Origin of the sequence: Leucobacter allii (assembly GCF_022919155.1) — a bacterium.
GTDB lineage: Bacteria > Actinomycetota > Actinomycetes > Actinomycetales > Microbacteriaceae > Leucobacter > Leucobacter allii.
This window is the reverse complement of sequence record NZ_CP095045.1, coordinates 1,351,575-2,262,427: the sequence shown is the minus strand read 5'-3', so window position 1 is coordinate 2,262,427 and position 910,853 is coordinate 1,351,575. Positions and strand designations below refer to the sequence as shown.

The window sequence follows — 910,853 nt, the reverse complement described above, 5'->3', positions numbered from 1 at the left end:
GTGGTCGGCGGCGAAGACGTGCTCGGCCCCGAGCTCGTCGAACCACCGTCGCAGCAGCCGATCCGGGTCGATCGTGCGGGTGCGGGTGCCGAGCTCGAACGCCGTCAGACTGCGTTCGTGGACGCCCCAGCGGTGCAGCAGCCCGGCCGCCCGCTCGCCGCCCGCGACGAGGGTGTCGAGCAGGGCGCCGCGGCCGAGGTGCTCGGTGAGCGACGGGTCGTGACTGCGCAGCAGGAGGTCGAACAGCGCCGCGGCGAGCGAGGAGAGATCGCGCGCGTGACTCGTGCGGCTGGAGCGCGTGGCGATGACCAGGGAGCCCGCGAGGTCCTGCTCCGAGCCGACGCGGTGCAGCTGCAGGCCGTCGTGGCGCACCCGGACGGGGCGCCCGAGCGCGACGGCGACCGCATCCGAGACGTGCAGCCGGCCGGCGCCGGCGGTCGCGATGACCTGCCCGTGCGCGTCGAGCAGCACCGCCCAGCCGTCGATCCGGTGCGCGAGCTCCGCGATGACGGCGGTCACCCCGCCGCGGCGGGCCACCTGCGTGAGCACGTTCATGCCGGCGGTGACGAGACGGTCGGCGGCCGCGTGGTCGTCCGCGATCAGGGCGCGCAGCGCGGCGTGGAGGGCGACGCCGGCGAGGCGGGTGCCGAGGATCGCCGTCATGCCGGCCGCCGCGAGCGCCGACCGCAGCTCCGGCCCGTCCTCCGAGGAGACGAACACCGCCCCGACCAGGGCGTCGCGCCGCGTCGCGCCGGCGTCGAGCGCTGCGATGAGCGCCGTGCCCGAGCCGGTGACGAGCGTCGCGTACGCGGGGTTGCCGATCACGACGAAGGCCTCGAGCTCGGCCACGCTGTCGACCGGGGTGCGTTCGGGGAGGCGCCGGGCGAGACAGCGTCCACCGACGGCGCGGACCACCGCCGAGAGATCGAGGGCCATGGCGTCCAGTGTACCGAATGATGAATCCCCGAATCGAAGTTCGCCAGGTGGTGCAGTGACAGCGCGCGTTCGGCTCCGTAGCATTCCGAGGGTCGCCACTGCGGTCGCCCTCGCGATCGCCGAGGTTCCGGCGACGCGAACGAGCGAAGGAGAGCAGCATGCAGGCTGTCGTGTTCCGAGATCCCGAGACCCGCGTCGAGGTGGCCGAAGTCGCCCTCGCCGCGCCGAAGGCCGGGGAGGTCCGGGTGAAGATCGCCGCGGCGGGCGTGTGCCACTCCGATCTGCACGTGAAGCGCGGCGAGTGGGACGCCCCGGCGCCCATGGTCATGGGCCATGAGGGATCCGGCGTCGTCGTCGAGCTCGGCGAGGGCGTCACCTCCCTCGCGGTCGGCGATCACGTGGTGCTCAGCTGGGTGCCGCCGTGCGGCGAGTGCCGGTACTGCCTGCAGGGCCACGAGGCCCGTTGCCAGAAGGTCGTCGACGTCAACAACACGCACGGCTCCCTCTTCGACGGCACCTCCCGCCTCAGCGCCGCCGGCAGCGGCGAGGCGCTCCACCACTACCTCAGCGTCTCCTCCTTCGCCGAGGAGGTCGTCGTCCCCGTCTCCGGCGCCATCAAGGTGCGCGACGACGCGCCGCTCGACGTCATCGCCGTCGTCGGCTGCGCCGTCGCCACGGGGGTCGGCGCCGTCCTCAACACGGCCGCCGTCGAGCCCGGGGCGACGGTCGCCGTCATCGGCTGCGGCGGCGTCGGGCTCAACGTCGTGCAGGGCGCGAAGCTCGCCGGCGCCGAGCGCATCATCGCCGTCGACGTCGTCCCCGAGAAGACCGCGATGGCGCTCCAGTTCGGCGCCACCGACCGCATCGACGCCTCCGAGCGCGACGCCGTCGAGCAGCTGCTCGAACTCCTCCCGGACGGCGTCGACTACGCGTTCGACGCGATCGGGCGCACCTCGACCACGGAGCAGGCGATCCGCATGCTCGGTCTCGGCGGCGCCGCCGTCATCGTCGGACTGCCGCCCACGGGCGCGAAGGCCTCCTTCGAGCCCCTCGTGCTCGCCGAGGCCGACCAGCGCATCCTCGGCTCCAACTACGGCTCGGTGCGCGCCTCCATCGACATCCCCGCGCTCGTCGACCGCTACATGGACGGCCAGCTCAAGCTCGATCCGCTCATCTCCGGGCGGCGCCCGCTCGCCGAGGCCGCCGAGGCGCTCGACGACCTGGAAGCCGGCGGCGTGCTGCGCACGCTGCTGATCCCCTGACCCGCACCACCCTCGAGGAAGAGAAGTCAACCGCATGTCCACCACCACCCAGACGCCCCAGGGCGCGCCGGCCGACGCCGGCCTGCGCCGCGGCGTGATGTCCGGGCCCGAGCTCGCAGCCCAGGCCATCGCCAACATCGCCCCGAGCGCGGTCATCGCGTTCACCGCGGCGAGCATTTTCATGGGCGCGGGCAACGGCACGCTGCTGTCGTTCGCGCTCGCCATCGTCGTCATCCTCTGCGTCGGCTACTGCGTCGCCGTCTTCGCGCGCAAGCACGCATCCGCAGGATCCCTCTACACCTACGTCGCCAAGGGTCTCGGCCCGACGGGCGCGTACATCGCGGGCATCGCGCTCGTCGCGGGCTGCTGGGGCATCGCCGCCGGATCGCTCGGCGGCGCCGTCTCCTACATGAGCGACTTCCTCGGCCTCTTCGGCATTCCGGCGGGCGGGGTCCTCGCGCAGGTGCTCCTCGCGATCGTCATCGGCGGCCTCGCGACCTTCTTCACCATCCGCGGCATCCGCGTCTCGGCCCGCGTCTCCCTCGTGCTGGAGCTCGTCTCCGTCGCCATCATCCTGATCCTCCTCGTCCTCGCGCTCGTCGCGCTCGGACCGGATGCCTGGGACCCGTCGCAGTTCTCCCTCGCGGGCGTGCCCGTGCAGGGCGTCGCCACGGGCATGGTGCTCGGCATCCTCGGCTTCGTCGGATTCTCCTCGGCCGACGCGCTCGGGCGGGAGGCGAAGAACCCCTACACGGCGATCCCGCGGGCGATCATGTGGAGCGCCGCCGTGGTCGGCGTGCTCTACCTCTTCGCCGCCTACACCCAGATCGCCGTGCTCGGCGACGACCTCGCGACCGTCGCGAGCCCGCTGCAGGCCATCTCCGAGAAGATCGGCATGCCGCTCTGGTTCGCCCCCGTGCTCACCTTCGGCGTCGCGGCCTCCTTCTTCGCCGTGGTGGTCGCCCCGCTGAACGTCGTGGGCCGCATCATCTACGTGATGGGCAAGGAGGGCGTCGTGGCCGAGAGCTTCGGCCGCACCCACGAGAGCCACCTCACCCCGCACCGGGTGCTCCTCATCGCCGGCCCCGCCGCGATCCTGCTCGACATCGTCCTCCTCATCGGCGGCACCCACCCGATGGACATCGTCGTCTGGGTCGACACCTACGGCACCTACGGCTACATGGTCGCCTACGCGCTCGTCGCCATCGCCTGCGTCGTCTACGTGCGCCGGGAGCGGATGAAGTCCGGGCTCGTGACCCTCTGCGCGACGCTCGCCGTCGTCGCGATGGCGTACGTGTTCTTCGCGAACGTGTGGCCCGTGCCCGCGTTCCCGCTGAACCTCATCCCGTACCTCTTCCTCCTCACCATGATCGTCGCGCTCGCCTGGTTCGTCTTCGTCACGAAGCGCGATCCCTCGGTGAAGCAGCGCATCGGCAACACCGAGACCGACATGCTGGAGGGCGTGGGCTAGGCGGATCGCCTCGGGTCCGCCCCGCGCGGGGGCCGCGGCCGCGCCGTCCGATCGGGCGCGCGAGCGCGGCCCCCGCGCGCATGCCCGGAAGCCGCCGGGGATTCGCTAAGCTGGACGGGTCCGTTCAGAGCCCCGGCGCTCGGTTCGCACGGCTTCAGGGGCCAATCCGGGTCCGCTCGCCACCGGTCGCGCGCTGCGACCCCGCGAGCGTCGGCGCAGCAGGCGCGCACGGACCGATCCCGACCGATCTCCCCGAGGATGACCGCACCGACCATGACGCAGCCGAGCACCGCGCCCCACGCGCCCGCAGACCCGAACGCGATCGACGCACGGGTGTTCCCGCCGAGCGCCCGTCGGGGCAGCGACTGCGGGCAGCTCGAGCTCGCGGGGATCCGTGCGACGGAGCTCGTCGAGCGACACGGCTCCCCGCTGTACGTGATCGACGAGGCGGCCGCGCGCTCGCGCGCGTCCCGGATCCGCACCGCGCTGCAGGCCGAGGCCGAGCGGATCGGGACGACGGCCACGGTGTACTACGCCGGCAAGGCCTTCCTGTGCGTCGAGGTCGCGCGCTGGATGGCAGAGGAGGGCCTCGCGATCGACGTCGCGAGCGGGGGAGAGCTCGCGGTCGCGCTCGCCGCCGGAGCGGACCCCGCCCGCATCGGCTTCCACGGCAACAACAAGTCGGAACGCGAGATCGCGCGGGCCGTCGAGGCGGGCGTCGGCACCATCATCATCGACAGCGAGATCGAGACGGAGCGGGTCGCCGCCGCCGCGGCGCGGGCGGGCCGCGTGCAGCGGGTCCGCCTGCGCGTGAACAGCGGCGTGCACGCGTCGACTCACGACTATCTCGCCACCTCCCACGAGGACCAGAAGTTCGGCCAGCCGCTCGCCGATGCGCCCCGGCTCGTAGCCGCGATCCTCGCCCACGACAGCCTCGACTTCGTCGGCCTCCACTGCCACATCGGCTCGCAGATCTTCGCGACCGACGGCTTCCGCGAGTCCGCACGGCGCCTGCTCGGCGCCTACCCGGAGCTGCAGCGCCTCGCCGGGCGCCCCATCCCCGAGCTGAACCTCGGCGGCGGCTTCGGCATCGCCTACACGAGCGCCCAGGCGGACGCGGTCCCCGACATCGCCGACATCGCGCGGGAGCTCGCCGACATCGTCGCGGAGACCGCCGCCGAGGCCGGGGTCGCCGTGCCCGCGCTCGCCTTCGAGCCCGGGCGCTCGGTCATCGGCCAGGCGGGCGTCACGCTCTACACCGTCGGTACCACGAAGACCGTGCAGCTGACGGGATCCGACGCCGCGGCCGATCCGGCCGACCTCGGCTACGCCGAGCGCCGCTACGTCAGCGTGGACGGCGGGATGAGCGACAACCCGCGGCCCGCGCTCTACGGCGCCGACTACACCGCCCGGCTCGCGAACCGGCTGAGCGACGCCGATCCCGCGCTCGTGCGCGTCGTCGGCAAGCACTGCGAATCGGGGGACATCGTCGTGCCGCGCGAGGTGCTGCCCGGCGACGTCCGCCCCGGGGACACGCTCGCCGTCGCGGCCACGGGCGCCTACTGCTGGTCGCTCTCCAGCACCTACAACTACGTGCCGCGCCCGCCGGTGATCGCCGTGCGGGACGGAGCCTCGCGCCTCATCGTGCGCGGACAGACCGAGGACGAACTGCTCGCGCAGAGCGTCGTCCCTTCCCCCCACGAGGGCGACCTCGGGAACGGAGCAGGCAAGTGAACGGATACCGCGATCTCCGCGTGGCGCTGCTGGGCTGCGGCTCGGTCGGCGCGCAGACGGCGAGACTGATCCTCGAGCACGGCGACGAGCTCGCCGCGCGCATCGGCGCGAGGCTGACCCTCGCCGGCATCGCGGTGCGCGACGTCGATGCGAAGCGCGACGTGGAGCTGCCGCGCGAGCTGTTCACCACCGATGCGGAGCGCCTCGTGCAGGGGGCCGACATCGTCATCGAGCTCATGGGCGGCATCGAACCGGCGAAGAGCCTCATCCTGAAGGCGCTCGAGGGCGGCGCCGACGTCGTCACCGCGAACAAGGCGCTCATCGCCGCGCACGGTCCCGAGCTCGCCGACGCGGCCGAGCAGGTCGGCGCGCAGCTCTCCTACGAGGCCGCCGTGGCCGCCGCGATCCCGATCCTCCGTCCGCTGCGGGAGAGCCTCGCGGGCGACCAGATCACCCGCGTGCTCGGGATCGTCAACGGCTCGACGAACTACATCCTCGACCGCATGGACCGCTTCGGCGACTCCGCGGAGGACGCGGCGCGCGTCGCGAGCGAGCTCGGCTTCCTCGAAGCGGATCCGACGCTCGACGTGGAGGGCTACGACGCCGCGCAGAAGGCGACCATTCTCGCGAGCATCGCGTTCCACACCGAGGTGCCGGTCGAGACGGTGCACCGGGAGGGCATCACCGCGATCACGGCCGAGCAGATCGAGGCCGCGCGGAGCGCCGGTTTCGTCATCAAGCTCCTCGCGATCGCCGAGCGCATCACCTCGTCCGACGGCGTCGAGGGCGTGTCGGCCCGCGTCTACCCGGCGCTCATCCGCCGCGACCATCCCCTCGCCGCCGTCCACGAGGGCAAGAACGCGGTGTTCGTCGAGGCGGAGGCCGCGGGCGAGCTCATGTTCTACGGCGCGGGCGCCGGCGGCTCGGAGACGGCCTCCGCCGTGCTCGGGGACCTCGTCTCCGCGGCCCGTCGCCACATCGCGGGGGGCCCGGGCATCCCGGGATCCCTGCACGCGGAGCTCCCGGTGCTGCCCGTCGGCGAGGTGACCACGGCCTACCAGATCATGCTCGAGGTCCGCGACCAGCCCGGCGTGCTCGCCGCCATCGCCGGCATCCTCGCCGAGCACGGCGTCTCGGCCGCGAGCGTCGAGCAGACGGTTCTCGAGTCCCACGGCGGGGAGCGCGACGGCCGCGCGACGCTCGTCATCGGCACGCACCAGGCGCGCGAGGCGGACCTGGCCGCCACGGTCGACGCCCTGCGCTCGGCGGATGCGGTGCACGCCGTCACGAGCGTGCTGCGACTGGAGGGCAACGCGTGAACGGCGCGCCGCGGAGCGTGCGCGTCCGAGTGCCGGCGACGAGCGCGAACCTCGGCCCAGGCTTCGACACGCTCGGGATCGCGCTCGCGCACGGGGACGAGCTCGTCGCGACGACGCGCTCCGCGCCGGGCGCCGCGGTCGCCGTCACCGGCGTCGGGGAAGGGGAGGTGCCGACGGACGAGACGAACCTCGTCGTGCGCTCCGCCGCTCACGTCTACGAGCAGCTCGGCCGGGAGATGCCCGGCCTCGAGCTCGCCGCGCACAACCGGATCCCGCACGGACGCGGGATGGGATCCTCCGGCTCCGCGATCGTCGCGGGCGTGATGATCGCCGCCGGACTCCTCGAGAGCGATCCCGAGGCGCCCCTCGTCCTCTCCGACGAGCAGCTCCTCGCCTTCGCGACGGAGCTCGAGGGGCACCCGGACAACGTCGCCCCCGCCCTCTTCGGCGGACTCACGATCGCCTGGACGACGGGGCAGGGGCCGCGGTTCAAGAAGCTCATCGTGCACCGCGGCGTGGCGCCGCTCGTGCTCGTGCCCGGCTTCACGATGTCCACGGAGCTCGCGCGCAGCCTGCAGCCGAAGCAGGTGCCGCACGAGGACGCGGTCTTCAACGTGTCCCGCTCGGCCCTGCTCGTCGCAGCCCTCACCCAGAGCCCCGAGCTGCTGCTGGAGGCGACCGAGGACCGGCTGCACCAGGACTACCGCGGCGATGCCATGCCGGCCACACGGGATCTCATCGGCGAGCTGCGCGCAGCGGGGCACCCCGCCGTGGTCTCGGGCGCGGGTCCGTCGATCCTCGTGCTCGCGAACGGACCCGCCGAGCGCCTCGCGGCCGCCGACCTCGTCGCCGAGCGGCACCCGGAGTGGCGCGTGCTGATCCTCGCCGTCGACACGAAGGGTGCTACAGTGGAGGCGATCCCCGCGGAATCTCCGCGCGCCTCAGCGTAGCCCCATCGCGGTGCCACCGGAGGCGGCTCCGAGGCGGTCGGCGCGCGAACGCTGCTTCGCCGCCCGCATCGGGCTCGGATCGTTTCCCTCATCGCGGCGAGTCCGCCCGATGATCCCGAACGCACATCAGTGCACAACCGCGGGAGAGCGAGGCCGTATGCGCGCGCTGTTCCGACGGCGTTCCGAAAGGAAGAACGTGGAATCCAACGTCGAAGACCCCCAGAACACCCCCGCCGCGGAGAACGCGGAGCCGGCGGCGCCGACGCGCCGGCGCGCCTCGCGCCGCGTGAGCGCGGCCGCCGGCGCGGTCGCCCCGGCCGCCGAGCCGGCCGCGCCCGCCGCCGAGACGGCGGCTGCCGCGGCTCCCGCCGCCGAGCCTGCGGCGGTTGAGGCGCCCGCCGCGCCCGCGGCAGACGCTCCGGCCGCCGTCGTTTCGGCCGCTGCGGAAGCTCCGGCCGCCGCGGCGTCCGCGAGCGACGACGCGCCGGTGGAGGCCGCGCCGAAGAAGCGTGCGACCCGCAGTCGGAAGAAGGCCGAGCCCGCGGCGGATGCCGCGGATGCGGCGCCGGCTCCCGCCGCCGAGGAGTCGGCCGAGACCGCTGCAGCGCCGGCCGAGGCCGCCGCCGCGCCGGCCGAGACCGCTGCAGAGGCCGCGCCGAAGAAGCGTGCGACCCGCAGCCGGAAGAAGGCCGAGCCCGCGGCGGACGCCGCGAACGCCGCCGAGGCTCCCGCAGCGGATGCCGCCGCCGATACCGCCACCGATGCCGGAGCGGCTGCGCCGGCCGCGTCGGAGGAGAGCGCCGAGGCCGCAGCGCCCGCGAAGCGCGGCCGCGGCAGGCGCGCCCAGGCCGCCGAGTCCGCTCCCGAGACGGCGGACGCCGAGGCGCAGACCGCCGCCTCGGAGCCCGCGGCCGGCACCGCGGCTCCGGCGGCTCAGTCCGAATCGGGCGGCGACGCCTCCGAGCGCGGCGCCGAGGGCGAGAAGCCCGCGCGCGGCCGCCGCAACCGTCGCGGCCAGAAGAACGAGGCCGCCGAGAACGGCGACTCCGAGTCCTCCTCGGAGACCTCCGGGGACGAGGGCAAGGGTCGCAACAAGAACGGCGGGAACGGCGGCGGTAACGGCGGGAACGGCGGGAACGGCGGGAACGGCGGCGGGAACACCGGCCCCGGTACCGGCGGCAAGAACGCCGACGACGCCTCGGCCCGCTCGAGCCGCACCCGCCAGCGCGACCGCAAGCGCCGCGGCCAGGGCGACGATCTCGAACCGGAGATCACGGAGGACGACGTCCTGCTGCCCATCGCCGGCATCCTCGACGTGCTCGACAACTACGCCTTCGTGCGCACGAGCGGCTACCTGCCCGGCACGAGCGACGTCTACGTCTCGCTCGGCCAGGTCAAGAAGTACGGTCTGCGCCGCGGCGACGCCGTGGTCGGCGCGATCCGCCAGCCCCGCGAGGGCGAGGGCAACGCCCGTCAGAAGTACAACGCGATCGTGAAGATCGACACCGTGAACGGCCGTCCGGTCGAGGAGAACGAGAAGCGCGCCGACGTGGCGGAGCTCACCCCGGTCTTCCCGCAGGAGCGGCTGCGGTTCGAGACCGGAGCGGACCGCCTCATCGGTCGCACGATCGATCTGGTCGCGCCGATCGGGCTCGGCCAGCGCGGCATCCTCGTGCTGCCGAAGCGGGTCTCGGGCACCGAGGTGGTCGCGGAGCTCGCTGCGGCCGTGACGGCGGCGAAGCCCGACGCGCACCTCATGCTCGTGCTCGCGGACGCGCAGCCCGAGGAGGCGACCCAGCTGCAGCGCACGGTCTCCGGCGAGGTCGTCGCCGCGACCTTCGACCGCCCCGCCGAGGATCAGGCGACGATCGCCGAGCTCGCGATCGATCGCGCGAAGCGCCTCGTCGAGCTCGGGCACGACGTCGTCGTGCTCGTGGATTCGCTGAACCGCCTCGGCCGCGCCTACACCCAGGCGCAGCACGGCCAGAGCCGTCCGGCGCACGACGAGATCGACGAGTTCGCCCTCGGCCACATCAAGCGCCTGCTCGCCGCCGCCCGCAACGTCGAGAACGGCGGCTCGCTCACCGTGCTCGCCACGGTGCGCAGCGGCACGGGCCTCGACGCCGACCGCGCGCTGCTGCGCGAGGTGCGGGAGATCGCCAACTCCGAGATCCGCTTCGCGAAGACCGCCCTCGGCGCGGTCCCCGCGGTGCGCGTCTCCGGCTCCGTCACGCGCGGCGCCTCGGCGATGCTCGGCGAGGCGGAGTCCGTCGCGCTCGGCGGGCTCCGTGCGGCGCTGCAGGGCGACGATGCGGAGGAGAAGCTCGTCGAGCGGCTCCGCGCGACCGCCTCCAACGCGGCTCTGCTGGCCGAGTTCCAGCGCGCCGGCCGCCTGTCCTAGCGGTCCCGCGGCCGCCCCGGCCGGGGCGGCCGCGGGCACCCGTGGATCTCCCGGTGCATCCGGGGCGACGCCGCGAGCCGCACACGGCCGCGCAGACGTGGAGGGTAAGGAAGATGTTCGAACAGGTCGAGACGCTGCTCGCGGAGCACGCGCAGCTGCAGGAGGAGCTCGCCGATCCCGCGCTGCACGCGGATGCCTCGCGCGCGAAGCGGGTGAACCGGCGGTACGCCGAACTCAGCAAGATCAAGGCCGCGCACGAGCACTGGGCGCAGCTCGGGGACGATCTCGAGGCGGCGCGCGAGCTCGCGAAGGAGGACGAGGCCTTCGCGGAGGAGATCCCGGAGCTCGAGCAGCAGCTCGCCGAGGCGCAGGAGCGGGTGCGACGCCTGCTGATCCCGCGGGACCCCGACGATGCGCGCGACGTGATCCTCGAGATCAAGGGCGGCGAGGGCGGGGCCGAGTCGGCGCTCTTCGGCGCGGACCTGCTGCGCATGTACCTGCACTACGCGGAGTCCAAGGGCTGGAAGACCGAGATGCTCGAGAAGGACGAGAGCGACCTCGGCGGGTACAAGAACGTGCAGATCGCCATCAAGTCGAACGCCTCCGACCCCTCGCAGGGCGTGTGGGCGCACCTCAAGTACGAGGGCGGCGTGCACCGCGTGCAGCGGGTGCCCGTCACCGAGTCCCAGGGGCGCATCCACACCTCGACGACGGGCGTGCTCGTCTACCCCGAGGTCGATGAGCCCGAGGAGGTCGAGATCAATCAGAACGACCTGAAGATCGACGTCTACCGATCCTCGGGCCCCGGCGGGCAGTCGGTGAACACGACGGACTCCGCGGTCCGCATCACCCACCTGCCCACGGGCATCGTCGTCGCGATGCAGAACGAGAAGTCGCAGTTGCAGAACCGCGAAGCCGCGATGCGCGTGCTCCGCGCGCGCCTGCTCGCGAAGCAGGCCGAGGAGGTCGCGGCCGAGGCCTCGGCGCACCGCTCGAGCCAGATCCGCACGATGGATCGCTCGGAGCGGATCCGCACGTACAACTTCCCCGAGAACCGCATCGCGGACCACCGCACCGGCTACAAGGCGTACAACCTCGACGCCGTGATGAACGGCGCCCTCGACCCTGTCATCGAGTCCTGCATCCGCATGGACGAGGAGGATCGGCTCAAGGCTCTGGGACAGTAGCGGCTCCGCCGCGCGCCGGCGGCCTTGCGCCTGCCGGGCTTGCGCCTGCTGGGCTTGCGCCTGCCGCTCGCGCGTCTGCGGGCTGCGCGTCGGCGTGCACGCCTGCCGGGCTTGCGCTTCCCGGGCTTGCACCTGCCGGGCTTGCGCTTCCCGGGCTTGCGCTTCCCGGGCTTGCGCCTGCCGGACGCGCGTCCGCCTGCCCTTGCGTCCGCAAGCCGTGCGGCGGCGTGCGCGCCGCACCGTCCGCCACTGACTCGCCCGTGCTCCCTCGGTAGGGGATGCGGCTTCGGTGAGCCCGCATCGCTCTGCCCAGGCTCACCGAAGCCGCATCCCGACCGACGTAGCGCCAATGGCAGCCCCCTCCCAACCGCGGCACCCCCTCCTGAACGCGGCGCCCCGCTCCGGACATGCTCTGCCGTCGCCCGCAGACCTCGTTGCGGCCATGCCGCCCCCAATGCTGCCGAACCGCGATCCCGCGGCGTGTTCTGCACAGATTCCGCCCGCCGCCTCGCCGCCCGCGCCGCGGCGGGCGAGCCTGGAGCATGTCCATTCGACCGGTGCTGGAAGCGGAGGGCGGAATCACCCGCACGCGCGTGCTGCTGGAGCGCGGGATCCCGGCGCGCCGGATCGCCGCGGCCGTCGCCTCCGGTGTGCTCCGCCGGCCCCGGCGGGGCTGGGTCGCGCTGCCGCACGCCGACCCCGAGCTGCTGCGCGCCGTCGAGGGCGGGGTCGTGCTCAGCTGCATCACGCAGGCGAAGCGACTGGGGCTGTGGGCATTCGGGGCGGAGGACCGCACCCGGGAGCAGCCGCACGTCGTCGCGACGCGTTCCGCGCGTGCATCCGCTCCTGGGTGCGTCGTGCACTGGGCGTCCCCGCTCGTCCCGAGGCCGCCGGGGACGATCGAGGACTCGGTGCCGAACGTGCTGCAGTACGTCGCCGCCTGCCGGCCGTTCGAGCAGGCGCTCGTCGTCTGGGAATCGGCGCTCAATCGGCGCCTGGTGGAGCTGCCGGCGCTCGCGCGCCTGCCCTTCCGTGGGCAGGCGCGGCGTCTGCTGCGCGAGAGCCGGCCGTTCCACGACTCCGGGCTCGAGTCGCTCGTCGGGCACCGGCTGCGCTGGTTGCGCGTCCGGCTGGTGCCGCAGGCGCACCTCTACGGGCATCGCGTGGACCTGCTCATCGGCGAGCGCCTCGTGCTGCAGATCGACGGAGGCGACCACGTCGGGCCGCAGCGCGATGCAGACAACGACTTCGACAGCCTGCTCACCAGGCGCGGGTACTACGTGATCCGCGTCGGCTACGCGGCGGTGATGTACCGCTGGCACGAGGTGCAGACGCAGATCATGGAGGCCGTCGCCCAGGGGCTGCACCGGGCGGTGTGACCGGCGGGCTCGTTCGAGGGGTCACTGCATCGCCGCCGGGGAGCCGGAGGCCGGACGGCGCCTGCGCGCGGGGCGCAGGCGCGGAGGAATGGCGGGTGCGCGCGGGGGAGTGGCGCGTGCGCGCGGGGCGCAGGCGCGAGGGAACGGCGCGTGCGCGCGGGCCCGGCCGAATGGTCGCGAGCTCGCCGGGGCCCGGGGTCGATCGGGAAGTGCCGGCGCCGCGAAGACGGGCGGTTCCTTGGGTCGGAGATGCGGCTTCGGTGATGCCGAAAACGGCGAAGCGGGCTCACCGAGGCCGCATCTCCGACCGAGCGTGCGCCTGTCTCCGGGGGAGGGCGGGGCCGGTGAGGATCGGGGTGGCGCGAAGTCGGATGGGGAGGGAATCGTCGCTCCGCGGGCAGCTCCGCGGGACGCGGGCAGCTCGATCGGCCAGTACCGCGCCGCCGAGCTGCTGCCGGGGCGGCTCTGCGGGACGAGGGCGGCTCGGCGGGATGCGGGCGGCTCTGCGGGATGCGGGCAGCTCCGCGGGACGCGGGCAGCTCCGCGGGACGCGTGCCGCTCCGCGAGCCGATCCGCGTGCCGCGCTGCGGAACGACGACCGCCGCGCGCGTGCGCACCGCGGTTCGTTCCCCGCCGACCCGCAAGGGGGTCTGGGGACCGCCACCGTGGCTCGGGGATCGCGCTGCGGTCCGTCTCCCCGCTACGCTGGGCCCATGACCGCCCCCGCAGCGCCGCTCGTCGGCCCCCTCGTCACCCTCCGCGCGCCCCGGCCCGAGGACCGCGATCCGCTGATGGCGATCCTCGCCGAGCCCGAGGTCGCCGTGTGGTGGGTGGGATACACGCCCGAGCGCGTGCAGCGCGAGTTCATCGATGCGCCCGAGACCGCGCGCATCATCGAGGTCGAGGGGGAGTGCGCTGGCGCCATGTACGTGCTGCGCGGCGAGGATCCCGAGTACCCCACGACGGTGATGCACATCTTCCTCGGCACCCGCTTCCGCGGTCGGCGCATCGGGGAGGAGGCGCTCGCGCTCGCGATCGCCCAGGAGTTCGCCGACGGCATCACGCGCGTCACCCTCGACCCGAACGTCGGCAACGCCGGGGCGATCCGCAGCTACGAGCGGCTCGGCTTCCGCACGATCGGCGTGCTCCGGGACTACCAGGTGCGCCCGGGCGGGCACCTCGAGGACGCGCTCTTCATGGACCTCACACGGAGCGACTTCCCCGACGGTCCGCCGCTCCCGTCGCGAGGCTGATCCCGAACCGCCGCCGCGCCCGGACGCACCGCCGCCGCGCCCGGACGCTCCGCCCCCACCCGGACGCGCCACCGCCCGGACGCCCCGCCCCGCCCGGACGCGCCGCCCCGGAACGCACCGCCGCACCCGCCCCGGGACGCACCGCCGCCGCGGTCCGTCCCGGGGCGCGGCGAGGACTAGCATGGCGGTATGCGCCGTGCGAGACCGATCCTGCCCTGGGTCGTGTGGGGGGTCGCGGCCGTCTCCTACGCCGTCGCGATCGTCAACCGCTCCTCGCTCGCGGCCCTCGGCCCCGCGGCGCAGGAGCATTTCGGCATCGACGCGACGACGCTGGCCACCTTCCCGGTGATCCAGCTCGTCGTCTACGCCGCGCTGCAGATCCCGGTCGGGGTGCTGCTGGATCGGATCGGCAGTACCGGGATGATCCTCATCGGCGGCGTGCTCATGCTCGGCGGCCAGGTCATCATGGCGACCGTGAACGACGTGGGCTTCGCGATTCTCGCGCGCGTGCTCGTGGGCGCTGGGGACGCCTGCACCTTCATCAGCGTGATGCGGATCCTGCCCGAGTGGTTCGCGGTCAGGCAGCTGCCGACGCTCAGCCAGGTCACCGCGCTCATCGGCCAGGCCGGCCAGCTCGTCTCCGTCACCCCCCTCGCCTTCGTGGTCGACGCCTTCGGATGGGCGAGCGGCTTCCTGGGCATCGCCGCCGCCGGCCTGCTGCTCGTGATCCTCGGCGTCGTCGTGCTGCGGGACCGGCCGGGCGGCGGCACGATGCTCGAGCGCTGGACGGGCCGGCTCGGCCGGACCAGCCGCGAGGCGGAGTCGCTCGGCGCCGCCTCCGGCACCGGAGGCGGGGGGATGCCGCCGCCCTCCACGTCCATGCTCGCCGTCGTGCAGGCGCCGCGCGGCGGCGTCGCCGGATTCTGGCAGCGCACGCGTCGCCTGCTCGGCATGCCCGGCGTGCGGCTGGCCTACTGGGTACACTTCAGCTCGCCGTTCGCCGTGAACGTGTTCCTGCTGCTGTGGGGCACGCCCTTCCTCACCGGCGGCGTCGGGCTGAGCCCCGCCGCGGCGTCCGGGCTGCTCAGCCTCACGGTCGTATCGTCGATGGTGGCCGGCGTGTTCCTCGGGCCGCTCAGCTCGCGCTTCCTGGAGCGGCGGGTCTGGATCCACGTCGGCATCACCTGCGCGATCGCGCTGACCTGGATCGCGGTGCTGCTCTGGCCGGGGGAGCCGCCCCTGTGGCTGCTCATCCTGCTGCTCGTCGTGATGCCCCTCGGCGGCCCCGCGTCGATGATCGCCTTCGAGGTGTCCCGCTCGCACACGCCGCGGAGCTTCTCCGGCTTCGGCACGGGGCTCGTCAACACGGGCGGCTTCACGGCGTCGCTGCTCGTGATCCTGCTCGTCGGCTTCGCCCTGGACCTCCAGGGCGCGGGCTCGCCCGAGCACTACTCGCTGGGGGCGTTCAAGTGGGCGTTCGCGGTGCAGATCCCGTTCTGGCTGCTCGGGATCACGATGATCGTCATCGAGCAGCGCCGCACGAAGCGCTGGATGGACGACCACGGCCGCACCCTGCGGTAGTCCGTCGGCGCTCGGCGGTCAGATCACGTAGAAGTCGGCCATGTCCGGCTGCTCGGCGACCGGGGCGCCGCGACGCGGCCGGCCCTGCGCGGGGATGCCGGTGAGCGTGGTCCACGGTTCGGCTGAGCGCACGACGACGGCGTTCGAGCCGACCGCGCAGTCGTGGCCGAGTTCGATGCCGCCGAGGAGCTTCGCCCCCGCGCCGATGACGACGCGGTCCCCGATCGTCGGGTGGCGCTTGCCGCCCTGGTGCCCCGTGCCCCGAGGGTGACCCCGTGGTAGATGAGCACGTCGTCGCCGATGACCGCGGTCTCGCCGATGACGACGCCCATGCCGTGGTCGATGAAGAGCCGTCGCCCGATGGTGGCGCCGGGGTGGATCTCGATCCCGGTGCCGAAGCGGACGAGCTGCGACAGCGCGCGGGGGAGGAAGCGCATGCCGCGCGCCCACATCGCGTGCGACACCCGATGCCACCACACGGCGTGCAGGCCCGAATAGATGAGGAACACCGATACGCCGCCGCGCGCCGCCGGGTCGGTGGCGCGCGCGGCCGCGATGTCCTCGCGGATGCGGGAGAAGAGGCTCACGTCGTCCGTTCCTCTCGGATCGGGGGATCGGGTGCGGTGGGGTGCGGATCGGGAGCGGGGCCGCCGAGCGGCGCCGTCCGGGGCGCGGGCGGAACCGCAGCGCACGGCGCGCCCGCGCCCCGGACCCTTAGCGATCGGGGCTCAGACGTTCAGGTCCTCGAAGAGCACGGTGGAGAAGTAGCGCTCGCCGAAGTCGGGGACGATGACGACGATCTTCTTGCCCGCGTTCTCGGGGCGCTTCGCGACCTGCGTCGCGGCCCAGACCGCGGCGCCGCCCGAGATGCCGGCGAGGATCCCCTCGTCGGTGCCGAGCGCCCGCGCCTTCGCGATGGAGTCCGCGAGGGTGACGTCGACGACCTCGTCGTACACCTCGCGATCGAGGATGTCCGGCACGAAGTTGGCGCCGAGGCCCTGGATCTTGTGGGGGCCGGCCGTGCCCTCGGTGAGGAGCGGGGAGTCGACCGGCTCGACGGCGACGACCGCGATCTCCGGGTTCTGCTCCTTGAGGTAGCCGCCGGCGCCGGTGATCGTGCCGCCCGTGCCGATGCCGGCGACGAGGATGTCCACGGCGCCGTCGGTGTCGTTCCAGATCTCCGGGCCGGTGGTGGATCGGTGGATCGCGGGGTTCGCGGGGTTCGCGAACTGCTGCGCGAGGACGGCCCCCGGCGTCGCCGCCGCAATCTCCTCGGCCTTGGCGACGGCGCCCTTCATGCCGAGGGGGCCCTCGGTGAGGACGATCTCGGCGCCGTACGCGGCGAGGAGCTTGCGGCGCTCGACGCTCATGGTCTCGGGCATCGTGAGGATCACGCGGTAGCCGCGCGCCGCGCCGACGAAGGCGAGCGCGATGCCGGTGTTGCCGCTCGTGCCCTCGACGATCGTGCCGCCGGGCTGCAGCGCGCCCGACTGCTCCGCCGCGTCGATGATCGCGATGCCGATGCGATCCTTCACGCTGCCCGCGGGGTTGTAGAACTCGAGCTTCGCGTAGACCTCGGCCCCGGCGTCCTCGGTGACGCGGTTGAGTCGGACCAGCGGCGTGTTGCCGAAGGCCTGCGTGATGTTGTCGTACGTCCGTGCCATGGGTGCGTGACCTCTCTGCTGGTGCTCTGCGTGCTGGGTGATGACCACTTCAAACTATAGTGTCCGGTTATCCGAGGGGTGTCCGTGAGTTATGCAATGCAACGCCCCGTGACGCGGGGCATTCCCCGCGTCGCCGGCGCGTCGCGCGGCGTATGCCAGAGTTGGGGGCGTGGATGAACGGGACGGGAACGACGCGGTGATGCTGCTCGCGCGACTGCAGGATGCGCTGGAGCGCGGCGGGATCGAGGATCCGGCGGGAGAGGCGCAGCTCATCCTCGCCCACGCCCTGGGGGTCTCCCGGGGGCGGGTGCAGGCGCTCGCGCTGCTGGGGTCGCGCGTCGACGCGGATGCGGCGGCGCGCGCGGAGGAGATCGCCGCCGAGCGTGCGCGGCGCGTGCCGCTGCAGCACCTCACGGGGCGCGCGCCGTTCCGCACGATCGAGCTCTCCGTGGGGCCTGGCGTCTTCGTGCCCCGGCCCGAGACGGAGACCGTCGTCCAGTTCGCGATCGATGCGCTGCAGCTCGTGCCCGCGGCGGAGCCGATCGCGGTCGACCTGTGCACGGGCAGCGGCGCCATCGCGCTCGCGATCGCGCAGGAGGTGCCGCGCGCCCGCGTGTGGGCCGTCGAGCGCGACGCGCACGCGCGCGCGTGGGCCGAGCGCAACGTCGCCGAGTGGGGGGACGGGCGGGTGGGCCTCCTCGCGGGCGACGTCCGCGCCCTCGACGAGATCGCGGAGCTCGACGCGATCCGCGGACGCGTCGACGTGCTCGTCTCGAACCCGCCGTACGTGCCCGACGGGATGGTGCCGCGGGATCCCGAGGTGCGGGATCACGATCCGGAGGCCGCGCTCTACGGCGGCGCCGACGGCCTCGACCTCGTGCGCGCCATCAGCCGTTCGGCGCGCACCCTCGTGCGTGCGGGCGGGCTGATCGTCCTCGAGCACGCGGAGACCCAGGGGGAGGCGATCCGCCGGATCCTCGCGGCCGACGGCTGGCGTGCGGCCGCGACCCACCCCGACCTCACGCGGCGCGATCGGACCACCACGGCGCTCGCGCCGACCCTCCTCCCGGGCGCGACCGAGTAGAATCGGCGGTTATGGCCGAGGTCTTCGATTGCTCTGATCCGTCGCAGCTGCTCGCCGGGACGCGTACCGCGCGCCGGGCGATCGGGCAGGGGGAGCTCATCGTGCTCCCCACGGACACGGTCTACGGGGTCGCGGCCGACGCCTTCACGCCCGAGGCCGTCGAGCGCCTGCTCGCCGCGAAGGGCCGCGGGCGCCAGTCGCCGCCCCCGGTGCTGATCCCGAACACGGGCACGCTCGCCGCGCTCGCCGCGGAGGTCACCGAGCCGATCACGGCGCTAGCCGAGGCCTTCTGGCCCGGCGGGCTCACCATCATCACGCGGGCCAACCCCTCGCTGAGCTGGGATCTCGGGGAGACGGGCGGCACCGTCGCGCTGCGGATCCCGAATCATCCCCTCGCCCTCGAGATCCTGCAGGAGACGGGGCCGCTCGCGGTCTCCTCGGCGAATCTCACGGGGCAGCCGGCGGCGCGCTCCGCCGCGGAGGCCCGGGGGATGCTCGGCGACGCGATCACCGTCTACCTCGAGGCCGGCGAGGTCGCGGGCGGCGGCACCGCCTCGACGATCGTGGATGCGACGGAGACCACGGCGGAGGGCGGCGCGCTGCGCATCCTCCGCGCGGGCGGGGTCACCCGGGAGGCGATCGCGGAGCTGCTGCCGAAGGTCGCGATCGAGGGCTGAGATGCTCCCGTACCTGCTCGTCGGCGCCGTCGCGGCGCTCGTCACGGCGGCGGCGTGCTTCGTCGTCCTGCGGCTGAGCCGTCGCTTCGGGCTGGCGCCGGAGGTGCGCGCGCGGGACGTGCACAGCACTCCGACCCCGAGGCTCGGCGGCATCGCGATGTTCATCGGCGTGCTCGTCGCGTTCGCCCTGGCGGCCGGACAGGCGGAGTTCGCCGCCGTCTTCGCCCAGGCCGCGAAGATGTGGGCACTGCTCGGCGCCTGCGCGATCATCGCCGCCGTGGGCATCCTCGACGACCTGCTCGACCTGGACTGGATGATCAAGCTCGCCGCGCAGCTCGCGGCGACGGGGCTGCTGGCCTGGCAGGGCGTGCAGATCGTCTCGCTGCCCTTCGGGGACACGCTCATCGTCGGGTCTCCCGCGCTCAACTTCGTGCTTACCGTCTTCCTCATGACGCTCGTCATGAACGCGGTGAACTTCGTCGACGGGCTCGACGGTCTCGTCGCCGGCGTCGCGATCATCGCGAACTCGCTCTTCTTCATCTACACGCGCCTGCTCGCCGCGCAGGCCGGGCGCGTCGACTCGGTGACCCTCGCGAGTCTCATCGCGATCGTCGTCGTCGGCGCGTGCGCGGGGTTCCTGCCGTACAACTGGCACCGGGCCAGGATGTTCATGGGGGACACCGGCGCGCTGCTGGTGGGGCTCCTCATGGCGACCTCGACCGTCTCCGTCACCGGGCAGCTGAACCCCGCGTCGCTCGATCAGAAGCTCGTGCTCGCGAGCTACATCCCCATCATCCTGCCGGTCGCGGTGCTCGCCCTGCCGCTCGCGGACTTCTCGCTCGCCGTCTTCCGGCGGCTGCGCGCGGGGAAGAGCCCGTTCTCCGCCGACCGCCAGCACCTCCACCACCGCCTCCTCGACATGGGCCACTCGCCGGTGCAGGCCGTGCTGATCTTCTACACCGGCACGGCCGTGCTCTCCGTCGCCGTGCTGCTCGTGTTCGTGCTGCAGAGCTTCGCGCTGCCGATCGCGGTCCTCGTGGCCGGGGCCGCGCTGTGCTCGGCGCTGCTGCTGCTGCCGGCGCGGCGCGTGCGCCGGGCTCTGGTCCAGCGGGGCTTGATATCGTGGTCCGGGCGCACCGCCCGCGCCGCACCCGCCGATCAGCGATCCGTCACGGTCGCCGACGGATCCGATGAAAGGACCTCCGAGTGAGCGACCCCACCCCGCAGGCCGAGCAGCCCGCGCCTCGGCCGATGCCCGCCTCGCAGCCCGTGCTGCTGAAAGCGCTGCGCTGGGGGCTCGTGGTCACCGTCGGGCTGATGATCGTCTTCGCGGTGCTCGGCCTGCTCGTCTCCGGGCAGCCCGGGCTCTGGGGCGGCGTGATCGGCACGGCGCTCGGAGGCGTCTTCCTGCTGATGACGGTGGGCAGCATCGCCTTCGCGAACCGCTTCGTCGAGAGCGATTCGTACATCGTGGCCTTCTTCGGGATCGTGCTCGGCAGCTGGGTGCTGAAGTTCATCGCATTCATCGTCGCGGTCGTCCTGCTGCGTGATCAGCCGTGGCTGGACACGCGGATCCTCTTCTTCGGCGTCATCGCGAGCGTCATCGCCTCCCTCGCGCTCGACGTGCTCATCATCGCGAAATCCCGCATCCCCGTCGTCTCGGACAGGTGATGGAGAATCCGCCCGCGGGTTTCTCCCACGGCGGAAATCACTGCTAGACTAAAGACGTTCCCTGCCGGGTGGCCTTCGTTATGCCTGTTTCGGTGCGGGGCACGACCACCGTTCGACACCGTGTCGGCTGATGCCGCACCGACGTCAGGAGAATGGCGCTGTTCGCTAACGCTATGCACCTCGTGACCCCTGTCCTCTTCGCGGCCGAAGAGGGTGAATTCCACGCGCCGACCATGGCCGAGTTCTTCCCGGACATCGTGCTGTTCGAGGGGACGCCCTTCGCCATGAACCGGATCATGATGATCCGCGTGCTCATGACGGTCATCCTGCTGGTGCTCTTCTGGCTCGGCACGCGTCGGATGCGGGTCATCCCCACCCGAGGGCAGTCCCTCACCGAGATGGCGATCGACTTCGTGCGCGTCAACATCGCGGAGGATCTGCTCGGCAAGATCGACGGCCGGCGCTTCCTGCCGATCCTCGCTGCGATCTTCTTCTCGATCCTCGCCTTCAACATCACGGGCATCGTCCCCGGTCTGAACATCGCGGCATCGGCGGTGATCGGCTTCCCGCTCGTGCTCGCGGCCGTCTCCTACGTGACGTTCATCTACGCGGGCATCAAGAAGAGCCCGGGCAACTTCTTCAAGAACTCCCTCTTCCCCTCGGGCGTGCCCAAGGCGATCTACATCATCGTGACGCCGATCGAGTTCATCTCGACCTTCGTCATCCGCCCGGTCACGCTGACGCTCCGACTCCTCATGAACATGATGGTCGGCCACCTGCTGCTCGTGCTGCTGTTCGCCGCCACCCAGTTCTTCCTCTTCTCGGGGGACGGCTTCTTCAAGCTGTTCGGGGTCGGCACCTTCGCCTTCGGCTTCGCCTTCACGCTCTTCGAGATCCTCGTCGCAGTGCTGCAGGCCTACGTCTTCACGCTTCTCACCGCCGTCTACATCCAGCTCGCGCTGGCTGAAGAGCACTAACCCACCGGGTTCGGCAACCGCCGCACTCAAATACGGAAGGAAACACATACCGTGTCTGTTCTCGCTGAAATCTCGGGCAACATCGCAACCGTCGGTTACGGTCTCGCCGCCATCGGCCCCGCCATCGGCGTGGGTATCGTCGTCGGCAAGACGATCGAGGGTGTCGCCCGCCAGCCCGAGCTCGCCGGCCGCCTGCAGGTCCTCATGTGGATCGGCATCGCCTTCACCGAGGCGCTCGCGTTCATCGCGATCGCGACGCCGTTCATCTTCTAATCCGCTCTCACCTTTCTAGTCTCGAAAGGGGGGCTTGATGATTAACACAGTCTTCGTCGCTGCTGAGAGTGCGGATCACAACCCGCTGCTCCCGGCGACCTACGACATCGTGTGGTCGCTCGTCGTCTTCGCCGTCATCCTCGTCGCATTCTGGAAGGTCTTCCTCCCGAAGATGCAGACGATGCTCGATCAGCGCGCCGAGGCGATCGAGGGCAACATCGCCAAGGCCGATGAGGCCCAGGCGAAGGCCGAGGCCGCGCTGCAGGAGTACACCGCGCAGCTCGCCAGCGCCCGTCAGGAGGCCGGTGAGATCCGCGACGCCGCACGCGCCGACGCGACCAAGATCGTCGCCAAGGCCAAGGACGACGCCACGGCCGAGCAGGCCCGCATCGCCCAGGCGGCGCAGGCGCAGATCGAGGCTGAGCGCCAGAGCGCGGTGGTGTCGCTGCGCAAGGACGTCGGCTCGCTCGCGATCGACCTCGCCTCCGGCGTGGTCGGGGAGTCGCTCGCCGACGACCAGAAGGCCTCGGCGCTCGTCGACCGCTTCCTCGCGGATCTCGAGGCCTCCGAGAAGGCAGCCCAGTAATGGGAAGCGCGTCACGCGAAGCACTGGCCCAGGCGCAGACCGCCCTGCGGGACGGCCTCGACCCGGCCGCCGGGATCGAGCTGCTCCAGGTCGCCGCGCAGATCGACGCCGCGCCCGCGCTGGCCTCGGCGCTCGGGGACGCCTCGGCCGCGGCCGAGAGCAAGTCCCAGGTGGTGGAGCGCCTCTTCGGCGGTCTCTCCGCTGACGCGCGCGCCCTGCTCACGGCAGCCGTCTCGGGCCGCTGGTCCAACGTCTCCGAGTTCGTCGCGGGCGTCGAGGAGCTCGGCCTGCGCGCCGAAGCCCTCGGCAACGCCGAGCTGTCCGACGAGCTGCTGCTCGTCGCCGACCTCGTCGACCGCAACCACGAGCTTCAGCTCAGCCTCGGCAGCAAGCTCGGCGATCCCGCCGCGAAGGCGACGCTCATCGCTCGCCTCCTCGACGGCAGGATCGCGGCGTCCACCGTCGCGGTCGTCCGCCACCTCGTCGCGAACCCGCGCGGCCGGCGTCTCGACGTCGCCCTGCGGCAGACGGCGCGCATCGCGGCTGACCAGCGCGGCAGCGAGCTGGCGACGGTGACCGTCGCGGCCCCGCTCACGGCGGCTCAGCAGACGCGGCTCGCGGGACTCCTCGAGCAGTCGGCCGGACGCCCCGTGAAGGTGACCACGGTCATCGATCCGGAGCTCATCGGCGGCATCCGCATCCAGCTCGCCGACGACGTGATCGACGGCAGCGTCCGGGCACGCCTGGACGATCTGCGCCAGAAGCTCGCGGCCTAGCGCACTACTTTTTACCCCCGGGGCGGCGCTTCCGGACCAGACAGAGGAAACGAAATGGCAGAACTCTCAATCAGCCCGGACGAGATCCGCGACGCGCTGAAAGACTTCGCAGCGTCGTACGAGCCGGCCCAGGCGGAGAAGACCGAGGTCGGAACGGTGGTCGACGCCGCGGACGGCATCGCCCACGTCGCCGGCCTCCCCGGCGTCATGGCGAACGAGCTCGTCCGCTTCGCGGACGGCACGCTCGGCCTCGCGCAGAACCTCGAGGAGGACGAGATCGGCGTCGTCGTGCTCGGCGAGTTCACCGGTATCGAGGAGGGCCAGCAGGTCACCCGCACCGGCGAGGTGCTCTCCGTGCCGGTGGGCGAGGGCTACCTCGGCCGCGTGGTCGACCCGCTCGGCAACCCGATCGACGGCCTCGGCGAGATCGCCGGCGTCGAGGGCCGCCGCGCGCTCGAGCTCCAGGCGCCCGGCGTCATGCAGCGCAAGTCGGTGCACGAGCCCATGCAGACCGGCATCAAGGCGATCGACGCCATGATCCCCGTCGGCCGCGGCCAGCGCCAGCTCATCATCGGCGACCGCCAGACGGGCAAGACCGCGATCGCGATCGACACGATCATCAACCAGAAGGCCAACTGGGAGTCGGGCGACGTCTCGAAGCAGGTGCGCTGCATCTACGTGGCGATCGGCCAGAAGGGCTCGACCATCGCCTCGGTGAAGGGCGCGCTCGAGGACGCCGGAGCCATGGAGTACACGACGATCGTCGCGTCCCCGGCCTCCGACCCCGCCGGCTTCAAGTACCTGGCCCCCTACACCGGTTCGGCGATCGGCCAGCACTGGATGTACGGCGGCAAGCACGTCCTCATCATCTTCGACGATCTGTCGAAGCAGGCCGAGGCCTACCGCGCCGTGTCGCTGCTGCTGCGCCGTCCGCCGGGGCGCGAGGCCTACCCGGGCGACGTCTTCTACCTGCACTCCCGCCTGCTGGAGCGCTGCGCGAAGCTGTCCGACGAGCTCGGCGCCGGTTCGATGACGGGCCTGCCCATCATCGAGACGAAGGCGAACGACGTCTCGGCGTACATCCCCACGAACGTGATCTCGATCACCGACGGCCAGATCTTCCTCCAGTCGGACCTCTTCAACGCGAACCAGCGGCCCGCGGTCGACGTGGGCATCTCGGTGTCCCGCGTGGGCGGCGACGCGCAGGTGAAGTCGATCAAGAAGGTTTCCGGCACGCTCAAGCTGGAGCTCGCGCAGTACCGCGCCCTCGAGGCGTTCGCGATGTTCGCGTCCGACCTCGACGCGGCCAGCCGCAAGCAGCTCGAGCGCGGCGCCCGCCTCACCGAGCTCCTCAAGCAGCCGCAGTACACCCCGTACCCGGTCGAGGAGCAGACGGTGTCGATCTGGGCCGGCACGAAGGGGCACCTCGACGAGGTGCCGGTCGAGGACATCCTCCGCTTCGAGCGCGAGTTCCTCGACTACCTCGGCCGCAACTCCGAGGCGCTGAACACGCTCCGCGCGACCAACGTCCTCGACGACGACACGGTCGCCGAGCTCGAGGCGAAGATCGCGACCTTCAAGTCGGAGTTCCGCACGTCCGCCGGTCAGAGCCTGAGCGAGCAGTTCGATGCGCTCGACGAGGCCGAGATCAAGCAGGAGCAGCTGGTCGTCAAGAAGTAGCCGGTGCCCGGCGGGGGCGACGCCCCCGCCGGCCCGCTGCATCTGACCAGCACGCCCCGACCAGTACAGGAGAGACATGGGAGCGCAACTTCGGGTCTACCGGCAGAGGATCCGCTCTGCCCAGACGACCAAGAAGATCACCCGTGCGATGGAGCTGATCGCAGCCTCGCGCATTCAGAAGGCGAAGGCGCGCGTCGAGGCCTCGACGCCCTACGCCCAGGCGATCACCCGCGCGGTGTCCGCCGTCGCCACGCACTCGAACACCGACCACCCGCTGCTGACCGAGGCCGAGACGGTCGAGCGGGCCGCCGTCGTGATCTTCACCTCGGACCGCGGCCTCGCCGGCGCCTTCAACTCGCAGGTGCTGCGCGAAGCCGAGGAGCTCAGCGAGCTGCTGCGCGAAGAGGGCAAGGAGGTCGTCTACTTCCTGATCGGCCGCAAGGCCCAGGGGTACTTCTCGTTCCGCCGCCGCGCCGCCGAGCGCATGTGGGTGGGGGACACCGAGAACCCGGGCTTCGAGACCGCGAAGGAGGTCGCCGAGGCCCTGCTCGAGGTCTTCGCCCGGCCCGCGGCCGAGGGCGGCGCGCAGGAGATCCACCTCGTCTACAACCGCCTGATCAGCATGGTCAGCCAGGTTCCCGAGGTGCACCGCCTGCTCCCGCTCCAGGTCGTCGAGGGCGTCGCCGAGGCGACGGACGCGCCGGAGTCGCTGTACGAGTTCGAGCCGGACGCCGACACGGTGCTCGACCGGCTGCTGCCGGCCTACATCGAGTCGCGCATCTTCAACGCCCTGCTGGAGTCCGCCGCAGCCAAGCACGCCGCGACGCAGAAGGCCATGAAGTCCGCGAGCGACAACGCCGACGCGCTGATCCGCGACTTCACCCGTCTCGCGAACAACGCGCGCCAGGCCGAGATCACCCAGCAGATTTCCGAGATTGTGGGCGGCGCCGACGCGCTGTCCGGCTGATTTAGCTACGAAGAGAGAGAAACATGACCGAAACCGCCGCAGTGGCGACTGAGGCCACCCAGGTTGTCGGGCGGATCGCTCGAGTGACCGGCCCCGTCGTCGACATCGAGTTCCCGCACGACGCGATCCCCGCCGTGTACAACGCTCTCGAGACCACCATCGACTTCGGCGAGGGCTCCGAGCCGCTGAAGCTCGTGCTCGAGGTCGCCCAGCACCTGGGCGACAACCTCGTCCGCGCGATCGCGCTGAAGCCCACCGACGGCCTCGTCCGCGGCCAGGAGGTCGTCGACACCGGTGAGTCCATCACCGTCCCGGTCGGCGACGTCACCAAGGGCAAGGTCTTCAACGTGACCGGGGACGTGCTCAACCTCCCGGAGGGCGAGACCATCGAGGTCAGCGAGCGCTGGAGCATCCACCGCACGCCCCCGGCCTTCGACCAGCTCGAGTCGAAGACGCAGCTCTTCGAGACCGGCATCAAGTCGATCGACCTCCTCACCCCGTACGTGCAGGGCGGCAAGATCGGCCTGTTCGGCGGCGCGGGCGTCGGCAAGACCGTCCTCATCCAGGAGATGATCCAGCGCGTGGCGCAGGACCACGGCGGCGTCTCCGTGTTCGCCGGCGTCGGCGAGCGCACCCGTGAGGGCAACGACCTCATCCACGAGATGGACGAGGCCGGCGTCTTCGACAAGACCGCGCTCGTGTTCGGCCAGATGGACGAGCCGCCGGGGACGCGTCTGCGCGTGGCCCTGTCGGCGCTGACGATGGCGGAGTACTTCCGCGATGTCCAGAAGCAGGACGTGCTCCTCTTCATCGACAACATCTTCCGCTTCACGCAGGCCGGCTCCGAGGTCTCGACGCTGCTCGGCCGCATGCCCTCCGCCGTGGGCTACCAGCCGAACCTCGCCGACGAGATGGGCATCCTCCAGGAGCGCATCACCTCGACCCGCGGCCACTCGATCACCTCGCTGCAGGCGATCTACGTCCCCGCGGACGACTACACCGACCCGGCACCGGCGACGACGTTCGCCCACCTCGACGCCACCACGGAGCTCTCGCGCGAGATCGCGTCGAAGGGCCTCTACCCGGCCATCGATCCGCTGACCTCTTCGAGCCGCATCATGGACCCGCGCTACTTGGGCGCGGACCACTACCGCGTCGCGACGACGGTCAAGCAGATCCTCCAGAAGAACAAGGAGCTGCAGGAGATCATCGCGATCCTCGGCGTCGACGAACTCTCCGAGGAGGACAAGATCACCGTGTCGCGCGCACGGCGCATCCAGCAGTTCCTCTCGCAGAACACCTACATGGCGAAGAAGTTCACCGGCGTCGAGGGCTCCACGGTGCCGCTGAAGGACACGATCGAGTCCTTCGACGCGATCGCCAAGGGCGAGTTCGACCACGTCGCCGAGCAGGCGTTCTTCAACGTCGGCGCGATCTCCGACGTCGAGGAGAACTGGGCGAAGATGCAGAAGGACCTGGCGTAAGCCATGGCCTCGCTCAACGTCAGCGTCGTCTCGGCCGATCGCAAGGTCTGGGAGGGCGAAGCCTCCCAGGTCATCGCGAAGACGGTCGAGGGCGAGATCGGCATCCTCGGCGGTCACGAGCCCCTGCTCGCCCTGCTCGCGCAAGGCCAGGTCCGCGTGACGACCGCGGGCGGCGAGAAGATCGCGGTCGACGCGGAAGGCGGCTTCCTGTCCGTCGACCACGACTCGGTCACGATCGTCGCGGGAGCGGCCGCGCTCGTGTAGCTCCCTCTCCGCACGCGGGGCCGGGCGAGATCCTTCGGGATCGCGCCCGGCCCCTCGTCGTCTCCCACCCACCCCGGAAAGGCCCGCCATGCTCGTCCTCCTGCCGCCCTCCGAGACCAAGCGCCCGGGCGGCGCCGACGCCCTCGACGCCGACGCGCTGCGGCACGCCGCGGCGCTGGGGGAGGCGCGCCGCCGGGTGCGCGTCGCGCTCGAGGAGCTGAGCCGCGACCCGGAGGCCGCGGCGAAGCCGCTCAAGCTCGGTGCGAAGAACCGCGGCGAGCTCGCCCATAATCTCTCCCTCGGCTCGAGCGGGGTGCTCCCCGCGATCGAGCGCTACACGGGGGTGCTCTACGACGCGCTCGCGGTGTCCGAGCTCGACGCCGGGGCGCGCTCGTGGATCGACGGGCACGTACGCGTGCAATCGGCGCTCTTCGGACTCATCGGGGCCGGGGATCCGATCCCCGCCTACCGCCTGTCCGCGGGCTCCCGCCTGCCGCAGCTGCCGGTGCCGCTCAAGCGGATCTGGCGCGAAGCGCACGCCGAGCTCGACTGGTCGGCCGCCGGATTCGTGCTCGATCTGCGCTCGCAGGACTACGCGGCTCTCGCGCCGCTGCCCGCAGGGGTGGGGCATCCGCTCGCGGTCGTGCAGCGCGGGGCGGACGGGGAGGTGCGCGCGCTCAACCACTTCAACAAGGCGGCGAAGGGCGATCTCGTCGCCCGGCTCGCCCGATCCCGCGCCGACATCCCGGACGTCGCGGGAATGCTCGCCTGGGCGGCGGACGCGGGCCTCGAGCTCTCCGGCCCCGACGCGGCGGGCGCGTTGACGCTCGTGACGGAGCTCGGCGCGCCGGCGACGCGGCCGCGCTAGCCCGGCCCGCCGGTCACGGGGCGGCGTCGACGCGCAGCACGGTCTCCAGCAGCACCTCGATGCCCGTCGCGACATCGGCGAAGTCGCTCCACTCCTCGGGGCAGTGGCTCCTGCCGTCCCGCGACGGGATGAAGATCATCGCCGAGGGGGCGAGCTCCGCGATCGCGACGCCGTCGTGCGTGGCACCGGAGTAGAGCTGCACGGTCTCGTGCCCGAGCTCGAGCGAGGCCGCGAGCGCGAGGCCGGAGAGGTGCTGGTCCATCGGCGTCGGCGCGTCGAGGTGCCCCAGGCGAGCGCGCTCGAGGTGCGATGGATCCCGTCGAGCTCCGCGAGCTCGCGGGCGAAGGCCGTCTGCATCGTCTCGAGTTCGGCGCGTTCGGGGCTGCGGAACTCCCCGGTCACCGTCGCCGCCTCGGAAATGGTGTTCGTGAGCGGGCTCGGCGTCGTCAGCTGCCCGACCGTGCCGACGGTGGCGGTGCCGGAGGAGCCGACGCGGCGCACCGCGAGCACGGCGTCTGCGGCGCAGCACATGGCGTCCTGCCGCACGTCCATCGGCATGGTGCCGGCGTGGTCGCGGCGTCCACGCACCTCGAGGGAGAACGTGGTGATGCCGCAGATGCTCGTGACGATGCCGATGTCGGCGTTCTGCGCCTCGAGCTGGGGACCCTGCTCGATGTGCAGCTCGAGGTAGGCGGCGATGTCGGACGCCCGCCACCGCGCGGAGGCGAGCTCCTCGGGCCGGTGCCCCGCGCCCGCCATGAGCGCCGCGAGCGTGGTGCCCGCCGCGTCCCGGCTCGCGAGCGCGGCGGCGTCGAGGCTGCCGGCGACCGCGCGCGAGCCCACCAGTTTCACGCCCTGCGGATTGCCCTCCTCGTTCGCGAAGTCGACCACGCGGAGCCCGCGGCGCAGCCGCGTGCCCGAACGCCTGAGCATGCGGGCGACCTCGATGGCCCCGAGCACCCCGACGATGCCGTCGAAGCGGCCGCCGCCCGGCACGGTGTCCGAGTGGCTGCCGATCACGATGTCCGGGGCGCCGGGGACCTCGCCCTCGAGGTAGCCGATGACATTGCCTGCGGCGTCCTGGCGGGCGTCGAGTCCGGCGTCGCGCATGCGCTGCAGCACCCAGTCGCGCGCCGCTCGATCCTCCTCGCTGAAACCGGTCCGCGACCACCCGGGCAGCGACGACGACACGAGGGAGGCGAGGTGCTCCCACTCCGACTCGATGCGGTCGATCTCCGCGCGGCCCGCGCGGCCCGCGGTGTCCGCGCTCATCGCGCCACCGCCGCGTCACCGGGGACGAGCTGCGCGCGGGGGAGCTCCGTGCTGCGCGCCGAGGCCTCCACCGCGTCCGCGACGGCCCGTTCGAGGTCGCCGTGCGCGGCGAGCCCGCTCGCGAGCGTGCCGCAGAAGACGTCACCGGCCCCGGTGGTGTCGATCGCCCGCACCGGAGGCGGCGCGAAGGTCCGCGGCGCCTCCGGTGCGGCGCCGCCCCCGGCCGGGTAGAGGGCGGCCCCGTCCGCGCCGAGCGTCACGACGACGTCGCCGTCGAAGCCGAGCGCGGCGACGCAGGCGCTCACCTCCGCGATGGTGCGGGGCACCGGAAGCCCCGCGAGCTGCGCGAGCTCGGTGCGGTTCGGCACGAGCAGGGTGAAGCCGGCCAGCAGCGGCCGCAGACCGGGATCGGCGGAGATGGGGGCGGGGTTCAGGATCCGCCACGCGAAAGCGCGCGCCCGGCCGCACTCGGCGAGGACGGCCAGCGGCGTCTCGAGCTGCGTGAGCAGCACGGGACCCGCCCGACGGTCGAGCGCCGCTGCGACGAGGTCGGGGTCGAGGTGGTCGTTGGCGCCGGAGGTGACGATGATGAGGTTCTCGGCGTCGTCGGCCACGACCACGGTCGCTGCGCCGCTCGGTGCGTGCGCGACGGTCTGCAGCTCCGAGAGGTCGACGTCGAAGGCGCGGAGGCCGGCCACGGCGGCTTCGCCAACGGCGTCCGCGCCGATCGCCCCGATGAACCGCACCGCGGCGCCCGCGGCGGCCGCGGCGGCCGCCTGGTTCGCCCCCTTGCCGCCCGGCGAGGACGCGGTGTCCGAGGCGAGGATGGTCTCCCCGGCCGTCGGGATGTGCGGCACCCGCACGGTCGTATCGAGGTTCACGGAGCCGACGACGGCGACCGCGGGGCGGTCTCCGCCCCGCGGTCCCACGGCGTCGCCGGGGGACGCCGGCTCAGTCACCGCGGGCTCCGAGCCGGTCGAGCGCGTCGAGGACGAGATCCCAGAACCGCGGCGCGTCGAGCGTCATGGCGACGCGGGCGTTGCGCGGCTCCTCGGGGTAGCGTCCGTGCAGATCGACGACGGTCTCGCCGCGCGTCCAGCGCCCGTCGAGCTCGACCGCGAGGAACGCCTCGCGCCACACGATGACGCCGGGGTCGATGAGCGCGGCGACGGTGCAGGGGTCGTGCACGGGGGGCGCGTCGAACTCCCAGACGCGGTGGTAGGAATCGCCGAAGAACCCCATCCAGGCCGCGCAGGTCTGCCCCACGGCGTGGGGCATGGCGACCATGCGGTCGACGACCTCGCGGGTCGCGAGCGCCTGATGCGTGAGGTTGAGGCCGACCATGCGGAGGGGGAGACCGGTCCGCAGCACCTCGTCGAGCGCTTCGGGATCCGCGAAGGTGTTGAACTCGGCGGAGGGGGTGTGGTTGCCGCGCTCGGTCGAGCCGCCCATGAAGACGATCTCGGTCACGCGTCCGACGAGATCGGGGCGGTCGCGGAAGAGCTGCGCGGCGTTCGTCATCGGGCCGGTGACCACGAGGGTGACGCCCTCCTCGGCGGCGTCGAGGACGCTCGCCATGAGCGCGACGGCCCCGCGGGGGTCCGGCTCGCGGCTGGGGGCGGGGAGCTCGGGCCCGTCGAGGCCGCTCGTCCCGTGCACGTAGTTGCCGAGCGCCTGCGCGCCGGCGAGCGGCCCGGCCGCGCCCGCGGCGACGGGGATGTCGGCCGCGCCTGCGAGGTCCAGGATCTGGATCGCGTTGCGCGTCGCGTCCTCGAGCGCGCAGTTGCCGAAGCACGTGGTGACGGCCCGGAGGTCGATCTCGGGGGAGGCGACGGCGAGGAGGATCGCCACCGCGTCGTCGTGCCCGGGATCGCAGTCGATGATGACCGGGGTCGCCATCACGCCGCCTCGTCCGCGAGCCAGCGGAGCATGCCGCCCACGAGGGGGGCGAAGCCGTCCCAGTCGAGGAAGGGCTGCGGGCACCAGTGCGGGCCGATGTCGGAGGTCCAGGCGAGCGTGCGTCCGGAGCCGACCTCGCGGGTGGCCAGGAGCGGATGGTCCCCGACCGTGGCGACGACGCGCGCGTCCTCGCGGGCCGAGACCTCGTTGTAGCCGAGCAGCTCGGGCGCGCCGGAGAGGAGCGGAGCGAGGGGGTGACCGGCGTCCGCGACGGCGACCGGGGCGCCTTCCGGCGCTTCCACGCGGTCATCGCAGAGCAGCATGCCGACGGGGAGCACCTCGGCGATCGGCGAGCGGGCGAAGTTCGCGGCCGCGTTGATGCCCTGGAAGCTGAGGTAGCCCCCAGCCATCATGAGGCCGCCGCCCTGCTCGGTCCACTCCACGAGGGCGCGGAGCGAGTTGTCGCTGCGCTCGCCGCGCTTCCAGGTCTCGGGGGTGAGCAGGAAGGAGTTCGCGCCGATGTCGGAGATGATGACGACGTCGTAGGCGGAGAGCGCCTCCGCCGTGCGCGGGAACTTCGCGGGCACGTCGTGCCCGTACATCTGCTCGACCTCGATGCCCTGCGTCGCCGCAGCCGCGATGAAGGCGTCGGCGCCGGTGTCGAACGAGGTGCTCGTGAAGGTGTCGAAGCCCTTCTGATGGATCTCGTGGATCGTCCAGCTCTCTCCGGCAAGCAGTACGCGAGGCATGATGGTCTCCTTCTAGTGGTCGGACTCGGCTGCGGGGGCGTCGCGCCCCTCGAACAGCGAACGGGGGTTGTCGATGAGGAAGCGGTCGATCGCGGCGCGGTCGAGGCCGTGCCGGGCGAGGCGGGGGACGAAGTACTGCAGGATGTGCCCGTAGCCGGGGCCGCCGTGGGCGCGCAGCAGCGACTTGAGGAAGATGTCCTGCGAGACGAGCAGACGATCGCCGAAGCCCGCGTCCACGAGGCCGACGAGGTGTCTGGCGTTGTCCTCGTCCGAGGGGCACTGCACCCCCTGGTCGGCGTAGAAGACCTCCATGCCGATCATGTCGTACTGCACCCAGGCGCCGCGGCGCAGCAGCTCGAGCTGGTACGCGCGATCCTCGCCCGAGGGGCCCATGTGGCAGAGCACGACGTCGCGGGGATCCGCGCCGTGGGCCTCGGCGAGATCGAGCACCTCGTGGCCGCGGCGGAACCAGCCGGGGAGGTGCACCTCGACGGGCAGTCCGCTCTCGCGCTGCGCGATGCAGGCGCCGGCGAGGCTGATCCGCTCGCGCTCCGTGAAGCCCGCGCCCACGCCGATCTCCCCGATGATGCCCGGGCGGATCCCGTCGACGCCGTGCGCGATGTCGTGCAGGATCTGCTCGGCGACGTCCTCGGAGGCGAACGCCGAGAAGCCCTCGGGGAGGCTGGGATCGAGGTAGTAGCCGGTGCCGGCGACGATGCGCACGCCGCTGCGCTCGCTGAGGTCCTTGAGCCCGCGGAGATCGCGCCCGCTGTTCATGCTCGTGGTGTCGACGATGGTGCGGCCGCCGAGCGCCGCGTACCGCGCGATCTCCGCGAGCGCGAGCTCGGGGTCGTCGAGGCGGCAGTTGTCGAGGTTGCCGAAGGGATCGTTCCGGAGCTCCCACAGCAGATCGGCGGTCACCGGGCGCCGCAGGTAGTCCTCCGCGTCCAGGCCCGGCGTCGTCGTCGGCTGCGCCCATGAGCTGGCGTCGTTGATGAGGTGCTCGTGGGTGAGCGTGATGCCGAGCTCGGCGGCCGGGACCGGCCCCGTGACGGTCATCACGGTCATGAGCCGCTCCGGGAGAAGCGGCTGAACAGGCGCGTGTTGACGAGGATCGCGATGACGAGGATGAGGCCCTGCACGATCGGGATCCAGTAGACGTCGACCTTCAGCAGCACGAGCCCGTTGCTGAGGATGCCGAGGGTGAGCGCGCCGATGGCGGAGCCCATGATGGAGCCGCGGCCGCCCATGAGCGAGGTCCCGCCGAGCACGACGGCCGTGATGACCTCGAGCTCGAACATGGTGCCGGAGTTCGGCGAGCCGCTCGAGAGGCGCGAGGCGGTGATGACGCCGGCGAGCGCGGCCGCGAAGCCGGTCATGCCGAGCACGGCCATCTGGATCTTGCGGATGTCGACGCCCGAGCGGCGCAGCGACTCGGCGTTGGAGCCCGTCGCCGTCACGTAGCGGCCGAAGCGGGTGTGATTGAAGACGTACCACGCGAGCGCCACGATGACGATCGCGATCCAGGTCGGCGTGTAGAGGCCGAGGAACTTGCCCTGGCCGATGGGCACGAGGAACGGCGAGTCGATCGGGGTGCTGTAGCCCTCGGTGATGAAGAGCGCCACGCCGCGCAGCGCCGTGAGGGCGGCCAGCGTCACGATGAACGACTGCATGCGCCCGAACGCCGTGAGCGCGCCGTTCACGAGGCCGACCGCGAGCCCCATCGCGAGCGTCAGCACGAGCGCGACGAGCCCGTTGCCCGAGACGGCCCAGATGCCGAGCGTCGCGGCGGAGAGGCCGACGATGGAACCGACCGAGAGGTCGATCTGACCCGTCGTGATGACGAAGGTCATCGCCATGGCGACGATGACCGTCGGCGCGATCTGCCGCGCGACGTTGACGAGGTTCTCCGCGGAGAGGAAGACGTCGGTCGCGGCCGAGAAGAAGATGAAGAGGATGAGGAAGACCAGGGTGATGGAGAGCACCCCGAAGTGCCGCCCGATGAACCCCTTCGAGCGGGCGGGCTTGGTCACGATGGCCTCGGTGTGGTGTGCATTCGTCACGGCGCGCTACTTTCCCATCATCGCGGTCACGAGCTCGGACAGCGAGGTTTCCTGCGGGTCGAGGTTCTTGTGGAGGACCCCCTCGTACAGCACGACGAGGCGGTCGCAGACCTCGAAGAGGTCCTGGAGTCGGTGGGTGATGAGGATCACGCTGACGCCGCGGGCGGAGACGTCGCGGATGAGCTGCAGCACCATCTCGACCTCGCGGGCCGCGAGCGCCGCCGTCGGCTCGTCGAGCACGAGCACCTTCGGATCGAAGGCGATGGCGCGGGCGATGGCGATGGCCTGCCGCTGACCGCCCGAGAGGGTGCCGACCTCCTGCGTGGTGTCGGCGATCCGGATGTGCAGCTTCTGCAGATCCTCCGCCGCCTCGCGATGCATCCGCGCGAGGTCGAGGCGACGGGTGAGCGGGTGGTAGGGCTCCCGGCCGAGGAAGAGGTTGCCGGCCACGTCGACGTCGTTGCAGAGCGCGAGATCCTGGTAGACCATCTCGATCCCCGCCCGCCGCGCGGCACGGGGGTCCGAGGTGGTGAGCGCCTCGCCGTCGACGAGGATGCTGCCCGAGTCCGGGGTGACGGCGCCCGCGAGCATCTTCATGAGCGTCGATTTGCCGGCGCCGTTGTCGCCGACGAGACCGATGACCTCGCCCTTGCCGACCGAGAGGTTGACCCCGCGGAGTACTTTGACGGCGCCGAAGTGCTTGCGGATGTCGACCATTTCGACACGCGGTGGTGCGTTCATCGGTTCCCTTTCCTGGTCTCTGCCATGACGGAGCGGGGGCGGTCGCGCCGCCCCCGCCGTCGCTTACTTGAAGGTCTCGCGGAAGTCGTCGACGTTGTCCGACGTGACGATGGTGATCGGGACGTCGATGAATCCCTGGGGCTCCGCACCGCCGAGGATGCTGTGCACCTCGGTGACGGCCTCGACGCCCTCCTGGCGGGGGTCCTGCTGGATCACGGCCGTGACGAGTCCGTCGTCGATGCCGGCGATGACCTCCGCGGTGAGATCCCAGCCGATGATCTTGGTCGCGCTGTCCGCGGAGAGCGCGGCGACGGCGCCGACGGTGGCGGGCTCGCCCGTGGTGTAGACGAAGTCGAGGTCCGGCTGGGCGGTGACCAGATCCTGCGCGGCGGTCGCGGCCTTCTCCTGGACGTTGTCGCCGTTGACGCTCTGCGTGTACTGGGCGCCGGCGGCGTCGATCGCCGCGCGGAAGCTGTCCTCGCGCTGGTTCTGGATGAAGGAGCTCTTCGCGTCGACGACGCCGTAGCTCTTGCCGTCGACGAGCCCCGCGTCGATGGCCCACTTCGCGGCCTCCGCGCCTGCGGCCTCGTTGTCGACGCCCACGAAGGTGTCGACGCCCTCGACTTCCGCGTCGATCGCGATGACGGGAATGCCCTGGGACTGGGCGGACTCGACCGCGGGGGAGACGCCGTTCACGTCGATGGCGACGACGATGATCGCGTCGACGCCCTGCGTGACGAAGTTCTCGATGTCGGAGCTCTGGCGGGCGGAGTCGTTGTTGGCGTTCGCGATGGTGAGCTCGCAGCCGAGCTCGTCCGCCGCCTCCTGGGCGCCGGCGTTCATCTCGGTGAAGAAGATCGCGGTCTGGTTGATCTGCGTCATGCCGATGCTGCACGAGTCGCTCGACTCGCCGGAGCCGCCGGTTTCGGTCGCCGGCTCGTTGCCGGTGGTGCAGCCGGTGAGGAGCGCGAAGCCCGCACCGAGGGCGAGCGTCGCGAACGCGGCGCGCCGTGGGAACCGAGTGTGCATGGGATACCTCCGTTGGTATGGGCTTGGAAATCGATTGCCAAGTGATTCTCGACACTAGTCTGGAGGGACTGCGGCGCCCAACGGCGCACGATATCGATTCGGTAACGGAAGTGGATATGGACGGACGGACGCGGAGCGTCACGATGCGCGAGGTGGCGCAGCACGCGGGGGTGTCCTCGTCGACCGTCTCGCGCGCCCTCAGCGGGAGCCGGGCGATGTCCGCCGAGATCCGGGACCGGGTGCTGCGCAGCGCGGAGGCGCTCGGGTACGAGGTGAATCTGCTCGGACGCGCCCTGCGGCAGCAGCGGCTCGACGTGGTCGGGCTGATCCTGCCCGATTTCTCCAACCCCTTCTTCACCGCGCTCGCCGAGCAGCTGGGCGCGGTCTTTCGCGAGGCGGGCTTCGAGCTGCTCGTCTCCAGCGCGGGGAACGACCTCGGGATCGAGCGCCGCGCCGTCTCCTCGTTCCTCGGGCGGCAGATCCATGCGCTCGTCGTCATCCCGAGCGACGAGGCCGCGAGTCGCGCGGCGCTCGACGCGGCGAGCCGGCGCGTCCCCACGGTGCAGTTCGACCGCAGGGTCGCCGATTCCGATGCGCCCTACGTCGGCTGCGACAACCGCATCGGGGTCGAGCTCATCGTCCGGCACGTGCGGGAGGTCACCCCGCCGGGCGAGCCCGTCGTGTTCGTCGGCGCCGGTACGGCCTCCTCGTCGGCGCGCGAACGGCGCGAGGCCTTCGCGGCGCTGATGCCGGAGGCGCTCATCCTCGACGGCAGCTTCGACGTCGCGTGGGGGCACCGCGCGGCGCGGGAGCTGCTGGATCGCGGGATCGCGGGCGCGACGGTCGTCACCTCCGCCGACGTCATCGCGCTCGGCCTCCAGAGCGAGCTGCAGGCCGCCGGACGTCGCGTTCCCGGCGACTTCCGGGTCATCGGCTTCGACGGCGTCGGCGTGGCCGACTACGCGCTGCCCGCGCTCACGACGGTGCGTCAGCCCGTGGAGGCCATGAGCCGCGCCATCCTCGAGCTCATCACCCGGGACGATCCGGCGACCCCCGCGGGGACCGTGCTCGTCGCCCCGGATCTCGTGCTCGGCGACTCGAGCCGCACGGCGTCCGGCCGGGCCGCCCGGGGGCGGTAGGATGATCCGGTGGGCAGGAAGCGGACGCTGTGACGACTCGGGGTGAGAACGGGTCTCGGCGACGCCTGCCCTATCGCAGGGGCGGAGACCTCGAGATCGAGCTCTCGTGGTTCGCGCTCACCGACGTCGGCCGCCGTCGCGAGACCAACCAGGACAGCTACGTCACGACGCCGCCGATCTTCGCGGTCGCCGACGGCATGGGCGGCCACTCGGCCGGCGAGATCGCATCGGCCGCGGTCGTGCGGCGGCTCGCCGAGCTCGGCGGCGAATCGAGCATCAGCGAGCGCGACATCGACGGCGTGCTCAGCGACGCCGTCGACGACATCGAGCTCGACGCGGGGGAGACGGAGCTCGGCGCGGGGACGACCGTCACCGGCGTGTGCTTCGGCAGCGACGAGGACCCCACGTGGCGCGTCTTCAACATCGGGGACTCGCGCGTCTATCAGTACTTCAAGGGCGCCTTCAGCCAGATCACCGTCGATCACTCGGTCGTCCAGCACCTCATCGACACGGGCGCCATCACGGAGGAGGAGGCGGAGGTCCATCCGCACGCCAATGTGATCACCCGTGCCGTGGGCTTCAACGAGGCTCCCGTGCCCGACTACACCTCGCTCGCGCTGATCCCGGGCCAGCGGCTCCTCATCTGCTCCGACGGGCTCACGAAGGAGCTCACGGACATCGGCATTCAGCACTTCCTCGCGACGCAGCCGACGGCGGAGGACGCGGCGCGCACGCTCGTGCGCCAGGCCGTCGAGAACGCCGGCCGCGACAACGTCACCGTGATCGTCATCGACGTGCACGCCGTCGGCGACGTGGTCGACACCGGCAGCCTCGAGTCCTCCGGGATCCCGCTCGCGGATCTGCCGCCGCACGAACCCGTGGCCACGGGGCCGATCGACCTGCGCTGACACCCGCCGGGCGGCCCGTCGGTCCGGCCCGTCGGCCGGGCGGGTGCCGGCGGCGCCGGGACCCGCCCCGCCGCTACGCGCCCGCGGCCGTGAACGACTCGTCGAGCACCGCGAGCACGTCGGCGAGCAGCGCGTCCGTCATCTTGAGCGAGGGCAGGAAGCGGATCGCCTGGTTGTGCACGCCCGTGCTCAGGAGCAGTACGCCGCGCTGGGCCGCCTCCTCGACGACGCGCGAGACGAGCGCGCCGTCGGGCTCCCGGGTGCCGGGCCGCAGCACCTCGATCGCGAGCATCGCGCCCGTGCCGCGGACCTCGGCGATCGCCGGGTGCGCCGCCTGCAGCTCGCGGAGCCCGCCGCCGAAGACCCGCTCGATGCGCCGCGCCTCGGCGAGGAGGTCGCGCGCCTCGATCTGCTCGAAGACGGCGACCGCCGCGGCGCACGCCACGGGGTTGCCGCCGAAGGTGCCGCCGAGGCCGCCGGGCTGCGAGGCGTCCATGATCTCGGCGCGGCCGGTGATGCCGGCGAGCGGGAGGCCGCCGGCGATGCCCTTCGCCGAGAGCAGGATGTCGGGCTCGACGCCGAACTGGGCGATCGAGAAGACCGTGCCGGTGCGGGCCATGCCGGCCTGCACCTCGTCGGCGATGAACACGATGCCGTTCTCGCGGCACCACGCGGCGAGCGCGGGGAGATAGCCCTCGGCCGGGACGATGAAGCCGCCCTCGCCCTGGATCGGCTCGACGATCAGGCACGCGAGGTCGGAGGCGCCGGCCTGCTTCTCGAGGAACGCGATCGTGCGCCGCGCGGCGTCCTCGCCGCTCAGGCCGTCGTGCAGCGGGTAGGAGTTCGGGGCCTTGTAGATGTCCCCGACGCGCGGGCCGTAGCCGAGGGCATAGGGAGCGGCCTTGTGGTTCATGCTGCTCGTGAGGAGCGTGCGCCCGTGATAGGCGTGCTCGAGCACGGCGATGCCCGGGCGCCCCGTGTACTTGCGCGCGATCTTCACGCCGTTCTCGACGGCCTCCGCCCCCGAGTTCATGAGCAGGGTCTTGTAGGGCGCCTCCGGCGTGGAGCCCGGCACGTGCTTCGCGAGGTGCTCGGCCACCTGCACGTAGGGCTCGTACGGAGTCATGGTGAAGAGCGTGTGGGTGACCTTGGCGAGCTGCGCGGAAGCGGCGGCGACGACCGCCTCGTCCGTGTGCCCGACCGTCATCACGCCGATGCCGCCGCAGACGTCGACGATCCGGTTGCCGTCGACGTCGACGAGGATCGAATCGTGCGCGCGATCGATGTAGACGGGCAGGACGCTGTGCACCCCGGGCGGCACGACCGCCTGTCGCCTGGCGTGGAGTTCGCGGGAGCGGGGGCCGGGGATCTCGGTGACGACGCGCCGCTCCTGCGGGATGTCGGTCGCCTCGGATCCGGTGCTGACGGCTGCGGTGCTGGTCGCTGAACTCATGACACGATCCTAGCCGCGCGCAGCTCGGCCCGGGGCGTCCTAGGCTGGGGCCATGGCAGAACTGCACGAGTACCGGGTCGGGATCGAGTGGACGGGCAACCGGGGGAGCGGCACGAGCGGATACCGCGACTACGGCCGCGAGCTGCTCATCCACGGCGAGAGCAAGCCGCCGCTCGCGGGGTCGGCGGACAAGACCTTCCACGGCGACCGGGACCGCTGGAACCCCGAGGAGCTGCTCGTCACGGCGCTCGCGCAGTGCCACATGCTCTCCTACCTGCACATGGCGGTGCGCGCCGGGGTGGTGGTGACCGCCTACCGGGACGACGCCGTCGGCGTCATGCGGCAGGAGGGGCTCGGCGGGGCGTTCACGGAGGTCGTGCTCCGGCCGCGGGTCGCGGTGGCGGAGGCGGGCATGGTCGAGGCCGCGCTCGCGGCGCACCGCGAGGCCTCGGAGCACTGCTTCATCGCGAACTCCGTGAACTTCCCTGTGCGGCACGAGCCGGAGATCGCGGTGGCCGCGGCGGGGACGGCGCCCGGAGGACGCGTCCCGGGCGCCGCTTCGCCTTAGAATGGAACCCATGCCCCACCCCTCCTCGTTCTTCCTCACCACGCCGATCTTCTACGTGAACGACGCCCCGCACATCGGGCACGCGTACACGGAGGTGGCGGCGGACGTGCTCGCCCGCTGGCACCGCCAGGCCGGCGACGACACGTGGTTCCTCACCGGGACGGACGAGCACGGGCAGAAGATCCTGCGCACCGCGACCGCGAACGGCGTCGCGCCGAAGGAGTGGGCGGATCGCCTCGTCGAGTCGTCGTGGAAACCGCTCCTCGATCTCATCGACATCTCCAACGACGACTTCATCCGCACGACGGACGCCCGCCACGAGGAGGGCGTCGCGAAGTTCCTCCAGAAGCTGTACGACGACGGCCACGTCTACGCGGGCGAGTTCGAGGCGCTCTACTGCGTCGGCTGCGAGGAGTTCAAGCCGAAGAGCGAGATCGTCGACGGCACCGGGGCCTTCGCGGGGGAGAAGGTCTGCGCGATCCACTCGAAGCCGCTCGAGCTGCTGCAGGAGAAGAACTACTTCTTCAAGATGAGCGCCTTCCAGGACCGGCTGCTCGCGCTCTACGAGGAGCGTCCCGACTTCGTGCAGCCCGCGAGCGCGCGCAACGAGGTCATCGCCTTCGTGCAGCAGGGGCTCGAGGATCTGTCGATCTCGCGCACCTCCTTCGACTGGGGCATCCCGATCCCCTGGGACTCGAGCCACGTCACCTACGTGTGGTTCGACGCGCTGCTGAACTACGTCACGGCCATCGGCTACGGGCGCGACGACGCCGAGTTCGCCCGGCGCTGGCCGGCGAACCACCTCGTCGGCAAGGACATTCTCCGCTTCCACGCCGTCATCTGGCCGGCGATGCTCATGGCGGCCGGCCTCGAGGTGCCCGACCGCGTGTTCGCGCACGGCTGGCTGCTCGTCGGCGGCGAGAAGATGTCGAAGTCGAAGCTCACGGGCATCGCGCCGAGCGAGATCACCGACACCTTCGGCTCCGACGCGTTCCGCTACTACTTCATGCGGGCCATCTCCTTCGGCCACGACGGCTCCTTCAGCTGGGAGGATCTCACCGCGCGCTACCACGCCGAACTCGCCAACGGCTTCGGCAACCTCGCGAGCCGCGTGCTCGCGATGAACGCGAAGTACTTCGACGCCCGCATGCCCGAGGCGGGCGTCGAGACGCCGGCGGACGCCGCGATCCGGGAGCTCGCCTCGACGGCCGCCGAGCGCGCGGACGCGCGCATCGAGACCTTCGCGATCCACGAGGCGATCGCGGCCGTCTGGGAGCTCGTCGACGCGCTCAACGGCTACGTGCAGGAGCAGCAGCCGTGGGCCCTCGCGAAGGATCCCGCGCAGCGCGACCGGCTCGCCACCGTGCTCGCCACGGCCACGGAGGGGCTGCGCGTCCTCGCGGAACTGCTCGCCCCCGTGATCCCGCAGGCGACGCGGAAGCTGTGGGCGGCGCTCGGCGCCGAGGAGCGCCTCGGCGCGCTCGACGCGCAGCCGCTGCGCGAGGCCGGCCGCTGGGGCCGGCTGCCCGCGGGCACCGAGCAGCGCGCGCTCGCCGTGCTGTTCCCGCGGATCGAGACGGAGGCGAAGTGAGCTCCGCCGGATCCGCGGGCCCGCCCGCCGGGAGGCTCCGCACGCGCTCCTCCGACGGCACCGCGCCGAGCCGACGCGATCTCAGCCGTCCGCCCAGCCCGGAGCCGCTGCCCGTCTCCGTCTACGACAACCACGCCCACCTCGAGTTCGAGGACGGCGTCGACCAGCTCGATCCGCTCGACTCGCTCGATCGCGCGGGGGCCGTCGGCGTCCGCGGCATCGTGCAGGTGGGCACCGACCTCGAGACGAGCCGGTGGAGCGCCGAGCTCGCGGCGCACGATCCCCGGGTGCTCGCCGCGGTCGCGCTGCACCCCAACGAGGCGCCCAGGCTCGCCGCGCGCGGGCTGCTGTGCGAGCAGCTCTCCGAGATCTCCCGTCTCGCGGCGCAGCCGCGCGTGCGCGCCGTGGGGGAGACCGGCCTCGACTTCTTCCGCACCGCCGAGGACGGACGGGAGGCGCAGCTCGAGTCCTTCGAGGCGCACATCGAGATCGCGAAGGCCAACGGCATCGCCCTGCAGATCCACGACCGCGACGCGCACGACGAGGTCGTCGCGACGCTCAGACGCGTCGGCGCGCCCGAGCGCACCGTCTTCCACTGCTTCTCCGGGGACGCGGCGCTCGCACGCATCTGCAACGAGCAGGGCTGGGTGATGTCCTTCGCCGGGACGACGACGTTCAAGAACGCGCCCGCGCTGCGGGAGGCGCTCTCGGTCGCGGATCCCGCGCTCGTGCTCGCCGAGACCGACGCGCCGTTCCTCACCCCCGAGCCCTTCCGGGGGCGCCCGAACGCGCCGTACCTCCTGCCCCACACCGTACGGCGCATGGCGGAGGCGCTCGGGGAGCCGCTCGACGAGGTGTGCGCGCGCATCGCGGCGAACACCGAGCGCGTGTACGGGTCCTGGGACCCCGAGCAGCGGGTCGCCGCGTGACCGACGCCCCCGCCCTCCTCGGCCCGATCGAGATCCGGGAGCTGGCGGAGCGCCTCGGGGTCTCCCCGACGAAGAAGCTCGGGCAGAACTTCGTGATCGACCCCAACACGGTCCGCAAGATCGTGCGGCTGGCGGAGGTCGAGGCGGGAGACCGCGTCGTCGAGATCGGGCCCGGGCTGGGCTCGCTCACGCTCGGCATCCTCGAGGCGGGCGCGGACGTCACCGCCGTGGAGATCGATCACCGGCTGGCGGCGGAGCTGCCCGCCACGGCGCGGTCGATGCAGCCGGAGGTCTTCGCCGACGCCGCACTGCCCCGGCTGCGCGTGCTCCGCAGCGACGCGCTCGACATCGGCGCGGGCGACATCGCCGGACTGCCGGCGCCGCCCGAGGTGCTCGTCGCGAATCTGCCCTACAACGTGTCCGTGCCGATCCTCATGCACCTGCTCGAGCTCATCCCGCAGCTGCGCGGCGGCCTCGTCATGGTGCAGGCCGAGGTCGGGCACCGGATCGCGGCGGCGCCCGGCTCGAAGGAGTACGGCTCGCCGAGCGCCAAGGCGGCCTGGTACGGGCGGTGGCGGATCGCCGGGACGGTGAGCCGGCGCATCTTCTGGCCGGTGCCCGGCGTCGACTCGGTGCTCGTCGGGTACGAGCGGTACGCCGAGCCGATCGGGAGCGAGGCGGAGCGGGAGCTGACGTTCGCGCTCGTGAACGCCGCGTTCGCCCAGCGGCGGAAGATGCTGCGGCAGGCGCTGCAACCCGTGCTCGGCCCGCTCGAGCGGGCCGTCGCCGTGCTGGAGGCCGGGGGAGCGGCGCCCACGGCGCGCGCCGAACAGCTCGGGATCGAGGATTTCCTGCGCATCGCCCGGGCGGCCCGCGCGGTCTGAGCGCCGCCGCGACGCGCGCCCCAGGGGCGCTCCCGAGGCGTGCATCCCGGGGTCACCGGGTGCGCTACCTTGTACGTATGGGTTCGATACGGGGGCGTTCGATCACGGTGCGCGCACCGGGAAAGATCAACGTGTTCTTCCGCGTCGGCGCACTGCAGCAGGACGGGTATCACGACGTCGCCTCGCTCTATCAGGCCGTCTCCCTGTTCGAGGAGGTGACGGCCGCTCCGGCCGCCGACTTCTCCGTGCGCTTCACCGGGCCGATCGACGGCTCGGCGCTGCCGGTCGACGACCGCAACCTCGCGCTCGCGGCCGCGAAACTGCTCGCCGAGCGCACCGGATATCCGGGGGGCGCCGCGCTCACGGTGTTCAAACGGGTGCCCATCGCGGGAGGCATGGGCGGCGGGTCCGCCGATGCGGCCGCGACGCTGCTCGCGTGCGACGAGCTGTGGGGCACCGGTCTCGGCCGCCACGGCCTGCTGCCGCTCGCGGCCGAGCTCGGCGCCGACGTGCCCTTCGCGCTCGAGGGCGGCACCGCGGTCGGCACGGGCCGGGGCGACGAGCTCAGCCCGGCGCTCGCGAAGGGCTCCTTCCACTGGGTGCTCGTGCTCTCCGACGCCGGGCTGAGCACGCCGCGCGTGTACGGCACCCTCGACGCGCACCGCGAGCGGCACGCCGGAGCGCTCGGGCCGCAGCCCGAGCTCGTGAAGGTCGAGACCGCCGTGCTGCAGGCCGTGCGCGTCGGCGACGCGGACTCGCTCGCCGAGGCGATGCACAACGACCTCCAGGTGGCGGCGCTCAAGCTCGCCCCGGGGCTCGTCGACCTGCTCGAGCAGGGCGAGTCCCGCGGTGCGCTCGCCGGAATCGTCTCGGGCTCGGGGCCGACGCTCGCCTTCCTCGTGGACAGCGCCGAGGCCGCCGCGAGCCTGCGCGGCATGTTCTGCCGCGAGGGGCACCGCGCGATCACGGTCACCGGCCCGGTGCCCGGGGCACGGGTGCTCGAGGGCTGACGCGCCGTGCGGCCGCGCTCGGGGGAATACGCGCCCCGTCCGACCGGTTGCACCGACCGTGAGTGAAACGATCCGCGTCGACATCTGGTCCGATATCGCCTGCCCCTGGTGCTACCTCGGCAAGCACCGTTTCGAGGCCGGGCTCGCCGCCTTCCGCGCGGAGCACCCCGACGTGGAGGTCGAGGTGGAGAGCCACAGCTTCGAGCTCGCCCCGGACACGCCGCTCGACTGGGACGGCAGCGAGGTCGACTTCCTGGTGCGTCACAAGGGGATGCCCGCCGCCCAGGTCGAGCAGATGCTCGGCCAGATGACGGAGCTCGGCGCCGCCGAGGGCGTCACCTTCGACTTCGGCGGCGTGCAGCACGCCAACACGCAGCGCGCGCACCGGATCCTCCATCTCGCGAAGGACCGCGGCGTGCAGGCCGCCGTGCAGGAGCGGCTCTTCCGCGGCTACTTCGCGGAGGGGGAGGACATGTCGGATCCCGACGCGCTCGCACGCCTCGGGGCCGAGGCCGGCCTCGAGCCCGACGAGGTGCGCGCCGCCCTCGATGACGAGGCCTACGGCGACGCCGTGCAGCAGGACATCGCGCGCGCCCGGATGCTCGGGGTGAACGGCGTGCCGTTCTTCCTGCTCGACCAGAAGTACGGCGTCTCCGGCGCGCAGTCCGCCGACGCCTTCCAGGGCGTCTTCGCGCAGGTCCTCGAGCGCTCCCGCGCCGAGGCGAGCGCGTAGCCGGACCCGGCGTCCGATCCCGATCCGATCCAGACCCGTACCCGACCCAGGAGGACGACCATGAACGACACCACGCAGACCCGCTCCGAGACGGCGCCCACGGCTGAGGCCGCGACGGAGGCCTCGGCGCCCGCGGGCCTCGATCCGGCGGCCGGCCTCGCGGGCGCCGCGTCCTTCGCGGACGCCGAGTCCCGCGAGATCCTGAATCTCCTCGGCGACGCCGAGGCCGGGGGCGCCTGCTGCGGCGGCTCCTGCTGCAGCGTCTGAGCCGTCGGGCGATCGGGTGCGCGCGTTCCGGCGCGCCCGCTCCCGCGCGCGCTCGACCGGGCTCGAGACCCTCGGCGGCCGTCGAGACCCTGCCTCATCTCCGAGACCCTACGTTCGTGACCGCGCGGAGCGTAGGATTTCGACGCGTTCGTAGGGTCTCGACGCGCCCGCAGGGCGTCGACGGATGTCTCGGGTGACGAGGGGGTCACTGCGTGCGTCGGGGCTCGACGAGCACGTCGGGGCTCGTCGGACCGGCGCGTGTCCGGCCTAGTCCGCGGTCGCGTCGGGGAGGTCGTCGCAGTTCGATGCGGCGTCCTTCCCCTGCCAGCGATCGAGGGTCCAACGGACGATCTCGGGCGTGAGGGGCGAATCGGCCGCGACGAGGGTGTTGTGGCTGAGCCCCGGGTATGTGCGGAACTCGATCGGCTCGCCCGCGGAGCAGCGGCCCGTCACCCAGTCCCGCTGCATGGCCGGTCGTACCAGCGGGTCGGCGAGTCCCTGCGCGACGAAGACGGGGGCGGGCCACGGGCCGGTCGGGGCCTGCGCCTGCAGGCGCTCGCCGAACGCGCCGTCGAGCAGGCGGTCGGGGAAGACCTGGTTCGGCACCTGCGTGCCGTACAGGATGGCGCCGAGCGCATCGCTGCCGTTGAAGCAGAGATTGCGGATCCGCTCCACCCCGCCCTGGGACCCCGGGGTGAGCTGCTGCTCGAGTTCGAGCTCCGGGTAGAGCCGGTCCCAGGTGCTCGCGATGTAGGCCGACACGGTCTTGCCCGCCGCGGAGTCCTTGTCCGCCTCGGCGAGGCCGAAGAGATCCGCCGCAGGCGCGAATGCGGCGACGCCGCGGATCTCGAGCTCCGGCGCGTAGTCGGCGGCGATCTGCCCCGTCCACAGCGCCGCCTGCCCGCCCTGCGAATGCCCCCAGACGACCGTCTCCGTCGTCGTGGCGATCTCCGAGAACCGCTGCACGGCCCGCGAGGCGTCGAGCACGTTGCGCGCCTCCGCATCGCCGACGAGATACGGATGCGTGCCCGAGGTGCCGAGCCCGACGTAGTCCGAGGTCACCGCCACCCAGCCGTGCTCGGTCACGAGCTCCGCCATCGCGGTGCCCGCGCCGTCGACGAAGGGCGTAGCGCTGAGCGAGGGGGCGCACTTGCCGACGACGCCCGTCGTGCCGTGCGCGACGGTGAGCAGGGGCAGCGGATCGTCCCCGCGCTCCCGCGGGGCCAGCACCGTGCCGCTCGAGACCGCGGGAGAACCGTCCGGGTGCGTGGTCGTGTAGAGGATCCGCCACGCCTCCGCTCCCTCCGGGACGCCCTCGCTCAGCGCCTCGGCGCGCAGCAGGCGACCCGGCTCGTCGGGGAGCTGCGCGGGCTCCGCGTAGAACGCGCCGGGCTGCGGCAGCGGCGCGCCGCCGAGGACGGCGCCGCTGCCCCAGGCGAAGGCGGCGGCGACCGCGAGCGCCGCGACCGCGCCGACCGTGCGAGCCCAGCGCGGCAGCCGTCGACGATGCGCCGGCTCGGCTGCGCCGGAGTTCCCGGTGCCGGCCCCGAACCCGGTGCCGCGGCGATGTGCGCGCCGAGATGTACGGGCGAGGAGCGGGGCGAGGAGCCCGCGGAGGCCGTGGAACACGAGCCACACGCCGACGGCGTAGCGGAAGGTCGTGAGAGTGAGCACCGGCCAGACGAAGGTGAGCGCGCCGAACACGATGCCGGCGAGCCCCGCGATGACGGCGGTGATGCGCTGATCCGTGCCCGCCGGCTCCTCGCCCGCCGCCTCCGGCCGCATGCCGCGCGGCAGGAAGGCCTGGACGATGGCGAGCGCACCGTGCAGCACGATCGCGACGCCGATGAGGAACGCGATCCACGGCGCACCGGCGCTCGGCCAGAGCGCGACGACGAGTCCGAAGAGCGCGATCAGCGCGCCCGCCGCACGGGCGAGCGCGGCCCCGGCGGCCCGCGGCCCCGCGCGGCGATCGCGTCGCCGGACGAGCGCGATCCCGAGCAGGATCAGCCCGACGCCGGTGACCGCGGCGATGCCGCGCGCATGGAGCGGGGCGACGACGAGGGCGGCGCCCGCGGCGAGCGTCGCGAGCGCGAGGAGGATGCCGAGCGGCCCGCCCGGATCGCGCGTGCCCGTTCGACCGCCCGTCGTCGCGCCCGCGCCCGTGCTCGTCCCCGTCATCGCACCCCGTCCGTTCCCCCGCCGTCCCTGCACTGCCGACCAGCTTCCCACACGGAGCGTCCGGCCGGAAGAGCCGGGGGATCCGCGGGAGAAGAACCAGGGGATCCGCGGGGAAGTGCCGGGGGACCCGCGGGAACGGACGGACCGCGGGCGCGCACCGGCGGTGACGGGTGAACTACGCTGGAGGGGTTATGGCGCAATTTTGTGCGGAGTGACGGCGGTGAACGCTGATGCCCCTGTGTCCTTTGCCTGAGCCAAAGCCGGTGACGAGCGCTGACGCTCGATGACGGCACCGGAGATGCGTTTTGCGGACTGTCTGCGGACTGGGCGGACCGCAAGGAAGCTGCTTGGTACGCTGCACGAATGAGCTCAGAGAGTATTGACCCCGCGGCACTCGCCATCTCCTTGATCGCACTCGTCGCAACTCTCTGGATCGCCATCGGCGGATGGCGTCGGGATGCGCGACTTCGACACGAGGATCAGAAGGGAACCGTGGTCGATCGTCTCGTGTCGATGATTGAGAGCGAAGCGGCGGCCGCAACGGATCCGACTTGGACCATCGCGCGGTTACATGAAGGACGAGCGCATCACATTCGCGCTGTCGCGATCATGAGTTCGGTGGCGAAGCCGCGTCGAGATGACGCGCTGGTCTTAATGGTCGCGACCAATGCGTACAAGCTCGGGAAGGAGGCGCGACGGTACCTCTCGAGTGGGGAGGCCCAAGCTGAACTCGAGACTGGCGAGTATGGGAAGCGGCGGGCGGCCATCACGGATACGAGTGTCGCGATGTGCGAGGATCTCTTGGATTGGCAGCAGGGCAAGGCAAAGGCCGGCAGCCTTCGGAGCTTCTACGACCACTACACCGAGAAGTGCACGAAGGCCGGCATCACAGTTCCACCAGAACCAACCCTCTAGGTTGTCCCGGCGACACAGGCACGGGCCCCTCGAATGTATCTTCGATTCCTGTTACGCTTGATCCCAGCGGAGGGTATACCTGTACCCTCTTGACGCCTCCACGGTGACGTGGGGGCTTTCGTGTTTGTAGGGCTTCATCCTTCGGGGTGGGGCCCTTTCGTGTTCCAGGAGGGCATCATGGCGAAGGATCTGACCGGATCAATTAGGGCTCTGAAGCGGTACATGGGGGCTGCACGGTCTGTGGGGCATTCGGCCGCGGGGCGCACCGATGACGAACCGCCAGCGAAGTACAGAGATGACGAGGGGCGCATCTATCTTCTGGAGTTCGATGATCTTCGCGTCGTCATCGAAGCCCTGGAGAACGCCCAGACTCGCGATGCAGCTCGCAAACGCGATGCTGTTCATCCGGAGTTCGTGCCGGAGGCGGTGATGGATGCGGCGTTCGAGTCTCAGGCCGGATGGTGGACGCCGGGGGACGAGCCGATTCAGGGCGTGCTGGTGCCTCAGCTCATCGAGCAGGTCGCGGAGGCGGCGTATCGGGCGACTCTGGCGGAGGTGCAGCGATGAGCCGGGCGGAGCAGATCGTGCACGATGCGATCTACGGCACGAAGCTCATCGAGCCGGAGATGCGGACACTGCTCGCGAATGACTCGTGGGCGATCTCCGGCAAGGCTGTCGCTGCACTCAAGGCTCGCGGTCTGCTCGAGGGTGCCCCGCAGGAGCCGCCGTGTGGCAAGGGTCAATGCGTTGGTGAGTGCGGAGAGCATGGCGTCAACCTGATGCGAGACATGGGCTACTACGAATCATCACCGGAGGCAATCGCGGCGCGGCCTGCTGCCGCACGGGACGACCGCGAGAAGCTGGATGCGCTCGCCGCAGCGCAGGAGCGACTCAGGGTGGCCGAAGCGCGCGTGGATCTCATCCGGGAGATGGAAGACGCCCTCGAGGTTGGCACGCTGCTGCGACTGCGGATGTCGTTCGGTCTGCTGGTCGGTGATCCGATCCAGTTGGCGGACATGAAGCTCCGGCCGGCGGAAGTAGAGGTGCTCACGGAGGGGCTGCTGATCGTTCGCCGGAACGCGATGGAGGACGTCGAGCGGTGCAAGGCGCGGTTGGAGGGGATGCTGAAGTGAAATCGGAGTTGGTGAAGGTGCTCCGGGCGCAGCTGCTCGCCCTGCTCGGGTTCGCGTTGGTGGTAGCCGCGGTCCGGGTGGCACCGGGGCCGGAATTCTGGGCGCGCGCCCTGTGGGGGTGCTGCCTCTGGTTCGGACTCATCGCGTTCATCTCGGGTATCGACCAGTTGGGGTTGTTCGGGTGGAGGAAGCGCTGCACGTGCTGCCGGGAGCATCGGGGCCGCGGGTGACCGCCCGGAAGTGCAGGTGCCGGAGCCGTGCCGGTGTGGTCAAGCGCTGCTACCGGTCGCGAGCGCACGCGTTCACAACGGCGATCGTCGGGGGTCGTACGTTCGCCCAACCGTATCGATGCCCTATGTCGAAGGGTGTCTGGCATCTAAGGAGGATGCGATGAAGGATCAGGACGAGAAGGCGGACAGTTGGGAGGAGTTCGTGGGGCCTCGCGTCGTGACGTCCCTCGCTGATCTCGCCCAGCGTCAGGAGCGGCCCACGACCGATGCGGAGCTCGAGGCGATGCTGCGTGAATCGGATCGTGCGTTCCGCGCCCTGAAGGAGCAGTGCGCGGCGGTGGATAGCGAACTGATCGAGCTGCGGCGTGAGGTCGAGCGGCAGCGCGCGCAGAACATCCGCGCTGGGGCCGACGTGCTCGAAGCGGAAGCGAAGCTTGCCAAGGTGCGGGAGCTGCACCCACCAGTTGAGTGCGATAAGCACGAAGGTTGCCAGCCGTCGTGCGACATCTGTCTCGACAGCTGGCCGTGCCCGACCGTGCAGGCGCTGGCGGGTGAGGACGTATGAGCAGGAAGGTCGAGATGCCGCGCTGGTATCAGATCGTCAGGCAGATCGCCGCGGACGTGCTGGTGGTGCTCGGGGTCACCGCATTCGCCCTCCTGGCGCTCGGCCTACCGGTCGCGCTGATCGTGATTGCGGTGCTGCGCAATGGGTGAGGTGCTGATCCGCTGCAACGCCTGCGGAGCGGCGATCTGGGGTCGCGGGGCCCGACTCAACGACCAATGGAAACGAGAGCACTCGGCAGTGTGCGAGAACGGAGAGACCGAATGACGGCAGTATCGCGTGCGGTGGAGCAGCTCACCCGCGATCACGAGGAACTCATCGAGGGGCGCGCGGTCACGGCCGGCCCGCTGCTCGAGCAACTGCACCAAGCCCGCTACTCGTCGGTCGGTGCTGGCGGATCCCGTGGGGCGGCATCGGGCATGGTCCTGAACGTGAAGGCGTTCGACCTGTACGAGGACATCGACGGCAAGGTGCGGGCGTGGCTGGACCACTACCGGCAGCCCCACCAGGGCGAACTCACGGACGCCGTCACCCGCCTGCACCAGATCCTCCAGGCCGAGGACACCGGCGGGAGGCTCGAGCACCGGGACGAGATGCTCGGCATGTTCGACGTCATGGTGTACCAGATCGAGAACCTGCTGGACCCGCCGCACGAGAAGGAGCTGCTGTTCCCGTGCCCGGAGTGCGGGGAGCGATACGACGACACGGTGACGATGGAGCAGCGGGGCGGACGCGAGGTGGAGGTGATGACGAGGCAGGCGGCGCTCCGCATCCCCGTGCGTGTCGGCCGCGCCCTCGTCGCTGAGTGCCACGCCTGCGGGAAGCTCTGGGCGACCCGGGATGACCTGATCAGCCTCGCTGAGAGTGCGGGCGGGGTGGTCGACTTCGCCGCGCTCGCCGCATCGGGTCTCTGAGTGCACTCGAACGTGTCTTGGGCACATAGGTTCGAGATGTGGTAGCGTGGGTGACACGCAGGAGAAGTGTCGGAACCCCCTGTGGCAACTTGCCACCGGGGGTTCCGCCGTTCCTGCACCTTGGTCTGTAGCTCAGCGGCAGAGCGCTCGACTGTTAATCGAGTGGGCGCAGGTTCGATCCCTGCCAGACCAGCGGGCCGCGGGATCCCACGGAGTGACCAGAGGCGGCGGAACCCCGGTCGAACGGGTGCAGTCACTCCACCTTGTTGCTCGTCGTCCTTCGGGATTGGCGAGCACCTTTCACAACCGAATAGCTCGGGGCCACGGTCCGCGAGCATCAACTACACGACGGCGTACTTGGCCGAGGCTCCCGCAGGAGCGCCGTCGTCCGCCGTCAGATCATGGTCTGACGCCCCGGCGTGACCCTTCCCTGGCAGGGAGAGACCAGGCCGTGCCCATCGTGACACGAGTTGATTCACGCCATTCGAGTTCCCCCGACTGCGGCGCAGGGGGAGCACCAATCTTGCTGCTCGTCGTCCTCCGGGGTTGGCGGGCATTTTGTGGGCAGTCTGACGACGGTCATGCTGTCCGAGCTCCTGATGCCTGCGAAGGTGTCTGGTCGGTGGTTCCGGGATCCGGTGTCATGTGCTCCGAGGAACAGCGGAGAGCCTGCGGCATGACGATGCGCGGCAGGCGCACGTCTGCGTAGCTCAATTGGTAGAGCGCCGGTCTCCAAAACCGGAGGTTCCAGGTTCGAGCCCTGGCGCATTCGCTGAACCATTTTCGTCACCTCACGAAAATGGTCCCCTCATCCCGTGCGAGACGTTGCGCGGGCAAACGGCACCCTCGAGTTTCCCGGGCAGTCGGCTACCCAACGGTGCGCCGCTGCCCACTCGCCTTCTTGCGCATGGCGCGCACCCCGGCTGTAAACCGGGCGCTTCGGCATCCGTGGTTCGATTCCACGAGGGGGCACGACATGCCGGGCTGGCGGGTGAATACCAGCACATGGAAGATGAAGCCGGAGCGGTCCGGCAGCGGTTTCGAAAGCCGTGGCACCCTGACGGGTGAGGGGTTCGACTCCTCCTTCTTCCGCTTCCCGCGCGTGACGACGTGCGGGCAATCGACACCCTCGTGGTGCCCCGGGCAGTAAGTAATCCTGATGGTGCGCTGCAGCCCTTCCTTTCACCAGCGTTTGGCCCTTCGGGGTGAAGGAGCGTTGGCCGGCCGGATCGCCAACTCAGTGGTCCGGCCTCTGTCTTCCCTTCGCGTGAGGGGTGGCTGATCGCCAGGGGTGATCTTGCCGAGCGGTAGCGCTGCCGCATCGCGTGCATGTGAAGCTTTCGGGCTGATCATCCGCCGCGTGCGGGGTGATGGTGGCGTTGTCTCACCAGCCCCGCACAGCGTGCGCTACTGCACAGAAAAATCGCCTCCAGATCCGCATGTTTCCGCGGGTGATGACGCCTACTGGAAAACAAGAGCAAAGAAACACCCGCATCGATCGGGACCATGCCGGGCAGCGCGTGACCGCCTAGCGCCGGGGGCGCGTTCCCGGAACCTTAAACACCTAACAGAGAAGCTGTTAGGTGTGCACTACTTCCCGCGCCGCGCCGCTGCCATCCACTTCCATTACGGGCGCGAGCGCGGGGAACACCCCATTGGAGGACACCGATGCCTGACTGGGCTCTGCTTGTGCTGTGCGGCATCATCCTCGTCTCGAATCTCGGCGCGCTCTGGATTGGCCGGAAGGACCACCTGTGAGCACTGAAACCCGCGCGGACCTGGATGCAGCCATCCGCGCGCATATCGCAGACGAGCACGGCGACAGTCTCACCGCCTCATGGGTCGTCGTCGCGGAACGAGTGCCCGAGCACGACGACGGCATGACCCACGTTGTCGACATCGTCCCGGATGGGCAATCGGTAATCACCACTGTCGGTCTAACGCACTATGTGGCACAGGCCCGCACCATCGGCGCGAACAAGGAGTGAACATGCCCGCCCCCACTTCCGGCCCTTGGACGAGCCACGGTCACCCGATCGACGGACTCACCGTCGCGGACCGCCTCCCTGCGCCCGCCAAGGCTCGATGCGGCTGCCCCGGCCTGTGCGGTGTCTGCTCGCAGGACGTCGAGCGGATCCGAGCCGAACGGACTCCGGAGCCCTCTGGCGAGCTCGGTAGCATCCCCATCACGACACAGGTCATCCTCAAGAGCCGTGCGTTCCGCAAGTTGAAGGCGGCCGAGTTCGAGTTCGAGTTGCCGATCGTGGTCACGCCCACCGGTAATGGTGCGGTGACCGTCGAAGCCGGGTCGCTGAACGAGCACCTCGCCCACAAGCTCCGGGAGAAGTGACGATGAGCACCTACATCGAGGACACCCCGGAGAACAACGCCCTGATGCTCGCCATCCTCGGCCCCATCCGGCGCGATCACAAGACCACGGTCGTCAAGGACGGTGGAGCTCGCCGCATCAACGGCCGCTACATCGTCGGCAACGTCCCCGTGCTCGATGAGGACGGCGAGATCGCGGTCGATTGGGACGCCGACGAGATCGTGACCCGCCGGCAACGGTTCCGCATCCCGAAGGGGCACCCTTGGAGAGGGACGCGACCATGAGCGGCGACACGTTCAGCGACGCCTTCACCTGCGACGACTGCGGGCGCGAGTGGACCTCGCTCTCGGCCGTGATGCAGTGCCCGTGCGATCGGTACGACCGCAACGGCCGGCCGCTCGCGTAACCAACGACAACGAGGAGCAATCGTGGCCTACCCGCACTTTCAGCACATCGCGAACCTTGCCCACCGGCAGCCGGTCCTCTACATGCTGTCGAACATGCGCAGTGTGCGTTCCGCCCTGGGCGAGTTCGAGGCGCTCAGGGAGCCCGGCATGAAGGTGCGACGTACGAGCGGCGAGGAGCATATCTCGTTCGCTCAGGGTGGCAGCATCAGCTTCGCGACGCCCCTCACCGTGGACCGGGCCCGAGGCCATGCCTTCGAGCACATCGTGACCGACGATCACCGGTACCTCGATGACCCTCGCGTCCGCCAGACCCTCGCTCCATGCTTCCCCCACGGGGAGCGGTACAGCGTCATCGGCTAGGAGCCCCAGGGGTGCGCTCAGTAGCCCGGGGGCGGATCACGCTGAGGGGGGGGCGTGCTCAACCGCAGGGGGTGCCTACACGGTAGGGGTGCCCCATCTCACGCAGGGGCCCATACCGGCAGCACGGGGCGCGCACGACAGACACGACCACCACGCGCCCTGACATCCGCTCAGACCAAACGCGCAAGCCACGCACGAGGGAGCACAGCATGGCGACCTCACGCACAGGCACAGCGAAGTACAAGGCCTGGCGCAAGGCGACGCTCCATCGAGCACAACAGCAAGGCATCACGCACTGCCCTTGCAACGCGAACTGCTCACACCATCGCGGCCGACGCTGCAACATCTGGCTCGACTACCTCATAAGCCGACGCCCCAACAGCGCCGAACCTGATCACATCGTCGCGCATGCACAAGGCGGACGCGAAACCCGCGACAACGGGACCGTCCTCTGCAGGCGATGCAACCAAGCAGTCGGTGACAAGACCGCCAAGCGCCCCACACGACCGAAACAGACCGTGAAGACGATCCGCTTCGGCCAGCACCCATAGCTCGAGCCGCGGGACGACCCGCACAACGGGCCGGGGCACCACCGCGACGAAGGGGTGGGGGACGGGGCCCCTCATCCCGTCCGGACGCACCCCTGAGGCATTGCGAGATATCCCCCCGAGGTCGAAAAGTTTCGAGATGGAGGCCCTGATGGCTGCTCGCGGACCTCGGAAGCCTGCGTCTGAAGAGGGCGTCGAGCGCCGTGGGCGGAAGCTCTCGGAGGCGCTGTCGCCCGCTGGTGCGGAGCTTGCCCGGGATGCGCTCGCGGTGGAGGCCGGCCGGATCCTCGACCGCCTCGATGAGCTCGACAACATCATCGCCGGCAAGGGCGTGCTCGAGCTGATGAGGTTCCGCTGCACCGACCTCTTCGGTGAGGACGACGAACGGCACGTCCGTGTCGAGGTGCACTTCGACAACGTACTGGGCGAGGCCCGCCAGCAGGCCAACACACTGCGCCAGATCCTCGTGTCCCTCGGACTCGGGAAGGCCGCTGAGAAGCCCGCGGCCGAGAAGAGGAGTTCGGTGCTCGATGAACTCGCGAGGAAGCGCGCTGCTCGGTCTGCAGGAGCCTAGGATCCGGGTACGCCCGAAGAAGGCTATCGATTTCGAGGACGGCGAGGATGCCGTGTTCCTGTCGGGCGGGTACGGGCTGACCCCCGATGAGTGGCAGGGTGCAGTCACCTACGGTTGGTTGGCTCGAGGCAAGGACGGCAAGCTCGCCGCCGGCCGCTGCGGTCTCGCCGTGCCCCGTCAGAACGGTAAGAACGGCAACGTGGAAGTCGTCCAGTTGCACAAGATGGCGATCCAGGGCCGGAAGCTGCTGCATACCGCTCATGAGGTGAAGACGGCGCGCAAGGCCTTCCTTCGACTCATCAGCTTCTTCGAGAACCCGCGGAAGTACCCCGAGCTCGCGGAGATGGTGAAAGAGATCCGCCGCACGAACGGGCAGGAAGCGATCGTGCTGCACGCACGAGAGTGCGAGCGCGGCGACCTGTGCGACTGCACCGGCGGCGCATCATGTGAGTTCGTGGCCCGCTCTCGTGGATCCGGCCGCGGATACACCGTCGATGACCTGTTCTGCGACGAAGCGCAGGAGATGACCGACGAGCAGCTTGAAGCGCTGCTGCCGACGATCGCCGCCGCCCCGTCCGGGGATCCGCAGATCATCTTCCTCGGCACCCCGCCCGGCCCTAACAGCCCTGGTGAGGTGTTCGAGCGTATCCGCAAGGACGCCCTCCAGCCGAATGCGAAGCGGATTGCGTGGGACGAGTGGTCGATCCCTGATGACATGCGCCCCGAGGACGCGGTCAAGCAGTGGCGAGAGCTCGCCTACGAGACGAATCCCGCGCTCGGGAAGCGGCTGCGCATCACGACCGTGCAGGACGAGCTCCAGGCGATGAGCCCGGAGGGGTTCTGCCGGGAGCGGCTCGGCCAGTGGTCGACGCGCGGCGGGCGAGCGAAGGCGGTCTCTCCTTCCGCGTGGGGCGCGCTGCGGGGCACGAAGCCGGCAGACGCGATCATGTCGTATGGGGTGAAGTTCACCATCGATGGCTCCGGTGTCGCGCTCGCAGCGGCGTGGAAGCCGCGCAACGGGCCGGTGTTCATCGAGCCGATCGAGCAGCGCAACCTCGGCGAGGGTACCCAGTGGCTCATCGACCAGATCGTGGCGGATGCCCCGTCGACCGCAGTTGTCGTGGTCGACGGCAAGGGGCATGCCGGATTCTTCGTGAACGCGCTTCGTGAGGCCGGGATGCGGAACCGGAAGCAGATCATCCGTCCGACGCTGGACGAGGTGCTCGCGGCGCACTCGATGACCGAGCAGGCCATCTTGACCGGCGGCCTGCAGCACCCGAACGACCCGGATTTCAACGATCAGGTGCTCGCCGCGGTGAAGCGGAAGATCGGCAACGCCGGCGGCTTCGGATGGGAAGCCGAGGAGGGCGAAACGGTCGTCGCCTTCGACGCCGCGACGCTCGCGTACTTCGGAGCGAAGACCACGAAACGACGACCGGGACGAGGCTCCCTAGGGATGGTGATGTGATGACGGTGAACCTGTACCTCCCGTCGCCGCCTACCGTGTTCGGCTTCGACCACTCCACCCAGAATCTCTGGGATCAGGCGTGGAAGCAGTGGGCGGCGAAGCTGCCCCGGAACATCGAGCGGCTCGTGTACTTCGACGGGAAGAACAAGCTGAAGGATCTGCGGATCTCGATCCCGCCGGAGCTGCGCAACGACCTGAACGTGGTCAGCGGCTGGGCGGAGAAGGCCGTCACCGAGCCCGCGAACCGCACCATCTGGGAGGGCATGCTGGACGAGGACGGTTCCACCGACCCGTTCGGCCTGGACGAGATCCTGTACCGGAACCGCTATCAGGTGGAGTTCCCGCAGGCAGTGCGGTCCTCGATGACCTACTCGTGCGCGTTCCAGTCCGCGACGCCGGGAGATGTGCAGTCGGGTGAGCCTGAAGTGCTTATCATGCACCATTCGGCGATGTGGGCGACGGGCCTGTGGGACAAGCGCCGGCGGGAACTGTCGGCCGGGTTCATCGTGGGAGCGGTCGACAACCTCGGCGCTCCCACCGAGATCACGTTCATGCTCCCGCTCGAGACGTACATCTGCCGGAAGGGTGCCGCCGGATGGGTGCTCGTGAGTCGCATCCCGAACCCGATCCGCCGCGTCGCCCTCGAGCTCCTCCCCGTTGCTCCGGATCTGGACCGCCCGTTCGGACGGGCGAGGGTCGATCGGCGCGTCATGTCCATCGTGGATCGTGTCGTGCGCGGCGGATCCCGTCTCGACGTGCACAGCGAGGCATTCAGCGCGATGAAGCTATTCCTGCTCGGTGCGGACGAGGCGATGTTCAAGGACGACCAGGGGAACACGATCCCCATGTGGTCGTTCTACATGGCCCGCTTCAACGCGCTCGGACTCAACGAGGAAGGCGAGAAGCCGACCATCGAGCAGGTGTCCGCGGAGTCCCCCGAGCCGCACATTGCGACGCTCCGGCAGTACGCCAGCGAGTTCTCCGGGCATACCGGTGTGCCGCTCGGCTCGCTGGGCATCGCTCAGGAGAACCCCGAGTCCGCGGACGCGAAGAACGTCGCCCGCGAGGACGTTTTCTACATGGTGAAGCAGCAGCACGCCGTGTACGGGCTCGCCAAGAAGCGCACCTTCGAGAACGCCGTCATGATCCGGGATCGCACCACGGAGCCCCCGGAGGGGATGGCGCGCCTCGAGTTGCTGTGGCGTCGACCTGACCATGCGTCGGATGCGGCGCTCGCGGATGCCGGCATGAAGCAGGTCACCGCGGCCGAGCTGCAGGGCACTGAGACGGGCATGCGAATGATCGGCATGACCGAGGCCCGGATCCGGCAGGCCATTGCTGAGAAGCGCCGCGCCGCCTCGGGGACCGTGCTCGACCGCCTCGCCACAGGCGGCGAGCAGGGCGAAGGAAGCGACGAGGCAGTGCGCCAGGCACAGGTGTCCAAGGCGCAGCTCGAAGCGCTCGGCGTGGGCGTGCGTGCGGGGGCCGACCCTGCCGACGTCGCTGAGCGGGTCGGGCTTGCCGGCATCAAGATGACCGGCGCTGTGCCGGTGTCGCTGCGCATGCCGCAGGAGGACGCGACCGGCCTCGAAGAGAAGTAGCCGCGAGGGGGCGTCATGAGTCACATCGATCGGCTCAGGCGCTCCCAGCAGTCCGCCGCAAGGATGGCGAAAGACCAGCTCTCCAAGTTCTGGGGCCTGTACGGGAACCTTCCGGCCGATGAGTTGCGGGACGCCCTCCTGACGTTCATCCCGGCACTGGGGGAGCGGTACGGGGATCTCGCGGCTGCGGCTGCGGCTGACTGGTACGAGGAGACCAAGCAGGCCGCGACGGGGAAGCTCGGGGCGGCAGTGCTCGCCGACGTGGACGTTGAAGCCCTCGTTGAAGGTACGCGTTGGGCGGTTGACGACCTGTACGACGGCAACCCGGTCGAAACGTGGCGGAAGCTGGAGCGATCGCTGCTGCGGCATGTGAAGAACGCGGGCCGCGGCACGGTACGGCGGAGCGCTACCCGTGACGGGGTCGCGTTCGCTCGAGTTCCTTCCGGGGCGAAGACCTGCGCTTTCTGCACCATGCTCGCCTCCCGCGGGTTCGTGTACGGCAGTGCCGAGCTCGCCGGTTCGATTGACCGGTACCACGATGGCTGCGATTGCCAGCAGGTGCCGGACTTCGCGATGAGCCCCGCCGAGCGATCCGCACATGATGCGCGGGTCGCAGAGATGGATCAGGAATATCAGGCAGCCCGCGAAGTCGCAGGGTCCGGCGATGAGTCCGCGATCCTCGCGGAGATGCGCCGGCAGAACCCGGGACGGTACACCGACAGCGTGGCTCCGAAGCCGGGAGTGGTCACCGTCCCGCCTGGCCTCAACATCGCTCCGCATGAGATGGCGACCGCCGAACGGCTGCAGAAGCTCGGCTTCGATGTGGCGTTCAACCCGCTCGACATGACGCCTGGCGCGAAAAATCCCGATGTCACCATCGACGGGAACCTGTGGGAGTTTAAGAGCCCGCAGGGAGCTTCCGAGAAGAACACGATCAACGACCAGTTCAAGAAGGCCCGCAAGCAGTCGCAGCGCGTCGTCATCGACCTGCAGCGCATCGGCTTCGACGAGCAGGTCGCGCTCGAGCAGATCAAGCGCCGGTTCTACGGGCAGAAACGCATCATCGAGATGATCGTGTTCAGTAAGTCCGGCCAGATGACGAAGCTTGTCCGAGGTGATAATCTGTAGGAAGAAGCGGCAGGCATCCCACTAGGCGAAAGCTCGGGTAGCCCAGCCGCTTCTCTCGTTTCAAGCCCCGTCACCACCTGGTGCGGGGCTTTTTTCATGCCCGGAAACTCCCGGGCCCTCATGCTGCCCGCCGCACGGCGGGAGACCCATATCCACCCGCCCTGACCCGAACGGTGAGGGGCTACCTGAACAGGGAGCAACCATGAGCGACACCACCGAGCAGCCGAACGGCGACACGGTGACCACCCCGGCCGAGCCGAACGGCGCTGCCGAGGTCGACTACAAGGCGAAGTACGAAGAGGCCCTCGCGCACTCCCGCACCTGGGAGCAGCGAGCCAAGGGAAACAAGGCAGCGGCCGACGAGCTGGAACAGCTCAAGGAGGCGCAGAAGACCGCCGAGGAGAAGCAGGCCGAACAGCTCGCCGCCCTGCAGCGTGAGAACGCCGCGTTCAAGGCGGAGAAGCAGCAGGCCGCCTGGGCGAAGGACGTCTCGACGGCGACCGGTGTCCCAGCCGCCGTGCTTCGCGGATCCACCCTCGAGGAGCTGCAGGCGCACGCCGAACTCCTCAAGCCCGCCTACACGAAGGAGCCGGAGGCACCGCAGCCGGTCCCGACGATCGGGAACCAGCCGCAGGCCCCCGGCAACGTGTCGCTCCCCGAACAGATCGCCGCCGCAGAAGCGGCCGGCAACCCCCAGCTCGTCGCCGCTCTGAAGGCGATGCAGCTCGGGACCACCAGCTAACGAAAGGACAGTCAACATGGCTGGAATCACTGGACTGGGCACCACCTACAACCTGCCCAACTACGTCGGAGAGCTGTTCTCCGCGTCCCCGGAGGACACTCCGTTCCTCTCCGCGATCGGTGGTCTCACCGGTGGCGAGTCGGTCGGTGCGACCCTGTTCGAGTGGCAGGGGTACGACCTGCGCGACGCGGCCGACGACCGGCAGCGTCTCGAGGGTGCCGACGCCCCCGAGGCGGAGGAGCGCGTGCGCTACAACGCGTCGAACGTGCTCGAGATCCACCAGGAGGCGACCGGCGTCTCCTACACGAAGCAGGGCGCGAGCAAGCAGCGCGGTGCCGGCGCGACGGCGGTCACCATCGGGAACACGACCCTCCCGGCGGATGAGCTCGCGTGGCAGCTCGAGCAGGTCTTCAAGCAGATCGCTCGCGACGTCGAGAAGACGTTCATCACGGGCACCTACGCCCGCCCCGCCGACAACACGGCCCCCCGCAAGACGCGGGGCCTGCTCGCGGCGATCCAGACGAATGTCTCCACCATCACCGGTGGGGTGCTCACCGAGGACGCCGTCATGGACCTGTTCCAGGACGTGTGGGACAACGGCGGCATCCAGGAGGGCGAGACCCGCACGGTCGTCGTGAATGCGGCGCTCAAGCGTCAGCTCACGAAGATCTTCATCAAGGACAAGGGCTACCAGGAGTCGTCCCGCAACGTCGGTGGCGTGAACCTGCAGACCTTCGAGACCGACTTCGGGCGTGCGAACATCATGCTCGACCGGTACGCGCCGGTGGACACGCTCATCGTGACGTCGCTCGAGGACTGCAAGCCCGCGTTCCTGGAGGTGCCCGGCAAGGGGCACTTCTTCGCGGAGAAGCTCGCGAAGACCGGCGCGTCTGACAAGGTGCAGGTGTACGGCGAGATCGGCCTGAACTACGGCAACGAGCGCAAGCACGGCAAGCTGACGGTGGGTGCCTAATGCCCATCATCCGCTCCCCGAAGTACGCGCAGCTCCGCGTGCACGTCGGCACCGCAAACGTGAAGTTCCGTGACGGGTTCGCGGAGGTCGATGAGGCGGTGGCCGCGGAGCTTGTCGAGCTCCCCGGCTTCGGTCTCGAGATCTCCGAGCCCGACGAGGACGACACGGACGAGGACCTCGACGACGACGAGGACGAGGACGAGCTGGACTCGTGGGACGAGGACGCGCTGCGCGCCTTCGCCACCGAGAACGACATCAGCCTCGGCAAGCTCCAGAACGTCGAGAAGATCCGCGAGCGGATCCGCGAGGCCCTCGCCGCCGCGTAACCGCACAGACCGGAGGGGTCAGGGGTTCATCCCTGGCCCCTCTTGTCGTATCCGAGGAGGTGCAGCATGGCGGACGACGAGCTCGAGCCGTTCGCGACCCTGGAGGACCTGAAGGCTCGGTGGCCGGACTTCCCGGCCGGATCTGAGGAGCTGGCGAAGGTGCATCTTGCCGACGCGTCGCAGTTCATTCTCGACGTGGCTCCGACCGCGATGAACGCTTCGGCGTCGACGCGGCGTCGTGTGGTCTGCAAGGTCGTCCGGCGGGCGATGCAGGCAGACCTCGACGGGTCTACCGGGTACGAGTCCTTCCAGGAGGGCACCGGCCCCTTCCAGGACACCGTGAAGCCGATCAACCCGCACGGAGATTACTACCTGACGGGTCAGGAGAAGGTGTCTCTTCGGGTCGGCCGGCAGAAGGCGTTCTCGCTCAACATGATCGGAGTGGGTGATGCCCCGGCGGGTTACTGAGTACGTTGAGCGGTTGCCGTTCGACGGGTCGGTGACGGACGAGATGGGCGACCCGGTCGACTCGTGGGGCTCCCCGGTATCGGAGGGCATCTTCGAGTTCAGCCCGGGAGGCTCGGTCGAACCGGCACTGCCCGGGCATGACCGGGTCGTGACGACGCCGACGATATACGCACCCTACGACACGGGCTTCGCGGAACGCGACAAGTGCGTCATCGGTGGGGAAACGTACACCGTCGTGGGTCGGCCCGCCAGGTGGAAGCACCGCCGTACCGGACGTGAGGTCGGCGCGGTCGTGAATCTGAAGGCGGTGGACGGCTGATGGGGGAGTACATCTTCGATCCGCCCGAAGCGACGATCAAGGCGTACCTGGAGACTGTGCAGGACAAGCCCGTGCACACGACCGCACCGGCCGTGCTGCCCGAGTTCTTCGTGCAGCTTACCCGCGTGGGCGGTGTCGACGAGCTCGTGACGGACAAGCCGATGGTCACGTTCTACTGCTGGGGTCCTTCGCGGGCGCAAGCAGCCCGATTCGCGGAGACCATCCGAGCCCATCTACGCGGGTGCCGTCGCCTCGGCGGCCGACCCGTGTACCGGATCCGCACCGTGGGCGGGCCGACCTTCCAACCCGATTCGGAAACGAAGCGGGACCGCTACCAATTCACCCTCGAATTCAAGGTTCGAGGGACATCGTTCGCCCCCTGAAACAGGGGGCGTTCCTAGTTCAAGGAGGTGCCGCTGATGACGAAGGTCAAGGTGGTCAACGCGCAGTCGATCGACGGGCGCGAGTACAAGAAGGGCGAGGTGGCCGAGTTCGCCGATGGGCGGGCGCGTGACCTTGTCGCCGCGGGGAAGGCGGTGCCGGTGCCTGAGACGCCGAAGGCTGCCCCGATCAGCAAGGAGGCCAAGAATGGCTAACACCGTCACGAAGGACAACGTCCGCATCTGGTCGGGCATGGAAGGTGCCGTGTTCTGGGCCCCGAAGGGGACGCCGCTCCCGGCTACCCCGTTCGAGGATCTGGACGACGCGTTTCAGGCGATCGGTGCTCTGAACGAGGACGGCCCCGGTGAGGGGCTCTCCGTCGACGTGAACAAGGTGAAGGCGTGGCCGGCTGGTCAGACGGTCCGCACCAAGCCGACCGCGACGGAGAAGACGTTCACGTTCACCGCGCTCGAAGAGAAGCCGCTGGTCACGAAGATCTTCTACGGTCACGGCGATGTCGTGGTGTCCGGGACCGGGGCGGAGCAGTTCGCCCGGTACGACATCCCGGACGCGCTGGGCACCGTCGAGGGCGCGATGGTCACCGTGTTCGAGGACGACGGCTACCTCAAGGTGCGCTGCATGGAGCTCGTGCAGGTGTCCGAGCGGGGCGACGTGTCCAACGGCACCGAGGATCCCGCCGGCTACGAGCTGACCGTCGACAACATCGGCCTGGACTACGTCCTCACGACGCAGCCCGCGTTCCTGACGACCACGCCGTAACCAGACCGGGTGGGGCGCATGGTGACTCTGCGCCCCACCCTCAACCTCCTGAGTCACACCCGCACTTTACGAAATGGAGTCACACATGGGACACGGAAACGAGTACAACGCCGAGCTCGACGAGAAGCAGCGCGTCGCCGAGATGGAGGCCGAGCTGGCCGCACTGCGCGCCCGCGACGCGGCCCCCGAGAAGGTCGCACCCGAGCTGTCGACGCGGGACCGTTCCCCGATCACCCCGCAGGACCACAAGCCCGCCGCGGCCGAAGCGGTGCAGGTCGAGTTCGAGGGCATCACGTTCACCGCGACCCGCGGCAAGCTCGGCTCGCTGCGCGTCCTTGACCTCCTGGAGCGCAACCAGATCGCGACCGCGCTGCGCACCCTCGTCGGCGATGAGAAGTTCGAGGAGTTCCTGACCCGCTTCCCGGACGCTGACGCCGAGATGGCGGGCAAGATGCTCGAGGCGATCGCGAAGGCTGTCGGCGCGGGAAACTGATCACGCTCCTCGCACTGCTCCGTGAGGCGCGCAGCCGGCTCAACGCTGACCTGCAGCGAGAGTACGGTGTGTGCCTCACGGACATGTACGAGGGGCGCGTGACTGTCCTCGACATCTCCGACTTTGCCGCGCACCTTCCCCGTGGAGGAGCGGTCGCCCAGTGGGACGGCGGTTGGGGTGCAATCACCGCTGAGGAAGAGGCCCTGCGTCGCGTCGAGTGGGCGATTGTCGCGGTGAACTCGAAGAAGCGGCCCCCGCTGCCCAAGCCGCCGGTGTCGGTGCGTGAGACCGAGCGGCGCATTGCGAAGCAGAAGGCCCGGCAGGACCGGCTCCGCACCCAGTTCAAGGACTGGAGAAAGTAGGCGACTCATGGTGCGCAACGTGAAGGTGAAGCTGAACCTGAAAGGCCTGAACGAGCTCATGCGGTCCGCGCCGGTGCAGGCGAAAGTGAATGAAGAGGCGGGGCGCATCAAGGCGCGTGCCGGCGATAAGTTCCAGGTCCACCCTTCACCGCACCGGTACACGGCGCGCGCGTTCGTGGAAGCGAAGAAGGGCAAGAAGCTAACCGACGCAGACCGGCAACGGCTGCTGGAAGCCCTGGGGGCGGCCAAGGAATGACGCAGAACGGCCCCGGCAAGACAAGATCCTGCCGGGGCCGTTCGCGAGTGCTTACTGCAGGGCGACGAACATCTTGTCGCTCATCATTCCCGGCGTGACAGCTAGGACGCCGTCTACAGGTGCGGGGACGAGGAACGCGGTCTCTCCGGTGTGAGTGGCTCCGCCGTAAAGCGGGTCGAGCATTGTGAAGTCACTACCCGTGTCCACGAACGCCTGAGAGATGGTGTTGCCCGCCCCGGACACGTAGTCGATGGTGGAGAACGGCACCTGCCCTGCAGGGTCGTCGCCGAGGTAGGTGACGGAGGCATTCACCATTACGTAGACCTGGCCTTCGGGGGCTGCCTCGTTGAACTGGTTGATCCCGGCCAGGGTCGCGCCGGCGTCGAGATTGGCGCTGTTGATCGTGACTTCCCATTCCGAGTCGGACACCTTGCTGCCGATTGGCAGCGGGTTCTCGCGGGTCGTGCCGGGTTCCGGCGCGGGAGCCTCTTTCGGCTCCTCAACCACTTCGGTGGCCTGCTCTTGGGCCTGCTCCGCTGGGGTCTTGCTTTCTACGGGCGAACTGCACGCCGTCAGACCGAACAGAAGTGCGATAGCTGCCACACCGAGGGCTTTTGTTTCTTTGCTCATCCCATGAGTTTTTCATGCATCAAGGGCATTTATGCAATTCCTCGGATTGCTGTTGCCGATTTGTTAATCAAGGAGAACTTGAATGGCTGCGACCGGTTCTGAGATTGCAAGTGCCTACGTCACCCTGATCGTTAGGGCCCCTGGCGTCTCGCGCGAGATTGACAACGCGCTCGGCGGGAGCGCCGTGAGCGGTGTTCTCTCGAAGCGCGGCAAGGCCATCGGGGCGACCATCGCTGGCGCTGTCGGTGGTGGTGTCGCGGCCATGACGACGAAGGCCATCGACCTCGTCGTGGGGTCGATCGACAAGGCCGTTGGCCGTGTCGACACGATGAACAACTTCCCGAAGATCATGAAGAACCTCGGGTATTCGGCGGGCGACGCTCAGAAGTCCATCGACAAGATCTCGGACAGCCTCACCGGGCTGCCGACCTCCCTCGATCAGATGGCCGGCACGGTGCAGCAGCTCGCACCGCTCACCGGCGGACTCGACGAGGCCACGAACCTGTCCCTCGCACTGAACAACGCGCTGCTCGCCGGCGGCAAGTCCACCGACCTCCAGGCGAACGCGATGGAGCAGTACACGCAGATGCTCGCCCTCGGCAAGGTCGACATGGAAGCATGGCGCTCGGTCGTCACCGCCATGCCCGGGCAGATGGACCAGCTCGCCGTGTCTCTCCTCGGGGCCGGCAACAAGTCGATGGACCTCTACTCGGCGATGCAGTCCGGACAGGTGACGTTCGACGACTTCAACGGCGCGATCGTGCGCCTCAACTCGGAGGGCACCGGCAACTTCGCCTCCTTCGAGCAGCAGGCCCGCGACTCCACCGATGGCATCAGCACCGGGTGGACGAACCTGCAGACCGCGATCACGCGCGCGATGGCGAACGTGATTCAGCGGCTGAAACCCATGATCGATGGTTTCCTTTCCGGGGCGACGCAGATCGTGAACGCGCTCGGCCCCGTCGTGCTGCAGACGATCGAGATGGCTGCCGCCGTCGTCCAGTGGACTTCCGCGAACCGAGACTGGCTCATCCCGCTCGGCATCATCGTCGGGACGCTCGTCGCGTTCTCGAAGGTCGTCGCCACGATCCGGGCCGTGAAGCTCGGATACGCCGCCGCGTCGTCCGGGGCGACCGCGGCGACCTACGCCGCCAGCGTCGCATCCAAGATCGGTGCGGCAGCGTACGCACTGCAGAACTCCTCCATGGTGAAGCTGCTCGCGTCGCTGCGCGCCAACGAAGCACTCTCCCTCCGGTCGAAGATCGCCATCGTCGCGTCGACCGTCGCCACGAAGGCCGCGACCGTAGCGCAGAAGGCCCTCAACTTCGCCCTCGGGAACAACCCCATCGGCCGCATCATCATGCTCGTCTCCGCCCTCGTGGCGGGGCTCGTGTGGTTCTTCACGCAGACCGACACGGGAAAGAAGATCTGGGGCGAGTTCACCCGCTTCCTCGGCGAGGCCTGGGCCAACATCAGCTCCTTCTTCCAGACCGTTTGGGAGAACGTGCTGAAGCCCGTCTTCGAAGGCCTCGGCGAAGTGTTCTCCTTCGTCTGGAACTCCATCCTGAAGCCGATCTTTGACGGGATCGCGGCCGTCGTCACCTGGGTGTGGGTCAACGTGCTGCAGCCGATCTTCCAGGCCTTCCAGGTCGGATTCGCGATCCTCGGCGGCATCCTCCAGGGCGTCTGGGAGGCCGTCATCAAGCCCGTGTTCGACGCAATCGGCGCGATCTTCAAGTGGCTGTGGGACACGATCATCTCGGTCATCGTCGCCGCCGTGAAGCTGCAGCTCCAGATCATGGGCGCGGTCTTCACGTGGCTGTGGCAGGTCGCGATCAAGCCCGCGATCGACGCCATCGGCGCGGTCGTCCAGTGGCTGTGGACGAACGTCATCTCCCCGGTCGTGGACTGGATCTCCGAGAAGTGGCGGATCCTCGGCCTTGCGACGCAGCTCCTCTGGGAGATGTACATCAAGCCCGCGTTCGATGCGATCGGTGCCGCCCTGCAGTGGGTGTGGAACAACATCATCTCCCCGGTGGTCGATTGGATCCGGCAGCGGTGGGAGATCCTGGGGCTCGCGACGCGGCTCATGTACGAGAAGTACATCAAGCCCGCCTGGAACGCGGTGTCGTCCGTGATCCAGACCGTGTGGAACACGGTGAAGGGCGTCATCGACACCATGGTTCGGGTCGTCAAGACCGACCCGAAGAAGGCGTTCGAGGCTGCACGTGACGCGATCGGCTCCGCGTGGGCTGGCATTCAGGAGCTCGCGAAGAAACCGGTCAAGTTCGTCGTGGAGACCGTGATCAACGGGCTTATCGGCACGGTGAACAAGATCCTCCCGGAAGGCATGCAGATCCCCACGGTGAAGCTCCCGAAGGGCTTCTCCGATGGCGGGTACACCGGCAACATCGGCCGCACCACGGTCGCGGGAGTCGTGCACGGCAACGAGCACGTGATCCGCGCCCAGTCGCGGGCAATGATCGAGCGGAACCATCCGGGCCTGCTGGATCACATGAACCAGTACGGCAGCATCCCGGGCTACCGGACGGGTGGTCTGGTCACTCCACTTCCTCAGGGTTCGTACTCGGTGTCGCAGCCGTATCACGGCGGACACAACGGTATCGATCTCGCGGCCCCTGCCGGGACGAAGGTGTACGCCGCGGCGGATGGCGTGGTGGGGCTCGCCGGCCTGGTCAACATGGGCGGCAACGAGATCTACATCCAGCACACCAACGGGTTGGGTACGAGGTACTCGCATTTGTCCCGGTTCGCGACGTCGGCAGGCACTCAGGTGAAGCAGGGCAACGTGATCGGCTATGTCGGCTCCACCGGCATGTCGACGGGCCCTCACCTGCACTACATGGTGCACAGTCCTGGCGGCGGGGGCGGCAACTACGGCAACCACGTCAACCCGGCACCCTACTTGGGGCTGTTCGGAAAGGACCTCGGGGAGGCCGGTGGGGCCGCATCCATCCTGGATGGTCTCGTGGACTGGGCCGTGTCGAAGATCAAGGAGCAGTTCCCTGGCGGTGGCATGTGGGTTGATGTCGCGACCGGGCTCGCGAAGAACGCCGCTTCGGCTATGGCGAAGGCATTCAACCCGTTCGCTGGTGCAGACGGGCACACCGCGACCTTGTACGACAACGGCGGGTTCCTGCCGACCGGGTTCTCTCTCGTGGAGAACCGGTCCGGGCGTCCTGAACCGATCCTGACGGGGTCGCAGTGGGACGATCTGCTCGCGTCCCGTGGCGGTGGTTTCTCGGGGCCGGTGACGTTGGTCGTCGGTGATCGGGAGTTCGACGCCTACGTGGATGAGCGTGCGGACGACGCGATCGATCGTGCGAATGAGGAGCTCGCGGTGGCGGGCCGGAGGAGGTACTGATGACGGACCTTGCCACGGGCTCCATCACCTATGAGGGGGTGTCGTTCCAGTTCGGGGACGGCACCCCCTACCGCATCACCACGTTCAAGCGCGGCACGGCCACCTACCGGAGCCAAGACCGCGACCGGGAGCACGGTGACGGCCGGGACATGGGGCGCGATCTGAAGACCGCGCCGACGCATGAACTCGGCCTCGCGGTCCTCGGTGAGGGCACCACTCCTGCGGAGCGGGAAGCCGACGTGCGCCGCCTCCTCGAGGAGCTCGCCGTGGTGTGGTCTGCGGACACGCTACGGTCCCGCAACGGGGCTGTCGCGAAGCTGCAGATCGGCGGCCGATACGCGCTCGGCAGGCCCCGTGACTTCGTGCCCGAGGATGACGGGCTCTGGGATGGGATCTCGGAGCCGTCCTTGAAGTTCGTTGCGTCCGATGATCTTTGGTACGGGCCGTCCAGCATCCTGCAGTTCGGCCTCGTCCCGGAGTACACCGGCGGGCTCCCTGTTGCGGCCGCGGTGCCGTTCGTGCTCGGTGGTGGCACAGGCACAGGAAACCGCACAATCACCGTGGAAGGCACGAAGCCATCCTGGCCCGTGTTCACCCTGCACGGCCCCATCAAAGACCCGTACATCGAGGTGGTGGGGGTCGGGCGACTCGTGTTCTCGTGCACGCTCGCCTACGACCAGCACCTGACCGTCGATTGCCGGCCGCCGCGCGGCATCACCCGGAACGGTGCCCCGCTCCCTGGGGCGCTGTCGCCGTCCGGGGATCGCCTGTCCGATATGGAACTGCGTCCGGGCAGCTACTCGGTGCTGTTCGGCGGCTACGACCCGTCCGGCACGTCCGCGATCTCGGTGGAGGTCGCCCCCGCCTACCCCAACTTCTAGGAGGCCTCATGGCTGTGAACTTCATGACCCCGTACGCGATGGACGGGACCGTGATCCCCGGGGCGGGGCTGCGCCGGCAACTGCAGCAGTCCGCGGGCGAAGGGTCCGGGGTGATCTGGCCCGGGGATCTGCGCGTGTCCGAACTGGATGTGCCGGGCCCGGGCATCAAGATCGCCGCCGGGGACGACATCATCCAGTCCCGAAACCCTGGCTCCCTCCGAGAGTCATACGGGGTGTCGCTGCCGACTGACGGGACCGTGGACGGGATCCCCGGCACCGGTTCCGGCGGTTCTGGCGTGGTGCGCCGTGACATGGTCATTCACGAGATCCTCGACCCGAATGCGGCGAAGCACTTCACGGACCCGGCGACCTTGCCCGGGGTGTGGTCCACGATCGCGATCGTGCAGGGCGTGCCGCTCACCGCCACCGATGTGGATGATGTGCCGGCCCTGGCTGATGTGACCGCGTACTGCCTCGCCACGATCGACTACGAAGCGTCGACGGCGACGATCACGAACGAGATGATCACGAACCGGCGGGAACTGCACCGGCCGAAGTCCGATCGGGTGCTGCGCACGCGCGCCCTGTCCGGGGTGGAGTCGGACGACCTGACCGCGACCGCGCAGCCGGGGCAGACCTGGCCGGGGCTCGGTTCGAACCTGTGGGGGCCGATCCTCATTCCGTCCTGGGCGACGCACGTGCGCGGACTGGTCCGGTGGAATGGCGTCCTGTTGAACGGGGACGCGTGGGGTGATGTGTGGCTCCGCATCGGGACGGGGGCGGTCCGCTTCGAGTCGACTCGGTTCGATTCGGTCGCGTCTGGTGGGAATCAGCGCACGGTCATCGAAGCGTCCGGGAGTACCGCGATCCCCGAAGCGATGCGCGGCACCGAGCAGCGGTTCTACCCGATCGGGCTCAAGAACTCCGGCTCGGCACCATCGTCGATGGTGCGACTGGACAAGTCGTCCTCGCTGACGCTCGATGTCGAGTTCTACCAGGCGGCGGTGTAGAAGGGGGCGTCCATGCTGCGCTACATCGTGGAACGCATCTCGGACGGCGCGTTCCTGGAGCTCGAGCTGCCCATCATCGTGTCCGGTGCGGGGCGCAAGCGTGGGGGCCCTGCCGGGTTCTCCGGCGAGATCGTACCCATCGTGGACGCCTACCGGTACGCCGGCACCGACGCGCTGATCGTCCCCGGCGGCACCTACATTCACGAAGAGGCCGATGGGGTGATCCGCGGCACGTGGATCGTGACCCGGTCCTCGTTCCAGGGTGCGTCCTGGAAGATTGAGGGCGACGGGGTCAGCAGAGTGTTCTCCGGCCGCGCCTACAAGGGCGAGTTCTGGGGCGTGCAGGTCGACCCGATCGCGGTGGCCCGGCATGTGGTCGAGGAGGCGCAGGCGGTCCCTGGCGCACAGTTCGGGATCACGCTCACCGGTTCATCGTCGGTGCGGGTCGGCACCGATTCGGATCTGAAGGCGAACGCCGCGAAGCAGGTCATGGATCAGCGGAAGAAGGCGTGGGACGTGTACGCGCGCCCCCGTGTCGCCCTGCAGGCCCGGGTGAGGAAGCTGTCGAAGCCGCACGATGACGCGATCCGGGTCTTGAACCGGGACCGGCGCGTGCTCTACGACGCCTATGCTGCAGCGATCGCGGGCCGGTTGCCGGCAGCGGAGATCGCCGCCCGGAAGGCTCTCGTCACCGCGAAAGACGCGGACATCAAGGCGCGCCGTTCGGTGAAGTCGGCGGCGGTGAAAGACCTGAAAGATCAGATCGCGGATCTGGAGATCACGGAAGCCCCGCTGAAGGAATCGTACGAGGCGGCGAAAGAAGACTATGAGACGGCGAAAGACCAGGCCGAAGTCGATGAGGGGGCGTGGAAGCTGCTGTGGTGGGACACCCCCGACAGTCTCGACGCCATCAACGAAGCGGTGGAGGCGGCCGGCTACGAGTGGGTGGAGTGGTCCGGCTGGAACTCGGCCCGCACCCGCATCCTGAAGGAGATCCGGTGCGTTCCCCGGGTCGGAGCGAAGCGCGACAATATCGCGTTCACCGATGACAACATCATCGACCAGGTGACCGTGGAGGATGACGCGACCACGTACGCGAACGCGGTGATCGCGATCGGTGCGGGTGAAGGGAAAGCCGCGCTCCGTGTCGAGGTCGGGAAGCCTGACGGGCGCCCGTACTGGCCGGTCACGGTCGACGGGAAACACCTCACGAAGAAGGCGGCACTGGAGGCGTTCGCGTGGGCGGAGCTCGGGAAGCGGCAGCGCGCCCAGGTCGTGAAAGCGGTCCGGGTGGACGCGTCGCATTCGAACGCACGCCGCGGAACGTTCGACGTCGGGGACACGGTCCTGCTCGACGTCGACGCGGGCTGGGCGGGCCGCGTTCGTGTGTGGCGTCGTATCGAAGAAATCGAATGGGTCGGCCTCGATATCGCCGATCTCATGCTTGAAGGGGGATGACGTGAAGTCACTCAGGCGGAAGCTCGCTGAGCGCGAGCAGGCCAAGGCTGCGCAGGAGGCGGCGGCGAAAACCGCGCAACTTGCCCGTACCGTCCAGCTCTCCCGCTCCAGTGTGGAGACCGGGACCGGGACGGCGCTCGTGGAAGACGTGCTCGGGGACGCCCCGAGGGTCGCTGACGCGGTCGAGGATGCCACCGTGGGCCTGGATGCCCTCGACCCGGCGTACGGGCTGGTGGACGACGCGCAGGACGCCGACGATGCCCAGTACGCGACCAACATGGCCGTCGTGGAGGCCGTCGACCGGGCGCAGACGGAAGCGGCGGAAGCGGCCGAAGCCGCGGCGAATGCGCAGACCACCGCGGATGGGAAGAACGCCCGCCGCCGCGGCGTCACCGAACCCGAGCCGCCCCCGGGCGGGTGGGTTCAGGGCGATCAGTGGGTGCGCGACAACGCGGAAGGCGTCCCGGTCGAACTGCTCGTGTGGAATGGTGCGAGCTTCGTGCCAGATCAGATCCTCGCTGACGAGATCCTCGTCATCGATGAGGCAGGCGTGGTCCGCATCGGAGAAGGCAAGGTCACCGCCGAAGCGCTCCACGCCGAGGCGCTGAACTTCAAGAGCGCTACCGGCATGGAACTCACCGCCGCGACGATCGTCGGAGGGTCTGTCATCCAGACGGGTTCGTCTCTCACCGGCACCCGCACCTACCCTGTCAACGAGCAGTCGTACGCACAACGCTGGGTACGAACTGCAATGGGAGGCGCTCACACAGGCTATGGCGGCCTTTTCGCCGGCGAAGTACCGTCCGGCGCAATGTCCACGCATGCTGTCGGGATGACGCCTTGGGCCGGGGTGGACGGATACGACAATCTCGCATTCATATTTCCAACGGAGTTCGGGCGTTACGCTCAGGCATCCGTTTCGTTTTGGGTGAAGGCCACCGCGGCAGCGACGTTCGGGTTTGCGTTCGCAGGCACCACGCCCACCACTACGTCGCTTGCTGCGAACACGTGGACGAAAGTGACTCGCTCTCTCGCCTTGCGCGAGCTGGGGCAGATGATCCGTTTCCGCTCGACCACCTCATCCGTCGTCTTCTACGTCACGGAGCCCGAGGTGACAGTCACGACCGCAGGTGGACAACGCGCCCAGTTGGTCACAGACAACGGACTCTCCAAGCTTCTGCTGACAGGAGGATCTGCCGCAGCCCCGACTGTGCCTCTCGCCGAGCTCTCCGGCGCCCAGGTGATCCTCGGTCAAGACCCCGCATATGGTGGTGCGACGACCCCCAAGATGACGCTCGACAACTCATCACTACGGTTCGTGGATCAGGGCGGGCAGTCCGTCATGAAGCGCATTGTCGCCGATGGCTTCATGACTTTCTCCGCGGAGAACTTGCAGCTTCAGGCGCAAGGCACGATCTTTCTCACCGGGGCCGTGAGCATTCTCGGAGGTCTCAGGCTCTACAGAGATACGGACTGGGCGAATATCGCGATCACCGGCGGTAGTGGCACGTGCCGGTGGCGGCGCTATCTCGGGATGGTCGAGGTGGAGTTCGATATCACGATGTCGTCGGCACTTGCGGCCGGGGCGGCGGTAACCACGCTGTTCTCCGTGCCTGCGGAAGCTGCACCTGCGACCCCGGCACCGTTCAATGTGACGACGGCCGGCGCGCAACCCATCAACGGGTTCGTGTCAGCTTCGACGCTGGGCACCACGTTCCGCAACAACGGGACCAGTTCCCAGACCCGAATCTTCGGGTGGGGGCGCTGGTCACCCGCATAGGAGGCATCTTGTCGTACTACACACAATCCCTGCTCGCATCCGATCAGGGCATCCTGCAGCGCACCACCGCATGCGCCGCCTCGGAGGGTATCTCGGATCCTCAGTTCTGGGCGCAGCAGCGCATGTGGCAGCTCTCCGCACAGCCTGGCTGGGATGCGGCGTACGCGTCCGCGATCGCCGCCGGTGTCGAGGATCCTGGAACGTCTGAGGCGGTGGTCTCGGATCCGATGATCCTCTCCGCTGTGCAGGCGCTCCACGCCGCCGAAACACCACCCGCGGAGTAGGGCACAAGTTCTGAGGGGTCGCATCCGTTGGGTGCGGCCCCTCACCCATATCTAGGAGGGCTCATGGCTTTCATCACCAACGTCACCCCGAACCTCGGCTACACGGTCCTTGCGGGGAACTGCCTCAAGATGGCGCAGGGCATCTTCGGCGCGCCCGTCGCCCACCGCTCCGCAGCGGATGCCGCAGATGCGACCACGCTGCGACACTACAACCGAGACCTGCCCGATGCGCCCTGTGTGCTGTGGTTCGACCACTCGGGAGCCTACGACGACGGACTCGGGCCTTATCGAGGCGTTCCGGTCGGCGGCGTCGCCAACTGGGGCCACGTCTGCGACTACGTGCCGGGGGTGGGAATCCTCTCCTCGAGCCCGTACGCCGGCGAGGTCTCCGGACCCTACCGCTACTGGTCTATCGCAGAGATCGAGAACACCTTCAACTGCTCGTTCCGGTTCTGGAGCGAGGACATCAACGGGCTGCGCGTCTGCGAGCCCGCACCCACCCCTCCGGCGGTACTGCCGCCTCTTCTCGGAATGGAGTCCGAAATGCTTGTTTTCTACGCTCACGCCCTCGGCAAGGGTCAGCCTGGCTGGCTCGTGATGGGGTACTCCCCGAAGGCGCTCATCCTGTCCACGCAGTCCGCTGCGAATGAATGGGGCCGCCGCATCGGCCGGGAGACCATCAGCACGAACTACGAGGGCTTCCGGAAGTACCTGCGCGCCGCGGGCGGCACGGTCGCCCAGCTCGCCACGGTCAGCAAGGGCTAACCCGCGTGACGGAAGAGCAGCTCGCGGTCCTATTCGGCGACGCGACTCTCGCTCAGGCCGTCATCTGGCTCGCCGCTGCCTCGGCCCTCGTTGGCGTTGCGGTGAAGTTCCGGTGGTGGGAGCGGCTGAAGCGGTTCATCGCGACCGTGGATGCGCTTGCGGTCCTGCCGCAGAAACTCAAGTTGCTGGACGAGATCCATCATGAAGTTCGCCCGAATACGGGGACGAGCCTCAATGATGCGGTTCGCAGGATCGAGTCCAAGACCAGAGCGCTCGAGCGGCAGGTGGCTGAGCAGTCAGGCAAGATCGACGGCTTGCAGGTGCTTATGGAGTCCGCCGATGAGGAGCTTGCCGACCGCGTCGGTGACCTCGAAGACACCTTGAACCCGAAGGAGACCCCATGACTGTCCAGACCCCGGGTACGGTGCGTGACGCCCTGGTGGCGCTCGTGCGTACCGTCGTGCCCGTTATCGTCGGCTCCCTGCTGAGCCTCGCCGCGCAGGCAGGCCTGCACATCGACGCGTCGACGTCGGAACTGCTGACGCTGATCCTCGTGGCCGTATGCACGGCCGCCTACTACGCGCTCATCCGCGCCCTGTCGGCGCGCTGGGCGTGGGTGGGGTGGCTGCTCGGCTACCCGACCGACCCCACGTACGAGCCCCGCCACAGCGGCGATTGAAACACGCAAATGCCCCCTCCCAGACCTCCGGGTCCGGGTCCGGGAGGGGGCATTTCGTCTTTCAGGCGGTTTCGCGACGACCGGTCTCAGCGATCCAGTTGAGCTTGTCGGGAACGTAGGCAGCATCTTCGGGTGATCCGTCAAAAGCGTCGAGCACTTCTGGGTTACGGAAATGGCGGCGTGCTTCTTCGTAGCCCGGCGTCTGCAGGCGGCGGAAGAGGTCAACGAACTCATCCATGTCCGCGATGCGCGGCTGCCCGCGACGGGGCGGGAGAGGTCCGTAAGACAGGAACGAGAGCAACGTCGACATGCCCTGGTCGCCGATCATGTCCGAGAGTTCGAGCGACATGCCCTTGTGCTCAGGATCGCACTTCCGGCCCTTGTGGATGATCTCGAAGCCAGACTTCGCGTTGTCTCGGTCCATCTCCCATACGACCAGAGATCCCCGTGTGTCCGTAATCGAGTCACCGCACGCATCGCAATACCACTGCGCTATCTTCATCTACCTGTACTCCGTTCTCTTCTCGATGATGATGGCATACGTTCTAGTCGAGATCGACGGCGCGCGAGTACACTCCCTGCCAGTCGAGCTCCACCTCCGGCGTGTTGCCGTGCCGGTTCTTCGCGACGTCAATGATGAGACGCTCTTGTGGATCCTCACCCTCGCGGCTGAGGAGCAGAATCACGTCGGCGTCCTGCTCGATCGCTCCGGATTCCCGAAGATCGGAGATACGGGGCCGACCATCCGCGCGCTTCTCGGACTCTCGATTGAGCTGGGATAGGACGATCACGGGCACGTCGAAGTCCTTTGCCATCACCTTCATCTGACGCGAAAACTCGGTCACCTGGGCGACGCGGTCGTTCCTCGAATCGGATGCCATGAGCTGCAGGTAGTCCACGACGATTCCCGCGAGGGGTTGCTTCCGGGAGAGTGTGCGAGCGAACGCGCGAACGTCCCCTGGCTTCACGCTTGTACGCTCGTCCACTGCAATGTTCAGGCTGTCGATCAGGTTCCGGTGCTGCGCGATGCGATCGATGTCCCATTCACTCAGTTTCGCGTCGTTCAGTCGGCCGACGTTGACCTGCGAACGCTCCGAGATAAACCGGTGCGTCAACTCCCGCCCCGACATCTCGAGCGACGCGAACGCGACGACCCCGACTGAGGACAGAGCCGTCGCGATCTGTGTCGCTACGACCGACTTCCCAACCCCGGGGCGCGCCGCAACGATGTACACCGCGCCGGGGCGGAACCCTCCGATCGCGACGTTCAGCGCCCGCCAAGGGGACGGGATGAAGTTCCCGTTCCCTTCGACGGCGTTCACCAGAACCTCATCCACCATCTCCCGGATGAACTGGAACGACGGCTTCACGGCACGGTCAGCGAGTTCGGCAACGATGGCCTGAGCCCGGTCGACCATCTCGCTCGCTTCCATCGATGGGTCCAACGCAGCGATGCTCTGGCCTGCTTCGACCACACGGCGGCGCACGCTGTGCTTTTCGATGATCTCCGCGTAGGCCTCCGCGTTGTACGTCAGGTGCGTGTACTGCAGAGCCTCGTTCAGCACCGCCTCGAAGCTCTTCGGAAGCGCATCCCCGAGAGTCACCAGCCCGACCGGTCGGTTCTGGTTGCGGAGACCCTTCGCCGCTTCGAACACCCGCCCGTGCATCGGGTTCGAGAAGTCGTCAGCATTCAGCGTGGACTCGTCCAGAACCTTCCCATTCGACCCGAGCACGGCACCGAGATATGCGATGCCCGCGTCTGTGGTGTCGAACTCTCCCATACCGATGCTCATCGCAGTCTCTCCTTCTTTGGCCCCGTCTGAGGTGGTGTGTAGTCGTTCTCCCACGAGCCAGCGTTGATCCATGTCGCGGGAAGCTTCTGGAACTGGCGATCCGGATTGTTCAGGACGTACTGCTCGACGGCCTTTCGGAGATACTCGAGATCGGGGAGCAGGCCCGCCTTCCGCATCTTCTCCCACGCCTTCCAGGCTGCGATCTTGTCATCCTTCTTCAGCCCGAACTCCCAGAACTCAAGAAAGGCCTTCGAGTAGGGCTGCTTCGGTTTCGTGCTTCCTCCCGCGGAGATCGGAGGTTCTTTCTCTATAGGAGTAGGAGTAGGAGTAGGAGAGGGGGAATACCCCTCCGGCTGGGCGGCGGAAAGGATTCCCGGAGGGGTTTCGGAAGGGGTATCCCGAAGGGTATCCGTAGGGGTGATGCTCTGTGCATCGACCGCCGAATGTCGCAGCACGGCCTCGATCCCAGTGGCCTTCCAGCCCGGAAGGTCCGGGCTGTTGGCGTGTAGCTTCTGGACCTCGAAAGCGAGCATCTGGCGAAGCTCGAGCGACGCGATACTGCCGAACGCGCTCGTCATGGCTTGCGCCATCTTCGGCTGCTTCATCAGCCCGTCATGCTTCAGGAACGAGCGGATCAGGATCTCCTCGGACTCCTCGCTGATGACGACGAAGAACGCGCGTGAGAGCTCCGCCGCCGCGGTCCGGACGTCGTCTGCGGTCCAGCGTGGATCGATCAGAGGCGCGAGCTTGGCGGGTCGCCAGTCGGCCACTCCCGCATAGCTGAGGGTGTCGTGGCAGAGCAGTGTGATGTAGAGCAGCTTCCCCGCCCCTGAGAGGTTCCGCCAGTCCTCGTCGCTCCAAATGTTCATTCGGATGTTGGCGTACGATCTCGCCACTTCAGTCTCCTCCTTCACGGTAGTGCTCCACTTCTTCCGGGGTGAGTCCGGTGTGGTCTGCGATCTCCTCGACGGACAGGCCGGCGCGGAGGGACGCTTGGATGATGTGGCGGGTGCCGCGGTCGAGGCGGGCCCGCTTCTCGCGGGTGATCTCGCAGAACTCGACCGCGATCACCCGCTTCCGCTCGATGCTCGTCACGACTCGTCACCGTCCTTCGGTTTCATCACGAACCCCTCTTCGGGGGTGACGCGGTCGAGCTCGGACGTCGCGTCGTTGATCTCCAGGACGAGGTGCTCTTCCTCGGTGATGCAGCCCGGGCACACGATCGCGATGATCTGGCCGTCCCTGAGCACCAGCGCCCAATCGGGCGCGAGATCCACAGTGCTGCGCTCGCCGCAGCGGTCGCAGCAGATGGGCACCGTCTGCATGGTCTCGGCGCTCACGATGCGGCCTTCTGCCACTCGAGCGACTGCAGGTCGAGCTCGTGGAACGAGAGCGCCTTCCACGGCAGCGCACGGCGCGGCTGCGGCATCACCCACTCGTGTTCGTCCCGCCCGGTGAACATCGCGAGGGGCTGCCACCAAGGGCAGGCGGCGGTGTCGACCTGCATCACCGCGATGCCGTCGTGGGAGAGGTGCCCGACGCGCCGGTTGCGGCACGCGAACCAGTACGCCGTCTGGAGGTCCGTCGTCCACGACATGCCCGGCAGGTAGTCGGGATGCGCGGACCGGTACAGGGTCGGGGGAGCGGGCTGCTGCTGGCCGTGCCCGCTCAGCCCGGAGTCGGTGACGAATCCGGCACAATCGAACAGGGTGTCCCACTGCCACGGGTCTAGATTGAGCAGCGGGTACTCGCACATCACCCAGGCCTCTGCGATGCCTACCGCGACCTCAGCAGGGTCCACGAGCACCCCGGCGTCGAACGCCTCCCAGAGGGCTCCGGGGAGGTAGTTCCGGCCGAGATGGTAGCCGTCCGGATAGCGGATGCACTCGGCCCACGTGGGCATGATGCGCCCGGGGCGTTCTGTCGGGTTGAGGATCTGCTGCAACGCGGCCCGGTCGCCGGCGGTCGCACGTGCAGCGAGCGCCTCCAGGTCTTCGAGTGTCTGGGACATGTCAGATCTCCCGCACGAGGCCGTCGACCAGCTCGTTGACCCTCCGCGCCAGTTCCGGCGACTCGTCGGGATCATCGATCGCTTCGCGCAGCACGTAGGTATCGACGCCGAGACGGTCAGCCAGAAGGGCAAGCGCCTCCGTCTGTGCGCGGCTTGCGAACCAGACGAGTTCCGCGACGGCCCGGTTGTTGAGGATGTCTGATTCAGTTTCGAAGACAGCGTCGTGGAGCGTCGCCACAACGTTTCGGAGATCGCTGAGCGGGTGCGTGCTGCGGGCAGCGCTGATGATCTTCTGGCTGGGGTGGATGTTGGTGTTCATCGGGTGCTCCTTTCGAGCTGGTTGAGGTGTTCGCAGTGCTCGTGCACGGTGCGGTAGGCGAGCAGGAATCGCTCGGCGGCAACGAGGCCTTCGACGCCTTGGATCTCGTCAAGGTCGACGTTCGCGAACGCCTCCCACAGGCCGGACTCCTCGGTGAAGGTGCCCTGCACGAGGAACGCTTCGTTGTAGGGCGGGTTGCTGCCGATCCTGATCGCGCAGTGATCGGCGTCCATTTCGCCGTCGACGTAGGGGTGCTCGTCGTCCAAGCACACGTTGATGTCGCAAGGGCGCGAATCGCGTCGGCTGAGGCGGGCCGAGTCAGCCGCACTGATCTGCTCACCGATCGCGGCAGAGTAGACCTGTGTGAGTCGCTTCACGGTGCCCTCGTCCAAGGGGCTCATTCCCCGTTCGGCGCTGAAGAGCTCACCAGCGGTCGTCCCGGCGCGGTGCGCAGCTTCATCAATGGGCAGCCCCGCTTCTTGTCGAAGCTTGGCCAGGGTCCGTCCGATGTCGCTCACTTCACGCCCCCACTTTCTCCGAGCCGCGAGTTCAGGTGGTCGGCGTGCTGCTGCAGCCAGTCGAAATCGTTCGCCGCGTCGCGCAGCACCTTGAGCCCTGCCGGACCCTCGGGGATCTCATCCGCGAAGCAGATGTACGGTCGCCACCGGCTCTCGTCCTCGAAGTTCGACACATCGATGTCATAGAACTCGGCATCGACGCGCTCGGCGGACTCGTGCACGTCGTTGAACTCACCGTTCCGGTACGTGTGGAAGTCCTTCGCGCATCCGTACACGGTGCACGGGCGGAGCTCGTTCACGTCGTGCTTGCCATCCCACGCCCAGAACGAGTCCAGCAGCCAACCCGAGCGGCCACCTTTAAACGTGCTCGGCTCCCAGATGTCAGGGTTGAATCGTCCGCTCTTCGCGAGCTCGATGAGTTCCTCTGCGTGTTTGAGGTCGGAAGGCGATGCGCCGGCGAGCAGGTTGATGCGGAATCGGTTCCCGGGCGTCACGCCGATCGTGAAGGCCATGCGGAACTGCGTGCCTCTCGGGTCTCTTCCGACCTGAACGGGCTCCTCCCGGAAGGTGATGACCGTGGGCAGGTCCGCGAGCGTCGCAGCACACCACGCACGCTTCTCGTCGGTCACGGTATTGTCTGGAACGTAGCTCGGCTTCAGGTCGTGTGCGGCCTCGACGGGCCGTTCGATCGTGGTGCTCACTTGCCCAGCTCCTCTCCGAACCGGAGGGACACCGACAGCAGGACAGCCGCGATCCGACGCAGTGACGCCACCGATGCATCGTAGAAGTCGATCGGGTGGCCGTCCACGACCAAGGTGATGTCCATGTCGCCGTTCTCCCGAACGGTGCCGTCGGGCGCGATCTCGTTAGCCGCGACCTGGATCGTGGTCAGGCAGGACGCCCACGCGACGACGTCGCCCACCTTGAACTCGTCGGAGAAGAACTCGATGTTCACCTGGGGCCAGTCGATCGCGTCCACCTCGTGACGGGTTGCCCAGTCCGGTCCGTTGATCGGGATCGGGGGGAGCTTCACGCACTTGGCGAAGTAGCGCTCGCCGGCGAACTTGGGGTAGTTCTCCACGTCGTACGCGATTGCCGGGGTGCCGGGAGGTGTGGTCCTCGTGAACTCGTCCACGCGCGGGTCGGTCATGTCGGTGATGGGCTGGGCGTGCTCGGCGTGGAGTCGGCGCACTACGGCGCACCACTCGTCCAGGGTTGCGGGTGCAGGGGATTCTGCGATGATGGTCATGATCCTTTTCCTTCAAACAGGGGTGGGGGATGGGCCCCGGGCGCGAGTACCAGTCGCACCCGGGGCCAACTACTTGGTGGGGGAGTTGCCCCCGGCATGGCTGCTACTCCACACCGGGGGCGCTCACCGTGACGAGAGACTGACTCACCGCCAAGACGGCTGCATGAGATCACGCATCGCCTTGCGGCTCTCTCGCCGCCGGATCTCCTCGTCAAGGCGCTGGTCCTCAGCGTCCTCAACGATGCGGGCGATCGCCTCGTCCTCGGACCCGAAGGCCCGGGCGACCGCCCAGACGACGGAGGTATCGCCTACCCGATCGGGCACGTACCCTCCGCCGCGTTCTGGCCGGCCCCCATGCGCTTCAAGCGCTCGAGTGCCGATGCTCCCTCCTCGCTAGTACCCGAGCTGGTCGGCACGGCAGATGCCACGCGATCAAGCACGCGCTGCCGCCGGGAGCCGCCATCGACCCCGAGTCGACGGTTACCGCTCTCGAGCTCGGCGAGTTGGGCTTCGATCTTCTCGCGCTCCCGCAGGAGGCGTTCGCGCTTCCACTTCGCGTCCATCTCCTCGAGCGGGATCCAGTCGATCTCCGCGACGACGACCACGGCATTGCCGCCCCATCGGTTGATGAGATCGCGACGACCCTCGGCAGCCTTCCTGGTCGTGTACAGCCGCTTCGTGGACGGCCAGAAGAACGGCTTGTACCCGTTCGGCCAGTCCTCGTACTCGGGCTTCTCCGGCCACGCCTCGAGCGCGTACTCCCGCCAGCCCTCGGGCTCGTACTGCTCCTCCTCATGCAACCGGCGGAGCACTTCGGGGTCGTCGTAGTCGGGCTCTTCGGCGTCCGGGTCCACGACCCAGGCGACGGCGTACATCGTCTCGTTCGTGCGGGAGAGATTGGTGTTGGTAGCCATGTGGCTGTGTCCTTTCAATTGGGGTTGGAATGGTTGAACTTGGCGTCGATGAATGCGTGGACGTCGACTGCGCGGAACATGATGCGACCGCCGATCTTCGCGGACGGGGGAGCGTCGCCCTGCTGGCGCGCCCACCTCATCTCACGGACCGACTTCCGGAAGATCGCCGCGGTTTCCGCGAGCGTCAGGAGCTCGTAGTTCGCCGGAACGAGGGGTGCGGTGCGCTCGCCGTCGGGCATCAGTCGTGGCCTAGCGCGAGATAGTGGAGGAGACTGACGAGGTCGCTGGATCCGGTGATCTCCTCGACCTCGTCGTACACCTCCGTCAGGCGGGCCCTCTGCTCGGGAGTGAGCGGCACGAGGTCAGAGACCGTGAATCCGAGTCGATCCTGCAGGCGGTGCAGGTTGAACAGCGGTGCTCCGTCCACGATGAGGACATCCCCGATTCGCTCGAGCGCCGCCAGCTTCTCGGCCGGGGTCAGTGCCTTAGGGTTGATCGCCCAGACGTGTGCTCGCCGTCCCGAAGGGGTATTCCGGTAGGCGGTCGTCTGGATGACCTCGCAGAGCTCCACGAGCTCCGAGCGGGCCGACCGGAGACGCTGCGGCGAGAACTTCCCGAACGCCTCCTGCCCGGCACTGTCGTCCTCAGCGAACGCGACGAGCTCGTGATCCGCCATCGGGCCGAAGACCCGGAGCGTCTGCTGCACGTACTGCTGCGAGTGCGCTCGGTCCACGCTGCGCCCCGCGTCGACGGAGGTCGTGGGATCCGTCGACCGGGCGTTCGGCGTCACGCCATCGATAGCCATCGCACTCATGCTGCGGCCCCCAGTGCGATCATCGTCCCGTTCTCGCGGATCTCGAAGAGAGCCTGCGACACCTCCAGCAAGGGGAGGATGCCGTGTCGCTCGCAGAACTCCACGAGTTCGAGTTCCGCGCGGCCCGGACGAACCTTCGTCTCGTACCGTTGCTTGCCGCCGTACTCCTCTTCCGTCTTGGTGCGGATGAAGAATGAGAAGCCCTTCGTGAGTACCTTCTGATGGTCCCGAGACTTCTTCGGCTTCCCATGCTTGTCGACGCCGCCCAGCCCCAGGCCGTTCTTCAGGAGCCTCTGCGAGTAGAACAGCGCCCAGATGCGGTTCTCCTGATGGGGGCGGAAGTACTTCCCGATCCAGTCGCGGACGACCAGGCCATCCTTCCGTTCCACTTCGTCCAGGAGCTTCTGCGCCAGGTCCGCCCGCGCGCCCTCGGCGAGCGCGTGCTGCTCGGCCTCCATGCGGGCCAACTCTGACTCGCGCGCCAGCTCGATCAGTTCGAGCCGAGACAGCTCGCGCGGCGCGGAAGGTGCCGCCTGGGAAGCCGCCCACTTCTCGACGGCGATGAAGTACTCGCGAACCTGACGGCCGCGGTCGGTGCGCTGGATCATGCCGAGCTGCTTCGCCATGTCGATGGTGAGTGCGTGGTCCTTGCGTTCGACCGCGCCACGACCGTCTCGGACAACCCGGTCAAAAATGACCGCGTACTCGACACCTTCGGTGAAGCCGTATTCGAGCATCCGGGCAAACCAGTGCCGGTACTCGGTGCTGACCTCCAAGAACTCGTGGAGGTCGCGACCGTAGACGCGGTCCTCACCGTCGATCTTGTGGATGGGGATGAGCGGCGTTGGTGCCGCGGTGATAGTCTGGAGTTCAGACATGTGGACCTCCTAATTGATCCGTGTCGTGAGCCCCCAGCGGTGCAACGCTGGGGGCTCGTTCGTGTAGAGGTGATGCAAATGCCTCACCTGGTCTTCGTGGCATCCGCGCTCGCCGTCGGGGTAGTGCCGGTGCTGGTCACGCGGCCCGAGTCCAAGGACTGCTCGGGCGGGCGGGTGAGCTACCGGTCTACGGCCGACGTGGGCCGGATGCCGTGTTGCTTCGCTGTGGAGTTTTCAAACTGCTCGCGGGCGGTGCCGCGTAGGTAGAGAGGGCCAGCCGGTTAGGGCTGTGCGCGGGGCGGGTGGCGGATCATCCGCCAGGCTCGGATTGAGTACCCGGTCAGCAGGGCGAGGAGCAGCCAGTCGAGAATGCCGACCATCACGCGGCGATCCGGTCCGGACTAGATGTCGACGGGACGGGGCCGAGCCAGTTGGTGGACGGACCGCGCGGGGTGAGGTCTTCGAGGGACGCAGACGCGATCAATGTCTCCATGTCGATGCCGATCGCATTCACGATCGCCTCGAGTTCGGCGGTGTTGAATGCGGAGTCTTCCTTCAGGCGGGAGTACACCGTGTTTCGGCTCAGCCCCGTGGCGCGGATAATCAGCTTCGCGTCGTACCCGTAGCGGGCAACTTCCGCCTTCACGGCGCGAGTAATCTTCGCGGTGAAAGTGCTCTGAGAGGTCTTCATACCCAGAGACAGTACCTATGTGGAGACACCATCGCAACCCAAATAGGGACAGATTTACAAAGTTCCCCCAAATTGGTACTCTGTCCCCATGTCCCCCAGAGCTACAGCAGGCGAACCTACGGACTTCAGCAGCGCGGTTGCCGAAACGATCGATCGCCAGATCGGGCTATCGGGCATTCCCGTCGCTCACGTGATCAAGGAAGCCGGCCTATCCCGGAACTACTACTACAAGCGAATCCGTGGAGAAGGCATGTTCAACACGAACGACATCGACACGATCGCTCGAGCCCTCGGCATGGATCCGTTCGACCTAATCCGCATGGCACTGGCCGAGATGAGTCGCAAGAAGCAGGGGGCGGATATCCACGATCTCGACTCCCGTCGCGCCAGTGTCGCCGGTGTCTATGAAGATGGTGAGTCTCGCCGGCAAAGTGACTATGCGAGAGCGGCGAAGGCGCGGAGCAAGGACCGCGGCGAAGAGTATTACGACTAGAGGAGCGACGTGCAGAACCTTCACGCACTGGCAGCGCTGCTGGACGTGACGATCGATTACGACGATCTCACGCACCTGGGTCGCGACGGCGACTACGACCGGCGCACGCGGACGATCCGACTGCAGCGGGGGATGTTGTACCGCCTCGAGCGTTCGGTGCTCGCTCACGAACTTATCCACGTCATCCGCGACGACGAGAAGACCATGTTCGGCTTCTACGACGCCCGAGACGAACGCATAGCCGACGAGCTCGCCGGGTATCTCCTCTTCGAGATTTCCGAGTACCGGTTGGCCGAGGAGAAGTGCGGCAGTCACATCGAGGGCATCGCGCTCGAGCTGGGTGTCATGGGTTGGGTCATCGAGGCGTTTCAGCGCAGCCTCGACCGCCTGGGCGAGTCGGTTTACGTGCATGGCCGGATGGGTGTCGGGCAGTTCGTGGCACGGTTCGAAGCGGTGGCGTGATGGCATCGGTCAAGCGCCGGGAGAACGGGAAGTGGCGCGCTCGGTACCGGGACTCGGAGGGTAAGGAGCATGCTCGCCACTTCCCGACGCGGAAGGCTGGGCAGGCGTGGCTCGATGAGGTGACGACGGCGACCCTCACGGGGCAGTACGTCGACCCGAAGGCCGGCAAGATCACCCTGGAAGCGTTCTACCAGGATTGGGCGAAGCGGCAGATCTGGGAGCACAGCACGAAGCTCACGATGGATCGCGCCATGAAGGCGTGCACGTTCAAGACGGTGGAGCTCGGGAAGATCCGTCGCTCGCATGTCGAGTCCTGGGTGAAGTCGATGACCGCGGTGCCTCTCGCCCCGATCACCATCCGCGCCCGCGTGAACAACATCCGCACCGTGATCCGTGCCGCGATCCGCGACAAGTACATGGCGGTCGACCCGGTCGACGGCGTACCGCTCCCGCGTATACGCCGCAGCGAGCATGCGATGACGATCCCGACGCCCGAAGAGGTGGGCGCGGTGATGGGGGCGATGCCGAAGTACCTGCGCGCCTTCGTCGCAGTGTGCGCGTTCGCAGGGCTCCGCTCGGGTGAGGCCGCAGCGATCCGGTTCGAGGACTTCGACTTCCTCGGACGCAAGCTCCACGTCGTCAGGCAGGCGCAGCGCGGCGAGGGGAAGGGCCTCGAGATCCGCGCGCCGAAGTATGGCTCCGAGCGCACTGTGTACGTCCCGGACGACCTCCTGACGATCGTCAACGAGCACGTCACCCAGGTGGGCATCTCGAGCAAGCACCACTACCTGTTCTTCGTCGGGCAGGATCCGATCGGTCCGAACACCGTGCACGCCGAATGGACGGCCGCACGCGAGTCAGTCGGCCTGCCGAAGCTCCGCGTGCACGACCTCCGGCATTTCTTCGCGTCGGGTCTGATCGCGGCCGGCGTCGACGTCGTTGCCGTGCAGCGCGCCCTCGGGCACGCGAAGGCGAGCACCACGCTCAACACCTACTCCCACCTGTGGCCGTCCGCGGAGGACCGCACCCGGGCAGCCGCAGCGGGTATCATTCAGCAGGTCCGTGCGAATCCTGCGGACTCGTTGCGGACAGCATCACCCGAAACCGCCTGATTTCAAGGCAGAATCGAGCATTCACAAAGTTATGGCGCATCTTCTGGGGGCCGAGGCCCTGCATCTCGAGGTCCCGACCAAGACCGTGTTCGACGCGGTGACCCTCGGGGTCGCCGAGGGCGACCGCATCGGCATCGTCGGACGCAACGGCGACGGCAAGTCGAGCCTGCTCATGATGCTCGCCGGCCGCCGGGAGCCCGACGGCGGGAAGGTCACGATGCGCGGCGGCACGACGATCGGCGTGCTCGACCAGGCCGACGTCTTCGCACCGGGCGAGACCGTCGGACACGCGATCGTCGGGGACCGGCCCGAGTACGAGTGGGCGGGCGACCCGCGTACGCGGGAGGTCATCGCCGGGCTCGTCGCCGACCTCGACTGGGAGTCCGGGCTCGAGGCGCTCTCGGGCGGGCAGCGGCGTCGCGTGGCCCTCGCGCGCCTGCTCGTGGGCGAGCACGAGGTCCTCTTCCTCGACGAGCCGACCAACCATCTCGACGTGGAGGGCATCTCCTGGCTCGCCGGCCACCTGCGGCGGCGCTGGCCGAGCGGCCAGGGCGCGCTCCTCGTCGTCACGCACGACCGGTGGTTCCTCGACGAGGTCTGCACGACGACCTGGGAGGTGCACGACCGCATCGTCGAACCCTTCGAGGGCGGCTACGCCGCCTACATCCTGCAGCGGGTGGAGCGCGACCGGCAGGCCGCCGCCATCGAGCAGAAGCGCCAGAACCTCGCGCGCAAGGAGCTGGCGTGGCTGCGCCGCGGCGCCCCGGCGCGCACCTCGAAGCCGAAGTTCCGCATCGACGCGGCGAACGAGCTCATCGCCGACGTGCCCGAGATCCGCGACCGCGTCTCCCTGCAGTCGATGGCCGTCGCGCGGCTCGGCAAGGAGGTCGTGAACCTCGTGGAGGCCGGGGTCGCCTTCGGCGATCGCGTGATCCTCGAGGAGGTCGACTGGCTGCTCGCGCCGGGCGAGCGCACCGGCATCCTCGGGGTCAACGGCGCGGGCAAGTCGACCCTGCTCGGCCTCATCTCCGGCGCCGTCGAGCCGACGGCGGGGCGCGTGAAGCGCGGCAAGACCGTGCAGGTGGCGACGCTCACCCAGCGGCTCGACGAGCTCGAGGAGCACCTGCAGGATCCCGTGCGCACGGTCATCGGCCGGCTGCGCACGAGCTTCACCGTCGGCAGCGGCTCGAAGGCGCAGGAGCTCACCCCCGGGCAGCTGCTCGAGCGCATGGGCTTCACGAGCGCGCAGCTCTCGACCCCCGTGAAGGATCTGTCCGGCGGGCAGAAGCGACGGCTGCAACTGCTGCTCATCCTGCTGGACCAGCCGAACGTGCTGATCCTCGACGAGCCGACCAACGACCTCGACACCGACATGCTCGCCGCGATGGAGGATCTGCTCGACTCGTGGCCGGGCACCCTCATCGTCGTGTCGCACGACCGGTACTTCCTCGAGCGCGTCACCGACCAGCAGTACGCGATCCTCGACAAGCACCTGCGGCACCTGCCCGGCGGGGTCGACCAGTACCTGGAGCTGCGGGCCGCCGAGGAGCGCGCGCGGGAGGAGCCTCGCACCGGCGGCGGGGCGGCCACGGGAGGCGGCGCGACAGGCGGGGCGGCCGCGGGCGGCGGCGCAGCCGGCGCGTCGATCGAACCGGCGCTCTCCGGGGCGGAGCGGCGCGCGGCCGAGAAGGAGCTCAGCGCGGTCGAGCGCAAGATGGAGCGCTTGCAGACGGATGCGGCGCGGGCCCGAGACGGCCTCGCCGGCCTCGACCAGGCCGACTACACCCTGCTGAACGCGGAGATGGTGAAGATCACCGCGATCGAGGACGAGGTCGCCGCCCTCGAGGAGCGCTGGCTGGAGCTGTCCGGCCTCCTGGAGTGACGCCCGCCTCACATCCGGGCGGGCCGTCCGGTCCTGATGGGTGAGCGCGCGCCCGGCGCGCCCGTCCGATCGAAAGGAACACCCGCCCATGTCGCACGTGAACATCGGCAAGGTCCATCCCGAAGCCTTCCAGGCGATGTCCCAGCTCAACGAGCGCGCCTCCGAGGCCGCGGCCTCCGCCGGTCTCGAACCGAAGCTCGTGGAGCTGGTGCGCATGCGCGTCTCCCAGATCAACGGCTGCGCCTTCTGCCTGCGCATGCACGCGGCCGACGCCGAGCGCCTCGGGGAGACGAGCGAGCGCATCGCGATCCTCGCAGCCTGGTGGGAGTCGCAGTACTTCACGGGGCCTGAGCGGGCGGCGCTGCAGCTCGCCGAGCAGGTGACGCTCATGAGCGACGCGAGCCGGATCCCGGAACGCGGCGTCGACGTCTCGGCGGAGCTGGACGACGCGCAGATCGCGGCCGTCACCTGGAACGTCGTCGTCATCAACGCCTGGAACCGCATCGCGGTCTCGAGCCACTACCCCGTGGCGCCGAAGGAGTAGTCGGCGCGGGGATCCCCGCGGCGGGATCCCCGCGACGGGATCCCGCGCGGCGGATCAGTCGCGATCGGCGCCCTCGGCGCTCACGCGCAGCCAGTCGTCGAAGGTCTGCGTGCCGAGTCCGGCGTCCGGCCCCGGCAGCAGGGAGCCGTCGCGCATGCCCCGCCCCCACGCGCCGGGGAACGGCAGCTGCAGCACACGGCGCCGTTCGCCGGTCGCCCGCAGATACCGCGCGACGAGCTCCGCCATGCGCTCCTCCCGCGGGCCCGCGAGGTCCCTGACGACGCCGAGCGGGGCGCCCGACGCGATCCGGACGAGCTCGGCGGCGACCTCGTCGACGGCCACGGGCTGCGCACGCATCGTGGGCACGAGCTGGATCGGTCCCAGGCGACCGGCGGGAATCAGCTGGCGCACGAAGCCGTGGAACTGGGTGGTGCGCAGCAGGGACCAGCCGCCCGGTCGTCCCGTCACGAGCTCCTCCTGCACCCGCTTCCCCGCGTAGTACCCCGCTCCGAGGCGGGCGGCGCCGACGATCGAGACCGCCACATGATGCGGGACGCCCTCCGCCTCCTCGGCCGCGAGCAGGTGCCGGGTGACGGCGCCGAAGAACTCGATGGACTCCCGCGCGCGCATGCTTCCCGTGCTCGACGCGTCGATCACGGCGTCGACGCCGCGCAGCGCCTCCGGAAGGCCCGCGCCGGTCGTGAGATCGACTCCCGTCGCGCGGCTGATCCGGACGACGCGGTGCCCCGCGTCCTCCGCCGTCGCGGCGACCCGGCGACCGAGCTGGCCCGTCGCCCCGGCGACCGCGAGCCTCATCGTCCGACCCCCGTCAGGCGGGAGAATGCGGGACGGGACGGGCAGCGGTGCGAGATGATGGCTTCCATACCCTTCAGGACCGCGCGGGCCCCGGGAATGTGAGCCGGCATCGCCCGGCGGCGGACCGTCGGCCTGACGCACCGCGGCGCCGTCCGGTCCTGATGGGGGAGGAGGACGACGACATGAGCGGTGAAGCACCCTCGCGGCGCGCGAGCCCGATCGACGCCGAGGTGCTGGGCGAGCGACGGCACCTTATGGCGCTGGCGTTCCGGATGCTCGGCACCATCGCCGAGGCCGAGGACGCCGTCCAGGAGACCTACGTGCGGTGGTACCGGCTCAGCGAGGCCGAGCGCGAGGCGATCCGCGTGCCGCGGGCCTGGCTCACCCGTGCCGCCGGTCGCGTCTGCCTGAACGTCCTCGACTCGGCCAGGCACCGGCGGGAGCGGTACGTCGGCCCGTGGCTGCCCGAGCCGGTCCCCGCCCACGCCTTCCCCGCGGGCGCGTCCGCGACCGAGGACCCGCTCGAGCGGGCGGCACTCGACGATTCCGTCAGCACGGCGCTGCTCGTCGTGCTCGAATCGATGACGCCCGCGGAACGGGTCGCCTTCGTCCTCCACGACGTGTTCGCGATGCCCTTCGGCGAGATCGCGGACGTCGTGGGCCGCACGCCGGCCGCATGCCGGCAACTCGCGTCCTCCGCACGACGCCGGGTGCGGCAGCGCCGTGCGCGTCGCGCGAGCCGCGCCGAGCACGACACCGTCGTGCGGGCGTTCGCCGAGGCCGCGCGCGGCGGCGACCTCTCGGGGCTCCTCGCCGTCCTCGATCCCGCAGTCGAGCTGCATTCCGACGGCGGCGGGGTCGTCTCCGCCGCGCGCAAGCCGATCCGCGGCGACGATCATGTGGGACGGTTCCTGCTCGGCATCCTCCGCAAGCATCCGCGCACGGTGCTCCGCGAGCAGGAGACCCCCGACGGGCTCGGATTCGCGCTGTGGGACGAGGGGCGCATCGCGAGCGTCGCGACCGTCGAGGTCGAGGCGGGGGCGGTCACCGCGGTGCGCCTCATGCGGAACCCGCACAAGCTCACGCTGTGGAACTGAGGGGCGGCACCGCAGGGTCGTCCGGATCGTCGGGATCGCGGCGGGGCCGACGCGCGGCGTCCTTCGGCGCCTCCTCGCCGAGCTCGCTGCCGTCGGGGCGGATGGCCGGCATCGATCCGGTCGCGGCTTCGTAGGCCTCGGCGAGGCTGTCGTCGACGTCCTCCTCCTGGACCCAGGCGATGTCGTCGCTCGCGTGGTCGTACTCCACGGGCTGCAGCGCGAAGTTGTCGCCGTACTCCTCGAGTCCCGAGCGCACGCTGTGCCGCACCGCCAGGCTCGCGTACCTGTCGCGCAGGATCAGCGGGTCCCGCTGCAGATCCCTGAGAAAGGCGACCATCATGAGCGCGATGATCAGCGCGAAGGGCAGCGCGGCGATGATGGTGACGTTCTGGAGGGACCGGAGCCCCTGCCCCTCCTCCCCGGTGACCAGCAGCACGGCGCCGATGACGCCGACCATGGTGCCCCAGGTGACCGTGACCCAGCGCGCCGGATTCGGGCGGCCCTGCTGGGACAGCGTCCCCATGACGAGGGAGGAGGAATCGGCTCCGGTGATGAAGAAGATGGCGATGAGCAGGATCAGCCCCGCACTCACGACGCCGCTGAACGGGAGGTTCTCGAGGACGCCGAAGAGCACCTGCTCCGGAGGATCGATGGCGAGGCCGGCCCCGTTCCGCTGCTGGTCGATCGCCGTGGCGCCGAAGATCGCGAACCACGCGAAGGAGATGATGGAGGGCACCACGATGACCACCGACACGAACTGCTTGAGCGTGCGACCGCGGGAGATGCGGGCGATGAACATGCCGACGAACGGCGACCACGAGATCCACCAGGCCCAGTAGAAGATCGTCCAGCTCGAGAGGAACTGCTCCATCGCCTCGCCCTGGGAACCGGAGCGGCCGGCCATCATCGGCAGATCGGCGATGAACTGGGCGGCGACGGCCGGAAGCACATTGAGGATGAGGAGCGTGGGCCCGACGAAGAAGACGAAGAGCGCGAGCGCCATCGCCGCGACCGAGTTGATGTTGGAGAGCAGCCGGATGCCCTTGGAGACCCCGGAGACCGCCGAGGCGATGAACGCCGCGGTGAGCACGGCGATCACGCCGACGAGCACGCCGTTGCCGAGCGGGCCGATGCCCGAGACGATCTCGATGCCGTGCCCGATCTGCAGCGCGCCGAGGCCGAGCGAGGCGGCCGTGCCGAAGAGCGTGACGATGATGGAGAAGATGTCGATCGTCTTGCCGAGCGGACCGGTGGTGCGGTCCTCTCCGAGCAGCGGGGCGAAGATCGAGGAGATCAGAGGTGTGCGACCGCGCCGGAACATGCCGTAGGCGATGGCCCCGCCGACGAGCGCGTAGAAGGCCCAGGCCTGCGGCCCCCAGTGGTAGAGCACCTGGGCGAGCGCGGTGTGCATGGCGTCGAAGGTCTCGGCCTCCGCCGTGCCCGGCGGCGGCTCCTCGAAGAAGGTCAGCGGCTCGGCGGCGCCCCAGAACACGAGTCCGATGCCCATGCCCGCCGCGAAGAGCATCGAGATCCACGAGAACATCGAGTACTCGGGCTCCTCGTTGTCGCGCCCGAGGCGGATGCGCCCGTAGCGGCTGAAACCGATGAAGAGCATGAACACGAGCACCACCGTCGCGATGGAGGTGAAGAAGAAGCCGGTGTACTCCACCACCCAGTCGAGCGCGGCGCGCGTCGTGGCTGCGAGATGGTCGCCCGCGAACACGCCCCAGCCGACGAACGCGAGGGTGAGGGCGATCGCGACGCCGAAGACGAGGCGATCCGTGCGGTACACCCGATGCGTCTCCTCGACGCCGATGCCGGGGATGAGCGCCGGGTGCAGCGCTTCGCCGCCCGTGCCGGAATCGGGCTCCTCGGAGCGTGCGTCGTGGTCGATCGGGGTTCCCATGATCCTCCATCCTGACACGGGGCCGGCGGAAGGCGAAGCCGCGCGCGTCAGGCCGCGGGGATCGCGACGATCGGGTCGCCGCTCGGCGCGCCGCTCGGCGAGCCCCCGCGCGTCTCGACCGTGACCGCGACGGCGTCGCCCGGGGCGAATCCGGTCGCGAGGATCTCGGACCGGCCGGCGTCGTCCACGTCCATCACGCCGAGGGAGACCGGCGTCTCGCCGCGGACCACCCAGGCCTCGTAGTCGCGGCCCTCCGGGGCGGTCTCCATGCCCTCGGCGACGAAGACCGCCTGCGCGGTCTCCGCGGACCAGCGCAGGGTCGCGGATCCGCCGCCCGGCAGCGGCGCGGTCGCGCTGCGCGCGTCCGGCGCCTCGTCGATCTCCTGCAGGGCGAGCGAGACGGGGTCGGACGGCGCGAGCAGCCGCCCCCACGGGATGGCGAGCGAGACGGCGATGAGCACCGCGACCGACGCGGCCAGCGCGAACCAGGCGGCGCGGCGGCGGGGCGGGCGGGATCCGCGCTCGCCGCCGGTCCGCGCCGCAGCGGGGGCGTCCGCATCGGCGGCTGCGGACGGCGCGGCGCCCGAGGTCGCGGCCGACGGCGCGGCATCGGAGGCGTCCGCCGCCCCGCCGCTCGGGGCCGGTGCCTGGGGTGCGCCGGCGATCGCCGCGAGGAGTGCATCGCGCGCGTCGGGGGGCGGCGGGACGGGCGGCGTCATCGCGCCGAGCGCGGCCGCAGCCTCCTGATCCTCGTCGACCGTCGAGCGCCACTCCGGATGCGCCGCGAGGGCGCGGGAGAAGGCCTGCTCGTCCTCGGGGGAGAGCGCGTGCAGGGCGCGCGCGGCCGAGAGCTCCCGGAAGTGCTCCTCATTCATCGCGTCGCCTCCCATGCTTCCCTGATCCGGCTCAGGCCGTCCCTGATGCGCGTCTTGACGGTGCCGAGCGGCGCCCCGACGAGCGCGGCGATCTCGCTCTGACTGTAGCCGCCGAAATAGGCGAGCACGATGGCGCGCCGCTGGGGCTCCGGCAGCCGGCCGAGGGCTTCCCTGGCGCGCGCGCCGTCGACGAGGAGCGCGACCTCGTCGTCGACGCCGCTCCCGGGGTCCGCGATCTCCCGCGCGCCGGCGGTGAGATCGCGTCGGGTCATGGCGCGGGCGGAGCGCACGCGATCCACCGCGCGCCGATGGGCGATGGTCAGCAGCCAGCTGCGCGCGCTGCCCCGCGCACGGTCGAAGGCGCGGGCCGACTGCCATGCCTCCAGGAAGACCTCCTGGAGCACCTCCTCGCTCTGCGAGCGGTCGACCACGACGCGGAGGATGAGCCCGAAGACGCGCGGCGACATCATGTCGTACAGCTCCGCGAAGGCGTGCTGCTCGCCCGCGGCGGCGCGCTGGAGCGCCGTGTCCGCCGGGTCCGCGCCCGCGTCCTCGGGCACCTCGACCCCATCGATGACCATCTCGTCCAGCATGCCCCATGCACCTCCGTTCCGCCCGTCATGATCCGCCGCGAGTCGTGCCCGGGTCATCCGAAGGTGAAGGAGTAGAGCTCCACGCCCCGCGGCACCCGGAGCGTGAGCGCGCCGGTGCCCGCTGCGTTCTCCGCGAGCAGGCGGTAGGAGCGCGGCGTGCCGTCGACCTGCATGCTGCGGGGCGCCGATCCGGCCACCTCCACCTCCACCGAGCCGCTCCCGGCGAGCACGGCGCGCACTTCCCTGGCGCGGTACTCGAGGCGCACGGCTCCGCCGGCGTCGCCGCTCGGGGCGGCGTACTGGGTCTCGACGGTCCAGTCGCCGTCGAGGGCGAAGGTGTCGTCCGGCTGCTCCTCGGGGAAGGAGAAGGCGCCGGGGCCGGCTCGGTAGGCCCCGGGGCCGGCGAAGTTGCGATCCTTCGCGGAACCGAGGAAGGTCTCGGGCGTGGTGCTCCCCAGCTCCGGGGTCTCGTCCCTCGTGTCCGTCTCCTCGGGCAGCCGCACCCCGGGGTCGGCCTCCCGCAGCAGCTCGCGGAGGAGTCGCTCGGTGGTCGCGTAGTTGCCCTCGCCGAAGGAGATGTGGCGCACCGCGCCCTCGGCGTCGATGAGATAGTGCGCCGGCCAGTAGCGGTTGCGGTAGTGGGTCCAGGTCGCCAGGTCGTTGTCGAGCGCGACGGGGTAGGTGATGCCGAATTCGCGCGCCCCCGCCGCGACGTTCGCCGGCTCCTTCTCGAAGGCGTACTCCGGCGAGTGCACGCCGATGACCTGCAGACCCGCATCGCGATAGGCGCGATCCCACGCCACCACGTGGGGGATGGAGCGCTGGCAGTTGATGCAGGAGTAGGCCCAGAAATCGATGAGCACGACCCGCCCCCGGAGCTCCTCGAGATCGAGCGCCGCGCCGCCCGGGGTGTTGAGCCAGCCGGCGATGCCGCGGATCCGGGGGGCGGGGCCGCAGTCCGCGAGCTCGGCGGCACCGTTCTCGCACGCGTCGAGCCTGCGGTTCTCCTCGGTCACGAGTCCGCCGAGTCCGAGCGCGCGCTCCCCGGATTCGCTCTCCGCGAGACCGCGCTGCAGCCCCGCGGTGTAGTCGGGGAGGAGGCGCTGCAGGCGCTGCGGCACGTCGAGGGCGAGCCCGGCGGCGAGCGCGATGAGCGCGATGCCCGCGGCGATCCGGAGCGCGCGCTCTCGGGCGCGGAACCCTCGGATGCGCCGGGCGACGCCGCTCCCGGCGAGGGCGAAGACGAGCAGCGGGATCGCGACGCCGAGGGCGAAGGAGACGGTGAGGAGGACCGTCTCGAGTCCGATGGTCCCGGTGGCCCCGGCGACGATGATGGCTGCGAGCACCGGTCCCGCGCACGGCACGAAGACGGTGCCGAGGGCGAGCCCCATGCCGAAGCCGCTGCCGCCGTCGGCCACCCGGCGGCGCGGCAACCGCTGGAACGGCTTCTCGAGCAGCCGCTCGAAGCCGGGTACGAGCATGCCGATGCCGATCGCGAGGAGCACGACGACCCCGGCCCAGCGGATCGCGCTCTGCGGGATCGCGAGCAGTCCGAGCAGCAGCGAACCGAGCAGCGTGACGGCCGAGAAGCTGAGCACGAGCCCGGCGATGATCCAGTAGGGGCGGGAGCGCTTCGCCGGGATCACCTCGGGCGTTCTGCCCGGCGCCGCGGGGCGCGCCCCCGCGGTGAGGAAGATGACCGGCAGTACGGGGAGGATGCACGGCGAGATGCCGGTGATGAGTCCGCCGAGCAGACCGATGAGCACGATGTCCATGAGACGCCTTTCCTGTCGTTTCGGTATTCGGAGCCGACGGCGGATCGGATGGGGCGGGCCCGGCCCGTCCGGCGCGACGGGGCGGTCGGATGGGACGGGGCCGTCGGGCCGGCGCGACGCGGTGCGAGCCCGATCGAGGAATTTCCCATCCGATCCGCCGAGGGCTCCGAACACCCTCACAAGCCGCGGGATTCGCGGTGCATCATTCGAGGAGGAACCCATGTTCACGAAGAAGCAGGCACTCGGCTCCGCGTTCGCGCTGCTGCTGATCGGCGCGACGATGACCGGCTGTTCCATGGAGTCGGGAGCGGACACGGCCGCGGAGGAGCAGGCCGAGCCGAGCGAGGAGCGCTCGGGCGGCGCGACGGACGCGATGGACCCCGCGGCGAATCTCGTCGGCCCGGGCTGCGCCGCCTACGCGGAGGAGGTGCCGGACGGCGCCGGATCGATCCAGGGCATGTCGCAGGATCCGGTCGCGGTCGCGGCCTCGAACAACCCGATGCTCACGACGCTCGTCTCCGCGGTGAGCGGGCAGCTCAATCCGGACGTCGACCTCGTCGACACGCTGAACGGTGACGAGTTCACGGTCTTCGCCCCGGTCGACGACGCCTTCGCGAAGATCGACGCGGCGACGATCGAGACCCTCAAGACGGACTCGGATCTGCTCACCTCGATCCTCACGTACCACGTCGTGCCCGGCCAGATCGAGCCGGCGGACATCGTCGGCACGCACGAGACGGTGGAGGGTCAGGAGGTGACCGTCAGCGGTTCGGGCGACGAGCTGATGGTCGGCGACGCGCAGGTCATCTGCGGCGGCGTGCAGACCGCGAACGCCACCGTCTACCTGCTCGACGGCGTGCTGATGCCCCCGGCCGCGTAGTCCGATCGCCACGTCGCCTCGAGGAGGGACTGCTCGCCCAGCTCCCGGTGCGCGACCCGGAGGGCGGCCTCGGAGCCGTGCCGGATCGCCTCCGGGGGCGTCGGACCGTCCCCGACGACGATCAGCCGCGTGACGCCGGCGTCGGCGAAGAGGTTCACCACGAGTTCCGTGCCGGCCCGCGCGGCGGCCACGCAGTCGAGCACGAGCCGCCCGAGCGCCTCCGCCTCGCGGGGGTCGGCGATCCGGGCGCTCTCCGTGCGCAGCACCAGTCGCAGGCCCCGGGAACGCGCCTGGGCGAGCGCCAGCGCGAGCCACCAGTTCATGGGCCCGGCGTCCGCCAGCAGGCTCGCGAGCTGGCGGAGCTGGTGCTCCTCGGCCGCGCATCGGGCGCGGACCGCGGGATCCGCGACGGTGGCGGAGCCGTCCGCGAGCGCGGCGATCAGCTCGAGCGAGGCCCCCAGGCCGACCCGGTTCCAGCGGTCCCTGGCGGCGGCGGCGGACTCCGCCGCCGCCGCCTCGCGCTGCCCGGCGCGTGCGCGTGCGCGGGCGCGCGCGGCCCGGGCGTCGAAGCCGAGCATCGCGGCGTGGAAGAGGTACCAGGCGACGACGAGGATGGCGAGCGGCGCCACGGCGACGCCGAGCGCGGGGAGGGCGCTCGGCGCGGCGACCGCCGTGCGGACGGCCGCCGCGGCGACGGCGGCGACCAGCAGCGCGGCCGCGGCGATCGATGGGGCCCGTGAAGTCGGCACGAGGAGCAGCAGGACGAGGAGCGGGGTGACGAGGTACGCGTGGATCGCGGAGGGGCCGGATCCGGCCCCGATGCTCCCCGCGAGCGTCGCCCAGGCGACCGCGGGGATCCCGGCGAGGGCCAGGAGCGCGATGCCGCGGGGGAGCGGCCGGCCCCCGCGGCAGGCGAACCAGGCGCCGCCGCAGATCGCCGCCACGCCGAGCGCGAGGACGATCGGCGCCGCCGGGTCGCCCGAGCCCACGAGCAGCTCCCCGAGCAGGACGGCGCCGGTGATCACGAGGGCCCAGATCCAGCTCAGACGGAGCAGGAACGCGCGGAAGGCGCCCTCCTCGGAGGCGTCGGCGGCCGTGTCCGCGGGGCGCCGCGTGAGCTCGGTGCGCAGCGCGATCCGGGTCCCTGACCCGGGCGCCGTATCGAGCTCGGCATCGATCCCGTGCTCCCGCGCACGGGCGAAGACCGACTCCGCGAGGCCGCGGCCGGGAGGGATCGCGCCGTCGAAGCCGCGTCCATCATCGGAGACGAGGATCGCGAGCTCGCTGCGCGAGGCCCGGGCCTCGAGGGTGACGGCGGTCGCCCCGGAGTGATCCGCCGCGTTGCGGACGGCCTCCTCGACGCAGCCCCGGAGCGCCCGGACGACCGTGCGGGGGGCGAGCGCGCAGATGCGCCGCAGCTCCTCGTCCGTCATGCCCAGACGCCGCACGGGCATCGCGCCGCCCGCGTCGACGCCGTCGAGCGGGCCGGCCTCGCCGGCGTCGCCCGTGATCTCCTCGTGGAACCCCGCGATCCGCCGCAGGTCCCGCGCGCACCGCCCGCGGACGACGCCGGGATCGAGGAGCGCGGCGTCGTCCCTGGCGAGCGAGCCGAGCGTGTTCACCACGGTGTCGTGGAGCACCCGCCGGTACTCGACATCGGCCGCCACTGCGAGACGGGTGCGCTCGGCCTGCTGACGTTCGCGCGCCGCATCCTGTTCGCTGCGCGCGGTCGCGGCGACGAGCCGCCGGATCCCGCCGATGAGCGCCGCCGCCCCGATGCCGAAGACGAGCGCGGCGGCGGCGAAGGAGACGGCGACGGAGGCGGGCCAGTCCGGATGCGCCCGGGAGAGTGCGAGGGACAGCGCGACCGCGACGCATGCGCTGCTCAGGACGGGGACCGCGCCCGCCCAGAACATGATCGGCAGGATGACGATCAGCGGGCCGACGGCCGTGAGCAGCAGCGTCAGCGCGCCGTCGTGTTCGACCGCGGCGAGCGCGTCGAGCACGAGGATCGCGAAGCAGGGGAGGAGGAAGGCGAGCGGGTGCGCGCGGCGGAGCAGCACGACCGCCCCGAGCAGTGCGACCGCCAGGTGCGCCGTGACGAGGAAGGCTCCGGGCACCCGCAGCTGGGAGCCGAGCGCCGCGACCGCGAAGATCGGCTGCGCCAGGGAGATGCACGCGATCTGCGCGGCGGGGATGAGCTCGTCGAAGCTCCGCGTCGTCCATCCCGCCGTTCCTGGCGCGGACGGCGTCCATCGGTGAGCTCGCGCGGCGATCATGGTACGAGTATCCTCGCACGCTCCCGCGCCCCCGGCCGTCGTCGGGTGACCCTCGAGGAGGGGTCACCGCCCGCCCGGCGGCTCCGGTCGGGAGCCGTCGGGCCGCGCACGGGGTATCCTGTGGCAGGAATGTCGAGCGGCCGCCGGCCGCGGCCGCGCGGGGAGCGAGCGACCCGGCTCGGGAACCAGAGGGGATGCGGGGCAGTGCGTGCGAGGATCGCGATCGTGGAGGATCACCTGCTGCAGCGCCGGCACGCGGAGCTGCTCGTGGCCGCGGAGGGCGACCTGACCACCGTCTACAGCGGGGAGGACCTCGCGGGGTTCATGGACTGGCTGCGCGAGTCCGCCGAGGGGGAGCGCCCGCATCTGCTGCTCCTCGACCTCATGGTCGACCGGGGGAAGGACGCGGATCCCGAACTCGTCGAGCGGCTGGTCGAGGCGGGGCTCCGCATCATCGTGCTCTCCGCCATGGCCTCGCCGCCGCTCGTGCGCCGCATGGTGCGCGCGGGTGTGCACGGCGTGCTCGGCAAGCGCGATCGGGAGGAGGACATCCTCGCCGCGATCCGCAGCGTGCTCGGCGGGCAGAGCTGGATGTCCCAGGAGCTCGCGACCGTCATCGCGCACGACCCGCGGCGTCCGAAGCTCAGCGACCAGGAGGAGCGGACCCTCGTGCTCTACGCCTCGGGACTGTCGCTCGACGCGGTGGCTGCCGCCATCGGCGTGAAGCGCGACACCGCGAAGAAGTACCTGCAGCGGCTGCGAGCGAAGTACGCGGCGGCGGGGAGACCGATGCGCACCCGCTTCGATCTCAGCCGCGTCGCCTCCGAGGACGGCTACATCGCGCTGCACATGCCGGAGATGCGGCTGCCCGGGATCTGAGCGGCCCGGGATCTGAGCGGCCCGGGAGCGTACGCGGACGTCGGTCGGCGGACCGGCGCCGCGCGCTCAGTCGTCGACGACGGCGATGTCGTCGAGCGGCGTCCCCGCGACGTAGGGGCCGAAGAAGAGATCCGCTCCCGCCTCCGTGAGCGCGACGCCGCCGCCCACGGTCCGCCCCGCGCGCTCGTCGATCGGTCCGACCGTCGCGAGCGCGAGCCGCGCGCCGGGCGCGTAGGGATCGGCGATCGTCACGATCCAGCCGTCCGGGCCGTCGCCCGACTCGAGTGCCGGCTCGGCGATGACGAGGTCGAGCACGCCGCCGTGGCCGGTGAAGCGCACCCCGCCCGCGAAGCGGCGGGAGCCGGCGCCGGCGGCGCCGCCCGTGCCGATCTCGGGGAACCGCAGCGTCCGGCCGTCCAGCAGCTCCGCGGGCGCGAGCGGGGTGACCTCGCCGTCCGGCATCGCGCCGAGGTATCCGAGGAAGGACGCCTTCACGCCCCAGTGCAGACTGGTCATGGTGCTCCTCCTGCGGCCGGCGCCGCGCCGTGCCAGTCGATCGATCGGGCGAAGGCGACGAGCCGTTGGACGCGCGCGGACGGGGGTGCGCCCGCGGCCCAGATGACGTCAATGCCGACGGGCTCGACCGGCGGCTCGATCTCCTTCGCGACGATCGGATACCCCTCGTAGCTGCGGTCGTTCGCCACGCGCTGCACGAGCACGCCGTAGCCGAGCCCGCGTCCCACGAGGGTCCGCACGGCTTCGTAGCTGGCCGTGCGGTGCCGGATCCGCGGCGTCACGCCGAGACGCGCGAACAGCGAGAGCGTGTGCTCGCTCGACGGCGGGGCGTCGAGCAGGATGAGGTCGTCGGAGGCGAGGTCCGCCAGCCGCACGGACTCCGCCCCGGCGAGGCGGTGGCCGGCCGGCAGGATGACGTGCGCGGGCAGCGCGTAGAGCCGCTCGCGCCGCGGCGCACCCGGCACGAGCGTGTCGTAGACGAAGGCGACGTCGACCTCGCCCGACTCGATCCGTCCGCGCAGTTGATCGTGCGTGACCTCGAGGATGTCGAGCTGCACCCTGGGGTGCGCGCGGCCGAAGCCGTCGAGCAGCGCGGGGAGGATCACCGGCGCGAGCGTGGGGTAGCAGGCGATCGTCACCGGTCCCGCCAGCTCCCCGTCGGGCCCGCGGATCCCCGCCGCGAGCTCGGCGGCGCCGTCGAGCAGGCGGCGGGCCCGCGCGAGCACCGCCGTGCCGCTGCCGGTGAGCGTGAGCCCGTGCGCGCGACGGCGCACGGTGAGCGGCGCGCCGAGCGCGCGCTCGAGTTCGGTGAGCGCCTCCGAGAGGGCCGAGGGGGAGACGTGCAGGCGCTCCGCGGCGGCGGCGATGCTCCCCGCTTCGGCGGCCGCCACAAGGTACGCGAGCTGCCGCAGCGTGAAGTCGGGCGGTCGGACGGTACTCAAAATCGGTTTTTCCTTTGTAGTAGAGCGGTATTCCCCGCTTTTCCCCGGCTTTCTCCGCGATCATAATCGAGGCAACGCCCGCAGCTCAACGATGAGGACCCGACATGACCGCGCAGCCCGCCCCCGTCGCCGACTGGGTGACGATCCCCGACCTCGTCCGCGATCCCTTCCCCATCTACGAACGGCTGCGAGCCGAGGGCGGCGTGCACTGGGTGCCCGCCGTCGGTCGGACCCTCATCACGTCCTACGCGGCCGTGCACGAGACGGAGCTCGACCAGGAGACCTTCTCGGCGAACGAGGAGGGCTCGCTCCAGATCCGCGCGATGGGGCACTCGATGCTGCGCCGCGACGATCCCGAGCACTACATCGAGCGGAAGGCGTGGCAGCCGGCGCTGCGGCCGGGCGAGGTGAAGCGCACCTGGACGCGGGTCTTCGAACGGAACGCCGCCCGCGCCCTCGAGGCGCTCGCGGAGCGCGGCCCGGGAGCCGACCTCATCTGGGACTTCGCCGCCCCGTACGCCGCGGAGAACCTCCGCGAGCTCATCGGATTCCACAACGCCGATCAGTCGGATCTGCAGCGCTGGTCGCAGACCATGATCGACGCGACGGGCAACTACGCCGACGATCCCGAGGTGTGGGCGCTCGGCAAGGCCTCATTCGATGAGGTGGACGCCGCGCTCGACGAGATGCTCGCCTGGCACGCCGCGCATCTCGACGACAACCCGACGCTCATCGCCCAGCTGCTGCGCGCCCCCGAGCGGACGATGCCGCTCGAGCGCATCCGAGCGAACCTGAAGATGACCATCGGCGGCGGTCTGAACGAGCCCCGCGACGCCCTCGGCGTCGCCGCCTGGGCGCTCCTGCAGCACCCGGAGCAGCGCGCCGCCGTCGCGGCGGACGCGGAGCTGTGGCCGGCCGTCTTCGAGGAGGCGATCCGCTGGGTCGCCCCGATCGGCCTCTACTCCAGGCAGGTCACCCGGGACACCGAGCTCGCCGGCGTCGCGCTCCCCGCCGGGGCGAAGCTCGGCATCTGCGTGCTCTCCGCCAATCGCGACGAGACGGTCTGGGCGGCTCCCGAGCGCTTCGACATCCACCGCGAGGTGCGCCCGCACCTCGCCTTCGGCAAGGGCACGCACGTCTGCCTCGGCGCCTGGGTCGCGAAGGCCGAGGTCGCCGCGGTCGGCCTGCCCCGGCTCTTCTCCCGCTTCGAGGGGCTCGCGCTCAGCGAGACCGATCCGGCCGTCATCGCCGGCTGGGTCTTCCGCGGCATGACGCGGCTGCCCGTGACCTGGGAGCGCGCGCGACCGGCCGCGGACGGGAATCCGAGCGCGCGCGCGACGGCGACCGCCCCGCGGATCACCATCGTCGGCTCCGGCCCGTCGGGGAGCTTCACGGCTCAGGCCGTGCGCAAGGCGATCCCCGACGCGCGGATCGACGTCGTCGAGGCGCAGCCCGTGCCCTACGGTCTCGTGCGCTACGGCGTCGCCGCCGACCACCAGGGCACGAAGTCCGTCTCCCGGCAGTTCGACCGGCTCTACGCGGAGCCCGGCGTGCGATTCATCGGGAACACGCGGCTCGGCGTGGACGTCAGCCTCGACGAGCTGCGGGCGGCGAGCGACGCGGTCGTGCTCGCGACGGGCGTCCGCGGCGATGCGCCGCTCCGGATCCCCGGCGGCGACCTCGCCGGCGTGCACGGCGCGGGCGCGATCACCCGCACCCTGAACGGACATCCCGACGCGCCGGCGCCGCCCGCCCTCGGCGCGCGCGTCGCCATCGTCGGCCACGGCAACGTCGCGATGGACGTCGCGCGCCTGCTCACGCGCCGGGACTTCACCGGGAGCGACCTCGACGATGCCGTCCACGCCGACCTCGCCGGCGCCGTGCGCACGGTGCACCTCATCGGCCGCAGCGCTCCCGAGCTCGCGAAGTTCGACCCCGTGATGGTGCGCGAGCTCGCGGGTCTCCCCGGCGTGCGCCACGTCGTGCACGGCGTCGACCTCGACGCCGTGCCCGAGGGGAAGGACGCCCGCCTCGACGCCGTGCGCGAGCTCACGGCAGCGGACCCGGGGGAGCGCGGCTCGGACGGCGAGCCGGGGACTCCGGTCATCGAGTGGTGGTTCGGGGCGCGCCCCGTCGAGATCTCGGGGGAGCGCGGCGTGCGCGCGATCCGGATCGCGCAGGCCGGGGCCGACCGGGAGCTCGCCGTCACCGCGGTCGTCACCGCGGTCGGCTTCGTCGACGAGGGCGCGGAGGCGTCCGGCAGCACCGCGATGCCGACGTCCGCGGGCGCCCACCCCGACGGGCGCGTCGAGCCCGGGCTCTACACCGCCGGCTGGCTGCGCCGCGGCCCGCGCGGCACGATCCCGGAGCAGCGCGAGGACGCGCGGCAGCTCGCCCGCATGATCCGAGACGATCTCGCGGCTCGCGACGGCGACGCCCCGTCGGCCGCGGGCATCGTTCCGCCGGTGCACGCCGTCGACTTCGCCGGATGGCGCCGCATCGATCTCAGGGAGCGCCTCGGAGCGGCGCCCGGCCGCGTGCGCGCCAAGCTCGCCAGCCGCGACGCGCAGCTCGCCGCGGCCCGCGACGCGTCCCTCGTCCCGCCGCCCGCGCCGGGGCGCGCGGCCGGTGCCCGGCACGAGGGGGCGATCACGATCCTCTTCGCCACCGAATCCGGCGGCGCCGAGCTCGCGGCGGAGGAGCTGCGCCGGCACCTCGACGGGGGAGACGTGCGGCTGCTCGACGTCGCCGACGCCGCCCCCGAGGAGCTCGACCCGCAGCGGCTCCACCTCGTGCTCTGCTCGAGCTACGGCGACGGCGAGCTCCCCACCGCGGCACGCGGCTTCCACGCCGAGCTCCGCGCCGCGCGCGGCGGACTCGCCGGCCTGCGCTACGCCGTCTTCGGCCTCGGGGACCGCAGCTACGCCAAGACCTACTCGCGCGGCAGCGAGCTGCTCGACGAGGCGCTCACGGCCTGCGGCGCTCAGCGCATCGGCGAGTACGGCCGCCACGACGCGGGCGGCGGCACGGACGCCGCGGAGGCAGCCGTCGACTGGCTGGAGGGCGTGCTCGCGGAACTCGCGGACGCGGCTCCGGTCGCCGCCGGGCTTCGATAGCCTGGAGCCGTCGGGCCGGCGCCGCCGCCCGCCCCGTGCGGCCCGCCGCGGCCCAAAGATCCACAACGAAAGGAATGCGCATGGCGTATCGAGTCCAGGGCGTCATCGTCCGCGAGAAGAACGCGCAGGCCGAGATCGCGACGATCATCGTCCCCGATCCGGGTCCGGGGGAAGCCGTCGTCGACATCCTCACGAGCGGGGTCTGCCACACGGACCTGCACTACAAGCTCGGCGGCATCAGCGACGACTTCCCGTTCCTCCTCGGCCACGAGGCGACGGGGCGGGTCGCCGCCGTCGGCGAGGGCGTCACGGAGGTCGCCGTCGGCGACCGCGTGATCCTCAACTGGCGCGCGGTCTGCGGGCAGTGCCGCGCCTGCAGCAAGGGGCAGCCCCAGTACTGCTTCGCGACGCACAACGCCTCGCAGAAGATGACCCTCGAGGACGGCACCGAGCTCTCGCCCGCCCTCGGCATCGGCGCGTTCATCGAGAAGACCCTCGTCGCGGCCGGGCAGTGCACGAAGATCGACGAGGAGTCGGACGCGGCCGCGGTCGGCCTGCTCGGCTGCGGGGTGATGGCGGGCATCGGCGCCGCGATCAACACCGGCGGCGTGCAGCGGGGCGAGTCCGTGGCGGTCATCGGCTGCGGCGGCGTCGGGACGGCCGCGATCGCCGGCGCCCAGCTCGCGGGGGCCACGACGATCGTCGCCGTGGACATCGACGATGCGAAGCTCGAGCAGGCGAAGCGCTTCGGCGCCACGCACACCGTCAACTCGAAGACCGAGGATCCGGTCGCCGCCATCCAGGCCCTCACCAGCGGCTTCGGCGCCGATGTGGTGATCGACGCCGTCGGCCGGCCCGAGACGTACCGCCAGGCCTTCTACGCGCGCGATCTCGCCGGTCGTGTCGTGCTCGTCGGCGTGCCGACGCCCGAGATGGTGCTCGAGCTGCCGCTCCTCGACGTCTTCGGGCGCGGCGGAGCCCTGAAGTCCTCCTGGTACGGCGACTGCCTGCCGAGCCGCGACTTCGCGATGCTCATCGACCAGTACAAGCTCGGCCGGCTCGACCTCGACGGCTTCGTGACCGAGCGCATCGGGCTCGGCGACGTCGAGGCCGCGTTCGACCGGATGCACGACGGCACCGTGCTGCGCTCCGTGGTGGAGCTCTGATGGGGGCCGAGGTCGTCCGCAGCTCGGAGGCGACGGGCGCGCGCATCGAGCGCCTCGTCACGAGCGGCACGTTCTCGCTCGACGGCGGCACCTGGGAGGTGGACAACAACGTCTGGATCGTGGGCGACGACGCCGAGGCGATCGTCATCGATCCCGCGCACGACGCCGCCGCGATCGCCGAGGCGGTGGGCGATCGCCGGGTGCTCGCGATCCTGCTCACCCACGGGCACGACGACCACATCCGCGCGGCGCGCGAGACGGCGGCGCTCCTCGGCGCCCCGATCCTGCTGAACCCGGCCGACCGGATGCTCTGGGACGCCGTCCACGACGATGCGCCCGATCGGGAGATCGTGAACGGCGACACCTTCGCGGTGGCGGGCGAGCTCCTGCACGCCCGGTTCACGCCGGGGCACTCGCCCGGCTCCACCTGCTTCGTGGCGCCGACGCTGGGCGCCGTGTTCACGGGGGACACGCTCTTCCAGGGCGGCCCCGGCGCGACGGGCCGCTCCTACAGCGACTTCCCGACGATCATCGCGTCGATCCGGGACGAACTGCTGACGCTCCCGGGGGAGACCGTCGTGTGCACGGGGCACGGGGACGCCACGACGATCGCCGCCGAGGCGCCGCAGCTCCCCGAGTGGATCGCCCGCGGGCACTGAGCGGTCAGCGCCCGGGGCCGAGCTGCGCGGAGACCGCGTCGAGCACGGTCTCGGGGGCGCCGGCGGCGTCGTAGACGGCGACGAGGACCCGGCGGTCGCCCGGCTCATCGCCGGGCGCGAGCCACTCCCGGAAGAGTCCGCAGAGCCGTCGCGCGTCGCGCGCGAAGGCCTCGGGTGCGTCGACGAGCTCGCCGCGCAGCCAATCGCGCAGCGTGCGGTTGTGCACCGCGACGATTCCCGCCGCGAGCGCGGAGACGACCCAGCCGGGCGCGGTCACGCGCTCCCTGAGGTAGCGCACGAAGACGCGTTCGTAGCGGTGGGTGATGATGAGCTCCCGGTCCCGGAGCGCGGGCGTGCGCCGCATGAGCTCGAGGCGCAGCCGCGCGGCCTCGGGATCCCGGATCAGCAGCCGCAGCACATCCGCCGTGCCCGCCGCGAGCGCCTCGGGGACCGGCAGAGCGGTGTCCGCGAGGAAGGACTCGAGCCGGGCGAGCGCGTGATCGTGGTCCGAGAAGATGACCTCGTCCTTGCTGCCGAAGCGCCGGAAGAACGTGCTGCGGCTCATGCCGACGGCGTCGGCGAGGTCCTCCGCCGTCGTCGCCTCGTAGCCGCGCGCCGCGAGCATGCGGATCGCCGCGGCCGAGCTCTCGAGCGCGGCGCCGTTCGATGCGGAGAGGGTCGCCATAGGGTGACCGTAGCACACGACGCGGCGCATTGGAACTCGGTTTCAATCCGATGGTGCCGCTCAGTGCCAGGGTTCCCGGCGATTCCGTGAGGTATTCGTGCTTGACCTGAGACCGCGTCTCAGGGATGCTTGAGGCGTCGCCGGCGCTCGCGCGGCGCGGAGAGGAACGCATGTCGGAGTCGAAGCCGTCGAAGCAGCCGCCGGTGCCCCAGGGCACCGCCGAACCGGAGTACGCGCTGTGGGATCCGCTCGATCCCGACGTCGCCGGCGTGTTCCGCGGGCTCTCCGCCGAGGACGCGGCGTACCGGGATCGCGCCCGCGCCTTCGTGCAGGAGGAGGTGCGCCCCGTCATCGCGGGCATCTGGGATCGCGCGGAGTACCCCCTCGACCTCGCGAGGCGCCTCGGCGAGCTCGATCTGCTGCGCGACGGCATCGACGTCCCCGGCTTCCCCGAGCAGAGCCTGCTCGCCGCGAGTCTCGCCACGATGGAGCTCTCCCGGGGCGACGGCTCCATCGCGACCATCGTGGGCGTGCAGGGCGGGCTCGCCCTGCGCTCGATCGCGCTCTGCGGCTCGGAGGCGCAGCGCGAGCGCTGGCTCGAACCGCTCGCCCGAGGCACGGAGCTCGGCGCGTTCGCCCTGACCGAGCCGACCCACGGCTCCGACTCGGTGAGCCTCGAGACGCGGGCGCGGGCGGACGGCGGAGACTACGTCATCGACGGCCACAAGAAGTGGATCGGCTCGGGCGGCGTCGGCCAGGTGTCGGTCGTGTGGGCCAGGGGGGACGACGGCCGGGTGCAGGGGTTCCTGGTGCCGCAGGACGCCCCCGGGTACCGCGCCACGACGATCGAGGGGAAGGTCTCGCTGCGCGCGATCTGGCAGGCCCGCATCGAGCTCGACGGGGTCAGGGTCCCGGCGAGCGCGCGGATGCCGGGCGCGAACAGCTTCGCCGACACGTCCCGGGTGCTGCAGGCGACCCGCCTCGGCGTCGCGTGGGGCGCCCTCGGCCAGGCCACGGCCGTCTACGAGACCGCCGTGCACTACGCGGGCCAGCGGATCCAGTTCGGTCGCCCGCTCGCGGCCTCGCAGATCGTGCAGGCGAGGCTCGCCGAGATGCTGAGCCAGCTGACCTCGCTGCAGACGCTGCTCATGCAGCTCACCCGCGCGGAGGAGCGCGGCGAGCTCACCGGGCCCGGCGCCTCCCTCGGCAAGTACACGGCGACGCGGACGGCGCGAGACCTCGCGCGGAACGCGCGAGACCTGCTCGGCGGGAACGGGATCCTGCTCGAGAACCGTGTGGCGCGGCACTTCGCCGACATCGAGGCGCTGCACACCTACGAGGGCACCGAGACCGTGCAGGCGCTCATCATCGGCCGCGACATCACCGGCATGTCCGCCTTCGCCTGAGCGTGGCCGCTGGCCGGATCAGCCGACCGGCCCATCGCGGGCGTCGTCGCGAACGGGCGCGGGCCCGAGCTCCCCGGCATCGAGGGCGAGCCAGAGCAGCGCGCGCTCCGTCGGCGCATCGAGCTCGAGCCCGAGCACCCGCTCGGCCGTGCGGAGGCGCGCGTGCAGGGTCTGGCGGTGCACGCCGAGTTCGGCCGCCGCCCGCTCGATCGCGCCGTTCGCACCGAGGAACGCGCGGAGCGCCTCCCGGACGCGGGCGGCCGTCTCCGGGTCCGTCGCGGCGAGGCGCCGCCGCCACTGCGCGACGACCGGGGATTCCAGTGCGGGCGGCAGCCAGTCGCCCAGGAGCTCGCGCCGCGAGAGCTCGGCGTGCGCGAGCACGAGCGCCCCCGGCCGGTGTCGTGTGGCGCGCCGGGCGCGCTCGGCCTCCGCGCAGAGCTCGAGGAGCTCGGCGGGCGCACCGGTGCGGCTCACCCCCGCGCGCCAGGTGCGGAGGTTGCCCGTCTCCGTCTCCAGGAAGGCGGCGACGGCGTCCCGGGCCGACGCGGCGTCGGCGTCGGGGAGCGCGAGGAGGAAGCCGGAGCCCGTGCTGCACAGGAGCGGCGCGACGGATGCGCCGACTGCGGAGAGTGCGCTCGCGAGGTGCGCGCGCAGGAGGAGGCCCGCCGCCGGTTCCCTGCGGCTCGGCACCGCGGGGTCGGGCGAGGGGCCGAGGCGGACGACCGCGCAGCGCTCCGCCTGCAGCATGAGCAGCTCCCACAGCCGCGCATCGGCCGCGAGCCGCCCCGACACCGCCTCCCCGAGCACGCGCTCGCGGAAGGACGTCGCGGGATCCCGAGGCGCCTCGCCCTCGCGCACGAGGTCGATGAAGACGGCGATCGAGCCGATGATGCTCTGCTCGAGCGGGGTGTACCTGCGGCGGCGCACGACGGCGATGGGGGCGCCCGCGGTGCTCGCGAGGTGGGCGTAGAGCGTGCCGGCGGAGAAGCTGGTGCCGCGTCTGCCCGACGCGGCATGGCGGGCGAGCTCGCCCGCGAGCGTGCGCAGCTCGTCGGAGGTCAGTACGCCTCCGGCGGCGGTGCGCACCGGCGTCCCGTCGGCGCCCGTCCACAGCACCGCGGCGTCGAGCTCGGCGCCGAGGGTCTCCAGCGCCTCGACCCCGGGCTCGCGGCCCGCCTCGGCGTAGGCGAGTCGCTGCTGCACGTCGAGCATGCGCCGCACCTGGTTCATCTGGGCATCGCCGATGCGCTGCGAGACGAACGCCGAGATCGCGATGTAGGGCGTCCGGAGCGGGATACGCAGCAGGGGCATGCGGTGCCGTCCGGCCGCGAGGATCCAGCTCTCGGGGATCTCGTCGACGATGAGCCCGACGCCGAAGCCGACGGCCGCGACGCCGTGCGCGGCCAGGCCGGCGAAGAACGCCTCGAGCTCGGCCGCGTCGCGCTCCACGAGCCCCGTGGTCAACAGGAGCACGCCGCGGCTGAGCCACGGGCTCGGGTCGTTGACCTCCGCGACGTGCACCCAGGTCACGGGACGGTGCAGCTCCCCGTGGCCCGAGACGCAGTCGAGGCCGAGCTCGGGCGCGTTCACGAGGTCAGCCAGACTCGGATGAATGGCGCGGCCGGGCACCGTCATCTCGGGCTCCTCTCTCCAGCGGTGTCGATTTCCGTGAATCCTTCGTATCAGGTTCACATTATCCGTGATTGCGTCGCATCGGCAGCCGAACCAAGCTGGAAGCCGTCCCGCCACACGATCGAGGAGCGCGCATGTCCGGCACCGCACGTCAGTTCGAACTCATCGGAGCGCCCTTCGACGGCGCCTCCACGCTCGGCTATCCGGGGTCCCGCTTCGCGCCCGCCCGCATCCGGCAGCAGCTGGGGTGGATCACCCAGCGCGTCGAGCGCGGCGAGGTGTTCTCGCTCGAGACCGGCGCCCTCCACGCCGCACCGCGGCTGGGCGACGGCGGCGACGCGGAGGTCGTGGCGCACGATCTCATGGCGACCCTCGACGCGACGAGCGCGCGGGTGAGCCGGAGCGTGCGGGAGGGGAACGTGCCCATCCTGCTCGGCGGCGACGACTGCTTCCTCTATGCGGGCTCGAAGGGCCTGCACGACGCGACCGCGGGCAGCGTCGCCGTCATCCACTTCGACGCCCACCTCGACGTCATGGACCGCAATGCGCAGCAGGGCACGCACAGCCAGTCCAGCGGCATGCGCCGCGCGCTCGAACTGCCGCGCGCGAGCGCGGCGCACAGCATCCAGGTCGGTCTCCGCCACTTCAACTTCCCCTCCTCCCGCGCCTATCTCGAGGACGCCGGGCTCGCGCGGATCACCGCGGCGGAGTACTCGCGGATCGGCACGGAGGCGGCCGTCGAACGGATCCTGGCGCGCGTCGCCGGCGCCGAACACGTCCACCTGAGCTTCGACATCGACGCCATCGATCCCGCGCACGCGCCGGGTGCGGGAGCGCTCGAGCCGGGAGGGCTCACCTCGCGCGAAGCCATCGAGGCGATCATGGCGCTGGCCCCGCACTGCGACTCCTTCTCCGTGACCGAGGTCAATCCGATGACGGACCACCAGGACATGACCGCGACCCTCGCGGCCTATCTCTGCTACTACTTCGCGGTCTTCGGGCAGGATCGCGCGGAGCGGTGACGAACCGCGCCGCACCGCCGCGGCGCGCCAGCCGATTGACGAACAAGGGAGTGAGACGATGACGCAGCAGCACACGGGGGATCGGCCCCCGCTCGACACGGGTACGGTGCACGTCGTGCGCCGCCGCGAACTGGGCCGCGCCGTGCGCGGCACCTTCGTGGGCAACGTGATGGAGTGGTACGACGTCGGCGTGTTCGGCTACCTCGTCGTCACCCTCGGGCCGGTCTTCCTGCCGGATGCGGCCGCGGCGACGCAGGTGATCTTCATGCTCGGCACCTTCGCGAGCACGTACCTCTTCCGTCCGCTCGGCGGCCTGTTCTTCGGATGGCTCGGCGACAAGATCGGGCGGAAGCGGGTGCTCTTCATCACGCTCACGACCGTCGCGGTGGCGACGTTCCTCATCGGCCTGCTGCCCGGCCACGCGGCGATCGGCGCGACGGCCGCGGTGCTCCTCGTGCTCCTGAAGATCGTCCAGGGCTTCTCCGCCGGCGGCGAGTTCACCGGCGCGGTGACCTACATCAACGAGGCCGCCCCCGACCGCAAGCGCGGCTTCTACGCCGCGTTCCTCGACGCCGGCAGCTACCTCGGCTTCGTGCTGGGCGCGGCGATCGTGACCGCGCTGCAGATCGCCTTCGGCCAGCAGGCGATGGTCGACGGGCTGTGGCGGGTGCCGTTCCTCATCGCCGGACCGCTCGGCTGCGTGGCGGTGTATCTCCGCATGCGCGTCGAGGAGTCGCCGCAGTTCGACGCGCTGCTGGCGGAGCGCGCCGATGCGGACGGCGTGCGGCCCGCATCGCTGCGGGTCAATCCGCTGCGGGTCTTCGCCGAGAACTGGCGCCCCATGCTCATCGTGATCCTGCTCGTCGCCGCGGCGAACTCCGCGGGCTACGCCTTCACCTCGTACATGCCGACCTACCTCTCGACCGTGCTCGCGCACGACGCCGTGCAGGGCAACCTGTTCTCCCTGCCGCTCATGCTGCTGATGGCGTGCGCCATGCCCTTCGTCGGCATGCTCTCCGACCGGGTGGGCCGCAAGCCGGTGCTCTTCGCCGCGGCCATCTGGGTGATCCTGCTCAGCATTCCCGCCTTCCACCTCATCGGCGGCGCGGAGCCCGCGGGGATCGTCATCGGGCTCGCGCTCGTCGGGCTCCCCGTGGCGCTCTACATGGGCACCCTGGCCTCGACCTATCCGGCGATGTTCACGACGCGCTCGCGCAACACGAGCCTGGGCGTCTCCTACAACGTCTCGATCGCGCTGTTCGGCGGCACCGCGCCGCTCGTCATCGACGCGCTCATCCGCGCGACCGGCGACCAGCTCGCGGCCGCCTACTACCTCATGGGCATGTCCGTCATCGGCGTCATCGCCGTCTGCTTCGTGCGGGAGAGCGCGGGCAGGCCGCTCATCGGCTCGGAGCCCAATGTGGAGACGGAGGAGGAGGCGCACCGGATCACGACGGAGCGCCTCCGGGCGGTCGCCGAGGACTGAGCGCGCGTCCGGGCCGCGCGCGGCGCGCCCCGGCGCTCAGAGCGACGCCTCGATCCCCGGGAGCAGCTTGCCGAGCAGCGCGGCGAGCTGCTCCCGCTCTGTCGCGTCGAGGGGGCCGAGCACGAGCTCCCGGATCTGCGCCACGTGGGCTGGGGCCGCGGCGCGGAGCGCGTCCCGCCCCGCCGCGGTGAGGCGCGCGGAGCGCGCGCGGCGGTCGGCTCCGCAGGAGGAGCGCTCCACCCAGCCGCGCGCCTCCAGCGCATCGATCGCGTGGCTGAGACGCGATCGGCTGAGCCCGGCGATGCGGGCCAGCTCCGTCATCGACGGCTGCTCCGCCGCGGGGCGGGCGAGCATCACGAGAATCGCGTACCGGGCGTGGTTGAGCCCCGTCCGCTCGCGGAGCGTGCGATCGAGCGCCTGGGGCAGGAGCTGGGCCACCCGGATCAACGGCGTCCACGCCGCCATCTCGGACGGGTCGAGGCGGCGCTCGCCGCCCCGATCCTGCGCGCCCGCTCCGGTCGCGTTCACGCCGCAGTGAGGTCGATCGTGTGCGCCGTGCGATCCCGCTTGGACTCCAGGTACCTCCGATTGAAGTCCGAGAGGTGCACGGAGGTCGGCACGCGCTCCGCGACCTCGATGCCGAGGCGCTCGAGCTGCTCGGCCTTGTCGGGGTTGTTGCTCAGCAGGCGGATCCGCTCCGCGCCGAGCGCGCGGAGCATCTGCGCGGCCGCGGCGTAGTCCCGCTCGTCGTCGCCCCTGCCGAGCGCGCGGTTCGCCTCGTAGGTGTCGAGCCCGGCGTCCTGCAGCGCATAGGCGTCGAGCTTGGCGTAGAGGCCGATGCCCCGCCCCTCCTGGCGCAGGTAGAGCAGGAAGCCCCCGTTCCCGGCGATGCGCTCGACGGACTCGCGCAGCTGCGGCCCGCAGTCGCAGCGCTCCGAACCGAAGACATCCCCGGTGAGGCACTCGCTGTGCAGCCGCACGAGCGGCGCATCCGGCCCGGCGAGCGCCGACTCCCAGTCGCCGAGGGCGAGGAGCAGGTGCTCCCGGTCGTCGACGAGCCCCGTGAAGGTGTAGACGTCGGCGGGAGCGGCGTAGTCGTCGGGGAAGCGGAGCGGGATGCGCACCCGCGTCCGGACCGCGGCGTCCGCGCGTCGCGGCGTGGTGTGTGAAGATTCAACCATGCCGGGTGCAACGCGCCGCCGCGCCGAGTATTCCCCGATGCGGCGGCGGCCCTCAGGCGACGACGCGGAAGGCGTCGAGCGCCGGGTCGGCGGCGCCGCGCACGTACCCGGCCGGGCTCGCCGCGGTCGCGCGCAGGAAGGCGATCGCCTCGACGGAGAGCACCTCGCCGGGGAGCACGTTGGGGACGCCGGGCGGATACGCGGCGAGCGCGTCGGCCGAGACGCGTCCCGCGGCGTCCGCGGCGGGCACGAGCTCGACGGCGCTGAAGAACGCCTCGCCGAGGCCCATCGCCCGCGCGCCGGGGGCGGGCATCGCGATCGGGCGCTCGGGCTCGACGGCGGCCTCCGGGAGTGCCTGGAGCGCGGCGAGGAAGCGCGCGACGTCGACCTCGGCGGTCGCGCCGATGAGGGAGAGGAGCGCGGCCGGGGTGGAGAGCTCGCAGGTGATGCGGTGGTCGCGCATGAGCAGGAAGTGCGCCTCGCCGCCCGTGATGCCGGCGCCGCGGGTGTCGATGGCGACCTTCAGCGGATCGTGCGCCACGGCGTCGGCGCGCGCGAGCACATCGGGCGTCGCGTCGCGGTAGCGGCGGTCGGCGCGGATCGCGGCGCGGATGCGTTCGGCAGAGGCGATCGCTCGCCCCACGAGCTCGGGCCGCGTGACGAGGTGCTTGCGCGCTTCGTCGATCGAGGCGAGCAGCAGCGCGCTCGTCGAGGTCGACTGGAAGGACCGGACGACCCGCTCGACGAGGGAGGCGAGCGCGGCGGCGTGCGGACCGTGGCCGAGCTGCAGCATCGCGGACTGCGTGAGCGAACCGGCGCCCTTATGGGTGCTCGAGATCACGAGGTCGGCGCCGAGGCGCACCGCATTGACCGGCAGCGCGGGGTGCATGCCGAAGTGGGAGCCCCAGGCCTCGTCGACGATGAGCGGTACGCCGTGATCGTGGGCGACCCGGGCGATCGCGGCGATGTCGGCGACCGCGCCGAAATAGCTGGGGGAGACGAGATAGACCGAGGCGCTCCCGGGGTGCTCCGAGAGCGCCCGCGCGACCTGCGCGGCGGTGACACCGTGCGAGGCGCCGAGTCCGGTGTCCACCGAGCCGTGCACGAAGTGCGGTTCGAGACCGACGTGGGTGGCCCCGTCGATCACGCTCGAATGGACGCTGCGCTGCAGCACCGTCTCGGTGCCCAGAGCGCGCGCGACGGTGGTCGCGACATGGTTGCCCCCGGAGGCGCCGTTCGTGATGAACCAGGTGCGGCTCGCCCCCCAGGCCTCGGCCGCGAGCTCCTGGGCCCGCATGAGCGGGGTCGCGCGCCCGGGCGCGGTCAGCCGCCAGCTGCGCTGATCGACGCCGCTGAAGAGCACGGGGAAGTCGATGCTCATCGCCCCGGCGCCGACGAGTTCGGCGATGCCCGGCGCGTTCTCCGGGGCGCCGTGGTGCGCGGGCACGTGGAGGCGCTGCCACGGCTCGGTGGCCAGCGCGCGCACGGCGTCCACGTAGGGCGTCTCGAACTGCCGGGCGGGCACCGCGGGCGCGCCGGCCGGCGGCGTCGCGGGGACGGCGGGGGTCGCAGGGTCAGTGGTCGGCGGCGTGTGTGGGGTATCGAGCACGAGACCACGCTAGGCTGCTCGAGCGTGATGCGGAATATCAAGAATTCGAATCAGTTGACATACGCTCTATGTCATGATGAATCTGCAGCAGTTCCGCGTGCTGCTCGCCGTCCGCGAGCACGGCAGCCTGACGCGCGCGGCCGAGGCGCTCCGCTACGGCGTCCCCACCGTGACCCACCACCTCGGCGCGCTCGAGGCCCATCTCGGCACCGCGCTCGTCGCCCGTGAGCGCAGCGGCGCGCGGCTGACGGAGCTCGGGGAGTACTTCGCGACCGAGATCGCGCCGGTCTTCACGCGCATCGACCGCGCCGAGCGCGCCGTCGCCGAGCTGCGCGACGCCGGCACGGTCACGCTGCGCGTGGGGACCTTCTCCTCGACGGGGTCGCGCCTCATCCCCGCCGCGATCGCCGCGCTGCAGCGGCGCAGCGCGGTCCGGGTCGAGGTCGTCGAGGCGGAGCCGACCGAGGTGCTCAGGCAGTTGCGTGCGGGAGAGGTGCACGCGGGGCTCGTCTACCACCTCTCGACCGAACCGGGCTTCATCGGCGACGACCTCGTGCAGCGTCCCCTGATCTCCGAGCCCTACCGGGTGCTCGTCGCGGGGAACGGACCGCTCGCCGCGCGGGCCGAGCTCGATCTCGCCGAGCTCGCGGAGGCGGCCTGGGTGTGCAGCCGCAATGCGGACGAGGCCTCCGATCGGGTGCTGCGCCGCGTGCACCGGGCACTCGGCATCCCGATGCGCGAGCTCATGCGCACCGACGACCTCGCCATGATCCACGGTCTCGTCGCCGAGGGTCTCGGCTGCGCGCTCACGACCGAGGGGGCGGTGGATGCGGACTTCGACGTGGTGCTTCGGCCCGCCGTGCAGGATCTCGGCGAGCGCCGCGTCTCCTACGTGACGCTGCGGGACGCGGCGCCGCCGGCGGCGCGGAGCCTCGGCGGGATCCTGGAGCGCGTCGTCGCCGAGCGCCGCCGAGCCGTGACGGGTGTCGCCGCGCCGTGACGGGCGCCGCCGCGCCCCCTTCGGTGCCGCGGCGCCGTGTCGCCGGGCGCGCGTCAGGCCGGGGGCTCGAGACCGAGGGCCGCAAGGGCGCCGCGGACGGTCGCCTGCGCCTCGCCGACGTCGATCTGCCCCGTCAGCCACCGGCCCGAGAGCCCCTCGACGAGCGCGGTGAGCGCGAGCGCGGCGGCGTCGGCGTCCGCGGCGGATCGGCCGGCCTCGACGATGAGCCGGCGCACCGAGTCCTGCCATTCCAAGGTGGACTTCGCGAGCGCCCCCGCCTGCGCCGGCGCGAAGACGGCCGCGGCGCGCAACTCGTTCCACAGCGTCGATCCCGCGCGGATCCGCGCGTCATCGCCGAATTCCGAGCACAGCAGCGCCGCGAGCCGTGCACGGGCGTCGCTCGCCTCCGGCACTCGAGCGGCGCGTTCGGCCGCGCCGGCGTTCACGTGGTCGAGGGCGGCCTGCAGCAGCCCGTCCCGATCGCCGAAGTGGTAGGCGAGGAGCCCGATCGAGACCCCCGCCTCGCGCGCGACCCGCTGCATCCGGAAGCGGCTCAGGCCGTCCCCGGCGATGACGCGCTCGCACGCGGCGAGAATGCGCTCCCGCGTGTCCTCGGCCATGTCGTCCTCTCGTGCCGGTGCCCGCCCGGTCCCTCGGCTTGACAGCGGGGCCGGAAGAACTGAAACTAATTTCAGGATACGACGCGCGTATCGGATTCGGCAATGCCGACGGAGACGGGATCGAGGAGTGCCATGGATGATCACAGCGGATCTGAGTCCGCAGCGACGGCGGGCTTCGCGCTGCACGAGGCGAGCATCGGGGAGGTGCTCGCGGCCCTGCGCGGCGGCACGATCACGAGCACCTGGCTGACGGAGCGCTATCTCGCTCGGATCGCGCGCTACGACGCGGGCGAGGGCGGCCTCCACGCCGTCGTGGTGCCGAATCCCGACGCGCTCGCCGAGGCCGCGGAGTCCGACCGCCGCTGGGCCGCGGGCGAGGCCCGCCCGCTCGAGGGGGTGCCCTTCACCGTCAAGGACTCCTACATGGTGCGCGGGCTCACGGTCGCCTCCGGCTCCCCGGCCTTCGCGGAGCTCGTCGCGCAGTGGGACGCGTTCTCGGTGGCCCGTCTCCGGGAGGCCGGCGCGGTGCTCCTCGGCAAGACGAACATGCCCCCGATGGCCGACGGCGGGATGCAGCGCGGCGTCTACGGCAGGGCCGAGAGCCCCTACAACAGGGACTTCCTCGCCGCCGCCTACGCCTCCGGCTCCTCGAACGGCTCGGGGGTCTCGACGGCCGCGAACCTCGCGATGTTCGGCATGGGGGAGGAGACGGTCTCCTCCGGGCGCAGCCCGGCCTCGAACAACGGGCTCTGCGCGTACACGCCGAGCTGGGGGATCCTCTCGATCCGCGGCAACTGGCCGCTGTTCCCCGCGAGGGATGTCGTCGTGCCGCACACCCGCTCCATGCCCGACATGCTCCGGCTCCTGGACGTGCTCGTGCAGGACGACCCCGTGACCCGCGGAGACTTCTGGCGGAACCAGTCGGTCGTGCCGCTGCCGCGGCCGAGCGCGCACCGGCCGGATTCGTACCTCTCCCTGCAGGATCCCGGGGCGCTCCGCGGCAAGCGCTTCGCGGTGCCGCGGATGTACCTCGGCCAGGACCCCGCGTTCCCGATCGCGGTGCGGCCGAGCGTGCTCGCGCTGTTCGCCCGCGCCACCGCCAGGCTCGAGGCGCTCGGCGCCGAGCTCGTCGTCACCGATTTCCCCCTCATCGAGCGCTACGAGGGCGACCGGCCGGGCCAGGAGAACGTCGGTGCGCTCGGCGCGCTCCCCGAGGGCTGGATGGACACCGAGTTCACCGACTTCCTCGCCTTCGGCTGGGACGACTTCCTCAAGGCGAACGGCGATCCCGCGATCCCCGAGCTCGCGGTCGTCGACCCCGATCGAATCTTCCCGCAGCCCCCCGGCACCCTGCCCGACCGCTACGAGGAGGTCGAGGACTACCCGAACCGCTACCGCGCCACCGTCGCCTACGCGAAGCGCGGCATCCCCGACCCGCGCGATCGGGGCGACTTCGCCGACGGCCTGCGGGCGCTCGTGCGCCTGCGCGAGGAACTCTTCGAGGACTGGCTCGCCGCCGAGGGCTTCGACGGCGTCGTCTTCCCCGCGAACGCCGACGTGGCGCGCGAGGACGCGGAGCGCGAGCTCGAGGCCGCCGATCACGCGTGGTCGAACGGCGTGTTCTTCTCGAACGGCAACTACGCGATCCGCCATCTCGGCATCCCGACGGTGACGGTGGCGATGGGGCTCATGGAGGACATCGGCATGCCCGTCGGCCTCACCTTCGCCGGCGCCGCATACCGCGACCCGGAGCTGCTCGGCTACGCCGCGGCGTTCGAGGCCGGCGACGGCGGCAGCCTCCGCGTGCCGCCCGCCTCGACGCCCGAGCTCCCGGGCGATCGCGCGGCCTGAGGCCGCAGCGGATCGCGGGACTGAGCCGCGATCCGCTCAGGCCCCCGGAGCGCTCCCGCGATCCGGCTCAGGCCCCGGGCGCGTCCTCGCCGACCGCGCCGGGGAGCGTGATGGGCTCCGTCACGGGCTCGAAGCGGTCGATGCTCTGCGAGAGGCGCCGCAGCAGCACGGTGAGCCGATCCCGCTCCGAGCGCGGGAGCCCCCGAGCATGCGCTCCTCGGCGTCGCTGAGCCGCGTCATCGCCGCGTCGACGAGCGTCAGCCCGTTCGCCGTGAGTTCGACGAGCACCCCCCGGCCGTCGTTGGGATCGGTGAGCCGGCGGACCAGACCGCGCTCGGCCATGCGGTCGATGCGATTGGTCATGGTGCCGCTCGAGACGAGCGTCTGCTGCACGAGCACCTTGGGGCTCTGCATGAAGGGCTCGCCGCTGCGGCGGAGCACCGCGAGCACGTCGAACTCCCACGCCGTGAGCCCGGAGCGCTCGAAGGCGTGGGAACGGGCGCGATCGAGGTGCTTGCTCACCCGCCAGAGCCGCGAGAAGATCGCGAGCGGCGCCAGGTCGAGATCCGGGCGTGCACGGCTCCAATCGGCGACGATCTGGTCGACCTCGTCCTCCTGCTTCATCCCTCCATTATCGCGCGGGATCGCCTCCGCGTGGTACGGCGCTCCTCCCGGATCTGGCAAACTGGTACGCGTGCCGGTGAACGGCGCGGTCCGCCTTGGTGTAATGGCAGCACGACAGCCTTTGGAGCTGTGAAGTCTAGGTTCGAATCCTAGGGGCGGAGCTGCTGCGCGGGGGAATCGCCGCACAGCAGCTCCGCCTGCGCCCGCCGGCGCAGAGGGTCCGAGAAAGGCAGAAGACATGTCAGAACGCGCTCTCGCGGTGGTCATCCTCGCGGCGGGCCAGGGCACCCGCATGAAGTCGGCCCTGCCGAAGGTGCTGCACCCGATCGGCGGGCGCTCGCTCATCGCCCACGTGCTCGACACGGCGGCCGCGCTGTCGCCCGAGCGGGTGCTCGCGGTCGTGCGGCACGATCGCGACCGGGTCGCCGCCGCCATCCTCGACCACGCCCCCGACACGGTGATCGTCGACCAGGACGCGGTGCCGGGCACGGGTCGCGCCGTCGAGCAGGCGCTGCAGGCGCTGCCCGAGAGCTTCGCGGGCTCCGTCGTGGTGCTCTCGGGCGACGTCCCGCTCATCGACGCCCCGACCCTCGACCGCCTCGTCAAGGGCCACGTCGAGGGGCGCCGCGCGATGACCCTGCTCTCGGCCACCTTCGAGAACCCGACGGGTCTCGGCCGGATCCTGCGCGACGCCGGCGGATCCGTCACGGGCATCGTCGAGGAGAAGGACGCCGACGAGTCCCAGCGCCGGATCACCGAGATCAACGGCGGCATCTACGTCTTCGCGCGCCGCTCCCTCGAGGAGGCCCTCGCCGGGATCGGCACGGACAACGCCCAGGGCGAGAAGTACCTCACCGATGCGGCGTCGCGGATCCTCGCGGCGGGCGGCGGCGTCGAGGCCGTCGCGACCGACGACCCCTGGCTCATCGCGGGGGTGAACGACCGCGCGCAGCTGGCCCAGGCCGGCCGCGAGCTCAACGCCCGCATCGTGCGCGCCCACCAGCGCGCCGGCGTGACCATCCAGGATCCCGCGACGACGTGGATCGACGCCGACGTCTCGATCGCCGCGGATGCGGAGATCCTCCCCGGCACCTTCCTGCAGGGCGCGACCTCGATTGGGGCGGACGCCGTCGTCGGCCCGGATACGACGCTCGTGGACTGCGAGGTCGGCGAGGGTGCGCGGATCCGGCGCAGCGAGGCCACCCTCGCCGTGATCGCCGCCGGCGCGGTCGTCGGTCCCTTCGCCTACATCCGCCCGGGCACCGAACTCGGCGAGGGCGGCAAGATCGGCGCCTTCGTGGAGGCGAAGAACGCGAAGATCGGCGAGGGCAGCAAGGTGCCGCACCTCAGCTACGTCGGCGACGCGACGATCGGCCGCGACAGCAACATCGGCGCAGGCACCATCTTCGCCAACTACGACGGCGTGGCCAAGCACACGACCGTCGTCGGCGACGGCGTGCGCGTCGGCTCGAAGAACGTGCTGATCGCGCCCGTTACGATTGAGGACGGCACGTACACGGCCGCGGGCACGGTCGTGCGGAAGGATGTCCCCTCGGGATCGCTGGCGCTGAACGTGGCGCCCCAGCGGAACCTCGAGGGGTGGGTCGCGGAGCATCGCCCCGGGACCAGCACTGCGGAAGCCGCAGAGCGAGCGAAGTCGGCGCAGGACGGCGGGGAATGAACCAGATGGGAATCGAACGGTAATGAGCACGATCGAGATGGCCGGGCAGAAGAAGCTCGTCCTCATTACGGGCAGGGCGTACCCGGAGCTCGCCGAGTCGGTGGCGGCGGAGCTGGGGGCCGAACTCGTGCCCACCGATGCCCGCACCTTCGCCAACGGCGAGCTGTACGCGCGATTCGACGAGAGCGTGCGCGGCTCAGACGCGTTCGTGATCCAGTCGCACACCAACCCGATCAACGAGTGGCTCATGGAGCAGCTCATCATGGTGGACGCGCTTAAGCGCGCCTCGGCGAAGCGGATCACCGTCGTCGCCCCGTTCTACCCGTACTCCCGCCAGGACAAGAAGGGCCGCGGCCGCGAGCCGATCTCGGCCCGGCTCGTCGCGGACCTCTTCAAGACCGCGGGTGCCGACCGCATCATGTCGGTCGACCTGCACGCGCCGCAGATCCAGGGCTTCTTCGACGGCCCCCTCGACCACCTCTTCGCGATGCCCGTGCTCCTCGAGCACTTCGAGACCCACCTGAACCGCGACGATCTGACCGTCGTCTCGCCCGATATGGGCCGGGTCCGGGTCGCCGACGTGTGGAGCGACCGCCTGGGCGCCCCGCTCGCGATCATCCACAAGCGCCGCGACCCCTCGGTCGCGAACCAGGCCTCCGTGCACGGCATCGTCGGCGACGTGAAGGACCGCTGGTGCCTGATGGTGGACGACATGATCGACACGGGCGGGACGATCACGAAGGCCGCCGGCGCGCTCAAGGAGGCCGGTGCGCGCGGCGTCACGATCGCCGCGACCCACGCGATCTTCTCGGGCAAGGCGACCGAGTACCTCTCGCAGGACTTCATCGACCAGGTCGTGGTCACCGACACGCTCCCGGTGCCCGAGGAGAAGCGCTTCGAGAAGCTCACGGTGCTCTCGATCGCCCCGCTCCTCGCGAAGGCCATCCACGAGGTGTTCGAGGACGGCTCCGTGACCTCGATGTTCGAAGGCGCCGCCTAGCCGGGATCCGCGCTCCCGGCCGGATCCCCGTCCGAACCGCAGTCCGGCTCGAGCCCCGGTCGCGCTTCCTTCGCGTCCCCGCTCGCGTCTGAGTCGCGTCCCCTTGCCTCCCACGCGTCCTCTCGCCTCCCACGCGTCCTCGCGCCCCCCACGCGTCCTCTCGCCTCCCACGCGTCCTCGCGCCTCCCACGCATCCCCTCTCCGCCAACGCGTCCCCTTCGCACGTCAGGAGTTGTGACTCAACGTGGCGAAAAGTCGCAACGACTGACGTGCGAAGGGGGAGGTCGGGGCGGGGGTCGGCGAAGGAGGCGGGGCGGCGAGCGTGCGGGATCGTGCTCGGCTCAGACCACGCGCTCGCCGGAGCGCCAGACGGCCGCGGTGAGGGGCACCCCCGGGCGGTAGGCGAGATGCGTCGTCGCGGGCGCCGCGAGGAGGTGCAGATCGGCCCGCGCGCCGGGTGCGACGACGCCGACGCGCGGCTGCGGCACCCCCGCGGGATCCGTCCAGCCGTCGACGTGCGCGCCGAGCGCGATCGCGCCGCCGAGCGTGGCCGCGCGCACCGCCTCGGCGACGCTCAGGCCCATCTGCAGCACGGCGGTGGCGACGCAGAAGGCCATCGCGCTGGTGTACGAGGTGCCCGGGTTGCAGTTGGAGGCGATCGCGACGATCGCGCCCGCGTCGAGCAGCCGCCGCGCCGGGGCGAGCGGCATCCGCGTCGAGAGATCGCAGGCCGGGAGCACGGTGGCGACTGTGCCGCTGCCGGAGGCGAGCGCGCCCGCATCGGCGGCGAGCGCGCGTGAGGACAGCCCCGACCAGGAGCCCGCGAGCGCCTCGACGTCGGCATCGTCGAGGAATCCGACGTGGTCGACGCTGCGGGCGGCATGCTCGACCGCGAGGCGCACGCCCGGGCCCGGACCGAGCTGGTTGCCGTGGACGCGCGTCGCGAGGCTGCGTTCGGCGGCCGCCGCGAGAACGCGTCGCGTCGCATCGGCGTCGAACGCGCCCGTCTCGCAGAAGACGTCCACGGAGTTCACGTGCGGGGCGACGGCGGCGAGCATGTCTCCCGTGACGAGCGCGAGGTAGGCCTCGGGGTCGGCGCCCTCGGGCACGAGATGCGCGCCGAGAAAGGTCACCGCATCGACGTGACGGCCGGCGATGCGCGCGGAGCGCAGCTCGTCGGCGACCGTGAGCCCGTAGCCCGTCTTCGTCTCGAGGGTGGTCGTGCCGCCGCGCCTGGCCTCGCCCACGAGCCGGACGAGATTGTCTTCGAGTGCCGCGTCGCTCGCCGCCCGCGTCGCGGCGACGGTCGCGGCGATGCCGCCCGCCGTGTAGGCCTCGCCGGCCATGCGCGCTTCGAACTCCGCCGTGCGGTCGCCGGCGAAGACGAGATGGGTGTGCGAGTCGACCCACCCGGGGAGGAGCGCGCGGCCGTCCGCATCGCAGCGCTCGTCGGCGTCGGGCGCCTGCGCGCTCGGACCGAGCCAGGCGATCCGCCCGTCCTCGACCACGACCGCGGCATCGTGCAGCCGACCGCCGACGCCCGTGCCGAGCTCGGGGACGTTGGTCGTCAGTTCGCCGATGCGGTCGATGAGGAGCGCGGGCATCGTGCTACCCCTCCGCGCCGGCGTCGCGGATCACGGGCGCCATCGGCACGCGGACCCCGCGCTCCGCGGCGACCTCGACGGCGCGCCTGTACCCGGCGTCGACGTGGCGGATCACCCCCATGCCCGGATCGTTGGTGAGGAGGCGCGCGAGCTTCTCCGCGGCGAGCGGGGTGCCGTCGGCCACCGAGACCTGGCCCGCGTGCAGCGAGCGTCCGATGCCGACGCCGCCGCCGTGGTGCAGCGACACCCAGGTGGCGCCGGAGGAGGCGGCGGTGAGCGCGTTGAGCAGCGGCCAGTCTCCGATCGCGTCCGAGCCGTCGGCCATCGCCTCCGTCTCGCGGTACGGAGAGGCGACCGAACCCGAGTCGAGGTGGTCGCGGCCGATCACGATGGGCGCGGACAGCCGTCCCTCGGCGACGAGCTCGTTGAAGCGGAGCGCGGCCCGCGCGCGCTCGCCGTAGCCGAGCCAGCAGATGCGGGCGGGCAGGCCCTCGAACTCGACGCGCTCCTGGGCCGCGCGGATCCAGCGGCGCAGGTGGGCGTTCTCAGGGAAGAGCTCGAGGATCGCTTCGTCGGTGACGCGGATGTCCTCGGGGTCGCCGGAGAGCGCCGCCCAGCGGAACGGCCCGAGGCCCTCGCAGAAGAGGGGCCGGATGTAGGCGGGGACGAAGCCGGGGAAGTCGAATGCGCGGTCGTAGCCGCCCTGGCGGGCCTCGTCGCGGATCGAGTTGCCGTAGTCGAAGACCTCAGCCCCGGCGTCCTGGAACTCCACCATCGCCCGCACCTGCGCGGCCATCGAGGCGCGCGCGTCTCGGGTGAACCCCTCGGGATCGGCCGCGGCGCGCTCGCGCCAGTCGTCGACGGCGTATCCGGTCGGGAGGTACGCGAGCGGATCGTGCGCGCTCGTCTGATCGGTGACGACGTCGATCGCGATCTCGCCGGCGCGATGACGGCGCAGGAGCTCGGGGAACGCCTCGGCCGCGTTGCCGACAAGGCCGATCGACCACGCGCGCCGTTCGGCCTTCGCGCGTCGCGCCTTCGCGACGGCCTCGTCGAGATCCGTGACGACCTCGTCGAGGTAGCGCTTCCCGGCGCGGCGGCGCAGGCGCGTCTCGTCGACGTCGACGATGAGGCAGACGCCGCCGTTGAGCGTGACCGCGAGCGGCTGCGCGCCGCCCATGCCGCCGCAGCCGCCGGTGAGCGTGAGCGTGCCGGCCAGTGCGGCCTCGTCGTCCGCGGCCGTCTCCGTCGTTCCGGACGCCGCGGCATCGGTGGTGATGGCGTCCGCCGCATCCCCCGAGATCCCGGCCGCGCGCGTCGATTCCGCGAGCTTCCGGGCGACCGCTGCGAAGGTCTCGAAGGTGCCCTGGAGGATGCCCTGCGTCCCGATGTAGATCCACGAGCCCGCGGTCATCTGACCGTACATCGTGAGCCCCTCGGCCTCGAGACGGCGGAACTCCGGCCAGGTGGCCCAGTCCCCGACGAGGTTCGAGTTCGCGATGAGCACGCGCGGCGCCCAGACATGGGTGCGGAAGACGCCCACGGGCTTGCCCGACTGGACGAGCAGCGTCTCGTCGTCCTCCAGATCCCTGAGGGTGTCGACGATCGCGTCGAAGGCCTCCCAGCTGCGTGCGGCGCGGCCCGTGCCGCCGTAGACGACGAGGTCGTCGGGGTGCTCGGCGACCTCGGGATCGAGGTTGTTCATGAGCATGCGCAGCGGGGCCTCCGTCTGCCAGCTCTTCGCCGAGAGCGCGGTGCCGCGCGGAGCGCGGACGGGGCGGGCGCCGGGGAGGGCCATGGCGGATCCTTTCGGTCGAGCGACGCGGCGGGCGCCGCGCGTTGGATCCATCACACCGCGCCGCGGTCCGCGCGACAACGTCGCTCATTCCCGTGCTGTCCGGGATCCCGGACTGATGGGCGCGCAGTACGCGCGTCGCACCGTTCGTGTGGCGCTTCATCGTGCGATGTATCAGTCGTGCGGCGTGTGACCGTGGGGTGCGTGACCGTGCGGCGCGTGACCGTGCGACGCGTGACCGTGGGGGAGGCGGAGCAGCGAGCACGGCACCGGGGCGTCCGTGAGCGATGCGGCTTCGGTCGGGCCGGATGCGTCGATCCGGCCCGACCGAAGCCGCATCTCCGACCGAGGCGACGTGCGGCGTCAGAGGCGGCAGCAGCGCCCTCGTCGTGCGCAGCGCTCGCGTCGCCAGCGCTCGCGCCGCTCGCACCGTCCGCGCCGCCCGCACCGTCCGCGCCGCCCGCACCGTCCGCGCCGCCCGCAGCGATCGCGCCGTCCGCAGGGTCTGCGACCGAACGCCCGCCGCGGCGCGTTACGCTTCGCCCGGCACGTCGACGAGTACCGTGCCGTAGGCGCCGGGCTCGGTGCCGTGTCCGATCCGGCGGTACGTCTCCGGCCGGGAGGAGCGGAGCACGAGCGCCCACACGATCCCGATCACCGCGGCGGCGATGATCATGCCGGGGAGCACGAAGGTCGTCGCATCCGGCTGCTCCTGGCCGAGCATGAGCGGGAAGTTCTGCAGGATCATCACGAACACCCAGAGCAGCGCGAGTCCCGACACCGCGGGCGCGATCACCGTGGTCCAGACGCCGAGTCCGCGTCGGTCCCGGCGGAAGAAGCCGATCACCGCGACCGCGATCACCGCCATGAGGAGCACGAGCCCCGCCGCGCCGGTGTTCGTGAGCCAGGTGAACATCGTGAGCACGGGGTAGAGGAATGCCGAGTCGCCGAGGGCGGCCGCCCCGCCGAAGACCTCGCCGGCGAGGATGAAGCCGAGCACCACGACGAGCGCGATCACGGTCTGCGCGACGGAGCCCGCCCACGGCGCGCCTGCGCGGCTCGTGCGCGCGAACCAGGCGGGCAGCACGCCCTCACGGCCGAGCGAGTAGAAGTAGCGGGCGACGGCGTTGTGGAAGGACTGCAGCGAGGCGAAGAGGCTCGTGAGGAAGAGCAGGGTCATGATGTCGGCGAGCAGCACGCCGGCCCGGTCCGTCATGAACACGAACATGAGATCGGGGCCGAACTCCTGGGAGGCTGGCACGATCTGCGAGGGGCCGATGCCGACGGAGAAGGCCCAGGCGCTGAAGGCGTAGAACACGCCGATGATCGCGACCGCCGCGTAGGTGGCCCGGGGCACCGTGCGCTTGGGATCCTTGGCCTCCTCGCCGTAGATCGCGGCGCCCTCGAAGCCCATGAAGGCGGCGACGCCGAAGACGAGGATGAGGCCGAGCGCCGGGCCGAAGAGCGCGGACGGGGCGAGGGTCGCCGTCGAGACGCCCTCGGGCGCCACCGTGAGCGAGATGATGTCGAAGACGATCACGACGAGGAACTCGAGCCCGACGAGGACGCCGAGCACCTTCGCCGAGAGGTCGACGCGGTTGACGCCGAGAACGCCGACGATGACGATGCACAGCAGGATCCACGCCCACCACGGCGATGCGAAGCCGAACTTCGCCTCGAGGAACATGGAGAGCTGGAAGCCGAAGAGTCCGTAGATGCCCACCTGCATCGCGTTGTAGGAGACGAGCGCGACGAGGGAGGCCCCGACGCCGAGCGGCCGGCCGATGCCCTGGGCGATGTACGCGTAGAACGCGCCGGCGTTCGTGATGAAGCGGCCCATCGCCGTGTAGCCGACCGCGAAGACGGTGAGGATCACGGCAATGAGGAGGAAGCCGAGCGGCACCCCGAGGGACTCCGTCACGGCGAAGGACGTGGTGACGCCGCCCGCCACGACCGTGAGGGGCGCGGAGGCGGCGATGATCATGAGGGTGATGGCGGGCACGCCGAGCGTGCGCCTGCTGAGGCCGGGATCGTGCGGTGCCGCCTGCGCGGCGGGATCCTGCGCGGTGGGAGTGCTCATCGTCGTTCCTCTCGTGACCGGCGGCGATGCCGGATGCGCCGTCCTCGGCGAAGGCGCGGATTGCCACGAGTCTAAAATCCGCGGGGTGCGCGGGGAAGCTCCGGGCTGTGCAGCGCGCGCACGGGGCATGACCCTGCGCGCAGGGCTATCCATACGGATAGTCGCACGGTGTCGAACGCGGTGTCGAACGCGGTGTCGATCACGATGCAGTCGGCCGCGACGCCCCGATGCGACCGCCCCGCCGGTGCAACGGAAACCCTGCGACGGAAACCGCTGCAACGCCGACGGGGCGGCCGGGGGATCCCCGGCCGCCCCGTCGGGACGCGCGCGTCGGGCTACAGCGTGTTGCCGAGCTTGAAGCCCTTCTCCTCGTCGCCCTCGCGGGTGTAGGAGAAGCCGTCGGCGCCGATGGTCACGGCCATCTCGGAGTCGTCCGTGCGCGCGACGACGGGCTGGGGGTTGCCGTCGAGGTCGAGCACGAGCGAGCCGTCGGTGTACCACGAGGGCACGACCGGGTTGCCCCACCAGTCGCGGCGCTGGTTGTCGTGCACGTCCCAGGTGACGACCGGGTTGTCGGGGTCGCCCGTGTAGTAGTCCTGGGTGTAGACCTCGACGCGGTGGCCGTCCGGATCCCGCAGGTAGAGGTAGAAGGCGTTCGAGACGCCGTGGCGGCCCGGCCCCCGCTCGATCGCATCGGAGCGCCGGAGCGAGCCGAGCTTGTCGCAGATGGCGAGGATGTTGTGCTTCTCATGGGTCGCGAAGCACACGTGGTGCATGCGCGGTCCGTCGCCGCCGGTCATGGCGGTGTCGTGCACCGTCGGCTTGCGCCGCATCCACGCCGCGTAGACCGTGCCCTCGTTGTCCTGGATGTCCTCGGTGACGCGGAAGCCCAGGTTCTGCATGAAGCCGACGGCGCGCGGCACGTCGGGGGTGATCTGGTTGAAGTGGTCGAGGCGCACGAGCTCGCCGGGGATGTGCAGGTCGTAGCGCCACGACATCCGCTCGGTGTGCTCGGTCTGGTAGAAGAACTCGTAGGGGAAGCCGAGCGGATCGACGACGCGCACCGAGTCCCCGATGCCCGTGACGAATCCGTCGGGGTTGCGGCGCACCTCGCAGCCGAGCTCCTCGTAGAAGGTTACCGCCCGGTCGAGGTCCTCGGGCGTGCGCACGCGGTAGGAGAACGCCGCGACCGCCGCGACGGGGCCCTTGCGCAGCACGAGGTTGTGGTGGATGAACTCCTCGGTGGAGCGGAGGTAGATCGCCTCGTCGTCCTCCGTGGTGACGTAGAGCCCGAGCACGTCGACGTAGAACTCGCGCGAGGCGGCGAGGTCGGTGACGATGAGCTCCATGTACGCGCAGCGCAGGATGTCCGGCGCGGGCGAGGTCGCCGTCGGGATGGGATTGTCCGAGTGGATCGGGGCCTCCTGAGTGACCCAGAACCCCGCGGACTGCTTGTCTTCTTCGTTGAGTTTCGCCATGATCATGCTTCCTGGAAGGTGGATGGGGTCACTTGCCGCCCGCGCCGAAGCGGGGGGAGTGCGCCTCGTTGAGGGTGATCTGGATCGACTGCGCCGTGGTGTAGAAGTCGACCGAGCGGTACCCGCCCTCGCGGCCGAGGCCCGAGGCCTTCACGCCGCCGAAGGGGGTGCGCAGGTCGCGGACGTTGTTCGAGTTCAGCCACACCATGCCCGACTCGATGCCGTGCGCGAAGTTGTGGGCGCGCTTGAGGTTCGAGGTCCAGACGTACGCGGCGAGGCCGTACTTCGTGTCGTTCGCGAGGGCGAGCGCCTCCTCGTCCGTGTCGAAGGGAGTGATGGCGACGACCGGGCCGAAGATCTCCTCCTGGAAGATGCGCGCATCGGGCGCGACGTCGGCGAACACGGTCGGGGCGACGTAGTTGCCCTCGGGGAAGCCCTCGGGGCGGCCGCCGCCGGCGACGAGGCGCCCCTCGGACTTGCCGATCTCGACGTAGCTCATGACCTTCTCGAAGTGGCTCGGGTGCACGAGCGCGCCGACCTCGGTCGCGGGGTCGGAGGGCAGGCCGATCACGATGTTCTTCGCGCGCTCGGCGTAGCGGGCGACGAAGTCGTCGTAGATGGAGCGCTCGACGAGGACGCGGCTGCCGGCGGTGCAGCGCTCGCCGTTCAGGCTGAAGACGCTGAACACGGTGGCGTCGAGCGCCTCCTCGAGATCCGCGTCGGCGAAGACGACGGACGGGCTCTTGCCGCCGAGCTCGAGGGAGAGGCCCTTGAGGAACGGCGCGGCGTTGGTCGAGATCATCGCGCCGGTCGAGCTGTCGCCGGTGAAGGAGATGAGCGGCACATCGGGGTGCTTCACGAGCGCATCGCCCGCGACGCCGCCCGAGCCCAGAATGAGGTTGAAGACCCCGTCGGGCACGCCGGCCTCGCGGAAGATCTCGGGCCACAGCGCCGCCGAGAGCGGGGTGTAGCTGGCGGGCTTCAGCACGACCGTGTTGCCGGTCGCGAGGGCCGGGGCGAGCTTCCACGACTCCTGCATGAAGGGCACGTTCCAGGGCGTGATGAGGCCGGCGACGCCCTTCGGCTTGCGGTTCACGTAGTTGATCTGGCGGCCGGGCACCTTCGTGACGTTGTCGTGCTCGGCGACGATGAGGTCGGCGAAGAAGCGGAAGTTCTCGGCGGCGCGGCGCGCCTGGCCCTTCGCCTGCGTGATGGGGAGGCCGGAGTCCCAGCTCTCGATGAGGGCCAGCTGCTCGTCGCGCGACTCGACGATGTCGGCGACCCGGTGGAGGATCCGCGAGCGCTCGCGGGGCAGCATCTGGGGCCACGGGCCGTCGTCGAACGCGCGCTTGGCGGCGGCGACGGCGAGATCGACGTCGGCACGGCCCGCGGCGGCCGCGGTGATGTAGACCTCGTTGGACACGGGCTCGGAGACGTCGAACGTCGCGCCGTCCTGGGCGTCGACGAACGCGCCGTCGATGAAGAGCTGGATCTTGTCGGGGAGCCCGGCGGGCTTCTGGTGGGTCATGGTGTCGCCTCCGAAACGATGTGACAGGGGTGGGAGATGGGGATCGGATCAGTGCGCCGCGGACGGCTGCTTGTGCTCCTCGGCGTAGGCGAGGACGGCGTCGAGCGTCGCGGTGCGGTGGGCCCGGGCCGCGAGCTCGACGTCGAGCGGGGGAGCGCCCCGCTCGACGAGCTGCAGGATCCGCTCGTGCTCCGCGACGGATTCCTGCGCGCGGCCGGGCACGAAGCTGAAGGAGGAGTTGCGCAGCAGCTTCATGCGGTTCCAGCCGCGGTGCACGAGGTCGAGGATGTGCGGATTGGGGCAGGTCTCGAAGAGCACGCTGTGGAAGTCGAGGTTGAGCGCGGTGAAGCGCTGCGGATCGAAGTCGTCGAGGGTCCGGCGCATCGTCTCGTTCACGTCGCGCGCCCGCGCGATCTGCTCGGCGGTGACGAACGGGGCGGCGAGCGCCGTGGCGGATCCCTCCACGAGCGCGAGCGTCTGCATCGTGTGCAGGTACTCGGTCTCCTGCACGAGCGCCACCTGCGCGCCGACGTTGCGCTCGAAGGTGACGAGCTGCTCCGCCTCGAGCCGCCGGATCGCCTCCCGCACGGGGACCACCGACATCCCGAGCTCCGCGGCGATCGGCGCGAGCACGAGCCGGTAGCCGGGCACGTACTGCCCGCTGTCGATGCGCTCGCGGATGAGGCGGTAGGCCCGCTCGGACTTGGACTCGTCGGACACGGTCAGGATCCGTCCGCCTGCGCGGCCTCGTACTTCGCGCGCCACTCGGCGTTCATCGGGAACAGGCCGTCCACGGGATGTCCGGCGGCGACCTGCTCGGCGACCCAGGCGTCCGCGGCCTCCTGCGCCGCCGCCTCGCGGGCGACCTCCTCGAGGAGGAACGGCGGGATCACGATCACGCCGTCGCCGTCGCCCATGATGATGTCGCCGGGCTGCACGGCGGCGCCGCCGCAGGCGACGGTCACGTCGACCTCCCAGGGCACGTGCCGGCGGCCGAGCACGCTCGGGTGGGCGCCCTGCGAGAACACCGGGATGTCGAACTCCTGCACCGCCGCGAAGTCGCGTACGCCGCCGTCGGTGACGATGCCGGCGGCGCCGCGCACCTGGGCGCGGAGCGCGAGGACGTCGCCGACGGTGCCGGTCTCGGGGATGCCGCGGGCCTCGACGACGAGCACCTCGCCCGGGTTCACGGTGTCGAACGCGCGCTTCTGCGCGTTGAAGCCGCCGCCGTGCTGCGCGAACAGGTCCGGCCGGAACGGGATGAAGCGCAGCGTCTTGGCGGTGCCGAGGATCGTGTCGCCCTCGTGATTCGGATGCACCCCGTCGATGAAGACGTCGACGTAGCCGCGCTTGCGCAGCGCCGCCGAGACGGTCGCGACGGCGACGCCGTCGAGCAGCTCGCGGATCTCGTCGGTGAGGGGGCTCGCCTCGGGCCGCTCGACGAGCGGGGTGGCTCGGCCCGCGGCGACCGCGGCCGCGTGCTCCTGCTCGCTGCCCCACGCCTCGATGCGCTGCGTGTCGTCGACGGCGGGCTTACTGCCGAAGTCGCCGAACTCGTGGTCGCCCTGGGCGACGGTGGTGACGAGACGGCCGGTGCTCGGGGCGCCCGGGGCGTTCGGCGCGTCGACCTCGACCTCGACGACGTCGCCGGGGAGCACCACCGAGGACCCTGCGGGGGTGCCCGTGAGGATCACGTCGCCGGTCTCCAGTGTGAAGTGCTGCGACAGGTCGGCGACGAGCCGCCCGAAGGGGAAGGCGAGCGTATCGCTCGTGTCGTCCTGCACGAGTGCGCCGTTCACCCAGGTGCGCACGCGCCAGTCGCCCGGGCCGAGACCGTCCGTCGGGATCGCCGCCGGGCCGATCGGGGTGAAGCCGTCGCCGCCCTTGTTGCGCACGTTCGACCCCTTGTCGGCCGCGCGGAGGTCGTAGACGCCGAAGTCGTTGGCGGCGGTCACCTGCGCGACGTGGCTCCAGCCGTCCTCCGGGGAGACCCAGCGCGCGGGCGCGCCGATCACGAGCGCGATCTCGCCCTCGAAGGCGAGCAGCTCGGTTCCGGCCGGCCGCTCGATGATGCCGCCGCTCGCCGCGAGCGAGGACTGCGGCTTGAAGAAGTAGGAGGGGTGGGAGGGGGTGCGCCCGCGCTGCTGCATGCGCGAGGGGTAGTTCAGGTGCACGGCGATGATCTTGCCCGGGGTGTCGATTCCGTAGCTCATGACTGCCTCGTCTCGTCGTTGTATTTCAAATCATATACGATCCGTGGGGATCTGGAAAGGGGGTGCGGGGTGCGGGACCCGGGGGCGAACTCCGTGGAGCGGAGTCGCGGCTGCGGATCCCCGGATCGCGGGATCAGTAGCTCGCGCGCTCCTCGCCGGCGCCGCCCGTGAAGCGGTCGACGAGCGTCTCGGTCTGCCTGGCGAGGATCGCGACATCGGCGCCCACGGCGACGAAGGCGGCGCCGGCCGCGATGTAGCGCTCCGCGTCGGCGGGCACGAAGGCGTTCACGCCGACGGGGATCCCGGCGGCCCGGCCGGCGGCGATCGCCCGGTGCACGCCCGCGACGACCTCGGGGTGACTCTGCTGCCCGAGATGCCCCATCGAGGCGGCGAGGTCGGAGGGGCCGACGAAGAGCGCGTCGACGCCGGGCACGGCCGCGATCCGTTCGACGTCGGCGACCGCGGCGGCCGACTCGATCTGGACGGTCAGGCTGATGGTCTCCGCCGCGCGTCCGAGGTAGCCCTCGACCCGGTTCCAGCGCGCGGAGCGGGCGAGCGCCGAGCCCACGCCTCGGGCTCCGGCGCCGGGCTCGCCGGTCGGGTAGCGGGCGGCGCGCACGATCTCGGCGGCCTGCTCGGCCGAGTCGACCATCGGGATGAGCAGGTTCTGCGCACCGAGGTCGAGGAACTGCTTGATCGTGACCGTGTCGCCGAACGGCGGCCGGACGAGCGGCGCCACGGGGTAGGCCGACATCGCGTAGAGCTGCGCGAGCACCGATTCGAGGCCGTTGGGGGAGTGCTCGGCGTCCAGGAGCACCCAGTCGCAGCCGCTGCCCGCCACGATCTCGGCGGTGATCGGACTGCCGGCGCAGGCCCAGAGCCCGATGAGGGGGCGGTCGGCGTCGGCGAGCCGCTCGCGCAGCGTGGCGGGAAGGCTCAGGCGAATCGGCATGTGACCGATCCCAGCTCGTGGTAGTCGGCGTGCACGGTGTCGCCCCGCTCCACCCACATGGGCTTCGTGAACGATCCGGCGAGGATGATCTCGCCGGCGTCGAGCGCCTGCCCGTGCTGCGCGAGCTTGTTCGCGAGCCAGGCGACGCCGAGCGCCGGGTGGCCGAGCACCGCGCCGGCGACGCCGGAATCCTCGATGCCCTCGTTGCGGTAGAGCAGCGCCTTGGCCCACGTGAGATCGAGGTCGTCGACTTTCACGGGGCGGCCGCCGACCACCATCGCGCCCATCGCCGCGTTGTCGCTGATCGTGTCGACGATCGTGCGGCCCTCGAGCTCGAGGTGCGAGTTGAGCACCTCGAGCGCCGGCACCACGTACGCCGTGGCGTCGAGCACGTCGAAGAGCGAGACGCCGGGGCCGCGCAGCGGCTTCGACAGGACGAAGGCGAGCTCGACCTCGATGCGGACGTTGGAGAAGCGGTCGAACTCGAGGACGGAGCCCGACTCGTAGACCATGTCGTCGTGGATGACGCCGTAGTCCGGTTCGCTGATGCCGGTGGCGAGCTGCATCACCTTCGAGGTGAGGCCGATCTTGTGGCCGACGAGCCGCGCGCCGGCGGCGATGCGTCGATCCGACCACACCTTCTGGATGGCGTAGGAGTCCTCGATGACCATGCCGGGGTACCGGGACGTGAGCTTCGGCAGGATCGTGCGATCCCGATCCGCCTGCACCAGTTCGTCCGCGATGGATTCAATCTGCGTCTGTTCGAGCACGTGACCTCCGTTGTCTCGCCGGGTATCTCAGATCGTATACGATCAGTCGCCGTCACGCCAGGATGCGTCGCGACCTCCTGGAATCCCGCGCGAAATCACGCGTTTATCCTCCCCGGGAGCCTGTCGGAATGCGCGGTTGCGTTTTTTGTCAACATACGTAGAATGAAATCCGACGGCACACCGCAGTGGCGTCCATCGCCACTCGGGAGCCTCTTCGGTCCGATGCCGGCCGGTGGAACAGCAACGGCGCCGCACCCCTGGACATGTCCGTTGATCGAGAGAAGAAGACATGAAGAAGACACCCCTGCTCGGCGTCGCAGCGCTCGCCGCAGCGGCCCTCGCCCTTACCTCGTGCGCCGCAAGAGGGACGGATGCCGGCGGCGACGGCGCCTCCGGCGTCGTTCCGCTCAACATCGGCGATTTCCTCGACGTGACCTCCTGGGATCCCTCCCTCGCCGACATCGGCTTCGACGGCCCCTACCTCTCCGCCGTCTACGATCCGCTCGTCGTCGACGACGGATCCGGGCAGCCCGAACCCGCCCTCGCGACGGACTGGGAGGTCTCCGACGACTTCCTCACCATCACCATGAACCTGCGCACCGACGCGGTGTTCTCCGACGGCGCGGCATTCGACGCCGACGCCGCGGTGAAGAGCCTCGAGTATCTCCAGGCCGGCGTCCGCTCCCAGGAGGCCTATCAGAAGGTCGAGAGCTTCGAGGCCGTCGATGCGGACACGATCGCGATCCACCTCACGGAGCGCGACGACACGATCCTCTACTACATGGGGCTCGGCCGCAGCTACATGATGTCGCCGTCCGCGATCGATGACGGCACCCTCGCCGAGACCCCGGTCGGCTCCGGGCCCTACACGCTGTCCGCCGACTCCGTCACCGGCTCCGAGTACCGCTTCGACAAGGTGGCCGAGCACTGGGCCGCCGCCGACTTCCCCTTCGACCCCCTCGTCATCTCGCCTCTGAGCGATGCGACGGCCATGCTCAACGGCCTGCAGGGCGGTCAGCTCAACGTGATCTACGGCGACCAGGCCGCCGCCGATATGGCCGAGGGCCAAGGGTGGAACGTCAGCGAGGGCGTCGCCACCTGGGTCGGCCTGCAGTTCACCGACCGCACCGGCGCCACCGAGATGGGGAAGCCGTTCGGCGACGTCCGCGTGCGCCAGGCGCTCAACACCGCGTTCGACGGACCGGAGATGCTCGAGGCGATCGCCCAGGGCAGCGGCGCCGCGACGAACCAGGTCTTCCCGGCCGGCACGACGGGGAACCTCGCCGAGCTCGACGAGCAGTACGCCACGGATATCGACCGGGCGAAGGACCTGCTCGCCGAGGCCGGCTACGCCGACGGCTTCGCCGTCACGATGCCGATGGCGCCGCCGTTCCAGCCCTACCAGGCGACGGTCGAGCAGGTGCTCGGCGAGCTCGGGATCACCGTGACCTGGGACGAGTACCAGTTCGCCGACTACATGGGCAAGGCGCCGGGCTACCCGCTGTTCATCGCGGTCCTCTCCATGGACGGCGATCCGGTCGCCACGGTCGAACGGCAGATCGCGACGCCCCAGTGGTACAACCCGACCCCGGGCCTCGAGGCCTCCGCGGACGTGCAGGAGCAGGTCGACGCGGTCTTCGCCGCGGAGCCCGGCGACGCGCAGACCGCCGCGATCGAACAGTTGAACCGGACGGTCACCGATGAGGCGTGGTTCGATGTCTGGTACCAGGCGAACAACATGTTCGTCTCGACCTCGGACTTCACCGTGACCCCGGTGGTCGGCACCATGTTCCCCACCCTGCGCCACATCGACCTCGTCGAGTGAGCAGACGCCGGATCCGGGGCGCACCCCGGGTCCGGCGCATCCCCGTCCTCTCCCGAACCCTCGGATCCGCTCTCGAATCACCCCAGGAGATCACTCGATGCTCTCGTTCACCATCAAGAGACTGCTCTCGGGGGTGATCCTGCTCGTCGTCGTGGCGACCGGCACGTTCTTCCTCGCGCATCTCGCGATCCCCGATCCGACCCTCGGCCTGCTCGGCAGCGCGGCCACGCCCGAATCCCAGGCAGCGCTCGCGCAGAAGATCGGCACGGATCGGCCGCTGCTCGCGCAATACGGAGATTGGGTCGCCGCGATGCTCCAGGGCGACTTCGGCGAGTCCTGGAAGAACTTCCAGCCGGTCGCCGCGCAGATCGGCTCGAAGCTCCCCGTCACCCTGTCCATCGTGACGGCCGCCGTGCTCCTTTCCGCCGTCCTCGGCGGCGTCCTCGGCACGGCGGCGGGGCTGCGGCCCGGCAGCTGGATCGACCGCGTCGTCCAGGCGGCCTCCGTGATCCTCTTCGCACTCCCCGGGTTCTGGATCGCGCTCGTGCTCGTCATGCTCTTCGCCGTGCAGCTCCAGTGGTTCCCCGCGGTCGGCTACACGCCGCCGACGCAGTCCCTCGGCGGCTGGCTGCAGTCCATCGCGTTGCCGGCGATCGCGCTCGCGCTCGGCGCGATCGTGATGGTCGCGGAGCAGCTCCGGGGCGGCGTCGTCCTCGCGGATCGCCAGGACTACGTGCGCACGCTGCGCAGCCGCGGACTGCCGCGGTGGCGCATCATCGTCCATCTGCTGCGCAACGCCTCGCCCGCCGCGCTGACGGTGCTCGCGCTCATGTTCGTCAGCCTGCTCTCGGGCGCCGTGGTCGTGGAGCAGATCTTCGCGCTGCCCGGCATCGGCGCCGTGACCCTCGGCGCGTCCCAGAACGGCGACATCCCCATGCTCCTCGGCGTCACAGTGATCACCGTCGTGTTCGTCGTCATCGTCAACTTCCTCCTCGACCTGCTGCTCGGGTGGATCAATCCGAAGGCACGTGTGCAATGACCGCTCCGATCATCGACCCCGCCGACACCCGCGACGGGGGGCGCGGCTCGACCCTGCTGCGCTTTCTCCGTCGCCCCGCGGGCGCAGGCACGAGCCTCGTGCTCCTCGGCATCGTGCTCATCGCCGTGCTCGCCCCCTGGATCTCCCCGTACGATCCCCACGCCGTCGACCTCGGCATCACCCGGGCCCTGCCAGGCCCCGAGCATCTGCTCGGCGGCGACACGAACGGCCGCGACGTGCTCAGCCGACTCTTGTGGGGCGCACGCTCGACGCTGTGGGGGGCGCTCGTCGCGGTCGCGACGGCGATCGTCCTCGGCGTGCCGAGCGGGCTCGCCGCCGGCTACTCCGGGGGCGTCGTCGACCGCATCGGCGCCTGGATCAGCGACGCGCTGCAGGCGCTGCCCGGCATGATCATCCTGCTCATCGTCGCGGCGAGCACGAAGAACGACTTCACGCTGCTCATGGCGACCCTCGGCGTGATCCTCGCCCCCGGCTACTTCCGGCTCACGCGGTCCGCCGTCCTCGCCGTCCGCGGCGAGCCCTACGTGGACGCGGCCCGCGTGGCCGGCCTCACCGATCTGCGCATCATGGCCCGGCACGTGATCCGCGCCGTGATCGCCCCCATCGTGATCCAGTCGGCGCTCACCGCCGGCATCGCGATGGGCATGCAGGCCGGGCTCCAGTTCCTCGGCATCGGCGGCGGCACCACACCGGGCTGGGGCTCCGCGATGAGCGAGGGCTTCAAGGTGATGCGCACGGATCCGCTGCTGCTCGTGTGGCCGTCGCTCGCGCTCGGGCTCACGATCGCGGCGCTCGCGATCGCGGGCTCCACGCTCGCCGACGTCATCAGCGTCAAGACACCGCGGCTGAGCGGCCGCGATCGCCGCCGGATCGCCGCACAGAACGCCGCCGGCCGACCCGCCGGGGCGACGACCACGACCACGGGGTCGATCTCGGTCGCCGCCGTCGACTCCGCGGTGCGGCTGGAGAACCTGCGCGTGCAGTACGAGACCGCCGACGGCGTCGTGGAAGTGGTGCACGGCATCACCCTCGACGTCGCCCCGGGCGAGGTGCTGGGCATCGTGGGCGAGTCGGGTTCCGGGAAGTCGCAGACGGTGTTCTCGATGCTCGACCTGCTGCCGCAGTCCGGCTCATGCACCGCCGACGCGATCTGGATCGGCGGCGCGGATGTCACGACGCTGCCGCGGCGCGACCGGGCCCGGCTGCTCGGCCACGAGATCGGCTACATCCCCCAGGAGCCGATGTCGAACCTCGACCCCTCCTACACGATCGGCACTCAGCTGATCGAGCCGCTGCGCGCGGTGCACGGCATGGGGCGCGCGGAGGCGCGCGCCCACGCGCTCGCGATGCTCGAACGCGTGGGCATCGTCGATCCGCCGCGGGTGATGCGCGCCTACCCGCACGAGCTCTCGGGCGGCATGGCGCAGCGCGTCCTCATCGCGGGGGCGATCGCGGGGCGCCCCTCCGTGCTCGTCGCCGACGAACCCACCACGGCGCTCGACGTCACGGTGCAGGCGGAGGTGCTCGAGCTGCTGCGCGAGCTCCAGCGGGAGTACGGCATGGCGCTCGTGATCGTGACCCACAACTTCGGCGTCGTCGCCGACCTCTGCGACCGCGTCGTGGTGATGCGCTCCGGCTCGATCGTCGAGCTCGACGACGTCGGTCCGATCTTCGCCCACCCGGAGCACGCGTACACGCGCGAGCTCATCTCCGCCTCACTCGATGGCACGGCGAGCCGTGGCGCACTCGATCGGGGCGGCCGCGACGTCGCGGCGGATTCCGCGGCGAGCGTCGGAAACGGCGACCCCGACCCCGCGCGGACCGGCCGCGCCGACGCCGAGGAGGCCCGAGCATGACCCCGAGCACGCCGCTGCTGCGCGCGGAGAACGTCGTCGTCGAGTACGGCTCCCGGCGCCGTCCCACACGGGTCCTGCACGAGGTGTCGCTCGACGTCGGGCCCGGGGAGTGCGTCGGGCTCGTCGGGGAGTCGGGATCGGGCAAATCGACGCTCGGCAAGGCGATCCTCGGCCTCGTCCCGGTCGCCGGCGGCCGGATCGAGTTCGACGGCCGCGACATCACCCGGCTCTCCGGCCGGGAGCGGCGCGCGCTCGCCTCCGACATCCAGGTCGTGTTCCAGGACCCGTACGGCTCGCTGAACCCGATGATGACGGTCGGGGAGATCCTCTCGGAGCCGCTGTCGGTCGGCGGCGCGGGGCGCGCCGAGTCGCGGCGCATCGTGGGGGAGATGCTCGAACGCGTGAATCTCCCCGCGAGCGTCGCCGGGCGGTACCCGAGCGAGTTCTCCGGCGGTCAGCGGCAGCGCATCGCGATCGCCCGCGCGCTCGTGCGCCGGCCCCGGCTCATCATCTGCGACGAGCCGGTCAGCGCGCTCGATCTCACCACGCAGGCGTCGGTGCTCGATCTGCTCATCGAGCTGCAGCGCGACACGGGCGTCTCCTACCTCTTCGTCTCGCACGACCTCGGCGTGGTGCGCCGCATCTGCCACCGCGTCGCGGTCATGTACCGCGGGCACCTCGTGGAGGTGGGGGAGGGTGATCAGGTCACGCGGGAGCCCCGGCACCCCTACAGCCGCAGGCTGCTCGCGGCCTCGCCGGTCGCCGACCCCGTGCAGCAGCGCGCGCGCCGCGAGGAGTGGCTGGCGCTCCGCGGGGATCCGCTGCCCGATCCGGCCCGCTGACCGGTCGGGGGTCGCGGTGCCCGCAACCCTCCCGTCCCGATGCCGGGTCCGGGGGCCGGGGGTGCGGATCCGCGAGGCGGCCGTCTCGGGAGTGGGATCGGGTTCTGCGGATGCAGGGTAGGATAGTATGATGACCTCTTCCGAGAACGCCGCGCCCGACGCCGGCGACACCGCAGCCCCGACCGAAACCGAGGGCGCGCGCACGACTTTCGCAGACCTGGGCCTCGCGCCCGAGGTGCTGCGCGCAGTGACGGAGGTGGGGTACGAGACCCCCTCCGCGATCCAGGCCGCCACGATCCCCGTGCTGCTCGAGGGGACCGACGTCGTCGGCCTCGCGCAGACCGGCACCGGTAAGACCGCCGCCTTCGCCCTCCCGATCCTCTCCCGCATCGAGCCCGGCCAGGGCGTGCCCCAGGCCCTCGTGCTCGCCCCCACCCGCGAGCTCGCGCTGCAGGTCTGCGAGGCCTTCGAGAGCTACGCGCCGCATCTGCCGGACGTCCATCTGCTGCCGGTCTACGGCGGGCAGGCCTACGGGCAGCAGCTCTCGGCCCTCCGCCGCGGCGTCGATATCGTCGTGGGCACGCCCGGCCGCATCATGGACCATCTGAATCGCGGCTCCCTCGATCTGTCGCAGATCAAGTACCTCGTGCTCGACGAGGCCGACGAGATGCTGAAGATGGGCTTCGCCGAGGACGTGGAGACGATCCTCGCCGACACGCCGGCGTCCAAGCAGGTCGCGCTCTTCTCGGCCACGATGCCCGCGCAGATCCGCCGCATCTCGCAGCAGTACCTCAACGATCCCCGCGAGATCAAGATCGCGGGCAAGACGCAGACGAGCTCGAGCATCACGCAGCGCTACACCGTCGTCTCCTACACGCAGAAGCTCGACGCGCTCACCCGCATCCTCGAGGTGGAGGAGTTCGACGGCCTCATCGTCTTCACCCGCACCCGCGGGGACTCCGAGCAGGTGGCCGAGAAGCTGCGCGCCCGTGGCTACTCCGCCGCGGCCATCAACGGCGACATCCCCCAGAACGTGCGCGAGAAGACGGTGCAGGCCCTCAAGGACGGCAAGCTCGACATCCTCGTCGCCACGGACGTCGCCGCCCGCGGCCTCGACGTGGAGCGCATCAGCCACGTCATCAACTACGACCTGCCGATCGACACCGAATCGTACGTGCACCGCATCGGCCGCACCGGCCGCGCGGGCCGCACGGGCGACGCGATCAGCTTCGTCACGCCGCGCGAGCAGCGCCTGCTCAAAGCGATCGAGAAGGCCACGAAGCAGCCGCTCACGCAGATGCCGCTGCCGCGCATCGACGAGGTGAACGCCACGCGCCTGTCCCGCTTCGACGACGCGATCACCGCGGCGCTCGAGGAGACTCACCGCATCGAGGCGTTCCGCGACATCATCGATCACTACGTGCGCCATCACGACATCCCGGAGACCGACGTCGCCGCGGCGCTCGCCGTCGTGGCACAGGGCGAGACGCCGCTGCTGCTCACCGAGGACGACGACCGCAAGTTCGAGCGCGACCGCAAGCAGGCCGCGCGGTTCCTCGAGGACGGCGGCGACCGCGACCGCCCGGGTCGCGACCGCCCGGCGCGCGAGGACCGCGGCCCCCGGGAGCGCCGCGACGACCTGCGGATGTACCGGATCGAGGTGGGGCGGCGTCAGAAGATCAACCCCGGCCAGATCATCGGCGCGATCGCGAACGAGGGCGGCCTCACCCGCGACGACTTCGGCCGCATCCAGGTGCGCGATGACTTCTCGCTCGTCGAGCTGCCCGCGAAGCTCTCGGCCGACACGATCGCGAAGCTCTCGGAGACGCGGATCAGCGGCAAGCTGATAGAGCTCCGCGAGGATCGCGGCCCCGTGCGCGACGGCAAGCGCGGCGGCTACGATCGCGGGGATCGCGGCGGCTACGATCGCGGCGGGCGCGACGGGAATCGCGGCGGCTACGATCGCGGCGGCCGGGGCGACTCCCACGGGGGTCGCGGCGGCTCCTACCGCGACGATCGCGGTGGCCGGGGCGACGACCGCGGAGGCTCCGGCCGCGGCGGTTATGACCGGGGAGATCGCGGCGGGTACGGCCGCGACGATCGCGGGCACCGCGGCGGCACCGGAAACCGGGATCGGGACGACCGCGGCGGTCGCGACTTCGGCGGCGACCGCGCCGACGGCAAGCGCAAGCCGCGCTGGTAGCGCCCCGCGGCGCCGGATTCCGGTGCCGCGGCTTGCCGCCGCTCAGGCCCCCGGCACGCCCCGCAGCGGCAGGAGCCCCTGGTTGCGGCGGATATCGCGGTAGTTCCACTGGAGCTCGCGAGCCTTCCGCAGCCAGCGCGCGACGTCTTCAGCGTCGATCTGCTCGGCGGAGGTGAAGCGCGCCTCCGCGGCCTGGAAGCTCCCCTCGGGGGCGAGACGCGGTTCGTCGAAGGCCCGCCCGCTCCAGAACAGCAGGCGGACCGACGACTTCAGCCGGTCGTAGCCGACGACCGGGTTGCCGTCGAAGAACCAGACCGGGTGCCGATGCCAGACCTTCGCCTCGGCATCGGGCAGGCCGCCGACGATCAGCTCGTGCAGGCGTGCGCAGATCGGGGCGGCCTCGGCGTCGAGGGCCGCGTGGTAGGAGCGGATGTCGTCCGGCATGCTCGTCATGCGACCACGGTATCCCCTCGGGGTCCGGGACCACACCCCTCGCGGCGCCCGCCGTCGCACCGCCCGAGCCGCGCGACGACGCCGAGCCGCACGACGACGCCGAGCGGTGCGCAGGCGGGCCGGGCGAGCGGCCGGCTCAGCGCGTCGTGAACACCTTGCTGACGATTCTCCAGCGGTCGTCGCGGCGGATCAGGCCGAAGCGGTTGTGGAAGTCGAGGCCGAGGAAGCCGTGCTCCTCGAGCACGGCCGAGGCGGTGCCGCCGTGCACGTCGATGTCGCGGATCTCGGCGGTGTAGGCGGTCCCCGCGGGCTCCGCCTCGGCGACCACGGCGTCGGCGAACTCGGCGCCGGTCATCGTCATGTACCGGTCCCCGAGAAACCCCCACATCACCGCGCCCTCGTCGAAGACGTCGCGGACGAGCGCGGGGTCGGCCGCGGCGCAGCCGTCGACGTACTGCTGGATCGCGGCACGGATCTCGTCGTGCATGGGGTCCTTTCCGGGGCGGAGTCCGGCTCGGGGCGGACACCCGCCCGGGCCCCGCGCGAGCGGGACCCGGGCGGGTGGCGGGTTCAGCCGCTGATGACGTGCGGCTCGGCGACGGCCTTGAGGCCCGCGACGCCGAACTCTCGGCCGTAGCCGGACTGCTTCGCCCCGCCGAAGGGGATCATCGGGTGCAGCCCGCCGTGCGAGTTGATCCAGGTCGTGCCGGCCTGCAGACGGGCCGCCACCGCGAGCGCCTGCGCGCGATCGCTCGACCACACCGAGGAGCCGAGACCCACCTCGAGCTCGTTGGCGAGCCGCACGACCTCGTCCAGATCGCGGTACTTGACGATCGGCAGCGCCGGACCGAACTGCTCCTCGAGCACGAGCTCCTGGTGCGGGTCGATGTCGGCGACGAGCGTGGTCGGGTAGAAGTTGCCCGGCGCCTCGCGGTCCGGATTCCCGCCGAGCACGATGCGCGCGCCTGAGGCCTTCGCCGACTCCACGAGCCGGTCGACGACGTCGAACTGGGCGCGGTTCTGCAGCGGCCCGAGCACGTTCTGCTCGTCGAGGCCGACGCCCATCGGCACGTCGGCGGCGACCTTCGCGAGCTCCTCGACGACGGCGTCGTACACCGACTCGTGCACGTAGAGGCGCTTGAGGGCGGCGCAGGTCTGTCCCGTGTTGATGAAGGCGCCCCAGAAGAGGTCCTCCGCGATGGCGGCGGGATCCGCGTCGGGGAGCACGATGCCGGCGTCGTTGCCGCCGAGCTCGAGCGTGAGCCGGGTGACGTTCGGCGCGGAGGCCTCGATGATGCGCTTGCCGACCGGGGTCGAGCCGGTGAACATGATCTTCGCGATCTTCGGGCTCCGGGTGAGCGCGTCACCGACGGTCGACCCCGGGCCCGGGACGATGTTCAGCACGCCTTCGGGGAGCACCTGGTTCATGACGTGCACGAGCGCGAGCACCGACAGCGTCGTCGTCTCGGCGGGCTTGATGACGACCGTGTTGCCCATGCGCAGGGACGGTGCGATCTGCCAGATGGAGATCATCATCGGCCAGTTCCACGGCGAGATCGCGCCGACCACGCCGAGCGGCCGGTAGTGCATCTCGGCGTAGCCGGACTCGTCGTCGACGACCACCTCGACGGGCAGCGGCGTATCCGCCGCGGCGCGGGTCCAGACCTCGCAGCCGCCGACCTCGAAGCGGGCGTTGGGGCCGTTGAGCGGCTTGCCCTGTTCGCGGGAGAGCAGCTCGGCGAGCGCCTCGGAGGACTCCTTGATGGCATCGGCGGCCCGGTGGAGGTAGGCGATGCGCTCCTCGTCGGGCAGGGCCGCCCAGGCCGGCTGCGCCGCTTCGGCCGTGTCGATCGCCGCCTCGAGGGCGGCGACATCCTGCACCGGCGCGAGGCCGATGAACTCCCCGGTGGCGGGGTCGGTGACCTCACGGGTCTCGCCGTCCGATGCGACGACCGCCGCGAGCAGGCTTTCGTAGGTGTACATGGATCCTCCACTTCGAGTCCGGTCGGGTCCGGTCCGGTGCGCTCAGGATACGTCGATCGAGCCCGTCCCCGGTTGTCCCCTGCGGAACTCAGCTTGTGTATGCGGGCACAGCGCCCGGCGGCGCGAGCCGCCGGACCGCGACGACCGCGATGAGCGCGGCCGCGGCGGCACCCGCCGCGATGCTCGCGGCGAGTGCGACGGCCGAGGAGCCCGCGAGCGCGGACACGAGCGGTGCGGCGATCGCTCCCGCCGTGAAGGTCGCCATGCCCAGCAGGGCCGAGGCGGTGCCCGCCCGGCTCCCGTGTCCCTCGAGCGCGAGGGCCGTGCCGTTCGGGCCGCTGAGCCCCGCAGCGCCGAGGAAGAGCGCGAGCAGGCAGACGTAGGGCAGCGCGGCGGCGCCGAGGAGCGCCGCGACGAGCAGGACGAGCGCCGCGGCCCCGCCCGCCAGCTGCCCGAGGAGATAGACGCGCCGCGTCCCGAGGCGCCGCACGAGCACCCGGCTCAGCTGCGCTCCGGCGAGCTGGGCCAGGGCGTTCGCGGCGAACACCACGCTGAACAGTTGCGGGGTGAAGCCGAACTCGCCCTGCAGCACGAAGCTCGACATCGAGAGGTAGGAGAAGAACGCCGCACCGCCGAGGCCGGCGGCCGCGAGCAGCGCGACGAAGAGCGGGTCGCGCAGGACGACAGCCGCGTGCCCGGCCGCCGCGCCCGGCTCGGCGGCGACGGCGTCCGGGATCCGGGTCTCCCGCAGCCCGAGGACGGCGACGACCACGAGCGCGACGCCGATCCCGGACAGTACGAGGAAGATGCCGCGCCAGTCGGTGAACCGCGCCAGCTGACCGCCGATGACCGGTGCGATGATCGGCGTCAGCGAGGTGACGAGTGCGAGCAGGGAGAGCATCCGGGACAGCTCGACGCCGTGGAAGAGATCGCGCGCGACCGCCAGGCTGATGACCACGCCCGCCGATCCCGCGAGACCCTGCAGCAGCCGCGCCACCAGCAGCACCTCGATCGTGGGTGCGACGGCGCACACGGCCGACAGTGCGGCGAACAGCGCGACCCCGGTCACGAGCGGGCGCTTGCGGCCGTATCGGTCGGAGAGCGGGCCGGCGACGAGCTGTCCGAGCCCGAGCCCGATCATGCACACGGACATGGTCGCCTGCGCGAGGGCGTCGGAGGTGCCGAGCGACCGCGCGAGCTGCGGCAGCTGCGGCAGGTAGAGATCCATCGAGAGCGGTCCGAACGCCTCGAGTGCGCCGAGTACGAGGGCGACCCGGAGCATCCCCATGGGGCGGGCCGCCGCCGGCCCGTGCGCGGCGCTCATCGCGCGAGGATCCGGCGCCACCAGCTGTCGCGAGCCGCGTTCGCGGCCCTCGATACCTCGGCGTCGGGGGAGAATCCGGTGAAGCCGTGGTAGCCGCCCGACCAGACGTGCAGCTCCGCCTCGCCGCCCGCGGCCCAGATGCCCTCCGCGTACGCGATCGTCTCGTCGCGGAAGATCTCGGCACTGCCGACCTCGAGGAAGGCCGGGGCGAGCCCCGAGAGTCGGACGGCGCGGGCCGGCGCCTGATACGCCCCGACGCCGTCGCCTCCGCGATCCTCCCCGAGGGCGGCGTCCCAGCCGGTGTCGTTGTTGTTCCGGTCCCAGGCGCCGATGCCGTCGTACTGCCAGGCGGAGACGGTCCCGTTGCGATCGTCGATCATGGGGCTGCCGAGGAGCTGCCCCGCGAGCCGGACCTCGCCCCGATCCCGCGCCATGAGGGCCACGGCGGCGGCGAGCCCGGCGCCCGCCGAGGATCCCGTCACGACGATGCGCTCCGGATCGATGCCGAGCTCCTCCGCATGCCGTGCCATCCACACGAGGGTGGCGTAGCAGTCCTCCGCGGCGCCCGGCGCCCGGGTCTCCGGCGCGAGCCGGTACTCGACGGCGACGCCGATCGCGCCGGTGCGCTCGGCGAGGTCGATGAGTTCGCCCGTGCCGAAGGAGCGGGTGCCGAGGACGTAGCCGCCGCCGTGGATGCCGAGCACCGCAGGGCGGAGCGCGTCCTCGGGGCCGGCGTCGTCGCGGACGCCCGCGGGGCGGATGATCGTCACCTCGACATCGGGCGCGTCCTCGGGGCCCGGGACGATCCGCTCCTCGCAGACGACGTCCCGCCCCGCGAGCTGCTCGGCGAGCGGCGGGGTGATCGTCTGGAAGTGGGCGCGGTTCGCGTCGATCGTGTCCGCGCGCAGCGGGATCTGCTCCACGAGGTCGAGGAAGACCGCGAGCCCGGGGACGAGCTCGGGATCGTAGGGGACGGGCGTCGGGAGCGGCTCGGGCGGACGCGGGCGGAAGGCGCGGACCGGCTCAGCCATGAGCGACCCCCTCGTCCTCGGCGCCCTCGCGTTCGACCCCGCGCAGCACCCGCCGCAGCCAGGAGTCCCGGGAGGCGAGCGCCGCGCGCGCGATCTCGCTGTCGGGGGCGTACCTGTCGAAGCCGTGGCAGCCGCCTGACCAGACGTGCAGCTCCGCCTCGCCGCCCGCCTCCCAGATGCGCCTGGCGTAGTCGGCGTCCTCGTCGCGGAACATCTCGGCGGACCCGACCTCGATGAACGCGGGCGGCAGCCCCGAGAGCTCGGCGACGCGCGCCGGCGCCGCGTAGGCGGGCGCGTCGGGGGAGTACGCGAGCTCCTCGCCGAGCACGCAGCGCCAGGCGAACAGGTTCGCCTCGCGGGTCCAGGTGCCGATCCCGTCGTACTGCCGGCTCGCGACGGTCGTGTTCGTGTTGTCGAGCATCGGGCACAGCAGCAGCTGCCCGGCGATCGCGGGGCCGCCGCGGTCGCGCGCCATGAGGGCGACGGCCGCGGCGAAGGCGCCGCCCGCGCTGCCGCCCATGACCACGAGGGCGTCGGGGTCGCCGCCGAGCTCCGCCGCGTGCGCGGCGGCCCAGGCGGTCGCGGCGTAGGCGTCCTCGATGCCCGCGGGGAACGGGTCCTCGGGCGCGAGGCGGTACTCGACGTTCACGCCCACCGCGCGATGCGCCGCGACGAGCGCGGCGAGGCGGTCGTGCTCCCAGCTGCGATGCCCGACGATCATGCCGCCGCCGTGGAAGTTGACGAGGATCGGGAGCGGGCCCGCCTCCGGATCGGAACCGGCGGGCCGGAGCACGGTGAGCTCGATGTCCGGGGCTCCCGCGGGCCCGGGGATCAGCCGCTCCTCGACGCGGACCGCGGCGTCGGGGTCGGGTCCGCGGGCGGACTCAGGCCCGGGACCGGGATCCGTGCCGCCCGGCGCGCCGGGACCCCGCAGCGCGGGCAGCGTCTCGGGGGTCAGCGGAGCGGCCGGGGCGGCCGCGAGCGCTGCGAGGATCGGCGCGATCTCGGCGTCGAAGGGGACGGGGGCGAGGCTCGGGGCTCCGTGCGCGACGGGCGCGACGGCTGCGGCACGAGCGTCGGCCGGATCGGCCGGCCGACCCGCGATGCGGCAGTCGGCGGCCCGGCGCATCACGGTCCCTCCGGATCGACGAGGCCGCGATCCGCCCAGAACGGATCCACGCGCTCCCGGATCGTTCCGGCGCCCACGCGCTCGAGCAGCTCCAGGCTGCCGAGGTTCGCCTCGAACTGGGCGGCGCTCGACGTGCCGAACAGCGTCGTGGCCGTCGCGGAATGGGTGAGGGTGAAGGCGATGGCGAGCTGCGCGGGCGTGGCGCCGAGCTCCGCCGCGAGCGCGGAGAACGCGGCCACGTCGTCGATGATGCGCTGACGGATGCCGCCCGGATCGCGGCCCACTTCGCGGTCCGTGCTCGTCTTGCCGGCGAGGTAGCCGCCCTCCATCACGTCGGAGGCCTCCAAGGAGAGTCCCTGATCCCAGAGCCTCCGGAACGGCTCGCCGTCGGGGATCGAGCGTCGCGAGACGCTGTACTTGAGCTGCGCGACGGCGGGGGCGGGGGCGGCCGTGGCCGCGGCGATGTCGATGAGCCGCTGCACGGAGCCCGCCGACCAGTTGTTGACGCCCCACGCGCGGACGAGTCCCGTCCGGTGCAGCTCGGCGAGGCTCTCGACGATGTCCTCGAGGGGGAGATCGTCGCGGCGGAGGTCGCCGAGCACGACGAGGTCGGCCCGCTCCGAGCCGACGCGGACGAGGGCGCGCTCGAGCTGCGGTCGGAAGCCGCCCTCGGCGTCCCAGCCCTCGACCCAGAGCTTCTCGGAGAGCAGGTACTCCTCGCGGGCGATGCCGGCGGCGCGCATCGCGGAGGCGAAGAGCACATCGGTGAAGACGGGCGGCGCTCCGGGAGCGGCGTAGACGCCGACGTCGAAGAGCGAGGCGCCGCGGTCGACGGCGGCGCGCATGAGGGCGACGATGTCCTCGAAGTGCATGCGGTCGTACACGTGCCAGGAGCCGAGGGCGAGGAGCGGGACCTCCAGCTCGCTCGTGCCGAGGCGGCGGCGGGGGACGGGGGCGTGGGTCATGGGGAGCCTTTCGCTGAGGGGTGCGGTGCAGTGGGATCCAGGCCGGTGCGGTGCGGATCGCACCGGTGCGGGGCGGGTCGGCGCGGTTACGCGGCGCTGCGTGCCGGCAGCCTCGGATCGATGACGGCCTTCACCTCGCCGAGGGCATGCATGTTCGCGATGCGTTCGGAGGCCCCGTCGAGGGCGCAGGGCGCGGAGAAGAGCGCGTCCCAGGGGAAGCGGTCGGCGAAGGCCCGGAAGAACTCGATCGAGCGGAAGTAGTCGGAGACGTCGCCGTTGAGGGAGCCGACGACCGAGAGCTCCTTGCCCATGATCGCGGACAGGGGGAAGGGGTCGCCCGCGGGGCCCGTGGAGCCCACGACGGCGATGGTGCCGCGCTGCGCGGCCATGCCGACGGCCTCGGGCCCGATGCTCGGCGCGCCCGCGAAGTCGAGCACGAGGTCGGCGCCGCGGCCGTCGGTGAGCTCCTGAACGCGCGCGATCGCGGCTTCGGAGCCGTCGGCGATGTCGACGGTCGCGGTGGCGCCGAAGCGCTCGGCGAGGGCGAGCCGGGATGCGGGTGCGCCCGCGGTGATGACGCTGGCCGCGCCGGCGATGCTCGCGACGGCGGTCGCGAAGAGGCCGAGGGCGCCGGAGCCCTGCACGACGACCCGCGAGCCGGGATGGACCCCGCCCGCGCGGTCGAAGGCGCGCAGCACCGTCTTCGCGGCGCAGCCGGCCGCGGAGGCCCAGGTATCGGCGACCTCCTCGGGCAGGCGCAGCTTCTGGGCGCCGGGGGTGACGTAGGCGTACTCGGCGAGCCCGGCGGTCGCGTAGGGCGGCGCGTCGGAGCGCTGCAGGAATCCGTAGCCGCGCCGTTCGCAGGCGACGGGCTGACGGAGCACGGTGCAGCCGAAGCAGCTGCCGCACACCGACTCGGACCAGCCGATGCGATCGCCGACCGCGATCGTGACGCCGAGCGCGTCCGCGGCGCCCGGGCCGACGGCCACGACCTCGCCGACCATCTCGTGCCCGAGCACCATCGGCAGCATGCCAGGGAAGGTCATCTTGCCCGACCAGATCTCGATGTCGGTGCCGCAGAGCGTGGTGCAGGTGATCCGCACGAGCGCGGCTCCCGGCTCGATCCGCGCGGGCAGCGGGAGTTCCTGCAGCTCGAGGGGCGCCCCGTGCTCGACGAGCACGGCGGCGCGGGTGGATTCGGGAATCGTCATCGAGTGCTCCATTCGTCCGTTTCGGCGGGGCAGCGTTGCCGCGACGCCGACGATGTGGTTTTATTCTACATACGTTGACCAAAACTGGAAGCGCGGCCCGGCACGCGGCGCTCCGAGATCGATCCGGAGGAGCCCATGCGGTGGAGTGAACAGGACGCGCCCAGCGAGCGCGGCGAGGGGGACGAGGGGGGCGCCGCCGCCGACCTCGTGCTGCGGGGCGGCGTCGTGCGCGCCCTCGACGCCGCGGGGAGCCGCGCCGAGGCGCTCGCCGTCCGAGGCGGCCGCATCGCGGCCGTCGGCGACGACGCGACGGTCTCCGCCCTGATCGGCGCGGGGACGCGGGTCGTGGAGCTCGCCGGCCGCGCGGTGCTCCCCGGCATCAACGACTCGCATCTGCACGCGAGCTGGCTCGGCGCCCGCTGGCCCCGCACGGTGTTCGGCGAAGCCGATCCCGGGGCTGCGCCGCAGGATCCCCTCGTCTCGAACCGCGCCAAGCGCCGCGAGGCGATCCTCCGTGCGGGGCGGCTGCTCGCGCAGCTCGGCATCACGAGCTACACGGAGCCCGGGATCGGGCCGGGGGAGGACGACGGCGACACGGGCTGCTTCCACAGCGAGGCGATCGGGATCTACCGGGAGCTCGCGGATCGCGGCGAGCTGCTGCAGCGCGTCACGCTGCTCGAACTGCACGGGATCCTCGACGGGCCGAGCGACGTGGAGACCGTGCTCGCCGGGATCCGCTCGCGGGCGGCCGCCGCCCCCGAGGCGGACCCCGCCTGGTTCGCGATACCCGGCGTCAAGATCTTCGGCGATCTCATCCCGCTCACCCGGCAGGCGTGGACGGCCCGGAGCTACGACGACGGCGGCCATGGCGATCTCCTCGTGCGCGGCGACACCCTCGAGCAGCGGGCGGAGCGGCTCGCCGAGATGCTGCGCGCCGCGCACGCCGCGGGGCTGCAGGTCGGCCTGCACGCGACGGGGGACCGCACCATCGGGCTCGCGCTCGACGCCTTCGCCGCGGCCGCGGCCGAGCCGGGGGCGCCGTCCGTGCGCGAGCTCGGGCACGTCTTGATCCACGGGGATCTCGCCACGCCGGAGCAGCTGCGCCGCATGGGGGACCTCGGCGTGTGGCTCAACGCCCAGCCGGGCATCGCTGCGCGGACGGGCGAGTGGCTCGCGAGCCGGATGGGGGAGGCGGTCGCCGCCGAGGCCTGGGACTACGGCGCGGCGCTCGACGCCGGGGTGCTGGTGCTCTCCTCGGACGCGCCCGTGCTCGACTTCGACTGGCGGCGCGGCGTCGCCGACGCGGACGCGCGGGTGCTCGCGAGCGGCGGGGCGGACGCGGGAGATGCCGATGCGCGGCTGCTCGCGCTGCTGCGGGCCTACACCGCGGTGCCGGCGGAGCAGGATCGGGCGGCCGCGTGGAAGGGGACGATCGAGCCGGGGAAGGTGGCCGACCTCGTCGTCCTCGGTCGCGATCCCTTCGCGGTCGGCGCCGCCGGTCTTCCGGAGGTGCCGGTCGAGCTCACGGTGCTCGACGGGCGCGTGGTGTTCGAGCGCGCGGGCTGAGCGGCCCGTCCGGCCCGGGCGCGCGGACGCCCGGGCCGGAATCGGCTCAGGTGAGCAGCTGGCCGCCGTCGACCGGCAGGCTCACGCCCGTGATGTGCGCGGCGCCCGGGCCGGCGAGGAAGGCGACGGCGAGCGCGATGTCCTCGACGCGGGCGAGATCCCCGAGCGGGATCCGGGCGGCCCATCCGACGCGCGCCGGCGAGCCCTCGGGCATCTCGGCCGCGAGCATCGGGGTGAGCACGGGCCCCGGGGCGACCGCGTTCACCCGGATCCCGTGCGCCGCGAGCTCGATCGCCGCCCAGCGGGTGATCGAGTCGACCGCGGCCTTGCTCGACTCGTAGGCGCCCATGCCCGGGGTGGGCTGCCGGCCGCCGATGGAGGAGATGTTGACGATCGCGCCGCCGCCGCCCGCGGTGATCCGGTGCCGGGCGAACGCCTGGATCATGGTGAAGGTGCCGACGGCGTTCACCTCCAGGATCGATCGGTAGGCGTCTGGCGCGAGCTCCGTGACGGCGCCGTGCACCGAGAGGATGCCCGCGTTGTTCACGAGCACATCGACGCCCCCCTCGGGGTCGAGCGCGGCGAAGGCCCGTGCGGCGGCCGCGGCGTCGGAGATGTCGAGGACGAGGGGCCGCGCGCGGTCGTCGCCGTGCGCGGCCCCGGAGGCGGCGCGGAGCGCGGCGCCGCGTTCGGCAGTGCGCCCGGCGCTGCGCTCCGCGGCCGCCTCGGCGTTGAGTTCGGCGGCGGCCTCGGCGACGGCGGAGGCGTCGCGATCGGCGAGGATCACCCGCAGGCCGGCCGCGAGGAGGGCGCGGGCGATGCCGCGGCCGATGCCGCCGGCGCCCCCGGTGACGAGCGCCGTTCGGGTGGGGGATGCGGTCATGCGGACTCCTTCGTCGGGGCGGCGGGCGCCGCCATGGCGGACGGGGCTGGAACGCCCCGCGTTTATATTATACGATTGTAGAAAATAAATCAGCGCGGATCGCATCCGAATCCGCCGGGAACGAGGAGGCCGATGTTGGCGAGCGAGGAAGCGGGAAGCGCTGGTGCGGGACTCGGGAGTGCGGTGCCCCGACGGCGGCTCGGGCCGGGCGGGCCCGAGGTTCCGGTCTTCGCCCTCGGATCCTGGAACATCTGGGACCGGATGGGCGCCGAGGAGCGACGGGCGCTCATGCGGCGCGCCGTGGATGTCGAGGCCGCGTTCTTCGACGTGGCCTTCTACAACATGGGTCCGCACGCGGAGGCCTCGCGCACGGATCTACTCTTCGGCGAGACGATCCGCGAGCTCGGCCTGGCGCGGAGCGACTACCGGCTCTGCGGCAAGCTCTGGATGTGGGAGTACCCGGAGACGGGCTTCGCGGGGCAGATGGACGAGTCCCTCGCCCGGATCGGCGCCGCCGGGGCCGATCCCGAGCGCTTCGACACGGTCGTCGTCGGCGACTTCGCAGGGGAGCCGGACATCGCGCAGGTCGTGCGCGATGTCCAGGCCGAGATCGACCGCGGCAGCTTCGCCAGCTGGGGCGTGAACAACTGGCCGGCGAGGTCGATGCAGCGAGCGCTCGACGTCGCCGCGGCCGAGGGGCTCACCGCCCCGGCGTTCGCGCAGCTCAAGTACGGTCTCGTGCGCCGCAGCATGGCGGAGGGTGACTTCTACGGGCGCTGGTTCTCGGAAGGCGCGCTCGCCCTGCAGGCCTCAGACGTCTTCGAGGGCGGGATCCTCGTCGGGAAGACGGCGCCCGCGCGCAAGATCGGCGCCGACGTCGGCGGCATCCGCGAACGCATCGTCGAGGCCTATCCGCGAGTCGCGGAGATCGCGGCCTCCTTCGGGGCGAGCCCGGCGCAGCTCGGGATCGCGTTCTGCCTCGCCCTCCCCGCCACCGCGAACGTGCTCTTCGGCGCCTCGAGCGTGCGGCAGCTCGACGACAACCTCGGCGCCCTCGCCCTGCTCGAGCGGGAGGGCGCCGAGCGGATCCGCGAGGCGACGGCGGAGCTCTGGATCGATCGCGAGGTCCGGGCCGACGGAGTCTGGGATCCGGCCGCGTGAGCCGCCGGACGACCGCGCCCTCCCGTCCTGCGCCTCGCCGCGGTCGGCGCGGCGGATCGCCTGGATCGGCCCCGGAGTCGGCTCAGTCCGCGAGGAAGCCGATCGCCGCCGCGCGGAACTCGGGGCCGTCGAGTGCGGCGCGGTGGTCGCCCGGGACGCGCTCGAGGTGCACGGCGGGGAGCGCCGCGGCCAGCTCCTCGACGCTCGTGGTGAGCGCGTCCTCGAGGCCTGCGACGAGCAGCGTCGGGACGGCGGGCCCGCCCGCGCCGGGCGCGAAGGGTTCGGCGGCGAGACCCGCGATCACGCGGGCGAGGGACGCGGTGTCCCGGCCCGGGGCCTGGATCATCCTGGCCATCATGCCGGTGAGCGGATGCGCGGGAGCGCGGCCCGCGAGCGTCGCCGCGAGGTCCGCCGGGTCGATCGCGGCGAACGGCTCGGCCGGGCTGATGCCGCCGAGCACGAGCCGGCGCACCCTCGGCGAGGCGGCGGGCAGCTCCCAGGCGAGGCGCGCGCCGAGGGAGTATCCGATCACGTCGATGGGCGCCGCGCCGACGGCGTCGCTGTCGCCGGGCGTCGCGGGGGACACCGCCTCGACGGCGGCGAGGATCGCCGCGATCACGGCGGACGTCGTGGCCTCGCCGGCCGAGGCCACCGCGGGGCTGTCCCCGTGCCCCGGGAGATCGATCGCGATGGTCGGGCGGCCCGCGGCGGCGAGGCTCTCCACCCAGCCGGTCGTGAGGAAGTCCTCGTCCGCGCTCGAGGCGAAGCCGTGGAGCAGGAGCACCGGCGCGAGGGCGGAGTCCGCGGCCGGGAAGTGATGCGCTGCGAGTGCCATGGGGAGCCTTTCCTACGGTCGGGCGCGTCGGGCGGAGCCGCGCGCGGGTTTTTCTATGGTAGTAGAAAAAAAGATGCGGCGGCGGTCGATTTTGTGATTCTACAGTTGTAGACTTTACGTCGGGTCACCACCCAGGACATCGCCGTCCCGCTCGCCGGGCGGCCCACACGACGAAGGACGAGTACATGAACGCCACCCCCGATCGCATCCTCGACATCGCCACCGGCTTCATGGGCGCCAAGCAGCTCGACAACGCCGCCCGCATCGGCCTGTTCGCAGCGCTCGCGGGCGGCCCGCGAGACGCGGCCGGCCTCGCGGAGGCCACCCGGCACCCCGAGCGGCAGGTCCGGATCCTCGCCGATGCGATGAACGCGCTCGGGCTGCTCGAGCGCAGCGCGGGCAGCTACGCGCTCGCGCCCGACGCCGAGAAGTACCTCTCGGGCCGCGGCGACATCGATCTCACCCCCTTCCTCGCCTTCCTCGGCGACATCAGCTACCGGCAGTGGCTCGGCTACGACCGCACCGTCGACACCGATCACCCCGGCGCGCTCGAACTCGACGAGGCCGGGTGGAGCGACTTCATGGCCGGCGTGATGACCTACAACGCCCTGCACGCCGAGCAGTACGGGGAGGCCTTCGACTTCGCGGACTTCCGCAATGCGCTCGACTTCGGCGGTCTCGCCGCGGGCTTCTCCGTCGTCGCGATGGCGCAGAACCCCGAGCTCGCCACGCGCTACGTCTACGCTCCCGGCTTCACCGACGGCATCGCGGAGGCGGCCGACGCCGCCGGCTGCGCCTCGCGCGTGGTCATCGAAGAGGCGCCCACGGAGACCGCCCAGCCCGGCGGCGAGCACGACCTCGTGCTGCTGACCCACGTGCTGCACCGCTTCACCCCCGAGCAGAACGTCGCGATCCTCCGGGCCGCGCGCGCCGCCGCCGTACCCGGCGCGACACTCCACCTGCTCGACTTCTTCCTCGATCGGGATCCCGTGCAGCGCGGCATCGATGCCCTGCACGCGGGCGAGTACTTCAACATCGACGGCACCCTCGTCTACCCGATCGACGAGGTGGAGGGGTGGCTTTCCGAGGCGGGCTGGAGCGTCGACCGGCTCGTGGCGCTGCCCGGCAGCCCGCGCGTACTCGTCGCCACGGCCGCCTGATCCCGTCCGCCATGCCGACGATCACGAGCGTCACGGGAGCCGTGCCGGTCTCCGGCATCGACCTCGTGCTCGCCGCGGAGACGCTCCTGCGCACGCCCGCCGAGCGCCGGGGCAACGCGGGGCTCGCGGCGAGCAGCGCGGACTTCGCCCGCGCCCCGGTCGCGCAGCCGCTGCTCGGGAGACTGCTCATGGGCGAGGCGAACCTCGACGATCGGACGCTCGACGCGGCGGACGCGGCCGGCGCCCTGCGCGCGCTCGCAGCGGAGGCCGGGCCCGGGCGGGCCGCCGTCATCGCGCTGCCCGAACCGGGCGGCGCGGCCGACCCTGCCGTGCTCGCCCGCCTCTCGCGCGACACGGGCGCGATGATCGTGCGCGGGGCGATCGGCAGCCACGCGCCCGCGGACGCCGTCGCCGAGGGGACGGTGCTCGCCGATCGACTCCGTGCCGAACTCGAGCCGGACGCAGCGCCGGCGGGCCTCGTCGGTCCGTTCCCGCTGCGCGACCGCGACGACCGGCTCCGTGCCGCGGCCGGGGTCGCGGCCGAAGCGGGCGCGCCGCTCGTGCTCGCCGTCGACGCGGGGACGCCGGAGCCCGCGGCGCTCCCGGTCCTGCGGCGCGCCCTCGGGATCGCGGAGTCCGCGGGCCTCCCGCGCGACCGGGTGATCCTCACGGGAACGGCCGCCGCGATCGCCGCGCGGCGGTCCTGCGGCGGCCCCGGTGTCGGGGTCGACGACGGTCGCCTCGACGCGCTGCTCGACTCGGGCGCGACGCTCTGCTTCGACGATCTCGGGCGGATCCCGACGGTGCGCACCGTGGTGTCCGATCACGACGTCGCCGTCGCGGTACTCCGGGCCGCCGCTGCCGGCGCGGGGGAGCGCATCCTGCTGAGCTCCGGGATCCGCGCCAAGCACCGCCTCACCGCCTTCGGCGGCAACGGACTCGAGTTCGTGCCGCAGCAGTTCCTGCCCTACCTCGCCGTGCTCGGCGCCGATACGGCACTCCTGCGCGCGGTCGGCGGCGGGAACGCGCTGCGCATCCTCGCGCGGGAGGAGCCCGCCGCGGCCCGCGCCGCCGCCGTCCCGTCCGGAACCGGAGATCCCCGATGCTGACCCCCGACGGCGCGGAGCGCCGCACCCTCGACGACCTCGAGATCCCGAATCTCGCGGGCCTCGTGCAGACCGTGCTCGGCCCCGTGCCGCCGGCAGAACTCGGCGCCACGCTCATGCACGAGCACCTCTTCCTCGATCTGCGTCGTCCCGCGCACACTCCGAACCCGAGGCCGGGCGAGTGGGACGCCGCCGCTCAGGAACCGCTCGCGCTCGCGAACCTCGCCGCCGTCCGCCGGGGGCGGCCGAACGCCGACAACGACCTGCTGGGCGACTTCGCCACGGCGCTCGACGAGGTCGGCGATTTCGCGCGACAGGGCGGCGGCGCGATGGTCGAGGTGACCGCGTGCGGCATCGGCCGCGATCCCGGCGCCCTCGCGCGGCTCAGCCGCGCCTCGGGACTCCACATCGTGATGGGCGCGGGCTGGTACCAGCGGGAGCTGCATCCGGCCGGCTTCGCCGCGCGCTCCTTCGAGGAGCTCGTCGCCGGCATCGTCCACGACGTCGTGCGCGGAGCGCCCGCGCCCCTGGGGGCGCCGATCCGCTCCGGGATCATCGGCGAGGTCGGCGCCGAGGGCGATCCGGTCCATCCGGAGGAGATGCGCAGCGTGCGCGCGGCCGGCCGTGCCGCGGCTCTCACGGGCGCGCCGATCATGCTGCATCACGGCGGCGCGGGCGAGGCGAAGCTGCGAGTGCTCGACGCGCTCGAGGCGGAGGGGGCGGACCCCGGCGCGGTCGTCTTCGGGCACACGGGATCGATCGCGGAGGAGCCGGCGCTCGCGCGGCGGCTCCTCGAGCGCGGCGCGGTGCTCGAGGCGGATTTCCTCGGCGCCACCGGGAGCCCCTGGGGCACGCTCTTCCCGTTCACCGATCGGAGCGTGGCGCGCGGCTTCGCCGAACTCGTCGCCGAGGGCTGGGGTGCGCAGCTCGTGCTCGGCGGCGACGTCTGCCAGCGCGTGCAGCTGCGGCGCTACGGCGGGCACGGCTACGGCTACGTCGTCGAGCACTTCCTGCCGGTGCTCGCGGAGTTCGGCGTGGACGAGGCGACGATCCGGCGGATGCTGGTGGACACCCCGGCGCGGATCCTGGCCTTCCGGGAGCCCGGGTTCGGGTGAGGGGCGCTACGGGCAGTCGCGCCGCCCGAGCCGGGCGATGTAGTCGCTGACCTGGGCCTCGAGCAGCGCGGCGTCGAAGCGCGCCGGGCTCACCACGCGCGTCACGGTCGCACCGAGGTTCATCGTGATGATCTCGTTCGCGAGCTGCAGATCGGGAGCGGGGGTGACGATGTCGCCGTCCTCGCGGCCCTCGCGCAGATACTGGAGGTAACTGGTCGTCCACTCGGCGAGATGCTCGTCGTAGTCGTGGTCGAGTTCGCTGCTGAAGACGCAGCGCTCCCAGAAGGAGAGCAGGACGCGGGCCGCGGTCGCGTCCTCCTGTTCGACGGGCAGCGTGAATCGGATGGACATCTCGAGCGCCTCGAGCCCGCGCTTGCCGGCGACGTGCGCGGCGAGCCGGTCGCCCAGGCCGCGCAGCGAGTGCTCGTACGCGCCCTTGATGATCGCGTCCTTGCCGGGGAAGTAGTGCTTCAGCGCGCCGTTGGCGAAGCCGGCGCGGGCGGCGATCTCGCGCATCGTCGCCGCCTCGATGCCGCCCTCCACGATGAGCTGCCAGGTGACGTCGATGATGTCCTGGCGTCGCTGATCGTGGTCGATGATCTTCGGCATGGGTGACCTCCGGCGGCGGCGATGGTTCTCGGTCAAGTGTAGACGGAAGCAGGCGAGCGGACGCGGAGGAGCCGCGGCGGGTTGACCGGGACGGAACGCCGATTGCGTCTGCGCGCACGTCCGTGCGGGCCGTCTCGACGACGCCCGGACGGAGATGATGTGCTGGAGGGCGGAAGCGGCGACGGCGCCGCCGAGAGGAGAGACCATGGCGGATTCGCAGACCGTGCCCGGGGCGGCGACGGGGACGACGACGGTGCCGGATCCCGCGGCGGAATCCGCGCCCGGGGCGGGCGGACCGGCGCCGCGGAGCGTCGTCGTGGTCGGCGCGGGGTCGGCGGGGTCCGTCGTCGCGCGCAGACTCGCGGACGCGGGAGTGGCGGTGACCGTGCTCGAGGCGGGCGGCGAGGACACGAATCCCGCCATCCACGACCCGATGCGCATGGGGGAGCTGTGGCACAGCGCGGACGACTGGGACTACTTCACGGAGCCGCAGCCCGGGGCGAACGGACATCGCCTGCACCTGCCGCGCGGCAGGGTGCTCGGCGGCTCGCACGCGCTGAACGCTATGATCTGGGTGCGCTGCTCGCCGCTCGACTTCGACCACTGGGCCTCCCTCGGCAACGACGGCTGGTCCTGGGACGAGGTGCTGCCGGTCTACCGCGCGATCGAGCGCTTCCACGGCGCGGGCGACGGCACCCCCGGGCTGCGCGGGGAGGACGGGCTCCTCGACGTCACCGACGAGGTCGAGCTCGCACCGATCCAGCAGTCCATCATCGACGCCGCCGTGCAGGAGGGTCTCCCGCACAACCCTGACTACAACGGGGCGGAGCTCGCGGGCGTCTCGCAGCAGCAGGTGACCGTGCGGGACGGCCGCCGGCTGAACACCTACATGGCGTATCTGAAGCCGGTGCGGGATCGCGTCACCGTCGAGCTCGGCTGCCGCGTGCAGGAGCTGATCTTCGCCGAGGGCGAAGCGGCGGAGACGGCGCGGCCGCGGGTCATCGGGGTGCGCGTGCTGCAGCACGGCCGGACGCGCGAGATCCTCGCCGACGAGGTGGTGCTCGCCGCGGGCGCGATCGACTCGCCTCGCGTGCTCCTGCGCTCCGGCATCGGCCCCGCCGAGGAGCTCGCGGACGTCGGGATCGCCGGGGTCGTCGATCTCCCCGGCGTCGGCAAGAATCTGCACGACCATCTGCTCTCGCCCGTCATCTTCGAGACGGAGCGTCCCGTCGGCGAGCCCGTGCCGGGCCGCTCGGTGACGCAGACGCACCTGTTCTGGAAGAGTCGGGAGGAGCTCGACCGACCCGACACGCAGCCGATCAACTTCTCGGTGCCGATGTACGGCGACTTCCTCGAGCCGCGCTCGGCTGACGGCTTCACCTTCATGGCCGGTCTCGTCACCCCGCGGGCGCGCGGCTCGATCACCCTCTCCGGCCCGGACCCGGAGGATCCGCTGCGCATCGACCTGGACGCGCTCGGCCACGAGGACGATGTCGCCTCGCTCGTCGCCTCGGTGCGGCAGTGCCGGAGCATCGGCCGCCGTCCGGCGCTCTCGGCCGCTCCCGAGGACGGCGGCTGGGGCGCGCGCGAGGTCTACCCGGGGCCGGAGGTGGGCGACGGCGAGGACCTCGTGGACTACGTGCGGGAGACGGTGGCGACCTACCATCACCAGGTCGGCACCTGCAAGATGGGCATCGACGAGCTCGCCGTGGTCTCACCGCGCCTGGCCGTGCACGGGGTCGACGGCCTGCGCGTCGTCGACGCCTCGATCATGCCGCGCGTGACGACGGGCAATACGAACGCCCCCGCGGTGCTCATCGGGGAGCTCGGCGCCCGCTTCATCCTCGCCGGCGAGCGGTAGCATCCCGGGCCGGAGCGCCGAAGCCCGGCGCTCCGGCCCGGGTCAGTCGATCGCGCCGGCGGTCCGGAAGCCGGCGTTCCCCATGGCGGAGTCGGGGGTGTTCCGGGAGCGCGCGGAGTTGCGGTAGCGGTTGCAGTAGGACGGGTGGCAGAGGTAGCTTCCGCCGCGCAGCACGCGCTCCGAACCGGCTCCGGGACCGCCGGGGTCGCGGACGGTGCCGAGGGCGGCGTCGCGCGCATAGCCGTGCGCGTCGAAACGATCCGCGCACCATTCCCACACGTTGCCGATCGGCTGCCAGAGCCCGAAGCCGTTGGGGGCGTAGCTGCGCACGGGCGCGGTGCCGATCCAGCCGTCGCCCGCGGTGTTGTGCACGGGGAAGTCGCCCTGCCAGACGTTGGCGCGCCACACTCCGTCGCTGCCATCGATCGGCTCGTCGCCCCAGGGGTGCCGCGCGCCGACGAGGCCGCCGCGCGCGGCGTACTCCCATTCCGCCTCGGTCGGCAGGCGCCGCCCGGCCCACGCGCAGTATGCGGCGGCGTCGTGCCAGCTCACCTGCACGACCGGGTGGTCGGCGAGACCGGCGATGCGGGAGGCCCGCCCGCCCGGGTGCCGCCAGTCCGCCCCCCGCACCCCGATCCACCACGGCGTACCGGGGATCGGGCCGGTGATATCGGCGGTCGGCGCGTCGACCAGCAGGTGGAAGACGGCCGAGGCGCCCAGCCGCTCGGCCTCCGTGAGGTACCCCGTATCGTCGACGAAGCGCGCGAACTGCGCGTTGGTGACCGCGGTGGCGTCGATCGCGAAAGGCGAGAGCTCGACCCGGTGGAGCGGCGATTCGCCGTCCGCGGGGAGCCCGTCCCCGGAGGCGTCGCCCATCGTGAAGACGCCGCCGGGGATCGGGCACTGCGCGATCCGGTGCCGCTGCGCCCCGGGCAGCGACCCCGCGCTCGGCGCGCCCGCAGCGATGCCGGCGTGCGGCGCGGCCGGGCGCGCGGGGCCGCAGCAGCCGCTCATGCGCGCTCCGTGCCGAGGCCGGAGATGAGCGCCTCGATGCTCGCATCGAGGCTCCGAGCGGCCGCGGCCTCCGGCACCAGCACCGCGATCATCTGCCAGCCGGCGTTGTGCGCGGAGACGCGGTTGACCGCCTCCTCGACGTCGACCCCCGGGTGCAGCTCGCCGTCCTCGCGGGCCTCCTCGACGAAGCGGCGGATGAGGGCCCGACGCCGCGTGATGTTCTCGTGGTGGATCTCCCACAGCTCCGGATCCTGCGACGCGCGGTCCCAGAAGGTGAGCACCACGCGCGCCCGCAGGGACTCCGCGGTGTCGTAGGGGAGGAGCTGGCGCGACATCGTGCGCAGGGCGGCGAGGCCGCGCACGCCCGCCACGAGCTCGAGGGTGCGCTGGTGGGAATGCTGGAAGACCTGGAGGAACGCGGCCGTGAGCAGGCTCTGCTTGTCGGGGAAGTAGCGGGCGATCGCACCGTGCGCGTAGCCGGCCTCCGCCGCGATCTCGCGCATCGTGACGCGGTCGAATCCGTCGCGGATGATGATCTGCGTCACGGCCTCGACGATGTGCGCACGGCGCTCCTCGTGGTCCACGATCTTGGGCATGCTGCCCCCTTCCTCTCCCACGATCCTAGGGATCCGGGCGCGTCGATTCCACGGAGCGCGCCCGTTTCGTCACCAAATGGTGACGAAACGTTACCTCCCCGTGATCTTTTGCGGACAAATGGAGATTATCCTTGTGTCACCAGGTGGTGACTCAAGGGAGCGCCGCCGGCCTGCGAAACGTAGACGAAGGAGTCGCCCACCATGAAGCACACCAGACCCGTGATCGCCGCCCTCGCGCTGCTGCCTGCGGCCGCCCTCGCCCTCGCCGGATGCGCCACGGGCGCCGCTGACGGCGGCTCCGCGGAGGGGGCGGACGGGAGCACCACCCTCAAGGTCGCGACCATCGGGCTGACCTCCGACGGCAGTCTCCTGACCGGAATCGAACAGGGGTTCTTCGCGGAGGAGGGCCTCGAGATCGAGACCTCCGTCGTCGCGAACCCGCCGGCCGGCCTCGCGGCGGTCCAGGGCGGACAGGTCGACATCGCGTACTCGCCGAGCGTCCCGCTGCTCAACGCGCTCAGCCAGGGCGTCCCCGTCAGGGTCGTCGCCGCCGCCGACGGCTATCCCGCCGACGGCGTCGAGGCGGACGAGGCCGTGGAGTTCGACGACACCGGGCTCTACGCGAGCGCCGCGAGCGGCGTCGCCTCGGTCGAGGACCTCGCGGGCAAGACGATCGCGATCCCGGCGCGCAAGGCGCAGCTCGAGGTCGTCATCGCCGGAGAACTCGAGAAGGCCGGGATCGATCCCGAGACCGGTGTCAACTGGGTCGTGCTCGACTTCACCTCGGCGGTCGCGGGCCTGCAGAACGGCACCGTGGACGCCGCGGGCCTCGTGAGCCCCTTCACCTCCGAGGCGGAGGACGCCGGCAGCACGCTCATCTCCTCGCCGTCCATCGGCTTCTTCGAATCCGGCGCCGTGGGGCTCTGGACCGCCGGCGCGAGCACCGTCGAGCAGAAGGGCGAAGCGGTCGCCGCGTTCCAGCGCGCGATCGCGAAGTCGAACGCCTACGCCTCCGAGCATCCGGAGGAGGCCATCCAGGCCGGCCTCGACGCGACGGAGTCCGAACTCGCCATCGAGGACGTGAAGCTGCCGGTGTGGCCGTCCGAGGTGCGCGCCGAGGACCTCGAGCGACCGAACGAGAAGATGGTCGCGCTCGGCTTCCTCGCGGAGCCCGTCGACCTCGACGGCATCATCGTCCCCCAGCCCTGATCATGCGCCACCCCCGACTCCTGCGCGCCGGCGTCGGCGCCGGCGGCGCCGTGGCGGCGATCGGCCTCTGGCAGCTCGCCGCCACGGTCGGCCCCGTCGCCGACTCACCGCTCCCGACCGCCGTCGACGCCCTCGGCGCGTTCGCAGCGCTCCTGGGCACCCCCGAGATGTGGATCGCGACGGGGGACACCCTCACGATGGCGCTCCTCGGCCTCGCGATCTCCACCGTCGCCGGCGTGCTGCTCGGCATCGGCATCGGCACCTCGCCGCTCGCGATGCACGCGACGCGGATCCCGCTGGAGTTCCTGAAGCCCATCCCGCCCATCGTCATCCTCCCCGTCGTCGTCCTCGTGCTCGGGCCGACCGCGGGGATGGGCATCGTCCTCGTCGTCATCGGCTGCTTCGTCTCGATCGTGGTCCAGGCCGCCGCCGGCGTGTTCGACACCGATCCCGTGGCGAAGGCCACAGGTCGCTCCTACGGCCTCGGTCGGACCGAGATCCTCGGCCGGATCGTGCTGCCGAGCGCCCTGCCCTACATCGGCACCGCCGTGCGCGTCGCCGCACCGACGTCGCTCATCGTCGCGGTGGTCGCCGGACTCCTCGGCGGCGGGCCGGGTCTCGGCCAGAGCCTGTTGCTCGCCCAGCTCTCCGGCAACCAGGCGCAGCTCTTCGCCTACGTCCTCGTCCTCGGCGTGCTCGGTCTCGCCGTGCAGGGTCTCAGCCAGTGGGGCGAGCGCCGCCTCCTGCACTGGCACCCGCAGTACCGGAAGCAGGTGGTCTGATGACCGTCACCTCGACCGTTCTCGTGCGCACCCGCGAGGCGCGCAGACAGCGCCGCAGCGGCCTTCCCAGATGGTGCCTCGTCGGTGCGGAGATCCTCGTGCCGATCCTGCTGCTCGCCTGGTGGTGGCTCGCGTCGGCCGGCTCGACCAATCCGTTCTTCCCTCCGCTGCAGACGATCCTCTCGCGGTTCGTCGACTTCCTCGGCGAACCCGCGTTCTGGAGCGATGTCGCGTCGTCCGCGGGCAACCTCCTGCTCTCCTTTGTGCTCGCGTGCGCGATCGGGGTCGTGCTCGGCGTCCTGCTGGGCACGGTCCGCTGGCTGTCCTGGTTCGTGGAACCCACGATCCACTTCTTCCGCGCGATCCCGCCGGTCGCTCTCGTCCCGATCTTCGTCTCCATCATCGGTTTCGGCACCGAGACCCGCATCCTCTCGATCACGATCTCCGCCGTCTTTCCGGTCCTCATCTCGACGATCGACGGCATCCACGCCACCGATCCCGAGCGCCGCGCCGTCGGACTGAGCTACCGGCTCTCCTGGCGCGACCGGATCCTGAGCGTCGCGCTGCCCGAGGCCAGCCCCCGGATCCTCTCGGGCATGCAGGTCGCCCTCATCACGGCCTTCGTCGTCATGATCGCGAGCGAGATGCTCGGCTCCTCCCACGGACTCGGCGCGCGCACCCTGCTCGCGCAGCAGTCGTTCATGATCGCCGACATGTGGGTCGGGATCCTCGTGCTGGGCGTGCTCGGGTACCTCGCGACCGCTCTGCTCTCCCTCTTCCGGCGCCGCGTGCTGCGCTGGTACATCGCCATCCGACAGCAGGAGAAGAACCTATGACCGCCAACTCCACCGCCGCTCCCGCGCGTCTGAGCGTCACCGGGCTCGCGAAGACCTACGACACCGCGAAGGGCCGGGTGCCCGTGATCGCCGATCTCACCTTCGAGGTCGCCACGGCCGAGATCGCGTGCATTGTGGGTCCGTCGGGGATCGGGAAGACCACGCTGCTGAAGTGCCTCACGGGCCTGCAGCCGATCACGTCGGGGTCGGCACGGATCGACGGGAGGCCGATCGACGGGCCGCCGGAGGAGATGGCGCTCGTGTTCCAGGAGTACACGCGGTCGCTCATGCCGTGGCTCACGGTGGAGCGGAACGTGCGGCTCCCGTTGCGTCATCTGCGCCTGTCGCGGGCGGAGACGGCGGAGCGCGTCGGTGCGGCGCTGGCCGCAGTGGGGCTCGCGGGCGCCGAGGGGAAGTATCCGTGGCAGCTCTCCGGCGGGATGCAGCAGCGCGTCGCGATCGCCCGTGCGATCGCGTATCGTCCGGAGGTGCTCGTGATGGACGAGCCCTTCGCCTCGGTGGACGCGCAGACGCGGTTCGAGCTCGAGGATCTGTGCTTGCGGATCCGGGAGGAGTTCGGGATGACGATCGTGATCGTGACGCACGACATCGATGAGGCGGTGTATCTCTCGGATCGCGTCGTCGTGCTCGGCGAGCGCCCCGCGCGCGTGACCGAGATCATCGACATCGACTTCGGCGAGCCGCGCGACCAGCTGCGCACGCGTGCGCTGCCCGAGTTCGCGCGCCTGCGCACCGAGATCTTCGAGCTCATCAGGAAGGCCGGCTGAGATGGCGGCGGAACCGGGATGCGGCGCGGCGGGAGCGCGCCGGGGATACGAGCAGTTCGGCGGCGCCGTCGCGGAGTTCTCCTCCGAGTCGACGCCCTGGTGGCCCGCGCGCCCGGCCGCCGCCGGCGCCCCCAATGTCGTGGTGATGCTCGTGGACGACCTCGGCTTCAGCGATCTCGGGCCGTTCGGCAGCGAGATCCCGACCCCCCACATCGACGCCCTCGCCGGCGACGGCTGGGTCTTCACCAACTACCGCACCGCGCCCATGTGCTCGCCCGCGCGCGCGTCGCTCCTGACGGGGCTCAACCCGCACCGGGCCGGGTTCGGATTCGTCGCCCACATCGACCCCGGCTATCCCGGCTACAGCTGCGAGATGCCCGAGGACGCCCCGACGCTCGCCGAATCGCTGCGCGCCGGCGGCTACGCGACGTTCATGGTGGGCAAGTGGCACCTCACGGTCGAGTCGCGGCTGCACGACGGCGCCGACCGGTCCTCCTGGCCGCTGCAGCGCGGATTCGACCGCTACTTCGGCAGCATGGACGGCTTCACCTCCCTCCACCACCCGCACCGGCTCGTCCGGGACAACTCGGTCGTCGATCGGGCGGAGTTCCCCGAGGACTACTTCCTCACCGACGAGCTCGTCGACGAGGCACTGGGCATGATCGACGGCTTGCGCGCCAACGACGCCGACAAGCCCTTCTTCCTGTACTTCGCGCACACCTCCGTCCACGGTCCGATCCAGGCGAAGCCGGCCGACATCGCGCGCCACCGCGGCCGCTACGAGGCGGGCTGGAACGCGCTCCGCGAAGCCCGCTTCGCGCGGCAGCGCGAACTCGGCATCGTGCCCGCGCACGCCGAGCTCCCCGAGGACGCACTCGCCGACGGCGACCGGATTCCGCGGTGGGAGGAGCTCGACGCGGGGGAGCGGCAGCTCTTCGCGCGGCACATGGAGGTCTACGCCGCCGCCGTCGACGAGGTCGATCAGAGCGTCGGCCGTCTCACCGCGCGCCTCGCGGAACTCGGCGAGTTGGAGAACACGATCATCGTGCTCGCGAGCGACAACGGCGGCACCGCGGAGGGCGGGCCGAGCGGCACGCGGAGCTACTTCGCGCAGTTCGGCCAGTCGGTGCCGCTGCCGGACGGGTGGGTGCGCGACGTCCCCAGGGCGCCGGAGGAGATCGGAGGTCCGCGGGTCTTCGGCCAGTACCCTACCGGCTGGGCACGGGTGTCGAACACGCCGTTCCGGTCATTCAAGGCGTCCACGTACGAGGGCGGGGTGCACGCGCCGCTCGTCGTCTCCTGGCCGGCGGCGCCGGCCGCGGCGCGCGGCCTGCGCGAGCAGTTCGTCTTCGTCTCGGATCTCGCCCCCACGATCCTCGAGCTCGCGGGCGTGCCCCCGCTCGCCGAACGGCACGGTCGTCCCGCCCTGGAGCCCGACGGCCGGAGCGTCGCCGCGCTGCTCGGGGACCCCGCGGCTCCGGGGCGGACGTCGCAGTACTTCGAGTGCACGGGGCGCCGTGCGATCGTGGAGGGCGATTGGAAGGCCCTCTCGCCGCTCGCCCCGCGCCGCTCGGAGGGCGCGACGGGCGGCGCCTGGGAGCTCTACGATCTCGCCGCGGATCCCACGGAGACCCGCGACCTCGCGGCGGAGGAGCCCGAGCGCCTCGCCGGGCTCGCGGAGCGGTGGCGCACCGAGGCATGGCGCAACACCGTCTTCCCGCTCGACGACGACGGCTCCCTGTTCGAGCTGCGGCCGGCGAGCGAGGCGCCGCTGTCCGAGCCGGTCGACCTCGCCCCGTACCGGCCGCCGCTCGAGCGCTTCCGCGCCGCGCGGCTGACGGTGCTGCGGTCCTTCGCCGTGGAGATCACGATCGCCTGGGGCCCTGAGGCCGCCGGCGTGCTCGTCGCGCACGGCGATCAGGGCGGCGGCTACCTGGTGGCCGTCGAGGACGGCAGGCCGGTGCTCGTTTACAACGCCTACGGCGACATGCACCGCGCGATCGGCGCTCCGATCGGCCCCGGCACGGGCAGGCGCGAGCTCGTGCTGCGGGTCGACGAACTCCCCGAACTGCGGTGGCGACTGCGTCTCGAGATCGACGGTGCGCCCGCCGCTGAGATTCCGAGCGTGCCGATGCTCCTCGGCATGGCGCCGTTCACCGGGATCAGCGTGGGGTACGACTACGGCGGACCGGTCGACTGGGAGCTCTCGCAGCGCCGCGGCGTGTTCCGCTTCTCCGGCGGCGCGATCGAGCGCCTGCGCTATGTGCCGGGCGCTCGCTCGACGCATGACCGGACGCAGCTGCGGCGGATCGACGAGGCCATCGCGGCGCTCGCCGACTGACCGCAGCGACGGCCCGCCGCCGCTGCTCCCGAAAGGATCCCGATGGCCTCCCGCTTCCCCGCGCGACTCTTTGCCGCGGGGGAGGAGCCCGACGCGCGCTTCTCCCTCGCGAACGAGCGGACCTTCCTCGCCTGGATCCGCACCGCGCTCGCCCTGCTCGCCGGCGGGGTCGCGCTCGAGGTGCTCGGACTCGGCATGCAGCCGGGGCTGCGCCTCGCGGCCTCGATCCTGCTCATCGTCGGCGGCCTGCTCGCCGCGCTCCAGGCCTGGGTCGGCTGGATCCGCGTGGAGCGCGCGCTGCGCCTCGGCCGGGCGCTGCCGCCCGCGGCGTTCTCGCTGCCGCTCGTCGCCATCGTGGGGCTCGCCGCCGTGCTCGTGCTGCTCGGGGTGCTGCTCGCGTGACCGGCGCCGCGGGGGACGGGGAGGCGGCCATCCCGCGCGATCCCGGCCTGCAGCCCGAGCGCACCGCGCTCGCCTGGCGCCGCACGGGCCTCGCGCTCGCCGTGGGCGCCCTCGCCTCCACGCGGCTGCTGCCGGCCGTGCTCGGGCCGTGGTCGGTGCTGTTCGGCGCTGCCGGCGTCGGCGTCGGTCTCGGCATCGCCATCCTCGAACACCGCCGATTCGCCCGGCCCGCGGCGGGCCACGGTCTCCCGCGCGCCGACGGGCTGCCGGTCGCGCTGCTGTGCGCCGCCGCGGTCGCGGCCGGGCTGCTGTGCCTCGTGCTCGTCCTCGGCCTCGGCTCCGGCTCCGGCTCCGGCGCCGGCCTCGACTCCGGCGCGATGATCTTCTAGACCGGTGCGCTGCGGTGCGCGGCGCCGGGGCATCCCGGGCCGCGCACCGTGCCGGGACTCACTCCTCGGAGCGGTGGTACACCCGGCGCCCGGCGAACCAGGTCTCGGTCACCCGCGTGCGCACGAGCTCGGAGGCGGGATGCGCGAAGGGATCCCGGTCGAGCAGCACGAAATCGGCGGACTTGCCGACGGCGAGCGAACCGGTCTCGGCGGCGAGGCCCATGGCTTCCGCGCCGCCGATCGTGAACGCGGCGATCGCCTGTTCGAGCGAGATCGCCTCTTCCGGCCACAGCGCGCCGGGGTACCGGCCGCTCGGATCCTCGCGGGTGACGAGCCCGTGGATCCCCTCCCAGGCGTTCGGCGAGGGGGAGACGGGCCAGTCGGAGCCTCCGGCGACGACGGCCCCGGCGGCGAGCAGCGAGCGATTGGGCTGCATCCGGTCCGCGCGCTCGCGCGGCAGCACCTCGCGGATGGCCTCCACGATCGGGCCCGGCACCCAGATGAAGGGGGAGATGTCGGCGGCCACGCCGAGCTCGGCGAAGCGCGCGATGTCGTCGGGGTGCACGAACTGGCCGTGCGCGACCTGGTACCGGGGTTCCGTGTAGCCCTCGCCCCGGATCGTCTCCACCGCGTTCAGCACCGCGTGCACCGAGGCGTCGCCCGTGCAGTGGATCTTCGCCGAGAGCCCCGCCTGCGCGGTGCGGCGCAGCCAGTCGGTGAGCTCGGCGGGGTCCATGAGGGTCGCGCCGTGGAAATGGTCGCCGTGCGCGTCATCGGGCAGATAGGGCTCGATGAACGCGCCGGTGCGCGTCGGAGGCACCCCGTCGAGGAAGATCTTCACGAAATCGGGGCGGTGGTGCTCGGTGCGGAAGCGCTCGCCGGAGAACACCAGCTCCTCGCCGATCTCCGCGTGCCCGAAGATCTCGTCGTTGACGAGCATCGAGGTCACCGCCCAGGCGTCGAGCTCGCCGTCGGCGTCGAGGGCGCGCAGCGCCTCGAGCGTCTGCGTGGAGACGCCCGCATCCTGGAACGCGGTGATGCCGAAGGAGTTCAGGATCGCGACGCCGTGGCGGGAGGCGGCGCGCTCCTGCGCCTCCGTGAGCCCGCCGACCTCCCGCTGCGCGCGCGCGACGGGGATCCCCGCGGCCTCGAGCAGCACGCCGGTCGCTCGGCCGTCGGAGTCCTGCACGACGCCGGGATCGCCGAGGGCGACGCCCGCGAGCTCGAGCGCGCGGCTCGACACCCAGCGGTTGTGGTGGGAGTCGTCGGTGAGCATCACCGGCCGTCCGCCCGCGGCGTCGTCGAGGCGCGCGAGCGCCTCCGCCGTGTTGATCTCGCCGAGCCGGTCGCTCATCCAGGGGCCGCCGACCACCCAGGCGTCCGCGGGCAGAGCCGCCGCGTGGGCGCGGACCGCGTCGAGGATCCCGTCGAGGTGGGCGCCGATCGGCACCCGCAGCTGGAACAGCTCCTCCTGGCCGGCGATGGCGTGGTGGTTGTGCACGTCGACGAGGCCCGGCATGAGGAAGGCGCCGTCGAGCTCGCGCACCTCGGTTCCCGGGCCGGCGAGCGACCGGATCTCCGTGGTGGTGCCGACGGCGGAGATCCGGCCGCTAGAGACGGCGATGGCCTCGGCCCATGGCCGAGCCGGATCCGCGGTGTAGATGCGTCCGTCGGTGAGCACCAGATCGGGGTGCGGGGGCATGGCTGCTTCCCGTTCTCCCACGATCGTCCCGTCCGTCCCGCTCACGGCAGCGGCAGGCTCTCGTCGGTGGCGGTGAAGACCGTCGCGCCGCCGCTCGCGTAATTGGGGACGTCGGCCTCGACCGCGCGTCCCTCGGGCGAGGCGAGTGCGGACTCGAGCGACGCGCGATCGGCGAACGTCGCCTCGAAGAGGGCGAAGTAGGGCGCGTTCTCCAGGCCGATCGAGAAGGAGATGTCGAGCACGCCGGGCAGCTGCGCGCAGAGCGGGAGGTGGGTGCCGCGGTAGTAGGCCTCGAAAGCCTGCCGATCCTCGGGCTCGGGATACAGAACGATGAGCTTGTCCACGGCTTCTCCTGAAAATGACGTCCGACATTGGATGCGCTTCCAGTATCCCAACGCCCCACACGGGGCGGTTGTCCGAGCGCGCTGCGGCTTTGATCGAGCGCGACGGGATGCTTGTCGCCCCCGTCCCGACGGGGTGGGATGGCGGAAAGGGCGGCGCCGCGCCGCCCGCGCAGACGAGAGGAGTCGACATGGACGGTCGCAGCAGCGACGTGGAGGGACGCGTGGTCGCGATCACCGGAGGGGGCACCGGGATCGGCGCGGCGATCGCCGAGCGCTACGCCGCGGAGGGCGCGCACGTGGCGGTGCTCGGGCGCCGGATCGAGCCGCTGCGCGAGGTCGCCGGTCGGATCGGCGCGCTGCCGGTGCAGGCGGACGCCGCGGACGGGGCCTCGGCGCGTGCGGCGGTCTCGGAGGTGCTCGCGCGCTTCGGTCGGCTCGACGTGCTCGTGGCCAACGCCGGAGGTCACGGCTTCTCCGCCGTCGGGGACAGCTCCGATGCGGAGTGGGCGGCCGCGATGAACGTGAATCTCGGCACCGCCTTCGTGATGGCGCGCGAGGCGCTGCCCGCGCTCCTGGACGGCGGCGGGGAGATCATCATTGTGTCCTCGCTCGCCGGTCTGTTCGCGGGCCCGTCGGTGGCGGGGTACACCGTCGGCAAGCACGCGCTCATCGGTCTCACCCGCTCGCTCGCGCGGGACTACAGCCGCCGCGGCGTGCGCGTGAACGCGGTGTGCCCCGGCTGGGTGCGCACGCCGATGGCGGACGCCGAGATGGACGAATTCGCGGCGCACGCCCCGGAGATCGCGGATCGGGACGCGGGCTACGCCGCCGTCACCGCCGACGTGCCGCTCGGGCGCGCCGCCGAGCCGGCGGAGATCGCGTCGATCGTGCGCTTCCTCGGATCGCCGCAGTCCTCGTACATGACGGGCGCTGTGCTCGTGGCCGATGGCGGTGCGCACATGGTCGACCTGCCGACGCTCGCCTTCGAGCGCGCCGGCATGTAGCGCGCCGGACGGCGCCCGGGACCGCACGGTCCCGGGCGCCGTCCCAGAGCGCGCCGGGTCAGCCGCCGAGATACGCGCGCTTGAGCCGATCCGGATCCGCGGACAGCGCCTGAGCCGCGCCCTGCGGGTGGCTGACGTGACCGCTCGCGACGACCATCGCTTCGTCGGCGATCCCGAGCGCGAGATGCGTGAACTGCTCCACGAGCAGCACCCCCACCCCCGAGGTGGCGATCTGCTGGATGATCGGCAGCAGGCGCATGAACACGACGGGGGCGAGGCCGAGCGACATCTCGTCGATGAGCAGGAACCTGGGCTTCGAAGCGAAGGCGCGGGCGAGAACCACCATCTGCTGCTCGCCGCCCGACAGCAGCACCGATGGCGCGTCGATGCGCTTCTCCAGCTCGGGGAAGGAGGCGAGCACCTCCTGCAGCGCCGCCTCGGTCTTCGCGGTGAGCATGATGTTCTCGCGCACGGTGAGCGAGGGGAAGATCGCCCGTCCCTGCTCGATGTGCGCGATGCCCGCACGCGAGCGCTGCACGCGGCTGCGCTTGGCGAAGGACTCCCCGTCGATCGACAGCTCGCCGGCGGAGTGCTCGATGACGCCCGAGACCGCCTCGAGCAGGCTCGTCTTGCCGGCGCCGTTCGGGCCGACGAGCGCGAGGATCTCCCCGGCCCGCAGCTCGAGGTCGACGCCCGAGATCACGGGTCCGGCGCCGCGGCTGACAGTGACGCCGGACAGGTGCAGTGCGCTCATTGGATCGTCTCCGCATCTCCCATGTAGGCCGCGATGACGGCCGGATCCTCGAGCACGCGATCGCTCGGGCCCTGCGCGAGCACCTTGCCGAAATCGAGCACGGTGATCTCGGTGCATACCGAGCGGACGAGGTCGAGATCGTGCTCGATGATGATGATGGCCGTGTCGAAGCGCGAAGGGATGCGCGTCAGCCGGTGACCGAACTGCAGGTGCTCCTCGTGCGAGAGCCCGGCGGCGGGCTCGTCGAGGATGAGTACGCGGGGACCGGCGAGCACCGCGGCGGCGACCTCGACGAGCCGGCGCGTGCCGACGTCGACGTTCGCCAGCGGCTCCTCCGGCGGCGGGCAGCCCATGAAGCTCAGCACCTCCGCGAGTTCCGCGCGATCGAGCCGTTTCCGGGCGACGAAGCGGACGTACGCCTCGACGGTGAGCTGCGGTGGCACGCGATCCTGCTGGAAGGTGCGCCGGAGACCGCGCCGGGCACGTGCCGTGGGGGAGAGCCGGGTGATGTCCTCGCCGTCGAGCAGCACCTGGCCGGTGTGCCGGGGGAGGAAGCCGCTGACGGCGTCGACGAAGGTCGACTTGCCCGCGCCATTCGGTCCGATCAGCCCCATGATGCTGCGCGGGGCGACCCGCAGGGAGACGTCGTCGTTGGCCTTCAGACTGCCGAACTGCACGCCGAGCGCACGGACCTCGAGCACCGGCGAGGCGTCGGCCGGGAGCGGTGCGGCGGCCTCGGGCACCGCGAACACGTCGAGCGCCGTCGTCGATGCGGCCTCCGGAACCGCCGCGGTCAGCCGGCGGCGGGACCGCTTCCGGAACGCCCCGCGGATCACCTCGCCGAGGTTCGAACCGCTCGTGAGCGCCTGGATCCCGAGCAGTCCGAAGATCACGAAGCCCCAGTCCTGCGGCACGCCCCACTTCTTCAGCAGCTCCGGCACGACCACCCACAGCACGCCGCCGAACACGGCCATATCGATGAGGTAGGCGCCGCTCATCACCGCGAGGATGTACAGCGCGAGCGACTGGATCGGGGTGAAGCTCGAGGCGAACGGGAGCTGGACCTGGCCGGCGATGAGCCCGCCGGAGATCCCGCCGAGCGCGGCGCTCACGGCGAATGCCGAGAGCTTCGCGAGGCTCACGCTCTGCCCGACCGCGGCGGTGCCGCGCTCGGAGAAGGCGACGGCCTTCCAGCTCGAGCCGAGCCGGCTGCGTTGCATCCACGTCACGAGGAGCGCGCACACGACGAGCACGATCACCGCGAAGAAGAAGTACTCGCGGTCGCTCGAGAAGGCGGCCGGGCGGGTGACCGAGATGCCGTCGACGGAGCCCGGGAACTGGACCTGCACGAGCATGACGTCGAACGCCGCGGCGAAGCCGAGGGTGACGACGGCGAGGTTGACGCCGCGCAGGCGCAGGGCGGGCAGCCCGATGAGGATCCCCGCGAGCCCGCCGGCGATGCCGCCCGCGAGCAGCCACACCGCGAAGCCGCCCGGCACCTCGTTGAGGCTCATCCAGGCGACCACCCACGCGCCGATCGCGGCGAAGGTGAGCTGGGAGAGGGCGATGATGCCGGCGGAGCCGGTGACGACGCCGAGGCCGAGCACCGCGATGATCGCGGTGACGGCGCTGATGCCGAGGAAGACGTAGTAGCCGGAGAGGCCGACGCTCAGCCCCCAGCCGACGGCGACCGCGAGGATCGCGACGAGGACCGGGAGGAGCGCGGACAGGCGGCGGTCAGCGAGCTTCACCCCACACCTCCTTCCGCTGCGACCAGAGCAGCAGCAACACGATGAACAGGAACGGGATGAAGTTGCGCACGAACTGCACGCTCGGGAGCTGGGCGACGATGCCGGTGATCATGCCGAGCGCGAGCCCGCCGACGACCGCGAGGTCGAGGCGGCGGAAGCCGCCGAGCAGGGCGGCGGCGGAGGCGGGGATGATGAGCATCGACAGGCTCACCGCGTCGTTGGACTGGGACGGCGCGATGACCATGATCGTGATGGCCGAAATCGCGCCGGTCACGGCCCAGACGCCGATCGACAGCGGCTTCGCCGCGATCCCGATCAACTCGGCCGTGGTCGGCCGCTCCGACAGCGCGCGCAGCCGGGTGCCGATCGTCGTCCGCTGCAGCAGTAGCGCGCACGCGGCCGCAACGACGATCGCGAGGATCACCATCACCACGGTCACCCAGCTCACGACCACGCCAGCGGCCGTGAAGGCGGCGCCGGACAGGAGCGGGGAGAACGGTTGGGGCTTGTTGCCGAACAGGATGAACGAGAGCGAGATGAGCATGAGCAGCGGCGCGACGGTCATCGCCGAGCGCAGCGTCACCGAGGACTCGGAGAGCCAGGTCGCCGCGATCCAGCCGATGACCGCGCTCAGCAGCGCGCCGATGACGACGCCCGCGACGGTCGCCAGCCAGACCGGGAGGCCGAGCGAGCTCGCGAGCCACACCGCCGAGAACGCGGCGAACATGCCGGTCGCGGCCTGCGCGAAGTTCACGACGCGCACGAGGCGGGACATCAGCGTGAGGGTCACCGCGAGCACGGCGTACAGTCCGCCCGAGGCGAGTCCGGCGAGGGCGCCTTGCAGCAGCGCGCCGTTCACCGCCGGCCTCCGGCGGCGCGAGGGGAGTGGGGGGTCATTGCGTATCCTTCGGGATGCGGGAGGCGCGGTGCCGCGGAGCGCTCGGCTCCGCGGCACCGCGCGAGGTCGGTCGTCGTCAGGACGAGGGGATCATCAGCCAGTCGTCGGCCGACTGCTTCCAGGCGTTGCTGCCCGACTCCAGTACGACCGGCCAGCCGCCGGGCTGGAACTCCTGCGCCGCGATGTCCGTGAACTGGTAGGGGAAGGCGACCATCGGGTTCTCGATCGGCTCCATGTTTTGGAGCGCCTCGGTGACGCTCTCGCGGGTGATGTCGCCGTCCATGCCCTCGAGTACCTCCACGAAGTTCATCGCCGCGAGGTAGCCGCCCTGGCTGAAGGAGGTGAGCGCGATGTCGTTCTCCGTCATGAGCTCCCGCCAGTCGTCGTTCGCCTCGTTCTCCTCCGTGAAGGGGTAGAACTCGGCGGGCACGTGCACGCCCGCCCCCGTCCAGTCGAGGGCCTCGGCGAAGTTCTCGCTGTAGACGCTCGTGAGGAAGAGGAAGGTGACGTCGTCCCAGCCCTGGGCCTGCGCCGCCTTGACCTGGCCGATGGCGTCGGGCTCGACGGCGTTGACGGCGATCGCCTCGCAGCCGGACTGTTTGGCCTTCACGATGTAGGGGGTGTAGTCGGAGCCACCGTAGGGGACGCTCGCGTCGACGTACATCGGCTCCTTGCCGGTGATCTCGGTCCAGCGCTCGATGCCCGCGCGGTACGCCGGTTCGGTGGAGCCGGCGATCTCGAGCAGCACGCAGATGTCCTCGAGCCCGAGATTCTCCGAGCCGTTCAGCAGGGTGAGGGTCATGTCGTTGAACGGGCCGAGGTTCACCGGAGCGATGTTCGGCGTGTTGAAGCAGCCCGTATCCACGCCGATGCCCGGCATCGAGAGCACGTTCTCCTGCGCGTAGTAGTCCTGGTTGATCTCGCATTCGATGAGCGAGGCGCCGCCGACGAGCGCGACGACCTCGTCGCTGCCGACGAGCTCCCGCGCCGCAGCGGTGGCAGTCGCCGGATCGCCCTTGTCGTCGATCGTCTTGTATTCGATCTGGTGACCGTTCACTCCGCCCTCGGCGTTGACCCGGTCGAACACGGCCTGGGCGGCCTCCGAGGCCTCCGGGAAGGTGGCCGCGCCGCTGATGGAGTTCACGGAGCCGATCTTGATCGGGGCGTCGTCGCCCCCGCCTCCTCCGCCCGCGCAGCCGCTGAGGGCGAGCGCCCCGATCGCGGTGAGCGCGGCGATGCCGGTCAAGCGTTTCTTCATGAGATGTCCTCTTCTCGGATCGTCGTTGATCGAAGGGCGCGCGCCTGCACCGCGCCTCGGCATCAGCGTAGGGAGCGGCGGACGCGCGCAGGAGACCCCGGACGCGGGAGCGCCGTGAGAGTCAACGGGTGTGCGCCACGGCGCAATCCGCCCCGCTCGGCGGCGACGCCGACGCGCGGTTCAGCCGCAGCGGCAGCGGAGCCCTCGGCCCCGGCGGAGGAGGGGGCTCTCAGCCCCGGCGGCGCAGCTCGCTGGGGGAGACGCCGTAGGTGGTCTTGAACAGCCGGCTGAAGTGCGCCGCGTCGGTGAAGCTCCAACGCGAGGCGATGGAGGAGACGGTGCGGTCGGCGAGCACAGGGTCGAGCAGATCGGCGCGGCAGCGCTCCAGTCGGCGCTCCCGGATCCAGGTCGACACCGTCATGTCCGCCTCACGGAACAGCGCGTGCAGGTGCCGGGTCGAGATGTAGTGCGCCGCGGCGATGCTTCCCGGCGACAGCGTCGGGGAGGCGAGATGCTGATCGATGTGCTTCGTGATCTTCTGCAGGAGCAGCTGCCGCGGATCCCGCTGCCCGGGATCGGCATCGAGGATGCTCGAGAAGAGCGTGCCGAGCAGATCGAGGCTCGTGTGGGCGAGCTTCGTCCGTACCTCGTCGGTGAGCGGGGACAGCTGCGCGGGGAACTGCGAGAGGAACGCCGTGATCACCGGCGTGAGCGCGGAGTGCTGCTGATTCAGAGAGACCGCCGTCAGCTGCTCGGTGAGCGGGATCGGCAGCTCGAGCCGATCCTTCGGGAACATCATGATGAGATTGCGGAAGTCCTCACCGAACAGCAGCGAGTACGGACGGGAGGTGTCGTAGACCGACAGGTCCCCCGGTCGCATCACTACCTCCCGGCCGTCTTGCACGAGGATGCTGCTGCCCGAGAGCAGCAGGCTCAGCTTGTAGTACCCGGCGCCACCGTTCGCGATCGTCCCGGCGGTGCGTTCGACGAGGTGCGGTTTCGCCGCGACCTCGGTGAAGATGACGTCGTCGGCCTCGGCCGAGCTCAGCCTCGCGACGAACGGCTCGCCTCGATCCGCGGTGACCTCCAGAGGCACGAATGAGGCGCTGACCTGCGCCTGGAAGGCGCTCAGCGAATCGGCTTGCGCGATATGGGGACGAGACCTCGGGACATCCTGCGACGCTGCAATCTGCATGAACTCTCACCTCTTCCGGATCAGGATACACCGTGGTACCGCGAGGCGGACCGGCGCCGTACGGCGCCGTACAGGCCTATACTCGGCAGTGACGGCGACGGCGGCGTGAGACACGCACCCGCGCCGGCCGCGTCCGGGCAGACTCCGGGCGGACGCAAGCGTAAGGAGCGGGCGTGCACATCACGACGACCGAGCACGTGGAGGCGAAGCACCGGATCGAGTTCTGGGAGTCCTGGAACCAGTCCTCCCTCGTCGGGCTGCGCTGCTCGACGCCGAAGCCCGACGCGTTCAACGCGATCTCCATGCAGCAGTCGCTCGCCGGCAGCGTGATCACGCGCATCCAGGCCGCCCGGCACATCATCGATCGCAACGCGCAGAGCATCTCCGCGGTTCCCAAGCACTCGGTCTTCGTGAGCACGCTGCTGCGCGGTTCCGCATTCATCTACCATGCGGAGGGCATGCAGATGCTCCGTCCGGGCGACGCCTTCGTGTACTCGACGATGCACCCCTACCTCCTCGGATTCGATCGGGACGTGGATCTGCTCATCGTCGATCTCGATGCCAGTACGGTGCACGATGAGTGGGGGCGTGCTCCGCTCGCGGCCCCCGAGGTGACCGCGAGCAGCGGGCAGGCCGGCCTCATCACCGACGAAGCGCTCCGGTTGCTCGACGCGCCCGAGGGTGATCCACCCTCGACCGAGCGGCTCGCCGACTACTGCAGGGGCCTCCTCATCGGCGAACGTGGCTCCGACGTGCTGTACTCGCGCGCCGTCGCCGCGATCGACTCCGGATTGCCCCACCCGGACTTCGACGTGCCGGCGCTTGCCCGCGCCGTTCACCTTTCCGAGCGGCACCTCCGCCGCGTGTTCGCGGAGCACGGTGGCAGCCCGGGGGCCGCGATCCTCGGCGCGCGACTCGACCGGGCGCGCGCGCTCCTGGCCGAGGGCGCTCGTCGCACCGTGAGCGACGTCGCGGCCGCCTGCGGGTTCGGCTCGCCGTCGGTGTTTGCGCGGGCGTTCCGGGCGAGATACGGTGCGAGCCCGAGCGAGCTGCGGGGCGCGGCGCGACAGCCGGAGGCGTCCGCGGCGCGCTCGGGTCGGACCGGGGAGGGTGCTCAGACGGGCTGGGCGTCCGGGTAGCGCACGACGCCCAGCGGGTAGATGTGTCCGCCCGCGCGGCTGTGCTCGGACTCGCCGGCGCCGTTGATGCCGAGGAAGATTCCAGTCGTCATGAGGTTGTAGCCGAGATCATGCAGCCACACGCTCGCGACCGAGATGCGGAACTCGCGGAAGCAGAACAGGTACAGCCCGTCGTCCAGCTTCCAGACCGTCGACAGATCCATGTCGCCGTGCCCGCGCTGCACGCCCTGCAGGTTCTGCCAGGCATATCGCTCGGTCGACATGTAGACGTGCTCGTAGAGGTGCTCGGGGCTGTAGCGGTAGATGTTGCGCATGCCGATGAGGTCGCGCGACTCCGCGGGTACCTCGCCGTTCGGCTCCGCACCGTCGACCGTGGCCGCCGTGAAGTCCTGCTTCACCTGCGGTTCGCCCGCCACCTTCTCGGAGTCGATGCGCGAGCGGGTGACGATCGCGCGCCCGGTGCGCTCGCTCCACACGATGGTGAGCGCCTCGCGTTCCCGGGACTCGAGCGGCAGATTGAGGAAGTACACGCCCTCGCGGATCTGCACGGCATCGTAGGGATCCTCCGCCCCCGCCTCGTCGAGGGCGCCCGTCGCGCTCCACGCGACGGTGCCGTCCGTGAACTCGGCGGCGATGGTGCCGCCGTCGGCCAGCGTGAGGCGGAGGCTCCGCCCCGCGAGTGAGACGCCGGGCAGCCGGTAGGTGTCGATGCCCGCGGCGAACTCGTCGTAGCTCGCCCAGTCGTCGACGCCTCGACGGTCCTCGGCCAGTGCGCCGACCTGTGCTTCCTGGGGGTCGTATTCATGTGTCGTCTCCTTCGATGTGCGTGGGATGGGAAGTCATTGGACGTCGCCGGACGGGCCGACGCCGTCGGGGTCAGCCGTTCGGCAGCAGCACGGCCTTCATCACGCCGTCCCGCTTGCCGCGCACGAGATCGAGCGCCTCCGCTGCTCGCTCGAGCGGGAACCGGTGGCTGACGAGCTCCGCGAAGGGGTACTCCGCGCGCGCGAGCAGGCCGATGGCGGGCGTGAAGCCGCCGGCGGAGAGGAAGGACGCGACGATCTCGACCTCCCGCAGCAGAATGTCCTCGTCCTGGAGGAAGGCCACGGGCACCCGGCTGCCGATGGCGCCCGCGAGCACCGTGCGACCCCCGCGGCGGGTCATGCGCACCGCCTGCTGCTGCGCCTCGGCGACGCCGGCGATCTCGATCACGACGTCGGCGAGACGGCCGTCCAGCAGTCCGCGCAGCTCGGCGATCGGATCGTCACTGGAACGGGTGTTGATGACCGCGTCGACGCCGAAGCCGGCGCCCCGGGCGAGCCGCTCGTCGCGGGTGCCGACGAGGATCACACGGCGCGCGCCGGCCTCTCGGGCGGCGGCGGCCGCGAGCAAGCCCACGGGCCCGGGGCCGATGATGACGACGTCGTCGCCGAGCGAGACGCCGCCGCGCGCAACGCAGCGGCAGGCGACGGCGAGCGGCTCGACGAGCGCCGCGGCGTCCCAGGGGATCGCCGGGTCCAAGCAGTGCACGATCGCGCCGCGGGGTACGAACAGGAGCTCCGCGTAGCCGCCCCAGAAGCCGGGAGCCTGCGCCTGGGTCAGGCTGATCCCGTACTGGCGACCGGGGCCGCCGTTCACGACGTCGTCCTCGGCGCAGATATTGTACTCGCCGCGCCGGCACCAGTCGCAGGTGCCGCAGGGGAGCAGCATCTCGACCGCGACGTGGTCGCCGACCTCGAGCCCGCGCGCGGTGCGCGCCCGCTCGCCGATCCGAGCGACCTCGCCGACGAACTCGTGGCCGGGGACGACCGGGAACGGGTCGCCGATGTGCCCGTCGAGCACGTGGAGATCCGTGGCGCAGATCCCCACCCGGCGGACGCGGACGAGAAGGTCGTCGTCGCCGACGACGGGGACCGGGTTCGTCTGCACCTCGATCGTGCCGGGGGCGGTGAAGACGATCTGCTGCGCGGTGGTCATGAACGACTCCTCATCGAGCTCGGTGCGTGGGTGATTTCATCCTGACGCGCCGCGGCGACGGGCGCATGACCGATCCGGCCGAGGCGCCGTGCAATTCCGGCCGCGCCGGATCCGGCCGGTTCCGCGCCATCGGTCCGGCTCTTTACGATGACTACGCAACCACCGCACAACGGCGTACGAAGGGTCAACTTCCATGGAACAGTTCCATCACCGCGGCTATGTCTCGACCGATCCGCGGATCCTCCCTGCCGACGGCACCGGCATCGACCGCCCCGCGGAGATCCCGGAAGAGCTCGACGTCCTGATCGTGGGCACCGGGCCCGCCGGCATGATCGCCGCGGCCCAGCTGTCGCGCTTCCCCGAGCTCACGACGCGGATCATCGACTCCCTGGACGCCCGCCTCGAGATCGGCCGGGCCGACGGCATCCAGACCCGCTCGGTGGAGACCTTCGACGCCTTCGACTTCGCGGAGGAGATCACCGCGGAGGCCTTCAAGCTCACGTCGATGAACTTCTGGGGCCCCGATCCGGCCGACCCCTCCCGGATCATGCACACTGGCTGGGCGGCCGACGACGACCGCGGCATCAGCGAGTACGTGCAGCTGATTGTGAACCAGACGCGCGTCTACGACTACTTCGAGCGGTACATGGCGTGGTCGCCCACGCGCAACGCCCCCGACTACGGCATCGAGTTCGTCGGTCTCGAGGAGCGGCCGGGCGAGCGCCACCCGCTGCACGTCACCCTCCGGCGCACCGCCGGGGAGCGCGCCGGTGAGGAGTTCACCATTCGCGCGCGGGCCGTCGTCGGCGCCGACGGCGCGCGTTCCCGGGTGCGCAAGGCGATCGGCGGATCGCTCGTGGGCGAACCGCAGAACCAGGCCTGGGGCGTACTCGACCTGCTTGCGGTCACGGACTTCCCCGACATCCGCACGAAGTCGGCGATCGCGAACGCGCACGGCTCGATCCTCGTCATCCCCCGCGAGGGCGGACACCTCTTCCGCCTCTACGTCGACATGGGCGACGTACCGCCGGGCGGCGGCGAGGCGATCCGCAGTAAGACAGCCGACGACGTGATCGCGCTCGCGCGGCGGATCCTCCACCCCTACACGCTCGACGTGAAGGAGGTCGTCTGGTCGACCATCTACGAGGTGAACCACCGCGTCGCCGACCGATTCGACAACGGCTCCGAAAAGCACGATCCGAACGTGTTCATAATCGGCGACGCGTGCCACACGCACTCCGCGAAGGCGGGCCAGGGCATGAACGTCTCGATGCAGGACGGCTTCAACCTCGCCTGGAAGCTCGGCTACGCTCTCACGGGGATCGGCGATCGCCGACTGCTCGACACGTACCACGCCGAGCGCCGGGTCACCGCGGTCAACCTCATCGACTTCGACAAGGAGCTGTCGAGCCGCTACGCCCACGCGGAGGAGGGCGAGAGCGACATCGAGGACTTCTACGTGAGGAACATCGAGTTCGCCGCCGGGCACATGACCGAGTACGAACGCTCGATCATCGTCGGCGATGCCGGGTTCCAGGAGCTCGCCGACGGGTTCCCTCTCGGAAAGCGCTTCAAGTCCGCCCCCGTCATGCGCCGGGCCGATGCCGCGCCGCAGCATCTCGGCCACACCCACCAGGCCGACGGCCGCTACCGCATCTACGTCTTCTCCGATCGCGACGGCTTCGCCACCGATGCCGCGGTCGCGCGCTGGGCACGCTGGATGGACGAGGCCGAGGCGTCGCCCGTGAACCGATACCGGCTGCGGGAGGGGGATCGCGATGCGACCTTCGACATCAAGGTGATCGCCCAGCAGCCCTTCGACGCCTTCGCGTTCGCGGACGCGCCGGCACTCTTCCGACCCGCGGTCGGCCCGTATGGGCTCACCGACTACACGAAGGTGTTCGCCGCGATCCCGGAGGACGACGTTTTCGCGGCGCGCGGGATCAGTCTCGACGGCGCCGTGGTGATCGTGCGGCCGGATCAGTATGTTGCAGCCGTGCTGCCGCTGGTACGGCCGGAACTCGTCGGTGCATACTTCGACGGCTTCATGGTCGGCTGATCCTGCCCGCCGTCCCGTCGTGTCCCCGACACGCCTCCCAGATCGATCCTGAAGGAGCCGTCATGCCCGCCGTACCCGTTCCATCTTTCCTCCCCGACGCCTTCGCCGGGCGGACCGTGCTCGTCACCGGGGGTACCTCCGGCATCGGCCTCGCCGCGGCGGCGATCTTCGCCCGGCTCGGCGCGGATGTCGTCGCCGTCGGCCTCGGCGCAGACCGCGTCCCCGTGCCCGAGGACGTGACGCTCGAACTCCGCGAGACGGACGTGACCGACGACGACGCCCTCGTCGCGCTCGTCGCCGGCTTCGACCGGCTCGACGTGCTCGTGCCCGCCGCGGGCATCAGCCTCGGCGATCGGGAACTCGAATGGGAGAGCTTCAATCGAGTGCTCGCGATCCAGCTGCAGGCCGTCTACCGGATCGCCCAGCTCAGCCGGGACCTGCTCGCCGCGGGCGGCGGCTCGGTCGTCACGATCGCATCGATGTACTCGTACTTCGGCGGCGGGAAGCGCGCCGCGTACTCCGCGGCGAAGGGCGGTGTCGTGCAGCTCACGAAATCGCTCGCCGAGGCCTGGGCGACCGACGGCATCCGCGTCAACGCCGTGGCGCCGGGCTGGATCGACACGCCCCTGCTCGACTCGATCGAGGAGCAGGCCGTTCGCGATCGCCTGCTCTCGCGCACACCGCTCGCGCGCTTCGGGCGCCCGGAGGAGGTCGGCCAGGCGATCGCCTTCCTCGCCTCCGATGCGGCGTCGTTCGTGACGGGCACGGTGCTCCCGGTCGACGGGGGGTATCTCACGACCGGGATCTGAGCCGCGCGGGCGGGGCCGGGGAGCCTGCGTCGCAGCCGCGCAGGGCGTCCGTTCGCGAGCGGGCGGCGCCCGCCGCGCCCGCTGTCGCGCTACCTCCGGACCGCGTCGAGCGAGGACTCGAGCGCGTCGAGCAGGATCGGCAGTTCGGCCTCGCCGAAGGCGAGCGGGGGGCGGACCTTGAGCACGCTCTCGTCCCGGCCGATCCGCGAGATGAGCACGTGCCTGGCCTTCATCTCCTCGACCACGCGCTTCGCGAGCCCCGGCGCCGGCTCGCCGTCGACGGCGAAGTCGAGGCCGAGGAACATGCCCGTCCCCTTCGCCGCACGCACGAAGTCGTGCGCCGCCGCGAACTCGTCGAAGCGCGCGCGGGCCGTGCGACCCAGCGCGAGCGCCCGATCCTGCAGACCGTGCTCCGCCATCTCGAGCAGCACTGCCTCGCCGGCGGCCGCGGAGACCGGGTTGCCGGCGAAGGTGTTGAAGAACTCGTTGGTCGATCCGAAGGCGTCGAGCACCGTCTCGCTCGTGACGACCCCGGAGATCGGGTGGCCGTTCCCCATGGGCTTCCCCATCGTCACGAGATCCGGGTCGAGCCCCGCGTAGCGGTGGCCCCACATCTCGCTGCCGGTGCGGCCGAAGCCGCTCTGCACCTCGTCGGCGATCACGAGCCCGCCGGCGGCGCGGACGCGCTCGGCGATCCCCGCGGTGAGCCCCGCGGGGACGCGGGGCATGCCCTCGGTGGAGAAGAGCGGGTCGAAGAGGCAGGCGGCGACGCCGAAGCCGGTCTCCTGCAGCGAGGCGATGGCGGCGTCGAGCTCGGCGAGGGCGTCCGCGAGCACCGCGGCCTCGGGGCGCTGATCCCGATCGAGGTCCGGGATCCGGAGCGTGCGCACGTTCGGATCGAGCGGCACCGCGGTCTGCAGCCCGGTCGTGAGCCCCGCGAGCGTGATCGTGGTGCCGTGATAGCTGTAGTCGGAGACGATCATGCCCGTGTGGCCGGTGAGCTGGCGCGCGATCCGGATCGCGAGCTCGTTCGCCTCCGAGCCGGAGTTGCCGAAGAGCACCCGGTCCAGCCGCGGCTCGAAGGTGTCGAGCAACCGCTCGGCATAGGCGACGACGCGCTCGTTGAGGTAGCGGGTGTGGATGTTGAGGGTCGCCGCCTGCTCGGCGATCGCGTGCACCACCCGCGGGTTCGCGTGCCCGACGTGCGGCACATTGTTGTAGCCGTCGAGGTAGCGCTCGCCGCTCGCCTCGGTGAACCAGACGCCGGAGGCCGAGGTGAACTGCAGCGGCTCATCGTAGAACAGGGGGGAGTACGGGCCGATCGTCAGGTTGCGGCGGGCGAGAAGCTCGGCGGTCGAGGTCATGGGGTTCCTTTCGCGATGAGGTCGCGGGCGAGCCGGACCACGTGGGGGAGGACCGTCGTGGCGTGCCATTCGGCGGTCGGTTCGCCGCGCCGGTCGGCCGACCAGCCGAGGTAGGTCAGGCCGCGGGCGAGGAGCATCGCGGGGAAGGCGGCTCGGTCGGCGTCGTCGAGGGGCCGGACCGCCTCGTACCCGGCGAAGAGCGCGGCGCGGTACTCCGCTGCGCGGGGGTGGGGCGTGTAGAAGTAGAGCGCGGTGGCGAGGTCGAAGAGGTGCCAGCCCGCCGCGAAGTCGTCGAAATCGATGAGCACGAGCCCATCGGCGGTGCGGAGCACGTTCTCCGGCGTGAGATCGGCGTGGATCGGGCCGAAGCGGTGCTCCGGGGAGCCGTAGGCAGCGAGATCCTCCCGGACGCGCGCGATGGCGCGCACGACGGTCTCCCGATCCGCTCCGGCGAGCTCGGCGAGGCGGAGCGGATCGCCCCAGGCGGGCTGCGCGCCGATGAGTCCCTCGAGATCCCAGTCGTCGCGGGGCACCGCCATCGCGTAGCCGGAGCGCGCGGTCGCGTCGTGGATGCTCGCGATGAGGCCGCCGAGCGCGCGGAAGTCCTCGGGCGGGAGCACGGCCGTGCCGTCGACCGCGGTGCGCTCATCGCCGAAGTTGCCGTGGTTGGCGATGCGGCGCTGCAGATCCACCTGGTGCGGTCCGGCGCGGCGCGCGCCTCCGACGACCTGGAATCCGCGGCCGTCCGCCGCCGGGACGAAATCGGGTACGGCGACGCCCTCGCCGTGGAGCGCGCGGACGAAGTCGAGCTCGCAGGAGAGCTCGGCGTCGCTGTGGTAGCCCTGGCGATGCACGCGGAGGACGTAGTCGTCGCTGCCGGCGGTGAGCGCGAACACGACGTTCTCGCGCTGCTTGAGCAGGGCGAGCTCCGTGCCGGCGGGCAGGCCGTACGCGGCGAGCGCTTCGCGCGCCAGCGCCTCGGCCGTGGGGAGGTCGATCGGGGCCATCTCGTCCTTTCGGTCCCGGCTCGGATGCGCCGGTGCGAATATCTATACTCGGAGTATAGGAAATGATCTCTGAGTTCACAACCGATCCGCGCACGGCGTAGGCTGGGGGTATGGGAGTCGGAGCGGAACCGCGGGCCGTCGGGAGTGCCGCGCGCGTGCCGAGCCTGCGCGAACGGCGGCGCGTCCGCACGCGCGCCGAGATCGTGGAGGCGGTTCTCGCCGTCATCGCCGAGGTGGGCGAGGCGGAGCTGACGATCGGCCGCGTCACCGCGGCCTCCGGCGTCTCGCGGGGGACCGTGTACGCGTACTTCCCCGATGGCCGCGACGAGCTGCTGCGTGCCGCCTACGCCCGGCTCGGAGAGCGCCTCGTGGGGCGCACGCGGCAGGCCGTCGCCGAGGCGCACGACTGGCGGGAGCGGCTCGCCGCGCATGCGGCGGCCCTCTTCGAGCTGGCGGCTGACGAGCGGATCGGGCGTTTCTACAACGTCACGGGTCCCGCGCTCGTCGCCGGAGGACCCGAGCGGGGCATCGGCTCGGGGGCGAGCGTCGAGATGATGCAGGAGGCGATCTCGGTGGCGCAGGCCGAGGGTGGGATCGATCCGGCGGTCGACGCCGCGGAGACCGCGGTGCTCCTCGTCGGCGCGCTCCGCGAGTCGGCGATCAGGGTCGCGGACGGGTCGGGGGCGTCCGAGCGCGCCTACGCCGGCTTCCGCAGGCTCGTCGACGGCCTCGCCGCCCGCAGCTGAGTGCGATCCGGATCCTCGCCCCGGTCGGGGCACTGGCTCCGCCGCGCTCGTGCCTTCGCCGCGCCCGCACCCGCGCCCTCCCGCACCCGCGCCCTCCCGCGCCCGCGCCCGCCCGCGCCCGCCCGCGCCCTCCCGCCCCCCCCGCGTCACGCGATTCGCACGTCAGTCGTTGCGACCTGGTGGCGTCGGAACTGACATCTCCTGACGTGCGAAGAGCGGGATCTGGGTGCGGGAGCGCGGGAGACGAGTGCCGGCTGGCCGAGGCGGCCCGCGTGCGAGTGCGCCGGCGGCGTCGTGTACCCTGGACCGGTACGTAATTCGTTCATATAGCGAATCGCTTGTTCATTTATCGACAAAGGAGTCCTGAATCCCATGATGTCCGCCACCGCCCCGGCCGCACAGCGGCGTGAGCTCCGCCGCGTCGCCGCCGCCACGGTCATCGGTACCACCATCGAGTGGTACGACTTCTTCCTCTATGCGAGCGCCGCCGGCCTCGTCTTCGGCAAGCTCTTCTTCGAGCCGGCCGGAGCGCAGGCCGCCACGATCATCTCCTTCGCCACGGTCGGCGTGAGCTTCCTCTTCCGGCCGCTCGGGGCGTTCCTCGCCGGGCACTTCGGCGACCGGATCGGACGCAAGGCGATGCTCGTCATCACGCTGATCCTCATGGGTGCGTCGACCACCCTCATCGGCGTGATCCCGACCTACGAGACGGCCGGTCTGCTCGCGCCGATCCTGCTCATGCTGCTGCGCATCCTGCAGGGCCTGTCCACGGGCGGCGAATGGGGCGGGGCCGTCCTCATGGCGGTCGAGCACGCCCCCGACGCGCGCCGCGGGCGCATGGGCGCCTTCCCGCAGATCGGCGTACCGCTCGGCATGCTGCTGGCCTCCGGCGTCCTCGCGCTCATGACCGGCGTCGTGTCGCCCGGTGACGCGTTCCTCGAGTGGGGGTGGCGCGTGCCGTTCCTCCTCAGCATCATCCTGGTGGTCGTCGGCATCGTCGTGCGACGTACGGTCGAGGAGAGCCCCGTCTTCACGGAGATCGCCGAGCGCAAGGAGCGCAGCTCCATGCCGGTCGTGCAGCTCTTCGCGAAGCACGGCCTGCTCGTGCTGCTCGCCGCGCTCACGTTCGCCGGCAACAACGCGGCGGGGTACATGACGACCGGCGGGTTCATCCAGAACTACGCGACGACCCCGCTCGCCGAGGGCGGCTTCGTCGGCATGGAGCGCACGCCCGTGCTCCTCGCCGTCGCGGGCGCCTCGGTGGTGTGGCTGATCTGCACCTTCGTCGCGGGCGTCGTCTCCGATCGGATCGGGCGCAAGAAGACCTACATCATCGGCTGGGTCGCGTTCCTCGCGGTGCTCTTCCTGCTCTTCCCGCTCGTGAACACCGGGAACGTCTGGCTCCTCTTCCTCGGCCTCGCGCTGTTCTCCATCGGCAACGGCTTCACGTACGGGCAGCAGGCCGCCTACTTCGCGGAGCTCTTCCCTGCCTCGATCCGCTATTCGGGCGTCTCGATCACCTACGCGATCGGCGCCATCCTCGGCGGTGCATTCGCCCCGATGATCTCGGCATGGCTCGTCGCGGCTACGGGCACCTCGACCTCGGTGGCGTACTACATCGGTGCCGTCATGGTCGTCGCGTTCGCCGCGACGCTGCTCCTGCGCGACCGCACGGGGATCGACCTCGGCGCGGACAACGAGGGGGCGCAGCAGCGCGGCCATTTCGTCTGGCAGAAGTAGCGCCCAGGCGCCGCTCTCGGCGCTGTTCTTCCCCGAACGGCCGTCCCTTCTTTCGGAGGGGCGGCCGTTCCTGCGTGTGCGCGCCGTCCGTGGCGGCCCTCCGCGCGGTATCGGCCGCCCCGCGCGCGACCGGCGGCGTGCCGCCGTGTCCCGCTCCGCTCTGGCCTGCGGGCCCCTTGCCATTCTGCGCCGCCGTTTCGCCCTCTGCCGTCCGCCCTGCGCCGTCCCGCATTGGCTCTCAGTTGCCCCGCGCTGCCCCGCTATGGCTCTCAGCTGCTCCGCCCCGCTCTGCTCATCTCTCCCGCGCCGCTCGCCCCGATTCGGGTCACTCCGGCAGGGTTGCCCGGATCAGGGTCGTTCCCGCAGGGTGCTGAGATTCCGAACCCTGCCGAAGTGACCCGAACTCTCGCATGAGAGCCGCGGCAGCGAGGCGTGGCAGCGAGGCGTGGCAGCGGTCACGGCCGCTGCAGCGGCAGAAAGGCGCGGGGACTCGCGCGGGCGGGTGGGACGCCCAGGCGAGGAAGGACCCTGCGCAGGACGAGAAGCCGAGGTCTACGCGCTGTTTCGCACGTCAGTCGTTGCGACTTGAGGCGCCGTGAAGTCGCAACGACTGACGTGCGAAGAGACGGAGGTGGAAGGGCGAAGGCGGAGGTGGCGACGGAAGGATTGAGGTGGAGACGGAAGCACGGAGTCGGAGTCGGAGTTGGAGGCGAAGGGGCGAAGGCGAAGGGGCGAAGGCGCAGGTGCGGGGGGCGGGGGCGCGGGCAGGAGAGCGCCGGGCGGCGGGACGAGAGGAAGCGCAGAGGGTCGGGCGGAAACGGAACGCCTAGAGCGCGTCCAGGAAGTGCTCGACGGCGGCGCGCGTGCGGGCGGTGCGGTCGGGCGCCGGATCGAAGTCGCCGAGGAACACGTTGCCGAGCGCGGCGGTGAGCACGCCCTGGGCGGCGACCTCGTGCATCTCGGGAGCGAGGTGCGGTTTCGCCACGGCGATGAGCTCGGCGAGGCGCCTCCGCGCGGAGGAGTACGCCTGCGTGAGCACGGCGGCGATCTCGGGAGTCGTCCGTGCCAGGTCCACGAAACCGAAGACGATCGCGTTCTCCGCGCCGGTCGCGGCGAAGACCTCGCCGAAGAGGTGGTCGACGGCCCCGTCGAGATCCTGCACCTGCCCGGGGAGCACGGCGAGCGCTCCCTGGTCGTCCGCGTAGAAGGCCCGGGCGGTGTCGAGGAGCAGCTGGTCGCGGTTCCCGACGAAGTGCCGCACGTGTCCGCGGGACATGCCCGCGGCGTCGGCGATGCGGTCGAGCGTCGTGCCGCTGATGCCGTGCTCCACGATGGTGCGCAGCGTCGCGTCGATGATCTGCTCGCGACGCTCGTCGGCGACGGATGGGCGTGCCATGGGGTCCTCTCCGGTGCGGGGTGGTGCGGATGGTTCGGGGTGGTGCGGATGGTTCGGATGGTGCGGGGCTGCGGGATGGTGCGGGATCGTGCGGGATCGTGCGGGGCTGCGGGGTAGTGCGGGGTAGTGCGGGATGGTGCGGGGCTGCGGGAAAGCTCGGGATGCTGCGGGACGGTACGGGACGGAACGGGGTGTTGCGGGGTGGATCGGGACGGCGCAACCCCTCGAAGCCTCGGGGCCCCGGAACCCCGAGAGCTCCCGAGAATTCTCGGGAACTCGCGGGAATCGTGCAGCGCGGCGGCCGGGGTCGGCGACCCCGTCGCGCCGGGCCCGTCCTCGAAGACTAGCGAGAAAATCGCGGCTTGCAAAAATTGTCTAGTCAGACTTGACTAAATACTGGATCGCATCGTACGGTGGCTCCACCGGCGGCGTCCGGGAGGATCGGCGAACTGCGGATCCTGCGATCCACGCGTCACGAAGGAGCGACATGGCGGACTACCAACGACTCGGCCCGGCCCCGGTAGGGGAGCGGGCACGCGAGGAGCGCGTGCGCACCCGCGACGGCGTGCACCTCGCCACCGATGTGTACCTCCCCTTCGACGCGGCGGGCGTCCCCGACGGGTCACCGGGGGACACGGTGCTCATCCGACTGCCCTACGACAAGAACGGCGAGTACACCTTCATTCCGCTCGTCGCCGAGTACCTCGTCGCCCACGGCTATCGCGTGGTCGCGCAGGACGTGCGCGGCAAGTTCCGTTCCGAGGGCGAGGCGCTGCTCTTCGTCAACGAAGTGCGCGACGGCGCGGACACGCTCGATTGGATCGTCGCCCAGTCGTGGTCGAACGGCCGGGTCGCGATGTGGGGCGACAGCTACTACGGCTACACGCAATGGGCGGCTGCGGCGAGCGGCCATCCCGCGCTGCGGGCCATCGCGCCCCGCGTGACCGGCACGGGGCTCGGCGAACCGGTGCGACGCGCCCCGGGGGATCGGGTGCGCGCGGTGGAGATGGGGATCACCAACATGTACCCGCTCACCCACTTCGCCGGCAACGACACCTTCCACTGGGAGCCCGATTGGTCCCGTCGCGACTTCGCCGTGCAGGCGGAGGCGTTCCAGAGCTGGGCCGGAAGCCGATCGATCTCCTACGACCAGTGGGTGCCGCATCCGGTGACCCTGCCCCGCTTTCCGAACGGGAGCCCGTTCGCGGGGCGCTCCGTCCCCGTGCTGCACACGATCGGCTGGTGGGACAACTGCGCTCCGCTCTCCTGGGCGGACGTCGCCGAGATTCGCCGGCGCCCCGGGTGGGACGCGCACCACTACCTCCGCATCGAATCCATCGACCATGAGAACTACCGGCTCCACGAGGCCCCGGGAGACCGCACGCCCGAGCGCAGCGAGGCGCAGATCCGGGCGCTGCTGCCCGCGATGCTCGACCCCGCGCTCGACTTCTTCGCGGTGTTCGTGCGCGGCGAGGGCTCCCCGGCCGACATCCCCCGCGTGGCGTGGAGTCTCGCCGGCACCGACGAGGAGCGCATCGCCCCGGCGTGGCCTCCCGCGGGGACCCAGCGGGTCACGCGCTACGCCACGGCGGAGGGCGGCCTCGCGGCGGAGCGCCCCGACGGGGAGGCCGAGTGCAGCTGGGTGCACGATCCCGAGGATCTCGTGCCGTCGAGCGCGCCCGATGCGTTCTCCTACCTCCTCCATCTCCCGGACGAGGCGCCGATCGGCGCCCGCGAGGACGTGCTGGTCTTCACCGGCCCCCCGCAGCCGGCCGATGCGGACCTCGCCGGCCCCGTCGCCGCGCGCGTCCGCGTGCGATCCACCGGCCCCGTCCTGGACTGCTTCGTGCGGCTGCTCGACGTCTCCCCGGACGGAACCGCGCTCCGCATCGCGCGGGGGCAGCAGCAGCTGCACGACGCCCAGGAGCCAGGCACCCTCGAGATCGACCTCGGCCACGTCGGGTACCGGCTGCGCGCCGGGCACCGCCTCCGGGTCCACGTCTCGAGCAGCGATTACCCCGAGTTCCTGCCGCAGCCGGGCACGGGCGGGGATCCGTGGACCGAGGGGATCGACACCGTCCCGAACACCCAGACCCTCACGATCGGCGGCGCCGAGGCGCTCGCCCTCGACCTTCCCGTACTGAACGGAGTCCTCGCATGACCGCCGACGCCCCGCGCACGGACCCCGCGGTGCTCGCCGCGCTGCCTGAGCCCCGCCTCGAGTTCGTCTTCGAGATCCGAGCGACGATCGCGCCGGAGTACCGCATCGGCCGCGGCGCCGACGAGGCGTTGAGCTTCACCCCGGTCGTCGGCGGCAGCGTCGACGGTCCTGCGCTTCGCGGCGAGGTGCTCTCCGGCGGCGGCGACTGGGCGGTGACCCGCTCCGGCACCGCCCAGCTCGAGGCGCGCTACCTCATCCGTGCGGATGACGGCGCCGTCATCGACGTGCTGAACCGCGGCTACTTCCGCGCCGCGTCGGAGCTCCTCGACCGCATGGAGGCGGGGGAGGACATCCCCGAGGCGACGCCGGGGCTGTACTTCCGCACGGCTCCCGTGTTCCAGACCGATGCGCCCGCGCACCGCTGGCTGGCCGAGCACCAGTTCGTCGGCCTCGCCAGAGACGACCGCGGCCAGGTGTGCATCCGGATCTTCGTCCTGCGCTGATCCGCCCCGCGGAGCTCTGGCCCGCGACGCCCCATCCGGCTGCCCGTCCGGCGGCCGCCGCCGAAACCCCTCAGGACCCCGCACGACCGCATCCGCCCCATCGACGAGGCGCCTGCGCACCCGAAAGGACCCACGATGACCCGCATCGCACCCACCGCCGTGCTCGCGCTCGGCGCCGCCGCCGCGCTCGCCCTCACCGCATGCGCCCCCCGTGACGGCGGGGGCGGCGGAGAGGCCCTCGCCCCGCCGGAGCTCGTCACCGCGCTCCCCGCGGCGACGACCCCCGTCGACGAGGTGACCTGGTCGATCGTCGAGGGCGAGCCCGCGACGCTCGATCCGGTCTCCTCCGCCAACCTCATCATTCCGAACCTCTGCGACAACCTGCTGTCGCTGCAGCCCGACTTCTCGGTCGAACCGGGGATCGCGACGAGCGCGGAGTGGGCGGATCCGACGACCTTCGTCATCGAGCTGCGCGACGACGTGACGTTCTGGGACGGCTCGCCGGTCACCGCCGAGGACGTCGTCTACAGCCTCGAACGCAACCGTTCGCCCGAGTCGCAGTGGTTCAGCGCGTTCGCGCTCGTCACCGGGATCGCGGCGAGCGGTCCGCATGAGGTCACGGTCACCTTCTCCGCACCCGACTCGACCTTCCGCGATGCGCTCGCGGGCCAGGGCGGCGCGGTCATGAGCGCCGCGTTCGGCGCCGGCGCCGGCGACGGCCTCGGCACCTCCGAGGCCGGACTGATGTGCACCGGGCCCTACGAGCTCGCCGCCGACGGCTGGACGCCGGGCAGCGAGATCGTGACGACCGCGAACCCCGACTACTGGAACGGCGCCCCGCTCGTCGACACTCTGAGGTACGTCTTCGTCTCGGACGCCTCGACGCTCGCCACGGCGCTCACCGAGGGCGAGATCGACGGCGCGCTCAACGTCTCCCCGAGCTCCCGCGCCGCCTTCGAGGGCGAGGGCGCGGGCCGGCTCGTGGTCGGCCCGTCGACGGCGTCCTACAGCTTCGGCCCGGCGAGCGCCGAGGGCCCCGCGGCCAATCCCGACATCCGTCGCGCGCTGAGCCTGGCGATCGATCGCGAGCAGTACATCGACACGGTGCTCAACGGCCTCGGCGAGGTGCAGCGGACGATCGTGCCCGAGTTCACCTTCCAGGAGCTCTCGGCCGCCGACGTCTACCAGGAGGGCTACGATGCGCTCGCCGCGCCTGGGGTCGACCTCGACACGGCGACGCAGCTCGTCGAGGACAGCGGCGAGGACGTGAGCGAACCGCTCGTCTTGGCCGTCCCCGCCGGGGCGACCGAGTTCAAGAACACCGCGCAGATCGTGCAGAGCGCCGCGAAGCAGATCGGGCTCACGATCGAGATCGATGAGATGCAGGCCTCAGACTTCGGCGCGATGTTCTACGACGCGAGCGCGCGGGAGGGGATCGACCTCGTCGCCACCCAGGGCTACCTCGAGACGCCTGGCGTGCTCGGCTACCCGAGCCTCTTCATGCTGCCCGAGGAGCTCGGCGGCGTCTTCAACTGGAGCGGGTATGCGAACGCGGACGTGACGGCGCACATGCAGGCCGCGCGCACCGCGACCGACGAGCGCACGGCCGCGCAGGAGTTCGTCGCCGCGCAGGAGATCTTCGCCCCCGACATGCTGCAGGTGACGCTCGCCGGCGCGTACCAGCTGAGCTACGTGAACGACGGCCTCACCGGGATCACGAGCTCCGTCGCCATGTACAGCAGCCCGTGGGCGCTCCACCTCGGCGGCGAGTAGCGGACCGCGCGGGGAGAGGACGATGACGTGAACGGATGGCTCATGCGGACGCTGCTCGGCAGGATCGGCGGCCTCGCGCTGACGCTCTTCCTGGCGAGCGTGGTGATCTTCTCGGCGCTGCTGCTCACCCCGGGCGACCCCATCGCGGCGCTCGCCGGCGGGGCGAAGCCCACGCCCGAGCTCGTCGCGCAGATCCGGGCGGAGTACCACCTCGACGATCCGATCTGGGCGCGGTACCTGCAGTGGCTCGGCGGCGTCCTCACGGGCGACTTCGGGCGGTCCTTCGTGTACCAGACGGATGTGCTCGGGCTCATCGCCCCGCGCTTCGCGGTCACACTGCAGCTCGTCCTCCTCACCGTCGTGATGATCCTCATCGCCGGGGTCGGCTCGGGCATCCTCGCCGCGACCCGCGGGCCGGCCGTGGATCGCGCGGTCGGGCTCCTCACGGCGCTCGGCATGGCGCTGCCCACCTTCGTCGTCGCGATCCTGCTCATCTGGGTGTTCGCGAAGTCGCTCGGCTGGTTCCCCGTCTACGGCGAGGGGGCTCCCGGACTCGACCGCTTCTGGCATCTCGTCCTCCCTGCCGCGTCCCTCGCCGTCATGTTCATCGCCTACATCAGCCGGGTCACCCGCAGCTCGCTCGTGGCCCAGCTCCATTCGGAGCACGTCGAAACGGCTCGGGTGCGCGGGATCCCGCGGGGCCGGATCTTCCGCGTGCACGTCTTCCGCAACGCGGCCCCGCAGATCCTCGCGATCTCCGGCACCACGATCGCGGGGCTGTTCGCGGCCGCGGCGATCGCGGAGCAGGCCTTCGGCCTCGGCGGGATCGGCTCGCTGCTGACCGAGGCCGCGGCCCGCAAGGATCTGCCGGTCGTGCAGCTGGTGTCGCTGCTGCTCGTGACCATCTTCGTGGTGCTCAACGCGGTCGCCGATCTCGTGAGCGCACTCATCGATCCCGACAGCGTGAACGCAGGGAGGCCGGCATGAGCGTCGCACAACTCGCGGGCGGCCGCGTCCCGCGCACCGCCAGGCGCGCGGCCCGGAAGGACTGGCTGTTCCGTACCGCCCTCGTGGTGTTCGGGATCATCGCCGCCGCGGCCGTCGCCGGCCCCTGGATCGCCCCCTACGACCCGACGGAGCTCTACGTCGGCGACGTGAACGGCATCGGCTCGCCCGCCCATCCGCTCGGCACCGACGACGTGGGCCGCGACATCCTCTCGCGGGTGCTCGAGGGCGCCCGCACGAGCGTGATCGCGCCCATCGCGGTCGTGCTGCTGTCGACGCTCCTCGGATCGGCCCTCGCGATCGCGGCGGCCTGGTTCGGCGGGATCGTGCGGGGCACGATCGCCCGCGTGATCGACGTGATCTTCGCGATCCCCGGGCTCGTGCTCGCCGTGCTCGCCGTCGCCATGTTCGGCAAGGGCGTGCTCGCCCCCGTCATCGCCCTGTCCATCGCCTACATCCCCGTCGTCGCGCGCCTCACGCAGACCGCGGCATCCCGAGAGCTCGGCGCTCCGTACATCGCGGCGCTGCGGGTCCAGGGGGTCTCCGGGGCGGCGATCTGCTTCCGGCACCTCGTGCCGGCGCTCGTGCCCGTCGTCGCCGCCCAGGTCGCGGTCGGCTTCGGCTACGCGATGCTGGATCTCGCGGCGATCTCCTTCCTCGGGCTCGGGGAGCAGCCGCCCGCCGCGGACTGGGGGACGATGATCGCGAGCGGGCAGGCCGGCATTCTCGCGGGGGCGCCGGAGCAGTCGCTGTACCCGGCGATCCTCGTCGTCCTGACCGTGCTCTCCGTGAGCATCATCGGGGCGCGCATCACCACCTGGGCAGAGGAGAAGGAACGATGACGGCACCCGTGCTCGCGCTCGAGGCGCTCAGCATCCGGACCCCGGACCGCGCGCTCGTGCACGACTGCACGCTCGAGGTCGGGGCAGGGGAGGCCGTCGGCCTCGTCGGCGAGTCGGGTTCGGGGAAGACCCTCTCGGTGCGCGCCGTCGCGGGGCTCCTGCCGGCCGGCTTCACGACCGGCGGCGCGGTGAGGATCCTGGGACGCGACATCGCGGAACTCCCGACGGGCGAGCTGCGCGAGCTGCGCGCGCGCCGCATCGGCATGATCTTCCAGACCCCGCGCGCGCATCTCAACCCCCTGCGCACCATCGGGGACTTTCTCACCGAGGCGCAGGTGACCGTCGGCGGGGTCTCACCCGACGCCGCCGTCCGACGCGCTCGCGAACTCCTCGACGAGGTCGGCATCAACGACCCCGGCCGGCGGCTGCGGCAGTATCCCGCCGAGCTATCCGGAGGCCTCCTGCAGCGGGTCATGATCGCGGCGACGCTCGCGATGGATCCCGAGATCCTGCTCGCCGACGAGATCACGACGGCGCTCGATGTGACGACGCAGGAGGAGGTGATGGCGGTGATCGGCGAGCTGCGGCGGGACCGGCGGCTCTCGATGCTGTTCATCACGCACGATCTCGCGCTCGCGGGCGCCGTCTGCGACCGGGTCGCCGTCATGCGCGAGGGGCGCACCATCGAGACCCTCGCCGCCGCGACCATGCGGCGCGACGCCCGCGCGGCCTACACGAGGACCCTCATGTCCGCGTCCCTCGACTCGGGCGTCCCCGGCACCGCCGCAGCGGCGGCTCCGGAATCACCGGCCGCCCCGACTGCCGGATCGCGGCCGATTCTCGAGGTGGCGGGGCTGCGCAAGTCCTTCCGCGTCCGCAGCGCGAGCGGAGGCGGGCGCGAGGACTTCATCGCCGTCGACGACGTGGCCTTCGCGCTCGACGCCGGCGGCTCGCTCGGCATCGTCGGCGAGTCGGGATCGGGCAAGTCGACCACGGCCCGCATCATCTGCGGTCTCGAGCGCGCCGACGCCGGCGTCGTGACCGTCGCGGGCGCCGATTGGAGCCTCCCCGCGCGGGGCGGCGCCGAGCGGCGCGTGCGCGCGAAGACCGTCCAGATGGTCTTCCAGGATCCGTACCAGTCGCTCGACCGCCGGCAGAGCGTCCGCCAGTGCCTGCGCGAGGCGATCCGCGTGCACCGCCGAGCTGCGGCCGCGGCCGAGATCGAAGCGCGGATCGCCGAGCTCATGGCGCAGGCGCGGCTCGATCCCGCGCTGCTCGACGCCCGCCCGCGGGCGCTGTCAGGCGGGCAGCGGCAGCGCGTCGCCATCGCCCGCGCGCTCGCCGCGGATCCCGAGATCATCGTGCTCGACGAGGCGGTCTCCGCGCTCGACGTGACCACGCAGGTCGAGATCCTCACCCTGCTCGACGGCATCCGGCGGGAGACGGGCGTCGCGCTGCTCATGATCACCCACGACCTCACGGTGATCCGGCGACTGTGCGACCGGGTCGTCGTGATGCGCTCCGGCCGCGTCGAGGAGGCGGGCACGGCGGCGCAGATCCTCGACGCACCCCGCGCCGAGTACACTCGCGAACTGCTCGACTCCATTCCCCGGGAGGGATGGACACCCCGCCGCCGGCGGCTCGGCCGCACCTCGGCGATCCCGATCCGCACCGGCCCGCTCCCCGCGGGCCTCCCGAACGACGACATCCCCACGACAGGAGCGACGACATGACCCAGGCACTCCCCGCAGACCTCTGCATCGTCTCCGGCCGGGTCTTCGACGGCCGCGTCCGCACCGGCGGCACGGCCGTCGCGGTGCGGGGCGAGCGCATCGTGGCCGTCGGCGACGACGCGCGCATCCTCGCGCTGCGCGGCCCCACGACGCGCGTCATCGACGTGCGCGGCGGACTCATCGCCCCCGGGTTCGTCGACGCCCACGTGCACGCCGCCTTCGCCGGCGTCGAGCGGCTGAGCCTCGACCTGAGCGGCGCGCGCGATGTCGAGGAGACGCTCGCGCTGATCGCGCGGGCCGCCGCCGCGGCGCCGCCGGGGGAGTGGCTCACCGGAGGCGGCTGGAGCCACGAGCTGTTCCCGCACCCGACGCGCGCCGTGCTCGACGAGATCGCGCCGGACCGGCCCGTGGCGCTGTCGGACGCCGGGCACCACACGCTGTGGGTGAACTCGCGCGCACTCGCGCTCGCGGGCATCACGCGCGACACCCCGCAACCGCGCAACGGGCGCGTGCACACGGACGCGTCCGGAGAGCCGACCGGCTACCTCAACGAGACCGCGGCCGAGCTCGTGGGGCGGGCGATCCCTCCCGCCGGCGAGGACGAGATCGTCGCCGGGCTGCTGAACGCCCAGGAACATCTCTGGTCGCTCGGGATCACCGGCTGGCACGAGGCGATTCTCGGGGAGTACAACGGCAAGGCCGATTGCTCGGCCGCCTACGTCAGGAGCATCCGCGAGGGGACGCTGCCGAGCCGCGTCTCCGGGGCGCTGTGGATCGCCCCGGGCCTGCGCGGCGCTGAGGTGCCCGGCCTCGTCGAGCGATTCATCCGCCTGCGCGCAGAGCACGCCGCGGCGGGCTTCGCGACGGGCACGGCGAAGGCGATGATCGACGGGGTGCCGCACGGCGGCACGGCAGCGCTCCTCGAGCCGTACTGCGCCCACGGCGACGTCGACGCCTCGGAGGCCGGGGCTGCCGGGGATGCCGGGGGTGCCGGGGACGTCGGGGAGCTGCACTTCGAGGAGGAGGCGATCCGGGAGTTCGTGACCCGGCTCGACGCCGCGGGCTTCGCCCTGCATCTGCACGTCATGGGCGACCGCGGGGTGCGCGTCGCCCTCGATGCGATCGAGGCGGCCCGCGCCGCGAACGGCCCGGGGCCCCGCCACCACATCGCCCATCTGTCGATGATCCACCCGGAGGATGCGGCGCGCTTCGGCCCGCTGGGGGTCACGGCCAACATGCAGGCGCTCTGGGCCGCGCCCGATCCGCACGTCGTGCCCATGATCGGGGAGGAGCGGATGCGGCGCGGCTACCCGTTCCGCGCGCTCGCCGACGGCGGAGCCGATCTCGCCATGGGTTCCGACTGGCCCGTCTCGCCGCCGGACCCGTGGCTCGCGATCCACGTCGCCGTGAACCGTTCGTTGCCCGAGCCGCCCGGGCAGCCCGGGGAATCGGGCGCGGCCGAGGGAGCCGCGGCGCCGGAGAGCAGTCCTGAGGCCCCAGGCGGCAGTCGCGAGGCCCCGGGGAGCAGTCGCGAGGCGCCGGGCGACGGTTCCGAGGCGCCGAGCGACACGTTCGATGGACTTCCCGAGGCGCCGGGCGACGCGCCCGACGTGCTCGATGCCGGGCAGGCGCTCACCCTCGCCGAGGCGCTCGCGGCGTACACGAGCGGCTCGGCGGAGCTCGTGCTCGGCGATTCGGGCCGTGTGCGGGTCGGCGAGCGGGCCGATCTCGCGATCGCCGATCGCGACCCGTTCGCGGGGCCCCGCGAGGCGATCATCGCCACGCGAAACGTCTGCACCGTGGTCGCGGGACGCGTCGTCGCCGGTGATCCCGGCCCATCCGCCGCACCCGCTCCCGCCCCGCCAGCCTGCTGACCCGCCGGACCCGCCGCCCGCCCCGACTGCCGGACCCGCCGCTCCCGCGGCGCCCCGCCCCGCCCTGCCTGCCTGCTGAGCCGCCCGACCCGCCGCCCGACCCCTCTCCGCGCTTCCCTTCGCACGTCAGTCGGTGCGGCTCGGGAGGCCGCGAAGCCGCAACGACTGACGTGCGAAGAAGAGCGGGATCGGGAGGGGCGGGCGGGTTGAGCGGTAGGGCGGGCGAAGCGGCGCGCGGCGGCGCCCGGGAGCGGGCTCCGGACCGCTACGCCTCGGGCGCGTCGAGCCCGTTGACCCGCTGGATCTCCCGCTGGTAGTCGGCGACGACGCTGCGGGAGACGCGGCAGTCGAGCAGGATCGTGCCGCGCGCGCCGGCCCGCGTCCACGCCGCGAGCGCGTCGAGGTCGGCGAGCCGCTCGACCCGCACGCCGGTCGCGCCGAGCGCGCCGGCCAGGCCGGCGAAATCGGCATCGGGGATGAGCATCGGGCCCTCGTCGAGGCCCATGGCCCCGTACAGGTGGACTTCGGCGCCGTAGGCGCCGTCGTTCCAGACGACGATGACGGCGCTCGGCGCCGTGCGGATGGCGGTCTCCAGGTCGGCGAGCGCCATGAGCCCGCCGCCGTCACCGGTCGAGAGCACGACCGTGGATCCGGGGGCCGCCGCGGCGACGCCCGCGACCGTCGGGAAGCCGAGGCCGATCGTCTGGTAGGCGGTGCCCACCATGACCATCCGCTCGGGAGACGCCACCGGCCAGTACATGTTCGCCCAGCCGATGAAGTGGCCGCCGTCGCTCGTCACGTGCCGGTCGGCGGGGAGGAGCGCCCCGATGCGCGCGGCCACGGCCCGAGGATCGAGGCGGCCGTCGGCGCACACCCCGTCGGGATGCTCGGCGCCGCCGTCATCGCGCACGCGGAGCGCGCCGCCGGGTTCGAGCCCGGCGACGCGGTCGCGCCAGGCGGACCCGCCGGGGGTCTCGGGCCCGGGCGCGCCGAGCGCATCGAGCAGCGCGGCGAGCACCTCGCGGGCGTCGCCCTGGAGCAGCGCGTGGGCGACGGGACCGGCCGTCCTCGGCGGGGCGACCTGCTCGGCATCGATCCGGATCACGCGCGTGCCGGCGCCGAAGAGCTCGCCGAAGCGCATGGTGAACTGGTTGAGGCTCGCGCCGACGACGAGCACGACGTCCGCCGTCGCCACGGTCGCCATCGCCGCGCTCTGGCCGAATCCTCCGGTCACGCCGAGGTCGTACTCGGCGCGCGGGAAGACGCCGCGGGCGAGCGCCGTGGTCGACGTGAGGGCTCCGAGGCGGTCGGCGATCGCGCCGAGCTCCGCGGTCGCGGCGGCGAGGTGCGCGCCGCGACCCGCGAGGACCAGTGGACGCTCCGCCTCCAGGAGCATGCGCGCGGCCGCTTCGATCTGGTGCCTGGCCGGGGCCACGGCCGGGGTATCGGGCCCCGCGCCGACCGTGGAATCGGGGGCCGACGGCATCGGGGCCCCCGAGACCGAGGCGGTCAGCGCGGCGAGGGTCGCGGGATCGGAGAGGTCGATCGACGCCGCCGTCGGCGCGACGGTCGCGGGCCGCGTCTCGGCGTTCACGATGTCGTAGGGGATGCCGAGCACGACGGGGCGGCGGACCCGGAGGGCGTAGGCGACCGCGCGGTCGACGGTGCGTTCCGGATCGGCGACGGAGAGCGTGTAGCTGCGGATGCCGAGGGCCGCGGCGAGCATCTCCTGGTCGACGTCCCAGGGGCGCGGGCCGCCGGTCGGGGCGTCGCCGACGACCACGAGCATCGGGGTACGGGCCTGCGCGGCCTCGGCGAGCGCGGTGAGGGCGTTCGTGAAGCCGGCGCCGTAGGTCGTCGTCGCGAGCCCGAGCCGTCCCGAGACCCGCGTGTAGGCGTCGGCGGCGGCGACGGTCCCGGCTTCGTGGCGCACGGCCGTATACGCGACGCCGGCTTCGGCGAGCGCGTCGATGAGGAAGGCGTTGCCGTTCCCCATGAGCCCGAAGGCGCGGTCGGTGTGGCGGGCGAGCAGGCGTGCGAGGGCGGCGCTGAGCGCGGTCGGAGCGGACATCACAGTTCCTTTGCGAATGATGCGGGGAGTCGGGGACCGTGTATGTCTCGTCGCGCGCCCATCGCGCGACAGCAGCGCCCCTTTTTCGAGCGCCTTCTCCGGCCGGGCCGGATCGCTCCGACCGGACTGGACGATCACATCATATCGAGGCGCCTGCGCTCATCGATAGCTGCGCGCGATCTCCTCCGCCGCATCCGTGAGCTCCGCGACGACCTCCTCGAGGTTCTCGGGCAGCATGAAGTGCACGACCGCGAGCGCGGCCGGCGGCTCCCCGGGGATCCTCAGGGGCACGGCGATGGCCGCGACGCCGTCGATGACCTCGCTGCGGCTGAGCGCGTAGCCGAGGGCCCGGGCCTCGAGCGCCGCGGCGCTGAACTCCGTGTCGCCGAGCATGGCCGCCCGCTCGGTCGGGGTCAGCGACGACTCGATCGCGTGCGCGGGCGCCCCGCGGTCGACCGGGTGACGGACACCCGGATTGCGGGAGATGCTCGCGGGGACGTTCGCCGGTTCCACCGTGACGAGGGTGACGACCTCCACGGCGTCGAGCACGGTGACGAAGGCGGTCATGCCGAGGGCGTAGGCGAGTCGCGTGACGGCCGGCATCGCGGCGGTGTGGAGGGCGGGCGCGACGCCGCGGGCGAGCACGGTGAGCTTCGGCCCGAGCCGGATGAGCCCCGCCTGATCCCGCGCGACGAAGCGGTGCTCCTCGAGGGTGCGGAGGATGCGGTACGCGTTCGAACGGTGCACGCCGAGCCCCTCGGCGAGCTCCGCGATCGAGATCGGGGTCTCCGCCTCCGCGAGGAGTTCGAGTGCGCGGAGTCCGCGGGAGAGCGTCTGGGAGCCCGCGGGCGTGGTCCCGGTCTCGGGTGAGGGGGTCATAGCGTCCATTCTCCTCGAAAGCGGCGCCCGCCCGTGCCGCGGCGCGGCGGCGCAAGCGGGATGCGCCCGCGTGTTGTGCGGGCCGAGCCCTCACGATATTCTGTCTGTGCGTTATTCAAACGATGTGTTCAATTATTGAACATTTTGGGCGCGGAGGCATGAGGACGGACCGGTGCCCGGCACCGGGGCGCAGCACGGCTCCGCGGCACCAGCGAGGAGAAACAATGCAGTTCCACCATCACGGATACGTCTCCACCGATCCGCGCATCCAGCCGGCCGCCGGCGTCGGCCTCGACCGACCGCAGGAACTGCCCGCGGAGATCGATGTGCTCATCGTCGGCTCCGGTCCCGCCGGCATCGTCGCCGCGGCGCAGCTCGCCCAGTTCCCGAACGTCGTCACGCGCGTCGTCGAGCGCCGTGACGGCCGGCTCGTGCTCGGGCAGGCCGACGGGATTCAGGCGCGCAGCGTGGAGACGTTCCAGGCCTTCGGCTTCGCCCGCCGCATCATCGAGGAGGCCTACCAGATCACCGAGACCGACTTCTGGTCGCCGGATCCGGAGCGGCCCGAGAACATCGTGCGCAGCGCGATCACCCCCGACGATCCGAAGGGCATCAGCGAGTTCCCGCACCTCATCGTCAACCAGGCGCGGGTGATCGACTACTTCGCCGAGTTCGCGCGCAACGCCCCGGCGCGCGGCGACGTCGACTACGGCTACGAGTTCGTCGGCCTGGAGGTGCTCGGCGAGGGGGAGTACCCCGTCGAGGTGACCCTGCGACGGGTCGCCGGATACGCCGGCGCCGGCATCGGCACCGCCCGCGCGGCGGGCGCCGAGGACGGCGAGTCCGTCGTCGTGCGCGCGAAGTACGTGGTCGGGGCCGACGGCGCCCGCTCGGCCGTGCGCCGCGCGATCGGCGGCTCGCTCGCGGGCTCCACCTCCCTGCACGCCTGGGGCGTCATGGACGTGCTCGCCGTCACCGACTTCCCCGACTACCGCAAGAAGTGCATCATCCACTCCGAGGCGGGCAGCATCCTCCACATCCCGCGCGAGGGCAACCACCTCGCCCGCATCTACGTCGACCTCGGCGAGACCGACGAGCAGGACGGCGGCAGGGTCCGAGACACCCCCCTCGAGGAGGTCATCGCACGGGCGAACGCGATCCTGCACCCCTACACCCTCGACGTGCGCGACGTGCCCTGGCACAGCGTCTACGAGGTCGCCCACCGGCTCACCGACCGCTTCGACGACGCCGCCACGTCGCCCGACGGGAAGCCGCGCGTCTTCCTGATGGGCGACGCCTGCCACACGCACAGCGCGAAGGCCGGTCAGGGCATGAACGTCTCCATGCAGGACGGCTGGAACCTCGGCTGGAAGCTCGGCTACGTGCTCGAGGGCCGCAGCCCCGAGTCGCTGCTGCGCACCTACTCGGATGAGCGCTGGGTGACCTCGAAGAATCTCATCGACTTCGATCACGAGTGGTCGACGCTCATGGCGAAGAAGCCCGAGGAGTTCGACTCGCCCGGCGAGGTCGAGGAGTTCTACGTCCGCACGGCGGAGTTCCCCGCGGGGTTCATGACCGAGTACACGGCGTCGATGCTCACGAGCGACGGAGCGCATCAGGAGCTCGCGAGCGGGTTCCCCATCGGCAAGCGCTTCAAATCCGTGCGGACGACCCGCGTGGCCGACGCCGTCGAGGTGCACCTCGGGCACCACCATCGCGCCGACGGCCGATTCCGCATCTACGCCTTCGCCGACGCGGGCGGGGAACGGCTCGAGCGCTGGGCCGCGTGGCTGGCCGAGGGTCCCGCCTCGCCCGTCGCCCGCTTCACCCCGCACGGCGCCGACCTCGACGCGCTCTTCGATGTGAAGGCCGTCTACCCCGAGCACCATCACGAGGTCGACCTCGCGCGCGTGCCGCGGCTGTTCCTCCCGGCCTCCGGACCCTTCGGGCTCACCGACTACGAGAAGGTCTACGCGGCGCTGCCGGAGGAGGACATCTTCGAGCTCCGCGGCGTCTCGCGCGCGGGCGTCGCGATCGTGGTGCGTCCCGATCACTACGTGTCGGCGATCCTGCCCCTCGATCGCCCCGAACTGCTCGGCGAGTTCTTCGAGGGGCTCCTGCTGCCGCGCGGCTAGGCGACTCCGCGGGCGATGCGCCGCCCCGGTCGCGGGCGTAGCCTGGGGAGATGGACGAGCATCACGCCTCCGACCCGATGGAGACGCGCATGCTCGAGGAGATCATGGCCTCGGGCGCGCCGGACGGCGAGGCGCCGGACGGCGCCGCGCGAGGCGGTGCGCGATGCGGCGCGCGAGGCGGCGCGGCGCCCCGCGTCGCGATCCGGGGTGCGGGAGCGCTGCCCGCAGCGCTCCCGGTCACCGCGCTCGCGAGCGCCGCGGTCGCCGCGGCGGGTCTCGGGATCGCGGACTGGTGCGCGGCGGCGCTGGGCGAACGGCCGGACCTCGTCGTGGACCGACGCCTCGCCTCGCTCGGCTTCGGCTCCTCGCTGCGCCCCATCGGCTGGGCTCCGCCGCCGCCCTGGGACCCGATCGCGGGGGACTACCGGACCGCCGACGGCTGGATCCGCCTGCACACGAATGTGCCGGCGCACCGGGCGGCGGCGCTAGTCGTGCTCGATGCGCCGCCCGACCGCGAGCGGGTCGCGGCGGCGGTCGTCCGCTGGCGCGCCGAGGAGCTCGAGTCGGCGGTGCACCTCGCGGGCGGGTGCGCCGCGGCGATGCGCACGGCGGCGGACTGGCGGGCGAGCGCGCCGGGGCGCAGCGTCGCCGTCGATCCCGTGATCCGCTGGGCGCCCACCGCGGGCCGCGCGGACCTCGACGCTCCGCGCTCGGGCGCCGATCGCGCCAGGCCGCTCCGCGGCATCCGGGTGCTCGATCTCACCCGCGTGCTCGCCGGCCCGATCGCCACGCGGCTCCTCGCGCATCTCGGCGCCGAGGTGCTCCGGATCGATCCGCCGGATTGGGACGAACCGGGCGTCGTGCCGGAGGTGATGCCAGGCAAGCGCACCGCGCGTCTCGATCTGCGCCGCGCCGAGGGGCGCGAGCGCCTGCTCGACCTCCTCTCGGACGCCGATGTGCTCGTGCACGGCTATCGACCGGGTGCGCTCGACGGACTGGGGCTCGGGGCGACGGTGCGGGAGGATGCGCGCCCCGGCCTCGTCGAGGCGCGGCTGAGCGCCTACGGCTGGTCCGGGCCGTGGGCGGCGCGCCGGGGATTCGACAGTCTCGTGCAGATGTCCACGGGGATCGCGGAGGCCGGCATGCGCGTCTTCGGACGCGAGCGGCCGATCCCGCTGCCCGTGCAGGCGCTCGATCACGCGACCGGCTTCCTGCTCGCTCGCGCGGCCGTGCAGGGGCTCGCGCGACGCGCGCGGACCGGTCGGGGGAGTCGGGCGTCGCTCTCGCTCGCGCGAACGGCGGCGCTGCTCGCACCGCACGCCCCGATCCCGCCGGGACCCGGCATGCGCGCGGAGACCGCCGCGGATCTGGCGCCGGGCATCGAGCGCACCGCGTGGGGGCCGGCACGGCGGCTTCGTCAGCCGCTCGCGCTCACGGGCGTGTCGTTCGAGGCGGAGCTTCCGGCGCGGGAGATCGGGAGCGACGCGCCGCGCTGGAGATAGCGGGGCGGCCCGAGGGGCGGTCGCGCGTCGGAGGAGGGGGCGCCGGCGCGCAACCGCTCGCGATCGGGGACACGACGGTGCGGGAGCGGGAACGACGGCGGGGCCGGGATCCGCCCAGGATCCCGGCCCCGCCGTCGTGCGCGCTACTTCGCGGCGAAGCGGAAGAGCTTCTTGTTGGCGAACTCGAGCATGCCGACCTTGCCGAGCTCACGGCCGTAGCCCGACTTCTTCACGCCGCCGAAGGGCACGTCCGCGCCCTCGAGGCCGGAGGCGCCGATGAACACCATGCCCACGTCGAGCTGGTTGCCGACCTGCTCGGCGCGCTCGAGGTCGTCGCAGATGACGACGGAGCCGAGGCCGTAGGGCGAGGAGTTGGCGAGGTCGATCGCCTCCTGATCGCTCGACACCTTGTAGAGCTGCGCGACTGGCCCGAAGAGCTCCTGGCTGTACACGTCCATCGCCGGGGTGATGTTCGTGATGACCGACGGCGTGTAGAGGTTGCCCTCGGGGGAGTTGTCGCCCACGAGCACCTCGGCGCCCTGATCGAGCGCGCCCTGCACCTGGGCGGTGAGGGTCTTCGTCGCCGCGGCGGAGGAGAGCGGCCCGAAATCGCCGGACTCGTAGGACTGGCCGGCGATCGCGGCCTTGAACTTCTCGGAGAACTCGTCGAAGTAGGTGTCCATCACGACGATGCGCTTGGAGCCGTTGCAGGCCTGTCCGGTGTTCTCCATGCGCCCGCCGACGGCGTGCTCGACCGCGTGGTCGAGATCGTCGGTGTCGAGCACGAGGAAGACGTCGGAGCCGCCCAGCTCGAGCACGCACTTCTTCAGGGCGCGCCCGGCCTGCTCGGCGACGATGGCGCCGGCGCGCTCGGAGCCCGTGAGGGAGACGCCCTGGATGCGGTCGTCGGCGATGATGCCCGCGATCTGCTCGTGCGTGGCGAACACGTTCACGTAGGCGCCCTCGGGGAAGCCGGCGTCCTTGAAGAGCTGCTCGAGCGCGAGCGCCGACTCGGGGCACTGCGCGGCGTGCTTGAGGATGATGGTGTTGCCGAGGATGAGGTTCGGCACCGCGAAGCGGGCGACCTGGTAGTAGGGGTAGTTCCACGGCATGATGCCGAGGATCACGCCGGTGCCCTGGAAGCGGAAGAACGACTTCAGGCCGTCCTCGACCTCGAGCTCCTCGTCCGCGAGCCACTTCTCGGCGTTCTGGGCGAAGGCCGCGGTGATGGCGCCCGAGAACTCGGCCTCGCCGACCGACTGCTCGAGGGGCTTGCCCATCTCGCGGTTGATGATCGCGCCGAGCTCGTCCTTGCGCTCCTCGAAGAGCTCGGCCGCGCGAGCCGCGAGCGCCGCGCGCTCGGCGACGGTCGTCTTGCGGGCCCAGTTCCGGTAGGCCTGTTGCGCCGAGGCCAGCGACGCCTCGATCTCCTCCGCGGTCGCGTCGGGGTACTCGGCGACGGTCTCGCCCGTGGCCGGATTGATGACGGCGAACGTGCTCATAGGTGATTCACTCCTTAGTGATCAACGGGGATTGTGCACGCCCAGTCTCCCACACGGGATCGCTTCGCACTACCGGGAAGCCCTCCGGGATCATGTGAGTTCGCCGGGGGGAGACGGGCGGATCCGTAGCTCGGATCGCCCAATCGCTGCGGAATCAGTCGTCTGCGCCCGCGGGCGTGGCACGCCCCCCGCGCACCGCCGCCCGGAGCTCCGCGACGATGTCGGCACGGGCGGAGCGGCCGACGGGCGTGGGCAGCAGCGGGTAGACGTGCAGCTGCCCGCGCCGCTCGTGGAGCGAGACGCCGACTCCGACCTCCTGCGCGCGCTCGACGAGCAGCCGGGCGTCGGGATTGAGCACGTCCCGCGTGCCGCTGTACACGCTCAGCGGGCCGAGACCGGCGAGCTCCCCGGCGAGCGGGCTCACGGCGGGATCGTCGAGCGGCAGCTCGCCGCGCCACGCCTCGGCGAGCACGACGCCGCCGGGCACGCCGAGCCACGGATCGCTCGGCTGCACCTCCGGGATCCGGGGGTTGCTCCAGCTGAGGTCGAGCGCGGGGGAGACGAGCGTCGTGAGCGGCAGCGCGATGCCCCGATCGCGCAGGGCGAGCGCGGCGGAGAGCGCGATCTGGCCGCCGGCGGAGTCGCCCGCGAGGAGGACGTCGTCGTAGCGCGCCCGGGCCTCCTCGACGAGCGCCGCGACGCCGTCGCGCGCCTCGATGGCCGTGCCGAACGGCACGAGGCGGTAGATCGGAACGATGACCTCCAGGTTCGCCTCCGCGGCCAGCTGGGCGACGAGCCGCCAGTGGAGCGGCGAGATCTCGTTCACCCAGCCGCCGCCGTGCACGTAGACGAGCGCCGCCGCGGCGCGCGCGAGATTCGGGAGCACGGGGCTCGGCGTCACCCGGTACACGGGCCAGCCGTGCTCGTGCCCCGCGGAGATCGCGACGTCGCGGCGCAGCCGCTCGGGAGGCGCGTAGCCGAGCGGTCGCAGACGGCGCTCGGCGATGCGCGCGCGAGCGCCTTCGGCGGTGGCGAAGGGGCGACGGGCCCCGACGAGTGCGAGGTACAGCGGAACGGCGGCGCTCGGCAGGATCACGGGCTCTCCTTCTGCTGGGATCTCCGACCATCCTCGCAGCATCGGCGCGTCCGCGCCGCTGTGTAGGATGAGCCCGTCGCACCGGGCCGCATCGACCGGGGCCCGCATCGTCCTGAAGGAGGGCGCCCATGTCCCAGAAGCACACGCTCGGCAACGCCACGGAGACGGGGCACATCCACGTCGGCAAGGGGCTCAACCAGGGTGCGCTCGGGGTCGTCGGCTCGACGATCATCGGGCTGGCGTCGACCGCGCCCCTCTACTCGCTCGCGGCGACGCTCGGCTACGTCATCGTCGCAGTCGGGGCGCAGGCGCCGCTGGTCTTCGTGGTCGCGTGCATCCCGATGGTGTTCGCGGCCTTCGCCTATCAGGAGCTCAACCGCGAGATGCCGGACTGCGGCACCACCTTCGTGTGGGGCGCGAAGGCCTTCGGGCCCGTCGTCGGCTGGATCGGCGGCTGGGCCGTCGCCGTCTCGGCCATCATGGTGCTCGCGAACGTCGGCGAGATCACGGGCAAGTACTTCTGGCTGCTCCTCGGCAACGAGGAGTTCGCGGGCAACCGCGTCGTGGTCGTCGCAACCTCCGTGGTGTTCATGGCGATCATGACCTTCGTCAGCACCGTCGGCGTGCAGATCGGCGAGCGGCTGCAGATGATCCTCATGACCATACAGATCGTGGCGATGGTGCTCTTCGGGGCGCTGGCGCTGTGGCACGCGCTCGACGGCAGCAACCCGGGCTCCATCGCCTTCGACTGGCAGTGGTTCAACCCCGCCCAGCTCACCTCGTGGTCGGGCTTCATGGAGGCCGTGCTGCTCGCGCTGTTCATCTACTGGGGCTGGGACACCTGCCTCGCCCTGAACGAGGAGACGAAGAACCCCCGCAAGACGCCGGGCCGGGCGGCGCTCTCGACCATCGTCGTCCTCATCGTCCTGTACGTCGGCATCTCCATCGTCGTGATGATGTTCGCGGGCTTCGGCGACAGCGGCTTCGGGCTCACCAACGAGGCCAACCTCGACGACGTGTTCACGGTGCTCGGCGGCGCGCTCTTCGGGCCGTGGGGCTGGTTCCTGCTGCTCGGCGTCATGCTCTCGGCCGCGTCCTCGACGCAGACGACGATCCTCCCCACCGCGCGCGGCACGCTCTCCATGGCCGTCTACCGGGCCCTCCCCGCGAAGTTCGCCGAACTGCATCCGAAGTTCAAGACCCCGTGGTTCTCCACCACGGTGATGGGCGTCGCCGCGATCGTCTACTACGTCGGCATGTCGATCCTCTCCGAGGACATGCTCGCCGACTCGCTGACCTCGATGGGGCTCGCGGTCGCGCTCTACTACGCCATCACCTCCTTCGCCTGCGTGTGGTACTTCCGCGGCACCCTCCGCGACTCCGCCCGGAACCTCTGGATGCGGGGCATCCTGCCGCTCCTCGGCGGCCTGCTCCTCGGCTACGCCTTCGTCCAGTCCGCGATCGACATGATCAGCGTCGACTACAGCTACACCGTCATCTTCGGCATCGGCGGGGCGTTCGTGATCGGCGTCGGCGCGATCCTGCTCGGCTTCGTGCTCATGGGGCTGTGGTGGCTGCGCCCGAACGCCAAGCCCTACTTCCGGCGCGAGAGCCTCAATCGCGACACGCCGGTGCTCGTCCCCGACGAGTGAGACGCGTGCGCGAACCGTTACGCGCACGACACGCTGCGTGACCGCCGCGTCATCCCGACGACACAGCGATGCCCTGGAATGGGGGCATGGAGACGCGACTGCGATGGAAGAGGGTCTGCGCGATCTGGATCGGCATGTACCCGGTCAACGTCGCGACGTCGTGGGCGATCACGATGCTCCCGTGGTGGGGCGGGATCGCACTGCCCGCGCGCTCGGCGATCGTCGTCACGGTCGTCGCCCCGCTCATGTCGCTCATCATGATGCCCGCGATCACTCGGCTGCTCGCGCCGTGGCTGCGACGCCATCCGGAGCATGCGCGCCGCGAACGGCGGCTCCGCGCGGTGCTCGACGAGCTGGCCGTCGCCGAGGCCGAGACCGTGCCGCTCCCGGTGATCGGGATCGCGCGGGTGGCGGCGGACCGCGACCGCGCGGCGGCCTGAACCGCCGGCCGCTATCCTGATCCCGGGCCCGCGACCGCGGATCCGGTGCACCGGGAGGTCTCGATGGAGCGGTTCGACACGATCGTCGTGGGTGCGGGGGTCGCCGGACTCACCGCTGCGCGGCTGCTGGCCGGCGCCGGCGCGCAGCGCGTGCTGGTGCTCGAGGCCCGCGAGCGGGTCGGCGGACGGACCTGGAGCGAGCGCGCCGACGGCGTCACGACCGACGTCGGCGCGTCCTGGATCCACGGCATCGACGACAACCCGCTCGCCGGCGTGACGAAGCGCTTCGGCATGCGGCGCGCCGAGTTCACCGTCGGGAGCTATCAGCCCGACGGGCGCCCGATCGCCGACTTCGGCCCGGCGGGGGAGCGGCTCTCCCCGGAGGCCGCCGCGCGGTTCGCAGCGGACGTGCACGGCTTCGACGAGCGCCTCGCCGGGACCGTCGCCACGATCGCGCCGGGCTCCCCGGTCTCCTATGCCGACGCCGTCGAGCGCACGCTCGACGGACTGCGCGCGGAGGGGTGGGATGCGGATCGCGCCGAACGGGTGCGCGAGTTCCTCCGGCACCGCGCCGAGGAGCAGTACGGGGTCGCGGCCGAACGACTCGACGCCCACGGGCTCGACGACGACCAGGTCGACGGTGACGAGGTCGTGTTCCCCGACGGCTACGACGCGCTCGCGCACGGGCTCGCCGAGGGGCTCGACATCCGGCTCGGCCACGTCGCGGCGCTCGTGGAGTGGGGGCAGGACGGCGCGATCGTCACGAGCGATCGGGGCGCGTTCGCCGCCGACCGCGTGGTCGTCACCGTGCCGGTCGGCGTGCTGCGGGCCGAGGACGGGCTCCGCTTCGAGCCGCCGCTCCCCGAGCCGGTGGCCGGGGCGCTCGGCGGGCTCGAGATGAACGACTTCGAGAAGGTGTTCCTGCGCTTCCCCGAGCGGTTCTGGGAGGACGGCGTCTACGCGATCCGCCGCCAGGGACCGGCGGCGGCGTGGTGGCACTCCTGGTACGACCTCACACCGCTGCACGGAGTGCCCACCCTGCTCACCTTCGCCGCCGGGCCGTGCGCGCGGGCGACGCGGGACTGGTCGGACGAGCGCATCGCGGCGTCGGTGCTCGCCGCGCTCCGGGAGCTCTACGGGGACCGGGTGCCCGAGCCGAGCGGGGTACGGGTGTCGCGCTGGCGCGACGATCCCTTCGCCCGGGGCTCCTACGCGTTCATGACCGTGGGCTCCCGCACCGAGGACCACGACCTGCTCGCCACGCCGCTCGGCGGTGCGCCCGGATCGGGCGGGGTCCTCCACCTCGCGGGCGAGGCGACCTGGACGGAGGACCCCGCGACCGTGACGGCCGCCCTCCGATCCGGCCATCGCGCGGCGGAGCGGATCCTCGGGCGGGAGCTGCCCTTCGAACTGCTCGCACCGTAGCCGACGTGCCGGGTGCGGCTCCTGCCCGTCGTACGCCGCCCCGTTCGAATCCTCGCGGAAATGACGCGGACGGGGGTCGCCGGCGTCGGAAGCCCCGTTTCGCGTCATCCGCGAGCGTTCGGAAGCCCGAGCCCGAGCCCGAGTCTGAGCCCGAGCCCGAGCCCGGGGCACGGGCATCGTCACCTCTCGGGGGTCAGCACGGGCAGGAGCAGGCGCGCCTCGCGGCCGGGCGCGATCACGACATGCTGGGTCGCCCGGACGTAGTCGTGCGGCCGCGCGACCGGAATCGGCACCATGCGATGCGGGTTCACGTCGTATCGGGGGAAGTTCGAGCCGGTGATCTGGAGCCGCAGGCGATGACCGGAGGCGAAGACGTGACTCGTCGGAGAGAGCTCGACGCTGAACCGCTCGGGCACGCCCGGTTCGAGACCGCGCTCGTGCGCGTCGCGGAATCTGCTGCGGAGATGACCGTCGGCGATGACTCGACTCACGCCCGCGGCATCGACATCGCACAGCCGGACGCTCCAGTCGCAATCCTCCCGGTCGCACGCGCCCCAGAAGTCGAGTCGCGCGATGCCGGTGACCTGCATCGGCGCGGGGAGAGGCTGCGACGTGAAGAGGAGCACATCATCGCGCGACTCGACCTCCCGCTGATCCATCGGGCCGGAGTTGCGGCCCTGCAGCAGCCCGGGCAGGAAGGACGGGCCCCCGACGCTCGGCACGGGATTCTCGGGATCGCTCGTGAAGGCGATCCAGCGGTCGACGGCGGGATCGGGGCGCGCGTCGACGTCCTCTGCGCCGGGAGGAGCGTCAGGCGACCGCAATGCACCGTCCGCACGGAGCCGGAATTCGCGGGTGCCGATGCCTTCGAGGGGCCAGGTCTCGCTCGTCCGCCATCGGTTGATGCCGCTGGTGAAGTAGCGCACCCGCGGGAGGTCCGGACGTTCGCCGGCCACGACGGCTGCGGCGAGCCGGAGCTGATCACCCTGCACATCCGCGCCCGCACCGGAGGAGTCGTAGCCGTGCCAGGTATCGCCCTGCCAATCGCTCATGTTCCCGTGCGACCAGGGGCCGGCGATGAGGTACTGGTGCTCCGCGGCGGGCGCACCGGGAGCGATGGCGCGCTCGAACGCTCGGAGTCCTCCGTGCGCGAAGAGGTCGTTCCATCCGATGACGTGCAGCGCCGGCAGGGGGGTCGAACCGTCCGGGAGCGCCGGACCCGCGGGCAATCGATCCTGCGGCTCGCCCGGGCGGCGCAGCCACGAGCCGAAGTACGGTGCGACGGTCAGCAGGGTCTCGTCGAGCAGCGGACGCCGTGCGAAGGCGGAGGCGGGATCCCGTCGCATCTCGCGCAGGAGCGCCGCAGCGGCCCCCGCCCCCGCACCGTCCCAGTCGCGCCGCTGCGCTTCGACGGGGGCGAGCGCCTCGAACGCCCACTGCAACTGGAATGCGAGGTGGAAGGCTCCGCCGGGCAGCACCCAATCCTCCCGGAACCTCGGCGACGTGAGCACGGGCGCGATCGCCCGGAGCGCGGGGTGGCCGCTCGCGGCCGCCGCCCACTGCGTCGCGCCGACGTACGACGCCCCGAACATGACGACGTTCCCGTCGCTGAAGCTCTGCGACACGATCCATTCGAGCGTGTCGTAGCCGTCATCGCGCTCGTCGGCGAAGGGCGTGAACGACCCTTCCGACCCGCCGCGTCCGCGGGTGTCCTGGATGACGACCGCGAATCCCTCGGTGATCGCGTCGGCGAACTGCATGCTCAGGATGAACTGGCTCTGGAAGACGTCTCCCTTGCCGTAGGGGGTGCGGGCCAGAAGCACGGGCCAGGGGCCGCCTCCCTCGGGCAGGTAGACATCGGTCGCGAGGCGGGCGCCGTCGCGGAGTGGGACCGCGAGGTCGCGCAGGACGCGGTATGCCGGTTCCGGTCGTGAGACGCTCACGCGCGCGCCCCCAGGCGCTGACGGAGCCGGTCGAAGGAGACGGCGAGGATCAGGAGGCATCCGCTCGCCACGTTCTGCCAGCTCGAGGCGACGTTCATGAGGGTGAGGCCGTTGCTCATGACCCCGACGATCACGAGGCCGAGTACCGTACCGAGCACGGTTCCGGTCCCGCCCTTGAGGCTCGTGCCGCCGAGGATGACGGCGGTCACCGCCGCGAGCTCGAGCCCGAGGCCGCTCGTGCCCGAGGTGGACCCGAGCAGCGAGGTGCTCATCAACCCGCCGATGACGATGCAGCCTCCGGAGATGAGGAAGGCGGTGAAGAGGATGCCCCGGTTGCGCAGGCCCACGAGTCTCGCCGCTGACTCGTTCGATCCGATCGCGTAGACGGAGCGGCCGTAGCGCGTCTGATGCAGGAGGACGGCGATCACGGCGACGACGACGGCGAGGACGATCACGGGCATCGGGATCCCGAGCAGCGGGCGCTGGATCGCCCAGTCGAACCCCGTCACCGGGATGTTCCTGCCCTCGCCGAGCGAGACCGTCAGCCCGCGGAAGATCGCCATGGTGCCGAGCGTGGTGATGAGCGCGTTGACGCCGACGACGGTGACGAGGAAGCCGTTGACGGCGCCGATGAGCAGACCGACGACGATCGAGAGCAGCACGGCCGCGGGGAGCCCGAGTGCCGGCGCCGCCAGGGCGAGGGTCAGCCCGACGAAGGCGACGCCGGATCCCACGGAGAGGTCGAACTGCCCCGCGATGAGGAGCACGGTGGCCCCGGCGGCGAGGACGCCCGTCACGGAGATCGCGGTGAGGATGTTCAAGAAGTTGTCGACGCTCAGGAAGTACGGCGAGCCGACGGAGAAGACGACGATCTCGACCACCAGGAAGACGAGGAGGGCGGCGGCCTCGGGGAGGCGGACTCGGCGTCGGGCCGGCTTCGGCGAGCCGAGCGACGGGGGAGCGGGGAGTGCGGTGAGCGTGTCAGACATGAATGGCGCCTCCTGCGGCGTGAGTCAATGAGGCGACGGAGATGTCCGCGCCGGGGATATGGGCGACCTGGCGCCCGCGGATGAGGATGTGCGCTTCGTCGGCGATCGCGATCATGTCCTCGTAGTCGCTCGTGGCGACGATGACGACGGCGCCGTCGTCGGCGAGGCGGCGCAGCGCCTGGTAGATCTCCTGCCGGGCCCCGACGTCGACGCCGCGCGTCGGCTCGGTGAGCACGAGGACGTCGCTGCCCTGCTCCAGCCAGCGGCCCAGCAGCACTTTCTGCTGGTTGCCTCCCGAGAGCGTGGTGATCCGCTGCTCGGGCTCGCCCTGGGAACGGATCCCGAGCGGCTCGTGCCAGCGCTGGTACGCGGCCGATTCGACTCGTCTGGAGAGGAAGCCGAAGCGAGCGAGCCGTCGCCACGACGGTGCGGCGAGGTTCTCGGCGACGCCGCGGGTCGGGAGCAGGGCGTCGCCCTTCCGGTCCGCTGGCAGGAAGCCGATGCCCGCCCGGATCGCCGCCGCGGGTCCGCTCAGCCGAAGCCGGACGCCATCCTTCTCGATGCGTCCGGCCCGGACCGGACGAGCGCCGAAGAGCGCCTCCGCGAGTTCGACGACGCCCGAGCCGACCTTGCCGTAGATGCCGACCACGCGCCCGCGTTCGGCGGTGAAGCTCACATCGGAGAATCCCTCGGCGTCGAGCCCGCTGACCGTGAGGCCGCCGGGTCGCTCCCGCGCGTCCGAGCCTGGGGGGTAGCGGACCTGTTCGACCTTCCTGCCGACCATCGCGGCGATGACCTCTTCGGCGTTCGTCTCGGCCGTTCTCGCGTGGAGGGCCACGCGCCCGTCGCGGAGCACGAGCGTGCGATCGGCGATGGCGAACACCTCATCGAGTCGGTGCGTGATGTAGATCACGGCGACTCCGCGCGCGGTGAGCTGTGCGATCACCGCGAAGAGCACGCGGGCCTCGGCATCGGAGAGGGCGGCCGTCGGCTCGTCGAGGATGACGGCGCGCATGTCGCCGGCCGTCGCTCGAGCGATCTCGAGCAGCTGGCGCTCCCCGAGCCTCAGCGTTCCTGCGGCACGAGCGGGATCGAGGTCGCTGCCGAGCTCCGCGAGCACGCGTCGTGCCGTGCGGTCCATCGCGCGGCGATCGACGAACGGCCCGCGCATCGGCCAGGAGCCGAGCGAGATGTTCTCGGAGACCGAGAGCGCGGGAGCGTCGGAGAGCTCCTGCGAGATCGTCCGCACGCCGTACCGGCGCGTCGTCGCGATGCCGGCGTTCGTGGCGTCCTCGCCGCCGATGGTGATCCGGCCGGCATCGGAGCGGTACGAGCCCGTGAGGATCTTCACGAGGGTCGACTTGCCGGCTCCGTTCTCGCCGAGCAGCGCCGTGACCTCGCCCGCGGCGAGATCGAGGTCGACGTCGTGGAGCACCGTGACGCGGCCGAAGGACTTGCGCAGCCCGCGGATGCTGATGAACGGCTCCTCCCGCATCAGCAGGCGAAGTCCGGATAGTACTCGCGGACGTTCTCGGCGTTGATGAACTCGTGCGGCACGAGGATCTGCTCCGGGACGTCCTCGCCGGCGATCGCGCGGATCATGTTCGGAACGATGAGGTTCGCATACTTCTCGGGGAAGTACGCGGCGCTGCCGAGCCAGTGCTCAGCATCGGTGATCGTGCAGTTCGTGGGATCGAAGTTCTGGACGCCGAGATAGAGGTCGTCCTCCCGGTTCTGGGTGCGCGCGGCGGCGAGGGCGGAGACGATGACGTCCTCGTTGATGCCGACGACGATCACCTTGTCCGCGCCGGGCAGGGCGGTGAGCGTGTCGGTCATCTGCTGCAGCGCGACGTCGGCCTGGCCGCCGGCCCCCGTGTCGATCACTTTGAGATCGTGGATCTCTCCGCAGACCGAGGCGAAGCTCTCGCGGATCCCGCCCATGCGCTGCTCGTTGACCTCGCCGACGGCGGTCGACTCGAGTGAGATGAAGGCGTCGTAGTCGCAGCGCTCGTGTTCGCCGAACCACTGGCCGAGGTGGTAGCCGATGAGCTGGCCCGCGTACTCGTTCGCGGCGCCGACGAAGGCCGACTCGCACGGCTCCTGGGCGATATCGACGGAGAACACGGGGACCTGAGGGCCGGCGTCGCAGATCGCGGGCGCACTCGCCGCATCCGCCTGGAAGGTGACGAGACCGTCGACATTCTGCGTCTTGAACTGCCGTGCGCAGTCGAGCGCCTTCGCCGCGTCGAGCTCGGAATCGCACGTGATCAGGTCGATCCCGGCGAGTTCCGCCTGCGCCTCCATGCCGGCTTGCAGGGCCTGCGGGAACGGACTGGAGAGCGCGAGCTGGGTGAACCCGATGGTGAGGCCCGCTCCGCTCCCGGCCTCCACGTCCTCGAACTCGGCGACGAGCTCCGGGACCTCGGGCGGCGGGGCGTCGAGGTTGATCGTCGCGGAATCCTGCGCTGCGCCCGCGTTCGATGCGGAGCAGCCGGAGAGGAGCAGGGCGGCGGCGAGCGCCGCGACCGGAATGGCGCGAAGCCGGTGACTCGTATGCATGGGACCTCCTTGACCCGATGAATTGCAACGTTACAATACTTACGGTTCACGATGCTAGAGGGTCGAGATGCGGCCGTCAAGCATCATCTTGCAACGTTGCAGAAACGTGCCGGACATACGGGATCCGAGCGTCGCTCAGTTCCCGAGTGTGGACCGCCGCGCGATCAACTCAGGCACGAAGGCGATGCGTCGGGCGGATCCGGGGTCCGCGATCGCCTCCATCATGAGTTCGACGGCCGCGGCGCCGATGGCCTCGGCCGGCTGACGCATCGAGCTGATCGGGATCCGCGCGGAGGCCGCGAACGCGACGTCGTCGTACCCGATGATGGCGATCTCCTCGGGAATCGCGACACCGGCGGCGGCGAGCGTCTCCATGAGGCCCAGCGCCACGAGGTCGTTCGGTGCGAAGACCGCGTCCGGACGTTCGCCTCGGGGGAGGCCCAACAGTCGGTGGGCCGCGACGACCCCGCCCTGGATCGTGAGATCGGGGCTCGGGATGCTCAGCGTGGTCGCACCGACGGCGTCTGCGGCTTCCACGGCGCCGCGGTAGCGGTCGCGCACCTGGGTGAAGGCGACCGGGCCCTCGATGAGCCCGATGCTGCGCCGCCCGAGTTCGAGCAGATGCTCAGCGGCGATACGACCGCCGCGCATGTGGTCGACCGCCACCGCGGGGAAGCCGGGTGCTGCTGCCGCGTAGTCGATGAGGACGACGGGCGTGCCGCGCTCGCGCACGCCGGCGAGCAGGTGCAGGTCGTGTCCGAGCGGGGTGACGAAGAGCCCCTGCACGCGCTGGGATTCGAACAGTTCGATGTAGCGTCGCTCGCGATCCGGCTCCTGGCCGCTGTTCCCCAGCAGTACGGCGTAATGATTCCGGTCCGCCGCATCCTCTGCAGCGCGCTCGAGCACGGTGAAGAAGGGGCTGCCGGCGTCGATCACGACCAGGCCGAAGACGCGGCTTCGGCCGAGTCGGAGCTGGCGGGCGGCGTCGTTACGGACGAAGCCGAGTGCAGAGATCGAATCCTGCACCTTCGCGAGCGTGGTCGCGGCGAGGCGTTCGGGGTGATTGATCGCGTTGGAGACCGTCGAGAGCCCGACGCCGGCATGCTCGGCGACGTCGCGCACCGTCACGCCGTGGTCTCGTCTGCTCACGGACTCATTCTCCCGGAGGAGTGGGACGTGCGCCAAACGGAGGCGCATCTCGTGCCGCAGCCGCCGCGGGGACGGCACGGAAACCGGCCCCGTCGCGCCGGGACGCTCGTCTGGCGCCCTCGCATCGGGATCCTCGTATCGCGTTCGGGGGAGCGGGGTCTTGCATGGATGACGCATACGGGGGTCACCGGCGCGGGAGATCCCGTTTCGCGTCACATCCGCGAAGGCTCGAGCTCGCGGTCGGGGAAGCGGGCTACACCTCGGGTCTGGTTTCGGGCTTCTCGGCTCCTCGAGGTTGACTCGCGTCCGGCGAGCGCTCCGCCTTCTGTGAGTGCTCCGCGTCTTGTGGCCGCTCCGCGTCCTGTGGCCGCTCCGCGTCCGGCGAGCGCTCCACGTCCTGCGGCCGAGCCGCGTCCTGCGGACGCGACGCGGTCCGCGGATCCCCCGCTCCCGCCGCAGGCGTCGTCCGCCGGGCCCGCCGACGCCGCGCGGCGCGCACGAGAGCCACGACGGCGATCGCGACGATCCCCGCGATCGCGAGCCAGGGGAGCAGGATCCCGAGCACGACGAGCGCCCCGGCGCCCGCGGCGCCCAGGGAGCCCAGGCCCGCGAGCAGGCCCTCCCAGAAGTTCGCGGGGCCGCCGCCGGGCAGCGCTTGCGGCGAGTCGAGCGAGACCCAGACGGTCGCCTCGTCGATCTGCCCCTCGAGCGCGTCGAGCTGCGCCTGCAGCCCGTCGAGCTCCTGCTGCCGCTGCGCGAGTGCGGCCTCGGCCTCGAGCAGTTCGCTCGTGCTCGCCGCGCCGGCCATGAGCTCCGTGAGGCGCCGCACCGAGGCCTCGAGCGCGGCGACCCTCGCCTCCAGGTCCACGTGCTGCGCCGTCACGTCACTCGCGCCGCGCTGCTCGGAGATCGGCTCGCCGAGCCCGGAGAGCTCCGCGAGCACGTCGTCGAGGCGATCCGCCGGCACCCGCAGCGTCAGCTGCGCGCTCGCGGGTCGCACGCCCTCCGCGCGCGACACCGTGACCGCTTCGACGAATCCCTCCGCTTCTGCAGCGATGCGACCGGCATCCGTCGCGGCGCCGTCGGGATCGGCGACTTCGAGCGAGAGCTCGGCCGTGCGGACGACCGATCGTCCGTCGGTGGAACCTGCGGCGGCATCGTCCAGAGCACTCGCGTCGCCCGGCTCGCCCGCTGCCTCGGGCGCGGCGGGCGCCTCGCTCGCGGAGCCCGTCGCGGGGAGATCGGGGACGCCCCGGAGCCCGTCAGGGGCGCAGCCGGTGAGCGGGGCGAGCAGCAGCCCGGCGGCGAGCAGGAGCGGGAGCAGCGCGGACCTCGTCGTGCGGCGTGTCATGGTGACACCCTACCCAGCCGCGCGACGACGCGGTCGGAGAGCTCCTGGGGGTTCGCCCGGCGCGACCGGATCGTTACCGGACCGCGCCGAACCGGGGGCGTCTGGCCGCTAGTTGAGCGGCAGCGCGAGTGTGCCCGTCTCCGGCGGCGGCTCGACCGAACGGCCCTTGAGGTCGGGGATCCAGCGCAGCGACACGGCGGCGCACAGCGCGCACACGACGAGCAGCATCCCGGAGACGAAGATCGCCCCCTGGGCGTCGGCGATGTCGATCGCGATTCCCGCGAGCGCAGAGCCCGTGGCGACGCCGACGAGCTGTCCGGTGCCGACCCAGCCGTACGCCTCGGCCGTCTCGGAGAACTTCACCGTGGAGCTCACGACGTTCGAGATCGCGGCGAAGGTGGGCGCGGTGCCGAGCCCGCCGATGAAGAGCACGATCGAGAGCCACCAGATGTTCAAGCTGACGAGGCAGGCAAGGGTGCCGGCGAGCACGATCCCGATGCGCAGCAGGATCGACCAGGGGCGCATCTCGCGATGCCCGAAGAGCAGCCCGCCGACGAGCGAGCCGCCCGCGAACAGCGCGAGGACGACGCCGGACTCCATGCTGCTGCCGTGCGCGTCCCCGCCGCTGAAGGCGGCGACGATGCCCGCTTCGATCGCGGCGAAGGAGGCCACGAAGAAGAAGCCGATGATCGTCGAGATGACGACCGTCGGGTACCGCAGCACGGCGCCGAAGCCCCGCCGCGAGGGCGGCAGTACGACCTGCCCGACCGCGGGGCTGAGGATGAACCAGGCGCCGCCGAACAGCATGAAGCCCGCCGCGACGCACAGGCCGGCCGTCGTGCCGAACTGCGAGGAGACGAAGACCGCGACCACCGGCCCCAGCACCCAGATGATCTCCTGCGCCGCGGCGTCGAGTGAGAACAGCGCCGACAGCTGGTTCGAGGGCACGAGCTTGGGGTACAGGGTGCGCACCGCAGGGGTGACCGGGGGCGTGCAGAGCCCGACGCAGAGGGCGATGCCCGCAACGACGAGGAGCGGCAGGTGCACCGTGGCGATCGCCACGAGCAGGCCGGCGCACAGCAGCGAGGTCGTCGCGAGCACGGGGCGCATGCCCCAGCGCCCCATGAGACGGCTGCTCAGCGGACCGGAGATCGCCTGACCGATGCTCTGCGTCGCGAGAACGATGCCCGCCGAGGTGTAGTCGCCGTAGCTGAGCTGCATGTGCAGCAGCAGGATGATGGAGAGCATCCCGAACGGGAATCTGGCGGTGAGCTGCGAGATCAGGACGCGCACGACCCCGGGATGCCCCGCGAGTTCACGATAAATGCCCATCAGACGAGTATACGACCGATTGCGCCACCCAGAACAGCGTTCGACTGCGGAATCGCGCATGAATTCGAGTTGAACCCGCGGTTTCCGTGGTCGCGAACGCGGCCGGGCCCGCCGGGATCGACTCCCGGCGGGCCCGGCCGCGTCGGCGGGGCTACGCCCCCGGCGTGCTCGTCGAGTAGACGGTGCCGCCGCGCTGGCCGCCCTGTCCGCCGCCCTGGGCGCGGCGTCCGCTGCGGCGCTGGCCTCCGCGCTGCCCCTGCGGCTGGCCGGAGCGCTGGCCCGGGTTCGCGCCCTGCCCGCCGCCCTGGCCCTGCGGCTGCCCGGAGCGCTGGCCGCCCTGCTGGCCGCGACCGCCGCCGGACTGCGACGCGCCGCCCTGGCCGCCTGCGCCGCCGGCGCCCGATCCCGCACCGCGGCCGCGACCGCCGCGCGACCGCTTCCGCTTCGCGTTCGCCCCGGTCGAGGCGCCCTGGCCGGGCGGGTTGTGACCCGCGGCGCGCTGCTGCGCGGCCTGCGCCTCGGCGCGCTTGCGCTCGGTCTCGCGCGGATCGACTCGCGGCGCGACCTCGCCGATGAGCTCGAGTACCTCGGCGTCGACCCGCGCGGCGTTCGGGTTCACCGGGCGCGGGGTCACGCGGATCTTCGCCGCGCGCATGATCTGGCGCATCTCGCCGCGCTGCTCGGGCAGCACGAGCGTCACCACATCGCCCTCGTTGCCCGCGCGCGCCGTGCGACCCGAGCGGTGCAGGTAGGCCTTGTGCTCGACCGGCGGGTCGACGTGCACCACGAGGTCCACGCCGTCCACGTGCACGCCGCGCGCGGCGACGTCGGTTGCGACGAGCACCTTCGCCTCGCCGGAGACGAACTCGGCGAGGTTACGATCCCGCGCGTTCTGCGAGAGGTTGCCCTGCAGCTCGACCGCGGGGATCCCGCGCGCCGTGAGCTGCTTGGCGAGCTTCTTCGCCTGGTGCTTCATGCGGGTGAAGAAGATGCGGCGCGCGGTACCGGAGGCGAGGGCCTCGATGAGCGCGTCCTTGTCGTCCTTGCCGGCCACCTCGAACACGTGGTGGGTGAGCTGCGGCACGGGGGACTCCGCGGAATCGACGGAGTGCAGGATCGGGGAGTGCAGGTACTTCTTCACGAGGTTGTCGACCCCGTTGTCCAGGGTCGCGCTGAAGAGCAGGCGCTGGCCGACCTTCGGCGTGGCGTTGAGGATCCGCGTGACCACCGGGAGGAAGCCCATGTCGGCCATGTGGTCGGCCTCGTCGAGCACCGTGATCTCGACCCCGCCGAGGTCGACGAGCCGCTGCTTCATGAGATCGTCGAGGCGACCGGGGGCGGCCACGACGATGTCGACGCCCGCTTCGAGCGCCACCTCCTGACGGCGCTGGGGAACCCCGCCGAAGATGGTGGTGACCTTCACGCCGACCGGATCGGCGAGTATCTTCACGGTCTCGGCGATCTGGGTGACGAGCTCGCGGGTCGGCGCGAGGACGATGGCGCGGGGGCGGCTCGGGCGGCGCTTCGCGGCTGCCTGGTCGGCGAGATTCGCGACGAGGGGGATGCCGAAGGCGATCGTCTTGCCGGATCCGGTGCGCCCGCGGCCGAGCACGTCCTTGCCGGCGAGCGTGTCGCGCAGCGTGTCGCGCTGGATGGGGAACGGGGCGGTCTTGCCGTTGCGCGCGAGCGCATCGGCGATGGGGGCGGGGACGCCGAGCTCGAGGAACGAGGGCGTGGGGACGTTGGGCTGTTCGGTCACGGGGACCTTTCATGCTGAGGCGCGAGGCATCGTCGTGCGCGCTGCGCAGCGGAGCGCGGGACGAGGGCGTCGGCCGGTTCGGCGAGTGCGCGGGATCGCGCATCCGTTCGCCGCGGAGAATCCGGAGGTCCGGCGGTCCGGATGGAACCGCGACCCGAGGCTGTCAGCGACGCGGGGCCCGGTGTGCGGACCCGTGCCCCCAGTCTAGCGGGCTTCCCGCTGGGAAGGTGCGGTGCGGGGCGGATCGCGGCACGGAACCCCTCGCCCGGCCGCGCCCGCGTCTGGCAGGATGTGCGCATGGGACGCATCACCATTCGGGATTTCCACGACGACGACCTCGACGCCGTCGTCCGCCTCTGGTGGGAGGCGCAGTCCTCCGCGGAGCCGCCGGTCTACTCGCTCGCCGAGGTGACGGCCTCCTGCCGGGAGGATCACGCGGTCGTCGCGGTCCGGGACGAACGGGTCGTCGCGGCGGCGGTGGGCCGCGCCGCGCACGCGCAGGGCTGGATCGTGTTCTTCGGGATCCTCGAGGACGCCCGCTCCGAGAACGTCTCCGGGGCGCTCTTCGACGCGCTCGAGCGGAAGATGGCATCGATCGGGCTGTCGACGCTGTCGGTCCTCATGCCCGAGGGCAGCCGGGTCGACCTCCTCACCTCCAACGGCTTCCAGATGCGCCACAGCCTCCGCTATCTGGAGCGGCAGATGCCGGTGCAGCGCCGCGAGATCGACCTTCTCAAGGACGTCGGCGGGCGGATCCTGCCCCGCCACCTCTGGGAGCAGGTCGCCGGCATGCGCCGCGAGAAGCTGCTGCTCGAGGAGCGGCTCGTCGCGCCCCTCGCGCAGCCCGATCTCGCAGATCGCTACGGCGTGGTGCCGCCGCACGCCGTGATGCTCTTCGGGCCGCCCGGCACGGGCAAGACCACCTTCGCGAAAGCGGTCGCCTCGCGCCTCGACTGGCCGTTCGTGGAGGTCTTCCCCTCGCGTCTCGGCGACGGGAAGTCGAGCATGGCGGCCTCGCTGCGCGACGTCTTCGAGCGCATCGGGGAGCTCGAGCACGGCGTCGTGTTCATCGACGAGGTGGAGGAGATCGCCTCCCAGCGCAGCGATCCGCCGACGCCGACGCAGGGGGTGACGAACGAGCTGCTGAAGATCGTCGCGGATTTCCGCGACCGCGAGGGAATGCTGCTCGTCTGCGCCACGAACTTCATCCGCGGCCTCGACACGGCGTTCCTCCGCCACGGCCGGTTCGACTACGTCCTCCCCATCGGGCTGCCCGATGCAGAGGCGCGCGAGGCCATCTGGCGCCGCTACGTGCCGCACAGCGTCGCGGCGGGCATCGACTTCGCCGACCTCGTGGTCCGCAGCGAAGGCCTCACCCCCGCCGACATCGAGTACGCCGCGCGGCGGGCGTCCCAGGAGGCGCTCGTGCGCGCGCTCCGTGCCGACCCGGCGGAGGGCAAGCGCGCGCCCGACGCTCCGACGGAGCTCGCGACCGAGGACTACGTCGCCGCGCTGTCGGTGACCCGCGCGACGGTGTCCGAGGAGCAGCAGGCGACCTTCCTCGAGGACATCGACACCATCGCGCGGCTCTGATCCTTCGCGCTGCCCGCGCTCTGCGGCGCCTCCGCGCCGCTTTGGCGAGGTGCAGCGGTGTCGGAGGTCCGCGGTAGCCTCTGAGCACGCCCGGACGGCGGGCGGATATCTCGGAGGGAGCGCGCATGTTCGTTCAGGATCGCGCGGGCGGCGGCCGGCGCCTCGTGACGAGCGCGAGCGACCTCACCGCGGCGAGCGTCTGCGAGTTCGCATTCCTGCGCCGCGTCGACGCGAGACTCGGCCGCGATGTGGTCGTGCCGCCGGACGACGACCCGATGCTCGCCCGTGCGGCGCGACTCGGAGACGCGCACGAGGCGCGGACGCTCGACGCCTATCGTGACGGTTTCGGCGCCGGGACCGCCGGAGAGCGGGGCGGGGTCGTCGAGATCCCGCGCCCCGAGTCGATGGGCGAGGCCGATCTCGAGCGGGTCGCCGCGCAGACGCTCCGCGCGCTGCACGGCGGAGCGGAGATCGTCTTCCAGGCGACGTTCTTCGAGCCGGCGCAGCGAGCGGCCGAGACCGGGGACGCGGGCGCGGGCTCGGCGATCGAGGTCGGTTTCGTCGGCTTCGCGGACTTCCTGCGGCGAGACGCGGCGTCGGGCGGCGCGTACGAGGTGCAGGACACGAAGCTCGCGCGCAGGGCGAAGGTCACCGCGCTCATGCAGCTCGCGGCCTACGCGGAGCAGCTCGAGCGGCTCGGCGTCCCCGTGACGCCCGAGGCGGAGCTCATCCTCGGCGATGGCGCGCGCAGCCGGCACCGTCTCACGGACATCGCGCCCGTGTTCCGGGCGCGCCGGCTGCGGTTGCACCGGATCCTGCGGGAGCGCGCCGCGGAGCGCGGGCCCGACGGCGCCTTCGCCTCCGCGGATCCGGTCGGCTGGGGCGCGGAGGGGATCGCCGCGTGCGGGCGCTGCGAGGTCTGCGCTCCCGAGGTCGAGCGCACCCGTGATCCGCTGCTCATCGCCGGGCTCAGCGGCCTCCAGCGCGATCGCCTGCGCGCTGCGGGGTACCCCACGATCGATGCCGTCGCGGCGCTGGCCTCCGCCGCGCCGTCGGGCGTCGCTCCGTCGGCAGCCCCGCCGTCGGGCGTCGTTTCCTCGTCGTCCCCCGTGCCCGGCATGTCGGCGGCGGTCGTCTCCCGGATCGCGCTGCAGGCGGCGGTGCAGCTGGAGTCGTCCGCCGGAGGTCCGCCGGCCGTGCGCGTCGTCGACCCGAGCGCGCTCGCAGCGCTCCCCGAACCGGATCCCGGCGACCTGTTCTTCGATTTCGAGGGCGACCCGCTCTACCGCGAGGCCGATCCCGACGGCCGGGCGAGGTGGGGCATCGACTACCTCTTCGGCATGGTGGACGAGCGCGAGACGTTCACGCCCATCTGGGCGCACGATCTCGCAGCGGAGCGACGCGCGCTGGAGCGCTTCCTCGCGCTCGTGGAGGAGCGGCGCCGCGCGCATCCCGGCATGCACATCTACCACTACGCCGCCTACGAGCGCACGCATCTCACGAGCATCGCCGCGCGGCACGGCATCGGTGAGGAGGCCGTGGATCGCCTGCTCGCGGAGCACGTGCTCGTCGATCTGTACCCCATCGTGCGGCGCGCGCTGCGCGTCGGCTCCCGCTCGTACTCCATCAAGAAACTCGAACCGCTGTACATGGGGGAGCGCTTCCGCGACGAGGCGGGGGTGACGAGCGGCGCCCAGTCCGTCGGCGAGTACGCGGAGGCGAGCGCACTGCTGCGATCCACCGAGCCGGCGGATCGCGAGGAGGGCGCCAGGCGGATGCACGCGATCGCCGAGTACAACGCCTACGACTGCGTCTCGACGCTGCGGCTGCGGGACTGGCTCCGCGGCATCGCCGACGCCCATGGCGTCGCGCATGCACCGGAGCCGGAGCTCCCCGATGCGGTCGCCGAGGAACCGGCGGGTTCGGAGAGCCCCACGGCGGTCGCACTGCGCGAACGCGCCGAGAGCGCCGAGCGCAGTGGATCCGGCGAGTCCGCGGGGCTCCTCCGGCTCGCTGCGAGCGCCGTCGACTACCATCGCCGCGAGCAGAAGTCCTTCTGGTGGGCCCACTACGCGCGTCTCGTCGACCCGATCGAGGACTGGGCCGATACCCGGGACGTGCTCGTCGCATCGGGCGAGAGCACGGTGGAATTCGATTGGCACCGTCCGCCCCGCGCGCGCGTCGATCGCCGGGCGCTCCGCCTGCGCGGCGAGATCGCGCCGGGAAGCAGCGGCATCAAGCCGGGTGCGCAGCTCTTCGCGGTCTACGAGCGACCCGCGCCGTTCGCCAACCCCGGCGCCGCTCCGGGCGCACGCGCCACGCGGCTCGTCCGAGTAGCCGAGGTGCACGAGGACGGTGCGACGATCGAGGAGACTCTTCCCGCAGACGGGGGGCGCTACGCGGTCCTGCCCGTGGCGCTCACGCCGGGGCCGCCGCCGCGCGCGGGCAGCCAGAAAGGTGCGATCGAGGAGTGGGGGGATGCCGTGCTGGCGGCATCGGCGCTCGACGAGCTGCGCGATCCCGTTCTGGATCTGCTGCGCCGCACGGGACCGAGGCTGCGCGCGATCGCCGGTGACGGAGGGACGGGGGAGGCCGAGGCGACGCCGAGCCGTGCGGTCGACGCGGGCGCGTCGCCGATCGACACGGTCGTCGCGACGCTCCGCCGCCTCGATCGCTCCGCGCTCGCCGTGCAGGGGCCGCCGGGGACGGGCAAGACCTATCTCGCCGCCCGGGTCATCGCCCGTCTCGTCGCCGAGGACGGCTGGCACGTCGGCGTGGTCGCGCAGTCCCACCGCGTGGTTGAGCACGTTCTGGACGCCGTGGCCGACGCGGGCCTCGACGAGTCGCAGATCGGCAAGTCGCCGCAGGGCGGGCGGCTGCCCGCCGGAGCCGCCCCGCCGCGCCGCACGGTGCTGCCGACGGGCGGTCAGGCGGCCTTCGTCCGCGCGCATCGGCAAGCGGGGCGGGGAAGCCTGACGGGCGGCACCGCCTGGGATTTCAGTCACGAGGAGCGGTTCCCGAGACGGAGCCTCGACCTCATCGTGATCGACGAGGCGGGTCAGTTCTCCATCGCCCCGACGATCGCGGCCGCTTCGGCTGCCGAGCGGCTCCTCCTCCTCGGGGATCCGCAGCAGCTCCCGCAGGTCTCGCAGGGGACGCATCCCGAACCGGTCGACGCCTCGGCGCTCGGCTGGCTGCTCGGAGAGCACGACACGCTGCCGACGGAACTCGGCTGCTTCCTCGCGGAGACGCGGCGACTCCGCCCGGAACTCGCGGAGATCGTCTCCGAGCTGTCCTATGACGGGCGACTCCGCGCCCACCCGACCGCGTCGGCGCGCACCGTGCGCGGCGCGGGACCGGCCGGCCTCGTCCATCACGCGATCGCGCATCGCGGGAACGCCACGCGTTCGCCGGAGGAGGCCGCGGAGGTCGTGCGCATCGTGCGCGAACTGCTCGGCGGCGCCAGCATCTCGGAGGGTGCCGTCGCCGCGGGAGACCGCACGGACGAGGAATCGACCCGAGCTGCCGGTGGGGCACGCGTCTCGGGCGGCCTGCGGGCCAGTGGCATCGACTCCGGTAGGGAGGCCGGCGCCGTGACGCTGGCCGATGCGGGCGCTGTCGCCGTTTCGCCCCCGGGCGCGAAGACGGTCGCGGCGGATCCGCCGGCGACGAGGGACGGGGACCGGCGTCCGCTCGACGCCTCCGACCTCATCGTCGTCGCCGCCTACAACGCGCAGGTCGAGTGCGTCGCCGAGGTGCTCGCCGCCGCGGGGCTCGAACGGGTGCGCGTGGGCACCGTCGATCGTTTCCAGGGCCAGGAGGCCGTCGTCGCGATCGTGACGCTCGCCGCCTCCAGCCCCGAGGACGTGCCGCGCGGACTCGAGTTCCTGCTCATGCGCAATCGCCTCAACGTGGCGATCAGCCGCGCGCAGTGGTCCGCGCATCTCGTCTCCTCCGATCGCCTCGGCCAGGGACTCCCGACGAGCGCCGAGGGTCTCGCGGCGCTCTCGGGATATCTGCGGCTGCTGGAACGCGGCGCCCGCGCTACCGTGGAGGCATGATGCGCCCAGGAGGACCGTTGAAGACCCCGCCGTCGGGGAAGCTCCCGCCGAGGCCGGCCGGCGGGTCCGGTGCGGCGGGCGCCCGTGCGGGCGACCCTGATGCTGTCGATGCTGTCGATGCTGCTGGCGATGCTGCGGGCGATGCGGGATCGGACGCCGGCGCGGTGCGCCGAGCCGCGCCGTCCGCCTCCGCACGATCGCGGATCCCGGCCTTCGACGTCATGCGCATCACCGACGAGATCGCCCGCCGCCGCGCCGCCGGCCGCGACGTCGTCTCGCTCTGCGCCGGCGAGCCGGGCGCGCGCCCGGCCCCGGGGACGCTCCGCGCGGCCGGATACACCGGGCCGCTCGGCACCACGCCGCTCCGCGAGGCGATCGCGGGGCACTACGCCGCCTGGTACGGCGTCGACGTCGATCCGGGGCGGGTCGCCGTCACCACGGGATCCTCCGGAGCCTTCCAGCTCGTCTTCCTGGCGGCGTTCGACCCGGGGGCCCGCGTCGCGCTCGCGTGCCCGGGCTATCCGGCCTACCGGAACATCCTCACCGCTCTCGGGGTGCAGGTCGTCGAGATCCCGACCGGGCCCGCGACCCGGTACCAGCCGACGCCGGAGCTCCTCGATGCCGCGGTGGCGGCGCACGGGCCGCTCGACGGGCTCATCGTCGCTTCGCCCGCGAACCCGACGGGCACGATGCTCGGACGCGGCGAGCTCGCGGAGCTCGCCGCGTGGTGCACGCGCTCCGGAGCCCGCCTCATCAGCGACGAGATCTACCACGGCATCGTCTACGCCGGGTCCGATGCCGCCGATCCGCGCGGCGTGACGGCACTCACGGCGAGTCCGGACGCGATCGTCATCAACTCGTTCTCGAAGTACTGGGGCATGACGGGATGGCGGCTCGGCTGGGCGATTCTGCCGCCCGACCTCGTCGCGCCGATGGAGGCGCTCGCCTCGAACTTCGCACTCTCACCGCCCGCACCCGCGCAGGAGCTGGCGCTCACGGCCTTCATCGCGGAGTCCTACGCCGAGCGGGACCGCGTGGTCGAGGGCTTCGCCCGGGCTCGAGCGCTGATCCTCGACGCCGAACCGGAGCTGCACTGGGGCGCCTCCGCGCCCTCGGACGGAGCGTTCTACTTCTACGCGGAGCTTGGCGAGCAGCTGGAGCGCTTCCCCGATTCCGTCGCCTTCGCGCGGGCACTGCTCGAGCAGGCCGATGTCGCGATCGTCCCCGGCGTCGACTTCGACCCGATCGCGGGGGGCCGCTCGGTGCGGCTCTCCTATGCCGCGGGCGAGCCGGCGGTCGCCGAGGCGCTGGATCGCATCCTGCGCTTCCAGCGCGCCTGATCGGACCGACGCGCGACGAGCGTTCCCGGCGTCGCCGCCCCGCGCCTGATCCTGTCGTGCGCCGCTGATCCCGTCGCGCACCCTGTTCTCTCCGAGTACCACTCGATCCGGGTCACCGCGGCAGGGAATTGGAGCCGTCGACCCTGCCGGAGTGACCCGAACGCGGCCTGCCGTGTGTGCTCCCGGTGCTCCCGGTGCTCCCTGTCTTCTCGATCCGGGTCGCTCGGACGGGGTTCGGTCGATGCGCACCCTGCCGGAGCGACCCGAACCTCTCTCGCTGCCGAGGCGATACAGATCCTTCTCTCCACGGATGCGGCTCGAACACCGTGCCTCGTGTGTGCTCCCGGTGCTCTCGGTACTCCCGCGGCTCGGGATCCGGGTCGCCTCGATAGGGTGCGAACGGCAGGTACCCTGCCGGAGCGACCCGGATCGAGGGTGCTCGCATCGGGGGACCGCTGAAACCTCCGATGCAGGGGATCGGAGGTGCGGGGTGGATCCGAGGAGAGAAGGGGAGGGGAGAGAAGGGGCGGGGCGGGGGCAGCGGCCCTCGCGGGCTATGCTCCGATGCGGATGGGGGTGCCCTCCGAGACGCCGACTCGCCGTTGCAGCGCCGCGTCGACCATGAACAGGTCGCTGACCGGTGCCACGATGCCGAGCGCGGCGAGCGCCTCCACCTCGCCACCGCCGAGATCGAGCGCCACGGACTCGACGGACTCCGCCAGCGGGCCCTCGAGCCCCGCGATGGCGCGGGACATCGCCGAACGGGCGGCCGCGGCGAGATCGGCGGGGTCCGCGCCGCGCGCAGTCACCTCCGCACTCGCGTAGACGACGCCGTCGCCCGTGACGACCTCGCCGAGCAGGGCTCCGGGCGTCTCGGCCGAGCGGCGCACGCGGAGCTCGAGCACGCTGCTCGTGGAGATCGCGGGCGTCGTGGAGAAGGGCAGTGGAATGCCCGAAGGGGCGTCGCCGTGATCGTGATGATCAGGCGACGCCCCTCCGAACGTGAACTTCAGATCCATGGGATCCAGCGTACGCCCTGCGGGCGGACGCGATGCTCGCGGTGCTTACGCGTTCGCGGCGAGCACATCCTCGAGCGGCGAGTACGCGAGCTCCGGGAAGGCGTCGGCGACGCCCTTGAAGGCCACCACGCCGTCGTGCGCGTTCAGGCCCTTGGCGAGCGACGCGTCGTCGTTCAGCGCCTTGACCCAGCCCTTGTCGGCGAGCGCGACGACGTAGGGGAGCGTCGCGTTGGTGAGCGCCGCGGTCGAGGTCTCGGGGACCGCGCCCGGCATGTTCGCGACGCAGTAGTAGATGGAGTTGTGCACCTGGAAGGTGGGATCGTCGTGCGTGGTCGGACGCGAGTTCTCGAAGCAGCCGCCCTGGTCGATGGCGATGTCGACGAGCACGGAGCCCGGCTTCATCTGCGCCACCATCTCGTCGGTGACGAGCTTCGGCGCCTTCTCGCCGGGGATGAGCACGGAACCGATGACGAGATCGGCGTCCTTGAGCGCCTCGGTGATGTTGTGCGCATTCGAGGTGCGGGTCTGGATGCGGCCGTTGAACTCGTCCTCGAGCTGCTTGAGGCGGGGGATCGCGATGTCGATCACGGTGACCTCGGCGCCCATGCCGTAGGCGATGCGCGCGGCCTGCTCGCCGGCTGCGCCGCCGCCGATGACGACGACCTTGCCGCGGCGGGTCGCGGTGACGCCGCCGAGGAGGATGCCGCGGCCGCCGTTCGCCTTCATGAGGCTGTACGCGCCGACCTGCGCCGAGAGCCGGCCGGCGACCTCGGACATGGGGGCGAGGAGGGGGAGCGCGCGGTTGGGCAGCTGCACGGTCTCGTAGGCGATCGCCGTCGTGCCCGAGGCGAGAACGGCCTCCGTGAGCTCCTTGTCGGCGGCGAGGTGCAGGTAGGTGAAGAGGACCTGGCCCTTGCGGAGCTTCGCGTACTCGGAGGCGATGGGCTCCTTCACCTTGAGGATCATGTCGGCCTGCGCCCAGACGTCGTCGGCGCCCTCGACGATCTTCGCGCCGGCGGCGACGTACTCGTCGTCGGTGATCATCGAGCCGAGCCCCGCGCCGGCCTGCACGAGCACCTCGTGGCCGCGGCGGGTCAGCTCGAAGACCCCGGCCTGCGTGATCGCGACGCGGTTCTCGTTGTTCTTGATCTCGGTGGGGATACCGACGCGCATGAGATGCTCCTGAGGAATCTGCGGATGATGGAGTGGTGCGCCGGATCGTCTGCCGCGCGGCGACGCAGCGCGCACGGGGATGATGCCGGTACGCATTCAATTTTGCAGTATATTCGTGTTTCGAGGTTGTTTCCTGAATTCTCTTCGGGACATTCCAGTAAAGTTGTGCTCAATCGAGCGAAGGGCGGATGAAAATGGCTGATGCGTCGAAGAATCTGCGTCACGAGGCGGATCTCGACGACGTGGATCGCAGGATCATCGAGGAGCTGCAGGCGAACGGCAGGATCACGAACGCCGAGCTCGCGGAGCGCGTGGGCGTCGCGGCGTCGACCTGCATCGCGCGCGTCCGCAGCCTCGTCTCCCGCAAGATCATCACGGGCTTCACGGCGACCGTCGATCCGCGGGCCATGGGGCTCGACCTCGAGGTGCTCGTGAGCGTGACCGTGCGTTCGGGCGCCCGCCAGCGGATCACGGAGCTCAGCGAGGAGCTGCGGGCGCAGCCCGAGGTCATGCAGCTGTTCTTCCTCGGCGGCGTGGAGGACTTCATCATCCATCTCGCGGCACGCGACTCCGATCACGTCCGCGACTTCGTGGTCGAGCATCTCTCCGCGCACCCCGCGGTCTCCTCGACCCGCACGAGCATCGTCTTCAGCCATCACCAGAACCCGCTCCGCGGGGAGCGGTAGGCGGAGGCGAGGCGGCGCGCTCGGGCGTTCCCCTGGCGTCCCTCTCGACGCGGGGCGCGCCCGGACCGTAGTCTGGGGGCGACGGATGTCGGGACACGCGGGGGCGTCGGTGAGCCGGGGTCGCCGCGGCGAGGAGAGGACGCGGATCATGGCGCGAGCACTGCTCATCGTCGACGTGCAGAACGATTTCACCGAGGGCGGCGCCCTCGGCGTCGCGGGCGGCGACGCCGTCGCCGAGGGAGTGCGGGGGCTGCTGCGGGGGCCCGACCGCTACGAGCTGGTGGTGGGCTCACGGGACTGGCACGATGCCGAGGGGACGAATGGCGGGCATTTCGCACCGGCCGGCGTCGACCCGAACTTCGTGACGACGTGGCCGGTGCACTGCGTGCAGGGCACCGAGGGCGCCGAGTACCATCCGCTGCTCGACGTCTCGCGGATCGATGTGCATGTGCGCAAGGGCATGGGCGAGCCGGCGTACTCGGCATTCGAGGGGGAGACCACGGATGGCCGGCGGCTCTCCGAGGTCCTCGCGGAGCGCGGGATCGAGACGCTCGACATCGTCGGTCTCGCGACCGACTACTGCGTGCTGCGCTCCGGTCTCGACGCCGTCGGGCTCGGACTGCGCGTCCGGGTGCGCTCCGAACTCGTCGCCGGTGTGCGTCCGGAATCCTCCGCGGCGGCCCTCCGGGAACTCGCAGCGGCGGGCGTCGAGATCGTCTGAGTCAGACGCCGCGTCGCCATCGCCGTCGCTCAGTGTCCCCCCGGCGGGTTGAGCCTCGCCTCGTGGGCGTCGAGCGCGAGCTCGGCGGCGCGCAGGGCCCGCGAGCTGTAGCGGCCGATCGCGCGCTCCTCCAGGAGGGCGTCGCGCTGCGCCTCGAGCGCGATGCGCGCGAGTCTCAGGTACGCCTGCGCCGGGGTCTCCGAAGAGGGGAGCATCACCGCTCCCGTGGCCGGCAGGGCGATGGCGATGGGGGCGAGGGCGTTGCGCGCGCTCGCTCGGGCCCGCTCGGACATCTGGGCGCAGGCGTTGTCCGGTCCCTTCGCATCCTCCTCGATCTCGAGCGCGTCGTCGATGGCCTCGTTGGCGGCCTCGATGAGGTCGTGGCTGAGCGAGGCGAGTTCGCCGACGTCGCTGCCGGTCCGCGCGCCGTCCGGCCACAGCTTCCGGATGAACAGCGGCAGGCTCAGGCCGTGCAGGAGCAGCGTGATGACGGCGACGGCGAAGGCGATGAGGATGATCTGCGCGCGATACGGAACGCCGGTGGGGATGGACTGCGCGGCGGCGAGCGTGACCACGCCGCGCATGCCGCTCCAGGAGAGCAGCACGCCGTCGCGCCACCCGAGCTGCTGGTCCTGCTCGTGCGCGAGGTCCGCGCGGGAGCGCTGCTCGAGGAGCTCCAGCTTGCGGATCTTCCGGGTGTCGGTGTCCTCGGCCTTCCGCGCGCGCGACAGGATCCGGGAGAAGCCGTCGCTGCGCTGCTGGTAGCGCCCCTCGTCGCCCCGCATCGTCCAGATGAGCGGGACCATGAAGATCCCGCGCAGCAGGATGAGGAGCACGACGAGTCCGAGGCTGAGGAGCCCGACGTGGGCGAGCTGGAGGTCGGTGTCGTCGACCTCGTCGAGCAGGGTGTGCAGCTCGAGGCCCATGAGCAGGAAGACGCCGTTCTCCAGCGCGAACTGCACGGTGCGCCAGTTGAGGCGCTCGTTCATGCGGGCCGTCGCGCTGAAGCGCCGTGCGGCGTGGTGCCCGGTGTAGAGCCCGGTGACGACGACGGCGAGCACGCCCGAGGCGCCGACCTCCTCGGCCGGCATGAAGGCGATGAACGGCACGACGAAGGAGAGGATCGTGTCGTAGACCGGGTTGTTGAGCTTCGAGCGCAGCCACACCGTGATGATCCCGATGACGAAGCCGATGACGATGGCCGCGGCGACGGAGAAGGCGAAGCTGCCCGCGGCGTCCCAGAACACGAAGCTGCCCGCGACGGCCGCGAGCGCCGTCTTCAGCAGCACGAGGGAGGTCGCGTCGTTCACGAGGCTCTCGCCCTCGAGGATCGACACGAGGCGGTCGGGCATGCCGAGCCGCTTGCCGATGGAGGTCGCGGCCACGGCGTCGGTGGGGCTGATGACCGCGCCGAGCGCGATCGCGACGGGCAGCGGGATGGCCGGCACGACGAGGTGCACGAGGAGACCCGCGATGACGGCGGAGAAGATGACGAGCAGCACCGACAGCCCCGCGACGGGCCGGAGGTTGCGGCGGAAGTCGACGAGCGGCACGTTCACCGCGGCGGAGTACAGGAGCGGCGGCAGCACCCCGAGGAGGATGATCTCCGGATCCACCTCGATCGCCGGCATGAACGGCAGGTACCCCGCCCCGATGCCGACGACCACGAGCAGCAGGGGAGCGGCGACGCCGATGCGCCCGCCGAGGATCGAGACGCCCACGAGCACGACGACGGCGGCGACGGCGACGATCCCGATCTCCATGCACCGATTCTAGCGAAGGCCCCGTCGGGATCCGCATCGGGGCTCCTCCGCCCCCGCGCTCGGCTCAGTCGGCGAACGCGGCCCCGTCGAGCGCGTGGAATCTGGCCCAGAAGGCGAGCGCGGGCGCGAGCGCCCGGCGGTTCGCCCGCGCGCCGGGGAAGGGGGAGAGCGCGACCCGCACGTGCTTCCCCGGGAGGCGCTTCCAGGTGCCGACGACCCGGCCGTCCCGCACGATCGTCGCGAGGAACATGCCGTTGCGCCCCGGCACGATCCGTTCGAAGTGCGCGGGATCGAGCTGCGCCGAGCGGTCCGTATAGCCGAGCAGGTGCTCGTCGAATGCGGCGAGGAGCCGCCAGCCGGCCGCGGCACCGCCCGCCGCCGTGCGGCTCGCGCCTGCGCCGGACGGGGCGTCCCCGGGCGGATCACCCCCGAGCGGAGCACCGCCGAGCTGCGCGGGATCGGCCCAGAGCGCGCCGGCCGCACCGCTGACGGGGTCGCCCGCGGCGTCGCGGAGCCGGACCGAGGCGAGGGTGCCGGATTCCTCGGCGACCCGAAGCGCCACGCGGGCCTCGGCGAGCGTGAGCCCGGTCCACCAGGCGAGATCGCGGTCCCGGATCGGACCGCGGGCGGCCGCGTAGCGGGCGGCGAGCGCGCCCAGGGCCGCGTCGCCCGCGAGCTCGCGGGGTGCGCGGATCCAGCGCTCGGCGCGCACGAGCCGGGGCTCCCCGGAGTCGCCGACGGGGCCGAAGACCGCGAGCCCGTTCTGGCAGAGCCACCAGATGACGTGGTAGCGCCACGAGCTCTGCCACTCGATGCCCGCCGCGGTCCAGCGCTCGGCGAGGGCGTCGCGGTCGAGCCCGGCGGGCTCGCCGGGCTCGCCGGGCCCGTCGGGCTCGTCGAGCGCCCGCAGCGACACCTCCACCAGGCGGTCGAGCGCGGCGTCGCTCATGCCGAGGAACGCGCGGCGCTTCGCCGCGCCGGCGAGCACCCGGTGGTTCGTCGCCGCCTGCATCCAGCCGATGTCCTCGGCGGCGACGACGTGCACCGTGCCCCGCATCGGCCAGGAACGGACGATGAGCCCGGCGTCGAACGCTTCGGCGACGTCGCGCATCGTCGTCCCCGGGGCGCGGACGCCCAGCGCCCAGCGCGCCGACCGCCAGTCCTGCCCCTGCACCGCGAGCATGCGCCGCGCGACCGCGGCGATCCGCTCGGAGCCGGGACCCGAGTCCTCCGGCGGGGCCGTCTCCCAGCCGCCGGGCGCGAGCCCGAGCGCGCGCATGCGCAGCTCGAGGAGCTCATCGGTGCGCAGCGTCTGCGCCGTTCCGCCTCCGGGGGTCATGCCGCCAGTGTAGGGCGATCCGGCGACATCGGCGGCGCGTCATCCCTCCGGGCCCGCGAGCTCCGACTCGAGGGCGTTGCGCGCCGAGACGAGGGTGTCGATCGCGGCCGTGATCTCCATCCGTCCCTCCGGGGCGATCACGCTGAGCGCGCCGAGGCACTCCTCGCCCTGCATGACGGGCACCGCGACGACCTCGATGGCGTCGCCCATCCAGACGGCCCGGTGGACGGAGTACCCGTGCTCGCGGATCTCGGCGATGGCCTCGGCGTGCGGCGCGCGCTCGGCGTCGCTCGCGTGCGGGTCGAAGGCGAGCAGCACCTGCCCGGAGGTCGAGCCGAGGGGGAGCTGCCGCTCCGCCTCGCGCCGTACGCTCAGCGAGCGCTCCGGCTCGACGCGCTCGACGATGAGCGCCGACCCCCCGTTGCGCACCGCGAAGGAGATGGGCTCCTCGAGCCGCGCGACGAGGGCGCGCATGGTCCGGGAGACGGCCTCGGGCACGCCGGCGTGGGCCGTCGCGAAGCGCCCGAACGTCGCCGCGCGGATCGAGAGGCGGTACTGCCGCCGCTCGTCCTGCTGCAGCCAGCCGCAGTGGACGAGCGTCGTGAGGTACTGATGCGTCGCAGGGCGGCTCCAGCCGAGCGCCTCGGCGACCTCCGTGAGCGTGACCGTGGCCCGGTCGAGCTGGAGGAACACCTCGAGGACGCGGATGGTCTTCTCCACGGACTGCAGCGTGGTGGGTCCCGACATCGGGGTCTCCGTTCTGTTCAGGGCGCCCGGGCCCGGTGCCTGCGATCGCGCGGCGTCGCGGCGGGCGGTGAGCGCGCCATCCGCCGCCTCGAATCTACCGCCTGGGCGGCCTGCGGGGATCCTCGCGGATCCGGGCTTGACGAATCGGGCATCGCTTCGTAATGTTTTCAACATACCTTAATGACGATTAAAGATTGCTTAATTGTTACGCGGGTGTTGCAGCGAAGTCGACGACGAACGGAGCGGAAGCGATGCGGAACCCCTACCTCGACGAGGTCTTCTCACCCGGCAGGGTGATGGACCCCAGGAATCTCGGAGCGATGCAGCCGAACCGGCTGAGCGCCTCGCGGAGCTTCATCGCCCGCATGCTCCGCGAGGGCTGGCGGATCGAGCGCGACCATCTGCGTCTGGACGCTCGGGGCAACGGCGACGCCCGCTACACGATCACGACGCCGGCCGGGCCCCTCACCTTCGCGGCGTGGCTGCGCGAGCCCCGCGGGAAGAACCGCACGGGGCGCATCATCGGGACCTCCTGGGACATGCTCGGCACCCTCATCGACGGTCGCGCGAGCGACGCCCAGATCGCGGCCTCCGAGCGCGAGCTCCCGAAGCTCTACGAGGGGCGCGCGCCCGAGGGGACGCTCATCTGGATGCGCTCCAATCAGAGCCTCAGGCTCTTCCGGCACGTGCGCGATGCGCTCGCCGCCGGCGAGCAGCCCGACGCGGCCGAGGTGAAGCGCGTCGGGTATCTCATGCGCAACACGGGCCTCGACGGCAACGGCACCTTCGGCTCGGTGTCGTTCCCCGCGATCCCGAAGGGGCACCCACTCGCGCTCTCCTACCACGCGCAGATGCTCTCGGCGTACCTCATGCGCGAGCTCTCGGTCGACGTGGTGGAGGAGCTGGCCCGCATCGACGCCCCCGGGTCCGCCGTGCGGCTCGATCCCGCGGTCCGCGGCAACATCGGCGTCGGCAACGGCTCCGCCCTGGGGCTCGTGATGTTCGTCTACAACCGCCCGGCGCTGATCAACGCCTACGTGTCGCTCACGGTCGAAGCCGTCACGCACGTCCTCGAGCTCGAGCTGGAGCCGGGCGACGCGCGCTTCGACCGTCTCGAGCGGCTCCTCGACCGCACGATCCAGTACCGGGCGCTGGAGGACACCCAGTACCGGGTCTTCACGAACGGCACGCAGCTCGCCGCCGACCTGCGGCGGGTGCGCGCCGCCGTGCGCGCCGCACGGCGCGGCGAGATCGTCCGCGGCCCCGGGGAGACGCTGCTCGCGGCCGCGCACCGCTTCGTCGCCGCGCGCGTCACGCCCGAGGCGCTGCACACCTTCAACTCGCTGCTCATCGAATTGGATCCGGAGCACGCGGACGCGCTGCTCGCCGAGCGCCTGAGCTTCGACGAGACGCTCGAGTGGGATCCGCGGACCCCCGTGTCCGCCGTCGCCGAGGCCCTCCACGGCGTCTTCGGCTGGGCCCTCGAGCTGCCACTCAACGACCCGGCGCATCGCGACCGCGTCTGGTACCAGTCCCGCGCGGCCGAGGAGCCGCGATCCGGCCCGGCAGAGGAGGTGCCGGGCGCGCACGAGGTGATCCCGAACTATCCGTCTCGGGCGCGCGAGCTGGCGGATCTCCTCGCGGCGAGCGACCCGGCGGCGCCGATCGGCGCGCTCGTCGCCGCGCACCCCGAGCTCGAGCACATGGTCCGCTCGGTGCTCGCGCTGCGCGGGCAGCCCTACGCCGTGCCCCACGCCGATCCGCACGACATCGACTTCGTGCCCGTCTGGCTCGTGCGCCTCATGAACGCGTTCATCCACGGCGTCGACCGCACCGAGGACTACCTCAACCGCTCGGTCCTCGGACTGATCTTCGACGGCGCGCCGTATCGCGACGAGCTCGCCGGCGCGCGCGCCGACGGCTGGTGGTGGCGGTACCGCCCCGCCATGCCCGCCGCGGCGGCCGAGGCCGCGCTCGCGGCTCCGGTGTCGGCGACCGCGCCGACGCTGAGCCCCGTGGAGAGCGCGATCCGCGCGCCGCGCCACCCGGAGGCGGAGCGGATCACCATGAAGTTCCGCGAGCTGCGGCTGGCCGGCGGCCGCGCCATGCAGGCGCTGAACGTCCCCGAGGGCTCGTGGCACGGCGCCAGGGACTTCTTCGTGACCGCGCTCATCGCCGATCCCGCGGCGGTCGCGGGCTTCGGCGCCGCCCTGTCGCGCGCGATCGCCGACGACGGATCGGCGCCGGCATGGCGGGCGCCGAGCGCGACGCGCGCCGCCGGCGGCGCGCTCGAGATCGACTGCCACGGCGCGAGCCTGCACGCGGTCGGGCACGTGCTCGTGCAGGCGATCGCCGCGGCCGCCGACGAGGCCGGGATCGACGTGCGCCTCGACGGGGTCTCGGGCGACGGCGCGGAGCCCGGGCTCGCGCTCGCGCTCGCGCGGGTCGGCATCGAGGTCGAGGCCGGGGCCGATCCCGCCGGTGCGGTACCGGGGTCCGCCGGGACCGCCCTGCGACTGCGGGCGCGGGTCTCCGACGATCCGGCGGCGACGCGGGAGCGGTACCGCGGCGCGTTCCGTCGGCTCATCGCCGAGGGGCTCGAGGTTCCGGCGCAGGAGTGGTGGGACGTCTACTACCCGGGCAACGCCGGCCTCTACCCGGACACCCCCCTCTCCCGGCAGCACACCGGCACCGTGAAGGACGTCTACGTCCCCGGGCAGCGCCTCACCCGCCTCTTCGACCCCGCGGAGGTCGCCAACGCGAGCGATCCGAATCGCGACACCGACCAGCTCGCCTCCCTGTCCACCCCGCACCCCGCATCCGTCTAGAAGGAGAACGATGATCTACGTCGACAGCCTGCTCTGCTCACCGCTCGAGACCGAGCGCCCCGACGACCGCCGCTACCTCGAGGAGGTCGCCGCGGGCAAGCTCGGCGCCATCACGGTCACGGTCGGTTTCTGGGAGGACGCCACCGAGTCCATGGACCAGATCGTGAAGTGGCGCAACATGGCCGAGGACAACGCCGATCTCGTGGAGATCGCGTACCGCGCGAGCGACATCAGGCGCATCGCCGAGTCGGGCCGCACCGCCATCATCCTCGGCTTCCAGAACGTGTCGTTCCTCCAGGGGCGGCTCGGCTACGTGGAGCTCTTCGCCCGCATGGGCACCCGGGTGGGCCAGCTCACCTACAACATCCAGAACGACCTCGGCGGTAGCTGCTACGAGCCCCACGACAGCGGGCTCTCCCGCTACGGGAGGTACGTGGTGCAGGAGATGAACCGCTGCGGCATGGTCGTCGACCTCTCGCACGTCGGCGAGCGCACGACCCTCGACGCCATCGAGGCCTCGGCCGTGCCCGTCGCCATCACGCACGCCAACCCCGCGAGCCTCGCGCCGCACGCGCGGAACAAGTCGGACCGCGTGCTCGACGCGCTCAAGGACCGCGAGGGCATGCTCGGCGTCTCCGTCTACCGCAACCTCGTCGGCGACTACACGACGCCGGAGAAGTGGTCGGAGCTCGTCGCCTGGACGGTCGACCGGATCGGGATCGAGCGCGTCGGCATCGGCACCGACCTCGACCAGAACGGGGGCTTCGCGTACGTCGAGTGGATGCGCCAGGGCCGGTGGGCCCGGGAGATCCAGTACGGCGCCTCCGGTCCCGCGAAGCCCGGCCCCACGCCCCCGCTCGACTGGTTCAGCACCCCCGCGCACTTCCCCAACGCCGAGCAGTGCCTGCGCGAGCGCGGCTTCGCGGAGGAGGAGGTCGCCGCGATCATGGGCGAGAACTGGCTGCGGTTCTACGACGACGTCTTCCGAGAGCTCTAGACGAGCGAGACGAGAAAGAGCACCATTATGGCCCAGATCGATACGTCGACGACGACGTACACCGGATCCACACTCCGCCCATTCCTCAACGCGGAGGGCATCGTCAAGCGCTTCGGCGAGCATCGCGCCATCGATGACGTGTCGCTCGCCGTCGGCCGCGGCGAGGTCATCTCCGTCATCGGCCCCTCGGGGGCGGGCAAGAGCACCTTCCTGCGCTGCCTGAACCTGCTCGAGCTCCCCGAGGAGGGCTCCCTCGCCATCGGCGACGAGGAGATCGTCTTCGCCGAGGGGCGCGCGCCGGCCCGGGCGCAGGTGTCCAGGCTCCGCCGGCAGGCCGGGATGGTATTCCAGTCCTTCAACCTCTTCCCGCATCTCACGGCCGCGCAGAACATCGAGCTCGCGCAGAAGCGGGTGCTCGGGCGCAGTGCGGAGGAGGCGGCGGATCGCGCGCGGACGCTGCTCGCGCGCGTCGGGCTCGCAGCGAAGGCCGATGCGTACCCGAGCCAGTGCTCGGGCGGGCAGCAGCAGCGCATCGCGATCGCCCGGGCCCTCGCCATGGACCCGCAGCTCATGCTCTTCGACGAGCCGACCTCCGGCCTCGACCCCGAGGTCGGCGCCGAGATCCTCGCGGTCATGCGCGAGCTCGCCGACTCGGGCATGACGATGCTCATCGCGACGCACGAGATGGAGTTCGCGCGGCACGTCTCGAACCGCGTCATCGTCATGGTGGACGGGGCGATCGTCGAGCAGGGGCAGCCCGAGCAGATCATGACCGAGCCGAAGAGCGAGCGCGTCGGGCGCTTCCTCTCGGCGGTGCTGGGGCGCTGAGCATGGGCGAGGCACTGCTCGCGATCACCCTCGCGGCGGGGATGACCGTGCTCCTGACCGCCGTGGCCGGCGCCGTCGGCATCGTCCTCGGCGCCCCGGTGATGCTGCTCTCGCGCAGCCGCCACGCCTGGGTGCGCGCCCTCTACTGGGGCTTCGTGCACCTCGTGCGCGGCGTGCCGACGCTCGTGTGGCTCTTCATCGCCTTCTTCGGCATCACGCAGCTCGGCATCACCCTCACGGCGGTCGCCTCCGCGATGATCACGCTGAGCGTGATCGCGGTGGCGAGCATGGCCGAGATCTACCGCGGCGGCCTCAACGCCATCACGGCAGGCCAGTGGGAGGCGAGCGCCGCCCTCGGGCTCGGCCCGTGGAGCACCGCGCGGGACGTGCTGTTCCCGCAGCTCTTCCGCGCGGTCTCGCCCACGGTCGCCACCTATCTCGTCGGCCTCATCAAGGAATCGGCGCTCGCGTCGACCATCGGCGTCGCCGAGATCACCTTCGTCGCCGGACTGCAGGTGCAGTACTTCGGCGACGGCCTCACCTTCTTCGCCTTCGCGGGGCTGCTCTACCTCGTGCTCAGCGTGCCGCTCGGCGCGCTGTCGCGCGTGGTCCACACCCGCCTGACCCGGAGGTACGCGGTCCTGTGAACGACTACTCCTGGCTCTGGGACTGGCCCGCCCACGTCCCCAACCTGCTCCCCGGACTGGCCGTGGCCGTCCTGCTCACCGCGGTCTCCTGCCTCATCGGGTACCCGCTCGGCTTCCTGCTCGCGCTGCTCTCCGACGCGCGGTCCCGCGGGGTCCGCTGGCTCGCGATCGGGATCGTGGAGATCGGCCGCGGCGTCCCGGCGCTCGTGCTCCTCTACCTCGTCTACCGGGGCCTCCCGCAGATCGGCGTGCTGCTCGACGCGCTGCCGGCCGCGATCGTCGCCTTCACCCTCAGGGCGGCGGCCTACTCCGCCGAGATGATCCGCGCGAGCATCGCCGCCATCCCCCGGGGGCAGAGCGACGCCGCGGACGCGCTCGGCCTCGGCGGCGTCGATCGCTTCCGATTCGTCATCCTGCCGCAGGCCGCGCGGGTCTCGATCCCGCCGCTCGTCACCCTCACGATCACGATGTTCCACATCACCTCGCTCGCGAGCGTGATCACGGTCGCGGAGATCATGCACGCCGGGTACCTCAGCGGCGCGATCAGCTGGCGCTACATGTCCGTCTACATCGCGGCGGCGTTCGTCTACGCCGTCATCGCGATCCCCGGCGCCATCCTCGCCGGCCGGCTCGAGCGCCGGCTCGCCGGCGGCCGCCGCCCCCGGCGGCGCGGCGGCCGATCACGTGCGACCCCGGTGGTCCGGCCGGACCGCCCGCAGGAGCCGGCGGGCCGCATCGAGTCCGTATCCGTATGACCCCCAGCCCCGCACCATCACCCACCCGTACCAGGAGGATGCAATGAAGTATCGACTGATCCGCACCGCGGCCCTCGGCGCCGCGGCCGCCCTGCTGCTCGCCGGATGCAGCACCGCAGCCGAGGAGGCGAGCGGCGCCGTGAGCGAGGACTGCGTGCCCGTGCACGAGGGCATCGAGACCATCACGCCCGGCGTGCTCACCGTCGCGCACTACGACTACCCGCCGTTCGCGTACATGGAGGAGGGGGAGTTCGTCGGCATCGAGGGCGAGATCATCGCGAAGATCGCCGAGATGGAGTGCCTCGATCTCGAGCTCGTGCCCGGCGACTCCTCGGCGATGATCACCTCGGTGCAGACCGGGCGGGCCGACACCACGCTCGGCAGCTGGTACCGCACGGCCGAGCGCGCCGAGGTCGTGCGGCTGAGCGAGCCCGTCGTCACCTCGCCGCTCTCGATCGTCTCCACGAGCGGCATCAGCACGGTCGATGAGCTCGCGGAGCTCGACGCCGTCGGGGCGGGCCAGGCGCTCGTCGGCATCGAGGAGCTCCAGGGGCTCCTCGGCGCCAAGTTGAAGCTGTACTCGACGAACGACGCCGAGTTCGCGGACTTCCAGTCGGGGCGCATCGAGGGCGCCGTGCTCGGCCTCGGCGCCGCGGTGACGCTCATGGAGCTCTACCCGGTCGAGGGGGCGACGGTCGAGCCGATCGAGCCCGACGAGCGGCTCTCGGCCACCGTCAACGTCGGGCAGACGAACTTCCCCGTGAATCTCGAGAACGACGCCCTCGGCGAGGCGATCGACGCCGACATCGCGGCGCTGCGGGAGGACGGCACCATCGCCGAGCTCGCGGAGCAGTACGGCTTCCCGGCCTCGATCGCCGAGCCGGGGGAGGCGAACCTGCTCTGAGCGGCCGCCGTGCGGGCGCGGGACCGGAGCGGTCCCGCGCCCGCATTCGCGCGCGTCAGAAGCGGGCCCGCGCGTACTGCGGCGGCACGAGGTCGGCCGCCCCGGGGGCGCGCAGCTCGTGCGCCCAGGCGATCGGGAGGTGCGGGTTCGCGAGCACGGGCCGGCCGAGGAGGATCACGTCGGCCTGGCCGCTCGCGAGGATCCCCTCGGCCTGCGTCGCGGAGGTGATGAGCCCGACGGCGCCGACGGGCAGCGGCCCGCGCCGCACCGCCTGCGCGAGCGGCACCTGGTAGGAGGGGCCCACCGGGATCCGCGCGGGCACGTTCGCGCCGGAGGAGACGTCGACGAGGTCCGCGCCGTCCGCGGCGATGAGCGCCGCGAGCGCCGTCGACTCCTCGGCGTCGAGCCCGCCTTCGGTCCAGTCGGTCGCGGAGATGCGGACGATGACGGGAAGCTCCGGCTGCTCGGCGCGGATCGCGCGGACGACCTCCCGCAGCAGCCGCGCCCGCCCGGCCAGATCGCCGCCGTAGTCGTCGGTGCGCCGGTTCGACAGCGGCGAGAGGAACTCGTGCAGCAGGTAGCCGTGCGCGGCGTGGATCTCGACGAGATCGAAGCCCGCCGCGACGGCGCGCGCGGCGCCGTCGGCGAAGGCGCGCACGAGCCCCGGCAGCTCCTCGGCGTCCAGGGCGCGCGGCTCGGCCAGGCCGGGGAAGGCGAGCGCGGAGGGCGCGACCGTCGTCCAGCCGCCCTCCGACTCCGGCACGCTGCCGTCCGGGAACCCCGGGAGGGAGGGGTGGGTCGACCCCTTCCGCCCGGCGTGCGCGAGCTGGATCCCGATCCGCGCGCCGTGCGCGTGGGCGGCCGCGACCACGCGCTCGAGACCGGGCAGCTGCGCGTCGTCCCAGATCCCCGGGCAGCGCGGGCTGATGCGCCCCTCGGAGACGACCGCCGTCGCCTCCATGATCACGAGCCCGGCGCCGCCGCGGGCGAGTCCGCCCAGGTGCTGCAGGTGCCAGTCGCCGACGATGCCGTCCCGCGCCGAGTACTGGCACATGGGGGCCACCCAGAGCCGGTTGCGGATCTCGAGCTCGCGGAGGACGATGGGCTGGAAGAGGAGGGGGTCGGCCATGGGCCCAGAGCCTAGCGCGGCCCGCCCGCCTCCGCCGCGTCCGAGCCCCGGGGTTCGCTGCGAGGGGAATCGGGGAAGAAACCGCCGCGCCCGGCGTTATGCCGGGAGACGACCGCTCCCGGGAGGCCCTCCGCCGTGACCACGCTCCTGCGCATCCTGCGCTTCACCCGCACCCTCGCCCCGTACTACGTCGGCATCATGATCGCCGCCGCCATCGTGACGGCCGCCGGGCTCGCCGTGCCGTTCATCACGGGGCGCGCGACCGACGTCGTCGTCGACGCGGTGTCGAGCGGGATCGCGGGGGATCCGGCGGCCGAGGCCGTGGCCGGCACCGTGGGCACGGTGCTGCTGCTCGCGCTCGCCCTGCTCGCGGTGAGCCTCGTGGAGGCGGGGATCGGCAACGTGGGCGGCTACTGGGGCGACGTGATGAGCGCGAAGATGCGCACGATCCTCTCGACCCGCTACTTCGAGCAGCTGCTCGCCCTGCCGCAGCGCTACTACGACGACGAGCTCACCGGCACGATCGTCGCGCGTCTGAACCGATCGATCTCCGAGGTCACGAACTTCATGAAGTCGTTCTCGAACCTCTTCGTGACGCTCATCCTCACGACGGTCTCGGTGCTCGCGATCAGCGCCTGGTACTACTGGCCGCTGGCCGTGCTCCTCGCGATCGCGTACCCCGTCTACTTCTGGCTCACCGCGCTCACGAGCCGGCGCTGGCAGCGTCTCGAGGGCGAGAAGAACGCGCACGTCGACGTCGCCTCGGGGCGCTTCGCCGAGGTGGTCGGGCAGATGCGCGTGGTGAAGTCCTTCGTGGGCGAGCGTCGCGAGCTGAACGCCTTCGCCGACCGCTTCGCCAGGACCGAGACGCTCACCGAGTCGCAGTCGCGGCACTGGCACCGCATGGACGCGCTGCGGCAGGGCGTGCTGCACCTCATCTTCTTCGGCCTCTACGCGATCATCTTCGTGCAGACCGTGACGGGGCGCTTCACCCCGGGCGACATGGTGATGCTCGTGCAGCTCATGGCGATGGCCAGGCAGCCGGTCACGAGCCTGAGCTGGGTCGTCGACACGGCGCAGCGCGCCATCGCGGGCTCGAAGTCGTACTTCGAGGTGATGGACCTGGATCCGGCGGCCGTGGACGGCGGCGGCGAGCGGCCGGTCGAACCGCGGGGCGACGGAGTCGGCGCCGCGGGATCGGCGGAGGCGGACGCTGCCGTCGGGCCGGGATCGGCCGGCGCGGGCGCGCCGCCCGCCATCGCGTTCCGGGGCGTGCGCTTCGGCTACGGCGATGCCGACGAGGTGCTCGCCGGCGTCGACTTCGCCGTGGCGCCGGGGGAGCGGGTCGCCTTCGTCGGCGAGTCGGGCGGCGGCAAGACCACCATCATGAGCCTCCTCATGGGCCTGTACGGCGTGCGCGACGGCCGCATCGAGATCGCGGGAGCCGGGCGCGGGCTGGAGGACCTCAGGCGCAGCATCGGCGTCGTGTTCCAGGAGCCCGCGCTCTTCTCGGGCACCGTGGCCGAGAACATCGCCTACGGCAGGCCGGGCGCGAGCCGCGCCGAGATCGAGGCCGTCGCCGCGCGCGCCGCCGTCGACCGCTTCGTCGACCAGCTCCCCGACGGCTACGACACCGTCGTCGGGGAGCGCGGCATCAAGCTCTCCGGCGGGCAGAAGCAGCGGATCGCCGTTGCGCGGGCGATGCTCAAGGATGCGCCGATCTTCGTGCTCGACGAGGCGACCTCCGCGCTCGACACGAAGTCCGAGCGGCTCGTGCAGGCCGGTCTCGAGGATCTCATGGGCGGTCGGACGAGCCTCATCATCGCGCACCGGCTGTCCACGATCGCCGAGGTCGACCGCATCGTGACGCTGAAGGACGGGCGCATCGACGAGATCGGCCCGCCGGCGGAGCTCGCCGCCTCCGGCGGCATCTACGCCGAACTGCTCGCGCTGCAGGCCTCCTCCGCCCGGGCGGACCGGAAGCGGCTGCAGGACTTCGACGTCGTCGGATAGCCCACGGCGGCGTCCCGGCCGACGGTCGTCGGCGGGCGTCGGCGGTCTGTGCCAGGGTGGAAGCGTCCCGAACCCCGAAGGAGGCCCCGTGCACGAGATCCAGTGCCCGCACTGCGGCAAGGCGTTCGCCGTCGACGAGGCCGGCTACGCCGACATCCTCGCGCAGGTGCGGGATCGCGACTTCGAGGCGCAGCTGCACGAGCGGCTCGAGCTCGCGGAGCAGGACAAGCGCCGGGCGCTCGAACTCGAGCGGGCGACCGCCGCGGGGGAGCGGCAGCGGGCCGAGGCGGCGAAGGACGCGCAGATCCAGGAGCTGCGGGCGCAGCTCGACGCCGGCGAGACCGCGCAGCGCCTCGCCGTGGCCGAGGCCGTCTCCGCCGTCGAGAAGCAGCGGGAAGCGCTGGCCCACGAGCTCGAGCAGCACCGCAGCGAGCAGCGCGCCGCCGAGGAGCTCGCCGCGTCGCGACTGGCGCAGGAGGTGCAGCGCGCGGAGGCGGCGAAGGACGCCGAGATCCAGGGCCTCCGGGCCGAGCTCGGACGCATCGAGCTGTCCCAGCAGCTCGCGATCTCGGAGGCGGTCGGCGCGGTGGAGCAGCAGCGCGACGAGCTGCGCGGCGGCCTCGAGCGGGCCGTGCTCGAGAGCGAGCTGGCCGAGCGCTCCCTGAAGGAGCGCTACGAGCTGCAGCTTCGGGACCGGGACATCGAGATCGAGCGGCTCCGTGACCTCAAGGCCAGGCTGTCCACGAAGATGCTCGGCGAGACGCTCGAGCTCCACTGCGAGAACACCTTCAACCAGGCGCGGGCGATGGCCTTCCCCAACGCCTACTTCGAGAAGGACAACGACGCCCGCACGGGGAGCAAGGGCGACTACATCTTCCGCGATGCCGATGCGGAGGGGATCGAGATCGTGTCGATCATGTTCGAGATGAAGAACGAGGCCGACACGACCGCCACGAAGCACAAGAACGAGGACTTCCTGCGCGAGCTCGACAAGGACCGGCGCGAGAAGGGCTGCGAGTACGCCGTGCTCGTGTCGCTCCTCGAGCCCGAGAGCGAGCTCTACAACGGCGGCATCGTCGACGTCTCCCATCGCTACCCGAAGACCTACGTGATCCGGCCGCAGTTCTTCCTGCCGCTCATCACGCTGCTGCGCAACGCGGCCCTGGGCGCGCTGCAGTACAAGTCGGAGCTCGCGCAGGTGCGCGCGCAGAACATCGACATCACCCAGTTCGAGGAGCAGCTCGACACCTTCAAGGACGCCTTCGGGCGCAATTACGACCTCGCCTCGCGGCAGTTCCAGGAGGCGATCAAGCGCATCGACACCTCTATCGCCGAGATGCAGAAGGTCAAGGACAACCTGCTGAAGTCCGAGAACAACCTGCGCCTGGCCAACGACAAGGCGCAGGGCGTTACCATCAAGAGGCTCACGCGAGGCAACCCGACCATGCAGGCGAAGTTCGCGGAGCTCGATCGAGCGCCGGGGGATGCCGGCGCGCCCGAGCCCTCGACGGGCGCCTGAGCGGATGGACGGCACGCGCATGACCCTCGGAACGATCCTCGACGACGGCGCCGGGCGCGAACCCGACGAGATCTTCGCCGCCTTCGAGGAGTGGAGCTGGGAGGAGCGGGGGCTCCGGCTGTACCCGGCCCAGGAGGAGGCGGTGCTCGGCATCGCGCTCGGCAGCAACGTCATCCTCGCGACCCCGACGGGCACGGGCAAGTCCCTCGTCGCCCTGGGCGCCCACTTCACGGCCCTCGCGGAGGGGCGGCGCACGGTCTACACGGCGCCCATCAAGGCGCTCGTGAGCGAGAAGTTCTTCGACCTCGTCGAGGTGTTCGGCGCGGAACGGGTGGGCATGGTCACGGGGGACACGTCCATCAATCCCGGGGCCCCGATCCTGTGCTGCACGGCCGAGATCCTCGCGAACCTCGCGATCCGCGACGCGGCGGCGGACGACCCGGAGGCGGGCGGCATCACGCAGGTGGTGATGGACGAGTTCCACTACTACGCCGATCCCGATCGCGGATGGGCGTGGCAGGTCCCGCTCCTGCTCATGGGCCGCGCCCAGTTCCTGCTCATGTCCGCGACCCTCGGCGATGTGACCGCGCTCGCGGAGGATCTCGAACGCCGCACCGGGCGCGACACCGCGCTCGTGACCGGCGTCGAACGGCCCGTGCCGCTCGCCTTCTCCTACGCGGTCTCGCCCGCGCACGAGGTCGTCGAGCGGCTCGTCGAGGAGCGCGAGACCCCCGCCTACCTCGTGCACTTCAACCAGTCGCACGCGGTCGAGCAGGCGCAGGCGCTCGCGAGCATCCGCATCGTCGATCGCGCCGGGCGCGACGAGATCGCCGACGCGATCGGCGCCTTCCGCTTCTCCACGGGCTTCGGCACGACCCTCTCGCGGCTCGTGCGCTCCGGGATCGGCGTGCACCACGCCGGCATGCTCCCGCGGTACCGGCGCCTCGTCGAGCAGCTCGCGCAGCGCGGGCTGCTGCGCGTCATCTGCGGCACCGACACCCTCGGCGTCGGCATCAACGTGCCCATCCGCACGGTCGTCATCACCGCGCTCACGAAGTTCGACGGCGAGAGGATGCGTCGGCTCTCGGCGCGCGAGTTCCACCAGATCGCCGGCCGCGCGGGCCGGGCCGGCTTCGACACCGAGGGCGACGTCGTCGCGCTCGCCCCCGAGCACGAGATCGAGAACGCGAAGGCCGCGGCGAAGGCGGCCGCGAAGGCGTCCGGGGCAAGAAGGCGAAGCCGGCGAAGAAGAAGGCCCCGCCGCAGGGCTTCGTCGCCTGGTCGGAGCAGACGCTCGAGAAGCTCGTCGCCGCCGAGCCCGAGCCACTGGTGAGCCGCATGCGCGTGACGCACGCGATGGTGCTCGGCGTCATCGGGCGCGGCGAGCAGCGCGAGGGCGAAGCGCTCGCGACCATGCGCACGCTCGTCTTCGGCAGCCACGAACCCCGGCGCGCCCAGTTCGCGCACGCCCGGACCGCGCTCGCGATCTTCCGGACGCTCCGTCGCGGTGGCATCGTCGAGGTGCACGAGGACGCGAGGGGGCAGCGGCTGCTGCGCCTCACGATCGAGCTGCAGGCGAACTTCGCGCTCAACCAGCCCCTGTCCCCGTTCGCCCTCGCGGCGATCGAGCTGCTCGACCCCGACGCGCCGAGCTACGCGCTCGACGTGATCTCGATCATCGAGGCGACCCTCGAAGACCCGCGGGCGATCCTCCGGGCCCAGGAGCACCGGGCCCGCGGCGAGGCCGTGGCGGCGATGAAGGCCGAGGGGATCGAGTACGAGGAGCGCATGGAGCGGCTCGAGGAGATCACGCATCCCCAGCCGCTGAAGCCCCTCCTCGACGAGGCCTTCCAGGCCTACACGAGCGAGGTGCCGTGGGCGCGGGACTACGCCCTGCGCCCGAAGTCGGTGGTGCGCGACATGGTCGAGCGCGCCTTCGGCTTCCGCGACATCGTCTCCTTCTACCAGCTCGGCCGCGCCGAGGGCGGCGTGCTGCGCTACCTCAGCGACGCCTACCGCGCCATCGAGCGCACGGTGCCCGAGCAGGCGAAGAACGCCGAGCTCGACGAACTCGTCGAATGGCTCGGCGAGCTGGTGCGCCAGGTCGACTCGAGCCTCATCGACGAGTGGCAGGAGCTCGCGAACCCCGAGATCGATCCGGAGGCCCACCGCGCCGCGCGGGCGCTGCTCGAGCTCGACGGCGATCCCGACACGCCGCTCGCCCCGCCGGCGCGCTCCGTGTTGGCGAACGATCGCGCGTTCACCGTGATGCTGCGCAACGCGCTCTTCCGCCGCGTGCAGGCCGCCGCGTTCGAGCGCACGGCCGAGCTCGCGGCCATGGAGGCGGAGGCCGCGGCCGCGGCGGCGGCGACCGCGGGCGCGCATCCCGGCGCACTGCCCGGCGGGACCGGACTCGGCGAGACGGAGTGGCGCGACGCCCTCGACGACTACTTCGCGGACTACGATGAGATCCGTGTGGACGCCGACGCGCGAGCGGCCGGGCTCCTCGAGCTCGACCGCGACGCGGAGGTCGTCGCCGACGGGGTGTGGCGGTTCCGCCAGGTGCTGCTCGACCCGGACGGCGACCGCGACTGGGGCATCGAGGGGGTCGTCGACCTCGCCGCCTCGGAAGCCGAGGGGGAGCCCGTGGTGCGGGTGCTCCGCATCGGGCCGCACGCCGGGGTGTGAGTCCCGGACCAGGTCGACGCGAGGAGCCGCGGCGAGGCCGGGCGAACAGGGGGAAGACATGATTCCGTACGAGGAGCGGACGCGCGTGCTCGTGGTCATCGGCACGCGGCCCGAGGCGATCAAGATGATCCCGGTGATCCGGGCGCTCCAGGCGTCCGAGACCTTCCGGCCCGTGGTCATCGCCACCGGGCAGCACACCGACCTCGTCGACGAGCTGCTCAGGCGATCGGGCATGCGGGTCGACGCGAACCTCCGGGTCTCCGAGGCGAGCGACGGCGTGCGCCCGACGCTCAACGGCATGTTCGCCCGCGTGATGACGGGCATCGATCGCATCTGGGCGAGCGACACGGTCGACGAGCCGTTCCGCGCCGATGGCCGGCGCAGGGTCTCCGGCGCGGCCGCGTGCCTGGTGCACGGCGACACGAGCTCGGCGGCGGCCGCGGCGCTCGCCGCCTTCAACCTGCAGATCCCCGTCGTGCACGTCGAGGCGGGCCTGCGCACCTCGAACCTGCTCTCGCCGTTCCCCGAGGAGGGGAACCGCCAGCTCATCTCGCGCATCGCGGCGCTCCACCTCGCGCCGACCACGGCGAACAAGATGAACCTCGTCCGCGAGGGCGTGGACTACGATCGCGTGCTCGTCACCGGCAACACCTCGATCGACATGCTCAGCTGGGCCTCCTCCTGGGCTGGCGGATTCGGTCCCGGGCTCGAGGCGCTCGAGCCCGACTCGGACGGGTCGGGGCCGCGCATCGTGCTGGTCACGGCGCACCGGCGGGAGAACTGGGGCGCCGGACTCGAGCGCATCGCGGCCGCCGTGCGCACCCTCGCGGAGCGCTACCCCGAGACGCGCTTCGCCATCCCGATGCACCCGAATCCGGTGGCCCGCGCTCCGCTGCAGGCCGCGCTCGCCCACCTGCCGAACGCGCACCTCGTCGAGCCCCGCGAGTACCTCGATTTCGCGCGCCTCATGGATGCGGCGCACCTCATCATCACCGATTCCGGCGGGGTGCAGGAGGAGGCGCCCGCGCTCGGCACGCCGGTGCTCGTGGCCAGGGATACGACCGAGCGGCAGGAGGGCGTGCAGGCCGGCACGCTCACGCTCGTCGGCACCGATCCCGAGCGGATCGTCGCGGAAGCCGCCCTGCTGCTCGACGACGCCGCGGCGTACGCCGCGCGGTCGGCGAAGCGCAACCCCTACGGCGACGGGCGCGCCTCCGAGCGGATCGTCCAGGCGCTCGAGCACATCCTCCGGGAGGGCCGGGCGCCCGCCGAGCTCACAGGCGACGCGCTCCGCGAGGCGGTGCGCCGCCGACTCGGGCTCGACGCGGCGGACACCCTCGCGACGGAGGCGCCCGCCGCCGCGACGGAGTCGTCCGCCGCTCCCGAGTCTGCCGCCGCGCCCGAGGCGCCGCATGGCTGAGCTCGTCGACTTCCTGGTCCATCTGTACGACGGGATGCCGGTCTGGGCGATCCCGGTCTTCTGGATCGCGCTCGTGTGCATCCTCTCCGGCGTCGTCTCGCTCGCGGTGCTCATCGTCCGCGCGGGCATGCAGCGCCGGCGGGGCCGCCGCAGCCCGCGCTCCCGCGAGGATTCCGCGGAGGCCGAGTTCCTCTGGGTCTTCATGGTGCCGGCGCTCAACGAGGAGGTCACCATCGCGGACTCCGTCGGGCGCCTGCTCGACGTCGAGGTCACGCACAAGACGATCCTCGTCATCGACGACGGCTCCGACGACGCGACCGGGGAGATCCTCGCCGGGATCGCGTCGCCCGAACTGACGGTGCTCAGCCGCGTGCTCCCGGAGGCGAGGCAGGGGAAGTCGGAGGCGCTCAACGATGCGTGGCGCTACCTGCACCGCGAGGTGCTCGGGAGCGGTCGCTACGCGGGATGGGATCCGCGCCGGGTCATCGTGGCCATCGTCGACGCCGACGGCCGCCTCGATCCCGCCGCGTGGCGGGCGGCGGAGCACTTCGCCGCCTCCGAGCGCTGCGGCGGCGTGCAGTCGCAGGTGCGCATCTACAACCGTCGCGGGTTTCTCACCTGGTCGCAGGATCTGGAGTTCGCGGTCTTCGGCTCCGTGTTCCAGCTCGGTCGCATGGCCTGGGGCACCGCGAACATGGGGGGCAACGGCCAGTTCAACCGGCTCGCCGCGCTCGACGAGGTGACGGTGACGGACGCCGCGGGGCGAATCGGGCCGTGGCGCGCGGGCCGCCTCACGGAGGATCAGGACATTGGCCTCCGCCTGATCCACGCGGGATGGCGCGGGGCGCAGGCCGACGACGTGACCATCGAACAGCAGGGGCTCCACTCGCTGCGCGCCCTCTACCGCCAGCGCACCCGCTGGGCGCAGGGGTCGTGGCAGGTGCTCGATCTCCTCGGACCGAGCGTCGGCAATCGCCGTCTCGGCGTCGCGGCGCGCTGCGATCAGCTCTGGTACCTGCTCACCCCGCTCGTGCAGGCCTGGGTCGGTCTCTCCGTCGTGCTGAGCGTGGTCTTCCTGGCGTTCGAGTGGGTGCGGCCGGAGTGGTCGATCCTGATCCTCGTGCTCTTCTACGTGTTCTCCGCGGCGCCGGGGATCGCCGGCGTGCTGTTCGCGCGCCGCCGCCGCGGCATCGTCCCCGTGCTGGCCAACCTGCTGCTCGCGCATCTGTACCTGATCTACTCCTGGCTCATCTACCCGGTCGTCTACCGCGCGCTGCTGCGGCAGTTGTTCGGGCGGACCGGCTGGGCCAAGACGAAACGCGAGGCGCTCGACCCGGCGCCCGAGGAGGGAGCGGCATGACGCTCACGAAGACGGCGTTCCTCGCCGCGGCCGACCACACCCTGCTCGCTCCGGGGACGACCCGGGCGGAGCTCGCGGCGTTCCTCCGGGACGCGCACGGGCTCGGGGTGCCGCGGGTGTGCGTGAGCCCCTCGCTGCTGCCGATCGACCCCGAGCTGCTCGGGGAGCTCGAGGTGGTCGCGGTCGTCGGCTTCCCCTCCGGGGCGCACGCAGCCGCGGTGAAGGCGGCCGAGGCGGCGCGCGCCGTCGCGGATGGCGCCCGTGAGATCGACATGGTCGTGAACCGCGGGCTCGCCCGCGCGGGCGACCTCGCCGGGGTCGAGACGGAGATCCGCGCCGTGCGCGAGGCCGTGCCCGGCCGGGTGCTCAAGGTGATCCTCGAGTCCGCGGCGCTCTCGAACGCCGAGATCATCGGCGTCTGCCGCGCCGCGGAGGCCGCCGGCGCAGACTTCGTCAAGACGTCCACGGGCTTCGACCCGGCGGGAGGAGCGAGCCTCGACGCCGTGCGCCTCATGGCGAGCGCGGTCGACGGGCGCCTCGGGGTGAAGGCCTCGGGCGGCATCCGCACGGCCGAGGCCGTGCGGGCCTTCGCCGCGGCCGGCGCCACCCGCTTCGGCGTGTCCGGCACCGCCGCGATCCTCGCCGGCTGGGACGATCCGGCGGCCGGGGCGACCGCGGAGCGGGAACCGGCCGGGTACTGAGCGGCCGGGGTGCCGGAACGGGCCGCGCGCGTCAGTCGGTGACGGCCTCCACGAGGATCCGTCGCGCCTGCCCGGCATCGATCCCGAGCTCCCGCAGCCCGGCGGCCGCCTCGAGGGCGATCCGGCGCGCCGCCGCGATGACGGGATCCTCGCCGAGCGCGACGAAGGTGCCGGCGCGACCGCGGCCCTCCACGACCCCGGCGGCCTCGAGCGCCTTGTAGGCGGCGGCGACCGTGTTCACCGCCAGCCCGAGCTCGCCGGCGAGGGCGCGGATGGTCGGCAGACGCTGCCCCGGCCGCAGCGTTCCCGCGGCGATCGCGTGCACCGCGGCGTCGTGCAGCTGCCGGTACGGCGGCGCGTCGCTCCCCGCATCGACACGGAAGAGCCGCGGCCATTCCGGCGCCCCGAGCGCCCGCCCCTGCGGCGCCGTCTCCCCACCGGCCGTCCGTGCGTCGCCCTCGCTCATAAGCCCAGCGTAGGGGACGGTGCTCGGGCGCGCGGGGAGACCGGCCGATCCCACTAGACTCTCCCCATGCGTCTCGGAGTGATCGACGTCGGATCCAACACCGTCCACCTGCTGGTCGTGGACGCGCACCCGGGCGCGAGCCCCGTGCCGTACCACTCGCAGCGCTCGGTGCTGCGGCTCATGCGCTATCTCGACGCCGATGGCGCGATCGCCGAGGAGGGCGTGCGCCGCATCGTCGACGCGGTCCGCGAGTCGGCGGAGGCGGCGCGCGAGGTGGGCGTCGACGACCTCATCTCCACGGCCACGAGCGCGATCCGGGAGGCCGCGAACGGCGAGGAGGTCCTCGCCCGCGTGACCCGCGAGACGGGCGTCGTGCTGCGCGTGCTCTCCGGCGAGGACGAGGCGCGGATCACGATGCTCGCCGTGCGGCGCTGGCTCGGCTGGTCGGCGGGGGAGATCCTGCTGTTCGACATCGGCGGCGGCTCCTTCGAGATCGCCCAGGGCGCCGATGAGTACCCCGATGTGCAGGTGTCGCTGCCGCTCGGGGCCGGGCGTTCGACCATCAACTTCCTCGCCGAGGATCCGCCCCCGCGGGAGGCCGTCTCCCGCCTGCGCGCCCACGCCCGCGCCGAGTTCACGCGCGTGCGCGACGAGATCTTCGCGGATCGCCCGCGCCCCACGCGCGTCGTCGGCACCTCGAAGACGATCCGATCCCTCGCCCGGCTCGTCGGCGGACCGCCCGACCCGATCACGGGCGATCTCGCCCAGCTCCACTACGTCGGCCTGCGCGAGTGGGAGCCGTCGCTGCGCGAGATGCCGGGCAGCGTGCGCGAGTACCTCCCGGGCATCACCCCCGAGCGCGGCTACCAGATCATGGCCGGGGCGATCGTGCTGCGTACGGCGATGAAGGTGTTCGGCGTCGACACGCTCACGATCTCGCCGTGGGCGCTCCGCGAGGGGATCGTGCTGCGCTACATCGACGCGCTCGACGGCCGCGGCGCCGAACCGGTGCGGCGCGCGGCGCGCTGAGGGGACCGGCGGGCGCGTCCTCGCGCCGAGCCCGCCCGGTGACGATGCGACCCCGCGCGCAGCTCGTCCGGCCGGTGGTGCGCCGGCAGTACTGGATGTCGAGCCGGGTGAGCTCCGCGAGGGCGCGCAGCGCCGAGATGTCCGCGAGCCCCGAGAGATTCTTCAGTCGCAACGAGGCGAGCCCGGGGAGCGCGGCGATGCCGTCGAGGCTCGCGAGCTTCGTGCCGGAGACGAGCGCGAGCCGCTCCAGCGGTCGTCCGGCGAGTGCCTCGAAGATCTCGCCGCCCACGGGGAGCCGCAGGAGCTCGAGGCCGCGCAGCGGGAGCCGCAGCAGCTGCGGCAGATCGCGGAGCGCGCAGTCGGGGACGACGGCGAGATGCTCGAGGTTCGGGAGCATGTCGGGATCGACGCGGAGCCTGCCGAGCACCGTGAGGGAGCGCAGGCGGGGGAGCGCGAGCTCGGGCCAGACCAGGATCCGGCCGGATTCCTCGAGGAGGCGGAGCTCCTCGAGCGTCTCCGGGAACCCGCCGGGCTCGGCCCGGGTGATGAGCGACGGCTCGGCGCTGCCCGCGCCGATGCTCAGCGAGCGGAGCGCCGGCATCGCGCCGATGATCTCGGGGAGGCGGGCGAAGCGGTCGTCGCGGGGTGCCCAGAGCTGCGCGTCCTCGACGCGCTCGAGCACCTCGGGATCGGGCCGGTCGACGGAGAGCCGCTCGCGGCTCGGATCGGGGAACGCCGTGGCGTGGCGGCTGCGCAGCAGGACGGTCGGCTTCGGGCGGTCGGGCATGCTGGCGTTCTCCGTCTCGGGCTCCGGTCGGCGCCGGGCGCGGATCTCCGCGGCGCGGGAGTCGCGCGGTTGCGTCGCTCGGGAATGCTGTTCCGGCGCCGTCCCCGTGACGCGCGTCGCCGGCCCGGTATAGAGTGCGCGTCAAGGGGGCACCATGGACGAGCATAGCGGGAGAGCATCGCGGGAGACCCGAGAGACGATCGACTGGTGGGAGAGCGGGCCGGTCTTCTCGACCGTGGAGCACGGCCCCCGCGTCACCCGTCTCCGGCCGGAGTTCGCCAGCAATCTCCGCGTCTGGGACTTCGTCGTGGCGGCATGCGTCGTCGCGTGCTGCGCGGCGCTCGCCGTCGTGGGTATCGCCGCGCTCGTCTCGAGCGCCAAGCCCTGGGGCTACTGGTGGCTCGCCCTCGCGATCCCCGCGGCGCTCGCCGCGGGCTGCGTGCCGTTCGGCATGATGTTCCTCGGCGCAGCCCGCTACGGCCGGGGCGGCATCGCCGGTGCGCTGGGGCTCGCGGGCGTCCTGCTCGGACTCGGGATCGGCTGCGCCGTGAACGCGCTGCTGCCGTGGAGCGCCGGCGTGCTCGCCGGCGCGGGCCTCGGCGCGGGTGCCGGCGCGAACCCGGGATCGATGCCGGAGGAGACGATGCCCGAGGGGTCGGAGGCGATGCCGAACCCGGTGCTGCTCGGCTTCGCCGCGGCGCTCGCGCTCGCGGCCGGGATCGTCGCGGCGACCGTGCCGGGCGCGCTCCGAGCCGCACGACGCGGCGCGGCGCGGATCCTGCGCCTGCGCGCGCACGGCGCGATGTACGCGGGGGAGGTCTCGGCGCTGCCGGATCCCGGTCGCTGGCGCGGCCGCGGCGAGATCCCGATCCGCTATCGGGATGACGCGGGGGAGCAGCGCATCGCGGCGACCCTGCACGCGGCGTCCTTCCGTGTCCCGATGCCGGGGACTCGCCTGCTCGTCTTCGTGGGGTCACCGGCCGGCGCCCCGCCGGAGCCCCGCGAGGTGCATATCGAGCTCGACCCCGAGTGCGTTCCGGAGTTCGATCCGCACACCGCGCGCTACGAGGCGCAGTCCCCCGGAGGGAGCATGTAGCGGGGCGCGGGGAGGACGCGCCCGGGCCGCCGCGAGCGTCGCGTCGTTTTGAGTTCCTCCGCGATCCGCGGTAGAGTGATCTCTCGGTGCCGCGCTCTTCGGAGGCCGCGGGATCACCAGTGGGATATGGTGTAATTGGCAACACTACGGTTTCTGGTACCGTCATTCTAGGTTCGAGTCCTGGTATCCCAGCCACGTCGGAGCCCCGATGCCTCACCGGAGGGTCGGGGCTTTCGCATGTCCGGCCGTCGGCAGTCGGCACTGCCGGGCGGGCGGCCGCGATCGGGTCGCCGGGTCGTCGTCGGATCCCGCCCCCTGTCATTCTGAGCCCCGTTGCCCTGAGCCCTCGTCGCCCCTGGATCGCCTCGTCGCCCCCGGATCGCCCGGCCGCCGCGCAGCCCGGTGCCCGCGCAGCCCGGTGTCCGCGCAGGCGTTCGTGAACGCGTCGGTGCAGACGCGTGGGGAGTCCTGAGCGGCTGCCCGGTCGCTGCAGCGGGAGCCGCATCCGTGGAAGGATCGAAGCATGGGCAGCACTTCCTCCGGACCGACGCGCCGCACCCGGACGTCGGGGTCTTCGGGCCGGGCGTCATCGGCGCGGGCGTCGGGCTCGCAGGACCGGGCCTCGTCGGCACCCGCATCGTCGACGAAGTCCGGCGCGCTGCGCAGCTGGGCAGCCGTCCTCGCGGTGCTGCTCGGCGTCTGGGCGGTCTTCTTCGGGATCCCCGCGGGCATCCGCTTCCTCAAGGCGCCGCCCATCTCCGAGGGCTTCGGGATCGAGGACGCCGTCGTCGCCCTGCGGCTCGACGCCCGCGACACCTCCTACCTCGTGCTCGTGAACGAGGCCGGCGAGACCCGCTCGGTCCAGCTCGAGGAGCGCGGCTTCGAGAACTCGCGTATCGCGTGGTCGGAGGCCGGGATGAGCACCGGGGGGCCGACGAAGGAGTATCTGATCGGCGAGAGCGGACTGACGGAGCTCCCGTTGCCCGCGACCGATGGCGCCCTCTTCGAACACGCGCGCCTCACCACCGACGATGGCTTCCTCGTGCGTACGGGATCGACGATCGGTGGGGATGTGCTGGCCTTCGTCGACGCCGAACGGCGGAGCCTGGAATCGGTGTCCGCGGGGTACGGGGGCGCCGCGCTCGCGAGCTGCGACGGCGAGGCCGTGACGGTGAGCGAGGATGGCGTGCGGAGCGTCACCCGCGAGTCCCCCGAGCTCACCGGGCTCGGCGTCTTCGACGGGGTCGGCACCCTCGAGTGCGACGGCGAGCGGGTGTACGGGCTCGACGAGATCTCCGACGGCGCGCGATCCGAGGAGCGGCTCCGGGTGTGGGATCGCGCGGCCACGGGAGCGGAGGAGATCCTGATCCGCTACCCCGATGGCCTGATCGACACGTTCCCCGGGACCGCGTTCGTCCACGACGGCCGCCTCTACTGGTCCGCGGACTGGCGGCTCTGGTCGATCCCGGTGCCCGAGAACCGCGGCGCACACCGTGTCGCGACCGCCCCGGAGGGATCAACTGCGCACCGGGAGCCCGTCGTGGCCGAGGCGGTGCCGGCGGCCGAACTCGGCGGCTTCATCGACGACTACGAGCTCGTCGTCGGGAGCGACGACGGAGTGCTCGCGGCGAGCGGCGGTCGTGTCTTCGGCGTGGCCGAGGAGGACGAGTTCGTCAACCCGAGCAAGGGACCGTCCTACGACAAGCTCCTGGGCCTCGCGATCGTGAGCGCCGACGTCGGAACGGGCGAGTGGCGCGTCGAGATCGATATCGACGACATCGACTTCCCGAAGCGCGATCTGCACGTCCACGCGATCGCCGTCGACCCCGAGTGGGCCGCCGGGCGCTGAGCCTCGCGACGCCCGCACCGAGCACGCCTCGCGAGCGCCTCGGCCGGCGGCGGCGAGCTCGTCCCGTCCTCCCCGTCCTCGCCGTCCCTCTCGGCCACCCTGTCTTCCCCGCCCGCGTCGTCCCTCTCGGCCACCCCGTCTTCCCCCGTCCGCTCGCACGTCACTCGTCGCGACTTGCCGGGCTCTCAAGTCGCGATTCCTGACGTGCGAGCGGGGTCGGTGAAGCGAGGAGGGGAGGGGACGAGCACCGAACGGAGCGGAGCGCGCAGGGCCCGAGCCGCGCGATGCGGCGTCGGATCACCCGGCGACGGCCACCGCGGGGGTGTTCCGGATCGAGTCGTCGATCGTCGAGAGCGGTCCGCCGACCCGGTACCGCGCACCCCGGTGATCCTCCGGAAGCCGATCGCCGGCGCCGAAGAGCCGGTCGCGCAGCGTGCCGGGCGCGTACTCGGTCGGGTAGACGCCACGACGCTGCAGTTCGGGGACGACGTGCTCGACGACGTCCTCGAAGGTTCCGGGGGTGATCGCGTACGCGAGGTTGAAGCCGTCGACACCGGTCTCCGCCACGATCCGCTGCATCTCGTCGGCCACCGTCGCGGCGGAGCCGACGACCGTCGCCCCGAGGCCCGCGATGCCGTTGCGCTCCACCATGTCGCGGATCGTCCAGACCCGCCCCTCGTCGTTCTCCTCCTGGAACGCGGCCACGGTCGACTGGATCGCGTTGCTCTGCACGTTGCCGAGCGGCTCGTCGAGCTCGTAGCGGGACAGGTCGACACCCATCCACCCCGAGAGGAAGGTGAGCGCGCCCTCGGGGCTCACGTAGGAGAGGTAGTCCTCGTGCTTGCGCCGCGCGAGCTCGTCGGTCTCGTCGACGATCACCGTGAGCAGCAGGTAGATCTTGGCCGCGTCGGGGGAGCGGCCGGCGTCCACGAGGGCGGCGCGGATCGCGTCGACGCTGCGCTTGGCGACCGCGTTCGTGGGCGCGGCGATGAAGACGGCCTCGGCGTGGCGCGCCGCGAATGCGATGCCACGGGGCGAGGCCCCGGCCTGGAAGACGAGCGGCGTGCGTTGCGGGGAGGGCTCGGAGAGGTGGATCCCCGGCACGGTGAAGTGCGTCCCCCGGTGGCCGATGTGGTGCACCTTGTCGGGCTCGGCGAACACCCCGCGCTCGCGATCCCGGACGACCGCGTCATCCTCCCACGAGCCCTCGAGCAGCTTGTAGACGACCTCGAGGTACTCGTCGGCGTGGTCGTAGCGCTGGTCGTGCTCGAGCTGGTCCGCCTGGCCGAGGTTCCGCGCGGCCGACGGCAGGTAGCCCGTCACGACGTTCCAGCCGACGCGGCCCCTCGTGAGATGGTCGAGGGTGGAGAGCCGCCGGGCGAAGGGCACCGGATGCTCGAACGCCGTGCCCGCCGTGATCCCGAACCCCACGTGCTCGGTCACGGCGGCCATCACCGCGGCGAGCTGCACCGGGTCGTTGACGGGGACCTGCGCGCCGTTGCGGATCGCGGCGACGTCGTCGCCGCCGTAGACGTCGTAGGTGCCGAGCACGTCGGCGATGAAGATGCTGTCGAAGAGCCCCCGCTCCGCGATGCGCGCGAGCTCCGTCCAGTACCCGATGTCCTTGTAGTTCCAGGACCGGTCATCGGGGTGCCGCCACAGTCCCGAGCTCTGATGGGCGACGCAGTTCATATCGAAGGCGTTGAGCCTGATGTGCTGCGGGGGCTGCGCTGCTGCGGACACGGGGACGCTCCTTCGAACTCGACGTCGGAGTCCGCGGGGCGCGAGGACCGACGTCACCGAAGGTACTCGGAGCGCGGTCCGCCGTCACCGCCGGGGCGCCAGTGTTGCGCCGCGTGACGCGCGGGATCGGACGGTACGACGCGACGCCCGCGCGCGGGCCTGCCGTGAGCGACGGCGAACCGCGTCCGCGCACGCCGACCGCGCTCGGGAGCGCGGACGGCGTGCCTGCGCGGATCAGGAGGCGGGGGTCTCGGATCCGTCGCCCGCCTCGGACTCCGCCGGGGTGAAGTTCAGCGAGAGCGAGTTCATGCAGTAGCGGTTGCCGGTGGGCGTGCCGAAGCCGTCGGGGAATACGTGGCCGAGGTGTCCGCCGCAGCGTGCGCAGCGGACCTCCGTGCGCACCATGCCGTGCGAAGTGTCCTCGAGCAGTTCCACCGCGTCGGGCCGCACCGACTCGTAGAAGCTCGGCCAGCCGCAGTGCGAGTCGAACTTGGTGCCGCTCACGAAGAGCTCGTTGCCGCAGCCGGCGCAGGTGTAGAAGCCGGCGCGATCCTCATCGAGCAGCTCACCCGTCCACGCGCGCTCCGTGCCCGCGTTGCGCAGCACCTCGTACTGCTCCGCGCCGAGCTCCGCGCGCCATTCCTCTTCGGACTTCGAGACGTCGTATGCCATGCTGCGATTCTACGCCGTCGGGGCGCCCGGCGCCCTCGGGTTCGCCCGCAGCGTGGATCCGTGCACGCTGCGCCCTCGGAGTTCACGCGAACCGGGGGAATCGCGGAGAACACGCCCGTTTCGAGTGAATTCCGAAGGGCCGCAGCAGGGGACACGGGGGAAGTGGTGCGGGGGAGGGGGAGAACGAGCGCGCGGGTGGTGGATCGAAGGGCCCGGGAGGTGGGTCGATGGGTCCGGGAGAAGGCCAGAGGACGCGGAAGCGGGCGCGGCGCGGGCGGGGCTCCTCTATCCTGGAAGGATGACGGACATGCGCTCCCAGGCCAGCTATCAGGTGCGACTCGGCTGGGGGAGCGCGGCGCTCGAGCGGCTCGCGGAGTCCGGGATCGTGGTCGTCGTGGATGCGATCGAGGATCCGGTCGGATCGGCTGCCGCCGCGGGCGATGCGGGCCCGGCCGCCGAGACGGACGGCGCCGCGCCGACCAGCGCCGCGGACAGCCTCGCGCGCCGCGCCGCCGCGTCGCCGCACGCTCCGGCGGTCTTCCGGGCCTCACTGCGGAACGCGACGGCGACGGCCCGCGCCGTCTACGCGGAGCAGCTCGCCCGCGGCGGGCGCACCGCGATCAACCTCGTGCTCGTGGGCGAGCCGGATGAGCGCACCGGCACCGGCACCGGCACCGGCACCGGCGGCGGCGCTGCTGCGCGCGACACCGCTGCCGTCGCCGGCGGTTTCGCCGTCGAGGACTACCTCGCCGCCGGGGCGATCGGCGACGCGCTCTCGGCGCTCGGGATCGACCACACCTCGCCCGACCTCGCCGTCGCGACCGAGGGATTCCGGCCGCTCACGCGGGCGCTGAAGCACCTGGTCTCCGCGAGTGCCGCGGGGCTCGCGCTCGCCGCCGCCGACGGCCGGGACGCGGTGCATGCGGCTGCGGCGCTCGACGCGGACGACGACGCCCACCGCGTCGCCTGAGCGGTTGCCGACTCGCCCGAGCCCGAGCCCGAACCCGAACCCGAGCCCGCGCCCGGTCCCGAGGGCGACCGAGACCGAGGGCGACCGAGACCGAGGGCGACCGAGACCGAGGGCGACCGAAACCGAGTTGAGCCGAGCCCGATCCCGAGGTCGACCGGGATCGAGCCAGAGTCGAGCCGATCCCGAGCCCGAGGTTGACCGAGTCCGAGCCCGAGCAGAGCTCGGGTCTCCATGCCGACGCACCTGAGGCCGCGCTGGTCGCGCGAGCACGCGCGCGACCAGCTCACAGCCGCGTCCCCGCAGTGCCCCGCTCGGGCCGGCGCCGGCGCGGGCCTCAGCGGGCGACGACCTGCCGCTTCGAGGAGATGACGCCCGTGTCGAAGCCGGCGAGGTGCAGCCCGCCGTGGAAGCGGGCGTGCTCGATCTTCACGCAGCGATCCATCACCACATCGAGGCCGCCCTCCTCGGCGATGGCAGCGGCCTCCTCGTTCCAGGATCCGAGCTGCAGCCACAGCGCCTTCGCGCCGACCGCGACGGCCTCGCGGGCGACGTCGGGGAGATCCTCGTCCCGGCGGAACACATCGACGATGTCGGGCACCACGGGGAGATCCGCGAGGGAGGCGTACGCCCGCCGTCCGAGGATCTCGTCGGCCCGCGGGTTCACGAAGTACACCTGGTAGGGCGAGCTCGACAGCAGATAGGTGCCGACGAAATAGCTCGCGCGCGCCGGATTGCTCGACGCGCCCACGATCGCGATGGATGACGCGCGGCCGAGGATCCCGAGGCGCTCGGCGGCGCTCGGTCCCTGCCAGCGGCGGACCGCGGCGGCACCCGACCCGGCGAGGACAGGGGCTCCCGCGGCATTCGAACCCGCGGCAGGGGCCCCCGCGGCATGAGCCGCTGCGGGATCGGAGGGGGCCGCGCCGGGGAGGGCGCAGGCGGATCCGGCGGGTGCCGGATCGGGGGTCGTGGCGTCGCTCATCGCTGTGCTCCTGTCGCGAGGGTGAGGGCCTGATCCAGATCCCAGATGATGTCCTCCGGGTCCTCGATGCCCACCGAGATGCGGATGAGGTCGGCCGGCACGCCGGCCGCCTCCAGCTGCTCGGGGGTGAGCTGCTGGTGCGTGGTCGAGCCGGGATGGATGACGAGGGTGCGCGCGTCCCCGATGTTCGCCAGGTGGCTCGCGAGCTGCAGGGATTCGATGAGCTTCTCGCCCGTGCTGCGGGCGGCCTGCAGCCGCTCCGCCTCCGAGGCGAAGTCGCCGGAGGGCCTCACGCCGAAGGCGAACACCGATCCGGGGCCGAGCGGGAAGTACTTCTGCGCCCGGTCCTGGTGCGGGTGGCCGTCGAGACCGGCCCAGGTGACGAAGGACACGCGCGGATCGCTCGCGAGCCACTCGGCGACGAGGCGCGCGTTCGCGACGTGCGCGTCGATGCGCTGCGGCAGCGTCTCGACGCCCTGCAGCAGGTTGAAGGCCGCCTGGGGGCTGAGCGACGGCCCGATGTCGCGCAGCTGCTCGCTGCGGAGCTTCGTGAGGAAGCCGTACTCGCCGAAGTTGTCCCACCACCTGATGCCGCCGTAGGAGTCGACCGGCTCGGTCATCGCGGGGAACTTGCCGTTGCCCCAGTCGAACGTCCCGGCCTCGACCACGATGCCGCCGAGGGTGGTGCCGTGGCCGCCGAGGAATTTCGTGACGGAGTGGATGACGATGTCGGCGCCGTGCTCGATGGGGCGCAGGAGGTAGGGCGTCGCGAGCGTCGCGTCGACGACGAGCGGGATGCCCGCCTCGTGCGCGACGGCCGCGAGCCCCTCGAGGTCGGCGATCTCACCGCCCGGGTTGCCGATCGCCTCGACGTAGAGCACCTTCGTGTTCGCGCGGATCGCCTTCCGGAACTCCTCGGGGTCGGCGCTCGCGACGAAGCTCGTGTCGACGCCGAAGCGGCGCAGCGTGACGTCGAGCTGCGTCACCGTGCCGCCGTACAGCTGCGCTGAGGCGACGATGTGGTCGCCGTGGCCCACGAGCGCCGCGAAGGTGATGAACTCGGCGGACATGCCGCTCGCGGTCGCGACGGCCCCGATCCCGCCCTCGAGGGAGGCGATGCGCTCCTCGAGCGCCGCGACCGTCGGGTTGCCGATGCGCGAGTAGATGTTGCCGTACTTCTGCAGGGCGAAGAGGTTCGCGGCGTCCTTCGCGTCGTCGAACACGAAGGAGGTCGTCTGGTAGATGGGCACGGCGCGCGCGCCGGTGCTCGCGTCGGGGGTGCCCCCCGCGTGGAGGGCCCGGGTGCGGAACCCGAAACGGTGATCGCTCATGTGAGCTCCTTCGCTGGAACGTGCGGGGATCGGGCCAGGCGCACGGCGTCGCGCACGCCGTCGACGGCCCAGGGGTTCTGCAGGCTGGTGGTGTCTCCGAGCGTATCGCCCTGCCACAGCTGCGCGAGCAGCCGCCGGAGGATCTTGCCCGAGCGAGTCTTCGGGAGTTCGGGCACGCGGACGATGATCGCGGGCTTCGCGATCGGCCCGATATCGCGGGCCACCCGGGCGCGGAGCTCGTCGTGATCCGCGACGCCCGCGGCGCCGTCGACCACGAAGGCGGCGACGGCCTGACCGGTCACGGGGTGCGCCACCCCGGTCACCCCGGCCTCGCCGACCGCCGGATGGGCGACGAGCGATGACTCGATCTCGATGGTCGAGAGGCGGTGGCCGGAGACGTTCACCACGTCGTCGAGTCGGCCGAGGATCCAGAAGCAGCCGTCGGCGTCGATCGTCGCGCCGTCGCCCGCCACGTAGTAGCCGCCGTGCGGCCCGCGCCCCGCGTACGGGGCCCAGTAGGCATCGCGGTAGCGCTCGGGATCGCCCCACACGGTGCGGGCCATGCCCGGCCAGGGCCTGCGGGCCACGAGGGTGCCGGCGCGGCCGGGCGCGACGGGATCGCCCGTCTCGTCGACGACGGCCATGTCGATGCCGGGCAGCGCGACCGTCGCCGAGCCGGGCTTCACCGCGGTGACCCCGGGCAGCGGTGCGATCATCGCCGCACCGGTCTCCGACTGCCACCAGGTGTCGACGACCGGGGTCTCGTCGCGTCCGAAGTTGCGGCGGAACCACACCCAGGCCTCCGGGTTGATCGCCTCGCCGACCGTGCCGAGCAGGCGGATCGAGGAGAGGTCGTGGCCCTCGGGCGTTCCGGCTCCGGGCAGGGCGTCGCCGAACCAGGTCATGAAGGTGCGGATGAGGGTCGGCGCCGTGTAGTAGACGGTGACCCCGTAGCGCGCGATGATCTCGAGGTGCCGCTCGCGGTGCGGGGCGTCGGGCGTGCCCTCGTAGATGACCTGGGTGAGGCCGTTGGTGAGCGGGCCGTAGATCTCGTAGCTGTGGGCGGTGACCCAGGCGAGGTCGGCCGTGCACCAGTGGACATCCCCGGGCTTCGCGTCGAAGTGCGCCCAGTGCGCGTAGCTCGCGTGCGTGAGATAGCCGCCGGTCGTGTGCACGAGCCCCTTCGGCTTCCCCGTGGTGCCGGAGGTGTAGATGATGAAGAGCGGGTGCTCGGCGTCGAAGGCGCGCGCCTCGTGGGTGTCGGGCTGCGCGTCGACGGCGTCGTGCCACCACACGTCGCGGCCCGGCGTCCACGGCACGTCCTGGCCCGTCCGACGCACGACGAGCACGTGCTCGAGCGCGGGCAGACCCCGAGCCGCCTCGTCGGCGGTCGACTTCACCTCGACCGCGCGGCCGCGGCGGAACTGGCCGTCGCTCGTGACGAGCAGCTTCGCGCCCGTGTCCTGGAGCCGGAAGCGCACGGCCTCGGCGGAGAAGCCGCCGAAGACGAGGGAGTGCGCGGCGCCGATCCGCGCGCAGGCGAGGGCGATCACGATGGTCTCGACGAGCACGGGGAGGTAGACGACGACGCGGTCGCCCGGCTCGACGCCGAGCGCGGTCAGGCCGTGCGCGGCGCGGGACACGCGGCGCTGCAGCTCGGCGTAGCTCACGGCCTCGCGGTCGCCGGGCTCGCCCTCGAAGAACAGCGCGACCTGTTCGCCCCGGCCCGCGTCCACGTGCCGGTCGACGCAGTTGACCGCGGCGTTGAGGCGGCCGCCCGCGAACCACGTCGCCTCGGGCACGCTGAGCCCCGACGGGCCCGTCACCGGCGGGGACCAGGTGTGCGCGGTGCGCCAGGGCTCCGCCCAGTCGAGGCGGGCGGCCTGCCGCTCCCAGAAGGCGATCGGATCGGCTTCGGCCTCCGCATAGGCCGAGGCATCGACGTTCGCTCGGGCGGCGAAGGCGGCGGGCGGCGGGAAGACGCGGGTCTCGTGCAGGCGCGCCTCGCTCGCGCCGTTCACATCCACCTCTTCAGCACGGCGCGCTCGAAGAGCACGAGGATCGCGTTGGTGATGGTGCCGAGCAGAGCGAGCAGCACGATGGCGAGCAGGATCCGGTCGACGCGGCCGGTCTGCTGCGAGTCGTTGAGCATCCAGCCGAGGCCCATGGAGGCGGCGATGAGCTCGGCGGCGACGAGGAAGAGCCAGGCCTGGGCGAGCGCGAGCCTGAGGCCCGAGACGACGGAGGGGACCACGGCGGGCAGCTGCACCGTGCGGAAGAGGGACCAGCCGCGCAGCCCGAAGGTGCGCCCGGCCTCCACGAGCTGCGGGTCGACGTGGCGGAGCGCGTCGGCCACGGTCGTGTACACGGGGAAGAAGGCGCCGATCGCGATGAGGATGATCTTCGACTCCTCGCCGACCTGGAACCACAGGATGAGCAGCGGCACCCACGCGAGCGACGGCACGGCGCGGATGGCGACGAGCATCGGGGCGAGCAGCACGGCGCCCGCCCGCGACAGGCCGACGAGCGCGGCGAAGACGAGCGCGACGGCGGTGCCGGCCAGGAAGCCGATGAAGACGCGCTGCACCGAGATCGCGATGTGCAGCCACAGCTCGCCGCGCTGCGCGAGCTCGATGCCGGCCTCGACCACCGACCAGGGGCTGGGCAGGCGGTAGGGCGGCATGATCCCGGTCGCCGTGACGTACTGCCACGCCGCGAGGATGACGAGCGGGACGACGAAGCCTCCCGCGATCCTCACCCAGCCGCGCGCGAAGAACGGGGGGCGCGGCGCGCCTCCCGAACGCTCGGCCGCGCGCCCGGCCGCCGGAGCGTCCGGGCGCGCGACCGCCGTCGTGCCATCGGTCATTCGGTCGCCTTGAGCGCGAACTCGTCGTGCACGATCGTCGCGATGGCCTCGTCGAGGGCGTCCTGCCCGCCCGCGACGTCGCCCGACTCCGCGATGATCGGCGAGATGGTCTCGAGCACGGCGAGCTGCGCGTCGCCGGGGACGCCGGAGACGTCGAGGTTGGAGCGCTCGTCGATGACGGTCTGCGCGACCTCGAGGTCGATCGACGCCGCGTCGGCGAGGAGCTGCGCAGTCTCCTCCGGGTGGGCGAGCGCCCACGCGCGGGCCTCCTCGTAGGCGTCGACGACGACCTGCGCGACGTCGGCGTGCTCCGTGATGAACTCCTCGGTGGCGTTCAGGAAGCCGTAGGTGTTGAAGTCGACGTTGCGGTAGACGAGCTGGTCGTCCGACTCGACCTCGGCGGCGGCCATGATCGGGTCGAGCCCGGCCCACGCGGCGACCGAGCCGCCGTCGAGCAGCGCGCGGCCGTCCGCGTGCTGCACGTTCTGCACCTCGACGTCGTCGACGCTGAGGCCTGCCTCCTCGAGCGCCTGCAGCAGGAAGAAGTAGGGGTCGGTGCCCTTCGTCGCGGCGACGGACTGGCCCGCGAGCTCGGCCACGTCGGTGATGCCGCTGTCGGGGCCGACCACGATCGCGGACCACTCCGGCTGGGAGTAGACGTCGATCACCTGGATGGGCGAGCCGTTCGCGCGGGCGAAGAGCGCCGCGGAGCCCGCGGTCGAGCCGACGTCGATGGAGCCCGAGCGCAGCAGCTCGTTCGCCTTGTTGCTGCCGGCGGACTGCAGCCACTCGACCTCGACGGAGTCGCCGAGGACCTCCTCGATGAGGCCCTGATCCTTGACGACGAGGCTGAGCGGGTTGTAGGTCGCCCAGTCGATGGACAGCGTGGTCGTCGACCACTCCCCGGAGGCGGCCTCGGGGGCATCGCCCCCGGAGTTCTCGCCCTGCACGCAGCCGGTCAGGCTGAGCGCGATCAGGCCCGCGGCGGCGAGGGCGGGGACGGTGCGTCGGGTGAGGGTGCTCATGCGTTCTCCTGTGTCGTGAGCTTGTGCACGCCCAGCCCGTCGAGCAGGGCGCTGCGGAGGTCGGTGAAGCTGCGCGCGCCGCGGTCGCGCGGGCGGGATCCGGGGACGGGCACGAGGCGCGCGATGGAACCGGAGCGACGCGGCTCGAGATCGGCTGCCGCGGGCACCGGATCGGGGGTGCGCGCGGGTCCCAGCGCGCCCATGCCCGAGGTCGAGCCGAGAGCGACGACGCGGGCGCGCGGGCGCTCGGGCTCGGCCTGCGCGGCGTGGAGATTGCGCAGGAGGAGCACGTGGTCCGCGAGGTAGAGCGCCTCCTCGACGTCGTGCGTGACGAGCACCACGGTGGTCGGCTGGGCGCGGTGGATGTCGAGCAGCAGGTCGTGCATCTTCAGCCGCGTGAGCGCGTCGAGGGCGCCGAAGGGCTCGTCGAGGAGCAGCACACGGGGGCTGCGGGCGAGGGCTCGGGCGAGCGAAGCGCGCTGCGCCATGCCGCCGGAGACCTCGCGGGGCCGCTGCTCCGCGGCATGGCTGAGGCCGACGAGCTCGAGGAGCTCGGCCACGCGCTCCTTCGCGGCGCGGCCGCGGGTGCCGCGGGGCAGGCCGATGGCGACGTTCTGCGCGATGGTGCGCCAGGGCAGGAGCCGAGGCTCCTGGAAGGCGATCGCCGTGGTGTCGTCGTGGGCGCGCACCTCCTCGTCATCGAGCGCGATCGCGCCCGCCGTGGGGGCGTCGAGCCCACCGATGAGGCGCAGCAGCGTCGACTTGCCGCAGCCGGACGGGCCGACGACCGCGATGATCTCGCCCGCCTCGACGTCGAGGGAGACGTCGCGCAGCACGGTGCGCGCCCCGTCCGTCGTCGGGAAGGTGCGTTCGACGCCGCGCAGCCGCACCCGTCCCGCGGGGGCGGTCGCGGCGGGGGCGACGGGTTCGGGCATAGTGACCAAGCATGCCGAACGCCGGCCGGATCGCGAAGGCGGCTCGTAACACTCCGACGCAATCGGGCCGCGGCGGCTCGGGCGGGCACGGTTCGGTCGGGCACGGCTCGGGCGGGTGCCGATTCGAGCCGGTGCGCCCGGACCCGGCGCCGGTCCGATCCGATCCGGCGCCGGTGAGATCCGATTCGCGCCGGTGCCTCCGGGCCGCGCTACGCGCGCTCGGCGTCCCGAGACCGCTCAAGCCGCGCGATCTCGGCGCCCACGTTCTCCCGGGCGCGCGCCTCCCAGAGCCCCTGCGCGGCCGCGGTGCGGTAGATCGCGGGCCGCGCGAGGTAGCCGGCGAGGATCGCGGTGCGCCCGGCGGCGAAATCGGCGTCGGGAACGTGCGCGTACTCCTCCCGCACCGCGGCGGCGTACTCCGCGTAGCGCGAGGGGGACGCCCCGAAGATCGCGAGGTCGGCGTCGAGCAGCAGCGCGCGCTCCGGGGCGGCGGGGGCCGCCTCGGCGTGCCCGGGTGCCGTCGCCTCGATGTGGGCGGCGACCCGCTGCGCGAGCTCGGGATCGATGCCGAGGGACCCGAGCGACGCCGCTGCGAGACGCGCGGAGGCCCGCTCGTCGGCACCCGGAGCGGTCTCGGCGCCCGCGCCGGTGCCGTCCGCCCGCGCGTCGCCCGTACCGATGCCGTCCGCCTGAGAGCGGCTGCCCGCTCCCGCATAAACGGCGTCGTGGAACCACGCCGCGAGCAGCGTCTCCGGGGCGATGCGCTCGCCGCGGGTGCCGAGCATGTCGAGGGCGAGGAGCACGTCCTCGAGGTGGCGGGCGTCGTGGTACCTGCGGTGCGCCTCGCCCCAGCGGCCGAGGAGATCATCGCCGAGGCGCCGCCAGGCGTCCGCGGGCGTCGCCGCGGACTCGGCCGCGCCGTCCGTCACGGTGCCGGATCCGGCCGCGATCCCGAGCCGCGCTCCGAGCGACGCCCATTCGCCCGCGAGGTACTCTCGGCGTCGCAGCGGCGCGACGGCATCGCGGTCGCGCTGCCGCACGCGGAGCCCGGCCGCCCGCAGCTCGTGCACGACGTCCTTCGCGGTCACCGGCCGGGCTCCGGCGGCGACGGCGTCGGCGTAGCGCGCCGCGGGGACGTCGTAGTGGTCGAGGTCGAAGCCGCGTCGGGGGAGCCCGAGGCGTGCGGCGAAGGCGTGCAGCTCGGCGTAGTCCGCGTTCGAGACGAGATGGCTCCAGAGCGTGCCGTGCGCCGGCCACGCGGGCGGGTCGATGAGGATCGCCATCCGTTCAGCGTACTGCGCGGGGGCGGCGGGTGCGCGATGCCGGCGGCGGGGGTAGCCTCGAGGCGAGTGGAGCAGCCCTCGGGAAGGGGGAGCGCATGTGCCGATGGCTCGCGTATCTCGGATCGTCGATCCCGCTCGAGGACGTGCTCGTGCGGCCCGAGCACTCGCTCATCGACCAGAGCCTGCTCGCGCGGGAGCTGTTCCTGCCGGATGATCCGCGCGCCGCGGGGTTCCGGCGGCACGCCTTCCCGACCAACGGCGACGGCTTCGGCATCGCGTGGCACGGTCGCGGCGGCAGACTCGGGCAGTACCGGCAGATCGAGCCGGCCTGGGACAGCATGAATCTGCGGCACCTCGCGGCGCAGATCGAGTCGGACTGCTTCCTCGCGCACGTGCGCGCGGCGCCCGGAGGCTCGATCGCCGAGCAGAACTGCCATCCCTTCGTGCAGGAGGGCTGGATGTTCCAGCACAACGGCGAGATCCCGGCGTTCGGGGAGCTGAAGCGCGAGCTCACCTTCGACGTCGCGCCGGAGCGCTATCCGTCGCTCCTCGGAAGCACCGATTCCGAGCTCTGCCTGGCGCTCGCCCTCGGCTACGGGCTGCGGGACGATCCGGCCTCCGCGCTCGCCCGCATGGTCGGGCGGGTGGAACGCGCGCGGCGCGAGCACGGGATCGTCGCGCCCTTCCGCGCCACGGTGTGCGCCTCGGACGGTGCGCGGCTGTTCGTGCTGCGCTGGGTGAGCCCGGACGCGCCGGGCGCGCTCGCCCCGACCCTCTACCACGCGGCCGGCGCGACCGCGCTGCGGACCGTCGACGGCTCGGCGGATCGCCTGCCTGAGGACGCGCAGCTCGTCGTCTCGGAGCCGCTCGAATCGCACTGGAGCCATCGGAGCTGGACCGAGGTGCCCGTCGGCGCCCTCGGCGTCTGCAGCCGGGACGCCCCGCCGCGATTCGCGCCGTTCGAGCCCCTCGCGTGAGGCCGGCGCCTACCCGGCGCGTGCGTCCGGCGCCGTCGCCGGCTTCGATTCGCGCAGCTCGCGCGCCGAGATCACCGCGCCGAGGCCGTCTCGCGCGCCTCGCGCCTCACGCGTCGAGATCGCCGGGGCGCTTGTCGGGGCGCCAGCCGCGCCACACGGGCTGCCGCAGGCTGCCGCCCGCGGTGCGACCCTTCGCCACGACCTCGGCGACGAGTTCCGGTCGCACCCAGTGGGCGTCCCGGCGCGCCTCCGGCGGCACGGCTGCCACGGGCCGGGCGCACTCGAGCGGCGCGAGGCGGGCGCGGATCGCGCGCCGTTCCGCCGCGGAGAAGCCGGTGCCCACCCGCCCCGCGTAGTGCCACGCGGGCGAGGCGCCTGCCGCGCCGTCGGCCGTACGGTCGGGGCCGCCCGCGCGATCCGGTGCATGCGCGGGCATGGCGAGCTCTGCGGGCTCCGCGAGCAGCAGCGAGGCAATGCCTCGAGCATCGGACGGGCTCTCGCGCCAGCCGATGACCGCGAACTCGGCGGTGGCGATGCTCGGGAACTTCCGCCAATCCGCCGTGCGCGCGCCGGATCGGTACGGGCTCTCCCAGCGCTTGGCCACGACGCCTTCGAGCCCCAGGCTCCGGCTCGCCTCCGCGGCCTCGGCGCCGCTGCCCGCGAAGACCTCCGGCAGTGCCGCGGGCACGCCGGGATCCGCGTCGATGAGCGCGGTGAGGAGCTCGCGGCGCTGCCGATACGGCAGGCCGCGGCAGTCCCGGCCGTTGATGCGCAGCACGTCGAAGATCAGATAGGAGGCCGGGGCCGCTCGGCGAGCCCGGGCGACGTCGCGCGGCGCGGTGAGACCGAAGCGCTGCTGCAGCCGCGAGAAGCTCGGCGCCCCATCACCGCCGAGGGAGACGATCTCGCCGTCCAGCACGGCGTCCTCGGCGTTCACGATCCGCGGGAGGGCGGCGAGCTCGGGGTACGCCGCGGTGAGGTCGCCGCCGGAGCGGCTGCGGAGGGCGCAGTGCTCGACGTCGATGCGGGCGATCGCGCGGATGCCGTCCCACTTCATCTCGAAGGCCCAGGCCGCGGGGTCGAGCCGCGGCAGTGCGCCGGCCGCGCCGGCCACGGCGAGCATCGGGGGCGGCACGTCGGGACCTGCGGCGGCGGGTTCCCCGGCGGCGGAGGCGCGTCCGCGCCGAAGCCGCCGATGCGGCGTCTCCTCGGACATGAGGTGGATCATCCACGGCGCCCCGTCCTCGCGGCCCGTGCGGAAGAGTGCGTAGCGCCGGGTGCCGCCGAGGCCGCCGCCCGGGCCGCCCTCGAGCGCGACGACGACCTCGTCCTCGCGCCACTTCTCGAGCGCGTAGCGGCCGGAGTCCCAGATGCGCACCTCCCCGGCGCCGTACTCGCCCGCGGGGATGACCCCCTCGAAGTGCCGGTACGCCATCGGATGGTCCTCCGTCGGCACGGCGAGATGGTTCACCCCGGGATCGGTCGGCACCCCCTTCGGGAGGGCCCAGCTGACGAGCACGCCGTCGTGCTCGAGGCGGAAGTCGAAATGCAGCCGCCGCGCCTCGTGGCGCTGGATCACGAAGACCGGGGCGTCGCCCCGGTCGCCCTCCGTATCGTCGTCGGCGCCGCGTGCCGCACCCCCGCCGCGTGAGCCGGAGCGGGATCGGCCCCGCGCCGGCACCGGCTCCGGCGTGCGGCGCGCGTCGCGCTTGGCGCGGTAGTCGTCGAGCCGATCCGGCGCTGCGTCGCTCCCGCGCGCCACGAGCTCCGCGAGCGGGTCGCCGCGCCGCGCGACCCGCGCCAGCACCTCCCGGAACTCCAGCTGGCGCAGGTGCGGGGAGGCGAGCTCCCGCCAGCTGCGCGGGGCGGCCACCGTCGGGGCGATCCTGCCGCGCAGCGAATAGGGGGCCACGGTGGTCTTCGCCGCGTTGTTCTGGCTCCAGTCGATGAAGACGCGTCCCGGGCGCAGGGAGCGCTTCATCGAGCTGGTGATCTCGTCGGGATGGTCGGCCTCGAGCGAGCGCGCGAGCTCCCGGGCGACCGCGGAGGCCGCGTCGGAGCTCTGGGAACCGTCGAGGGCGGCGTAGAGGTGGATCCCGCTGCTGCCGCTCGTGACGGGAACGGGGTCGAGTCCCATGCCGCGGAGCACCTCGCGGACGAGGAACGCGATACGGGCGCACTGCTGCAGGGACACGCCCTCGCCGGGGTCCAGGTCGAAGACGAGGCGATCCGGCGGCTGCGGCTCGCCCGTCGCGTCGAATCGCCACTGCGGCACGTGGATCTCGAGCGCCGCGAGCTGGGCGAGCCACACCAGGGTCGCCTCGTCGTTCACGAGTGGATAGGCGTTGACATGATCCTTGTGCTGGATGCGCCCGGTGCGCACCCACTCCGGCGCGGTGTCGCCGAGATCCTTCTGGAAGAAGACGTCGCCGCGGCCGTCGGCGCCCACGCCGTCGGGCCAGCGCTTGCGGGTCGCGGGCCGGTCGCGGCAGTGCGGCAGCATCGTCTCCGCGATCGCGCTGTAGTAGCCGATGATCTCGCCCTTGGTGGTGCCCGTCGAGGGGTAGAGCACCTTGTCGGGGTGGGTGATCCGGATCCGGCGGCCGCCGATCTCCACGGTCTGCGCCGCGTCCGCGCGGCTGCCCGCGGGCGGGCTCGCGCCCCGCCGTCGGCTCGTGCGCTGCCGCCCGCCGTCGCTCCGCCGTGTGCCCGCCATCTGTACAGGATGCGCGGCGGGTCGCGCAAGCGGTAGACCTTTGACAGCGGTCGGGGGTGTACTGTACGCATGCGAGCGATATGGAGCGGAGCGATCACCTTCGGACTCGTCAACGTGCCCGTCAAGCTCTACAGCGCGACCGAGGACCACGACGTGGAGCTGCACCAGGTGCACGACGAGGACGGCGGGCGGATCCGGTATCAGCGGCGCTGCGAGGTCTGCGGGGAGGTCGTGCCCTACGAGCACATCGACCGCGCCTACGCCGACGAGGAGGAGACCGTCGTGCTCACGCGGAAGGACCTCGCGTCGATCCCGCAGGAGCGCGACCGGGAGATCTCCGTCGTGGAGTTCGTGCCGAGCGGGCAGATCGACCCGATGCTCTTCGAGCGCAGCTACTACCTGGAGCCGAGCGGGAAGTCGCCGAAGGCGTACGCGCTGCTGCGCCGCACGCTCGAACGGACCGAGCGCACCGCGATCGTGGAGTTCGCGCTGCGCCAGAAAACGCGCCTCGCGGCGCTGCGCGTCCGCGGCGACGTGCTGCTGCTGCAGACCCTGCTCTGGCCCGACGAGATCCGGGAGCCGGCCTTCCCGGCGCTCGAGCAGCGGGTGCGGATCTCGGCGAAGGAGCTGCAGCTCTCGGCCGCCCTCGTGAAGAGCTTCTCGGACGACTTCGCGCCCGAACGCTTTCGCGATGCGTACCAGGAGCAGTTGCGGAAGCTGATCGAGGCGAAGCGGCGCGCGGGCGATGCGATCGATACGGAGGCGACGTTCGGCGAGGCGGCGGAGGAGGGCGCGGAGGTGATCGACCTCATGGAGGCGCTGCGCGCCAGCGTGCAGCGCTCCCGGGACGCGAAGCGGAAGGGCTCGGGGAAGCGGGGCGAGGCCGGGAAGCGATCCGGGGCCGCGAAGCGCTCGGGTGCCGCGAAGCGATCGGGAGCCGGGAAGCGATCGGGAGCCGCAAAGCGGGGGTGAGTAGGGGTGAGCAGGGTTGAGCAGGGTTGAGCGGGGCGGCGGTATCGGTTGCGCTTTCGCGACCTCGTCGTCCACGCACGCGTCCCGATGAGGCGTCGATGCCGCCGTCCATCGCCGGAGACGCGCGACGGCCCCGACGAGGGGGTCTCGTCGGGGCCGTAGACGTACGCGGCGCGGCGCGCTGCGGCGGGGCCGCAGGGCGCCGCGGGAGCCGATCAGGCGGAGGCCTGCACCACGGCGTTCTCCGACCGGGGCGCGGAGTTCGCGGTGCCGGGCGCCTCCGCGGCCGTCTCGTGCGCCGACTCGACGTGCGCACCCGTCGCGACCTGGACCTTACGGGGCTTCGCCCGCTCGCTCATCGGGATCGTGACGCTCAGCACGCCCTGGTCGTAGCCGGCGGAGATCCGCTCGGTGTCGACGCCCTGGCCGAGGCTGAGCTGGCGCAGGAAGCTGCCGGGGGTGCGCTCGCGCGTGATCCACTGCACGTTCTCGGTGCTGGGGAGGGTGCGCTCGGCGCGGATGGTGAGCAGCTGGCCGTCGACATCGATATCGACGGAACCCGGGTCCATGCCCGGGAGATCGGCGGTGAGCACGTAGGTGTCCCCGTCGCGGTAGAGGTCCATCGGCATGCGGCGCGGGCCGCGCGGCGAGCCGTCGAACAGCGCGTCGGCGAGGCGTTCCATCTCTCGGATCGGGCTGTACTGTGCCATCTCTGCACCTTTCGACTAGTGTTCCGTAAAAGTTGAGTCAGGTCGACTCAAGCTGATTTTAGATTAGCACTCGAGTGTGATGAGTGCTAACAGGTTCGCTGCGGGCGAGCAGCGGAGCCCGCCGCCGCGGCGGGGTTACACTGCGGGTATGAACGAGCAGGAGGAGCTTCGTGCGGGCCTCGCGGAGGCGCGGAGGCGCGCCGCCGAGCGCGTCGCGAAGCGCGAAGACGGGCTGCGGGCGCTGACTCGCGCTCGGCGCAGCGCATCCGATGACGACGAGCACGATCCCGAGGGGGAGACGCTCTCCGCGCAGTGGTCCCTGCGTGCCGGACTCCTCGCCGATGCGCGCGAGACGCTGCGGCAGGCGGACGCCGCTCTGGAGCGGCTCGGCCGCGGCGAATACGGGATCTGCCGTGTCTGCGGCGGGCCGATCCCGCCCGCGCAGCTCGAGGTCCGGCCATTCCGCGAGTCCTGCGTCGCCTGCGGGTAGGCGGGTTCAGCCGGATTCGCCGTCCCGGCGCCGGTGGGCGAGCACCGCGGAGCGCGCCCGCTCCACGACCAGCACCGCGCCGAGGAGCGCGGTCACGGAGATGATCGACGGAATCCAGGCGACGAGCGCCGGGAAGCGGTCGACCACGAGGATCTCGACGCCGAGGACCGAGGCGAGGATGAGCAGCGGCGGCAGCTGCGCCCCGCGAGCGGCGCGCAGCTCCTCGGCGTGCAGGCGCCCGTCGCGGTAGAGCACGCGGAGGAATCGGAGGAAGCAGACGAGCACGACGGCCGCGCCAAGGAGCGTCGACCAAACGCCGAGGGAGCCCACGGCTCAGCCGGCCGCCGGGCCGCCGTGCCCGCTCATCGGACCTCGTCCGCCAGTCTGCCTGCGCTCCACTCGCGCAGCAGCGTCACGAGGCCGGCGGCGCGGCGCTCGTCCAGGGTCGCCGGGAGCTCGTGCACCTCGCCGGGGCCGAGGATCACCCGCTGCGGCTGCTCGGGATCGATGCGGATCGCCTCGGGGGAGATGCGCTCCCGCGGCGTGACCACGGGATCGGATCCCAGATCCTTCGAGCGCACGCCGCGGTCGGTGAGCACGAGGCCATAGACGCCCATGAGCGTCGATCCGGTGACGGCGAGGAGTACGCGCTCGCCGGCGTCGCACGGGATCTTCTTCGCGAGCTTCGCGAAGTGCTTGGCGTGCTTCGCGTCCTCCGGGTACTTGACGTCGTTGTCGAGACCGAGCTCGCGCACGCGTCCGCGCAGCGACGCCGAGGTCTCCGGCGCCGGGGCGAGCGCGATCCGCCGGCGCGCCAGCGTCTCGAGCACCGTCACCAGCAGCTCGGCGAGGAGGGCCGTCATGCTCTGCGCGGTCTCCGTGTCGACGAGGTCGCTCGCGAAGGTCCAGTCGTACGCGGCGGTGCTCGACTCCGTGATCTCGGCCGCCGCCGCGGCGGCGCCCGCCGGGCCCGTGAACAGCGGGTACTGCCGCGGCGCGGCCGTGCCGAAGATCCCGTCGACCTGATCCTTGACGACCAGCCGACGGTCGGTGATCAGGAAGCCCTGGGCCTCGCGCTTCCCCGAGAAGCGGGAGGCGACGTCGTACCCGATCCAGGCCACGGGCAGCTCGCCCTCGGCCGGATCGACGTCGAGCATGAGCTGCTGCGCGGCATGCCAGAAGACGGCCTCGCTGTCCTCGAAATGCGGGTGGGTGCGGCCCGGCACGAAGAGCAGCGCGTGCACGCGCGGGGCAGAGGCGGCGCGCTCGCCGACCGCCGCGACGAGGGCGGTGTGGAGCTCGCGGCGCTCGGCGGGGAGCGGGGCCAGATATTCGGCGAGGGAGGCGTGCGCGTCGGCGGGCATGGTCGGGCTCCTGGGTGGGGATCGTGCGTCTCGAGATGCCGGCGGTGGGGATGCGCGGCACAGGTCTTACAGTACTCCGTCGGGCGGCTGCGTCTTCGGCTGGAGCTCTTGCGGGGTGGGGAGGTGGGGGCTCGCGTTTCCGTGGGGAACGGAGAGTCAGTTGTTCTTGGTTCGAGTCCAGGTACCCCAGCAACGAATCGCTAGAGTTCCCTAGGAAGTCCGGCACCCCTCTCGCTCCTTTGAGTGGCCCGATCTGGCGTCTGGTGACCAGATTGGTGACCAGAAACCTCCAGGGGATGTGTTCTGCACGCGGATGTTTCGGTGAGTTACGCGTTAATCCGCGCTGGTACGCGTTGGGATGTGGAGTGCTCCTCCTCGTCATGGAAGATCATGCGTACATCGAGATCGAGCCCGCGTTCCTGACTCAAGCCGAGGTCGCGATCCTGCTGGGCGTACCTGTGCGTGCGTTGGAGGGGTGGCGGCTCACGAAGTCAGGTCCGCCGTGGCTGAAACTCGGCAGACACGTCAAATACGATCGTGGTGACGTACTTTTCTGGGCGAGGGAGCAGCGCCGTGGCTAGGCCCAGGATCGCCGCGGGCGAGCTCGGCCAGGTGCAAGTGACGCAGCTCGCGAACGGTAAATGGCGGGCACGCGCCAGGATGCGAAATGATTCGGGCGAACTCATGCAGCTCCGTGCCGAGGGCATCAGTGAGAATGCCGCCCGGGAGGAACTGCTGTCGCGTGCGAAGACACTGACGACACATACGAAGGCCATTGTCACCGCCGCATCGACTATTCAGGAGACGGCGGAGGCATGGTTGCCGACAGTCAAAATACGTGCCGAGAACGGAACTCTCTCGTGGTCGACGTACGAGAACTATGAGACCACCGTCCGCCTCACCCTCATCCCGACCTGCGGCGGTGTGACGTTAGAAGCGCTTACGGTTGGCCGCTGCGACCGGATTATCCAGAACCTCCTCGCGGACAAGGGAGTTTCAGCGGCGCGAGAAGCGCGATCAGTGCTGTCGCTCATCTGCGGGTTCGCCGTACGCGATAATGCGATCCCGACAAACCCGGTGCGTGACGTCACCCGGCTGCCGACGCCCGAGAAGAAGACCGCGATGCTCACTCCACAGCAGATCGAGGCGATCCGCGAGCTCATGACTCATTGGCGAGAGTCGGAGGGCATGGGACCGCGCCCGAACTGGCGGGCACTGGTCGATGGCATGGACATCATGCTCGGTACCTCCGCCCGTGTGGGGGAGTGCATTGGACTGCGCCGGTGTGACGTGGATATGACCGCGGCACCGCCGACGATCCTGATCGATGGGACGGTGATCCAGAACAAGAAACAGGGCGTGACTCGGAAGAACGCCCCGAAGCGCACCCGTCAACGTCGTCGCGTTGCCCTCCCCGCTCTCGCAGCCGACGCAGTGCGGCGCCGCCTCGCGCTTGCTGAGAGCGGACCGGAGGCGCTGCTGTCCCCAATAGAGACAGGTAAACCGATGAGCGTGTCCAACTACGAGCGGTTGCTGCGCTCGTTCATAGACGACAGTCGGGATGCGCTTGTTCGCCTTGGAATGGAAGTAGACGAGTACTCGACGCACATCTATCGACGCACCACCGCGACTCTCGTGGAGCGCGCGGCGGGGCTCACCATCGCCTCGCGTTTGCTTGGGCACGCGAACGAAATGGTCACCCGCAACAGTTACGCCATCACCGCCGAGCAAGTCGACGTCGTGACTGCCGACCTCCTCGACGCCATTCTGGGCGAGTGAGGGATCACCAATCGAGATGAGGGCCCGCATACTGGAATTCGACCGATGACAAGAGGAGGAAGACTCTGAATCGCTGCGTCTGCGACTTGCTTGGCGGTTGAAATCGCGCGCTGCTGCGACTTTCCATCGATTGCATTAGAGTCAAGATCAGTCGAGATACGTCAAGTTGTATCGAGTTGTATCGAGGTATGTCGAAGAGGTCCCAGGTTCAAGTCCTGGTAGCCCCACCACTTCCGCGGAGTATCAACGAATTCGGGGCCAGACTCGACGAATTGACGTCTCCGCTCCGGTAGCCTCTCGAGGACAGCGGGAAGAGCACTAGAATCATCAGCATCGACCCGACCACCCGCATGATTGGCGGCGTGATCGGGTCTGACGAGCGTTGAAATACAGGACGCTCTGCAACCGAGTCAAACCCTGGTCGAGCAGATAACCTCAGGCTCACCACAGTTCAGGGCGTTGGTTCACACCTGAATTAATCGGGATTTCCGGTCAGTTCAGGTGCTCATGAAGCTGTGTCAGCGGGAGCCTTATGCGCCCTTCTCGCCTGTCCCGCCGGAGCGATGCCGAGGAAGATTGTGCTCTACGCGGCGTCCGACCTTTCGGCCGCGTCCAACTCGGCGAACTTGGCTGCCATCGTTGGGTTGCCCTTGGTCAGCTTCTTGACTGTGAGCGCGGTTGCCTTGTCGTTCGCGAGGCGGAGGTTGTTCTCGGAGCCGAGCAAGCCCTCCTTGACCTTCTGGAGCCGCTCGATAGCGACGTCGATATCCTTGATGGCTGCGTCGAACTTGCGCTTGGCGAGGTCGTAATTGCGACCGAACGCCGACTTAAAATCTTCGAGTTCGAACTCGAAGTCGGTAATGTCGATGTTCTGCTTCTTGATCTGCTCGAGCTCGGCCTTGACCATGATCGTGTCCTGAGTAGCATTGCGCAGCAGCGCGATGATTGCGAGGAAGAACTGCGGGCGAACGACGAACATCTTGGGGTACAGATGTGACACGTCCGTGATGCCTGTGTAGAGCTCGGAGTCTTCCTCAAGCATCGAGATAAGTACCGCGTACTCGCAGCCTTTGTCGTTGCGATCCTTGTCGAGCTTGGCGAAGAAGTCGCTGTTCTTCTTCCGCGTAGCGGTAGCATCGGACTCGTTCTTCATCTCGAACATGATCGAGACGTACTCGACGTCGTCGTCGCTGAAGTCGCGGAAGACGTAATCGCCCTTCGTGCCGGCAGATGCGTCGTTGTCCTTGCCGAACTGTGCATTGGGGAAGGCGAGCGAGCGCATGCGGTTGAACTCGATTTCGCAGTGCTGCTCAAGAGTCTCGCCGAGGTGCTTCACGGACAGCTTCGCCTTCATGTCCTTGTAACGGGAGATGAGCTCATCCTTCAGCGCCAGATCCTTGGCGTGCGACTCTTTGATCGCAGCGTCCTTGACCTTCTGCTCAGCAGCCTGAAGGCTCAGCATGCTCTTCGCTTCGTTGAGGTTCTTCTCCGCCGCCGCGACCGCCTTTGCGACAGCCAGCTCCTGGTTAGTCGTCGCGGACTTGACCTCGGACTTGAGCTGCTGGATCTCGGCGTCTTTGGCGACGTTCACCTTCAGCGTCTGCTGTGTTGCTTTCGCCACCGCGAGCGCGATCTCGATTTCCTTGGCTTGTTCGGCCGCAGCGAGGCGTGCGTGGAGTTCGGTCTCGAACTCGGTGGTGCGCACCTGTTGAACAATGTCGGCGTACTGTGCCTCATCAATGGTGAAGAGGGTGCCGCAGTGCGGGCACTTGATCTCATTCGAAGCGATGGTCTGTGTGGTGTCAGTCGTGGGTATCTCCTAGTAGGGGCGAGAGCGAATTCCACGGGCGGGCAGCCCCAGTAACGCTCTGCCAGTGGCAGCGACCTCATGTCGCCAGAACAGATCGTGACGCAGACTTGTTATCAAAAAGTAAATACGCATGATAAGGCGGCTTATCAGCATGAGTTACAACTGGGATCTGATTTGGACTAGGTTGGGGGCATGTCCACAGCACCATCGCTCCTCATCGACTTGGCCGGCGTCGCCCGGCTGGCCGGCGTGCAGCGGCCCGTCGCGTCGATGTGGCGGTCACGATTCGCGTCAACGTCTGATCCCTTTCCTCGGGCGGTCGGCGAGAAGGGTGGCCGGGCTCAGTTTGACGCACAGCAGGTCGCCGACTGGCTCGTGCGCTCAGGACATGGCAACAACCCCGAAGCGCGTAAGGACGCCGCGGCTTCGGCAGCCCCGCTTGACTTCTCGTTTGCTGACTCAAGCGCTGTCGCCGAGTTGGAAGCCCTCATCGCGCTCTACACACAGATCGAGGATCTGGATGGACTCACGCCTTCGCGGATCGAGGAGGCCGGTGCCGAGGTGGATCCTCGCGACGACATGCTCCAGGCCGAGATTGCCGCTCACGCGCGCCGGGGTGTGCCGTGGCTCGAGTACGCAACGCATCTGATCGACGCGGCATACTCGCCGTCGGCCGCGCTCACGCTTGTGACCCAGCGGCATGCTGTTTCCCAGAGGGCGGCGGGATCTGCGGGACGGCTCGTGACAGATGCGATCACCCTGGTTGTCGATGCCGTGCTTGCGCTCGTTCGCGAGGGCGATGCTGTGATCCTGGATGCAAGCGATGCGACGCTCTCCTCGACACTTGCGGGCAAACTCGGTGACGATGTGAGCATCGTGCTACCTGCCGAAGCTGGCAGTCGGCGTGTTCGCCGCCAGCTGCTCGTCGACGGTCATTGGCTCACCGGCGCAGAGGAGCCCAAGACCCGCTCAGTTGTCGCCGCGCGCGTTCCGTCTGCTCCAGGCGACGACGTCGCAGGGATCTTGCGAGCCGTCGACGAGGTCTCCTTGTCGCTGCGTGATTCGGACGCAGCAGTGGTGATCGGCCCCGCGAGAGCGCTCGTCGATCCGGTGGCACCCACCGACGAGCGGGCGCGCGCCGACATCCTTCGTTCTGGTCGAGTGCGGGGGATCGCACGTTTGTCGGCTGGTCTGGTCGATAGCGCGGCCCGCGAGTCGCTCGCATTCTGGGTGCTTGGCGCGCCGGTAGGTGGCGTCCCGCCTACGGAGCGAGTGACCGCCGTTGCCGATCTCACTGCGATTTCGCTGACTTCCGCTGCCCGCGCCGACCTTGTATCGGATCTGATTGCGGGCATGGGCAGCAGAGGCGACCTGCGCGCACATCAGTTCCGGTTCGCGACATTTGTCAGGACGTCATCGTTGCAGGCGCGAAGCGGCTCGCTCGTGGCATCTGCGACTCGGAAGCCCGTGCCCGCGACCACGGACACGGCCGATCTTCCCGCGCTTCTCGACCTCGCGGCCGACACAGTTCGCGCCGACATCAGCCCGGTCGAGATTACGCCTGATTCCCACGATGTCCCGCGAGCCACATCAGTGCCCGAGCTAATCGAGGCCCGCCATTTGAGGAGGATCCCGGGCACCCGCCTCGACGCGGACCTGCTCGGCCCGGACGGACTCATCGTGGTGACGCCATCCGATCTCGACAACCCTGCGTCCATCGGCCGCACCCGCATCGATCAGCTCGCGTTCGCAGCCCAGAACTCCAACGCACAACTGACGCGCCCGGGCGATGTGATCTTCCGAACCAGCCCGACCGCTGCTGCGTGGGTCGATGCCGAAGGATCGAAGGTCGTCGCCTACCCCGCTCGCGTGCTACGCATCACCGCGAGTGACCCCGGCGGACTCATCCCTGAGGTCATCGCCGCCGACATCAACGGTGCGACCGCCGGTCCGGGGGCATGGAAACGATGGATGTTGCGTCGCGTCGCCCCTCGGACGCTCGCACCGCTTCGACGGGCACTAGCCGACATCTCGACCACCCGCGAAGATCTTGAGGCTCGGGCTTCGCGCCTCACCGACTACGCCGACCTGATCGTCGCTGGCGCGACCTCGGGAGCGGTAACCATGCTCGACACGAATCACGCCGCGGATGCGGCAACCACCCAGTAAGGAACACGCATGCCCCGCACACCGAAAGCCGCCCCTGCGGCACCGTCGACCATGAAGGAGCTGAAAGACACGCTCTGGAAGGCCGCCGATAAGCTACGCGGGTCGATGGACGCCTCGCAGTACAAGGACGTCATTCTCGGTCTCGTGTTCCTGAAGTACGTGTCGGACGCATTTGACGAGCGCCGCGCAGGCATCCGCACCGAGCTCACCGCCGACGGATACGACGATGAACAGATCGCCGATCTCATCGATGACACCGACGAGTACACCGGCCGCGGAGTGTTCTGGATACCCGCGAACGCACGATGGGGGTTCCTTGCCGAGAACGCGAAGGGTCTGGGGCCATCGATGGATACCGCGGAGAAGTCGATCGGCGCGCTCGTAGATGAGGCGATGGATGCCGTTATGCAGGCAAATCCACGGCTTTCGGGCACGCTACCGCGCATCTTCAATCGTGACAGCGTCGACCAACGCCGCCTGGGCGAACTGATCGATTTGTTCAACTCGGCGCGGTTTACGATCCAGGGCCAAGGCGGTGCGGACGGACGCCGCGCCCGGGATCTGCTCGGCGAGGTGTACGAGTACTTCCTCGAGAAGTTCGCTGCCGCCGAAGGTAAGCGGGGCGGCGAGTTCTATACGCCCGCCGGCGTCGTGCGGGTGATCGTCGAACTGCTACAGCCCACCCATGGGCGGGTGTACGACCCGGCATGCGGGTCCGGCGGCATGTTCGTGCAGGCCGAGAAGTTCATCGACGCCCACCACGGCGAAGGCTCCGACATCTCGGTGTATGGGCAGGAGCTCAACGAGCGCACCTGGCGCATGGCGAAAATGAACCTCGCCATCCACGGCCTCACCGGCAACCTCGGACCGCGCTGGGGCGACACCTTCGCCCGCGACCTGCACCCCGACGTGCAGGCGGACTATGTCATGGCCAATCCGCCTTTCAACATCAAGGACTGGGCCCGCAACGAAGATGACCCCCGCTGGCGGTTCGGTGTGCCCCCGGCCGGCAACGCGAACTACGCGTGGATCCAGCACATCCTCTCCAAGCTCGCCCCCGGCGGCCAGGCAGGCGTCGTCATGGCGAACGGCTCCATGTCGTCGAACTCAGGCGGTGAAGGCCGGATTCGCGCCGAGATCGTCGAAGCCGACCTCGTTTCCTGTATGGTCGCCCTGCCAACTCAGCTGTTCCGCTCCACCGGAATCCCGGTGTGTGTCTGGTTCTTCGCTAAGGACAAGGGTGCAAGGGCAGGAGAAGTGCTGTTTATCGACGCCCGCGGACTTGGGCACATGGTGGATCGCGCCGAGCGGGCGCTTTCGGACGAAGACATCGCCCGAATCGCGGGGACGTTCCACGCGTGGCGCGGAGTCGAATCGGATTCCGCGCCCGAAGAGTACACGGACGTTCCGGGCTTCTGCTATTCGGCGTCGCTCGACGAGATCAAGGCCGCCGACTATGCATTGACGCCGGGACGCTACGTCGGCGCCGCAGAGGCAGAGGATGACGGCGAGCCGATCGAGGAGAAGCTCGCCAGATTGAGGGTGGAGCTTGAGGCGCAGTTCGCGGAGTCAGCACGACTGGTCGAGGTTGTGCGCGAACAGATCGCGAGGGTGTCATGAACCGCGAGCCACTGAGGGCTGTCGCGACCGAACGTGGACTCGTCGGCGGCCCCTTCGGATCGTCGTTGGTAAACGCCGATTACACGCACGATGGCGTTCCCGTCATCCGCGGGGTCAACATGAGTGCTGGACGCTTTGTCGGCGGTGAGTTCGCATTCGTTTCGCTCGAGAAGCTTGCGCGAGACCTAGCTCACAACACGGCGGTTCCCCGCGACATCATTTACACGCAGCGAGGCACACTTGGCCAGGTTGCACTCGTGCCGAGCGGAGGAGCCGAGACATTCGTCATTTCTCAGAGTCAGATGCGCCTTCGAGTTGACCCCGAGCGAGCGGTCCCCGAGTTTGTGTACTACGCGTCGACGACCAATGATTTTCTCGGGCAGATCGACGACCGTGCGATATCGACCGGGGTCCCGCACACAAACCTCGGGATTCTGGCTGAGTTGGAGATTCCGCTCCCCTCGCTGGCAGAGCAGCAGGCGATCGCCGAGGTGCTGGGCGCGCTCGACGACAAGATCGCCGCCAACACTGCCCTCGCTGGCGCTGTAGACGACTACCTCGCGACTCTGCTTGACGATATGGCGGGCGGCGTTGGCACAACCATGCTGCGCTCGATTGCGGATGTGAATAGGCGCTCGGTTAAGCCGGATGCTGAGGGGAACCTCCGCTATGTCGATATTGCGTCAGTCACGGTGGGAAGTTTCGAGTACCCCGAAATCAGCGCTTGGAGCGACGCGCCCGGGCGGGCTCGGCGCGGGCTGTCGGCGGGGGACACGATGTGGTCCACCGTTCGGCCCAACCGTCGCTCGCACGCACTCAATCTTGAGGATGATGCCTTGCTCGTTGCATCTACCGGGCTGGCTATTCTCTCGCCGCGTGAGGTCGGGTTCGCATACCTGTATGAGGCGAGTCGGCGCCCGGAGTTTTCGGCCTACCTGGAGAACGTTGCCGAAGGAAGCGCTTATCCCGCGGTGCGCGCTGATCGATTCCTTGAGGCCCCTGTTCCTAGCCTGTCAGCCGATCACATCCACACGTTTGAAGCGCAGGCAGCTCCACTCCGCGAACTTGTCGCCTCTCTAGCACGGGAGAATCGCACCCTCGCCGCAACTCGCGACGCGCTCCTCCCGCAGCTCATGTCGGGCAAACTCCGCGTCCGCGATGCCGAGGCGGAGGTATCTGAAGCCGGCGTGTGAACGCACCAAGCATGACGAAGCAGAGAGGGACACACATGACATCGCTCACTGAGGGTGACTGGGAACTGGATGCGCTCGAGACACTCGCCGAGCCACTCGATTGGCGTCCGGCCAGGGGCGAGGAGATCGCGCCCGGCAGCGGGGAACGGGGCACCTGGGACGATCTACTGATCCGTCCGCGCTTGCTCGATACCCTTCGTCGCCTAAACCCGGGCATCCCTGGCGAGTACTTGCAGCAGGCGGTGGCCGAGATCGCGGCGCCAAAGTCGCAAGACGCGATCACCGAGAACCACCGCATCCATCAGTACCTCGTCGGTGGTTATCCGCTGAGCTACATCGATTCTGACGGCGTCGAGCAGAACCAGCGCCTACGGTTGCTTGGGGCAGACCCTGCAGAGAATGACTGGCTCGCTGTCAACCAGGTAACTCTGCGACAGGGCGATCTGCATCGCCGGATCGACATCGTGCTGTTCGTAAACGGGATGCCGCTCGTCATCGTTGAGCTGAAGCGTGCGGGTTCTGCATCCACCGGTGTTGCCCCCGCGCACGCGCAACTGCAGACGTACCTGCGCGAGTTTCCGATGGCCTTCCGATTCTGTGTGCTCACACTCGCAAGTGACGGGCTTGAGGCGAAGTACGGCACTCCGTTCACGCCCCTCAACCACTTCGCACCATGGAACGTCGATGACGATGGTGCACCGCTGAAGCAGCCACGGATCGAAGAAGGTGTGTCGGTCGAGCCGATCGACGACGCCCTCAACGGCCTCTTCAACCAAGAGCGGTTCTTGCAGCTCGTCCGAAATTTCACTGCGTTCGACGAGAACTCCGACGGACTCACTAAGCGCATCGCGAAGCCACACCAGTACTTTGCGGTGACGAAGGCGGTGGGCTCTACGGTGCAGGCGGTGGAGACGAATGGCAAGGCCGGTGTGGTGTGGCACACGCAGGGGTCGGGCAAGTCGATGGAAATGGAGCTGTACGCGAATCTCGTGTCGCGGCATCCGAAGCTGAAGAACCCGACGGTGGTCGTCGTCACCGACCGCACCGAACTCGATGGGCAGCTGTTCCAGACTTTCGACCAGAGCCTGCTGCTGGCAGAGAAGCCGGTGCAGGTTCGCGAGCGCGCGCAGCTACGCGACGAGCTGCGCAATCGGGTCACCGGTGGCATCTACTTTACGACGCTACAGAAGTTTGGACTGACTGAAGCTGAGAAGCAGTCGGGCACGCAGCATCCATTACTCACCGACCGGCGCAACGTGATCGTCGTGGTCGACGAGGCGCACCGCAGCCACTACGACGACCTTGACGGATATGCCCGGCATTTGCGCGATGCGCTGCCGAATGCGACCCTCATCGCGTTCACCGGAACACCGATCTCGTTCGCGGAGCGTGACACCCGTGCGGTGTTTGGTGACTACATCGACATCTACGACCTTTCCCGTGCGGTGGATGACGGTGCTACCGTGCCCGTGTATTTCGAACCACGGCTCATCAAGGTGTCGTTTGCCGATGACGCCAACGATGAAGACATCGACGCCACCGCCGATGAGTACACGCTCGGCCTAGATGACACGGAGCGGGCCCGACTGGAGGCATCCGTTGCCGTCGTCAACGCCGTCTACGGCACGCCCGAGCGCATCGAGACCCTCGCGACCGACCTCGTGAAACATTGGGAGGAGCGGCGCGAACGCATGAAGCCTTTCCTTGGGTCACCTGGCAAGGCGCTCATTGTGGGCGGTACGCGCGAGATCTGCGCGCGGCTGTACTCGGCGATCGTCGATCTGCGCCCCGACTGGCACTCGGATGCACTCGATAAGGGCCGCATCAAGGTTGTTTACTCGGGGGCAGCTTCGGATGTGCCGCCGGTGAGCGACCACGTGCGACGCGACTCTGAGAACAAGGCGATCAAGGCACGGCTGAAGGATGCCTCGGACGACCTCGAGATCGTGATCGTCAAAGACATGATGCTCACCGGGTTCGACGCCCCGCCGTTGCACACTCTCTACCTCGATCGGCCACTCAAGGGCGCGTTGCTCATGCAGACTCTCGCTCGCGTGAACCGCACTTTCAAAGGAAAGGAGGACGGACTGCTCGTCGCGTACGCACCGCTGGCCGACAACCTCGCCAAGGCACTGTCGGAGTACACTGTCTCGGACCAGGCAAACAAGCCGATCGGTCGGAACGTCGACGAGGCCGTCGGGATCGCGTCGGAGCTGGTGGCGCAGATCCGCGAAATGCTCGCAGGCTGCGATTGGCGTTCGATCGCAGCCATGGGCGGATCGCGTGCTTGGCGCACTGCCGCGACCACAGCGACGAACTATCTGCGGGATGCCGCGAACCCGCTGAACGCTGTGGAGCTGGGTGCCGAGCGATTGTCGGTACAGTATCGGACAGCGACAGGTCGTCTCTCGCGCGCGTGGGCACTTGCGTCGGGTCGTGCCGGCCTTGCAGAACTGCACGACGAGATCGCATTCTACGAAGAGGTCCGCGTGTGGATGGCGAAATTCGACGCCGCTGAGCGGCAGTCGCGCGACGAACCGATACCCGAAGAGATCTCGCGACTGCTCGGTACGCTCGTCGCTGATTCGATCGCACCGGGCGAAGTGCTCGACATCTATGACGCCGCAGGCCTCCCGCGCTTCGCGCTCGACGACCTGGAGGCAGAGTTCCTCGCGAAGGCGCAGGCCGCGCCCAATGCACACCTTGCAATCGAAGCGTTGCGCAAGTCACTGACCGACGCCGGGTCGGCCGCGGCCCGCGGAAATCTCGTGCGGCAGCGAGCGTTCTCGGAACGGATCGCCGAGATCATGAACCGTTACACAAACCAGCAGTTGACCTCTGCCGAAGTGATCGCCGAACTGGTCGAACTAGCTAAGGAGGTCGCGACCGAGGCGTCCCGTGGAGAGCGCTTCTCACCCGCGCTGTCGAACGACGAACTTGCGTTCTACGATGCCGTCGTTACCAACGAGTCTGCGATTGATGTGCAGGGTGAGGACGTACTTGCCCAGATCGCGCGCGAGCTCGTCGCCGTGATGCGACGCGACGTGCGCACCGACTGGACCGTGCGAGACGACGTGCGCGCCAAGCTACGATCATCAATCAAACGGCTGCTCGTTAAGTACAAGTATCCGCCCGACAGGCAGCCGGAGGCGATCAAGCTCGTGATGGAGCAGATGGAATCAATAGCACCGCGCTATGCGGACGAGCGCGTGCGTTAGGGCATTCTGAGTCCATGGATCGAGAGGGATGGTGTTCCGAGTACGGAATGGGACCGTAACCAAATGCGCCATCGGGCAGACCACTTGGGAGTCAAGGAGGTCGACGATTCGAGCGAACAGTAATCAGGCGGTGAACTGAGCCGCGTGTCTCGTGCAAAATTGCTGACGAATTGCCCGAATCCGCCCCTCCAACTGGCCAGCGCCGTCCGGTAGGCTTACCTCATGAAAGCTGCAGAAACACGCGGTTTTTCGCCCGATCGACGCTCAGGCAAGACGGAATCCGAGCCCCTCAAAGGTTCTCATTCGTGCCATAAATCTCGACTCCTTGTTCAGTTGTTGTAGTAGACAGCACCGGGTCCGCAAAGTCCGCGATCGCAGAGAGTACGTCGGCAAACGCTGCAGGGAGTTCGCCGTCACGATGTGATCGGGAGCGCCACGCGTGGTATTTCTGCTGAGCGCGTTCGTTCATCGGCGCGAGCATAGGCAGCAATGGTGCAAGTGTGACCTTGCGGTACTCAGCGACGGTCTCGATCGATGTGCGGAGTGCGTCCGCGTTGACGGAGTGGAGTCGGGTGAGAACGTAGATGTCAGCGAAGTCGCGCCAGCGAGTGTTGGCGACGCCGCGGTCGATGGCGGTGACGATCTTCTCGGCGAGCACCATCGTCAGCGGGTATCCCAACAGCGTCACGGGCGGGAGACCGAGATCCGTGACACGAGGCAACTCAATAAGCTGAGGTGCTGGCCAGATAGGGTCGCCGAAGTTCACGTCCATTCCGACGGTCAGCCGGGCAGTGCCGAGCGTTGCTATGAGCTTGACCCGAACCCCGGCGTACTCGTCCTCGTCACGAATCGTTGTCGCAGTGACGCTCGCGGGATCGAACACGAGCCCGTCGGCAAGCTCTAGCCTCGCGATCGCGCGGACGCGCTCGGCGACGTCGTCAGGGTCGTCGGTGAGCCGCGTTGCCTGCAGATCGATATCCTTCGTCGGGCGGCGTGCTGCGAAAGCGGCAAGCAGCACGCCGCCTTTCAGCACGAAGTCATCGCGGTACTCAGAGATCGCAATGCGCGCCAGCAGCCCTTCGAGCGCGTACAGGGTCATCAGCTCCTGCACGTCTCCGCCGGATTGTCGGGCGAGTTTTCGGAGCGCGATGGTCGCGTCGCCCGCCGGAGTCCCGTGCTGCGGGTTTGGACTCATAACAGAACCTCCAAGGCTTGCTGGATCGCGGGGCGCGCCTTCGGGAAGTCCTCGGCCATCGTGAGCAGCGAACCGGGGCTGTTGCCGCGCCCGCGCAACCACTGCTTGAGCGCACCGAGGGCGAGGTCGCTGCCCCATGCGTGACGCAGGCGGAACAGGTCGATGAGGGTCCGCTCGGCGGAGTAGAGACCGATGGTAGATCCATCCGGTAACGCGTGCTCGGTGCGGCCGATGCTGAACGTGTCGGCGTCGAAGCGGTGCCAGGAGATGGGTGCGTGGCGGACGGTAACCGGCTGTGTGCCGCGCGGGATGGCGATATCACTTCGGGCAGGAATCTCGTCGGTCAGCTCATGCAGCGACAGCGCCGTTAGGAGACACAGCGTGGCGTCGGGTCTCTTAGCAGCGACGGCGATCCACGCTGCCGTTGTGTCGTCCGCGAGCCCTGATCTGAGGAAGAGGCCAGGAGCGATGCGCTCGAACTCACCGGACTCGATCAATCGGTCGAGGCCATACCGAGTGAGACCCTGTGTGCTCAGATCTTCGTAGCTCAGCAGATCGGGCAGCGTCGTGATGCCCATCATCACCTCCGTCCAGCAGAATCTGTTACAGATACAGCGTACCTGTAGTGATTTCTGTTGACCAGTATTGGTTTGATCCGCGTCGCGGTGACTGCCGCTGCCGAAGAAGACCACCGCCAGGCGGTCGGGTTTGGATAAAAACCGCACGCAACCGCGGCATGTGTGATCGGATTGTATCCATGAATGATCAGCTGAGAACGCCGGGGGCCGTCGTTCGCATCGAACGATGAGTCACGCTGCCTGCGTGGGGTTCACGATGCTCTTCGAAGAAGTACCGCCGCGATGACGAGTGAGCCCGCCTGCCAGTGCCGAGTCGAGGGCTGCCACTGTGACGGCGTCGCCGATCTCGCCGAGCACGGGATCGAACGCTGCGCCTGCTGCCTCGCCGACTGCCCTAACGTTCACGACGAGCCTGCCAGCGGGGTCCGAAACGGGGTCCTAAACCCCTCCGCGGGGTCCGAACGAGGTCGTATCAACCCGCGATAACCCGTAGACTGGTGGCCTAAGAACCGCATGAATACGAGGATCGAGCAGATTTGCGCGGGGCAACCCGGAGAGCCGGAGCTCGTCAGTTGTTCTTGGTTCGAGTGAAGATCTCCACGGCTCCTCAGCTACGCCGCCCCCGCATCCCGGCAGCCGCCACAGCCGCGGCGATGACGATGCCGGCGCCGACGAGGAGGGCGCCGCGGTAGCCCGCGTCGAGGAGCGGCACGACGGCGAGCGGGCCGGCGATCTGCCCCACGCTGTAGCCGGCGGTGAGGAGGGCGACGGCGCGCGGCGAGCCGAGCGCGCGGCCCTCCGCCAGCGACAGCGTCGTGATCCCCATGAAGGTCGCGCCGAACAGCGCCGCCGCCACCATCCCCGCCCACGCCTGCTCGATCAGCGCGGGCAGCGCGATCCCGACGGCCTGCAGGAGGAGTGCCGCGGCGACCAGCGTCGCGCGCGAGAATCGCGCGGCGAGCGACGTCCAGATCGCGCCCGAGGGGATGACCGCGAGCCCCACGACGGTCCACACGCTGCTGCTGAGGGGGCCCGCGTCGAGCGCGTGCACCGCCGCGACGAGGAACGTACCCGCGATGATGTATCCGGCGCCTTCGAGCGTGTACGACGCGAAGAGCAGGCCGAAGCGGCCCCGGTTCGCGGCGAGGGGAGCGCGCAGAGCGGGGCGAGCCGCGGGCGCCGCTGCGGCGTTCGCTCCGAGCCCAGTCGCCCCGGCGGCGAGGGAGGCCCCGGTGGGGGAGGCGCTTCCGTCGCCGAGCTTCCAGCCGAGCGCCAGGAGCACGGCCGCCAGAACCGTCGACGCCCACCAGGCTCCTCGCCATCCACCAGGCCCGGACCCGTCGGCGGGGACGAGTCCGACGAGCGCGACGAGCACCCCAGAGAGCGCGATGCCGACCCCGAGGCCGCCGTAGGCCCAGCCCACGAACTGCGGTCGCGCCTGCGTGAGCCGGGTGAGGATCGCATTCCCCGCGACGATGAAGACGAGCGCGCTCGCGACCCCCGCGACCAACCGGATCGCACACCACGCGAGGGTCCCCTGCGCGATCGTCATCGCCGGCAGCGAGAGGAGCAGCACGATCCCGCTCGCCCGCAGGGAGAGCTGCGACGTCCCGAGCCGCGGAGCCGCGATGCCGAGCAGCGCTCCCACGAGATACCCCACATAGTTCGCGGTCGCCACGAGCCCCGCGTGCTGGGCCGACAGTCCGGCTTCCGCCTCCATGAGCGGCAGGATCGGCGTGAAGACGAACCGCCCCACGCCGATCGCCGCTGCGAGTACGGCACCGGCCCGAACCGCGACGAGCCAGTCGGCCGTCTGCGGTGCGGGCCGCGGAGGAATCGCTGCGGACTGCATGAGGGTATCCACGCTACTCCGTGAACGTCACCGCCTGACGCGGGCGGGTGTCCACCGTCAGCGAGAACACGTCCGGTCTCGCGTAGTGACCGACCGGATCGAAGTCGAGATGGGAGCGGGTCTTCACCGAGAGATCGAGCTCGGCGTAGAGGATGGTCTCCTCGTCGAACACCGGCCCGGCGAGCACGGTCCCGGCGGGATCGATGATCACGCTGCCGCCGCGCATGAGGACGTCGCCGTGCGGCGCCTCGACGTCGATCGGGTGATCCGCCGGTAGATCCGCCCGTGTGAGGTACTGGCAGGCCGACAGCACGAACACCCGGCCCTCGATCGCGACGTGCGTCATGGTCGCCTGCCAGCTGGGGCGGTCGTCCGCGGTGGGAGCGCAGTAGAACTGCACCCCCTTCGCGTACATCGCCTGCCGCATGAGCGGCATGTAGTTCTCCCAGCAGATCACCGAGCCGACGCGGCCGAACGGTGCATCCATGGTGTCGAGCGTCGAGCCGTCGCCGAAGCCCCACACGAGACGCTCGGTGCCCGTGGGCATGAGCTTGCGGTGCGCGCCGGCGAGGCCCGTCTCCGGCGAGATCATGAGCGCCGTGCAGTAGAGCGTGTTGCCGAGCCGCTCGATCACGCCGATCACGACGTGCACCCCGTGCTCGGCGGCGGCCTGTTCGAGGCGCGGCACCTCGGGCCCGTCGAGCGCGATGGCCCCGGCGCTGTACCGCGCGTACTCCTCGCGACCGCGCTCGGTGCGGATCCCGATCGCCGCGCCGAAGGCGGTGCCCTTCGGGTACCCGCCGATGAACGCCTCGGGGAACACCGCGAGGTCCGCTCCGGCGGCGCCGACCTCGGCGATGAGCCGCTCCGCCTTCGTCGTCGCGGCCTCGGCGTCGAACGGGATCGACGCGCTCTGAATCACTGCGGCCTTCGTCATGGCCGGCTCCTTCCGTCGTGGGAATGCGCTGTGCGGGATCGGATGCGCCTCAGCCGTGCGAGATGTCGACGTCCTTCGTCTCCTTCAGCATCGGCCACAGCACGGCGAGGGCGACCACGGCCACCGCGATGACGTAGAACGCGGGGGAGACGAGAAGACCCGTGCCCGCCACGAGCGCTGCGGCGATGAGCGGCCCGGGGCCCGCGAGCAGGGCGTAGGCGACGTTGTAGCCGAGCGCAGAGCCCGTCGATCGCACCGAGGCGGGGAAGACCTCGACGAGCAGCACGTTGTTCATCACCGCGCAGCAGGCGACGAAGAACGAGAAGACCACGAGCCCGATGAAGGCGAGAGCGGGCACCCCGGTGTTCATGAGGAAGAACGCCGGCAGCGACCAGAGGATGAGGCCGATGACGCCGGTGAGGAGCACGGGGCGCCGCCCCACACGGTCGGAGAGCATGCCCACGAGCGGATTGAAGATGACGTACAGCACCATCGCGGCGCCCGTCGCGATGAGCGCGTCGATGCGGGGCATGCCCACGGGGCCGGTGAGGTGGTTGTTCGAGTACGTCACGAAGTAGTAGAGGCTCACGCCGAAGATGCCCGAGAACGCGAGGGTCATGATGAACGCGCGCACCTTGAGCCCGCGGCTCGTGGCCTCGACGGCCCCGACGGCGCGCTTGCGCTCGAGCTCCTGATACACCGGCGTGTCCTCGAGCTTGCGGCGGATGTAGACCGCCACGATCGCCATGACGAGCGAGGCGAGGAACGGCACGCGCCAGCCCCAGCTCGCCAGGGCCTCCTCGCTGAGCGCGGCGGTGAGCAGCGCGGCGACGATGGTGCCGACGAGGAATGCGAGGCCCGCGGTCGCGGTGACGAGGCTCGCGAACAGTGCGCGCTTGCGCTTCGGGGCGCTCTCGCCGATGTAGGCGGCGGCGCTCGTCCACTCGCCGCCGACCATCATGCCCTGCAGCAGGCGGAGGATCACGACGAGGATCGGCGCGGCGATGCCGATCGCCGCGTACGAGGGGGTGAGGCCGATGAGGGCCGTGATGATGCCCATGCTCAGCACCGTGATGATGAGGACCGTGCGGCGGCCGAACTTGTCGCCGATGGGCCCGAGGAAGAGCGCGCCGACCGGGCGGGAGACGAAGCCGACGGCGAACACGGCGAGCGAGGAGAGCATCTCGGCCGTCGGGTCGCCCGAGGGGAAGAACTGCGCGCCGATGATGGCGGCGAAGTAGCCGTAGATCGCGAAGTCGAACCACTCCATGAAATTGCCGATGCCGACGGCGGCGAGACGCTTGCGCTGCTCCGACTTCGGCAGGGTGAGCAGTTCGGTGTCGCTGCGGGGCGTCGCGGCCTGCGCGTCGCCCCGGTCGGGGGTGCTGGTCTCGGTGGACTGCATGAGTGAGCTCCTTCGGTCGCTTCGCAGCGTGTACGGATGACGACACCACTGTGTAACGAAGTGGAAACTTTGTCCAATTGATAATTATCATGCCTGATATGAATGTAATCGATTTGCGCCGTGTGGATCTGAACCTCCTGGTCGTCTTCCAGGCGCTCATGCAGGAGGCGAGCGTCACGCGGGCCGCGGTGAAGCTCAAGCTCAGCCAGAGCGCCGTGAGCGCGGCGCTCGCGCGCCTGCGCGCGCTGTTCGGTGATCCGCTCTTCGAGCGCACGCGGGCCGGAATGGTTCCGACGCCGCGCGCGCTCGCGATCTCGGCGAGGATCGGTCCGACGCTGACGTCCATCGCCGGGGTCATCTACGAGGACCCCGAGTTCGAGCCGACCCGGAGCGACCGGATCATGCACCTGGCGATGTCCGACGACCTCGAGCTCGTGCTCGCGCCGCGGCTCGCGCGGCTCAAGCTCGCCGAGCGCTGGAGGGTGGAGTTCGCGATCCACCAGACGAACAGCGCGCTCTGGCGGGAGAGCGTCGAGAATCCGCGCAACGACCTGACGCTCACGGTCACGCCGCGCACCCAGGGCGCGGACGTGCTCTCGGAGCCGTTCGCCTCGGGAGGGTACCTGTGCGTGTACAACCCGCGCCTGCTCCGCCTCTCGCAGCCCGTGACCTTCGAGGAGTACGCCGCCCTCGACCACGTCAGGGTCTCCTACGACGTGCAGCGCGGCTGGGTCGACGACCTCCTGGCGGCTCGCGGACACCAGCGCAAGATCCTCTGCGCCGTGAGTCATTTCGCCGGCCTCGTCTCGATCCTCTCCACGACGCCGGTGATCGCGACGATCCCCGAGCACGCGGCGCGCGCGCTGACCGAGCTCCTCGATCTCGAGCTCAGTCCGGTCCCGCTGCACGGCCCGCGCTTCACCATCTCGGCGCTGTGGAACGCCCGTGTCGATGGGACTCCGCAGCATCTCTGGCTGCGCGAGGTCCTCCAGGGGCTCGCGGCGGAGGTGTGAGCGCGTCGGAGTTGCGCCGCGCGGGATGACGGTATTACGGTAATCCCGAATGGAGGTGCCGGATGCTGGAACGACGAGCCGCGCCAGTGCGCGAACAAGCCGTGCAGGAGCTGCGGGCGCGCATCGTCCGGGGCGACTACGCCGCCGGTGAGCGCGTGAAGGAGCGGGAGCTCGGCGAGGAGCTGCAGGTCAGCAGGACGGTCGTGCGCGAGGCGCTGCGGCAGCTCGAGTCCGAGCGGCTCATCCGCATCGAGCCCCAGGTCGGGCCGATGGTCGCCGAGCTCACGGACGACCAGGCCAGGCAGCTCTACGAGGTGCGGGCGGCGCTCGAGGCGACCGCCGCCCGCCTCGCCGCCACCCAGGCGAGCGACGCGGAGATCTCCGCGATCTACGTGGCACTCGGCCACGTCTCGGCGAACCTCGAACCCGTCGATCGCCTGCTCGAGGCGAAGCACCGCTTCTACGAGGCGCTCATCGCCGCGAGCCACAACGCCATCATCGGCGAGCAGCTCGACAACGTGCAGTCCCGCATCAGTCAGCTCCGCCGGGTGACGCTGAGCACCCCGAACCGCGGGCCCCAGATGCTCGCCGAGCTGCGCGCCGTCGTCGAGGCGATCGCGGATCGGGATCCGGTGCGGGCGTACGACGCGAGCGTCGCGCACGTCGTCGCGGCCTCCCGCATCGCGCTCGGTCACCTCACGCCGACCGCGCTCGACTACTTGACGCCCCCGGCCCTGGCCGGAGCCGCCCCGACCCCAGCAGAGGAGACACCGTGACCCGCACCCTGTTCATCGGCCTCGGGAGAATGGGCCGACCGATGTCGGCGCATATCGCCGAGCGCTTCCCGACCGCCGTGCACGACGTGTTCCGGGAGGCAGTCGACGAGGTCGCCGCCCAGACCGGGGCGGAGCCCGTGTACGATCTCGCCGAGATCGAGGGGATCGGCACCGTCATCCTCATGCTGCCCACGAGCGCGCACGTCGAGGAGATCCTGCTCGGCGCAGCAGGCGGCGACGGCGACGGCCTGCTCGCGCGGCTCGACTCGGGCGCCCTCGTGATCGACATGGGCTCGAGCGTCCCCGCCAGCACCCAGAAGCTCGCGGCCGCCGCGGACGAACGCGGTATCGACTACGTCGACGGCCCTGTCTCCGGCGGCATCTCGAAGGCGGCCACCGGCGAGCTCACCATGCTCGTCGGCGGCGGCGATGCGGCGATCGAGCGGGCGAGGCCCTATCTCGAGGCCGTGGGGTCCACGATCGTCGTCGTCGGGGGCAGCGGCGCCGGCCACGCGGCGAAGGCGATCAACAATCTCGTCAGCGCCACGAACATCGCCGTCGCGAGCGAAGCGGTGCTCCGCGCGCAGGCCGCCGGCATCGCCCCCGAGCGCATCATCGACGTGCTCAACGCCTCGACCGGCATGAGCCAGGCGAGCCGGGTCAAGTTCGTCGAGCACATCCTGCCCGGCGGCTACGCGTCGAACTTCGCCTACGACCTCATGCTCAAGGACATGGGCATCGCGATGCAGATCGAGGTCCCCGAGGCGGCCTCCGAGCTCTCCCGCACCGCCTACCGGATCCTGAGCGAGGGGCGCGAGTCCCTCGGGGATCACCCCGACCACACCGAAATCGCACGAGTATACGAGCACCTCGCCGGTACTCCCATCACCCAGGAGGACGCATGACCGACACGACGACCCAGGCTCAGGAGTACATCGACGACATGGCCCGCAAGCGCGGCTACGTCCTCGACTACCACAAGGTCATGGCGAAGCAGGACTTCGACGTGCTGCAGGCGGCGAACGGGCTGGTCTCCGCCGCCTACCTCGATCAGCGCACGCTCGATCGCAAGACCAAAGAGCTCATCTTCATCGTCTCGCTCACCGTCATGCGCGCGGCGAAGGGGCACATCCAGTCGCACATCCGCGTCGCCCTCGATCTCGGGCTGACACCGACGGAGATCCTCGAGGCGATCGAGATCGCTCTGCCGGAGGCCGGCGTCGTCGCCTTCCAGACCGGCTTCGATGCGTGGAAGGAAGTCGTGGGTGCCGAGGGCATCGAACCCACGGTGACCGCGCACGAGGGCGGCACCGGCGCCTAGGCGCCGAACGCTCAGCACCCCGGCAGCACCCGACGAAGGACAGCAGTGGCACCCAAGACCTGGGAGATCCTGATCATCAAGCACGGCACCCGCGCCGCCCGGCGCAGCGACGTGTACATGAACTACGGATTCTACGGAGAACCGGACGACGCTTTCCGGCTCGACTACTATCTGTGGGTGCTGCGCAGCGGCGACGACGTCATCCACGTCGACACGGGCTACTCCGCGGCCGGTGCCGCCAAGCGGGGCAGGGAGGTGCTGATCGATCCGCTCGACGCGCTCGCGCGGATCGGTCTGCGCGCCGACGCGGGGAACCCCGTCGTCGTGACCCATGCGCACTACGACCACATCGGCAATCTCGGCGCGTTCTCGCGCTCGCCCGTGCACATCGCGCGCAGGGAGTTCGCGTTCTGGACGGGCGAGTACGCGACGCGGCCGCTGTTCGCGCACTACGGCGACCAGGAGGAGATCCGCGATTTGGTCCGCGCCCGCGCCGAGGGGCGTCTGCGCGAGTTCGACGAGCGGGTGGAGATCGCCCCGGGCGTCGAGCTCATCGAGGTCGGCGGCCACACGCCGGGGCAGCTGGTCGTACGCGTGGCGACCGAGATCGGTCCGGTGATCCTCGCGGCGGATGCCGCGCATTTCCACGAGGAGCTCGATCGCGACATGCTCTTCCAGTCCATGGCGGACCTGCCCCGCTCGTATGCGGCGCTCGACTGGCTCCGGTCCGCGCCGGCGGCCGCGATCGTGACCGGGCACGATGCGGGGGAGCTCCAACGCTTCGCACCGCTGGGGGAACCGCTGCCCGGTCTCGCCGCCGTCATCGGGGCGCGTCGTGCCTGAGCCGACCGCGGACGCCGCGGAGCTGCGGCGCCGTCTGCTCCGAGGCGCGGCCTCGCGCGAGATCGCGGCCCTCGGAACCGGTGCCCGGACCCGTTTCGCGCTTCGCGGGAGGGACTGGGGCGTCCTCCTCGAAGCCTCCGCGGAGGGGGTGCGGGGGCGTGCGGAGGATTCCGACGTCGCGCCCGAGTTCGCCCTCACCGGCGATGACGAGACCTGGTCAGCCCTCCTCGCCGAACGGCCCGCCGCCGGAACGCACAGCGTCGTCCATCTCGTGCGCACCGGGGCGATCGCCGTGTCGGGGGCGACGATCGCCTACGAGCGGAACGTCCATCTCGTGCGCGCGCTCATCGACGCGGCGCGCGGGGCCAGGGTGCGCAGCGACGTGGGCCGGCCGCTCGCGGCAGTCGGTCGCTACCATCGCATCACGACGTCGCTCGGCACGAGCGACGTCTACGTGGAGCGAGCCGGGAGCGGTGCACCGCTCCTCGCGTTCGCCACCGCCGGAAGCGAGACGAGTCAGTGGCACGGGGTGATGACGCACACCGACCTCACGGATCGTTGCGAACTCATCACCGTCGACCTGCCATGGCATGGCAAGTCCTCACCGGCCTGGGACGCCCCGGTGGGGAGCTATCGGCTCACCCCGGAGAGCTACACGGAGTTCATCGTCGCGGTCAGCGACGTGCTCGGGCTCCGACGACCCACGCTGCTCGGGGTCTCGATGGGCGGCGCCGCGGTCGTGCACGCCATCGCCACCCACCCCGAACGCTTCGCGGGCGCCGTGTCCTGCCAGGCGGGTCCCTCGGTCACGGCGCGGGCGAACGAGCACCTGCGCGGCACCCGGGTGAACCCTGCGCTGTTCATCCCCGAGTGGACCTACGGGCTCATGAACCCGTCGTCGCCCGAGCCCTTCAAGCAGCGCGTCTGGTGGGGGTACTCGTCGGGGGGCTTCGGGCTCTACGCCGCGGACATCGATTCCTACCTCGCCTGGAACCTGGCCGACGTCGAGCTCGGCCTGTCGCAGGGGTCGCCGCACATCGCCGTGCTCAGCGGCGCCTACGACACCAGCGTCCCCACGGCGCGCTCCCGGGAGCTCGCCGCGCGCATCCCGAACGGCTCGTTCGCCGAGATGCCCGAGCTCGGGCACTTCCCGCACGCCGAGCACCCCGAGGCCTTCGTGCGTCACCTGCACGCGGCCCTCGACCGCGTCGCGGCGGGCGACCCCGCGTAGCGCACCCTCATCGCCCGCCCGCATCCCGGTCGAGGCCCATGGCGAAGGCGCGGGCGGCCGGGCGCGCGAGCGGTGCGGCCGCGGCGGCGATGGCGGCCCGGAGCGCCGCCGCGGCAACGGGGGACCTGCCGCGGCCGAGCGCCGTGTCGAGGCCGGCGAGGCGCGCCGCGGTGCGCGCCGACGCGAGCCGCCGCCGCTCCCACCGCGCGAGCCGCCGCTCCGGTTCCGGATCGCCCTCGCGGCGGCGCAGCCAGGCGGCGAGCGCCGGCGCGAGCGTCGCCGCGTCGACGAGGCCGAGGTTCATGCCCTGTCCGCCGATCGGGCTCACCTCGTGGGCGGCGTCGCCGATCGCGATGATGCGCGCGGTCCGCAGGCGGTCGAGCAGCACCCGGCGGATCCCGAAGCCGCTCGCCGACTCGACGCGGGCGGCGAGCGTCTCCGAGCCCGTGCGCTGCGCGACGGCCTCCCCGAGACGGGCCGCCGCGGCCCGGGCGATCGGCGCATCGCCCCGGAATCCGGGGGGCCGTCCGCTCGCGGCGGTTCCCGGGGTGGCCGGATCGCGCTCCACCCGCCCGTCCCAGGCGACGAGCCGCCGCCCGCCGCCGGGCAGCGGGAAGGACTCGACGACCCCGGCGGCGGCGAGCGTCAGCACGGCGGTGCCGGCGGGCTCCTCGGGCGCGCTGGCGAGATCGGTCATGAGGTAGCGGTCGCCGTAGACCCGGCCGCGCGGGCGGAACGCCCGGGGGAGGAGCGCGCGCCCCGGCCCGCCCGCCGCGACGATCACGACGCGGGCTCGCAGCACGGCGATCCGGCCCGTCGGCGGCGTCGTCCCCGGCGCGGTACCGGCGGGCGGCTCTAATCGCGCCGGCACCGCCCCCGCGCCCACGATCGTCGCCCCCGCTCGGCCGCCGAGGCGCACGCGCACCGTCACCCCGGCCTCGTCCTCGTCGAGCGCGAGCACCTCGACGCCGAACACGGGCGGGGGCGCGGCTGCGGCGAGCGCCGCCTCGGTGGCGGCCTGGGGCGCCGCGGCGATGAACGGGAAGCGGCGATCGACCTGCGCGAAGGTCACGGCCCCGAGCCGCGGGCCCGCGCGCCCCGCCGACCGCGCCTCGCCGCGCCGGATGCGCACGGCCTCCGTCAGGATGCGCTCGGTGACCCCGCCGGCCTCGAGGGCGCGGAGCGTCGGCGGGTGCACGCCGATCGCTCGGCTGCCCGCCGCCCGGGTCTCGCGGCGCTCGAGCAGCAGCACATCGACGCCCGCGCGCGCGAGCTCCGCAGCCGCGCACAGCCCCGCGGGGCCGGCGCCGACGATGATCGCATCGTGCCCCGCGTGCACCGCCCCCGCGGCGCCCGCCGCGCCGAGAGCGCCGGGGCCCCCGGGACCCGGTGCGCCGTCCGCCATCCCGCCCCGCCTCACCGCACGGGCGCCGCGTCCCGGACCGCCAGCAGCCGGAACGCCGTCGGCTGCTCCGCCCGCCAGCCGGCCGGGAGCCGCGCCCCGAGCTCCGCGCGGGTGTAGCTCCGGCGGATGCTGCGCAGCCCGTCGATCCGGAGGAAGGTGCCGGGCGCGACCGGCGCCGCGAGCACGGCGAAGGCCGCGTACGCGGTCGTGCTGCGGGCGATGTCGGCGTGCACGCTCCGCCGCGAGGCGAGTGCCGCGGAGTCGACGAGCACCGCATCGAACGACGCGCGATCGAGGTGGTGCAGCAGATGGTTCGACACGACGACGTCGAAGCGCTCCCCGGCGATCGCGAGCTCCCGGCTGCCGAGCTTCCGGAACGCGACCCCGGGGAGCCGCGGGCCCTCGCGCGCGACGGCGCACGCCACGGGATCCGGATCGATGCCGAGCCCCTCGACGTCGAAGCCGTCGCGCCTGGCGAGGCGCACGAGCCGACGCAGCACGTCGCCGCCGCCGCAGCCGATGTCGAGGATGCGGCGGCGCCCGGACCCCGCCGCCAGCGCGGGCCGCAGCTGCGTGCGGTAGATCCGGCCCCAGCGCGAGACCGCATGGTTCACGGTCCAGAATCGCCGGAGCGTCCGACGGAGCCGCACGGGATCGCAGTCCGGGTCGTCCATCAGCTCGCGCAGCCCGTCCTCGCGCTCCGCGAGCGACACGACCGAGCCGCCGCGCGCGCCGCGGAGCCGATGCACGCCGCGCTTCCCACTCACTCCGCCCACTCCGCTCACCCCGCGACGGGCGCGCCCGCTTCCACGGCGCGGTCGGGCACGGCGGCGGTGGCGGGCGCGCCGGCCGCGTCGCGTTCGATCGGGGCGCCCGGCACCGCTGCGGCGTCACCGGGATCCGCGGCACCGGAAGGTCTCGCGTCCTCGCCGTCCGCGGGACGCCGCGTCCGCCCGGCGGCCACGACCGCGCGCGCGGGCTCGCGGCTGCCGTCGTGCACGGACAGCCTCGCGGTCTCGACGGTGAGGCCGGGCCCGAAGCAGAGCCCCGCGATGGGGGCGCCGTCGGCGAGGCTCGCGTCGGCGAGGATGCGCTGCAGGATGAACAGGATCGTCGCGCTCGACATGTTCCCGAAATCCCGCAGCACCGCGCGGGAATGGGCCATCGCCGCGTCCTCGAGGCCGACGCCGTCCTGCACGCGATCCAGCACGCTGCGTCCGCCGGGGTGCACGGCCCACGCCATCTCCGTCGACTGCGGATCGGCGGCGCCGAGCATCTCGGCGACGACGCCCGCGATCTCACGGCCGATGATGCGCGGCACCTCGGCCGTCAGCCGCATCTCGAAGCCGCTGTCGCCGATCGTCCAGTCCATGTCGTGCTCGCCCTCCGAGGTGAGCGCGGTCGAGAAGCCGCCGACCTCCAGCGCGGCGCGGCCGTCCCGCGGCGGCGTCGAGGACACGACGGCAGCCCCCGCGCCGTCGCCGAAGACGGCGGAGGCGACGATCTGCTCCGGATCCCGCGAGGAGCGGATGTGCAGGGAGCAGAGCTCGGCGCAGGCGACGAGCACCACCGCGCCCGGCTCCGCCCGGCAGATGGACGCGGCCGTGCGGAGGGCGGGGAAGGCGGCGGCGCAGCCCATGAAACCCACGTGGACGCGGGGCGCGGTCCGCGGGATGCCGAGCTCCTTCACGAGAAGGAAGTCGGGTCCGGGGGCGAAGAACCCGGTGCACGAGGCGGTGACGACGTGCGTGACCTCGGCGGCGTCGACGCCGGCGCGAGCGAGCGCCTCCCGGGATGCCGCCGCGTACAGCCCCGGGGCCTCGGCGCGGTAGAGGGCGTTGCGCTCGCCGGTGCTCGGCGCCCGGAGCCGGGCGCCGTCGTCCGAGAAGCGCGTGCTGCGCGAGCCGATCTCGCCGATCACCGAGTACCGCGAGGCGATCGCGGACTGGTCGAAGGCGGCGCCGATGAGCCGGGACGTGAGGCGATCGACCCCGGGCTGCGCCGCGAAGAAGTCGCGGGTCCGTGCCTGGTCGAGGCGGGCGGGGGGCACCGCGGTGCCGACGGAGAGGAGGAAGGTGCTCATGGGTCCAGCGAAGTCGTTCCCGTCCGATCCCGGGAGGGGCTTGACAGCGGCGCCCTAGTGCATGAGGGGGATCCGCGCAAGCGCCTTTCCGCCCCGCCCCGCGCGCCGCACGCTGGGAGTGCACGGCGCGCTCCGGCTCGCCGCTGCCGGTGCGGGCGCCGACGGCGCCCGTCGACCGGACCGACCGCAGCATCGACGTGAAGGAGCAGCATCGTGAAGAACTCGGCCAATCGCATCGTGGGCGTCGTCTTCGGCGCCGTCTACCTCCTGGTGGGGATCCTCGGCTTCGCCGTGACGAGCGGCGTGGGCTTCGTGGCGACCGAGGGCGGACTGCTCCTCGGCGTCTTCGAGGTGAACCCGCTGCACAACATCGTGCACCTCCTCATCGGCGCCGCACTGCTCATCGCCGGTCTCGCGGGGGTGCGCGCCGCGAAGGGCGTCAACGGCACGGTGGGCGCCGTGTACCTCCTCGTCGGCATCGTCGGCTTCTTCATCGCCGGCACGGCCGCGAACATCCTCGCCCTCAACACCGCCGACCACATCCTGCACCTCGGCAGCGCGCTCATCCTGCTCGGGGTGAGCCTCGGCGCCGACCGCGACCACGCGGTGGCGGCCCGCCCAGCGGTGTGAGGAGCCTCGCATGCGCGCCGCGGCGACCTGGTGCGGTCTGGCGGCCCTCGGCTCCGGGCTGATCCTGTGCGCCGTGGCGGCGGGCGCGTCGCCGTTCGCGGCGGTGCCGCTGCTCGCGTTCGCCGCCGCGGAGCTCCTCTGGGGGATCGGCGCGCTGCGCATGGGCCGGGCGCCGGCGCCGCGCACGGCGCTCGTCGTCGCCGCGGGCGCCGTCGCACTGCTCGCGGCGCTGCTCTTCGCCGGCGACGCCGCCGCGCTTCCGCTGCTCGCGCTCGCCGCGATGCAGTGGAGCGCCGCGCTGCTCGTCGCGCGGGACCTGCGTCGCGCGCGCGACCGCCGGAGCGGGGCGGCGGACACGCCCGTCACGGGTGACGGGGCCGTCCCCGCGGCGGATCCGCGCGCCGGTTCGACCCGTGAGCCGGCCGGCAGTCTGCGCCGCGAGCCGGTCCGCGGCCCGGGGCGGGTCGTGCTCGTGCTGGCCGTGCAGGGCATGCTTATCGCGGCCATCACCACACCGGCGCTCGCGCACACTGAACCGGGCGCCTCGGCGCTGCCGCACGGCGTCTCCCACGCGCACTGAGCGCACCGCGGGGCCGACCGCACCGGGAGATCATCCTTCGGTACCACCCGAGAGGTACCTGCGGGGGACGCGCGAGGGACCGCGAACGAGGAGGCTGGAGCCATGAACGAATCCGACGACGTCCCGCAGTCCCTCGCGTTCATCGCGGCGGCCCTGGTGCTCGCGTGCCTGCTCGCCGTCGTCGCGGTGTTCGGCGTCTCCGTGCTGGGCGGCGGGGTGACCGGGCTCCTCCCGGAGGACGGCGGCGCGCCCGCGGGCGACCCCGGCGCCACGACGGTCGTCGTCGAGGGCTGAGCGGCGCGCGACGGGCCGCCTACCCCTCGCGGAGGGCCTTCTGGATGCGCTGCAGCGACACCGGCTCCGCAGTGCGCAGCTGCTGCGCGAAGAGGCTCACCCGCAGCTCCTCGACGAGCCATCGCGCCCGTACGAGATGCGCGGGCGCCTCGGGGGCGAGCGGGATCTCGCCGCCGGCTTCGGCGAGGAGGGCGAGCGCGCGATCCACCTCGTTCTGCCAGGCCCGGTCGCGACCGGGCTGCGCGGGCAGATGCTCCATCCGCAGCCGCACCGCCTCGAGGTAGACGGGCAGGCGCTCCAGTCGTGCGAGCCCCGTGCGAGACACGAAGCGGTCGAAGACGAGACCGTCCACCTGCCGCGCCGCGTCGGCGATCTGCCCGAGCACCTGCAGCGACTTCGCCCCGTCGATCGCCTTGCGCGCGAGCCTCGCGGCGTCGAGCGTGCGCGCCGTCAGCGCGATCGCGGCGTAGATCTCGTCGATGAGGCTGCGCGCGTAGTCGTCCGCGATCGCCTGGAAGACCGCCTCCGACCACACGAGCCCGTCGGCGGCGTGCCGCCGGATGACCCGTTCGGCGACCGCGAGCGAGACGTCGGCGATCGCGAGGTCCGGCGTCCGGTACGGGCCGGCCGAGAGCAGCAGCTTCTCCTGATTCGAGAGGTGCTCGCGCACGTAGCTCGCGGGGGAGGGCGAGCTCAGCGCGACGAGGCGCAGGATCCCGCGGCGGGATAGCCGCGCCTGCTCCGCCTCGTCGGCCACGAGCACGAGATCGACGCTCGTGCGGCGGTCGAGGAGCGCAGGGTACGCGCGCACCACGCCGGCGCCCGAGCCGCGCCCCTTCGCGTAGGCGGTGTCGACGTGCCGCGGCAGCTCCCCGAACTCCCAGGCCGTGGCGCCCTTCCGCTCGAGCTCGCTCGTCGGCATCGCCGCGGCGGCCACCTTCGCCACGCCCTCGGTCGCGCGCTCCTGGTGCGCGGCCTGCAGCGCGCCGAGGTCCTTGCCCGTGCCGACCGTGCGACCGCGGCCGTCCACGACGCGGAACGTGGGGGTGAGGTGCGCGGGCAATCGCGTCGGATCGAAGTCGTCGGCGGCCACGGGCACGCTCGTGCGCCGGCGGATCTCGTCCGCGAGCAGCTGCGTGAGCGCGGGGCCGCCGTCGCCGCCGCCCGCGGCGGGGGCCGCGTCGAGCCGCGGCGCGACCGCCTCGAGGAGCGTGCGCGCCCAGTCGGCCGCGGGGACGACGTGCTTCCGGATCGCCTTCGGCAGCGTCTTGATGAGTGCCGTGACGAGCTCATGGCGGAGCCCGGGCACGAGCTTCTCGAAGGCCGAGCCGTCGAGCCGGGGCAGCAGCGGCAGCGGCACGTTCACCGTCACCCCGTCGTCCTCCGCCGTCGGGTCGAAGCGGTAGCGCAGCCGCAGCGTCTGGTCGCCGTGCCGCCACTGCTTCGGGAACTCCGACTCGTCGACCTCCTCGGCCTCCTCCTCGAGCAGGTCCTCGCGACGGAGGTGCAGGAACTGCGGGTCGGTCTCCCGCTTGCGCTTCCACCAGCCCTCGAAGCTCCGCGTGGAGACGACGTCGGCTGGGATCCGCGCGTCGTAGAACTCGAAGACGGCCTCGTCGTCGCCGACGATGTCGCGGCGTCGCGTGCGCTCCTCGAGCTGCTCGAGCTCGCGGCGCAGCTGCCGGTTCGCGCGGTCGAAGGCCTGCGGCGAATCCCAGTCGCCCTCCACGAGGGCGTGGCGGATGAACAGTTCCCGCGCGTGCTCCGGGTCGAAGCGGGAGAGCTGCACCCGGCGGCCGTCCACGATCGCCACCCCGTAGAGCGTCACGCGCTCCGTGGCGACGGCCGCGCCCTGCCGCTTCTCCCAGCGGGGCTCGGAGAGCTGGCGCTTCGCAAGGGGGCCCGCGAGCTCCTCCGCCCACGCCGGATCGACCACGGCGTTCGAGCGGGCGAAGAGGCGCGAGGTCTCGACGAGCTCGACGCTCATCACGACCTCGGGGGGCTTCTTGGCGAGTACCGAGCCCGGGTAGAGCACGAAGCGGGTGCCGCGGGATCCGAGGTACTCCTGCGCCGGACGGCGCTTCACCGCCCCGGCGGTCGAGCGCCCGCGCGCCGGGGCGCTCCGGTCCTGCCGGTCGTCGCGCACGCCGAGCTGCGAGAGCAGCCCCGCGAGGATCGAGCGGTGGATCGCCTCGCCCGGTCCTGCGCCCGAGCCCGATTCCGAGACCGGACCCGCGCCCGAATCCGAGCCCGGTCCCGCGCCGCGGGCCTCGCCCCGCGGCGCCTTCGCGATGCGGGAGAGCTGGCGGTACAGATCCATCCACTCGCGCACCCGGAGGAAGTTCAGGTACTCGGCCTTGCACAGCCGCCGGAAGGCGCTCGAGGAGAGCTCGCGCTGCCGCTCCTGGAGATGGTTCCACAGATTCAGCAGCGTCATGAGGTCGCCCTGCGGATCGGCGAAGCGCGCGTGCAGCTCGTCCGCTCGCCCCCGCTCGGCCTGCGGCCGCTCGCGCACGTCCTGCACGGTGAGTCCCGCGACGATGGCGAGCACCTCGGGCACGACCTCGTGCCGGCGGGCCTCGACGACCATCCGCGCGAAGCGCGGTTCGATGGGCAGGCGGGAGAGCTCCCGTCCGATCCGGGTGATGCGGTGCTGCGCGCGGGATCCCCGGCCCTCCGCCCGCACCGCGCCGAGCTCCACGAGGAGCCCCATGCCGTCGGCGATGCCGCGGGGGTCGGGCGGGGTGAGGAAGGGGAACTTCGCGATCTCCCCGAGGCCGAGCGCGAGCATCTGCAGGATCACGGAGGCGAGCCCCGTGCGCCGCACCTCCGGCTCCGTGAACTCCGGCCGCGCGGCGAAGTCCTCCTCGCTGTACAGCCGGATCGCGATGCCCGGGCTCGTGCGCCCGGAGCGTCCGGAGCGCTGGTTGGCGCTCGCCTGCGACACCGCCTCGATGGGCAGCCGCTGCACCTTGCTGCGGGCCGAGTAGCGCGAGATGCGCGCGGTGCCGGCGTCGACGACGTAGCGGATGCCCGGCACCGTGAGCGAGGTCTCCGCCACGTTCGTCGCGAGCACGATGCGCCGCACACCGCCGCCCTTCGGGCGCTCGAATACGCGGTGCTGCTCGGCGGCGCTCAGCCGGCCGTACAGGGGCAGGATCTCGACGGGCCGCGCCGCGTTGCGGCCGAGACGGCCCCGCAGCGCGTCGGACGCGTCCCGGATCTCCGCCTCGCCGGAGAGGAAGACGAGCACGTCGCCCGGAGCCTCGCGCCCGAGCTCGTCGACGGCGTCCCCGATCGCGTCGAAGAGGTCGCGCTCCACCTTCCGAATCCGGTCGGGTCCGCCCTTCGGGTCGGGGGAGCGGATCTCGTCGACGAGGGGGCGGTAGCGCAGTTCCACGGGAAAGGTGCGGCCCGAGACCTCGATGACGGGCGCCGATTCGCCGGTGCGGGCGTCGGCGAAGTGCCGCGCGAAGGACTCGGGGTCGATCGTCGCGGAGGTGATGATGACCTTCAGGTCGGGCCGACGGGGGAGCAGTGTCTTGAGGTAGCCGAGCAGGAAGTCGATGTTCAGGCTGCGCTCGTGCGCCTCGTCGATGATGATGGTGTCGTAGGCGGCGAGCTCGCGGTCGCGGTGGATCGCGTTCAGCAGGATCCCGTCGGTCATGAGCCGGATCCGGGTCTCCGCCGACACCTGGTCCGTGAAGCGCACCTGGTAGCCGACGAGGCCGCCGAGCTCGCTGCCGAGCTCCTCGGCGACGCGCTCCGCGATCGTGCGCGCCGCGATGCGGCGCGGCTGCGTGTGCGCGATGCGCTCGCGTCCGAGGGCGAGGGCGATCTTCGGCAGCTGCGTGGTCTTGCCCGAACCGGTCTCGCCGGCGACGATCACCACCTGATGGTCGCGGATCGCCGCAGCGATCTCCTCGCGCATCTGCGAGACGGGGAGGTCGCCGGGAAAGTCGATGTGCGGGAGCGGATTCGTCATGACCTCCCCATTATCGCGGGTCGGACGCGCAGGGGCATCGGAGGCGGATCGGGAATACTGGGAGGACCGCGGCGTTATCGCCCGACGTCCGGTCCCTTCGACGCGTCAGGAGCTCCATGTCCGACCTGCAGATCCCGAACCTCACCCTCAACGACGGGGCCTCGATCCCGCAGCTCGGCCTGGGCGTCTACCTCGTCGAGCCCGGCGAGACGCAGCGCACCGTCGAGGAGGCGCTCGCCGTCGGCTACCGCCACATCGACACGGCCGCGCTCTACGGCAACGAGTCCGAGGTCGGCGCGGCGATCGCCGCGAGCGGCCTCGCGCGCGACGAGATCTTCGTCACCACGAAGCTCTGGAACACCGATCAGGAGCGCCCGGCCGAAGCCTTCCAGGAGAGCCTCGACCGCCTCGGTCTCGATCGCGTCGACCTCTTCCTCATCCACTGGCCCGTCCCCGAGCTCGGCACCGCCCTCGGCGCCTGGCGCGGCCTCATCGATATCGCGGCCTCCGGCCGCGCCGCGTCCATCGGGGTCTCCAATTTCGAGATCCCGCACCTGCAGCAGCTCCTCGACGAGACCGAGGTCGTCCCCGCCGTCAACCAGATCGAGCTGCACCCGCTCCACCAGCGGCGCGAGCTGCGCGCCTTCGCCCGCGAGCACGGCATCGCGATCGAGGCCTGGGGCCCGCTCTCGCAGGGCAAGAGCGATCTGCTCGAGCGCCCCGAGATCGCCCGGGCGGCGGCCGCCCACGACCGCACGCCCGCGCAGATCGTGCTCCGCTGGCACGTGCAGCAGGGCACGATCGTCTTCCCCAAGACCGTGCGCCGCGAGCGGATGCTCGAGAACGCCGCGCTCTTCGACTTCGCGCTGAGCGATGCGGAGATGGCCGCGATCGACGCGCTCGACGAGCAGCGCAACTTCGGCCCCGATCCCTTCGCGTTCAACGCGCGCTGAGCGGGAGGCCCCGATGACCGCCATCCCGACCACCGTCACGATCACCGGAGCCGGCGGCCAGATCGGCTACGCCGCCATGTTCCGCATCGCCTCCGGCGCGATGCTCGGCGCCGACCGGCCCGTGCGGCTCCGCCTGCTCGAGATCCCGCAGGGGATGCGCGGTGCCGAGGGCGCCGCCCTCGAGCTCGCGGACTGCGCGTTCCCGCTGCTCGCCGGGGTCGAGCTCAGCGACGACCCCGCCGTCGCCTTCGACGGGGCGAACGTCGCGCTGCTCGTCGGCTCGCGCCCCCGCACGGCCGGCATGGAGCGCGGCGAGCTGCTCGCCGCGAACGGGGCGATCTTCGGGCCCCAGGGCCGCGCCATCGGCGAGCACGCCGCCGCCGACGTGCGCGTCGCGGTGGTCGGCAACCCGGCCAACACCAACGCGCTCATCGCGCAGCAACACGCGCCGGACGTCCCCGCGGAGCGCTTCACGGCGCTCACCCGGCTCGATCACAATCGCGCGGTCGGGCTGCTCGCGGCCGAGGCCGGCGCGCGCGTGGAGGAGATCGCGGGCGTCGCGATCTGGGGGAACCACTCGGCCACCCAGTACCCCGACGTCAGCCATGCGACGATCGCGGGCCGGGCGGCTCTCGAGGTCGTCGACCCGGCATGGGCGCGCGGCGCCTTCGTGGAACGGGTCGCGCAGCGCGGGGCCGAGATCATCGAGGTGCGCGGCGGCTCCTCGGTCGCCTCCGCGGCAAACGCCGCCATCGAGCACGTGCGCGACTGGGTGCGCGGCGACGGCGCGGTGACGAGCGCGGCGCTCGTCTCCCGCGGCGAGTACGGCGTCCCCGAGGGGCTCGTCTCCTCCTTCCCCGTGCGCTCGGTGAACGGAGCGTGGGAGGTGGTCGAGGGGCTCGGGATCGACACGTTCTCGCGCGGGCGGATCGACGCCTCCGTGGCCGAGCTCGCGGCCGAGCGCGAGGCCGTGCGCGAGCTCGGCCTCCTCGGCTGAGGCGGCGTGCGCCCGCCCACGGAGACCCTAGGATAGAGAGCATGTCCAAGGTTCTTTCTTCTCTTCCCGTGGGCGAGCGCGTCGGCATCGCCTTCTCCGGCGGTCTCGACACCTCGTGCGCGGTCGCGTGGATGCGCGAAAAGGGCGCCGTGCCCTGCACCTACACCGCCGACATCGGTCAGTACGACGAGCCCGATATCGACGGCGTCGCCGGCCGCGCGAAGGAGTACGGAGCCGAGATCGCCCGCCACGTCGATGCGAAGCGACCGCTCGTCGAGGAGGGCTTCGCCGCGCTCCAGACCGGCGCCTTCAATGTTCGCTCCGGCGGCAAGACCTACTTCAACACGACGCCGCTCGGCCGCGCCGTGACGGGCACGCTGCTCGTGCGCGCCATGAAGGAGGACGGCGTCGACATCTGGGGCGACGGCTCCACCTACAAGGGCAACGACATCGAGCGCTTCTACCGCTACGGCCTCATGGCGAACCCGGCGCTGCGCATCTACAAGCCGTGGCTCGACGCCGACTTCGTGAGCGAACTCGGCGGTCGGCACGAGATGAGCGAGTGGCTCGTCGCGCACGGCTTCCCCTACCGCGACGCGACGGAGAAGGCCTACTCGACCGACGCGAACATCTGGGGCGCGACCCACGAGGCGAAGAAGCTCGAGTTCCTCGACGCCGGCCTCGACATCGTCGATCCGATCATGGGCGTGGCCGCCTGGCGCGACGACGTCGAGGTCGCCACCGAGGAGGTGTCGGTGCGCTTCGAGGCCGGCCGCCCCGTCGCGATCAACGGCGTCGAGTTCGACGACCCGGTCGCGCTCGTCTACGAGGCGAACGCGATCGGCGGCCGTCACGGCCTCGGCGTCTCCGACCAGATCGAGAACCGCATCATCGAGGCGAAGTCGCGCGGCATCTACGAGGCCCCCGGCATGGCGCTGCTGCACATCACCTACGAGCGGCTCGTCAACGCGATCCACAACGAGAACACCGTCGCGAGCTACCACACCGACGGGCGCAAGCTCGGCCGCCTCATGTACGAGGGCCGCTGGCTGGACCCGGAGTCGCTCATGCTGCGCGAGGCGCTGCAGCGCTGGGTCGGCTCGGCGATCACCGGCGAGGTCACGCTGCGCCTGCGCCGCGGCGACGACTACACGATCCTGAACACCGAGGGCCCGAGCCTGAGCTACCACCCGGAGAAGCTCTCGATGGAGCGCACCGTGGGGGCGGCCTTCGGCCCCGAGGACCGCATCGGCCAGCTCACGATGCGCAACCTCGACATCGCCGACTCGCGCCAGCGCCTCGAGCAGTACGCGCAGCTCGGGCTCGTGGGCGGCGCGACCGCCGAGCTCGTGGGCGAGCTCGAGACCGGGGGAGCGGCGCAGATCGCCGACGCGGTATCTGGGATCGACGAGGACGCGGACGAGCTCGGCCTCTCCGCGGCGTTCGACGCCGGCACGGACTGAGCCGCGAACGACGAAACCCCGGGCCGCTTCGGCGGCCCGGGGTTTCGTCATCCTGCGGCGCGAGCGCCGCGGGCGCTCAGGAGGCGCGGCGCGCGCGGGCGGCGCGGCGCTTGAGGGCGCGCCGCTCGTCCTCGCTCAGGCCGCCCCAGACGCCCGAGTCCTGGCCCGTGTCCATCGCGTACTGCAGGCACATCTCGGTGACGGTGCAGCGCGCGCAGACGGACTTCGCGCGCTCGATCTGCTCCACGGCCGGGCCGGTGTTGCCGACCGGGAAGAAGAGCTCGGGGTCCACGGTGAGGCATGCAGCCTGCTCGCGCCAATCCATTCTGGGTGTCCTCCTAGTTAATCTGCGCACGCACGCGAAATACTGGAGAGGCTAGAAGCCAAGATCTCGCGCCGTAACTACCTGAAACGTGGCTGAGAATGCTCACGTCGGTGTGCGCGAAACTCGACGGGTTATATAGTTTCACGGATGCAAGTGCAAATCAATAGGTAACTTGCAATTGTTTGGAAAGAGAGCCGAAATGGTTTCGTCACCCGCTGATCACCCGCGATCCCTGGCGGGGTGGGCGGCGCTGCGCGTGCTGCTCGCCCTCGAGAGCGCGTTCCTCGCCGGGGTGGTGGTGATGACCGTCATCGGCGCCGCGGGCTCCGCGGGCTCCGCGGGCTCCATGCTACAGAACGTGAGCCTCGTGGTGATGGCGGCGGTCTGCCTGCTCTGGGTCGTCATCACCCTCGTCGGCGCGCTCCGCGGCCGGGCGAGCTGGGTGCGCGGCTCGGCGGTCACGGTGCACGTGCTGCTGTTCGCGGCGGGGACGGGGTGCCTGCAGATCGGGATCGGCCCGTGGTGGCTCGGCTTCGCCCTCGCCGCCGCCGCGCTCCTCGGGTTCCTGGCGGCGATCCTCGCCCAGCCCGACACGCGCACGGTCGCCGAGCGGGCCGAGGCGGGGGAGTAGCGCCCGGGCCGGGGCGCGCGAGCGCCCGGCGCTCAGATCCCGAGGAGCTTGCGGACGCGGGCCACGTGGCCGGTGGCCTTCACGTTGTAGAGAGCGTGCGCGACGCGCCCCTCGGCATCGATCACGAAGGTCGAGCGGATGACGCCCTCGATGATGCGGCCGTAGCTGTTCTTCTCCCCGTACGCCCCGTAGGCGTGGTGCACGGACAGCTCCGGGTCGCTGAGGAGCGGGTACTCGAGGCCGTCTCGGTCGGCGAAGCGGCGCAGCTTCTCCACGGCGTCGCGGGAGATCCCGAGCACCCGGTAGCCGGCGGCCTCGAGCGGCGCGGTGGAGTCCCGGAAATCGCAGGCCTCCGTCGTGCAGCCCGGGGTCATGGCCTCGGGGTAGAAGAAGAGGATCACCCGCTCGCCTCGGTAGTCCGCGAGCGAGCGGCTCCGGCCGTCCTGGTCGGGGAGGGTGAATGCGGGGGCTTCGGTTCCGGCTTCGAGGAGTGCGCGATCGGTCATCCCTCCAGCCTATCGGCGGACCGCTACCTGAGCAGTCGACGGAGCGACTCGACGCGGGCGGCGCCGGCCGCGTCGAGCCGGCCGTCGGCGACCGCGGCGTCGAGGGCGCAGTCCGGCGCGTCGTCCTGGTGCGTGCAGCCGCGGGGGCAGCGCTCGATGAGCTCGGCGAGGTCGGTGAAGCCGCGGAGGATCCCCTCGCCCGTGACGTGGCCGAGCCCGAAGGAGCGGACGCCGGGGGTGTCGATGACCCAGCCCGCCTCGCCGTCCGCTGCGCCCGGCGTGGCCACCCGCAGCGCGACGGAGGAGGAGGAGGTGTGGCGGCCGCGCCCGGTCACCTCGTTCACGTGCCCCGTCGCGCGCTGCGCCTCGGGGACGAGCGCATTGATGAGGGTCGACTTGCCGACTCCCGAGTGGCCGACGAACACGGTCGTCCGCCCCGCGAGCGCCGCGCGGATCCCGGCGAGCGGGCCGGCGACGGCGTCCTCCGCGCCGCCCGCGTGCGCGATGCGGAACACGGGCACCTCGAGTGCGGCGAAGTGCGCGAGGAACGGTGCCGGGTCGGCGAGGTCGGTCTTCGTAACGCAGATGAGCGGGCGGATCCCGGCGTCGTAGGCCGCGACGAGGTAGCGGTCCACGAGGCGCACCCGCGGCTCGGGGTTCGCCGCGGCGACCACGATGAGCATCTGGTCGGCGTTCGCCACCATGACGCGCTCGACGCGGTCGCTGTCGTCCGCGCTGCGGCGCAGCAGCGTGGTGCGGGGCTCGAGCCCGACGATCCGGCCGAGCGAACCCTCGTCGCCGCTCGTGTCGCCGACGAGCTGCACGCGGTCGCCGATGACGATGGCGGTGCGCCGCAGCTCGCGCGCCCGCGCCGCCGTGAGCGTGCGCTCGCGGGCGTCGTCGGGATCGGCGCCCGCGCCGATCCGCACGGCGTAGCGGCCGCGGTCCACCCCCGTCACCATGCCGATGACCGCGTCGGCGTGCTCCGGCCGGCGCTTCGTGCGCGGCCGGTTCGCCTTCGGGTTCGGGCGCTCGCGCACCCGATGATCGGCGTACTCGCCGTACGGGACGTCGTCGTCCGCGTCGTCGGGCGTCAGCCAGCTCATGCGTCGTCGAATCCGCCGCCGAGGTCGAAGCCCGGCCCCGCCGTCGGTTCGACGGTCCAGGCATCGCCGCCGAGCCCGCCCGCGAGCCCCGCCGCGGCGAGGCCGCCCGCGGCGCCGGAGAGGAGCTGCTGGGATCGGACGGCGCCGGGCTCGCCCGCGGGGCCCGCGATCCCGAGCATCCGCTGCCACAGGTCCGTGAACTGCGGCAGCGTCTTCGCCGTGGAGGCCACGTCCTCCACCTCGACCCCGGGCACCCGGAGCCCGATGAGGGCGCCCGTCGTCGCCATGCGATGGTCGGCGTAGCTGTGCCACACTCCGCCGTGCAGCGCCGCGGGCCGGATCGCGATCCCGTCGGGGAGCTCGGCGGCGTCGCCGCCGAGGGCGTTGATCTCGGCGACGAGCGCGGCGATCCGATCCGTCTCGTGGTGCCGGATGTGCCCGATGCCCGTGATCTCGCTCGGCTCGCCGTCCGTGCCGTCCCGGCCGTGCGCCGCGAGCGCCGCGAGCCCCACCAGGGTCGGCGCGAGTTCTCCCGCCTGGGGGAGGTGCAGCCGGACCCCGCGGATCGCGCCGTCCGAGGCGACGGCGAGCGCGCCGTCGGTGCGCGCCACCTCGGCTCCGAACTCGGCGAGGAGACCCCGCAGCGAATCGCCGACCTGGGTCGTCGCGGCGGGCCAGCCCGGCACCGTCACGCGGCCGCCGGCGACGAGGGCCGCGGCGAGGAAGGGCGCGGCGTTGGAGAGATCCGGCTCGATGCGCACCTCGCGCGCCGCGATGGGGCCCGGTCGCACGAGCCACTCGCCCGGGCGGGGGCTCGCGGCGTCGACCCCGCGGGCCCGCAGCGTCTCGAGCGTCATCTCGATGTGCGGCAGGCTCGGCACGCGCTCACCCGTGTGCACGACGTGCACGCCCTCGGCGAAGCGGGCGCCGGCGAGCAGCAGGGCCGAGACGAACTGGCTCGAGAGCGAGGCGTCCAGCTCGACACGTCCGCCGCGCAGCGCGCCGGTGCCGTGCACCGTGAACGGGAGTGCGCCCCGTCCCTCGTCGGCGATGTCGGCGCCGAGCGCCCGCAGCGCATCCAGCACCGGGCGCATGGGCCGCTTGCGGGCGTACGGGTCGCCGTCGAAGGCGACCGGTCCGAGCGCGAGCGCCGCGACCGGCGGTACGAAGCGCATCACGGTGCCCGCGAGCCCGCAGGCGATGCTCGTCGAGCCGGTGAGCTCCGCAGCCGGCACGATGCGCAGATCGGCGCCGAAGGCGCCGTCGCCTCCCGATTCCGAGATCTCCGTGCCGAGGGCGCGCAGGGCGTCGATCATGAGCGCCGAGTCGCGGGAGTGGAGCGGCGCCCGGAGCGTGCCCGGCCCATCCGCGAGCGCCGAGAGCACGAGCTCGCGACCGGTGAGCGACTTCGAGCCCGGCAGCGCCACCCGCGCGTCGATCCGTCCCTCCGCGACCGGCGCCGGCCAGTGCTCGGCGGCGGCCTCGGCGCCCTCGCCGGTCCCGGTCTCGTCGCCGTCCTTGCCCTGGTTCATCTTCGCGATCAGCATCGTCATCGAGTCTACCCGCAGCCCGCAGGGCTAGGATCGGAAGCGTGAGTGAACCCGCCCCGCAGTCGAACCTGGAGCAGCGCTTCGCGGACGACGCCCTGCCGATGCTCGACCAGCTCTACGGCGCCGCGATGAAGATGACGCGCAATCCGCAGGACGCCCAGGACCTGGTGCAGGAGACCTTCCTCAAGGCCTACGCCGCCTTCGCCTCATTCCAGGAGGGCACGAATCTCAAGGCGTGGCTGTACCGCATCATGACGAACAGCTACATCAACACCTACCGCAAGAAGCAGCGCGAGCCGTATCTCGGCGCCGTCGACGAGCTGGAGGACTGGCAGCTCGGCGGCGCGGAGTCGACCACCGCGATGTCCTCGCGCTCGGCGGAGGCGGAGGCGATCGACCGCACGCCGGACTCCGTCGTGAGCACGGCGCTCAACGAGCTGCCCGAGGACTTCCGCATGGCGGTGTACCTCGCCGACGTCGAGGGCTTCAGCTACCAGGAGATCGCCGACATCGCCGAGGTGCCCATCGGCACCGTGATGAGCCGACTGCACCGCGGGCGGGCGCGGTTGCGGAAGTCCCTCGGGGAATACGCGCGCGAGCAGGGCGTTGGACTTGATGCGGGTCGGCGCACGGCCGGTGCGACGGCCTCGAAGGCGGCTGCGGAGAAGGGAGACGCGCGATGAGCGACTGCGGATGCGAGAAGGCCAAGGCCAACCTGTACGAGATGCTCCGCGGCGAGCTCTGCGCGGAGGAGTCCGCGCCGATCCGGGAGCACATCGAGCAGTGCCCCGACTGCAGCGACGAGCAGAGCGTCTGCATCAACCTCACGGAGGTCGTGAAGCGCGCCTGCGAGGACGAGCGGATCAGCAACTGCCCGCCGAGCGAGCTGCGCGACGCGATCCTCGCGGGGCTGCGGGAGGCCTGAGCCGCCTCAGCGCCGTCGCGGGCGCGGCAGGTAGCCGCCGTCGGCGAGCCCGGCCTCGATCTCGAAGCGGTTGCGCAGCGGATCGCGTCCGGCGAGCAGGTACAGCAGCGGCAGCGCGAGCCCGTAGCGCCGCCACTGCTCCCGGTGCACCCGCTCGTGCCGCAGCACCCGCGGCGAGACGTTCGCGTCCGTGAGGTAGCAGGATCCGACGCAGCTGCCGCCGCGCCCGAAGCTCCACCGCGGCATCCCGCGGAACACCCACAGTCCGTCGATGCGTTCCACGCGGCCCGTGCTCCAGATCGTCCCCCAGACGAAGCCCACGCAGGTGGCGTAGGCGTGCCCCAGGCCGGCGAACGGCAGGCGCTTCGGCCGCTCCGCTCCGCTCACGCGGCCCCGCCCGAGGTGAGCGCGGCGAGGATCCGGAGCACGGTCGGCAGATCCTCCTCCGCCGCGCGCTCGTCCGCCGGCGCGAACTCGCAGATGGCCGCGCCCGCGAGCGGCAGCGCGGCCACGGCTGCGCGGATCGCGTGGGTGAGCTGGGCGGTGCTGAGGCCGAAGGGCACGGGCGCGTGCACGGCCGAGAACTCCGCGGGGTCCAGCACGTCGAGGTCGACGTGCACGTAGACGCTCCGCGCGCCCGACGCCGCGAGGAGCTCGGCCACGCGGGCGCCGAGCGCCTCCGGGTCGGGGGACGGGGCCGGGACGCCGGTCTCCGGGGCCGCGGCCGCGGCGCCCCGCTCCAGGGCGCCGTCATGGGGGGCGAGCACCCGGATGCCCAGCCGCTCGAGCTCCGCGTCCTCCTCGTCGTCGATCGCGCGGGTGCCGACGAGCGTGAGGAGCGCCGGCGAGAGCGGCGGCGAGGCCGCGAGATCCGGGGCGCCGTCGCCGAGCGCGTGGCGCAGGGTCATCCCCGAGGCGGCCCCGAGGGCGAGGTGCTCGGGTGCTGGATGTCGGGATGCGCGTCGAACCACAGGACCGCGACGGCGTCGCTGCCGTGCGCGCGCAGCGCGGCTTCGAGGCCGGGCAGGGACGATGCGCAATCGCCGCCGACGATGAGCGGCGTGCTCGCGCTCGGATCGAGCGCTTCGAGCGCCTCGCGCGCCGCATCCCGCGCGCGCAACACGCTGCTCAGCCGTGCGACCGGGGTGCCGAGCGCGTCGCCCGCCTCGAGCGGCACGTCGATGTCGCGACGAGCCGCCTGCGGCAGATCCTCGCGCAGCAGCGCGGCCCCCTCGGAGATCTGCATGGCGCGGGACGACGAGGATCCCTGCCACTCGGGCATCACCAGAAATACGGGCTTCGGCACCGGAACCTCCCTGCGCGTGCGACGCTCCCAGGATACGCCCGCGGGCGGCGCCCGGCACCGCCGACCCGGCGGATCCTCAGCCCGGCGGCACCGTGACGAAATCGATGAGGTGCTCCACGCGTCCGACGAGCTCCGGCTCGAGGTCGCGGAAGTGCCGGACGCGACCGCGGATCCGCGCCCAGGCCTCCGCGATGTCCGCCGGGTCGTCCGAGGGCCAGCCGAGCGCCCGGCAGATCCCCGTCTTCCACTCGATGCTGCGCGGAATGGTCGGCCACGACGCGAGGCCGACCCGCTCCGGCTTCACCGCCTGCCAGATGTCGACGAACGGGTGGCCGACGATGAGCACGTGCGCCCCGTGCGGCCCCCGGCCGATGGCGTCTGCGATCCGGGACTCCTTGCTGCCGGGCACGAGATGGTCGAGCAGCACGCCCGCCCGCCGGTCCGGCCCCGGCCCGAACACGTCGAGCACCTGCGCGAGGTTGTCCGCGCCCTGCAGCAGCTCGACCACGACGCCCTCCGCGCGCAGATCCGCCCCCCACACCTGCTCGACCAGCTCGGCGTCGTGCTTGCCCTCGACGAAGATGCGGCTCGGCATCGCCACCCGCGCCGGCTGCGGCGCGGCCGCGAATGATCCGGAGGCGGTGCGCTGCCGGCCGGCCGGACCGCGCTTCGGCAGGACGAGCCGCACCGGCTCGCCGTCGATGAGGAAGCCGTCGGCGAGCGGGAACGCGCGCACCTTCCCGCGGAAGTCCTCGAGCTGCACGATCCCCTCGCGGACGCCCACGACGGCGCCGCACCACTCCGTCTCGGAGTGCTCGACGACGAGCCCCTTCGCGAGGGGGACCTCGCGGCGCTGCACGGCTCCGCGGCGCGGCCGCATGCGCGCGACGGGATCGAGGTCGTAGCGGTCGTCGAACATGGGGTCGAGCCTAGCGCGGGGGCCCGTCGCGGCCGATAGGCTGAGCCGGTGAGTGGAGAACCGGGCGCGCGGCGCCGACGCCTGCGCGAGCTCCTGGTCGATACGGCGCCGCTGCGGCAGAGCCCCGCCTTCGCGAAGCTCTGGACGGGCACCTCGATCGCGCAGATCGGCGCGCAGGTGACGATCGTCGCGGTGGGGCTGCACGTCTACGAGCTCACGCACTCCACTTTCGCGGTCTCCCTCGTCGCGCTCTGGGCGCTCGGGCCCATGATCCTCGCCGGTTTCGTCGGCGGCGCGCTCGCCGACGTCTTCGACCGCCGCCTCGTCGCGCTCGTCACGGCGGTGGCGGCGTGGCTGAGCATCGGCACGATGACGGTCATCGCCTTCCTCGGTGTGGAGGCGACCTGGCCGTACTACGCGCTGGCCGCGATCAACGCCGCCTCCGCGACGATCATGGGGGCCACGCGCGGCGCGATCATCCCGCGGCTCCTGCCGACCCAGCTGCTCCCGGCCGCGGCCGCGCTCAGCGGGATCACCATGGGCGCCGCGATCACGGTGGGGCCGGCGGTCGCCGGGGTGCTCGTCGCGAGCGTCGGGGTCCCGTGGACCTACCTGCTCGACGCCGTGCTGTTCACCGGGGCGTTCCTCGGCATCCTCAGCCTGCCGCGCATGCGGCCGGACGGGGAGCGCCGGAGCGCCGGGCTCGGCTCGGTGCTCGAGAGCCTGCGATTCCTCAAGCGCGCGCCGAACGTGCGCGCGACCTTCGTCTGGGATCTCATCGCGATGACGCTCGGCACGCCGCGCGTCGTGTTCCCCGCCGCGGGGGCCCTCGTGCTCGGCGGCGGGCCGGTGACGGTCGGCGCGCTCACCGCGGCCTTCGCGATCGGCTCGCTGCTCAGCGGGCTGTTCTCCGGCCCGCTCGGCGGCGTGCGCCGGCAGGGGCGCGCCGTGACGCTCGCGATCGCCGTGTTTGGCGCGTGCACGGCGCTCTTCGGCGCGGTGCTCCTCGTCACGGGACTCACGGATGCGCCGCGCGACGCCGACACGCCGCTCATCCCCGCGATCGTGCTCGCGGGTCTCGCGCTCGCCGGCACGGGCGCGGCGGACAACGTGAGCGCCGTGTTCCGCACCACGATCCTGCAGGCCGCCGCGCCGGACGACGTGCGGGGCCGGATGCAGGGGCTCTTCTACGTCGTGGTCGCGGGCGGGCCCCGTGTCGGCGACCTCATCGCGGGCGCGCTCGCGACGCTCCTCGCGCTGTGGGCGCCCGCGCTCATCGGCGGCATCCTGATCCTCGGGATCATGCTGATCCTGCTGCGCACGGCGCGCGGCTTCCAGCGCTACGACGCGCACGCGCCGACCCCGTAGCCGGCGACCGGGGCTGCTACGGTGCTGCACATGACGAGTGCCCCGCAGCCGAGCCCCGAACCGCTGGTCCGCGCCCGGAGGGACGGATCCGTGTTCGCGATCACGCTCGATCGCCCGCGCGCGATCAACGCGCTCACCTCGGAGATGTTCGCGCTGCTCGACGCCGCGCTCCGTGCGGCGCACGGCGGGCTCGTGGCCGCGGCCGCCCCGAGCGGCGGCGGCTTCAGACTCGCCCCGCCCCGGGCGATCCTCCTGGACGGGGCGGGGGAGCGGGGCTTCTGCGGCGGCGGCGACATCAAGGAGATCTCGACGGGCGACACCACGGCGATCCTCGCCGCGGAGTACCGGGTGGACCACGCCATCGCGACGTCGCGGATCCCCGTCGTGGCCGTCATGGACGGCGTCACGATGGGCGGCGGGATCGGCCTCGGCGGTCACGCGGCGCTGCGGATCGTCACCGAGCGCAGCCGGCTCGCGATGCCGGAGGTGCGCATCGGGATCGTCCCCGACGTCGGCGGGCATCTCCTGCTCGCCCGCGCCCCGGGGCGGCTCGGGGAGCTCCTCGCGCTCACCGCGCGGGAGATGGGGCCGGGGGACGCCATCGCGCTCGGCTTCGCCGACCGCTTCCTCCCCGCGGAACGGCTCGGGGAGCTGCGGCGCGCGCTCGTCGCGGGCGACGACCCGGAACGGACGGCGGCCGAGCTCGCCGAGCCGGCCCCGGAGGCCCCGATCCTCGCGGCGGCGGCCTGGTGGGCGCCGATCGCCGAGGCCGCGCTCGGCGGCCCCCGGCCGGTCACGGAGGATCCGCGCGGTGCGGCGCTCCGGCTCCTCGCAGCGCTGGAGGCGAGCCCCGAGCCGGCGGCGCGCGCCGCATCCGATGCGATCCGGGGCATGTGCCCCATGTCCGTCGTCGTCACGCTCGCCCAGATCGACCGCACCCGCAGGGAGGGACTCGCGCTCCCCGAGGTCCTGGCCGACGATCTCCGGGTGCTCGGCCGGCTCGGGGCGCGCGCCGACTTCCGCGAGGGCGTGCGCGCCCAGGTGATCGACAAGGACCGCAGCCCGCGCTGGATCCCGGACCGCATCGAGGAGCTCGATCCCGCGGAGGTCGCCCGCATTCTCGATCCCGCGCCCCTGCCCGGTGAGGCGGCGCTCCGCTTCGGGTGAGCCCGAGCTCCCGTGCGCCGGTACAGTGGGACGGTGAGCGCGTGGGATCCCCGAGGCCCCGACCTGGTGGTGCAGGGCGATAATCTGCCGTACCTGCGCGAGCTCCCGAGCGGCGCGTTCCGGCTCGTGTACTTCGATCCGCCCTTCAACACCGGACGGGCGCGCCGGGCCGAGCGCGTGCGGGGCGTCCGCGTCGACCTCGACGCCCCCGAGCCGGTCGACGCGGCCGTGCCGATCGGCGCTGGTGAACCGGTCGGCGCGACCAAATCTGTCGGCGCGGCTGCACCCGTCGGCGCGGTCGCGGCGGTCGCGGCGAAGACGGGCGATGCGGTGCGCGGTCCGGCCCGTCCCGAGGAGAGCCCGGGCACTGAAATCCCGGCCGACGCACCGCGGAGCCGGCTCGGGTTCCGCGGCCAGGCGTACCGCGTGACACGGGAGCTGACTCTCGGCTTCGACGACCGTTTCAGCGCCTACTGGGACTTCCTCGAACCGCGCCTGGAGGAGGCCTGGCGCCTGCTCGCCGACGACGGCACCCTCTACCTCCACCTGGACTACCGGGAGGTGCACTACGCGAAGGTGCTCCTCGACGCGCTCTTCGGCCCCGACTGCTTCCTCAACGAGATCATCTGGGCGTACGACTTCGGCGCGCGCACCAAGTCGCGCTGGCCCGCGAAGCACGACAACATCCTCGTCTACGTCAAGGATCCCCGGCGGTACGTCTTCAACGCCGAGGAGGTCGACCGCGAGCCCTACATGGCGCCCGGGCTCGTGACGCCCGAGAAGGCGGCCCTCGGCAAGCTGCCGACCGACACGTGGTGGCACACGATCGTCTCCCCGACGGGCAAGGAGCGCACGGGGTACCCGACCCAGAAGCCCCTCGGCGTGCTCAGGCGCATCGTGCAGGCCTCCTCGCATCCGGGCGACTGGGTGCTCGACGCCTTCGCCGGCTCGGGGACCGCGGGCGCGGCGGCGCGGGAGCTCGGGCGCCGCTTCCTGCTCATCGACGACAACGCCGACGCGATCGCGGTCATGCGCCGGCGCTTCGCCGGGCCCTGGCGCACGTCCTTCATCGAGCGGGAGGGAGCCGCAGGACGGGCCGGCGGAGCCGTCTGGCAGGACCGCGGAGGGGACGGTGCGGGAGGCACGGGCGCCGGTGCCGGTGTTGGTGCAGGCGCAGCCGGTGCCGGTGCAGGCGCCGACGCAGCCGGTGCCGGCACCGGCGGCCAGAAACGGCCGCCCGCCGGCCGCATTCCGGCGGACCGGCCGAGGACCGCGACGACGCCGGCCTGGGCGCTGCCGCGCCCGGTGCCGGAGCCGACCCGCGCGGCGCCGCTCTTCGAGCTTCCCGAGCCCCCCGAGGGGACCGGATCGGCATGACGTGGCGGGCGGCATGAAGGCGAGGAGCGCAGCTGCCCCCGGCGCCGGGGGTGATGCCGGGCGCGCTGCCGCCGCGGGCGGTTCTGCGCGCGGCGATGGAGCACCGGGGCGCCGGGAGGTGGCGCTCCCGCCGGTGGCGCTCGATCGACGTCTCGACGCGCCGCTGCCGGTGCAGCTGGCGGCGGCGCTGCGGGAGGCGATCGACGCCGGGACCCTGCGCCCAGGCGAGATCGTGCCGGCCACCCGCGCGTTCGGGGCGAGACTCGGCGTCGCCCGCGGCGTCGTGGTGGCCGCCTACGAGCAGCTCGTCGCCGAGGGCTACCTCTCCGCCGCGCGCGGGAGCGGCACCCGAGTGAATCCCGAGCTGGGCGCGGTGCAGGGCGCGGGGGCGCCGGATCTCTCCGCGCCGGGTCCCTCCGCATCCGGTCTCCCCGCGTCGGGTCCCTCCGCTTCAGGTCTCCCCGTGTCCGATCTCCCCGTGCCGGGTCCCTCCGCTGCCGGTCTCCCGGCCCCGAGCGATTTCGCGCCGGACGGCGTCGGGGAGGGTCTCGTCGCGCGGTCGAACGGTGCGCCGGCTCCGCTCGAGGGCCCGTCGGCTTCTCCTGCGGGCCCGTCGGGGCCGCGGCCGGAGCGCGTCGAGGAGCGGAGCGCGGCCGGGGGATCGACGCGGCGGATCGCGACCGGATCCTCGGCGCGGCGCGGCGCGGGAGACGGGGCCGACGCCGCGGGCGCGGCCGACGGCGGATCCGCTGAGGGCGCCGGACCCGAGCGAGGGCCGCTGGCCCCCGGCATGCCGATCACGGATGCGGTCGACAGTCCCGCCTGGCGCGCCGCCTGGCGTTCGGCCGCGACCCGGGCCCATCTCGTCGCCCCGCCCCTCGGAGATCCGGAACTGCGGGAGGAGATCGCCGAGCACCTGCGTCGGATGCGCGGCACCGCCCGCTCCGGGCGCGACGTGCTCGTCACGGCGGGCACGCGCGACGGTCTCGGGCTGCTGCTCACGGCGCTCGGCGGCCGCAGCGGGGCCGCGCCGGTGGTCGGGGTCGAGGATCCCGGCCTGCCCTCACTCCGGGCGGCGGCGCGGCGACTCGGCGCCCGGATCGTGGCGCTGCCGGCCGATGCCGAGGGCCTGGACACCGGTCGGCTGCCCGAGGGGATCCTCGACGCGGTGATCGTGACGCCGAGCCATCAGTACCCGCTCGGCGGCTCGCTCCCGCTGGCGCGCCGCCGCGAACTGCTCGCCTGGGCGGCGCGCACCGGCGTGGTGGTGGTGGAAGACGACTTCGACTCCGAACTGCGCTACACCGGGAGCCCGATGCCGACGCTCACCGCGCTCGACGATCCCGTGCGCGGCTCCGTCGTGCTGCTGGGCACCTTCTCGCGCACGGTCTCGCCGGCGCTCTCCGCGGGCTATCTCCTCGCCCCGGCCGGCCTCCGCGCACTCATCGAGCCGGTGCGGCGGGAGCTCGGCGGTCCGGTCTCGGCGATCGTGCAGACGGCCCTCGCCGCGTACCTCGCGAGCGGCGAGCTGCGGCGCCACACCGCGCGGATGCTCCGGCGCTATGCGGTGCGGCGCGACGCGGTGTCGGATCGCCTCGCCGGCGCTCCCGGCGTACGGGTGCGGCCGATGGACGGCGGCCTGCACGCGGTCCTCGAGTTCGCGGGGGGAGCGGGCGCGAGGCGGCGCGAGCGCGCGGTCGTCGCCGCGTCGGAGGCCGAGGGGCTCGGCGCCGAGGCGCTCGGACGGTACTGGCAGCGTCGAGGGGAGGCGTCGGGGATGGCGGGGCTCGTGATCGGACTCGGGGGCGCCGGGGACGCGGAGTTCATCCGGGCGCTCGGTGCGCTCCGCGCGATCCTGGAGGCGACGGTGCCGCGGGCGCGTTGACGCGCGACGGAGGCGGGCGCGACCGTCGTCACCCGGCCCGGTGCAGCCGGGCGAGCAGCGCCTCGCGGAGCACCCCGGCGTGGTTGCGCTCGGGATCCTTGGCGCCGTAGAGCAGCGTGAGACGCTGATGCGCGCGCGCCAGCTCGACGAGCTCGTCGAGCGCCTCCGACGCGGGCGCCTGCTCGAGCTCGGCCCGGTAGTCGGCGGAGAACGACGCGAAGTGCGCGTCGGATCTCCCCTCGGGGTCCGCGTGCCAGGCCCGGCGCAGCCCGGGGCTCGGGGCGGCGTCCTTCGCCCAGGCGTCGAGGCGCGCGTCCGCCTTCGCGATCCCGCGCGGCCAGAGCCGGTCGACGAGGACCCGGAACCCGTCGTCGGGCGACGCGGGTTCGTAGATGCGCTTGAGTACGACGTCCATGGCACCAGTGTGCCGCGATCCCGGCCAGCGGCCAAGCCCCCGGCGATCCCGGGAATCTCGAACCCCCGGTTCCCCACCTCGACCGTGCGGGATCGGGGTCGTTCCGGCAGGGTGTCGGCGGTGCGCACCCTGCCGGAACGACCCGGATCCAAGCGGGGAGGGGGAGGAGCGGGGAGGGGGAGGAGCGGGGAGGGGAAGTGCGGGGAGGGGGCAGGAGGGTCGCTGGACAGTCGAGACGAGCGGCTGCTACGCTTGCCGAAGCGTTTCGGCACTTCGAGGGCTTGGTTGCTATTGAGTGTCCGGAACGTTTCGACACTGGCATCGCGGCGCGAGTCGCGGACGATGAGATGAGGGAATCATGACGGAATCTGCGGGCTCGTTCGACGAGACGATGTGGAACGGGCTGCTGCACGGCGGCCTCGGGGGAACCTTCATGGGGGTGCCCAAGGTCGCGCTCGAGCGCGAGGCGATCCGAGACTCCGGTGCGAAGGCCGTGGTCTACGGCTTCCCGTTCGACGCGACCACGATCAGCCGCAGCGGTGCCAACTACGGTCCGCGGGCGATTCGCGAGACCTCCGTGCAGTTCACGAACTTCCAGGCCACCTTCGACTTCGACCTGTTCGCCCACCTGCCGCTCGTCGACGGCGGGGATTGCCAGGTCGCGCTCGGCAACACCCCCAAGACCTTCGAGCGCGTCGAGGCGGACATCACCGAGATCGTCGAGGCCGGCGCGATCCCGGTCGTCTTCGGCGGGGACCACTCGGTGAGCATCCCTGTCGGCAAGGCCGCGAAGCGCGCGGGGACCAACCCGGGCTGGGTGCAGTTCGACACCCACCTCGACGCCGCGCCCCATGTCGGCGGCGAGGAGCTCAACCACTGCTGCACGATCACTCGCGCCGTCGACAACGGCTACGACCCGTCGAAGATGGTGCTCGTGGGCATCAGCGGCTTCATGAATCCGAAGACGGAGCTCGCGTACTGCCGGGAGCACGGCATCCGCGTCATCTGGCTCGAGGACATCTGGGAGCGGGGCACGGTCTGGGCCGTCGAGCAGATCCTGGAGCGCGTCGGCGAGGAGGGCTTCTACCTCACCTTCGACGTCGACGCGCTCGACGCCGCCTATGCGCCGGGCACCTGCGCGCCGACCCCCGGCGGCATGACGATGCGCGAGGCGCTCGAGATCGTGCGCGGGATCTCGCCCGCCGGGCTCATCGGCCTCGACATCGCGGAGCCCGCGCCGTCGCTCGACCATTCGACGCGCACCCAGCTCGTCGCCGGTCGCATCGCGCTCGAGGCGCTGTCCTTCCACGCGGGGTCGCCGAGCACCCCGGTGTACGTCGGCTGATCCGGCGCCGCTGCGGCAGCGGGGGCCGGCGCGGGGATCCGTGCCGGCCCCCGCGCGTGCGCGGGGCTGCGGGAACCGCCGCGGCGTCGTCCGGGTGGCGCCGTCCACGCGCGGCCTCTGGGGGAGCGCGGATCAGCGCGCGGCCCCTGGGCGCGCGCGGATCAGCCCGTGGCTCCTGGGTGAGCGGGGATCAGCTCGCGTAGAGCTCCGGGCGCCGCTGCGCGAGCATCGCGGTGTCGCCCGCCGTGCGCGGGCCGGGGACGATGTTCGCGCGCGCGACCCCCTCCGCGGCCTCGTCGAGCTCGGCGAGCGTCGCCCCGTCGGCGTCGATGATGCGGCTCGAGCCGCAGAAGCGGTGCCCGGACTCCGTGCCCACCCGGTTCGCGTAGGCGACGGGCAGGCGATTCTCGAGCGCCCGCGCCGTCGCGGCGATGCGATGGTCGCGCGCGTAGGGATGCATGTTCGCCGACGCCGCGGCGAGCAGCTCCGCCCCCCGGAGCGCGAGGGTGCGCGCGACCTCGGGGAACTCGATCTCGAAGCAATTCAGGACCCCGATCTCGAGGTCGCACAGGCGCGTCGTGCGGAGCGCATCGCCGCGCGCGAACACCTCGTTCTCGCCGCCGAAGAGGTGCGTCTTCCGGATCGGCCGGCGCACGGTTCCGTCGCGATCGATCGCGAGCATGGAGTCGAACGGACCCTGCGCCGAGCGCTCGACGAAGCCGACGAGCAGCGCGGTGCCCGTCGAGCGGCAGCTCGTGACGAGGGCGTCGAGGCGGGGGTCGTCATGCGCCATGGCGAGCTCGTCCAGGCCGACGGTCTGATAGCCGGTGAGGAAGAGCTCCGGGAGCACGAGGAGCTGCGCCTCCGCTGTCTCGATGAGCCGCTGCGCGTGCCCGATGTTGCGCGCGACGTCTCGCGGAGCGGGGCTCGCCTGGGCGACGGCGACCCGCAACGGGTTCCTGGTCATGGGGGATCCCTCCGGCTCGGGCCCCGGGTGCGCGTCTGGGCGCGATCGGAGCGGGGCAATGCCAAATCGTTTCGAAATACAGTATGACACGTTCGGGCTGAGTTGATTTCGCGCTTGTTAAAACGTTTCGGCTCGGGTAGCGTGAGCGAGGATCGGGTCCGGGCAGCGACGCCCGCGGCGCGATCGAGCCAGCTGGCGGACCGCGCCCCGGGGCGCCCGACGCCGTCGCCGTATCGATTCGAAGGAGTTTCCATGACCACGGCACCGAGGGCGATGAAGCGCGAGTTCACGATGTTCTCCGCCTTGTCCGTCGCATTCGCATTCGTCTCCCCGATCGTCGCCGTCTACAGCGTCCTCGGGGTCGGCCTGAGCGCCTCCGGGCCGGCGTTCGTCTGGGGCGGCCTGGCGCTCTACGCCGGGCAGTTCATCCTCGTGCTGACCCTGTGCATCCTGGCCTCGAAGTGGGCCGATTCCGGCGGCATCTACCAGTGGTCGCGTCGCCTGCTCGGCCACCGCTACGGCTGGTTCGCCTCCTGGGTCTACATCTGCACCCTGCTCATCACGCTGCCCGCCGTGGCGTACGCGGGAGCCGTGCTCATCCCGCCGATCTTCGACGTTCCCGCGGCCGGCCACGGCGTCGTCACCTGGCTCGCCGTCGGGCTCCTCGCATTCTCCACGATCGTCAATCTCGCGGGGCGGACGTTCATCAAGATCATCGTGGTCGGCGTCATCGTCGCCGAGGCGATCGGCTCCGTGGGCGTCGCGGTCTGGCTGCTCTTCTTCGACCGGCACCAGGGGCTCGACTACCTCTCGCCCGCGTCGCTCGGCGAGTACAGCGGGCTGTTCTTCTCCGCCCCCTTCATCATGGCGATCGCGTTCTCGAGCTACTTCGCGATCGGCTTCGAGAGCGCGAGCTCGATCGCCGAGGAGGTGCGCCGCCCCAAGCGCGCGGTACCCAAGGCGATGGTGGTCTCCTTCTTCGCCATCATGATCATCGTCATGCTGAGCACGCTCGCCTTCACCCTCGCCGTGCCCGACGAGCAGTTCCTCCAGGATCCCGAGAACGCCGCGGATCCCGCCGTCGCGATTCTCGCCATGTCGTTCCCCGCCCCGGTCTTCCGCGGCATCCTGGCGCTCTTCGTCATCGCGTTCGCCGCGAGCCTGATGACGATCCAGATCACGGTGTCCAGGCTCGTGTGGGCCACGGCCCGCAACGGCGAGCTGCCCTTCGCCCGCACGCTGACCCGGCTCTCGGGCGAGACCGGCCTGCCGCGCACCGCCGTCCTCGTCACGGCGGTCATCGCCGCGCTCCTCTTCCTCCCCTTCCAGAACGAGGGAATCCAGATGGCGCTCATCTCCTTCTCCTCGGTCGGCTTCTTCATCTCCTTCCTCTTCCCGGTGCTCGGGCTCGCGATCGCGCGGGTGCGGGGGAGCTGGCGGGACGAGCCCGGCCTCTTCCTCGGCCGTGCGGGCGCCGCGGTGAGCTGGCTCGCGCTCTTCTGGCTGCTCTTCCAGATCGTCAACGTCGCCTGGCCCCGTGAGACCGGAGGGGGCTGGGCCGCGGACTGGTCGACGATCATCGGCGTCGGCGTGGTCGCCGTGCTCGGCGTGCTCGTCGAGGCCTGGGTGCACCGCAAGCGCCTGCACGCCGTGCGCACGGGCACGACGATCGTCGTGTTCGAGCGCGACGAGTCGGAGGACGACGCGGACGAGCTCGACGCCGCACCCTCCGTGCGGGCCTGAGTGCCGCGCCGGCGCTCGCGGATCAGTCCGCGAGCGTCGAGTCGCGGACGTTGAGCGAGATGTCCACGCGCTCGCGGCGGCGCTCCGCGCCGCCGTCGAGCACGTCCAGGAGCAGCGAGACGGCGACCTCGCCGAGGCGCACCGGGTGCAGGTCGAGTGCGGTGATGGGCGTGCGGAGCCCGTAGTCGAGGGAGCGGCTGTCCGAGAGGCTCAGCACCTGGAGGTCGTTCGGGAGCTCGAGTCCGAGCGCGAGCGCGCTCCGCTCCGTCGCGTGCGCCAGCGTGTCGAGCGTCGTGAGCACGGCGTCGAAGCGGCGGTCGGCCGCCGCCAGCGCCTCGTGGATGGCCGGTTCGGCCTCGTCGACGCGCGGCCCGGGGGAGCGGATGATGATCGGCTCGCAGCGGGTGCCGCCGCACCACTCGAGGTACGACGACAGCTCGTCCCGGACGTAGGAGGAGCTCGTCTCGCTCAGGAAGAGCGCCGTGCGCGACGGCCGCACCGCGTCGAGGTGGGCCAGCGCCGCGCTCGTGCCGGTGTAGAAGTCGTTGTCGACCCAGCTGAGGTCGGCGGAGTTGCGGCCGATGGTGACGCAGGGCACCCCCGCGCGGACCGCCTCCTCGATGAGCGGGTCGTCCTCGCGGGGATCGACCACGATGAGCCCGTCCGCGGAGGAGAGGAACGCGCGGGAGGCGTCGTGCGCCGGCAGCATCGAGAGCAGGAAGCCGCGCCGGAAGGCCTCGAGGCTCGCGCCGCCCTGCACCCTGAAGTAGTACTCCACGTCCCACTCCGGCTGCAGTTCGCCGGTGCCCGGTTCGACGGGTCTCGGCGAGACGGCCAGGAGCAGCGAGCCGGTGCGGCCGGCATTGAGGTTCTTCGCGATCCGATTGGCGGAGTAGCCGAGTCGCCCCGCGATCTCGACGACGTTCCGCCGGGTCGCCGCGGCCACCCGGCCCTTCCCGTTGATCGCCTCGGACGCCGTGGCGACCGAGACCCCGGCCTCCCGGGCGACGTCCTTGATGGTGATGCGTCGCGGTGTCATGGGACCTCGGTCTCGTCGTCGGTGCGGATGCGGCGCGCGAGGCCCGCGGGCGTCTCCTCCACCTGAGCAGAGATCGGCGGCACCGTCAAGCGCCGTGCGCGAGGCCTCGGCGGGCGCGCCAGGGATGTCCTCAGGATAGGCGCGCGCCGCGCACCGTGCCAAATCGATTCGGCACTCGGCTCGCGGCCGGGCGCCGCCGCGCAGCGCCCCGCTCGGGGCCGGGCGGCGGCTATCCTGGGCGGGTGAGCGTTGACGATATCTCCCCGGGGATGCAGAACTACCTGAAGGTGATCTGGGGCCTGCAGGAGTGGTCGGACGCCCCCGTCTCGAACTCCGCGATCGCCGAGGCGGCGGGAGTCCGCCTCTCGACGGTCTCCGACGCGCTGCGCAAGCTCACCGACCTCGAGCTCATCGGCCATGCCCGATACGGCAGCGTCACGCTCACCGAGCTCGGACGCGGGCACGCCGTCGCCATGATCCGCAGGCACCGCCTCCTCGAGACCTTCCTCGTGCAGCAGCTCGGCTACGAGTGGGACGAGGTGCACGAGGAGGCGGACCGGCTCGAGCACGCCGTCTCCGACGAACTCATCTCGCGCCTCGACCGCGTGCTCGGCTACCCGACGCGCGACCCGCACGGCGATCCGATCCCGAGTGCGGACGGCCGCGTGCACCGGCCGGACGCCGTGACCCTCGCGGCCGCGCCGGCGCCCGGGACGGTGCGCGTGGAACGGATCTCCGACTCGGACAACGAGATGCTGCAGTACTTCGCGAGCCGGGGGCTCGTCGTCGACGCGGAGCTCGAGATCCTGCCGGGCGAGCCCTACGCGGAGACCGTGACGGTGCAGGTGGGCGGGGCCGCCGCGACGGTCAGTCTCGGCCCCGCCGCCGCCGCCTCCGTCTGGGTGTCGGCCGTCGGCCGATAGCCCGGGGCGCGGTCAGCCGATCGGCCGGGGCGCCTCGGCAGATGGCCCGGGGCGCCGTCAGCCGATCGGCCGGGGTGCCGCCGGATCGCCCGGATCGCCTCCGGGATCCGCCGGACGGCCCCCATCGCCCACGAACTTCAACCCGATCACGCAGCCGATGATGCCGGCGAGGAACAGCAGCTTGAGCACGGAGGGGGCCTCGCTGCCGAGGAGCATCGCGGCGGAGACCGTGATGGCCGCGCCGAGCCCGGTCCAGACGGCGTAGGCCACGCTGATGGCGATGCCGCGCATCGCGTAGCCGAGCCCGGCCATGCTCAGCGGGAAGGCGACGAGGAAGACGAGGCTCGGCGCGAGCACGCTGAAGCCGTGGGCCTCGTGCAGGGCGAGCGCCCAGACGGCCTCGAGCGCGGCGCTCACGAGCAGCACGATCCAGTGGCTGCCGCGCGCGGCCTTCGTCTCGGGGACGGCCGCGGCGGCCGTGGAGGCGGGCCGGACGGCGCGTCGACGCAGGAACCCGGCCATACTCAGCTCACCGCCTTGAGCCCGACGACGCAGGCGATGAGCCCGAGGAGCAGCAGCACCTTCGCGACGGAGGCGCGATCCTGCTTCGTCGCGATGGCCCACGCGGCCGTCAGCACCGCTCCGATCCCGACCCAGACCGCGTAGGCCGTGCCGACCGCGATGGACATCATCGCGTAGGAGAGCCCCGCGATGCTCGCCACCATCGAGACGAGGAAGATCACGCTCGGCCATAGCCGCCGGAATCCCCGTGACGCGTCGAGCGCCGTCGCCCAGACGGCCTCCAGCATCCCGCTGATGATCAGGACGATCCATGCCAGGGACATGACTGCACCTCTCTGGCAGTCGTCAGTGGGCGGGTACTGCTCCCTCGTCCGCATCCCGTCGCTGCGGGATCGCCTCCAGTGTCGCACATCGGGGGCGGACGCGTGCCCAGGGAATGCCCAGCGGTCGGTTCCGGGAGGACGCGGAATGGACGGACGCAGGATCCCCGGGGATCGGGGATAATGGGGAGGGCGGCTCCCCGGGGACCCGGGCCGCGGAGCGGAGAGCAGTGTTCGACTGGTGGAAGAAGCGCAAGCGCGCGTCGCGCCCGCCCCGCAGGCTGCCCAGACGCGTCCTCGCCCCGGTCGAGGAGATCGTCGAGCAGGGGATGCTCGTCGCCGACGTCGCCGTGCGCATGACGGTGAAGAACGCGATCATCATGAACGCGCTGAAGAAGCACGTCGATTACCGCGAGTCCCAGATCATCGAGATGGTGCGCGCCGCCACGGAGGATCTCGCGGGCGAGCGCGAGCGCGATGCGAAGCACATCGCGCGCATGCGCGGGGAGATCCGGGACACGGGCCGGAGCTCGTGGAGCGAGTCGGACTACGGCAACGACGACAACCGCACGCTGCGGCACCGCCAGGAGGTCTACGAGGGCGTCGCGCGGGAGCTGCGCGAGCGCGCGGAGGACGAGACGTACCTGCGCGAGACCGCCGAGCGCGCGCGGAATCTCGCCTGGGGGGAGATCGGCGACTCGATCGGCGAGCGCGCGACGCACCCGTACTACAGCGGCGGGCACGACGCGGCGTACCGGGAGGCGCGCGAGGGCCGGATCCAGCAGCTCATCGAGAAGGATCTCACCGCGCTGATCGAGCAGCAGGCCGCGCCGGCCGGGAAACCCCGTCGGAGCAAGCGGAAGAAGGAGCAGTAGTCGGCGACGGGGTCCGTGCGCTCAGGCGTTCCGCAGCTCGGGATGCTTCTCGAGGTACTCGGCGATGAACCAGCAGGAGGCGCGCAGGCGTCGTCCGGCCGCCGCCTCGCCGGTGACCGCCGCGTGCGCGAGGCGCTCGGAGAGCCCCGTGCCGCGGAACCGCGGGTGCACGAGGGTGTGGTCGAAATCGATGCCCGTGTCTCCGAGGAGCCGATAGTGCGCCTCGCCGATGAGCCGCTCGGCGCGCGCCGTCTCCGGGGCCCCGGCCCCCGAGCCGTCCGCCGACTCGGCGGCGGCGTACAGGGCGTATCGGGAGCGCTCGGGCTCGTGGACGATGCGGAACCCATCCGTGCTCGCCGTGTTCTCCGCTTCGGGTGCCATGCCGCCAGCCTAGCCCGGGACCCCGCCGCGGGCCAGGTCTGCGGCGGCCGCCGCAGAGCGGGCTATCCTCGAAGGATGCGATCGACCACCCCGCGCCGCGAGACCGCCGCCGCGGTGCTCGCGACGACGGCCGCGATCGTCGCCGCGGCGTTCGGGCTCGTCGGCTGCGCGCCCGAGCCGGAACCCGAACCGGAGCCGCTCAGCGTGACCGAGGCGGGATCGGTGTACCTCGAGGCCGTCTGCCCGGTGAACGACGCGTGGGATGCGGCGGATCTGCAGATCGACCTGCTCCGGATCGAGCTCGCCCGCGGCGGTGACGACGCCTCCGGATTCGCCGATGCGATGGTCGCCGTCTCGCGGGCGAGCGGCGCCGCGGCCCGGGAGCTCGACGCCGCCGAACAGAGCTGGCCGGATGCCGCGTCCGAGGAGATCGCGGCGGTGCGGAAGACGCTCGCGCAGGACCGCCGGCAGGCGGCGCGCGTCGCGAAGCTCCCCGCGGACGAGGCGGTCGCCTACGCGTGGCAGGGCGGCGACGCGATCGGGGAGACGGCCCTCGCCGCGCGCCGCGCGCTCGGGCTGCCGGACGACGGCGAGGCCGCGTGCGCCCAGTGGCGCGCGGCGGCCTCGGAATCCGGGAAGTCGGAATCCGAGGCATCGGAATCCGAGGCATCGGGATCCGCGGCGGCCCCGTCGGCAGAGCCCGGCACGGAGGACTCGGACGCCGCGGCGTCCGAGTCCGAGGAGGACGGCTCGTGAGCGCGCCGGAGGATCGCGCCGCAGCGCTCGACGTGGAGCGCGCGATCCGCGACGCCGCCCGCGCGGGCAACCGGCTCCTCGCGGGCGCCCGCGTGCAGCTGCGCCTCGCACCCGGTCGGCGGCGGGAGCTCCTCGCCGGCGCCCTCGCACGCATGGGGGCCCGGATCCTCGACGCGCACGGAACCGGAGGCCGCGATGACGCCGCCGTCCGTGCGCGCACCGGCATCGACGTCGTCTTCGTCGATGCGGCGGCCGAGGCGGAGATGGCCGCCGAGGCGTCCGCGGCCGCTCCGGACGACGTGGCCGCTCCGGACGACGCGCTGGCCGCGTCGGCGGTGGCGACCGACGCGCCCGGAGCGCTGCCGCCGACCATCGTGCGCGTGCCCGGCGGGGCGCGTCCTCTGCGGGGGGCGGACGCCCGTGCGCGCATCGACTGGGCGTCCCGCGGCATGCCCGCGACGGCGGGGCTCCTCGCGGCGCTCCGCGAGGAGCTCGGCGGGCGCGGGATCCGTCTCGGCGTGAGCCTCGTCCTCGAACCGAAGACGGCCGCCTTCGCCGCAGCCCTCGCACGCGCCGGCTGCGAGGTCGCCGTCTTCAGCGCCGTGAGCGAGACGGACCCCGAGGTCGCCGCCGCGCTCGCCGCCGAACCCGGGGTTGTCGTCTTCGCCCCGACCGAGCCCGTGGACGCCGCCGCCGCGGGCGTCGACGCCGCCGCCGACGCGGCCGACCTCGCCGCCGACGCCTCGGCCGTCGACGCGGCGCACGCGGCGGCGATCCTCGATTGGGCGCCCGAGTACCTCATCGACGACGGGGCGCATCTGATCCGGCTCGCGCATACGGAGCGGCCGTCGGCCCTCGCGACGCTCCGCGGGGCGTCGGAGGAGACGACGAGCGGGGTGCGACCGTTGCGCGAGGCCGCCGAGACCGGCGCGCTCCGCATCCCCGTGATCGCGGCGAACGACGCCCGCACGAAGTCCGACTTCGACAACCTCATCGGCACCGGGCAGTCCTGCGTGCTCGCGATCGCGGACTGCCTCGACCCCGCGGGCGACGCTCGCGGCGATGCAGGCCCCGACGGCGACGCGCGCGGCACCGATCCGGCCGGCGACGCGCGCCCCGGCATCGCCGGGACGCGCTGGGCCGTCATCGGCTACGGCCCCGTCGGGATCGGCGTCGCCCGCTTCGCCGCGGCGCTCGGCGCCGAGGTCACCGTCGTCGAACGCGATCCCGTGCGCGCCCTCTCCGCCCTCCACGACGGGCACGAGGCGACGACGGCGGACGCCGCGCTCGCCCGGGCCGACATCGTCGTGAGCGCCACGGGGGTCTGGCACACGATCGACGCCGCCGGCTTCGCGCGGCTGCGGTCCGGGACCGCCGTCGCCGTCGCCGGGGGCATCGACGACGAGCTCGCGCTCGACGAGCTCCGCGACGCCGGCTGGCGATCGCGCCCCAGCACCGGCCGCATCGCGGAGTGGACGGCGCCGGACGGCCGATCGGTGCGGATCCTCGCGGAGGGCAGCGGGGTGAACTACACCGCGGCGGAGGGCAACCCCATCGAGGTCATGGACCTCTCCTTCGCCACCCAGGTCTCGGCGCTCCTGCGGCTCGTCCGCGCCGACGCGGCGGGCCGGCCGTTGCCGGCCGGCGTGCACGCGCTCGACCGCGCGGACGAGGAGCGGGTGGCGCGCGCCGCGCTCGCGGCGCGCGGCGGCGGTGCCGAGGCGAGCCCGGACGGTGCGCGGCCGGGCGGAGCCGCCCAGGAGTGGACGGTCCACCGCTACCGGCGCGGCAACTAGACTCGTGGGGGTGAGTGCCGTTCCCGAAACCGTCGTCTACAGCGCGGACCTCGTCTTCCCCGTCACCAGCCCGCGGATCCAGGACGGCGCGGTCGCGGTGCGGAACGGACGGATTCTGCACGTGGGCGATCGGCGCTGGGTGCGCGAGACGCTCGCCGCGCGCGGCGCGGCGTTCACGGAGGAGCACTGGGAGGGCGTGCTCGCCCCCGGGCTCGTGAACGCGCACACGCACCTCCAGTACACCCGCATGGCCGAGGTCGCGGCGGCCCGCACCTACCGGGGCTTCGACGACTGGGGCGACGCCTTCGACGCCGCGTACGAGCGGGACGGGCACGACTGGGCCGCGGCGGCCGCCGAGGGCGCGGCGCAGAGCCTCGCCGCGGGGGTCACGGCGGCCGCGGACGTGGTGACCGATCGCGAAGCGCTCGGAGCCCTGCACGCGGCGGGGATGCACGGCATCGCCTACTGGGAGGTCTACGGTGCGAGCAACGCCGACTGGGACGCCGCGGCGCGCGAGTCGGTCCGCGAGCAGATCCGGAGCATCCCGACCCCGCCCGGAGCCGGGGTGTCGCCCCACGCGCCCTACTCCCTCGAGGTGCAGCCGCTGCTCGAACTCCCCGACATCGTCCGCGAGGAGGGGCTCCGACTGCACATCCACCTCGCCGAGGCGCACATGGAGCGCGAGTTCGACGGCATCGACGGCTACGTCGGCGCCGGGCCCGGGGGGCACGGGGAGTGGCCCGAGCTCGCCGCCGACAGCTTCCGAGCGCTGCGATCGCACGGCATCGGCGTCTCCTCGACGCAGTTCGTCGACCACCTCGGGGTGCTCGGCCCCGACTGCCACATCGCGCACGGCGTCTACGTCAGCGCCGCCGATCGCGCGCTGCTGCGCGCCCGGGGGACGAGCGTCGCGCTCTGCCCGCGCTCGAACGAGGTGATCGGGCTCGACATGCCGCCGGTGGCCGCCTACCTGCGCGAGGGCAACCCGATCGCGGTCGGCACCGATTCGCTCTCGTCCTCGCCCTCGCTCGACCTGCTCGCGGACGTCGCGGCGCTGTACCGGGTCGCGCGGGCGCAGGGCTATCGCGGCGACGATCTCCACCAGCGCCTCTTCGCCGCGGCCACGCTCGGCGGCGCCGCGGCGCTCGGGCTGAACGTCGGCAAGCACCGCGTCGGCCAGCTCGGCGTCGGCGCCGTCGCCGACCTCGCCTGCTTCGCGGTGGACGCGCGGAACCCCGACGCGGCCCTCGCCGAACTCGTCGAGGACGGAGCCGGGCGCGCGCGGCGCACGATCGTGGGCGGAGCCACCCGATTCGACGCCCGCTGAGCGCGCCGGAGCCCCGGGTGCCGGCCGCCCGGAGGAGCCGGGGCCGCGATCCGTCGCCCGTCAGCGCCCGCCGTGCGGCGATGCGCGACGGTCCGTGACGGCGGGTGAGGCGTGACGGCGGGTTAGGCGTGACGGCGCGTGAGGCTGCGTGACGGCGCGTGACACCGGGCGCGCGCGCCGCGCGCGACTCTCGTAGAATGGTCGCTGATCGCCGCGGGCCCCGGCCCGTGCCCCTCCCCACGCCTAGGAGCTCCCATGTCACGCACCTCCCGTCTCGCCGCGGCCGTCGCCGCGGGCGCCGCGGCCCTGCTCGCCCTGACCGCCTGCACGAGCGGAGGCGGCGACGCCGCCGGAGGCGAGGGCACGGGCGCCGTGACCGAGGGCAAGCTCACCATCGCCACGGGCGAGCCCGCCTACGCGCCCTGGGTGCAGAACGACGACCCGGAGAGCGGGGAGGGCTTCGAGGCCGCCGTCGCCTACGCGGTGGCTGAGGAGCTCGGCTTCGCGGATGAGGACGTGGTCTGGGTGCGCACGAGCTTCGACGCGGCCATCGCCCCGGGCCCGAAGGACTTCGATCTCAACATCCAGCAGTTCTCCGTGAGCGAGGAGCGCGCCCAGGCCGTCGATTTCTCCTCGCCGTACTACGAGACGACGCAGGCCGTCGTAGCGGCGGGCGGCACCGCGGCCGCGGAGGCCACGAGCATCGCCGATCTCAAGGACGCCGTCATCGGAGTCGCCTCGGGCACGACCTCGCTCACGGTCGCGGAGGAGGTCATCGACCCCACGAACGAGCTGCAGGTCTTCAACAGCGTCGACGACACCGTCGCCGCGCTCCAGAACGGCACCATCGATGCCCTCGTCACCGATCTGCCCGGCGCCTTCTACGTGCGCGACGCCCAGCTCGACGACGGCGTCATCGTCGGCCAGCTCGAGTCGGACGAGGGGGGCGACGCCTTCGCCTTCGTGCTTCCGAAGGACTCGGCGCTCACGGCCGACGTGACCGCCGCGGTCGACGCCCTCCGCGAGGACGGGACGCTCGACGAGCTCGCGGCCGAGTGGATCGCCGACCAGGGCGCGCCGGTCCTCCAGTAGCCCCCGCGGTGTCCACGATTCCCTCCGGCACGCCCGGCGCCGTCAGCTCGCTCGAGCTCGAGCGCCGGGCGTTCCGGAGCGCCCGGAAGCAGCGCTCCATCCTCGTGAGCGTGGCCAGCACGCTGCTCTTCGCGGCCGTGCTCGTCGCGATCCTCGTGCTGAGCCCCGGCTGGGAGCGGGTGCGCGCCACCTTCTTCGACCTCGGCGTCGCCGCCGATGCGTTCCCACGGGTCATCGCCGGGCTTTGGATCAATATCCAGGTGCTCGTCGTCGCCGTCATCGGCGTGGCGATCCTCGGCACGCTGCTGGCCGTGGCCCGCACGCTCCGCGGCGCGGTGTTCACGCCGATCCGCCTGCTCGCCGCCGGGTACACGGACATCTTTCGCGGCATCCCCGTGCTGCTCGTGCTCTACCTCGTGGGCTTCGGCATCCCCGGGCTCGAGCTCACGGGTCGCATGCCGCCGCAGTTCTGGGGCACGATCGCGCTCATCCTGTGCTACTCCGCCTACGTCGCCGAGGTGCTGCGTGCCGGCATCGAGGCGGTGCACCCCTCGCAGCGCCTCGCCGCCCGCTCGCTCGGGCTGAGCCATGGCAGGACCCTCCGGCTGATCGTCATGCCGCAGGCCGTGCGCAAGGTCACCCCGGCGCTCATGAACGACTTCGTCTCCATGCAGAAGGACGTGGGCCTGATCTCGGTGCTCGGCGCCGTCGACGCCGTCCGGGCCGCGCAGATCGAGGTCGCCTCCGCCTACAACTTCACGCCGTACGTGCTCGCGGGGGTGCTGTTCGTCGTCCTGTCCTGGCCCTTCATCCGCCTCACCGACTGGATGACGGCGCGGGCACAGCGGCGCGAGCAGATCGGAGGGGTCGTATGACCGGGGATGCGAACGCCGGGGCGGGGACCGCAGCGGTCCTCGAGGTGCAGGGCGTGCACAAGCGCTTCGGGGAGCACGCGGTGCTGCGCGGGATCGACCTCGTCGTCGGCCGGCACGAGGTCGTCGTGCTCATCGGAGCCTCGGGCTCGGGCAAGTCGACCCTGCTGAAGACCATCAACCTCCTCGAGCAGGTCGACGACGGCAGGATCCTGCTCGCCGACGCCGAGGGGCGCGTCACCGACGTCACCGATCCGCGCACCGACGCCGACGGCGTCCGCGCCCGCATCGGAGTCGTCTTCCAGCACTACAACCTCTTCCCGCACATGCACGTGCTCGACAACGTCACGCTCGCCTCCCGCAAGGTCTTCGGCATGCCGCGCGCCGAGGCCGAGCAGATCGGGCTCGCCCTCCTCGACCGCATCGGCCTGGCCGACAAGGCGAGGGAGTACCCCGACCGCCTCTCCGGCGGGCAGCAGCAGCGCGTCGCCATCGCCCGCGCGGTCGCGACCGACCCGGAGCTGCTCCTCCTCGACGAGATCACGAGCGCCCTCGATCCGCAGCTCGTGGGGGAGGTGCTCGACCTCGTCCGCGAGCTCAAGGCCTCGGGCTCGACGATCGTGATGGCGACGCACGAGATGTCCTTCGCGCGGCGGGTCGCCGACCGCGTCGTGTACCTCAAGGACGGGGCGATCATCGAGTCGGGCCCGCCCGAGCAGATCTTCGACCGACCGGAGCGCGCGGAGACCCGCGAGTTCCTCCGGCGGCTGCACGACCCGCTCGGATCGTGAACGCGCCGGGAATCGGGGAATGCGCGCGGCCGGATCGCGGTTAGACTAGGACGTCTGCCCACGAGGAGTTCCCGAACGCTCCTGGCCCGGGGCCGATCCGTTCGTCCGAGGAGTCCTCCCTTGACCCCCGATACCGCTTCCGTCCGTCTGCCGCGCCACGACGCCATCGATCCCGCGGGGATGCGCGTCATCTGGCTGCTGCTCGCCGCCGCCTTCGTCGCGATCCTCAACGAGACCACGATGGCGATCGCCATCCCGTCGCTGAACGCGACCCTCGGCATCCCGCCCGAGCTCGGTCAGTGGCTCACGAGCGCCTTCATGCTCACCATGGCCGTCGTCATCCCGACGACCGGCTTCCTGCTGCAGCGCTTCACGACGCGGCAGGTCTTCCTCGCCGCCATCGGCGCCTTCGTACTCGGCACCGCGATCTGCCTCGTGTCGCCCGGATTCGTGCTGCTGCTCGTCGGCCGCATCGTCCAGGCCGCCGGCACCGGCGTGATGATGCCGCTGCTCATGACGACCATGATGAACGTCGTGCCCGCGCACTCCCGCGGTCGCATGATGGGCCGCGTCGGGCTCGTCATGAGCCTCGCCCCCGCGCTCGGGCCGACGCTCTCCGGCGTCGTGCTCGACAGCCTCGGCTGGCGCTGGCTGTTCGGCATCATCCTCCCGATCGCCGTCGTCGCGCTGGCGCTCGGCGCGAAGTGGATGACGAATCTCGGGGAGACGACGCACGCGCCGATCGACGTGCTCTCGATCGTGCTCTCCGCGCTCGCCTTCGGCGGCATCGTGTTCGGCCTCAGCCAGCTCGGCGGCGGCGGTCACGGCGGCTCCGCCGGGGGGTCGACCGCCGCGGTCGTCCCGCCGTGGGCCGTCATCGCCGGCGGCGCGGTGTTCCTCGCGCTCTTCGTCTGGCGGCAGCTCGCGCTCCAGAAGCGCGACGACGCCCTGCTCGACCTGCGCGTGTTCACCTCGCGCAACTTCGTGCTGTCCGTCGTCATCATGACCGTGGTCGCGCTGTCGATGTTCGGCACCTTCTCGCTGCTGCCGATCTACCTGCAGAACGTGGCCGGGCTCGACCCGACGGCGGCGGGCCTCGTCCTGCTGCCCGGATCGGTCATCATGGGTCTGCTCGGCCCGGTGATGGGTCGGATCTACGACGCGCGCGGGCCGCGCACCCTGCTCGTGCCCGGTACGATCCTCATCGCCGCCGCCATGTTCACCTACTCGACCGTCGGCACCCACACCCCGATGTGGTTCCTGATGCTCGTGCAGATCGCGATGTCCCTGGGCCTCGCCGGCTCGTTCACGCCGCTCTTCTCGGCCTCCCTCGGCTCGCTCGACCGTTCGCTGTACTCGCACGGCTCGGCCGCGCTGAACACGCTGCAGCAGGTCGGCGGCGCCGCGGGCACGGCGGTGCTCATCTCGATCTACTCGCTCGCGCTGCACCGCGGCGAGGCGGCGGGGCTGTCGACGGCCGATGCCGGATCGCCCGGGGCGCAGACGGCGTTCTTCACGGCGGCGTGCATCGCCCTCGTGCCCGTCGTGCTCTCCTTCTTCATCACGAAGCCGGTCGAGACGGAGGGCGGCGCCCACGGCGGGCACTGAGCCGAAGCGGGCGCCGAGTCGGCCGGCGGCGGGCCGTTCGGCGCCCGTCGTCAGCCGAGGGCGCTGATCGAGCGCCGCACCGCCTCGGCCAGCTGGCGCACCGCGGCGGACGGCCCGCCCGGTCCGGCCGGGGCGGCGAGGATCAGCTCCCGGGCGAAGCGCGGATCCTCGATCGGACGCAGCACCACGCCCTCCGGGGGCCGCGTGCCGAGCAGGCTCGGCACGATCCCGACGGCGAGTCCGGCGGCGATGAGCCCGAGCACGACGGAGTAGTCGTCCGTGCGGATCGCGACCTCGATCTGGTGGCCTTCGGCGAGGAAGACCTCGCGCACGAGGTCGTCCAGAGTGTCGCCGGGCGTCGAGCCCATCACCCAGCTGTCCCCCGAGAGCGCGAGCATCGCCTCGCGATCGAAGCTCTGGCGCTGCGCGGCGGGGTGCTCCTCCGGCAGCGCGAGCTGCATCGGATCCGTGAACAGGCGCGTCGTGTGCACCTCCGATCGGAAGGGCAGCTGGTAGCCGACGGCGGCGTAGACGAGGGCGGCGTCGAGCATGTGCTGGTTCACCCGCGTGACGAGCGGGGAGACCTCCTCGAGCGTCGCGTCGAGCTCGATCCCGAGCTCCCTGGTCCGCGTCGTGATGCCGGGGAGCAGGCGCGCGGCCGCGGTGGGGAACGTGCCGAATCGCAGGCGGATCCGCCCGAGCTGCGCGAGATCGCGCACATCGGTGAGTGCGCGCTCGGACAGGGCGAGGATCTCCGAGCCGCGTTCGAGCATCAGCGCGCCGGCCGTCGTCAGCTTGCTGCCGCGCGTGGAGCGCGTCGTGAGGTCGGCACCCACGAGGCGGTCGAGGTTGCGCAGGTGGTAGTCGACCGTCGGCTGGCTCCAGCCGAGACGGGTGGCGGCGCGCGCCACCGAGCCCTCGGCCGCCACCGCGCTGAGCGCCTGGAGCTGGCGGAGATCGATCACGGCGTACCCCGATTCTTCTGGATTGGGTCGCGAATGCGCCCCCTCGGCTCTAGACAGTATATGGCTCCAGGGAGTCGATTCACGGGTTCCGTCCGTGCCCGCGCGCGCGGCATGCTGGCCGTATGCTGCACCAGGAATCCCGCGCCCACGATCCCGCCGCGTTCGTCACGGCCCCCGGACCCGAGGCCCGCGGACGCGCGTCCGCGGCGCCGAGGCCCGCGGCCGCCGTCCTCGGCGCGGCCGATGCGCATGCGCCGGCGGCCGACGCCTTCGCGACGCGATTCCCCGAGGCGCAGCGCGAGGCCCCCTACGCGGACGCGCTGCGCCGCTTCGGCGATTCGGGCGCGCAGTCGCTCATGGTCCCCGGCCACGGCAACGATCCCGCGCAGGGGGCCGCGCACCTCGGCGCGCTCTTCGGCCCCCGGGTCGCCGAGCTCGATGTGCCGCTCATGATCGAGGGCATCGATCTCGGCGCCGACTCGCCGCTCGAACGCGCGCGGCGCCTCGCGGCGGAGGCCTGGGGCGCCAGGCGGACGTGGTTCCTCACCAACGGCGCCTCGCAGGCGAACCGCACGGCGGCGATCGCCGTCCGCGGCCTGGGGGAGCGCGTGCTCATCCAGCGCAGCATGCACTCGAGCTTCACCGACGGGGTCCTCCTCGCGGGGCTCGTGCCCGCCTTCGTGGCGCCCGCCATCGACGCGCGCCACGGCATCGCCCACGGCCTCACCCCGCAGGCGCTCGACGCCGCGCTCACCCGCGAGGGCGAGGCCGGCCGCCCCGTCTCGAGCGTGTACGCCGTGTCCCCGAGCTACTTCGGCTCGACCGCGGACGTCGCCGGTCTGGCGGAGGTCGCCCACGCGCACGGCGCGGCCCTCATCGTCGACGGCGCCTGGGGCGCCCATTTCGGCTTCCACCCCGGACTGCCGGAGTCGCCCGCCCGACTCGGCGCCGATCTCGTCGTCTCGAGCACCCACAAGCTCGCCGGCTCGCTGACCCAGTCCGCGATGCTCCATCTCGGCGAGGGCCCCTTCGCCGAGCGCCTCGAACCCCTCGTCGAGCGGGCCTTCGGGATGACGGCGTCGACGTCGATGAGCGGGGTGCTCATGGGGTCCCTCGACGCCGCCAGGCAGGCGCTCGTGGCCGGCCGCGAGCGGATCGACGGCGCGCTGCGCGCGGCGGACGAGCTCCGCGACCGGGTGCGCTCGGACGCGCGCTTCGCGATCATCAGCGATGGCTTCGACGCCTTCCCCGACATCGTCGCGACGGACCGGCTGCGCGTGCCGATCGACGTCTCCGGGCTCGGGCGCAGCGGGCACTGGGTCCGCGGCCGCATGATCGCCGACCACGGCATCTATCTCGAGATGTCGACGGCCACGAGCGTCGTCGCCGTGATCGGCGCGCTGCAGGCGCCCGACGTCGATCGCGTCGTCGCCGCGCTCACGGCGGTGGCCGACGCCGCGGGCGACGCAGCCGAAGGGGAGGCCGGCGCGGGCGAGGCTGCACCCCGGGAGTTTCCCGAGCTCCCGGCTCCCGGAGCGCTGCGGCTGCTTCCGCGCGACGCCTTCTTCGGCGCGAGCGAGGTGGTCCCGGCCGCCGAGGCCATCGGGCGCGTCTCCGCGGACACGCTCGCCGCGTACCCGCCCGGGATCCCGAATCTGCTGCCGGGGGAGGAGATCACGGCCGAGACCGTCGCGTTCCTGCAGGCCGTCGCCGACTCGCCGACGGGGTACGTGCGCGGGGCCGTCGACGCCGGGGTGACCGGGATCCGCGTGGTCGCGCACGGCTGAACCGGCTGCGCCCGAGCCGCGACGCCGGCGCCCGCCCCGGCTCAGGCGAAATGGGCGATGAGCGCGCGGACGAGGCCCACCCGCCAGGCGGCCCAGTCGTGGCCGGCGACCGGCGCCGAGAACGACACCGCGCGCCGCGACGCCGCGTCCTCGGGGCTCTCCGCGCCGACCTCCGCAGCGGTACGGAGGGCCTCGGCAAGCTCCGCGGCGTCGGCCCGCATCCCGGGTTCGTACACCCCCGCCTCGAGCGCGATCGAGTCCCAGCGCGGCTCCCGCAGCAGCGGGCCGAGCACGGGGAAGCGCCACAGGGACGGCGACTGCGCGATCGCGTGCCCGACCTCGCCGGCGCCGAGCGCGAGGGTCCAGAGCGCGGCGATCCCGCCCAGGCTCTGGCCGGAGACGATCGTGTCGCCGCGCTCCCGGGATACCGGGTAGTCCCGGCGCAGCACCGGCAGGAGCTCGTCGAGCACCTCGTCGACCTGGCCGTGCGGCACGCCGAGCCGCTCCCAGCGCCGTTCGAGGCTTCCGGAATCGAGGAGCGCGATGTGCAGGGGCGGCAGCGCGCCCGACGCCGTCAGCCGGTCGATGATGCGCGGAAGGCCGAGCCCGTCGAGCCACACCTGCCCGTCGAAGAGCACGAGCAGCGGCGTCGGGCGCGCGTCCGAGCCGATCCGCTCCCTTCCAAGCGGCCGGTGCACCCACGCGCGGCCGCCCCGGGGGAGCGCGAGCTCGTCGACCGTCGGAACCGGGACGTCGGCGTCCGCCGCGGCGCGCTTCTCCCACGGCGCGTCGGGGGCGTCAGGCCCCGCGGCGATGGAGAAGGCCTCGCCGACCGAGCCGCGTGCGGTCTCGCGGCCGCGCGGATCGGCGTCGGCCGCGCCGATGGCGGCGAGCACCGTGGCCCGCCGCCCCTCGGCCGTGTGCCAGGGCGGCGGCCCCGCGTCGCGCCAGCACGCGATCCGGTAGGACATCCGCAGCGCCCGCGGGAGCCGCAGCGCGATCGTCCAGAGCCCCGAGTCCGCGAGCCGCGCGAGCTCCGCGGTGGCCGGACGCTCGTGGTCGAAGACGGGATTCGTCCACAGCAGGACCGCCCGCGCGTCCGCGGCCTCCACCGTCCAGCTCCAGATCGCCAGCCCGGGGGCGGCCGGATCGGGATCGATCCGGGGGTTGGGGCGCGCGAGCGCCTCGGCGGCGAGACGACGCCGCTCCGGGGCGTCCGCGGTCGCCCAGGCGGATTCCAGCGGGCCGACGACGCGATCCATCGTCGCGTCGCGGCGGTGCATCTCGGGTGGGCGCTCCGCATGCGCGCCGCCGAGGCGGTCGCGGTGCCGAGGGGGTTCTGGGGCGTCAGGGGTCATCGCGGCGACGGACGGCCTCGCCGTGTCCGAGGTCGGCGGATGCGCAGCGGGGGCCGGGTGCGGAGCGGGGTGGGGACGTGCGGAGGGGTGCGGACGTGCGGAGATGACGGGTCCTTTCGCGAGGTGCGGCGCGCCCGGCGAGGCTCCTCGCGTCCCGGCGCCGGCGCCGTGATCCCAGCCGTCGCAGGGGCGCGGGCCGGTCCGGACGATTCAGCAGATGAATGCGCCCTCCGAGGCTAGCGGACGCGGGACGCGCCGGGCAATGCCGGGGATCGCGGCCGGGGTCCCGGCCGCGCCGCGGATCATGAAGGCCGGCCGGCGACGCCGAATGCGGAACGGGGCGGGGATCCTGAGATCCCCGCCCCGTCGCCGCCGCGCCGTCAGACGTTCAGCGCTTCTTCTCGAAGAGATTGCCCACCAGCGTCGAGCCGATGAGGATGACCGCGAGCAGCACGACGCCGACGATCGAGATCGCGACGACGTCCACCGGCTGGCCTGCCGAGGAGAACATCGACTCGGTGTCGTCGTGGCCGCCGTGCGCGAATGCGGGGGCGGCGACGAACACCGACGCGAGCGCGACGGTGACGGCGGTGGCGATGCGGGTGCGGATCTTCACGGTCACTCCTCGGAACGGGCATTCGGGCGCGTTCGCGCACGAGACGTCACCAGTCTAGCGGGATCCGGCGAGCGCTTCGCCACGCGCCGCGTTGCGTCGTCGAGAGCGCCGCGCGGGGTCGTAGCGTGGGGGCATGGCTGAACCACGCGCGCGCACGGCGGTCGATCGCATCGCCGAGGACTGGGTCGAGACGCTCGTCGTCCATGATCCGACCGTCGGCACCTACATCGGTCGGGAGGCGTCGGGGCTGCCGGACTTCTCGCCGGACGGCGCCGACGCGCTCGCGGGGGAGCAGCGGAGGATCCTCGCCGCGCTCCTCGGGGAGACGGCCGTCGACGCGGTCGACGAGGTCACGCGGGCCGACCTCGCGGCGGAGCTGCGGCTGTCGCTCGCGCAGCACGAGGCGGGGGAGCAGCTGCGCGATCTGAACGTCATCGAGTCGCCGCCGCAGCGCGTCCGCGATGTCTTCGACCTCATGCCGACCGCCGGTGCGGAGGACTGGGAGCGCGTCGCCGAACGGCTGCGCGGCGTGCCCGAGGCGCTGGCGGGATACCGCGCCGCGCTGGCCCTCGGCGCTGAGCGCGGGCTCGTCCCCGCACTCCGCCAGCTCGAGGAGGTCGCCGCGCAGTCCCGCCGCACGGCCGGCACCGCCGACGCCCCCGGCTTCTTCGGGCGACTCGCCGCCTCCGCGGCGGAAGCCCCGCACGCCCTGGCGCTCGAGCTGGCGTCCTCCGCGGCGGCCGCCTCGCGGGCCTACGCCGAGCTCGCCGAGTACCTCGAGCGCGAGCTCGCGCCCCACGCGAGCGCGGTCGACGCCTTCGGGCGCGAGCGCTACGCGCTGGCCTCCGAGCGCTTCCTGGGGGCGAGCGTCGACCTCGACGAGACCTACGCCTGGGGGCTCGACGAGCTCGCCCGGATGGTCGACGAGCAGGAGCGGGCGGCCGCGGCGATCGTGGGCGGCGCGCCGCGGCCCGGGATCGTCCAGGAGGCCATCGCCCGGCTCGAGCGGGATCCCGCGCGCAAGCTGCGCGGCGTCGACGCCCTGCAGCGCTGGATGCAGGAGACGAGCGACCGGGCGGTGGCGGAGCTCGGCGCGACCCAGTTCGACATCCCCGAGGAGATCCGCGCCCTCGAGTGCCGCATCGCCCCGACGCAGGAGGGCGGGATCTACTACACGGGGCCGAGCGACGACTTCTCGCGCCCCGGCCGGATGTGGTGGTCCGTGCCCGAGGGCGTCGAGGAGTTCGACACGTGGCGCGAGCTCACGACCGTGTATCACGAGGGCGTGCCCGGGCATCACCTGCAGATCGGGCAGGCGGTCGTGAACCGCGGCACGCTCAACGAGTGGCGGCGGCAGCTCGCCGGCACCTCGGGGCACGCCGAGGGCTGGGCCCTGTACGCCGAGCGGCTCATGGAGCAGCTGGGGTACCTCGAGGATCCGGCGGACCGGCTCGGCATGCTCGACGGGCAGCGGATGCGGGCGGCACGGGTGGTGCTCGATCTCGGCGTCCACCTCGGCAAGGCGCGCCCGGACGGCCTCGGCGCCTGGGACGGCGAGTACGCCTTCGGCTTCCTGCGCGACCACGTCAACATGAACGACGGCTTCGTCCGATTCGAGGTGCTCCGCTACCTCGGCTGGGCGGGGCAGGCGCCCGCCTACAAGGTCGGCCAGCGGATCTGGGAGCAGCTGCGCGACGAGGCCGAGGCCCGCGCCGCGGCCGCCGAGCGCCCCTTCTCGCTCCGCGACTTCCACCGCGAGGCGCTCGCGCTCGGAGGCGTGCGCCTCGACACCCTGCAGGCCGCGCTGCGCGACGGGCTCGTCGCGTGAGCGGGACGCGAGCGGACGGCGCCGCCGGATCGGACGGCTCCGCCGGATCGGGTTCCGACGGAGCCCTCGTCTGCCCGTGCGGCAGCGGATCCGACTACGCCGAGTGCTGCGGGCCGCTCCACGCGGGGGAGCCCGCCCCGAGCGCGGAGCGCCTGATGCGATCGCGCTTCAGCGCGTTCGCGCTCGGCCTGCCCGACTATCTGCTGGCCAGCTGGGATCCCGAGACGCGCCCGGCGACGCTCGAACTCGACGTCGACGTGATCTGGCGGCGCCTCGTGGTCAGGGACGTGTCGGGCGGCGGTGCGGAGGACGCGTCGGGGCACGTCGCCTTCACCGCGGTCGCGCGCGGGCCGGGTGGGCGCATCGAGCTGCGCGAGCGCAGCCGCTTCCGGCGCGGCGCCTCCGGACGATGGGGATACCTCGACGGCGTCGAGGACTGACCGCGTTGCGGAGCGCGGCGACCGCCGGATAGGGTGGGGGCGCGAATCATCAGATGATGTCGCGCCGGCGCCGGACGCGGGCCGCGGCAGCGATCCCGAATGCGAGTGCAGCCCGTGGCCCACCCCTGCCGTTCCCGCCCCCTCCGTCCGTCCGAGACGGCCCAGGCACCCCGCGCGGGAGCGCGCTCCGCGGGGGTGCGCTGAGATGGCGCGACGCCCCCTCGAGACGCATCCGCTGGTCCTGCGGCGGCTCGACGTGCTGCGCGTGACGGAGGTGACGCCGCGCATGCGGCGCGTGACGCTCGGCGGGCCCGAGCTCGCGCCGTTCGCCCGCGACGGCCTCCGCCAGCCCGGATTCCGCGCCCCGGGCTTCGACGACCACGTCAAAGCCATCTTCGCCGGCCCCGACGAGCTCGAGGACGTCCTGCCGATCCAGCTCGCGCACGGCATCGAGTGGGTGGAGGCCCCCGCCCGCATCGCCCGCGACTACACGCCGCGTCGGGTCGATCCCGCAGCGAGGGAGATCGACCTCGACTTCGTGCTCCATGGCGACGGTCCCGCGGCGAGCTGGGCGGCCGGAGCCGTTCCCGGCGATGCGCTCTGGATCGTCGGTCCGAAATCCTCACTGGTGCTCCCCGAGCGGCTCGACTGGATCGTGCTCATCGGTGACGAGACGGCGCTCCCGGCGATCGGCCGATACCTCGACGAGCGCCCCACCGAGGCCAGGGTGCGGGCGGTCGTGCTCATCGAGCACCCGAGCGCCAGGCAGGAGCTGCCGCTCCGCGTCGGCGACACCCTCGACTGGGTGGTCGCCCGCCCGGGGGATCGCGAGGCGCTCCTCGCAGCCGCCCGTGCGGCGCTCCCCCCGGGCGACGCGAGTGCGGGCTTCGTCTGGGCGGCCGCCGAGAGCCGCGCGCTGCTGCCGCTGCGCCGCTTCCTCGGCCGCGAGCGCGGCATCGACAAGACGCGGACGAGCCTCACGGGGTACTGGCACGCGGACGCGGCGGCGGACGCCGCCTTCCCGCCTGTGCCCTCACCCGCGGCCTGGTTCGCGGTGCGCGCCGCGCTCGTCAGCGGTCTGCTCGACGCCGTCGCCGACCAGCCGGGGGCGGATCGCGAGGCGCTCGCGCGAGGACGCGGGCTGCCGCCCGCGGCGCTTGCGGCGCTCCTGCCGACGCTGGCGCATCACGGACTGGTCCTCGAGGATCGCGGCGGCGGCTGGCGCATCGGCCCCGCAGGGGAGGCCCTGCTCGCCGACCCGCATGCGCGCGAGGGCTACGATGGGCCCGAGGGCGAGACGATGCACGCACTCGGCGAGCTGGCAGCGGGGCTGCGCGACGGTGCGCCCGCCCGTGCGATCGTCCGCGGCGCCACGCTCGCGGCCGAGCTCGGACGCGACGCCGAGCGGTTCGCCGAGCACTGCGCCGATGCCGAGGTGCTGCGCTTCGTCCTCGGCGGGCTGATCGCCGACCCCGTCTGGGAGGAGGTCGCGAGCGCCCGCTTCGCCGGGCCGGGTGCCGCGGTGCTCCTCGACCTGCTCCGGGAGGCGGGATGGCGCGGCGCGGCCGCGGCGTCCGGAACGCCGGCGCAGCGGAGCGTTCTCCTCGCGGCGCCCGAGTTCCGCGCGGAGACCGCGTCGGACGGTGCCGCCGAGTGCGTCGATGCGGATGATGCGGTCGACGCGGAGGCGATCGCGCTGGAGCTCGGCGCCTGCACCGACCGCGAGGCCGCGGAGCGCTTCGAGGCGCTCCGCGGGCGCGCCCGTCGGGCGATCGTCGTCGATCGGGCCCGGCCGGACGCGCTGGATCCCCGCGCGCACGAGGCGCAGCTGCTCGCACTCGCGGCCACGGGGGCCGGGCTCCGCGACGCGCGATCCCTCGAGCGGCTTGCGGCGCCCGTCGGGTGGCGGCTCGAGCGGGTCGTCGGACTCGGATGGGGCTTCGAGGCGGTGATCCTCGCCGACGCCCCGCTTGCCCCGATCGCCGAGAATAAGTAAGGTGATCCTTGCCAACATCGGATGAAAGGATCCCCGTGCACACCACCCTTCGCGCACTCACCGCCGCCGGAGCCGTCGCGCTCCTCGCGCTGACCGGCTGCAGCTCGAGCGGCGGCGCCGACGCCGAGACCGGAGGGGAGACGCCCGCCTCCGCCGAGGGCTGGCCCCGGACCATCGTCCACGACGCCGGGGAGACCGAGATCCCCGACGAGCCGCTCACTATCGTCTCGACGAGCGTCACGCTCACCGGATCGCTGCTCGCGATCGACGCGCCGGTCGCCGCGTCGGCGGCGACGGGCGTCGGCCCGATCACGGATGACCAGGGGTTCTTCCGGCAGTGGGCCGACGTGGCCGACGAACGCGGCGTCGAGGTGCTCTACCCCGATCTCACCCTCGACCTGGAGGCGGTCGAGCTCGCGGAGCCGGATCTCATCGTCGGCTCCTCCATCGGGGCGGACGCGACGGCCGAGGCCTATGATCAGCTGAGCGAGATCGCGCCGACCATCATGATCGACTACGGCACGCACGACTGGCGGGAGATCCTCGGCCAGCTCGGCGAGGCCACGGGGCACGAGGCCGAGGCCGGGCGGACGCTCGACGACTTCGACGCCTGGGTGGCCGAGCAGGCGGCGGACCTCGAGCCGGTCGCGGGTCCGGTCACGGCGCTCTCCTACAACGGCGCGGACCCCTCGATGATCTTCGAACCGAACAGTTCGCAGGCGGAGCTGCTCACCGCCCTGGGCTTCGAGTACGCGGGCGCGCCCGATGAGGTCGTCGCCGAGCACCGCTCCGACGCCTCGTCCGTGACCCCGGAGAACCTGCCGACCGCGCTCGGCGACAAGAGCGCCCTGTTCATGGTGAGCATCGAGCGCGACGGCGTCGACGGCGTCACCTCCGACCCGCTGCTGGCGAACGCCCGGGCCGTCGCGGACGACACCGTCGTGCCGCTCGGCGCCACCTCCTTCCGCATCGACCCGTACAGCGCACGCCTGCTCGTCGAAGCGGTCGTGGAGGCCTTCGGCTCGTCCCGGTGATCGATACGCTGCCGCGTCGCGGCGAGGCGGGTGCCGGTGCGCGCACCGGGATCCGCCTCGCCGCGGTGCTCATCGGCGGGCTCGTGGTGCTGCTCGTCGCGACCGTCCTGAGTCTCGGCATCGGATCGCACGTTGTGCCGCCGCGCACGGTGATCGACGCCCTGACGCACTTCGACCCCGCACAGGACGACCATCTCATCGTCGTGCGTTCGCGCATCCCGCGGGCACTGCTCTGCCTCGTCGTGGGCGTCGGCCTCGCCGTCGCCGGCGCCGTGATGCAGGCGCTCACGCGCAACCCCCTCGCCGAGCCCGGCCTCCTCGGCCTGAACGCGGGGGCCTCGCTCGCCGTCGTCGTGGCGATCAGCTTCTTCGGCGTGTCCGAGCTCGCCGGGTACCTCTGGTTCGCCTTCGTCGGCGCGGCCGTGGCCGCGGTCGCGGTCTACGCGCTCGGTACCGCGCACCGATCGGCGGCGACCCCGGCGCGGATGGCGCTCGCGGGCTCGGCGATCGCGATGGCGGTGGGCGCCGTGACCACGTCGATCCTCCTCAGCCGGGAATCGGCCTACGACCAGTTCCGTTTCTGGGCCGTGGGGTCGTTGCAGGGCCGGCCGCTCGAGGTCACCGGCGCCGTGCTGCCCTGCGTCGCGCTCGGCGTCGCCGGTGCGCTGGCGCTCATCCGCCCGCTCAACGCGCTCGCCCTCGGCGACGACGCGGCGCGCGCCCTCGGCGCCTCCGCCCCCGCCATCCGTCTGGGCGGCGGGCTCGTCGTCGTGCTGCTCGCCGGAGCCGCGACCGCCGCCGCGGGGCCGATCGGCTTCGTCGGGCTCGTCGCGCCGCACCTCGTGCGGCTCCTCGTCGGATCGGATCATCGGGCGCTGCTCCCCGGCACGATCGTGCTGGGGCCCGCGATCCTCATGGTCGCCGACGTGCTCGGACGCATCGTCATCGCGCCGGCCGAGCTCCCGACCGCGGTCGCGGCCGCCCTCATCGGCGGCCCCGTCTTCGTGGCGCTCATCCGCACGAACCGCAGGATCGCCGGATGACCGGGCGTCGGCGGACCCCGGTTGCGCGGAGCGGCGTGCTCCGGATCGCCTCGTTCAGCCTGCGCTTGGACCTCGGGGGGATGCGCCTGGCCGCGATCCTGCTCGTGCTCGTCCTCGTCGCGCTCGCGGTCTCGCTCATGCTCGGCGCCGTTCCGCTCGCCCCGGTCGAGGTGCTCCGCGCGCTCGCCGGCGACGGGGAGGAGCGGATCCTGCGCACCGTCGTCGGCCGGCGACTGCCGCGCGCCGTGTGCGCGCTCCTCGTCGGCGTCTGTCTCGGCGTCGCCGGGTGCGTCTTCCAGAGCCTCTCCCGCAACGCACTCGGTTCGCCGGACATCATCGGCTTCACGACCGGCGCCGCGACGGGCGCGGTCGCGCAGATCACCCTGCTGGGCGGCGGCGTGCTCGCGACCGCGGCGGCGGCCGTCGCCGGCGGACTGCTCACCGCGCTGCTCGTCTACCTTCTCTCGCGCAAGCACGGGGTCACGGGCGGGATCAGGCTCGTCCTCGTGGGCATCGGCATCGGAGCGATCATGGCGGCGGTGACCGATCTGCTGCTCGTGCGCGCCGGCATCGCCGAGGCGGCATCGGCGCAGGTCTGGCAGTCCGGCTCGCTCACCGGGCGCGGGTGGCCGCACGCCTGGAGCCTCGTCGCGGCGGCGGTCGTCCTGCTGCCGCTGATCGGGATCGCGGGCCGGGCGCTGCGCATGATCGAGATGGGCGACGACGTCGCGCATGGGCTCGGGATCCGGGTCGAACGCGTGCGGTTCGCCGTGCTCGTGCTCGGGGTGCTGCTCACGGGCGTCGCGACCGCCGTCGCGGGGCCCATCGCGTTCGTCGCCCTCGCCGCGCCGCAGATCGCCGCCCGCCTCGCGCGCGGGAGCGGACTTCATCTCGCGCTCTCCGGCCTCATCGGCGCCGTGCTGCTCGCCTGCGCGGACCTCCTCTCCCAGCACCTCGAGCTCGGGCTGCGGCTCCCGATCGGACTCGTGACGGCGCTCCTCGGCGGCGTCTACCTCATCTGGCTGCTGGCCCGCCGCGCCTGACCCGCCCGGCCGCCCGACGCCGGCCCTCCCCAAGATTGGACCCCCGCATGCAGACCCCCGCCCTCCACGCCGACGGCATCCGGATCGGGTACCACGGCCCGCCCGTCATCGACGGCCTCTCCCTCGACATCACCACTGGAGGATTCACCGCGATCGTCGGCCCGAACGCCTGCGGCAAGTCGACGCTGCTGCGCGCGCTCGGCCGGATGCTCGTCCCGAGCGCCGGGGACGTGCTGCTCGACGGCCGCGCGATCGGCGGCATGCGGGGCAAGGAGTTCGCGCGCCGCGTGGGCCTCCTGCCGCAGTCGCCGATCGCGCCCGACGCGATCACCGTGGCCGATCTCGTGGCCCGGGGCCGCTACCCGCACCAGAGCCTGCTCCGACAGTGGTCGGAGGACGACGCGCGCATCACCGCCGAGGCGATCGAGGAGGTGGGGATGGCCGCGCACGCCGATCGCCTCGTCGACGAGCTCTCCGGCGGGCAGCGGCAGCGCGCGTGGATCGCGATGGCGCTGGCGCAGGAGACGGGGGTGCTGCTCCTCGACGAACCGACCACGTTCCTCGACATCGCGCACCAGATCGACGTGCTCGAGCTGTGCGCCCGCCTCGCCGCGGCCGGGCGCACCGTCGTCGCCGTGCTGCACGACCTCAATCTCGCCGCGCGCTACGCCGACCGCATGGTCGCGATGCGCGACGGGCGGATCATCGCCGAGGGCACAGCCGAGGAGGTCGTCACGGCCCGCGTGCTCCGCGAGGCCTACGAGCTCGAGGCCGTCGTCATTGACGATCCCGAGACCGGGCGGCCGCTCGTGGTGCCCCGGGCCCGGCGCGGCGCGGCGCGATGAGCGCTTCCGCACCCGTCGTGGGGCTCGCCCTGTCACCGACCTGGCTGCGCGGCGAGGCCTGGCGGGAACCGGGGAGCCGCGTCGAGGAGCTCTTCGATCTCGCACCGTACCTGGACCTCGCGACGGCGGCGGAGGAGGCCGGGCTCGACTTCCTCTTCGCCCCGGACGCCGGTCATATCGATTCCGGAGCGCTCGAGCGGAGCCCGGGGTTCAGCACGCACGACCCGCACACGCTGACGAGCATGCTCGCGGCGCGCACGCGCCGCATCGGAGTGGTGCCGACCGTGCAGACGCTCGTCGCATCGCCCTTCGCCGTCGCGCGGGGCCTGATGTCGCTGCACCGCCTGAGCGGGGGACGGGCCGGCTGGAACGCGGTCACCGCGCTCGGCGGCTCCGAGAACTACGGCGGGTCCGTCCACCGCGGCGGATCCGTCGGAGTGGATCCGCGCGCCCGGGACCCTGAGGAGCGCCGCCGCCGCGCCGCCGCGTGCATCGCCGCGGTCCGGGCGCTCTGGGAGAGCTATCCGTACGATGCGATCCTCGCGGACCGAGCGACCGGGCGCTTCGCGGACGCCGCGCGGGTGCGCCCCATCGATCTCGACGACGGCGTCTTCCGCATCGCCGGTCCCGGGACGGTCGCAGCGCACCCGGACGGCGAACCGCCGCTCTTCATGGCCGGGGCGCGGCCCGAGGCCGTCGCGGGGTCCCGGGCGGACGCGGTCTTCGCGGCGGCGCCGGAGGCCGCGGACGTCGCGGCCCAGCAGCGGGGGCTCGCGGCCGCGTTCCGGGAGGCCGGGAGGGTCGAGGCGGCGGCGCGTCTGCTGCCCGGCCTCGTCGTCACCGTCGATCGTTCGCGCGCCGAGGCCGAGCGCCTCGCGGCGCTGCAGGACCGGGGCCGGGGCGCCGCCCACTGGCGGGCGACGGGGACCCCCGAGGATGTGGCCGCGGCGATCCTCACCCGCGCGGACGCCCTCGACCGGCTTCCCGACGCGCGCTTCGATGGAGCCATCGTGCTCGCCGGTGGGTCATGGCGGTCGCTGGAGCTGTTCTGCGCGGAGGTCGTCCCCGCACTCAGGTCCGCGGGGCTGCTCGAACCGGTGCCGGCCGAGACGCCGTTCCGCGAGCGGCTCGTTCGGGACTGACGCGGTCTCAGGCGCCCGTCTGCGCGGCCCGGATCCACGCCTCGACCGCGTCCGCCGTGCGGGGGATCGCCGCGGAGAGGTTCTCGCAGCCGTCGTCGGTGACGAGGACGTCGTCCTCGATCCGGACGCCGATGCCGCGGTACTCCTCGGGCACCGTGAGATCGTCCGGCTGGAAGTAGAGGCCCGGCTCGATGGTGAACACCATGCCGGCCTCCACGACCCCGTCGAGGTACATCTCGCGCCGCGCCTGGGCGCAATCGTGGACGTCGAGCCCGAGGTGATGGCTCGTGCCGTGCACCATGTAGCGCCGGTAGTAGGCGACGCCGTCGGGCTCCGGGAGCAGCCCCCACTCGCGGGTGCGGCGTTCGATGACGGCCATCGCCGCGTCGTGCACGTCGCCGAAGCGGATACCGGGGCGCACGATCGCGCGCGCCGCGTCCGCGGCCTCGAGCACGGCCTCGTACACCCGGCGCTGCACGTCGGTGAAGGCCCCGGAGACCGGCACGGTGCGCGTGATGTCCGCGGTGTAGAGGCTGTCGAGCTCCACGCCGGCGTCGAGCAGCAGCAGATCGCCGGCGCGCACGGGTCCGTCGTTGCGGATCCAGTGCAGGGTGCACGCGTGGGGGCCCGAGGCCGCGATCGTCTCGTAGCCGACGGTGTTGCCGTCGAGCCGGGCGCGCTGGTTGAAGACGCCCTCGACGACGCGCTCGCCTCGCGGGTGCGCGGCGGCGGCGGGGAGGGCCGCGAGCACCTCCGCGAAGCCCCGTGCGGTCGCCGCGACCGCGGCGCGCATCTCGGCGATCTCGTACGCATCCTTCACGAGCCGCAGCTCGGAGGCGGCGCGGGCCAGTTCGGGATCGTCGAGCTCCCGATCCCCGTCGCCCGCGGCGAAGTCGGCGAGCGGGGCCGTCGGGATCCCGAGTCGCGCGGCCACCTGCTCCAGCGAGGGTCGCGCGCCGATCCAGAACTCCCCGATCTCGGGGTTCGCGAAGAACTCGTCGCTGTCGCGACCCGCGCGTTCCCGGAAGTACAGCGTCGCGGTGTGGTTGGCGGCGGTCTCCTCGCCGCCGCTCTCCGCGGTGCCGGCCAGCGGATCCAGCACGAGGATCGCGCCGGGCTCGGCGTCCGAGCCCCACCCGGTGAGGTGCGCGAAGGCGCTGTGCGCGCGGAACGGGTAGAAGGTGTCGTTCGAGCGCTGCTTCATCACGCCGGCGCGGATCACGAGCCGCTCGCCGGGGAACTGCGCGCCGAGCGCAGCGCGGCGGGTCGCGGTCGCGACCGCGACCGGGTCGACCGCGGGCGGTTCCTCGGACCGATCGGCCCAGTGCGAGGAGATGTAGGAGACGAAGGCGTCGTCCGGCGGGGTGGTGCTGCGATTGCCGTGGTCGATCTCCGCCTCGTGGGTGGTCTGCGCGTGCTCGCTCATGCCCCCATCCTCTCACCCCGGGCGGCACGGCGGCTGCGAGCGTCGTAGGATGTGGGGATGACGATTCCCGGCGCGGCGCAGCACGGCTTCGATCTGCACACGCACTCGGTGCACTCGGACGGCACCACCCGGCCGGAGGAGATCGCCGCGGCCGCCGCCGCCGCGGGTCTCGCGGGCTTCGCGCTCACGGACCACGACACGGTCGACGGCTGGGACGAGGCCCGGGCGGCCGCGGCGCAGCACGGGATCGGCTTCCTCCCGGGCATCGAGATCACGACGAAGCACGCGGGGCGGTCGCGGCACCTGCTCGGCTACGGGCTCGACCCGGCCGCCGGAGAGCTCCTCGCGGCGCTCGCGCAGGTGCGCCGGCATCGCCTCGATCGCGCGCGGGAGATGGTGCGACGGGTCTCCGCCGACTACGCGATCACCTGGGACGCCGTCGTCGGGGCGGAGGACGCCCGCACCGTCGGCCGCCCGCACATCGCCGATGCGCTCGTGCTCGCGGGCTACTTCCCCGATCGCAGCACCGCCTTCGAGCAGGTGCTGCACCCCGCGTCCCCGTACTACATCGGCACCTACGCGATCGATACCACCGAGGCGATCCGGCTCGTGCGCGCGGCCGGCGGCGCCGCGGTGCTCGCGCACCCCGCCGCGTTCCGTCAGCGCGCGGCGACGGCGCCGCACGAGCTCGCCGAGCTCGCCGCCGCGGGGCTCTGGGGCGTGGAGCTCGCCCACCCGGAGAACCGGGCCGACTGGATGCCCCCCATCGAGGCGGCCGCGGCGCGCCACGGCCTCGTCGGCACGGGGGCGAGCGACTATCACGGCGCGGGCAAGCCGAACCGCCTGGGGGAGCGCAGCACCGATCCCGGAGTCGTGGAACGGCTGCGCGGGATCGTCACGACGCCCCGGTAGGGTCGGGCCAGGCGGGCGCCGCCCAGGTCGCCGCGGTGGGCCGGGCTCGACGGTCCGGTCACCGCCGCGCGGGGCCCGGGCGCTCCGCGCTACTCGTCGGTCGTCGCCTCCGCGGGGGCCGCGCCCTCCGCGCCCTCCGCGCCCGGGGCGCCGGCTCCGGCGCCCTCGCCGGCCGCGCCGCCCGAACCGCCCCGCCGACGGCGGCGCCGACGCTGAGACGCGGTGCGCTCCTCGCCCGGTGCGTCGAGCGATGCTCCGGGCTCGCTGCCGCCCTCGAGGTCGTGGCCGTGCTGCTCGTGCCCGTGCGCCTCATGACGGCCGGGGCCCTTCGGGTTGGCGCTCCGCGTGCGACGGCGGGTCCGGGTGCGGCCCTCGCCGCCCGAACCCGCGCCGTCGCGGGAGCTCTCGCCACGGCTCGACCCCGCGCCGCGGCCCGCCGCTGCGCGATCCTTCACGGGGGTCGCCTTCAGCCGTCCCTTCGTACCCTCGGGGATGTTGAGATCCGAGAACAGGTGCGGCGAGGAGGAGTACGTCTCGACGGGCTCGGGCACGCCGAACTCGAGAGCCTTGTCGATGAGCGCCCACTTGTGCAGGTCGTCCCAGTCGACGAAGGTGACGGCGATGCCGCTGCGCCCGGCGCGGCCCGTGCGGCCGACGCGGTGCAGGTAGGTCTTCTCGTCGTCGGGCACGGTGTGGTTGATGACGTGGGTGACGTCGTCGACGTCGATGCCGCGCGCCGCGACGTCGGTGGCGATGAGCACCTCCTTCTTGCCGGCCTTGAAGGCCGCCATTGCGCGCTCGCGCTGATCCTGATTGAGATCGCCGTGCACGGCGGCCGCATCGAACCCGCGGTCCTGCAGCTCCTCCAGGAGCTTCGCCGCCGCGCGCTTGGTGCGCATGAAGATGACGGTCTTGCCGCGGCCCTCGGCCTGCAGGATGCGCCCGATCACCTCGTCCTTGTCGAGCGAGTGCGCCCGGTAGATGATGTGCTCGATGTTGGCCTGCGCCGCCCCCTCGTCGGGGTCGGTCGCGCGGATGTGGATCGGCTTCGACATGAAGCGCCGGGCGAGCGTCACGATGGTTCCGGGCATCGTCGCGGAGAAGAGCATCGTGTGGCGGTTCGGCGGAGTCAGCGAGAACAGCTTCTCGATGTCGGCGAGGAAGCCGAGGTCGAGCATCTTGTCGGCCTCGTCGAGCACCATCTCGCGCACCTTCGAGAGGTCGAGGAGGCGCTGGTTCGCGAGGTCGAGGAGGCGGCCGGGGGTGCCCACGACGATCTGCGCGCCCGCCTGCAGCTGCTCGATCTGCCCCTCGTAGGCCTTGCCGCCGTAGATCGGCACGAGCGACGCCGCGCGGTGCTGCGAGGCCAGCTCGAGATCCTCGAACACCTGCACCGCGAGCTCGCGCGTCGGCACGACGATGAGGGCCTGCACGCCCGGCTCGGGATCGGCGCCGATGCGCTGGAGCAGAGGCAGGCCGAAGCCGAAGGTCTTGCCCGTGCCCGTCTTCGCCTGGCCGATGATGTCCTGCCCCGTGAGGGCGAGGGGGATCGTCTGCTCCTGGATGGGGAAGGCCTCGGTGATGCCCTTCGCGGAGAGCGTGTCGACCATGTCCTGGTCGACCCCGAGTTCGAGGAATGTCGTCACGGTGCGTCCTATCGTGTGGGGTGCTGCGCGCGATCACGAAGGCGCAGCGGCCGGCGCTCCGTCGGCGCCGGTGATGAATACGTACCGGGTCAGTCTATTCCAGGTGGTCGGGCGAGCGGCGGTAAGCTGACAGGGTGTTCGAGTGGATCCGTGGGCTGCGCAAGTCGACCGCCCCTGCCCGCAAGCTGCGCTCCCGCGGAGAGGGGGCCGATGCGGAGCGGGTCGAGCTCGCCGAGTTCGCGCCGGGCATCCTCCCGTTCCTCGGCCTGACCGCATACCTCCAGCTGGAGCTGTACGAGGCGGCGACGCGCGCCGTCTCGGGGGCGCCCACGCTCGAGGCCAAGAACGTCCTGGCCAGGGTCGCCGGGCTCACCCTCGCGAAGCATCAGCGGCTCACCGACGAGATCAAGGATCGCGGCGCGGAGCCGCATGTCGCGATGTCGCCGTACTCGACCGTGATCGACGCCTACGTCGAGCGCATCGACACGCCTGACTGGCATCAGCACGTGCTCTCGCTCTACCTCGTGGGAGGGCTCTTCGACGACTTCTTCGCGAGCCTCGCCGGCGGGCTGAAGGACGGCTTCAAGGGCGACGCGATCAAGATCCTGAGCACCGACAGCGGCCGCGCCGAGCTGAAGGTGCTCCTCGAGGGCGCGCTCGCCGCCGACGAGCCTCTCTCGAGCTGGCTCGCGCTCTGGGGGCGCCGCCTCGTCGGCGACACGCTGCTGGTCTCACGGGCCGTGCTCACGCTGAGCGAGCGGCGCGCCTTCGACGAGGAGCTCGTCGAACCCGTCTTCACCGAGCTCATCGCCGACCACATCCGCCGCATGGACGGGCTCGGCCTCACCGCCTGACGCCCGCGCCGACCGCGCCTCGAGAGCATCCCGGAGACCATGAGCCGCCCGTCCGTCGCCCCGGCGGCCCCGCCCCGCTGCGAGTACTTCGTCGCGGGCCGCTGCCGCTCGTGCACCTTCATCGAGACGCCCCTCGGCACCCAGCTGCGCGCGAAGGAGGAGCGCTGCCGCGAGCTGCTCGGGGAGCGGATCCCGGAGGCTGCGTGGCTGCCGAGCGTCGACGGCGGAGTGCGCGATTTCCGCAACAAGGCGAAACTCGTCGTCGGGGGTCGCGCCGGCGCCGTCACGCTCGGGATCCTGGGGCCGGACGGCGCCGGCGTCGATCTCAGGGACTGCCTCATCCAGGAGCCCGCGATCCGGGACGCGATCGGACGCATCGCCGCGCACCTCGACGCCACCGGCCTGCCCCCGTACGACGTGCCGCTCCGCCGCGGGGAGCTGAAGTTCGTGCACGTGACCGCCGCTCCCGGAGGCGCGCTGATGCTCCGCTTCGTGGTGCGCAGCGAGCGGGCGCTGCACGCGCTGCGCAAACGCCTTCCCGAATTGCGCGCGGCCGTCCCCGAGGCCGCGGTCGTCTCCGTGAACCTGCTGCCCGAGCACAGGGCCGTGCTCGAGGGGGAGCGGGAGGAGCTGCTGCTCGGCTCCTCGCTCGACATGCGGCTGGGGGGCTCGGGCGGACCGGTTTCGCTGCATCTGCTCCCGCGGAGCTTCTTCCAGACGAACACCGCGGTCGCCCGCGCGCTCTACGCCCAGGCCGCCGAGTGGGTGGCCGAGGCGGACCCCGCGACGCTCTGGGACCTCTACTGCGGCGTCGGGGGCTTCGCGCTGCACTGCGCGGACCACGCGGAGGCGGCGTCCGGGGGTGCGTCTGGCGGTGCGTCCGGGGGGCGCGTCGCGTCCGGCGGAGCCTCGCTCGGCCGTGCGCCGCTCGTGGGCGGCTCGGCCCGGGCGACCCCGGCGGACCGGGCGACCCCGGCGGACGGGGCTACCCCGTCGGCCGGGGTGAGGAGCGTGCTCGGCGTCGAGATCAGCGGGGCGGCCGTGCGCTCGGCGCGGCGCAGCGCCGCCGAGGCGGGGCTCGCCGCCGAATTCGTCGCCGCGGACGCGACGGCCTTCGCGACCGCGGCCGCACCCGGCGAGCTCCCCGAGGCCGTGATCGTCAACCCGCCGCGACGCGGGATCGGCCCGGAGCTCGCGGCCTGGCTCGAGGCCTCCCCGATCCGCACCGTCGTCTATTCGAGCTGCAATCCCGAGAGCCTCGCCCGCGACCTCGCCGCGATGCCCTCCCTCGCCGTGCGCCGGGCGCGGGTATTCGACATGTTCCCGCACACCGCCCACATGGAGGTCATGGTCCTGCTCCACCGCCCCTGAGCACCGCTTTCCTGCCCTTCCCCCTTCCCCCTTCCCCCTTCCCCCTTCCCCCTTCCCTTCCCCTGCCCTCATCAAGCGATCCGGGTCGCTCAGACAGGGTGGACCGCAGTGGCACCCTGCCGCAGTGACCCGGATCCCGGCCGCGCGGCTCGGCGGGGCAGAGATGTGTGGCTGCGAGCGGGAGGGAAGGAGCACGGCGAAGGCGGACTCCGGGCCCGCGGACGAGCGGATCGCGCGAGGGATGCGCGCCCGCGCCGCCCGTGATGCGAAGATGGACCCGTGAACATCGTGCTAGGAGTCACCGGCGGGATCGCCGCGTACAAGGCCGTCGCGCTCGCCCGTCTGCTCGTCGAGGAGGGGCACGAGGTGCATGTCGTTCCGACCGAGGATGCGCTGCGCTTCGTCGGCACGCCGACCTGGGAAGCGATCAGCCGGAACCCGGTGACGACCTCGGTCCACGAGGACGTGCCCGAGGTGCGCCACGTGGCGCTCGGGCAGCGCGCGGATCTCGTCGTCGTCGCGCCGGCGACCGCGAACACGCTCGCGCGCATGACGGCGGGCCTCGCGGACGACCTGCTCGGCACCACCCTGCTCGCGACGCGCGCTCCGGTGCTCGTGGCGCCCGCGATGCACACCGAGATGTGGCAGCACCCGGCGACCCAGGACAACGTCGCGATCCTGCGCTCGCGTGGCGTCGCCTTCGTCGGCCCCGAGAGCGGCCGGCTCACCGGCGCGGACACGGGGCCGGGGCGCATGAGCGAGCCCGACGCCATCGCCGAGCGCGTGCGCGAGCTGCTCGCCGATGCCGGCGGAGGGGCTGCCGATGCCGCTCGAGATGCCGCCGGCCCGAGTGCGGAGTCCGTGGGGACCGGTGGCGCCGCCGCGGATCCCGAGACCGTCCCGGCGCTCCCCGATGCGGAGACCTCCGCCGCGGACTTCGGCCAGATCGATCCCGCGGCGGCCGATCCGGCTCAGGCGCCCCGGCCCGCGGACCTCACGGGGCTGCGGGTGCTCGTCACCGCCGGCGGTACGCGCGAGCCCATCGATCCGGTGCGCTACCTCGGCAACCGCTCGAGCGGCCGGCAGGGCGTCGCCGTCGCGGCGGCCGCGGCCGATCGCGGCGCCAAGGTCGTGCTGCTCGCCGCGAACATCGACGACTCGGTGCTCGCCGAGGTGCAGGATCGGCCGGGCGTGCGGACCGTGCCGGTCGGCACGACCGCCGAGCTGGAATCGGCCGCGCGCGCCGCGGCGTCCGGCGCGGAGGCGGTGATCATGGCGGCGGCGGTCGCGGACTACCGCGTGGCGGATGTCGCCGAGCACAAGCTCCGCAAGGAGGATTCTCCGGGCGCGGCGCCGACGCTCGAATTGGTGGAGAACCCCGACATCCTCGTCGGCTTGGTCCGCGAGCGGCGACCGGGGCAGGTGATCGTCGGCTTCGCGGCCGAGACCGTCGAGAGCGACGAGGAGCTCCTCGAGCGCGGGCGTCGGAAGCTCGCGCGGAAGGGCGTCGACCTGCTCGCCGTCAACGCCGTCGGGTGGAACGAGGGCTTCGAGCGCGGCGAGAACATCGTCCAGGTGCTCGACGCCGATGGCCGCGTGGCGGTCGCGGCCGAGGGGACGAAGCGGGAGGTCGCCGACGCGCTGCTCGACGCGGTGCGCGACGAGTTCCGCGCGTTGAACCACTGAGCGGCGGAGCGCGACGATCCGGCAGCGGCGGCGCACCGCCGATGACCGCTGAAACACGGACGCGCCCGGCGCCGATGCGGGATCGGTCCGGGCGCGCTGCGGCCGGTGGGCCGACGACGTCGCGGCTCGGGGCTGCCGAGACCGCGGTTGGCGGGCGTGGCGGCCGCGGTTCGTGGGCGCTGCGGCCGCGGTTCGCGGGCGATCGGAGCAGCGAATTCGCCGCGACCGCGGACGCCGAGCCGATGCCTGGCGGCCGCCGCCGGCGGTGCTCAGCTGATGAAACCGACCTTCCGACCGCTCTCGCCGCCGAGCTCGATGTAGGCGATGGACTCCGTGTCGACGAGGTACTGGCGCCCCTTCGTATCCGACAGGGCGAGGAGCGCGGAATCCTGACCGATCGCGCTCTCGATCTGGCCGCGGACCTCCTCGGCGGTCGACTCGGTCTCGAACGAGAGCTCGCGGGGCGAGTGCTTGATGCCGATGCGTACTTCCACGGGTGCCTCCTCGGGTCGTGCGGCCCGAAACGGCCGCAGATCACAACATCTTCGAGTCTATGGGCGGGCGGGGGATCGGTCCTCTCGGACTGCCTCCCGTTCGCCAGCAGCGCACCGCCGCACGTGATGCGATCGGTCGCGGCGCGAGTAGAGAAGCTTCGAACATATGTTCGATTTTTGGCGTGATGCGTGAGAGAATAGAGCATGGAACTCAGCACCGCAGCTGCTTCACCCGGTCCCGAAGACCACGGGGATCCCAGGGGTGCGGTGGCGGATCCGCTGGCGGCGAGGCTCGATCGATTCTCCGCGGAGTTCTCGCAGGCGCTCCGGGACGCTGGGCTGCACGGCCCGGGCGGCTCGAGGGAGGATCCTGCCGGCGGAATCGTGAGTGACGAGGCGCTGCTCGACGCGAATCGCGCGATGGAGCGCCTCGCCCGGCACGTGGAGTACGCACAGGTCGTGCTGGCGGGACGGGTCAGGGCGGCCTGCGACCCCGCGCTCGGTGCGGAGTCGCTGGCGGCGCGGCGGGGCTGCCGGAATGCGACGGAACTGCTCAGGCGGGTGACGTCCGCGAGTTCGCGGACGCTCGCTCGGCGCATGCGGCTCGCAGAGCGCGTCGTGCCCAGGACCAGCCTGCTCGGCGAGGCGCTTCCCGCGCGGGATCCGCGGGTCGCCGCCGCATTCGGCGCTGGTGTGCTGTCGGCGGAGTGCTCGGCGCTCGTCTCCGAGACGCTGGCGCGTACGGAGGGCATAGCATCGCCGGCGCAGCTGGACGTCGCCGAACGCGAGATGGTCGCGGCGGCGACGGGTTCGGAGGAGGCGCTCGCCGTCGACGACGACGGCATGCGCGTCCTCTGCCGGGCGTGGGGCGACGCGCTCGATCAGGACGGGGCCGCACCGGACGACGCCCGGTTCGAGCAGCGACGCGGCTTCCGTCTCGGGCGGGAGCGCCACGGACTCGTCCCCGTCTCCGGCGCGCTGCTCCCTGAGACCGCGGCGCTGCTCTCCCGGCTCTTCGACGCGATCAACGCTCCGGGCGCTGCGCGGCGAGCCGTGAGGTTCCCGATGTCCGGTGCGGATCCGCTCGATCCGGGCCGCTCGGAGGCGGGTGATCCCGGGGCGGATCGCTCCGACATCGATGAACCCGAGCCCCACGGTTCCGGCGCCGCACGCTCCGACACCGAACGCTCCGGCACCCGGTACCTTGACGCGGACGACGGCTTCCCCGGCCGGTTCGTCCCCGAGGAGCGCGCGGGCGAGGAGCCCGTACCCGGCGCGTCGGCGGAGATGCTCGCCCGCACGCCGGATCAGCGCCGCCACGACGCGCTCGCCGCCGTCCTGGCGGCTGCGGCCCGGCAACCCGACGTTCCGCGGCTCGGCGGAGCCCCCGTGACCGTGCTGGTCCAGGTCGAAGCCGACGCCCTCGAATCGGGGGAGGGCAGTGGCTGGGTGCACGGGCACGACGGGGCGCTCTCACCGATCCCGCTCCGCTCCGTGCGGCACTCGGCCTGCGCGGGAGCGGCGCAGCGGGTCGTGCTCGACGCAGGCGGAGGGATCGTCGAGCTCGGGGGTCCGCAGCGGATCTTCTCGGCGCACCAGCGGCGAGCGATCGCGGTCCGCGACGGCGGCTGCATCATCCCCGGTTGCACGGTCCCGGCGAGCTGGTGCGAGATCCACCATGTCCAGGAGCATGCCCGGGGCGGGGCGACCCACACGGATAACGGCGTGACGCTCTGCTGGTACCACCACCGCAGCCTCGACGTCTCCGGCTGGGAGATCCGCATGGTGGATGCGACCCCGCGGTTGCGACCCCCGGCGTGGATCGATCCTGAGCGTCGCTGGTACCGGTCGAGATCCCCGGTGAGGCCGCCCGGCCTTCGAGGGGCGGCGTGAGGGCACCGCGCGGAGTCCGCGAGGGCAGGCGTTCCCCGGGAGCGGGGCCCGTCGGCTTTGGCACGCAGCTCTTCGGCTTCGGCACGGCGGAAATGCGGCCCCTCTCCGCGCTCACGGCTTCGTCGATGCCGCGGTTCGCCGCCACGGCGTTATGCGCGGCACCTTCGGAGGGCCGCACCGCGAGGACCGGATCCCGGAAGTCCAACCGCACCTCCGAAGGGGCGACCGAGGGAACATCCGGTGTCCGGGACCACCGGTTCGATGCGAGGCGAAGGAGCCGGTCGACCATCGGACCCCCTGCTGCTCGGAGCTCCGATGTCGCGGCGCGGACCGCCGGGCGCGGAGCCGCGGCGACGCCGGCGTGCGCTCCGTGGCGGTGTCGGACGTCGTCAGTAGGCTGTGCGCATGACCTCGTTCGATCCATCGCAGCTCCGCGTCCTGGAACTCGATCCGGATCGGCACGCACGCATCCTGGGCGCCCCGGGGAGCGGGAAGACCACCCTGCTGGTCGAGGCGTACGGTCGGTTCCTCGACCGCGAGGGCTGGGACGAGTCCTCGGTGCTCGCGCTCGCTCCGAGCCGCGCCGTGGCCGCCGATCTCCGCGCCGGCATCGGGCGGCGGATCGCGCGAGCGCTCGGCGGTACACCGGTGCGTACCGCGGCCTCGCTCGCCTTCTCCGTACTCTCCCACGCCGCAGCCCGCGCCGGGCGCGCGGCGCCGCGTCTGCTCACGGGCACCGCCCAGGACGAGGCGATCGCCGCCGTCATCGATGCGATGCTCGGAGCCGGTGCTGCCGTACCGGGGGTCCGAGCGGATCGGGCGCATACGGCCTCTGCCGGCCCGGCATCCGCTATCCCACGGGCATCTGCTGTCCCGCCGGCATCCTCGGTCGCCCAGGAACCCGCCATCGCGCCGGCTGCGGCCGCTGGCTCGGCCGCCGCCCCGAGCTCGGCCGCCGCCCTCGCGGAGTTCCCGGCCGAGGTGATGCGGAGCCCGACGTTCCGCGCCGAGCTCCGAGAGCTCTGGCGGGTCGCCGATGACTTCGCGTGGCGTCCCGCGGAGCTGCTGCGGGTGCTCCACGAGGCCGGAGCGGCCGCATCCCGCGAGGCTCAGAGCCGCGTCGCCGATCCGGGCGTGGTCGCGCGGTGGTGCGCGGGGCTCGAGCTCATCGCCGAGGTGTCGGCTCGGCTCGCCGTCGACCGCCCCGAGGAGGTCAGTTCGAGCGCCCTGCTGCGAGAAGCCGCGGATGCGATCCGCGCCGGCGGGGTGCCGGTTCCGAGGCTCCTGCTCGTCGATGATGCGCAGGAGCTCGGGGAGGGCGAGCTCGCCCTGCTCGCCGCGTGCGCCGACGCCGGGAGCGCCATCTGGGTGTTCGGCGACCCCGACATCGCCACGGGCGCGTTCCACGGAGAACGCACGGCGGTGCTCGCCCGCCTCACCGACGAGCTCCGCCGACGCGGAGCCGGCGCGGCGTCCGTGCGGCGCGGCGGACCGACCGAATCCTCCGGAGAGCAGACGGTCGTGCTCGAGACGGTGCACCGGCACGGCGCGGTCGTGCGCGGATTCGTCCGTGAGCTCACCACGCGGATCGGTGCGGCGGGAGCCGGAGCGCAGCGGGCTGCGGACGCGCGGACCCTCGCGGGGTCCGGCCGCGAGTCCGGCACGACCAGGGAGGGCCGTGAGGCCGGCGCGGATCGCGCGCTCGGCGCGATCACCCGCGGCCGCGCCGTACCCGGCGGCGCCATCGCCCGCGGTGACGGGGACGACACGGTCGAGTTCGCCGTCGCGGCATCCCCGGCCGAGCAGCTCGGGATCATCGCGCACCGGCTCCGCGCGCGGCACCTCGGCATCGCCGATCCGGCGAAGGCCGGCGATGATTCGGCAGGGTCCGGCGCCGATCCGGCGGAGCCCAGCGCCGATCCGGCAAAGTCCGGCGCCGATCCGACGGAGCTCGGCACCGATCCGGCGGAGCCCGGCGATGGCCCGGCGGGGCATGAGCCCGCCTCGGCGGATCCCGGCGACGCACCGGCGCGCGCGGCGTTCTCGACCGGGAACCGGCCCGTCGACTGGAGCGAGATGGCGGTCATCTGCCGGAGCCGCGGCGAAGCGGCGCGCGTGGCGCGCACCCTCGCCTCCCACCAGGTGCCGACCGGCCTCGCCGCTGGGGGCATCGTGCTGCGCGAGCATCAGATCGTGCGCGAGCTCGTCGCACTGCTGCGGCACGCCCTGGGCATCGAGGAGCTCGCACCCGAGGGTGTGCTGCGGATCGTCGGGGGAGCGATCGGCGGCCTCGATCCCGTTGCCGTCCGTCGTCTGCGCGGGGCGCTCGTGCTGCAGGAGCGCCGAATGGCCAGGGACGAGGATCGCGCCGTCCGTGACGTCGACGCGCTCGTCGCCGACGCCTTCTCGGCACCGGGGGAGCACCCCGTCGTCGATAGCTCCGGCGGGCGCGCCCTCCGCCGGCTCGGACGCGTCGCCGCGGCCGGAGCCCGGGTGCACGCGGCAGGCGGAACACCGCGCGAGACGCTGTGGGCGATCTGGGACGGCACGCGTCTGGCGGAGCGCTGGCAGCATGACGCGCTCGACGGCCGCGGCGTCCGCGCGGACGACGCGCATCGCTCGCTCGACGCCGTCCTCGGGCTGTTCTTCGCGCTGCAGCGCCATGAGGAGCAGGACAGCGAGCAGCCCATCACCGAGCTGCTCACGGAATTGCTCGCCAGCACCGTCCCGGAGGACACGCTGGCCCGGCGCAGCGAGCGCGCCGCGGTAACGGTGACGACGCCGCAGGGCACCGTCGGCCGCGAGTTCGCGATCGTGGCCGTCATCGGCGTGCAGGACGGCGCCTGGCCGAACCTCCGCGCGCGCGGTTCGCTGCTCGGTACGGCCGCACTCGAACGATGGCTGCGCGGCGGCGAGGCCCTGCCCCCCGCGCGTCGCGACACCGTGCACGATGAACTGCGGCTCTTCGCCCAAGCCTGCGCCCGCACCACGGGGGAGCTCCTGGTGGTCGCCGTCGCCGACGAGGATCAGCACCCGAGCCCCTTCTTCGGCTTCGGCGCGGCCCATCGACGGGACGGGCTGCCGAGCGTGCGTCTCACGCTGCGCGGTGCCACCGCGGAGATGCGTCGACGGCTCACACGGGATCCTGACGACGAGGCGGCCCTCGCCTCGCTCGTGGCGCTCGCCCGCGACGAGGTGCCGGGCGCCAGACCGGAGGAGTGGTACGGCATCCTGCCGCCGAGCACGGAGGCGCCGCTCCACGATCTCACGGACCCCGACGAGCGCGTGCCGGTCAGCCCCTCGCAGCTCGAGCGCGCCGAGACCTGCGCCCTCGACTGGGCGATCTCCCGCCTCGGCGGCGGTGGCGGCGGCGTGCAGGCGAGCCTCGGCACGCTCGTGCACCACGCCCTCGAGACCGCCGGGGACCCCGACCCCGAGGCGCTGCTCGACGCCGTCTTGGCGGAGTGGGGGAAGCTGCCGTTCGACGCGGACTGGGAGTCGGAACGGGCGAAGCGCCTCGCCGCCGCGATGACGAGCGGGCTGGCCGCCTATCTCCGAGATTTCGCGGGGTCGGACCGCCGGCTCATCGGCACGGAGGCCCCGTTCCGGATCCCGCTCGATCACGCGGAGCTGCGCGGCATGGCCGACCGCCTCGAACTCAGGCAACGGGCCGACGGCGGGGCCGAGGTGACGGTGCTCGACCTCAAGACCGGGCGCGCACTCCCGTCGAAGGCGCAGGCCGAGACGCACGCGCAGCTGCAGGCGTACCAGCTCGGGATCGAGTTCGGCGCGTTCGTGCTCGGAGACGACGCGGTCGACTCGGCCGGGCCCGAGGTTCCGGCGGAGCCCATCGGTCCGACCGGTCCCGCAGCTCCGGAGGGGCCCGCCGCTCCGGAGGAGACCATGGATCCGGCCGTGCCCGCGGCTCCTGCCGCGCCGGCTGTCCCAGTCGGTCGGGTCGGGCGCGCGGGGTCCGCCGCGGTCGCGCCGGCCGAGGCGGCGGCGCTGCTCGCGGCGGCGCGCAGCGGCGGCGCGCGGCTGCTCTACGTGCACCCGGACGCCGCCAAGGCCGCCGGCTACGTCGAACGTGTCCAGGAGCCCATCGATGCGGCGGCGCGCACGGAGCTCCTCGAACGCGTCGAGCGCATCGCAGAGGTTATGGCCGGCGGGGCCTTCACCGCGCGCGTCGAGCATCACTGCTCGGATCCGCACCAGCCCGGCGCCTGCCGGCTCCACATCATTCGGGCGGTGAGCCACCCGTGAACGCCGCGTCCGCCGCGACCGTCGTCTTCTCCGCCGCGCGCATCGCCGAGATCCTCGCGGAACCGCCGAAGCCGCCCCTCCTCCCGACGCCGGAGCAGACCGGCGTCATCGAGCATCCGCTCGGCGGCAGCGCACTCGTCGTCGCCGGTGCGGGCAGCGGCAAGACCGAGACCATGGCGAACCGCGTCGTCTGGCTCGTCGCCAACGGACTCGCGGCCCCCGACGCGGTGCTCGGGCTCACCTTCACCCGGAAGGCCGCGGGCGAACTGGGCGAGCGCATCTCCGGCCGGCTCGCCGTCTTCGTCGCGCGGCTCGAAGACGCCGCCTCGCGCGGCCTCCTCGCACCGCGTGAGGGAGCCCGGGCGGCGGAGCTCGCAGAACACATCGGGGACGGCCTCGACATGCCCGAGGTGAGCACCTACAACGCCTTCGCCTCGGGCGTCCTCCAGGAGTTCGGGATCGCCGCGGGAATCGCGCCGGGCGCGGCGGTCATCGACGAGGCGACGGCGTGGCGGATCGCACGCGAGGTGATCCTCGCGAGCCGAGACCCGGAACTCCCGACGAGCACGCTCTCGACCGCTCAGCTCGTCCGCCACGTGCTCGGCCTCGATCACGCGGTCTCGGACCACCTGAGCTCGCTCGACCGCGTGGATCAGGTGGTCGCCGAGTTCGGCCGTGCGCTTGCTCTGCCCTACGACGAGAAGGAGCGGGACCGCGGCAGCGCCAGCGGCAAGGTCTACGCTCCGGTGCGCGACGCGGTCGCCGCGCTCGCCGAGACGCCGCTCATCACCCGGCTCGCCCGCGCCTACGCGGAGGAGAAGCAGCGACGCGGGGTCATCGAGTTCTCGGATCAGCTCGCCTCAGCCACCCGCGCGCTCGAACGCTCGCCCGAGGGGGTCTCGGTGCTGCGCCGGCGCCACCGGGCGGTGCTGCTCGATGAGGTCCAGGACACCTCGGTCGGGCAGACCCGATTCCTCTCGATGATCTTCCGCGGCGGGTCGGTGATGGCCGTCGGCGACCCGCACCAGTCGATCTACGGCTGGCGCGGGGCCTCCGCTGCAGGCTTGCGCTCCTTTCACGCCGACTTTCGCGGCGGTGGTCGAGGCACCGGCAGCGAGCGGGGCACCGGCACCAGTCGGGACGCCGGCATCGAGCGGGACGCCGGCACCGGCCGAGGCGGTTCCGGAGGAAGCGTCGGCGGTCGGCCGGGCGACGCATCGGGCGACGGTCCCGTTCCGCCGGCCACGCTGACGCTCTCGACGAGCTGGCGGAACCCCCGTGAGGTGCTGGACGTCGCCAACGCGATCGCCGCGCCCCTCGTCGCGGAGGCCGCGATCCCGGTCCCCGAACTGCGGCCGCGGCCGGGCGCGGAGAGCGGGAGCGTCGAGTGGGTCTACCCGGAGACCGTGCACGAGGAGCGGCTCGCCGTCGCCGAGTGGATGCGGGCGGCGCGCGCGGCGCACCTCGCCGAGCACGGTGCACCGCCGAGCGCGGCCGTGGTCTTCCGCAAGCGCAGCCCGATGGCCGCCTTCTCCGCCGCGCTCTCCGATGCGGGGGTGCCCAATCGCATCGTCGGACTCGGCGGCCTGCTCACGACGCCGGAGGTCACCGACGTCGTGAGCGCGCTGCGCTGCATCTGGTACGCGGATGCCGGCGGCGACCTCATCCGTCTGCTCGCGGGCCCGCGCTTCCGGATCGGGGTGAGGGATCTCGCCGGGCTGCGCGACGCCGCCCGCTGGTTCGCCTCCCGCGACGTGTCGCTGCGACCGCTCGATGCGGCCGACCGCGAGGCGGACAGCGTGCTGCAGGATCCGGACCGCGACGTCACGCTCATCGACGCGCTCGACCGGATCGCCGAACTGCGCACGCTCGACCACGGCGCGCTCGCGGGCATCGGCGAGATCGGACGCGAGCGGCTTCGCGAGGCCGGACGCGTCCTGCAAGCGCTCAGACAGCGCGTCGGAGGACCGATCGGGGAGCTCATCACGCAGGTGGTGCACGCGCTCCGGATCGACATCGAACTCGACGCCAACGAGGCCCGGCTGCAGGCCGGCACGGCCGCCGCGCACGCCAACCTCGACGCCTTCGTCGAGCTCGTCGAGGGCTACCTCGCCGTGGACACCCGGGGCACGCTGCCCTCGCTGCTCGAATGGATCGAGCGCGCCGTCGAGGCGGACGAGACGGCGGAGCACGTCGCCGCTCCCGAGCCCGGAACGGTGCAGCTCATCACGGCGCACGGCTCCAAGGGGCTCGAATGGGATCTCGTCGCGGTGCCGAGGCTCGTCGCGGGGGAGTTCCCCGGAACCCCGCGCTCCGGAGCCGGCTGGCTGCGCACCGGCGAACTGCCGGACGAGCTGCGGGGCGACGCGGCGGCGCGGCCCGCGCTCGACTGGCGGCTCGCGGACACGCAGAAGGAACTGCGGGATCGCATCTCCGAGTACAAGGAGGGCCTGCGTCGCGCCCACGCCGAGGAGGAGCGGCGGCTCGCCTACGTCGCCGTGACGCGTGCGGCGGAGCGGCTCTTTCTCAGCGGGTCGTTCTGGGGCGGGCAGACCAGACCGCGCCCGCCGTCACCGTATCTCGTCGAGCTCCAGGAGGCCGGGCTGATCACCGGACTCCCCGAGGCGAGCGCTCACGAGACCGATCCGAGCGAGCACGCCGAGCTCACACTGCAGTGGCCGCTGGATCCGCTCGGCGACCGCGCTCCGCGGGTGCGTCGCGCGGCGGAGCGGCTGTCCGCGGTCCTGGCGCAGACGGAGGGGTCGCGCGGCGGCGCCGGCGCTGCGGACCGCGCCTCCGCAGGGATCGGCGCTGCGGACCGCGCCTCCGCAGGCATCGGCGCTGCGGACCGCGAGTCTGCAGGCATCGGCGCTGAGGATCGCGCCGCCGTCGGCATCGATCCGACCGTCCGCCTGCTGCTTGCGGAGCGTCGCGCGCAGCAGCGGGCGCACGCGGACGCCCGACGGGCGGGCGCGGCGGGTGCCGATGCCGGTGCCGTGGGCTCCTCGGGCGCCGGGGACTCCTCCGACATCGGGGGTCCCTCCCGAGACGGACGCGCGACCGGGGCGTCGCCTGCGACCGGTGCGACCGGTGCGACCGGGGCGTCGGCTGCGACCAGTGCGGCCGGTGCGGCCGGTGGCGGCGGAGCGCTGCCCGAACGGATTACGGCGTCCACGTTCCACGAGTTCGTCGAGGACCCCGTGGCCGCAGAGCGACGCCGGCTTCGTCCGATTCCGCAGCGCCCGTACCGTCGCACGCGGGTCGGCAACCGCTTCCACGAGTGGGTGGAGCGGCGCGCCACGACGGCGCGGGGGACCGCGCTGCCGCTCTGGGGGAGCGCCGACGACGCGCCGCGTCACGAGGAGTTCACGGAGGAGGCCGAGCTGCAGCCGCTCATCGACGTCTTCGAGCGATCTCGGTGGGCCGGGCTGCGGCCGATCGCCGTGGAGCAGGAGGTGACGCTGCCCTTCGCGGGACGCACGCTCGTCTGCAAGCTCGACGCCGTCTACCGCTTGCCTCCCGCGGCCGACGACTCGGGCGTGTCCGGCGCCGGCACCGTGTCCGGCGCTGGCGCCGCGTGCGGCGGTGAGACCGAGTCCGGCGCTGGCGTCGCGTCCGGCGCTGGCGTCGCGTCCACCTCAGGCTCGGCTGGCGCGACGAGCGGAGCGTCGGCCGCGCGGAGCGAGGCCGCGCGCTATGAGATCGTGGACTGGAAGTCCGGCCGATCGCCTCGCACCGATGCGGAGCGCGAGACCCGGTTCTTCCAGCTGGATCTCTACCGCCACGCCTACGCGCAGTGGTCGGGCGTGCCGGCCGAGCGCATCGACGTGTGCCTGTTCTACGTCGCCGAGGGCGTCGAGCTCCGCGGGGGCACCCCGCGAGGGCTCCCCGAGCTCGAGGCGATCTGGCTCGCGGCGGCCGACCGGCTCGGGACGTCGCCGTAGCCGACCTCCGCATGCGGTCGGGGCCTGGGCGGTGCCGGTGGGCGGATCCCCGAGGCGAGGCCGGGCCCGCGCCGGTGAGGCGGCAACGGGACGGTGCCCGGCGAGCGGGTCAGCGTCCGGTGGGGCCCGCCTCATCCTCGGGCCGCAGCCTGAGGAAGGCGGGGATCCGCTTGCGCGGCGCGGGCAGCTCGTCGTCCGAGATGGGCTCCGTGAGCTGCTCCGACTCGGGAGTGTCCGACTCGGGGACGTCCGCCGCCGTTGCGGCGCGGAACGACGCGTCCGAGGTGTACGCCGTGTCCTGCGCGTCGGGGACCTGCGCGACATCAGCAGCATCCGAGAGGCCAGCAGCACCCGAGAGGCCATCAGCGCCCGAGAGACCATCAGCGCCCGAGAGACCAGCAGCGCCCGAGAGACCAGCAGCGCCCGAGGGTTCGGCGACGCCCGTGAGGTCCGTGGAACCCGCCGCCTCCGCCGCATCCGTGTCCGCCGCCGCCGCGTCCGCCGTGCCGGCTTCGGCCGGGGTCGCGTCCTCATCGGGCAGCGGTTCGATGAAGTCCGTGTCGACGCCGAACATCCGGTCCTCGTCGAGCGCCTCGAACGCCGCGGTGTCGGAGCGGTGGTCGACGGCGTCAGGAACGTGGGGGACCTCGTCGAGGAGCGCGATGGCCTCGTGCTCGCCGAGCGGGGGCCGGGCCACCTGCGCGAGCATGGCTGCGCCGAGCGGACCGGTGACGCCCACCATGCGGTCGAGCATCGCGACGGCGTCGTCGACGACGGAGGCGTCGTGCACCTCCACGCCGTGCAGCAGCCATCTGGCGACCTCGAGCTCGTGGTAGAGCGCGGCACGCGTGCGGAGCGTCCCGCTCGACCCCGCATTCCGCGCCGCGCCGTAGCGCACGAGTACCCCCTCGAGGACCTCGGGGCCCGCGCCGAGCAGCCAGCACAGATCCGCCGCCGGGTCTCCGATCGAGAGCTCCGACCAGCCGAGGACACCGACCACGCGATCCTCGGCCACGCGCAGCTGTTCGGCGTCGAGCGAGCCGTGGACCATCGTCGGGCTGAAGTCCCACAGTTCTGCGCTCTCGACTGCCTGCTGCCACCGGCGGAGGATGGTCTCGGGGAGGAGCCGGGTGCGTTCGGCCCGGTCGATCACGCGCGTCGCGCGCAGGCGGAGGTCCTGGGCGGACCGCGTCGGCAGTCCGCCCTGCAGGGCGACCGTGTGCGGCAGCTCGTGGATCGCCGCGATGGCCTCGGCGATCGGCTGCAGCAGCAGCGCGTCGTCCGCGAGGTCCTCGACGGCGAACCGCTCGCCGTCGATCGCGGTCGACACGACCGCCCGCGTGTCTCCGGCCCGGGTCATCCCGAGCGTCCGCGGCACCGCGAAGGGGAGGCGGTCCCGCGGGCCGTCGGTGAGCGCGGCCAGTCCGAGGAGTTCGGCGGACTGCTGCACCTCGGCCGCCTGCGTGCGCGGGACGCGGACGAGCAGCTCGGCGTCCTCGCCGGCCAGAATGGCCGAGGAGAAGCCCTCCTCGCCGTCGTGGCCGCGCACGCCGGAGACGACGAGCCCCGGCACCGCGGAGGTCGCGAGCGCGGCTAGAGTGAAAGGGATGCTGGCCATGCACCCAGGGTATGCACGGCTCGCGCGCGACGCATCGCGCCACGCGCACCGAGCGTCAGTCCGTCGCGCGGAACGAGTCCGCTGTCGGAGGCCGCGACCTGGCGTGAACGAGAGGAATCCAGATGACCACGAATCGTCGCCCCCCGCTCTCGAGCGGCGCGCTCGACCGGGACGCCCGCACGCGGATGGATCCCGAGCGGCTCGCGGCGGCGTGGCGGGATCCCGCGGCCCGGGTCCTTCGCCTGCGCGGGGTCGAGGTTCCGGTCATCGCCGCCGATGGCGGTGAGGCGCTCGCCCTGCTGCCCGCGGCGGAGTTCGGCGGAGCGTTCGCGGGGTCCGGCCCGGAGGGCCGCGCGGGGCATCTGTTCCTGGGCCGGCGGGACGGTGCGCCGGTGTTCGGCGTCGCGGAGTCCGTCGACGACGGCGCCGAACGCGTCGCGGGGCTCGCCGGCGAGACCTGGCGGCACCCCTTCGTGCTCGGCACCGCGCTCGACGAGACGGAGCGCGAGCTCATCGCCGTGCTCTCCTCGCTGACCCGCTGGCACGAGAGCGCGCGCTTCTCCGCGCGCGACGGCGGGCTCACGGAGCCCATGCAGGGTGGCTGGGCCAGGCGCGACGCGCACGGCGGAGAGCACTTCCCCCGCACGGACCCCGCGGTGATCGTGCTCGTCGAGCACGAGGGGCGCGTGCTGCTCGGCTCGAACGCGCTCTGGGAGACGGGCCGCTTCTCCCTGCTCGCGGGCTTCGTCGAGGGCGGCGAGTCGCTCGAGCAGACGGTGCTCCGCGAGGTGTACGAGGAGGCCGGAGTCCGTCTCGGGGAGGTCGCGTACGTCGCCTCGCAGCCGTGGCCGTTCCCGCGCTCGCTCATGCTCGGATTCCTCGCGAAACTCGCGCCGGACCAGGATCCGGAGGCGCTGCGCCCGGATCCCGAGGAGATCTCCGAGCTGCGCTGGTTCAGCCGCGAGGAGCTGCGGGAGAACGGCGGGAGCTTCACCTTCCCGATGTCGATGTCCATCGCCCACTGGATGCTCGAGGAATGGGTCGAAGGGCGGATCGGCGAGGCCGCGGCGGCGCTGTCGGAGGGGTCCGTTGGCCGCTGACGCCGAGGCGATTCTCGCGGGGCTCGATCCCGAGCAGCGGGAGATCGCCGAGAGCCTCCGCGGGCCGGTCGCGGTGCTCGCGGGTGCCGGCACCGGCAAGACCCGCGCGATCACGCACCGCATCGCCTACGGGGTGCGGAGCGGGGTGTACGCGCCCGACCGCGTGCTCGCCGTCACCTTCACCCGGAAGGCCGCGGGCGAGCTCCAGGGGCGGCTCCGCGGCCTCGGCGCCGACGGGGTGCGCGCGCAGACGTTCCACGGGGCGGCGCTCGCGCAGCTCGGGCACTTCTGGCCGCAGGTGGTGGGGGGCGCGGCGCCGCGCGTCGTGCCGGGGAAGGTGCCGACCCTCTCGCAGGTCGCGGAGTCCCGGAAGCTCGCGCTCGGGGGCGAGTCCCTCCGCGACGTGGCCTCGGAGATCGAGTGGCGCAAGACCTCGATGCTGAGCATCGACGGCTACGCCGAACTCGTGGCGGAACGGCCCGTCCCGCAGGGGCTCGACGCGGATCAGCTCGTCGAGATGCACCGCGGCTACGCGGCGCTCCTCGAGGAGCGCCGGCAGATCGACTTCGAGGACGTCCTGGTGCTGATCACGGGCATGCTCGAGAGCGAGCCGCGGGTCGCGCTGCAGGTCCGCGAACGCTATCGCTTCTTCACCGTCGACGAGTTCCAGGACGTCTCGCCGCTGCAGCACGCGCTGCTCTCGGTGTGGCTCGGGGATCGGGACGACGTGTGCGTGGTCGGCGATGCGAGCCAGACGATCTACTCCTTCGCCGGAGCGTCCAGCTCGTACCTGCTGCGTTTCGGCGCGCGGTATCCGCACGCGCGCGAGATCCGGCTCGAACGGAACTACCGCTCCACGGAGCCCGTGGTCCGGCTCGCGAACCGGCTGATGCGGGATCGGCCGGGCGCGCTCACCCTCCGCGCCGTCCGCGCGCCCGGCGGCGCGGCGGAGCCGCGCGACGAGCCGCGCGCGCCCGCCTTCGAGTGGTTCGCGAGCGAGCAGGACGAGGCCGCAGGCGTCGCGGACTCGATCGCGTCCGCGATCCGCGGGGGGACGCCGGCCTCGGAGATCGCGGTGCTCTATCGCATGAACGCGCAGTCGGCGCGCTTCGAGGAGGCGCTCAGGCGCCGCGGGATCGGCGTGCGCGTCCACGGCGCGCAGCGCTTCTTCGAGCGCGCGGATGTGCGCCAGGCCGTCATGATGATCCGCGGCGAGGCGAAGGTGGCCGATACCCGGCCGCTGTTCCAGATCGTGAGCGACGTGCTCCGCGCGGGCGGGTGGACGGCGAAGGCGCCGGAGGGCGCGGCCGAGCGGGAACGCTGGGAGGCGCTCGGGGCGCTGCTCGCGCTCGTCGACGAGATGCCGCCGGGAACGGGGATCGCGGAGTTCAGCGAGGAGCTGCTCGCTCGGCAGCGCACTCAGCACGAGCCGGCGCTCGATGCCGTCACCCTCAGCGCGATCCACGCGGCGAAGGGGCTCGAGTGGACCATGGTGCACGTCGTCGGCCTCAGCGAGGGGATCCTGCCGATCGCCCACGCCGCCGATGAGGAGAGCATCGACGAGGAGCGGCGGCTCGCCTACGTCGCCTTCACCCGGGCGCGCGACGTCCTCTTCCTCTCCGGCGTCGCCGGCGGCGCTCGGGCGCAGCGGCAGCCCTCCCGCTTCCTCGCGGAGGCCGGGATCATCCGGTAGCGCGCCGGGGTCTTCCGCCGACGGCCCGTCATCGCCCGTCGACGGGCTCGTGTTCGGGGACCGGTGCGGGCCGCTTCCGCGGCGGAGGATCGGCGCCGAGTCCGCAGGCGCATTCGGGATGCGGCTCGACGGTGCGGGCCTCGGGTAGACCCGAGGGGAGCCCGTCGTCGACCGGCACCCGGACCCCCGTGACGTGCACCGCGGGATCTTCGGCGCGCCACCGGCGCACGAAGACGGCGGCGCTGGCCGCGGCGAGCTGGGCGACGGCCGCGGTCTCGCTCCGCGGGCGGCGGCCCGAGAGCTGCGCGGCGAGAGCGGGCGCGGCGGGATCGGCCGCCACGAGCGCGAGGGCCAGGCAGGTGTGGCACGGCGCCCCTGCCGGGGAGATCAGCGGTCCGACGTGCACGGCGCCGTCGGTGAATCGCAGGAGGAGTTGCGGCAGACCGGCCATGAGCCAGCGCTGCGCCCGTTCCAGCGGTTCGAGGTAGCGCTCGACGTAGAGCACGAGCTCCGGCGTCTCGCCGCGCGCCAGGTCGAGCCGGCACAGATCCGAGGCGAGCAGCGCGTCGCGGAGGCCGGGCACGTCGCGTCCGTCGTCGCAGAGCGCGACGCGCAGGCGCGGCGTGCCGGTGCGCGTCGCCCGGCCGGAGGCGACCGTTCCGGCGGCGGACCCACCGGAGGCGACCGTTCCGGAGGCGGAGGCGACCGTTCCGGAGGCGGAGGCGGAGGCGGAGGCGGAGGCGGCGGCGGTGGCGTCCGCCGCCGCCGAGCCGCGCATGCCGGCGCGGCCGCCCACTCGGACGCCCGTGCCGGCGCGTGCCGGCACCCGTTCCACAATCAGGGCGGGTCCGAGATCGGCGAGGAGGGCGTGCGCCTCCCGCATCGTGATCCCGGCGCGCCGCGCTGCGCCGGGCAGCCGGTCCTCCTCGATGCCCTCGGCGAGCAGGCCGATAAAGCGCTGCGCGCCCGCCGAGGGGAACCGCACCCGGGCGAGCGCTCGCTCGAATCCGATGCGGAGGGTGTCGGGGTCCTCCCAGCACACCGGGAGATCGGGATGCAATCGCGTGCGGTTCGCCGTCATGCCCCGATTCTTGACGACGCGTCGCCGGCGTGCGGGTTATCCACAGATTTGCGGCGCATCCGCACCCGGCCGCTGGGCAGTCGGGGCTGTGCGCGGAATGCCCCGGACGGGGCGGATTGCGATCGCTCGGGGCGACCTCGACGCCCGGTTCGCGGCGGCGCGGGGCGACGTCGACGCCGGGACCTGGGCCCCGCGCCGTTCAGCGGGCGGGGTCGCTCGGCTCGTCGTCGTCCGCGGCGGCGTCGTCCGCGGCGGCGTCGTCCGGGGCCGTGTCGTCCGGGGCCGTGTCGCCCGACCCGCCGCGATCCTCCGGGTCCGGCGCGGCGTGGGGCGGCAGCGCGCCATCGAGCAGCCGGGCGAGCGCCGCCTCGAACTCGTCCGCCTCGGTGTCCGGCGCCGCGCCGGCGAGTCCGAGGCGTTCGAGCAGCCGGGCCGGATGGTCCAGCTCCTCGGCGGTGGGCAGCAGATCGGGGTGGGCCCAGAGCCCGTCGCGGGTGGCGATGTCGCTGCGCTCGCCCACGAGCCGCCAGAGCGCCGCCGCGTCGCGCAGGCGCCGCGGTCGCAGCTCGAGCCCCGCGAGGGCGGCGAAGGCGTGCTCGGCCGGGCCGCCGGTGGCGCGACGGCGGCGCACCATCTCGGCGATCGCCTCGGCGCCGGGGAGCCGCGTCGCCGCGTCCGCCGTCACGACGTCGACCCAGCCCTCGATCAGCGCGAGCATCGTCTCGAGTCTGGCGTGCGCCGCCTCCTGCGCCTCGGTCTTCGGGGGGATCAGCGCACCGCCCGCGATGAGCTCCTGGATGCGCTCGGGGTGCGCGGGGTCGATGTCGCGCGCCAGCTCCTCGATGCGGTCGGTGTCGATGCGGATCCCGCGCGCGTACTCCGTGATGGCGGTGAGCAGGTGGAGCCGCAGCCACTTGCTGTGGCGGAAGAGCCGCGCGTGGGCGAGCTCGCGCACCGCGAGGTAGAGCGTCACCGCCTCGGCATCCTGCTCGAGCCCCTCGGCGAACGCCGCGACGCCGCTCGGCAGGAGGGCGCCCCCCTCCCGCGACGGCCCGGAGAGCAGGGGAATGCCGATGTCGCCCGCCGACACGACCTCGCCCGAGAGCTTGCCGACGATGCTGCCGAGCTGCACGGCGAAGAGCGCCCCGCCGACGCTGCGCAGCATCGGCGCCGCGCCCTGCAGCGCCCCGCTGAGCTCCTCGGGCATCTGCGTCTGCAGCGCCCGCATGAGCGCTGCAGTGATCGACTCGGCCACGGGCTCCGCCAGGCTCACCCACGTGTCGACCGACTGCTGGACCCACTCGATGCGCGAGAGCACGCGCGGAGCGTCCGGCGTCGGGCCGAGATCGGTCGCCTCGTCGAGCCACAGTGCGGCGACCGGGAAGGCCCGCATGGCCGGCGCGGGATCCGCGTGCGCCGTCCCGTCCGCCGCCACCTCGATCGCCGTCTTCCGCGTCGCCGACCAGTCGATCGTGTCGCTCGGATGCTGCATGGCGTGCTGCATCGTACTGAAGAGCCCCTGCATCGCCTGCCCGTCGAAGGGGATGCCCGCGGCCTTCGCGAGCTGCTCGGGATCGATCCCGCCCGACTGCGCACCGCCGCCGGAGAGCATCTCCCGCAGGATCCGCTGCAGCTCCTCGAAATCGTCGCCGCCCGGTCGCTCGGCGCCGTCCTGTCCGTTCGCGCTCATTCCCGTACCTCCGGATCATCCGTCGGAATCCACGCTACGGCACCCGCGCAGGATCCACCTGTTAGATTGACGCTCGCCCGGCGATTTCCGTTGCGCCGAGTGCGAACACGCACGGCGAGGAGAACCGGTGTACGACGAACGGCGCGAGCGGCGCAGATCCCGGATCCTGCTGGGCGTGGCGATCGCCGCGTGCCTCGTCCTGCTCGCCGCGCTGATCCCCTCGCCCTATGCGATCGAGCGGCCCGGTCCCGTCGTGGACACCCTCGGTGACGTCGAGATCGACGGCGAGCGGGTCCCGGTCATCACGGTGGAGGACCGGGAGACCTACGCGACCTCCGGCGTGCTCAACCTGCTGACGGTGTCGATCCTCGGATCTCCCGAGGATCCTCAGAGCTGGCTCTCCCTCCTCCCCGCGCTGCTGGATCCCGCGCAGCGCATCGCCCCCGTGACGGAGTTCTATCCCGAAGGGGTCACCGTCGAGCAGCGGGAGGCGGCGACGACGGTGCAGATGGACTCCTCCCAGGCGCAGGCCGCCGCGGCGGCGTTCGGCGCGCTGGGGGAGGAGGTCGGCACGGAGCTCGCGGTCGGCGCGGTCGCCGAGGGGAGCCCGGCCGACGGCGTGCTCGAGGTCGGCGATGTCATCGTCTCCGTCGACGGCGCCGCCGTGCCGGACTTCGCGGCGCTGCGCGAGCGGATCGTCGCGGCGGGCGCCGGACAGGCCGTCCGCCTCGGGATCGAGCGGCACGGGGAACCCCGCGAGCTCCCGCTCGTCCCCGAGACGCCCGAGGGCGAGGCGGAGCCGATCATCGGCGCGTCGATCGCGACGGTGTACGCGCTTCCGGCGGAGGTCGACATCAGCCTCTCGCAGATCGGGGGTCCGAGCGCCGGCATGATCTTCGCCATCGGGATCGTGGACGAGCTCACCCCGGGGGAGTTGCTGCAGGGACTCACCGTGAGCGGCACCGGCACGATCGCCGGCACGGGCGAGATCGGTGCGATCGGCGGTCTCGAGCAGAAGATGTGGGCGGCCTCCGGCGCCGGCAGCGATCTCTTCCTGATGCCGCTCGCGAACTGCGCGGACGTCCCCGATCGGACGCCCTCCGGGCTCCGGATCGCGCCCGTCGCCGACCTCGACGAGGCCCTCGCCGCGATCGGGACCGTCGCGGACGGTGCGGAGCCCGCCGGGCTCGAGCGCTGCGACACCGGATCCTGACGCCCGTCTCCGGGGCGGCGCCCCGGCCGTGCGTCCGGCGCGTCGGCCCGATGGTGCGCCCGACCGCCCGGACCGCGACGTCGCCGCACCGGGGGTTGTCAGCGGCGGGCGATAGGGTGGTCGCGGAACCCGCTCGGCACCCTCCTCGGGGTGCACTCCGAACAGGAAAGTAGTCCCAGACGTGACCGACCAGAACATCGACGCTCAGGCCGCCCGTCAGCGCCGGATGTCCCCCCTCGCCATCACCATCGTGCTCGTGGTGGTGCTGATCCTCGGATTCCTCGCCGTCGCGGCGGTGCTCGCGGAGGTGATGTGGTACCGCCAGCTCGACTTCCTCCCCGTGCTCACGACGCAGTGGATCGCCGCCGGAGTGATGTTCGTCATCGGCTTCCTCGGGATGGCCGTGCCCGTCTTCGTGTCCATCGACATCGCGTACCGCAAGCGCCCCGTCTACGCGCGGCTGACCGCGCAGCTCGACCGCTATCAGGAGCTGTTCGAGCCGCTGCGCCGGCTCGTGAAGTGGGCGCTGCCCGCGGTCATCGGGCTCTTCGGCGGATTCAGCACCGCCGGGCAGTGGCAGAGCGCGCTGCTCTGGATCAACGGCGAGGCCACCGGGCAGAGCGACGCCCAGTTCGGGCTCGACATCTCCTTCTACCTGTTCAGCCTGCCGATGCTGCAGGGCATCGTCGCCTTCGCGTCGGCCGCGGTGCTCATCGCGCTCATCGCCGGCGTCGCGACGAGCTACCTCTACGGCGGCATCTCCTTCGCGGGTCGTGACGTGCGCGTCTCGAAGTCGACCCGCATCCAGGCCGCGATCCTCGCTGCCGTCTACCTGCTCCTGCAGGCCGTCAGCCTGTGGCTCGACCAGTACGCCTCCCTCAGCGGCACCTCGGGCCTGCGCACGGGCGCCATGTTCCAGGACGTGCACGCGGTGATCCCGGGCAAGCAGATCCTCGCGGGCATCGCGGCGATCATCGCGATCCTCTTCCTCGTCACGGCGTTCACCGGCAAGTGGCGTCTGCCCGTCATCGGCACCGCGCTCTTCCTCGTCTCGAGCATCGTGCTCGGCATCGGTTACCCCTGGGCCGTGCAGCAGTTCCAGGTCACCCCGGACGAGAAGAGCCTCGAGGCGGAGTACATCGAGCGCAACATCGAGGCCACCCGGACCGCATACGGCATCGACGACGTCGAGGTGGAGCGCTACGACGCGGTCACCGACGCCGAACCGGGTGCGCTCCGCGACGACGCCGCGACGACGGCCAACATCCGCATCATCGATCCCGAGGTCGTCTCCCCGACGTTCTCGCAGCTCGAGCAGATCCGGCAGTACTACCAGTTCCCGACGTCGCTCAACGTCGACCGCTACGAGATCGACGGCGAGGTCGAGGACACCGTCTCGGCCATCCGCGACATCAACATCGACGACCAAACCGGGTGGTACAACCGGACCCTCGTCTACACGCACGGCTACGGCCTCGTGGCCGCCTTCGGAAATCAGCGTTCGCCCGGCGGCGAACCGGTGTTCCTCGAGAACGGCATCCCCACGAGCGGGCAGCTCGGCGAGTTCGAACCGCGCGTCTACTTCGGCATGGACTCGCCCGAGTACTCGATCGTCGGCGGGGAGCGCGCGAAGTCGATCGAGCTCGACTTCCCGGCGGACGCCGAGAGCAACGCCGAGGCCACGGCGGACGACGCCGTGCCCGCGGAGGGCGAGGACGCGAATGCCCTGAACGAGGAGGCCGTGACCGACGAGGCCGCGGCCGAGGAGACGGTCGACGAGACCGCCGCCGCCGAGGAGGAGCCGGCCGAGGAGGAGTCGGCCGAGGGCGGTCGGCAGAACATGACGACGTTCTCGGGCGACGGCGGACCGGTGCTCGACAACATCTTCATGAAGCTCATTTACGCGCTGAAGTTCCAGGACATGGAGGTGCTCCTCTCGGGCGCCGTGGTCGACGGCTCGCAGATCCTCTACGACCGCAACCCGGTCGAGCGCGTGCAGAAGGTGGCCCCGTATCTCACGATCGACGAGTCTCCCTACGCCTCGGTCGTCGACGGCCGTATCGTCTGGATCGTCGACGGGTACACGACCTCGGCGCAGTACCCGTACTCCGAGGTGTCTGACATGAACGGGCTCACGCAGGATGCGGACAACGAGCAGCGCGACCCGCTCGCCAACAACATCAACTACATCCGCAACTCGGTGAAAGCGACCGTCGACGCCTACGACGGCTCGGTGCGGCTGTACGCGTGGGACACCGAGGATCCGCTGCTCCAGGCCTGGGGGAAGATCTTCCCCGGGACGCTCACCGACGTCTCCGAGATGAGCGGCGACCTGCTCAGCCACGTGCGCTATCCGAGCGATCTGTTCAAGGTGCAGCGCGCCATGCTCGGCGAGTACCACGTGACCGACGCCGACGCCTTCTACTCGGCTGAGGACCGCTGGCGCACCCCGGACGATCCGGTGTCGAACGCCACGACGACGACCGCGACGGGGACGTCGAGTAAGCTCGCGCAGCCGCCGTACTACCTCACCCTCGCGGCGGGCGCGGACGCGAAGCCCAACTACTCGATCTACTCGACCTACATCCCGGACCAGAACGGGGAGAACTCCCGCGACATCCTCACGGGGTATCTCGCGGCGAACTCCAACGCCGGTTCCGCCGACGGCGAGGTGTCGGACGACTACGGCACGCTGAAGCTGCTGACGCTGCCGAAGGGCAATCCGATCCCCGGCCCCGGGCAGGTGCAGAACAGCTTCACGACCGACTCCAAGGTGTCGAACCTGCTGAACATCCTGCGCCAGGGCGAGAGCGAGGTGATCAGCGGCAACCTGCTGACGCTGCCGGTCGGCGGCGGACTGCTCTACGTGCAGCCGGTGTACGTGCAGGCGAAGTCCGGCACGAGCTTCCCGATCCTGCAGAAGGTGCTCGTCGCCTTCGGCGATCAGATCGCGTTCGAGGACACCCTCGACGCGGCGCTGGACGAGCTGTTCGGCGGCAACTCCGGAGCCAATGCGGGGGATACCGGGACCACGCCCACGACGGAGGATCCGACGGCCGAGCCCCCCGCCGAGGAAGAGGGCACGGACGGGGGAGGCTCCGGCTCGACGACGGACCTGACCCGCGAGGCCGCGCTGGAGCAGATGCAGGAGGCGATCCAGGATCGCGATACCGCGATGCAGGAGGGCGACTGGGCCGCCTACGGCGAGGCCGACGACCGCCTCCGCGAGGCGCTCGAGGCGGCGCTCTCCGCGGAGTGAGCCGCCTGGCGGCGAACGGCTGCAGCGGCGAACGGCCCCGACCGGAACTCTCCGGTCGGGGCCGTTCACGCGTCGGGGCCGCTCGGGCGTCGGCCCGGTGCGCGTTCGTGTCGGCGGTCTCCCGTATCCTGAACCGCGTGAAGATCCGCCAGACCTCATCGTTCGACGGCTCGCCGTCGCGCGCGACGCCGTCGAGCGCGGCTGAGGCGATCGCCGAGCTCGACGCGCAGTACGCGACGGGAGAGCTCGAGGCGCACGCGTATCTCACGAAGAAGCGCGGGCTCGTGCGCGCCTTCCTGAAGCAGACGACGTCGCCCCGCAGGCGCCCGCGCGCCGGCGAGAGCTGAGCCTCGGGGCGGCGCGAGGCCCGGTCGCGAGGCCGGCGCCGCGGCATCCCGCTCACAGTGGGTGCGAAAGACCTGGGCGGAATCGCTGCCCGCTCGGCCGAAGCGACCCGCACGGGGCGCCGCCGGCGCTCGGGCGAGCCCGGACGGGACCCCGGCAATGCGTAAGGCCCCTGATCGGATTCCCGATCAGGGGCCTTACGGTGACGCGATTCTCGTTGCGGGGGCAGGATTTGAACCTACGACCTCCGGGTTATGAGCCCGGCGAGCTACCGAACTGCTCCACCCCGCGGCACAAGAATTAACTTTAGCACGAGATCCGGGGCGATGCCAATCGGGCGCGGCTCGAGGCTGTGGATGGGGCGACATCGGCGTGATTCCGCGGATGAGTATCGGGGTGACGCGCCCGAGCCCGGGCGTGTCGGACCTTGGCCGAACATCCCCAGGAGGACGACATGTGGACATCCGCACCGAGAATTCGAGCGCGCGCGACGGATCCCGGAGGGCCGCCGGGCGTGTCGCGCTCGCGATCGGGTCGTGCCGCTCGGGGCTTCGCGAGACTCCTGGGACTCCTCGCGGCTGGGCTCGCCTGCGCGCTGTGCGCGCCGATGGTCGGCGTCGCGCCGCCGGGCACCGCGCGGGCCGAGACCGGACATCAGGATCCCGCGATGCTCGGCCAGGGAGCCCGGCCGTTCTCGATCTTCGTGCGGCAGGGGGAGTACCTCTGGGTCGACACCGACGCCCGGCCCGACTACATCCGCAGCAACACCGGAGCCGAGCAGCCCTGGAATCCCGACGGGCGGTTGTACGGACCCGCCGCCGCAGACGGGATCTGGCAGGTCTACCTCGACACCGGCGGAAACGAGCACCTCGAGGGCAATTGGGAGATCGAGGCGCGCGCCGAGGCCTCCGCCGGCACCGCCGTGCCCGGTCGGGTGTGGACGTACCGCTACTTCCTCAGGCAGACCTCGGGCCCGGATCCCGAGAAGTCCGATCTGCGCTACTGGATGATGAACGATTCGGGATACCTCTACCAGGTGGACCTCCGCGGGTATCGCGGCATGAACTCGTCGATCACCGCCGACCCCGTCGGCAACGTCACCGCGCCGGGCGCGTGCACCTCCGCCTACGAATCGGTCGACTACGCGAGCGGCAGGCAGTCGCTCTTCGCCGCCTGCGGCGGACGCTACCGCGTGTTCTTCGAGGAGCCCGCCGACGATCTGCCTGCGACCGCGGATCTCGCGGGAACGGAGGTGTACGTCGCCCCGGAGCCGCTCACCTCGGCGGAGCTGGACGCCTCCACGCTGAGCTTCGCGCCCGCGGAGCCCGGCTCCTTCGCGGGCACCTTCACGGCGACGATCTCGCCGCGGTTCACCGGGGACTACCGGCTGCAGATCGACGCCGACGGCGACGGGGCGTTCGCGGGGGACGCGGACGTCGAGATCCCGCTCTCGGCCGACGGACGGGGGAGCTACGTCCACGCCTGGGACGGCACCGGCCCGGATGGCGACGCACTCGCGTCCCCCGGACGCCGCATGAACGCGCGCATCGTCTTCGCCACGGTCGGCGAGATGCACATCGTCCAGCACGACGTCGAGGGGCGCGACGGCATCCGCGTCGTCCTTCGCAACGGTGACGAACGGGGCGACGCCACCCTCCACTGGGACGACCGCGGACTCTCCGCGCGCGACCGCACCTCGGTGACGCCCGTGCGCGACGCCCGCGCGGGCGTCGACTCGAGCGGCTTCGTCCACGGCTGGGACTTCTCGCACACCTGCTCCGAGCTCACGGAGGAGTGCGGCTCGTGGGGGAACAACCGGGCGATCGTCGATTGGGTCTCGAGCTCGGCGGACGGCTCCGCGGAGCTGCACGGCTTCGGCGGCGCCGCGTCGCTCGACATCACCAAGACGGCCGATCGCGCCTCGTACGCGACGGTCGGCGAGACGATCACCTATACGTTCACGGTGACCAACACCGGCACCCTCGATCTCGAGAATGTCGGTGTGCAGGAGACGGCCTTCGACGGCGCCGGCGAGCTCTCCGCCGTGGCCTGCCCCGGGAACGCCCTGCGCGTCGGGGAATCGATGGAGTGCAGCGCGGCCACCACCGTGACGCAGGAGGACATCGAACGCGGTGCGATCTCGAACGCGGCCGTCGCGACGGGGAACGCGCCGGGCGAACCGTCGATCGCCTCGCCGCCCGACGAGGTGCGGGTCCCGGCGGCGCAGGCGCCAGCGCTCGCGCTCGTCAAGGAGATCGCGAATCCCGCGGACGAGGCGTGGGGTCCCCGCGCCGAGTTCGGCGCGGGTGACGCGCTCGACTATCGCTTCTCGGTCGAAAATACGGGCAATCTCGCGCTCACGGGCGTGACGGTGTCCGAGACCGCGTTCACCGGGAGCGGTGCGGCGCCGAGCGTCGCCTGCCCCGGTGATGCGCTCGCTCCGGGGGAGTCGATGGTCTGCACGGGGCGCTACGAGGCCGCCGATCAGGCGGATGCGGATCGGGGCGTGATCGAGAACACCGCGGTCGCTTCTGGCGACGCCGCCGGACGTCCGGGGGTCACGTCGGATCCATCGACCGCGATCGCGCTCGCGCCCGGCCGGCCCGCATTGCACCTCGTGAAGGCCGCCGATCGACGGGTCTTCGCCGCGGGCGAGGAGATCGCGTACTCCTTCGCGGTGACGAACGTCGGTTCGGTGACGCTCACCGATGTCTCGGTACGGGAGGACTCGTTCACGGGATCGGGATCCGTACCGGCGCTCGACTGCCCGACGACGGAGCTCGCGCCCGGCGAGAGCGTGCTCTGCACCGCGACGTACGCGGCGACGCAGGAGGACGTCGACCGAGGCACGATCGACAACGCCGCGACCGCGAGCGGTCGGACCCCGCAGGGCGACGCGGTGGAGGCGCCTCCGAGCGCCGTGCGGGTCTCCGCGGTGCCGCAGCCGGCGCTCGAGCTCCGCAAGACGGCCGACCGCACGGGTTTCGCAGCGGGGGACGCGATCGCCTACCGCTTCGACGTCGTCAATACCGGGAACACCACGCTGAGCGGTATCACGATCGAGGAGCGCGACTTCAACGGCAGCGGGGATCTGAGCGCCATCAGCTGCCCGGAGGGCGCCGTGCTCGCGCCCGGGGAATCGACGAGCTGCACCGCCGCATACGAGGCGAGCCAGGCCGACCTCGACGCCGGGGCGCTCGTCAACACGGCCGTCGCCCACGGCGTCGATCCCGCGGGAGGCGACGTGGCCTCGCTCCCGGACTCCGTGACCGTGCCGGCTGTCCGCGAGGCGTCGTTGCGACTGGAGAAGAACGTCGACCGCGAGCGCTTCGCCGCGGGCGACGCGCTCGGCTACACCTTCACGGTGACGAATACGGGCACGGTCACCGCCGCCGAGGTGCGGATCGAGGAGCTCGCGTTCTCGGGGACGGGGCGCCTCGACGGCGTCGTGTGCCCGGAATCCGAGGCCCGCGCGCTGGCCCCGGGCTCGACGCTCGTGTGCACCGCCGGCTACGTCGCGAGCCTCGAGGATCAGGGCGCCGGCGCGCCGCTGCGCAACACGGCCGTCGCGGTCGCCGCGCCGCCCGCCGCGGGGGAGGCGCCGATCCGTTCGCACCCGGACGACGCCGTGAGCGCGCCGATGCCGCGCGCGTCGGTGCCGCCGCCGGGAGAAACGGGCGGACCCGCCGCCGCAGGGGCGAAGGGCCCGGGCGCTCCGCGGCTCGCCGCCACCGGCGGTGCTCCGGGGCTGCCGCTCGCGGTGCTCGGCGCCGTCGCGGCTCTGGCCGGGGCGACCGGCGTGCTCGGCGCCCGGGCGCGGCGCCGGGCGACGGACGCGGGCGACCGATCCGGGGACGCCTCCGCCGGAGTGTGAGGAACGCGGCGCCCCGCGGTTCCGGGCGCTCGGCCGCATCCCGGATGCGGCCGAGCGCCCGTCGCTGCGCCTGCCGGAGTCGATCTGCAGAGCACGTGCAGTGCTTACAAACCGAATTCATAGATTCGCGGGCCAAGCTGAGAGCACGAGAAAGGGAGCCCCCGATGACGACCACACCCGAGTACGACCCCACCGACGCCGCCCGCACCGAGGCCCCGAGCGCCGGACCCACCGAGACCCCCGCGGCGGAGCACTCGAGCTCCGCGGCAGCACCGGCGGCCCCCGGCTCGGCGCAGACGACGCCCGACGCGACCGGCGACCGGGCGTCCGCCGAAGCCGCGGCGCCCGTGATCCCCGCGGAGCAGCCGACCACGCAGCTGCCCGAGACGGTCACCGGGGCGCCCGTCCCCCCGGCACCCGCGCCCCCGGCCTCCCCGCAGCCGCAGTTCGCGCCGGCCCCGGTCGGCGCCCCTGCCGCGCACACCGGGGCCGCTTTCGGCGCGCCGCAGTCGGGCGACGGCGGATCGGGGATCCCCGCGGCTCCCGTCGCGTCGGCACCGGGAAGCGGATCGTCGCGGCCGAAGCACCGCAGCGGGGCGCTCCTCGCCGGCCTCGCCATCGGCGCGCTGCTCGGCGGCGTGGTCGGCGGCGGCGTCGCCGCCGTCGTGTCCTCCAACGTCTCGCAGTCGAACGTCGCCCAGAGCGGCGGGAACAGCGCGATCACGCTGAACAACACCGAGAACGCCACCGCGATCTCCGGCGTGGCCGCCGTGGCGACGCCGAGCGTGGTCACCCTCGAGGTCGCCGGGTCGAGCGCGAGCGGCTCCGGCTCCGGGGTGATCTACTCCGAGGACGGCTACATCGTGACCAACGCGCATGTCGCGACCCTCGACGGCGCGGCCATGGCGGACGCCACGATCCGCGTCAAGCTCAGCGACGGCAGCATCTACGACGGGGCTCTCGTGGGCTACGATCCCTACGCCGATCTCGCGGTCGTGAAGATCGACGCGACCGGCCTGCAGCCCATCGAGTTCGCGGACTCCGACAAGCTCGACGTGGGCGATCTCACGGTCGCGATCGGGGCGCCGCTGAACCTCGCGAACACGGTCACGAGCGGCGTCGTGAGCGCGCTGAACCGCGGCATCTCCGTGGGCAGCCCCCTCATCGAGGACCAGCCGACGCAGCAGGACGACCCCGCCGAGGGGCAGGAGGAGGACGGGGGCAGCGGACTGCCCTGGGACTTCCGCTTCGGCCTCCCGGGCGAAGAGGGGCAGCAGGGCCAGCAGCAGCAGAGCTCGAGCGGCAGCGTCACGCTTCCCGTGATCCAGACCGACGCGTCCATCAACCCGGGCAACTCCGGGGGTGCGCTGCTCAACGGCAGCGGCGAGCTCATCGGCATCAACGTCGCCATCGCCTCGACCTCCGCGTCGAGCGATACCGCCGGCAGCGTCGGCCTCGGCTTCGCGATCCCCGCCAACCTCGTCACGCGGGTCGCCGACGCGATCATCGCGGGCGAGCAGCCCTCGCACGGCCTGCTCGGCGCCTCCGTCGCCGACTCCTCGCAGGACACCGACGCCGACGCCAACCATGCGGGCGGCCTGCTCGTCGAGGTGAGCGACGGCGGCGCGGCCGACCAAGCGGGCCTCAAGGCCGGCGACGTGATCACGGCGGTCGACGGCACCTCCGCGGTCGACGGCACCTCGGTGTCCGCGCTCATCCGCCTGCACGAGGGCGGCAGCACGGTCACGATCGACTACACCCGCAACGGCAAGGCGGCGCAGACGGAAGCCACGCTCGGCACCCTGGAGTGGTGACACGCCGGGCCCGGCCGCGCCTGCGCGGTCGGACCCGCGCCCGGGCCGCCGCGCACCCGGCTCCCCGCGAGCGGCTCCGCCTCGGCGCCGCGGTCCGATCCCCCGTGATCGGACCGCGGCGTCGCCGCGCGCGGCCCGGCGCGCGGAGCACAGCGACGTGCCGTCGCGATGCCCTACAGTGGTTCCGATGAGTACCGCCGGATTCAGCTTCGCGAGCGGCAATCTCGCCAAGCTCCTCGCGCTGCCGAAGTACCTGTGCTCGCTGATCCTGTCCTGGTTCGTCCCCCGCGACGCGCGCAGCTGGGTGTTCGGCAGCGGTGCGGGGGTCGGCGAGGGCGCCCTCGCGGTCGCGCGCGAGCTGCGGGCGAGCGATCCGGACGTCCGCATCCGCTGGCTCGTCGCCGATGAGGCGGAGGCGGCGCTCGCCCGCGACGCGGGCTTCGAGCCCGTCCTGCGGCGCGGTCGCGCCGGCTACTGGACCACGCTCCGCGCCGGCACGATCGTCGTCACCCACGGCCTCGGCGATGCGAACCGCTTCGGCGTGACCGGCGCCGTCGTCGTCCAGCTGTGGCACGGGGCGCCGCTCAAGCGGCTGCATCTCGACTCGCCCGTCACGACCGCGGTTCGCGGACCGGCGCCCGTCCGTGCGCTGCTGCGCCGGATGTACCTCGCGGGGTCGCGCGAGATCGACCTGTTCGTCGCCGGATCCCCCGTGTCCGCCGAGCGGCTCCGCTCCGCCTTCCGGGTCGCCCCCGGCCGCGTCCGCGTCCTCGGGGACCCGCGGGACGACGCGCTCGCCGCGCAGGCGAGTGACGCCGACGCCGACGCCGTTGCCGGCGCCCGCGCCGAGCTCCTGGAGCTCCTGCGGGGGAGCGGGGTCCCGCTCGGCCCCGACGCGGCGCGCGATCGGCTCGTGCTGTACGCGCCGACCTGGCGCGACGGCGACGCGGATCCGGCGGTGCCGGACGCGGCGGAGATCGCGCGCATCCGCGACGCGCTCGCGAGCAGCGGGTCCCGGCTGCTCGTCCGCTCGCACCCGCTCGGCCGGGGCGCCTACGACGCCCTGCTCGGCGACCGCGTGCACGCGCTCGACGCGGGGCTCGTGCGCGACATCACCCCCCTGCTGGGCGGCGTGGACGTCGTCGTCACCGACTACTCCTCGATCGCGCTCGACTTCTCGCTGCTCGGTCGGCCGATCGTCTGGTTCGCGCCCGACCTGTCCGCGTACGAGGGCAGCCGAGGCCTCTACGAGCCGCTCGCCGTCACGAGCGGGGGACGCATCGAACGCAGCTGGGACGAGGTCGCGGCGCGCCTCGAGGAGCTCCACGCCGATCCCGTCATCCGCCGCGCCGCCGAGGCCGACGCCCGCGCCCTCGCCGCGCGCTTCCACGCCCACCCCGAGGGCGGGGCCGCCGCGCGCGTGCTCGAGGCCGTGCGTCGCCTGCGGCTCGGGCCGGAGCAGCTCGTCGCGCCGGGCGGCGTGTTCTTCGAGAGCTTCTACGGCCGGCAGGTGAGCTGCAATCCGCTCGCGATCGACCGGGAGATCGCGCGGCGCCACCCCGGGCTCCCGCGCTACTGGAGCGTCACCCACGAGCTCCAGCGGGTGCCCGAGGGGGCCATCCCGCTGCTCGTCGGGGGACCGGAGTGGCACGCCGCCAGGCGCGTCTGCGGGCTCCTCGTCGTCAACGACTGGCTGCGCTTCGGCTTCCGTCGCCGCCCCGGTCAGACCGTGCTGCAGACCTGGCACGGCACGATGCTCAAGCATCTCGCGCTCGGTCGCCCCGGGGTCGGGCTGCGCACCCGACTGGCGATCCGCAGGGAGAGCCGGCGTTGGAGCCTCCTCCTCTCGCAGAATCCGCATTCCACGGCGCAGTTCCGCACGAGCTACGCCTTCCGCGGCGAGATCCTGGAGACGGGCTACCCGCGCGACGACCGCCTCGCACGGGCCCTCGCGGGTGCCGCGCGCAATCCCATCGCGGTGCTGCGCGCCCGCGCCGCGCTCGGGATCGCGCCGGAACAGCGGGTCATCGCGTACGCGCCGACGTGGCGCGACGGTGGCCTCACGCCGGTCGACGAGCTCGGTGTGCGGCGGCTCGCCGCGGCGCTCGGACCGGCGTGGACGGTGGTCGTGCGCGGGCACACGCGAACGCACGCCTTCGGCGGCTACGGCCTCGGGGTCGGCGGCGAGAGCACGGCCGCGCAGCTCGTCGACGCCTCCAGGCACCCCGATGTGAACGACGTGATCCTCGCCGCGGATCTCCTCGTCACCGATTACTCCTCGATCATGTTCGACGCAGCGGTGGCCCGCGTGCCGATGCTCTTCTTCGTGCCCGACCTCGTCGCGTACCGCGATCGGGAGCGCGGCTTCACCTTCGACTTCGAGCGCACGGCGCCCGGCCCGCTGCTGTCGGACCCCGAGGAGGTCGTCCGGCTCGCCCGCGAGTTCGCCAGCGACGGGGACGGCGCGGTGTGGATCCGCGACCACGCCGAGGCGAGCGCCGCGTGGCGGCAGCGCTTCGCCCCGCACGACGACGGACGTGCCGCCGAGCGCGTCGTCGACGCTCTCGTGGCGCGCGGAGCCCTCGCGCCGGCCCCGGAGCACTGAGCCCCGCTCCGAGTCGCAGCGCGCCCGCCGCGGCGACCGGCTCAGATCCGGGAGCGGTCGACGACCCTGCCCCCGCCGAACACGATCCCGCGGAGGAACCCCGCGCCCCAGCTCAGATGCATGGTGACGAGCGCCGCCGCGGTGAGCAGGCGGTCGCCGACGCCGCGCTGCTCGGGGATCCGGATCACGGCGAAGCCGACGCCGAGCAGGTAGGCCGCGGCGGGCGCGAGCAGCAGCGGCCATGCCGAGGCCCACGGCAGCACCCCGGTCAGGAGCAGCGCCAGACCGACGGCGCTCGTCGCGAGGCCGAGGACGAGCGCGCCGGGCACGAAGAAGCGCCACGGGTTCGCGCCGCGGTAGCGCCGCACGAGCACCGCGCGCCAGGTGCCCGTCGCGAAGAACTGCCGCGCGAGGTCGGCGAGGCTCGCGCGCGGCCAGTAGGTGACGCCGAGGGCCGGCTCGAACCACACCTCGCGGCCCGATCGCCGGATGCGGAGGTTCAGTTCCCAGTCCTCTCCGCGGAGGATGCCGGGGTCGTACCCCCCGACCGCCGCGATCGCCTCGCGCCGGAAGATGCCGAGGTAGGCGGATTCCGCGAGGCCCGCGACGCCGTCGCCGTGGTAGGCGCCGCCGCCGAGCCCGTAGGGGCTGTTGTAGCCGCGGGCGATCGCCCGCTGCACGGCGCCGCGTCCCGCGGCGCGCATGATGCCGCCGACGTTCGCGGCGCCCGTGCGGCGGAGGGCGGCGACGCCGAGCCGCGTGTAGTCGGGCGTGAGTTCGGAGTGCGCGTCGACGCGGACGATCACGGGGTGCCGGCTCGCCGAGATCGCCGCGTTGAGCCCCGCGGGGATGTCCCGCGCCGGATTCCCGACGAGGCGGACGCGCGGATCCTCCTCCGCGAGCCGGGCGGCGATCTCGTCGCTGCGGTCGCGGGAGGGGCCGAGGGCGAGCACGATCTCCTTCTCGCCCGCGTAGTCCTGCGCGAGGATCGTGCGCACCGCCGGCTCGAGATACGCCTCCTCGTTGAGCACGGGCATCACATAGCTCACGCCGGGCAGATCGGGGAGCCCCGGCATCGCGGTCGGGAACGGCGCGGGCGGCGGGTCCTGCGGGGGGTTCGGCTGCGGGGGTTCGCTCACCCCCCGATCCTGCCACACGGCCGGCGCGGCCCGCGCCCGGGTATTCTGGAGGGATGGGACTGGTGAACGATGGGCGGCGCGCCGTCCGGCTGGCCAAACGGGTGCTCAAGGGGCGTCGCGCGTACTTCGAGCTCCGCGCGCTGCTCGAGGAGCGCGGCCCGCTCCCCGAGCGGGGCTACCGGGTCGGCGTCTACTTCGCCGACAGCGATGTGAACATCTACCAGATGCGGCAGTGGTACGCGCCGCTCCAGGAGCTCGCGCGCGTCCACCCGGTGCTCGTGCTCGCGCGCAACGCCGCGGGGGCGCGGCAGCTGCTCACCGAGAGCGGCCTCGACGTCGTCTTCGCACCGAAGGTCACCGACCTCGAACGCGAGGTCACGCGGCATCCGCTCGACGTGATCCTGTACGTCAACCAGAACACCCGCAACTTCCAGATGATGCGCTACGGCCATCGCTGGCACGTCTTCGTCAACCACGGCGAGAGCGACAAGATGTACATGACGAGCAATCAGCATCAGGCCTACGACTACGCCTTCGTCGCCGGCGATGCGGCCCGCGAACGGCTGTCACGGGCGCTCTGGAACTACGACGTCGCCACGCGCACGATCCCGATCGGGCGACCCCAGACCGATCATCTGGACGGCGCGCCGCCGTTCGCGCCCGACGGACGCACCGTCGTCTTCTACGCGCCCACCTGGGAGGGCGATCGACCGGCCGCCAGCTACGGCTCCGTCGCGACCCACGGCGAGCGTCTCGTCCGGGCGCTGCTCGCCTCCGACCGGCACCGGGTGGTGTACCGGCCGCACCCCCGCAGCGGCGTCGTCGATGCCGCCTTCGGCGCGGCGAACCGGCGGATCATCGAGGCGATCGCCGAGGCGAACCGGCGCGATCCGTCGGCGCAGCACGTCTACGACGAGGCCCCGGCGCTCGGCTGGCAGCTGAGCCTCCCCGACGTGGCCATCTGCGACATCTCCGCGATGGTCTACGACCGGCTCGCGACGGGCAAGCCGCTGATGGTGACGCGTCCGCGCTCCGCGGAGGCCGAGGTCGACGAGGGCGGCTACCTGAGCGTCTGCGAATGGCTCGATGCGGGGGAGACCGCCGACATCGTCGCCGTGCTCGACCGGGTGATCGGCGACGACGCGGCCCGGGAGCGGCTCGGGACCTGGTCGCAGCACTACTTCGGGGACACGGCGCCCGGAGCGCCCACGCGGCGCTTCCACGCCGCGATCGAGACGCTGTTCGCGCGCTCGGAGGAGTGGCGGGCCCGCGACCTCGCCGATCCCGGAGCGCGCTGAGGGGCGCAGATCCCGCGCGCGGCCGATCCCGCACCGCAACGCCGGTCCCGGGCCGCGCGGGCTGCCGCGCGGCCCGGGACCGGGCGGCTCAGACCGGATGGTCTGCGTTGTACCGCGCGAGCACGTCCTCGATGGGGCCGTCGAGCACGAGCGCGCCGCGGTCGAGGTAGAGGCCGCGGGAGCAAAAGCGGCGCAGATCGCGCTCGTTGTGCGAGACGAGGAACAGCGTCTTGCCCTCGGCGAGCAGCGCCTCGATCCGCTGGTAGCACTTCGCGCGGAACGCCTTGTCGCCCACCGCGAGGACCTCGTCCACGAGCAGCACGGGCTCGTCGAGCTGCGAGATGAGCGAGAACGCGACGCGCACCTTCATGCCGCTCGAGAGGTGCTTGAACGGCGTGTCGATCACGTCGCCGGCGCCCGCGAAGTCGATGATCGCATCGAAGCGCTCCGCGATCTCCCGCTTGCCGAGGCCGTGCAGCCCCGCGGTGAGGTGGACGTTGTCGCGCACGGTGAGGTCCCCGACGAAGCCGCCCGTGATCTCGATGATGGGCGCCACGCCGCCGTGCACGCGCACCCGCCCCTCATCGGGGAACAGGACGCCGGCGACGAGCTTCAGGAGCGTCGACTTGCCCTGGCCGTTGCGGCCGACGACGCCGATCGCCTCGCCGCGCGCGACCGAGAAGGAGACGTCGCGCAGCGCCCAGAACTCGCCCGGACGCCCGCGGCGTGATCGCCCCGAGAACAGGTCCTTGAAGCTGCGGCGCGAGCCGCGGTTGCGGCGGAATCGCACGCCGAGGCCGTCGGCGGTGATGATCGGGGCGTCCGCCCGCCCCGGGGTCGTCTCAGTCACGTCACAGCTCCTTCAGCACGCCGCCGATGGAGCGGCGGAAGACGACCACGCCGACGGCGAGGATGATGAGGGTGAACGCCGCGGACGCGCCCACGAGCGGCCAGTCGAGCTGATCGGGGAAGAACCCCGCGCGGAACAGGGCGAAGATGCCCGAGAGCGGGTTCAGCCACGCGAGCGGCTGCGCGAACGCCGGCAGGTCGGCGGCCCCGTAGATGATGGGCGAGGCGTAGAAGAGCACCCGCAGCACGAGCTTGGCCGCCCGCTCGAGATCCCGGAAGAAGACGACGAGGGGGGCGACGATGAGCCCGATCCCGAGCACGAGCGCCGCGAGCAGCAGCACCGCGAGCGGGAAGAGCGCGAGCTCCCAGCCGACGCGCGCGCCCGATACGACGGCGAACACCACGAGCACGGGCAGGCTGAGGACGAACTCGATCCCCTTCGAGCACACGATGCGCCCGACCCAGATCCAGTGGGGGAGAGAGACCGAGCGCACGAGCTTCACGTCGCGGAGGAAGGCGCGCGTCGCATCGGTGATCGCCCCGTTGATCCACACCCACGGCAGCAGCGCTGTGAGCAGGAACACGATGTAGGGCTCCTCGCCGACCGATCGGGAGAAGACCTGCGTGAACACGAACCAGTAGATCAGGCTCATGAGCAGGGGATCGAGGATCGACCAGAGATAGCCCAGCAGGGAGGTCGAATACCGGACCTTCAGGTCCCTGCGGGTGAGGAGCCATAGCGACGACCACGTGCTCGCGCGGCGTTCGCGTCGCTCGGGAGAAGAATGCACACCGCTATTCTGCCGTCTCCGCCGCGTCGGATGCGCGGCGCGCTCCCGGAGTTTGATAAATTAGGGAGCGTGCCGCCCGTAACCTCGTCAGCCGTGCCCGTTCCTGAGCCAGGAGAGCCTTCGGCGACGGGTCATCCGGCCGTCGCCGCGGCTCCGCAGGCGTCCGCCGCCGGCGCCCCGCGGGTGCGTCCGAGCCGCAGCGGCGCGGAGGACGAGGCGCCCCGCGAGGCCGCGCAGGAAGCCGCCGAGGGGAGTGCCGCGCCGACGCGCACGGGGCGCATCCAGGTTCCCGTCCCGTCGGTCGTCCGAGCCCGCGAGCGCGGGCGGATCGCCGCCCAGAACCCGGTCGTGCTGAGCACCGAGGTGCTCACGAAGACCTACGGCTCCCTCGTCGCCGCCGGCGACGTCTCGATCGAGGTGCACGCGGGTTCCTTCACGGGCATCGTGGGCCCGAACGGCGCGGGCAAGACGACCACGCTCTCGATGATCAGCGGCCTGCTGCGCCCGACCTCCGGTCGGGTCACCGTGAGCGGCGTCGATGTGTGGACCGACGGACCCGCGGCGAAGCGTCTGATCGGCACGCTGCCCGATCGCCTGCGGCTCTTCGACCGGCTGACCGGCGCCCAGCTGCTCTACTACTCCGGCGTGCTGCACGGCGTGCCCGAGGCGGCGGTCGCCGAGCGCTCGGCCGAGCTCGCCGAGGCCTTCGGCCTCGAATCGGCCCTCGGGCGCCTCGTCTCCGACTACTCCGCCGGCATGCAGAAGAAGATCGCGCTGGCGTGCTCGATGATCCATGCCCCCGAGGTGCTCGTCCTCGACGAGCCGTTCGAGGCGATCGACCCCGTCTCGGCCTCGAACGTCACGGATATCCTCGAGAAGTACGTCTCGGGCGGCGGCAGCGTCATCATGTCGAGCCACAGCCTGGACCTCATCCAGCGCGTCTGCGACCACGTCACGATCATCGTCGACGGCAGCGTGATCGCGCAGGGCACGGTCGACGCGGTTCGCGACGGCCTCAGCCTCGAGGAGCGCTTCACCCAGCTGACCGGCATGAGCGATACGAGGAAGGGGCTCGAGTGGTTGCACGGCTCTTCCGACTCCGTCTAGCGCTGCTGGGCGGTGGCTTCCGGGGGTCGTTCGGGAGGGGGCTGCGCACGGCACTGCTCTACCTCCTGCTCGCCGCGGGCGCGATCGCGCTCGCCTGGTTCCCCACGGCCCTGCTGCCCGCCGGCGCCGACCGCGCGATCCTCGACACCATCATCGGCTCCGTCGTGCTGGTCGCGGTGTTCCTCGTGCCGTTCTTCGAGAACCGGCGCAACCTCGAACCGCGGCAGTTCGCCCAGTACCCGGCGTCGCCCGGCTCGATCGGCTTCGCGCTGCTGAGCTCGGCGATCCTCACCTGGCCGTTCCTGCTGTTCGCGCTGTGGCTCGCGGCGCTCGGGGTGCTCCGCCCGGAGTGGGCGGCGCCCGGCTGGATCGCCCCGCTCGCGCTCGGGCTGGCGGCCGTTCTCGGACTGTGCAGCACGCGCGTGATGTCAGCCGTCTCGAAGCTCATCGCGGGCGTGCGCTACGCCGGAGCGGTGCGCACGGTCGGAACGGTGCTGCTCGTGGCGTTCCTGCCCGTCGCCGTCTTCGCCGGGGCGACGGCATTCGGCCCCGACGGCCGGGGTCTCGTGGACGGGCTCGTCGACATTCTCTCCTGGACGCCGTTCGGCGCGCCGTTCGCGGCGCTCGGACTCGCGGCGGCCGGAGATCTCGACGCCGCGATCCTGCGGCTCGCGATCGCGGGCGGGGCGATCCTGCTGCTCATCGCGATCTGGATCCCGATCACCTGGATCGCCAATCAGCACGTGGAGCGCCCGATCGGTGCGGGCGTGGCGCGCACCGGGCTCGGTTGGTTCGAGCGGTTCTCCGCTCGGCCCTCTCAGGTGATCGCCGCGCGCGCCATGACCTACTGGGCGCGCGATCCGCGGTATCGCGTCGCGCTGTTCGCGATCCCGATCGCGCCGATCGTGATGATCGTGGCCTTCTGGGTGGCCGGTGCGGACCCGCACCTGCTGTCGCTGCTGCCGCTGCCCGTCATCCTGCTGCTGCTGGGCTGGTCGCAGCACAACGACGTCTCGATGGACTCCACGGCGATCTGGGAGCACGTCGCGAGCGGCACCCGCGGCCGTGCGGACCGGGCGGGGCGGCTGGCCCCCGTGCTGCTCATCGGGATCCCGCTCGCACTCATCGGTTCGAGCGTCACGGTGACGCTGCTGGGGGACTGGCGGGTGCTCCCCGCCGTCGCGGGCATGAACGTCGCCGTGCTCCTCGCGGCCTGCGCCTCCTCGAGCATCTTCTCGGCGCTCATGCCGTACCCGGCGACGCGACCGGGCGACAGCCCGTTCGTGCAGCCGCAGTGGTCGGGCTCGGGATCGGGCCTCGCGCAGACGCTCTCGATGCTGCTGGCGCTCGTGCTCGCCGTGCCCCCCGTGTGGTTCTCCCTCACGGCGGTCGTGGACGTCTCGTTCGTGCAGAACCTCTGGGCGCTCGCCTTCGGCGTCGGCTACGGCGCCGCCGTGCTCGGGCTCTGCATCCTCATCGGCGGCTGGATCTTCGACCGCAGCGGCCCCGAGCTCATCGCGGTGACCCAGGTCTTCGACTGAGCATCCGCCGGGCGCGGCCGCGCCGGCGGGGGTAGAATCGGCGCATGGGTATCTTCACGCGACGCGATTCCGATCCGGCCGGCGGCGGGGCCGCCGGCGGCACCGACGTGCTCGACCGCGAGCTCGAGAAGCTGCTCGAGGACGAGCAGATCGAGGACGGCGACCACGAGCGCTTCTCCCACTACGTGCCGAAGGACAAGATCCTCGAGTCCGCGGTCACCGGGAAGCCCGTGCGCGCGCTCTGCGGAAAGAAGTGGACCCCGTCCCGCGACCCGGAGAAGTTCCCCGTCTGCCCCGACTGCAAGCGGGTCTACGAGCGCATGCGCAAGTAGGGCGTCCCGCCGTCCGCGAGGCGGTGCGCCGTGCGCGGGGACCGCGCGCGGTGATCGGTGACGGGCTCCGCCCGGGATCAGCGGTACTCGGTCGGAATGGCCGGATCGCCCCGCGTCAGGCTCATGGCGACCGGGGGGAGCTCCTGCACGCAGCGGCGGTGCCGCTCGCGCGCCGCGGCGATCCCGTCGATGCCGGTGTGCTCCCGCCGCACCTCGCCCGAGACGACGAGGGGGACGAGCACCTCCCGGCTGGATCCCGCGAGCTCGGCGCCCTCCTCCGCGCCGCCGGGGCCGTCGCCGAGCAGGATGAGCTCGGCGGTCGCGACGCCGCGGTCTGAGAGCCCGCGGCGCACGCTCTTGCGACCGCCGACGGAGACCTTGTCGGCCGACTTCTTCGCGACCGAGACCCAGCCGCCGGCGTCGTCGGTGTGCGCGACGAGCTTGTAGACCATGCCCATGGTGGGGGTGCCCGAGCCGACGACCACGGAGGTGCCGACGCCGAAGCTGTCGACGGGGGAGGCGGCGAGGGCCGCGACCGTGTGCTCGTCGAGGTCGTTCGTCACGGTGATGCGGGTGCGCGTGGCGCCCAGCTCGTCGAGGAGCCTGCGGACGCGCGCGACGACCACGGGGAGGTCCCCGGAGTCGATGCGGACGGCGCCGAGTTCGGTCCCCGCCACGTCGATGGCGGTGCGCACGCCCTGTTCGATGTCGTAGGTGTCGACGAGCAGCGTGGTGTCCGTGCCGAGAGCGGCGATCTGAGCGGCGAAGGCGGCGCGCTCGGTGTCGTGCAGCAGGGTGAAGCTGTGCGCGGCCGTGCCCATGGTGGGGATGCCGTACCGGCGGCCCGCCTCGAGATTCGAGGTCGCGCTGAAGCCCGCGATGTACGCGGCGCGCGCAGCGGCGACGGCGCTGAACTCGCCCGTGCGGCGCGAGCCCATCTCGGCGAGCGGCTTGCCGTGCGCCGCGTGCACCATGCGCGAAGCGGCGGTGGCGACGGCCGAGTCGGCGTTGAGGATGCTGAGCGCGAGCGTCTCGAGCAGCACGCCCTCGGCGAAGCTCGACTCGACCGTGACGAGGGGGGAGCCCGGGAAGAAGACCTCGCCCTCGGGGTACCCCCAGACGTTCCCGCTGAAGCGGAAGTCCGCGAGCCAGTCGAGGGTGCGCTCGCGCACCACGCCCCGGTCGCGCAGGAACTCGAGCTCCGCGTCGCCGAAGCGGAACCGCTCGATCGCCTCCAGCAGGCGCCCGGTGCCGGCGACGACGCCGTAGCGCCTGGCCCCGGTGAGGCGACGGGCGAAGAGCTCGAACACGCTCCGCCGCTCGGCGGTGCCGGCCTGCAGCGCGGCATCGACCATGGTGAGTTCGTAGTGATCGGTGAGGAGGGCCGTCGAAGCGGGCGTCGTCGCGGAGTGCACGTCGTCAGTGTAGCGGGGCGGGCCGATCCGACACCCGCACTTGCGCTGCAACGCTCGGCGCGTATACTTGTCCGGACAACCGGATGACCGGAATTCACGAGGAGCAATGTTGCGATTCGAACTCACCACCGCACGCGGGGCGCAGCCCCTCTACATGCAACTGGCGAACGCGCTCGAGGAGCACATCGCGAGCGAGCAGCTCGCGCCGGGCACTCGTCTCCCCAGCGAGCCCGCCCTCGCGGCCGAGAACAACCTCTCGCGCGCGACGATCATGAAGGCCTTCGAGCTCCTCACCGACCGCGGGCTCGTGATCCGCAAGCAGGGCAAGGGCACCTTCGTCCGTCCCCGGCCGATGGAGCGGGACCTCCCCGAACTCTCGAGCTTCAGCGAGCACATCGAGACGCTCGGCCTCGCGCCCGGGAGCACCCTGCTCGACTACGCGGAGTTCGCGGCGAGCACCACGCGGCGCCCGAACTCGCCGTTCCCCGAGGAGTCCGGGCTCGTGCTCGTCGAGCGCATCAGAAGCGTCGGCGGGGCCCCGGTCGGCCTCCAGCGGCTCGTCATCCCGGAGGGTATCGCGGCGGCGGTCGGGCTCGACGAGCAGGAGGCCGCGCGCGAGGACTACTCCTTCTACGCCGCACTGCGCGCCGCGGGCATCGCGCTCGTCCGCGGCGAGGAGACGCTGCGGGCCGTCAACGCCGAGCCGGCCGAGGCCGAGCACCTGGGCGTCGAGCCGGGCACGGCCCTCATCGAGGTCGACCGCACCTCCTACGACGCCGCCGACACCCTCGTCGAGCACGTCCGCGCGCGCTATCTCGGCACCCACTACCTCTACCGCGTCTCACTCACCAACCCATCCAACGGAGGACGACATGAAACGAACTCGAGCACTGCTCATCGCACCGGTGGCGGTTACGCTCCTCGCCGTAACGGCCTGCTCGGGGGGCGCGACTGACGGCGCCGCCTCGGGCGGCGACAAGGCCGCCCTCGTCATCGCGCAGGGCGGCCTGGGCGACCAGTCGTACAACGATCTCGCGAACGCCGGGTTCGAGAGCGCGCTCGACGCCACGGGGATCTCCGGCAACACGATCGAGTCCGACGACGTCGTGGGCCAGGGCGAGCAGCTGCTCCGCCGCGCCGGGCAGTCTGGCGTCAATCTCGTGGTCGATCTCGAGTACTCGCACAACGAGATCATCGGGAGCGTCGCGCAGGACTTCCCCGACACCGACTGGGTGATCGTCAATGCCGAGGCCGAGGGCGACAACGTCGCCTCCGTGCTCTTCCAGGAGCAGGAGGGCTCGTACCTCGCCGGGGCGCTCGCCGCGCTGCAGACCTCGAACACCGACGACCCGCGGATCAACGAGGACAAGGTGATCGGCGTCATCGGCGGCACCGCCGGCGTCGGCATCGACAAGTTCCTCGTCGGCTTCATCCAGGGGGCGAAGGACGTCGATCCCGACGTCGAGGTGCTCACCGCCTACTCGAACGACTTCGGCGACCCGGCGAAGGGCCAGCAGCTCGCGCAGTCCATGTTCGAGAAGGGCGCCGACATCGTCTACTCGGTGGCGGGCGGCACCGGAGCCGGGGTGATCCAGGCCGCCGAGGAGGCGAACCACTACGCGATCGGCGTCGACGACGACCAGGACGGCCAGGCGCCGGGCACCGTGCTCACGAGCGTGCTCAAGCGCACCGACCTCGCCGTGGAGACGCTCGTGCAGGACTTCGCCGACGGCGCGTTCCCGGGCGGCGAGACCGTGTCGTTCGGGCTGAAGGAGGACGCCGTGGGGCTCACCGACTTCGAGTACACGAAGGACGCGATCCCGCAGTCGACGCTCGACACCCTCGATGAGCTCCGCCAGGGCATCATCGATGGCGACATCACCGTCTGGAACGTCGTCACCGACGGCTACCCGGACTTCTACTCGGGCAGCTGAACCGGCCGGCCCCCAGTCACGACCACCACGGCTCCGAGCACGGCTCGCGGCATGAGGAAGACACAGGAATCATGAACAACGTCAGCACGGAGGCGCGGCCGGGCGCTGCGCCTCCGCGGATCGAGGCGCGCGGGATCGCGCGTTCCTTCGGTCCGGTGCGCGCGAACCGCGACGTCTCGCTCGTCGCGCACCGCGGGACCGTGCTCGCGGTGATCGGCGAGAACGGCGCAGGCAAGAGCACGCTCATGAAGATGCTCTACGGCCTCGACCGGCCCGACGCGGGGGAGATCCTCATCGACGGAGAGTCCGTCGTGATGACGAGTCCGCGCGACGCGATCCGACGCGGGATCGGGCTCGTGCAGCAGGAGCTCGCGATCATCCCCGATCTCACGCTGCTCGAGAATCTCGTGCTCGGCGACGAGCCCACCCGCGGCGGCCGGATCGACTGGCGCGCGGCGCGCGCCGAGGCGGACCGGCTCGCGACCTCGGTCGGCGCCGAGATCGATTGGACGCTGCCCGCCATGCACGCCCCGATCGCGATCCAGCAGCAGGTGGAGATCCTCCGGCTGATCCGGCGCGGGGCCGACCTGCTCATCCTGGACGAGCCGACCGCGGTGCTCGCGCCCGCCCAGGCGGCGCAGCTGCTCGACCTGCTCCGCCGCCTCGCGGACGACGGACGCACCGTGATCTTCATCAGCCACAAGCTCGGCGAGGTGATGCGGGCCGCCGATTGGATCACGGTGCTCCGCGCCGGGGAGACCCGGCCGGCCATCGCGCGGGAGGACGCCACGGTCGCGCTGCTCACCGAGCTCATCATGGGCGGCGAGCCGGCGCCGTCGGCCGCCCCGCGGTCCGGGGCGGCCGGCGAGACGGTGCTCGTGTGCCGCGGGCTCAGCGGCAGCGACGACCGCGGCGTCGAGCGGCTCACCGACGTCGACCTCGAGGTGCGCGAGGGCGAGATCCTCGGTGTCGCCGCCGTCGCGGGGAACGGGCAGGACGAGCTGGCCGAGGTGCTCATCGGGCTGCGGCGCCCGGATCGCGGCACGGTCGCGCTGCGCGGCACGACGCTCGGTCGGGCCTCGGTCCGCGCGCGCCGCCGCGCCGGCTTCGGCTACGTCAGCGCCGATCGCAAGCACGAGGGACTCGCGCTCGAGCTGTCGATCGCCGAGAACGCGGTCGCGACGCCCGCGCTCGGCGGGCTCGCCCGCTTCGGATGGCTCGTCGGCTCCCGGGTGCGGCGCGCCGCCCTCGACGTGCTGCGAGCGGGCGCCGTGCGCTACGGCTCGCCGAAGGACCCGATCGCGAGTCTCTCAGGCGGCAACCAGCAGCGGGTCGTGATCGCCCGCGAGCTGCGCGAACGGCCCGCGGTGCTCGTGGCGAGCCAGCCGACCCGCGGCGTCGACATCCGCGGGATCGGCTTCATCCATCAGCAGCTGCGGGAGGCCCGCGACGCGGGGAGCGCGGTCGTCCTCTTCAGCGAGGAGCTCGACGAGATCCAGGCGCTGGCCGATCGCATCATCGTGCTCCACCAGGGCCGCGTCGCCGGGGAGCTGGGGCGCAACGCCGACCGCGGCGCCCTCGGCCGGCTAATGCTCGGCAGCGACCACGATCCCGCGTCGGAGGAGCACGCATGACCTTCCAGCAGCAGGCGCCCGACACGGGCGCGAACACCAGCTACGTCCCCGTCGCCGTGCAGCGCAGGGGGATCCCCTGGGGCGGCCTCGGACGGGCGGTCTGGCGGATCGCCGTGCCCGTGGTCATCGCGCTCGTCATCGGCGCGATCGCCCTCGCCATCGGCGGCGAGCAGCCCCTCGTCATCTACGGCATGCTCGTCGAGGAGGCCTTCGGCGACGCGGCCAGGTGGAACGCGACGCTCACCGCCGCGACGCCGCTCCTATTCACCGGCCTCGCCGCGGCCATCGCGTTCCGCGGCGGCGTCTTCAACGTCGGCGTCGAGGGGAGCTTCGCCTTCGCGGGCCTCGCGGCCTCGGTCGTCGGGGCGCAGACCGCGGGGCTGCCGAGCGCTCTCGCGATCCTCGCCTGCCTCGTCGCCGGCGTCGTCGCGGGTGTGCTCGTCGCCCTCGTGCCCGCGGTGCTGCGCACCTGGTGCGGCGTCGACGAGGTCGTCTCGACGCTCATGTTCAACTTCATCGTCACCGGGGTGACGGCCTGGCTCGTGCAGTCCTTCTTCCTCGCGCCGGGGCAGGCGAACTCGGCGACGGCCTACATCGGCGCCGGCGCCGAGCTGCCGCTGCTCGCGCCGCCCGGACAGCTCGGCGTCGGCTTCCTCATCGCCATCGCCTGCGTGATCGCGTACGCGGTCTGGGCGCGCCGGAGCCAGCTCGGGTTCGAGTTCGACGCCGTCGGTCGCGCGCCGCGCTTCTCAGCCGCGCAGGGCCTGCGCGTGCGGACGGTGCTCATGACCGCGATGCTCGCCTCGGGCGCGATCGGCGGTCTCGGCGGGGCCGTGCACGCGCTCGGCGTCGTCCATCGCTACTCGGCGGGCTTCTCCGCGAGCTTCGGCTTCACGGGCATCGCCATCGCGCTGCTTGCGCGCTTCAACCCGGTCGGCATCGTGGTCGGGGCGATCGCCTTCGGCGCGCTCGCCGCCGCGGGCGCCACCGTGCAGCTCTTCATCAACATCCCCATCCAGCTGATCGACATCCTGCAGGGCACCGTCATGATGCTCGCGGTCGCTCAGTTCGCCCTGCCGCGCCTGCGGAGGCGGCGGCGGGGCGCGCAGCGGTCGGAGGTCGCATCGTGATCGACAGCATCATCAACTCCACGCTGATCCTCGCCGTGCCGCTCGTGTTCGCGGCGCTCGGCGGAGCGATCCACCGTCGCGCGGGCGTCGTCAACATCGGGCTCGAGGGGCAGATGCTCGTGGGTGCCTTCTGCGGCATCCTCGCGAGCGTGGCGACGGGCAGCTGGTTCGCCGGCGTGCTCGCGGGGGCGGCCGGGGGCGCACTCACGGGCTTCATCATGAGCCTCGTCATCACGCGTCTCTCGGCGAACGAGATCATCGTCGGTCTCGGCTTCAACATCCTCGCGCTCGGCATCGTCGGCTTCGTCCTCAGGTCCCAGTTCGGGGTTTCGGGGACCCTGAAGTTCCCCGATCAGCCGCGCATCCCACGTCTCACGATCCCCGGCGTCGAGGAGGTGCCGATCCTCGGCGCCGTCCTGAGCGGCAAGGACGTCCTGTTCTGGCTCGCCGTGCTCCTCATCCCCGTGCTCGCGTGGGCCTTCGCCCACACGCGCTGGGGCGTGCGGACGCGCGCCACGGGGGTCAACGAGGTCGCGACCGCCTCCCTCGGCGTGCGCGCGCTCGCCCTCCGCGACACGGCCGGCACGCTCGCGGGCCTGCTCGCCGGGCTCGGCGGCGTGGCCCTCGCGCTCGGCGTGAGCGGACTGTTCAACGAGAACATGATCGCGGGCCGCGGCTTCGTGGCGCTGGCGGCGTTCTACTTCGGCCGTTCCAAGCCGCTGCCGACCGCGCTGGCGTGCCTGCTGTTCTCCTTCTTCGACGCGCTCCAAATCCGCCTGCAGACCGGTGGCGGCTACTCCGCCGACCTCATCCAGACGCTGCCGTACATCGCCGTCGTCGTCGTGCTCGCGTGGACCGGGATCACCGGTCTGCGCCGCCGGACGCGAGTGGCGGTCTGACCATGAAAGACACCATGCACCACGCACCACAGACCACGGCGCTGATCCTCGTGGACGTCATCAACTCGTTCTACGAGCCGGGGCAGCCCAATTACTATCCGGAGGTCGAGGACACGCTGCCCGCCCTCGCGCGGCTGCGCGACGCCGCCCGCGCGAGCGACGCCCTCCTCGTGCACGCCGTGGAGCGGCACTACCGCGGACTCGCGGATTTCGAGTTCGCGAAGCTCCCGCGCCACCACCAGGCGGGCGAGCGCGACGCCGAGTTCTTCCCGGGATTCGAGCCGGAGGAGCGCGTGCGCGAGATCGTGGTGCCCAAGCGCCGCTATTCGGCGTTCTACGCGACCGACCTCGCGCTCGTGCTGCGCGAGCAGGGGATCTCGCGGCTCGTCATCGCCGGGGTGAAGACGAACGTCTGCATCCGCGCGACGGTGCAGGACGCCTTCGCCGGCGGCTTCGAACCCGTGGTGCCCCGCGAGGCGACGAACTCGAACCGCCCGCACCTCGCCGAGGCGAGCCTCGAGGACATCGACCGCTACTTCGGCCGCGTGGTCCCGCTCGCCGAGGCCGAGGCGCTGCTGTGACCGGACGCGTTCCCGACGTGGTGGTGAGCGGATACGCCAGCGTCGACTACGCGTTGCAGATCGCTCCGTTCGAGGGGCACGACGCCACCACCCTCGTGCGCTCCCGCGCCGACGAGTGGCCGCGCATGGGCGGCGTCGCCCACGTCACCCGGGCCGCGGCGCTGGCCGCGCAGGGCGCGGCGCGCGTGCGCGCCCTCTCCTGGGTCGGGGCGGACGCGGCCGGCGAGGCCTGGACCCGCGCCGTCGCCGATGCCGGGGCCGACACGACCGCCGTGAGCCGTCGCGGCACGCGCACCCCGAACTCGCACCTCCTCTACCCGGAGGGCCAGGGCACGATCTGCCTCTTCGACCCGGGGGACTGCCACCCCGACGAGCTCTCGGCCGAGCAGAGCGCGGTGCTCGCGGACGCCGGGCTGCTCGTGGCGACCATCGGCCCCGCCGCCGCGACGCTCGCCGGCGTCCGCGCCGTCGACGCGGCGTGCCGGGTGATGTGGGTCGTGAAGCAGGACCCCTCCTCGCTCACCGAGGAGCTCGCGGCCGTCCTCGCGCGGCGGGCGAGCGTCGTCACCCTGAGTGAGGGCGAATCGGCGGTGCTCGGCACCGTCGCGGCGCTCGCGCGTCCCGGCACGCTCGTCGTCGTGACCCACGGCGCCCGCGGTGCGGAGCTGCTGGAGATCGACGCGCACGGCACGGCGGCATCCCGCGGGCGCGTGCCGGCGACGCCCGTCTCCGGCGTCGACACCACGGGCGCCGGGGACACCTTCTCCGGCACGCTCGCGGGGCTCCTGGCCGCGCACGACGATCCCACCCCCGAGGCCGCGCTCGCGCTCATCGCGCGGGCGTCGGCCGCCACGGGCGCGCTGCTCGCCGCCCGCGCCGCGAACGCCGCGACCGCGAAGCCCTCGCCGACCGCGCCGAACTGACCACTGCAGAAGATGACACCCGTCCCGATCGATGCGGGGCGACCAGAAGAAGAAGAAGAGGAACGCATGACCACCGCACGAGAAGCCTGGTACCTGCACTGCACCCCCGAGCAGGTCGGCGAGGACGCCATCATCGTCGGCGATCGCGGCCGCGTGCTCCTGGCCACCGAACTGCTCGAGGACGCCGTGCTCCTCAACGAGGACCGCGGCCTCACGACCGCCACCGGGACCTATCGCGGGCGGCGGATCACCGTGAGCGCCTTCGGCATGGGGGCGCCCATCGCCGCCGTCGTCGTCGACGAACTGGCCTCGATCGGGGTGCGCCGCGTGCTGCGGCTCGGCACCGTGATGACGGCGGGCCCGAGCGAGCTGGGCGATCTCGTGATCGCGCACGGCGCGATCCGGGGCGAGGGCACCTCGCAGACCTACCTGCCGATCGAGTACCCCGCCGTCGCCGACTTCGCGCTCACCGCGCACGTCGAGGCCGCGGCGCGCGCGACGGGGCGCGGCGTCCGCTCCGGCATCTACGACACCGCCGACGGGTTCTACACGGACATGATGCTCCGCGACGACCCGGCGGGCCAGGAGGCGCTCGCCGAGCGCCGCCTGGCCCAGCACGTCGTCGGCATCGATATGGAGACGAGCGCCGTGTTCGTCGTGGCGCGCGCCCGGGGCATCGCCGCAGCCTCGCTGTGCCTCGCGAGCGTCAGCGGCGCGGACTTCTCGAAGCTCGAGGCCGAGGAGCGGCGCGACGCCGAGCTCGAACTGCTGCGGGCGGGGCTGGAAGCCCTCGCCGCGTCCTGAGCCCCGCACCATCACGAACCGAACGACCACTACGAAACACGAGAGGACCAGCATCATGAGTATCGCAACCGGGTACTTCGACGACGTCATCGAGAAGCTGCAGCGCGTGCGCGACACGCAGGACGAGGCCATCGCGCAGGCCGCCGAGATCTGCGCCGACACCATCGCGGGGGACGGACTCGTCTTCACCTTCGGCACCGGGCACGGCGGCTTCGCCGCGCTCGAGATGTTCCCCCGGACGGGCGGCGTCACCGGCTTCCGCCCCATCGTGGAGAGCTCCATCGCCCTCATGCACCACGTGCTCGGCGACCAGGGCACCGCGCAGTACCGCTTCCTGCACACCCGAGAGGGGTACGGCAAGGCGATCCTGCGCTCCCACCAGATCAAGGACGGGGACGCGCTCGTGCTGTTCTCGCACTCGGGGATCAACGCGGTCATCCTCGACATGGCGGTCGAGTTCAAGGAGCGGGGGCTCAAGGTCATCGCGGTGACCTCCGTGCCGCACTCGTCGCAGGTGGAGAGCCGGCACTCCTCGGGCAAGCGCCTGTACGAGATCGCCGACGTCGTCATCGACACGGGGATCCCGCTCGAGGACGCTTCGCAGTTCATCGACGGGCTCGAGTACCCGGTGGGGCCGACGTCCACCTCGATCGCCGTGGCGGCCGGGCACGCGATCAACGCGTCGACCTCCGCGGCGCTGGTCGCGCGCGGCGAGAAGCCCATGATCATGGTGAACACGAACTCGAACCGCACCGCCCTCGCGCACCGTCAGAACGACCTCAACTACGCGGAGCTGTGGCGACGGCTGCGCTCGCGCGAGTTCTCGGCGCCGGAGCACCAGTGACCGCGGAGATGGCGATGCGCACGGAGCGCGGGCTCTGCATCGGCGGCGCCTGGGTCGATGCGGCGGACGGCGCGACCGTCGAGGTGCGCGACCCGGCGACGGGCGAGCTCGTCGGCACGAGCGCCGTCGCCGGGGCCGCGGACGTCGATCGCGCGGTGATCGCGGCCCGGGCGGGCTTCTCCCGCTGGAGCGCGCTCACGGCCGATGAGCGCTGCGACGTGCTGCTGCGCGCCGCGGCGCTCGTCGACGAGCGGACCCCCGCCATGGCCGAACTGCTCACCCGCGAGCAGGGCAAGACCGTGGCCGACAGCGTGAAGGAGATCTCCTTCGGCGCGCAGGTGATCCGCTACTACGCCGAGCAGGGCCGACGCGTATCCGGGTCGATCCGCCCGACCGCGCGCCGGGACATCCGCTCCCTCGTCACCTGGGAGCCCCTCGGCGTGGTCGCGGCGATCGTGCCGTGGAACTACCCGGTCGATCTGTACGCCTGGAAGGTGGGGCCGGCGCTCGCCGCGGGCAACGCGGTCATCGTGAAGCCGCCGGTCGAGACGCCGCTCGCCGTCGCCGCCTTCGTGCAGTGCTTCCTCGACGCGGGGCTGCCTGAGGGGGTGCTGTCGGATCTTCCCGGGGCGCTCGCCGCGGGATCGCGCCTGTCGGAGCATCCCGATATCGATGCCATCACCGCGACGGCGTCGACGGCGACCGGGCAGGCGATCATGCGCTCCGCCGCAGCGTCGATGAAGCGGGTCACGCTCGAACTCGGGGGGCACTCCCCGTTCATCGTGCTCGACGACGCCGATATCGCGGAGGCCGCGGCAGCCGCCGCGCGCCGCTCGTTCTCCAACGCGGGTCAGATCTGCATCGCGGTCAACCGGATCCTCGTGGCCGACCGCATCGCCGACGACTTCGTCGAGGCGGTCGCAGCCGAGGCGCGCGCGATCCGGCTGGGTCACGGCGTCGAGCCAGGCATCACCGGCGGTCCGGTCACCACCGCCGCGGTGATCGAGAAATCCCGGCGGCACATCGACGAGGCGGTCGCGGCGGGCGCCGCGCTGCGCGCGGGGGGCCGTGCGCCCGAGCTCGCCGCGGGGCTGCGCGCGGAGATGTTCTTCGAGCCGACGGTGCTCGACCGCGTTCCCGCGGACGCGCTCGTCATGCGCGAGGAGACCTTCGGCCCCCTCGTCGCCGTGCACCGGTTCGGCGCCGACGACGACGTGGCGGCGATCGCCAACCGCGGCGACTACGGGCTCGCGGCGTACGTGTTCGGCGACGATCTGGATCGCGCCTGGGGCGTCGCCGAGCGCATCCACGCCGGCGGCGTCGGCGTGAACGTCAACGACGTGTCGGAGCTCCAGGCCCCCTTCGGCGGGTGGAAGATGTCGGGCTTCGGGCGCGAGCTCGGCACCGAGGGGCTGGAGGGGATGATGCAGCAGCGCCATATCCGGATCCGGCGGCGCACGGCCTGAGCGCGGCGGACCGCGGCCGGCCCCTCCGGTCGCGGTCCGTGCCCCGGTCGCGGGCTGTGCTCCGGTGGCGGGCTGTGCTCGGGCGGCGTCCCGCGGCCCCGCGGTCCGCGCCTCTGCGGACGCCTCGCGTCCCGCGGCCCCGCCGCCTCATCGGAAATCGCGGGAGGAGACGCCCGCCGGGGCCGCGAGCTCCGCGAAGGACTCGGCGATCACGTTCAGCACCCCTTCGGGCGAGCGCTCGAGGACGCCGCGGACGATCAGCGCGGGGGCGCCGTGCGCGATCCTGCGGTACCGCGCCCAGACCTTCGCCCAGGTGACGACGTTCACGGTGCCGGCCTCGTCCTCCAGCGTGAGGAAGGTCACGCCGCCCGCGGTGCCGGGCCGCTGCCGGTGCGTGACGAGCCCCGCGACCTCCACGAGCGCACCGGACCGGGTGCGCAACGCCCGGTCCGAGCGCACCACGCCGCGCGCGTCGAGGCCGTCGCGCAGGAGCGCGAGGGGGTGCGCGCCCGTCGCGATCCCCGTCGTCCAGAGGTCGAGCGCGGTCTGCTCGGCGTCGCTGAGCAGCGGCAGCAGCGGCGGCTGCACGTGCACGGCGATGCCGGGGAGGTAGCGCTCGCGGTTGTCGGCCGCGGGACCGGCGGCCCAGAGCGCTTCCCTGCGGTCGATCCCGAGGCCCGCGCAGGCCCCGGCGGAGGCGAGCGCCTCGAGCCGCGGTCGATCGAGGTCCGCGCGGCGGGCGAGGTCGGCGAGGTCGGCGAAGGGGCCGTCCGCGCGGGCGGCTACGATGCGCTCGGCGACGGCGCGCTCGATGCCGCGCACCTCCGTGAGGCCGAGTCGGACCGCGAGGGCGCCATCCCGGCGATGCCGGCCGCTCGTGTCCGGCGCATCGGCGTCGAAGGGGCCCACCGGGGGCTGCGGATCCGCGCGGCAGGATGCGAGGCCCGTGGCGGCCGCGATGGGGGGAGGGCCGCCCGCGGCGCCGCGCCCCGCCGGGCGGGGATCCGAAGCGCCGCCGGAATCCGCGCCGCCGGAATTCGTCGCGGTCGGTTCGGCGAGCGCTTCGAGTCCGCTCTCCGCTCCCGAGCGTTGCACGTCGACGGGGCGCACCTCCACGCCGTGCCTGCGGGCGTCCTCGACGAGGGAGCGCGAGGAGTAGAAGCCCATCGGCTGGGAGCGCAGCAGGCCCGCGAGGAACGCCGCGGGGTAGTGGAGCTTGAACCACGAGCTGACGTAGACGAGCAGTGCGAAGCTGATCGAATGGCTCTCGGCGAAGCCGAAGCTCGCGAAGGCCTCGATCTGCCCGTAGAGGTGCGCGGCCTCATCGCCGGTGATGCCGTTCGCCGCCATTCCCGCGAACATCTTGTCCTTGAGGCGGCCGATGCGCTCCTGGCCGCGCTTGGACCCCATCGCCCGGCGGAGGAGATCGGCGTCCTCGGCGCTGCAATTGCCGACCGCGACCGCCATCTGCATCAGCTGCTCCTGGAAGAGCGGCACCCCGAGCGTGCGCTCCAGCACGGGCTCGAGCTTGGGGTGCGGGTAGCTCACGGGATCCGCGCCGCTCTTGCGGCGCAGGTACGGGTGCACGGCGCCGCCCTGGATGGGGCCGGGGCGGATCAGCGCGATCTCGATGACGAGGTCGTAGAACTCGCGCGGGAGCAGCCGCGGCAGCGTGTTCAGCTGCGCGCGGCTCTCCACCTGGAAGACGCCGACCGCGTCGGCCCGGCAGAGCATGTCGTAGACGCCGGCCTCCTCCTTCGGCACGGTGTCGAGGGTCCAGCGCTCGCCCGTCGCGGCGGCGACGAGATCCATCGTCTTCTGCAGCGCGCTGAGCATGCCGAGGCCGAGCAGGTCGAACTTGACGAGCCCCATGGTCTCGCAGGAGTCCTTGTCCCACTGCAGCACGGTGCGGCGGTCCATGCGGGCGTGCTCGATGGGGCAGACCTCTCCGACGGGGCGCTCGGTGAGCACCATGCCGCCGGAGTGGATGCCGAGGTGCCTGGGGGCCTTGAGGAACTGGTGCGCGAGCCGGCGCACGGGCATCGGGATCGGGTGCTCGGCGTCCTCCGCGTCGATGCGCGAGGAGCGCTCCAGCCCGCGCGTCCACGCCCGCTGCTGCCCGGGGCTGTAGCCGAGGGCCTTCGCCGCATCCCGGATCGCGGCTTTCGGCCGGTAGCTGATGACGTTCGCCACCTGCGCGGCGTTCCTGCGGCCGTAGGCGTCGTAGACGTACTGGATGATCTCCTCGCGCCGTTCGGAGTCGAAGTCGACGTCGATGTCGGGCTCCTCGTCGCGCAGGCTCGACAGGAAGCGCTCGAAGGGGAGATCGTAGAAGACGGAGTCGACCTCGGTGATGCGCAGCGCGTAGCACACCGCGGAGTTCGCGGCGGAGCCGCGCCCCTGGCAGAGGATGCGGCGCTCGCGGGCCTCCCGGACGAGGTCGTGGACGATGAGGAAGTATCCGGGGAAGTCCTTGCGCTCGATGACCGCGAGCTCGCGGCGGAGGCGATCGCGGTGGCGATCGCTCAGAGCGGCGCCGTAGCGCGCCGCGGCGCCCTCCTCCACGAGCCGCCGCAGCCAGCTCATCTGCGTGTGCCCCGCGGGCACGTCGAGCTTCGGGAGCCGGGGGCGGGCGGCCCGCAGCGGGAAGGCGAGCTCCTCGGCGAGCGGCACGGTGCGGGCGATCGCGTCGGGGGTGCGGGCGAACCTGCGGAGCATGGCGGCGCCGCTGCGCAGGTGGGCGGCGCCGCTCGCGGGCAGGTGGGGGTCGAGCTCGTCGAGGCTGCGTCTGGCGCGCACCGCCGCCATCGACTCCGCGAGGGGGGCCTGCGCGGCGGTCGCGTAGTGGACGTTGCCGGTCGCGACGGCGGGGAGTCCGCGGGCCGCCGCGAGCGCGAGGAGGCGGTCGTTCATCGGGTCGTCGCCCGGGTGGCCGTGGTGGGTCAGCTCGACGTGGACGTTCTCCCGCCCGAAGAGCGCGATGAGGCGGTCGAGCTCCGCGAGCGCCGCGGTCTCCCCGGCCTCCCGGGTGGAGGCTCGGGCGAGAGCGCGGCGGACGGCGCCCTTGCGGCAGCCGGTGAGGATCGCCCAGGAGCCGTCGGCGGCGCCGGCGAGCGCCTCGAGGTCGTAGACGGGGCGGCCCTTCTCGCCGCCGGCGAGCTGCGCCTCCGTGATCGCTCCCGAGAGCCGGTGGTATCCGGCGGGGCCGCGGGCGAGCGCGAGCAGATGGGTGCCCGCAGGGTCGGCGACGCCGAGCTGCGGGGCGTCGAGCCCGAGGGAGAGCTCGGCGCCGTAGACGGTGAGCGGGAGTGCGGCGGCCGCGGTTCGGGAGGCGTCCGCGGCATCGGCTGCTGCGGCTTCGGCCTCTCCAGCCGAGGCAGCAGCCCTATCCGCGGCTTCGGCTGCCGCGGTTTCGGCTGCCGCGTCGGCCGCGGCGGCGAAGGCGGCGGCCCCGTAGAAGCCGTCGTGGTCGGTGAGCGCGATCCCGGCGAGTCCGAGCTCGGCGGCCTCGGTGTAGAGCGCGTCGGGGGAGGAGGCTCCGTCGAGGAAGCTGAAGTGCGAGTGCACGTGGAGCTCCGCGTACGGCACGGCCTTCCGGGCCTCCGCGATGCGGTCCCGGGGTGCGGGCGGCCGCGGTGCGGGCTCGGCGGCCGCCCGCGGCGGGCTCGGGGTCGTGCTCGGGCTCGAACCCGGGATCGCGCTCGGGGCCGGGGGCGCCGAGAGCTTCCGCTCGAACTCCCGCCAGGGCAGCGGGGGGTTGGTCCATCTCATATGCGTCCTCCGTTCCGTGGGATCGCGGGTGCGGGAGAGGGTCTCCGAGCTCCGGATGCGCCCGTCAGTCGTAGCGTCCTTCGGCGAGCCAGGCGTCCGCCGTGCGGATGAGGAGCCAGGCGTCGCCGTCGGCGAGTTGCAGCTGCAGGCGGAAGCGCTCGGGGGCGCCCTCCCACCAGCGCTCCCGGATCGTCCACGGCCGGGACCAGTGCTGCACCGGGGAGTCGATCCGGGCGCCGGCCACGCCGAGCCACGCCGGATCCGCCGTGAGCAGCTCGTCCGCGTCGATGCCGACGGGGGCGCCGTCCGCGGCGTGCAACGCGGCGGGCAGGGGGCGGGGGAAGACCGTGCTGGGCGCCGGACCGGGGATCGCGCCCGGCCAGGGGGCCGCCGGCGAGTCGCGCGCCCGACGCGCCCGCGTGCGGCCGATGCTCCAGGGGACGAAGCGCTGCCGATCGACGAGGAGGCGGCCGCCGCTGAGCTGCGCGGTGCCGACGGCGGTGTGGCCGAGGCGGCTCTGCGTGCGCGAGAGGTGGTGGTGCACGCGATCGTCCGGCTCGGTGCTCCACAGCCCGGGTTCGTGCGCGGCCGCCCGGTCGGTGTGCACGGGCACGATCCGCACCCGGGCGATGCCCGCGCCGCCGCGCTCGGGGTCGCGGGCGATCGCCGCCGCCTGCCAGCGGATGCGCCCCACGGCATCCGCGGCCGAGAATCTCCGGGGGTGCGCCCACTCCCGCTCGTGCCGCACGCCGATGTCGTCGGTGAGTTCGATGCGCAGCGCGGTGCACACGAGGCCGCTCTCGGCGAGGCCGCCGATGCAGGCCTCGGCGAGCGACATGCAGGCGAAGGAGAGCTGCTCCTCGGCGTCGATGGGCGGTTCGCAGACGAGCTCGACGGCGTAGTCCCTGGCGGGCGTCCGCGGTCGCAGTTCCGCGCCGTGCACCGGGCCGGCGGCCGAGGCGCGACGACGGGCCGCGATCCCCTCGGCGCCGAAGCGCTGCCTGACGGCGTCCTCGGGGAGCGCGGCGAGCGCGCCGAGCGTGCGGATGCCGAGGCCGTGGAGCACCTCGGCGAAGCCGGCGTCGCTCGCGCGCGACACCGGGAGCTCCGCGAGGAACGCCGCGGAGCCGTGCGGGGGCACGATCCTGACCCCCTCGGCGGGAGCGCCGACCCCCGGATCGTCCGCGGCGGCGCGAGCCGCCTGCTCCGCCGCGAAGACGCCGTCGGCGATGCCCACCCGGGCCCCGGGGAGGTCGAGCTCCGCGGCGATGGCCTGCAGGATCCGCGCCGCGGACTCCTCGCCTCCGTAGTAGCGGGCGGGGCCGCGGGCCCGGAGCGCGCAGAGCCCGGGCCGGCGCGGTTCGATGCCGGGGAAGCGCTCCTCGAGGGCGGCGAGCACCGGAGCGAAGCGGCGCGCGTCGACCTCGGGCCGGTGCGGATGGACCTCGAGCGCCGGGAGGGTCGACTGCGCGTCGCGTTCGCGCTGCCCGACGCGGACGCCCGCGGCGCGCGCGCTCGCGGAGCAGGCCGTCACGCGATGCTGCGCGACGAGCGCGAGCGGCGGCACCGGGGGCACCGGGGCCCGCGCGGGCGGCACCGGATCGGCGGCTCCGCGCTGTGCGGGCGCGGCGCTCCGGAGGGGCGCCGCCGCGCTCGCGGTCTCCTCCGCCTGGTCGCGGAGATGGGCGTGCACGGGCCAGTCCGGCACCCAGAACACCATCACCCGCTCCGGCGCGCCCGCGGACGCCCCGGATGACGTGGTTCCCCCGGACGTCGCCGCTGCCGCTGCTCCCGTCGCCGCCGCAGCGTTCATCGCGGCACCAGTCGGCTGATAGCGGCACCCGCCGAGGCCGGGCCCGATCGGAGCGCGCCCCCGGCGAAGCGCACGGTATGGGTGCGGACGCCGCGGCGGTCGCGCGACTGCACGGTCAGCTCCCGTTCCTCGAGGAGCCCGTGCCCCCGGTCGAGCCCGTGCCAGTGGGAGCCGGTGATCCGCAGCGCGCCGTCCGGGCGCGGCCACTCGCCCGCCACCACGAGCGCGGAGCCGTGCTCGCGGAGCCGGGCGGAGAGCCGTTCGACGGCGCCGTGCGCGGGCGGAGCCGACGGGCGCAGCAGCACGATCGTGAGCACCTCGCTGAGGGCGCCGGCGAGGGCGATGCCGTCCGCTCCCGGATCCGGGATGAGGACGCACCGGTCCAGGGCGATGCCGAGCGCCGCCGCCGCCTCGGCGCCGAACGTCGGGCAGCCGATGACCCCGCACCACGAGCCGGCGGCCGATGCCGCGGCGAGCGTCGCGAGAGCGAGCTGCTGAGAGCCCCGCACCGTGTAGCTCGCCCCCGCGCGCAGGGAGCCGCCCGCGAACAGCGGGCTGAGCCCTTCGGGCGTGGGGATGGCGCGGTCGTCGAGCCGCAGTGGCTGCATCTCGGAGATGCGCTGCTGCAGCGATGCGACGGTCGCGGGGAGGATCATGCAGCCATATTCGAAGATTTGTTCGAATAAGTCAATCCGGCCCGGGGTGTCGGGGCGCGGGAGGAGCACCGCGCCCGGACGGCGTAGGATGGTGGGGATGAACGAAGACGAGTTGGACGACTACGAGCGCGAGGCCGAGCTGTCGCTGTTCCGCGAATACCGCGACATCGCCAGCCAGTTCCGCTACGTCGTCGAGACCGAGCGGCGCTTCTACCTCGCGAACGAGGTGGACCTCAAGCGGCAGGACGCGGGCAGCGATTTCTACTTCGAACTCGCGATGACCGATGTCTGGGTGTGGGACGTGTACCGGGCGAACCGCTTCGTGAAGTCGGTGCGCGTGCTCACCTTCAAGGACGTGAACGTCGAGGAGCTGTCCGCTCGCGAGTTCTCCCTGCCCCAGGAGCTCGCGCTCGACGAATAGGTCGCGCGGTCGCGCGTCACTCCGTCCACAGCCGCGGTGCGGAGCGGGGCGGCGGCGTGTCCTCCACGGATCGGCGTCCGGCGCTTCCCGTGCGCGACGGAGCGGGCGAGCCTCGGAGCATGCTCCCATCGTTCCCGTCCCGGCGCCCCGCGCTCCGGCCCGCCCCGCCGTCGGCTGCGCGGCCCCGGTCGGGCGCCCCTCGGCATGATCCGTCCCGGCGGGGTCCGCCCCGATTCCTGCACGCGCTCGGCCTGCTGCCGCTGCTCGCCGTCCTCGGCGCGGGAGTCGTCGCTGCGTTGGGGGCCGTCGCCGTGCCCGGAGTCGCTGCCGTGTCCGGAGTCGCCGCCGGGTCTGAAGCCGTGGCAGCGCCCGGGATCGCCGCCGCGATGCCGGTGATGGACCCGTCTCCGGGTGCGGCGCGGACGGGCGGGGTGGCGGGGGCGGCGCCGGCGACCCCGTTCGCGAGACCGTCGAGTCCCTCCACCGCGGCGCCCGAGCGGCGGTGGACACCGCCGCTCGGCCGAGCGCTCGACGTCGTCGGCCCCTACCGGGCGCCGCCGCATCGCTACGGCGCGGGGCATCGCGGCATCGATCTGGCGGCGCACCCCGGGGAGATCGTCGTGGCGCCGGTCGCCGGAACGGTCTCCTTCTCCGGGGTGGTGGTCGACCGGCCGGTCCTCTCCCTCCGGGTGGACCGTGACACGGTGGTGTCGCTGGAGCCGGTGCGCAGCGCGCTCGCCGCGGGCGATGCGGTCTCCGCGGGCGAGACGGTCGGGATCGTCGCCGCCAGCGGGCACTGCGATGCGGACTGCGTGCATCTCGGCGTGCGCGTGGCGGGGGAGTACGCCAATCCGTTGCGCTATTTCCGCTATCGCCCGGTGCTGCTGCCCTGGGACGGCTGACGGCTGACGGCTGATGGCTGACGGATGCTGCCTGGGGGCCGACGGGCGACCACTGGCGGCTGAGGGATGCCGACCGGTGGGCGGCGGCCGGGGCTCAGGCGCGCGGGTGCGCCTGACGGTAGCTCTGCGCGAGGCGCTCCGTGGAGACGTGCGTGTACACCTGGGTGCTGGAGAGGCTCGCGTGGCCGAGCATCTCCTGCACGATGCGCAGATCGGCGCCGCCGTCGAGCAGATGCGTGGCCGCCGTGTGCCGGAAGGTGTGGGGCCCTCGGGGGCCGCCGCCCGGCTCGTCGGCCAGTTCGCGGGCGACGAGCCGGTACACCGCGTTCGTGCCGAGGGCGCCGCCGCGGTTGCCGAGGAAGAGCGGCGCATCGGGCCGCGCTGCGCCGGTGCCCTGCGTCGCGGCTCGGGCCGCGAGGATCGGGCGGCCCTCGACGAGGTACCGCTCGATCGCGCGAGCGGCGGGGCCTCCCAGCGGCACGACCCGCTCCTTGCCGCCCTTGCCGAGCACCCGGACCGTGCGCTCCCGCCGGTCGAGTCCGGCGATCGGGAGCGTGCAGAGCTCGGAGACGCGCAGCGCCGCCGCGTACAGCAGCTCCAGGACGGCGAGATCGCGGAGGGCCTCGGGGTCGCCGTCCGCCGCGCGTCTCGCGACCCGGTCGAGGAGCCGCGTCATCTGCCCATCGGCGAGCACCCGGGGGAGCTCCCGCGGCGCCTTCGGCGCGCGCAGACGGGAGGCGGGGTTGCCGGGGACCAGCTGACGGCGCTCCAGCCAGGAGCCGAAGGACTTCAGCGTGGCGACGTTCCGCGCGAGCGTGGTCGGGGCGAGGCCGCGCTGCTGGCGCTGCCACAGCCACGCCCTCATGAGCTCCAGATCGCAGGCGGACACCTCGAGCCCGGCAGGAGCGTCTCCGCCGCCCATGGCGCCCGGGCCGCTCACTGGGTCCGGGCCGCTCACTGAGCCCGGGTCGTTCGCAGCGTCCGGGCCGCCGCCGGCGCTCGGGGAATCGCCCGTGCCCGCCTCGACCTCCGCGGCCGATCCGCCGCCGGTGCCCTCCGCGAATGCGAGGAAATCCTCGAGGTCCCGGCGGTAGGCGCGGACGGTATGCGTCGAGTAACCGTACTCCAGGCGCACGGCGTCGAGGAACGCCGCGATCGCCGACACCAGGTGCATGCCCTCATTCTCGCCGGAGCAGCGCCCATCCGGTCTCCCCGTCCTCCGGCGTTTCGCGTCGGGCGACGTATCCCAGGAGCTCCAGCTCCGCGAGCGCGCCGTTCGCGGAGCGCGCATCGACTCCGGCGAGGCGCCCGACCTCCTCCGTGCGCCGGCTCCCGCGCAGGGGCAGCGCATCGATGATGCGCCGGTGGAGCGCGGGCTGCCTCGGGGGCGGCTGCGCGGCCGGCTCAGACGTCGCGGTCGGATGGCGCGCTCCGCCGTCGGGCGGCGCGGGCCCGGCCGAGCGGCGCGGGTGCGGCGCGGGGACGACGGACCGGGGTGCGTCGCGTCCCCGGGACGGAGCGCGACCGTCGAGCCCGAGCCCGAACAGGGCGTCGTCCTCCGCGAGCCCGAGGAGCTCCCGCGCCTCGGCGGCGTTCGTGACGAGCGTCGCGCCGTACTCGCGGATCAGGCGGTGGCAGCCCGCGGAGGCCGCGCTCGTGACCGGTCCGGGCACCGCCCCGAGCATCCGCCCGAGCTCGGCGGTGTGGCCGGCCGAGTTCAAGGAGCCCGAGCGGACACCGGCCTCGGTGACGAGCGTCGCGCGCGCGAGCGCGGCGATGAGCCGGTTCCGTTGGAGGAAGCGCCATCGGGTCGGCGCGGAGCCCGGCGCCATCTCCGAGCACACGAGCCCCGACGCGCCGATGCGCTGCAGCAGCTCGGCGTGCGCGGCGGGGTAGGGGCGGTCCGCCCCGCCCGCGAGCACCGCGACGGTCGGCGCCCCGCAGGCGAGCGCGGTGCGATGGGCGACCGCATCGACGCCGTACGCCGCACCCGAGACGATGGCGACCCCCGCCGAGGCGACGCCGTCCACCAGCTCGGCGGTGACGTGGGCGCCGTATCCGGTGCACGCGCGCGCCCCGACGACCGCGAGCGAGAATGCCGCGAGCAGTTCCGGCTCGCCCCGGATCCACATACCCAGCGGCGCGTGCGGACCGAGATCCTGCAGCGAATCCGGCCAGAAGAGCGAGCCGGGCGACACGAAGCGCAGCCCGGCCGCGATGCCGCGATCCATGTCCTCGAGGCTCGCCGCACGGCTCAGTCGCGGGAGCCAGCGTCCGAGCCCGGCGCGCACGCGGGCGGGCGTGAGCGGCCCCGGCGCATCGTCTTCCGGCGCGTCCGCATCCGCGGTCCCCCGCGCGCGGGATCCGCCCGGTCCGCCGAACACGTCCGCACCGGCCGCACCGGCCGCACCGGTCACGCCGGCCGCACCGGTCATGCCGGTCGCGCCGGCCGCACCGTCGCCGCCGGATGCGCCGTCCGCGGCGATCGCGCAGAGGCGCGCGGCCCCCGTCCCCGAGGCGACGAGTTCCAGGGACTCGGCGGCTCCGAGCGCGTCGATGAGCGCCCCGGCGACGCCGTCCCCGGGCTCGACGAGCCGCGACCAGACGAGATGCGCCAGCAGCGCGTCGGCGTCGGGTTGCGGGAGTTCGGCCGGGGAGGCGACTCCGGGGGAGACTGCTCCGGGGGCGCTCCCCGAGGCGGCGCCCCCGGGCAGCAGCCGGATGAGCCGCTCCCGCAGCTCCCCGTCGGCGCGGACGGCCCGGGCGGGGCGCCCTCCCGGGGTCACGAGGGGCCTCCGCCGCGGAGCACGAGCGCCTGCGCGACCTCGTCGCGTCCGGGGCGCTCGCGCCCCGCGAGATCGGCGATGCTCCACGCGATCCGGAGCGTGCGGTGGTACCCGCGAGCCGTCAGCGCACCGCGCTCGATCGCGCGGTCGAGCACCGCGGTGTCGCTGCGAGGAAGCCGGGCGCGGGGACTGCGCAGCCACGCTCCGGTGACCTCCGCGTTCACGCGCCACGGCGTGCCCCTGAGCCGTTCGAGCGCCCGGGATCGAGCGGCGGCCACGCGTTCGCCCGCGCTCGCGCTCGTGAGCGCGGGCGCGGATCCCGCCGCGAACAGCGTCCGCGCCACACGATGCAGGGTGAGCCGCAGATCGAGACGGTCGGCGAGCGGGCCGGAGATCCGCTGCTGGTAGCGCACCCGCGTGCTCGGCGAGCAGCGGCACTGGAGCGCGGTGTCCGGAGCCCCGGCGTTGCCGCAGGGACAGGGGTTCGCGGTGAGCACCAGTTGCAGCTTCGCGGGGAGCGTCGTGCGCACCCGGGCGCGGTGGATGTCGATGACGCCCGACTCGAGCGGCTGCCTGAGCGCCTCGAGCACATGGCGGGAGAACTCGGGCGCCTCGTCGAGGAGCAGCACCCCGTGACTGGCGCGCGTGATCGCGCCGGGGCGGATCTCCGCGCCGGAGCCGCCGCCGATGATGGAGACCTGCGACGCCGTGTGGTGCGGGCTCTCGAACGGCGGGATCCGGATGAGTCCGGTGAGGGGCGCGCCGCCGAGGGAGGCGATGCTGCTCGCCTCGAGCGACTCCTCATCGCCGAGCTCGGGCAGGATGGTGCGCAGGCGGCTCGCCAGGAGCGTTTTCCCGCTGCCCGGCGGCCCCGAGAGCGAGAGATGGTGCCGTCCCGCTGCCGCGATGACGATCGCCTCCACCGCCTCCTCCTGACCCACGACATCGGCCAGGTCGGGGAGCGGCGCATCCGGCGCTCCGGATTCCCCGGGCGCCCGTCCGCCCGGGGCGGAGCCGGGCGCCGTCGTTCGTCCCGGCCGTGCCGTCGCCGGAGGGGCCGCCACCGCCCCGCCCCGGTACCAGGCCACGGCGGCGGTGAGGTCGGCGACGGCGACGACCTCGATTCCCGGCACGAGCGCCGCCTCGCCGCCGCCCGAGGCGGGCACCATCACCCGGGAGAAGCCGAGCCCGCGCGCCGCGATGACGGCGGAGAGCAGTCCCGCGGGTCGGCGGAGCTCCCCGCCGAGGCCGAGCTCGCCGATGTGCGCGATGCCCGCGAGGCGTTCCGCCGGCAGCTGCCGCGAGGCGGCGAGGGCGGCGAGGGCGATCGCGAGGTCGAAGCCGGAACCGTGCTTCGGGAGCGAGGCCGGCGAGAGGTTGACCGTCAGGAAGCGGTCGGAGAGCGGCAGGCCCAGCTGCGCGGTGGCGGTGCGCACGCGCAGTTTCGCCTCGGCCAGCGCGGTGTCGGGCAGCCCGATGATGGCCATGCCGGGCAGCTGCTGCGAGACCGCGGCCTCGACCATCACGGCGGTGCCGGAGAGCCCGGAGAGCGCGACCGCGGCGGCGCGGCACACGAGCCCGCTCACGAGATGCCCGCCAGATGCTCGATGCGCGGGGCGCCGGGCCCGAGCGTGATCCCGACCGCGTCGAGGCGCAGCCGCTCCGGGTGCTCCTCGTGCGCGCGCACCCATTCGTAGAGGAGTCGCCGGAGGCGGAGCGCCTTGCGCGCGGTGATCGCGGCGAGCGGGTGCCCGTAGCCGGAACCGCTGCGGGTCTTCACCTCGACGCCGACGAGCGTGCCGGCGTCCCGGGCGACGAGGTCGAGCTCGCCGGCGCGGCAGCGCCAGTTCCGATCGACGATCTCGAAGCCGCGCGCGGCGAGGAACCGCGCGGCGAGCTCCTCGCCATGGGCCCCGAGGGCGATGCGCGCTCGCCCCGGCCGGTCGCGGGGCGGAACCGTGTGCGACATGCCGTCTCCTTCCCGTGCCGATCGGCTGCGACGCCGAGGTCATCGGCCCCATCCTGCGCGTCGGCGGGCCGCGGGGCCAGTGCGCCGGGACGGATGTGGATCGATTCGCGCGAACCGGCTCGACCCGCGCGCTGTGGACGGAATGCTGCGCGGTTCCCGGTGGTATGCTGTCAGATGCACCTCGCACGAGGTGACTTCGCGTGCCCGCTCATCGGCTCGTCGCCACCGGTCTCCCGCCGTCATGGAGGGAGCGGCGTCTCCGAGGGCACCAGGATCTGGTCGCATCCGCGACCGATACGCAACCGCAAGCGCGCGCCCCCGTGGCGCGCAGAACAGGAGAACGGCAATGGCCGTCGTCACCATGCGCCAGCTGCTCGACAGCGGCGTCCACTTCGGACACCAGACCCGCCGCTGGAACCCGAAGATGAAGCGCTTCATCTTCACCGAGCGCTCCGGCATCTACATCATCGACCTGCAGCAGTCGCTCGGGTACATCGATGCCGCGTACGAGTTCGTGAAGCAGACCGTGGCCCGCGGCGGCAACATCCTCTTCGTCGGCACGAAGAAGCAGGCCCAGGAGGCCATCGCCGAGCAGGCGCAGCGCGTCAACCAGCCCTACGTGAACCAGCGCTGGCTCGGCGGCCTGCTCACCAACTTCCAGACCGTCACCGGCCGCCTCGAGCGCATGAAGGAGCTCGAGCAGCTCGACTTCGAGGGCACCACGAGCGGCTTCACCAAGAAGGAGCTGCTGCTCAAGAAGCGCGAGCTCGAGAAGCTGCAGAAGTCGCTCGGCGGCATCCGCAACATGGGCAAGACCCCCTCGGCCCTCTGGGTGGTCGACACCAAGAAGGAGCACCTCGCGATCGACGAGGCGAAGAAGCTCGGGATCCCCGTGATCGCGATCCTCGACACCAATTGCGATCCCGACGAGGTCACCTACCCGATCCCCGGCAACGACGATGCGATCCGCTCCGTCGCGCTGCTCACCCGCGTGATCGCCGACGCCGCGGCCGAGGGACTCATGGAGCGCCACCAGAAGCCCGCCGAGGGCGCCGAGGCCGCCGCCGAGCCCCTCGCCGAATGGGAGGTCGAGCTGCTGAACGCGGAGAAGACCGAGGCCCCCGCCGCCGAGGAGACCACCGAGGCCGCGGCTCCTGCCGCCGAGGAGGCCCCGGCCGCCGAGGAGGCTCCCGCCGCCGAGGAGACCACCGAGGCCGCGGCTCCCGCCGCCGAGTAACCACCGCACCGAACACCGATCCTGCGCCGTCGCGCAGGGTGACGTCATGATCCTGCGACTGCGCGCAGGATGACATCGAAAAGGAGTCACATATGGCTGCAGTAAGCATGGCCGCTGTGAAGGAGCTGCGCGAGCGTCTCGGCGCCGGCATGCTCGATAGCAAGAACGCGCTGACCGAGGCCGATGGCGACATCGAGAAGGCCATCGAGATCCTGCGCCTCAAGGGCCTCAAGGGCGTCGCGAAGCGCGGCGACCGCGAGGCGAGCGAGGGCCTCGTCGCCGTGCGTCAGAGCGACGACGCGGCGACGATGATCGAGCTCGTCTGCGAGACGGACTTCGTCGCGAAGAACGAGAAGTTCATCGCCCTCGCCGAGCGCGTGCTCGACGCGATCGTCGCGGCGTCGGCCGCCGACGTCGAGGCCGCCCTGGCCGCCCCGGCCGACGGCAAGACGGTCGGCGAGGTCATCACGGACGAGGCCGCCATCATCGGCGAGCGCATCGTGCTGCGCAAGGTCTCGCGCATCGAGGCCCCGGCGACCGCGGTCTACCTCCACCAGACCTCCAAGGATCTGCCCCCGCAGATCGGCGTGGTCGTGGGCTACGAGGGCGATGACGCCGAGGCGGCGCTCAGCATCGCCCGGCACATCTCCTTCGCCGACCCGCTCTACCTCAGCCGCGAGGATGTCCCCGAGGCCGACGTGGAGAAGGAGCGCGCGCTCGTCACGGAGATCTCCAAGAACGAGGGCAAGCCCGAGGCCGCCCTGCCGAAGATCGTCGAGGGTCGCCTCACCGCGTTCTTCAAGCAGGTCGCCCTGAACGAGCAGGTCCACGCGCTCGACGCCGACAAGCGCGAGGTGAAGAAGGTCGCCGAGGCGGCCGGGATCACCGTCACGGGCTTCGCCCGCGGCAAGGTCGGCGCGTAAGCACCGCCATCGAGACCCGGGTCGGCCGGGGAACACCCCGGCCGACCCGGGTCTTGTGCTGCCGCCGCACTATCATGGCCACAGCCGGGGGTCGATCCCCTCGGCCCCGTACATCCCCGATCATCGACACCCCCTGAAGGAGCTCCCCATGACCGAAACCCCCGACCGCAAGCGCCGCGTGCTGCTGAAGCTCTCCGGCGAGGCCTTCGGGGGCGGCACGCTCGGGGTGAACCCGGACGTGGTGAGCCAGATCGCCCGCGAGATCGCGGCGGCGACGGCCGACTCCGAGGTCGCCGTGGTCGTCGGCGGCGGCAACTTCTTCCGCGGTGCCGAGCTCTCCCAGCGGGGCATGGACCGCGCCCGCGCCGACTACATGGGGATGCTCGGCACCGTGATGAACGCGCTCGCGCTGCAGGACTTCCTCGAGCAGGCGGGCGTCTCGAGCCGCGTGCAGTCCGCGATCACCATGACCCAGGTCGCCGAGACCTACATCCCGCTGCGCGCCATCCGCCACCTGGAGAAGGGACGGGTCGTGATCTTCGGCGCCGGCGCCGGCCTGCCGTACTTCTCGACCGACACCGTCGCCGCCCAGCGCGCGCTCGAGATCCACGCCGACGAGGTGCTCGTGGCCAAGAACGGGGTCGACGGCGTCTACACCGCCGATCCGAACCGCGACCCCGATGCGACCCTGATCGATGAGATCTCCTACGGCGACGCGCTCGTGCGCGGCCTCAAGGTCGTCGACTCGACCGCCTTCAGCCTCTGCATGGACAACGGCATGCCGATGCGCGTGTTCGGCATGGAGCCGGCGGGGAACGTCACGGCGGCGATCCGCGGCGAGGAGCTCGGCACGCTCGTCCACAGCTGACCGGCCGGCGCCGGGCGCCCCGCCCGCTAAGCTGGACACAACCGCGTTTTCACTAAGGAGCACACCGTGATCGAAGAGGTCTTCGCCGATGTCAAGGACCGCATGACCAAGGCGGTCGAGGCCGCGAAGGAGGGCTTCGCGACGGTCCGCACGGGGCGCGCGAACCCCTCCCTGCTGCAAAACGTGCAGGTGGACTACTACGGCACGCCCACGCCCCTGTCGCAGCTCGCGTCCGTGCAGAACCAGGATGCGCGCAGCCTGATCGTCACCCCGTACGACAAGGGTGCGATGAAGGACATCGAGCAGGCCATCCGCGACATGCCGAACCTGGGCGCGAACCCCTCGAACGACGGCACCGTGATCCGCGTCAACCTGCCCGAGCTCACCGAGGAGCGCCGCAAGGAGTTCGTGAAGATCGTGAAGGGGCGCGCCGAGGACGCGCGCGTCGCGATCCGCAACGTCCGCCGCTTCGGCAAGGACGAGTTCGGGGCGCTGAAGGACGAGGTCGGCGAGGACGAGATCGCCCGTGCCGAGAAGGAGCTCGAGGCCGTCACCAAGCAGTTCATCGATCAGGTCGACGACGCCTGCAAGCGCAAAGAAGCCGAGCTGCTGGAGGTCTAGTCGGCATGGCAGGGTCGGACAGACGGGACGAGCTCCGCTCGCATCTCGAATCGACGCGCGCGCAGCTCGAAGCGACGAACGCGAAGATCGAGGCGCGTGCGGGGCGCAACCTGTTCTTCGCGATCCTGTCGGGCGTCGTCTTCGGCGCGGTCTTCCTCGCGAGCCTGCTGCTCGTGAAGGATCTCTTCGTGCTCCTGGTCGCCGTCATCGTGGGCATCGCGCTCGTCGAGCTTGCGGCGGCGTTCCGGGTGGCCGGCCGACGGGTGCCGCGGATCGGCGTCGTCCTCGGCGGTCTCGTCGTCGTCGGCGGGGCCTACTTCTTCGGTGCCGAGGGGATGCTGCTCGGTCTGTTCGCGGGATCGGCCCTGCTCACCGTGTGGCGGCTCGTGGAGGGGCTCGTGCCCGCCTGGGAGACCCCGAGGCGCACGCTCGTGCGCGACGTGTTCTCCGGGCTCTTCACGCTCGTCTACGTCGCATTCCTCGCCTCCTTCACGGTGCTGCTCGTCGCGGCCGAGGGCGGCGAGTGGTGGGTCTTCGCGCTCGTGCTCGTGGTCGTCTCCGTCGACGTCGGGGCCTACGCGGCCGGGGTCACCCTCGGCAGGCACAAGATGACGCCCCGAATCAGCCCGAACAAGACCTGGGAGGGCTTCGCGGGCGCGGCGGTCGTCGCGACCGCCGCCGGGATCGCGGTCGCGGTCCTCGCGCTCGGACAGCCGTGGTGGGTCGGGGTCGTGATCGGCCTCGTCGTGCTCATCACCGCGACCGGCGGCGATCTCACCGAATCGCTCATCAAGCGCAATCTGGGAGTGAAGGACATGAGCTCATGGATCCCCGGCCACGGCGGGTTCCTGGATCGCCTGGATTCGCTGCTGCCCTCCGCCGTCGGCGTCTACGGCGTCGCGCTCGTGCTGGGGGCGGTGTAGATGACGGCGGGCGGCGGCGGGGCGGATTCCCAGGTCTCGGAAACGACGGGTCGGCAGAATAGGCGGGTGCACACTTCGTTCCCGCTGGCCGCCGGCTCCGGCTCCGGCTACCATCCGGAGCAGGTCGATGCGTTCCTGGCGAGTGCGCGGTCGGCGTACGAGGGGCCCGGATCGGGGGCGACGATGACGGCGGCCGACGTGCGCCGCGCCGCCTTCGCGGTGAAGCGGGGCGGCTACGCGGCCCGCTACGTCGACGCCGCCATGGACCGTCTCGAGGAGGTCTTCTTCGAGCGGGAGCGGCGCGCGAGTCTGCGGGCGCAGGGCGAGGACGCCTGGTGGGACGAGACCCGGGCGCTGCTGTCCGAGGTGCGCGGCCGCATCCAGCGCCCCCGGGGCAAGCGCTTCCGCCGCCGCGGGCTCTTCGCGACGGGCTATCGGCGCTCGCAGGTCGATGCGTTCCTCGATCGGATCTCCGACATGTTCGAACGTCGCGAGCTCGGCCTGAAGACCGCGGAGGTGCGCGACGTCGTCTTCCATCCGCAGTGGCGCGGCTACGACGAGGACCAGGTCGATGCGCTGCTCGATGCGGTCGTCGAGCTGATCCTCGCGACGCGCTGAACGCCCGGGCGCGGCGCGCCCGGGAGACGACGGGCGGGAACCGTCGTTGAAGCGCGCGGCGCGCTGAGATATAATCGTTATATTGTGCGTGCGTTGAACTCGAAAACCCCCTCCCGCTGGGCCCGCGTCAAGGCCCCCGTCGCGGCTCTGGCCGTGGCGGGGATGTTCGGCGTCGCGGTCGTCGCCCCGTTCGCGATGCCGAGCGCGCAGACCGACGCCGAGGCGCTCGCCTTCGAGGAGCGGATCCACCAGGAGTTCGTGCCGAACACCTCGCCGGAGGCGGATCTGGTCTTCACCGACGTCCCCGTGGACCTCTCCGAGGCCGAGCAGGAGAAGGCCGCCGCCGAGCAGGCTGCGGCGGAGAAGGCCGCAGCGGAGAAGGAAGCCGCCGAGCAGGCCGCGGCGAGTTCCGGCTCGGGCGGCGGCTCGGTGCAGGCCCCCGCGAAGTACACCGGGGGTGGCTCGATGGCCGAGTGGATGACGGCCGCCGGCATCGCCGAGGCCGACTGGAGCTACGTGGTCTACATCGCCGAGCGCGAGAGCGGGCTCAACCCCAACGCGACGAACGCGAGCTCGGGCGCGTGCGGCCTCATCCAGGCGCTGCCCTGCAGCAAGGTTCCCGGGAACGGATACGACCCCGTCGACAACCTCCGGTGGGCGAACGGCTACGCGGTCGACCGGTACGGGAGCTGGGCGCAGGCCTACGCCTTCTGGACCACCAACCACTGGTGGTGACCCGCGCGCATGGCGCGTAGCCGCCGGCCGAACAAGTATCAGCGTGCGGCGCTGACCCCGCAGAGCGATGTCACGCGACTCGCCTACGGTGGAGCCAGGCGCGTCGCGAGGCGGGGCGCGGAGTGGTTCGTCCGCGACATTCCCGCGCACCGGGCCGAGAAGGCCTATCGCTGCCCTGAGTGCGGCACGGAGATCCCGCAGGGCCAGGCGCACGTCGTCGCCTGGAGCGCGGAGCACTTCTTCGGCGACGAGGCGGCCGTGCGCGATCGCCGTCACTACCACGCCCACTGCTGGCGCCTCGCCTGAGCCGACGGGGGCGCTGCGTGAATCGGCGCCCGGCGACGGAGCGGAGGCCGCCGCCGCACGGCTCAGAAGAGCGTCGGCGGAGTGACCGGCTGCGCCAGCGAGATCTCGGGTCCGGGCTCGGACGCGGGCAGTCCCGGGCCCCGTTCGGGTGCGCGCCCCGCTTGGAACGCCGTCGCCGCCGCTCGGGCGCGGTCGTCGGCCGCCTCGTTGAGCGGGTGCCCGGCGTGGCCCTTCACCCACTCGAAGCTGACCGAGCGGCCGACGAGCGCGGCGTCGATCTGCTCGAGCAGCTCGCGGTTGAGCACGGGCTTGCCGTCGGCCTTGCGCCAGCCCCGGCGCTTCCACCCGGCCATCCACTGCGTCACCGAGTTGATGACGTACTGGCTGTCGCACAGGATCCGCAGGGGCTCGTCTGCGAGCGGCGCGGTGGCGTGCAGGAGATCGAGCACCGCCATCAGCTCGCCCTGATTGTTCGTGGCGCGCGGCCAGCCGCCGGCCCGCCAGCGCTCGTCGTCAATCACCCAGGCCCAGCCCGCGGGTCCAGGGTTGCCGAGTGCCGAACCGTCCGCCGCCGCCGTGAGTGCCATGCTTCCATCCTGCCAGAAGCGCGGGCCCCGGGCGGGCGGGGGAGCGGTGCGCTCAGGCGCCGTCGGGGCGCTGGATCGGCGCCGTGACGTCCGCCTCGGGCGCGTCGGAGCCGCTCGGCCCCTCGGCGCCCGACGCGTCGCCGGCATCTGTGCGCTCGCCGGCATCCGTGCGCGCGGCGGCGGCCGCGACCGGCTGCTCGACGAGACGGCCGGCGACGGTGCTCATCTTCTGGGCGTTCGTGATGACCTCGCCGAGGCTCTCGAAGTAGCGGGCGACGGCGCCGCGCTCCACCTTCAGCTGCGTCATCCGGTCCTCCGCGGCGGCGAGGACCTTCGTCGCCCGGTCCTCCGCGGCGGCGAAGGTCGTCTGGGCGCGCTGCTCGGCCTCGAGGAGGATCTGCGCGGCGCGTCGCTCCGCCTCGGCCCGGATCGCGCGTGCCTCCTGAGTCGATTCCGAGATCAGATGCTCGTGCTCGCTCCGGGCCGCGTCGAGCTGCGTCCGCAGCTCCGCGAGTTCCGTGCGCGTGGCCTCGATCTCGCGCTGCGAGGCCTCCGCCGCGGCGCGCTGCGCCTCGGCGAGCTCGCGCTCGAGCGTCTCGCGCTGCTCGACCGCGGCGGTGCGCGAGGCGGTCGTCTCCGCCTCGAGCTCGGCGCGCAGCGCGCGGACGGAATCCTCGGTCTCCGCGCGCAGCCGCGCGAGCTCCGTCTCCTCCGACCGCCGGTACTCCGCAAGTTCGGCGACCGTGTCGGCGCGGAGCCGGTCGGTCTCCTCGGTGACGGCGGCGCGCTGCGCGGCGACCTCCCGAGCGATCGCGGCCTCCTGCTCCTCGCGGGCGCGCCTGAGGTCCTCCTCGTGCTGGGCGCGCTCGGCGGCGATGACGCGATCGTGCTCCTCGCGCTCCCGCGCCACGTCCTCGGCGAGCTGCGCCCGTTCCCGCTCCATCCGCAGCTCGAGCGCCTCGCGTTCGATGCCGAGGGCCTCGGCGACCTCGTCCCGCTCGATGCGGAGCCGTTCGGCCTCCGCGGCGCGCGCGTCCTCGAGCTCCCGCTCCTGCGCGATCCGCTGAGCGGAGAGCCGCTGCGCGTGCATGGTCGACTCGTCGGCGACGCGCGCCTCGTGCACGGCGAGCGCCTGCGCGAGCTCGCGCTCCTGCGCGGCGCGCTCCGCGCCCAGCTCGGCCTCGTGGGCGCTCCGCTCCTCGGCGATCCGGGCGCTGTGGCCGTCCCACTCGGCGATGAGGCGATCCTGATGCTCTGCCAGTTCGCTGCCGATCCGGGACTCGTGCGCCGAGCGCTCCTGGAGCAGCTGTGCCTCCTGCGCGGCGCGCTCCTCGGCCAGCCGGTGCTCCTGCGCGACGCGCTCCTCCGCGAGCTGCTGCTCGTGCGTCTCGCGCTCCGCGCGGATCCGCTCCTCGTGCGCGTCCCGCTCGTCCGCGATGGCGGTGCGGTGCTCCTCGGCCTCCGCCGCGATGCGCTCCTCGTGCTCGCGCCGTTCCGCGCCGAGCGCCGCGTCGTGCGCCTCTCGCTCGGCGCCGAGCGCCGCGTCGTGCTCGGCGCGCTCCCGGGCGAGCGCCGTGTCGTGCTCCTCGCGCTCCGCGGCGATGGAGCGGTCGTGCTCCTCGCGCTCCGTGCGGATCGCGTGCTCGTGCGCCGCGCGCTCCTCGGCGACGCCCTGCTCGTGCGCCTCCCGTTCGCGGGCGAGGCGCGAGACGTGCGCCGAGAGCTCCGCGGCGAGCCGGGTCTCCTGGGCCTCCTCGGCGTCGCGGAGCTGGGCCTCGTGGGTGACGATGCCGGCGCGGATCGCCTCGTCGTGCGCCGCCCGTTCATGGAGGATCGCGGAGTCGTGCGAGCCGCGCTCCTCGGCGAGACGACGCTCGTGAGCCTCGCGCTCCGCGGCCAGACGCTCCTCCTGCGCGATGCGCGCGGTCTCGAGCTCCGCCTCCGTCTCGGCGCGCAGACGCTCGCGCTCCTCGGCGGCGGCCGCGGCCGCCCGTTCGCGCTCGCGCCCGCCCTGCTCGGCGAGCGTCGTCAGCTCAGCGCGCTGCGCCTCGATCTCGCGCGCGATGCCCTGCTCGTGCGCCGCGCGCTCCTGCGCGAGACGATCGACGTGCGTCTGCAGCTCGGCTGCGATCCGGCGGTCGTGCTCCTGCCGCTCCGCCGCGATCGTCGCGTCGTGCGCGCTGCGCTCCTGCGCGATGCGTCCCCGGAGGGTCTCGATCTCGATGTCGAGCGCGCGTCGTTGGGCCGCGGCCTCCGCCTCGAGGACGCGACTGCGCTCGGTGAAACGCTCCTCGAGCTCGGCCTCCTCGCGCTGACGACGGCCTTCGAACTCCGTCCGAGCCAGCTCGCCCTCGTGCACGAGCCGCGCGCGTTCGAGCTCCGCCTCGCGCTCGCTCTCCGCGCGCTGGCGGGCGAAGGACTCCGCGAGGCGCTCGGTCTCGGCGCGGAGCTCGCTCGCAGCCGTCCGGGCCTCGCTCGAGATCCGCTCCGCCTCGGCGCGCGCCGCCGCGAGCGCCGCCTCGGCCTCCCGATGCGCGGTCTCCCGCTCCGCGGCGGCCTCGCGCTCGGCCGCGCTCCGGCTGAGTTCGGCGGTGCGCCGCGCCTCCTCGAGCAGGCGCTCGCGCTCGGCATTGGCGAGCGCGGTCTGCTCGGCGAGGTCGTTGCGCGCGCCGGTGATGATGATCTCCGACTGCTCCGCAGCGGACGCGAGCAGTTCGTCGGCGCGCTGCTGCGCCTGGGTGAGCACCCGGCGGCTCTCCTCCTCCGAGGAACGGCGCAGCTTCTCCGCATCGAGGTCCGCCTGTGCCATCAGCCGCTGCGCATGATCCTCGGCGACCTTCAGGCTCTTCTCCACCCGGAGTCCGAGCCCCGAGTAACCGCTCGCGCCGAGCTCCGCCACCTGCTCCTGCAGCTCCGCGATGAGCTGCCGCTGCTCCTGGCCCGTGTGCGTCGCCTGCTGGTGCGCGAGCTGCAGCGCCTCGAGGTGCGACTGCAGCGTGCCGATGTGTCCGGTGAGCGCGCCGATGCGCTCGTCCACCTCCTCGCGGTTGTATCCGCGGAACGCAGGAGAGAACTGCTGGGCTGATTCGGACACGTGGCCTCCGGAATCGGAACGAGATTTCCGCGGCCGCGCGGGTGCTCGCGGGACGGCCACAGGGGTGGTGATCCACGATAGCGCACTTCATGCGCGCGCGTCCCTGGGACCGGTGCCGGCTCGGCTTCCTCGCGCGCATCCATGTCATATCCGGAAAGCTCCGGTAGCGTTGAACGTCGAACACCCGTCCGCCGCGCTCGCCCGATCCCGGAGCGGACGCCGCGGCGGGGACATGAACTGAAGGAGACCCCCGTGCGATATGTGCTCGCGATCGCAGCGCTCGTGCTCTCCGGCGTCCTGCTCCTGCTGGGCATCGGACAGCGGACGTTCCTCGCCGGCCCCTCGGAGATCGGCATCGCGATCGACACGCAGTCCGAGACGGGCTTCGCCGTGCTCGACGCGGGGGAGCTGGCGAAACTCCCCGGCCAGGCCAACGTGGTCGTGCGGGGCGCCGACGCCTTCGTCGCGACGGGGGCGACGCGCGACGTGGAGGCCTGGACCGAGCCGTACTCGCACGCCAAGCTGACGGTCGATGCGCTGGGACAGCGGATGCTGAGCGCGCTCGTGGCCCCTGCCACCGAGGACTCGACGCCGACGACGGCTGCCCCGGAGACCGCTGCCCCGGAGACGGCGGCCCCGGCGGACGACACGGCCGCAGAGGCCCCCATGGAGGATGCGGCGGGCCTCGATCCCCGCGGCAGCGATCTGTGGCTGAGCGAGCGCTCCATCGACGAGCGCGGCAGCGGCACCGAGGCGCAGACGCTGCGCGTGCCGGTCGCGCTGTCGGAGGGGCAGTCGGTGCTCATCGCGTCGACGGGCACGGACCCGCTGCCGGCGGACGCATCGGTGGTGTGGGCGCAGGACCGCGAGACTCCCTGGGCCGGCCCGCTCCTCGTCGGGGGCGGTCTGCTCGCGCTCGCTGGCGGCGTGCTCTACCTCCTCGCGATCGATCACGATCGCCGAGGGCTCGGCCCGCGGCGCGGTCGCAAGGGTCCGCTGCTCGGCATCCGCAACCTCTTCGGCCGGCGTGCGCATCGCAGCGCGAGCTCCACGACGCCGCCGGCGTCTCCCGAGGCCGAGGCGGCCCCGGGCCGCGCCACCCGAAGCGCGCGTGCGACGCGCCGGCTCGCCCTCCCGGCGCTCGGGCTGGCGGTCGCCGTCGGCCTCACCGGCTGCTCGGCGAGCTACTGGCCCGCCTTCGGCGACGAGCCCGCCCCGGAGCAGACCGAGGAGCCGGCGAGCGGCATCGCACCGGTGCCGGTGACCGAGGGGCAGCTCGACCGCATCGTGGCCGACGTCGCGGCGGTCTCGGGGGAGGCCGACGACTCCTTCGACGCCGCCGCGCTCGACGCCCGCTTCACGGGCGATGCCCTCGAGCAGCGCGCAGCCAACTACACCATCCGCGCGGCCATGCCCGAGTACGGCGTGATCCCGCCGCGCATCACCGACGAGGCGCTCGACTACGAGCTCGTGCAGAGTACCGAGACCTGGCCGAGAACGGTGTTCGTGACCGTCGCGTCCTCCTCGGGCGCCGTCGAGGAGCCCGCGGGCGAGGAGGTCGACGGCGAAACGCCCGAGATCGCCGGCGAGGCGAACGGCGAGGCCGCCACGACGGAGGACTCCGAGTCGTCGCCGTCGCTCGCGCTCGTGCTCACGCAGCAGAACCCGCACGAGAACTTCCACGTGTCGCGCGTCGTCGCGCTCCGCGGCGGCATCTCGATGCCGCAGGCCGCTCCGGCGGAGGAGGGCACGGCCGTGCTCGCGGGGGACACCGGAACGCTCGTGCTGCAGCCCGATCAGGTCGGCGCGGCGTACGCGGCAGTGCTGCAGAACGGTACGGACATTCCCGAGGCGGAGTCCTTCGACCTCGGCACGGACACGCTGCTCGAGAACTACGGCAAGGCCCGGGCGGAGCAGTCGCAGCAGCAATCGGACGAGAAGGAGCAGACGATGGCCTTCTCGGTCACCGCGCGGCAGGGCGACGAGCCGATCACGGCGCTCTCCACGGGGACGGGCGGTGCGCTCGTCGCCACGACGGTGATCGAGGAGCAGGTGGTCGACGCCGCGGGCGGCCGCTACAAACCGCAGGCGAAGGACGCCGTCACGGCGCTCTCAGGCCTCGAGGGCGAGCAGGAACGGCTGGTGCAGCAGGTCGCGCACCAGATGCTCTTCTACGTGCCCAGCAAAACGGACGGATCGAAGATCCAGCTGCTCGGCGTGACGAGCGAACTCGTCGGCGTGACGAACTAGGAACACCTCGAAGGGGAAACGGAACGAACATGACGCAGCAGATGCCGGAGCGGATCCCGGGCGGCGGGATCGACCTCAGCCACCTCGCCGGGCGCGGCCAGACCGGGTCGCCCGTCGGCGCGCCGGGGAGCGGCCCGGGCGCCCCGGCGGGCCAGGCGGGTCAGGTCGTCGACGTGCCGTCGCTCGTGCTCGAGGTCACGGAGGCCGGGTTCGAGCAGGCGGCGCAGCTGTCGACGGTCGTGCCGGTGGTCGTCGAGCTGTGGTCGGCCGCGAGCCCCGCCTCGCAGGAGCTCGCGCCCCTGCTCGAGGAGGCGGTGCGCGCCCTCGCCGGCCGCGCGCTCCTCGCGAGGGTCGAGGCCGAGACGAATCCCGGGCTCGCCCAGGCCTTCCAGGCGCAGGTCGTCCCCACGGTCGTCGCGCTCGTCGGGGGCCGCCCCGTCCCGCTCATCCAGGGAGCCGCATCGGCGGAGCAGCTCAGGGAGCTCCTCGCGCAGCTCGTGCAGCTGGCCGAGCAGCACGGCGTGACCGGCCGGGTGAACGCGCCCGAGGCGGACGCCGATGCGCCGAGCGAGCCCGCCGAACCGGTGATCCCGCCGGCGCATCTCGCGGCCGTCGAGGCGGCGGAGCGCGGCGACTACGCGGCGGCCGTCGCGGAGTGGGAGGCGGTGCTGCAGAAGGCGCCGGCCGACGCGGAGGCGCGTGCGGCGCTCGTGCAGATGCGACTGCTCCAGCGCCTCGACGGGACGACCGCGGAGGGGATCAGGAGCGCCGCGGCGGAGCACCCCGACGGGGTCGACGCGCAGCTCGGCGTCGCGGACCTCGATGTCTCGGGCGGGCACGTCGAGGACGCCTTCCTGCGCCTGCTCGATCTCTTCGCCGCAGCCTCGGAGGACGCCGACCGCGCGCGGATCCGGGAGCGCCTGCTCGAACTCTTCGAGGTCGTGGGCGTCGCCGATCCTCGCGTGATCGCCGCGCGCGGCCGGCTCGCCAATCTGCTCTACTGATGCCGGCGACGGCGGCGCGGGGCGGAGTGCGATGAGCGGCGCGTACCTCGATCACGCCGCGACGTCGCCGATGCCCGCTGCCGTGCGCGAGGCGTTTCTCGACGCCCTCGGGCTCGTCGGGAATCCGGCGTCGACGCACGGGCACGGGCAGCGCGCGGGGGAGGCGCTCGAGTCCGCGCGCGAGCGGATCGCGGCGGCGCTCGGCGGCGACCGCGCCGAGACGGTGCTCACGGCGGGGGGGACCGAAGCGATCAACCTCGCGATCAAGGGCGTCTACTGGGCTCGCCGTCGCGCCGGCGCCGGGCCCGTCGTCCTCATCGCCGAGGGCGAGCACCACGCGACCCTCGAAGCGGCCGAGTGGCTGCGCGACGCCCAGGGCGCCGAGCTCGCGACGCTGCCGATCGGAGCGGAGGGCGGGCTCGCCCCCGAGGCCCTCGCAGCGGCGATCGACCGGATCGGGAGGGAGCGCATCGCGCTCCTCAGCTTCCTCTGGGCGAACAACGAGGTGGGGACGGTGCAGCCCGTCGCGCGGCTGTGCGCGATCGCTGAGGCCGCGGGGATCCCGGCGCACGTCGACGCGGTCTCGGCGCTCGGACAGGTGCCGGTCGATTTCCACGCCTCGGGAGCGGCCGCGCTCAGCGTTTCCGCCCACAAGATCGGCGGGCCCGTCGGCGTCGGCGCGCTCCTGCTCGGCCGGCGCACCGCCGCCGAGCCGCTGCTGCACGGCGGCGGTCAGCAGCGCGCCAGATCCGGCACCCAGGATGTCGCCGGGGCCGTGGCGTTCGCGGCGGCGCTCGAGAACTCGCAGGATCCCGCCTCGCCCGTGCGGCCCCGGCCGGAGCGCATCGCCCGCATGCGCGCGCTGCGCGACCGGCTGATCGCCGGCATCCGCGGCATCGACCCGGGCGCCGCGCTGCGCGGTCCCGAACCCGGCGGCGACGCCGATCCGCGGCTCCCGGGCAACGTGCACTTCACCTTCCCCGGCTGCCAGGGCGACTCGCTCGTCTTCCTGCTCGACGCCGCCGGGGTGTCGGTCTCGGTCGGCTCGGCCTGCCGTGCGGGCGTCGCGGAGACCTCGCACGTCCTGCTCGCGATGGGGGTGCCGGAGGGCGCGGCGGCCGGGGCGCTGCGCTTCACCTTCGGCGCCGAGACCCGCGACTCCGAGGTCGACGCGCTGCTCGACGCCCTCCCCGATGCGCTCGCCCGCGCCAGGGCCGCCGGCCTGAGCTGAGCCGGGCCCCGGAGCCGGCCCCGGAGCCGGGGCCCAGCCGGCTCGCCTACACTGGGGGGAATGAAGGTGCTGGCGGCGATGAGCGGCGGAGTCGATTCCGCGGTGGCGGCCGCGCGCGCGGTCGACGCCGGACACGAGGTGGTCGGCGTGCACCTGGCGCTCAGCCGCATGCCGGGAACGCTGCGAACGGGCTCGCGCGGCTGCTGCACGGTCGAGGACGCGATGGACGCACGTCGCGCGGCGAATCTGCTCGGCATCCCCTTCTACGTCTGGGATCTCAGCGAGCGGTTCAAGGAGGACGTCGTCGACGACTTCATCGCCGAGTACGCCGCCGGCCGCACGCCGAACCCCTGCATGCGGTGCAACGAGAAGATCAAGTTCGCCGCGCTGCTCGACAAGGCGATCGCGCTCGGCTTCGACGCCGTCGCGACCGGCCACTACGCGACGCTCGCAGACGGGCCGAACGGTCGCGAGCTGCATCGGGCGAGCGCCTGGGCCAAGGACCAGTCCTACGTGCTCGGCGTGCTCACCGAGCCGCAGCTCGCCCACTGCTACTTCCCGCTCGGGAGCACTCCGTCGAAGGATCTCGTGCGCGCGGAGGCGGCCGAGCGCGGGCTGCAGCTCGCGCAGAAGCCCGACAGCCACGACATCTGCTTCATTCCCGACGGGGACACCCGCGGCTGGCTCTCGGAGCACGTCCGGCGCGCCCCGGGGGACATCCTCGACGAGGCAGGCGCGGTCGTCGGGCGCCACGACGGCGCGCACGGCTACACGGTGGGCCAGCGGCGCGGCCTGCAGCTCGGCCGCCCATCCGCCGACGGGCGCCCCCGATACGTGCTCTCGATCCGCCCGGTCTCGAACGAGGTCGTGGTCGGCCCGCAGGAGCGGCTGGCGATCGGCACGATCGCCGGCGGACGATTCAGCTGGGCGGGGGAACCGGGCTTCGATCCGGCCGAGGCGTTCGCGTGCGAGGTGCAGATCCGCGCCCATGCCGACCCCGTGCCCGCGCGGGCGCGCCTCGTCCCGATCGCCGAGGCGGAGCGGACCGAGCAGCATCGGGCCGGAGCGAGCCGGGAGATCGTCGTCGACGTCGATCTGGAGCGCGCCGAACCGCTCCTCGGCGTGGCGCCCGGGCAGACGGCGGTGCTCTATCTCGGCAGCCGCGTGCTCGGGCAGTTCACGATCGATCGCGCCCTGCCCGCGCAGCAGCGGGCCGATGTCGTCGGTGCTCTCTAGACTGGGAGCGTGAACGAGAACCCGCTGGATCCGCCCGCCGACTTCGACGCCGCGCGCGCGGAGGTTGAGGCGCTCACCGCAGAGATCGAGCGGCTGCGGCTGGCCTACTACTCGGAGGCGACGAGCCTCGTCTCCGATGCGGAGTACGACGCCCGTTTCCACCGGCTCGAGGCGCTCGAGCGCGCCTTCCCCGAGCTCGCCGGCCAGGACAGCCCGACGCGGGACGTGGGGGCCGCCGTGGTCTCGGCGGGGTTCCCGGAGCACACACACGCCGAGCGCATGCTGAGCCTCGACAACGTGTTCTCCCTCGACGAGTTCCGCGAGTGGGCGGCGAAGACGCTGCAGGCGGCGGGGCGGCCGGTGCGCTGGCTCACCGAGCTCAAGATCGACGGCCTCGCCATCAGCCTCGCCTATCGGCGGGGCGTGCTCGAGACGGCGACGACGCGCGGCGACGGGACGGTGGGCGAGGACATCACCGAGAACGTCGATCTCATCCCCGCGATCCCGCGCGAGCTGACGGGGGAGGGCATCCCGGAGTTCTTCGAGGCGCGGGGCGAGGTCTTCCTGCGGGGCGAGGACTTCCTCGCGCTGAACGAGCGCCAGCACGAGCTGCAGGCGGAGTTCGCCGCCGAGCAGCGCGCGAAGGGGCGGGCCGAGGAGCAGATCCCCATCCGCTTCCCGGAGTTCGCCAACGCCCGCAACACTGCCGCCGGTTCGCTGCGGCAGCGCGCCGAGAAGAAGAATGCCGCGGAGCTCGCGCTCATGCGCGAGCGCCTCGGACGCCTGGCGCTCTACGTCCACGGCATCGGGGCCTGGTCGCACCCCGGCTTCGAGAACCAGTCGGACGCGTACCGGCTGCTCGGGGACTGGGGGCTGCCCGTGTCGCCGCACTCGCGCGTCTTCGACGATGCGGAGGCGGTCGCCGACTTCATCGTCGACCGGGGCGAGCACCGGCACGACGTCGAGCACGAGATCGACGGCATCGTGGTGAAGGTCGACGAGCTGGAGCTCCACGCCGAGCTCGGGGAGACGAGCCGCGCGCCGCGGTGGGCCATCGCCTACAAGTACCCGCCGGAGGAGGTGCACACCAGGCTCCTCGACATCCGCGTGGGCGTGGGGCGCACCGGGCGGGCGACCCCCTACGCCGTGATGGCGCCGGTGAAGGTCGCCGGCTCGACGGTGCGACAGGCGACGCTGCACAACCAGCAGGTGGTGCAGGCGAAGGGCGTGCGGATCGGCGACACCGTCGTGCTGCGCAAGGCCGGCGACGTCATCCCCGAGGTGCTCGGCGCCGTCGTCGAGCTGCGCGACGGCAGCGAGTGCGAATGGCGGATGCCGGAGCGCTGCCCGGAGTGCGACGCCGCATTGCGCCCCATGAAGGACGGCGACATCGATCTGCGCTGTCCGAACGCCCGCGCCTGCCCGGCGCAGGTGCGGGGCCGCGTGGAGCACATCGGCTCGCGCGGCGGCCTCGACATCGAGGTGCTCGGCGAGATCACGGCGGCGGCGCTGACCCAGCCCGAGGTGCCCGCGGAGCCTCCGCTCGAGACCGAGGCGGGGCTCTTCGATCTCACGCTCGAGGAGCTCGTCCCCATCGTCGTCGTGGTGCGCGACAGCGAGACCGGGGAACCCGTCGTCGACGAGGAGACCGGTGCACCCCGCCGCCGGGCGCCGTTCCAGCGCCTCGGACCCGCGAGCTATCCTCCGGGCTGGGAGGACGCGAGCCCCGCGGCGCGGCGGGCCGCCGGGGTCAAGAAGGATCATCGCGAGGTCCTGCCCTCCAAGGATGCCGGCACGCTGCTCGCCGAGCTCGAACGGGCGAAGTCGAAGCCGCTCTGGCGGCTCCTCGTCGCCCTGAACATCCGCCACGTCGGGCCGGTCGCCGCACGCGCGCTCGCCGAGAGGTTCGGCTCCCTCGACGCCATCCGGGCGGCGACGGTCGACGAGCTCTCCGAGGTCGACGGGGTCGGCGGGACGATCGCCGAGTCACTGCACGCCTGGTTCGCCGTCGACTGGCATCTGGAGATCGTCGAGCGATGGGCGGCCGCCGGCGTGCAGTGGTCGACGCCGGGCCACCCGGGTCCCGGCGCCGCCGTCGCGGCCGGCGGCGTGCTCGAGGGGCTCACCGTCGTCGCCACCGGGTCGCTCGACGGCTTCACCCGGGACGGCGCGAAGGAGGCCATCATCCAGGCCGGCGGCAAGGCGGCCTCCAGCGTGTCGAAGAAGACCGACTTCGTCGCGGCGGGCCCCGGTGCGGGTTCGAAGCTCGGCAAGGCCGAGGAGCTCGGGATCCCCGTGCTCGACGCGGCGCAGTTCGCCCTGCTCGTGACCGAGGGGCCGGATGCCCTCGGGCTGGGCGCTGCGCCCTCGGCGGATGCGGCGGGCGCCGATGGCGGAGCCGCAGCGGCAGACGCGGAGAGCGAAGCCGGGGACGAGGAGGGCGCCGCGGGGGAGTGACCTCGTCCGGAGTTATCCACAGATCATTCATACCCATCTCAGGGGCAACGCCCCGAACATAGACTGGAAACCTGCGGGGATCGACAGCGGTCCCGGATGGGGCGCAGCACTCCCGAAAGGACGAGCCATGCCCGCAGTCGCCCCCGAAGCCCCCGACGTCCGTGCGACCGCCCCGCCGACACGCGCGGCCTGGGCCGAGCAGCACCCGCTCCTCACGGTCTACTACGACGTCGAGTGGGGCATGCCCGTGACCGACGAGACGGGCGTCTTCGAGCGGCTGTCCCTCGAGGCCTTCCAGTCCGGGTTGTCCTGGCTGACGATCCTGCAGCGGCGCGAGGGCTTCCGCGATGCGTTCGCGGGCTTCGATCCCGAGCGGGTCGCCGCATTCGGCGAGGCGGATGTGGAGCGGCTCCTCGCGGATGCCGGCATCATCCGCAATCGGCGCAAGATCCTCGCGACGATCGGCAACGCGCGGGCGACGCTCGCGCTGCGCGATCAGGGGACCGACCTCGCCCGCCTCGTCTGGGGGTTCCGCCCCGAACGCTCGCCCGCGCCCCGGAACGACGCCGAGGTGGGCAGCGCATCGGCGGAGTCGCTCGAGCTCGCCCGCGAGCTCAAACGCCGCGGCTTCGCCTTCGTCGGGCCGACCACCGTCTACGCGCTGATGACCGCGATCGGCATCGTCGACGAGCACCTCGTGTCGAGCCACCGTCGGGGGTGCTCGGGGCTGTGGAACGCCGATGGCAGCCGCACCGCGCGAGCAGTGCCCTTCCCGGAGCTCGCCGGTGCCGCGGCCGCGGGGAGCGCTCGGTAGGATGGTGGGGTCCGTCGCGGCGGCCCGTCCGGGCCCGCCGCGACCGCGCAATCCACTCCCCAATCACGATGGAGCAGCATGCCTGAAACCCCTGCGGCGGAACGCGCCGCGGCGAGCGGCGAGATCACGGCGGAGACCGTGCAGCATCTCGCAGGCCTCGCCCGGATCGCCCTCACCGAGTCCGAGCTCGCCTCGCTCACGACCGATCTCGACTCGATCCTCGCGAATGTCGCGAAGGTGCGCGAGGTCGCGGGGGACGACGTCCCCGCGACGAGCCACCCGATCCCGCTCGACAACGTGACGCGCCCCGACGAGGTATCGGATGTGCTCACGCGCGAGCAGGCGCTGCGGAACGCGCCCGATGCGGCCGACGGCATGTTCAGGGTCTCGTCCATCCTGGGCGAAGAGCAGTAGGGGGCGGAGCATGAGCGAACTCATCACCTGGACCGCGGCGGAGCTCGCCGCGAAGCTCGCGGCGACGGAGGTCTCCGCGGTCGAGGCGGCCGAGGCCCACCTCGACCGCATCGCCGAGGCCGACGGCGCGCTGCACGCCTTCCTCGCGACCGATCCCGAGGTCTCCCTCGCCGCAGCGCGGGACATCGACGCCCGCCGCGCCGCCGGCGAGGACCTCGGCCCGCTCGCGGGCGTTCCCCTCGCGATCAAGGACGTGCTCGTCACGACCGACATGCCCGCGACCTCGGGCTCGCGGATCCTCGAGGGCTATCGGTCGCCGTTCGACGCCACGGCGGTCGCCCGCGCGCGCGCCGCGGGGCTCGTGAACATCGGCAAGACCAACATGGACGAGTTCGCGATGGGCTCCTCCACGGAGAACTCCGCCTACGGACCGACCCGCAACCAGTGGGGCGAGGATCGCGTGCCGGGCGGCTCGGGCGGCGGCTCCGCCGTCGCGGTCGGCGCGTTCGAGGCGCCGCTCGCCCTCGGCTCCGACACGGGCGGTTCGATCCGGCAGCCCGCGGCGCTCACCGGCACCGTCGGGGTGAAGCCGACGTACGGCGGCGTCTCCCGCTACGGGGCGATCGCGCTCGCCTCCTCGCTCGACCAGATCGGGCCGTGCGCCCGCACGGTCCTCGACACGGCGCTGCTGCACGACGTCGTCGCCGGCCACGATCGGCACGACTCCACCTCGCTCGACTTCGCCTGGCCGTCGATGGCGGAGGCGGCTCGAGGCGGCGCCGATCCCGAGTCCCTGCGCGGGCTCCGCGTCGGCGTCGTCAGCCAGCTGATGCAGGGCGGGGTGCAGCCCGGCGTGCAGGCGCGCTTCGCCGAGACGCTCGCGCTGCTCGCCGCGCAGGGGGCCGAGATCGTCGAGATCGACGCGCCGCACTTCGAGTACGCCGTCGCCGCCTATTACCTCATCCTCCCGGCCGAGGCCTCCAGCAACCTCGCGAAGTACGACTCGGTGCGCTTCGGTCTGCGAGTGGTGCCCGAGGGCGGCGGCACCGTCGAGGGCGTGATGAGCGAGACGCGGGCCGCGGGCTTCGGCCCCGAGGTGAAGCGGCGCATCATCCTCGGCACCTACGCCCTCTCCGCGGGCTACTACGACGCGTACTACGGCAGCGCCCAGAAGGTGCGCACGCTGATCCAGCGGGACTTCGCCGAGGCGTTCGTGCGCGTCGACGTCATCGCGACCCCCACGGCGCCGACCACCGCCTGGAGACTCGGCGCGCACGGCGGCGACCCGATGCAGGACTACCTCAACGACGCCACGACGATCCCGGCGAACCTCGCCGGGATCCCCGGGCTCAGCCTGCCGATCGGCACGGCAGAGGAGGACGGCCTCCCCGTCGGCCTGCAGCTCATGGCCCCGGCATTCGAGGATGCCCGGCTCTATCGGGCGGGCGCGGCGATCGAGCAGCTCATCGCGGAGCGCGACGGGGCGCCGTTCTGGGCGCAGTCCCCGTCCCTTGCGCAGGCCCGAGCCGGAAAGGCGGCGAACTGATGGCGAAGACGAAGCTCATGGACTTCGAGCGCGCGCTCGAGCTCTTCGAACCCGTGATCGGCCTCGAGGTGCACGTCGAGCTGAACACGCAGACGAAGATGTTCAGCACGGCGCCCAACGTCTTCGGCTCGGAGCCGAACACGAACCTCGCACCGGTGTGCCTCGGACTCCCCGGCTCCCTGCCCGTCCTCAACCACGAGGCCGTGCGCTCCTCGATCAGCCTGGGCCTCGCGCTCGGCTGCGAGATCGCCGAGCGCTCGGGCTTCGCCCGGAAGAACTACTTCTACCCGGACATGGGCAAGAACTACCAGATCTCGCAGTACGACGACCCGATCGCCTTCGACGGATCCGTCGAGATCGAGCTCGCCGGCGGCCGCGTCGTGCACGTGCCGATCGAACGTGCGCACATGGAGGAGGACGCCGGCAAACTGACCCACGTCGGCGGCTCGACCGGCCGCATCCAGGGCGCCGAGTACTCCCTCGTCGATTACAACCGGGCCGGTGTGCCGCTCGTGGAGATCGTGACCCGTCCGATCTTCGGCGGTGAGGCCGATACGCCCGAGATCGCGGCGGCCTACGTGTCGACCATCCGAGACATCGTCGTGGCCCTCGGTATCTCGGATGCGCGGATGGAGCGCGGCAACATCCGCTGCGACGCCAACGTCTCGCTGCGTCCGCGCGGCAACGAGGGCGCCGGGATGCGCGTCCTCGGCACCCGCACGGAGACGAAGAACGTGAACTCGCTGCGGTCGGTCGAGCGCGCCGTGCGCTTCGAGATCCAGCGCCAGGCGCAGATCCTCAGCGAGGGCGGGGCGATCACGCAGGAGACGCGGCACTGGCACGAGGATACGGGGGAGACCTCGCCCGGACGGCCCAAGAGCGACGCGGACGACTACCGCTACTTCCCCGAGCCCGACCTCGCCCCGCTCACGCCGTCGCGCGAGCTGGTCGAGGAGCTGCGCGCGGCGCTCCCCGAGCATCCGACGCTCCGCCGACGCCGGCTGCGCGAGGCGTGGGGCTTCTCGGCCCTCGAGTTCCAGGACGTCGTCAACGCGGGCCTCATCGGTGACATCGAGGCCACGGTCGCCGCGGGCGTCGCGCCGCAGGCCGCGCGCAAGTGGTGGATGGGCGAGATCGCCCGCATCGCCAAGGAGCGCTCGGCCGCCCCGGCCGAGCTGATCACGCCCGAGCAGCTCGCCTCGGTCGTGGCGCTCGTCGATGCGGGCACGCTGAACGACAAGCTCGCGCGGCAGGTCATCGCCGGCCTGATCGACGGCGAGGGCACCGCCGCCGAGATCGTCGAGGCCCGCGGCCTCGCGATCGTCTCCGACGACGGCGCGCTCATCGCGGCCGTCGACGCGGCGCTCGCCGAGCAGCCCGACGTCCTCGCGAAGATCCGCGACGGCAAGGTGCAGGCCGCCGGCGCCATCATCGGCGCGGTGATGAAGGCCATGCGCGGGCAGGCGGATGCGGCGAAGGTGCGCGAGATCGTGCTGGAGCGCGCCGGGGCGTAGCGCGCCGGACCGGGGGCGCGCGGTCGGCGCGTCCCCGGGCGGCTCCGTCTCAGACGGTGTCGTCGTCGACCCAGTCCATGGACTTCGTCACGGCCTTCCGCCACGCACGCACGCGGCGCTCGCGCTCGGCCGGATCGAGGGCGGGCTCCCAGCGGCGATCCTCCCGCCATTTTCCGCGCAGTTCGTCGAGCCCCGACCAGAAGCCGACGGCGAGGCCCGCCGCATACGCGGCCCCGAGGGCCGTCGTCTCCGTCACCTCCGGCCGCACCACGGGGACGCCGAGCAGATCGGCCTGGAACTGCATGAGGGCCTCGTTGGCGACCATGCCGCCATCCACGCGGAGTTCCGTGAGCGGCACCCCCGCGTCCGCGTTCACCGCGTCGAGCACGTCGCGCGTCTGGAAGGCGACCGCCTCGAGCGCGGCGCGCGCGATGTGCCCCCGGTTCGAATAGCGCGTGAGCCCGACGATCGCTCCGCGAGCGTCGGGGCGCCAGTAGGGGGCGAAGAGGCCCGAGAACGCCGGCACGAAGTAGACCCCGCCGCTGTCCGGCACCGTCCGCGCGAGCTGCTCCACCTCCGGCGCGGAGCGGATGAGCCCGAGCTGGTCGCGCAGCCACTGGATGAGCGATCCCGTCACCGCGATCGAGCCCTCGAGCGCGTAGTGCGCCGGCCCGTCGCCGAGCTGGAAGGCGACCGTCGTGATGAGCCCGTTCGCGGAGTGGACGATCTCCTCGCCCGTCTGGAAGATGAGGAAGCATCCGGTGCCGTAGGTGTTCTTCGATTCGCCCGCGGAGAACGCCGCCTGTCCGAAGGTGGCCGACTGCTGGTCGCCGAGGATGCCCGCGATCGGGGTGCCGCGCAGCAGGGACGACGTCTCCGCGACCCCGTAGACCTCAGAGGAGGAGCGGATCTCCGGCATCATCGCCGCGGGGATGCCGAAGGCCTCGAGCAGATCCTCCCGCCATGCGAGCGTCCGGAGGTCCATGAGCAGCGTCCGCGACGCGTTCGTGACGTCGGTGACGTGCACGCCGCCCTCGGGGCCGCCGGTGAGGTTCCAGAGCACCCAGCTGTCGGTCGTCCCGAAGAGCAGCTCGCCGGCCTCCGCGCGCTCCCGGGCCCCGGGGACGTGCTCCAGGATCCACGCGATCTTGGAGGCGGAGAAGTAGCTCGCGAGCGGAAGCCCCGTGATCGGAGCGAAGCGATCCGTGCCGCCGTCCGCCGCGAGACGATCCACGATGTCCTGGGTGCGCGTGTCCTGCCACACGATGGCGCGGTGCACGGGGAGCCCGGTGCGCCGATCCCAGACCACCGCCGTCTCGCGCTGGTTCGTGATGCCGACGGCGGCGATGTCGTGACCCGTGAGGTCCGCCCTGCCGAGCGCGGTGCCGATCACCTCCTGCACGTGCTGCCAGATCTGCATCGCGTCGTGCTCGACCCAGCCGGGCTGCGGCATGAACTGCTCGTGCTCCTGCTGGCCGACCGAGACGACCCGGCCGGAGCGGTCGAAGACGATGGCACGGCTCGAGGTGGTGCCCTGATCGATGGCGAGGACGTAGTCGCTCATGCCCGACCTCCCGATGCCCCCGCGGCGATCCCGGGTTCGGGGAGCGGGCCGGTCGTGCCGAGCCCCACCCGGTGCGCCCGACGGAGCAGCGCCTCTGCGCGATCCGTCTCGGCGGTGCAGCGCGCCGAGTCCCAGCCGAGCGCGCCGGCCGCGGCGGCGGCGAGCTGCTCGAGGCTCTCCCGCCCGAGCCCGCCGCGGAAGGCGAGGGAGGTGCGCCGCAGCAGCAGGTCGTCGAGGTGCAGCACCTCCTCCTGCTCGGCGAGGTGCGCGATCTCGGCGGCGTAGTACCCGGGCACGGCGGGGAGCTCGCCGAGATCCCCGGTCGGATCGGGGAGCGCCGCGAGGATATCGGCCGCCTTCGTGCCGTAGCGGTCGAGCATCCGCTCGACGAGCTCCGGGTCGTGGCCCCGACCGTGCTTCGCGATCCAGATGCGGCGCGCCGAGCGGTCCTGGGGGTACCCCGCGGCGCCGCCGATGACGGTCGTGCGCGTCCCGGCGCGCCGTCTCGCGCCGAGCAGGGCGAGCGCCTCGTCCCCGAGATGCTCGGCGAGCGCTCGGAACGTCGTCCACTTCCCGCCGACGAGGCTCAGCGTGCGGACGTCGCCCAGCCAGCCGTGCTCGATGCGGTAGTCGCGGGAGACGAAACCCGGGTTGGTGTCGTCGTGCCGGGGGAGCGGGCGGATGCCGGAGAAGGTGTAGACGATCTGCTCGCGCGCGACGGGGATCGTGGGGAAGACGTGCCCGACGAGGTCGAGGAAGTAGTCGATCTCGGCGTCGGTGCACACGGGGTCCTCGCGCGGGTCGGCGTCGATGTCCGTGGTGCCGACCATGACCCGGTCCTTGAGCGGGTAGATGAGCACGATGCGCCCGTCCGAGTGCTCGAAGAAGATCTCGCGTCCGCCGGTCGCGGCGTGCAGCTCGGGATGCTCGAGCACGATGTGCGAGCCCTTCGTCCCTCCCATGTAGGCCGTCGGGCGGCCGAGGGCGGCGTTCGTGAGGTCCGTCCACGGACCGCTCGTGTTCACGATCACGCGCGCGGCGAAGTCGAACTCCTCGCCGGTGCCGGCATCGCGCAGTCGGGCGCGGCCGTCGGTGAAGCCGACGAGCTCGGTGTAGTTCGCGGCGCGAGCCGTCGACTCGGTCGCGGGACGCCCCGCGCGCGCGGTTCCGGCCGCGACGCCGTCGAAGAGCACGTCCAGCGCGAGCCGCTCGGGATCGTGCATCGACGCGTCGTAGTACGTCGCGGTGTACTTGAGCGCCGGATTGAGCCGCGGCAGCTGCGCGAGGGAGGCCGCGCGACCGTGGAAGCGATGGCGGGGCACCCGGCCGCCGCCGCGCGAGAAGAGGTCGTAGATGACGAGTCCGACCTTGATGAGGAGCGCGCCGCGCTCCCGGGGTCGACCGCGGCCGTGGGTGACGAGCAGCCGGAACGGTGCGGCGAGGACGCCGGAGAAGGTCGAGAAGATCGGGATCGTGGTGCGCAGCGGTCGCACGTAGTGCGGGGCGTTGCGGATCAGGCGGTTGCGCTCCTGCACCGCCTCCTGGACGAGGCGGAGCTCGCCGTTCTCCAGATACCGGATGCCGCCGTGCACCATGTGGCTGGAGGCGGCGGAGGCCCCGGAGACGAAGTCGCCGCGGTCGACGATCGCGACGTCGACGCCCTGCAGTGCGAGCTCGCGGAACGTCGCGATGCCGTTGATGCCGGCGCCGATGATGAGCACGTCGGCGGCCGGTCGGTCGATCAGCCGGGACACGGAGTCCCGGCGCTCGGAGGCGGTGCGACGGGGCATGGCGGCCTGCCTTTCCGCGCGGGTGGACGCGCTGCCTCCACGCTACAAGATGCGCGCCGGGCGAGGCACGGGCGCACGCCGCTCGCGCCGCGGATGTCGGCGGCGTGTGATGCAATAGAGGCATGCAGCACGCGGAGCGGACAGTCGCCTCGATGCTGCACGTCGACATGGACTCCTTCTTCGTCTCCGTCGAGCTCCTCGAGCGGCCGGAGCTGCGGGGGCGCCCCGTCGCCGCGGCGCACGACACGTCCCGCTCGGTCGTCTCGAGCGCGAGCTACGAGGCCAGGCGCTTCGGCGTGCGCTCGGCCATGCCCGTCGCGCAGGCGAAGCGGCTGTGCCCGCAACTCGTGCTCCTGCCGCCGAGCTTCGACAAGTACCGCACCGCCTCCCGCGCCGTGATGCGCATCTTCGAGGAGTTCACGCCCCTCGTCGAGCCGCTGAGCATCGATGAGGCCTTCCTCGACGTCGCCGGGTCGATCCGGCTGTTCGGTCCGCCGGCGGAGATCGCGCGGCAGCTGCGCGTCCGGGTGCGCGAGCGCACGGGGCTCCCGGCATCGGTCGGTCTCGCGGGCACGAAGTTCGTGGCGAAGCTCGCGTCGCAGCGCGCGAAGCCCGACGGCATCCTCGAGATCCCGCCCGAGCGCACCCTCGACTTCCTGCACCCCCTGCCGGTGCGCGCCATGTGGGGCGTCGGGCAGGCCACGGCCCGCGCGCTGGAGTCGCGCGCCATCCGCACGGTGGCGGATCTCGCGGCCGAGCCGCTGCCGGCGCTCGAGCGCATCATCGGCAAGGCGAGCGCTCGCAAGCTCCACGATCTCTCCCACGGGAGGGACGCCCGCGCCGTTGAGACCCGCAGGGTCGAGAAGAGCATCGGCCACGAGGAGACGTTCCCGAGGGACGTCGTCGACCCCGCCGTACTCCAGCGGGAACTGCTCCGCCTCGCGACGCGCACGGGGGAGCGGCTGCGGGCCGCCGGGCTCGAGGCGCGCACGGTGTCGATCAAGGTGCGCTGGGAGTCCTTCGAGACCGTGACGCGCTCGCGCACGCTCGCGGAGCCGACGAATGCGACCCGGCGGATCAGCGCGACGGCGCGCGAGCTCTTCGCCGCCCTGCCGGGCTCCCGCCCGGTGCGGCTCATCGGGGTGCGCGCCGAGCAGCTCATTCCGGAGGGCAGCGAACCGGCGTCGCTGTGGAGCGACGACGAGGGCTGGCGCGCGGTCGACACGGCAGTCGACGAGGTGCGCGGCCGTTTCGGCGCCGGCGGCGTGACCTCCGCGAGCCTCCTCACCGGGAGGGGCGACGTCGTCGATCCGCGCTCGCTCGAGCCACCGGTCTAACGGTCGCCCTCGGCGCCGTCGCCGCCCTCGGCGGAATCCGCGTCGCCCTCGGGATCCGCGTCCGTCTCGGGATCCGCGTCCCCCTCGGGATCCGCGCTCGTCTCGGGATCCGCACCCTCCTCGGGATCCGCGCTCGTCTCGAGATCCGCGTCGGCATCGAGCCCCCCGCCGAGCCGGAGCGGCTCGCCCGGTTCGGCCGCCATGATGGTCAGCACCGATTCCAGGATCGCGGCCAGCCAGTCGAAGACGAGCACGGTGCCGCGGGTCTCCTCGTCCGCGAGCAGCCGGTCGTGGTCCTCGGCCTCGTCGAGCCCGATCCGCGCCGCGATGGCGAGCCGCAGCGCCGTGACGGTCCGCACCCAGGGCGGCATCGTCTCGGCGGTGATCTCGACCTCGACGAAGCCGCCGCCGTCTGGAGTCTCGTGATCCCGGACCCCGAGCGCCGAGGTGACGTGCATCGCGTCCTGCAGCTTGCGATTGAGGAGGCCCTGCTCCGTCACGCGCCGGAACTGCCCCGCATCCTCGTCGCCCGTGTAGGCGTCGGGGAAGAGGCGCGCGAGCGCCGGGTCCTCCGGCGTGAGGTCGGAGCCGCCCACCTCGAGGCTCGCGAAGAGAGGATCGGGATCGAGCGCGGTGCCGCTGTGGCTCTCGAGGAGCTGGGTGAGCTGCGTGATGAGCTGGTCGAGCATGACGGCCTCGTCGTGTTCGAGCAGGATCCGCAGTCCCTCGCCCGGGACGGGGAGGAGCTTCACGATTCCCCCGCCTGGCGCACCGTGGCCCAGAGTCCGTAGCCGTGCATCGCCTCCACGTGCATCTCCATGGCCTCCCGTCCGCCCTCCGCCACGACCGCGTGCCCGCGGTGGTGGACGCGGAGCATGAGTTCCTCCGCGTGCTCCTTCGCGAAGCCGAAGTGCGTCTGGAAGACGTACGCGACGTACGACATGAGGTTGACCGGGTCGTCCCAGACCACGGTCTGCCACACCCGTTCGGCCGAGAGCAGCCGACCGTCCGCGTCCCGGTCCGTCCGCGTGGCGTCCATGATCGCGCTCACCCCCATCCGAGCTCGTGGATGCGCTCCTCGGTGATGCCGTAGAAGTGCGCGATCTCGTGGACGAGGGTGATGCGGATCTCGGCTGCGAGCTCCTCGGCGTCGGCGCAATGGGCGAGCAGGTTCTCGCGGAAGAGGATGATCCGATCCGGCTCCTCGCCGTAGCCGTAGACGCCCCGCTCCGCGAGGGAGAAGCCCTCGTAGACGCCCAGGATGTCGCTGCCGTCCGCGGGGCGATCCTCCACGAGGAAGATGACGTTGTCGAGCTGCTCGAGCATGTCGTCGTGCAGCGAGTCGAGGCCGTCGGCGACCAGCGATTCGAACTCCTCATGCGACAACTCGAGCATGTCTTCACCCTACACAGACGAGCCTCGGAATCCGAGGGAGCCGTCGCCCGATCGTATCGAACCGCGAAAGTCGGGCGCCCGCGCTCTCGGCGGTGCAGGCTTGTCGGTGAAAGGAGGCGCCGTGATCGCCGCACTCAACACCCTCATCGCCGCCGTCGAGGAGCGTCCGACGGCCGGACCCGACCTCGACGTGATCGCCGCTCGGGCGGGCACGACCGCGTACCACCTGAGACGCATGTTCTCGTCATTGACCGGGATGCCGCTGTCGGAGTACGTGCGCCGGCGGCGGATGACGCTCGCCGCCGCCGAGGTGCAGGGCGGGGCTCCGCTGCTGGAGGTCGCGGTGCGCTACGGCTACGGCTCCGCCGAGGCCTTCGGCCGCGCCTTCCGCGCCGTGCACGGGGCGAGTCCCGGAGAGGTGCGTCGCGCAGGCGGGCCGCTCCGCACGCAATCCAGAATCAGGCTTCGCCTGACCGTCGAAGGGAACACCGCCATGGACGCACGCATCGTCGAACGCCCGGCCTTCCGGCTCGCCGGGCACGCGGCCCGGGTGCCGCTCATCCACCGGGGCATCAACCCGCACATCCAGGCGCACATCGCCGCGCTTCCGGCGCAGGAGCACGCCCGGCTGCGCGCGCTCGGCGACGGCGAGCCCGCCGGCCTGCTCCAGGTGAGCGACGACGTCGACCCCGACTTCACGGAGGGCAGCGAGCTCACCTACCTGCACGGGGTCGCGCTCGGCGCGGCGACGCGCGCGCCCGACGACCTCGACGTCCTCGAGGTCGCGGCGGGGAGCTGGGTCGTCTTCCGCGCGAGCGGGCCGTATCCCGCTGCTCTACAGGAGTGCTACGCCGCCTCCGCGGCCGAGTGGTTCCCCTCGACGTCCTGGTGCCTCCGGCCCGGACCCTCCATCGTCGCCGTGCTCGAACGGTCCGAGGACTTCCGCACGGCCACGACGGAGCTCTGGCTGCCCGTCGAGCGCGGGGAGCGCCGGGACGCCGCGCGCGCGGGGCGCGGGGCCGAGCGCGGGGCGGCCGACGCGGAGCGCTGACCCTTCGGCGTGCGTCGCGCTAGGCTGGCACCCACGATCCGGACGGAGGGCGAACATGGCGCGCGGCATCACGGATATCGAGATCCCCGATCTGCGCGGAAGGCGCGCCGTCGTCACAGGGGCGAGCGACGGCATGGGGCTGCGCATCGCCGCGCGCCTGGCCGCGGCCGGCGCCGAGGTGGTGCTTCCCGTCAGGAACGCGCGCAAGGGGGACGCCGCGCTCGCCGCGATCCGCGAGACCGCACCCGGGGCGCTGGTCTCGACGCGCGGTCTGGACCTGTCCTCGCTCGCCTCCGTCACGGCCCTCGGCGAGGCGCTGCGCGCCGAGGGGCGCGCCGTCCACCTGCTCATCAACAACGCCGGGGTCATGACGCCGCCGGAGCGCCAGGAGACGGCGGATGGCTTCGAACTGCAGTTCGGCACGAACCACCTCGGACACTTCGCGCTCGTGGCCGAGCTGCTTCCGCTGCTCATCGCCGGTCGGGCGCGCGTCGTCTCGCAGATCAGCGTCGCGGCCGATCAGCACGGGATCAACTGGGGCGACCCGAACTGGGAGCGCTCCTACCACGGTCGACGCGCCTACAGCCAGTCGAAGATCGCACTCGGTCTCTGCGCGCTCGAACTCGATCGGCGCAGTCGCGCGGGCGGATGGGGGATCACGAGCAGCCTCTCGCACCCCGGGGTCGCCCCGACCAATCTGCTGGCCGCGCGTCCGGAGCTCGGACGCGGCCGCGAGACGCCGTTGCGCGCGGTGATCCGCACGCTGTCGGCGCGCGGTCTCGTCTTCGGCACGGTGGAGTCCGCCGGGCTGCCCGCGCTCCTGGCGGCGACCGTGCCCGATGCCGAGAGCGGGAGCCTCTTCGGCCCGAGCGGCTTCCGGCACCTGGGCGGGCCGCCGGCGAGGCAGGCGCTCTTCGGCAGACTGCGCTCGCCGGAGGACGCGGCGCGGATCTGGCGGCTCTCGGAGGATCTCACGGGTCGGCGCCTCGCGCCCGCGGGCGGGTGATCGAACGAACGCTTCGAACGCAGAAGACCCGGCCTGCGGATCGCTCGCACGATCCGCAGGCCGGGTCTCTCGGGGTGGCTAACGGGACTTGAACCCGCGACCACCGGCACCACAAGCCGGTGCTCTACCAACTGAGCTATAGCCACCATGCTGACCGCATCCTTCCGGATGAGGCAACCCCACGATCATAGCCCATGCGCTGCGCCCCGCACCAATCGCGACACACCGGGGCGGTCGCCTCCGTGCGAGAGCCGGGACCGGCGCGTCGAGCTCAGGCGGCGGGGGAGTCGTCCGCGACGAGGGGCGCCTCGCCCGCCGATGCGGACGGGCCGTCGATGAGCGGGGCGTAGCGTTCGCTCGCCGCGTGGGACAGCGCCGCCGCGGCGGCCTTGTCGGGTCCGGGACCGTCGACCATCACGGCGGAGCGGAAGTAGGCGAGCTCCTGGATCGACTCCGCGATGTCGGCGAGCGCCCGGTGGCCGCCGCGCTTCTCCGGGGCGCCGAAGTAGGCGGGGGCGTACCAGCGCCGGCTGAGCTCCTTGATCGTCGAGACGTCGATGCTGCGGTAGTGCAGACGTTCGTCGAGCTTCGGCAGGTACTTGGAGATGAAGCGGCGGTCCATGCCGATGGTGTTGCCCGCGACGAGGGGGCGGCGGCCGGCCGTCACGAAGCGCGCGAGGTAGGCGAGCACCTGCTCCTCGGCCTCCGCGAGACTCGCGCCGGTCTCGATGCGGGGGAGCAGCCCCGAGTGCTCGTGCATGCCGCGCACGAAGTCGTTCATGTGGGCGAGCGCCTCGGCGCCGGGGTGGATGACGATCTCGAAGCCCGGGTCGAGGGGCGCGAGCGCGAAGTCCGTGACGATCACCGCGATCTCGCAGAGGCCGTCCCGGTCGACGTCGAGGCCGGTCATCTCGCAGTCGATCCAGACGATCTGTTCCGCCGGTGTGTTCGACACGCTGTCTCCTCGGTACTCCCGGCCCGGGGACGATCCGCCGGGCATCGCCCCATCCTACCGAGGCGCCCGCCCGGTTCGCCGGGCCGGGGCCGCGCCCGTAAGCTGAATGCCATGGCTGTTCTTCCGATCGTGATCTCCGGTGAGCCCGTGCTGCACCGTCCCGCCGCGCCCGTCACCGAGTTCGATGCGGGGCTGCGGCGCCTCGTCGACGACATGTTCGAGACCACGATCGCGGCGCCCGGCGTGGGGCTGGCCGCGCCGCAGGTCGGGGTCGACGCGCGGGTCTTCGTCTGGATGTACGAGGATCAGGACGAGGCCGCGTCTCGCGGGGTCGCCGTCAATCCGGAGCTCTGGATCGCGCCGCTCGAGCCGGGCCTGCCGGGGGAGGAGGAGGTCGAGGGCTGCCTCTCGTTCCCGGGGGAGCGCTTCGCGCTGCGCCGTTCGCCGCGCGCGCTGCTGCGGGCGCAGGACGTCGACGGCGAACCGTTCGAGGTTCGGGCGAGCGGCTGGTTCGCCCGGATCCTGCAGCACGAGTACGACCACCTCGACGGGCTGCTCTACGTCGACCGTCTCGTCCACCCGGAGAATCGGGGCGCCCAGAAGGCGCAGCGGCGCAACGGATGGGGCAAGCCGGGCCTCAGCTGGTTGCCCGGGGTGGACCACCTCGAGGACTGAGTCCTCGGAGCGCGTCCGCGTGGTGGGGTGCTCAGCCCGAGGGCGCGTCGAGCTCCAGCATCGTGTGCTGGGACTCGAGTCCCTCGACCATCACGAGCGTGCACGCCGTGACGCGCGCCCGCCAGACCCGCTCGACGGTGAGCGAGGGGAGCGGGGCGAGGGGGTAGCGGTTGGCCCGGAAGCTGTTGCCGCCGTTGCCCGCGATGGAGGCGTGCGCGTGGTTCATGTAGCGGATCCCGGTATCGAGATCGACGATCGCGGGTGCGGCGCATGCCTCGAAACGCGGGTCGCGCGTCCGTTTCCGCTCCGGGCGGGTGTCCGCGAACTCGGTGATCTCGACGGCGTGGCCGACCGGGATGGCCGCCGGGTAGTTGAGTGCGACGATGCGTGCCATGCCTCCACTGTACGCAGCCGCACGGGAGACTCGCGAGCGGTCAGCCCGCGGCTCGGCCGGTGATCCGCCGGGAGTCGGGGAGCACGGTCCAGGCGACCAGCGCGACGGCGATGAGGCAGGCGGTGACGGCGAATGCCCAGCCGAAGCCCGCGAGGTCGACGATGGCTCCGGCGACGAGCGGACCGATGACCCCGCCGAGGTCGCTCGTCATCGAGTACGCGGCGACGACGCTGCCGCCCCGGCGCCCGTCGAGCACGTCGGCGAGCACCGCCTGCTGGCCGGGGTTCACGAGCGCGGAGCCGGCTCCGGCGACGAGCATCACCGCGAACAGCAGCGGAAGGCTCGGTGCGGCGGGCACCGCCAGGTACGTGACGACCAGGATCGCGCAGCCGATGACGAGCATGGGCTTGCGGCCGACGGTGTCGTTCCAGCGCCCCGAGGGGAAGATGAGGATCGCGTTGCCCGCCGCGTAGGCGGCGAGCACCCACGCGGCCGTCCCCGCATCTCCGTGGAAGGCGACCGCGACGAGGATCGGGATCACCGAGACCCGGACGCCGTAGGAGGACCAGCCGAACGCGAAGACGGAGAGGAGGAGGGCCCGGTACTGCGGCACGCGCCAGGCCTCGCACAGCGCCATCGCCTCGGGGGCGTCGGCCGCGGCCGCGGCCGGGCTCGCCGCGTTGCGGGAGCGCCGCAGCGCGACGGCGACGACGGCCGCGGCGGCGATGAGGGTGAAGAAGTAGAACACGAACGGCGCGCGCAGCCCGAACACGGCGAGGAGACCGCCGAACACCGGCCCGAGGAGTCCGCCGAGGAGGAAGCCGGCGGCGTTGAGGCTCGCGACGCGCCCGCGCGCGTCCGGCGGGCTCACCTTGATGAGGAGCGCCGTCGCGGCCACGGTGAACATGGCCGAACCGATCCCGCCGATGCCGCGCAGCACGACGAACTGCGCGTAGTTCGCGGCGAGGGCGGCGGCCCCCGTCGAGGCCGCGACGATGAGGATGCCGACGGTGTAGGTGCGCCGCTCGCCGAATCTGCCGACCGTCCAACCCGCGAGGGGCGCCGAGACGAGGCGCATGAGGGCGAAGGCGCTCACGATCGCCGATGCGGCGAAGCTGGAGACGCCGAACTCGAGGGCGAACTGGGGGATGGCCGGCGCGACGACGCCGTAGCCCAGGGCGACGGTGAAGCCGCCGGCGACGAGGGCCCAGACCTCGAAGGGGAGCCGGGGGCGGGAGGCGGCGCGCACGCGATGCATCCCTTCTCGCGCGGAGCGCGGTGCGGTGTTCCGGAGTGCCCCCGGCAGGATTCGAACCTGCGACCGACGGATTAGAAGGCCGTTGCTCTATCCACTGAGCTACGGAGGCGGCCAGTCAAGCGTACACCGCGGACCGCTCCCGCCTCGTGCGCGGCGGCACCGCGCCCGAGTGCGGTTCAGCGCGCCCCGGCGCCTCGGTGGGCGCGCTTGCTCGCGTACATCGCGCGATCGGCGGCGGCGATGGCGTCCTCGACGCTCGTGACCCCGGGGATCGCGGCCGCGCAGCCGATCGACGCCGCGACGCCGGCGCGGCGCAGGGCCGCGCGGAACCCCGCGAAACCGCTGTCGAGTTCGGAGGACACGACGCCGCTCGCGAGGATCGCGAATTCGTCCCCGCCGATCCGCGCGATCCGGTGCGCGGCAGCGCAGGCGCCCGAGAGCGTCGCGGCGGCGCGGGCGATGAGTGCGTCGCCGGCACGGTGCCCTTCGGTGTCGTTCACCGCCTTGAGCCCGTCGAGGTCCACGACCGCGACGGCGACGGGGTCGCCGAACGCATCCACCCGCTCCTGCGCATCGGCGACGAGGCGATCCCATCCCCGCCGGTTGAGCACGCCGGTGAGGGCGTCCGAGTGCGCGAGCGCCTCGGCGATCTCGGCCGAGCGGCGGCCCCGATCGATCCCGCGGGAGAGCCGGAGCTGCGATGAGAGCAGCTCGCTCAGCAATCGCACGAGTTCCTCGTCGACGGTCTCGTCGGCGGCGAGCGGCGCCTCTCTGACCCCGCAGAGCACTCCGAAGAACGCGCCGTCGTCGTCGGAGATCGCGTACCCCGCGTAGGAGCCGACGCGTTCGGAGACCTCGAGATCCGCGTAGTCGGGGTCGGCGCGCGAGTCGCGCACGACGTGCGCCGCGCCGGCCGACATCCGGCTGCAGAAGGACTCGTTCCAGGACACCCGGTCGCCGACGTTGAGGATCCGATCGTGATGCACGTGCACGTGGATCTGCTCGCCGTGGGCGACGCGCGAGACCGACCAGTCGGTGAGCGGCGTGTGCGCGTTGAGGTAGGCGACGACCTGCTCGGCGGAGCGCGCGAACGCCTCCGCGCCGTTCACCGCCGCGACTCCCTCGCTCACGCGGGCCGCTTCGCCGCGGCCTTCGCGGCGCGCTTCGTCTCCCGCACCTTGAGCAGCGTCTCGGGGGAGGTGATGTCGGCGACGCTGCGGAAGGAGCCCTCCTCGCCGTAGGGGGCTGCGGCCGCCCGCCAGCCCGCTCCCGCGAAGCCGCGCTGCTTGCCGAGCAGCGCGAGGAAGATCTTCGCCTTCTGCTCCCCGAAGCCGGGGAGCGCGCGCAGGCGGCGCAGGACCGTCGGTCCGTCCGGCTCGTCCGTCGTCCAGATCGCGGCCGCGTCGCCGTCCCACTCCTCGAGGAGCGTGCGGCAGAGCGCCTGCACCCGTCCCGCCATCGAGCCCGGGAAGCGGTGCACCGCAGGGGTCTGCTTGAACGCGGCGGCGAACTCTTCGGGATCGCACTCCGCGATCGTGCGGGCGTCGAGCCCGCCGATCCGCTCGCGGATCTTCAGCGGTCCGGCGAAGGCGGTCTCCATCGCCACCTGCTGGTCGAGGAGCATGCCGATGAGAAGGGCCAGCGGATTGTCGGTCAGCAGGGCGTCGGCCGCGGCGTCGTCGGTGAGGCGAATCTCGGTCATGCGACCAGTCTGCCAAAAGGTCGCGGGATTCTCACGGCATCGGATCGTGGAATCGCGTGAACGAGCATCGCGCGCGTCGCGCATACGCTGGCTGCGGATCAGTCCGTCGCGATGAGCGCCGCGGCGAGCAGGCGGTTGAGCGCGGCATGCGCGCGGGCCCGAGCGGTCTCGGGATCGTCGTGCTGCGCGATCCAGAGGGCGGCGTCGTTCATCGCCCCGGAGAGTTGCGCGGCGAGCGCGTCGCGGAGGTCATCCGCGATGCCGACGTCGGCGAGCGCATCGCGGAGTTCGACGATCGCGTGCTCCGCGTCGAGGCGCCGCCACTCCTGCCAGCCGAGGACCGCGGGCGCGTCGATGAGGAGGACGCGCACGGTGCGGTCCGAGGTGACCGCGTCGAGGAAGGCGTGCGAGCCCGCCCGCAGCCGCTCCTCGGGACCCGCGGTGCGCCCGCCCGCCCCGGGGTCCGCGGCCGCCGCGACGATCGCCGCAGCGACGTGCGCCTGCAGGTGCTCGACGACCGCGGCGAAGAGCCGGGTCTTGCTGCCGTAGTGGTGGTAGACCGCGCCCCGGGTGACCCCGGCGGCTCGCGCCACGTCGTCGAGGGCGACGTCGGCGAATCCGCGGGCGCCGAAGAGCGCCGCGGCGGCCTCGAGGAGGCGGCGGGCGGTCAGAGCGGCGTCGGCGGCGGAGGCGCGGGGCATGAGCGGGTTCCTTTACGTACAGAGCGCATGTATGCTGGATCGCGATACATGCACATTGTACGTAAAGGAGCGCGCATGACCACCATCGGCTGCTACCCCGTTCTCATGTCCGGCGATGTCGGCGCGGCAGCGGCGTTCTACCGCGAGCTGCTCGGCTTCGAGACGACGTTCGCCTCCGACTGGTACGTGAGCCTCCGGCTCGGCTCCTGCGAGCTCGCGATCCTGGCGCACGATCACCCGACGATCCCCGAGGGGTACGGCGCCCTGCCGCGCGGCGTGCTCATCAATCTCGAGGTGGATGACGTGGACGCCCTGCACGCGCGTCTCAGCGCTCGAGAGGATCTGCCGGTCCTCCAGCAGCTGCGCGACGAGGAATTCGGGCAGCGGCACTTCATCGTGGGCGCGCCGGACGGCGTGCTGCTCGACGTCATCCAGCCGATCCCGCCGGGGGAGGCCTATGCCGAGGCGTACCGCTGAGCGGCCGCACGGCCCAGGCGACGCGAGGCCGTGCGGCCGGGCTACTCGAAGCGGTTGACCATGGCGAGGGCGGCGCGCTCGACGTACTCGCGGAACGCCGCGTCGTGCATCGGCGGCAGCGCCACCTCGTCGAGGGCGCCGTGCATGTGCCGGAGCCAGCGATCCCGAGCATCGGGCGTGACCGCGAACGGCGCGTGGCGCATCCGCAACCGCGGATGGCCGCGCTCCTCGGAGTAGCTCGTCGGTCCACCCCAGTACTGCTCGAGGAAGGCCCGCAGGCGCCAGATGGCGCCCTCCCAGTCGGCATCGGGATACATGGGCGCGAGCACCGGATCCTGCCGCACCTCCCGGTAGAAGGCGCGCACGAGCCGGTCGAAGGTCTCGGTGCCGCCGACCTGCGCCCACACGGTATCGGTGACCGCCGCACCCCCCTCCCCGGAGCGCAGCGTCAGCCGCGGGGCGGGGGGAGCGGCCGGTGCGGCGCCGTTCGCGGCGGGATGGCCCGCCGCGGGGGCGCTCCCTCCGGCGTCGGACGCCCGCGGATCGTCGTGCGCGTTCATACAGGGCCTCCAGGGGGTTTCGGGAGCTCGTCGGAGAGCGTGATGCCCTCCTCGGCGAAGCGGCGGCGCAGTTCGGCGCGGATGCCGCGCTGCACCTCCCACTGGGCCTCGGGACGCGTGCGGACCGCGATCCGGAGCGTCGCGCGATCGCCGAACACGCTCTCCAGGCCGTAGAGCTCGGGCTCCCCCGTGACCTTGCGCGCGTAGCGCTCGGAGGTGAGGAGCGCCTTGGCCGCATCCACCGTGACCTCCGAGACGTGCGCGAGATCTTGCCTGGCATCGACCGTCACATCGATGACGGCGCGCCCCCAGCCCTGCGAGGCATTGCCGAGCGTGAGGATCTCGCCGTTGCGCACGAACCAGAGGGTCCCGTCGAGGGCGCGCACCTGGGTGACGCGGATGCCGACGTCCTCCACGGTGCCGCTCACGGCGCCGATGGTGACGACGTCACCGATCCCGAGCTGGTCCTCGAAGACCATGAAGATGCCGTTGAGGATGTCCTTCACGATGTTCTGCGCGCCGAAGGCGAGGCCCGCGGCGACGATGCCGGCGGAGGTGAGCACCGCGCCGAGGTTCACGCCGAGCTGCCCCAGGATGAGGATCAGCGCGATCACGACGATCGTCCAGGTGATGACGGCGCGGCCCACTGTGCCGAGGGTGCGCGTGCGCTGCACGGCGCGCGCGTTCACGTAGGGCGCCGCCTGCATCTCGGAGGTCGTGTCGACATCCTGCGCGCGCTTCACGCCCCGCACGATCTGCGTCACGGTGCGCATGAGCAGGCGCCGCAGCAGCCAGTTCAGGAGCACCGCGACGACGACGATCGCGAGGATCGTGAGCGGCACGTGATAGGCGTCGAGGAAGGCGGTAAACGCCCCGCCCATCGCCTCCTCGACGCTCTCGACCGTATCGACCTCCGCCGACATCACGCCTCCCGGTCGGCCGCCTGCACGCGCAGTGCGCGCTCGACGCCCGCGAGGAGCTCGGTCACGATGCGGCGCAGCGCGGCCGGGGCGTCGGCGTGGGCGTCGAGCCACCCGCGAGTGGCTGCGACGAGCGGCGCGCCGGCGAGCTCGGACGGGTAGAAGCCCTCGACGAGCTCCTCCACGATCTGATAGCTGCGGGCCTCCCAGATGGGGAGCAGCGAGGCGAAGAAGCGCTCGACGAACGGCTCGAGGATCGCGGGATCGCTCGCGCGGGTGAAGCCGAGACCCGTCGCGCGCACGATCGCGTTCGGCTGCTCGTCGGACTCCCAGACGAGGTCCCACGCGGCCCGCTTCGCCTCGGCCGTCGGGGCGGCGGCGCGGGCGTGCGCCGCGGACTGGTTGCCGCTCGCGGTGCGATCCTCGGCGAGCCGCGCGGCGATCTCCGGCTCACCGGCGCGACCGCCCGCGACGAGCGCGATGAGCAGCTCCCACCCGAGATCGGTGTCGATGTCGAGCCCGTCGAGGGGCACGGAGCCGTCGAAGAGGCCCGCCACCGTGTCGAGCTGCTCGGCGGTCGTGGCCAGCAGGGCGAACGACTTCACGAACTGGAACTGGTTGTCGGAGCCGGGCTCGGCGTCGACGGACAGCTGCCAGAGCGCGTCGGCGACGCGCTCGATCGTGGCGGTGCGGCGCGCGGGGGACACGTAGCTCTCCGCGGCGAGGCGCAGCTGGCCGAGCAGCGTGCGCAGCGTCGTGGAGCCGGTCTCCCGCCCGATGTGGGCGAGCACCGTGTCCACGAAGCGGCTCGCGGGGAGCTCCGCATCGCGGGTCGCGTCCCAGAGCGTGCCCCACACGAGGGCGCGGGCGAGCGAGTCGCCGAGCTCGCCGAGTCGTGCGGTCGCCGTCTCGAGCGAGCGCTCGTCGAGACGGATCTTCGCGTAGCTGAGATCGTCGTCGTTGACGAGCAGCAGCGCGGGCTGGGCGATGCCCACGAGTTCGGGCACCTCGGTGCGGGCGCCGTCGATGTCGAGCTCGATGCGATGGACGCGCTCGAGGCCCCCGTCGGTCTCGGCGTACAGGCCGACGGCGATGCGATGCGGGCGGAGCGTCGGGTGGTCGGCCGCGGCGCTCTGCTCGATCGCGAAGCTCGCGTACGCGCCGTCCGCGTCGAGTTCGAACACCGGGCGGAGGGTGTTCACGCCGGCGGTCTCGAGCCAGAGCTTCGACCAGCCTCCGAGGTCGCGGCCCGACTGGGCCTCGAGCTCGGCGAGCAGGTCGCCGAGCTCCGTGTTGCCGTGGTGGTGCTTCACGAAGTACTCGTGCACGCCGCGCATGAACGGCTCGCGCCCGACCCAGGCCACGAGCTGCTTGAGGACGGAGGCCCCCTTCGCGTAGGTGATGCCGTCGAAGTTGACGAGCACATCCTCGAGGTCGCGGATGGGGGCGACGATCGGATGGGTGGAGGGCAGCTGATCCTGCCGGTACGCCCAGGACTTCTCGGAGGCGACGAAGGTGGTCCAGCACTCGGTCCACTCGGTGGCCTCGGCGACGCCCAGCGTCGACATGTACTCGGCGAAGGACTCGTTGAGCCACAGGTCGTTCCACCACCGCATGGTGACGAGATCGCCGAACCACATGTGCGCGAGCTCGTGGAGGATGGTGACGACGCGGCGCTCGCGCATGGCGTCCGTCACCTGGCTGCGGAAGACGTAGGCCTCGGTGAACGTGACGGCGCCGATGTTCTCCATCGCGCCCATGTTGTACTCGGGGACGAAGAGCTGATCGTACTTGTCGAAGGGGTAGGGGTAGTCGAACTGCTCCTCGAAGAACGCGAAGCCCTCGCGGGTCTTCGCGAAGATGTAGTCCGCGTCGAGGTACTGGCCGAGGGACTCGCGGCAGAACACGCCGAGCGGGATCGTGCGCCCGTCGCGGCTCGTGAGCTCGGAGCGCACGACGCGGTACGGGCCGGCGATGAGCGCGGTGATGTAGCTCGACATCACCGGCGTCGGCTCGAAGGCCCAGGTGGCGATCTCCTGCTCGGCCCAGTCCGCGCCCTGCGCGCCCGCCCTGGTGCCCGCGGGGACCGGCTCGGGCGTCGGCTGGTTGCTCACGACCTGCCAGCGCGCCGGTGCCGTGATCGTGAAGGAGAACGTGGCCTTGAGATCGGGCTGCTCGAAGACGGGGAACATGCGCCGCGAATCCGGCACCTCGAACTGCGAGTAGAGGTAGACCTCGCCGTCGGCCGGGTCGACGAAACGGTGGAGGCCCTCGCCCGTGTTCGTGTAGCGCTGCGTGGAGCGGATCCGGAGGACGTTGTCGGCGGCCAGCCCGGGCAGCTCGATCCGGGAGTCGGCGAAGACGACCGCGGGGTCGAGCGCCGCGCCGTTGAGGTCGATCGCCTCGACGGAGGCGGCGATGAGGTCGATGAAGCTCGCGGCACCCGGGGTCGCGGTGAAGCGGACCGTCGTGTCGGCGGCGAAGGTCTCGCCGCCGGTCGTGAGGTCGAGCGCGACGTCGTAGTGCTCGGCGGACAGGACGCCGGCGCGCTCCTGGGCCTCGGCGCGGGTGAGATTGGTTCCGGGCACGGATGCTCCTTCGTGTGGATGTCGTGTCGTGCGCGCGATCGGCGCGGCACTTCCGGGGCGCCGGATCGGGCGCCGTATGAACACGACTAGCCTATGCCCGCAAGCTCCATTCCGGCTCGGGACCCGGCACCCCGCGGACCGCTCCCGGGCGCCGCCGCCGCCCGTTCGCGCTCGGCGCTCGGCGGTAGGCTGGGACCATGAGCACAGCAGCCCCCTCCGCCCCCGTCGTCGAGTTCTACTTCGATCCGATCTGCCCCTGGTGCTGGATGACCAGCCGCTGGGTCCGCGAGGTCTCCTCCGTCCGCGGCTTCGACGTGGTCTGGAAGCCGATCAGCCTGGCGATCATCAACGAGGGCGTCGACGCGGGCGACCACGCGGAGGCCCAGGTGCAGGGCAAGCGGATGGGGCAGATCGCCGTCCGCGCCGAGCGGGAGGGCGGCTCGGCCGCGGTCGGAGCGCTCTACACGGCGTTCGGCGAGCGGATCCACCCGGGCGGCCGGCGAGACTACGACGCGATCATCGACGAGGCGGTCGCCGCCGTGCCCGGCCTCCCGGCGGAGGTGCGCGCGGCCGCCGACGACGCCGACGACGCGCAGCTGCGCGAGAACACCCGGCACGCGCTGGAGATCGCGGGCCCCGACGTGGGGGTGCCGATCATCTCCGTCGACGGCGTCGCCTTCTTCGGTCCGGTCGTGACCCCCGCGCCGACCGGCGCCGATGCGCTCACGCTGTGGGACGGCATCACCGCGGCCGCCAGCGTGCCGGGGTTCTACGAGCTCAAGCGCGGCCGCACCGCCGGCCCGCAGTTCTGAGGCGGCGGATCGCTAGGATCGACATCATGCGCATCCACGTCGCCACCGACCATGCCGGACTCGAATTCAGCCAGCAGCTGCAGCAGCATCTGCGCGAGCAGGGGCACGAGGTGATCGATCACGGCCCTGCCGAGTACGACGCGCTCGACGACTACCCGTCGTTCTGCATCAACGCCGCCCTCGGCGTCGCGCGCGACGAGCGCGACGGGGTCCCCGCGCTCGGCGTGGTCTTCGGCGGCTCGGGCAACGGCGAGCAGATCGCGGCCAATAAGGTCTCCGGCATCCGCGCGGCCCTCGTCTGGAACGACTCCACGGCGGAGCTCGCGCGCGAGCACAACAACGCGAACGTGATCTCCATCGGGGCGCGGCAGCACCCGGTCGAGGACGCGATCCGCTTCATCGACCGCTTCATCGCGACCCCGTTCCCCGGCGACGAGCGCCACGTGCGACGCATCTCCCAGCTCGGCGAGTACGAGCGCACGGGGCGGATCGCCGGCAAGCAGGTCGACAGCCTGTAATGCCCGAAGGCCATTCCGTCCACCGCATCGCCCGCCAGTTCGCGGCGAACTTCGTGGGCGCGCGCCCCGAGGTGACGAGCCCGCAGGGGCGCTTCGCCCAGGGCGCGGCGCTCCTGAGCGGCCACGAGATGACCGACGCCCGCGCGGTCGGCAAGCAGATGTTCCTCGAGTTCTCCGAGGACCGATGGCTGCGCGTGCACCTCGGCATCTACGGCGCCTGGGACTTCGCGGGCGAGGTGCGGATCGACCCCTCGATCCAGATCCACGGTCGCACGCCCGGGCATTCGAAGCTCGGTCAGACGGGGGAGAACGCGGGTCCGGGGCGCCGCGCGGCCGGCGCCGTCGTCGATCGCGACGGCGAGGACTCCGTGACCTCGATCGGGGCGCCGCGACGGACCCGCGTGCGGATGGCGGAGACCGATCGCGCCGGCGCCGCCGGCGCCGCGTTCCCGCCCGATCCCGTCGGGCAGGTGCGGGTGCGGCTGCTCACCGACACGGTGTGCGCCGATCTGCGCGGGCCGACCGCCTGCGAGGTGCTCAGCCCCGCTGAGGTCGACGCGGTCGTGCAGAAGCTCGGACCCGATCCCGCGAACGCGAATACGCCGGCCGAGCGCGAGCGCTTCGTGCAGCGCGCGGCGAAGAAGCGGACGCCCATCGGGCTCGTGCTCATGGACCAGTCCGTGATCGCCGGCATCGGCAACGTGTACCGGGCGGAGATGCTCTTCCGCGCCGAGCTCGACCCGCACACGCCGGCCAACACGCTCGACCGGTCCGTGCTCGAGGCCCTGTGGGACGACTGGGCCGCGCTTCTGGAGACGGGCATCACGGTCGGGCAGATGATCACGATCGATGGCCTGAGCGGCGAGGACTACCGGCGTGCGCTCGTCGAGCGCGACGAACGCCACTGGGTCTACAAGCTCGAGGGGACGCCGTGCAAGCGCTGCGGCGCGAACATCAGGCTGGAGGAGTTCGGGGCGCGCAAGCTCTACTGGTGCCCCGGCTGCCAGCACTGAGGCGCGCGCGGCGCCGTGCGCGCGCCGCGCCGGCGCGGGGTGCTAGCCGACGGACGCGAGCGCGAAGGGGAGGACCGACGGCGCTCCCGCGGCGCGCAGCAGCCGCGCCGCGACCGTGAGCGTCCAGCGGCTGTCCACGAGATCGTCGACGAGCAGGATCGGGCCGGGCGCCTGCGCCGCCGCTGCCGCGAGGGCGGGCCCCACCTCGAAGCGCCGCCACACGGCGGCGAGGCGGAAGGCGCTGTTGCCGCCGGGACCGGTCACCGGGATCTCGGGATCGACCTCCAGCGCGCCGAGGAGCGGGAGCCGGCCCCGCTCCGCGATCGCCGCGGCCGTACTGCCCACGAGCTGCGGGCGGGTGAGCGACGGCATCGCGACCACCCCCACGGGGCGAGTGTCCCACGGCCAGTCGCGGAGCGTCGCGAGCACCCCGTCGAGGAGCCCGGCGTCGATCGGTCGGTCCGGGGCGCCCGGGGCGAAGCGTTCGCGCAGCCGCCCGCCCCAGCCGAGATCGGTGAGCCGCGCGATGACGCGCCCGGTCTCCGGGCGCTCGGCGACCGCGATCCGGCCGCGGACGGGGAGGCCGCGACGGTCCGCGCCCGTGGGCCACATGCCGCGCGGCTCGATCGGCACGCCGGTGCGGTCGAGGCGCCCGGCGGCGCTCCGCGCGGCGTCCTCGGGGACGTCGAGCGGATACCAGGGCCCCGCGCACACGTCGCAGCGGCCGCAGTCTTCGGCGTTCGGATCGTCGAGGCTGGCCTGGAGGAACGCCATCCGGCATCGCTCGCCGCGCTCGTAGGCGACCATCGTCCGCTGCTCGGCCTCGCGCGCGGCGGCGATCCGCGCGTACCGCTCCGCGTCGTAGCTCCAGGGCTCCCCGGTCGACACCCAGCCGCCGCGCACGCGCCGCACGGCGCCGTCCACGTCGAGCACCTTGAGCAGGAGTTCGAGCGGCGTCCGCTTCACGTCGACGATCGCCTCGAGCGCGGGGGAGGAGAGCGGGTCGGGCGCGGCGGCGTCGAGCGCCCGGATGATCGCGGCGGCGCGTTGCGGATCCGGCATCGACGCCGTCGCGAAGTAGCGCCAGATCTCGGCGTCCTCGGAGCCGGGCAGCAGCAGGACCTCGGCCTGCGAGCCGCCGCCGGCGTGCTCGAGCGCCCGCCCGGCGCGGCCGACCTGCTGGTAGTAGGCGACGGGGGAGGACGGGGCGCCGAGATTCACGACGAAGCCGAGATCCGGTTTGTCGAAGCCCATGCCGAGCGCGCTCGTGGCGACGAGCGCCTTCACGTCGTTGGCCTGGAGCGCGGTCTCGAGCCGCTCGCGCTCCTCCGGATCCGTGCGTCCCGTGTAGGCGGCGACCGGGTACCCGGCATCGCGCAGCAGCAGCGCCGTGTCCTCCGCGGCGGAGACGGTGAGCGCGTACACGATCCCGCTGCCTGGCAGGTCGCGCAGGTGCGCGACGAGCCACGCGAGGCGGTCCCGCGCGCTCGGCAGCCGGAGGCAGCCGAGCCGCAGCGAGTCGCGCGCGAGCGAACCGCGAAGCGTGAGCACGTCGCTCCCCAGTTGCGCCTCGACGTCGGCGACCACCCGCGCATTCGCCGTCGCGGTGGTGGCGAGCACGGGGACATCGCGCTGCAGCTCGGCGAGCAGGGCCGCGATGCGGCGGTAGTCGGGGCGGAAGTCGTGCCCCCAGTCCGAGATGCAGTGCGCCTCGTCGATGACGAGCAGTCCCATGCGGCGGAGCAGCTCGGGGAGGTGGCGCTCCCGGAACTCCGGATTGTTCAAACGCTCGGGGGACACCAGGAGCACGTCGATCTCGTCGGCGGCGAGCCGCTCCGAGATCGCCTCCCACTCGTCGGCGGTGGCCGAGTTGATCGCGGCGGCGCGGATCCCGGCGCGCTCCGCCGCGGCCACCTGGTCTCGCATGAGCGCGAGCAGCGGGGACACGAGGAGGGTCGGGCCGGCGCCGCGCTCGCGCAGCAGCGCCGTGGCGACGAAGTACACGGCCGACTTCCCCCAGCCCGTGCGCTGCACGACGAGCGCGCGGCGGCCCTCGTCGACGAGCGCCGACACCGCTGCGAACTGCCCCTCGTGGAACTGCGCGTCCGGCCGCGCCGTGAGCCGGGCGAGCAGCGCCGTCGCGCGGTCGAGCGTGGCGGTCGCGGCGGGAGTCGAAGCGGGGATGTCCATGCCTCGATCCTGCCAGGTGCCGCCGACGCCGGGCGGCGGGTCTGCTCGACGGATCCGCCCGGAGGGGATCCGGAGCGGATGTCGGCGGTGCGGGTTAGCATCGCCCCATGAGCCGCACCGTCTATTACACCGCCACCACGCTCGACGGCTTCCTCGCCGACCCCGACGACTCCCTCGACTGGCTGCTGCGCCAGCCGCAGGGCGAAGCCGGCGGCGGCGCGTCGGGCGAGACCAACGACTACGCCGAGTTCTTCGCGGGGGTCGGCGCGCTCGTCATGGGACGCACCACCTACGAGTGGGTGCTGCAGCACCTCGAGGCCGGCTGGCCGTACGCCCCGCCGAGCTGGGTGATGACCCACGGCGAGCTCCCGGCTCCCCGTCCCTCGGCGGAGGCGCCGCGGCCGGACGTGCGTTTCTCCTCGCGTCCGATCGCCGAGGTCCACGCCGAGATGCGCGAGGCCGCGGGCGGCAAGGACCTCTGGGTGGTCGGCGGCGGCGACCTCGCGGGGCAGTTCGCCGATGCGGGGCTCCTCGACGAGGTCCGCGCGACCATCGCGCCGGTGACGCTCGGAGCGGGGCGGCCGCTGCTCCCGCGCCGGCTCGATCTCGAGCTCCTGGGCGCGGGGCGCGACGGCGCGTTCCTCACCGCCCGCTACCGGGTCGCGGGCCCGCTGCGCGAGGACCGTGCGCCCGTGGCACCGGCGGCGCCGGAGGCTCCGGGCGCGGGCTCCGTGACGGTCCTGCGGGACTGATCCGGGCGCGCTCGGGCAGGACCGCGCAGAAACGCGCGCGGCCGGCACTGTCGCCGGCGCGCGCCGTTGCTGAGGAGCGGCGGCGGTGATCGGTGGCGCGGCGATGATCGCTGTCGCAGCGGCGATCGGTGTCGCAGCGATGTTCGGTGTCGCGGTTGCGGGCGCCCAGGCGGCGGTCGGTGCGGTCCGGCGAAAGCGGCTCAGGCCGTCAACCGATAGCCGACTCCGCGCAGCGTTTCGATGATGCCGGCCCCGAGTTTCTGCCGCAGGTAGCCGACGTAGACATCGACGACATTCGACCCCGGGTCGAAGTCGTAGCCCCATACCCGGCTGAGCAGCTGCTCGCGGCTGAGCACCTGTCCGGCGTGGCGCACGAGCTCCTCGGCGAGCGCGAACTCCCGCGCGGAGAGCTCGACGCTGCGGTCGCCGATCTGAGCGCGACGCGTGCGCACGTCGAGGCGCACGGCGCCGGCGCGCAGTTCGGGTGCCGTGGCAGCGGGATCGGCGCGAATGCGCGCGCGAATGCGCGCGAGGAGCTCGTCAAAGTGAAACGGCTTTCCGAGGTAGTCGTCCGCGCCGCCATCGAAACCGGTGATGGTGTCGTGGATTCCCGTGCGCGCCGTGAGCATGATGACCGGGAGCCTCGATCCCGAGCCCCGCAGCTGCTCGAGCACCTGGAAGCCGTCCAGCTCCGGCATGTTGACATCGAGTACGAGCAGATCGAACTCGTCGCTCAATGCGAGTGCGAGCGCGGTGGCGCCGTCGGCGGCGACCCGGGTGGCGAATCCCGCCGCCCGGAGGCCTTTCTCGACGAACCCGGAGATGCGGGGCTCGTCGTCGGCGATGAGGATCGATGGCACGGGGCTCCTTCACTCGGAACGGGGGGAGACGGGAAGCGAGACGACGAAGCGGGCTCCGCCGCCTGCCGCATCGGAGACCGCGGCGTCACCGCCATGAGCGCGGGCGATGACCTGCACGATGCTGAGCCCCAGGCCGCTGCCGGCGCGGTCCTCCGAGCCGGCGCCGCGGGCGAATCGCTCGAAGATGCGGGCCTGCTGCGCCTCGGCGACGCCCGGTCCGTGGTCGCGCACCGTGAGCTCGAGTCGCCCGTGGATGAAGGCGCTGCCGAGCTCGACCTCGCCGCCGCCGTGGGTGACGGCGTTCTGCACCAACTGGAGCATGGCCTGCGTGATCCGCGCGGGATCGAGGAGCGCAACGCCGTTGGCGAGGGCTCCCATGTGCAGGCGGACGCCGTCGATCGCCGCCGCTTTGCGGCCGATCTGGAGCAGCAGATCGGCGACGTCGACGGGTTCGGGCTGCACCGGGCTCGGGCCGTGCAGGGAGGCCGAGTCGGAGAGATCGCGAACGAGCTGCGACATGCGCTGCAGCTCATCGAGCGCCAGATCGCGCGTGCCGCGCGCGTCCTCCGGGTCCTCAGGGTCCATGAGCTCGATGTGGCCGCGCACGATGGTGAGCGGCGTGTTGAGCTCGTGTCCCACGTCGCTGAGCAGTCTCCGCTGCGACGCGAGCGCCTCGTCGAGCCGGTCCAGCATCTCGTTCATCGTCGTGGCGAGTTCGGCGACGTCGTCGGTGCCGACGATCGGCAGGCGCTCCTCGAGCGACTGCGCGGAGACGCGCTCCGCCGTACGGCGCATCACGCGGAGCGGCCTGAGCAGCCGCGTCGCCACGATCGTGCCGCTCCCGGCGATCACGCCGAGCGCGATCACCGAGACGATGAGGAACATCCGCGCCGCGGTGTTGATCTCGCCGAGCTCGGCCTCCACGTCATAGACCATCACGAAGGTCGTCACCCGCGGCGGCTCCGATCCGGCGATCGCGATCGGTGCGGCGAGATACCGCCAGACGACGCCGTCCTCCGCAAAGGTGCCGATCGTCGGGCCGTCCACGTGCCTCGTCCGCTCCACGTGCGCGGCGAAGTCCTCCGCCTCGCGCAGATCGACATCGAGTTCGACTCCCGGCACGGTCGTGATCCGCCCGTCGGTCATGCCCAGGGCGCCGGTGTTGTCGTCGGGGCTCATCCGCTCGACGACCGCGGCCAGCGCGGCGGACGAGGTGCTCCAGCTCCCCTCGGCGACGAGATAGCGCGCGGACTCGAGGTTGGCCCGCAGTCGTTGATCGATCTGATCGAGAATCCGATGACGCTCCACGACGTACACCGAGAGCCCCACCGCGAGCAGGCCGAGCGCTGAGACGAGGGTGATGACCGAGACGATACGCGTGCGAACCGACAGCGAGGACCGGCGACGGGGCGGGTTCTCTCGAGGGACTGCAGGCACGCTCCCAGTATCGACGCCCCTGGCGTCGACTGCCGGCAATCTAAGAGAGGTCTCATCCCGCGGGACGGCCGAATCTGCTCCAATGGTCCTATGGAGGCTGCTCACGTCGCGCACGATCGTCGTCTGCTCGCCGAGGCGCTCGGGGTCGACGAGGGGAGCCTCGCGCTCCGTTCCCGCGAACCGCTCGGGCGGGGAGGCGTCGCGGGCTTCGACTGCGCATCGGCGGGCGAAGCGCCGCTGCGCTACTACGTCGACACCTCCAGGCTCCCGGTTGTTCGGGAGACCGGGCTCGTCCTCGGAGACGTCGGCGCGCCCGACGCCAGGGTCTGGCTCCATCCCGCCGATCCGCATCTTCCCGCGCTCGCCCCGGTCGCGTTCGACAGCGCCGCCGGGGCGCTGCTGACGCGCTTCGGGATCGACGGCGCCTCCGCGCCCGAGATCGCCGCGTACCGTCCGGGTCGACGCGCTGTGCTGCGGGTCCCCGGTGCGCAGCGGAATGTCTGGGTGAAGGTGCTGCGACCCAGCCGTGTGCAGCGGGTCGTCGCGGCGCACACGGCATGCGCGGACGGCGGTGTGCCGGTGCCGGAACTCATCGGGTGGTCTCCGGACGGCGTGATCCTGATGGAGGAAGCGCGGGGCGTCCCCGCGACCGCGGCGGAGTGGGAGCCCGCAGCGCTCCTCGACGCGGTGGACGAACTGCGGGCGGATCTCGCCGGGATTCCGGCGCTCGGTGCGGCCCAGGGCGTGATCGAACGGCTGCCGTGGTACGCGAGCGGTCTGAGCGAAGTCTCCGCCGCGGCACCCGTCATCGCGCTCGCCGAAGCCGCGGTGGCGGAGGCGAAGCGCGTGGCGGGGATGCGGCCGGTCGGCGTCGTGCACGGAGATCTGCACTTCGGGCAGCTGTTCCTCTCGGCGGACGGAGCCGGAATCCTGGGGGTCGTCGATGTCGACGGCCTCGGAGCTGGAGACCCCGCGGAAGACGCCGGTGCGTTCCTCGCGCATGCCGCCGTGAGCGCGATGCTCACCCCACCGGCGCGACGCCCCGGGGTGTGGGAGCTCGTGCGCCTCGGCGCTGCGCGATGGGGCGACGACCCGATGGTCAGAGCCTGCTTCGCGGTGCACATGCTCGGACACGCGATCGCTGCGCACGATCGTGGCGCGAGCGGGATCGTCCGCGCCGTGCTCGCGGCGGCGCGCATCGCTCTCGCCCGTGTCGAGGGCACCGCGCGCACCGGAGCCGAGGGCGCCGCCACGGCCGGACGTCCCGCATGAGAGGGGTCTCATGCGGAGCTACTGCGTCGCTTATTCCGCGGCGGAAGCATGGAATTGTCGGCACGCCGAACCGCGTCGCCCGACATACGCGCAATCGAATCGAAGGAGCGAGGACATGAAGACGCAGAAGAAGTGGATCGTCTACGGTGCGACCGGGGCTGTCGGGCTGGCGCTGTTCGCGAGCAGCGCCGCAGTCGCCGCGCACGCGATGGACCTGCGCACGAGCTCGGGCGCGGTCGTCCCGGGGGGCGTGCTCGGCGGGTCGGAGACGGCGCCGGCGAGTGCCGATCGGACACCCGGCGCGTCGACCGGCAAGCCGACGGTCGATCGCGTCGACCCGGCTGCGCCTGCGGCGACGATTGCGACCCCGACGAGTGCCGCGACGCCTGCGACCGTGGTCTCCGCCCCGTCACCGGCCGCAGCCGACCCGGTCCCGCAGCCGGCGCCGCCTGTTGCTTCGGCGCCGTCCGTCGCATCCGTCGCCTCGGCTGTCTCGGTGACATCCGCGCCGTCGCTCTGACTCCGGGTTCCGTGCACCGGCGACCTGAGGCGCGGCGCCGGTGCGCGGAAGGTCGGGGATGTGGCATAATTGATCCTTGTGCCACGGTGCGGCACTGCCGCGAGGGTCCGCACGAACCGTGAGCCGAACACCTCAGTACTTTTCGATATCCGCGATCCCGACTTGCGGCGGGCGCAGAGAGTAGACCAAGATGCAGAAGCTCGACCACGTCGACGCCGCGTCGCTGAAGAGCGACATTCCCGAGTTCCGCGCCGGCGACACCGTCAAGGTGCACGTCAACATCGTCGAGGGCAACCGCTCGCGAGTCCAGGTGTTCCAGGGCATCGTGATCGCCCGCCACGGCGAGGGCATCCGCGAGACCTTCACCGTGCGCAAGATCAGCTTCCAGGTGGGCGTCGAGCGCAAGTTCCCGGTGCACTCGCCCGCGATCGACAAGATCGAGGTCGTCACGCGCGGCGACGTGCGCCGCGCGAAGCTCTACTACCTGCGCGGCCTCACCGGCAAGAAGGCGAAGATCAAGGAGAAGCGCGACGCGTAAGCGCCGCCCCTCCCGCGGATCCCTCCCGGATCCCGCACCCCGCTCAGGCTCCCTCCGGTCACGGACGGGGGCCTGAGTCGTCTGCGGCGCGCCGTGCGCGCCGCTCCCATGCAGTCAGCAGCGACGCTGCAGTACAGTCTGAACAGCAGCGCGGTTCCGCGCGACCCGAGGATCCATCGACAGGGGACACGAATGAGCGAAGCCGGCGCGGAGACCTCGCGAGGGCGCGGCCGCCGAGGCGGGGTGATCGGGTTCCTCAGGGATCTGGTCGTCATCCTCCTCGTCGCGTTCCTGGTCTCCTTCCTGCTCAAGACCTTCCTCGTGCGCAGCTTCTACATCCCGTCGGTGTCGATGGAGCAGACCCTCAAAGTCGACGACCGCATCCTCGTGAACCAGCTCGTCCCCGACGTCGTCGGCGTCCAGCGCGGCGACATCGTCGTCTTCAAGGACCCGGGCGGCTGGCTGTACCCGCGCGGCACGAACCCGCCGCAGGGCTTCGAGAAGGTGCTGCAGACGCTCGGCCTCGCCGCCGACACGAGCCACGAGTACGTCGTCAAGCGCGTCATCGGCATCGGCGGCGACCGCGTCGAATGCTGCGACGCCCAGGGCCGTGTGATGGTGAACGGCGTACCGCTCGACGAGCCGTACATCGTCGTCCCCGCGGGGGAGACGCGCGCCTCGAAGATCGACTTCGACGTGACGGTGCCCGAGGGATCGGTCTGGGTGATGGGGGACAACCGCTACCAGAGCAAGGACTCCCGCTACAACCAGGATCAGCCGGGCAAGGGCTTCGTGCCCGAATCGGAGATCGTCGGCCGCGCCTTCGTGCTCAACTGGCCGCTCAGCCGCTTCGCCTGGCTCGGCACGCCCGAGGGCACCTTCACCGGTGTCGACGCCGCACGCGGGGACTGAGCGATGCCGCACGACGGTGCGATGCCTGGCGACGGCACCATGCCGAGCGATGACGCCGTGCCGAACGCCGGCACGGTGTCGAGCGACGGCGCCGCCACGGTGCCGAGCAAGGATCCGAGCCTCGAGGTCGAGCACGCATGGTTCCGCAGCGGCGCCGCATGGGTGATCGGCGTCGACGAGGTCGGCCGCGGGGCCGTCGCGGGGCCCGTGGCGGTCGGCGTGCACGCCGTGGCCGCCGGGGTGGCCGAGTTCCCCGCGGGCCTGCGCGACTCGAAGCTGCTCAGCGAGAAGCGACGCGAGGCGATCGCGCCGCTCGTGCACGCGTGGGGCCCCGGCGCCGTGGGCTTCGCCTCCGCCGAGGAGATCGACGCGCACGGCATCACCGCGATGCTCGGCGCCGCCGCCCGGCGCGCCCTGCTCGAGCTGCACGCGGCCGGCGTGCCCGTCGACCGCGCGGCGATCCTGCTCGACGGCGCGCACGACTGGCTCTCCCCGGCGCTGCGCTCCCCGCTCGACGTGCGCACCCGGGTCGGCGCCGACCGCGCCTGCGCGAGCGTCGCGGCGGCCTCCGTGCGCGCCAAGGTTCGGCGGGACGCGCTCATGCGCGAGGCGCACGACGCGCACCCGGTCTACTGCTGGGACGCGAACAAGGGGTACGGCTCGCGCGCCCACTACGACGGCATCGCCGCCCACGGTCTGACGGAGCTGCATCGGCACACCTGGATCAAGGAGACGGCGCTCCGGGCGGTAAGCTGAAGGAGTGAGTTCGCAGGATGCATCCGCGCCGATCGGCGTCTTCGACTCGGGCGTCGGCGGGCTCACCGTCGCGCGCGCGATCCGGGATCAGCTCCCCGGCGAATCGATGATCTACGTCGGCGACACCGCGCGCACCCCCTACGGCCCGCGTCCCATCGCCGAGGTGCGCCGCTTCGCGCTCGAGATCCTGGACGATCTCGTCGCGCAGCACGTGAAGATGCTCGTGATCGCCTGCAACACGGCCTCCGCGGCGGTGCTGCGCGATGCGCGCGAGCGCTACGACGTCCCCGTCGTCGAGGTCATCGGGCCCACGGTCCGCAGCGCCGCCGCGATCACCCGCAACGGCCGGGTCGGGCTCATCGGCACGCAGGGCACCATCCAGTCGCGCGCCTACGACGATCTCTTCGCGATGCGCCCGGACATCGCGCTCGCCTCGGCGGCGTGCCCGCGCTTCGTGGAGCTCGTGGAGGCCGGCGAGACGAGCGGCCCGCGCGTGCGGCGGATCGCCGAGGAGTACCTCGCCCCGCTCGTGGCGCGGGACATCGACACCCTCGTGCTCGGCTGCACGCACTACCCCTTCCTGCGGGGGGCGCTGCGGCAGGTCGTGGGCCCCGACGTGGCGCTCGTCTCGAGCGACATCGAGACCGCCAACGAGGTCTACGAGGTGCTCACCGCCCGCGAGCTGCTCCGCCCCGCCGGCTCGGGCGAACCGGAGCTCCGCTACGAGGCGACGGGCGAGGACACCGCCGGCTTCGTCGAGCTCGCGCGTCGCATGCTCGGGATCGGCATCGACGCGATCGACCGCGTACCGACCGGCACGATCCGGCTGCCGGGCTGAGCGGATTCCGCGACCGTCCCACCACGTCACCAGGACCGCCGCGCCGGCCGTCCCCGAGAACCGAGGAGTACCACGAAGATGAGCGAAGCGACACGCGCCGACGGCCGCACCGCCGGGCAGATGCGCCCGGTCACCATCGAGCGGGGGTGGAGCGCGCAGGCCGAGGGCAGCGCCCTCATCTCCTTCGGCGGCACGCGGGTGCTGTGCACCGCGTCCTTCACGCCCGGCGTGCCGCGATGGTTGGCCGGCAAGGGGACGGGATGGGTGACGGCGGAGTACTCGATGCTGCCCCGCTCCACGAACGAGCGCATGCAGCGCGAGTCGGTGAAGGGGCGGATCGGCGGGCGCACGCACGAGATCTCCCGGCTCATCGGCCGCAGCCTCCGCGCAGTCATCGACACGCGCGCCCTCGGCGAGAACACGCTCGTCATCGACTGCGACGTGCTCCAGGCCGACGGCGGCACCCGCACCGCCTCGATCACGGGCGCCTACGTCGCGCTGGCGGACGCCGTCGAGTGGGCCCGCGCGCAGGGGCACATCGCGAAGAAGGCGCAGCCGCTCACCGACAGCGTCGCCGCGGTCTCCGTCGGCATCGTCGACGGCGCGGCGCTCAGCGATCTCGCCTACGTCGAGGATTCGCGCGCCGAGACCGACATGAACGTCGTCGTCACCGGCTCCGGCGACTTCGTCGAAGTGCAGGGCACCGCCGAGGGGGCGCCCTTCCGGCGCGCCGAGCTCGACGCCCTGCTCGACCTCGCGCTCGCGAGCGCGGGAGAACTCGCCGAGCTCCAGCGCGCGGTGCTGGCGGAGGGACGCTGAGATGGTCGGCACCGGCACGGCGGTGCGGCTCGTCCTCGCGTCGCACAACGCCCACAAGCTCGAGGAGCTGCAGCGGATCCTCGGCCCGCTGATCCCCGGTGTCGAGCTCGTGGGCTACGACGGCCCTGAACCCGTGGAGAACGGGACGAGCTTCGAGGAGAACGCCCTCGTCAAGGCGCGCGCGGCGGCGGCGCACACCGGGCTGCCCGCGATCGCCGACGACTCCGGGATCGCGGTCGAGATCCTCGGCGGGAGCCCCGGTATCTTCTCCGCGCGATGGGGCGGCCCCGCCCGCGACGACGACGCCAATGTCGCGCTGCTGCTCTGGCAGCTGCACGACATCGCGGACGCGCACCGGACCGCAGGCTTCGTGTGCGCCGCCGCGCTCGTCATCCCCGGCGAGGGCGGCGCGGCGACGCAGGAGGTGTGCGAACTCGGCGTGTGGCCGGGGCGCGTGCTGCGCGAGCCGGCCGGGGAGCACGGGTTCGGCTACGACCCGATCTTCCTGCCCGAGGGCGAACAGCGATCCGCGGCCGAGCTCGGCGCCGCCGAGAAGGACGCCCTGTCCCACCGCACGCGCGCCTTCACGGCGCTCGCGGCGGAGATCCGCGCGCGACTCTGACGCGCACCTGAGACCTTCGGCTTGTGCGGCCCCAGCGCCCGAGCCCGAGTGCCCCGCCACGGCGAAGCCGGCACCCAACACGCGCACGACATCACTTCGACACCGGAGACGGAGCAACACGATGACGCAGGAGCAGTCGGGCGGCCTGGTGCGCCCGGAGGTCTCGGCGGCGGACGCGGAGGCGATCGCCAGGGAGCATTACGGCATTGCGGCTACGGCACGCGAGCTGGGGAGCAATCAGGATCGGAACTATCTGCTGGAGGAGGCGGACGGGACGCGCAGCGTGCTGCGGATCGACAACCCCGTGTTCGGGGATGCGGCGCGGGACGCCCAGCACGCCGCGATCGACGCGTACCTCGCGGCGGGCGTCCGTGCCGCGTCCGTGCTCCCGGGCACCGACGGCGCCCTGACGCAGCGCTGGCGGGGCTTCGCCGCCCGCCGCAGCACCTTCGCCGACGGCGAGCCTCTGGTGGACGCCGGGTACTTCGCGCCCGTGGTGCTCGCCGAGTTCGGCGCCCTCGCCGCGGCGTCGGTGAACGCGCTCGCCGAGCTCGACCACCCCGGCCTTGACCGCGAGCACATGTGGCGGATGCAGCACGCGCATCGCGAGACCGTCGCGCTCGCCGGCGCGATCGCCGATGAGGAGCTGCGCTCGCGCGTCCTCGCGGCGGCCGAGGCGGCCGACGCCGCGCTCCAGCCGCTCGTGGACGCGCTGCCCGTGCAGGCGATCCACGGCGATCTCACGGACGACAACGTGATGGGCGTGCGCGGCGCGGATGCGCGCCTGCACCCGCGCACGGTGCTCGATCTCGGAGATCTCGCCACCGGGTGGCGCGTCGCGGAGCTCGCGGTCACGGCCTCCTCGATGCTGCACCACGACGCCGAGCGGCCGTTGCGCGTTCTCGAGACGATCGCGGCGTTCCACCGCGATGCGCGGCTCTCCGCGGCCGAGGCCCGCGCCGTCTGGCCGCTCGTGGTGCTGCGCGCCTGCGTGCTCGTCGCGAGCGGCTGGCGCCAGCTGGAGATCGACGGCGCCAACGCCTACGCTCGGGAGCGCATCGCGGGCGAGCAGGCGATCTTCGACGCCGCGACCGCGCTGCCGCTCGCGGAGGCCGTCGAGCAGGTGCTCGCGAGGCTCGGATTCCTGGGGGTCCCGGAGGGCAGCGGCCTCCGCCTCCAGTCCGCGCCCGAGGCGCCGGGGCGGGCGAGCGCCGGATCGGATACCGCGGCGGAGCGCCTCGCCCCGATCCTCCCCGGACTCGCCGCGCTCGGGGACACGACGATGCTCGATCCCGGCGTGGAGTCCGAGGAGCTCGCCGCCGGTGCCTGGCTCGCGGAGGACGCCGAGGACCGGCTCGCGTCCGACGCGTTCGCGCGGGGCGCGGCGGCCGCGGTGTTGCCCTACGGCGTCTACCGCCTCACCCGTACCGTCGTGGACTCGGCGGACGCGGCCGAGACCTGGCCGATCGGCACCGAGATCCGGGTCGCGCCCGGCGCCGCTCTCGAGGTCGTCGCTCCGGTGTCCGGCGACGTCGTCACGAGCACGGAGCGCGGGGTCCTGCTCGCGCTGGCGGACGGCTGGTACCTGGGCATCGACGGCTTCGCCTCGGAGGTCGACGGGGCGGTTGCGGACGAGGGCGGAGACCCGGCCGCCCGTGTGGCCGCGGGGGATCGCCTCGGCGTGCTGCCGGAGGCCGACGCCGCGCGCTCGCTCGCGGTGACGCTCTGCCGTTCCGACGCCCTCGAGGGCGTCGCGCCGCCGATCCTCGCCGTCGAGGTGCCCGAGCCGGGCCGTGCGCAGCTCGTCGCTCCGGAGCGCGTGGCGGCGTGGTCGCGGTTCACGCGCGATCCGGCGGCGCTCATCGGGCTCCGGACCCGCGCGCAGCGGGACACCGCGGGCGACGAGCAGACGAGGCGCGAGCGCATCTTCGCGAGCGCCCAGGAGCGCTACTACGAGCGTCCCATGCAGATCGAGCGGGGCTGGCGGCACCACCTCATCGACACGACGGGCCGCGCGTACATCGACGTCGTCAACAACGTCACGGGGCTCGGCCACGGCCACCCCGGAGTGGCGGACGCCGCGAGCCGGCAGATCCGCATCCTCAACACCAACTCGCGCTTCCTCTATCGCGAGCTCGCGGAGTACAGCGAACGCCTGCTCGCGCTGCTCCCCGAGGGTTCCGGGCTCGACACCGTGCTGCTCGTGAACTCGGGTTCCGAGGCCGTCGATCTCGCGTTGCGCCTCGCACAGGCCGCCACGGGGCGCCGCACCGTCGTCTCCCTCCGCGAGGCCTACCACGGCTGGACCATGGCCTCCGACGCCGTGACGACCTCGGCGTACGACAACCCCGACGCCCTCGGCTCGCGCCCGGATTGGGTGCACGTCGCCGACGTGCCGAACCGATTCCGCGGCAGCTACCGCGGCGACGCCGCCGACACGAGCATCGGTGCGCGCTACGCCGCCGACCTCGGCGCCGACCTCGACCGGCTCGCGGAGTCGGGGCGGGAGGTCGCCGCGTTCGTCTGCGAATCGGTGCTCGGCAACGCCGGCGGCGTGCTGCTGCCCGACGGCTACCTCGCCGATGTCTACGCCCGCGTACGGGCCGCGGGCGGCCTGTGCATCGCGGACGAGGTGCAGGTGGGCTTCGGACGCATGGGATCGAGCTTCTGGGGCTTCGAGCAGTCGGGTGTGGTGCCCGATCTCATCACCATCGCGAAGCCGATGGGCAACGGATTCCCGATCGGCGGCGTGATCACCTCGAAGCGGGTGGCCGACGCGCTCTCGGCGCAGGGGCAGTTCTTCTCCTCCGCGGGCGGCAACCCGCTCAGCTGCCGGGTGGGCATCGCCGTGCTCGACGCGATGCGCGACGAGGGGCTGCAGGAGAACGCGCGCGTCGTCGGTGCGCGCCTCGCCGACGGATTCCGCGCGCTCGCCGATCGACACCCGAGCATCGGGCCCGTGCACGGCGAGGGGCTGTATCTCGGTGTGGAGCTGGTGCGGGATCGGGAGACCCTGGAGCCGGCGAAGGCCGAGGCGGCCGCGATCTGCGAGCGGCTCAGGGAGCTCGGCGTCATCGTGCTGACCACCTCGGAGCGCTCGAACGTGCTCAAGGTGAAGCCTCCGCTGTGCCTCACCGCGGAGAGCGCCGACGTCGTGCTGGCCGCGCTGGATCGGGTGCTCACCGAGGGGTGGTGATCCGACGGCTCCTCGGCTCACGCGAGGGCGAGGAGGGTCTCCGCCAGCATCAGGAGCGCGACCAGCACGAACACCGCGCCGGCGACGATGTCGATCCAGGGTGCGGCGCGGCCGAACCATGCGCGGAACGCCGCAGCCGACGAGGCGAGCGCGACCGCGACGAACCAGACGATGCCGCTGCCCACCAGGACGAGCGTGATGCCGATCCGCGTACCCCACGGGGCGTCGTTCGGGAGGAACTGCGTGAGCAGGGCCGTGAAGAAGATGAGCGCCTTCGGGTTCGCGAGATTCGTCGTGAGCCCGAGCAGCCAGGGGCGGGTGGAGACCTGGGAGGGCTCCGCCGCGCCGCCGCTCCGCAGCTGCGCGACGCCGCCGTGGATGCTCCGGGCGCCGAGCCAGCCGAGGACGGCGGCGCCGGTGAGCTGCAGGGCGGGAAGCAGGCCGGGGACGGCCGCCAGGATCGCGGTCAGTCCCAGGACGGAGACGAGGATCCAGACGAGGTTGCCCGTCATGATGCCGAGCGCCGCGAGCACGGCTGCGCGACGGCGACGGATGCCGAGGCGCAGAAGCAGGAAGACGTCGGGGCCGGGCAGCGCGATCGCCGCGGCCCAGGCGGCGAGGAGCCCGAGCCAGGCCGCGGCGGTCACGGGCGAGCGCCCGGTCCCGGTCGCGCCGCCCGCCCGCCCGCGGTCAGCGTCCGCCACATCCACTCGGCGGCGACGGCGGCATCGGGCAGCGGGTCGATCGCGAGCCAGGCGTCGATGACGCCGTGGAGTGCGCCGGCGGTGCCGGCCGCCGCGATGCCGAGCGGCAGCGCGGGATCCTGCACCTGGGGGTCGAGGGCGATGCCCTCGCGCACCAGCTCCAGCGTCCGTGCGCGGACGCGCGCGGCGACCCTGGCCGAACCGTGCGGCCCGAGCGCCTGGCGGTAGAGCGCGGCGTGCTCCGCGAAGTGCGCGGCGAAGCGGAGGAGCTCGGGCGGCGGCCCGTCCCCGAGGACGGCGACCGGGGCGCTGATGCGCGCCGCCGCGTCCTCGAGCGATTCGAGAGCCTGGGCGAGCAGTTCTTCGCGGTCGGCGTAGTGCTGGTAGAAGCTGCTCCGGTTGACACCGGCGCGCGCCACGATGTCGGTGACGGGGATCTCGTCGAGCGGGCGCTCGGCCGCGAGAGCCAGGACGGCGTCCTCGAGAAGCCGCCGGGTGTGCGCTGCGCGAGGATCCATGCTCACGATTCTGACAGCACCTGCACCGGGGGAGGAATCGGCGCCGTTCGCCGTCCGCGTACTTCTCCAACAGATGTCGGAGTATGCTGCTGATGTGCGGCGTCGCGGTCCCGTGGCGCCATCGACGAAGGAGGACCTCATGACCGTGCTCACGGCCGGCAGCACCATCGGAGACTGGCTCGACGACCCCGCGGGAGGTGAGGCGATCCGCGCGCTGCTCGCGGCCTCCGGGACCGACGCGGCATCTCTGGACGCCCTGCGCTCGCTGCCCCTGCAGCAGCTCGTCGCGCTGAGCCAGGGGAAGATGCCGCAGTCCGTGGTCGACGACCTCGTGCGGAGCGTCAACGGGGGCGAGCTCCCCGAGGAGCAGCCCGCGAGCGGATGGCAGGAGCGGATCGCCGAGGGACGGTTCGCGGGGAGGACGGTGATCGTCACCGGGGCCGCGGGCGGGATCGGGAGGGCGACGGCCTCCCGGATCATCCGCGAGGGCGGCCGCGTCGTGGCGGTCGACGTCTCGGCGGATCGGCTCGACGAGTTCGTGCTCTCGGTGCCCGCGGGCAGCATCGTCGCGGTGGCCGCGGATGTCACGAAGCAGGAGGACATCGACCGCGTGATCGACGCGGCGGGGGAGCGCATCGACGGTCTGGCCAACGTCGCCGGCGTGAACGACGACTTCTCGCCGATCCACGAGACGAGCGACGAGATCTGGGAGCGCGTCATCGGGATCAACCTCACCGGCGTCTTCAAGCTCACGCGAGCTGTCGTGCCGACGATGCTCGCGGCCGGATCCGGCTCGATCGTGAACATCACCTCGGAGGCCGGCATTCGCGGCAACGCCTCGGGCAACGCCTATACGGTCTCGAAGCACGGCGTCGTCGGCCTGACGCGGAGCGCGGCCTTCATGTACGCGCAGCAGGGCGTCCGGGTGAACGCCGTCGCTCCCGGCGGGGTCGCGACCGGCATCCCGTTCCCGGCGCACGTCTCGGAGGCGGGAAGCGCCCGCCTCCAGCCGTTCCAGGCCGCGATCCCGTCGCTCGCCACGGCCGAGCAGCTCGCCGCCTCCATCACCTTCCTGCTGAGCGACGACGGGGTGAACATCAACGGCGCGATCCTGCCCTCCGACGGCGGCTGGTCCGTGCAGTAGGACGCCGCGGGCCCGGGGCGGGGCGCCCGCGGCGAGCCCGGGGCTTGCGCGCCGTGGGCGGCACCCGCAGGATGGGAGCACGCGTGCGCGACGCACGGGGTGCCGACGGGAGGCGCGGATGCACCGGAAGACCGGAACACCCGGCCGCGGGCCGACCGCGGCCGTCGCGGTGCTCGGCGCCGGCGCGCTGCTGCTCCTCGGCTGCGCGCAACCCGCATCCGACGGCGCCGCGACGCGGGAGGGCTCGCCGCCGCCCGCCGTCCAGCGCCCCGCGGCGCCCGAGGGGGAGCTGCCCGCGGCGCTGCAGTCGGAGCTGCGGGACGCGCTGGAGGCCGAACGCGCGGCGACCGGAGCTCCGGGTGCCGTCGCGGGCGTCTGGATCCCCGACGAGGGGAGCTGGACGGTCGCGCTCGGGCTCGCGGACGTCGAGGCCGGGGCGCCGACGAGCACGGAGATGAGCTGGCCGATCCGCAGCATCACGAAGTCGTACACCGTGACGCTCCTGCTGCAGCTCGTCGACGCCGGCGAGCTCAGCCTCGACGACACCCTCGACGAGTACGTGGACGGCGTGACGAACGGCGACGAGATCACGCTGCTCGAACTCGCGAACATGTCGAGCGGGATCGCCGACTACGTCGACGAGGCGTTCATCGCCGAGCTCGCGGAGAACCCGGCGCACGTCTTCAGTCTGCAGGAGCTCAACAGCGGAGTGCTCGGGAAGCCGGCGCGATTCGCGCCGGGAACCGCCTACGTCTACACGAACGCGAACACGAATCTGCTCGGCGCGGTGATCGAACGGGTCACCGGACAGAGCTACGCCGAAGCCCTGGACGAGCGGATCCTCGAGCCCCTCGGGCAGAAGGGGACGCGCTATCTGAGCGATGCGGCGGGGTGGAACGGCCCGCACGCGGTCGGGTACCAGCCGGATCCCGACACCGGCGGGCTCGCGCCGCAGGAGGAGAATCCCTCGATGCTGGGGCCCGCGGGCGCGCTGTTCTCGACGCTCGACGACGGTCGCGTGTGGGCGGAGACGCTGGGCTCGGGGCCCCTGCTCGATCCCCGGACGCAGGAGCTGCGGGAGATCGGTCATCGGATCGAGACGCCCCCGTACGACCTGTACGCGGTCGGGATGGGGGAGACCGACGGCTGGCTCGGGCACAACGGCGAGGGCCTCGGCTTCACGGCCGCGACCTTCCACGACCCCGAGAGCGGCGCCAGCATCGTCGTCTACATGAACGCGTCGAACCTGGCCGACGGGGTCCATCCGGCGGACCGGGCCTTCCGGGCGCTCGCCGAGGTGCTCGCCGACTCCTGAGTGGAGCGCGCGGTCAGAGCTCGACCGTGTCGTGACCGGCGATTCCGAAGCTGCGGCCCGGGTACCGCAGCCCCCGGAAGTACATGTTCGTGTGCGCGATGATCTGGCGAGCCGGGATGACGGTTCCCTCGAACTCGGCGTCGGTGGTCGTATGGGCGTCGGCGACGAGCGCGACGTCGAAGCCTCGCGCCGCCGCGGCCTGCGTCGTCGTCCGGATGCAGTAGTCGCTCTGGGCGCCCGCGACGACGAGTCGCCGGATGCCCTCGGCGGACAGGACCTCCGCGAGCTCCGTGTCGGCGAAGGAGTCCCGATAGGCCTTGCGCACGAGCGTCTCCTCGCGCCGCCGCGCCAGGGGTTCGGCGAGGCTCCAGTCATCGCTGCCCTCCGGGAATCCGCCGTGGTCCTGCACCCAGATGACCGGCGTCCGCTCGGCGCGAGCGCGTGCGACGAGTCGAGCGGTCCGGGCGACGACGGCGTCCGCGTCGAGGCAATCGCCGAGCACGCCCCGCTGGAGATCGATGACGAGGAGCGCGGAAGACGAGGTCATGCGACCATTCTCCCATTCCGCGGCGCGGCGGTGCGTGCTACGCGGAAGCGCGGAGCGGCGGCGCGGATGCGGAGTCGGTCCGCTCCGCATCGCTGAGCTCGGCCCAGAGCCCGTCGAGGGAGAGCTGCAGCGCGCCCGCGAGAGCCGCGATCGTGGGGAAGGCCGGGGTCGCGACGCGTCCGGACTCGATCTTCCGAAGCGTCTCGGGCGACACTCCGGCTTCGAGCGCGACGTCGAGCATCGATCGGGATCCCCGGGCGCGGCGGAGCAGCGCGCCGAGGCGTTCGCCGCGCACGATCTCCTGCGGCGTGAGGGGCAGTCGGACCATGCCCCCATACTAATACCGGTATTGTTATCCGGTATTGTTATCCAGTATCAGGAAGAGCGGTCCCATGATCGAGATCCAGAATCGCGCGGGCGTCGAGCGGGCGCGCGTCACGGGGCGTGTCGTGGGGAATATGCTCCAGGCGCTGCGCACCCGGTGCCGCGTCGGCACCAACCTGCTGGAGATCGACGAGTGGGCACGGCTGATGATCCTCGAGGCGGGCGCGCGCTCCTGCTACGTGGACTACGCGCCCGGCTTCGGGCGGGGACCGTTCGGCCATGTCATCTGCACCGCGGTCAACGACGCCGTGCTGCACGGCAGGCCCCGCGACCTCCGGCTCGCGGACGGCGACCTGCTCACGCTGGACCTCGCGGTCATCGTGGACGGCATCGCCGCCGACGCCGCCATCAGCTTCATCGTGGGCGCCGTGCGCGATCCCGAGGACATGCGCATGATCGAGACCACCGAGCGCGCCCTGGCCGCGGCCATCGAGATCGCGGCCCCGGGCGCGCGTCTCGGCGACCTCTCGCACGCGATCGGCGAGGTGCTCGCGGGCGCCGGCTACCCCATCAACTTGGAGTTCGGCGGTCACGGCATCGGCTCGACCATGCATCAGGGCCCCCACGTGGCCAACGACGGCCGGCCGGGTCGCGGCTATCGCCTCCGCCCGGGGCTCCTCCTCGCGCTCGAACCCTGGGTGATGGCGGACACGGACCGGCTCGTCACCGATCCCGACGACGGCTGGACGCTGCGCAGCGCGACCGGATGCCGCACGGCGCACACCGAGCACACGATCGCCATCACCGAGACGGGTGCCGAGATCCTCACGCTTCCCGGGCGGTAGTGCGCCTCGGCGATCGCCGGGCTGATGATCGGGATGCAGGAGCCGGGCGGATCATGCCTGGTGAGGCGCTGCGAGGCGCTGTGAGGCGCTGTGAGGCGCTGCTTCGAGCTGTGCGCGAGGGGGGACTTGAACCCCCACGTCCGAGGACACTGGAACCTAAATCCAGCGCGTCTGCCGATTCCGCCACTCGCGCGCGGCGCCCCTTCGGGCGCCGCTCCAGCCTAGCGGGCCGGTGCGTCTCGCCCGGCCTCCCGCTCCTCGGCGAGCACCTCGGCGCCCTCCGGCAGGGCGGAGCCGGCGGGCAGCCGCACCGTCACGTAGCCGGACTCCACGGGGGCGGGGGCGGGAGCGGCGGACGACGCGGGCGCGACCTCGGCCGGCGCGCGCAGCTCGGCCTCGATCTGTCCGGCCGTGATCCGGTCCTCCTTGACCGCGGGGTGGTGGTGGCTCATCTTGTCGATCCAGGCGAGCGCGAGGGCCGAGACGATGAACGCGAGGTGGATGCCGACCTCCCACATGACGCCCTCGGAGGAGTAGAGCACGTCGCCGCTCGCGGTGAGCACCTTCCCGTCCTCCATGCGCCCGACCTCGATGAAGGTCTTCAGCAGGTGGATGGAGGAGATCGAGATGATGGAGACCGCGAGCTTCACCTTCAGCAGGTTGGTGTTCACATGCGAGAGCCATTCGGGCTCGTCGTGATGCCCCTCGACACGGATCTTCGAGACGAAGGTCTCGTAGCCGCCGATGATCACCATGATGAGGAGGTTCGCGATCATCACGATGTCGATGAGCGCGAGCACGCTCAGCATCACGTCGGTCTCGGAGATGTGCCCCTCGACGATCGCGTTCTCGACGAGATGCCACAGCTCCACGAAGAAGAGCACGACGTAGACGGCCTGCGCGATGATCAGGCCGAGGTACAGGGGGGCCTGGAGCCAGCGGCTCGCGAAGATGAAGCCGGCCAGCGTGCGCGAGGCCGCTCCCGGCCCCTGCTGCGTACTGCGTTCGATGGCGGTGCTGGCGCGCTTGCTCACGGGGTCCCTCTCGTGCCGGAAATCGGTGGATCACATGCTATCGCAGGCGTGCGGCGCCGGGATGAACGCGCCGGACGCGATGCCGACGACGGCGTCTGGCGCCGGGAGGCGGCCCGCGCGTGTAGGCTGGAGCGCGCGAGGGGGAGTATTCCACCATTCGCCCGTGTCGTCAGTACGCGGTGCTCCGCAGCACCGCCGGTACGGGTGCGACGATCCGTCCGAGACGGACCGCCGGGGAGAGACCTTCGGAGTCCGGCGCACCCGCTGCGCCTCCGAATGCTGTGAAGGAACCCCGGTGACCTCAGTCCTGCCCCTCTGGTTCGAGATCGGATCGATGGTCGTGCTCGTCGCGATCCTCGTCATCGACCTGCTGCTCATCATCCGCCGCCCGCACGCGCCGTCCATGCGCGAGGCGAGCCTCTGGGTCGGCTTCTACGTGCTGCTCGCGCTCGTCTTCGCGGGCGCGATCTTCCTGCTGGGCGACGTGCAGCACGGCACGGAGTTCCTCGCCGGCTGGCTCACGGAGTACAGCCTGTCGATCGACAATCTCTTCGTGTTCGTGCTGATCCTCGCGAGCTTCAAGGTCCCGTCCGCGTACCAGCAGCGCGCTCTCATGATCGGGATCGTGCTCGCGCTCGTCTTCCGCGGGCTCTTCATCCTCGTCGGCGCCGCGATCATCGAGCGCTTCATCGCGATCTTCTTCGTCTTCGGCGCCTGGCTCATCTGGACCGCCTGGCAGCAGATCAAGCCCGGCGGCGAGGATCACGGCGGGGAGAGCTGGATCATCCGCCAGGTGAAGAAGGTCGTGCCGATCACCGACCGCTACGACGGCGGCAAGCTCCGCACGACGGTGGACGGCACCCGCATGTGGACCCCGTTCCTGCTCGTGCTCGTCTCGCTCGGCACGACGGATCTGCTCTTCGCCCTCGACTCCATCCCCGCCATCTTCGGCATCACGCAGAGCCCCTTCATCGTCTTCACCGCGAACGTCTTCGCCCTCATGGGCCTCCGTCAGCTCTACTTCCTCCTCGGCGGCCTCCTCGAGCGCCTCGAGTACCTGAAGTACGGGATCGCCGCGATCCTCGCGTTCATCGGCGTCAAGCTCATCCTGCACGCCCTGCACGAGAACGAACTGCCCTTCATCAACGGCGGCGAGCACGTGCCCGTGCCCGAGATCTCCACCTGGACCTCGCTGGGCTTCATCGTCGCGGCGATGGCGATCGCCACGATCGCGAGCCTCGTCAAGGCGAACCGCGAGGCGAAGGCGCACGGCGAGCGGCTGCATCTCGGGGCCGCGGAGCCCCACGACGAGGCCTGATCCGGAGGCGTCCCCGCGCCCCGTCCCGCGCCGCGCGGCCGGGGTGCGGGGAATGCCCCGCGCGCGGTGGTAGACTCGACGCCATGCGTTCGCGGTGCCTGCTTCTTCGCGGCCGCGACGGGGTCTAATCCATCGGCCGCCCGTCGCGGAGTCCTCGCATGGCCGAAACCACCGCGGCGGCTGCGTGAAATAGTTCCGCGCCGCGCGGTGTTGAGCAACACAGCGACCGCTTCCGGAGCCTTCCGTGCCGGCGGTCGCGGAACCGGGAAGAGATACGCACATGAGCGAGCAGAACACGGTCGAGGCGCAGCGGCCCCGCACCCTGGCCGAGAAGCTGTGGGACGACCACGTCGTCGTCAAGGGCGAGGCGGGCGACCCCGACCTCATCTACATCGACCTGCACCTCATCCACGAGGTGACGAGCCCCCAGGCCTTCGACGGCCTGCGGGCCGCCGACCGGCCGCTGCGCCGGGTCGATCTGATGATCGCGACCGAGGATCACAACACCCCGACGCTGAACATCACTCGGGAGATCGAGGATCCCACGAGCCGCCTGCAGATCGAGACGCTGCGCAGGAACGTCGAGGAGTTCGGCGTCCGCGCCCACCCGCTCGGCGACCGCGAGCAGGGGATCGTGCACGTCGTCGGGCCGCAGCTGGGGCTCACGATGCCCGGCATCACCGTCGTATGCGGCGACAGCCACACCTCCACCCACGGCGCCTTCGGGGCGCTGGCCTTCGGCATCGGCACGAGCGAGGTCGAGCACGTCATGGCGACCCAGACGCTGCCGCTCAAGCCGTTCAAGACGATGGCCATCACCGTGGAGGGCGAGCTGCGTCCCGGCGTGACCGCGAAGGACATCATCCTCGCCGTCATCGCGAAGATCGGCACGGGCGGCGGACAGGGCTACGTGCTCGAGTACCGCGGCTCCGCGATCCGCTCGCTGTCGATGGACGGCCGCATGACCATCTGCAACATGTCGATCGAGGCCGGCGCGCGCGCCGGCATGGTCGCCCCCGACGAGACCACCTTCGCGTACGTCAAGGACCGCCCGCACGCGCCGCAGGGCGCCGACTGGGATGCGGCGGTGGAGTACTGGAAGACCCTCCCCACCGATGCGGGCGCGGTCTTCGACGCCGAGGTCTTCATCGACGCGGGCGAGCTCGAGCCCTTCGTCACCTGGGGGACGAACCCCGGGCAGGGCGTCCTGCTGAGCGACACCGTGCCGGATCCCGCCGAGATCGCCGATCCGAACGCCCGCGCCGCCGCGGAGCGCGCGCTCGAGTACATGGATCTCACGGCGGGCACGCCGATGAAGGAGATCCCGGTCGACGCCGTGTTCATGGGTTCCTGCACGAACAGCCGCCTCGACGACCTGCGGACCTTCGCCGAGCTCATCAAGGGCAAGCAGAAGGCCGAGGGCGTGCGCCTGATGGTCGTGCCGGGCTCGGCGCGGGTGCGCGCCGAGGCCGAGGCCGAGGGCATCGACCGCATCGTCGAGGAGTTCGGCGGCGAGTGGCGCTTCGCGGGCTGCTCGATGTGCCTCGGCATGAACCCCGACCAGTTGGCGCCGGGGGAGCGCTGCGCCTCCACCTCGAACCGCAACTTCGAGGGCCGCCAGGGCAAGGGCGGGCGCACGCACCTCGTGTCCCCGCTCGTGGCGGCGGCGACCGCGATCCGCGGCACGCTCTCGAGCCCGTGGGATCTGCAGGAGGATGCGGCGCGGGGGATCACCCACGACGCTCCCGAGGGGGCGGCTCGGCCGGCCCGCCGCCGGATCCCGATCATGCCCGTGTCGGAGAAGGTGGAGGCCTGAGCCATGGAGAAGTTCATCACGATGAGCGGCGTCGCCGCCCCGCTGCGGCGCTCGAACGTCGACACCGATCAGATCATCCCCGCGGTCTTCCTGAAGCGGGTCACCAAGACCGGCTTCGACGACGCGCTCTTCTACCACTGGCGTCAGGATGACGGCTTCGTGCTCAATCAGCCGCAGTACCGCGGCGCGAGCATCCTCGTCGCAGGCGCGGACTTCGGCACCGGATCGTCCCGCGAGCACGCCGTGTGGGCGCTGCGCGATTACGGCTTCAAGGTCGTGATCTCACCGCGCTTCGCCGATATCTTCCGCGGCAACTCCGGCAAGCAGGGCCTGCTCGCCGCACAGGTCGAGGAGGCCGACGTCGAGCGGCTGTGGGCGGCCATGGACGCCGATCCCGGCGTCGAGCTCACGGTCAGCCTGGAAGCGCGCACGGTTTCCGTCGGCGACCTGACGGTACCGTTCCAGGTGGACGACTACACCCGATGGCGTCTGATGGAGGGGCTCGACGACATCTCGTTGACCCTCCGCGAGGAGGCGGCGATCTCGGCATTCGAGGCGCGTCGCCCGAACTGGATGCCGACGACAACCCCCGTGGAGGCCGCGTGAACGACAAGCAAGCACCCGAGAGCGGCGCCGCGACCGCGGTGATCGACGAGAGCGGCGCCGATCAGGAGCGCATCGCCGAGGGCCTGAAGAAGGACGCGCAGAAGGCGGGCGCGCGCGTCGGCCTGACCTCCGACGAGATCATCATCAACGGCGGCCGGCCGCTGCGCGGCCGGATCGAGGTCCGCGGCGCGAAGAACCTCGCCACCAAGGCGATGGTGGCCTCGCTGCTCGGCACGAGCCCGAGCGTGCTCCGCAACGTGCCGAACATCTCGGACGTGCGCGTCGTCGCGGGGCTCCTCGCCCTGCACGGCGTCCTCATCACGCGCGGCGAGGATCCCGGCGAATGGCGCCTCGATCCGACCAACGTCGAGACCGCGCACAAGGCGGACATCGACGCGCACGCGGGATCCTCCCGGATCCCGATCCTGTTCTGCGGGCCGCTGCTGCACCGCCTCGGCGAGGCGTTCATCCCCGACCTCGGAGGCTGCCGCATCGGCGACCGGCCGATCGACTTCCACCTCGATGCGCTCCGCAAGTTCGGCGCGGTCGTGGAGAAGCTGCCGAGCGGGATCAGCCTGACGGCGCCCGACGGGCTCAAGGGCGCGAACATCGAGCTGCCCTATCCCTCGGTGGGGGCCACCGAGCAGGTGCTGCTGACGGCGGTGCTGGCCGAGGGGCAGACCGAGCTGCGCAATGCGGCCATCGAGCCGGAGATCGTCGACCTCATCTGCATCCTGCAGAAGATGGGCGCGATCATCTCCATGGAGCCCAACCGCGTCATCTTCATCGAGGGCGTCGAGGAGCTCCGCGGTTACGACCACCGCGCGATCTTCGACCGCAACGAGGCCGCGAGCTGGGCCGCCGCCGCCCTCGCGACCAAGGGCGACGTCTTCGTGGGCGGGGTGAAGCAGGAGGAGATGATGACCTTCCTGAACATCTTCCGCAAGGTCGGCGGCGACTTCGACGTGCACGACGACGGGATCCGCTTCTGGCACCCCGGCGGCGCGCTCAAGCCCGTCACCATCGAGACCGACGTGCACCCCGGGTTCATGACCGACTGGCAGCAGCCGCTCGTAGTCGCCCTCACGCAGGCCGAGGGCGTCTCGACGATCCACGAGACGGTCTACGAGAACCGCTTCGGCTTCACCGATGCGCTGAACCAGATGGGCGCCGACATCGTCGTCTACAAGGACGGTCTCGCCGATCCCGGTCGACGCGTGAAGCGGCGCGAGTTCGAGCAGGCCGCGGTCATCACGGGCCCCATGCCGCTCACGGGCGCCGACATCGAGGTGCCGGATCTGCGCGGCGGGTTCAGCCACCTCATTGCGGCGCTGACGGCCGAGGGCCAGTCGAAGGTCACGAACCTCGGGATCATCTCCCGCGGCTACGAGAACTTCATCGAGAAGCTGCGCCTGCTCGGCGCCGACTTCGTCTACGAGAGCTGACACGCCCGGATCGTCGCCTCCCGAGCCGCATGCAGCTTCGGGAGGCTCCGATCCGGGATAATCGAAGCATGACTGACACGGTGAAGTTCCGGGGCCGTCCCTCGGCCGAGCAGCGGCGTCCCTCCGTGTTCTGGGTGCTCGCGGCGATCATCCTGCCGCTGTGGTCCCTCATGGTCCGCTACCGGTTCACGCCGGGATCCCGGCTGCCGCGGAGCGGGCCGTTCATCCTCGCGCCCAACCACTACAGCGAGATCGACCCCATTGCGATGGGGGCGGCCGTGTGGCATCTCGGCCGGCTCCCGCGCTTCATGGCGAAGGCGAGCCTCTTCCGCGTCCCCGTGCTCGGCTGGTTGCTGCGCGCCTCCGGGCAGATCCCCGTCGAACGCGAGGGCGCGGCGCGCCGAGGCGTGCCGAGCGGCAACCCGATGGGCGCGGCGAATCAGCTCATCGAGCGCGAGTCCGGCGTCATCGTCTACCCCGAGGGCACGCTCACCCGCGATCCGGGACTGTGGCCGATGCGCGGCAAGAGCGGGGCCGTGCGGCTGGCGCTCGAGTCGGGCATCCCGCTCATCCCCGTGGCGCACTGGGGCACGCAGGAGCTCATGCCGCGCTACGAGAAGAAGATCCATCCGTTCCCGCGCAAGACCATCCGCGTCGCCGTCGGGGAGCCCCTCGATCTCTCGGGCTTCGCAGGTCGTCCCCTCGACCAGAAGACCGTCGCCGCGGCGACGACGATGCTCATGGACGCGATCACGGCGCTGCTCGCGGAGCTCCGCGACGAGCAGCCCCCGGCGGAGCGATGGGATCCGAGCAAGCACCAGCAGAGCGAGACGGGCCGCTTTTGAACGCCCGGACGAGCCCGGACGGGCGGGGGCGCAATCGCGGGCGGAAGGTCGCCGTCATCGGCTCGGGGAGCTGGGGCACGACCTTCGCGAAGGTGCTCAGCGACGCGGGCTGCGACGTGACCGTGTGGGCGCGGCGCCCCGAGATCGCGAGCGAGATCCAGGTCGCCAAGCGCAACAGCCAGTACCTGCCCGGCATCAATCTCCCGAAGGGGCTGCAGGCGACGAGCGATCTCGCCGCGGCCGTACGCGGCGCGCGCCTCGTCTTCCTCGCGGTGCCCAGCCAGACGCTGCGCCAGAACCTCATCGACCTCGAGCCGTTCCTCGATCATCGGAGCGTGCTCGTCAGCCTCGTCAAGGGCGTCGAGAAGTCGACCACCATGCGCATGTCGGAGGTGATCGCCGACACGCTCGACGTCGGCCCCGAGCGCATCGCGGTCGTCTCCGGGCCGAACCTCGCCCTCGAGATCGCGAAGGAGCAGCCGACGGGCGCCGTCGCCTCCTGCGCCGAGCTCGCCGTCGCGCAGGAGGTGGCGACCGCGGCGTCCGCGCCGTACTTCCGCAGCTACGTCAACACCGACGTCGTGGGCACGGAGCTCGGCGGCGTGCTCAAGAACCTCATCGCCCTCGCGATCGGCATCGTCGACGGCGTCGGGTACGGCGAGAACACGAAGGCCGCCATCATCACCCGCGGCCTCGCGGAGATGACGGAGTTCGCCGTCGCCTCGGGCGCCGACCCCACCACCATGTCCGGCCTCGCCGGGCTCGGCGATCTCATCGCGACCTGCCAGTCGCCGCTCTCCCGCAACAACACCGCCGGCCGGCTCATCGGCCAGGGGTACACGCAGGAGGAGACCCGGGAGCAGATGCAGCAGGTCGCGGAGGGGATCACCTCCGTCCATCCGGTGCTCGAGCTCGCGCGCGAGCGGGAGATCGTGATGCCCATCGTCGAGCAGGTGCAGATGGTGCTGGCCGGCACCATGGCGCCGAAGAATCTGGGACCGCACCTCGCGACCGAGGACGCCGTCCCGCAGCCCGAGCTCACGCTCGGCGCCGCGCAGCCGGGCCGCTGGCGGCGCTTCCTGGACCTGATGAAGGGGAACCGCGCATGAATCCTGCAGACAGCACCGCCCCGGCGCCCGCGGCGGAGGCGGGTGCGACGCGCACGGTCGTCATCCTCTTCGGCGGACGATCGAGCGAGCACGGGATCAGCTGCGTCACCGCCGCCGGCGTGCTGCGCGCCATCGACCGCACGCGCTTCGACGTGATCCTCGTCGGCATCACGAAGCAGGGGGCCACGGTGCTGCTGCAGGAGGAGGATCTCGCCGGCTACGCGCTCGAGGCCGGCGCGCTGCCCGAGGTGCGCGACAACGGCACCCGCGTGCTGTGGCCCGCCTCGACCGCGACGCGCGCGCTCACCCTCATCGACCAGCACGGCGCGCTGCACTCCCTCGGCCGCGTCGACGCGGTGCTGCCGATGCTGCACGGCCCCTACGGCGAGGACGGCACCGTGCAGGGCATGCTCGATCTCGTCGACCTGCCCTACGCCGGCAGCGGCGTACTCGGCTCCGCGCTCTGCATGGACAAGCACGCCGTGAAGACGATGCTCGCCGACGCGGGCATCGCCGTCGCGCCGTGGCGCACCGTGACGCGCGCGCAGCTCGAGCACGATCCCTTCCTGGTCGAGCGGCTCGACGAGGGGCTGAACTACCCGCTCTTCGTGAAGCCCGCCCGCGCCGGCTCCTCGGTCGGCGTGAGCCGCGTCACCGATGCCGCGGAGCTGCCCGCCGCGCTCGAGACCGCATTCGCCGAGGACCGCACGGTGCTCATCGAATCGGGGGTCGCGGGCCGCGAAGTCGAGATCGCGGTGCTCGAGGGGCGCGGGGCCGAGCGTCCGCGCACGAGCGCCGTGATCGGTGAGATCGTCTTCACGGGGCGCGAGTTCTACGACTTCGAGGCGAAGTACCTCGGCGCCGCCGGCGTCGAGCTGGCGCTGCCGGCGCGCGTGACGGACGCCGAGTTCGCGGCGATCCGGGAAGCGGCGGTGCGCGCCTTCGAGGTCGCGCAGTGCGCCGGGCTCGCCCGCATCGACTTCTTCCTCACGGACACCGGCCCCGTGCTCAACGAGATCAACACGCTGCCGGGCTTCACCCCGATCTCCATGTACCCGCGGCTGTGGGAGGAGAGCGGGCTCGGCTACACCGCGCTCATCACCGAGCTCGTGGAGCTCGCGATCGCGAAGCGCCCCGCGTACTGAGGGGCGGGCTGGGGCGACGCCGGGGGTGCGGTGCACTCCGAGGTATATCTTCTGCGTATAGAGGCGATACCCATTCTTGACGTTCTCCTATAGCTATCGCTGTGGGAACATGATCGCAGCACGGCGAGCGCAGACGGGATCAAGGACGATCCCGCGGTCCCGTGCGGGGAGGTCGAGATGAGAAGGTGTACAGGAATCGCCCTGATCGCCGCCGCAGCGCTCGCGCTGAGCGGCTGCAGCGGCTCCGGCGGTGCGACGACCGCGGATGCGGCGGCGGGGGACGGGCTGACCCCCGTGAAGATCGCCGGGGTCGTCACGACGAGCACGGTGCCGATCTGGGTGGCGCAGTCCGAGGGGATCTTCGAGGAGCACGGGCTCGAGGTCGAGATGGAGCCCGTGCAGAACTTCGCTGCCGCGGCGCCGTCGCTGCTCAACGGTCAGTTCCAGTTCGCGATCGCGGCGACCAGCCCCGTGATCGTCGCCATCAGCGAGGGCATGCCGCTTCGGGCGGTCGTCGGGACGAGCGCGACGGTGGAGGACCCGGAGGCCGAGGGCAATCAGCTGGTCGTCCCCGCGGACAGTCCGCTCACGGACATCACCGACCTCGCCGGGAAGAAGGTCGGAACGAATCAGGTCGGGTCGGGTCCCTACGCCGCGGCCCTCGCCTCGTACGTGCGGGCCGGGGGAGATCCCGAGGCGATCGAATGGGTCTCCATGCCCATGAACGAGCAGCTGCTGGCCCTCGAGAACGGTCAGCTCGACGCCGCCGTGCTCGCCGAACCCTTCACGGCGAGCGCCCTCGCCGAGGGGAACCGCCCGCTCGTGTCCCTGTACCGCGATCCGGGCAACGAGGTGCTCGCGGCCGAGGCTCCGTATGTCACGATCATCTCGTCGGAGTCCTATCTCGCGGAGCACGCCGATGTCGCCGAGCGCCTCCGCGCCGCCATGATCGAGGCGAATGCGGTGGCATCCGAACGGCCGGAGCTCGTCATCGAGGGACTCGTCGAGCAGACGGACATGGACCCGGAGGCCGCCGAGCGGCTCGTGCTCCCGGCGTTCGTCGGGGAGATGACGGGCGAGGAGATGCAGGACATGGCGGACGCCATGATCGACGCGGGGATCATCCCTGGCCCGTTCGACGGCGCCGCCGCGGTGTGGCAGCCGTGAGGCCGACCGTCGGCGCCGGGAGCGGGGGCTCAGCCCGCGTCCCCGATCTCGGCGAAGGCCGTCTCCCGGAACCGCGCGATGGCCGGGAGGTGGACGCGGTCACGGCGGAAGACGAGGGAGATCTCGAAGGGCTCGGGCCCGTCGACGATGTGCCGCATCGTCACGCGGTCGGGGTGCACGAGGCCGCGGATCGCCTCGGGCATGATGCCGGCCGCGAGTCCCGCGGTGATGAGCGGGATCGCCTCCTGCATGCTCGGGACCTCCCTGACGCGCGGACGCGGGAGCTTCGCGAACTCGAAGGCGTCGAGCAGGCCGAAGCGGATACCGTGCCGCATCGAGTTCGCCGGCGAGGCGAACTCGAATCGGGCGATGTCGCGCAGCGAGACGGGGTCGGGCAGATGAGCGTACTCCGGGGGCAGGAGGGCGATCATCTCCTGGGCGGCGAGACGGTGGACCTTCAGCTCGTCCCCGTAGAGCAGCCGCAGGTCCTCGGAGGCGGAGGTCGCGACCAGCCCGACGTCGACCTCCCCCTTCTGCACGGCCTCCAGCACGACGCGCGGATACGCCTCGTGCAAGGCGATGTCGAGGGACGCCTCCGCGGCCGTGAGCGCGCGGATGAGTCTGGGCACGAGCGTCCCCGCGAGGATCGGATTGCAGCTGATCTCCAGCGAGCCGAGCCGTCCGCTCTGGATCGCGGCGATGCGTCGGCGCAGCTCGTGCTCCTGGGTCGTCAGCCGTTCGGCGTAGCGCAGGACCTCCTCGCCCGCGGGGGTCACGGTGACGCCGCGCGACGAGCGGACGAGGAGTCGAGCCTCGAGATCCGTCTCCAACTGGGCGATCGCGGCGCTCAACGGCGGCTGGGTCATGCGCAGTTCCGCCGCGGCGCGGGAGAACGAACCGGCGCGCGCGACGGCGTGGAAGTACTGGAGCCGTCGATGATCCATACGCGAATCATATAACCGGCGAGGCCCGGAGCGCCGGGCCGCGATAGTGCGGCGGCGCGGGGCGGCGCCCCTGATCCTCGAACAATGGAGTGAGAGCATGAGTCGAACGAGATCCCTGCCGCGCGCGGGGAGACCGCTGTCTCGCGGTGCGGAGGCGATCCTCGGCGCCACGGGACTGCTGGGGCTGATCGGGCTGTGGCAGCTGCTGAGCGCGACCGGGATCCTTCCGGCGCGGGCGATCCCGGCTCCGACGGACGTCGCGACGGCGCTCGTCCGGCTGGCGGTCACGGGCGAGTTCTGGTCCTACGCCGGTCAGACGGCCTGGGCGACCCTCCTGGGCACCGTGCTCATCGTGGTGATCGCGGTGCCGCTCGCGATGGCGATCCACGCGAGCCGGTTCGTGGACGAATCCAGCTGGTTCGTCATCGAGTTCCTGAAGCCGATCCCGGGCGTCGCGCTCATCCCGCTGGCTATTCTCATCGCCGGTCCGACCGACGGCGTGCGGATCTTCCTCATCATCTTCGGCGCGCTGTGGCCCATGCTCACGCAGCTGGTCTACGGATTCAACGAGGTCTCCGGCCTCGTGCTCGACACGGCGAAGTCCTACCGCTTCAGCCTCTGGCAGCGCGTCACCGCGGTCTCGGTGCCGAGCGTCATGCCGTTCGCGCTGACCGGGCTCAGGATCTCCGTCACGATCGCGCTCGTGATCGCGGTGGTGACGGAGTACATCGTCGGGATCCGCGGCCTCGGCTCGATGCTCGCCGAGGCGCAGCTCAACGGGGTCATCGATCAGGCGTTCGCACTGCTCGTCTTCTCGGGCATCCTCGGGCTCGCGTTCAGCGGCGCCGTCGCCGCGCTGTCGGCCCCGCTGCTGTTCTGGCATCCCTCCCAGCGAGAAAGGCAGACCGCATGAGCTCCAGACGGAGGCCGATCACGGGATGGCGGCTGTTCGCGCTGCGCGCCTGGCTGCCGCTCCTGCTGTTCGCAGCCTGGTGGATCGCGACGGCGAACAGCACGTCGCTCTACTTCCCGCCGCTCCAGGAGATCCTGCACGCGCTCGTCGAGGACTGGATCCTCGGGACGAAGTGGCGCACCGATCTGCTCCCGAGCCTGCAGAACTTCGCGATCGGCTTCGGCGTCTCCGCACTGCTCGGAACCCTGCTCGGGGTGATGCTCGGGATGTCATCGGTCGCCTGCGCTCTGGTCGCCCCGATCCTGGCGTTCTTCCGCTCGCTGCCCTCGCCGGCCCTCATCCCCATCGTGCTCGGGGTCTTCGGGATCGGCGCGAGCATGAACATCTCGCTGATCGTCCTCGGTGCGCTCTGGCCGACGCTGCTCAACACCATCGACGGCGTCCGCAGCGTCGATCTGCAGCTGCGCGACATGAGCCGTTCGTACCGGCTCTCGCGGTGGCAGCGCATCTCGCAGGTGATGCTGCCGCAGGCGGGACCCCAGATCTTCGCGGGCTATCGCATCAGCCTCCAGCTCTCGATCATTCTCATCGTGGTGAGCGAGATGGTCGGAGCGACGCGGGGACTCGGATACTTCGTCCTCGAATCGCAGCAGATGTTCCAGGTGACGCAGACCTGGGTCGGAACCATTCTGCTCGGGCTGCTCGGCTACCTCGTCACGCTGCTCTTCGTGCGGATCGAGCGACGCGTGCTCCGATGGCAGATCCGCATGAACGCGACGCAGAAAAACGGATAGCGCGATGCCGCGCACGACAGGAACGGAAAGGAACGCGGGAACCATGGATACGCAACAGACAGACGGGACGCCCATTCTGGACGTCCAGGAGCTCGGCAAGAGCTACGACGGCGCCGCGGGAGTCGCACGCATCCTCGACGGCGTCACCTTCGCCGTGCGCCCCGGCGAGTTCGTCTGCGTCGTCGGCCCTTCGGGTTCGGGGAAGACGACGCTCCTCAAGTGCATCGCCGGCCTGATCGCGCCGACCCGGGGGCGCACCCTGTTCGAGGGGGAGGAGGTCACCGAGCCGCCGGCGAAGCTCTCCGTCGTCTTCCAGGACTACTCGCGGAGTCTCCTGCCCTGGAAGACGATCGAGAAGAACGTCGAACTCCCGCTGCGCAAGCAGCGCTTCCCCGCGGCCGAGCGCGCGGAGCGGATCCGCTCCGCGCTCGCGAACGTCGGGCTCGACGGGAAGGGGCATCTCTATCCCTGGGAGATGTCCGGCGGAATGCAGCAGCGCGCGGCGATCGCCCGCGGTCTCGCGTACGAGCCGGACGTGCTCATCATGGACGAACCGTTCGCGGCGGTGGACGCGCAGACCCGCATCGAGCTCGAGGACCTGGTTCTCGAGATGAGCCGGCGACTCGGTATGACCGTGCTCTTCGTGACGCACGACATCGACGAGGCGGTGTACATGGGCGATCGGGTCGTGGTGCTCTCGGGAGCGCCCGCGAAGGTCGAGCGCGACATCGACGTCGATCTCCCCGGCGAGCGCGACCAGGTCTCCACGAAGCAGCTGCCGCGCTTCGGGCAGCTCCGCGCCGAGGTCTTCGACCTGATCCAGCGTGCCAAGCGTCCGGTCACGCAGAACGTCGGAGCGGTGCGCGCATGAGCGCCGGCGTACCGCGAGTGATCACCCTGGGGACGGCGGGCGGCCCGGTGTGGTGGCGGGGCGAGAAGCGGCGCACCGGAATCGCAACGGCCGTGGTCGTCGGCGACCGCAGCTACATCGTCGACGCGGGGACCGGGGTCGGTCGGCAGATCATCGAGGCGGGACTCGCGATGGCGGATGTGCGGGCGATCTTCCTCACGCATCTGCACTCGGACCACGTCGTGGATCTCGGGAGCCTCGCCCTCTTCGGGATCATGCGCATGCCGACGGATCCGACCCACACCGTCCAGATCATCGGCCCGGGCGACCGCGGGTGCCTGCCTCGACCGAGCCCGCGGGCGTCGGAGCGACTGGGGCCCGTGTTCCCCGAGGAACCGACGCCGGGAACGGCGCGGATGTTCGCGCACCTCATGCGGGCGTACGCCACGGACATCAACGATCGGCTCTACGACTCCCTCAGGCCCACGCCGCTCGACTGGTTCAGCGCTCGGGACATCCGGATCCCCGAGGACGTCGGCTTCCACCCCAACGATCGCCCCACGCCGGACATGGAGCCCTTTCCGGTCTACGAGGACGACGCGGTGCGCGTCACGGCGACGCTCGTCAAGCACGCGCCGATGGCGCCGGCCTTCGGGTACCGATTCGACACCGAGGCCGGATCCGTCGTGATCTCCGGGGATACGGGGCGCACCGACAACATCGCGCGGCTCGCCTCGGGGGCGGGGCTCCTGCTGCACGAGGCGATCGACTTCGACTGGGTGGAGTCGGAGTTCGCCGGCCGGAACGACGCGTCGGCCCGGGCGACTCGGGACCATCACTACTCGGCGCACACCTCCCCGAGGGAAGCGATCGATCTCGCGGAGCAGGCCGGGGTCCCCCGGCTCGCCCTGCACCACCTCGTGCCGATCATCACCGATCAGGTCATGGCGCGCGATGCGCCGAGCTTCAGCGGCGCGTTCAGCATCCCGAGCGATCTCGACGCGTACGAGCTCCGGTGAATCCGCTCAGCCCTCGGCGTTCTCGGGGACGTCCCAGGTGTCGGCGAGACTCGTGCACCGGCGCTCCTGCGGGAGCTCCTGGACCACCGCGCTGAGGTCGACGGCGACCTCGGTGCCGCTCACCTGCGCGGAGTCGACGAACACGACGAGCCCGGGGGAGCGGCCGTAGGCCTCGAAGCGGTAGATCGGCTTCGCGGAGTCGTCGATCACCCAGTCGACGCCGTTGACGTTCACGCACTCATCCGTCGTCGGCCCCCCCGCCTCGATGCCGCAGCTGAGCTGCACCGCCGCGTCGTCGCCCCAGGCGCCGGTCGCCTGGGCGTTCGTGAACCGCCGATCCTGGCCCGCGACCGTGTCGGGGAGCCGCACGATCACATCGGCGCACGCCGGATTGTTCGCGTCGGGCGCGGCCTCCATGGGCACGTCGGGTGCGCAGGCCGTGAGGAGGCTCGCCGCACCGAGCAGCGCGACGGTCGAGGCGAGCAGGCGGACGCCGGAGAACTTCACCCCGTCAGCCTACCGGCCCGCGCCTGGGCGTCCGATAGCGTGGAGGCCGTGGAGCGGGACGGGACGTCAGGGATCAGCGTCGGCGAGCTTGGGGAGCGCGGCGTGCTCGCCCGCGTCCTCGCGGAGCTCGGCCCCGCGGAGCGCGCGTCGCTCGGTCCCGGCGACGATTGCGCCGTGCTCGCCGTCGACGGCGAGCTCGTCGTGACGAGCGACACCATGATCGAGGGGCCGGACTTCCGGCTCGCCTGGCACGACGGTTTCGCGCTCGGGTGGAAGCTGGCGGCCACGAATCTCTCCGACGTCGCCGCGATGGGGGCGCGGCCCACGGCGCTGACGGTCGCGCTCGCGGTACCGCACGAGACGCCGGTGTCGTTCCTGGCGCAGATCGCCGAAGGGCTGGACGCGGCGTGCCGCGCGCTTGCCCCGGGGTGCGGGGTCGTCGGCGGCGATCTCGGGCGGGCGCCGGTGGTGTCGGCCGCCGTGACCGCGCTCGGGGAACTCGGCGGCCGCGACGCGGTCACGCGGTCGGGCGCGCGCGCGGGCGACGTCATCGCCTACGCGGGGGAACTGGGCCTCGCGGGGCTCGGCTTGTCCCTGCTCTTCGCCGAGAGCGCGGATCCCGACGGCACGGCCCATGCGCGCGGCGTGCCCGCGCTCTGGGAACGGCATCCCGAGGCGCTCGCGGCGCAGCTCGCGCCCGCGCCGCCGATCCCGCTCGGGACCGCCGCCGCCCGGGCCGGAGCGCGGGCGATGATGGACGTGTCAGATTCCCTCTCGATCGACGCGGAGCGCATGGCGCGGGCGAGCGGCATCGCGATCGCCCTCGAGAGCGCGCTGCTCGAGACGGCGTTCGGGAGCCAGGACGGCGCGGAGGTGCCCCTGGCGGCCATGCTCACCGGGGGCGAGGATCACGGGCTGCTCGCGGCCTTCCCGCCGGAGATCGAGCTGCCCGTCGGCTTCCACCGCATCGGCGAGGCGCTCGCGCTGCCGGTTCCGCCGCCCGCGGGCGGCGCCGCCACGCTGCTGCTCGACGGCGCCCGCCTCGAGCCGCGGGGCTGGGACCCCTTCACCGTGCGGTTGCCCGGGGCGTAGCGCCGTGGTCCGGGGTTCGCGACACGCCCGGGATACCGGCCGCGCGAACGCCGCGCGCCGTGCGATGCGATACCGGGTATGAGAGAGACATACGTGCGCAGCGACGCCGAGGTCGTCGTCGCCGCGCGTACGCGGCCCGAGGAGTTCACGGAGCTCTACCGGCGCCACGCCGCCGCGGTGTTCCGCTACGGGGCGTCGCGGCTCGGGCGCGAGCACGCCGACGACCTCATGAGCGAGACCTTTCTCGTCGCGCTCGAGAAGCTCGAGCGCTTCGACCTCGCCTTCGGCAGCGCGCTGCCGTGGCTGCTCGGGATCGCGACGCGACTGATCCGGCGCAGGCGGAGCGCTGAGGCCGCGACCTGGAGACTCATCGCCGCGGAGGGCGCGCTCGGAGGCGACGGCTCGGCGCGCGCCGTGCTCGATCCGTCCGAGTCGGCCGACGATCGGATCGACGCCGGCCGTTCGGCCGAGCTCCTCGCCGACGCGATGCTCGCGCTCGCTCGGCGCGACCGCGAGGTCATCGCTCTCGCGGCCTGGTCCGACCTCGCGCCCGTGGAGATCGCCGAGGCGCTCGGCATCCCCGAGGGCACGGTGCGGTCGCGGCTGCATCGCGCGCGCACCGTGCTGCGCACTCGACTCGAAGCGGGCGCCGCCCGCGAGAAGGAGATGGATCATGCGTGAGATTCCGGCGGCCGGCAGCGAGCCGAGCGAACTGGACCTGCTGCGCGAGCTCCGCGCGGACGCGGGGGAGCTGGAGGCGGATCGCTTCGCCCTCGGCCTCGCCCGACTCGAACGCGACATCGCGGCGGGCGTGGGCGGTCGCGCTCGCGGCGGTGCGGGCACGCGCCCCGGGGCTCGGCGGGCGCCTGCGGGTCGCGCCCGCGGGCGCCGCCGCGCTCTCGTGCTCGGTGCGGGGGTGCTCGCGGTCGGCGCGGTCGCGGGCGTCGTCCTGGTCGCGACGCCGGCTCCGCTGCTGCAGCCGGTGCTCGGCCCCGCCGCGCCGCAGGATCCGCACGCGGAGGCCGTCGCGCTGCTGCAGCGCGCAGCGGACGCGGCGCTCGCGGCGGAGCCGGAGGTGCTCCCGGGGCAGTATCTGAAGGTGAGCTGCCGGACGACCGGGCTCGCGTTCCCCAATTCGGAAGCGTTCCTGTTCGAGGGAAAGTCGCCCGAGGCATGGATGCGTCATAGCACGAACCAGGTCAACTACGTGCCGCCGCGAGCGACGGATCTGCAGGTCACCCGAGTCTCCCCGGACTACGACACCGAGGTGGTGGCCGGAGACTTCCCCGAAGCCGCAGGAGCCGCCGAAGCCGTGCCGTACGACGGCGAGCAAGCGTCGGCTCCCGGCGAGTACTTCGAGACGCGACTGCCTGCCGAAGCGTTGTCCGGCGGGTTCCTCATGCCCGATGAGCCCTCGGAGCTCGAGGAGGTCGCACTGCGGATGTGGGAGGAGCTGAAGATCGACGAGTTCGAATACACGCCGCAACAGGAGCTCCCGAACGCTCTGGTCCCCTATCTCAGGCACACGATGCCCCAGGAGATCAGGGCGGAGGCCTTCCGTCTGCTCTCGGAGCAGCCCGGTGTGCGGCTGCAGGCCTACGCCGGCGACGATCCTCGCATCGGAGCATCCGACGCCGATGCGAAGGTCGTGACGTTCTCGCCGGTGCAGGGAGTCGAGATCCAACTGATCTTCGACGTGCAGCGCGCTCGGATGCTCGGGTCCCAGGAGGTGCTGACCTCCGAGGATCCGACGAAGCCGGGGGTCGCGGTCGGAGAGGTGCTCTCCGCCGCTGCGTGCAGCACCTCCATCGTGGACGAGATTCCGGACATCGAGACCTGGAGATGACTCCGTCGGAGGTGCGGCTCCTCGCGAGCGAGCGGCGCGGCCTCTTCGGCGCGGGGGAGTTCGCCCGGCTCGGCGACCCGGGCCTGCGCACGCGGCGCTGGTGCCGGGCAGCGATCGCGTTGCTCGTCGAGGAGGAGTGCTGGGCTCCGGAGATCCACTGGGCGCCTGCGGAGAGCGTGCGCCTGCGCTTCCGCCGGCGGGGCAACGCGGAGTGGGCCGAGCGCGTCGCACGGCGGGGCGGGTTCGCGGTGACGCTCGAGGCACGCGGGCGACGCGGCGCTGTGCTCGTGGTGCGGATGGCGCCGCCGTGATCTTCCGCACCGACGCGATGCGGCGACGCGGCACCCTCGAACGACGCGCTCGCGCGGCGATGCGATCGGGCGGCATCATGCGGCTTCCGACGACCGGCGTCACGCCCGGGGCGGCGCCAGTCTGAGCGCCGCCCACAGCTCGGCGCGCGCATCGGCGGCATCGAGATCGAGCTGCAGCAGCGACTCCGCGGTCTGCACGCGCGCCCGGAGCGTATGGCGGTGGATGCCGAGCTCGGCGGCCGCTGCGCTCGTCTGCCCGTGATGCGCGAGCCAGACGGCGAGGCTCTCCTCGATCCGGTCCGCGTGCCGCGCATCGTGATGCCGGAGCGGGCCGAGCAGCGTCGCCGCCCGCCGCCCCGCCTCCGGCTGCGCGTCGAGCAGGCGCAGCAGTCCCTCGTGCTGCGACGGCGCGTAGTCGACGATCGCGGGCTCCGCCCGTGCGTGCGCGATCGCGAGCGCGCGATCCGACTGGGCGAGCAGCTCGGCGAGATCCGTCAGGGCGCCGCGCTCGGAGACCCCCGCCGCGAGGCGATGCGCCTGCAGCAGGCGACGGATGGCGGGCAGGTGCCTCGCTTCGGCGACGATGAGCGGTCCGTCGTCGAGGGTCGCGCCGATGAGTCCGGGGCGGCCGGCGTCGAGCGAGTGCAGATCCTCGTCGAGGCGCGTGTCGTCCGGGCTCGCCTCGCCGTGGCGGACCACGACGATCGGCCCTTCGGGGACGCTCAGCCGGGCGTCGCGCGCGATGAGCTCCGCGAGCTCGCGATCGCCCGCGAGGAGCAGGTGCACGACGGCCGCGCGCAGGGACGCGAGCGCGGCGTCGATGCCGCTGCGGTGCTCGAGCTGCACGGTGGCGAGCGCGGCGACGAGCCCGAGCAGGGTGCGCTCGGCGGTGTCGGGCGCTCCGCGGTCCTCGGCGACCAGGACGCCGAGGACCCCGCCGCGCCGTCCGAGGGTCTGGAGCTGGATCCCGGCGGCGAGATCGGCCACGTCATCGCCATCGACGCCGTCGGCGTCGTGCTCGCCGGGGCCGCGCGTGTCGCTGATGCGCGCGGCTCCGACGCCGCGCGAGACGAGCCGCCGCGCCTCGCGGCGCACCCAGTCGGTCCGGACCGCCGGGCCCGCGGCCTCGGGAGCGACGGCGACGATCCGCCCGGAGCGGTCGAGGACCGCCACCCAGCGCCCCAGGCGGCGCGCGGCCTCGCGGATCGCGGATCCCAAGCCGTCGCGATGCAGTGAGGCGTTGGTGACCGCCCGCTGCGACTCCAGCGCCCAGAGATCGCGCTCGCGGGTGCGCGCGTCGAGCAGGCGCGCGGCCGTCTGCACGATGGCGATGAACGACGTGTCGTAGGGCACGCGGAAGAGCGGCAGCCCCAGCCGGTCGCAGGCGGCCACGATGGCGGTCGGCACCCGGTCCCAGTGCAGCCCGACGGCGACCCCGAGGGCGGTCGTGCCCGCCGCGAGCAGCCGCCGCACATAGGCCTCCGCGTCCTCGGGCTCCTGCGCCGCCGAGAACCGGGCGCCGGTGGTGAGCAGCACGGTGCGGGGCGTGAGGAACGGGGCGGGATCCTCGAGCTCGCTGATGTGGACCCATTGCACGGGTCGCCCGGCGACGTCCCCGTCGGCGCCGGCGATGAGCACGAGACCGAGCGCGTACTGGTGCAGCAGCTCGCCGAGCGAGATGGTCGGAGCCGGCGCGGGCGCGGGGGCGTCGGCGTGCGTCCCCGCGCGGTCGGGCCCGGTGTGCCACTGTGGCGAAAGTGCATCGGACATGGCTCCAGTCTGGCACGAACCGCCTCCCGATGCAGGGCGTAGGCTGATCCCGGATCACCCCGGAGCGGCGGCGTCGCCGTCGCTCCTCCCGAGCACCAAGGAGAATCACTCATGGCCGATGTCACCGGCGGTCCCTCGCTTCCGCAGGAGCGCAAGCTCGTCACCAGCATCCCCGGCCCGAAGTCGCAGGAACTGCTCGCCCGCAAGAATGCGGCCGTCGCCTCGGGCGTCGGCGTGGCGCTCCCCGTCTTCACCGTCGCGGCCGGCGGCGGCGTCATGATCGACGCGGACGGCAACTCGCTCATCGACCTCGGCTCCGGCATCGCCGTCACCGGCGTCGGCAACTCCGCGCCCGCGGTGGTCGAGGCGGTCACCAGGCAGGTGCAGCAGTTCACCCACACCTGCTTCACCGTCACCCCCTACGACGGCTACGTCGAGGTCGCGGAGAAGCTCAACGAGGTCACCCCCGGCGACCACGACAAGCGCTCGGCGCTCTTCAACTCCGGCGCGGAGGCCGTGGAGAACGCGATCAAGATCGCCCGCCACTACACGAAGAAGAACGCCGTCGTCGTCTTCGACCACGCGTACCACGGCCGCACCAACCTCACCATGGGCATGACCGCGAAGAACATGCCCTACAAGGACGGCTTCGGGCCCTTCGCCCCCGAGCTCTACCGCGTCCCCGCCTCCTACCCGTTCCGCGACGGCCTCTCCGGCGCCGAGGCGGCCGAGCAGGCGATCCTCCAGATCGAGAAGCAGGTCGGCGCCGCCAACCTCGCCGCGATGATCATCGAGCCCATCCAGGGCGAGGGCGGCTTCATCGAGCCCGCCGAGGGCTTCCTCCCCGCCCTGCAGGCCTGGGCGAACGCGAACGGCGTCGTCTTCATCCTCGACGAGGTGCAGACCGGCTTCGCACGGACCGGCGACCTCTTCGCCGCGAACCACGAGGGCGTCGTCCCCGACCTCGTCACCACGGCGAAGGGCATCGCGGGCGGTCTGCCGCTCTCGGCCGTCACCGGCCGCGCCGAGATCATGGACTCGGCGCACTCCGGCGGGCTCGGCGGCACCTACACGGGCAACCCGATCGCCTGCGCCGCGGCGCTCGCCACGATCGAGACTTACGAGCGGGAGAACCTCACCGAACGCGCCCGCCAGATCGGCGCGATCATCGACGAGTTCTTCGAGGAGCTCGCGAAGACCGACGATCGCATCGGCGACATCCGCGGACGCGGCGCGATGAAGGCCGTCGAGTTCGTCGAGTCCGGCTCGAAGCGTCCCGCGGCCGCGCTGACCGGCGCCATCGCGAAGCACGCGGGCGAGCAGGGCGTGATCCTCCTCACCTGCGGCACGTACGGCAACGTCGTCCGCTTCCTCCCGCCGCTGTCCATCTCGGACGAGCTGCTCCGCGAGGGCCTGGAGATCGTCGCCGACGCACTCAAGGCGAACGCGTAACCCCCGTTCCACGACGTCTGAAAGGACACGAATCATGGCATTGAAGCCCAACGAGCAGGAGCTGCTCGACCGCGTGCAGTCCGGGCTGGGGATCGGCGGCGCCTGGGAGCCCTCGACCTCGGGCGCGACGCTCGACGTCCACGACCCCGCCACCGGCGAGGTCATCAAGTCGATCGCCGATGCGACCGTCGAGGACGCGGTGCGCGCGCTCGACGCGGCCGTGGCCGCGCAGGCGAGCTGGGCGGCGACGTCCAGCCGCGAGCGCTCGAACATCCTGCGGCGCGCGTTCGACCTCCTCATGGAGCGCAAGGAGGACTTCGCGCTCCTCATGAGCATGGAGATGGGCAAGCCCATCGCCGAGGCGCGCGGCGAGGTGAACTACGGCGGCGAGTTCCTCCGCTGGTTCTCCGAGGAGGCCGTGCGGGTTCCGGGCGACTACCGTCAGAATCCCGAGGGCACCGGCACGATGATCGTCTCGCAGATGCCCGTGGGCCCCTGCTACTTCATCACGCCGTGGAACTTCCCCCTCGCGATGGCGACCCGCAAGATCGCGCCCGCGCTCGCTGCGGGCTGCACGGTCGTCATCAAGCCGGCGGCGCTCACCCCGCTCACGACCGTCTTCTTCGCGCAGCTGCTCGAGGAGGCCGGCCTCCCCGCGGGCGTCGTGAACGTCGTCGCCACCTCGAAGTCGAGCGCGCAGTCCAGCGCGCTGCTGTCCGATCCGCGTCTGCGCAAGCTCTCCTTCACCGGCTCGACCCCGGTGGGCGTGAAGCTCCTCGAGGCGGCGGCGCAGAACGTGCTCCGCACCTCGATGGAGCTCGGCGGCAACGCGCCGTTCGTCGTCTTCGAGGACGCCGATCTGGACAAGGCGGTCGAGGGGGCGATGCTCGCGAAGTTCCGCAACATCGGCCAGGCCTGCACCGCGGCGAACCGGATCATCGTGCACGAGTCCGTCGCCGACGAGTTCGCGCGCCGGATCGGCGAGCGGGTCTCGGCGATGACCGTCGGCCGCGGCGCCGAGGAGGGGTACGACATCGGCGCGCTCGTCGAGGAGAAGGCCGTGACGAACACGGCGCGCCTCGTCGCGGACGCCGTCGAGACCGGCGGCACCGTGATCACCGGCGGCGAGGCCGTCGATGGCCCGGGCAACTTCTTCCAGCCGACGGTCATCGATCACATCAGCCCGCAGGCCGCGATCATGCGCGAAGAGATCTTCGGGCCGCTGCTCGGGATCATCCGCTTCTCCACCGAGGAGGAGGCGGTCGAGATCGCGAACAACACGGAGTACGGACTCATCAGCTACGTCTTCACGGAGAACATCGCGCGCGGTCACCGCATGATCGAGAAGCTCGAGACGGGCATGATGGGCCTGAACACCGGGCTCGTGTCCAACGCGGCGGCGCCGTTCGGCGGCGTGAAGCAGTCGGGCATCGGCCGCGAGGGCGGCTTCGAGGGGATCCACGAGTTCCTCTCGAGCAAGTACACGCTGCTGCCCCGGTAGTCCGGCTCGTCCTGAAGGGACCGGCGCGCTCGGCCGGCTGCACCGCGCAGCCGGCCGAGCGCGCCGGTCCCTTCGGCGTTCGGGCGCGGGCAGTCGTCCGCGCCCGCGACGTCGTTCCAGGGCGTGACCCCCGCCAGGAGGTCAGGGTCGTCGCTGCGCGCGCGACCGGGTTATGCTGACGCCCATGCGCATCGTCGTCTCGGGCACGCACGCGGGTTCCGCACGCGAGATCGCCCGCCTGCGCCGGGGAGGGCCGCTGCGATGAGGCGTCGGGGCGGGCCCGCCGACGTGGGGGCCGGAGAACCGGTCGAGGCCGGCGGCCGAGCGCCCGGCGGCGCGAGGGAGCTCGGCGACGCCGAGCTCTGCGCGCTCGTGCGCGGCGCCGCGGACACCGTCCTGGGGCGCAGCGCGTTCTCGGAGCTCTACCACCGGCACCGCGATGCCGCCATGGCCCAGGCCTACACCCTGACGCGGGATCGCCACCGTGCCGAAGACGTCGTCGCCGAGGCGTTCACGAGTATGCTGCGGGCCCTCGCCGGCGGCGCGGGCCCCACGGAGTCGCCGCTCGGCTACCTCATGGTGTCGATCCGCGGCGCCGCGGCGCGTGCGCGGACGCCGCACGACGCCGAACCGCTCGAGCCCGCGGCACTCGCGGAGCTCGTCGACGATCGGGCGTCGAGCTTCACGGAACGACTCGCAGAGCGCGATCAGGTGCGCCGCGCGTTCGAGCGGCTGCAGGAGCGGGACCAGCAGCTGCTGCAGCTGCTCGACATCGAGGAGCTGCCGACGCAGGACGCCTCGGACCGGCTCGCCATGACGGAGGGTGCGCTGCGCGTCGCGGTGCACCGGGCGCGCAAGCGCCTGGGCACCCACTACCTCCAGCAGTACGTGGAGTTCGCCGAGGCGCCGTGCCGACCGTTCGCCGCGCAGCTGGCGAGGTACACGCGGGGGAGCCTCGGCACGCACGAGGCCGCCAGGGTCGCCGGACATCTCGAGGGGTGCGTCGCGTGCGCCGAGCAGGTCGAGCGTCTCCGTCGCCTGCAGACCCGCCTCCGGGCGTGGATCGGTCCGGCGCTGCTCGGCGGAGCGGCCGGGGGCGGTGCCGCCGCGGGCGGGGCCTCGGCGGCGCCGGCGACGGCGGTCGCCCGCCTCGGCGATGCGGCTCCGGCCGCCACCGGCGGCATCCCCGCGACGGGAGCCCCACCCGCCGCCGCGTGGCTGTGCCTCGCGGCCGGAACCGCTCTGCTGGCGCTCGGGATCGCGGCGCTGCCGGGCGGTGACGGCGGCCCGCCGGGGCCTCAGCCGGCCCCGAGCGCGGCCCTGGCGAAGGTCGAGCCCGAGCCGGAGACGAGCGAGCCTCCGCCCGAAGCCGCGTCGGTTCCCGGACGGGCGGGAGCCGAGGCGATCCCGACCATCCCCGGGGCCGCCGCGGACCGCGGGTCTCCCCGGACGGAACCCGGAGACGACACCACGCCCTTCTGGGTGCTGCGCCCGCCCGACTCCTCCGGGGAATGAGCCCGCCGAGAAAAACTTCGGTCCCAGCTGTAACGTCGCGGGCCGGGTCCGCTCTTTAGTGAGTGAGCTGCGATATCGCGGGCACGGCCAGCCGTTCGCAGCCGCATCACGCGTCACCTCGACAGACAAGGGAAACGATGACTCAGAGACACTCCCGCGCCGCTGGCGCCTGGCGGTGGGCGAGCGCGGCGCTGGTCGCGCTGCTCGCGTTCGGCGCCGGCGCCCCCGCCGCGCAGGCGGCCCCGCCCTGGCAGACGGAGGCGACCGTCACCTCCATCGAGTTCACCAGTACCGAGGTCGCGAGCGGTTCCGACGCGGAGCTGCAGGGCACGTGGTCGCTGCCCGACAATCCGGCGACGCCCGCGGGATTCGCCGTCGAGCTGCCCGCGGAGCTCCAGGGGCTGAGCGACGACTTCCCCCTGCTCGATCCCCAGGGCGCGCCGATGGGGCAGTGCACGGTGACGGCCACGCAGATCGTCTGCGACTTCGATGACGCGTACCTCGCGGCGCATCCCCGGAATCTCTCGGGCACCTTCAACTTCTGGGCGAACATCCGCACCCAGGTCACCGAGGACACGATCACCACCTACGTGATCGACGGCCGCGAGGTCACCGTCGTCGTCACCCCGCCGCAGGGCACCTGCACCCCCGTCTGCGAGTTCGAGGGGCGCCCGAGCAACAAGACGGGCGATTACGATCGCGAGACGGATACGATCCTCTGGACCGTCCGCGTCGAGAGCGGCAAGGACGGCGCCGTCGGCGGCGAGTCCATGTCCGTCGACGACGAGCTCGGACCGAACCAGGAACTCCTCACCTCCTTCCAGGGCGAGACCTACCCGAAGCTCATCCACACCGATGAGCTGGTGGTGACGAGCGGCAACGTGCAACAGCCGGGCAACTGGCTGCCCGTGCCGCGGGACGCCTACACGGTCGACGGCGACACGGTCTCGTGGACGGCCGAGGCCGGGTACTACTACGCGATCCAGTACGTGTCTCGCGTCACGGATGCCGGAGCCGCCGGCACCTACACGAACGCCGCCACCGTGACCATCGACGGCAACGACGGCTTCGTCTCCAGCGAGGTCGTGCGACAGGGCGGCGGCGGCACGGGCAGCGGCGACCAGGTCGGACGCTTCTCCATCACCAAGGAGGTGGCGTGGGAGGAGGACGCGGTCGACGGGATCGATTTCGGCGGCACCTTCACCGTGACGACTCCGGAGGACGCCGAGCTCGCCGGAACGTTCTCCGTGCGCGAGGGCGAGACGTGGACGAGCGACGAGTACCCGACGGGCTCCGTCGTGCACATCGAGGAGATCCTGCCCACCGAGCCGGGCAACCTCGACTGGGCGGCCCCCGTCCTGTCGCAGAACGACTTCCCGATCGCCGGCGCGACGACGACCGCGATCACGCTGCACAACGAGGCGTCGCTCGCGCGCGGCAGCTTCAGCGCCCAGAAGGTCGTCGCGGGCGATGCCGCGGCCTCGCTGGCGGACGACGCCGAGTTCCTCCTGGACTACGCGTATCCCGCGGGCCCCGGCTTCGCCGCCGGATCAGGAACGCTCGAGCTCCCGGCGAGCGGCGAGACCGTCGATTCGCCGCTGCTTCCGGTCGGGGCCGTGCTGACGCTCAGCGAGCGCACCCCCGCCCCGGTCGACGGCGCCGCCTGGACGGGTGCGCAGCTCTCGACCGACACCGTCACGATCGGTCGCGATGAGGCCGTCACGGTCACGGTGACCAACACGCTCACGACGGTCACGGGAGGGCTCATCATCTCGAAGCGCCTGAGCGGCGCGGGCGTCCAGGCGTTCGCGTTGCAGGATGAGCTCGTCTTCGACGTCGTCTGCACGCTCGACGAGCGCACGGTCTTCGAGACCACGGTCTCCCTGGAGGTCGCAGGCCGTACCGTCGTGGACTCCGGGGAGCTCGGACCGATCCCGGCGAATGCCGAATGCACGGTCACCGAGGTCGACGGAGGCCATGCGGATGCGCTCCCCGACCCCGTGACCGTCATCATCCCGTACTTCCCGGAGTCGGGGACCTCCGAGGTCGTCACGGCCTCGCTCACGAACTTCTACAGCGCCGGATCCGTCGAGGTCTCGAAGACGCTCGCGGGAGACGACGCCGCGGTGGCCGCGGTGCAGGACAGGGTGTTCGAGATCCTGGTGACCTGCCAGGTCGACGAGGAGGATGCCGCGGGCGGGGCGACCCGTGCGACGGTCTACTCCGGGAAGGTGCTGCTGCGCGGCGGCCAGACGAAGTACCTCGTGGGCGAGGACGGCGAGCCCCGTGCGCTGCCGCTCGGGACGCGGTGCTTCGGCGAGGAGACCGACGACGGAGGCGCCGCCGAGGTCTCGATCGATCACGACTCCTTCGAGAACGGCGCGACGGTGACCGCGGGAACGCCCGACGAGCTGCAGGTGATCTCGATCAGCGCGGTGAACACCTTCACCGATGCGCCTCCGGTGCCGCCGAAGCGGACGGACACGACCCCGGGATCGGCCCTGGCCGTGACGGGTGGATCGGGCGTCGGCAGCATCGGGCTGCTGGCCGGAGGGGCACTGCTCCTCGGGGTCGCGCTGCTCCTCTTCCGCAGGAGCCGGACGATCCGCGAGTGATCGGCGGGCGCGGGTGCGGTGCCGTCCGTGGCGGCGCCGCACCCGCGCGTTCCTCTCCCCGACGCAGCGCGGGGCGATCCCGGATCGCCTCGCGCTGCGTCGCCGCGCCGTCTCGGCATCGGCGGCGGAAATCGCGCGACGCTGCGCGTCGCCTACCGAGCGATCCGCCTGTCGGCGGCGGAAATCGCGCGACGCTGCGCGTCGCCTACCGAGCGATCCGCCAGTCGGCGGCGGAAATCGCGCGACGCTGCGCGTCGCCTACCGAGCGATTTCCGCCCACCAGAGCGCGGTCTCGCCGTAGCGCTTCTCGCGGAGCGGGGCGAGGCCATCCGGCCACACGGGTTCGGGGCTGCGCGTGCTGCGCTCGACGAGCACCACGGCATCCGGATCGAGGAGCGGGACGAGCGCCGCGAGATTCGCCGCGAGCTCCGCCTCGCCGAGGTCGTAGGGCGGATCGAGGAGGGCCACGTCCCATCGGGGGCTCGGATCCCGCGCGAGCTGCGCGTCGAGGAACGCCTGCACGGACTGGCGGGCGACCTCGGCGGTCGGCTGATTCCCATCGGAGGCGCTGCGGCCGCAGGCGGCGAGCACCGTGCGCGCGTTTCGCGCGGCGACCTGGGCGGCCTGCGCGTGGCGCTCGACGAGCGTCGCCGAAGCGGCTCCGCGGCTCACGGCCTCGAGCCCGAGCGCCCCGGATCCCGCGTACAGATCGAGCACCCGGGTCCCCGAGACGAGCTCCCACGAACCGAGGGTCGAGAAGACGGCTTCCCGCACCCGTTCGCTCGTCGGGCGCGTCCCCGAGCGGGGCACCTCGAGCCTGAGGGAGCCGGCGGCTCCGGCGATGATTCGTGTCACGCATCGAGCGTAGCGCGCTCCCGAGGCGTCGGACGCCCCCGATACGCTGGAAGCATGAGCAGGGCCGGTCTCGACAGCGATCTCGCGGGAGTCGTGGGCGATCGCACGGCGAAGGCGCTCGCGCGGGCCTTCGAGATCCGCACGGTGCGCGAGCTGCTCTGGCACTTCCCCCGACGCTACTCGAACCGGGGGGAGCTCACGCCGCTCACGAGCCTGCCCGTCGGCGAGCACGTGTCGGTCGTCGCCCAGGTGATCGACGTGCGCGAGCGCCGCATGCAGCGCCGCGGCGGCTCGCTGCTCGAGGTGCGCGTCACCGACGGCGTGGGATCGCTGCAGCTGACCTTCTTCAATCAGCAGTGGCGCTCACGGGAGCTGCTGCCCGGCAGACAGGGGATCTTCGCCGGCAAGGTGAAGGAGTACCGCGGAGCGCTCCAGTTGCAGCACCCCGACTACCAGCTCTTCACCGATGAAGCAGGACCCTCGGCCGCCGCGGGTCCCACCGAGGCCGATCCGGGTGGGGACGAGGCCGTCGCGCCGGGCGACGGCGCCTCGGCCGCAACGGGCATCTCGCTGCAGCACTCGATGGAGCTCAAGCAGGCCGCCGCGCTCGCGTTCTCAGAGCGCCCGATCCCCATCTATCCGGCCGCCTCGGCGGTGCCGAGCTGGGTCATCGCGAAGGCCGTCGAGGTCGTGCTCGAAGCACTCGAGCCGGTGGAGGATCCGCTGCCGCGCGACATCCGGGAGTCCGAGGGTGTCATGGCGCTCGGGCCGGCGCTCGAGCTCATCCACCGGCCCGAGCGGGCGGCGGACTGGCGGGGTGCGCAGCACAGCCTCCGATTCCGCGAGGCCTTCGAGCTGCAACTCGCGCTTCTGGACCGCCGGCGCCGAGCCGGCCTCGCGCGGAGCACTCCGAGACCGCGCGCGTCGGCGCCGCTCGCGCGTTTCGACGCAGCGCTGCCCTTCGCCTTGACCGGAGACCAGCGGCGCGCGGGCGAGACGATCGCGGGCGAGCTGGCGGCGCCCCACCCCATGCACCGGCTCCTGCAGGGCGAGGTCGGCTCCGGCAAGACCCTGGTCGCACTGCGCGCGATGCTCCAGGTGGCGGGGAGTGGCGGGCAGAGCGCGCTGCTCGCCCCGACCGAGGTGCTCGCCGCGCAGCATTACCGCTCCATCGTCGCGACGCTCGGTGCGGAGCTCGAGGCCGAGATCCACCCGATCCTCCTCACCGGGAAGATGCCGGCGGCCCAGCGCAAGCGCGCGCTCCTGGCACTCGCCTCGGGCAAATCGCTCGTCGCCGTCGGCACGCACGCGCTCATCGCCGATGCCGTCGCATTCGCCGACCTCGGGCTCGTCGTCGTCGACGAACAGCACCGCTTCGGCGTCGACCAGCGGGAGGCGCTGCGACGCAAGGGCGCGCAACCGCACGTGCTCGCGATGACGGCGACACCGATCCCGCGGACGGTCGCGCTCACCGCGTTCGGCGATCTCGAGGTCTCGACGATCCGAGAACTGCCTCCCGGGCGCCGAGGCATCGAGACCTTCGCGGTCCCCGAGCTCGAGAACCCCGGCATGGCGGCGCGCGTCTGGCGGCGCGCGGGGGAGGACATCGCGGCCGGACGCCAGGTCTACGTGGTCTGCCCGGCGATCGCCGACGACGCGGGCGGCGGGAAGCGGGAGGACGCCGACGAGCTCCCCGATGATGCGGCGGACGCCGGTCCCGAGGAGTCGGAGCGGCCGCTCGCGAACGTCGTGGACACGGTGACGCAGCTGCGCGCGTGGAAGCCCTTCGCCGGGTTCCGCATCGAGGGCCTCAGCGGCGATCTGCCCTCCGCGGAGAAGGACCGCATCATGCGGGACTTCGCGGAGGGTTCGATCCAGATCCTCGTCGCGACCACCGTCATCGAGGTGGGCGTCAACGTGCCCAACGCCTCGATCATGATCGTGCGCGACGCCGATCGCTTCGGCATCTCGCAGCTACACCAGCTGCGCGGCCGGGTGGGTCGTGGCGACCACGCGGGGCTCTGCCTCCTCGTCACCCGAGCCGCCGAGGGCACGGTCGCCCGCGAGCGCATCGAAGCGGTCGCCGCGACCGGCGACGGCTTCGCGCTCGCCGAGATCGACCTCGAGCATCGGCGTGAGGGCGACATCCTCGGCACCGCGCAGTCCGGCGGGCGTTCCACGCTGCGGCTGCTCCGCGTCACGGAGCACGGCGAACTCATCGTGCGCAGCCGCGAGCTCGCCGCGACCCTGCTGGAGCGCGATCCCGAGCTCGCGGACGCGCCGCTGCTCGCGCGGGAGATCCAGCGGGAGCGCGACGCCGGGCACCTCGAGAACCTCGCGAAGTCGTAGCACCGGCCGGCCGCCTCGGAACGCAGTCCTGTCTCGACGTCGGCGCGTGCTCGCCGTGGTGCGACCGCGCGTCGACCCGGCCTGTGGCCCAGATCCTGGTCCTGGTCCTGGTCCAGATTCCGATCCAGGACCCGATCGAGGTCCAGATCCAGATCCAGATCCAGATCCAGATCCAGACTCTTGCTCTTGCTCTTGCTCTTGCTCTTGCTCTTGAGGGTGCTCGTCTTCTCGAGGGTGCTCGTGCTTGTGTTCCTGCTTGCGCCCTTGCACTTGCTCGGGTTCTCGCCCGCGGTCATGCAGCTCGGATCCGGGTCGCCCGGGCAGGGTGCGCGACAGCGTCACCCTGCCCGGGCGACCCGGATCCGAGTGAAGTGTCTGAGGAACCCCGGGCTCAGTGGAGTGGATCCGGGTGACCGAGGCCGACGCAGGGGAGTGGACCCCGATCGTCTTGGATCGGATGAAAAGAAGAGCGAGGAGACCGTTCCCGAGGAAGCGGACGATCCGGGTTACGACGGCAGGGTTCGCGGGAAGAGCACCGTGCTGGAGCGACCCGGATCGGGTGGTGCAGGCGGGAGAACCTGGAGCAGTCCGGAGGGCGAATGATTCGGGTCACTGCGGCAGGGTTCGCGGGAAGATCACCGTGCCGAAGCGACCCGGATCGGGAAGCGTGGAACCGAAGCGACCCGGATCGGGAGATGCGTGCCGAAATACCTGGAGCAGCCGAGGAAGCGAATGATTTCGGGTCACTGCGGCAGGTTGTCCGGGAAGGGCACCGTGTCGGGGCGACCCGGATCGGGAAGCGTGGAACCGAAGCGACCCGGATCGGGCGTTGCGGGCCGGAGGACCCCGGATCCGGAAACCCGGAACCGGGGCGACCCGGATCGGGAGGTGCGCCTGCGGCGGCGCGGGTAGTACCGGGGTACTACCCGATCGGGGACTTCGGGGCGATGCGCCCGCCCGCGCTCCCCTCGTAGCGTGGAGGCATCGCCGATCCCCGGCGCATATCGCCGATCCCGGCGCACCCCGACGCGAGGAGATTCCCATGATCGAGGCACGCGGCCTCACGAAGCGCTACGGCGCGCGCACCGCCGTCGATGACGCGACATTCACCATCCGGCCCGGCGCCGTGACGGGCTTCCTCGGCCCGAACGGCGCTGGGAAGTCGACCACGATGCGCATGATCGTCGGCTTGGACCGCCCGACGAGCGGCACCGTCACGGTGCACGGTCATCGCTACGCCGACGCCGCGGCGCCGCTCTCCGAGCTCGGGGCGCTGCTCGACGCGAAGGGCGTGCACCCGGGCCGCAGCGCCCGCAGCCACCTTCGCGCGCTCGCGGCCACCCACGGCATCCCCGATCGCCGCGTCGACGAGGTGCTCGAGCGGACGGGGCTCGCCGGGGTGGCGCGCCGCCGCGTCGGCGGCTTCTCCCTCGGCATGGGGCAGCGGCTCGGCATCGCGGCCGCCCTCCTCGGCGACCCCGAAGTCCTGATCCTCGACGAGCCGGTGAACGGTCTCGATCCCGACGGAGTGCTCTGGGTGCGGCAGCTGCTGCGCCACCTCGCCGCGGAAGGGCGGACGGTCCTGCTCTCCAGCCACCTCATGAGCGAGATGTCGCTCACGGCCGACCACGTCATCGTGCTCGGCCGCGGCCGGGTGATCGCCGACGCGCCGATCGCGGAGCTGGTCCGCGGCGAGCCGCGCGTCGTCGTGGCGAGCCCCGACGCCGCGCGGCTGGCGGCCCTCCTCATGGCGGAGGGCGTCGACGGACGGTCGCTCGAAGCGGTGGACGAGGAACGCTTCGTCGTGCACGGCAGCTCGGCGGCGCAGATCGGCCGCGCGGCCGCCGGCGCCGGCATCGAGCTGCACGAGCTCGCGCCCATCGCCTCCTCGCTCGAGGACGCCTATCTCGCCCTCACCCGCGACGCGGTCGAGTACGTCGATCCCGCGCCCGCGGCCGATGCGGCTCCCGCCGCCGAAAGGATCCCGGCATGACCACCACGCTCCTCATCGACGGCAGCCGAGCGCCCGAGCCCGCCGCCGCCGGACCGCGTCGCCGACCGGCGACGGGCCCCGCGCACCGTCTCAGCTTCGGCGGCGTGCTCCGCTCCGAGCGGATCAAACTCCTGTCGCTGCGCAGCATCAGGATCACCCTGCTGTGCACCGTGCTGGCCGGTCTCGCGCTCAGCGCGATGATGGCGCTCATCTGGAAGCTCGAGGTCGTCGAGATCGACGGCCCGGCGGCGCTGCAGAGCTACCTCCTCACCGTGTCGACCTTCGCGAGCCCGTTCCTCGCGCTCGTGATCGGCGTGCTCGGGGTCTTCGCGATCACGAGCGAGTACTCGAGCGGCATGATCCTCTCCTCGCTCGCGGCGGTGCCGACGCGCCGCCCCGTCTTCCTCGCGAAGGCCATCGTCACAGCGGCCCTCACCGCGGTGACCGCGCTCGTGCTCGTGCTCGGCGGCCTCGTCTGCGCCATCGCATTCCTGCCGGCCGCCGCGGGGGAACTCGCGAGTCTCCCGGTGCTCACGGGCGCGCTCGGGACGGTCGCCTATCTCGTGCTCATCGCGCTCCTGGCATTCGGGATCGCGGCGCTGCTGCGCTCGACGGCGGGCGGCATCGCGGTGATCGCCGGCATCACCTTCGTGCTGCCGATCGCCTTCCAGATGCTCGGCTTCACGGGGTGGGAGTGGGTCTCCGTCGTCTCCGCGTACCTGCCGGCGTCGCTCGGCTCGTCGCTCGCGGTGGGCACCGGTGCCGTGGATCCGTCCTTCGGCATCGCCCTCCTCGCGATGGCCGTCTGGGCCGCCGCGGCGCTCATCCCCGCCGGGATCGCATTCCAGCGCCGGGACGCGCGCTGAACGGTGCTCCGGGCGGCGCGGCCGCGGGGATCCCGGTCCCCGCGGGCGCGCCGCGTGCGGCTAGGGTGAGGGGATGAGCGGGATCGATCGAGCCGGGGGAGCGCCGTTCCCCCAGGCCCCGCCCGTGACGGCGGAGGTGCGACTGCCGAGGCCTCCCGGCGTCATCCGGCGGGCGTTCGCCGCGCACCCGCGTGCGGTCGATGTGAGCATCGTCGCCTGCTACGCCTTCGGCGTGCTCTGCGGCATGCTCCTCGACGCCGCCGGCGCCGCGGGCCGCAGGATCACGACGGGCGGCGCCGTCGACCCTGACGGGTGGATCGCCCTCCCCGCGTACCTCGCCTGGCCGTGGTGGCCGTTCGCGATTCTCGGACTCGCGGCCGTCGGCGCCGCGCTCCTCCTCCGTCGCAGATTTCCGCTCATCGGCCTCGTGGTCACCGTCGCCGTCTGCTTCTGGGCGAACGACGCGGTGTCGCTCGCCACGGGCGTGGCGCTCATGTTCATGCTCTACGCGGTGCCCGTCTACCGGAGCGTGCCCGCGGCCTGGGCCGGATACGCGATCGCGGTGCTCGGCGCGGCGCTGGCGTACGCGGGTGTCGCCTCCGGCACCTTCGCCGGATCGCCCTCCGGCCTCTTCGCGAGTGACGCGCGCGCCTCGGGAACCGGGGACCTCATCGCGCTCACGACGATGACCGCCATCTGGTATCTCGCGATCGTCATGCTCGGGATCAACCTCGGCAACCGCCGGCGCTATCTCGCCGCGATCATCGACCGCGCCCACCAGCTCGCGCGCGAACGCGATCAGCTCGCCCAGCTCGCCGTCGCGGAGGAGCGATCGCGCATCGCGCGGGAAATGCACGATGTCGTCGCGCACTCGGTGTCCGTCATGATCGCGCTCTCGGAGGGCGCGGCGCGCGCGGCCGATCAGGCGCCGGAGGCGGCGGCGGACGCGATGCGCCGCAGTGCCGAGACCGGCCGGACCGCGCTCGCGGAGATGCGGCGGCTGCTCGGCGCGCTGCACGCCCCCGACGACGAAGCGGCGCTCGTGCCGCAGCCCGGCGTCGATGAGCTCCCGGCGCTCATCGAGGGCTTCGTCGAGGCGGGGCTCGACGCGGAACTGCGCGTCCGCGGAGCCGATGCGGGGGACCGCGGCCAGGATCTCGCGGTGTACCGCATCGTGCAGGAGGGGCTCACGAACGTGCTCAGGCATGCGGGGATCGGCGCCCGCGCCGAGGTGAACGTCTCCCGCGGACCGCTCGGCACCGAGGTGACGGTGCGCGACCACGGCCGAGTGCCCGGCGCTCCCGCGCCGGTCTCCGGGGTGGGATCGGGGCGCGGGCTCGCGGGGCTCGCCGAGCGCGTCCGCGTCTTCGGCGGCCGGATCGAGTCGGGACCGGCCGACGGCGGTTGGCGGCTGTGGGCGGAACTGCCGACCGATGCGAGCGCTCGGGATCGTGCCGGCAACACGGGCGGCGGGACCGTGAACCGAGAGATCGGAGCGGTGGCGGGAGACCTCGCCATCCGCATGGACGAGGACGACGGAGGACGACGTGCACGATGAAGCAGGCGGCCAGGCGATCCGGGTGATGCTGGTCGACGACCAGGAGCTGATCCGCACTGGCTTCAGGCTGGTGCTGCTCGCGGAGCCGGGGATCGAAGTGGTCGCGGAGGCCGGGGACGGCGGCGCGGCGCTCGCCGAACTCGGGCGGCTGCAGGCCGTGGGCGCCGGCTGCGACGTTGTGCTCATGGACGTGCGCATGCCCGGAGTGAACGGCATCGACGCGACCGCGAGCATCGTGGAGCGCTTCCCCGAGACCCGCGTGCTCGTCCTCACGACCTTCGATCTCGACGAGTACGCGACGGGGGCGATCCGAGCCGGCGCGAGCGGCTTCCTCCTGAAGGACGCGAGGCCGACGGAGCTCGTCGACGCGATCCACCGCGTCGCCGCCGGCGACGCGACGATGGCGCCGAGCGTGACGCGGCGCCTCCTCGAGCAGCTGCGCCTCGGGGCCCCTGCGCTCCCCGAACCCGTTTCGGCCGACGTCTTCTCGGCGCTCACCGAGCGCGAGCTCGACGTGCTGCGCCTCATCGCGGAGGGCAAGAACAACGCCGAGATCAGCGGCGAGCTCTTCCTGTCGGCCTCGACCGTGAAGACGCACGTCGGCCGCGTCCTCGCGAAGCTGCAGCTCCGGGACCGCGTGCACGCCGTCATCTTCGCCAAGCAGCACGGTCTCTGAGCGTTCGCTCACGGCGAGCCGGCGCCCGGCGGGCCTCGGCCGATCCGGAGTCGCGAACATCTATGCTGGATGCATGAGCAAGATCGCCGTAGTCCCCGGGTCGTTCGACCCGGTCACCCTCGGGCACCTGGACGTGATCCGCCGCGCGGCCGGCGTCTTCGACCAGGTGCACGTCCTCGTCGTCCACAACCCGGGCAAGGACGCCATGCTTCCCATCTCGGAGCGCGTCGGGCTGATCCAGAAGTCCCTCGAAGAAGACCCGGAGATGCCGGACAACATCCTCGTCGCCTCGTGGTCGGTCGGGCTGCTGGTCGACTACTGCACCGAGGTCGGTGCGTCCGTGCTCGTGAAGGGCATCCGCTCGCAGATCGATGTCGCCTACGAGACCCCGATGGTGCTCATGAATCGGAGCCTCGCGAATGTGGAGACGGTGTTCATGCTGCCGGATCCCGCGCACGCGCACGTCTCGAGCACGCTCGTGCGGCAGGTATCCTCACTCGGCGGCGACGTGACGCCGTACGTTCCGCCGGCGGTGGCGCGCTTCCTCGACCAGTCGAGGCCGGCCTGATGCCGACGCGGCTCTTCGAGGAGAACATCCGGGACATCGCCGGCCGCCCGGGGGAGATGCGCGAGCGCTCCCGCGAGCTCGCGGTGCCCGAGCGGCTCGGCGAGGGACTCGCCCGGGTGCCCGCTGGGGAGACCCTCGCGCTCGACGTGCGCCTGGAGTCCGTGCACGAGGGCATCCTCGTGAGCGCCGAGGCGCGGACCACCGTGCACGCGGAGTGCGGCCGATGCCTGAAAGATTTCACCACGCCGTTTCAAGTCGAGTTTCAGGAGCTTTTCGCGTATACTCCTACGGAGGCCGACGAGTACGGGGTTCACGGTGATCACGTGGATCTTGAACCCCCGCTCCGAGACGCGGTAGTGCTCGCACTGCCGTTCCAGCCAGTGTGTCGCCCGGACTGCCCGGGACTCGATCCCGAGTCCGGTGAGCTCCGTGAGGCCGAGGCTGCGGCGGTGCCCGAGGCGGAGATCGATCCGCGCTGGGCGGCGCTGGCCGGTTACCAGACCGGCACGGCCGAGGCTGCAGATGAACCCGGCTCGGGAGACGACCCCGAGTCCGCAAGCAAGTAGGAAAGAGAACATCATGGCTGTTCCCAAGCGGAAGATGTCGCGCTCGAACACCCGTCACCGCCGTTCCGCATGGAAGGCCGAGGCCCCGAAGCTGGTCAAGACCGTCGAGAACGGCAAGACCGTCTACAGCCTCCCGCACCGCGCCCGCGTGGTCGAGGACTCGCAGGGCAACGCCCTGTTCCTCGAGTACAAGGGTCGCAAGGTCGCCGACGCGTAAGTGACGCAGAGCGTTCGGAAGCCGTCGGGCGCCCCTGAGGGGGAGCCCGGCGGCTTTCTCCATGCCTTCGACGTCGCCGTCGATCCCGAGCTGCTCGAACTGGCGCTCACGCACCGGTCGTGGGCCTACGAGCACGGAGGGGCTCCCCACAACGAGCGCCTCGAGTTCCTCGGCGATGCGATCCTCGGGCAGGCGGTGACGGTCAAGCTGTACGCCGACCATCCGGAGCTCCCCGAAGGGGAGCTCGCGAAGCGACGCGCCGCCGTGGTGTCGACGACCGCGCTCGCCGAGCTCGCCCGCGGGCTCTCGCTCGGCGACGCCCTCCGGCTCGGCCGGGGCGAGGAGCTCACCGGCGGACGAGACAAGGACTCGATCCTCGCGGACACGGTCGAGGCCGTGATCGGCGCCGTGTTCCTCTCGACGGATCCGGCGACCGCTGACCGCTTCGTGCTCGATCTCGTCGCCCCGCTCTTCGCGGATCCCGAGCGCTTCACGGTCACCCTCGACCCGAAGACCACGCTGCAGCAGGAGGCCGCACGGCGCGGGCTCCCGCATCCGCCGTACTCGACCGAGGGCACCGGGCCCGACCACGATCGTCGCTACCGCTCGCGCGTCGAGCTCGACGGCATCATCGGGCGGGGCGAAGGCACGAGCAAGAAGGCCGCGGAGCTCGCGGCCGCGCGCGACGCCGTCACGGCGCTGCGCGCCGGGCGGCGCCGGGCCCGCCGCGGCGATGCCTGAGCTCCCCGAGGTCGAGGTCGTCCGAGCCGGCCTCGCGCCCGCGGTCACCGGCGCCAGGGTCATCGCCGCCGAGGTGCGGGATCCGCGCGCGCTCAAGCGTCATCTGCCGCTCGGCGGCGACGGTGCGCCGTCGGCGGACGGCGAGGGCGGGCACGGCGTGACGCTCTCGGACGCGGCCGGTCGCGCCCGCGCCGCCGATTTCGAACGACGCATCCTGGGGATCCGCTTCGCGGCCCCCGTGCGTCGCGGCAAGTTCCTGTGGCTGCCGGTCGCGGAGCGCGTCGCACCAGGTGCGAACGGCGCGGCCGCGGCGGAACGTGCCGCGGCCGCGCCCGGGCTCGCGCTCCTCGCGCACCTCGGGATGAGCGGACAACTCCTCCTCAGGGCTCCGGAGGCCGCGGACGACCGGCACGTGAGGATCCGGCTCTGGATCGAGCACGCCGAGCACGGCGAGCTGCGCGTCGACTTCGCCGATCAGCGGCTCTTCGGCTCGCTCGCCCTCGATGCGCTGACCGCCGAGGGCGTCCCGGGGCAGGCCCGGCACATCGCCCGGGATCCGCTCGATCCGCGGTTCGACGATGCGGTGTTTCTCCAGCGATTGCGCGCGCGTCCGAGTGGTGTGAAGCGGCTGCTCCTCGATCAGACGCTCGTGAGCGGCGTCGGCAACATCTACGCGGATGAGGCGCTGTGGCGCGCGAGGCTCCACCCGGAGACCTCCGGACGGGTGCTCTCGGCGCGGAAGGCCGCGGAGCTGCTCGGAGCGCTGCGCGACGTCTTCGCGCAGGCACTCGCCGAGGGCGGCACGAGCTTCGATGCGCAGTACGTGAACGTCAACGGACAGGCGGGTTACTTCAGCAGATCGATTGAAGTATATGGCCGTGGTGGCAAACCCTGCAGTCGTTGCGGGGGCTTGATTAAACGCGTTGCCTTCATGAACCGCTCGTCACATTTTTGCCCGGTCTGCCAACGAAAACGATGATCCAGTCCGAGCGCTTGTGGTGTCCGAGCTAGCGCTCACGGGCGGTGCAATTGAGGACTCAAGCTCGTGTGAATGTACATTACAGTCCAAGAGCTTCATTCCTTCCCGTTCACGTTTACCCGCTTCGGCGTAGCGTGGGGCGCTCGCGCACGCTCAGCGCGCGTGGATATCTACTCGATTGGGTGGCCGGGCTGACGATCCTTGCGAGTGCTCGCCCTCAGTCAATGTCCCCGACTCCGGCTAAGATCCGAGTCATGCCGACCCTGACTGAAGAATCCGACCTCCGCGCACTTGTGGCGGAGTTGGGGGAGACCTGGCTTGATTTTGACGGTAGCCAGTCATTGCACCAGCCGGCAGCACGCCGGGGGAAGAGGTTTCTTGGCTCTGACCTTGCACGCATGACCGCCGTCTGGGGTTTGACCTGTCATGTCTATGAGACGTCCCGGGCGATCGCTCTGCTGGTGGACAACCACATGCCGAATCAGGCGATCCCGCTAGTGCGATTCGCATATGAGAGCGCTTTGACGGCTGCATGGTTGGTGCAGAGCAAGGATCAGCACGGCATTACGGCGTTTCTGCACGAGTACAACCGCACACGGGCGGCTCTGAAAAAGGACGCGTTCGAAGCCGTGTCTGCGACTTTCCGCGATGTCGCACCGGAGATCACTGATGCTGATCCTTCCGAGTTCGAGGGGTCGGCCGACAGCGTCCAACGCTTTCGCGGCATCTGCCTGGATCTGACGCCCGGCGGCATGGACGCTTACATTTACTATCGGATCCTGTCTTCGTACAGCCACGCATCGGTGAACATCTCAGATCTCTACTTCCAGCGGTCGGACAGCAGTGATGGCGTGCCGAACTACGTCGGCCAGCAAGAATCCCTCGGCGCGCCGCTTCTGCTGTTCCTGACTGCTGCCTCAATGGTGTGGGCCGGTCGTGCATTCACGTACATGACTCAGGACAAGCATCACCGCACTCGGATCCGAAAGGCCGCGCAGCTGCTCGGCATCAATTCTGAGCTGCAACTCAGTGAGCACTACCGCCGACGGCATTTGAACAAGGCAACTCGGCGCTCGTCGAATCAGTCTCCGCGTACCGCTCCTGAAAAGTAAGGATGAATGCATGGAACCTGGCGACCATTGGGCATATCGAGCCCGAGGTATCGACCCGTTGGTCGAAGTCAAGCTCAAACGCCTCGGCACGCAGAAGCCCGCGCGGGTGCTCGTGCGCTTCGTCGGCGACGATGCCGGAGGACGGGAAGAGTGGGTGCCCCCGGCACGACTGAAGGCGCGGTGGCACGACGTGGATGAGTTTCGGGCGCGAGAGGCTCGCTGGGAAGCGGTCGACACGCATCCCGGTGTGCGTGGCGCACGCGAGGAGTATGCCGTCGACGAGGTGATGCGCAAGCTGATCGACGAATCGCTGGCTGCTCCCGAGTACAGGCACCCAGGTGTCACCAGCATCGTTGACGTGGGCGGCTTGGCCCGCCTGCTGCAGCTCGACGAAGCGCTCCTCCGGGCTGAACCCGCGGCCTTCGAAGAAGACGGGGCGTTGCTCGTTCCATGGACGACGACCGAGCTCATCGCTCGCCGCGCATGCGAACTGTTCCCCGATTCGATCCTTCGGGAGGTTGATGAGCAAGAGGAGAAGGCTCGTCGTAACGCGACGCACGGGGAGACGATCACGACAAGCGGCCGCAACCCCCATTCCTTCTTCATCGAGCCTGAGAAGGCCGCGAAGTGGGACGCCGAGGAGGCCTATGGGCAGCCGATGCGCGACCTGCTCCGCCAATGGTGCGGGCAGGCAGAGGTCGAGCGCCGGGATGAGCTCGTCGCGCTGCGGGAAGAGGTCGTGCGAGTCGGTGAGCTCCTGTCAGAAGCTATTCGCGCTCTTCAGAAAGCTGGGGTCAAGGACGAGGCCAGCAGCCTCGAACGGCGGTTTGGTGTCCCGCTGAGGGAGGCCCGGGATTCACGACGGTAGCCGCTTCGGCGGATCAAGCGGCTCGGTCGACATCCGGCCTTTCGACATGTGCTTGTCCAGATTGGTGTATGGCTAATGTCTCTCCGGCGTCGGGACCCGGAGCGCGTCATTGCCCAGCAAAGGTCGATTCAGGTCCGCTTCGGCCCTGAACCAGGAGACCCGCTCGGACGACGCGGCTAACATGCCTGTCTCCTCGTTGCGCGGCGCGATCTCTTCGGCGCATTTGCGCAGGTCGTTCGTGCGCCACGTTGCGGCCTGGGACTGTGCACTCTGGACGTTGAGCGCGTGGGTGTGGCGTCCGTGCGCGCGGGCCACGGGCTGCTCCCAGAGGGCCAGATCCTCGTGATGCTCGTGCTCCAGCCGTTCGCGGCGCTCGCGCTAGGGCGCTCCCGGGTCGTCGAGCGCCGCGAAGAAGCCCGGCAGCTTCGCGGCGAGCGTCCATCGCCTCCGATCTGCCCACCACCGCTCGTGCCAACCTTCGTCGATCTCGAGCGGCAGCGGCCTCTTATGTTGCACCGCGCCGCGCCGCGCTTCCTGCTGCAGGCGGCACCGATAGGTGTCCTCGCCGATGTTGATCGCGAACCTGGTCTTCTCGTCGAATGCAAGGGCCCATCCGAAGGTCGCGCGCATTCACCGGCGACCGCTTGGATTACCAATTTCACCCACGGCGGACTATCGCACGGATTAAATACGTACAGCGACTATACGGATGTGTTTACCGCGTGTAGATTGCCTCGCATGACCTCAGTACTCGGCACGTTGATCCGCGTTGCAAGGTCGGCTGTTGGACTGGGCCAAGCAGAGCTTGCTCGCGCTATGGGTGTCGGGCAGCAGACCGTCAGCGCGTGGGAGCGTGGACGTTCGCGACCTCGACAGGCTCAGCTCCCGGCGCTATGTTCAGTTCTCAGCCTCTCGCTCGACGAGGTGACCATCGCGGGTAACTACCACGACCCGGCCATCGCAACTCAGAATCTCGTCCTAGCTCTTCCGTTCGAGAACCTTTCCGATGAGGCTTTCGAAGCCTTCACCAGGGATCTCGGCGCACGGATCTACCCTGGCCGGACCGCAACTCGGAACGGGTCGTCAGGTCATAAGCAGTTCGGCGTTGACGTTTTCATCGACGGGGATGGCGAGCGAGTTGGTGTGCAATGTAAGCGGCACAAGACGTTCGGCCCGGAGGATATCCGCGCGGCGATCGGCGAGGTCACGGGCGAGGCGCAGATCACATCCGGCATCATCGCGTTGAGCCGAAAGACCGCCACCCCCGCTGCCCGAAAGGAGATCCACAACCATCCGGACTGGAAGCTGTGGGATGGGGAGGACCTGTCCGCGCTCGTCAGAGGGCTTCCGCGTTCGGACGCCTTAGTACTCGTCGACACCTACTTCAGGGGAATGCGCGAGCCGTTCCTGGGAGTTCGAGAGCCGAGTCCGTGGCTGACACCTGATGAGTACGACTCCGCCCTTGCTGGCCGTTTGGGCGTTGATCGCAACTTCGAGTTGGTCGGACGAGACGCGGAGTTGAGTAGAATTGTGGGACTCAGCGTAGCCCTCGAGGAACGGGTCATCCTGATCGGTCGAGGTGGCATTGGCAAGTCGCGTCTATTGCGAGCCTTTGCACGAAGCGATGTCGGTCGAACCGTGGTCTTTGCATCGCGCGGTGCGATCGCGCCCGAGAGCTACGAGGCTCTTCCAGAGGGTGCACCCATCGTGGTTGTTGACGATGCGATGGATCCGGAGTTTGACCTCCGTGCGTTGGAACTCGGAATCAGGCGCATGCGACCCGACGCGACCTTAGTGATGTCTACGCGACCTCGCGCGCTCGCGCAGCTTCAGGCAGCACTCGAAATCTCGGATCTCGAATCCGCGAAGATCTCAGTCACGCTTGATGATCTATCCCTCGACGCGGCTGAATCTCTCGCCCGCGAGGCGCTCGGAACGTCGGCGACGGAGACTCGGGTAAATGGCCTCGCCCATGTGGGCTACGACTGCCCCTTCATGATCGTGCTCGGTGCACATCTTATGCGCGAAGGAGTCCTAACAGACACCGACCTGGTGACACAAACCGAACTACGCCAACAAATCCTCACGCGATTCGCCGACGTCGTAGTCCGTGGCTCCAATGAGGACGCCCGAATCTCTGTACTTCAGGCGGTGGCAGCTATCCAGCCGGCGAACCTCGGCGAGTCAGAGTTCCTGGACGTCATCGCGGGTGTCAGTGATAACGACGAAGCAACGGTTCTCGACGTTCTGGATGAGCTCGAAGATCTCGGTCTAGTTCTGCGTAGAGGGCAGAGCGTTCGCGTTGTTCCCGACCTCCTGGGTGATGCCATCTTGGAGCGGGCGCTTGTCTCAAAGTCGGGTATCGACAAGCGCTTTGCGCTTCGACTCGCTGATCAGACACGAGGTCGCGCGCTATCGCACGCGCTTCGAAACGTTAGCGTGATCGATTGGCAAAGACGCACGCAGGGGCCATCCGATTTGGCCGACACGCTCTGGTCTGCCTTGGCTGAGCACGCGCTCACTCTTGCGAACTCTGACCGCATCGCTCTCGCAAAGCGTGTCGCACCGGTCGCAGGGATCTACCCAGGCCGCGCGCTCGATCTCGCTGAGCTACTTCTCGCGAACCCTGGCCCCGACGAAGAAGACCCATTGAGCGGTATCTGGGGTCCTCCGCGGACATTTACCGCCACTGAAGTTGGTCGCGCTTTCGCGCCCCTCATTTCAAACGCTGGAAACAATTTGGAGTTTCTGCCGCGGTCGATGCGGAAGCTCCTCGAGATCGGTGGAACAGATACCCGCCAGGAAAACCAGAACCCGGAACACGGAATGAGGTTGCTCCGTGAGTTGGGTCAGTTTCATCCTCGCCGCCTTATCCGCTTCAATCGCGTCTATGTTGAGACAGTCGCCGACCTCCTCGCCGATCCAACGCTAGAGGTGTACTCTCCCCAGCTGGTCTCACTCCTGGTCGAAGTGATGGCGCACGACATCATCGTCACCGAATCGCGTGGGTGGAATCTATCCATCGCCCGCCACGACATTGACCTCGACGTCGTCTCGGGTGTGAGAGCAGCTGCAATTACAATCGCGATCACTGCACTCGGGCGGGATGACCGCACAGCTCTCGCAGCTATCGAGGTGCTCGAACAGGGGCTCTCTGCGAAGAACCGCGCCGACGACGTGACTGATGAATTCACTACAATCGTCGCCGCACTGCGTGCCGTGCTTTCAGATGCGTCCCGCCCAGCAGGCATTCGGCTTGCGGCCTACCGCTCACTGAGCTGGCATGCGACCTACGGGGAAGGTCCACGACGCTTGGCAGCTCGCGCCGCACGAGCGGCACTGGCAAGTGATGACGAGCTTCTGCTTGCACGCTTGACGCGTGGTGGTTTCCACACCGATGAGGATTACGACGACGAACGGGTTACCGTAGAAACCAGCAGCGACGCTACCGATTCACCTGCCGTTGCCCGCTTCCACCGCGCAGCTGCGCAGCTCAGTGAGGCGACTCAAGATCTCTGCCGGCGGTGGATTTCGACCCTCTCACCCGAGCAGATCCTGACACGACTTCGCGCCGCGATAGACGACGCACTGAGAGAACGAGACCGCTTCACGCCGCCGCGCCAGCTGCTCCAAATCTTGTTCTTGGCGAACTCTGACCTGACTCGCGTCGCCCTTGCGCCGCGCACAGTCGCAACGCCAGCGGACGATTGCATCGTCGAAGCCGCCCTCGGTGTCTGTTTTGCATCGGACTACCCAGACCTGATGTCAATCGCCACCGACAAAATTGGGCAGGGCGAGCCCTCTGCTTCGATGCTTGCGTCAGCGGTTGGAGGCGTACAAGGCGCACTTTCCGTTGTCCAGGCGGGTGTCGTGCGCGCATTGCTGACCACGCCGCACCCCGCCGTCTACTCATCGCTGCTCTCGACCGCCCGATGGCGAGAGTCGCTTGACCCCGATCTCGTTCTGGACATTTTGCAGGCTTCGCCCATCGAGACGAACTCGGTGGTTGCTGCGGCCGCGGCGACCGTTCTCTCCGGAAGCGCGACAGTTCCGTGGGCCTCTCTATCAAGAGAGGAACGTGCACGCTTCCTAGATCGTTTCACACAGACCCCGAGTCTTGACGCGCATGTCTTTGGCGAGTTAGTGGCGCAGCAGATCGCGATCGATTCACAGGAGGCGCTTACGTTCCTGCAACGCCGCATTGATCAGCAGAGCGAGGCAGACGACGACTACGACGCGCTACCGTATCTCGACGCGATGCCATTCAGCTTCCGAGCAAGTCAGGACCTGCCCGCATTAATCGCAACTCACGTCGACTGGTTGCTCGAAGATGCGCCCTACCGTCGCGGGCACGACGGCCTCGACGTCCTTCAGCGGATGTTCGCCGATTACGAGGACGACCAACTCGCCGTGCTGCTTTCGCTAATCAAGACGCAGCAGCAGGAGCGCATCGCTCTGGTCCGGTCTATTCTGAATGGTGCTCCCCACGATCTTGTTCTGCGAGCCCCGACTTTCGTTGCCGAAGCCATTGAGGCCGCATCCGCGCTGTCCAGCCCCCTTGAGCGCGACGTGATCTTAGGGTTACATGGCTCCGCGGAATACGGAAGTTACTCGCGATCAATCGGCGCGGACGACCCAGAGGAACTCGCGCTCAAGGTCGGCGCGGAACTGCTTGCGCTCAAGTTCGACACCGGTTCGGCCATGCGTCGGTTCTACGACGATGTAGCGACCCGTGCGGCAGCCCGAATCGAGTCTGAACGCCAAGACGACGCGAGTCTCCGAATCCCGCGTCGCTGGTGAGCTGGACTTAATGAGGCAGCCGTGGGTACGTCGAGCGAGCTGGAGGGCTGAGGTGCGAATGAGTATCGCTCGGTACTCGCTATGGTCGCCTATTACTCACAAAGATCACTTCGGAGCGTGTAGGTAAGTTCTTGCTTTCCTGGCGTGTCGGAAGCGTGAAGACTCCGTCCGTAAATCAGCGGTGGTCCTCGAATGAATCAACCAGGCTTTGAACCCCGTGCTCAGGGCACATGAACGCGATCCTCGCGCAGTGCTCGTCGGAGACGAACTTCGGGTCGGGTTCGCAGTTGCCACCGCACACCGAGCATGTCCTGTAGTCGTCGCTCGTGAGCACGCGGATCGGCACGCCGTTCACGTCTCCGATCTTCTCGTGTTCCATCGTGAGCCTATTCGTCGAGCCGCGCTTTGCCCGGGCGGGGCACCTCTTGCGACTCCCTCTGGTCGTAGGCCTCCATCTCGGCGAGCATCCGCTCCTTGTGCTCTTGGATTTTCGCGCGGTCCACGGGGTATTTGTCGAGTAGCTCCTCCAGTGTCATAGCCATAGTGATTGGTCTCCTCTCGATGCCCTGCTGTCGAGCCCGCGCACGGCGCACGGCCTCGTCGTTGCGTGGTCCTGTTCCATGGGCCCAACCCTGCCCCTCGCGCCTGCGCGACAATGGAAGTGCCAGGAGCACGCCGAGAGGAGCAGTCCCGTGACCGACCGGATCTACTACGAGGACCAGTCCAGTTGGGCTCCTTCCGACTACTACGCCCTCTGGCGCTGCCTTGACCGACAGGCCGAGTACGTCGGCCCGACCCCGCCCCAGCTGCATTAGCCTGAGCGCCGTTCGGCCCGCATCAGCGCCAGGAAGGCCGGCGTGCGCGATGAGGGGCTCACAGTGATCGACCTCGCCAGGATGTCTGCGGAGAGCCGATTGTTGCTCAGGGCGGTGCTGGGCTCCCGGCATCGCGACGAGTTCCACCATGAAGCTACCGGTGAGGGGCGAGTTGTATAGGGTGCGTGCGGCGCAACGGGTGACCTGCGTTCTCAGCTTCAAGCCAAAGAAGAGGAAGCCTAAACATTGCTGGACGCTGACACCGCCCTCCGGAACAGGGTAGGTTCGTGGAAGCGAACGCACGACAATGGCGGAGGAGAGTTGCCTGTGGATCCACTCTTGAGTGGCTTGTTCAAGAAGTTCAAAGAGAGCAACGAGCTGGGGGATGTGTCGGATAGCGATGCGTTCGAAATGTTCGCCGCAAAACTGGTGCTCAGGGATGATCTGACGGACCAGGTGACGCTCTCCGAACTCCTCCTTGACCCCAGCACGCCCGGAATTGACGTGGCGCTCCTTGAGGTCAACGGTGAACTCGTTCGCGATGAATCGGACGCGAGGGAGATTTGCAGCGGCACGGGAAAGCTTGTCGTTGCCCTCCACTTCGTGCAAGCCAAGACTTCGACGAATATTCACTCGCCAGAAATTCTGAACATGGGTGACGTCGTTAGGCGAACGCTTACCGGAGATTCCCCAACGGGATACCCAAAGCTGGAGCGCATATCTAAGGCGCTTCAGTACATGTTTGAAGATCATGCGACAAAGATGCAGAACCCGCGTCCGTCCGTTCACCTGCACTTCGTGACTGCTGCCAGCGCTCAGTCGGTTGCGGACGCGTCCACGCAACGACGGCGTGCGACTGAGGAAGCTTCTCTGTCGGACTTGACATTCTTGGGTGAAGCCAGCGTCGAGGTAGAAGGCGCTGTGCAACTCGTGGAAGCATCGCGTAAGAAGGATGCAGCGAACGAGGTGGACGTTGTTCTTAAGAAGAGCATCAACCTTCCCAGCATGCCGGGTGTCGAGCAGGCTATCCTCGGGCTAATCAGCCTCGACCAGCTGCTATTGCTTATTCGCAACGACGATGGATCACTAAACGAACGTGTGTTTTACGATAACGTTCGCGGGTTCCAAGGGTCTGGCAATCCTGTGAACGATCGCATTCAGGAGACTCTGAAGTCGTCAGGGAACCTGTTGTTGCCTGTTCTCAACAACGGCGTAACCGTCGTCGCTTCTCAGTACGCGCCACGCCCGGGTGATGAAGTGCGACTCAGTGGCTATCAGATCGTCAACGGTTGCCAGACGAGCCATTGCGTCCACTTGGTGGCGGACGAACTCGAAGACGTCAGCGCGGTTCAGCTTCCTATCCGCGTGATCGTTACCGATGACGATGAAGTGGCGTCAAACATTATCCTCGCGACGAATTCGCAGACAGCAGTGAATGACAGTGACCTGGTGGCGCTTACGTTGTTCCAGAAGAACCTGGAGGAGTTCTATCAGCTAGACCCCCTTCGAACCCGGCTAGCTTATGAAAGACGGAGCGGCCAGTACTTCGACGACCCTGTGCCTCGCACGAGGGTCGTCGCCATCCGCGAACAAATGCGTGCGCTGGCAGGGACATTCTCGAATCTGCCGCATCTTGCGACTCGCTATCCGAAAGATCTCTACGAGAGGATCGGCGAGGATATATTCGCGGATCAGCACCGATATGAACCTTATGTGGCTTCGGCCTATGCGGCGTACCGACTCGAATCGGCTTTTCGAACTTCGCTAGACCCGAAATTCAAGCCCTTGCGATACCACATCCTGATGGCTCACAAGTATCTAACGCTCGGCGGTGACTCATTGGCGCTAAATGATGGTCGAATAGTTGCGCAAAGCGAAGAGATTGTCGAATCGCTGAGAGGCTCCGACTACGTAGGAAAGCTTGAGGACGCGGCGAGAGCGATTCTTGACTTCACGGGAGGGGAAGTTCCCACAAGCGACCGTTTGAAGCGGGCGGCGTTCACAAGTGACCTTCGGGGACACTTGGCGCGCGAGGCGCGCAGCTGAGGGTTTGAGTGGACTCGCTGTAGCCCAGCATGGAGGCCCGCATTGAGTGGTTAGCGCACCTGCTGGTCCCAGCAGCGCTACGAGCTGGCGCTCGAGAAGTTCCTGAACCTCGGCGCACTGGCCCAGGTCGTCCCGGCGTCCGTACGGGCTGCGCTCGACTCCGTCGAAGATCGCCGCGAGTCGATGGCCGACATCGTCGCGACCTGAGGCCTCGAAGGGGCCCGACCCGACGCGGAGGGCATGCGCATCGTCCGCGACTATGTCGATGGCAGGACCAGCCTCGACGAAGCGCTGGCAGCGGTCGGCCGCCGTGCCGAGTGGTTCCGTGAAGGGAATGAGCAATCATGACGCCCACTGAGTTCGACTGGTCCATCGATCGTGAGTGCACTCACGGCTGCGGCGAAGCGCAGCTGCGCGAGCAGTCCGGCGACAGGTACCCGGCATTCGAGGGGCACATGCTCATGACGGCCAATCCCGTCTGCACGGGCCGACGTGGCTTAAGTCCGCCGGAGCTCCTCGAGCGCTCGTGTGGTGCCGCCCATGGCAACGTCTTCTACATGCACGACGTGATCCGCTTCGTCGACAGTGCTTAGAGACGTCCTGGGCCCAGGCTTCCGTCCACACTGCCCAAGTGTATGCGTCCAACCAGCGCAGGCCTCGGCCTCACCGCGCCTCAGATCAGTCGTGGTCCGAGCGCCTTTCGATCAGCATGGTGTCGCGCCACTGGCCGGCGAGCGGGCCGTGCTCCATGAGCGCTATCCGTTCGCGCCGGGCGACCTGGCGGAACCCCGCTCGTTCGTGGAGGAGGAGGCTGGCCGCGTTCTCGGGGAAGACCGACGACTGGATGGTCCAGACGGCTGCGCCCTCGGCGGCGCTGATCAGGCCCTCCAGCAGGAGACGCCCGACGCCTCTGCCCGACGTCTGCGGCGCGACGTAGACGGAGTGCTCGACCACGCCGCGGTACACGGCGGGGACGGAGACGGGGCCTGCGGCCGCCCAGCCGACGACCTTCGGTCCGTCCACCGCGACGAACATGAGACCAGGCTGCTTGCCCGCTGTGAACATGTCTCAGGAGGACGGCGGCCCGGATTCGAACGTCGCGTGACCGGTCGCGATCCCGGCGCGGTAGATCCTCTCGACCTCGGGCCAGTCCGTCTCGACCATCGGCCGAAGCCTGATCGCTGCCATCAGCCCAGCAGCGCCTTCGCCGCGTCGGCGAGCGCACCTGTGGTCGGTTGGTAGTAGGCCCATTTCCCGCGCTGCTCACGAGTGACGAGGCCCGCCTCGACGAGTAGCTTCATGTGGTGGGAGACGGTCGGCTGCGACAATGAGGGTGAACGTACATTACTGCTGTAGTGGGGGTATTTTGCGCACTCCCAGAATTCATATGGGCGCACCGGCGAGCCGTGCAATCGCTGCGGCACGGCGATCAAACGCATCCCGTTTGCTGGGAGGTCTTCCCATTTCTGTCCGAGGTGCCAACGCTTGATCCGCTAGTACTATTTTGGCCTGACACGCTCGCTTTCCAGCACTGCCTCGCAGCACAGGGACCTGCGGCGACCAGCGCGCTCGGCTTGGCGTCATCGAGAGCGACACCGGTATCGGCCTGCTGGAGAACGCACGGCTCCTGTACTCGCGCTCTGGCACAGGAGCGCGCGATCATCGAACCAGCAATGCCATCATCAGCCTGCAGGCGGACGCGGAGGTTGTGTTCCCCGACCAGTACCGCGCAGTTGAGCCGGAGTCGTTTGAATTGGACCCGGATGAGCCGGCGCGGCTGCGCTCGGACGTGGTGGCGCTGTTGAAGTCTTACGGCCTGCAGCGCGGCCTCGAAACCCGTGATTCCAGGGCTCCTGAGGGTTCTCGAAAGTCGTCGAAGATCTCGGTCGTGAAGCTCGAAGCTTCAGATGACCGACTGATCGTCGGGGCAACGTTCGACTGAGCTCAGCGCTGAGGTGTCTGCTGCCGGCCCCTCGATCGAGGGGTGAACCGACCCGTTAGGCCACCTGGACGCGCTGGTCGCCGAGAACGTACTCGATCGCCAGGGAACCGCCGACCGCTTCGAGGTAACCGCGGACCGTGCTGACCTTCGCACTGTCCAGGTCGCCGTGCTCGATCTTGGAGACCTGGCGCTGCCCGACGCCGATGCGCTCGGCGAGCTGGGCCTGCGTCAGGCCAGCGGCTTCCCTCAGCTCGCGGAGCCGGTACGCGCGCACCTCGGCGAGCATCCGCTCCTTGTGGGCGTCGACGAGTTCCCGGTCCACGGGGTGCTCGGCGATGAAGTCTTTCAGTGACATGGCCAACTCGATCACTTTCCTCTCAGGCTGCGTAGGTGGTCGTCGAACAGGTCGTCGGCCAGTGGGATGCTTTTCTTGTACCAGCGTTTCCAGGTGCCGGTCTTGTCGCCGGCGATCAGCATGATCGCTGAGCGTTCCGGGTCGAAGGCGAACAGTACTCGCAGCTCGGAACGCCCCGAGGAACCAGGTCTGAGCTCCTTCATGTTTCGGTGCTTCGACGAGGACACCGTGTCGACGATCGGCCGGCCGAGTTGAGGACCGCGGTCTTCCAGCAGCTCGATCGCGGCGACCACCTGGGCGCGTGAGTCATCGTCCAGCGAAGCGAGCCATCTCGCGATCGGCTCGATGTCCACGCTCCACATGCCTACATCTTAGACCCTGTGGGGTCTACGGGCAACGGGCCGATGCCGTGGATCGAGTGCGCACGCTTTTCTGGCTTGCCTGCCGCACCTGAGCCCTTCACGTTCCTTGCTCGTCATGCTCCAGCGAGTCGAGCAGTGGTGCGCCCCTTAGATGATGGTCGTGTTCACAACGGGCGATACTCATGCTCCCGATCGCGCTCGGCGCGGGCGTATCTCCCAGGATTGAGGACTTTCTTCGTGACAGACACTGCCGCTCCGGTCCCCGAGCTCGTCGACGTCGTCGCCGACGCTGCTCGGGAAGCAATCCTGCGGCTTCGCGCAGCACATACCGAGGACTTCTGCATCTATGCGCTTGTGGCCTCGGGTGAAGCGTACCGGCCCCACTTGGCCGCCACAGTGCGCGGCGACGGGCAGTGGGATCTCGCGGAAGACCCTGACGCAATCGTCGAGGACGACATCCTGGCCCGGACGGAGGAAGCGTTCGAGGGGCGCGGACAGCTGCACGAGATGAGCGATCCGGCCGCGGAGACGGAGTACGTGCGCCGGCTGGCCTCCCTGGAAGCGGCACTGCGCCGACTCGACCAAGAGGGAATGTTCGGCATTGGCGATGAGCGTAGCCGTGTTCTGCTCGTGGTGGCGACGATGCCGCCAGACGAATCGGACGCCGGTTTCGCTCGACGTCTCAACCTGTCCGGCCCCCTCCTCGACGCACTCTGGTCAGGTTCCCGGTGGTCGAGCGCCGTGTCCTTCGTGGTGATGGTGTGGCGCTGAGTTCGAGAACGGTGTCGGTCACTCCCTCGGCTGCGGTGCCGGGGACGAGGGCGAGTCTGTTCTTGACGAAGATGCCGACGCTGTCGGTGCGGCGGCGGATCTCCCGGTCGAGACGCTCATTGGGGTCGTTGGGCCAGGTCTGCTGCCAGATCCGTTCCGCTGCGGTTCCCCGATCACGCGAATGGCGTTCATGAACCGATCGAGCCATTTCTGCCCGCGCTGCCAGCGCCGGCGCTGACGGATGGTGTGCGCGCTCCGTCGACCGTCGGGTGCCGAGCGGCGGGGATCGGTCGCCGCTGCGCAGGGCGTGGAGCGCTCTCGGGCACGGGAGCGCTCCGCGCGTTACTCGCCGAGCTCATTCGCGGACGCGCTCAGCCCGCCGGCGGACGCGTTGAGCACGCCGGCGACGAGGAGCAGCACGGCTGCCGCCCCCGCCGTCCAGAGCATCGCGGTCGGCGCACCGGCGAGCTGGAGCCCGATGCCGATGAGCGCGCTTCCTGCGGCCGAGCCGAGATTGTGGCCCGTGTTCACCCATGTCGTCGCCGAGTTCTGACGGTGCTCGCCGCCCATCGTCCCGGCCGCCATGTAGCCCACGATCATGATGGGGGAGAAGCACAGCCCGGCGACAGCGAGGACGACCGCCACCGCGACGGGCCCGGACGCGAACGCGAGCGTCGTGAGCACTGAAGCCAGCAGGAGGACGAGCACTGCGAGCTGACGGAACGCGCTGCCCCGCACCCGCATGCGCCCGAAGAGCAGGCCTCCGACCGCGCTGCCTCCCGCGAAGCACCCCAACGCGATGCCCGCGGCTGCCGAACCTCCCTCGCCCGACAGCACCTTCGGCACCGCGACGCCGATCACGCCAGACAGGCCGCCCGCGATCAGCACCGGAAGGAGGATCGCGAGGAACCGCCGCTCGAGGATGAGCGGGCGCCGGCCGCGGTCGCCCGGCGCAGTGCTCGGCTTCGCGCCCAACGCGCCGACTGCCGGCGTCGTGACGAACCACAGCCCGCCCACGAGCACCATCGCAGCGGGACCGAGCAAGACGACACCGGGTCTCGCGAACGCCAGCGCAAGACCGGCGACGGCCGGGCCGGCGAGGTACAGCAGCTCCTCGATGACCGCGTCCAGGCTCATCGCCCGTCTGAGCGCTCGGTCCTCGGGAGCGAGGGAGCGCCACGCGACCCGCATGGTGGGGCCGAGCGGGGGAGCGACGGATCCCGCTGCCGCGCTGAGCACCAGGAGCAGGACGCCGCCCGACGCCGTGAGCGCCGCGATCGCGATCGACGCGAGCGCCAGCGCGAACAGGATCACCAGGGTCGCGAGGACCGTTCTCGCACCGAAGCGGTCGATGAGCCAAGCGCGTGCCGGGGCGAGGAAACCGGCCCCCGCGCCGTAGAGCGCGATCGCGATACCGGCTTGGGCGATCGACCCGGTCGCGTCGGTGACCGCATAGAGCAGCGGCAGGAAGACGAGCGCGTAGGCGGCCCGTCCGATCAGCGAGGTCCCGAACGTCAGCGGGACCTGGGGGAGTGCGAGCACGTCGATGTAACGTGCCTCCGAAGCGGAAGGCATGGCAGAAAATCCTCATGCTGAAGCGCACGCCGTGGCGTGCTGGTGAATATGGATCGGAGCCGAGGGGCGACTCGAACGTCGCCGCGGCCGATCAATCACGGACATGCAGCATGGCGACAGTCTATGCGGCCCGCGCCGTTCAGGTTCAACCCGTGGGTGGCATCGGACGCCGCGGGCTCCTCCGTACCGTCGAAGCAGGTCGAGATCCACGCGACGGAACCGGAGGGTGTCATGAGTATTGCAGTGCGGGCGCTGAGCAAGCGGTACGGGAGGAAGTGGGCCGTGCGCGAGCTCACGTTCGAGGTGCAGCCGGGCCGGGTGACCGGATTCCTCGGGCCGAACGGCGCCGGCAAGTCCACGACGATGCGCGCGATCGTGGGCCTGGACCGCCCGACGTCCGGCGAGGCGCTGATCGGCGGCCGGCGCTACGCGGCATTGCCCGCGCCCCTGCAGGAGGTCGGCACGCTGCTGGATGCCAAGGCGGCGCACCGGTCCCGCCGCGCCGTCGACCATCTGCGCACCGTAGCGGCGACGCACGGCATCCGACGACGACGCGTCGACGAGGTGATCGCCCTGGCCGGACTCGAGAGTGCGGCGACGCGCAGGGCCGGCACGTTCTCACTCGGCATGAGCCAGCGTCTGGGCATCGCCGTGGCGCTGCTGGGCGATCCGCACACGCTGATCCTCGACGAACCGGTCAACGGTCTCGACCCGGAGGGCGTCGCCTGGATGCGCGGCCTGCTCTCGCAGCTCGCCGCTGAAGGACGCACGGTGTTCCTCTCCTCGCATCTGCTCAGCGAGCTGGCGCTCGTGGCCGAGCACGTCGTGGTCATCGGTCGCGGCGCGCTGATCGCCGACGCGCCGCTCGCTGCACTGACCGCACGGGAGGAGCGCGTCCGGGTGCGCACCGAGCGCCTGCCCGAGCTGATGCGGCTGCTGTCGGGTCCGGGCGTCACCACGAGCTCCGGCGGACCCGATGTCGCCGAGGTCACCGGCGTGCCCGTCGACCAGATCGCCCAGCGGGCGGCTGCCGCGGGCATCGTGCTGCTGGAGCTGGCCCCGGTGCACCGCACGCTGGAAGAGGCCTACACCGAGCTGACCGGCAGCGCCGTCGAGTACCGCGCCGGCTCCGCGGACGGGAGCGCGTCGTGACGCGGGCGGCAGCGCCGCCCCGTCTCCGCGCCACGCCCGCGAAGGCGCTCCGCGCCGAATGGCTGAAGTTCTCCACGCTCGCCTCGAACCCGGTCTCGGTATTCGCGGCGTTCGCGCTGATCGCGGTGTTCGCCGTGCTGCTGGTGGGCGCCCGGGCCTCCGAGTCGTCGACTCCGACCCCGACGGAGCTGCTCACCGGAGCCTCCTGGGCGCAGATGCTCCTGGCGGTGCTCGCCGCGGTGTTCGCGTGCACCGAGTGGTCGTCGGGCACCGGCCCGACCACGTTCCTCGCGGTGCCCGCGCGCTGGCCGGTACTCGCGGGAAAGGCCGTCGTCATGGGCGTCATGGCCTTCCTGGTCGGCTCTCTCGGTGCCGTCGCGGCGCTGGCCGCGGGGGCGGTCGGCGGCGCGGACATCACCGGCCACGCAGCACTCGCCGTCCGCCTCGTGCTCGGATCCGGCGCGTATCTGGCCGGCATCGCGGTCCTCGCCGTCGCGATCGGCGTCATCGTGCGCAACCTCGTGGCCGGCATCCTCGTCGTCATCGGGTTCGTCTGGGTACTGCCGCTGGCGGTCACCCTGATCCCGTGGGATCCGGTGCAGCGCCTCGTGCCCTATCTGCCCTCGCCGGCCGGCGGCGTACTCATCGCGGCGGAGAGCCCCGCAGCGGCGCTGACCCCGTGGGGCGGCGCGGCGGTCCTCGCCGCCTGGGCCGCCGGCGCGCTCGGCATCGCAGGAATCTCGCTCAGCAGGCGCGATACCTGAATCGAAGGAAGGAACCCTGATGGAACGTCGAAGCCCGTACCCGCGCGTCCGCTCGGCCTGGCCGGGAGCGATCGCCTCGGAGACGCTGAAGCTCCTCTCGCTGCGCTCCAGCCGCATCCTGCTCGTCGTGGCTCTCGTGATGATCGCGGGCGCCGGCACACTCCTCTCGATCGCCACGGTCGGCAGGCTCAGCGACAAGCGCTTCGCCGGGCAGGAGATCTCCGCAACACCGGAGATGTTCGTCGACGCGGTGCTCTGGGCGCAGATCGTGATCGTCGTCCTGGCGGTGCTGGCCGTCGTGAACGAGTACACCTCGGGCCAGGTCACACTCTCCCTGCTCGCCGCGCCCACGCGCCTGCCCTGGCTGGGAGCCAAGGCCCTGGTGCTCGCCCTGTCCGGATTCCTCGTCGGCGTCATCGGCACGGCCGTCTCCTTCGGGGTCTCGGCACTGGTGGTCGTCGGCACCGAGGTGCGCTACGAGATCGCCTTCGGCGACGCCGCGCTGCTGAGCATGAAGTCCGGACTGTACCTCGCGGTGATCGCGGTGCTCGCGATCGGGGTCGCGGCCCTCGTCAGGCATGTCGTCGCCGCGCTCGTCGCGGTACTGGCGCTCATCGTCGTGCTGCCCCCGGTGCTCGCCTCGATCCCCGGTATCGGCGCCGCGGCCGACTTCCTGCCCACCATCGCGGGCCGCCGGCTCATCTCAGACTTCGAGACCGCCGTGCAGCTCTCGCCCTGGGCGGGCTTCGGCGTGCTCGCCGCCTGGACGGCTCTCGCACTCGCGCTGTCCGGCGCGCTGCTCGCCGCCCGCGACGCCTGAGCGGGCACGACACCAGCACCCGCGAGCGTCCGGCGATCGACGGTGCGCCTCGGGACCGCGCCGACGCGCACCGTGCGCCGGCAGGGATCGTTGGGGAGAATGGACCCCGTGGCGTCGACTCGGCTCGGCCGCCCGTGCCCGCGAAAGGAGAGGCCATGACGGAGACGCCGGTCCTGCGGATCGACGATCTGCGCGGTCCGCCGCCCAGGCCGCTCGCCTGGCTGCGGCGGCATCCCGTCGTCATCGATGTCGCGGTCGTGCTCTTCGCCTGCACACCCCTGGCGGCGGCGCTCGTCCTGCGCGCCTACGATTTCGGCTGGTGGGGCTGGCCTCTGCTCGGCCTCACCGCCGGCGCGCTGCTCCTGCGCCGGCGGCAGCCGATGGCGGTGCTCGTCGTGGTGGCTCTCGCCTGCGCCTGGAGCCCGCTGGCGCAGCCGGGCACCGGGTTCCCGACGATCCCGACCGCCTTCGCGCTCTACACGGTCGCCTCGCGGCAGTCCACCGTGCGCGCACTGATCGGCTACGGCATCGGCGTCGCAGCCACCGTGCTCGCGACCGTTCCGCACTCGCTGGCCGGGGAGCAGCCGCCGCGGGTCGCGCTGCTCGACTCCTTCGCCCTCATCGCGCTGGTCGCCGGCCTCATCGTCAGGAACCGGCGCGACCAGCAGCAGCGGCTGCTCGAGCTCGTGAACGAGCGCATCGAGCACGCCGGGCTCGCCGAGCGCACGAGGAACGCCGCCGAGATGCACGACGTGGTCGCCCACGCGCTGACGATGATCGTGTCGCTGGCCAACGGGGCGGCGAGCATCCGGGCGAAGCATCCGGCGAAGGCCGATGCCGCGGTCGACCGGATCGCCGCGGTCGGTCGTGAGGCCCTCGCCGAGATGCACCGGACGCTGGGGCTGCTGCGCGGCGCGGACGCCGGCCTGGACGAGCGCCTCCATCGCTCGGGCGGCAACCTCCCCGAGCTCGAGGAGCTCGTCGAATCGGTGCGCGCCACGGGGATAACCGTGTCGCTCACCCGCGAGGGGGATCAGCTGCCCGAGGACGTCGCCCTGCGCCAGGCGGTGTTCCGCATCGTCCAGGAGTCGTTGACGAACACCCTGCGGCACGCGGTCTCGCCGTCCTCCGTGGAGGTGGTCGTCATCCATGAGCACGGCCGCATCGAGATCCGCGTCGAGGACGACGGCGGTGCCGCGGCTGCCGTGCACATCCCGGGCAACGGACTCGTCGGCATCCAGCAGCGCGCTCGCGCATTCGGCGGCACCGCGGAGTCTGGTCCGCGTCCCGGCGGCGGCTGGCGCACGTCGGCCGTGCTGAACGCGCACCGGGAGCGGCGTGCGGAGGTGCACGATGGCTGAGCCCGCGATCCGGGTGCTGCTGGTCGACGACCATGCGCTGATCCGTACCGGCAACGGGCTGGTGCTCGAGGCCTCAGACGATCTCGAAGTCGCGGGCGAGGCCGCCACCGGCGAGGATGCGGTGTCCCTGACCGCGTCGCTCGCGCCGGATGTCGTGCTCATGGATGTGCGCATGCCCGGTATGGGCGGGATCGAGGCGACGCGGCGGATCACCGCGGCGCACCCGGCCACACGCGTCATCGTGCTCACCACGTTCGGCCTCGACGAGTACGTCTTCGGCAGCCTCCGGGCGGGCGCGAGCGCCTTCCTGCTCAAGAGCGCGACGGCGGGGCAGCTCACGGATGCGATCCGCACCGTCGCCGCCGGCGACAGCGTGCTCGACCCGCGCGTCACGCGGACGCTGATCGAGGCCTTCGTGGATCGGGCGGGTCGGCGGACCGCCGGGCGATCGGACCCGCTGACGGTGCTGTCGCCGCGCGAGCTCGACGTCTTCGTCTGCGTCGTCGAGGGCCTCGCCAATGCCGAGATCGCGCAGCGGCTGTTCCTGACGGTGGCGACGGTCAAGACCCATGTGAACCGCATCCTGGCGAAGCTGGAGGCGCGCGACCGCGTGCACCTCGTCATCCTCGGGTACGAGCACGGCATCGTCCGAGCATCGTGAGCGCCGACGCGAGAGCGGCCTCGTGCGCCGGCCGGCTGAGGCGCCGGCTCCGGCGCGCCGTCGCTCAGTGCAGCACGGAGAAGACGACGTGCGCGCGCTCGGCGCTCGCGGCGGCGAAGAAGGTGCGGAGCTCCGACAGCCAGCCCAGCGCGTAGCGCTCCTCGTCAGGGCCGTACTCGGGGTTGCGCAGCTCCTCCGGCATGGTCGCGTACGCGCGCGAGAACTGCGCGTCGTCGAGTCCGTGCAGGAAGCCCGCGACCTCGGCCGCCTCGTCCGGGGAAAGATGGGTGACCCAGGATTCCTCGTCGTCGACGTGCAGCGGCCGCGCGCCGCCGATGACGCCCCGGGCCGGCCACGGCCCGTCCTCGCCGGCGGGGGAGAGCGCGCACGCGATGGGATCCCACGCCTTGTCGGTCTCGCAGGCCCGCGCGAAGACCGCCGGATCCTCTTCGAGCCGCGCGAGCAGCCGGAGCAGTCTCGCGTCGTCTCCGGCCGCCGCGAGGACCGGCGCGATCTCGGCCTCGTCGAGCCGGAAGTGCAGTCCCAGTTGCATACGTTCCTCCGTGCGGTGATCCGTTCGGGTGAGCCCGGCGGCGCAGCGGGCTACTCGAGCTCGAGCGGCCACCGCGAGGAGCCGTCGTAGCCGTCGGCCCGAAGCTGCTCGTCCTTCGCCTCGGTGCACTGCGGGTCCGACTCGGGCACGGTGCCCTCCATGAAGTAGTCGTCCACCGCGATGTTCACGCACGGGGAGGCCCCGTAGATCCGATTCCCCTCGGTCGTGAGGGTGACGAGCACGCCGCTCTCGAGCTGGTCCGCGAGCGCCTCCGACCAGGCGTAGGGCGTGCCGGGAACGTCGGTTCCGCCGAGCACGAGGATCGGGTTCGCGCCGGCGGCGGTCACGGGGTCCATCTCATCGGGGCCCGCGACCGGCCACTCGGCGCAGTCGAGGTCGCTGTAGGCCAGGTAGCTGCCGAGGATCGGCGCCGCGGCATCGATCTCGGCGGCCTGCTCGGCGACCACCGCGGGGTCGCTCTCGGCCACGAGATCGAGGCACACCGTCGCCGTGAAGCTCTCCTCGTAGTTCGAGGTGTAGCCCTCGGCGTCGCGCCCCGCCGCCACATCGGCGAACTCCATGACGTTCGCGTAGTCGCCGTCGACGGCGCCGGTGAAGATGTAGCCGGGCACCATCCACGCGTAGCGGCTGGTGAGCGTGACGAGCAGCGCGTTCATGAAGGTCTCACTCGTGACGGCCCGGCCGTCGCCCGCCGTCCCCGGCGTCGCGTCGAGCTGGTCGAGCTTCGCGCGGACGCTCTGCATCGCCTCGTCGACCGTGCCGCTCAGCGGGCACTCCGGGTTGCCGAGGCACTGCTCCAGGTAGGTGCGCAGGATCCGCTCCAGGCTGGTCGCCTGGCCGAGCGCGACGTCGAAGCCCGTGGCGCTCGGATCCCAGCCGCTCGAGAGCACCATGCGCCCGACCTTCTCGGGGTACCGGTCGGCGTATCGGGCGCCCACGAAGGTGCCGTAATCCTCGCCGAGGAAGTTCAGCTGCTCGTCGCCGACGATCTCGCGCAGCATCTCGAGGTCCTGCACCGTCGACTCCGTGTCGACGTGCGCGAGCAGCTCGCCCGTGTTCTCCTCGCAGGCGGCGGCGAACTCCCCGGCGCTCGCGCTCCGCTGCGCGATCCACTCCGCGCTGCCGCGCGCGGCGCTCGCGGGCTCGGTGCTGCCGAAGACGTAGGCGTCCATGCCGGCCTCGTCGAGGCAGACGACCGGCGTCGTGCCGCCGAAGACCCCCGCCGAGCCGCGCGTGTCCCAGGCGATCACGTCGTAGTGCTCCTTGACGGCGATGCCGGTGGCTCCCGGATGCGAGGTGGAGTAGTAATCGACCCCGGAGAGCCCGGGGCCTCCGGGGTTCAGGAAGAGCGTGCCGAGCTTCGTGCCCTCCGCCTCCCGCTTGATGAGCGCGAGGTCGATCGTCTCGCCCTCGGGATCGTCCCAGTCGAGCGGTGCCTCGACGGTCGCGCACACGAGCCCCTCGTCGGTGCAGGTCTCCCAGTCGGGCCGCTGCTGCCCGAGTCCGCCGCTCTCGGCGTTGGGCGCGGAGGACGAGCCGCCGTCCGCCGCACCGCCTCCGGCGCCGCCGATCCCGCCGAACGGGAGGAGGAGCGAGCAGCCGGTGAGCGCGGTCGCCGCCGCGGCCGCGACGAGGCCGAGCAGGAGCCGTCGGGCGCCGCGCCGAAGCGTGTCGCGCTGCTGACGGGCCTCGGTGACGGTGCCGGGTGTGGTCATATGCTTCCTCCGGGGTGCGGTCTCCGCGCGGCTCCGGGGCCCCCTCCCCGTCGTCGCGCGCGAAGGCGTGTCGAACCCCCTCAGCCTACCGGCACCGGCGTCCGCCTGTGCGTACCGTCACCGGCGTCCGACCACGTGCGTCCGGCGCTGACGAGTGCGCCGTCACCACCGGCCGGCGATCAACACGGAATCCGGTGGTCGGCAGCCGTGTGCGTAACGATGCGGCGCGGTCGGAGACGGGGCTACCCTCGTCAGATGCGCATCGTGATCGAAGGCCCCGCGAACCGGACGTGGTCCGCCTGCTCGCCGAGCATCTCGCGCAGATGCGAGCCACATCGCCGGAGGAGAGTGTGCACGCGCTCGACGTCGACGCCCTGGACCGCCCGAGTGTCAGGTTCTGGACGGCGCGCGAGGAGCACGACGCATCCCTGCTCGGCGTCGGCGCGCTGCTGATCCAGCCGGATCGGACCGGCGAGATCAAGTCGATGCGCGTCGCCGGGGATCGCCGCGGCCGCGGCGTCGGAACGGCCGTGCTCACCGCGATCGTCGCGGATGCCGCCGCAGCGGGGCTCACCGCACTGCAGCTCGAAACCGGCACGGGTGCGGCGTTCGCGTCCGCCAGGAGGCTCTACGCGCGTCACGGCTTCGCCGAGCGAGGGCCTTTTGGCGCCTACCGAGAGGATCCGCACAGCGCGTTCTTCGAGCTGCGACTGCCCGCCGGTGAGGCGCCGGCGGGGGCCCGGCTCGTCATCCCCGAGACGTAGCCGACCTCCGGAAAGATCGCGACGAGTGGCGACGTCCTCGGGCGGTTCTGGACGGCTCATCGGATGGGCCGGGGCGTCGCGCGCGGGTGGTACCGGAGGCACCGTTCGTCGCAGCGCCCGAGAAGAGGTTCGCGAAGGCTCCACCCGGCTCGAACGTCTGCGCCGCGGGATCCGGATCTCGGCCGCCGACACCGGGCGTTCACCCGCCGGACGCGCGGTGTGCAGTTCCGAGGGGTACCGTGGCGAGTATGGAGCCGCCGGAACGCGAGCAGGGCACGGGCGGGCCAACAGCGGCCGCCGGCGATCCGGTCGCGACGGGCATCTTCGGCGACGCCGACGCGACGGACCAGCGGGACGGTCCCGGGCGCTGGGAGCTCGCCTGGCGCACCGCCCTCGGTTCGCTGCTGCTCGCGATGCTCGCGTCACTGCTCTTCACCGGGGCGCTCCACGGCCAGGAGAGCGGGCCGAGCCGCTTCCTCACGGCGTTCCCGGTCGCCTTCGGCGTGCTGCCCGCGCCGGTGTTCGGCGCGCTCGCCTGGTGCTTCGCGCCGTGGCTGCGCCCGCTCCGCCGTTCGGTGCAGTGCGCGCTCTTCGGGGCGCTCGGCGCGGCGACCCTGTGCGCGATGCTCCTCGGATGGCTCGTGATGGGCGACATGCTGAGCGCCTGCCTGCCCTCGGAGCGCTGCGCGGTGTCGCCGTCGGCGGCGGCCATCCTGCTGCTCTACGCCGGCGTCCCGGTCGCGCTCATCGCGGGAGGCGGGCTCGGCATCGCGTACGAGAGCGGCGGGAGCGCGGCGGGCCGGCGGCTGTTCTGGTCGGTGCTCGCCATCGCCGGCACCGCCTTCGTCGCGGTGCAGGCGCTCGCGATGCGCTGAGCTCCGCGCACCCGGTCCTGGAGCGCCTCGCGGACGCGGCGACCGGCGTGCTCTAGGGTGAAACCACCGCGCCGGAGCCCGACGCCCGGCGGATCGGACCCGAGGCGGAGCCCGAAACGCGAGACGGAGAGGACCCGGCGTGCACCTGAAGAGCCTGACCCTCAAGGGCTTCAAGTCGTTCGCGCAGCCGACGACGTTCCAGTTCGAGCCGGGCGTCACGGCCATCGTCGGCCCCAACGGCTCCGGGAAGTCGAACGTCGTCGACGCGCTCGCCTGGGTGATGGGGGAGCAGGGCGCGAAGACCCTGCGCGGCGGCAAGATGGAGGACGTCATCTTCGCGGGGACGTCGACGCGGGGCCCGCTCGGCCGCGCCGAGGTGCGGCTCACCATCGACAACGCCGACGGCGCGCTGCCGATCGAGTACGCCGAGGTGACGATCAGCCGCACGCTGTTCCGCAACGGATCGAGCGAGTACGCGATCAACGGGGAGGCCTGCCGGCTGCTCGACGTCCAGGAGCTCCTCAGCGACTCGGGACTCGGGCGCGAGATGCACGTGATCGTCGGGCAGGGGCAGCTCGACGCGGTGCTGCGCGCCACCGCTGAGGACCGCCGAGGCTTCATCGAGGAGGCCGCCGGCATCCTCAAGCACCGCAGGCGCAAGGAGCGCACGCTGCGCAAGCTCGAGGCGATGGAGACGAACCTCACGCGCCTCGAGGACCTCGCGGGGGAGATCCGCCGGCAGCTGAGGCCGCTCGGACGCCAGGCCGAGGTCGCCAGGCAGGCCCAAGGGATCGGTGCCGAGGTGCGCGACGCCAAGGCGCGGCTGCTCGCCGACGACGTCCACCGGCTGCGCGGCGAGCTCGACGCGCTCGCCCGGGACGAGGCGGAGCAGCATGCCGAGCGGATCGTGCTGCAGGAACAGGCGGAGCAGAAGCAGCTGCGGATCGCCCGCCTCGAACAGGATCAGCAGAGCGACGAGCTGGACGCGGCGCGGCGGGTCGCCATCGGTCTCGAGTCCGTGCAGGCGAAGCTCCGCGGCCTTCTCTCCCAAGCACAGCAGCGGCTCACCTTCCTCGCGACGCAGGCCGAGGCGCCCGAGACGCCGAATCGCATCAGCCGGGCGGCAGTCGTCGAGGCCGAAACGGAGGCCGCCAGGCTCGCCGGGCTGGTGCCCGGGGCGGAGGAGGCCTGGGAACGAGCGGCGGCCGGGACGGCGCGGGCTCGGCGCGAGCTCGACGCCATCGACGAGCACATCGCCGCGCAGAGCGAGCTGGTCTCGACGCACGATCTCCGGCTGTCGCAGCTGCGGGGCAGCGCCGAGGCCGCCGCCCAGAAGCGCGATGCGCTCGCGCAGGAGGTCGCCAGGCGCGAGCAGGCCCTCGCGCAGGCCGAGGAGCGCTCCGCCGAGGCTCGGCAGGAGCTCGACGCGTTCGTGGAGCGCGAGGAGCTCGGCGAGGCTCCGGAGACGGGGCTCGACGACGCCTACCGGGCGGCGCAGGAGGCGCAGACGGCCGCCGAGCAGGCGCGCGACGAAGCGCGTGATGCCCTGCACGCGCTCGAGCAGGAGCGCGCGGGCCTCGCCGCGCGGGCGGGAGCGCTCACCCGGTCCCTGGATCAGCGCGACGCCTCGGACGCCCTCCTCGCCGAGCAGCCCGGAGGGCTCGGTGGACGCGTCTCCGATCGCGTCCGCGTGCGCGAGGGCTACGAAGCCGCCATCGGGGCGGCGCTCGGTGCGTTCGCGGACGCCCTGCTCGCCGACACGGCGACGTCGGCGGCGAGCGCCGTGCTCCTGGCGCGGGAGCGGGATCTCGGACGGCTGCGGACCGTGCTCGCGGGATCCTCGCGAGCGGGATCGGCGGACGCCGCACCGCCGATGAGCGACGCGTCGGCGGCGCGGATGGTCGCCGTTCCGGGCGCCACGCACGCGCTCGACGTGCTCGTCTCCGCGCCCGAGGGCGTCACCGGCATGCTGTCCCGGTGCTACATCGCCGAGGACCTCGAGGCCGCGCTCGAACTCGGCGAGGTGCTGCGGAGGGAGGCCCCCGCCGCCGAATGCACGATCGTCACGGCAGCGGGCGATGTGCTCACGGCGCACACGCTGAGCGGGGGATCGGGCCTCGCGCCGTCGCGCATCGAGCTCTCCGCCGAGCTCGCGCAGGCGGAGCACCGCCTCGCCGAGGTCACCGCGGAGATCGCGGAGACCGAGGTGATGCTCGGCGAGCGTCGCGCGGCGTCGGCGCGGGCGAAGACGGTCGCGCAGGAGGCCTACGCGGAGCTCCGCGCCGCGGACGCCCGGCTCGCGGAGCTGGCGCAGACCCGCAACCGTCTCGTCGCCCGCGCCGAGGCGGCTGCCGCGGAGGCCGAGCGCGCGCGGCAGGCGATCGCCGGCGTCGCCGAGGCCGCCGCCGAATCCGCCGCGGCGGCGGAGCGCGCGGCGCGCGAACTCGCGGAGGCGCAGGCCACGCCGCGCCCGATCCTCGATGCGAGCCAGCGCGAGGGGCTCGCCGCGGAGCTCGACCGCGCCCGAGCCGCGGAGCTGGAGTCGCGGCTCGCGCTCGAGACGGCGCGCGAGCGGGCGCGAGCGGGCGCCGCGCAGGCCGAAGCGGCGGGGCGGCAGTTCGACGCGGAACGCGCGGCCGCGGAGGATGCGGCGCGGCGGGCGGTGCTGCGCGCGCGGCAGGTCGCCCATGCGGAGCGCGTGGCGCGCGCACTCCCCGCGATCCTCGAGGCCTGCGACCGCTCGCTCGCGGAGGCCAGACTCGCCCAGCAGGCCGCGGAGCAGGAGCGGGCGCGTCACAGTCAGGAGCTCACGCTCCTGCGCTCCGAGGAGTCCGCTCTCAGGCAGCAGTTGCAAGCGCTGGCCGAGCGCGTCCACGGAGCCGAACTCACGAGCTACGAGCGGAAACTGCACCTCTCGAGCCTGCTCGAGCGCTCGGGCAACGAGCTCGGGCTCGTCGAGGACGTGCTCATCGCGGAGTACGGACCGGAGGTGCCGATCCCGGTCGGGGGGCCGGTCGGCTCGCGTCCCGGGGCTGCCGCGGGGGATCCCGTCTCCGCACCGAGTTCTCCGGAGCCGCCCGCCTACGCGAGCGCGCTCGAGGCGGAGCTCGCCGCGGAGCTCGGGCTGGACGCCTCACCGGGCGACCTCGAGGGCGACGCGGAGGATCCGGCGAACGCCGGCGAGGAGCCCGCGGATGCCGGCACGATCGAGACGATCCCGTTCGTTCGGGCCGAGCAGGAGCGGCGGCTCGCCCGTGCCGAGAAGCGGCTCGCCGAGCTCGGGAGGATCAACCCGCTCGCCCTCGAGGAGTTCGCGGCCCTCGAGCAGCGCCACCTCTTCCTCACCGGTCAGCTGCAGGACCTCGCGAAGACCCGCAGCGACCTGCTGGCGATCATCGCCGAGCTCGACGAGCAGATGCAGGGGATCTTCGCCGCGGCGTTCGAGGACACGCGGGCGGCTTTCTCCGAGGTGTTCCCGATCCTCTTCCCGGGCGGCTCGGGCGAGATCGCCCTGAGCGATCCCGAGGACCTGCTCGCCACGGGCATCGACATCGCCGTGCGCCCGGCGGGCAAGAAGGTCGAACGGATGTCGCTGCTCTCCGGCGGCGAGCGCTCGCTGGCCGCCGTCGCATGGCTCATGGCGATCTTCCAGGCCAGGCCCAGCCCCTTCTACATCGTCGACGAGGTGGAGGCCGCGCTCGACGACGCCAACCTCGGTCGGCTGCTCCAGGTGTTCGAGCGGTTGCGCGAGAACTCGCAGCTCATCATCATCACCCACCAGAAGCGGACCATGGAGATCGCCGACGCGCTCTACGGGGTGTCCATGCGCCAGGACGGGATCTCGGCGGTCGTCGGTCAGCGCATCGCGCGGGAGGACTGAGCACGGCCCCGGAGCCCCGCGGGCGTGCCGCTAGGATCGAGACCATGGCAGAGCGATCCTGGTCCTTCTCGAAAGCGTTCCGCACCCTGTTCAGCGGTCCGGAGCTCATCACGGAGGAGACCTGGGACGAGCTGGAGACCGCACTGATCACCGCCGATTTCGGCCCCGAGGTGACCGAGTCGATCCTCGAGCGGCTGCGCTCGGAGGTGGATCGGCACCGCGTCACCGAGGTGAAGGAGATGCGCCGCATGCTCCGCGATGCGATCGAGGAGCGGCTCGCCGCCTACGATCCCACCCTCACGCTCTCCGACCGTCCGGCCGTGATCCTCGTCGTCGGCGTCAATGGGGTCGGCAAGACCACCACGATCGGCAAGTTCGCGAACTACCTCACGAGCTTCGACAAGCGGATCCTCGTCGGCGCCGCCGACACCTTCCGCGCGGCGGCGGTGGAACAGCTCGGCACCTGGGCGGAGCGCGCGGGCGTCGACATCGTGAAGCCGCAGCAGCAGGGGCAGGATCCCGCATCCGTCGCCTTCCAGACCGTCGAACGCGCGAAGGCCGAGGGCTACGACGTGGCGATCATCGACACGGCGGGCCGGCTGCAGACCAAGGGCGGCCTCATGGATGAGCTCGGCAAGGTGCGCCGCGTGATCGAGAAGCAGAGCCCCGTCGCCGAGGTGCTGCTCGTGCTCGACGCCACGACCGGGCAGAACGGGCTGGCGCAGGCGGAGGCCTTCATCGAGCACGCCGGTGTCACCGGCCTCGTGCTGACGAAGCTCGACGGCTCGGCGAAGGGCGGCTTCGTCCTCGCCGTGCAGGAGAAGACGGGGCTGCCGATCAAGCTCGTGGGCCAGGGGGAGGGCATCGGCGATCTCACCGGCTTCACGCCGCACGTCTTCGCGCAGCAGCTCGTCGGCTGACGGCCGGCATGGTCTCCCGCGCCCAGATCGGATTCCGCTCCGAGCGGGGGCCGATCCTGCTCGCCCTCATGCTGTCCACCGGGCTCATCGCGATCGATGCGACGATCCTTGCGACGGCGGTGCAGAGCATCGTGGCGGATCTCGGCGGGTTCTCCCAGTTCCCCTGGCTCTTCTCCGTGTACCTGCTCGCGCAGGCCGTCTCCGTGCCCGTGTACGCGAAGCTCGCCGACATGTTCGGCCGCAAGCCGATCCTGCTGCTCGGGATCGCGCTCTTCCTGATCGGCTCGATCGCCTGCGGCCTGGCGTGGAGCATGCCGGCGCTCGTGGCGTTCCGCGCGCTCCAGGGGCTGGGCGCCGGGGCGGTGGCGCCGATGGCGCAGACCGTCGTCGGAGACATCTACACGCTCGAGGAGCGGGCCAAGGTGCAGGGCTACATCGCCTCAGTCTGGGCGATCGCCTCGGTCGCCGGACCCGCGCTCGGCGGCGTCTTCTCGCAGTTCGTCTCGTGGCGCTGGATCTTCCTCGTGAACATCCCGCTGTGCCTGCTCGCGGGCCTGCTGATCCTGCGCGACTACCGCGAGCGCCTGGAGCGCAGCGAACGGCGCGTGGACGTCCTGGGCGCCGTCGTGCTCACGGCGGGGCTCGTCGCGGTCATCCTCGCCGTCATCGAGGGGGGTCATGCGTGGGCCTGGCTCTCCCCGCAGAGCCTGGGGCTCGCCGCCTTCGGGATCGCGGCGCTCGCGGCCTTCGTGGTGCTGAGCCGACGAGCCGAGGAGCCGATCCTCGACCTCGCGCTGCTCCGGCCGGCCGTGGTGTGGGTGCCCACCTGCATCTCCGCGTGCGTCGGCGCGCTGCTCACCGGCATCACCGCCTTCGCCCCGAGCTATCTGGAACGCGCCGCCGGAGCGACCCCGCTCGTCGCGGGGTTCGCCGTCGCGGCCTGCTCGCTCGGCTGGCCGCTCGCGGCCTCCACGGCCGGCAGGATCTACCTGCGCTGGGGCTTCCGGCGCACCGCCCTCATCGGGAGCGCGATCGCGACGGCCGGGGCCGTCGGGCTCCTCGCGGTGGTCTGGCGGCCCGACCCCGTGACCATCGGCCTGTGCGCCTTCGGCATCGGATTCGGCCTCGGATGGACGGCGACGCCGACGCTCATCGCCGCACAGGCCTCGGTGTCCTGGAGCTCCCGCGGCGCCGTCACCGGACTGAACGTCTTCGCGCGCACCGCGGGCGGGGCTCTCGGCGTGGCGATCTACGGTGCGATCTCGAACACCGTCCTGGCGGCGGGACGGGGCGAGACCGACCCCGCGACTGTGATCTCCGCAACGAGCTGGGTGTTCGGCGGCGCGGCGGCGACGGCCGCGATCATGCTCGTCGCCGCGGCGGCCATGCCGCGGCCCGCGGCCTCGGGCTGACCCCGCGGCTCAGAACGGGTAGCCGTACCGGGCGAGGAAGACCGCCGCGGAGACGATGGCGTAGACGAGGAAGGTCGCCGCGATCCACGCGCACGCCCAACGGCTCGTCGCGAAGTCGGAGCGGGCGAGTGCCGGCCGCATCGCGAGCAGCCCCGTGAGCTGCACCGCGGTGAGCGCCAGGTAGGACCAGTCGCCGAAGACCCAGGCGAGGGGGAGGAAGTGCAGGGACACGCAGAGACCGATCCACCAGCCGTACCATCGCGTCTGCCCGCGTCGAGCGAGCACGATGCATCCGGCGCCGATCACCACGGCCTCCGCGACGACGATGACGCCGAAGACCCAATATTGCCCCTCGAGCGCACTGGCAGTGCCCCAGTTGCGCCACACCAGGATCCCGAAGGCGCAGGACAGCAGGAATCCGAGCACGGAGCCCGCCCCGAGCAGCGCTCGGTCCTTCGGGCGGGGATCCTCCTGCGACCATCCGAACCATCCCGCGGCCATGAGGGCGAGCCACGCGATCGCGAAGGCCTGGTCCCTGAGGAACTCGGTGATCATCTGGCCCCTTTCCGTTGCGGCCACCCTAGCGGCTCGACCGGGGACGACGTCGGACCCGCCGCGCCGCTGACCCCCGGGGCGGGGTCCCCGCGGGTTCGCGGCGCGGCGGGCGCGGTCCCGGCGTTCGCGAGGCGGCGTTCTAGGGTGGAGGCATGTCCGATCGACCCGCGCCTCGCCGCCTCGCCGCCGTCGCCCTGACCGTCGCCTTTCTGCTTTCGGGGACGGTGCCGGCCGTCGCCGTCGATGCGAACGGGTACCCGAGCTGGGACGAGGTCAGGGCCGCGCAGGCGTCCGAGTCGGCCGCCGAGGCGGAGTACGGTCGGCTCGAGTCGGCGCTGTCCCGGGCTCGGACGGAGGCCGAATCCGCGGCGACGGAGGCGGAAGCGGCGACCGCGGCCGCCGGCGAGGCCGAGCGGGCGCTGCGTGCGGCCTCCGACCGCGAGATCGCGCTCAAGGATCGCGCCGCGCGGGCCGAGGCGGATCTCGAGGAGCACGGCGACGCACTCGGGCGGATGGCGTCCTGGCTCTACATCAACGGGACCGGTCTCGCGAGCACGAGCGAGCTCGCGGCCTCCGAGAACCCCGAGGAGTTCATGGGGAAGCTCAGCACGGCGACGCAGGTCTCCGGCACCTGGAGCAGTCTCGCCGCGCGGGCCGAGGAGGAGCTGAACACCGCGTCCTCCCTCGAGGAGCAGGCGGCCGCCGCCCAGGAGGAGCGCGCACGGCTCGCGGCCGCCGCCGAGGAGGCGGCCGCCGACGCGACCGCGTCGCAGCGGCTCGCCGAGGCAGCGGTGGCGACGGCGCTCGACCGCAGCGATACCGTCTACGCCCAGCTCGCGGCGCTGCGGGGCACCAGTTCCGACGTCGAACGCCGGTACCAGATCGGCCAGCAGGTCGCCGCCCAGCAGGAGGCGGAGGCGCGCGAGCGGGAGGAGGCCGCGCGCCGCGCACGCGAGAGCGGTGAGAGCGGAGGCTCAGGCGGCGGAGGCGGTGGCGGAGGCGGTTCGACGGGGGTCGACCCTGCGGGAGCGCAGGCCTATGCGCGCTCCGTGCTCGGCGCGTACGGCTGGGGCGACGAGCAGTTCTCCTGCCTGGTCGCGCTCTGGAACGGCGAGTCCGGCTGGCGTGCCGATGCGCTCAATCCCTCGAGCGGCGCCTACGGGATCCCGCAGTCGCTGCCGGCCGAGAAGATGGCCGTCGCGGGCGCCGACTGGCGCACGAACGGGAACACCCAGGTCGACTGGGGTCTCGCGTACATCCAGGCCGCCTACGGAAGCCCCTGCGACGCCTGGGGCAGCTGGCAGTCCCGCGACCCGCACTGGTACTGAAGCGCGCCGGGCGATCAACTAGAATCGTCCCATCATGGCTACTTTCGGGAACCTCTCCGCTCGACTGACCGAGACCTTCAAGAATCTGCGCGCGAAGGGCAAGCTGTCGGCCTCCGACGTCGACAGCACCGTTCGCGAGATCCGGCGCGCGCTGCTCGAGGCCGACGTCGCGCTCGACGTGGTCAAGGAGTTCACGGGGAGGGTCCGCGAGCGCGCGCTCGGGGACGAGGTGAACCAGGCGCTCAACCCGGCGCAGCAGGTCGTGCAGATCGTCAACGAGGAGCTCGTGGGCATCCTCGGCGGCGAGCAGCGCCGTCTGCAGTTCGCCAAGAACCCGCCGACCATCATCATGCTGGCCGGCCTGCAGGGCGCGGGGAAGACCACGCTCGCGGGCAAGCTCGCGAAGTGGCTGAAGGATCAGGGCCACACGCCGCTCCTCGTCGCGTGCGATCTGCAGCGCCCCAACGCTGTCACCCAGCTCGGTGTCGTCGCCGAGCAGGCGGGGGCGGCGATCTTCGCGCCCGAGCCGGGCAACGGCGTCGGCGATCCCGTGCAGGTCGCGCGGAACGGCGTCGCGGAGGCCCGAGCGAAGCAGTACGACTTCGTGATCGTCGACACCGCCGGCCGCCTCGGCGTCGACGAGGAGCTCATGCGCCAGGCCGCGGACATCCGCCGCGCCGTCGACCCGGACGAGGTGCTCTTCGTCATCGACGCGATGATCGGTCAGGACGCGGTCGCGACGGCGCAGGCCTTCCAGGAGGGCGTGGACTTCACCGGCGTCGTGCTCACGAAGCTCGACGGCGACGCCCGCGGCGGCGCCGCCCTCTCGATCCGGAGCGTGACCGGTCGCCCGATCCTCTTCGCCTCGACGGGCGAGGGCCTCGGCGACTTCGAACCGTTCCACCCCGACCGGATGGCGAGCCGGATCCTCGATCTCGGCGACATCCTCACCCTGATCGAGCAGGCCCAGCAGGCCTTCGACGAGGACGAGGCGCGCAAGGTCGCCGAGAAGATCGCGAAGGACGCCTTCACGCTCGACGACTTCCTCGGGCAGATGCAGCAGTTGCGCAAGGCCGGCTCGCTGAAGAAGATGATGGGCATGCTCCCCGGCATGGGGAAGATGCAGGCGCAGCTCGACGGCTTCGACGAGCGGGAGATCGTCCGCACCGAGGCGATCATCCAGTCGATGACGAAGGCGGAGCGCGACAACCCGAAGATCCTCAACGGCTCCCGCCGGCTGCGCATCGCGAAGGGGTCCGGCATGACCGTGACCGACGTGAACTCCCTCGTGCAGCGCTTCGAGCAGGCCGCGAAGATGATGAAGACGGTCGCGCGCGGCGGCGTGCCGCAGATCCCCGGCATGGGCGCCGTGCCGGGGATGGGGGGGCACGGCGGCAAGAAGAAGGCCCAGGCCAAGGGCAAGGGGCGCAAGCAGTCGGGGAACCCGGCCAAGCGCGCCCAGCAGGCGGCCGGCGCACCGGCGACCCCGGCCGCATCGCCCGGGGGCTCGGGCTTCGGCCTCGGCGGGGGAGCGGCCGCGCAGCCGAGCGAGGCCGATCTCGCCAAGCTGCAGCAGATGCTCGGCAAGGGGCTGCGCTAGGCGCCCCGCGCCCGGCGCGTATCGGCATCGTCGAGCGATGGCGGTCTCCCAGCCCGATCGCCGCATGCGCGATCGTTCCGGTGCCGATGCGCGGCTCGCGCTGTTCCGCTCCGAGTGGCCGACGCGCATCGCCTGGCGCGAGGTGCGCGAGGCGGAGCCCCGGGTGTTCCGCTCGGCGGTCGGCGGAGCGCTGCTGCTGGTCCCGGCCGTTCTCGCGACGCTCCTCGTCTCGGCGGTGAGCCTCGAGGTGCCGTTCGCGGTGCCCCTCCCCGGGTGGATCGACGGGATCCGCGGCTTGCTCATGGTCGCATGCTTCTGGGGTGCCCTCATGCTCTGGATCTGGAGCTGGGCGCTGCTGTCGCAGCCGTCGGACACGCGCCGGGAGCTCGCGTTCCGGCGCTTCGCCGAGCACCGGGGGCTCGGCTTCGCGCCCTTCGGCGCCATGCCCGAGCGGCTCGGAATCCTCTTCGCCGAGGGCGAGGTCGCCCCGGCCCGGACGCGGGCGCTCCGGGAGCGCCGGCGCCGCGACCCCGCCGGTGCTCCGCTCTACAACGCCCGGTACGCGCTCTCCGACCACGCCTCGTCCCCGAACCCCGCGGATCCGGAGCTGCAGCTCGCAATCGCCGGGTACACCGGCGGCAAGAACGATCCGAAGGGACCGCGGCCCGCATTCCGCTTCCTCTCCCTGAGTCTGCCCCGCGTGCTGCCGCACCTCATGATCGATGCGCGCCGGGGCGGGACGCTGCGGGCCCTGCTCCCCGGGGTGCAGCGGATCTCGCTCGAGGGGGACTTCGACCGGCACTTCTCCGTCTACGCGCCGAACGGCTACGCGCGCGACGCGCTCGAGCTGCTCACCCCCGACGTGATGGTCTGCCTGCTCGACCACGGCCGGCGCTGGGACATCGAAGTGGTCGAGGATCGCCTCATCGTCGCCTCGCCGCGGCTGCACCGGCGCAGCGATCGAGCGGAGACGACGGCGCTGCTGCGCTTCGCGGAGCTCATCGGCGCGGAACTCGGCCACCAGGCCGTCCACTACACCGATCCGCGCTCCTCGCGGCCCCGCTCGCAGGTGGCCGACGCCGGTCGTCGTCTGCGTCGCCGGAGCGCCGCATGGGCCACCGCAGCGTTCGCGGTCGCGGTGGCGGCGATGCTCGCGTTCCCGCACGTGCTCGGCTGGTTCCTCGACGCCCGATGACGCCGTCCCGGCGCACCGGACGGATCTCCGGACGTCGCGCGCGCTACAGTGGCGTGCGAACCCCGCGACGGAAGGAGCACTGATGCACGCGGACGACGGGTACTTCATCGGCTCGGACATCTTCGCGCGCGACATCTGGACGGAGGTGCCGCTCGACTGGGAGGATCCCGACGGGGAGACCATCCGGGTGTTCGCCCGCGAGCTCGTCGCCGCGGAGCGTCGCACGGAGGAGCTTCCGCTGCTCGTGCACCTCCAGGGCGGCCCGGGTGGCAAGGGCACGCGGCCCCTCGGGCGCAGCGGCTGGCTCGACGCCGCGCTCCGGCGCTTCCGCCTGGTGATCCCCGACCAGCGGGGCACGGGGCGCTCGACACCGCTCTCGGGGCGCGATTTCGCGACCCTGCCCGCCGAGGAGGCCGCCCGGAGGCTCGCCCTGCACCGCGCCGATGCGATCGTCCGCGACCTGGAGGCGATCCGGGCGCGCCACTACGGCGGCCGGCAGTGGTGGACGATCGGGCAGAGCTACGGAGGCTTCCTCACGCTCCACTACCTCTCGGTCGCACCCGAGGCGATCGTGGCATCCGCGGTGACCGGCGGCCTCATCGGCCTCGAGGCCGACGCGTCCGAGGTGTACCGCCGCACCTTCCCGCGCATGCTCGCCAAGAACCGGGCGTTCCGCGCCCACGCCCCGCACCTCGCGGATCGCGTCGCCCGCATCGCGGATCTGCTCGCCGCTGAGGATGTGCGCCTTCCCGACGGCGATCGCCTCACCGTGCGCCGGTTCCAGACCCTCGGCTTCGGCTTCGGCATGTCCCCGGGGTACGACCGGGTGCACTGGACGCTCGACGAGGCCTTCGCGGACGCCGCCGAAACCCGGCTCTCCGACACCTTCCTCGAGACCGTCGGAGAAACCACCGGCTTCGCGACGGGCCCGCTCTACGCCGCGCTCCAGGAGAGCATCTACGGTCCGGGCCCCGCCGCGTGGGCGGCGGAGGCCGAACGGGCGACGCACCCGGAGTTCGCCGAGGACGCGCGGCCGCTGCACTTCACCGGCGAGGCCGTGTTCCCCTGGATGTTCGCGGAGATCCGCGCGCTCCGCGGGTTCCGGGCCGGGGTCGAACTGCTCGCGGAGCGCGAATGGCCGATCGCGCTCTACGACCCCGAGCGGCTGGCGCGGAACGAGGTCCCCGTCGAGGCGGCCGTCTACCTCGACGACATGTACGTGGACGCGGGGCTCTCCCTCGAGACCGCGGAGCGCGTCGCCGGGCTGCACGCCTGGGTGACGAACGCCTACGAGCACGACGGCGTGCACCAGGAGGGCGTGGCCGAGCGGCTGTTCGCCTCCCTCGAGCGCCGCGTCGGGGGCACCCCGGGCGCACGGTGACGGCTTCGCGTCGGGCGGATCGCAAAAAGTCCTGATCCTGACAAAAATTGCAATCTCACTCGCGATATGGCAGGATGGACCCGTTCACGCAGTTCGCGTGCCCACGCTTCCGCGCCCGCCCACGGCGATGGCGCGGCGTCGTTCATTGATCCAAGGAGTATCCCCATGGCCGTCAAGATCCGCCTCAAGCGCCTCGGCAAGATCCGCGCCCCCTATTACCGCATCGTCGTCGCCGACTCGCGCACCAAGCGCGACGGCCGCGTGATCGAGGAGATCGGCAAGTACCACCCGACCGAGAACCCCTCCTTCATCGAGGTCGACTCCGACCGCGCGCAGTACTGGCTGAGCGTCGGCGCGCAGCCGACCGAGCAGGTCGCCGCGATCCTGAAGCTCTCGGGCGACTGGGGCAAGTTCACCGGCGAGGGCGAGACCGAGTCGCGCATCCTCGCGCCCGAGGCGAAGCCCGTCTTCGAGGCCGATGCCGCGAAGAAGCCCGTGCTGCGCCCGAAGTCGGAGAAGCCCGCCAAGGCGGAGGCCCCCGCCGAGGACGCCGCGGCTGAGACGACCGAGGACTAATCCTCTTGGCTGAGCAGGCGTTGGCCGAGGCGCTCGACCATCTCGTGCGCGGCATCGTCGACCATCCCGATGAGGTGCGCGTCGACGCGCGCGACACCGGCCGCGGCGAGGTGCTCGAGGTGCGGGTGAACCCGAGCGATCTCGGGCGCGTCATCGGGCGCGGCGGCCGCACGGCGTCGTCTCTGCGCACGGTCGTGTCCGCACTCGCGGCGCACGGTCGCGTGCGGGTCGACGTCGTCGACACCGATGCGACGGCGTCCGGGAGCGGCGCCTGATGGCCGACGCCCCCGGGCGCCCGCGAGCTCCCCGTCCCGCTAGCGGGGCGGGGAGTTTGCGCGTCGGGCGCCTCACCAAGCCGCACGGCCTCAAGGGCGGGGTGAAGCTCGAGCTGTTCACGGACAACCCCGAGCTGCGCTTCGTCCCCGGCGCCGTCTTCCACCTGCAGGTTCCGGAGGACTCCGAGTGGTTCGGCCGCACGATCACGATGCGGGAGCTGCGCTGGTTCAACGAGTCCCCGGTCGGCTTCTTCGCCGAGCTCCCCGATCGCACCGCGGCGGAGAGCATCGTGCGCGCGATCCTGTGGATCGACGAGCGCGCGGTCGAGGCGGGCGCGGAGGAGAACGCCTGGTACGACCATCAGCTCGTGGGGCTGGACGTGCTGCGCGCCGATGCCGCCGACGGCGCGGTGCTCGGCACCGTCGCAGAGGTACAGCACTTCCCGGCCCAGGATCTGCTCGCGGTCACGACGGCGGGGGGCACCGTGCTCGTGCCCTTCGTCGAGGCGATCGTGCCGCACGTCGATCTCGAGGCGGGCCGCGTGCTCGTCACCCCGCCCGCCGGGCTCTTCGAGGAGAGCCCGGGCGCGGAGAGCTCCGATGCGGAGAGCCGCGATGCGGAGCGCCGTCCGGGACCGGACGGCCCGGAACGGGCGGACGACTGATGCGGATCGACGTCGTCACGATCTTCCCCGGCTACTTCGACGCGCTCGAGCTCTCCCTGCTCGGCAAGGCGCGGCGCCGCGGTCTCATCGACGTGCGCGTGCACGATCTCCGGGACTCGGCGCACGACAAGCACCGCACGGTCGACGACACGCCGTCCGGCGGCGGCGCCGGCATGGTGATGACGCCGGAGCCCTGGGGGGAGGCACTCGACGCGATCCTCGCCGAGGGCGCGGAAGCCGATCGGCCGGCCGGGGAACCGGAACCGCTGCTGCTCTTCCCCTCCCCGGCGGGGGAGGTCTTCACCCAGCGCATGGCCCGCGAACTCGCCGAGGAGCGCCACCTGGTGTTCGGCTGCGGCCGTTACGAGGGGATCGACCAACGGGTCTTCGACGAGTACGCGGAGCGCGGCCGGGTGCGGCTCGTGAGCATCGGCGACTACGTGCTCAACGGCGGCGAGGTCGCCGCGATCGCCATGATCGAGGCGATCGGCCGCCTCGTACCCGGCGTCGTCGGCAACCCGGACAGCCTCGTGGAGGAGTCCCATGAGGCGGACGGGCTGCTCGAGTACCCGAGCTACACGAAGCCCGCGGTTTGGCGGGGCCGGGAGGTCCCGCCGGTGCTGCTGAGCGGCGATCACGCCGCCGTGGAGGCCTGGCGCCGCGAGCAGCGCATCGAGCGCACGAGGCGCGTCCGGCCCGAACTGCTGCCGCGCGAGCTGCGCGGCGGTGCGCCCGGCCGGCACGCGGCCGACTGACCGCCGACGGCCCTCCGCGCCGCTAGGCTGGGGGCATGCGCGATCTCGTTTCCACCGTCATCGGCAAGACCGTGCGGCAGGCGGCGAAGCTCCGCGGCGGCGGGGGATCCGCGCTGCCCGGTCTCGTCGTCGAGAAGATCGACCCGGGGTACCTCGCCCGTGTGCTCGGCCGTCTGCCGCACGGCGTCGTCGTCGTGAGCGGCACGAACGGGAAGACGACCACGACGAAGATGATCGTCGAGATCCTCGAGGACCTGGGTTTCTCCGTCTTCACGAACCGCACGGGGTCGAACTTCTCCCGCGGGGTCGTCGCCGCCGCGGTGCAGGAGGCCTCGCCGCGCGGCAGACTCGACGCCGACCTGGCCGTCCTGGAGCTGGACGAGGCGCACGCCATGTACTTCATCGACCGCGTGCGCCCCGACACGACGCTGCTGCTGAACGTGCTGCGGGACCAGCTCGACCGCTTCGGCGAGATCGACGCGACGGCGCGGCTGCTGCAGCGGATCGCCGACGCGACAACGGGAGAGCTCGTGGTGAACCTCGAGGATCCGCTCGTCGCAGCCATCGGCGAGCGCACCCGGGAGCGGGCCGGCGCCGGCGGAGCGCCCCGCGTGCGCGGCTTCGGGCTCTCGGCCGAGCTCCGCGCCCTCTTCCCGAGCGACGATGCGTTCCACGGCGGGGCGGGCGGAGCGATGGCTCCGCCCGACGCGGCGAGCGACGGCGAGGCCGCTCCGCCGGCGGACGTGATCCTGCGCTCCGTCGGCGACCACGAGGCGGCGTTCGCGATCGACGGCGAGGAGCACCGCACGTCGTTGCAGCTCGAGGGACTCTACAACACCTTCAACGCCGCGGCCGCGCTCGCGACCGTCCGCGCCGTGCTCGAGGCCCCCCAGGGGGTCGCGGCGGGCTCCGACCCGCGCGACGGCGCCGGGACCGCCAGACTCGTGACCGCGCTCTCCCAGGTGCGTCCCGCATTCGGGCGCGGCGAGAGGATCGAGCTCGACGGCCGCGCGCTCGAGCTCGTGCTCGTGAAGAACCCGGCAGGCTTCCGCCTCGCGCTCGCCTCCTTCGACCCCGCGGGCGTCGACACGATGATCGCGATCAACGACCAGTACGCCGACGGACGCGACATGTCCTGGCTCTGGGACGTGGACTTCGGCAGCCTCGCAGCGGAGGGCGTCGCCGTGGTCGGCGGCGCGCGCGCCTGGGACATGGCGCTGCGGCTCGAGCACGACGACGTCGAGCACGGCGCCGTCGAGGAGGAGCTCGGACGCGCGCTCGGCGTCTTCCGCGCGGCGACGGCGGAGGCGGGGAGGCCGCGCCGCATCTACTGCACCTACACGGCGATGCTCGAGCTGCGGCGCGCGCTCGCCGAGCTGACGGACGTGGAGGACATCTGGTGAACGGGACGACGCCGCACGACGACGCGGCTCCGGAGCTGACCATCGTGTCGCTGTACCCGCGCGACATGAACATCTACGGGGACCGCGGCAATGTGCTCGCCCTGGCGCGCCGCGCGCGGGCGCACGGCTTCGCGCCCGAGGTCGTCGAGGTGAACCCCGGCGATCCGCTCCCCGGGAGGATCGACATCGCGATCGGCGGCGGGGGGCAGGACTCGGGCCAGGGGCGCGTCGCGCTCGACCTCGCGGCCCGGGCGGCGGAGATCCGGGCGCTCGCGGACGACGGCACGCCGATGCTCATGATCTGCGGCCTCTATCAGCTCTTCGGCCACCGCTTCGTCACCTATACGGGCGAGGAGCTCGTCGGCATCGGCGTGCTCGACGTCGAGACCCGGGGCGGCGATGAGCGCATGATCGGCAACATCGTGCTCGAGAGCGAGGAGTTCGGGCAGATCATCGGCTACGAGAACCACAGCGGTCACACCCGCCTCGGCCCGGGCTCCCGCCCGCTCGGAGCGGTCGTGCAGGGCGCGGGCAACAATCCCGACGATGGCACGGAGGGCGCGCGCACGGGGAACGTGATCGGGAGCTACCTCCACGGTTCGCTGCTGCCGAAGAACCCGGCCATCAGCGACTTCCTCATCGGCGAGGCCGCGCGGCGCCGCTACGGGGGCTTCGAACCGCGCGCCGCGATCGACGAGACGACGGTGCGGGCGCGGGAGAGCGCGAAGCAGCGCCCCCGATAGCGTCGCGCGCCGCGGCGAGGGGTCCGCCCGGAATTTTTTACATGCAAAGGAATATATCTCCGCACGCCTCGGTTGATCTTCGGTGAGGCCGCGGAACGCGCGGTGTCGCACGACAGAAAGGCAGCACATGTCCATCACCGCAGACCAGATCCCCGGGTACCGCGTCGGCACCTGGACCATCGATCCCACCCACTCCGAGGTCGGCTTCTCGGTGCGCCACCTCGCCATCAGCAAGGTCAAGGGCAAGTTCGAGCAGTTCGACGCGACGTTCACCACGGCGGAGAACCCGCTGGAGTCCTCGGTGACCGCGAGCGCCGAGGTGGCCTCCGTGAACACGAACCAGAAGGACCGCGACGGGCACCTGCGCACGGGCGACTTCTTCGCCGCCGAGGAGTTCCCCCAGCTCACCTTCGTGTCGACGGGGGCGCGCGAGGACGCCGGCAAGCTCCTCGTCGACGGCGATCTCACGCTGCGCGGCGTCACCAAGCCGGTCACCTTCGACTTCGAGTTCGGCGGTTTCGGCGAGGACGCCTACGGCAACTACAAGGCGGGCTTCACGGCGACGACGGTCGTCAAGCGAGAGGACTTCGGCCTCACCTGGAACGCTCCGCTCGAGAAGGGCGGCGTGCTCCTCGGCTCCGACGTCACCATCACCCTCGACGTCCAGGCCGCGCTCCAGCAGTAGTCCGCGCCGCGCGTTCCCGGAGCCGTCGACCCCGCCCGCGCGGGTCGGCGGCTCTGTGCGCGGTCGTCCCGGAACTCGCGGGACTCGTCGCCCCCGATCCCGCGCGGCACCCGCGCCCGCGGCCCCGGGCCGTGCGGCTACTCGAGCTCGCCGGTGATGCGCCCGCGCACGCGGCGCAGATCCTCCATCAGCGAGCCGATGAGCACCCAGTAGCGCGGATTGGGCTGCGGGATCGCGAACGGCCGGGTGAGCGCGGGCGGATCGGGCTCCCCGGAGCCGGACTCCGGGGCGACGAGCCGCTCGAGGTCGTGCGCCGCGCGGCGCATCTCCTCGGCCATCCCGGCCACGGCCGGGTCCTCGACGAGGTCGGGGGCATAGTTGTCCGCGAGCGCGCGCGCCATGCCGACGACCTGCGTCACGATCCGCTGCAGGCGCTGGAACTGCTCGTCGTCCTCGGCGAGCCCCTCCCGGTAGCGCCGGCTCCGCGGATTGAAGCGCAAGCTCTCGCGCGCCTGCCGCAGCAGCGCATGGACCCGTGAGCGCTCCTCCTGCAGCCCGCGGGCCTGGGCGAGCATCTCGGCGAGCCAGGCGTTCGCGCGCGGCTCCTCGAGCGTCTCCGCCAGGCGTCGCAGCACGGCCGCCGCGTGCTCGGTCAGCTCCACGATCGCGAGGTGCACGGAGGAGGTGCGCACCGGGGCGACGACGAGCGCGTTCACCGCAACGCCGATGGCCGCGCCGATGGCGGTCTCCACGAGCCGTTCGGCTCCGTAGTGCAGTTCGAGACCGCCGAGCGCGATCATGAGCAGCGCGCTGATCGCGGTCTGATTCGCCGCGGAGGGCGTCATCCGCAGCAGCCAGCCGACCCCCATCGCCACGACGATGGCGGCGATGAACAGCCACGACTGCGGGCCGAAGAGGGCACCCGCCCCGAGCGCGACGGAGACCCCGACGAGCACGCCGAGCACCCGCTCGAGGCCGCGGGTCAACGACTGGTCGACGTTCTCCTGCATGACGATGAGGGCGGCGATCGCTCCGAAGATCGGCAGCTGGGACGGGAAGATCGCGAGGCAGACGAACCAGGTCAGGATCGCGGCGGCCGCGCCCTTGGCGAGCTGCAGCCAGGCCGGCCGCACCTGCACGGTGAGCCGGCCGGTGAGATCGCGCTCGAAACGCCGCCACGGCCGCGTCCGAGGCCCGGTCACAGCAGCCCCAGCTTGCGCAGCTCCTCGCGCAGCGTCGCGCCGTCGGGGCCGTACACCCACGGCACGCCGCTCGTGGTGCGGTGCAGATGCGCCTTCGAACGCCCGCCCGCCAGCACGGCCTCGCCGACGGAGAGCTGCCTGATGAGCACGGCGGCCACGTTCTCGGGGTGCGCCGTCGCGAACTCGTGGTAGAGCGCCTCGTCGTGCTGCCCGTCATCGCCGATGAGCACCCAGCGCACTTCGGGGAACTCCTGCGCGAGACGGCGCAGCTCCCGCCGCTTGTGCTCGCGCCCGCTCCGGAACCAGCGATCGTGCGTCGGGCCCCAATCGGTGAGGAGGAGCGGACCCATCGGGTAGAGGTTGCGTGCGAGGAAGCGGCTGAGCGCGGGCGCGGCGTTCCAGGCGCCGGTCGAGAGATACACCACCGGGGAGCCGGGATGACCGGCCACGAGATGGTCGAGCATCACCGCCATGCCCGGCGTCGCCGAACGGGCGTGCTCGTCGAGGACGAAGCTGTTCCACGCGGCGACGAACGGCCGCGGCAGGGCGGTGATGAGGATGGTGTCGTCGATGTCGGAGATGACGCCGAAGCGCGCCGCGGGGTCGACGACGGTCACGGGCGCGTCGGCCGCCTCGCTGCCGCCGGCCTGCAGCGTTACCGTGTGCCAGCCGGGCGTGAGCGACACGGGCACGATGGCGTCGATGACGCCGCCGCGATCCGTGACGACCTCGGTGACGTGCTCGCCGTCGATGGAGACCCGGACGGTCTCGTGCGGCACGGAGAGGCTCGTGAAGGTCCGCCAGCCGCGCACTCGGGAGACGGCCGCGACGTCGGGTCGGAAGCGCGTGTGCTCCCGACTCTCGGGGCGCAGATAGAGCACCCGGCCGAGGACGCGCACCCATTCGGTGCTGCCGTAGCCGATGTAGGGGATCACCGAGGGCGTCTTGCCGCGGCTGACGGCTCGGCGCGAACGGCGGACGTGGATCCAGTCCTCCAGGCGGGCCGCGAAGCGCGGTCGATCGTCGGGCCTGGGGTTCGTGGTCACCGGACCAGTCTAGGCGTCGGGGCCGACCGGCTCCTGCGCCGCGCGGCCCTCCTGCTCCTCGGCGATCCGCATATGCCGCTGCTCCCGGCGCAGGAACGCCCGCTTCGCGCCCCAGAGTGCGAGGACGACGAGGAGCGCCGCGCCCGCGAAGATGAATCCCGCGCCCTTCACCGTGCCGGCGAGCTGCGCGTAGCCTGCGGCCGCACCGGCGCCGAGTGACACGACGATGAGGGCCCAGACGACGCTCGCCGCGGCGGTGCAGGCGAGGAATTTCCGATAGCGCATGCCCGCCATGCCCGCGGTGAGCGGCACGAGGGAGTGGAGCACCGGGAGGAAGCGGGAGAGGAAGACGGCCGCGCCGCCTCGCTCGCCCAGGTAGTGCTCGGCGACGCGCCAGTTCCGCTCGCCGAGCCTCCGGCCCGCGCGACTCGCGCGCAGGCGCGGACCCGCCCATCTGCCGAGGAGGAAGCCGAGGCTCTCGCCCGCGACGGCGCCGAGTACGAGCGCGACGACGAGCCAGCAGAACTCCGCGGGGGAGTCGACCCCGATCGCGGCGACGAGCGCGATTGTGTCTCCCGGGATCACGAGCCCGACGAACACGGAGGTCTCCAGCAGCATGCCGAACCCCGCGATGAGCGTGCGCAGCGCGGGGTCGAGGGCCTGGATCGCCTCGATCGCCGCCTGCAGGAGTTCGGTCACGGAGCCGAGTGTAACGGGCCGTCCCGGAGAGCCCGGTGCGATGTCACTCGACGCCGAGAGAAACCTCACTCGGCATCGAGGGAAATATCGCTCGACGTCGAAGCGAATTCGCAGGAGATTCACAGAATTGCTAGAATCGTGACAGTCGGCCACCGGCCGATGGCTCCGACGGGAACGACATCCCGTGACGGATCTCACTAAGGGAGTGCGCGTCCCTGAGTGGGTGCGCTCCCCGTGCTCTGGAGCGATACATGAACGAAATGTTCGACGCGTTGACGCTCGCCCGCTGGCAGTTCGGGCTCACGACGCTGTACCACTTCATCTTCGTGCCCCTGACGATCGGCATGGCGCTGCTCGTCGCGATCCTGCAGACGCTGTGGGTGCGCACGGACCAGGTGAAGTACCTCAGGCTGACGAAACTGTTCGGGCGGATCTTCCTCATCAACTTCGCGATGGGCGTGGTCACGGGCATCGTGCAGGAGTTCCAGTTCGGCATGAACTGGTCGAACTACTCCCGCTTCGTCGGAGACATCTTCGGTGCGCCGCTCGCCATGGAGGGGCTCATCGCCTTCTTCTTCGAGGCCACCTTCATCGGGCTGTGGATCTTCGGCTGGGGCAAGCTCCCGAAGGCCGTCCACGCGGCCACGATCTGGTGCGTGTGGATCGGCACCGTGCTCTCGGCCTACTTCATCCTCGCGGCGAACGCGTTCATGCAGAACCCCGTCGGGTACGAGCTGAACGCGGAGCGCGGTAGGGCCGAGCTCGCCGACATCGGTGCGGTGCTCGCCAATCCCGTCGCGGTCACGCAGTTCCCCCACACGATCTTCGCCGCGGTGATGTTCGCCGGCGTCGTCATGGTCGCCGTGGCCGCGTGGCACCTGCAGCGCCGGCAGTACGTCGACGAGATGCGCACCGCGCTCCGCTTCGGCGCCTGGACGAACATCCTCGGCTTCGCCGGCGCCGGGCTTACCGGGCACTCGCTCGGGATGGTGATGACCGAGACGCAGCCGATGAAGATGGCCGCGGCGGAGGCGCTCTACGAGAACGCCTCCGGCGCCGACGCCTCGTTCTCCGTCTTCAGCCTGGGCACGCCCGACGGCGCCCACGAGATCTTCTCGATCCGCATCCCGTATCTGCTCTCCTTCCTCTCCAACGGCACCTTCGACGGCAGCGTCGAGGGCATCCGCGACCTTCAAGCCGAATACACCGAGCTCTACTGCGGCGGCGGCGATGCGCTCCTCACGTGCCCGAGCGACGGCCAGTTCGCGCCGATCATCTGGGTGACCTACTGGGCGTTCCGCTGGATGATCGGCCTCGGCGCGATCGCGGCGCTCGTCTCGGCGGTCGGCCTGTGGATCACCCGCAAGCACATCGAGCGCCCGAAGTGGGTCTGGAAGGTGGCCATCTGGACGGCCCCGATTCCGATGCTCGCCTCGCTCGTGGGCTGGGTGTTCACCGAGATGGGCCGTCAGCCCTGGATCGTGTTCGGCGTGATGACCACCGAGCAGGCGGTCTCTCCCGGCGTGCCCGGCTGGGCCGTGCTCGTCTCGCTGATCGTCTTCACGGTCGTCTACGGCGCCCTCGCGGTCGTCGAGTTCACACTCATCACCCGGGCCGCCAAGGAGGGGCCGCCGGAGATCGCGGAGGATGCGAACGGCGAGCCCGACCAGGCGCAGCTCGGCACGGTCTACTAGGAGGCGCGGACATGGAACTCACCACCGTCTGGTTCATCATCGTCGGGGTCTTCCTCATCGGGTACTTCGTGCTCGACGGCTTCGATTTCGGCGTCGGCATGTCGCTGCCCTTCCTCGGCAGGGACGACACCGACCGCCGCCTCGTCATCAACACGATCGGTCCCGTCTGGGACCTCAACGAGACCTGGCTCATCGTCGCGGGGGCCGCGCTCTTCGCCGCCTTCCCCGAGTGGTACGCGACGATGTTCTCCGGCTTCTACCTCGCGCTGCTGCTCATCCTCGTCGCGCTGATCCTGCGCGGAGTCTCCTTCGAGTACCGGCACCAGGGGAAGGGCCGCCGGTGGACGCGGTGGTTCGACCAGTTCATCTTCTGGGGCTCGGTGCTTCCGCCGTTCCTCTGGGGCGTGGCCTTCGCGAACCTCGTGCAGGGGCTCCCGATCGCCCGGCTCGAGAACGGCGGATGGATCTACGAGGGCACGCTCCTCACGCTCCTGAATCCCTACGCCCTGCTCGGGGGGCTCACCCTCCTGCTCGTCTCCTTCGCGCACGGGCTCGTCTTCATCTCGTTGAAGACGGCGGGGGAGATGCGAGCGCGGGCCCGCGCGCTCGCGACCCGAGTCGGGATCGGCGGGATCGTCGTCGGGGCCGGCTTCCTCGCCTGGACGCTCGTGCAGCACCGGGAGAACGAGCGCTTCGGCCTCATCGCCGCCTGCGCCGCCGTCGCCGCGCTCGCGCTCGTCGCGGCATGGGCGGCGAACCTCGCCGGCCGCGAGGGCTGGGCGTTCACGGGCAATGCGATCGGGATCGCCGCGGCGCTGCTGACCGTCTTCTCGGCGCTCTTCCCGTACCTCATGTACTCCTCCTCCGATGCGGCGGCGTCGATGACGATCGCGGGTGCGGCGAGCTCGCAGAAGACGCTGGAGCTCATGACCTGGGTGGCGGCCGGCACGATGCCGCTCGTGCTCGCCTACCAGGCGTGGACCTACTGGGTCTTCCGGAAGCGGCTCACCCGCGAGTCGATTCCCGCCGCCGCCCACTGAGCGGCCGCCGCCCACTGAGCGGCCGCCGCCCACTGAGCGGCCGCCATCCGGTGAGCCGCGCCGTCCGCAGCCCGCTCCGCCCCCTCCGCCCCCTGCGGCGGGCGGAGGGGGCCGGTCGGGGGCCCGCGGCCCAGCTTTTCATCAGATGTGAAGCTGGGAGATGCCCTAGACTGCCTGAGGCGGTCGCGCCGCCCCGGCCACGGTGCTCCGTGCGGACCGGAGCCCTCCGTCAACGTAACCCATCGGGACCGTCGTGAAACCTTTCGATCCGAGGCTGCTGCGCCACGCGCGCGCCGCGCGCGGCGTGCTGCTCGCCGGCGCAGGATTCGGCCTGCTGCGCACCGCCGCCATCCTCGTCTGGTGCTGGTGCCTCGCGCATGCGATCGCCGCCCTCGTGCTGCCCGTCCTCGAGAGCGAGGGGGGCGGTGCCGGCCGCATCGCCGATGGCGCGCCGTCCGTCGAGATGGTGCCGTGGCTCGTCCTCGGCGGGCTGCTCGCGGTCGCGGTGCGCTCCGTCGCCTCCTGGTCCATGGACGCGGTCGCCGTACGGGGCGCCGTGCGCGTGAAGGCGCAGCTGCGGGAGGCGGCCCTCGACGCCCTCGACCGGCGTTCGCCGCTCCGGGACGCCCGGCTCGGCGGAGCCGCGGATGCCGGAGCCGCGGATCCTGGGGCCGCGGGGGCGACCGGGGACGCGGCGCTCGCGACCGTGCTCGGCCGCGGACTCGACGCGCTCGACGGCTACTTCTCAGGCTACCTCCCGCAGCTCATCCTCACGGCGGTCGCGACGCCGCCCCTGATCCTCGCGATCCTGCTCGCCGATCCCTTGAGCGGCGTGATCGTCTGCATCGTCTTCCCGGTCATCCCGGTGTTCATGATCCTCATCGGCCTCGCCACGCAGGCCGTGCAGGATCGCCAGTGGGCGCAGCTGCAGCGACTCTCCGCCTCGTTCCTCGACGCCGTGTCCGGCCTCGCGACGCTGAAGATCTTTCGGCGCGAGCACCGCCAGGCCGCCCGGATCGCCCGCGAGACCGGCGAGTACCGCAGCCGGACGATGCGCGTGCTGCGGGTGACCTTCCTCTCGGGATTCGTGCTGGATCTCGCGGGCACGTTCTCCATCGCGCTCGTCGCCGTCACGGTCGGCACCCGCCTCGTCACGGGGGAGTTCCCGCTCGCCCTCGGGCTCTTCGTGCTGTTGCTGCTTCCCGAGGCGTTCGTGCCCGTTCGACAGGTGGGCGCCGCCTTCCACGCCTCCGCGGAGGGACTCGCGGCGGCGTCGCGAGTGTTCGCGATCATCGAGGGCGATGAAGAGAGCGATCGTTCGGGCGGGGACTCCCGACGCCGCGCGCGACGCGGAGGCGCGGGACGCGGAGCTGCGCGCGGCGCGTCGTTGGACGCCGCTCGCGAGGCAGCCCGCGGCTCCGATCCGGGCGCGGGCATCCGCGCGACCGGCCTGCGCATCGACCGCGGCGGGCGCCGGGTGGTCGGTCCGGTCGATCTCGTCGTCGCGCCCGGGGAGCTCGTCGCGCTCGCGGGACCCTCGGGGGCGGGGAAGTCGAGCATTCTGGCGGCGCTGCTCGGCTTCGTCGAGCCGGCGGGCGGGGAGCTCGAGCGCCCGGGCGAGCTCGCCTGGGTCGGGCAACGACCGGGTCTGCTGCAGGGCACGGTGGCCGAGAACGTCGCCCTCGGACCGGGGGAGCCGGATCCGGCACTCGTGCGCGCGTCCCTCGCGGCGGCCGGAATCCCCGAGATCTCGCCGGAGACGGTGCTCGGCGCTCTCGGCGCGGGCCTGTCGGGCGGTCAGGCCCAGCGCGTCGCGATCGCCCGCGCCCTCTACCGGGCCGCGCAGCGCCCCGGGGCCGCGCTGCTCCTCGACGAGCCGAGCTCCGCCCTCGACCCGGGCCACGAGGCGGTGCTCGCGGCGACGCTCCGCCGGGAGGCGGATGGCGGACGCGCCGTGCTCGTCGTGAGCCATCGCCGCGGGCTGCTCGAGGCGGCCGACCGTGTCGTGCGGATCGCCGCGGCCGACGCGGAGCGGTCCGCCTCCGGAGCCGAGCGATGAGCGCCGCGAGCCCGGGGGGCGCCGCGGGATTCGCGGTGACCGCGGGTTCCGCCGGTGCCGCGGCCGCCGCGGGCGAGGCGAACGCCGCGAGCCCGGGGGGAGCCGCCGCCAGGCGCGCCGTCCTGGCCCGCGCACTGCCGTCCCGGGCGCGCCGCGCTCCGGGGACGATTCTCGGCATCTGCGCGGACGCGTGCGTCATCGGCCTGCTCGGACTGAGCATGTGGCTCATCGTGCGCGCCGGGGAGCAGCCGCCGATCCTCCATCTCACCTTCGCGATCGTCGGGGTGCGCGCCCTCGCCATCGGCCGTGCGGCGTTCCGCTACGCGGAGCGGCTCTCGAGCCACGACGCGGCGCTCGCGCACCTCGCCGAGCTCCGGGCGCGCACCTTCGACGCGCTCGTGCCCCGCGTGCCCGGAGCGATCGAATCGCATCGGCGCGGCGACGTCCTGGCGGCCTTCGTGGACGACGTCGACCAGCTTCAGGACGAGCCGCTGCGCGTCCGACAGCCGCTCATCGTCAGCGGCTCGGTATGCTTGCTGAGCCTCGTCGTCATCGCGCTGCTCGCACCGGCGGCGGCACTGATCCTCGTCGGCGCGCTGCTCGTCGCCGGGGCCGCGGCGGTCCTGCTGGCCCGGCGCCATGCCGCCGCCTCCGACCGGGCGCTCGGGGAGGCGCGCGCCGCGCTGCTGGACGCCCTTCTCGAACGGCTCGCCTCCGCGGAGGCGCTCGCGGCCTTCGACGCGCTCCCCGCGCAGCGCGAGCGGATCCGGGCGGCGGAGGCGCGGCTGTCGGCGGTGCAAATGCGGCGGGCCCGCTCCGCCGGGCTGACGGCGGCGATCCTGTCGGCCGGCGCCGGCGCGGCGTCGCTGCTCACGCTGCTGCTGCTCGCACCGGCGCTCGGCGGCGGGCTCTCGGGTCCGCTCTTCGCCGCGCTCGTCGTCGTGCCCGCCGCGGTGTTCGAGATCTTCGCGCAGGTGCCGGCCGCGCTGGTCGCCCGCCGTGCCGTCGCGGCGAGCGCCGAGCGGATCGCCGCGCTCACGGAGACCCCGCTGCCGCCCGAGATCCCCGTCGAGACGCCGCATGCGGAGGCGAGTGCGGGTGCCTCCGCCCGCTCGGGGGCTTCTGCTCGTGCGGGCGCTTCTGTCCGTGCGGACGCGCCTGCCCGTGCGGGCGCGTCCGCCCGTGCGGACGCTTCCGCTCGTGCGGGCGCTTCCGCCCGTGCGGACGCTTCCGCCCGTGCGGGCGCTTCCGCCCGTGCGGACGCTTCCGCTCGTGCCGGTGGTGCCGATCAGGCCACCGCCACGGTCTCAGGTGCGAGGGCAGCCTCCGAGACCGAAGACGCCACCGGAACCGGCGGTGCGAACGGTGCCGGTGCGCGCGATGGCGGGGGAGCGCCGCTGGCGCTCGACCCGTCTCTGCCGGCGATCGAGGTCGACGCGCTCGCGCTGCGCCATCCCGGCTCCGCGCAGGACGCGGTCTCCGGCCTGTCCTTCCGCGTGCCGGTCGGCGGAACCCTCGTCGTGACGGGGGACAGCGGGGCGGGGAAGAGCACCCTCGCCCTGGCGCTCGTGCGCTTCCTCGAGTACCGCGGCAGCTACCGCGTGGGCGGCGTCGAAGCGCGCTCGCTGCCGATCGCGCGACTGCGGGCGACCGTCGGGCTCTGCGAGCAGACGTCGCAACTCTTCGACGCCGATCTGCGGCAGAATCTCCGCTTCGCACGCGAGTCGGCGAGCGACGCCGAGCTCCTCGCCGTGCTCGAGCGCGTCGGCTTGAGGGAGTGGGCGCTCACCCGCGGCGGACTCGACGCGCCGGTGGGCGAGGAGGGTGCGCTCGTGTCGGGCGGTCAGGCGCAGCGCATCGCGCTCGCCCGGGCGATCCTCGCGGACTTCCCGATCGTGGTGCTCGACGAGCCGACCGCCGGCGTCGACCGCGAGCTCGCCGATGGGCTGCTGCGCGATCTCCTGAACGCCGTGCCCGAGGATCGCGCCGTGATCCTCATCACCCACACGGAACTCCCCGCGGGCATCCGCGCCGAGCGTCTCGCGCTCTGACGCTGAGCGCTCCGATGCGGTGCGCCCCGCACCCCGCGCTCCGCACCCGGCGATCCGCGCCTCGCGCCCCGTGATCCGCGCTCCGCACCCCGCGCTCCGCACCCCGCGCTCCGCACCCCGCGATTCGGGTCCCTCCAGCAGGGTCCGAACCCTCGGGACCCTGTCGGAGCGACCCGGATCCCGGGCGGTGAAAGGGCCGCGTGCGCACCCGGATGCCGCATCGCCCCCTTTGCGCCTCGACCCTTCGCCCCCCCCCGACCCTTTCGAGCCGCGGCACAGAGACGAGTGTTCCCCGATCCGGGTCGCTCCAGCAGGGTCCGATCCTCCAGGACCCTGTCGGAGCGACCCGAATTCGCGGCTCGCGAGCGCGGTCCGCGAACTCGGTCCGCGAGCGCGGCTCGCGTGGGCGCTCCCTCTGCAACCGCATCCGCGATCCGGGTCACTCAGGGAGGGTGCGGTCCTCCGAGACCGTGCCGGAGTGACCCGGATCCTGCGAGTGCGGGGCATCCGGACCCGGATCCTCGGAGCGCGGGGCGCCCGGACCCGGATCCCCGAGGCACGGGGCACCAGGATCCGGAGCCTGCGAGCGCGGGGCATCCGCATCCGCATCCGCACCCGGGTCCGCGGCGGGGGGACGGCCGCGGCCGCGCATCGGAGCCGCTCGCACCTCCCGGCCCGCCTCGGCGAGGGCACGGCGCAGCAGCACCTCGATCTGCGCGTTCACGGAGCGGAGATCGTCGGCCGCCCAGCGCGCGACCGCCGCGTGCACCGCGGGATCCAAGCGCAGCAGCACCTGCTTGCGCGCGGCGCGACCGCCCGAGGAGCGCGGCTCCTCGGGCGCCTCCGCGCCGCCGAACCCCTGCTCGGACATGATCAGCTGTAGAGCGACCCGGCGTTGATGACGGGGGTCGCGCGCTGGTCACTCGTGAGCACGAGCAGCAGGTTCGAGACCATCTGCGCGCGACGCTCGTCATCGAGCACCACGACTCCGTCGTCCTCGAGGCGGCCCAGGGCCTGCTCGACCATGGTCACGGCGCCCTCGACGATCTTCTCGCGCGCGGCGATGACGGCGCTCGCCTGCTGCCGCTGCAGCATCGCCTGCGCGATCTCCGGCGCGTACGCGAGGGAGGAGATGCGCACCTCGAGCACCTCGAGTCCGGCGATGGCGACGCGCGCCGCGACCTCCTCCGCGAGCTCGGCGGAGACGAGATCGGTGCTGCCGCGCAGGGACTGCTCGCCGGGGCCCGGCTCATCGTAGGGGTGCGTCGTCGCGACGTGACGGAGCGCGGCCTCGGCCTGGGTCTCGATGAACTCGGTGTACGACTCCACGGCGAACACCGCCTTCGCGGTGTCGGCGACCTGCCAGACGACGATCGCGGCGATGTGCACCGGATTGCCATCGGAATCGTTGACCTTCAGCTCGTGGGTCTCGAAGTTGTGCACGCGCACGGAGACCTTCCGGCCCGTGGTGAACGGGGCGACGAAGCTGATCCCGTCGCGGCGCACGGTGCCGACGTAGCGACCGAAGAACTGGCGCACGGAGGTCTGCCCCGGGGCGACGATGGTGAACATCGTGAAGACCAGCACCGCGGCGATGACGAGCACGATGCCGAGGGTGAGGAGGATCCCCCCGGAGGAGAGGCCGTTGTCGAGGAGCACGCCGCCGCGGATGAGCAGCGCGAGGCCGCCGGGGATCGCGAGCACGCTGAGCAGGAACGCCGTGATGCCGGCCGCGCTGCCCTTGTGCCAGGCGGGGCGCTCGACGATGTCGACGCGAATGCCGTCGTGACCGACCGGTTCGGAGGCGACGGCGTCGGGGGCGGCCGGGACGGCCGGGGTGTGCGGATCGGGGCTCATCAGTGGGCTCCTCACGGATCGGTGATATGAAAGTGATATCACTTTATCAGATGGGCGAGGCACGCCGTTCGATCCGGCGGATCGGCTCCACCTCAGCTCCGGATCAACTCGGCATCGGCCTCGGATCAGCCCGGCATCAGCCCAGGATCGGGGCCCAGCGGTCCTCGAGCGCCGCGCGGAAAACCGCGAGCCGTCCGGGATCGGGTGTCGGAGCCGCGACGCCGTCGATGGATGAGACGGTCCGGATGCCGTGGAGGGCGTTGAGCGCCCAGACCTCGCGGCGCGTCACACTGGCGGCGTCGATCTCGGCGTCGACGAGCGGCGTCCCCGCCTGGGCGGCCGCGTCGCGCAGCAGACGTTCGGTCACCGAGGCCACGCGTCGCCGATTCCCGACCACGCGTCCCTCCGCCCCCTCCCACCACAGGAGCGCGGTCGTGCCGCCCTCGACGATCGAGCCGCGCTCGTCGAGAATGAGCGGTTCGGCGCCGAGGCGACGTCGGAGCTCCGCGTAGCGCGGGATGTTCGGGCCCTTGCGGTCCGCGTGCGGCGCGATCGGCTCGTCCGAGCTGCGCAGCTCGATCGTCGCGCCGAGCTGCGGCGCGGGACGCAGTGCGACGCGCAGATCGGGCGGCGCATCCGGCGGGCCGGCGCGGAGTTCGAGACGGGGGAACCCGGCTCCCGCCTCCGCGAGGGCGCGCCGTGCGTCGTCGAGGAAGCGGTCCAGCGCCTCCCCGGCTTCGGGGCGGACCCCCAGCACGGCCGCGGCGAACCGCTCACGATGCAGCTCCCAACCGCGCACGTGCGCTGCGCCGTCGCGCATGCGGACGAAGAAGGAGTCGGCGACCAGGATCGGCGGGTGAGGCTCTGCGGGGGACGTCGGCTCCTGCGCGCTCATGCGGCGAGCGTAGCATCGCCGCTACGCTAAGGGGATGATGCAGAGCGGGACGCGGCGGGCCGAGCCGCTGCCGTTCCCCGTCGACGCGCGCGGCGCGGCGCGGGTGCTCGCCGATTCGGGCGAACCCTGGTTCTGGCTCGACGGCGCGGCCGCGCCGGCGGGCGAAGCGCGCGTGAGCCTGCTCGGGATCGGCGCGGAGCTGCGCCATGCGCACGCGGGCGGGGAGCGCGCCTTCCTCGAGGCGCTCCGCGGCGAAGCCCCGATCGCGGAGGAGGCGCTCCGCGGCGAGGCCCTGATCGCGGGGCGGACCCCCGCCGGGTCGGCCGGGACTCCGGAGCTCAGCGGGGGAGCGGCGTCGCGCGCGGCGGGCGCATCGCTCGGCACGGCGGAGACGCGCGGCTTCGCCTCGGGCTGGATCCTGGCGCTCGGCTACGAGTTCGGCCTCGGGCTGCTCGGCGTGGAGCCGCCGGGCGACGGGCCGCCCGATCTCGGCATGGCGGGCGCGAGGCCCGCGGATCGGGATCCCGCGACGCACGGCGAGCCGCCGGTCGCGAGCGCGCTGCGCGCGGATGTCGTCCTCGCCGTGGACCACGACTCCGGCCAGGCCGAGCTCCGCGGCGATCCGGCCGCCGTCCGTCTCTGGTCGGAGCGCTTCGCGGAGCGGCTGCGCGTCGCGGGCCGGGCGATCCCGCCGCGGGCGGCGCCTGCCGTGCCGCTCCCGCCCTCCGCCGACCCCGCCGCGGATGCGGGTCGGCCGCGCTGGCGCCGCAGCGATTCGCGCTACCGCGCCGACATCGATGCCTGCCGCGCCGCGATCCGCGAGGGCGAGGCCTACGTGCTCTGCCTCACCGACACGGCTGAACTGCGCGGGCGCTTCGATCCGCTCGAGAGCTATCTCCGGATCCGCGGCGCCGGCGGCGCGATCCGCGGCGGCGTGATCGCGCTCGGGGACCGCGCCCTGGTCAGTGCGAGCCCGGAGCGCTTCCTCGGGGTGCGCGCCGGAACGGTGGAGACGCACCCGATCAAGGGGACGCGTCCCCGGGGGACGACCCCCGAGCGCGACGCCGCTCTCGCCGAGGAGCTCGCGGCCGATCCGAAGGAGCGCGCTGAGAATCTGATGATCGTCGACCTCATGCGCAACGATCTGAGTCGCGTCTGCGCCCCGGGGAGCGTGCGGGTCGACGGGTTCCTGCGCGTCGAGCACCACACGCATGTGCACCAGCTCGTGAGCACGGTGATCGGCGCACTCGCCTCGGGGAACGATGCGCTCGACGCGATCGCCGCCTGCTTCCCGGGAGGGTCGATGACGGGGGCGCCGAAGCGTCGCGCCGTCGAGATCCTGCGCGAGCGGGAGGGCGCGCCCCGCGGACTCTACTCCGGGTGCTTCGGCTGGCTCGACGACGCCGGCGACGCGGAGCTCGCCATGACGATCCGGGGCATCGAGATCCGGGATCCGGGATCCGCGGACGGGCGAGCACTGGTCGGAGCGGGCGGCGGGATCACGATCGACTCCGATCCCGTCGAGGAGACGGCCGAGAAGCACCTCAAGGCCGCACCGCTCCTCGCCGCGCTCCGACTCGTCGCGACCGGCATCCGCGACCAGAGCATCGCGCCGGGCTGACGCGGTATTCTGGATCCATCTGTGCGTCCGCGGCTGCGGGCGGTACCCGTACGAGATCGAGGTGTGTGTGACCGAGCAGCAAGGGCGTGACGCCGAGGGCTACGACTTCCGGAGCATCCAGGAGCGCTGGCTCCCGGTGTGGGAGGAGCTCAAGCCCTTCGAGGTCGGCGACGCCGGGACGGGGCGCCCGACGAAGTACGTCCTCGACATGTTCCCCTACCCCTCGGGCGACCTCCACATGGGCCACGCCGAGGCCTTCTGCTTCGGCGACGTGCTCGCCCGGTACTGGCGCGGTCGCGGCTACGACGTACTGCACCCGATCGGCTGGGACTCCTTCGGCCTGCCCGCGGAGAACGCCGCGATCAAGCGGGGCGTCGATCCGCGGGAGTGGACGTACGCGAACATCGCCCAGCAGAAGGCCTCGTTCCGCGTGTACGCGCCGTCCTTCGACTGGAGCCGGGTGCTCCACACGAGCGACCCCGAGTACTACCGCTGGAACCAGTGGCTGTTCCTCAAGCTGTACGAGAAGGGGCTCGCCTACCGCAAGGCGAGCTGGGTGAACTGGGATCCCGTGGACCAGACGGTGCTCGCGAACGAGCAGGTGCTCGCCGACGGCACCTCCGAGCGCTCGGGCGCCATGGTCGTCAAGAAGAAGCTCACGCAGTGGTACTTCCGCATCACCGAGTACGCGGACCGCCTGCTCGACGACCTCGACGCGCTCGAGGGCCAGTGGCCGGCGAAGGTGCTCAACATGCAGCGGAACTGGATCGGCCGCTCGCGCGGTGCGGAGGTCGAGTTCGAGATCGAGGGCCGCGAGGCGAAGGTGCCGGTGTTCACCACCCGGCCCGACACGCTGCACGGCGCGACCTTCATGGTGGTCGCCCCGGACTCCGACCTCGCCGCGGAGCTCGCGGCCGGCGCGTCGCCCGAGGTGCGCATGCAGTTCCAGGCATACCTGGAGGAGACGCAGAGGCAGACGGAGATCGAGCGGCAGAACGCCGACCGCGAGAAGACCGGCGTCTTCCTCGACCACTTCGCCGTGAATCCCGTCAACGGCGAACGCATTCCCGTCTGGGCATCGGACTACGTGCTCGCCGATTACGGGCACGGCGCGATCATGGCGGTGCCCGCGCACGATCAGCGCGACCTCGACTTCGCCCGCCGCTTCGAGCTTCCCGTCCGGGTGGTCGTCGACGTGCGCGACGCGGACGGCGCGCCACTGCCCGACCCGTCGGAGAGCGGCATCGCGACGGCCGGCGAGGGCGTGCTCGTCAATTCGGGCGAGCTCGACGGTCTGCCCAAGGCCGAGGCCATCGCGCGTGCGATCGAGATCCTCGAAGCGCGCGGCACCGGTCGTGGAGCGACCACCTACCGGCTGCGCGACTGGCTCATCTCCCGGCAGCGCTACTGGGGCACCCCGATCCCGATCCTGCACCACGAGTCGGGGGAGATGCGGCCCGTCGCCGAGGAGTCGCTCCCCGTCGAGCTGCCGTCCTCCGAGGGACTCGACCTGAAGCCGAAGGGCTCGTCGCCGCTCGGCGCCGCCACCGAGTGGGCCGCGGTCGTCGACCCGGAGACCGGGGAGCGCTGGAGGCGCGACCCGGACACCATGGACACCTTCGTGGACAGCTCCTGGTACTACCTGCGCTTCCTCTCCGCCCAGGACGACAGCCAGGCCTTCGACCCCGAGCTCGCCCGCCGCTGGGGGCCGATCGATCAGTACGCCGGCGGCGTCGAGCATGCGATCCTGCACCTGCTGTACTCCCGCTTCATCACCAAGGTGCTGCACGATCTCGGCTACCTCGATTTCGAGGAGCCCTTCACCGCGCTCCTCAACCAGGGCATGGTGCTGCAGGACGGCGCCAAGATGTCGAAGTCGAAGGGCAACCTCGTCGAGTTCGCCTCCGAGCTGTCGGCGCACGGCGCCGACGCGCTGCGCGTCACCCTCGCCTTCGCGGGCCCGCCCGAGGACGACATCGACTGGGCCGACGTGTCGGTGCAGGGCTCCGCGAAGTTCCTCGCACGCGCCTGGCGCGTCGCCGATGACGTGGAGTCCGGCGGCGCCGCCGTCGGAACCGACGTCGCCGCCGGCGACACGGGCCTCCGCCGGGCGACCCATCGACTGCTGGCGGACGCCCCCGGGCTCGTCGAGGCGTACAAGTTCAACGTGGTCGTCGCGCGTCTCATGGAGCAGGTGAATGTCACGCGCAAGGCGATCGACTCGGGGTGCGGCATCGCGGATCCCGCGGTGCGCGAGTCCGCGGAGGTCGTCGCGCGGATCCTGTCCCTCTTCGCGCCGTACGCGGCGGAGGACATGTGGGCGAAGCTCGGGCACGAGCCGACGGTCGCCCTCGCGGAGTGGCCGACGGCGGACCCGGCGCTGCTCGTCGAAGACGAGGTGACGCTCGTGGTGCAGGTCGACGGCAAGGTGCGGGATCGCCTGACGCTTCCCGCGTCCGTGACGCCCGAGGAGGCCGAGTCGGCGGCGCGCGCCTCGACCGCGGTGCAGCGGGCGATCGGCGAGCGCGATGTCGTGAACGTCGTCGTCCGCGTGCCGAAGATCGTGAGCATCGCGACGAAGCCCGCCGCCTAGGCGCGCTCCGGCCGTCCCCGCGCGCCGTGCGCGGCGCGGAGACGCGCGGGGCGTTCTCCACAGGGGAGGCCCGGCGCGCGATCTCGGCGTGTCCTCCACAGATGCCGCCACCGACCTGGGGCGTCGGCGACGCCCGGCCTAGCGTGGCTCCATGGACGCCACGCTCCCCTCGACCGACCCCGCCGCGCCCGGAGATCCGGGCGATCCGAGGCACGGGATGCCGGACGACGCGCCGCACTGGCGCTCCGAGGAGGTGCTGGCGCGCCCGTCGTGGCGCGAGCGGGCCCGGGGGAGGCCCGACGTACGCCGCTTGAGCACGCTGGAGGAGCTGCCGCTCGGCCGGCGGATCGCCCGCGCGACGGGGACCCCGCTCCTCGCGGGTCTCGTCGCCTTCGCCTGCGCGGTCGCGATCGCCATCGCACTGTCCGTGCTGGGCGCCCGTCCGGCCGCCATCGCAGCCGGGGAGCTCGCGCCCGCGACGCCGGCGCAGGAGGCCGGGACGGATCAGGCTGGGGGAGATCCGGCCGCGACGGATTCCACGGCGGATCCTCCGGCCTCGGCGGAACGCGCCGATGCGGGCCGGACGGGCGCCGCTGATCTGCTCGTGCACGTCGTCGGCGAGGTCGGACGCCCCGGAATCGTCGAACTCCCTCCGGGATCGCGGGTGGCGGATGCGCTCGAGGCCGCCGAGGGCGCCACTCCCGCGGCGGCACTCGAGTCCGTCAATCTCGCCCGCGTGCTCGTGGACGGCGAGCAGCTCGTCGTCCCCGATGCCGAGCTGGCGGCGAGCTGGGCCGCCGGCGCGGGGACCGGGGCCCCGGGGAACGCGGCTGCCGCCGCCGGGAGCGCGTCAGCTGTGGAGGGGCCCGGAGTCCCTCCCGCGGGGAGCGCCGCGTCGAACGCTGCGGGGATCGTGCCGCTCAACACGGCCGACGCCGCCGCACTCGAGACCCTGCCGCGCATCGGCCCGGCGCTCGCCCAGCGCATCATCGCGTGGCGTGACGCGCACGGGGCCTTCACCTCGGTCGATCAGCTCCTGGACGTACCGGGCATCGGAGCGAAGACGCTCGACGGACTGCGTGATGCGGTGAGCGCGCCGTGATCCGACTGACGAGTCTCGGCGAGCGGGAGCGCTCGCCTCCCGGCACCTGGCGACTGCTGGCGCCGGCGTTGATCGTCTGGGCGGCCGCCGCCTGGGCGATCAATCATCCCGGGGTCGGCGGCGCGATGGCGCTCTTCGGGGGCATCGCGGGCTGCGCCGTGATCGCGGCGCTCGCGGTCGCCCGCGTGCGGCGTCGGAGCGCGGCGCATCGCGATCCGGTGCCCGGCAACCCGGTGCTGGGCGATCCGCTGCTGCGGGATCCGCTTCCCCGGGGTTCGGTTCCGGTTCCCCGGGGGCCGACGACGGGCAGTCCGCCGTCGCGGGGTCCGGTTCCCCGAGCGTCGGCCCCGGCGGATGGCGAGCGTCGCCGGGCGACGGGCGCGGGCCGAGCGCTGGCCGGTGCGCTGCTGCTGGGCTGCGCAATGCTGCTGATCGTCGGCGTGCGGATCTCGGGTGCCGAGGCCCTGCGCGCCGACCCCGCCCTCGCCGGAGCCGCCGACTCCGGCGCCGAGCTCGAACGCACCGCCGCACTCAGCGGGTACCCCGAGGCGCGCACGGGCGCGGGGCCCGGGGTGGGCGTCTGGGTGGACGCGGAGCTCGAGGTCCCGGGTGGCGCGGTGCCCGTCGTGCTCTGGCTCGCGGACGGGGAGCCGGACGAGGAGACCCTCGGCACCTGGGCGCCCGGCAGGCTCGTCCTCGTGACGGGGCGGCCGGTCGCCTTCGCCCCGGGATCCGGTGCGGCGTACGGGATCGACGTCTCGGACGTGCGGGACGCCGGCTCCGAACCCGGCGGCCCCGGTGCGCGCGAGGACGCGAACGACGGCGCCGGAGGGCGCGGGGGCCGACTCGCGGCTGCGCTCCGGACGGGCCTGCGCGAGGCCGCCGCCCTCCGCCCCGGCGCCCAGCTCGTCCCTGGATTCGCCGTCGGCGACACCTCGCTCGTCTCTCCGGCACTCGAGCAGCGGATGCTGGAGACCTCCCTGACGCATCTGCTCGCGGTCTCCGGGGCGAACTGCGGGCTCGTCATCGGGGCGATGCTGTGGCTCGTCGGCCGCCTGGGCGCGGGTCGGCGACTGCGGATCGTCGTGGCGGCCGGTGCGCTCGGCGGCTTCGTGATCGTCGTCGGCCCGGATGCGAGCGTCGAGCGCGCCGCTGTCATGGCGGCGGTGCTCCTCGCCTCGGACTTCGGCGGGAAGCGGGCCGTCGCACTCCCGGCGCTCGGCTGCGCGATCGTGCTGCTGCTCGTCGGAGACCCCTGGCAGGCGCTCCACCCCGGGTTCGCGCTCTCCGTGGTCGCGACCGGCGGCATCCTGCTCTTCGTCCCCGAGGCGTCACGACTGCTCGACCGCGCGGCCGGTCCGATCCCGCTGCCGCGCTGGTGCGTGCTCCCCGTCGCCGTGGCGCTCGTCGCCCAGATCGTGTGCGCCCCGCTTCTGCTCCTCCTCCAGCCCGGCATCCCCGCCGTGGGCGTCCTCGCGAACGCGATCGCCGCGCCGGCCGCGCCGCTGGGCACGGGCCTCGGCCTGATCGCGCTCCTGGTGCTCCCCGTGTCCGAGGGCCTGGGAGACGCGGTCCTCGCCCTCGCAGAGCTCCCCTCGCGCTGGGTCGTCGCGACCGCCGAGATCACGGCGTCGCTGCCGTTCGCGCGGTGGCCGTGGCCCTCCGGCTGGGCGGGGGCCGCACTCCTCGTCGTGATCGAGCTCGCGGCGGGGTCCGCCTGGCTGCTCGCCAGCCGAAGAATCTCGGGGAGCCGGAGCGAGGAGGCGCGCGGGGGCGCAGAGACGCCTCGCCCGGGGCCGCGCCCCTGGGCGTCGACGGCGCCGCTCTCTCGCCCGATCCGCGTCATCGTCGCGGTCCTCGGCTGCGCGGCACTCGGCGGGCTCCTCGGCCCGACCCTCGTCGCACCCGCCGTCGAGCGCGCCACCATCCCCGTCGATTGGACCGTCGTCGCCTGCGACGTCGGCCAGGGGGACGCGCTCCTGCTGCGCGATCCGCGCCGGCCGGGGGAGGTGATGCTCGTCGACACCGGCGACGACCCGGAGCGACTCACGTCGTGCCTCCAGCGCTTCGGGGTTCGCCGCGTCGCCCTCGCCGTGCTCACCCACGACGACCGAGACCATGTCGGTGCGCTCCCCGCGGTCGCGGAGCGCATCGACCGCGCGCTCATCGCGCCCGATTCCCGGGAGGACGCGGAGGGCGGCGACCGGGAGCTTCCCGCGGTGCTCGCCCGGTTCGGCATCCCGGCGACGGTCGCCGCGGCCGGCCTGACGAACGACGGCACGATGCAGCGGGGGAGCGCGCCCGCCACGACCGGCGGGACTGCAGCGTCCGCTGCGATCCCGGGCACGCCCGAGCGAGTCGCTCGCCCGGGCACGCCCGCCGCGTCCGGCATGCGCTGGGAGGTGCTCGCCCCGGCGTCGGGACGCGTCCCCGCGGACACGAACGCCGCGAGCCTCGTCCTCCGCGTGACCATCGGCGAGACGGTCGCGCTGCTCCTCGCCGACACCGGAGCCGAGGAGCAGGCGGCGCTGCGAGCCTCCGGGGCGGTGCTCGGCGCGGATATCGTGAAGGTCGCGCACCACGGCAGCCGTGATCAGGATCCGGCGCTCTACGCCGCCGTCGGCGCCGCAGTCGCACTCGTCTCGGTCGGCGCCGACAACGGCTACGGGCACCCGACGGCCGAGACGCTCGCTCTGCTGCGCACGGCGGGCACCGCCGCGCTGCGCACCGACGTCGACGGGACCGTCGCCGTGAGCGGACCGCACGGAGCGCTCCGCGTCTGGACCTCGGCGGGGCGCGGGGCGCTGTCCGCGCGCGATCCCGCCCGCGACGAGGGACGGGCGCCCGCCCCGCCGGCTCGCCCCGAACGGCTCAACGTCCCGAACGGCGCTTGTTCCAGATGTCGAAGGCCACCGCGAGCAGGAGCACGAGCCCCTTGATCGCCATCTGCCAGGCGGCGTCGACCGCCAGGATCGACAGCCCCATGTTGAGCACGCCCATGACGAGGCCGCCGATGACCGCGCCGACGATCGTGCCGACGCCGCCCTGCACCGCCGCGCCCCCGATGAAGGCGGCTGCGATGGCGTCGAGCTCGTAGTTCTGGCCGGCGGAGGCGACCGCCCCGCCCGCGCGGGCCGTGCTCACGACGCCGGCGATGGCGGCGAGGACTCCCATGTTCACGAAGAGGAGGAAGTCGACCCGGCGGGTGTTCACGCCGCTCATCTCCGCGGCGAAACGGTTGCCGCCCATCGCGTAGATGTGCCGACCGAAGACGGTGCGGTTGAGCACGAAGGAGTACGCGAGGATCAGCGCGCCGAGGATCACGAGGATGATCGGGGTCCCGTGGTAGCCCGCGAGGATCCAGCACAGAGCGAGGACGGCGACGACGGCGGCCGCGACCTTCCCCCAGTAGAGCGGTGCCGGCTCCGTCGGGAGTCCGAGCTTCCGGCGGTTGCGGAGGGACCGGTAGCGCTCGGCGAAGAGGAAGGCGCACGCGAGGAGACCGAGGATCATCGTCAGCGCATCGCGGTGCATGACGCCGCCGAAGACGCCGGGCAGCCAGCTCGCGCCGATGGCGACGAACGGCTCGGGCAGGCCGCTGATGGTGCCGCCGGTCAGGAAGACGAGGGTGAGCCCTCGGAAGAGCAGCATGCCGGCGAGCGTGACGATGAACGCCGGGATGCCGACGTAGGCGACCCAGAACCCCTGCCACGCGCCGACGACGGCGCCGAAGGCGATGGAGAGGAGCACCGCGAGCCACCAGGGGAGCCCCCACTGCTGCATCGCGATCGCCGCGACGGCACCGACCATCGCCACGAGGGATCCCACCGACAGATCGATGTGGCCCGCGATGATGATCATGACCATGCCGATCGCCAGGATCAGCACGTAGGCGTTCTGCTGGATGAGGTTGTTCACGTTGCCCGGCATGAGCAGCCGGCCGGCCGTGAGCACCTGGAACAGGAGCACGATGACGACGAGCGCCACGAGGATGCCGTACTGGCGGACGTTGAAACTGATCTTGCGGCGCGCCTTCGGCGCCGCGGCGGTCTGCGAGCTCATGCGTCGCGTTCCTTTCCCGAGGTCATGAGGGTCATGAGCGCCTCCTGGCTCGCCTCCGCCCGGGGGAGCTCCCCGGCGACGCGGCCCTCGGCGATGGCGTAGATGCGGTCGGACAGGCCGAGCAGTTCGGGCAGCTCGGAGGAGATCACCACGACCGCCTTGCCCTGCTCGGCGAGCTGGGTGATGAGGGTGTAGATCTCGTGCTTCGCGCCGACGTCGATGCCGCGCGTCGGCTCGTCGAGGATGAGCACGTCCGGCCCCGTGTGGAGCCACTTCGACAGCACCACCTTCTGCTGGTTGCCGCCGGAGAGCTTCCCCGAGAGCACGGAGACGTCCGGGGTCTTGATCCCCATCCGCTTCCGGAACCCGTCCGCGATCGCGAACTCGCGGTGCTGATCGACGACGCCGCGGCGCGATACGGAGCCGAGACCGGCGATCGAGATGTTGGAGGTGATCGTCCCGATGAGATTCAGCCCGTAGCGCTTGCGGTCCTCCGTGACGTAGGCGAGCCCGTGCCCGATAGCCTCCTGGATCGTGCGGGTCTGAATCTCCTCGCCGTCCTTGTAGACGGAGCCCGACAGCACCGTGCCGTAGCTGTGGCCGAAGATGCTCATCGCGAGCTCGGTGCGGCCGGCCCCCATGAGGCCCGCGAAGCCGACGATCTCGCCGGCGCGGACGGTGAACGACGCGTCGACGACGACGAGCCGCTCGTGATCGACGGGATGCCGCACGGTCCAGTGCTCGACGCGCAGCTTCTCCTCGCCGATGCTCGGAGTGCGCTCCGGGAAGAGCTGGGAGAGCTCGCGCCCGACCATGGCGCGGATGATGCGGGCCTCGCCCGCATCGGGATCGGACATCGGGAAGGTCTCGATGCTGCGGCCGTCGCGGAGGATCGTGACGGTGTCGGCGATCCGCTGGATCTCGGCCAGCTTGTGGGAGATGATGATCGAGGTGATGCCCTGCTCCCGGAGCTGGTCGATGAGCTCGAGCAGGTGGGCGCTGTCGTCGTCGTTGAGCGCGGCCGTGGGTTCGTCGAGGATCAGGAGTTTCACGTCCTTCGCGAGCGCCTTGGCGATCTCGACGAGCTGCTGCTTGCCGACGCCGAGCTGGAGCACCGGCGTCGCGGGATTCTCGGCCAGCCCGACGCGCGCGAGCAGCTCCATCGCCTCGGCGTTCGTGCGGTTCCAGTCGATGATGCCGCGCGTCGCGCGCTCGTTGCCGAGGAAGATGTTCTCGGCGATCGAGAGGTGCGGGCTGAGCGCGAGCTCCTGGTGGATGATGACGATGCCGTCGGCCTCGCTGTCCGAGATGCCGCGGTAGCGGATCGGCCGTCCTTCGAACTCGATCTCGCCCGCGTAGCTCCCGGAGGGGTACACCCCGGAGAGCACTTTCATGAGCGTGGACTTGCCGGCGCCGTTCTCGCCGCAGATGGCGTGCACCTCGCCGGGAGCCACGGTGAGCGAGACGCCGTCGAGCGCGCGGACGCCGCCGCCGAACTCCTTGACGATGTCGCGCATCGTCAGGATGGCACGTGCGGGCATGGGACCTCCCTGTGCGGAAGCGGATGGGGGATGGGGCGGAGCGCGCCGGGCGGGGGATCCCCGCCGCCCGGCGCGCTCGCGGTGCCTCGGATCAGAGCCCGACGTCGCTCGCCTGGACGAAGCCCGAGTCCACGAGCTTCTCCTGCACGAGATCGGCCGTGATCGTCTCGGGCGGGAGGAGGTACGCCGGCACGACCTTCACCCCGTTGTCGTAGGTCTCGGTGTCGTTGACCTCGGGCTCCTCGCCCGCGACGATCGACTGGATCATCTCGAACACGCGGTCGCCGAGCGTGCGCGTGTCCTTCCAGACGGTCATCGACTGCTCACCGGCGAGGATTGCCTTCACGTTCGCCTTGTCGGCGTCCTGGCCGGTGAGCACAGGGTACTCGTCTCCCGGCGCGTACCCCGCGGACTTCAGCGAGGCGATGATGCCGATCGCGAGCGAATCGTTGGGGGAGAGCACGACGTCGACGCGCTCGTCGCCCGTGTAGAAGGAGGACAGCCGGTTGTCCATCTCGGCCTGGGCCTTCGCCGAGTCCCAGCCCTGGATGCCGATCGAGGCCCAGTCGTCGTCGCTCTTCGGTGCCTTGCCCGAGGGCACGGTGAGCGTGCCGTCCTCGACGTAGGGCTGCAGCACATCCCAGGCCCCCGAGAAGAAGAACTTCGCGTTGTTGTCGTCGGGGCTGCCCGCGAACGGCTCGAGAGCGAAGGTCTCGTCGGTGTCCTCGAGTCCGAGGGTGTCGACGATGTACTCGCCCTGGAGCTGACCCACCTCGTAGTTGTCAAAGGTGGCGTAGTAGTCGACGTTCTCGCTGCCGTTGATGAGCCGGTCGTAGGCGATCACGGTGACGCCCTGGCTCTTCGCCTCCTCGAGCACGGGAGCGAGCGCTTCGCCGTCGATGGCGGCGATGACGAGGATCTTCGCGCCGCCGGCGATCTGGTTCTGGATCTGCGAGATCTGCTGGTCGGTCTTGTTGTCGGCGTACTGCAGGTCGGTCGTGCAGTCGGCCTCGTCGAGGGAGGCCTGGAGCTGCTCGCCGTCGTTGATCCAGCGCTCGAGGCTGCGCGTCGGCATCGAGATGCCCACGTTGCACTCGACGCCCGCCGCCTCTTCGCTGCCGCCGCCCTCCTCCGCCGGGCTCGACGTGCAGGCCGAGAGGGCGAGCGCCGCACTGCCCGCGAGGGCGAGTGCGGCAAGGGTGCGGGTCCGTGTGGTCTTCATCAGTGTTCCTCTCTGAACAATGGATCGGCAAATACTCGGTGTCCGTGGCGTCACTGCCGCCCGGTTATTTGTCGCGTCTAACAACCTATTGAGTAGGATGGAGTGTGTCAACCGCCGACTGCGCCGGTGCGGCGATCGTTTCCGAATCGTCATCCGGCGCCGTGGCGGACCCGCCGGACCGGCGGCGCACCGTGCGCGCCGGGGTGGGGGACGATGGACGCATGGCAGACGGCGAACTGGGGACGACGGTGAATCAGCATCAGCGCAGCAACGAGCAGGTGCGGCGCGGCAACCTCGCGACGGTCCTGCGCGCCCTCCACTACGACGGTCCGCAGTCGCGCGCCGAGCTCACGCGCCGCACCGGGCTGTACCGCTCGACGATCGCCGCGCTCGTCGCCGAGCTGGGCGAGCTCGGGCTCGTCTCCGAGGCGCTCCCGGCCAAGCGCAGCGGCGTCGGTCGGCCGAGTCCGATCGTCGCCGTCAACCCCGATGTCGTCGCGGTGACCGCCTACCCCGACATCGACGCGGTCGTGATCGCGGTGGTGGGACTCGGCGGCGTGGTGCACAAGCGGGTCCGCACGACGTCGGCCACGAGGCCGGGGCCCGAGGAGGCGGCCAACATCATCGCGGCGGTGCTCGCCGGCATGCGGGACGAGCTGAACGCGCGCACCCGCGTCGTGGGCGTCGGTGCGGCCGTCCCGGCGCTCGTCGATGCCGCAGCCGGGGTGATCGCGCTCGCGCCCAACCTGTCGTGGCAGGACGTCCCCTTCGCCGCGATGCTCGAGGAGCGGATCGGCTACCGCACCGTCGTCGCGAACGACGCGCAGCTCGGCGCCGCCGCGGAACGGCAGTTCGGCCCGGGCCGAGGCGTCGACCATCTGCTCTACCTCAACGGCTCGGGCGGCGGCATCGGCGGGGGCGCGTACGTCGACGGGCAGGAGCTCCGCGGCTTCCGGGGCTTCGGCGGCGAGTTCGGGCACATCGTCCTCGATCCGGACGGCGAGCCGTGCTTCTGCGGCCAGCGCGGGTGCTTCGAGCGCGTCGTGCAGCGCGGAGCGCTGCTGCGGGTGCTCGGAGCCGAGTCGCTGGACGCCGATGAGTTGGAACGGGCGGTCGCCGAGAGCTCCGATCCGGCGGTGCACCGCGAGATCGACCGGCAGGTGGATCGTCTCGGCGACGGGATCGGCATCCTCATCAGCGTGCTCGCCCCGGAGCTCGTCGTGCTCGGCGGGTTCCTGGCGACCCTCTACGAGGCGCGAGCCGAGCGGCTGGAGCGGCGGATCGCCGATCGCTCCTTCGGCCGGCTCTCCGCGGGGGTGCGGATCGTCACCGGCGGTCTGCGGACGCACGAGGTGCTGCTCGGTGCCGCGGAGCGGGTGTTCGAGGGGCTGCTCGACGACCCGGCGGGGTGATCGCGGGCGCCGCCGCGGCCCGGCGTCACGCACGGACGCGGCCCGGCCTCACGCGCGGGCGCGGTACTGGGCCCGGATGCGCGGCTCGTCCGCCGGCGCCAGTTCCGCGAGGAGCGGGAAGACCCAGTGCACCGCGGCGCCGCGCACGAGCGACGCGGCCTGTCGTGCGGCGCCGAGCGCCACGTACTCGGCGGGTGCGGGGATGCGCACGGGGAGGCCGAGGATCTGCGCCGCGATGCGCTGCACCGCCGGGTTCAATGCGGCGCCGCCGATGAGGGTGACGGTCCGCGCCTCCAGGCCGGCGTCGCGGAGCGCGTCGAGCCCGTCCGCGAGGCCGCACAGCAGTCCCTCGACGGCGGCCCGTGCGAGGTGCTCCCGCCGCGTCGAGGCGAGGGTCATCCCGAAGAGCGTCGCGGTGGCGTCGGGAAGGTTCGGGGTGCGCTCGCCCGCGAAGTAGGGCTGCAGCACGAGTCCCGCCGCCCCGGGCGGGGACTCCAGGGCGAGCCGGCCGAGCCCGTCGTGATCGACGCCGAGCAGCGCCGCGACGGTGTCGAGCACCCGCGCCGCGTTGAGGGTCGCGATGAGCGGCAGCTGAGCCCCGCCGGCGTCGGCGAAGCCCGCGACCGTGCCGCTCGGATCGGCGACCGGATGCTCGGCGACGCCGAAGACGGTTCCGCTCGTGCCGATCGAGATCACGGCATCGCCGACGCCGGCGCCGAGCCCGAGGGCCGCCGCCGCGTTGTCCCCGGCGCCCGGACCGATCGGGATCCCCGCGGGGATCCCGATCCTCGGATCGCCCGCCGTCGTGCCGCCGGTCTCGAGCGGGGAGCGCACGCGGGGGAGCACCGCGTCGTGCCCGAGCGCGGCTTCGAGGAGGCCGCGGTCGTACGCGCCGGTGCGCGCGCTCCAGTACCCCGTGCCGCTGGCGTCCGAGCGGTCCGTCCACAGTGCGGCGAGATCGGGGCCGCGCGGGCTCTCGCCCGCCGGGCCGTACCCGGCGAGCCGCCAGCTCAGCCAGTCGTGGGGCAGCGCCACGGCGGCGACGCGTTCCGCGGCCGCCGGCTCCGCGTCGCGCAGCCAGCGCAGCTTGGCGATCGTGAAGGAGGCGACGGGGACGAGACCGGTGCGCTGCGCGAGCTCGGCGTCGCCGAACTCGGCGCGGAGCGCATCGGCGGCGGCTGCGGACCGGGTGTCGTTCCAGAGCAGGGCGGGCCGGATCACACGGCCCCCGGCGTCGAGGGCGACCATGCCGTGCTGCTGGCCGCCGATCGCGATGGCCGCGGCGTCGGCGACCCCGCCGGCCTCGGCGATGGCCGCGCGGAGCGCGTCCCACCAGGCCTCGGGATCCACCTCGGTGCCGTCGGGGTGCGGTGCCCGACCCGCGCGGAGCACCCGTCCCGTGTCGGCGTCGCAGACCACGACCTTGCAGCTCTGCGTCGAGGAATCGACACCGGCGACGAGCATGCGCGCTCCTTTGCGTTCGGGCGGGGGCCAGAGGACTCAGCGGGCGCCCATGAGGTGCTCGAGCGCGAGCTGCTGCAGGCGCACGAAACCGAAGCCCTTGCCGTCGAAGTATGCGGCCGCGTCGAAGTCCTCGAAGGCCGAGCGGTCGGCGAGCAGTTCGCGATGCCCCTCGCCCGCGGCGAGCGTCGGCTCCGCGAGCTCGGCGACCCGGGCGGCCGCGAGCGCCTCCTGCACCTCGGGGTCGGCTCGGAACGAGGCGGCGCGCTCCTTGAGCAGGAGGTACATGCGCATGTTCGCGCGGACGGACTCCCAGACGCCCTCCGCATCCTCGGTGCGCGAGGGCTTGTAGTCGAAGTGGCGCGGGCCCGTGTACGTGGGCCCGCCCTCGGGCGAGCCGAACTCGAGGAGGTCGACGAGGGAGAAGGCGTTCTGGAGATCGCCGTGGCCGAAGACGAGATCCTGGTCGAACTTCACTCCGCGCTGGCCGTTGAGGTCGATGTGGAAGAGCTTGCCCGCGTCGAGCGCCTGGGCGATGCCGTGGGTGTAGTTGAGCCCGGCCATCTGCTCGTGACCGGTCTCGGGGTTGAGGCCCACGAGCTCGGGATGCGCGAGGGTCTCGATGAAGCCGAGGGCGTGCCCGACCGTGGGGAGCAGGATGTCGCCCCGCGGCTCGTTCGGCTTCGGCTCGATCGCGAAGCGGATGCCGTACCCCTGCTCGATCACGTACTCCGAGAGCAGATCGACGGCCTCGCGGTAGCGCGCGAGCGCCGCGCGGATGTCCTTGGCCGCGTCGTACTCGCTGCCCTCGCGACCGCCCCACATGACGAAGGTCTCGGCCCCCAGCTCGGCGGCGAGATCGATGTTGCGCAGCACCTTGCGCAGCGCGAAGCGGCGGACGTCGCGATCGTTCGAGGTGAAACCGCCGTCCTTGAAGACGGGGTGGCTGAAGAGATCGGTCGTGACCATGGGGATCACGAGGCCGGTGTCCGCGAGCGCGCCCTGGAGGCGGTCGATGGCGCTGCGGCGCTCCGCCTCCGAGCTCTCGAAGGGGAAGAGGTCGTTGTCGTGGAACGTCATGCCCCAGACGCCGAGCTCGGAGAGCCGGTGCACGGCCTCGACCGTGTCGATCGGGGACCGCGTCGCACGTCCGAACTGGTCCTGCGCCTGCCAGCCAAAAGTCCACAGGCCGAAGGAAAAGCGGTCGTCCCGAGTCGGTTGCGTCATGATCGCTCCTTTGCGACGGTGTTCACCCGTATATGTCCGTGCCAGCAACATATCCCATGTCGCCGTGACGTGTCCAGCCCGGTCCGAATGCTCGGGATGCGACGGCTCCGAGCCGTGTCGGATGCCGGCGGTAGGCTGGTGCCGTGGCTACAGCACGAGGCAAGAGCGCGGGCGCGAAGCGCACCGCGAAGATCCCGCAGCTCGACTGGGCGGAGGCCCGCCCCGCGCCGGTCGTGCTCATCAGCGGACCCGAGGGCTTCATCGCGGACCGGGCGTCGCAGGCCATCAGGGACGCGCTGCGCACGGCGCACGCCGACCTCGAGGTGCACGACGTCGACGCTGCGGCGTACACGGCGGGGGAGCTGTTCACGATCGCGAGTCCCTCGCTGTTCGCGGAGCCGCGCCTCATCCGCGTGGACGCAGTGGAGCGCTGCTCGGATGCGTTCCTCGAGGACGCGAAGCGGTACGTGGCGGCGCCCGCGGAGGACACGACCCTCGTGCTCCGGCATGCATCGGGGCAGCGCGGCAAGGCGCTCCTCGACCTCGTCCGAGGCGGAGCCGGGTCGGGCGTCGAGATCCCCTGCGCGGAGGTCAAGAAGGATCAGGATCGCCTCGCGTTCGCGCAGGCCGAGTTCCGCCGCCTCGGTGCGCAGGCGTCCCCCGGCGCGCTCCGCATGCTGGTGGCCGCCTACTCCGGCGGCATCGGCGAACTGGCGGGCGCCTGTGCGCAGCTCGTGTCGGATGCGGGCCCGCGGATCTCGGAGGAGCAGGTCACCCGCGCCACGGAGGGCCGGGTCGAGACCAATGGCTTCAAGGTCGCGGACGCGGCGACGGCAGGGCGCGCCGCCGACGCCCTCGTGCTGCTGCGGCAGGCGCTCTCCACGGGCACCGATCCGATCCCGCTGCTGGCCGCCGTGAACATGAAGGTCCGTGCGATGGCGCGGGTCTACGGCGCGGGCGGCGCGAACGGGGCCCTCGCCAAGGAGCTCGGCATGGCGCCGTGGCAGGTGGAGCGCGCCCAGCGCGAGGTGCGGGGGTGGCGCGAGGAGGATCTGGCGCGCACGATCGATCTCGCCGCCGAGACCGAGTGGCGCCTGAAGGGCGGCAGCCGCGATCCCGAGTACGCCCTCGAGAAGTATCTCCTCGTCGTCGCCTCGCGGGGCCGTCGGCGCTGACCGGCCGCGACCGGTCGGCCGCGTGGCCGCCCGGTCAGCCGCCCGGCAGCCCAGCAGGCAGACCGGCCGTCCGGGCGCACGAAAAAGCCCCGCCGGAGCGGGGCTGATCCGTGGCGGCCGGGGTCGCTTAGAGCGCCGCGACCTTCACCGCGAGCCGCGACTTGCGGTTGGCGGCCTGGTTCTTGTGGATGACGCCCTTGGAGACGGCCTTGTCGAGCTTCTTCCCGGCGAGGAGGACCTTGGCCTCCGCCGCAGCCTTGTCGCCGGTCGCGATGGCCTCGCGCGCCTGGCGCACGACGGTGCGCAGCTCGCTCTTGTAGGCCTTGTTCCGCTCGGTCGCCTTGCGGTTGGTCTTGATGCGCTTGATCTGCGACTTGATGTTTGCCACGTTGGGTTGTGTCCTTCAGTACAGGTTTGACGGGGAGTCCGCGAAGCGAGAGAGGGCGCCGAGCGGGTGGTGTGGTGTGAGCCACACGCAAGCCGAGAACCGATTCTAGCAGCATCCGGGGATCATGCCGAGTCCGAGGGCGCGCGCGTCGCGCGATTAGAGGACTTCGACGACGTCCCCGAGCCGGATGACGCCGAGCGCCACGGCGCCCTCGGGGGTGCCGGCGCGGGCCGGGGCGGACCCCTCGGGAAGCAGCAGGCGGCCGAGCGTGGGCTCCTCCTGTCCGAGCTCGCGGGTGAGCGTCGTGAGCACCCGGAGATCGCGGACTCCGGTGTCCGGGTTCGCATGGGTCGCGAGGCAGCGCACGATCGGTCCCTCGGTGCGGAAGACGAGGCCGCCGATCCGCACCCGGCCCGACCAGCGCAGCTCCTCCCACGCGGGCAGCCCGTCGATGACGATGTTCGAGCGGAAGCGGCGGTGGTCCACCCCGCCGCCGACGGCCGAGCCGAGCGCGGCGACGCTGCCGCTGCCGTGCACCGAGACATAGCCTCTGGGTCGGTCCTGGAAGCGCGAGTGCGCGCCGTCGCCGACGAGCGCGAGCGGCAGCCTGCCGGTCCGTCTCAGCCGCCCGCCCTCCGGCCCGTCGAGGAGATGCTCGGCGACCGCGGATGCGAGCGCCGCGCGCCCCGCGGGGTCGAGTCCGGCGTCGACGAGCACGCGCCCGGCATCGGAGGCCGCTTCGCGCCCGGTCGCCGTGATGCGGACCCGGCGGGCTCCCTCGTCGTAGGAGAGCCGCAGCGCCGCGAGCGACGGGAAGTCCTGAAGGGCGAGGCCCTTCGCCTTGGGCCAGTACTCGAGGCCGTCCCGATCCTCGGGGTCGGCGGCCTCGGCGAAGCGGAAGGCGAGGACCCGATCGCCGGCGATACGGCCGTCGGACCGCACGAGCAACTCGGTGACGGACTCCGGCGTGAAGCCCTTGACGGGATAGCGGTACAGCGCGGCGACCTGCGGCATGCGTTCATCCTCGCAGATGCGCGGTGTCGAGCGCCGCCTATGGGATACTTGACGGCAATGTCTCCTCGCAGCGTGAACCCCCCAGTGCCGGCGTCGACCGACCCCGCGAAGATCCGCAATTTCTGCATCATCGCGCACATCGACCACGGCAAGTCGACGCTCGCCGATCGCATGCTCCAGGTGACCGGCACGGTGTCCGACCGGGACATGCGGGCCCAGTACCTCGACAAGATGGATATCGAGCGCGAGCGCGGCATCACCATCAAGTCGCAGGCCGTGCGCATGCACTGGCAGGCGGGCGGCGTCGAGTTCGCGCTGAACATGATCGACACCCCCGGGCACGTCGACTTCAGCTACGAGGTGTCCCGCTCGCTCGCCGCGTGCGAGGGTGCGATCCTGCTCGTCGACGCCGCGCAGGGCATCGAGGCCCAGACGCTCGCGAACCTCTATCTCGCGATGGAGAACGACCTCGAGATCATCCCGGTGCTCAACAAGATCGACCTCCCCGCGGCCGATCCCGAACGCGTGTCGCGGGAGATCGCGGATCTCATCGGGGGCGATCCCGACGACATCCTCAAGGTGTCCGGGAAGACCGGCGCGGGCGTCGAGGAGCTCCTCGACCGGGTGGTGGAGCGGATCCCGGCGCCGGTGGGCCAGGCCGACGCGCCCGCCCGCGCGATGATCTTCGATTCGGTCTACGATCCGTACCGCGGCGTCGTCACCTACGTCCGGATGGTGGACGGCAAGCTCTCCCCGCGCGAGAAGATCCAGATGATGTCGTCGGGTTCCGACCACGAGGCCCTCGAGATCGGCGTGTCCTCGCCCGAGCCGAGGCCCGCGCAGGGGCTCGCCGTCGGCGAGGTCGGCTACCTGATCACCGGGGTGAAGGACGTGCGCCTGTCGAAGGTCGGCGACACGATCACCTCGAAGATCCGCGGGGCCGAGACTCCGCTGCCCGGCTACACGGATCCGAAGCCGATGGTGTTCTCGGGGCTCTACCCGCTCGACGGCAGCGACTACCCGATCCTGCGCGAGGCCCTCGACAAGCTGAAGCTGGAGGACGCCGCCCTCCAGTACGAGCCGGAGACCTCCGTGGCGCTCGGCTTCGGCTTCCGCTGCGGCTTCCTCGGCCTCCTGCATCTCGAGATCATCTCCGAGCGGCTGCGTCGCGAGTTCGACCTCGACCTCATCGCGACGGCCCCGAGCGTCATCTACCAGGTGACCACGGACGACGGCACGGAGGTCACGGTCACGAACCCGTCGGAGTACCCGGACGGCAAGATCGCGAGCGTGCGCGAGCCGGTCGTGAAGACCGCGATCCTCGCTCCCAAGGACTACGTCGGCGCCATCATGGAGCTCTGCCAGAGCCGTCGGGGGAGCCTGCTCGGCATGGAGTACCTCGGCGAGCGCGTCGAGCTGCGCTACAGCATGCCGCTCGGCGAGATCGTCTTCGACTTCTTCGATCATCTCAAGAGCCGCACGCAGGGCTATGCGAGCCTCGACTACGAACCGATGGGGGAGCAGGAGGCCGATCTCGTGAAGGTCGACATCCTGCTGCAGGGGGACAAGGTCGACGCGTTCAGCGCCATCGTGCACCGCGACAACGCCTATCACTACGGCACGATGATGGCGGAGCGGCTGCGCAAGCTCATCCCGCGGCAGCAGTTCGAGGTGCCGATCCAGGCCGCCATCGGCGCCCGGGTGATCGCGCGGGAGACCATCCGCGCGATCCGCAAGGACGTGCTCGCCAAGTGCTACGGCGGCGATATCAGCCGCAAGCGCAAGCTGCTCGAGAAGCAGAAGGAGGGCAAGAAGCGCATGAAGATGGTCGGCCGCGTCGAGGTGCCCCAGGAGGCGTTCATCGCCGCCCTCTCGGGCGACGTGGAGGGCAAGGAGTCGAAGAAGTGAGCAGGGAGCAGCCGGCCCGCCGGAGCAGCCACGTCTCGATGCCCGTCGCCTACGCGGCGGTCGGGGCCTCGAAGGCGCCCGACCTGCTGCGCTTCCCCCCGGAGGGCGCGACGCCCTACGAGGAGGAGCTGAGGCTCGGCAGCGGCCAGGAGCGCTTCCTGGTGGCGTCGAGCCTGCTCATGACCTGGGGGTCGCAGCGCGGCAGCGGGGTCGGAATCGACGATCTCGCGCGCGGGTCGGGCGCGCACTACGCGGGCGTGAGCTTCGACGACGACGGGACGCCCGAGGCGGCCGGCCAGCTCGAGGAGCACTTCGGCCCGGACGGCGAGCCGTACATCACGGCCGGCACGACCGCGACGCTGCGCGGCCCCGGACCGGACGCGCGCTCCGTGCTGATCGTCTACACGATCGATGAGGATCGGCGGGTCGGGTTCGCCTGGGGCACGGCCGACGAACTGGGCGCCGTCGGCGAGCAGCTCTTCACCGTCGAGCACCGCGAGGACGACACCGTCTGGGCGGTCGCTCGCGGCTTCCTGTCCGCGCCTCGGAGCGGGCTGCTCGGGATCAAGGGCCGTTCGGATCTGCGCACCGCGATCGACGCGGTCAAGCAGCAGATCGCCGCGCTCGCCCCCGGCGCTCAGCCGCTCGGCGCGACGCCGCCCGCGGAGCCGGATGTCGCGCCGGACGTCATCGCGGAGCCGGATGTCGTCGCGGACGTGGCGGAGGCCGTCGCCGAGGCGCAGGCGCCCGATACGGCTGAGGATCCGGTCGTCGTCGAAGCGGGGGCGCCCGCGGAGCCGGCTGCGGAAGAGGCCGTGGTCGAGGATGCGGCCGCAGCCGCTGAGGAGGCCGCGGCTGCCGAGGAGGCCGTCGTGGTCGACGCGGCGGCAGCAGCGGATGAGGCCGCGGCCGAAACTGAGGCTGCGGCCGGGGACGAGGCGGCGACTTCCGAGGCGCCCGCCGCCGCGCAGGCGACGCATCGGCGGCGCCCGAGCAAGCCGAAGCCATGACGGTCCGCGGAGGGCGCCGTGCCGAGCATTCTTCCTGAGGGCGACCCCGCACCCGCGGACGGATCGCTCCCGCCGAGCGCGGCCGAGGGATCCGCGGAGCGGCGATTCGGCGTCTACGTGCACGTCCCCTACTGCCGGGTCCGGTGCGGCTACTGCGACTTCAACACCTACACCGCGAGCGAGCTCGGCGGCACGCGGCGGGACGACTACGCCGCGCAGGCGCAGCGGGAGTTGAGCTTCGGCGCCGACGTGCTCCGGCGCGCGGGCGTCGCCGAGCGCGCCGCGTCGACCGTCTTCTTCGGCGGCGGCACGCCCACGCTCCTCCCCGCGGAGGATCTCGCGAGCATGCTCGGACGGATCCGCGACGAGTGGGGCCTCGCTCCCGGTGCCGAGGTGACGACCGAGGCGAATCCCGACTCCGTGGACGCCGCATACCTCGAGCGGCTCACCCGCGCCGGCTTCACCCGGGTGAGCTTCGGCATGCAGTCCGCCGTGCCCGAGGTGCTGCGGACGCTCGATCGGACCCACACGCCCGAACGGATCCCGCTCGTGACGCGCTGGGCTCGCGAGGCCGGGCTGCAAGTCAGCGTCGACCTCATCTACGGGACGCCGGGCGAGCGCATCGAGGATTGGGACCGCTCGGTCGACGCCGCGCTCGCGACCGAACCCGATCACCTGTCCGCATACGCCCTCATCGTCGAGCCGGGCACGAAGCTCGCCGCGCAGATCAAGCGCGGCTCCGTTCCCGAGCCCGACGAGGACCTGCACGCGGAGATGTACGAGCGCGCGGATGCCCGCTTCGCCGCGGCCGGTCTCGGCTGGTACGAGATCAGCAACTGGGCCCGCTCGGAGGCGACGCGCTCCCGGCACAACCTCGCCTACTGGACGGGGGAGGACTGGTGGGCCGCCGGCCCGGGCGCACACAGCCACGTGGGCGGTGTTCGCTGGTGGAACGTCAAGCACCCCGGCGCGTATGCGCAGCGCATGGCGCAGGGCGCCTCCCCGGCGCACGCGCGCGAGATCCTCGACGCCTCGTCGCGACGCGAGGAGCGGATCCTCCTCGAGACCCGCATCGCGGACGGCCTCGACACGGGGGTGCTGACGGCCGAGGAGCGGCGCCGCGTCCCCGGCCTGATCGCTGACGGCCTCATCGACGGCCGCGCGGCGATCGCCGGCCGCGTCGTCCCGACGCTCCGCGGGCGCCTGCTGGCGGATACGGTCGTGCATCGACTGCTGGGGTAGCCGCTCGCGACGTGTCCCGTCGCGCGGCCGCTCCGGACGCGTCGAGCCGAGCATCGCACCGGAGCCGGGGCGGTGCCGCTTCCTCGACTCGGCGCAAGCCTTGTGCAGCCTATGCCTCTCATGTACGGTGCGTGTGGGGGAGATCGCGATGCGATCGCATTCGGCTTTCCCGTGTCAGTAAGACATCCAGGGGGGATATCCGACAATGAAGTTACGCAGACCGATCGCCGCGCTCACCGCGACGGCACTGGCGATGACGGGTGCCGCATTCGGCGCCGCTGCCGCCGCGCAGGCAGCACCCGGGCTCGAGACGGCGTACGTACCGGGCGACGAGATCCGTCCGTCGACCGCGGAGACCGAATCGTCCGTCTACAACGAGTGGCACTTCGGGCCGGGCACGGGCCGCACGCAGTCCGTCGCGCTCCAGGCCCGCAACGGCGTCGAGCTCGAGGCCGGCGTCGACACGCAGATCATTCGGGGCAACGGCAACGACGTGGATCCCGCGGCGGACGGCACGAGCGTCGAGGAGCTCATCGCGGGCCTCGGCGTCGCGGCGTCGGACACGAGCAGGCTGAGCTACCAGGTCGGGATCCGCGTCGACACCGACGGCGACGGCGTCTGGGAGCCGGGGGAGGGCTGGTCCACGCTCCGCGCCCCGGTCGCCGACCCCGCCGGCAACTGGACGACGAGCCAGCCCATCGGCGCCCTCGCGAAGAACGCCTCCCTGCCGCTCGCCGACCTCCTCGCCGAGCTCGCGGCGGTGGCGGAGGCCGAGGGGCCGGTGTATCCCATCAGCTTCGGATTCCTGGCGAGCAAGCCCGCCGCCGGCACGCTCGTCTCCTCCTTCACCGCGGAGGGCGTGACGACGAGGTTCTCCGCCGCTCCCGCCGTGGCGGCGGAGCTCCCCGCGTCGCTCGACTTCGTCGGCGCCGCCCAGATCCGCCCGAACGAGGACAGCTACGCGGGCTGGCACGACGGCGCCGCCGCGGGCGGCAGCTATGCGAGCGTCGTCGGCGCGCGCGGCGCGATCGACGGGCTCGAGGTCACGGGGAAGGCGCAGATCCTCAACGGCTTCGCCGACGAGGACTTCCTCCCCAACGCGCTCGCGCGGGCCGCGGGCGCGCGGATCGTCGCGACCGGTGAGGCCTGGGCGCAGTTCCCCGTCTTCTGGTACCAGGACGGCGTCCCCGGGGCGCAGTTCACGACCATCCGCGCCCAGGTGCCCGCCAGCGGCGTCCTCGCCGAAGCGGAGGCCTGGATCTCCTCGAAGGACCTCCCGGGGATCACCGCGAACACGGGCGCCTCGCTCGAGGCGATCCTCGCGGCTATCGGCGACCACGACCTCATCGGGTACGGCGTCTTCGTCGACGAGGGGCGGACGGCCACGATCACGTCGATCGCCTTCGACGGGGCGCAGACGGACTTCGCCCGTGCGGCATCCCCGGCGCCCGAGAGCGGACGCGCGCCGCTCTCGGAGATCGCGAACCCGAGCACCGGCGCCGAGGAGACCGCGGTCTACAACGACTGGCACTTCGACCCGGATCACGGCAACGCGGACGGCTCCGTGACGCAGGCGCGCAACGGACTCGCCATCGCGGCCGGAGGCGACGCGCTCGTGCTCCGCGGCAACGGCAACGACCAGGCGATCGGCGCCGCGACGACGCCGATCGCGGAGCTCGCGGCGAGCCTCGGCGTGGTCGCCTCGAGCACCGAGAAGCTGAGCTACCAGATCCCCGTCCGCGTCGACACCGACGGCGACGCCGCGTGGCAGGCCGGCGAGGGGTGGACGACGCTCCGGGCCCCTGCGGCTGACCCCGAGGGGGACTGGACGACGAGTCAGGCGATCCCGGGCAGCAGCTTCGGCGCCAACGCCCGGGCGCCGCTCGCCGAGCTGGTCGACGCCCTCGGTCCGAACGCGTACCCGATCGGCGCGGGCTTCCTCGTGGCGAAGAGCGCCGAGGACGTCCTCGTCTCGTCATTCACCGCGGACGGCGCGACGACCCGGTTCTTCGCCGAGCCGGCCGCCCCGGCTCCCGCGGGGGATCCGCTCGCGGAGCAGCTCGCCCTCGACGGCATCCGCCCCGACGAGAGCAGCTACCCGGGCTGGCACAACGGGGTCGCGCCGGACGATGCGCGACTCGGCGGCATCGCGGAGGCGACGGGCGAGCACGGAGCCGTGCTCGGCCTCGAGATCTCGGGCAAGTACCAGCTGCTCAACGGCTTCGCACCGGAGGACGTCCTCGTGAACGCGGCATCGCGCGCCGCCGAGCTCGTGGTCGACGCCGACGGGCCGGTGTGGGCGCAGATCCCGGTCCACTACTACCCGGAGGGGTCGCTCGCACCGCAGTTCACCACGCTGCGGGCGCTCGTGCCCGAGTCGGGCAGCCTCGCGGAGGCCTCGAGCTGGATCACCTCGCGCGCACTCCCCGGCATCGCGGCGAACGCCGAGGCGAGCCTCGATGAGATCGTGGCGGCGCTCGGCGACCACGACGTCATCGGCTACGGGGTCTTCGTCGACGCCGAGCAGACCGCGACCGTCCGCACGATCGCCTTCGACGGGACGGCGACCGACCTCACCCGAGCCGGCATCCCGCCCTTCGAGAACCCGTTCGAGGACATCGCCGAGGACACCAAGTTCGGCACGGAGATCCTGTGGATGGCGGAGCAGGGCCTCACGACCGGCTTCCGTCAGGCGGACGGCACGACCCGCTTCGACGGCGCACGGAAGGTGACCCGCGAGGCGGTCGCGGCCTTCCTCTACCGGATCGCGGCGCCCGAGGGGTACACCGCCCCCGCGACGTCGCCGTTCGCGGATGTCGATCCGGGCGATCAGTTCTACACCGAGATCTCCTGGATGCACGAGGCGGGACTTTCCACCGGGACCAAGCAGGCCGACGGCACGCGCACGTTCGCGCCGAAGTCGACCATGTCGCGCGAGGCCTTCGCCGCGTTCATGTACCGGATGGAGGCGCCCACGGGGTACACGGCCCCGAAGGCATCGCCGTTCGCCGACGTGCGCACCTCGCACCGCTTCTACAAGCAGATCGCCTGGATGTACGAGTCCGGCCTCTCCACGGGGACCCGGCAGGGTGCGGGCAAGAAGCCGATCTACCAGCCGCTGAGCAAGCTCACCAGGCAGGCGACCGCGGCGTTCCTCTTCCGCTCGGATCAGCTCTTCTCCGACTGAGCCGCGCACGTCGTGCCACCGCGGCGGCCGTCGGGAGCGTTCGCTCCCGGCGGCCGCCGCGGTCGTGTCCGGCGCGCCGCGCTGCGCTAGACTTGGCACTTAGCCCCGTTGAGTGCCAGAGGGAGGTGGGCGATGGTCTCGGAGCGCAGCCTCGCGGTCCTGCACGCGATCGTCGGCGACTACGTCTCCTCGAACGAGCCCGTCGGCTCGAAGGCGATCGTCGACCGTCACAGCTTCGGCGTGTCCGCCGCGACCATCCGCAACGACATGGCGCTGCTCGAGGAGGACGAGCTCATCGCGCAGCCCCACACCTCCTCGGGGCGCGTGCCGACGGACAAGGGCTACCGCCTCTACGTCGACACGCTCGCGAGATCCCGCCCGCTCACCGGCGCGCAGCGCTCGGCCATCGAGCGATTCCTCGGCGAGTCGTCGGACCTCGACGACGTCATGGCGCGCACGGTCAGGCTGCTCGCGCAGCTCACCAATCAGGTCGCCGTGGCGCAGTACCCGTCGCTCCGGCGCACCGTCGTCCGGCACATCGACCTCGTCGCGATCGGCGAGGACCGCGTGCTGTGCGTCCTCATCCTCGGCAGCGGCGTGGTCGAGCAGCAGATCGCCCGGCTGCCGGCGTCCCTCGTGACGGAGGCGTGGGTGCACGGCCTGCGGCAGCGGATCGCCGGGGCCGCGGTCGGCGCCGACGTCGAGACGGCGGTCTCCGCGATCGAGGATCTCGATGATCGCCTCGGCGAATGGGCGCAGCCCGCGGAGACCGAGCTCGTGCGGCGGGTGCTCGGCGTCGTCCTCGACCAGTTGCGCGCCGGACGCAACGACCGCATCGCCGTCGCCGGCGCCGCGAACCTCTCCCGTACCGGGTCCTTCGAGGGAGCGCTCCCCGTCGTCCTCGAAGCGATCGAGGAGCAGGTGACCCTGCTGCGCCTCTTCGACGAGCTGGTGCAGGACAGCAGGGAGGTCGCCGCGTCGATCGGCCGGGAGAACGCGGCGTACGGACTCGCCTCGACCTCGATCATCGCCGCGAACTACGAGGAGGAGGGCGCGTCGGTGTCGAAGCTCGGCGTGCTCGGGCCCTTGCGCATGGACTACGCGGCCAACATCTCGGCCGTGCGCGCCGTCGCCCGCTACCTCAACCGGTTCCTCGGCGAGGAGAACGAGCAGGGACGCGGCGGCCAGGGGCGCCGACCCGACGCGCGCCGCTGAGGCGCGCGGCACCGAAGCCGGCGGCGTACCGCCGCATGACATCATCGAAGCATCTGAGGAGCGAAATACCGTGGCCGACCATTACGAGACTCTCGGCGTGTCCCGCGAGGCGACACCCGAAGAGATCAAGAAGGCCTATCGCAGGCTCGCGCGCGAGCTCCACCCCGACGTGAACCCCAGCGAGGACGCCGCCGAGCGATTCAAGGACGTGACGCACGCCTACGACGTGCTCAGCGACCCGGAGCAGCGGCAGCGCTACGACATGGGCGGCGGCCAGGGCGGCATGGGCGGCTTCGGGGATATCTTCGAGACGTTCTTCGGGGGATCCGGCTTCGGCGGCGGGGGCCGCGGCCCGCGCTCGCGCACCGAGCGCGGCGAGGACGCGATGATCCGCGTCGACGTGGCCCTCGAGGACGTGATCTTCGGGGTGCAGCGCGACGTCACGGTGAACACCGCGGTGCTCTGCGGCGTCTGCCAGGGGTCCTGCTGCCAGCCGGGCACCCACCCCGTGACCTGCGACGTCTGCGGCGGTCAGGGGCAGGTGCAGCGGCAGGTGCGCTCCCTCTTCGGCAACGTCGTGACGATGCACCCCTGCGGCAGCTGCCAGGGCTACGGCACCATCATCGAGCATCCGTGCGTCGAGTGCGGCGGCAAGGGCCGCGTGCGCGAGCGCCGCACGATCCCGATCGACATCCCGTCGGGCATCGACACCGGCACGCGGCTGCAGATGCGCGGCGGCGGGGAGGTCGGACCGGGCGGCGGCCCCAACGGCGACCTGTTCATCGAGTTCCGGGTGATGCACCACGACATCTTCAGCCGGGACGGCAACGACCTGCTGTGCACCATGCAGGTGTCCATGACGGATGCGATCCTCGGCGCCGAGGCGAAGCTCGCGGGACTCGACGGCGAGGTCGTCGTCGAGGTCGCGCCGGGCACCCAATCCGGCGATGTGCTGACCGTGCGCGGCCGCGGCATCCAGGGGCTGCGCAGCACCGCGCGCGGCGAGCTGAAGATCGCCGTGCAGGTGGGCATCCCGACGAAGCTCTCCTCCCGCGAGAAGGATCTCGTGCGGCAGCTCGCCGCGCTCCGCAAGGACGAGCCGCCGCATCTCGGGGAGTTCCAGCAGAGCTTCTTCGGCAAGCTGCGGGATCGCTTCTTCCGCCAGGGCTGATCCGGGTGGCGAATCTCTACTACCGCGAGGAGCTGGCCGACGCGGACTTCGCCGTCGGCGGTCTTGTCGAGATCGCCGGAGAAGAGGCGCGCCACGCGCTCCGGGTGAGCCGACTGCGCGCGGGCGAGCGGATCCTCGTGGGGAACGGCCGCGGCGCGGTCGGAGGCGGCCTCGTGGAGACGGCGGATCGGGATCGATTCGCCGTCCGCATCGACGAGGCGGTGGCCACGCCGGGGGAGGAGCCGCGCCCGTCCCTCGTGCTCGTCCAGGCGCTCGCGAAGGGCGATCGCGACGAGCGCGCCGTGGAGCAGGCCACCGAGTTCGGCGTGGATCGCATCCTGCCCTGGGAGGCGCGGCGCTCGGTGTCCACCTGGCGCCCGAGGGGCGGGCCGGACAAGTCCGCCCGGGGCGTGGAGAAGTGGCGGCGGATCGCCCGCGAGGCGGCGAAGCAGTCCCTGCGCGCACGCATCCCGGCGGTGGGCGAGCCGCTGGGCCTGCGCGAGCTCGCCGAGGCCGCGGCGGTCGGCGGCGCGGCCGTCGTCGTCCTGCATCCGCGCGGCGCGGCGTCCCTCACCGCGTGGGCGGCGACGCCCGAGGCGCGCGGGCTGCGCGAGATCCTCGTGGTCGTCGGCCCCGAGGGCGGACTCGCCGAGGACGAGCTCGACGCGCTCGAACGGGCGGGCGCACGTGTCGCGGTGCTCGGGGGCACCGTGCTTCGCACCTCCTCGGCGGGACCCGCCGCGATCGCCGTGCTCAACGCCGCGCTCGGGCGCTGGTAATCGGCCGTCTCCGCCGGCGGGGCTGGGAGTTCACCGGCGCGATCGCAAGCCGCCACTGCGCGCCACCGGCCGTTCACCCGCGCGTGAACCGGCATCCCTAGCGTGAAGGGGAGATCGCACGGCGGACGCCGGCGTCGGCCCTGCGGGGACGACCGCCCGGCCGTCGTGCGCCGCCGCGACGGGACGGGGAACTGGCGTGCACGACATCGAGCTGCCCCTCGGCAGACGGACGACCGGCTATCGACTGCTCGAGATGCTCCCGGCGCTCGTCACGCTCGGGATCCCTGCGAGCGCGATCATCCTCACGCTCGTCGATCCGCGGCTCGGCGCCGCCTTCGTCGCCGTGTTCGTGGCGATCGGCGTGCTGCGGGCGGCTCGCGGCGCCGTGGACTCGGTGCGCGGCTACCGGAGACTGCGCGCGGCGGAGCGGACGGACTGGGGCGCGCTCGCGGCGGCGCTGGATGCTCGGATCACCGCCGAGCACGGCACCGCCGAGCACGGCGGCGCCGACGCCGCGATCCTCGCGATGCTGCCGCGCTGGGCGATCCGGCGCTTCGCGGAGCTGCTCGGGCGCATCCGTCGCCGCCCGGGCGCCGCGCTCCGCCCCGGCGAGATCGTGCACGCCGTCATCATCGCCGCGTACGCCGAACCGGCGGAGGTCGTGGCGCAGAGCATCGCCTCCCTCCTCGACGCGCGCCTCGGCGCCGAACGCCTCGTCGTCGTGCTCGCCCACGAGGCGCGCGGCGGACCGGCCATGCGCGGGACCGCCGCGCGCCTCGCCGCCGAGCACGGGCACCGGTTCAGGGCCTTCCTCACGATCGAGCACCCGGCCGGGCTCCCCGGGGAGGTGCCGGGGAAGGGCGGCAACATCACGCACGCCGGGCGCGGGCTCCTGGACTGGGTCGTCGCGCGCGGGATCGATCCCGAGCGGGTCCTCGTCACGACGCTCGACTGCGACAATCGCGTCGATCCCCGCTACTTCGACGCCGTGAGCTGCGAGTTCGCCTGCGCGCCCGACCGCCGGCGCGTGGCCTTCCAGCCGATCTCGGTGTTCACCGGCAACATCTGGCACGCTCCGGCCCCGACGCGGCTCGTCGCCGCGGGGAACTCCCTCTGGAACCTGATCGCGACGGTGCGACCGCTCGCGCTGAGGAACTTCGCCTCCCACACCCAACCGCTCGCCGCGCTCGCCGAGATGGACTTCTGGAGCCGGCGCACGATCGTGGAGGACGGCCACCAGTACTGGCGGAGCTACTTCCACTTCCGGGGCCGCTACCGGGTCGTCCCGGTGCATCTCCCGATCCAGCAGGACGCGGTGCTCGCCGATTCGCTCGGCCGCACACTCCTCGCCCAGTTCCGCCAGCTCTGCCGATGGGCGTACGGGGCGTCCGACGTCCCCTACGTCGGCGTGCGGCTGTTCGGCCGGCGACGACCCGCGCCGTTCTGGCCGACGCTGCGGCGCTTCCTGCAACTGCTCGAGTCCCACGTCACCCTCGCGATCCTCACGCCGATGCTCGCCTTCGGCGCCTGGCTGCCCGTCCTCGCGCTCGGCATCTCCGCGGAGCTCGGCTTCGGCCACGCGCGGGTCATCGGCGTCGTCGCATTGCTGCCCGAGGCATCGGCGACGGCGCAGCGCGTGGCGCTTCTCGGGCTCGTCGCCGCCATGGTGCTCTCCGCGCTGCTCCTGCCGGCGCGACCGCCGGGCGTCGGCGGTGCGCGGTGGATCGGCATGACCCTCCAGTGGGCGCTGCTGCCCGTCACCCTCTTCGCCTACACCTCGATGACCGCGGTCGTCTCGCAGCTGCGGCTCCTCGTCGGCGCCTACCGGGTGCGCTTCGTCGTCACGGAGAAGTCCGCCGCGCCGCGGGACCCCACGGGGAAGGCGCTCACCGGGACCGTCGTGCTGCCGCGGGTCCGAAGGCCGTAGACTGGAGGCATGGCAGCTGAAACGGTATTCGGAAAGATCGTCGCCGGGGAGATCCCGGTGGAGATCCTCGCGGAGACCGAGCGCGTGATCGCGTTCCCGGACATCAGCCCGCAGGCCCCGGTCCACATCCTGGTGATCCCGAAGAGCACCGAGTACCGAGACGTGACCGAGCTCGCCGCGGGCGATCCCGGTCTTCTCGCCGAGCTCGTCTCGGTGGCGAAGTCGCTCGCGGAGGAGCACGCCGGCGGCGAGTTCCGGCTCGTCTTCAACACCGGCGCGGGCGCCGGCCAGACGGTGTTCCACGTCCACGCCCACCTGCTCGCGGGTGCGCTCGAGGAGCGTTCGCTTCTTGGATCCTGACTCCGCGGCCCCCGAGGGGCGCCCGTCCGCCGAGCCCGAGGCGCAGCGCACGATGCTCCTCGACGGGGTTGATCTCGCGTCCTTCCTGGGGCATCGCGATCAGCTCGTCGCCGATCTCGAGGCGCAGCACCCGGACGTCCGCTTCCACGTGCGCGACCAGGTGCTCAGCATGCGCGGCCCCGCGCGCCGCGTCCGCGCGGCCGAGGAGGTCGTGCGCGAGATCCTCGAGCTCGCCAGGCGCAGCGGCGCCGTCTCCCGACACGATGTGAAAGAGGTCACCCGAATGGTGCACGAGGGCAACGGCCCCACGGCCGCCCAGGTGCTGAGCGAACCGATCCTGACCGTGCGCGGCCACGCGGTCCGCCCGCAGACGCGGGGCCAGCGCGCCTACGTGGATGCGATCGACGCGCACACCGTCGTATTCGGCATCGGTCCCGCGGGAACGGGGAAGACCTACCTCGCGATGGCGAAGGCCGTGCAGGCGCTGCAGCGCCGGGAGGTGGCGAAGATCATCCTCACCCGGCCGGCGGTCGAGGCCGGCGAACGCCTCGGCTACCTTCCCGGCTCGCTCGAGGACAAGATCGACCCGTACCTGCGACCGCTCTTCGATGCGATCGGCTCGATGCTCGATCCCGACGTGGTCCCCAAGCTGCTCGCGAGCGGCACGATCGAGGTCGCCCCGCTCGCCTACATGCGCGGGCGGACGCTCAACGAGTCCTTCGTGATCCTCGACGAGGCGCAGAACACCACCCCCGAGCAGATGAAGATGTTCCTCACGCGACTCGGCTACGGCTCGAAGATGGTCGTGACGGGGGATATCACCCAGGTCGACCTGCCGCTCGCGGCGAGCGGCCTGCGCGTGGTGAACCGCATCCTGCGGGGCGTCGAGGACATCCACTTCGCCGAGCTCGGCTCGGACGACATCGTGCGGCACAGCCTCGTGGGCCGTATCGTGGACGCCTACGCGGAGTACGACGAGCGGCGCCTCGCGGCCCGGGCGTCGGAGGTCGCGGCCGGTGCGGCCGCGGCGGATGCGGGCGGCGATGCGGGCGCCGGTGGCGATGCCGGTACGGGTGCGGGAGCAGCAGAGAGGGAGCGCGGACGATGAGCGTGGAGATCAACAACGAGTCGGGCATCGCCGTCGAGGAGCCACGCCTCCAGCGGCTCGCGGCCTTCGTCCTCGAATCGATGCACGTGCACCCCGACACCGAGCTGGGCGTGATGCTCGTGGACGAATCCGCCATCGAGCAGCTGCACGTGCAGTGGATGGAGGAGCCGGGCCCCACGGACGTGCTGAGCTTCCCGATGGACGAGCTGCGGCCGGGACGCGTCGACGCGCAGACCCCAGCGGGGCTCCTCGGCGACGTCGTCATCTGCCCGCAGGTCGCCGAGCTGCAGGCGGAGGCCGCCGGCCACGACCTGCCCCAGGAGATCTCGGTGCTGCTCACCCACGGGATGCTGCATCTGCTGGGCTTCGACCACGCGACGCCGGACGAGGAGGCGGAGATGTTCGGGCTGCAGCGCGACCTGCTGCTCTCCTTCGCCATGCGCGAGCGCGGGCGATGAGCGGCCCGCTCATCGCGCTGCTCCTCGCGGCCGCGGCGCTGCTGCTCGGCGTCGGCGGCCTACTCGCCGCCGTCGACGCCGCGCTCGGGGTGCGCTCCCGGGCCGAGCTGCTCGCACTCGCGGAGGAGTCGCCGCGCACCGGTGCGGCGATCCGCGCGATCGCCGAGGACGAGGCCGCCCACGCGAGCGCGCTCGGCTTCGCCCGCGTCTTCGCCGAGGTGCTCTCGGCGGTGCTCATCACGCTCGTGCTCGCGTACACGCTCGACCAGCTCTGGCTGGAGCTCGTGCTCGCGACGCTCGTGATGACGGCCACGACCTTCGTGCTCGTGGGCTCGAGCCCGCGCACGGTCGGCACGCATCGCCCGGACGGCGTGATCCGCTTCGCGGCCCCTACCGTCCGTCTCATCCGCGTGCTCCTCGGCCCGATCTCGATCGGTCTGCAGCGCTTCGGCGACCGGGTCACGCCCGGGCGTCGGGCGGGATCCGCGCGGATCCGGGACGAGCAGCAGCTGCTCTCCATGGTGGACCACGCCGCGGAGCAGTCCCTGCTCGAGGACGACGACCGCGAGTACATCCATTCGCTCGTCGAGTTCGGCGACACGCTGGTGCGCGAGGTGATGGTGCCGCGCATCGACATGATCACGGTGAGCAGCGAGGACTCGGTGCGGGAGGCGCTCGAGCAGCTGCTCGCGTCGCGCCACTCGCGGATCCCGGTGATCGCGGGATCCGTGGACGACGTGGCCGGCGTCGCGTATCTGCGCGACGCGAGCGGTTTCGTGCTCCGGCGGCCCGAGGAGTCCGAGACGGCGCCGGTGACGCGGATCATGAAGCCCGCGATCTTCGTCCCCGAGCTCCAGCGAGCGGACGAGCTGCTCAGGCAGATGCAGCGCGAGGCCAACCATCTCGCCCTCGTGGTCGACGAGTACGGAGGGATCTCCGGTCTGGTCACGCTCGAGGACCTCATCGAGGAACTGCTCGGCGAGATCTCCGACGAGCACGACCGCGAGGCGCCCGAGGTGACGCCGCAGGAGGACGGGGCGTTCCTCGTCAGCGCCCGCCTCTCGGTCGACGAGCTCGGGGAGCTCTACGGGATCGAGCTGGACGACGACGAGGTCGACACGGTGGGCGGCCTCGTCGCCAAGCTGCTCGGGCGCCTGCCCGAACCCGGGGACTCCGTGAGCACCGCGGGGATCGAGCTCGTCGTCGTCGACACGGAGCGCCGCCGGCGGCGTCTCCTCACGGCCGAGGCCAGATGGATCGGCGAGCCGGACGAGGCCGACGAGGAAGCGGACGCCGGGGGATCCCCGGCGCGCGGCGTACGCGCCGAGAAGGAGGAGCGATGAGCGGTACGACCGAGGACGGACGCGAGTTCAGGGCGGGGTTCGTCTCCTTCGTGGGACGCCCGAACGTCGGCAAGTCGACGCTCACGAACGCCCTCGTGGGCGAGAAGATCGCGATCACGAGCCCGAAACCGCAGACCACGCGTCGCGCCATCCGGGGCATCCTGCACCGGCCGGACGGGCAGCTCATCATCGTCGACACCCCGGGCATCCACCGGCCCCGCACGCTGCTCGGGGAGCGGCTGAACGCCCTCGTCGAGGCGACGCTCGGCGATGTCGACGTGATCGGGTTCTGCGTGCCGGCCGACGAGAAGCTGGGCCCGGGCGACCGCTTCATCAACGAGCGCCTCGACGACTTCCCGCGCGCCAAGAAGGTCGCGATCCTCACGAAGACCGACCGGGCCTCGAACGCGGAGATCTTCGAGCAGCTCACGCGCCTCGGCGCGCTCCGCGAGTGGGACGCCGTGATCCCGCTGTCCTCGGTCGCGGGCGATCAGCTCGATGTGCTCGCCGACGAGCTGCTCGAGCTCATGCCGCCCTCGCCGGCGCTCTACGAGGCGGAGCAGACGACCGACGAGGACGAGGACGACCGCATCGCCGAGCTCATCCGCGAGGCGGCGCTCGAGGGTGCGCGGGAGGAGCTGCCGCACTCCCTCGCCGCGACGGTCGACGACCGCGAGGAGCGCGAGGACGGGCTCCTCGAGCTCTACGCCTCCATCTACGTGGAGCGCGACAGTCAGAAGGGGATCGTCATCGGGAAGGGCGGCTCGCGCCTGCGCGACACGGGCGAGCGGGCGCGTCGGGAGATCGAGGCGCTGCTCGGACGCCGGGTCTACCTTTCGCTCAGGGTGAAGGTGCTGAAAGAATGGCAGCGCGACCCGAAATCCCTCGGGAAGCTGGGGTTCTAGGGCCGCCGCACCGGCGGCCGGGGGAGGGTCCGCATGCAGGACATCACGCAGCAGGCCGACATTCTGGCGCTCACGCAGAGCTACGGCATCTTCGGCGTCGTCTGGTACGTCATCGTCGCGATCGCGCTCTGGCGCGTCTTCTCGAAGGCGGGCTACCCCGGCATTCTCGCGATCATCCCGATCGTCAACGTCTTCATCCTCGTGAAGGTCGCCGGCTACTCCGCCTGGATGACGCTCTGGTATCTCGTCCCCATCGCGAACATCGTCTTCTCCATCTTCGTGGCGCTGCGCCTCGGCGGCCGCTTCGGCAAGGGCGGCGCGTTCTCCTTCTTCCTCCTCTGGCTCTTCTCGGTCATCGGCTACCTCATCCTCGGCTTCGGCGGCGCCCGGTACCGCCGCGCCTGAGCGCCACCCAGGCTCCGCTCCTCCGCCCTTCCGCCCGGTCACTCCCTCCCCGCGTCCGCCCTTCCGTTCGGTAACTCTCCCCGCCTCCGCGTTTCCGCCCCACCGGCTCCACCCGTTCCGGATCAGCGCCCTTGGGGCTCCACCATTTCCGCCCCCTTGGGGATCCACCATCTCCGGATCGGGGTCACTCGGGCAGGGTGAGAGCGACGCTCACCCTGCCCGAGCGACCCGGATCCTGCGGACGCGCCTGCGCAGTGCCCCGATTCCCGAGATCCTCCCGGGTCTCCCGCGACTCCCGGGACCCCAGCCCGCCCACTCGCGGCCCCGCCGCACCGGATCCGGGTCGCCCCGACAGGGTGAGGCCGGTACCGACCCTGCCTGGGCGACCCGAATGCCGCAGTGACCCCGATCCCGCACTGAGCGGGAACCCGGCGTGACCCGGATCCCGGAGCGATCGGGAACCCGGACCCCGCGGTGAGCGGGAACCCGGAGCGACCCGGATCCGGCAGCGAGCGGGAACCCGGAGCGACCCGGACCCCGGGGTGAGCGGAACCTGAGTTCCGCGGTGATTGGGAACCCGGATCCCGCGGTGAGCGGCGGGCGGCGTGCAGCGCCGGGCGGTGGCTGATGCGAGACCGAGCGTCAGCGCGAGGCGCGGGTCCGAGCGCGCGCGATCCGGGCGAGCAGTGAGCCGGAGAGCAGCAGCTCGTTCGCCTGTACGCGGATCACCCGCCAGCCGGCATCCGACATCGCCTCCCACCGATCGGCATCGCGCCGAGCACGAGCGGGACCGTCCTCGAAGTGGTACGCGCCCTCGTACTCGATCGCGATCCGCAACTCCGGATAACCGAGATCGGCGTGGAGCACGCGAGCCTCGACGGGCACGGCGCAGTCGACGACCGGTTCCGGGAGGCCGGCACGCACGATCAGCCGTCGCAGGCGAGTCTCCTGGGGCGAGTCGACGGGATCGCGCAACAGCGGGAGCGCCTCGCGGCACCGCGCGATCCCGGTGCCGCCATGATGCCGTCGCACCGCCTCCGCGAGCTGCGCCCGCGTCGTGAGCGGCCGCTGCCGACCGCCGTGCCGCCGTCGGCGACCCGTCAGCGCGGCGTCGCCCGCGACGATGAGGTCCTCGAGGTCGAGCACCGCCCCGAGCAGGCACCAGGTGTCGGCCGGTGACGGCAGCGCGAGACCGTACAGCTCGCTGCGCACCAGCACTCCGGCGCGGAGGCGCTGCGCGATGACCTCGGGCCGGCGCGGTGCGCGTCGCGGATGGAACGCGGCGATCTCGACGGCGCCACCGGGCGGTGCGGGCACGGGAAGCCCCCACAGGGCGGCGGCGGATCGCCGGGTGAAGAACTGCTGATCGCGGAGGACGCCCGCGAGATCGAGGCACCGCTCGCGGTGCGCCCCGTCCTCGCGCACCGCGCCGCGCTCCCCGTGGATGAACCTCCCGTCAGGGGGTCCGGGGAGCAACACGACACCTCGTGCGGTGCGCCGAAGATCCTCGGCGCGGAGGCGGCTGCGACTGACGCCGAGCGCGAGCAGCACGCCAGTCGGGACGGAACGCCGGGAGAGTCGTTCGGGGAGCGGCGCTGGGCGGGTCATGCGACCAGGATGCCCCCGCGCGACTGCCCTGGTGGAGCGCGGAACCGGGAATGTGGAGGACACGCCGAGGATCCGTCGGCCACCGGCCCCTGTGAGCGGCGTGCGGATCAGTGAAGCACCCAGGCCCCGCAGCTCGTGCCCGATCCGCCCGTGGCACGCGGATTCGGGTCAGCGGCGCAGGGTGACCGCGGCGCTCACCGTGTCTCATCGACCCGGATTCGCGGGGTGCGGGGAAGGTTTGGGAGGGGGAGGGGGAGGGAAAGGGGGCGGAGAAAAACGAGTGCGGGCGGGGTGGGGGGGGGAGAGGGGGGCGAGGCTTCAGCGGCCGCCGCTGAAGCCGCCGCCCCCGCCTCCGCCGGCGAAACCACCGCCGCTCGAGCCGCCCGAACTGCTCGAGGTGTAGCTCGCGGCGGAGTCGAGCGAGCGCGTGAAGGAGTGGATGGTGCTTCCGAAGTCCCCGAGGCCGTGCACGGCGACAGCGGGGTACCAGCTCGGGGCGAGGCCCGTCTGTTCGGCGTAGCGGGTCTCGAGCACGCCGCCCCACTCCCGCTCCAGACCGAACATCACCGCGTAGGGGAGCAGCCGTTCGTAGAGTCGGATGATCGTGACGTCGCCCTCCCGCGTCCGCTCCGCGCCGTCGGGCGACTGCAGCACGCGCAGGCGGTCGGCTTCCGCGACCGTGATGAAGAGCTTCACCCCCTCCAGGTGCTCTCGCGCCTCCGCGCCGAGCGGCGTGTGCACGCGATGGGGCACGAGGCCCACCGTGCCGAGCACTCCGGCGCCAGCGGCCGCGATGAGTGCGAGGATCGGACCCGCGGTGACCGGGCGGGTCGCCAGTGCGATGACGGCCGCGGCCACCACGAGCACCGCGACGCCGAGCGCGACCGCGCCGAGAATGCGGGCGGGACGGCTGGCCTCGCGGGTGAAGTACCCGCGCTCCTCCGCGGCGCGCAGCCCGCCGGCCGAGAGCTCCGTCATCCGTTTGCCGAAGGCCTCGTCCCGCTCGGGCAGCGCGAACGCGGTTCCGGGCTCCAGCGAGGGAAGGATCGCGCGCAGGGCCCCGGCGTCCTGAGGATCGACCGCGCGGGCGGCGTCGACGACGCGGAGGACGGGCTGCGCCTGCTTCGGGCCGAAGAAGCCCCGCTCGGGTGCACCGTCCTCGAGGCGGATCGCGCCGCCGACGGCGAGGTGCACGATCTGCGCGGGCACCACGGCCTCCGTCGCGCCCGCGACGGGCCCCGCGACGAGCGGCGGCAGCTCCCGCGGAACCTCGTACTGGGCGACGATGGTGCCCCGTCCGGTGCGGCGGCGCGCGCGGAGCCGGGCGACGGCGAACGCGGAGGCCCCGCCCGCCAGGAGGCCGGCCCCGCCGACGACTGCGGGCAGACCGTCGAGCGCGAAGTTCGGGAGGCGTCCGGCCGGCTGCACGACGCTGCCGGGTGCGAGGCCGACGGCGATGGTGACCCCCTCTCGGGGGCGAGTGCGCGCGGCGCGAGCTCGACGCGATCGTCCTCGAGGGACGCCGTGCACGGCTCGTCCGATCCGGCGGGGCCGCTGTAGCAGCGCACGGCACCGGTCAGACGCTCCGCGAGCGGAGCGTCGAAGCGGAGCGTCGCGCTGAAGGCCTCGATGGGCTGCCGGTGCTCGAAGTCGAGGAGATCCCAGTAGAACTCGTCGGCGCTCCCGTCATCGCGCGCGAGGATCGTGTCGCTCAGGGTGTAGGAGATCACATAGTGCTGCACGCCGTGCACGTACGCGTCGTTCCCGGTGAGCACGGCGATGAAGCCGTCGTCCTCCTCGAGTGCGAAGGGGACGGGCGCGCCGTCCCCATCGGTGACGGAGAAGTCGCGGGGATCGGTGGAGGTGCCCTCGTAGTCGATCGGCAGTCCCCGGACGATGCCCCGGTTCTGATCGGTCTCGGGGAAGCGGGCGACGAGCGTCTCGGTGACGCGGGTGACGGATCTGCCCGTCTCGTCCACGCCGAGCACGGCCTCGACGTCCCAGCGGTCGTACGAGAAGTCCTCGACATCGGCCGACGCCGGGGCCGCGGGCAGCAGCACCGCCGCGGGCAGGAGCATTCCCGCGGTCACGAGGACCGCCGCGGGCAGCAGCACCGCCGCCATGCGGGTCACGGAGCGGGGGAGGAGACACGAGGTCGCACGGGCGAGACGGCTCGTGCGTCCAGCGTAGAGGACGGGTCCGCGGCTCGCCCCCGACTCCCGCTCCCGACTGACGCTCCGAGGCCCCGGTGCCACCGGCCCGCGCGTCCGGCGGCGACCGCGGTGCTATAGTGGCAGGCATGCGGTTCCGCTCGCTTCTCCTTAGCCGCCGCGACGAGTCCTCGACGTTCTAGTTCTCAGGCCTCCCTCGTCGCGGTGTTCGTGTTGGACTGAGCGAGAGTCACGAAGAACCAAGGACGAGTCCCATGAAGAACCAGCAGCAGCCCTCGGGCATGCCGATCCACCGCTACCGGCCGTTCCACGAGATCATCCCGGTCGATCTCCCGGATCGCACCTGGCCCGCGAAGCGCATCACCGAGGCGCCCCGGTGGTGCGCCGTCGACCTCCGCGACGGCAACCAGGCGCTCATCGACCCGATGAGTCCCGAGCGCAAGCGGATCATGTTCGATCTGCTCGTGAAGATGGGGTACAAGGAGATCGAGGTGGGCTTCCCCTCGGCGAGCCAGACCGATTTCGATTTCGTGCGGCACCTCATCGAGGACGACGCGATCCCTGACGACGTCACGATCCAGGTGCTCACGCAGGCGCGCGAGCACCTGATCACGCGCACGTACGAGTCGCTGGTCGGCGCGAAGCAGGCGATCGTGCACCTGTACAACTCGACGAGCATCCTGCAGCGGGACGTGGTCTTCCGCTCCGACCGCGAGGGCATCAAGAAGATCGCCACCGACGGTGCGAAGCTCTGCCGGGCGAGCGAGCACATCTGCGCCGGCACGGAGATCTTCTACGAGTACTCGCCGGAGTCGTACACCGGCACCGAGCTCGAGTACGCCGTCGAGGTCTGCAACGAGGTGCTCGAGGTCTTCGAGCCGACGCCCGAGCGCAAGGTGATCATCAATCTGCCCGCCACCGTGGAGATGGCGACGCCGAACGTCTACGCCGATTCGATCGAGTGGATGAGCCGGCACCTGCATCACCGTGAGAACGTGATCCTCTCGCTGCACCCGCACAACGACCGCGGTACCGCCGTGGCGGCCGCGGAGCTCGGCTATCTCGCCGGCGCGGACCGTATCGAGGGCTGCCTCTTCGGCAACGGGGAGCGCACGGGCAACGTGGATCTCGTGGCCCTGGGCATCAACCTCTTCACGCAGGGCATCGATCCGCAGATCGACTTCTCCCGCCTCGACGAGGTGCGCCGCACGGCCGAGTACTGCAACCAGCTGCGCGTGCCCGAGCGCAGCCCGTGGGCGGGCGACCTCGTCTACACCGCCTTCTCGGGGTCGCATCAGGATGCGATCAAGAAGGGCTTCGAGCGCATGTCGCAGGACGCCGAGGCCGCGGGAGTCCCGGTCGACGAGCTGGAGTGGGCGGTGCCGTATCTGCCGGTCGATCCGAAGGACCTCGGCCGATCCTACGAGGCGGTCATCCGCGTGAACTCGCAGTCGGGCAAGGGCGGCGTCGCCTACCTGCTCAAGACCGACCACCACCTCGACCTGCCCCGCAGACTGCAGATCGAGTTCAGCGCCGTGGTACAGGGCCTCACCGACTCCGAGGGCGGCGAGGTCTCCAGCGATGAGATCTGGCGGATCTTCCAGGACGAGTATCTCCCGGCGCGCGCGTCGGACGCGGAGCGCTGGGGGCGCTACGAGATCTTCCGAGTCTCGTCGACGAGCGCCGGCGACGGGGTCACCGAGCTCGTGGTCGACTACCGGGCCGGCGATGAGGATCAGCAGTCGGTGTCCCGCGGCAACGGGCCGGTGGACGCGTTCATCAACGCGCTGAACGCCGGCGGGCACGAGGTCACGCTCTTCGACTACGTCGAGCACGCCATGAGTTCTGGCGGCGACGCCGTCGCCGCGGCGTATGTCGACCTCGAGGTGGACGGGCAGCGCCTGTGGGGCGTCGGGATCGACCCCGACACCAGCCGTGCGACGCTGCAGGCCATCATCAGCTCCGTGAACCGCTCGATCCGCAATGCGGTGCGCGAGCCGGTGGCCGCCGCGACGCCCGCGGCGTGAGGCGCGGCCGCGCCGCGCGATTCGGAACTCTGTTCGAATGATCGGTGTGGCGCGGCCCCGTGCGTCGGGGGCAGCCCCTAGGGTGGGCATGTGATTGCTTCGATACGCGGACCCGTGCTGTCCGCAGGTGCCGGGTGGCTCGTGGTCGGCGTCGGCGGGATCGGCCTGCGCGTCGAGGTGCCCAGCGGGCGCGTGTCGCAGGCCGTGCCCGGCGATGAGGTGGCGCTCCATACCTCGCTCGTGGTGCGCGAGGACTCCCTGACGCTGTTCGGATTCCGCTCGGAGGACGAGCTCGCGCTGTTCGGACTGCTCATCGGCGTGAACGGGGTCGGCCCGCGCAGCGCGCTCGGCGTGCTGTCGGTGCTCGCGCCCGCCGATGTCGTGCGCGCGGTGGCGAACGAGGACGCGAAGCCCTTCACGCAGGTATCCGGGATCGGCCCCAAGACCGCGAAGCTCATCGCGCTCTCGCTCTCCGGCAAGCTCTCAGGGATCGCCGCCCTTGCGGGCGGCGGGGACGGGGCCGCGTCGGCCGCGCCCGCGGGAGATGCCGCGGCGGAGACCGCCGATGCCGTGCGCGAAGGTCTCGTGGGGCTCGGCTGGCAGCCGCAGGCCGCCGAACGCGCCGTCGACGACGCTCGCGCAGCCGGTGCCCCCGAGGATTCCGCCGGTCTGCTGCGCGCGGCGCTCGCGCTGCTCCAGGCCGGTCGGCCCGGCGCTCGCGGGGCCGGCCGATGACGGAGGAGCTGTCGCCCCGGGCGAGCGCCTCCGAGCAGGGCTACGAGGGCGCCCTGCGCCCGGGAACCCTCGGCGAGTTCGTCGGCCAGGCCAAGGTGCGCAAGCAGCTCGGGCTGCTCCTCGACGCGGCGAGCAGGCGGCAGCACACGCCCGATCACATCCTGCTCGCGGGACCCCCGGGGCTCGGCAAGACCACCCTGTCGATGATCGTCGCGGCCGAGCTGGACAAGCCGCTGCACCAGACCTCGGGCCCGGCGATCCAGCACGCGGGGGACCTCGCCGCCGTGCTCTCCGCGCTCACCCCGGGGGAGGTGCTCTTCGTCGACGAGATCCATCGGATGGCGCGCAGCGCCGAGGAGATGCTCTATCTCGCGATGGAGGACTTCAAGGTCGACATCATGGTCGGCAAGGGAGCCGGCGCGACCTCCGTGCCGCTCGAGCTGTCTCCGTTCACGCTCGTGGGCGCCACGACCCGCGCCGGGCTCCTGCCGAACCCGCTGCGCGACCGCTTCGGCTTCACAGCGCACCTCGAGTTCTACGGCGAGGACGAGCTCGCCCGGGTCGTATCGCGCGCCGCGGGGCTCATCGGCTTCGCCCTTTCCGAGCAGGGCATCGCGGAGATCGCGGGCCGCTCCCGCGGCACGCCGCGCATCGCGAATCGTCTGCTGCGGCGGGTGCGCGACTACTGCCTCGTCCACGAGACGGTCGGAGACACGGAGAGCGTGCGGGCCGCGCTCGCCCTCTACGACGTCGACGAGCACGGCCTCGACCGCCTCGACCGCGAGGTGCTGCGCGCCCTCGTGGAGCGCTTCGGCGGCGGACCGGTGGGCCTGTCCACCCTCGCCGTCTCCGTCGGGGAGGAGGCGGAGACGATCGAGTCGGTCGTCGAGCCGTTCCTCGTCCGCACCGGCCTCATCACCCGCACGCCGCGCGGGCGGGTCGCCACGCGGCTCGGCTGGGCGCACGTGGGCGCCGAGCCGCCCGAGATCTCCCAGATCCCGGGTGGCGGACGCACAGGGTGAGCAGGGTAGAGTGGTGGAATCTGTGCCCGCGGTAGCAGACCGCGCACGCCCCTACGGAAGGATCGATTCGGATCATGGACCCGATCACCCTCGTCATGTTCGGCCTCATCGCGGTGCTGATCTTCTTCATGTTCCGCAACGGGAAGAAGCGGCAGCAGGCGATGCAGGAGCTGCAGAACGGACTGCGCCCGGGCGCTGAGGTGATGCTCCAGTCCGGGATCTTCGGCACCGTCGAGTCGGTCGACGACGAGGACAACAAGGTCACCGTCCGCAGCGGTTCGAGCACCCTCGTCGTGCACCGCAACGCGGTCTCCCAGATCACCGCGCCCGTGGAGGCCGCGGAGTCGGACGACACCGCTCCCCAGCTCGCTCCGGACGACGACCCCGCATTCGGCGAGCGGATCTCGGGCACCGCGGATGCGGCTCCCGAGCGCTCGGGCGCCGATGCGGAGACTTCCGCTGCGGAGCCCGATGCCTCGCCCGAGGCCCCGAAGGACGCCGGTGGTCCGAGCGACGACTCCGGGGATCCGCAGGCGCCGAAGGCGTAACCCCGACGGCCGCATCGCCGGCCCTCCGCTCCACCCCTGAGAGAAAGCAGTCAGTCTTGGCGTCCACACCCGCTGTGCGGAGGGCCCGTCGCTCCCTCGTATTCCTCCTGGTCCTCATCGTCGGCCTCGCGGGCCTCATCACGTACGGCGTGTTCCGCAGCGACGCGACGTGGACGCCGAAGCTCGCGCTCGACCTCCAGGGCGGCACGCAGATCCTGCTCGCGGCCGAGCAGACCGATGGCGAGTCCGTCTCGGGAGATCAGCTGCAGCAGGCGGTCTCGATCATCCGGCAGCGCGTGGACGCCGCGGGCGTCTCCGAGGCCGAGATCACGACCCAGGGCAACCAGCACATCTCGGTGTCCATCCCCGGCAAGGCGGACGAGGCGACGCTGCAGCGCATCGAGGCGTCGGCGAAGCTCGACTTCCGCCCCGTGCTCTCGACGGGCATCGGCATCGATCTCACCGAGGCGGCCGGCGAGGAGGACGCCGCGGCCGAGGAGACCGCCACAGGCGACGCTGAGGCAGCGATCGATGCGGGCGACGCCCCCGCGGACGAGAACCTCGATCCCGAGACCATCCCGGAGAGCGCGGGCGATCTCGCGTGGATCACCCCCGCGCTGCAGGAGAAGTTCGACGCGTTCACCTGCACCTCGGAGGAGGCGCTCGACACCCGCGAGACGGCCGCGGACCGACCGCTCATCACCTGCGACGAGACCGGAACCCAGAAGTACATCCTCGGTCCGGTCGAGCTCAGCGGCGATGTGATCAGCGACGCGACCGCCCAGATGGCCACGACATCGACCGGTGCGACCACGGGCGAGTGGGTCGTCCAGATCGTCATGAACAAGCAGGGCACCGAGACCTTCGGCAAGATCAGCCAGCGCCTCTTCGGCGCGGAGTCGCCGCAGGACCAGTTCGCCTTCGTGCTCGACGGCAACGTGCTCTCCGCGCCGCAGATGCAGGCGCAGATCCTCGACGGCCGTCCCTCCATCAGCGGCGGCTTCACCCAGGACTCGGCGCAGGCGCTCGCCGATCAGCTGAAGTTCGGCGCGCTGCCCATCGACTTCACGGTCCAGAGCCAGGAGGACGTCTCCGCGACCCTCGGCACGAACCAGCTCTCGGCCGGACTCCTCGCCGGGCTCATCGGCCTGCTGCTCGTCGTCGTCTACTCGCTCTTCCAGTACCGGGCGCTCGGCTCGCTCACGATCGCCTCGCTCGCGATCGCGGCCGTCCTCACCTATCTGCTGCTCACCTTCTTCTCCTGGCGGCAGGGCTACCGGCTCTCGCTCGCCGGCGTGGCGGGCATCATCGTGGCCATCGGCTTCACCGCGGACTCCTTCATCGTCTACTTCGAGCGCATCCGCGACGCGCTGCGCGACGGCTTCGGCATCGAGAGCGCCGTGGAGCACGGCTGGAAGCGGGCCTTCCGCACCGTGCTCGCGTCCGACGGCGTGAACTTCCTCGCCGCGGCGATCCTCTTCATCCTCGCGGTCGGCAACGTCAAGGGCTTCGCGTTCACGCTCGGGCTCACGACGCTCGTCGACGTCGTCGTGGTCGCCCTGTTCACGCACCCGATGATGACGCTGCTCGCGCGCACCCGCTTCTACCGCTCCGGCCATCGCTTCTCGGGCCTCGACCCGCAGCGTCTCGGCGCCGTCTACCGCGGACGCATGGAGTTCCGTGCGCCCGTCGTCGGCAAGACCGCCTCTGGCAAGCGCAACGCGCGCAGCCAGAAGGAGGCCGAGCGGCGCCAGACCATCGCCGAGCGCAAGGCCGCCGCCGGCGCTTCCACCGGAAAGGAGAGCTGAGATGGCTCGCTCATTCGCCGAGTTCGGCAACGCGCTCTACACCGGTGAGAAGTCGATCGACTTCATCGGCAAGCGCAGGACCTGGTACCTCATCTCGATCGTGCTCATCATCGTGTCGATCGCCGGTCCGCTGCTGCGCGGCGGATTCACCTTCGGCATCGAGTTCACGGGCGGCAGCCAGTTCCAGGTGCACCTGAGCGAGGGGCAGGATCGCGATCCCGCGGTCGCCGAGCGCGCCGTGCTCGAAGTGCTCCCCGCGAGCGCGCCCCGCGTGACGCAGCTCGGGCAGTCCGACATCCGCGTGCAGACGGAGGCCCTCAGCGACGCCGAGAACCGCGAGGTCACCGCCGCTCTCGCTGCCCAGTACGAGCTCGACGAGAGCGAGGTGACGTACTCCTACATCGGACCGGCGTGGGGGCAGGACGTCACGCGTCAGGCGGTGATCGCGCTCATCGTCTTCATCCTGTTCGCAGCCCTCGTCATGGCGATCTACTTCCGCACCTGGAAGATGTCGCTCGCGGCGATCATCGCGCTGCTGCACGACCTCGTCATCACGGCGGGCGTCTACGGCATCTCCGGGTTCGAGATCACCCCGGCCGCCATGATCGGCTTCCTGACGATCCTCGGCTATTCCCTCTACGACACGGTCGTGGTGTTCGACAAGATCCGCGAGAACACCGCGCCGGGCGAGCTCAACGACCGTCGCACCTTCGCCGAATCGGTGAACCTCGGCGTCAACCAGACGCTCGTGCGATCGATCAACACCTCGGTCGTGGCGCTGCTTCCCGTCGGGTCGATCCTCTTCATCGGCGCGTTCATCCTCGGCGCCGGCACGCTCCGGGACATCTCGCTCGCGCTCTTCATCGGCATCCTCGTCGGTGCGTACTCCACGATCTTCATCGCGGCGCCCACGTACGCGCATCTGCGCGAGGGGGAGGCCGCCATCACGAAGCGCGATGCGAAGGTGCGGCGCCTGCGGGAGCAGCGCGAGACGGGCGGCGCGGGGGCCGAGTCGGAGGAGGCCAGCACCGTCGCGGAATAGCGGCATCGGCGTCGCGCCGTCCGGTTCGTCGGAATGGCGAGCCGTGGTGTAGCGTTCAATCATTCGAGGGAGGTTGCCGGTGGCGTCGCAGGAGGTTTCGCAGGGCGGCACGACGGCGCTGCGCCGCCTGGTACCGCGGATCTTCTCGCGCGGCAGCGCCCCCGGAGCCGTCGATCAACTGATCCGCACGGTGCGCGCGAACTATCCGCGCGCAGACCTGTCGGTCATCGAGCGGGCCTACGCGGTGGCCGAGCGGGCGCATCGCGGGCAGAAGCGTCGCAGCGGCGAGCCCTACATCACCCACCCCATCGCCGTCGCGCAGATTCTCGCCGATCTGGGGGTCGCCCCGGTGGCCATCGCCGCGGCGCTGCTGCATGACACGGTGGAGGACACGGACTACGAGCTCTCCCAGCTGACCGCCGACTTCGGCGACGAGATCGCGATGCTCGTCGACGGCGTCACGAAGCTCGACAAGGTGAAGTACGGCGACTCCGCCCAGGCCGAGACGGTGCGCAAGATGGTCGTCGCGATGTCCAAGGACATCCGAGTGCTCGTCATCAAGCTCGCGGACCGGCTGCACAACGCGCGCACCTGGGGTTTCGTCCCCGGGGACTCCGCGAAGCGCAAGGCGCAGGAGACGCTCGAGATCTACGCTCCGCTCGCGCACCGGCTGGGCATCCAGTCCATCAAGTCGGAGCTCGAGGATCTCTCCTTCGCGGTCCTGAAGCCGAAGCTCTACGCCGAGATCCAGAACCTCGTCTCCCAGCGCAATCCGCAGCGCGACGAGCTCGTCGCCGGCGTCATCGGTTCGATCGAGTCGGATCTGCGCGATGCGCGCATCCGCGGCGAGGTGACCGGGCGGCCCAAGGAGCTCTACTCGATCTACCAGAAGATGATCGTCCGGGGCCGCGACTTCGACGACATCTACGATCTCGTCGGCATCCGCGTCCTCGTGAGCTCGATCCGGGACTGCTACGCCGTGCTCGGCGCCGTCCACGCCAGGTGGACCCCGATCCCCGGGCGATTCAAGGACTACATCGCGACGCCGAAGTTCAATCTGTACCAGTCCCTGCACACCACGGTCATCGGCCCCGACGGGCGGGCCGTGGAGATCCAGATCCGCACGGTCGAGATGCATCAGCGCGCCGAGTACGGCGTCGCGGCCCACTGGAAGTACAAGCAGCGCCAGCAGGGCGGGCAGTCCCCGTCCTCGAACGACATGGCGTGGCTCGCGCACATCTCCGACTGGCAGGCCGAGACGGAGGATCCCGGGGAGTTCCTCGACGCGCTCCGCTACGAGATCGGCGCGAAGGAGGTCTACGTCTTCACCCCGAAGGGCCGCGTCATCGGTCTCCCGGCCGGCGGCACCACGGTCGACTTCGCCTACGCCGTGCACACGGAGGTCGGGCACCGCACGATGGGTGCCCGGGTGAACGGGCGCCTCGTCCCGCTCGAGACCGCGCTGAGCAACGGCGACGTCGTCGAGGTCTTCACCTCGAAGGATCCGAACGCCGGCCCGAACCAGTCGTGGCTGAACTTCGTCAAGAGCAAGCGCGCGCAGAACAAGATCCGCCAGTGGTTCACGAAGGAGCGCCGCGAGGAGGCCGCGGAGACGGGCAAGGTCGAGATCACGAAGGCGCTGCGCAAGCAGGGTCTGCCGCTGCACCAGGTGATGAACTCGGCGACGCTGCAGCAGGTCGCGCTCCAGCTGCGCTACCTCGACGTCACGGCGCTCTACGCGGCGGTCGGCGAAGGGCACGTCTCCGCGCAGTCCGTCATCGAGAAGGTCACGGCGCTGCTCGCCGACGAGGTCGCCTCGACGGAGCCGGCGCTCGCCACGCTGCCGATCATCGAGCAGCCGCGCGCGGGCAAGCAGGCCGATGCCAGCGGCGTCGTCGTGACGGGCGCCTCGGACGTCCTCGCGAAGCTCGCCAAGTGCTGCACGCCGGTGCCGGGCGACGAGATCCTCGGCTTCGTGACGAAGGGCCAGGGCGTCTCGGTGCACCGCACCGACTGCCACAACTTCCAGCACCTGCGCGAGCAGCAGGATCGCGTCGTCGAGGTGGAGTGGGCGCCTACGGCGAAGAGCGTCTTCCTCGTGCAGATCCAGGTGGAGGCGCTCGATCGCTCGGGGCTGCTCTCCGACGTGACGCGCTCGCTCTCCGACCATCACGTCAACATCCTCTCGGCCTCCGTGAACACCTCCAGCTCGCGTCTGGCCATCAGCAAGTTCGTGTTCGAGATGGCCAATGCGACGCATCTCGACCACGTGCTCAACGCCGTGCGCCGCATCGACGGCGTCTACGACGTCTACCGCATCACGAACTGAGGCGCCTCGGGTCACAGCGCCTCCCAGCGGGCGAGCGCGCGGCGGCGGTAGCGCGGCATGCCCGAGAGGATCCGCTCTCGGGCGGCCCGGCGGCGGCCGGCGCCGCTGAGCAGCAACCTGCAGGCGACGCGCAGCGGGGCCTCGAACCGGGGCTCGAAGCTCAGCAGATCGCAGGCCGTCCGCTCGGGCGAGGTGGCGCGGCGCCCGGACGCGAGCTCGACGACGTCCTCCTCGGCGATGCCGTACTGATGCACGCGGCGGGCGCCATCGGGCTCCGGCCTCGGCCGCCGCGCGCCCGGCGTCGAGAAGTGCAGCGGCGTGCCCGGCTCCCGCAGCGCGCCCCAGACCCACGCGGCCGTCAGACCGACGGCGATGAGCCCGCCTCCGCTCCACGGCGCGAGCACCGCGAGCCGGACGGCCGGGCCGTCGGGCCAGCCCACCGAACGCACGCCGGGCCCGCAGCGCCTGAGCACGCCGCGCAGCAGCTCCGAGCTGATCACCGCCGTCGGCAGGCGGTCGTAGCGGGGCGGGGCGAGCGGCATGCCCCCATGATGCGCGCCGCGCGCGGGCTTCCGCCAGCGGGAGCGCGGAGGATGTGGATAATCCGTCGGAACGACGCGGCGCCCGGCGCATGTGGAGGACATGCGCCGGGCGCCGCGGGGGACGGCGTCCGCCGTCGCCGGATCAGTCGCCGATCGCGGCGAGCCAGGACTGCTGCGCGGCGAGCTTCTCCTCCGCTTCGGCGGCCGCCGAGGCGTCGCCCGCGGCGCGCGCGGCCTCGAGCTCCGCGGTGAGCTCGGCGATGGACGCCTCGAGCTGTCCGCGCAGCCCTTCGCTGCGCGCCTTGGTCTCCGGGTTGGTCTTGCGCCAGTGCTCGTCCTCGAGCTGCTTGACGTGATCCTCGATGCGGCGCAGTCGCGCCTCGACCTCGCGCAGCGCCTCGCGGGGCACGCGGCCGATCTCGTCCCACTGCAGCTGGATCGCCGTGAGGCGCTTGCGCGCCGCCGCGTGCTCCCGCTCCTGCAGGATCGGTTCGGCCTCGTCGAGCAGCGCCTGCTTCGCCGTGAGGTTCGCCGCGTACTCCTCGTTCGTCTGGGCGGCCTCCGCGGCCTTCGCCTCGTAGAGCACGTCGCCCGCGGCCTTGAATCGCGCCCACAGCTGGTCGTCGAGCTTGCGGCTCGCCCTGCCGGCGGCCTTCCACTCGTCGAGCAGCGCGCGGTACGCGGGAATGCCGTCGATGCCCTGGGGGGCCAGCGCCTCGGCGGAGGCGATGATGCGCTCCTTGCGGTGCTTGACCTCCTTGTTGTTCGCATCCATCTGCGCGAAGTGGCTGCGCCGCGCCGAGTCGAAGGACTGGCGCGCGGCCCGGAAGCGCTTCCAGAGCGCGTCGGCCTGCGACTTCGGCACCTGCGGGCCCGAGCGCTGAGACGTCTGCCAGTCGGAGAAGAGCTGCTCGAACGCCTGGCTCGTGTCCTTCCAGCGGATCGAGGCCTCCGGCTGGGCGGCGAGGCGCTCGGCCTCCACGACGATGGTCTCGCGCTGCTCGAGCGCCGCCTTGCGCGCCGCGTCCCGCTCCGCCTGCTGCTTCTCACCGAGCGCCGCGGTCTTCTCGCCGAGCTTCTCCACGCGTCCCCGCAGCGCGGCGATGTCGCCGACGGCGGCCGGTTCCACGAGCTGCTCGCGCAGCTTGGCGACGGTGTCTGCGGCCGAGGCATCCGCGGTGCCGCGCGCGACCCGCGCCTCGAGCAGCGTGACCTGCCCCTCCAGATCGGCGAACTTGCGGGTGAAGTAGGCGAGTGCCTCCTCGGGGGTGCCGTCGGGGAAGGAACCGACGACCCGTTCGCCGGCGTCCTCGCGGACGTAGACGGTGCGGTCCTCGTCGACTCGTCCCCAGGGCGTTTCGTTGCTCGCTTCGCTCACGGTTCTGCTCACCTGTCGTGTGAATTCGGGCCGGGGTCGCCGACCCTACGGGATAGACCCCTCCACTATGCCACAGCCGCCCTGTCGGAGGGCCTCGATACGATGGCTGCATGGAACTCGGATCGGCTCGGAAGCCGACTGCCCCGCTCGCCGTGCGCATGCGTCCGCAGTCGCTCGACGAGGTCGTCGGGCAGCAGCATCTGCTCCGCCCGGGCTCGCCCCTGCGCACCCTCGCCGCGGACACGGAGGGCGGAGGCGGAGCCGTCTCGGTGATCCTGTGGGGGCCTCCCGGCACGGGCAAGACGACGCTCGCGCAGGCGATCGCGCACTCGAGCGGCCGCCGCTTCGTCGAGCTCTCGGCGATCACCGCCGGTATCAAGGACGTGCGGACCGTGATGGAGCGCGCCCTCGACGACCGCGACCTCTACGGCATCGCGACGGTGCTCTTCCTCGACGAGATCCACCGATTCACCAAGGCGCAGCAGGACGCCCTGCTCCCCGGAGTGGAGAACGGCTGGGTGACGCTCGTCGCGGCGACGACGGAGAACCCGTCGTTCTCGGTGATCAGCCCGCTGCTCTCCCGATCGCTGCTGCTCACGCTCGAGCCGTTGCAGGACGCGGATCTGCGCACGCTCCTCGAGCGGGCCGCCGTCGACCCGCGCGGACTCGGCGGCGAGGTCGACGTCGACGCCGAAGCGTTCGAGGCGCTCGTGCAGCTCGCCTCGGGAGACGCCCGGCGCGCCCTCACGGCGCTCGAGGCCGCGGCGGCCTCGGCGCGCGCGCTCGGCGGCGCATCGGTCGCCCCGGACGGCGGGGAGGACGCGGCACCGGTCGCACGCGCCGACGGGACGGGCGGCGCGCCCGACGACGCCCGGGCCGAGGCGACGCAGACCGAGATAACGCAGGCCGAGGCGACGCAGGCCGAGGCCGGTGCCTCGGACGCGGAGGCCGAGGCGCCGACGCCCGGGACCGACGCCGGGAACGATCCCGAGGAAGACGGCGCTCGGGAGACGCGTACCGCGGCGCCGGGCCGGCCGCGCGTCACCGCCGAGATCGTCGCGGCATCGGTGGACCGCGCCCTGCTGCGCTACGACCGCAACGGCGACCAGCACTACGACGTCGTGAGCGCGTTCATCAAATCGATGCGGGGTTCCGACCCCGACGCGGCCGTGCACTACCTCGCCCGGATGATCGAGGCGGGGGAGGACCCGCGCTTCATCGCGAGACGGCTCATGGTCCACGCGGCGGAGGACGTCGGCCTGGCCGATCCGCAGGCCCTCCCGATCGCGGTCGCCGCCGCGGAGGCGACGCAGCTCATCGGCCTTCCCGAGGCGCGGATCCCGCTCGCCGAGGCGACCATCTACATCGCGACCGCACCGAAGTCGAACGCCGTCATCTCCGCCATCGACGCGGCCATCGCGGATGTGAAGGCGGGACGGTTCGGCGTCGTGCCGCTGCACCTGCGCGACGCCCACTATCCCGGCGCGAAGCGGATGGGGCACGGCAAGGGATACCGCTACCCGCACAGCGACCCGCGCGGGGTATCGCCCCAGCAGTATCTGCCGGACGAACTGCGCGACCGCGTCTACTACGCACCCACGGCGCACGGCAACGAGCGCGAGGTCGGCGAGCGGCTCGAGAAGATCCGGCGGATCACCCGGGGCGAGTGACCCGCCCGGAGGAGGGACGAGACCGCCCTGGCCGCCGAGACTCGGCGACGCCGGGCGAGCCGCGCGGTACGGGCGGATACCCGGGCGATCTGCTAGACTGATCGCTGGCCAACATCGCCCCCGTTGCCGGCTGCACGCGGGGCGCGCATGGCAGTCGCCCTGTAGCCGGGTTCCTGCACTGGTCGTTCCCTCACCGATGACGGTACGCTGCGTCGCGGGCATGGCGGCGAGAGCCGCTGATGCGGGCGCAGCACAGCCGAGAGAACGCGTGCGGGCCGACGGAAGCGTCGAGCCGCACGAGCATATACAGAACCCGAAAGGACCCACGTGTCGACTACGTCGCGTACCCGTTCCCAGACCCGCCTCTCCCGTTCGCTCGGGATCGCGCTGACCCCGAAGGCCGCGCGCTACCTCGAGAAGCGCCCCTACGGCCCCGGCCAGCACGGTCGCACCAAGCGCAAGAGCGATAGCGACTACGCCGTCCGCCTGCGCGAGAAGCAGCGGCTCCGGGCCCAGTACGGCATCCGCGAGAAGCAGCTCACCATCGCGTTCAAGGAAGCCCGTCGTCAGGACGGCCTGACCGGTGAGAACCTCGTCGAGCTGCTCGAGATGCGCCTGGACGCGCTCGTGCTGCGCGCCGGCTTCGCCCGCACCACGGCGCAGGCCCGCCAGCTCGTCGTGCACCGCCACATCCTCGTCGACGGCAAGATCGTCGATCGCCCCTCCTTCCGCGTGAAGCCGGGTCAGCTCATCCACGTCAAGGAGCGCTCGGAGGGCCTCGAGCCGTTCCAGGTCGCCGCGGCCGGCGGGCACGCCGACGTCCTGGCGAACGTTCCCGGTTACCTCGAGGTCGAGCTCGACAAGCTGCAGGCGCGCCTCGTGCGCCGCCCGAAGCGCGCCGAGGTCCCCGTGACCTGCGAAGTGCAGCTCGTCGTCGAGTACTACTCGGGTCGCTGAGCCGCGCGGCACGCGACACGCCCGAACGGGGCGCCGGAGTCAGCTCCGGCGCCCCGTTCGTCGTCTCCGCCTCGCGATCCGCTGAGGGGGTCGGATCCGCATCGCCTCGGCCAGGCGACTGCGAGCCGCTAAGCTGGACATCATCGTTCGACCGCGGCGGGGATCCGTGCGCGCTGCCTGCAGGAGGGAAAAGGACATGCGCAGACTCGGCTGGCTGCTGACCGGAGCCGCACTCGGGTTCGTCGCGGCGCACTTCGTGAACCGCACACCGGAGGGGCGCCGCTTCTTCACCCGCGTGAACCGCGGCATGGAGGAGTTCGGCCGCGCCTTCGCGAGCGGCTACGAGGCCGAGAGCGACGCCGACGGCTTCGACGAGGACCTCGAGGCCGCGCTGCGCGATCTGCCCGACGCGCGCTGACCCTCCCGCTCACCGACCGATACCCGCCGCCCGGGTCGCGCGGCGACCCGACGATCGAAGGACCCCACCGGATGCAGACCGCCGAAATCCACCGACGCTGGCTCGACTTCTTCGAGAAGCGCGGGCACACCGTCGTCCCCTCGGCCTCGCTCGTGAGCGACGACCCGAGCCTCATGTTCACCGTCGCGGGCATGGTGCCGTTCGTCCCCTACCTCTCCGGTCTCGTGCCCGCGCCGTACCCGCGCGCGACGAGCGTGCAGAAGTGCATCCGCACCAATGACATCGAGGAGGTCGGCCGCACGCCTCGGCACGGCACCTTCTTCCAGATGTGCGGCAACTTCTCCTTCGGCGACTACTTCAAAGAGGATGCAATCCGCTTCGCCTGGGAGCTCCTCACGACGAGCGAGGCCGACGGGGGTCTCGGGTTCGATCCCGCCGACCTCTGGGTCACCGTCTACGAAGAGGACGAGGAGGCGATCGCGCTCTGGAAGCAGCACTCGACGCTGCCCGACGAGCGGATCCAGCGGCTCGGCAAGGACACGAACTACTGGTCGACCGGCCAGCCGGGCCCGGCGGGCCCCTGCTCGGAGATCTTCTACGATCTCGGGCCCGAGTACGGGGTCGACGGCGGCCCCGCGACCGATGACGACCGCTACGTCGAGATCTGGAATCTCGTCTTCATGCAGTACCAGGTCGCGGATGTCCGCTCGAAGACCGAGTTCACGATCCTCGGCGAACTGCCGAACAAGAACATCGACACGGGCATGGGGCTCGAGCGCGTCGCCTTCATCAAGCAGGGCGTGCAGAACATGTACGAGATCGATCAGGTGCGCCCCGTGCTCGACCGGGCGGCGGAGCTCTCGGGCAAGCGCTACGGCGCGGATCACACCGACGACGTGCGGCTGCGCGTCATCGCGGACCACGTCCGGTCGGGCCTCATGCTCATCGCGGACGGCGTCACGCCGTCCAACGAGGGCCGCGGCTACATCCTCCGCCGGCTGCTGCGCCGCGTGATCCTGTCGATGCGCCTGCTCGGCGTCGAAGGGGCGAGCTTCGCCGAGCTCTTCCCCGTCTCGCGCGACGCGATGCGCGACGCATACCCGGCCGTCGCCGAGGGCTTCGACTTCATCTCCCGGGTCGCGTACGCCGAGGAGAAGACGTTCCTGCGCACGCTCGCCTCGGGGATCCAGATCCTCGACACGGCCGTCGAACGGGCGCGCGACGGCGCCGCTGCGGTGCCGGGCGACACGGCCTTCCTGCTCCACGACACCCACGGCTTCCCGATCGAGCTCACGCTCGAGATCGCCGAGGAGGCCGGTGTCGGGGTCGACGAAGGCGTGTTCTCCGCGCTCATGCAGGAGCAGCGGGATCGGGCGAAGGCCGACGCGAAGGCCAAGAAGGGCCAGCGCGCCGACCTCTCCGTCTACAAGGAGCTGCGCGGCCTCGGCGAGACCCGCTTCACCGGCTACGACGAGCTCAGCCACGAGAGCCGCGTGCTCGGGATCGTGGTCGACGGCGCCCCCGTCGCGGAGGCCGGAGAGGGGCAGATCGCCGAGCTCGTGCTCGCGGAGACGAGCCTCTGGGCGGAGTCGGGCGGCCAGGACGCGGATCAGGGCGTCATTCTGGGCGACGGCTTCGAGGCCGAGGTGCTCGACGTGCAGAAGCCCGTTCCGGGGCTCATCGTGCACACCGTCCGGGTGACCGTGGGCCGGGTCGGCATCGATGCCCGGGCGGAGACCCGGGTCGACGCCGACTACCGCCGGGGCGCGGCCCAGGCCCACTCGGGCACGCACATCGTCCATGCCGCTCTTCGCGAGGTGCTCGGCGCGGGCGCCCACCAGGCCGGGTCCTACAACAAGGCCGGCTACCTCCGTCTCGACTTCACGCACACCGACGCGCTCTCGGCCGCGACGAAGAGCGAGATCGAGGAGATCTCGAACCTCGCCATCCGCGCCGACCACGAGGTCGTCACCCGCGAGATGCCGCTCGACGAGGCGAAGTCCCTCGGCGCGATGGCGCTGTTCGGTGAGAAGTACGGCGATCGCGTGCGCGTGGTCGACATCGGCGGCCCCTGGTCGCGGGAGCTGTGCGCCGGCACCCATGTGTCGAGCTCGGCCGAGGTCGGCATGATCAGCCTCATCTCGGAGAGCTCCGTCGGATCGACCAACCGGCGCGTCGAGTCTCTCGTCGGCATGGAGGCGTTCCGCAACTTCGCCGCCGAGCGCGCCATCGTGCAGCAGCTCACGAGCGGGCTGAAGGTGCCGCGCGCCGAGCTCGTGACGCGCGTGCAGGATCTCGGGGCTCAGCTCAAGGCCGCGGAGAAGAAGGTCGCGGCGCTGGAGGCCGAGAAGCTCGGGCAGCGCGTGCCCGAGCTCCTCGCCGGTGCGGAGACGCTCGGCGGCTCCCGCGTGGTCCTCGGATCGCTCGGACGGGTCGGCTCCGCCGACGACATCCGCGGCCTCGCCCTCCAGCTGCGGGATCGGCTCGGCTCCGAGCCAGGCGTCGTCGTGCTCGCCGGTGCCGTGCCCGCGGGCGAGGGGACCGAGAAGCCCGTCGTGATCGCGGCGACGACCGCCCGGGCGCGCGAGACCGGCGTCAAGGCGGGCGATCTCGCGAAGCTCGGCGCCCGCGTGCTCGGCGGCGGGGGCGGCGGGAAGCCGGATCTCGCCCAGGGCGGCGGCGCGGACGTCGCGAAGATCGACGAGGCGCTCGCCGAGATCCGCAGGGACCTGGCGGGGTAGTGCGCACCGGAGTACGGCTCGGCATCGACGTCGGCAAGGCGCGGATCGGCATCGCGCGGAGCGACCCCCACGGCATGCTCGCGACGCCCGTGGAGACGGTGACGCGCGACGCGGCCGGCACGAGCGACCTCGCGCGGATCGTCGCGATCGCGCAGGAGCTCGACGCCTGCGAGGCGGTGGTCGGCCTGCCGCTCAACCTGCGCGGCGCCGCCACGCCGTCCACCGACGACGCCAGCGGATTCGCCGAGCGCCTCGCGGCCCGGCTCGCCCCCCTCGGCATCGCGGTGCGGCTCGTCGACGAGCGGCTCTCGACCGTGTCGGCGCAGGGGCAGCTCAGGCAGGCCGGGAAGAAGACGAAGCAGAGCCGGGCGATCATCGACCAGGCGGCCGCCGTGGTGATCCTGCAGCACGCGCTCGACATCGAGCGCGCGAGCGGCGCCGCGCCCGGCCGCGCCGCGGAGCCGGAGCCGCAGTCCGGGCGCGCAGACACGGAGACCGACGTCGTCCAGGGGGAGGACACGCAATGAACGCACGTGCACGGGAAGGCGCGAGTCGGACGGGGAGGCGCGTGCTCATCACGCTCCTCGTGCTGCTCCTGCTCCTCGGCGGGCTCGCGGGGGCGGGCGCCTATCTCTGGTCCCACTACGGCGACGGCATCTCGCAGGCGCTCGGGTGGACCAGCGACGACTACGAGGGGGAGGGGCACGGCGACGTGCTCATCACGATCACCTCGGGCGAGATCGGCAGCGACGTGGCCGATTCCCTTGCGGAGGCCGGCGTCGTGAAGACGCCGGAGGCCTTCTACGAGCTGCTGCTCGCTCAGGATGACGAGGTCGAGTTCCAGGTCGGCACGTACCAGATGCGCCTCGAGATGAGCGCGCAGGCCGCGCTGGACGCGCTGCGCGACCCCGAGAACCGCATGGACTACACGGTGACGATTCCCGAGGGGATGTCCGCGAAGGACGCGCTCGCGCGCACCGCCGAGGTGATGGAGATCCCGCTCGCCGACTTCGAGGCTGCCGTCGCCGATCCCGCGGCGTTCGGTGTCCCCGCGGAGTTCCCCTCGATCGAGGGGTTCCTCTTCCCGGCCACCTACACCTTCGAGCCGGGCGACACCGCGCAGACGATCGTCCAGCAGATGGTGGACCGCATGCGGCAGGCGCTCCAGGAGCACGGCGTGCCGGCCGGCGACGAGTGGCGCGTCCTCACGCTCGCCTCCGTGGTGCAGCGGGAGGCCGGGGCCGACCTCGACGACTTCCCGAAGATCGCGCGCGTCTTCCTCAACCGCATCGATCAGGGGATGCTCCTGCAGTCCGACGCCACGGTCGCCTACGGCACGGGCAACACCGACACCGTCTGGACGACGGAGGAGGAGCGCGCGGACGCGTCGAATCTGTACAACACCTACGCGAACCCCGGCCTCCCCGTCGGCCCGATCGGGCTGCCCGGGGACGTCGCGATCGACGCGGCGATCCATCCGGCGGACGGCCCCTGGCTGTACTTCGTGCCGATCGATCTCGAAACGGGCGAGACGGTGTTCTCCGAGACCATCGAGGAGCACGACGCGGCCGTGGAGCAGCTCGCGCAGTGGTGCACGACGCACCGCGAGGCGGGGGGCACCCGATGCGATTGAGCGGCGCGTGACCGCCGCGATGCGCCTCGGCGTGCTCGGCTCGCCCATCGCGCACTCGCGCTCGCCCCGCATCCACGCGGCCGCCTATGCGGCGCTCGGCCTCGACTGGCGCTACGACGCGATCCGCTGCGGCGCGGCCGGCCTCGGCGCGTTCCTCCGCGGACGCGACGCGCACTGGCGCGGATTCTCGCTCACGATGCCGCTCAAGGAGGAGGCGCACCGGCTCGCCGATGCGCTCGATCCCGTGGCGACGGAGAGCGGCGTCGTCAACACCCTGCATCGGCTCCCCGACGGCGGATGGTTCGGCAGCAACACCGACGTCGCCGGACTCGCTCGCGCGCTCGGCCAGGCCGGGCTCGATGCGACCCGAACCGTCGTGCTCGGCGCCGGCGCCACGGCCGTGTCCGCGATCCTCGCGGCGCGCGCACTCGGAGCCGAGCGCGTCGCGGTGCTCGCGCGCCGCCCGCGCGCGGTCGAGGAGCTCCTCGACCGCTTCCGCGGCACGAGCGCGCCCGAGATGACGGGAGCCACGCTCGGCGATGCGTCCGCCGCGCGGGCGGCCGCATCCTCCGCGACGCTCGTCGTGTCCACGCTGCCCGGGCCCGCGGGGCGCGAGATCCCGCTGCCCGATGGGCTCGCGGCCGCGCCCCTCTTCGACGTCGCCTACGACCCCTGGCCCTCGCCGCTCGCCGGCCGCTGGCGCGCCGCGGGCGGGATCTCCCACGCCGGGCTGGAGATGCTCGTCGAGCAGGCGCTCATCCAGGTGCGCCTCTTCCTCCACGGCGACGCGGAGGCCCCGCTCGCCGACGAGGCGGGCGTCCTCGCGGCGATGCGTCGCGCGGCGCGCTGAGCGCCCGCGACCCGCGGGTGTGGGAATATAGAAGGTATGCTGCGTTGGCTTACCGCCGGGGAATCCCACGGCCCCGAACTCATTGCCGTCCTGGAGGGCCTGCCCGCCGGCGTGCCCGTGTCGCTCGACGGGATCCGTGAGGATCTAGCGCGCCGCAAGCTCGGCTACGGCCGGGGTTCGCGCATGAAGTTCGAGCAGGACGAGCTCCACCTCTCCGGCGGCGTCGTGCAGGGCGTGTCCATCGGCGGGCCCGTCGCCATCCGCATCGGCAACACCGAGTGGCCGAAGTGGACCGAGGTCATGAGCGCTGAGCGCACCGAGCTCTCCGAGAAGTCGCGCGGTCGCGGCGCACCGCTCACGCGGCCGCGCCCCGGCCATGCGGACCTCACCGGCATGCAGAAGTACGGCTTCGCGGAATCGCGGCCGGTCCTCGAGCGCGCGAGCGCGCGGGAGACCGCGGCGAGGGTCGCGCTCGGCGCGGTCGCCCGCGCGTTCCTCTCGGAGCTCGGGATCGCCCTGGTGAGCCACACGGTCTCCCTCGGCACCGTCGAGGCCCCCGCCGGCGGGCCGCTGCCGCGCCCGGACGACGTGGCGGCGCTCGATGCCGATCCGCTGCGCTGCTTCGACGGCGGGACGAGCGCGCGCATGGTCGCCGAGGTCGACGACACGAAGAAGTCGGGCGACACGATCGGCGGCATCGTCGAGGTGCTCGTGTACGGTCTGCCGCCCGGGCTGGGCTCCTACGTGCACTGGGACCGCCGGCTCGACTCCCGTCTCGCGGGGGCGCTCATGGGGATTCAGGCGATCAAGGCGGTCGAGGTCGGCGACGGCTTCGAGACCACCCGTCGCCGCGGCTCGGAGGCGCACGACGCCCTCCGCATCGAGGACGGCACGATCGTGCGCGACACCGGCCGCGCCGGGGGCATCGAGGGCGGCATGACCACGGGGCAGGTGCTGCGCGTGCGCGCCGGGATGAAGCCGATCGCGACGGTGCCGCACGCCCTGCCGACGGTCGACGTGGCCACCGGCGAGGAGACGAAGGCGCACCACCAGCGCAGCGACGTCTCGGCGGTGCCCGCCGCCGGTGTCGTGGCCGAGGCCATGACCGCGCTCGTGATCGCCGACGCGGTGACGGAGAAGTTCGGCGGGGACAGCGTCGCGGAGACGCGGCGCAACCTGGAGGCCTATCTCGCCGCGATCCCGGAGCGCCTGTCGACCGCGCGCGAAGTCTGAGCGGGTCCGCACGATGAGCGAGCAGCGGCGCGCCGGGCGCGATCCGGGGCCGCCGGCGCCGCGGCCGAAGCCGCAGCCGCCGACGGCGCCGCTGCGCGTGGTGCCCTCGGCCGGACGCGTCGACGGCGGCGAGCCGGGAGGCGGCGCGCGCGGGGGAGGCGGCCGCACCGCGAGCCGGGAGGGCGCCGATGCAGGGCGTCGGACGGCTCCGAGCGGCGCCGCGCCCGCCGGGCAGCGCGCGCGGGGCCGTCGCCGCCGCCGGCGTCGGGGCACCGGGAGGCTGCCGGATCGCGCCGTCGTGTTCGTCGGCCCGATGGCGGCGGGCAAGACGAGCCTCGGCAAGCGCGTCGCGCGCGAGCTGGGCGTGCCGTTCGTGGACACCGACGCCGTCTTCGTGCGCCGGCACGGCCCGATCGCCGCGTTCTTCGAGACCCACGGCGAGCCGGAGTTCCGCCGGATCGAGGCGGAGGTGATCGCCGAGGAGCTCGCCCTGCCCGGCGGGAGGATCGTCGCGCTCGGCGGCGGGGCCGTGATCACCGCGGAGACGCGGCGCCGCCTCGCGGCGCACCCGGTCGTGCTGCTGCTCACCACGCAGGAGGCGGTGCTGCGCACCGCGAACCTCGCGAAGCGCCCCCTGCTGCGGGACGACCCGGAGGCCTGGGGGCGCATCCTCGAGGAGCGCCGGCCGTTCTACGAGGAGGTCGCCGACGTCACCTACCGGACGGACCGCGCGACGAAGGAGCAGCTGGCCAGGCGGGTCGCGCGCTGGGCGCGCGGATTCTCGCAGAAGTCCGGCGTCGCCGAGCACGGGGGCGCCGCGAAGCAGAAGGAGCAGGAGCAGGAATGAGCGACACTGTCATCAGCGTCACCGGGGAGTCGTCCTACGACGTCGTCGTGGGGCACGGCACGATCTCCCGCGTCAGCGAGGTGCTCGACGATCGGGTCGCGAAGGTGCTCATCGTGCACACCGCCTCGGTGGGCCGCCTGGCCGAGGAGCTCCGCGCCGCGCTCGCCGAGCGCTACGCGCAGGTGCTGCTCGCCGAGGTGCCGGATGCGGAGTCCGCGAAGCGCGTCGAGGTGGCCGCCTTCTGCTGGCAGATCATGGGCCAGGCCGACTTCACCCGCTCCGACGCGGTCGTCGGTCTCGGCGGCGGGGCGGTGACCGATCTCGCGGGCTTCGTCGCGGCGACCTGGCTGCGCGGCGTCCAGCTCGTGCAGATCCCGACGACGGTGCTCGGCATGGTCGACGCCTCCGTCGGCGGGAAGACCGGCATCAATACGGCGGAGGGCAAGAACCTCGTGGGCAGCTTCACCGCGCCCGCCGGTGTGCTCTGCGACCTGGACCTGCTCGCCACCCTGCCGCGGAACGAGATCCTCGCCGGTTTCGCGGAGGTCGCGAAGTGCGGTTTCATCGCGGAGCCCGAGATCCTCGACATCCTCGAGGCGGATGTGGCGCGGGCGACCGATCCCGCGACCCCCGAGTTCCAGCGCGTCGTGGAGCTCGCGATCGGGGTCAAGGCCAGGGTGGTGTCGGAGGACTTCCGCGAGGGCGGCCTCCGCGAGATCCTCAACTACGGGCACACCCTCGGGCACGCCATCGAGCACGCCGAGCGCTACCAGTGGCGCCACGGCGTGGCCATCTCGATCGGCATGATGTACGCGGCGGAGCTCGGCCGCATGGCGGGCTCGCTCTCCGACGCCGCCGTGGAGCGGCATCGGCGCATCCTCGCGTCACTCACGCTGCCGCTGAGCTACCCGGCGGGGCGCTGGCCCGGTCTGCTCGCGGCGATGCAGCGGGACAAGAAGGCGCGCGCGGGCATGCTGCGCTTCATCGTGCTCGACGAGATCGGCAAGCCGCGGGTGCTCGCGGGCGCCGACGACGCGATGCTGCAGTTCGCCTATCAGGAGATCGCCAGCTGAGCGCCGCGCGGAGGAACCGGATCCCGCGCTCAGCCTGAGAGCCGGAAGCCCTGGCCCGCGATGATGAGCGCGAGCACGCGGCGGTCCTCCCGGTGCATGACGCCGTCGACGAAGCGGTGCAGCGCGTGGTCCAGCGTGATCGTCCCGGCGCTCCCCGCCACCTTCCGGGCGAGCGCCACGACCGTGCGCGGGGCGAGCACCGACTCCTCGAGCCCGGGGCGGCCGTCGATCTCGCGCTCCGTGCTCACGAAGTCCGCGAACCCCTCGCCGTGCGCCCCGGCGAACACCTGCTGGCTCACGAAGGCGGCACGGGCGAGTCGGACGATCTGCGGGTAGGGCAGCGTCTCGGGGAGCGCCCCGCGCGCGTCGGCGACCGCGGCGGCGATGATGAGGGCGTTCTCCGCGGGGAAGCGCTCGTAAGGAAGGCCCGCGTCGGGATAGTGCACGCGGTACGCGTTCGCACCGAAGCGGTTCACGAGCTCTGCGCTCAGCCGTTCGAGCCCGCGGTAGCGGTGGGGCGTCTGCTCGTTCGCGGTGGCGAGGATCGCGAAGCCCCGGGCGACCCGCACGGCGCGTCCGCCGTCCTCCTGCACGCCGTAGCGGTCCCCGGGGCGCAACTGCAGGATCCGGTTGAGGCGTTTGAGGAACTCCGCGGGCATGGCGTTGATCTCGTCGAGGATGATCGGGCGCCCCTCCGACATGGCACGCAGCAGCGGGCCCGGCACGAAGGCGCTGACCGTGGCCCCCGCCTCGGCGCGCAGCTCGTGCGCTCCGAGCAGCTGCGCGCCCGTGATGTCGCCGTAGCCGGAGACGAACTCGGGCTCGCGGCCCGCCCCGCGGCGCGACAGGTGCTCGGCGAGCGCGGTCTTCGCGCCGCCCGTCTCGCCGAGCAGCAGCACCGGCTCGCCCTGCAGGAGCGCCGGGACGGCCTCGGCGACGATCCGGCGCATCTGGGCGGTGAGGAGGAGCCCGTCGCGCAGCTGACCGCGCGCCTCCCGGAGCCGTGCGGCGCCGAGGATCGCGAGCAGCCGGTCCCGCCGCTCGGCGGAGTGGACCCCGTCGAGCGCGTCGGGCTCCGGGGCGCGGAGCTCGGCGACGCGATCGCGCTCCGCACCCGTGAGCGCCCGCCCGCCCGAAATGGCGCGGGCCAGCAGGCGATCCGCGGCGCGCTCGCGCTGGGCGGATCGGGCGCGGCGGCGCAGTGCGTCGACCGCGACGCGGAGCGCCCGGGCGCGCTCGTCGAGCTCCGCATCGACGAGGCGCCGGGCGTGCGGGTCCGCGAGCAGCGACGCCAGCCGGGCCGCGATCTCGCGGCGCTCGGCATCGTGGGCGATCGCCGAGGCCTCGGCCTCGGCGTCGCGGCCGCTCGCGGCCCGGTCGGAGGCGGCCGCCCGCCGCACCCGCGCCGCCGCGTCGCGGAGCGCGCTGGCCTCGACGAGCAGCGGGTCGGCATCGAATGGCAGCATGGCCTCACGCTAGCATCCGTGCGCGGGCCCGCGCGGCGGCCGCAGTAGGCTGACCGCATGGAGGCGAGCCGGGAGCAGGCGGGCGCGGCCGACGCGGCCGATGCGCTCGGCGGCGAGGCTGCGCTGCGCGCCGTCGGAGGCCTCCTCGGCGTACCCGTGCACGTGGTCGAGGACGCGGTCTGGCGGATCGACGATGACGGGCTCACGGTGGGTCTCGGGTGGTACACCGCGCGCGGGCACGCTCCCGCGGAGGCGACCGCGCTCGCGATGCTCGCGCTCTGGGAGAACGTCCGCGAGGAGCGCATCGCCCCGGAGCGCCGGCGCCGTGCGGCCTCACTCGTCTCGCGCGACCCCGCGGCCGGGCCGCTCGTGCGCGCGGTGCTGCGCCTGCAGGCGTCGGCCGCGCTGCTCGCGGCCTTCCCGGCGCTGCGGCGACCGCTCGCCGCAGCGACGGAGCGCGCGCTCCCCGCCGACGTCTCGGCCGAGCCGCGGCATCTGCAGTGGATCATCGCGCTGCTGCGCGCCGGGTCGGGCGCGCGGGCGCCGCAGCGGCCCGACGCCTCCGTGGCGGAGGAACTGCGCGCCCTCGGTGCGATCGCCCCGGGCGTCGACGTGCTCCGTCGCGTCCTCGCTCCGGATCCGGGGCGCGCCCCGCTCGCGCGGCTCGAACGCGCGCTCGCGGTGCTGCTGCCCCCGTACGCGCGCCTGCTCGCCGCCGACACCGCCGAGCACCGCGCGGTGCCCGGCGCGGGCGGGGGCCCGGCGGAGGGCGCGGATGCGGACCCGGATCCCGCACCGGACGGGAACGGCGGAGGGGCGTCGGCGGATGCGGAGACGGGCGCCGGGGCCGCCGAGGCCCCCGCACCCGCTTCGGAGTCCGCCGGCGACCCGGAGGCGGAGCCGGCGAGACCGGGCGAGGGCCGTGCGAGCGCGGAGGGCGCCGACCTCTTCGCCGCTGAGGCCGCGGGCAGCGTGCAGCGCTTCCTCGAGACCCCGCTCCCCGCGGCAGTGGCGGCATCCCTCGTCGCCCCGCCGGATGCGCGCACGGAGACCGACCCCGGCCGGCGCGAAACGCCCGCCTCGCCGGCCGCGGGCGCCGGCGACGGCGGCGCCCGCGGCGGCGCCGCCGGGGAGTACCGGCGGCGCGCCGCCGAGCTCGCCGAGGCGATCGAGCGCATGCGCCGCGTCTGGGAGCGCGTCATCTCGGAGCGCACGGGAGCGGTGCACGCGCTGGGACGGCGGCCCGCGGCCGAGGGCGAGCTGCTCGGGCTCGAGCACCTCGTCCCCGCGGTCGTCGAGGCACGCGCCGGCGCGCCGCGCCCGGCCGCGTATCTGCGCCGCGAGCACCGCAGGCGGCGGCGCGAGCGGCCGGGCAGCACCGACTACGCGCTCCTGGTGGATCGCTCGGCGTCGATGCGGGGGGCCGCGGCCCGGGCGGCGGCGGACGCGGCCCTCGTGATGCTGGAGGCGCTCGCGGGAGTCGCCCGGGACGTCGCGGCCGCGGAGGATCGGACGGGCCTCGATCTCGATCTCGATATCCGCACCGCCCTCATCGTCTTCGACGCGGCCCCCGTCATCGTGAAACCGCTCTCCGCCGGTCTCGACGACGCGGCGAGACGTCGCATGTTCGCGGAGATCGGCGATGCGCGGGGCTCGACCGACGACGGCGCCGCGCTCGCGACCGCCGCCGCCGTGCTCGGGGTCGGAGCGGGGGAGCGCGGCCCGGGGCCGGGAGCGGGCTCCGCGGGGCGCACGAGGCGCCGCGTGCTCCTCCTCCTCGGCGACGGGGGGACCTCCGATCCCGGCGCGGCCGCCCGCGAGGCCGCCGGGCTCCGAGCGGCGGGGGTCGAGCTGCACGCCATCGGCATCGGCTCGGACGATCTCGCGGTGCGCTACGCTCCCGACGGGGTGCGCCTCGACGACCCTCGCGGTATCGCCGCGGTGCTCGAGGCGCGGATCGCCGATGGGCTACCGTGACGGGTATGACGGAATTCCCCACGGCAGGCGATGACGCGGTGCGGCTCGGCCGAGAGCTCTTCCCGGACCTCGCGGCCGAGCTCGACGCCGCCCTGGCCGCCGCTCGCCGCGGCGGCGGTACGGCGGGCGGCACCGCCGAGGAATCCTTCGACGTCTGGCTCGATGCGCGCACGGCGGCGGAACGCGCGAGCGCGTACGGGCCGAGCGCGTTCGGCGCGGCCCTCGGCGACGACGCGCGCGCACGCCTCGCCACGGCCTTCGACGCCGCCCGTGCCGTGATCGGCGCGGCGCCCGGCATCGCGCTCGACCTCCCGGAGCCGGAGGCCTTCGCGGCGGCGGGCGCGGACTTCGCCGCGCTCGGCGCCGCGCTGGACGCCGACCCCACGCTCGAGCCGGTGCCCGCCCCCGCGGGCCTCGGCGCGGACGGCTGGCGGCGGCTGTTCGCGGGTGCGGCCGATGCGGGCGGCGGCGGGATCCGGCTGGTCGCGGCGAGCGAGCTCGAGCGCGAGTTCGCCCGGCTGGACCGCGCCCCCGGGGCTCCGGCGGCGCGGGTCGCCGTGCGCAGCGGCTCCCGGGACGTCGCGTGGTCGCTCCGGCTCGTGCCCGCCGGGCTCGCACCCGCGGTGCTCGGGCTCAGCCACGCGCACGGGCCGCATGCGACGCTGCCCGAGCTCCTGATGCTGCAGCTCATGCGCGTCGTGCGGGGCGAGCCGCCCATCGACGCGCGCAGCTTCACGTGGATCGCGGGAACGCTCGGCGGCGATCGTCTCGCGGCTCGGCACGTCTACGACGCGGCGGAGCGGACGGTGCGCCTCAGCACCCGGGAGCCCGCCAACCAGGGGCCGCACCTCGGCGCGCGGCCCCCGATCGCCTGAGCCTTCACTCCCAGCGGCTCGGAGCCGCCTCACGCGTCGAGGGCAGCCGCGTCGTGCGCCCCCAGCGCAGCACGTCCTCGGGCACCCGCAGCGCCTCCGGGTCCGCGCCGCTCTTCTCCACGAGCTCCGCGACCCGGACGACCCCGCCCGTGCGCCGGAGGATCCGCCCCCGCACCACGGCGAGGGCGTAGATCTCCGGGACGCCCGCGTCGTCCGGCCGGACGAAGCGCTGCTCGATGTACACCGCCTGATCGTCGAAGCCGAGGATGCGCGACTCGATCCAGAATCGCATCCAGGGGTTCAGCGACTTGCGGTACGAGATCGTCTGCCCGACGACGACCGGATACCAGCCCTCTCGCGCGAACAGCGCCCAGACCCCGTTGCGCTGGATGAGGTCGAAGCGGGCGACGTCCATGACGGAGAGGTACTTGCCGTTGTTCATGTGGCGGAGGATGTCGAGGTCGGTGGGCCAGACGCGGAAGCGCGAGCGCGAGACGTCGCCGAACCCCAGGCGGCGCCCCCGCGGCCCGACCACGAAGCGGTGCCAGAGGGTGCGGAGGATCATGTGCATGCTGCGATCCTAGAGCCGCCGGGGCTGCGGCCCCGTGCGCCCCGTCGGAGACGACGCGCACCGGTGCCATCCGAGGCGATCACCCCCGCATGCGTCATCCGCGCTGCGATCCGGGCGACGCGCCGCGCGCGGATCGAGACGGCGCACCTCGGCGGGGCGGGCGCGGCGACGCCCCGCCGCCGCGCCGATCGGGGCGCCCGTGTATGCTGGTCCGGCGCCACCCGTCGCGCTCGAACGTCCCAGATCCCGGAAGAAGCACTGCATGGCAACCTCGAACGACATCAAGAACGGCACCGTCATCAAGGAGAACGGTCAGCTCTGGAGCGTGATCGAGTTCCAGCACGTGAAGCCGGGCAAGGGCGGCGCCTTCGTCCGCACCAAGCAGAAGAACGTGGTGTCGGGCAAGATCATCGACAAGACCTACAACGCCGGCGCGAAGATCGAGACGGCCAACGTGGATCGCCGCGACTACCAGTACCTCTACCAGGACGGCGCCGACTTCGTCTTCATGGACCAGGCCGACTACGATCAGCTGACGGTCTCGGGCGCCGTCGTGGGCGACGCGCAGAAGTTCATGCTCGAGAACCAGCAGGTGCAGATCGCGCTCCACGAGGGCGAGCCGCTCTACCTCGAGCTCCCCGCCTCCGTCATCCTCGAGGTGACCTACACGGAGCCCGGTCTGCAGGGCGATCGCTCCACCGGCGGCACCAAGCCCGCCACCGTCGAGACCGGCGCCGAGATCCAGGTGCCCCTGTTCCTCGAGACCGGCACCAAGGTCAAGGTCGACACCCGCACGGGCGACTACCTCGGCCGCGTCAACGACTGAGCCGTCCGGCTCCCCGAGATGAGTGCACGCACCAAGGCGCGCAAGCGCGCCCTCGACATGCTGTTCCAGGCCGACGTCCGCGGCGAGGAGATCGGCGCGGTCGTCGCCGCCGAGGCCGGCCGCGCGGCGGGCGAGCCCGACCGCGAGGCCTCGTGGCTCTACGCCCGCGAGATCGTGGACGGTGTCACCGATCACCGAGAGGAGATCGACGAGCTCATCATGAGCTACGCCCAGGGCTGGACGCTCGATCGGATGCCGAACGTCGACCGCGCGCTGCTGCGCGTCGCGGCGTGGGAGATCCTGCACAACGACGAGGTCCCCGCCGCGGTCGCGATCGACGAGGCCGTGGAGCTCGCGAAGGAGTACTCCACCGACGACTCCGGCCGCTTCGTCAACGGCGTGCTCGGACGCATCGCCGAGCACGCCGGGGCGTGACCGGCCCACCGGGCCCCCGCCGCACCGGAAGGCTCTCCCGCGTCCGCGGGGGAGCCTTCCGGTGCGCTAGGATGGACGCCGGAATGCAGCTTTTCTTTAAGACCGTCCCGTGAGGCGGAGAAGGGAGGCTCGAAATGGCTACGCGAACGGTGCTGGAAGGCGCTGAGATCTCGCGCGCGCTGACTCGAATCTCGCACGAAATCATCGAAGCGAACAAGGGCGTCGCCGGCCTCGTGCTCGTCGGGATCCCGACGCGGGGGGCGCTGCTCGCCCGTCGCATCGCCGAGACGATCGACCGCATCGAGGGCTCCGAGGTCCCCGTGGGGATCCTCGACGTCACCCTCTACCGCGACGACCTCGCGCACCATCCCACCCGCGCCCCCCAGCCGACCGAGATGCCGGTCGCCGGGATCGACGGGGCGACCGTCGTGCTCGTCGACGACGTCCTCTACTCGGGCCGCACCGTGCGCGCCGCGCTCGACGCGCTCGGCGATCACGGGCGCCCCCGCGCGGTCCGGCTCGCGGCGCTCATCGACCGGGGGCATCGCGAGCTGCCGATCCGCGCCGACTACATCGGGAAGAACCTGCCGAGCTCGAAGGAGGAGCGGATCTCCGTGCGGCTGCAGGAGATCGACGGCGTCGACGAGGTCACGATCGGCGCGCGGGCGGAGGCGGGCTCGTGAGGCACCTCCTCGACACCCGGACCCTCGGACGCGAGGAGTCCATCCTGATCCTCGACACGGCCGAGGACATGGCGGCGGCGCAGCAGCGCGAGGTCAAGAAGCTGCCGGCGCTGCGCGGCAAGACCGTCGTGAACCTCTTCTTCGAGGACTCCACGCGCACGCGCATCTCCTTCGAGGCCGCCGCCAAGCGGCTCTCGGCGGACGTGATCAACTTCAGCGCCAAGGGCTCCTCGGTCTCGAAGGGCGAGTCGCTGAAGGACACGGCGCAGACGCTGCAGGCGATCGGCGCCGACGGCGTCGTGATCCGTCACCCCTCCTCCGGTGCGCCCGAGCGGCTCGCGCGCACCGGCTGGATCGACGCCGGGGTGCTCAACGCGGGCGACGGCACCCACGAGCACCCGACGCAGGCGCTGCTCGACGCCTTCACGATGCGCCGGCGCCTCTTCGGCAGGCACAGCCGCGGGCGCGACCTCGACGGCGTCTCCGTGGTCATCGTCGGCGACATCGCGCACTCCCGGGTCGCCCGTTCCAACCTCTGGCTGCTGCGCGCGCTCGGCGCCCGGGTGAGCTTCGTGGCACCCGAGACGCTGCTGCCCTACGGGAGCCGCGCCTGGCCGGTCGCCGTGCACCACTCGCTCGACGAGGCCCTGCGCGTCGAGCGCCCCGAGGTCGTCATGATGCTCCGCATCCAGAGCGAGCGGATGCACGCGGCGTTCTTCCCCAACGAACGGGAGTACGCTCGGAACTGGGGTCTCGACGACGCGCGCCTCGCGCGGCTGCGCGAGGACGCCATCGTGATGCACCCCGGCCCCATGAATCGCGGACTCGAGATCTCGTCCCGCGCCGCCGACTCCGAGCGCTCCACGGTGCTCGAGCAGGTCGCGAACGGCGTCTCGGTCCGCATGGCCGCGCTGTACCTGCTGCTCTCGGGCGAACGGGCCGGCGGGGCCGCGGCACCCGAACCGCCGCAGCGCGGGGACACCGACCACCGCGGAGGAGACGCATGACCGAGCAGACCGACATCCTGATCCGCGGCGCCCGCCTCGCCGCCGAGCTCGCCGAGCGCGGCGGGGATCATCTCGCGGCGGCGCCCGTGGACCTGCGTCTCTCCGGCGGCGCGATCGTGGAGCGCACCGCCGCCGGGAGCCTCGTCCCCCGGGTGGACGAGCGCGTCATCGAGGCCGACGGCCTCGTCGCGCTGACCGGGCTGGTGGATCTCCACACCCATCTGCGCGAGCCCGGCTTCGAGCAGTCCGAGACCGTCCTCACGGGCACGCGCGCCGCCGCCGCCGGCGGCTTCACCACCGTGTTCGCCATGGCCAACACGCTGCCGGTGCAGGACACGGCCGGCGTGGTCGAACAGGTGCAGCGCCTGGGCGACGCGGCCGGCTATGCGACCGTGCGCCCCATCGGCGCGGTGACGGAGGATCTCGCGGGGGAGCGGCTCAGCGAGATCGGCGCCATGGCCCAGTCCCGCGCGGGCGTGCGGGTGTTCTCGGACGACGGCAAGTGCGTCCACGACCCGCTGCTCATGCGCCGCGCCCTCGAGTACGTGAGGACCTTCGACGGCGTCATCGCGCAGCACGCCCAGGATCCGCGCCTCACCGAGGGCGCGCAGATGAACGAGGGCTCGCTCTCGAGCGAGCTCGGGTTGAAGGGCTGGCCCGCCGTGGCCGAGGAGTCGATCATCGCCCGCGACGTGCTGCTCGCCGAGCACACGGGCGCGCGCCTCCACATCTGCCACCTCTCGACGGCGGGATCCGTCGAGGTCGTGCGGTGGGCGAAGGCGCGCGGCGTGCAGGTGACCGCCGAGGTCACCCCGCACCACCTCATCCTCACCGAGGAGCTCGTGCGCAGCTACGACCCCCGCTACAAGGTGAATCCGCCGCTGCGCCGCGAGGAGGACGTGCAGGCGCTCCGCGCCGCCGTCGCCGACGGGGTCATCGACATCATCGCGACCGATCACGCCCCGCACCCCGTCGAGGCGAAGGAGTGCGAGTGGGACGCCGCGGCGTTCGGCATGGTCGGCCTCGAATCCGCCCTGCCCATCGCCCTGCTCACCCTCGTGCAGACCGGGCACGCGAGCTGGGCGGAGCTCGAGCGGCTGCTCTCGCAGAAGCCGGCGGAGATCGGCCGGCTCGACGGGCACCCCGCCGCGCTCGTCCCCGGCGAGCCCGCCGACCTCGTGCTCGTCGATCCGAGCGGCGCGAGCGCCTTCGGCGCGGACCGGCTGCGCGGCCTCAGCGTCAACTCGCCCTTCCTCGGGATGGAGCTGCCCGGTCGGGTCGTCACGACGATCCGGCGCGGCGCGCTCACGCTCGACGACGGCGAGCTCGTCCCGGCCGAGCAGGTGGCGGCCCGGGCCGCGGTTGCGGGGCCGCGATGAGCGCCGAGGTCTTCATCGCCGTCATGGCGGCGATCGCCGCGGTGATCCTGGCGGCCATGTGGCTCGGCTGGCGCGCGCGCTCGCGCCGCGACGCGGGCATCGACGTGGGCGCGGCGGAGCTCGCGGGTGCGCCGCTCGCCGCGTTCCCGCACGCCGGCTACGTCTCCACGACGCCGGCCGGCGCGCCCTTCCAGCGGCTCGCGATCCCCGGGCTGCGCTACAAGGGCTTCGCCGACGTGACCGTGCGCGCGGACGGCGTGGAGATCGCCGTGACCGGAGAAGCGCCGATCGGCATCCCCGCCGACCGCATCACGGGCACCGGCACGGCCGGCGGGCGCGTCGGCAAGGCCGTCGAGCGCGACGGGCTCTCGCTCCTGCGCTGGCGGGCCGCCGGCAGCGCCGTCCCGGAGCTCGAATCCGGATTCCGATTCACCGGCCCGGAGGAGCAGCTGCGCTTCGCCGAGGCCGTCGCGGCCATCGCGCCGCACCAGACCCATACGAATGCGAGCCAGGAGGACGCGTGACCACGACGAAGAATGAAGTGACGGTGCCCCCGGCAGCGGCGGTGGCGGAGGGCGCCGCGGTGCTGGTGCTCGAGGACGGGACGCGGTACGCGGGCCGCGCCTACGGAGCGACCGGCCGCACCCTCGGCGAGGTCGTCTTCTCCACCGGGATGACCGGGTACCAGGAGACCCTCACCGACCCGTCCTACGCGGGTCAGATCGTGCTGATGACGGCGCCGCACATCGGCAACACCGGCGCCAACGACGACGACATGGAGTCGCGCAGGATCTGGGTCGCCGGCTTCGTGGTGCGTGACCCCGCACGGCGGGTCTCGAACTTCCGCGCGGAGCGTTCGCTCGACGAGGATCTCGTGGCGGACGGCGTGGTGGGCATCTCGGGGATCGACACCCGCGCGGTGACCCGGCACATCCGCTCGGCCGGCGCGATGCGCGCCGGCATCTTCTCGGGGGCCGAGGCGTCGCTCCCCGAGGACGAGCAGCTCGGTCTCGTGCGCGGGCAGGCCGCGATGGCGGGGCGCAATCTCTCCGCGGAGGTCACCACGCCCGAGCGCTACGACGTGCCCGCCGAGCCGGGCGTCGACCGCGTCGGCTCGATCGCCGTGCTCGATCTCGGGATCAAGCGCGCCACGGTGCGGTACCTGTCCGAGCACGGCTTCGATGTGATCGTGCTGCCCGCGACGACGACGGTCGAGGAGATCCGCGCGATCGCCCCCGACGCGCTGTTCTATTCGAACGGGCCGGGCGATCCCGCCGCCTCGGACGCGCAGGTCGAGCTCCTCCGCGCGCTCCTGCGCGACGGGATCCCGTACTTCGGGATCTGCTTCGGCAACCAGCTGCTCGGCCGCGCGCTCGGCTTCGGCACCTACAAGCTGCCCTTCGGGCACCGCGGGATCAACCAGCCCGTGCTCGACAAGCGCACCGGACGGGTCGAGATCACCGCGCAGAACCACGGCTTCGCCGTCGACGCGCCCATCGACGGCGAACTCACGGCGCCCGAGGGCTTCGGCCGCGTGCAGGTGAGCCACTACAGCCTCAACGACCACGTCGTCGAGGGCCTCGAATGCCTCGACATCCCCGCGTTCTCCGTGCAGTACCACCCCGAGGCCGCCGCCGGCCCGCACGACGCCTTCTACCTCTTCGATCGTTTCCGCCAGCTGGTCGCCGGCCGCGCCGCTCAGAACGGAGCCAAGTAACCCATGCCCAAGCGTTCAGACATCAATTCGGTCCTCGTCATCGGCTCCGGGCCGATCGTCATCGGCCAGGCCTGCGAGTTCGACTACTCCGGCACGCAGGCCTGCCGCGTGCTCCGCGAGGAGGGCGTGCGCGTCATCCTCGTGAACTCGAACCCGGCGACGATCATGACCGATCCCGACTTCGCCGACGCCACCTACGTCGAGCCCATCACGCCCGAGGTGATCGAGTCGATCATCGTCAAGGAGCGCCCCGACGCCATCCTGCCGACGCTCGGCGGCCAGACCGCCCTGAACGCGGCCATGCAGCTCCACGAGCAGGGCATCCTCGAGCGCCACGGCGTGGAGCTCATCGGCGCGAAGGTGGAAGCGATCCAGCGCGGCGAGGACCGCCAGATCTTCAAGGACCTCGTCCTCGAGTCCGGCGCCGACGTCGCCCGCTCCCACATCGCCCACACTCTCGAGGAGGCCAAGGAGTTCGCGAAGGACCTCGGCTACCCCCTCGTCGTCCGCCCCTCCTTCACGATGGGCGGCCTGGGCTCCGGTTTCGCCTACACCGAGGAGGAGCTCGTCCGCATCGCCGGCGACGGCCTCCACTACAGCCCCACGAGCGAAGTGCTCCTCGAGGAGTCGATCCTCGGCTGGAAGGAGTACGAGCTCGAGCTCATGCGGGACACGGCCGACAACACGGTCGTCGTCTGCTCCATCGAGAACGTCGACGCCGTCGGGGTCCACACGGGCGATTCGATCACGGTCGCGCCGGCGCTCACGCTCACGGACCGCGAGTACCAGAAGCTGCGCGACATCTCGATCGACATCATCCGCCGCGTGGGCGTGGACACGGGCGGCTGCAACATCCAGTTCGCCGTCGATCCGCGCACGGGGCGCATCATCGTCATCGAGATGAACCCGCGCGTGTCCCGCTCCTCGGCCCTCGCGTCCAAGGCCACGGGCTTCCCGATCGCGAAGATCGCCGCGAAGCTCGCGCTCGGCTACCGCCTGGACGAGATCCCCAACGACATCACGCAGAAGACCCCCGCGAGCTTCGAGCCGACCATCGACTACGTGGTCGTGAAGACCCCGCGCTTCGCCTTCGAGAAGTTCCCGGCGGCGGACGACACGCTCACGACGACCATGAAGTCGGTCGGCGAGGCGATGGCGATCGGCCGCAACTTCACGACCGCGCTGCAGAAGTCGCTGCGCTCGCTCGAGAAGCGCGGCACCTCCTTCCACTGGGGCGCCTCGGAGCGCGGCGTCGACGAGCTGCTCGCCTCCATCGTGCGCCCGACCGACGGCCGCATCGTGGACGTGCAGCAGGCGCTGCGGCTCGGCGCGACCATCGAGCAGGTGTACGCGGCGACCGCGATCGATCCGTGGTTCCTCGACCAGATCCAGCTCATCAACGAGGTGGCCGCCGCGGTCGGTGCCGCTCCGCAGCTCACGCTCGAGGTGCTCCGCGAGGCGAAGGACCACGGCTTCTCCGACGCGCAGATCGCGGCGATCCGGGGCATCTCCGAGTCGGAGGTGCGCGGGCTCCGCCACGGACTGGGCCTCCGCCCGGTCTACAAGACGGTCGACACCTGCGCCGGCGAGTTCCCGGCGCTCACCCCCTACCACTACTCCTCCTACGATCTCGAGACGGAGGTCGCCGCCTCCGACCGCAAGAAGGTCGTCATCCTCGGCTCCGGCCCCAACCGCATCGGCCAGGGCGTGGAGTTCGACTACTCCTGCGTGCACGCCTCGTTCGCCCTCTCCGAGGCCGGCTACGAGACGATCATGATCAACTGCAATCCGGAGACGGTGTCGACCGACTACGACACCTCCGACCGCCTCTACTTCGAGCCGCTCACGCTCGAGGACGTCCTCGAGGTGATCCACGCGGAGCAGGCCTCAGGCGAACTGCTCGGCGTCGTCGTCCAGCTCGGCGGCCAGACCGCGCTCGGGCTCGCGCAGCCGCTCAAGGACGCCGGCGTGCCGATCCTCGGCACCACCCCCGAGGCGATCGACCTCGCGGAGGAGCGCGGCGCCTTCGCCGGGATCCTCGAGCGGGCCGGGCTGCTCGCCCCCCGCAACGGCACCGCGATCGACGAGGAGGGCGCGATCCGGGTCGCGGAGGAGATCGGCTACCCGGTGCTCGTCCGCCCGTCCTTCGTGCTCGGCGGCCGCGGCATGGAGATCGTCTACGACACGGAGTCGCTGCACGGGTACTTCGGGCGCATCGAGGGGCACGCCCTCGTGGGTCCCGGCCACCCGCTGCTCGTGGACCGCTTCCTCGACGACGCCATCGAGATCGACGTCGACGCGCTCTACGACGGCGAGCAGCTCTACGTCGGCGGGGTCATGGAGCACATCGAGGAGGCCGGCGTGCACTCCGGCGACTCGAGCTGCACTCTCCCGCCCGTGACGCTCGGGCACGACCAGATCGCCCAGGTGCGCGCGGCGACGCTCGGCATCGCGGAGGGCATCGGCGTGCGGGGCCTGCTCAACGTGCAGTTCGCCATCGGCCAGGGCGTGCTCTACGTGCTCGAGGCGAACCCGCGCGCCTCGCGCACGGTGCCGTTCGTCTCGAAGGCGCTTGGCATCCCGCTCGCGAAGGCCGCCTCGCGCATCATGGCCGGGGAGAGCATCGCCGAGCTCGTCGCCGCGGGGCTGCTGCCGGAGCGCGACGGGGCGCGCGCACCGATCGACGCCCCGATCGCCGTGAAGGAGGCCGTGCTCCCCTTCAAGCGCTTCCGCACGCCCGAGGGGCTCGTCGTCGATTCCCTGCTCGGCCCGGAGATGCGCTCCACGGGAGAGGTCATGGGCATGGACCGCGACTTCCCGACCGCCTTCGCGAAGAGCCAGTCGGCCGCGGGCAGCGAGCTGCCGCAGTCGGGCACCGTGTTCCTGTCGGTCGCGGACCGCGACAAGCGCGCCATCGTGCTGCCCGCGCTCCGGCTCCAGGAGCTCGGATACCGGATCCTCGCGACGCAGGGCACGCAGGTCGTGCTCGGCCGCAACGGGATCGCGTCCGAGGCCGTGCGCAAGCACAGCGCGGGCGCCGAGGGCGACACGATCGTGGATCTCATCAATCGGGGGGAGGTCGACATGATCATCAACACCCCCTCGGGCGGCTCGGCGCGCGCCGACGGCTACGAGATCCGCGCGGCCGCGGTCGCCGCGGGCAAGCCGATCTTCACGACGGTGTCGGAGCTCTCGGCCGCCGTCGGCGCCGTCTCGGCGCAGCGCAGCGGCTTCGATGTGAAGTCGCTGCAGGAGTACGAGGCGGATCGGGTCGCCGCCCGATGACATCGCGCAGCTTCGGCGACCGGCTCGCGGCGGAGTTCGCCGCGGGCCGGCACCTCTGCGCGGGGATCGATCCCCACGCGGGGCTGCTGGAGGCCTGGGGGCTCGCGGACGACGCGGCGGGCGCGGAGCGGATGGGTCGCGGGCTCGTGGCCGCCGCCGCCGGCGTCGCCGCCTGCGTCAAGCCGCAGATCGCGTTCTTCGAGCGCTTCGGCGCCGCCGGCTTCCGGGCGCTCGAGCGCGTGCTGGCGGACGCGCGAGCGGCGGGTCTGCTCGTGATCGCTGATGTGAAGCGCGGCGACATCGACTCGAGCTTCGCCGCCTACGCCGACGCCTGGCTCGCGCCGGGCTCGCCGCTCGAGGCGGACGCGATGACCGTCGCGGCCTACCAGGGCTTCGGCACGCTGCAGGGCGCGCTCGCGCACGTGCGCGCCCACGGCAAGGGGCTCTTCGTCCTCGCGGCGACCTCGAACCCCGAGGCCCGGTCCGTGCAGCTCGCGGTTCGCTCCGACGGTCGCAGCGTCGCAGCGGCCATGGTCGCCGACGCCGAGGCCTGGAACCGCGAGGCCGCGGCGGACGGAGCCGCCGGGGCGGTCGGCTCGGTCGGGGTCGTGCTCGGCGCCACCCTCGATCTGGCGGGCTTCGGCATCGACACGGGGGAGCGGAGCGCACCGCCCGCGCTCCCCGTGCTCGCTCCGGGCTTCGGGCATCAGGGGGCCAGGATCGAGGACGCCGGGAGCATCTTCGGCGGCATCGGTCATGCCCTCCTCGCGAACGAGTCGCGCAGCATCCTCGCGGGCGGCCCCGAGGGGCTCGTGGAACGGATCCGCGAGCGGGCGGACGCGATCGCGGCCGCGCTCGCATAGGCTGTGAGGGTGACGGAGAGTGAGAGCATGACGGGCAAAGCGCATTCAGCCGACCGGCCGATGCCGGAGGTGGACCGCGTCGCCGCGAATCGCGCCGCGATCGCTGCGCGGCAGGCGCGGGCCGAGCTCAAGCGGAAGCTGCGCAGCGGCGAGGTCTCGCCGTTCCGCGTGCTCGAGCAGTCGCGGGTGCCGGACAGCACGGCGGCCTCGCTGCGGATCACGGACTTCCTCCTCTCCTTCCCCGCCATCGGGGCGGTCAAGGCCGAGCGGGTGCGCGAGCAGCTGGAGATCTCCGAGCGCAAGCGCCTCGGCGGCCTCGGCAAGCTCCAGCGCGAACGGCTCGAGCGCTTCGTGCGGGAGCGCACCGGCGGGGCGCCGAAGGGCGCCAGACCCGCGCTGACCGTGCTCGCGGGCCCGACGGCCGTCGGCAAGGGGACCGTGGCCGCGTACATCCGCGAGCACTACCCCGAGGTGAAGCTGTCGGTGTCCGCGACGACCCGGGCGCCGCGGCCGGGCGAGGTGCACGGCGAGCACTACTTCTTCGTCGACGACGAGGGCTTCGACCGCCTGCTCGCCTCGGACGGACTCCTGGAGTGGGCCACGGTGCACAACCGCTCGCGGTACGGCACCCCGCGGGGGCCGGTCCTGGAGGCCGCGGAGCGCGGCGAGCCCGTGCTGCTCGAGATCGATCTGCAGGGCGCGCGGCAGGTGCGCGCGAGCATGCCTGAGGCGCGGCTCGTCTTCCTGACGCCGCCGAGCTGGGAGGAGCTCGTGCAGCGCCTCGTCGGCCGGGGCACGGAGGACGCCGAGGAGCGGAGCCGGCGTCTGGAGACGGCGAAGGTCGAGCTGGCCGCGGTCGACGAGTTCGACGAGGTCATCGTCAACGACGAGGTGCCCCGTGCGGCGGCGCGCCTCGTCGAACTCATGCGCGGCGCGGCGCCCGCGGAGGGCTGAGCGGCGATGGAGGAGGTCGCCTCCCTCGATCCGACGCAGTTCCTCGGGATCCCGCTCGCGCTGCTCGGCGCCGTGCTGCTCGCGCTCGGCGCGCAGTACCAGTCCCGCGGACTCAACAAGGTGGAGCGCCTGACGGGGGAGAGCGCCGGATCCGGGCTCTCCCTCCGGCACGTGCTCGCCCTCGTCCGCCGCCCCTCGTGGGTGAGCGGCACGCTGCTGCTCGGGCTCGCCGTGCTCTTCCAGATCGGCTCGCTCTCGCTCTCCCCGCTGATCATCGTGCAGCCGATCGGCGTCGTGGGGCTCGTGATCACCTCGATCCTCAACTCCCGCGTGAGCGGCGTGCGCCTCGGCTCCCGGGTCAAGACCTCGATCGCGATGGCGGTGCTCGGCATCGTCGTGTTCGTGACGGTCGCGGCGTTCACCGCCTCCGATCGACCCATCACGGACGGCACACTCGTCGAGATCCTCATCACCTTCGCCGTCGTCTTCGTGGTCGTGGTGCTGTGCTTCATCGGTTTCCGCCATCGCAGCATCGCCCTCGTCTACATCGTCGGCGCCGGCGTGCTCTACGGCTTCGTCGCGACCTTCGCGAAGGCGGTCATCGGGCGGCTGCAGCAGGGCGAGTTCGAGATCCTCACCTGGGTCTGCGTCGCCGCGCTCGTGAGCGGCGCACTGCTCGGCATGGTGTTCGTGCAGAACGCCTACTCCTCCGGCCCGCCCGACCTGGTCGTGGCGGGGCTCACCGTCATCGACCCGATCGTCGCCGTGCTCATAGGGATCGTGATCCTCGACGAAGCCGCGGGCGCCCCCCTCTGGGCCGTCGTCGTGTTCGTCCTCTCCGGCGCGCTCGCGGTGAGCGGCGTCCTCGGGCTCGCGAAGTTCCACCCGCAGTCCGGTGTCTCGGCGCTCGCGGACGCCCGCGCGCCGCGGACGCCGGGCGCGGGGTCCGCGGAGCCGGGTCAGGCGGACTGAGGCGGAACCGGAGTCGCCCCGCTCGAGTCACGCGCGCGGCGCACCCCGGCCCGGTCGGAATGCCGAGACCGTCGGGTCCCCGGCGAGGCCGAAACGCCAGGGGAAGGCGGGGCCGCCGGCGGCTCCGGCGACGCCCACGCGCGGGCCCGCGACCGTCCTCGCGCCGCTCGGGGGACCCGCGACGATCGCGAAGGGCCGCGAGAAGAGGTCCAGCCCGTCATGCCTCGCGCGGGAGATCCCGAGCGCCGCCGCCAGATTGCCCGGCCCGCGCGCGAGCGCCCGATCGGGGATCTCCGCGGCGCCGGGCGGGCGTTTCGCCGCGCGGCGGGCGCGTGCGAGCGCTGCGCCCGCGACGACCTCGCCGGCGCGCAGCAGCACCCCGGAGGCGACGCCCGCGGGCCCGCACACGAGGTTGAGCGCGAAGTGCATCCCGTAGCTGAAGTACACGTAGGCGCGACCGGGCGGCCCGAACATGGAGGCGTTGCGCTCCGTCCGACCGTTCCTCGCGTGCGAGCCGGCGTCGTGCGGCCCCGGGGCGCCGACGCCGTGGTAGGCCTCCACCTCCGTGATGCGGAGCGTCACGGAGCCCTCGGGGGAGTCGAGACTCAGTCGCGCGTCGAGCAGCGTCGGGGCCACCTCGAGGGCCGGGGCGAGGAAATCGTCGCGGCGCATGCCTCCATTCTGCCAGCGGCTACGCCCCTGGCGGACACGGAACGATCCCCGGCCGCTTCACGGGAGCGGTGACGTAACCTGGGGCCGTCAAGCCATCCGCCCCGCAGCACCGCATCGGAGGTCGTCGTGATCCCGCAGCCCGTCCCGTTCACCGCCGCATCCGCTCGGCGGCGGAGCGCGCCATGGTGGGCGCTCACGGCCGTCGGAGCGCTCGTCGCGCTGAGCGGGATCGCGCTCCTCGTCTGGCCCTTCGTCGCCGCGAGCTCGCTGCTCGCCCTGCTCTTCGGGGCGGCGCTCATGCTCACCGGCCTGGCGCTCGTCGTGCGCGGCGGGGCCAGCGGTCCCGCCGTCATCGGCGGTGTCCTCCTCGGGCTCGCCGGGCTCGCGGCGATGGCCTTCCCCGCGCTCACCACGGGCGCCATCGTCGCGTTCGCGGGCGTCTCGCTGATCGGGGCCGGGGCGATCTGGATCGCCGTGGCCGCTCGGCTCGTCGGCAGCCTCCGCGCCGTCGTGCCCGGCGCGGTGCTGCTCCTCGGCGGCGTCGTCGCCCTGATCTGGCCGCAGATCGCGCTCTCGATCGTCGCGGTGGTCGCGGGGCTCGTGATCGTGCTCATCGGGGCGTCGATCGTCTGGGCGGCGCAGCGGCTGCGCCGGGCGGCCGCCGGTGGCGCGGCGCGCGGCCCGGTCCGGCCGGGCGGGGCCGCCGCCTCGGAGACGATCATCATCGTCGACCCCGAGCGCTGAGACGGGCGCGGAATCCGAGCGCCGGGCGCTCGGACCGCGCGCGAAGCACGAGCACCGTCGGTCGAGCTGGAGGACCGCCGGTCGGGCGCGGCACCGGCCGCGAGGGTGCTCGGCGCAACCGGTGCTCAGCGCAACCGGTGCTCGTGCAGCGACGAGCCGAGCGTCGATCCGTTGAGCTCGAGGTAGAGCTGCCCCTCCGTGCGGGAGAGGGCGAGCGCGTTGCGCCGGGCGAGTACGGCGACGGCGCCGTCGATGAATCCGGGATCGAAGCTCCTGAGGACGAGATCCTCCCCGCGATGGATGATCTTCCCCGCCCACGAGGCGAGGAGCTTCTCGGCATCCCGATGCGTGTAGACGACGGCCCGCTCTGCCGAACGGCTCCCGGCGTGGACGCGCGCGGCGTCGGGGGCCCCGACCTCGATCCAGGCCGTGAGGGCTCCCGTGAGATCGCGGACGAGCACGGCCGGCTCGTCCGCCGTCGACACGCCGCCGCCGAAGGCGATCCCCTCCTCGAACTCGAGGCAGTAGGCGAGCACCCGGGTCATGAGGAAGGCGGAGGTCTCCGAGGGATGCTGCGCGGCACGGAGCGTGAACTGCGCGTAGACGCCGCGGTCGAGGTCCGCCAGCTCGACCTCGAAGGCGTGCATCGTCGAACCGATCGCCATGTTCCTCCTCGCGGTTGACCGACTGCGAGTCTATCGGCGGCTTCTTCCGCCGGTGCGCGAAGCGCCGGTTCCGTCGTCAGTTCCTCGATCGACGCTTGCATCATCTGATGATATTCATCAGACTTAGCTGTGGTCCGCATAACTTGCCGGATCATTCACCATCGACGCGCGCATGCGAGGCATCCGCCTCCTCCCGCGTCGACGACTGCGAAGGGGCGCACGAGACATGAGAGCACACCGCACACGGGGGAGGACGCTGCTCGCCGCGGCGGTCGCCGTGCTGATCGCCGCCGGAGGAGCGACGGCGGGAACGGCCGTGGCGTTCGCGGAGGAGGGCGACGCGTCCGTCGCCGTGGACGAGGCCTCGTTCCTGTGGGGGATCAGCGGGCAGTACCAGGGCGGCAACCCCGGCAACTCGACCTGCAACTACCTCTCCGCCGGCGAGCAGACGGACTACGCCGCCGAGCAGGGCAACGCGCGGATCGTCCACGACGCCGGAGGCGGGCTCACCCTCGCCTCGGCGGAGACGAGATGCTCGGGATCGAGCGGCACCGCGTACACGCAGAAGATGCTGCTCACCGGCGGCACCGGCACGGCGAACCCGGCGACCGGCGAGGCGGAGATCTCCTGGGACGGAGCCGTGGTCGCGAACGCCTACGGCGGCCTCGTACCGTGGTCCATCACCGAACTCGGGCTGCACGTCGGCGCCGACGGCACCGGCACGCTGAGCGCCACCCTCGGCGGCTACGGCGCGTCGATGGAGCACCCGGACGTGATGATCCCGCTCGAGAAGACCGACGTCACGCTCGCCACCTTCAGCGACGTCACGGTCACCGAGCATGGCATCGAGGTGCTTCCGGACTACGCCGGTGTCGAGGTCGAGATCCCGGCAGGGGAGGGGACCCCGCAGGATCGCACGGTCGCGGGCTGGGGCTCCTGGCCGCAGTCGGTGGTCGACTTCCACATCAAGTCCGGCCTCTCCTCGTACTGGTACTCGAGCGGCGGCGCCGCCGACCCGACGAAGGCCGCGACGGCGTTCACGGTTCAGTTCGACGGCGCGCCCGAGGTGATCGACGCGGCGGCGCCTCCGACGATCACCGAGCAGCCGAAGGTGCAGAGCACCTCGACCGTCATCATCAACGGGCGCACCGTCACCGTCACGGCGAAGGCGGAGAACGCGACGTCGTACCGCTGGGAGCGGACCGTCACGAAGTCCACGCTGGGCGCGTGGGAGACGATCCCCGGTGCGGACTCCGAGACGCTGAGCTTCGAGGCCGCGGCCGAGTGGAACGGGAAGTCGGTGCGCCTGATCGCGACGAACGCGAGCGGCAGCGCGACGTCGCAGCGCGCCATCGTGCTGACCGCGGACTACCAGGAGGCGGTCTTCCTCGAACAGCCGACGCGGGTGATCGGCTTCGCCGGCTCGCCGGCGCGCTTCACCGCGGGCGCGACGGCCTCCCCGCAGCTCGTGCAGGAGCTCAACCGCGTCGAGATCAGCACCGACGAAGGGGAGACCTGGGAGGAGATCGCGGGGACCCGCGGCGCGAGCAACGCGCTGAGCGCCTTCGTGATCCCGGAGCTGACCCTGGCGCAGGACGGGGCGCTCATCCGCGCCGTCGCCGGCAGCATGGAGGGCCGCGAGGCCGGCTCACCCGGCCAGGTCGTCGCCTCGGACCCGGTGCGCCTCACCGTGCTGCCGGCGAAGGGCGCGGGCCCGCAGCTCGCCGTCGTCGCCGACGGCCCGATCGACCCGGCCGAGGACACCACCGTCACCATCGTCGGCGCCGGCTACACGGTGCCGGCGTGGACCGAGACCCGGCCCACGGTGACCTCCGCCATCGACCTCGCGCTGTTCACGAAGGACGCGTGGCAGCCGGGCACCGGCGGGCTCACGCGCGTCGACGGCGTCACGCAGTCGCAGGACACCTGGACCGACGGGAATCCGACCCTCACCCAGAACAACCTGACGCGCCAGCTCGGCACCTTCGCCGTCACGGCGACCATCCCCGCCGGCACGCTCGACGCCGGCACCGCCTACGGCGTCGGCACCTACCTCCGCGAGAACGATGCGGCCGATCCGACGGCGCCGGTGAACTCCTGGGAGAACCGCGACGCGGACGCCTGGGCCCCGCTCGTCGTGCTCGGGCAGGAGCCGGCGGAGTTCGCGCCGGTCGAAGCGGACCTCACCGAGGCGAACCGCGGCCGCGTGGCCGTGCCGGAGACCGCAGAGGCGGGCGCCGAGATCACCGTCGCGGTGGGCGAGGCGCATGCGGGCGACGTGGTGCAGCTGTTCCTGTTCTCCGACCCCGTGTCGCTCGGCGCGCCCGAGGTCGCCGCTGACGGAACGGTGCGGGTGACCCTTCCCGACGACGTGTCGGGCGCGCACAGGATCGCCGCCTACACCGCCGACGGCTCCCTCATCGGCTGGGGCGAGATCGGGATCTCGGCCCCGGCCGGCGGCTCGGACGCCGACGCCGCGGGAAGCGGAGCCGCAGCCGATGCCGGCGGAGCCGGAGCCGACAGCGGCGCCGAGGCGGGAGCCGCGACCGGATCGACGACCGCGTCCGGCAGCTCGTCCGCAGGCGGAACGGCCGCGGCGAACGGGAGCGGTGCGACGAGCACGGCCGGGAGCGGTGCGAACGGCGCGTCCGGGGGCCCCGCGGACGCCGGTTCGAACGGTACCGTGGACGCGGCAGCTCGCAGCGGGCTCGCCGCCACCGGCGGCGCCGGTGCCGCCGGCCCGCTCGGCGCCGCCCTCCTCGCGCTGCTCGGCGGCGCAGCGGCGATCCTCATCGCCCGTCGCGCCGCGCGGCGCACCGCCGTTCCGCTCGCTCCGGCATCTTCGGAGACTGCGCCCGAGCGCTGAGCGCCGAGCGCCTGGGCGGCCGGGATCCCCGCGGCCGCCAGGGATCCCCGCGACCGCCCCGGGCGCCCGCGCAATACACGCGAAGCGGGGCCATCCCTCCGGATGCCCCCGCTTCGCGTCATTCCCGCGCCGGTCCGACGAGGGGGCGCGAATGATGCGGTCCGGGCACGGGGCTGGCACGGGGCGATCGCGAAGCGCGAGGCGCGAGCGCGGATCTGCGGGACGAGGAGTAGGGCGTGCGGGGCTTGAACCCGCGACCGACGGATTATGAGTCCGCTGCTCTGACCAACTGAGCTAACGCCCCTCGGACAACTGCTCCAGCTTAGCGCTGCGGACGCTCAGGCATCGGTGTCGAAGCCGGCGTCGATGAGCGACGTCGCGCGCTCCGTCTGGGGGTTGAACTCGAGCATGTCGGTGCGGAGGCCGAGGTCGCGATCGACGTGGAGCGCCATCGAGTGCGCCGCGTTCCGCACGTCCCGCGCCGCGATCGCCTCCAGCACGGCGCCGTGGTCTCGATGCATCGTCTCCGTCGTGGTGCCGAGGATCACCCGGCCCTCGACGCTCGCGCGCTCGAGGATCGACATCACCCCGAGGTACAGATCCTTCAGCAGTTTGCTGCCGCTCGCCTCGACGACGAGCAGATGGAACGATCCCGGGGCCGTGCTGCGCTCGCAGGTGTCGAAGGCCTGGCCGCCCGCCGCGAGCGAACGCTCGTGCGCGGCCCGGAGCCCGGCGAGCTGCTCCTCGGTGCGATGCACCGCTGCGTGCTGCGCGGCCTCGTTCTCGAGCGATCGCCGGTAGACGAGCACCTCCTCGAGATCGTGATCCGCGAGGAACTCGGTGAGGATCGAGCTCACGGGGGTGCGGGCGCGCACGAAGGTGCCGACGCCCGGCACGGTCTCGAGCATGCCGAACGCGGCGAGCGATCGGACGGCCTCGCGGACCGTCGACTTCCCGACCCCGATGAGCTGCATGAGCTCGGGCTCCTTCGGGATGAGCTCTCCGACCCGCCACTCGTTCGACGAGATCTTCCCGCGGAGGAACTCGAGGGTGTCGCGCGCCTTCTGCGACCCGCGCGTCGTGCTGATGCTCATGTGGAGGCCTCGGGGAATCGATGTGAAACGTCTGATTCCACTATATCGAGCTGCGCCCGCGATCCTCCGGATCAAAGGCGCGGACCAGATCAGATGTTATACATCTGATCTACAGCCGCGGTGGTGGTACGGTGCCAGACATGACGCAAAACGTGCTGCCATACGACGCCCTGCTGCTGTGCTCCTTCGGGGGGCCGAACGGCCCCGACGACGTCATCCCGTTCCTCAAGAACGTCACCGCGGGCAAGGGCATCCCCGAGGAGCGCCTCGCCGAAGTGGGGGAGCACTACCACGGCTTCGGCGGCCGGAGCCCGATCAATGCGCAGAACCTCGCCCTCGTCGCGGCGCTGCGGGCGGAGCTGGACGCCAGGGGTCTCCGACTCCCCGTCGTGTGGGGCAACCGCAACTGGCACCCGTACACCGTCGACACCCTCCGCGATGCGCGCGCGTTCGGCGCGACGCGGATTCTGACGCTCGTGACGAGCGCCTACGCCTCGTACTCCGGCAGCCGGCAGTACCGGGAGCACCTCGCCGCGGCCGTCGCCGAGCTCGGCGAGGAGGCGCCGCGCATCGACCTGCTGCGGCCGTTCTTCAACGACCCGGGCTTCGTCAGGGCGAATCTCGAGGCCATCGAGGAGTCCGCGGCGGCACTCGACGGCGGGCTCCCGGGAGCGCACCTCCTCTACGTCACGCACTCGATCCCGCACACGATGCAGGATGCCTCGGCCGTGACCGGCCCCGGGTATCGGGAGCAGCACGAGGACGTGCGCGCGACGATCGACGCCGCGCTCGCGGAGCGCCACGGCGTCGCGGTCGAGTCCTCGCTCGCCTACTGCTCGCGTTCGGGGGACCCGCGCACGCCCTGGCTCGAGCCCGACGTGAACGATCGCATCGCCGAGCTCGCGGCCGCCGGGGTCCGCAAGATCGTGATCGCGCCGATCGGCTTCGTCTCGGATCACATGGAGGTCGCCTTCGACCTCGACATCGAGGCGATGGAGACCGCCGCCGCGCACGGCGTCGCCGCCGTGCGCGCGGGCACCGTCGGCGTGCGGCGGGTCTTCGTCTCGGGGCTCGTCGACATGATCCTCGAGCGCGCCGCGCGGGAGCGCGGCGAAGCGGCCCCGAGTCCGACCGTCGGCGCCCTCGCCGCATTCCCCGATGCCGCGCCTCCGGGGAGCTGCCGGATGCGCCACGGCGAGCCGACCGGCATCCCCGTGCTCGGGGGCGACGATGACTGACTCGACGTCGACCGATACGAGGACGCCCGAGGCCTCGCCCACGGCGACGGACGGGACGTCCGGTGACGCCGGACGCGCCGCAGGAGCCGCGGCGCCGAACGTGGACCACCGCGCGGTCGCCGAGGCCGTGAACGCCTCCGTCACCTACACGATGTACGCCGTCTTCCGGGCCGCCGGCCCGGCGGCGGGAATCGCGCCCTCGCCGGCCTGGCCCGGCATCGTCCGCGGCCTGCTCGCCGAGCTCGAGGCCATCCCGGGGCTCACGACGCGCGGCTGGTACGACGTCGCCGGATACCGCGCGGACGCGGACGTGCTCGTCTGGTGGCACGCTCCGTGCCCCGAACGCCTGCAGCAGGCCTACCGGGCCGTACTCGACTGGGCGGGCGGTCGCCTCGCGCCGGTCTGGTCGGGCGTCGGCGTGCACCGCCCCGCCGAGTTCAACCGGGGGCACGTGCCCGCCTTCCTCGCGGGCGACGCCCCGCGCTCCTACGTCTGCGTCTATCCGTTCGTCCGCGGGCGAGAGTGGTACCTGCTCCCCGAGGGGGAGCGGCGCGCACTGCTGGCAGAGCACGGCATGGCGGCGCGGGACTACGGCGACGTGCTGGCGAACACGGTCGCTGCCTTCGCCCTGGGCGATTTCGAGTGGCTGCTGGCCTTCGAGGCCGACGAGCTCGTGCGCATCGTCGACCTCATGCGGGAGCTCCGCGGTGTCGGCGCGCGGCGCCACGTCATCGAGGAGACGCCGTTCTTCACCGGCCCGCGCACCCCTCCCGAGCGACTGCTCGGCCGCATCGCCGGCTGAGCCGGTGGAGGCTCCGCGCGAATGACACGCGCGGACGATCACGCGGGCTCCCAGCCGGGACACACCGGGCAGGGACGTCAATAGTAGCTCTGAGCTGCGGTTTCGAGACGCGGTTAGCTCAGGCTACCCTTGCTTGCGCTTCAGGAGAATCGGCGTAGATTTGAATCACACAAATCAGGAACGAGAGAGGGGAACCACCAGATGGCCACCAAGCAGATCACCATTCCCGCAGCGCAGGGCGATCTCCACCGTCCGAGCGGCGTCGCCCAGTACCTCACCCCCGTCGTCCACGACCTCGTCGCACTCGCGGTCAACGGCAAGCAGGCGCACTGGCACGTGCGCGGCGCGAACTTCATGGGGGTGCACGAGTTCCTCGATGAGGTCGTGACCCACGCGCAGGACGCCGCCGACGCCGTCGCCGAGCGCATCGTCGCCCTGGGGCTGCCGATCGACGCACGCGTGGGCACGGTGGCGGCCCGCACGACCACGCCGGAGCTGAGCGACGGCTTCCAGCAGTCCGAGGTCACGGTCCGCGAGATCGTCGCGCAGCTCGACGCCACGCTGGAGACCGTCTACGCCGCGGTCAAGGGCCTCGACGACGTCGATCTCGTGAGCCAGGACATCGCGATCGCGGTCGCGCAGCAGCTCGACAAGGACCGCTGGTTCCTCTTCTCCCACTACGCGGGCTGAGCACCGCTTCCCACGCGTCGGGGCGGCGCGGCATCGCAGGATGCCGCGCCGCCCCGACGCGTTTCTCGTCTGATGAATGTGTGGTAGATTCTCGCCGTAAGGCTCTCCTTACCCACATCTCATGAACGAGGAGGCCGCGCCCCGCATGATCGGAACACTCATGATCGGGCTGCGCGAGGGGCTCGAAGCGGCGCTCGTGGTCAGCGTGCTGCTCGCCTACGTGCGGCAGCTGGGCCGCCGCGACGCCGCGGTCAAGATCTGGATCGGCGTCGGCGCGGCCGTGCTCCTCTCATTGCTCCTCGGCGCCGTCCTCACCTTCGGCGCCTACGGGCTCTCGTTCCGCGCGCAGGAGATCATCGGCGGATCGCTCTCCATCGTCGCGGTCGCGATGGTGACGTGGATGGTCCTCTGGATGCTCCGCGCCGCCCGCGGACTGAGCGGCGAACTGCGCGGACAGGTCGATCGCGCACTGCTCGGCGGCGGCTGGGCGGTCGCCGCCATCGGCTTCGTCTCCGTCGGCCGCGAGGGCCTCGAGACCGCGCTCTTCATCTGGGCGACGACGCGGGCGAGCGATGTCGCACCGCTCGTCGGCTTCCTGAGCGCCGTGTCGGGAATCCTGCTCGCCGCTCTCCTCGGCTGGGCGCTCTTCCGTGGCATGATCCGCATCGATCTCACCCGATTCTTCCGCTGGTCGGGCGTCCTCCTCATCGTGTTCGCCGCGGGCGTGCTCGCCTACGCCGTGCACGACCTGCAGGAGGCCGCCGTGCTGCCCGGGCCCTTCGCCGCGACGCCGGCCGGGGCGGGCCCGCTGCTCGCCGCGTTCACCGGCGACGCCGCCTGGGCGTTCCGGATCCCGCATCTCATCGCTCCGGACGGCGCCCTCGGCGCCGTGCTCAAGGGCACGCTCGGCTTCTCACCGGAGATGACGAAGCTCGAGGTCATCGCCTGGTTCGCGTATCTCGTCCCCGTCATGACGCTCTTCCTGCGCGCCTCGATCGCGCAGGAACGGTCCATCCGCACCCGGAAGGCGGCCGTCGAACGCGCCGCCGCCCCCTCGAAAGGAACCCCGTGATCCCCGTCTCCCCGCGCATGCGTGCGGCGTCCTGCCTCGTCGCGGTCGCCGCAAGCGCCCTGCTCCTCACCGCCTGCGTCCCGAACGCGGCGCCCGACGCGACGCGCATCGCCGTCACCGTGAACGACACCGACTGCGCGGTGGAGACCGCAGAGGCGGCGAGCGGAACCGTGACCTTCGACGTGCGGAACGATGGCGAGCAGGTCACCGAGTTCTACGTGCTCGGCAGCAACGAGCTCACCATCGTCGGCGAGGTCGAGAACATCGCACCGGGCGCCAACCGCGAGTTGACCGTGCAGGTCGGCCCGGGTGACTACTTCACGAGCTGCAAGCCCGGCATGATCGGGGCGGGCGTCGGCCGAGCGGCCTTCACCGTCACCGGCGACGCCGTGGAGACCTCCCCGGAGGAGGACGCGGTGGTCGCCCAGTACGTCGGCTACGTGAAATCGCAGACGGAGGAGCTGCTGCCGCAGGTCCAGGCCTTCGTCGACGCATACGCGGCCGGCGACGACGCGGAGGCGAAGCGGCTGTTCCCGCTCGCCCGCATCAACTACGAGCGCATCGAGCCCACCGCCGAGCAGTTCGGAGACCTCGATCCGAAGATCGACTACCGCAAGCCGGGAGCCGACGAGGAGGGACTCGAGTTCACGGGCTTCCACCGCATCGAGATGGATCTCTGGAACGCCGAGGCGGTCGCGGACGGCGAGTACACCGGCGATCCCGATCTCACGCCGCTCACGCCGGAGGAGCGCGCCGAGCTCGGCGCGCGCCTCGTCGCCGACGTGACCGAGCTCAAGGAGCAGGTCGCCGACCCGGGCTTCACCCTCACGCTCGCCGACATCACCGAGGGCGCCAAGGGCCTCCTCGACGAGATCGCCGCCCCCGACGGCAAGCTCCCGGGCGAGGAGAATGAGTTCGCGCACACCGATCTGTACGATTTCACCGCGAACGTCGAGGGCGCGCAGGTCGCCGTCGACACCGTGCGGGACCTCGCCGTCGCGAACGGCTCGGCGGACCTCGTCGATGAGCTCGACCAGCGCTTCGACGACATGTTCGCGCTGCTCGCCACCTACGGCGACTACGAGGGGGGCTTCGTCTCCTACGACACCGTCGGGCAGCCCGAGCGCAACGAGCTCGCCGCGAAGCTCAGCGCCCTGAGCGAGCCGCTCTCCACGCTCACCGCCGCGGTCGTGACGGACTAGGCGCATGCACGAGGCCGTCGACTCCGGCACCGCTCCGGATCCGGCACCGAACCGCCCGGGCACCCCGGGCGGTTCGGCACCCGAATCAGAGAGCGGTTCCAGGAACCCCGCATCGGGGACGGGGGACGCGCCCGCGCCAGGCGCGGGGACGCCCCTCCGGCCATCGCGCCGCGGACTCCTCGGCCTCATCGGCGCCGGGGCGGTCGGCCTCGCCGGGGGAGCGGCGGCCGGCGGCGCGATCGTGTCGGCCGCCGCCGGCGGCCGCGGCGGCGCAGTCGGCAGCGCCGTGCCCTTCTACGGCGAGCATCAGGCAGGGATCACGACGCCCGCCCAGGATCGGCTCCACTTCGCGTCTTTCCGCATGGTCTCGGGGACGGCCCGCGAGGACCTCGTGACCCTGCTTTCCGACTGGACCGGGGCCGCGGCGGCGCTCACGCGGGGTCGCGCCCTCGGGACCGGGGTGGAGCCCGGGAACGCTCTGCTGCCCCCGGATGACACCGGCGAGGCCGAGGGGCTCGGCGCGGCGCGGCTCACCCTGACCTTCGGGCTCGGCCGGTCGCTCTTCGAGGCGCGGGACGGCGATCCCGATCCGTTCGGGATCGCGGATCGGCTGCCCGCCGCCTTCGCCCCGCTGCCCTCCTTCGCCTTCGACCTCCTGGAGGACGCGCAGAGCGGCGGGGACCTCTGCGTGCAGGCCTGCGCCGACGATCCGCAGGTCGCCGTGCACGCGATCCGGAATCTGGCGCGCATCGCCACCGGACGCGCCCACCTCGCCTGGAGCCAGCTCGGCTTCGGCCGCACCGCGTCCACCTCCCGGGCGCAGGAGACGCCCCGCAATCTCTTCGGCTTCAAGGACGGCACGGCCAACGTCATGGCGGAGGACGCCGCCGCGCTCGACGCGCACGTCTGGGTCGGGGACGAGGGGGAGGCGTGGATGCGGGGCGGCAGCTATCTCGTCGCCCGGAAGATCCAGATGACCATCGAGACGTGGGATCGCGCGTCGCTCGGCGAGCAGCAGCGCGTCCTCGGGCGGACGAAGGCCGAGGGCGCCCCCCTCTCCGGCGGAGCCGAGTTCGACGAGCCCGACTTCACCGCGCCCGATCCCGCCGACACGAGCCTGCCGGCTATCGACGCCGCCGCGCACGTGCGCCTCGCCCACCCGACGAGCAACGGCGGGGTGCGCCTGCTGCGGCGCGGCTACAACTACGTCGACGGTTCGAACGGCCTCGGGCAGCTCGGCGCCGGCCTCTTCTTCATCTCGTTCCAGAACGATCCGGCCGCGTTCGTGCGCGTGCAGCGCTCCTTGCAGCCCGATCTCCTGAATGAGTACATCCGGCACATCGGCTCGGGCCTCTGGGCGGTGCCGGGCGGCGTGCGCGAGGGCGAGCACCTGGCGCAAGCCCTGTTCGCCTAGGGCATCGCGGATCACCCGGGCTGGGGCGCGGGATCGGCGACCCAGCGCCGCGTGCCCAGATACTCCTCGACGAAGCGGCCGAGCACCATGTGCGACGCGCGGACATCGGCGCGCTCCACCCGCTGGATGATCGCGTCCGCCTCGGCCGGTTCGAAGTAGCCGTGCCCGGCGTAGGCGCGCACGCGAGAGGCGAAGGACGCGGTGTCGAGCTCCGGATGGAACTGGGTGGCGTAGACGTTGCGTCCGACCCGGAACGCCTGCACGGGGCAGCTCGGCGAGCTCGCGAGCACCGTGATCGAGTCGGGCACCTCGCTGATGGCCTCCTTGTGGCCGACGAACGCCTCGAAGCGCGCGGGCAGCTCGTGGAGCAGCGGATCGACGGCGCCGGCCTCGGTGAGGCTGATGCTGACGGCCTGCGAGGTCTCCCCATAGGTCCGATCCACGCGGGCCCCCTGGTGCGCGCCGATGGTCCCGATGCCGTAGCAGACCCCGAGGAACGGGTAGTCGCGCCGCACGACCTCGTCGAGGAGTGCGGCCAGCTCGCGTTCGACCCGCAGCTCCGTGGCGGACTTGCGCTCCGCGGGCTCGCTCACCGTGAAGGGGCTGCCGGCGAGGATGATCCCCGAGTAGGCATCGAAGTCGACCCCGCCGAGCGGCGCGCGGTCGATGCGGCGCCAGTGCAGTTCCTCGGGCAGCAGGCCGGTGAGCCGGCAGTAGGCCGCGTGCTCATCCGCCGCTTCGAGGTCCTCGCCCCGCGTCGTGATGAGGAGGAACGGCAGCATCGTCCCAGTCTACCGCGCGGACGACGGCGCCCCCGCTCCCGACGTCACGAGGCGTCATGGGGGCGGGGGCGCCGCGGTCGGGGTTCAGTCGTGGCTGCGGATCGCGATGACCGCGTTGTGGCCGCCGAAGCCGAAGGAGTTGGAGATCGCGAGCTGCGGTCCCTCGCCGAGCGGCTGGGGCTCTCCCGACACCGTGAGCGGGATCTCGGGATCCTGCTCGGTGAGGTTGATGGTGGGCGGGGCGATGCGGTGGTGCACGGCGAGCACCGCGAAGATCGCCTCGATCGCACCCGTGCCGCCGAGCAGGTGCCCGGTCGCGGCCTTCGTGGCGGAGACCGGGATGCGGTCGACCCGCTCGCCGAAGACCTTCCGCAGCGCCGTGTACTCGGCGATGTCGCCGACGGGCGTGGAGGTGGCGTGGGCGTTGATGTGCGTGACGTCGTCGACGCTCGCGCCGGCCTGCGAGAGCGCGAGCTTGACGGCCCGGCTCGCCCCGCGACCCTCGGGGTCGTTCGCGGTGATGTGGTACGAGTCGGCGGTGACGCCGCCGCCCGCCACCTCGGCGTAGATCCGCGCACCGCGGGCGAGCGCGTGCTCCTCCGTCTCGAGCACGAGGGCGCCCGCGCCCTCGCCCATGACGAAGCCGTCGCGGTCGACGTTGTAGGGCCGCGATGCGGTCTCGGGGGACTCGGTGCGCTTGGAGAGCGCCTGCGCCGAGTTGAAGGAGGCCAGCGTGATCGGGTGGATCGCGGCCTCGGCGCCGCCCGCGATCACCACGTCGGCGAGGCCGAGCTGCAGATGCTCGTAGGCGTTCGCGATGGACTCGGTGCTCGACGCACAGGCCGAGGCGACGGTGCGGGCGAAGGCGCGCGCCTCCAGGTGCATCGACACCGCGGCTGCGGGAGCATTCGGCATGAGCATGGGCACGGTCAGCGGCATGACGCGACGCGGCCCCTTCTCCCTGAGCGTGTCCCAGGCGTCGAGCAGCGTCCACAGGCCGCCGATCCCGGTCGCCCAGTCGACGCCCAGTCGCTCGGACGGCACCTCGGGGGCGCCGGCGTCCGCCCACGCCTCCATCGCGGCCACGAGCGCGAAGCGGCTGGACGGGTCGAGGCGCTTCGCGACGGGGCGCTCGAGCACCTCGGCCGGATCGACCTTCGCCGTGCCGGCGAAGTCCACGGCGAGCCCGTACTGCTCGGCCCAGTCGTTGTCGAGCGCCCGGACGCCGGACTCGCCCGCGAGGAGGGCCTGCCAGCTCTCCTCGGCGGTGCCGCCGAGCGGGGTGGTGGCGCCGATGCCGGTAACGACAATCTTCTTCGTCATGTGTGCATGCTCCGCGATGGGGGATGAAGGGGAAGGGGGGGTCGGGCCGGGACGGCCCGGTCGGGCGGCGCGGATCGGCCGAAGCCCGGATCCGCGCCGGCCCGGGGGACCGATCAGGCCTGCGCGCCCGCGATGAAGCTCACGGCGTCGCCGACGGTCTTGAGGTTCTTGACCTCCTCGTCGGGGATCTTCACGTCGAACTTCTCCTCGGCGTTCACGACGATCGTCATCATCGAGATCGAGTCGATGTCGAGGTCGTCGGTGAAGGACTTGTCGAGCGCGACGACGTCCGCGGCGATCCCGGTCTCATCGTTGATGAGCTCCGCGAGCCCGGCGAGGATCTCTTCGTTGCTGAATGCCATGTGTGTTTCTCCTTGATATGGGTATCGGTCGATGGAAGTTTACGGGGCCGCCCGCCGCGCGGCGGGCGCGACGCGCGCGCGGATCAGGGGATCTCGACGACCTGAGCGCCGTAGACGAGGCCGGCGCCGAAGCCGATCGTCAGCGCGAGGCCGCCGGAGAGCTCGGGGTGCTCCTCGACGAGCGCGTGCAGCGCCAGGGGGATGGACGCCGCAGAGGTGTTGCCCTGCATCTCGATGTCGCGGGCGACGACGACGGAGTCGGGGAGCTTGAGCTGCTTGGCGAACTCGTCGACGATGCGCATGTTGGCCTGGTGCGGGACGAACGCGGCGAGGTCGCCGGCCTCGATCCCCGAGGCCTCGAGCGTCTGCCGCGCGACCTTGGCCATCTCCCACACGGCCCAGCGGAAGACCGTCTGGCCGTCCTGCCGCAGCGTGGGCCAGGGGACCACGCCCGGGTTGGCACGGTACTCCTCGAAGGTCGAGGTGACGCGGATCGTGTCCCACTTCTCACCGTCGGAGCCCCAGAGCGTGGGGCCGATGCCGGTGTGATCGCTCGGGCCGACGACGACGGCGCCCGCGCCGTCCGCCAGTAGGAAGGAGATGCTGCGATCGGTGGGATCGATGATGTCCGAGAGCTTCTCCGCACCGATCACAAGGACGTTGCGGCACACGCCCGAGCGCACGAGCGCATCGGCCTGCGCGACCCCGTAGACGTAGCCGGCGCACGCCGCCGAGATATCGAAGGCCGCGGCCGGGGTGAGGCCGAGTCGGTGCGCCGCGAGCGCCGCCATCGACGGGGTGACGGCGACGTTCGAGATCGTGGCGATGATCACGCCGTCGATGTCGGCGCGGTCGAGCCCGGAACGGACGATCGCCTCCTCGCCGGCCGAGACGGCGAGGTCGACGGCCTCGAGGCCGCGGCTCGCCCGGCGGCGCTGCACGATGCCCGTGCGCTGCCTGATCCACTCGTCGGAGGAGTCGATGGGGCCGACGATGTCGTCGTTGGGCACATCGAGATCGCCGCGCGCCGCGCCGATCGAGAGAATACGGGTGTGGGCGGGGCCCGAGGGCTGCACGAGGGAGGCCATGTGCGTGGTTCCTTTCGCTCAGGCGGCTTCGGCGATCAGCGCGACCGCGGCATCGAGGTCGGCGGGGGACTTCACGGCGACCGTGGGGACGCCCTTGAGCGCGCGCTTCGCGATGCCCGAGAGGGCGCCGGCGGGGGTCAGCTCGATGAGCCCCGTGATCCCGGCGTCCTGGAAGTCGGTCATGCAGGCGTCCCAGCGGACGGGGCTCGCGATCTGGGAGACGAGAAGCTCCAGGAAGCGGGCGCCGTCAGCGACGCGGGAGCCGTCGGCGTTGGTCCACAGGGGGCGCACGGGGTCGGAGGGCGCGACATCCGCCGCAGCCTGCGCGAGCACGGGGATCGCGGAGGACATCGCGTCGGTATGGAAGGCGCCGGCGACCTGCAGGGCGATCACCCGGGCGCCGCGGGGCGCGTCGCCCGCAAGGGCGTCCAGCGCCGCGCGGGCCCCGGCCGCGACGATCTGACCGCCGCCGTTCCGATTCGCCGGGGTGAGCCCGTGCTCGGCGATCTTCGCGAGCACGTCGTCCTCGACCCCGCCGACGACGGCCGCCATGCCGGTGTCGGCCTGCCCGGCGGCCTCCGCCATCGCGCGCCCGCGCACGCCGACGAGCCGGAGGGCGTCCTCGGCGTCGAGCACGCCGGCGGCCGCGGCCGCCGCGAACTCACCCACGGAGTGGCCGGCGACGCCGGCGCCCGTGAGCTCCGCGCGCTCGCCGAGCGCGCGCCATGCCAACAGGCTCGCTGCCACGATCAGCGGCTGGGCGATCGCGGTGTCCCGGATGGTGTCGGCGTCGCTCGTCGTGCCGTGCGCGATGAGGTCGACGCCGGCGGCCTCGGAGGCCGTGCCGAGGAAATCGCGGCTGCCGGGGAGCTCGAGCCACGGGTCGAGGAAGCCGGGGGTCTGGGAGCCCTGTCCAGGGCAGGCGATGACAATCACGTGTTCCAGTTTCTCAGATCGCGGGCCGCGCTTCTGCATATGCTCGACCAACAATCGAGCATATCGTTGTGCGGATCCTTCATTTTTTCGAGGATGCGGCGCGCCTCGTGCCGTGCTGCGCGATGGAACCGGCGATGAGGGCGGACTGCAGGATCAGCGCCTCGCGCGCGCCCGTCGCGTTCCAGCCGATCACGTCGGACACCTTCTTGAGCCGGTAGCGCACCGTGTTCGGGTGCACGAACAGCTCGCGGGCCGTCGCTTCGAGGGAGCGGCCGTTGTCGAGGTAGCACCAGAGGGTCTCGAGCAGCTCGCCCGAATGGGCCGCGAGCGGTTCGTAGATCTGCTCGATGAGCGTGCGGCGGGCGAGGCCGTCGCCCGCGAGGGCGCGCTCCGGCAGCAGATCGTCAGCCGGCACGGGGCGCGGCGCATGCCGCCACGAGCGCGCCACCGCGACGCCCGCGAGGGCGGCCCGGGCGCTGCGGGAGGCGTCGACGAGGTTCTCCACGGTCGGCCCGAGCACGAGGGGGCCGTCGGAGAATCCGTCGGCGAGACGCTGCGCGATCTCCAGGAATCCGAGCTGCGGGGTCTCGACGCCCGCGTGCGCATCGCGCGGGGGCGCGTCGAGACGCCCGAGCACGAGGACGAGCCGGGTGCCCTGCAGGCCGATGAGCACGTCGGCACCCGCGTGCCTGGCCGAACGGCGGAGCTGGTCGACGTCGACGAAGCGCTCCGCGGTACCCACGAGTACCGCCGCCTCGCCGTCGCCGTGCCAGCCGAGCGCGGCGATGCGGCTCGGCAGCTCGTCGTCGCTCTCGCCCGTGAGGATCGAGTCGACGACGAGCGCCTCGAGTCTCGCGTCCCACAGGCCGCGCGCCTCGGCAGCCCGCGCGTACACGTCGGCGGCGGCGAAGGCGACATCGCGCGAGTAGTGCAGGATCGCCTCGCGGAGCGCCTCGCTGCGCGGGGCGACGCGCTCCTCGACGACGGACACCACCACTCGGATCAACTGCAAAGTCTCCTGCAGGCTGATCGAGCGCAGCAGCTCCCGCGGTGCGGAGCTGAAGACGTCGGAGGCGATCCACGGCGTCGAGCTCGGATCCTCGTACCACTGGATGAAGGACGCGATCCCCGTCTGCGCGACGAGCCCCACGGCCGACCGCCGGCTGGGCGGCATCGACCCGTACCACGGCAGCGTCTCGTCGAGGCGCGTGATGGTGCGGGTCGAGAGCTCGCCGGTGATGGTCCGGAGCCACGCGAGCTCCTGCTCCTTCGTGCGGTCCTTCTGCACGTGCACCTCTCCCTAGGCCGCCGGCTCCACCGTCTCCCGGTTCACGCGTCGCCGCCGGCACCGCCGGTCGTCCCGGCGTTCACGTCGTCGAGGCGGTACTGCTCGGCGGCGCGGCGGGGGATCTCGGCGTTGATCTCGCCCTGCGCGGCGAGCCGCTGCAGCACCTTCACGACGACCGACTCGCGGTCGATGCCGAAGTAGCGCCTGGCGGCCGCGCGGGTGTCAGAGAAGCCGAAGCCGTCGGCGCCGAGCACCGAGTAGTCCCCGGGCACGTACGGGCGGATCTGCTCGGGGACGAGGGTCGCCCAGTCGCTCACGGCGACGACGGGGCCCTCGGCGCCCTGCAGCTTCTCGGTCAGGTACGGCACGCGGGGGGCGTCGCCGAAGTTGCGGAAGTTGTGCGCCTCCGCCGCGGCGCCGTCGCGCTGCAGCTCGTTCCAGCTGGTGACGCTCCACACGTCGGCGGCCACGCCCCAGTCTCGGGCGAGCAGCTCCTGCGCCTCGATCGCCCAGGGCACGGCGACCCCCGACGCGAGGATCTGCGCGCGCAGCCGCCCCGTGCCGTCCGCCGGGCTCACGCGGTGGATGCCGCGGACGATGCCCTCCACGTCGACGCCCTCGGGCTCCGCCGGATGCACGATCGGCTCGTTGTACACCGTGAGGTAGTACATGACGTTCGGGTCCTCGTGCGCCCCGCCGTACATCCGCTCGATGCCCGAGCGCACGATGTGGCCGATCTCGTAGCCGTAGGCCGGGTCGTAGGCGACCACCGCGGGGTTCGTCGAGGCCAGGGCGAGCGAGTGCCCGTCGGCGTGCTGCAGCCCCTCGCCCGTGAGCGTCGTGCGGCCGGCGGTGGCGCCGATGATGAAGCCGCGCGCCATCTGGTCTCCCGCCGCCCAGAGCGCGTCGCCCGTGCGCTGGAAGCCGAACATCGAGTAGAAGATGTACACGGGGATGAGCGGCTGGCCCTGCGTGGAGTACGAGGTGCCGACAGCGGTGAAGGCGGCGGAGGCGCCGGCCTCGTTGATGCCGACGTGCAGCAGCACGCCCTGCGGGCTCTCCTTGTAGGCGAGGAGCAGTTCGCGATCCACCGACACGTAGTTCTGCCCGTGCGGGTTGTAGATCTTGGAGGTGGGGAAGTACGAGTCCATGCCGAAGGTGCGCGCCTCGTCGGGGATGATCGGCACGATGCGGGGACCGAAGCCCTGGTCGCGCATGAGGTCCTTGAGCATGCGGACGAACACCATGGTCGTCGCCGCCTCCTGGGTGCCGGAGCCCTTCGCCGCGATGGCGTAGCTCTTCGGCTCGGGGAGGGCGAGATCCACGTGCGAGGTGCGCCGCTCGGGCAGGTAGCCGCCGAGCTCGCGGCGGCGCTCGTGGATGTACTGGATCGCGTCGTCCTGCTCGCCCGGGTGGTAGTAGGGCGGGCGGTAGGGATCGGCCTCGAGCTGCGCGTCGGTGACGGGGATGCGCATGGTGTCCCGGAAGAGCTTCAGGTCCTCCAGGGTCATCTTCTTCATCTGGTGGGTCGCGTTGCGGCCCTCGAAGTGCGGGCCGAGACCGTAGCCCTTGATCGTCTTCGCCAGGATGACGGTCGGGCGGCCCTTGTGCTCCGTGGCCGCCTTGAACGCGGCGTAGACCTTGCGGTAGTCGTGGCCGCCGCGCCGCAGACCCCAGATCTGCTCGTCCGTGTAGTCCTCGACGAGGCGGAGCGCGCGCTCGTCCTTGCCGAAGAAGTGATCGCGGACGAAGCCGCCGTTCTCGGCCTTGTAGGTCTGGTAGTCGCCGTCGGGCGTCGTGTTCATCACGTTCAGCAGCGCGCCGTCGGTGTCCCTGGCGAGGAGCTCGTCCCACTCGCGTCCCCAGATCACCTTGATGACGTTCCAGCCGGCGCCGCGGAAGAAGCTCTCGAGCTCTTGGATGATCTTGCCGTTGCCGCGCACCGGACCGTCCAGGCGCTGCAGGTTGCAGTTGATCACGAAGGTGAGGTTGTCGAGGCCCTCGTTCGCCGCGACCTGCAGCTGACCGCGGCTCTCCACCTCGTCCATCTCGCCGTCGCCGAGGAAGGCCCAGACGTGCTGCTCGGAGGCGTCCTTGATGCCGCGGTTGGTGAGGTACTTGTTGAGCTGCGCCTGGTAGATCGCGTTGATGGGGCCGATGCCCATCGAGACGGTCGGGAACTGCCAGAAGTCGGGCAGCAGTCGCGGGTGCGGGTAGCTCGGGAGGCCGCCTCCCGCGTGCGAATGCTCCTGGCGGAACCCGTCGAGCTGATCGGCGCTCAGGCGCCCCTCGAGGAAGGCCCGCGCGTACATGCCGGGGGAGGCGTGCCCCTGCACGAAGATCTGGTCGCCGCCGCTCGGGTGGTCCTGGCCGCGGAAGAAGTGGTTGAAGCCGACCTCGTAGAGCGAGGCCGCGGAGGCGTAGGTGGAGATATGGCCGCCCACGCCGATACCGGGCCGCTGCGCGCGGTGCACCGTCATGGCGGCGTTCCAGCGGATCCAGGAGCGGTACTTGCGCTCGAGCTCCTCGTTGCCCGGGAAGGAGGGCTCGTCCGCCGAGGCGATCGTGTTGACGTAGTCGGTGGTCGGCACCTGGGGGACGTTGAGGTGGAGCTGCCGCGAGCGATCGAGCAGGCTCGTCATGATCTCGCGGCCCCGCCCGGCGCCGCGCGCCTCGACGACCGCGTCGAGGGACTCGCGCCATTCGGCGGTCTCCTGGGGATCCACGTCGTCGTTGTCCGGCGCGTACGGATCCTGCGTGTTCACAGCCAAGATTGTGCTCCATTCACCAAGAGGCGTGCTGAGCGCCGGGCGAGGCCTGTTGGGCCCGCGCGCAGCACGGAAGGCTGCCCTGCGGATCGCGGGGCAGCTCCAGACTAGCGAACATCCACCAAGGAATCCGGCATCTCCTTGTGGAAGGTGTCATATCCGCACAATGTTCGGCGCTGCAGCGGGGGGACCCGGATGAGTAGGCTGGGGGAGTCCACACCCGCAAGTGGCGCCGCGTGCGCCGGAAAGGTGGCACCATGGTGCTCGCAGTCGGCGCGGAGGCGCCCGATTTCACGCTCTCCGATCAGCACGGCGAGGAGCTCACGCTCTCCGAGCTCGTCGCGGAGGGCCCGGTCGCCCTCGTCTTCTTCCCCCTCGCCTTCTCCGGTATCTGCACCGGCGAGCTGTGCGAGCTGCGCGACAACCTGGAGATCTTCGCCGAGGGCGGCGTGCGCCTGGTGGGCGTGTCCGTCGACTCCGTGTACGCGCTGAAGGCCTGGGCCGAGCAGGAGGGCTACTCCTTCTCCATCCTCTCCGACTTCTGGCCGCACGGCGCCGTGGCGCAGCAGTACGGCGTCTTCGTCGAGGAGGCCGGCATCGCGACGCGCGCGACGCTCGTCATCGGGCGGGATCGCACCGTCCTCGCCTCCTTCGAGACGGCGCCGGGGCAGCCCCGCGATCTCGCCGCCTACCGCGAGGCGGTCGCCGCGATCGCCTGATCCGCGCGGATTCGCGCCGGCGCGGCGGGGCCCCTATGCTGGGGAGGCCCGCCGCGCGGGCGTTCGGGGCCTGTAGCTCAGCTGGTAGAGCGCCACGTTTACACCGTGGATGTCGTCGGTTCGAACCCGGCCGGGCCCACCGGAGGATCGTGGTGCACTGAACGAGTGATCGTGGCGAGGCGCGTGATGACATGACCGGAAAGAGCTCGCTGAGCTTCTGGGACGCGATCGAACTGCTCTCCGACCGGGGCACCCCCGTGCACGCACCGGAGCATTCGGTGAGAAGCGTGTCGTTCCCGGCGGCGATCATCTCGCTGACGACCCTCGTGATCGCAGAGGTCCCGTTGGTGCTCCTGCATCCAGATCGCGCCGATGGCACCCCGATGCTGCTGTCGCTGTTCGTCTTCCCGATGATCGCCTGCGGGTTGATCATCGAGCTCGTCGTGCTCTGCAAGCTGCGCCTGCAGAGCCCGCTCTGGACCTTTCTCTGGTGGCCGCTCGTCGTCCTCCCGATCGGACTGCTCGTCCTGAGCCTCGGGCCGTTGCTCGCCCACCCCGGCTACTTCGCCGTGACGGGCCTCTCGAGTGCCGTCGGGGTGATGTGCACGTTCGCGCTGCTCGTCGGCCTCGGCCTCGGCCTCGGTTTCGTGTTCTGGCCGCTCGTCGTGTTCCCCCTGCGGATACTGGGTCTTGCCGTGTGCGACGCGATCCGCGGCGAACGCATCGCCGCCTTCAGGGTGTACGTGCCGCTCATCTTTCTCGCGATACCGGCGATCAGCCTGTTGGCCGTCGCCAGTCTCGATTTCGCGGAATCCGGCAGGGTCGTGGCCAGACAGCTCGTCCTCGCCCTGCTGGGCATCCCCGGGGAGTACGGGATCGCGTGGGAGCCGGGACTCTGGATCGTACGCGGGATCGCGCTGGCGCTCATCGGGAGTGCGATCTGGGCGCGCGCCCGCAGCAGGCGAGACGACACCCGTACCGGAGCGTGACGACGCGCGGCATCGCGCGAGCGGCACAGCTCTCCGTTCGGCATCCCCCTGCTGCGGCCGCCTCAGTCGACGATCGTGCCGGGTTCCGGGGCGAAGGGGGTGAAGAACTGATTGGCCGGCGCCCCTTCGAGGGTCAGCACGAGGGTGGGCACCGCGACCCCGTCGAGCTCCTCGCGGATGATGTCGGCGTGCCCCGCGTGGCGCGCGAACTCCTCGATCTGGTGCGTCAGGTAATAGCGCAGCCGGATCGGGCTCGGCGCGTACACGCCGTGCCAGGGCTCCGGCGGGGCGACGGCCTCGGCATCGGGATCGAGGCCGGCGATGAGTTCGAGCAGACTCGCCCGGGCGGCGTCCCAGTCGGCGAGGAGTTCGGCCGTGCGCTCCGTCTCGCCGTGGACGAACCCCGCCAGATACTCCGCGACGCCGTCCGCGCTCGTGTCTGGCGCGGTCTCCTCGCCGCCGAGACGGACGATCGCCCCGCGCATGCCCTGCAGCGTGTGCTTGAGGATGCCGGCGATGGAGAGCGCGCTGCGGCAGGGGGTCGCCCGCGCCTGCTCCTCCGTGAGCCCGTAGATGGACGCCCGGATCGCCGCGAGCTGCTGGTCGATGTAGGCCGCGAGGCTGTCGCGCTCCCCGTCCGTGCTCGGCAGATACATGCTGGCTCCCCTCGGTCGGCGCGCCGACGGCGCTGCTCGTCAGCCTATGTCGTGCGCCACGGATGTCAAGGCATCTCCCGTCGACCCGCCCGGCCGGCGGGTCAGGCGGCGATCGCCGATTCGATGGCGGAGACGACGGCCGGATCATCCGGCGTCGTCGTCGGGCGGAAGCGGGTCACCCGGCCGTCGGCGTCGACGAGGAACTTCTCGAAGTTCCACTGCACGCGCCCGGCCTTCCCCTCGGCATCGGGGGTCTCGCGGAGCGCCGCGTACAGCGGATGCTTGCGCCGCCCGTTCACCCGGACCTTCCCCATGAGCGGGAAGGTGACTCCGTAGCTCGTCGAGCAGAAGGTCTTGATCTCCTCCGCGTCGCCCGGCTCCTGCCCGAGGAACTGGTTGCAGGGGAAGCCGACGACCGTGAGCCCCCGGTCGCCGTACGTGCGCTGCAGCTCCTCGAGCTGCTCGTACTGCGGGGTGAGGCCGCACTTGGACGCGACGTTCACGACGAGCGCCGCCCGCCCGCCGAGGGTCGAGAGCGACGTCTCCTCGCCGTCGATCGTGGTGAAGGGGATGTCTCGGAGTGTCATGCCCCCAGCGTACGCCGGGGAATGATCGCCGTGGGGTGCGCGTTGTGGATCGATGGTGCGCGCGATGGGCGCGCCTGGCTGGCCCGCGCACGGCTGCGGGCGGAAACGAGGACGGACAGGGCATGGTCGAGCGGCGGATGGACGCGACGGGAGCGGCGGATGCGACGGGCGACGGCCCCGGCGGGGAACGGCTCTGGGGCGCCGACGCGCTCAAGCGCGCGTTCCGCGACCACCCGGCCGGCATCGCCCTGATCACGGCAGAGACCCCCGCCGGGCCGGTCGGGCTCACCGCCTCGAGCGTCGCCTCGGTCGGGATCGATCCGCCCGCGCTCTCCTTCTCGGTCACCCGGGCGACCGGCAGCGCCGGGGGCATCCTCGGTGCGGACAGCTATCTCGTCCACCTGCTCGACGCCAGACACGCCGCCATCGCGCAGTCCTTCGCCGTCTCCGGCGCGGAGCGCTTCACCCCCGAGCAGGGCTGGCAGCGCCTCGAGACCGGCGAACCGTACCTGCCGGCGTCGCGCGTCGCGCTCCGCTGCCGCACGTTGCACTCGCTGGGCGTCGGTTCATCGGTGATCGTCGTGGCCGAGGTGCTCGAGGCCGCGTTCGGCGACGCCGCCGAGCCGATGGTCTACTTGAACCGCGAGTTCCGGGGACTCGCGTAGGATCGGGCACGGGCCCGTCGCGCTGGCGGGCGGAGAACGGGGAGCGCGATGAGCGGGAACACGGAGCCCGGGCCGATGGGCAGCTACATCACCGGCGGCGAGGCGTACGAGCGCGACACGCAGTACATCGAAGACCGGATCGTCGCCGATCCCGAGGCGGTGCGCGCGCTCCCGGCGCCGCCGCCGTCGAAGATCGGCGCCGTCGGGTACGGGCTGACGCCTGGCGCCCAGGCGTGGCCGGTCGAGCCCGGGCGCTACCGGCTCGTCGCGGCGGCGGCCTGCCCCTGGGCGAACCGCACGCTCATCGTCCGCCGGCTGCTGGGGCTCGAGGACGTCCTCTCGCTCGGCCGCCCGGGGCCCGTGCACGACGCGCGCTCCTGGACCTTCGACCTCGACCCGGACGGGCGCGATCCGGTGCTGGGGAGCGAGCGACTGCAGGAGCACTACTTCACGCGCTTCCCCGGCTACCCCCGCGGCATCACCGTTCCCGCGATCGTGGACGTCCCGAGCGGGGCCGTCGTCACGAACGACTACCCCCAGATCACCCTGGACCTGTCGACGCAGTGGCGCGAGTTCCACCGCGACGGCGCTCCCGATCTGCTGCTCGGGGACGGCTTCGCCCAGATGCGTCCCGTCGTGGAACGCGTCTTCACCGAGGTGAACAACGGCGTCTACCGCTGCGGCTTCGCGGGCAGTCAGGAGGCCTATGATGCCGCGTACGCCCGCCTGTGGGAGGCGCTCGACTGGCTCGAGGAGCGGCTCGCGACGCAGCGGTTCCTCATGGGCGGCACCATCTCCGAGGCCGACGTGCGGCTGTTCACGACGCTCGTGCGCTTCGACCCCGTCTACCACGGCCACTTCAAGACGAACCGCAACCGGCTCACCGAGATGCCCCACCTCTGGGCATACGCCCGCGAGCTCTTCCAGACGCCGGGCTTCGGCGACACCGTCGACTTCGTCCAGATCAAGCGGCACTACTACGAGACGCACACCGACATCAACCCGACGCGCATCGTGCCGGCCGGGCCGGATCTCGCGGGCTGGCTCGAGCCGCACGGCCGTGAGCGGCTCGGCGGCGAGCCCTTCGGGGACGGCACCCCGCCGCCGCCCGTGCGCGCGGAGGAGCGGATCGCGCCGGGGCACAGCCCGCTGATCGCGGGCTGAACCGCCGGAGACCGCTCAGGCCTCGCCGGGGATCCGGATCCCGACCGTGTCGATGCTCCGCGCGCGGTCCCGGCGCTGCACGCCCATGCTCACGAGTGCCAGCAGCAGCCCGAGGCATGCGAGCGCCGCACCCACCCAGCCGGGCGCGAGGTAGCCGAGGCCGCCGGCGATGACGGCGCCGCCGGTCCAGGCGCCGAGGCTGTTGCCGAGGTTGAAGGCGGCGTGGTTCACGGCCGCCCCGAGCAGGGCGGCCTCGTGGGAGATCCGCACGAGGCGCGACTGGATGGAGGGCAGCAGCGAGGAGGAGCTGAGCCCGAGCAGGAAGACGCCGGCGAACAGCCCGACGGGGTGCGCGGCGAGCTGGGTGTAGAGCACGAGCGCCAGGATGAACGCGATGAATCCCCAGATCATCGCGAGCCGCGGCCGCCGATCGCTCGCCCAGCCCCCGATGAGGTTGCCGATGGTCATGCCGACGCCGAGGCAGGCGAGCACCCAGGGCACCTGCGCGGCGTCGAGACCGGCGACCCGCGTCGTCACCTCCGCGATGTAGGAGTACACCGCGAAGAAGCCGCCGAAGCCGATCGCACCCACGCCGATCATGATCCAGGCGCGGGGATTGGCGAGGGCCGAGAGCTCCTTGAGGGCGCTGCGCTCGGGATTCCCGGGGAAGCGGGGCAGGAAGACGACCGCGAGCACGAGGGTCGCGGCGAAGATCCCGGCGACGAGGGCGTAGGCGGAGCGCCAGCCGAAGCTCTGGCCCAGCCAGGTGGCCAGCGGCACGCCGACGACGTTCGCGATCGTCAGGCCGGAGAGCGCCAGCGCGATGCCCCGGCCCTGCATGCCCGGACCCATGATGCGGGCGGCGAGCAGGGACGCCACGCCGAAATAGGCGCCGTGCGGGAGCGCGGCGATGAAGCGCACGAGCGCGAGCGTGCCGAAGCCCGGCATGAGGGCCGAGGCGAGGGATCCGGCGATGAAGAGGCCGAGGAGCCAGAAGGCGAGCGTCGTCTGCGACATGCGCGCCGCGAGCACCGCGAAGGTGGGTGCGCCGACGACGACGCCGAGCGCGTAGGCGGTGATGAGCCAGCCCGCCTGCGCGATCGCGACGCCCGGCGAGGCCTCGAAGCCCGGGATCATCTCGCGGGCGATGTCGGGGAGGAGGCCCATCGAGGCGAACTCGGTCACCCCGATGCCGAAGCCGCCGAGGGCGAGCGCGAACAGCGCGAAGTTGCGCCGGAGCGGCGTGGTGAGGGGCATGGAGCGCCTTTCGACGGGTGCGGGGGAGACGGCCTCGCGACGCTGCGACTCAGACAGCGTACTCCCTCGATGCGACGATCGTGTTTCGCCCGCTCGCCGGCCGCGCGTTCACCAGCCGCGCGCGAGCCAGTCCTCGAGCGCGGGCGCCTCGGCGCCGATCGTCGTGTCGGCGCCGTGCCCGGGGTGCGCCACGGTCTCCGCCGGGAGCGGGAAGAGGCGGGTGCGGATCGACTCCACGATGCCGGGGAAGCTCGAGTAGTCCCAGCGCGTCGCACCGGGACCGCCCTCGAACAGGGTGTCGCCCGAGAACACGGTGCGCAGCGCCGGCAGGGCGAAGCAGACCGACCCCGGCGTGTGACCGGGCGTGTGGAGCGTGGCGACCTCGGCGCCCGCGACGAGGAAGGTCGCACCCTCGGCGAGTTCGAAGTCGGGCGTCCGATCGCCGTGCGTCTCCTCCCAGAGGAACAGGTCGGCCGGGTGCAGGTAGAGGTGCGTGTCCAAGCGGCGTGCCGTCTCCACCGCCGCGTTCACATGGTCCTCGTGCCCGTGGGTGAGCAGGATCCCGAGCGCTTCGCGGTCGCCGACGGCGCGGGCGATCGCGTCGGCGTCGTGCGCGGCGTCGATGACGAGCACGGCGTCGTCATCGCCGAGGAGCCAGACGTTGTTCTCGATCGGCACGCCGCCCGCGGGGTAGCCGGGACGCCCGGCCCCGAGCACCCCCGTCGTGATGATCCGCTCGATCCGCGCCTGCGCGCCCGTCCCCGTGGTCATGGTGCCTCGCCCCCTCGATCTGGCGGGGACGCGATCCCCGCACGTCCCGTCATGCTACCCCTCGCCCGGCACGGGGAGCTCTCCGGGGCCCGCGAGGCGGAGCTCGGCGACCCGGAGCGCCGCCTCGCGGAGCCGCTCCTCGGGGACCGTCCCGCTGTCGACGGCCGCGGCGAGCCCCGCGATGACGGCGTCGACGGCGGCGCGGTCGTGTCCGGCGATGACGAGGATGAGATCGTTGCCCGCCGCGAGCGCCGCGACGGCGTTCGCCGCCGGGTCCGCGTACTCCGGCACGCCCGAGGAGAGGAGCATGCCGAGGTCGTCGGTGACGGCGACCCCCGTGAATCCGAGCTCCTCCCGGGCGACGCGATGCCACTCGGCGGAGAGGGAGGCCGGGGTGGCGTCGACCGCGGTGTACGCGACGTGACCGAACATCAGCAGCTCGGCGCCCGCGTCGATGCCCGCGCGGAAAGGCAGCGCGTCGCTCGCCCGCCAGTCGTCCATCGGCTCCGGGGTGCTCGGGATCCCGACGTGGGAGTCGCCCTCGGCGGCGCCGTGGCCCGGGAAGTGCTTGAGCGTGGACCGAACGAGGCCGCGGTCGCCGCGCACCGCGGCCGCCACGCGCTCGGCGCTCGCCTCGGGCGTCGCGCCGAGCGCGCGTGCCGCGATGAAGGACTCCGGCCCTCGGGGCACGTCCGCGACGATGCCGAAGTTCACGTCGATGCCCGCACTCGCGAGCAGGGCGGCGCGCTCGGCGAACGCCGTCTCCGAGGCGGCCGGCTCCGACGACTGCAGCGCGGCCCCCGCCGGCAGCGCGTCCCAGGCGAGGCGGGAGACGCTGCCGCCCTCCTGGTCGGCCGCGATGAGGAGGGGCGGCTCGGCGGCGGCGCTCAGCACCCCCGTGAGCTGCGCGAGGGCCGAGGCGTCGGCCGGGATGTTGTCGCCCATGAGGATCAGACCGCCGACGCCGGTCTCGGCCGCGAATGCGGCGAGTGCACCGGCGTCGGTGCCCGGCGCGGCCGCCATCACGATCCCGGCCGCTCGTTCACGGGTCGAGCGGGCGTCGACGTAGGCCTCGGCCCGCTCCCTGAGAGCTTCCTCGGGCGTCGGATCCGGCGCCTCGGGCGTCGCGTCGTCCGTCGCCCGAGGCGGCGTCTCGACGGCACCCGACCCGGCTGCGGGCCCGGCCGCGGACGCACCGCAGCCGGTCCCGGCGAGCAGTGCGGAGAGCGCGAGCAGCGCCGCGAAGCGCCGAAGACGCACGGCCGCGGCTACGCGCGCGTGACGACGACCGGGCAGGGCAGGGCCTGCAGCACGCCGTGGCTCACGGAGCCGAGCAGCAGGCGGGAGATCCCTCCGCGTCCCCGGCTGCCGACCACGAGCATCTCGGCGCCCTCCGCGGACTGCACGAGCGCCGCCACCGGGGCGGACTGCAGGATCCGTCGCTCGATCTCGAGGTCCGGGTAGCGCTCGGCGAGGCCGGCGACGCCGATGGCGATCGCCTCCTCGGCAGCCGCGCGCTGCGACTCGACGAGCTCCTCGCTCCACAGGTACTCGAGACCGGGGGTGAGCGGCGGCATCCAGGCGTAGACCGCGATCAGGGGCACCCCGCGCTGGGAGGCCTCCTCGGCGGCGAAGGCGATCGCCTTGCGGGAGGCCTCCGAACCGTCGACGCCGACGACGACTCCGGCGTTCGGCGCGACGTCGCGCTGCGGGATCACCGCGACCGGGCAATGGGCCGTCGCCGCCGCCTTCACGGCGCGCGTGCCGAAGAAGGATCCGGCGAAGCGGCTGCCGCCGTGGGCTCCGAGGATCAGCAGATCCGCGCGCTTGGACGCCTCCTCCACCTCGGCGATGGGGTGCCCCACGACGGCGGTGCCCGTGATCGTCCCGGCGAAGCCGAGGCTCCGCGCGTACTCGGTCTCGGCCTGGAGCATCTGCTCGGACGCCGACTGGGCCTCCGAGAGGAACGCGACGCTCTCGGAGAGGAATGAGTCGTCGGCGACGTGCAGCAGCTCGACGGCGGCGCGGCGTTCCGTGGCGCGCGCGAGCCCCCAGGCGAGCGCCACCCGGCTCTGCTCCGATCCGTCAACTCCGATGAGGTATTTCTCCGACATGATGCGGTTCCCTTCTCCTGAGTGGTGCGTGCGGGCGGCGGGAGGACCCGCCGCCCGGCCGCGGTCTAGCCCTCCAGCGCCGGCAGGTGGGCGGGGTGCCCGCCTGCGAGCTGCTCGATGATCCGGACCACCTGGCAGCTGTATCCGTACTCGTTGTCGTACCAGACGTAGACGACGGCGCTCGAGCCCGTCACGATCGTGGCGAGGCCGTCCACGATTCCGGCACGGTTGGAGCCGACGAAATCGGTCGAGACGATCTCGGGGGACTCGACGTAGTCGATCTGGGTGCGCAGCGCTCCCGTGAGCGAGACCCGCTCGAGGAAGGCGTTGAGCTCCTCGCGGCTCGTCTCCCGCTCCAGCTGCAGGTTCAGCACCGCCATCGACACGTCGGGCGTGGGCACGCGGATCGCGTTGCCCGTGAGCTTCCCCTCGAACTCGGGCAGGGCCTTCGCGACGGCCTTCGCGGCACCGGTCTCCGTGAGGACCATGTTCAGCGCCGCCGAGCGACCGCGCCGGTCGCCCTTGTGGAAGTTGTCGATGAGGTTCTGGTCGTTCGTGTACGAGTGCACGGTCTCGACGTGGCCGTGGCGCACGCCGTACTCGTCGTTCAGCACCTTCAGCACCGGCGTGATGGCGTTCGTGGTGCACGAGGCCGCCGAGACGATGGCGTCGGCGGCCTCGATCGCGCCGTTGTTGACGCCGAACACGATGTTCTTCAGCTCGCCCTTGCCCGGGGCGGTGAGCAGCACGCGGGCGATGCCGGCGTTGCGCAGGTGCTGGCCGAGGCCCTCCGCGTCGCGCCACCTGCCGGTGTTGTCGACGAGGATCGCGTCCTCGATGCCGTAGGCCGTGTAGTCGACGTTCGCGGGGTCGTCGGAATAGATGACCTGGATCCGCACGCCGTTGGCGAGGATCACGTTCTCGTCCTCGAGCACCTTGATCGTGCCGTTGAAGGGTCCGTGCACCGAGTCGCGGCGGAGCAGGTTCGCGCGCTTCACGAGGTCGTTCTCCGAGCCCTTCCGCACGACGATCGCGCGCAGGTTCAGACCGTTGCCGCTGCCCGAATGGTCGATGATGATGCGTGCGAGGAGCCGGCCGATGCGGCCGAAGCCGTAGAGCACGACGTCGGTGCCCGTGCCCGGACGCGCGTCCAGCGCGGGGGCGAGCACCTGCCTGAGGTACGCGTCGAGGTCGGCGCCTCCGGCCTCGCGGAAGCCGTTCGCGAGCAGGGCGAGATCGACGGAGACCGGACCGGGCTGGATCTCGGCGAGCGCCGCCACGATCGCGGAGGTCTCGGCGAGATCGAGCTCCACCTCGTCGATCTTCCGCGCGAAGCTGTGGGCGCGGATGATGTCGATGGGGGAGCGGCCGACGAGGCTGCGGCCGTGGACGGACATGACCACGTCGTGATCCCGGTAGAGCTGCCCGATCAGCGGGATCATCCGCTCGGCGAGCTCCTGCTTGGCCTTCCACGCGTCGAGATGGGCGTCAGCACTCTGGTTCATGTGAACGGAGGGTTCCTTTCGTGGTCTTCACGACGATGATTCGGCCTGCCCGCCGGTGACGCGGTGCGTCGTCTCCAGTATCCCACGCGCATGACGCCGTATGACACCGCGATTCGCGCGCGTCGCCTCCCATGCCGCACCCTGGAAGACGACCGCGGCGGACCCGTCCGGCGTCCGCCAGCTCCTGCATCGAAGAGGAACCACATGACCTTCATCAAGCGCGGCGTGCTCGCCGCCTCGATCACCGCCCTCGCCCTCGTCCTCGCGGGCTGCTCCGCGTCCGAAGGGTCGGACGCCTCGGGCGCGGACGGCGCCGACGGCGCGAGCGAAACCGTCCGCATCGGCGTCGTCGGCGCGAGCGACCCGTACTGGGAGACCTTCGTCGACGCCGCCTCCGAGGAGGGGATCGACGTCGAGCTCGTCGACTTCACCGACTACAACCAGCCGAACCCGGCGCTGAGCGAGGGCGAGATCGACCTCAACCAGTTCCAGCACATCCAGTACCTCGCGGACTACAACGTGGCGAACGACGACGACCTGGTGCCGATCGGGGCCACCGCGATCTACCCGCTGGCCGTCTTCTCCACGAAGCACGCGTCGCTGGAGGACATCCCCGAGGGCGCGACCGTCGCCATCCCGTCGGATCCCTCGAACCGCGCCCGCGCGCTCAACGTGCTGCAGGCCGCCGGGCTCGTGGAGCTGACCGGCGGCGGCAGCCTCTTCTCCACCCCCGACGACGTCGAGGACGGCTCCCGGGTGCAGGTCACCGAGATGGACGCGTCATTCACCGCGACCTCGCTCGCCGACGTCGACGCGGCCGTCGTGAACAACGACTTCGTGACCGACGCAGGCCTCGACTTCGCCGACGCGCTGTACGAGGACGACCCCGCGGACGATGGCGCGAAGCCCTTCATCAACATCTTCGCCGCGAAGGCCGCCGACGCGGAGAACGCGACCTACCAGAAGCTCGTCGAGATCTACCAGACGAACGACGACGTGCAGGCGGGCGTGCTCGAGAACTCCGGCGACTCGGCGATCATGCTCGACACGCCGGTGTCCGAGCTGCTCGAGATCCAGGCGGACGCCGAGGAGCAGATCCGCGCCGACCAGGGCTGATCGCGCGCCGTCGCCCGCAGCGCGCACGCCGGACGACGCGCGCAGCGCATTAGGATCGGGGCGTCCGGGTTTCCGGGCGCCCCGATCCCGCATTCCCGCGAAAGGAGACGCGATGACCCGCGTTCAGATGCTCGGCGTGTCCAAGCGCTACCCGGGGCGCGGATCGGACGCCGCGCCCGTCGTCGCCGTCGACGACGTCACGATCGACGTCGCCTCGGGAGAGATCCACGCGATCATCGGCTACTCGGGGGCGGGGAAGAGCACGTTGCTCCGGCTCGTCAACGGGCTCGAGCGCGCGAGCGCCGGGCGGATCCTCGTGGGCGAGGACGAGATCACGGCGCTGCCCGAGTCCCGCCTGCGCGCGGCGCGCGGCCGGATCGGCATGATCTTCCAGCAGTTCAACCTCTTCCACTCGAAGAAGGTCGCGAAGAACGTCGAGTATCCGCTCGTCGTCGCGGGTGTACCCGCGGCGGAGCGCCGCAGGCGCGTCGCGGAGCTCCTCGCCTTCGTGGGCCTCTCCGACAAGGCCGGCGCCTACACGGACCAGCTCTCCGGCGGCCAGAAGCAGCGCGTGGGGATCGCCCGCGCGCTCGCGACCAACCCGGGGGTGCTGCTCGCGGACGAGGCGACGAGCGCCCTCGACCCGCAGACGTCGCGGGAGGTGCTCGCACTGCTCAAGCGGGTGAACACGGAGCTCGGCATCACGATCGTCCTCATCACCCACGAGATGGAGGTCGTGCGGGAGATCGCCGACCGCGTCACCGTGATGGACGGCGGGCGCGCCGTGGAGCAGGGCGGCGTCTTCGACGTGTTCTCGGACCCGCAGAACGAGACGACGAGACGCTTCGTCGCCACGGCGCTGCCGACGCAGCCCGAAGCCGCGCACCTCGCCGAGCTGCGGGAGCGGCATCGCGGCCGCCTCGTCGCCCTCACCTTCCGCGACGGCGACGTCGACCAGCCCGTCGTCTTCCGCACCCTGGCGGAGCGGGGGGTGGGCGTCAGCATCATCCACGGCGGCATCACCGACGTGGGCGGGCGGAGCTTCGGCAAGCTCACGCTCGAGCTCATCGGCGACGAGCTGCAGGTGGAGCACGCGATCGCGGCGCTCGGGCAGGAGACGGATCTGGAGGTGCTGGCCTGATGGACAAGCTCATCGAACTGCTCGCCGACGGCAAGTTCCTCGAGGCGACGGTGCAGACCCTCGTCTACGTCGTCATCGCGATGGGGATCGGCGGCGTGCTCGGGCTGCTGATCGGCGTGCTCCTGACCGTCACCCGCCAGGGCGGCATCCTGCAGAACCGCGGCGTCTACTGGGTGCTCAACTTCCTCGTCAACTTCTTCCGACCCATCCCGTTCGTCATCCTCATCGCCGCCATCCAGCCGCTCGCGCGTCTCGTCGTCGGCACCGGAATCGGCGATCGCGCGCTGATCTTCGTGCTGACTTTCGCCGCGACCTTCGGCATCGCTCGGCTCGTCGAGCAGAACCTGCTCACCGTGCCGCCCGGCGTCATCGAGGCGGCGCGCGCCATGGGGGCCGGTCCGATCCGGACGATCCTCACGGTGCTGATCCCCGAGGGCCTCGGGCCCGTGGTGCTCGGCTACACCTTCGCCTTCATCGCGGTCGTCGACATGACGGCGATGGCCGGCGTGATCGGCGGCGGCGGCCTCGGCAATCTGGCCCTGCAGTACGGCTACCGGCAGTTCAACCCCTGGATCACCTGGGCCGCGGTGCTCATCATCATCGTCATCGTGCAGCTCGTGCAGCTGCTCGGCAACGTGCTCGCCCGGAAGCTGCTGCGGAGGTGAGCATGACGGCACCCGACGCCCCCCGCCTCGCCCGGCTGCGCGAGGCGGCCGAATCGCTCTGGCCCGCCGCGACCGCGGAGAGTTGGGACCGCGTCGGTCTCGTCTCCGGCGACGACGCGCAGCCGCTCGCGCGCGTGCTGCTCGCCGTCGATGCGGTCGACGCCACCGTGACCGAGGCCCTCGACTGGGGCGCCGACGCGCTCATCACGCACCACCCGCTGCTGCTGCGCGGCATCCATTCGGTCGCGGAGGACACGGCGAAGGGGGCGCTGCTCGCCCGGCTGATCCGGGGCGGCTGCGCGCTCCTGGCGGCGCACACGAACGCCGATCAGCCGGCGGGCGGCGTCTCCGCGGTGATCGCCGAGCGGCTCGGGCTCGTGTCCCCGGAACCGATCGTGCCGCACCCCGCGGATCCGACGATCGGCATCGGTCGCGTCGGGCTGCTCGCCGCGCCCGAGAGCCTCCGTGCGTTCGCGGAACGGGTCGCGTCCGTCCTGCCGCCCACGGTCTCGGGCGTCCGCGTCGCCGGCGATCCGGAGCGCCGGGTGCGGCGCGTCGCGCTGCTCGGCGGCGCCGGGGACAGCCTGCTCGACCACCCGGCGGTCCGCGGCGCCGACGTCTATCTCACCTCCGACCTGCGGCATCACCCGGCGCAGGAGTCGCTCGAGGCGTCCGCGGTCTCCGACGGGCCGGCCCTCGTCGACGTCGCGCACTGGGCGAGCGAGTCGCTGTGGCTCGAGGGCGCCGCGTCGCGACTCGCGAGCCTCCTGCCCGGCGTCGAATTCCGGGTCAGCGGCCTGCGCACCGACCCGTGGAGCTTCGCCGTCGGCCGGGAGGGCGGCGGCGGCGCGATCCCGCTATCGTAGGAGCATGAAGGCCAGCCCACGCCAGCAGCGACTGCTGCTCGACCTGCAGGATCTCGACACCGCGATCGCCCGGCTGCGCCGCCGCCGGCAGACGATCCCCGAGCGTGCCGAGCTCGACGCCCTTGCGGACGGGGCCGAGGCGGCGAAGACCCGCTACATGGCGGCGCAGCGCGAGCTCGATGCGCAGCGCGCCGAGTTCGATCGCATCGAGGCCGACGTCGCGCTCGTCTCCCAGCGCCGCGTGCGCGACGAGCAGCTCATCGCCGCGAGCACCTCGAGCAAGGAGGCGCAGGCGCTGCAGGGCGAACTCGACGCGCTCGCCCGGCGCACGGCCGAGCTCGAGGACCGCCAGCTGGAGGCGCTCGAGCTCCAGGAGCGCGCCGAGCGGGAGTTCGATGCGGCCGCGGCGCAGCTGGGCGGCGTCGACGCGGAGCGCGACGGACTGCGCTCGCGGATCGCCGAGGCCGAGGCCGGGATCGATCGCGAGCTCGCCGCGCAGACCGAGGAGCGCGCGGGACTCGCCGCTGAGGTGCAGCGCGATCTCATCGGCGTCTACGAGGATCTCCGCGCCCGCACGGGCATCGGGGCGGCCCGACTGCGCGGGAACGTCTCGGAGGCGAGCAACATGGCGCTGGCGCCCGCCGAGCTCAGCGACATCCGCGCGGCCGCGCCCGACGAGCTCGTGTTCTGCCCGGGCACGGGCGCGATCCTCGTCCGCGTCGAGGACGAGTGAGGCTCGACGGCCCGTCCGCGCGCTAGACTGGTGCACGGAATGGGTCGGTGAGACGGTCGCGTCGCGGCACCGCGGTGCACGCGCCGAGGAACGTCCGGGCTCCGCAGGGGAGAACGGTGGGTAACACCCACCCGGGGCAACCCGCGAGAAAGTGCAACAGAGAGTAGACCGCCGGCGGTGGTGCGCCACGGTCGGTAAGGCTGAAAGGGTGGTGTAAGAGACCACCGGCGTCCGTGGTGACACGGGCGGCCAGGTAAACCTCGTTCGGAGCAAGGCCAGACAGCAGACGATGACGCGCCCCGCCGAGTCTGCGGGTAGGCCGCTGGAGGGCGTCGGCAACGGCGCTCCGAGAGAGATGGCCGTCACCGGCCGGGAGACCGGCCGGGACAGAACCCGGCGTATGATCCGGCCCATTCCCCTACAGCCCCCTGTGCGCCGGCGGGAGGTCGCGTGCTCGTGAGCGGCCGCGCTGCGGTCTGCGCGCGCCGGCGCGACGGCTATTCGGAGACGGTGAGCAGCTCGAAGCCGTCGTCGCGGATGACGACCGTGTGCTCGAACTGGGCCGTGACGCTCCGATCGCGCGTCGTGACCGTCCAGCCGTCGTCCCACTGCTCCCACTCGTGGGTGCCGAGCGTGAGCATCGGCTCGACCGTGAACACCATGCCCGGCTTGATCACGTCGGCGTAGGCGGGGGCGGAGTCGTAGTGGGGGATGATGAGCCCCGAATGGAAGGCGGCGCCGACGCCGTGCCCGGTGAAGTCGCGAACGACCCCGTAGCCGAAGCGCTTCGCGTAGGTCTCGATGACCCGCCCGATGACGTTGACCTCTCGCCCCGGGCGCGCCGCGCGGATGCCGCGCATCATGGCCACGCGGGTGCGCTCGACGAGCAGATCGACCTCCTCGCGCACCGCGCCGACGCGGAAGGTGCGGTTGGTGTCGCCGTGGTAGCCGTCGAGGTACGCCGTGACGTCGACGTTCACGATGTCGCCGTCGCGCAGCACGGTGTCGTCCGGGATGCCGTGGCAGATGACCTCGTTGACCGAGGTGCAGGAGGACGCGCGGTACCCGCGGTAGCCGAGGGTCGAGGGGTAGGCTCCGTGCGACACCACGAACTCGTGCGCGATCCGGTCGAGCTCCGCCGTCGTCGCGCCCGGCCGCACCGCCTCCCCGACGGCGTCGAGCGCACGGGACGCGATCCGACCGGCGGCGCGGATCCGGGCGATCTCGTCCTCGGAGTAGGTGTCGTCGCCGGTGTAGGCCTGGGGAGCCGCGAGCCCGACGTAGGGCGGCCGCGCGATCTCCGCCGGCACGCTCCTCGGCTGGGGCAGGCGACCGGGGATGAGATGACCGTGTGCGTCGAAGGGCATGCGTCTAGTCTAGAGTCGAGCGCCCGGGCCGGGCGCGGAGGGGAGCATCGCCGTGAGCAAGCGCGACTGGGGGATCGAGGATCCCGCCGAGACCTACTGGTTCAACACCCGCACCCGCGCCGTCGAGGAGGGGCCGCAGTCGCTCTCCGTCGACCGCCTCGGACCGTTCTCGAGCCGCGAGGAGGCCGCGAGGGCGGAGGAGATCGTCGCGGAGCGGGCCCGCCGGTGGGCGGAGGAGGACGCGGTCGAGGACTGACGCCGACGATGTCGTCCCTGTAACACGAATGTCACGGGCCCGCGATAGTCTGTGACCGGCGGAGCGGCACGCCCGCCGAGCCGTCATGACCGGTCCCGGCCGGGTGAATGGAGCCGATGTGAGCAAGCAGCGCGATTTTGTCCTCCGCACCATCGAGGAGCGCGGAGTCCGGTTCGTGCGGCTGTGGTTCAGCGATGTCTCCGGCACACTCAAATCCGTCGCGCTGGCCCCCGCCGAGGTGGAGAGCGCGTTCAGCGAGGGCATCGGCTTCGACGGATCCGCGATCGAGGGGCTGACCCGCGCCTACGAGTCCGATCTGCTCGCGGTGCCGGATCCCTCGACGTTCCAGCTGCTGCCCTGGCGCAGCCAGCTCGCGCCGACCGCCCGCATGTTCTGCGACATCCGCACGCCGAACGGCGAGCCGGCCGTCGCGGACCCCCGCAACGTGCTCAAGCGCACGCTCGCGCGCGCCGCCGAACTCGGCTTCACCTTCTACACCCACCCCGAGATCGAGTTCTACCTGCTGAAGTCGAAGGAGTTCGGGCAGGAGGGCCCCGTTCCGGTCGACCGCGCCGGGTACTTCGACAACGTGCCCGGCGGCACCGCGCACGACTTCCGCCGGGAGAGCGTCAACATGCTCGAGGAGCTCGGGATCTCCGTCGAGTTCAGCCACCACGAGGCCGGTCCGGGACAGAACGAGATCGACCTGCGCTACGCGGATGCCCTCACCACGGCGGACAACATCATGACGTTCCGCACGGTCGTGAAGGAGGTCGCGATCTCGCAGGGCGTGCACGCCACCTTCATGCCGAAGCCCCTCGCCGGCCAGCCCGGATCGGGAATGCACACCCACCTCTCGCTCCTCGAGGGCGACACGAACGCCTTCTACGATGCCGGGGCCAAGTACCAGATCTCCCAGACCGGGCGCCGCTTCATCGCGGGGCTGCTGCGGCACGCGCCGGAGATCACCGCGGTGACGAATCAGTACATCAACTCCTACAAACGGATGTGGGGCGGGGATGAGGCGCCGTCCTTCGTCAGCTGGGGCCACAACAACCGCTCGGCGCTGGTGCGCGTGCCCATGTACAAGCCGGGCAAGGGCGACGCGGCCCGCGTCGAGTATCGCGGCCTCGACAGCGCGGTGAACCCCTACCTCGGCTACTCGGTGCTCCTCGCCGCCGGGCTCAAGGGCATCCAGGAGGAGTACGAGCTGCCCCCGGAGGCCGAGAACAACGTGTGGGCGCTCAGCGACGGCGAGCGGCGGGCTATGGGCTTCGATGCACTCCCGCAGAGCCTCGATCACGCGCTCGCGGTGATGGAGCGCTCCGAGCTCGTTGCCGAGACGCTCGGCGAGCAGGTGTTCGCCTACTTCATCAGGGACAAGCGCCGCGAGGTCGCGGAGTACCGCAGCCAGGTGACCCCGTACGAGCTGCGCTCGATGCTCGACACCGTCTGAGCGGCGCAGAAGGCCCCGCACAGTGACGGCAGGACCCGAGTTGAAGCTCGCGGCGGTCGCGCGCGCCGGATTCCAGGATCTCTCCGTCGCGCGGCAGGGGATGGCCGAGCTCGCGATCTCGCTGGGGAGCGACGTGGAGCCCCTCATCGAGGCGTTCGCGCTCGCAGCCGATCCCGACGCCGCGCTGCTCCGCATCCGGTATCTCGACGAGACGCATCCGGGGCTGCTCGGCGGGCTCGACGGGAGCTCCGTGCGCCGACTCTGCCTCCTCGTCGGCGCCTCGCCCGCTCTCGGCGACTTCTTCGCCCGCAACCCGGGACGGCTCGGCGAGGTGCTGGAGACCGGCGGTCGCCTCGTCCCGCCGGAAGCGGCGAGCCGGGAACTGCTCGCGACCGTGCGCCGCGGCGGACCGCGAGCCGTCGCCGAGGACGGCTGGACCGCGCTGCGCGTGCGCTATCGGGAGCTCCTCGCGGAGGCCATGCTCTACGATCTGCGCTGCGGGCGCGGCGAGATCGCAGAGGCGCCGGAGGATGCCCCGGAGGCCTTCGAGGCCGTCGCGGCCTGCCTCTCGGGACTCGCCGGCGCCGCGGTGGAGGCGGCGCTCGAACTCGCCGTCTCGACACTCCGCTCGGGCGCCGCGGGTCCGCCGGTGGCCGCGGAGCGGATCGACGCGGTGCGGATCGCCGTCGTCGCCATGGGCAAGTGCGGCGCCGAAGAGCTCAACGTGGTGTCGGACGTCGACGTCGTCTTCATCGCCGAGACCCGCGATCCCGACGTCCTCGACGGCGACGCGCTGCACCGCATCGCGACTCGGCTCGCGAGCGAGACCATGCGCGGCATCCACGATCCCGCGATCGAGCCGCCGCTCTGGCAGCTCGATGCGAACCTCCGGCCGGAGGGACGCCACGGCCCGCTCGTGCGCACCCTCGGTTCCATGCTGGCCTACTACGAGCGCTGGGCGAAGGCGTGGGAGTTCCAGGCACTGCTGAAGGCGCGGCCGCTCGCCGGCGACCTCGACCTGGGGGCCGAATTCGTGGCCCGCACCCGCGATGCCGTCTGGTCCTCGTCGTCCCGGGAGGACTTCGTCGGCTCGGTGCAGCGCATGCGGCAGCGCGTCACCGAGCACATCGCCGACGACGAGCTCGAGGTGCAGCTCAAGCTCGGCCCCGGCGGGCTCCGCGACATCGAGTTCAGCGCTCAGCTGCTGCAGCTCGTGCACGGCCAGTACGACGACTCGATCCATCAGCGGGGCACCCTGCCGGCCCTGCGCGCGCTCGTGGAAGGCGGGTACGTGGCGCGCGGCGACGGCGACCGACTCGCCGCCGACTACCGGCTGCTGCGCGTGCTGGAGCACCGGCTGCAGCTGCGGGAGCTGCGGCGCACCGCCATCATGCCGACCGACGAGGAGGGTCTGCGGGTCCTCGCCCGCGCGAGCGGTCTGGCGGCCACCGGGCCCGCGCTCCTCGCCCTCTGGGAGCGCACGAAGCGAGAGGTGAGGGAGCTCCATCTCAAGATCTTCTACGCGCCGCTCCTGGCGGCCGTCGCAGCGCTGCCCGAGGAGGAGCTCGTCCTCGGCAGCGACGAGGCGCGGGCCCGCCTGCACAGCATCGGCTTCCGCGACCCGGACGGCGCGATGCGCAATCTCGCGGCGCTCACCCGGGGCACCTCGCGACGCGCACGCATCCAGCGCAATCTCATGCCCGTGCTCCTGCAGTGGCTCGCCGAGGGGACCGACCCGGACTACGGTCTGCTCGCCTTCCGCCGCGTGAGCGAGGCGAATCGCGAGACGCCCTGGTATCTGCGCCTGCTCAGGGACGGCGCCGGCGCGGCGGAGCGCCTCACCCGCGTGCTCTCCTGCTCGCGATACGCCGCCGAGCTGCTCGAATCGATCCCGGACGCCGTGGCATGGCTCGAACGCGACGAGACCCTGCGCCCTGTGCCGCTGCAGCCGCTTCTGGAGGAGATGCGATCGATCGCCTCGCGCCGCACGACGGCCGAGGAGGCGGCGACGGCGCTGCGAGCCGTGCACCGCCGCGAAGTACTTCGCCTCGCACTCGGCAGAGTGTGCGGGGTGATCACCGACCGCGACGTCGCCAACGGGCTGGACGCCGCGCACACGGCGCTGCTCGATGCGCTGCTGTCGGCGGTCCGCGGCGAGGCGGCAGCTGCGGACGGCCCGGCGGAGCGCATCGAGCTGGCGCTCATCGGCATGGGTCGCTACGGGGGAGGGGAACTCGGCTTCGCGTCGGACATCGACCTCATCGCGGTGTTCCGCGCGCCCGGGGGTTCCGCTCCCGAGCACGCCTCGCGCGCCGCCGTGCGCACGATCTCGGAGCTGCGCCGACTCGTCTCGGATCCTCGATTCCCCGTCGATCTCGACTTCGATCTGCGCCCGGAGGGGAAGAACGGCCCGCTCGTACGCAGCCTCGACGCCTACCGCGCATACTACGAGCGGTGGTCGGTGACCTGGGAGGCGCAGGCGCTCCTGCGGGCGCGCCCGGTCGCGGGCGATGCCCGGCTCGGACGCGATTTCGTGGCCCTGGCCGACGAGATCCGATACCCGGCGAGCTTCGGCGAGGAGCGCACCCGCGAAGTGCGGCGGATCAAGGCGCGCGTGGAGGCGGAGCGTCTGCCGCAGGGCGCCGCACCCGAGCGGCATCTCAAACTCGGCCCGGGCGGCATTAGCGACGTGGAGTGGCTGCTGCAGCTCATCCAGTTGCGCGAGGGCGCCGCGCATCCGCAGCTGCGCACCGTGTCCACCCTGGCGGTGCTCGACGCCGCGAGCGAACTCGGCCTGCTGGATTCCGAGGAGGCCGAGCAGCTGCGTGAGTCCTGGCGCTTCGCGAGTCGCGCCCGCTCGGCGCTGAAGCTGTGGACCGGGCGCGCCTCCGACTCCCTGCCTGTCGATCGCACCGACCTCGCCGGCATCGCGGCGATCCTCGGCATGCCGACGGACCGCACCTTCGAGCTCGAGGAGCGCTGGTTCGGGGTGTCGCGACGCGCCCGGGCGGTCTTCGAGCGCGAGTTCTTCGGGTATCGAGACGAGGACCGCTTCCCCCGTATCTGAGCGGCGGATCGGCGCGGTCGCGCGGCGGCGTCTCCGGTTCTCGGTCCGTGTTCATGAGCCGGACATGCGGTCGTGGCGAGAAGTTCACGCGGGGGGCTAGCGCAGAACGTTATGCAAGCGTAATCTGATTGTTATGCAATACTTACAGTCATTCCTCGAGGCCTTGCTCGCCGAGGACGGCGCCGAGTTCGAAGACGAACTCGAGTCCTGACCTCGGAGAGCTCCTGAGCCCTCCAGCCGCGCGACGCCGACGTCACGCAGAGTCCCCCTGTGCCATCGCCGCACGACCCCGGGACGGAGCCGTCTGCGGCCGCCTCGCGCCCCACCGCGTGATCGGAGTCCCTGCGAACGGTTCTCAACGGAACGAGAACTCGCGGCCCGTGACGACCGGAACACTGCCGTCGATCGCACCGCCTGCTCATCCACGACGTCATCGGCCGGACGAGCAGACTCAGTCAGGCCCGCGTCGCGTGCCCTGACGGCAACTTCGCCCGGATCGCGGCGAAAGCGGCCGACCACCCACTGGCGACGCCCGCGAACGTCGCACCGGCTGCGGCCATCTGAACCCCAGATGCATCGGCGGCAGCGCACCCGAACCAGACGACTGCAGCACCCGCACCGATGACCGCGACGACGCTGACGACCCGCAATACCAACCGCAACCGCGGATCGCGGTCAACGCCCGCCGTTCCTCTTCGCTGTGTCGATTCCATGGTTCGATTGCACCACATGCGTGACGACCGCACCTCCCCCTGAAGGCGGAGCCCGCCACGGCCACACGAGTCCTCTGCTGGGGCGGCGACGGTCGATGCCCTTCCGCCGGGCGGCCGCACGCCCCGCCGCGAGCACCCCGTCGCCACCCGGACGAACAGGGAAACGCCCCTCACCACAGCATGCGGTGAGGGGCGTTCCGGCAGGATCCTGGTCGCGATCTGCTTCCTACACGCCGTAGTACAGCTCGAACTCGTAGGGGTGCGGGCGGAGCGCCATCGGGGCGATCTCGAGCTCGGTCTTGAGGTCGATCCAGGTCTGGATCAGCTCCTCGGTGAAGACGTCGCCCTCGAGCAGGAACTGGTGGTCGGCGGCCAGCGCGTCGAGCGCCTCCTCGAGCGTGCCGGGCACCTGGGGGATGCTCTTGAGCTCCTCGGGGGGCAGCTCGTAGAGATCCTTGTCGATCGGCTCCATGGGCTCGATCCGGTTGCGGATGCCGTCGAGACCGGCCATGAGCTGCGCCGCGAAGGCGAGATAGGGGTTGCCGGAGGCGTCGGGCGCACGGAACTCGATGCGCTTCGCCTTGGGGTTCGAGCCGGTGAGCGGCACGCGGATCGCGGCGGAGCGGTTGCCGGCCGAGTAGGCGAGGTTCACCGGGGCCTCGTAGCCCTTGACGAGGCGGCGGTAGCTGTTGATGGTCGGATTGGTGAACGCGAGCAGCGCGGGCGCGTGGCGGAGGATGCCGCCGATGTACCAGCGAGCCGTGTCGGAGAGCGCCGCGTAGCCGTTCTCGTCGTAGAAGAGGGGCTCGCCGCCCTTCCAGAGCGACATGTGCGTGTGCATGCCCGATCCGTTGTCGCCGAAGACGGGCTTCGGCATGAAGGTCGCCGTCTTGCCCCAGAGCTCTGCCGTGTTCTTCACGATGTACTTGAACTTCAGCACGTCATCCGCGGCCCGAACGAGCGTGTTGAAGCGGTAGTTGATCTCGGCCTGACCGGGCGCGCCGACCTCGTGGTGCGAGCGCTCGAGCTCGAGGCCCGACTCGATGAGCCGCAGCGAGATGTCGTCGCGCAGATCCGCCTGCTTGTCGACCGGGGAGACCGGGAAGTAGCCGCCCTTGGCCGGAGTCTTATGGGAGAGGTTGCCGCCCTCGTCCTTGCGCGCGGAGGTCCACATGGCCTCCTCGGAGTCGATCTCGTACATCGTGCTCTCGGGCTTCGTCTCGAAGCGCACGGAGTCGAAGATGTAGAACTCCGCCTCGGGAGCGAAGAAGGCCGTGTCGGCGATGCCGGTGGAGGCGAGATAGCGCTCCGCCTTCTTCGCGACCTGACGGGGGTCCTTGGCGTAGATCTCGCCGGTGCGGGGGTTGAAGATGTCGAAGAGGAGCACGAGTGTGCGCTCGGCGCGGAACTGGTCGAGGTACGCCGTCGTCACATCGGGGATGAGCTGCATGTCGGACTCGGCGATCCCCGCGAAGCCGCGGACGGAGGAGCCGTCGAACATCTGCCCGACCTCGAAGAAGTCGAGATCGACGGTCGCCGCCGGGATATTGAAGTGCTGCTGCACACCCGGGAGATCGGTGAACCGGATGTCGACGAACTTGACATCCGTCTCCTTGATGAAGTCGATGACTTCCTGGGGGGTGCTGAACATGCTGCTCCTTATCGGCTGTGCAGGGTTCCGATCGGGGTTCGGGCCCGATCGCGTGGTTCCAGCCTACGCGAAGCGGATTTCAGAAGCGTGAGTCCCGTGTTTCACGGATGTTACGCCGCGGTGGTGCGACACGCTCCCGCCGCGCTCCGTTCATCGTTCCGCGCTCAGCCGCGGATGAGCACCGTGCCCGCGATCTTGTCGTGGAAGCCGCGCTGGTCGGAATCCCATACGAGGACCGGGATCACGAGGCACAGCAGCAGCGTCCGCAGGATCGGACGCCACGGCCCCACCCACCCCCCGGCGATCGGGACGACCCGCAGGCCGCACAGGCGGTGCCCCACCGACCCGCCGATCGTGGGGATGAAGACGATCTGGAGCACCGCGAAGATGAGCAGTGTCAGCCAGGAGGCCTCCGCCCCGCGGGCGAAGAGGCTCGCGAGCAGCAGCGCGCTCGTCCAGTCGATGAAGATCGCGAGGAAGCGCCTGCCGATGCGACCGACGGAGCCCGTGCCCTGCTCCGGGAGCCCCAGCCGCTCACCCGGCCAGACGCTCGGCTCGAGATCGCCGAAGCGCTGCGGCTGCTGCGAAGTCACGATGCGACCGCGATCAACGCGGGCGCTGCGAGCGGACGCGGTTCGGGTCCATCCCCTTGGGGATGCCGATCGGCGCCGCCTGCAGCGAGACGAGCCGGTTGTAGACGGCGGCGACCTCGTTGCGGTTGAGCTTCGGCTTCAGCTTCACGAGCGTCTTGGAGAGCCTGGGCAGCGGCACTCCGTCGCCGTCGGGGCCGACGTAGAGATGCACGACCTCGACATTGCGCAGCGCGCGCTTGATCTTGCGCTCCTCGTCGGCGGCCATGCGCTGGGTGCGGGAGCGGGAGCCCTCGGAGATGAGCACGACGCCGCCGCGGCCGATCACGCGGTACACCGCGTCCTGGTTGCGGTTGATGGCGACGGGCACCTCGGAGCCCCGCCAGGAGCGCCGCAGCGCGCTCTGCACGACCGCGCCGACGGCGCCGGGACGCCCCTCGATCTGCTCGTAGGCCACCTTCTCGGCCCGGCGTCCGAGCACGATCATCACGAGGAGGATACCGACGAGGATGCCGGTGACGGGCCAGACGATCCACCCGAACCAGGCGCCGGAGAGCAGCCAGGCGAGCAGCAACGACACGGCCACAGGGGCGAGGAAGCACAGCAGCAGCGCGAGCGGAAGATTGCGGTCGTGGACCTTCGTCGTCCGGTAGACCTCGACCATCTGCCTGATGCGGCCGTTGCGCTTCGCCTTCTCTGCTGCCATGCCTCTAGGGTACCGTCTCTCCGCGGCGACGGAGACCGCGGCGGGCGGGAGCGGCGGGCGAGAGCCGGGGCCCGGAGCGGGGTGTTCGCTCACAGCTGCGGATCGGGGCGCGTCTGCGGCGTGTTCTCCACATCCGCGCCGCAGTGGCGTCGCGGATGTGGCCGTTGCAGCGCATGCTGGGAGCTACCGGATCGGCCCGCGACCATCGGCCGGGAGAGGGGAGCCGTCATGATCGAGGGCGATGGGCCGCGCATGCACGGGAACCGGAGCGCTGCACCCGCTGCATCCCGTGGCGCCGCACGCGCGGAACCCCGGCCGCCGACGGGCGGCGGTCGCAGAACGCGGCGGCGCGCCACCGGCTCACATGCCCGGGGCGAGGCGGCGCGCCTCGCCGACTGGTTCGCCCGCTGCTGCGCGCTCGGCATCCGTCTGCGGATGCGCGGCGCGTGCGCGGCAGCGGACCGCCGCGAGGCTCGGCATGGTCGCAGCGGTCACGACGCCGGGTGCCGCGTGCTCGGCCTGCAGCGCGCGGGTCTCGCGCGTGCCCTTACGGCGAGCCGGGGGAGCGCGGTCGCCGGCCTCCTGCTCGAAGCGTTCGACGACGTCGTGGCGGAGTTCGATCCCGGTGCCGGGACGGCGGAGGAGGACCTCCGTGCGTCCAGGACCTGGACGCGGCAGGCCGTGACGGACGCGCTGTGCGTGGCGCTGGGGAAGCGGATCTCGTCGGCCCGCGACGACGCCGGGAGAACGCCGCGGGCCGCGGCATCCGATGTCGGATGCCGCGGCCCGTGAGCGCGTCGAGGGATCTCAGATACCGAGATCGGCCGCGAAGTCGCCCTCCTCCAGGCGCTCGCGCACCCGGGTGAGGAAGCGCGCCGCGTCCGCGCCGTCGACGATCCGGTGATCGTAGGACAGTGCGAGATACACGGTCGAGTGCACGGCGATCGCATCCCCGTCGGGGCCGGAGACGACGACCGGCTTCTTCACGACCGCACCCGTGCCGAGGATGGCCACCTGCGGCAGGAAGACGAGCGGTGTGTCGAACAGCGCACCGCGCGAACCGGTGTTGGTGAGGGTGAACGTGCCACCGCTGAGCTCGTCGGGAGTGAGCTTGTTGTCGCGGGTGCGCTGGGCGAGATCCGCGATCTCCCCGGAGATCTGGGCGAGGTTCTTGTCGCCCGCATCGCGCAGCACCGGCGTCAGCAGCCCGCGCTCCGTATCCACCGCGATGCTGATGTTCTCGGTCGCGGGATAGGTGATGGCATCGCCCTCGACCGTCGCGTTGATGATCGGGAAGCTGCGGAGCGCCTCCGCGGCCGCGAGCGCGAAGAACGGCAGGAAGGAGAGCTTCGAGCCGGTCTTCGCGAAGAACTCGTCCTTCTTCGCCTGGCGGAACTGGGCGACGCGGGTCACGTCCACCTCGACCACCGTCGTGAGCTGCGCGGTGCTCTGCAACGACGCGACGGCGCGCTCGGCGATGACCTTGCGCAGCCGGCTCATCTTCTGCGTGGTGCCGCGCAGCTCCGAGACCTCGACCGCACGCGGTGCGCTCGGCGCCGACTCGGCGGACGCGGGCGCGGGCGCGGACGAGGCGGCCGCCTGGACGTCCTCCTTGCGGATGCGCCCGCCGACGCCGGTGCCGGTCACGCCGGCCAGGTCGACGCCGAGATCGCCGGCGAGCTTGCGGACGATCGGGGTGACGTACCCGGCCGCCGATGTCCCCGTCTCCGCAGCAGGGGCGGCCGGGGCGGCTGCGGGAGCCTGAGCGGCGGCCTGAGGCGGGGCAGCAGGAGCGTTCTGCGCGACCGGAGCTGCCGGCTCGGCCGGGGCTTCCGCCGCCGGCTGCGCCGGAGCCGCTGCCGGCGCGGGAGCCGCCGGCGCCTCCTGGGCGGCGGGGGCTGCGGGAGCCGACTCGGCTGCGGCCGGGGGAGCGGCCTGCGGCTCCGGAGATGCGGGCGCGCCGCTGCCGACGCGCGCGAGCGCCCCGCCGACCTCGACCGTCTCGTCCTCCTGGACCAGGATCTCCTGCAGCACGCCGGCGACGGGCGACGGCACCTCGGTATCGACCTTGTCCGTGGAGACCTCGAGCAGGGGCTCGTCGACCTCGACGGCGTCGCCGACGCTCTTCAGCCAGCGGGTCACCGTGCCCTCGGTGATGCTCTCGCCGAGCGAGGGCAGCACGATCTCCTGGCCGTCGCCGGCCGTGGGCGCAGGGGCCTCAGCCGGAGCAGCCGGTGCCTGGGTCTGTGCCGCGGACGCCGGCGCCTCGGCCGGGGCAGCAGGTGCCGCGGCCGGGGCCTGAGCCGCGGGGGCCGCCTCGGCGGGCGCCTCCCCGCCGCCGCTGCCGTCGCCGACGCGCGCGAGAACGGCACCGACCTCGGCGGTCTCGTCCTCCTGCACGAGGATCTCCTCGAGCACCCCGGCGACCGGGGAGGGGATCTCCGTATCGACCTTGTCGGTCGAGACCTCGAGCAGCGGCTCGTCCACCTCGACGGTGTCGCCGACGTTCTTGAGCCAGCGGGTCACCGTCCCCTCGGTCACGCTCTCGCCCAGTGCGGGGAGGACCACCGATTCACTCATGGTGCTTTTCTCCGTTTCGTCGTAACGTCTCGTGCCGCGCTCAGATGGCGTGCAGCGGCTTGCCGGCGAGCTTCAGCATCGTCTCGCCGATGGTCTCGTTCTGCGTGGGGTGGCCGTGTACGAACGGCGCGACGTCCTCCGGGTAGGCCTCCCAGTTGACGATCAGTTGGGCCTCGCCCACCAGCTCGCCCACGCGGGCGCCGATCATGTGCACCCCGACGACCGGGCCGTCGTTCACGCGGACGGCCTTGACCGACCCCGCGGTGCCGAGGATCGAGCTCTTCGCGTTGCCGGCGAGGTTGTACTCGTAGCTGGTGACGTTCGCCTCGCCGTACTGCTCCTTGGCCTTCGCCTCGGTGAGTCCGACGGAGGCGATCTCCGGGTCGCAGTAGGTGATCTTCGGGATGTTCGCATCGGCCACCACGACCGGGTTCAGCCCCGCGATCTCCTCGGCCACGAAGATGCCCTGCTGGTAGCCGCGATGCGCGAGCTGCAGGCCGGGAACGATATCGCCGATCGCGTACACGCCGGGGACGTTCGTCGCCAGTCGCTCATTCGCGAGGACGAAGCCGCGATCCATCTCGACCCCGACCTCCTCGAATCCGAGGCCCTGCGTCGAGGGTCCGCGACCGACGGCGACGAGCAGGTAGTCGGCCTCGACGACGGTGCCGTCCTCGAGGGTCACGGTCACGCTGTCGGCGTCCTGGGTCACGGACTGGAAGCGGACGCCGAGCTTGAAGTCGATCTTGCGCTTGCGGAACGCGCGTTCGAGCTGCTTCGAGACCGACTCCTCCTCGTTCGGCACGAGGTGGGGGAGACCCTCGATGATGGTCACCTCGGCGCCGAAGGACTTCCAGACGCTCGCGAACTCGACGCCGATGACGCCGCCGCCGAGGATCGCGACGCGGCCGGGCACCTCCTCAAGCTCCAGGGCCTGCTCGCTCGTGATGACGCGGCCCGAGATCTCGAGGCCGGGCAGCGAGCGGGAGTAGGACCCCGTGGCGAGCACGACATGCGTGCCCACGATGCGATCCGAGCCGACCTGGACGGTGTTCGCGGCGACGAGCTTGCCCTCGCCCTCGATCACGGTGATCCCGTTCGCCTTCAGGAGCCCCTGGAGCCCCTTGAACTTGCCCGCGACGAGATTCTCCCGGTAGCGGTTCACCTGGGCGATGTCGATGCCGCTCACGCTGGAGCGGACCCCGTAGGTCTCGCCCTCGCGGGCGACGTCCGCCACCTCCGCCGCGTGCAGCAGCGCCTTCGTGGGGACGCAGCCGCGGTGCAGGCAGGTCCCGCCGAGCTTGCCCTTCTCGATGACCGCGGCGCTGAACCCCAACTGCGTCGCGCGAATCGCTGCGGCGTAGCCGGCGCTTCCGCCGCCCAGGACGACGATGTCAAACTGCTGATCGGCCAAGTGGGATCTCCCTCGGTGTTCGCAATATTCGCATGTGGAGGCGCGCGTTCCGCGATGGTCCGCGGACGCACCGATTCCACCCTACACCTGCGTCCGCCGGCGGGCGGGCGGCGCGACGGGCGGCGCGACGCACGGCGCGGGCGCGCTCCGATGCGCCGTTTCGCTGAGGGCGTGACCCCGGCGGCCCCGATCGCGGCACCCGCTCCGTAGGATGGAGGGGTGACGGAATCGATCTTCTCAGCCGAGTACGCGGAGCGCCGCGCACGGGTCCCGCACGGGCTCCCCCTCATCATCGCGATGCAGGGGCTCAGCGACGCCGGAAGCACGATCTCGCAGCTCGACGACTATCTCTGGCAGCACGCCTCCCCGGAGGAGATCCTGCGCTTCAACGCCGATCTGCTCCTCGACTACCGGGCTCGGCGGCCGGTCATCACCTTCGACGAGGACCATCTCGTGGACTACGCGCCCGACGAGCTGCTGCTCAGCCTCGCCCACGACGAGATGGGCGCCCCCTTCCTCGTCCTGAGCGGTTACGAGCCGGACTTCCGCTGGGAGCAGTTCATCGACACGGTGCTGCTGCTCGTCCACGAGTTCGAGGTCTCGATCACCGTCTGGAGCCACGCGATCCCGATGCCCGTGCCGCACACCCGCCCGATCTCGATCACGGTGAGCGGATCGCGCGACGACCTGATCGAGGCCCGCTCGGTGTGGCGACCCACGACGAAGCTCTCGGCGTCCGCGTCGCACGTCATCGAGTACCGGCTGCACGCCCTCGGCGAGGAGGTCGTCGGACTCGCGCTGCTGATCCCGCACTACCTCGCGAACACCGAGTTCCCCGAGGCCCTCGGCACCGCGCTCGAGGGCATCATGGCCGCCACCGGCCTCATCCTCCCTACGGACGATGTCCGGGAGCAGGCGAGGCGCTTCCGTTCTCAGGTCGATGCGCAGATCGCGGAGAACCACGAATCGCTCGAGATGGTGCAGACCCTCGAGCAGCGCTACGACGCCTATATGGAGGATCGCACGCCCCGCTCGCCCCTCATCGGCGAGGACGGCTCGATCCCGACCGCCGACCAGCTCGCGAGCGAACTGGAGCGCTTCCTCGCGGAGCAGCAGCAGCGCGGCCCGTCCGATGAGGATCCGGGGGACTACCGGCTCTGATCACCCGCGCCGCGCGGTGTCGGGAGGGGCTCCGGGATCGTGCAATAATAGGTGCCTAACCCATTCAATCCGTGCAGCATCCCCGTCCGCGGGAATGTTCCGGGCTTGACATGGGTTTTCATGCTGTGAGCACTCATCGAGATTCTTGCTGACGGCTCAGGCGAGACCAGATACAGAGAGGCGGCTGCGTGGCAACTGCATCCACGTCCAAGACTCGTACCACATCCGCGAAAGCGGCGAAGCAGGCTGTCGAGGCCACTGAGGAGGCCGCCGAGGTGATGGACACCGCGACACCCCGGAAGAAGTCCGCGGCGAAGAAGACCGCCGCGAAGAAGACCGGTGCGGGGCGCGCCGGCGCCAAGAAGAAGACCGACCTCGTCGACGAGGCCGCGCTCGAGCCCGACGAGGAGGCCGTGGAGCCCGCCGAGGAGGAGAAGAAGCCCGCCGTCCCCGCTGAGCCCCTGCCCACCGGCGCGATCGTGCTCAAGGCCTCCGACGAGGAGGACGTGCCGACCGTCACCACGGCGATCCCCGGCGCGACCGCCGATCCCGTCAAGGATTACCTCAAGCAGATCGGCAAGGTCGCCCTGCTGAACGCGGCGGAAGAGGTCGAGCTCGCGATGCGCATCGAAGCGGGCCTCTTCGCCGAGGAGAAGCTCGCGACCGAGACGGGTCTCCCGAAGAAGCTCGAGCGCGAGCTGAAGTGGGTCGCCCGCGACGGCCAGCGCGCGAAGAGCCACCTCCTCGGGGCGAACCTGCGACTCGTGGTCTCCCTCGCGAAGCGCTACACGGGGCGCGGCATGCAGTTCCTCGACCTGATCCAGGAGGGCAACCTCGGCCTCATCCGCGCGGTCGAGAAGTTCGACTACACCAAGGGCTTCAAGTTCTCGACCTACGCGACCTGGTGGATCCGGCAGGCGATCACGCGCGCGATGGCCGACCAGGCGCGCACGATCCGCATCCCGGTGCACATGGTCGAGGTCATCAACAAGCTGGCCAGGGTGCAGCGTCAGATGCTCCAGGATCTCGGCCGCGAGCCGACTCCCGAGGAGCTGAGCCGCGAGCTCGACATGACCCCCGAGAAGGTCGTGGAGGTGCAGAAGTACGGCCGCGAGCCCATCTCCCTGCACACGCCCCTCGGCGAGGACGGCGACAGCGAGTTCGGCGACCTCATCGAGGACACCGAGGCCGTCGTCCCGGCGGACGCGGTGGGGTTCACGATGCTGCAGCAGCAGCTGGAGCAGCTGCTCGATTCGCTCTCGGAGCGCGAGGCCGGCGTGATCCGCATGCGCTTCGGGCTCGGCGACGGCATGCCGAAGACCCTCGATCAGATCGGCGACACCTTCGGTGTGACGCGCGAGCGCATCCGCCAGATCGAGTCGAAGACCATGGCGAAGCTGCGACACCCCTCCCGCTCGCAGCAGCTGCGCGACTACCTCGAGTAGACCGGCGCCGCTCCGCCGCGCATCCACGCAAAAGGCGCCGCTCCCGATACTCGGGGGCGGCGCCTTGCTCATGCGCCGGCGCAGTCGACGCCCGAGGGCGCCGCGCGGGCCTACGCGTTCAGTCGGTGGCTCTCGTCGTGCCACACCTCCGCCATGGGGCGGAGCTTCGACTCGTGCTTGTGGGCGTGGTGAGCGCAGAACAGCAGTTCGCTGCCGCCGAGCACCGCACGGACATAGGCCTGCGCCCCGCAGCTGTCGCAGCGGTCGAGCGCGCTGAGCGGGCGATCGGCGGCTTCCACCGCGTCGGCACGATCCTGCTCGAGTGTCGTCATGGCGTCCTCCCGTTCCTCGTTTCCGGATGTTTCCCCTCCATCCAAGCACGAACACCGGGGAATCGGCCCGGCTTCGGCCCCGGTTCGCTGTGCGCGTAGCGCCAGACGCCGATCCGGGGCGCCGCTTCGCCACTCGCCGGGCCGGTGAACGGGCGGTGTCGCCCGACTGCCCTAGGGTAGATGCGTCATCGAAGCAGAGGAGATCCCACCGTGGCATCCGAACGCGCGGCGCAGGCCGCGAACGGCGTCGAGTCCAGCTACTCGGCGCGGCATCTCACCGTGCTCGAGGGCCTCGAAGCGGTGCGCAAGCGACCGGGCATGTACATCGGCACGACCGATTCGCGCGGGCTCATGCACTGCCTCTGGGAGATCATCGACAACTCGGTCGACGAGGCGCTCGCGGGCTACGGCGACGACATCGGCATCATCCTCCACGCCGACGGCAGCGTGACGGTCTCCGACAACGGCCGCGGAGTCCCGGTCGACGTCGAGCCGAAGAGCGGGCTGAGCGGTGTCGAGCTCGTGTACACGAAGCTCCATGCCGGCGGCAAGTTCGGCGGCGGCGGCTACGCCTCCTCGGGCGGCCTCCACGGCGTCGGGGCCTCCGTCGTCAACGCGCTCTCCTCCCGGCTCGACGTCGAGGTCGACCGCGACGGGAAGACCTGGGCGATGTCCTTCCGCCACGGCGAGCCGGGCGTCTTCACGGGCGATGGGCCGGAGAGCCCCTTCACCCCCTTCGAGAACGCCTCGGAGCTGCGCGTGGTGGGCAAGGTGAAGCGGGGCGTGACCGGGACGCGCGTGCGGTACTGGGCGGATCCGCAGATCTTCCTCCCCACGGCCCGATTCGAGCCCGAGTCGCTCGTCGCCCGGGCGCGCCAGACCGCCTTCCTCGTTCCCGGGCTCGCGATCGAGATCACGGACGACCGGCCCGAGTCCGCGGGCGAGGACGGCGGCGCTCCGGTCCACCGCTTCGCCTACGAGGGCGGCCTCTCGGAGTTCGTGGAGTTCCTCGCCGTCGACGCGCCGCTCACGGACACCTGGCGCGTCACCGACGCCGGGACCTTCACGGAGACCGTGCCCGTCATGGACGAGGCGACGGGGCATCTCGTCTCCCGCGAGGTGGAGCGCCGATGCGAGGTGGACGTCGCGATGCGCTGGGGCACCGGCTACGACACCGAGGTGCAGAGCTTCGTGAACATCATCGCGACGCCGAAGGGCGGCACGCATCTCAGCGGTTTCGAACAGGGGCTCACCAAGTTCTTCCGCAAGCAGATCGAGCAGAACGCCCGGAAGCTGAAGGCCGGCAGCGACAAGCCCGACAAGGACGACATCCTCACCGGTCTCACGGCAGTCGTCACCGTGCGCGTGCCCGAACCGCAGTTCGAGGGGCAGACGAAGGAGGTGCTCGGCACGGCGGCGGTGCGCGCGATCGTCTCGCGCGCGATCGTACAGGGGCTCGCCGAGCGCTACGAGTCGACGAAGAAGCACGACAAGACGCAGACCGGGGCGCTGCTCGAGAAGATGGTCTCCGAGATGAAGGCGCGGATCGCGCTGCGCGCCCAGCGCGACACCGCGCGGCGCAAGAGCTCGCTCGAGAGCTCCTCGCTGCCCGCGAAGCTCATCGACTGCCGCTCGAAGAACGTTGCCGAGACCGAGCTCTTCATCGTGGAGGGCGACAGCGCGCTCGGCACCGCCCGGCCGGCGCGCGACAGCGAGTTCCAGGCCCTGCTGCCGATCCGCGGCAAGATCCTCAACGTGCAGAAGGCGTCCGTCGCCGAGATGCTGGGCAACGCGGAGTGCGGGGCCATCATCAAGGTGATCGGCGCGGGATCCGGTCGCGACTTCGACCTCGGGGCCGCGCGCTACGGCAAGGTGATCCTCATGAGCGACGCCGACGTCGACGGCGCGCACATCCGCACGCTGCTGCTGACCCTCTTCTTCCGCTACATGCGGCCGATGCTCGAGGCCGGGCGGGTCTACGCCGCGGTGCCGCCGCTGCACCGCGTCATCGTCCAGAACGCCGGCCGCAAGCCCAACGACGTCATCTACACCTACAGCGAACGGGAGCTGAACGCCCTGCTCGCCGATCTGCGCAAGCGCGGGAAGAAGTACCAGGAACCCATCCAGCGCTACAAGGGCCTCGGCGAGATGGACGCCGACCAGCTCGCGGAGACGACGATGGACCGCGGTCAGCGCGCGCTGCGCCGGGTCCGCGTGGAGGACGCCCACCGGGCGTCGCAGATCTTCGAACTGCTCATGGGCAACGACGTCGCCCCGCGCAAGGAGTTCATCATCGACAATGCGGACGACCTCGATCGCGAGCGCATCGACGCCTGAGCCGGCAGGGCGACGCCTGAACCGGCAGGGCGATGCCCGAGCCCGGGTCGGCCGCGCCCCGATGGGATGGGGAGCCCCGTCCGGGAGGCGCCCGGCCGGGCGCCTCCCGGACGCACGCTACGGCGCGACGCCGATGTAGGCCGCGGAACCGTCGATCGGCTGACCGGAGCCGTCCCGCTTGCCGAGTTCCTCCGGCAGCTTCCGCGCGGTGCCGTCGGCCGCGAGCACACGCGGCTCTCCGACGCCCACCCAGGCGCAGGCGATCTGGTCCTCCCACTTGAGGAAGCGCTGAGCGCGCACCCCGCCGGTCGCGCGGCCCTTCGCGGGGAACTCCGTCCAGTCCGAGACCTTCGCCGTCGCGACATCGGTGCCCGGTAGCGTGATCGAGCTGTCGGCGACGGTCACCACGCGCGCCTCAGCGCCCTCGGGGACCGCCCCGGCGAAGACGACGCGGGCTTCGGCTCCGAGCCGGATGCCCGCCATCCCCGCGGCGGCGCGCCCCTGGGGGCGCACGGAGGCGGCGGGGAAGCGGAGCAGCTGCGCGTCGCTCGTCACCGCGGCGATCTCGCTGTCATCCGGCGCGGGGAAGGCGCCGACGAGCCGGTCGCCCGGCTTGAGCGAGATCACCTCGAAGGCGGGCTTGGCCGGCAGCTCGATGAGCACGGCGCGCTTGACGGTGCCCTGCAGCGTGAAGAGCCCGATCGGGGTCTCCGTCTCGAGCGGCACGAGGCCGACGACGCGCAGCTGCTTGTCGCTGACGCCGATGTAGTCAGCGAGCTTCGCGCCCGCCGAGAACGCGATGCTCGCGGCGGGCACGAGCGGCAGATCGACGGGCGTGAAACGGTGCAGCGTGCCGTCGGAGAGGATCGCGCCGAGCTCGCCGCGGACGGTGCCGTCGACGCGGGCAATCACGGCGCCGTGCTTCGTCGCGCGCGACGCGGAGCGCGGAGCGTCGAGTGCCTCGGGATCGCGGTCGATGCGGAGCGCGCGGCCGGTGGCGGAGAGCAGCACCGTGCAGGGCGTGTCCGCGACCTCGAGCGAGGCGCTCGCGGCGGCGGCGCGCGCGGGGCGGACCACCGCGCCGGTGAGCAGGGTGCGTCGCGGCGTGCCGAACGCCGCGGCCGCGGCGTCCATCTCCTCGGCGACCACGTCCCGCAGCCGCTCATCGCTGCCGAGGATCTCGAGCAGTCGCTCGATCTCCGCCTGGAGCTCGTCGCGCTCGGCCTCCAGCTCCACCCGCGAGAACTTCGTGAGGCGCCTGAGGCGGAGCTCGAGGATGTACTCGGCCTGCGCCTCGGAGAGGTCGAAGACCTGCATGAGCCGCGTGCGCGCCGCCTCGGCGTCATCGCTCGTGCGGATGAGCTGGATCACCTCGTCGATGTCGAGGATCGCGATGAGCAGCCCCTCGACGAGGTGCAGGCGTTCGCGGCGCTTGTTCAGCCGGAACTGCGAGCGCCGGGTGATCACGGAGATGCGGTGGTCGAGGAAGACGCGCAGCATCTCCCGCAGCCCGAGCGTCTGCGGCTGGCCCTGGACCAGCGCGACCGAGTTGATGCTGAAGGAGTCCTCGAGGGGCGTGTAGCGGTACAGCTGCTCGAGCACGGCCTCGGGGGAGAAGCCCGTCTTCAGCGTGATGACGAGGCGGAGGCCGTTCTTGCGGTCGGTGAGGTCGGCGACGTCGGAGATCCCGGAGAGCTTCTTGCCCTCGACGCCCTGCTTGATCTTCTCGATCACGCGCTCAGGCCCGACGAGATACGGCAGTTCGGTCACGATGAGCCCGGTGCGGCGGGGGCCGAGCTGCTCGACGGCGACTTTGGCCCGCGTGCGGAAGGCGCCGCGCCCGGTGCGATAGGCGTCCTTCACGCCGTCGAGCCCGACGATCGTGCCGCCTCCGGGCAGGTCCGGGCCGGGGACGAACTCCATGAGCTCGTCGACCGTGGCCTCGGGGTGCCTGAGCAGGTGCTTCGCCCCGTCGACCACCTCGACGAGGTTGTGCGGGGCGAGGTTCGTCGCCATGCCGACGGCGATGCCGCTCGCGCCGTTGACGATCAGGTTCGGCACCGCCGACGGCAGCACCTCCGGCTGCATGATCTGATTGTCGTAGTTCGGCACGAAATCGACGACGTCCTCGTCGAGCGCCTCCGTCATCGCGAGCGCCGCGCCGGCGAGGCGCGCCTCGGTGTACCGCGAGGCCGCGGGACCGTCGTCCAGCGAGCCGAAGTTGCCGTGTCCGTCCACGAGCGGCAGCCGCATGGCGAAGCCCTGCGCGAGGCGCACGAGCGCGTCGTAGATCGACGAGTCGCCGTGCGGGTGCAGCTTGCCCATGACCTCGCCGACGACGCGGGCGGACTTCACGTGCCCCTTCTCGGGCCGCAGGCCCATGTCCTGCATCATGAAGAGGATGCGGCGCTGCACGGGCTTCAGGCCGTCGCGGGCGTCGGGAAGGGCGCGGGAGTAGATCACCGAGTAGGCGTACTCGAGGAACGAGCCCTCCATCTCCTGCGAGATGTCGATGTCTTCGATGCGCTCGTCCGCGGTCTCGTGCGGAGCCCGATCGGACGCGGAGGGGGCGCTGCGGGATTCGGTCATAATGGATGTCATGCTACCGACAGCCTCCGACAACGGCGCGAGGCTTGCCGCGATTCTGCCAAGCGGGATCGCGGCCGTCGCGGCCGGCCTCGGCGGCGCGGCGCCCGAGCTCGTGGCCGACGCCGTCGGAGCCCGCGCGGATGCCGCGAAACTCCCGCCGCTGCGCGCCTTCGTGCTCGTCGTCGTCGACGGGCTCGGGCATGCGAACCTGCAGGCGAGCGCCGGGCACGCCCCGACGCTCGCCCGCCTGCAGCGCCGGCGCATCGAGACCGTCGCCCCGTCCACCACGGGCGCCGCGCTCACCACCCTCACGACCGGCGCTCTGCCGGGGGAGCACGGGCTCGTGGGGTACCGGATCCGGCACCCGGAGCTCGGGCTCGTCTCGACGCTGAAGGACTGGGCCGGCATCTCCGACCGTCGCGCCTGGCAGCGCGTCGAGCCGCTGTTCGGCCTCGCGCGGCGGATCGGCGTGCGGCCCGTGGCGATCGGCCGTCCCGCGCACGCCGTCGGCGGACTCACGGAGGCGATCCTCACCGGAGCGGACTACGTGCCCGGGCAGCGCATCGAGGATCGCTTCGCGGCCGCGTCCGCCCTGCTGCGCGAGGGCGAGGCCGCCGTGGTCTATCTCTACGTCGACGAACTCGACAAGGCCGCCCACGCCTCGGGATGGCGGAGCGAGGCCTGGCTGCGCGGGCTCGAGCAGTTCGACGGCGCCCTCGCGGGCTTCCTCCGCGGGCTTCCGGGCGGGGTCGGAGTCGCGGTGACCGCGGACCACGGCATCGTCGATGTCGCCGAGCATCAGCAGCGCTTCCTCGATGCGGATCCGGAGCGCTTCGCCCGCGTGGCCCTCGTCGGCGGCGAACCCCGCCTGCGCTCGCTCTACCTCGCCGACGACGTCGACCCCGAGGCCGAGGCGCGCGCCTGGGCGGCCGCAGAGGGGCCTCGGGCATGGGTGGCCACGCGCGCCGAGGCCGTCGCGTCGGGCTGGTTCGGACCGGTCGCGCCCGAGGTCGCCCCGCGTCTGGGCGACGTGCTCATCGCCGCCCGGAAGCAGCTCGCGTACTACACGGCGGCCGATTCCGCCGAGGCCCGCGCCATGATCGGTCAGCACGGCGCCTTCAGCGAGGAGGAGCGCGGCGTGCCCCTCGCGATCGCGGGGGCGCTCGACGGCACGGGCTTCGCGTCGGCCGTCGCCGGGCTCGCGGCGGCGCGCGGCGCGCGCTGAGGCGCCCGGCCGGCCGGGCTACGCGGGATCCTCGTCGCTGCGGGTGCCGAAGAGAATGTCGTCCCAGCTCGGGATCGAAGCGCGACCCTTCTTCGCGGCGCGCTCGGGGCTCGGGGCCGCCTGCCCCCGCTCCGCATCGCCGGGCTCGGGCGCCGCGGCGACGGGGGCGGGCGGCGCGGGCGCCGCTTCGACGCTGCGCTCCCGGGAGACTCCGGCGCCCTGCCAGATGCTGCGCGGTGCGGCCGGGGTCGAGGCCTCGGGAGGGCCGGCATCCGGATCCGGCGGCGCGGCTTCGGATGCCTCGCCGGCGGCCGCGGGGGACCCTGTGACGGCGTCGGTCTCCGAAGCGGCGGTCGTCTGCTGCGCACCGCGACTGCGATCGCGCTCGCCGCGCCGCTTGCGGAGCGCGTCCAGCAGGTCGGCCGTCTGGCTCAGGTCCTCCGGCTCGTGCTCCACGGTCTTGATCGCCCGCTGATCGATCTCCCGCCGCCGCGCGTACTCGGCCTGAGGGTCGACGGGCTCGGCCTGAACCTCGGGCTCCGCCTCGGGCGACGCAACCGGCGCGGAGTCCACGGCCGCTGGATCGCCCGCGTCTCCGCGCTGGATCGGCAGCTGCGAGGTGTCGAACGCTCCGGAGTCGAAGCGCCCGGTCTCGCTCGCGTTGTCGACGGCGCGGAGCTTCGGGATGAGCCGGTCGCCCACGTCGCCCTGCTTCGAGAGGCTGACCGCGTCCGAGTTCACGGGGGAGAGCGCGCTCTTGCGGTGCTCGAACGCCCAGATCGCCTGATGCGCGACGTCGTGGGAGATGAACTCCAGGCTGATCATCCAGCCCGTCTCCTCGTCCTTCCACGATGACCACTCGCTCGTATCGGCGCCGAGCGCGATGAGGCGCTCGGCGATGACCGCCCCGAAGCGCTGATCCTCGTCCGCCTCCGCGTCGGTGCGCACCGGCACGGCATGCGCGCGCTCGAGGATGTAGCGGCGCTCGGCGAGCACCGGCTCCTCGTAGCGCTCGATGTCCGCCTCCTCGAGCCCCGTCGCCTCGGCGACCTGCGCGCGGCTCTTGCCCGCGCGGATGAGGGCCTGGATCTCGCGCGGGCGGACCTTCGACGCGTCCCGCTCGCGCCGGCTCAGGTGGCGCAGCTCGCTCAGCACGGCGTCGTCGACGACGAGGCGGTGCTCTTCGCCCGCGTCGTCCGCCACGATCAGCGACAGATCCTCGCGTCGCACAAAGCGCAATTCGTCCATCGGCGCATCCCCTTCCGGTTCGCGACCCAGGCTGCCACAGCCCGGGCGGACTCGGCGGCATTGACGCGGCGCGTGCCGGTATTCCCGCGACGCGCGTACGCGCTCAGAGAACTCGCGGGCGAAGAGTTTGCGTCGAGGCTGCATCGTGAGGCAGACTATGGCCGCTCGCAGGTTGAGGTGCCGCCCACGGCACGGGAATGCAGGAGAGAATGGCCACCGATTACGACGCCCCGCGCAAATCCGAAGAAGACGCCGAGTCCATCGAGGCGTTGAAGGAGCGGGGCCCAGCGAAGGGCGCATCCGGGATCGACTCCGAGGATGCGGACAACCCGAGCTTCGATCTCGGCGGCTCCGACCTCTCCGACGTGGAGCTCGACGTCGTCGTGCTCCCGCAGCAGGACGACGAGTTCACCTGCGTCAGCTGCTTCCTGGTGCGCCACCGCTCGCAGATCGACCACGAGACCGATCTCGGGCCGATCTGCCGCGAGTGCGCCGCCTGACGCCGCGCACCGCGCACGTCGCCGAGAGGCCCGGTCGGATCCCCGACCGGGCCTCTCGGCGTTCCATCGCGCGTCGAGCCGCCGCGGGACGCCGCGGCGTCCTGCGGACCGGACGCTCGGTCAGGCCTGGACGCTCGGTCAGGCCCGGACGCTCGGTCAGGCCCGGCCGCTCGGTCAGGCCGGGCCGGGCGCGTCCCGGTCCTCGGCGCGCGCGGCTTCGATCGCCTCGGCGAGCTTCTGCGGGTGCCGCGTCGTGATGATCCACTGCGGGGCGGGATCCGCCGGGTCGATGTTCTCGATGCTCACCCCGCGATGGATCCACCCGCGCACGAGCAGATAGCTCCGCGCATCGAGCCCGGGGCCGATCGCTCGGCGCAGCTCTGCGGCTCCGAGCAGCTCGATCCGCCCGAGCTGGGAGACGGGGATCGCGGCGCGCCCGGCGACGAGCCGGCCCCCCTCGACGCTCACCGTCGGGCTGAGCAGCAGCAGGGTGACGGCCGTGATGAGATAGACCACGATCCCCGTGGGCAGGGCGATGCTCGCCTCGATGGCGAAGAGCACGAGCGTCACCGCGGGGATGAGCAGCAGCGTGGCGATGAAGATGCCGGGCCCCGGCACCAGCCGCTCCCGATACCGCCGCGCCGTCTGGTCCTGAGCCGTTCCACCCGTCATGCGCCCATTATCCCAGCTCGTCCCGGTGCGCCCGCCGAGCGCCGAGGTCCATCCGCTACGCTGTCCGGGTGACCGATGTCGTTGAGATCCCCATCCGAGCCGAGCTCCCGCCGAACTACGCGCATGCGGACGACGCCGGGGCCGACCTCCGCGCGGCGGAGTCCGCGGTGCTCGCCCCCGGCGGCCGCGCGCTCATCGGCACGGGCGTGTCGATCGCGCTCCCGGAGGGCTACGCCGCGTTCGTGGTGCCGCGGAGCGGACTCGCGGCGAAGCACGGCATCACGGTGCTCAATGCGCCGGGGACGGTCGACGCCGGCTACCGCGGCGAGATCAAGGTGACGCTGCTGAACACGGACCAGGAGCACGAGTTCCGGGTCGAGGTCGGCGATCGCATCGCGCAGGTGGTCTTCACCCCCGTCTCGCGCGCGGTGTTCGCGCCCGTGGCGGAGCTGCCCGACAGCGAGCGCGGTGCCAAAGGGTTCGGATCGACGGGCGTGCGCGGCTAGCCGCCGCCCGAGCTGCAGAAGGAGAGCGAAGCGATGAGCAAGGAACAGGAAGCCGCCGGCGCCGAGGAGGACGCCCGGCGCCCCGACGACGCCCTGGAGGTGCGCGAGGCCGCCGACGCGGAGCCCGACGAATCGAAGTCGGCGCCGGAGGACCGGGCGGAGTCGGGACCGTTCGACGCGAGCGAGGTGCCCTCGATGCGCCCCTACGTCGACCTCGGCGGCGTCAAGGTCGCTCCCCGCGAGGGACTGCAGCTGCGGCTCGAGGTCGACGAGCGCGCGAACCGCGTGGTCGCCGTGTCGCTCGAGTACGCGGAGTCCCTGCTGCAGGTGCAGGCGTTCGCCGCCCCCAAGACGACGGGGCTGTGGCACCGCGTCCGCGGCGAGCTCGTGCAGCAGTTCTCCGCGCAGGGCGCGGCGGTCACCGAGGAGGACGGAGCCCTCGGGCCCGAGCTCGTCGTCGTCAGCCAGGCCCCGGCGGAGCAGGGCGGCGGCACGCGCACGGTCCGCTTCGTCGCGGTCGACGGCCCGCGCTGGATGGTCCGCGGCGTCGTGATGGGCAAGGCGGCGGTCGACGCCGCGGCCCGGGAGCGCGTCATCGACCTCTTCCGCGAGCTCGTCGTCGTGCGCGGCGAGCAGCCGATGCCCCCGAGCGAGCTGCTGCCGCTCCGCGTCCCGGCCGGTGTCCAGGCCCAGCGTCAGGGCGCGCCCGCCCCGGACGCGCAGCAGGCGTGACCGGGGGAGCGGCTGGGTCCGATCCCGAGCAGGAGCCGGGAGCATCCGGGCCCGTACCCGATCAGGAGCCGGGAGCGGATGCGCAGCCGGATCGCGCGGCGGCCCCCGACGGGGCTCCCGCGGCCGACGCCGCCGTCGGAGATCGCGCCGCGCGCGTCGAGGCGCTCGCGCAGAGCGCGCTCGGATCCGGCATGGCGAGGGCCGTGCACGCCGGCGCGAGCGGCGAGGCGCTGAGCGGGGCGAGCGTGCTCGCCGCCATCGGCGGCTGGCGGGGCATCGCCGAGACCGTCGTCCCCGGCCTGCTCTTCCTCATCCTCTTCATCATCACGCAGGACGCCAGACTGTCCGCACTCATCCCCGGCGGGCTCGCCGTGCTCCTCGTGCTCCTGCGGCTCGTCCGGCGCGAGCCGCTCGTCTCGGCCATCTCCGGCATGCTCGGCGTCGGCATCGCCGTGCTCATCACCCTGGTCACGGGACGGGGGGTCGACTACTACCTCTCGGGCTTCGTCATCAACGCCGTCTACGCCGTCGGCATCCTCGTCTCGATCCTCGTCGGGTGGCCGCTTCTCGGCTTCGTCGTCGGCCTGCTCCGAGGCGAACTCACGGGCTGGCGCAGGGACCCGCGGGCGCGCCGCACGGCGCTGCTCGTCACGCTGCTCTGGCTCGCCCTCTTCGTGGCGCGCCTCGCCGTCCAGCTCCCCCTCTACCTCGCCGACCGGGTCGAAGCGCTCGGCATCGCGCGCCTCGTGATGGGCACCCCGCTCTTCGCGCTCGTGATCGTGCTGACCTGGGTGATCGCGCGACGAGGCGCCGGGTCATCATCAGATGATTTGCGGGACGGAACCGTTGAAAACACTGGGCAAAACGCCCCGGAGCGGTGACCCTCGACGCCTCCGATTCGGTGTAGAATTATCTCGACATCGAGACAAATCTGAAGGAGCCGAATCATGGCAGCCGTCAACAGCTTCGACGCGAAGAGCACCCTCGCCGTCGGCGAGCGGGAATACGAGATCTACCGGATCGACCGGGTGCCGGGCCACGAGCGGCTGCCGTACAGCCTGAAGGTGCTGCTCGAGAACCTGCTCCGCACGGAGGACGGCGCGAACGTCACCCGCGCGCACATCGAGGCCCTCGGCGGCTGGGATCCGGCCGCCGAACCCGACACCGAGATCCAGTTCACGCCGGCCCGCGTGATCATGCAGGACTTCACCGGCGTGCCCTGCGTGGTCGACCTGGCCACGATGCGCGAGGCCGTGGTGGAGCTCGGCGGCACGCCCGACAAGATCAACCCCCTCGCCCCCGCCGAGATGGTCATCGACCACTCCGTCATCTCCGACGTCTACGGCACGCCGGGCGCCGCCGCGCGCAACGTCGAGATCGAGTACCAGCGCAACGGCGAGCGCTACCAGTTCCTCCGCTGGGGCCAGGGCGCCTTCGACGAGTTCAAGGTGGTTCCGCCGGGCACCGGCATCGTGCACCAGGTCAACATCGAGTACCTGGCGCGCGTCACCTTCACCCGCTCGGTCGAGGGCGCGCTCCAGGCGTACCCCGACACCTGCGTCGGCACCGACTCCCACACCACCATGGAGAACGGTCTCGGCGTCCTCGGCTGGGGCGTCGGCGGCATCGAGGCCGAGGCGGCCATGCTCGGCCAGCCCATCTCGATGCTCATCCCGCGGGTCGTGGGCTTCAAGCTCTCGGGTCAGATCCCCGCGGGCGTCACCGCGACGGACGTCGTGCTCACCATCACCCAGATGCTCCGCCAGCACGGCGTCGTCGGCAAGTTCGTCGAGTTCTACGGCGAGGGCGTCGGCTCGGTGCCGCTCGCCAACCGCGCCACGATCGGCAACATGAGCCCCGAGTTCGGTTCGACCGCCGCGATCTTCCCGGTGGACGACGTCACCCTCGACTACATGCGCCTCACCGGCCGCAGCGAGGAGCAGATCGACCTCGTCCGCGCCTACACCCAGGCCCAGGGCATGTGGCACGACGCCTCGCGCGAGCCCGAGTTCAGCGAGTACCTCGAGCTCGACCTCGGCACCGTCGTGTCCTCGATCGCCGGCCCCAAGCGCCCGCAGGATCGCATCGAGCTCTCGCACTCGAAGGCCCAGTTCGAGCACGACCTCAAGAACTACGCGCAGGCGGCCAACCCGGCGAAGGTCAAGGACCAGCAGGGCCGCGAGTTCGAGATCGACCACGGCGCGGTCACCCTCGCCTCGATCACCTCGTGCACCAACACCTCGAACCCCTCCGTGATGCTCGCCGCGGGCGTGCTCGCCCGCAACGCGGTCGCCAAGGGCCTGAAGGCGAAGCCCTGGGTCAAGACGACGCTCGCCCCCGGCTCGAAGGTCGTCACCGACTACTACGAGAAGTCGGGCCTGAATCGGGATCTCGAGGATCTCGGCTTCTACACGGTCGGCTACGGCTGCGTCACCTGCATCGGCAACTCGGGGCCGCTGAACGAGGAGATCTCGCAGGCGGTCAACGACAACGATCTCGCGGTCACCGCGGTGCTCTCGGGCAACCGCAACTTCGAGGGCCGCATCAACCCCGACATCAAGATGAACTACCTCGCGAGCCCGCCGCTCGTGATCGCGTACTCGCTGGCCGGCACCATGGACTTCGACTTCGAGAACGAGCCCCTCGGCTCGGACGCCGAGGGCAACGACGTGTTCCTCCGCGACATCTGGCCCGATCCGGTCGAGGTGCAGCAGATCGCGGACGCCTCCATCGGCTCCGAGATGTTCGTCGAGAAGTACGCGACCGTCTTCGACGGCGACGAGCACTGGACCTCGCTGCCGACGCCCGACGGCAACACCTTCGCCTGGGACGAGCGGTCGACCTACGTGCGCAAGGCCCCGTACTTCGACGGCATGGAGCTCGAGCCCGCGCCGGTCGCCGATATCTCGGGAGCCCGCGTGCTGCTGAAGCTCGGCGACTCGGTCACCACCGACCACATCAGCCCCGCGGGCAGCTTCAAGGCCGAGACGCCGGCCGGCCAGTACCTCGTCGCCAACGGCATCGCGCCGAAGGACTTCAACACCTACGGATCGCGCCGCGGCAACCACGAGGTGATGATCCGCGGCACCTTCGCGAACATCCGCATCCGGAACCAGCTCCTCGACAACGTCGAGGGCGGTTTCACGCGCGACTTCACGCAGGAAGGCGGCCCGCAGGCGTACGTCTACGACGCGGCGCAGAACTACCTCGCGGCCGGCACGCCGCTCGTGGTGCTCGGCGGCAAGGAGTACGGTTCGGGTTCCTCGCGCGACTGGGCGGCCAAGGGCACGAGCCTCCTCGGCGTGAAGGCGGTCATCACCGAGAGCTTCGAGCGCATCCACCGCTCGAACCTCATCGGCATGGGCGTGCTCCCGCTGCAGTTCCCCGCGGGGCAGAGCGCCGACTCGCTCGGCCTCGACGGCACGGAGACCTTCGACATCTCCGGCGTCACCGCGCTGAACGAGGGCGTCACACCGAAGACGGTCGCGGTCGTCGCGACGAAGGCCGACGGCACGCGGATCGCCTTCGACGCCGTGGTCCGCATCGACACCCCGGGCGAGGCAGACTACTACCGCAACGGCGGTATCCTGCAGTACGTGCTGCGCAGCCTCGTCTGAGCCGATGCGACGCCCACTTCGGGCCCGGACGCCGCACGGCGTCCGGGCCCGAGGCGTCCCCGCGGTAGTGTGGAGGGATCCGGTCCCCATTCCGGCGGATCGGCCGATGAGGAGGACGAGTGTCGATCCTGGATCGTGTCGCGGGGCCCCGGGATCTCGATGCGCTGAGCGCGGAGGAGTGCCGCCTCCTGGCTGCCGAGATCCGCGAGTTCCTCATCGCGGAGGTCTCGAAGACCGGCGGCCACCTCGGCCCGAACCTCGGCGTCGTGGAGCTCACCATCGCCCTCCACCGGGTCTTCCGCTCGCCGCGCGACCCCATCGTCTTCGACACCGGCCACCAGAGCTACGTGCACAAGCTCCTCACCGGCCGCAAGGATTTCTCGGGGCTGCGCTCGCGCGGCGGGCTCGCGGGCTACCCGCAGCGCGCGGAGTCGGAGCACGACATCGTCGAGAGCTCCCACGCCTCGAGCTCGCTGAGCTGGGCCGACGGCATCTCCCGGGCCTTCGCGCGGCGCGCGCTCGAGGATCAGGCGCAGGCGCAGCGCCACGTGGTCGCCGTCGTGGGCGACGGCGCCCTGACGGGCGGGATGACCTGGGAGGCGCTCAACAACATCACGGACGACAACGACCGCAACCTCGTCATCGTCGTCAACGACAACGGCCGCTCCTACGCGCCGACCATCGGTGGCATGGCCCGTTTCCTGAACACGGTCCGCTCGAAGGACGCCTACCGGGATCTGCAGGAGGGCAGCGAGAAGCTGTTCTCCCGCTTCGGCCGGCCGGGCCGCACCCTCTACCACGGCACCCGCGGCGCCGTGCGCGGCTTCCTCAGCCGGGCGAGCAACAACGACCACCTGTACTCGAATCTCGACATCAAGTATCTCGGCCCCGTCGACGGGCACGACCTCGAAGCCCTCGAGGAGGTGCTGGGCCAGGCCAAGGGCTACGGCCGTCCGACCCTCGTCCATGTCATCACAGAGAAGGGGCGCGGCTACGCCCCGGCGGAGAACGACGTCGCCGATCAGTTCCACGCCATCGGCCAGATCGACCCGGGCAGCGGCGAGCCGCTCGAGCATACGAGCGGGCGCAGCTGGACGGACGTGTTCCGCAGCCGGATCCTGGAGCTCGCCGAGGCGGATCCTCGCATCGTCGGCATCACCGCTGCGATGCTCGCGCCGACGGGCCTCGATCTCCTCGCCGAGCGGCATCCCGGACGGGTCATCGACGTCGGTATCGCCGAGCAGCACGCGGTCGCGAGCGCCGCGGGGCTCGCCTACGGCGGCCTCCATCCCGTCGTCGCCGTCTACGCGACCTTCATGAACCGCGCCTTCGACCAGCTGCTCATGGACGTGGCGCTGCATCGTGCCGGCGTCACCTTCGTGCTGGACCGCGCGGGGATCACGGGCCCCGACGGCGCGAGCCACAACGGCGTCTGGGATCTCGCGACGCTGCAGCTCGTCCCGGGCATCAGGATCGCCGCGCCGCGCGACGAGGAGGCGCTCCGCGAGCTGCTCGCCGAGGCGGTGGCCATCGAGGACGCCCCGACGGTGCTGCGGTATCCGAAGGGGGCTGTGGGGGAGCCGATCCCGGCGCTCCGCCGCACGGCCGACGGGGTCGACGTGCTCCGCGAGCCCGGCGACGACGACGGAGCGCGCGACGTGCTGTTCGTCGCGGTCGGGCCGATGGGCCGACTCGCGGGCGAGGCGGCCGAGCTCCTCGCCGAGCGCGGCGTCGCCTGCACCGTGGTCGACCCGCGCTGGGTCGTCCCGGTGCCGGAGTCCCTTGTCGCCCTCGCCCGCGAGCACCGGCTGCTCATCAGCATCGAGGACGGGATCCGGGTGGGCGGGATCGGCACGCGGATCCGCCAGGCGCTCCGCGACGCGGGGGTGGACACCGCCGTGGACGAGCGCGGCATCCTCGACGCCTTCCCGGCGCACGCGTCCCGCGGGCAGCTGCTCGCGGATGCGGGGCTCACGGCCGAACGGATCGCCGCCGACGTCGCCGCGCAGGTGCGGGGCGAGCGGATCCCGATCGCCCGACCGCGCGCCTGACGGCGTCCGGCCTCAGCGCCGGCCGGCCACCCGGGGCTCGTGGAAGGCGCGACCGAAGCTGCGCTCGCTCGCTCCCACGCGATCCAGGTACGGCGTCGCCCCGCCCGCCTGGAAGGGCCACCCCGCGCCGAGGATGAGGCACAGGTCGATGTCCTCGGCTGCGGCGACGACGCCCTCGTCGAGCATGAGCCCGATCTCGCGGGCGAGCTCGTCCTCGACCCGCCGCAGGATCTCGGCCTCGTCCACGGCGCGCGAGCCGAGGCGGACGGCCTTGCGTCCCGCCTTCGAGAGGTCCTCGACCTTGCCGAGCTTCGACTTCACGAGCGGCGCGTCGACCTCGGCGAGGCGGTGCAGGTTCTCCGAGGCGTAGAAGCGCTCGGGGAACGCGTGCACCATGGTGTCCTGCACGTGGGCCGCAACCTTCCAACCGACGAGGTCGATGAGCTCGAACGGGCCCATGGGCAGACCGATCGGGGCGAGCGCGCGCTCGACCACGGGCAGCGGCGTGCCCTCGTCCAGCGCGCGGGCCGCCTCGCCCATGACCTTCGCGAGCAGGCGGTTCACCACGAACCCGGGCCGGTCCGCCGTGATCACGGCGCTCTTGCCGAGCTTCTTCGCGACCGCCATCGCCGTGGCGAGCGAGGCGTCATCCGTCGTGGGAACCTTGACGACCTCGATCAACGGCATCACGGCCACCGGGTTGAAGAAGTGGAATCCGACGAGCCGCTCGGGGTGGGCGAGATTCGCGCCGATCTCCGCGACCGAGAGCGAGGAGGTGTTCGTGGCGAGGATCGCGGTCTCCGAGATGATCGGTTCGATCTCCGCGAATACCTGCTGCTTGACGCCGAGCTCCTCGAAGACGGCCTCGATCACCCAGTCGCAGTCCGCGTACGCCGCCTTGTCGGTCGTGCCGCTGACGAGCGCGCGGACCTGGTTCGCGTCGTCCGCGGAGAGCCGCCCCTTCGCCTCCATCGTGTCGATCTCGCCGCGGATGTAGTCGAGACCCTTGTCGACGCGGCCCTGATCGAGGTCGGTGATGAGCACCGGCACACGGAGCTTGCGCGCGAAGAGCAGCGCGAACTGGCTCGCCATGAGCCCGGCGCCGATCACGCCGACCTTCTTCACGGGCTTCGCGAGCTCGCGATCGGGGGCGCCCGCCGGGCGCTTCGCGCGCTTCTGGACGAGGTCGAAGGCGTAGATCGACGCCGCGAACTGGTCGCCGGAGATGAGCTCGGCGAGCGCCTCGTCCTCGCGTTCGAAGCCGCGCACGAGGTCGTTGTCCTTCGCGGCGCTCAGCAGATCGAGGGCGACGTAGGGCGCCCGCGCGGCGGTGCCGATGCGCGCCTTCAGGGTGTCGCGCGCGATCTTGATGGCGGCCGGCCACTTGGTCAGGCGCTCGAGCTTGCCCGGAACGTGCGTGCGCTCGACCGCGACGGCCCCGGTGAGCACGCCGTCGGCCCATGCGATGGAGCGCTCGAGGAAGCTCGCGGAGCCGAACATGCGGTCGAAGAGCCCGAGTTCGAGTGCCTGCTGCGGCTTCAGCATGCGATTGTTCTTGAGCGGATTCGAGACGACGACCTCGAGGGCCTTCTCGATGCCGATGAGGTTGGGGACGAGCGTCGCACCGCCCCAACCCGGGATGATCCCGAGGAAGACCTCGGGGAAGGCGAGCGCCGCGGCCGAGGAGTCGAGCGTGCGGTAGTCGCAGTGCAGCGCGATCTCCATCGCCCCGCCGAGCGCGAGCCCGTTGACGAAGGCGAAGGACGGCACCCCGAGGGTGCCGAGCTTGCCGAGCACGTGGTGCCCGAACTGGGCCATGAGGCGCGCGTTCTGCTCGCTCGCGAGCGACGAGACCTTCGACAGATCCGCGCCCGCGGCGAAGATGAACGGCTTGCCGGTGATGCCGACGGCGGCGATCTCGCCCGCCGCGGCGCGCGCGGCGAGCTCATCGAGCACGATCCGCAGCCCGTCGAGGGTGCGGGGCCCGAGCGTGTTCGGGCGGGTGTGATCCCGCCCGTTGTCGAGCGTGATGAGGGCGAGGACGCCCCCGGAGGGGAGGGCGACGTCGCGCACGTGGGAGGCGGTGACGACCTCGTCGGCGGAGGCGTCGATGATCGGCGAGAAGTCGATGCTGCGGTAGTCGGTCATGGCTGCTTACTTGCCCTTCTTGCCGTCGAAGTGGGGGTTCTCCCAGATGGCGGTGCCGCCCTGGCCGAGGCCGACGCACATCGCCGTCACGCCGTAGCGCACGTCGGGCCGCTCGGCGAACTGCCGGGCGAGCTGGATCATGAGGCGCACGCCGGATGCCGCGAGGGGGTGGCCGATCGCGATCGCGCCGCCCCAGGGGTTGACGCGCGGATCGTCGTCGGCGATGCCGAAGTGGTCGGTGAAGGACAGCACCTGCACCGCGAAGGCCTCGTTGAGCTCGAACAGGCCGATGTCGTCGACTGTGAGCCCGGCGCGCCGCAGCGCCTTCTCGGTCGAGGGCACGGGACCGAGTCCCATCACCTCCGGCTGCACCCCGGCGAACGCGAAGCCGACGAGTCGCATCTTCGCCGGCAGCCCGAGCTCCCTGGCCGTATCCGCACCGGCGAGCAGCGACACGGTCGCGCCGTCGGTGAGGGGGGAGGCGTTGCCTGCAGTGACCCGTCCGTGCGGGCGGAACGGCGTCTTCAGGCCGGCGAGGCCCTCCATCGTCGTCTCGGGGCGGCGCCCCTCGTCTTCGGTCGCGAGGCCCCAGCCGCCCTCCGAGCGGATCGCGACGGGCACGAGGTCGTGCTGGATGTCGCCGCGCTCGTACGCCGCCTGGACCTTGTGCTGGCTGAGCATCCCGAATCGGTCGGCACGCTCCTTCGTGAGCGCGGGGAAGCGGTCGTGCAGGCGCTCGGCCGTGATCCCCATGTTCAGCGCATCGGGGCTCACGAGCTTCTCGGCGACGAAGCGCGGGTTGGGATCGGCGTCGAAGCCGATCGGATGGCGTCCCATGTGCTCGACGCCGCCGGCGACCGCGAGGTCGTACTGGCCCGCGCCGATCGCCGCGCCCATGAACGAGGCGACCGTGAGCGCGCCCGCGCACATCCGGTCGAGCGCGAAGCCCGGCACCTCGACGGGCAGGCCCGCGAGCATCGACACCGTGCGGCCGAGCGTGAGCCCCTGGTCGCCCTGCTGCGTGGTCGCCGCGATGCCGACGTCGTCGATCCGGTCGAGCGGCAGCCCCTCGTGCCGCGCGAGCAGCCCCTGCAGCGCCTTCACGGCCAGGTCGTCGGCACGCGTGCCCGCGTACATCCCCTTGTCACCGGCGCGTCCGAACGGGGTGCGCACCCCGTCCACGAACACGACCTCTCTCATTGCGGCCACTTCGCCTCCATCGGTATGTGAACTGCGTCGTCTCCAGTGTAGAGACGGAGTCTCACTCCGGCGAGCGAACGCACGAAAACGCGGGAATTCGCGGAGCCGAACCCGACTCGCTTATGTGGACTCTACAAATGCGGCCGCAATGATTGGTGCAGTCAAGCCAACCTGCCACTCGCGGGCGCCGAGTTCGGTGAGACGGAGTGCAATCGTCGCGGCATCGGCCGGCGCGGGCGGCGCCCAGGCGAGCCGTCGGAGCAGCTCCGGGGTGAGGAGATTCTCGAGCGGCATCCGCAGCCGCTCCGCCTCAGCCTCGAGCGCGGCCCGCGCGTCGGCGAGCCGCGCCGCGGCCTCGGGGTGGCGCTGCGCCCACCCGCGGTGATGGGGGATCGCGTCGGGGTCGCGCCGTCGCGGCCCGGGGAGCTCCTCGGTCGTCTTGCCGCGGAGCACCGCCGCCCACCATCGGTCCAGCTCGGTGCGACTCGCGCGACCGCGGAAGGACTGCAGCCGTGCGAGCTCCCCCTTGGAGCGCGGCGCGGCCTCGGCCGCCGCGACGACGGAGGCGTCGGGGATCAGGCGCCCCGGCGCGACGTCCCGTTCTCGCGCCAGGGCGTCGCGCGAGGCCCAGAGCTCCCGAGCGATCGCGAGCGCGCGGGGCGTCCGCAGGCGGTGCCCGCCGGACAGCTTGCGCCACGGCTCCGCGTTCGGCGCCTTCGCCGGGCGGGTGCGCACCGCCTCGAACTCCTGGCGGGCGAACTCGGTCTTGCGCTGCGCCTCGAGGTCGCGCTGCACGGCGTCGCGCAGATCCGGCAGCAGGGCGACGTCGAAGGCGGCGTACTCCAGCCACGCGTCCGGCAGGGGGCGCTGGGACCAGTCCGCGGCGGAGTGCGCCTTCTCGAGGTGGATCCCGAGCAGCGTCTCGACGATCGCCCCGAGGCCGACCCGCTCGTAGCCGAGCAGCCGGGCCGCGAGCTCGGTGTCGAAGATGCGCTGCGGGCGGAGACCGAGGTCCTCGAGGCACGGGAGATCCTGGCTCGCGGCGTGCAGGATCCACTCCTCCTCGTCGATGGCCTCGGCGAGCGGCGCGAACGTCGCGATCTCCACGGGGTCGAAGAGGAAGGTGCCGGCGCCGCGGCGGTGCGCCTGCACGAGGTAGGCCTCGGAGCCGTAGCGGAAGCCCGAGGCCCGCTCGGCGTCGATGCCGACGGGCCCGCGCCCGGCGGCCAGGGTCTCGGCCGCGCGCCGCAGGCCCGCGTCGTCGACGACGAGGACCCAGTCCGCGGTGAGATCCGATTGCTGAAGCGGTCCGTCTGCCACGGGGTCAGTGCACCTCTCGATGGGGGAGCCCCGCCAGCAGGCAGAGCAGTTCCGACCACGCCTCGGCGTGGGATGCGAATGCGGGCCCGAGCGGGGTCCAGGAGGCGCGGAGCTCGATCTGCGCGGCGTCGCCCTGCGACTCGAGCGTCCCGAAGCCGCTCGAGAGCGTCTTGGTCGCCGTGCCGGCGAGCGCGATATGCGCCGCGCCGCGGGATTCGAGCGCGTCGACGAGCCAGGACCATGCGACGTCCGAGATGAACGGATCGACGCCGATCTCCACCTCGAGCGGGGCCTGCGCGAAGCAGACGATGCGGAAGGGCCCGCCCCATTCGGCGGCCGACTCGGGATCGTGCATGAGCACGAGGCGGCCCGCTCCGTGGGCGGAGTCGATGCTGCCCTCGGCGTCGAGCCCGCGCCGCGGACCGCGGGCGACGCCGGCGGCGAGGGCGATCGACTGCGGTGCGATGCGCTCCGGCGCCGCGATCTCCTGCACCACGAGCTCCTCGCGCAGCCGTGCGCCGCGGATCTGCTCGGCCGCGGCGCTGAAGTCGACGGGGTGCGCCCCGATCCTTGCCATCACACAGGGAACACTAGAGTTCTCACTGTGCGATCGTGCGCAGCCACGCCGAAGATGCGAGGATCCTGAGAAGACGCGCGGCGCGGTGGAGCGGCGCACGAGAGGAAGGGGACCGGAGACATGACCGGACGGGATCGCGGGCGTGCGATCGGGATCGGAGCGGCGTGGCTCGCCCTCGCCGCGACGGCGGGAGCCGGTCTCGCGGTGCTCGGCGGCGTCGCCTTGGCCAGGCGCGCGGTGACTCCCGCCGCCGTGCCGGAGGCGCCCGTGCGCGTACTGGCGGTGCTCGAGCGGGACGGCGCGGCGCACGTGCGGCTCCGCGGTACCGATGCGGGCCTTCCCGGGCGCTATTCCCTCGTCTTCGACGGGGGAGCGGGCCACGCGCGCCTTGGCGCCGTTGTCGCGGGCGCGGCCGACTCCGCCGGCGGCGTGCTGCGCGAACTCGTCGCCGTCGACCGCGGGACGCTCGTCCCGGGAACGACCGGCCGCATCACGGGCTGGTGGTTCGCCGACGCCGCCGAGCTCGGCTACCGCACGGAGCGCATCGCGTTCCCCACGGAGCTCGGCGAGGCCGAGGCGTGGCTCGTGCATCCGAAGCGCGCCCGGAAGCGGCGCTGGGCCGTCCACGTCCACGGCCGCGGCGCGGACCCGGTCGAGACGCTCCGCGGGGTCGCGCCGCTGGCCCGCGCCGGGATCACGAGCCTCGTCATCAGCTACCGCAACGACACCGGTGCGCCGAGCGGACGCCACGCCCGCTACGGCCTCGGCGTCTCCGAGTCCCGCGATGTGGACGCCGCCGTGGCCGAGGCCGTGCGGCGGGGGGCGGGACGGGTCACCCTCGTGGGCTGGTCCATGGGGGCGACCGCGTGCCTGCTCGCGGCGAGCGGCGGCGAGCACCGCAGCGTCGTCGACGGGCTGATCCTCGATTCGCCCGCGATCGACTGGGAGGAGCTGCTGCGGTACCACGCGGCCGGCATGCGGGTGCCGCGGCGCGTGGCCGGGTTCGGCGTGCGCCTGCTCGACGCGGGCCTCGTGCGCGCCGGCGAGGACGACGGCATCCCCTTCGACCGCCTGGAGGCCTCCGCGCTCGGTCGTGCGCTCACGGTCCCCGTCCTCATCCACGCGAGCCGCGCGGACACCTTCGTCCCGTGCGCCGGCGCCGAGCGCCTGGCCGCGGCCCGTCCCGAGCTCGTGCAGTTGCGGCTCCAGGATCGCGGCGAGCACGTGAAGCTCTGGAACGTCGATCCCGCGCCGTGGGAGCGGAGCACCGAGGCGTTCGCGCGGGCGCTGCCGCATCCCCCGTGGCGCGGCTAGGTCGGCGGCGAGCGCGTGCGCCGCGAGCCATGCCGAGCGGATACACTGGCTCCGATGTCCTCTGATCAGCAGCACAGCTCCGCTCGACTCGTCGACCGCCGGCCCAGCATCTCGGGCACCGACCTCGTCGCCACGCTCGTGCCCCCGCCCCAGTTCGATCACGCGTCCTTCGACTCCTACCGGCCGGACGCGGCCTACCCATCGCAGGACGAGGCCAGGGAGCTGCTGCGCGGCTTCGTCGCCCCGGAGGCCCCGCAGGCGCGCGGCGGATTCTTCGGCCTCGGCCGGCGCAAGCCGCAGCCCGAGGCGCAGCGGGTCGGCACCGGGAAGCCGGGCGTCTACCTCGACGGAGGCTTCGGCGTGGGCAAGACGCACCTGCTCGCCGCGACGTGGCACGCCACGGCGGGGCGGCGGTATTTCGGCACCTTCATCCAGTACACGGCCCTCGTCGGCGCGCTCGGGTATGCGGGCGCCGTGAGCGTGCTGCAGGGGGCGCGTCTCATCTGCATCGACGAGTTCGAGCTCGACGATCCGGGTGACACGATGCTCATGACCCGGCTGATCGGCGATCTCACCGCGACCGGTTCGAAGATCGTCGCGACCTCCAACACCCCGCCCAACGCGCTCGGCGAGGGGCGCTTCGCCGCCGCGGACTTCATGCGCGAGATCCAGGCGATGTCCGACCGCTTCGAGACCATCAGGATCGACGGCGTCGACTACCGTCAGCGCGACATCACGGGCGACGCCGCAGTCCTCTCCGACGAGGCCTACCGCTTCGCCCTCGCGGACGCCGCGGCCGCGGGCGAACGGGCTACCGACGACGATTTCTCGGCACTCATCGAGCACCTCGCCTCGGTGCACCCCTCCAGCTACATTGGGCTGCTCGACGGCGTGCGCTGCATCGGTCTGCGCGAGGTGCACGAGCTCACCGACCAGTCCGCGGCGCTGCGCTTCGTGGCGTTCATCGACCGGGTCTACGATGCGCAGATCCCGATCCGCGCCACCGGTGTGCCGCTCACCTCGATCTTCGGGGGCGGGATGCTCGACGGCGGGTACCGCAAGAAGTACCTGCGCTGCGTCTCGCGTCTGAACGCGCTCACGGCGAGCGAGTTGTCGCGATGAGCGGGGGAGCGCCGCGGTCGGGATGGATCGCGGACTTCCTGCGCTCCTTCGTCTCGGCGTTCCTGCGCTCCTCCCGACGATCGGCGCCGACCGCGGAGCCCGTGCCGTCCGCACATCCCGGATCGCGCTCCCGCGATTCGGCGCCCGCCGATGCCGAGAGCCCCGGGCGATCCGGCGACGGCGCCACCCGCGAACTCACCGCGTCCGAGATCCGCGCGCTGCGCCCGAGTTACGACCCCGCGCCCGACGGCCGGCCGGACCCGGGGGAGATCGTGTGGACCTGGGTGCCGTACGAGGAGAACGACGGCCGGGGCAAGGACCGCCCCGTGCTCATCATCGCGCGCATCGATGCGCGCACCACCGCGGCCTGCTACCTGAGCACCAAGCCGCATCGGGGGTTCGTCTCCGTCGGTACGGGCGGCTGGGACGGACAGGGCCGGGAGAGCTTCCTCGCGCCGGATCGAGTGCTCCGCGTCGCCGACGCCGGCATGCGCCGCGAGGGCCATGTGCTGCCCCGGGACCGCTTCGCCCGCGCGGTCGGAGCGGCTGCCGCGCTCCACGGCTTCCCGGGCGTCCCGGCCTGAGCCCGCGCGCTGCGGGTCTTGGCGATCACTCCCGCGAGAACACGAGATGGGTGACGCCGCTCGGCGTCGTCGTGGCCTCGATGTCGTAGCCGCGCTCGAGGCCTTCGAGGCCGTCCCAGAGCCGCTCGCCCCGGCCGAGGATCACGGGGACCTGCACGACGTGCAGCAGATCGACGAGTCCCGCCGCGAGGAACGCGCGCACCGTCGACGGGCCGCCGCCGATCCGCACGTCGAGTCCGTCCGCGAGCTCCGTCGCGCGCGCGAGGGCCTCGCGGGGCTCGGCAGACAGGAAGCGGAACTCCGTACCGTTCGGGAAGACGACGGGCTCGCGCGGCGTATGCGTCAGCACGAGCACCGGGGTCCGGAACGGCGGCTCCTCGCCCCACCACCCCCGCCAGTCGGGATCGTCGGGCCAACCCGGTGGGCCGAACTTCCGCGATCCCATGATCTCGGCGCCGATGCCCTCGAATCCGCGACGGGCGAAGACGTCGTCCGCAGCCGCCGCCGGATCCACCGGCCGCCGCTCACGATCGCCGGTCTGGGCCTGGAACGTCGGCGTCGGGAAGAACCACTCCATGAGTCGCGTGCCCGCGTGCCCGAAGGGGGACTCGAGCCGCTGGTCGACGCCCGTGCCGAAGCCGTCGAGCGAGAGGGCGAGGTTGTGGACGCGCACGCGGGTCATCGTACCGTCTCCGATCCGGCTGCGTCAGCCGACCGTGCAGAACGGGTGGCCGACCGGATCGAGGTACACCCGGAACCCGCGATGGGTCTCGAGATGCCGAGCACCCGCGGCGAGCAGCGCCTGTTCGGCGGCGTCGAAGTCGGCGACCCTGATGTCGAGGTGCAGCTGCTGATCGCCGTCGTCTCCCGGCCAGACCGGAGGCACGTACCCGGGGGACCGTTGGAAGGCGAGCCGGGGGCCCGTCTCGGCGAGGGCGAGTTCCACCCACTCCGCGCCGTCGGGCCCGTCCTCCTCGGGGTCCACCTCCACGCTGCCGCCGAGCACCTCGCGGTAGAAGCCGGCGAGCGCCAGCGGATCCGGGGCGTCGAGGACGACCGTGTGCAGTGCGCCGATCATGCGGGCTCCCTTCGCCTGCGAACTGGAACGCGTCCATTCTCCTCCGCTACCCCCGGAATGCAAGCCCCGCCCCGCACGCGCATTCCTTCGCTCGTGCGTCCCCCGACCGGCGTCAAGTTGCGCCCGGGTCTTCCCCGCGGCGCCGCGCGCGCGTCATAATGGCCGCAGCGGACCGAACCGCTCGGCCGCGCGACAGAGTGGAGTGCACATGGGCATCGAGGATCTCGGCAAGCAGGCGGCCGATCTCGCGGGCAAGGCGAAGACCTTCGCCGAGGAGAACGCCGACAAGGTCGGCGACGCGCTCAAGAGCGAGCAGGCCGAGGGCATCAGCGATCGGCTGCTCGACGGGGCTGCCGGACTCGCGAACAAGGTCACGGGCGGCAAGTTCGCCGACAAGGTCGACGAGGTGCGCGACAACCTCGACGGCAAGATCGGCAACGAGTAGTCCCGCAGAGGACGCGCACCGCGGGCCCGGATCGCCATCGGCGCGCCGGGCCCGCGGTGTCTCCGCGGTCGCGAGGCCTCCTCTGCAGAGTCCGACGTTCCGCCGCGGGGCCTCGACTCAGGCGCCCGGCGCCGCGGTCCGTGCGGGGCGCGCGAGGAGCAGTCCGAGCACCGTCGCCGAGAGGAGCAGCGCCGCCGCGCCGAGCCACCGCTCGGGGCCGAGGATGAGCAGCAGCAGGCCGCCGAGAAGCACCGCGAGCTGCAGCACGATCGTCGCCGGCCGCGCCCAGGGCGCGCCGCGCAGCAGGGCGATCGCGAAGATCAGCAGCAGGAGCGCGCTTGCGAGGCCGGCGACGGCGACCACGGCCTGGCCGCTCCGCGCGGCATCGACGAACAGCGCATTGCCGATGAGCGCGAAACCGGCGATGAGGACGGCGGCGCCGTACAGCGCCAGGACGACGGCCTCCAGGATCGTCGCCCACGCGGCAGCCGGCCGCCGCGCACCGCTCGGGGTCACCACGTCGACCCCGCTCCGACGTCGAGATTCTCCTCGTCCTCGGCGACGGTGGACTCCAGGGCGACGAGGATCATGAGAACGAGCAGTTCATCGCGCCCCTCGGCGATGTCGATGCCGTACCGGCCGGCGACGGAGACCCACGCCTTCGTGACCTGCGCGACGGTCGCGCCGGCCCCGTCGGTCAGCGTGAAGCTGCGGTCGACCCAGTCCCCGTGCAGCTCCCACCGCTCCCCGGAGGCGAGTTCGATGTCGAACTTGACGCGTACCGCGAGCGCCTTGCGCGTGACGGTGGCGGCCGGCTCGCCGCCGATCTCGATGAACATGCGCTTGGGGAAGGAGAGCAGCTTGCTGTGGAAGGTCGCCACCTCTTCACCCTGCATATCGAGCAGGCGCACCCGGTCGTGGAGGCTGAAGAACTTGCCGGCGTTGCGGTAGACGGAGTTGCCGTGCTCATCGGTGATCACGCCCTGGTCGCCCAGCGCGAAGAGCTTCCGGGTCATCTGATAGCGCATGCGGGTCCTCTCCTTCGAAGCTGTCGTCAGACTAGCAAGCGCAGGGGCTCGAGGGGAGGCCGGGAGACACGAAAGCCCCCGACTCGCGTCGGGGGCCGATCTCGTGCGCGATACTGGGATCGAACCAGTGACCTCTTCCGTGTCAGGGAAGCGCGCTACCGCTGCGCCAATCGCGCCTGTTCAGGCTATTCAGTTGTCCGAGAGGTGGCGACGGGATTCGAACCCGTGTATACGGCTTTGCAGGCCGCTGCCTCGCCTCTCGGCCACGCCACCGTAATGGTTACCACCAAACAGGCGACCGGGCTACCGGCCACCAGAGCGGATGACGAGACTCGAACTCGCGACCCTCACCTTGGCAAGGTGATGCGCTACCAACTGCGCTACATCCGCATTTCCGCCGCTTACCGCGACCTGAATAACTATAGGGGGGTCGCGCGCATCCGCGCAAATCGCTCCGCGCCTCCCGGGCGTGCCGCCCGGGAGGACCCGTGATTCCCACGATTTTCCGCCGCGAACCCCCTCGTCGCGACTACGGTTGATGCATGGAGGAGCGCAGCCGGGGGAGGGCGAAGCGGGTGTTCGGCTTCGCGGTGTTCCTCGCCGTCGTGGCGCTGGTGGTCTGCGCGGTGACCCAGCGCCAGCTCATCTCGGATCAGTTCGCGGCGATGACCTTCGAACCGAGCGCCCGCGTCGTGGAGCTGGTCGATGAGCTGAACCTCACGGACGCCGGCGAACGCACCCTGCTCGCCACGCGGCCGACGGTCGACGCCAGCCAGCACTTCAACGATCAGTGCGCCGGGGTCGATCATTCCGAACAGGGGCACGTCCTCGGATGCTACACGGGGGACCGCATCCATCTCTTCGGCGTCACGGATCCGCGGGTGAGCGGGATCGTGGAGGTCACCGCGGCGCACGAGTTGCTGCACGCCGTCTACGCGCGGCTGGCTGAGGGCGACCGCATGGCGCTGGCCCAGCGCTTGCGCACCGAGTACGACGCCCTCGCGGAGCACGACGATGCGCTGCGCGAACGCATGTCGATCTACGAGCACCTCTCGGACACCGCCTTCGCGAACGAGCTCCACTCCGTGCTCGGCACCGAGGTGCGCGAGCTGCCCGAGTGGCTGGAGGAGCACTACGCGACGTGGTTCGCCGACCGCGGGGCGCTCGTCGATCGCTTCGACGCCTACCACTCGGTGTTCGTGGGCCTGCAGCGCGAGGCCGACGCGCTCGAGGAGGAGATGGAGACCCTGCGCGCCGACGTCGAGAACCGCAAGGCCGAGTACGACCACGAGGTCACCGAGTACAACGCCGATGCCGAGGAGCTCGAGGCTGCGGTCCCCGCGTCGACCGCGGAGCAGGCGCTCCTGGATCGCCGGCGCTCGACGATGACGCAGCGCCGGGCCGACCTCGATGCGACCCGGGACGCGCTGCAGATCGACATCGACCGCTACAACGACCTGCGCGAGCAGCTGACCGAGCTCAGCGCGATCAGCTCGGAGCTCGACCGCCAGCTGAACAGCGAGCTGGCCCCCGTCACGACACGCCCGGCGGGGTAGCGTCGACCGCCGCGGGATGTCGCGGGAGTCCGGGAGGTGCGCGTCCGCCACCCCCGATCCGTGTATGATCGTTCAGGTTGGCATCGTCCGCGAGGGCGATGCGGACGGGCGATTGGCGCAGTTGGTAGCGCGCTTCCTTCACACGGAAGAGGTCATCGGTTCGAGCCCGGTATCGCCCACCAGGATCAAGCGGGGCCGATCAGTTGGAAACAGCTGATCGGCCCCGCTTTTATTGTTTCGGCGATCGATCAGCTGAGTCGCGATCTTTGGATGGGAAGAGGTCACGTGGGGCAGACGTGGGGCAGACCGGCCCGCTGCGCCCTTCTGGCGCACGTTACCGGCCTCCGGGGAATGCGATCACATTGGAGGGGAGTTCGCGCGTCTCACGGGGCTTCTGGCGCTTCTTCGGCTTTGGTGCGCGGCGAGGGTCTCGGATCGTGCCGAGCGCCTTCTTGCCGACCTTCGAGCGGCGGTGCGCGTAGCGTTCGGTAGTCGTGATCGAGGAGTGCCCGAGGAGGTCGGCGATCTCCGCAAGCGAGAGGCCCGCTTCGAGTTGCTCGGTGGCGTAGGTGTGCCGCAGCGTGTGGATGGATCCGCGCTCCTTCCCGGCCGAGTTAAGCCCGATCTCGTCGGAGCACTTGTTCCAGACGCGCTTGCGCCAGTTGGCGACATCGAGCGGCACGCCGCCGCGGCTGCGAAAGAGGTATCCCTCAGGCCTCGCCTTGAGGAGCGGCTTGATGAGGTCGAGCAACCAGTTGTCGATGGGCACCGTGCGGCGCTTCTTGCCCTTCGTGTACGTCTTGAGCTTCCGATTGTGGGAGTCCCAGGTCTGCCGGAATCGGACCGTGCTGTGCTGCACGTTGAAGTGGCGCGCCTCGAGGGCGAGAGCTTCACCTAGACGGCAGCCGGTGCCGAGCAAGATGGCGACGAGCGCCTGGTCGAGGACGCTGGGCAACTCGCTGAAGAGCCGATGCTGTTCCTTCTGTGTGTAGGTGCGCTCGCTCGGGTTGTCGGGGATCCCGAGGTTGAGCTTCGCGCACGGGTTGTGGGAGAGGATCCCGACGTCGACGGCAGCTGTCAGCGACGAGGAGAACGCGTTGATGACGCGCTTCGCGCTGGTCGCCGCGATCCCGGCTTCCACCTGCATCTCCTTCGCCCACGCCTTGATCTCGTGCCGATCGATATCGATCAGCCGCACGTCTCCCCACTTCGGCATGATGTGCACCCGGATCAGGCTCTCCGTCGTCGAGTCGGAGGAGTCTTCAGCGTAGAAGCCGCGAAGCCATTCGGGGCACCACTCGCGCCAGGTGCGCGCCGCTGCCTTCGGATCGCGCCAGCCGAGCTCGCGGGACTCGTCTTCCAGCGCATGCGCCTTCCGCTGTGCGTCGGTTTCACGCACGTAGGTCTGTGGCGTGTACCTCTTATCCCCGCCCGGGATTCGGTAGCCGCCGCGCCACCGCCCCGAAGGCAGTTGCTCGGTCCAAGCCATCAGCGCACCTCCTGGTTCAGGGCGCGCTCAGGTAGCGTGGTGTTCATCGTTTCGTCCTCTCGTTGGGTGATTCGGTGCCGGCCCCCGGCGCGCGTTCAGTTTGGCGACAGTCGCGCGTTGGGGGCTTCTCAAGTTCAGGCGCTCGACACGCGACAGCGCTCGCCGCAGGGGCGCGTGCGGCGCTGTTCGACTTCGTCGGCGATGTCGGGGTGCTGCTCGAGGTAGACCCGGAGCGCGCGGGATGTGATGTCGAGGTCGAGGCACCAGGTCGCGGGGTCGGGGTGCTCGAGCATGGAGCGGATGAGTCTCTCGCGGTCGATGAGTCGTTCCGCGGCGATGCGGTCGCAGGCGAGTTCGCGCTTGCGGAGTTCTATCCCTTCTGGGATGGGCTGGTCGCCGCGGACGATGTGGGCGCATTCGTGCGCGACATCGAATCGGTGCTGCCGCCAGGTGCGCTCAGGGTCGAGGATGATCAGGCGGATGTCGTGGTGGGTCTCCGCATTGTGCTCGGGGCGCGTTCGCGGTCCGGTGATGACGTCGTAGCCGAGTTCGGCGGCGTGGTCCCAGGGGTCGTATACGTCGTATGGGTGCATGTGTTTCCTGCCTTTCGGGCGCACTTGACCAACCCAGGGTGTCCGGGGGTCAAGTTGGGGGTCGCGCCGAGGGGTCTACCAGCAGCTGCCGCTGGTCGAATCGCCGGCGAGGTACTCGCGTTCGAACGATTCCTTGGATGCGCAGAAGCCGTCGAATCGGCGAGCGTTGACGGCGTCCTCCGGGGTCGCGCCGGGGGTGAGTGGAGCCCAGAGGCCGGGAGCGACGGCTACCGCCTGCCCAGTGCCGGTGCCTTCGAAGCTGATGCGCATGTGCTCTGGCACGGCCGAGATGTCGACGACCTGCGGGTACCCCTCCGGCAGCGCGATGTCGAGTTTCGGATCGCTCGGTTTCGGAGCGGAGGCGATCTCGGCTTCACGGGCGTCTAGCTCGGCGGTGCGCGCATCGAACTGCCCCTCCACCTCCTCGAGTTCGGCGCGGACATCGTCGGCTCGATCCCGCGCATACGCCGACTGCGCTTCGAGCTCGCTGACTTCCGGTCCGCGTGCGAGGTAACCGGCCGTGGCGCCGATGGCGAGACCGAGGATGGCGGCGATGCCGGCGGTCAGGAGGATTCGAGCGCGGGATGCTCGAGGGGCAGGGGCTTCGGTCATGGGTGCTCCAGGTCAGGCGGTGTGGAATGGGTCGTCGGGGCCAGGGTCGCCGTGGTCGTAGTTGACCTGGTCGTCGCCGTCCTGCGCGTCCGGAAGGCCATCGTCCTGGGATGCGACTGCTCTGAGGGTCTCATCGCTCGCCCTCTCACAGCGCTGCTCGCGCCGATCGTCAAGCGAGACCGGGTCTGGCTGGGCATCACCCACCGGCCTCTCGGAGTGCTCGCGCTCCGCACGCGCCAGGAGTTCCGAAGCCGTGAGGCCGATTGCGCGCGCGAGCTGACCAGTCTCACCGACCGTTGCAGGCGGCGGCTCCTGGCGAAGGATGATCCCGATGCGGTTGATCGACATGCCTGTTACCGCGGCGAGTTGCCGATAAGAGATCCCTGCGTCGATGATGCCTTCGCGCAGGTATCGCGCGATAAGCGCATCGATGGGAAGCAAGTTCTTAGCCACGCGGTAACTGTACCCGTTTCGGTACAGTCTCACAACTAACTTGTGTTTGAACCGAGTTCGGTACAAAATGTGTGCATGCAGATGAACCGAACTCGGTACAGCGATCTGGATAGCCTGGTGTCCGCCGAAGTGCGATCCGAAGTGGCGCGGAAACGCGGCCCCTCGATCTCGGCCATTGCCGCGAACATCGGAGTCCGCAGGGCATCGCTTTCACACCGCCTCAACGGGCATGCCCCCTTTACACCTTCCCTCCTCGCAGCTGTCGCGGCCGAGCTTGGCACGACCGCAGCAGAGATCATCTCCCGCGCAGAGGAGGCGCTCGACGCCGATTCAAAGATCGAGATGAGTTTGAGCGCCGCGCTCGCCGCCGAGGGGGATCGATGAACGCGGCGTCGCAGCTCGCCGACGAGCAAGAGCAGCCTGCAGTCGGCACTGTGTTCGTCGGCGCAGCCGGCGCCGCGAAGATTGCGGACCGGCACGTGGAGACCGTCCGGCAGGCCGCCCGCGAAGGCGAGCTTCACGGCACGCAGCGCGAGGGTGTGAACCCGCGCACCCACAAGCCCTTCCGTGGTGCGAAGTGGAGCTTCCGGCCGGAATGCGTAATCGCGTGGGTGGAGTGCCTGCCCTGCCCTCACCAGCGTGCAGCACGCGCGCCTGTCAATCTGGCCGACTTCCGAATGGAGCGATGAAGTGATGCCCCTTTCTGCATACGCATCCAACAGCCTCGGGCAGTTCGCAGCCGACCAGTTCGGCACGCCCACGGTGACCTCGCTCCCCGACGGCCGGTTCACCATCGAGTTCGACGTCTACCTCGGTGAGACGACCGCGTGGGAGTGCATCGAGATCCGACGCGAGGGCGACGAGATCCTCATCAGCGATCGCAACGACGGGCCGGTAGGGATCCCGACGAAGTTCATCGGCATCGTCCTCGAGTGCCTCGCAACGCTCGCACCGGAGCAGCTCAAGAGCTGACTCGCTGCCACTAGTTCGCCATCGGCACGGCTGATGGCTTGGCCACTGCATACCCGAAATCAGGAGGCGCTATGCCAATCACCCATCTTCCCGAGACCCGCCGGCGGCGAGGTCAGTACGGCTGGTACCCGGCCGCGGAGGCCGCCTGGGCCCTCATCGTGATCGTGATCATCTTCTCGCCGCTGCTCGGCCTACTGCCGACGGTGGCGCTCGCCGTGCTCGGCGCGCCGGGCGCGTTCTTCGCATCGGTGCGCCTTGTCGCCGCTTTCGCTTCGATGACAGCGGGTGCCCGATGAGCGACCAGGACATCGTCGTCGCCACCTTCGCAGTTGAGGTGCGCCGCGTCGAGCTCGTCACCGACGAGATCGTGCGGGGATTCATCAAGCTCGCCAGCGGGCCCCGGCCGGGCCGCCGATACGCGGTCAGGGATCTGCCGAGTGACTACGCCGTGGAGATCGCCTATATCGGCTACCCCGACGCGCCGCGCCATGTCGTCGGCTACCAAGACATCGTCCGAGCGTGGGCGGCGCTCGCGAGCGAAGGCCTCGTCGACCGCGACCCGGCTTCCTGCTCGATCGCTGACTCCATCCGCGTGATCGACCGCGCATGCGACCACATCCCACCGCACACCTCGAGGAGGACCTCATGACCCCGAATCCACTGGACGTGCTCGCGTCCGCGCCGCACGGCACGCTCGAGGGTGAACGCGCCGGCTGCGTCACATCGGCATGCCCCGCGACGCCGATGACGTGCGCTGAGGTCGCCGGCACCTACCGCCGAGACATCCGGTTCAAGCGGTTGTACTCGAGCGGGCTTCGCGGCCAGGAGCTCTACGACGTCTTCCGCGACGGTCGGCTCTCGGATGCCGCGGCGCCCGGACCGGCGCGCGACGGTGAGCTCGAGCCGTCGGAAGCAGAGTCCACGACCGCGGCGTCGGCCGCCACCCCGGAGCCGGCGACGCTGCCTGACGTTCCGGAGGACTGGGGCTCGCTGCTTCCCTCGAAGCGCACCGAGCTGCTGGTCGCGTGGGAGGACGGGGGACTGTCGTTCGCGGAGATCGCCGAGATGGTGGGCTCGAAGCCTGCCGGCATCGCCTCGGCGCTTCGCGCGGCGCGGAAGCGCCGAGGCGAGGAGGCCGAGCCGACTGCGGCGGCCGCGGCGCCGGCCCCGCAGCCGGAGCCGACGACGGTCCCGGAGGCGGAGCCGCAGCTGCAGCGACGTCCGGAACCGCGTCAAGCACCTATCCCAGTGCCGGTGCGGGCTGCCGAGGCCGTGAGCCGCTTCGGTGTGCCACCGATGAACGTCGCTGACATTCCCGGCCCGCAGCTTCTGCAGGCGTGGGTCGTGCTCGATCGCGAGAAGCGCGTCGTGTGCGCGACGAAGGACCTCGAGGCGGCGACCGAGTCGCTCGCGGCCGAGTGGAAGCGGCAGGTCGAGACGGGGGAGCCGGCATGAACGCGGCGCAGGCGTTCCCGGACCTGCTGCCGGCGACGATCGCCGAGCGCCGAGTGAGCATCATCCTCCCGTGGATCGGGCATGGTCAGGTGCGGGTGTGGCTCACGCCGGACCGGGATCTCGCTCTCGACGTGAACCAGGTCGTCGAGCTCCTCGACATCACGGAGCCGGCGACGTTCGAGATGCACCCGGTGACGTGGATGCATCAGTGGACGCCGCCGCCGACGCGCGCGATCGTCACGACGTACCTGTGGTCGCGCGCCGCGGTCGAGCGCGCGGCGGGTCTTGCCGCGTCTCCCGAGCTGGCGGCCGCGTTCGTTTCGTGGCTGGCGGAGCATCACCGCGACATGTGCCTTCGCGATTGGGAGGGCACTCTGGACGCGGTGCTCGATCGGATCTCGGGCACCCCGGATCGATCCGAGGTCGCGATCGCGGACGCGGCGGCGTCGCTCGTGGATCTCCTCGGCGTCGCGGTGACCCGCGACGAGCTGTTCGCCGACCTCGAGCGGATGGGATGGATCGCGCGCCTGTCGGGTGGGCGCGGGTGGCGGCCGACGCTCGAAGCGCGAGCGCGCGCCACCGCGTTCTCGCGGGTGCGGAAGCTGCCCGGCGCCGGCGGCCACTACGAGCAGTGCTACCTCACGCAGCACGGCTATACGGAGCTCGCGGCGTCGATGCGGGCGCGTCTCGAGAACGGGGACGCATCGTGAGCGGCGGCATGACCGCGTCGCAGGCGCGCGCGCTGCGCGAGCTCGCGCTCGATCTCGACGCCTTCCCCGCGGATACGGATGCCGGCGAACCTCTCCCGGGGTACGAGAACGAGATGACCGCGGGCGTGCTCGCGAGCATTCTCCGCACGACCGCGGCGCGGGAGGGCACCGGTCAGGTGCACTTCGGTCAGGCCGATTCCTGGCGACGGGTCGCGCTGCGCGTGCTCGACCGCCTGCGTGAGGCGGCGGGATCGTGAGCGGCCTGTGCCCGTGCGCGGGGGTCGAGCCGTGCGAGCGGATCTCGCCGTACGCGATGACCTACATGGTGTGGTGGCCGGAGCACGGCGTCGTGAAGTACGGGCGCGCGCATAAGTTCTCCCGGATCCGCGAGTTCCTCCGCACCGGCGCGCGCCTGATCTATGTGCAGGAGCCCGTGAAACGCGAAGTGGAGCAGCTGATCCTCTTCCTCGCCGCGGCGCGCTTCATGCCGGCGTTCGCTTCCGCTGAGGAGGCGGACGCGTCGGGCCTGATGTGGCGCGGCCGCGGCTGGACCGAATGCTTCCGGGTGCCCGACGAGCGCCTCGAGTACGCGATCGACACATTCATCGAGGGGATTGCTCCGTATGCAGATCAACCGGCAGAGGCAGTTGCCTGGCGCCGACTTCACGAATCCGCGCCTCGTCGCGCTGCCGTCGACTTGCCGGCATCTCGCGACCGCGCTGCGGATGATGGCGGATCCCGCGGGCCGCGGGGTCGCGGACGCGCCGCTGATCCGGTCGCGGGCGTGGCCGGCGGGACCGGAGGGTGCGGAGTGGCCGTCGGTCGACGACGTCGAGACGTGGCTGCTCGAGCTGAGCGAGGCGGGGTGGCTGCGCCTGTACCGGGATCCTGCGGGGACCGGCGCCGAGTTGTTCCAGATCATCGCCCGCTGGCCGAAGGTGCAGAAGGAGGGCGAGGCGCAGTACTCGGCGCCGCCGGCCGACCCGGATCCACCCGCGGAGAACGGCGAGATTCCGCCATTCCTGACTGCAGCAGTAGGGGGAGAGGGCGCGGGGGCGAGCGAGCGCGAGGGCGAGAGCGTGGGCGTGAGCGTGCGGGCGAGTGCGGGCGTGAGTGCGGGGGCGGGCGTGGGGCTTTCCCGATCTACCTCGAAGCCTCGTCTTCCGCCACCCCCGTTCTGCAGCAAGCATCCTGGCGGTCCTCCCGAGGGTCTGGACTGCAGGGACTGTGGCACCGCGAGGCTTCGGAACCAGCAGCACAAGGACTTGCGGGCGGCACGGGCGGAGGCGGAGCACCTCGACCCGCTGTTGCGGGTGCCGATGCTCGCCCATCTGGACGCGCAGTTGCTCGCGCTCGAGGAGGCCGCCGCGGGCGCGTTGCTCGGGCCCCGGCCAGTCGTCTCGGTCCCGGTCGAGTTCGTCGACGAGCACGGCCGCATCGACCACACCTGATCACCTACGCAAGGAGAACCCCATGAGTACCGAACCGACCATCGAAGCGCCGTCGTCGAGGGAGTTCATCGACGTCAGCCCGTCGGCGATCATCCTCGACGAGAACGTGCGCACCATCGTCGATATCGATCCCGACTTCTACCTGTCCGTGAAGGAGCACGGTGTGCAGCAGCCGGTGCAGGTCTGGCGCCGCGATGACGGGCAGCTCGTGCTCGAGCGGGGGCAGCGTCGTCTGCTCGCCGCGCAGCAGTCCGAGCGCGAGTTCATCACGTGCGAGGTGATCGAGCGTCCCGGCGCCGACGCGAGGGAGGTGGAGCGTGGCCGCATCATCCGGCAGCTCGGCGAGAACGACCATCGCTCCGGCCTTGCCGCGTCCGAGCACGTCGCAGCGACGACGGCCCTGTTCGAGCTGGGCATGAAGCCGGACGAGATCGCGAAGGCCACGCACCGCCCGCGGAAGGTCGTGCGGGAGGAGGTGAAGCTCGGCCGCGATCACGGTCGCACCGTTCAGGTGATGGGGGAGGAGGCGCTCCCGCTCGATGTCGCAGCGCAGTTGGTGGAGTTCGAGGATGACGAGGCGCTGCATGCTTCGCTCGCGTCGACGGCGAGCCAGGATCCGGGGGAGTTCCGTGCGGTGCTGAAGCGCGCGCAGCAGGAGCGCCAGGAGGAGTTGGCGATCGCGGAGGTGCGCGCCGCGGCGGAGGCCGACGGGCTCGAGTTCGTGCATCCGACCGTGCGCCGGGATGCGGTGACGGGCGAGTACGAGGAGTTCGGCTATTGGCTGGTGCATCGCGAGCGCGGCGAGGAGCTCACCGAGGAGAAGGCGAAGGAGCTCGGCATCTATGTCGTCTCAGCTTCCCAGCATGGCGCGTGGGAGGACGGGGAGTGGGTGTACCGGTGGCAGCGCCGCACCTTCGCCCGCAACGTCGCCGAGCACGGCTACATGAACCGGCACCGCCAGGCCGCGCGTGGCCCGCTCACCGACCAGCAGAAGCAGGAACGCCGTGAGAAGCGCGAACGCCGCGCGGCATGGAAGATCGCGACCGAGGTGCGGCACGAGTGGATCCGCGCGAACCTCCTGCAGCAGACCAAGATGCCCGACGGCGCCCTGCTGTGGATCGTGAAGGCCTTGCTCCACCACCGAGACGCCTACCACTCGAGCATCAGCTCCTACGCCACCGACTACCTCGAGTTCGCGGAAACGATGCTCGGCATCACCCACGACACCGACTACGGCAAGGAGCGCACGGCCCTGCTCGCCGCGATCGAGACCGGCAAGGGCCAGAGCGAGCTGCGCGTCGGCCTCGCGGCCGCCATCGGATGCATGGAGCACGAGATCTCCAACCCGAAGCAGCCCCGATATGGCGAGGACACCACCGCCGCGAACTACCTCACCCAGCTCGAGGAGTGGGGCTACCAACTCACCGAGGCCGAACGCGCACTCGTGAAGACAGCCAAGAAGCGGAGCCGAGCATGAGCAACAACGTCATCACCGTCACCCTGACCCCGAAGACCCGCGAACGCCTCCTCGAGCAGGCCACCGCCAAGTCCCGCTCCCTCGAGCGCCACGCCGGCGAGCTCCTCGCGCAACGCGCCGAACGCCCCGAATGGTCCGACGTGTCCGAGATGGCCGCGCTCGCCGCAGAGGTGGATGTGCGCGTCGACGAGCGCGATCGCGCGCGTGCTTCGGCGATCATGCACAGCGCCGCGGCGGACGCCCTGCATGCTCTGGTTCGGGATGCGATCGCGTCTGGGCGCCTGGTCGCCTCGTCGAGCTTCCTCGCGGACTTCGAGCGTCTCGCGGTGGAGTCGGGGAGGACCTCGTGACCGCGAGGGTGACGCCGCTGCGGCGCCGGCGTGAGCCCCGGATGAACCTGTCCGAGTTCGTAGCCGAGGTGGAGTGGCTGTCGTCGTACGGGATGCACCCCGAGATGATCGCTCGGCAGCTGGGCACGAATCTCGTCGCGGCGCAGCGTCGCCTCTACCGGGCCGACCGGCGGGATCTCGCGGCCCCGTTCGAGCTGCTCTCGGGTCGCATGCGGAGGGCAGCGTGAGCGCCGCGGTGGAGCCGGTTGAGAAGGTCTGGACGCAGGCGGAGGGGTACGCGGTCGCGCGCGGCCGCGACAACGAGCGGTCGGCATGGTCCGATGTGCCGTTGTCGTCGAGTGAGATGGGTCTCCATTCCGAGCATCACCGGCAGCTCCGCTCGCGCGGTGGGAAGCATCGCCCGTCGAACATCGTGAGCCTCGGCGGTGACGGCACCGTGTCCGAGCACGGGTGGGTGCATGCTCATCCGACGCTCGCCACGATCCTCGGCTACATGGTGCATTCCTGGGACGACCCCGCCGAGGTCCCGATCTTCCGGAACGCGCCGTTCGGCGCCGGCTACGGCTGGTACCTCCAGGACGACGACGGGCAGCTCGTGCCGTGCGGGCCGCCCACGGACGATTACGCGCTCGAGCAGATCTCCGAAGCGCTCGAGGAGTTCGAGCGCCTCCGCATCCAGTACCGCCGCGCTGCGGACCCCCGACACCTCTAGGAGCCCTCATGACCGAGCCCACCACTGATGAGCCCGAGATCCTCGTCGAGCACACCTTCACGCCGACGCACGTCTTCCAGCTTCGCGACTCCCTCATCCAGATGATCCGCCGGCACTCGTCCGAGGAGGTCCAGGTGGCCGCGGCGCAGGACGTCGCCGAGGGCCTGCTCACGGACCGCGTGATCGACCTCGTCGAGCTCAACCGAATCTCGACTTCGATGCTCGCCGAACTCGGCGCCGTCGACCCGAAGAACGTTCCCTGCGACGACGGCTCATGCGACGGCACCCGCACGCACAACCACGGCCGCAGCTGCGGCGCGCTCTGCAGCTGCGGCAAGGGATGGTGACCCCGATGGCGAGAACCTGCCCCACATCGAAACCGGGCCGCTGCACCATCAACGGCCGCCGCGCCCTCGTCCACGTCTGCATGCGCTTCCCGAAGCACGCCATCTGGCACCGCTGCACCTGCGGCCACGTCTGGCCGAACACCACACCCACCCCGAACAACGACAGCGGCGCTCGCCGCGGAACGAGAGGAGTCAGCGATGGCCGCTGAGACGATGACGAAGGCGGAGGAGACGCTCGCGGAGATGCGCGACATGGCGCTCCGGCTGCTGACGACGGCGCCGGCGTTCGTCCCGCCGGCGGAAGCCGCGTCGGCGGCGCTGCTGTACGTGCAGCTCTCGCATGTGCTGTGGCATCACCCGCAGGATCCGGATGCGGAGTGGGAGGGGCAGGCCGCGTGGCTCGCGGGCGCCGACCAGGCTCTCGCGAGCATGCGGGATCGGATTGCCGAGCTCGAGCGGCTGCGCAAGGAGTGGCGCTCGTGAGCACCTACGCGGCGAAGACGGACGTGACGAGCGATCGGTCCCGCGGTGAGATCGAGAAGACGCTCTCGCGCTACGGGGCCACCCACTTCGCCTACATGACGGAGCCGGGTGCCGCCCGGATCGCGTTCCAGGCCGCGGGTCGGCAGGTGCGCTTCACGATCCCGCTCCCGGACCCTGAGGCGCGCGAGTTCACCCACCACTCGAGGGGCGTGCGCACGGCGTCGGCGCGGGAGGCGGCCTACGAGCAGGCGACGCGTCAGCGGTGGCGCGCGCTCGCGCTGGTGGTCAAGGCGAAGCTCGAAGCGATCGAGTCGGGCATCGCGACGTTCGAGCAGGAGTTCTTCGCCCACACGGTGCTGCCGAGCGGCCGCACCGTCTTCGAGGAGACCGGCTCGCAGGTCGACGCCATGATCGCGACCGGCATGCCGGGCCGCCTGATGCTCGATGGAGGCCGCTCGTGACCGAGATGCGGATCCTCACGGTCCGGCAGCCGTGGGCGTGGGCCATCATCTACGGCGGCAAAGACGTGGAGAACCGGGTGCGGAACATCGCGGGTGGCTACCGCGGCCTGGTCGCGATCCACGCAGGCATGGCCAACTTCGAGAAGGGCAACGCCGCGGCGCGTCTCCACAAGCAGCTGCACGGCACCGATACACCGACGGAGATCGTCTTCGGGGCGATCCTCGGCGTGGTCGACCTCGTCGACGTGCACACTGCCAGCGAATGCGCAGAGATGACGTTCCAGGGGTATGCGTTCTGCTCGAGCTGGGCGGAGGAGGACGCGCATCATCTGGTGCTCGAGAACCCCCGCCCGCTTGCCTCATTGGTCCCGTTCAAGGGTGCGCTCGGCCTCCGCCGACTCGACCCCGACACCAACACCACCATCACCGCGGCGCTCGCCGCAGAGGGAGTAACCCGATGATGAGCAAGATCATCCATCGCTATCGAGTCATGGTCGGCGTGGTCGACCACCAGGTGCACCCGGCTGGCCGAGTGGTGCATGTCTCCGCTGACCGTGGTGGTAAAGACGATGTCGTCGAGGTGTGGGTCGAGCACGAGGCAGACGCCGGCAAGGTGTTGCCGAGCCCGGGCGGCATCTTCCTGAACGTGTATGGCACGGGGATACCGATCCCCGATAACGCAGGTGATCACGTTGGCTCGTGCTGCAGCGGTCCGTTCGTGTGGCACGTCTACGCCCGGAGGGAAGACCGGTGATCGGGCGGGATGGTCGCATGGCGCCGAGCATGGGCGCGTTCTTGGCGAAGACGTTGGGGGTCCCGGTCATGGAGAGCGAGCGTCTCCCGGTCGGGACGGCGGTCGCTTCGGCGGGCCGGGTCATGATGCATCCGTTGGATGTGATCGCGGTGAAGTACTCGAAGGATCCGCTGGGGCGGCTCGCCGCGGTGGCTGAGTACTTCACGGCGCGCGCTCATCGGGATCTCGATGCGCTGGCGGAGCGGGCCCAGGCGCCGGGGTATGGCAGGCACCGGAGGTTAGGGGTGTGGGCCGGCGCCCTGGCGGAGGCTTCGCAGCTCACCAGCTGGTGCGATCTGCCTCATCCGCCGGGTCGACAGTCGGGCGCGGAGGTCGATCATCTGGCCCCGGGCGGGTTCGTCCCGGGTGATGGCGAGCATTCGATGGTGATGGTTGCTCGGGAGGAGCCGTTGCCGCACGAGCACTTCATCCCGCTGGGCGTGCCCAGCCTGGGGCGATCCGCACGAATCTGGAGGGGCATGCTCGGGGGTGACTGGTGAGCGATCTCGTGGACGCGACCTCCGTCGAGCGGATCGTGGGTCGGCGCCGGCATCCGACGCTGCATTTCGGGCGCGCGGTGTCGGCGGAGGAGCGCGTGTACGTCCTGCACTCGGAGGAGTGCCGCTCGTCGACGCCGGACCTCCGCGACTGCGAGTACTCGATCGCGCAGGACCGTGGCATCGACGCGTTCTACCCGTGGCTGTTCTGGTCAACGCGACAGGACCGGGCGGTCGAGTTGCGCGTGAAGCGCGGATGGCTGATCCCCATGCACGCTGTCGCCGAGCTGACGCCGGAGGAGCGGCGGGATCCCCTCGCTGCTTACCGCCGCCACGGCCTCGGGGTCTGGCCGCAACTGCTTGAGAACGAGGGCGAGCAATGACGCGCGCTGAACTCGACGCGTACTGCCGGTCACTGGCGGCGTCGGGCGCCATCTATGCGGTGGTCGCGGCGTGGGTCCGTGAAGCGGAGGAAGGCCGATGCGATGACTGACGAACTGCCCGGGCTCGAGCTGCCTCGCCCCGAACCGGAAGCAAAGGAGTCCATCCAGCAGCGGATCACGGAGCGCGAGATGCTGGGCCTGCTCCGGGAGAAGTACACGCGCGTCCGCCCGGGCACGAACGCGGACCGGTTCGTTCGCGCCCAGCATGTCCGCTACCCCGCGGAGAGATACGTCGGGGAGGCGCGCGCGATCGCCGACTACCTGGTCGTCGACACCTACGACAAGCACGAGCTCATCGGCTTCGAGGTCAAGGTCTCACGAGCCGACTGGCTCGCCGAGCTCCGCAACCCCCGCAAGGCCGAGTACTGGCGACAGCACTGCCACCGCTGGTACCTCGTCAGCAGTGACCCGAACATCGTCCGAGACGACCTTCCCGACGGATGGGGCCACATCACCCTCGGACCACGCGGCCTCCGCATCACACGCAGAGCACCCGCGCTCGCCGCCGAGCCGATGACCGGCGCCGTGCTCGCGTACTGGGGGCGCGCGATCGCGAAGACGCGGGCCAGCGAGCTCGAGGCAGACGCGATCGAGCACTTCCTCGAGCGGACCTCCCGCAGCTCGCCCGAACGATGCTCCGCCTCGACACCGGCCGCGGCCCACAGCCAGTTCCATCCCGACGACCCGTCCTCGATCCGCTGCACCCGCCTCGGCGCGCACGACGAGCACGAGGATGCGTACTCCGGCCTGACCTGGATGGAGCCATGACCGACGAGACACTCCCGCCGCCGCTGTTCGACCTCGACGACTTCGACCCCGCTCCGTCGCCTCTTCGCCTCCTTGGCGCGCCGACGGCGTTCCCGACGCTTCCATCGCGCTGGGATGGCGACGTTGTCCGCTGGGACGACTGGCAGGAGCTGCCACTGTCGTCAGTCGAGTTCCACGGGAAGTCCTATCAGTGCGCCGCCTGCGGCACCGCTGCCCGCCCGTACACCAGCCTCGGACGCCGCCAGCCCGGCACGGGCGAGGTGTTCGAGGTGATCCGACGTCACAAGACCATCCGGTCCCGTTGGGGCAAGTCCTACAGGATCCCCGTCTACGACCATGCGACGGCATGGCCAGTCATCCAGTGGATCGCTACTCGCTGCGGCTGGTGCGGCCTCACGGAGGTCGTCGACCTCGACAGCGACGAGACCTGGATCCTCGACGACACCGACTACGGGCCGGATGGCAGCCGCCGCCCCGAAGACACTCCGCACCCCGCCGCCCTTGCATTGGAGGACCTGACCCCATGACGCACGATGCCTTCGGGCGAATCGACTGGTTCACCTCAGCGCTGAACGACGTCCCGCATCTGATCCTGCACATGCGTGCGCAAGCAGTGCCGTCGATGCAGGCGAGCTCTGAGCCTCGCGTGTCGGGGTCCAAGGAGCGCGCGATCGCACCGTTGAACATCGACCCGCTCGACGAGGCGGACGATGTCTGGGGGCGGGTCTGCTCCCTCGCAGTGGACTTCGCTGAGCGCTCGGGCAAGTGGCGCGGTCTGCCTGACGAGCTCGACCGCCAGTGGCTCGTGGCGACCTCGTCGCAGTTCTCCGTGGTCGGCTTCTCAACCACGGACCCGGATCGCATCTACTCCGATGTCATCGCCGTCACTCGGTACCTGCGAGAGCACGCGTACACCCTCACTCTCGGTGCCGAGTACTCGGTCCCCGTCGACGAGCTCGTCGCGTCGATCCAGGGGGCTCGCGCCCGATACCCGGGGGCCGCCTTCCGCCCGCATCGGCATCGTTGCCCGAGGTGCCTGCGCAACGGCGTGGTCCCGATCTACTCGCAGACGGGCCAGATCCAGCAGCTGCGGTGCGAGCGCTGCGGCGCGTCCCGCACGTTCTGAGAGGAGTCGAAGTGGTCGAGGTCGAGCAGGAGCCCGAGCGGTGGTTTACCTACCGCGGTGCTGCGCTCCGTGTCGACCGCTCGGTGCGCTCGATCAAGCAGTGGAGGAAGGACGGCATGCCGATGGGATGGGACGAGCTGGGGCGCAGGATCGTGCGCGAGGACGTACTGCTCGCCGAGCTACGACGCCGTCTCGCCGCGAACCCCGCGCACCAGTACCGCATCCGCGCTGCGCTTGGCGACACGCCGACGGAAGGGTGGTCTTGACCGAGGAGTGTCTGCACCCCCTAATCTCTCAAATGCAGAAGTAGGCCGGACGCCCCACGCGGGGATGTCCGGCCTTCTGCATTTCGGGGAGAGCCCCCGGCCGTGAGTGTTGCGCGCAACGGCCGGGGGACACCCGCCCATCGTGTGGGAGGGCGAAGGTGGCCGGTAAGCGGAAGAACACGCGGCGCATGAACAAGCTCCGCACCGAGTTCTACGAGGAGGGCAAGCGCCTCGACGCGGATCCCGCGACCCGGCACCTCTCGGTGTGCGCGGCGCCGCGGTGCGGGCAGCGCATCGATTACGACGCGAAGCCGGGAACGACACCGAACTCGCACACGCTCGAGCACGTCAAGTCGGTTGAGGACTTCCCGGAGCTCCAAGAGGATCCGACGAACTTCGCGCACTTCCACTTCAACTGCAACTCCAGCAAGGGGAAAGGCACGACGAGCCTGGGGCTCGGCGAGCAGGTCCCCGACTGGTGGTAGCCGCCCAGGAAGGAACTGGCCATGAGCCGACGGCCAGACTACGACGACTCAATCGTCAGCGGAGGCATCGCAGCTTGTCCGACGTGCGGTGACGAACTCGCGAGCGCGTTGCCGTGCGAGCTGCACCACCATGTCGATGGATCGCACACCGTGACCTACGACTCCAACCTCCACACGATCATCACCGGATAGGACATCATCATGGATCGATTCGCTGCAGCTGGTCTCGTACTCGACGCTCTGGCCCATCCTGATCGACGGGTCGCCGTCGTCGCCGCGCGGCAGCCGGAGTCGCGCGCATGCCTCGAGGCGGTTGCGGCCGCGGCAACAGCATCGGCCGGGGGAGCCATGGTGAAGCGCGTCCAGCGCACGAACGGTGATGAGTCGATCAGCTTCGTCAACGGCTCCCGGATCATCTTCCGTTCTGCCCGCCAGTCGCTGCGAGGCCGCCTCCTAGACGTGATCTTCGTCCATCCCGACGTGCCTCGCCACGTACTCGACGATCGCCAATGGAAGGAGTGGCGCCGCGAGCACGAGCCGTGTCTCCTCGCTCGTCAAGGCGAGCTGGTCTTCGCATGGTGATCATCTGCAGCAGGTCGCGCCGTCAGCGTCACCAAGTTCATCGTCGCTATCTGCACCGATAGCTTCTGCTGAGCGTCGTGCTCGCTGACCTGCGCTCGGCGAGCAGGCGACGGCGCGTGCTGCGCTCGATCCGAGCCGTCGACCGCCTGAGCCGCTGAAAAATCCAGCGATCTCGTGGGGGGCGGCCGACCGCGCCGGGGGGTCTTCCTCTCTCCCCGGCGAGTTCGACCCCCCTCGCGCGCCCGCGCCCGCGCGCGCGTCCTCTCCTGCAACCCGACCGGAGGTGCGATTGGCTCTCGCGATCACGAGCTTCGCCGTCGACGAGCTCTCGACCTACCACCGCAATCCGCGCCGCGGCGACGTCGCAGCGATCGCGGCCTCGCTCGCAGCACGAGGGCAGTACCGTGCGATCGCAGTCAACGTCGGCACGCACACAGGGCGCCCGCTCGAGGTGCTCGCCGGGAACCACACGCTCCGCGCAGCCCGCGAGCTCGGCTGGACCCACATCGACGGCACCACCGTCGACGTCGACGACGCGGAGGCCGCACGAATCGTCGCGGCCGACAACCGGCTCGCCGACCTCGGCAGCTACGACGACAGCGACCTCCTCGCCGTGCTCGACCTGGCCGGCGACCTGACCGGCACCGGCTACACCGACGCTGACATCGCGTCCCTGCAGCTCGCGCTCGACGAACCCGTCGCGCTCACCGATCCCGACGACGCCCCTCCGCTCCCGGAAGCGACACCGGTGTCCCGACCGTTCGACGTCTGGGAACTCGGGCCTCACCGACTCTACGTCGGCTCATCCGGCGACACCGACGCCGTGCTCGCCGCGATGCCAGCGCCGGCCGACTGCATCTGGACCGACCCGCCCTACGGCGTGAACTACGTCGGCGGCACCGGCCTCACCATCAAGAACGACGGCCGCGCAGAGGCCGCCCAGGTCTTCCGCGATGCGATCCCCACGATGCTCGCGATCGCGCGGCCCGGCGCCCCGATCTACGTCGCTCACGCCGACAGCATCCGACCCGACTTCCAGCGCGCACTTGAGGACGCCGACATCACTGTCCGCCAGACGCTCATCTGGGTCAAGGACGCACTCGTCCTCGGCCGCGCCGACTACCACTGGAAGCACGAACCCATCCTTGAAGCCGCGCTCGCCGCAGAGACGGATCACGAGCCCGTCGCCTACGGCTTCGTTCCCGGCGGTGAAGGACGTCTCGGCCGGGGCGGTGATCGCTGGTTCGGCGACAACCGGCAGACCACGGTGTTCGAGGTACCAAGGCCCAAGGCTTCCCGCCTGCACCCAACGATGAAGCCGGTCGAGCTCGTCGAGCGGATGCTCCGCAACTCGTGCGCACCAGGCGCCCTCGTGGCCGACCTGTTCGCGGGTTCAGGTTCGACACTCCTCGCCGCCCATCGCGCGGGCATGATCGCGATGCTGTGCGAGCTCGACCCCGCTTACGCCGACGTGATCTGTGAGCGGTGGGAAGCGCACACCGGTATCTCGCCGGTCCGCGACGGCGAGACCGTCTCGTTCAGCGGGAGGTGATCGACGATGTCCGCGGAGAAGGATCTCCAGGCGCTCGAGCTCCGGCGCGCCGGCGCCCCGATACCGCGCATCATGAGCGTGGTCGGATTCAAGACCCGCGAGGGCTGTGAGAACGCGATCGCGCGCGCGATGCGCGCACAGGGCGTCGTCTCGGATCCGATCGCGCTGCGCGCGCTCGAGTTGGATCGACTCGACCGTCTGCACTTCGGCGTGTGGACCAAGGCCGTCGGCGGTGACCCGGCCGCGGTCGACCGCGTGCTCGCGATCACGGAGATGCGGCTGCGCATCACCGGCATCATCGAGGCAGGCCTCACGCCGCTGACGAGCGCCTACGACCAGACCATCGACTCGCTCGAGCTCAAGGACATCGACCAGGCGCTCGTCGCGCTCGGCCGCCGCTACTGCGAGCAGGTCGACGCCGCGAGTGGACTCGGCGACCCGACCTCGGTGACCAAGGCGTTGCACCTGATCCCGCACGTCGTGAACGTGCTGCGCGAGCTCGGCGCGACGCCGGCGGTGCGCGGTGCGGTGACGGCTCGCGCACCGAAACCGCCCGAGGCCTCCGGCAGCACGAAGGGCGGGGCGAAGGTGACGGGCATCACCGAGTTCATGAACCAGCACGGCATGAAGGCCTGAGCCGCGGCGGAGGGGGTGCGCCGGATGGCTGAGAAGCAGTACGGCCGCACCGTACCCCGGCTGTGGACGAAGCCGCTGCGCGAGCTCACCCCGGAGACCACGCTTGGCTTCGAGGTCATCGCCTTCGCCACCTACGTCCTCGGCGTCACCCTCTACCCGTGGCAGGAGTGGCTGCTCAAGCACGCGCTCGAGCTGCGCCCCGACGGCTCCTACCGCTTCCGCCGCGTCGTGGTGCTCGTCGCCCGCCAGCAGGGCAAGTCGATGCTCGCGGCGGTGCTCGCCGCCTGGTGGCTGTTCATCGACTCGACCCGCCACCCCGACCGGGTGCCGCCGCTCAAGTTCAAGGTGATCGGCACCGCGCAGAACCTCGACATCGCGCGCGAGCCGTGGTCGATGGTGAAGACCTGGTGCGACCCCGAGCCCGAGACCGACGAAGAGGCCGAGCTCACGATCGAGGCCCTGCGTGAAGCGACGAAGCGGGTCTCCGACACCAACGGCAAGGAAGCGATCTTCGCCCGCTCGAAGGCGCACTACGAGATCCGCGCCGGCAAGAACGCGCGCGGCAAGCCCGCCGCGCGCGTCATCATGGACGAGCTGCGCGAGCAGCTCGACGACCTCACCTGGAACTCGCTCGCGCACACCACCAAGAGCTTCTACAACGGCATGCTCTTCGGCCTCTCCAACGCCGGCACCGCCGCCTCCGTCGTGCTCCGCCGACTCCGCTCTGCCGCGCTGGATGACATGCGCTCGTTCGAGGAGTACGTCGACTCCGGGCTGATGGATGCCGAGGAGTACGCCAACGGGCACGACGTCTCCCTCGGCCTGTTCGAGTGGTCGGCGCCGGACGGCTGCGCGAAGGACGACCCCGAAGCGATCCTGCAGGCGAACCCCTCGATCGGGTACGGCGCGATGACGGTGCAGTCGGCGATTGCCGACATCCGCACGATGACCGACGCTGGCTACCGCACCGAGGTCCTCTGCCAGTGGGTCACCGCGCAGGTGGACTCCTACATCGACATCCGCGATTGGAAGCTACGCCAGCACAAGCCGTCGAAGATCAAGATCCCGAAGGGCTCGCGCACCGTCTGGTCGATCGACATGTCGGAGGACCGCCGCACGACGTGGGTCGCGGCCGCCGTCTACACGACGAAGGGCAAGGTGTTCACCACGGTGCGCACCGCTCGTCCCGGGTGGAAATGGGCGGTCGCCTACGTGAAGGAACTCGCGGAGGCCTCGGGTCAGCGCGAGGTCGCGATCAGCTCGAAGGGTTGCGGCGCGATGGAACTCATCCCCGACCTCGAGGCCGAAGGGCTCCACGTCCACGCGCTCGACGGCAACGACTTCGCGCTCGCCACCGGGCACTTCAACGACCTGGTGTACGACAAGGACCTCGTACTCGTCGCGCAGCCCGACGTCGACCTCGGCATCGAGGGCGGTGTCACCCGCAAGTACCAGGACAACAAGGCCTGGGATCGCGGCAAGTCGCTGCCGGTCGACATCGCCGGCGTGATCGCCGAGACGCAGGCGGCGTACGCGCTGACGCGTCTTTCCGCGCCGAAGCCGACGGCATCCCCGTCCCCGCCTCCGCCCGCGGAGGTTCTGACCAACACCACCGCATTCGCCGTCGACGACTTCAACCCGGCGGACGCGAGCTTCTAGAGGAGGCATCTTGGCTGAGGAGACCGGCTACCAGGTCGACATCCTTCCCGGTTGGGGGAGGATCGCAGAGGAAGCGCACGAGAAGAATCCGGACCTCGTCTGGCCGCAGTCGATCGAGGTGTTCGATCAGATGCGCCGCGAGGACTCGCAGGTGAGTTCCGTGCACCGCGCGGTCACGCTCCCGATCCGGCGCACGGAGTGGATGATCGATCCCGCCGGCGCGCGGGACGAGGTCGTCGAGCACGTCGCAGCGAACCTCGGCCTGCCAATCAAGGGGCGGGAGTGGGTCGCTCCGCCGCGCGAGCGGGACCGATTCTCGTGGGACGAGCATCTGCGGCTGGCACTGCTCGAGCTCGTCTACGGCCACTCGATCTTCGAGCAGGTCTACCGGATCGACGCGTTCGGGCGGGCGCACATCGCAAAGCTCGCGTGGCGGCCACCACGTTCAATCAAGGACTTCGAGGTCGCAACCGACGGCGGGCTGGTCGCGATCGAACAGCATCCCCTGAACGGGGTGCGGAAGATCCGGATCCCCGTCGACCGGCTCGTCGTCTACGTGCACGAACGCGAGGGCGGCAACTGGATCGGGCACTCGCTGCTCCGTTCGGCCTACAAGAACTGGAAGCTGAAGGATCGCATGCTCCGCGCTCAGGCGCTGACGATCGAGCGGAACGGGCTCGGCATCCCCGTCTACTACGGCGCGGAGATGCCGGAGGGTGTACCGCCCGAGCAGCACGACGAGTGGGCGAAGTCGGAACGCGAGTCGGGTCTGAAGATCGTGAAGGGGCTGCGCGCAGGCGAGACGGCCGGCGTCTCTGCTCCCGCGAAGGCGAAGCTCGAGCTGATGGGAGTCACCGGCAAACTGCCGGACACCGACGGGCCGATCCGTTACCACGACGAGCAGATCGCGCGCGGTCTGCTCGCGCACTTCCTGAACCTCGGCACCGAGACCGGTAGCTGGGCGCTCGGCAGCACGTTCGCGAACTTCTTCACCGACTCGCTGAACGCCCTCGCGCAGCAGGTCGAGGACGTCGCTCAGCAGCACATCGTTGAGGACCTGGTCGATCTCAATTGGGGCGAGCACGAGCCGGCCCCGCGCATCGTCGCGGCCGCGATCGGGTCGGAGCATCCCGCCACGGCGGAAGCCGTGAAGGCGCTGATCGAATGCGGCGCGATCACACCGGACCCGAAGCTCGAAGCGCACATGCGCGCGCAGTACGGGCTCCCCGTGCTCGACGCTCAGGCCGCCGCACTCGGCATCGACGTGAAGACGCTTACGACCGTGCGCGAACTCGCCGAGACGCTGCAGAAGCTCTACCTCGCAGTCGACCCGGTGATCACCCAGAAGGAGGCCCGGGACATGATCCGGTCCACCGGATACCAGCTCGACCCTGACCCTGAGGAGGGACCAGATGAACCCATTCCGCCGGAGCCCGGAGACGAACCGGATTCCGATCCTGGCGCAGGCCCCGACGCCCGTGCAGAAAGAGGACGGGGCCGTCACACTTCGGCTCTACGAACCGATCGATTCCTGGGGGGAGTACTGGGGCGTTTCCGCGAAGGAGTTCGCCGAGGCGCTCGACCAGATCCCCGATAGCACGAGTGAGATCCGGCTGCTGATCAACTCGCCCGGAGGCGAAGTGTGGGAGGGGCTCGCGATCTTGAACGCGCTGCGCGCCCACTCCGCCCGCGTGGTCGCCGTCGTCGAGGGCATCGCGGCTTCGGCCGCGAGCTTCATCGCGGCTGGCGTCGACGAGCTCGTGATGATGAAGAACTCGGAGCTCTTCATCCACAACGCGTGGGGCATCGCGATCGGCAACGCCGAGACGATGACCAAGACCGCCGAGGACCTGGCGCACATCGACGGCAACCTCGCCGCGATCTACGCCGAGAAGGCGGGCACGCCGGCCGAGCAGTGGCTCGCGCTCATGGGCGACGACACCTACTTCTCCGCCGAGGAAGCGGTCGAGGCGGGACTCGCCGACCGGATCGAAGGAGTGGGTGACGCTGCGGCGGCGCGCGCTCGCTTCGATCTCTCCCATCTCTCGGCGCGCGCTTCGCGCGTCGAGCCGACGGTCCCGGCATCCGAGCCGGGCGCCACCAACCGAAAGGAGAACGTCGTGGCACGCGACGATTCGAACGCGGACACCCGCGACCGGCTCGGAACCACCGAGACCGAAACCGAGCAGCCGGCGGCCGAAGCCACCGCGCAGCCCACCACCGAGGCCCCGGCCGCCCCTGCGGCGGCCGCGCAGTCGACCACGGTCACGCTCGATCGCGGTCAGTTCGAGGAGCTGCAGGCTAATGCGCGGTCGGGTGCGGAAGCGCTCGCCGAGCTCAACAAGCAGCGCCGCGACGGCATGATCGAGGATGCGCTGCGGGATGGCCGCATCTCGTCGTCGACGCGCGACACGTGGCGCGCCCAGCTCGATGACAACGAGGCCGCCACCGCGAAGCTTCTCGAGGGGCTGCAGAAGAACAAGATCCCGGTTGTCGAGACCGGGCACACCGTGGAGACCAGCGCCGAGGACGCGGCCTACAACCGCGTCTACGGCCCGACCGAGAAGGGGGCATGACCCGTGTCCAAGAGCTACCTCCCGCTGTTCCGTCCCGGTGACACCGTCACCTTCAATGTCACCGCGGCGGTGACGGCCGGCCAGGTCGTGCAGGTGGGCGCCACCGACATGTCCGTCGCGCCGGCCGCGGCCGCGTCGGCGAGCGTGGTCGGCGTCGCCGGCCATGACGCCGCGATCGGCGACAAGCTGACCGTCGAGGTCGGCAAGCCCATCCACGAGCTCAAGGCCGTGGGTGCGATCACACGCGGCCAGAAGCTCGAGGCCGCCGCTGCCGGCGGCGTGCGCACCCTCGCCGAGGGTGCGGCGATCTTCCTCGCCCTCACGTCCGCCGCGGACGGCGCCGCCGTCCGCGCCATCCAGCTCTGAGAAAGGGAGCGACATGCAGACCTACCCCTTCACCCCGAGCCAGCTCTCCAACGCTTCGGCGGAGGAACTGCTGGCGTTCATCAAGTCGCCGGCGATGGTGGCGCGCCGTCTCGGCGAGATTCTCGAAGCGCAGCAGTTCCTGGGCCTGTTCCTCCTGCAGGGGCGCTACAAGGTCCAGGGCGGCGCGATCGCTGTCCCCGCGAACGAGAAGATCCGCACCGACCGCGCCGTCTCCACGGTCGCGCCCGGCGCCGAGTACCAGCTCACGACGCTCAGCGCCGAGGAGTACGAGCTCTACGTCGCGATGAAGGAAGGCATCGCGACGGAGGTCACCGACGAGGAGATCGGCCGCAGCCTCCGCCAGCCCATCGACGACGCCATGCTGTTCCTGCAGACCGAGCTGGTGTTCTCCGCGAACGAGGCTGCGCTCGGCGTCATCAACTCCTCGGTCACCCAGACCGTCGCCGCCGGCGCCGCCTGGACGAACGGCAAGCAGATCCTCAAGGATGCGCTTCGCGTGCAGGCGGCGACCCGACGCCTCAAGCTCGGCTACTCGCTCGACACCGTCGTGCTCAACAGCGAGCAGTACGCGGAGGTCATCCCCGAGCTGCTCGACGTCCTCCCCAAGGACGACGACACCGCGAAGACCGGCGCATTCCCGACGATCTCGGGACTCACGTGGGTCTCCTCGGACGACGACGAGTTCACCGACCCACTGTTCCTCGATCGGCGCCGACTCGGCGGCATCGCCCGCGAAGACATCCCCTCGCCCGAGTACCGGCCCGTCGGCAACGACACCGGCGTCGAGGTCGCCCCGATCCGCGAGCCGAAGGCGGACAAGACCCGCCTCCAGGCCCGCAACCCGCACGTGCCCGTCGTCACGAACCCGCGCGCCGGCTTCGTGCTCACCGGAACGGGGGCCTGACGATGAGCGAGCAGCCTATCTACATCGCGAAGACCGCCGTGGTGAAGGTTCCCGTCGGCCCCGCCACCGGGCACCGCATCGCGACGATCGTGCGCCGCGGCGACGTCATCCCGCAGGGCGTCGCCCAGGATCACCTCGACAGCCTCGAGACCCGCGGTCTCATCGAGAAGGTCGAGATCCCCGACACCGCCGAAGACTCCGCCGGCACCACGGCGAAGACCGACGGCGCTGAGGAGATCCCCGAGGGCGACCCCGCGGAGTCCTGGACCGGGAAGCAGCTGAAGGCCTACGCGGTCAAGCACGAGATCAACCTCGGCAAGGCGAAGTCCAAGCCCGACATGATCGCTGCGATCGCTGCCGCCAAGCAGGCCCCGCCCGCTGGCAGCACCGAAGGCGACACCGGCGCCAACCCGGCCGGCACCGACCCGGCCGGCAGCCCGGAGTGACCGAGAGGGGGCGGTGATGATCACACCCATGGATCTGGGCGGGGACGAGAACATCGCGCGTCGAGTACTCATCCGCGCGCGCAGCATCGCCCCCTGCCTCGACAGCATCGAGAACGGCTCGGAGCGGTGGAAGGACGCGGTCGCACTCCTCAAGGGCGTGATTGCCGAGCTCCCCGCTCCGGGCAGCCGCCGCACCCGCTCCATGGGCCGCAACGGCACCACGATGTCCTTCGAGATCGCCTCCGCATTCACGAACGACGACGTCGCCTCGCTGCGCGCACTCTGCACCCAGCCAGACGGCAAGCTCCCCGGCCTCCCGGTCGGGAGCTTCCCGCAACCGGGGATCGTCGACCGCATGTGGCCGGAAGGGCCCTACACATGAGCTGGGGCGCATTCTTCTACCCGCACACAGTCCACGTCCGCGACCTCAGCCTCGGCACCGGAGTCGGCGTCTCCTACGGCACAGAGCGCGCGCTCGCCGCCGAGGTGAAGGACGAGCAGCGGATGGTGCGCGATCGCGACGGCCGCGAGGTCGTCTCGAACACGCAGGTCTCGGTCGACCTCGGCGCGAATGTCGCGCCGGGGTCACTGGTGACCGTGTGGAAGGGCACGAGCGCGGAGCGTGAGGCGCAGGTGCTCGCCGTGGGCCGCAACGACAACGAGGGCAGCCCCCTGGATTCGTTCCTGCTGCTGCACCTCGAGTGAGGAGTACTCGTGAAGTTCTACACACCCGTGCTGAACGAAGTCGAAGCCGCGGCGCGGGACGGGCTGCGCGAAGGCCTGGGTGCGATGCTCGAGCGGTCGAACGAGCTCGCGCCGAAAGACGACCTCGACCTGGTGAAGTCGGGCGCGGTGCGCATCGACGACCTCACCGGACAGGTCTCGTACTCGGCGCTGCACGCCGCCTGGCAGCACGAGAACCTCGAATGGGAGCACGAGGACGGCGGGCAGGCGAAGTTCCTCGAGGCGGCCGCCGAGCAGGTCGACGTCGCGGCCTTCGTCGCGGCACGCACCCGGGAGCGGCTCGGTGGATGATGCGACTCTCACGCGACGTATCTGCCGGATCCTCGCCCGCCTTCCCGGGTGGGACGGTCCCGAGCTCGCGAAGCATGCCGGCGCAGACGTCGCGATCTTCTACGGCGCGATCGGCGAGAAGCCAGATCGCGCCGTAGGGGTGCGCGTCTATGCCGACGTGGTGCGCGGGGATGACGCCCGCGAAGCGCGGCGCATTCAACTGCGTCTTCGTGGTGCGCGCGACGCCCCGGACGACGCCGACCAGATGGCGAGCGTCGCGCACGCCGTCCTCGACGGGATCGCCCGAACCGACGGGCTGAATGCCGCCCGCCGGGAATCCTTCACGCAGCTCGGCGCCGACCAGAACCGGCGCGAGCAGCGATCCGACAACTACTTGATCATCATCGACAACCTGGAGGCACTCACATGAACGCTCGCGTTCCCCTTCCCGCCGGGCACTCGCTCGGCAAGTCCTTCGAGCACGGGCTCGACATCAACCTCGGGCTTCCGGGCTCCCCTGAGTGGCAGAGCGTCCGGCGCATGAGCGCATGGGCGCCCACCTACCCGGAGACCACGGAAGCCGTCACGTCCTATGACGATCTCGGCGCATCTAACGAGGATGTGACCGGCCGCAGCTTCGCGACCGCGTTCACGGTTCAGGCGAACCGATCCCTGACCACGGGCCTCTACCTCCCCGAGGTGGAGGTGCTCCTCGCCGCGTCCCGCGCGAAGGGCGAGGCCGCCGTCGTCGACGTGCGCTGGTACCACAAGCCGGAGTTCGGTACCCCGAACCCGACGGATGCCGGCCGTGCCAACTGCCGCGTTTCCGTGTCGCGCCAGAACACCGGCGACGCGCAGAACGAGATCCTCGCCGTCACGCTCACCGGCAAGGGCGAGTTCGAGAAGATCCCGAACCCGTTCACCGGATGGGGAGCCACCGTACCGGTCCTCGCCGGCCTCACCCCGGCCGGCGCTGGCACCGGGGATCTGGTCGTTCTCAACGGCGCCGGACTCCTCGGCGCCACCTCGATCACCGTCGACGGCGACCCTGCCGAGGACATGGTCGTGATCAGCGCCTCCTCGGTCGCGTTCATCCTCCCGGTGGGCGATGCGGGCGACGTCCCGATCATCGTCACGACCGCTGCGGGATCGTCCGCACCGCTCACCTACACCCGAGGAGCGTGAGCGTGAGCGCCGTCGACTTCGAATCGTGGGCGGTGCCAGCGCTGGACCTGACGCTCGGGGCCGCACCTACAAGGTGCAGCCCCCGAGCGTCGAGGCGGCGGCGCAGGTGCTCGCCGCCGCGGTGCGCGGTGAGGTGAACCTCGGCATCCATGAAGGGCCCATCCCCGAGGAAGTCGAGAGCATCCTGCGCACCATCAAGCCCGGTACCCACCCTGCCCTCGGCAGCGTGTACGACGAGCTCATCGCTGACGGCGTCCACGAGGTGACCGTCGACCGCATGGCTTACTACGCCGTCTTCTACTGGGCGCGCGGCAAGCCGTACGCGGACAAGATCGCGACGGTCCTGTGGACGCCCCGGGAGCTTGCGGAGGCGGAGGAAGGCGGCGAGTCAGCCCCAAAAGGCTCGTGACCGCTGAGGACTGGGCGCCGTACGGCATCGGAGAGCCCGATGCCGACGGCTGGTTCCCGGACTACCGGCCGGTGCCGGAGGAGCTCCGTCCCGCAGAGTCCGCAGCGGTCACCCCCACGGGCAAGGACACCGTCGACACGTCCCTCGTCGCCTTGGTCTCGCACTGGCGACTCGTGGTCGCAGACCTCGCCCTCCACTACCACGTCGACCTCTACGACCCGGCCGTGCTCGCGCGGCCCTGGCCTGGGGTGCGAACGATGATCTTCTCCCTGCTCGACTCCGACACGCGGCTCCGCGCCGCTCTCACCAGGAGGTGACCCCGTGACGCTGCGCGCGGCCGAACTCGAAGTCCTCTACACCGTGAACACCGACCAGGTGCAGAAGGCCGAGAAGGACGTGCGCGCGTCCGGGGAACGGCTCGAGAAGAAGCCCATCTCCACGAAGATCGAGTCGGACGAAGCCAGCGCGATCGCCGGCATGGACCGTGTCGAAGGCGAAGCCAAGCGCCTCGTCTCCGCCGACACCGTCGTGAAGCTCGACGCCGAGATCGACCGAGCCGAGAAGGGCATCGACCGCACCAAGGCGCGGCTCGAGGACCTGCAGGTGAAGGCCGACGCCGGCCTAGACGTGAAGGCCGACACGGCGCGTGCCGAAGCGCAGCTGCAGAAGATGGAGCGCAGCCTCGCCGGTCTGAAGGACGCTCGCACGAGAATCGAGCTCGACGCCGATGCGAGTGCCGCGCTCGCCGCTCTCGGGCAGGTGGAGTCGGGCACGAAGCGTCTCGTCTCCGCGGACGTGGTCGCGAAGGTCGACGCTGACATCACGTCCGCGACTCGGAACGTGACCCGTATCCAGGCAGAGCTCGAGGTGCTGAACGCGCAGGAGCCGTCGCCTCGCGTGCTGGTCGACATCTCGCGCGCGGAGTCCCGCCTCGACACTGCACAGAAGAAGCTCGCAAGCCTCGAGGGTGCGCGGGCGACGATGGAGATCGACGCTGACACCTCGTCCGCAGAAGCCTCGTTCAACGAAGCAGAGGCCGCGGCGGGAGCGTCCGGCGCCGAATCCGGCGCCGCTTTCAGCTCGAGCGTCATCACCGCGCTCGCCTCGATCCCGATCGCGGGCGCGATCATCGGCGTCGGCGCCGCGGCGGGCAAGCTGCTCGTCGACGAGTTCCAGGACGCCCTCAAGATCGAGGTGCGCCAGGATCGGTTGCAGGCGCTCACCGGCATCGATGAGAGCGACGCGCAGCGGCTCGGTCGCGCCGCCGGCGAAGCCTATGCCGGCACCTTCGGCGAGTCCATCGAGGCGAACATGGACACCGCACGACTCGCCCTACAGTTCGACCTCATCGACGCGGATTCCAGCACCCGGAGCTCTCAGCGCGTCATCGAGGGGCTGTCCGGGATCTCCGACGTGCTCGACGAGGACGTGCGCCCAATTGCGGCCGCCGTCACCACGATGCTCAGCACGGGACTCGTGAAGTCCGCAGACGAGGCATTCGACCTGATCGCCGTCGGCGCCCGCGAGGGCGTCAACCGCAACGAGGATCTGATCGACACACTCACCGAGTACCCGACGCTTTTCTCGAAACTCGGACTCTCCGGTGAGGAGGCACTGGGACTCGTGAGCCAGGGCATGCGCGCCGGCGCGCGCAACTCCGATCTCGCGGCAGACGCCTTGAAGGAGTTCCAGATCCGCGCGACCGATGCGTCCGAGGCCAGCGCCGAGGGCTTCGCAGCGATCGGACTGAACGCCGAGGAGATGACGGCCAAGATCGCCGCCGGCGGCGACGGCGCGCGCGAAGGGCTCGCGCAGGTCCTCGACGGACTCCGCGAGATGGAAGACCCGGTCGCCAGGAACGCGGCAGCAGTGAAGCTCTTCGGTACCCAGGCCGAGGACCTCGGAGACTCGCTCTTCGCGATGGACCTCTCGACTGCCGTCGACCAGCTCGGTAGCGTGACCGGCGCCGCGCAGAAGATGTTCGACACCCTGAAGGACAACGACGCGACCAAGATGGAGCAGGCACAGCGCAACATCGAAGTCGCCGCGGACGGCATCAAGGGAGCGCTCGCGTCGGCCTTCGCGGATCCCCTCGGTGAGGCCGCAGATTGGGTGTCGCAGAACCGTGGCCCCGTGCTCGATTTCTTCCGAGATCTCGTCAACGGCGCGATCGACTTCGGCGTGCAGATGGTGGAGGGGACGGCCGATACGACGCTCGCGTTCGGCGAGTTCGTGTCCGGGCCGCTCGCCTCCGCAGTGGAGGGCCTACGCGGACTGATCAAGCTGATCAACCCGCTGCAGGATATGTCCGAGATCGACGGCCTCATCGAGGACATGCGCGGTTTCGACGAGCAGACCGAGATCGCCGCGGAGAGCATCCGGTCCCTCACCGGGGGACTCGAGACCGCGCGCGACAAGGCGAACGAACTCCTCGACCCCGCAGTCGCCATGGGGTACCTCAACGACGCGAGCCTCTCGCTCGCGTCCTCGATCGACGAGATCGGGTACTCCGCGGATGGTGCGCGGATCGCGCTCGATGACATCGACCTGTCGCACCTTGCGGCATCGGAGTCCGGCGCGCTGCTCGAGTCGCAGATCCGTGCGGCGACGTCGGCGCTGAACGACGAGCTCGCCGCCGCGATCCAGGCAGGGGAGGGGCAGGACGATCTGGCCGCGCGCTACAACGCCGGCACGGACGCGCTCGTGGCGCAGCTCACGCAGATGGGACTCACTGAGGACCAGGCGTGGGAGCTCATCAACTCCTACAACCAGATCCCGGGGGAGAAGCGCACCACCCTCTCCGACAACGCCGTAGAGCGGAAGGTTGAGATCGACGGCCTGCGGGTCAAGATCAAGACTTTGCCCGACGGTCATGTCGAGATCCACGCCGACACGACCCCGGCATCCAACGCGCTGAACATCTGGATGCGGGAAGCGCCGAAGGTGCTGACTGTCGAAGCGCAGATGAAGTGGGTGGGCCAAAACTCGAACCCGATGCTGAGGAACCATGACGGCGGCGTGCTGGAGTTCATGGCCGACGGTGGACTGCGCGGCCTCAGCCCCATGCAGCCGATCGCGCAGATGGTCCCAGCGAACACCTGGCGCGTTGTCGGCGATCGCGGGGACGTCCCCGAAGCGTACGTGCCGCTCGACGGGTCCACCCGTTCGTGGGCGATCCTCCTCGAGGCGCTCAGCCGCATGCCCGGATCCATGCGACCCATGGCCGACGGCGGAATCCTCGGCGCACCAGCCACCCCGTCCCGACCGAGCACGCCGGTGAACATCTCGATCCAGGTCACCACCAACGACCCGCACCCCGACCTGTTCGCTCGTCGGCTCGGACAAAGCCTCGAGGAGGTACTCAATGCCTGACGAAGGGTCGTGGCTATCCCTCTGTGGAGTCACGATGTCAGGAACGCTCGTCCCCGACCAGGGCCTCAAGTTCCTCGACATCCAGGGCTGGTGGGGCCTCACCCCTTCCCGCGGCCGACCCGACCCACTGCCCGGCGAGTCCGGCACGTACCGGCGCAGCACGATCCGCCGCGACGCCCGAGCCATCACGATCCCCGGCGAGATCCGCACCGCCGACAACCGTGAACTCCACGCGGTCATCGACCGGCTCACCACCGCGCTCGCCGCGGGGGCGGGCCGGTTGGTGTTCTTCACGCCGGCCGCGGGTCAGTGGGAGCGGTGGGTGGAGATCGATCGTCTCGACATCGATCCAGACCATGGTCGCTCTGTGACGAAGTTCACGATCGACGTGATCGCACCTGATCCCCGTCGGTATGGGCCGGTGCAGACGGTGGGGCCCGTGGGCCTCCCGGAGGTGTCCGGCGGCATGCGGCTCCCTCGAAGATTCCCGTGGAACTTCGGCCAGGTCGCCGCGGGCGGCCGGCTGCTCGTCCCGAATGCAGGGAGCATCCCGCTGATGCCGCGCCTGCTGATCTCGGGCGCCTTCGAAGCGGTCGCTGTGCGAGACGTGACAGCGGGGCGTCGGCTCCGGCTCGAGTGGCCGGTGCACGAGGGGGAAACCCTCGTGCTGGATCTCCGCCGACGTCGCGCCGAGATCGGCTCGTCAGAGGTGACCCGCTGGATGACATCTCGGCAGTGGGGCGCGGTCGAGCCGGGCGCGACGCACGAGTTTCGTTTCGAGGTCGAGGGGCGCATCGGCTCCCCGCAGATGACCGCCCAGTTTCAGATTGGAGCACCCTAGTGGCAATTCCCGGTTTCCCCTCGTCGGACTACGACTGGAGCGGCCCCGAGGTCGCGGCGGCGCTCGCCGGCCTGATCGTGCGCGACATGGTCGGCGCGCCACGCCCCGGCATCCTGCCCTCGCGCCCGGACCTGGTGCGCGGTCGCAGCGACTGGTCCTACGACGTATCGCCGTTCGTCGCTGTGCGCGTCGACGAGCGCGAGATCCTCATCGGCCCGTCCGTGGATCTCGAGTCCGTGCCGACGTCGCCGGCACCATCGGCGAACGCTCGCATCGACGTCGTCTACTCCCGTCCCGCCGAGATCGGTGCGGGGGAGACGTCCGAGGCGGTGTTCGTGGCGCAGGGTGCTGCATCTGCCGTGCCGTCGAAGCCCGCCCTGCCGGCCGGCGCCGTCGAGCTCGCGACGTTCCGGGTGTCGGCCGGCAACACGAACACCTCGGCCGCGGTCGCGACGCAGACGTTTCCAACGACGGTGTGCGCCGGCGGTGTGCTCCCCTTCAGGTCGACCGCGGAGATGACCAGCTTCCTCGCAGTGCCCGACCAGCTCGCCATCGTCGCGGGCGTCCTCTATCGCCGTCAGGGCTCCGCCTGGGTGGAGGCCGTGCAGAAGCCGCGCGAACACAGGACGAACGTGCCACTCGCCGCGCTCGCCGCAGGGGCGACTCGCACCGTGCCCGTCACGTTCCCCTCGGGTCGCTTCACGTCGACTCCGTCTATGCCGGTGATCACGCTGCGTGCGTCTGGCGGATCCGCGCGCGGGGTCTCGGCATCGATCAGTGGCATGGATGCGGCCGGCTGCAACGTGAACCTCGTCAACGACTCGGAATCATCTCGCGATGTCGGGGCGTGGGTGCAGTTCCTGGAATGAGAGGAGGCGACGATGCGCGTCCTGCTGCATGAGACGGTGACCGGCGACGCAGTGTCCTCCGACCTCGACGTCACCGAGGCGACGTGGTCGACGGGCGTGTGCCGGGCCGATGAGGTGAGAGCCGTCGTCCCGGGGTATACCGGGAAGTCGATATGGCAGTACATGGTGCCGCGGAAGTTCACGATCAGCATCTCCGACGATGATCGTCGCGTGCGCGCCGCCGGGATGCTCTCGATCCCCGTCGCTGATAGTCGCGACGATGGTATGCACCGCGTCACGCTTCCGGGAGCCGGCATCGAGTCGATCTTCGAACGGCGGTATGTGCTGCCTCCCGCGTACTGGCCGTTGGTCGACGCCGAGGGCAACCCCATCGCCGCCCGTGATACCCGGATCACGGGCGTCGAGTACGGGACGATGATGAAGCGTCTCTACCAGCAGGCGATGTCTCACCCTGGTGCTGCCCTCCCCGTCTCCTGGGAGCCGGACCGGTCCGGCTCCCGTCAGGGTGAATGGTCGGCCATCGATGGGAAACCGGTGCAGGAGGCGGTCGCCGATATTGCTGACCTCGAGGGCGGGGTCGAGTGGGATTGGGTGCCGCAGCTCGATGAGAACGACCGTCTCACCTGGTCGCTCATCACCGCGCGGGACTCCGTGCAGGAAATCACGTCGGCCTTCTGGCACACGTGGCAGGTCGGGGGCGAGGAGCCGGACCTGCGTGAGCTCCAGGTGAAGGTCAGTCCCGAGTTCATGGTGCAGACCGCGTTCATGGCCGGCGGTCGCCGCGGGGACCAGGTGATGCTGGCGCGGGCGACTGGCAGCGACCTGATCGACGCGGGCCTGCCGCTCTCGGAGGACTGGGACTCGTCGCACTCATCGGTGTCGGTGCAGGCGACGTTGGATTCCTGGGCTCGGCGCCGGCTCGACGAGGGTGCCGCGCCGGTGCAGTACTGGCGAGCAGAGGTGCGTGCAGATCGTGCGGCAGGGCTCCGGCACGGGGACTGGTGCACGATCGAGGTGCTCGATCACTGGCTGATTCCGGATGGCTCTTATGAGCGGCGCATCCTCGAGGTTTCGGGTACGTCCGACAGCGAATGGCTGGGGGTCGTTGTGGCGGGGATGAGCACATGGTGAGTGGGCGCATGTACACCCCGGACGATAAGCGGATCCCGGCAGAGCTGAAGCGGATGCAGCGCTCGATCGCGGATTCTCAACGCGCTACGGGTACGGAGCGAGAGCGTTCTCTGCTTCGCCTGCAGGAGCAAGTCGAGGAGCTTGTTGCTCGCTCGGTCACAACGCTCGAGCCCGCGGACCTGGACATCTCGGCCGATACGCCGAGCATGTTCCCGACCGCGACGCGGGCATTCACGTTCCCGGCGCCGCAGCTCAGCGGCCGCGTTGCAACGCTCACGCTCGCTGCGGACGTGCTCCGCACGACCTCATCAGGGAACATCACGCTCTGGATCGAGCTGCTCCAGGCGAACGTCGTCACGTGGCGACGTACCGGCGCCATGTTCATCGGCGACGCGAATTCGGCCCCGCCCGGCTGGGCGTCGACGCAATACCTGAACGACACGATCCAGATCGCGGTTCCGAGCGAGGCCGAGGCATCCATGCAGCTTCGCCTCTACGCGCATACCTTCGTCGCCGGAACGGTGACGGCCCGTATGCAGAACATCCGCGCGACGCTCGAGTACGGCGCGCGCATCTAGACGAAGGAGGTCACCGTATGGTGATCATCACGGGCCGCGTCGCAGATAGCGCCGGCCAGTACGCAGCGGGCCGGATCGAGTTCTCGCAGGCACAGCGCATCGACACGGGCGAGCTGCTCGTGACTGGTGCCGTCGCTGTGGCGCAGGTGACGGATGGCGAGCTGCGCGCGCTCGACGGCGCCCCGTTCGTGCTGCCGGCGAATCCTGAGGGCACGGCGGTGCGCGTACGCGAGCTGCTCGGCGGCCGATCGTTCGAGTGGTGGACGGCGGTGCCCGACGTCGATGCGGTCGAGTACCGCGAGCTCCCGGCGGTCGAGACGGCGGGTGTGCCCGCGTCGCCGTGGGGGCCGCCGCCGTGGCTCGTCGAGGCGAAGCAGATGCGGGACGAGACCGTGCAGGCTATCGCCGACGGGCGGGACATCGCGGACGCGCTGGGCGGGCTCGCGGGGATCAACGCCGCCGTCGCTGCCGCTGAGGCGGCGGCCGTCGGTGCAGCCGGCGAGCGCGCCGAGGCCGCGTCGCAGGCGGACCGGGCGGAGGCCGCGGCCGACTCCATCGACATGTCCGCGATCAACACGAGGCTCGACGGCGTCGACGCCGAGATCGCGGGCCGGACGACGCAGGCCCAGGTCGAGACGCTCGTGCGCGAGGTCGCAGTGTCGGTGAAGCGGTACGGGGCGGTCGGCAACGGGGTCGCGAATGACGGGCCCGCGATCCAGGCCGCGCTCAACGCGAACCGGAACGTCTTCATCCCGCCGGGCACGTACATCATCGGGCAGGAGCTGAAGGTTCCCTCGAACACCCGACTGGTGGGGGCGGGCATCGATCAGACGATCCTGCGCGCGTCGTCGTCGCTGCACCAATCGCAGAACATGATCACGAACGCGAAGAACTCGCGCACCGCGCGCACCGACTACGACCGGAACATCTACATCGCTGATATGACGGTCGATAGCGCATCGACGGCCCGGCCGACGGGCGGCACTGCGTGGGAGTCGGGCGCGTGCGGGGTGAACTTCGCGACCGTGGAGCACTCGCAGATCGAGCGGGTGAAGAGCATCAACGCGCCCTTGTACTGCTTCACCGTGGATGCGTCGATCTACCGGACCACGGAGGACGCGTGGGAGTACATGCCGGGCCCGTCCCGCTACATCACGATCCGCGATTGTATCGGGATCGACTCGCGCGTCGACGATGCCTTCACGACGCACTACTCGCACGACATCCTGATCGAGGGCTGCGTCGCGATCCGTACCATTGCGCCGAGCACGACGGGTGGTATCAATAACGGCTTCGAGGTCGACGAGGGCAGCTACAGGGTGACGCTCCGCAACTGCTACGCGACGGGCTGGGAGACCGGCTTCCAGATCAAAGGGCACGAGGACACGCGGCCGGCCCGCGACGTGTGGCTCTACAACTGCATCGCCGAGGGGTGCGGCGTGGGGTATGCGCTCTCGGGCACCGCGTCGACGAAGTATCCGGCACAGCTCGCCCGGGAAGCTTGCAACGTCCTCCTCGACGGGTGCATGAACATCGGGAATGTGACGGTCGGGACGCAGGGCGAGATGCTCGCCGCGATCAAGATCTACTCCTACTCGAACGTCACGGTCCGCGACTTCCGCAGCGTCGACTCGACGCATGGCGGGATCACGATGGTGATGGCCGAGCAGGTCACCCTCGACGGCATCGTCGGGGAGAACGTGTGGAACCTGCCCGCGGGCAACCCGGGATCTGGGTGGATCCGCCTCACGAGCGACGTCGTCGGCGGCATCAAGATCCGCAACGTCGAAGTCATCGGGCCAGTGACCGGACCCCTGATCCGCAACAACGCGACCGGCGGGGCGGTGTCGCTCGAGGTTGACGGCGTGATCGGCACGGCGCCCGCGTCGTCGGCGTTCCCGCTCGCCTCGGATGCGTTCCTCTCCACGGTACGCACCTACCGGCGCATGTCGGGGACGGGATTCTCGAAGCTCCTCGAGATCCGTGGCGGGTCGGGCGCGACGTCGGTCCTCGAGGAATGGGGGAGCACCTCTCGCGGGGCGGGCACCCCTGAGGGGAACGTAGTCGCGCCGCCCGGCTACCTCTACCTCAACTCCGCCGGCGGCGCCGCGGCGATGTTCATCAAGCGAACGGGGACGGCCGCGACCGGCTGGGCGCAGATATAGCCGGCCGCGCCCGCCCCGACCTAGCGAAGGAGGACTCGATGGTTTACCTGCAGATGCCGGTCGACGGCACGCTCACCGACCCTTTTGGGCCGCGCGGCTCCGTGCCTGGGCTCGGTGATCTCGGCCTGCACACGGGCCGGGACATTGCGGCCCCGGAGGGCACACTCATCCACCCGGCCGCGCCCGGCGTCGTCACGAACGTCTGGTGGGACGCGTTCGTGGGCGGCGCCGGCGCCGGCGGGAACATGGTGGAGCTCGACCACGGAGGCGGGATCCGCACCCGCTATGCGCACATGGTCGACCCGTCGAACAAATCGGTAGGGGACTGGTGCACGCTCGACTCCGTGATCGGGCTGCTCGGCCAGTCCGGCGCCGCGAACGGACCGCACCTGCACCTCGAGCTGCTCGACAACGGGGTCTTCGTAGACCCCGACCCCTACCTGCATCCCCGCGCGGCCGCCGGTGATGCATCAACCGCGGTGCCCGTCGCGCCGCCCCGAGATCGGAGGAAGCCCGTGGCCTACATCACCCTCGACACGAACGGCAAGAAGGCACGACAGAAGATCACGCGCGACGCCCTGCTGCTGCATACCGACGACGCACGCTCGACCGCGCTCACCACGGTGCCGGGCGACTACGCGCTCGCCGTCGAGATCGCGGTGAAGGGGGCGCCAGGGACGGTGGTGCGCCTCGTCGCCCGCCGGTACGTCTACGACGCTGCAGCGAAGCGATACTCCGAGTACACCTACCTGAACACGGACGATCTGGTGGTCGGCCCGTCTGGCACGGGGCGGCGCACGTTCCCTGTCTCGAACCGGGTATCGGGTGCCGGGCAGCGTATCGGGGTATCGGCGCAGGTAGTACGCGGCGATGATGTCGAGGTGACCCGGTACGCGGCGAAGGGGCACCAGTGGGAGCTCTGATCTGGACGGGTATCGGTGTGGCAGTGCTGCTGCTCATCGTCGTACTCGTCGTCGGCGCGAAGCTCGGAGGCCGCGGGTGACGTCGGATCCGCTGGTGATCACCAGCCTGATCGGCCTCGGGGGTGTGGCACTGACGGCCGTGGCTGCGTTCCTTGGGTCGTGGCTGCAGCGGCGGTCCATGCAGGAGCAGATGCGCGCGCAGGCGGAGGCCGCGCAGGAGCAGATGCGCGAACAGGCGCGGTCGGCGCAGAAGAGCGCCGAGCACCTCATGATCGACCAACTGCAGGAAGAGCTCAAGGGGTATCGTGCGGCGTCTGATGCGCGGGCGACCGCGCAGGACGAGCGCATGAATCGACTCGAGCAGTACTCGGACGGGTACCGCTCGCATGCCCACGAGCTGCGCTCGTGGATCTGGGATGGGAGACCGCCTCCGCCACCTCCGTGGCCGGAGGGGCTCCCGAAGTGAAGGAGGAAATATGGCAAGGATCGTGCCCGACGAGGTGCGGGTGGCGGCGAAGCGTGGTTTCGTCCGCTCGACGGCGCAGGCGTACGCGACGGCACTGGCTGGTGGTGTGTCGGCAACGACGGTGCTTGCGGTCGCGACCGGCGAAGTGCCGGTGCTCGCAACAGTCGTGACGTGGGCGGTTGCCTTGGTCTCGCCGCTCGCGGCTGGTGCCGCGTCGTATCTCGACATCTTGTCCAAGGGGATCCCAACGGACTACATCCCCTCGGCCCCTCAGGAACAGGCGGGCAGCCACGCGGCCTGACCTTAATTCGATCGGACCCCCTCTCGGCCTCACCGCCGGGAGGGGTCTTTTCGTCGTTCTATGCCGCGGTGAGCGCGCGCGAGATCTCGTCGGATCCGTGCTGCACCTGGGTGACGAGCTCAGCGTCGCCCGGGCGCTCGGGGTCGAGCCAGTCGTCGTGCATGTCGCGCGGCAGCACGAGCGGCATCCGCGAGTCGCCGCGGGAGGTGATGACGGTCGCGGCCTCGCCGACGCCGGCGCGGGTCACGAGCGAGTAGGAGATCGTCGTCTCGTCGCCGACGGTGCGCGGCGCCATGATCGCGGCCATGCCGAAGATCTCTCCGCCGGGGAGCGCCCACCGCTTCTTCCCCTCGAAATACCAGTTGGCGGGGAGGATGGCCCGATGCTGGAACGGGCGCCGCCACTTCGACATCAGTGCGTCGTCCCTCGAGTTGAACGCGGTGTACTTCGCAGGCTGCCCTCCGACGTGCAGCCACCACCAGGCCAGCTCGAGCCGGCGCTCGCCGTCGGCGTCCTGCCAGATGATGGGGTTGAGATTCGTCAAGCCGTTCTTGCGGGTCCGGCTCGTGTTCGCCTTCCCGCCCCACGCGGCCGCCCACTCAGCGAGCAGCTGCTGTGGCCCCTGCTCGCTCATCGGCGGGAGGTCGTCGGGCATGGGGATGCGGCGGCCGCTGCCGTCGAGACCATATGAAGCGCACATACCGGCAGGGTATGCCGCGCGGCCGCGGCGCGGAAGGGGGTTACTCGCCGTCGTATTCGTCGTAGTAGCGCCGGCGCGGGTTGGTCGTGGCCTTCATGAACAGCCGCACGAGTGAGCTCTTCTTCTCGAAGTAGGCATGCGCCTCGATCTCCCCGGCCGCGTACTGCTCCTCGAGCTCGCGCAGCGTCTCCGCTGCGGCGTTCGCATCGAAGCGTGAATGCGATCTGCCGAGACCGCCCGTCTCGCGGATCCCCATCAGTCGCGGATCACGCTGAGCATCTGCCACCCGGCGGGCACGAGCGCACGGAGTTCGGCCATCGTCTCGCCCGTGATCTCCTGCAGGCCGTCGCGGCGTGCGTAGGTTCCGGTCGCGGTGATCGCCGTCTCGCCTTTCGCCATCGATACCGGTGCCGAGATCAGCGCGAAGCCCGCTGGCCGCTGGTTCTCGAGCTGCTCGCGCACGTCCTCCAGACCTTCGCCCTTCACTTCGGTGGTGGTCGTTTCGATCTGGCGGATGGTGGCGCGGAGCATGGTGCCAGGATAGTCGGGTTGCGCTGTCAGCAGCCCCGCATATCATCGAACATACGTTCGAGGAGTGGTTCTAATGGTACGCAGGGATGGGCTGACCGCAACCCAGGCTTCCGACATCGACAGGATGCTGGATCGGTGGCGCACGACTCCGGTCCCACTCGGCCTGACGAAGCGGCAGCGAGAGCGGACAGGGCTCCCCCGCATGTGCGAGCCTGTCCCGGTCACGGTGTCGCTGCAGGTCACGTACACGTGGGTCGATGATGAGCTCGTAGATGGTGAGGTGATTGCACACACACCGCGGGCGGTTCTTGTCCGGATGCAGCTGCCGGGGTGGACGGAGCCTCAGCAGATCTGGGTGTGGGCGAACGCGGTGGAGCGCAAGGAACCGCGGCCTACTACTCCCAGGGGAGCCGCTCCGGGAGCGCAGGCAGGATCCTGACCACCCCGCAGGACTCATCGCTGCAGCGCACGGTGTCCCCGATCCTCTCGGCGGGGCCACCGCACGCTACGCAGATCCACGACGTCGGGGGCATACAGGTATTCTCGCGACTCGGCGACGATACTGTCACATGTTCATGATCGCTTCGATGTACTGAGCCTCTGCCTCGGCAAGGCGCGCGTGCGCGTCCAGCACATCATCCCTACTGCTCGAGCCGTGGATGTCGACTTGAAATCTCGCGTGTGCTGCGAGGTAGGCCGCGACGTGCGGCAGGTCGGCGCTCGGCGCGGCAGCGTCCCCACGGAGCAGGGCTGCGGTCTCCTTGTACATGCGCCGCCATGCGGCGTAGTGCTCTTCGTCGAGTCCGTTCTCGGGGTCGTTAAACTGGTCCATGATTCGTGCTCTTTCAGGTCGAATCCGCGCCCCCGGGGAGGGTCCAAGCTCCTGCGGGGGTATCTTCTGCCTTCGGCTATGCGGCGTTGTGGTGGCTGTTGACGTAGCGCTCGAGCTGCTCACGTGCGATCGCGGAGATCGTGCGCCCTTCACGGGACGCGATCTCTTCGGCCTGCTCGCGAAGCTCGGCGGGGATGCGGAACGCGACCTGCGGGGATCGCCCGCTCCCGAGGGAGGGCCGACCGCCGCGATTGGCCTCGGCGGCGCGCTCGGTGGTGAACGCATCGGCGCTGGCCTCGGTGACGCGTTCGCCGGTGCTGGCCTCGGTGACGTGCTCCGAGTCGAGGTCGACGTCGGGGCCGACCTCGGTTTCGTCAGTGACCTTGTAGCGGTCGAGGGGGTTGGTGCTCATTCCCAGTGTCCTTCCTTCCTGAAGTTGAGCGGCATCACGTGGATGATGATGACGAGGTCCGGATCTTCCTCGGCGATGAAGCCGACCAGTTCGAGTTCGCGTCCCCGCTCGTCGGTGCCGACCCAGAGGAGCTTGTCGTTCTCGATGGAGCGCGGGGTCCCCGCGTCCCGGAGTGCCGCGATGGCCGACGCGCGTCCGATGCGGTGCTTGCGGGAGGAGCGGGAGAACCTGATCTGCATGGTTCTAGTTTAGTCAGACACAACCGGTTGTGTCAAACAAAACCGAATATGGATTGTTCGACATCGGGCGAGACCCGTGGGGCACTCGTGGGGCGCGGGCGGGCTGTGATCCACTGCGATGCGCTGCCCCACGCCGCGACCCGCGATCCCGCCCTTCCCTTGTTCCGCAAGGCATCATGGCACTACGCCGTGGGGCACGGTATCGGACTGCCGTGCACTGTAATCCGCCGTAGTGCCTTCACACGGAAGAGGTCATCGGTTCGAGCCCGGTATCGCCCACATCGAGAAGCCCCCGGTTCTGCCGGGGGCTTCGGCGTTCCCGTACCGTGCGGCCCCGATCCGCCGCCCGTTCCCCGATCCGCCTCGCCCCCCTTTCCGCCTCCCCATCCTCCTCCCGGCACCCCGCCACCGACCCCCGGACGCCCCAACCGATGAATCCGGGTCGACGGTGCACGGTGCGCGCCCCTCTCACCCTGCCGCTCCGACCCGGATCCGGAGCGTGGGGGACCTGAAGGACCGGGGCCGGGAGGACCCGGGGGACCCGGGGGACCGGGAGGAGGGGGGACCGGGGCACCGGGGGACCGGGAGGAAGGGAGACCGGAAGGACCGGAGGCGCGGGAGGCGCGAGCCGGGACACTCCCGAGATCCGCGTCGGCTTTGGCGATGCGGGGCTCCTGCGCCAGAGTGGTGCGGGCGCCCGGTGCTCCGGGTGCACGCCGTGCGGATGTAGCGCAGTTGGTAGCGCATCACCTTGCCAAGGTGAGGGTCGCGAGTTCGAGTCTCGTCATCCGCTCCACGGGACGACCTGTCCGACGCGCCCCGCTATTCGAGCAGATGCCGGAGATAGCGGTCTGGCGCAGCGAGATAGCGGCGGTGGTGCTGCACGAGCTCGAGCTCCTCCCACCCGGCCTCACGGATCCCCCGGTCGCCCAGCTCGAGGATCTCGGCACCCGGCAGCGAGGTGAGGATCGGCGAGTGCGTCGCGCAGATCACCTGCGTGCCGCGCCTGCGCATGCGGTCCAGCGCACCGACCCAGGAGAGCTGGGACTGGAAGGAGAGACCGGCCTCCGGCTCGTCGAGGACCGCCAGCCCCGTCACCGAGCGATCAGGGTCGAGCTTCTCCGCGAGCAGCTCGTTGAACGCCTCCCCGTGACTCAGCCGATGCATCGACGGGCCGGGCGCACCGATGCCGTCGAGGTAGGAGAAGTAGCCGTGCATGGTCTCGGCGCGGAGGAAGAACCCCCAGCGCGACGCCCGGGGTCCGCGCTCGACCCGGAGCCACTCGCCGAGCGGCGACTCGGTGCGCGCCGTCCGCCGACCGCCGTTCGTGCTCCCGCCCTCGGCGGGGAGCCCGGCGGCCTCCGCGATCCCCTCGAGCAGGGTGCTCTTGCCCGAGCCGTTCTCCCCGACGAGAAAGGTCACGCCGTGACCGAACTCCCAGCCCGCCCGCCGGCATCCCTCCAGGAACGCGGAGACGGCGGGAATCGTCGCGGGCCACTCGGCCGCGTCCACCGGCGCATCGTCGAAGACGTGCACGCGGCGGATCGGCCGCGCGTCGCTCCGCCAGTCGGCGCCGCCGCGCGCATCGGCGGGCGTGCGCCGGGTTCCCCGAGACATGCCAGCAGCCTAGCCCGACCCTCCGACGTCGCGGCTGGACCGCCCCCGCGCTCGGGACGACTAGAATCGACGGGTCAGCCGTTCCCTCCCGAAGGAGCTCACCCGTGCCCGATGGCTTCTCCCTGTTCACCGATCGTTCGATCGTCGCGATGCGCGTGGGCGGCGAGCTGCGCGACCTCGCGACGGAAGTGACGGAGACGGACGCGGTCGAGCCGGTGACCATCGACTCGGAGGACGGTCTCGCCATCCTCCGTCACTCCGCCGCGCACGTCCTCGCGCAGGCGGTGCAGCGCATCAACCCGGAGACCACGCTCGGCATCGGCCCGCCCATCGTCGACGGCTTCTACTACGACTTCGACCCCGAGACCGCATTCACCCCCGAGGACCTCAAGGCCGTCGAGAAGGAGATGCAGCGGATCGTCAAGCAGGGGCAGCGCTTCGTGCGCCGAGTCGTCACCGAGGAGGAGGCTCGCGCCGAGCTCGCGCACGAGCCCTACAAGCTCGAGCTCATCGGGATCAAGGGCGGCGCGGGCGACGACAACGGCGAGAGCGTCGAGGTCGGCGGCGCCGAGCTCACGATCTACGACAACGTCGACCCGAAGACCGGTGAGCTGTGCTGGAAGGACCTCTGCCGCGGTCCGCACGTCCCATCCACCCGCGTCCTCGGCAACGGCTGGGCGCTGATGCGCTCGGCGGGCGCGTACTGGCGCGGCAGCGAGAAGAACCCGATGCTGCAGCGCATCTACGGCACCGCGTGGCCGACGAAGGACGAGCTGCGCGCCTACCAGACGCGCCTCGAGGAGGCCGCGAAGCGCGACCACCGCAAACTCGGCGTCGAACTCGACCTCTTCAGCTTCCCCGACGAGATCGGCTCCGGCCTCGCGGTCTTCCACCCGAAGGGCGGCATCATCCGCCACGAGATCGAGTCGTTCATGCGCGCGGAGCTGCTGAAGAACGGCTACGAGGTCGTCAACAGCCCCCACATCACCAAGGGGGCGCTCTTCGAGACGAGCCAGCACCTCAACTGGTACCGCGACGGCATGTTCCCCGCCATGCACCTCGACGAGGTCGTGGACGACGACGGCCGCGTCGTCAAGCAGGGGCAGGACTACTACCTGAAGCCCATGAACTGCCCGTTCCACAACCTGATCTTCCGCGCGCGGGCCCGCAGCTACCGGGAGCTGCCGCTGCGGCTCGCCGAGTTCGGCACCGTCTACCGCTACGAGAAGAGCGGCACCCTCTCCGGTCTCACCCGGGTCCGAGGGCTCACCCAGGACGATGCCCACATCTACGTCACCGACGAGCAGGTGAAGGACGAGATCAAGCGCCAGCTCGACTTCGTCTTCGCCACGCTCCGCGCCTACGGCCTCGACGATTTCTATCTCGAGCTCTCGACCCGGGACCCCGAGAAGTCGGTGGGCACCGACGCGCAGTGGGAGATCGCGACCGAGACGCTGCGCGAGGTCGGCGAGGAGTCCGGGCTCGAGCTCGTCGCCGATCCCGGCGGCGCCGCCTTCTACGGCCCGAAGATCTCCGTCCAGGCGCGCGACGCGATCGGGCGCACCTGGCAGCTCTCGACCGTGCAGCTCGATTTCAACCAGCCCGAGCTCTTCGAGCTCGAGTACACCGCGGCGGACGGCACCCGCAAGCAGCCCGTGATGATCCACCGCGCGCTGCTCGGCTCCGTCGAGCGCTTCTTCGCGATCCTCCTCGAGCACTACGCCGGCGCGTTCCCCGTCTGGCTCTCGCCGACGCAGGTCGTCGGGATCCCGGTCGCGGAGCAGTACGGCGAGTACCTGGACGGCGTCATCGCGCGACTGCGCGAGCAGGGCGTGCGCGCCGAGGTCGACCACAGCGACGACCGGATGCCGAAGAAGATCCGCACGCACACCAAGGCGAAGATCCCGTTCCAGCTCATCGCCGGCGAGGAGGATCGGGCGGCCGGCGCCGTGAGCTTCCGCTTCCGCGACGGCACGCAGCTGAACGGCGTGCCGGTCGACGAGGCGATCGAACGCATCCTGCGGTCGATCCGGGAGCACGAGCAGGTGTCCACGGCGTGGGCGGAGTAGACGCCGCCGATCCCGCGGCGCCGCGCACCGAGAGCATCCCGGAGAGCGGCGCCGCGGGGGACGCCGACGGCATGCAGCGCCTCTGGGTGCCGCATCGCATGGTGTACGTCGCCGATCATCATCAGCCGGACCGGACGGACTGCCCGTTCTGCGCCGCGCCGGCGCGGACGGACGAGGATGCGCTCATCGTGGCGCGCGGCGCGCACAGCTACGTGCTGCTGAACCTCTTCCCCTACAACAACGGCCACATGCTCGTCTGCCCGTACCGCCACATCTCCGGCTACGACGAGGCGAGCGCCGAGGAGGTCGCCGAGATCGGCGCGCTCACCCAGACGGCGATGCGCGTGGCCCGCGAGGTCATGGGATGCCACGGCTTCAATCTCGGCATGAACCAGGGCGAGATCGCTGGTGCGGGCATCGCCGCGCACCTGCATCAGCACATCGTCCCCCGCTGGGCCTCCGACGCGAACTTCTTCCCGATCATCGCGAAGACGAAGGCGATGCCGCAGCTGCTCGGCGACGTCAGGGAGGCCATCGCGGCGGCCTGGCCCGTCGACCCCGGGCCGGGCGTGCAGCGCCCCGCAGGCGGGGCGCGCGCATAGACTGTTCCATCGATTCGACATTCTCAAGACGTGAAGAGGAGCTCCCGTGTCCGGACACTCCAAGTGGGCGACGACCAAGCACAAGAAGGCCGCCATCGACGCGAAGCGCGCGAAGGCCTTCGCGAAGTACATCAAGGTGATCGAGGTCTCCGCGCGGATCGGCGGCGCCGATCTCGCCGGCAACCCCGCCCTCGCCGACGCCGTGCACAAGGCGAAGAAGAACTCCGTCCCCGGCGATAACATCGACCGCGCCATCAAGCGCGGGGCCGGGCTGACCGGCGACGCCGTCGAGTACACCACGATCATGTACGAGGGCTACGGCCCGAACGGCGTCGCCCTCATGATCGAGTGCCTCACCGACAACAAGAACCGCGCGGCCGCCGAAGTGCGCACCGCGCTCAGCCGCAACGGCGGCACGCTCGCCGATCCGGGCAGCGTCGCGTACAACTTCGCCCGCAAGGGCGTCATCACCGTGCCCGCCGAGGGCACGAGCGAGGACGAGGTGCTGACGGCCGTCCTCGAAGCGGGCGCGGAGGAGGTCGCCCAGACCCCCAACGGCGAGGCCTTCGAGGTCATCACGGAGGCGAGCGACCTCGTGGCCGCGCGCACGGCGCTCGTCGACGCCGGCATCGACTACGAATCGGCCGACGCCGAGTTCGTGCCCAACCTCAAGGTCGACATCGACGCGGACACGGCGCGGAAGGTCTTCCGCATCATCGACGCGCTCGAGGACAGCGACGACGTGCAGAACGTCTTCTCGAACTTCGATCTGTCGCCCGAGGTGCAGGCCGAGCTCGAGCAGGACGACTGATCGGCCCGTGCCCCGGATCATCGGGATCGATCCCGGCCTCACCCGCTGCGGGGTCGGGATCGTCACCGCCTCCGGGGGGCGCAGGGTCGTCTTCGAGCACGTCGAGGTGATGCGCAGCCCCGCGGAGGCGAGCACGCCCGCGCGCCTGCTCCAGCTCGGCTCGGGGATCCAGCGGCTCCTCGACGGCGAACGGCCCGACGCCATCGCGCTCGAGCGGGTCTTCGCGCAGCAGAACCTGCCGAGCGTGATGGGCGTCGCGCAGATCAGCGGCGTCGTGATGTTCCTCGCCGAGCAGCGGGGCATCCCCGTGGCGCTCTACACGCCGAACGAGGTGAAGGCGCAGGTGACCGGCTACGGCAGCGCCGACAAGGCGCAGGTGACCACGATGGTGACCCGCCTGCTCGGTCTGGCGGCCCCGCCGAAGCCCGCCGATGCGGCCGACGCCCTCGCGCTCGCCATCACGCACGCCTGGCACCTCGGCCGCGGCGGGGCGGCGGACCGGATCGGCGCGGGCCCCCCGCCCGCGGGCGAGACCCCGGCCCAGCGCGCCTGGCGCGAGGCTGAGGCGAAGGCCGGCAGGCGGCGCGGGCCGCGCTCCTAGCGCGGGCGGCGCGGATCCGGGTCCCGGGATCCGGGTTCCGCGCCCCCGAACGGGTCGTCGGTCTCGGGATCCGGCAGCGTGATGGCGCCGGTGTGCAGCGCCTCCTCGATCGCCTGCTCGACCTGCCGCTGCCGCCGCAGCCGGATGCGGCTGAGCGCGCGCTGCTCCGGCAGGCTCCAGCCGAAGCGCACCGCGAGCAGCCGCACGAGCGCCGTCACCACGACGCAGGCGATCCCCGCGGCGAGCACCGGCACCCCGCAGGCGAGCAGGACGACGAGCACCGCGACGCCGACGAGGCTCGCGACGGCGTAGAGGGAGCCGACGTGCATGAGCGCGATCGGGATGTTGAGCATCACGTCGCGCAGCACGCCGCCGCCCACGGCCGAGACCGTGCCGATAAAGAGGGCGGGCACGACCGGCATGCCCAGCGCCAGCGCCTTGGTCGCCCCGATCGCACCGAACATGCCGATGCTCAGGGCGTCGAGGACGGTGATCACGGGGTCGACGCGCTGCAGCAGCCGGGGCAGCAGCATGCCGATGAACGCCGCGCCCGTCGCGACCAGGAGGTACAGGTTCTCGGAGAAGGCTGCCGGCGTCGTGCCGAGCAGGATGTCGCGGAGGAAGCCGCCCCCGATGCCCGAGGCGATGCCGATGATGGCGACGCCGAGCAGGTCGATGCGTTTGAAGCCCGCCGCGAACATCGCGCCCTGGAGACTGCCCACGCCGACCGCGATGAGGTCGACGGGCAGCGGGGTACGGAAGGTCTCGTCGAGCACCCCTCCATTCTCGCGCATGCGGGATACTGGGGGGATGCCGCTCTACCGCGAAGAAGGCGTGGTGCTCCGCACCCGCAAGCTCGGCGAGGCCGATCGCATCGTGACGCTGCTCACGCGCGGACGCGGCCTGCTGCGCGCCGTCGCGAAGGGCGTGCGGCGCACCTCGTCCAAGTTCGGCGCGCGCCTCGAGCCGTTCATGGTCGCCGATCTGCAGTGCTTCGAGGGGCGGAGCCTCGACACGATCACGCAGGCGGAGACCCTGGGCGCCTACGGGCCGGCGATCAGCGCCGACTACGAGCGGTACCGCGCCGGCAGCGTGATCGTGGAGACCGCCGAGCGTCTCGCGGAGGGCGGCCCGTCCCGGGAGCTGTACGCCCTGCTCGTCGGGGCGCTGCGGACGCTCTCCGCGGGGCGGATTCCCCCGGAGCTCGTGCGCGACGGCTATCTGCTGCGCGCCATGTCCCTCGCGGGCTGGACCCCGGGCTTCGACGCCTGCGTGCGCTGCGGCGCGCCGGGGCCGCACACCGTGGTCGCCGTGCAGGCGGGGGGCGTGCTCTGCGAGGACTGCCGCGCACCGGGCGCGCCGCGCCTGGATCCCGGGAGCGTGGCGCTGCTCACGGCGCTGCTCGCGGGCGACTGGGAGCGGGCCGTCGCGTCCACGGAGCGCGAGCGCGGTCAGGCGGCCGGGATCGCGGCGGCCTATACCCAGTGGCATCTCGAACGCGGCCTGCGCTCGATGAGCGCCCCGCGCCTCTAAACTGGCACGCATGCGCCAAGCCCCCGATACGCTCGTCCCGGTCGACTGGACCGGCGAGCAGCCGCCCCGCTTCGCCGGACCGGCGCCCCGGCACGTGGCCATCGTCATGGACGGGAACGGGCGCTGGGCGAACCGGCGCGGACTCCCGCGGGTCGAAGGGCATCGGATGGGGGAGCAGGCCCTGCTCGACGTCGTCGCCGGGGCGATCCAGGCGGGCGTCGAGCACCTGAGCGTGTACGCCTTCTCGACGGAGAACTGGCGCCGTTCGCCCGACGAGGTCCGCTTCCTCATGGGCTTCAACCGCGACGTGCTCCGCCGACGGCGCGCGCAGCTGGACGCCTGGAACGTGCGGATGCGCTGGGCCGGACGCCGCCCCCGGCTTTGGGGCTCCGTGATCAGCGAGCTGCAGGCCTCGGAGCGCGCGACGTCCGCGAACACCGGCCTCACCCTGACCATGTGCGTGAACTACGGCGGGCGCAACGAGCTCACGGACGCGGTGCGCGAGATCGCCGCCGAGGTGCGGGCCGGGAGGCTGTCCCCGAACGGGATCACGGAGCGGACGATCGGGCGCCACCTCTACGTGCCCGAGCTGCCCGACGTCGATCTCTTCCTGCGCAGTTCCGGCGAGCAGCGCACGAGCAACTTCATGCTCTGGCAGTCCGCCTACGCCGAGATGGTCTTCCTCGACACCCTCTGGCCCGATTTCAGCCGCCGGGAGCTGTGGCGCGCGATCGGCGTCTTCCACGACCGCGACCGGCGGTTCGGGGGAGCGGTGGACGTGCCTGGCGCCTCCGGCTGAGCGCCGCGCGCCGCCGGACGGCCCGCTGCCGGTCGCGGCGTCCGTGCGACAATGGAGGCGATATGACTACCCAGACGCTTCCCGCAGGCGGGCTCAGCATCGGCCCCCTCCGCCTCGACGTCCCCGTCGTCCTCGCCCCCATGGCCGGGATCACGAACACCGCGTTCCGCCGACTCTGCCGCGAGTACGGCGCGGGCCTCTACGTGAGCGAGATGATCACGAGCCGCGCCCTCGTGGAGCGCACGCCGGCCTCGCTCCGGCTCATCAAGCACCACGAGAGCGAGACGCCGCGCTCGATCCAGCTCTACGGCGTCGATCCGAGGACCGTCTCCGAGGCCGTGCGCTTCCTCGTCGACCAGGATCTCGCCGATCACATCGATCTGAACTTCGGCTGCCCCGTGCCGAAGGTCACCCGCCGGGGCGGGGGCTCCGCGCTGCCGTGGAAGCAGGATCTCTTCCGCGCGATCGTCGAGGGCGCCGTGCGCGCGGCGGGCGAGCTCCCGCTCACGGTGAAGATGCGCAAGGGCATCGACGCGGACCACCTGACCTATCTCGATGCGGCTCGCGCCGCCGAGGGCGCGGGCGTCGCGGCCATCGCGCTGCACGGGCGGACGGCGAACGAGTTCTACTCGGGCCGCGCCGACTGGGAGGCCATCGCGACGCTCAAGGAGACGGTGACGAGCGTGCCCGTGCTCGGGAACGGAGACATCTGGTCGGCGGAGGACGCGATCCGGATGGTGCGGGAGACGGGCTGCGACGGCGTGGTCGTCGGCCGCGGCTGCCTCGGCCGGCCGTGGCTCTTCGGCGACCTCTCCGCCGCCTTCCGGGCCGAGGCCGGGGAGCTCAGCCCCGCGGAGGCCGCGGCCGCCGTCGCGAAGCCGCCGCTCGGCTTCGTGATGGACGCCATGCGCCGCCACACCGAGCTGCTCGTCGAGTTCTTCGACGGCGAGGAGGATCGGGCGTGCCGGGACATCCGCAAGCACGTCGCCTGGTACTTCAAGGGGTACGGCGTGGGCGGCGACACCCGCCGGGCCCTCGCCGCGGTCGAGTCGATCGCGCAGATGGACGAGATCTTCGCGACCATGGACGCGTCGCTGCCCTACCCCGGCGAGGGCGCCGAGGGCCAGCGGGGGCGGGCGGGCAGCCCGAAGCGGGTGGCCTTGCCCGACGGCTGGCTGAACTCCCGCAGCATCGACGACTCCGCGCGCGCCATGGTGGCGGAGGCCGAGCGCCAGGACGGCGGGTCCGACGGTGGCTGAGGCCTCGGCGCTCGGCCTCGCGACGCAGACGGAGCTCCCCGCGGACTACCGCCCCGAGGATGCGGAGCGCTTCATGCCGGAGACCCATCGGGGCGCGCGCAGCGACTTCGCGCGGGATCGCGCCCGCGTGCTCCACTCCAGCGGCTGGCGCCGGCTCTCCGCGAAGACCCAGGTCCTCAGTCCCACCGCCGGCATCGACTTCGCGCGCAACCGCCTCACCCACTCCCTCGAGGTCGCGCAGATCGGGCGCGAGCTCGCCGTGGCGCTCGGGCTCTCCCAGGACGTCGTGGACACCGCGTGCCTGGCCCACGACCTCGGCCATCCGCCGTTCGGGCACAACGGCGAGAAGGCGCTGAACGAGTGGGCCGCCGACATCGGCGGTTTCGAGGGGAACGCGCAGACGCTGCGGATCCTCACCCGCCTCGAGCCCAAGCACTTCTCCGGGACGGGGGAGAGCGTCGGTCTCAACCTCACGCGGGCCACCCTCGATGCGAGCTGCAAGTATCCGTGGGCGCTCGCGGAGGCGGCGCCGGGAAGCGCGAAGTTCGGGTACTTCGCCGACGACGCCGAGGTCTTCCACTGGCTGCGCGCCGACGCCCCGGCGCGGCGCAAATGCGCCGAGGCGCAGGTCATGGACCTCTCGGACGACATCGCCTACTCCGTCCACGACTTCGAGGACGCGATCGTGAGCGAGCACATCGATCCCGAGATCCTCACCGCGCGCTCCGGGCACGCCTCGCTCATCCGCGCCGTCGCCGACTGGGCAGAGGGCCGCTACACGGCTGACGAGCTCGGCGCCGCCTTCGACCGCATGTCCGCGGGGGAGAGCTGGCTCACCCGCTGGGACGGTTCGCGCCGCGATCAGGCGCAGCTGAAGAACTTCACGAGCGACATGATCGGGCGCTTCGCCCGCGCCGCGATCGACGCCACGCTCACGGCTGCGGACGGCGCGCCGCTCGCCCGGTACGGAGCCGACGTGGTCGTTCCCCGCGAGATCCGGGCCGAGATCGCCGTGCTCAAGGGGATCGTGGCGGCCTTCGTCATGCAGAGCGGCCGTCGGCAGCCGACCTACCGGCGGCAGCGCACGCTGCTGCTCGAGCTGCTGCACACCCTCTGGGAGACGGGGGCCGGCGAGCTCGAACCGGCGTACGCCGCCGATTTCCGTGCCGCGGACTCTGAGGAGGCCGCCCGACGCGCCGTCGTGGATCAGGTGGCGTCGCTGACGGATCAGTCGGCGATCGCCTGGTACCGCCGGCTCTGCGACGTCCCGCTCGTCTAGCCGCGGCCCGCTAGACTCTGCAGCTATGGCGGGCCGGATTCGACAGAGCGATGTGGAAGAGGTCAAACGGCGCGTCAACCTCGCCGATCTGGTCGGCGACTACGTCGCGCTGAAGAACGCCGGCGTCGACTCCATGAAGGGGCTCTGCCCGTTCCACGACGAGCGCAGCCCGAGCTTCCACGTGCGGCCGGCGCTCGGCTACTACCACTGCTTCGGCTGCGGGGAATCCGGCGACGCCTTCACCTTCCTGCAGCGCATGGATCATCTGAGCTTCGCGGAGTCCGTGGAGCGCCTGGCCGCGCGGATCCACTACGTGCTCAGCTACGAGGAGGGCGGCTTCACCCGCGAGGACGGTCCGAACCGGGCGAGACTGCTCGCGGCGAACCAGGCGGCCGCGGCGTACTTCGCCGCGCAGCTCGCGGGGGAGGAGGCCGCGACGGGACGGGATCTGCTCGGCGCGCGCGGCTTCGACGCGGCCGCCCTGGAGCGCTTCGGCGTCGGCTACGCGCCGCGCGGCTGGGACCATCTCACGTCGCATCTGCGGGCGCAGGGCTACACGCCGGCCGAGCTCGCACAGGCCGGGCTCGTCTCCGAGGGGCGGCGCGGCGTCTACGACCGCTTCCGCGGCCGAGTCGTCTGGCCCATCCGCGACACGAGCGGCCAGGTGCTCGGCTTCGGCGCGCGGAAGCTCTACGACGACGATCAGGGGCCGAAGTACCTCAACACGCCGGAGTCCCCGGTCTATCACAAGGCGCAGGTGCTCTACGGCCTCGACCTCGCCAAGCGCGCGATCTCGCGCGGGCGGCGCGCGGTCGTGGTCGAGGGCTACACCGACGTCATGGCCTGCCACCTCGCCGGCATCGACACGGCGGTGGCGACCTGCGGCACCGCCTTCGGCAAGGAGCACATCGCCATCCTCCGACGGGTGATGGGGGACGACGCGGCCGCCGAGGTCGTCTTCACCTTCGATCCCGACGAGGCCGGGCAGAAGGCGGCGCTGCGGGCGTTCAGCGAGGAGAAGCGCTTCACCGCCCAGACCTATGTCGCGGTCGCGCCCGACGGCCTCGATCCCTCGGATCTGCGCATGCATCGCGGCGACGAGGCCGTGCGCGAGCTCTTCACGCGGAAGACCCCGCTCTTCGAGTTCGCGCTGCGCCAGGCGGTGGGGCGCTTCGACCTCAACAGCGTCGAGGGCCGCGTCTCGGCGCTCCGCGCCGCGGCGCCCATCATCGCCGAGATCAAGGACCCCTCGCTGCGACCGGGCTACACGCGCGAGCTGGCGCGGATGCTCGGCACGGAGCTCGGCGAGGTGCAGCAGGCGGTCAGGCAGGCGGCGCAGCAGGCGGCCCGCGCGCCGGGTCAGCGGCAGGAGGCGGAACCCCGCGGTCCGCAGTCCGCGGCCCCGGAGCCCCGGGCGCCGCGCGTCTCGCTCTCCTCGCTCCGGAGCGCGCCGAGCACCTGGCTGGAGCGCGACGCCCTGATGGCGATGCTGCAGCAGGCCGACGGCGTGGGCGCCGAGCTGCTCCAGCAGGCGGTCACCGCGCAGGTCGCCGAGCCGCAGCTGCGGATCGTGCGCGACGCCGTCGCGGCGGCGCTCCCGGCGATCGGCTCGCCCGGCTGGCTCGACGCGGTGCTCGCGGCCGCGCCGGAGTCGCATCGCGGCCTCGTCCGCGAGCTCGCCATGGCCCCGATGCCGGAACGGCGCCCCGAGCAGCTCGCGGCGTACAGCCGCGACGTGGTCATCTCCCTCCTCGACCGGGACCTCCAGGGGCTGAAGCGGGAGCTCCTCGCCCGGATGCAGCGCATCGGGGATCATGCCGACCCGGCCGCCCGACGCATCCAGGAGCAGCTCGTCGCCCTCGAGGCGGCGCGCCGGGGCCTGCGCGAGGAGTGAGCGCGCGCCGGGATCGCGCGACGGGCCGCGCGCGTTCCCGCACGGCCACGGACCATGCCATAGGCTGGCGCGGGGAAGCCGACCGGCGACCCGACGCGCACTCCGAGGAGCAGCAGATGGCCCACCCCGTACTCGACGCGGATCCGATGATCCACGTCTCCGATCTCTCCCTGTCCTACCCGGCGCATGCCGGCGGCCGAGAGTTCGAGGCGGTCGAGGGCGTCACCTTCGCCGTCGCGCGCGGCGAGATCGTCGCACTGCTGGGCGAGAGCGGCTCGGGCAAGTCGACGCTCGCCCGCTACCTCGCCGGACGCGGCAGGGAGGCCGGCGAGAAGTCCGCGCGGATCAAGCACACCGGGGGATCGGCGAGCGTCTTCGACGTCCCGCTGCGGCGACTCGGACGGCGCGCGGCCTCGCGGCTGACGGCCTACGTCGGCTATCTCGCTCAGGACGCGGGCGCGACGCTCACGCCGGAGCTCAACGTCGGCGACATCCTCTTCGAGCCCATCGTCGAGCGCAGCAAGCACTTCGACCGCGACGCGCTCGGCGAGCGGATCGCGGAGATGATGGACATCGTGGCGCTGCCCCTCGCGAAGCTCCAGGAGTACCCCTACGAGCTCTCGAAGGGCCAGCGCCAGCGCGTCGCGGTCATGCGCGCGCTGATGCTCGATCCGACGCTGCTCATCGCCGACGAGCCCACGCTCGGCGTCGATGCGAACAACCGTCCGAAGATCGTCGAGCTGCTCCGGTGGTACCGCGAGCGGACGAACGCGGGCATGCTGCTCATCAGCCATGACATCGGCATGCTCGAGGCGCTCGTGCAGGACGTGATCGTCCTGCAGCAGGGGCGGACCGTGGGGCACGGCGACATCAACGAGATCTTCCGCCACGCCGATCACGGCTACGTGCAGCGCCTCGCCCAGGCCCTGCGCGCCACCGCGTACGACGAGATCGCCGAGGAGTGAGGACGGCTCGTCAGGCGGACCCGCCCGGGCGGCGCCGGAGCGCGGGCGGATTTGCAGAGCCAATTCCGGTCTTGCTACGATAGTCGAGTTGCTGCGGCAATGATCCCCTGTAGCTCAGTTGGCAGAGCGCTTGACTGTTAATCAGGATGTCGCTGGTTCGAGCCCAGCCGGGGGAGCCCTGGAACCCCCACCCGAGCGGTGGGGGTTCTTCTGCATCCGGGCCGCCCGGGTGGGAGCGAGGAGGCGCCGGTGGACGGACGAGCAGCGATGAACCCCGCGGGCCTTGACGCGCACGGCCGCGTCATCCCCGTACCGCCGTACGGCGCTCCCCGGATCGCGGCATCGGCGTGGCTCGCGCCCGGCTCCGTCGTGGTCGGCGACGTCGAGATCGGCGCGGACAGCAGCATCTGGTACAACGCGGTGGTGCGGGGCGATTCCGACGCGGTGCGGATCGGAGCGCGCAGCAATGTGCAGGACGGCGTCGTGATCCACACGCAGCGCGGCATCCCCGCGCGCATCGGCGACGAAGTCTCGATCGGCCACAACGCCGTCGTGCACGGCGCCACGGTCGAGGACGGCTGCCTCATCGGGATGAACGCGACCGTGCTCAGCGGGGCGGTGGTGGGGACCGGATCGCTCGTCGCCGCGGGCGCGCTCGTGCCGCAGGGCGCCGTGATCCCCCCGCACTCGCTCGTCGCCGGGATCCCCGGACGGGTCGTGCGCGAGCTGCGCGAGGAGGATCGCGACGCGGTGCGGACGAACGCCGAGGTCTACGCGGCGTATACGGAGCACCACCGCGCGGCGACACGCGACGGGAACGGAGATTCGCCCCGCGGCGCGGATGCACTATGATCGATCGAGTGCCCGGTACGCTCCGCGACCGGTGCCCGGGGATGTAGCTCAATGGTAGAGCCTCAGTCTTCCAAACTGATTACGCGGGTTCGATTCCCGTCATCCCCTCCGAGAGAAACCCCCTGGCGCGCCAGGGGGTTTCGTGCATCGCCGGCGGTTTCGGCTAGACTTGCTCGGGTTGCGCGCGCACGCGTGTACGATCCAGCGGAAACCTGCGGGTTGCCGGGGCGTAGCTCAGCTTGGCTAGAGCGCCCGCTTTGGGAGCGGGAGGTCGCAGGTTCGAATCCTGTCGCCCCGACCAGGGTCCGCGCCCCGACCCGATGCGGGCTGACCGCAGCACGATCCGAATCCATGAGAGGCCAAATTGCCGAAGACGACCGCTGAGAAGCTCACTCCGACCCGCGCCAAGCTGAGCGTGCAGGTCACGCTCGACGAGCTCGAGCCGTACCTGAAGCAGGCGTACAAGACCATCTCCGAGCAGGTCTCGATCCCGGGCTTCCGCAAGGGCAAGGTGCCCGCGCCGATCATCGATCAGCGCATCGGCCGCGAGGCCGTCGTCCAGGAGGCCGTCAACGCCTCCCTCGACGACTTCTACCAGGCCGCGCTCGCGGAGTCCGACGAGCGGCCGATGGGCCGGCCCACCGCCGACGTCGCCGAGTGGCCGGACGCGAAGGATCCGAAGAGCACGCTCGAGCTCGTCTTCGAGGTCGAGGTGCGCCCGGAGTTCACCCTGCCCGCCTACGACGGCATCACCCTGACGGTCGATGACGCCGAGGTGGACGAGGACGCGGTAGAGGCCGAGCTGACGAAGCTGCGCGAGCGCTTCGGCACCCTCGTCACGGTGGATCGCCCCGCCAAGACCGGCGACTTCGTCGAGCTGGACCTCACGGCCACCATCGACGGCGCGGAGGTCGACCAGGCCAGCGGCGTCTCCTACGAGGTCGGCGCGGGCAACCTGCTCGCGGGCACGGATGAGGCGGTGGAGACCCTCACCGCCGGCGAGACGACGACCTTCACCTCCCAGCTGCTCGGCGGCGAGCACGAGGGCAAGGACGCCGAGGTCGAACTCACGCTCACCGCGGTCAAGGAGCGCGAGCTCCCCGAGGCCGATGACGAGTTCGCGCAGCTCGCGAGCGAGTTCGACACGATCGCCGAGCTCCGCGAGAGCCTCGTCGAGCAGGTGTCGAAGGCCTCGGTCTTCGCGCAGGGCCAGCAGGCGCGCGACCTCTTCACCGCGACGCTCATCGAGCAGGCCGGCATCCCGGTCTCCGAGGAGCTCGTCGAGGAGGAGGTGCACCGCCACCTCGAGAGCGAGGGGCGTCTCGAGGACGATGAGCACCGCGCCGAGGTCCGCAAGTCCGCCGAGGAGCAGATCCAGATGCAGCTGCTGCTCGACGCCATCGTCGAGGCCGAGGGCGTCACCCCGACGCAGAACGAGCTGTCGCAGTACATCTTCCAGTCCGCGCAGCAGTACGGCATGGAGCCCACCCAGTTCCTCCAGGCGATCAGCCAGGGCAACCAGATGGGCGTCATCCTCGGCGAGGTCACGCGCAACAAGGCGCTCGCGATCGCCCTCGCCAAGGCGGAGGTCGTCGATCGGTCAGGCAAGCCCGTCGATCTGAGCGAGTTCACCTCGGTGGACGACGAGGTCGAGGAGGACGAGGAGGGCGCCGAGGAGGCTCCCGCCGAAGAGGAGGCTCCCGCCGCGGCCCCCGCCGCCGAGGCCCCGAAGAAGAAGTCGTCCGCGAAGAAGCAGGCCGCGGAGCCCGCCGCCGACGCCACCGACGAGGACGCGAAGAAGGCCGCCCGTTCGGCCGCCGCGAAGAAGGCCGCCGCGACGCGCGCGGCCAAGAAGGCGGCCGCCGAGGCCGAGCAGGCCGCGGAATAGGCCGCGCGCGCCGCAGCGCGGAAGGCCCCCGCCGGGATCGCCCGGCGGGGGCCTTCCGCATGCCGACCCCATGCGCCCAGGGCGAACACGGGCGCCGTGGATGCCGCGAGTCGATACGCTCGAATCAAGCAACAACGAATGGAGCGCCGAATGGCTGAACAGACGCCACCGAACAGCGTGTTCGAACGCCTGCTGAAGGACCGCATCATCTGGCTCGGTTCCGAGGTCCGCGACGAGAACGCGAACGAGATCTGCGCGAAGATCCTGCTGCTCGCAGCGGAGGATCCCGAGGCCGACATCTACCTCTACGTCAACTCGCCCGGCGGCTCGATCACCGCGGGCATGGCGATCTACGACACGATGTCCTTCGTGCCGAACGACATCGTCACCGTCGGCATCGGCATGGCGGCCTCCATGGGGCAGTTCCTGCTCACCGCGGGCACGAAGGGGAAGCGCTACATCACCCCGAACGCCCGTGTCCTCCTCCACCAGCCGCACGGCGGCTTCGGCGGCACCGCGAGCGACATCCAGACGCAGGCCCAGCTCATCACGTCGATGAAGAACCGCCTCGCGGAGATCACGGCGGCGCAGACGGGCAAGAGCGTCGAGCAGATCAACGAGGACGGGGACCGCGACCGCTGGTTCACGGCCGACGAGGCGCTCGAGTACGGCTTCGTCGATTTCATCCGCGACTCCGCGAGCGATGTCGTCGGCGGCGGCGGAACGAGCAAGTAGCTCATGGGACAGGAAGCGAACGATTCGATGATGACCCCACAGATGTCACACACCCCGATGATGCCCCAGGCGGGCGGCGCCGCGCTGCGGATGCCCGAGGCCCGGTACGTCCTCCCCTCCTTCGAGGAGCGCACGGCCTACGGCTTCAAGCGGCAGGATCCGTACGCGAAGCTCTTCGAGGACCGCATCATCTTCCTCGGCGTGCAGGTCGACGACGCCTCGGCGGACGACGTCATGGCGCAGCTGCTCGTGCTCGAGAGCCAGGACCCGGAGCGCGACATCACGATGTACATCAACTCGCCCGGCGGCTCCTTCACCGCGATGACGGCGATCTACGACACGATGCAGTACATCCGGCCGCATGTGCAGACGGTCTGCCTCGGCCAGGCGGCCTCGGCCGCCGCGGTGCTCCTCGCCGGCGGCACGCCGGGCAAGCGCCTCGCCCTGCCGAACGCGCGCGTGCTCATCCACCAGCCCTCCACCGGCCAGGCCGGGCACGGGCAGGCCTCCGACATCGAGATCCAGGCCGCGGAGATCATGCGCATGCGCGAGTGGCTCGAGGAGACGCTCTCGAAGCACTCCAAGCGCTCGGTGGAGGAGGTGCATCGCGACATCGACCGGGACAAGATCCTGAGCGCCCAGGAGGCGTTCGAGTACGGCCTGGTCGATCAGGTGCTCACGAGCCGGAAGAACCCCCAGGCGGTCCTCCCGCAGTGATCCGACGGGCCCCGGGGCGACCCGGGGCCCGCGGCGTGCCGTCGGTGATTGTCCGCGGCGCCCGCTACGCTGTGAGGAGTCCCTCCTCATCGACCGCGAAGGAGTTCTCCGCATGGCGAAGATCGGCGAGAGCAGCGAGCTGCTGAAGTGCTCCTTCTGCGGAAAATCGCAGAAGCAGGTGCAGCAGCTCATCGCCGGCCCGCAGATCTACATCTGCGACGAGTGCGTCGCGCTCTGCAACGAGATCATCGAGGAACGCCTCGCGGAGCACCAGACGAGCGAGGCCGCGGACTTCACGCTGCACAAGCCGCGCGAGATCGCGGACTTCCTCGACCAGTACGTGATCGGCCAGGACCGGGCCAAGCAGTCGCTGGCCGTCGCCGTCTACAACCACTACAAGCGGGTCCGCGCGGCGGCGTCGCTCACGAGCGCCGAGGCGGCCGCCGAGCAGGTGGAGATCGCGAAGTCGAACATCCTGCTCATCGGCCCGACCGGCTGCGGCAAGACCTATCTCGCGCAGTCCCTCGCCCGGCAGCTCGGGGTGCCCTTCGCCGTGGCCGACGCCACGGCGCTCACCGAGGCCGGCTATGTCGGCGAGGACGTCGAGAACATCCTCCTGAAGCTGCTCCAGGCCGCCGACTTCGACGTCCAGCGCGCCGAGACCGGCATCATCTACATCGACGAGATCGACAAGATCTCCCGCAAGGCCGAGAACCCCTCGATCACGCGAGACGTGTCGGGGGAGGGTGTGCAGCAGGCGCTCCTCAAGATCCTGGAGGGCACGGTCGCCTCCATCCCGCCGCAGGGCGGTCGCAAGCACCCGAACCAGGACTTCATCCAGCTCGACACGACGAACGTGCTCTTCATCGTCGCCGGCGCGTTCGCCGGCCTCGAGGACATCATCGGCTCCCGCCTCGGCAAGGGCGGCATCGGCTTCGGCTCGCCGGTCGCGAGCAAGCGCAACGACGAGGAGCTGTTCGCCCGGGTGCAGCCGGAGGATCTGCACAAGTTCGGCCTCATCCCCGAGTTCATCGGTCGCCTGCCCGTCGTCGCCACGGTGGATCCGCTCGACGTGGACGCGCTGACGCGCATCCTGACGGAGCCGAAGAACGCGCTGGTCAAGCAGTACCAGCGGATGTTCGAGATCGACGGCGTCGGCCTCGAGTTCGAGGAGGCCGCGCTCGAGGCCATCGCCGAGCAGGCGGTCGCGCGCAAGACGGGCGCCCGCGGGCTCCGGGCGATCCTCGAGAGCCTGCTGGGCCCCGTCATGTTCGAGGTCCCCTCGGACGGCGACGTCACGAAGGTGATCGTCACCCGCGAGTCCGTGCTCGGCGAGGCGCCGCCGCGCGTGCTCCAGGCGCGGGGCGGCCGCGAGAGCGCCTGAACGACGCCTGAGCGCCCGAGGCGCGTCGCGAGCGCGCCGTCGGCCCTCAGCCGCGCGCGATGTCGTAGCTCAGCAGCACCGAGCCGTCGGCCTCCGGGAGGAGCAGCGCCTCGGCGGTCAGACCGTCCGATGCGAGGCTCGCCGTCCGACCGCCCTCGGGCGTCGTGCCCGAGGCGCCGACGACGAAGCCGCTCGCATCGATGACCGACTGCCACCAGGCCTCGGCGGTGGCCGCGTCCGCCGCGCGGAGCACGAGGAACCACTCGTCGGCGCCGCGTGCGCCCGTCTCCCAGACGGTCGCGCCCTCGGGCACCGCGAAGGCCTCGCTCGGGAACGACTCGGGGAGCTCCACGTTGCGCTCCAACTGCTCCTCGTCGGTCTGCTCCTGCCAGCTGCCGCCCGTGCCGCCCTTCTCCGCGTCGCCATCGGCGGCGCCGGCGGCCCCGCCCGCGGAGGCGGCATCGCTCGAGTCGCTCGCCCGGGGTGCTCCCGCGTCCGGTTCCGGCGCGCAGGCGGCGAGGGGGAGGAGGAGCAGGGCGGCGCAGGCTCCCGCGAGCCAGCGCGCCTCCCGGATTGCGGTCATGCGGACCACGCTAGCGCAACCACTCGTCGTCGTCCTCGGCCCCCGCGTCCTCGGCCCCCGCGTCGTCGGCCCCGGCGTCCTCGCGGGACGCCCCGGATGCCGGCGAGCCCGAGCCCGGCCCGGCCGGCTCGCCCCGCTCGGCGACGGCGCGGCTGACGACCGCACCGCTCCGGTCGAGCGTCACGACGATCGCGTCATCGAGGGCGCAGCGCGGCCGGCCCTCGAGCCAGGTCAGGGTCCAGGCCGAAGCGCGCGGATGCGCCGCCTCCTGCGCGGCGATCTCGCCGTGCAGCGCGGCCGGCACGCCCCGATGCGGGGGCGAGCCCGCGGCCCAGCGGGCGCCCAGCTGCACGGTCAGGCCTCCGGCTGCTCGAGTGCGATCTCACCGATCTCGACCGCGGGGACGTCCGCCCCCTCGATCCGGAGCTCCGCGATCCGACCCACTGCGGCGAGATCCGCCGCCGCAGCGGCGAGCCGCGCGCGGTCGTTCTCGGGAGCGCGCAGCACCGCCAGCGTCACCGGCGTCTTCTGCGAGACCTTCGCCGCGGTCTTGGCACCGCGGATTCCGACGAGCGCGGTGCCGACGAGGCCGAGCAGGCCAGCATCGGCCTCGGGGCCGGCGAGCCCGGTCGCCTCGTCCGCCGTCGGCCAGGCGGCGCGGTGCACCGAGCCCTCGGCGAACCAGGACCACACCTCCTCGGTGGCGAAGGGGAGGAAGGGGGCGAGGAGGCGCACGAAGACCGAGAGCGCGGTGCGCAGGGCCGTCACGGCGGAGGCCTGCGGCTGTCCGCTGCCGGCGTGGGCGCGCTCCTTGACGAGTTCGAGGTAGTCGTCGCAGAAGGTCCAGAAGTAGGACTCCGTCAGCTCGAGCGCCCGCGCGTGGTCGTACTGCTCGAAGGCCCGGGTCGCGCCGTCGACGACGCCGGCGAGGCCGGCGAGCATCGCCCGGTCGAGCGCTTCGGTCACCGTTCCCGCTCCCGTGGCGTCGAAGCCGAGCGTGAACTTGGCGGCGTTGAGCAGCTTGATCGCGAGCCGGCGGCCGATTTTGATCTGGGTCGGGTTCTGCGGGTCGAAGGAGGCGTCCGTGCCGAGCTTGGCCGAGGCCGCCCAGTAGCGCACCGCGTCCGAGCCGTGCTGCGCGAGCAGGCCGGCGGGCGTGACCACGTTGCCCTTCGACTTCGACATCTTCTTGCGGTCGGGGTCGAGGATCCAGCCGGAGATGCCCGCGTGCCGCCACGGCAGCTGCCCGGCCTCGAGCTCCGAGCGCAGCAGCGTGGAGAAGAGCCAGGTCCGGATGATGTCCTGTCCCTGGGGGCGCAGGCTGTAGGGGTACACCAGCTCGAAGAGCTCGGGATCGCGCTCCCACCCGCCCGCGAGCTGCGGGGTGAGCGACGAGGTCGCCCAGGTGTCCATGACGTCGACCTCGCCCTGGAACCCCCCGGGCACGCCGCGCTGCTCGGCCGAGTAGCCCTCGGGCACATCGCTCGAGGGATCGACGGGCAGCCGGTCCTCCGCCGGAAGGATCGGCGCGTCGAAGACGGGGTTCCCCTCGGCGTCGAGCGGGTACCAGACCGGGATCGGCACGCCGAAGAAGCGCTGCCGGGAGATCAGCCAGTCGCCGGAGAGCCCCTCCACCCAGTTCTCGTAGCGCACCCGCATGAAATCCGGGTGCCACTCGAGCTCCGCGCCGTGCGCGAGCAGCCGCTCGCGCAGCGCGGCGTCGCGGGCGCCGTTGGCGATGTACCACTGGCGGGTCGAGACGATCTCCAGGGGCTTGTCGCCCTTCTCGAAGAATTTCACCGGATGGGTGATCTTGCGGATGTCGCCCACGAGCTCGCCGGACGCGGTGAGCATCTCGACCATCTCGGCCTTCGCGCTGAAGACCGTCTTGCCCGCGATCCGCGCGTACGCCTCCCGCCCGGCCTCGCTCGTGATCGCCTCGGGAGCGTCGCCGATGATCCGGCCGTCGAAGCCGAGGATGGCGCGATTGGGCAGGTCGAGCTCCCGCCACCATACGACGTCGGTGACGTCGCCGAAGGTGCAGATCATCGCGATGCCGGTGCCCTTGTCCTGCTGCGCGAGGTGGTGCGCGACGACCGGCACCTCGACGCCGAAGACCGGGGTGCGCACGGTCGAGCCGAAGAGCGATCGGTAGCGCTCGTCGTCCGGGTGCGCCACGAGGGCGACGCACGCCGCGAGCAGCTCGGGGCGCGTCGTGTCGATGAGGATGTCGCCCGAACCGTCGCTCCGATGGAAGGCGAGCGTGTGGTAGGCGCTCGGCTGCTCGCGGTCCTCGAGCTCCGCCTGGGCGACCGCGGTGCGGAAGGTGACGTCCCAGAGGGTGGGCGCCTGCGCCTGGTAGGCCTCGCCGCGCGCGACGTTGCGCAGGAAGGCGAGCTGCGAGGCGCGCAGCGACTCCTCGCCGATCGTCCGGTAGCTCTGGGTCCAGTCCACGGAGAGCCCAAGGGTGCGCCAGAGCTCCTCGAACTGGCGCTCGTCCTCGAGCGTCAGGCGCTCGCAGAGTTCGATGAAGTTGCGGCGGGAGATCGGCTGCTGATCCGCGGCCTTGATGCTCTTGCCGTCGCCGCCCTCGTGCGGGGGCACGAAGCCCTCGACGTAGGGGAGCGTCGGGTCGCAGCGGACGCCGTAGTAGTTCTGCACCCGCCGCTCGGTCGGCAGGCCGTTGTCGTCCCACCCCATGGGGTAGAAGACGCGCTCGCCCCGCATGCGGTGGAATCGGGCGACCGTGTCGGTGTGGGTGTAAGAGAACACGTGCCCGACGTGCAACGAACCCGACGCCGTCGGCGGCGGCGTGTCGATGCTGTAGACCTCGCTCGCGCGCGCGCCCTCTCGCGGGAACGCGTAGACGCCGTGCTCCTCCCAGACGGCCCCCACTTCGCTTCGAGGCCTTCGAGTGCCGGCTTGTCGGGGATCGCGCTCATGCGTGGGGCTCCGTATCTCGGCCGCGGACGCGCGGACCGGAGGATTCGATGTGGACGGCACCGCGTCGACGCGCGCAGGCCGGTGACGGCCGTCGCGCTGGTGCCTGAAGGTCAGCCCGCCCATTCTATCGAAGGTCGGGCGACCGCGGCGCATCCCGCCCGGCGGCGGACGGTCTCCCCTAGAGTTGGGGGAGACGCAGCAGAAAGGCACGCCCATGGGATTCTTCACGAAGGACGCGGCACCGACCCCCGGTGCGGCGGGATCGCTCGCCCCGCTCTCCAAGGACCGCATCAAGGCCGCGCTGGAGAGCGCAGGCTGGTCGTACACCGTGGACGGCGACGGGGACATCGGCGGGGGCTGGGAGTACGGGTCCTTCTACTTCTTCGTCAACGGGAGCTCCGACGAACTGCTGTGCGTCCGCGGTTACTGGCGCGGCCGGCTCGACGAAGGCGACTACCTGCGCGCCCTGGAGACCGCGAACCAGTGGAACGCCGAGAAGCTCTGGCCGAAGGCCTACGTCGCGCGCGACGACGAGGGCGCCGTGCGCCTGAACACCGAGCACAACGTCGACTACGAGCACGGACTGAGCGACGATCAGCTCATGCAGCACCTCGTCTGCACGATCAACACGAGCATGGCCTTCTTCGAGCACGTCAACGAGACCTTCCCCGAGGCGTGGGCGAAGGTCAGGCCCGAGGCGTAACGCGGCGTGTCCGAGCGCTTCCAGGTCGAGCTGTCGGGGATGGTGGACCTGCTCTCGCGGCATCTGTACTCGGGGCCGCAGGTCTACCTCCGCGAGCTCATCCAGAACGCGGTCGACGCCGTCACCGCCCGATGCGAGACCGACCCCGGGGCGGCGGCGCGCGTGCGCCTGAGCGTCGAGGAGGCGCCGGGGGCGCCGCCGGTGCTGCGCATCGCGGATACCGGCATCGGCCTCACCGCGGCCGAGGCGACCGAGCTCCTCGCGACCATCGGCCGCTCCTCGAAGCGCGATGCGGCGCTCGGCACGGGGCGCGAGGCGTTCATCGGCCAGTTCGGGATCGGCATGCTCGCGTCGTTCATGGTCGCCGACCGCATCGTCGTGCGTTCGCGCTCGTGCGTCCCCGGGGCGGCCGCGATCCGCTGGGCGGGCAGCGCCGACGGAACGTTCGAGGTGTCGGAGCTTCCGGAGGACGACCCGGAGGCGGGCCGCGTGGAGGTCGGCACGACGGTGGAGCTCGTCGCCCGCCCCGATGCCGCGCACTGGTTCGCCACGGAGACGGTGCTCGGCCTCGCCCGGGAGTACGCGTCGCTGCTGCCCGTGGACATCGCCGTACGCGTGCCGGACGACCGGACGACCCGCGGGGGCGGGACGACGGATCCGGCGCGCTGGCGCCGCGTCACCGAGCCCGACCTGCCCTGGCGCGCCGACTTCGCGAGCCCCGCGGAGCGCGAGCGCGCCCTCGCGGCGTACTGCGAGGAGGTGCTCGGCTTCACGCCGCTCGCGAGCATCGACCTCTCGCTGCCGCTCGCGGGGGTGAGCGGCGTCGCCTTCGTGCTGCCGCAGGCGGTCGCCCCCGGATCCGGGCAGCATCGCGTCTACATGAAGCGCATGCTGCTCGGCTCCCGCGTCGACGGCGTCCTGCCGGAGTGGGCGTTCTTCGCCCGTGCGATCCTCGACAGCGAGGCGCTCTCGCCGACCGCGTCCCGGGAGCAGGTCCACGACGACGAGGTGCTCCTGGGGGTCAGGGAGGCGCTGGGCGAGCAGCTGAAGACCTGGGCGATGCGCGAGCTGCGCGCCCCGACGGCGCTCGCGCGCCGGGTGCTCGAGACCCATCATCTGGCCCTCCGCGCGCTCGCGGTGACCGACCCCGAGATGCTCGAGCTCGTCGCGGAGGTGCTGCCGTTCGAGACGAGCGACGGCGCGATGACGCTCCGGGAGGCGGGCTCCGGCGACGACGACGGCGCAGGCGAGATCGTCTACACGGCGACGACCGAGGCGTACCGCCGTGTCGCCGCTGTCGCCCGCGCACAAGGGATGGTCGTCGTGAACGCCGGCTACGTGTACGACGCCGAGCTCATGGAGCGGCTCGGCAGACGGCCCGGGTGGCGGGTGCGCGAACTCGCCTCCGCCGACCTCGCCCATGTGCTCGCGACACCGAGCCTCGCCCGCGAGGACGAACTGCGGAGCGCCGTCGCTCGCGCGCGGGCGCTGCTGACGGCCGAGGACTGCGACGCCGTCGTCAGGGACTTCGCCCCGGAATCGGTGCCTGCGATCCTGCTCAGGGACCCGGAGGGGGAGCACCGGCGCGCGCTCGAGCGGGAGCGCGCCGCCGCGCCGGAGCTCTGGGCCGATCTGCTCGGCGCCTTCGCCGAGCCGGAGCCGGCGCGCAGCCGCTCGCTCGTGCTCAACGATCGCTCGGCGCTCGTGCGCCGGCTCCTCGCGGCGCCCGCCGGCCCCGTCTTCGACGCCGGTCTCCGGGCGGTCTACCTCTCGGCGCTCATGCTGGCCGGGGAGGGGCTGCGCGCGACGGAGTCGAACGCGCTCTCGGAGGCCCTGGGCGTGCTCCTCGGATCCGCACTCGCCGCCCCGGATCCCCGTGGCGGCGCGGAGCGGCGGAGCGGCGGGGTTCCGACGACCGACGATACCCCCGACCCCCTCGAGGAAGGACGCCCGTGATCGAAGAGGTCTCGCAGGAGCTCTGGCGCATCCGCGCGATGCCCTACGGCACGGCGCGCACCTCCGCCGCCGAGGCCGCGGCGCGCAGGATCGAGGCCGAGGGGCCGCAGGAGAAGCTCGCCGAGGCGCTGCTCGACCTCGTGGAGGCCTACACCTTCACGGGCCGCGGCGATCAGGCCTTCGTGGCGTTCGCGCGGACGCTCCGCCACTGGGACGCGCACCCCGAGCTCTTCGATCCGGGCGACGAGCGGAACCTGTTCTGGGAGTTCAAGTGGATCGCGGCGGATCTGCCCGATTTCCCGCGCATCACCCGCCCCCAGGCCGAGGCCATGCTCGACGACATGGAGCGCCGCTTCGCGCTGCGCGGTTCGGGCACCTCGGCCGTGGCGATGTCCCGCTTCGGCTGGGCCTGGCACAGCGGCGACCCCGACGCCGAGCGGGCGCGCATCGCCTGGATCACCATGCCGCGCGACGCCTTCGACGACTGCCGCGCCTGCGGCATCGGGCAGCAGGTCGACTTCTTCACCGAGCAGGGTCGCTGGGAGGAGGCCGTCGCGCTCGGGCTCACCCAGGACGCGAGCTGCAACATCGAACCCGCGAAGACCCGCCACGCCCTCGCGCTCTCCGCGCTGATGGCGGGCGATCTGCCGCTCGCCGCCCGCAGTCATCGCCTGGCGCTCGCGAGCCTCGACGGCTCCGATCGCGACATCGCCCAGTCCCACGGGCAGGGCTTCGAGCTCCTCGCGCGCGGCGGTCACCTCGAACGCGCCCTGCGCAGCCTGCGCAGCGAGCACGCCGAGCTGCTCGAGCGCGCGCCCTCCCCGCTCTCGCGTCTGCGCTTCCTGCTCGGGGTGCTCGCCGGTCTCGCCGCGAACCGCGATCGCGGCGAGACGCCGACCGGGCTCGGCGCGGGCCGCGCGACGGTGTCCGAGCTCCGCGGGTGGGTCGAGGGGGTCGTCGACGAGCTCGTCGCGGCCTTCGACGCACGAGGCGGCACCGACTACTACGCCCGCCTGGCGGCACGCGCGCGGGCCGCCGAGCGCGCGGGCGTGCTCGATCTCGGGGCTTCGGGGGACGCGGCAGGGCCGCGCGCCCCCGGAGCCGGGGCGTCGCCCGGCCCCGGCGGGTCGCCGGACCCCGGTGCATCCGCGGGCGCCGGGGCCGCGCCTCCCGCGGCGGACGTCCCTGCCCCCGGCCGGGCCACCGTCTCCGAGGCCGATCCCGAGTCCGCCCTCGCGCACGCCGAGGCGCTCGCCGCGCAGCGGGAGTACGCGGCGGCGGTGGCGCCGTACCTGACGGCGGCGGCCGGCTTCGAGGCGGCCGGGTGGCTGGAGCGCGCGGGACTCGCGGCGGCAGAGGCGGCCCAGTGCGCCGCGCTCTGCGGTGACGACCCGGAGGCGCACGCGGCGTTCCGATCGGCGACCGGGCTGCTGCGCGCCGCCGGCGGCGACGCCGAGGCGCGCGTCGCCGTGCTCGCGGCCTGGGCGCCCGTCGCCGTGCGCATGGCCGATCCGGTGCCCCAGATCGTCGCGGCGCGCACGGAGCTCGCCGCGCACGGCGCATTCGACGCCGAGGGCCTGAGCGACGAGCTCGCGCAGCGGCGGCGGACGGCGTGGCGGCGGCGGCGCGCGGTCCTCCGCGACGCCCTCGCTCGCGTCGTCGCCTCGGCCGACCCCGCGGTGCTGCCGTCCGGGATCGGCCCCGAGGCCGCCGTCGAGGAGGCGCACGCGGCGGGGGAGGAGTTCGCCGCGCTGGGGCTCATCGCCGATGCCGCCCACGCGTTCTGGGCGGCCGGGCGCGTACAGCGGGAGCGCGGGGATCTGCCCGGCGCCGTCTGGTCCCTCGAGTCGGCGTACGAGGGCTTCGGCGCCGCCGGGCAGTCCGAGCCGCGCCTGCGCGCCGCGGGCGAGCTCATCGAGGTGCTGCGGGCGTCCGGTCAGTCCGATCGCGCCGAGGCGCTCACCTCGGAACTGCTCCGCTGACCGCGGCACCGTCGGGGTCGCGCAGGCGCACCGCGATCAGCGTCTCGTTCCCTGCGGGGTCGCCGCCCGGCTCGGGTTCGGTCAGATACTGCTCCCACGCGAGCCCGTCGGGCGTCTCCCCGAGCTCGGCGAGCCAGGCGTGCAGCCGCTCGTAGCCGGCCGCGATCCCCGAGTAGTCGCCGCGCACGAGGAGCCGGGCCGCCCGGCCTCCCGGGATCGTCTCGGCCGTCACCTCGGCGGGTGCGCCGGGTCCCGCGACGTAGCCCGTCGCGAGCGGGACGGCGACGGACAGATCGAGCGCTTCGCCGGCGCCGCCGTGCACGACGCCCATGGGAGCCGCCGCCGGCGCCGTCCCCGCAGCGGCGAGCGTCGAGAAGAGCATCGGATAGGCCCGGTCGTAGAGCCCCGGGATCTCGGCGAACCCGACGGTCTCGCGCACGACGGCGAGGTGGATGTCGGAGAACTCGACGATCGCCGGGTCCTCGATGCGGTACGCCTCGTCCATGCTCGCTCCTTCGTGCGGTCCGCGGGGGTCCCGTCCAGCCTACGCGGACAGGCCGCCCGGCAGGGCGTCGGGGTGCTCCGCCAGCCAGGCGTCCACGGCGGCGGCCTCCTCGCCCTCCGCGAACTCGTTCGTCATGAGGTTCTCGAGGGAGCCGAAGGCCCGATCGTCGAGCGCGAAGCCGCTCGCGTACTCCGCGGCCTCGGGGAATCGATCGGAGAAGCCCGCCGTAGCGAGCACGTGGATGCCCTCTGGCTCGCCCATCACGCCCTGGGGATCCTCGAGATCGCGCAGCCCGAAGACCTCGTTCGCCCAGAAGGGCCTCCAGCTGGTCACCACGATGTCACGTTCCTCTGCCACCGCGTCGCTCAGGGTCCCGAGCATCGCCGCGGTCGAGGAGGAGACGAGCGAGAACTCCTCATCGAGGCCGTAGGCGGGCATGCCCACCTCCTCGGTGTGCTCCATCTGACCGGCGCTCGGCTCGATGCCGACGATCCGGCCGTCGAAGCGCTCCGACTCGTCCGCGAGCTCCTCGAGGGAGCGCACGTCGACGTAGTCGGGCACGGCGAGGGTGATGGTCGCTCGCTCGTACCAGGTGCCGAGGTCTTCGAAGGCGTCCTCCCGACCCTCGAGATACGCCGCCTGGGTGCGCTCCGGCCAGGCGCCGGCGAAGACGTCGATGTCGCCCTCGGCAAGGCTCGTGTAGAGCACGGCCGCCTCCGTGAGCGACTCCATCTCGACCTCGTAGCCGAGCTTCTCGAACTGGTCGCCGAGGAGGAAGCCGCTCGTCTTCCCGTCGCTCCACGACGGGACGTAGCCGATGGTGATGGTCTCCGACGCGCTCGTCCCGCCGGCGTCCGCGGCGTCGGCGGAGCAGCCGGCGAGCGTCAGGCCGGCCGCGGCCGCCAGGGCGATCGCGGAGGTCAGGGGTCGAAGGGTCATGCGGTGTCCTTTCGTCGGGTGTCGGGTGCGGATCTGGGGGTGCGGATGCCGTGCCGCCGTGCGGTGCGGGTCGCAGCACGACGGGGCCCGCCCCCGGCGATGCGCCGCGGACGGGCCCCGTCGCCCCGCGATCCTCGCGGGGCCTGCTGCGGCGGGAGACGCTCAGGCGATGAGCCCGGGGTACGCGTCGGCGTGCTCCTCGAGCCAGGCGTCGACCGCGGCGGCCGGGTCGCCCTCGTACTCCTCGCCCGTCACGAGGCTCTCGAGCGCGCCGTAGGCCGCGTCGTCGAGCGTGATCTGCGCGATGTAGTCGGAGACCTCGGGGTACTCCTCGGCGAAGCCGGACTTGCCGAGGAAGTGCAGCGACTCCGGCTCGCCCATGGCGCCCTTCGGATCTTCCAGATCCTTGACCGGGAAGGCGTCATTCGCCCAGAACGGGCGCCACAGCGTGACGACGACGTCCTCCTCGTTGTCGATCTTGTCCTGCAGCGTCGCGAGCATCGTGGCGGTCGAGGAGGTCACCAGCTCGTAGTCGCCGTCGAGCCCGTACTCGGGCATCGCGACCTCCTGGGTCTGCTTGGTGAGGCCCGCGCCCGGCTCGATGCCGATGATCTCCCCGCCGAAGCGGTCGGCCTGGCCGGCGAGATCCTCGATCGAGTCGATGTCGACGTACTCGGGCACGGCGAGGGTGAGCACGGCGCCGTCGTAGTAGGCGCCGAGATCCTCGATGTCGTCCCCGAACTCCGCCATGTAGTCCGCGTGGGTCACCTCGGACCACGCCGAGGGGTACATGTCGAAGTCGCCGCCGGCGAGCCCCGCGTAGATCACGCCGGCATCGCTGAGCTCCTCCATCTCGACGGTGTAGCCCATCTTCCCGAGCTGGTCCTCGAGCAGGTAGGCCGTGCTCAGGCCGTCGGTCCAGCTCGGCAGGAAGCCGAGCGTGATGGTGCCGTTCTCGCCGCCGTCCGCGGCGTCGCCGGAGTCGGCGCCGCCAGAGCAGCCGGCGAGCGCGAGACTCGCGGCGGCTCCGAGCGCGAGCATTCCGGTCAGGGTGCGCTTCTTCATCGTGCTTCCTTTCTCGCCGCGCGGGAGCGCGGCCGGGTATTCAGGTCAGAGGGTCGATTCGGGATCGGGGCGCCGCCCCGCCTCACGCGGCCTTCGCCACGGGGGCGCTGCGGCGCGCGGCGCGGCGACGGCGCAGCGCGCCGAGCAGCGACGAGCGGTAGTCCCCGGGATTGCCGAGCGCGGCGGTCACGCGGTCGAGGAAGACGGCGAGGATGACGACCCCGAGTCCGGCCTCCACGCCCTTGGCGATGTTCAGCGTCGAGATCGCGGCGACGACCTCCTTGCCCAGACCGTTCGCGCCCGCCATGCCCGCGACGACGGCCATGGAGAGGGCGAGCATGATCACCTGGTTGATGCCGGCCATGATCGTGGGCATGGCGAGGGGCAGTTGGATCCCGCGAAGGATCTTCCCCGGGGTGGCGCCGAAGGCGTAGCCGGCCTCGACGGTCTCCGCGTCGACCCCGCGGATCCCGAGCTCCGTGAAGCGCACGCCGGGCGCCACCGAGAACAGCACCGTGGCGAACACGCCCGGCACGAAGCCGATGCTGAAGAAGATGACGGCGGGGATGAGGTAGACGAACGCCGGCATCGTCTGCATGAAGTCCAGGATCGGTTTGATCACCGCGCTGAAGGCGTCGTGCCGGGCTGCGAGGATCCCGAGCGGCACGGCGATGACGACCGCGATCAGCGCGGCGACCAGCACCAGCGCCAGGGTGAGCATGGCGTTCTCCCACTGCTCCATCGCGACGATGAGCAGCATGGTGAGCACCGTGCCGACGGCGAGCTGCCAGGAGCGGACGAGCCAGCCGATGAGCGCGAAGACGAGAATGAGCGCGGGGAACGGGATCGCGACGAGGACGTCGGCGAGACCCTCGACGAGCCAGCGCACCACGATCGTCACGAAGTCGAGCAGCCAGTCGAAGGTGCCCTTGAACCAGTCGAGGCCGTCGGCCACCCACTCGCCGAGCGGGATCCGGGGGAAGCCGTCCATCAGCGCACCTCCTCCTGCTCGCCGGCATCCGGTCCGACCGCGGCGGTCTCCGCCGCGAGCGTCTCGGTGATCATCGCCGCCGTCACGGTCGGCGTCGGTTCGATGATCGGGATCTCGGTCGTCGCCGCCGGCAGGTCGGTGAGCGCCGCGAGCAGCGTGACGCGGGGCACCACGCCGATCAGCCGGTCCTGCTCATCGGTCACGGCGACGGGGAGCGGGCTCTCCACGGCGAGCTCGAAGAGCTCGGAGATGAGCTGGTCGCGCTGCACGATCGAGGGGGTGGGGCGCAGCCGCTCGGTGAGGTCGGTGCCGCCCTCGCGGACCTGGCGCAGCACGTCCTTGTCGCGGACCACGCCGAGGAGCTTCCGGTTGCCGGTCGTCACGAAGCACGCGGAGGTCTGCAGATCGCGCATGGTGCGCAGCGCGGTGCGCGGGCCGGCGGATGCGGGCACGACGGCGCGCGGGGGCTCCATGACGTCGCCCGCCGTGAGCACGCGCGCACGGTCCACATCCTGCACGAACTGCGCGACGTAGTCGTTCGCGGGGTCGGTGAGGATGTCGTTCGGCGTGCCGACCTGGACGATGCGGCCGTCGCGCATCACCGCGATGCGATCCCCGAGGAACATCGCCTCGTTGAGATCGTGGGTGATGAAGACGATCGTCTTGTTGAGCTCCTGCTGCAGCTCGATGAGCTGCTCCTGCATCTCCCGCCGGATGAGCGGATCGAGCGCGGAGAAGGCCTCGTCCATGAGCAGGACGTCGGTGTCGGCCGCGAAGGCGCGCGCGATACCGACGCGCTGCTGCATGCCGCCGGAGAGCTCGCCGGGCAGGTGGTCCTCCCAGCCGGAGAGGCCCACCCGGTCGAGCCAGCCGAGCGCACGCTCCCGGCGCTCCTCGGGGCCGACGCCCTGCAGCTCGAGACCGTAGGCGACGTTGTCGAGCACGGAGCGGTGGGGGAGCAGGGCGAAGTGCTGGAACACCATGGACATCCGATCGCGCCGCAGATCCCGCAGCTCGGCGGCGCCGAGCCCGACGACCTCCGTGCCGAAGACGGTGATCGATCCGTCGCTCGTGTCGTTCAGCCCGTTGAGCATGCGGATGAGCGTGGACTTGCCCGAGCCGGAGAGGCCCATCACGACGAAGATCTCACCCGGCGCGACGGTGAAGCTCGCATCGATCACCGCTGCCGTGCCGAGGCTCCGCACCTCCTCCCGGCTCGCACCGGCTTTCAGGCGCTTCACGACGTCGCGCGGGCGCCGTCCGAACACTTTGGTGGCGTGCGATACCTCGATCGCGGGCCCGTCGCCCGTCGCCCGGGCATCCGCGGCCGCGGGGGCCGCGATGGTTCTGCTCACACTTGTCTCCTCGTCCATGGCAGGGGAATACGGAGGCGCGCCGAAGGATGGGCGGGACGGTGCAGCGCACGTCTCACCCGGCGGCCTCTCGAAAGCCCGATCTGTATTGCGGAGGGAATGGGCGGTGCGACTCGCCGGCCTCGCGGATCGCCGGATCTCGGCGGGCGGTTCCCGTGAGGCGCAGAACTGACGAGTGGCGCACAGCCACGCTCAACGCTGGTTCGACGCTAACAACGTTCCTCCGCACCGTGCAAGGCAGGAGGACCCGCACCGCACCGGAAGATCGACACCTTTAGTGACCTGAACTGGGGTTTTCGCCTTGATCCATCGTTACCCGTTCGTTACATAGCACGATCGCAAACTGGCATCCCGCCCCCTCGGTCGACGGGCGGGCCCCCGCACGAGCGCCCGACGCGTCGGCCCGGAGGCTGCGGTAGACTGTGCCCAACGACTGCGAACCGGCGATCACCGGGGAGTCTTCGGAAGAACAGCGCTCGCGCCCAGTAGACCCGAACGGCCACGGCCCGTCATCGCCGAAGAGAAGTGGCCGCCCGCGCGTCTCGCGCGGTCGGCAAGCGGGGTGGTACCGCGGGCGGGGAGCCGGATGACGGGTCCGCCGCTCGTCCCGGCAGCAGGAGCAACCGTCCGACGCCGGAAACGAGAAGGAACCCATGCCGTACCCGCAGCAGCCCACGGGCGCATCGACCAGCACCGACCCCGGGACGGAGGCCCCCGGGGCCGCTTTCGGCGTCAGCCCGTCGCCGAGCTTCCCGGAGATCGAACGTCGCGTCCTCGCGTTCTGGGAGTCCGACGACACCTTCCGCGAGTCGATCCGGCAGCGCGCGGACGCCCCGGAGTGGGTGTTCAACGACGGACCGCCCTTCGCCAACGGACTGCCGCACTACGGCCACCTCCTCACCGGCTACGCGAAGGACGTCTTCCCGCGCTTCCAGACGATGCGCGGCCGGAAGGTCGAGCGCCGTTTCGGCTGGGACACCCACGGCCTGCCGGCCGAGCTCGAGGCGATGAAGCAGCTCGGCATCACCGAGAAGTCGGAGATCGAGGAGATGGGCATCGACGTCTTCAACGAGAAGGCGCGCGCCTCCGTGCTGCAGTACACGCGGGAGTGGGAGGACTACGTCACCCGCCAGGCCCGATGGGTCGACTTCGCGCACGGCTACAAGACCCTGGATCTGAGCTACATGGAGAGCGTCATCTGGGCGTTCAAGCGACTCCACGACCAGGGCCTCGCCTACGAGGGCTCGCGGATCCTGCCGTACTGCTGGCGCGACGAGACCCCGCTGTCCAACCACGAGCTGCGCATGGACGACGATGTCTACCAGATGCGCCAGGACCCCTCGGTGACGGTGACCTTCCCGTGCACCGGAGAGCGGGCGGAGGCGCTCGGTCTCGCCGATGTCCGGGCGCTCGCGTGGACGACGACGCCGTGGACGCTCCCCACGAACCTCGCGCTCGCGGTGGGTCCGGCCATCGACTACGCGCTCGTACCGGCCGGCCCCGCGGGGGCCGCGGACGGCGGAGCGCCCGGGATGACCGTCTACCTCCTCGCACGCGACCTCGTCGGGAACCACGCGAAGGATCTGGGGTACGCCTCAGCCGAGGAGGCCGGGGAGGCCGTCACCCGCACGATCGCCGGCGCGGAGCTCGCGGGCGTCCGCTACGAGCCGCCGTTCGACTACTACGCCGACGCGGAGCGCTGGGACACGGCCCGGGCCTGGCAGATCCTCGTGGACGACTACGTCTCCACCGCGGACGGCACCGGCATCGTGCACCAGGCCCCCGCCTTCGGCGAGGACGACATGCGCCTCTCCGCCGCCGCAGGCATCCCCGTGATCGTCAGCCTCGACGACGGCGGGAGGTTCCTGCCCTCGGTCCCCGACGTCGCCGGCGAGCTCTGGATGGACGCGAACCGACCGCTGATCCGGCTCCTCAAGCAGCGCGGCCGGCTGCTCCGCGAGCAGAGCTACGAGCACTCGTACCCGCACTGCTGGCGGTGCCGCAACCCGCTCATCTACAAGGCGGTCTCGAGCTGGTTCGTGCGGGTCACCGACATCAAGCAGCGCATGCTCGAGACGAACGAGGAGATCACCTGGGTCCCCGAGAACGTCAAGCACGGCCAGTTCGGCAAGTGGCTCGAGGGCGCGCGCGACTGGTCGATCAGCCGCAACCGCTACTGGGGCAGCCCGATCCCCGTCTGGAAGAGCGACGATCCGGAGCACCCCCGCGTGGACGTCTACGGCTCGATCGCCGAGCTCGAAGCCGACTTCGGGGAGCTGCCGCGCAACGAGGCCGGCGAGGTGGATCTCCATCGCCCCTACATCGATGCGCTGACGCGACCGAACCCCGACGACCCGAGCGGCCGATCCACGATGCGCCGCATCGAGGACGTGCTCGACGTCTGGTTCGACTCCGCGTCGATGCCGTTCGCGCAGGCCCACTACCCCTTCGAGAACCAGGAGTGGTTCGACACGCATCAGCCCGCCGACTTCATCGTGGAGTACATCGGGCAGACCCGCGGCTGGTTCTACGTGCAGCACGTGCTGGCCACCGCGCTCTTCGACCGGCCGGCGTTCCGCAGCGTCATCAGCCACGGCATCGTGCTCGGCTCCGACGGCAACAAGATGTCGAAGAGCCTGCGCAACTACCCCGACGTGAACGAGGTCTTCGACCGAGACGGCTCCGACGCCATGCGCTGGTTCCTCATGGCATCGCCCGTGGTGCGCGGCGGCAACCTGATCGTCACGGAGGAGGGGATCCGCGAGGGCGTGCGGCAGTTCATCCTGCCGCTGTGGAACTCCTGGTACTTCTTCTCCCTCTACGCGAACGCGGACGGCACCGAGGCCGTGTGGCGCACGGACTCGCGCGACCCGCTGGATCGGTACATCCTCGCGAAGACCGGCCGGCTGGTGCGCGAGGTGGCGGCGCATCTCGATGCGCTCGACACGACCTCCGCGGCGGACGCGCTGCGCGCCTACGCCGAGGTGCTCACGAACTGGTACGTGCGGCGATCGCGCGACCGCTTCTGGGAGGGCGGAGCGGACAACCGCGAGGCCTTCGACACGCTCTACACCGTCCTCGAGACGGTCGCGCGGGTGGCCGCGCCGCTCGCGCCGCTCGTCGCCGAGGATCTCTGGCGCGGCCTCACCGGCGGGCGCTCCGTGCACCTGGAGGACTGGCCGGATGCGGGGGCGTTCCCCGAGGACGCCGGGCTCGAGGACGCGATGGACGACGTGCGGCAGATCACCTCGCAGGCGCTCGCGCTCCGCAAGGCCAGGGGCCTGCGGGTGCGGCTGCCGCTCGCCGAGCTGACGGTGGTCGCGGCGCGTCCCGGGGCCATCGAGCCCTTCTCCGACATCCTCCGCGAGGAGCTCAACGTGAAGGCGGTGCGCCTCGTGCCCCAGTCCGAGGGGAGCGCCGAGGAGTACGGGATCGTGCAGACCCTCGCGGTGAACGCGCGCGCCGCCGGCCCCCGTCTGGGCAAGCAGGTGCAGCAGGCGATCAGGGCGGCGAAGAGCGGCGACTGGAGCGAGACCGACGGTGTCGTGACGGCCGGCGGGATCGCGCTCGAGCCCCACGAGTACGAGCTGACGCTGCGCGCGGGCGAGTCGGCCGAGGGTTCGGGACCGGCGCTCGCGCTGCTGCCCGGCGGCGGCTTCGCCCTGCTCGACACCGAGACCACTCCGGAGCTCGAGGCGGAGGGCATCGCCAGGGACGCCATCCGCGCCGTGCAGGAGGCCAGGAAGAACGCCGGGCTCGAGGTCGGCGATCGGATCGTCCTCGCGCTGAACGCGGAGCCCGGCGACGCCGCGGCGCTGCGGGCGCACGGCGCGCTCATCGCGGCCGAGACGCTCGCCGAGGGCTTCACGGTGCAGGACGCGGTCGGGATCGATGCGATCGCCGACGATCTCGTGTCGCCCGGCGACGGCGTGCACGTCAGCGCACCGCGCGCGCTCGGCGTCGCGAAGGCGCCGTTCGTCATCACGATCGACGCGACGGGCGTCGCCGCGGCCGCGGATCGCGCCGCGGAAGGAGGGGCTCGATGAGCGCCGGCCCGCGCACGCCGGCCGAGCGCGTGTACGCCGAGCTGCTCGAACGGGTGGGCGAGGCGCACCCCCGGCCGCGGATCGAGCCCGTGCGGCGGCTCGCCGAGCTCGCCGGCTCGCCGCAGCTGTCCTACCCCGTCATCCAGGTCGCCGGAACCAACGGGAAGACCTCGACGAGCCGAGCGGTCGAGTCCCTGCTGCGCGCGCACGGTCTGCGCACCGGGCTCTTCACGAGCCCGCACCTGGTGGACTTCACCGAGCGCTTCCAGATCGGCGGCGCGCCGATCGACGGCGAGGTGCTGGCGTCCGCCTGGGAGGAGCTGAAGCTGCCGCTCGCGGTCGCCGACGCCGAGCTCGAATCCTCGGGCCAGGGGCCGATCACCTTCTTCGAAGCACTCGCCGTGCTCGCCTTCGCCGCCTTCGCCGACGCCCCCGTCGACGCCGCCGTGATCGAGGTCGGCATGGGCGGCGAGTGGGACGCGACCAACATCGTCGACGCCCGCGTGGCCGTCTTCACCCCGATCGGCCTCGACCACACGGAGCAGCTCGGCCCGGACGTCCAGACGATCGCGCGCACCAAGGCCGGCATCGTGAAGCCCGGCTCGACCGTCGTCACCGCGGCGCAGGAGGTCGACGCGCTCGCCGAGCTGGAGGACGCCGCGGCGCGCCACGACGCGCCGATCTTCGTCGCCGGCCGCGACTTCCGCCTGCTCGACGACCGGGTGGCGGTCGGCGGACGCCAGATCCGCGTCGCCGGGCTCTCCGGCGCCGCCTCCGAGCCGGCCTTCGTGCCGCTCTTCGGCGCGCACCAGGCCGAGAACGTCGCGCTCGCCATCGCGGCGGCCGAGGCCTTCTTCGGCGCCGAGCGCCCGCTGCCCGGGGAGGTGCTCGACGAGGGTCTCGGCGCGCTCACCTCGCCGGGCCGGCTCCAGCTCATCGGCGCCGACCCCGTGATCTACGTCGACGCCGCGCACAATCCGCACGGCGCGCGCGCGCTCGTGCGAGCCGTCGAGGAGTCCTTCGCCTTCGAGGAGCTTGCCCTCGTCGTCGGCGTGCTCGCGGAGAAGGACGCCGCGGGGCTGCTCGCGGCGCTCGCGCCGATCGCGCACCGCGTCACGGTGACGCCCGTCGATTCGCCGCGCAGCCTCGGCCAGTCGGAGCTGCGGGCGCTCGCCGAGGAGGAGATCCCGGGCACGCCGGTGGAGGTCGCGCAATCGCTCCCCGAGGCGCTCGAGGAGGCGCGCGCCTGGGCGCAGCGCGCCGAGGGCCGCGCCGTTCTGGTCGTCGGCTCCGTGCTGCTCGCCGGTGAGGCGATCGCCCACGCCCGGAGCGCTGGTTGGGGAGCCGCGTGAACCGCCGCGACGCGCACGGGAGCGGCGCGCGGCCCGAGGGCGACGAGGAGCTCGTGCTCTCGCCGTCCGAGACCCTGGCGCACAACTCTGCGATGCGGATCTCGGGCGCCGCGCGCCCGGGGACCCAGCAGCATCGGACGCAGCGCGCGCTCGCGTCCATCGTGCTCGGCTTCGAGCTCTTCGTCGTGGTCCTCATGGGACTCACGCTCTTCGGGCTCGGCACGCTCGAGCCGCGCGAGCTGGGACTGTACGTCGGCGGCGGGCTCGCAGTCGCCATCCTGCTCGGTCTCGCCCTCATGCGGGTCGGACGGGTCGGCATCGTGATCGGCTGGGCCGTGCACGCGCTCATGCTCGCGGTCGCGATCATCCTGCCGATGGCCCTCATCGTCGGGCTGCTGTTCACCGCGCTGTGGGTCTACTGCATGGTGAAGGGCGCCCGGATCGATCGCGATCGCGCGGCCTGGATCGCCGCGGCGGAGGGCTCGCCCGAATCCCGCATCTGAGAGCCGGCGGCCGCCCGCTAGGATATTCGGCTGGGGGAGGACCCCCCGGTGACGATCGAACTCGAGGAGTGTGCATGTCGGCAGAACAGACGTTGATCCTGGTGAAGCCCGACGGGGTGGCGCGAGGGCTGACCGGCGAGATCCTCCGCCGCATCGAGGCGAAGGGCTATGCCGTCACGGGTCTGCGCATGCTGTCCGCGGACCGCGAGCTGCTCGCGGCCCACTACGCCGAGCACGCGGGCAAGCCCTTCTACGAGCCCCTCATCGACTTCATGTCGTCGGGCCCGACCGTCGCGATCCGCGCCGAGGGCGATCGCGTCATCGAGGGCTTCCGCTCGCTCGCGGGCACGACCGATCCCACTGCGGCGGCCCCCGGCACGATCCGCGGCGACCTCGGCCGCGACTGGGGTCTCAAGGTGCAGCAGAACCTCGTGCACGGCTCGGACTCGCCCGAGTCGGCCGCGCGCGAGCTCGCCCTCTGGTTCGCCTAGCCGGGCCGTCGGCGGTACCGGTGCCGGTGCGACCCACCGCGCCGTGTTCCGCCGCCGCCCGCCCGCCGATGTCGCGGGCCCCCGCTAGGGTGGCCGCATGAGCGAATCCACCGCGTCAGCGGCGCCGTCGGCGGCGCGCACCGCCGTCCGGCTGACCCCCGCGCAGGCGCGCCGCATCGCGCTCGCGGCGCAGGGCTTCACGGCGACCCCGAGGCTCCGGCGGCGGCGGCCCTTCGATCCCGCCCTCGAGCGCCTGCACGTGCTGCAGATCGACTCCGTCAACGTCTTCGCGCGCAGCCACTACCTGCCCGTCTTCTCCCGACACGGCGGGTACGACCCCTCGGCGCTCGATCGGCAGCTGTGGACGAGCGGGGAGTTCACCGAGTACTGGGCGCACGAGGCGGCGTTCATCCCCGTCGCCGACCGCGGGCTGTTCGCGTGGCGCATGGCGGAGTACCGCGAACGCCACTCGCGCTCCGGTCGCGAGGACGCGCTCGCGACGGAGCTCGCCCGCGTGCGGGCGACGCTCGCCGCCGAGGGGCCGAGGTTCGTGCGGGAGCTCGAGCCGGCCCCGCGCGGCGGCCGCGGGCCGTGGTGGGACTGGAGCGACACGAAACGCGCGGTCGAGATGCTCTTCGCCAGCGGCGAGGTGGTCGCGGCGGGCCGCGAGGGGTTCCAGCGCCGCTACGCGCTCGCGGAGCAGGTGCTGCCCGCGGCCGCGCTGGAGCCCGTGCCGCGCGCGGAGGCGGAGCGCCGGCTCGTCGAGCGCGCGGCGCGCTCGCTCGGCGTCGGCACGGTCGCCGACATCGCCGATTACCACCGGTTGAAGGTCGGGCCCGCCCGGCGGGCCGTGCACGAGCTCGCGGAGGCGGGAGTGCTGCTGCCGGCGCACGTCGCCGGCTGGACGAACGGCGCGGGCCGCCCCGAGGAGGCGTGGCTGCACCGGGACGCGCGGATCCCGGCGCGGCTCGCACCCGACGCCCTGCTCACCCCCTTCGACCCGCTCGTCTGGTTCCGCCCGCGCGCCGAGCGGATGTTCGACTTCCACTACCGGATCGAGATCTACACGCCGAAGGAGCAGCGGCGCTACGGCTACTACTGCCTGCCGCTCATGGTCGGCGGTGCGCTGGCGGGGCGCATCGATCTCAAGGCGGATCGGGGGAGCGGCGCGCTGCTCGTCCAAGCGGCCTGGTCCGAGGAGCGCGCACCCGCCCGCACGGCGGAGACGGCCGTCGGGCTGCTCGCCCGCGCGGCGGCCTGGCAGGGGCTCGACGAGGTGCGGGTCTCGGGAGCGGGGAACCTGCGGCTCCCCGCGCGCTTCGACGCGGCGTGACCCCGCTCCCGCGGCTCGAAGGCGAATGTCGGAGGCTCCGAGTACCCTCGGAGACATGGAACCCACACGCTCCGTCCGCCCCTTCGAGGTGGTCTCCGACTACGAACCCTCCGGCGACCAGCCGAAGGCGATCGAGGAACTCGCGACCCGCATCAACGCCGGCGAGACGGATGTCGTCCTGCTCGGCGCGACCGGCACCGGCAAGTCCGCGACGACCGCGTGGCTCATCGAGGCGGTGCAGCGGCCGACGCTCATCCTCGCGCACAACAAGACCCTCGCAGCGCAGCTCGCGAGCGAGTTCAGGCAGCTGCTGCCGCACAATTCGGTCGAGTACTTCGTCAGCTACTACGACTACTACCAGCCGGAGGCGTACGTCCCGCAGACCGACACCTTCATCGAGAAGGACTCCTCGGTCAACGCCGAGGTCGAGCGGCTGCGCCACTCGACGACGAACGCGCTGCTCAGCCGCCGCGACACGGTGGTCGTCTCGACCGTCTCCTGCATCTACGGCCTCGGCAAGCCCGAGGAGTACTACGAGGCGATGGTGCCGCTCGTCGTGGGCGATCAGCTCGACCGGGACGTGCTGCTGCGCCGCTTCGTCGACATGCAGTACCAGCGCAACGACATCGAGTTCGTGCGCGGCAACTTCCGCGTGCGCGGCGACACGGTCGAGATCATCCCGATGTACGAGGAGCTCGCCATCCGGATCGAGTTCTTCGGGGACGAGATCGAGGCGCTGTACTACCTGCACCCCGTGAGCGGCGAGGTCATCAAGCAGGTCGAGACCGTGTCGGTCTTCCCCGGCTCGCACTACGTCGCGAGCCGGACGGTGATGAACCGCGCCATGGGCACGATCGCCGCGGAGCTCGACGCGCGCATCGACGAGCTCAAGCGGCAGAACAAGCTCGTCGAGGAGCAGCGCCTGCGCATGCGCACGACCTTCGATCTCGAGATGATGGAGCAGATCGGATTCTGCTCCGGCATCGAGAACTACTCCAGGCACATCGACGGCCGGCAGCCCGGCGAGGCGCCGCACTGCCTCCTCGACTACTTCCCGGACGACTTCCTCGTCGTCATCGACGAGTCGCACGTCACCGTGCCGCAGATCGGCGCCATGTACGAGGGCGACGCCTCGCGCAAGCGCACGCTCGTGGACCACGGCTTCCGCCTGCCGAGCGCCCTCGACAACCGCCCGTTGAAGTTCGGGGAGTTCAAGGAGCGCGTCGGGCAGACCGTGTACCTCTCGGCGACCCCCGGCGCCTACGAGCTCGAGCGCGCCGACGGCATCGTCGAGCAGATCATCCGCCCGACGGGCCTCGTCGATCCCGAGATCGTCGTGAAGCCGAGCGAGGGGCAGATCGACGACCTGCTCGAGGAGGTGCGCCTGCGCGCCGAGCGCGACGAGCGCGTGCTCGTGACGACGCTGACGAAGAAGATGGCCGAGCAGCTGACGACGTTCATGGAGGAGGCCGGCATCCGCGTGCGGTACCTGCACTCCGATGTGGACACCCTCCGCCGCGTCGAGCTCCTCACCGAGCTGCGAGCCGGCGTCTACGACGTGCTCGTCGGCATCAACCTGCTCCGCGAGGGCCTCGATCTGCCCGAGGTGTCCCTCGTCGCCATCCTCGACGCCGACAAGGAGGGCTTCCTCCGCTCCAGCACCTCGCTCATCCAGACGATCGGCCGCGCGGCGCGCAACGTCTCTGGCGAGGTGCACATGTACGCGGACACGGTCACCCGCTCGATGCGCGAGGCGATCGACGAGACGAACCGGCGCCGCGAGATCCAGGTCGCCTACAACGCGGAGCACGGCATCGACCCGCAGCCGCTGCGGAAGAAGATCGGCGACATCACCGAGATGCTCGCCCGCGAGGCCGCCGACACGGAGGATGTGCTCTCCCGCACCGGGGCGCACGCCCAGCGCAAGGGCGGCTCGCCGCAGCGCGCCAAGGGCAAGGCGGCGGCGCGCGCCGGCGCGATCGCGGAGGAGGGCTCGGCGAAGCTCGAGGAGCTGATCGCGGACCTCACGGAGCAGATGCTCGCCGCCGCCGAGGAGCTCAAGTTCGAGCTCGCGGCGCGGCTGCGCGACGAGGTCTCCGAGCTCAAGCGGGAGCTGCGCAGCATGGAGGCCGCCGGCCACCTCTGAGCCGAGCGGGCGGGCGCGAGCAGCCGAGCGCCTGAACCTGCGAGCGCGCGAGCATCCGCATTCCTGCGCGCACGTGTTCGATGCCGTGCCCATGCCGTGAGAGCGCCTCACGCCCCGTCCCGCCACCCGGCGAAGCCGGCGCCTCCGGGCCGCGACCGCCTACAGCAGCTCGTAGCCGTAGCGATGCGCGATCTCGTCGAGCACATCCCCGAGTTCCGGCGAATCGAGCCGGATCAGCACCTCCGCCAACCGGGGGAGGGCGTCCCGCGCGGGCTCCCACAGGGCGACGATCCGAGCACTCGGGATGACGGAGGACGCCGAGAGCACGCCGTCGAGATCCGGGTAGCGTCCGGCGATCGCGCGCGCCCACGCGCGCGCCGCCCGACGACTGCCCGAGGAGATCGCGGCGTTGCCCCCCGCCACGGAGATCCAGTCGCTGTCGCTGAGATCGAGGAGCCGCAACGGCCGGTCGAGCCGGAAGCCGGCGAGCGTCGGCACCCCCTCGGAGACGCGGATGATGCGGTACTCCTGGAACACCTCGACCACGGCCGCCGCGAACGCGCCGCTCAGCACCTCGACGGATCCGGCGGCGCCCGGATCGACGGCGACCGCGTCACCGAGCACGCCGTAGAGGACCCCGTTCCCGGGGTGCGGCCCGAGCGGCTCGGGGTGCGGGTCGAAACGTCCGTCGAGCGGCCCGACCTCGCGGAACTCGTGCCACTGCATCGGGTACGGTCCGGCGGCCCGGAAGATGCGCGCGAGGAGCGCGCCCGCGGGCACCGTGCGCACCCAGGACGGGTCGTCGCCGAGCTCGGGGAAGCGCTCCGGCGCCGGCGGCGGGAGGGTCTCGCTCACGGCACGCGATGCAGCGCGGCGTCGACGACGGCGGCGACCGCCTCGGGATCCCCGCCGTGCTCGAGCCACTCGAACGGCGAGAGCTCCTCATCGTCGATCACGAGGTGCGGGCTCGGGCGGGTGAGGATGCGCTCGACCAGCAGCAGGGGAGTGCCCGGCGGGAACGCCCGCGCCACGCTCGCCCATCCCGGGAACTCGCGCCGCTCGGGGAACTGCAGCGCCGGGAAGACCCACCCGGCCCGCGTGCGGCGGGCGATGAGCGACCCCTCGGCGGCCCGCTGCCGGACCCGGGCCGCGGACACCCCGAGGATCTCGGCCACCTCCACCGCGCCGAGCGCGTCCCGCTCGAGCGCGCGCTCGGCGAGCGCCGAGCCGAGCCGAGCCGAGATGCGCGGCGGACCGTCGAGCGCCGAGGCGGGGACTCCGAGCGCGGCGAGCCCCTCGGCCTCCGCCCGAGTGAAGGCCCGCGCCCCGGCGCGTCGCCGCTCGACCACCGACGTGAGCGCCTCGGCGACCGCGTCGAGCTCGTCGTCGGCGATCCGGTCGACCAGGGCGAGCACCCGTTCGCGCGCTCCGCGGCCGCCCTCCGGGGCTCCGCGCCCGCTCGCAGCTCCGAGACCTGTGCGATGGACATCGCCACCCCTTTCGTTCGCTTGCATCAATAATACGCGCAAATCGTCGCGATGCCCAGCCCGGGCGATCTCGTAGATATGTTCGAATTCCCGACCGGCGCACCGTACAATGGGACGGTGACTTCGCAGAGCCCCTCACCGATCCGGTCCTCCTCGGCGCACGCCCAGATCAGCGTCCAGGGCGCCCGCGTCCACAATCTCCACGACGTCGACCTCGCGATCCCGCGCGACGCGATGGTCGTGTTCACCGGCCTGTCCGGAAGCGGCAAGTCGAGCCTCGCCTTCGACACCATCTTCGCGGAGGGACAGCGGCGCTACGTCGAATCCCTGAGCGCCTACGCCCGCCAGTTCCTCGGCCAGGTCGACCGGCCCGACGTCGACTTCATCGAGGGACTGAGCCCCGCGGTCTCCATCGACCAGAAGTCGACGAACCGCAATCCGCGCTCCACCGTCGGCACGATCACCGAGATCTACGACTACATGCGACTGCTCTGGGCCCGCGTCGGCATCCCGCACTGCGCCGTGTGCGGCGAGCGGATCGCGGCGCAGACGGTGCAGCAGATCGCCGACCAGCTGATGGAGCTGCCCGAGCGCACCCGCTACCAGGTGCTCGCCCCCGTGGTCAGCAAGAAGAAGGGGGAGTTCGTCGATCTCTTCCAGGAGCTCGCGGCGAGCGGCTACTCGCGCGCGCTCGTCGACGGCGAGCTCGTCCAGCTCTCGGATCCGCCCAAGCTCAAGAAGCAGGTGAAGCACGACATCTCCGTCGTCGTGGACCGCCTCGTCGCGGGCCCCGACATCCTCGGCAGGCTCACCGACTCCCTGGAGACCGCGCTCCGCCTCGCGAACGGCCTCGCGGCCATCGACTTCGTCGACCGCGAGCCGGGCGCCGAGGACCGCACGCAGCTGTTCTCCGAGCACCTCTCCTGCCCGAACCAGCACCCCGTGCAGCTCACCGAGATCGAGCCGCGCACCTTCTCCTTCAACGCGCCCTTCGGCGCCTGCCCGGTCTGCTCCGGCCTCGGCACGAGCATGTCCGTCGACGAGGACCTCGTGCTCGGCGACCCCGAGCTCTCGATCGCGGAGGGGGTCATCGTCCCCTGGACCAGCCAGGGCAAGAGCCTCTACCAGTACTACGAGAAGCTGCTCGTCGGCCTCTCCGCGGATCTCGACTTCTCGCTGCAGACGCCGTGGGAGCAGCTCGACGAGGCCGTCACGCAGGCCGTGCTCTACGGGAACGACTTCAAGGTCAGCGTGCGCTGGAAGAACCGCTTCGGGCGCGAGGTCAAGTACACCTCCGGTTTCGAGGGCGTCATCCCCTTCATCGAGCGCCAGTACGCCGAAGCGGAATCCGACGCGAAGCGCGATCGCTGGTCCGAGTTCCTCCGCGAGGTGCCCTGCCACGCCTGCAAGGGGCAGCGGCTCAAGCCCGAGGTGCTCGCGGTCACGGTCGACGGCCAGTCGATCGCCGGGGTGGGGGAGTTCAGCCTCACCGACGCCAAGCGCTTCTTCGACGACGTCGTGCTCACCGAGCGCGAGGCCAGGATCGCCGCGCAGGTGCTGCGCGAGATCCGCCTGCGCTTCGACTTCCTCATCGAGGTGGGGCTCGGCTATCTCACCCTCGCGCGCGCCGCGGGCACGCTCTCGGGCGGCGAGGCGCAGCGCATCCGGCTCGCCACGCAGATCGGCTCGGGCCTCACCGGCGTCCTCTACGTCCTCGACGAGCCGAGCATCGGCCTCCATCAGCGCGACAACCGGCGGCTCATCGAGACCCTCATCAAGCTGCGGGATCTCGGCAACACCCTCATCGTCGTCGAGCACGACGAGGAGACCATCGAGGCGGCCGACTGGATCGTCGACATCGGCCCGGGCGCCGGCGTCGAGGGCGGCACCGTGGTGCACTCGGGGGAGTACCGCGAACTGCTGGCCAACCGCGACTCGATCACGGGCGACTACCTCGCGGGCCGGCGCTCCATCGAGACGCCGAAGCGCCGGCGACGGCGCGAACGGGGGCGCGAGCTGCGGGTCATGGGCGCGCGCTCGAACAACCTGCGGAACGTCGACGCGACCTTCCCCCTCGGGATCATGACGGCCGTCACCGGCGTCTCGGGTTCGGGCAAGTCGACGCTCGTGAACGACATCCTCTACCGCGTCCTCGCCAATCAGCTCAACGGCGCGCGTCTCGTGCCCGGCAAGCACACGCGCGTCACCGGGCTCGAGCACCTGGACAAGGTCGTGCACGTCGACCAGGCCCCCATCGGGCGCACCCCGCGGTCGAACCCCGCGACCTACACGGGCGTCTTCGACAAGATCCGCACCCTCTTCGCCGAGACGCCCGAGGCGAAGACCCGCGGCTACCTGCCCGGGCGCTTCAGCTTCAACGTCAAGGGCGGGCGCTGCGAGGCGTGCTCGGGCGACGGCACCCTGAAGATCGAGATGAACTTCCTCCCCGACGTCTACGTCGCCTGCGAGGTCTGCGGCGGCTCGCGCTACAACCGCGAGACCCTGCAGGTGCGCTACAAGGGCAAGAACATCTCCGAGGTCCTCGAGATGCCCATCTCCGAGGCCGAGGAGTTCTTCGCCCCCATCTCCTCCATCCACCGCTACATGAAGACCCTCGTCGACGTCGGGCTCGGCTACGTCAGGCTCGGGCAGAGCGCGACGACGCTCTCCGGCGGCGAGGCGCAGCGCGTCAAGCTCGCCACGGAGCTGCAGAAGCGCTCCAACGGGCGCAGCATCTACGTGCTCGACGAGCCGACGACCGGCCTCCACTTCGAGGACGTCCGCAAGCTCCTGCTCGTGCTGAACGGCCTCGTCGACAAGGGCAACACGGTCATCACGATCGAGCACAACCTCGACGTGATCCGCAGCGCCGACTGGGTGATCGATCTCGGCCCCGAGGGCGGCTCCGGCGGCGGCACCATCATCGCCGAGGGCACGCCCGAGCAGCTCGCGCGCGTGGAGGAGAGCCACACCGGGCGATTCCTCGCCGAGGTGCTCGAGGGCCGCGAGGCGAAGTCGGCGCGGGCGGTGCGGGCCCGGGAGCGGGCCACGGCCTGATGCAGGAGATCGACCGGCGCTCCGAGTTCCGCCCCGCCCAGGGCGAGATCCCGACGAGCCCCGGAGTCTACCGCTTCAGCGACCGGCACGGTCGCGTGCTGTACATCGGCAAGGCGAAGAACCTGCGCGCGCGGCTCGCGAACTACTTCCAGCCGCTGCACTCGCTCATGCCGCGCACGCGGCGCATGCTCGCCCTCGCCGCGAAACTCGACTGGACCGTCGTGGCGACCGACACCGAGTCGCTCGTGCTCGAGCACACCTGGATCACGGAGTTCAAACCGCCGTTCAACGTCCAGTTCAAGGACGACAAGACCTACCCCTACCTCGCCGTCACGCTGCGCGACGAGGCCCCGCGCCTCATCATCACCCGCAACGAGCGGATCCGGGGCGCGCGCTACTTCGGCCCGTACCCGAAGGTGTGGGCGCTCCGCGAAACCACGGCGCTGCTGCAGCGCGCCTTCCCGATCCGCACCTGCAACGAGGCGGACTACCAGCGCGCCATGCGCAGCGGAAAACCGTGCCTCGCCGGGCAGATCGGACGGTGCCACGGCCCGTGCTCGCGCCTCATCACGGTCGAGGAGCATCGCGCCAGGGTCCAGGAGCTCGTCGCCTTCCTCGGCGGCGGCGACACCGGGCACCTCAGGAGCCTGCAGCGTGCGATGCGCGACGCCGCCGCCGAGCAGCGCTACGAGGACGCGGCGCGCCTGCGGGATCAGGTGCAGGCCGTCGAGCACGTCATGGAGAAGAACGCCGTGGTGCTCGGCCTCGACGTGAACCTCGACGTCTTCGGTCTGCGCGCCGACGAGCTGGCCGCGGCCGCGCACCAGTTCATCATCCGCGGCGGCAGGATCCGCGGCGAGCGGAGCTGGATCGTCGACGTCGAGCTCGACGATTCGCCCGGCACGCTGCTCGAGCAGGTCGTCCAGTCCGCCTACGAGGGGGAGCGCGAACCGCCGCCGGAGATCCTGGTGCCGCTGCTGCCCGAGAACGCCGGGGCGCTCGAGGAGGCGCTGAGCGCGCGCCGGCCGCGCCGCGGCCGCGTCCGCGTCCGCGTGCCCGAACGGGGCGAGAAGGTGCAGCTCATGGATCGCGCCGTCCTCAACGCGGGCGAGCACCTCGTCCGCCACAAGCTCAAGCGCGCCGCCGACCTCACGGCCCGCACCGACGCCCTCGCGGAGCTGCAGCAGGCCCTCGGCATGGCGGAGGCCCCGTTGCGCATCGAGTGCATCGACGTCTCGCATCTGCAGGGCACCGGGGTCGTCGCCTCCCTCGTCGTCTTCGAGGACGGTCTGCCGGCGAAGGGCGCGTACCGCAAGTACCGCATCGAGGAGACGAGCGACGACACCGATTCGATCCACCAGGTCGTCTCGCGCCGCGCGGCGCAGCTCAACGCGGCGCGGGAGGCCGGGGAGCCGCCCTCCGGCGTCTACCGCGACCGCCCGCAGCTGCTCGTGGTCGACGGCGGCGAGCCCCAGGTGCGCGCGGCGGCGCGGGCCCTCGCGGAGGCGGGCATCGACGACGTCGCGCTCTGCGGGATCGCGAAGCGCCTCGAGGAGATCTGGCTGCCGGACGATCCGTACCCGGTGATCCTGCCGCGCACGAGCGAGGCGCTCTTCCTCGTGCAGCGCATCAGGGACGAGGCGCACCGCTTCGCCATCACCTTCCAGCGGCAGCGCCGCAGCACCGCCATCGCGAGCCGCCTCTCCGAGATCCCCGGCCTCGGCCCGAAGCGGGTCCAGGCGCTGCTCAAGCACTTCGGCTCGGTGGCCCGGCTGCGCGCGGCGTCCCACGCCGAGCTGTCCGCGGCACCGGGACTCGGGCCGAAGCTCGCCGAGCAGGTCATGGACCACCTCGGGGACTCGGCGCCCGCCGCTGCGGCTAAACTTGGGGCAGCGCAGCACGCGTCGACGAGTGAGGAGGATCCGGCATGAACGAGGCCGCAGCGGGGCAGGAGATCCTCATCGTCACCGGCATGTCCGGTGCGGGGCGGAGCACCGTCGCCAACACCCTCGAGGATCTCGGCTGGTACGTCGTCGACAACCTCCCGTTGACGATGCTGAAGACCCTCGCGGACATGGCAGACCGCTCCGGCGGCGCGCTGCCGCGCATCGTCGCGGTCGTCGACGTGCGGGGTCGGGATCTCTTCGCCGACATCCAGGACACCGTCGAGGAGCTGCGGGCTGGGGCCACCGTGCGCGTCGTGTTCCTCGACGCCACCGACGAGATCCTCGTGCGCCGCTACGAGTCCGTGCGCCGCCCGCACCCGCTGCAGGGGGAGGCGGGGAGCCTGCTCGAGGGGATCCGCCTCGAGCGCGAGCGCCTGCAGGAGCTGCGCGCCTCGAGCGACGTCGTCATCGACACCTCGCGCTACAACGTGCACGATCTCTCGACGGCGACCCGCGACCTCTTCTCCGACGACAACACGCCCGGCCTGCAGTTGTCCGTGCTGAGCTTCGGCTTCAAGTACGGCGCCCCCACCGATGTCGATCTCATGGTCGACATGCGGTTCCTCCCGAACCCCTTCTGGATCCCGGAGCTCCGCCCGCTGACGGGGGTCGATCCCGAGGTGAAGGAGTACGTGCTCAGCCGCGACGGGGCGGCCGAGTTCCTCGATCACTACGTCGCGGCGCTCGCTCCGGTGCTCGCCGGATTCCAGCGGGAGAACAAGCGCCACGCGTCGCTCGCGGTAGGATGCACCGGCGGCAAACATCGCTCGGTGGCCTCGGCCCGAGAGCTGGCCGACCGACTCGCCGGACTGCCGGGCGTCAGCGTGAGCCTGCGCCACCGCGACCTCGGTCGCGAGTAGTCCGCCCCAGCGCACCGTCGCCCGCCGCCATTCGCCATCCCCACTTCCGAAAGGAGCCCATTCGTGCTGTCAACCCCCGAGGTGAAGAGCGAGCTCGTCCGGTTCCCGGTGCAGCGCACCGGAGAGCGGATCGCCGAGGTCGCGACGATCCTCCGACTCGCGGGAGGCCTGCACACCATCTCGGGGCGGATCGCCCTCGAGGCCGAGCTCCACACCCCGCAGATCGTGCAGCGGGTCCGCAAGGACCTCGCGGAGCTCTACGGCGTGCGGTCCGACGCGAAGCAGCTCCCGCCCTCGAGCACGCGGCCCGGCGCGCCGCAGTTCCTCGTCCGCGTGATCGACGGAGAGACCCTCGCCCGGCAGCTCGGCCTCCTCGACCAGCGGCGGCGTCAGATCCGCGGCCTGCCGAACCGTCTCACGACGGGGGCGCAGGCGGAGCTCGCCGCGATCTGGCGCGGCGCGTTCCTCGCGCGCGGCGGCCTCACCGCCCCGGGTCGCTCCGCGGGCCTCGAGCTCGGCTGCCCGACGAGCGAGGTCGCCATGGCGCTCGTCGGCGCCGCGGGCCGACTCGGGATCGATGCCAAGAGCCGTGAGATCCGCGGACAGAACAAGGTGCTCATCCGCGACGGCGAGGCCATCAGCGACATGCTCGGAACGATGGGGGCGACCCAGGCGAAGCAGGCCTGGGACGAGCTGCGCCGCGCCCGCGAGACGCGTGCGACCGCGAACCGCCTCGTGAATTTCGACGACGCGAACCTCCGCCGTTCGGCGCAGGCCTCCGTCGCCGCATGCGCCCGGGTGGAGCGCGCGCTCGAGATCCTCGGCGACGGCGTCCCCGAGCACCTCAGGTACGCGGGTCAGCTGCGCCTCGCGCACCGCGAGGCGAGCCTCGACGACCTCGGCGCGCGCGCCGATCCGCCGCTCACGAAGGACGCGATCGCCGGTCGGATCCGGCGCCTGCTCGCGATGGCCGACAAGGAGGCCGAGTCCCGGGGCATCCCCGGCACCGAGGCCAGCCTGCCCGAGGAGCTCGACGCCCTCTGAGACCGCGGGCCGCGGATCCGCTCTCGGCTGAATTCCGACGTCATTCCCCGCCTCGGGGCGCACCGGAGTCATAGACTGAGAACGACAACTGCCGGAACACAGAATGGAGCGCCCGATGGCCGCATACTCCCTCCCTGAACTTCCCTACGATTACGCAGCTCTCGAGCCGCACATCAGCGGCAAGATCATGCAGTTGCACCACGACAAGCACCACCAGGCGTACGTGACGGGGGCGAACACGGCGCTCGAGCAGCTCGCGGAAGCGCGCGACTCCGGCAATCTCGCGGCGGTCAACAAGCTGGAGAAGGATCTCGCGTTCAACCTCGGCGGCCACGTGAACCACACGATCTTCTGGAACAACCTCTCGCCCGAGGGCGGCGGACGCCCGGAGGGCGAGCTCGCCGCGGCGATCGACGAGTTCTTCGGCGACTTCGAGAAGTTCCAGGCGCACTTCACCGCGACCGCGCTCGGCGTCCAGGGCTCCGGCTGGGCCGTCCTCGCATGGGACGCGCTCGGGCAGCGCCCGAACATCGTGCAGCTCTTCGACCAGCAGGGCAACCTGCCCGCAGGCACGATCCCGCTCCTCCAGCTCGACGTGTGGGAGCACGCCTACTACCTCGACTACCTGAACGTCCGCGCCGACTACGTGAAGGCGTTCTGGAACATCGCGAACTGGCAGGACGTCGCGAAGCGCTTCGAGGCCGCCCGCAGCCAGACCCCGGGCCTCATCTAGGACCCGACGCGCACGGGGGCCGGACCGCACGGTCCGACCCCCGTTTCGCTGCCCGCCGCGGCGCATCGCGCCGGGCCCGCCCCGTCCCATCCGCCGCCCCGCCCGGCCAGAAGGAGTACCCCACCCACATGCGCACCATCGAATCCCTGGGCTCGCTCCGGTCACGCACCGTGATCGTCCGCTGCGACCTCAACGTCCCCCTCTCCGACGGCGCGATCGGCGACGACGGCCGCATCCGCGCCTCCCTCACCACGATCCGGGAACTGCGCGAGGCCGGGGCTCGTCTCGTCCTCGTCAGCCACCTCGGTCGTCCGAAGGGGGCCCCGGAGGCGCGCTTCTCGCTCCGTCCCGTCGCCGAGCGCATGGCGGAGCTGCTCGGCGCCCCCGTCGGCTTCGTCGGCGAGACCGTGGGCCCCGAGGCCGAGTCGGCCGTGGCCGCCCTCGCGGACGGCGACGTGCTCCTGCTCGAGAACCTGCGCTTCAACCCGGGCGAGACGAGCGCGGACCCTGCGGAGCGCCGCGCCTTCGCCGGGCGGCTCGCGGCGCTCGGCGACGCCTTCGTCTCCGACGGCTTCGGCGTGGTGCACCGCTCGCAGGCGAGCGTCACCGAGCTCGCGCAGCTGCTCCCGAGCGCGGCCGGCCGCCTCGTCGCGGCCGAGCTCGCGGTGCTCCGCCGGCTCACCGACGAGCCCGAGCGCCCCTACACGGTCGTGCTGGGCGGTTCGAAGGTGTCCGACAAGCTCGGTGTCATCTCCCACCTGCTCGAGCGCGTCGACACGATCCTCGTGGGCGGGGGCATGCTCTTCACCTTCCTCGCGGCGCAGGGCCACGACGTCGCCGCGAGTCTGCTCGAGGAGGATCAGCTCGACACCGTTCGCGGCTACCTCGCGGAGGCCGAACGGCGCGGCGTCCGCATCGTGCTGCCGAGCGACGTCGTCGTCGCTGCGGCCTTCGCCCCCGACGCCGCCCACGAGGTCGTCGCCGCAGACGCGATCGCCTCCTCGAGCTTCGGCGCGACGGGCATCGGGCTCGACATTGGCCCCGACTCCGCCGCCGAGTTCGCACGACGCATCGCCGACTCGGCGACCGTGTTCTGGAACGGCCCGATGGGGGTGTTCGAGATGGAGGCCTTCGCGCACGGCACCCGCGCGGTCGCGCAGGCCCTCGCGGACACCTCGGCGTTCACCGTGGTCGGCGGCGGCGACTCCGCCGCCGCCGTGCGCGCGCTCGGCTTCGCCGACGAGCGCTTCGGACACATTTCAACGGGCGGCGGCGCGAGCCTCGAGTTCCTCGAGGGGAAGCCGCTGCCGGGACTGGAGGTACTCGCATGACCGATCAGCTCGCCGAGGAGCGGCTCCCGGAGCCGCGCCAGCCGCTGCCGCAGACCGAGCGCACCCCGCTCATCGCCGGCAACTGGAAGATGCACCTCGACCATCTCCAGGCCATCGCCCTCGTGCAGAAGCTGTCCTGGGGGCTCAAGGACGCTCGGCACGACTACGCCGACGCCGAGGTCGCCGTGTTCCCGCCGTTCACCGACCTGCGCTCGGTGCAGACCCTGCTCGCCGCGGACAAGCTCAGCCTCGTCCTGGGCGCGCAGGACGTGTCCCCGCACGAGTCCGGCGCGTACACGGGAGACGTCTCCGCCGCGATGCTCGCGAAGCTCGACGTGCGCTATGTGCTCACCGGGCACTCGGAGCGGCGCGGCGGGCACGGCGAAGACGACGAGACCGTGGCCGCCAAGTCCCTCGCCGCGCATCGCGCCGGCATGGTGCCGATGATCTGCGTGGGGGAGACCGCCGAGGATCTCGAGGCCCACGGCGCCGCGGCGATCCCGCTCGCGCAGCTCGCCGCGGCGATCGCACCGCTGCCGGCCGACGCGGAGTTCGTCGTGGCGTACGAGCCGGTCTGGGCGATCGGCAGCGGCCAGGCCGCCACCGCGGAGCAGGCGGAGGAGGTCGCACGAGCGCTGCGCGAGTCCCTGCGGGATCTTCGCGGGGACGAGGTCGCGGCCGCCACGCGCATCCTCTACGGCGGATCCGTCGCGAGCCAGAACGTGGCCGGATTCCTGCGGCAGCCGAACGTCGACGGCGCGCTCGTCGGCGGGGCGAGCCTGCGGGCCGACGAGTTCTCCCGAATCGTGCAGTTCAGGAAGCACGTCACCGCCGCGTGAGGCGACCGGCCCGCGGCCTGCGGGGTCCCGCAGGGCGCTCCCGCTATACTGGACCGTGGCTTCCCACGCCCTCGAACCCGGAAAGGTGACCGCGTGCTCATCCTCAAGATCGCACTGATCGTGATCCTCGTACTCACGAGCCTGCTGCTCACCCTGTTCATCCTGCTGCACAAGGGCCGCGGCGGCGGCCTCTCCGACATGTTCGGCGGCGGCGTGACCTCGAGCCTGGGGTCGTCGGGCGTGGCCGAGCGCAACCTGAACCGCATCACCGTCGTCGTGTCGCTGGTGTGGTTCGCGTCGATCGTGGGACTCGGGCTCATCGCCCGGTTCTCGGTGGTCTGAACCGCCCCGATCGTCGCACCCGAGCAAGAGAGGACACCGTGGCAGGCAGCAACGCCATCCGTGGTGCGCGCGTCGGATCCGGCCCCATGGGGGAGAAGGATCACGGCGCCCGTGCCGACCGAATTCAGATTTCGTACTGGGACGCACTGGGCAACGAGACCGTGCGGTACTTCGCGGCCGACGTGCCCGAGGAGGAGATCCCCGAGCAGATCGACTGCCCGACGTCCGGCCTCCCCGCGGGCCGGGACCGGCAGAACCCGCCGATGCTCCCGAAGAACGAGCCGTACAAGACGCACCTCGCCTATGTGAAGGAGCGCCGCACCGAGGAGGAGGCGGCCGAGCTGCTCGAGGCCGCGCTCGAGAAGCTCCGCGCCCGACGCGGCACGGCGCGCAAGTCCGCCTGAGCGGGAACTCGCGCACGACGAAGGCCTCGGGGAATCATCGCGATTCCCCGAGGCCTTCGTCGTGCGTCCGGCGGTCCGGCGGTCCGGCGGTCCGGCGGTCCGGCGGTCCGGGAGGAGCGTCTCAGATCGCCGTGATGATCCGGCGGACGGTCTCAGCGGGGTCGGGGCAGCCCAGGGCGATCACCGGACGGCCCCGCTCCGCGAGCACACCGCGATCCCCGCGCGCCTGCGCCGCGATGAGCGCGCCGAAGCCGGCCTCGCCGTCCGGGATCCCGAGCTCCCCGGCACCCGTGTCCGAGAGCTGCAGGAAGGCTCCGGCGGCCGGACCGCCCTTGTGGAGCTGACCGGTGGAGTGCAGGTAGCCTGGCCCGAAGCCGAGTGCCACCGGCACGCCCAGCGACGCCGCCAGTCCGGCCCGCAGCGCCTCGAGCTCCGTCCGGGTCGCGGACGCGTCCAGATAGGCCTGGATCGCGAGGTACCCCGTGGCCGGCACGACGGCGCGGAGCGCGTCCACGAGTCCGCTCGCGGAACGCGGCGCCGCTCCCGGCGCCGCCTGCACGACGGCGTCGGCGAGCTCCGCGATGGGCGCCGCCTCCACGGCGGCGTCGCGCGCGGGCGCGGCGAGCGCCGCACGCGCGGCGACCTTCGCGGCCTCGACGTCGGGCTGGTCGAAGGGGTCGATCCCGATGAGACGGCCGAGCACGGACGTCGCGACCTCCCAGAGCAGGAACTGCGCACCGAGCGGCGCGTCGAGGAGGATCCCCTCCGAGCCGGGGCCCGCCCCGTCCTCGCTCCGCTCGGGACCGACGGCGATCGGAAGCGCCTGGGCCGGCGTCCGGACGAACTCCGGCGCCGTCTCCGCGAGCGCGATGGGCAGCACGCCGACGCCGTCCTTGCCGGTCGACTCGGCGACGAGCTGCTCGATCCACTGCCCGAGCCCCGCGTCGGCGCCGTGCGAGGCCCGCACGGCGAGCAGGAACCGGCCGGGCAGCCCTTCGCCGATCGCCGCAGCGAGCCGCAGGGCCGGGTTCGACGCGTCGTCGGCGGCGAGTTCGGCGCGCACGGAGTCGGCCTCGGCGAGGAGCGCGCGCAGCTCGGCGCCGGCCAGCCCCGCGGGCACGAGCCCGAACGCCGTCAGCGCGGAGAACCGGCCGCCCACCTCGGGGTCGGCGAGGAACACGCGCTGGCCGCGCGCCCGGGCATCCGCCTCGAGCGCGGATCCCGGATCGGTGACGACCACGATGCGCCCCGCGGGATCGATGCCCGCGGCCGCGAACGCGCGCTCGAAGGCGGCGCGCTGGCTGAGCGTCTCGATGGTGCCGCCCGACTTCGAGCTCACCACGACGACGGTGCGGGAGAGGTCTCCCGCCACCGCGCGGCGCACCACCGCGGGGTGCGTGGAGTCAAGCACCTCGAGCGGCACGCCGTGCCAGCGCGCGATGACCTCGGGGGCGAGGCTGGAGCCGCCCATGCCGCAGAGCACGACGCGGTCGACGCCGGACGCCGCGAACTCGGCGCGCAGCGCCTCGATCTCGGGGATCAGCCGCTCGGCGGCGGGGGAGACGTCCGTCCAGCCGAGCCGGATCGCGGCCTCCGCGGCCGCCTCGGCCCCCCAAAGCCCGGCGTCCCGTGCGAAGATCCGGCTGGCGACGCGCGCCTCCACGAGCTCGGCGACCGTCTCGGCGATCGCGCGCTCCGGCATGCCGGCGTCGAGCCGGATCGTCATCACTCCGCCGCTTCCGCGAGCGCCCGGGCGACCGTGTCCTGCAGCTGGGTCCAGGAGGCGTCGAACTTCTCGAGCCCCTCGCGCTCCAGCAGCGCCGTGACCTCGGCGTAGTCGATGCCCTGCGCGTCGATGTCGTTGAGCAGCTGGTTCGCCTCGAGGAACGTCCCGGAGATCGTGTCCCCGCGGGTCTCGCCGTGGTCGGCGTAGGCGCGCAGCGTGGCCTCCGGCATCGTGTTCACGACGTCGGACGCGACGAGCTCGGCGACGTAGAGGGTGTCGGGGAGCGCCGGGTCCTTCACCCCGGTGGAGGCCCACAGCGGGCGCTGCGGGTGCGCGCCGAGCCCGAGCAGCTGCTGCGCGCGCTCGCTCGCGAAGCTCTGCGCGAACACCTCGTAGGCCAGGCGTGCGTTCGCGACGCCCGCGCGGCCCGTCAGCGCCTCGGCCTCCGGGGTGCCGAGCGCCCGGAGCCGTCCGTCGATCTCGGTGTCGACGCGCGACACGAAGAAGGAGGCCACCGAGCGGATGCCGGCGAGGTCGTGCCCCGCGGCGCGGGCGCGCTCGAGGCCCGTGAGGTAGGCGTTGATGACCTCGCGGTAGCGCTCGAGGCTGAAGATGAGCGTGACGTTCACGCTGATCCCGGCGGCGATGGTCTCGGCGATCGCCTCGAGTCCCTCGACGGTCGCGGGGATCTTGATCATGGCGTTCGGACGGTCGACCCGCCGCCACAGCTCGCGGGCCTGGGCCACGGTGCCTGCGGTGTCGCGGGCGAGGCCCGGCTCGACCTCGATGGACACGCGGCCGTCACGGCCTCCGGTCGAACGGAAGACGTCCGCGAACACGTCGCAGGCGTCGGCGACATCCGACGTCGTGAGCTCCACGATCGTCGCGTCCGCATCGAGGCCCCGGGCCGCGCAGTCGGCGATCCGGCCGCCGTAGCCGACGCCGCCGCCGATGGCCCCGGCGAAGATCGTCGGATTGGTGGTCACGCCGACGACGTCGTGCGTGCCGATGAGCCCGGCGAGCTCGCCGCTCTCGATCCGGTTCCGGGAGAGGTCGTCGAGCCAGATGCTGACGCCCGCCGCGCTGAGCTGCTGCGTGGACTCGGTCATCGTGCGCCTCCTTCGCGCTGCGCCGCCACGGCGGCGATGGATGCGCGAGCCGCGTCGACGACCGCATCGGTCGTGATGCCGAACTCGCGGAAGAGGGTCTCGTAGTCCGCGGATGCGCCGAAGTGCTCGATCGACACCGAGCGTCCGAGGTCCCCGACGAGGCGCTCCCAGCCGAGCGCGAGGCCGGCCTCGACGCTCACGCGCGCCGCCACCGCGGCGGGGAGCACGTGCTCGCGGTAGGCCGCGTCCTGTTCGGCGAACCACTCGAGCGAGGGTGCGGAGACGACGCGGGCGCCGACGCCGTCGGCCGCGAGGCGTTCGCGCGCCTCGACGGCGAGCTGCACCTCGGAGCCGGTCGCGACGAGGATCACGTCGAGCACGCCCGTGGGGGAGTCGGCGAGGATGTAGGCCCCGCGGCGGACGCCGGCGGACGCCTGCTCCGCGCTCGCGAACTCGCCGTCCCGGGGGAGCACCGGCACGTTCTGGCGCGTGAGCGCGATCCCCGTCGGGCCGCCGTGGCGGGTGAGGATCTCGTGCCAGGCGACGGCCGTCTCGTTCGCATCCGCGGGGCGCACGATCGCGAGGTTGGGGATCGCGCGCAGCGTCGCCAGCTGCTCGATCGGCTGGTGCGTCGGCCCGTCCTCGCCGAGCGCGATCGAGTCGTGCGTCCACACGAAGATGCTCGGCACGTTCATGAGCGCGGCGAGCCGCACGGCGGGGCGCATGTAGTCGCTGAAGATCAGGAAGGTGCCGCCGTAGCTGCGGGTCCTGCCGTGGAGCTGGATCCCGTTGAGGATGGCGCCCATGGCGTGCTCGCGGATGCCGAAGTGCAGCACCCGGCCGTAGGGATCGCCCTGCCAGGTACTCGTCGAGTGCGCCGCGGGCACGAAGGAGGGCGCTCCCGGGATCGTGGTGTTGTTCGAGCCGGCGAGGTCGGCCGAGCCACCCCAGAGCTCCGGCAGCACCGGCCCGAGCGCGGCGAGCGTCTTGCCGCTGGCCGCGCGGGTGGCGAGGCTCGTGCCCGGTTCGAACTCGGGGAGCACCGCGAGCGCCTCAGCGGGGAGTTCTCCGGCCTCGAGGCGGTCGAGGAGCGCCTTGCGCTCCGGGTTCGCCGCGGCCCAGGCATCGAAGCCCTGCTGCCAGGCGGCGCGCTTCGCGGCGCCGCGCTCCACGGCGCCGCGGGTGTGCGCGATGACCTCGGGGGCGACGGCGAAGTGCTGCTCGGGGTCGAAGCCGAGGGCGGTCTTCAGACCGGCGAGCTCCTCCTCGCCGAGCTTGGAGCCGTGGATCCCGCCCGTGTTCTGCTTGCCGGGCGAGGGCCAGCCGATGATCGTCTTCAGGATGATGAGCGAGGGCTTCGCGGTCTCCGCCTGCGCCTCGAGGATGGCGCGATGCAGCTCGGCGACGTCCTCGACGTACGCGCCCGTCCGTTTCCAGTCGACCTCGAGGACCTGCCAGCCGTACGCGGCGTAGCGCTGCGCCACGTCCTCCGAGAAGGAGATGTCGGTGTCGTCCTCGATGGAGATCTGGTTGGAGTCGTAGATCGCGATGAGGTTGCCGAGCTCCTGGTGGCCGGCGAGGCTCGAGGCCTCCGCCGTCACGCCCTCCTGGAGATCGCCGTCGCCCGCGACGACGTAGATGAAGTGGTCGAAGGGGCTCGCGCCCGGCGCGGCCTCGGGATCGAACAGCCCGCGCTCGTAGCGCGCGGCGTAGGCGAAGCCGACGGCCGAGGCGAGTCCCTGCCCGAGGGGGCCCGTGGTGATCTCGACGCCGGCGGTGTGGCCGTACTCGGGGTGGCCTGGCGTCTTCGATCCCCAGGTCCGCAGCGACTCGAGGTCGGAGAGCTCGAGGCCGTAACCGCCGAGGTACAGCTGCACGTACTGCGTCAGCGAGGAGTGGCCGACCGAGAGGATGAAGCGGTCGCGCCCGATCCAGTCGGCGTCGACGGGGTCGTGGCGCATGACCTTCTGATGCAGCAGATACGACACCGGCGCCAGGCTGATCGCCGTGCCCGGGTGACCGTTGCCCACCTTCTCGACGGCATCCGCCGCGAGTACGCGCGCGGTGTCCACCGCGCGGTCGTCGAGCTCATCCCACTGCAACACGTCTGCCAATGCTTCGCCTCTCTGAAGGGTCGGAGCGCGTTCCGCACGCGCGGGTTCAATCCTAACGGCAGCGGCGGGGTATCATGGGAGGCGATGTCCACCGAGCTCTCACCCCACGCGCAGGCCGCCTCCCGGGCGTCGACCCGGTCGTTCAGGCGGACGGTCAAGAACTACGTGTCGCTCACGAAGCCGCGCGTCATGGAGCTGCTGCTCGTGGTCACCGTGCCGGCGATGTTCCTCGCCCAGGGCGGGATCCCGAACCTCTGGCTCGTGCTCGCGACGCTCCTCGGCGGGGCGATGAGCGCGGGGTCGGCCGGCGCCTTCAACTGCTACATCGATCGCGACATGGATCGCAAGATGAAGCGGACGGAGAACCGGCCGCTCGTCACGGGGGAGATCTCCGACCGCAACGCGCTCGCCTTCTCCTGGGTGCTCGGCGTGCTCTCGGTCGCCTGGCTGTGGCTCACGACGAACTGGCTCGCCGCGGCGCTCTCGGCCGCCGCGATCTTCTTCTACGTGGTCGTCTACACCATCGTGCTCAAGCGGCACAGCGAGCAGAACATCGTGTGGGGCGGGATCGCCGGCTGCTTCCCGGTGCTCATCGGCTGGGCCGCCGTGAGCGGCACGCTCGCCTGGCCGGCCTGGGTGATGTTCCTCATCATCTTCCTGTGGACGCCCGCCCACTATTGGCCGCTCTCGATGAAGTACCGCGGCGACTACGCCGCGGCCGGGGTGCCGATGCTCGGCGTCGTGCGCGGCCAGGTCACCGTCGGCCTGCAGGTCATCCTCTACACCTGGGCGACCGTCGCCGCGAGCCTGCTGCTCATCCCCGTCGCCGAGATGGGCTGGGTGTACACGATCGCAGCGCTCGCCTTCGGCGGGTACTTCATCGCCCAGGCGCACCGCCTGTACGGGCAGGCCATCCGGGGCGAGCGCGGGAAGCCCATGCGGGTCTTCCACACCGCGAACATCTACCTCTCCGTGATCTCCCTCGCGATCGCGGTGGACGCGCTGCTGCCCTTCTGATCCGTCAGGGAGGACCCACCCGGCATCCGGGTCCGTGCGGATCAGCGCCCGGACGGTCCTCGCTGGCCTGCTGACCCGTCGGGCATGCTCCGCCCGGCATTCGAGTCCGGATCGGCGGCCGGACGCACCTTGCTGCCTTTCTGATCCGTCAGGGAGGACCCGCCGGGCACTCCGGTCCGTGCGGATCGGCGGCCGGACGCACCTTGCTGCCCGCTGATCCGTCGGGCATGCTCCGCCCGGCATTCGAGTCCGGATCGGCGGCCGGACGCACCGAGTCGCTCGGCGGCACGTCTGATCCCCGCCCGCGGTCCTCGGACCGATCACGCGCATCCGCCGGCCTCTCTTCCCGGCCGGTTCCGCGACGCTTCGGCCGCGCTTCATCACACATCCCCGCCAGTCGGCCGCACTTCGGCCCGATCCGCAGCTCCCCATCCCGATCCGGGTCGCTCCGGCACGGTGTGGACCGCCCGCACCCTACCATTGAGACCCCGATCGCGCGTCTCGATGGGATGCGGGAGAGGAGTTGGGCGGGTGAGGGGAGTAAGAGGAAGCGGGGTGGGGTGGGGTGGGGTGAAGTGAGGTGAGGTGAGGTGAGGTGGTACCGGGTGGTCCGGGTCGCAGTATGCGCGGGCCGGGAGAAGCCGCCTGGCGCTGGCGCTTCGGTGAGCGATGCGGCTTCGGTGAGCGCTATCCATCCGATCCCGGCTCACCGAAGCCGCATCGCCGACCGAACCGCATCACCCACCGAACCGCATCGCAGCCCGAAGCCGCATTGCCCCCCAAAGAAAAACCCAACCCGGGTCGCTCCGGTAGGGAGCAGACCGCATGCACCCTGCCGGAGCGACCCCGATCGCGTAATTCCGGGAGGGACGGGCGGAGAGGGACGGGCAGGAGAGCAGGGACGAGCGGGAGGGCAGGGACGAGCGGGAGGGCAGGGACGAGCGGGAGGGGAGGGACGAGCGGGAGGGGAGGGAAGAGCAGGAGCCGGCGAGGTGGCAGGAAGCGCGGGGGCGACCGGGCGGGAGGGGTCGGGGCGCAGGAGGGCCGGCGCTACGCGGCCGCGGCGGGGCGCTTGAGCGCGAGCACGACGACCGTCATCGCCGCCGCCGTGAGCGCGGCGAGCACCATGTGCACGCCGACCGCCAGCTCGGGGAGGCCGTTGCGGGCCTGGAAGACGCCCACGGCGATCTGCACGACGAGCGCGGCCATGAGGATCGCGAGCCACTTCAGCGGGCGCAGGCGCCGCGCCGCCGCCCAGACGAGCAGGGCGAGCGTGAGAGCGAAGGCCGCGTATCCGGGCCACGAGTGGATGTGGCTCATGAGCACGGCGTCGACGCCGTCGCGCTGGATGGTCGCGTCCCCGGAGTGCGGGCCGGAACCCGTGGTGAGCACGCCGAAGAGCACGGTGATCGCCATCACGACGGTCGTCACGTGCGTGAGGATCATGAAGGGCTTCGGCACGGCGAGCTCGCGAGGTCCGGGCTGCGCCGACATCCGCACGAGGTACGCCGCCGTGATGCATACGAGCGAGAGGGAGATGGCGTAGTGGACGCCGACGAGGTTCGCGTTGAGGTGGAACCACACGATGAAGCCGCCCAGGAGCGCCTGCAGCGCGACGAGGCCGAGCACGACGGCAGAGATCGCGAAGAGGTCGCGGCGCACGGCGCGCACCCGCCAGCTCAGCAGCAGCACGAGGAGCGCGGCGACGAGCAGCGGCCCCGAGATCGTGCGGTTGCCGAACTCGATGAGCGAGTGGTAGCTGAGCTCCTCGGTCGGCACGAGCGAGCCCGGGGCGCAGAGCGGCCAGTTCGGGCAGCCGAGGCCCGACCCCGTGAGCCGCACCGCGCCGCCCGTCGCGATGATGAGCGTGTTCAGCACGAACGACGCCCAGGCGCCGAAGCGCAGCCAGCCGGAGGCCCGCCATTCGGCTGGCGGTGCGGCGGGGGAGGGCGTGCTGACGGATGCGGGTGCGCTGGACACGGGGGTTTCCTCTCGACGGCCTCCCGCGCCCGGCCCGGCGGCGCCCGGCGCGCTCCTGCCATTTGCGGCGAGAACCTGTAGAATGGGAAGCTGTGGTTGCGAACGGCGAACCGCCGCCCGGTGCCCGGCATCGGGGAGGTCGGTTCCGTCCGAAGCCCAGAATACTGCACCGCCGCAGGGCCGTTTCTGTGCGACCGGATCTCGATTCGCCGCGCAGGCCGGACGGCCCGGCGCGACGAAGAATGAGGGAGGGATCATGCCTGAGGTACTGATCGACCGACCCGAGCTCGAGGGCTTGGGCCAGTACGAGTTCGGCTGGCACGACAGCGACAAGGCCGGTGCGCTGGCCAAGCGCGGATTGAACGAGCAGGTCGTGCGCGAGATCTCGGCGCTCAAGAACGAGCCCGAGTGGATGCTGCAGCGGCGCCTGAAGGCCCTGCAGATCTTCGGCAGGAAGCCCATGCCCACCTGGGGCGCGGATCTCTCGGAGATCGACTTCGACAACATCAAGTACTTCGTGCGCTCCACGGAGAAGCAGGCGACCACCTGGGACGACCTGCCCGAGGAGATCAAGGACACCTACGAGAAGCTCGGTATTCCGGAGGCGGAGCGCCAGCGCCTCGTCGCGGGCGTCGCGGCCCAGTACGAGTCCGAGGTCGTCTACCACCAGATCCGCGAGGACCTGGAGGCGCAGGGCGTGCTCTTCCTCGACACCGACACGGCGCTGCGCGAGCACCCCGAGATCTTCGAGCAGTACTTCGGCACGGTCATCCCGTCGGGCGACAACAAGTTCGCGGCGCTGAACACGGCCGTCTGGTCGGGCGGCTCGTTCGTGTACGTGCCGAAGGGCGTGCACGTCGAGATCCCCCTGCAGGCCTACTTCCGCATCAACACGGAGAACATGGGCCAGTTCGAGCGCACGCTCATCATCGCCGACGAGGACAGTTACGTCCACTACATCGAGGGCTGCACCGCCCCGATCTACAAGTCCGACTCGCTGCACTCCGCCGTCGTCGAGATCATCGTGAAGAAGAACGCCCGCGTGCGCTACACGACGATCCAGAACTGGTCGAACAACGTCTACAACCTCGTGACGAAGCGCGCCGTCGCCGAGGCGGGGGCCACCATGGAGTGGGTCGACGGCAACATCGGCTCCAAGGTGACGATGAAGTACCCGTCGATCTACCTCACCGGGGAGCACGCCAAGGGCGAGACGCTCTCGGTCGCCTTCGCGGGCCCGGGCCAGCACCAGGACGCCGGCGCGAAGATGATCCACCTCGCTCCGCACACGAAGTCCTCCATCCTCTCGAAGTCGATCGCGCGCGGCGGCGGCCGCACGGGCTACCGCGGCGAGGTCCGCGTCGAGGCGAGCGCGCACCACGCGGCGAACTCCGTCGTCTGCGACGCCCTGCTCGTCGACACGATCTCGCGCAGCGACACGTATCCCGCCATCGACATCCGCACCGACGACGCCGAGCTCGGCCACGAGGCGACCGTCTCGCGCGTCAGCGAGGAGCAGCTCTTCTACCTGATGAGCCGCGGTCTCGCCGAGGAGGAGGCCATGGCGATGATCGTGCGCGGCTTCATCGAGCCGATCGCCCGCGAGCTGCCCATGGAGTACGCCCTCGAACTGAACAAGCTCATCGAGATGGGCATGGAAGGATCCGTCGGATAATGACCGAAGCCGTTGCCACGAAGGACACCGCACAGCACGGCCTGACCGCCCACTCCGACGGCGACTGGGACAACCGTGTTCCCGTGCAGACCCGGAGCGACCGCCCGAAGTCGACGGACGTCGCCGACTTCCCGCAGGTCACCGGGCGCGAGGCCGTCTGGAAGTTCACCCCCGTCGCGAAGCTCGACGCGCTGCTCAACGGCGCGCTCGACGGCGCCCGCCTGCCCGTCTCCGTGTCTGAGGCCGCCGGCGTGAGCTCGGAGTGGATCGCCCGCGACGACGCCCGCGTCGGCCGCGCGGGCATCCCCGAGGAGCGCGGCGCCGCGGCGGCCTGGGGCGCGTTCGACGAGGCCCACCTGGTGACCGTCGCCTCCGAGGAGCGGCGCACGGTCGTCGTCGCGCGCGACGCGCTCGGCACCGCGCCCCGCGCCGGCCACACGATCATCGAGGCGGCGCCGCACAGCACCGGCCTCGTGATCCTCGAGAACTCGGGAGCCGCGCAGCTCTCGGAGAACGTGGAGATCGTCGTCGGGGACGGCGCGAAGCTCACCGTCGTCTCCGTGCAGCAGTGGGACGACGAGGCGATCCACCTCGCGAGCCACTACGCGAGCGTCGGCCGCGACGCTTCGCTCACGCACATCGTGGTCTCGCTCGGCGGGGGCCTCGTGCGCCTCAACCCCTCGATCCACCTCGACCACGAGGGCGCGAACGGCGAGGCGCTCGGCGCCTACTTCGCCGACGCGGGCCAGCACCTCGAGCACCAGGTCTACCTCGACCACGACGCCCCCCACACCCGCAGCCGCGTCACCTACAAGGGCGCACTGCAGGGCGAGGGCGCGCACACCGTGTGGATCGGCGACGTGCTCATCCGCAACAACGCGACCGGCACCGACAGCTACGAGCAGAACCGCAACCTCGTGCTCTCGGAGGGCACCCGGGCCGACTCGATCCCGAACCTCGAGATCGAGACGGGGGACATCGCTGGCGCGGGGCACGCCTCCGCCACCGGCCGCTTCGACGACGAGCACATCTTCTACCTGCAGAGCCGCGGCATCTCCGAGGAGGAGGCCCGCAAGCTCGTCGTCCGCGGCTTCCTGCTCGAGGTCATCGCGCAGATCGGCGACGAGGCGACCGAGGAGCGGCTGCAGGCCGCCGTCGAGGCCGAGCTCGCGGAGAGCGTGCGATAGGTGGCACGACAGAAGGTGCTCGCCCTCGGCGAGCTGGTGCAGGATCAGGCGACCCGCGTGGTCGTGGACGATGTGCCGATCGCGGTCGTGCTGGACGCGAGCGGGGACGTCCACGCCATCGGCGATACCTGCAGTCACGGGCAGATCAGCCTGTCCGAGGGCTTCGTCGAGGGCGACACGCTCGAGTGCTGGGCCCACGGCTCGGCGTTCTCGCTGCGCACCGGCGTCCCGCAGAACCTCCCGGCCTACGAGCCGGTCCCCGTCTACGTTGTCGAGATCGAAGACGGCGACGTGTACATCGACCCCAACGTTACGAAAGAGATTTAGAAACATGAGCTCCGTTCTCGAAATCAAGGACCTGCACGTCAGCGTCGAGACCGAACAGGGTGCCAAGCAGATCCTCAAGGGGGTCGACCTCACCATCGCGCAGGGCGAGACCCACGCCATCATGGGCCCGAACGGCTCCGGCAAGTCGACGCTCGCCTACGCGATCGCCGGCCACCCCCGCTACGAGGTCACCGGCGGATCCATCCTGCTGGACGGCGAGGAGGTGCTCGAGATGGGCGTCGACGAGCGCGCCCAGGCCGGTCTCTTCCTCGCCATGCAGTACCCGGTGGAGATCCCCGGCGTGACCAACGCCAACTTCCTGCGCACCGCGAAGACCGCCATCGACGGCGAGGCGCCGGCGATCCGCACCTGGATGAAGGACGTCAAGGAGGCCATGGGGAACCTCCGCATGGACGAGTCCTTCGCCTCGCGCAACGTCAACGAGGGCTTCTCGGGCGGCGAGAAGAAGCGCAACGAGATCCTGCAGCTCGAGCTGCTGAAGCCGAAGTTCGCGGTCCTCGACGAGACCGACTCGGGCCTCGACGTCGACGCGCTGAAGATCGTCTCCGAGGGGGTGAACCGCGCCAAGGAGCAGACCGGGCTCGGCGTGCTCCTCATCACGCACTACACGCGCATCCTGCGGTACATCACGCCCGACTTCGTGCACGTCTTCGTGAACGGCCGCGTGGCGGAGGAGGGCGGTCGCGAGCTCGCCGACCGCCTCGAGGAAGAGGGCTACGACCGTTTCCTCGAGACGGCGTAAGCTGGTCGCATGAGCGAGGAAACCACGACCGCACCGCAGTCGATCGATCCGGAGTTCCGCGAGCAGGCGCTGGAGTCGCTGAAGAACGTGTCGGATCCCGAGCTCGGCGTGAACATCGTCGACCTCGGACTGATCTACGATCTCGCCTTCGACGAGGAGCACGACGCGCTCGTGATCAGCATGACGCTCACGAGCGCCGGCTGCCCGCTCACCGATGTGATCGAGAACGACATCGCGGAGGCCCTCGACGGGCTCGTCACCGCCTTCCGGATCAACTGGGTCTGGATGCCGCCGTGGACGCCCGAGCGCATCACGGACGACGGCCGCGACATGATGCGCGCGCTTGGCTTCGCCATCTGAGACGACGGGGCCCGTGCGGGTGCCGCGATCCGAGGATCGCGGCACCCGCACGGGCAATCCGCTGCGCTCGGCCGACGACCCCCGCCTCGCGCGGATCGCGGGTCCGAGCGCGCTCGTCATCTTCGGCGTGACGGGGGATCTGTCGCGCAAGAAGCTCATGCCGGCGGTCTACGATCTCGCGAACCGCGGCCTCCTGCCCCCCGGTTTCGCGCTCGTGGGCTTCGCGCGGCGCGACTGGGCCGATCGGGACTTCGCCGAGATCGTGCACGACGCCGTGCGCAAGTACGCCCGCACCCCGTTCAGCGAGGAGACCTGGCAGCAGTTCGCCGAGGGCATCCGCTTCGTGCAGGGGCGCTTCGACGACCCCGACGCCTACCGCAGGCTCCGCGAGACGGTCGACACGCTCGACCGCGAGCGCGGGACCATGGGCAATCACGCCTTCTACCTGTCCATCCCGCCGCGCTCGTTCCCCGAGGTCGCCGGGCACCTCTCGGAGTCGGGCCTCGTCGACCGCAGCGCAGACGACGCGCGCTGGCGCCGGGTCATCATCGAGAAGCCGTTCGGCCACGACCTCGACTCGGCGAGGGAGCTGAACCGGGTGCTCGAGTCGGCCTTCCCGGCCGACGCGATCTTCCGGATCGACCACTACCTCGGCAAGGAGACGGTGCAGAACATCCTCTCCCTGCGCTTCGCGAACGCGATGTACGAGCCGATCTGGAATCGCAACTTCGTCGATCACGTGCAGATCACCATGGCCGAGGACATCGGGGTCGGCGGCCGCGCGGGCTACTACGACGGCGTCGGCGCCGCCAGGGACGTCATCCAGAACCACCTGCTGCAGCTGCTCGCGCTCACCGCGATGGAGGAGCCCATCAGCCTGAGCGCGGAGCACCTGCGCGCCGAGAAGGAGAAGGTGCTCGAGGCGGTGCGGCTGCCCGCGGACCTCGCCGCCGCCACGGCGCGCGGCCAGTACGCGGCCGGCTGGCAGGGCGGCGAGCTCGTCAACGGCTTCCTCGAGGAGGAGGGCATGGATCCCGCCTCATCGACGGAGACCTTCGCCGCCATGAAGCTGGAGGTCGCCACCCGCCGCTGGGCCGGGGTGCCGTTCTACCTGCGCACGGGGAAGCGGCTCGGCCGGCGCGTCACCGAGATCGCGGTCGTCTTCCGGCGCGAGCCGGGGGAGCTCTTCGACCAGGCCCAGACGACGGAGCAAGGCTCGAACGCCCTCGTCATCCGCGTCCAGCCCGACGAGGGCATCACCATGCGCTTCGGCGCGAAGGTGCCGGGCAGCGGCACCCGGGTGCGGGACGTCACGATGGACTTCAGCTACGGCCACGCCTTCACGGAGGCGAGCCCGGAGGCCTACGAGCGGCTCATCCTCGACGTGCTGCTCGGGGACGCCCCGCTCTTCCCCCGGCAGGCGGAGGTCGAATTGTCTTGGCGGATCCTCGATCCCGTCGAGCGCCACTGGGCGTCGCAGGAGGGACCGCTCGAGCAGTACGCCCCCGGCTCCTGGGGACCCGATTCCGCCGACGCCCTGCTCGCACGCGACGGCCGCAGCTGGAGGCGGCCGTGATCGAGAGTCTGCCGAACACCAGCATCAGCGCGGTCGCGCGGCGCCTCGTGTCCATGCGGCAGGAGAGCGGGGTCGCCGCGCTCGGGCGGGTGCTCTCGCTCGTCATCGCGGCGTCGGGGCCGCTCGACGAGGCCGTCATCGCGGCCGCGAACCACGCCTCCAACGAGCATCCCATGCGCGTCATCGTGCTGCTCACCCGCCCGGAGGGCGAGGCCGGGCTCGACGCCGAGATCCGCGTCGGCGCCGATGCCGGAGCGAGCGAGGTCGTCGTGCTGCGCGCCCACGGCGAGGTGGTCAGCGGTGTCGAGAGCCTCGTCACCGGCCTGCTGCTGCCCGACGCCCCGGTGGTCGTCTGGTGGCCGGACGCGGCTCCGGCCCGGCCCGGGAGCGACCCCATCGGCCGCATCGCGCAGCGGCGGATCACCGACGCCGCCGCCGACCGCGGGGCGGGGTGGGCCACGCGCATCGCCGGCTACTCCGCGGGCGACACCGACCTCGCCTGGACGCGCCTCACGCGCTGGCGGGAGTACCTCGCCGCCGTGCTCGACCAGCCGCCCTGCGAGCCGGTCACCGCGGTCGAGGTGGTGGGATCCGCGCTCTCGCCCTCGACCGAGCTGCTCGCCGCCTGGCTGGAGCTCGCCCTCGGGGTGCCGACCGTGTGCCGGCTGCTCCCGCCCGAGGACCCGATCCGCGGCGTGCACTCCGTCACCCTCACCCGGCCGGGCGGCGACGCGAAGCTCGCGCGGGTGACCCGCCTGCGCGCCGCGCTCAGCCAGCCGGGTCAGCCGACCCACGAGATCGTGCTTCCCCGGCGCTCGCTCAGCGAGTGCCTGGCCGAGGAGCTGCGCGGCCTGCACGAGGACGTCATGTACGGCCGCGTCCTCGAACAGCTCGCGCGCACTCGCGCCGAACGCATCCCCACCCCACGAACGGAGAACCCAGCGTGACGACGAACGCAGCGCAGAACCCGGCAGCGGCCCCGACGGCGAACATCGGCGTCGTCGGCCTCGCCGTGATGGGCGCGAACCTCGCGCGGAATCTCGCGAGCCGCGAGGGGAACACGGTCGCGATCCTGAACCGCAGCCCGCAGCGGACGGAGGCGCTCGTCGCCGAGCATCCCGAGGCCGGCTTCGTCCCCGCCGTCGACTACGCGGGCTTCGCGGCGGCGCTGCGACGGCCGCGCACCGCCATCGTCATGGTCCAGGCCGGCGCCGCCACGGACGCGACGATCGACGCCCTCGTGGAGGTCTTCGAGCCCGGCGACATCATCGTCGACGGCGGCAACGCGTACTTCCCCGACACCATCCGCCGCGAACGGGCCGTGCGCGCCACCGGCATCAACTTCGTCGGCGCCGGCATCTCCGGCGGCGAGGAGGGGGCGCTCCGGGGGCCGAGCATCATGCCGGGGGGCTCCGACGAGGCCTGGCGCACCCTCGGCCCGATCCTGCGCTCGATCGCCGCGGTCGCCGAGGGCGAGCCGTGCGTGACGCACGTCGGCCACGACGGCGCCGGGCACTTCGTGAAGATGGTGCACAACGGCATCGAGTACGCGGACATGCAGCTCATCGCCGAGGCCTACGACCTCATCCGTCGCGGCACGGGCCGCAGTCCCGCCGAGATCGCCGACGTCTTCGCCGAGTGGAACCGCGGCGAGCTCGAGTCGTACCTCATCGAGATCACCGCCGAGGTGCTCAGGCAGACGGACGCCGCCACGGGCGTCCCGCTCGTCGACGTGATCCTCGACCAGGCCGGCGCGAAGGGGACCGGCGCGTGGACCGTGCAGACCGCGCTCGCGCTCGGCGTGCCCGTCTCGGGCATCGCCGAGGCCACCTTCGCGCGCTCGCTCTCCTCGCGGCCCGAGCAGCGGGCCGCCGCGGCGTCGCTTCCCGGGCCGGAAGCGACGCCGCTCGCGGCCGACGAGGCCGCGTTCATCGAGGACGTGCGGCAGGCGCTCTACGCCTCGAAGATCGTGGCGTACTCGCAGGGCTTCGACGAGATCCGCGCGGGCGCCGCGGAGCACGGCTGGAGCATCGACCTCGGCGCGATCGCGAAGATCTGGCGCGCCGGCTGCATCATCCGCGCCCAGTTCCTCAACCGCATCGCCGAGGCGTACGCGGGGGAGCCCGGCCTGCCCCTGCTCATGACCGCGCCCTACTTCGCCGAGGCGCTCGCGCGCGGCCAGGAGGCCTGGCGCCGCGTCGTCGTCCGCGCGACCGAGAGCGGCATCCCGGCTCCGGCGTTCGCCTCCTCGCTCGCGTACTACGACGGGCTCCGCGCGGAGCGCCTGCCCGCCGCGCTCATCCAGGGCCAGCGCGACTTCTTCGGCGCGCACAGCTACCGGCGCGTCGATCGGCCGGGCGCCTTCCACACGCAGTGGTCGGGCGACCGCTCGGAGACGGCACTCTAGGGGTCGGCCGTGCGGATCTCGGAGCACCCCGATCCCGACGCGGTCGCCGCGGCGATCGCCGACGAGCTGCTCGGGCTCCTGCGCGATCGCCAGCGCTCGGACGCGGTACCCGTCGTCGTGCTCACCGGCGGCACCGGCGGGGCGCGCGCCCTCGCCGCGCTCGGCGCGCATCCCCGGCGGGGCGACGTGGACTGGCGACGCATCCGCTTCCTCTGGGGCGATGAGCGCTGGGTGCCGGCCGGGCACCCCGAGCGCAACGACCGGCTCGCCGACGAGGCGCTCTTCTCCCGCGTCGAGACCGATCCCGCCCTCGTGCACCGCGTGGCGGGCTCCGACGCGGGGCTCTCGCTCGAGGACGCCGCTCGGGCCTACGCGGAGCTCGTCGCGGGCATCGACCGCATCGACGTCGCGCTGAACGGCGTCGGGGAGGACGGGCACGTCGCCTCCTTGTTTCCCGGGCGCCCGGAGCTGCTCGCGGGGGAGACGGCTCCCGCGGCGCTCGCGATCCGGGAGTCGCCGAAGCCGCCGCCCGAGCGCGTCACGCTCGCGCTGCGGAGCCTGAACCGCGCCGAGCGGGTCTGGCTCGTCGCGACGGGCGCCGGGAAGGCCGCGGCCGTCGCTCGGCTCCGCGCGGACGCCGCCGGCGGCGCCGGGCCGGACGCCCTCCCGGCGGCGCGCGTCGCCGGGACCCGCGAGACGGTGCTCTGGGCCGACGCCGCAGCGCTGTCCGGGATGCACTGAGGCGCAGGCGGTAGACTCGAGAGGTTGTCCGCGCACCAGAAGGAGCCCCTCTCATGATCACCGTCGAGGATCTCGCCATCGACGTCGGCGCCCGGCGCCTCATGTCGGGGGTGACCTTCCGTGTGAACCCCGGCGACAAGATCGGCCTCGTCGGCCGCAACGGAGCCGGCAAGACGACGCTCACGCGCACGCTCTCGGGCGAGCTGCAGCCCGCTGCAGGCAGCATCGCCGTGACCGGCGAGCTCGGCTTCCTGCCGCAGGATCCGCGCACCGGCGACCCCGAGCAGATCGCGCGCCACCGCATCCTCGACGCGCGCGGGCTCGGCACCCTGCAGCAGGACATCGAGCGCGCGACCGTGGACATGGCCGCCGAGGATCCCGCTGTCGCCGAGAAGGCGATGAAGCGATTCGGCACCCTCACCGACCGGTTCCAGGCGCTCGGCGGATACGCCGCCGAATCCGAGGCCGCATCGATCTCGCACAACCTCGGGCTGCCCGACCGCATCCTCGACCAGCCGCTGAAGACGCTCTCCGGCGGTCAGCGTCGGCGCATCGAGCTCGCGAGGATCCTCTTCTCCGATGCGGACACGATGATCCTGGACGAGCCGACGAACCACCTCGACGCCGACTCGATCGTGTGGCTGCGGGACTTCCTCAAGCACTCGAAGGCCGGCGTGATCGTCATCAGCCACGACATCGATCTCGTCGGCGAGACGGTGAACCGCGTCTTCTACCTCGACGCGAACCGTCAGGTCATCGACATCTACAACATGAACTGGAAGCTCTACCTGCGCCAGCGCGCGGCCGACGAGGAGCGGCGCCGCAAGGAGCGGGCCAACATCGAGAAGAAGGCCTCGGTGCTCAAGGACCAGGCCGCCCGCTTCGGCGCGAAGGCCTCGAAGGCCGCCGCGGCCCACCAGATGGTGGCGCGCGCCGACAAGATGCTCGCGGGCCTCGAGGAGGAGCGCCAGGTCGACCGGGTCGCGAAGCTGCGCTTCCCCGACCCCGCGCCCTGCGGCAAGACCCCGCTCATGGCCCAGGGGCTCTCGAAATCCTACGGCTCGCTCGAGATCTTCGCGGGCGTCGACCTCGCGATCGACCGCGGCTCGAAGGTCGTGATCCTGGGCCTCAACGGCGCCGGCAAGACGACGCTGCTGCGCCTGCTCGCCGGCGTCGACGAGGCCGACACGGGCGAGCTGGTCGCCGGGCACGGCCTCAAGGTGGGCTACTACGCCCAGGAGCACGAGACCCTCGACGTCGCGGCGAGCGTGCTGCAGAACATGGTCTCGGTGTCGCAGCACCTCACCGAGACGGAGGCGCGCCGGGTGCTCGGCTCATTCCTCTTCACGGGGGACGATGTGCACAAGCCGGCCGGCGTGCTCTCGGGCGGCGAGAAGACCAGGCTCGCGCTCGCGATGCTCGTCGTCTCGAGCGCGAACGTGCTGCTGCTCGACGAGCCGACGAACAACCTCGACCCGGCGAGCCGCGAGGAGGTGCTCGACGCGCTCGCGCACTTCTCGGGCGCGGTGGTGCTCGTGTCCCACGATCCGGGCGCCGTTGAGGCGCTGAACCCCGAGCGGGTGCTCATCATGCCCGAGGCCACCGAGGATCACTGGTCCAAGGAGTACCTGGAGCTCATCGAGCTGGCGTAGCCGCGTCGCCGTCCGCTGCGGCGCCGCCCCCGCCGTCAGCGTCGGCGGCGCGCGCTCCGGCGTCGGCGTCCCCGACGCGACCGGCATCCGATCCGACGGGGGAGAGCCGGGTGATGGCGAACGCCGCCCCGTCCTGCTGCATGCCGTTCTCGTAGTAGGCGAGATGGGGCTCCTCGTCGAGCTCCAGACTGCTCTGGCAGACGAGGTCGCCGGCGACGCAGTAGTCCCGCAGCCGCTCGGCGTAGGCGTCGAGGCTGCCGGGCGGGCGGGGGAGGAGGCCGTTCAGCCCGGGGTCGTAGTCGCCCGTGTTGTACGGCTCCGTCCCGACGAAGCGGGGATCCCCGTAGAGCACGATGGCGCGGATCCGAGCACCCGCAGCGTCGTCGACCTCGCCCGCCGCGGCTCCGACGAGGCGGACGGCGGGGTCGGCGAGCGCATCGCCGATCACGAGCGCGCCCTGGGAGTACCCGAGCAGCACGAACTCCTGCTCGGGGCAGGCCTCCGCCTGCACGTCGAGGGTGTCCACGAGCGTCCGCACGCCCCGGGTGCCGCCGAGCTGCACCTCGGTGTCGGCGGGGTAGTCCACGTCGACCGTCTCCACGGCGTCCGGTCGCGCCTCGGCGATCGCCCGCGCGACGGGGGAGAGCAGCTGCCCCGAGCTCGGCTCCCCGGTGCCGCGGGCCGTGACGACGAGCACGGGGGAGCAGTCGAGCGCCTCCACGACGGGTTCGGGATGCGCCTCGGCGTCGTAGCGGTCGGTCTCCGCGGGTTCCTCGGGCTGCTGCGTGACCTCGGTGAGCGATTCGCGCGTCGCGCCCGGATCGGTGCCGGGGGCGCAGCCGACGAGGCCCGCCGCGCACGTCGCGGCGAGCGCCGCGACGGCGAGCAGGCGGATCGTGCGCGCGGTCGGGCGGACCGCACGCCGTTCGGCAGCATCAGCGCGCATCGAGCAGGGCGTCCTCTTCCTCGGCGTCGCTGCGCCCGCGGCGCCGACGGCGCTCGGCGCTGCGACGATCCTGCGCGCGCACCGACTCGCTGTCGCCGTTGAAGCCGCGGTACTCGCGACGCGCCGCGTACCCGACGCCGATCACGGCGATGACGATGAACACGTACCACTGCAGCGCGTACGAGAGGTGCGGTCCCTCGTCGCGCTCCGGCTTCGGGGGGAGCACGCCGTGCTCGCCCGCGGGCTCCTCGGACACGAGCATCCCGTACGCGCCCGTGACGATGTCGAGCGACCCGGTGGCCGAGCGCGCCTCGGCGGCCCATTCCTCACCCGCAACGAGCCTCGCGAGCTCCGGCAGGTCGATGCTCGCGACGCTGCGGCCGGAGCTGGAGCGACCCGAGATCGCGGGCTCCGACGCGCGCAGCCGCACCTCCGCCTCGACCGGCCCCGTCGCGGGCTCCGGCAGCGCCTCCGCGGCGATGCCCTCATCTGCGGCCGCCCCGACCTGGATCGGCACCCACCCGCGGTCGACGAAGAAGATCCTGCCGTCCGAGGTGCGCATCGCCTGGATGAGGTCGGAGCCGACGCTGCTGTCGCCGGGCCGATTGCGGGCCAGGAAGGGGGCCCCGACGTATTCGCCCTCGACGCGCACGGTGCGCCACTTCTGGCGGTCCTCGTCGAAGGCGGCGGAATCGGGCAGCTCGTCGGCGAGCGCGACGGGCGCCGCGTCGTAGTTCGCGTCGATCCGGGCGATCTCGGCGCGCGCCTCGGCGCGCCGTTCGAACTGCCAGTTGCCGAGCAGCACGCAGGCGATCGCGAAGACGACGAGCATCGCCGCGTAGCCGAGCCAGCGCGCGGATCGCAGGAAGCGCCAGCCGACCTCGGGCTCAGAGGGCATCGATCCCCCTCACCTCGAGCGGGAAGTCCCGAGCCGCGAGGAAATCGCGGAGCACCTCGAGGTGCTCCGCGCAGGCGAGCCAGGTCTTGCGCCGATCCGCGGCGTGGATCCTCGGATTGCGCCAGAGGATCGCGGACGCGGCTTCGGCCCGGCACCCCGCCCGCGAGCAGGCGAACCGGTGCTCCGCGGCGTCGCCGAGGATCGAGGGTCCCGCTCCCGCGGTCACGCCCGCCCCTCCGCGACGTCTCCGCCCGGTTCGGCCGGGCTCCCCGGCGCCGCGCCGCGGCGCCGCTCGGGGTCGACATCGACGACGATGAGCGCGTCTGCGGCGCTCGGCGCCCGCTCCTCGCCCGCTGCGGGTTCCGGAGCCGTGATCGCCTGCGGTTCGGGGGCCTCGGGCGCCCGTTCGCCGCCGTGCGCCACGGCGTTGCCCACGAGCACTGCGAACCAGGGCAGGATGACGGCGCCGGCGGCGGCGAGGAGCACCCACCAGCCGCGCACCCAGATCAGCGAGAGCACGCAGACCACGCGCAGCGACATCGCGATGAAGTACATGCGCATCCGGTGCGCGCGATCCTCGGCCGGGTTCACACCCGCCGACGTCACGCTGTAGTTCTCGGCCATGCGCTCCTTCTCCGGTACCCGCCCAGCCTACGCGGTCCGGCTGGGGCCGCGCTCCGAAGCGCCGCGCGCCGGCCGCGCCCCGCCGTCGACCGTCGCATAGGCTGGGGGCGCTGTTCCCACGGATGGAAGGATCCCCATGACCACCTCGCGCACCGTTCTCGTGACCGGAGGCAACCGCGGCATCGGCTACGCCATCGCCGAGCGCATGATCGCCGACGGCCATCGCGTCGCCGTCACCGCCCGTTCCGGCGAGGGCCCCGCGGGATCGCTCACGGTGCGCGCGGACATGACGGACGCGGCCACGATCGACGCCGCCTTCACCGAGATCGAGGCCGAGCTCGGCGCCGTCGAGGTCGTCGTGGCCAACGCCGGCATCACGAAGGACACCCTGCTGCTGCGCATGTCGGAGGAGGAGTTCACGAGCGTCATCGACACGAACCTCACCGGCGCGTTCCGGGTGGTCAAGCGCGCCGCCAAGGGACTGCTGAAGGGGCGCTTCGGGCGGGTGATCCTCATCTCGAGCGTCGTCGGCCTCTACGGCAGTCCCGGACAGATCAACTACGCCTCGTCGAAGGCGGCGCTCGTCGGCTTCGCCCGCTCGCTCACCCGCGAGCTCGGCGCGCGGAACATCACCGCGAACGTCATCGCCCCCGGCTTCATCGAGACGGACATGACCGCGTCGCTGCCCGAGGCCCAGCAGCAGCAGTACCTCGACTCGATCCCCGCGGCCCGCTTCGGCCGCGTCGCCGAGATCGCGGGCGCGGCGTCCTTCCTCGCGGGCGACGACGCGGCCTACATCTCCGGCGCCGTCATCCCGGTCGACGGCGGCCTCGGCATGGGGCACTGACGGCGCGTCGCCTGGGCATCCCCACCGAGACCCGTCGCACCCCCTTCCGCTCGCCCGGCGGGCTCCGTAGCCTGGGGGCATGAACGCGCAGACCGCTCCCGAGTCCACCGCCCGTGCCGCCGGCGACGCCCAGACCCTCGCCGCCCTCTACGCCGCCCCGGAGATCCTCAGGGTGGTCAACGTCTGGGACGCCGTCAGCGCCCGCGTCGTCGCCGAGCTGCCCGGCACGCGGGCGATCGCGACGGCGGGCCACGGCATCGCGGCCTCCCACGGCTACCCCGACGGCGAACGGATCCCGCTCGACGTGATGCTCGCCGCGGTGGAGCGGATCACGGCCACGACCGCGCTGCCGGTCACCGCGGACCTCGACGGCGGCTTCGGCGACGCGGGGGAGACCGTGCGCCGCGCCATCGGCGTCGGGGTCTCGGGCGCGAACATCGAGGACCAGTTGCGCCCCCTCGACGCCTCCGTCGCGGTGATGCGCGCCGCGATCTCGGCGGGCGAGCGCGAGGGGGTGCCGTTCGTGCTCAACGCCCGTACCGACGCGCTCGTGCGAGCGGGGGACCGGCCGCGGGCGGAGTCGATCGCCGATGCGATCGAGCGCGGGCGCGCCTATCTGGACGCCGGCGCGCAGTGCGTCTTCGTGCCCGGAGTGCTCACGGCGGATGAGACCCGCGAACTCGTCGCGGGCATCGGCGAGCGGCGGATCAGCGTCATCGGCCTGCCCGGCGCGCTCGCGGCCGCCGAGTACGAGGCCCTCGGCGTCGCGCGCATCTCCTACGGGCCGATGCCGCAGAACGTCGCACTCACCGCGCTCAAGCGGCTGGGGGAGTCGCTCGCCTCCGACGGCGTGATCCCCGAGGGCACGGAGATGCTGAACAACCTCTGAGCCGTCGCGTCCTCCGGGCCGCGGACCCTCAGCCGACCCGGCCGAGCCGGTCGAGCTGGGGGATCGCCCGCGCGAGATCGTCCTCGATGGAGACGTCGGCGCGCTCGCGCACGAGCGGCTTGCCGTCGAAGGCGATCCCGATCGCCGCGACCGCCATCATCTCCAGATCGTTCGCCCCGTCGCCGATGGCGACCGTGTGCTCGAGGGGGATGCCGGCGGTGGCGGCCCACTCCCTGAGCGCCTCGGCCTTCGCCGCCGCGTCCACGATGGGACCGACCGTGCGCCCGGTGAGCGCACCGCTCGCGGTCTCGAGCCGGTTGGCGCGCCAGAAATCGAGACCGAGCTCCGCGGCGAGCGGATCGAGCACCTCGTGGAACCCGCCGGAGACGACTCCGACCTTGCCGCCGCGCGCGTGCACCTCCGCGATGAGCTCCCGGATGCCCGGCGTCGGCCGGACCCGCGCGTAGGCCTCGGCGAAGACCGTCTCGGGCGTGCCGGCGAGGGTCGCCACGCGCTCGCGCAGGCTCTCGGCGAAGTCGAGTTCGCCGCGCATCGCGCGCTCGGTGACGGCGGCGACCTCGGCGCGGCTGCCCGCGGCGTCCGCCAGGAGCTCGATCACCTCGTCGCGGATCGTGGTGGAATCGCAGTCGAGCACGACGAGGGGCGCAGCAGTCATGCCTCCAGTCTACGAGGGCGAGGAGGCTCCGGCGCGTTCTCCGGGCCCGACGACGAGCGCTCCCAGCGCGCCGTGATCCGCGACGCGCCGGGGCCGGACTACGCTGGAGGACATGGTCACTGTGCTGCGTCTCACCGATGTCACCTCCGTGCGCGACGGCCGGCCGATCCTCGACGGGATCACCTGGTCGGTCGAGGACTCGGAGCGGTGGGTGATCCTCGGACCGAACGGCGCGGGCAAGACCACGCTCATGAAGCTCGCGACCGCGTCCGACTTCCCGACCGGCGGACGCGTCGAGGTGCTCGGGAAGCGTCTCGGCGCCGTCGACGTCTTCGAGCTCCGCAATCGCATCGGCTTCGTCTCCTCGGCGAGCGAGCGACGGATCCCGCGCTCCGAGACGGTTCGCGACGTCGTGCTGACGGCCGCCTACGCGGTCGAGGGGCGCTGGAACGAGCAGTACGACGACACCGATGTGCGGCAGGCGGAGCGGATCCTCGCGGAATGGGACCTCGGCGGCTTCGCCGATCACGCCTACGGGACGCTCAGCGATGGGGAGCGCAAGCGCGCACTCATCGCCCGGGCCGTGATGACGGATCCCGAGATGCTGCTGCTCGACGAGCCGAGCGCGAGCCTCGACCTCGGGGCACGGGAGCGCCTGCTGCAGATGCTCTCCGGCTTCGCCCGGTCGAGCCATTCGCCGGCGATGATCATGGTCACCCACCACGTCGAGGAGGTGCCCCCCGGGTTCACCCACGCGCTCCTGCTGCGCGAAGGGCGGATCCAGGCGGCGGGTCCCATCGCCGAGACGCTGACGGCCGAGCACCTCGAGGAGACCTTCGGCATGCCCTTCGACCTCGCCGTGCACGAGGGCCGCTACTCCGCCGTCGCCCGCCCCGAGCGACAGGCCTCCGGGCCGGGCCGCGACATCTGATAAAGTAGGAAGTTGTGCGGTGACGCCGCAACATCCCAAGTCCTCGGAGCGTGCTGCTACACGTTCCACACCAGGCGAGAATCTGAAGGAACACTCATGAAGACCGATATCCACCCCGAGTACAACGCAATCGTCTTCCGCGACCTCGCGTCGGGGGAGACGTTCCTCACCCGATCCACGCTCACCAGCGAGAAGACGATCGAGCTCGACGGCGCGACCTACCCCGTCATCGACGTCGAGATCTCGAGCGCCTCGCACCCGTTCTACACGGGCAAGCAGCGCATCATGGACTCCGCGGGCCGCGTCGAGAAGTTCAACCAGCGCTTCAAGGGCTTCGGCGCCTGAGACTCCGCCACGACGACGCAGGGCGGGCGATCCGAGGGATCGCCCGCCCTGCGTCGTTCTCCGGCCGAGGAGCGCCGCCCCTGACCCGACCCGCCGCGCGTGTCGCCGCCGGCGCGGGGTGCGGCCGGGGAGCGCTCAGCGCCGCAGCGGCCAGCGGCCGTCGGCGATGAACTGCGGGTCGCGCGCCCGGCGCATGTAGTCCTGGAAGCTCGCGGCCTGCGCCGCCGCCCAGGCCACCTGCGCCCGGTGCAGCTGATCGAGCTCGCCCGGGACCACGTCGGCGTACTTCGCGGCGATGCGCTGCAGCACGCGGCCGGCCGCGATCGCGTCGTCTCCGGCGTCGTGTGCGGTGCCGATCTCGACCCCGTGATGCGCGGCCACCGCCTCGAGCGTGCGCTTGCCCTTGCGGTAGCGGTCAAACTGCTTGTCGAGGATCAGCGGGTCGATGACCGGCTCGAACGCCTCGGGCCAGGCGACCCCGTGCCGCGCGGCCTCCGCCGCGAGCAGGGTGAGGTCGTAGGGCGCGTTGTAGGCGACGACGGGGAAGCCGCGCTCGAGCATCTCGAGCAGCTGCGCGACGATCTGGCGGATGCCGACGGCGGCGTCCATGCCGCTCGCGCGCGCGACCTCGGTGCTGATGCCGTGGACCCGTACCGCGGCATCGGGGATCTCGATGCCCGGATCCAGGAGCCAGTCGTACCGTTCGACGACCTCGTCGGCGGGGCCGAGCAGGGCGATCGTCGCGCTCACGATGCGCGCGTGCGCCGTGTCGACGCCGGTGGTCTCGGTGTCGAACACCGCAAGGTGCGAGGCCCAGAGGGGGAGTGGTGCGGTCACGGCAGTCCTTTCGTCCCCGTCGATGCTACCGATACCCGGCGACACGCGCGTGCGCGCGCGGCCCAGCGGCCTGCCAGCCCGTCCGGCTAGCATCGTCCTCGTGCGTCCCCCTGTGCCCGCGCTCCGACTGAGCGTCCCTGATCCCGCGCTGCGCCTCGACACCCGGGCGTGGCAGTACGGCGATCCCTCGGGCGCCCCCGTCATCCTCGTCCACGGCTTCCGCGGCGACCATCACGGGCTCGAGGGCCTGGCCGAGGCGCTCGTCGCACGCCTGCCCGGCGTGCGCGCGATCGTCCCCGACCTGCCCGGGTTCGGCGAGACGCCCGCGGTGCCCGGGCGGGCGCACGATCTGCCGCTGTTCGCCGAGTGGCTGCGCGGTTTCGCCGCCGCCGTCGCCCCCGACGGCTTCGCCGTGCTGGGCCACTCCTTCGGCTCGCTCGTCGTGTCCGCCGCGCTCGCCTCGGGGCTCCCCGCGAGCCGCACGGTGCTCGTCAACCCGATCTCCGCTCCCGCGCTCGAGGGGCCGCAGGCCGCGCTCACGCGGCTCGCGATCGGCTACTACCGCGCCGCCGAGCTGCTGCCGGAGCCCGCCGCGCGCGGCCTCCTCGGCCACCCGCTCATCGTGCGCGTCATGAGCGAGGTGATGGCGAAGACCGGGGATCGGGAGCTCCGCTCCTGGATCCACGGCCAGCACGCCGCCTACTTCAGCTCCTTCGCCGACGCGAGCACCCTGCTCCAGGCCTTCCGCGCCTCGGTGTCGCACACGGTGAGCGAGTTCGCGCCGAGCCTCACGGGACCGACGCTCCTCATCGCGGGGGAGCGGGACGACATCACCCCCCTCGTGAAGCAGCTCGAGCTGCAGCGACGGATCCCCGGGGCCCGGCTGCGGATCATCCCGGGCACCGGGCACCTCGTGCACTACGAGGCCGTGGCCGATGCGGCGGCCTGCACCGCGGAGTTCCTCGCGACGGCATCGATCGCCGGAGCGACCGTGGGGGAGGACGCCGCGTGAGGCTCACGCGCATCGACGATCTCTCCGCTCCCGAGCTCGCCGATTACACCCGCCTCACCGACGTCGCGCTGCGGCGCGTCCGGGAGCCGTCGGAGGGACTGTACCTGGCCGAGTCGCCGAAGGTCATCGAGCGGGCGCTGCGCGCGGGGCACCGCCCGCGATCGGTCCTGCTGCTCGAGGAGTGGCTGCCCCGCATGGAGCCGCTGCTGGCGGAGCACCCGGATGTGCCGGTCCACGTCGGCGATCCCGCGCAGCTCGAGGAGCTCACGGGCTTCCACCTGCATCGCGGCGCGCTCGCCTCCATGCACCGCCCCGCCCCGCGCGACCCCGCGGCGCTGCTGCGGGACGCGCGGCGCGTGGTCGTGCTCGAGGACCTCACCGACCACACCAACGTGGGCGCGATCTTCCGCTCCATCGCGGCCCTCGGCGCCGACGCGGTGCTGCTCAGCCCGGCCTGCGCCGATCCGCTGTACCGGCGCGCGGTGCGGGTGAGCATGGGCGCCGTGCTCCAGGTGCCCTACGCGCGACTGCCGGAGTGGCCCGTCGCCGGGCCCCTGATCCGCGACGCCGGCTTCGAGCTCGCGGCCTTCGCACTGCGCGACGACGCGGAGGATCTCGCCGCGTTCGTCGACGACGTGCCCGAGCGCCTGGCGCTGATGTTCGGCTCCGAGGGGCCGGGGCTCAGCCGGCGGGCGCTCGCCTCGGCGACGCGCTCGGTCGTGATCCCCATGGAGCACGGGGTCGACTCGTTGAACGTCGCGACCGCGGCGGCGCTCGCGCTGTGGGCGGTGCGCACGGGGGACGCACGCGCCTCGCGCGGCGCGCGGCCGGCGACGCCCGCCCCGGGAGCGCCGGATGCTCGAACACCGCAGGCACCCGGGGAGTCGCGGTGAGCGGGGTCCGTGCGGGCTCGGCGCCCCGGCTCCGCGCGCTCTGGATCGCGCTGTTCTGGATCGCGGTCGGCGTCGCCTCGTACATCCTCGGCGTGCGCAGCGCACTCGGCCAGCAGGCCGAGGCGAGCGTGCTCGACGCGGCCGAGTTCACGACCGATCCGCCGGCGCCGCTGAACCTCGTGTCGATCCCGACGATCGCGATCGCCCTCGCCGCGATCGGCGTCATCGCGGCGCTCGCGCACGGCTTCGCGCGGGCGGCGCGGGTCGTGCTCGTCGCCGGAGCGGCGATCGCGACCTCGCAGCTCCTGAAAGGGCTGGTGCTGTCTCGCCCGACGCTCTTCGAGCTCGACGACGTGAACACCTTCCCGAGCGGGCACATGACGGTCTTCACCGCGCTCGTCGCGGCCCTGGCGCTCGCGGTACCGGATCGGCTCCGCGCGATCGTGGCGCTCGCCGGCACCGCGCTGCTGTCCGTCGTGGGCTGGCAGCTGCTCGCCTACGGCTGGCACCGGCCGAGCGACGTCTTCGGCGCCCTCGCACTCGGCGTCGCGCTGTTCGCCGCGGTCTCCGCGCTGTGGCCGTTGCGGGGGAGCGGGAGGCCGGCCCTCGGTGGCGGGATCGGGATCGGGCTCGCCCTGTGCGGCTGGATCGTCGTCGCCGCGGCGACGGCGCTCGCGGCGACCGCGGGCATCACGGCGAACGCGGATCTCATGCTCAGCGCGGGCGAATTCGGCGCCGTCGGCGCGAGCGCGCTCGCGGCGCGCTCCGTGCTGCGCCTCGGCGGCGTCCGGAACTGACATAATACGTGCCACGACGGGGCGAAGCGCACCCCGGGGAGGCCGACGGGCGGGAACGCACGCGCGCACGGCTCGCCAGCACCCGGCAGGACGTGCGGGGGCTCGTCAGCCAGGCGGCGGCAGAGAGCACGCGCAGCGGCTTCGGGAACGCGGCTTCGGGAACGCGGCACGCCCGGCGAGGCGCAGCGCATCGGATGCGCCGCGCGACTGCGCCCCGGGACGATCGCAGGCACCGTCCGCAACGGCGCACCGCGCATCGCGCATCGCGCACCACGACGGCGCACCGCGCACCCGGGCGTCGGCGTCCGACCGGCCGCGGATCCCGCGAAGACCCGCGTGCACGATAATCAATATTATGTCAGCTCACTGATTCGTGCGTCCCCCGGATCGCCGACGCACGCTCCCCGAGCGACGCCACCCGGCCCGGCGCCCACCCAACCCGGCGCCGTCCCGCTCGGCGCGCGCGTTCAGAGCATCGCGGTCAGCACTCCGCCGTCCGCACGCACGGCCGCGCCGTTCGTCGCCGAGGCGAGCGGACTCGCGAGATACGCGACGAGGCGCGCGATCTCGGCCGGCTCGATGAAGCGCCCGAGAAGACTGGTGCGATTCTGGCCGATGATGCTCGCGCGCATGGCGCTCTCGGATACCCCGTGAGCCGCGGCGACGGCCGCGACGCTGGCCCGGACCCCGTCGGAGTCGCACGGGCCGCCGAGCACCGTATTGACCGTCACCCCGGTGCCGCGCGTGTGCTTCGCGAGCCCGTTGCCCAGGGCGATCATGGCGGCTTTCGTGACGCCGTAGGGCACCATGTCGACCGGGACGTTGACGCCCGACTCGCTGCCGACCCCGACGATCCGACCCCAGCCCCGATCGAGCATCCCCGGCAGCAGGTGCCGCGCGAGCCGCACGCCGCTCATCACGTTCACCTCGAACGTCCGCAGCCAGCGCGCGTCGTCGACCTCGGCGAACTCCGAGAGCTCGAACACCCCGACATTGTTGACGAGGATGTCCACCTCGCCCATCGCGTCGAGCTCCGCCAGCACGCGTGCGGCATCCGCCGCGTCGCCGAGGTCGCCGACGATCCCGCGATGCCCGGGGCCGGAACCCCGCTCCCCCAGCCCGGCGAGCGCCGCGCGCACGCCCGCCTCGTCCCTGCCGTTCACGACCACGTCGGCCCCCTCGTCGGCGAGCTCCGCGGCGATGGCGTAGCCGATCCCCCGTGTCGAGCCGCTGATGAACGCGCGCCTCCCGGCCAGCTGCAGGTCCATATCCACTCCGTTCTTCCGCATGATCGCGGGCTCTTTTAGTTGCTTGAGAAACTATTCTGACATATTTTTATTTGTCTGGGAAATCACATCGCTCGCGCGGCCGCAAGACCCCCGCTAGGCTGCAGACATGCACGACGCCGAGGAGCCGAGGGAGCTGGACGCCGCAGAACTCGAGGTCTGGGCGGACTTCGCGACGCTGCTCGAGCGGTTGCCCGGAGCGCTCGATGCGCAGTTGCAGCGCGACAGCGGGCTCAGCCATTTCGAGCACGGCATCCTCACCGCGCTCGATCGCGCCCCGGGCCGCTCGCTGCGGATGAGCACCCTCGCCGGCTACGCGAGCAGCACCCCGTCTCGGCTCTCGCGCGCGATGTCCCGACTGGAGGCGAAGGGGTGGGTGCGCCGCTCCCCCGACCCGGACGACGGACGGAGCATCCGCGGCGAACTCACGGAGGCCGGGCGGGAGATGGTCGCCGGCTCGACGCCCGGACACCACGCGCTCGTCCGCCGCCTCGTCTTCGACTCGCTGACCGCGGCGCAGCTGCGGCAGCTCTCGACGATCAGCCGGCGGATATCCACGGCCGTCGATCCGGCTCCCGCGTGGCGTCCCGCCGCGCGCTGACCCCGCGTCGTCCGCGAGCGCGACGCCCCTCGCGCACCCGGCGGCATCCGTGCGCGCAGCACGGCACCCCTCGTCGGCGCCGGCCGCGAGGGCGCCGGGGCCGCGCACCGGGCGGCCCCGGTACGCTGGAGGCGCGTGCCGGATACGGCCGCGCGCCCGAGCACGATCGGGCGGACCGGACGGGCGGAGCGACATGTACCTCAAGATCTGCGGACTGCGGGATCCCGCGCACGCCGCGCACGCCGCGCGGCTCGGCGCCGACGCGGTCGGCGTCGTCATGAGCCCGCGCAGCCCCCGGCACGCGAACCGCACCGAGGCGGCCGCGGTCATCGCCGCGGCCCGCGCCGAGGCCCCGGCGATCGACACCGCCCTCGTCGTCAACACGCTTCCGGCCGCGGAGGCCGCGGCCCTCGCCGCGGAGCTCGGCTTCGACGTCCTCCAGCTGCACGGCCCCTACGACGCCGCAGATTTCGCCGACGCCCGACGGATCCTCCCCCGCATCTGGCGCGCGACCTCACTCGCGAGCGAACCCGATCTCCGGGCCGGCGACCGCGCCGAGGAGCGCCTCCTCCTCGACGGGGCCACGCCGGGATCCGGCGAGACCTGGGACGTGCGCCCGCTGGGGTCGGATCCGGCGCTGCGGGCCCGCATCGGCGACGGGTGGATCCTGGCCGGCGGCCTCTCCCCCGAGAACGTGGCCGAGGCCGTCTCGCACGCGCGCCCCTGGGGCGTCGACGTGTCGAGCGGCGTCGAGTCGGCGCCCGGGGTGAAGGATCCCGGCCGCATCGCCCGCTTCATCGCCGCGGCCCGTGCCGCGGGTGGCCCGGGCCGCGGTGCGACCGCGGCATCCTGAGGAGGAGACGCGGGCGCCGTCCGCGGCAACCGACGGGATCTGGTGATTCACGGGATCGCGCGGTAACCTGTTCGTTATATTTGCGCGCGGCCGGTCCGGAGCCGCGCGAGAACCCGAAAGTCCGCATGACCCGACTCCCCCGGCGGGATCTCCCGCAGCAGCCGTCCCACAGGTCCCTTCCCGACCGAGGAGCGACGCCCGAGCCGCAGGAGAACGACGCCGCACCCGCATCCCCTGTGGCGTCGGCTCCGTCCGAGCCGTCCCCCCGGACCCCGCTCGAAGTGCTCGTCCCCCGCCGGGAGCACGTGCCCGACGACGCCGCCCCACCGGCCGAGCCCGCGGCGCCCCGGCGCACGCTGCGGCACCGCGTCGCCGCGACCGCCGCAGCGGCGAGCGTCGGCGGCCTCGTCCTGGCGCTCGCCCTCCCGATGACGACGCAGGCCGAGGCCGAGCAGCAGGTCGCGGGCGCGGTGCAGCAGGGGCTGTTCTCCGAGACCTCCGCCTCCGACATGCCGGTCTCCGTCGCCGAGATCAACGCCGTCGACAGCGAGGAGGCCGTCCAGGCGTCCTACGCCCTCCGACCGTCCGCCCTCGTGAGCTACCCCTTCACCTCGCCGGTGCTGCTCACCGACCCCTTCGGCTATCGCACCGCGCCGGTGGAGCAGTTCCACGACGCGCAGGACTTCGCCGCGACCGAGGGCACGCCGATCGTCGCGATCGCCGACGGCCGCGTGCTCGAGGCCGGCTTCGCGTCCGACGGCTGCGGGTTCGGGGTCAAGCTGGCCCATGAGATCGACGGCCAGGAGGTCACGAGCCGCTATTGCCACATGCAGGACGCGTCCAGCGACTACGAGGTCGGCGATGTCGTCATGATGGGCGACCCCGTCGGCAAGGTCGGCGCCACGGGCATGGCCTTCGGCGCGCACCTGCACCTCGCGATCCGCGTCGACGACGAGCCGGTCGATCCGATGCCCTTCCTCGCGAAGTACAACCGCGCGTCGCGCGAGCCGGGCGAGACGACCGTGCCGAGCGGGACGGCGAGCCCCTCGTCGGATCCGGCGGATGCGACGACGATCGATCCGACGGCGCCGCCGAGCGGCGGCATCGCGACGTCGGATCCCGGCTCAGCCGACTGAGCCCCGGCGCCGCGTCGCCTCGGACCAGGCGGCGAGCTTCGCCGCGGCCCGCCCGGAGTCGATCGCCTCTCTCGCCAGTTCGACCTTCTCCGCCAGCCGCTCGAGCAGCGCGCGCTCGGCGGACTCGGGGTGCCCGGCGAGATCGAACGCGACGAGTCCGGCCGCCGCGTTGAGCACCACGATGTCGCGCACCGGCCCCTCCTCGCCGGCGAGCACGCGGTGCACGACCGCGGCGTTCTCCTCCGGCGTGCCGCCGACGAGGTCCTCGATGCGCGCGCGCGGGATGCCGAGGTCGCGGGGATCGATGTCGTGCTCGGTGAGCCCGCCCCGGCTCACCTCCCAGAGGCGGGAATGGCCCGTCGTCGTCAGCTCGTCGAGCCCGTCGTCGCCGCGGAAGACCAGCGCCGACGCGCCGCGGAGCCGGAAGACGCCGACGAAGATCGGCACCCGGTCGATGTCGGCGACGCCGACCGCCGAGGCCTCGGGGCGCACCGGATTGCACAGCGGCCCGAGGAAGTTGAAGACCGTCGGGATGCCGAGCTCCGCCCGCGCCGGAGCCACGTGGCGGAATCCGGGCAGGAACCGCGCGGCGTGGACGAACGCGATGCCGGCCTCCGCGAAGGCGTCGGCCAGCTGATCGGCCTCCAGCGCGAGATCGATCCCGAGCGCGGTGAGCACATCGGAGGCGCCCGAGAGGCTGCTCGCCGCGCGGTTGCCGTGCTTCACGACGGGCACCCCCGCGGCCGCGGCCGTGATGGAGGCCATCGTCGAGACGTTCACCGTGCCGAAGCGGTCGCCTCCGGTGCCGACGATGTCGAGCGACATCGCGGGGAGCGAGATCGGCGCGGCCTCCGCCAGGATGGCGTCGCGGAAGCCGATGACCTCCTCCACCGTGGCGCCCTTGGACTGCAGGGCCACGAGGAAGGCGCCGATCTGCGCGCCCGTCGCCTCGCCGGTCATGAAGCGCGACATCGCCCACTCGGCCTGCGACACGCTCAGGTCCTCGCCGTCGAGCAGCGTGGACAGGACAGTCGGCCAGGTGCGTTCGTCGATCATCCCCCCAGTCTACCGAGCACCCGCGGAGCGGCTCGGAGCAGCGGGGAGCGTCTCCGGACGGCTCTCAGAACCGCGGCCCGCTCCCCGGGCGCGCTCCCCTCGCTCACCCCCGATCCGCCGCGGAATCCCGCGGATTCATCAGATGAACGACCCCCTCGCCGTGCGCGCGACGGTCCGCCGACACGGTAGGCTTGGCGGGTAACTCGCAGAAAGTTCGGCGCGCCGTCCCGGAGTGAAAACGCACACCAGACTTTCAGCCATAATGGAGGGGTGACAACGACCACTATGAATACCCAGTCAGCCGTGCCCTCGGTGAAGCGACCGAATCTCGTCGCCGTCGGCACGATCGTGTGGCTCGGCAGCGAGGTCATGTTCTTCGCGGGCCTCTTCGCGATCTACTTCACGCTGCGGGCCATGAACCCCGAGCTGTGGGCGGATCAGGCGGCGAAGCACAACTTCCCCTTCGCGCTGACCAACACCATCATCCTGGTCGCTTCCTCCTTCACCGCGCAGGCGGGCGTCTTCGCCGCCGAGCGCATGCAGCCGCGCGCCACCGGTGCCAGCCCGAAGAAGTGGGGCACGGTCGAGTGGTTCTACCTCACCTTCTTCATGGGCGCCGTGTTCGTCGCCGGGCAGGCGTGGGAGTACGCCACGTTCGTCTCCGAGGGCATCACGCTGAGCTCCGACCCCTACGGCTCCGCCTTCTACATGACCACCGGCTTCCACGGCATCCACGTGTCGCTCGGCCTCGTCGCCTTCCTGCTGGTGATCGGGCGCATCTACGCGGTCAAGAACTTCACGCACAAGGAGGAGACCACCGCCGTCGTCGTGTCCTACTACTGGCACTTCGTCGACATCGTGTGGATCATCCTCTTCATCATCATCTACGTCCTCAAGTAGGGGTCAGGAGTAATCGAGAACATGGCTCGCGCCAAGAAGAACGTTCGCAAGTCCGGCCGCCGGCACCCGCTGGCCACCGCCGCTCTCGTCGCGGTCGGCCTGCTCGTGACCGGAGCCGCGTACGCCGGGTTCAGCCAGAGCCCCGCGACCGCCGAGATCGACCTCGAGTCCCCTGCCACCATCGAGGCGGGAGAGAAGCTGTTCGGCGCCAACTGCGCCACCTGCCACGGCGCGGGCGCCGAGGGCACCGACGACGGCCCGACGCTCATCGGCGTCGGTGCGGCCTCGGTCAACTTCCAGGTCGGCACGGGCCGCATGCCCCTCGCCTTCCAGGGACCGCAGGGCATGGTGAAGCCGCAGCAGTTCACCGAGGAGCAGACGCTGCAGATGGCCGCGTACGTCGCCTCGCTGGCTCCCGGGCCCGCGCTGCCGGAGTCGCAGTACATCCAGGCCGACAGCGACGACGAGGGCATCGCCAACGGCGGTTCGCTCTTCCGCATCAACTGCGCCATGTGCCACAACGTCGCCGCGGCCGGCGGTGCGCTCACCGAGGGCAAGTTCGCCCCGTCGCTCACCGGCGTCGCCCCCACGCACATCTACGAGGCCATGGTCACCGGCCCGCAGAACATGCCCGTCTTCAGCGACGCGAACCTGTCGCCGCAGGACAAGGCCGACATCATCTCGTACCTCAAGTACATCGAGGAGAAGCCCGCAGTCGGCGGCCTCACCCTCGGGTCCATCGGCCCGGTGGCCGAGGGCCTGTTCATCTGGGTGATCGGCCTGGGCGCCATCATCGGACTCACCGTGTGGGTCACCGCGAAGTCGAACTGATCAGACGACGCGCAACGAGTTCATGAGTCAGGAGTCAAGGAGCAACATGGCAGAGGAAGCGAAGAACAACGGCGATAGTGGCGCCGTTGTCGCAGCCCAGGGCCACGGCTCGGCCGATGCCGCGGTGGGCACCGCGGTGATCGCGCCGGACGCCGTGCAAAATCCGGGCCTTCCCCCGCACCGCAAGCGCGTCACGGACCTCGATCCGAAGAAGTCCAAGCGCGCCGAGCGCACGGTCTACACGCTCTTCTACATCTCGATCGCCGGCAGCCTCGGCGCCGTCCTCGCCTACATGTTCTTCCCGATCGAAACGGGAGAACTCATGGCGATCCGCCTCCACACGATGTTCGTGGGCCTCGGCATGGCGCTCGCGCTGCTCGCCGTGGGCATCGGCGCCGTCCACTGGGGCAAGGCGATCATGGCGGATCACGAGTCGATCGACTACCGCCACCCCGTCGCGAGCGACGCCCCGACCCGCGAGGCATCGGCCGAGGTGTTCAAGCTCGCCGACGAGGAGTCCGGCTTCTCCCGCCGCTCGCTCGTGCGCAACAGCCTCATCGGCGCCCTGATCGCGTTCCCGCTGCCGGGCATCACGCTCCTGCGCGGCCTCGCGCCGCAGGATCGCGACGCGGTGCAGCTGCTCAAGCACACGATGTGGGACAAGGGAGTCCGTCTCGCCCGCGACCCCTCCGGCGTGCCGATCAAGGCCAGCGAGGTCACCATCGGCTCGGCGTTCCACGTCATCCCCGAGACCCTCAACCACGAGGACTTCGCGGCCATGTCGCTCGATGAGCGCGGCGGCAGCGAGCACCTGCTCGATGCAAAGGCGAAGGCGATCGTGCTGCTCATGCGCCTCGACCAGTCCGAGCTGCAGGTCTCCGAGGAGCGCAAGGGCTGGTCCTACGACGGCATCGTCGCGTACTCCAAGGTCTGCACCCACGTCGGCTGCCCCGTCGCGCTGTACGAGCAGCACACCCACCACCTCCTCTGCCCCTGCCACCAGTCGCAGTTCGACGTCTCCCAGGAGGCGAAGGTGATTTTCGGGCCGGCGAAGCGCCCGCTGCCCCAGCTGCCGATCACGGTCGACGACGAGGGCTACCTCGTCGCGCAGAGCGATTTCCATGAACCCGTCGGCCCGAGCTTCTGGGAGCGTCTCAAGTGAGCAACACCGTCACCGAATCCCCCGCGCAGAGCGGCTCGGCGCAGAGCGGCTCCAGCCGCTTCACCGCCGCGGCGGCGAACTACATCGACGAGCGCACCAAGATCGGCGTCGCGGTCAAGGAGTTCGGCCGCAAGGTCTTCCCCGACCACTGGTCGTTCCTGCTCGGCGAGGTCGCGCTCTACAGCTTCGTCGTCATCCTCATCTCGGGCACCTTCCTGACGCTGTTCTTCCAGGCGACGATGGTGGAGACCCATTACACCGGCCCCTACGTCCCGATGAAGGGCCTCGAGATGTCCGCCGCCATGGCGTCGACGCTCGACATCTCCTTCTCGGTCCGCGGCGGGCTCCTCATGCGCCACGTGCACCACTGGGCCGCGCTGCTCTTCGTGGCGTCCATCGGCCTGCACATGCTCCGCATCTTCTTCACGGGCGCCTTCCGCAAGCCGCGCGAGCTCAACTGGGTGATCGGCTTCGTGCTCTTCATCCTCGCCATGGCCGAGGGCTTCACGGGCTACTCGCTCCCCGACGACGTGCTCTCCGGCAACGGCCTGCGCATCATCGACGGCATCATCAAGGCGATCCCCGTGATCGGCACCTACCTCTCGTACTTCTTCTTCGGAGGCGAGTTCCCCGGCACCGACATCGTCGGCCGCCTGTACATGCTGCACATCATGGTGCTGCCCGCCCTCGTGATCCTGTTCGTGGCGCTGCACCTCGCCTTCGTGGTCATCCACAAGCACACGCAGTACCCCGGCCCGGGCAAGACGCAGGGCAACGTGGTCGGCTTCCCGGTGCTCCCCGTCTACGCGGCCAAGGCCGGCGGCTTCTTCTTCATCGTGTTCGGCGTGATCGTGCTGATCGCCTCGATGGTCGGCATCAACCCGATCTGGAACTACGGCCCCTACGATCCCTCCCCCGTGTCCGCGGGCACCCAGCCCGACTGGTACATCGGCTTCGCGGACGGCATGCTGCGCCTGGTCCCGCCGGGGCTCGAGGCGGAGTGGTTCGGCTACACGTGGTCGTTCAACATGCTGCTGCCGCTCATCATCATCGGCATCTTCATCGTGCTCGTCGCGATCTACCCCTTCATCGAGGCGTGGGTGACCGGCGACAAGCGCGAGCACCACATCCTCGACCGTCCCCGCAACGCGCCCACCCGCACCGCCATCGGCGCGGCCGGCGTCACCTTCTACGCGGTGATGTGGGCCGGGGCGAGCTCCGACCTCATGGCGACGCACTTCCAGCTCTCCATGGAGGGCGTCATCCACGCCCTGCAGGCGCTCCTCATCCTCGGGCCGATCGTCGCCTACCAGGTCGCGAAGCGGATCTGCATCGCGCTGCAGAAGAAGGATCGTACGATCGCGCTGCACGGCTACGAGTCGGGTCGCATCGTGCGGATGCCGGGCGGCGAGTTCATCGAGGTGCACAAGCCCCTCGACGCCTACGAGCAGTGGCAGCTGGTCAGCTACCACGACTACGCGCCGCTCATGCTCCGTCCGAACGACGACGGCCGGATCCCGTTCTCCAAGCGCCTCCGCGCCGGCTTCAGCCGCTGGTTCTTCGAGGACCGGATCGTCCCGCCGAGCCAGGGCGAGATCGAGCAGGGCCACCACGACGGGCACTGACCCGGACGGTCGCATGAACCGGGCCGGCCCCCGCAGCGTTGCTGCGGGGGCCGGCCCGGTGTGCTGCGCGCGGGGTCGGATCCGCTCGGAGGGTTCCGACGGCGGGCCCGGCCTCAGACGGTCCTGGCGAGGTGCCGCTGGAAGAACCGCGCCGCGTCCTCCCCCGCGTGCGCCGGAACCCGCGTGTGCCCGCCCAGGTTCGCCTGCAGCGTCTTCTCGGAGGAACCGAACGCGTCGAACAGCTCGAGCGCGAGATCTCGGTCGTTGCCGGCGTCATCCCACTGCAGCAGCATGTGCAGCGGCGTCGTGATGCCGCGCGCCTCCGCGAGCGTCGCACGCGGCACGTAGCTGCCGGCGAAGAGACCGAGTGCCGCCACCCGCAAATCGACGGCGGCCATGCGGACGCCGATCGCCGTCACGCCGCCGGAGACGCCGACCGGCCCGTCGGCGATCTCGGGCAGGCGCAGCACCGCGTCGAGCGCGCTCCGCCATTCCGGAACCGCCCGGGACACCAGCGGGGCGATGAGCCGATCGACGAGCTCATCGTCGATCGAGGCACCGGCCTCGATGCGCCGGCGCAGTTCGCGTCGCGCGCGATCGACGTCGACGAGCGGCCGACGTCCCCCGGCGCCGGGGAGTTCCAGGGCCGCCGTCGCGAAGCCGTCCGCCGCCGCGCGCCGCGCGCGGAGGAGGAGTCGCGGACGCATATGCCGCAATCCGCCGGGATGCCCCATGAGGATGAGCGGCGCCGGCGTCCGGAGGGACGCCGACTCCGGTACACAGAGGAGACCGGGAACGCCGTGCGGGTCGATGTCGTGCTCGACGATGCCGTCATCGGATCGTCGCGAGGAGAGCGTGTGCATGCTGGCACCTTTCGGGAGTGCGTGATCGGGCACCCCCGGGCGCACTATCGCCCGATCGCGGCCCCGAAGCGGAGCGCCCACGTCGAATCATCGTTCACGGGTCCCACCTCCTCGCTCCTGCGGCCGAGCAGCAGTCTAGCAGGCCCGCGTCGGGGCGACGCGAGAGCGGAACGGCGGCGCAGGCGGCCCCTCCTCCGCGCCGCCGGCGTCCTCCGGCATCGCCGGAGCCGCGCGATCGCCCGCTCACGCCAGCAGCGACCGCGCCGCCGCGCTGAGCGTCGCGTCGAAGCCCTCGGCGCCCAGGCGATCGCGGAGCCCCGCGAGGAGCCCGCGCAGCTCGGCCCGCGGTGCCGCGGGCAGCGCTTCCGCGGCGGCGACCGCCTGGAGCAGGATGCGGGCACCGCTGCACGACTGATCGGGTTCCGCGGAACGCACCCCCGCGTCCGCGTCGAGGCGCTCCCCCGCCGCGGCGTCGGTCCGCCCGCGCTCCCCCGCGTCCGCGTGGCCTCCGTCCGCGCGACCGCCCTCCGCGTCGCCGAGCGCGAGCTCCTCGGCCGCCGCGGCGACGCAGGCGAGGAACAGCTCGTGCTTCGTCGCGAAGCTCGCGTAGACGTGGGGCTGCGGAACGTCGGCGCGGGCGGCGATACCCGCGGTCGAGGCGCCGTGATAGCCGAAGAGGCCGAACTCGACGAGTCCGGCCTCCACCAGGCGTTGGCGGTTCTCCCCCGGCTTCCGGCGGGGACGATGTCCGACCATGCGAACGCCTAACCGAGCTCGAGGAGCTTCCGGTAGTGCTCGCCGACGGCCTCGAAGCCGCGATGGTTGTAGAAGGAGCCGAAGCGGGCGGTGGACGCGGAGAGCTGCCGGACCCCTCGCCCCATGCAGTAGTGCTCGTTCGCCTGCATGAGCCGGTCGCCGACGCCGTGCCCGCGGGCCTCGGAGTCGACCACGATCTCCTGCAGATGGGCCGTGAGACCCGGCGCGTGGAGCAGCCGGGAGACCGTCATGAGCGAATACCCCGCGACGGTGCCCTCGAGCTCGGCGACGAAGAGCACGTTGGTCTCCTGGTCGCGGTGCCTGAGCACGTTGTCGTACGCGACCTGGAACTCGTCTCGGCCGATCGGCTCACGGCCGGTGGTGAACTGCCGGGCCAGGGCGTGGACGGCGGCGCCGTCCTCGCTCCGGCCCCGGCGGATGATGATGCTCACGATGTCGCGATCCCTAGCGGGCGAAGTTGCCGCGGTAGTACTCGTAGACCCAGCCCACGACGCCGATCAGCACGAGCGGCGCGGTGAGGAAGGTGAGCCAGAAGTGGAACCCGATGCAGAAGCCGAGCACCGTCAGCGAAGCGCCGAAGGCCAGCAGGATCGGCCACCAGCTCCACGGGCTGAACTCGCCGAGCTCCGGATCCCCGTCATCGATGTCCGAATCGTCTCGGTCCTCGACGAGCACACCGCCCTGCTTCTTCTGCACGAGCATGAGGTAGATCGCGATGAACGCGGTCAGCCCGGCCGAGATGGCGATGAGCAGGGTCACCGGCCAGTCAAAGGCGTTGTTCAGCAGGTGGTTCCAGAGCGCGTACACGCCGGCGACGACGAGCAGATAGGCCGTCAGGATCCAGAAGATGACGATATTGGATTTCATGATTCAGCTGCTCCTCGCAGGCGTTCGGCGCCGGTCACTTCTTCTCGGCGAGCTCGTGCTCGCGGCTCGGCTGCACGACGCCGCTGACCTCGGGGTGGTTGAGATCGAACGCGGGCGACTCCGAGCGGATGCGCGGGATCGAGGTGAAGTTGTGGCGCGGCGGCGGGCAGGACGTCGCCCACTCGAGCGAACGGCCGTAGCCCCACGGATCGTCGACGGTGACCTTCTCGCCGCGGCGCGACGTGAGGTACACGTTCAGCAGGAACGGGATCATGGACGCGCCGAGGATCATCGCCCCGATGGTCGAGAGCTGGTTGCCCCAGGTGATGCCGTCCGCCGGGAGATAGGTGTAGTAGCGGCGGGGCATCGCCATGACGCCGAGCCAGTGCTGCACGAGGAAGGTCGTGTGGAACCCGATGAAGAGCACCCAGAAGTGGATCTTGCCGAGGCGCTCGTTCAGCATCTTGCCCGTCCACTTCGGCCACCAGAAGTAGAAGCCGGCGAACATGGCGAAGACGACCGTGCCGAAGACCACGTAGTGGAAGTGCGCCACGACGAAGTAGGTGTCGGAGAGGTGGAAGTCGAGCGCGGGCGAGGCGAGGATGACGCCCGTGAGGCCGCCGAAGACGAAGGTCACGAGGAAGCCGAGCGACCAGAGCATCGGGGTCTCGAAGGTGATCGAACCGCGCCACATCGTGCCGAGCCAGTTGAAGATCTTCACGCCGGTCGGCACCGCGATGAGCATCGTCATGAGCGCGAAGAACGGCAGCAGCACCGATCCGGTGACGTACATGTGGTGCGCCCACACGGTCATGGAGAGGGCCGCGATCGCGATGGTCGCGTAGACGAGCGTCTTGTAGCCGAAGATCGGCTTGCGGCTGAACACCGGGAACACCTCGGAGACGATGCCGAAGAACGGCAGCGCGATGATGTAGACCTCCGGGTGCCCGAAGAACCAGAAGAGGTGCTGCCAGAGGATGGCTCCGCCCTCGCCGTTGTAGATCTGCGCGCCGAAGATGCGGTCCGCCGCGAGGCCGAACATCGCGGCCGCGAGCACCGGGAAGACGAGGAGCACGAGGATCGAGGTGATCAGGGTGTTCCAGGTGAAGATCGACATGCGCCACATCGTCATGCCGGGCGCGCGCATCGTGATGATCGTGGTGATGAAGTTCACGCCGCCCATGATCGTGCCGAAGCCGCTGATGCCGAGGCCGAGCACCCAGAGATTGCCGCCGACGCCCGGCGAATAGGTCATGCTCGACAGCGGCGAGTAGGCGAACCAGCCGAAGGACGCGGCGCCCTGCGGGGTGAGGAAGCCGCCCACCGCGATGAGGGAGCCGAAGGTGTAGAGCCAGAAGGCGAAGGCGTTCAGCCGCGGGAACGCGACGTCGGGGGCGCCGATCTGGAGCGGCATGATGACGTTGGCGAAGCCCGCGAACAGCGGGGTCGCGAACATCAGCAGCATGATCGTGCCGTGCATGGTGAACAGCTGGTTGTACTGCTCCTTCGTCGCCACGACCTCGAGGCCGGGCGCGAACAGCTGGGCACGGATCACGAGGGCCATGAGGCCGCCGATGAGGAACCACACGAAGGAGCTGATCAGGTACATGTACCCGATCACCTTGTGGTCCGTGGACGTGATCCACGAGACGATGACGTTACCCTTCTTCATCTTCTTCTCTCCGCCTAGTGCTGGTTCTTCGTCTGTGCTTCGTCGCCGAAGAAGTCTTCTTGGTTCGGGTTGTACTCGGTCGTGACCTGACCGGTGTTGCCCGCCTCGCGGAGCGACGCGATGTACGCGTCGTACTCGTCCTGCTCCACGACCTTGACCTCGAAGAGCATCATCGAGTGGTACTCGCCGCAGAGCTCCGCGCACTTGCCCATGAACGTGCCGGTCTTGGTCGGCGTGAAGCTCATGTAGTTCGTCTGGCCCGGGATCATGTCCTTCTTGTAGAGGAACTCGACCACCCAGAAGGAGTGGATGACGTCGCGGGTCTCGAGACGGATCTCGGTGGTCTTGTCGACCGGGAGGTAGAGGACCGGCATGGTCTCCTCCTCGGCGTTGCCCTCGTCGTCGGTCTGCACCTGGACGCCCTGGAAGTAGACATCCTCGTCGACGTAGTTGAAGTCCCACGCCCAGCGCTTGCCGATGACCTCGACGGTGTTCTCCGGAGCCTCGTAGCGCGTCTCGATCTTGGCCTGCTCCTGAGCGGTGAAGGCGAAGAAGCCGAGCACGAGGATCACGGGGACGACCGTGAAGAACGTCTCGATCGGCATGTTGTAGCGCATCTGCACCGGCAGGCCGGTCTGCCCCTTGCGGCGGCGGTACGCGATGGTGGCCCAGATGATGAGGCCCCACGTGATCACGCCGACGGCGAGCAGGACGATCCACGAGGTGACCCAGAGGCCGGTGATCCCGTCCGTGTGGTTCGTGGTCCCTTCGGACCCCGCGGGCAGGAAGCCCCGCTGCTGCTCGGGGGTGCAGCCGGCGAGCAGCAGCGCCGCCGACAGCGCCACCGGGGCCGCGACCCATTTCATTCGACGATTGGAACGCACCGCATACCTTTCGAAACGTTTTTCGCCTGCGCAGAGGGCAGGCGAATCTGATGACTCCCTGTTAGCTTAGCGCGAACCTGATCGTTCCCCGAACCACGCACGGGTGTCGCGGAACTCGCCGTTCGCGCCCGGCTCAGCTGAAGCTGTCGCCGCAGGCGCAGCTGCCCTGCGCGTTCGGATTGTCGATGGTGAAGCCCTGCTTCTGGATCGTGTCCTCGAAGTCGATGGTCGCCCCATCGAGGTAGGGCACGCTCATCTGGTCGACGACGACGCCGACGCCGGAGAAGTCGACGACCGCATCGCCCTCGAGCTCGCGCTCGTCGAAGAACAGCTGGTAGATCAGGCCCGAGCAGCCGCCCGGCTGCACGGCGATGCGCAGCCGCAGGTCGTCGCGCCCCTCCTGCTGCAGGAGGCTGCGCACCTTGTCCTGCGCCTCGGTGCTCAGCCGCACCCCGTGCGCCCGCTCGGCGGCGGCGACGCCGCCCTCGGGAAGGATCGTATCCGTGCTCATGCGTACTCCTCGCTCGCGTGCCGGTGGAACGGCTCCAGTCTACCGCCCCGCGTCCGCCCCGCGTCCGGCGCGCACCCGGGCGCGGCACGGTAGTCTGGAGGCGTCGTCGCCGCACCGCGGCGGCCGGAGGCATGAACCGCGCGACGCGGGAGACGAGAGGACAGGCGTGGCACAGAAGGGCGCTGCGAACGCGGCCGACGCGAGCGATCAGGGGGCCGCGGCTGACGCCGGGCGGACGATCGGCAAGGGGCGTCCCACCCCGTCCCGGAAGCAGGCGGAGGCGGCCAACGCGCGCCCGATCGTCGGCTCGAAGGACAAGGCCGCGCAGAAGGAGCTGCGCCGCCAGCAGACGGAGCTGCGCGAGCGCGCGCGCGTCGGCATGATGCAGGGAGAGGAGCGCTACCTCACCGCCAGGGACAAGGGACCGCAGCGGCGCTACGTCCGCGACTTCGTGGACGCGCGTTGGAGCGTCGGCGAGATGCTCATCCCGATGATGCTCGTGGTCCTCGTCATGACTTTCATCCCCGGCGTGGTGCAGGTCATCAGCCTCATCGTCATCTGGGTCTTCGTCGGCATCGCGATCCTCGACGCCGTGATCCTCGGTGTCCGTCTCAAGGGGAGGCTCGCGGCGAAGTTCGGCGCCGATCACGTGCAGCCGGGGTTCCGCTGGTACGCGGCCATGCGCGCCTTCCAGTTCCGGCCGCTCCGCGTGCCGAAGCCGCAGGTGAAGCGCGGGGCCTCCCCCGCCTGAGACGCATCCGTCCGCCGCTACGCGTCCGCCCGGGGCTCCGGCCCCGGGCGGACGCGTATCCGGGCGAGCTCGCGCCTCAGACGGCAGCGCTGCCCCGCCAGCCCGCGCGCACGAGCGCGCGGTTGATGCGCCTGGCCCAGAAGGGTCCCTCGTAGACGTACGCGGTGTACCCCTGGACGAGGTCGGCGCCGGCGCGCAGCCGTTCGAGCACGTCCTCGCCGGTCTCCACGCCGCCGACCGAGATCACGCAGAACCCCTCGGGCGCGCACGCACGCACGCGGCGCAGCACCTCGAGCGAGCGCGCCCGCAGCGGCGCGCCCGAGAGGCCGCCGGCGCCCATCGCCTCGACCTCCTCCGCAGGGGCGCGCAGCCCCTCCCGCGAGACGGTGGTGTTCGTCGCGATGACGCCGTCGAGCCCCAGGCGCGCGGCGAGTGCCACGATCCCCTCGATCTGCTCGTCCGCCATGTCGGGGGCGATCTTCACGAGGAGCGGGGTCTCCCCCGCGGCGCGGCGCACCGCGGCGAGCAGCGGTTCGAGCAGCTCGAGCTCCTGCAGGCCGCGCAGGCCCGGCGTGTTCGGCGAGCTCACGTTGACCGCGAGGTAATCGGCGATCGGCGCGAGGCGCTCGGCGCTCCAGACGTAGTCGGCGGTCGCGTCCTCGACGGCCGTCACCCGGCTCTTGCCGATGTTGACGCCGATCACGGGCCGTCGGCGCCGCAGGCGGGCGCACTCGATGCGCGGCACCGCCGCGGCCGACCCCCCGTTGTTGAAGCCCATCCGGTTGATGAGCCCGCGGTCGGCGCGGAGCCGGAACATCCGCGGCGCCGGGTTGCCGGGCTGCGCGTGGCGGGTCAGCGTGCCGACCTCGACGTGGCCAAAGCCGAAGTCCCCGAGCCCCTGGATGCCCTCGGCGTTCTTGTCGAAGCCCGCGGCGAGCCCGAAGGGGCTCGGGAAGTCGATGCCGAGCGCCCGCACCCGCAGCGAGGGCGCGGGCGCGCACAGCCGCCGCAGCAGCGGGCCGACGAGCGGAGCCCGCCGGATCACGCCCTCGAAGACGAGCCGGTGGGCCGTCTCCGGATCCATCCGCGCGAAGACGGCGTTGAACAGCAGCGTGTACGGGCGCATGGGCGCGATCACTCCTCGGAGGCGTCGGGTCGCGGGACGGATTCGAGGGAGCCGGTCGCCGGATGGGCGCGCAGCTCCTCAATGGCGGTCTCGAAGTCGGCGAGCGACTCGAAGGCCTGGTAGACGCTCGCGAAGCGCAGGAAGGCGACCTCGTCGAGCTCGCGCAGATGCGGCAGGATCGCGAGACCGATCTCGTTGGCGTCGAACTGCGCGACGCCGCTCGAGCGCACGGATTCCTCGACCTGCTGGGCGAGGAGCGCGAGATCCGCGTCGGTGACGGGGCGGCCCTGGCAGGCCTTGCGCACGCCGCTCATCACCTTCTCGCGGCTGAACGGCTCCACGACGCCGGAGCGCTTGATGACCGTGAGGCTCGCGGTCTCGGTCGTGGTGAAGCGGCGCCCGCATTCAGGGCACTGGCGCCGTCGGCGGATCGAGAGGCCGTCGTCGGCCGTGCGCGAATCGATGACGCGGGAGTCGGGATGGCGGCAGAACGGGCAGTGCATCAGGCCCTCCCCTCCGCGAACCGGGCGCTCACGGCCTCGCCGTGGGCCGGCAGGCCCTCCGCGTCCGCGAGCGCGAGCAGGCGGTCCTCGACCTCCGCGAGCGCGCCGCGATCGTAGCTGACGATCTGCTGCGGCCGGAGGAAGGTGTGCGCGCCGAGCCCGGAGGCGAAGCGCGCGGTGCCGCCCGTCGGCAGGACGTGGTTCGATCCCGCGAGATAGTCGCCGAGGCTCACCGGGGTGTAGCCGCCCACGAAGATCGCCCCGGCGTTCTCCACGAGCGCGAGCACCGAGTCGTCGTCGGCCGTCTGGATCTCGAGGTGCTCGGGCCCGTAGGCGTTGCTCACGCGCGCGGCCGTGGCGAGATCGTCGACGAGGATCACGGCCGACTGCGGACCGGCGAGCGCCGTCGCGACGCGCTCGGCGTGCCGGGTCCCCGCGGCCCCCGCCTCGACCGCTTCGCGCACGCGGGCGGCGAAGTCGGCGGAGTCCGTGACGAGCACGGAGGCCGCCGCCTCGTCGTGCTCCGCCTGGCTGATGAGATCGGCGGCGACGAAGCCGGGGTCGGCGCTCGCGTCGGCGATAACGAGGATCTCGGTCGTGCCGGCCTCCGCGTCGATGCCGACGGTCCCGCTCACGACCCGCTTGGCCGCGGCGACGAAGACGTTGCCGGGGCCCGTGACGACGTCCACCGGCTCCAGCCCGATCCCGGGGACGCCGTGCGCGAAGGCGGCGATGGCCCCCGCGCCGCCGATCGCGTAGACCTCTTCGAGCCCGACGAGGGCCGCGGCCCACAGCACCGCCGGGTGCGGCAGGCCGCCGTGGTCCGCCTGCGCGGGCGAGGCGAGCGCGAGGCTCGGCACGCCGGCGGTCTGCGCGGCGACCGCGTTCATGATCACAGAGGAGGGATAGGCGGCCTTGCCGCCGGGCGCGTAGAGGCCGACGCGCGACACGGGCTGCCAGCGCTGGCGGATCTCGGCGCCGTCGGCCAGGCGGGTGACCCGTTCCGCGGGCACCTGCGCCGCGGAGCCCCTGCGGAGGCGCGCGACGAGTTCGCCGAGCGCCGCCTCGACCTCGGGCGGGCAGGCGGCGAGGGAGGCCGCGATCGCCTCGGCGGGGACGCGCAGCGCGTGCCCGGAGACCCCGTCGAACTCCTCGGCCTGCGCGCGCAGCGCCGCCTCGCCGCGCGCGGCGACGTCCTCGACGAGGGGACGCACCCGGGCGACCGCCGCCCCCGCGTCGAGCGCGGCGCGCGGCACGAGCCGCAGCAGCTCCGCACGGGTGAGTTCGCGCCCTCGCAGATCTATCGTTCGCATCACCGGGACAGTCTACCGGGCGGTCCCGCGCGGCCGCGTCCCGGCCGTGCCGGGTGCACCGGAAGCACCGGCCGTGCCGGAAGCATCGGCCGTGCCGGCCACCGCGAGCATGCCGAACCACGTGAGCTCGCGGACGCTCGCCACGAGCGCCTCCGCGGCCGCGGCGGCGTCGATCTCCAGGATCTGGGCGAGGGCGTCGGCGATCCGGCGGAGCGAGAGCTCGCCGTCGCATGCGCCCATCGCGGCGGCCAGCAGCGGATCCGCCGTCACGCGGCGGGCGATCGGACGCTCCGTCCGCAGCGCGATCGCGCGCGGCGCCTCCTCCCCCGGTCGATGCTCGCGCTCCTCCGCGACGGCGTCGTCGATCACCCAGCGCGCCTCGAGCACCGCCGCATCGTCCATCCGCGCCGCGGCGACGCCGGCCTCGAACGCGGCGGCGAGCCGCGCGCCCGGCGGCTCGGCGCTGTAGGCGCCCGCGGCCTGATCGACGTGCACGACCGTGGTCGACGCGCCGCCGGAGTCCGCCCCGGGGGTTGCTCCGTCCGCGCCGGCGACCGCGCCGCGCCGGCGGATCCGCACGGCGCCGAGGCCGATCGCGACCACGCGGCGCGCCGCGAAGTCGTCGAGCCAGCCCGACATGAGCCGCTCGAAGTCCGCGCCGCCCGGCCGTGCGCCGCCGTCGCGCGCCCAGGTCTCCGCGTAGCCGGCGGGGTCCACGCGATCCCGCTCGATCACCCAGGCGTCGAGCGGGCCCGTCGCCCCCGCCGCGGTCTCGATCCAGCCCCGCACGCGCTCGAGCCCGCTGCCGCCCCACGGCGACTCCCAGTTCGCGAGGCACAGCAGCTGGCCGCCGGGCGCGAGCCGGGCGGGGCCCTCGGCGATCACCCGCTCGGCGAGGGCGTCCCCCGCGAGGCCGCCGTCGCGGTAGGCGTACACCGGGCCGCCGGCCCCGCGCGGAGTGATGACGAACGGCGGGTTCGAGAGGATCAGTTCGAAGGCCTCGCCCGAGACGGGGGCGAAGAGATCGCCGCGGCGGAACTCGATCCGTTCCTCGAGCCCGTTGAGCCGCGCATTGGCACGGGCGAGCTCGAGCGCGCGCTCCGAGATGTCCGTGGCGACGACGGGACCGCGCAGCGCCAGATGGAGGGCGACGACGCCGCAGCCGGTGCCGAGGTCGAGCGCGCGCTCGACCTCGCCCGGCGGGGCCTGGGCGATGAGCGAGCGGGTCGCGCCGCCCACGCCCATCACGTGATCCGGCCGGGCCGGTCCGCCGCGCAGCTGGTCGTCCAGGTCGGAGAGGATCCGCCAGGCGACGGGCTCCGCGGAGCGGGCGTCCACGATCTCGACGGGGTTCAGCGAGAGCGCGGCCCGGCAGCCCGCAGCGGCGTCCCCCGCGGCGGCGACCAGCCCGAGCCGGTGCGCGCCCGCGGGCCCGAGCGCCGGCAGGGCGTCCGCGAGCTCCTCGCCGGTGAGCGGATCGCCGAGGAGGAACAGACGGATCAGCAGTGCGAGCCGCGTGCCGCCGCGTTCGTCGAGCGCGCGACGCGCGGGCGCGCGCACGCCGCGCCGCCTCGCGTCGTCGGCCGCCGCGCCGAGGAGGGCGGTCACGGCGGGCGCGTCGTAGCCGGCCGAGTCCAGGTCGGTGCGCAGCCGGTCGATGAGTTCGGGATCCATCCGTCCAGGCTACGGGGTCGGAGGCCGCCGCAGCGCCGAGCGCCGCCCGCGCTGCATCCGGGGCGGGCGGCTACGCGAATGCGCGATCGTGCGCGCCGACCGGGCTCGGGAGCACGCTCTCGCCCATCAGGTAGCGGTCGACGGATGCCGCCGCCGCGCGGCCCTCCGCGATGGCCCACACGATGAGGGACTGCCCGCGGCCGGCGTCGCCCGCGACGTAGACGCCGGGGAGCTCGGTCGCGAAGTCGGCGTCGCGGGCGAAGGCGCCGCGCGCGCCGCGCGGGAGCTCCTGCGCCGGCTCGGAGATCGCCTCTGGCCCGGTGAAGCCCATGGCGATGAGCACGAGGTCGGCGTCGAGCAGCCGCTCGGTGCCGGCGATGGGCACCCGACCCTCCTCGGTGAAGCCGGTCTCGGCGACGCGCAGCGCGCGCACCGCGCCTTCCTGTCCGACGAACTCGACCGTCGAGGCGAGGTAGCGCCGCTCCCCGCCTTCCTCGTGCGAGCTCGACACCTCGAAGAGCGTGGGGTGCACCGGCCACGGCTGCGCCTCGGTGCGGGTCTCCGATGGCCGCTTCCCGATCGCGAGGTTCGTGACCGAGCGCGCTCCCTGCCGGTGCGCCGTCCCGACGCAGTCGGCGCCGGTGTCGCCGCCGCCGATCACGATGACGTGCTTGCCCGCCGCGTCGAACGGCGTCGCCTCGAGGGCGCCGGACTGCACGCGGTTGGAGGCGGTCAGGTAGTCCATGGCCGGCATGACGCCCGCGAGTTCGCGTCCGGGCAGCGGCAGCTCCCGGGGCACGGTCGCGCCGGTGGCGACGACGACCGCGTCGTAGCGTCGGCGCAGCTCGGTCCAGGACATGTCCCGGCCGATCTCCACGCCGCAGCGGAATCGGGTGCCCTCGGCCTTCAGCTGCTCCACGCGCCGCGCCACGAGCGCCTTCTCGAGCTTGAAGTCGGGGATGCCGAAGCGCAGGAGGCCGCCGGGCTCCTCGTCGCGCTCGTAGACCGCGACCGTGTGCCCGGCGCGGGTGAGCTGCTGCGCCGCGGCGAGCCCGGCGGGGCCGGAGCCGACCACCGCGACGGTCTTGCCCGTGAGCCGCGAGGGCGGCTGCGGCTGCACCCAGCCGTTCAGGAACGCCTGGTCGATGATGCTGTTCTCGATCTGCTTGATCGTGACGGCCGGCTGATTGATGCCGAGCACGCAGGCGGACTCGCACGGCGCCGGGCAGGCGCGCCCCGTGAACTCGGGGAAGTTGTTCGTCTCGTGCAGCCGGTCGACGGCCTCGCGCTCGCGACCGCGGTGCATGAGATCGTTCCATTCGGGGATGAGGTTGCCGAGCGGGCAGCCCTGGTGGCAGAACGCCACGCCGCAGTCCATGCAGCGGGAGGCCTGCCGCGCGACGAGCTCCGGGTTGGCCGGGTCGACGACCTCGCGCCAGTCCCGCAGTCGGAGCGCCACGGGGCGCTTGGGCGCGAGCTCGCGTTCGCGCACGGTGAGGAATCCGCGGGGATCAGCCATGAGTCGCCTCCAAGATTTCGGTCCAGACCCGCTCGCCGTCGGGGTCGATGCCCTGCTCGTCGGCGCGCACGCGGATCTCCAGCACGCGGGAGTACCCGCGCGGGATGAGTCGGGTGAAGCGGGAGTAGACCGCCTCGGGGTCGCTCGCGATGCCGTCGAGGAGCTCGCGGGCGAGCACGGAATCGGTCCGGGCCACGTGCTGCGCGAGGAGCTCCGCGATGCGCGCGCGCAGCGCCCGCTCCTCGGCATCGGGAATCGTCAGCCCCTCGCCCGGCCCCGCGGCGCCGCCGAGCTTCTGCAGCATCAGCGCTCCGGAGGCGAGCTCCGCGGAGTTCACGTCCGAGGGGTCGAGGTCGAGGAGCACGGCCTCGCCGCCGCTCATGCCGGCGCCGATGTTGCGCCCGGTCGGCCCGAGGATGAGGGCGAAGCCGCCGGTGAAGTACTCGAGCGCGTGATCCCCCGTCCCCTCCACGACCGCGGTCGCGCCGGAGCCGCGGACGAGGAAGCGCTCGCCGACGACGCCGGCGATCCAGAAGGAGCCGCTCGTCGCGCCGTAGCCGATGGTGTTGCCCGCGATGACGTTCCCCGCGGCCCCGTGTCCGGAGTCCAGGTGCGGCCGGATGGCGATCTCGCCGCCCGAGAGCCCCTTGCCGACGTAGTCGTTCGCGTCGCCGTGGAGTCGCAGCGCGACCCCGGCGGGCAGGAAGGCGCCGAGCGACTGGCCGGCGGAGCCCGTGAGGGTCACGTCGATCGTGCCGGGCGCGAGCCCCTCGGAGCCGTGGCGCTTCGTGAGCTCGTGCCCGAGCATCGTGCCCACGGCGCGGTCGATGTTCGTGATCGGCAGGTCGATCGCGACGCGCTCGCGGCGATCGAGGGCGCCCTCGGCGAGCTCGATGAGCCGCCGGTCGAAGTGCGCGTCGAGCTCGTGGTCCTGCGCGCGGCCGTGCCGCCGCGGTTCGCCCTCGGGGAAGGCCGGACCGCGCAGGATCGGGGTGAGGTCGAGTCCCTCGGCCTTCCAGTGCCGGATCGCGTCGTCGACGTCGAGCGCGGCGGTGTCGCCGACGGCCTCGTCGAGCGTGCGGTAGCCGAGCGAGGCGAGGATCTCGCGGACCTCCTCGGCGACGAAGCGGAAGAAGTTGACGACGTGCTCCGCCCGCCCCGTGAACCGCTCGCGCAGCTCGGGATTCTGGGTTGCGACGCCGACGGGGCAGGTGTCGAGGTGGCACACGCGCATCATGATGCACCCAGAGACGACGAGCGGGGCCGTCGCGAAGCCGAACTCCTCCGCGCCGAGCAGCGCCGCCACGACGACGTCGCGCCCGGTCTTGAGCTGTCCGTCCGCCTGCAGCACGACCCGCTCGCGCAGTCCGTTGAGCATCAGGGTCTGCTGCGCCTCGGCGAGTCCGAGCTCCCATGGGGATCCGGCGTGCTTGAGCGAGTTCATCGGGCTCGCGCCGGTGCCGCCGTCGTGACCCGAGACGAGGATCACGTCGGAGAGCGCCTTCGCGACGCCGGCCGCGACCGGGCCGATGCCGCTCTGCGCGACGAGCTTCGTCGAGATCCGGGCTCCGGGATTGGCGCGCTTGAGATCGAAGATGAGCTGCTTGAGGTCCTCGATCGAGTAGATGTCGTGGTGCGGCGGCGGCGAGATGAGTCCGACGCCCGGCGTCGCGTGGCGCGTGCGCGCGATCCACGGGTACATCTTGCCCGGGGGCAGCTGCCCGCCCTCGCCCGGCTTCGCCCCCTGGGCGAGCTTGATCTGGATCTCGTCCGCGTGCGTGAGGTACATGGACGTGACGCCGAAGCGGCCGGAGGCGACCTGCTTGATGGCGCTGCGCCGCTCGGGGTCGAGCAGGCGCTCCTCGGCCTCCCCGCCCTCCCCGGTGTTCGACTTCGCGCCGAGCAGGTTCATGGCGATGGCGAGGGTCTGATGCGCCTCGGGGGAGATCGAGCCGTAGCTCATCGCGCCCGTCGCGAAGCGCTTCACGATCTCGCTCACGGGCTCGACCTCCCCGAGCGGCACCGGGGGCCGCTGCGGCGAGAACCTGAAGAGCCCGCGCAGCGTCATGAGCCGCTCCTGCTGCTCGTTCACACGGGCCGTGTACTCGGCGAAGATCTCGCGCTTTCCCGTGCGGGTCGCGTGCTGCAGCTGGTAGATCGTCTGCGGATCGAAGAGGTGGGGCTCCTCGCCCCGGCGCCACCGGTACTCGCCGCCGGTCTCGAGCGTCTTGTGCGCGAGCGTGGCGGGGTCGTCGGGGTACGCCGCCCGGTGCCGGGCGGCGACCTCGGCCGCGATGACGTCGAGGCCGACGCCGCCGAGCTTGGACGCCGTGCCCGTGAAGTAGCGGTCGACGAGGGGCTGGGCGAGTCCGATCGCCTCGAAGGTCTGCGCGCCGCAGTACGAGGCCACCGTGGAGATGCCCATCTTGCTCATCACCTTGAGCATGCCCTTGCCGAGGGACTTGATGAGCCGCGCGACCGCGTCCTCCGGGGTGATCCCCGTGATCGATCCGTCGCGCACGAGCAGACCGACGGTCTCCATGGCGAGATAGGGGTTCACCGCGGCCGCGCCGTAGCCGATGAGCGTGGCCACGTGGTGCACCTCGCGCACGTCGCCCGCCTCTGCGATGAGGGCGACGCGCATCCGCTGCCCCTCGCGGATGAGGTGGTGGTGCACGGCCGACACCGCGAGCAGGGACGGCACCGGGGCGAGGTCCTTGTTCGAGTCGCGGTCGGAGAGGATGATGAACTCCGCGCCCGCCTCGATCGCGGCGCTCGCCTCCCAGCACATCGCCTCGAGACGGTCCGCGAGGCCCTTCGCGTCGTAGTCGACCGGGTAGAGGCCTCGGATCGTGACGGCGCGCTCGCGCTCCGGGTCGTCGCCGAAGTGCTGGATCCGCGCGAGGGCGTCGTTGTCGATCACCGGGAAGTCGAGGATGACCTGCCTCGCGTGCGCCTGCCCCTGGTCGAGGAGGTTCTCCTGCGGGCCCATGGCGGTCACGAGGCTCGTGACGAGCTCCTCCCGGAGCGCGTCGAGCGGCGGGTTGGTCACCTGCGCGAACTGCTGCACGAAGTAGTCGAAGAGGAGGCGCGGGCGCTCCGACAGCGCGGCGATCGGGGTGTCCGTGCCCATGGCGGCGAGCGGCTCGATGCCGTCGCGGGCCATCGGCGTGAGCAGCAGCCGGAGCTCCTCCTCGGTGTAGCCGAAGGTGCGCTGGCGGCGGGCGATCGATGCCGGCGGGTGCACGAGGTGCTCGCGCTCGGGCTGCTCGGAGAGCCGGATCCGCCCCTGCTCGAGCCAGTCCCCCCACGGTGCGAGGGCCGCGAGCTCCGCCTTGACGGCCTCGTCGTCGCGGATCGCCCCCGTGGCGAGGTCGATCGCCAGCATGCGGCCGGGCTGGAGCCTGCCGCGCTCGACGACGCGCTCCGGCGGGATCCCGAGCACCCCGGTCTCGCTGGCGATCACCATGATCCCCGAGTCGGAGATCTGGTAGCGGCCGGGGCGCAGGCCGTTGCGGTCGAGCAGGGCGACGAGTTCGGTGCCGTCCGTCGCGATCATGGCGGCGGGTCCGTCCCACGGCTCCATGTTCAGCGAGTGGTACTCGAGGAAGTCCACGAGCTCGGGGTGCAGCCCCGTCTCCGATTCCCACGCCTCCGGCACCATCATGGCGAGGGCGTGCGGCAGCGAGCGCCCGGCGCGGACGAGGAGTTCGAGCACCTCGTCGAAGCTCGCCGAGTCGCTGCCGCCCTCCGAGCAGATGGGGAGCAGCGGCCCGATGTCGCCGAGCGCCTCGGAGGAGAGCTGCGCCTCGCGCGCGCGCATCCAGTTCCGGTTGCCCCGCACCGTGTTGATCTCGCCGTTGTGGGCGACCAGGCGCAGCGGCTGCGCGAGGTGCCACGAGGGGAAGGTGTTCGTCGAGTAGCGGGAGTGCACGATCGCGAAGCGGCTCGTGAAGCGCTCATCCGAGAGTTCCGGGTAGAACCCCGGGAGCTGCAGCGTGGTGACCATGCCCTTGTAGACGATGGTGCGGGCCGACAGCGAGGGCAGGTAGCAGCCCGTCTCGTGCTGGATCCGCTTGCGGGCGCGGAAGGCGCGCCGCTCGAGGCGGTCCGTGCTGATCGCGGATCCGCCCGTCGCCCCGGCCGATCCGCTCTGCGCCGCGGCGAGGATGGGATCGACGCCCCCGGCAGACGCCGGGACGAGGATGAGCTGCTCGATCCTCGGGCTCGCGAGTCGCGCGCTCTCGCCGAGCACCTCCGGGCGCACCGCGACCGGTCGCCACGCCAGCACGGCGAGGCCCTCCTCCGCGGCGATGGCCCCGATCCGGTAGCGCACCGCCTGGCGCTCGGTCGATGACTGCGGCAGGAAGGCCAGCCCGGCGGCGTAGCCGCCCGGCGCCGGAAGCCTGAGGGTCGGATCCTGCGCCGCGAGCTCCTCGCGGACGAGGGCGTCCGGGATGTCGCAGAGGATGCCGGCGCCGTCGCCGGTGCCCGCGTCCGACCCCACCGCGCCGCGATGCTCCAGATGCTCGAGCGCCTCGAGGGCGAGCGCGACGATCTGGTGGCTGGGCTCCCCCGTCAGGGAGATGACGGAGGCGAGCCCGCAGGCGTCCCGCTCGTCGGCGGGATCGTAGAGGCCGACGGCCGCGGGGAGGCTCCCGGGTCGGACGCGCTGCGGGGCGGGGGTCGGTGCGCTTGCGGTCATCGACGTCCTCTCTGAAGTTTCGGAACTTCGAATTTACCACTCGTTTCTTCGGTGAAACGAATCGCAGAACGTACTTTATGCAATCAGTTCGGCTTCTGCCGCAGTTCAACCGCACATCATGCGGAATCCCTTGACATCTGCCGCACACCCGGGGCCCGTGTAACACGCCGGAAACACGACCGTTCCCTCGGGGTAATCGGCACGAAAAACGTCGGCGTCCGATAGTCGGAACCACCCTTGCGGGTCGTTCAACTACCGGACGCCGTGGCGATGACGTCGCGCGCCGGTTACCTCGTCGAAACGAAGCCCGAGGTGTCCCCGACGAGTCGCGTGTGATCGGCGGGCACCGGGTCGACGGCGGCGCGCGCGACCTCGGCGGCGAACTCGGACACGTTGTAGAGGCGCCCGGCCTGCTCGCGCCGCTCCTCGATCGCGCCGGGATTCAGGCGGTTGAGGAGCGTCGCCGTCACGGTGCCCTCGATCATGTCGCCCGACACGACCGTGAAGCCGATCCCCCGCGCCTCGAGCTCCGGGATGCGCTCCCTGAGGGCGTCCTCCCCGGCGCGCTTGGATTCGGCGACCGCGACGTACTCCGGCATGGTCGGAGTGGTGCGGATGAAGTGCGCCTGGTGGCTCGTGACGAAGACGACGCGGGAGCCCGGGCCGAGCAGCGGCAGCGCCGCGTCGAGCACCGCGAGCTGCGCATCGCGGTTGAGCCGCAGCGCGTAGTCCTCGGCCATGCCGCCCTCCATGCCGCCCGAGGCGTTGAGCACGAGGATGTCGAGTCCCCCGAACTCCGCGCCGACCGCGTCGAACATCGTCGCGAGCGATGCCGGATCGGTGAGGTCCGCGCCCTGCACGAGCGCACGGACGCCGAGCTCGCGCAGCTCCGCGGCGAGCTTCTCGGCGCGGGGCGCCTTGTTGCGGAAGTTCACGACCACGTCCGCCCCGGCCTGGGCGAAGTACCGCACGGTATCCGCCCCGATGCCGCGGGAGGACCCGGTCACGAGGGCGCGTCGACCGGCGAGGCTGCCCGGTGCGAGAATCTGAGTCACAAGTGCTCCTTGAACGTTGGCGATTGAACGCCTCCCAGTCTAGGAGAACGCCGCGAGCCCGCTGCATATCGGGGGTACCGGGATGCGGGTGCGCGCGGTACGCTGCCAATGACGGCGCGGGGCACTCCGTCCCCGCGGGATCCCGTCCGATCGCACCCGGCGAGGAGGTCCATCATGGCCGATCGAACGCTCCGCGGCACGCGCATCGGTGCCACGAGCCTGCAGGGCGAGGAGGGCGTCGAGCTGTCGCCGAGACGCGCCGTCGAGTACCTCACCGACCGCGGCCTGCGCTTCAGCGTGCTGTTCGACGCCGACGCCGAGCCCCCCGTCGAGTGGGTCGACCAGAAGAGCGGCGAGGTCGGCTTCCTCGACGACGAGGCGGGCCACGCGGCGCGGGCAGAGTTCGAGGAGAAGGAATCCTCCCAGCGCACGCCGTGGGACATGCTCATCGAGCGCCGCAGCCGCGAGGAGCTGGAGGAGCTGCTCGAGGAGCGGCTCCAGCTACTCCGCGCCCGCCGCGGCGGGAAGGGCTGAGGGAGGCGCGCCGCTCTCCCGCCAGCGGCGGCGCACGCCCGCCGCGAGGCGTCTCCAGGAGCGGTCTCGGATGAACACGGCGTCGATCGCGATCATCGTGAGCGAGAACCACGGCAGCCCCATCACGACGCCGATCGCGATGTGGAAGCTGAGGATCCCCGCGAGCGCGACGAGCCGGGTCGGACGGGTCAGCAGCATGAGCGGGAACGCGATCTGCAGCAGGATGGAGCCCCAGCTGGCGATCGCGACCGCCGGACCCCAGGTCGTCATGAGCTCCGAGAGCGCCGGCCACGTGCCGAAGCGCATGGTGCTCAGCGGATCGTAGACGGCCCAACCGCCCGCCCACGGTTCCCCCTGCGCCTTGTACAGGCCGCCGGAGACGTACACGAAGCACACCTGCGCGACCAGCGCGACGAGCGACAGGTTGTGGAGGACCGTGCCGAGCTGCGCGGGCGAGGAGCCCGCGGGGAACCACTCCCCCCGCCGGGCGCGCCGCCTGGCGTCGAGCGACCAGCGCGCCGCCGGGTCCGCGAAGAACAGCAGGATCAGCGCGATGCGCTGCATGTTGTCGCTCTGGTCGCCGACCATGTCGTTCATCTCGATGAAGCCGACCCAGCCGACGAAGAAGACCGGGAGCACGATCCGGAAGCGCCATCCGAGGATGAAGAGCAACGCGAGGCCCATGAGGAGGACGTAGCAGACGGTGAACCAGACGTCGTCGGCCGCGACCGCGTGGAACAGGCTGAAGACCCAGATGCGCGGGAAGTCGCTGCGCGGCTCGGCCATCTCGCCGTTCCACGCCGAACCGGAGCCGAAGGTGTAGAGGCGCGTCCCGAAATTCGCGAGCAGCAGTCCGAGCATCGCGGCGCCGAAGAGCATGCGGGTCACCGCGAGGCCGTAGAGCGCCTTCTTGCCGTCGAAGAGCCAGCGCTCGCCCCACAGGATGGCGCCGCCGAGACCGTCCATGGCGGCGTTCCATGCGGATACGGCCACGGCCGCCAGGAAGGCGCCGAGTCGCCCGAGGGGGCCCCGCGCCCGTCGTTCCGCGCGCAGCTCGTCGGCGCTCATCCCGTGATCCGTTCGTATTGCGCGCGGAAGGTCCGCGCGAAGTTCTCGTCGTTCTGCCCCGCCTCGACGAGCTGCCCGCGCGGGCCCGTCTCCGTGAGCTGGGGGTCCGGCCGCGCTGCTCCCGGCGTGTTCCGCTCGGCGAAGGGCACGATGTTCTGACGGCTCACGCGGAACTGCACGCTGCGCACCTCGTCCCCCCAAATCGCGCGGGCGACCTGGGTGGCGTAGGCGGTCGAGCGGTGGTCGGCCTCGAGGTAGGCGTCGACCTCCTCGGCGCCCGCGCGGTCGCCGGTGAGATCCGCATCGTCGTCCCCCGTGCCGCCCACGAGCAGCTCCTGCCGTAGCGCGTCCTCCCAGCCGTCCTGCGTGTGGGCGGAGGCCACGATCTCCTGCTGCTCGCGGCCGAGCGCGTCGTACGCCGACTTGTAGGCCGAGGCGAGGTCGGAGGATTGGATGCCGGCGCGCGGCGGGAAGAGGTTGTACCGGATCATGGAGAGCTCGACGTCGGTGGCGCTCACCCAGCCGGTCTCCACCTCGGCACCGTCCTCCTCGACGACGGCGCGCACGTTGAAGTGGTAGTCGCCGTTGATCGGTTCGGGGGCGAAGACGCTCCAGGACTGTCCGAAGAACGGCAGCATGTACGAGGAGAGCGCATTCCCCGGAACGACCTCGCGCAGCGGCGAGGGGGGCGCGATCCAGAGGAAGGAGGCGAAGACCTGCCAGGCCGTCAGCAGCACGGCCGCGCCGGCGACGATCCGCACCCACGGCCGTGGCGACGCCGCCGCCGGTGCGGCGCCGCCCTCCGCCGGCATCGCGGCTCCCGTCGCCGATGCTTCGCCGTGCGCCGTCGGTTCCGCGTCCACGACGGCCTCCCCGCCGGCGACGGCCTCGTCGTCCGGTGCGCGCCCGTCGTCGCGCACCGCAGCGTCATGTCTCACCGAGTCCCCCTCGTCGCTCCACTGAGCACAGGTTACCGCTCGGCGGGGACGCGCGCCTCCGACACGCTCCGTCGTGTCGCGCGCGGCCGCCCCGCGACGCCGCAGGCGAGCCCGATCGCCCCGAGGAGCATCCAGCCCGCGGCGATCGCCGCTCCCCAGGCGAGCGCGGGCGTCGCGCCGCTCACCCGAGGCACCTCGGCCGTCATGGCGCCCGCCGCGTAGGGCGCGATCGCGGCGAGGTCCGCGCCGTCCGGTGCGACGACGGCGCTCGTGCCGACCGTCGAGATGTTCACGAGCGCGCGCCCCGTCTCGACGGCCCGCAGCCGCGCGATGGCGAGCTGCTGGGCGTTCTCGTCGGTGCGGCCGAAGTCGGCGTTATTGGTCTGCGCGAGGATGAGCTCGGCGTCGCGATCGACGAGGTCGACGGCCTGCGCGTCGAAGATGATGTCGAAGCAGATCGCGATGCCGGCGCGCAGCGGGCCGTCCGCCGTCTCGACGTCGATGACGCTGGGCCTGGTGCCGGGTCGGTAGTCGAGCTGCACGAGGTCGACGAGGTCCGGGGCGAGCATGTGGAAGAAGTCGCGGTTCGGCATGTACTCGGCGAAGGGCACCGGATAGATCTTGTCGTAGCGCGCCTCGGTCTCCCCCTCCGGCCCCCACACGAGCGTGCTGTTGGTGTAGCTGCCGTCGGGATCGCGCAGGACGGAGCCGAGGACGATCGGCGCGCCCGCGCGCTCCGCGAGCCTCGCGATGCGGGTGGCGCCCAGCGGATTGTCGGGGAGGCCGAACTCGGCGCTGTTCTCCGGCCAGACGATGAGGTCGACCCGCTCGTCGCCCGCCTCGAGCGCGTCGAGCAGCTCGGCGGTCGCCGCGAGGTGATCCTCGAGCACGTCGCCCGAGTCGCGGTCGTCGAAGATGCCCGATTTGGAGTTCCCCTGCACGGCGGCGACCCTGAGCGAGCCGTGCTCCGGGAGCGGGGACGCCGGCAGCGCGCCGAGCAGCAGGAGCAGCGCGACGGCCGCCGCGAGGGGCGCTCCGATGCGGCGAGCGGCCGGCCGCGCCTCCCCGCGCCGCACGAGCCGCGCGAGCGCCGCGGCGCCGCCCGCGAAGAGCGCGGCGATCGGCAGGGCGCAGGCGAACGCGATCGCACCGGAGAGCCCCGCGAAGCCGAGCCAGGAGACGGCCTCGAGCAGCGGGCCGTCGGCCTGGGTGTGGGCGAGCCTGCCCCAGGGGAATCCGCCGTAGGGCCACGCCCCCTGCAGCTGCTCGCGCACCACCCAGAGCCCGGCGGTTGTCACCGCCTGCGCGGCGAGTCGCAGGGCGGGGCGCGCGGCGAGGAGGGGCAGCCGCGCCAGACCCCGCGTCGCGAGCGCCGCGGCGATCCCGAACAGCGCGTACCAGAGCACCATCACCGCGCTCAGTCCGAGCCATGGCACGGGCCCCAGGTAGAGCGTGAGCCAGGAGATGTGCGGCAGCCAGAAGCCGCAGCCGGCGGCGAGGCCGGCGAGGGCCGCGACGCCGGCGCGCTGCTGCCACACCGCGGCGAGCACGAGCGCCGTGCCGGGGAAGGCCGCGGCCCACCACGCGAGCTCCGGCGAGGCGACGTCGAGGAGGAGCCCGCCCGCGGCGGCGAGCGGCACGGCCGCCCACCACCGCAGCCGCGCCGGCTCGGGCCCCGCCTCCGCCGTCATCGGCTCGACGTGCCCGCGCTCGACGTCTCCACGATGCCGCGGCGCACCCGGTGCTTCGCGTCGCGCGCGAGCCGCGCGAGCGCACCGAGGCGCTCCGCGTCGAGGTCGGCGAGCTCGGCGGCCTCGCAGGCCTGCGCGATCTGGTCGAGGAGATCGATGGTCTGCTTCGTCCAGCGCACGAAATCCCCGGCGCCGATCCCCGAGCGCTCGAGCACCAGCTCGATGGGCGTGCCGGAGGCCCAGGCGTGCATCGTGGCCGCGAGCCCCGCGTGCGGCATCTCGCCGCGGGGCAGCCGGCGGCGCTCGGCGAGCTCGTCGAGCCGGATCCAGGTGTCGAGCACGCGATCGAGCGCCGCCGCGAACGCCCGCCCCCCGGGAGTCGCGCCTCGCCCTCGTCGTCGCGTCGCGGCTCGTAGCTGAGCACGCAGCACATGGCGGCCAGCGCGGGCGCGTCGAGCCCGCGCAGCGCGTCGTGCCGCAGGCATTCCGCGACGAGGAGGTCGCGATCGCCGTAGATGCGGCGCAGCAGCTCGCCCCAGGGAGTCACCTCGGGATCGGCGGACGCGCCGTCGCGGCGGAGATAGCCGAGTTCGAGCAGCTGCTCCACCACCCGGTCGAAGGTGCGCGCGATGGTGCCCGTGCGCGAGGCGATCTGGCGCCGGCCGCGCTCGATGCGCCTGCGGAGCTTGCGCGCGCGGTCCTCCCAGCGCGCCCGCTCGCTGCCCTGCGCCCGCGCGACGGCGGCGTCGTAGCCGGCGAGCGACTCCTGCTCGGCGCGCAGTTCGCGCGCCTGGTCGACCACCGCGCGGTCCGCCTGGAACTGCGCGAAGGAGAGCTCCAGCGTCTCCCGCACCCGCTCGATCCCCATCCGCTGCAGCAGGTTCACGGCCATGTTCGGCGTCGGCCGGAAGCTCGACCGGACGGGGAAGGAGCGGGCGCCGGCGAGGTGCGCGAGCGATTCGAGGTCCACGCCGTCGCTCCACACCACGACGGCGTGCCCCTCCGTGTCGATGCCGCGGCGACCCGCCCGCCCCGTGAGCTGCGTGTACTCGCCCGAGGTGAGCGGCACCCGCTGCTCCCCGTTGAACTTGTCGAGGCGCTCGATCGCGACGGCCCGGGCCGGCATGTTGATGCCGAGCGCGAGGGTCTCCGTGGCGAACACGAGCTTCACGAGCCGGCGCTGGAAGAGCCGCTCGACGACCTCCTTGAAGGCCGGCAGCAGGCCGGCGTGGTGCGCGGCGATACCGCGCTCGAGGCCGGCGATCCACTCCCGCACGCCGAGGACGCGCCGTTCCTCGTCGCTCATGCCCCGCACCTCGGCGTCGACGACGCGGCGGATCTCGCGGCGCTCCTCGCGATTCGTGAGCACGACCCCCTCGTACAGGCACTGGCGGACGGCCTGATCGCAGCCGTTTCGGCTGAAGACGAAGACGATCGCCGGGAGCAGCTCGGTCTCGTCGAGCGCCCGGACGATGTCGGCTCGGGAGATCCGCCGACCGGGGCGTCGCGGCGCGCGACCGCGGCCGCGTTCCCCGCGCGGCCCGGCGCCGCGGTGCCCGCGGGCGCCCCCCGACGGCGCACCGCCGGCGAGCCTGATGAGCTCGGGGTTGAGCCTGCCCGAGGAGGAGCCGTGGGCGGCCGCGGCCTCGCCGTCGCCGCCGACGAACAGCGGCGTCAGCGCACGCGCGGTGAGCACGTGCTGGTAGAGCGGGACGGGGCGGTGCTCCGACAGGATCACCTCGGTGTCCCCGCGGACCGCGTGCATCCAATCCCCGAACTCCTCCGCGTTGGAGACCGTCGCGGAGAGGCCGACGATGCGGGCCGTGCGCGGCAGGTGGAGGATGATCTCCTCCCAGACCGCTCCGCGGAAGCGATCGCCGAGGTAGTGCACCTCGTCGAGCACGACGAAGGCGAGATCGGCGAGGTCCGCCGACTCCGCATAGATCATGTTCCGCAGGATCTCCGTCGTCATGACGATGATCGGGGCGTCGCCGCGGACGGTGACGTCGCCGGTGAGGAGCCCGACCTCCTCCTCGCCGTACTCCGCGCAGAGCTCGTGGAACTTCTGGTTCGACAGCGCCTTGATGGGTGCGGTGTAGAAGATGCGCGCGTCGCGCTCGCGGCGCGCGAGATAGACCGCGAACTCCGCGACCGTCGTCTTCCCCGAGCCCGTGGGGGCGGCGACGAGCACGCTCCGTCCCGCTTCGAGCCGCGCGCACGCCGTGCGCTGGAATCCGTCGAGCGGGTAGTCCAGCCGGGCGGCGAAGGCCGCCAGCGCCGTATCCGGAGCGACGGGCTCCGGTGCGGCCGCGCTCACTGCGCGCCCTGCACGCGGTCGCCGCCGCCCGTCGGCGCGTCGTCGATGCCGTACTCGGCGAGCTCGGCCGCGCGGCGCTTGTCGGCGCGGCGATCGTGCAGGATCGCGATGCCCGCGGCACCGAAGTACAGCACGACGATCGGCGCAGCCAGCAGGAACATGCTCATGAGATCGGCGGCAGGGGTCGTGATGGCGGCGAAGAGCACGATGATGAGGATCGCGACGCGCCAACTCTTCAGGATCGACATGCCGCGCAGCACGCCCACGAAGTTGAGCATCACGAGGAGCACGGGCATGACGAAGCCCACGCCGACCGCGAGCAGCAGCTTGATGGCGAAGTCGAGGTAGCTGCGGGCGTTGAGGTTGAAGGTGTCCTCGGTCGGCTGGAAGCTCGCCATGAGCCGCACGATGTTCGGCAGCACGAACCAGCCGGCCACCGCCCCGCCGAGGAAGAGCGGCACGGCGACCGCCAGGAAGCCGACGCCCATGAACTTCTCCCGGCGGGTGAGGCCGGGGGCCAGGAACGCCCAGATCTGGTACAGCCACACCGGCGAGGCGATGATGACCGCGATGAACAGCGAGATCTGCACCTTGGTGTCGAAGCCGCTCGAGATGTCGGCGTAGGAGATCTGGGCGTCGCGGCCCAGCTCCGCGAGGTCCAGGACGGGGCGGCGCAGCATCTCCCAGACCCAGTCGGAGAGCAGCCAGCCCGCGACGAGCGCCACGACGATGGCGGCCGCCGAGATCATCAGGCGCTTGCGGAGCTCGACGAGGTGCTCACCGAGACTCATCCGCCCCTCGGGATTGCGCGGCCTCCGCGCACGTTCTGCCATTCGCTCAGTCTAGCCCAGGGGCCCGGGCGGAGGCTGGCCCGGCAGGGCGCCGCGACACCCGCCCGGGCGTTCGCCCGCACCCTCAGTCGTCGTAGGCGGCGAGCGTGCGCTCGGCCCAGTCCCTGACGGTGTCCCGCGCCGATTCCGGCGCGAGGATCTCGATCTCCCCAGGCAGGATCCGCACGAGCCGGCTCACCGCGCCCGGATGCCACACCTCGATCGCGACCCGCAACCGTCCGTCGGGCTCCTCGGCCAGGACCTCGGGCGAGAAGCCGCGCAGGCGCGCGAGCGCGGAGGGTGCGACCCGGGCGACGAGAGGCACGGCGCCCGCGGGCTCCGGCGGGGCCGACGCGGCCTCGGGTCGGGGTTCGCCCGGGACGATCCGCACGCCGTCCATCTGATCGATGCGGAAAGTCCGCTCGGCCCCGCGGTCCCGGCAGTGGGCCCGCAGGTACCAGACGTCCGCCGCCTGCGTGAGCGAGATCGGGTCGGCCGTGCGGGAGCTCCGCGCGCCGGCGGCGTCGCGGTACGCGAATGCGAGCCCCGCCCCCTCCTCGATCGCCTGCACGACGAGCGGCAGCTGCGGGTCGCCGGGGTCGGCGGTGACGGTCGGCGCGGCGTGCCCGGCCGCGTCGAGTGCGTACGACAGCTTCGTCGCCGCCCCGCGCGCCGCCTCGGCGTCGGCTTCGGGGAGCACCGGGATCAGGGCGTGCAGCCCCGCGAGGAGCGCCGCCGTCTCGGCCGGGGCGAAGCGCGGGGCGTCGTCGACGGCGACGATGCGGGTCAGGCTCACGACGTCCTCCTGCTCGAGGGCGTCCCAGTCGATGTCGAAGAGATCCTCGTCCTGGTAGCTCAGCGTCTCCCCCGGCACGCCGGCGGTGCCGAGGAACCGGACGAGATCGCGCACGAGCCCCTCCCGCACCCCGAAGGCCGCCGCGAGCTCGGTCACCGGCGTCGGTCCGTGCTCCCGCAGATACGGCACGAGCGCGAGGAGGAGCAGGACACGATCCTGCGCGAGCAGCTGTCCGTCAGGCATGATCGTCCTCCTGCCGAGCCGCGTGCGCCGCGGCGATCCGTCGCAAGCCGGATACGACGAGCTCCCGGAGCCGGGGCGGCGAGACGACGGCGGCGTCCGGCCCGTAGCCGATGAGCTCCTCCGCGAACAGGTGCTGATCGAGCACGCCCAGGCTGAGCGCCGCCCGGTCCCCCGGCATCGGCTCGCCCGGCTCGGCGCGCGGCGCCAGCCGGGCTTCCGCGACGCTCCCCCGACGCACGTGGACGACGGCGCGCTGCTCCTCGCGCAGGCGCAGCAGCTCCGCGACGATGCCGTCCGCCTCGTCGCGGAGGGCGGGCGGGAAGGCGGTCCGCTCCGCGCGCACCGCGCCGGAGATCCGTCCGAGCAGGAACACGCGCGCCGCGTCGCGCTCGAGGTCCCACGAGATCAGGTGCCAGCGGCCGTCGGCGCGGTGCAGCCGCAGCGGGGCCACCCGGCGCGCGAGCGGCGCGTCGCGGTCGGGCAGCGTGTAGTCGAATCGCACCGCGCGCCCCGCGTCGATCGCCTCCTGGAGCGGCGCCGCGGACGGCTCCGCGGTGCCGAGGCTCGGCGCGACGCCGAGATGCTGCAGGTCGAAGCCGGCGCCGAGGGCCTGGAGCTTCATCGCCGCCCGGCGCGACTGGGCGCTCATGCTGCCCTCGCTCCAGGCCAGGGCCGCGAGCCGCAGCAGCACGAGCTCGCGCGCCGAGAAGCGCAGCTCCGGAGGGAACTGCAGCCGATCCTTCGAGATGCGGTAGCGGGTGAGCTGGTTGTTGCCCGGTTCCTGCGGCGAGTCGATGGTCTCGATCTGGATCCCGAGCGCGCGCAGCTGCTCCTTGTCGCGCTCGAACTGGCGCTCGAGCGCGACGTTCGCCTCGCCCGGGCGGAAGCGGTCCGCGTAGCCGTAGACGGAGGAGAGCAGCGCCCGCTTCGTGAGGCCCTGCGGGCTCACGATGAGCGCGAGCACGAGGCTGAAGACCCGCTGCTCCCCCGGCACCGCGGAGCGCTCCGCCATCGCCGTCCTCAGCTGACGCCGACGATGTCGACGACGACGACCTGCGCGTCCCCGCCGTCGAGCGCCTCGACCACGACCACCTGGGATCCGATCTGCTTGCCCGTGAGTTCGCTGCGGAAGGTGTAGCCGGACTGCGCGATCTGATCCTCGGTGCCGAGCGCGGTGAGCCCGGTGTCCCAGGTGTTGAGCTTCACCGACCCGTCCCAGGACACCTGCAGCACCTGCGCGACGACGCCGTCGTCCGCGGCGACCTTCTCGCCGTCGCCCGCGATCCGCACCGCCGAGCTCGTGGCGGTCGGCGCCTCGCTCGGGGGCAGCACCATGCCCGGCCGCCCCTCGTCGTTCGTGACGACCGCGGGGTAGCCGTTCGGCAGCCCGCGCACCGGGCCGTCGGCGGCGAGGGCCGCCGTGGACACCACGTCGAGGACGCCGACGATGGCGGCATCGCCCGTCGTCCCGAGCTGCGCGCCGAAGGCGGCGCTGTCATCGGGGCCGAAGGCCAGGACGACCCGATCCCCCGGCACCGTGCAGCGCACGGCCTCGCTCAGCGGGTTCGCGGTCTCGTCGTCGAGCAGGAGCAGTTCGGGCGATGCCGCGGCGTCGCCGAAGCCCGGGCTCTCGTAGACCTGCTCGCTCGTGGACGAATCGAAGAACGCCATGTTGACGCCGACGAGGCTCTGGTCGACGGCGACCCGGGCGTCGTCCTCCGACGCCTCCTCGGCCGCGTCCGCCCCGGCGACGATCGTGCGCTGGGTCGCGTCGATCGAGACGTCCTCGGGGATGGAGACCTCAGGCACCTCGCCGAAGCCGCCGAGCACGGTGACGCCGTCGCTCAGCACGCCGGGCTGCAGCGCAGGGCTGCAATCGGCCGCGGAGGCGAGCTGCGCGCTGCACCCGGTGAGCCCGGCGAGGAGCAGCCCGGCGGCAGCGGTAGCGGGAACGAGTCGACGAAGCATATGCACCTCTCGCGGAAGCCTGTGTGAACCCGGCCATCCTATCGAACCGGAGGGCGCTGCGGGCGCCGCCCGGTTCAGTCGGATTCGGGGGCCGCTCCGCGCTCGCGCGCGAAGCGCTGCGCCTCGCGCACCTTCTTGCGCAGCACCTTGTCGCTCTTCCCCCGCTCCCCCACGACCTCGGGCGTCCAGACCTCGCCGCCGGCGTCGGAGCCGAGATCCGGCAGCCAGTTCGCGAGGTCCTCGTCCGTGAACTCGCTCTTCGAGGCGCGGCGCTTGAGACTCGGCAGCACGGCGCCCGGAGCGAGCCGACGCGCGGTGACGAGGAATCCCGTGTGCGCGACCATGCGATGGTCGGGCCGGACGGCGAGGCCCTCGACGTGCCAGCCGCGCACGAGAGTCTCGTTCGCCTGGGGATGGGTGAAGCCGCCGCTGCGCCGGATCTCCTCGACGGTGCGCGAGAGCTGGGTCACGGTCGCGACATAGCAGATGAGCACGCCGCCCGGCGCCAGCGCCTCGGCGACCGCGTCGACGCATTCCCAGGGCGCGAGCATGTCGAGCACCACCCGGTCCACGCTGCCGGGCGCGCAGCGGCCGGGGAGCGTCTCCTGCAGATCCCCGACCGTGACCGTCCAATTCGCCGGCGCCTCCCCCGCGAAGGCCGCGACGTTCCCTCTGGCCACCTCGGCGAACTCCTCGCGCCGTTCGAAGGAGTGGAGTTCGCCGTCCGGCCCGATCCCGCGCAGCAGGTGCAGGGAGAGCGCACCGGAGCCGACGCCCGCCTCCACGACCCGCGCGCCGGGGAAGATGTCGGCGAGCGACAGGATCTGCGCCGCGTCCTTCGGGTAGACGATCGCGGCCCCGCGCGGCATGGACATGACGAAATCTGACAGCAGCGGACGCAGCGCGAGGTACTCCTCACCGCTGCTGTTCGCGACGACGGAGCCGTCGGGGAGACCGATGAGCTCCTCGTGCCGGATCATGCCGCGGTGGCTGTGGAACTCCCCGCCCGCGACGAGCGTGATCGTGTTGATGCGTCCCTTCGGGCCCGTCAGCTGCACCCGGTCGCCGGTCGCGAACGGGCCGCGCGTCGCGGGCGTTCCCGGCGTCGTCTCGGGGTCGGTCATCGCTGCTCTCCTGTCGGGACGAGGGCGCCCGTGCCGGCGCCCGGGGTCGGGGGGACGCCGCGCAACTCGGCGAAGCTCCGGGCGAGGGCCGTCGCATCGACGCCCGCGAGGGTGGTCCAGTGCGCGTGCGCGGCGACGCCGTCGAGATCGACGAGGTTCGGCACGCCGATGGCGACGGCGCCCGAAGCGGCGGCGGCGCGCAGGCCGGTCGGCGAATCCTCGATCGCGATGCAGTCGACGATGTCGACGCCGAGCAGCGCCGCACCGCGCAGATACGGGTCGGGGTGCGGCTTCTCGAACTCCACCTCGTCGCCGGCGACGACGGCGGAGAAGAGTCCGCTCGGCAGCAGCGCGACGACGGCGTCGGCGATCGCCCGCACCGACATCGTCACGAGTGCGCTCGGGATCCCCGCCTCGGCGAGCGACTGCAGCAGCTCGACGGCCCCGGGCCGCCACAGGGGCGCGCTCCGGCTCATGCCCGCGGCGACGCCGGCCGCCCACTCGGCGATGATCTCGTCGACCGAGAGGGGCACGCCGAGGGCTCGGAAGCGCTCGGCCGCGGCTCGGAGTCCGGAGCCGACGAGCTGCGCGCGCAGCTCCTCGGTGAGCTCGATGCCGTACCGGCCGAGCATCGCGAGCTCAACCTCGAGCCAGATCGGCTCGGAGTCGATGACGGTGCCGTCCAGATCCCACAGCACGGCCGCGGGGCGTCGGGGGGTCGGGGATGCGCTCATCCGCCCCAGTCTAGCGAGCGCGCCCGTGCGCCGCCGCGCGCGGCGTATATCCTGGACGGATCACCCGCAGTCCCGAAGGAGAACCGATTCAGTGAGCGAATCCGCATCCCGCCCGCCTCGCGTGCTCGTCGTCGCGTTCCAGGGATGGAGCGATGCCGGGGACGCGACGACGGAGGTCCTGCAGCACCTCGCGGCGCTCCTCGACGCGGAAGTGCTCCACGAGATCAGCGCCGAGGGCTACGTCGACTTCCAGGTCCACCGCCCCAAGGTGGTCTTCGACGGGCAGGGCAACCGGCTTCTCGAGTGGCCGGACACCAAGCTCTACGGGCAGATCGAGCGGCCCGGCGCCGCCGCGGCCGACGCGAGCGCTCCGGCGGCGACCGAGTCCGGCGCCGAGACGGTGCGGCGGATCGACGGCAGCCCCGTGACCGATCTCTTCCTCCTCGCGGGCGTCGAGCCTGCGAGGGACTGGCAGAACTTCGCCGACGAGATCGTGGAGCTCGTCGACGTCTGGGCCATCGACTCCGTGATCATCCTCGGCGCGATGTACTCCGACGCGCCCCACTCGCGCCCGATCGTGACGTCGATCTCGAGCGAGAGCCCCGAGCTGCGCGAGGCGACGGGCGCCGAGCGCAGCAGCTACGAGGGCGCCATCGGGATCTCGACGGTGCTCGAGCTCGCACTCGTGGACGCGGGCATCCCCCCGGTCTCCCTGTGGGCCCAGGTGCCCCACTACGTGCACAGCACGCCCTCGCCGAAGGCGACGCTCGCGCTGCTGGACAAGCTCGAGGAGCTCCTCGACATCGTCATCCCGCGCGGCGAACTGCTCGTCCAGGCGAACGAGTGGGAGGCGAACATCAATCGCATCGCGGCCGGAGACGAGGAGATGTCGAGCTACATCCGCAGGCTCGAGGAGTCGCGCGACGAGGCCCTCGCGGCCGAGACGACGGGCGACGCGATCGCGCTCGAGTTCGAGAAGTTCCTCGAGGGCGGACGGGCCCAGGAGCATCGGCGCGCGGCGACCCAGCCCCCCGTGCGACCGGCGCCGGACGGCGCGACGACCACCGACGGCGGAGTCGACGGCGGAGCCGACCCGGACGGCACGAGGACCGCCGACGGCACGGGGACCGACGGCGGCGCGGGGTCCGCCGACGCGCCCGAGGAGCCCCCCGAGGACGAGCGCTAGTCGTTCGCGGGCTCCAGCTGCACGCCGAGGAGCGCGAGGGCCGCGTCCGCGACGAGCCGCGGGTCGTCGACGCCGCGATCGAGCGCGGCGTCGAGGGTCGCGAGCATCACGGGCGTGTCGAGGTCGTTGGCGAGCGCCGAGCGGAGCTGCTGCAGCACCGCGAGGGACGACGCGGGATCCGCGCTCGACCGCGTGAGCCCCGCGCGCCAGGCGTCGAGACGCCGGTGCGCGGTCTCCAGGTCGGCGTCGTGCCACTCCCACTCCGAGCGGTAGTGGTGCGCGAGGAGCCCCAGGCGGATCGCGGCGGGATCCGCCGGCCCCGGGTGCGCCCCCGTGCCGTCGAGCAGCTTCGAGACGAAGACGAGGTTGCCGCGGGATTTCGACATCTTGTGCCCCTGGTAGGACACGAGACCGGCGTGGCAGTAGGCGTGTGCGAGCGGCGTGCCCGAGAGGGCCGTGGCGTGCGCCGCGGTGAACTCGTGGTGGGGGAAGATGAGGTCGGAGCCGCCGCCCTGCACGGTGAAGGCGCCGCCGAGCGCCTCGGTGGCGATGACCGAGCACTCGACGTGCCAGCCGGGGCGTCCCGGGCCCACGGGACTCTCCCAGCTCGGCTCGCCGGCGCGGGCCGCCCGCCACAGCAGCGGGTCGAGCGGGCCGCGCTTGCCCGCGCGCTCGGGATCGCCGCCCCGCTCGGCGCTCAGGGCGAGCCGCGTCTCCGGCGCGTACGGCGAGACGTCGCCGAGGCGCCACTGAGAGTCGCGCTCGGCCGCCGCCGTGTCGAAGTAGACGTCGTCCCCCGCGGCGCCCTCGGTCGGCACCCGGTACGCGAATCCCCGTGCCTCGAGCGCGGCCACGGCCGCGGCGATCTCGTCGATGCGCTCCGTGACGGCGACGTAGTGATCGGGAGGGAGCATGCCCATGCGGTGCATGTCGGAGCGGAACAGCCCGATCTGCTCGTCGGCGAGGGCTCGCCAGTCGACGCCGGTGGCCTCCGCGCGCTCGAGCAGCGGGTCGTCGACATCGGTGATGTTCTGCGCGTAGACGGTGTCGATGCCGGCGTCGCGCCAG

Annotated in this window: 820 protein-coding genes, 17 tRNA genes, 1 other RNA gene and 11 pseudogenes (2 of these 849 cut by a window edge); 530 read left to right on the top strand and 319 right to left on the bottom strand. The window is 71.8% G+C overall.

The genetic code is table 11. The annotated features are described in order from the left end of the window. Positions 1–936 carry the 5' portion of a PucR family transcriptional regulator gene (locus MUN78_RS10530; protein WP_244726326.1) on the bottom strand. 501 nt of this gene lie to the left of the window's left edge, so the window shows 936 of its 1,437 coding nt (coding positions 1–936); its start codon is at positions 934–936; the stop codon falls past the left edge of the window. A gap of 158 nt (positions 937–1,094) precedes the next feature. Between MUN78_RS10530 and MUN78_RS10525 the strand changes: the two genes are divergently transcribed. The 10 genes from MUN78_RS10525 (at position 1,095) to MUN78_RS10480 (ending at position 15,473) form a co-directional block, all read left to right on the top strand. Beyond that, positions 1,095–2,198, top strand: a complete 1,104-nt coding sequence (locus MUN78_RS10525; protein WP_244689710.1) for an alcohol dehydrogenase catalytic domain-containing protein — start codon at positions 1,095–1,097, stop codon at positions 2,196–2,198. A 34-nt stretch (positions 2,199–2,232) separates the two neighbouring features. Beyond that, positions 2,233–3,669, top strand: coding sequence for an APC family permease (locus MUN78_RS10520; RefSeq protein WP_244689708.1), 1,437 nt, complete (start codon positions 2,233–2,235; stop codon positions 3,667–3,669). A 273-nt stretch (positions 3,670–3,942) separates the two neighbouring features. Beyond that, a complete protein-coding gene (gene lysA, locus MUN78_RS10515; RefSeq protein WP_244726324.1) occupies positions 3,943–5,403 on the top strand; it encodes a diaminopimelate decarboxylase in 1,461 nt (486 codons plus the stop codon). Next, complete coding sequence (locus tag MUN78_RS10510; RefSeq protein WP_244689706.1) at positions 5,400–6,722, top strand: homoserine dehydrogenase; 1,323 nt, start codon at positions 5,400–5,402, stop codon at positions 6,720–6,722. The genes lysA and MUN78_RS10510 overlap by 4 nt, the downstream gene beginning before the upstream one ends. Then, on the top strand, positions 6,719–7,672 hold the full coding sequence (thrB, locus tag MUN78_RS10505; protein WP_244694033.1) for a homoserine kinase: 954 nt from the start codon (positions 6,719–6,721) through the stop codon (positions 7,670–7,672). The genes MUN78_RS10510 and thrB overlap by 4 nt, the downstream gene beginning before the upstream one ends. Positions 7,673–7,868: 196 nt before the next feature. Then, the gene (locus tag MUN78_RS10500) at positions 7,869–10,073 is read left to right on the top strand and encodes a hypothetical protein (protein WP_244726322.1); all 2,205 of its coding nucleotides are present in this window, start codon (positions 7,869–7,871) and stop codon (positions 10,071–10,073) included. A gap of 113 nt (positions 10,074–10,186) precedes the next feature. Continuing rightward, the gene (prfA, locus tag MUN78_RS10495) at positions 10,187–11,260 is read left to right on the top strand and encodes a peptide chain release factor 1 (RefSeq protein WP_244726321.1); all 1,074 of its coding nucleotides are present in this window, start codon (positions 10,187–10,189) and stop codon (positions 11,258–11,260) included. Between the two features lie 542 nt (positions 11,261–11,802). Then, a complete protein-coding gene (locus MUN78_RS10490; protein WP_244726319.1) occupies positions 11,803–12,639 on the top strand; it encodes a type IV toxin-antitoxin system AbiEi family antitoxin domain-containing protein in 837 nt (278 codons plus the stop codon). Between the two features lie 713 nt (positions 12,640–13,352). Beyond that, entirely contained in the window at positions 13,353–13,892 is a 540-nt protein-coding gene (locus tag MUN78_RS10485; protein ID WP_244726317.1) for a GNAT family N-acetyltransferase, read from the top strand. Between the two features lie 189 nt (positions 13,893–14,081). Continuing rightward, on the top strand, positions 14,082–15,473 hold the full coding sequence (locus MUN78_RS10480; RefSeq protein WP_244726316.1) for an MFS transporter: 1,392 nt from the start codon (positions 14,082–14,084) through the stop codon (positions 15,471–15,473). A gap of 18 nt (positions 15,474–15,491) precedes the next feature. On the opposite strand, the pseudogene cysE reads toward MUN78_RS10480, so the two are convergent. Both cysE and cysK read right to left on the bottom strand, forming a co-directional pair. Further along, positions 15,492–16,060 (bottom strand): annotated as a pseudogene (gene cysE / locus MUN78_RS10475) (serine O-acetyltransferase). Between the two features lie 141 nt (positions 16,061–16,201). After that, positions 16,202–17,137, bottom strand: a complete 936-nt coding sequence (cysK, locus tag MUN78_RS10470; protein WP_244689693.1) for a cysteine synthase A — start codon at positions 17,135–17,137, stop codon at positions 16,202–16,204. Between the two features lie 199 nt (positions 17,138–17,336). Here cysK and prmC point away from each other — a divergent pair, with 199 nt between their 5' ends. From prmC to MUN78_RS10405, 13 genes are all read left to right on the top strand, one after another. Further along, entirely contained in the window at positions 17,337–18,221 is an 885-nt protein-coding gene (gene prmC / locus MUN78_RS10465) for a peptide chain release factor N(5)-glutamine methyltransferase (RefSeq protein WP_244730060.1), read from the top strand. Positions 18,222–18,232: 11 nt separating this feature from the next. Continuing rightward, the gene (locus MUN78_RS10460; protein WP_244726314.1) at positions 18,233–18,898 is read left to right on the top strand and encodes an L-threonylcarbamoyladenylate synthase; all 666 of its coding nucleotides are present in this window, start codon (positions 18,233–18,235) and stop codon (positions 18,896–18,898) included. A gap of 1 nt (position 18,899) precedes the next feature. Next, complete coding sequence (locus MUN78_RS10455) at positions 18,900–20,108, top strand: MraY family glycosyltransferase (protein WP_244726312.1); 1,209 nt, start codon at positions 18,900–18,902, stop codon at positions 20,106–20,108. Beyond that, a complete protein-coding gene (locus MUN78_RS10450; protein ID WP_244689687.1) occupies positions 20,105–20,569 on the top strand; it encodes a Cg1360 family ATP-synthase-associated protein in 465 nt (154 codons plus the stop codon). The genes MUN78_RS10455 and MUN78_RS10450 overlap by 4 nt, the downstream gene beginning before the upstream one ends. Positions 20,570–20,742: 173 nt before the next feature. After that, the gene (gene atpB / locus MUN78_RS10445; protein WP_244689685.1) at positions 20,743–21,546 is read left to right on the top strand and encodes a F0F1 ATP synthase subunit A; all 804 of its coding nucleotides are present in this window, start codon (positions 20,743–20,745) and stop codon (positions 21,544–21,546) included. Positions 21,547–21,597: 51 nt separating this feature from the next. Continuing rightward, entirely contained in the window at positions 21,598–21,819 is a 222-nt protein-coding gene (gene atpE / locus MUN78_RS10440; RefSeq protein ID WP_166325026.1) for an ATP synthase F0 subunit C, read from the top strand. Between the two features lie 37 nt (positions 21,820–21,856). Beyond that, positions 21,857–22,405 carry a F0F1 ATP synthase subunit B gene (locus MUN78_RS10435; RefSeq protein WP_244689683.1) on the top strand — a complete coding sequence of 183 codons (549 nt, stop codon included), beginning with the start codon at positions 21,857–21,859 and terminating at the stop codon, positions 22,403–22,405. Further along, positions 22,405–23,181 (top strand): F0F1 ATP synthase subunit delta, encoded by a 777-nt coding sequence (locus tag MUN78_RS10430; protein WP_244689681.1) that lies wholly within the window; start codon positions 22,405–22,407, stop codon positions 23,179–23,181. The genes MUN78_RS10435 and MUN78_RS10430 overlap by 1 nt, the downstream gene beginning before the upstream one ends. Positions 23,182–23,235: 54 nt before the next feature. After that, positions 23,236–24,861: a F0F1 ATP synthase subunit alpha gene (atpA, locus tag MUN78_RS10425; protein WP_244689679.1), complete on the top strand. Its 1,626-nt coding sequence runs from the start codon at positions 23,236–23,238 to the stop codon at positions 24,859–24,861. 76 nt (positions 24,862–24,937) lie between these two features. Beyond that, entirely contained in the window at positions 24,938–25,828 is an 891-nt protein-coding gene (locus tag MUN78_RS10420) for a F0F1 ATP synthase subunit gamma (RefSeq protein ID WP_244689677.1), read from the top strand. 23 nt (positions 25,829–25,851) lie between these two features. Then, the gene (gene atpD, locus MUN78_RS10415) at positions 25,852–27,312 is read left to right on the top strand and encodes a F0F1 ATP synthase subunit beta (RefSeq protein ID WP_244689676.1); all 1,461 of its coding nucleotides are present in this window, start codon (positions 25,852–25,854) and stop codon (positions 27,310–27,312) included. Between the two features lie 3 nt (positions 27,313–27,315). Beyond that, the gene (locus MUN78_RS10410; protein WP_244689674.1) at positions 27,316–27,576 is read left to right on the top strand and encodes a F0F1 ATP synthase subunit epsilon; all 261 of its coding nucleotides are present in this window, start codon (positions 27,316–27,318) and stop codon (positions 27,574–27,576) included. An 88-nt stretch (positions 27,577–27,664) separates the two neighbouring features. Beyond that, positions 27,665–28,444, top strand: coding sequence for a YaaA family protein (locus MUN78_RS10405; protein ID WP_244726311.1), 780 nt, complete (start codon positions 27,665–27,667; stop codon positions 28,442–28,444). A gap of 13 nt (positions 28,445–28,457) precedes the next feature. Here MUN78_RS10405 and MUN78_RS10400 read toward each other — a convergent pair whose 3' ends face one another. The 9 genes and pseudogenes from MUN78_RS10400 to MUN78_RS10360 all read right to left on the bottom strand — a co-directional run bounded on the left by MUN78_RS10400 (position 28,458) and on the right by MUN78_RS10360 (position 36,197). Beyond that, positions 28,458–28,706, bottom strand: a complete 249-nt coding sequence (locus MUN78_RS10400) for a M20/M25/M40 family metallo-hydrolase (RefSeq protein WP_244726309.1) — start codon at positions 28,704–28,706, stop codon at positions 28,458–28,460. A gap of 80 nt (positions 28,707–28,786) precedes the next feature. Next, a pseudogene (locus MUN78_RS10395) lies at positions 28,787–29,716 on the bottom strand (hydantoinase/carbamoylase family amidase); the annotation flags it as partial. Further along, positions 29,713–30,675: a PfkB family carbohydrate kinase gene (locus tag MUN78_RS10390; RefSeq protein ID WP_244726307.1), complete on the bottom strand. Its 963-nt coding sequence runs from the start codon at positions 30,673–30,675 to the stop codon at positions 29,713–29,715. The pseudogene MUN78_RS10395 and the gene MUN78_RS10390, both read right to left, overlap by 4 nt. Next, entirely contained in the window at positions 30,668–31,615 is a 948-nt protein-coding gene (locus MUN78_RS10385) for a nucleoside hydrolase (RefSeq protein WP_244689667.1), read from the bottom strand. Before MUN78_RS10385 ends, MUN78_RS10390 begins: the two co-directional genes overlap by 8 nt. Beyond that, positions 31,615–32,364, bottom strand: coding sequence for a glutamine amidotransferase (locus tag MUN78_RS10380; RefSeq protein ID WP_244689666.1), 750 nt, complete (start codon positions 32,362–32,364; stop codon positions 31,615–31,617). The genes MUN78_RS10385 and MUN78_RS10380 overlap by 1 nt, the downstream gene beginning before the upstream one ends. Before the next feature lie 12 nt (positions 32,365–32,376). Further along, entirely contained in the window at positions 32,377–33,432 is a 1,056-nt protein-coding gene (locus MUN78_RS10375) for a phosphotriesterase family protein (protein WP_244726305.1), read from the bottom strand. Then, entirely contained in the window at positions 33,429–34,427 is a 999-nt protein-coding gene (locus MUN78_RS10370; RefSeq protein ID WP_244689662.1) for an ABC transporter permease, read from the bottom strand. Before MUN78_RS10370 ends, MUN78_RS10375 begins: the two co-directional genes overlap by 4 nt. Before the next feature lie 6 nt (positions 34,428–34,433). Next, positions 34,434–35,168 (bottom strand): ATP-binding cassette domain-containing protein, encoded by a 735-nt coding sequence (locus tag MUN78_RS10365; RefSeq protein ID WP_244726303.1) that lies wholly within the window; start codon positions 35,166–35,168, stop codon positions 34,434–34,436. Between the two features lie 63 nt (positions 35,169–35,231). Beyond that, positions 35,232–36,197, bottom strand: coding sequence for a substrate-binding domain-containing protein (locus MUN78_RS10360; protein ID WP_244726301.1), 966 nt, complete (start codon positions 36,195–36,197; stop codon positions 35,232–35,234). Between the two features lie 116 nt (positions 36,198–36,313). Between MUN78_RS10360 and MUN78_RS10355 the strand changes: the two genes are divergently transcribed. Continuing rightward, complete coding sequence (locus MUN78_RS10355) at positions 36,314–37,336, top strand: LacI family DNA-binding transcriptional regulator (RefSeq protein ID WP_244726299.1); 1,023 nt, start codon at positions 36,314–36,316, stop codon at positions 37,334–37,336. Positions 37,337–37,365: 29 nt separating this feature from the next. Beyond that, on the top strand, positions 37,366–38,244 hold the full coding sequence (locus tag MUN78_RS10350) for a PP2C family protein-serine/threonine phosphatase (protein ID WP_244689655.1): 879 nt from the start codon (positions 37,366–37,368) through the stop codon (positions 38,242–38,244). Positions 38,245–38,317: 73 nt separating this feature from the next. Here the strand turns inward: MUN78_RS10350 and MUN78_RS10345 are convergent, their stop codons facing one another. Further along, positions 38,318–39,697: an aminotransferase class III-fold pyridoxal phosphate-dependent enzyme gene (locus tag MUN78_RS10345; protein WP_244726297.1), complete on the bottom strand. Its 1,380-nt coding sequence runs from the start codon at positions 39,695–39,697 to the stop codon at positions 38,318–38,320. Positions 39,698–39,749: 52 nt separating this feature from the next. Here MUN78_RS10345 and MUN78_RS10340 point away from each other — a divergent pair, with 52 nt between their 5' ends. The 7 genes from MUN78_RS10340 (at position 39,750) to MUN78_RS10310 (ending at position 45,679) form a co-directional block, all read left to right on the top strand. Then, positions 39,750–40,265, top strand: coding sequence for an OsmC family protein (locus tag MUN78_RS10340; protein WP_244726295.1), 516 nt, complete (start codon positions 39,750–39,752; stop codon positions 40,263–40,265). A gap of 10 nt (positions 40,266–40,275) precedes the next feature. Then, positions 40,276–41,856 (top strand): methionine--tRNA ligase, encoded by a 1,581-nt coding sequence (gene metG, locus MUN78_RS10335; RefSeq protein ID WP_244726293.1) that lies wholly within the window; start codon positions 40,276–40,278, stop codon positions 41,854–41,856. Next, a complete protein-coding gene (locus tag MUN78_RS10330) occupies positions 41,853–42,785 on the top strand; it encodes a TatD family hydrolase (RefSeq protein WP_244726292.1) in 933 nt (310 codons plus the stop codon). Before metG ends, MUN78_RS10330 begins: the two co-directional genes overlap by 4 nt. Beyond that, entirely contained in the window at positions 42,782–43,669 is an 888-nt protein-coding gene (rsmA, locus tag MUN78_RS10325) for a 16S rRNA (adenine(1518)-N(6)/adenine(1519)-N(6))-dimethyltransferase RsmA (RefSeq protein WP_244726290.1), read from the top strand. Before MUN78_RS10330 ends, rsmA begins: the two co-directional genes overlap by 4 nt. A gap of 77 nt (positions 43,670–43,746) precedes the next feature. Next, the gene (locus tag MUN78_RS10320; RefSeq protein WP_244689644.1) at positions 43,747–44,679 is read left to right on the top strand and encodes a 4-(cytidine 5'-diphospho)-2-C-methyl-D-erythritol kinase; all 933 of its coding nucleotides are present in this window, start codon (positions 43,747–43,749) and stop codon (positions 44,677–44,679) included. A 58-nt stretch (positions 44,680–44,737) separates the two neighbouring features. Then, positions 44,738–45,412: a DsbA family oxidoreductase gene (locus MUN78_RS10315; RefSeq protein ID WP_244689643.1), complete on the top strand. Its 675-nt coding sequence runs from the start codon at positions 44,738–44,740 to the stop codon at positions 45,410–45,412. A 60-nt stretch (positions 45,413–45,472) separates the two neighbouring features. Beyond that, a complete protein-coding gene (locus MUN78_RS10310; RefSeq protein ID WP_244726288.1) occupies positions 45,473–45,679 on the top strand; it encodes a hypothetical protein in 207 nt (68 codons plus the stop codon). Positions 45,680–45,946: 267 nt separating this feature from the next. Here the strand turns inward: MUN78_RS10310 and MUN78_RS10305 are convergent, their stop codons facing one another. Beyond that, on the bottom strand, positions 45,947–47,860 hold the full coding sequence (locus MUN78_RS10305; protein WP_244726286.1) for a lipase family protein: 1,914 nt from the start codon (positions 47,858–47,860) through the stop codon (positions 45,947–45,949). 363 nt (positions 47,861–48,223) lie between these two features. On the opposite strand from MUN78_RS10305, the gene MUN78_RS10300 reads away from it, so the two are divergent. The 28 genes from MUN78_RS10300 to MUN78_RS10175 all read left to right on the top strand — a co-directional run bounded on the left by MUN78_RS10300 (position 48,224) and on the right by MUN78_RS10175 (position 65,129). Continuing rightward, positions 48,224–48,775, top strand: coding sequence for a hypothetical protein (locus MUN78_RS10300; protein ID WP_244726285.1), 552 nt, complete (start codon positions 48,224–48,226; stop codon positions 48,773–48,775). A 177-nt stretch (positions 48,776–48,952) separates the two neighbouring features. After that, complete coding sequence (locus tag MUN78_RS10295) at positions 48,953–49,342, top strand: hypothetical protein (protein WP_244726283.1); 390 nt, start codon at positions 48,953–48,955, stop codon at positions 49,340–49,342. Then, positions 49,339–49,908 (top strand): hypothetical protein, encoded by a 570-nt coding sequence (locus MUN78_RS10290; RefSeq protein WP_244726281.1) that lies wholly within the window; start codon positions 49,339–49,341, stop codon positions 49,906–49,908. The genes MUN78_RS10295 and MUN78_RS10290 overlap by 4 nt, the downstream gene beginning before the upstream one ends. A gap of 390 nt (positions 49,909–50,298) precedes the next feature. After that, on the top strand, positions 50,299–50,703 hold the full coding sequence (locus MUN78_RS10285; RefSeq protein WP_244726279.1) for a hypothetical protein: 405 nt from the start codon (positions 50,299–50,301) through the stop codon (positions 50,701–50,703). Then, positions 50,700–50,852 (top strand): hypothetical protein, encoded by a 153-nt coding sequence (locus MUN78_RS10280; RefSeq protein WP_244726277.1) that lies wholly within the window; start codon positions 50,700–50,702, stop codon positions 50,850–50,852. Before MUN78_RS10285 ends, MUN78_RS10280 begins: the two co-directional genes overlap by 4 nt. A gap of 111 nt (positions 50,853–50,963) precedes the next feature. Beyond that, on the top strand, positions 50,964–51,614 hold the full coding sequence (locus tag MUN78_RS10275; RefSeq protein ID WP_244726276.1) for a DUF7341 domain-containing protein: 651 nt from the start codon (positions 50,964–50,966) through the stop codon (positions 51,612–51,614). A gap of 121 nt (positions 51,615–51,735) precedes the next feature. Continuing rightward, positions 51,736–51,807: transfer RNA gene (locus tag MUN78_RS10270), tRNA-Asn, on the top strand. Positions 51,808–53,368: 1,561 nt separating this feature from the next. Beyond that, positions 53,369–53,602 carry a hypothetical protein gene (locus tag MUN78_RS10265; protein WP_244726274.1) on the top strand — a complete coding sequence of 78 codons (234 nt, stop codon included), beginning with the start codon at positions 53,369–53,371 and terminating at the stop codon, positions 53,600–53,602. Positions 53,603–53,604: 2 nt separating this feature from the next. Next, a complete protein-coding gene (locus MUN78_RS10260) occupies positions 53,605–53,964 on the top strand; it encodes a hypothetical protein (RefSeq protein ID WP_244726272.1) in 360 nt (119 codons plus the stop codon). 2 nt (positions 53,965–53,966) lie between these two features. Next, entirely contained in the window at positions 53,967–54,227 is a 261-nt protein-coding gene (locus MUN78_RS10255) for a hypothetical protein (protein ID WP_244726271.1), read from the top strand. Further along, positions 54,224–54,349, top strand: coding sequence for a hypothetical protein (locus MUN78_RS16700; protein ID WP_255821006.1), 126 nt, complete (start codon positions 54,224–54,226; stop codon positions 54,347–54,349). Before MUN78_RS10255 ends, MUN78_RS16700 begins: the two co-directional genes overlap by 4 nt. Before the next feature lie 22 nt (positions 54,350–54,371). Next, positions 54,372–54,710, top strand: coding sequence for a hypothetical protein (locus tag MUN78_RS10250; protein WP_244726269.1), 339 nt, complete (start codon positions 54,372–54,374; stop codon positions 54,708–54,710). A 209-nt stretch (positions 54,711–54,919) separates the two neighbouring features. Next, the gene (locus MUN78_RS16810) at positions 54,920–55,261 is read left to right on the top strand and encodes an HNH endonuclease (RefSeq protein WP_429952174.1); all 342 of its coding nucleotides are present in this window, start codon (positions 54,920–54,922) and stop codon (positions 55,259–55,261) included. Positions 55,262–55,397: 136 nt separating this feature from the next. Continuing rightward, positions 55,398–55,832, top strand: a complete 435-nt coding sequence (locus MUN78_RS10245) for a hypothetical protein (RefSeq protein ID WP_244726267.1) — start codon at positions 55,398–55,400, stop codon at positions 55,830–55,832. Continuing rightward, positions 55,789–57,300, top strand: a complete 1,512-nt coding sequence (locus MUN78_RS10240) for a hypothetical protein (protein ID WP_244726266.1) — start codon at positions 55,789–55,791, stop codon at positions 57,298–57,300. The genes MUN78_RS10245 and MUN78_RS10240 overlap by 44 nt, the downstream gene beginning before the upstream one ends. Beyond that, entirely contained in the window at positions 57,300–58,901 is a 1,602-nt protein-coding gene (locus MUN78_RS10235) for a phage portal protein (protein ID WP_244726264.1), read from the top strand. Before MUN78_RS10240 ends, MUN78_RS10235 begins: the two co-directional genes overlap by 1 nt. 15 nt (positions 58,902–58,916) lie before the next feature. Beyond that, complete coding sequence (locus MUN78_RS10230; protein ID WP_244726262.1) at positions 58,917–60,029, top strand: VG15 protein; 1,113 nt, start codon at positions 58,917–58,919, stop codon at positions 60,027–60,029. A 202-nt stretch (positions 60,030–60,231) separates the two neighbouring features. Then, on the top strand, positions 60,232–60,771 hold the full coding sequence (locus MUN78_RS10225; protein WP_244726260.1) for a hypothetical protein: 540 nt from the start codon (positions 60,232–60,234) through the stop codon (positions 60,769–60,771). A 16-nt stretch (positions 60,772–60,787) separates the two neighbouring features. Next, positions 60,788–61,744, top strand: coding sequence for an SU10 major capsid protein (locus MUN78_RS10220; protein ID WP_244726258.1), 957 nt, complete (start codon positions 60,788–60,790; stop codon positions 61,742–61,744). After that, the gene (locus MUN78_RS10215; protein WP_244726256.1) at positions 61,744–62,070 is read left to right on the top strand and encodes a hypothetical protein; all 327 of its coding nucleotides are present in this window, start codon (positions 61,744–61,746) and stop codon (positions 62,068–62,070) included. The genes MUN78_RS10220 and MUN78_RS10215 overlap by 1 nt, the downstream gene beginning before the upstream one ends. Before the next feature lie 66 nt (positions 62,071–62,136). After that, the gene (locus MUN78_RS10210) at positions 62,137–62,538 is read left to right on the top strand and encodes a hypothetical protein (protein ID WP_244726255.1); all 402 of its coding nucleotides are present in this window, start codon (positions 62,137–62,139) and stop codon (positions 62,536–62,538) included. Then, on the top strand, positions 62,519–62,857 hold the full coding sequence (locus MUN78_RS10205) for a hypothetical protein (protein ID WP_244726253.1): 339 nt from the start codon (positions 62,519–62,521) through the stop codon (positions 62,855–62,857). Before MUN78_RS10210 ends, MUN78_RS10205 begins: the two co-directional genes overlap by 20 nt. Further along, positions 62,857–63,240, top strand: a complete 384-nt coding sequence (locus MUN78_RS10200; protein WP_244726252.1) for a hypothetical protein — start codon at positions 62,857–62,859, stop codon at positions 63,238–63,240. Before MUN78_RS10205 ends, MUN78_RS10200 begins: the two co-directional genes overlap by 1 nt. Before the next feature lie 36 nt (positions 63,241–63,276). After that, a complete protein-coding gene (locus tag MUN78_RS10195) occupies positions 63,277–63,453 on the top strand; it encodes a hypothetical protein (protein ID WP_244726250.1) in 177 nt (58 codons plus the stop codon). Further along, on the top strand, positions 63,446–64,018 hold the full coding sequence (locus tag MUN78_RS10190; protein WP_244726248.1) for a phage tail tube protein: 573 nt from the start codon (positions 63,446–63,448) through the stop codon (positions 64,016–64,018). Before MUN78_RS10195 ends, MUN78_RS10190 begins: the two co-directional genes overlap by 8 nt. Positions 64,019–64,103: 85 nt before the next feature. Beyond that, positions 64,104–64,511, top strand: a complete 408-nt coding sequence (locus tag MUN78_RS10185) for a hypothetical protein (RefSeq protein ID WP_244726247.1) — start codon at positions 64,104–64,106, stop codon at positions 64,509–64,511. A gap of 98 nt (positions 64,512–64,609) precedes the next feature. Further along, entirely contained in the window at positions 64,610–64,873 is a 264-nt protein-coding gene (locus MUN78_RS10180) for a hypothetical protein (protein ID WP_244726245.1), read from the top strand. A gap of 7 nt (positions 64,874–64,880) precedes the next feature. Then, a complete protein-coding gene (locus MUN78_RS10175) occupies positions 64,881–65,129 on the top strand; it encodes a hypothetical protein (protein WP_244726243.1) in 249 nt (82 codons plus the stop codon). 51 nt (positions 65,130–65,180) lie between these two features. Here MUN78_RS10175 and MUN78_RS10170 read toward each other — a convergent pair whose 3' ends face one another. Next, positions 65,181–65,759 carry a hypothetical protein gene (locus tag MUN78_RS10170; protein WP_244726241.1) on the bottom strand — a complete coding sequence of 193 codons (579 nt, stop codon included), beginning with the start codon at positions 65,757–65,759 and terminating at the stop codon, positions 65,181–65,183. Positions 65,760–65,841: 82 nt separating this feature from the next. On the opposite strand from MUN78_RS10170, the gene MUN78_RS10165 reads away from it, so the two are divergent. From MUN78_RS10165 to MUN78_RS10125, 9 genes are all read left to right on the top strand, one after another. Next, positions 65,842–69,144 carry a tape measure protein gene (locus MUN78_RS10165; protein ID WP_244726240.1) on the top strand — a complete coding sequence of 1,101 codons (3,303 nt, stop codon included), beginning with the start codon at positions 65,842–65,844 and terminating at the stop codon, positions 69,142–69,144. Then, positions 69,144–70,025 carry a hypothetical protein gene (locus MUN78_RS10160; RefSeq protein ID WP_244726238.1) on the top strand — a complete coding sequence of 294 codons (882 nt, stop codon included), beginning with the start codon at positions 69,144–69,146 and terminating at the stop codon, positions 70,023–70,025. Before MUN78_RS10165 ends, MUN78_RS10160 begins: the two co-directional genes overlap by 1 nt. 8 nt (positions 70,026–70,033) lie before the next feature. Next, a complete protein-coding gene (locus MUN78_RS10155) occupies positions 70,034–71,035 on the top strand; it encodes a hypothetical protein (protein ID WP_244726236.1) in 1,002 nt (333 codons plus the stop codon). A 12-nt stretch (positions 71,036–71,047) separates the two neighbouring features. Then, positions 71,048–72,493: a siphovirus ReqiPepy6 Gp37-like family protein gene (locus tag MUN78_RS10150; RefSeq protein WP_244726234.1), complete on the top strand. Its 1,446-nt coding sequence runs from the start codon at positions 71,048–71,050 to the stop codon at positions 72,491–72,493. Between the two features lies 1 nt (position 72,494). Beyond that, positions 72,495–74,273 carry a hypothetical protein gene (locus MUN78_RS10145; protein ID WP_244726232.1) on the top strand — a complete coding sequence of 593 codons (1,779 nt, stop codon included), beginning with the start codon at positions 72,495–72,497 and terminating at the stop codon, positions 74,271–74,273. A gap of 8 nt (positions 74,274–74,281) precedes the next feature. Beyond that, positions 74,282–74,557 (top strand): hypothetical protein, encoded by a 276-nt coding sequence (locus MUN78_RS10140; protein ID WP_244726230.1) that lies wholly within the window; start codon positions 74,282–74,284, stop codon positions 74,555–74,557. A 63-nt stretch (positions 74,558–74,620) separates the two neighbouring features. After that, the gene (locus MUN78_RS10135; RefSeq protein ID WP_244726229.1) at positions 74,621–75,322 is read left to right on the top strand and encodes a hypothetical protein; all 702 of its coding nucleotides are present in this window, start codon (positions 74,621–74,623) and stop codon (positions 75,320–75,322) included. Between the two features lie 5 nt (positions 75,323–75,327). After that, entirely contained in the window at positions 75,328–75,726 is a 399-nt protein-coding gene (locus MUN78_RS10130) for a hypothetical protein (protein WP_244726227.1), read from the top strand. Continuing rightward, the gene (locus MUN78_RS10125) at positions 75,723–76,001 is read left to right on the top strand and encodes a hypothetical protein (protein WP_244726225.1); all 279 of its coding nucleotides are present in this window, start codon (positions 75,723–75,725) and stop codon (positions 75,999–76,001) included. The genes MUN78_RS10130 and MUN78_RS10125 overlap by 4 nt, the downstream gene beginning before the upstream one ends. Before the next feature lie 61 nt (positions 76,002–76,062). On the opposite strand, the gene MUN78_RS10120 is transcribed toward MUN78_RS10125, so the two are convergent. The 16 genes from MUN78_RS10120 to MUN78_RS10045 form a co-directional block, all read right to left on the bottom strand. After that, a complete protein-coding gene (locus tag MUN78_RS10120) occupies positions 76,063–76,425 on the bottom strand; it encodes a hypothetical protein (RefSeq protein WP_244726223.1) in 363 nt (120 codons plus the stop codon). A gap of 121 nt (positions 76,426–76,546) precedes the next feature. Further along, on the bottom strand, positions 76,547–77,794 hold the full coding sequence (locus MUN78_RS10115; protein WP_244726221.1) for a replicative DNA helicase: 1,248 nt from the start codon (positions 77,792–77,794) through the stop codon (positions 76,547–76,549). After that, a complete protein-coding gene (locus MUN78_RS10110) occupies positions 77,791–78,708 on the bottom strand; it encodes a hypothetical protein (RefSeq protein WP_244726220.1) in 918 nt (305 codons plus the stop codon). Before MUN78_RS10110 ends, MUN78_RS10115 begins: the two co-directional genes overlap by 4 nt. Next, positions 78,692–78,889, bottom strand: coding sequence for a DUF3071 domain-containing protein (locus tag MUN78_RS10105; RefSeq protein ID WP_244726218.1), 198 nt, complete (start codon positions 78,887–78,889; stop codon positions 78,692–78,694). Before MUN78_RS10105 ends, MUN78_RS10110 begins: the two co-directional genes overlap by 17 nt. Beyond that, a complete protein-coding gene (locus tag MUN78_RS10100) occupies positions 78,886–79,134 on the bottom strand; it encodes a hypothetical protein (protein WP_244726216.1) in 249 nt (82 codons plus the stop codon). The genes MUN78_RS10105 and MUN78_RS10100 overlap by 4 nt, the downstream gene beginning before the upstream one ends. After that, the gene (locus MUN78_RS10095) at positions 79,131–79,805 is read right to left on the bottom strand and encodes a hypothetical protein (RefSeq protein ID WP_244726214.1); all 675 of its coding nucleotides are present in this window, start codon (positions 79,803–79,805) and stop codon (positions 79,131–79,133) included. Before MUN78_RS10095 ends, MUN78_RS10100 begins: the two co-directional genes overlap by 4 nt. A 1-nt stretch (position 79,806) precedes the next feature. Next, positions 79,807–80,124 carry a hypothetical protein gene (locus tag MUN78_RS10090; RefSeq protein ID WP_244726212.1) on the bottom strand — a complete coding sequence of 106 codons (318 nt, stop codon included), beginning with the start codon at positions 80,122–80,124 and terminating at the stop codon, positions 79,807–79,809. Further along, the gene (locus MUN78_RS10085; protein WP_244726210.1) at positions 80,121–80,642 is read right to left on the bottom strand and encodes a helix-turn-helix domain-containing protein; all 522 of its coding nucleotides are present in this window, start codon (positions 80,640–80,642) and stop codon (positions 80,121–80,123) included. Before MUN78_RS10085 ends, MUN78_RS10090 begins: the two co-directional genes overlap by 4 nt. Next, the gene (locus MUN78_RS10080) at positions 80,639–81,343 is read right to left on the bottom strand and encodes a hypothetical protein (protein WP_244726208.1); all 705 of its coding nucleotides are present in this window, start codon (positions 81,341–81,343) and stop codon (positions 80,639–80,641) included. The genes MUN78_RS10085 and MUN78_RS10080 overlap by 4 nt, the downstream gene beginning before the upstream one ends. Beyond that, complete coding sequence (locus tag MUN78_RS10075) at positions 81,340–81,891, bottom strand: hypothetical protein (protein WP_244726206.1); 552 nt, start codon at positions 81,889–81,891, stop codon at positions 81,340–81,342. Before MUN78_RS10075 ends, MUN78_RS10080 begins: the two co-directional genes overlap by 4 nt. A gap of 144 nt (positions 81,892–82,035) precedes the next feature. Beyond that, positions 82,036–82,215, bottom strand: a complete 180-nt coding sequence (locus MUN78_RS10070) for a hypothetical protein (RefSeq protein WP_244726205.1) — start codon at positions 82,213–82,215, stop codon at positions 82,036–82,038. Further along, positions 82,200–82,805 (bottom strand): hypothetical protein, encoded by a 606-nt coding sequence (locus MUN78_RS10065; RefSeq protein ID WP_244726203.1) that lies wholly within the window; start codon positions 82,803–82,805, stop codon positions 82,200–82,202. The genes MUN78_RS10070 and MUN78_RS10065 overlap by 16 nt, the downstream gene beginning before the upstream one ends. A 14-nt stretch (positions 82,806–82,819) precedes the next feature. Continuing rightward, positions 82,820–83,044 carry a helix-turn-helix transcriptional regulator gene (locus tag MUN78_RS10060; protein ID WP_244726201.1) on the bottom strand — a complete coding sequence of 75 codons (225 nt, stop codon included), beginning with the start codon at positions 83,042–83,044 and terminating at the stop codon, positions 82,820–82,822. Then, entirely contained in the window at positions 83,044–83,610 is a 567-nt protein-coding gene (locus MUN78_RS10055; protein WP_244726199.1) for a hypothetical protein, read from the bottom strand. Before MUN78_RS10055 ends, MUN78_RS10060 begins: the two co-directional genes overlap by 1 nt. 5 nt (positions 83,611–83,615) lie before the next feature. Continuing rightward, the gene (locus tag MUN78_RS10050) at positions 83,616–84,497 is read right to left on the bottom strand and encodes an antA/AntB antirepressor family protein (protein ID WP_244726198.1); all 882 of its coding nucleotides are present in this window, start codon (positions 84,495–84,497) and stop codon (positions 83,616–83,618) included. A 379-nt stretch (positions 84,498–84,876) separates the two neighbouring features. Next, positions 84,877–85,188, bottom strand: a complete 312-nt coding sequence (locus MUN78_RS10045) for a hypothetical protein (protein ID WP_244726196.1) — start codon at positions 85,186–85,188, stop codon at positions 84,877–84,879. Between the two features lie 88 nt (positions 85,189–85,276). Between MUN78_RS10045 and MUN78_RS10040 the strand changes: the two genes are divergently transcribed. The 5 genes from MUN78_RS10040 (at position 85,277) to MUN78_RS10020 (ending at position 89,681) form a co-directional block, all read left to right on the top strand. Continuing rightward, complete coding sequence (locus MUN78_RS10040; RefSeq protein WP_244726194.1) at positions 85,277–85,681, top strand: helix-turn-helix domain-containing protein; 405 nt, start codon at positions 85,277–85,279, stop codon at positions 85,679–85,681. Between the two features lie 9 nt (positions 85,682–85,690). Further along, the gene (locus MUN78_RS10035) at positions 85,691–86,143 is read left to right on the top strand and encodes an ImmA/IrrE family metallo-endopeptidase (protein WP_244726192.1); all 453 of its coding nucleotides are present in this window, start codon (positions 85,691–85,693) and stop codon (positions 86,141–86,143) included. A gap of 119 nt (positions 86,144–86,262) precedes the next feature. After that, the gene (locus MUN78_RS10030; RefSeq protein ID WP_244726190.1) at positions 86,263–87,255 is read left to right on the top strand and encodes a tyrosine-type recombinase/integrase; all 993 of its coding nucleotides are present in this window, start codon (positions 86,263–86,265) and stop codon (positions 87,253–87,255) included. A 31-nt stretch (positions 87,256–87,286) separates the two neighbouring features. After that, positions 87,287–89,137: an ABC-F family ATP-binding cassette domain-containing protein gene (locus MUN78_RS10025; RefSeq protein ID WP_244726188.1), complete on the top strand. Its 1,851-nt coding sequence runs from the start codon at positions 87,287–87,289 to the stop codon at positions 89,135–89,137. Between the two features lie 88 nt (positions 89,138–89,225). Then, positions 89,226–89,681, top strand: coding sequence for a carboxymuconolactone decarboxylase family protein (locus tag MUN78_RS10020; protein WP_244689635.1), 456 nt, complete (start codon positions 89,226–89,228; stop codon positions 89,679–89,681). Between the two features lie 54 nt (positions 89,682–89,735). Here MUN78_RS10020 and MUN78_RS10015 read toward each other — a convergent pair whose 3' ends face one another. Then, on the bottom strand, positions 89,736–90,497 hold the full coding sequence (locus MUN78_RS10015; protein ID WP_244726186.1) for an SDR family oxidoreductase: 762 nt from the start codon (positions 90,495–90,497) through the stop codon (positions 89,736–89,738). A 182-nt stretch (positions 90,498–90,679) separates the two neighbouring features. On the opposite strand from MUN78_RS10015, the gene sigJ reads away from it, so the two are divergent. Next, positions 90,680–91,594 carry an RNA polymerase sigma factor SigJ gene (gene sigJ, locus MUN78_RS10010; protein ID WP_244726183.1) on the top strand — a complete coding sequence of 305 codons (915 nt, stop codon included), beginning with the start codon at positions 90,680–90,682 and terminating at the stop codon, positions 91,592–91,594. Here the strand turns inward: sigJ and MUN78_RS10005 are convergent. The 4 genes from MUN78_RS10005 to MUN78_RS09990 are packed head-to-tail and all read right to left on the bottom strand — an operon-like array spanning position 91,578 to position 96,743. After that, complete coding sequence (locus MUN78_RS10005; protein WP_244726181.1) at positions 91,578–93,500, bottom strand: BCCT family transporter; 1,923 nt, start codon at positions 93,498–93,500, stop codon at positions 91,578–91,580. The two genes, sigJ and MUN78_RS10005, sit on opposite strands and share 17 nt — an antisense overlap. 47 nt (positions 93,501–93,547) lie before the next feature. Continuing rightward, complete coding sequence (locus tag MUN78_RS10000; RefSeq protein WP_244726179.1) at positions 93,548–94,375, bottom strand: anti-sigma factor; 828 nt, start codon at positions 94,373–94,375, stop codon at positions 93,548–93,550. Next, positions 94,372–94,968 (bottom strand): sigma-70 family RNA polymerase sigma factor, encoded by a 597-nt coding sequence (locus MUN78_RS09995; protein WP_244726177.1) that lies wholly within the window; start codon positions 94,966–94,968, stop codon positions 94,372–94,374. Before MUN78_RS09995 ends, MUN78_RS10000 begins: the two co-directional genes overlap by 4 nt. A gap of 53 nt (positions 94,969–95,021) precedes the next feature. After that, positions 95,022–96,743, bottom strand: a complete 1,722-nt coding sequence (locus MUN78_RS09990; RefSeq protein WP_244726175.1) for a cytochrome c biogenesis protein DipZ — start codon at positions 96,741–96,743, stop codon at positions 95,022–95,024. Between the two features lie 220 nt (positions 96,744–96,963). Here MUN78_RS09990 and MUN78_RS09985 point away from each other — a divergent pair, with 220 nt between their 5' ends. Beyond that, on the top strand, positions 96,964–97,623 hold the full coding sequence (locus MUN78_RS09985) for a fasciclin domain-containing protein (protein ID WP_244726173.1): 660 nt from the start codon (positions 96,964–96,966) through the stop codon (positions 97,621–97,623). Here MUN78_RS09985 and MUN78_RS09980 read toward each other — a convergent pair. Then, positions 97,584–99,902, bottom strand: a complete 2,319-nt coding sequence (locus MUN78_RS09980; RefSeq protein WP_244726171.1) for an ATP-binding protein — start codon at positions 99,900–99,902, stop codon at positions 97,584–97,586. The two genes, MUN78_RS09985 and MUN78_RS09980, sit on opposite strands and share 40 nt — an antisense overlap. Before the next feature lie 225 nt (positions 99,903–100,127). On the opposite strand from MUN78_RS09980, the gene MUN78_RS09975 reads away from it, so the two are divergent. Continuing rightward, positions 100,128–100,781: a helix-turn-helix domain-containing protein gene (locus tag MUN78_RS09975; protein ID WP_244689619.1), complete on the top strand. Its 654-nt coding sequence runs from the start codon at positions 100,128–100,130 to the stop codon at positions 100,779–100,781. Positions 100,782–100,847: 66 nt separating this feature from the next. Here MUN78_RS09975 and MUN78_RS09970 read toward each other — a convergent pair whose 3' ends face one another. Further along, complete coding sequence (locus tag MUN78_RS09970; protein ID WP_244726170.1) at positions 100,848–101,297, bottom strand: HtaA domain-containing protein; 450 nt, start codon at positions 101,295–101,297, stop codon at positions 100,848–100,850. Then, positions 101,294–102,238: a LysR substrate-binding domain-containing protein gene (locus tag MUN78_RS09965; protein ID WP_244726168.1), complete on the bottom strand. Its 945-nt coding sequence runs from the start codon at positions 102,236–102,238 to the stop codon at positions 101,294–101,296. The genes MUN78_RS09970 and MUN78_RS09965 overlap by 4 nt, the downstream gene beginning before the upstream one ends. Positions 102,239–102,342: 104 nt before the next feature. Between MUN78_RS09965 and MUN78_RS09960 the strand changes: the two genes are divergently transcribed. From MUN78_RS09960 to MUN78_RS09950, 3 genes are all read left to right on the top strand, one after another. Continuing rightward, the gene (locus MUN78_RS09960; RefSeq protein WP_244726166.1) at positions 102,343–105,354 is read left to right on the top strand and encodes a cytochrome P450; all 3,012 of its coding nucleotides are present in this window, start codon (positions 102,343–102,345) and stop codon (positions 105,352–105,354) included. An 80-nt stretch (positions 105,355–105,434) separates the two neighbouring features. Next, complete coding sequence (locus MUN78_RS09955; protein WP_244726164.1) at positions 105,435–106,520, top strand: S-(hydroxymethyl)mycothiol dehydrogenase; 1,086 nt, start codon at positions 105,435–105,437, stop codon at positions 106,518–106,520. Further along, positions 106,520–107,179: an MBL fold metallo-hydrolase gene (locus MUN78_RS09950; protein ID WP_244726162.1), complete on the top strand. Its 660-nt coding sequence runs from the start codon at positions 106,520–106,522 to the stop codon at positions 107,177–107,179. Before MUN78_RS09955 ends, MUN78_RS09950 begins: the two co-directional genes overlap by 1 nt. Before the next feature lie 4 nt (positions 107,180–107,183). On the opposite strand, the gene MUN78_RS09945 is transcribed toward MUN78_RS09950, so the two are convergent. Continuing rightward, positions 107,184–107,864, bottom strand: coding sequence for a TetR/AcrR family transcriptional regulator (locus MUN78_RS09945; protein ID WP_244726161.1), 681 nt, complete (start codon positions 107,862–107,864; stop codon positions 107,184–107,186). Positions 107,865–108,034: 170 nt separating this feature from the next. On the opposite strand from MUN78_RS09945, the gene MUN78_RS09940 reads away from it, so the two are divergent. Next, a complete protein-coding gene (locus tag MUN78_RS09940) occupies positions 108,035–109,270 on the top strand; it encodes an acyl-CoA dehydrogenase family protein (protein ID WP_244689596.1) in 1,236 nt (411 codons plus the stop codon). Positions 109,271–109,288: 18 nt separating this feature from the next. Here MUN78_RS09940 and MUN78_RS09935 read toward each other — a convergent pair whose 3' ends face one another. Continuing rightward, positions 109,289–110,905 (bottom strand): PucR family transcriptional regulator, encoded by a 1,617-nt coding sequence (locus MUN78_RS09935; protein ID WP_244689594.1) that lies wholly within the window; start codon positions 110,903–110,905, stop codon positions 109,289–109,291. A 131-nt stretch (positions 110,906–111,036) separates the two neighbouring features. On the opposite strand from MUN78_RS09935, the gene MUN78_RS09930 reads away from it, so the two are divergent. Next, the gene (locus MUN78_RS09930; RefSeq protein ID WP_244726159.1) at positions 111,037–111,924 is read left to right on the top strand and encodes an arginase family protein; all 888 of its coding nucleotides are present in this window, start codon (positions 111,037–111,039) and stop codon (positions 111,922–111,924) included. A 58-nt stretch (positions 111,925–111,982) separates the two neighbouring features. After that, the gene (locus tag MUN78_RS09925) at positions 111,983–113,410 is read left to right on the top strand and encodes an MFS transporter (protein WP_244726157.1); all 1,428 of its coding nucleotides are present in this window, start codon (positions 111,983–111,985) and stop codon (positions 113,408–113,410) included. A 36-nt stretch (positions 113,411–113,446) separates the two neighbouring features. Here MUN78_RS09925 and MUN78_RS09920 read toward each other — a convergent pair whose 3' ends face one another. From MUN78_RS09920 to MUN78_RS09910, 3 genes are read right to left on the bottom strand one after another with little or no spacing between them, the layout of a single operon-like run. Further along, positions 113,447–113,938, bottom strand: coding sequence for a MarR family winged helix-turn-helix transcriptional regulator (locus MUN78_RS09920; RefSeq protein ID WP_244689589.1), 492 nt, complete (start codon positions 113,936–113,938; stop codon positions 113,447–113,449). After that, positions 113,935–114,591, bottom strand: coding sequence for a GTP cyclohydrolase II (locus MUN78_RS09915; RefSeq protein ID WP_244726155.1), 657 nt, complete (start codon positions 114,589–114,591; stop codon positions 113,935–113,937). Before MUN78_RS09915 ends, MUN78_RS09920 begins: the two co-directional genes overlap by 4 nt. 52 nt (positions 114,592–114,643) lie before the next feature. Beyond that, positions 114,644–116,200: an aminotransferase class I/II-fold pyridoxal phosphate-dependent enzyme gene (locus MUN78_RS09910; RefSeq protein ID WP_244726153.1), complete on the bottom strand. Its 1,557-nt coding sequence runs from the start codon at positions 116,198–116,200 to the stop codon at positions 114,644–114,646. Positions 116,201–116,273: 73 nt separating this feature from the next. Between MUN78_RS09910 and MUN78_RS09905 the strand changes: the two genes are divergently transcribed. Beyond that, on the top strand, positions 116,274–117,200 hold the full coding sequence (locus MUN78_RS09905) for a LysR family transcriptional regulator (RefSeq protein WP_244726151.1): 927 nt from the start codon (positions 116,274–116,276) through the stop codon (positions 117,198–117,200). Positions 117,201–117,253: 53 nt separating this feature from the next. Here the strand turns inward: MUN78_RS09905 and MUN78_RS09900 are convergent, their stop codons facing one another. Beyond that, positions 117,254–117,820, bottom strand: coding sequence for a TetR/AcrR family transcriptional regulator (locus tag MUN78_RS09900; protein ID WP_244726149.1), 567 nt, complete (start codon positions 117,818–117,820; stop codon positions 117,254–117,256). A gap of 132 nt (positions 117,821–117,952) precedes the next feature. Here MUN78_RS09900 and MUN78_RS09895 point away from each other — a divergent pair, with 132 nt between their 5' ends. Further along, the gene (locus MUN78_RS09895) at positions 117,953–119,671 is read left to right on the top strand and encodes an amidase (RefSeq protein WP_244726147.1); all 1,719 of its coding nucleotides are present in this window, start codon (positions 117,953–117,955) and stop codon (positions 119,669–119,671) included. Between the two features lie 67 nt (positions 119,672–119,738). Here MUN78_RS09895 and MUN78_RS09890 read toward each other — a convergent pair. Next, positions 119,739–120,295, bottom strand: a pseudogene (locus tag MUN78_RS09890) (MarR family winged helix-turn-helix transcriptional regulator). Between the two features lie 89 nt (positions 120,296–120,384). Here MUN78_RS09890 and MUN78_RS09885 point away from each other — a divergent pair. The 3 genes from MUN78_RS09885 (at position 120,385) to MUN78_RS09875 (ending at position 122,976) form a co-directional block, all read left to right on the top strand. Then, a tRNA-Gln gene (locus tag MUN78_RS09885) sits at positions 120,385–120,456 on the top strand. Between the two features lie 77 nt (positions 120,457–120,533). Continuing rightward, complete coding sequence (gene glmU, locus MUN78_RS09880) at positions 120,534–121,976, top strand: bifunctional UDP-N-acetylglucosamine diphosphorylase/glucosamine-1-phosphate N-acetyltransferase GlmU (RefSeq protein WP_244726145.1); 1,443 nt, start codon at positions 120,534–120,536, stop codon at positions 121,974–121,976. A 22-nt stretch (positions 121,977–121,998) separates the two neighbouring features. Next, positions 121,999–122,976: a ribose-phosphate diphosphokinase gene (locus MUN78_RS09875; RefSeq protein WP_244689573.1), complete on the top strand. Its 978-nt coding sequence runs from the start codon at positions 121,999–122,001 to the stop codon at positions 122,974–122,976. Between the two features lie 341 nt (positions 122,977–123,317). Here the strand turns inward: MUN78_RS09875 and MUN78_RS09870 are convergent, their stop codons facing one another. From MUN78_RS09870 to MUN78_RS09830, 9 genes are all read right to left on the bottom strand, one after another. Further along, positions 123,318–124,580 (bottom strand): amidohydrolase family protein, encoded by a 1,263-nt coding sequence (locus MUN78_RS09870; RefSeq protein WP_244726143.1) that lies wholly within the window; start codon positions 124,578–124,580, stop codon positions 123,318–123,320. A 4-nt stretch (positions 124,581–124,584) separates the two neighbouring features. After that, a complete protein-coding gene (gene hutU, locus MUN78_RS09865; RefSeq protein ID WP_244726141.1) occupies positions 124,585–126,378 on the bottom strand; it encodes a urocanate hydratase in 1,794 nt (597 codons plus the stop codon). 529 nt (positions 126,379–126,907) lie between these two features. Continuing rightward, on the bottom strand, positions 126,908–128,455 hold the full coding sequence (locus tag MUN78_RS09860; protein ID WP_244726139.1) for an APC family permease: 1,548 nt from the start codon (positions 128,453–128,455) through the stop codon (positions 126,908–126,910). Between the two features lie 335 nt (positions 128,456–128,790). Then, entirely contained in the window at positions 128,791–129,933 is a 1,143-nt protein-coding gene (gene hpaD / locus MUN78_RS09855; protein WP_244726137.1) for a 3,4-dihydroxyphenylacetate 2,3-dioxygenase, read from the bottom strand. Positions 129,934–129,961: 28 nt separating this feature from the next. Then, positions 129,962–131,461 carry an aldehyde dehydrogenase gene (locus MUN78_RS09850; RefSeq protein ID WP_244726135.1) on the bottom strand — a complete coding sequence of 500 codons (1,500 nt, stop codon included), beginning with the start codon at positions 131,459–131,461 and terminating at the stop codon, positions 129,962–129,964. Positions 131,462–131,509: 48 nt separating this feature from the next. After that, a complete protein-coding gene (locus MUN78_RS09845; protein ID WP_244689562.1) occupies positions 131,510–132,181 on the bottom strand; it encodes a GntR family transcriptional regulator in 672 nt (223 codons plus the stop codon). 2 nt (positions 132,182–132,183) lie between these two features. After that, complete coding sequence (locus tag MUN78_RS09840) at positions 132,184–133,674, bottom strand: fumarylacetoacetate hydrolase family protein (protein ID WP_244689560.1); 1,491 nt, start codon at positions 133,672–133,674, stop codon at positions 132,184–132,186. 133 nt (positions 133,675–133,807) lie between these two features. Beyond that, on the bottom strand, positions 133,808–134,626 hold the full coding sequence (locus MUN78_RS09835; protein ID WP_244726132.1) for an HpcH/HpaI aldolase family protein: 819 nt from the start codon (positions 134,624–134,626) through the stop codon (positions 133,808–133,810). Beyond that, on the bottom strand, positions 134,611–135,396 hold the full coding sequence (locus tag MUN78_RS09830; RefSeq protein ID WP_244689557.1) for a fumarylacetoacetate hydrolase family protein: 786 nt from the start codon (positions 135,394–135,396) through the stop codon (positions 134,611–134,613). Before MUN78_RS09830 ends, MUN78_RS09835 begins: the two co-directional genes overlap by 16 nt. Positions 135,397–135,685: 289 nt before the next feature. On the opposite strand from MUN78_RS09830, the gene MUN78_RS09825 reads away from it, so the two are divergent. From MUN78_RS09825 to MUN78_RS09805, 5 genes are all read left to right on the top strand, one after another. Beyond that, complete coding sequence (locus MUN78_RS09825) at positions 135,686–137,221, top strand: ABC transporter substrate-binding protein (protein WP_244726130.1); 1,536 nt, start codon at positions 135,686–135,688, stop codon at positions 137,219–137,221. Between the two features lie 97 nt (positions 137,222–137,318). Then, the gene (locus MUN78_RS09820; protein WP_244689553.1) at positions 137,319–138,260 is read left to right on the top strand and encodes an ABC transporter permease; all 942 of its coding nucleotides are present in this window, start codon (positions 137,319–137,321) and stop codon (positions 138,258–138,260) included. Beyond that, complete coding sequence (locus tag MUN78_RS09815) at positions 138,257–140,137, top strand: dipeptide/oligopeptide/nickel ABC transporter permease/ATP-binding protein (RefSeq protein WP_244726128.1); 1,881 nt, start codon at positions 138,257–138,259, stop codon at positions 140,135–140,137. Before MUN78_RS09820 ends, MUN78_RS09815 begins: the two co-directional genes overlap by 4 nt. Beyond that, complete coding sequence (locus tag MUN78_RS09810) at positions 140,134–140,979, top strand: ATP-binding cassette domain-containing protein (RefSeq protein WP_244726126.1); 846 nt, start codon at positions 140,134–140,136, stop codon at positions 140,977–140,979. The genes MUN78_RS09815 and MUN78_RS09810 overlap by 4 nt, the downstream gene beginning before the upstream one ends. 127 nt (positions 140,980–141,106) lie before the next feature. Continuing rightward, positions 141,107–143,182: a DEAD/DEAH box helicase gene (locus MUN78_RS09805; protein ID WP_244726124.1), complete on the top strand. Its 2,076-nt coding sequence runs from the start codon at positions 141,107–141,109 to the stop codon at positions 143,180–143,182. 42 nt (positions 143,183–143,224) lie between these two features. Here the strand turns inward: MUN78_RS09805 and MUN78_RS09800 are convergent, their stop codons facing one another. The 8 genes from MUN78_RS09800 to MUN78_RS09765 form a co-directional block, all read right to left on the bottom strand. Beyond that, positions 143,225–143,635: a DUF1801 domain-containing protein gene (locus MUN78_RS09800; protein WP_244726121.1), complete on the bottom strand. Its 411-nt coding sequence runs from the start codon at positions 143,633–143,635 to the stop codon at positions 143,225–143,227. Positions 143,636–143,771: 136 nt separating this feature from the next. Then, positions 143,772–144,122, bottom strand: coding sequence for a nuclear transport factor 2 family protein (locus MUN78_RS09795; protein ID WP_244726118.1), 351 nt, complete (start codon positions 144,120–144,122; stop codon positions 143,772–143,774). Between the two features lie 83 nt (positions 144,123–144,205). Further along, positions 144,206–145,618, bottom strand: coding sequence for an aldehyde dehydrogenase family protein (locus tag MUN78_RS09790; protein ID WP_244726116.1), 1,413 nt, complete (start codon positions 145,616–145,618; stop codon positions 144,206–144,208). 88 nt (positions 145,619–145,706) lie between these two features. Next, a complete protein-coding gene (locus MUN78_RS09785) occupies positions 145,707–146,942 on the bottom strand; it encodes a multidrug effflux MFS transporter (protein WP_244726114.1) in 1,236 nt (411 codons plus the stop codon). Continuing rightward, a complete protein-coding gene (locus MUN78_RS09780) occupies positions 146,939–147,973 on the bottom strand; it encodes an alpha/beta hydrolase (protein WP_244726112.1) in 1,035 nt (344 codons plus the stop codon). Before MUN78_RS09780 ends, MUN78_RS09785 begins: the two co-directional genes overlap by 4 nt. After that, positions 147,966–149,102 carry an alpha/beta hydrolase gene (locus MUN78_RS09775; protein WP_244730059.1) on the bottom strand — a complete coding sequence of 379 codons (1,137 nt, stop codon included), beginning with the start codon at positions 149,100–149,102 and terminating at the stop codon, positions 147,966–147,968. Before MUN78_RS09775 ends, MUN78_RS09780 begins: the two co-directional genes overlap by 8 nt. Beyond that, positions 149,102–150,067 carry an aldo/keto reductase gene (locus MUN78_RS09770; RefSeq protein WP_244726110.1) on the bottom strand — a complete coding sequence of 322 codons (966 nt, stop codon included), beginning with the start codon at positions 150,065–150,067 and terminating at the stop codon, positions 149,102–149,104. The genes MUN78_RS09775 and MUN78_RS09770 overlap by 1 nt, the downstream gene beginning before the upstream one ends. An 86-nt stretch (positions 150,068–150,153) precedes the next feature. Beyond that, positions 150,154–151,278, bottom strand: coding sequence for a zinc-binding dehydrogenase (locus tag MUN78_RS09765; protein WP_244726109.1), 1,125 nt, complete (start codon positions 151,276–151,278; stop codon positions 150,154–150,156). A 135-nt stretch (positions 151,279–151,413) separates the two neighbouring features. On the opposite strand from MUN78_RS09765, the gene MUN78_RS09760 reads away from it, so the two are divergent. Next, entirely contained in the window at positions 151,414–152,844 is a 1,431-nt protein-coding gene (locus tag MUN78_RS09760; RefSeq protein ID WP_244726108.1) for an amidohydrolase, read from the top strand. A gap of 46 nt (positions 152,845–152,890) precedes the next feature. Here the strand turns inward: MUN78_RS09760 and MUN78_RS09755 are convergent, their stop codons facing one another. Beyond that, positions 152,891–153,727 carry an SDR family NAD(P)-dependent oxidoreductase gene (locus tag MUN78_RS09755; RefSeq protein ID WP_244726107.1) on the bottom strand — a complete coding sequence of 279 codons (837 nt, stop codon included), beginning with the start codon at positions 153,725–153,727 and terminating at the stop codon, positions 152,891–152,893. Between the two features lie 132 nt (positions 153,728–153,859). On the opposite strand from MUN78_RS09755, the gene MUN78_RS09750 reads away from it, so the two are divergent. Then, positions 153,860–154,888: an aldo/keto reductase gene (locus MUN78_RS09750; protein ID WP_244726106.1), complete on the top strand. Its 1,029-nt coding sequence runs from the start codon at positions 153,860–153,862 to the stop codon at positions 154,886–154,888. An 82-nt stretch (positions 154,889–154,970) separates the two neighbouring features. On the opposite strand, the gene MUN78_RS09745 is transcribed toward MUN78_RS09750, so the two are convergent. Beyond that, a complete protein-coding gene (locus MUN78_RS09745; protein ID WP_244726105.1) occupies positions 154,971–155,723 on the bottom strand; it encodes an alpha/beta fold hydrolase in 753 nt (250 codons plus the stop codon). A gap of 185 nt (positions 155,724–155,908) precedes the next feature. Here MUN78_RS09745 and MUN78_RS09740 point away from each other — a divergent pair, with 185 nt between their 5' ends. From MUN78_RS09740 to MUN78_RS09730, 3 genes are read left to right on the top strand one after another with little or no spacing between them, the layout of a single operon-like run. Beyond that, the gene (locus tag MUN78_RS09740) at positions 155,909–156,883 is read left to right on the top strand and encodes a methyltransferase family protein (protein ID WP_244726103.1); all 975 of its coding nucleotides are present in this window, start codon (positions 155,909–155,911) and stop codon (positions 156,881–156,883) included. Between the two features lie 11 nt (positions 156,884–156,894). Further along, positions 156,895–157,992: an amidohydrolase family protein gene (locus MUN78_RS09735; protein WP_244726101.1), complete on the top strand. Its 1,098-nt coding sequence runs from the start codon at positions 156,895–156,897 to the stop codon at positions 157,990–157,992. Continuing rightward, positions 157,986–159,104: a phosphotriesterase family protein gene (locus MUN78_RS09730; protein ID WP_244726099.1), complete on the top strand. Its 1,119-nt coding sequence runs from the start codon at positions 157,986–157,988 to the stop codon at positions 159,102–159,104. The genes MUN78_RS09735 and MUN78_RS09730 overlap by 7 nt, the downstream gene beginning before the upstream one ends. A gap of 6 nt (positions 159,105–159,110) precedes the next feature. Here the strand turns inward: MUN78_RS09730 and MUN78_RS09725 are convergent, their stop codons facing one another. Then, positions 159,111–159,713, bottom strand: a complete 603-nt coding sequence (locus MUN78_RS09725; RefSeq protein WP_244726097.1) for a TetR/AcrR family transcriptional regulator — start codon at positions 159,711–159,713, stop codon at positions 159,111–159,113. 205 nt (positions 159,714–159,918) lie between these two features. Between MUN78_RS09725 and MUN78_RS09720 the strand changes: the two genes are divergently transcribed. Continuing rightward, positions 159,919–161,574, top strand: a complete 1,656-nt coding sequence (locus MUN78_RS09720; RefSeq protein WP_244726095.1) for a GMC family oxidoreductase — start codon at positions 159,919–159,921, stop codon at positions 161,572–161,574. A 42-nt stretch (positions 161,575–161,616) separates the two neighbouring features. On the opposite strand, the gene MUN78_RS09715 is transcribed toward MUN78_RS09720, so the two are convergent. Then, the gene (locus MUN78_RS09715; RefSeq protein ID WP_244726093.1) at positions 161,617–162,588 is read right to left on the bottom strand and encodes a formylglycine-generating enzyme family protein; all 972 of its coding nucleotides are present in this window, start codon (positions 162,586–162,588) and stop codon (positions 161,617–161,619) included. Beyond that, on the bottom strand, positions 162,585–163,184 hold the full coding sequence (locus MUN78_RS09710; protein WP_244726091.1) for a TetR/AcrR family transcriptional regulator: 600 nt from the start codon (positions 163,182–163,184) through the stop codon (positions 162,585–162,587). The genes MUN78_RS09715 and MUN78_RS09710 overlap by 4 nt, the downstream gene beginning before the upstream one ends. A 201-nt stretch (positions 163,185–163,385) precedes the next feature. On the opposite strand from MUN78_RS09710, the gene MUN78_RS09705 reads away from it, so the two are divergent. The 7 genes from MUN78_RS09705 to MUN78_RS09675 are packed head-to-tail and all read left to right on the top strand — an operon-like array spanning position 163,386 to position 169,931. Continuing rightward, positions 163,386–164,393 (top strand): ABC transporter substrate-binding protein, encoded by a 1,008-nt coding sequence (locus tag MUN78_RS09705; RefSeq protein ID WP_244726089.1) that lies wholly within the window; start codon positions 163,386–163,388, stop codon positions 164,391–164,393. A gap of 2 nt (positions 164,394–164,395) precedes the next feature. Then, positions 164,396–165,175 (top strand): ABC transporter permease, encoded by a 780-nt coding sequence (locus tag MUN78_RS09700; RefSeq protein ID WP_244726087.1) that lies wholly within the window; start codon positions 164,396–164,398, stop codon positions 165,173–165,175. Beyond that, positions 165,175–166,011 (top strand): ABC transporter permease, encoded by an 837-nt coding sequence (locus MUN78_RS09695; protein ID WP_244689509.1) that lies wholly within the window; start codon positions 165,175–165,177, stop codon positions 166,009–166,011. The genes MUN78_RS09700 and MUN78_RS09695 overlap by 1 nt, the downstream gene beginning before the upstream one ends. Continuing rightward, positions 166,008–166,799: an ABC transporter ATP-binding protein gene (locus MUN78_RS09690; protein WP_244689508.1), complete on the top strand. Its 792-nt coding sequence runs from the start codon at positions 166,008–166,010 to the stop codon at positions 166,797–166,799. Before MUN78_RS09695 ends, MUN78_RS09690 begins: the two co-directional genes overlap by 4 nt. Before the next feature lies 1 nt (position 166,800). Then, positions 166,801–169,140: an arylsulfatase gene (locus MUN78_RS09685; RefSeq protein ID WP_244726085.1), complete on the top strand. Its 2,340-nt coding sequence runs from the start codon at positions 166,801–166,803 to the stop codon at positions 169,138–169,140. A gap of 42 nt (positions 169,141–169,182) precedes the next feature. Continuing rightward, positions 169,183–169,542, top strand: coding sequence for a YidH family protein (locus MUN78_RS09680; RefSeq protein WP_244726083.1), 360 nt, complete (start codon positions 169,183–169,185; stop codon positions 169,540–169,542). Then, positions 169,539–169,931: a DUF202 domain-containing protein gene (locus MUN78_RS09675; RefSeq protein WP_244726082.1), complete on the top strand. Its 393-nt coding sequence runs from the start codon at positions 169,539–169,541 to the stop codon at positions 169,929–169,931. Before MUN78_RS09680 ends, MUN78_RS09675 begins: the two co-directional genes overlap by 4 nt. A 58-nt stretch (positions 169,932–169,989) precedes the next feature. On the opposite strand, the gene MUN78_RS09670 is transcribed toward MUN78_RS09675, so the two are convergent. Together MUN78_RS09670 and MUN78_RS09665 are read right to left on the bottom strand one after the other, a co-directional pair. Beyond that, a complete protein-coding gene (locus tag MUN78_RS09670) occupies positions 169,990–171,633 on the bottom strand; it encodes an amidohydrolase (protein WP_244726080.1) in 1,644 nt (547 codons plus the stop codon). Positions 171,634–171,674: 41 nt separating this feature from the next. Then, positions 171,675–171,977: an EthD family reductase gene (locus tag MUN78_RS09665; protein ID WP_244726079.1), complete on the bottom strand. Its 303-nt coding sequence runs from the start codon at positions 171,975–171,977 to the stop codon at positions 171,675–171,677. 188 nt (positions 171,978–172,165) lie between these two features. Here MUN78_RS09665 and MUN78_RS09660 point away from each other — a divergent pair, with 188 nt between their 5' ends. After that, positions 172,166–172,981, top strand: a complete 816-nt coding sequence (locus tag MUN78_RS09660; RefSeq protein WP_244726077.1) for an SDR family NAD(P)-dependent oxidoreductase — start codon at positions 172,166–172,168, stop codon at positions 172,979–172,981. 58 nt (positions 172,982–173,039) lie between these two features. On the opposite strand, the gene MUN78_RS09655 is transcribed toward MUN78_RS09660, so the two are convergent. The 5 genes from MUN78_RS09655 to MUN78_RS09635 all read right to left on the bottom strand — a co-directional run bounded on the left by MUN78_RS09655 (position 173,040) and on the right by MUN78_RS09635 (position 178,837). Next, on the bottom strand, positions 173,040–173,735 hold the full coding sequence (locus MUN78_RS09655) for an ABC transporter ATP-binding protein (protein WP_244726075.1): 696 nt from the start codon (positions 173,733–173,735) through the stop codon (positions 173,040–173,042). Next, positions 173,732–175,486: a branched-chain amino acid ABC transporter ATP-binding protein/permease gene (locus MUN78_RS09650; protein ID WP_244726073.1), complete on the bottom strand. Its 1,755-nt coding sequence runs from the start codon at positions 175,484–175,486 to the stop codon at positions 173,732–173,734. Before MUN78_RS09650 ends, MUN78_RS09655 begins: the two co-directional genes overlap by 4 nt. After that, positions 175,473–176,345 (bottom strand): branched-chain amino acid ABC transporter permease, encoded by an 873-nt coding sequence (locus MUN78_RS09645; RefSeq protein WP_244726071.1) that lies wholly within the window; start codon positions 176,343–176,345, stop codon positions 175,473–175,475. Before MUN78_RS09645 ends, MUN78_RS09650 begins: the two co-directional genes overlap by 14 nt. 115 nt (positions 176,346–176,460) lie before the next feature. Continuing rightward, a complete protein-coding gene (locus MUN78_RS09640) occupies positions 176,461–177,642 on the bottom strand; it encodes an ABC transporter substrate-binding protein (RefSeq protein ID WP_244726069.1) in 1,182 nt (393 codons plus the stop codon). 229 nt (positions 177,643–177,871) lie between these two features. After that, positions 177,872–178,837 (bottom strand): AraC-like ligand-binding domain-containing protein, encoded by a 966-nt coding sequence (locus MUN78_RS09635; protein ID WP_244726067.1) that lies wholly within the window; start codon positions 178,835–178,837, stop codon positions 177,872–177,874. Between the two features lie 173 nt (positions 178,838–179,010). On the opposite strand from MUN78_RS09635, the gene MUN78_RS09630 reads away from it, so the two are divergent. Beyond that, complete coding sequence (locus MUN78_RS09630; RefSeq protein ID WP_244726065.1) at positions 179,011–179,976, top strand: helix-turn-helix transcriptional regulator; 966 nt, start codon at positions 179,011–179,013, stop codon at positions 179,974–179,976. Here MUN78_RS09630 and MUN78_RS09625 read toward each other — a convergent pair. Together MUN78_RS09625 and MUN78_RS09620 are read right to left on the bottom strand one after the other, a co-directional pair. Continuing rightward, positions 179,952–180,671, bottom strand: coding sequence for a MoaF C-terminal domain-containing protein (locus MUN78_RS09625; RefSeq protein WP_244730058.1), 720 nt, complete (start codon positions 180,669–180,671; stop codon positions 179,952–179,954). The two genes, MUN78_RS09630 and MUN78_RS09625, sit on opposite strands and share 25 nt — an antisense overlap. 181 nt (positions 180,672–180,852) lie before the next feature. Further along, positions 180,853–181,953, bottom strand: a complete 1,101-nt coding sequence (locus MUN78_RS09620; RefSeq protein WP_244726063.1) for a zinc-dependent alcohol dehydrogenase — start codon at positions 181,951–181,953, stop codon at positions 180,853–180,855. A gap of 193 nt (positions 181,954–182,146) precedes the next feature. Between MUN78_RS09620 and MUN78_RS09615 the strand changes: the two genes are divergently transcribed. Both MUN78_RS09615 and MUN78_RS09610 read left to right on the top strand, forming a co-directional pair. Continuing rightward, positions 182,147–184,012 (top strand): FAD-dependent monooxygenase, encoded by a 1,866-nt coding sequence (locus MUN78_RS09615; RefSeq protein WP_244726061.1) that lies wholly within the window; start codon positions 182,147–182,149, stop codon positions 184,010–184,012. Positions 184,013–184,074: 62 nt separating this feature from the next. Then, positions 184,075–184,821, top strand: coding sequence for an SDR family NAD(P)-dependent oxidoreductase (locus MUN78_RS09610; protein WP_244726060.1), 747 nt, complete (start codon positions 184,075–184,077; stop codon positions 184,819–184,821). Positions 184,822–184,910: 89 nt separating this feature from the next. On the opposite strand, the gene MUN78_RS09605 is transcribed toward MUN78_RS09610, so the two are convergent. After that, entirely contained in the window at positions 184,911–186,185 is a 1,275-nt protein-coding gene (locus MUN78_RS09605) for an aspartate aminotransferase family protein (protein ID WP_244726058.1), read from the bottom strand. Continuing rightward, positions 186,182–187,192, bottom strand: coding sequence for a phosphotransferase enzyme family protein (locus tag MUN78_RS09600; RefSeq protein WP_244726056.1), 1,011 nt, complete (start codon positions 187,190–187,192; stop codon positions 186,182–186,184). Before MUN78_RS09600 ends, MUN78_RS09605 begins: the two co-directional genes overlap by 4 nt. Before the next feature lie 110 nt (positions 187,193–187,302). Here MUN78_RS09600 and MUN78_RS09595 point away from each other — a divergent pair, with 110 nt between their 5' ends. Together MUN78_RS09595 and MUN78_RS09590 are read left to right on the top strand one after the other, a co-directional pair. After that, entirely contained in the window at positions 187,303–187,938 is a 636-nt protein-coding gene (locus tag MUN78_RS09595) for a TetR/AcrR family transcriptional regulator (protein ID WP_244726055.1), read from the top strand. Between the two features lie 375 nt (positions 187,939–188,313). Then, positions 188,314–189,678, top strand: a complete 1,365-nt coding sequence (locus MUN78_RS09590) for an MFS transporter (protein WP_429952322.1) — start codon at positions 188,314–188,316, stop codon at positions 189,676–189,678. Between the two features lie 826 nt (positions 189,679–190,504). On the opposite strand, the gene MUN78_RS09585 is transcribed toward MUN78_RS09590, so the two are convergent. Beyond that, positions 190,505–191,074, bottom strand: a complete 570-nt coding sequence (locus MUN78_RS09585) for a TetR/AcrR family transcriptional regulator (protein WP_244689469.1) — start codon at positions 191,072–191,074, stop codon at positions 190,505–190,507. A 487-nt stretch (positions 191,075–191,561) separates the two neighbouring features. Here MUN78_RS09585 and MUN78_RS09580 point away from each other — a divergent pair, with 487 nt between their 5' ends. The 7 genes from MUN78_RS09580 (at position 191,562) to MUN78_RS09550 (ending at position 200,965) form a co-directional block, all read left to right on the top strand. After that, positions 191,562–193,235, top strand: coding sequence for a CocE/NonD family hydrolase (locus MUN78_RS09580; protein WP_244726051.1), 1,674 nt, complete (start codon positions 191,562–191,564; stop codon positions 193,233–193,235). Further along, the gene (locus tag MUN78_RS09575) at positions 193,232–193,738 is read left to right on the top strand and encodes a DUF3237 domain-containing protein (RefSeq protein WP_244726049.1); all 507 of its coding nucleotides are present in this window, start codon (positions 193,232–193,234) and stop codon (positions 193,736–193,738) included. Before MUN78_RS09580 ends, MUN78_RS09575 begins: the two co-directional genes overlap by 4 nt. A 135-nt stretch (positions 193,739–193,873) precedes the next feature. Next, a complete protein-coding gene (locus MUN78_RS09570) occupies positions 193,874–195,511 on the top strand; it encodes an ABC transporter substrate-binding protein (RefSeq protein ID WP_244726047.1) in 1,638 nt (545 codons plus the stop codon). Between the two features lie 27 nt (positions 195,512–195,538). After that, on the top strand, positions 195,539–196,498 hold the full coding sequence (locus MUN78_RS09565) for an ABC transporter permease (RefSeq protein WP_244726046.1): 960 nt from the start codon (positions 195,539–195,541) through the stop codon (positions 196,496–196,498). Further along, complete coding sequence (locus MUN78_RS09560) at positions 196,495–197,358, top strand: ABC transporter permease (RefSeq protein WP_244689459.1); 864 nt, start codon at positions 196,495–196,497, stop codon at positions 197,356–197,358. Before MUN78_RS09565 ends, MUN78_RS09560 begins: the two co-directional genes overlap by 4 nt. Continuing rightward, on the top strand, positions 197,355–199,091 hold the full coding sequence (locus MUN78_RS09555) for an ATP-binding cassette domain-containing protein (protein WP_244726044.1): 1,737 nt from the start codon (positions 197,355–197,357) through the stop codon (positions 199,089–199,091). Before MUN78_RS09560 ends, MUN78_RS09555 begins: the two co-directional genes overlap by 4 nt. Continuing rightward, on the top strand, positions 199,088–200,965 hold the full coding sequence (locus tag MUN78_RS09550; protein ID WP_244726042.1) for an amidohydrolase: 1,878 nt from the start codon (positions 199,088–199,090) through the stop codon (positions 200,963–200,965). The genes MUN78_RS09555 and MUN78_RS09550 overlap by 4 nt, the downstream gene beginning before the upstream one ends. Positions 200,966–201,230: 265 nt before the next feature. On the opposite strand, the gene MUN78_RS09545 is transcribed toward MUN78_RS09550, so the two are convergent. After that, the gene (locus tag MUN78_RS09545) at positions 201,231–203,036 is read right to left on the bottom strand and encodes a thiamine pyrophosphate-binding protein (RefSeq protein WP_244726040.1); all 1,806 of its coding nucleotides are present in this window, start codon (positions 203,034–203,036) and stop codon (positions 201,231–201,233) included. Positions 203,037–203,195: 159 nt separating this feature from the next. Then, positions 203,196–203,915: an IclR family transcriptional regulator gene (locus MUN78_RS09540; RefSeq protein WP_244726039.1), complete on the bottom strand. Its 720-nt coding sequence runs from the start codon at positions 203,913–203,915 to the stop codon at positions 203,196–203,198. Between the two features lie 224 nt (positions 203,916–204,139). Here MUN78_RS09540 and MUN78_RS09535 point away from each other — a divergent pair, with 224 nt between their 5' ends. Both MUN78_RS09535 and MUN78_RS09530 read left to right on the top strand, forming a co-directional pair. Then, entirely contained in the window at positions 204,140–206,050 is a 1,911-nt protein-coding gene (locus MUN78_RS09535; protein WP_244726037.1) for an FAD-dependent monooxygenase, read from the top strand. Between the two features lie 50 nt (positions 206,051–206,100). Continuing rightward, positions 206,101–207,552 (top strand): CoA transferase, encoded by a 1,452-nt coding sequence (locus MUN78_RS09530; protein ID WP_244726035.1) that lies wholly within the window; start codon positions 206,101–206,103, stop codon positions 207,550–207,552. 143 nt (positions 207,553–207,695) lie between these two features. On the opposite strand, the gene MUN78_RS09525 is transcribed toward MUN78_RS09530, so the two are convergent. Together MUN78_RS09525 and MUN78_RS09520 are read right to left on the bottom strand one after the other, a co-directional pair. Continuing rightward, the gene (locus tag MUN78_RS09525; RefSeq protein WP_244689446.1) at positions 207,696–209,054 is read right to left on the bottom strand and encodes an aldehyde dehydrogenase family protein; all 1,359 of its coding nucleotides are present in this window, start codon (positions 209,052–209,054) and stop codon (positions 207,696–207,698) included. A gap of 154 nt (positions 209,055–209,208) precedes the next feature. Then, positions 209,209–210,150 carry an alpha/beta hydrolase fold domain-containing protein gene (locus tag MUN78_RS09520; protein ID WP_244726033.1) on the bottom strand — a complete coding sequence of 314 codons (942 nt, stop codon included), beginning with the start codon at positions 210,148–210,150 and terminating at the stop codon, positions 209,209–209,211. 128 nt (positions 210,151–210,278) lie between these two features. Here MUN78_RS09520 and MUN78_RS09515 point away from each other — a divergent pair, with 128 nt between their 5' ends. The 3 genes from MUN78_RS09515 to MUN78_RS09505 all read left to right on the top strand — a co-directional run bounded on the left by MUN78_RS09515 (position 210,279) and on the right by MUN78_RS09505 (position 213,667). Then, positions 210,279–211,802 carry an APC family permease gene (locus MUN78_RS09515; RefSeq protein ID WP_244726031.1) on the top strand — a complete coding sequence of 508 codons (1,524 nt, stop codon included), beginning with the start codon at positions 210,279–210,281 and terminating at the stop codon, positions 211,800–211,802. A gap of 86 nt (positions 211,803–211,888) precedes the next feature. Then, positions 211,889–212,242: a putative antibiotic biosynthesis monooxygenase gene (locus MUN78_RS09510; protein WP_244726029.1), complete on the top strand. Its 354-nt coding sequence runs from the start codon at positions 211,889–211,891 to the stop codon at positions 212,240–212,242. A gap of 63 nt (positions 212,243–212,305) precedes the next feature. Beyond that, positions 212,306–213,667: a flavin monoamine oxidase family protein gene (locus MUN78_RS09505; RefSeq protein ID WP_244726027.1), complete on the top strand. Its 1,362-nt coding sequence runs from the start codon at positions 212,306–212,308 to the stop codon at positions 213,665–213,667. 179 nt (positions 213,668–213,846) lie between these two features. Here MUN78_RS09505 and MUN78_RS09500 read toward each other — a convergent pair whose 3' ends face one another. The 8 genes from MUN78_RS09500 to MUN78_RS09465 form a co-directional block, all read right to left on the bottom strand. Further along, complete coding sequence (locus tag MUN78_RS09500) at positions 213,847–215,610, bottom strand: CocE/NonD family hydrolase (RefSeq protein WP_244726026.1); 1,764 nt, start codon at positions 215,608–215,610, stop codon at positions 213,847–213,849. Continuing rightward, on the bottom strand, positions 215,607–216,599 hold the full coding sequence (locus MUN78_RS09495; RefSeq protein ID WP_244726024.1) for an ABC transporter permease: 993 nt from the start codon (positions 216,597–216,599) through the stop codon (positions 215,607–215,609). Before MUN78_RS09495 ends, MUN78_RS09500 begins: the two co-directional genes overlap by 4 nt. Further along, positions 216,592–218,094, bottom strand: a complete 1,503-nt coding sequence (locus MUN78_RS09490) for a sugar ABC transporter ATP-binding protein (RefSeq protein WP_244726023.1) — start codon at positions 218,092–218,094, stop codon at positions 216,592–216,594. The genes MUN78_RS09495 and MUN78_RS09490 overlap by 8 nt, the downstream gene beginning before the upstream one ends. After that, positions 218,094–219,158 (bottom strand): sugar ABC transporter substrate-binding protein, encoded by a 1,065-nt coding sequence (locus MUN78_RS09485; protein WP_244689431.1) that lies wholly within the window; start codon positions 219,156–219,158, stop codon positions 218,094–218,096. The genes MUN78_RS09490 and MUN78_RS09485 overlap by 1 nt, the downstream gene beginning before the upstream one ends. 135 nt (positions 219,159–219,293) lie before the next feature. Further along, positions 219,294–220,307: a LacI family DNA-binding transcriptional regulator gene (locus MUN78_RS09480; RefSeq protein ID WP_244726021.1), complete on the bottom strand. Its 1,014-nt coding sequence runs from the start codon at positions 220,305–220,307 to the stop codon at positions 219,294–219,296. A gap of 253 nt (positions 220,308–220,560) precedes the next feature. Further along, positions 220,561–221,658 (bottom strand): DUF4349 domain-containing protein, encoded by a 1,098-nt coding sequence (locus tag MUN78_RS09475; protein ID WP_244726019.1) that lies wholly within the window; start codon positions 221,656–221,658, stop codon positions 220,561–220,563. 108 nt (positions 221,659–221,766) lie between these two features. Continuing rightward, positions 221,767–222,990: an MFS transporter gene (locus tag MUN78_RS09470; protein WP_244726017.1), complete on the bottom strand. Its 1,224-nt coding sequence runs from the start codon at positions 222,988–222,990 to the stop codon at positions 221,767–221,769. 151 nt (positions 222,991–223,141) lie between these two features. After that, a complete protein-coding gene (locus MUN78_RS09465; protein ID WP_244726015.1) occupies positions 223,142–224,749 on the bottom strand; it encodes a DEAD/DEAH box helicase in 1,608 nt (535 codons plus the stop codon). 297 nt (positions 224,750–225,046) lie between these two features. Here MUN78_RS09465 and MUN78_RS09460 point away from each other — a divergent pair, with 297 nt between their 5' ends. The 3 genes from MUN78_RS09460 (at position 225,047) to MUN78_RS09450 (ending at position 231,743) form a co-directional block, all read left to right on the top strand. Then, entirely contained in the window at positions 225,047–226,342 is a 1,296-nt protein-coding gene (locus MUN78_RS09460) for an ATP-binding protein (RefSeq protein WP_244726013.1), read from the top strand. Between the two features lie 125 nt (positions 226,343–226,467). Then, positions 226,468–230,403: a TM0106 family RecB-like putative nuclease gene (locus MUN78_RS09455; RefSeq protein WP_244726011.1), complete on the top strand. Its 3,936-nt coding sequence runs from the start codon at positions 226,468–226,470 to the stop codon at positions 230,401–230,403. Next, entirely contained in the window at positions 230,400–231,743 is a 1,344-nt protein-coding gene (locus MUN78_RS09450; RefSeq protein ID WP_244726010.1) for a pyridoxal phosphate-dependent aminotransferase, read from the top strand. The genes MUN78_RS09455 and MUN78_RS09450 overlap by 4 nt, the downstream gene beginning before the upstream one ends. A 554-nt stretch (positions 231,744–232,297) precedes the next feature. Here the strand turns inward: MUN78_RS09450 and MUN78_RS09445 are convergent. Together MUN78_RS09445 and ald are read right to left on the bottom strand one after the other, a co-directional pair. Further along, entirely contained in the window at positions 232,298–232,762 is a 465-nt protein-coding gene (locus MUN78_RS09445) for a hypothetical protein (protein WP_244726008.1), read from the bottom strand. Positions 232,763–232,807: 45 nt separating this feature from the next. Next, the gene (gene ald / locus MUN78_RS09440; RefSeq protein ID WP_244689414.1) at positions 232,808–233,935 is read right to left on the bottom strand and encodes an alanine dehydrogenase; all 1,128 of its coding nucleotides are present in this window, start codon (positions 233,933–233,935) and stop codon (positions 232,808–232,810) included. A 194-nt stretch (positions 233,936–234,129) separates the two neighbouring features. On the opposite strand from ald, the gene MUN78_RS09435 reads away from it, so the two are divergent. After that, complete coding sequence (locus tag MUN78_RS09435; RefSeq protein WP_244689412.1) at positions 234,130–234,621, top strand: Lrp/AsnC family transcriptional regulator; 492 nt, start codon at positions 234,130–234,132, stop codon at positions 234,619–234,621. 148 nt (positions 234,622–234,769) lie between these two features. Next, positions 234,770–235,342, top strand: coding sequence for an isochorismatase family protein (locus MUN78_RS09430; protein ID WP_244689410.1), 573 nt, complete (start codon positions 234,770–234,772; stop codon positions 235,340–235,342). Between the two features lie 29 nt (positions 235,343–235,371). Here the strand turns inward: MUN78_RS09430 and MUN78_RS09425 are convergent, their stop codons facing one another. The 3 genes from MUN78_RS09425 to MUN78_RS09415 all read right to left on the bottom strand — a co-directional run bounded on the left by MUN78_RS09425 (position 235,372) and on the right by MUN78_RS09415 (position 239,191). Continuing rightward, a complete protein-coding gene (locus tag MUN78_RS09425; RefSeq protein ID WP_244726006.1) occupies positions 235,372–237,105 on the bottom strand; it encodes a cation:proton antiporter in 1,734 nt (577 codons plus the stop codon). A 64-nt stretch (positions 237,106–237,169) separates the two neighbouring features. After that, a complete protein-coding gene (locus tag MUN78_RS09420) occupies positions 237,170–238,444 on the bottom strand; it encodes a winged helix DNA-binding domain-containing protein (RefSeq protein WP_244726004.1) in 1,275 nt (424 codons plus the stop codon). Between the two features lie 39 nt (positions 238,445–238,483). After that, positions 238,484–239,191 (bottom strand): IclR family transcriptional regulator, encoded by a 708-nt coding sequence (locus MUN78_RS09415; protein ID WP_244726003.1) that lies wholly within the window; start codon positions 239,189–239,191, stop codon positions 238,484–238,486. Positions 239,192–239,442: 251 nt separating this feature from the next. Between MUN78_RS09415 and MUN78_RS09410 the strand changes: the two genes are divergently transcribed. Genes MUN78_RS09410 through MUN78_RS09385 form a run of 6 tightly spaced genes read left to right on the top strand, consistent with a single transcriptional unit; the run spans position 239,443 to position 246,150 of the window. Next, positions 239,443–242,019, top strand: a complete 2,577-nt coding sequence (locus tag MUN78_RS09410; RefSeq protein WP_244726001.1) for a hypothetical protein — start codon at positions 239,443–239,445, stop codon at positions 242,017–242,019. Positions 242,020–242,029: 10 nt separating this feature from the next. Then, on the top strand, positions 242,030–243,016 hold the full coding sequence (locus MUN78_RS09405) for a dipeptidase (RefSeq protein WP_244725999.1): 987 nt from the start codon (positions 242,030–242,032) through the stop codon (positions 243,014–243,016). Positions 243,017–243,043: 27 nt separating this feature from the next. Further along, complete coding sequence (locus MUN78_RS09400; RefSeq protein WP_244689399.1) at positions 243,044–243,844, top strand: amino acid ABC transporter ATP-binding protein; 801 nt, start codon at positions 243,044–243,046, stop codon at positions 243,842–243,844. Positions 243,845–243,846: 2 nt separating this feature from the next. Then, complete coding sequence (locus MUN78_RS09395; RefSeq protein WP_244689397.1) at positions 243,847–244,491, top strand: amino acid ABC transporter permease; 645 nt, start codon at positions 243,847–243,849, stop codon at positions 244,489–244,491. Further along, complete coding sequence (locus tag MUN78_RS09390; RefSeq protein WP_244725997.1) at positions 244,488–245,246, top strand: amino acid ABC transporter permease; 759 nt, start codon at positions 244,488–244,490, stop codon at positions 245,244–245,246. Before MUN78_RS09395 ends, MUN78_RS09390 begins: the two co-directional genes overlap by 4 nt. A gap of 43 nt (positions 245,247–245,289) precedes the next feature. Beyond that, complete coding sequence (locus tag MUN78_RS09385; protein ID WP_244725995.1) at positions 245,290–246,150, top strand: substrate-binding periplasmic protein; 861 nt, start codon at positions 245,290–245,292, stop codon at positions 246,148–246,150. Between the two features lie 55 nt (positions 246,151–246,205). Here the strand turns inward: MUN78_RS09385 and MUN78_RS09380 are convergent, their stop codons facing one another. Next, positions 246,206–247,279 carry an NADH:flavin oxidoreductase/NADH oxidase gene (locus tag MUN78_RS09380; RefSeq protein ID WP_244725994.1) on the bottom strand — a complete coding sequence of 358 codons (1,074 nt, stop codon included), beginning with the start codon at positions 247,277–247,279 and terminating at the stop codon, positions 246,206–246,208. Positions 247,280–247,414: 135 nt separating this feature from the next. Between MUN78_RS09380 and MUN78_RS09375 the strand changes: the two genes are divergently transcribed. The 6 genes and pseudogenes from MUN78_RS09375 to deoC all read left to right on the top strand — a co-directional run bounded on the left by MUN78_RS09375 (position 247,415) and on the right by deoC (position 256,980). After that, entirely contained in the window at positions 247,415–249,292 is a 1,878-nt protein-coding gene (locus MUN78_RS09375; protein WP_244725992.1) for an ABC transporter ATP-binding protein, read from the top strand. A gap of 88 nt (positions 249,293–249,380) precedes the next feature. Then, entirely contained in the window at positions 249,381–250,811 is a 1,431-nt protein-coding gene (locus MUN78_RS09370) for a DUF2130 domain-containing protein (RefSeq protein ID WP_244725990.1), read from the top strand. 19 nt (positions 250,812–250,830) lie between these two features. Beyond that, a pseudogene (locus MUN78_RS09365) lies at positions 250,831–253,499 on the top strand (DEAD/DEAH box helicase). A gap of 58 nt (positions 253,500–253,557) precedes the next feature. Next, complete coding sequence (wecB, locus tag MUN78_RS09360) at positions 253,558–254,919, top strand: non-hydrolyzing UDP-N-acetylglucosamine 2-epimerase (protein ID WP_244725988.1); 1,362 nt, start codon at positions 253,558–253,560, stop codon at positions 254,917–254,919. After that, the gene (locus tag MUN78_RS09355; RefSeq protein ID WP_244725986.1) at positions 254,912–256,279 is read left to right on the top strand and encodes a glycosyltransferase; all 1,368 of its coding nucleotides are present in this window, start codon (positions 254,912–254,914) and stop codon (positions 256,277–256,279) included. Before wecB ends, MUN78_RS09355 begins: the two co-directional genes overlap by 8 nt. Then, complete coding sequence (gene deoC, locus MUN78_RS09350; RefSeq protein ID WP_244689380.1) at positions 256,276–256,980, top strand: deoxyribose-phosphate aldolase; 705 nt, start codon at positions 256,276–256,278, stop codon at positions 256,978–256,980. Before MUN78_RS09355 ends, deoC begins: the two co-directional genes overlap by 4 nt. Positions 256,981–257,011: 31 nt before the next feature. On the opposite strand, the gene MUN78_RS16695 is transcribed toward deoC, so the two are convergent. Then, entirely contained in the window at positions 257,012–257,446 is a 435-nt protein-coding gene (locus tag MUN78_RS16695; protein WP_255821005.1) for a GntR family transcriptional regulator, read from the bottom strand. A 66-nt stretch (positions 257,447–257,512) separates the two neighbouring features. On the opposite strand from MUN78_RS16695, the gene MUN78_RS09340 reads away from it, so the two are divergent. Further along, positions 257,513–258,475 (top strand): Ppx/GppA phosphatase family protein, encoded by a 963-nt coding sequence (locus tag MUN78_RS09340; RefSeq protein ID WP_244689378.1) that lies wholly within the window; start codon positions 257,513–257,515, stop codon positions 258,473–258,475. On the opposite strand, the gene MUN78_RS09335 is transcribed toward MUN78_RS09340, so the two are convergent. Next, the gene (locus tag MUN78_RS09335; protein WP_244725984.1) at positions 258,375–259,262 is read right to left on the bottom strand and encodes a hypothetical protein; all 888 of its coding nucleotides are present in this window, start codon (positions 259,260–259,262) and stop codon (positions 258,375–258,377) included. The two genes, MUN78_RS09340 and MUN78_RS09335, sit on opposite strands and share 101 nt — an antisense overlap. Before the next feature lie 154 nt (positions 259,263–259,416). Here MUN78_RS09335 and MUN78_RS09330 point away from each other — a divergent pair, with 154 nt between their 5' ends. From MUN78_RS09330 to MUN78_RS09320, 3 genes are all read left to right on the top strand, one after another. Continuing rightward, positions 259,417–260,358, top strand: a complete 942-nt coding sequence (locus MUN78_RS09330; protein ID WP_244725982.1) for a hypothetical protein — start codon at positions 259,417–259,419, stop codon at positions 260,356–260,358. Between the two features lie 120 nt (positions 260,359–260,478). Further along, a tRNA-Gln gene (locus MUN78_RS09325) sits at positions 260,479–260,553 on the top strand. A gap of 328 nt (positions 260,554–260,881) precedes the next feature. Then, complete coding sequence (locus MUN78_RS09320) at positions 260,882–262,207, top strand: hypothetical protein (RefSeq protein WP_244725980.1); 1,326 nt, start codon at positions 260,882–260,884, stop codon at positions 262,205–262,207. 297 nt (positions 262,208–262,504) lie between these two features. Here the strand turns inward: MUN78_RS09320 and MUN78_RS09315 are convergent, their stop codons facing one another. Then, positions 262,505–263,950 (bottom strand): LLM class flavin-dependent oxidoreductase, encoded by a 1,446-nt coding sequence (locus MUN78_RS09315; RefSeq protein WP_255821004.1) that lies wholly within the window; start codon positions 263,948–263,950, stop codon positions 262,505–262,507. A 234-nt stretch (positions 263,951–264,184) separates the two neighbouring features. Then, the gene (gene msrB / locus MUN78_RS09310; protein ID WP_244725978.1) at positions 264,185–264,622 is read right to left on the bottom strand and encodes a peptide-methionine (R)-S-oxide reductase MsrB; all 438 of its coding nucleotides are present in this window, start codon (positions 264,620–264,622) and stop codon (positions 264,185–264,187) included. A 307-nt stretch (positions 264,623–264,929) separates the two neighbouring features. Here msrB and MUN78_RS09305 point away from each other — a divergent pair, with 307 nt between their 5' ends. Further along, complete coding sequence (locus tag MUN78_RS09305; protein WP_244725977.1) at positions 264,930–265,592, top strand: phosphosulfolactate phosphohydrolase; 663 nt, start codon at positions 264,930–264,932, stop codon at positions 265,590–265,592. 334 nt (positions 265,593–265,926) lie between these two features. On the opposite strand, the gene MUN78_RS09300 is transcribed toward MUN78_RS09305, so the two are convergent. The 7 genes from MUN78_RS09300 to MUN78_RS09270 form a co-directional block, all read right to left on the bottom strand. Next, on the bottom strand, positions 265,927–266,370 hold the full coding sequence (locus MUN78_RS09300) for a CoA-binding protein (RefSeq protein ID WP_244730056.1): 444 nt from the start codon (positions 266,368–266,370) through the stop codon (positions 265,927–265,929). A gap of 200 nt (positions 266,371–266,570) precedes the next feature. Beyond that, the gene (locus MUN78_RS09295; protein WP_244725975.1) at positions 266,571–267,905 is read right to left on the bottom strand and encodes an O-acetylhomoserine aminocarboxypropyltransferase/cysteine synthase family protein; all 1,335 of its coding nucleotides are present in this window, start codon (positions 267,903–267,905) and stop codon (positions 266,571–266,573) included. Next, entirely contained in the window at positions 267,902–269,926 is a 2,025-nt protein-coding gene (acs, locus tag MUN78_RS09290; protein ID WP_429952173.1) for an acetate--CoA ligase, read from the bottom strand. The genes MUN78_RS09295 and acs overlap by 4 nt, the downstream gene beginning before the upstream one ends. After that, on the bottom strand, positions 269,923–270,771 hold the full coding sequence (locus MUN78_RS09285) for an ABC transporter permease (protein ID WP_244725971.1): 849 nt from the start codon (positions 270,769–270,771) through the stop codon (positions 269,923–269,925). Before MUN78_RS09285 ends, acs begins: the two co-directional genes overlap by 4 nt. Continuing rightward, on the bottom strand, positions 270,768–271,796 hold the full coding sequence (locus tag MUN78_RS09280; RefSeq protein WP_244725969.1) for an aliphatic sulfonate ABC transporter substrate-binding protein: 1,029 nt from the start codon (positions 271,794–271,796) through the stop codon (positions 270,768–270,770). Before MUN78_RS09280 ends, MUN78_RS09285 begins: the two co-directional genes overlap by 4 nt. Further along, positions 271,793–272,731 carry an ABC transporter ATP-binding protein gene (locus MUN78_RS09275; protein ID WP_244725968.1) on the bottom strand — a complete coding sequence of 313 codons (939 nt, stop codon included), beginning with the start codon at positions 272,729–272,731 and terminating at the stop codon, positions 271,793–271,795. The genes MUN78_RS09280 and MUN78_RS09275 overlap by 4 nt, the downstream gene beginning before the upstream one ends. A 209-nt stretch (positions 272,732–272,940) precedes the next feature. Next, positions 272,941–274,014: a DUF4031 domain-containing protein gene (locus tag MUN78_RS09270; protein ID WP_244725966.1), complete on the bottom strand. Its 1,074-nt coding sequence runs from the start codon at positions 274,012–274,014 to the stop codon at positions 272,941–272,943. A gap of 95 nt (positions 274,015–274,109) precedes the next feature. Between MUN78_RS09270 and MUN78_RS09265 the strand changes: the two genes are divergently transcribed. Next, positions 274,110–274,991 carry a class II glutamine amidotransferase gene (locus tag MUN78_RS09265; RefSeq protein WP_244725964.1) on the top strand — a complete coding sequence of 294 codons (882 nt, stop codon included), beginning with the start codon at positions 274,110–274,112 and terminating at the stop codon, positions 274,989–274,991. 106 nt (positions 274,992–275,097) lie between these two features. On the opposite strand, the gene ligD is transcribed toward MUN78_RS09265, so the two are convergent. Continuing rightward, positions 275,098–277,707: a non-homologous end-joining DNA ligase gene (gene ligD, locus MUN78_RS09260; RefSeq protein WP_244725963.1), complete on the bottom strand. Its 2,610-nt coding sequence runs from the start codon at positions 277,705–277,707 to the stop codon at positions 275,098–275,100. Positions 277,708–277,776: 69 nt separating this feature from the next. Between ligD and ku the strand changes: the two genes are divergently transcribed. Then, positions 277,777–278,679 carry a non-homologous end joining protein Ku gene (ku, locus tag MUN78_RS09255; protein ID WP_244725961.1) on the top strand — a complete coding sequence of 301 codons (903 nt, stop codon included), beginning with the start codon at positions 277,777–277,779 and terminating at the stop codon, positions 278,677–278,679. A 215-nt stretch (positions 278,680–278,894) separates the two neighbouring features. On the opposite strand, the gene MUN78_RS09250 is transcribed toward ku, so the two are convergent. Next, positions 278,895–279,389 carry an Hsp20/alpha crystallin family protein gene (locus MUN78_RS09250; RefSeq protein WP_244725959.1) on the bottom strand — a complete coding sequence of 165 codons (495 nt, stop codon included), beginning with the start codon at positions 279,387–279,389 and terminating at the stop codon, positions 278,895–278,897. Positions 279,390–279,537: 148 nt separating this feature from the next. Here MUN78_RS09250 and MUN78_RS09245 point away from each other — a divergent pair, with 148 nt between their 5' ends. Further along, positions 279,538–279,879, top strand: a complete 342-nt coding sequence (locus tag MUN78_RS09245; protein ID WP_244725957.1) for a TraR/DksA family transcriptional regulator — start codon at positions 279,538–279,540, stop codon at positions 279,877–279,879. A gap of 6 nt (positions 279,880–279,885) precedes the next feature. On the opposite strand, the gene MUN78_RS09240 is transcribed toward MUN78_RS09245, so the two are convergent. Further along, a complete protein-coding gene (locus MUN78_RS09240; RefSeq protein WP_244725955.1) occupies positions 279,886–280,209 on the bottom strand; it encodes a hypothetical protein in 324 nt (107 codons plus the stop codon). 32 nt (positions 280,210–280,241) lie between these two features. Continuing rightward, complete coding sequence (locus MUN78_RS09235; RefSeq protein WP_244725953.1) at positions 280,242–281,243, bottom strand: hypothetical protein; 1,002 nt, start codon at positions 281,241–281,243, stop codon at positions 280,242–280,244. Between the two features lie 365 nt (positions 281,244–281,608). On the opposite strand from MUN78_RS09235, the gene MUN78_RS09230 reads away from it, so the two are divergent. Both MUN78_RS09230 and MUN78_RS09225 read left to right on the top strand, forming a co-directional pair. Then, entirely contained in the window at positions 281,609–281,824 is a 216-nt protein-coding gene (locus MUN78_RS09230; protein ID WP_244725952.1) for a helix-turn-helix transcriptional regulator, read from the top strand. After that, the gene (locus MUN78_RS09225) at positions 281,817–283,022 is read left to right on the top strand and encodes a tyrosine-type recombinase/integrase (RefSeq protein ID WP_244725950.1); all 1,206 of its coding nucleotides are present in this window, start codon (positions 281,817–281,819) and stop codon (positions 283,020–283,022) included. Before MUN78_RS09230 ends, MUN78_RS09225 begins: the two co-directional genes overlap by 8 nt. 583 nt (positions 283,023–283,605) lie before the next feature. On the opposite strand, the gene MUN78_RS09220 is transcribed toward MUN78_RS09225, so the two are convergent. Further along, the gene (locus MUN78_RS09220) at positions 283,606–284,727 is read right to left on the bottom strand and encodes a DUF2130 domain-containing protein (RefSeq protein ID WP_244725948.1); all 1,122 of its coding nucleotides are present in this window, start codon (positions 284,725–284,727) and stop codon (positions 283,606–283,608) included. A 297-nt stretch (positions 284,728–285,024) separates the two neighbouring features. Here MUN78_RS09220 and MUN78_RS09215 point away from each other — a divergent pair, with 297 nt between their 5' ends. The 4 genes from MUN78_RS09215 to MUN78_RS09200 are packed head-to-tail and all read left to right on the top strand — an operon-like array spanning position 285,025 to position 293,032. Further along, positions 285,025–287,001 carry a hypothetical protein gene (locus MUN78_RS09215; protein ID WP_244725946.1) on the top strand — a complete coding sequence of 659 codons (1,977 nt, stop codon included), beginning with the start codon at positions 285,025–285,027 and terminating at the stop codon, positions 286,999–287,001. Between the two features lie 9 nt (positions 287,002–287,010). Then, positions 287,011–288,621, top strand: coding sequence for a class I SAM-dependent DNA methyltransferase (locus MUN78_RS09210; RefSeq protein ID WP_244725944.1), 1,611 nt, complete (start codon positions 287,011–287,013; stop codon positions 288,619–288,621). Beyond that, the gene (locus MUN78_RS09205) at positions 288,618–289,814 is read left to right on the top strand and encodes a restriction endonuclease subunit S (RefSeq protein WP_244725942.1); all 1,197 of its coding nucleotides are present in this window, start codon (positions 288,618–288,620) and stop codon (positions 289,812–289,814) included. Before MUN78_RS09210 ends, MUN78_RS09205 begins: the two co-directional genes overlap by 4 nt. A gap of 11 nt (positions 289,815–289,825) precedes the next feature. Next, positions 289,826–293,032, top strand: coding sequence for a type I restriction endonuclease subunit R (locus tag MUN78_RS09200; protein ID WP_244725940.1), 3,207 nt, complete (start codon positions 289,826–289,828; stop codon positions 293,030–293,032). 289 nt (positions 293,033–293,321) lie between these two features. Here the strand turns inward: MUN78_RS09200 and MUN78_RS09195 are convergent, their stop codons facing one another. The 5 genes from MUN78_RS09195 to MUN78_RS09175 form a co-directional block, all read right to left on the bottom strand. Beyond that, complete coding sequence (locus tag MUN78_RS09195) at positions 293,322–294,131, bottom strand: nucleotidyl transferase AbiEii/AbiGii toxin family protein (protein ID WP_244725938.1); 810 nt, start codon at positions 294,129–294,131, stop codon at positions 293,322–293,324. A gap of 92 nt (positions 294,132–294,223) precedes the next feature. Next, positions 294,224–294,805: a type IV toxin-antitoxin system AbiEi family antitoxin domain-containing protein gene (locus MUN78_RS09190; protein ID WP_244725937.1), complete on the bottom strand. Its 582-nt coding sequence runs from the start codon at positions 294,803–294,805 to the stop codon at positions 294,224–294,226. 607 nt (positions 294,806–295,412) lie between these two features. Beyond that, positions 295,413–296,657 (bottom strand): YbfB/YjiJ family MFS transporter, encoded by a 1,245-nt coding sequence (locus tag MUN78_RS09185; protein WP_244725935.1) that lies wholly within the window; start codon positions 296,655–296,657, stop codon positions 295,413–295,415. Positions 296,658–296,670: 13 nt separating this feature from the next. Next, positions 296,671–297,594, bottom strand: a complete 924-nt coding sequence (locus MUN78_RS09180; protein ID WP_244725933.1) for a carbon-nitrogen hydrolase family protein — start codon at positions 297,592–297,594, stop codon at positions 296,671–296,673. 49 nt (positions 297,595–297,643) lie between these two features. Next, on the bottom strand, positions 297,644–298,999 hold the full coding sequence (locus tag MUN78_RS09175) for an MFS transporter (protein ID WP_244689316.1): 1,356 nt from the start codon (positions 298,997–298,999) through the stop codon (positions 297,644–297,646). A gap of 98 nt (positions 299,000–299,097) precedes the next feature. Between MUN78_RS09175 and MUN78_RS09170 the strand changes: the two genes are divergently transcribed. The 6 genes from MUN78_RS09170 (at position 299,098) to MUN78_RS09145 (ending at position 304,183) form a co-directional block, all read left to right on the top strand. Further along, on the top strand, positions 299,098–300,012 hold the full coding sequence (locus MUN78_RS09170; RefSeq protein WP_244689314.1) for a LysR family transcriptional regulator: 915 nt from the start codon (positions 299,098–299,100) through the stop codon (positions 300,010–300,012). Positions 300,013–300,098: 86 nt separating this feature from the next. Next, the gene (locus MUN78_RS09165) at positions 300,099–300,788 is read left to right on the top strand and encodes a GntR family transcriptional regulator (protein ID WP_244725931.1); all 690 of its coding nucleotides are present in this window, start codon (positions 300,099–300,101) and stop codon (positions 300,786–300,788) included. Continuing rightward, complete coding sequence (locus tag MUN78_RS09160; RefSeq protein ID WP_244725930.1) at positions 300,785–301,693, top strand: NAD(P)-dependent oxidoreductase; 909 nt, start codon at positions 300,785–300,787, stop codon at positions 301,691–301,693. Before MUN78_RS09165 ends, MUN78_RS09160 begins: the two co-directional genes overlap by 4 nt. Beyond that, positions 301,690–302,109 carry a carboxymuconolactone decarboxylase family protein gene (locus MUN78_RS09155; protein ID WP_244689308.1) on the top strand — a complete coding sequence of 140 codons (420 nt, stop codon included), beginning with the start codon at positions 301,690–301,692 and terminating at the stop codon, positions 302,107–302,109. The genes MUN78_RS09160 and MUN78_RS09155 overlap by 4 nt, the downstream gene beginning before the upstream one ends. A gap of 45 nt (positions 302,110–302,154) precedes the next feature. Further along, complete coding sequence (locus MUN78_RS09150) at positions 302,155–302,952, top strand: N-acyl homoserine lactonase family protein (RefSeq protein WP_244725928.1); 798 nt, start codon at positions 302,155–302,157, stop codon at positions 302,950–302,952. After that, positions 302,945–304,183 carry an alpha/beta fold hydrolase gene (locus MUN78_RS09145; RefSeq protein WP_244725926.1) on the top strand — a complete coding sequence of 413 codons (1,239 nt, stop codon included), beginning with the start codon at positions 302,945–302,947 and terminating at the stop codon, positions 304,181–304,183. Before MUN78_RS09150 ends, MUN78_RS09145 begins: the two co-directional genes overlap by 8 nt. Before the next feature lie 7 nt (positions 304,184–304,190). Here MUN78_RS09145 and MUN78_RS09140 read toward each other — a convergent pair whose 3' ends face one another. From MUN78_RS09140 to MUN78_RS09130, 3 genes are read right to left on the bottom strand one after another with little or no spacing between them, the layout of a single operon-like run. Then, positions 304,191–305,588, bottom strand: coding sequence for an FAD-dependent monooxygenase (locus MUN78_RS09140; RefSeq protein WP_244725924.1), 1,398 nt, complete (start codon positions 305,586–305,588; stop codon positions 304,191–304,193). Between the two features lie 11 nt (positions 305,589–305,599). Then, positions 305,600–306,355, bottom strand: a complete 756-nt coding sequence (locus MUN78_RS09135) for a methyltransferase domain-containing protein (RefSeq protein ID WP_255821003.1) — start codon at positions 306,353–306,355, stop codon at positions 305,600–305,602. Between the two features lie 14 nt (positions 306,356–306,369). Further along, the gene (locus tag MUN78_RS09130; RefSeq protein ID WP_244725923.1) at positions 306,370–307,671 is read right to left on the bottom strand and encodes a type III polyketide synthase; all 1,302 of its coding nucleotides are present in this window, start codon (positions 307,669–307,671) and stop codon (positions 306,370–306,372) included. A gap of 213 nt (positions 307,672–307,884) precedes the next feature. Between MUN78_RS09130 and MUN78_RS09125 the strand changes: the two genes are divergently transcribed. The 3 genes from MUN78_RS09125 to MUN78_RS09115 all read left to right on the top strand — a co-directional run bounded on the left by MUN78_RS09125 (position 307,885) and on the right by MUN78_RS09115 (position 309,175). Continuing rightward, entirely contained in the window at positions 307,885–308,301 is a 417-nt protein-coding gene (locus MUN78_RS09125) for a DUF4383 domain-containing protein (RefSeq protein ID WP_244689299.1), read from the top strand. A gap of 10 nt (positions 308,302–308,311) precedes the next feature. Further along, a complete protein-coding gene (locus MUN78_RS09120; protein WP_244725921.1) occupies positions 308,312–308,881 on the top strand; it encodes a hypothetical protein in 570 nt (189 codons plus the stop codon). Between the two features lie 102 nt (positions 308,882–308,983). Further along, positions 308,984–309,175, top strand: a complete 192-nt coding sequence (locus tag MUN78_RS09115; RefSeq protein ID WP_244725919.1) for a hypothetical protein — start codon at positions 308,984–308,986, stop codon at positions 309,173–309,175. A 19-nt stretch (positions 309,176–309,194) separates the two neighbouring features. Here MUN78_RS09115 and hrpA read toward each other — a convergent pair whose 3' ends face one another. Continuing rightward, the gene (gene hrpA / locus MUN78_RS09110; protein ID WP_244725917.1) at positions 309,195–313,160 is read right to left on the bottom strand and encodes an ATP-dependent RNA helicase HrpA; all 3,966 of its coding nucleotides are present in this window, start codon (positions 313,158–313,160) and stop codon (positions 309,195–309,197) included. Between the two features lie 116 nt (positions 313,161–313,276). Here hrpA and MUN78_RS09105 point away from each other — a divergent pair, with 116 nt between their 5' ends. From MUN78_RS09105 to argG, 3 genes are read left to right on the top strand one after another with little or no spacing between them, the layout of a single operon-like run. Next, positions 313,277–314,113 (top strand): aldo/keto reductase, encoded by an 837-nt coding sequence (locus MUN78_RS09105; protein WP_244725915.1) that lies wholly within the window; start codon positions 313,277–313,279, stop codon positions 314,111–314,113. A 13-nt stretch (positions 314,114–314,126) separates the two neighbouring features. After that, a complete protein-coding gene (locus MUN78_RS09100; RefSeq protein WP_244725914.1) occupies positions 314,127–315,110 on the top strand; it encodes a malate dehydrogenase in 984 nt (327 codons plus the stop codon). A 41-nt stretch (positions 315,111–315,151) separates the two neighbouring features. After that, positions 315,152–316,573, top strand: coding sequence for an argininosuccinate synthase (gene argG / locus MUN78_RS09095; RefSeq protein ID WP_244689288.1), 1,422 nt, complete (start codon positions 315,152–315,154; stop codon positions 316,571–316,573). Positions 316,574–316,649: 76 nt separating this feature from the next. Here argG and MUN78_RS09090 read toward each other — a convergent pair whose 3' ends face one another. After that, positions 316,650–316,898 (bottom strand): WhiB family transcriptional regulator, encoded by a 249-nt coding sequence (locus MUN78_RS09090; protein ID WP_010156721.1) that lies wholly within the window; start codon positions 316,896–316,898, stop codon positions 316,650–316,652. Positions 316,899–317,097: 199 nt separating this feature from the next. On the opposite strand from MUN78_RS09090, the gene MUN78_RS09085 reads away from it, so the two are divergent. After that, positions 317,098–317,529: a hypothetical protein gene (locus MUN78_RS09085; RefSeq protein ID WP_244725912.1), complete on the top strand. Its 432-nt coding sequence runs from the start codon at positions 317,098–317,100 to the stop codon at positions 317,527–317,529. Positions 317,530–317,561: 32 nt separating this feature from the next. Here the strand turns inward: MUN78_RS09085 and bcp are convergent, their stop codons facing one another. From bcp to aroA, 3 genes are read right to left on the bottom strand one after another with little or no spacing between them, the layout of a single operon-like run. Then, positions 317,562–318,035, bottom strand: coding sequence for a thioredoxin-dependent thiol peroxidase (bcp, locus tag MUN78_RS09080; RefSeq protein WP_244725910.1), 474 nt, complete (start codon positions 318,033–318,035; stop codon positions 317,562–317,564). Between the two features lie 23 nt (positions 318,036–318,058). Continuing rightward, on the bottom strand, positions 318,059–319,141 hold the full coding sequence (rsgA, locus tag MUN78_RS09075; protein ID WP_244725908.1) for a ribosome small subunit-dependent GTPase A: 1,083 nt from the start codon (positions 319,139–319,141) through the stop codon (positions 318,059–318,061). Further along, complete coding sequence (aroA, locus tag MUN78_RS09070) at positions 319,138–320,688, bottom strand: 3-phosphoshikimate 1-carboxyvinyltransferase (RefSeq protein ID WP_244725906.1); 1,551 nt, start codon at positions 320,686–320,688, stop codon at positions 319,138–319,140. The genes rsgA and aroA overlap by 4 nt, the downstream gene beginning before the upstream one ends. 104 nt (positions 320,689–320,792) lie before the next feature. On the opposite strand from aroA, the gene MUN78_RS09065 reads away from it, so the two are divergent. Together MUN78_RS09065 and MUN78_RS09060 are read left to right on the top strand one after the other, a co-directional pair. After that, positions 320,793–321,374: a sigma-70 family RNA polymerase sigma factor gene (locus MUN78_RS09065; RefSeq protein WP_244694027.1), complete on the top strand. Its 582-nt coding sequence runs from the start codon at positions 320,793–320,795 to the stop codon at positions 321,372–321,374. Next, positions 321,371–321,616 (top strand): zf-HC2 domain-containing protein, encoded by a 246-nt coding sequence (locus tag MUN78_RS09060; protein WP_244689280.1) that lies wholly within the window; start codon positions 321,371–321,373, stop codon positions 321,614–321,616. The genes MUN78_RS09065 and MUN78_RS09060 overlap by 4 nt, the downstream gene beginning before the upstream one ends. Before the next feature lie 6 nt (positions 321,617–321,622). Here MUN78_RS09060 and MUN78_RS09055 read toward each other — a convergent pair whose 3' ends face one another. The 3 genes and pseudogenes from MUN78_RS09055 to MUN78_RS09040 form a co-directional block, all read right to left on the bottom strand. Then, positions 321,623–322,003 carry a Fe-S oxidoreductase gene (locus tag MUN78_RS09055; protein ID WP_244689278.1) on the bottom strand — a complete coding sequence of 127 codons (381 nt, stop codon included), beginning with the start codon at positions 322,001–322,003 and terminating at the stop codon, positions 321,623–321,625. Beyond that, positions 322,000–322,862 (bottom strand): annotated as a pseudogene (locus MUN78_RS16805) (arginase family protein). Before MUN78_RS16805 ends, MUN78_RS09055 begins: the two are co-directional and overlap by 4 nt. A 136-nt stretch (positions 322,863–322,998) precedes the next feature. Then, the gene (locus MUN78_RS09040; RefSeq protein ID WP_346730549.1) at positions 322,999–323,841 is read right to left on the bottom strand and encodes a DUF3097 family protein; all 843 of its coding nucleotides are present in this window, start codon (positions 323,839–323,841) and stop codon (positions 322,999–323,001) included. Between the two features lie 48 nt (positions 323,842–323,889). Between MUN78_RS09040 and MUN78_RS09035 the strand changes: the two genes are divergently transcribed. The 4 genes and pseudogenes from MUN78_RS09035 to MUN78_RS09020 all read left to right on the top strand — a co-directional run bounded on the left by MUN78_RS09035 (position 323,890) and on the right by MUN78_RS09020 (position 329,638). Next, entirely contained in the window at positions 323,890–325,209 is a 1,320-nt protein-coding gene (locus MUN78_RS09035; RefSeq protein WP_244689276.1) for an MFS transporter, read from the top strand. 30 nt (positions 325,210–325,239) lie between these two features. Continuing rightward, on the top strand, positions 325,240–326,376 hold the full coding sequence (locus MUN78_RS09030) for an enoyl-CoA hydratase/isomerase family protein (RefSeq protein WP_244689274.1): 1,137 nt from the start codon (positions 325,240–325,242) through the stop codon (positions 326,374–326,376). Between the two features lie 69 nt (positions 326,377–326,445). Continuing rightward, positions 326,446–327,423, top strand: a pseudogene (locus MUN78_RS09025) (DNA-methyltransferase); the annotation flags it as partial. A gap of 448 nt (positions 327,424–327,871) precedes the next feature. Then, positions 327,872–329,638 carry an aminotransferase-like domain-containing protein gene (locus MUN78_RS09020; protein ID WP_244725902.1) on the top strand — a complete coding sequence of 589 codons (1,767 nt, stop codon included), beginning with the start codon at positions 327,872–327,874 and terminating at the stop codon, positions 329,636–329,638. A gap of 28 nt (positions 329,639–329,666) precedes the next feature. Here the strand turns inward: MUN78_RS09020 and MUN78_RS09015 are convergent, their stop codons facing one another. Continuing rightward, positions 329,667–330,053, bottom strand: coding sequence for a DUF488 domain-containing protein (locus tag MUN78_RS09015; protein WP_244725900.1), 387 nt, complete (start codon positions 330,051–330,053; stop codon positions 329,667–329,669). A gap of 358 nt (positions 330,054–330,411) precedes the next feature. Between MUN78_RS09015 and speB the strand changes: the two genes are divergently transcribed. Further along, positions 330,412–331,398 (top strand): agmatinase, encoded by a 987-nt coding sequence (gene speB / locus MUN78_RS09010; RefSeq protein ID WP_244725898.1) that lies wholly within the window; start codon positions 330,412–330,414, stop codon positions 331,396–331,398. Between the two features lie 190 nt (positions 331,399–331,588). Here speB and MUN78_RS09005 read toward each other — a convergent pair whose 3' ends face one another. Next, positions 331,589–332,365 carry a carbon-nitrogen hydrolase family protein gene (locus MUN78_RS09005; protein WP_244725896.1) on the bottom strand — a complete coding sequence of 259 codons (777 nt, stop codon included), beginning with the start codon at positions 332,363–332,365 and terminating at the stop codon, positions 331,589–331,591. A gap of 252 nt (positions 332,366–332,617) precedes the next feature. On the opposite strand from MUN78_RS09005, the gene MUN78_RS09000 reads away from it, so the two are divergent. Then, positions 332,618–334,108: an APC family permease gene (locus tag MUN78_RS09000; RefSeq protein WP_244725894.1), complete on the top strand. Its 1,491-nt coding sequence runs from the start codon at positions 332,618–332,620 to the stop codon at positions 334,106–334,108. 22 nt (positions 334,109–334,130) lie between these two features. Here MUN78_RS09000 and MUN78_RS08995 read toward each other — a convergent pair whose 3' ends face one another. Continuing rightward, complete coding sequence (locus MUN78_RS08995; RefSeq protein ID WP_244689262.1) at positions 334,131–335,147, bottom strand: LacI family DNA-binding transcriptional regulator; 1,017 nt, start codon at positions 335,145–335,147, stop codon at positions 334,131–334,133. Positions 335,148–335,389: 242 nt separating this feature from the next. On the opposite strand from MUN78_RS08995, the gene MUN78_RS08990 reads away from it, so the two are divergent. Next, the gene (locus tag MUN78_RS08990; RefSeq protein ID WP_283248398.1) at positions 335,390–336,070 is read left to right on the top strand and encodes a metal-dependent transcriptional regulator; all 681 of its coding nucleotides are present in this window, start codon (positions 335,390–335,392) and stop codon (positions 336,068–336,070) included. Between the two features lie 57 nt (positions 336,071–336,127). Here MUN78_RS08990 and MUN78_RS08985 read toward each other — a convergent pair whose 3' ends face one another. Both MUN78_RS08985 and MUN78_RS08980 read right to left on the bottom strand, forming a co-directional pair. Then, positions 336,128–336,592, bottom strand: a complete 465-nt coding sequence (locus MUN78_RS08985; protein ID WP_244725892.1) for a DMT family transporter — start codon at positions 336,590–336,592, stop codon at positions 336,128–336,130. 2 nt (positions 336,593–336,594) lie between these two features. Then, positions 336,595–336,909 (bottom strand): DMT family transporter, encoded by a 315-nt coding sequence (locus MUN78_RS08980; protein WP_244730052.1) that lies wholly within the window; start codon positions 336,907–336,909, stop codon positions 336,595–336,597. A 233-nt stretch (positions 336,910–337,142) separates the two neighbouring features. Here MUN78_RS08980 and MUN78_RS08975 point away from each other — a divergent pair, with 233 nt between their 5' ends. Then, positions 337,143–337,787, top strand: a complete 645-nt coding sequence (locus MUN78_RS08975; RefSeq protein ID WP_244689258.1) for an asparagine synthase — start codon at positions 337,143–337,145, stop codon at positions 337,785–337,787. Positions 337,788–337,808: 21 nt separating this feature from the next. Here the strand turns inward: MUN78_RS08975 and MUN78_RS08970 are convergent, their stop codons facing one another. Continuing rightward, complete coding sequence (locus tag MUN78_RS08970; protein WP_244725890.1) at positions 337,809–338,168, bottom strand: GNAT family N-acetyltransferase; 360 nt, start codon at positions 338,166–338,168, stop codon at positions 337,809–337,811. Between the two features lie 75 nt (positions 338,169–338,243). Here MUN78_RS08970 and MUN78_RS08965 point away from each other — a divergent pair, with 75 nt between their 5' ends. From MUN78_RS08965 to MUN78_RS08935, 7 genes are all read left to right on the top strand, one after another. Beyond that, positions 338,244–338,924, top strand: a complete 681-nt coding sequence (locus MUN78_RS08965; protein WP_244725888.1) for a hypothetical protein — start codon at positions 338,244–338,246, stop codon at positions 338,922–338,924. Next, positions 338,921–340,720, top strand: coding sequence for an adenosylhomocysteinase (locus MUN78_RS08960; RefSeq protein ID WP_244725887.1), 1,800 nt, complete (start codon positions 338,921–338,923; stop codon positions 340,718–340,720). Before MUN78_RS08965 ends, MUN78_RS08960 begins: the two co-directional genes overlap by 4 nt. A gap of 4 nt (positions 340,721–340,724) precedes the next feature. Beyond that, on the top strand, positions 340,725–342,047 hold the full coding sequence (locus MUN78_RS08955) for an amidohydrolase family protein (protein ID WP_429952172.1): 1,323 nt from the start codon (positions 340,725–340,727) through the stop codon (positions 342,045–342,047). Positions 342,048–342,302: 255 nt separating this feature from the next. Continuing rightward, positions 342,303–343,139, top strand: a complete 837-nt coding sequence (locus MUN78_RS08950; RefSeq protein ID WP_244689249.1) for an ABC transporter substrate-binding protein — start codon at positions 342,303–342,305, stop codon at positions 343,137–343,139. A gap of 8 nt (positions 343,140–343,147) precedes the next feature. Beyond that, on the top strand, positions 343,148–344,014 hold the full coding sequence (locus MUN78_RS08945; RefSeq protein WP_244725885.1) for an amino acid ABC transporter permease: 867 nt from the start codon (positions 343,148–343,150) through the stop codon (positions 344,012–344,014). Then, positions 344,011–344,802, top strand: a complete 792-nt coding sequence (locus MUN78_RS08940) for an amino acid ABC transporter ATP-binding protein (RefSeq protein ID WP_244725883.1) — start codon at positions 344,011–344,013, stop codon at positions 344,800–344,802. Before MUN78_RS08945 ends, MUN78_RS08940 begins: the two co-directional genes overlap by 4 nt. Before the next feature lie 180 nt (positions 344,803–344,982). Continuing rightward, on the top strand, positions 344,983–346,410 hold the full coding sequence (locus MUN78_RS08935; protein ID WP_244730051.1) for an MDR family MFS transporter: 1,428 nt from the start codon (positions 344,983–344,985) through the stop codon (positions 346,408–346,410). Positions 346,411–346,460: 50 nt separating this feature from the next. Here MUN78_RS08935 and MUN78_RS08930 read toward each other — a convergent pair whose 3' ends face one another. Next, entirely contained in the window at positions 346,461–347,375 is a 915-nt protein-coding gene (locus MUN78_RS08930; protein WP_244725881.1) for a LysR family transcriptional regulator, read from the bottom strand. A 122-nt stretch (positions 347,376–347,497) separates the two neighbouring features. Here MUN78_RS08930 and MUN78_RS08925 point away from each other — a divergent pair, with 122 nt between their 5' ends. Then, positions 347,498–349,162: an aminotransferase class I/II-fold pyridoxal phosphate-dependent enzyme gene (locus tag MUN78_RS08925; RefSeq protein ID WP_244725879.1), complete on the top strand. Its 1,665-nt coding sequence runs from the start codon at positions 347,498–347,500 to the stop codon at positions 349,160–349,162. Between the two features lie 41 nt (positions 349,163–349,203). On the opposite strand, the gene MUN78_RS08920 is transcribed toward MUN78_RS08925, so the two are convergent. Then, positions 349,204–350,445, bottom strand: a complete 1,242-nt coding sequence (locus tag MUN78_RS08920) for an alpha/beta hydrolase-fold protein (RefSeq protein ID WP_244725877.1) — start codon at positions 350,443–350,445, stop codon at positions 349,204–349,206. Positions 350,446–350,908: 463 nt separating this feature from the next. Then, on the bottom strand, positions 350,909–351,136 hold the full coding sequence (locus tag MUN78_RS08915) for a hypothetical protein (RefSeq protein ID WP_244689238.1): 228 nt from the start codon (positions 351,134–351,136) through the stop codon (positions 350,909–350,911). Positions 351,137–351,269: 133 nt separating this feature from the next. Here MUN78_RS08915 and MUN78_RS08910 point away from each other — a divergent pair, with 133 nt between their 5' ends. The 8 genes from MUN78_RS08910 (at position 351,270) to MUN78_RS08875 (ending at position 360,507) form a co-directional block, all read left to right on the top strand. Next, positions 351,270–352,964 (top strand): DUF885 domain-containing protein, encoded by a 1,695-nt coding sequence (locus MUN78_RS08910; protein WP_244725875.1) that lies wholly within the window; start codon positions 351,270–351,272, stop codon positions 352,962–352,964. Then, positions 352,961–353,404, top strand: coding sequence for a YchJ family protein (locus MUN78_RS08905; protein ID WP_244725873.1), 444 nt, complete (start codon positions 352,961–352,963; stop codon positions 353,402–353,404). Before MUN78_RS08910 ends, MUN78_RS08905 begins: the two co-directional genes overlap by 4 nt. Positions 353,405–353,609: 205 nt before the next feature. Beyond that, on the top strand, positions 353,610–355,400 hold the full coding sequence (locus MUN78_RS08900; protein ID WP_244725872.1) for a siderophore-interacting protein: 1,791 nt from the start codon (positions 353,610–353,612) through the stop codon (positions 355,398–355,400). Positions 355,401–355,435: 35 nt separating this feature from the next. Further along, complete coding sequence (fepB, locus tag MUN78_RS08895; protein WP_244725870.1) at positions 355,436–356,434, top strand: Fe2+-enterobactin ABC transporter substrate-binding protein; 999 nt, start codon at positions 355,436–355,438, stop codon at positions 356,432–356,434. Continuing rightward, positions 356,431–357,477, top strand: a complete 1,047-nt coding sequence (locus MUN78_RS08890) for a FecCD family ABC transporter permease (RefSeq protein ID WP_244725868.1) — start codon at positions 356,431–356,433, stop codon at positions 357,475–357,477. The genes fepB and MUN78_RS08890 overlap by 4 nt, the downstream gene beginning before the upstream one ends. Continuing rightward, positions 357,474–358,520, top strand: a complete 1,047-nt coding sequence (locus tag MUN78_RS08885) for a FecCD family ABC transporter permease (protein WP_244725866.1) — start codon at positions 357,474–357,476, stop codon at positions 358,518–358,520. The genes MUN78_RS08890 and MUN78_RS08885 overlap by 4 nt, the downstream gene beginning before the upstream one ends. Positions 358,521–358,567: 47 nt before the next feature. After that, a complete protein-coding gene (locus MUN78_RS08880) occupies positions 358,568–359,365 on the top strand; it encodes an ABC transporter ATP-binding protein (RefSeq protein ID WP_244725864.1) in 798 nt (265 codons plus the stop codon). Next, complete coding sequence (locus tag MUN78_RS08875) at positions 359,362–360,507, top strand: LLM class flavin-dependent oxidoreductase (RefSeq protein WP_244725863.1); 1,146 nt, start codon at positions 359,362–359,364, stop codon at positions 360,505–360,507. The genes MUN78_RS08880 and MUN78_RS08875 overlap by 4 nt, the downstream gene beginning before the upstream one ends. A gap of 7 nt (positions 360,508–360,514) precedes the next feature. On the opposite strand, the gene MUN78_RS08870 is transcribed toward MUN78_RS08875, so the two are convergent. Then, positions 360,515–361,933: an aminopeptidase P family protein gene (locus tag MUN78_RS08870; protein ID WP_244725861.1), complete on the bottom strand. Its 1,419-nt coding sequence runs from the start codon at positions 361,931–361,933 to the stop codon at positions 360,515–360,517. Between the two features lie 57 nt (positions 361,934–361,990). Here MUN78_RS08870 and MUN78_RS08865 point away from each other — a divergent pair, with 57 nt between their 5' ends. Beyond that, complete coding sequence (locus tag MUN78_RS08865) at positions 361,991–362,845, top strand: PHP domain-containing protein (RefSeq protein ID WP_244725859.1); 855 nt, start codon at positions 361,991–361,993, stop codon at positions 362,843–362,845. A gap of 89 nt (positions 362,846–362,934) precedes the next feature. On the opposite strand, the gene MUN78_RS08860 is transcribed toward MUN78_RS08865, so the two are convergent. Beyond that, a complete protein-coding gene (locus MUN78_RS08860; RefSeq protein WP_244725857.1) occupies positions 362,935–364,491 on the bottom strand; it encodes a DEAD/DEAH box helicase in 1,557 nt (518 codons plus the stop codon). A gap of 134 nt (positions 364,492–364,625) precedes the next feature. On the opposite strand from MUN78_RS08860, the gene MUN78_RS08855 reads away from it, so the two are divergent. The 3 genes from MUN78_RS08855 to MUN78_RS08845 all read left to right on the top strand — a co-directional run bounded on the left by MUN78_RS08855 (position 364,626) and on the right by MUN78_RS08845 (position 368,402). Then, positions 364,626–365,345: a ferritin-like fold-containing protein gene (locus MUN78_RS08855; RefSeq protein ID WP_244689216.1), complete on the top strand. Its 720-nt coding sequence runs from the start codon at positions 364,626–364,628 to the stop codon at positions 365,343–365,345. Between the two features lie 39 nt (positions 365,346–365,384). After that, on the top strand, positions 365,385–366,716 hold the full coding sequence (locus MUN78_RS08850; protein ID WP_244725855.1) for a class I SAM-dependent methyltransferase: 1,332 nt from the start codon (positions 365,385–365,387) through the stop codon (positions 366,714–366,716). Positions 366,717–366,995: 279 nt separating this feature from the next. Further along, on the top strand, positions 366,996–368,402 hold the full coding sequence (locus tag MUN78_RS08845; protein ID WP_244725853.1) for a bifunctional phosphopantothenoylcysteine decarboxylase/phosphopantothenate synthase: 1,407 nt from the start codon (positions 366,996–366,998) through the stop codon (positions 368,400–368,402). Positions 368,403–368,671: 269 nt separating this feature from the next. Here the strand turns inward: MUN78_RS08845 and MUN78_RS08840 are convergent, their stop codons facing one another. Continuing rightward, the gene (locus MUN78_RS08840; protein WP_244689211.1) at positions 368,672–368,896 is read right to left on the bottom strand and encodes a DUF3107 domain-containing protein; all 225 of its coding nucleotides are present in this window, start codon (positions 368,894–368,896) and stop codon (positions 368,672–368,674) included. Between the two features lie 204 nt (positions 368,897–369,100). Between MUN78_RS08840 and MUN78_RS08835 the strand changes: the two genes are divergently transcribed. From MUN78_RS08835 to MUN78_RS08825, 3 genes are all read left to right on the top strand, one after another. Continuing rightward, positions 369,101–370,789 (top strand): HNH endonuclease signature motif containing protein, encoded by a 1,689-nt coding sequence (locus MUN78_RS08835; protein ID WP_244725852.1) that lies wholly within the window; start codon positions 369,101–369,103, stop codon positions 370,787–370,789. Between the two features lie 405 nt (positions 370,790–371,194). Beyond that, positions 371,195–375,052, top strand: coding sequence for a PD-(D/E)XK nuclease family protein (locus MUN78_RS08830; RefSeq protein WP_244725850.1), 3,858 nt, complete (start codon positions 371,195–371,197; stop codon positions 375,050–375,052). Further along, positions 375,049–378,996: an ATP-dependent helicase gene (locus MUN78_RS08825; protein ID WP_244725848.1), complete on the top strand. Its 3,948-nt coding sequence runs from the start codon at positions 375,049–375,051 to the stop codon at positions 378,994–378,996. Before MUN78_RS08830 ends, MUN78_RS08825 begins: the two co-directional genes overlap by 4 nt. Positions 378,997–379,105: 109 nt before the next feature. Here MUN78_RS08825 and MUN78_RS08820 read toward each other — a convergent pair whose 3' ends face one another. Beyond that, positions 379,106–380,614 (bottom strand): phosphotransferase, encoded by a 1,509-nt coding sequence (locus MUN78_RS08820; RefSeq protein WP_244725846.1) that lies wholly within the window; start codon positions 380,612–380,614, stop codon positions 379,106–379,108. Positions 380,615–380,736: 122 nt separating this feature from the next. Between MUN78_RS08820 and nudC the strand changes: the two genes are divergently transcribed. Both nudC and MUN78_RS08810 read left to right on the top strand, forming a co-directional pair. Continuing rightward, positions 380,737–381,714 (top strand): NAD(+) diphosphatase, encoded by a 978-nt coding sequence (gene nudC / locus MUN78_RS08815; RefSeq protein WP_244725845.1) that lies wholly within the window; start codon positions 380,737–380,739, stop codon positions 381,712–381,714. Beyond that, the gene (locus tag MUN78_RS08810) at positions 381,704–383,407 is read left to right on the top strand and encodes an ATP-dependent helicase (RefSeq protein ID WP_244725843.1); all 1,704 of its coding nucleotides are present in this window, start codon (positions 381,704–381,706) and stop codon (positions 383,405–383,407) included. The genes nudC and MUN78_RS08810 overlap by 11 nt, the downstream gene beginning before the upstream one ends. A gap of 28 nt (positions 383,408–383,435) precedes the next feature. Here MUN78_RS08810 and MUN78_RS08805 read toward each other — a convergent pair whose 3' ends face one another. Both MUN78_RS08805 and MUN78_RS08800 read right to left on the bottom strand, forming a co-directional pair. Further along, complete coding sequence (locus MUN78_RS08805; protein WP_244725841.1) at positions 383,436–384,488, bottom strand: hypothetical protein; 1,053 nt, start codon at positions 384,486–384,488, stop codon at positions 383,436–383,438. Between the two features lie 199 nt (positions 384,489–384,687). Next, on the bottom strand, positions 384,688–386,178 hold the full coding sequence (locus tag MUN78_RS08800; protein ID WP_244725839.1) for a zinc-dependent metalloprotease: 1,491 nt from the start codon (positions 386,176–386,178) through the stop codon (positions 384,688–384,690). A 127-nt stretch (positions 386,179–386,305) separates the two neighbouring features. On the opposite strand from MUN78_RS08800, the gene MUN78_RS08795 reads away from it, so the two are divergent. From MUN78_RS08795 to MUN78_RS08785, 3 genes are all read left to right on the top strand, one after another. Beyond that, the gene (locus MUN78_RS08795) at positions 386,306–387,391 is read left to right on the top strand and encodes a YlbL family protein (RefSeq protein WP_244725838.1); all 1,086 of its coding nucleotides are present in this window, start codon (positions 386,306–386,308) and stop codon (positions 387,389–387,391) included. A 181-nt stretch (positions 387,392–387,572) separates the two neighbouring features. Further along, positions 387,573–390,650, top strand: coding sequence for a UPF0182 family membrane protein (locus tag MUN78_RS08790; RefSeq protein ID WP_244725836.1), 3,078 nt, complete (start codon positions 387,573–387,575; stop codon positions 390,648–390,650). 137 nt (positions 390,651–390,787) lie between these two features. Beyond that, positions 390,788–390,997: a hypothetical protein gene (locus MUN78_RS08785; RefSeq protein WP_244725834.1), complete on the top strand. Its 210-nt coding sequence runs from the start codon at positions 390,788–390,790 to the stop codon at positions 390,995–390,997. A 215-nt stretch (positions 390,998–391,212) separates the two neighbouring features. Here the strand turns inward: MUN78_RS08785 and MUN78_RS08780 are convergent. Beyond that, positions 391,213–391,286: transfer RNA gene (locus MUN78_RS08780), tRNA-Met, on the bottom strand. Between the two features lie 376 nt (positions 391,287–391,662). On the opposite strand from MUN78_RS08780, the gene MUN78_RS08775 reads away from it, so the two are divergent. The 3 genes from MUN78_RS08775 (at position 391,663) to MUN78_RS08765 (ending at position 399,288) form a co-directional block, all read left to right on the top strand. Next, positions 391,663–394,869: a DUF11 domain-containing protein gene (locus MUN78_RS08775; RefSeq protein ID WP_244725832.1), complete on the top strand. Its 3,207-nt coding sequence runs from the start codon at positions 391,663–391,665 to the stop codon at positions 394,867–394,869. Between the two features lie 164 nt (positions 394,870–395,033). Continuing rightward, positions 395,034–396,683, top strand: coding sequence for a S1C family serine protease (locus MUN78_RS08770; RefSeq protein ID WP_244725830.1), 1,650 nt, complete (start codon positions 395,034–395,036; stop codon positions 396,681–396,683). A 187-nt stretch (positions 396,684–396,870) separates the two neighbouring features. Beyond that, positions 396,871–399,288, top strand: a complete 2,418-nt coding sequence (locus tag MUN78_RS08765) for a CDP-glycerol glycerophosphotransferase family protein (RefSeq protein ID WP_244725828.1) — start codon at positions 396,871–396,873, stop codon at positions 399,286–399,288. Positions 399,289–399,329: 41 nt separating this feature from the next. Here the strand turns inward: MUN78_RS08765 and MUN78_RS08760 are convergent, their stop codons facing one another. Then, positions 399,330–400,364 (bottom strand): glycosyltransferase family 2 protein, encoded by a 1,035-nt coding sequence (locus MUN78_RS08760; protein WP_244730049.1) that lies wholly within the window; start codon positions 400,362–400,364, stop codon positions 399,330–399,332. Positions 400,365–400,480: 116 nt separating this feature from the next. Here MUN78_RS08760 and MUN78_RS08755 point away from each other — a divergent pair, with 116 nt between their 5' ends. Beyond that, positions 400,481–401,725 carry a CDP-glycerol glycerophosphotransferase family protein gene (locus tag MUN78_RS08755; protein WP_244725826.1) on the top strand — a complete coding sequence of 415 codons (1,245 nt, stop codon included), beginning with the start codon at positions 400,481–400,483 and terminating at the stop codon, positions 401,723–401,725. A gap of 88 nt (positions 401,726–401,813) precedes the next feature. On the opposite strand, the gene MUN78_RS08750 is transcribed toward MUN78_RS08755, so the two are convergent. Together MUN78_RS08750 and MUN78_RS08745 are read right to left on the bottom strand one after the other, a co-directional pair. Then, complete coding sequence (locus MUN78_RS08750) at positions 401,814–402,575, bottom strand: ABC transporter ATP-binding protein (protein WP_244689180.1); 762 nt, start codon at positions 402,573–402,575, stop codon at positions 401,814–401,816. Position 402,576: 1 nt separating this feature from the next. Further along, on the bottom strand, positions 402,577–403,365 hold the full coding sequence (locus MUN78_RS08745; protein ID WP_244689178.1) for an ABC transporter permease: 789 nt from the start codon (positions 403,363–403,365) through the stop codon (positions 402,577–402,579). 93 nt (positions 403,366–403,458) lie between these two features. Here MUN78_RS08745 and MUN78_RS08740 point away from each other — a divergent pair, with 93 nt between their 5' ends. From MUN78_RS08740 to MUN78_RS08730, 3 genes are read left to right on the top strand one after another with little or no spacing between them, the layout of a single operon-like run. Further along, the gene (locus tag MUN78_RS08740; protein WP_244725824.1) at positions 403,459–404,472 is read left to right on the top strand and encodes an ABC transporter ATP-binding protein; all 1,014 of its coding nucleotides are present in this window, start codon (positions 403,459–403,461) and stop codon (positions 404,470–404,472) included. Next, positions 404,442–406,013 carry a hypothetical protein gene (locus MUN78_RS08735; RefSeq protein WP_244725822.1) on the top strand — a complete coding sequence of 524 codons (1,572 nt, stop codon included), beginning with the start codon at positions 404,442–404,444 and terminating at the stop codon, positions 406,011–406,013. Before MUN78_RS08740 ends, MUN78_RS08735 begins: the two co-directional genes overlap by 31 nt. A gap of 44 nt (positions 406,014–406,057) precedes the next feature. Next, positions 406,058–406,345 (top strand): DUF3039 domain-containing protein, encoded by a 288-nt coding sequence (locus MUN78_RS08730; RefSeq protein WP_244689173.1) that lies wholly within the window; start codon positions 406,058–406,060, stop codon positions 406,343–406,345. A 77-nt stretch (positions 406,346–406,422) separates the two neighbouring features. Here MUN78_RS08730 and MUN78_RS08725 read toward each other — a convergent pair whose 3' ends face one another. Further along, positions 406,423–407,700 carry a nicotinate phosphoribosyltransferase gene (locus MUN78_RS08725; protein ID WP_244730046.1) on the bottom strand — a complete coding sequence of 426 codons (1,278 nt, stop codon included), beginning with the start codon at positions 407,698–407,700 and terminating at the stop codon, positions 406,423–406,425. 166 nt (positions 407,701–407,866) lie between these two features. Between MUN78_RS08725 and MUN78_RS08720 the strand changes: the two genes are divergently transcribed. The 10 genes from MUN78_RS08720 (at position 407,867) to MUN78_RS08675 (ending at position 417,975) form a co-directional block, all read left to right on the top strand. After that, complete coding sequence (locus MUN78_RS08720) at positions 407,867–408,715, top strand: GntR family transcriptional regulator (protein WP_244725820.1); 849 nt, start codon at positions 407,867–407,869, stop codon at positions 408,713–408,715. After that, positions 408,633–409,694, top strand: a complete 1,062-nt coding sequence (locus MUN78_RS08715; RefSeq protein WP_244689170.1) for a BMP family lipoprotein — start codon at positions 408,633–408,635, stop codon at positions 409,692–409,694. Before MUN78_RS08720 ends, MUN78_RS08715 begins: the two co-directional genes overlap by 83 nt. A 71-nt stretch (positions 409,695–409,765) precedes the next feature. Next, on the top strand, positions 409,766–411,328 hold the full coding sequence (locus tag MUN78_RS08710; protein WP_244725819.1) for an ABC transporter ATP-binding protein: 1,563 nt from the start codon (positions 409,766–409,768) through the stop codon (positions 411,326–411,328). Then, entirely contained in the window at positions 411,325–412,458 is a 1,134-nt protein-coding gene (locus MUN78_RS08705; protein WP_244725817.1) for an ABC transporter permease, read from the top strand. Before MUN78_RS08710 ends, MUN78_RS08705 begins: the two co-directional genes overlap by 4 nt. Beyond that, positions 412,455–413,357, top strand: a complete 903-nt coding sequence (locus tag MUN78_RS08700) for an ABC transporter permease (RefSeq protein ID WP_244725815.1) — start codon at positions 412,455–412,457, stop codon at positions 413,355–413,357. The genes MUN78_RS08705 and MUN78_RS08700 overlap by 4 nt, the downstream gene beginning before the upstream one ends. 14 nt (positions 413,358–413,371) lie before the next feature. Further along, the gene (locus MUN78_RS08695) at positions 413,372–413,938 is read left to right on the top strand and encodes a cysteine hydrolase family protein (RefSeq protein WP_244725813.1); all 567 of its coding nucleotides are present in this window, start codon (positions 413,372–413,374) and stop codon (positions 413,936–413,938) included. Next, a complete protein-coding gene (locus MUN78_RS08690) occupies positions 413,935–414,861 on the top strand; it encodes a carbohydrate kinase family protein (protein ID WP_244725812.1) in 927 nt (308 codons plus the stop codon). Before MUN78_RS08695 ends, MUN78_RS08690 begins: the two co-directional genes overlap by 4 nt. Positions 414,862–414,927: 66 nt before the next feature. Continuing rightward, positions 414,928–415,665 (top strand): nucleoside phosphorylase, encoded by a 738-nt coding sequence (locus MUN78_RS08685; RefSeq protein ID WP_244725810.1) that lies wholly within the window; start codon positions 414,928–414,930, stop codon positions 415,663–415,665. A gap of 55 nt (positions 415,666–415,720) precedes the next feature. Beyond that, on the top strand, positions 415,721–416,509 hold the full coding sequence (locus MUN78_RS08680) for a sugar isomerase domain-containing protein (RefSeq protein ID WP_244689158.1): 789 nt from the start codon (positions 415,721–415,723) through the stop codon (positions 416,507–416,509). Then, on the top strand, positions 416,506–417,975 hold the full coding sequence (locus MUN78_RS08675) for an aldehyde dehydrogenase family protein (RefSeq protein WP_244725808.1): 1,470 nt from the start codon (positions 416,506–416,508) through the stop codon (positions 417,973–417,975). Before MUN78_RS08680 ends, MUN78_RS08675 begins: the two co-directional genes overlap by 4 nt. A gap of 147 nt (positions 417,976–418,122) precedes the next feature. Here MUN78_RS08675 and MUN78_RS08670 read toward each other — a convergent pair whose 3' ends face one another. From MUN78_RS08670 to MUN78_RS08660, 3 genes are all read right to left on the bottom strand, one after another. After that, the gene (locus tag MUN78_RS08670) at positions 418,123–421,746 is read right to left on the bottom strand and encodes an error-prone DNA polymerase (RefSeq protein WP_244725806.1); all 3,624 of its coding nucleotides are present in this window, start codon (positions 421,744–421,746) and stop codon (positions 418,123–418,125) included. A 64-nt stretch (positions 421,747–421,810) separates the two neighbouring features. Next, on the bottom strand, positions 421,811–423,559 hold the full coding sequence (locus MUN78_RS08665; RefSeq protein WP_244725805.1) for a DNA polymerase Y family protein: 1,749 nt from the start codon (positions 423,557–423,559) through the stop codon (positions 421,811–421,813). After that, positions 423,556–424,215 (bottom strand): hypothetical protein, encoded by a 660-nt coding sequence (locus tag MUN78_RS08660; protein ID WP_244725803.1) that lies wholly within the window; start codon positions 424,213–424,215, stop codon positions 423,556–423,558. The genes MUN78_RS08665 and MUN78_RS08660 overlap by 4 nt, the downstream gene beginning before the upstream one ends. A 97-nt stretch (positions 424,216–424,312) precedes the next feature. Between MUN78_RS08660 and MUN78_RS08655 the strand changes: the two genes are divergently transcribed. Further along, the gene (locus tag MUN78_RS08655; protein WP_244689150.1) at positions 424,313–424,636 is read left to right on the top strand and encodes a DUF2469 domain-containing protein; all 324 of its coding nucleotides are present in this window, start codon (positions 424,313–424,315) and stop codon (positions 424,634–424,636) included. Between the two features lie 359 nt (positions 424,637–424,995). Next, on the top strand, positions 424,996–425,538 hold the full coding sequence (locus tag MUN78_RS08650) for a M23 family metallopeptidase (protein ID WP_244725801.1): 543 nt from the start codon (positions 424,996–424,998) through the stop codon (positions 425,536–425,538). A 94-nt stretch (positions 425,539–425,632) separates the two neighbouring features. Here the strand turns inward: MUN78_RS08650 and MUN78_RS08645 are convergent, their stop codons facing one another. The 4 genes from MUN78_RS08645 to MUN78_RS08630 are packed head-to-tail and all read right to left on the bottom strand — an operon-like array spanning position 425,633 to position 430,293. Next, the gene (locus tag MUN78_RS08645) at positions 425,633–426,712 is read right to left on the bottom strand and encodes a tyrosine-type recombinase/integrase (protein WP_244725800.1); all 1,080 of its coding nucleotides are present in this window, start codon (positions 426,710–426,712) and stop codon (positions 425,633–425,635) included. A gap of 4 nt (positions 426,713–426,716) precedes the next feature. Continuing rightward, positions 426,717–428,324, bottom strand: coding sequence for a DNA-processing protein DprA (gene dprA / locus MUN78_RS08640; RefSeq protein ID WP_244725798.1), 1,608 nt, complete (start codon positions 428,322–428,324; stop codon positions 426,717–426,719). Beyond that, entirely contained in the window at positions 428,321–429,910 is a 1,590-nt protein-coding gene (locus MUN78_RS08635) for a YifB family Mg chelatase-like AAA ATPase (protein WP_244689143.1), read from the bottom strand. The genes dprA and MUN78_RS08635 overlap by 4 nt, the downstream gene beginning before the upstream one ends. Continuing rightward, positions 429,907–430,293, bottom strand: a complete 387-nt coding sequence (locus tag MUN78_RS08630; protein ID WP_244689141.1) for a YraN family protein — start codon at positions 430,291–430,293, stop codon at positions 429,907–429,909. The genes MUN78_RS08635 and MUN78_RS08630 overlap by 4 nt, the downstream gene beginning before the upstream one ends. Positions 430,294–430,639: 346 nt before the next feature. On the opposite strand from MUN78_RS08630, the gene rpsB reads away from it, so the two are divergent. From rpsB to MUN78_RS08590, 8 genes are all read left to right on the top strand, one after another. After that, complete coding sequence (gene rpsB / locus MUN78_RS08625) at positions 430,640–431,530, top strand: 30S ribosomal protein S2 (protein WP_244725796.1); 891 nt, start codon at positions 430,640–430,642, stop codon at positions 431,528–431,530. 92 nt (positions 431,531–431,622) lie between these two features. Continuing rightward, entirely contained in the window at positions 431,623–432,453 is an 831-nt protein-coding gene (gene tsf / locus MUN78_RS08620; RefSeq protein WP_244689137.1) for a translation elongation factor Ts, read from the top strand. A gap of 148 nt (positions 432,454–432,601) precedes the next feature. Further along, positions 432,602–433,321 (top strand): UMP kinase, encoded by a 720-nt coding sequence (gene pyrH, locus MUN78_RS08615; protein ID WP_244689134.1) that lies wholly within the window; start codon positions 432,602–432,604, stop codon positions 433,319–433,321. 66 nt (positions 433,322–433,387) lie between these two features. After that, positions 433,388–433,942 carry a ribosome recycling factor gene (gene frr, locus MUN78_RS08610; protein WP_244689132.1) on the top strand — a complete coding sequence of 185 codons (555 nt, stop codon included), beginning with the start codon at positions 433,388–433,390 and terminating at the stop codon, positions 433,940–433,942. Positions 433,943–433,947: 5 nt separating this feature from the next. Then, on the top strand, positions 433,948–434,865 hold the full coding sequence (locus tag MUN78_RS08605; RefSeq protein ID WP_244689130.1) for a phosphatidate cytidylyltransferase: 918 nt from the start codon (positions 433,948–433,950) through the stop codon (positions 434,863–434,865). Positions 434,866–434,931: 66 nt separating this feature from the next. Then, positions 434,932–435,483, top strand: coding sequence for a DivIVA domain-containing protein (locus MUN78_RS08600; protein WP_244689128.1), 552 nt, complete (start codon positions 434,932–434,934; stop codon positions 435,481–435,483). A 93-nt stretch (positions 435,484–435,576) separates the two neighbouring features. Continuing rightward, the gene (locus MUN78_RS08595) at positions 435,577–436,218 is read left to right on the top strand and encodes an aggregation-promoting factor C-terminal-like domain-containing protein (RefSeq protein WP_244725794.1); all 642 of its coding nucleotides are present in this window, start codon (positions 435,577–435,579) and stop codon (positions 436,216–436,218) included. A 9-nt stretch (positions 436,219–436,227) separates the two neighbouring features. Next, a complete protein-coding gene (locus MUN78_RS08590; protein ID WP_244725793.1) occupies positions 436,228–436,524 on the top strand; it encodes an ATP/GTP-binding protein in 297 nt (98 codons plus the stop codon). Between the two features lie 62 nt (positions 436,525–436,586). Here the strand turns inward: MUN78_RS08590 and MUN78_RS08585 are convergent, their stop codons facing one another. After that, positions 436,587–437,111 carry a ribonuclease H family protein gene (locus MUN78_RS08585; protein WP_244725791.1) on the bottom strand — a complete coding sequence of 175 codons (525 nt, stop codon included), beginning with the start codon at positions 437,109–437,111 and terminating at the stop codon, positions 436,587–436,589. Between the two features lie 52 nt (positions 437,112–437,163). Then, a complete protein-coding gene (locus tag MUN78_RS08580; RefSeq protein WP_244725789.1) occupies positions 437,164–440,205 on the bottom strand; it encodes a hypothetical protein in 3,042 nt (1,013 codons plus the stop codon). 252 nt (positions 440,206–440,457) lie between these two features. Here MUN78_RS08580 and MUN78_RS08575 point away from each other — a divergent pair, with 252 nt between their 5' ends. The 9 genes from MUN78_RS08575 to gatB all read left to right on the top strand — a co-directional run bounded on the left by MUN78_RS08575 (position 440,458) and on the right by gatB (position 452,671). After that, a complete protein-coding gene (locus tag MUN78_RS08575; protein WP_244725787.1) occupies positions 440,458–442,455 on the top strand; it encodes a DUF8094 domain-containing protein in 1,998 nt (665 codons plus the stop codon). Positions 442,456–442,484: 29 nt separating this feature from the next. Continuing rightward, positions 442,485–443,459 (top strand): tetratricopeptide repeat protein, encoded by a 975-nt coding sequence (locus tag MUN78_RS08570; protein ID WP_244725786.1) that lies wholly within the window; start codon positions 442,485–442,487, stop codon positions 443,457–443,459. A 31-nt stretch (positions 443,460–443,490) separates the two neighbouring features. Continuing rightward, positions 443,491–444,690: a cysteine desulfurase family protein gene (locus MUN78_RS08565; protein WP_244725784.1), complete on the top strand. Its 1,200-nt coding sequence runs from the start codon at positions 443,491–443,493 to the stop codon at positions 444,688–444,690. Between the two features lie 60 nt (positions 444,691–444,750). Next, positions 444,751–445,926, top strand: coding sequence for a tRNA 2-thiouridine(34) synthase MnmA (mnmA, locus tag MUN78_RS08560; RefSeq protein ID WP_244689117.1), 1,176 nt, complete (start codon positions 444,751–444,753; stop codon positions 445,924–445,926). A 9-nt stretch (positions 445,927–445,935) separates the two neighbouring features. Further along, positions 445,936–448,383, top strand: coding sequence for an NAD-dependent DNA ligase LigA (ligA, locus tag MUN78_RS08555; protein WP_244725782.1), 2,448 nt, complete (start codon positions 445,936–445,938; stop codon positions 448,381–448,383). 127 nt (positions 448,384–448,510) lie between these two features. Continuing rightward, positions 448,511–449,197, top strand: a complete 687-nt coding sequence (locus MUN78_RS08550) for a DNA-3-methyladenine glycosylase I (RefSeq protein WP_244689113.1) — start codon at positions 448,511–448,513, stop codon at positions 449,195–449,197. A gap of 78 nt (positions 449,198–449,275) precedes the next feature. Further along, positions 449,276–449,611 carry an Asp-tRNA(Asn)/Glu-tRNA(Gln) amidotransferase subunit GatC gene (gene gatC, locus MUN78_RS08545; RefSeq protein WP_244725780.1) on the top strand — a complete coding sequence of 112 codons (336 nt, stop codon included), beginning with the start codon at positions 449,276–449,278 and terminating at the stop codon, positions 449,609–449,611. Between the two features lie 10 nt (positions 449,612–449,621). Beyond that, positions 449,622–451,157, top strand: coding sequence for an Asp-tRNA(Asn)/Glu-tRNA(Gln) amidotransferase subunit GatA (gatA, locus tag MUN78_RS08540; RefSeq protein ID WP_244725778.1), 1,536 nt, complete (start codon positions 449,622–449,624; stop codon positions 451,155–451,157). Next, on the top strand, positions 451,157–452,671 hold the full coding sequence (gene gatB / locus MUN78_RS08535; RefSeq protein WP_244725776.1) for an Asp-tRNA(Asn)/Glu-tRNA(Gln) amidotransferase subunit GatB: 1,515 nt from the start codon (positions 451,157–451,159) through the stop codon (positions 452,669–452,671). The genes gatA and gatB overlap by 1 nt, the downstream gene beginning before the upstream one ends. Positions 452,672–452,720: 49 nt before the next feature. Here the strand turns inward: gatB and glpK are convergent, their stop codons facing one another. Next, the gene (gene glpK / locus MUN78_RS08530; protein WP_244725774.1) at positions 452,721–454,235 is read right to left on the bottom strand and encodes a glycerol kinase GlpK; all 1,515 of its coding nucleotides are present in this window, start codon (positions 454,233–454,235) and stop codon (positions 452,721–452,723) included. Then, positions 454,232–456,025, bottom strand: a complete 1,794-nt coding sequence (locus tag MUN78_RS08525) for a glycerol-3-phosphate dehydrogenase/oxidase (RefSeq protein WP_244725772.1) — start codon at positions 456,023–456,025, stop codon at positions 454,232–454,234. The genes glpK and MUN78_RS08525 overlap by 4 nt, the downstream gene beginning before the upstream one ends. Positions 456,026–456,147: 122 nt before the next feature. Here MUN78_RS08525 and dinB point away from each other — a divergent pair, with 122 nt between their 5' ends. Continuing rightward, entirely contained in the window at positions 456,148–457,362 is a 1,215-nt protein-coding gene (dinB, locus tag MUN78_RS08520) for a DNA polymerase IV (protein ID WP_244689101.1), read from the top strand. On the opposite strand, the gene MUN78_RS08515 is transcribed toward dinB, so the two are convergent. Genes MUN78_RS08515 through MUN78_RS08505 form a run of 3 tightly spaced genes read right to left on the bottom strand, consistent with a single transcriptional unit; the run spans position 457,359 to position 458,757 of the window. Further along, positions 457,359–458,114 carry a DUF2017 family protein gene (locus MUN78_RS08515; protein WP_244725770.1) on the bottom strand — a complete coding sequence of 252 codons (756 nt, stop codon included), beginning with the start codon at positions 458,112–458,114 and terminating at the stop codon, positions 457,359–457,361. The genes dinB and MUN78_RS08515 overlap by 4 nt on opposite strands. Continuing rightward, the gene (clpS, locus tag MUN78_RS08510) at positions 458,111–458,401 is read right to left on the bottom strand and encodes an ATP-dependent Clp protease adapter ClpS (RefSeq protein WP_244694021.1); all 291 of its coding nucleotides are present in this window, start codon (positions 458,399–458,401) and stop codon (positions 458,111–458,113) included. The genes MUN78_RS08515 and clpS overlap by 4 nt, the downstream gene beginning before the upstream one ends. Positions 458,402–458,409: 8 nt before the next feature. Next, the gene (locus tag MUN78_RS08505; protein ID WP_244689097.1) at positions 458,410–458,757 is read right to left on the bottom strand and encodes a metallopeptidase family protein; all 348 of its coding nucleotides are present in this window, start codon (positions 458,755–458,757) and stop codon (positions 458,410–458,412) included. A 121-nt stretch (positions 458,758–458,878) separates the two neighbouring features. Here MUN78_RS08505 and MUN78_RS08500 point away from each other — a divergent pair, with 121 nt between their 5' ends. Together MUN78_RS08500 and MUN78_RS08495 are read left to right on the top strand one after the other, a co-directional pair. Next, positions 458,879–459,808 carry an AraC family transcriptional regulator gene (locus tag MUN78_RS08500; RefSeq protein WP_244725769.1) on the top strand — a complete coding sequence of 310 codons (930 nt, stop codon included), beginning with the start codon at positions 458,879–458,881 and terminating at the stop codon, positions 459,806–459,808. Between the two features lie 55 nt (positions 459,809–459,863). Next, entirely contained in the window at positions 459,864–460,814 is a 951-nt protein-coding gene (locus tag MUN78_RS08495; RefSeq protein ID WP_244725767.1) for an SDR family oxidoreductase, read from the top strand. 73 nt (positions 460,815–460,887) lie between these two features. On the opposite strand, the gene MUN78_RS08490 is transcribed toward MUN78_RS08495, so the two are convergent. Together MUN78_RS08490 and orn are read right to left on the bottom strand one after the other, a co-directional pair. After that, positions 460,888–460,960 (bottom strand) — tRNA-His (locus MUN78_RS08490). Between the two features lie 125 nt (positions 460,961–461,085). After that, positions 461,086–461,769: an oligoribonuclease gene (gene orn / locus MUN78_RS08485; RefSeq protein WP_244725765.1), complete on the bottom strand. Its 684-nt coding sequence runs from the start codon at positions 461,767–461,769 to the stop codon at positions 461,086–461,088. 111 nt (positions 461,770–461,880) lie between these two features. Between orn and def the strand changes: the two genes are divergently transcribed. Further along, the gene (gene def / locus MUN78_RS08480) at positions 461,881–462,444 is read left to right on the top strand and encodes a peptide deformylase (protein ID WP_244725763.1); all 564 of its coding nucleotides are present in this window, start codon (positions 461,881–461,883) and stop codon (positions 462,442–462,444) included. Between the two features lie 31 nt (positions 462,445–462,475). On the opposite strand, the gene MUN78_RS08475 is transcribed toward def, so the two are convergent. The 6 genes from MUN78_RS08475 to MUN78_RS08450 form a co-directional block, all read right to left on the bottom strand. Continuing rightward, on the bottom strand, positions 462,476–462,838 hold the full coding sequence (locus MUN78_RS08475; protein ID WP_244689088.1) for a hypothetical protein: 363 nt from the start codon (positions 462,836–462,838) through the stop codon (positions 462,476–462,478). 40 nt (positions 462,839–462,878) lie between these two features. Then, a complete protein-coding gene (locus tag MUN78_RS08470) occupies positions 462,879–464,087 on the bottom strand; it encodes an MFS transporter (protein ID WP_244725761.1) in 1,209 nt (402 codons plus the stop codon). Positions 464,088–464,132: 45 nt separating this feature from the next. Beyond that, positions 464,133–464,205 (bottom strand) — tRNA-Arg (locus tag MUN78_RS08465). 67 nt (positions 464,206–464,272) lie between these two features. Continuing rightward, positions 464,273–465,226, bottom strand: coding sequence for a GGDEF domain-containing protein (locus MUN78_RS08460; RefSeq protein ID WP_244725759.1), 954 nt, complete (start codon positions 465,224–465,226; stop codon positions 464,273–464,275). Next, positions 465,223–465,798, bottom strand: a complete 576-nt coding sequence (locus MUN78_RS08455) for an HhH-GPD-type base excision DNA repair protein (protein WP_244689082.1) — start codon at positions 465,796–465,798, stop codon at positions 465,223–465,225. The genes MUN78_RS08460 and MUN78_RS08455 overlap by 4 nt, the downstream gene beginning before the upstream one ends. 98 nt (positions 465,799–465,896) lie before the next feature. Beyond that, positions 465,897–466,499 (bottom strand): TetR/AcrR family transcriptional regulator, encoded by a 603-nt coding sequence (locus MUN78_RS08450; RefSeq protein ID WP_244725757.1) that lies wholly within the window; start codon positions 466,497–466,499, stop codon positions 465,897–465,899. A 75-nt stretch (positions 466,500–466,574) separates the two neighbouring features. On the opposite strand from MUN78_RS08450, the gene MUN78_RS08445 reads away from it, so the two are divergent. Further along, positions 466,575–466,976 (top strand): VOC family protein, encoded by a 402-nt coding sequence (locus tag MUN78_RS08445; RefSeq protein WP_244689078.1) that lies wholly within the window; start codon positions 466,575–466,577, stop codon positions 466,974–466,976. 41 nt (positions 466,977–467,017) lie between these two features. Here the strand turns inward: MUN78_RS08445 and MUN78_RS08440 are convergent, their stop codons facing one another. From MUN78_RS08440 to pepN, 3 genes are read right to left on the bottom strand one after another with little or no spacing between them, the layout of a single operon-like run. Next, positions 467,018–467,536, bottom strand: a complete 519-nt coding sequence (locus tag MUN78_RS08440) for a globin (RefSeq protein WP_429952171.1) — start codon at positions 467,534–467,536, stop codon at positions 467,018–467,020. Then, the gene (locus tag MUN78_RS08435; RefSeq protein ID WP_244725755.1) at positions 467,533–468,459 is read right to left on the bottom strand and encodes a mechanosensitive ion channel family protein; all 927 of its coding nucleotides are present in this window, start codon (positions 468,457–468,459) and stop codon (positions 467,533–467,535) included. The genes MUN78_RS08440 and MUN78_RS08435 overlap by 4 nt, the downstream gene beginning before the upstream one ends. Continuing rightward, the gene (gene pepN, locus MUN78_RS08430; RefSeq protein ID WP_244725753.1) at positions 468,459–471,044 is read right to left on the bottom strand and encodes an aminopeptidase N; all 2,586 of its coding nucleotides are present in this window, start codon (positions 471,042–471,044) and stop codon (positions 468,459–468,461) included. Before pepN ends, MUN78_RS08435 begins: the two co-directional genes overlap by 1 nt. 197 nt (positions 471,045–471,241) lie before the next feature. Here pepN and MUN78_RS08425 point away from each other — a divergent pair, with 197 nt between their 5' ends. Genes MUN78_RS08425 through MUN78_RS08415 form a run of 3 tightly spaced genes read left to right on the top strand, consistent with a single transcriptional unit; the run spans position 471,242 to position 473,387 of the window. After that, on the top strand, positions 471,242–471,856 hold the full coding sequence (locus tag MUN78_RS08425) for a DsbA family protein (RefSeq protein WP_244689073.1): 615 nt from the start codon (positions 471,242–471,244) through the stop codon (positions 471,854–471,856). A 26-nt stretch (positions 471,857–471,882) separates the two neighbouring features. Next, positions 471,883–472,374 carry a ribose-5-phosphate isomerase gene (locus MUN78_RS08420; protein WP_244689071.1) on the top strand — a complete coding sequence of 164 codons (492 nt, stop codon included), beginning with the start codon at positions 471,883–471,885 and terminating at the stop codon, positions 472,372–472,374. Then, positions 472,374–473,387 carry an Fpg/Nei family DNA glycosylase gene (locus tag MUN78_RS08415; protein ID WP_244689069.1) on the top strand — a complete coding sequence of 338 codons (1,014 nt, stop codon included), beginning with the start codon at positions 472,374–472,376 and terminating at the stop codon, positions 473,385–473,387. Before MUN78_RS08420 ends, MUN78_RS08415 begins: the two co-directional genes overlap by 1 nt. Before the next feature lie 42 nt (positions 473,388–473,429). Here MUN78_RS08415 and MUN78_RS08410 read toward each other — a convergent pair whose 3' ends face one another. After that, positions 473,430–475,577: a RecQ family ATP-dependent DNA helicase gene (locus MUN78_RS08410; RefSeq protein ID WP_244725751.1), complete on the bottom strand. Its 2,148-nt coding sequence runs from the start codon at positions 475,575–475,577 to the stop codon at positions 473,430–473,432. 107 nt (positions 475,578–475,684) lie between these two features. Here MUN78_RS08410 and MUN78_RS08405 point away from each other — a divergent pair, with 107 nt between their 5' ends. Beyond that, positions 475,685–476,329, top strand: a complete 645-nt coding sequence (locus MUN78_RS08405) for a dihydrofolate reductase family protein (protein WP_244725749.1) — start codon at positions 475,685–475,687, stop codon at positions 476,327–476,329. A gap of 200 nt (positions 476,330–476,529) precedes the next feature. Here the strand turns inward: MUN78_RS08405 and MUN78_RS08400 are convergent, their stop codons facing one another. Continuing rightward, complete coding sequence (locus tag MUN78_RS08400) at positions 476,530–477,189, bottom strand: response regulator transcription factor (RefSeq protein WP_244725747.1); 660 nt, start codon at positions 477,187–477,189, stop codon at positions 476,530–476,532. Between the two features lie 9 nt (positions 477,190–477,198). Next, positions 477,199–478,626 carry a sensor histidine kinase gene (locus MUN78_RS08395; protein ID WP_244725745.1) on the bottom strand — a complete coding sequence of 476 codons (1,428 nt, stop codon included), beginning with the start codon at positions 478,624–478,626 and terminating at the stop codon, positions 477,199–477,201. A 90-nt stretch (positions 478,627–478,716) separates the two neighbouring features. Between MUN78_RS08395 and MUN78_RS08390 the strand changes: the two genes are divergently transcribed. The 9 genes from MUN78_RS08390 to MUN78_RS08350 all read left to right on the top strand — a co-directional run bounded on the left by MUN78_RS08390 (position 478,717) and on the right by MUN78_RS08350 (position 488,099). Next, on the top strand, positions 478,717–479,898 hold the full coding sequence (locus MUN78_RS08390; RefSeq protein ID WP_244725744.1) for a phosphotransferase family protein: 1,182 nt from the start codon (positions 478,717–478,719) through the stop codon (positions 479,896–479,898). A gap of 115 nt (positions 479,899–480,013) precedes the next feature. Then, a complete protein-coding gene (locus tag MUN78_RS08385) occupies positions 480,014–480,418 on the top strand; it encodes a hypothetical protein (RefSeq protein ID WP_244725742.1) in 405 nt (134 codons plus the stop codon). A gap of 190 nt (positions 480,419–480,608) precedes the next feature. Next, complete coding sequence (rplS, locus tag MUN78_RS08380; protein ID WP_244689063.1) at positions 480,609–480,956, top strand: 50S ribosomal protein L19; 348 nt, start codon at positions 480,609–480,611, stop codon at positions 480,954–480,956. 192 nt (positions 480,957–481,148) lie between these two features. Next, positions 481,149–481,868: a signal peptidase I gene (lepB, locus tag MUN78_RS08375; RefSeq protein WP_244729963.1), complete on the top strand. Its 720-nt coding sequence runs from the start codon at positions 481,149–481,151 to the stop codon at positions 481,866–481,868. 99 nt (positions 481,869–481,967) lie between these two features. Continuing rightward, positions 481,968–482,624, top strand: coding sequence for a ribonuclease HII (gene rnhB / locus MUN78_RS08370; RefSeq protein ID WP_244730044.1), 657 nt, complete (start codon positions 481,968–481,970; stop codon positions 482,622–482,624). Between the two features lie 4 nt (positions 482,625–482,628). Further along, positions 482,629–483,462, top strand: coding sequence for a glutamate racemase (gene murI, locus MUN78_RS08365; protein ID WP_244729961.1), 834 nt, complete (start codon positions 482,629–482,631; stop codon positions 483,460–483,462). 78 nt (positions 483,463–483,540) lie between these two features. Next, on the top strand, positions 483,541–484,281 hold the full coding sequence (rph, locus tag MUN78_RS08360; protein ID WP_244689055.1) for a ribonuclease PH: 741 nt from the start codon (positions 483,541–483,543) through the stop codon (positions 484,279–484,281). 1 nt (position 484,282) lies between these two features. Continuing rightward, positions 484,283–484,903, top strand: a complete 621-nt coding sequence (rdgB, locus tag MUN78_RS08355; RefSeq protein ID WP_244729958.1) for an RdgB/HAM1 family non-canonical purine NTP pyrophosphatase — start codon at positions 484,283–484,285, stop codon at positions 484,901–484,903. Positions 484,904–485,024: 121 nt separating this feature from the next. Then, positions 485,025–488,099, top strand: a complete 3,075-nt coding sequence (locus MUN78_RS08350; RefSeq protein WP_244729955.1) for an aminotransferase — start codon at positions 485,025–485,027, stop codon at positions 488,097–488,099. 17 nt (positions 488,100–488,116) lie between these two features. Here MUN78_RS08350 and MUN78_RS08345 read toward each other — a convergent pair whose 3' ends face one another. Both MUN78_RS08345 and MUN78_RS08340 read right to left on the bottom strand, forming a co-directional pair. Beyond that, entirely contained in the window at positions 488,117–488,746 is a 630-nt protein-coding gene (locus tag MUN78_RS08345; RefSeq protein WP_244729953.1) for a LysE family translocator, read from the bottom strand. Beyond that, on the bottom strand, positions 488,743–489,321 hold the full coding sequence (locus MUN78_RS08340) for a TetR/AcrR family transcriptional regulator (RefSeq protein ID WP_244729951.1): 579 nt from the start codon (positions 489,319–489,321) through the stop codon (positions 488,743–488,745). The genes MUN78_RS08345 and MUN78_RS08340 overlap by 4 nt, the downstream gene beginning before the upstream one ends. A 139-nt stretch (positions 489,322–489,460) precedes the next feature. On the opposite strand from MUN78_RS08340, the gene MUN78_RS08335 reads away from it, so the two are divergent. Together MUN78_RS08335 and MUN78_RS08330 are read left to right on the top strand one after the other, a co-directional pair. Beyond that, positions 489,461–490,465 (top strand): SDR family NAD(P)-dependent oxidoreductase, encoded by a 1,005-nt coding sequence (locus MUN78_RS08335; protein WP_244729949.1) that lies wholly within the window; start codon positions 489,461–489,463, stop codon positions 490,463–490,465. Positions 490,466–490,583: 118 nt separating this feature from the next. Further along, entirely contained in the window at positions 490,584–491,780 is a 1,197-nt protein-coding gene (locus MUN78_RS08330; RefSeq protein ID WP_244729947.1) for a serine hydrolase domain-containing protein, read from the top strand. Positions 491,781–491,793: 13 nt separating this feature from the next. Here the strand turns inward: MUN78_RS08330 and MUN78_RS08325 are convergent, their stop codons facing one another. Then, a complete protein-coding gene (locus MUN78_RS08325; protein WP_244689042.1) occupies positions 491,794–492,327 on the bottom strand; it encodes a cysteine hydrolase family protein in 534 nt (177 codons plus the stop codon). Positions 492,328–492,364: 37 nt separating this feature from the next. Continuing rightward, complete coding sequence (locus MUN78_RS08320) at positions 492,365–492,655, bottom strand: helix-turn-helix domain-containing protein (protein ID WP_244689040.1); 291 nt, start codon at positions 492,653–492,655, stop codon at positions 492,365–492,367. A 64-nt stretch (positions 492,656–492,719) separates the two neighbouring features. Here MUN78_RS08320 and map (MUN78_RS08315) point away from each other — a divergent pair, with 64 nt between their 5' ends. Beyond that, complete coding sequence (gene map / locus MUN78_RS08315; protein WP_244729944.1) at positions 492,720–493,496, top strand: type I methionyl aminopeptidase; 777 nt, start codon at positions 492,720–492,722, stop codon at positions 493,494–493,496. A gap of 111 nt (positions 493,497–493,607) precedes the next feature. Here map (MUN78_RS08315) and MUN78_RS08310 read toward each other — a convergent pair. Together MUN78_RS08310 and MUN78_RS08305 are read right to left on the bottom strand one after the other, a co-directional pair. After that, positions 493,608–493,689: transfer RNA gene (locus MUN78_RS08310), tRNA-Leu, on the bottom strand. Positions 493,690–493,717: 28 nt separating this feature from the next. After that, positions 493,718–494,530: a TIGR00645 family protein gene (locus MUN78_RS08305; protein ID WP_244689036.1), complete on the bottom strand. Its 813-nt coding sequence runs from the start codon at positions 494,528–494,530 to the stop codon at positions 493,718–493,720. 295 nt (positions 494,531–494,825) lie between these two features. On the opposite strand from MUN78_RS08305, the gene MUN78_RS08300 reads away from it, so the two are divergent. The 8 genes from MUN78_RS08300 (at position 494,826) to MUN78_RS08265 (ending at position 503,981) form a co-directional block, all read left to right on the top strand. Further along, entirely contained in the window at positions 494,826–495,848 is a 1,023-nt protein-coding gene (locus MUN78_RS08300; RefSeq protein ID WP_244729942.1) for a TerC/Alx family metal homeostasis membrane protein, read from the top strand. Between the two features lie 280 nt (positions 495,849–496,128). Continuing rightward, positions 496,129–497,664, top strand: coding sequence for a 3-isopropylmalate dehydratase large subunit (leuC, locus tag MUN78_RS08295; RefSeq protein WP_244729939.1), 1,536 nt, complete (start codon positions 496,129–496,131; stop codon positions 497,662–497,664). Between the two features lie 3 nt (positions 497,665–497,667). After that, entirely contained in the window at positions 497,668–498,270 is a 603-nt protein-coding gene (leuD, locus tag MUN78_RS08290) for a 3-isopropylmalate dehydratase small subunit (RefSeq protein WP_244729937.1), read from the top strand. An 83-nt stretch (positions 498,271–498,353) separates the two neighbouring features. Further along, positions 498,354–499,715, top strand: coding sequence for a UDP-N-acetylglucosamine 1-carboxyvinyltransferase (murA, locus tag MUN78_RS08285; protein WP_429951884.1), 1,362 nt, complete (start codon positions 498,354–498,356; stop codon positions 499,713–499,715). A 68-nt stretch (positions 499,716–499,783) separates the two neighbouring features. Further along, positions 499,784–500,560 (top strand): lysophospholipid acyltransferase family protein, encoded by a 777-nt coding sequence (locus MUN78_RS08280; protein WP_244729935.1) that lies wholly within the window; start codon positions 499,784–499,786, stop codon positions 500,558–500,560. Next, the gene (locus MUN78_RS08275) at positions 500,557–501,669 is read left to right on the top strand and encodes an NAD(P)H-dependent glycerol-3-phosphate dehydrogenase (protein WP_244729933.1); all 1,113 of its coding nucleotides are present in this window, start codon (positions 500,557–500,559) and stop codon (positions 501,667–501,669) included. The genes MUN78_RS08280 and MUN78_RS08275 overlap by 4 nt, the downstream gene beginning before the upstream one ends. Beyond that, positions 501,666–502,814 carry a D-alanine--D-alanine ligase family protein gene (locus MUN78_RS08270; RefSeq protein WP_244729931.1) on the top strand — a complete coding sequence of 383 codons (1,149 nt, stop codon included), beginning with the start codon at positions 501,666–501,668 and terminating at the stop codon, positions 502,812–502,814. Before MUN78_RS08275 ends, MUN78_RS08270 begins: the two co-directional genes overlap by 4 nt. Positions 502,815–502,991: 177 nt before the next feature. Further along, complete coding sequence (locus MUN78_RS08265) at positions 502,992–503,981, top strand: ABC transporter substrate-binding protein (RefSeq protein WP_244729930.1); 990 nt, start codon at positions 502,992–502,994, stop codon at positions 503,979–503,981. 29 nt (positions 503,982–504,010) lie between these two features. Here MUN78_RS08265 and MUN78_RS08260 read toward each other — a convergent pair whose 3' ends face one another. Then, positions 504,011–504,925, bottom strand: a complete 915-nt coding sequence (locus tag MUN78_RS08260) for a LysR family transcriptional regulator (RefSeq protein WP_244729928.1) — start codon at positions 504,923–504,925, stop codon at positions 504,011–504,013. A 97-nt stretch (positions 504,926–505,022) separates the two neighbouring features. On the opposite strand from MUN78_RS08260, the gene MUN78_RS08255 reads away from it, so the two are divergent. The 4 genes from MUN78_RS08255 to MUN78_RS08240 are packed head-to-tail and all read left to right on the top strand — an operon-like array spanning position 505,023 to position 508,501. After that, on the top strand, positions 505,023–505,838 hold the full coding sequence (locus MUN78_RS08255) for an ABC transporter permease (RefSeq protein WP_244729926.1): 816 nt from the start codon (positions 505,023–505,025) through the stop codon (positions 505,836–505,838). Next, positions 505,835–506,632, top strand: coding sequence for an ABC transporter permease (locus MUN78_RS08250; RefSeq protein ID WP_244729924.1), 798 nt, complete (start codon positions 505,835–505,837; stop codon positions 506,630–506,632). The genes MUN78_RS08255 and MUN78_RS08250 overlap by 4 nt, the downstream gene beginning before the upstream one ends. Positions 506,633–506,675: 43 nt before the next feature. Next, complete coding sequence (locus MUN78_RS08245) at positions 506,676–507,503, top strand: ABC transporter ATP-binding protein (protein WP_244729923.1); 828 nt, start codon at positions 506,676–506,678, stop codon at positions 507,501–507,503. Beyond that, complete coding sequence (locus MUN78_RS08240) at positions 507,500–508,501, top strand: MBL fold metallo-hydrolase (RefSeq protein WP_244729922.1); 1,002 nt, start codon at positions 507,500–507,502, stop codon at positions 508,499–508,501. The genes MUN78_RS08245 and MUN78_RS08240 overlap by 4 nt, the downstream gene beginning before the upstream one ends. Positions 508,502–508,507: 6 nt before the next feature. Here the strand turns inward: MUN78_RS08240 and MUN78_RS08235 are convergent, their stop codons facing one another. Then, positions 508,508–509,008, bottom strand: coding sequence for a DUF3515 family protein (locus tag MUN78_RS08235; RefSeq protein ID WP_244693951.1), 501 nt, complete (start codon positions 509,006–509,008; stop codon positions 508,508–508,510). A 48-nt stretch (positions 509,009–509,056) separates the two neighbouring features. On the opposite strand from MUN78_RS08235, the gene thiL reads away from it, so the two are divergent. The 4 genes from thiL (at position 509,057) to MUN78_RS08215 (ending at position 512,257) form a co-directional block, all read left to right on the top strand. After that, on the top strand, positions 509,057–510,100 hold the full coding sequence (gene thiL, locus MUN78_RS08230; RefSeq protein ID WP_244729921.1) for a thiamine-phosphate kinase: 1,044 nt from the start codon (positions 509,057–509,059) through the stop codon (positions 510,098–510,100). Positions 510,101–510,178: 78 nt separating this feature from the next. Continuing rightward, complete coding sequence (locus MUN78_RS08225) at positions 510,179–510,781, top strand: RNA polymerase sigma factor (protein ID WP_244729920.1); 603 nt, start codon at positions 510,179–510,181, stop codon at positions 510,779–510,781. Further along, on the top strand, positions 510,774–511,946 hold the full coding sequence (locus tag MUN78_RS08220; protein WP_244729919.1) for a hypothetical protein: 1,173 nt from the start codon (positions 510,774–510,776) through the stop codon (positions 511,944–511,946). Before MUN78_RS08225 ends, MUN78_RS08220 begins: the two co-directional genes overlap by 8 nt. Continuing rightward, positions 511,943–512,257 carry a hypothetical protein gene (locus MUN78_RS08215; protein WP_244729918.1) on the top strand — a complete coding sequence of 105 codons (315 nt, stop codon included), beginning with the start codon at positions 511,943–511,945 and terminating at the stop codon, positions 512,255–512,257. Before MUN78_RS08220 ends, MUN78_RS08215 begins: the two co-directional genes overlap by 4 nt. 99 nt (positions 512,258–512,356) lie before the next feature. On the opposite strand, the gene MUN78_RS08210 is transcribed toward MUN78_RS08215, so the two are convergent. Further along, positions 512,357–514,027: a PucR family transcriptional regulator gene (locus MUN78_RS08210; protein ID WP_244729917.1), complete on the bottom strand. Its 1,671-nt coding sequence runs from the start codon at positions 514,025–514,027 to the stop codon at positions 512,357–512,359. 111 nt (positions 514,028–514,138) lie between these two features. Here MUN78_RS08210 and gabT point away from each other — a divergent pair, with 111 nt between their 5' ends. The 4 genes from gabT (at position 514,139) to MUN78_RS08190 (ending at position 521,110) form a co-directional block, all read left to right on the top strand. After that, a complete protein-coding gene (gene gabT, locus MUN78_RS08205) occupies positions 514,139–515,479 on the top strand; it encodes a 4-aminobutyrate--2-oxoglutarate transaminase (RefSeq protein WP_244693945.1) in 1,341 nt (446 codons plus the stop codon). A 34-nt stretch (positions 515,480–515,513) separates the two neighbouring features. Further along, positions 515,514–516,980, top strand: coding sequence for an NAD-dependent succinate-semialdehyde dehydrogenase (locus MUN78_RS08200; RefSeq protein ID WP_244729915.1), 1,467 nt, complete (start codon positions 515,514–515,516; stop codon positions 516,978–516,980). 261 nt (positions 516,981–517,241) lie between these two features. Next, positions 517,242–518,495: an RNA polymerase sigma factor gene (locus MUN78_RS08195; RefSeq protein ID WP_244729913.1), complete on the top strand. Its 1,254-nt coding sequence runs from the start codon at positions 517,242–517,244 to the stop codon at positions 518,493–518,495. Between the two features lie 137 nt (positions 518,496–518,632). Further along, the gene (locus MUN78_RS08190) at positions 518,633–521,110 is read left to right on the top strand and encodes a DUF5979 domain-containing protein (protein ID WP_244729911.1); all 2,478 of its coding nucleotides are present in this window, start codon (positions 518,633–518,635) and stop codon (positions 521,108–521,110) included. A 258-nt stretch (positions 521,111–521,368) separates the two neighbouring features. Here the strand turns inward: MUN78_RS08190 and rsmD are convergent, their stop codons facing one another. After that, positions 521,369–521,965 carry a 16S rRNA (guanine(966)-N(2))-methyltransferase RsmD gene (rsmD, locus tag MUN78_RS08185; protein ID WP_244729910.1) on the bottom strand — a complete coding sequence of 199 codons (597 nt, stop codon included), beginning with the start codon at positions 521,963–521,965 and terminating at the stop codon, positions 521,369–521,371. A gap of 54 nt (positions 521,966–522,019) precedes the next feature. On the opposite strand from rsmD, the gene MUN78_RS08180 reads away from it, so the two are divergent. The 12 genes from MUN78_RS08180 to MUN78_RS08125 all read left to right on the top strand — a co-directional run bounded on the left by MUN78_RS08180 (position 522,020) and on the right by MUN78_RS08125 (position 534,458). Then, positions 522,020–524,314, top strand: a complete 2,295-nt coding sequence (locus tag MUN78_RS08180) for an ATP-dependent DNA helicase RecG (RefSeq protein WP_244729909.1) — start codon at positions 522,020–522,022, stop codon at positions 524,312–524,314. A 1,042-nt stretch (positions 524,315–525,356) separates the two neighbouring features. Further along, positions 525,357–526,307 (top strand): ABC transporter ATP-binding protein, encoded by a 951-nt coding sequence (locus MUN78_RS08175; RefSeq protein ID WP_244729908.1) that lies wholly within the window; start codon positions 525,357–525,359, stop codon positions 526,305–526,307. Next, a complete protein-coding gene (locus tag MUN78_RS08170) occupies positions 526,304–527,173 on the top strand; it encodes an ABC-2 transporter permease (RefSeq protein ID WP_244729906.1) in 870 nt (289 codons plus the stop codon). The genes MUN78_RS08175 and MUN78_RS08170 overlap by 4 nt, the downstream gene beginning before the upstream one ends. Before the next feature lie 73 nt (positions 527,174–527,246). Further along, the gene (locus tag MUN78_RS08165; protein WP_244729904.1) at positions 527,247–528,731 is read left to right on the top strand and encodes a sensor histidine kinase; all 1,485 of its coding nucleotides are present in this window, start codon (positions 527,247–527,249) and stop codon (positions 528,729–528,731) included. A gap of 25 nt (positions 528,732–528,756) precedes the next feature. Next, entirely contained in the window at positions 528,757–529,407 is a 651-nt protein-coding gene (locus tag MUN78_RS08160) for a response regulator (protein WP_244730042.1), read from the top strand. Between the two features lie 73 nt (positions 529,408–529,480). Continuing rightward, positions 529,481–529,975 (top strand): pantetheine-phosphate adenylyltransferase, encoded by a 495-nt coding sequence (coaD, locus tag MUN78_RS08155; RefSeq protein ID WP_244693936.1) that lies wholly within the window; start codon positions 529,481–529,483, stop codon positions 529,973–529,975. After that, entirely contained in the window at positions 529,975–530,541 is a 567-nt protein-coding gene (locus MUN78_RS08150; RefSeq protein WP_244693935.1) for a YceD family protein, read from the top strand. Before coaD ends, MUN78_RS08150 begins: the two co-directional genes overlap by 1 nt. 13 nt (positions 530,542–530,554) lie before the next feature. Beyond that, positions 530,555–530,758 carry a 50S ribosomal protein L32 gene (gene rpmF, locus MUN78_RS08145; RefSeq protein WP_244693934.1) on the top strand — a complete coding sequence of 68 codons (204 nt, stop codon included), beginning with the start codon at positions 530,555–530,557 and terminating at the stop codon, positions 530,756–530,758. Further along, positions 530,759–531,499, top strand: a complete 741-nt coding sequence (rnc, locus tag MUN78_RS08140; protein ID WP_429952312.1) for a ribonuclease III — start codon at positions 530,759–530,761, stop codon at positions 531,497–531,499. It abuts the gene before it with no gap. After that, positions 531,492–532,478, top strand: coding sequence for a bifunctional DNA-formamidopyrimidine glycosylase/DNA-(apurinic or apyrimidinic site) lyase (gene mutM, locus MUN78_RS08135; protein WP_244729902.1), 987 nt, complete (start codon positions 531,492–531,494; stop codon positions 532,476–532,478). Before rnc ends, mutM begins: the two co-directional genes overlap by 8 nt. A gap of 254 nt (positions 532,479–532,732) precedes the next feature. Next, positions 532,733–533,590 (top strand): DUF5677 domain-containing protein, encoded by an 858-nt coding sequence (locus MUN78_RS08130; RefSeq protein ID WP_244729900.1) that lies wholly within the window; start codon positions 532,733–532,735, stop codon positions 533,588–533,590. Between the two features lie 10 nt (positions 533,591–533,600). Continuing rightward, positions 533,601–534,458, top strand: coding sequence for a hypothetical protein (locus tag MUN78_RS08125; RefSeq protein ID WP_244729898.1), 858 nt, complete (start codon positions 533,601–533,603; stop codon positions 534,456–534,458). Positions 534,459–534,530: 72 nt separating this feature from the next. Here the strand turns inward: MUN78_RS08125 and MUN78_RS08120 are convergent, their stop codons facing one another. Together MUN78_RS08120 and MUN78_RS08115 are read right to left on the bottom strand one after the other, a co-directional pair. Next, the gene (locus MUN78_RS08120; protein ID WP_244729897.1) at positions 534,531–534,773 is read right to left on the bottom strand and encodes a hypothetical protein; all 243 of its coding nucleotides are present in this window, start codon (positions 534,771–534,773) and stop codon (positions 534,531–534,533) included. A gap of 63 nt (positions 534,774–534,836) precedes the next feature. Then, on the bottom strand, positions 534,837–535,088 hold the full coding sequence (locus MUN78_RS08115) for a hypothetical protein (RefSeq protein ID WP_244729895.1): 252 nt from the start codon (positions 535,086–535,088) through the stop codon (positions 534,837–534,839). A gap of 108 nt (positions 535,089–535,196) precedes the next feature. Between MUN78_RS08115 and MUN78_RS08110 the strand changes: the two genes are divergently transcribed. Beyond that, positions 535,197–539,258, top strand: coding sequence for a helix-turn-helix domain-containing protein (locus MUN78_RS08110; protein ID WP_244729892.1), 4,062 nt, complete (start codon positions 535,197–535,199; stop codon positions 539,256–539,258). A gap of 175 nt (positions 539,259–539,433) precedes the next feature. Here MUN78_RS08110 and MUN78_RS08105 read toward each other — a convergent pair whose 3' ends face one another. Both MUN78_RS08105 and MUN78_RS08100 read right to left on the bottom strand, forming a co-directional pair. Next, a complete protein-coding gene (locus tag MUN78_RS08105; protein WP_244729890.1) occupies positions 539,434–539,637 on the bottom strand; it encodes a hypothetical protein in 204 nt (67 codons plus the stop codon). 7 nt (positions 539,638–539,644) lie between these two features. Continuing rightward, the gene (locus tag MUN78_RS08100) at positions 539,645–539,800 is read right to left on the bottom strand and encodes a hypothetical protein (RefSeq protein ID WP_244729887.1); all 156 of its coding nucleotides are present in this window, start codon (positions 539,798–539,800) and stop codon (positions 539,645–539,647) included. A 600-nt stretch (positions 539,801–540,400) separates the two neighbouring features. On the opposite strand from MUN78_RS08100, the gene MUN78_RS08095 reads away from it, so the two are divergent. Further along, entirely contained in the window at positions 540,401–542,119 is a 1,719-nt protein-coding gene (locus tag MUN78_RS08095) for an AIPR family protein (protein ID WP_244729884.1), read from the top strand. Between the two features lie 344 nt (positions 542,120–542,463). Then, the gene (locus MUN78_RS08090) at positions 542,464–542,712 is read left to right on the top strand and encodes a hypothetical protein (RefSeq protein ID WP_244729882.1); all 249 of its coding nucleotides are present in this window, start codon (positions 542,464–542,466) and stop codon (positions 542,710–542,712) included. 85 nt (positions 542,713–542,797) lie between these two features. Here the strand turns inward: MUN78_RS08090 and MUN78_RS08085 are convergent. Both MUN78_RS08085 and MUN78_RS08080 read right to left on the bottom strand, forming a co-directional pair. After that, positions 542,798–543,307, bottom strand: a pseudogene (locus tag MUN78_RS08085) (N-acetyltransferase family protein). Further along, positions 543,307–543,447 (bottom strand): annotated as a pseudogene (locus MUN78_RS08080) (ArsR family transcriptional regulator); the annotation flags it as partial. The pseudogenes MUN78_RS08085 and MUN78_RS08080, both read right to left, overlap by 1 nt. 100 nt (positions 543,448–543,547) lie before the next feature. Here MUN78_RS08080 and MUN78_RS16800 point away from each other — a divergent pair. Further along, the gene (locus MUN78_RS16800) at positions 543,548–543,616 is read left to right on the top strand and encodes a zinc finger domain-containing protein (RefSeq protein WP_429952321.1); all 69 of its coding nucleotides are present in this window, start codon (positions 543,548–543,550) and stop codon (positions 543,614–543,616) included. A 211-nt stretch (positions 543,617–543,827) separates the two neighbouring features. Next, complete coding sequence (locus MUN78_RS08070; protein WP_244729880.1) at positions 543,828–544,061, top strand: hypothetical protein; 234 nt, start codon at positions 543,828–543,830, stop codon at positions 544,059–544,061. Positions 544,062–544,116: 55 nt separating this feature from the next. Here the strand turns inward: MUN78_RS08070 and MUN78_RS08065 are convergent, their stop codons facing one another. Further along, entirely contained in the window at positions 544,117–544,416 is a 300-nt protein-coding gene (locus tag MUN78_RS08065; RefSeq protein ID WP_244729877.1) for a helix-turn-helix domain-containing protein, read from the bottom strand. A gap of 11 nt (positions 544,417–544,427) precedes the next feature. Then, entirely contained in the window at positions 544,428–544,778 is a 351-nt protein-coding gene (locus MUN78_RS08060; protein WP_244729876.1) for a type II toxin-antitoxin system RelE/ParE family toxin, read from the bottom strand. Between the two features lie 237 nt (positions 544,779–545,015). Between MUN78_RS08060 and MUN78_RS08055 the strand changes: the two genes are divergently transcribed. Both MUN78_RS08055 and MUN78_RS08045 read left to right on the top strand, forming a co-directional pair. Next, positions 545,016–545,549 (top strand): DUF4303 domain-containing protein, encoded by a 534-nt coding sequence (locus MUN78_RS08055; protein WP_244729874.1) that lies wholly within the window; start codon positions 545,016–545,018, stop codon positions 545,547–545,549. Positions 545,550–545,730: 181 nt separating this feature from the next. Further along, positions 545,731–545,787, top strand: a complete 57-nt coding sequence (locus MUN78_RS08045) for a zinc finger domain-containing protein (protein ID WP_346730635.1) — start codon at positions 545,731–545,733, stop codon at positions 545,785–545,787. 104 nt (positions 545,788–545,891) lie between these two features. Here the strand turns inward: MUN78_RS08045 and MUN78_RS08040 are convergent, their stop codons facing one another. After that, positions 545,892–547,124, bottom strand: a complete 1,233-nt coding sequence (locus MUN78_RS08040; RefSeq protein ID WP_244729873.1) for an MFS transporter — start codon at positions 547,122–547,124, stop codon at positions 545,892–545,894. A gap of 231 nt (positions 547,125–547,355) precedes the next feature. Between MUN78_RS08040 and MUN78_RS08035 the strand changes: the two genes are divergently transcribed. The 5 genes from MUN78_RS08035 to MUN78_RS08015 all read left to right on the top strand — a co-directional run bounded on the left by MUN78_RS08035 (position 547,356) and on the right by MUN78_RS08015 (position 551,882). Next, positions 547,356–548,276 (top strand): ABC transporter ATP-binding protein, encoded by a 921-nt coding sequence (locus MUN78_RS08035; RefSeq protein ID WP_244729871.1) that lies wholly within the window; start codon positions 547,356–547,358, stop codon positions 548,274–548,276. Further along, on the top strand, positions 548,273–549,040 hold the full coding sequence (locus tag MUN78_RS08030; protein ID WP_244729870.1) for a hypothetical protein: 768 nt from the start codon (positions 548,273–548,275) through the stop codon (positions 549,038–549,040). Before MUN78_RS08035 ends, MUN78_RS08030 begins: the two co-directional genes overlap by 4 nt. A 19-nt stretch (positions 549,041–549,059) precedes the next feature. Beyond that, the gene (locus MUN78_RS08025; protein WP_244729868.1) at positions 549,060–549,860 is read left to right on the top strand and encodes a hypothetical protein; all 801 of its coding nucleotides are present in this window, start codon (positions 549,060–549,062) and stop codon (positions 549,858–549,860) included. A gap of 155 nt (positions 549,861–550,015) precedes the next feature. Further along, on the top strand, positions 550,016–551,221 hold the full coding sequence (locus MUN78_RS08020) for a sensor histidine kinase (RefSeq protein ID WP_244729867.1): 1,206 nt from the start codon (positions 550,016–550,018) through the stop codon (positions 551,219–551,221). Then, entirely contained in the window at positions 551,214–551,882 is a 669-nt protein-coding gene (locus MUN78_RS08015; RefSeq protein WP_244693928.1) for a response regulator, read from the top strand. Before MUN78_RS08020 ends, MUN78_RS08015 begins: the two co-directional genes overlap by 8 nt. Before the next feature lie 64 nt (positions 551,883–551,946). Here MUN78_RS08015 and MUN78_RS08010 read toward each other — a convergent pair whose 3' ends face one another. Together MUN78_RS08010 and MUN78_RS08005 are read right to left on the bottom strand one after the other, a co-directional pair. Continuing rightward, on the bottom strand, positions 551,947–552,435 hold the full coding sequence (locus MUN78_RS08010) for a DUF1877 family protein (protein WP_244729866.1): 489 nt from the start codon (positions 552,433–552,435) through the stop codon (positions 551,947–551,949). Between the two features lie 50 nt (positions 552,436–552,485). Beyond that, entirely contained in the window at positions 552,486–554,171 is a 1,686-nt protein-coding gene (locus MUN78_RS08005; RefSeq protein ID WP_244729865.1) for an alpha/beta hydrolase, read from the bottom strand. A gap of 350 nt (positions 554,172–554,521) precedes the next feature. On the opposite strand from MUN78_RS08005, the gene MUN78_RS08000 reads away from it, so the two are divergent. The 5 genes from MUN78_RS08000 to MUN78_RS07980 all read left to right on the top strand — a co-directional run bounded on the left by MUN78_RS08000 (position 554,522) and on the right by MUN78_RS07980 (position 562,022). Continuing rightward, entirely contained in the window at positions 554,522–554,935 is a 414-nt protein-coding gene (locus MUN78_RS08000; protein WP_346730629.1) for a GNAT family N-acetyltransferase, read from the top strand. A gap of 248 nt (positions 554,936–555,183) precedes the next feature. Then, a complete protein-coding gene (locus tag MUN78_RS07995) occupies positions 555,184–555,810 on the top strand; it encodes a hypothetical protein (protein ID WP_244693924.1) in 627 nt (208 codons plus the stop codon). 139 nt (positions 555,811–555,949) lie between these two features. After that, positions 555,950–559,690 (top strand): AAA family ATPase, encoded by a 3,741-nt coding sequence (locus tag MUN78_RS07990; RefSeq protein ID WP_244729861.1) that lies wholly within the window; start codon positions 555,950–555,952, stop codon positions 559,688–559,690. 44 nt (positions 559,691–559,734) lie between these two features. Continuing rightward, positions 559,735–560,610: a signal recognition particle-docking protein FtsY gene (ftsY, locus tag MUN78_RS07985; protein WP_244729859.1), complete on the top strand. Its 876-nt coding sequence runs from the start codon at positions 559,735–559,737 to the stop codon at positions 560,608–560,610. 8 nt (positions 560,611–560,618) lie between these two features. Next, complete coding sequence (locus MUN78_RS07980; protein WP_244729858.1) at positions 560,619–562,022, top strand: MFS transporter; 1,404 nt, start codon at positions 560,619–560,621, stop codon at positions 562,020–562,022. 9 nt (positions 562,023–562,031) lie between these two features. Here the strand turns inward: MUN78_RS07980 and MUN78_RS07975 are convergent, their stop codons facing one another. Further along, positions 562,032–562,577, bottom strand: coding sequence for a hypothetical protein (locus tag MUN78_RS07975; RefSeq protein WP_244693920.1), 546 nt, complete (start codon positions 562,575–562,577; stop codon positions 562,032–562,034). A gap of 152 nt (positions 562,578–562,729) precedes the next feature. Between MUN78_RS07975 and MUN78_RS07970 the strand changes: the two genes are divergently transcribed. From MUN78_RS07970 to MUN78_RS07920, 11 genes are all read left to right on the top strand, one after another. Continuing rightward, positions 562,730–563,905, top strand: coding sequence for an aggregation-promoting factor C-terminal-like domain-containing protein (locus tag MUN78_RS07970; protein ID WP_244729857.1), 1,176 nt, complete (start codon positions 562,730–562,732; stop codon positions 563,903–563,905). Positions 563,906–563,939: 34 nt separating this feature from the next. Further along, a complete protein-coding gene (gene ffh, locus MUN78_RS07965) occupies positions 563,940–565,505 on the top strand; it encodes a signal recognition particle protein (RefSeq protein WP_244729856.1) in 1,566 nt (521 codons plus the stop codon). A gap of 64 nt (positions 565,506–565,569) precedes the next feature. Further along, positions 565,570–566,700: a DUF3137 domain-containing protein gene (locus MUN78_RS07960; protein ID WP_244729855.1), complete on the top strand. Its 1,131-nt coding sequence runs from the start codon at positions 565,570–565,572 to the stop codon at positions 566,698–566,700. An 82-nt stretch (positions 566,701–566,782) separates the two neighbouring features. Further along, positions 566,783–568,081, top strand: coding sequence for an alpha/beta fold hydrolase (locus MUN78_RS07955; protein WP_244729854.1), 1,299 nt, complete (start codon positions 566,783–566,785; stop codon positions 568,079–568,081). Between the two features lie 165 nt (positions 568,082–568,246). Next, positions 568,247–568,657 (top strand): 30S ribosomal protein S16, encoded by a 411-nt coding sequence (rpsP, locus tag MUN78_RS07950; protein ID WP_244693915.1) that lies wholly within the window; start codon positions 568,247–568,249, stop codon positions 568,655–568,657. A gap of 5 nt (positions 568,658–568,662) precedes the next feature. Beyond that, a complete protein-coding gene (locus MUN78_RS07945; protein ID WP_244693914.1) occupies positions 568,663–568,932 on the top strand; it encodes an RNA-binding protein in 270 nt (89 codons plus the stop codon). After that, entirely contained in the window at positions 568,932–569,597 is a 666-nt protein-coding gene (gene rimM, locus MUN78_RS07940) for a ribosome maturation factor RimM (RefSeq protein WP_244729853.1), read from the top strand. The genes MUN78_RS07945 and rimM overlap by 1 nt, the downstream gene beginning before the upstream one ends. After that, the gene (trmD, locus tag MUN78_RS07935; protein WP_244729852.1) at positions 569,597–570,352 is read left to right on the top strand and encodes a tRNA (guanosine(37)-N1)-methyltransferase TrmD; all 756 of its coding nucleotides are present in this window, start codon (positions 569,597–569,599) and stop codon (positions 570,350–570,352) included. Before rimM ends, trmD begins: the two co-directional genes overlap by 1 nt. A 35-nt stretch (positions 570,353–570,387) precedes the next feature. Continuing rightward, complete coding sequence (locus tag MUN78_RS07930; RefSeq protein WP_244729851.1) at positions 570,388–571,755, top strand: Mur ligase family protein; 1,368 nt, start codon at positions 570,388–570,390, stop codon at positions 571,753–571,755. Positions 571,756–571,820: 65 nt separating this feature from the next. Beyond that, a complete protein-coding gene (locus MUN78_RS07925; RefSeq protein WP_244730038.1) occupies positions 571,821–572,498 on the top strand; it encodes a type 1 glutamine amidotransferase in 678 nt (225 codons plus the stop codon). 127 nt (positions 572,499–572,625) lie between these two features. Then, positions 572,626–573,183, top strand: coding sequence for a YceI family protein (locus MUN78_RS07920; RefSeq protein WP_244693911.1), 558 nt, complete (start codon positions 572,626–572,628; stop codon positions 573,181–573,183). A 137-nt stretch (positions 573,184–573,320) separates the two neighbouring features. Here the strand turns inward: MUN78_RS07920 and MUN78_RS07915 are convergent, their stop codons facing one another. From MUN78_RS07915 to MUN78_RS07905, 3 genes are read right to left on the bottom strand one after another with little or no spacing between them, the layout of a single operon-like run. Further along, positions 573,321–574,385: an FUSC family protein gene (locus tag MUN78_RS07915; protein ID WP_244729850.1), complete on the bottom strand. Its 1,065-nt coding sequence runs from the start codon at positions 574,383–574,385 to the stop codon at positions 573,321–573,323. Beyond that, a complete protein-coding gene (locus MUN78_RS07910) occupies positions 574,382–575,431 on the bottom strand; it encodes an App1 family protein phosphatidate phosphatase (protein ID WP_244693909.1) in 1,050 nt (349 codons plus the stop codon). The genes MUN78_RS07915 and MUN78_RS07910 overlap by 4 nt, the downstream gene beginning before the upstream one ends. A gap of 9 nt (positions 575,432–575,440) precedes the next feature. Then, a complete protein-coding gene (locus tag MUN78_RS07905; protein ID WP_244729847.1) occupies positions 575,441–576,130 on the bottom strand; it encodes a DedA family protein in 690 nt (229 codons plus the stop codon). Positions 576,131–576,381: 251 nt separating this feature from the next. On the opposite strand from MUN78_RS07905, the gene MUN78_RS07900 reads away from it, so the two are divergent. From MUN78_RS07900 to MUN78_RS07885, 4 genes are all read left to right on the top strand, one after another. Beyond that, the gene (locus MUN78_RS07900; protein WP_244729846.1) at positions 576,382–577,824 is read left to right on the top strand and encodes a cytochrome ubiquinol oxidase subunit I; all 1,443 of its coding nucleotides are present in this window, start codon (positions 576,382–576,384) and stop codon (positions 577,822–577,824) included. Positions 577,825–577,835: 11 nt separating this feature from the next. Further along, positions 577,836–578,864 (top strand): cytochrome d ubiquinol oxidase subunit II, encoded by a 1,029-nt coding sequence (gene cydB, locus MUN78_RS07895; protein WP_244729844.1) that lies wholly within the window; start codon positions 577,836–577,838, stop codon positions 578,862–578,864. A gap of 253 nt (positions 578,865–579,117) precedes the next feature. Next, a complete protein-coding gene (gene cydD / locus MUN78_RS07890) occupies positions 579,118–580,923 on the top strand; it encodes a thiol reductant ABC exporter subunit CydD (RefSeq protein ID WP_244729842.1) in 1,806 nt (601 codons plus the stop codon). Beyond that, entirely contained in the window at positions 580,920–582,974 is a 2,055-nt protein-coding gene (locus tag MUN78_RS07885) for an amino acid ABC transporter ATP-binding/permease protein (protein WP_244729839.1), read from the top strand. Before cydD ends, MUN78_RS07885 begins: the two co-directional genes overlap by 4 nt. Positions 582,975–583,413: 439 nt before the next feature. On the opposite strand, the gene MUN78_RS16690 is transcribed toward MUN78_RS07885, so the two are convergent. The 3 genes from MUN78_RS16690 to MUN78_RS07870 all read right to left on the bottom strand — a co-directional run bounded on the left by MUN78_RS16690 (position 583,414) and on the right by MUN78_RS07870 (position 585,726). Then, a complete protein-coding gene (locus MUN78_RS16690) occupies positions 583,414–583,845 on the bottom strand; it encodes a type II toxin-antitoxin system antitoxin (protein ID WP_255821013.1) in 432 nt (143 codons plus the stop codon). A 2-nt stretch (positions 583,846–583,847) separates the two neighbouring features. Further along, a complete protein-coding gene (locus tag MUN78_RS07875; RefSeq protein ID WP_244729838.1) occupies positions 583,848–584,831 on the bottom strand; it encodes an SPFH domain-containing protein in 984 nt (327 codons plus the stop codon). A 136-nt stretch (positions 584,832–584,967) separates the two neighbouring features. Then, entirely contained in the window at positions 584,968–585,726 is a 759-nt protein-coding gene (locus MUN78_RS07870; protein ID WP_244729836.1) for an aminotransferase class IV, read from the bottom strand. Positions 585,727–585,760: 34 nt separating this feature from the next. On the opposite strand from MUN78_RS07870, the gene MUN78_RS07865 reads away from it, so the two are divergent. The 4 genes from MUN78_RS07865 (at position 585,761) to MUN78_RS07850 (ending at position 593,981) form a co-directional block, all read left to right on the top strand. Then, complete coding sequence (locus MUN78_RS07865) at positions 585,761–587,347, top strand: anthranilate synthase component I family protein (protein ID WP_244729834.1); 1,587 nt, start codon at positions 585,761–585,763, stop codon at positions 587,345–587,347. 67 nt (positions 587,348–587,414) lie between these two features. Continuing rightward, positions 587,415–589,940 (top strand): leucine--tRNA ligase, encoded by a 2,526-nt coding sequence (gene leuS / locus MUN78_RS07860; protein ID WP_244693900.1) that lies wholly within the window; start codon positions 587,415–587,417, stop codon positions 589,938–589,940. Between the two features lie 151 nt (positions 589,941–590,091). After that, a complete protein-coding gene (locus MUN78_RS07855) occupies positions 590,092–591,042 on the top strand; it encodes a ComEA family DNA-binding protein (RefSeq protein ID WP_244729832.1) in 951 nt (316 codons plus the stop codon). Continuing rightward, positions 591,039–593,981 carry a ComEC/Rec2 family competence protein gene (locus MUN78_RS07850; RefSeq protein WP_244729830.1) on the top strand — a complete coding sequence of 981 codons (2,943 nt, stop codon included), beginning with the start codon at positions 591,039–591,041 and terminating at the stop codon, positions 593,979–593,981. Before MUN78_RS07855 ends, MUN78_RS07850 begins: the two co-directional genes overlap by 4 nt. Here MUN78_RS07850 and mmsB read toward each other — a convergent pair. The 3 genes from mmsB to chvE all read right to left on the bottom strand — a co-directional run bounded on the left by mmsB (position 593,914) and on the right by chvE (position 597,867). Then, positions 593,914–595,104 carry a multiple monosaccharide ABC transporter permease gene (gene mmsB, locus MUN78_RS07845; RefSeq protein ID WP_244693896.1) on the bottom strand — a complete coding sequence of 397 codons (1,191 nt, stop codon included), beginning with the start codon at positions 595,102–595,104 and terminating at the stop codon, positions 593,914–593,916. The genes MUN78_RS07850 and mmsB overlap by 68 nt on opposite strands. Then, the gene (mmsA, locus tag MUN78_RS07840) at positions 595,101–596,645 is read right to left on the bottom strand and encodes a multiple monosaccharide ABC transporter ATP-binding protein (protein ID WP_244729828.1); all 1,545 of its coding nucleotides are present in this window, start codon (positions 596,643–596,645) and stop codon (positions 595,101–595,103) included. Before mmsA ends, mmsB begins: the two co-directional genes overlap by 4 nt. A 91-nt stretch (positions 596,646–596,736) precedes the next feature. After that, a complete protein-coding gene (gene chvE / locus MUN78_RS07835) occupies positions 596,737–597,867 on the bottom strand; it encodes a multiple monosaccharide ABC transporter substrate-binding protein (protein WP_244729826.1) in 1,131 nt (376 codons plus the stop codon). A 221-nt stretch (positions 597,868–598,088) separates the two neighbouring features. On the opposite strand from chvE, the gene MUN78_RS07830 reads away from it, so the two are divergent. Beyond that, positions 598,089–599,279, top strand: a complete 1,191-nt coding sequence (locus MUN78_RS07830) for an ROK family protein (RefSeq protein WP_244729825.1) — start codon at positions 598,089–598,091, stop codon at positions 599,277–599,279. Between the two features lie 48 nt (positions 599,280–599,327). On the opposite strand, the gene xylB is transcribed toward MUN78_RS07830, so the two are convergent. Both xylB and xylA read right to left on the bottom strand, forming a co-directional pair. After that, positions 599,328–600,743, bottom strand: a complete 1,416-nt coding sequence (gene xylB / locus MUN78_RS07825; RefSeq protein ID WP_244729824.1) for a xylulokinase — start codon at positions 600,741–600,743, stop codon at positions 599,328–599,330. Between the two features lie 36 nt (positions 600,744–600,779). Beyond that, a complete protein-coding gene (gene xylA, locus MUN78_RS07820; protein ID WP_244729823.1) occupies positions 600,780–601,967 on the bottom strand; it encodes a xylose isomerase in 1,188 nt (395 codons plus the stop codon). Positions 601,968–602,110: 143 nt separating this feature from the next. Here xylA and holA point away from each other — a divergent pair, with 143 nt between their 5' ends. After that, positions 602,111–603,142 carry a DNA polymerase III subunit delta gene (gene holA / locus MUN78_RS07815; RefSeq protein WP_244729822.1) on the top strand — a complete coding sequence of 344 codons (1,032 nt, stop codon included), beginning with the start codon at positions 602,111–602,113 and terminating at the stop codon, positions 603,140–603,142. Between the two features lie 127 nt (positions 603,143–603,269). Here holA and rpsT read toward each other — a convergent pair whose 3' ends face one another. Together rpsT and MUN78_RS07805 are read right to left on the bottom strand one after the other, a co-directional pair. Then, a complete protein-coding gene (gene rpsT, locus MUN78_RS07810; protein WP_244693889.1) occupies positions 603,270–603,530 on the bottom strand; it encodes a 30S ribosomal protein S20 in 261 nt (86 codons plus the stop codon). Positions 603,531–603,686: 156 nt separating this feature from the next. Then, positions 603,687–604,544 (bottom strand): MOSC domain-containing protein, encoded by an 858-nt coding sequence (locus MUN78_RS07805; RefSeq protein ID WP_244729821.1) that lies wholly within the window; start codon positions 604,542–604,544, stop codon positions 603,687–603,689. 57 nt (positions 604,545–604,601) lie between these two features. Between MUN78_RS07805 and lepA the strand changes: the two genes are divergently transcribed. The 14 genes from lepA to MUN78_RS07735 all read left to right on the top strand — a co-directional run bounded on the left by lepA (position 604,602) and on the right by MUN78_RS07735 (position 621,562). After that, a complete protein-coding gene (gene lepA, locus MUN78_RS07800; protein ID WP_244729820.1) occupies positions 604,602–606,452 on the top strand; it encodes a translation elongation factor 4 in 1,851 nt (616 codons plus the stop codon). After that, positions 606,449–607,462 (top strand): DUF1990 domain-containing protein, encoded by a 1,014-nt coding sequence (locus MUN78_RS07795; RefSeq protein ID WP_244729819.1) that lies wholly within the window; start codon positions 606,449–606,451, stop codon positions 607,460–607,462. Before lepA ends, MUN78_RS07795 begins: the two co-directional genes overlap by 4 nt. 18 nt (positions 607,463–607,480) lie before the next feature. After that, on the top strand, positions 607,481–608,704 hold the full coding sequence (gene hemW / locus MUN78_RS07790; RefSeq protein ID WP_244729817.1) for a radical SAM family heme chaperone HemW: 1,224 nt from the start codon (positions 607,481–607,483) through the stop codon (positions 608,702–608,704). Positions 608,705–608,909: 205 nt separating this feature from the next. Beyond that, the gene (locus MUN78_RS07785) at positions 608,910–611,891 is read left to right on the top strand and encodes an S-layer homology domain-containing protein (protein ID WP_244729815.1); all 2,982 of its coding nucleotides are present in this window, start codon (positions 608,910–608,912) and stop codon (positions 611,889–611,891) included. A 132-nt stretch (positions 611,892–612,023) separates the two neighbouring features. Further along, positions 612,024–613,106 carry a heat-inducible transcriptional repressor HrcA gene (hrcA, locus tag MUN78_RS07780; protein WP_244729814.1) on the top strand — a complete coding sequence of 361 codons (1,083 nt, stop codon included), beginning with the start codon at positions 612,024–612,026 and terminating at the stop codon, positions 613,104–613,106. A gap of 70 nt (positions 613,107–613,176) precedes the next feature. After that, positions 613,177–614,277 carry a molecular chaperone DnaJ gene (gene dnaJ / locus MUN78_RS07775; RefSeq protein ID WP_244693882.1) on the top strand — a complete coding sequence of 367 codons (1,101 nt, stop codon included), beginning with the start codon at positions 613,177–613,179 and terminating at the stop codon, positions 614,275–614,277. Positions 614,278–614,282: 5 nt separating this feature from the next. Beyond that, entirely contained in the window at positions 614,283–615,056 is a 774-nt protein-coding gene (locus MUN78_RS07770) for a 16S rRNA (uracil(1498)-N(3))-methyltransferase (protein ID WP_244693881.1), read from the top strand. Positions 615,057–615,252: 196 nt separating this feature from the next. Then, the gene (locus tag MUN78_RS07765) at positions 615,253–616,983 is read left to right on the top strand and encodes a glycosyltransferase family 2 protein (RefSeq protein WP_244729813.1); all 1,731 of its coding nucleotides are present in this window, start codon (positions 615,253–615,255) and stop codon (positions 616,981–616,983) included. 9 nt (positions 616,984–616,992) lie between these two features. Continuing rightward, positions 616,993–617,343: a histidine triad nucleotide-binding protein gene (locus tag MUN78_RS07760; protein WP_244693879.1), complete on the top strand. Its 351-nt coding sequence runs from the start codon at positions 616,993–616,995 to the stop codon at positions 617,341–617,343. 52 nt (positions 617,344–617,395) lie between these two features. Beyond that, the gene (locus MUN78_RS07755) at positions 617,396–618,451 is read left to right on the top strand and encodes a PhoH family protein (protein WP_244730037.1); all 1,056 of its coding nucleotides are present in this window, start codon (positions 617,396–617,398) and stop codon (positions 618,449–618,451) included. Continuing rightward, positions 618,448–618,909 (top strand): rRNA maturation RNase YbeY, encoded by a 462-nt coding sequence (gene ybeY / locus MUN78_RS07750; protein ID WP_244693878.1) that lies wholly within the window; start codon positions 618,448–618,450, stop codon positions 618,907–618,909. The genes MUN78_RS07755 and ybeY overlap by 4 nt, the downstream gene beginning before the upstream one ends. Beyond that, the gene (locus tag MUN78_RS07745) at positions 618,906–620,252 is read left to right on the top strand and encodes a hemolysin family protein (protein ID WP_244693877.1); all 1,347 of its coding nucleotides are present in this window, start codon (positions 618,906–618,908) and stop codon (positions 620,250–620,252) included. Before ybeY ends, MUN78_RS07745 begins: the two co-directional genes overlap by 4 nt. Next, positions 620,249–621,157 (top strand): GTPase Era, encoded by a 909-nt coding sequence (gene era, locus MUN78_RS07740; RefSeq protein ID WP_244729810.1) that lies wholly within the window; start codon positions 620,249–620,251, stop codon positions 621,155–621,157. The genes MUN78_RS07745 and era overlap by 4 nt, the downstream gene beginning before the upstream one ends. 33 nt (positions 621,158–621,190) lie before the next feature. Then, a complete protein-coding gene (locus MUN78_RS07735; protein WP_244693875.1) occupies positions 621,191–621,562 on the top strand; it encodes a DUF5684 domain-containing protein in 372 nt (123 codons plus the stop codon). 642 nt (positions 621,563–622,204) lie between these two features. Here MUN78_RS07735 and MUN78_RS07730 read toward each other — a convergent pair. The 3 genes and pseudogenes from MUN78_RS07730 to MUN78_RS16735 all read right to left on the bottom strand — a co-directional run. Further along, positions 622,205–623,170 (bottom strand): endonuclease domain-containing protein, encoded by a 966-nt coding sequence (locus tag MUN78_RS07730; RefSeq protein WP_244729808.1) that lies wholly within the window; start codon positions 623,168–623,170, stop codon positions 622,205–622,207. A gap of 318 nt (positions 623,171–623,488) precedes the next feature. Beyond that, the gene (locus tag MUN78_RS16740; protein WP_346730634.1) at positions 623,489–624,598 is read right to left on the bottom strand and encodes a DUF2207 family protein; all 1,110 of its coding nucleotides are present in this window, start codon (positions 624,596–624,598) and stop codon (positions 623,489–623,491) included. A 101-nt stretch (positions 624,599–624,699) separates the two neighbouring features. Continuing rightward, positions 624,700–625,248: pseudogene (locus MUN78_RS16735) on the bottom strand (DUF2207 domain-containing protein); the annotation flags it as partial. A gap of 347 nt (positions 625,249–625,595) precedes the next feature. Here MUN78_RS16735 and leuA point away from each other — a divergent pair. The 7 genes from leuA (at position 625,596) to MUN78_RS07690 (ending at position 634,852) form a co-directional block, all read left to right on the top strand. Next, on the top strand, positions 625,596–627,368 hold the full coding sequence (leuA, locus tag MUN78_RS07720) for a 2-isopropylmalate synthase (RefSeq protein ID WP_244693872.1): 1,773 nt from the start codon (positions 625,596–625,598) through the stop codon (positions 627,366–627,368). Between the two features lie 90 nt (positions 627,369–627,458). Further along, positions 627,459–628,103 (top strand): Holliday junction branch migration protein RuvA, encoded by a 645-nt coding sequence (gene ruvA / locus MUN78_RS07715; RefSeq protein ID WP_429952311.1) that lies wholly within the window; start codon positions 627,459–627,461, stop codon positions 628,101–628,103. Next, positions 628,100–629,125 (top strand): Holliday junction branch migration DNA helicase RuvB, encoded by a 1,026-nt coding sequence (ruvB, locus tag MUN78_RS07710; RefSeq protein WP_244693870.1) that lies wholly within the window; start codon positions 628,100–628,102, stop codon positions 629,123–629,125. The genes ruvA and ruvB overlap by 4 nt, the downstream gene beginning before the upstream one ends. A 74-nt stretch (positions 629,126–629,199) precedes the next feature. After that, positions 629,200–629,673 carry a preprotein translocase subunit YajC gene (gene yajC / locus MUN78_RS07705; protein ID WP_244729804.1) on the top strand — a complete coding sequence of 158 codons (474 nt, stop codon included), beginning with the start codon at positions 629,200–629,202 and terminating at the stop codon, positions 629,671–629,673. 74 nt (positions 629,674–629,747) lie between these two features. Beyond that, positions 629,748–631,481 carry a protein translocase subunit SecD gene (gene secD / locus MUN78_RS07700; RefSeq protein ID WP_244729802.1) on the top strand — a complete coding sequence of 578 codons (1,734 nt, stop codon included), beginning with the start codon at positions 629,748–629,750 and terminating at the stop codon, positions 631,479–631,481. 1 nt (position 631,482) lies between these two features. Further along, a complete protein-coding gene (gene secF / locus MUN78_RS07695) occupies positions 631,483–632,523 on the top strand; it encodes a protein translocase subunit SecF (protein WP_244729800.1) in 1,041 nt (346 codons plus the stop codon). Between the two features lie 79 nt (positions 632,524–632,602). Beyond that, a complete protein-coding gene (locus tag MUN78_RS07690; RefSeq protein WP_283248411.1) occupies positions 632,603–634,852 on the top strand; it encodes a RelA/SpoT family protein in 2,250 nt (749 codons plus the stop codon). 11 nt (positions 634,853–634,863) lie between these two features. On the opposite strand, the gene MUN78_RS07685 is transcribed toward MUN78_RS07690, so the two are convergent. Together MUN78_RS07685 and MUN78_RS07680 are read right to left on the bottom strand one after the other, a co-directional pair. Beyond that, positions 634,864–635,394, bottom strand: a complete 531-nt coding sequence (locus MUN78_RS07685) for a type IV toxin-antitoxin system AbiEi family antitoxin (RefSeq protein WP_244729797.1) — start codon at positions 635,392–635,394, stop codon at positions 634,864–634,866. 142 nt (positions 635,395–635,536) lie between these two features. Continuing rightward, entirely contained in the window at positions 635,537–636,772 is a 1,236-nt protein-coding gene (locus MUN78_RS07680; protein ID WP_244693865.1) for a DUF349 domain-containing protein, read from the bottom strand. A 110-nt stretch (positions 636,773–636,882) separates the two neighbouring features. On the opposite strand from MUN78_RS07680, the gene MUN78_RS07675 reads away from it, so the two are divergent. From MUN78_RS07675 to aroB, 10 genes are all read left to right on the top strand, one after another. Beyond that, positions 636,883–638,442 (top strand): replication-associated recombination protein A, encoded by a 1,560-nt coding sequence (locus MUN78_RS07675; RefSeq protein WP_244729795.1) that lies wholly within the window; start codon positions 636,883–636,885, stop codon positions 638,440–638,442. A 327-nt stretch (positions 638,443–638,769) separates the two neighbouring features. Beyond that, entirely contained in the window at positions 638,770–639,399 is a 630-nt protein-coding gene (rpsD, locus tag MUN78_RS07670) for a 30S ribosomal protein S4 (protein ID WP_244693863.1), read from the top strand. Positions 639,400–639,595: 196 nt separating this feature from the next. Then, on the top strand, positions 639,596–639,817 hold the full coding sequence (locus MUN78_RS07665; protein WP_244693862.1) for a hypothetical protein: 222 nt from the start codon (positions 639,596–639,598) through the stop codon (positions 639,815–639,817). A 71-nt stretch (positions 639,818–639,888) separates the two neighbouring features. Beyond that, the gene (gene alaS, locus MUN78_RS07660; RefSeq protein ID WP_244729792.1) at positions 639,889–642,558 is read left to right on the top strand and encodes an alanine--tRNA ligase; all 2,670 of its coding nucleotides are present in this window, start codon (positions 639,889–639,891) and stop codon (positions 642,556–642,558) included. Then, complete coding sequence (ruvX, locus tag MUN78_RS07655; protein WP_244729791.1) at positions 642,558–643,085, top strand: Holliday junction resolvase RuvX; 528 nt, start codon at positions 642,558–642,560, stop codon at positions 643,083–643,085. Before alaS ends, ruvX begins: the two co-directional genes overlap by 1 nt. After that, the gene (gene mltG / locus MUN78_RS07650) at positions 643,082–644,191 is read left to right on the top strand and encodes an endolytic transglycosylase MltG (RefSeq protein WP_244693859.1); all 1,110 of its coding nucleotides are present in this window, start codon (positions 643,082–643,084) and stop codon (positions 644,189–644,191) included. The genes ruvX and mltG overlap by 4 nt, the downstream gene beginning before the upstream one ends. Before the next feature lie 7 nt (positions 644,192–644,198). Next, complete coding sequence (locus MUN78_RS07645; RefSeq protein ID WP_244729789.1) at positions 644,199–645,041, top strand: shikimate dehydrogenase family protein; 843 nt, start codon at positions 644,199–644,201, stop codon at positions 645,039–645,041. A 36-nt stretch (positions 645,042–645,077) separates the two neighbouring features. Then, on the top strand, positions 645,078–646,274 hold the full coding sequence (gene aroC / locus MUN78_RS07640; protein ID WP_244729787.1) for a chorismate synthase: 1,197 nt from the start codon (positions 645,078–645,080) through the stop codon (positions 646,272–646,274). Between the two features lie 13 nt (positions 646,275–646,287). Beyond that, on the top strand, positions 646,288–647,121 hold the full coding sequence (locus MUN78_RS07635) for a shikimate kinase (protein ID WP_244729785.1): 834 nt from the start codon (positions 646,288–646,290) through the stop codon (positions 647,119–647,121). Beyond that, a complete protein-coding gene (aroB, locus tag MUN78_RS07630) occupies positions 647,118–648,194 on the top strand; it encodes a 3-dehydroquinate synthase (protein WP_244693855.1) in 1,077 nt (358 codons plus the stop codon). Before MUN78_RS07635 ends, aroB begins: the two co-directional genes overlap by 4 nt. Before the next feature lie 29 nt (positions 648,195–648,223). On the opposite strand, the gene MUN78_RS07625 is transcribed toward aroB, so the two are convergent. Next, complete coding sequence (locus MUN78_RS07625; RefSeq protein WP_244693854.1) at positions 648,224–649,660, bottom strand: AAA family ATPase; 1,437 nt, start codon at positions 649,658–649,660, stop codon at positions 648,224–648,226. Positions 649,661–649,717: 57 nt separating this feature from the next. Here MUN78_RS07625 and MUN78_RS07620 point away from each other — a divergent pair, with 57 nt between their 5' ends. After that, positions 649,718–651,637: a vWA domain-containing protein gene (locus MUN78_RS07620; RefSeq protein ID WP_244729783.1), complete on the top strand. Its 1,920-nt coding sequence runs from the start codon at positions 649,718–649,720 to the stop codon at positions 651,635–651,637. A gap of 5 nt (positions 651,638–651,642) precedes the next feature. Further along, a complete protein-coding gene (locus tag MUN78_RS07615) occupies positions 651,643–652,512 on the top strand; it encodes a hypothetical protein (protein WP_244693853.1) in 870 nt (289 codons plus the stop codon). Between the two features lie 4 nt (positions 652,513–652,516). Here the strand turns inward: MUN78_RS07615 and MUN78_RS07610 are convergent, their stop codons facing one another. Further along, complete coding sequence (locus MUN78_RS07610; protein ID WP_244693852.1) at positions 652,517–653,083, bottom strand: thioesterase family protein; 567 nt, start codon at positions 653,081–653,083, stop codon at positions 652,517–652,519. 262 nt (positions 653,084–653,345) lie between these two features. Between MUN78_RS07610 and efp the strand changes: the two genes are divergently transcribed. From efp to MUN78_RS07555, 11 genes are all read left to right on the top strand, one after another. Continuing rightward, the gene (gene efp / locus MUN78_RS07605; RefSeq protein WP_244693851.1) at positions 653,346–653,909 is read left to right on the top strand and encodes an elongation factor P; all 564 of its coding nucleotides are present in this window, start codon (positions 653,346–653,348) and stop codon (positions 653,907–653,909) included. Positions 653,910–653,927: 18 nt separating this feature from the next. Further along, positions 653,928–654,344 (top strand): transcription antitermination factor NusB, encoded by a 417-nt coding sequence (gene nusB, locus MUN78_RS07600; RefSeq protein ID WP_244693850.1) that lies wholly within the window; start codon positions 653,928–653,930, stop codon positions 654,342–654,344. Between the two features lie 134 nt (positions 654,345–654,478). Then, complete coding sequence (pyrR, locus tag MUN78_RS07595; RefSeq protein WP_244729781.1) at positions 654,479–655,027, top strand: bifunctional pyr operon transcriptional regulator/uracil phosphoribosyltransferase PyrR; 549 nt, start codon at positions 654,479–654,481, stop codon at positions 655,025–655,027. Then, complete coding sequence (locus MUN78_RS07590; protein ID WP_244693848.1) at positions 655,024–656,034, top strand: aspartate carbamoyltransferase catalytic subunit; 1,011 nt, start codon at positions 655,024–655,026, stop codon at positions 656,032–656,034. Before pyrR ends, MUN78_RS07590 begins: the two co-directional genes overlap by 4 nt. Continuing rightward, entirely contained in the window at positions 656,031–657,413 is a 1,383-nt protein-coding gene (locus tag MUN78_RS07585) for a dihydroorotase (protein WP_244729779.1), read from the top strand. The genes MUN78_RS07590 and MUN78_RS07585 overlap by 4 nt, the downstream gene beginning before the upstream one ends. After that, positions 657,410–657,937 carry a PH-like domain-containing protein gene (locus MUN78_RS07580; RefSeq protein ID WP_244729778.1) on the top strand — a complete coding sequence of 176 codons (528 nt, stop codon included), beginning with the start codon at positions 657,410–657,412 and terminating at the stop codon, positions 657,935–657,937. Before MUN78_RS07585 ends, MUN78_RS07580 begins: the two co-directional genes overlap by 4 nt. Further along, entirely contained in the window at positions 657,934–659,130 is a 1,197-nt protein-coding gene (gene carA, locus MUN78_RS07575) for a glutamine-hydrolyzing carbamoyl-phosphate synthase small subunit (RefSeq protein WP_244729775.1), read from the top strand. The genes MUN78_RS07580 and carA overlap by 4 nt, the downstream gene beginning before the upstream one ends. 3 nt (positions 659,131–659,133) lie before the next feature. After that, positions 659,134–662,415: a carbamoyl-phosphate synthase large subunit gene (gene carB, locus MUN78_RS07570; RefSeq protein WP_244729773.1), complete on the top strand. Its 3,282-nt coding sequence runs from the start codon at positions 659,134–659,136 to the stop codon at positions 662,413–662,415. Further along, positions 662,412–663,278, top strand: a complete 867-nt coding sequence (gene pyrF, locus MUN78_RS07565) for an orotidine-5'-phosphate decarboxylase (protein WP_244729771.1) — start codon at positions 662,412–662,414, stop codon at positions 663,276–663,278. Before carB ends, pyrF begins: the two co-directional genes overlap by 4 nt. A gap of 27 nt (positions 663,279–663,305) precedes the next feature. Beyond that, the gene (gene gmk, locus MUN78_RS07560; RefSeq protein WP_244694012.1) at positions 663,306–664,232 is read left to right on the top strand and encodes a guanylate kinase; all 927 of its coding nucleotides are present in this window, start codon (positions 663,306–663,308) and stop codon (positions 664,230–664,232) included. 6 nt (positions 664,233–664,238) lie between these two features. Further along, positions 664,239–665,204, top strand: a complete 966-nt coding sequence (locus MUN78_RS07555; protein WP_244729769.1) for a DMT family transporter — start codon at positions 664,239–664,241, stop codon at positions 665,202–665,204. Positions 665,205–665,231: 27 nt separating this feature from the next. Here the strand turns inward: MUN78_RS07555 and MUN78_RS07550 are convergent, their stop codons facing one another. Continuing rightward, positions 665,232–665,876: a DNA-3-methyladenine glycosylase gene (locus MUN78_RS07550; protein ID WP_244729767.1), complete on the bottom strand. Its 645-nt coding sequence runs from the start codon at positions 665,874–665,876 to the stop codon at positions 665,232–665,234. 126 nt (positions 665,877–666,002) lie between these two features. On the opposite strand from MUN78_RS07550, the gene MUN78_RS07545 reads away from it, so the two are divergent. Continuing rightward, the gene (locus MUN78_RS07545; RefSeq protein WP_244729765.1) at positions 666,003–666,620 is read left to right on the top strand and encodes a DUF308 domain-containing protein; all 618 of its coding nucleotides are present in this window, start codon (positions 666,003–666,005) and stop codon (positions 666,618–666,620) included. A 125-nt stretch (positions 666,621–666,745) separates the two neighbouring features. Here MUN78_RS07545 and MUN78_RS07540 read toward each other — a convergent pair whose 3' ends face one another. After that, positions 666,746–667,285, bottom strand: coding sequence for a YaeQ family protein (locus MUN78_RS07540; RefSeq protein ID WP_244729763.1), 540 nt, complete (start codon positions 667,283–667,285; stop codon positions 666,746–666,748). A gap of 226 nt (positions 667,286–667,511) precedes the next feature. Between MUN78_RS07540 and MUN78_RS07535 the strand changes: the two genes are divergently transcribed. After that, positions 667,512–670,151 (top strand): hypothetical protein, encoded by a 2,640-nt coding sequence (locus MUN78_RS07535; protein WP_244729762.1) that lies wholly within the window; start codon positions 667,512–667,514, stop codon positions 670,149–670,151. A 230-nt stretch (positions 670,152–670,381) separates the two neighbouring features. Here MUN78_RS07535 and MUN78_RS07530 read toward each other — a convergent pair. Both MUN78_RS07530 and MUN78_RS07525 read right to left on the bottom strand, forming a co-directional pair. Further along, positions 670,382–670,455, bottom strand: a tRNA-Ile gene (locus MUN78_RS07530). Between the two features lie 34 nt (positions 670,456–670,489). Further along, on the bottom strand, positions 670,490–671,245 hold the full coding sequence (locus tag MUN78_RS07525; protein ID WP_244729761.1) for a FadR/GntR family transcriptional regulator: 756 nt from the start codon (positions 671,243–671,245) through the stop codon (positions 670,490–670,492). 140 nt (positions 671,246–671,385) lie between these two features. Between MUN78_RS07525 and MUN78_RS07520 the strand changes: the two genes are divergently transcribed. The 6 genes from MUN78_RS07520 (at position 671,386) to efeB (ending at position 677,663) form a co-directional block, all read left to right on the top strand. Then, on the top strand, positions 671,386–672,483 hold the full coding sequence (locus MUN78_RS07520; protein WP_244729760.1) for a ferrochelatase: 1,098 nt from the start codon (positions 671,386–671,388) through the stop codon (positions 672,481–672,483). Continuing rightward, positions 672,476–673,285, top strand: coding sequence for a hydrogen peroxide-dependent heme synthase (gene hemQ, locus MUN78_RS07515; protein ID WP_429952310.1), 810 nt, complete (start codon positions 672,476–672,478; stop codon positions 673,283–673,285). The genes MUN78_RS07520 and hemQ overlap by 8 nt, the downstream gene beginning before the upstream one ends. Before the next feature lie 201 nt (positions 673,286–673,486). Continuing rightward, positions 673,487–673,975 carry a Dps family protein gene (locus MUN78_RS07510; RefSeq protein WP_244729758.1) on the top strand — a complete coding sequence of 163 codons (489 nt, stop codon included), beginning with the start codon at positions 673,487–673,489 and terminating at the stop codon, positions 673,973–673,975. Positions 673,976–674,096: 121 nt separating this feature from the next. Further along, positions 674,097–675,047, top strand: coding sequence for an iron uptake transporter permease EfeU (efeU, locus tag MUN78_RS07505; RefSeq protein ID WP_244729756.1), 951 nt, complete (start codon positions 674,097–674,099; stop codon positions 675,045–675,047). Then, positions 675,044–676,249 (top strand): iron uptake system protein EfeO, encoded by a 1,206-nt coding sequence (gene efeO, locus MUN78_RS07500; RefSeq protein ID WP_244729754.1) that lies wholly within the window; start codon positions 675,044–675,046, stop codon positions 676,247–676,249. The genes efeU and efeO overlap by 4 nt, the downstream gene beginning before the upstream one ends. Before the next feature lie 4 nt (positions 676,250–676,253). Then, on the top strand, positions 676,254–677,663 hold the full coding sequence (gene efeB, locus MUN78_RS07495) for an iron uptake transporter deferrochelatase/peroxidase subunit (protein WP_244729753.1): 1,410 nt from the start codon (positions 676,254–676,256) through the stop codon (positions 677,661–677,663). Between the two features lie 11 nt (positions 677,664–677,674). Here the strand turns inward: efeB and MUN78_RS07490 are convergent, their stop codons facing one another. From MUN78_RS07490 to aceE, 7 genes are all read right to left on the bottom strand, one after another. Further along, positions 677,675–678,445 (bottom strand): glutamine amidotransferase, encoded by a 771-nt coding sequence (locus MUN78_RS07490; RefSeq protein ID WP_244729752.1) that lies wholly within the window; start codon positions 678,443–678,445, stop codon positions 677,675–677,677. Between the two features lie 84 nt (positions 678,446–678,529). Next, complete coding sequence (locus tag MUN78_RS07485) at positions 678,530–679,768, bottom strand: beta-ketoacyl-[acyl-carrier-protein] synthase family protein (RefSeq protein WP_244729750.1); 1,239 nt, start codon at positions 679,766–679,768, stop codon at positions 678,530–678,532. Positions 679,769–679,881: 113 nt separating this feature from the next. Beyond that, positions 679,882–680,130: an acyl carrier protein gene (locus tag MUN78_RS07480; RefSeq protein WP_244693829.1), complete on the bottom strand. Its 249-nt coding sequence runs from the start codon at positions 680,128–680,130 to the stop codon at positions 679,882–679,884. Between the two features lie 83 nt (positions 680,131–680,213). After that, positions 680,214–681,218 (bottom strand): beta-ketoacyl-ACP synthase III, encoded by a 1,005-nt coding sequence (locus tag MUN78_RS07475; RefSeq protein ID WP_244693828.1) that lies wholly within the window; start codon positions 681,216–681,218, stop codon positions 680,214–680,216. An 18-nt stretch (positions 681,219–681,236) separates the two neighbouring features. Further along, positions 681,237–682,154 (bottom strand): ACP S-malonyltransferase, encoded by a 918-nt coding sequence (locus MUN78_RS07470; protein WP_244729748.1) that lies wholly within the window; start codon positions 682,152–682,154, stop codon positions 681,237–681,239. 79 nt (positions 682,155–682,233) lie between these two features. Continuing rightward, positions 682,234–683,442, bottom strand: coding sequence for a PucR family transcriptional regulator (locus MUN78_RS07465; protein WP_244729746.1), 1,209 nt, complete (start codon positions 683,440–683,442; stop codon positions 682,234–682,236). A gap of 41 nt (positions 683,443–683,483) precedes the next feature. After that, complete coding sequence (gene aceE, locus MUN78_RS07460) at positions 683,484–686,213, bottom strand: pyruvate dehydrogenase (acetyl-transferring), homodimeric type (RefSeq protein WP_244729744.1); 2,730 nt, start codon at positions 686,211–686,213, stop codon at positions 683,484–683,486. 254 nt (positions 686,214–686,467) lie between these two features. On the opposite strand from aceE, the gene MUN78_RS07455 reads away from it, so the two are divergent. The 3 genes from MUN78_RS07455 (at position 686,468) to MUN78_RS07445 (ending at position 687,918) form a co-directional block, all read left to right on the top strand. Continuing rightward, positions 686,468–686,929, top strand: a complete 462-nt coding sequence (locus MUN78_RS07455) for a peroxiredoxin (RefSeq protein ID WP_244729742.1) — start codon at positions 686,468–686,470, stop codon at positions 686,927–686,929. A gap of 66 nt (positions 686,930–686,995) precedes the next feature. After that, positions 686,996–687,068: transfer RNA gene (locus MUN78_RS07450), tRNA-Val, on the top strand. Positions 687,069–687,120: 52 nt separating this feature from the next. Continuing rightward, positions 687,121–687,918 (top strand): hypothetical protein, encoded by a 798-nt coding sequence (locus MUN78_RS07445; RefSeq protein ID WP_244729741.1) that lies wholly within the window; start codon positions 687,121–687,123, stop codon positions 687,916–687,918. A gap of 62 nt (positions 687,919–687,980) precedes the next feature. Here MUN78_RS07445 and MUN78_RS07440 read toward each other — a convergent pair whose 3' ends face one another. Continuing rightward, entirely contained in the window at positions 687,981–688,574 is a 594-nt protein-coding gene (locus tag MUN78_RS07440; RefSeq protein WP_244693823.1) for a mycothiol transferase, read from the bottom strand. A 101-nt stretch (positions 688,575–688,675) separates the two neighbouring features. Beyond that, a complete protein-coding gene (locus tag MUN78_RS07435) occupies positions 688,676–689,161 on the bottom strand; it encodes a glutathione peroxidase (RefSeq protein ID WP_244729738.1) in 486 nt (161 codons plus the stop codon). Between the two features lie 122 nt (positions 689,162–689,283). Here MUN78_RS07435 and MUN78_RS07430 point away from each other — a divergent pair, with 122 nt between their 5' ends. Further along, a complete protein-coding gene (locus MUN78_RS07430) occupies positions 689,284–689,826 on the top strand; it encodes a flavin reductase family protein (RefSeq protein WP_244729736.1) in 543 nt (180 codons plus the stop codon). A gap of 48 nt (positions 689,827–689,874) precedes the next feature. Further along, positions 689,875–690,990, top strand: coding sequence for a glutathione S-transferase C-terminal domain-containing protein (locus MUN78_RS07425; protein ID WP_244729735.1), 1,116 nt, complete (start codon positions 689,875–689,877; stop codon positions 690,988–690,990). A 15-nt stretch (positions 690,991–691,005) separates the two neighbouring features. Here the strand turns inward: MUN78_RS07425 and MUN78_RS07420 are convergent, their stop codons facing one another. The 5 genes from MUN78_RS07420 to MUN78_RS07400 form a co-directional block, all read right to left on the bottom strand. Beyond that, a complete protein-coding gene (locus MUN78_RS07420; protein ID WP_244729734.1) occupies positions 691,006–692,247 on the bottom strand; it encodes an MFS transporter in 1,242 nt (413 codons plus the stop codon). A gap of 108 nt (positions 692,248–692,355) precedes the next feature. After that, positions 692,356–693,018: an MBL fold metallo-hydrolase gene (locus tag MUN78_RS07415; protein ID WP_244729733.1), complete on the bottom strand. Its 663-nt coding sequence runs from the start codon at positions 693,016–693,018 to the stop codon at positions 692,356–692,358. A 54-nt stretch (positions 693,019–693,072) separates the two neighbouring features. Continuing rightward, positions 693,073–694,278: a glycoside hydrolase family 3 N-terminal domain-containing protein gene (locus MUN78_RS07410; protein ID WP_244729732.1), complete on the bottom strand. Its 1,206-nt coding sequence runs from the start codon at positions 694,276–694,278 to the stop codon at positions 693,073–693,075. Positions 694,279–694,286: 8 nt separating this feature from the next. Beyond that, the gene (locus tag MUN78_RS07405) at positions 694,287–695,132 is read right to left on the bottom strand and encodes a universal stress protein (RefSeq protein WP_244693816.1); all 846 of its coding nucleotides are present in this window, start codon (positions 695,130–695,132) and stop codon (positions 694,287–694,289) included. Between the two features lie 65 nt (positions 695,133–695,197). Then, positions 695,198–696,637 carry a glyceraldehyde-3-phosphate dehydrogenase gene (locus tag MUN78_RS07400; RefSeq protein ID WP_244729731.1) on the bottom strand — a complete coding sequence of 480 codons (1,440 nt, stop codon included), beginning with the start codon at positions 696,635–696,637 and terminating at the stop codon, positions 695,198–695,200. A gap of 204 nt (positions 696,638–696,841) precedes the next feature. Here MUN78_RS07400 and MUN78_RS07395 point away from each other — a divergent pair, with 204 nt between their 5' ends. The 6 genes from MUN78_RS07395 to rnpB all read left to right on the top strand — a co-directional run bounded on the left by MUN78_RS07395 (position 696,842) and on the right by rnpB (position 701,575). Then, positions 696,842–697,753, top strand: coding sequence for a MetQ/NlpA family ABC transporter substrate-binding protein (locus tag MUN78_RS07395; RefSeq protein ID WP_244729729.1), 912 nt, complete (start codon positions 696,842–696,844; stop codon positions 697,751–697,753). Positions 697,754–697,865: 112 nt separating this feature from the next. After that, the gene (locus MUN78_RS07390; protein ID WP_244729728.1) at positions 697,866–698,894 is read left to right on the top strand and encodes a methionine ABC transporter ATP-binding protein; all 1,029 of its coding nucleotides are present in this window, start codon (positions 697,866–697,868) and stop codon (positions 698,892–698,894) included. After that, entirely contained in the window at positions 698,894–699,559 is a 666-nt protein-coding gene (locus MUN78_RS07385; protein WP_244729727.1) for a methionine ABC transporter permease, read from the top strand. Before MUN78_RS07390 ends, MUN78_RS07385 begins: the two co-directional genes overlap by 1 nt. Positions 699,560–699,561: 2 nt before the next feature. Next, complete coding sequence (locus MUN78_RS07380; RefSeq protein ID WP_244729725.1) at positions 699,562–700,425, top strand: Nif3-like dinuclear metal center hexameric protein; 864 nt, start codon at positions 699,562–699,564, stop codon at positions 700,423–700,425. 4 nt (positions 700,426–700,429) lie between these two features. Continuing rightward, a complete protein-coding gene (locus MUN78_RS07375; protein ID WP_244729724.1) occupies positions 700,430–701,158 on the top strand; it encodes a zinc ribbon domain-containing protein in 729 nt (242 codons plus the stop codon). 40 nt (positions 701,159–701,198) lie between these two features. After that, positions 701,199–701,575, top strand: an RNA gene (gene rnpB / locus MUN78_RS07370) — RNase P RNA component class A. An 80-nt stretch (positions 701,576–701,655) separates the two neighbouring features. On the opposite strand, the gene map (MUN78_RS07365) is transcribed toward rnpB, so the two are convergent. After that, positions 701,656–702,525 carry a type I methionyl aminopeptidase gene (map, locus tag MUN78_RS07365; protein ID WP_244729722.1) on the bottom strand — a complete coding sequence of 290 codons (870 nt, stop codon included), beginning with the start codon at positions 702,523–702,525 and terminating at the stop codon, positions 701,656–701,658. Between the two features lie 52 nt (positions 702,526–702,577). Between map (MUN78_RS07365) and MUN78_RS07360 the strand changes: the two genes are divergently transcribed. The 3 genes from MUN78_RS07360 (at position 702,578) to MUN78_RS07350 (ending at position 707,304) form a co-directional block, all read left to right on the top strand. Beyond that, entirely contained in the window at positions 702,578–702,781 is a 204-nt protein-coding gene (locus MUN78_RS07360; protein ID WP_244729720.1) for a methionine aminopeptidase, read from the top strand. A gap of 118 nt (positions 702,782–702,899) precedes the next feature. After that, on the top strand, positions 702,900–704,237 hold the full coding sequence (gene glnA / locus MUN78_RS07355) for a type I glutamate--ammonia ligase (protein ID WP_244729719.1): 1,338 nt from the start codon (positions 702,900–702,902) through the stop codon (positions 704,235–704,237). A 22-nt stretch (positions 704,238–704,259) separates the two neighbouring features. Continuing rightward, positions 704,260–707,304: a bifunctional [glutamine synthetase] adenylyltransferase/[glutamine synthetase]-adenylyl-L-tyrosine phosphorylase gene (locus MUN78_RS07350; protein WP_244729717.1), complete on the top strand. Its 3,045-nt coding sequence runs from the start codon at positions 704,260–704,262 to the stop codon at positions 707,302–707,304. A gap of 939 nt (positions 707,305–708,243) precedes the next feature. On the opposite strand, the gene glnA (MUN78_RS07345) is transcribed toward MUN78_RS07350, so the two are convergent. The 5 genes from glnA (MUN78_RS07345) to lpdA all read right to left on the bottom strand — a co-directional run bounded on the left by glnA (MUN78_RS07345) (position 708,244) and on the right by lpdA (position 714,958). Beyond that, positions 708,244–709,668 (bottom strand): type I glutamate--ammonia ligase, encoded by a 1,425-nt coding sequence (gene glnA, locus MUN78_RS07345; RefSeq protein WP_244693804.1) that lies wholly within the window; start codon positions 709,666–709,668, stop codon positions 708,244–708,246. Between the two features lie 164 nt (positions 709,669–709,832). Beyond that, positions 709,833–710,261, bottom strand: coding sequence for an RDD family protein (locus MUN78_RS07340; protein WP_244693803.1), 429 nt, complete (start codon positions 710,259–710,261; stop codon positions 709,833–709,835). A 13-nt stretch (positions 710,262–710,274) separates the two neighbouring features. Beyond that, positions 710,275–710,964 carry a DUF4191 domain-containing protein gene (locus tag MUN78_RS07335; protein ID WP_244729715.1) on the bottom strand — a complete coding sequence of 230 codons (690 nt, stop codon included), beginning with the start codon at positions 710,962–710,964 and terminating at the stop codon, positions 710,275–710,277. A gap of 807 nt (positions 710,965–711,771) precedes the next feature. Then, positions 711,772–713,544 (bottom strand): 2-oxoglutarate dehydrogenase, E2 component, dihydrolipoamide succinyltransferase, encoded by a 1,773-nt coding sequence (gene sucB, locus MUN78_RS07330; RefSeq protein WP_244729713.1) that lies wholly within the window; start codon positions 713,542–713,544, stop codon positions 711,772–711,774. Positions 713,545–713,584: 40 nt separating this feature from the next. After that, positions 713,585–714,958, bottom strand: a complete 1,374-nt coding sequence (gene lpdA / locus MUN78_RS07325) for a dihydrolipoyl dehydrogenase (protein WP_244693800.1) — start codon at positions 714,956–714,958, stop codon at positions 713,585–713,587. A 219-nt stretch (positions 714,959–715,177) separates the two neighbouring features. On the opposite strand from lpdA, the gene MUN78_RS07320 reads away from it, so the two are divergent. After that, positions 715,178–716,119: a proteasome assembly chaperone family protein gene (locus MUN78_RS07320; RefSeq protein WP_244693799.1), complete on the top strand. Its 942-nt coding sequence runs from the start codon at positions 715,178–715,180 to the stop codon at positions 716,117–716,119. Between the two features lie 188 nt (positions 716,120–716,307). Further along, positions 716,308–717,564, top strand: coding sequence for an RNA polymerase sigma factor (locus tag MUN78_RS07315; RefSeq protein ID WP_244693798.1), 1,257 nt, complete (start codon positions 716,308–716,310; stop codon positions 717,562–717,564). A 110-nt stretch (positions 717,565–717,674) separates the two neighbouring features. Here the strand turns inward: MUN78_RS07315 and MUN78_RS07310 are convergent, their stop codons facing one another. Next, positions 717,675–717,896 (bottom strand): DUF7455 domain-containing protein, encoded by a 222-nt coding sequence (locus tag MUN78_RS07310; protein ID WP_244693797.1) that lies wholly within the window; start codon positions 717,894–717,896, stop codon positions 717,675–717,677. 210 nt (positions 717,897–718,106) lie between these two features. Between MUN78_RS07310 and MUN78_RS07305 the strand changes: the two genes are divergently transcribed. Continuing rightward, complete coding sequence (locus MUN78_RS07305; protein WP_244729710.1) at positions 718,107–720,233, top strand: DNA gyrase/topoisomerase IV subunit B; 2,127 nt, start codon at positions 718,107–718,109, stop codon at positions 720,231–720,233. Positions 720,234–720,350: 117 nt separating this feature from the next. On the opposite strand, the gene MUN78_RS07300 is transcribed toward MUN78_RS07305, so the two are convergent. Next, positions 720,351–722,822, bottom strand: a complete 2,472-nt coding sequence (locus tag MUN78_RS07300) for a DNA gyrase/topoisomerase IV subunit A (RefSeq protein ID WP_244729707.1) — start codon at positions 722,820–722,822, stop codon at positions 720,351–720,353. Between the two features lie 10 nt (positions 722,823–722,832). On the opposite strand from MUN78_RS07300, the gene MUN78_RS07295 reads away from it, so the two are divergent. Continuing rightward, positions 722,833–724,047, top strand: a complete 1,215-nt coding sequence (locus MUN78_RS07295) for an alkaline phosphatase family protein (protein WP_244729705.1) — start codon at positions 722,833–722,835, stop codon at positions 724,045–724,047. Between the two features lie 18 nt (positions 724,048–724,065). Here the strand turns inward: MUN78_RS07295 and sepH are convergent, their stop codons facing one another. Then, positions 724,066–725,295: a septation protein SepH gene (gene sepH / locus MUN78_RS07290; RefSeq protein ID WP_244729703.1), complete on the bottom strand. Its 1,230-nt coding sequence runs from the start codon at positions 725,293–725,295 to the stop codon at positions 724,066–724,068. Between the two features lie 209 nt (positions 725,296–725,504). Between sepH and MUN78_RS07285 the strand changes: the two genes are divergently transcribed. After that, the gene (locus MUN78_RS07285) at positions 725,505–725,795 is read left to right on the top strand and encodes a DUF4193 domain-containing protein (protein ID WP_244693793.1); all 291 of its coding nucleotides are present in this window, start codon (positions 725,505–725,507) and stop codon (positions 725,793–725,795) included. Between the two features lie 174 nt (positions 725,796–725,969). Here the strand turns inward: MUN78_RS07285 and MUN78_RS07280 are convergent, their stop codons facing one another. Continuing rightward, positions 725,970–726,467 (bottom strand): DUF3093 domain-containing protein, encoded by a 498-nt coding sequence (locus MUN78_RS07280; protein ID WP_244729701.1) that lies wholly within the window; start codon positions 726,465–726,467, stop codon positions 725,970–725,972. 68 nt (positions 726,468–726,535) lie between these two features. Here MUN78_RS07280 and dut point away from each other — a divergent pair, with 68 nt between their 5' ends. From dut to dxs, 5 genes are all read left to right on the top strand, one after another. Beyond that, positions 726,536–726,973, top strand: a complete 438-nt coding sequence (gene dut, locus MUN78_RS07275) for a dUTP diphosphatase (RefSeq protein WP_244729698.1) — start codon at positions 726,536–726,538, stop codon at positions 726,971–726,973. 33 nt (positions 726,974–727,006) lie between these two features. Further along, positions 727,007–727,705, top strand: coding sequence for a DUF3710 domain-containing protein (locus MUN78_RS07270; protein WP_244693790.1), 699 nt, complete (start codon positions 727,007–727,009; stop codon positions 727,703–727,705). After that, positions 727,702–728,586, top strand: coding sequence for a DUF3159 domain-containing protein (locus tag MUN78_RS07265; protein WP_244729696.1), 885 nt, complete (start codon positions 727,702–727,704; stop codon positions 728,584–728,586). Before MUN78_RS07270 ends, MUN78_RS07265 begins: the two co-directional genes overlap by 4 nt. Positions 728,587–728,649: 63 nt before the next feature. Further along, on the top strand, positions 728,650–731,322 hold the full coding sequence (acnA, locus tag MUN78_RS07260; protein ID WP_429952320.1) for an aconitate hydratase AcnA: 2,673 nt from the start codon (positions 728,650–728,652) through the stop codon (positions 731,320–731,322). A gap of 119 nt (positions 731,323–731,441) precedes the next feature. Continuing rightward, positions 731,442–733,373: a 1-deoxy-D-xylulose-5-phosphate synthase gene (dxs, locus tag MUN78_RS07255; protein WP_244729691.1), complete on the top strand. Its 1,932-nt coding sequence runs from the start codon at positions 731,442–731,444 to the stop codon at positions 733,371–733,373. Positions 733,374–733,385: 12 nt separating this feature from the next. Here the strand turns inward: dxs and MUN78_RS07250 are convergent, their stop codons facing one another. From MUN78_RS07250 to MUN78_RS07235, 4 genes are all read right to left on the bottom strand, one after another. Beyond that, on the bottom strand, positions 733,386–735,521 hold the full coding sequence (locus MUN78_RS07250; protein WP_244729688.1) for a 3-hydroxyacyl-CoA dehydrogenase NAD-binding domain-containing protein: 2,136 nt from the start codon (positions 735,519–735,521) through the stop codon (positions 733,386–733,388). Positions 735,522–735,527: 6 nt separating this feature from the next. Beyond that, the gene (locus tag MUN78_RS07245; RefSeq protein ID WP_429952319.1) at positions 735,528–736,721 is read right to left on the bottom strand and encodes a thiolase family protein; all 1,194 of its coding nucleotides are present in this window, start codon (positions 736,719–736,721) and stop codon (positions 735,528–735,530) included. A gap of 120 nt (positions 736,722–736,841) precedes the next feature. Further along, complete coding sequence (locus MUN78_RS07240; protein WP_244729682.1) at positions 736,842–738,041, bottom strand: HRDC domain-containing protein; 1,200 nt, start codon at positions 738,039–738,041, stop codon at positions 736,842–736,844. A 4-nt stretch (positions 738,042–738,045) separates the two neighbouring features. Next, a complete protein-coding gene (locus MUN78_RS07235; RefSeq protein ID WP_244729680.1) occupies positions 738,046–738,618 on the bottom strand; it encodes a DUF3000 domain-containing protein in 573 nt (190 codons plus the stop codon). A 120-nt stretch (positions 738,619–738,738) separates the two neighbouring features. Between MUN78_RS07235 and MUN78_RS07230 the strand changes: the two genes are divergently transcribed. The 3 genes from MUN78_RS07230 to MUN78_RS07220 are packed head-to-tail and all read left to right on the top strand — an operon-like array spanning position 738,739 to position 741,638. Then, complete coding sequence (locus MUN78_RS07230) at positions 738,739–739,932, top strand: alpha/beta hydrolase family protein (protein ID WP_244729678.1); 1,194 nt, start codon at positions 738,739–738,741, stop codon at positions 739,930–739,932. A gap of 54 nt (positions 739,933–739,986) precedes the next feature. Continuing rightward, on the top strand, positions 739,987–741,054 hold the full coding sequence (gene zapE, locus MUN78_RS07225; protein ID WP_244729675.1) for a cell division protein ZapE: 1,068 nt from the start codon (positions 739,987–739,989) through the stop codon (positions 741,052–741,054). After that, positions 741,051–741,638 carry a type II toxin-antitoxin system PemK/MazF family toxin gene (locus MUN78_RS07220; RefSeq protein ID WP_244729672.1) on the top strand — a complete coding sequence of 196 codons (588 nt, stop codon included), beginning with the start codon at positions 741,051–741,053 and terminating at the stop codon, positions 741,636–741,638. The genes zapE and MUN78_RS07220 overlap by 4 nt, the downstream gene beginning before the upstream one ends. Before the next feature lie 25 nt (positions 741,639–741,663). Here the strand turns inward: MUN78_RS07220 and MUN78_RS07215 are convergent, their stop codons facing one another. Continuing rightward, positions 741,664–742,320 (bottom strand): dihydrofolate reductase family protein, encoded by a 657-nt coding sequence (locus MUN78_RS07215; RefSeq protein ID WP_244693774.1) that lies wholly within the window; start codon positions 742,318–742,320, stop codon positions 741,664–741,666. A gap of 24 nt (positions 742,321–742,344) precedes the next feature. Further along, positions 742,345–742,716 (bottom strand): VOC family protein, encoded by a 372-nt coding sequence (locus MUN78_RS07210; protein WP_244729669.1) that lies wholly within the window; start codon positions 742,714–742,716, stop codon positions 742,345–742,347. A gap of 208 nt (positions 742,717–742,924) precedes the next feature. On the opposite strand from MUN78_RS07210, the gene MUN78_RS07205 reads away from it, so the two are divergent. Further along, a complete protein-coding gene (locus MUN78_RS07205; RefSeq protein ID WP_244693772.1) occupies positions 742,925–743,161 on the top strand; it encodes an Rv0909 family putative TA system antitoxin in 237 nt (78 codons plus the stop codon). A gap of 117 nt (positions 743,162–743,278) precedes the next feature. Here MUN78_RS07205 and MUN78_RS07200 read toward each other — a convergent pair whose 3' ends face one another. From MUN78_RS07200 to MUN78_RS07180, 5 genes are all read right to left on the bottom strand, one after another. Then, the gene (locus tag MUN78_RS07200) at positions 743,279–743,680 is read right to left on the bottom strand and encodes a hypothetical protein (RefSeq protein ID WP_244729668.1); all 402 of its coding nucleotides are present in this window, start codon (positions 743,678–743,680) and stop codon (positions 743,279–743,281) included. Further along, positions 743,674–744,189 carry an LURP-one-related/scramblase family protein gene (locus MUN78_RS07195; RefSeq protein ID WP_244729667.1) on the bottom strand — a complete coding sequence of 172 codons (516 nt, stop codon included), beginning with the start codon at positions 744,187–744,189 and terminating at the stop codon, positions 743,674–743,676. The genes MUN78_RS07200 and MUN78_RS07195 overlap by 7 nt, the downstream gene beginning before the upstream one ends. Positions 744,190–744,293: 104 nt before the next feature. Further along, positions 744,294–744,365 (bottom strand) — tRNA-Val (locus MUN78_RS07190). A gap of 26 nt (positions 744,366–744,391) precedes the next feature. Then, a tRNA-Cys gene (locus MUN78_RS07185) sits at positions 744,392–744,462 on the bottom strand. Between the two features lie 44 nt (positions 744,463–744,506). Continuing rightward, positions 744,507–744,579: transfer RNA gene (locus tag MUN78_RS07180), tRNA-Gly, on the bottom strand. A 152-nt stretch (positions 744,580–744,731) separates the two neighbouring features. Between MUN78_RS07180 and MUN78_RS07175 the strand changes: the two genes are divergently transcribed. Then, positions 744,732–745,745, top strand: a complete 1,014-nt coding sequence (locus MUN78_RS07175) for a hypothetical protein (protein WP_244693769.1) — start codon at positions 744,732–744,734, stop codon at positions 745,743–745,745. A 106-nt stretch (positions 745,746–745,851) separates the two neighbouring features. After that, positions 745,852–745,927: transfer RNA gene (locus tag MUN78_RS07170), tRNA-Val, on the top strand. A 152-nt stretch (positions 745,928–746,079) separates the two neighbouring features. On the opposite strand, the gene MUN78_RS07165 is transcribed toward MUN78_RS07170, so the two are convergent. The 4 genes from MUN78_RS07165 to MUN78_RS07150 form a co-directional block, all read right to left on the bottom strand. Next, entirely contained in the window at positions 746,080–747,144 is a 1,065-nt protein-coding gene (locus tag MUN78_RS07165) for a tyrosine-type recombinase/integrase (RefSeq protein ID WP_244729666.1), read from the bottom strand. Positions 747,145–747,368: 224 nt separating this feature from the next. After that, complete coding sequence (locus MUN78_RS07160; RefSeq protein ID WP_244729665.1) at positions 747,369–747,827, bottom strand: ImmA/IrrE family metallo-endopeptidase; 459 nt, start codon at positions 747,825–747,827, stop codon at positions 747,369–747,371. A gap of 75 nt (positions 747,828–747,902) precedes the next feature. Then, positions 747,903–748,439 carry a hypothetical protein gene (locus MUN78_RS07155; RefSeq protein WP_244729663.1) on the bottom strand — a complete coding sequence of 179 codons (537 nt, stop codon included), beginning with the start codon at positions 748,437–748,439 and terminating at the stop codon, positions 747,903–747,905. Positions 748,440–748,451: 12 nt separating this feature from the next. After that, positions 748,452–748,892, bottom strand: a complete 441-nt coding sequence (locus MUN78_RS07150; RefSeq protein ID WP_244729662.1) for a helix-turn-helix domain-containing protein — start codon at positions 748,890–748,892, stop codon at positions 748,452–748,454. A gap of 75 nt (positions 748,893–748,967) precedes the next feature. Between MUN78_RS07150 and MUN78_RS07145 the strand changes: the two genes are divergently transcribed. From MUN78_RS07145 to MUN78_RS06900, 50 genes are all read left to right on the top strand, one after another. After that, positions 748,968–749,276: a helix-turn-helix domain-containing protein gene (locus MUN78_RS07145; protein ID WP_244729661.1), complete on the top strand. Its 309-nt coding sequence runs from the start codon at positions 748,968–748,970 to the stop codon at positions 749,274–749,276. Then, a complete protein-coding gene (locus MUN78_RS07140) occupies positions 749,273–749,581 on the top strand; it encodes a hypothetical protein (RefSeq protein ID WP_244729660.1) in 309 nt (102 codons plus the stop codon). The genes MUN78_RS07145 and MUN78_RS07140 overlap by 4 nt, the downstream gene beginning before the upstream one ends. A gap of 4 nt (positions 749,582–749,585) precedes the next feature. Beyond that, on the top strand, positions 749,586–749,864 hold the full coding sequence (locus MUN78_RS07135; protein WP_244729658.1) for a hypothetical protein: 279 nt from the start codon (positions 749,586–749,588) through the stop codon (positions 749,862–749,864). A 71-nt stretch (positions 749,865–749,935) separates the two neighbouring features. Next, the gene (locus MUN78_RS07130; protein WP_244729656.1) at positions 749,936–750,160 is read left to right on the top strand and encodes a hypothetical protein; all 225 of its coding nucleotides are present in this window, start codon (positions 749,936–749,938) and stop codon (positions 750,158–750,160) included. Further along, positions 750,157–750,513 (top strand): hypothetical protein, encoded by a 357-nt coding sequence (locus tag MUN78_RS07125; protein ID WP_244729654.1) that lies wholly within the window; start codon positions 750,157–750,159, stop codon positions 750,511–750,513. Before MUN78_RS07130 ends, MUN78_RS07125 begins: the two co-directional genes overlap by 4 nt. Continuing rightward, complete coding sequence (locus MUN78_RS07120; RefSeq protein ID WP_244729653.1) at positions 750,510–751,319, top strand: hypothetical protein; 810 nt, start codon at positions 750,510–750,512, stop codon at positions 751,317–751,319. The genes MUN78_RS07125 and MUN78_RS07120 overlap by 4 nt, the downstream gene beginning before the upstream one ends. Further along, positions 751,316–752,029 carry a hypothetical protein gene (locus MUN78_RS07115; RefSeq protein WP_244729651.1) on the top strand — a complete coding sequence of 238 codons (714 nt, stop codon included), beginning with the start codon at positions 751,316–751,318 and terminating at the stop codon, positions 752,027–752,029. The genes MUN78_RS07120 and MUN78_RS07115 overlap by 4 nt, the downstream gene beginning before the upstream one ends. An 8-nt stretch (positions 752,030–752,037) precedes the next feature. Continuing rightward, positions 752,038–752,286 (top strand): tRNA pseudouridine(13) synthase TruD, encoded by a 249-nt coding sequence (locus MUN78_RS07110; RefSeq protein WP_244729649.1) that lies wholly within the window; start codon positions 752,038–752,040, stop codon positions 752,284–752,286. A gap of 366 nt (positions 752,287–752,652) precedes the next feature. Next, positions 752,653–753,480, top strand: a complete 828-nt coding sequence (locus tag MUN78_RS07105) for a hypothetical protein (RefSeq protein WP_244729647.1) — start codon at positions 752,653–752,655, stop codon at positions 753,478–753,480. Between the two features lie 22 nt (positions 753,481–753,502). Then, complete coding sequence (locus MUN78_RS07100; protein WP_244729644.1) at positions 753,503–754,957, top strand: ParB/RepB/Spo0J family partition protein; 1,455 nt, start codon at positions 753,503–753,505, stop codon at positions 754,955–754,957. Then, on the top strand, positions 754,954–755,307 hold the full coding sequence (locus MUN78_RS07095) for a hypothetical protein (protein WP_244729641.1): 354 nt from the start codon (positions 754,954–754,956) through the stop codon (positions 755,305–755,307). The genes MUN78_RS07100 and MUN78_RS07095 overlap by 4 nt, the downstream gene beginning before the upstream one ends. Beyond that, the gene (locus MUN78_RS07090) at positions 755,304–755,534 is read left to right on the top strand and encodes a hypothetical protein (RefSeq protein ID WP_244729638.1); all 231 of its coding nucleotides are present in this window, start codon (positions 755,304–755,306) and stop codon (positions 755,532–755,534) included. Before MUN78_RS07095 ends, MUN78_RS07090 begins: the two co-directional genes overlap by 4 nt. Continuing rightward, positions 755,531–756,019: a hypothetical protein gene (locus MUN78_RS07085; RefSeq protein WP_244729637.1), complete on the top strand. Its 489-nt coding sequence runs from the start codon at positions 755,531–755,533 to the stop codon at positions 756,017–756,019. Before MUN78_RS07090 ends, MUN78_RS07085 begins: the two co-directional genes overlap by 4 nt. An 8-nt stretch (positions 756,020–756,027) precedes the next feature. Next, a complete protein-coding gene (locus MUN78_RS07080) occupies positions 756,028–756,366 on the top strand; it encodes a hypothetical protein (protein WP_244729634.1) in 339 nt (112 codons plus the stop codon). Positions 756,367–756,564: 198 nt separating this feature from the next. Further along, on the top strand, positions 756,565–756,849 hold the full coding sequence (locus tag MUN78_RS07075; protein WP_244729632.1) for a hypothetical protein: 285 nt from the start codon (positions 756,565–756,567) through the stop codon (positions 756,847–756,849). After that, a complete protein-coding gene (locus tag MUN78_RS07070; RefSeq protein WP_244729629.1) occupies positions 756,846–757,310 on the top strand; it encodes a hypothetical protein in 465 nt (154 codons plus the stop codon). Before MUN78_RS07075 ends, MUN78_RS07070 begins: the two co-directional genes overlap by 4 nt. 5 nt (positions 757,311–757,315) lie before the next feature. Beyond that, positions 757,316–757,771, top strand: coding sequence for an ASCH domain-containing protein (locus MUN78_RS07065; RefSeq protein ID WP_488153897.1), 456 nt, complete (start codon positions 757,316–757,318; stop codon positions 757,769–757,771). After that, complete coding sequence (locus tag MUN78_RS07060; protein ID WP_244729625.1) at positions 757,768–758,064, top strand: DUF7352 domain-containing protein; 297 nt, start codon at positions 757,768–757,770, stop codon at positions 758,062–758,064. Before MUN78_RS07065 ends, MUN78_RS07060 begins: the two co-directional genes overlap by 4 nt. A 17-nt stretch (positions 758,065–758,081) precedes the next feature. Next, positions 758,082–758,603, top strand: a complete 522-nt coding sequence (locus MUN78_RS07055) for a hypothetical protein (protein WP_244729624.1) — start codon at positions 758,082–758,084, stop codon at positions 758,601–758,603. An 8-nt stretch (positions 758,604–758,611) separates the two neighbouring features. Then, positions 758,612–758,983: a hypothetical protein gene (locus MUN78_RS07050; protein ID WP_244729622.1), complete on the top strand. Its 372-nt coding sequence runs from the start codon at positions 758,612–758,614 to the stop codon at positions 758,981–758,983. Positions 758,984–759,085: 102 nt separating this feature from the next. Then, positions 759,086–759,811: a hypothetical protein gene (locus MUN78_RS07045; RefSeq protein ID WP_244729621.1), complete on the top strand. Its 726-nt coding sequence runs from the start codon at positions 759,086–759,088 to the stop codon at positions 759,809–759,811. Continuing rightward, positions 759,808–760,338: a hypothetical protein gene (locus MUN78_RS07040; protein ID WP_244729619.1), complete on the top strand. Its 531-nt coding sequence runs from the start codon at positions 759,808–759,810 to the stop codon at positions 760,336–760,338. Before MUN78_RS07045 ends, MUN78_RS07040 begins: the two co-directional genes overlap by 4 nt. Next, positions 760,335–760,937 (top strand): hypothetical protein, encoded by a 603-nt coding sequence (locus MUN78_RS07035; protein ID WP_244729618.1) that lies wholly within the window; start codon positions 760,335–760,337, stop codon positions 760,935–760,937. Before MUN78_RS07040 ends, MUN78_RS07035 begins: the two co-directional genes overlap by 4 nt. A gap of 11 nt (positions 760,938–760,948) precedes the next feature. Further along, positions 760,949–761,203, top strand: coding sequence for a hypothetical protein (locus MUN78_RS07030; RefSeq protein ID WP_244729616.1), 255 nt, complete (start codon positions 760,949–760,951; stop codon positions 761,201–761,203). 188 nt (positions 761,204–761,391) lie between these two features. After that, positions 761,392–761,688: an HNH endonuclease gene (locus tag MUN78_RS07025; protein WP_244729615.1), complete on the top strand. Its 297-nt coding sequence runs from the start codon at positions 761,392–761,394 to the stop codon at positions 761,686–761,688. A 201-nt stretch (positions 761,689–761,889) separates the two neighbouring features. After that, positions 761,890–762,270: a hypothetical protein gene (locus MUN78_RS07020; RefSeq protein WP_244729613.1), complete on the top strand. Its 381-nt coding sequence runs from the start codon at positions 761,890–761,892 to the stop codon at positions 762,268–762,270. Between the two features lie 289 nt (positions 762,271–762,559). After that, positions 762,560–763,822, top strand: coding sequence for a DNA modification methylase (locus MUN78_RS07015; RefSeq protein ID WP_244729612.1), 1,263 nt, complete (start codon positions 762,560–762,562; stop codon positions 763,820–763,822). Between the two features lie 6 nt (positions 763,823–763,828). Beyond that, the gene (locus tag MUN78_RS07010; protein ID WP_244729611.1) at positions 763,829–764,458 is read left to right on the top strand and encodes a terminase small subunit; all 630 of its coding nucleotides are present in this window, start codon (positions 763,829–763,831) and stop codon (positions 764,456–764,458) included. 24 nt (positions 764,459–764,482) lie between these two features. Next, on the top strand, positions 764,483–766,117 hold the full coding sequence (locus tag MUN78_RS07005; RefSeq protein ID WP_244729610.1) for a phage terminase family protein: 1,635 nt from the start codon (positions 764,483–764,485) through the stop codon (positions 766,115–766,117). 10 nt (positions 766,118–766,127) lie between these two features. Continuing rightward, entirely contained in the window at positions 766,128–767,714 is a 1,587-nt protein-coding gene (locus MUN78_RS07000) for a DUF935 domain-containing protein (RefSeq protein ID WP_244729609.1), read from the top strand. After that, entirely contained in the window at positions 767,596–768,693 is a 1,098-nt protein-coding gene (locus MUN78_RS06995; RefSeq protein ID WP_244729608.1) for a head maturation protease, ClpP-related, read from the top strand. Before MUN78_RS07000 ends, MUN78_RS06995 begins: the two co-directional genes overlap by 119 nt. Positions 768,694–768,696: 3 nt before the next feature. Next, complete coding sequence (locus tag MUN78_RS06990) at positions 768,697–769,059, top strand: capsid cement protein (protein WP_244729607.1); 363 nt, start codon at positions 768,697–768,699, stop codon at positions 769,057–769,059. A gap of 13 nt (positions 769,060–769,072) precedes the next feature. Continuing rightward, entirely contained in the window at positions 769,073–769,984 is a 912-nt protein-coding gene (locus MUN78_RS06985; protein WP_244729606.1) for a phage major capsid protein, read from the top strand. Between the two features lie 2 nt (positions 769,985–769,986). After that, entirely contained in the window at positions 769,987–770,430 is a 444-nt protein-coding gene (locus tag MUN78_RS06980) for a hypothetical protein (RefSeq protein WP_244729605.1), read from the top strand. Between the two features lie 16 nt (positions 770,431–770,446). Further along, on the top strand, positions 770,447–770,812 hold the full coding sequence (locus MUN78_RS06975; protein WP_244729604.1) for a hypothetical protein: 366 nt from the start codon (positions 770,447–770,449) through the stop codon (positions 770,810–770,812). Further along, positions 770,809–771,135 carry a hypothetical protein gene (locus MUN78_RS06970; protein ID WP_244729603.1) on the top strand — a complete coding sequence of 109 codons (327 nt, stop codon included), beginning with the start codon at positions 770,809–770,811 and terminating at the stop codon, positions 771,133–771,135. Before MUN78_RS06975 ends, MUN78_RS06970 begins: the two co-directional genes overlap by 4 nt. Before the next feature lie 9 nt (positions 771,136–771,144). After that, on the top strand, positions 771,145–771,465 hold the full coding sequence (locus tag MUN78_RS06965; protein ID WP_244729601.1) for a hypothetical protein: 321 nt from the start codon (positions 771,145–771,147) through the stop codon (positions 771,463–771,465). Beyond that, positions 771,458–771,874 (top strand): minor capsid protein, encoded by a 417-nt coding sequence (locus tag MUN78_RS06960; RefSeq protein ID WP_244729599.1) that lies wholly within the window; start codon positions 771,458–771,460, stop codon positions 771,872–771,874. Before MUN78_RS06965 ends, MUN78_RS06960 begins: the two co-directional genes overlap by 8 nt. Continuing rightward, complete coding sequence (locus MUN78_RS06955; protein WP_244729597.1) at positions 771,871–772,629, top strand: phage tail tube protein; 759 nt, start codon at positions 771,871–771,873, stop codon at positions 772,627–772,629. Before MUN78_RS06960 ends, MUN78_RS06955 begins: the two co-directional genes overlap by 4 nt. 25 nt (positions 772,630–772,654) lie before the next feature. Continuing rightward, on the top strand, positions 772,655–773,038 hold the full coding sequence (locus MUN78_RS06950; protein ID WP_244729595.1) for a DUF7426 family protein: 384 nt from the start codon (positions 772,655–772,657) through the stop codon (positions 773,036–773,038). After that, a complete protein-coding gene (locus MUN78_RS06945) occupies positions 773,035–773,355 on the top strand; it encodes a hypothetical protein (RefSeq protein ID WP_244729593.1) in 321 nt (106 codons plus the stop codon). Before MUN78_RS06950 ends, MUN78_RS06945 begins: the two co-directional genes overlap by 4 nt. 4 nt (positions 773,356–773,359) lie before the next feature. Continuing rightward, positions 773,360–776,410: a phage tail tape measure protein gene (locus tag MUN78_RS06940; RefSeq protein ID WP_244729592.1), complete on the top strand. Its 3,051-nt coding sequence runs from the start codon at positions 773,360–773,362 to the stop codon at positions 776,408–776,410. A gap of 34 nt (positions 776,411–776,444) precedes the next feature. Further along, entirely contained in the window at positions 776,445–777,251 is an 807-nt protein-coding gene (locus tag MUN78_RS06935) for a hypothetical protein (RefSeq protein ID WP_244729590.1), read from the top strand. Next, positions 777,251–778,120 (top strand): hypothetical protein, encoded by an 870-nt coding sequence (locus tag MUN78_RS06930; RefSeq protein WP_244729588.1) that lies wholly within the window; start codon positions 777,251–777,253, stop codon positions 778,118–778,120. The genes MUN78_RS06935 and MUN78_RS06930 overlap by 1 nt, the downstream gene beginning before the upstream one ends. A 12-nt stretch (positions 778,121–778,132) precedes the next feature. Further along, positions 778,133–779,251, top strand: coding sequence for a hypothetical protein (locus MUN78_RS06925; RefSeq protein WP_244729586.1), 1,119 nt, complete (start codon positions 778,133–778,135; stop codon positions 779,249–779,251). 8 nt (positions 779,252–779,259) lie between these two features. Beyond that, a complete protein-coding gene (locus MUN78_RS06920; RefSeq protein WP_244729584.1) occupies positions 779,260–779,829 on the top strand; it encodes a hypothetical protein in 570 nt (189 codons plus the stop codon). 17 nt (positions 779,830–779,846) lie between these two features. After that, complete coding sequence (locus MUN78_RS06915) at positions 779,847–781,994, top strand: glycoside hydrolase family 55 protein (protein ID WP_244729582.1); 2,148 nt, start codon at positions 779,847–779,849, stop codon at positions 781,992–781,994. 38 nt (positions 781,995–782,032) lie between these two features. Then, positions 782,033–782,917 carry a M23 family metallopeptidase gene (locus tag MUN78_RS06910; protein WP_244729581.1) on the top strand — a complete coding sequence of 295 codons (885 nt, stop codon included), beginning with the start codon at positions 782,033–782,035 and terminating at the stop codon, positions 782,915–782,917. A 94-nt stretch (positions 782,918–783,011) separates the two neighbouring features. After that, positions 783,012–783,383 carry a hypothetical protein gene (locus MUN78_RS06905; protein ID WP_244729579.1) on the top strand — a complete coding sequence of 124 codons (372 nt, stop codon included), beginning with the start codon at positions 783,012–783,014 and terminating at the stop codon, positions 783,381–783,383. A gap of 10 nt (positions 783,384–783,393) precedes the next feature. Next, entirely contained in the window at positions 783,394–783,684 is a 291-nt protein-coding gene (locus tag MUN78_RS06900; RefSeq protein ID WP_244729577.1) for a hypothetical protein, read from the top strand. A 58-nt stretch (positions 783,685–783,742) separates the two neighbouring features. Here MUN78_RS06900 and MUN78_RS06895 read toward each other — a convergent pair whose 3' ends face one another. The 6 genes from MUN78_RS06895 to MUN78_RS06870 all read right to left on the bottom strand — a co-directional run bounded on the left by MUN78_RS06895 (position 783,743) and on the right by MUN78_RS06870 (position 786,398). Next, positions 783,743–784,384, bottom strand: coding sequence for an SOS response-associated peptidase family protein (locus tag MUN78_RS06895; protein ID WP_244729575.1), 642 nt, complete (start codon positions 784,382–784,384; stop codon positions 783,743–783,745). Positions 784,385–784,424: 40 nt separating this feature from the next. Next, positions 784,425–784,640, bottom strand: coding sequence for a hypothetical protein (locus MUN78_RS06890; RefSeq protein ID WP_244729573.1), 216 nt, complete (start codon positions 784,638–784,640; stop codon positions 784,425–784,427). Continuing rightward, on the bottom strand, positions 784,640–784,915 hold the full coding sequence (locus tag MUN78_RS06885) for a hypothetical protein (RefSeq protein WP_244729572.1): 276 nt from the start codon (positions 784,913–784,915) through the stop codon (positions 784,640–784,642). Before MUN78_RS06885 ends, MUN78_RS06890 begins: the two co-directional genes overlap by 1 nt. Before the next feature lie 565 nt (positions 784,916–785,480). Then, positions 785,481–785,747, bottom strand: coding sequence for a hypothetical protein (locus MUN78_RS06880; RefSeq protein ID WP_244729570.1), 267 nt, complete (start codon positions 785,745–785,747; stop codon positions 785,481–785,483). Between the two features lie 76 nt (positions 785,748–785,823). Further along, positions 785,824–786,159, bottom strand: coding sequence for a hypothetical protein (locus MUN78_RS06875; RefSeq protein ID WP_244729568.1), 336 nt, complete (start codon positions 786,157–786,159; stop codon positions 785,824–785,826). Then, a complete protein-coding gene (locus MUN78_RS06870) occupies positions 786,156–786,398 on the bottom strand; it encodes a hypothetical protein (RefSeq protein WP_244729566.1) in 243 nt (80 codons plus the stop codon). Before MUN78_RS06870 ends, MUN78_RS06875 begins: the two co-directional genes overlap by 4 nt. A gap of 720 nt (positions 786,399–787,118) precedes the next feature. On the opposite strand from MUN78_RS06870, the gene MUN78_RS06865 reads away from it, so the two are divergent. After that, a tRNA-Gly gene (locus tag MUN78_RS06865) sits at positions 787,119–787,194 on the top strand. Positions 787,195–787,220: 26 nt separating this feature from the next. Here the strand turns inward: MUN78_RS06865 and MUN78_RS06860 are convergent. Next, positions 787,221–788,015, bottom strand: coding sequence for an AAA family ATPase (locus tag MUN78_RS06860; protein WP_244729565.1), 795 nt, complete (start codon positions 788,013–788,015; stop codon positions 787,221–787,223). Between the two features lie 104 nt (positions 788,016–788,119). Between MUN78_RS06860 and thrS the strand changes: the two genes are divergently transcribed. The 4 genes from thrS to ruvC all read left to right on the top strand — a co-directional run bounded on the left by thrS (position 788,120) and on the right by ruvC (position 792,098). After that, a complete protein-coding gene (thrS, locus tag MUN78_RS06855; protein ID WP_429952307.1) occupies positions 788,120–790,084 on the top strand; it encodes a threonine--tRNA ligase in 1,965 nt (654 codons plus the stop codon). Positions 790,085–790,155: 71 nt separating this feature from the next. Beyond that, the gene (locus MUN78_RS06850) at positions 790,156–790,686 is read left to right on the top strand and encodes an HIT family protein (protein WP_244730032.1); all 531 of its coding nucleotides are present in this window, start codon (positions 790,156–790,158) and stop codon (positions 790,684–790,686) included. Positions 790,687–790,732: 46 nt separating this feature from the next. Continuing rightward, on the top strand, positions 790,733–791,497 hold the full coding sequence (locus MUN78_RS06845) for a YebC/PmpR family DNA-binding transcriptional regulator (protein WP_244693767.1): 765 nt from the start codon (positions 790,733–790,735) through the stop codon (positions 791,495–791,497). Between the two features lie 7 nt (positions 791,498–791,504). After that, entirely contained in the window at positions 791,505–792,098 is a 594-nt protein-coding gene (gene ruvC / locus MUN78_RS06840; RefSeq protein ID WP_244693766.1) for a crossover junction endodeoxyribonuclease RuvC, read from the top strand. On the opposite strand, the gene MUN78_RS06835 is transcribed toward ruvC, so the two are convergent. Continuing rightward, positions 792,095–792,892 carry a trimeric intracellular cation channel family protein gene (locus MUN78_RS06835; RefSeq protein ID WP_244729563.1) on the bottom strand — a complete coding sequence of 266 codons (798 nt, stop codon included), beginning with the start codon at positions 792,890–792,892 and terminating at the stop codon, positions 792,095–792,097. The genes ruvC and MUN78_RS06835 overlap by 4 nt on opposite strands. 16 nt (positions 792,893–792,908) lie before the next feature. Here MUN78_RS06835 and recO point away from each other — a divergent pair, with 16 nt between their 5' ends. The 14 genes from recO (at position 792,909) to clpX (ending at position 805,403) form a co-directional block, all read left to right on the top strand. Then, on the top strand, positions 792,909–793,631 hold the full coding sequence (recO, locus tag MUN78_RS06830; protein ID WP_244729562.1) for a DNA repair protein RecO: 723 nt from the start codon (positions 792,909–792,911) through the stop codon (positions 793,629–793,631). Between the two features lie 10 nt (positions 793,632–793,641). Beyond that, positions 793,642–794,430 carry an isoprenyl transferase gene (locus MUN78_RS06825; protein WP_244693763.1) on the top strand — a complete coding sequence of 263 codons (789 nt, stop codon included), beginning with the start codon at positions 793,642–793,644 and terminating at the stop codon, positions 794,428–794,430. Positions 794,431–794,492: 62 nt separating this feature from the next. Further along, complete coding sequence (dusB, locus tag MUN78_RS06820) at positions 794,493–795,689, top strand: tRNA dihydrouridine synthase DusB (protein WP_244693762.1); 1,197 nt, start codon at positions 794,493–794,495, stop codon at positions 795,687–795,689. A 73-nt stretch (positions 795,690–795,762) separates the two neighbouring features. Next, on the top strand, positions 795,763–796,968 hold the full coding sequence (locus tag MUN78_RS06815; RefSeq protein WP_244730030.1) for a deoxyguanosinetriphosphate triphosphohydrolase: 1,206 nt from the start codon (positions 795,763–795,765) through the stop codon (positions 796,966–796,968). Positions 796,969–796,993: 25 nt separating this feature from the next. Then, positions 796,994–798,862, top strand: coding sequence for a DNA primase (gene dnaG / locus MUN78_RS06810; protein WP_244693761.1), 1,869 nt, complete (start codon positions 796,994–796,996; stop codon positions 798,860–798,862). A 116-nt stretch (positions 798,863–798,978) separates the two neighbouring features. Further along, positions 798,979–799,827, top strand: coding sequence for an ABC transporter ATP-binding protein (locus tag MUN78_RS06805; RefSeq protein ID WP_244693760.1), 849 nt, complete (start codon positions 798,979–798,981; stop codon positions 799,825–799,827). Between the two features lie 103 nt (positions 799,828–799,930). Continuing rightward, positions 799,931–800,003: transfer RNA gene (locus tag MUN78_RS06800), tRNA-Asn, on the top strand. 73 nt (positions 800,004–800,076) lie between these two features. Continuing rightward, positions 800,077–800,679 (top strand): gamma carbonic anhydrase family protein, encoded by a 603-nt coding sequence (locus MUN78_RS06795; protein WP_346730627.1) that lies wholly within the window; start codon positions 800,077–800,079, stop codon positions 800,677–800,679. 37 nt (positions 800,680–800,716) lie between these two features. After that, positions 800,717–800,787: transfer RNA gene (locus MUN78_RS06790), tRNA-Gly, on the top strand. A gap of 115 nt (positions 800,788–800,902) precedes the next feature. Next, positions 800,903–800,980: transfer RNA gene (locus MUN78_RS06785), tRNA-Pro, on the top strand. Positions 800,981–801,043: 63 nt separating this feature from the next. Then, a complete protein-coding gene (gene tig / locus MUN78_RS06780) occupies positions 801,044–802,567 on the top strand; it encodes a trigger factor (RefSeq protein WP_244729561.1) in 1,524 nt (507 codons plus the stop codon). A gap of 150 nt (positions 802,568–802,717) precedes the next feature. Beyond that, on the top strand, positions 802,718–803,302 hold the full coding sequence (locus tag MUN78_RS06775) for an ATP-dependent Clp protease proteolytic subunit (protein WP_244729560.1): 585 nt from the start codon (positions 802,718–802,720) through the stop codon (positions 803,300–803,302). Between the two features lie 42 nt (positions 803,303–803,344). Next, the gene (locus tag MUN78_RS06770; protein WP_244693757.1) at positions 803,345–804,019 is read left to right on the top strand and encodes an ATP-dependent Clp protease proteolytic subunit; all 675 of its coding nucleotides are present in this window, start codon (positions 803,345–803,347) and stop codon (positions 804,017–804,019) included. Between the two features lie 112 nt (positions 804,020–804,131). Further along, the gene (clpX, locus tag MUN78_RS06765; protein ID WP_244693756.1) at positions 804,132–805,403 is read left to right on the top strand and encodes an ATP-dependent Clp protease ATP-binding subunit ClpX; all 1,272 of its coding nucleotides are present in this window, start codon (positions 804,132–804,134) and stop codon (positions 805,401–805,403) included. 46 nt (positions 805,404–805,449) lie between these two features. Here clpX and MUN78_RS06760 read toward each other — a convergent pair whose 3' ends face one another. From MUN78_RS06760 to valS, 3 genes and pseudogenes are all read right to left on the bottom strand, one after another. Then, on the bottom strand, positions 805,450–805,986 hold the full coding sequence (locus MUN78_RS06760; protein WP_244729559.1) for a hypothetical protein: 537 nt from the start codon (positions 805,984–805,986) through the stop codon (positions 805,450–805,452). A gap of 10 nt (positions 805,987–805,996) precedes the next feature. After that, complete coding sequence (locus MUN78_RS06755; protein ID WP_244729558.1) at positions 805,997–806,338, bottom strand: Fe-S oxidoreductase; 342 nt, start codon at positions 806,336–806,338, stop codon at positions 805,997–805,999. A 2-nt stretch (positions 806,339–806,340) separates the two neighbouring features. After that, positions 806,341–808,928: pseudogene (valS, locus tag MUN78_RS06750) on the bottom strand (valine--tRNA ligase). Between the two features lie 215 nt (positions 808,929–809,143). Between valS and MUN78_RS06745 the strand changes: the two are divergent. Genes MUN78_RS06745 through MUN78_RS06735 form a run of 3 tightly spaced genes read left to right on the top strand, consistent with a single transcriptional unit; the run spans position 809,144 to position 813,570 of the window. Beyond that, entirely contained in the window at positions 809,144–809,632 is a 489-nt protein-coding gene (locus tag MUN78_RS06745; protein WP_244729557.1) for a type III secretion system chaperone family protein, read from the top strand. A 6-nt stretch (positions 809,633–809,638) separates the two neighbouring features. Further along, positions 809,639–811,588: an HSP90 family protein gene (locus MUN78_RS06740; protein ID WP_244729556.1), complete on the top strand. Its 1,950-nt coding sequence runs from the start codon at positions 809,639–809,641 to the stop codon at positions 811,586–811,588. Then, entirely contained in the window at positions 811,585–813,570 is a 1,986-nt protein-coding gene (locus MUN78_RS06735; RefSeq protein WP_244729555.1) for a hypothetical protein, read from the top strand. The genes MUN78_RS06740 and MUN78_RS06735 overlap by 4 nt, the downstream gene beginning before the upstream one ends. Here the strand turns inward: MUN78_RS06735 and MUN78_RS06730 are convergent. The 5 genes from MUN78_RS06730 to MUN78_RS06710 all read right to left on the bottom strand — a co-directional run bounded on the left by MUN78_RS06730 (position 813,548) and on the right by MUN78_RS06710 (position 818,425). Then, complete coding sequence (locus tag MUN78_RS06730) at positions 813,548–814,075, bottom strand: GyrI-like domain-containing protein (RefSeq protein ID WP_244729553.1); 528 nt, start codon at positions 814,073–814,075, stop codon at positions 813,548–813,550. The two genes, MUN78_RS06735 and MUN78_RS06730, sit on opposite strands and share 23 nt — an antisense overlap. 39 nt (positions 814,076–814,114) lie before the next feature. Continuing rightward, complete coding sequence (locus MUN78_RS06725; RefSeq protein ID WP_244729551.1) at positions 814,115–815,014, bottom strand: glycine betaine ABC transporter substrate-binding protein; 900 nt, start codon at positions 815,012–815,014, stop codon at positions 814,115–814,117. A 162-nt stretch (positions 815,015–815,176) separates the two neighbouring features. Then, positions 815,177–816,079 carry a glycine betaine ABC transporter substrate-binding protein gene (locus MUN78_RS06720; RefSeq protein WP_244729549.1) on the bottom strand — a complete coding sequence of 301 codons (903 nt, stop codon included), beginning with the start codon at positions 816,077–816,079 and terminating at the stop codon, positions 815,177–815,179. 82 nt (positions 816,080–816,161) lie between these two features. Then, positions 816,162–817,070: an ABC transporter permease gene (locus MUN78_RS06715; RefSeq protein ID WP_244729548.1), complete on the bottom strand. Its 909-nt coding sequence runs from the start codon at positions 817,068–817,070 to the stop codon at positions 816,162–816,164. Next, positions 817,070–818,425 carry a quaternary amine ABC transporter ATP-binding protein gene (locus MUN78_RS06710; RefSeq protein ID WP_244729547.1) on the bottom strand — a complete coding sequence of 452 codons (1,356 nt, stop codon included), beginning with the start codon at positions 818,423–818,425 and terminating at the stop codon, positions 817,070–817,072. Before MUN78_RS06710 ends, MUN78_RS06715 begins: the two co-directional genes overlap by 1 nt. 671 nt (positions 818,426–819,096) lie before the next feature. On the opposite strand from MUN78_RS06710, the gene ileS reads away from it, so the two are divergent. The 6 genes from ileS to uvrB all read left to right on the top strand — a co-directional run bounded on the left by ileS (position 819,097) and on the right by uvrB (position 828,314). Continuing rightward, a complete protein-coding gene (ileS, locus tag MUN78_RS06705; protein WP_244729546.1) occupies positions 819,097–822,489 on the top strand; it encodes an isoleucine--tRNA ligase in 3,393 nt (1,130 codons plus the stop codon). Continuing rightward, on the top strand, positions 822,486–823,841 hold the full coding sequence (locus tag MUN78_RS06700) for a bifunctional folylpolyglutamate synthase/dihydrofolate synthase (RefSeq protein ID WP_244729545.1): 1,356 nt from the start codon (positions 822,486–822,488) through the stop codon (positions 823,839–823,841). Before ileS ends, MUN78_RS06700 begins: the two co-directional genes overlap by 4 nt. Next, complete coding sequence (locus MUN78_RS06695; protein ID WP_244729544.1) at positions 823,838–824,344, top strand: DUF4233 domain-containing protein; 507 nt, start codon at positions 823,838–823,840, stop codon at positions 824,342–824,344. Before MUN78_RS06700 ends, MUN78_RS06695 begins: the two co-directional genes overlap by 4 nt. A 74-nt stretch (positions 824,345–824,418) precedes the next feature. Beyond that, on the top strand, positions 824,419–824,835 hold the full coding sequence (ndk, locus tag MUN78_RS06690; RefSeq protein WP_244693741.1) for a nucleoside-diphosphate kinase: 417 nt from the start codon (positions 824,419–824,421) through the stop codon (positions 824,833–824,835). Positions 824,836–824,932: 97 nt separating this feature from the next. Next, a complete protein-coding gene (locus MUN78_RS06685) occupies positions 824,933–826,168 on the top strand; it encodes a winged helix-turn-helix domain-containing protein (protein WP_244729543.1) in 1,236 nt (411 codons plus the stop codon). A 55-nt stretch (positions 826,169–826,223) separates the two neighbouring features. Further along, entirely contained in the window at positions 826,224–828,314 is a 2,091-nt protein-coding gene (gene uvrB, locus MUN78_RS06680; protein ID WP_244729542.1) for an excinuclease ABC subunit UvrB, read from the top strand. Between the two features lie 159 nt (positions 828,315–828,473). Here the strand turns inward: uvrB and MUN78_RS06675 are convergent, their stop codons facing one another. Both MUN78_RS06675 and MUN78_RS06670 read right to left on the bottom strand, forming a co-directional pair. After that, positions 828,474–829,169 (bottom strand): hypothetical protein, encoded by a 696-nt coding sequence (locus MUN78_RS06675; RefSeq protein WP_244693738.1) that lies wholly within the window; start codon positions 829,167–829,169, stop codon positions 828,474–828,476. Next, complete coding sequence (locus MUN78_RS06670; RefSeq protein ID WP_244729540.1) at positions 829,166–829,729, bottom strand: hypothetical protein; 564 nt, start codon at positions 829,727–829,729, stop codon at positions 829,166–829,168. Before MUN78_RS06670 ends, MUN78_RS06675 begins: the two co-directional genes overlap by 4 nt. A gap of 150 nt (positions 829,730–829,879) precedes the next feature. Here MUN78_RS06670 and uvrA point away from each other — a divergent pair, with 150 nt between their 5' ends. From uvrA to MUN78_RS06625, 9 genes are all read left to right on the top strand, one after another. Then, positions 829,880–832,858, top strand: a complete 2,979-nt coding sequence (gene uvrA, locus MUN78_RS06665) for an excinuclease ABC subunit UvrA (RefSeq protein WP_244729539.1) — start codon at positions 829,880–829,882, stop codon at positions 832,856–832,858. Continuing rightward, the gene (gene uvrC / locus MUN78_RS06660) at positions 832,858–834,789 is read left to right on the top strand and encodes an excinuclease ABC subunit UvrC (RefSeq protein WP_244729537.1); all 1,932 of its coding nucleotides are present in this window, start codon (positions 832,858–832,860) and stop codon (positions 834,787–834,789) included. Before uvrA ends, uvrC begins: the two co-directional genes overlap by 1 nt. Beyond that, entirely contained in the window at positions 834,786–835,664 is an 879-nt protein-coding gene (rapZ, locus tag MUN78_RS06655) for an RNase adapter RapZ (protein WP_244729535.1), read from the top strand. The genes uvrC and rapZ overlap by 4 nt, the downstream gene beginning before the upstream one ends. 63 nt (positions 835,665–835,727) lie before the next feature. Further along, complete coding sequence (gene whiA, locus MUN78_RS06650) at positions 835,728–836,708, top strand: DNA-binding protein WhiA (protein WP_244729533.1); 981 nt, start codon at positions 835,728–835,730, stop codon at positions 836,706–836,708. Positions 836,709–836,823: 115 nt separating this feature from the next. Next, positions 836,824–837,441, top strand: a complete 618-nt coding sequence (locus MUN78_RS06645; protein ID WP_244693732.1) for a superoxide dismutase — start codon at positions 836,824–836,826, stop codon at positions 837,439–837,441. A gap of 128 nt (positions 837,442–837,569) precedes the next feature. Continuing rightward, on the top strand, positions 837,570–838,772 hold the full coding sequence (locus MUN78_RS06640) for a phosphoglycerate kinase (protein WP_244729531.1): 1,203 nt from the start codon (positions 837,570–837,572) through the stop codon (positions 838,770–838,772). Continuing rightward, positions 838,769–839,611, top strand: coding sequence for a triose-phosphate isomerase (gene tpiA, locus MUN78_RS06635; RefSeq protein ID WP_429952306.1), 843 nt, complete (start codon positions 838,769–838,771; stop codon positions 839,609–839,611). Before MUN78_RS06640 ends, tpiA begins: the two co-directional genes overlap by 4 nt. Positions 839,612–839,704: 93 nt before the next feature. Then, on the top strand, positions 839,705–839,953 hold the full coding sequence (gene secG, locus MUN78_RS06630) for a preprotein translocase subunit SecG (protein ID WP_244693730.1): 249 nt from the start codon (positions 839,705–839,707) through the stop codon (positions 839,951–839,953). Positions 839,954–840,039: 86 nt separating this feature from the next. Next, complete coding sequence (locus MUN78_RS06625; RefSeq protein ID WP_244693729.1) at positions 840,040–840,357, top strand: RNA polymerase-binding protein RbpA; 318 nt, start codon at positions 840,040–840,042, stop codon at positions 840,355–840,357. 121 nt (positions 840,358–840,478) lie between these two features. Here MUN78_RS06625 and MUN78_RS06620 read toward each other — a convergent pair whose 3' ends face one another. From MUN78_RS06620 to tkt, 3 genes are read right to left on the bottom strand one after another with little or no spacing between them, the layout of a single operon-like run. Further along, positions 840,479–842,083 carry a glucose-6-phosphate isomerase gene (locus MUN78_RS06620; protein WP_244729529.1) on the bottom strand — a complete coding sequence of 535 codons (1,605 nt, stop codon included), beginning with the start codon at positions 842,081–842,083 and terminating at the stop codon, positions 840,479–840,481. Beyond that, positions 842,083–843,192, bottom strand: coding sequence for a transaldolase (tal, locus tag MUN78_RS06615; RefSeq protein ID WP_244729528.1), 1,110 nt, complete (start codon positions 843,190–843,192; stop codon positions 842,083–842,085). Before tal ends, MUN78_RS06620 begins: the two co-directional genes overlap by 1 nt. Next, the gene (gene tkt, locus MUN78_RS06610) at positions 843,189–845,306 is read right to left on the bottom strand and encodes a transketolase (RefSeq protein WP_244729527.1); all 2,118 of its coding nucleotides are present in this window, start codon (positions 845,304–845,306) and stop codon (positions 843,189–843,191) included. Before tkt ends, tal begins: the two co-directional genes overlap by 4 nt. An 84-nt stretch (positions 845,307–845,390) precedes the next feature. Here tkt and MUN78_RS06605 point away from each other — a divergent pair, with 84 nt between their 5' ends. Continuing rightward, complete coding sequence (locus MUN78_RS06605) at positions 845,391–846,323, top strand: heme o synthase (protein ID WP_244729526.1); 933 nt, start codon at positions 845,391–845,393, stop codon at positions 846,321–846,323. 1,050 nt (positions 846,324–847,373) lie between these two features. Here the strand turns inward: MUN78_RS06605 and MUN78_RS06600 are convergent. Further along, positions 847,374–848,303 carry a COX15/CtaA family protein gene (locus tag MUN78_RS06600; RefSeq protein WP_346730626.1) on the bottom strand — a complete coding sequence of 310 codons (930 nt, stop codon included), beginning with the start codon at positions 848,301–848,303 and terminating at the stop codon, positions 847,374–847,376. Between the two features lie 256 nt (positions 848,304–848,559). Between MUN78_RS06600 and sufB the strand changes: the two genes are divergently transcribed. The 10 genes from sufB (at position 848,560) to MUN78_RS06550 (ending at position 858,991) form a co-directional block, all read left to right on the top strand. Beyond that, the gene (gene sufB / locus MUN78_RS06595) at positions 848,560–849,978 is read left to right on the top strand and encodes a Fe-S cluster assembly protein SufB (RefSeq protein WP_244693724.1); all 1,419 of its coding nucleotides are present in this window, start codon (positions 848,560–848,562) and stop codon (positions 849,976–849,978) included. Beyond that, positions 849,978–851,165 carry a Fe-S cluster assembly protein SufD gene (sufD, locus tag MUN78_RS06590; RefSeq protein ID WP_244729525.1) on the top strand — a complete coding sequence of 396 codons (1,188 nt, stop codon included), beginning with the start codon at positions 849,978–849,980 and terminating at the stop codon, positions 851,163–851,165. The genes sufB and sufD overlap by 1 nt, the downstream gene beginning before the upstream one ends. Then, positions 851,166–851,492: a non-heme iron oxygenase ferredoxin subunit gene (locus MUN78_RS06585; protein WP_244693722.1), complete on the top strand. Its 327-nt coding sequence runs from the start codon at positions 851,166–851,168 to the stop codon at positions 851,490–851,492. A gap of 4 nt (positions 851,493–851,496) precedes the next feature. Beyond that, complete coding sequence (sufC, locus tag MUN78_RS06580) at positions 851,497–852,255, top strand: Fe-S cluster assembly ATPase SufC (RefSeq protein WP_244729524.1); 759 nt, start codon at positions 851,497–851,499, stop codon at positions 852,253–852,255. A gap of 9 nt (positions 852,256–852,264) precedes the next feature. Continuing rightward, a complete protein-coding gene (locus tag MUN78_RS06575) occupies positions 852,265–852,615 on the top strand; it encodes a metal-sulfur cluster assembly factor (protein WP_244693720.1) in 351 nt (116 codons plus the stop codon). A 19-nt stretch (positions 852,616–852,634) separates the two neighbouring features. Then, positions 852,635–854,191, top strand: coding sequence for a glucose-6-phosphate dehydrogenase (gene zwf, locus MUN78_RS06570; RefSeq protein WP_244694004.1), 1,557 nt, complete (start codon positions 852,635–852,637; stop codon positions 854,189–854,191). Beyond that, complete coding sequence (locus MUN78_RS06565; protein ID WP_244693718.1) at positions 854,188–855,138, top strand: glucose-6-phosphate dehydrogenase assembly protein OpcA; 951 nt, start codon at positions 854,188–854,190, stop codon at positions 855,136–855,138. Before zwf ends, MUN78_RS06565 begins: the two co-directional genes overlap by 4 nt. Before the next feature lie 68 nt (positions 855,139–855,206). Then, the gene (gene gndA, locus MUN78_RS06560) at positions 855,207–856,598 is read left to right on the top strand and encodes an NADP-dependent phosphogluconate dehydrogenase (RefSeq protein ID WP_244730023.1); all 1,392 of its coding nucleotides are present in this window, start codon (positions 855,207–855,209) and stop codon (positions 856,596–856,598) included. 9 nt (positions 856,599–856,607) lie between these two features. Continuing rightward, a complete protein-coding gene (gene pgl, locus MUN78_RS06555) occupies positions 856,608–857,339 on the top strand; it encodes a 6-phosphogluconolactonase (protein ID WP_244729523.1) in 732 nt (243 codons plus the stop codon). Positions 857,340–857,392: 53 nt separating this feature from the next. Next, a complete protein-coding gene (locus MUN78_RS06550; protein ID WP_244693716.1) occupies positions 857,393–858,991 on the top strand; it encodes an ABC-F family ATP-binding cassette domain-containing protein in 1,599 nt (532 codons plus the stop codon). On the opposite strand, the gene MUN78_RS06545 is transcribed toward MUN78_RS06550, so the two are convergent. From MUN78_RS06545 to MUN78_RS06530, 4 genes are read right to left on the bottom strand one after another with little or no spacing between them, the layout of a single operon-like run. Further along, positions 858,975–859,937, bottom strand: a complete 963-nt coding sequence (locus MUN78_RS06545) for a cutinase family protein (RefSeq protein WP_244729522.1) — start codon at positions 859,935–859,937, stop codon at positions 858,975–858,977. The genes MUN78_RS06550 and MUN78_RS06545 overlap by 17 nt on opposite strands. Next, positions 859,927–860,835, bottom strand: a complete 909-nt coding sequence (locus MUN78_RS06540) for an SURF1 family cytochrome oxidase biogenesis protein (RefSeq protein WP_244729520.1) — start codon at positions 860,833–860,835, stop codon at positions 859,927–859,929. Before MUN78_RS06540 ends, MUN78_RS06545 begins: the two co-directional genes overlap by 11 nt. Next, entirely contained in the window at positions 860,825–861,061 is a 237-nt protein-coding gene (locus MUN78_RS06535; RefSeq protein ID WP_244693713.1) for a hypothetical protein, read from the bottom strand. The genes MUN78_RS06540 and MUN78_RS06535 overlap by 11 nt, the downstream gene beginning before the upstream one ends. After that, positions 861,058–861,459, bottom strand: coding sequence for a DUF3099 domain-containing protein (locus MUN78_RS06530; protein WP_244729518.1), 402 nt, complete (start codon positions 861,457–861,459; stop codon positions 861,058–861,060). The genes MUN78_RS06535 and MUN78_RS06530 overlap by 4 nt, the downstream gene beginning before the upstream one ends. Before the next feature lie 136 nt (positions 861,460–861,595). Between MUN78_RS06530 and fabG the strand changes: the two genes are divergently transcribed. Next, positions 861,596–862,306, top strand: coding sequence for a 3-oxoacyl-ACP reductase FabG (fabG, locus tag MUN78_RS06525; RefSeq protein WP_244693711.1), 711 nt, complete (start codon positions 861,596–861,598; stop codon positions 862,304–862,306). Between the two features lie 79 nt (positions 862,307–862,385). Beyond that, positions 862,386–863,195, top strand: a complete 810-nt coding sequence (locus tag MUN78_RS06520) for an isocitrate lyase/PEP mutase family protein (RefSeq protein ID WP_244729516.1) — start codon at positions 862,386–862,388, stop codon at positions 863,193–863,195. A gap of 28 nt (positions 863,196–863,223) precedes the next feature. Here the strand turns inward: MUN78_RS06520 and serB are convergent, their stop codons facing one another. Beyond that, positions 863,224–863,871: a phosphoserine phosphatase SerB gene (gene serB, locus MUN78_RS06515; RefSeq protein WP_244729514.1), complete on the bottom strand. Its 648-nt coding sequence runs from the start codon at positions 863,869–863,871 to the stop codon at positions 863,224–863,226. 112 nt (positions 863,872–863,983) lie between these two features. On the opposite strand from serB, the gene MUN78_RS06510 reads away from it, so the two are divergent. After that, positions 863,984–864,802, top strand: a complete 819-nt coding sequence (locus MUN78_RS06510) for an ABC transporter ATP-binding protein (RefSeq protein ID WP_244693708.1) — start codon at positions 863,984–863,986, stop codon at positions 864,800–864,802. A 96-nt stretch (positions 864,803–864,898) separates the two neighbouring features. Continuing rightward, positions 864,899–865,147: a type B 50S ribosomal protein L31 gene (locus MUN78_RS06505; protein WP_244693707.1), complete on the top strand. Its 249-nt coding sequence runs from the start codon at positions 864,899–864,901 to the stop codon at positions 865,145–865,147. A 135-nt stretch (positions 865,148–865,282) separates the two neighbouring features. Here MUN78_RS06505 and MUN78_RS06500 read toward each other — a convergent pair whose 3' ends face one another. Continuing rightward, positions 865,283–865,984: an exonuclease domain-containing protein gene (locus MUN78_RS06500; protein ID WP_244693706.1), complete on the bottom strand. Its 702-nt coding sequence runs from the start codon at positions 865,982–865,984 to the stop codon at positions 865,283–865,285. 100 nt (positions 865,985–866,084) lie between these two features. Here MUN78_RS06500 and MUN78_RS06495 point away from each other — a divergent pair, with 100 nt between their 5' ends. Genes MUN78_RS06495 through MUN78_RS06485 form a run of 3 tightly spaced genes read left to right on the top strand, consistent with a single transcriptional unit; the run spans position 866,085 to position 868,686 of the window. Further along, entirely contained in the window at positions 866,085–866,996 is a 912-nt protein-coding gene (locus MUN78_RS06495) for an alpha/beta fold hydrolase (RefSeq protein WP_429952304.1), read from the top strand. Next, positions 866,993–867,889 (top strand): TrmH family RNA methyltransferase, encoded by an 897-nt coding sequence (locus tag MUN78_RS06490; RefSeq protein ID WP_244693705.1) that lies wholly within the window; start codon positions 866,993–866,995, stop codon positions 867,887–867,889. The genes MUN78_RS06495 and MUN78_RS06490 overlap by 4 nt, the downstream gene beginning before the upstream one ends. After that, positions 867,886–868,686, top strand: a complete 801-nt coding sequence (locus MUN78_RS06485) for a phosphatase PAP2 family protein (RefSeq protein ID WP_244729512.1) — start codon at positions 867,886–867,888, stop codon at positions 868,684–868,686. The genes MUN78_RS06490 and MUN78_RS06485 overlap by 4 nt, the downstream gene beginning before the upstream one ends. Positions 868,687–869,153: 467 nt before the next feature. Here MUN78_RS06485 and MUN78_RS06480 read toward each other — a convergent pair whose 3' ends face one another. Beyond that, a complete protein-coding gene (locus MUN78_RS06480) occupies positions 869,154–869,975 on the bottom strand; it encodes an SDR family NAD(P)-dependent oxidoreductase (protein WP_244693703.1) in 822 nt (273 codons plus the stop codon). Positions 869,976–870,081: 106 nt separating this feature from the next. Between MUN78_RS06480 and MUN78_RS06475 the strand changes: the two genes are divergently transcribed. The 3 genes from MUN78_RS06475 to MUN78_RS06465 all read left to right on the top strand — a co-directional run bounded on the left by MUN78_RS06475 (position 870,082) and on the right by MUN78_RS06465 (position 872,562). Next, entirely contained in the window at positions 870,082–870,573 is a 492-nt protein-coding gene (locus tag MUN78_RS06475; protein ID WP_244693702.1) for a MarR family winged helix-turn-helix transcriptional regulator, read from the top strand. 193 nt (positions 870,574–870,766) lie between these two features. After that, on the top strand, positions 870,767–871,426 hold the full coding sequence (locus MUN78_RS06470) for a phosphoribosylanthranilate isomerase (RefSeq protein ID WP_244729511.1): 660 nt from the start codon (positions 870,767–870,769) through the stop codon (positions 871,424–871,426). A gap of 125 nt (positions 871,427–871,551) precedes the next feature. Beyond that, positions 871,552–872,562, top strand: a complete 1,011-nt coding sequence (locus tag MUN78_RS06465; RefSeq protein ID WP_244729509.1) for a M23 family metallopeptidase — start codon at positions 871,552–871,554, stop codon at positions 872,560–872,562. Here MUN78_RS06465 and trpD read toward each other — a convergent pair. Further along, the gene (gene trpD, locus MUN78_RS06460) at positions 872,551–873,618 is read right to left on the bottom strand and encodes an anthranilate phosphoribosyltransferase (protein WP_244729507.1); all 1,068 of its coding nucleotides are present in this window, start codon (positions 873,616–873,618) and stop codon (positions 872,551–872,553) included. The two genes, MUN78_RS06465 and trpD, sit on opposite strands and share 12 nt — an antisense overlap. Before the next feature lie 285 nt (positions 873,619–873,903). On the opposite strand from trpD, the gene ctaE reads away from it, so the two are divergent. Genes ctaE through qcrB form a run of 4 tightly spaced genes read left to right on the top strand, consistent with a single transcriptional unit; the run spans position 873,904 to position 878,136 of the window. Beyond that, complete coding sequence (gene ctaE, locus MUN78_RS06455) at positions 873,904–874,518, top strand: aa3-type cytochrome oxidase subunit III (protein WP_244693698.1); 615 nt, start codon at positions 873,904–873,906, stop codon at positions 874,516–874,518. 21 nt (positions 874,519–874,539) lie between these two features. Continuing rightward, a complete protein-coding gene (gene qcrC, locus MUN78_RS06450) occupies positions 874,540–875,349 on the top strand; it encodes a cytochrome bc1 complex diheme cytochrome c subunit (protein WP_244693697.1) in 810 nt (269 codons plus the stop codon). A 46-nt stretch (positions 875,350–875,395) separates the two neighbouring features. Further along, positions 875,396–876,511 carry a cytochrome bc1 complex Rieske iron-sulfur subunit gene (gene qcrA / locus MUN78_RS06445; RefSeq protein ID WP_244729505.1) on the top strand — a complete coding sequence of 372 codons (1,116 nt, stop codon included), beginning with the start codon at positions 875,396–875,398 and terminating at the stop codon, positions 876,509–876,511. Next, positions 876,508–878,136: a cytochrome bc1 complex cytochrome b subunit gene (gene qcrB / locus MUN78_RS06440; protein WP_244693695.1), complete on the top strand. Its 1,629-nt coding sequence runs from the start codon at positions 876,508–876,510 to the stop codon at positions 878,134–878,136. The genes qcrA and qcrB overlap by 4 nt, the downstream gene beginning before the upstream one ends. A 113-nt stretch (positions 878,137–878,249) precedes the next feature. Here the strand turns inward: qcrB and MUN78_RS06435 are convergent, their stop codons facing one another. The 7 genes from MUN78_RS06435 to MUN78_RS06405 all read right to left on the bottom strand — a co-directional run bounded on the left by MUN78_RS06435 (position 878,250) and on the right by MUN78_RS06405 (position 883,710). Next, positions 878,250–878,999: a dienelactone hydrolase family protein gene (locus MUN78_RS06435; protein WP_244729504.1), complete on the bottom strand. Its 750-nt coding sequence runs from the start codon at positions 878,997–878,999 to the stop codon at positions 878,250–878,252. Between the two features lie 243 nt (positions 879,000–879,242). Then, a complete protein-coding gene (locus MUN78_RS06430) occupies positions 879,243–879,755 on the bottom strand; it encodes a TetR/AcrR family transcriptional regulator (protein ID WP_244729503.1) in 513 nt (170 codons plus the stop codon). An 8-nt stretch (positions 879,756–879,763) separates the two neighbouring features. Next, positions 879,764–880,207 (bottom strand): GNAT family N-acetyltransferase, encoded by a 444-nt coding sequence (locus MUN78_RS06425; RefSeq protein WP_244693692.1) that lies wholly within the window; start codon positions 880,205–880,207, stop codon positions 879,764–879,766. 13 nt (positions 880,208–880,220) lie between these two features. Next, complete coding sequence (gene ctaF / locus MUN78_RS06420) at positions 880,221–880,643, bottom strand: aa3-type cytochrome oxidase subunit IV (protein WP_244693691.1); 423 nt, start codon at positions 880,641–880,643, stop codon at positions 880,221–880,223. Positions 880,644–880,677: 34 nt separating this feature from the next. Further along, a complete protein-coding gene (ctaD, locus tag MUN78_RS06415; RefSeq protein WP_244693690.1) occupies positions 880,678–882,315 on the bottom strand; it encodes an aa3-type cytochrome oxidase subunit I in 1,638 nt (545 codons plus the stop codon). A gap of 14 nt (positions 882,316–882,329) precedes the next feature. Beyond that, the gene (gene ctaC / locus MUN78_RS06410) at positions 882,330–883,181 is read right to left on the bottom strand and encodes an aa3-type cytochrome oxidase subunit II (protein ID WP_244693689.1); all 852 of its coding nucleotides are present in this window, start codon (positions 883,179–883,181) and stop codon (positions 882,330–882,332) included. A gap of 151 nt (positions 883,182–883,332) precedes the next feature. Further along, a complete protein-coding gene (locus MUN78_RS06405) occupies positions 883,333–883,710 on the bottom strand; it encodes a HesB/IscA family protein (protein WP_244693688.1) in 378 nt (125 codons plus the stop codon). A gap of 166 nt (positions 883,711–883,876) precedes the next feature. Between MUN78_RS06405 and MUN78_RS06400 the strand changes: the two genes are divergently transcribed. Next, positions 883,877–884,461, top strand: a complete 585-nt coding sequence (locus tag MUN78_RS06400; RefSeq protein ID WP_244729502.1) for a DUF3043 domain-containing protein — start codon at positions 883,877–883,879, stop codon at positions 884,459–884,461. A gap of 76 nt (positions 884,462–884,537) precedes the next feature. Here the strand turns inward: MUN78_RS06400 and MUN78_RS06395 are convergent, their stop codons facing one another. From MUN78_RS06395 to MUN78_RS06365, 7 genes are all read right to left on the bottom strand, one after another. Then, positions 884,538–885,587 (bottom strand): quinone-dependent dihydroorotate dehydrogenase, encoded by a 1,050-nt coding sequence (locus MUN78_RS06395; protein WP_244729501.1) that lies wholly within the window; start codon positions 885,585–885,587, stop codon positions 884,538–884,540. An 8-nt stretch (positions 885,588–885,595) separates the two neighbouring features. Next, on the bottom strand, positions 885,596–886,090 hold the full coding sequence (nrdR, locus tag MUN78_RS06390) for a transcriptional regulator NrdR (protein WP_244693685.1): 495 nt from the start codon (positions 886,088–886,090) through the stop codon (positions 885,596–885,598). Further along, positions 886,090–887,403 (bottom strand): histidinol dehydrogenase, encoded by a 1,314-nt coding sequence (gene hisD / locus MUN78_RS06385; protein WP_244694001.1) that lies wholly within the window; start codon positions 887,401–887,403, stop codon positions 886,090–886,092. The genes nrdR and hisD overlap by 1 nt, the downstream gene beginning before the upstream one ends. A 12-nt stretch (positions 887,404–887,415) precedes the next feature. Next, the gene (locus MUN78_RS06380) at positions 887,416–889,077 is read right to left on the bottom strand and encodes a class I SAM-dependent methyltransferase (protein ID WP_244729500.1); all 1,662 of its coding nucleotides are present in this window, start codon (positions 889,075–889,077) and stop codon (positions 887,416–887,418) included. Between the two features lie 70 nt (positions 889,078–889,147). Then, positions 889,148–890,596, bottom strand: coding sequence for a glutamate synthase subunit beta (locus MUN78_RS06375; RefSeq protein WP_244729499.1), 1,449 nt, complete (start codon positions 890,594–890,596; stop codon positions 889,148–889,150). Further along, complete coding sequence (gene gltB, locus MUN78_RS06370) at positions 890,589–895,301, bottom strand: glutamate synthase large subunit (RefSeq protein ID WP_244729498.1); 4,713 nt, start codon at positions 895,299–895,301, stop codon at positions 890,589–890,591. The genes MUN78_RS06375 and gltB overlap by 8 nt, the downstream gene beginning before the upstream one ends. A gap of 287 nt (positions 895,302–895,588) precedes the next feature. Continuing rightward, on the bottom strand, positions 895,589–896,356 hold the full coding sequence (locus tag MUN78_RS06365) for an SDR family oxidoreductase (RefSeq protein WP_244693681.1): 768 nt from the start codon (positions 896,354–896,356) through the stop codon (positions 895,589–895,591). A gap of 174 nt (positions 896,357–896,530) precedes the next feature. Between MUN78_RS06365 and MUN78_RS06360 the strand changes: the two genes are divergently transcribed. Beyond that, positions 896,531–896,890, top strand: a complete 360-nt coding sequence (locus tag MUN78_RS06360; protein ID WP_244729497.1) for an RNA polymerase-binding protein RbpA — start codon at positions 896,531–896,533, stop codon at positions 896,888–896,890. On the opposite strand, the gene MUN78_RS06355 is transcribed toward MUN78_RS06360, so the two are convergent. From MUN78_RS06355 to MUN78_RS06310, 11 genes and pseudogenes are all read right to left on the bottom strand, one after another. Beyond that, positions 896,858–897,958 carry an HTTM domain-containing protein gene (locus MUN78_RS06355; protein ID WP_244729496.1) on the bottom strand — a complete coding sequence of 367 codons (1,101 nt, stop codon included), beginning with the start codon at positions 897,956–897,958 and terminating at the stop codon, positions 896,858–896,860. The genes MUN78_RS06360 and MUN78_RS06355 overlap by 33 nt on opposite strands. Beyond that, on the bottom strand, positions 897,955–898,896 hold the full coding sequence (locus MUN78_RS06350) for a DUF5819 family protein (protein ID WP_346730623.1): 942 nt from the start codon (positions 898,894–898,896) through the stop codon (positions 897,955–897,957). The genes MUN78_RS06355 and MUN78_RS06350 overlap by 4 nt, the downstream gene beginning before the upstream one ends. A 32-nt stretch (positions 898,897–898,928) precedes the next feature. Continuing rightward, positions 898,929–900,587, bottom strand: coding sequence for an apolipoprotein N-acyltransferase (lnt, locus tag MUN78_RS06345; RefSeq protein WP_244729495.1), 1,659 nt, complete (start codon positions 900,585–900,587; stop codon positions 898,929–898,931). After that, positions 900,584–900,928 carry a hypothetical protein gene (locus tag MUN78_RS16730; protein ID WP_346730622.1) on the bottom strand — a complete coding sequence of 115 codons (345 nt, stop codon included), beginning with the start codon at positions 900,926–900,928 and terminating at the stop codon, positions 900,584–900,586. The genes lnt and MUN78_RS16730 overlap by 4 nt, the downstream gene beginning before the upstream one ends. Before the next feature lie 101 nt (positions 900,929–901,029). Further along, positions 901,030–902,904: pseudogene (locus MUN78_RS06340) on the bottom strand (DEAD/DEAH box helicase); the annotation flags it as partial. Continuing rightward, positions 902,901–903,737 carry a twin-arginine translocase subunit TatC gene (tatC, locus tag MUN78_RS06335; protein ID WP_244729494.1) on the bottom strand — a complete coding sequence of 279 codons (837 nt, stop codon included), beginning with the start codon at positions 903,735–903,737 and terminating at the stop codon, positions 902,901–902,903. The pseudogene MUN78_RS06340 and the gene tatC, both read right to left, overlap by 4 nt. Before the next feature lie 82 nt (positions 903,738–903,819). Further along, positions 903,820–904,773, bottom strand: coding sequence for a helix-turn-helix transcriptional regulator (locus MUN78_RS06330; RefSeq protein ID WP_244729493.1), 954 nt, complete (start codon positions 904,771–904,773; stop codon positions 903,820–903,822). Then, on the bottom strand, positions 904,766–905,785 hold the full coding sequence (locus MUN78_RS06325) for a helix-turn-helix transcriptional regulator (protein WP_244693674.1): 1,020 nt from the start codon (positions 905,783–905,785) through the stop codon (positions 904,766–904,768). The genes MUN78_RS06330 and MUN78_RS06325 overlap by 8 nt, the downstream gene beginning before the upstream one ends. A gap of 8 nt (positions 905,786–905,793) precedes the next feature. Next, positions 905,794–906,741 carry a peptidylprolyl isomerase gene (locus MUN78_RS06320; RefSeq protein WP_244729492.1) on the bottom strand — a complete coding sequence of 316 codons (948 nt, stop codon included), beginning with the start codon at positions 906,739–906,741 and terminating at the stop codon, positions 905,794–905,796. A gap of 74 nt (positions 906,742–906,815) precedes the next feature. Next, positions 906,816–907,865: a tRNA (adenine-N1)-methyltransferase gene (locus MUN78_RS06315; protein ID WP_244729491.1), complete on the bottom strand. Its 1,050-nt coding sequence runs from the start codon at positions 907,863–907,865 to the stop codon at positions 906,816–906,818. Continuing rightward, the gene (locus MUN78_RS06310; protein ID WP_244693671.1) at positions 907,862–908,599 is read right to left on the bottom strand and encodes an HAD family hydrolase; all 738 of its coding nucleotides are present in this window, start codon (positions 908,597–908,599) and stop codon (positions 907,862–907,864) included. Before MUN78_RS06310 ends, MUN78_RS06315 begins: the two co-directional genes overlap by 4 nt. Before the next feature lie 91 nt (positions 908,600–908,690). On the opposite strand from MUN78_RS06310, the gene MUN78_RS06305 reads away from it, so the two are divergent. Continuing rightward, entirely contained in the window at positions 908,691–909,785 is a 1,095-nt protein-coding gene (locus tag MUN78_RS06305; RefSeq protein WP_244729490.1) for a proteasome assembly chaperone family protein, read from the top strand. Here MUN78_RS06305 and mshC read toward each other — a convergent pair. Beyond that, positions 909,782–910,853: the 3' portion of a cysteine--1-D-myo-inosityl 2-amino-2-deoxy-alpha-D-glucopyranoside ligase gene (mshC, locus tag MUN78_RS06300; RefSeq protein WP_244693669.1), read on the bottom strand. 206 nt of this gene lie beyond the right edge of the window; 1,072 of the gene's 1,278 nt are visible here — the last part of the coding sequence; its start codon lies beyond the right edge, outside the window; its stop codon occupies positions 909,782–909,784. The genes MUN78_RS06305 and mshC overlap by 4 nt on opposite strands.

Bases quoted from the DNA above. Each gene is read 5' to 3' on its own strand.
- MUN78_RS10525 (WP_244689710.1), top strand. From the start codon at position 1,095: ATGCAGGCTGTCGTGTTCCGAGATCCCGAGACCCGCGTCGAGGTGGCC.
- MUN78_RS10520 (WP_244689708.1), top strand. From the start codon at position 2,233: ATGTCCACCACCACCCAGACGCCCCAGGGCGCGCCGGCCGACGCCGGC.
- lysA (WP_244726324.1), top strand. From the start codon at position 3,943: ATGACGCAGCCGAGCACCGCGCCCCACGCGCCCGCAGACCCGAACGCG.
- prfA (WP_244726321.1), top strand. From the start codon at position 10,187: ATGTTCGAACAGGTCGAGACGCTGCTCGCGGAGCACGCGCAGCTGCAG.
- MUN78_RS10490 (WP_244726319.1), top strand. From the start codon at position 11,803: ATGTCCATTCGACCGGTGCTGGAAGCGGAGGGCGGAATCACCCGCACG.
- MUN78_RS10485 (WP_244726317.1), top strand. From the start codon at position 13,353: ATGACCGCCCCCGCAGCGCCGCTCGTCGGCCCCCTCGTCACCCTCCGC.
- MUN78_RS10480 (WP_244726316.1), top strand. From the start codon at position 14,082: ATGCGCCGTGCGAGACCGATCCTGCCCTGGGTCGTGTGGGGGGTCGCG.
- cysK (WP_244689693.1), bottom strand. From the start codon at position 17,137: ATGGCACGGACGTACGACAACATCACGCAGGCCTTCGGCAACACGCCG.
- prmC (WP_244730060.1), top strand. From the start codon at position 17,337: ATGCTGCTCGCGCGACTGCAGGATGCGCTGGAGCGCGGCGGGATCGAG.
- MUN78_RS10460 (WP_244726314.1), top strand. From the start codon at position 18,233: ATGGCCGAGGTCTTCGATTGCTCTGATCCGTCGCAGCTGCTCGCCGGG.
- MUN78_RS10455 (WP_244726312.1), top strand. From the start codon at position 18,900: ATGCTCCCGTACCTGCTCGTCGGCGCCGTCGCGGCGCTCGTCACGGCG.
- atpB (WP_244689685.1), top strand. From the start codon at position 20,743: ATGCACCTCGTGACCCCTGTCCTCTTCGCGGCCGAAGAGGGTGAATTC.
- MUN78_RS10435 (WP_244689683.1), top strand. From the start codon at position 21,857: ATGATTAACACAGTCTTCGTCGCTGCTGAGAGTGCGGATCACAACCCG.
- MUN78_RS10430 (WP_244689681.1), top strand. From the start codon at position 22,405: ATGGGAAGCGCGTCACGCGAAGCACTGGCCCAGGCGCAGACCGCCCTG.
- atpA (WP_244689679.1), top strand. From the start codon at position 23,236: ATGGCAGAACTCTCAATCAGCCCGGACGAGATCCGCGACGCGCTGAAA.
- MUN78_RS10420 (WP_244689677.1), top strand. From the start codon at position 24,938: ATGGGAGCGCAACTTCGGGTCTACCGGCAGAGGATCCGCTCTGCCCAG.
- atpD (WP_244689676.1), top strand. From the start codon at position 25,852: ATGACCGAAACCGCCGCAGTGGCGACTGAGGCCACCCAGGTTGTCGGG.
- MUN78_RS10410 (WP_244689674.1), top strand. From the start codon at position 27,316: ATGGCCTCGCTCAACGTCAGCGTCGTCTCGGCCGATCGCAAGGTCTGG.
- MUN78_RS10405 (WP_244726311.1), top strand. From the start codon at position 27,665: ATGCTCGTCCTCCTGCCGCCCTCCGAGACCAAGCGCCCGGGCGGCGCC.
- MUN78_RS10400 (WP_244726309.1), bottom strand. From the start codon at position 28,706: ATGGACCAGCACCTCTCCGGCCTCGCGCTCGCGGCCTCGCTCGAGCTC.
- MUN78_RS10385 (WP_244689667.1), bottom strand. From the start codon at position 31,615: ATGGCGACCCCGGTCATCATCGACTGCGATCCCGGGCACGACGACGCG.
- MUN78_RS10380 (WP_244689666.1), bottom strand. From the start codon at position 32,364: ATGCCTCGCGTACTGCTTGCCGGAGAGAGCTGGACGATCCACGAGATC.
- MUN78_RS10375 (WP_244726305.1), bottom strand. From the start codon at position 33,432: ATGACCGTGATGACCGTCACGGGGCCGGTCCCGGCCGCCGAGCTCGGC.
- MUN78_RS10365 (WP_244726303.1), bottom strand. From the start codon at position 35,168: ATGAACGCACCACCGCGTGTCGAAATGGTCGACATCCGCAAGCACTTC.
- MUN78_RS10360 (WP_244726301.1), bottom strand. From the start codon at position 36,197: ATGCACACTCGGTTCCCACGGCGCGCCGCGTTCGCGACGCTCGCCCTC.
- MUN78_RS10355 (WP_244726299.1), top strand. From the start codon at position 36,314: ATGGACGGACGGACGCGGAGCGTCACGATGCGCGAGGTGGCGCAGCAC.
- MUN78_RS10345 (WP_244726297.1), bottom strand. From the start codon at position 39,697: ATGAGTTCAGCGACCAGCACCGCAGCCGTCAGCACCGGATCCGAGGCG.
- MUN78_RS10340 (WP_244726295.1), top strand. From the start codon at position 39,750: ATGGCAGAACTGCACGAGTACCGGGTCGGGATCGAGTGGACGGGCAAC.
- metG (WP_244726293.1), top strand. From the start codon at position 40,276: ATGCCCCACCCCTCCTCGTTCTTCCTCACCACGCCGATCTTCTACGTG.
- MUN78_RS10320 (WP_244689644.1), top strand. From the start codon at position 43,747: ATGGGTTCGATACGGGGGCGTTCGATCACGGTGCGCGCACCGGGAAAG.
- MUN78_RS10310 (WP_244726288.1), top strand. From the start codon at position 45,473: ATGAACGACACCACGCAGACCCGCTCCGAGACGGCGCCCACGGCTGAG.
- MUN78_RS10305 (WP_244726286.1), bottom strand. From the start codon at position 47,860: ATGACGGGGACGAGCACGGGCGCGGGCGCGACGACGGGCGGTCGAACG.
- MUN78_RS10300 (WP_244726285.1), top strand. From the start codon at position 48,224: ATGAGCTCAGAGAGTATTGACCCCGCGGCACTCGCCATCTCCTTGATC.
- MUN78_RS10295 (WP_244726283.1), top strand. From the start codon at position 48,953: ATGGCGAAGGATCTGACCGGATCAATTAGGGCTCTGAAGCGGTACATG.
- MUN78_RS10290 (WP_244726281.1), top strand. From the start codon at position 49,339: ATGAGCCGGGCGGAGCAGATCGTGCACGATGCGATCTACGGCACGAAG.
- MUN78_RS10285 (WP_244726279.1), top strand. From the start codon at position 50,299: ATGAAGGATCAGGACGAGAAGGCGGACAGTTGGGAGGAGTTCGTGGGG.
- MUN78_RS10280 (WP_244726277.1), top strand. From the start codon at position 50,700: ATGAGCAGGAAGGTCGAGATGCCGCGCTGGTATCAGATCGTCAGGCAG.
- MUN78_RS10275 (WP_244726276.1), top strand. From the start codon at position 50,964: ATGACGGCAGTATCGCGTGCGGTGGAGCAGCTCACCCGCGATCACGAG.
- MUN78_RS10260 (WP_244726272.1), top strand. From the start codon at position 53,605: ATGCCCGCCCCCACTTCCGGCCCTTGGACGAGCCACGGTCACCCGATC.
- MUN78_RS10255 (WP_244726271.1), top strand. From the start codon at position 53,967: ATGAGCACCTACATCGAGGACACCCCGGAGAACAACGCCCTGATGCTC.
- MUN78_RS16700 (WP_255821006.1), top strand. From the start codon at position 54,224: ATGAGCGGCGACACGTTCAGCGACGCCTTCACCTGCGACGACTGCGGG.
- MUN78_RS16810 (WP_429952174.1), top strand. From the start codon at position 54,920: ATGGCGACCTCACGCACAGGCACAGCGAAGTACAAGGCCTGGCGCAAG.
- MUN78_RS10245 (WP_244726267.1), top strand. From the start codon at position 55,398: ATGGAGGCCCTGATGGCTGCTCGCGGACCTCGGAAGCCTGCGTCTGAA.
- MUN78_RS10240 (WP_244726266.1), top strand. From the start codon at position 55,789: ATGAACTCGCGAGGAAGCGCGCTGCTCGGTCTGCAGGAGCCTAGGATC.
- MUN78_RS10235 (WP_244726264.1), top strand. From the start codon at position 57,300: ATGACGGTGAACCTGTACCTCCCGTCGCCGCCTACCGTGTTCGGCTTC.
- MUN78_RS10230 (WP_244726262.1), top strand. From the start codon at position 58,917: ATGAGTCACATCGATCGGCTCAGGCGCTCCCAGCAGTCCGCCGCAAGG.
- MUN78_RS10225 (WP_244726260.1), top strand. From the start codon at position 60,232: ATGAGCGACACCACCGAGCAGCCGAACGGCGACACGGTGACCACCCCG.
- MUN78_RS10220 (WP_244726258.1), top strand. From the start codon at position 60,788: ATGGCTGGAATCACTGGACTGGGCACCACCTACAACCTGCCCAACTAC.
- MUN78_RS10215 (WP_244726256.1), top strand. From the start codon at position 61,744: ATGCCCATCATCCGCTCCCCGAAGTACGCGCAGCTCCGCGTGCACGTC.
- MUN78_RS10210 (WP_244726255.1), top strand. From the start codon at position 62,137: ATGGCGGACGACGAGCTCGAGCCGTTCGCGACCCTGGAGGACCTGAAG.
- MUN78_RS10205 (WP_244726253.1), top strand. From the start codon at position 62,519: ATGCCCCGGCGGGTTACTGAGTACGTTGAGCGGTTGCCGTTCGACGGG.
- MUN78_RS10200 (WP_244726252.1), top strand. From the start codon at position 62,857: ATGGGGGAGTACATCTTCGATCCGCCCGAAGCGACGATCAAGGCGTAC.
- MUN78_RS10195 (WP_244726250.1), top strand. From the start codon at position 63,277: ATGACGAAGGTCAAGGTGGTCAACGCGCAGTCGATCGACGGGCGCGAG.
- MUN78_RS10190 (WP_244726248.1), top strand. From the start codon at position 63,446: ATGGCTAACACCGTCACGAAGGACAACGTCCGCATCTGGTCGGGCATG.
- MUN78_RS10185 (WP_244726247.1), top strand. From the start codon at position 64,104: ATGGGACACGGAAACGAGTACAACGCCGAGCTCGACGAGAAGCAGCGC.
- MUN78_RS10175 (WP_244726243.1), top strand. From the start codon at position 64,881: ATGGTGCGCAACGTGAAGGTGAAGCTGAACCTGAAAGGCCTGAACGAG.
- MUN78_RS10170 (WP_244726241.1), bottom strand. From the start codon at position 65,759: ATGAGCAAAGAAACAAAAGCCCTCGGTGTGGCAGCTATCGCACTTCTG.
- MUN78_RS10165 (WP_244726240.1), top strand. From the start codon at position 65,842: ATGGCTGCGACCGGTTCTGAGATTGCAAGTGCCTACGTCACCCTGATC.
- MUN78_RS10160 (WP_244726238.1), top strand. From the start codon at position 69,144: ATGACGGACCTTGCCACGGGCTCCATCACCTATGAGGGGGTGTCGTTC.
- MUN78_RS10155 (WP_244726236.1), top strand. From the start codon at position 70,034: ATGGCTGTGAACTTCATGACCCCGTACGCGATGGACGGGACCGTGATC.
- MUN78_RS10150 (WP_244726234.1), top strand. From the start codon at position 71,048: ATGCTGCGCTACATCGTGGAACGCATCTCGGACGGCGCGTTCCTGGAG.
- MUN78_RS10135 (WP_244726229.1), top strand. From the start codon at position 74,621: ATGGCTTTCATCACCAACGTCACCCCGAACCTCGGCTACACGGTCCTT.
- MUN78_RS10125 (WP_244726225.1), top strand. From the start codon at position 75,723: ATGACTGTCCAGACCCCGGGTACGGTGCGTGACGCCCTGGTGGCGCTC.
- MUN78_RS10120 (WP_244726223.1), bottom strand. From the start codon at position 76,425: ATGGACCGAGACAACGCGAAGTCTGGCTTCGAGATCATCCACAAGGGC.
- MUN78_RS10115 (WP_244726221.1), bottom strand. From the start codon at position 77,794: ATGAGCATCGGTATGGGAGAGTTCGACACCACAGACGCGGGCATCGCA.
- MUN78_RS10095 (WP_244726214.1), bottom strand. From the start codon at position 79,805: ATGTCCCAGACACTCGAAGACCTGGAGGCGCTCGCTGCACGTGCGACC.
- MUN78_RS10090 (WP_244726212.1), bottom strand. From the start codon at position 80,124: ATGAACACCAACATCCACCCCAGCCAGAAGATCATCAGCGCTGCCCGC.
- MUN78_RS10075 (WP_244726206.1), bottom strand. From the start codon at position 81,891: ATGACCATCATCGCAGAATCCCCTGCACCCGCAACCCTGGACGAGTGG.
- MUN78_RS10065 (WP_244726203.1), bottom strand. From the start codon at position 82,805: ATGGCTACCAACACCAATCTCTCCCGCACGAACGAGACGATGTACGCC.
- MUN78_RS10060 (WP_244726201.1), bottom strand. From the start codon at position 83,044: ATGCCCGACGGCGAGCGCACCGCACCCCTCGTTCCGGCGAACTACGAG.
- MUN78_RS10055 (WP_244726199.1), bottom strand. From the start codon at position 83,610: ATGGCTATCGATGGCGTGACGCCGAACGCCCGGTCGACGGATCCCACG.
- MUN78_RS10050 (WP_244726198.1), bottom strand. From the start codon at position 84,497: ATGTCTGAACTCCAGACTATCACCGCGGCACCAACGCCGCTCATCCCC.
- MUN78_RS10045 (WP_244726196.1), bottom strand. From the start codon at position 85,188: ATGAAGACCTCTCAGAGCACTTTCACCGCGAAGATTACTCGCGCCGTG.
- MUN78_RS10040 (WP_244726194.1), top strand. From the start codon at position 85,277: ATGTCCCCCAGAGCTACAGCAGGCGAACCTACGGACTTCAGCAGCGCG.
- MUN78_RS10025 (WP_244726188.1), top strand. From the start codon at position 87,287: ATGGCGCATCTTCTGGGGGCCGAGGCCCTGCATCTCGAGGTCCCGACC.
- MUN78_RS10020 (WP_244689635.1), top strand. From the start codon at position 89,226: ATGTCGCACGTGAACATCGGCAAGGTCCATCCCGAAGCCTTCCAGGCG.
- MUN78_RS10015 (WP_244726186.1), bottom strand. From the start codon at position 90,497: ATGAGGCTCGCGGTCGCCGGGGCGACGGGCCAGCTCGGTCGCCGGGTC.
- sigJ (WP_244726183.1), top strand. From the start codon at position 90,680: ATGAGCGGTGAAGCACCCTCGCGGCGCGCGAGCCCGATCGACGCCGAG.
- MUN78_RS10005 (WP_244726181.1), bottom strand. From the start codon at position 93,500: ATGGGAACCCCGATCGACCACGACGCACGCTCCGAGGAGCCCGATTCC.
- MUN78_RS10000 (WP_244726179.1), bottom strand. From the start codon at position 94,375: ATGAATGAGGAGCACTTCCGGGAGCTCTCGGCCGCGCGCGCCCTGCAC.
- MUN78_RS09995 (WP_244726177.1), bottom strand. From the start codon at position 94,968: ATGCTGGACGAGATGGTCATCGATGGGGTCGAGGTGCCCGAGGACGCG.
- MUN78_RS09990 (WP_244726175.1), bottom strand. From the start codon at position 96,743: ATGGACATCGTGCTCATCGGTCTGCTCGGCGGACTCATCACCGGCATC.
- MUN78_RS09985 (WP_244726173.1), top strand. From the start codon at position 96,964: ATGTTCACGAAGAAGCAGGCACTCGGCTCCGCGTTCGCGCTGCTGCTG.
- MUN78_RS09980 (WP_244726171.1), bottom strand. From the start codon at position 99,902: ATGATCGCCGCGCGAGCTCACCGATGGACGCCGTCCGCGCCAGGAACG.
- MUN78_RS09970 (WP_244726170.1), bottom strand. From the start codon at position 101,297: ATGACCAGTCTGCACTGGGGCGTGAAGGCGTCCTTCCTCGGATACCTC.
- MUN78_RS09960 (WP_244726166.1), top strand. From the start codon at position 102,343: ATGACCGCGCAGCCCGCCCCCGTCGCCGACTGGGTGACGATCCCCGAC.
- MUN78_RS09955 (WP_244726164.1), top strand. From the start codon at position 105,435: ATGGCGTATCGAGTCCAGGGCGTCATCGTCCGCGAGAAGAACGCGCAG.
- MUN78_RS09950 (WP_244726162.1), top strand. From the start codon at position 106,520: ATGGGGGCCGAGGTCGTCCGCAGCTCGGAGGCGACGGGCGCGCGCATC.
- MUN78_RS09945 (WP_244726161.1), bottom strand. From the start codon at position 107,864: ATGGCGACCCTCTCCGCATCGAACGGCGCCGCGCTCGAGAGCTCGGCC.
- MUN78_RS09940 (WP_244689596.1), top strand. From the start codon at position 108,035: ATGTCGGAGTCGAAGCCGTCGAAGCAGCCGCCGGTGCCCCAGGGCACC.
- MUN78_RS09935 (WP_244689594.1), bottom strand. From the start codon at position 110,905: ATGACGGTGCCCGGCCGCGCCATTCATCCGAGTCTGGCTGACCTCGTG.
- MUN78_RS09930 (WP_244726159.1), top strand. From the start codon at position 111,037: ATGTCCGGCACCGCACGTCAGTTCGAACTCATCGGAGCGCCCTTCGAC.
- MUN78_RS09925 (WP_244726157.1), top strand. From the start codon at position 111,983: ATGACGCAGCAGCACACGGGGGATCGGCCCCCGCTCGACACGGGTACG.
- MUN78_RS09915 (WP_244726155.1), bottom strand. From the start codon at position 114,591: ATGGTTGAATCTTCACACACCACGCCGCGACGCGCGGACGCCGCGGTC.
- MUN78_RS09905 (WP_244726151.1), top strand. From the start codon at position 116,274: ATGATGAATCTGCAGCAGTTCCGCGTGCTGCTCGCCGTCCGCGAGCAC.
- MUN78_RS09900 (WP_244726149.1), bottom strand. From the start codon at position 117,820: ATGGCCGAGGACACGCGGGAGCGCATTCTCGCCGCGTGCGAGCGCGTC.
- MUN78_RS09895 (WP_244726147.1), top strand. From the start codon at position 117,953: ATGGATGATCACAGCGGATCTGAGTCCGCAGCGACGGCGGGCTTCGCG.
- glmU (WP_244726145.1), top strand. From the start codon at position 120,534: ATGTCAGAACGCGCTCTCGCGGTGGTCATCCTCGCGGCGGGCCAGGGC.
- MUN78_RS09875 (WP_244689573.1), top strand. From the start codon at position 121,999: ATGAGCACGATCGAGATGGCCGGGCAGAAGAAGCTCGTCCTCATTACG.
- MUN78_RS09870 (WP_244726143.1), bottom strand. From the start codon at position 124,580: ATGCCCGCGCTCCTCATCGACCGCATCGGCGAACTGACGACCAACGTC.
- hutU (WP_244726141.1), bottom strand. From the start codon at position 126,378: ATGGCCCTCCCCGGCGCCCGCCCCGTCCGCGCTCCGCGCGGCACCGCG.
- MUN78_RS09860 (WP_244726139.1), bottom strand. From the start codon at position 128,455: ATGAGCACTCCCACCGCGCAGGATCCCGCCGCGCAGGCGGCACCGCAC.
- hpaD (WP_244726137.1), bottom strand. From the start codon at position 129,933: ATGGCGAAACTCAACGAAGAAGACAAGCAGTCCGCGGGGTTCTGGGTC.
- MUN78_RS09850 (WP_244726135.1), bottom strand. From the start codon at position 131,461: ATGACCCACCAGAAGCCCGCCGGGCTCCCCGACAAGATCCAGCTCTTC.
- MUN78_RS09840 (WP_244689560.1), bottom strand. From the start codon at position 133,674: ATGAGCTACGGAATCGACACCCCGGGCAAGATCATCGCCGTGCACCTG.
- MUN78_RS09835 (WP_244726132.1), bottom strand. From the start codon at position 134,626: ATGCCGATTCGCCTGAGCCTTCCCGCCACGCTGCGCGAGCGGCTCGCC.
- MUN78_RS09825 (WP_244726130.1), top strand. From the start codon at position 135,686: ATGAAGAAGACACCCCTGCTCGGCGTCGCAGCGCTCGCCGCAGCGGCC.
- MUN78_RS09820 (WP_244689553.1), top strand. From the start codon at position 137,319: ATGCTCTCGTTCACCATCAAGAGACTGCTCTCGGGGGTGATCCTGCTC.
- MUN78_RS09815 (WP_244726128.1), top strand. From the start codon at position 138,257: ATGACCGCTCCGATCATCGACCCCGCCGACACCCGCGACGGGGGGCGC.
- MUN78_RS09810 (WP_244726126.1), top strand. From the start codon at position 140,134: ATGACCCCGAGCACGCCGCTGCTGCGCGCGGAGAACGTCGTCGTCGAG.
- MUN78_RS09805 (WP_244726124.1), top strand. From the start codon at position 141,107: ATGATGACCTCTTCCGAGAACGCCGCGCCCGACGCCGGCGACACCGCA.
- MUN78_RS09800 (WP_244726121.1), bottom strand. From the start codon at position 143,635: ATGACGAGCATGCCGGACGACATCCGCTCCTACCACGCGGCCCTCGAC.
- MUN78_RS09795 (WP_244726118.1), bottom strand. From the start codon at position 144,122: ATGCACGACGAGATCCGTGCCGCGATCCAGCAGTACGTCGACGGCTGC.
- MUN78_RS09790 (WP_244726116.1), bottom strand. From the start codon at position 145,618: ATGTACACCTACGAAAGCCTGCTCGCGGCGGTCGTCGCATCGGACGGC.
- MUN78_RS09785 (WP_244726114.1), bottom strand. From the start codon at position 146,942: ATGAGCGCCGCGCACGGGCCGGCGGCGGCCCGCCCCATGGGGATGCTC.
- MUN78_RS09780 (WP_244726112.1), bottom strand. From the start codon at position 147,973: ATGGCTGAGCCGGTCCGCGCCTTCCGCCCGCGTCCGCCCGAGCCGCTC.
- MUN78_RS09775 (WP_244730059.1), bottom strand. From the start codon at position 149,102: ATGCGCCGGGCCGCCGACTGCCGCATCGCGGGTCGGCCGGCCGATCCG.
- MUN78_RS09770 (WP_244726110.1), bottom strand. From the start codon at position 150,067: ATGACCCACGCCCCCGTCCCCCGCCGCCGCCTCGGCACGAGCGAGCTG.
- MUN78_RS09765 (WP_244726109.1), bottom strand. From the start codon at position 151,278: ATGACGATTCCCGAATCCACCCGCGCCGCCGTGCTCGTCGAGCACGGG.
- MUN78_RS09760 (WP_244726108.1), top strand. From the start codon at position 151,414: ATGCGGTGGAGTGAACAGGACGCGCCCAGCGAGCGCGGCGAGGGGGAC.
- MUN78_RS09755 (WP_244726107.1), bottom strand. From the start codon at position 153,727: ATGACCGCATCCCCCACCCGAACGGCGCTCGTCACCGGGGGCGCCGGC.
- MUN78_RS09750 (WP_244726106.1), top strand. From the start codon at position 153,860: ATGTTGGCGAGCGAGGAAGCGGGAAGCGCTGGTGCGGGACTCGGGAGT.
- MUN78_RS09745 (WP_244726105.1), bottom strand. From the start codon at position 155,723: ATGGCACTCGCAGCGCATCACTTCCCGGCCGCGGACTCCGCCCTCGCG.
- MUN78_RS09740 (WP_244726103.1), top strand. From the start codon at position 155,909: ATGAACGCCACCCCCGATCGCATCCTCGACATCGCCACCGGCTTCATG.
- MUN78_RS09735 (WP_244726101.1), top strand. From the start codon at position 156,895: ATGCCGACGATCACGAGCGTCACGGGAGCCGTGCCGGTCTCCGGCATC.
- MUN78_RS09730 (WP_244726099.1), top strand. From the start codon at position 157,986: ATGCTGACCCCCGACGGCGCGGAGCGCCGCACCCTCGACGACCTCGAG.
- MUN78_RS09725 (WP_244726097.1), bottom strand. From the start codon at position 159,713: ATGCCGAAGATCATCGACCACGATCAGCGACGCCAGGACATCATCGAC.
- MUN78_RS09720 (WP_244726095.1), top strand. From the start codon at position 159,919: ATGGCGGATTCGCAGACCGTGCCCGGGGCGGCGACGGGGACGACGACG.
- MUN78_RS09715 (WP_244726093.1), bottom strand. From the start codon at position 162,588: ATGAGCGGCTGCTGCGGCCCCGCGCGCCCGGCCGCGCCGCACGCCGGC.
- MUN78_RS09710 (WP_244726091.1), bottom strand. From the start codon at position 163,184: ATGCCCAAGATCGTGGACCACGAGGAGCGCCGTGCGCACATCGTCGAG.
- MUN78_RS09705 (WP_244726089.1), top strand. From the start codon at position 163,386: ATGAAGCACACCAGACCCGTGATCGCCGCCCTCGCGCTGCTGCCTGCG.
- MUN78_RS09700 (WP_244726087.1), top strand. From the start codon at position 164,396: ATGCGCCACCCCCGACTCCTGCGCGCCGGCGTCGGCGCCGGCGGCGCC.
- MUN78_RS09695 (WP_244689509.1), top strand. From the start codon at position 165,175: ATGACCGTCACCTCGACCGTTCTCGTGCGCACCCGCGAGGCGCGCAGA.
- MUN78_RS09690 (WP_244689508.1), top strand. From the start codon at position 166,008: ATGACCGCCAACTCCACCGCCGCTCCCGCGCGTCTGAGCGTCACCGGG.
- MUN78_RS09685 (WP_244726085.1), top strand. From the start codon at position 166,801: ATGGCGGCGGAACCGGGATGCGGCGCGGCGGGAGCGCGCCGGGGATAC.
- MUN78_RS09680 (WP_244726083.1), top strand. From the start codon at position 169,183: ATGGCCTCCCGCTTCCCCGCGCGACTCTTTGCCGCGGGGGAGGAGCCC.
- MUN78_RS09670 (WP_244726080.1), bottom strand. From the start codon at position 171,633: ATGCCCCCGCACCCCGATCTGGTGCTCACCGACGGACGCATCTACACC.
- MUN78_RS09660 (WP_244726077.1), top strand. From the start codon at position 172,166: ATGGACGGTCGCAGCAGCGACGTGGAGGGACGCGTGGTCGCGATCACC.
- MUN78_RS09655 (WP_244726075.1), bottom strand. From the start codon at position 173,735: ATGAGCGCACTGCACCTGTCCGGCGTCACTGTCAGCCGCGGCGCCGGA.
- MUN78_RS09640 (WP_244726069.1), bottom strand. From the start codon at position 177,642: ATGAAGAAACGCTTGACCGGCATCGCCGCGCTCACCGCGATCGGGGCG.
- MUN78_RS09635 (WP_244726067.1), bottom strand. From the start codon at position 178,837: ATGCAGATTGCAGCGTCGCAGGATGTCCCGAGGTCTCGTCCCCATATC.
- MUN78_RS09620 (WP_244726063.1), bottom strand. From the start codon at position 181,953: ATGACCACCGCGCAGCAGATCGTCTTCACCGCCCCCGGCACGATCGAG.
- MUN78_RS09615 (WP_244726061.1), top strand. From the start codon at position 182,147: ATGGAACAGTTCCATCACCGCGGCTATGTCTCGACCGATCCGCGGATC.
- MUN78_RS09610 (WP_244726060.1), top strand. From the start codon at position 184,075: ATGCCCGCCGTACCCGTTCCATCTTTCCTCCCCGACGCCTTCGCCGGG.
- MUN78_RS09605 (WP_244726058.1), bottom strand. From the start codon at position 186,185: ATGACCTCGACCGCCGAGCTTCTCGCCCGCCGCAACCTGACGATCGGC.
- MUN78_RS09600 (WP_244726056.1), bottom strand. From the start codon at position 187,192: ATGGCCCCGATCGACCTCCCCACGGCCGAGGCGCTGGCGCGCGAAGCG.
- MUN78_RS09595 (WP_244726055.1), top strand. From the start codon at position 187,303: ATGGGAGTCGGAGCGGAACCGCGGGCCGTCGGGAGTGCCGCGCGCGTG.
- MUN78_RS09590 (WP_429952322.1), top strand. From the start codon at position 188,314: ATGTCCGCCACCGCCCCGGCCGCACAGCGGCGTGAGCTCCGCCGCGTC.
- MUN78_RS09585 (WP_244689469.1), bottom strand. From the start codon at position 191,074: ATGGCACGCCCATCCGTCGCCGACGAGCGTCGCGAGCAGATCATCGAC.
- MUN78_RS09580 (WP_244726051.1), top strand. From the start codon at position 191,562: ATGGCGGACTACCAACGACTCGGCCCGGCCCCGGTAGGGGAGCGGGCA.
- MUN78_RS09575 (WP_244726049.1), top strand. From the start codon at position 193,232: ATGACCGCCGACGCCCCGCGCACGGACCCCGCGGTGCTCGCCGCGCTG.
- MUN78_RS09570 (WP_244726047.1), top strand. From the start codon at position 193,874: ATGACCCGCATCGCACCCACCGCCGTGCTCGCGCTCGGCGCCGCCGCC.
- MUN78_RS09560 (WP_244689459.1), top strand. From the start codon at position 196,495: ATGAGCGTCGCACAACTCGCGGGCGGCCGCGTCCCGCGCACCGCCAGG.
- MUN78_RS09555 (WP_244726044.1), top strand. From the start codon at position 197,355: ATGACGGCACCCGTGCTCGCGCTCGAGGCGCTCAGCATCCGGACCCCG.
- MUN78_RS09550 (WP_244726042.1), top strand. From the start codon at position 199,088: ATGACCCAGGCACTCCCCGCAGACCTCTGCATCGTCTCCGGCCGGGTC.
- MUN78_RS09545 (WP_244726040.1), bottom strand. From the start codon at position 203,036: ATGTCCGCTCCGACCGCGCTCAGCGCCGCCCTCGCACGCCTGCTCGCC.
- MUN78_RS09540 (WP_244726039.1), bottom strand. From the start codon at position 203,915: ATGACCCCCTCACCCGAGACCGGGACCACGCCCGCGGGCTCCCAGACG.
- MUN78_RS09535 (WP_244726037.1), top strand. From the start codon at position 204,140: ATGCAGTTCCACCATCACGGATACGTCTCCACCGATCCGCGCATCCAG.
- MUN78_RS09530 (WP_244726035.1), top strand. From the start codon at position 206,101: ATGGACGAGCATCACGCCTCCGACCCGATGGAGACGCGCATGCTCGAG.
- MUN78_RS09525 (WP_244689446.1), bottom strand. From the start codon at position 209,054: ATGAGCACGTTCGCCGTCATCAATCCGGCCACGGGCGAGACCGTCGCC.
- MUN78_RS09515 (WP_244726031.1), top strand. From the start codon at position 210,279: ATGTCCCAGAAGCACACGCTCGGCAACGCCACGGAGACGGGGCACATC.
- MUN78_RS09510 (WP_244726029.1), top strand. From the start codon at position 211,889: ATGGAGACGCGACTGCGATGGAAGAGGGTCTGCGCGATCTGGATCGGC.
- MUN78_RS09505 (WP_244726027.1), top strand. From the start codon at position 212,306: ATGGAGCGGTTCGACACGATCGTCGTGGGTGCGGGGGTCGCCGGACTC.
- MUN78_RS09495 (WP_244726024.1), bottom strand. From the start codon at position 216,599: ATGTCTGACACGCTCACCGCACTCCCCGCTCCCCCGTCGCTCGGCTCG.
- MUN78_RS09490 (WP_244726023.1), bottom strand. From the start codon at position 218,094: ATGCGGGAGGAGCCGTTCATCAGCATCCGCGGGCTGCGCAAGTCCTTC.
- MUN78_RS09485 (WP_244689431.1), bottom strand. From the start codon at position 219,158: ATGCATACGAGTCACCGGCTTCGCGCCATTCCGGTCGCGGCGCTCGCC.
- MUN78_RS09475 (WP_244726019.1), bottom strand. From the start codon at position 221,658: ATGACACGCCGCACGACGAGGTCCGCGCTGCTCCCGCTCCTGCTCGCC.
- MUN78_RS09470 (WP_244726017.1), bottom strand. From the start codon at position 222,990: ATGGGCATTTATCGTGAACTCGCGGGGCATCCCGGGGTCGTGCGCGTC.
- MUN78_RS09460 (WP_244726013.1), top strand. From the start codon at position 225,047: ATGGGACGCATCACCATTCGGGATTTCCACGACGACGACCTCGACGCC.
- MUN78_RS09455 (WP_244726011.1), top strand. From the start codon at position 226,468: ATGTTCGTTCAGGATCGCGCGGGCGGCGGCCGGCGCCTCGTGACGAGC.
- MUN78_RS09450 (WP_244726010.1), top strand. From the start codon at position 230,400: ATGATGCGCCCAGGAGGACCGTTGAAGACCCCGCCGTCGGGGAAGCTC.
- MUN78_RS09445 (WP_244726008.1), bottom strand. From the start codon at position 232,762: ATGGATCTGAAGTTCACGTTCGGAGGGGCGTCGCCTGATCATCACGAT.
- ald (WP_244689414.1), bottom strand. From the start codon at position 233,935: ATGCGCGTCGGTATCCCCACCGAGATCAAGAACAACGAGAACCGCGTC.
- MUN78_RS09435 (WP_244689412.1), top strand. From the start codon at position 234,130: ATGGCTGATGCGTCGAAGAATCTGCGTCACGAGGCGGATCTCGACGAC.
- MUN78_RS09430 (WP_244689410.1), top strand. From the start codon at position 234,770: ATGGCGCGAGCACTGCTCATCGTCGACGTGCAGAACGATTTCACCGAG.
- MUN78_RS09425 (WP_244726006.1), bottom strand. From the start codon at position 237,105: ATGGAGATCGGGATCGTCGCCGTCGCCGCCGTCGTCGTGCTCGTGGGC.
- MUN78_RS09420 (WP_244726004.1), bottom strand. From the start codon at position 238,444: ATGACCCCCGGAGGCGGAACGGCGCAGACGCTGCGCACCGATGAGCTC.
- MUN78_RS09415 (WP_244726003.1), bottom strand. From the start codon at position 239,191: ATGTCGGGACCCACCACGCTGCAGTCCGTGGAGAAGACCATCCGCGTC.
- MUN78_RS09410 (WP_244726001.1), top strand. From the start codon at position 239,443: ATGCGGAACCCCTACCTCGACGAGGTCTTCTCACCCGGCAGGGTGATG.
- MUN78_RS09405 (WP_244725999.1), top strand. From the start codon at position 242,030: ATGATCTACGTCGACAGCCTGCTCTGCTCACCGCTCGAGACCGAGCGC.
- MUN78_RS09400 (WP_244689399.1), top strand. From the start codon at position 243,044: ATGGCCCAGATCGATACGTCGACGACGACGTACACCGGATCCACACTC.
- MUN78_RS09395 (WP_244689397.1), top strand. From the start codon at position 243,847: ATGGGCGAGGCACTGCTCGCGATCACCCTCGCGGCGGGGATGACCGTG.
- MUN78_RS09385 (WP_244725995.1), top strand. From the start codon at position 245,290: ATGAAGTATCGACTGATCCGCACCGCGGCCCTCGGCGCCGCGGCCGCC.
- MUN78_RS09380 (WP_244725994.1), bottom strand. From the start codon at position 247,279: ATGGCCGACCCCCTCCTCTTCCAGCCCATCGTCCTCCGCGAGCTCGAG.
- wecB (WP_244725988.1), top strand. From the start codon at position 253,558: ATGATTCCGTACGAGGAGCGGACGCGCGTGCTCGTGGTCATCGGCACG.
- MUN78_RS09355 (WP_244725986.1), top strand. From the start codon at position 254,912: ATGGCTGAGCTCGTCGACTTCCTGGTCCATCTGTACGACGGGATGCCG.
- deoC (WP_244689380.1), top strand. From the start codon at position 256,276: ATGACGCTCACGAAGACGGCGTTCCTCGCCGCGGCCGACCACACCCTG.
- MUN78_RS16695 (WP_255821005.1), bottom strand. From the start codon at position 257,446: ATGAGCGAGGGCGACGCACGGACGGCCGGTGGGGAGACGGCGCCGCAG.
- MUN78_RS09340 (WP_244689378.1), top strand. From the start codon at position 257,513: ATGCGTCTCGGAGTGATCGACGTCGGATCCAACACCGTCCACCTGCTG.
- MUN78_RS09335 (WP_244725984.1), bottom strand. From the start codon at position 259,262: ATGCCCGACCGCCCGAAGCCGACCGTCCTGCTGCGCAGCCGCCACGCC.
- MUN78_RS09330 (WP_244725982.1), top strand. From the start codon at position 259,417: ATGGACGAGCATAGCGGGAGAGCATCGCGGGAGACCCGAGAGACGATC.
- MUN78_RS09320 (WP_244725980.1), top strand. From the start codon at position 260,882: ATGGGCAGCACTTCCTCCGGACCGACGCGCCGCACCCGGACGTCGGGG.
- msrB (WP_244725978.1), bottom strand. From the start codon at position 264,622: ATGGCATACGACGTCTCGAAGTCCGAAGAGGAATGGCGCGCGGAGCTC.
- MUN78_RS09305 (WP_244725977.1), top strand. From the start codon at position 264,930: ATGCGCTCCCAGGCCAGCTATCAGGTGCGACTCGGCTGGGGGAGCGCG.
- MUN78_RS09295 (WP_244725975.1), bottom strand. From the start codon at position 267,905: ATGAGCGATCACCGTTTCGGGTTCCGCACCCGGGCCCTCCACGCGGGG.
- MUN78_RS09285 (WP_244725971.1), bottom strand. From the start codon at position 270,771: ATGACCGATGGCACGACGGCGGTCGCGCGCCCGGACGCTCCGGCGGCC.
- MUN78_RS09280 (WP_244725969.1), bottom strand. From the start codon at position 271,796: ATGAGCACCCTCACCCGACGCACCGTCCCCGCCCTCGCCGCCGCGGGC.
- MUN78_RS09275 (WP_244725968.1), bottom strand. From the start codon at position 272,731: ATGCCCGAACCCGTCGCCCCCGCCGCGACCGCCCCCGCGGGACGGGTG.
- MUN78_RS09270 (WP_244725966.1), bottom strand. From the start codon at position 274,014: ATGGCGATCCTCATCGACCCGCCCGCGTGGCCGGCGCACGGCACGCTC.
- MUN78_RS09265 (WP_244725964.1), top strand. From the start codon at position 274,110: ATGTGCCGATGGCTCGCGTATCTCGGATCGTCGATCCCGCTCGAGGAC.
- ligD (WP_244725963.1), bottom strand. From the start codon at position 277,707: ATGGCGGGCACACGGCGGAGCGACGGCGGGCGGCAGCGCACGAGCCGA.
- ku (WP_244725961.1), top strand. From the start codon at position 277,777: ATGCGAGCGATATGGAGCGGAGCGATCACCTTCGGACTCGTCAACGTG.
- MUN78_RS09250 (WP_244725959.1), bottom strand. From the start codon at position 279,389: ATGGCACAGTACAGCCCGATCCGAGAGATGGAACGCCTCGCCGACGCG.
- MUN78_RS09245 (WP_244725957.1), top strand. From the start codon at position 279,538: ATGAACGAGCAGGAGGAGCTTCGTGCGGGCCTCGCGGAGGCGCGGAGG.
- MUN78_RS09235 (WP_244725953.1), bottom strand. From the start codon at position 281,243: ATGCCCGCCGACGCGCACGCCTCCCTCGCCGAATATCTGGCCCCGCTC.
- MUN78_RS09215 (WP_244725946.1), top strand. From the start codon at position 285,025: ATGTCCACAGCACCATCGCTCCTCATCGACTTGGCCGGCGTCGCCCGG.
- MUN78_RS09210 (WP_244725944.1), top strand. From the start codon at position 287,011: ATGCCCCGCACACCGAAAGCCGCCCCTGCGGCACCGTCGACCATGAAG.
- MUN78_RS09205 (WP_244725942.1), top strand. From the start codon at position 288,618: ATGAACCGCGAGCCACTGAGGGCTGTCGCGACCGAACGTGGACTCGTC.
- MUN78_RS09200 (WP_244725940.1), top strand. From the start codon at position 289,826: ATGACGAAGCAGAGAGGGACACACATGACATCGCTCACTGAGGGTGAC.
- MUN78_RS09195 (WP_244725938.1), bottom strand. From the start codon at position 294,131: ATGACCCTGTACGCGCTCGAAGGGCTGCTGGCGCGCATTGCGATCTCT.
- MUN78_RS09190 (WP_244725937.1), bottom strand. From the start codon at position 294,805: ATGGGCATCACGACGCTGCCCGATCTGCTGAGCTACGAAGATCTGAGC.
- MUN78_RS09185 (WP_244725935.1), bottom strand. From the start codon at position 296,657: ATGCAGTCCGCAGCGATTCCTCCGCGGCCCGCACCGCAGACGGCCGAC.
- MUN78_RS09180 (WP_244725933.1), bottom strand. From the start codon at position 297,594: ATGACGAAGGCCGCAGTGATTCAGAGCGCGTCGATCCCGTTCGACGCC.
- MUN78_RS09175 (WP_244689316.1), bottom strand. From the start codon at position 298,999: ATGCAGTCCACCGAGACCAGCACCCCCGACCGGGGCGACGCGCAGGCC.
- MUN78_RS09170 (WP_244689314.1), top strand. From the start codon at position 299,098: ATGAATGTAATCGATTTGCGCCGTGTGGATCTGAACCTCCTGGTCGTC.
- MUN78_RS09155 (WP_244689308.1), top strand. From the start codon at position 301,690: ATGACCGACACGACGACCCAGGCTCAGGAGTACATCGACGACATGGCC.
- MUN78_RS09140 (WP_244725924.1), bottom strand. From the start codon at position 305,588: ATGGCGGACGGCGCACCGGGTCCCGGGGGCCCCGGCGCTCTCGGCGCG.
- MUN78_RS09130 (WP_244725923.1), bottom strand. From the start codon at position 307,671: ATGAGCACCTTCCTCCTCTCCGTCGGCACCGCGGTGCCCCCCGCCCGC.
- MUN78_RS09120 (WP_244725921.1), top strand. From the start codon at position 308,312: ATGCGCGCCGCGGCGACCTGGTGCGGTCTGGCGGCCCTCGGCTCCGGG.
- MUN78_RS09115 (WP_244725919.1), top strand. From the start codon at position 308,984: ATGAACGAATCCGACGACGTCCCGCAGTCCCTCGCGTTCATCGCGGCG.
- hrpA (WP_244725917.1), bottom strand. From the start codon at position 313,160: ATGACGAATCCGCTCCCGCACATCGACTTTCCCGGCGACCTCCCCGTC.
- MUN78_RS09105 (WP_244725915.1), top strand. From the start codon at position 313,277: ATGTCCGACCTGCAGATCCCGAACCTCACCCTCAACGACGGGGCCTCG.
- MUN78_RS09100 (WP_244725914.1), top strand. From the start codon at position 314,127: ATGACCGCCATCCCGACCACCGTCACGATCACCGGAGCCGGCGGCCAG.
- argG (WP_244689288.1), top strand. From the start codon at position 315,152: ATGTCCAAGGTTCTTTCTTCTCTTCCCGTGGGCGAGCGCGTCGGCATC.
- MUN78_RS09090 (WP_010156721.1), bottom strand. From the start codon at position 316,898: ATGGATTGGCGCGAGCAGGCTGCATGCCTCACCGTGGACCCCGAGCTC.
- MUN78_RS09085 (WP_244725912.1), top strand. From the start codon at position 317,098: ATGGTTTCGTCACCCGCTGATCACCCGCGATCCCTGGCGGGGTGGGCG.
- bcp (WP_244725910.1), bottom strand. From the start codon at position 318,035: ATGACCGATCGCGCACTCCTCGAAGCCGGAACCGAAGCCCCCGCATTC.
- rsgA (WP_244725908.1), bottom strand. From the start codon at position 319,141: ATGAGCTGGCTGACGCCCGACGACGCGGACGACGACGTCCCGTACGGC.
- aroA (WP_244725906.1), bottom strand. From the start codon at position 320,688: ATGCTGATCGCGAAGATGAACCAGGGCAAGGACGGCGACGAGACCGGG.
- MUN78_RS09065 (WP_244694027.1), top strand. From the start codon at position 320,793: ATGCTCGACCAGCTCTACGGCGCCGCGATGAAGATGACGCGCAATCCG.
- MUN78_RS09060 (WP_244689280.1), top strand. From the start codon at position 321,371: ATGAGCGACTGCGGATGCGAGAAGGCCAAGGCCAACCTGTACGAGATG.
- MUN78_RS09040 (WP_346730549.1), bottom strand. From the start codon at position 323,841: ATGTTCGACGACCGCTACGACCTCGATCCCGTCGCGCGCATGCGGCCG.
- MUN78_RS09030 (WP_244689274.1), top strand. From the start codon at position 325,240: ATGACGAGTGCCCCGCAGCCGAGCCCCGAACCGCTGGTCCGCGCCCGG.
- MUN78_RS09015 (WP_244725900.1), bottom strand. From the start codon at position 330,053: ATGGACGTCGTACTCAAGCGCATCTACGAACCCGCGTCGCCCGACGAC.
- speB (WP_244725898.1), top strand. From the start codon at position 330,412: ATGACGGAATCTGCGGGCTCGTTCGACGAGACGATGTGGAACGGGCTG.
- MUN78_RS09005 (WP_244725896.1), bottom strand. From the start codon at position 332,365: ATGACCAGGAACCCGTTGCGGGTCGCCGTCGCCCAGGCGAGCCCCGCT.
- MUN78_RS09000 (WP_244725894.1), top strand. From the start codon at position 332,618: ATGACCACGGCACCGAGGGCGATGAAGCGCGAGTTCACGATGTTCTCC.
- MUN78_RS08995 (WP_244689262.1), bottom strand. From the start codon at position 335,147: ATGACACCGCGACGCATCACCATCAAGGACGTCGCCCGGGAGGCCGGG.
- MUN78_RS08985 (WP_244725892.1), bottom strand. From the start codon at position 336,592: ATGGCCGGGTTCCTGCGTCGACGCGCCGTCCGGCCCGCCTCCACGGCC.
- MUN78_RS08970 (WP_244725890.1), bottom strand. From the start codon at position 338,168: ATGGCACCCGAAGCGGAGAACACGGCGAGCACGGATGGGTTCCGCATC.
- MUN78_RS08965 (WP_244725888.1), top strand. From the start codon at position 338,244: ATGCGATCGACCACCCCGCGCCGCGAGACCGCCGCCGCGGTGCTCGCG.
- MUN78_RS08950 (WP_244689249.1), top strand. From the start codon at position 342,303: ATGTCACGCACCTCCCGTCTCGCCGCGGCCGTCGCCGCGGGCGCCGCG.
- MUN78_RS08940 (WP_244725883.1), top strand. From the start codon at position 344,011: ATGACCGGGGATGCGAACGCCGGGGCGGGGACCGCAGCGGTCCTCGAG.
- MUN78_RS08935 (WP_244730051.1), top strand. From the start codon at position 344,983: ATGCGCGTCATCTGGCTGCTGCTCGCCGCCGCCTTCGTCGCGATCCTC.
- MUN78_RS08925 (WP_244725879.1), top strand. From the start codon at position 347,498: ATGCTGCACCAGGAATCCCGCGCCCACGATCCCGCCGCGTTCGTCACG.
- MUN78_RS08920 (WP_244725877.1), bottom strand. From the start codon at position 350,445: ATGCACCGCCGCGACGCGACGATGGATCGCGTCGTCGGCCCGCTGGAA.
- MUN78_RS08910 (WP_244725875.1), top strand. From the start codon at position 351,270: ATGGCTGAACCACGCGCGCGCACGGCGGTCGATCGCATCGCCGAGGAC.
- MUN78_RS08900 (WP_244725872.1), top strand. From the start codon at position 353,610: ATGGCGCGACGCCCCCTCGAGACGCATCCGCTGGTCCTGCGGCGGCTC.
- MUN78_RS08885 (WP_244725866.1), top strand. From the start codon at position 357,474: ATGACCGGGCGTCGGCGGACCCCGGTTGCGCGGAGCGGCGTGCTCCGG.
- MUN78_RS08880 (WP_244725864.1), top strand. From the start codon at position 358,568: ATGCAGACCCCCGCCCTCCACGCCGACGGCATCCGGATCGGGTACCAC.
- MUN78_RS08875 (WP_244725863.1), top strand. From the start codon at position 359,362: ATGAGCGCTTCCGCACCCGTCGTGGGGCTCGCCCTGTCACCGACCTGG.
- MUN78_RS08870 (WP_244725861.1), bottom strand. From the start codon at position 361,933: ATGAGCGAGCACGCGCAGACCACCCACGAGGCGGAGATCGACCACGGC.
- MUN78_RS08865 (WP_244725859.1), top strand. From the start codon at position 361,991: ATGACGATTCCCGGCGCGGCGCAGCACGGCTTCGATCTGCACACGCAC.
- MUN78_RS08850 (WP_244725855.1), top strand. From the start codon at position 365,385: ATGAGCCGCCCGTCCGTCGCCCCGGCGGCCCCGCCCCGCTGCGAGTAC.
- MUN78_RS08835 (WP_244725852.1), top strand. From the start codon at position 369,101: ATGGAACTCAGCACCGCAGCTGCTTCACCCGGTCCCGAAGACCACGGG.
- MUN78_RS08830 (WP_244725850.1), top strand. From the start codon at position 371,195: ATGACCTCGTTCGATCCATCGCAGCTCCGCGTCCTGGAACTCGATCCG.
- MUN78_RS08820 (WP_244725846.1), bottom strand. From the start codon at position 380,614: ATGGCCAGCATCCCTTTCACTCTAGCCGCGCTCGCGACCTCCGCGGTG.
- nudC (WP_244725845.1), top strand. From the start codon at position 380,737: ATGACCACGAATCGTCGCCCCCCGCTCTCGAGCGGCGCGCTCGACCGG.
- MUN78_RS08805 (WP_244725841.1), bottom strand. From the start codon at position 384,488: ATGACGGCGAACCGCACGCGATTGCATCCCGATCTCCCGGTGTGCTGG.
- MUN78_RS08800 (WP_244725839.1), bottom strand. From the start codon at position 386,178: ATGAGCGCGAACGGACAGGACGGCGCCGAGCGACCGGGCGGCGACGAT.
- MUN78_RS08775 (WP_244725832.1), top strand. From the start codon at position 391,663: ATGCTCGGCCAGGGAGCCCGGCCGTTCTCGATCTTCGTGCGGCAGGGG.
- MUN78_RS08770 (WP_244725830.1), top strand. From the start codon at position 395,034: ATGACGACCACACCCGAGTACGACCCCACCGACGCCGCCCGCACCGAG.
- MUN78_RS08765 (WP_244725828.1), top strand. From the start codon at position 396,871: ATGAGTACCGCCGGATTCAGCTTCGCGAGCGGCAATCTCGCCAAGCTC.
- MUN78_RS08760 (WP_244730049.1), bottom strand. From the start codon at position 400,364: ATGCCGGGGCTCCCCGATCTGCCCGGCGTGAGCTATGTGATGCCCGTG.
- MUN78_RS08755 (WP_244725826.1), top strand. From the start codon at position 400,481: ATGGGACTGGTGAACGATGGGCGGCGCGCCGTCCGGCTGGCCAAACGG.
- MUN78_RS08730 (WP_244689173.1), top strand. From the start codon at position 406,058: ATGGGTATCTTCACGCGACGCGATTCCGATCCGGCCGGCGGCGGGGCC.
- MUN78_RS08725 (WP_244730046.1), bottom strand. From the start codon at position 407,700: ATGGTCGATGCCGCGCTGCAGGCCGGCACCGCCGAGCGGCGGAGCGTG.
- MUN78_RS08720 (WP_244725820.1), top strand. From the start codon at position 407,867: ATGTTGCGATTCGAACTCACCACCGCACGCGGGGCGCAGCCCCTCTAC.
- MUN78_RS08715 (WP_244689170.1), top strand. From the start codon at position 408,633: ATGAAACGAACTCGAGCACTGCTCATCGCACCGGTGGCGGTTACGCTC.
- MUN78_RS08710 (WP_244725819.1), top strand. From the start codon at position 409,766: ATGAACAACGTCAGCACGGAGGCGCGGCCGGGCGCTGCGCCTCCGCGG.
- MUN78_RS08705 (WP_244725817.1), top strand. From the start codon at position 411,325: ATGACCTTCCAGCAGCAGGCGCCCGACACGGGCGCGAACACCAGCTAC.
- MUN78_RS08695 (WP_244725813.1), top strand. From the start codon at position 413,372: ATGCACCACGCACCACAGACCACGGCGCTGATCCTCGTGGACGTCATC.
- MUN78_RS08685 (WP_244725810.1), top strand. From the start codon at position 414,928: ATGACCACCGCACGAGAAGCCTGGTACCTGCACTGCACCCCCGAGCAG.
- MUN78_RS08680 (WP_244689158.1), top strand. From the start codon at position 415,721: ATGAGTATCGCAACCGGGTACTTCGACGACGTCATCGAGAAGCTGCAG.
- MUN78_RS08670 (WP_244725806.1), bottom strand. From the start codon at position 421,746: ATGAGATGGACCAACCCCCCGCTGCCCTGGCGGGAGTTCGAGCGGAAG.
- MUN78_RS08665 (WP_244725805.1), bottom strand. From the start codon at position 423,559: ATGAACGCTGCGGCGGCGACGGGAGCAGCGGCAGCGGCGACGTCCGGG.
- MUN78_RS08660 (WP_244725803.1), bottom strand. From the start codon at position 424,215: ATGATCCTCCCCGCGACCGTCGCATCGCTGCAGCAGCGCATCTCCGAG.
- MUN78_RS08655 (WP_244689150.1), top strand. From the start codon at position 424,313: ATGAACGAAGACGAGTTGGACGACTACGAGCGCGAGGCCGAGCTGTCG.
- MUN78_RS08645 (WP_244725800.1), bottom strand. From the start codon at position 426,712: ATGCACCTGGTGTCGGCGATCGCGGCGTTCCTCGACGCCGTGCGCCTG.
- MUN78_RS08630 (WP_244689141.1), bottom strand. From the start codon at position 430,293: ATGTCGCACACGGTTCCGCCCCGCGACCGGCCGGGGCGAGCGCGCATC.
- rpsB (WP_244725796.1), top strand. From the start codon at position 430,640: ATGGCCGTCGTCACCATGCGCCAGCTGCTCGACAGCGGCGTCCACTTC.
- tsf (WP_244689137.1), top strand. From the start codon at position 431,623: ATGGCTGCAGTAAGCATGGCCGCTGTGAAGGAGCTGCGCGAGCGTCTC.
- pyrH (WP_244689134.1), top strand. From the start codon at position 432,602: ATGACCGAAACCCCCGACCGCAAGCGCCGCGTGCTGCTGAAGCTCTCC.
- MUN78_RS08605 (WP_244689130.1), top strand. From the start codon at position 433,948: ATGGCAGGGTCGGACAGACGGGACGAGCTCCGCTCGCATCTCGAATCG.
- MUN78_RS08590 (WP_244725793.1), top strand. From the start codon at position 436,228: ATGGCGCGTAGCCGCCGGCCGAACAAGTATCAGCGTGCGGCGCTGACC.
- MUN78_RS08585 (WP_244725791.1), bottom strand. From the start codon at position 437,111: ATGGCACTCACGGCGGCGGCGGACGGTTCGGCACTCGGCAACCCTGGA.
- MUN78_RS08570 (WP_244725786.1), top strand. From the start codon at position 442,485: ATGACGCAGCAGATGCCGGAGCGGATCCCGGGCGGCGGGATCGACCTC.
- MUN78_RS08565 (WP_244725784.1), top strand. From the start codon at position 443,491: ATGAGCGGCGCGTACCTCGATCACGCCGCGACGTCGCCGATGCCCGCT.
- mnmA (WP_244689117.1), top strand. From the start codon at position 444,751: ATGAAGGTGCTGGCGGCGATGAGCGGCGGAGTCGATTCCGCGGTGGCG.
- MUN78_RS08550 (WP_244689113.1), top strand. From the start codon at position 448,511: ATGCCCGCAGTCGCCCCCGAAGCCCCCGACGTCCGTGCGACCGCCCCG.
- gatC (WP_244725780.1), top strand. From the start codon at position 449,276: ATGCCTGAAACCCCTGCGGCGGAACGCGCCGCGGCGAGCGGCGAGATC.
- gatA (WP_244725778.1), top strand. From the start codon at position 449,622: ATGAGCGAACTCATCACCTGGACCGCGGCGGAGCTCGCCGCGAAGCTC.
- gatB (WP_244725776.1), top strand. From the start codon at position 451,157: ATGGCGAAGACGAAGCTCATGGACTTCGAGCGCGCGCTCGAGCTCTTC.
- glpK (WP_244725774.1), bottom strand. From the start codon at position 454,235: ATGAGCGACTACGTCCTCGCCATCGATCAGGGCACCACCTCGAGCCGT.
- MUN78_RS08525 (WP_244725772.1), bottom strand. From the start codon at position 456,025: ATGCCCCGTCGCACCGCCTCCGAGCGCCGGGACTCCGTGTCCCGGCTG.
- dinB (WP_244689101.1), top strand. From the start codon at position 456,148: ATGCAGCACGCGGAGCGGACAGTCGCCTCGATGCTGCACGTCGACATG.
- clpS (WP_244694021.1), bottom strand. From the start codon at position 458,401: ATGGACGCCACGCGGACGGACCGGGACGCGGACGGTCGGCTGCTCTCG.
- MUN78_RS08505 (WP_244689097.1), bottom strand. From the start codon at position 458,757: ATGCTCGAGTTGTCGCATGAGGAGTTCGAATCGCTGGTCGCCGACGGC.
- MUN78_RS08495 (WP_244725767.1), top strand. From the start codon at position 459,864: ATGGCGCGCGGCATCACGGATATCGAGATCCCCGATCTGCGCGGAAGG.
- def (WP_244725763.1), top strand. From the start codon at position 461,881: ATGGCTGTTCTTCCGATCGTGATCTCCGGTGAGCCCGTGCTGCACCGT.
- MUN78_RS08475 (WP_244689088.1), bottom strand. From the start codon at position 462,838: ATGGCACGCATCGTCGCACTCAACTACCCGGCGGCCATCCCGGTCGGC.
- MUN78_RS08455 (WP_244689082.1), bottom strand. From the start codon at position 465,798: ATGACCGAGATTCGCCTCACCGACGACGCCGCGGCCGACGCCCTGCTG.
- MUN78_RS08450 (WP_244725757.1), bottom strand. From the start codon at position 466,499: ATGCCCCGCGCCTCCGCCGCCGACGCCGCTCTGACCGCCCGCCGCCTC.
- MUN78_RS08445 (WP_244689078.1), top strand. From the start codon at position 466,575: ATGACCACCATCGGCTGCTACCCCGTTCTCATGTCCGGCGATGTCGGC.
- MUN78_RS08440 (WP_429952171.1), bottom strand. From the start codon at position 467,536: ATGAACGCGCACGACGATCCGCGGGCGTCCGACGCCGGAGGGAGCGCC.
- MUN78_RS08435 (WP_244725755.1), bottom strand. From the start codon at position 468,459: ATGTCGGCGGAGGTCGATACGGTCGAGAGCGTCGAGGAGGCGATGGGC.
- MUN78_RS08425 (WP_244689073.1), top strand. From the start codon at position 471,242: ATGAGCACAGCAGCCCCCTCCGCCCCCGTCGTCGAGTTCTACTTCGAT.
- MUN78_RS08420 (WP_244689071.1), top strand. From the start codon at position 471,883: ATGCGCATCCACGTCGCCACCGACCATGCCGGACTCGAATTCAGCCAG.
- MUN78_RS08415 (WP_244689069.1), top strand. From the start codon at position 472,374: ATGCCCGAAGGCCATTCCGTCCACCGCATCGCCCGCCAGTTCGCGGCG.
- MUN78_RS08410 (WP_244725751.1), bottom strand. From the start codon at position 475,577: ATGGACATCCCCGCTTCGACTCCCGCCGCGACCGCCACGCTCGACCGC.
- MUN78_RS08405 (WP_244725749.1), top strand. From the start codon at position 475,685: ATGAGCCGCACCGTCTATTACACCGCCACCACGCTCGACGGCTTCCTC.
- MUN78_RS08390 (WP_244725744.1), top strand. From the start codon at position 478,717: ATGGAGGCTGCTCACGTCGCGCACGATCGTCGTCTGCTCGCCGAGGCG.
- MUN78_RS08385 (WP_244725742.1), top strand. From the start codon at position 480,014: ATGAAGACGCAGAAGAAGTGGATCGTCTACGGTGCGACCGGGGCTGTC.
- rplS (WP_244689063.1), top strand. From the start codon at position 480,609: ATGCAGAAGCTCGACCACGTCGACGCCGCGTCGCTGAAGAGCGACATT.
- lepB (WP_244729963.1), top strand. From the start codon at position 481,149: ATGAGCGAAGCCGGCGCGGAGACCTCGCGAGGGCGCGGCCGCCGAGGC.
- rph (WP_244689055.1), top strand. From the start codon at position 483,541: ATGAGCGAAGCGACACGCGCCGACGGCCGCACCGCCGGGCAGATGCGC.
- rdgB (WP_244729958.1), top strand. From the start codon at position 484,283: ATGGTCGGCACCGGCACGGCGGTGCGGCTCGTCCTCGCGTCGCACAAC.
- MUN78_RS08350 (WP_244729955.1), top strand. From the start codon at position 485,025: ATGACGCAGGAGCAGTCGGGCGGCCTGGTGCGCCCGGAGGTCTCGGCG.
- MUN78_RS08340 (WP_244729951.1), bottom strand. From the start codon at position 489,321: ATGGATCCTCGCGCAGCGCACACCCGGCGGCTTCTCGAGGACGCCGTC.
- MUN78_RS08335 (WP_244729949.1), top strand. From the start codon at position 489,461: ATGACCGTGCTCACGGCCGGCAGCACCATCGGAGACTGGCTCGACGAC.
- MUN78_RS08330 (WP_244729947.1), top strand. From the start codon at position 490,584: ATGCACCGGAAGACCGGAACACCCGGCCGCGGGCCGACCGCGGCCGTC.
- MUN78_RS08325 (WP_244689042.1), bottom strand. From the start codon at position 492,327: ATGACCTCGTCTTCCGCGCTCCTCGTCATCGATCTCCAGCGGGGCGTG.
- MUN78_RS08320 (WP_244689040.1), bottom strand. From the start codon at position 492,655: ATGGTCCGACTGCCCCTCACGCCGCAGGAGATCGTGCGCGGCGAACGC.
- map (WP_244729944.1), top strand. From the start codon at position 492,720: ATGATCGAGATCCAGAATCGCGCGGGCGTCGAGCGGGCGCGCGTCACG.
- leuC (WP_244729939.1), top strand. From the start codon at position 496,129: ATGAGCGAGCAGAACACGGTCGAGGCGCAGCGGCCCCGCACCCTGGCC.
- leuD (WP_244729937.1), top strand. From the start codon at position 497,668: ATGGAGAAGTTCATCACGATGAGCGGCGTCGCCGCCCCGCTGCGGCGC.
- MUN78_RS08280 (WP_244729935.1), top strand. From the start codon at position 499,784: ATGACTGACACGGTGAAGTTCCGGGGCCGTCCCTCGGCCGAGCAGCGG.
- MUN78_RS08270 (WP_244729931.1), top strand. From the start codon at position 501,666: ATGAATCCTGCAGACAGCACCGCCCCGGCGCCCGCGGCGGAGGCGGGT.
- MUN78_RS08265 (WP_244729930.1), top strand. From the start codon at position 502,992: ATGAGAAGGTGTACAGGAATCGCCCTGATCGCCGCCGCAGCGCTCGCG.
- MUN78_RS08260 (WP_244729928.1), bottom strand. From the start codon at position 504,925: ATGGATCATCGACGGCTCCAGTACTTCCACGCCGTCGCGCGCGCCGGT.
- MUN78_RS08255 (WP_244729926.1), top strand. From the start codon at position 505,023: ATGAGTCGAACGAGATCCCTGCCGCGCGCGGGGAGACCGCTGTCTCGC.
- MUN78_RS08250 (WP_244729924.1), top strand. From the start codon at position 505,835: ATGAGCTCCAGACGGAGGCCGATCACGGGATGGCGGCTGTTCGCGCTG.
- MUN78_RS08245 (WP_244729923.1), top strand. From the start codon at position 506,676: ATGGATACGCAACAGACAGACGGGACGCCCATTCTGGACGTCCAGGAG.
- MUN78_RS08240 (WP_244729922.1), top strand. From the start codon at position 507,500: ATGAGCGCCGGCGTACCGCGAGTGATCACCCTGGGGACGGCGGGCGGC.
- MUN78_RS08225 (WP_244729920.1), top strand. From the start codon at position 510,179: ATGAGAGAGACATACGTGCGCAGCGACGCCGAGGTCGTCGTCGCCGCG.
- MUN78_RS08220 (WP_244729919.1), top strand. From the start codon at position 510,774: ATGCGTGAGATTCCGGCGGCCGGCAGCGAGCCGAGCGAACTGGACCTG.
- MUN78_RS08215 (WP_244729918.1), top strand. From the start codon at position 511,943: ATGACTCCGTCGGAGGTGCGGCTCCTCGCGAGCGAGCGGCGCGGCCTC.
- MUN78_RS08210 (WP_244729917.1), bottom strand. From the start codon at position 514,027: ATGTCCGATGCACTTTCGCCACAGTGGCACACCGGGCCCGACCGCGCG.
- gabT (WP_244693945.1), top strand. From the start codon at position 514,139: ATGGCCGATGTCACCGGCGGTCCCTCGCTTCCGCAGGAGCGCAAGCTC.
- MUN78_RS08200 (WP_244729915.1), top strand. From the start codon at position 515,514: ATGGCATTGAAGCCCAACGAGCAGGAGCTGCTCGACCGCGTGCAGTCC.
- MUN78_RS08195 (WP_244729913.1), top strand. From the start codon at position 517,242: ATGAGGCGTCGGGGCGGGCCCGCCGACGTGGGGGCCGGAGAACCGGTC.
- MUN78_RS08190 (WP_244729911.1), top strand. From the start codon at position 518,633: ATGACTCAGAGACACTCCCGCGCCGCTGGCGCCTGGCGGTGGGCGAGC.
- MUN78_RS08180 (WP_244729909.1), top strand. From the start codon at position 522,020: ATGAGCAGGGCCGGTCTCGACAGCGATCTCGCGGGAGTCGTGGGCGAT.
- MUN78_RS08175 (WP_244729908.1), top strand. From the start codon at position 525,357: ATGATCGAGGCACGCGGCCTCACGAAGCGCTACGGCGCGCGCACCGCC.
- MUN78_RS08170 (WP_244729906.1), top strand. From the start codon at position 526,304: ATGACCACCACGCTCCTCATCGACGGCAGCCGAGCGCCCGAGCCCGCC.
- MUN78_RS08165 (WP_244729904.1), top strand. From the start codon at position 527,247: ATGAGCGGGATCGATCGAGCCGGGGGAGCGCCGTTCCCCCAGGCCCCG.
- MUN78_RS08160 (WP_244730042.1), top strand. From the start codon at position 528,757: ATGCTGGTCGACGACCAGGAGCTGATCCGCACTGGCTTCAGGCTGGTG.
- coaD (WP_244693936.1), top strand. From the start codon at position 529,481: ATGAGCAAGATCGCCGTAGTCCCCGGGTCGTTCGACCCGGTCACCCTC.
- MUN78_RS08150 (WP_244693935.1), top strand. From the start codon at position 529,975: ATGCCGACGCGGCTCTTCGAGGAGAACATCCGGGACATCGCCGGCCGC.
- rpmF (WP_244693934.1), top strand. From the start codon at position 530,555: ATGGCTGTTCCCAAGCGGAAGATGTCGCGCTCGAACACCCGTCACCGC.
- mutM (WP_244729902.1), top strand. From the start codon at position 531,492: ATGCCTGAGCTCCCCGAGGTCGAGGTCGTCCGAGCCGGCCTCGCGCCC.
- MUN78_RS08130 (WP_244729900.1), top strand. From the start codon at position 532,733: ATGCCGACCCTGACTGAAGAATCCGACCTCCGCGCACTTGTGGCGGAG.
- MUN78_RS08125 (WP_244729898.1), top strand. From the start codon at position 533,601: ATGGAACCTGGCGACCATTGGGCATATCGAGCCCGAGGTATCGACCCG.
- MUN78_RS08115 (WP_244729895.1), bottom strand. From the start codon at position 535,088: ATGCGCGCGACCTTCGGATGGGCCCTTGCATTCGACGAGAAGACCAGG.
- MUN78_RS08110 (WP_244729892.1), top strand. From the start codon at position 535,197: ATGACCTCAGTACTCGGCACGTTGATCCGCGTTGCAAGGTCGGCTGTT.
- MUN78_RS08105 (WP_244729890.1), bottom strand. From the start codon at position 539,637: ATGGAACACGAGAAGATCGGAGACGTGAACGGCGTGCCGATCCGCGTG.
- MUN78_RS08100 (WP_244729887.1), bottom strand. From the start codon at position 539,800: ATGGCTATGACACTGGAGGAGCTACTCGACAAATACCCCGTGGACCGC.
- MUN78_RS08090 (WP_244729882.1), top strand. From the start codon at position 542,464: ATGACGCCCACTGAGTTCGACTGGTCCATCGATCGTGAGTGCACTCAC.
- MUN78_RS08065 (WP_244729877.1), bottom strand. From the start codon at position 544,416: ATGTCACTGAAAGACTTCATCGCCGAGCACCCCGTGGACCGGGAACTC.
- MUN78_RS08060 (WP_244729876.1), bottom strand. From the start codon at position 544,778: ATGTGGAGCGTGGACATCGAGCCGATCGCGAGATGGCTCGCTTCGCTG.
- MUN78_RS08040 (WP_244729873.1), bottom strand. From the start codon at position 547,124: ATGCCTTCCGCTTCGGAGGCACGTTACATCGACGTGCTCGCACTCCCC.
- MUN78_RS08035 (WP_244729871.1), top strand. From the start codon at position 547,356: ATGAGTATTGCAGTGCGGGCGCTGAGCAAGCGGTACGGGAGGAAGTGG.
- MUN78_RS08025 (WP_244729868.1), top strand. From the start codon at position 549,060: ATGGAACGTCGAAGCCCGTACCCGCGCGTCCGCTCGGCCTGGCCGGGA.
- MUN78_RS08020 (WP_244729867.1), top strand. From the start codon at position 550,016: ATGACGGAGACGCCGGTCCTGCGGATCGACGATCTGCGCGGTCCGCCG.
- MUN78_RS08015 (WP_244693928.1), top strand. From the start codon at position 551,214: ATGGCTGAGCCCGCGATCCGGGTGCTGCTGGTCGACGACCATGCGCTG.
- MUN78_RS08010 (WP_244729866.1), bottom strand. From the start codon at position 552,435: ATGCAACTGGGACTGCACTTCCGGCTCGACGAGGCCGAGATCGCGCCG.
- MUN78_RS08005 (WP_244729865.1), bottom strand. From the start codon at position 554,171: ATGACCACACCCGGCACCGTCACCGAGGCCCGTCAGCAGCGCGACACG.
- MUN78_RS07995 (WP_244693924.1), top strand. From the start codon at position 555,184: ATGGAGCCGCCGGAACGCGAGCAGGGCACGGGCGGGCCAACAGCGGCC.
- ftsY (WP_244729859.1), top strand. From the start codon at position 559,735: ATGGCAGAGCGATCCTGGTCCTTCTCGAAAGCGTTCCGCACCCTGTTC.
- MUN78_RS07980 (WP_244729858.1), top strand. From the start codon at position 560,619: ATGGTCTCCCGCGCCCAGATCGGATTCCGCTCCGAGCGGGGGCCGATC.
- MUN78_RS07975 (WP_244693920.1), bottom strand. From the start codon at position 562,577: ATGATCACCGAGTTCCTCAGGGACCAGGCCTTCGCGATCGCGTGGCTC.
- MUN78_RS07970 (WP_244729857.1), top strand. From the start codon at position 562,730: ATGTCCGATCGACCCGCGCCTCGCCGCCTCGCCGCCGTCGCCCTGACC.
- ffh (WP_244729856.1), top strand. From the start codon at position 563,940: ATGGCTACTTTCGGGAACCTCTCCGCTCGACTGACCGAGACCTTCAAG.
- MUN78_RS07960 (WP_244729855.1), top strand. From the start codon at position 565,570: ATGCGCGATCGTTCCGGTGCCGATGCGCGGCTCGCGCTGTTCCGCTCC.
- MUN78_RS07955 (WP_244729854.1), top strand. From the start codon at position 566,783: ATGCACGCGGACGACGGGTACTTCATCGGCTCGGACATCTTCGCGCGC.
- rpsP (WP_244693915.1), top strand. From the start codon at position 568,247: ATGGCCGTCAAGATCCGCCTCAAGCGCCTCGGCAAGATCCGCGCCCCC.
- rimM (WP_244729853.1), top strand. From the start codon at position 568,932: ATGGCCGACGCCCCCGGGCGCCCGCGAGCTCCCCGTCCCGCTAGCGGG.
- trmD (WP_244729852.1), top strand. From the start codon at position 569,597: ATGCGGATCGACGTCGTCACGATCTTCCCCGGCTACTTCGACGCGCTC.
- MUN78_RS07930 (WP_244729851.1), top strand. From the start codon at position 570,388: ATGCGCGATCTCGTTTCCACCGTCATCGGCAAGACCGTGCGGCAGGCG.
- MUN78_RS07925 (WP_244730038.1), top strand. From the start codon at position 571,821: ATGAACATCTACGGGGACCGCGGCAATGTGCTCGCCCTGGCGCGCCGC.
- MUN78_RS07920 (WP_244693911.1), top strand. From the start codon at position 572,626: ATGTCCATCACCGCAGACCAGATCCCCGGGTACCGCGTCGGCACCTGG.
- MUN78_RS07900 (WP_244729846.1), top strand. From the start codon at position 576,382: ATGAACGAAATGTTCGACGCGTTGACGCTCGCCCGCTGGCAGTTCGGG.
- cydB (WP_244729844.1), top strand. From the start codon at position 577,836: ATGGAACTCACCACCGTCTGGTTCATCATCGTCGGGGTCTTCCTCATC.
- MUN78_RS07885 (WP_244729839.1), top strand. From the start codon at position 580,920: ATGAGCGCCGCGAGCCCGGGGGGCGCCGCGGGATTCGCGGTGACCGCG.
- MUN78_RS16690 (WP_255821013.1), bottom strand. From the start codon at position 583,845: ATGTCCGAGCAGGGGTTCGGCGGCGCGGAGGCGCCCGAGGAGCCGCGC.
- MUN78_RS07875 (WP_244729838.1), bottom strand. From the start codon at position 584,831: ATGAGCCCCGATCCGCACACCCCGGCCGTCCCGGCCGCCCCCGACGCC.
- MUN78_RS07870 (WP_244729836.1), bottom strand. From the start codon at position 585,726: ATGAGCGCGCAGGAGCCGACGTCCCCCGCAGAGCCTCACCCGCCGATC.
- MUN78_RS07865 (WP_244729834.1), top strand. From the start codon at position 585,761: ATGATGCAGAGCGGGACGCGGCGGGCCGAGCCGCTGCCGTTCCCCGTC.
- MUN78_RS07855 (WP_244729832.1), top strand. From the start codon at position 590,092: ATGGACGCCACGCTCCCCTCGACCGACCCCGCCGCGCCCGGAGATCCG.
- mmsB (WP_244693896.1), bottom strand. From the start codon at position 595,104: ATGAGCTCGCAGACCGCCGCGGCGCCGAAGGCGCGCCGCAAGATCAGT.
- mmsA (WP_244729828.1), bottom strand. From the start codon at position 596,645: ATGCCCGCACGTGCCATCCTGACGATGCGCGACATCGTCAAGGAGTTC.
- chvE (WP_244729826.1), bottom strand. From the start codon at position 597,867: ATGAAGACCACACGGACCCGCACCCTTGCCGCACTCGCCCTCGCGGGC.
- MUN78_RS07830 (WP_244729825.1), top strand. From the start codon at position 598,089: ATGGCAGACGGCGAACTGGGGACGACGGTGAATCAGCATCAGCGCAGC.
- xylB (WP_244729824.1), bottom strand. From the start codon at position 600,743: ATGCTCGTCGCCGGTGTCGATTCCTCGACGCAGAGCTGCAAGGTCGTG.
- xylA (WP_244729823.1), bottom strand. From the start codon at position 601,967: ATGACGCAACCGACTCGGGACGACCGCTTTTCCTTCGGCCTGTGGACT.
- MUN78_RS07805 (WP_244729821.1), bottom strand. From the start codon at position 604,544: ATGCCGCAGGTCGCCGCGCTGTACCGCTATCCCGTCAAGGGCTTCACG.
- lepA (WP_244729820.1), top strand. From the start codon at position 604,602: ATGTCTCCTCGCAGCGTGAACCCCCCAGTGCCGGCGTCGACCGACCCC.
- MUN78_RS07785 (WP_244729815.1), top strand. From the start codon at position 608,910: ATGAAGTTACGCAGACCGATCGCCGCGCTCACCGCGACGGCACTGGCG.
- hrcA (WP_244729814.1), top strand. From the start codon at position 612,024: ATGGTCTCGGAGCGCAGCCTCGCGGTCCTGCACGCGATCGTCGGCGAC.
- MUN78_RS07760 (WP_244693879.1), top strand. From the start codon at position 616,993: ATGGCAGCTGAAACGGTATTCGGAAAGATCGTCGCCGGGGAGATCCCG.
- MUN78_RS07755 (WP_244730037.1), top strand. From the start codon at position 617,396: ATGCTCCTCGACGGGGTTGATCTCGCGTCCTTCCTGGGGCATCGCGAT.
- ybeY (WP_244693878.1), top strand. From the start codon at position 618,448: ATGAGCGTGGAGATCAACAACGAGTCGGGCATCGCCGTCGAGGAGCCA.
- MUN78_RS07745 (WP_244693877.1), top strand. From the start codon at position 618,906: ATGAGCGGCCCGCTCATCGCGCTGCTCCTCGCGGCCGCGGCGCTGCTG.
- era (WP_244729810.1), top strand. From the start codon at position 620,249: ATGAGCGGTACGACCGAGGACGGACGCGAGTTCAGGGCGGGGTTCGTC.
- MUN78_RS07735 (WP_244693875.1), top strand. From the start codon at position 621,191: ATGCAGGACATCACGCAGCAGGCCGACATTCTGGCGCTCACGCAGAGC.
- MUN78_RS07730 (WP_244729808.1), bottom strand. From the start codon at position 623,170: ATGACCCGCCCAGCGCCGCTCCCCGAACGACTCTCCCGGCGTTCCGTC.
- leuA (WP_244693872.1), top strand. From the start codon at position 625,596: ATGAAGAACCAGCAGCAGCCCTCGGGCATGCCGATCCACCGCTACCGG.
- ruvB (WP_244693870.1), top strand. From the start codon at position 628,100: ATGACGGAGGAGCTGTCGCCCCGGGCGAGCGCCTCCGAGCAGGGCTAC.
- yajC (WP_244729804.1), top strand. From the start codon at position 629,200: ATGGACCCGATCACCCTCGTCATGTTCGGCCTCATCGCGGTGCTGATC.
- secF (WP_244729800.1), top strand. From the start codon at position 631,483: ATGGCTCGCTCATTCGCCGAGTTCGGCAACGCGCTCTACACCGGTGAG.
- MUN78_RS07685 (WP_244729797.1), bottom strand. From the start codon at position 635,394: ATGCCGCTCGCCCCGCCCCGCTACGACCGCCTGCCGACGGCGGTGATC.
- MUN78_RS07675 (WP_244729795.1), top strand. From the start codon at position 636,883: ATGGAACTCGGATCGGCTCGGAAGCCGACTGCCCCGCTCGCCGTGCGC.
- MUN78_RS07665 (WP_244693862.1), top strand. From the start codon at position 639,596: ATGCGCAGACTCGGCTGGCTGCTGACCGGAGCCGCACTCGGGTTCGTC.
- alaS (WP_244729792.1), top strand. From the start codon at position 639,889: ATGCAGACCGCCGAAATCCACCGACGCTGGCTCGACTTCTTCGAGAAG.
- mltG (WP_244693859.1), top strand. From the start codon at position 643,082: ATGAACGCACGTGCACGGGAAGGCGCGAGTCGGACGGGGAGGCGCGTG.
- aroC (WP_244729787.1), top strand. From the start codon at position 645,078: ATGCTGCGTTGGCTTACCGCCGGGGAATCCCACGGCCCCGAACTCATT.
- MUN78_RS07635 (WP_244729785.1), top strand. From the start codon at position 646,288: ATGAGCGAGCAGCGGCGCGCCGGGCGCGATCCGGGGCCGCCGGCGCCG.
- aroB (WP_244693855.1), top strand. From the start codon at position 647,118: ATGAGCGACACTGTCATCAGCGTCACCGGGGAGTCGTCCTACGACGTC.
- MUN78_RS07625 (WP_244693854.1), bottom strand. From the start codon at position 649,660: ATGCTGCCATTCGATGCCGACCCGCTGCTCGTCGAGGCCAGCGCGCTC.
- MUN78_RS07620 (WP_244729783.1), top strand. From the start codon at position 649,718: ATGGAGGCGAGCCGGGAGCAGGCGGGCGCGGCCGACGCGGCCGATGCG.
- MUN78_RS07615 (WP_244693853.1), top strand. From the start codon at position 651,643: ATGACGGAATTCCCCACGGCAGGCGATGACGCGGTGCGGCTCGGCCGA.
- MUN78_RS07610 (WP_244693852.1), bottom strand. From the start codon at position 653,083: ATGCACATGATCCTCCGCACCCTCTGGCACCGCTTCGTGGTCGGGCCG.
- efp (WP_244693851.1), top strand. From the start codon at position 653,346: ATGGCAACCTCGAACGACATCAAGAACGGCACCGTCATCAAGGAGAAC.
- nusB (WP_244693850.1), top strand. From the start codon at position 653,928: ATGAGTGCACGCACCAAGGCGCGCAAGCGCGCCCTCGACATGCTGTTC.
- pyrR (WP_244729781.1), top strand. From the start codon at position 654,479: ATGGCTACGCGAACGGTGCTGGAAGGCGCTGAGATCTCGCGCGCGCTG.
- MUN78_RS07585 (WP_244729779.1), top strand. From the start codon at position 656,031: ATGACCGAGCAGACCGACATCCTGATCCGCGGCGCCCGCCTCGCCGCC.
- MUN78_RS07580 (WP_244729778.1), top strand. From the start codon at position 657,410: ATGAGCGCCGAGGTCTTCATCGCCGTCATGGCGGCGATCGCCGCGGTG.
- carB (WP_244729773.1), top strand. From the start codon at position 659,134: ATGCCCAAGCGTTCAGACATCAATTCGGTCCTCGTCATCGGCTCCGGG.
- pyrF (WP_244729771.1), top strand. From the start codon at position 662,412: ATGACATCGCGCAGCTTCGGCGACCGGCTCGCGGCGGAGTTCGCCGCG.
- gmk (WP_244694012.1), top strand. From the start codon at position 663,306: ATGACGGGCAAAGCGCATTCAGCCGACCGGCCGATGCCGGAGGTGGAC.
- MUN78_RS07555 (WP_244729769.1), top strand. From the start codon at position 664,239: ATGGAGGAGGTCGCCTCCCTCGATCCGACGCAGTTCCTCGGGATCCCG.
- MUN78_RS07550 (WP_244729767.1), bottom strand. From the start codon at position 665,876: ATGCGCCGCGACGATTTCCTCGCCCCGGCCCTCGAGGTGGCCCCGACG.
- MUN78_RS07540 (WP_244729763.1), bottom strand. From the start codon at position 667,285: ATGGCGATCGGTTCGACGATGCACGCCTTCGAGGTCGAGCTGGCGGAC.
- MUN78_RS07535 (WP_244729762.1), top strand. From the start codon at position 667,512: ATGAGAGCACACCGCACACGGGGGAGGACGCTGCTCGCCGCGGCGGTC.
- MUN78_RS07525 (WP_244729761.1), bottom strand. From the start codon at position 671,245: ATGAGCATCAGCACGACGCGCGGGTCGCAGAAGGCGCGCGACACCCTC.
- MUN78_RS07520 (WP_244729760.1), top strand. From the start codon at position 671,386: ATGACGCAAAACGTGCTGCCATACGACGCCCTGCTGCTGTGCTCCTTC.
- hemQ (WP_429952310.1), top strand. From the start codon at position 672,476: ATGACTGACTCGACGTCGACCGATACGAGGACGCCCGAGGCCTCGCCC.
- MUN78_RS07510 (WP_244729758.1), top strand. From the start codon at position 673,487: ATGGCCACCAAGCAGATCACCATTCCCGCAGCGCAGGGCGATCTCCAC.
- efeU (WP_244729756.1), top strand. From the start codon at position 674,097: ATGAACGAGGAGGCCGCGCCCCGCATGATCGGAACACTCATGATCGGG.
- efeB (WP_244729753.1), top strand. From the start codon at position 676,254: ATGCACGAGGCCGTCGACTCCGGCACCGCTCCGGATCCGGCACCGAAC.
- MUN78_RS07490 (WP_244729752.1), bottom strand. From the start codon at position 678,445: ATGCTGCCGTTCCTCCTCATCACGACGCGGGGCGAGGACCTCGAAGCG.
- MUN78_RS07485 (WP_244729750.1), bottom strand. From the start codon at position 679,768: ATGACGAAGAAGATTGTCGTTACCGGCATCGGCGCCACCACCCCGCTC.
- MUN78_RS07480 (WP_244693829.1), bottom strand. From the start codon at position 680,130: ATGGCATTCAGCAACGAAGAGATCCTCGCCGGGCTCGCGGAGCTCATC.
- MUN78_RS07475 (WP_244693828.1), bottom strand. From the start codon at position 681,218: ATGGCCTCCCTCGTGCAGCCCTCGGGCCCCGCCCACACCCGTATTCTC.
- MUN78_RS07455 (WP_244729742.1), top strand. From the start codon at position 686,468: ATGGTGCTCGCAGTCGGCGCGGAGGCGCCCGATTTCACGCTCTCCGAT.
- MUN78_RS07445 (WP_244729741.1), top strand. From the start codon at position 687,121: ATGACCGGAAAGAGCTCGCTGAGCTTCTGGGACGCGATCGAACTGCTC.
- MUN78_RS07440 (WP_244693823.1), bottom strand. From the start codon at position 688,574: ATGTATCTGCCGAGCACGGACGGGGAGCGCGACAGCCTCGCGGCCTAC.
- MUN78_RS07435 (WP_244729738.1), bottom strand. From the start codon at position 689,161: ATGACACTCCGAGACATCCCCTTCACCACGATCGACGGCGAGGAGACG.
- MUN78_RS07430 (WP_244729736.1), top strand. From the start codon at position 689,284: ATGGTCGAGCGGCGGATGGACGCGACGGGAGCGGCGGATGCGACGGGC.
- MUN78_RS07425 (WP_244729735.1), top strand. From the start codon at position 689,875: ATGAGCGGGAACACGGAGCCCGGGCCGATGGGCAGCTACATCACCGGC.
- MUN78_RS07420 (WP_244729734.1), bottom strand. From the start codon at position 692,247: ATGCCCCTCACCACGCCGCTCCGGCGCAACTTCGCGCTGTTCGCGCTC.
- MUN78_RS07415 (WP_244729733.1), bottom strand. From the start codon at position 693,018: ATGACCACGGGGACGGGCGCGCAGGCGCGGATCGAGCGGATCATCACG.
- MUN78_RS07405 (WP_244693816.1), bottom strand. From the start codon at position 695,132: ATGTCGGAGAAATACCTCATCGGAGTTGACGGATCGGAGCAGAGCCGG.
- MUN78_RS07400 (WP_244729731.1), bottom strand. From the start codon at position 696,637: ATGAACCAGAGTGCTGACGCCCATCTCGACGCGTGGAAGGCCAAGCAG.
- MUN78_RS07395 (WP_244729729.1), top strand. From the start codon at position 696,842: ATGACCTTCATCAAGCGCGGCGTGCTCGCCGCCTCGATCACCGCCCTC.
- MUN78_RS07390 (WP_244729728.1), top strand. From the start codon at position 697,866: ATGACCCGCGTTCAGATGCTCGGCGTGTCCAAGCGCTACCCGGGGCGC.
- MUN78_RS07385 (WP_244729727.1), top strand. From the start codon at position 698,894: ATGGACAAGCTCATCGAACTGCTCGCCGACGGCAAGTTCCTCGAGGCG.
- MUN78_RS07380 (WP_244729725.1), top strand. From the start codon at position 699,562: ATGACGGCACCCGACGCCCCCCGCCTCGCCCGGCTGCGCGAGGCGGCC.
- MUN78_RS07375 (WP_244729724.1), top strand. From the start codon at position 700,430: ATGAAGGCCAGCCCACGCCAGCAGCGACTGCTGCTCGACCTGCAGGAT.
- map (WP_244729722.1), bottom strand. From the start codon at position 702,525: ATGCCCTTCGACGCACACGGTCATCTCATCCCCGGTCGCCTGCCCCAG.
- glnA (WP_244693804.1), bottom strand. From the start codon at position 709,668: ATGTTCAGCACCCCCCAGGAAGTCATCGACTTCATCAAGGAGACGGAT.
- MUN78_RS07335 (WP_244729715.1), bottom strand. From the start codon at position 710,964: ATGGCAGCAGAGAAGGCGAAGCGCAACGGCCGCATCAGGCAGATGGTC.
- sucB (WP_244729713.1), bottom strand. From the start codon at position 713,544: ATGAGTGAATCGGTGGTCCTCCCCGCACTGGGCGAGAGCGTGACCGAG.
- MUN78_RS07310 (WP_244693797.1), bottom strand. From the start codon at position 717,896: ATGACGACACTCGAGCAGGATCGTGCCGACGCGGTGGAAGCCGCCGAT.
- MUN78_RS07300 (WP_244729707.1), bottom strand. From the start codon at position 722,822: ATGACCGAATCCCGCAGCGCCCCCTCCGCGTCCGATCGGGCTCCGCAC.
- MUN78_RS07295 (WP_244729705.1), top strand. From the start codon at position 722,833: ATGCTACCGACAGCCTCCGACAACGGCGCGAGGCTTGCCGCGATTCTG.
- sepH (WP_244729703.1), bottom strand. From the start codon at position 725,295: ATGGACGAATTGCGCTTTGTGCGACGCGAGGATCTGTCGCTGATCGTG.
- MUN78_RS07285 (WP_244693793.1), top strand. From the start codon at position 725,505: ATGGCCACCGATTACGACGCCCCGCGCAAATCCGAAGAAGACGCCGAG.
- MUN78_RS07280 (WP_244729701.1), bottom strand. From the start codon at position 726,467: ATGACGGGTGGAACGGCTCAGGACCAGACGGCGCGGCGGTATCGGGAG.
- MUN78_RS07270 (WP_244693790.1), top strand. From the start codon at position 727,007: ATGAGCAAGGAACAGGAAGCCGCCGGCGCCGAGGAGGACGCCCGGCGC.
- MUN78_RS07250 (WP_244729688.1), bottom strand. From the start codon at position 735,521: ATGACCGACTACCGCAGCATCGACTTCTCGCCGATCATCGACGCCTCC.
- MUN78_RS07245 (WP_429952319.1), bottom strand. From the start codon at position 736,721: ATGAGAGAGGTCGTGTTCGTGGACGGGGTGCGCACCCCGTTCGGACGC.
- MUN78_RS07235 (WP_244729680.1), bottom strand. From the start codon at position 738,618: ATGGCAAGGATCGGGGCGCACCCCGTCGACTTCAGCGCCGCGGCCGAG.
- MUN78_RS07230 (WP_244729678.1), top strand. From the start codon at position 738,739: ATGACCGGACGGGATCGCGGGCGTGCGATCGGGATCGGAGCGGCGTGG.
- zapE (WP_244729675.1), top strand. From the start codon at position 739,987: ATGTCCTCTGATCAGCAGCACAGCTCCGCTCGACTCGTCGACCGCCGG.
- MUN78_RS07220 (WP_244729672.1), top strand. From the start codon at position 741,051: ATGAGCGGGGGAGCGCCGCGGTCGGGATGGATCGCGGACTTCCTGCGC.
- MUN78_RS07215 (WP_244693774.1), bottom strand. From the start codon at position 742,320: ATGACCCGCGTGCGCGTCCACAACCTCGCCCTCTCGCTCGACGGCTTC.
- MUN78_RS07210 (WP_244729669.1), bottom strand. From the start codon at position 742,716: ATGATCGGCGCACTGCACACGGTCGTCCTCGACGCCCCGGATCCGCTG.
- MUN78_RS07205 (WP_244693772.1), top strand. From the start codon at position 742,925: ATGGGCATCGAGGATCTCGGCAAGCAGGCGGCCGATCTCGCGGGCAAG.
- MUN78_RS07195 (WP_244729667.1), bottom strand. From the start codon at position 744,189: ATGCGCTATCAGATGACCCGGAAGCTCTTCGCGCTGGGCGACCAGGGC.
- MUN78_RS07175 (WP_244693769.1), top strand. From the start codon at position 744,732: ATGGAGGAGCGCAGCCGGGGGAGGGCGAAGCGGGTGTTCGGCTTCGCG.
- MUN78_RS07160 (WP_244729665.1), bottom strand. From the start codon at position 747,827: ATGCACCCATACGACGTATACGACCCCTGGGACCACGCCGCCGAACTC.
- MUN78_RS07155 (WP_244729663.1), bottom strand. From the start codon at position 748,439: ATGACCGAAGCCCCTGCCCCTCGAGCATCCCGCGCTCGAATCCTCCTG.
- MUN78_RS07145 (WP_244729661.1), top strand. From the start codon at position 748,968: ATGCAGATGAACCGAACTCGGTACAGCGATCTGGATAGCCTGGTGTCC.
- MUN78_RS07140 (WP_244729660.1), top strand. From the start codon at position 749,273: ATGAACGCGGCGTCGCAGCTCGCCGACGAGCAAGAGCAGCCTGCAGTC.
- MUN78_RS07135 (WP_244729658.1), top strand. From the start codon at position 749,586: ATGCCCCTTTCTGCATACGCATCCAACAGCCTCGGGCAGTTCGCAGCC.
- MUN78_RS07130 (WP_244729656.1), top strand. From the start codon at position 749,936: ATGCCAATCACCCATCTTCCCGAGACCCGCCGGCGGCGAGGTCAGTAC.
- MUN78_RS07125 (WP_244729654.1), top strand. From the start codon at position 750,157: ATGAGCGACCAGGACATCGTCGTCGCCACCTTCGCAGTTGAGGTGCGC.
- MUN78_RS07120 (WP_244729653.1), top strand. From the start codon at position 750,510: ATGACCCCGAATCCACTGGACGTGCTCGCGTCCGCGCCGCACGGCACG.
- MUN78_RS07115 (WP_244729651.1), top strand. From the start codon at position 751,316: ATGAACGCGGCGCAGGCGTTCCCGGACCTGCTGCCGGCGACGATCGCC.
- MUN78_RS07110 (WP_244729649.1), top strand. From the start codon at position 752,038: ATGACCGCGTCGCAGGCGCGCGCGCTGCGCGAGCTCGCGCTCGATCTC.
- MUN78_RS07105 (WP_244729647.1), top strand. From the start codon at position 752,653: ATGCAGATCAACCGGCAGAGGCAGTTGCCTGGCGCCGACTTCACGAAT.
- MUN78_RS07100 (WP_244729644.1), top strand. From the start codon at position 753,503: ATGAGTACCGAACCGACCATCGAAGCGCCGTCGTCGAGGGAGTTCATC.
- MUN78_RS07095 (WP_244729641.1), top strand. From the start codon at position 754,954: ATGAGCAACAACGTCATCACCGTCACCCTGACCCCGAAGACCCGCGAA.
- MUN78_RS07080 (WP_244729634.1), top strand. From the start codon at position 756,028: ATGACCGAGCCCACCACTGATGAGCCCGAGATCCTCGTCGAGCACACC.
- MUN78_RS07075 (WP_244729632.1), top strand. From the start codon at position 756,565: ATGGCCGCTGAGACGATGACGAAGGCGGAGGAGACGCTCGCGGAGATG.
- MUN78_RS07065 (WP_488153897.1), top strand. From the start codon at position 757,316: ATGCGGATCCTCACGGTCCGGCAGCCGTGGGCGTGGGCCATCATCTAC.
- MUN78_RS07060 (WP_244729625.1), top strand. From the start codon at position 757,768: ATGATGAGCAAGATCATCCATCGCTATCGAGTCATGGTCGGCGTGGTC.
- MUN78_RS07055 (WP_244729624.1), top strand. From the start codon at position 758,082: ATGGCGCCGAGCATGGGCGCGTTCTTGGCGAAGACGTTGGGGGTCCCG.
- MUN78_RS07045 (WP_244729621.1), top strand. From the start codon at position 759,086: ATGACTGACGAACTGCCCGGGCTCGAGCTGCCTCGCCCCGAACCGGAA.
- MUN78_RS07040 (WP_244729619.1), top strand. From the start codon at position 759,808: ATGACCGACGAGACACTCCCGCCGCCGCTGTTCGACCTCGACGACTTC.
- MUN78_RS07035 (WP_244729618.1), top strand. From the start codon at position 760,335: ATGACGCACGATGCCTTCGGGCGAATCGACTGGTTCACCTCAGCGCTG.
- MUN78_RS07025 (WP_244729615.1), top strand. From the start codon at position 761,392: ATGAACAAGCTCCGCACCGAGTTCTACGAGGAGGGCAAGCGCCTCGAC.
- MUN78_RS07020 (WP_244729613.1), top strand. From the start codon at position 761,890: ATGGATCGATTCGCTGCAGCTGGTCTCGTACTCGACGCTCTGGCCCAT.
- MUN78_RS07010 (WP_244729611.1), top strand. From the start codon at position 763,829: ATGTCCGCGGAGAAGGATCTCCAGGCGCTCGAGCTCCGGCGCGCCGGC.
- MUN78_RS07005 (WP_244729610.1), top strand. From the start codon at position 764,483: ATGGCTGAGAAGCAGTACGGCCGCACCGTACCCCGGCTGTGGACGAAG.
- MUN78_RS06985 (WP_244729606.1), top strand. From the start codon at position 769,073: ATGCAGACCTACCCCTTCACCCCGAGCCAGCTCTCCAACGCTTCGGCG.
- MUN78_RS06980 (WP_244729605.1), top strand. From the start codon at position 769,987: ATGAGCGAGCAGCCTATCTACATCGCGAAGACCGCCGTGGTGAAGGTT.
- MUN78_RS06975 (WP_244729604.1), top strand. From the start codon at position 770,447: ATGATCACACCCATGGATCTGGGCGGGGACGAGAACATCGCGCGTCGA.
- MUN78_RS06970 (WP_244729603.1), top strand. From the start codon at position 770,809: ATGAGCTGGGGCGCATTCTTCTACCCGCACACAGTCCACGTCCGCGAC.
- MUN78_RS06955 (WP_244729597.1), top strand. From the start codon at position 771,871: ATGAACGCTCGCGTTCCCCTTCCCGCCGGGCACTCGCTCGGCAAGTCC.
- MUN78_RS06935 (WP_244729590.1), top strand. From the start codon at position 776,445: ATGTCAGGAACGCTCGTCCCCGACCAGGGCCTCAAGTTCCTCGACATC.
- MUN78_RS06925 (WP_244729586.1), top strand. From the start codon at position 778,133: ATGCGCGTCCTGCTGCATGAGACGGTGACCGGCGACGCAGTGTCCTCC.
- MUN78_RS06920 (WP_244729584.1), top strand. From the start codon at position 779,260: ATGTACACCCCGGACGATAAGCGGATCCCGGCAGAGCTGAAGCGGATG.
- MUN78_RS06915 (WP_244729582.1), top strand. From the start codon at position 779,847: ATGGTGATCATCACGGGCCGCGTCGCAGATAGCGCCGGCCAGTACGCA.
- MUN78_RS06910 (WP_244729581.1), top strand. From the start codon at position 782,033: ATGGTTTACCTGCAGATGCCGGTCGACGGCACGCTCACCGACCCTTTT.
- MUN78_RS06900 (WP_244729577.1), top strand. From the start codon at position 783,394: ATGGCAAGGATCGTGCCCGACGAGGTGCGGGTGGCGGCGAAGCGTGGT.
- MUN78_RS06895 (WP_244729575.1), bottom strand. From the start codon at position 784,384: ATGTGCGCTTCATATGGTCTCGACGGCAGCGGCCGCCGCATCCCCATG.
- MUN78_RS06890 (WP_244729573.1), bottom strand. From the start codon at position 784,640: ATGGGGATCCGCGAGACGGGCGGTCTCGGCAGATCGCATTCACGCTTC.
- MUN78_RS06885 (WP_244729572.1), bottom strand. From the start codon at position 784,915: ATGCTCCGCGCCACCATCCGCCAGATCGAAACGACCACCACCGAAGTG.
- MUN78_RS06880 (WP_244729570.1), bottom strand. From the start codon at position 785,747: ATGGACCAGTTTAACGACCCCGAGAACGGACTCGACGAAGAGCACTAC.
- MUN78_RS06875 (WP_244729568.1), bottom strand. From the start codon at position 786,159: ATGAGCACCAACCCCCTCGACCGCTACAAGGTCACTGACGAAACCGAG.
- MUN78_RS06870 (WP_244729566.1), bottom strand. From the start codon at position 786,398: ATGCAGATCAGGTTCTCCCGCTCCTCCCGCAAGCACCGCATCGGACGC.
- MUN78_RS06860 (WP_244729565.1), bottom strand. From the start codon at position 788,015: ATGTCTCGGGGAACCCGGCGCACGCCCGCCGATGCGCGCGGCGGCGCC.
- MUN78_RS06850 (WP_244730032.1), top strand. From the start codon at position 790,156: ATGCAGCGCCTCTGGGTGCCGCATCGCATGGTGTACGTCGCCGATCAT.
- MUN78_RS06835 (WP_244729563.1), bottom strand. From the start codon at position 792,892: ATGCGCGAGAATGGAGGGGTGCTCGACGAGACCTTCCGTACCCCGCTG.
- recO (WP_244729562.1), top strand. From the start codon at position 792,909: ATGCCGCTCTACCGCGAAGAAGGCGTGGTGCTCCGCACCCGCAAGCTC.
- MUN78_RS06825 (WP_244693763.1), top strand. From the start codon at position 793,642: ATGCGCCAAGCCCCCGATACGCTCGTCCCGGTCGACTGGACCGGCGAG.
- dusB (WP_244693762.1), top strand. From the start codon at position 794,493: ATGACTACCCAGACGCTTCCCGCAGGCGGGCTCAGCATCGGCCCCCTC.
- MUN78_RS06815 (WP_244730030.1), top strand. From the start codon at position 795,763: ATGCCGGAGACCCATCGGGGCGCGCGCAGCGACTTCGCGCGGGATCGC.
- dnaG (WP_244693761.1), top strand. From the start codon at position 796,994: ATGGCGGGCCGGATTCGACAGAGCGATGTGGAAGAGGTCAAACGGCGC.
- MUN78_RS06805 (WP_244693760.1), top strand. From the start codon at position 798,979: ATGGCCCACCCCGTACTCGACGCGGATCCGATGATCCACGTCTCCGAT.
- MUN78_RS06775 (WP_244729560.1), top strand. From the start codon at position 802,718: ATGGCTGAACAGACGCCACCGAACAGCGTGTTCGAACGCCTGCTGAAG.
- MUN78_RS06770 (WP_244693757.1), top strand. From the start codon at position 803,345: ATGTCACACACCCCGATGATGCCCCAGGCGGGCGGCGCCGCGCTGCGG.
- clpX (WP_244693756.1), top strand. From the start codon at position 804,132: ATGGCGAAGATCGGCGAGAGCAGCGAGCTGCTGAAGTGCTCCTTCTGC.
- MUN78_RS06760 (WP_244729559.1), bottom strand. From the start codon at position 805,986: ATGACCGCAATCCGGGAGGCGCGCTGGCTCGCGGGAGCCTGCGCCGCC.
- MUN78_RS06745 (WP_244729557.1), top strand. From the start codon at position 809,144: ATGGGATTCTTCACGAAGGACGCGGCACCGACCCCCGGTGCGGCGGGA.
- MUN78_RS06730 (WP_244729553.1), bottom strand. From the start codon at position 814,075: ATGGACGAGGCGTACCGCATCGAGGACCCGGCGATCGTCGAGTTCTCC.
- MUN78_RS06725 (WP_244729551.1), bottom strand. From the start codon at position 815,014: ATGACCCTTCGACCCCTGACCTCCGCGATCGCCCTGGCGGCCGCGGCC.
- MUN78_RS06720 (WP_244729549.1), bottom strand. From the start codon at position 816,079: ATGAAGAAGCGCACCCTGACCGGAATGCTCGCGCTCGGAGCCGCCGCG.
- MUN78_RS06715 (WP_244729548.1), bottom strand. From the start codon at position 817,070: ATGGACGGCTTCCCCCGGATCCCGCTCGGCGAGTGGGTGGCCGACGGC.
- ileS (WP_244729546.1), top strand. From the start codon at position 819,097: ATGCCGTACCCGCAGCAGCCCACGGGCGCATCGACCAGCACCGACCCC.
- MUN78_RS06700 (WP_244729545.1), top strand. From the start codon at position 822,486: ATGAGCGCCGGCCCGCGCACGCCGGCCGAGCGCGTGTACGCCGAGCTG.
- ndk (WP_244693741.1), top strand. From the start codon at position 824,419: ATGTCGGCAGAACAGACGTTGATCCTGGTGAAGCCCGACGGGGTGGCG.
- MUN78_RS06685 (WP_244729543.1), top strand. From the start codon at position 824,933: ATGAGCGAATCCACCGCGTCAGCGGCGCCGTCGGCGGCGCGCACCGCC.
- uvrB (WP_244729542.1), top strand. From the start codon at position 826,224: ATGGAACCCACACGCTCCGTCCGCCCCTTCGAGGTGGTCTCCGACTAC.
- uvrA (WP_244729539.1), top strand. From the start codon at position 829,880: ATGTTCGAATTCCCGACCGGCGCACCGTACAATGGGACGGTGACTTCG.
- uvrC (WP_244729537.1), top strand. From the start codon at position 832,858: ATGCAGGAGATCGACCGGCGCTCCGAGTTCCGCCCCGCCCAGGGCGAG.
- rapZ (WP_244729535.1), top strand. From the start codon at position 834,786: ATGAACGAGGCCGCAGCGGGGCAGGAGATCCTCATCGTCACCGGCATG.
- MUN78_RS06645 (WP_244693732.1), top strand. From the start codon at position 836,824: ATGGCCGCATACTCCCTCCCTGAACTTCCCTACGATTACGCAGCTCTC.
- MUN78_RS06640 (WP_244729531.1), top strand. From the start codon at position 837,570: ATGCGCACCATCGAATCCCTGGGCTCGCTCCGGTCACGCACCGTGATC.
- tpiA (WP_429952306.1), top strand. From the start codon at position 838,769: ATGACCGATCAGCTCGCCGAGGAGCGGCTCCCGGAGCCGCGCCAGCCG.
- MUN78_RS06625 (WP_244693729.1), top strand. From the start codon at position 840,040: ATGGGGGAGAAGGATCACGGCGCCCGTGCCGACCGAATTCAGATTTCG.
- MUN78_RS06620 (WP_244729529.1), bottom strand. From the start codon at position 842,083: ATGACGATCCGGCTCGACGCCGGCATGCCGGAGCGCGCGATCGCCGAG.
- tal (WP_244729528.1), bottom strand. From the start codon at position 843,192: ATGACCGAGTCCACGCAGCAGCTCAGCGCGGCGGGCGTCAGCATCTGG.
- MUN78_RS06605 (WP_244729526.1), top strand. From the start codon at position 845,391: ATGTCCACCGAGCTCTCACCCCACGCGCAGGCCGCCTCCCGGGCGTCG.
- sufB (WP_244693724.1), top strand. From the start codon at position 848,560: ATGCCTGAGGTACTGATCGACCGACCCGAGCTCGAGGGCTTGGGCCAG.
- sufD (WP_244729525.1), top strand. From the start codon at position 849,978: ATGACCGAAGCCGTTGCCACGAAGGACACCGCACAGCACGGCCTGACC.
- sufC (WP_244729524.1), top strand. From the start codon at position 851,497: ATGAGCTCCGTTCTCGAAATCAAGGACCTGCACGTCAGCGTCGAGACC.
- MUN78_RS06575 (WP_244693720.1), top strand. From the start codon at position 852,265: ATGAGCGAGGAAACCACGACCGCACCGCAGTCGATCGATCCGGAGTTC.
- gndA (WP_244730023.1), top strand. From the start codon at position 855,207: ATGGGCGCGAACCTCGCGCGGAATCTCGCGAGCCGCGAGGGGAACACG.
- MUN78_RS06550 (WP_244693716.1), top strand. From the start codon at position 857,393: ATGATCACCGTCGAGGATCTCGCCATCGACGTCGGCGCCCGGCGCCTC.
- MUN78_RS06545 (WP_244729522.1), bottom strand. From the start codon at position 859,937: ATGCGCGCTGATGCTGCCGAACGGCGTGCGGTCCGCCCGACCGCGCGC.
- MUN78_RS06540 (WP_244729520.1), bottom strand. From the start codon at position 860,835: ATGCCCTCTGAGCCCGAGGTCGGCTGGCGCTTCCTGCGATCCGCGCGC.
- MUN78_RS06530 (WP_244729518.1), bottom strand. From the start codon at position 861,459: ATGGCCGAGAACTACAGCGTGACGTCGGCGGGTGTGAACCCGGCCGAG.
- fabG (WP_244693711.1), top strand. From the start codon at position 861,596: ATGACCACCTCGCGCACCGTTCTCGTGACCGGAGGCAACCGCGGCATC.
- MUN78_RS06520 (WP_244729516.1), top strand. From the start codon at position 862,386: ATGAACGCGCAGACCGCTCCCGAGTCCACCGCCCGTGCCGCCGGCGAC.
- serB (WP_244729514.1), bottom strand. From the start codon at position 863,871: ATGACTGCTGCGCCCCTCGTCGTGCTCGACTGCGATTCCACCACGATC.
- MUN78_RS06510 (WP_244693708.1), top strand. From the start codon at position 863,984: ATGGTCACTGTGCTGCGTCTCACCGATGTCACCTCCGTGCGCGACGGC.
- MUN78_RS06505 (WP_244693707.1), top strand. From the start codon at position 864,899: ATGAAGACCGATATCCACCCCGAGTACAACGCAATCGTCTTCCGCGAC.
- MUN78_RS06480 (WP_244693703.1), bottom strand. From the start codon at position 869,975: ATGCGGAAGAACGGAGTGGATATGGACCTGCAGCTGGCCGGGAGGCGC.
- MUN78_RS06475 (WP_244693702.1), top strand. From the start codon at position 870,082: ATGCACGACGCCGAGGAGCCGAGGGAGCTGGACGCCGCAGAACTCGAG.
- MUN78_RS06470 (WP_244729511.1), top strand. From the start codon at position 870,767: ATGTACCTCAAGATCTGCGGACTGCGGGATCCCGCGCACGCCGCGCAC.
- MUN78_RS06465 (WP_244729509.1), top strand. From the start codon at position 871,552: ATGACCCGACTCCCCCGGCGGGATCTCCCGCAGCAGCCGTCCCACAGG.
- trpD (WP_244729507.1), bottom strand. From the start codon at position 873,618: ATGATCGACGAACGCACCTGGCCGACTGTCCTGTCCACGCTGCTCGAC.
- ctaE (WP_244693698.1), top strand. From the start codon at position 873,904: ATGAATACCCAGTCAGCCGTGCCCTCGGTGAAGCGACCGAATCTCGTC.
- qcrC (WP_244693697.1), top strand. From the start codon at position 874,540: ATGGCTCGCGCCAAGAAGAACGTTCGCAAGTCCGGCCGCCGGCACCCG.
- qcrA (WP_244729505.1), top strand. From the start codon at position 875,396: ATGGCAGAGGAAGCGAAGAACAACGGCGATAGTGGCGCCGTTGTCGCA.
- MUN78_RS06435 (WP_244729504.1), bottom strand. From the start codon at position 878,999: ATGCACACGCTCTCCTCGCGACGATCCGATGACGGCATCGTCGAGCAC.
- MUN78_RS06430 (WP_244729503.1), bottom strand. From the start codon at position 879,755: ATGGTCGGACATCGTCCCCGCCGGAAGCCGGGGGAGAACCGCCAACGC.
- ctaF (WP_244693691.1), bottom strand. From the start codon at position 880,643: ATGAAATCCAATATCGTCATCTTCTGGATCCTGACGGCCTATCTGCTC.
- ctaD (WP_244693690.1), bottom strand. From the start codon at position 882,315: ATGAAGAAGGGTAACGTCATCGTCTCGTGGATCACGTCCACGGACCAC.
- ctaC (WP_244693689.1), bottom strand. From the start codon at position 883,181: ATGAAATGGGTCGCGGCCCCGGTGGCGCTGTCGGCGGCGCTGCTGCTC.
- MUN78_RS06405 (WP_244693688.1), bottom strand. From the start codon at position 883,710: ATGAGCACGGATACGATCCTTCCCGAGGGCGGCGTCGCCGCCGCCGAG.
- MUN78_RS06395 (WP_244729501.1), bottom strand. From the start codon at position 885,587: ATGCGCCCGTACACGCTGCTGTTCAACGCCGTCTTCGCGCGGATGGAT.
- nrdR (WP_244693685.1), bottom strand. From the start codon at position 886,090: ATGCACTGCCCGTTCTGCCGCCATCCCGACTCCCGCGTCATCGATTCG.
- hisD (WP_244694001.1), bottom strand. From the start codon at position 887,403: ATGCGAACGATAGATCTGCGAGGGCGCGAACTCACCCGTGCGGAGCTG.
- MUN78_RS06380 (WP_244729500.1), bottom strand. From the start codon at position 889,077: ATGGATCCCGAACTCATCGACCGGCTGCGCACCGACCTGGACTCGGCC.
- MUN78_RS06375 (WP_244729499.1), bottom strand. From the start codon at position 890,596: ATGGCTGATCCCCGCGGATTCCTCACCGTGCGCGAACGCGAGCTCGCG.
- gltB (WP_244729498.1), bottom strand. From the start codon at position 895,301: ATGACCGCAAGCGCACCGACCCCCGCCCCGCAGCGCGTCCGACCCGGG.
- MUN78_RS06360 (WP_244729497.1), top strand. From the start codon at position 896,531: ATGGCCGATCGAACGCTCCGCGGCACGCGCATCGGTGCCACGAGCCTG.
- MUN78_RS06355 (WP_244729496.1), bottom strand. From the start codon at position 897,958: ATGAGCGCCGACGAGCTGCGCGCGGAACGACGGGCGCGGGGCCCCCTC.
- lnt (WP_244729495.1), bottom strand. From the start codon at position 900,587: ATGACGGCGGAGGCGGGGCCCGAGCCGGCGCGGCTGCGGTGGTGGGCG.
- tatC (WP_244729494.1), bottom strand. From the start codon at position 903,737: ATGGCAGAACGTGCGCGGAGGCCGCGCAATCCCGAGGGGCGGATGAGT.
- MUN78_RS06330 (WP_244729493.1), bottom strand. From the start codon at position 904,773: ATGCCTGACGGACAGCTGCTCGCGCAGGATCGTGTCCTGCTCCTCCTC.
- MUN78_RS06325 (WP_244693674.1), bottom strand. From the start codon at position 905,785: ATGGCGGAGCGCTCCGCGGTGCCGGGGGAGCAGCGGGTCTTCAGCCTC.
- MUN78_RS06320 (WP_244729492.1), bottom strand. From the start codon at position 906,741: ATGCTTCGTCGACTCGTTCCCGCTACCGCTGCCGCCGGGCTGCTCCTC.
- MUN78_RS06315 (WP_244729491.1), bottom strand. From the start codon at position 907,865: ATGACCGACCCCGAGACGACGCCGGGAACGCCCGCGACGCGCGGCCCG.
- MUN78_RS06310 (WP_244693671.1), bottom strand. From the start codon at position 908,599: ATGAGCGCATCCCCGACCCCCCGACGCCCCGCGGCCGTGCTGTGGGAT.